Here is a 922,746-nt window from a genome sequence, read left to right on the forward strand (position 1 = left end):
GCTTGACCACGTCCTGTAGTAGCGCGCCCAAGTGCACGGGTTCGGCCTTCGGCATCAGTTGGCCATGGTCCAGGGTGTAGATATCGAGGATCGAACGGAACAGCTGCGATACGGTGTGCAGCGAACGGTCGATGTTGTCCACCAGCCGCAATTCCTCCAGGCCCAGCCTGGCGTCACGCAGGCAGGCGGTGAACAGGCCGATGGAGTGGATCGGTTGGCGCAGGTCATGGCTGGCCTGGGCCAGGAAGCGGGATTTCTCCTGGTTCGCGGCAATCGCCTCTTCCGAAGCAATGCGGGTGCGCTTAAGCAGGATGTGCGCATAGGCCGGCACCACGATGGTGGTGACGATCAACATCAGGAACATGTAGGGCTGGCCATGCCAGAACGGATTGAGCCAGAAAATCAGCACCAGGGTCGACAGCGCGATAACGGTTGCCAGCGCCAGGTAGCGCGAGCCGAAGCGCATGCCATTGCCCAGGGTGACCCAGAGCAGTGCCGCGTAGATCGGCAGTGCGCTTTCACCGCCCAGCACCATGGCGAAAGCGATGCCCGTGTAGTCATGCAGCATCGAGAAAAGGCGCCGCCAGAAGAAGTGTCCTGGCCAGCGCTTGATGATCATGCGCAGGAATACCGAGGCGACGATAAACGTTGTGATGTAAATGATGATGGGCACGTAGCCTGTGGCATCGCCGGGATGGAGGCTGGCCAACACGACGATGTACAACAGCGCACAGGCGCTGACGATCAGGCGCAACGTGGCCTGGTCCAGTTCACTGTTCTTTTCCACGGGCGTTCGAACCTCATGTGCCTCTGGTGCCTTGAGCAAGCTTAGCGGCTAGCCCATCTGTGCTATTCAGAATTGTTGCCCGAGTCAGGATACTTCAGGAGGTATGACCACTCAGGACGTCGGGAGAGTACATGAACGGAGTCGTTCGTTTTTTCAGTGTGATCAGCGCCGCGATGCTGTGCGCTTCAGTGGCCCATGCAGGTAGCCAGGCGTGCACGATGGAAGGTGAGATGACCGTCATGGGGCAACACATCGAGGCGAAAGACTGCGTGCAGGCGAGCGATAAGCAACCGGCGGCCAAGTTCCGCGCCAGTTGTGAATCCTTCGCCAACATGCCGGTCGCGCTTGGTGGCGAAGCGGGCAGGATCACCTACTCGCAAACCTGCCCGGAGAATCCCCAGGGCACCTGTGTGAATGTGAACGGGCAGGGCGTGGACTTTTATTACTACAAGCGTACCGCTGAGCTGTTGGACAGCACCCGCAAGAGTTGCGCCTTGAGCGGAGGTACGTGGAAGGAGTGATCGGTGAAGGTTGGGGACAGGCTTGATGCTGCCCCCAACGGACGAGTCATTGCGTCAGTAGACCCTGTAGTACTTCACGACGTCATCGACGAAATAAATGGTCAATACCGAACCTTGGGTCTGGCTTTGGCCCGTTTTCCCACCGGTCACGCTGCTGACGTCGTTGGCCACGGTCTGTGCCTTGTACAGTTGTGCCGAGGTGTCGGCCATCTTCAGGCGTGTCTCGGGCGACACGTACTTATGGGCCAGCTTCATGTACTTATCCAGGCCCTCATCACTCTTTTCATAGGTCCAGTTCGACTCGTTGCTGGCGCTGGTCGAATTGAGCTCTTCATTCGTCGGCGCGCCGAACATTTGGGTGATCTGGCCTTTTGTCGTCTTGCCCGGAATGATCGTTTGCTTGAGGTAAGAGACGTCGTATTTCTGGGCGCCCTGATTCAAGGTGCCCATCAAGTTGCCCAAGTTGCCCAAGTCACCGGTGTTTGCACAACCGTTGAGTACGCCCGCCAGCACGCACAGCGCCAATCCATTTCTAAGTGTTTTTCCATATTCGAAGGACATGATGACTTACCTTGAGTTAATGTCAGGACCATTCCATTTCAACCGCACAGACGGTGAAGTTGACCCAGCATTGCGCCGCCTGTGGACTTATTTAATCCATAGGCTGCGCACGCCATGACGTTTCGATAGGCACAGTGATACTGCACGGCGAATGGCGCGTTGGCTTTCTTTATGATTGGCTGTTCGAACAGCCTTTGTATGGAACGCCCACAGCTTAGGGGGAGAGTACTGGGCGAAGCTATAGTACAAGTGTGCTATGGCCTGGGGGACTGGCAGGGAGGGTAATGCTCAATGAGTATTTGCAGCTGTTACACATTTAATTGTCTTGTTTTTCCGACCATCCTCCATTGCTTGGAAAGTTGGAAAATTGCGCCGCGGCCGCCGCGCGCGTGGGGACACCCAGGGATTTGAGCAGGCTCGAGACATGGATGCGCACCGTGAACGGGGAAATGCCCAGGTCCCGGGCTATTTCCTTGTTGGTCTTGCCGGCCGCGATCAACCCAAGCACTTGCCGTTGGCGTACGGTCAGCTGGGAAAGCGCATCGTCCAGTACCGAATTTTCGGCTTGATACTTCACCACCACTTCGCCTTCGCGTATTGCCATGATGGCGTCGGCAATATCGGAAGGGTCGATATTCTTGCCGATGAAACCGTCGGCACCCAGCGCCATCACCTGGGAAATAACCTCGATGTCATCCATCATTGAAACCACAATAATGGAGGTCCGTTTGAACTCACTGCGCAACTGGCCTATGACTTGCAGCGATTTGATCCCGGGAAAGCGCAAGTCGAGTATCAGGGAGTCCACTTCCACCCCGGAACGCGCCAGCGCCAATACTTCATCCAGATTGCCAGCTTGTTCTATGGTGGCTGTCGGCAGAAGCCGTTCGATGGTTCTCAACATACCTTCACGAAACAAAGGATGGTCATCTGCCACAATGACTCTGCACGTCATGCTTCAGATCCTTCTGACTTCAAGTTCGCACATCGTAACCTAAACGACTCCCTTGGTTTTCAAGTTGATACAAACTTTCATGTTGGGAATATTCCTGTGACTATGACGGAAAAGAATAGCGAGCTTGATCAGGCGACATTGAGATTGACGGTCGGGGCGTGTACTGCGCTTTACATCATTGTGGTGGCCTTTCTGGCCAGCGACTTCGAAACCTATGTACCGATCCTGTGGTACATGGCCTTTTTCTTCGGCGCCGCGGTCCCGCTGCGCATGGCGGTCAGGCGCTGGCCCGGGCACTTTTTCCTGCGTCGTCTTTTTGCCATGACCCTGGATTACGCAAGCCTCGCCTTTGCCTTGATCGTCGGTGGGGAGGGCACGCTGCCGGTGTACGCGGCATTGCTCTGGGTCACGTTGGGCAATGGCATGCGCTTCGGCTCGCGCTACCTGGCGCTGGCAACCGTTCTCGCGCTGTCGACACTGGGGGTGATTTTCCTGCTCACGCCGTTCTGGCGTGGCCAGCCCTATCTGTTCCTGACGTTGATCGTCACCACCATCGTGGTGCCTGCCTACGCGCATATCCTGCTGACCCGTACCCGCATCGCTTCGGAAGAGGCGATTGCCGCGAACCAGGAAAAATCCCGCTTCCTGGCCCAGGCCAGCCATGACTTGCGCCAGCCGATCCACTCGATCGGCTTGTTCACCGCCTGCCTGCGCGATGCCCGTTTGGGCCAGGAAGAGCTGCGACTGGTGGACAACATCGACCGTTCGCTGCACATCGTGTCGCAGCTGTTTCGTTCGATCCTGGACATCTACACCCTCGACAACGGGCAGCTTGAACCCCAGGCCGAACCCGTGCACCTGGGCGCGCTGCTCCAGGATGTGGTCAAGCAGAACACCGAAGCCGCCCGCTGGGCCGGTGTCGAGTTGCGCCTGCGGCCTTGCCGGCACTGGGTCAGCGTCAATGCCGGTTTGTTGGCTACCATGGTGCAGAACCTGGTTTCCAATACGCTCAAATATGCCCCCGGCCAACCGGTGTTGATCGGTGTGCGTCCGAAAGGCAGTGGCCTGGCCATCGTCATCTACGACAAGGGCCGGGGCATTGCCGCCGAACATCTGCCTGAGGTGTTCAAGGAGTTTTATCGGGTACGCCATGTCCGTGACAAGGATGTCGAGGGGCTGGGCCTGGGGTTGTCCATCGTCAAGCGAATCAGCCACCTGATCAATCTGGACATCCAGCTGGACTCCCGGCTCGGCCAGGGCACGCGCGCCACGATCCAAGGGCTGGAAAGGGTCGCGCCAAGGGCTGTGGTGGACAGACCGGTGCCCACGCAAAGCCGTTTGCAGGGCTTGCGGGTGTGCCTGGTGGAGGATGACGCCAACGTGCTGATGGCGACGTCGGCGCTGTTGGAGAAGTGGGGATGCGAAGTGGAAACCCACAGCGACGGGGTGGGTGTGACCAGCGACTGCGACATCATCATTGCCGACTTCGACCTGGGTACGAAAGTCTCGGGGGCCGAATGCATTGCCGCGATTCGCGAACAGCGAGGCTGGGAAGTCCCCGCCATGATCATGACCGGCCATGAAATCGAAAGAATTCGCCACGCCCTGCACCACATGAACATTTCAATCCTGGCCAAGCCCGTGCGGCCTCCGGAGTTGCGGGTGACCTTGCTCGAATTGACCAAGCATTTCGCCAGTGTCAGGCCATGAGCCCACCATTCCATTTTATGAAACGGTGGATTGCAGTTCGTGCGTATTCCTGCGCAACCGCTTTGGGCAGAAGATAACGCCAGCCACTTGCACACCCGTGCAAACGATGGCGGAGAATCCCCAACCGTAGCGCACTGGCGCAGGCGTTCATGCTGCGAGCGCGAGGAGTAGCTGATGGACGAAGCCTTGCAAGCAAAAAACTCGCCCTGGCACGAAGGAGAGCTGACCTTGCAGCGCTCCGTCGGGGCTGTCGACATGATGGCCAGTGTCGGCCAACGGCAACTGGCGCGTACGTGGATGCCGGACCAGCACCGGGAGTTCTACGCCCAACTGCCTTTCGTGGTGCTGGGGGCGGTGGACCGGCAAGGCGACGTGTGGGCGACCCTGCGCGCGGGACAACCGGGTTTCATGAATTCGCCCGATCCGCAGACCCTGCACATCAACCTCGAGCCCGAGCCGAACGACCCCGCCCAGGAAGGCATGGGCGAGGGGGATGCCATCGGCATGCTGGGGATCGAGTTGCACACCCGTCGGCGTAATCGCATGAATGGCGTGGTGCGCCGTCAGCTTGCCCCAGGGCTGGAGATTGCAGTGAGCCAGGCCTATGGCAACTGCCCTCGCTACATCAACCTGCGCCAGTATCAATTTGTCGACCCACAGGCGGTCGCGCCGCGGCAGTTGAGCGTGTCAGACCCGCTGGTCCGGCGCCTGGTGACGGCGGCCGATTCGTTTTATATCGCCACCTACGTGGTGCGCGATGGCGAGCGGCAGGTCGATGCTTCTCACCGTGGCGGCAAGCCAGGGTTTGTGCGCATGGATGAAGACGGGTCGCTGACCATTCCGGATTTTTCCGGCAATCTGTTCTTCAACACCCTGGGCAACATCCTGCTCAACCCGCGGGCCGGGCTGGTGTTCGTCGATTTCCAGACCGGCGATCTGCTGCAAATGAGTGGCTCGGCGCAAGTCCTGCTGGACGATCCCGAGATCAATGCCTTCCAAGGCGCCGAGCGGCTGCTGCGCTTCACACCGCAACGCATCGTCTATCGTCCGGCCGCCATCGCGCTGCGCTGGAAGGATCAGGATGAAGGCGATTCGCCCAATTCATTGATGACCGGCAGTTGGGAGCAAGCCGCAGAGCGTTTGCAGGCTGAGGCGCTGCGTAGCCGCTGGCGTGCGTTGCGGGTTGCGCGAGTCGTGGATGAGAGCCACAACATTCGTTCGTTCTACCTGCAGGCGAGCGATGGCTTGGGCTTGCCTCGGTTTGAAGCCGGGCAACATTTGCCGGTGCGGATCCAGCTGGAGGGGCAGAAAGCGCCGTCGATCCGAACCTATAGCGTTTCCAGTGCGCCGTCGGATGATTTCCTGCGCATCAGCGTCAAGCGCGATGGATCGGTGTCGTCCCACCTGCATGAGCAGGTGCGGGCGCTGCACGAGATCGAAGCGCGGGCGCCCCAGGGCCATTTCACCGTCCAGGCCACGGAGCGGCGTCCGTTGGTATTGCTGGCAGCGGGGGTGGGCATCACGCCGTTGTTGTCGATGTTGCGCGAGGTGGTTTACCAGGGGCAACGCATCAGCCGCATGCGTCCGGTCTGGCTGCTGCAAAGCGCCCGCTCGGTGGCCGACCTGGCGTTCCGTGAAGAGATCGACGAACTGGCCGCCCGTGCCGGCGACAAGCTCCAGGTTGTGCGCATGGTCAGCCAACCGCCCACCGAAGCGAAGGTTGGTGAAGATTATGATCTGGCGGGCCGGATCGATGTGGAACTGCTGAAGAAACTGCTGCCGCTCAACGACTACGACTTCTATCTGTGCGGGCCGGGCAGCTTTACCCAGGCGCTGTACGACGGGCTGCGCAAATTGCGCATCCCTGACGATCGCATCCATGCGGAAACCTTCGGTCCCTCCACCCTTGTGCGGGACATCGAAGTCAGCATGCCGGCGCCCCAGCAAGTGCCGGCCGCGACTGAAGCGGTGAAGGTCTTGTTCGCCAGTTCCGGCAAGGAGGCCCGTTGGGAGCCCGGCGGCGGAACGCTGCTGGAGCTGGCCGAAGCGCGCGGCCTGAACCCGGAATTCAGCTGCCGCGGCGGTTCCTGCGGCACCTGCAAAACCCGCTTGAGCCGCGGCCAGGTGCATTACCTGAGCCAGCCGGCCGAGCCGGTTGGCGAAGGCGAAGTGCTGATCTGTTGCGCGGTGCCGGCTCAAGGCAGCGAACCGTTGGTGCTTGAGGTCTAGGGCTTGCGATCATTTCACTGGGTGAAATGCTGGATTGTAAAAGCTGGTTATTCCACTGTCCGGAGCAGGAGCAGAGGATAGCCCCATCGACGCGATCACCGCGTCGAGCCCAAACAACATGGAGTACGTCATGCCTGAGAACGCGATCAAACTTTATCGCCACCCGTTGTCGGGTCACGCCCATCGTGTCGAGCTGATGCTCTCGCTGCTGGGCCTGCCGACCGAGCTGGTATTCGTGGACTTGATGAAAGGCGAGCACAAGACCCCGGAGTTCCTCGCCATCAACAGCTTCGGCCAGGTGCCGGTGATCGATGACAACGGTGTTGTGCTGGCCGACTCGAACGCGATTCTGGTCTACCTCGCGGCCAAATACGGCAAGGGCCAATGGCTGCCCGGCGATCCGCTCGCCCAGGCCCGGGTGCAGCGCTGGCTTTCGGTGGCCGCGGGCCAGATCAACCAGGGGCCGGCCAACGCCCGATTGATCACCGTGTTCGGCGCCGGCTATGACGCCGAAGATGCCATCAAGCGTTCCCACGCCCTGTTGAAGGTGATGGAGACGGAGCTGGGGCAAAGCCGGTTCCTGGCCGGTGAGCAACCGACCATCGCTGACGTGGCCGCGTACACCTACGTGTCCCATGCACCGGAAGGCAACGTCGCGCTGACCGACTACCCGAACGTCCGTGCCTGGCTGGGCAGCATCGAAGCCTTGCCGAATTTCGTCGGCATGCAGCGCACCGCCAAGGGCTTGCAGCAAGCCTGAGTCAAACCGCAGGAGCTTGCCGGGAGGCCTCTTCCGGCAAGCCTTGAGGCCGAAACCGCCACGTATGTTCAATCTCCCTCACGCAAGGCTGGATCACCCATGGATCGCTTTCAGGAAATGCAGATTTTCATGGTGGTTGCCGAGGAGGAAGGGTTCGCCGCTGCCGCCCGGCGCTTGCGCATTTCGCCACCGAGCGTGACGCGGGCCATTGCGGCGATGGAAGAACGGATCGGCACCCAACTATTGTCTCGTACCACCCGCAATGTGCACCTGACCGAAGCGGGGCAACGCTACCTGGAAGATTGCCGGCGGATCCTGAGTGAGCTCGAAGAGGCCGAGGAGGCCGCCGCCGGCAGCTACTCGATCCCGTGCGGGTATCTGACGGTTACCGCGCCGGTGCTGTTTGGCGAGTTGTACATCGCGCCCTTGCTGACGGATTACCTGGATCGGTTTCCCTCGGTGCACCTCAATGCCTTGTTGGTCGACCGTGTGGTGAATATCGCGGACGAGGGCATCGATGTGGCGATCCGCATCGGCCATTTGCAGGAAAACAATCAGCACGCCATCAAGGTCGGTGAGGTACGCCAAGTGATTTGCGGCGCCCCGGCCTATTTCCAGCGCCATGGACGGCCAAGCCATCCTGGTGAGTTGAGCAAGGCCAATATCGTGATGTCTTCGGCCAGTCATTTGCTGAGCCACTGGCAGTTCATGGACGAAGCAAGCTCGCTGAGCCTGCGGGTTGACCCACGCCTGGTGGTGACCGCGAATCAGGCCGCGATCAATATCGCCCGCCAGGGCTGGGGCGTTACCCGGGTATTGTCCTATCAAGTGGCCCGGCAGGTCGCCGAGGGTGAACTGGAAGTGGTGCTCAAGGCTTTCGAACCACCGGCGTTGCCGATTCACGTGGTGTATCAGAAGAGCAATCGGGTGCCGGCCAAGGTGCGTACGTTCGTGGACTTCCTCGCCGATCGGCTGGGAGACGACGTCACGCTCAAGCCTGTCGTAAAAGGCACCGGCTGATGGCGCGCCACCATGAAATGAGGGTATTCCACGCGCTGTCGCAGTGCTCCAGCCTCGCCTCGGCCGCCCAGCGCCTCAACGTCTCCGGACCGACCGTGATGCGTGCGGTCGCTCGACTGGAAGCGCGACTGGGTGTGCAGCTGCTGTCACGAAGCACGCGCGGGGTGGCGCTGACGGAAGCCGGGGTCGGCTTCATGGCTGATTGTTCACGCATTCTCCAGGCCGTTGACGAGGCTGAAGCATCGGCCAAGGGCTGGCATGTCCAGGCCCAGGGCAATCTGACGATTCTGTTGCCCACCTTGTTCAGCCGTTATGTCATGGCCCCGGTATTGGCCGGCTACATGGATCACTTCCCCGAGATCAGGCTATTGGCCCACTACCATGATCGTTTCCCGAACATGCATGAGGAAGGGCTGGATGTCGCGGTGTTGGTAGGGCATCTACCCAGTTGCTCATTGATCGCACGACCTGTCGGCAGCGTTCGCTCGCTCGTCTGCGCCAGTCCTGGTTATCTGGCGATGTATGGTGAGCCGGTTGTGCCGCAGGATCTGCACGATCACCGCCTGATCGCCACGCAGGCCAACCAGGACTGGGTCCAGTGGTCTTTTCAACAGCAGGGCGAGACCAACGGCTTCAAGGCCCGCACGCGGCTCAGTTGCGCCACGCTACAGGCGGCCATCGACGCAGCAGCTCATGGGGCCGGGTTGACGCGTTGCTTGAGCTATCCGTTGTACGACTATCTGAGCAGCGGACGCTTGCGCAGGGTCTTGCAAGCCTATGAACCACCCTCCATGCCCGTGCAGGTGGTCTACCGTGAAAGGCGCAAGGCGCCGATGCGGGTGCGCAGTTTCGTGGACTACATCGTCGAGCACCTGCGCGAGCACCCGGCCCTGCGAGCGGATATCTCTTGATGGTCAGCGCGCGTTCGGGGCCTGGATCCCACGACGCACCCGCCCTGGCGCCTCGCCGTAGATTTCCTTGAATTTCTTGCTGAACGCAGCCTGGGATTGGTAGCCGACCTGTACGGCAATATCGCTCAGCCCCAGGTGTGAGTGGCTGAGCAGACTGAAGGCCAACTCCATTCGCACTTGCGTCAACAGTACCCACGGCGAGACGCCGGCCAGCTTGACGAATGCGCGCATGAAATTGGCCCGGGACATGCTCGCGAGGTCTGCCAGGCCTTGGATGGTCCACTCGTGCGCAGGGTCCGCCAGCATCGCCTGCCAGGCCCGGCCCAGGCGCTTGTCGCCGAGCAGGGCCAGCGTGCCGCTGTCCTGGCCATGACTCGACAGGTGCGCACGCAGAATCAGGGTGAACAGGGCCTGGGACAAGGCGTCGAGCAAGAAGCGAGCGCCGGGCTGGTTCCCATCCGCTTCCCCGCGAAGGATTTCCACCAATGCCGGCAAAGGTCCGTTGGCCGGTAAGGCGCCGCTGGGAATCACCAGGTAGTCGGGCAGGGCGCTGAACAGCAACGAAGCTCGGTTGAAATGAAAACCACCGCAAAGCATGTCCAGCTCCGCGCTGGCACCGCCAATGCGGTGAATCGGCAGGGCGCCTCCGGTCACGATCCGGGGTGAGGTCGGCGTCACCATTTTCCCAGGGCTGTGCATGAGGTGCGGGGCGCCGCGCGGCAGCAGCAGGATGTCACCGGCGCGCATGGGCAAGCGCTGCCCATCGGCAAACTCGACGCGGCATTCGCCGGCCAGCACGATGTGATAGGGCGCCGTGCCCAGGGCATGCTGGCCGTGATCCAGGGCCCAGTCGCCCTGGAACTGACAGCGCAGGTCCAGGCTGCCGCGAACGTTGGCCAGGCTGATGAGTTTATCGATCGCATTCATTTGAGCGTTTCGCCAAAAAAACTGAGCGGATTGAGCAAAACCGAGTGGCGCCAGGGTGAAAAACTGAGGGCGTCAAAACAGTACACCCAACCCACTCAGGAGTTAATGCCATGTTCAATAACTGGTCCGAATTGTTGCCCACCATTCAGAAAGCGTTTGGCGCGCTGGGCCGCAGCAACCCGAAAATGGTCAAGGCCTATATGGCGCTCGGGGAAGCCGCCAGCGAAAACAACGTGCTCGATGCCAAGACCCGCGAGCTGATCTCGATCGCCATCGCCGTGACCACCCGTTGCGACGGCTGTATCGCCGCCCACACGGATGCGGCGATCAAGGCGGGGGCGAGCCGTGAAGAGGTCGCAGCGGCCCTGGCCACTGCGATTTCGTTGAATGCGGGGGCTGCCTACATCTACTCGCTGCGCTCGCTTGAAGCGTATGACACGCTGAAAAAACCGGCGTGACTCATAGCCGGTCCCAAGCCCCGGTTCCCTCAACGACACCGCAATGCTGTTCATTTAAGAAAGATGATGGACCTGTGGCGAGAGAGCTTGCTCCCGCTCGGCTGCGAAGCAGTCGTAAACCGGTGGGTGCGGTGTATCTGATGCTCCGCATTTGACAGGTTTTGGGGCCGCTTCGCGGCCCAGCGGGAGCAAGCCCCCTCGCCACGGGTTTGTCGACAGCCTTAAGTGAACAGCATTGCAACGATACCGGGGCTTTTTTGGCTGCCCGGGGCGATTGTTTCAGATGGCGCAATCAAGTCATCAGATTCCTGGGCATTCTCTAAAAACTGTTCGCCAGTGAAACTGATCCCAGAAGCGATCGACCGTTTCGGGCCGTCGCAGTGCTCTCCATCCTCCAGGAGATTTCCCATGATCGACGTCACCTGCACCGGCAACCCTTGGTCGGACACCTCTGTTGCGATTCACCCAGAATACGAAAGCGGATTCCTGTTGCCCCAGTTGATGGGCGCCCTGGCCAGCGAGTCTGCAGCACCCGTTTCGAACGTCCTGTGCCAGCCGAGTACGAGCGGCGCCATGCTGGCGAAGGCGAGCGCTTTTGTGATGCGGGTGCTGAGGTTGACGCCGACCCGCTAAACGCAACGCTGAGCCCGTGGCGGATGTGGACGCGACATGTCCCCTATACAATGCATCGCAATTACTCAAGCTCCAGGTGGTGGTTCCGATGTTGCTACGTCACTTGCGCTATCTGTTGGCGGTTGCTGACCACGGCGGTTTCACGCGTGCCGCCGAGGTGCTGCACGTGTCGCAGCCGACCCTGTCGCAACAGATCCGGCAACTGGAAGAAACTCTTGGCGTGAGTCTGTTCGACCGCACGTCTCGCACGGTCAGGCCCACGGATGCCGGGGCGGCCTATATCGAATGCGCCCGGCGGGTGCTGGTGGAGCTGGCCGCCGGCAAGCGCGCGCTGCACGACGTCAAGGACCTGTCCCGCGGCAGCTTGAGGCTGGCCATGACCCCGACGTTCATGGCTTACCTGGTCGGGCCGCTGGTGCGTGACTATCGAGCGCGATACCCGAATATCCATCTGCAAATCTTCGAGTTGTCGATGGTTGATATCGAGGAGGGCTTGGCGAATGACACGTTAGACATCGCCATCGCATTCGATCAGGTCAGGAGCGCCGATATCGAATCGATCCCGGCGTTCACCGAAACCCTGGGGCTGATGGTGGGGCGCAATCACCCGTTGTATGACTGCCAGGCCGCGCTGACGGCTGAGCAGGTCGGGCGACTGGAGTTCGCCTTGTTGAGCCCGGACTTTGCCACCCGTACGTGCATCGACGACTACTTCGTCCAGGCTCGGATCACGCCCAAGGTGAGCATTGAGGTCAATTCGGTCAGCACGTTGCTGGAAGTGATCGGGCATTCGGCCGTCGCCACCATTCTTCCGGAGCCCATCGCCACCCAGGAGCGCGCACTGCGCAAGCTGGCGCTGCAGGACGCGGCGCCCCGGCGTGGAGCTTCGCTGTTGCGGCGCAAGAACAACTATCACAGCGCGGCGTCCGTGGCTTTCGTGGAGACACTGTTGCACGGGGTGGATGGCTTTGGGGCCGCTGCGCAGCCCAGCGGGAGCAAGCTCCCTCGCCACCGTGATCGAGGTGGGCAACTGCCCTAGACCAGGCAGCGACCCTCACGCGGCAGTCGCCGTCCGGGCCGGTACGGCACACGCCTGGGGGTTGTCCGCCAAGGACCTGAAGCGGCGATTGTCGGCGTCCAGGGCGTCGATGGAGCCGGTCTCGATGTCATAGACCCAGCCGTGCAGGTTGAGCAAGCCCTTCTCCTGGGCCAGCCGCACACTCGGGTGCGTCTGGATGTTCGCCAATTGGGCGATGACGTTTTCACGCACCATCGAACTGACTTTCGCCGCGTCATCGACGTGAGGCCGTGACTCATTGATGACCCGTGCCGACTCGGCGTGTTGCAGCCAACCGCTGACCGCCGGCAGGTGATTCATGCAGGCGCATTTGGCGACGGCGGTCATGGCACCGCAATCGGAATGACCACAGATCACGATATCCCTCACGCCCAGCACCGCGACGGCATATTCCACCGTCGCGGAAACACCGCCTGGGTGCGGGCTATAGGACGGCACGATGTTGCCGGCATTGCGGATCACGAACAGTTCGCCGGGTTCTTGCTGGGTCAGCAGTTCCGGCACAACACGGCTGTCGGAGCAGGTGATGAACAACGTGCCCGGGTGTTGCGTGGTGGCCAGGTGTTTGAACAGGTCCGTGCGTTGTGGAAAGACCTCTTGCTGGAACTTCAGGAAACCTTCGATCAGCGCTTTCATGCTGCTTGCCTCCAATGAATAGGGTGTTATCAGTTCGTGCAGCCGTTGCCGATCAGGCTGTATTCAAGAATGTGGGTTTCACCTTGGGAATCGCGATAGGTCATTTGCACTGGCGTCGGCCCGCAGACATCGGCGGGCGTGGTGATGTCCAACACCTGGGCGATGTCCAGATGCATGCCGTAGGCATAGGGAACGACGTCCGCAGGTGTGGTGGATGGTTGGGCATGGGCCGACAGCGAGGCGGTCAGCGACAGGGCCAGAAACAGGAATTTTTTCATGAGTCATGCTCCACGCAAGAGTAGTGAGTTCAAATCAGCGATAAGTTGTTTGCAGCGAAGCCCCAGGTTCGCCTGGGGCCAGCGGGACGATCAGAACGGACGCAGGGGCAGGAACTTGCCGTCCAGTGTGATCACCGCACGCGAGCCGCCTTCAGGGTCTTCGACTTTCTTGATGTCGAGCTTGAAGTTGATCGCGCTGATGATGCCGTCGCCGAACTGCTCATGAACCAGGGCCTTGAGGGTGGTGCCGTAGATCTGGATCATTTCGTAGAAGCGATAGATCGTCGGATCGGTCGGCACGCCAGCGAGGCTGCCGCGCAGGGGAATGATCTGCAGGCGGGCGACCAAGTCAGCGGTCAGGTCGAGCTTCTCGCCAATCACCTTGGCCGCGTGTTCCGGCAATGGATGCTGGCCGAGCAGGGCGGCGGTGACGTAGGCAAGGCTCAGGCCGGTGCCATCGGCCAAGTCCTGCCAGGACAGGTGCTTGCGTGCCTTGGCATCCAGCACTTCGGTGGTCAGGGCCAGGCTGATGTCGTTGTAGGCGTGGGACTGTTGCATGGCGTAGCTCCTATCAGTTTGGATCGGGTTGATGTCGCTTGGTTGAAGCCATCATCTGCCGCTTTAGCTATAGCGTCCAAGACCGATATGCAATGCAATGTATTGGTGTTGCCTATGGGTTGAGGCTGCGTTGTCGAGGTATAAATCCTGTAATTGTTGACCTGTACTAATCTCTTGGCAGGCACGGTAGGAGTAGTCATTTAACTAGCCAGCAGAGATACCTCGAATGACGAATCATGAAACCGATGTCGGCAGAGCCAATGAGGCTGATCTGGACGGGATCCTGGTGCTTCAGGCCGCGAATCAGATGGCCCGCGGCGGCTCGCTTTCTGCGAGCCTGCCAAGGGCCCGTGTGGCAGCGATGATGCAGGAAATGCCTCTGATTGTTGCGCGTCGAGAGGGTCGTATCACCGGTTTCCTGATGACTACCACGCGGGCGATGAATGCTGACTTACCGATCGTACAGGCGATGTTCGCCGCTTATCATGGAACGCCGGATGCCTATGTCTATGGCCCGATTTGCGTGGGCGAGGCGGAACGTGGCAAGGGTTTGGCCCAGCGAATGTTCGCGGAGCTCCGGCGGCTCGAGCGGGGGCGTGAAGGTATTCTTTTCATACGCAAGGACAATCAACCCTCGCTCCGTGCGCATTTGAAAATGGGTATGAAAGAAGTTGCTTCCTTTCCATTCAATGGGTTCGATTTTGCCGTTTACTCGTACATCGGTTAGACAGGAAAAAAGCGCTCACTGGACGATAGTGCCAGTCAGTTAAGCCTCATACCCGTGGGAGCAAAGCTTGCTCGCGATTGGGGTGAGCCAGTCGACAACCCATTGACGGGTCTGCCGCTATCGCGAGCTAGCTTTGCTCCCACAGGTTTTGTGCCGTTTGATCTCTGACTGGCATTACCCACTAGACGATCACCTGAGTGGCAGAAAGAGCTCGGTAATGGCTTGGTTCTCCGCAACGTCCGGAAAGAACGTAATACGCTGGCAGTAGAGGGGGAAATCTCCTGGCTCCTCACCGCTGGCCGGCAACCAGTCCCTGTACAGGTACAGCGCGGCGGGCTCGAGGTTGTCGGCGCCCCCTTCGACCCGCAGCACTGCACAACGTCCGGCGGGAATACTGCCAGCCTTGATCGTTTCTCCGTTCGGCACGACAGGTCGGCCCGTCCCCGCGCATAAATCCAGGCGGTAGTCTTGCGGCGGCGTCGTGCGCGGGTCGGAGTGAAATACATTGAACGTCGGGCTGATCGAGGGGATCAGGCCGACACTTCGCCGCCAGGCAATGAAGCGTTGGAGGGTCGTACCGAGCGTCGAGGGATCGCCTCGGTGCTCCATGATGGCGACGGGGGTCGCGGGAACCGTACGGATCTGTACGTCACTGGGCTGATAGGGCGTGGGCATGAGGCGGTTCCTCGCAGTGTGCAATGGCGTGAAAAGGGTGCTCCAGCGCTGCCAGTCGGGAGACTTGCGGAAATTCGAAGGCGGTTGTCCCACCCGTTGTCGAAATACGCGGGCAAAGGCGTCGGGTGCTGCGTAACCAGTGTCCATGGCGATCTGCGTAATCGTTTCATGTTCGCGAAACGCCAGTTTGTAGGAGGCGCGTTTCAGGCGCGCGAGTTGGACGTAGCGATTCAAGGGCAAGCTGAACGTCGCGATGAACTGCCGGTGAAAATGGTATTTCGAAAAAGCCGCAACGCCACTCAACGTATCCAGATCCAGGCAGTCATCAAGGTGCAGGTCGATGTAATCGAGGACCTTGCGCATGCGGGATTGGTAATGCTTTTTTGTGTCGGTCATGGTCTTTCCCAGTAAAGGCCACCAGCATGAGGCCGGCGAGCACAATGCGCTCGACCGATCTTGCTATCTTGAACTTGCAGCCTGCCGGGCTTCGGTGCCGACGACCAGCCAGATGCCGATCCCGGACACCGTCATCCCCACCATCATCTGCCAGGAAAGCGGTTCGTTGAACATGGCCCAGGCCCAGAGCATCGTAATGGGCGGGCTGAGGTACAGGACACTGGCGACGCGGGTGGCGGTCGCGCGGCGCAGGCACAACCAGTAGAGGCCGTAGCCGCCCATGGTCGACAGGCCCGCGGTCCACAAGACGCTCAGTGCGAAGCCTGTGCTGGACAGCGGGGCCAGGCTGCCATGGGCGCCCTCGACCAGGGCGAAGGCCAGGCCCGACACGCAACATTGCAGCCAGAGGTTGGGCAGCAGGCCCAGCGATTGTTCGGCGGGTAAGTGTTTTTGCCACAGGGTCGCGACGGCGAGCGAGAGCATGCCAAGCAACGGCAGGCCATAGGCCCACAAGGGCGCATTGCCCCACGCCAGTGCGCCCTGGGTCACCAGCGTGACGCCGAGCAGGCCGATGAGCAGCCCCACCCAGACCTGCCAGGCCAGTCGTTGCCGGAGTACGCCTGCGGCGAGCAGCGCCAGGCCCATCGGCAGCAGGTCGGCGACCAGCGCGGCCAGGCCCGCCGGCACACCCAGGGCAATGCCTTGGGTGATACCGCCCAGGTAGCCTGCCATCGCCAGCAGTCCGATGCCGGCATTCTTCAATAGTGCGACGGGCGAGGTCCGGCGTAGCGACCTGGCGACGAAGGGAAACAGGACGAGCGTGACCACGACACACCGCCAGAAGACCACCAGCAGGGCCGGCGCGTAATCGATGGAAAAGCGTGCGCCGACGAAGCCCGAGCTCCACGACACCAGCAATGCCGCTTCGAGTAACGGCAATGGAATCAGCCAGTACCAGGCTGGCCGGGGCAGGGAAGTGCAGGTCAGCGATTTATTCGGGTTCATGACCACAGGCTACGAAACCCGGCTAATCTAATAAATCAAAATGTAATGCATCAGTTGTTCACGAAGATTGAATCATGACGGCCATACTCGATATCGACTTGATACGTACTTTTCATGCGGTGGCGCGGATCGGTAAATTCAGTGCGGCGGCGGACCACCTGCACAAAAGCCCGGCGGCGGTCAGCGTGCATATCCAGCGTTTGGAAGCGGTCGCTGGCGGGCGCTTGCTCAACCGGGACAATCAATCGGTATCCCTCACCGCGTTGGGCCAGCGTTTGCTCGTGGCGACGACGGAGTTGTTGAGCACCCATGATCGGGTGCTGGCCGACCTGCACGGAACCCGTTTGGCGGGACGTATCACCTTGGGGGTGCCGGATGAGTACGCAGACCATGTGATCCGCGACATCCTCCCGACCTTCGCCGCCGCGTGGCCCAACGTGGTGCTGGAGCTCAAGACCGCGCCAAGCTATGCGCTACGCGACCTGGTGCAGCGCGGCAAGCTCCAGGCGGCAGTTATTGCCCAGCCGAAGGGGCAGGCGAATGCAGAGGTGCAAGTGCTGGTGTCCACCACGCCGGTCTGGGTCGGGCCGGCCCACACGATAGCGGCTTCGATGGAGCCGCTGCCGCTGGCGGTGCATGCGGCGCAATGCCCTTATCGGCAAGCGATGCTGGAGTCCCTCAGGCAAAGCGGGCGCAAGACCCGCATCGTCCTGGAAAGCCCCTCCAACCAGGCCGTCAAGGCCTGCGTGGAGGCCGGGTTGGCGATCAGCCTGATCGACCGTGGACGGGTGACGGCTGCCATGCGGATCCTCGAAGGCCTGCCGGTGATCGCGGAGCATGAGGTGGTGTTCATGCGAGCCCAGGCGTCACGCGGCGATGAAGCCGTGAGCCTGCTGGCCCGTGCCATGCAGCAGTATTTCCGGCTGTAGGCATGGAATCGGGGCCGCTGCGCAGCCCAGCGGGAGCAAGCTCCCTCGCCACGGTTGCATGTTCGGCTGGGTGAGGGGGCAAACGCCACCCTCGCCAAAATGGCCCTCAGGTATTGCACCTGTGCGCTTTTGTGGCGAGGGAGCTTGCTCCCGCCGGGCTGCGCAGCAGCCCTAAGGACCGGGTCAAGCCGACAATGGCGGTGTCCGAGGCGGGACCCGGCGCTTGGAGCCAATCGACTCGAACGCCGACGCCAGTTGCAACAGCCTCGAATCGTCATAGGCACGCCCGGCGAATGTCAGCCCGACGGGCATGCCGATGTCCGCCATGACGCCCATTGGCACGGTGACCGTGGGTACGCCCAGGTGGCGGATGGCGAGGTTGCCGTTGGCGACCCAGACCCCGTTGCTCCAGGCGATATCGGCAGATTCCGGATTGATATCCGCATCCGCCGGCCCGACGTCGGCGACGGTCGGGAGGATCACCGCGTCCAGGCCCAGCCGCTCCATCCAGTCTTCCAGGTCGATCCGGCGTGTCGCTTCAAGCCCCCGCAACCCGTCGGGCAGCGTCGGGATCTGGTCCCAGGGCGTAATGCCGCGCTGGGCCATCTTCACATACTCGTCCATGCCGGCGGCCAGATCGTCCTCCCGGTTGGGCAGGGTGCCCGGGTCGTGGGGGAAGATCTTCGGTCCGTCGACATCGGCCAGGCGATTCAATTTCGGATCACCGTTGGCCCGCAGGAAGTCATCGAATGCCCAGGCCGATAGATCCCACAACTCATGGTGCAGGAACTCCTTGGAAACCAGGCCGCGGGTGAACACCGTCGGTGCGCCGGGACGGTCGCCCTCGCAATTGGACACCAGCGGGAAATCCACCTCGACCACTTCGGCGCCGCAAGCTTCCAGGGCCTGGCGGGCTTGCTCCCAAAGGTCGATCACCGAGGCACGGGTGACGATTCGCTGCCCCGTCGGGCCGCCGATGCCGGGGGCCTCGGCGGTGCCGGCTTCAGGGTCCGCATTGATGTACATCCGTGGCACGCCGAACCGAATGCCGGCCAGCGCCCCCGGGTTGCTGGCAAGGCTCGGATACGAGGCAGGACGAACCGACTCGACGCTCGGAATCGGCACCCAGGGTTGCAACCGCCACAGGTCGCCACGGGTGTCCGGGTCCTCGGCGACCACCACGTCCAGCACTTCGAGCAGGTCGGCCATGGTCCTGGCGAAGGGCACGACGACGTCCATCGTCGGCGTCAACGGCCAATTGCCCCGCACCGAAATCACCCCGCGCGACGGCGTGTAGGCGCACAGGCCGTTGTTCGACGCCGGACCGCGTCCGCTCGACCAGGTTTCCTCGGCAAGGCCAAACGCGGCGAAACTGGCGGCGGTTGCCGTGCCCGCACCGTTCGAGGAGCCGGAGGCAAAGGGCGCGGTGAGGTAGTCGCCGTTGTACGGACTTTCCGCCCGGCCATACACCCCGCGCTGCATCCCGCCATTGGCCATGGGCGGCATGTTGGTCTTGCCCAGGCAGATGGCCCCGGCGGCGCGCAGCCGTTCGATGGTGAACGCATCGCGATAGGCCACCAGGTCCTTGAACGCCGGGCTTCCGGAGGCGGCGGTGAGCCCCTTGACCAGATAACTGTCCTTGGCCGTATAGGGAATGCCGTCGAGTGGGCCGAGGGTCTGGCCACTGGCCCGACGGGCATCGGAAGCCTGCGCTTCCTTCAGCGCATCCGGGTTGCGCACCACCACCGCGTTGAGGGCCGTGGGAGTGTCGGGGCCGTCGTAGGCATCGATCCTGGCGAGGTAGGCCTGGACAAGGGCTACCGCTGTGGTCTGGCCCGATTCCAGCGCGGCGCGCAGTTGGGCAATGGAGACTTCGGTGATGTCGATCATGCAATTACCGCCGCGGTAGAAGGATGACGGGGAGTGCGGGTCCATTGACGTCGGGCCTGGCACTTCAGGTCATCTAAAGGTGGATATTTATCGGGTTTTGCCTACTGTACTACGGAAAAACAAACAAAGGCAGCCCGTGTTTGATCGGACTATTTCTCAAGCGTACGCAAACTTCCCATCTTCAGACTTCGTTAAGAAACGGCCTCGATACTTCTCCCCAATAGCCCGAGGGAGAACGTTGCGCCATGCCCGATTTTGACTGGAACATCCACTTGCCGCTGGCCTTCGGTGATGCCGGCCCGCCGGTTCGGCACTTGCACCGGGCGTTGCCGGGACAAGCCCGGCGAGCTGAGTTCGAGGCGTTCATCCAGCAGCGTTTTCGCCAGGTCCACGGTGCCGATATTCGTCACTTCATGCCGGAGCTGTTCGGGCTCGACGATGTCCACGGCACGCTCTGCGCAGCGGCTGGCGTGCGCCGGGCCGCCCAGGGGCCGCTGTTCCTCGAACATTATCTGGACAGCCCCATCGAGCCTTTGATCAGCGCCGCCGCCGACCGTCCGGTGGATCGCGCCGGTATCGTCGAAGTCGGCAATCTGGCCGCCAGTGACACGGGCAGCGCCCGGCTGAGCATCATCGCGATCACTTATCTGTTGGCCATGGGCGGCCTGGAATGGGTTGCGTTCACTGGCAATATCGGCCTGGTCAACAGCTTCCATCGCCTGGGTCTCAAGCCCGTGACCCTGTGTCCGGCCGATCCGCAGCGCCTTGGCGAGGAGCGTCACCTCTGGGGGCGTTACTACGAAAGCCAGCCGTGGGTTCATGTCGGAAACATCCGCGCCGGTTTCGTTCACCTGCGCAATACCGGCGTGTTCAATCGCTTGGGACTGCCGACGGACCTCGGAGAAACCAGCCATGTCGCCTGAAATGGAACGGTTCAAACGCACCCTGCGTGGGCATGCCGAGCGCAGGGGTCACGCTATTGCGCTGTGGGGCGACGGTTCGCAGCTCGACTACGCAACGCTTTATTCCGAAGTGGTGTACCGCCAGCAACGCCTGCGCGATGAACACATCAGCGTTGTCGCCCTGGCCCTGGACAACGGCATCGAAGCGATGCTCTGGGACCTTGCCGCGCTGTTCGAAGGGCTGGCCTGCGTCATCCTGCCCGGTTTTTTCAGCCAGGCACAACGTCGCCACTGCCTGGAGCAGAGCCAGGCCGAGCGGGTGATTGCCGAGCCTGCGTTCGAAACGGAACTGCAAGCCGCCGGATACCAGCACAGTGGCGAGTTCTGGCGGCGGCATTTCGACGGGCCGAGTCGTCTGCCGGCAGGCACCGCCAAGCTGACCTTCACGTCCGGAACCACCGGCACGCCCAAAGGCGTCTGCCTGAGCGCCGACAGCCTGTTGCGGGTGGCCCGTGAACTGGAACAGGCCAGCCAACCGGTCGAGGCCAGGCATCACTTGGCATTGTTGCCCCTGGCGATTCTGCTGGAAAACCTTGGCTGCTACGCGGCGTTGTATGCCGGTGCCATGCTGAGCCTGCCCAGCCAGAGGACGCTTGGCATCCAGGGCGCCAGCGGGGTCGACCCGACGCGCCTGCTGGGATGCCTGGCCGAGCGTCGGGCGCAGAGCCTGATCCTGGTTCCGCAGCTGCTGCTGATGTTGGTCACGGCCGCCGAACAGAAGCTGTTCAACCCGCACATCGTGCGATTCGCCGCCGTCGGCGGGGCACGGGTGTCCCACGATTTGTTGCAGCGGGCCCAGCGTGTTGGCCTGCCGGTGTTTGAAGGCTATGGGCTGTCGGAATGCGCTTCGGTGGTGTGCCTCAATCGGCCACAGGCTCATCGTGCCGGCAGTGTCGGCCAGCCACTGCCCCATGTGGAGATCCGCTTGGCCGATGACGGCGAAGTCCTGATCAAGGGCTCGACGCTGCTCGGTTACCTGGGGGAGCCTGCGCACGCCAGCGAGTGGTGGCCCAGTGGCGACCTGGGTGAGTTCGACGAGGACGGTTTCCTTTACCTGCGCGGTCGCAAGAAGCATCAGTTCGTGACCAGTTTCGGTCGCAACGTGAACCCCGAATGGGTTGAAGCCGAACTCACCCAGGGCGGTGACATTGCCCAGGCCTTTGTCTATGGCGAAGCCATGCCGCACAACCATGCACTGCTCTGGCCCGCCCGGGCCGACTGCACGGATCAAACGCTGGAGCTGGCCGTGGCCAAGGCCAACGACACGCTGCCCGACTACGCGCGGGTCCATCACTGGACGCGCCTGGACCAACCCTTCAGCGCTGCCAACGGCATGCTCACCGCCAATGGCCGGCCACGCCGGGAAGCCATCGTCGAGCATTACCGGGCGCAGCTCACTTCACCCGTCTTGTCCGAGGAATCCCCATCATGAGTTTTTTTGACACGTTGCAAGAAGCCACCCAGCAAGAGCGCCAGACCCTGTTCAATCTGCCGATCATTCGTGACGCCCTCGACGGCCAGGTCAGCCTGGCCAGTTACCGGGGCTTCCTGATCCAGGCGTATTACCACGTGCGCCATACGGTGCCGTTGATGATGGCGTGCGGGGCGCGCCTGCCAACGCACCTGGAATGGCTGCGCAAGGCCGTGTGCGAATACATCGACGAAGAGTACGGCCATGAGCAATGGGTGCTGGATGACATTGCCGTGTGCGGTGGCGATAAGGAAGCGGTGCGCAATGGCCAGCCTTCGTTACCCATCGAGCTGATGGTCAGTTACCTCTATGACTTGATCGCCCGAGGCAACCCGGTTGGCCTGTTCGGCATGGTCAATGTGCTGGAGGGCACCAGTATCGCCCTGGCGACCCATGCCGCCGACAGTATCCGCCAGCGCCTGGAATTGCCGCCCACGGCGTTCAGTTACCTCAGCTCCCATGGATCGCTGGACATCGAGCATATGCAGACCTATCGCGGGCTGATGAACCGCCTGGACGATCCGGCGGACCAGGCTGCGGTGATCCATGCCTCCAAGGTGGTGTACCGGTTGTACACCGACATGTTCCGGGGCCTGCCGCGTGACGGGGAGCCTGAACATGCGCCTGTGTGATGCGCGTGTCGTGCTGACGGGCGCCAGCGGTGGAATCGGCCAGGCCATCGCCGCTGCCCTGTGCGCCAGTGGCGCGCGGGTGCTGGCCGTCGCCAGGCATCGCGAAGCCTTGCAGCCGTTGCTGGAGCGTTATCCGCAGCACTTGAGCTGGGTCGAAGCCGACCTGACCTTCCTCGCCGACCGACGCAAAGTGCTGGTCGCCGCCGAGGCCCAGGGAGGCATCAACCTGCTGATCAATGCCGCGGGCGTGAACCACTTCGCCATGCTCGAACAACTCGACGACAGCGAGATCAACGCCATGCTGGCGCTGAACATCAGCGCGCCGATCTGCCTGACCAAAATACTGTTGCCGCTGCTCAAGCAGGCCGACAGCGCGATGGTGGTGAACGTCGGTTCGACCTACGGATCAATCGGCTACCCGGGCTACGCCAGTTACTGCGCCAGCAAGTTTGCCTTGCGCGGTTTTTCCGAAGCCTTGCGCCGGGAGTTGGCCGACACCCGTATCGGAGTGCTCTACGTGGCGCCCCGGGCCACCCGAACCTCGATGAACAGCCCGGCAGCCGACGCGCTCAACCAGGCCCTCAAGGCCAACGTCGACGACCCGCAAACCGTGGCGGCGGCGGTGATCCACGCGATTATCGGCGACCGGCGCGAGCTGTATCTGGGCTGGCCTGAACGCTTTTTCGTCGGCCTCAACAGCCTGCTTCCCAACTTGGTGGATCGGGGTCTGCGCAAGCAATTGCCACTGGTCCGTCGCCTCAGTCGCAAACCTGAAAACGAGCACCTCAAGCCATGAAAAAAATCCTTGCTTGCCTATTGATCGGCACCCTGAGCCAAAGCGTCTGGGCATTGGAGGCGGCCGACCAGCAACGTCTCAGCGACATCCAGCAGCGCTGGGCCCACATTCAATATGAATTGCCAGAAGGCCAACGCGCCGACGCGTTCGAAAAACTCGCGACCCAGGCCTCGGCATTCAAGCAGGAGCGCCAATCGGTGGCCGAAGCATGGATCTGGTCCGGTATCGTCAACAGCAGTTGGGCCGGTGCCAAGGGTGGGCTCGGTGCGCTGGGCAAGGTCAAGGACGCCAAGGGCGACCTGGAAAAAGCCCTGACCCTGGACCCCAAGGCCCTGCAAGGCTCGGCCTACACCAGCCTCGGCGCACTCTACGACCGGGTGCCGGGCTGGCCCCTGGGTTTCGGCGATTCGGACAAGGCCGAGCAATTGCTCCAGCAGGCGTTGCAACTCAACCCGAACGGCATCGACAGCCTGTACTTTTGGGGCGATCACCTCTACCGTCAGAAACGCTACAGCGAAGCCAAGGCAGCGCTGCAAAAAGCCTTGCAGGCAGCGCCGCGGCCGGGTCGGGAAACGGCCGATGCCGGGCGCCGCAAGGAGATCGACGCGTTACTGGTGGATGTGAACAAGCAACTGAACTGACAGGAGCGCGTGTGCGTTTATTACTGATCGAAGATGACGTGGCCTTGGGGGAGGGCATCCATCAGGCCTTGAGTCGCGAAGGCTATACCGTCGACTGGTTGCAGGACGGCAGCAGCGCCTTGCATTCGCTGCTCAGTGAGACTTTCGACCTGGCGGTGCTTGACCTTGGCTTGCCACGCATGGACGGCCTGCAGGTGTTGCGGCGCTTGCGTGACAGTGGTTCCAACCTGCCGGTGCTGATCCTCACCGCCCGCGATGCCACCGAGGATCGCATCGCCGGGTTGGACGCCGGGGCTGACGACTATCTGGTCAAACCCTTCGACCTGGCGGAACTCAAGGCCCGGCTACGGGCCCTGCTGCGCCGCAGCGCCGGCCGCGCCCAAGCGTTGATCGAACATGCCGGTATCAGCCTGAACCCCGGCACCCAGCAAGTCAGTTACCAGGGCAAGCCGGTGGCCCTGACGCCCAAGGAGTATCAGTTGCTCCATGAACTGCTCTCGCCGCCGGGCCGCGTCATGACTCGCGATCATTTGATGCAGTTGCTCTACGGTTGGAGCGAGGAGGCCGAGAGCAACACGCTGGAAGTGCATATCCATCACCTGCGCAAGAAATTCTCCACCGACCTGATCCGCACCATTCGCGGTGTCGGTTACCTGGTGGAGGAGCGCTGATGAGTTCGATCCGGCGGCGTACCCTCACGTTGATCCTCGGCCTCTTGTTTCTTGGCCTGTTGATCATCACGGTATTCAACCTGCATGACAGCAACCACGAAATCGCCGAGGTCTACGATGCCCAATTGGCGCAGAATGCCCGGCTGCTGCAGGGTGTGATGCGCATGCCGATGGCGAGCAAGGAACACGCCGAACTGTATCAGGCGTTCAATTCGGCGTTGGGGCAGGCGGTGCCTAAAGTCGACGGTCATCCCTATGAAAGCAAGATCGCTTTCCAGGTCTGGAACTCACAAGGTTCGGTGCTGGTTCATACCACCAGCGCACCGTCGTTCACCTCACCCCCGGTTGCGCCCGGTTTCAGCGAGATCGTGGACCAGAAGAACCGTAAGTGGCGGGCGTTCGTCCTGGACGACGCGCAATACGGGTTGAAGATCTGGGTGGGCGAGCGCGACGACGTGCGTGCCGACCTGGTCGACCGCATTGTTCGTCACACCGTCGTGCCCAACCTGATCGGCAGCGTGGTGCTTGCCGCCGTGATCTGGCTGGCCATCGGCTGGGGGCTCAAGCCCCTGGTCGACATGGCGGCTAAGTTGCGCGCCAGGCATCCCGGTTCCCTGGAGCCCTTGCAAATGATGCCGCTTCCTACCGAGCTTGAGCCCATGCAGGCGGCACTCAACCGTGTCTTGGCGCAGATCCAGGAGGTGATGGGCCGTGAGCGGCGTTTCATCGCCGACGCCGCCCATGAAATGCGTACGCCCTTGGCCGTACTGCGGGTGCATGCACAGAATCTGATGGAGGCGGGGAGCGAGCAAAGCCGTCGCGAGTCCCTGGAACACCTGATTGCCGGGGTCGACCGCACCACGCGCCTGGTCAACCAATTGCTCACCATGGCACGGCTTGAACCGCAGGCAGGCGTTCCGACGCCTGCGGTCATCGACCTGGCCGCCACGGTTCGGGCGAGCCTGGTGCAAATGACGCCCTGGTTGTTGAGCAAGGGGCTCGAGCCGGTGCTGGATGTCAGCGATGACATCGGTCCGGTTCGAATCGACCCGGTGGCCATCGATATCGCCTTGAACAACCTGGTGACCAACGCGGCCAATTTTTCTCCGGCCAACGGCACGATCACCGTACGCCTGGCCAGGAAGGGCGATCACTACGAGCTGTCTGTCGAAGACCAGGGGCCGGGTATAGACGAGGCCGAGCGTGAGCGGCTCTTCGAGCGGTTCTACAGCCGCGGCAATGACCAAGGGGCGGGGTTGGGGCTGACGATCGTACGCACCATCGCGGATCGTCTGGGAGGGCACATACGCCTGGAGAATCGCACCGAGGGTGGGCTGTGCGCGACCTTGGAAATAGGGCGCTTCTAAGCGATTTTCCGCTGCCATGACAGGTGGCCGATCCCGTGCGGTGCTTCAAGCAGGCGCATCGGCCATGGATTGCCGGGCGAGAAAGTCGACTATCTCGCCAACCGTGCTGCGTGCCGTGCGTGTAACGCCAATCAGGGTGGCGGACGCCGACCCCGTCCACTCGCCGTAGCCGACCAGCCACAGCCTGGGCTCTTGTATCGAGCGGGTGCCCTCGACCTCCACACGGCCGTCGTTGTTGAGCACCCCCAGCGCATCCAGATGCTGTAGGGCGGGCCTGAATCCGGTGCACCAGATCACCACGTCCACGGCTGATTCGCGGCCGTCGGCCCAGATCACGCCGTTGCGGGTAAAGCGCTCGAAAGGCCTGACGGCCTGAAGGACGTTGCGTTCACGGGCCTCGACCACCGGCGGCACCATGACGATGTCACCCAACCCTCCCACGGGTTGATCAATGACGCGACCTTCCTGCTGGGCCTTCCAGCGCTCGGTGGCGCGCTCGAACAACACGCGCCCATCGACCTCGTCAGGAAGGAACAGTGGTTCGATGGGGGTGACCCAAGTGGTCTCGGCGATTTTCGACACCTCGGCCAGAATCTGCGCGCCTGAATTGCCACCGCCTACAACCAGGACCTTCTTGCCAGCGAACGGGGATGCCTCGACATAGTCCGCCGAATGCAATTGCTGCCCAGCGAACAAGGCGGCATCAGGGTAACGAGGGATGTAGGGGTTGCTCCAGGTGCCCGTTGCGCTGACCACGACCCGGGCGTCCCAGTGCTTCTCGGGGGTGTGTACCCGCAAACCCGTTGCTGTGCGTTCCACACGCGTGACCTGTACCGGTCGCACCACGGGAAATCGATAGCGCTGTTCGTACTGCGTGAGGTAGTCGATCACGTGGTCTCGCGACGGATAGCCATTCTGTGTGGGGGGCATCATCCAGCCGGGGATCGAACTCCATGTAGCCGGGGAAAAGAGTCGCAGCGAGTTCCAGCCATGCCGCCAGGCACCACCGGGTTCTTCCTGGGCGTCGAGGATGACGAACGAGAGAGGCGTACGCCGCAGGAAATAGGCCACCGCCAAGGCCGCTTGGCCGCCACCGATGATGATTACGTCAAATGTCTCGGGCTGTGAGCAGGGCATGGCGGCGAATCCTTCGGTTGAGGGAGCCCGTTGCAAGGCTCCAAGAGGGGCTTGCAACGTCAATGGCCGCTCCAGGAGAAAGGCCGTTGTGCGCTTCAGCAACGTTTGCAGGTCTTGATGCCCAATAACGAATAGAGCGGACAGAAGCGAAAGATACCCGTGGCCAGTGGCACCAGGCCAATCCAGCCCCAGGCGCCGATCGAGCCCGTCAGGGCCGGAATTATAAGGACAAGCCCCACGGCAATGCGTGCGCCCCGGTCAATGGTTCCAATGTTGGCTTTCATGGCAATCTCCTGATCAATGGACACGCCGGGTTTCCAGCACGGTGAACAACCACATGCCCGCCAACATGGCCAGCATGAAGACAAAGGCTTGCCAGTGTCCGGTCAGCAGGATGGCCACGGCGGGGCCAGGGCAGATGCCGGCGATGCCCCAGCCGATACCGAACACCAGGCTGCCACCGATCAGGCGTGGGTCCAGTTCTCGCTTGACCGGCAACTGCATGGGGCTGCCCAGCAGCGAATGAGTCTGTTGGCGCGCCCAGGCCAGCGGGACGATCGCGCTGCCAATCGCCCCGATCATCACCAGCGCCAGGGACGGATCCCAGGCGCCGGCCAGGTCCAGGAAACCCAATACTTTGTTCGGGTTGGCCATGCCTGCCAGGAGCAGCCCGAAGCCAAAGAGCAGGCCGGCGATGAATGCCGTCAGTTTGCGCATGTTCAAACCCCTATCACGTGACGCAGGACAAATACCGTGGCGAAACCGCTGAGCATGAAACACGCGGTGGCGACCATCGAGCGCGGTGACAGGCGTGACAGGCCGCACACGCCATGGCCACTGGTGCAGCCCGAACCGTAACGAGTGCCGACACCCACCAACAGGCCCGCGACAGTGAGGCCGAACCAGCCGTTCTGGAACTCGATCGGTGGCAAGGAGGCAAACACGCCCCATACCAGCGGCGCGACGAGCAGGCCCAGAAGAAACAGAGCCTTCTCGCCCAGCCCTTCGCTGCCACGCTGCAGCAGGCTGCCGATCAGCCCACTGATGCCGGCGATCCGGCCGTTGGCGACCACGAACAGGCTGGCCGCCAAGCCAATCAACATACCGCCGGCAAGGGATGACCAAGGCGTAAAGTTGAGCCAGTCAAGATTCATCAGCGTTCTCCGGTACACAATCGTTGATATTCCACTATGCGATTCAACCCAGGGCTTTTACCAGCAGCGCGGCCGCTACCAGCGTCGACACAAGGGCGAAGCCATCTTTGCAGATGGGTTCCGGCAACTTGGCAGCGACCAGGCGCCCGCCGAGCATGCCGACGATGGCCCCCATGGAAAAGGGTAGCGCTATTGGCCATTGCAGGTGGCCTGTCGCCGAGCTCGTCAGCACCCCTGACAGGGCAACCCAAGCGATAACGGTCAGCGACGTGGCGAGCACCGATTGCGTGGTCAGATTGCTGTACCGTTGGCGCGCCGGAACCACGACGAAACCACCGCCCACGCCGAGCAGCCCGAAAAGCACCCCGCCGACCACGCCCTAAGTCGTGAGCACCCACGCGCAAGGGCCGGTCCAGTTAGGCGCTGCCCTGGGAGACCGGTCTAGGGAGATGGCGTCCCCATGTTCTGCTGGTGCTGCATCATCTGTTCCATCATCATTTGCTGCATGCCCATGTAGTTGTCCATCATGTACTGGTGTTGCTTCATCTGCTCAGGCGTCATCCGGGAATAGTGGTTGCCCATTTGTTTCCAACCCATCATCGGGCCGTGTCCCTTCATATGGCCGCCCATCATGCCGCCCCCCATCATCCCATTCATCATCTGCATGCTTTGCTGCATCATGGCCTGGTGATCTTGCATGAGCTTCTGGCGTTGCGCCGGATCGGTGGTTTTCTGGATCAGGCTCATTTGCTCCTGCATCTTCTTCAGGTTTTCCTGGGCTTTCGCCATCTGCTGATCAAATTGTTCAATGCTCATTGATGGCGGCGTCGGATTGGCGGCGTCGGTGGCCTGCTGGGCAAAGGTAGGCGTGGGGAAAAGCACCGCGGTCAGGGCGAGGGCGGCGAGTCTGGATGCGTTCATGGTTCAGGTCCTGGCGGGGTGGGTAGGGGAGTGATCGTCACGGTTGACGATCGGACTCGCTTAAACGCAGTCGAAGCTGTTTTTCAATTTCGATGATGGCGAACAGCGCAATGCCCACCGCGATGATCAGCAGTCCATCCATGAAGGGCACCGCTTGGGTGGCGAACACGGTTTGCAGCGGCGGCGCGTAGGTGATGGCGAATTGAGCGACGGTCACCACCGCGATGGTCGCCCACACAACCTTCGTACCCCGAAGGCCCTTCCAGGTCAGTGACGTGCCGTAGAGATTGCGGATAAAGAACAGGTGGAAAATTTCCATCACGACCAAGGTGTTCACTGCCAGGGTGCGGGCCAGTTCGACGGAGTAGCCTCGGTCCAGGGCATAGGTAAAGATGCCGTAGACACCGCACAGGAACAGAATGGAAACGAGCACCATATGCCAGACCAATGCGCCGCTGATCAACGGCTCCTGTCGTGAGCGCGGTGGCCTGCGCATGGTGTTGTCTTCGGTCGGTTCGAACGCCAGCGCGATACCCAGCGTGATAGCGGTAATCAGGTTGATCCACAGGATCTGTATCGCCGTGACTGGCAATGTAAGGCCAAACAGCAGCGCGACAATCAGGGTCATTGTCTCGCCCGCGTTGGTGGGTAACGTCCAGCTCAGCACTTTCTTGATGTTGTCATAGACCGTGCGGCCTTCACGCACAGCGGCGACGATAGAGGCGAAGTTATCGTCCGCCAGTACCAGGTCCGCGGCTTCCTTGGCTGCTTCACTGCCTTTGCCGCCCATGGCGATGCCGGCATCTGCGCGCTTGAGCGCTGGCGCGTCGTTGACGCCGTCGCCGGTCATGGCCACGGTCATGCCGTTGAGTTGCAGCAACGTCACCAGCCGGAGCTTATGTTCGGGGCTGGTACGCGCGAAGATGTTCACTTGCTTGAGCGATTCCCTGAGGGTTGCATCGTTCATTGCATCCAGGTCAATGCCCGTCAGTACCTTGTCGGGGTTGTCCAGGCCGATCTGATCAGCGATGGCGCAGGCGGTGCCGGCGTGGTCCCCTGTGATCATTTTCACGACAATGCCGGCCGCCTGGCATTGCTTGATCGCCTGGATCGTTTCCGGGCGGGGCGGGTCGATCATCCCGACCAGGCCAAGCAAGGTCAGTGTCCCTTGCACATCGGCAAATTCCAGGATGGCGTGTTCGGGTGGGACGGACCTGACGGCGAGCGCCAACACGCGTTGGCCTTTGCGGGCGATGGCATTGGCCTGCGCGTGCCAATAGTCGGTATCGAGCGGGGCCGTTGCCCCCGTGCTGCTACGCTGGCATGTGCACATGGTCAAAACCTGCTCCGGCGCGCCTTTGACATAAATCGCGGCTTGTCGGTCATGGTTGTGATGCAGCGTTGCCATGAAGCGGTGTTTAGCGTCGAACGGAATGGCATCGGTGCGCGCCCAAGTGCCGCGTTCCTCTTCACCGTTGATACCGGCCTTGGCGCAAAACACCAGCAATGCACCTTCCATGGGGTCTCCTTCGACCTTCCAGGCGTCTTCGTGCTGCCTCAAGCTCGCGTCATTGCAAAGGCTGGTCGCGCGCCCGAGTTCGGCCAGCACCGGGTGGTGAGAGGTGTCGATCAACTGATCGGCAAGGTTCATGTTGCCCGAAGGCTGATAGCCGACCCCGTCGACCGTGAAGGTCAGGTCACTGGTGACGACGGATGCCACCATCATCTCGTTACGGGTGAGGGTGCCGGTCTTGTCCGTGCAGATGACCGATACCGAGCCCAGGGTTTCGATGGCCGGCAGGTGCCGAACGATGGCGTTGCGATGGGCCATTGCCCGCACGCCCACCGCCAGGGTGATGGTGAGTACGGCGGGCAACCCCTCGGGTATGGCCGCGACCGACATGCCCACCACGACCATGAATATCTCGGTGAAGACGTAATGCCCGACAAAGTGGCCATAAGCGAGTAGCAGACCGGCGATCAGCAAAATCAATAGCGTCAGCCAGCGGGCGAAGACGTCCATTTGCTGTATCAGGGGCGTCGTCAGCGGCTTCACTGCCGACAGCAGGTTGCTGATGCGCCCGATTTCAGTCGAGGTTGCGGTGGCGACGACGACCCCTGTTGCTTGGCCGCAGGTCACCAGGGTGCCACTGAAGGCCATGCAGGCACGATCAGCCAGGGCTGCTTCGATGCGCACCGGTTCGGTATTTTTTTCAGCCGGTGCGGATTCTCCGGTCAGGATGGCTTCCTGGACCTGGAGCCGATTGGCATGCAGCAGGCGCAGATCCGCCGGGACTTTGTCGCCAGCCTCCAGCAAGACGATATCGCCGGGTACCAGTTCCTCGCCTGCGATGCCCAGGCGTTCGCCGGCACGTATCACCGTTGCGCGGGGCGCCAGCATGTTGCGGATGGCATCCATGGCCTGCTCGGCCTTGCCTTCCTGGACATAGCCAATGATCGCATTGACCACCACGACGGCAAGAATGACCACCGTGTCCCACAGGTGTTGCAGCGTTGCGGTGATTGCAGCGCAACCGAGCAGTACATAAATCAGGATGTTATGAAATTGCAGCAGAAATCGCTGCCACGCTGGCCGCCGGGCTGACGCTGGCAACCGGTTGAAACCCGTACGCTCAAGCCGGGCCTGGGCTTCGGCGATGTCCAGCCCGGCTTGCTCATCGACACCCAGGTGTTTGAGTGCCTGTGCGGCGGGCAACGTGTACCAGGCCAGGCCCTGCGAGGGCGTTGTCGGGTGCGCCGCAGGTATGTTGCTCGGTCGGTTCATCAGCCGCGCTCCTGTGGGTACGGTGCGGTTGTTCTGCGGGTCATCTGCGCAACTGCACCTCAGCCAATTCGCTGCGGCGCAATCACCCACAGGCTGCAGGGCATTTTGTACAGCAGGCTTTCCACTGTGCTGCCGATCAGCTTGTCCAGGCTGCCGTAGCGCACGCGCCCCATGACGATGACGTCAATGTCATGGGATGCGGCGTAGCTCGCCAACACCTTGGCCGGGTCACCCATGATCATGCGTCGCTGGTCCGGGGCGATGCCATTGCGTTCGGCCAGTGCATCGAAGGCGGCGCCCTGGGATTCGTAGAGCTGGCGGGCCAGGGTCGAGGAGAAGAACATCGAACCGTTGCCGAAACCGTATTCGGCGGCGGTAATGGACGAAAGGTCATAGGCGTAGATGACTTCCAGCGTCGCGTCGCAGCGGGTGGCCAACTTGTTGGCTTCGCTCAGGATACGGTCATTGAGGCCTTCGTAGTGTCCGTCCTGATGGAACGGGTCGATGGCGGCCAGGATCTTGCGCGGACGAGCGTGGGCGACCTTGTTGACGAAGTGCAATGGAACTGCGCATTCGCGCAGCAGGTGCACGTCCAGCGGTGTGAACATCAGTCGGGAAAACCATGACTCAGGGTCCACCGACTTGATCAGCGCAGCCATCGGCGCTTCCTTGAGGTGGACCAGGATTTCCTGCAAGGGGCGCTCGACCCACGTCACTTCTGTCGTGACCTCGATGCCGAGGTTGCGCAGGGGCCTGGCCTGTTCCTCCAGCCACTGCCGATGGCGCTCGATGTAGCCCAGGCGCATCTGCTCCAGTGCTTGTTCGTTTACCAGGCCCGCCGTGGCCAGGCCTTCGAGGTAGTCAAACGCGACAATATGCAGCGCCGCGCCTTCGGCCCTGGCCAGTGCGGCGGCCCGGTCGAACGCCGGGCTGTGTTCCATCAGTGGCGAGACGACCAGCATCAAGCGTGATTGCGTAGACATGACAAACCTCCCGGGCAAGGACCTGTTGGCGCCGGGCGACGTTTCGCGCGGCGTGGTGTCTGTCATCGATCATGAGCGTCATGGCGCCCGGTAACTTGATTTGCATCAAACACGCTTCAAAGCGTTGCGTTGAAGGCGGCAACGGCGCGGCAATCGCGCTATGTTTGAGCATGATCAGTCGCCCCAGGGCCCGAGCGCAGTCGGCTCGGGCCTCTGGATTGAGTGACAACCGCAGGCAGCGCCAGAGAGCCGTGACCATGACTGAAACCCTGGCTTTCGCCAATGCCGCCGCCGCGCTGGGAATCGGCCTGCTGGTGGGGCTTGAGCGCGAACGGCGCAAAGGCGAGGGCGACAGGCGCGACTTCGCCGGCCTGCGCACCTTCGCCATCACGTCCGTGCTCGGCTACCTGGCGATCCAGGCGGGCGGTCCCTTGTTGCTGGGGGGCATGACCCTTGCCCTGGGCGCATTGGTGACCGTGGCCTATTGGCGAAATCTCGACAAGGACCCGGGGATTACCAGCGAGGTGGCGTTGTTCGCGGTACTGGCACTGGGTGCGCTCTGTGCGAGCGCCCCGGGCCTGGCGACGGCGATTGGCGTAGTGATTGCCGGGCTGCTCGCCAGCCGCCAGACGTTGCACCATTTTGCCCGCAACCAATTGACGGCCACCGAGCTGCGCGATGGCCTGGTGCTGTTGATCGCCGCGCTGGTCGTGCTCCCGCTGGCACCGGATCGATTCCTCGGGCCTTATGACGCAATCAACCTGCGCAACCTGTGCACCCTCACCGTCATGCTGATGGCGGTGGGTGCGCTGGGGCATGTCGCGGTTCGAACCCTGGGGACCCGCTATGGCTATGCCCTCAGTGCGATTGCCTCGGGGTTTGCTTCTGCCACGGCGACTGTCGCGACCATGGGCGGTATCGCGGTCAAAGAGCCGATCAATCTCAAGGTGGTGAGCGCCGCGGCGGTATTATCCAACCTGGCGACGGTGGTTCAAATGAGCCTGATTCTCGCAGCCGTGGACCCCGTGCTGCTGCGTTGGATGTGGGGGCCGTTGGTGTGCGGGATGCTGATGGTATTGCTCTACGCCGGCCTGCTGATGTTTCCCCGTCCAAGGGCGCGGGCCGATGAACCCATCAAACACGGCGGTGCCTTCAGCCTCAAGCTGGCGTTGACCATGGTTCTGGCAATGACCGGTATCACCGTCCTCTCGTCGGCGATGCTCGATGCGTTTGGCCAGGCCGGGGTGACCGTCACCGCGATTTTCAGCGGGTTGCTCGACGCCCATGCCTCGACGGCCTCCATCGCGTCCCTGGCCAAGGGCGGGTTGTTGCCCTCCGACGGCGTCGCCGTACCGGTGCTGATGGCGCTGAGCAGCAACTCCCTGAGCAAATGCGTCGTCGCCTGGCTCAGTGGCGGGCGAAGGTTCGCCGGGTATGTGATTCCCGGCCAGGTGCTGGTCACACTGGCGATGTGGGCAGGGCTGTTGCTCCCGAGTTTGTCAGCCTGAATGATGGCTGTTTGATGAAGATCAAGTCCTGTCTCGGGCAGGCGTCCATTCTGGAAACCTCAATCCTTTAAGTGGCTGTCGCCACGTGCCGAGGTGTTCCATGTCCCAGACTCAACGTTTGTTGTTATTGGCGCCTGACGCCATGATCCGTACGCCGGCGTTCGACCGCGCCACCGAGTTGGCCCTGGCGCTGGACCTGCCCCTGCATATTGTGGCGTTCGACTACCTGGAGTTGCTCTCGGTGGCCGGTCTGTTCGCCCCGGAACAGGTCAAGCAAGCGCGTGAGGGTTATCTGGAAACCCATCGGCATTGGTTGTGGCAACAGGCCGAACTGGCGCGCCGGCACGGCGTCGAGGTGACCTGCGAGGTGGTGTGGAGCAAGGATGCCTTCCAAGCCTTGCAGCAATACGTCAAGGAGATGCCGATGGCGTTGATCATCAAGGACGCGCAGCCGGAACCGGCGATGAAACGGGTGTTTTTCACACCCCTGGACTGGCGCTTGCTGCGTGACTGCTCGGTGCCGGTGCATCTGGTCACGGATTCGCGTCACCCGCGGCCTCGGCGGGTCCTGGCGATTGTCGATGTGCTGCGCAGCGAGGAGCAGGATCTGGTGTTCAACGACCAGATCGTCGACGCCGCGGTCAAACTGGCAGAACAATGTAATGCCCAGGTCGAGTTGCTGCACGTCTTCGATTGGACGGCTGTCTACGCCTCGGACATGGGCATTGGCGCGCTGCCCCTGGCCACCGGGCTCTATGAAGCGTTGGGCCAGGCCCAGCATGAGGTGTTCGAGTCCCTGGCCGAGCGGCATGGGGTCGCACCGCAGCAGCGCCACTTCATCGAAGGAGCGCCGCTGAACAGCATTTGCACGTTCGCCGCCGATCACCAGGTCGATGTCATCGTCATGGGCACCACGGCGCATCGTGGCCTGGACAGGCGCCTGGGCACCACCGCCGAGTTACTGCTGCAACGGGCGCCCTGCAGCGTGTTGGCGATCAAGCCGCAAGCGTGACGGGATCAACGCTGTGCGAGGCCATACCAAGACCTCGCGCAGCGTCCGGAGCTAAAGGTAGAGCCGGTGGATGACCTGCCGGGTGTCGTCGGGATCGCTGTGGGTTTCAAAACCCAGGCTATGGGCCAAATCCCGCATCGAGGCATTGCTGGCCGCATCGACGGAGTACATCTGGCGGTAGCCATTTTTACGCGCGGTGTCGATCAGGTGCTCCATCAGCAATGTCCCCAGCCCCAGGTGTTGCCAAGGGTCGGCGACCGTCACCGCGCACTCGCATTCGTGTTCCTGGGTCGCGCAATAGCGACTGACCCCGATCTCGATCAACTCGCCGTTGTCATGGACCAGGGCGATGTAGGCCATGCGCGTCTTGCAGTCGACGTCCATCAAATTATCGAGCAGCGCCGCGCCCGGCTCATTGATCTGCGCCAGAAAGCGCATGTGCCGGGACTCCGGTGACAGACGCATGATGAAGTCGTATTCGCGCTGGCGATCCTGCTCCCTGAGCGGGCGGATCAAGACATGCCGGCCGTCCTTGAGTGCCTGGATCCAGTGTTTGCCACTGATGCTGGCATACAGGGCAGCGGCGCGTTCGTTGTGGTCTTTGACAGTGAGCATGGTGCGATCCTCCCTCGGATGTACACGTGCGTGCGATAAAAAGCTACGCATTCGATAGTGTTCTACGCCCGCCACGGCGATCGATTCTGATCTGGATCAGTGCCCGCGTATCCGTCCGTCGATTGCCCTGCCTTTGATTCAGATCAAACCGTCCGGGGCCTAGATGGGCGCACGCTGAAGATCGTGCCGGAAAAGGCCGGTGCAAGGTTCTGGATTTCGTATGGGCAATCCGATGGAGGTGTGCGATGGGGCAATACCAGCGTCTGCTATTGATCGTCGAACCCGACCTGCATCCTTCTGCGGCGATGCGCAGGGCCTGTGCCCTGGCCCGGGCCAGCGGGGCTGCGCTGCACTTGTGCGCGTTCGTCCAGCCACCGGCCCGCACCCACTTATGGGGTGAAAAAATCGATGAAGCGAGCGTGCAGCGCTATTTGCACCGCTATCGTCGCTGGATGGTAGAAGAGGCGGCGCTGCTCAAGGAGGAAGGCCTGGATGTGACGACTCACGTGGTGTGGACGCTCCATCCGTTGCTGGAAATCCTGCGCTACGTCGAGCAGTTCAAGCCAGACCTGCTGATCAAGGACGTTACCCTTGAACCCTTGCTCAAGCGCGTGTTCGCCACGCCCCTTGACTGTCATTTATTGCGTGACTGTCCGGTGCCGGTGCACCTGGTCAACCAGGCGGTGCACAGCTTGCCGCGGCGGGTCGTGGCTGCGGTGGACCCCTCGGATCCCGAGGCCAATGCCTTGAATGAGCGTATCGTCCAGACGGCCACCGCGCTGGCCCGGCAGTGCGACGCTTCGTTGCATCTGTTGTACGCCTGCGACCTGTCGCCGGCCTTCAATGGCGAAGCCTCGTTGCTGGCCGGTGCTTGGGATGACGACTTTGCCGACGCCCTGCGCGAATCGCTGCATGCGGCGCTTATCAGCCTGGCCGAGCGCTGTGGCATACCGGCGGAGCGTCGGCACTTCGTCGTTGGCCTGCCGGTGCCGGTCATCCAGGAATTCATCGACGAATTCGAGGCCGATGTGGTGGTGATGGGTACTGTGCACCGCGCCGGTCTTGAGCGCTTGATTGGCAGCACGACAGAGCGTGCCTTGTATTCGGTGCCGGGCAGTGTGCTGGCGGTCAAGGAGTGAGTACGACGGCTCTGTGGACCTGTCCGCTCATCAGGCGCTCCAGCGTTTGGTTTGACTTGGACCAATGGGTAGCAGGCAAGGCCAGCGGCACCAGGGCATCGAGCAAGCACCTGGTATGACCTTAGCGTCCCTGGTTCTGATGTAAATCAAGTCACATGCCTTCCTGCGTTCCAGAATCAAGCATGGCAATCCTGTGTTTTTGCGGAGGACGTGATGAGCGATTTTCTCAGCCCCGACCAACTGGAAGGCATTGACGCCTACTGGCGTGCGTCCAATTACCTGGCCGTGGGGCAAATCTACCTCAAGGACAACCCGTTGCTGCGCAAACCGCTGCAACGCGATCATATTAAACCGCGCCTGCTGGGCCATTGGGGCACGACGCCGGGGCTGAACCTGATTTACGTGCACCTCAATCACCTGATCAAGACCCGTGACTTGAACATGATCCTGATCACCGGCCCCGGTCATGGCGGCCCCGCCATCGTCGCCCAGAGTTACCTGGAGGGCAGCTTCACCCAGTGTTACCCCTCGGTGGAGCAGAATGAAAACGGAATGCTGCGCCTGTTCCGGCAATTTTCCTGGCCTTATGGCTTATCCAGCCATGTCTCTGCGCAGATTCCCGGCTCCATCCATGAAGGTGGGGAGTTGGGTTATTCCCTGGCCCATGCCTATGGCGCAGTGTTCGACAACCCTGACCTGATCGTGGCTTGCGTCATCGGCGACGGTGAGGCCGAAACCGGCACGTTGGCGGCGAGCTGGCACTCCAACAAATTCCTCAACCCCAGGCGTGACGGGGCCGTGCTGCCCATCCTTCATCTCAACGGTTTCAAGATCGCCAACCCCACGCTGCTTTCGCGCATCAGTGAAGACGAACTGTCGGCCCTGATGTATGGCTACGGCTACGATCCTTATTTTGTCGAAGGCGACGATCCGCAAACGGTGCACCAACAGTTGGCCAGGACCCTGGACGGCATGTTGCTCAAGATTCGCGAAATCCAGCGCATGGCCCGCGCGGATTCGTCGGGACGTACCTTGGAGCGCCAGCTTTGGCCAATGCTGGTGCTGCGCACGCCCAAGGGCTGGACCGGTCCGAAATTCGTCGATGGCCAGCAGGTCGAAGGCACCTGGCGCGCCCACCAGGTGCCGCTGAGCCACTTCGAGTTGCCCCTGCATTTGATGCAACTGGAACAATGGCTCCAGAGCTACCGTCCGCAGGAGTTGTTCGACGACAACGGTGCGTTGCTGCCGGACATTGCCGCATTGGCGCCGACGGGACATCGGCGCCTGGGCGCCAATCCCCATGCCAATGGTGGCGTGCTCCTAAAACCCCTGGAACTGCCGCGGTTCACCGATTACGCCGTGCAATTCGGCGCGCCCGGCAGCGTGCAGGCAGAGGCCACCCGGGTGTTGGGCGGTTTTGTGCGTGATGTGATGAAGCACAACCTGCGGGCAGGCAATTTCCGTCTGTTCGGCCCCGATGAAACCGCCTCCAATCGCCTTGATGCGGTGTACGAGGTCAGTGGCAAAACCTGGATGGCGGCCCTGGAGGCAAACGATACGAACTTGGCATGCGATGGCCGGGTGATGGAAATCCTCAGCGAACAAGTGTGTGAAGGCTGGCTGGAGGGGTATTTGCTGACTGGCCGGCATGGGCTGTTTTCCTGCTATGAGGCGTTCATCCATATCGTCGATTCGATGTTCAATCAGCACGCCAAATGGCTCAAGACTGCCGCCCAGATCCCGTGGCGCGCGTCGATTGCTTCGCTCAATTACCTGCTCACGTCCCATGTCTGGCGACAGGATCACAATGGCTTTTCCCACCAGGATCCGGGGTTCATCGACCTGGTGGCGAACAAGAGCGCCGACGTGGTGCGCATCTACCTGCCAGCAGACGCCAATTGCCTGCTGTCCGTTGCCGATCACTGCCTCAAGAGCCGCGATTACATCAATGTGATCGTGGCCGGCAAACAGCCGGAATGGCAGTGGCTGGACATCGATTCGGCCGTTCGGCACTGCTCGGTCGGGATCGGTCGCTGGGCCTTTGCCTGCAACAACGACGAAGACCCGGATGTGGTGATGGCTTGTGCCGGTGACGTGCCAACGTTGGAAACCCTGGCCGCTGTCACGTTGCTGCGCGAATACGTACCCGACCTGCGCGTGCGGGTAGTGAATGTCGTGGACTTGATGGCCCTGCAACCGCCGCAACAGCATGCCCACGGGTTGCCGGACGCCGAGTTCGATGGGTTGTTTACCGTGGACAAGCCAGTGATTTTCGCCTTCCACGGCTATCCGTCGCTGATCCATCGGCTGGTCTACAAGCGTCACGGCCACGATAACTTCCATGTCCGCGGTTTCATGGAGGAGGGTGCCACCACCACGCCGTTCGACATGGCGGTCATCAACCACCTGGACCGCTACCAACTGGCGCTCGATGTCATCCAGCGCGTGCCACGCTTGCAGCCGCTGGTGGACAGTGCTCGGGATCGCTATTGGGCAACCATGGAAAAGCACCAGTTGTACCTCATCGAGCATGGGCAGGACATGCCCGAAGTCTTGAATTGGCGCTGGACGCCGACGCCGCAATGACGGCCAACATGCCTCATGGCATCGACGCTGCGCCGTGGTGTTCGAGCCCGACTTTGGAGACCCATCATGAGCCAGTACCAACGCCTGTTGCTGATCCTCAACCCGGCACAGCGTCATTCGCCCGCCCTGCATCACGCCGCGGCCCTGGCGGCGGCCAGTGGAGCGCACTTGCATGTCACCGCCCTGATTCCCTCGCTGGACATTCTTTCGCTGCTTGAAGAGGGGCCTCGTGAGGAAGCGCGGCAGAACTATCTCCAGGACCATCGCCATTGGTTGGAGGATGAGGCGGACAAGTTGCGCCGCCGTGGCCTGCGGGTCACCACTGAGGTGGAATGGGCCCAGAAGATGGGCAAGCAGATCCTGAAACACGTTACGCAGATCCAGCCGGACTTGCTGATCAAGCAGGTACAACACGAGCCCATGCTCAAGCGGGCATTTTTCACCCCGCTGGACTGGCAACTGCTGCGCAACTGTCCTGTGCCGATGTATCTGGTTGGGGCCACCGGTCATGCGCTGCCGCGTACAGTGGTCGCGGCGGTGGACCCTTCCAGTGCGTTTGCCCAGAACAGTGGGCTGAACGACCGGATCATCCGCCAGGCAATGGGGCTGGCCTTGCAGTGCGACGCCGAGCTGCACCTGGTTCACGCCTATGAAGTGTCGTCAGTCTATCTGGGGGATGTGGGCGGTGGCGGCCTGTCGCTGTCGCAGCTCAGCAAGGAACTGCGCAGGAGCCTGGAAAAAACCTTTCTGGAACTGGCGAACCTGTTTGGTGTGCCGGCCGAGCGCAGGCATTTTCTACTGGGGCATCCGGTCTCGGCCCTGAGTGAGTTTGCCCTGGAGCATGAAGTGGACGTGATCGTCATGGGGCGATTCCAGCACGACGATCTGCATGGGCTACTGGGCAGCACGACCGAGCACATCCTGTACCAGGTGTCTTGCAGTGTCCTGGCGGTGTGATGGATCGGACTCGACCGCTTAGCTGTTGACAAAGATCAACGGCAACGAGGTCCAGCAATGTGATTAATAGACTGACGATCGATTGCCCAGGAGCACCGCCATGCGCATGACATTTCTCGGGGCCGCCGGTACGGTCACCGGCAGCAAGTATCTGCTGGAACACGACGATCAGCGCATCCTGATCGATTGCGGCCTGTTCCAGGGCTACAAGCAATTGCGCCTGCATAACTGGGATCCCTTCGAGCTGCCGATGCGTGACCTGGATGCGATCGTACTGACCCACGCCCACCTGGACCACAGCGGCTACCTGCCGGTGCTGGTGCGTAATGGCTATCGCGGCCCCATCTATGCTTCGCCAGCGACCTGTGAGTTGGTGAAGATCCTACTGCGTGACAGCGCCCGCCTGCAGGAAGAAGAAGCCGAATACGCCAACCGCAAGGGGTTTTCCAAACACGCACCGGCCTTCCCGCTGTACACCCGTGAACACGCTGAACGAGCGCTGAAACTGCTGCGCCCGATTGCATTCGAACACCCGGTGGAGATCGCCCGGGGGATAACCATCTTGCTGCGTCGCGCCGGACACATCCTCGGTGCCGCGACGGTACAGGTCCAGGCCGCAGGGGTGACGCTGGTGTGTTCCGGGGACTTGGGGCGCCCCGAGGATCCGGTGATGTTCGCGCCGAAGGTCATCGAGCAGGCGGATGTCCTGTTGGTGGAGTCCACTTACGGCGACCGTCGACACTCACACGAGTCGCCGGAAGATCAATTGGCTGAGGTGATCACTCGCACCGCGTTGCGCCGTGGCATCACGTTGGTGCCCTCGTTCACGGTTGGCCGTGCCCAGTTGCTGATGTACCACTTGTATCGCCTGAAACAGCGCCGGGCGATCCCCGATATCCCGATCTATCTCAACAGCCCCATGGCCATCGACGTCACCCGGTTGTACCAGCGCTTTGGTGACGAGCACCGTCTCTCCAGGGAAGAGTGCGAAGGCATGTGCCACATCGCCCATCCGGTGCGCTCGGTCAAGGATTCCATGGCCCTGGACCTGCAACGCACCCCGGCGGTGATCATCGCCGCCAGTGGCATGGCCACCGGCGGGCGAGTGCTGCACCACCTCAAGAGCCTGGCGCCCAACCCCATCAACACCTTGCTGATGCCCGGTTTCCAGGCTGGCGGTACACGCGGTGCGAGGATTGTGGCCGGCGAGCCGGCGGTGCGCATTCATGGCAAGGATGTGCCGATCAATGCCGAAGTGGTGCCCATGCAAACGCTGTCGGCCCATGCCGATGCGGACGAAATCATGCAATGGCTGGGCGGCTTCAAGACACCACCCCGGCACACCTATGTCGTGCATGGCGAGCCCAATGCGTCCGATGTCTTGCGCCACCGCATTCACGACGAATTGGGTTGGTCGGTGTCGGTGCCGGAGTACCGCGATAGCGTCGAACTCTGAGCCACCGCCTTCGCGAGCAAGCTCGCTCCCACAGGGGATTTTCTGTGCCCACGGGATTTGTACCCGCCACGGTTCAGTGTGGGAGCGGGCTTGCTCGCGAAGGCATTAGTCCAGTCCCCATCATCGTCAGCTGACCCACCGCTATCGCGAGCAAGCTCGCTCCCACAGGGGATTTTCTGTGCCCACGGGATTTGTGCCCGCCAAGGTTCAGTGTGGGAGCGAGCTTGCTCGCGATAGCGGTGGTCGCTTCAACCACGCATTCGGCCTGAAATAGGCACAGGCAGGAAAAAGCCCCTCGTCGTTGGCCGGCGAGGGGCAGGGTTCAAAGCGATCAATCGGCCTTGATGGGCACGACCTTTTCCGCTTTCAGTGCTTCCGGTTTTTTTGGCAGTGTCAGCGTCAGCACGCCTTTGCTGAACTGGGCTTCGATCTTGTCGCTGTCGACGCCTTTTGGCAGGTTGAACACGCGTTCGAAGGAGCCGTAATGGCGCTCGGACAGGTGATAACCCTTTCTTTTTTCTTCCTTGGTGTCTTTTTTCTCCCCCTTGATGATCAGGTTGCCGTTGGCCAGACGGATTTCGATGTCTTTCTGATCCATGCCGGGCAACTCGGCGGTGATTTCAAAGCTCTTTTCCTTCTCGCTGATGTCAACGGCCGGCAGGCTGCTGGTGGAAAACTCGCGACGCCAGAAAGGCTCGACATCGAACAAGCCGCGACTGAAAGGCGAAAGCCCCGTGCCCCGGTTGAAATCATCGAACAGGCGATCCACCTGCTGGCGGAGCTTTTCAAACGGATGCCTGAGCTCAGGCTTGGCGAGAGGTGGAGCGTTTTCTTCGGTTTTGACCGGCATTTTCTTCACTGAATTGGACATTTGATTTTCCTCTTTGGTGATGTCCGGACGGGTACCTGGCCAGATGAGCAGATACCGTTGCCGAACGGGTCAATGCACGCTTGCGAACTTACAAAGACAGTTGGCCGGCCCAGAGCATCCAGCCGGCGAAGATCGCTGCCACCCAGATCACTATCAGCAGGCCCCAGCCAAAACCAGTGAGGGCCCGGCCTGTCCTGGCCCGTTGGGCGCTCAGGTAGATCAGCGAGCCGGGGGCATAGAGCAGGGCACTGAGCAGCATGTACCGGGGGCCGGCGGCGTAGAGCAGCCAGACGCAATAGCCCGTCGCGACCACAGCGATGGCCATGTCGCGCAGTTGCAGGCCGCGATGGCCGGCGTAGGTCTGGCCTTGCCAGGTCATTTTCAGTGCATACAGGCCACTGAACAGGTACGGCAGCAGGATCATCGAGGTGGCGAGTGAAATCAGCGCCAGGTAGCTGGCACTCGAATACAGGGTCAGCAGCAGGAACAATTGGATGCAGCCGTTGGTGATCCACAGCGCGTTGGCCGGTGCGCCATGTTGGTTTTCCGTGGCCAGCAGGCGTGGCATGACCTTTTCCTTGGCCGGGGTGAAGACCGATTCGGCTGCCAACAGCGTCCAGGCCAGCAGCGCGCCGCCCACTGACACAATCAGGCCAATACTGATCAGCACCGCGCCCCAAGGCCCGGTCACCGCTTCCAGTACACCGGCCATGGAAGGATTCTTCAGCGCGGCCAGTTCGGGCTGTCTGAGGATGCCCAACGACAATAGGGAAACGGCGATCAGCAGCAACAATGTGAGGATGAAGCCCATCACGGTAGCGCGGCCGACGTCGGCCCGTTCGGCGGCCCGGGCGGAGAATACGTTGGCGCCTTCAATACCGATGAACACCCAGACCGTCACCAACATGGTGCTCTTGACCTGGTCCAGCGTACTGCCCAGCGCCGGCGTGCCCCAGAAATCCACCATGAAGGTGTCCTTGGAGAACGCGGCAATGACCAGCCCGATGAACAACAGCAACGGCACCACCTTGGCGATCGTCGTCAGGGCGTTGGCCTTGGCGGCGGTGCGCATCCCGCGCAGGATCATCCAATGCAATGCCCACAGCACCACAGAAGCGCCGATGATCGCGGCCTTGTTATTGCCTTCGCCAAACAGGGGGAAAAAGTAGCTGAGCGCAGCGAACAGAATCACCAGGTAACTGACATTGCCGATCCAGGCGCTGATCCAATAGCCCCACGCCGAATTGAAACCGAGGAATTCGCCGCCCAGGGCACGGGCATAGGCAAACACACCGTTGTCCAGCTCCGGTTGGCGGTTGGAGAGGGTCTGGTAGACCAAGGCCAGCGAGAGCATGCCCACCCCGGTGATGAGCCAGCCGATCAGGATCGCCCCGGCACCGGCGCTGGCTGCCATGTTCTGGGGCAGGCTGAAGATGCCGCTGCCGATCATCGAACCGACGACCAGAGCGATCAGCAAACTCAGCGACAGGCGTCTGGGCTCGACCTTTCGCAAACTGCCGGCCAAAGGGTGAGGTGTGACGGTTGGGATGACCGGTTCTGTACCTTGCAGGTGCGTTGCCATGATCTAAGCCTCCATGAGACGGGAGGTTCGGTAACCTTCGTCGATGCAAAGGTTCGAACGCTGAGTCTTAATCTCGGCTTGGAGGCGTTGACGGGTATTGACGTAGATCAGATGTCATGCAGAGCAGGCATCACAGTTCCGCATGACGATGACAACCGGCGACTTTTTGCTTGAGGCCGGGCAAGTCCAGAATAGTGACATTGCGCCCATGCATGTCCACCAGTTCCTCCTGGCGCAGGTGGGCGATGCCCCGGCAGATGGTTTCCAGGCGCAGGCCCAGGTAGGAGCCGATGGCTTCGCGGCTCATGCGCAGCACGAACTCCCTGGAGGAATAACCTCGCATGTTAAGCCGCTGGGACAGGTTCAATAGAAACGCCGCCAGGCGTTCGTCGGCGTTCATGTTGCCGAGCATCAACAGCATGCCGTGGTCGCGCACGATTTCCTGGCTCAGGAGTTTGTTCAGGTTGTGCTGCAACGACGGTAAGTCGTGGGCCAGTTTTTCCAAGAGGTTGAAAGGCAGCGGGCAGACTTCGCTGTCTTCCAGGGCAATGGCATTACAGGCGTAGTGATCGGTGCTGATGGCGTCCAGGCCAAGCATTTCGCCTTGCATCTGGAAACCGGTGACCTGTTCGCGACCGTCTACCGAGAGGACGCTGGTCTTGAAGAAACCCAATCGCACCGCATACAACGAGCGCAGCGGGTCGCCGGTGCGATACAGCGCTGCGCCTTTCTTGACCTTCACTCGCTGGGCGATCAGGGTGTCGAGGCGCTCGACTTCACCGCCCGTCAGGCCAATGGGCAGGCACAGCTCAAGCACGCTGCAGTTCGAGCAGGCGGTCTTGAGGGCATGCACCCGCAGAAGTCGCGGTTCGGACTCGGCCATGGGGAAAATTCCTATAGTTGGAGCAAGCATAGAAGAACAACTCATCCACGCCTGTTTTTTGTCGCCTAAAGCGATACCGATTGTCGATTGGCGCAGTGGGGCGCGAACGATGGGTTGCAAACCTTCACTGTCGGTCTGCAGGACGACGCTGCTGCATCGTGGGCGGGCGTACAAAGGGGCAGTGACAGATCGATCAACGGCCTGGCGCTGTCAAACCAGTCGCTGGGGTCGGCGGAAAATAACGCCGCAACGGCAAGGCTCAGGGCGGATGAGGCCTTCAGGAAAGCTGAGCAGGCCGAGACAATGTCCGAGCAGGCCCAACGTACCGCCGAGGAGGCAAGCATCCGGGCCACTCGGATGACCGATAAGGCCTCGCGCAAGTAATCAGCGGATATATGGGGCATGGGCAACAGGCGGGCGCTGCGCGTGTTCGTCCACCTTCGGTTTCCTGACACGCGAGGGTCAGAACGGCCCGAGCTTGAGCGGGTACTCAATGACGAGGTACAGCCGGTCGATGTCATCGCCGCCCTGGCTGCTGTTGGCGCGATGGGTGACATGGGACAGTTGCAACGACAGGTCCTTGGCCGGGCCTGACTGCACGATGTAGTGCAGGTCCAGGTCGCGCTCCCAATGGCGTCCGCCAGCACCTTGTTGCGGACTGTAAGTGCCGGTGTCGGTATCGAACGGGTTGTAGGCACCGCCTTGGGGGGCATGGCTGTCGTCGATCCCGCGTCCAGTCACATAGCGGGCCATGAAACTCAGGCCGGGGATGCCCAAGGTGCCCAGGTCGAGGTCGTAGCGCGCTTGCCATGAGCGCTCGCCCGGGCCGTTGAAGTCGGCATATTTGATCGAGTTGGCCAGGTAGATCGAGTCGCCTCCGACGAAATCGAAGGGCGTGTCGCCGTTGATTTTCTGGTAGGCCAGGGTGAACGCCTGGGCATTGAACCGGTACTTGCCGCTCAGGCTATAGGCCGTGGTGTCGATGGCCCCGGCAATGGCCTTGCCATCGTCGCGGGTGTGATACAGGTTGCCGTCGAGGAACAGTTCGCCAACGGTGGCATGCAGGTTGGCATAGTACTGGCGCCAGGTATCGCTCAGTTCGGAGGCGTAGAGTGCACCGCCCAGGGCTTGGCCGGTGAACAGGTCGGCGCCGATGAAGTCGATGACGCCGTGGCGCGTCGTCGCCCCATACCCGGAAAAATCACCCTTGCCGGTCGAGGCGTCCTGATTCTTGAACGCACTGAAGTGACCCGCCTGCAGGTCGACCCCTTCGAACTCGCGGCTGGAGAGCAGCAGGCCGCTGGCGTATTCGGGTTGCAGGCGCTTGTCTGCGGTGTCGAATACCGGGCTCTGCACAGTCATTTCGCCGACCGCCAGGGTGGTGCGTGAGGCGTTGAATTTCAGCGCGCCGCCCGCACTGGAGTAATGCTCCTCGCTTCGCCCATTCTCATCCAGCGGCAATAATCCCGTTCCGGAATGCCCCTTGCCGCCGTCCAGTTTCAACCCCAGGAACCCGTGGGCATCGATGCCTACGCCGATCGTGCCGGGGGTGAAACCGGACTCGAACGAGGCGATGAAGCCCTGGGCCCATTCCTGTTTGTAGCTTTTGCCTGCCGGGGTCGGGGCGCGATAGTCATTGTTGAGGTAGAAGTTACGGCTGAGGACTTGCAGCGTCGCCCCGTCGAGAAAGCCAGGCGTGCTTTGCGCGAGTTCCGCTGCCATCGCCGGTGCGGTGCTGCTTGTGAGCAGGGCAAGCAGCCAGAGTGGCTTCAGGGCGGCGGTTGAGTGGTGGGGTGCAGGCAACATGCTTCATTTCCATGTGAAATTGGGCGGCGAAGGGGCGGTACTACGCGCAGCCAGTGGGAAATGCCCGGCGCACCGCAGGGTGGGCGGACAGCTTTGCGCTTGAGCAAACAGGTCTGGGCAGAGGGCTTCATTCTTGGGCGTGGGGCGCGAGCGTGCGAGTTAAACGTTGTTAATTGCGGGCGGCTGCGTCATTGGATTCACCATTCGTCAACGAGACACCCTGGCACTTCTTGACAGCCATCGAGCCTGGGTAAATACTCGCCGTGCATATTCATATATATGACTAGATAACAAGGTGAATAAGGTCGATGAAATCTCTCTCCAGTGATGCCCGCCTGCCGCTGTATCAACGTTTGCGCGACCAATTGGCTGAACAGATCGCCAATAACCGCTGGCGCCCGGGGGAGGCGATTCCGACCGAGGCCGCCCTTTCAGCGGAGTACCAGTTGTCGACCGGCACAGTGCGCAAGGCCATCGACGCGCTGGTCAGCGAGGGCATCCTGGAACGCCAGCAGGGGCGCGGTACTTTCATTCGTCGGCCGCAGTTTCAATCGTCGTTGTTCCGTTTCTTCCGTTTTCAAAGTGCTTCTGGCGAACGCCGGGTTCCCGAGAGCCGGATCTTGTCCGTGGAACCGGTGGCCGCGCCGTCGGCGGTGGCCCAGGCGCTGGGGTTGCCGGTGGATGCGCCGGTGATTCGCCTGGTGCGGGTGCGTCTGCTGGAAGTGGAGCCGGTGCTCGCCGAAGAAATCTGGTTGCCCCGTAGCCGCTTCCAAGCCTTGCTCGAAATCGACCTGAGTCAAAAGGGCCCGTTGCTTTACCCCATCTATGAAGAGGTGTGCGGCCAGGTTGTCGCCTATGCCGAAGAAACCCTCACCGCCGAATCGGTGAATGAGGTGCACGCAAGATTGCTGCAGGTGCCGGTCAACAGCCCGGTGGTGGTGATCGAGCGCCTGGCACGGGACTACGCCGGCAATCCCCTGGAGTGGCGACGCTCTCGCGGGCATGCCGAGCACTTCCGCTACCGCGTGGAAATTCGCTGACCCGACCCGGCTGGCGGCGAGTCGGTCGCCGCTGTCCCTACCGTTTTGTTTGTCATGACTGGCCCTGTAGCGGCGCGGTTCGCTCTCGGCTGCCTTTCGTTCCACCCATAAGGATAACAATCATGTTCAGTTGGTATCGCCAAGTCACTGCGCGGGAGCGCAAAACGTTTTGGGCCTGTTTCGGCGGATGGTCGCTCGACGCCTTGGAAGTACAGATGTTCGGCCTGGCGATACCGGCGTTGATCGCCGCGTTCGCCTTGAGCAAGGGCGATGCCGGGCTGGTCAGCGGCGTGACCCTGGTCACTTCGGCCATTGGCGGCTGGGTCGGCGGGACGCTGTCGGATCGCTACGGTCGGGTGCGCACGCTGCAATGGATGATCTTGTGGTTTTCGTTCTTCACCTTCCTGTCGGCGTTCGTCACTGGCTTCCACCAGCTGTTGATCGTCAAGGCGCTGCAGGGCTTCGGAATTGGCGGGGAATGGGCCGCCGGCGCGGTATTGATGGCCGAGACCATCAACCCCAAGTATCGCGGCAAGGTCATGGGCACGGTGCAAAGCGCCTGGGCGGTGGGTTGGGGGCTGGCGGTCGGCGTCTTCACGCTGATCTACTCCCTCGTGCCGCAAGACATGGCCTGGCGGGTGATGTTCGTCGTGGGCTTGCTGCCGTCGTTCCTGATCATCTGGGTGCGGCGCAACGTTGAAGAGCCCGACAGTTTCCAGCGCCTGAAAAAAGACAATGTCATCCCGCAAAGTTTCTTCAAATCCCTGGCCGGCATCTTTCGCCCCGAGTTGATCCGTGTGACCTTGTTTGGCGGGTTGCTGGGGTTAGGGGCGCACGGTGGTTACCACGCGGTGATGACCTGGCTGCCGACCTTCCTCAAGACCGAGCGCAACCTGTCGGTACTCAACTCCGGCGGCTACCTGGCAGTGATCATCTTCGCCTTTTGGTGCGGCTGCGTAGTCAGTGGCCTGTTGATCGATCGCATTGGCCGCCGGAAGAACATCGTGTTGTTCGCGCTGTGCTGCGTGGTCACCGTGCAGTGTTATGTGTTCCTGCCGTTGACCAACACCCAGATGCTGTTCCTGGGGTTCCCGCTCGGCTTCTTCGCGGCCGGTATTCCGGCGAGCCTCGGGGCGTTTTTCAACGAGTTGTACCCGGCGGATGTGCGCGGTGCCGGCGTGGGGTTCTGCTACAACTTCGGTCGGGTGCTCTCGGCGATGTTCCCGTTCCTGGTCGGCCACATGAGCGATTCCATGTCCTTGGGCTCGGCCATTGGCATCGACGCAGGGATCGCCTACGGCGTGGCGGTGATCGCGGCGTTGTGCCTGCCGGAAACCCGCGGCCGCAGCCTGGAAGCCACTGCGGCATCGGCGCCTGTGGTTGAGCATGACAGCCAGAGCGCCCGGGCCTGATTTCCCTTATTGTCGATAGATGAGACCCATGGTTGATACCTGTACCAAACCGATGACCGGCATTGACTGCCACGCCCACGTGTTCAGTCGTGAGCTGGAGCTGGCCGCTGTCCGGCGCTACACACCCGACTATGACGCTACGCTCGCTCAATACCTGGGCCACTTGCACGCCCATGGCTTGAGCCATGGCGTGTTGGTGCAGCCGAGCTTTCTCGGCACCGATAACCGCTACCTGCTGGCCGCCCTACGGCAAGCGCCGGAGCAGTTGCGCGGGGTCGTGGTGGTGGAGCGAGACGTCAGCCGAGCCGAGCTGGACGACATGGCCCGGCTGGGGGTGGTCGGTGTGCGCTTGAACCTGATGGGCAAAGCCTTGCCTGATTTTCGTGACGCCGCCTGGCACGGCTTGTTGGGCCACATCGCGGAACTGGACTGGCATGTCGAGTTGCACGCCAACCTGGTGGACTTGCCGGGGTTGATGGCTCAGCTGTTGCCATGGGGCATCAAGGTGGTGGTCGATCATTTCGGCCGCCCGGATGCGTGTTCGGGGCTGGATCAACCTGGCTTTGCCCAATTGATGGCGCTGGGGCAGGGCGGGCAGGTGTGGATGAAGGTGTCCGGTATCTATCGATTGGGCGCAACGGCCTCGCGCAACCTTGAATTCGCCCGCGCCTCGTTGGCGCTGCTGGAACGCAGTTTCGGCCCCGAACGCCTGGTGTGGGGCAGCGATTGGCCGCACACTCAGCATGAAGCGCATGTCGGCTTTGAGACGGTCATGGCGCAGCTGCGCGCATTGGAATGTTCGGCGTCGCTGATTCATGCGTTAATGGTCCAGGCACCCCAGGCGCTCTTCAAGTTTTGAGGCACGAGGCTGTGACGTCGAGTTTTCCTGAACTCGCCCGATGAATAGGGATCTAGACTCCATTGATGCCCCTGTGAAGGTTTCAGCCTGGCGGTTTGAGGATGACTGATGTCGAACATTGAAGAGCTGCCCACGCAAACACCTGCGCCGAGCGAATACGAAAGCTTGATCGCGATGGGGACGGGCGCGCTCGATGCCATTCCCGGTGCGGTGTACCTCTGCGATCACCAGGGGTGGCTCGTCCGCTACAACAGCGAGGCGGCCGAGCTGTGGGGACGGGCACCAGCACTCGGAGAGAACGGCGACCGGTTTTGCGGTGCCCATCGATTGTTCCTGGCTGATGGCACGCCGCTGGCATTCGAACACTGCCCGACGGCCTCAGCGCTCAATACAGGCATTGCGCCGCGCAACCAGGAAGTGATCGTTCAACGCCCGGATGGCTCGCGGTTCGTGGCGCTGATGAACATCCGTGTCCTCAGGGATCGGTGGGGCGACATTCAAGGGGTGATCAACTGCTTCCAGGATGTGTCGGCGCACCATGCCATGGCCGAGGAGCTTCGGCGCAAGAGTGCCGACCTGGAGGACTTTTTCGAAAACAGTGCCGTGGGCCTGCATATCGTCAGTGGCGAGGGCATCATCCTGCGCGCCAACAAGGCGGAGCTGGCGCTGCTGGGTTACCCGGCAGAGGAATACATCGGGCGGCACATCACCGAGTTTCATGTCGATGAACCGGTTATCGACGATATCCTCACCAAGCTGGGCAGTGGCGACTGCCTGGAGAGTTATCCGGCGCGGCTGAGGGCGAAAGACGGCTCGATCAAGCATGTCACCATCACTTCGAACGGGCGCTTCGAGGACGGAAAGCTTTTCAACACCCGTTGCTTCACCATCGACAGGAGCTGCGTCCACGCGGCCGAGACGGCACGCCAGGACAGCGACGACCGGCTTTCAGCGACCTATGAGGCGGTGACCATCGGGATTTCCGAGGCCGATATCGACGGTCGCTTGCTCCGGGTGAACGACGCCCTGTGCAACATGCTGGGCCGGTCGCGGGAGGAACTCCTGTCGATGACATTCCTGGACTACACCCACCCGGACTGCATCGCCCAGGATGCGGGGTTGTACGCCCGCCAGGTGGCCGGTGAACTGGATAACTACGTGCTGCGCAAGCGCGCCCTGAAGCCCGATGGCGAGGTGGTCTACCTCGACATCCACAGCTCGTCGGTGAGGGACGCCAACGGTACGTTTCGTTATGGCGTGCGGGTGCTGCAGGACGTCACGCTGGCGCGGCGGATGGAAAACCAGATCCGCGAAAGCGAACGGCACATGCGCAATCTGCTCGAAGCATTGCCTGCCGCGGTGTACACCACCGATGCCGAAGGGCGCATCACGTTCTACAATCGCGCCGCTGTCGAACTGTCGGGGCGCACCCCGCAGTTGGGCGACATGTGGTGTGTGACCTGGAAGCTGTTCAACACGGACGGAACCGCGCTTCCCCACGATCAATGCCCGATGGCGGTGGCGCTGAAGGAAAACCGGCCGATACGCGGCGTCGAGGCCATTGCAGAGCGGCCGGATGGCAGCCATGTACCGTTCACGCCATTTCCCACGCCTTTGCATGACGCCGATGGAAACCTGGTGGGCGCCATCAACATGCTGGTCGATATTTCCGAACGAAAACAGGCGGAGAACCGCCAGAAAACGCTAATCGATGAGCTCAATCACCGGGTCAAGAACACCCTGGCCACGGTGCAATCGCTGGCGGCCCAGACCGCGCGCAATGCCGAGGATGCGAAGGACGGCTACAGGCGTTTCGAGGCCAGGCTGTTGGCGTTGTCCCGTGCACACGATCTGTTGACCAAGCGGCATTGGGGGCAGACGCCACTCGACACCCTGGCCCATGAAGTGCTGCTGCCGGTCTTTGGGCATGAGCCTGGCCGTGTCGTGATCGAGGGTGCTTGCGTGGACATCGGCACCCGCGTGGCGCTCAACCTCACGATGACCCTCAATGAATTGGCGATCAACGCGCTCAAGTACGGGGCCATGTCCGTCGAGACGGGGACGCTTGCCGTCACGTGGTACCTGCAGAGCCAAGCGGACGGAACGTGGCTGACCCTCGACTGGCAGGAGCGTGGAGGGCCGCTGGTATCCCCGCCGGAACGGGAAGGGTTGGGGTCGCGCCTGATGAAGCGCTGCATCGAGCGCGACCTGGGCGGCACGTTTGACCTCACCTATGCCCCGCAGGGCGTTTGCTGTCGTTTTTCGTTCCTGATTGGAGCGGACGGGGCATGAGCCCATTGGCTGGAATCCGGGTGCTGGTCGTCGAAGACGAAGGCGCGATTGCCCTGTTGATCGAGGAGATGCTGGAAGAGTTCGGATGCGAAGTGGTGGCCTCGGTCGCCCGGCTCGCTGCTGCGTGTGAAATCGCCGGCTCGGTGCAGGTGGACCTGGCGATCCTGGACGTCAACCTGGCCGGCGAGCGTGTGTTCCCAGTGGCCGACATTCTTCGCGAGCGCCAAATCCCCTTTCTGTTCAGCACCGGATACGGCGCCAGCGGGCTGCCGGCCGAGTACGCCGCGCGGCCGGTTCTGCACAAGCCGTTTTCGGAAAGTGAATTGCGGCAGAAAATGGCCGTTGCGCTGAAGGAGGCCCGCGAAAGCGCCCCGACCTTCAGCCCTGATGCCAACTGACTCACCGCCATCGCGAGCAAGCTCGCTCCCACAATGGCCGGCGGTGGACCGTGATTGAGTGCCCCCCACAAATCCCCTGTGGGAGCGAGCTTGCTCGCGATAGCGATCCGGCCTCCAGCACCGTACCAACGGATGCAACACCCTCCCCAGCAAGCCCAGCCCTGACGTTCAAGCAGGCCTTTACGAGACGTTGCCACTGGACTGTGCTAAATCTCTTACCGGCAACCCACCTCTCCACACCCATTCAAGGAGTGAACATGAGTCTCCACGGTCACTACGATCCGCAGAACATCTTTGCGCTGATCCTTCGCGGCGATGCGCCGTGCTACAAGATTTACGAAGACGCCGATGTGCTGGCCTTCCTGGATATCTTTCCGCAATCGCGCGGCCATGTCCTGGTCATCCCCAAAGCCTCCCAGGCGCGCAACATCCTCGAAGTCGAGCCCGCTGTCCTGGGCGCGATGATGTCTGCCGTACAGCGCCTGACGCGCATCATCGTGGACGAGTTGCAGCCGGACGGGGTCCAGGTTGCGCAGTTCAATGGCGCTGTGGCCGGGCAGACGGTCTTTCACATTCACATGCACATCATTCCGCGCTGGGAAGGTGAGGAGCCGGGTGTGCATGGCCGGGGCAAGGCCGATCCCGAGGAGCTGGAAAAGCTCCAGGCTCGCCTGGTCGAGCGCATTCGCTCAATGGCCTGACGCCGGGCAAGGTCCTGCGAAGGGGCGCGGGCCGTATCAGTTCCCGTGTCCCTGGTTGCTGCGGATCAACTCGTAAGCCCGGCGCACCAATGGATTGACGGTATTGGGTCGAATCCACAGGTGATAAGTCACGTCCGGGAGCCGCGGTAAACCATCGTTTTCCCCCAATACCCGCATGTCCGGGCCGAGCATTTCCATACTGCGTGGGGTGACCCCTAAGCCCGCGCGGGTCGCGGCCTTGATGCCGATCAGGTTCGAGGCCAGGTAGGCCTGGCGCCAGGGAATCTTGGCACGTTCGAGCGCCTCGAGGGCATAGCGGCGATAGATGCTGGGCTCATCCACCAGAATCAGCGGCAACGGTTCGCCGGGGTTGTGCAGGTACTGGGCCGAGCAGATCCACCACACCGGTGAGGTGCGCAAGGCGAAGCCTTCAAGGCTCGGATCCTGGCGGGTGGAAATGATCATGTCGACCTTGCCTCGATGCAGGTCGTCCATCAGGAACGGACTGCGTCCGACATCGATTTCCAGGCGCAAGCGCGGGGCCGAGCGGGCGATGTGACTGAGGATCGGAGGCAGGATGGTGTCGGCGATGTCGTGGGGCGAACCGATGCGCAGCACGCCGCTGAGGCTGCTCTCACGCAGGGAGCTGAGGACGTCGTCATTGAGCGATAGCATCTGTCGCGCATGCCGCAGCAATTGCTGGCCGGCTTCCGTGAGCTGTTTTTGCCGTCCGCGTTTTTCGAACAGGCTTACCCCGACCTGCTGTTCCAGGCGTTGCATGTGCTGGGTCACTGAAGATTGTGTGCGAGACAACTGGGCGCCGGCTTCGGCGAAGCTGTGGTGATCGACCACGGCGATGAAGGTGCGCAGTAACTCGAGATCGAGGGTCGACATGGCGGTTGCTTCACATCAAGGGTGCAAACCTAAACATTACAGATTTTTATGGGTTGAGGGGAGTCTTGCGACGGGGGCTTGACTGCAAGCCAGTAAAACAGCGGTTATAAGTTTTTCGCCTGGAAACCAAACCCTGAGAGTTATAACGATATTAGATATTTGAATTTCCTTTGCCTCAAGGCGCTCCCTAGGATGCCCACTCATCAGGTCGGGGGACGCCGGCCATCCATGAGGGGAAATCCATGTTGCTCGAGCGCTCACCTGTAAAACGATTGCTGCCTGTCATGCTGGGCGCCTTGATTTCATTGTCAGCCGTCAACATCGCCCAGGCCGATGCCACTCTGGACAAGATCGAACAGCGCCACGAACTGGCGGTGGGTGTGCTGCTGTCCGGTGGCCCGTTCGGCAGCATCGACCCCGCCACCCAGAAACCGCGCGGCTTGAACGTCGAGCTCGCTCAGGAGTTGGGCCGGCAACTGGGCGCCGAGGTGCAACTGGTGCCGGTATTGCCCGCCAACCGCGTGCAGTTCCTGCAGCAGGGCAAAGTCGATGTGCTGATCGCCAACATGGAATGGACCGCCGAGCGCGGTGAAATCCTCGGGTTCGTACCCACGCCGTTCTACCGCGTCGGTGGCACCGCGGCGGTGCTCAAGGACAGCACGATCAGCCGCTGGGAAGACCTGAAGAATCGACCGGTGTGCACCTCCCAGGGCAGCAGCTACATCAAGCCGCTCACCGAGTTGGGCGTCCAGATCAAGGCTTTCAAGAGCTCCTCGGAATCACTCCTGGCACTGCGTGGCAACAACTGCGTCGCGGCGGTGCACGACGCCACGCTGATCAATCCACTGATTGCCGACAACGCCGAATGGCAGGGTTACCGCGCCCTGAGCCCGGAGCTGAACCCGGCGCCCTCGGTGATCTGGACGCGCAAGGGTGAAAGCGATACCCAGGCCAAACTCGACCCGATCATCAAGCAATTGCACCGCAGCGGCTGGCTGATCGAGGCCCAGACCCGTAACCGCATCACCCCGGCGTCACCCGCCTTGGTGGAATTGCAGAAACAGTTCCAGGCCAACGGCGCCTGAGGATCGTCGCGCCTGTTTTCGCCTTTCAACCAACCGACGTTCAAGGTCATTGCCCATGATTTCATTTTTCGCTCCACGAACCCTGGTCAGCCTGTGCCTGGCGTGGTCCGTCGGCTGCGCGGCCAGCCTGGCCCAGGCCGATGCCACGCTGGACCGGATCGAGCAACGGCATGCCATCAGCGTCGGGGTGATGCTCAGTGGCGCGCCGTTCGGCACCATCGATCCTAAGACAGGCGAGCACCTGGGCTACAACGTCGAGTTGGCCCAGGGCATCGGCAAGGCGCTGGGGGTGGAGACCCAGACCGTGTCGGTGCTGGCGCCAAACCGTGTGCAATTCCTGCAACAGGGCAAAGTCGACATCCTGATCGCCAACATGCAGTTCACCGAAGAGCGTGGCGAGATTCTCGACTACGTGCCGACGCCCTATGAAGAGGTCGGTGGGGCGGCGCTGATTCGCAAGGGTTCCGGCATCAGCCAGTGGGCCGACCTCAAAGGCAAACCGGTATGCGTGTCCCAGGGCAGCAACTTCATCAAGCCCCTGCAGGAAACCTACGGCGCACAGATCAAGGCTTTTCGCAGCCAGTCCGAGTCACTGCTGTCGTTGCGCGGCAATGGCTGCGTGGCAGCGGTCCACGTGAGCCCGACCCTGCATGCGCTGTTGAGCGAAGCCGAATGGGCCGGTTATGAAATCCCGCTGCCGGGGGATCTGATCCCATCGAATTCGGTGATCTGGCTGCGCAAGGGCGAGCACGACACCCAGGCCAAACTCGATGCCATCGTGCGCGACTGGCACCGCAGCGGCTGGCTGATCGAGCTGGGCGAGCGCACCGGCATGGCGCCGTCCCAGGCCTTGCGTGATCTGCATGCCAAGTACAGCCATGCGGCCCCCCTGGCCGCGCAACCATGAGCCAGTCGTTGTTTTTGACGTTGCAGGCACTGGTCGGCGCCAAGCATGTGCAGGGCAGCGAAGACGCCGCGCCGTACCTGACCGACAAGCAGGGTCGTTACGTCGGCCAGGTGATTGCCGCGGTACACCCGGCCAGTACCGAAGAGGTCGCGGCGGTGGTCCGGGCTTGCGCCGCGACTGACACACCGGTGGTGGTGCAGGGCGGAAACACCGGACTGATAGGTGGCGCCACCCCGGACTCCAGCGGCCGTGCCATGTTGCTGTTGCTCGACCGAATGAATCGGGTACGCGCCGTGGACACAGACAACGACACCCTGACCGTCGAGGCGGGCTGCATCCTGCAAACCGTCCAGGACGTTGCACGCGAAGCCGGTCGCTTGTTCCCCTTGAGCCTCGGTGCCGAAGGCAGTTGCACCCTCGGCGGCAACCTGGGCACCAATGCCGGCGGCACCGCGGTGCTGCGCTACGGCAATACCCGTGAATTGACCCTGGGCCTGGAAGTCGTGACCGCCCGGGGTGAAGTCTGGGATGGCCTGCGCGGCTTGCGCAAGGACAATACCGGCTACGATTTGCGGGACCTGTTTATCGGCAGCGAAGGCACGCTCGGCATTATCACCGCCGCGACCCTGAAGCTGTTTCCGCTGCCCAAGGCCCAGGCCACCGCGCTTCTGGCGTTCGACTCCCTGGAGCAGGCCGTGGCCTTGTTGTCCCATGCCCGCGCCGGCTTTGGTGCCAGCCTGACGGCCTTCGAGTTGCTCAGTGCCGAGTGCCTTGCGCTATTGCGCGAGCAGTTTCCCGACGGTCCGCGTCCTTTCGCCAGTGCTCGCCAGCCTTGGTTCGCGCTGTTGGAACTGTCCGATAACCACAGTGAATCCCATGCACGGGAAGTTTTCGAGCAGGTACTGGGTGAAGCCTTCGAGCAGCACCTGCTGGCCGATGCGCTGATCGCCGAAAGTCTCGTCCAGAGCCAGGCGTTCTGGCAGCTGCGGGAAAACATGAGCGATGCGCAAAAGCGTGCCGGTCGCAACATGAAGCATGATATCTCGGTGCCGATTTCCCAGGTCGTGGCGTTCGTTGCCCATACCGACGCGCTGTTGCAGGAGCAGTTTCCCGGTGTGCGGCATTACACCTTCGGTCACTTGGGGGACGGCAACCTGCATTACAACGTCGCCCATCCGCTGGACTCCACGGTCGACGCGCACATGGGCCATTACGCCGCCCTCAGCCGACTGGTTCACGACAGCGCCCACGCCCATGGCGGCTCGATCAGTGCCGAACACGGGATCGGCCAGCGCAAGGTGAACGAGCTGGGGCGCTACAAAAGTACCGTGGAACTGGACCTGATGCACCGGATCAAGCAGGCCCTGGATCCGCGCAATCTGCTCAATCCGGGCAAGGTCCTGGAGCAAATCCAGCCATGACGCTTTACCTGTCCAAGCGCGTGCAGCGTGTCTCGCTGTCCGCCAATGCCGCCGCCAAATCCCGGGCCACGGCCCTGCGTGACGCCGGTCGCGACATTCTCGACCTGACCACCGGTGAGCCGGATTTCGATACGCCGGCGCACATCAAGCAGGCCGCCTATGCCGCCATTGCCGCCGGCGCCACCAAGTACACGCCGACGCCGGGGGTGAAGGCCTTGCGGGTGGCGGTGCAACGCAAGCTGCGCACGGAAAACCAACTGGACTATCCGCTGGCATCCATTGTGATTGCCAACGGCGCGAAACAGATCATCTTCAATGCCTTCGCCGCGACCCTCGATGACGGCGACGAAGTGCTGGTACCGACGCCATACTGGCCGTCCTTTCCGGACAGCGTGCGCTTCAACGGTGGTGAGCCGGTGTTCATCGAATGTGGGCTGGACCAAGGCTGCAAGCTCACCCCTCGACAACTGGAGCAACACATCGGCGAGCGCACGCGCTGGCTGATCCTCAACAGCCCCGGCAACCCCAGTGGCGCGGTGTACAGCGAGGCAGAACTGCAAGGTTTGGCCCAGGTGCTGCGCCGACATGCCCACGTGTTGATTCTGCTGGATGAACTCTACGAACATATTCGTTTCGACGGGCGCCCGTCCCAGAACCTGCTCAACGTCGCGCCGGATTTGCAATCGCGCTGCCTGCTGGTGGGCGGGGTGTCGAAAACCTATGCCATGACCGGTTGGCGCATCGGTTTCGGTGCCGGGCCGCAAGCGCTGACCGATGCCATGACCGTGGTGCAATCGCAATCGACCTCCGGGGCGTCCTCGGTCGGCCAGGCGGCGGCCTTGGCGGCGTTCGAGGGCGGGCTGGATTTCTTGCCGGAACAGGTCGCGGCCTATCGTCAGCGCCGTGATGTGCTGGTGAGCACCTTGCGCAATGTCGAGGGCCTTGAAGTCCTCGAGCCTCACGGTGGTTTTTTCGTCTTTGTGTGCTGCGCCGGGTTGTTGGGGCGCTATCGCCCGGACGGTCAGCGGCTGGAGCACGATGCCGATGTCGTTGCGTACCTGCTGGACGAGGGCGTGGCTGGCGTCGCGGGCAGTGCCTATGGCTTGTCGCCGTGGTTTCGTCTGTCCATCGCCACGGCGACCGAAACCGTCGCCGAAGCGGGCCGCCGTATTGCCCACGCCTGCGGCCAATTGAGGGGCGAACCATGACCCATTGGCTGGAGCAATTCGTCCACTGGAGCGCCGGGCTCGGCCTCAACTACAACTTTCTGCTCGATGCCTATCAGCGCGGCACGCTGGAGCAGGGCGCGTTGACCACGGTGTTGTTGTGCCTGCTGACCATCGTCGGCAGCCTGTTGGCGGGCGTCGGCCTGGCGGCGCTGTTGACCTCGGGCAAGGCCTGGCTTGCACGGCCTGCGCGGGTGTTTGTCGAAGTCACGCGCAACACGCCGACCCTGGTGCAGCTGTATTGCGCCTTCCTGGTGCTGAACATGCTGCTGACCGAGGCCGTTGGTGCGGCCAACCCGCTGACCCCCTTCGCCTGGGTGGTGATCGTGATCTCGCTGCACAAGGGCGCGTTCCATGCCGAGGCGCTGCGGGCCGGCATCGAGGCCGTGCCCACGGTGACCCTGGAGGCGGCCAGTTCGCTGGCCTTCAACAGCCGCCAGCTGTTATGGAACGTGCAACTGCCCCTGGCCCTGCGTTTTGCCTTGCCGTCGCTGATCAACAACCTGATCGACCTGGTGAAAATGACCGCCGTGGCTTCGGCCATCGCCGTGGGCGACATCACCTATGCGGCCATCATGATCTGGACCCAGAGCGATAACGTGCTGGAGCTGATGATCCTGATCCTGGGCTTTTTCGGCCTGCTGAGTTTCACCGTCAACTGCGTGGGGCGCTACCTCGAAGCGCGCCTGAGGATGCCCGGCTATGGCCATTGATTCGTCCGTCATCGCGCCACCGGCCTGGCCGCGGCGACATTTTGGCAAAGTGCTGCTGGGGGTGGCGACGTTGTCCTGGCTGGTGTATGTGGCCCCGCACAGTCCGGTGTTCAAGGCCTTGTTGCAATGGTCGCCGGCCCTGGTCGCAGGGTTCGGCCAGAACATTCTCATCAGCCTGCTGGCCATTGGGCTGGGTTCTGCGGCGGGGCTGTTGGTCGGCGCCATGGTCCTGTCGCCCCTGCGCTTGCTGCGCTGGCCGGCGCGGATCTGGGTGCAGGTCTTCCGCAACGCGCCCTGGCTGGTGCTGATCTACTTCACTACGTATGTGTTCCCGTTCGAGGTTCGTATCGGCAGTGCCTATGTCGCGTTCCCCGACTGGGTCAAGGTCACCCTCGGCCTGGCTTTGCCCGCCAGCGCCAATGTCGCGGAAATCTTCCGTGGCGCCATCGCCTCGATTCCCAGCACCCAATGGGAGGCGGCGCGTTCCCTGGCGTTCACCCGTGGGCAGATTTTCCGCTCGATCATCCTGCCGCAGTGCTTCAAGCGCATGTTGCCGCCGTGGATGAATCTCTACGCGGTGATCACCATGGGCACCGCACTGGCTTCCCTGGTGGGCGTGCACGACGTGATCGACACCGCGCAGATCGCCAGCAACACCGTGAACCTGACCGGCTTCACCGTGGTGATCTACCTGAGCTTGCTGGTGCTGTTCTTTGCTTATTGCTACCCGATTTCCCGCCTTACCCAATACCTGGAGCGACGTTATGCCTTCTACTGAAACCGTCGCCGAACCCCTGGTCAGCCTGCGCGACTTGCACTTGTCGTTCGGCAGCAACCCGGTGCTCAAGGGCATTGACCTGGACGTGCGCCGTGGCGAAGCGGTGTCGATCATCGGCCCTTCCGGCTCGGGCAAGTCGACGATCCTGCGTTGCATCACCGGCCTGTTGCAACCCCAGCGGGGCAGCATCCGTGTCGGTGCCACCGAGGTCCACACCCTGGCCCAGGAAGCCCAGCGCATCGAGTTGCGCAAGCGCGTGGGGTTTGTGTTCCAGCAGTACAACCTGTTCCCGCATCTGTCGGTGCTGGAGAACCTGGTGATTGCGCCGCGCAAGGTCCTGGGCCGCAATCGGGCCGACGCCGAGAAAGATGCCCGCGCCTTGCTCGCCAAGGTGCGCATGGAGCACAAGGCCGATGCCTATCCGGGACAACTCTCGGGCGGCCAGCAACAACGGGTGGCGATTGCCCGCGCCCTGGCGATGCGGCCGGAGCTGATCCTGTTCGATGAAGTGACCTCGGCCCTGGATCCGGAAACCGTCGGCGAGGTGTTGACGGTGATTCGCGAGCTGACCGAAGAGGGCATGACCTGTGTGCTGGTGACCCACGAAATGCGTTTCGCCGAGGAGATCAGCGATGTCGTCTATTTCACCGAGAACGGCGTGATCGTCGAGCACGGTAGCGCCGCGCGGATTTTCCAGCACCCCACCAGCGAGCGCACCCGGGAGTTTCTGCGCCATGCCTTGGGTGACCCGGGGCGGCGGCCGCCCATCGCCGATGATCCTTACCTGTTGACCAACCTGAGTCGCTACAGCCTGTCTGTCTAAAAAGGAGCCTGCCATGACCACCCCTGACCGTGCCGATATCATCGAGGACTTCCTCAAGGAAGTGCGCGTCATTCACCAGCGAGGCGTCGACCGAGCCGCGCTCAAGCAGATTGTCGTGCTGCTGGAAGCCCTGGCCGAGCGCCGCGACCTGTTCAACTTCGAGGCCTTTCCGGCACCGGAGCCGGGGCAGGGCAGCACCGCGTTTCGCTATCGCCTCAATGACGACGGCGACACCCCGACGCTGTACCTGAACTCGCTGCTACCTGGCAAAAGCACCATCCCCCACAACCACGAGACCTGGGCCATCATCAGCGCCATTGAAGGCCAGGAAATCAACTACGTCTATCAACGCGATGACGAAGGTCGCGAACCGGGATACACCACCTTGCACCTGGGAAAAGAGGTGATCGTGCAGCCCGGTACATCCATCGCGTTCCTGGGTGAGGACCTGCATGGCATTCGGGTCGCAGGCGAGCAACCGACCCTGCATTTCCATCTCTATGGCTTGCCGCTGGAGTCACTCAATGGCCGTTACGGCGTCGAAGCCGACGGGCGCATCCTCAATTACAACGCCTCGCAAATGGCCCCGTCGATCAAGGCCTATGCCCACTGACGCCAACCTTGCGTTCCAGTCACTCCATTTTTCCAGCGGGACTCCCATGAGCCAGACCCTAACTCCCCAGCAACTGCAGCGGTGGTTGTTCGACGGGCAGGAAATCGCCCTGTTTGATGTGCGTGAGCACGGCCAATATGGCGAAGCCCATCTGTTTTTCGGGGTGAACCTGCCCTATAGCCGTTTGGAGTTGGAAGTGCGGCGGCTGGCGCCGAACCTCCAGGTGCGGTTGGTGCTCCATGATCAGGATGGCGGGGATCTGGCGGCCCGTGCGGCGCAACGCCTGCAAGCGTTGGGCTATGTCAATGTGCACATCCTGGAGGGCGGCGCCGATGGCTGGCAGGCCGCCGGCTATCAGCTGTTTGCTGGTGTGCACGTGCCGTCCAAGGCCTTTGGCGAGCAGGTGGAGGCGGTCCGTCACACGCCTCACGTCAGCGCCCGCCAACTGGCGCAGTGGCAGGCCCGGGGTGAGCCGCTGGTGATCCTCGACGGCCGACCGTTGGAGGAGTATCGCAAGATGACCATTCCCGGTTCGATCTGTTGCCCCAACGGCGAACTGGGCTACCGCGTGCACGACCTGGTGCCGGACGAGCAGACCCCCATCGTGGTCAATTGCGCCGGCCGGACCCGCAGCATCATTGGCGCCCAGACGTTGATCGACCTGGGTTTGAAAAACCCGATCTATGCCCTGGAAAACGGTACGCAAGGCTGGCACCTGGAAGATCTTCAACTGGAACACGGCAGCGAGCGTCGTTATGCCGATGAGGTGTCGAGCAGCACGTTGCCGGGGCAACGCTTGGCGGCGACACAGCTGGCCGAGCGGGCCGGAGCGCCTGTCGTTGGGGTTGCCCAGGTCGAGCAGTGGGCCGCGGACGCCGGGCGCAGTCTGTTCCTCTGCGACGTGCGCACCGCCGAGGAGTTTGCCGCTGGCACGTTGTCGGGTGCGCAACACACGCCGGGCGGGCAGTTGATTCAATCCACCGATCTGTACGTGGGCGTGCGCCAGGCGCGGGTGGTGCTGTTCGACAACGACGGCGTACGCGCACCGATCATCGCCAGTTGGCTGCGGCAGCTGGGGCACGGGGCCTTCGTGTTGTCCGGTGGGTTGAGCAGTGGCCTGGCGTTACCGGCTCCAGCCGGCGTCGCGCCTGAGAAGCTGCCGCTGATCAGCGTGCAGGCCTTGGCCGATGCCCTGAAGGATGACGCAGTGGTCTTGATCGACCTGCGTTCGAGCCGGGCCTATCGCAAAGGTCATATCGCCGGGGCGCGTTGGTCGATCCGGCCGTTATTGGCCCGTGCACTGGCGGGTGAGCAGCGGCCGCTGGTGCTGGTGGCCGATGACGCCCGACTCGCCGCCCTGGCGGCACTGGAGCTGCCTCAAGCGGAGGTCCGTTTGCTGGACGGCGGTCCGGATGCCTGGCGCTCGGCGGACCTGGCGCTGCAAGAGGGCGCCGATACATTGCCGGATGCACAGTGCATCGATTTCCTGTTTTTCACCCACGACCGTCACGCTGGCAACAAGGATGCGGCGCGCCAATACCTGGCGTGGGAAATCGGTCTGCTGGCGCAAATGAGCGAGGAGGAGATCGCCAGCCTCAAGCCATTGCAGGGAAAGCCTCAAAGCACTGTCGCTGAACGGCTGCGGACCCATCTGGTCCATGGTGCGCGCACTGCAAAGGGCGTCGGTGCCAGGCCCGTCAACGTACCGGTCAGCCGCCTGAGCACGGTGCTGTTCGACAACCTGGCCCAGATGCGTGACGCCCGTGCCCGGCGCGACAGCGAGCGAGTCCTGAGTTATGGCGCCCGGGGGAATCCGACGGCCTTCGCCCTGGAAGACCTCGTCACTGAATTGGAGGGTGGCTACCGCACGCGGCTGTTTGGCACCGGGTTGGCTGCCGTGGCGCAAACCTTCCTGGCCTACCTGCGGCCTGGCGATCATGTGCTGATCACCGATGCGGTGTATGCCCCGGTACGGCGTGTGGCCCGGGACTTCCTCGAGGCCTTCGGCATAGAAGTCGACTACTTCGCCCCCGACGGCAGCGACCTGCCCGGACGGTTGCAGGCCAACACCAAAATGGTCTACACCGAAGTGCCCGGTTCCTTGCTGTACGAGCTCTGCGACTTGCCGGCCATCGCCGCACTCTGCAAGCCGCGCGGCATCTTGCTGGCGGTGGACAATACTTGGGGGGCGGGCGTGTTGTACCGGCCACTGGCATTAGGCGCCGACATCTCGATCATGGCCCTGACCAAATACCTGAGCGGCCACAGCGACGTGGTCATGGGCAGCGTGTGCACGCGTCAGGAGGCTTGGCCGGCACTGGCGGCCATGAGCGACACCTTCGGCAACACCGTCAGCCCCGACGACGCCTACCTGGTCCTGCGTGGCGCGCGCACCCTCGTGCCACGCCTGGACACCCATGAGCGCCAGGCCCTGGAAATCGCCCATTGGCTGCAGGCGCAACCGCAGGTGAAGCGGGTCTTCCATCCCGCGCTGCCCGAGCATCCCGGCCACGGGTTGTGGCAGCGGGATTTCAACGGCAGCAATGGGTTGCTGTCCTTTGAACTTCGCGAACACGACGACGCTTACCTGGAGCGATTCATCGACGCGTTGCAGGTGTTTGGGTTGGGCGCGTCCTGGGGGGGATTCGAGAGCCTGGTGACCGTTGCCGACACCCAGGATCGGCAACGTGCCGAGGATCGGGCATTGAATCCGGTGGTGCGCTTGCATGTGGGGTTGGAGGATGTCGAGGTGTTGATCGAGGACTTGCGGCGGGGATTTGCGCAGGCTGCTGCCAGTGCATCGATGACTTGAAGCATCCAGCATCGATTGCGAACTGACCCACCGCTTTCGCGAGCAAGCCCGCTCCCACAAGGGTCCTGCATAGGTTTCAAATACTGTGCACCACCGCAAATCCACTGTGGGAGCGAGCCTGCTCGCGATGAGGCCAGCCCATTAAACATCCATGTCGCCTGACATTCCGCTATCGCGAGCAAGCTCGCTCCCACAAGGGTCCTGCATAGGTTTCAAGTACCGTGCAGCACCCCAAATCCACTGTGGGAGCGAGCTTGCTCGCGATCAGGCCAGCCCATTCAACATCCATGTCGCCTGACATTCCGCTCTCGCGAGCAAGCTCGCTCCCACAAGGGGCCTGCATAGGTTTCAAGTACCGTGCAGCACCCCAAATCCACTGTGGGAGCGAGCTTGCTCGCGATCAGGCCAGCCCATTCAACATCCATGTCGCCTGACATTCCGCTCTCGCGAGCAAGCTCGCTCCCACAAGGGTCCTGCATAGGTTTCAAATACTGTGCAGCACCGCAAATCCACTGTGGGAGCGAGCCTGCTCGCGATGAGGCCAGCCCATTAAACATCCATGTCGCCTGACATTCCGCTCTCGCGAGCAAGCTCGCTCCCACAAGGGTCCTGCATAGGTTTCAAGTCCCGTGCAGCACCGCAAATCCACTGTGGGAGCGAGCTTGCTCGCGATGGCGGCAGTGCATCCAACCTCAATGCGTACTGATCCACCGCTTTGGCGAGCAAGGTTGTGCACCCCACCACAAAACCTATCGACACTGGGCTACCAAATCCCTTGCCAACCGCTACCATTGCGCGCAGACCTCCCGACGCCCCTGGACATTCACTTTCATGAAATTGCGCCTGCTGACCGCTGCTTTGTTTTTCACCTGCACCCTGACTCACGCCGCTGAATCGAAACCCGTTCCGAAAGCCCTGGAGGCTCAGATCGGGCACTTGGTGGCGCTCATCAAGGACAGCTATGCCACCGGCTACCCGGAAGCAACGCTGGTGCAGACGCTGGACACTGGCGAGGACAGCCAGGTCACCCTCGCGGTCTTCACCATCGAGGGTTTCGGTATGGGCAACAACTACAGCCAATACCTGGCGGCCTTTACGCCCGAAGAGAACGAAGAAGGCGTGCCGCACTACAGCCTGTTGGACGTGATGCGCATCGGGGGCGACAGCTGGCGTGCCATCGACAAACTGGATGCAAAGCTGGTCAGCGACCCGACGGGTGAGCAGACCCTGATCGACATTCCTGTGATGGAGAACACTGATGACGACGCGCCGAACTTCCCGAGCAGGGCTGCTGTGATTCACCTATCACTGGAGGGTGCACAGTCACTGCGATTGGTTGAGAAAAGGTAAGTCGCGTTATCCAGTTGTATTTATGCGATTGCGATATGAGTGCTATGTAACTGGCATGGTTTATCGATTAATGCGGCAAGGGTAATTTGCTTCTCTGCGATTCAATCGATAGGGAAGCCCATGACTAAGCGTTTGATCCCTCCAAGACTGCCCGTCGTCGCGAAGGCGGGCATCCTTTATTTGGCGTTGTGCACCACGACGCTGGTCAATGGCGCGGAACGTCCACCCCTGGTCATCAAGGAACAGGGAAGCCTGACGGCCGGCGGCGGGCAGATCTCCCAGCCAGGTATTTTTGATCCCTACCGTCCAGCCCAGGCCGATGGTCAAACCCTACATGGTGACCACCTGTATGCGTTCTATCAGGTTCCGGTCGATAGCCGTCCACTGCCGATTCTCATGCTTCATGGCGCCGGGCAGTCGGCGAAGTCCTGGGAAACGACGGCCGATGGTCGTGAAGGCTTTCAGAATATTTTCCTGCGTCGCGGATTCTCTACCTACCTGATCGACCAACCGCGCCGTGGCGATGCGGGACGCAGTCTGGTTGAAGCGACGATCAAGCCTGTGCCGGATGAGCAACTGTGGTTCAACCAGTTTCGCATCGGCCTTTGGCCCAAGGTCTTCGAGGGCAGTCAGTTCCCACGCGGGCAGGCGGCGCAGGAGCAGTTTTTTCGTTCCATGACCCCCAACACCGGGGCCTATGACGCTGATGTCGTATCCAACGGCGTTGCCGCGCTGTTGGGGAAAACCGGGCCGGCCATTTTGTTCACCCATTCCCAGGGCGGCGGGCCCGGCTGGTTGGCAGCGATCAAAAGCCCGAACGTGCGGGCCATCGTGGCATTCGAGCCGGGCAGCGGCTTCGTGTTTCCAGAGGGGGAAGTGCCTGCGCCGATTCCCAGCGCCTTCGACACGCTCTCGGGTCAGGCCGTTTCGCAGGAGCAGTTCAAGGCGCTGACCCGCCTCCCCATCATCATTTTCTACGGTGACAACATCCCCGACCAACCTGTGCGCTTGCCGGCCCAGGACAGCTGGCGTGCGCGCCTTGAAATGGCGCGCGTGTGGCGCGACACCGTGAACCGCCATGGGGGTGACGTCAGGCTGGTCCATTTGCCGGAGATCGGTATCAAGGGCAATAGCCATTTTCCGTTTTCGGACTTGAACAACCTCGAGATCGCGGACCTGGTTTCGACATTCCTGGCTGAAAAAAACCTCGATTGAACCTCCTCCGCGCCGTCCTCACACCTATTGTCAGGAGTATTCATCGATGCGAACCACATTGAAGGCCACCTTCATGGCCGCCATGATCGGGATGTCCGGTGCCGGAGCGGCGGACTACAAGCACAACCCCTTCACCTTGACCTACGGTGGCGCGTTGACGGAGAACGAACCGGGCAAGGTCAACATCCATCCGGTGAGTTACAAGCTCAACGGCCTGGATATCGCCGCCAACGTCTACACGCCAGCCAATTATGACGCAGCGAAGAAGTATCCGGTCGTAATCGTCGCGCACCCCAACGGTGGCGTGAAGGAGCAGGTCGCAGGTCTCTATGCCCAGCGCTTGGCCGACCAGGGCTACATTACGATCACCGCCGACGCGGCCTATCAAGGGGCCAGTGGCGGTGAGCCTCGCAACGTCGACAAGCCTGCGCATCGCATCGAAGATATTCATGGGATGGCGGACTTCATCGCCGGTTATCCAGGGGCCGACAACACACGCCTGGGCCTGCTCGGCATCTGCGGCGGCGGCGGTTATTCACTGGCGGCAGCGCGAACCGATAAGCGCTTCCAGTCGATCGCGACCTTGAGCATGTTCAACTCTGGGCTGGTTCGCCGCAACGGCTACCAGGACTCGCAGCTGTCTACCGTTCAGGCGCGTTTGCAGCAGGCATCGGCGGCCCGCGCCCAAGAAGCGGCCGGTGAAGAAATTCTCTACGTCGGCGACGCCAAACTGACCGATGAACAGATCGCCAAGCTGCCGTTTGATCTGTATCGCCAGGGTTTCGAGTACTACGGCAAGACTCACGCCCACCCCAATTCGACCTTTCGCTACACCCAAAGCAGCCTCTTGGACCTGATGAGCTTCGATGCCACGGACCAGATCGAGCTGATCGACAAACCCTTGTTGATGATCGCCGGCAGCAACGCCGACAGCCTGTATATGTCGCAGCAAGCCTTTGCCAAGGCGAGCGGAACCCAGGACAAAAAACTGTTCACCATCGCCGGTGCTACTCATATCGAAACCTATTGGGTGCCGGCTTATGTGGACATCGCCATGGACCAACTGACCGCGTTTTACGCCAGGACGCTCTGACTTGAAGGAACACTTTGCCATGAAAAATACCCTGATAGGTCTCGCGGTGTGCGCTGCGGCTCCCTTTGCCGATGCCTGGGGAGCAGGAGGTACTGCCAATGAATCCCGGACTTCGCAGCAGATCAGCCGGGCCGGCAGCCAGGCTTCGGTCGCAGGCCCGGCGGACTATTTCACCGGGCGAGTGCGGGTCGATCCGTTGTTCCCGGCTACCGATGAAGTGAGCGCCTCCGGCGCCTACGTCAGCTTCGAACCGGGTGCGCGCTCGGCTTGGCATACCCATCCCGCCGGTCAACGCTTGGTGGTGATTTCCGGTGTCGGCCTGACGCAGGAGTGGGGCAAGCCCGTGCAGCAGATCCGTCCGGGCGATGTCATCGTTTGCCCGCCAGGCGTCAAGCATTGGCATGGTGCTGCGCCGACGAGCGCCATGACTCACCTGGCCGTCACTGGGACGGTGGAGGGCAAGAGCGTGGAGTGGATGGAGAAGGTCAGCGAAGAACAGTACGGCGCCGCTGGAACGTCTACGGCCAGGCCGGATACGGTGGCGGTTTCGCAAACCCTGTCGGCCAAGCAGCAAGCCATCCCGCTGATTGCCGCCGCCATGGCGACGAGCAATATGCCTGGTCTCAACACTGCTTTGAATCGAGGGCTGGATGCCGGCCTTACCGTCAGCGAGGTGAAGGAAGTCCTGGTGCAGCTTTACGCTTACAGTGGCTTTCCCCGCAGCCTCAACGCCCTCGGCGAATTGATGAAAGTGGTGGAGGCGCGCAAGCAACGCGGCGTCCAGGACGACCCGGGGCGCGAGCCTGCTCGACTGATTCCTACCGGCGACGCGTTGCTGGCGGCGGGCACGGCCAATCAGACGCGCATTGCCGGTGCGCCCGTCCAGGGGCCGTTGTTCGACTTCGTCCCGGTCATCAACCAGTACTTGCAGACGCACCTGTTTGGCGACATTTTCGAGCGTGACAACCTGGACTGGCAAAGCCGCGAGCTGGCGACAGTCGCCGCGCTGGCGGTCACTCCCGGCGTGGAGTCGCAACTGCGCTCGCACCTGGCCGCCAGCCTGCGAGTCGGCTTGAGCGCTGCACAGCTGCGGCAACTGATCCAGCTACTGGACGAGCAGGGCGACGCCGCCGCGGCCAAGCGTGCCAGTGAAGCGTTGGACACCGTCCAGGCCAATCAACCCACGTAGCGCAAGGCTTCGCGCAGCAGCGTAAAGGCCGGTGAACTTTGGCGGCGACTGGGATAGTAGAGGTGGTAGCCGGAAAACGGCTCGCACCAATCTTCCAGCACCCGAATCAACCGGCCTTGCGCGACAGCGTCTTGCACCTGGTCCTCCGGCATGTAGGCCAGCCCCAACCCTTGGAGGGCCGCCTCCAGGCGCATCGCGATGGTATTGAACACCAACTGGCCTTCCACTCGGACGTTCACTTCCTGTCCGTTTTTCTCGAACTCCCAGATGTAAAGGCCGCCATGGGTCGGCATGCGCAGGTTGATGCAATTGTGCGCCGTGAGGTCGTCAGGGATGACTGGCTTGGGGTATCGGGCGAAATACGCTGGCGAGCCCACAACCGCCATGCGCATATCAGGGCCGATACGCATGGCGATCATGTCCTTGGCGACCTGTGGGCCCAGCCGGACACCGGCGTCGAAACCCTCCGCGACGATATCGGTGAAACCGTAGTCGACGATGATTTCGATATTGAGATCTGGATTGTTTGGCAGCAGCCTGGCGAGAACGGATTGCAAGATCGTGATCGCAGAGTGTTCACCGGCAGTGATGCGCAACTTACCCGCTGGCTTATCGCGAAACTCACTGAGCATCGCCATCTCGTTATCGATCTCTTCGAATCGCGGCGCGACCACCCGCAGCAGGTGTTCACCGGCTTCGGTCGGGGCGACACTTCGCGTGGTGCGCGAGAGCAGCCTGACCCCCAGCCGCTCCTCCAACTGACGCATCGCCCGGCTCAGCGCCGGTTGCGACATGCCCAGCTTGGCCGCTGCGCGGGTGAAGCTGCGCTCCTGGGCGACGGCGGCGAAGATGGCGAGCTGGTCGTAGCGTTCGGTGGTCATTGATCCGTCTCTGGCATGAGCGGGGAGGGATTATGGCACTGGTGCCAGTCATCGGCTGGGACCATCGGGGTGAAGGGAGCGTTGCCCCCCGGGCCATCCACGCTCATACCTGATCCATCGCCTCGCCCACCCACCGGTCCTCACCCAGGAACCCGCCACTCTGATGGTGCCACAGCCGCGCATAGATGCCGTTCTTGGCGAGCAATTCGCTGTGGGTGCCCTGTTCGATGATGCGTCCATCGTCCATGACAATCAGTCGATCCATCGCCGCAATCGTGGACAGCCGATGGGCGATGGCGATGACGGTTTTACCCTGCATCATTTCATCGAGGCTTTCCTGGATGGCCACTTCGACTTCCGAATCCAGCGCGCTGGTCGCCTCGTCAAGGAGCAGGATCGGGGCGTTCTTGAGCATCACTCGGGCAATCGCGACGCGCTGGCGCTGGCCGCCCGACAGCTTGATGCCGCGCTCGCCGACCAAGGTGTCGTAGCCGGTGTGGCCCTGGCGGTCGCTCAGTTGGCTGATGAACTCATCGGCCTGGGCATTGGCCGCGGCACGGCGGATTTGTGCGTCGCTCGCATCGGGGCGGCCATAGGCGATGTTGTCGCGAATGGAGCGGTGCAGCAGGGACGTATCCTGGGTGACCATGCCGATGGCGCTGCGCAGGCTGTCCTGCGTCACCTGCGCGATATCTTGCCCGTCAATGCGGATCTGTCCGCTGTCGACATCATAGAAGCGCAGCAGCAAGTTGATGAGCGTAGATTTGCCCGCGCCGGAGCGGCCCACCAGGCCGATTTTCTCGCCCGGGCGAATGTTCAGGCTCAAGCCATTGAGCACCTGGCGTTCGCCATTGTAGTTGAAGCTCACATTGTCGAAGGTGACCGCTCCGCCGGAAGTCACCAGCACCCCCGCGTCCGGCGCATCCTGCACCTTGGGGCCGCGGGTAAGGGTGGCCATGCCATCCTGCACGGTGCCGATGCTCTCGAACAGCGAGGTCATTTGCCACATGATCCAGTGCGACATGCCGTTGATACGCAACGCCATGGCGGTGATCGCCGCCACGGCACCGGCACCGACGTCGCCCTGGTGCCACAGCCAGAGGGCATAACCGCCTGCCGCCATGATCAACCCCACCACCAACGCCTGGTTGACGATCTCGAATTGGCTGACCAGACGCATCTGGCGAAAGCCGGTCTGTTTGAAATCCTCCATGGCCGCGCGCGCGAAGTGCGCTTCACGATTGGAGTGGGAGAACAGCTTCACGGTCGTGATGTTGGTGTAGGCGTCCGAGATACGTCCGGTCATCGAAGAGCGCGCATTGGCCTGTTCCTGTCCGACTTTCCCCAGGCGGGGCACGAAGTAGAGCATGGCCAGCCCGAACAGCACGATCCAGGCCACGAAAGGCAGCATCAGTTTCAGGGCGAAGCCACCGGCCAATGCGATGATGGCGATGAAATACACGCCGATTCCGGGGGCGATCTCGATCAGGGTGAACAGCACGTCACGCACGGCCAGCGCAGTCTGCATCACCTTGGTGGTGACCCGGCCAGAGAACTCGTCGGAAAAAAACGACAGGCTTTGCCGCAGCATCAGGCGGTGGAAGTCCCAGCGCAGCCGCAACGGCAGATTGATCGCCAATACCTGGTGCTGCACCATGGTACGCAACGCTACCAGCCCGATGCTGGCCAGCATGACGAGGCCCATGCCCCACAGCACGCGACTTTCCTGCGCCGCCGCCTCACCGCCGGCCTGCCAGGTCGAGAGCAGGTCCACGACCTGGCCGAGGAAGGAAAACAGCCAGGCTTCATAGATCGACACACCGGCGCTGAGCAGCGCAAACGCGAGGATGTAACCGCGGGCCCCCCGTGTGCAGGCCCAGAGAAACCGAGCCAGGCCTTCGGGCGGTGGCGGTACCTCGTCGGGCGGGAAAGGGTCGAGCCTTTGTTCAAATACGCGAAGCATGGGGGTCTCCGAAACGGTCGATTGGGGATTCTGTCACTAAAGGCTGCTTTGAGGGTTATGTGGCACCACGACCACCGGTGGTACTGGCACTCTCAGGTAGTCTCTTTGGCGACGGCAAAGTTCGAAGCATTTGGGGGGCATCACTGCGCGCTCAACTCCCACAACACATCCAGTACATGTTGCGTAGGCCGCTCGATGTCCAGACTGCGGTGGGCGATACCCAGTTGACGCCACAACAAGGGCTTTAATGGCCGCATGACGATCCGGGTATCGGGCAATGGCGTGGAGGCCTCATGGGGCAACAATGTCGCACCATATCCCGCCGCCACCAGGCTTTTGATCGCATCGTTGTAGTTCAGTTGAATGCGCGGCACCGGTTGCCGGCCGTCACTGGCGAACCACTCCGACGTCAAGCGTGAAAGGCGAGTGGTGGTGTCATTCAAAATCAACGGCTGAGCGGACAGCCAACCGGGTGTCACGGTATCCGGGCATTCCCAGCGAGCCGGCAAGAAGGCCATGACCGGGTCCCGTCGCCACGGCTCGATCCGCAAGCCCTTCACCGGCGACTGCGGCAGCGCGACCAGACCGATCTCCAAGGAGCCCTCGGCAAGCTTCTTCAAGGTTTCCTGGGAGGTGAGCACCGCGACCTGCACATCGATCGCGGGGTGGCGTTGGCTCAACGTGTCCAAAGCGTTCGGCAGCAACTGTGCGATGGCCCCGGTGGAGGCGCCAAGCCGCACACGTCCGGCCAAGCCCTGTACCTGACGCTCCACGTCCTCTAGCGCCTGTTCCGCATCCGCCAACAGGCGCCGCGCGCGCTCCACCAGGGTGTTCCCTATTGCTGAAGGCTGAACGCGCCCACGTGTGCGCGACAAGAGCTTGCCACCCACCCGCGACTCCAGGTCGGCGATATGCAGGCTGACAGTGGGTGGCGCAAGATGCAGCACACGCGCGGCTTCGGCAAACGATCCCAGGTCGGCAATCGCCACCAACGTACGCAGTCGGTCCAGACTGATTTCCCGCATAGGAGCCCTTGTTCAGAAAAACTGAATTCCAGCGTTAATAAATTCAACTTTTCCTATCTTAGCGCGTCGCTGAACATTGGAACTCCTGATTTTCAATGTTCGAGAGCATGCCATGGCAAGTCCCCTTGTATTCATCGATGGCGACCAAGGCACCACCGGGTTGCAAATCCATCAACGTCTGCGCGACCGGAGCGATCTGCGGCTGCTCACCCTCAGCGCCGACTATCGCAAGGATCCGCAACGCCGCGCTGAAGCCATCAACGACTGCGACATCGCAATGCTTTGCCTGCCCGACCCGGCCGCGCGCGATGCGGTAGCGAGCATCAAAAACCCAGCTGTCCGCGTGATCGATGCAAGTTCCGCGCACCGTACCCATCCAGACTGGGTCTACGGTTTCGCGCAGATGAACTCGCAGCAGGCCAGACGAATCGCCACGGCGCGGCGGGTCAGCAACCCCGGTTGCTATCCCACGGGAGCGATAGGGCTGCTACGCCCACTGCTGGAGGCTGGGCTACTGCCCACGGACTACCCGATGAATATTTACGCCGTGTCGGGCTATTCCGGAAAAGGGCGTGCCGGCGTACAAGAGTATGAGGGGGAGGGCGCATTGCCGGCGCCGGCGTTTCAGGTCTATGGGCTGGGGCTGGCGCACAAGCATGTTCCGGAGATTCAGCAGCAAAGCGGGCTGACGGAGCGGCCGATGTTTGTGCCGGCCTATGGCGCTTTTCGGCAGGGAATCGCGCTGACCATACCTGTGCAGACCCGCTTGTTGGCGCCTGGCGTGAGCGCGGTGCAGTTGCATGCGTGTCTGGCCCGGCACTACGCCGATGCGGGCCATGTACACGTGATGTCGATGCAGGAAGCTAAGGAGTTGACGTTCCTCGATCCCCAAGCGCTTAACGGCACAGATGATTTGCGCTTGTCGGTGTTCGAGAACGATGAGACCGGGCAGGTTTTGCTGGCTGCGGTGTTTGACAACCTTGGGAAGGGCGCCGCTGGCGCGGCGGTGCAGAATCTGGACCTGATGCTTGCAGGCGCATGACCGCGCCACTCAGCGTGCTGGCCTGCCTTCTTCAATGGGGAGAGAAATATTCTGTTTTGGCATGAAAAATCGAGCAAAGAGTTCAGATTGTGACTTGATGTTTAACTTTGCGTAGATGTTGCGGCGGTGAACTTTTATGGTCTCCGCCGAGAGGGACAGCTTTCCAGCTATTTCTTTGTTGGAGAAACCGCTGAGTAATAAACGGAGTACGTCACTTTCGCGTGCGGTAATTTGTGTGCCAAGTTGATTGACCGTTTCTGGCCACAGCGGCGGCTCGCTCAGTGTCTTCTCTACATCAATTTCAAAACCCATGCGCTGATGCATCAATGCAATCACCCACGGCTTGATAACATCAAGGATGGTTATTTGCTCTTGGCTAAAGCGGACTTTGCTGCCGATGGACATGCATAACGTTCGGTCGGGGTCGAGTTGGACATTGTACTGGGCCTCATCCATGGAGATGTATTGGGCAAAATATTGATGGTAATACTCGGTTTCAAGAAAGTATTCCGGTGCAATGTCCAATAGGTGGAAGAAGCCACTTTGTGGGTTTTCCCGATTGGCTATATAAAACGGATCCAGCAAGTAAAGACCTTTCACATAGCGATGAGTGAATGCGTCGACTTCTTCCGCATCGGCGACCTCAGGAAGGCTGACGACCTGCACGTGTTGATTGCTGAAAATCAATACAACCCAATTATCGATCTGTACATATTCATTTAATGTGCGAACCAGTGAACTCCAGAAATCTGGGCGATTCAGCTGCATGATCAGCTTCCCAATCGATCGATGCCAAGCCAGGCTATGGAGGTCAAACGGCATTTTCTACCCCTTTAGGGTTAGGAATTAGCAGGTCAAAGGTAAGTATTCGTAGGTATTTACTATTCGGTAACACCCGGTATATTCGCTGCCAGGGTTTACGATGGCCATGAGGGCATATCGTCTTGACAAGGATGTTGCATGAGAAAGTCACATTTGCGAACCATTTTTTCGGCCTCGCTTCTCTGTGCAGGGATAAGCACTTCAGTGGCGGCTGTAGAGCCCGGGATCTATCTGTATAACTGGTTCGGGTTGCTTGCGCCGGAGACGCCAAAGGAGTTTGAGCAGGAAACTGGTACGAGCGTGCATATGGATGCGTTCGACAGCGCTGAAATCATGCAGAGTAAGGTCATGGCCGGGCGCACCGGATATGACGTGGTCGTGGCGACTTCCAATGTGTTGCCAAGCCTGATCCAGGCGGGCGTTCTCCAGCCTTTGGATCGTCATCAGCTGAGTAACTTTTCACATATCGACCCTGACATCCTGGCCCAACTCGCGGTCAATGATCCTGGTAACCGCTATGCGGTACCCTATTTGTGGGGCACTACCGGCATTGGTTATGACGTTGACAAAGTCAGAGCGGCATTGGGTGATAATGCTCCGGTAAATAGCTGGGATCTGATCTTCAAAGAAGAAAATATCAGTAAGCTACAGTCGTGTGGCGTGGCAATGCTTGATTCGCCAAGCGAGATCATTTCGATTGCCTTGAATTACCTTGGACTCCCCAGCAACAGCAAGAACCCGGATGATTACCAGAAAGCTCAAGCGCTGCTGTTGAAGATCCGGCCTTATGTCCTTTATTTCGACTCGTCCAGAATCGACGCCGACCTGGCTGACGGCAATATTTGTGCAGTGGTGGGATGGGCCAATGGTGCCCTGGCGGCACAGGCCATCAACGAGAAGGCCAATACGGGACGCAAGATTACCTACAGTCTTCCCCGCGAAGGCGCGTTGTCCTGGTCGGAGAATCTGGTTTTGCTAAAAGATGCGCCTCATCCCAAGGAAGGCATGGCGTTCATCAATTATATGTTGCGACCGGAAATTATCGCCAAGACCTCAAACCACACGCTATACCCTAACGCAAATAAGGATGCCGCCGAGTTTGTCGAGCAGAAGCTGCGAGACAATCCCTGGATTTATCCAGACAAAAAGACGATCGCGACACTTATTCCACTTGAACCCCTGCCATTGAAGCTGGAGCGCATCCGCACGCGGATCTGGACCAAAGTGAAGAGTGGCGTGTGATCCGGCTTTGATTTGCATGTCTGGAAAGTAAGACGTAAACGCCGATATACAGGGCGCAGGGCTGGTTAGCCAATACCTGTCAACTCATCAGTCCGGTGTCTTCCGGTCCATTGCGCCGCCCTATGTAAAAAGAGAACAGTGGATGTTCAGCCCAGCCAATCAAACGCAGTTCAGTTTGACCATCAACGGTTTTGAGCACGATGTTCAAGTGCTCGCATTCACTGGAGAAGAGGGAATCAGCAGGCCTTACCTCTTCAACGTGGAGTGTGTTAGCGAACGGTCTGACCTGGATCTTGCAAGCCTTTTCAACAAAGAGGCTTTTCTGACGTTGGGCGCTACGGGCAACGGCATTCATGGACGGGTCTACCACATCGCACAAAGCGGTCATGGCCCGGGTTTGACACATTACAGCCTGGCCCTCGTACCGCACCTGTCCTACTTGCGGCACCGCATCAACCAGAGGATCTATCAACAGTTCTCGGTGCCGAGAATCGTCGCCTTGATCCTGGAAGAGCACGGCATTCTGGGCGATGCCTATCGGTTTCGCCTGGGGGCGACCTACCCAGAGCGTGAGTACTGTACCCAGTACGGCGAAACGGATTTGCACTTTATCCAGCGCTTGTGCGAAGAGGAGGGTATCCACTTTCACTTCCAACACAGCGTTCAAGGCCACGTGCTGGTGTTTGGCGATGACCAGGCGATTTTCCCCGGGATCGGACAGCCCACTGCTTATGGGCAAGCGCGCGATACGGTGACCAACGAGCCGCTGATCAAGCGCATCAACCTGCGTCTGGGGCAGCTCCCCCGTCGTGACTCGCACCGCAACGATGATGTCGAGCAACACCTGGACATTGAAGACGATGACAGGCTGGAGCGTTTCACCAGTCATGAGCACGGCGAGCAGAGACGTCTTCGCACTATGGAGCGTCGCCATGCGGCTTATCGTCAAGCCGAAGGGCAGAGTGACCAGACTCGCTTAGCCAGCGGCCATGTGCTGGAAATCTCGGGTCATCCGCGCCAGGAGTGGAACGCCCTATGGCTACTGACCCAGGTCATCCACGAAGGTCGGCAACCACAGGTATTGAATGAGGATGTCGCCGGTGGCAACGCTGCGCATGAAGGTGACTTCCATCAGGGTTACCGCAACCGCTTTATCGTTCTTCCATGGAATGTGTCCTATCGTCCGTCGTTGGCCCACAAGAAGCCTCGGGTGCCAAGCGACCAGACGGCTGTTGTCATCGCCCTGCAAGACGAAGAGATCCAGAGTGATGGGTGCTTGGCAAGGATCAAGGTCAAGTTCCCTTGGGACCGCGACGACAGATTTGATGACAAGAGTCGGTGTTGGCTGACGGGACCCTCCGATTGGGGGTGTGAAGTCGCGCCCCTGCGGACGGGCATGGAGGTTATGGTTACATTTCTTGAAAACGACCCCGATCAGCCGCTGATCAGTGGTTGCTTGTGTTGTCGCTAGGGCGGGCTTGCCGCTACCTTCGCCATTGTTCAGTGCTCCACGGACGTACCCTTTCGATTGGTGCGGCGCTCTGTATTCAAGTTTTCGGTATCGAAGAATCGACACCGCTACCATGATGGAATGCGCCGGGATTTTGCTATTGATGGGAGTACAGTTTCGCAGCATTGGCAAAGCCTTTGGCTCTGAAAATAGCGCTGCCTTCGCCGAGGCTGCCGTCATTGCTCACGAGATAAACCTCGTTGGTGTCGGGCTTGAGCGCCATGCTCGTCGAGCGAAGAAAGTGGCCCTTTTCGCGCCCCGGAATCAAGATCTGGCCGATGGGCAAGCCGTTAGGATTGAGTACCAGCACGCGGCCTTGGCTGTACAGGGCCACGTACAGATTGCCATCTTGATCGACACGCATTGAGTCAGGTGATGGGCCGCTAAACCGGTAAACAACGGCTTCCCCGAAGGGAGCGATTGTCTTGGCATCTTTCAGTTCGATTCGGTGCAGCAGCCCCGTCGCGAACTCAGTGACCCAAAGGGTCTTGCCGTCGGGAGAGAGCGCAATGCCGTTGGCGATCGCGAGATTGGGCAGGATCGAGACGATTGTCTTGCCGCCAGCTGGGACGTAATAGACGCCGCCGGTGGGCTGAGTCGATGTACCCTTGAAATCGGTGAAATAAAATCCCCCTGTGCTGTCGAAAACGAGGTCATCCACCAGATGGTTTTTGCTTGCCGGGATGATGACTTGCTTTCCTGAGCCGTCCGGTTTGTAGGCTGTCAGGTTGCCGGTATTTTTGAAATTACCCAGCCCTGCCACAAACAATCTGCCGTCTTTATGAATAGCCAGTCCCGCACTTCCCAGCGCGTTTTTCGGCACAACGACACTGAGTTTCTTGTCGGGATCGACCTTTAGAACCTGCCCCCCGAACACCTCGACAAACAGCAAATTGCCGGCCCTGTCGAACGATGGACCTTCCAGTTGCAGGGGGCCGTCGGACACCTTCAGCCACAGATCGGCTGTCACCGTCGGCAACTCTTTTTCGGGTGATCCAATGGCCTGGAGTTGCTGGCCCTCCGCCGAGTAGTTCAGGGTGGGGATAGCGTCCGCGTGGGCTTGTAGGATGCCAGCGCTGAAGGCCAGGCACAGGGAAGCCAAGAGTTTTTTGCGCATGTGGGTGACCTTCTTGTTGTTATGTTGGATTGGCTCATGCGTTCAATAGGGCGACGATGGCGGGCACCGTCAGTACAGCGGTGTAATACCCCATGAATTGCACGCCGATGTTGAAGCCAAGGAAGCGCGATAGAAAACCACCCAGCAGGCCGACGGTGACAATGACCAGTAAGCCGAGTGCTCCGCCCTCCCAGATGCCGATCACCAGAATCAGGCCGACAAACGTCGAGATCACCGCTTCGTGACTGATTTTGCGTGAGACGAAGGACGCTGCCCGGTGGGCGTAATTCATCGTGAAGGGATAGGCAATGAGGATCGCCACGATCACCGCCAGCATCCCATAACCCAGAAACTCCCACGTGCTGAGCAGGGTATGGAGGTTGTTGACCTGCCCGGTGGCGGTGTCAACGCTGAAGCGAGGTGGGGCGTTGAACAGCGGTGCGGCCGGCCCTGCGGCGACCGGACTCAACGGCAAGCCAAACGCGATCAACGGGATCAAGGCTTCAGCGATGTATGTCGCTTCAGTGACGCCGTTACGGGCCGTGATCACCGTTGTCAGCCGATGGTAGACATGCTTGACCCGTGACCCGACGAGTTCGCCCATGATCACGGTCATCGCAACGGGGCTGAAGACGAACGTTGCACTGGAGATAATGGCTGTGATCGCAGTCCACAGGCTTTGTTTGCTGTCCAGCACCTTGAGCGGGTTGGGGAAAAAACCGCCCCAGCTTTTAACATCCGCAGACAGCGAGAAGGTGCGCACCTGCTGGCGTCTCATCGTCTCCCGTTCAGCGGGGGCGAGCATTGAAAATAGCGCGGCAATCAGCGGGCCAATGGCGATACCGAGGAAATAGCTGACGCTCAGCTTGACGCCGTATTGTCCGGTGATGCTTTGCAGACCGACGATGACCATCACGAAGGGGACAAGCGCGAGCACCGCCGCAAGTCGCCCCTTGGAAAACCATGCAATGGCGATCGCAGCGAGCAGGAAAACCCATGGGGCGGCGCGTTTGATCGTGTCGCCAAAAGGCGCAAGCATCACGGCGAAAAGCACCGCCGTGGGGACTGCGATCAGCGCCGCGATAACCGCGCCTGAAATCATCTTGCGCAGGGCGACGTGCGGTACACCCAGATTGCGCAGGAAGTTGGCCTCGCGCATCAGGGGCGTTGCCAGGGTGTCGCCGGGGATGCCGAGTAATGCCGTGGGCACGGCGTGAGTCATGTGTTTGGCCACTGCACCTGCGAGAAAGAACGTCAGGACACCGGGCGCAGGTACACCCAACAGCACCACGAGCAATGTGAGTGGGGCGAGGGTGGTGGTTTCATCGCTGCCCGAAATGAGGCCAATCCCGGCGAAGATCACTGCACCTAATATGCCCATCCCGAACGCAATGAGAATCTGCTCCAACAGGGGTGTCATCATGACCGGCCACCGTTGGCCCGGATCGGAGCGACCGGGGCTACCGTTGCGTCCTTTTGAGCGTTAGCGGGGCGGGTGAGGTTTGTCTCGTACTCTGCAAACACCTCATAAAGATCCATTTCACGCAGTTCAGCGAGTGTTTCTGCGGGTAGATCCGACAGGCTTCCAAGGTCTCCGAACTCGTCCTGCAATTCCGATAAAACCTTTGCTCGCCACGCAGGATCTGCCTGGTGCTCTACCACATTGCGGTTGGGTTTGAAGAGCTTTGCACTGATGGTTCCCCCCACCAGGCAGCCGACGATGCCCACCAGCATGGCGTAGGCCTTGGCCATTTGGACATTGTCTACCCACCCCACGAGCAGGTGTTTGGCCAAGAAAAAAGCACCCAGGCTAACGGATGCGCCTATGGCAATGGCGTAAATCAGGTGACGACCGTTTACGGTGTCACCCCATAACTCATAGAGATCGGATTTCAAGGATTCCTCCTGCTGCCCTTGCGAGCTTTTATTGTTATGAACATCAAGGAATGTAGCGGAGTCAGGCCTCTCGTCGTCGTTTCGCCAAGAGCGCCCGTGCAACTCTGGACGCCGTTTCTCGACCCAGATGAGCGTCAATGAACTCCCCGGCGTCAACGACGGCATCCAGGTCGACGCCGTGTTTGATCCCCAGGCCATCCAGCAGATAAAGCACATCTTCAGTGGCCACGTTTCCGGTCGCGCCAGGGGAGTAGGGGCAACCACCCAGCCCGGCCACGGAACTGTCGAACACACGAACACCCATCCCCAGAGCGGTATGGATGTTGGCAATCGCCATTCCATAAGTGTCATGGAAATGACCTGCCAAGGCGTTCACTGGAACCACCCGGGTACAGGCGTCCAGCAACGCTTTGGTGGCCGCGGGCGTTCCTGTTCCAATGGTGTCGCCCAAGCTGATTTCGTAGCAGCCCATCCCATAGAGAGCGGCACTCACGGCAGCCACCGTTTCAGGTTTAACGTGACCTGTGAACGGGCAACCCATCACGCACGAGACATAGCCTCGCACCCTGACGTCGGCATCCCGGGCGCGCACCATGACTGCCTCAAAGCGCTCGAGGCTCTCGGCTATGGAGCAATTGATGTTCTTTTGAGAGAACGCCTCGGAAGCGGCGGCGAATACCGCCACCTCGCGGCAACCCGCTGCCAGCGCTTCCTCCAGTCCGCGAGCGTTCGGGACGAGCGCGGTCCAGGTGACATCCGGCAGGTCCGGCAACGCTTTAAAGACGTCACCTGATCCTGCCATGTGCGGCACCCATCGTTCTGAGACAAATGCACCGGCTTCGAGTGTCCGCAGGCCCGCATTGGCGAGTTTTTTAAGCAACTCGACTCGTATGGCGGGGGCGAGCGTCCGGTTCTCGTTTTGCAAGCCGTCGCGGGCACCGACTTCCACCAATCGAACGGACAGGTCGAGATGGCTATTCATCACTCGGCCCGCTTTTGCTTGAGAAGCTCCGCCGCTTTGTCGGAGCGAACGTCGCGTGCATCGACCATCTCTTTGACCAGCCAAGTCACTTCATCGCCTTTCGCGCCGGCTGACAGTGCAATATTTCGTGCATGCAGCGCCATGTGGCCACGCTGGATGCCTTCCGTAGAAAGGGCTCTCAAAGCTCCGAGGTTTTGTGCCAAGCCGACGGCGACGGCGATTTCAGCGAGTTCCTGAGCGGTTTTCACCCCCAGAATGCGCAAGGAAAGTTGCGCCAGTGGGTGGGCTTTCGTGGCACCGCCGACCAGTCCGACAGGCATCGGCATTTCGAGAGTGCCCACCAGATTCCCTTTGCTGTCTTTTTCCCACGTTGTCAGCGAGCCGTAGTGTCCATCGCGGCAAGCGTAGGCGTGAGCCCCCGCTTCCACTGCGCGCCAGTCGTTACCTGTGGCGACGATCAGCGGGTCAATCCCATTCATGATGCCCTTGTTGTGGGTCGCGGCACGGTAGGGGTCGATGACGGCAAAGTTGTAGGCGTCGAGAATGCCTTCGATCACGTCCTCACCTTTATAAGCGCCAGTGGTGAGCAACGCTGGGGCAATACGGACCTGGGCACGGGCCAGGCGCAAGTCGGCGAGGTTCGAGAGAATGCGCAGGCGTACCTTCCCGCCGGTGATTTCCTCCATCAACGGGGCGACGGCTTCTGCCATCGTGTTCACGGTATTGGCACCCATCGCGTCACGCACGTCCACGATCAAGTGAGCCACGAGCATGGGGCCTCTCGGGCTTTGAGCAAAGGTGTGGACTTCGATATCCCGGCAACCGCCCCCTAGCTTATTGAGCAATTGATCCTTGCGGTTTGCCAATTCAATGATGTCGTCTTTGTGACGCAGGAGGCTGAGCCGGGCATTGAAGGGGTCTTCAATGTCTACGATCTGAACTTGTGCGCGCATCAGCGGTTGAGAACTGGACGTCAGGAATCCACCCGCGTCCCGGGCAAGCTTGGCCATGAAAGAGGCAGCGGCAACGACTGAAGGCTCTTCCACGACCAGCGGGACAATGACGTCTCGGCCATTGATCTGGAAATTGCTGGCGACGGCGTACGGTAATTCGAACTTGCCTATCACGTTTTCGATCATGCCATCAGCCATTTCGAGCGGGAGCGCGCCTTCGTCGCTAAGCAGGGCCACGTCAGCGGCCGGGAGGTTGAGCAGGTCTTGAAGGTGATTGAGGCGCTCGGCAGGCGTCAGGCTGCGAAAATTGGGAAGGCGAGAGTCGATGCTCATCTGGAAATCCTGTCGCGGTTGTTGTTTTAAGTTGCAGCCACACTATTCCGCTCTGTGCCTGTAAAGAAGGTACAGTTTGGACAGACAGTACCTAAGCTGTACCCTTGTTGCTGGCACTGGAGGGATTCTCAGCATGAGCAGAATGACCTTGGCTCAGCAGCTCACCGCTTCGTTGGCAGCCCAGATTGACGACGGCACTTATCGCGTGGGCGACCGTTTGCCGTCACTTCGTGAATGCATGCGTTTGTTGGGCCATTCAAAAAATACGGTCATCACGGCGTATGAAGCGCTGGCCTCTCAAGGCTTGGTTGAAGCCAGGCATGGGCAGGGGTTTTTCGTCAAACAAGGCACCTGCGGTCACTACGAACCCGAGGAACCGCCGCCCTATGCCAGGGCGATGGATACCATTTGGCTAATGCGCCAGCAATTCGTCCGTGAGCCTGGGCATTCGCCTCTTGGGGAAGGATTCCCTCCCGTAGAGTGGTTAATGGACATGCGCCTGGACAAGTTCACCCGGCAAATCATGCGGATGGGCGTTACCACGCTGTTCAGGTACGGAAATCGGCTGGGCAATGCCAGCCTGCGCCAGCATCTGGTGCAAAAATTGGCGTCTTACGCCATTAGCGCGAATCCTCGGCAAATCGTCACGACTCACGGTGCAAATCATGGGCTGGACCTGATCATCCGACGCTTCCTTGCGTCGGGGGACACGGTACTTGTCGAGGATCCAGGCTATTACCCTTTGTTTGGCAAGCTGCAATTGCAGGGGGCTCGAATGCTGTCCGTGCCGCGTCTGCCCGATGGCCCGGATCTTGATGCGCTAGAAGCACACCTGCGCCTGCATAAACCGAAACTGTTTTTCATACAGTCCGTTGGCCATAACCCGACAGGGTCTGACATTTCGCCGGGTAAGGCGCATCGACTGGTTCAATTGGCACAGGAGCATGATTTCATTTTGGTGGACGATGACGCGTTGGCTGATTTCAAGCCCGCCGCAGCCATCAGAGTGTCGGCATTGGACCAACTGAAGCGTTCGCTGTACGTGGGGAGCTTTTCGAAATCCGTTTCCGCAGCCCTGAGAGTGGGGTTCATCGCGGGCAGCAAGGAGGTTATCGATGAGTTGGGCGACCTGAAAATGTTGCTGCACACCAGTTCTTCTGAGCTTTGCGAGCGAACGGTCGACGTGGTGTTAATGGAGGGGCATTTCCTCAGGCACTTGATTCGGCTTCAGGAGCGGGTCAAATCGGCTACCGCCGCAGCGTTGCAAATGCTGGATGAGATGGGGGCCGAGGTGTTCTGTCGTCCTGAGCAGAGCCTGTATTTATGGGCCAGGTTTGCTCATTTCGACGATGCCAGGGAGTTGACCCGGCTGCTGTTGCCGAAGGGTTTCATGATCGCTCCCGGGCACATTTTTTCGCCTGAGCAATCGCGTATCAATCCATGGACGAGACTCAATGTGGCTTATCTGAACGACCCGGTCTTCAAGTCCACGTTGCAACAATGGGCGGTGGATGGCGGGGGGCGTTGATGAGTGCTCCAAAGCCTGCCGGACCCGCGAAGCCAAGCCCCGGCGAGCGCGGTGCAATCCATCCACCGACTGACCCCCTGACCCACCGGTTCAGCGCACGCGATCACGGCTTTGCGCGGCCAGGTCCAGGGCCTTTTGCATGTCCAGCCGCGCCGAGCGGCCGACGTCTTTGTCATTGAGTTGGTAGCGACGCTCCGACGGCAGGATGGGCGCGGTGAGGTCTTCGGCGTCCATCTGTTCGAAGTCGTGGTTGTCGCCGATGGTCATGGCGCTGCGGCGTAGCAGCATGCGCAACTGCTCGGGTTGCAGTTGCGGGTTGATGGACAGCATCGCCGCCAGCAGGCCCGCGACCATGGGCGTGGCGTAGGACGTGCCGCAATGCACTGCGCCTTGCTGGCCGGCGTTGGTTGTCGAGGCGTGGGCGCAAGCGGCGGCGGTGATGTCGACGCGCATGTCGATGTTCGAGGAGCTGCGCTTGACCGCATAGGCCGGGTCGTCGACGGCGACGCCGGTGCGTTCGCTGCGCTGGTGCCCGCCGACCACCAGCAATTGCTCGGTGATGAAGGAGGAGGGCAGGCGGTATTCGTCACTGCCCGAGAACGAGGAGCCATTGCCGGCGGAGTTCACTACGATCACGTCGGGATGTTCCTTGCGCAGCCAGAGGAAGAACTCTTCCAGCAGTTCTTCGTAGCCGCCCATGGCCAGGCCCGAGCGCAGCAGCGAGTCGACGTCATCGCCTTTGATGTCTTTGGCGCCGACGCGATGGATGCCCCAACTCCAATTGAGCACGCGCACGCCATCTTCCACGAGGTTGACTGAGGCGGCGATTTTGGCGGTGATCCCGGCATCGGAATTACGTTCGACGATGACCTCGAAGCCACCGCTGGCCTTGTCCAGGCCTCGGAGCAAACCGGTGTTGCCACTGTCGTCCCAGCGTGCGGCGAGGATGCCGGCGACGGTTGTGCCGTGGTTGTCCGGTTTGTCCGCATCACGGGCGTAGACGCAGGTGCGCGGTGGTGAGCAAGCACCGAGGTAGTCCGCGAAATCCGTCGTGTCGAAATCCACATCGCGCTCGATCAGGCCGATGCGCACCGGTTGCGGCTGGATGGGCGGCTGTCGCCCGGGGATGCGTCGTTGGTAATAATTCACCGCGTCGAGAAAGCGATTCGCGGCCCATTCGTCAGAGTCCAGGGCCGGTTTCTTCGGCTCTTCAGGCTGGGCAGGGGCCTGCTCGCTTTCTTCGGCCGAGGACTCCTCGGTGACCACGGCATCCACGCTGGTCTCGCTGCCCAGACGCAGGACCAAGGCGTCACGCTGCACCAGATCCTTGGCCGGCAGACGAAGTTGGTACAGGTTCAGCGGCGCGATGCTACCGACCACTTTCGCTCCGTATTTCTGGGCCAGCCGCTCGGCTTCCTGACGACCATCACGGTCTTCCTCGATCAGCACGCTGACCAGGTCGACGTAGGTGGTCAGGCCGTCCATGTTCTTCGCCACTTCGTCCGGCCCGGCGGCCAGCACATGACTGTTGCGCAAGGTCAGCCAGGCGGCATTGCTGGTGCGGGGGCCGTCTTCCAGCCAGAGCGGGCCACTCTGGTAATCGGTGCTGTCCAGGCGCAAGCGCAGGTTTGCCCCTTCACGCTGGACCGTGTCTGCGGGTAGTGCCTTTGCGCCCAACTTGAGTTGTGGCGTTGCGTCGCCCAGCCCGCGCGCTGTCAGGCACCAGTCCTGATGCTGGCTTTGCAGCAGGTCGCCACAGCGTTTCAGGCTTTCCAGGCGCAGAGGTTCCGGCGCAGCGGTTGCCGTGCCGGCAGCCAGGGTGAACAAGGTCGCGAGGGCAGTGGGTCGTAGGAGCATGGGCCAGGTTTCTTTGTCGAGGGTCCTGTTGCTCCGACTGCTACGGTGTTCGCTTCGTTCAGCGGGAGAACGGTGTTCGGCGAATACATCTTCTTCAGAAACTCTCGAGGTGGTCGAAATTGGCCAGCGTCTGCGACATCGACAGCGTGCCCTCATGGCGGTAGGGGTAAGTTTCTTTCACCCCGCTGGCGTTACACGCATCCCACATGAACGCGATACCTGATATCCCGATCAAAGTGGTCTTCCGGGTTCTCATAAGCTTCTAGTGTTTCCAAGAACCCTGTCCGCTCAAGACTCGTCAAATCCTCAAGGGTCCAATCGAAGGGGAAGTCGCTGGAAAAGCTCTCGCCTTGATATTCAACCCATTGAAACACCGGGAAGGGCAGGTAACCGAGCCACTCTGATCGATAGGTGATCTCGTCGGATTCGCTACTCGTCACCACGGCGCGGATCTTGTTCTTGATGGCTGCTTGGCGTTCATCCATGGTGTTTCGATCCGTAACTCGGGGTTGGGCTGGAGGGTTTGGATGTAATAGCGCTCACCCATGCGTTCCTTGCGGTTCAAGGGCGTATTTTGCCTCGAAAAGCCAAACGCAGCACATCCTGATTCTGCCGCTGCGCCTAGATGGACCTCTGGTTAACACGTTTGGAAAGTGCTTCGGCGCTTTCCTTGCGCTCGGAGTAGCGGTCGACCAAATAGGCTTCTCTGCCACGCACCAGCAAGGTGAACTTCATCAGTTCCTCCATGACATCGACAACCCGGTCGTAATAGGACGATGGCTTCATGCGTCCGGCTTCGTCGAACTCAAGGAAGGCTTTGGGGACGGAGGATTGATTGGGGATCGTGACCATGCGCATCCAACGACCCAACACGCGAAGTTGGTTCACCGTGTTGAAGGATTGCGAGCCGCCGCACACTTGCATCACCGCCAACGTCTTGCCCTGTGAGGGACGAACCGCGCCCAGGGCGAGCGGGATCCAGTCGATCTGGGCCTTGAACACCGCCGACATCGAACCATGGCGTTCTGGCGAGCACCAAACCTGGCCTTCCGACCACATCACCAGGTCGCGCAGTTCCTGTACCTTGGGGTGATCGACGGGCGCATCGTCCGGCAGCGGCAGCCCGGAAGGATCGAAGATTGCGGTTTCGGCGCCCATGAGCTCCAACAGGCGTGCCGCTTCGCGGGTCAGCAACTGACTGAAGGAGCGCTCGCGGGTTGATCCGTACAGTAGAAGTATGCGCGGCTTGTGCTGTGGTTCTGCGCTCTGCGTGAGCTTTTCCGGTGTTGGTACATCGAAAAGCGACAGGTCCAGATTTGGAAAGTCATTTGGGGGTTCGCTGGAAAACTCAGTCATTGCACCTCTCCCGTCTGGTCGAAGACCTAACATATGGAAAAATGCATATTCGTATTTCCATATATTTAGCGCAAGACGCAATTTCGCTGACTGTCCGAAATTTCGCCGAGGGCAGATGATTTCAAGAGGAGGGGCGGCAGCCTGGAGCCTTCCCGGCAGGACTGAAGCGCAAGCTTGAGATCAGCAGCCAGGCGCGACGATTTTGGCGCAGTGCTTCAAGTGGGCGGTGACGTGGATCAACTTTGCGTAGGTGTGATGGGTGTTTCACTGGCTTCAGCTGCCAGTTTCAGTCGGTCGGCTTTGCTGATGTATTGATTCTTGCTTTTGGGTGCCAGCTTGGCACTGGCTTTTTTGGCGTTAGCCTTCAATAACTGGTTTATTTTCTTGCGGCGATTCATGTCGTTCTGCTCAGCGTGTCAATGTTCGGATGGTATCAGCTTTCCGTTTTCTCAGGATTTTTCCTGATTTTGGCAATGGGCTTCACACGGCGCTCGACAATGATCGAGTCATTCGGGATCTCCAACCGGATCGCCGTTTCCTCGGTGTGCATTTCAATGAGCGTCGAGTTGCCAACCCCTCGGAAAATCACCGTCGCATTTTCAAATCTCTTGTAATTTTCCAGCGGGGATTCCTTGGGGGCTGGCAACAGGTTGACGTAAGGCGGTTTCACCAGAATCGTTGCCCTTTCTATACGTATCTGCGCGAAGCTCATGGCCGCTTGCAGCAAGTCGGAAGTCACGCCGCCCATGAGAAGGGGTGTCAGGAGCATGACCCCCGCGATCATTGCCCTGGTTCTTTTCAAGGGTTTCATTTCGGCGGGGGGATTCTGCTCAGGATGTTCGGAATCGACGATTGCCGGTGCCGATGGCTGCGCCGCTTTTATTTTATTGTTCTGTTCCAGATAGGCTGAATAAACGATGTACTGAAAGATGGGCAGGAGGATGAGTTGAATGTGTTCCCAGGGGCTTTTATGGGTCAGGAAATAAATCGTCAGCGTGCCGCATATGCCAAAAAATACTGAGAAGAACGTTATTTTGGGGCATTTGAATTCCAATATGTTTTTTTTATCGGAGAATTGTCCATGTAGCCAGACGAAGCCCCTAAGCACGGGGATGAAGATCGGAGAAAGCAATATCCCGGTGGCTGTAACGGCTGCAGAGAAATAAATGCAGACCAGGCCAAAGCAAAACGCCGTGACCAAGAATAACAAACTGTCTCCAACGGATACGCCTTGCGGGTAATGGCCGTTGCTCAATAGATAACTGACGATGCACGTACCGCCAATCAGTAATCCAATTTTTGCTGACAGGGAGAGTAGTTTTGCAGCGATCTCAATCTGTTTTTCCAGTCCAGTGGTTGCTTCCCGCATCATCAAATCCTCCTTGATATTGCGCATACGATGGTCGTTACCTGACTCATCTCTCTATGGGGGGCATAGCGATGATTTGCATCCTTGTGGTGAGACAGTGGCCATGACTATAGGGGCCGTAGACGCGACGTGATTTCAGCGTCTATCACGAGGCTGCCTCAGGTCACCCTGACCGCGATCCAATTCGTTATAAAACCATAGCTGTCGCAGCCTTTCTTGACGTCAGCGTAGTACTGCAACATTTCCCATGGCGCGTAATTATCGACTGAATACTGACCATAGTTGGGATCAAAAAACACCAGATCCCTACCTTTATTCGACGCCGCTACAGCGTGCGCCCCTCCACCAGAGAAGATAAAGGCAATGACATAATACCCTTCTGACTTGGTCACCAAGTCAAGCCAGCCCTTGTGGTCGCTCAAAATAGATCCAACATCTTTGCCAACTTCCGTTGCGCAAACGCAGAATGCAGCTGCCATCGCTTGGTAATAGGCCTCGCCCAACATTCCCTCTGCCCCATAAGCGCCCTTTTTGTTCTGTCGTACCTGCTGCGACTGCATCGCTTGTGCGGCGACCATGAGTGGCATGTGCGTGATTAATTCACTCTTGCTCTGAAGCTTGCGATTCAATTTTATGCCTTGACGGCACCAGAGCATTGAGTAAGCGAAGCAGTTGCCGTTTTTCTTCTGATCTTTCAGTGCTTTTTGAAGAAAAGGATTATTGCTGGCGCCAAACTTGGTCCCAAAAGAGTGTTCTACGTTATTCAAGCCCAACGCTGGCCAGTCTGCGTTCATGCTTACTCTCCTTGTAACGCTATGAAAATTTGAAGGTTAACGTTGAAACATACTTTTCCTACCATTAACAGGAACGCTCTGACTGGCTCGTTGATGTACACCAGAAACAATTCCAACCCCGAAAAGGGGATGCATCGTTGAAAAATGGTAGCCAAGCAAACGGCATTCTGCCATCAGCGCCGAGCAAACATTTTCCATTTGCAACTGTCGGCTGACGGTCGACCGCCTTGCCCAGCTCTGTGAGTTGCTGGGCCTGACGATGGCGCAATTGCGCCGCTGTTCGAAAACGAGGGACTGCGCTGTTGCCGGCGATGCGAGATTGGGAGCCGCAGGCGTCCAGGCAGCTTAGGCGGGGTAGATCGATAGGTCACTTATAGATAAATCGACTGGGCCAGGTATTACTTCAGGTTGCTTTGGAAGAAGCTCGTCAATTTATCGAAAGGAATGAGGTTGACCCTGTCGTAAAGATCGACATGCCCGGCGCCGGGGATAATGACAAGTTCCTTCGGCTGGCCGGCGAGTTCATACGCTTGCTCGCTGAACTCCCTGGAATGTGCATCGGCTCCGGCAATGAACAACATCGGATGAGGCGAAATGGTCTCGATGTCGTTGAGCGGGTAGAAATTCATGAACTTGACGTTGCTGGTCAGCGTAGGGTGCGTGGTCAGGTCTCTGGACGAGCCGGAGGGCGTGAACTCACCGCGCGGGGTGCGGTAGAAGTCATAGAACTCACGTTGGATAGGATGAGTATTGTCGTCCAACTGGTGCACCGTACCGCTGGTGTAAAGCGTTTCACCACCCGCGAACTCCACATTACGCTGCTGTGTGGCTTGGGCGATGATCGCCCGGCGTTGTTCGAGGGTTTGGGAGTGCTTCAATCCGTTGCGATTGACGCCACCCATGTCATACATACTCACCGTTGCGATGGCTTTCATGCGCGGGTCGATCTTGGCTGCGCTGATCACGAAGCTGCCACTGCCACAGATACCGATGGCACCAATGCGCTCCTTGTCGACGAAAGGCTGGGCGCTGAGAAAGTCCACCGCGGCGCTGAAGTCCTCGGCATAGATATCCGGTGAGACTGCATTGCGCGGTCGCCCCTCGCTTTCGCCCCAGAATGACAAGTCCAGGGAGAGGGTCACGAAGCCTCTTTCCGCCATTTTCGTGGCATAGAGGTTGGCGCTCTGCTCCTTGACCGCGCCCATCGGGTGGCCTACGACAATCGCCGGACTTCTTGCCTTGCCATTGAGTTTTTTCGGGATGAACAGGTTGCCTGCCACGTTCATTTGATATTGGTTCTTGAAATTGACCTTCTGTACGGTCACGTCGTCGCTGGTATAAAAGTTATCTGCGCCGTTGGACATATCGGCTCCTGTTGCTGAGAGTGAACAGACAAGAAGGGTGAGTAAAACGATGATCTTCTTCATTGGGAATCCTGTTGATGCGGAGTAATCAATGTTGGGAAAACGTCACTTGCACATTCCGCCGGCCCAGCGCTTGAGCCAGTTTCGCGGTGTCGTCCACTTGTCCCAGGCGTGTGTAGGCGTAGGTCGAGTTGAAGTTCGTATAAAAGATGACCAGGGTGTCCGTGCCGTACAGCATCAGGTCGCCATTGCGGATCGTTCCCGGCTTGTTTGCTTCGGCAGGCAGCGCTTGGGGGAGGGGGGCGTATTTCTCGTTACGGTTGAGATCGCTCATCTGCAACGTCAGCGGCAACAACGTGACAAACGCGCGGGCGGCAGCGTTGTCGGCCAAGGCGATGGCGAAGCGTTGTTCCCCGACGGTCATCCACATAGCCGTGTTCTCCCTTTTTGAAGATGCCGACGCGGCACCCTTGAGCGTTGCGTAGCTGCCAGGCACGAGCATCACGGTCAGCAAACCAAGCCGGGCCCATCTCATCGCAACGGTGCATGTATTTCTGTTCATAGGGTTCATGGTGACCTGGGAGCAGTTATGCGACTAGCTAATGAGTGCTTAACAAGGCTATAAGCATGGCTAATCAATCGGCTTGAAGTGCTGCTGCCATGGTCAAAAGAAATCTCAACGATCTGCTGTCTTTCGTCACCGTGGCGCGCGAAGGCAGCTTCACGCGAGCTGCGGGGGTGCTGGGTGTCACACAATCCGCGCTGAGCCAGGCGATCAGTGGCCTGGAGGCACGCTTGCAGATCCGGTTGCTGACGCGGACCACCCGCAGCGTTTCGCCGACCATTGCCGGCGATCGGCTGTTGCAGGCCATCGGTAATCGCTTCGATGAGATAGAAGCCGAGCTGGATATGCTCACGGACATGCGCGACAAGCCCGCAGGCACTGTACGCATCACCTGCGGTGACCATGTCCTGCGCACGACCTTGCTGCCCAAACTGATCGGGTTGCTACACGACTACCCGGATATCAATGTCGAGTTCGACGTCAGCTACGGATTTCGAGACATCGTGGCGGATCGTTTCGATGCGGGCGTGCGTTTGGGCGATACCATCGACAAGGACATGGTTGCAGTCCCGATCGGCCCGCCGTTGCGGATGGCGGCCGTGGCTGCGCCAGCGTATTTCGCCACTCGCGCGGTTCCCGGGCATCCACGCGACTTGATGAACCATCGTTGCATCAACCAGCGTATGCCGACATCGGGTGGGCTCTATGTCTGGGATTTCGAACGGCGAGGCAAACAGGTCAACGTGCGAGTAGACGGCCAGCTCATTTTCAACACGTCGACCCATATCGTGCAGGCGGCGGTGGCCGGGCTGGGCATTGCCTACCTGCCTGAGGAGGAGTTTGAACCCCATCTTCAAGAGGGGCGACTGGTGCGCGTGCTGGAAGATTGGTGCCCGCCGTTTTCTGGCTACTATTTGTACTATCCCAGCCGACGGCAACCTTCGCCTGCATTCACGCTGGTTGCCAATGCATTGCGCCAAACCCATTAAGGGGAAGTGACGGTTCGAATAAGCGGATACGGCGTGTGTCTATACTTGTTCAGGCACGCTGATTCACGGGGACGGCTTTCAAGGAGTCGCTTTCAGAACACGTTTCGTCGTCCATGTGCAATCGCCAACCCCCGGGAGTGGCAAGCTGTGAGGATGCCCCGGACCAGGTGCGCCAAAGACACCTGGCCGGAGAGCGAGAATGGCGATCGGATGTGCCACGCTACCGTGACGTGGGCCGGACGCCGCAGCCAAGACTCCGGACGGCTGCCGCCATGCGGCGGTGTCGTTCGAGATGCCGAGGTACGTTTATGCCCGATGAGACGCTTCACCTGCCTTTGATCCATAGCGTGCTTGCGCGCGAAAAGGACACCCCCGGTGCCTTGCTGCCTATCCTCCATGCCATCCAGGCAGGCTGCGGGTATGTCCCCGACAGCGCCGTCCCGGAGATCGCCCACGCCCTGAACCTCAGCCTGGCTGAAGTGCGCGGGGTCATCAGTTTCTACCACGATTTCCGCACCACGCCGCCAGCGCGCCATACGCTTCGCCTGTGCCGGGCCGAGTCCTGCAAGAGCATGGGCGCCGAAGCCCTGGCTGCGCAGTTGCGCGAGCAGTTGGCGCTGGACGATCACGGCACCAGCGCCGACGGCAGCATCAGCCTGCGCCCGGTGTATTGCCTGGGTGCCTGCGTCTGCTCGCCGGCCCTGGAACTGGACGGGGAACTGCATGCCCGGATCACGCCCGAGCGTCTGCGTCAGTTGGTGAATGATTGCATGGAGGAGGGCGCATGCTGACGCTCTGTATCCCTCGTGATTCGGTAGCCCGTGCCGTGGGCGCGGACAAGGTGGCCGATGCGTTGGTCCGTGAGGCTGAACGTCGCCAGCTGCCGCTGACGGTGTTGCGCACCAGTTCCCGTGGCCTCTATTGGCTGGAACCATTGGTGGAGCTGGACAGCGCCGGCGTCCGGCTGGGCTTCGGCCCTGTCACGCCGGCCGATGTGCCGGGCCTGCTGGATGCCTTGGCAGGCGATCCTGGTAGCCATCCGCTGGCCCTGGGGCCGGTGGAGGAAATTCCCTATCTCAAGAGTCAGCAGCGCCTGCTGTTCGCGCGCGCCGGCATCACGCAACCGCTGTCGTTGGACGACTACCGTGCCCGGGGCGGCTTCCTGGGCCTGGCCCGGTCCATCCAGATGGACGGCGCGGATGTCGTCGCCAGCGTGCTGGACTCCGGCCTGCGTGGCCGGGGGGGCGCGGCGTTTCCGGCGGGCATCAAGTGGCGCACGGTGCGTGATGCCCAGGGGCCGCAGAAGTACGTGGTCTGCAACGCCGACGAAGGCGATTCCGGCACGTTCGCCGACCGTATGTTGATGGAAGGCGACCCCTTCCTGCTGATCGAAGGCATGATCATCGCCGGCATCGCCGTAGGCGCGACGATGGGCTATATCTACGTGCGCTCGGAGTACCCGGACGCCGTGAGTACCCTGAACGACGCGCTGCACATCGCCCGTGAGGCCGGTTACCTGGGCGCGAACGTCGACGGCAGTGGCCGCGTGTTCGAGCTGGAAGTGCGGGTCGGTGCCGGCGCTTATATCTGCGGCGAGGAAACGGCGCTGCTGGAATCCCTCGAGGGCAAGCGCGGCACGGTGCGCGCCAAGCCGCCGCTGCCGGCACTGCAAGGCCTGTTCGGGTTGCCGACACTGGTGCATAACGTGCTGACCTTGACCTCGGTGCCGATCATCCTGGAGAAGGGCGCACAGTTCTATCGCGACTTCGGCATGGGCCGCTCCCTGGGCACGATGCCGTTCCAACTGGCCGGCAATGTCCGTCACGGTGGCCTGGTGGAACGCGCCTTCGGCCTGAGCCTGCGAGAATTGGTGGAAGGTTACGGCGGCGGTACCGCCAGCGGTCGCCCGCTGAAGGCCGCGCAAGTGGGCGGGCCGCTGGGTGCCTGGGTGCCGCCTTCGCAGTTCGATACGCCGCTGGACTACGAAGCGTTCGCCGCCATGGGCGCGATGCTCGGCCACGGTGGTGTGGTGGTCGCCGACGACAGTCTGGACATGGCCCAGATGGCCCGGTTCGCCTTGCAGTTCTGCGCCGAGGAATCCTGCGGCAAGTGCACGCCGTGTCGGATCGGCTCCACCCGTGGGGTGGAAGTGGTGGATCGCTTGATCGCCAGCACTGAAGCCGGTGCCCGTCAGGAACAGGCCCTGTTGCTGCAGGACCTGTGCGACACCCTGCAATACGGTTCGCTCTGTGCCCTCGGTGGGATGACGTCCTACCCTGTCGCCAGCGCCCTCAAGCATTTCCCCGCCGACTTCGGTCTGGCGACCACGGAGGCCGACCAATGATTACCATCTTCGATCCCAGCACCGACATCGACCTGGGCACCCCTGCGCGTGAAAGCGCCGTGCAGGTCAGCCTGACCATCGACGGGCGCGAAATCAGCGTCGCCTCCGGCACGTCGGTCATGCGTGCCGCGGCCTTGCTCGGCACCACCATTCCCAAGCTCTGCGCCACCGACAGCCTTGAAGCTTTCGGCTCCTGCCGCATGTGCCTGGTGGAAATCGACGGCATGCGCGGCTATCCCGCGTCCTGCACCACGCCGGTGACCGAGGGCATGGTGGTGCGCACGCAAACCTCCAAGCTCGCGACGCTGCGACGCAATGTGATGGAGCTGTACATTTCCGACCACCCGCTGGACTGCCTGACCTGCTCGGCCAATGGCAACTGCGAATTGCAGACCGTGGCGGGGCAGGTGGGCCTGCGCGAAGTGCGCTATGGCTACGAAGGTGCCAACCACCTGGACGAGGCCAAGGACGTTTCCAACCCGTATTTCGACTACGACCCGAGCAAGTGCATCGTCTGCAGCCGTTGCGTGCGTGCCTGTGAGGAAATCCAGGGCACCTTCGCCCTGACCATCAGCGGTCGCGGCTTCGATTCCCGGGTGGAAGCGGCCGGGGGGGACAACTTCCTCGATTCCGAATGCGTGTCCTGCGGCGCCTGCGTACAGGCGTGCCCGACGGCGACCCTGATCGACAAGAGTGTCGTGGAAATCGGCCAGCCGGAGCGCAGCGTCATCACCACATGCGCCTACTGCGGCGTGGGTTGCTCGTTCCGCGCCGAGATGAAAGGCGAACAACTGGTGCGCATGGTCCCGGACAAGAACGGCCAGGCCAACCACGGCCATTCCTGCGTCAAGGGCCGTTTCGCCTGGGGCTACGCCACGCACCCGGATCGCATCACCAAGCCGATGATCCGCAAGCACATCAACGACCCGTGGCAGGAAGTCAGCTGGGACGAGGCGGTCACCTACGCCGCCAGCGAACTGCGCCGGATCCAGCTCAAGTACGGGCGCGACTCCATCGGCGGCATCACGTCCAGCCGCTGCACCAACGAAGAAACCTACCTGGTGCAGAAGCTGGTGCGCACCGCGTTCGGCAACAACAACGTCGACACCTGTGCCCGTGTCTGCCATTCGCCTACCGGTTACGGCCTCAAGCAGACCCTGGGTGAATCCGCCGGGACCCAGAATTTCGACTCGGTGATGAAGGCCGACGTGATCCTGGTGATGGGCGCCAACCCCACCGATGCGCACCCGGTGTTCGGCTCCCAGCTCAAGCGCCGCCTGCGCCAGGGCGCGCGACTGATTGTCATCGACCCACGGCGCATCGATCTGGTGGATTCGCCCCACGCCCGCGCCGAGCTGCATTTGCAACTGCGTCCCGGTACCAACGTGGCGATGCTCAATGCGCTGGCCCATGTCATTGCCACCGAGGGCTTGATTGACCAGCCCTTTGTCGAAGCCCGCTGCGAGGCGACGGACTTCGCCCGCTGGCGCGACTTCGTCAGCCTGCCGGAAAACTCGCCTGAGGTTCTGGGCCCGGTTTGCGGCGTACCTGCCGAGCAGATCCGCGCCGCGGCACGGCTCTACGCCACTGGCGGTAACGCGGCCATCTACTACGGTCTCGGCGTCACCGAGCACAGCCAAGGCAGCACCTCGGTCATGGGCATCGCCAACCTGGCCATGGCGACCGGCAATATCGGTCGCGAAGGTGTCGGGGTGAACCCGCTGCGTGGACAGAACAATGTCCAGGGTTCCTGCGACATGGGCTCGTTCCCCCACGAGTTGCCAGGCTATCGGCACATCTCCAACGAAGCGGTCCGCGCCGAGTTCGAGCAAGCCTGGAACGTCACCCTGCAACCCGACCCGGGCCTGCGTATCCCGAACATGTTCGAAGCGGCCCTGGACGGCACCTTCAAGGCGCTTTATTGCCAAGGTGAGGACATCGCCCAGAGCGACCCCAATACCCAGCATGTGACGGCCGCGCTGTCCGCGCTGGAATGCGTGATCGTCCAGGACATCTTCCTCAACGAGACGGCCAAGTTCGCCCACGTGTTCCTGCCGGGCAGCTCGTTCCTGGAGAAGGACGGCACCTTTACCAACGCCGAACGCCGTATCTCCCGCGTTCGCAAGGTGATGGACCCATTGGCCGGCAAGGCCGATTGGGAAGCCACCATCGCTCTGGCCGATGCCCTGGGCTACAAGATGCACTACAACCACCCTTCGGAAATCATGGATGAAATCGCCCGCCTGACGCCGACCTTCACCCGCGTCAGCTACGCCGAACTGGAGCGCCACGGCAGCCTGCAATGGCCTTGCAACGATGCCGCGCCGGACGGCACGCCGACCATGCACATCGAGCAGTTCGTGCGCGGCAAGGGCCGTTTCATGCTCACCGGCTACGTGCCCACCGAAGAGAAGGTCAACAACCGCTACCCGCTGCTGCTGACCACCGGCCGCATCCTCAGCCAGTACAACGTCGGCGCCCAGACCCGGCGCACCGAAAACGTCGCCTGGCACGAGGAGGACCGTCTGGAAATCCATCCGACCGATGCCGAGAACCGCGGGATCGTCGACGAAGACTGGGTCGGTATCGGCAGCCGTGCCGGGCAGACGGTACTGCGCGCGAGGGTGACCGAGCGGGTAGCGCCGGGCGTGGTCTACACCACGTTCCACTTCCCGGAGTCGGGCGCCAATGTGATCACCACCGACAACTCCGACTGGGCCACCAACTGTCCGGAATACAAGGTGACAGCGGTGGAGATCGTACGGGTCAGCCAGCCTTCGGAATGGCAGAAGCGTTACCAGGCCTTCAGTGATGAACAAGGCCGCCTGCTGAGGGAACGTCGCCATGCCGAAAAAGCCGAGGTGCGTCGATGAGCTCTGACAGCTTGATCAAGATGGCCAACCAGATCGGTCAGTATTTCGCCAGTGAGCCGGACCGTGCGGTGGCGGTGCGTGGTGTGTACCAGCACATCAAGAGCTTCTGGACGCCAACCATGTGTCGCGACTTGATGGCCTGGCAAACGAAGCATCCCGACGCCGTCCTGCACCCGTTGGTGTTGGCGGCATTGATGGAGTTTGAAAAAGCGGCCTAGGAAGGGACGTTCTGTAGCGCCTGGACACAGCCCCGGCCGGTGCCTTTCGTCGTTGACGAGGGCGTCGGTCGGGGCTGTGTACCTTTCAGTTATTGGTTATTGACGGTGATGTAGGGGTCCCACGTGTTGGTCGGGCCAATCTGGTTCAGGTTACGGTCCAGCAGAACGAAATAGATTTGGTACCAGAGCTTGCCCGGGCTCAGCGCAGTGGACTGCCAGAAGGTATAGGTCACATCGGTTTTGGCGATACCGCCGGGGGCGCCGTTGTCCAGATAAGGCACGGGGATGCCGGGGATGTTGAACGGTGTCGGCTTCGAAATGGTGCCCTTGTAATCACCGCCCTGGTGGGGGTCGCCGATCTCGACGTCCTTGATCAATGCGATGCGGTCGAAGTTGCGCGACAGCGTGGTGGCGCGCCAGCGAATGATGTCACCGGGTTTTACGTCGAACCACAATTCGTTACCGCCTTCGCCTTCGCCGCTGGTGACGTTGGCATGGCTGTCGATGGCACTGCGGGTCACCAGCATGGCAATCGCGCCGCCTACGTCGTTGGGGTGGGCGAGCAGGTAATCGGCGTCAACGTTGACCAGCACATCAATGGTTTGGGTCGTTCCAGACATTTTGTTGCTCCTTGAGGGGAATGACATTGACGACCGCGCCTGCAAAGGCGTCCGGGCCACCCGGTCCCTGGGTGCGGTCTCGAGAGGAACGATAGGTGATAGCGTTGTAGTGTCAAATTTCGAATGCTTGACGCTGGCCAAGCAGAGCGAAGCGCAACACAACCAAGGCTTTGATTTACTTTTGGCGTGGACGATCACCCACTGGATTCTGGGTGGTTTGCGGGTAGCGTCAGTGGCCAAAGGCGTACGAATTTTGTCGGCGATTGCTCCCGATCTCGCCGGAGGACAGGACGCTGGCAAGGGGATGGACGCCCTTGCCAGCGAAGCAGGAAAAATCAGCTCCGGGCTTGATCGGCCGCCCAGTGCTTCATTTCTTCGGCGATGAAGTGGTTCACCAGGTCGCTGTACATTTTTTCGATGGCATCCGGGCTCAGGCCCTCGGCCTCGGCCCATTCCCGTCGTGTCGCCAGCATCGCCTTGAAACGCTCCGGCGCACGCACCGACGTGGCCGAGGTCTTGAACTTCGAGGCCGCGAGTACGTATTGAAAACGCTTGCCCAGCAATTTGATGACCGCCTGATCGAGGGCATCGATTTCACCACGAATGTCCTCCATGCTGACGCACTCCGAGGGTTGCAGCCGATTGCAGACTTCCATGTAGATCGCTCCATTGTTTGAGCAGGCTCGGCCCAGCCAGGGCCGATGTGCTGATGTAGGTTAAAAATGCCTATCCAGGCCATCAGGTTTGGCAAGCGGGGGGCGTTTGCTTGTGACAGCGATGGTGGCTGTGCTGCCGCCATCGCGAGCAGGCTCGCTCCCACAGGTGGCTGGATAGGCCGCAGAATCGAGGTGCACCATCGATCAAACTGTGGGAGCGAGCTTGCTCGCGATGGCACTTGATCAGGCAACCAAAATTTCAAAACCGCAGGTCTAGTCGCCCATGTCTTCCGGCTCCAGCGCTCGCAGCCAGCGGTTCTCCGAACGGCTCAGGTGCTGGCGCATCGAGGTTTGGGCGCCGAGTACATCCTTGTGGGCTACGGCGCGCAGGATCGCTTCATGTTCGGCGACCGCGGCTTCCCATGTCAGGGCATTCTCCGAGTGTTTGCTCAGGTGAGCCGAAATCGGGTTGTGTCGTTCATCGAAAAGGGCGGTGATGATCCGCACCAGGGCGGAGTTGCCGCTCATCTTGGCCAGGCGCTGATGGAACTTACGGTCATCCTCCAGTGGAGGCAGGCCGTTGGCGATGCTCGCGCGCATGGCATCGATGCAGTCCTGCAGATAGCGGTAGTCGCTTTTCTTGCCATGCAGGCACGCCAGGATCACCGACTCGCCTTCGATCAACGCACGCGCTTGCATCAGTTCCGAAGGGCTTTCGCCCAAGGTCATGCTCGGGTTTTTTCCGTCCTTGGACCGGGCTCGCACATACACGCCGGAGCCCATCTTGATCTCGATGTCGCCGTCTATTTCCAAGGCGATCAGCGCCTCGCGAAGCGACGGCCTGGAAACCCCCAACAGTTGGGTCAAGTCGCGCTCGGGGGGAAGCCTGGAACCTGCCTTGAAATCCCCCTGGGCGATGTAGTTGCGCAGTTGATCGGCGATTTTCTGGTAGGGCTTGCGTTCGGCGGCGTTGATCGGTGAGACCATGGGTGGACGTCCATCGGAGAGTCCGCAAAGGCTACCATAGGCGCTTGATGGTGGGAGCGAGCTTGCTCGCGAAGGCGGCGGTACATTCAGCATTGATGCAAACTGACCCACCGCTTTGGCGAGCAAGCTCGCTCTCACAGGGAGAGGGGGGCAATGACTTCGCCATTCACATCACCGCACCGATCTGCCAAGGCAGGAACTCGTTATCGCCCAAGCCGTTTTCCTCGCTGCAGGTGCGGTGCCCGGACGCGGTCGCCAGCATCAGTCGGAACAACCGCTCACCGGCCTGGGCCACCGATTCCACGCCATCGACAATGCCGCCCGCGTTGAAGTCCATGTCCAGCTCCATGCGTTGGAACAGCCGGGTGTTGGTGGCGATTTTCAACGAGGGCGTGGGCTTGCACCCGTAGGTCGAGCCACGGCCCGTGGTGAAGCAGATCAGGTTGGCGCCACCCGCCACCTGGCCGGTCGCCGACACCGGGTCGTAACCGGGGGTGTCCATGAACACCAGGCCCCGGGCATCGACCGTTTCCGCGTATTGGTACACGCCCATCAGCCCGGTCGCACCGGCTTTCGCCACGGCACCGAGGGATTTTTCCAGGATGGTGGTGATGCCCCCGGCCTTGTTGCCCGGCGAAGGGTTGTTGTTCATGTCACCGTCGTTGTGGCGGACGTAGGCTTCCCACCAATGGATGCGCGCCATCAATTTTGCCGCGATGTCGGCAGACGCGGCGCGGGCGGTCAGCAAATGTTCGGCCCCATAGATTTCCGGGGTTTCCGAAAGGATCGCCGTGCCGCCCTGTTGCACCAGCAGGTCCACGGCCGCGCCGAGTGCCGGATTGGCCGTGATACCGGAGTAGCCATCCGAGCCGCCGCATTGCAAACCGACGCACAAGTGGCTGGCGGCAACGGTTGTGCGCTGGCATTGGTCGACGAGGGGCAGCATCGCTTCGATGTGGGCGATGCCTCGTCGCACGGCTTCGCGAGTGCCGCCTTCGTCCTGGATGACCAGGCTGGCCTTGAGCGCCGCGGAGCGATCCCCCAGTTCATTCATCAACGGGGTGAGTTGATTGACCTCGCAACCCAACCCAATCAACAGCACACCAGCGAAATTGGCGTGATCGGCATAGCCCCTCAGGGTTCGCTTGAGAATGTCGATCCCTTCGCCCTGGGCACCCATGCCACAGCCGCTGCCATGGGTGATTGCAACGACGCCATCGACGTTGGGGAAATCTTTCAAGCGCTCGGCGGAAAAGGTGTTGGCGATCTGCTTGCAGACGGTTGCCGAGCAGTTGACGCTGGAAATGACCCCGATGTAATTGCGTGTGCCGACGCGTCCATCCTCGCGGACGTAACCTTCGAAGGTCGCGGGGTTCTCGCTCAACGACGTGGGGACATAGACGTTACGTACGCTGTGTTCGGTCGTGTTGGCGGGCATGTCCAGGTTGTGCACGTGGACGTGATCGCCAGGCTCGATGGCCTGCGTGGCCTGGCCGATGGTTTGCCCGTACTTGAGCACCCGCTGGCCGGCCAACACCGGGCGCAGGGCGATCTTGTGGCCGGACGGAATCGCCTGCCGGGCGACCAGGCGGATGCCGTCGGCATTCACCGACTGACCTTCGGCGATATCGCCTCGGGCCACCGCGACATCATCGCCGGGTGTCAACACAAGCAAAGAGGAAGGCGGGTTCATGGGGCGTCCTCCGATTCCTAGCACTCGATGATTGCCTTGACGACACCTTGCGTGGGGTCGAGCAAGGTGGCGAACGAGTGGGGCACGTCGCCCAGCGTCAGTCGGTGGGTGTTCAGGGCCGCATCTGGAATCAAGCCGTCGCGCAAGCATTGCTCGACGTGCCGGAAGTCTTCCTGGGTGGCGTTGCGGCTGCCCATCAGCGTGGCTTCTCGCTTATGGAACTCAGGGTCGGAGAAGGTGATGGAGTCCCGAACCACCGAGATCATCACATAGGTGCCGCCATGGGCGATGAACTCGAACCCGCGCTCCATGGCCCGGGCATTGCCGGTGGCGTCGAAGACCACGTCGAAAAAATCACCCTCGGTCAGCTCGGCCAGGGCTTGCTTGTCGCCTTCGCCGATCTGCACGGCGGCGTGGATATTCAGGTGTTGCTTGCAGAACGACAGGCGATCCTCGCGGGTATCCAGGACAGTGACTTTCGCACCGCGCAGGCTGGCGAAGATCGCCGCCGCCATGCCGATCGGGCCGGTGCCGACCACCAGAGCGTGTTTCTGCGCCTGGATGTTCGAGCGCCGCACGGCGTGAGCGCCGATGGAGAGGAATTCGATCATCGCGGCCTGGTCCAGGGAAACCCCCACCGCCTTGTGCACGAACGCATGGGGAACGCTCAGGTATTGAGTGAAAGCACCGTCGCAGTGAACCCCCAGCACCTGGATAGCGGTGCAGCAGTTGGTCTTGCCCTGGCGGCAGGCGATGCAAGTCCCGCAGGACAGGTACGGCATCACATAGACGACATCGCCGACAGCCAGGTCGCTGGCCTCGTCGGAGCCCTCCACGACCCCGGAGAACTCGTGGCCCATGACTCGCGGATATTCGAGGTACGGTTGATTGCCGGTGAAGATGTGCAGGTCGGTGCCGCAGACCCCGACACGCTTGACCCGGATCAGGATCTCCCCCGGTTTCCTGAGGGGGTGTTCACGTTCGATGGCGGTGAGCGAGCCGGGTTCGTTACAGATGACTGTCAGCATGGCGATGCTCCTTGGCTGGCGTGCAGACGGTGGTTGCCTGCAGGCGGGAGGAGGGTTGTGAGCGCGCGGCTGCCGGGACCGGGGCTCTCTTTTTTGTTGTAGGCGAGTGGTGACCTGCACCCATGACCTTGGGGCCGAAACTACAGGCTGGAAAAAATATTGGCAAGACCAATTAATAAAAATATAGATTGGACTGACCAATGTGATCTGGACGTCGCCCGGCACTGCATCATCGACTGAACCCAGGTCCATCCCGGCAGGTCACTCGTTCGTCAGGAACGAAAAACAGGATGGACCCCTTGATGCGACCTATTGAGCTCACCAGCCTTTCCTTTGCCACGCTGCTGTGCGTGGCCTGTTCGAGCCAACCGCCTGCCACATGGAGCTACGTCGACGCCCAGGGACGGGCCAATCTTCCCCCCGACCAGGCCTACCCCGAGCTCTTTGAAGCGGTGCAGCGTGGGCAGGTGTTCACCGACCAGAAGCATTTCGTGGACGCACTGCCCAACCGTGATCCGGCGCAAATCCGCGCCGATTACCTGGCCCGACGTGACCACGACGGCTTCGATATCAAGGCCTTCGTGAAAGACAACTTCATCGAATCTGGCCAAGCCGAAAGCCCGGCGCCCAAGCCCGGCGCTCCGATCCAGGAACACATCGACAGCCTCTGGCCGATCCTGAGCCGATCCTACAGCCAGGTGCCGGCCTACAGCAGTTTGTTGCCCTTGCCGCAGCCCTATGTGGTACCTGGCGGACGCTTTCGCGAGATGTATTACTGGGATTCGTATTTCACCATGCTGGGTCTCGAGCAAAGCGGCGATAAGGCCCGGGTCCGCCAGATGACCGATAACTTTGCCTACATGATCGACACCTACGGCCACATTCCCAACGGCAATCGCACCTACTACCTGAGCCGGTCGCAGCCGCCATTCTTCGCCTACATGGTGGCGTTGCAGGCGCGTATCGAAGGTGACCAGGCCTATGGGCGATACCTGCCACAGCTGCAGAAGGAGTATGCCTATTGGATGGCGGGTGCCCAGGCACTAAAGCCCGGTGCTGCGGATCGGCACGTGGTCAAACTTGCCGACGGCAGCGTGCTCAACCGCTATTGGGATGCCAGCCCGACGCCTCGACAGGAATCCTGGTTGCAAGATGTCCGCACCGCCGAACAGGCGCCGGACCGGCCCAAGGAAGAGGTCTGGCGTGACCTGCGCGCCGGCGCCGAAAGTGGCTGGGACTTCAGCTCGCGCTGGTTGGACGACGGCCAGAACCTGGCGAGTATTCGCACCACGGCCATTGTGCCCGTGGACCTCAATAGCTTGATCTATCATCTGGAACAGACCATCGCCAAAGCCTGCGAGACGGTGCAGAACGCCCCGTGCGTCCAGGCTTACGGCCGGCGCGCCGAACTGCGCCAGCGGGCCATCGAGCAGCACTTGTGGAATGCCGACAAAGGTTTCTACGTGGACTACGACTGGCAACGCCAGCAACAACGCCAGCAGCTCACGGCCGCGACGCTTTTCCCGCTGTACACCGGCCTGGCCAGCGCCGAACATGCCCATCGCACCGCCGATGCGGTCCGTGATGGTCTGTTACGTGTCGCAGGTATCGCCACCACCCAGGTCAACACTGGCCAGCAGTGGGACGAACCCAATGGCTGGGCACCGTTGCAATGGGTCGCGGTGGAAGGGCTGGACCGCTACGGGCACACCGCGTTGGCGCAACAGGTAGGCAGTCGCTTCTTGCAGCAGGTCGAGAACCTCTACCGCAAGGAAAACAAGTTGGTGGAGAAATACGACCTGTCCGGACGGGGCGACGGCGGGGGAGGTGGCGAATATGAATTGCAGGACGGCTTCGGCTGGACGAATGGGGTGACGCTCAAGCTGCTGGGTAAATATGGCAAGACTTCCTCAACCCTTGGCGAGTGAATGCCAATGAACCCATGTGGGAGCGAGCTTGCTCGCGATGACGGCGTGCCAGCCACCTTCAATGCTGCTGAACCGCCGCTATCGCGAGCAAGCTCGCTCCCACAAGGGGGGGTGGTGGGTGTCAAATCTCACCGTCATCCTGGAAAAAAGTGGGCTCGCTATTCATGCACCGTCACCCGATTGCGCCCGGTCTTCTTCGAGGTATACAGCGCCTGGTCGGCCCTGGCGATCAGCTCGGCGTGGTCGTTCGAGGGCTGGCTCAGGTCGGCCACTCCCAGGCTGACGGTGAAGCGGATAGTCTGGTCGTTGAACTGCACTTCCAGCGCTTCGATAGCCTTGCGCAGGCGCTCGGCGAAAATCTGTGCGCCGGCCTTGTCGGTGTCTGAAAGCACTACGCCGAACTCTTCACCGCCATAACGCCCGGCCACGTCGGACTCGCGCACATGCTCGTGCAGCAGCCTGGCGACGTGCTCGATGACCTTGTCGCCAGCCTGGTGGCCGTAGGTGTCGTTGACCCGCTTGAAATGATCGATGTCGAGCATGACCAGGCTCAACGCATGGCCATAGCGCTGGTGCCGGGCGTAGGCGGCTTTCAGATTGCCCTCCCAATAACCGCGGTTGTACAGGCCGGTCAACTGATCGGTACTGGAAAGTCGCTGCAGCTGTGCGTTGGCGGCCTGGAGCTGATGCCGGTTGGTGGCGACGTCGGTGACGTCATAGATCACCAGGCAGATATGCTTGATGGTGTTGTCGGGCGAGCGCAGCGGCAACAGCGTGGTGTTCTGGTACATGAACGCTTCCTGGCCGGTGATCGGCTGGTAACTCTTGAAGCGCATCAAGTACGGGCGCTGCTCCCAGACCGTGAACGCTGGCGTGCCCAGGGTCGCGACGCTTTCCACCTTGCGGCTGAACCATTGGCGATCGATTTCAGGGAACAGGCTGAAAAAATGCTGGTTGTGCGCGTCCTTGGGCTGCACCCCGGAGCGGTTCTCCATGAAGGTGTTCCAGACTTGCACGCGGTACTCGCGGTCGAGCACCACCACCCCGACGTCGATGCTCTGAACGATGGCCAGCAACCAGTGGAATTCGTTCAGATCGATGGATTCGCTCATGGCTCAGTTCATCAGGTAGGCGAGTTTGTGGGTCAACCGTTCGACGGAGTCCTCCGTGAACAACAGCAACAGGTCGAAACGAATATCGTGCCCTTCCAGGCTGTAGCTGATTTCCACCGCCAGGGTCTTTTTCCAGTGTTTGCTGTTGTCCCGGATCAGTTCCTCGATGGCCGCGTGCTGGCCGAGAATCTGCGGGTGGCCTTGGGAAAACACCACGTCGATCTGTTCGGCAATGCTGCTCAGGCATGCGCCGATCAAGACGCTGGAAAGGTCCAGCAACATCTCCAGGTCCGAATAGTCGGCGCTCTGGCGCTGCATCAATTGCGCGATGTCGGCGATTTCCGAGTCATGGAAGATCAACAGGGCTTCGCCAGCGATGCCGCTGCCGATAAACCCCTGGCAGATCGCGGTGAGTTGCTGGGAGCTGCCGACGTCGGTCAAGGCCATGTGCAACTCCCCGACCTCGAGGAGGTTCACGTTCGGCACCGGCAATTGCACGAAGACCCCCAGCACCTTGGCGATCAGGGCCGCTGCCCGGCCGATGGCCACGTTGACCGTCTCGCGGAACACATCGTGGAAACTGATGGCCGTGTTCGTGACCGAACGATTCTGCAACGGCACCTGGCTGGGTTGGGCCAGTAGCCCCAGCCGCGCCAGCGTCTGGCGCAGGTCGTTTTCATCGAACGGTTTTTTCAGGAACGCCAGCGCGCCCAGCTCATGTACGCGGCGCACCGCCTCATCCTGGACGTCACCGGAAATCACGATGACCTGCGCCTTCAATCCTTCGTCGCGCAAGGCGCCCAATACCTGGTAGCCATCCATTTCCGGCATGGTCAGGTCGAGCAGCACCACGTGCCCCAGGCCCTGGCGTATGGCGTCCATGGCCTGGCGGCCATTGCTCGCCTCGGTGACCGAAACCGGCCAGTCTATCGGCAGTGCACGCAACACCTGTTTGCGCGCCATGTTGGAGTCGTCACACACCACCAGGGGAATCAACGACACAGGAACGACCATGGGTGACCAATGGCAGGGGAGGAGGGGCTACTGACATCATTCATAGGCTTGCAAAGACCCTTTGATTAACGAACCGGGTTTATCAAGCTTAGCGTCCTGCACGAAAACTGCGGGGCTCGGTTGCATTAGAAACTGGACCAATAAGTCAGGGGCGTCAACTGCACTTCGTCATTCACACCCCACGCAAAGCCACGGTCGACGCGCGATTGGCCATGGCGGGCGCGGTTTGTGGTCTATAGTTTTCAGCAGACCCGGAATCTTTCCGTACCGGCGATCAGGGACTGCGGACGCCTCGCGCCGTAGCTGCATCGGATACCCGCAGGCCGTCAGCAGTGAACAATGCAGGGAGCACACCATGGCGATCCAACGGGCGAGTGTAATGACGTCGGCCCCGGATATCGTTCATCGTGAAAACGCCCTGGCCGATGGGACGAGCCATTGGTTTCGGCGCGGCTTCGACCAGGCCAGGGAAGCCTACATCCTGTTCCCGCTGCTGGCCGTTCTGCTGTTGGTGGTCATCTGGGCGGGCACCCTTTACTTGATCAAGGTCGAACAGGCCCGCGCGCAGCAGGGGATCGCCGAGGCGAGCCTGGAAATCGGCGCCACCTACGAGGCGCAGATCCTGCGGGCAGTGCGTGAAATCGATCAGACTCTCAAGCTCGTCAAGTACACCTACGAATCCGAGCGGGAGCCCAACCCGCTGCCCAAGCTCAAGGCTCGCGCCTTGTTGCCTTCTCCCTACTTGTTCGACGTCAGTGTGGTCGATGCCAGCGGCCGGGTCGTCGCCAGTACCCAGCCGAGCGAAGCCGGAAGCCGAATGGCCAAGGATGAGCTGCAAACGCTGGGCCCGGACACGGCGCTGTCGATCAGCCGTCCGTGGAAAAGCCCGGTGACGGGGGAGTGGAAGTTGCGTTTCAGCCGACGGCTCGATGGCGGGGATGGCGCGTTCGCCGGGATCGCCATGGTCGAGGTCGATGCCGCCTATTTCGTCAGCAGTTATGACGCCTCGAAACTCGGCAATCACGGCTTGCTCGGCCTGTTGGGTATTGACGGTGTCTTTCGGGCACGGCGCAGTGGAGAGGACGTATCGGCCGGCGACTCGATCGATTACGCAAGCGTGGTACCGGACACTGAAAACACCGAAGCCGTACGCGCGATCAATGCGGGGGATGGTGTGTGGCGCTACACCAGTGCCCGCCAGCTCTACGACTTCCCACTGGCGGTGATTGTCGGGTTGTCCGAGGAAGAACAACTGGCCGCGGTGAACCAGCAAGCGCGTACCTACCTGTGGCGCGCCACGGGCGGCAGTCTGGTGCTGGTGTTGCTGGCGGGGCTGCTCGCCCGGATGAGCTGGCAACTGGTGCAAAGCCGCTTGCGCGCCGGCGAAGCGAAAATCGCCTACGCGGAAAGTGTCGAGTACCTGGCCTATCACGACGGCCTTACGGCCTTGCCCAATCGCAGTCTGTTCAGCAAGCTGTTGGGCCAGAGCATCCGCGAGGCCAGCCGTTATGATCGGCAACTGGCGGTGCTGTTTCTTGACCTCGACCGCTTCAAGCAAGTCAACGATACCCTGGGGCACGATGCCGGCGATCAACTGCTCAAGGAGGTCGCGCTGCGCCTCGAGGCGTGTCTGCGCGGCAGCGATACGGTGGCTCGATTGGGCGGCGACGAATTCGTGATCTTGCTGCCGGAGCTGTCGCAGGACAACGACGTGGCGACTGCCGCCCAAAAAATCCTGACCGCCATAGCCCGGCCCTTCAACCTCGAGGGCCAGGAGTTCCGTGTGACCGCCAGCGTTGGTATCAGTGTGTACCCACAGGATGGCCTGGACGAGCAGACGCTCAAGAAAAACGCCGATATCGCGATGTACCAGGCCAAGCAATGTGGCAAGAACAACTTCCAGTTTTACTCCGCGAAGCTGAACGCGGACTCACTGGAACGGCTGACGCTGGAGCTGAGCTTGCGCCACGCGCTGGAGCGCCAGGAGTTCCAACTGCACTACCAGGCCAAGCGGGACATTCCCAGTGGCCAGATCACCGGTATGGAAGCGCTCCTGCGTTGGAATCATCCCGACCTGGGTATCGTGGCGCCCATGCAATTCATCCCGGTCGCGGAAGAGACCGGTTTGATCGTGCCGATCGGCAAGTGGGTGCTCAAGACTGCCTGCCGGCAAAACGTCGCCTGGCAACGACAAGGGCTGCCACACCTGGGGGTCGCTGTGAACCTCACGGCTCGGCAGTTCGCCGATGAGAACCTGTTGACGGACTTGGCCGAGATACTGGCCGAAACCGGTATGGACGCGCGCCTGTTGGAACTGGAGATCGCCGAGAGCCTGCTCATGCAGGACGTCAAGAGGGCGTTGAATGTACTGACCGGGCTCAAGCGCCTGCAGGTCCGCATCGCCATCGATGATTTCGGGATCGGTTATTCGTCGCTCTCCGCGCTTGAGCAGTTTCCGCTGGATGTCATCAAGATCGACCGCTCGTGTATCTGCGATACCAGCAGCGTGTCGGAAGACAAAGCCCTGACCGAGGCCATCATCGCGATGGGCCGGACCCTCAGCCTGACCGTGGTGGCCCAAGGCGTGGAAACCAAGGAGCAGGCCGATTTCCTGCGGGATAACGCCTGCGATGAGTTCCAGGGTTTCTACTTCAACAAACCGGTGCCCGCCGATCAGTTCAAGCTGTTGCTGCAAGCCCAGGCGGCTGGCACGGGGCTCGGTACGTAGAGCCGTACTCATTGCGACTCGAGCGGCACTGCCCTGACGCTGCCGTCCAGCTCCCGTGCCTGGATATAGCCGATGGTGTCGGGGTTCTCTGCGATACGTTTCTTGACCTCCGCCCCGCTCGAAACCGCCTGCGGCGGCTGGCCCCTGCCGGTGAAGATGATTTTCGACCAATGCGCCTTGAGCTGGGCTGCGGACTTGCCGGTGAACGTTGTGTAGAACTCATCGCGGGTCGGTGAATCTTCTGTCTGGTCAATGGGAATCGCCTGTCCGCCGCCGGGAAAACGACTGGCCTTGCCCAGGAAAATATCCGCCACCTGATTGCGCGCGAGCGTCTTCACCGGGCTGGACGCGGCGACGACCACCACCACGTCGGCCTTGACGGCAACGCTGGCGGCGCACAGGGCGAGCCCCGCCATGGCGAATCCGATGAGTCTCACAACCCACATGGCCTGCTCCATCAGAAGACAAAATCAACAGCCAGGCTGATGACGTTGAGCGAGCCCCCCGACGTGAAGTCCGGTTGGGGGTTGATCAACGGACCGACCGAGTTGCCCTTGAAACGTGTGTGATCGAATTGCACTTTGGCGTCCATGTTCTTGGTGAAATCCCAACGCATACCCAGGGAAAGGGTCTGCAGGCCTTCGTTCGAGCCCAGGACGCTGTTGAGCGCACCGTTGAGTTCGGCGGCCGTGCCCGCCAAGGCCGGCGGCAAGGTCGATAGCGTCAGGCCCGGGCTGGAGACTTCTGTTTCGGTCCTGGAGCGCGCGTAGGTGACATAGGGGGTGAACGCTGCGATGCGGTACCCGCCGCTGATGTACCAGGCGCTGGTCCTGCCCAGGCCGGAACGGCTGTCGAGACGTCCCCATTCACTCATGACGAACCAGTCGCCCGGATCGTAGCCGGCACCCACGCCGATAAAGTCGACGGGGGTGTCATCGGAGTCGTAGCGATCGGCGATGGCGATGCCTTCCGGACCGAACTCCCTGAACGTATCGAAGAGTGAATTGAATGGCTCCAGGGTCAGGTCGGCCTTCATGTAGGTGATGCGTGTGGTGAGGGCACCGAGTTCGGTGGTGTTGGTGACCCCCCAGAGATTTCTCGTCAGCGCCTTGCCGGTCCCGTCGGAATCGCGGCTGTCGGTCTGGCCGTAGTGGGCCTGCACCGTGTTGGTGATTTCATCGACTCGAAACCGGTAGCTGCCATCAATGCCGTCGCTGCTGGAGATCGGCATCAGGCCGTAGACCTCCATGGGCGCCCGCACCCAGGGCAGGGTGTAGCCCACTTTGCGGTTGTCGGATACCAGGAACGTCGGCAACACGGTACGGCCAATGCGTGCGCTGAAATCCGGCGTGAACTGGTACTTGATGTTGGCCCACTCGACGAAGGGCCGGTAACTGTTGTCGTAGCGCTGCTCGGAAATGACCTGCACCACGGCCGACAGCTGCGGGGTGAAATTGGCGGTCAGTTGGGCGCCTATCAGGCTGTCGACGTCGGCGCTCCAGTTGCGCGAATGCCCCGCGCCGTTGGGCTTGAAGATACTGGACGTGAAGTCGGCTTTTTTCTCGCTGGAATGGACGATCCCCACCGTGCCGAAACTGCTCAGCGAGAACATGTCGGCTGCGTCGGCACTGGCACCGCCGGCATACAGCGTCACGACTACCAAGGCCAAGGTATTGGGCTTTTTCACCATGGGGGTCAAGGTAACCTCGTTGCGTGGATCGCCATTCGTCTGTTCCTTGTAACGTTGGCTGAAGCTGCGCGTTATCACGCGCCGAAGCGTAGCCTAGATCGCCAATTTGAGCGTAAAGGTCGCTCCCGTTCCCGGGCCATCGCTATGGGCCTCCAGCGAGCCGCCCATCTCCATGGCCGCCAGGACGCAGCTGTGCAGGCCAAAACCATGGCCATCCTTGCGTGTGGTAAAGCCATGGGCAAAGATCCGCGTCAGGTTCTCGGGCGCTATGCCTTCGCCGTTGTCGATGACCTTGATCACCAGGGTGTCTTCTTGGGGGATCTCGCTCTGAAGGATGATTTGAGGGGTCAGCTCCGGCCGGTCATCCATCGCCCTGCTGGCGTTTTTTATCAGGTTGATCAGGATCAGCAGCACCCGATGCTTGTCCAGTTGCAGCAAGGGTGTTTCGGCCAGGTTTCGCACCACGGTGATCCGATGCGCCGCGATGATGCCGGCGTTCATGCGCACGGCATCCTCGATCAGGTCCTTGATCTGCACGGTTTCGGCCAGGCTGGAGGTGCCTGCGTAAGATTGCTGGGCGGCGACGATTTCCTTGATGTGATCGACGCTTTTGCTCAGTTGGCCGAGTTCTTCGGTCATGCTCTGTTGCTCCACCGCCAGCGCGTCCACCAATTGGTTCAGGTAGCCGGGCAGCAGCTTGCCTTTCTCGTCGTGGGAGATGAAGTCGCCGAGGTCATCGGCGTGCTCGTTCATCATTTGCACCGCCTTACCGAGCCCCAAGGCCTTGCTGGTGCGCAGCTTGCGGGTGACCAGGTCGGCGGAGATATTCACGCTGTTGAGCACGTTGCCCACGTTGTGCAGGACGTTAGTGGCGATTTCGGCCATGCCGGCCTGGCGAGCGGCGGCGGCCAGTTGAGCCTGGGCTTCGGCGGCGCGCAGACGGCTCTGCGCCAGTTGCCAGCTCATCCGGGCGAGCACGCCCACCAGCAGCACCAGGACCAGGCTGCCGCCTGCCGCGCGCCAGAGGTAGGTACGCGCTTGCTGGTTCACCGCGGCCAGTTGTTCCTCCTCGGACAACCCGACAATCACCGCCAGTGGAAAGTCGTAGAGCTGGCGGGCACTGGTGTAGCGCCGAACCCCGTCCCAACCATTGACCGAGAGCACTGCCTCGGTGTTTTCCGCATCCGGCACCACCGCCGTGTAATCGACCGTATCGCCGGCCAGTACCGTTTCTCCGGTGCGCCGCACGCGGAAGAGGCCGTCAGTGCCCAGCAGCCCGAGCGCACCTTGTTCGCCGAGTTTCGAGGCGTCGTAGCTGCTGACGAAATAGGCGGCATCGACCTCGACCCTGGCGATCCCGGAAAGTGTGCCATCCGCGGCGTCGAGTCGCCGGCTGAAGCGCAAGCGCCATTCTCCCGTGACCGGACTTTTCCACGGATGACTGATGGACAATGAGTCGCTGTGCCGCAGTGTTTGCTGCTCATTCGGGTCAGCGATATTTTCCCGGTCGTTGGTCCGTGTACTCGCCACGAGCCTGCCGTCCGGGTTGACCACGCTGACGTCGAACACCAAGGCCGGCGGTAACAAGGCCCGCTCCTGAAGCCGGCGCAGGGGATTAGGCTCGCTCTCGGTCTCATAGGTGTATTTGACCAGCTTGAGGGTTTGGTCGATTTCATGGATGGCGCGCAACATTTGCGCTTCGTAGGTGGCGCCCATTTCCAGGCTGGCCGTCGCGGCGCTCTGTTGCGCGCGAAGATGTTCGACCTTGATCAGGTAGAGGGTAGCGCTCCAGATGGCCAGCAACAGCAGAACGGCCAGCAACGGGAACAGGATGTAGGCTTCCTTGGCCTGGTCGAAGGCGCGCCGAAGCACGCCGGCCTTGGTATCGCCATCGGCCTCGGCACAATGAGCAGTGCCAGGGGCCAACCTCAGTGTCTCAGGCCGCTGGATCGGCATGGTGTGCTCCCTGCATTGTTCGACCGAAGGCTGGTGGGCGTCGACACAGTCACGGCTCGAGGGGTATTGCTCCTGCTGGCCCGAGCATAAAGAGCCTGGATCTGTCAGAACTATAGACCACAAACTCTGTATGCCAATGTGCGAAGGTGGGCCCGACTGACTGGGGCACTGAGGATTTTGTGGCAAGGGGATTTTGTGGGAGCAAGGCTTGCCCGCGATACACACGACTCGACTTCAGGAAGACCGCGTCGCATCCATCGCGGGCAAGTCTTGCTCCCACGACCCCCTTCGCCACAGGTTATTCAGTGTTTGCTCTATCGGGGTCACACCGCTTGCTTGATCTTGCGATGCACCCACTGCGCCTCGTCCTTCAATTCAAGGACCTGCCAATGGAAGCGCTCCAGGGCGGCGCTGTGACCGACGCTGATCAGGATCGTGTCCGGCAGCGTCTGCCTGAGCAGTTGATAGCAACGCGCTTCGTTTGCCGCATCCAGCGCCGAGCTGCTTTCGTCGAGGAACAGCACCGTGGGCCGGGCCAGCAGGGCCCTGACGAACGCACAGCGTTGTTGTTCGCCAACGCTGAGGGTCTGCGCCCAGTCCCGCTCCTGCTCCAACTGATCGCTCAGGTGTTGCAGGCCGACCTGCTCCATGACCTGGCGCAGCGCGGCATCCTCCTCGCAACGGGCAGGGTGGGGGTACCAGAGTGCTTCGCGCAGGCTGCCCAGCGGCAGGTAGGGTTTTTGCGACAGGGTCAGGGCGCGTTCACGGTCATAGCCGCTCGAGCCGCGCGCGTGGGGCCAAAGCCCGGTAATCGTGCGGATCAGCGTCGACTTGCCGTAGCCGGATGGCGCGCTGATCATCAGGCTGTCACCGGGCTGGAGTGACAGGTTGAAGCCTTTGAACAATGGCCGGCCGTTTGGCAGCCAGATGTCCAGGTCCTTGATATCAAGGCCGCTGGCCTGTTGTTGGTGCCTGACCTGGGATTTGACCTCGACGTTATCCAGGCGCTCCTGGAAGCCGACCAAGCGGTCGATCACCGACTTCCATTCCGACAGTTCCGGGAACACGCTCACCAGATAGGCGATGGCCGCGTGCACTTCGCCGAAGGCCGCGCTTATCTGCGTCAGGCGGCCAAGGGGAAAGGCGCCGGCAAAGAACTGTGGCGCCATGATGAACATCGGTATGACCGTCGCGCTGCGCAAATAGAAGGTCGAGTAGCCCATGATCAGCTTCTGTTTTTTCACCAGCGCCCAGAAGTTTTCCAGCGCCGCCTCCAGGCGGTGGTTGAAGCGTTCGTTCTCCACGACTTCGCCGCGGTATTGCGCCACCGAGTCAGCGTTCTCCCGCAGGCGGATGAGCGAGAAACGAAAGTCCGCTTCACGCCGCTGTTGCATGAAGTTGAGGCTGGGCAGCGCACGTCCGAGCCAGAATGCAAGGCCGGTGCCCAGGAGCGCATACACCAGGGCGACCCACACCAGCAGCCCGGGAATGACGATCGATTGGTCGTTGAACGGCACGCTGACGAGGCTGGAGGCTTGCCAGAGGATATGCAGGAAGGAAAACAGCGACACCACCGACGTCAACAGGCCCAGGCTCAACTTGAGCGACTTGACGATAAACAGGTCGATGTCCTCGGCGATCCGCTGGTCGGGGTTGTCGACATCGGTCTCGGTCAGCTTCAGCTTCTGGTAGCGCTGGCTGCCCAGCCATTGACCGAGCATGTTGCGGGTTGCCCAGCGCCGCCAGCGGATGGTCAGCTTCTGCTGGAAATGGAACGCGCCAACGGTAAAGGCGGCCATGCCGATCTGCAGCAGGATGAACTGCAGGCTACCGATCAGGAAACCGTGGTAGTCCAAGGCCTGCAAGGCGTTATAGAAATGCAGGTTCCAGAAATTGGTGAGGATGTTGACACCGACCAGGCACAGGGTCATCAGTACGGTAGCCAACAGCAGCAACAGGGCCGGGTACTTTTCCTCGGAAGCCCAGAAGGGCTGCGCGAGGCGCCAGAAATTGCGAAGTGTGTGCATGGGGTCTTGGTGAGCCTGGTCGCTAACGACGTTGAGTTTGCAGGGGCGGGAGGATAGGATCAGCCAATGCTAATCGTTTGCATTAATTAGGGAAAGCCACGGGAGCCCCGTTATCGAATTTCCAGAATGGCTTAACCAGGCCTGGCCGCCCATACAGCGGGTCGTCCGGCAGGAACCTGGCGACCAGCCTTCCATCGCGTTGAGCCAGCTTGCCGACCCTGCCGCGTTGCAACCCTTGCTGACCCGATTTGCCCTGCGTTACCCGGGGGTGAACCGCGCCGCCGTGGTTTCGCAGTGGTCGATGAACTACATGAGCATTGTCTTGCCGGCCACCCTGGCCTGTGTGCTGACGCGTGGCTGCGCGATCGAGTTCTGGGGCGAGGGCGCGTTGTTGTTGCACGACGACGGCCAACCGGCGGCGCTGGGCCTGGCCGCCGGGCTGTCGCCCTTGAACGCGGAGGACCGGGCGGTGTATTGGTCGCGGTTGGTCCACGAGCATTTGGCGCCACTGTTTGGCACGTTGGCCGCCGCCGGTGGCTTGGCCCCGAAAATACTGTGGGGCAACTTTGTCGCCATCTGGGACGGCGCCTTCGCCAGGATGGACCCGGACCTGTCCAGGGACGGCTTCGCCGAAGCGCACCGGTGGCTGGAACCGGTTACGGTGAACAACGGACGCCTGAAGCTGCGAGGCCTGCAACGCATGGTCGAATCACCGGCCCCGCAGATATGCCCCAGCTTGCCCTTGCGTCGGCATTGTTGCCTGCATTACCAACTGCACGAACCGGTCGAAGGCCAGCCGCCAGTGCTGTGCGAATCCTGCCCCAAACTGCACCGCCTGCCGGTGGCGGAACAGGTGAGCTACCTGCATTACATCTATGGGGAGGGTTGAGCGCAGCTTTTGACAGCCTTGGCCAGAAACCCTCCACATTCCTCAAGACAGCATTTGCGCCTGGGATGAGGCGTTGGCCTGGGGGGCTACTTCGCTGACCTTGCCATGTTCGACGTGGATCAACCGATCGGCCAGGCCGAAGTAGGCGTCGTCGTGGGAGATGACGATCAGCAATTTGCCGCGCTCGCGCAGGTCCGGCAGGATCCGGGTGTAGAAGAAGTGCTTGAACACCGGGTCCTGGTCGGCCGCCCATTCGTCGAACAGGTAGCAGGGGCGGTCATCCAGATAGGCACTGAGCAATGCCAGGCGCTTGCGTTGCCCGGTGGACAGCGCCAGCGTCGTCAGCTTGCCTCCTTCGATCTGCACCTTATGGTCCAGTTGCAGGTGCACCAGGTAGTCCTGCGCCTGTTTCACCAAGTCCGGATCGTCGCCATCGAACAGGTTTTCGAACAGGCAGAAGTCGGTGAAGATCGCCGAGAAGTGCTGTCGATAATGGAGGTTGTCGTTGCTCGAGGACACCTGCTCATCGAGCATGATGTCGCCACTTTCCGGCCGGTACAGCCCGGTCAGCAGCAAAGCCAGGGTGGTCTTGCCGCTGCCGTTGCCGCCGGTGATGAATACCACTTCGCCGGCATTGAGCGTCAGGTCGATGGGCCCCAGGGTGAAATGGCCGTCCTCGCGTTCGCGGTAGTAGGTATGGGCGACCTGCCGGCACACCAGGCGGCGAACCTGGGTCGGCGAGATGGTATCGAAGGTCTCGTCGGATGCTTCCATCTCGCCTTCCAGGGCACGGATCTTATTCAGTGCGACGCTGGCGCGGCCCAGGGTCGGCAAGGCGTTCATCAGTTCCGACAGCGGCGTGATCATGTAGAGGATCGTCAGGATATAGCCGGTGACGAGGCTCACGCCCAGGTCGATGAAATGCGGTGCGGCGAACAGCACCACGCCGATCAGCATGTAGAACACCGCGTTGCCCCAGTTCAATACCAGGGCGTAGATGCTCATGCCGCGTACGAAGTCGCGACGGTATTGCTGGCTGACTGGAATCAGCAAATGGGTGAAGAAGTGTTGCCGGCGAGGATGGTTGAGCTGCAGTTCCTTGCTGCCATCGGTGAGCAGGCGGTACTGGTCGAACAACTGATCCTTGAGCTCCCGGGCCCGGGAGATCGAAGTCAACGCCCGACGTTGCGGCCAGTGAAAAGTGAAGCTGCCCGCGATGATCAGCAGCAGTGTCAGGCCGAGCAGTGGCAGGCTGAGCCAACCCAGGTAGCCCAGGCAGGCGGCGATGATCCCGGCGTTGACCAGCAGGATCGGCACCAGCTCCACCGCCTGGCTGATGGTTTGCGTATCGTCGGTCAGCATGGCCAGCAGGCGATGCTTGCCCAGGCGCTGCAATTTCGCGTAGGGGGTATCGATCAGCTTGGCGCTCAGGTGCAGGCGCATGTCGTTGACCGCGGCCTGGCCCAGGCGCAGCAGGCTGATGTCGGAGATCACCCGGGACACCATGACCAGCAGCACCAGCCCGGCGAAAAGCAGCCCGTCCACCGGGCGTAGCTTATCGAACACCTCCAGGCTGTGGTTGATGTTGGCGATCAACCCGGCCGCCGCGAGGCCGCAGATCAGGCCCGTCAGGGTCGCCACCAGCAGTGCGCGCCATGAACGTTTAGCCATGAGTAACAACAGATCCATTTTCAAACCGCTCCGTTCGTAGCGATGGCCTCGAGCCGTGCCGCCAGTTGCTGGTGCAGGGCCGGTTGCTCGAGGATAGTGAGATGCTGCGCCGGGATGACCTCACGGGTCAACGGCCCGGTGCTCAGGTGTTCCCAGTGCGGGTCGGCGAACTCAGCCTGTTCCAGGGTATCGTCGGCCCACCAGACATGCACCGGGCAACTGAGTGGCGCAGGCTTGAAGGTCGCCAGCAGATGCTGCGTATGCTGCTGGTAGCGCAGCCGTGTTTGCAGGTGCTCCCAACTGTCGCCATCGAGCTGCAGGCCCTGCTGGCGCGCCCATTGGGCCAGTTCCGGCAGGCGTGCTGCCGGGGGCAGGGCGTCCAGTTGTTCCAGCAGTGCCGCCAGGGTCGCCTGTGGCAACTGGCGCAACACGGTCTGGCTGTCCGACGTCAGCGACAGGGCGGCCGACTCCAGCAGCGCTTCGACGCTGTCTTCCTGGGCATGATGCTGGTACTGGGAATCGATGATACCGAGAAACGCTACCTGTTCGCCCTGGCTCTCCAGGCGCGCGGCAGCGGCAATCGCGAGCAGCCCGCCGAGGGAGAAACCCAGCAGGTGATAAGGACCGTGCGCTTGCTGCTGGCGCAGATGCTCGACATAGACCGCCGCCAGGCTCTCGATGTCACCGCCCAGTGTCGTGCTGTCGTCGGCCAGGTAGGCCGCCTGGAGTCCCCACAGTTGCCAGGCCGGTAGCGATGCCAGCAGGGGACGGTAGTCCTGCACATGGCCTGTGGAGGGGTGGAAGCAGAACAGCTTGCCGGCCTCGATGGGTGCTGCGTTTGGCGGCGACAGCCTGACCAGTGGCGAGAGCTTGAGTTCGGCCTGCACCAACGCCGCGAACGCCGAGACGCTGGGGGCGTTGAACACCGCATTGACCGTCACCGGCGCCGACAGCGCGGTCTGCAAACGGCTGGCGAGGGTCACCGCCGCCAGGGAATGGCCGCCCAGCTCGAAGAAATCATCGTCGATACCCACCCGCTCCAGGCCCAGCACTTGCGCCCAGACCTCGGCAAGCAAAGCTTCCAGCGGCGTGCGCGGCAAGGCACTGCCAACGGTGTCGAGGACTTTGTCGGCCCATTGTTGCAGGGTCTTGCGATCCAGCTTGCCATTGCCCATCAACGGCAAGGCTTCGACGATCCGCAGGGTGGGCAGCATGTAGTCCGGCAAGCAATCCTGGGCCTGGCCATGCAGCCTGGCGACCGTGGTCGAATGCCCGGGCGCCAGGGTCATGAAGGCGAACAGTTGCTGGCCGAGCTCGCCCCGGGGAATGCATTCCACCGCGGCCTGGGCGACGCCGGGAAGGCGAGTCAATTGCGCCTGGATCTCATCGAGTTCCACGCGGAAACCGCGGATCTTCACCTGGCGATCGGCTCGTCCGGTGATTTCCAGGCTACCGTCGTGGAGGTAGCGGGCCATGTCGCCAGTGCGGTAGAGGCGTTCGCCAGGCGATTGCCCCCATTCGATGAAACGGCCGGCGTTCTGTTGCGCGTCCAGGTAACCCCGGGCCAGTTGCGGGCCGGCGATATACAGCTCGGCGCTCTGCCCGGGAGCGGCCAGCGCTTGCTGTTCGTCGAGCAGGTACAGGCGCACGCCATCGAGGCGGTCGCTCAGGGGCAGGCGGCGATAATCCATGGCTGGATCGGCTTTGTGCATCACCACGCCGACCGTGGTTTCGGTCGGGCCGTAATGGTTGAAGACTGTCAGCGTCGGCGCGAGGCCGTGAATGTTTTGCAGCAGGCGCCGCGAGCAGCTTTCGCCACCGAGGATCAGTTGCTTGCGAGGCAACACGGTCGCGCTTTGGGCATGAATCAGCCACGCGTCCAGCAGGGACGGTACGATCTTCAGGTGATCGATGGGGTATTCAGCCTGCCAGGCCGCCCAGGCCTGGGCGTCCATTGCCGTTTCCTTGTCCAGCAGGTGCAATTCACCGCCACTGAGCAGCGCCGGGAACAGCAAGGTGTAGCCCAGGTCGGCCGCCAGCGAAGTGACCACCGCACTGCGCTCGCCAACCCCCAGCGCCAGGCGCCGGGACACGCTGGCGACATAACTGGCGAGTTGGGCGTGTTCGACAATGACGCCTTTGGGCGTGCCGGTGCTGCCGGAGGTGAACAGCACGTAGGCCGCGTCCTGCCCTTGGCACTCGACGTTGGTTGCCGTGGCAGGTGCGTGCTGCCAGGTCGCTTCATCACGCAGGTCGAGGCTACCGATGCCGGGCAACGCGGGGGCGCTGCCGGCCGAACCGCTCAGGACGAAGACTGGCTGCGCCTGTTGCAGGATGGCCAGGGAGCGTTGTGCCGGCTGATGCACGTCCAGGGGGACGAACGCCGCGCCGCTCTTGAGCACGGCGAGCATGGCCAGGACCATTTGCGCCGAACGATCCAGGTACAACGCCACGCGATCTTCGCGGCCCACGCCCTGGGCGCGCAGGTACTGCGCCAGTTGGTTGCTGCGGGCCTGCAACTGGGCATAGCTCAGATACCCGTGGTGGTCGCGCAGGGCCAAATGCTCGGGGAACTGCGCGGCACATTCAGCGAAGCGCGCCGGTACGCTGGCAAACGGCGGGGCGGCGACGTCGTCCTGCCGGGCGGCCAGCGTCGCGCCGAAGCTCGGCGCCTGCAACGACAGCTCGGCCAAGGGCTTGCCTGGGTTGGCGAGGGCATCGGACAGCAGCGACTGGAACTGCTCCAGAAGCGTCAGGGCTGCTTGTTCGCTGTAGCGGCTCGGCAGATGGTGCAAGTTCAACCGATAGCCAAGACCGCTGGCTTCGTGGCGGACCGTTTCGGCAACCAGCAGCAACTCCATGCCTGCCGGGATGGCTTGCACGTCCGACACAGTGAGCGTCGATGCAAGACTGCCCAAGGTATCGAGTCGATCGGGCAGGTGTGCGCCCCACTGGAAACCGTAGTGCAAGGTTTCGGCCGGCAGTGCGGTGCTGACGCCGCAGTATTCCTGCCATTCGATGGCTTGCTCGCACAGCGTCTGCAGGGTCTCCAGCGCCTGGACAAATGAGCTGTTCGCAGCCGGTTGCCAGCGCAAGGGCAGGGGCTTGGCGAACAAACCCCAGCAGTCTTCGAGTTCCTCGTAGTCGTCGCGGCAATCGTGTACCCAGTTCAAGGTCAGTGCCGGGCTGTCGCCGGTACTGAGGCGCTGCAGCAACACCCCCCAGGCGCTCATCAGCACCTGCTCGGGCGAGGCACCGTGACGCTGGCAAAAGTGGTCCAGGGCGCTGCTCAATTGCGGGTTGGCGAGCAGGCGGGTGGTCGCCGGGGCATCGTGGCGGTCGTTGCGCACCTGGCGGTAGAGCAGCTCGCTCCCGGCCGGTTCGTCCAAGGCCTGGCTGGCCCAGAAGCGCCGACCGGGAACAGCATCTTCATCGGCCTGCAATTCATGGAGCCAGGCACTGTACTGGGTGTAGGTCATGGCCTCGTCATCGAGGTACGGCGCGTCCGTCGATCCCAGTGCCTGGGCCAGGCGCAGCAAGGTGCCGCGATCCGCGCTCAGGGCCGGCAGTTGCAGTGTCACCCGGTGCCGATCGTCCGCCACCGATTGCACTTCGACACTGATCGCGTCGACTGCGGTGGCGGTGGGCTCGACCACTTGCAGCGGCATCAGCAGGCCCGGCTCGGGCCGCACGCTCAGGCGCAAGGCCTCGTGGCACGCGCTCAGCGCGGCCAGCCGCTGCTGCAGGCGTTCCAGCGCCAACGCGCCGGTGATCTCCAACTCCAGGCGCACGGGCGGCAAGCCCGCCAGCCATTGGCTGCGCTGTTGCGGCGAGAGGGCGAAGGCTTCTTCACGTTTCTCAAAGACGGTCATGCCTGCACCTCCGAAGCCGGCAGCGGCTGTGCTTCGGGCAACTGCCCCGTCAGTTCTTCGCGGCGCATCATCTGGCCCATGGCGACGCAGATCTTGCGTTCGCCCTCGAAGGGATCCCGGGCGTGAGCCACCAACATATTGTCCAACATGACCATGTCACCTTTTTGCCAGGTAAAACGTACCGCGCAATGTTCATACGCCTCGCCGATTACCTGCATCACCGCGTCTTCGATCACGCTGCCGTCGCCGTAGTACACGTTGCGGGGCAGGTGCCCGAGGCCGAACAGGTTGATCAGGTTGTTGCGCACTTCCGGCTCCAGGCAGGCAGTGTGGTGCAGTTGCACCTGGTTGAAGAACGACAGTTCCCCGGTCTCGGGATGTTCGACGATGGCCGGGCAGTGCTGGGCGATCCGCAGGTTGTCGGTGCCCAGCCATTCCCAGCGCATGCCCGAGGCCAGGCACTGGCGCTCGACTTCCTCGCGCTGTTCGGTCTTGAAGAAGTCCTGCCAGCGCACATCCAGCTTGTCGGTGAAGTGCCGCACGTAAAGCAGTCCCAGGGCCTTGAAGCGAGCGACGATGTCCTGGGGCAAGCGCGCCAATACCTGCCGGCAATCGACGATGGGCGTGCAGCCACCACGTGGCGCCGGTGTTTCGCAGTAGAACCACTGCTTGCGTGGCCACTGCGGCAGATGGGAGCTCTCGTTGTGGAAGAGGATCATGTGCTGTTCCGGGTACGGCGTGGAGTGGTAGATATTCTTGCCGGACTTGTTTTTCGGCAGGTCGCCGTAGGTCCCGTAGAGGTCGGGCTCGATGGCCTGGGCGAACTGCTCGAAGGCCGCGGCATCCGGCAGGTTGAAACCTCGGAACAGCAGGCCGCCGTGGGTCAGCAACTGTGCATTGATCCATTCCCGGGCTTGCAGCGCCCAGTGCACCGGGTCCAGGTCGCCGAGCAACGGCTCGATCACCAACGGCAAGGCTTGCCCGGCGTCGAGGGTACGGGTACGGACCTGCTCGTGGGCCACTTGGCTGACGGCGGTGGCGCGGGTCTGCTTGAGCTTGCTCAGTTTCGACTGCTTGCGTGCGCTGCGGGCCGTGGCCTCGTCGAGCGACGAATCAGGCTGGGACGCGGCGCCAGCGTGGCTGCCCTCAAGGCGCCACGACCACTGCTCCAATGCCTGGGCGGGGGCCGAGACGATCTGCTCCAGCAGGTGTTCGAAGCCCTGTTCGAGACGCTGGATGGTCTGCTCCTGCAACACGCTGGTGCGGTACACCCAGCGCACGTTCAGGCCTTGCTCTTCGTCCTCTTCGACAAACACGGCGAGGTCGAACTTGCTGCTCTGCTGGGGGGCTACCAAGTGTTCCACTTCAAGGTCCGGCAGGCTGGCATTGCCACTGGGCGTGTTCTGCATGACGAACAACACCTGGACCAACGGGTTGACCCCAGGCGTACGCGGCGGCTGCAACTCCTCCACCAGTTTGTCGAACGGCACTTGCTGGTGTTGGAACGCCGACAGGCAATCCTCGCGCAAGCGTTGCAGGCGGGCGTCGAAGGTTTCGCCCTCGCTCAGGCGGGCACGGATCGGCAGCACGTTGACGAAGAACCCGATGAGATGTTCCAGGGCCGGATGTTCGCGGTTGGCCAGGTCGGTGCCGACGATGAAATCGTTGGCCCCGGTGGCCCGCTGCAACAGGCTGTTGAAGGCATTGAGCAAGACCATGAACAGTGTCGCCCGTTGCGCTTGCGCATAGGCCTTCAGCACCTGGGCCTGGGCCGGCGTGAAGCGTTGCTCGAGGGCCGCGCCCTGGTAGTCGGGGCGTGCCGGGCGTGGCTGGTCAAGGGGCAACGGGATCAACGTTGGCGCGCCGTCGAGCTGGCGGCGCCAGTAATCGATGGCCCGCGCGAGCAGGCGCTGTTGCGCTTCGCTGCGTTGCCAGTAGGCATAGTCGGCGAACTGGATCGGCAACACCGGCAACACGGGGGTCGAACCGCTGATGCGTGCCTGGTACCCGACGATCAGTTCCTGCATCAGGATGCCCATGGACCAGGCGTCAGTGGCGATGTGATGCAGCACCAACTGCAGCACATGGTCCTCGCGTCCCAAGCGCAGCAGGTTGGCGCGCAGCATCGGCGCCTGTTGCAAGTCGAACGGGCGCGCGGCCTGTTCATCGATCAGGCGCTGCAGGCTTTGCGCCTGCTCTGCGCTGTCCAGGTCACTCAGCTCGGTTGGCGTCAAGTCCACCAGCGGCGCCGGGTTGATGACCTGGCAAGGTTGGTCGCCATGGAGGTGGAACGCGGTGCGCAAGGACTCATGGCGTTCGAACACCGCCTGCAAGGCTCCTTGCAGCGCCGCGATGTCCAGCGCCCCACGCAGCCTGACGGTGGTGGTCATGTTGTAGGCGGCACTAGGGCCTTCGAAGCGATCCAGGAACCACAACCGTTGCTGGCTGTAGGACAGCGGCAGCGGTTGGTTGCGCGGCGCCGGGGCCATCTCGGCGTCAGCGTCGGCCTCGGTCTGGGCGTTGCGTTGCTGATCGACCGCTTGGGCCAGTTGCTCAAGGGTGCCGCGTTCGAACAGGGTGCGCAGCGGCAGGTTCACGTTCAACCGTCGGCGAATTCGCGACAAGACTTGGGTGGCCAGCAGCGAGTGACCGCCGATGGCGAAGAAGTCGTCGTGCACACTGACGTTGTCCAGGCCGAGAATTTCTTGCCAGAGTTCGGCCAGGACGTGTTCGGTCGGCGTGCGTGGCGCAATGGATTGCGCCTGTACCGCCTCGTCCTGGGGCACACCCAAGGCGGCGAGGGCACGACGGTCGACCTTGCCATTGGCGTTCAGCGGCAACTGTCCAAGGGCCAGCCAACGGGCCGGGACCATGTAGCTTGCCAGTTGCTGGCCCAGGTATGCGCTCAATACCTGTTGCGCAGGCTCGCCGCCCAGGTCGGCCGTCTCGTCGAGCACATACCAGGCCACCAGTTGCAAGGCACCGCGGGCGTCGGGCAACGCCAGCACCGCCGCGCTGTCCACCGCCGGGTGTTGCATCAAGCGGTTTTCGATCTCGCCCAGCTCGATGCGGTGGCCACGGATCTTCACTTGCTGGTCGCGACGGCCGAGGTATTCGATCACGCCATCCTCACGCATCCGGCCGATATCACCGCTGCGATACAGGCGCGCATCGGCTTGGAACGGGTGCGGTACAAAAGCCTCGCGGGTGCGTTGCGGGTCGCGCAGGTAGCCGCGACCCACGCCGACACCACCGATGCACAATTCGCCGGGTACACCCACAGGGACCAGGCGCAGCGCCGAGTCGAGAACGAACACCTGGTTATTGGCGGTCGGCGTGCCGATGGGCATGTGCAAGCAGTCGTCGGCCGGTGCTTCAGTGATGGGGTAGAAGGCCACGTCGTCCGAGCATTCGGCAGGACCGTAGGCGTTCATCAACGGGATCGCCGGGAAGCGTGCGAACCAGTCCCGCGCCAGGACCGGCGGCAATGCCTCGCCGGTGGGCAACAGCCAGCGCAGGCTTGCCAGGGTGTGATGGGCCTGGCTTTCCTGGAGCATGCCGCGAATCAGCGCCGGAACGGTTTCCAACAGCGTCAGTTGCTGCTCCTGGACGGCGTCGAGCAGGGCCACGGGATCGTGGGCCTGGGCATCGGGAAGAATGTGCACGGTGGCGCCGAACAGCGGTGCGGCGAGGAACTGCCACACGCTGATATCGAACGCCGCCGAAGCTGTCTGGGCAATCCGGTCGTGTTCACCCAGGCCCAGGCTCGGGACCTTGCCGAACATGTTGTTGAGCATCCCTCGTTGTTCCACCATCACGCCTTTTGGCGTGCCGGTGGAACCCGAGGTGAAGATCACGTAGGCCAGTTGATCCGGCTGGTGCGCATAGGTGACCGGCGGTTGCTCACGACCTTGCCAGAGCGCCTGGGCGACCAGGCAGGTAGGCTGCTTGTGCATTTGCGGCAGGACGTTGTCCAGTGTCGAGGTCGCGTGCTCGCACACCAGCAACAGCGGCGCCTCACCCAGGTCCAGCAGTTCCGCCAGGCGTGCGTGGGGCTGTTGGATGTCCAAGGCCTGGAACGCGGCGCCGACCTTGAGCGTGGCGATCATCATCGTCAGCAACGCCAGGCCACGCTCGGCGAACAGCGCCACCAGGGTTTCCGGGCCGGCACCGGCGGCTTGCAGCGCATGGGCGATGGCATTGGCGCGGCGGTCCAGTTCGGCGTAGGTCAGCGATTGGTCCTGGCATACGGCGGCCAGGTGTTGCGCACGGTTGCGCACTTGCTCGGCGAACAGCGCCGCATAACCGCGCTCCAGCGGGAAGTCGAGGTCGCTGCGGTTGCAGTCGATCAACAGGTGCCGGCGTTCAGCCTCGGGCAGCATATGCAAGCTGCCCAACGGCGCCTGCGGTGTCTCCAGCATGGCCGAAAGCAGTTGCACCAGATGCCCGAGCATGCGCTGTACGGTGTCAGTGCTGAAACGCATGCTGTCGTAGGACAGGCGAATGCCCAGGCGATCGCCGGGGTACAGCACCACCGTCATCGGGAAGTTGGTGTGCACCCGGTCTTCGTAGATATCGATGCTGAAGGCGTCCAGTTGCACGCTGCTGATGTCCAGCGGGGCGTTTTCGAACACCACCAGGCTGTCGAACAACTGCTGGCCGCGCGGCACTTGGCTGCAACGTTGAATGTCCACCAGCGACGCGCTTTCGTGTTCGCGCAATTGTGCGTTGTGGGATAGCAGTGCCTGCAACCAGTCGGCCACCGGGGCCTCCGGGTCGACATCGATACGCAGCGGCAGGCTGTTGATGAACAGCCCGACCATTTCTTCTACACCGGCGAGGTCAGTCGGGCGGCCGGCGACGGTCACGCCGAACAACACGTCGCGGTTGCCGCTGTAGCGCGACAGCAGCAGTGCCCAGGCACCCTGGATCCAGGTGTTGGGCGTCAGTTGGTACTGCTGGCAGAGCTGTTGCAAGCGTTGGGTCTGGGCGATGCTCAGGGTCTGGTCGAAGTCGCCGACCTGTTCCGGTGCCTGCTCCGGGCGGGCCACCGGGCCGTCCACCTGCAGCGGCGTCGGCTCGCTGAAGCCGGCCATCTGTGCCTGCCAGAAGGCGTGGGCGGCAGCCATGTCATGGCGTTCCAGCCAACTCATGTAGCCACGGAACGAGCGCAGACGCGGACGAGCCACCGGCTCCTGGCGCACCAGGGCCTGGTAGATCGCCAGCAGGTCTTCCATCAACAGGCCGAAGCACCAGGCATCGGTCAGGATGTGGTGGAAACTGCGCACCACGGCGAAGCGGCGCTCATCGAGCTGGAACACCCGCAGGTGGGTCAGCGGTGCGCAGGCCATGTCGAAGCCTTGCAGGCGTTGTGCTTCGAGGGCCTGGTCCATCGCCTCGCGCTGCTGCTCTTCGTCGAGATGGCGCAGGTCCTGCCAGTCGAACGCCTGGTGGGTCTGGCGGTACACGCACTGCAGCGGTTCATGGTCGTCCTGCCACCAGAAGGCGGTCCGCATCATTGGATGGCGCTCGAGGAACAGCTGCCACGCGGCTTCCATCGCCGGGCGCTGCAATACCCCGTCCCAGCTGTAGCGTTGTTGCATCAGGTAGATACCGCTGTGGGGTTGCAGCAGGGTGTGCAAAAGCATGCCCTGTTGCATCGACGACAGCGGGTAGACGTCTTCGATGTTCAGCCAGTCCAGCGGTTCGGCCGCCAGGGTTGCCGCTTGCTTGTGGCACAGCGGGAATGCCTGGCTGGCAGGGCGCAGGTCGGCCGCGGTGGCCAGTGCGGCGAGCTCGCTCAAGCGTTGGACAAGGCACGGCGCCCAGTCGGCGGCGAGGGTGCCTTGGCTGCGCAGGTGCAAGCGGTCATCCTGCCACCAGGCGTCTACGTTCAGCGGCCCGGTCGAAGCCGGCGATGGGGTTGGCGCTTCAACCTGAGCCAGGATGCCACGCTCTTCGCGGTGGCTATCGAGGTTGCCCAGCCAGCGAATGACGAGCGATGGTGCTGGCAGCTCGCGCAGCGGTTCTTGCAGGTAGGTATTGTCCGACAAGTAGCGCAGGGCGCCATAGTCGACGCCGTGTTGCGGGTAGGCGCGCATCTGCGCGGCCAGTGCCTGCAAGCGTTGTAGCAGGCTCTCGCCTTCGGGCTGGAGGAAGTACGGCACGGTCAGTGCCAAGGGGCCCATGATGCGTGCCGGGTCGAGGTCGGCCACGGCAATCGGCGCAGCGACCGGCAAACGCTCGGCACTCGGACGGGCATCGTGCACGCTCAGCGCGACCAGGCCATTGCCGCACAGTTCACGGCACTGTTCGGCCACGGCAGCGGCCAACAGGGTGTTCCAGTCCAGTTGCAGCACTTCGCCCAGGCGCTTGAGTTCGCTAGAGGTGGCGGCCGGCAGGGTGTCTTCGACCACGCTGGCCGGTTGCTGGCTGTCAGGCAGTTGCAGCGGTTCCACCCCTGCGTATTGCAGCCAATGTTCCCAGGCGTCATCCAGGGCATCACCCTGGGCATGGGCCTGCTGGTGCCGTGTCCACTGGGTGAAATCGCCACCGGCGTAGGACAGGCGCACCGGCCGCTGATAGCGCAGCTGTGCCAAGGCCAGGTTGAGGTCAGCCAGTAGCAGCGACCAGGAGGCTTCGTCCAGGCACAACGGATGAGCGGCCAAGAGCAGGGATTGCGTGCCGTCCACCTCTAGCAGGCTGGCATGCAGGGTTTGGCCTGCACCCAATTCCAGCGCATCGACACCGGCCTGGGCCAGGGCTTGCAGTTGCGCCGGGGCGCAGGTCTCCAACTGCTCGGTGGTGATGACCGGGGCCTTGGCCACGACCAGTACCCGTTGCTGCCACTCGCCCTCCGGCAGCGCCTTGAGCGCCAGACGCAGGGCCTGGTGGTGGTGTTGCAACGCGGCGATGGCCTGGGCCAGCAACTCGCTATCGATGGCCTGGGTCAACGCCACGCAGCGCCAGGTGGCGTGCAATGGCCCTTGCTCCAGGCGTGCCAATTGCCCGGCAGCCAGCGGCAGGTCATAGCCATCGGCAACGGCTTGCGCCACGCCATGGCTGGCATCGGCGCCCAGTACCCGGGCGATATCGGCGATGGTGCGGTTCTCGAAGAGCTGGCGGGGCGTGAGTTTCAGCCCTTGCTGGTTGGCGCGGGCGATGATCTGCAAGTTGATGATCGAGTCGCCGCCCAAGGCGAAGAAGTTGTCATGCACGCCAACACGTTCAAGCTTGAGGACGTCTTGCCAGATGGCGGCCAGCTGCGTTTCGACTTCATTGCGCGGGGCCACGTGAGTGGCGCTGTCGTCCGTGGCTTTTTGCGGGAGCGGCAAGCGCTGGACATCGACCTTGCCGTTCCGGGTGAGGGGCAGTTCGTCGAGGGTGATGAAGTGTGCCGGCACCATGTAGTCCGGCACCCGCGCACCCAGGTCGTTACGCAGTTTCGTCGCGGACAGTGACTGGCTGGCGACCAGGTAGGCCACCAGGCGCAGGCTGCCGTCCAGTTCCACGGCGCGGACCAGCGCCTGTTCGATCAGCGGCGACAGGCGCTTGATCTGCGCTTCGACTTCGCCCAGCTCCAGGCGATTGCCACGGATCTTGACCTGGCTGTCGACCCGGCCGAGGAATGCCAGTTGGCCGTCCACTTGCCAGCGCACGCGGTCGCCAGTGCGATACCAGCGTTGCTGATCCGCGTCGAGATGAAAGCGTTCGGCGGTCAGGTCCGGACGGTGCAGGTAACCCCGGGCCAAGGCGCCGTTGATCAGCAGCTCACCGGACACCCCGGTGGGCACCTGGCGACCCTTGGCATCCACCACTTGCAGTCGGCGGTTCGGCAGCGGCCGGCCGAGGGCAATGCTGCGCAGGCCTGCGGGCAGCTCGGTGGCGATTGCGCCGACCGTCGCTTCGCTCGGCCCATAGTGGTTGAACACCCTGAGGCCAGGCGCCAGGTGGTTGACCTGCTCCAGCAGCGCCGGGCTGAGGGCGTCGCCACCGAAGACCAGCAGGGCGCGCGGCAACAAGCGTGCATCGGGCAGCGCCTGCAACAGGCCGGACAAATGGCTTGGGGTGATCTTCAGCACATCCACCGGGTGTTGGTCGAAGAGTTCGGCCAATGCCAGGGGGCTGAAACCGCTGTCTTCATCCACCAGCAACAGGCTGGCGCCGCTGCACAGGGCGCCGAACAGTTGGGTGTGGCCCAGGTCGGCGGCGATGCTGGACAGCAAGCCGTAGCGGGCGGCCGGCGGCGGGTTGAGCACCGCGTGCACTGCCGTCAGGTAATCGACGATGGACTGGTGCTCGACCACTACACCCTTAGGGGTGCCGGTGGAGCCTGAGGTGTAGATCACGTAGGCGGCGTCAGTCGGGTTATGGGCCACGGCAGGTGGCGTGTCTGGCTGGGCGGCGATGGCCTCGGCCTGTTCCGCCAGCCACAGCGTCGGCGTGTGCTCGGCCAGGCCTTTGAGCAGGGGCGAGGCGGTGGCGCCGATCAGCAGCGCGGCGCGGCTGTCCACCAGCACATCGGCCAGGCGCCCGGCGGGCTGCTTGAGGTCCAGCGGCAGATAGGCCGCGCCAGCCTTGAGGGTGGCGAGCAGGGCGATCACGAACCCGGCACTGCGTTCCAGGGCCAGTGCCACGACACTGTCGTGACCGATGCCCTGGGCGCGCAAGTACTGGCTGAGGCGGTTGGCTTGCTGGTCCAGTTCACGGTAGGTCAGGGCGACCTGGCGGTCGCGGACCGCCAGGTGATCCGGGTGGGCGGCCACTTGTTGTTCGAAGCACTGATGCAGGCACGCCTGGGGTACCGGCAGTTGTACGCCGCGTCCCTGCACGAGCAGTTGCTGGCGTTCTTCAGGGCTCAGCCACTCAAGCTCGCTGACCCGGCACTGCGCTTGCGCCGTCATCGCCAACAGGATGGCGCGCAATTGTGCCGACAACACCGCGACCTCGGCGTCGCTGAAGCGACTGCGGTCGTAGCTGATCAGGTAGTGCAATTGTTTGTCCGGCACCACGATCAGCGACAACGGGAAGTGGTTGCGGCCTTGGGTGAGGGTGATGCCGTCGGCCTGCTGGTCGCTGCTCGGGGCACTGAAGCTCAGGCCGCCGGTGTCCTGGTTGAGCGCGTCGGTGACCGGGAAGTTCTCGAACACCAGGATCGAGTCGAACAGCGCCTGCTCGGCGGCGATGCGCGTCATCGACTTGAGCTTGCCCAGGGGCAGGTAGGCGTGGTGGCGCAGATCGCTGTTGGCCTGCTGCAACTGCTGCAGCCAGTCCACCAGAGCCGGGCCTTCAGACCACTGCACGCGCAACGGCAAGGTGTTGATGAACAGCCCGACGGTGCTGTCCACGGCGGCCAGGTTCTCTGGACGACCGGCAACGGTGACGCCATAGACCACGTCGTCACGCCCGGCATGCTGGCCCAGCAGCAATGCCCAGGCGCCCTGGATCAGGGTGTTGATGGTCAGGTCGTTCTGGCGGGCGAAGTGCGCCAGCTGCTCGGTTTCGCTGGCCGTCAGCAGGCTTTCCCGTTCGGCGAACGGTGCCCCTGTTGGCGCAGGCTGCCGCACGGCGAAGGTGGGCAGCGGTGTCGGTTCGCTCACGTCCTGCAACTGTTCGCGCCAGAAGCCTTCGGTGGCAACCATGTCCTGTTCCGCCAGCCAGGCGATGTAGTCCCGGTAAGGGCGGGTCGGCGGCAGGTCGGCGGGGCGGCCGTGGGCCTGTTCGTAGTACAGCGACAGCCACTCCTGGACGGCGATGCCGACGCTCCAGCCATCCATGAGGATGTGGTGGAAGGTCCAGATCAGGTGCCAGCGCTCGGGCGCCAGGCGCACCAGGCACACGCGCATCAGCGGCGAGTCGTTCAGCTCCAGGGGCTGGGCGCGCTGTTCCAGCGCCAACTGTCCGAGCGCGGCCTGCGGCTCGGGACGGTCTTGCCAGTCCAATTCCGTCAGGGGCAGTGGCACGTCCTGTTGCACCACCTGATAGGCATCGTCCAGTTCTTCCCAGAGAAAAGCACTGCGCAGCACGGCGTGGCGCCGCATCAACGCCTGCCAGGCACCGCGAAATGCGCTCAGTTGGAGCGGGCCGTTCATGTCCAGGCTCAATTGCTGGTAATACACCCGCGAATCCGGTTCATAGACGCTGTGGAACAACAGGCCGTGCTGGGTCGGCGAAAGGGAGTAGATGTCTTCGATGTTGTTCATGCTTGCTTGGTCCATTTCAAAGTCTTGAAAACTCGAGTGAGCGTCGATCAAGGCGCCGCGCCGGTCCGCAGACCTGGGCGGGCGCCGCGTCGCTCGCTAGCTTTGGGAATCGGGTTTGGTCTTGAGTTTGCCCAGCAGTTTGTCCAGGGATTTCTGGTTCAGCGCCTTGGCCAGCGGGAAGTCCGCAGGCATCAGCGAACCGGCCTGTGGGTCGAGGCAGTGTTCGACCAGTGCCTGCAAACGTTCCAGCAGGCGAGCAGGCAAATGGCTGTCGGCGTTCGGCGTGACGCTGTGCCACTCGACACGCAACACGCCGTCCTCCAGCCAGGCCACTACTTCACGGGCATGGGTCACTCGGTTCACCGGGGCCACATCCGGTGGCGGGGTCAGGCTGCTGGCGCGCAACCAGCCCGCTGGCGTTTGCTCATGCCCCAGGTAGTTGAACAGCACATCGCCGTGGCTGGCCGGCAACTCGCCGTGCTGGCGCAGCAAGCCGTAGCCCAGGCCCTGGCCGGGTACATCACGCAAGGCTTGCTTGGCGTTGCGCACCTGATCGCCCGCGGCGCCGCTGGCACTCACGCGCAGTGGGTAGAGAGTGGTGAACCAGCCGACGGTGCGGCCGACGTCCAGCCCGGCAAACGGTGCATCACGCCCGTGGCGTTCAAGGTCCACGACGATGTCACTGCGCTGTTCGACCTCGGCCAGGGTCGCGGCGAGGGCGGCGATCAGCAGTTCCTCCGGTTGTGTGCGGTAAGCCGCGTGGGACTCGGTCAGCCATTGGTGCGTGCGGCTGGCATCCCAGCGGGCCGACAGGGTCTGGCGTTCGGCGACCGTGGCCATGGGCGGCGGGTTCGCAGAGGCCTGGGCACTCCAGTAGCGCTGCTCGGCGGCAGCCTTGGCGGCATGGGCTTGCAGGTGCTCGGCCCATTGACGATAAGAGGTGGTTTTCGCCGGCAACGTCGGCTGTTCGTCACGTTCCAGGGCGGGATACAGCTGTTGGAAATCTTCCAGCAGCGGCGTCCAGGACACCGCATCGACCACCAGGTGATGGGCCACCAGGTACAGGCGCTGCGGTGTGCCTTCCAGCAGGGCCGCGGCAAACAGTGGGCCGTGTTGCAGGTCCAGGCTTTGCGCGACTTGCAGCAATTGCTCCGGGTGCTCGCAGCAGGTCAACTGGGCCGGTGCCACCGGTGCGATGTGTGCCTGCCATTGGCCGTCGACGTGGGTGAAACGCAGGCGCAGGGCGTCGTGGTGGGCCACCAGCCGATCCAGCGTGGCTTGGACGATGGCCGGTTCCAGGCGACTGTCGCTGTCGGCCAGCACCGATTGGTTCCAGTGCGCGGCCTGGACCTGTTGCTGGTCAAAGAACCACTGGTGCAACGGCATCAGCGGCATCGGCCCGGTCACGTCGCCTTGTTCGGCCTGGGTCAGCAGCGCCGTGGTCACATGGGCCAGGGCCGCCGGGGTCGGCGAGCGGAACAGGTCCCGTGGCGTGAGCGAATAGCCCTGCTCACGCAAGCGCGAGATCAGTTTCAGGCCGAGAATCGAGTCACCGCCCAGGGCGAAGAAACTGTCCGAGGTGCCGACTTCGCGACCGCCAGTCAAGGTTTCGCCGAGCAGTTCGCCGAACAACTGGCAGAGCAGGCGTTCCAGTTCGTTGCGCGGTGCCGCGTAGTCTTTCTGGGTGTTTGGCAAGGGCAGGGCGGCCAGGGCCTTGCGGTCGATCTTGCCGTTGGTGCTCAGGGGCAGCGCCGGGATGTGCACCCACACCGCCGGCACCATGTAGGCCGGCAGCTCGGCCGCGAGCTGGGTGTCGAGGTCCGACTGCGCGGCGCTACTGCTGTAGAACGCCACCAGGCGGTTGTCGATGACCAGGGTGCAGGCGCCGGTGATGGCCGGCAGGTTCAGCAGGGCTGAGTCGATTTCCCCCAGCTCGATGCGCTGGCCGCGCAACTTCACCTGGTGGTCGAGACGGCCCAGGTACTCGATGTTGCCATCGGCCAGGAAGCGGCAGCGGTCGCCGGTGCGGTACAAACGATCGCCGGCCACGAACGGGCTGGCGAGGAAGCGCTCTTCGGTCAGGTCCGGGCGTTTCAAATAGCCACGGGCCACGCCGACGCCGCCGATGTACAGCTCGCCGATGCTGCCAATCGGCAGCGGCTGCATGGTTTCGTCGAGGATGTACAAGCGCAGGTTGGCGATGGGCTTGCCGATCGGCACGATCACATCGTCCGCCGAGCAACGCCAGACCGAAACGTCGATGGCCGCTTCGGTCGGGCCATACAGGTTGACCAGCGCCGCCGGGTGCTGGCCCATGAAGCGCCGCACCAGGTCCACCGGCAAGGCTTCGCCACTGGCGAACACCTGGCGCAAGCTGTGGCAGTCGACCAGGCTCGGCTCTTCGACAAAGGCCCGCAGCATGGACGGTACGAAGTGCAAGGTCGTGACCCGTTCCTGCTGGATCAACTGGCTGAGGTAGGCCGGGTCGCGATGACCGTCCGGACGGGCGACCACCAGGGTCGCGCCGGTGATCAGCGGCCAGAAGAACTCCCACACCGATACGTCGAAGCTGTACGGCGTCTTTTGCAGCACACGGTCGTTCGGGCCAATCGGGAAGGCGTCCTGCATCCAGTGCAGGCGGTTCATCAAGGCGCCGTGTTCGTTCATCACGCCCTTGGGTTGGCCGGTGGAGCCGGAGGTGTAGAGCACATAGGCCAGGTCGTTGGCCTGAACGCTGATTGGCTCGAACGCAGAGGCTTGCGGCAAGGCGTCGAGGGTCCAAGCCTGATGCCCGACGGGCAGGCGCGACAGCCATTGCGCCTGGGTCAAGGTGACCTTGGCATCGGCGTCCTCGATCAAGAAGGCCAGACGCGCGGCCGGCAACTCTGGATCCAGCGGCAGCCACGCGGCGCCGGCATGGACGATGCCGAGCAAGGCCACGACCATTTCCACCGAACGCTCCATGCACACCGGCACGATGCTGTCGCTGCCCACGCCAGCGGCGCGCAGGGCCCGGGCGACGGTTTGCGCCCGTTGGTCCAGTTCGGCGTAACTCAGGCGCTGGCCTTCGAACACCAGCGCCGGGGCGTTGGGGCTCAGGGCCGCTTGCTGGCTCAGGGCGGTGTGCAGGTTGGTCGGGCCGCTGTAGTGACGTTCGGTGGCGTTCCAGCGGTCCAGTTGCTGTTGGTCCTGCTGTTGCGGGAACAGTTCGACCAGGGTGTGTCCAGGGGTTGCCACCAGGGCGTCGAGCAGCGCGCACCACTGCGCGCTCCAGCGTTGCATCGTCGCTTCGTCGTACAAGGCCGATTGGTATTCCAGCGCCAGCGTCATGTCGCTGCCGTCATCCTGGACTTCCCAGCTCTGTTCAAACTTGGCGTCGATCGCCGGCAGCATCTGCTCTTCGACGTTCAGGCCCGGCCATTGGCTGCTGTCGACGCGCCCATAGTTGAGGGAGAACAGCACCTGGAACAGCGGCGTGCGGTTCAAGTCGCGGTTCTGCGCGATGGCACCGACCAGGGTGGCGAAAGGCAGGTCGGCATGGGCCTGGGCTGCACGCAGGTCGGCTTCGAGGCTGGCGAGCAATTGCTCGGCCGGGGCCCGTTGGTCGACGTCGCTGCGGAGCACCAGGGTGTTGACCAGGCAGGCCAGCAATGTCTGGGTTTGGGCGTGGTCACGTTGGTCCGCCGGGGTGCCGAGGCGAATCTCCCGCTGGCCGCTGTAGCGGGCCAGCAGCGCGCTCAGGGCCGTGGCCAGCACCACGTAGGTGGTCGTGCCGCGCTGACGGGCGAACTGTCGGATGGCTTCGGCACGCTGGGTGCCGAGGCGGACGCTCAGTTGCCGGGCGCGACGATCGGCTTCGGCGCCGCGTGGATGGTCGATGGGCAGGTCGAGCTGGTAGTCGTCCTGGCCCAAGTGGTTTTTCCAGTAGTCCAGGCTGGCATGGCGCCGGGCCTGGGTGTCCGGGTGCTGTTGCCACAGGGCGAAATCGACGTAGTCGATCTCCAGCGGCGTCCACGCGGGCGACTGCCCGCTGAGGCCGGCGGCGTAGGCCTGGGTCAGTTCGTCGATGAGCAACTGCATGGCCCAACCGTCGGTGGCGCTGTGGTGCAGGCACACCAGCAACAGGTTTTCGTCGCTGTCCTGGCGTTGCAGAAGGTGCGCACGCCAAGGCGCGGCGGCGGCCAGGTCGAACGGCGTCATCAGTTCGTCCTGGGCGTTGGCACAGGTCGCGGCCCAGTCCTGGGTCGCAACGCACGTGACCGCGAGCGCCGGCCCGTGGTCGTCGATCAGCAGTTGTGGCTCGCCGTCGACGTCGATAATCCGGCTGCGCAGCACCAGGTGGCGCTGGCTGACCTGCTCAAAGGCCTCGCGCAGGATCTGGACCTGCAGCTCGCCGCGCAAGGTCAGGGCGAACGGCATGTGGTATTCGCGGGACTCCGGCACCAGGCGGCTGAGCATCCAGAACCGGTGTTGGGCCAGGCCCAGGGGCAGTTGCGCCGGGCGCGGTTGTACGCTGATCGATTCATCGGGCAGGGCCGCCCGCAGATGCTCGGCCAAGGCCGCGACCGTCGGTTGGGCGAACACCAGCGGCAAGGGCAGGGACACCCCCAGGCGCTCACGGACCCGGCTGACCAGGCGGGTGGCCAGCAAGGAGTGGCCGCCGAGTTGGAAGAAGTGGTCCTCGATACCGACGTCTGAACAGCCCAGCACCTCGCTGAACAGTTCGCAGAGCACGGTTTCAGTGGCATTGCGCGGCGCGGTGCGCGGCTGGTCGCTTTGGCTGTGTGGCAGCGGCGCGGCGGCCAGGGCCTTACGGTCGAGCTTGCCGTTGCTGTTGAGCGGCAGGCGGTCGAGTTGCACGAAAACGCTTGGCTGCATGTGCACGGGCAGGCTGTCGCTCAAGTCGGCACGCAGGGTCGCCTCATCGGCGTCACCGCACCAGAAACTCACCAGGCGCTGATCCAGCAACAAGGTGGCGGCGTCGCGAATACCGGCCTGGGCCAGCAGCGCAGCGTCGATTTCCCCCAGCTCGATGCGCTGGCCACGCAACTTCACCTGGTGGTCGAGACGGCCCAGGTACTCGATGTTGCCATCGGCCAGGAAGCGGCAGCGGTCGCCGGTGCGGTACAGGCGATCACCGGCCACGAACGGGCTGGCGAGGAAGCGTTCTTCGGTCAGGTCCGGGCGCTTCAAATAGCCACGGGCCACGCCGACGCCGCCGATGTACAACTCGCCGATGCTGCCAATCGGCAACGGTTGCATGGTTTCGTCGAGGATGTACAAGCGCAGGTTGGCGATGGGCTTGCCGATCGGCACGATCACATCGTCCGCCGAGCAACACCAGACCGAAACGTCGATGGCCGCTTCGGTCGGGCCATACAGGTTGACCAGCGCCGCCGGGTGCTGGCCCATGAAGCGCCGCACCAGGTCCACCGGCAAGGCTTCGCCACTGGCGAACACCTGGCGCAAGCTGTGGCAGTCGACCAGGCTCGGCTCTTCGACAAAGGCCCGCAGCATGGACGGTACGAAGTGCAAGGTCGTGACCCGTTCCTGCTGGATCAACTGGCTGAGGTAGGCCGGGTCGCGATGACCGTCCGGACGGGCGACCACCAGGGTCGCGCCGGTGATCAGCGGCCAGAAGAACTCCCACACCGATACGTCGAAGCTGTACGGCGTCTTTTGCAGCACACGGTCGTTCGGGCCAATCGGGAAGGCGTCCTGCATCCAGTGCAGGCGGTTCATCAAGGCGCCGTGTTCGTTCATCACGCCCTTGGGTTGGCCGGTGGAGCCGGAGGTGTAGAGCACATAGGCCAGGTCGTTGGCCTGAACGCTGATTGGCTCGAACGCAGAGGCTTGCGGCAAGGCGTCGAGGGTCCAAGCCTGATGCCCAACGGGCAGGCGCGACAGCCACTGCGCCTGGGTCAAGGTGACCTTGGCATCGGCGTCCTCGATCAAGAAGGCCAGGCGCGTGGCCGGCAACTCCGGATCCAGCGGCAGCCACGCGGCGCCGGCATGGACGATGCCGAGCAAGGCCACGACCATTTCCACCGAACGCTCCATGCACACCGGCACGATGCTGTCGCTGCCCACGCCAGCGGCGCGCAGGGCGCGGGCGACGGTTTGCGCCCGTTGGTCCAGTTCGGCGTAACTCAGGCGCTGGCCTTCGAACACCAGCGCCGGGGCGTTGGGGCTCAGGGCCGCTTGCTGGCTCAGGGCGGTGTGCAGGTTGGTCGGGCCGCTGTAGTGACGTTCGGTGGCGTTCCACTCGATCAGTTGGCGATGACGCTCGGCCGCCGGCAGCGGTGTCCAATCCCCGAGGCGGGTGCGTGGCGCCTCGAGCATGGCTTCCAGCAGTTGTTGCCATTGTTCCAGCCAACGCCGGGCCGTGGTTTCGCTGAACAGCGCGGCGCGGTATTCCAGCAACACCGACAGCACTTCGCCGTCGTGCACTTCCCAATTCAGGTCGTACTTGGTGGCCTGGGCGGTCACCGCGCGTTCGCTGACCTGCAACTGCGGCCATGGCTGGCTCGACGTGTCGGCGTTCTGCATGGCGAACAGCACTTGGAACAGCGGGGTCTGGCCGAGGCTGCGCGAAGGCTTCAAGTGCTCCACGACCTGGTCGAACGGCACGTCCTGATGCTGTTGGGCATCCAGCACACGGTTGCGCACCTGGTTGAGCAAACCTTCGAAATCCAGGGCCGGATCCAGGTCGGCGCGCATGACCACGGTGTTGACGAAGCAGCCGATCAGCGGTTGCAGCTCGGCGAATGGACACTGGGCCACCGGACTGCCGACCCGTACGTCGCGCTGGTTGGCGTAGCGCCCCAAGAGCAACTGCGCGGCACCGAGCATGAGCATGTACAGGGTGGCACCGCGTTGCTGGGCGAACTGCCGCAGACGTTCCACCAGGGCGGGCGGCAATTGCAGTTGCACCGCGCCGGCCGCCGGGGCGAGCTGGTTTGGACGGCCCTGTTCGGTCGGCAGGTCGAGCAGGTAGTCGCCGTCCTCCAGTTGGTTGCGCCAGTATTCCAGTTGGCTGCTGAACGCGGTCTGTTGGCCGGGCTCGCGCTGCCAGAGGGCGTAATCGGGGTATTGCAGCGCCAGCGCCGGCAGTGCCACCGGAGTGCCTTGGCACTGGGCGGTGTAGCACTGTCGCAGTTCCTCCAGCAGGTTCTGGCTGGAGGCGTCATCGGTGGCGCAGTGGTGCACGCTGAGCAACAGCAGCGACTGGGCGCCGCCACTGCGTTGCAGCAGCGTGGCCCGGGCCGGCACTTCGGCGGCGAGGTCGAAACGGCGACCGGTTTCTGCGTGGATCGCCGCGTCGGTCAGTTGCTGCCACTGTTCGTCGCTGGTCGCCTGCAGGGCCGTCACCTGCACGGTGAGATCGACCTTCGGTTCGATGATCAACACCAACTCACCGTCGGTATCGCGCACGATGCGGCTGCGCAGGATCTCGTGGCGTTGGACCACACTGTTCAGGGCCGTTTGCAGGGCCTGGACATGGAGTTCGCCGTCCAGTTGCACGGCGCTGACCACGTTGTACTCGCCACCGCCGGTGCTCAGTTGCTCGAGGAACCACAAGCGTTGTTGTTCGAACGACAGCGGCAGGCGCGCCGGACGCGGCGCCGCAACGAAGGTCGCCGCCGGGGCTTGCAGGGGATCGCCCAGCAGCGCGGCCAAGGCGTCGAGGGTCGGGTGTTCGAACACCGCCCGCAACGGCGGCACAGTGGCGAACTGTTGGCGCAGGCGGGCAAACAGCGCCGCCGCCAGCAGCGAGTGGCCGCCGAGGTAGAAGAAATGGCTGTCACGGCCGATCTGCGTCGACGGCACGTTCAGCAACTCGGCCCACAGGGCGGCCAGTTGCTGTTCGGCGGCGCTGCGCGGCGGGTCCAGGGCGTCTGGCGCGGCTTGGATGTCCGGGGCCGGCAAGGCCTTGCGGTTGAGTTTGCCGTTGTCGGTCAGCGGCAGCTCATCGAGCAGCACGAACGCCGAGGGCACCATGTAGTCGGGCAGGGCGGCGCCAATGGTTTTGCGCCAGGCATGGATGTCGGCCTGCTGGTCGCACGTCACGTAGGCCACCAGGCGCTTGTCGCCGGGTACGTCTTCACGGGCCAGCACCACGGCCTGGCGTACGCCCGGTTGGGCGCCGATCAGGGTTTCGATTTCCCCCAGCTCGACACGGAAGCCACGGATCTTCACCTGATGATCCATGCGTCCCAGGTACTCGAGCTGGCCGTCGGGCAACCAGCGCACCAGGTCGCCGGACTTGTACATCCGTGCGCCTGGCAGGGACGAGAACGGGTCTTCGATGAACACCTTCGCGGTCTGTTCGGCACGGTTGAGGTAGCCCAGGGTCACGCCGGCACCGCCGATGTGCAGTTCCCCCGGGACGCCCACCGGCATCGGGTTGAGGAAGGCATCGAGCACGTAGGTGCGCACGTTGGCGATGGGCCGGCCGATGATCGGCCGCTGCGGGAAGTCATCCACCGCGCAACCGGTGGCATCCACGGTGCATTCGGTCGGGCCGTAGGTGTTGAAGAAGCGGCTGCCGGCAATCGATGGCAGGCGTTGCCACAGTTGGGCGTCCACCGCATCGCCACCGAACAGCACGAAGCGCGGCAGGTACACCTCGCCAAGGCGAACGCCGTCACTTTCGAGCAGGGCCTTGAGCTGTGCCGGGGTGCACTCGAAGGCGTCCAGGCGGGTATCGCGGAAGAAACCGGCCAGGGCCTCGGGGTCGTAGCGCACGTCTTCCGGGGTCAGGTACAGGCTATGGCCGTCGAGCAACAGGATCAGCTCGGCCACCGAACTGTCGAAGGCGAACGAGTAGTTGAAGCTGGTGCGCATCGGCTGGTCGGTGTAGCGGCGATACAAGCCATGGATACGCGCCCAGGCCAGGTTGACCACCGAACCGTTGGTCACCAGGGTGCCCTTGGGCTTACCGGTCGAACCGGAGGTGTACATGATGTAGGCCAGGTCTTGCGGCCCGGCGAGCGGGGCCGGGTTGCTGTCCGGCTGGTTGGCGAACAGCGCCGCGTCGCTGTCCAGGCGCAAGCGGGGCAGTTCGGCGCCCAGTTGTTCCAACAGGCCCTGCTGGCCTATGAACAGTGCCGGTTGCGCGTCTTCGAGCATGTACGCCAGGCGATCCACCGGGTAGGTCGGGTCCAGCGGCACATAGGCGCCACCGGACTTGAGAATGCCCAGCAGGCCGACCAGCAGTTCCAGCGAACGCTCGACACACAGCGCCACCGGGCGGTTGGCGCCAACGCCCTGGCTGCGCAGGTAATGCGCCACCTGGTTGGCCCGCCGGTTCAGTTCGCCGTAGCTCAGGCTGCGGCCTTCGAAACACAGGGCGTCACGCTCCGGGGTGCGCTCGGCCTGTTGTTCGAACAACTGGGCAAAGGTCAGGTGCGTCGGCACCTCCATCTCGGTACGGTTCCACTCGACCACGGTGCGTTGCCACTCCGCGTCCATCAGCAGCGGCAAGGCGGCGACCGGGCGCTGGGGCTCGGCGAGCATGTGTTCGAGCAGGTGTTCCAGGCGGGCGAGGGTCTGGCGGGCGCTGTCGGCGACGAACAGGTCGAGGGCGAACATCAACTCCAGTTGGATCGGCGCGTTGGCCGGGCACAGCACGTGCAGGTCCAGGTCGCATTCGGAGTGGCGCAGCGGGGTGTCCAGCGCTTCGAATTCCAACCCGGGGAAGCGCAACCGCGACTCCATGGCCAGTTGCTGGGCGACCATGACCTGGTACAGCGGCGCATGGCTGAGGCTGCGCGGCAGTTGCAGGCTGTCCACCAGCTGCTCGAACGGCAAGTCTTGATGCAGCAGGCCATCGCGCAGGCGTTCGGCCACTTGCTTGACCAGGGCGCTGAAGCCGGCTTGTGGATCGAAGTCGGCGCGGATCGCCAGGTTGTTCAACAGAATACCCAGCAGGCCTTCGGTGCCCGGTTGTTCACGGTGGGTGACCGGGGTGCCGACCAGCACCGTCGCGTCGCCGCTCAAGCGGTGCATCAGTACGGCGAAACCGGCGAACAGGACGGTGAACGGTGTGGTGCCGAGACGACTGGCAAAGGCTTGTACCCGGCCGCTGAGGTCGGCGCTGAGTTCACGCTGCACGATCCCGGCGCGGTAGCTTTGCACCGAGGGCCGTGGATGGTCGGTGGGCAAGGCCAGCAGCGGGCTGGCGTCGCTGTCGCGACGGTCCAGGGTGGTGGTCCAGTAGTCGAGTTGGCGCTTGAGTTCGGCGCCTTGCAGGTGTTCGCGCTGCCAGAGGGCGAAGTCGGCGTATTGCAGCGGCAGGGCTGGCAGGTCGGCGCGAGTACCGTTGCAACGGGCTTCATAACCCAGGGCCAGCTCGCGCAGGGCGATGGTGGCCGACCAGGCGTCCGACACCAGGTGATGCAGGGCGATGCCGAGCACGTGCTCGCCCGGCGCCAGGCGCAGCAAGCGCGCACGCAGTAGCGGTGGGCGGGTCAGGTCGAACGGCTGCTCGAAGGTGTCTTGCAGGGCATTGAATTGCGCGCCGGCGCGGGCGGTGGCGGTCAGCCCCGACAAGTCTTCGAAGGGCAACGCGATGTCCAGCGCTGGGCTGATGCGTTGGCACGGCAGGCCGTCGGTGCTGTGGATGCCGGTGCGCAGGATTTCGTGGCGCACCAGCAGGTCGTTCAGGCTGGCGTGCAGCGCCTGGACATTGAGTTCACCCTTGAGGTGCAGGGCGAACGGGATGTTGAACAGGGTGGTGCCCGGCGTCAGTTGCTCGATGAACCACAGGCGCTGTTGCGAGAACGACAGGGGTAGCAGCGTCGGGCGTGGTTGGGCCTTGGGCACGCTGAGCGCGTTGGCTTGCGGTGCGGCGGCCTCGGCCTGGCGGGCGTCGATGGCCACGGCCAGCAAGGCTACGGTGGGGTGTTCGAACAGCACCCGCAATGGCAGGTCCAGTTTGAACTGGGTGCGCAGGCGGGCCACGATCTGGGTCGCCAGCAGCGAGTGCCCGCCGAGGGTGAAGAAGTTGTCTTCCACGCCGACCATGTCGCGTCCCAGGACTTCGGCCCAGATGGACGCCACGGTGGTTTCCAGGGCGTTGCGCGGGGCGATGCTCTCCTGGGCGTCCGCCTGCCAGTCCAGCTCGCGGGCGGCGAGGGCCTTGCGGTCGACCTTGCCGTTATTGTTCAGGGGCAGTTTGTCCAGGCCGACGAAAGCCGCCGGCACCATGTACGGCGGCAGTTGCGCCCGCAGATGTTCGCTCAGGCCGTCGCTGCCCTGGGTCTCGTCATGGGCCGACCAGTACGCCACCAGCCAGGCTTCGCCGACGGTGTTTTCCCGCAGCAGGACGGCGGCTTCGCGTACGTTCGGGTGCTGGGCGAGACGGTGTTCGATTTCCGTCAGTTCGATTCGGTGCCCGCGCAGTTTTACCTGCTGGTCGCGACGGCCGAGGTATTCGATCACCCCGTCTGCACGCCAGCGTCCCAGGTCACCGGTGCGGTACAGGCGACCTTCGAGTTGAGGGTGCTCGATAAAGGCCTCGGCGGTGCGCTGCGGGTCGTGCAGGTAGCCGCGACCGACGCCGACGCCGCCGACGCAGATTTCCCCGGCGACGCCAACCGGCACCGGGCGCAGGGCTTCGTCCAGCACATACAGACGGTTGTTGGCGGTCGGCTGGCCGATGGGCATGTGGCTGACCTCGGCCCCCGGGGCTGCGAAGATCGGCTGGAAGGCCACGTCGTCGGCACATTCGGCCGGTCCGTAGGCGTTCATCAGGGCGATGTCGGGGAACCGTGCGAACCAGTCCCGGGCCACGGTCGGCGGCAGGGCTTCACCGGTGGGCAATACCCAGCGCAGGTCCGGCAGTTGCAAATCGCATGGGCATAACGCGAGCACGGTGCGCATCAGGCTCGGGACGATTTCCAGCACGTTCAGGCGCTCGCTGGCGAGCACCTGCAACAGGCGTTGCGGGTCGTGGGCAACTTCATCGGGAAGAATGTGCACGGTGGCGCCGAGCACCGGCGCGGCGAGGAACTGCCACACCGAAATGTCGAACGCCACCGAAGCGGTCTGGGGAATGCGGTCGGCGGCGCAGAGCCCCAGGGCCGGCACCTTGCCGAAGATGTTGTTGAGCATGCCGCGCTGTTCGATCATCACGCCCTTTGGCGTGCCGGTCGAACCCGAGGTGAACAGCACGTAGGCCAGGCTGTCGGGGCGGGCGAGCACTGGCAGTGGCGTGTCGTCGCCCGATGCCCAGCAGGCTTCGGCGAACAGCGCCGTGGGCGCCTGGTCGAGGCCGCTGAGCAGTGGGTCGAGCAGACCGCTGCAGGCTTGGCTGGCGATCAGCAGCGGCGCGCGGGACAGCCCGAGGATTTCCCGCAGGCGCTCGGGCGGGTGATTGACCTCCAGGGGCAGCATCGCCGCGCCAGCCTTGAACACGGCCAGCATCATGGTCAACAGCGCCAGGCCACGAGGCGCCACCAGCGCGACCAGTTGGTCTTCACCGGCACCGGCCTCGTGCAGGGCGTGGGCCAGGCGCGTGGAACGCAGGTCCAGCTCGGCGTAGGTCAGCGACTCACCGGCGCAGGTCGCGGCGACCTGATCACCGCGCAGGGCGACCTGAGCGGCAAACAGCTCGGCGTAGCTTTGATCCAGCGCAAAGTCGTGGGGGTTCAGCGCCCATTCGCCCAGCAACTGTTGACGTTCATCGGCCGCCAGCAGTTCGAAGCTGGCCAACGGCGCGTCGGGGGCGACGAGCATGCTGCGCACCAGGCTGGCGATGTGGCCCAGCAGGCGCTGCACGGTGGCGGCCTCGAAACGTTCGCGGTCATAGGACACGCGGATGCCCAGTTGTTCGCCCGGCAGGATCACCACGGTCAAGCCGTAGTGGGTGTGCACGCTGTGGTCCATGCCTTCGAGGCTGAACTGGAAACCGCCTTCGAGGATCTGTTCGTCGATGGGCGCGTTTTCGAACACCAGGATGCTGTCGAACAGGGTCTCGCCCCGGGGGAAATCGCTCCAGCCCTGGATGTCAGTCAACGGCGTGTGCTCGAAGTCGCGCATGTCGACGTTGAGTTTTTGCAGGTCGCCCAGCCAACTGCCGAGCGAGGCGTTCGGATCCACCGAAACCCGCAGCGGCAAGGTGTTGATGAACAGGCCGATCATTTCCGCAACGCCGGTCAGGTCAGCCGGACGGCCGGCCACGGTGACACCAAAGACGACGTCCTGCTGCCCGCTGTAGCGCGACAGCAGCAACGACCAGACCCCCTGGAAAAACGTGTTCGGGGTGATCCGGCGACTGCGGCAGAACGCCGCCAGTGCCTGGGTTTCCTGCGCGTCGAGGTGAATCAGTTGGTCGTCCACCAGCACCGCATCGGTGTAGCGGTCGCGGCTCACGCCGTTGTCCACGGTCAGTGGCGTCGGGGCGTTGAGGCCTTGCAACTGGCCGCGCCAGAATTGCTCGGCCTTGCCCGCATCCTGGCGTTGCAGCCACTGGATGTAATCGCGAAACGGCCGAGGGCTTTTCAGTTCCGGCGTGCGGTCGTTGCACAGCGCTTCGTAGACTTTGAGGAAGTCCACGGTCACCAGGGAGATGCACCAGGCGTCCATCAGGATGTGGTGGAAGCTGCGAATGAACTCGTAGGACTCGTCGGCCAGGCGCACCAGCCGGAAGCGAATCAGCGGTGGCTTGGACAGATTGAAGCCGACTTTCTGCTCGTATTCCAGCAGCGTGCGGATCCGCGCCTCCTGCTCATGGGGCGCGAGCCCGCGCAGGTCGAGGGTGTCCAGCGGGACCTTGACCTGGCGATGGATCACCTGCACCGGTTGCTTCTGGCTTTTCCACTGGAAACTGGCGCGCAGGGAAGGGTGCAGTGCCACCACCTGGCGCCACGATTCGAGGAACGCCCCTTCATCGATGGCCCCGCCGATGCGGTAGCGATCCTGCATCAGGTACACCCCGGAGTCTTCGTGCAGCAGGGAGTGGAACAGCATCCCTTGTTGCAACGGCGACAGCGGGTAAATGTCTTCGATCGGGTTGCCAGTGGTTTTTTCGGTGGTCATTGAAAGCGTCCTGCGTAAAAAGGGGCAACGGTGATGGCGGGGCGACGGGAGGAACCGTTCACAGGTCGGCCTCGTCCAGTTCGGCCATCAGCGCTTGCATTTCGTCATCGGACAGGCCCGAGGCGCTGAACTCGGTGCTGTCGGCTTGCGGCTCGGCGGCGCTCGGCTCCAGCGGTTGCGCGACCTCGGCCATGGCCGCGATGGTCTGGCGTTCGAAGACTTGCTTGGCCGACAGCGCGATGCCTTGCTCGTGGGCCTGGGCCACCACTTGCAGGCTCAGGATCGAGTCACCGCCGATGGCGAAGAAGTTGTCGGTGACACTCACTGTCGAGAGTTTCAAGACCTTGGCGACGATCGCTTGCAGGGCGGTTTCCATGGCGTTGCGCGGCGCCACGTGGGCGTTTTCGTCGAACTGGTCCGGGTCGGGCAACTGGCGGGTGTCGAGCTTGCCGTTGGGCGTGCGCGGAAAGCTTGCCAGGGTCAGCACCAGGGCCGGCACCATGTACGACGGCAGGCGTTCACCGAGGAAGCGCTTGATCGCCTCCGAATCCGGCGCGTAGCCGTGGGCGGCCAGGATGTAGGCGAGCAGGCGTTTGCCAGCGGCATGTTCCTGGACGATCACCGCGGCTTCGCGCACGTCGCTGTGGCTGCACAACTGGCGTTCGATTTCGCCCAGTTCGATGCGGTAGCCGCGGACCTTGACTTGATGGTCCTTGCGGCCCAGGAACGCCAGGCGTCCGTCGGCCAACCAGCAGGCCAGGTCGCCCGTACGGTAGGCGCGAGTGCCGTCGGCCAGGGTGACGAAGGCCTTGGCGGTTTCTTCGGGCTTGTTGCGATAGCCGCGGGCCAGGGTCGGGCCGGCGAGGACGATCTCGCCCGGTTCGCCAATGCCGCAAGCGCGGTCGAATTCGTTCAGCAGGCGCAGGTCCATGCCGGCGATGGGGCGGCCGATGCTGACGTTCCGGCTGGGCTCCAACACTTCATAGGTGGCCCAGACCGTCGCTTCAGTGGGACCGTATTCGTTCACCAGCCGGGCGTGTGGCAGGGTCTTGCTGTGTTGCGCGATCAGCGACGGCGGGCAAGCTTCACCGGCGACGATCCAGCAGGCGAGGGGAGCGGCTGCGTCGCTGCGCTGCAATTGATCGAGCAGGGCCTGGTACAGCGATGGCAGCGACAGGCCGTGGCTGACCTGATGCTGGGCAATCAACTGCGCCAGGCGAGCCATCTCCAGCTCTTCACCCGGGGCGGGCAACACCAGGCGTCCGCCTTGGGCCAGGGTCCAGAAAATCCCGGCGACCGAACTGTCGAAGGCAAACGAGGACAGCAGCAGGTAGGCGCGCACGGGCGTCTCATAGGCGGCCATGCGCACTTGGGTCGAGAAACTCAGCGCGCCATGGCTGATTTCCACGGCTTTCGGCGCACCGGTGGAGCCGGAGGTGTAGATCAGGTAAGCGAGGTCGTTCGCGTCCGGCAACGGCAGCGCCGGCCAATCGCCGAGGTCCGGCGTTGCCAGGTCGTCCAGCACGAAGCGTTGCAGATGGTCCGGCACGCTGTCGGCCAGTTCGGCGCTGACCACGATGTGGGCAATGGCGCTGTCGGCGAGCATGTAGGCGCGGCGGTCGGCCGGGTAGGTCGGGTCGACTGGCACGTAGGCGCCACCGGCTTTCAAGACGGCGAGCATGGCAACGATGGCCGCGTTGCTGCGGGCGAACAGGATGCCGACGGGCACCCCGGGGCCGATGCCGGCAGCGACCAGTCGATGGGCCAGTTGCGTGGCGCAGGCGTCGAGGCGGCTGTAGCTGAGGTCACCGTCCTGGTCGCTGAGGGCGATGGCGTTCGGTTGCTGGCGAACCTGACGGGCAATCAATTCCACCAGCGTCACGGGTTCGATGGACGGCACGCTCGCGCCGGCGCCAATCAGTTGGGATTGCAGTGCACCGCCCAGGGGCAACTGGGCCCAGGCCTGTTGCGGTTCCGCCAGGGCACCTTGCAGCAGTTGCAGCCATTGCTCGGCAAGGCAGCCGGCGGCTTCGGCGCTGAGGGCATGGCGGTCGTAGACCAGTTGCGCGTGCAGGCCGTCGGGCAACTGGCGGACGTTCAGGCATGCCTTCAGCGGATTCATCACCGCGCTGGCATGACGCTCCCGGGCATCGCCCGAGCGCCAGGCAAAGGCGTATCCGGCGTCGAGGGTGCCGGTGTAATAGTCCTGCCAGCCGACCGCCCGTTCCAGGGTGGCGGCTACTTGCGCGCTTTGCTCCAGCAGGGTCACCTGGGCATCCAGTTCGATGTTCACGGGCAGGCACTGCTCGAACAGACCCAGGGTGTTCTCCAGTTCCGCGCCGCGACTTTCATGGATCAGGGTGAGCGGCACCTGTTGTTGGCCGGCCAGTCGTCCCAATACCGCTGCCCATGCCGCCAGCAGCACGTCCGGGGTCAGGGCCGGGTGGCGGGCGAGGTCGGCCGGCAGCGCCAGGTCCAATCGGGTCGGCGCAAACCCGCCTTCGAGGATCGATTCGAGGGACAGTTGCAGGGTGGCCTGTTCGGTTTCGCCCGAGGGTTTCCAGAAACTCACGCCCGGATGGTCCGGCGCGTCTTCAACCAGGCTCCAGCGCCATTCGGCGTAGTCGGCGTACTGCAAGGTGTCGGACAGGTCCGTGGCGCTGTCTTGCAGCAGTGCACCGGCCAGCCATTTCAGGCTGGCGAGGTCGAAGTGGCTGCTGGCCGCCGCCAGGTCCAGGATCGTCTGTTCATCGGACAGGCGCACCAGGGTCACGTACAGGGGAGACGTCCAGTCGCGGGGCTGGTCGGCGAGTTGGGCCAGCGCGGCGTCCTGGTCGGCGTGGTTGTATTGACGCAGGTCCTGGAGCTTCACCGCCAGCGGAGCGGTTTCGTCGATCACCTGCACCGGGTGGCGCAGGCCGGGCACGGGCATCAGGCGCGTGCGCAGGATTTCACTGTCGGCCACCAGCGCCTGCAGGCGCTTGTTCAGGGCGTCGATGTCCTGCGGTTGCGACAGCGACCATTGCAAATGGCAACTGAACGGGTGCTCCGCCGCGCCATTGATGTGGGGGTAAACCGATGCCTGTTGCGGCGAAATACGAAAACCTTGAAGTCCGCTCATGTTCATCTCGACTGGAAAAGGGCTTGAGCCTGGATCGCCGCACAGACGCTGGGGCTTGCTGGACATGGGTCAGGCAAGCCTCCTGCGAACGGCGGGTGGACCCGTTGAATGTCAGACGGCAACGTCGCTCGACAGCAGGGCTTCAGCCATGCCGGTCATGATGGCGCGCTTGCCGGTAAAGGGTTCGCGACCGTGCACAGCGAGCATGTTGTCGATGAACAACACGTCCCCCTGTTGCCAACTGAACCGCACCAGCGAGTCGAGGTAGGCCGCGCGTAGCGACTCCAGGACCTGGGGCTCGATGGGTTCGCCATCGCCATAAAAGGTGTTGGTGGGCAGGTCGAGGTCGTTGAAGTTGCTTTGCAGCGAATCGCGGATTCGCCCAGGCAGGGTGCTGATGTGGAAGAACGTGGCGTGGTTGAACCAGACCTCTTCGCCGGTGCGCGGATGGCGCACCACGGCCGGCCCGCGTTGGCGGGTGCGCAGGCGATTGTGGTCTTTCCATTCCACTTCGATGCCGACGCTGGCGCAGTAGGCTTCCACTTCGCCACGGTCTTCGGACTGGAACACGGTCTGCCACGGCAGGCCGAAACCATCGCCGTAGTTGCGAACGTACAGCACGCCTTTTTCCCGGAACCGCGCTTCGATCTGCGGGCTGATCCTGGCCTTCACGGCGCGGGTCGAGCCGATCGGTGTTTCACCGCCGGTCTCGGACGGCAGTTGGCAGTAGAAGAACAGCCGCAGCGGGAAGCGCGGTGAGTAGGAGTGTTCGTTGTGGGGGAAGATCATCTGGTCGGCCGGGTAGTCGGTCGAGGTGTAGATATTGCCGCCGACCCGTGTCCGGGGCGAGGCACGGAACATGTATTCCAGCGCTCCGGGGGAAAGGGCGGCGATCACCTGGTCGAACTGCTCGACGGACGCGACGTTGAAGCCACGAAACAGCAGGGCGCCGTACTGCAGCAGTTTCTTTTCCAACGACTCGCGTTCCCGGGTGGCCCAGGCGATCAGGTCGACGCCACTGACCGCTGGCTCGATCACCAGGGGCAGGGCATGGTCCGGGCTGAGCAGGCGCTCGGTCACCAGTTGTTGTTCCGAGACGTTCATGGCTTTGCGACGCACGGCGCCGAGGGCGCGTGGCGATGGGGGCACGATAGACATAACGGCATCCGACTCGGTTAAAGGGACAAGGAGCGACGTTTGGCTTGCATCATCTGGCTGCGACCGGCCAGTGCCTGGGACTGTTGCCGCTCACGGGCAAAGGCCTGGTCCCAGCTGTCGATGCGCTCGGCCAGTGCCGGCAACGGCTCGTCCAGCAGGGTGTGCAGGTGTTCCAGCAGGCACGTCCACAGGTGCTGCAGGCGCAAGGCTCGGCCCTGGTCGAAGTAGTCGCCGCGATACTTGAGGGTCGCGGCAAGGCCTTCGCTGCCGTGCACGAGGTCGAGTACCAGGTGGAAATCCCCTGGTGCCTGGGCCACGTCCAGCGCGGCCAACTGCGCGCCGGCGATGGCGGTCGGGGTCACCCGTGACGGTTGATAGTTGAGCTTGACCTGGAACAGCGGCGAGTGACCGGGACGGCGCTGCGGCGCGAGGGCCGAGACCACCAGATCGAAAGGCAGGCTTTGATGGGCGTAGGCCAGGCGCGCTTCATCGCGAACCCGCTCAAGGAAACCGGCCAGGGTCGGCTCGCCACGCAGGTCACAGCGCAGGGTCAACTGGTTGACGAAGAAGCCGATGACATCGTTGTGCTCGGCCAGTGGTCGTCCGCTGACGTCGGTGCCCAGCAGGAATTGCTGCTGGCCGCCCAGTTGCTTGAGCACCAATTGGTAACTGCCCAGCAACAGCATGAACAAGGTCATGCCTTGCTCGCGGGCCAGCGCTGCCAACCGCTCGCAGCTGGCCTGGGGCACGGTGAAGTCCAGGCTGTGTTCGCCCGGGGCCTGGCCGCTGCCACCCAGCTCCAAGGTTTGGGGCATGCCGGCCAAGTGTCCGCACCAGAAGTCCTGCTCGTCGGCGATCCGCTGTTCGTTCCAGTGCCGGGCTTCCCATTGGGCGAAATCGAGGTATTGCTCCGGGAGCGCGGCGTCGGCCGCCCCCGCCAGTTCCGCCAGCAATAGTTGCGCCGAGCGCCCGTCGAAGGCGATGTGGTGCAGGGTCAGCAGCAGGTCATGCTGTTGGTCATGTCGGCTGAATAACTGCGCCCGCAGCAGCGGGCCGGCTTGCAAATCGACGGGGGTGGCGTGTTCGTGGGCCAAGCGCTGGCTCAGCGTCTGTTGTTGCTGCGCTTCATTCTGCTCACGCACATCATGATGGACCAGCGCTACCGCCGTGGCCGGCAACACGTGTTGTTGCGGGCCATCGACACCGTCGCGGTACACCGTGCGCAGCACGCCATGTCGCTCGACCAGCGTGTTCAACCGCAGGGCCAGCGTCTCGATGTTCAGCGGACCTTGCAGGCGCAGGTGCAGCACCAGGTTGTGGCGGGTGTCGTCCGGGTTCAGTTGGCGCAGGAACCACAGGCGACGCTGGGCGAACGATTGATGCCCCTGGCTGAGGTTGGCCTGCTCGGTCGAAGCCTCGGCCGTCGGCACCGGCTGATTCAGGAGGTCTTGCAGGGCCAGCGCCCATTGGCCGAGGGTGGTTTCCCCGAACAGATCTTGGGTATCGAGGTTCCAGCCCAGGTCCTTGTGCAGGCGCGCGGCGAAGTCGGCCACGCCGATGGAGTCCAGGCCCTGGCCGATCAGGCTGAGGTCGAAGTCGGCGGAAAAATACGGGTTGACCGCGTGCAGCGTCTGTTCCAGCCATTGGCGGCAGGCGGCTTGGGCCTGTTGCGGCGTTTCGGTCGCCAGGCGCTTGAGCTGGGCAAGGTCGAGGGCCACGCCGTTCGAGGCCGGCACGGCACCGCTCTGGGCGATGATGCTCAGCGTGCCTGCAGCGAGCTGTTTGCGTGCGCCTTGACGGGCGATCTTGCCGCTGGTGGTCATCGGGATGGTGCCGGCTTGCACCAGCACGATCTGATCGATGCCACAGTCGGCGGCTTCGCGCACGGCGTTTTGCATTGATGCGAACAGCGCCGGGTGATGCGCCGGGTCGACGAACTTGCGTTGCGGCTCGGCGACAATCACCAGCTTCTCGCGACCCAGTGCCGGGTCCATTTCCGAGAAGGCGGCAATGCGCCCGGTGCGGATGCCCGGCTCGGCGTCGGTAATGGCGAATTCGATGTCGTGGGGGTAGAGGTTGCGCCCATTGAGAATCAACAGGTCCTTGAGCCGTCCGCAGATCACGACTTGGCCTTCGTGCATGAAGCCCAGGTCGCCGGAGCGCAGGTAATGCTCCGATGAACCGACAATCCGGGCTTCAAAGGCTTCGCGCGTGGCTTCGGGATTCTTCCAATAGGATTCGGCGTTGCTCGGGCCCTTGAGCCAGACTTCGCCAATGCGATCGGCGGCGCATTGCTCGAAGGTTTGCGGGTCGACGATGGCAATGCTGTGCAGGGCTTGCGGGTAACCACAGGCGACGAACTCCACGGCGGCGGCATCGGTCGCCGCCAGCGCCACGCGGCCGGTCTCCAGCACGGCCTTGTCCAGGCGCAGCACCACCGGCAGCGCGTCGGCCGGCGTGGCGCTGACACACAGGGTCGCTTCGGCCTGGCCATAACCGGGGCTGATGGCCAATGGGTCGAGGCCACAGGCGGCAAAGCGCTGGGCGAACGCTTCGAGGGTGCCAGGGTGGATCGGTTCGGCGCCGTTGATCGCGTGCTTCCAGGCGCTCAGGTCGAGCTGCGCGATGAGGTTATCGCTGACCACGCGGTTGCACAGGGCATAAGCGAAGTTGGGGGCGAAACTGGCGGTGGCGCGATAGCGACTCAACGCTTGCAACCAGGTCGACGGCGCATTGACGAAGGTCTGGGAAGCCATCAGGTAGCACGGCATGCCGCTGTAGAGCGGGGCCAGCATACCGCCGATCAGGCCCATGTCGTGGTACAGCGGCAGCCAGTTGACCATGGCGCCGTGTTCGTCGAAAGCGTAGGCCTGGCGCATCAGTTCGACGTTGGCGATCAGATTGCGCTGACGTACTTCGACGCCTTTCGGCGAGCCGGTAGACCCCGAGGTGTATTGCAGGAAGGCCACGGTCGAAGCGTCGATGACCGGGCGTTGCCACTGGCTGGCCGGTGGTGTGCCCAGGTCCTGGACAGTCAGCACATCGACCCGGCCCTCCACCAGTTCCAGCAAGCCTTCGCAATAATCCGCCGGGGCGAGAATCAGTGCCGGCTCGGCATCCACCACCACGTTGCGCACGCGGTCGAGGTGGCGCGGTTTGCGCGACGGTGGTGGAAACAACGGCACCGCAATCAGGCCCGCATACAGGCAAGCGCAGAAGGCGCGAGCGTAGTCGAGGCTGCTGGGCAGCATCAACAGTACCCGATCACCCGGTGCATAACGCGCTTGCAACGCGGCCGCCAGGGAGCGGGATTGCTCGTGCAGTTGGGCAAACGTCAGGGTTTCGCCAATCTCTACGCCGTCCGGCAAAAAATGCAGGGCGGCACGCTGAGGGAAGTGCTGGGCGTTGGCTTCCAGCACGTCGATCCAGTGTTCGAATGAAAACATGTGCAGTTCACGCCATGGCCACGATGACTTTGCGGTCACCGGTGAAAGGATTGCGACCGTGTGCCACCAGTCGGTTGTCGAGCATCAGGATATCGCCGGGCTGCCAGGGGAAACTGATGGCAGTCTCGCGATAGACCTCGCGCACGGTGTCGAGCATGTCGTCGGCGATCGGCGAACCGTCGCCGAAATAGACATGGCGCGGCAGGTTTTCTTCACCCACCGCCGCCAGCAGGCTGGCGCGTACGCTCGGTTCGATGGCCGAGACATGGAACAGGTGCGCCTGGTTGAACCAGACCCACTCACCGGTCTCGGGATGCTGCTGCACGGCGGCGCAACGCTGGCGGGTGCGCAGGTCGCCGTCGGCTTTCCATTCCCATTCGATGTCGTTGTCCTGGCAGTAGCGTTCGACCTGGGCGCGGTCCTGGGTGTTGAAGACTTTTTCCCAGGGCAGGTCCAGGGCGCCACTGTAGTTGCGCACATAAAGCAGCTCGCGGCTGGCGAACAGCTCGCGGATGTCGGCAGGCATGCGCTGGTAGATCAGGCGGCTGTCGGCAATCGGGGTCTCGCCGCCGGTTTCACTGGCCTTGATGCAGTGGAACCAGATGCGCGAAGGCCAGGGGCGGGTGTAGGCCTGTTCGTTGTGCAACGGAATGAACTGATGGGCCGGGTACTCGGTGGAGCTATAGACCCCGGCGAAGACTTTGCTGCGCGGCGTGGAGCCGAATTCGTAGCTGGCCAGCGGCGCGCCGAAGCTGGCGGCGAAGCGCTTGAAATCGATGGGGGTGGCGACGGTGAAGCCGCGGAACAATACGCCGCCCACCTTAGTCAGGACCTGGGCCAGGCCGTCGCGAATCGAGGCGTCCAGGTCATGGATCGACTGTCCCGATGTCCCCTGCACCAGCACGGGCAGCGCTTGGGCGCTTGCATCCGTGGGCGCCATTGAAAACAGTTCGGAACGCCCGTTCAGGTGTTCGATTGAGGTCATCCTTGTGCATCCTCTTATAGCTTCTTCGACCAGTCACAAGACCTTGAAAGCAGGGCAGCGGTCGGTTGTGTAGGACTCGTCTGTAATGTATTCAATTCAATACAAGACGACATACTAGGTACAAATGAGAGGGATTATCAATACTATTTATTTAATTTTTTTTTTGGATTAGACTCCGCTCCGCTGGCGCCAAACAGCCTTCGGCCAGCTCAAAAAACCAAAAATATCTGTCGCAGGGGAGCGGGGCGTGAATTTCAAAAAGAACACAATTGCGTTGGCTGTAGGGTCGGCCATAGGCTTGAGCAACGGCGCTTGGGCGGCTGAAGAAGCCGGCAAGATGGAGATCGCTCCAATCACCGTGACCGGTGAAAAGATCGACCGTACCCTCGAAAAGACCCAGTCCAGCGTCGTGGTCGTCACCGACAAGAATCTGCGTGAGCACGGCGACAAGGACCTGGTGGATGTGTTTGCCCGCACGCCCGGCGTCTATAGCCAGGCTGGCAATGAGAACTGGGGTATCCGTGGCGTGCCGGTGTCCGGTTTTGACGATCAGGGCCCGGCGGCTCTCAACGGTGCGGTGTCGGTGTATGTCGACGGTGCCGTGCAGCCCAACCGCGCACTGACCCTCAGCCCGGTTCCGCTGTGGGATGCCGAGCAGGTCGAGGTTTTCCTTGGCCCGCAATCCACCACCCAAGGTCGTAACTCCCTGGCGGGTGCGGTGGTCATCCAGACCAAGAACCCAACCTTCGAACCGAGTTTCTCGGCGCAGACCAGCGTGGGCAACTACGGTGAGCACGGCGCGGCCGTGGCGGGTGGCGGGGCCATCGTGGATGACAAGATCGCCGGGCGTATCGCCGTGGATTACGGCGAAGGTGACGGCTATATCCGCAACACCACGCTCAATGACGACGCCAACCCGCGTCGCACCAGCAACACCCGCGGCAAATTGCTGATCCTGCCTAACGATGACACCGATGTCCTCTTGACCTACGCCCACAGCGAACACCGCCAGGGCGACCGTTCGACCATGCGCGTCAACGGCAAGCCGAGCTACTACGACATCGCGTCCAACACCAAGGCCTTCGACAACCTCAAGCAGGACACCCTCAGCGCCAAGGTGGACTATCGCCTGAACGATGCCTGGTCGCTGACAAGCATGACCGCCAATACCAGTACGGACTACAGCAACCGCCTGGACTTCGACCAGACTGCCGTGGACAACGAGGTCGTTCTGCGTAAACAGGACGGTAACCTGTTCAGTCAGGAGCTGCGTCTGAATTACGCCTCGGACACGGTGAAGAGTTTCGTCGGGGCCTACTATGGCCACAACACCAACAACTTCCACGACCGGTTGCTGTTCGATGACGTACTGGTTCGTACCGTCAAAGGTGATACCAAGATTGAAAACAAGGCGGTGTTTGGTGAAGTGAACTGGACGTTCGCGCCGCGCTGGACGTTGATCACCGGCCTGCGTTACGACCACGAGACGAACGATACCGATATCGAGGAGGACGGCCGCTTCGTCCCGGAGAAAATCAAAAAATCGTTTGATGCCGTGCTACCGAAACTGGGCATCGACTACGAACTGGCAACGGACCAGTACCTCGGTTTCATGGTGCAGAAGGGCTATCGCGGTGGCGGTGTCAACCTGCGCTCCGGTAGTGGTCACCAGGCCTATGACCCTGAATACACCACCAACTACGAGCTGTCCTATCGCGGTTCCTTCTTCGACAAGACCCTGCGCACCCGCGCCAACCTGTACTACACCGACTGGAAAGACCAGCAGGTCAGTGTGCGGGAGAACGGTAGCAACGTCATTGATATCTTCAACGCCGGTCGCAGTGACATCAAGGGCCTGGAGGTCTTTGTCGAAAAAGATATCACCGAACAACTGACCCTCAATGTAGGTGGCGCCATCACCGATGCCAAATACAAGGACTTCGTTGCGGACAATGGGCAGGACCGGAGCGGCGAATCGTTCCTTTACTCGCCCAAGTACAAGATGTCCGTGGGCGGTGTCTATCGCTTCGACGACCGTCTGATATTCGGCACGGACGTGACCTACCAGAGCACCGCGCCTTCGGAATACGAGTTCGATGCCAGCGGCAAGGTCACCGGTGAGCGCCGCAGCGACAACTACGTGCTGGTGAATTTCAACACCGAGTACAAAGTCACCAAGAACGTCGCGGTTTCCGCTTACGTGAAGAACGCGTTCGACAAGGAATACGTCACCAACAACCGCAACGACGACATCATCGACGTCGGCGCACCGCGCACGGTGGGGATGATTCTGCGTTACGACATGTAAACCCAAGGGCGCGGGGAGGCAATCTCCCCGCGCCCGCTCCAACGTTTCGGATGTTTGTTTCCAGGCTGTTCGTTCCCTTCCAAACCCAGCCTCCATGGAGGAAATCATGAGTGCTTTTTCGAATGTCACAGCAGGTGGCGCGCAACAGCTACGCCTGTTGCACACCGGTCTGTCGAGCCCTTACTGCCTCGATTCGACGCCGCTGCTGGAGCGTCAGCAACAGCAGGAATCCAACGCCCGCAGTTACCCGCGACGCATTCCCCTGGTGCTTGAAAGGGCCCATGGCATTTATGTGCAGGACAGCCGGGGGCAAGTGTTCGTCGATTGCCTGGCCGGTGCCGGGACCCTGGCGCTGGGGCACAACCACCCGGTGATCATCGAAGCCATCACCCAGGTCATGGCGGCCGGCGTGCCGATGCATACCCTGGACCTCATGACACCTGTGAAGGACGCATTCGTCCAGGAAATTTTCGCTTGCCTGCCCAGCGAGTTCGCTCGTCACGCACGCATCCAGTTCTGCGGCCCGAGTGGGGCCGATGCGGTCGAGGCCGCGCTCAAGCTGACTCGCACCGCCACCGGGCGACACTCGGTCCTGGCGTTCGAAGGGGCCTATCACGGGATGACCCTGGGCACGCTGGCCATCAGTGGCAACCTGTCGCCCAAAAATGCCCTTGGTGCCTTGATGCCAGGGGTACAGCGCCTGCCGTTCCCCCACGATTATCGTTGCCCGTTCGGGGTGGCCGGCGATCAGGCGGTCACCTTGAACGTGCGCTACCTCGAACACTTGCTCAACGACCCCGAAAGTGGGGTGACCGCACCCGCGGCGATGATCCTGGAGCCAATCCAGGGCGAGGGCGGGGTGATTGCCGCGCCGGACCGTTGGCTGCAGGAACTGCGCCGGTTGACCCAGGCCCACGGTATTCCGCTGATTGTCGACGAGATTCAGTGCGGCATCGCCCGTAGCGGGCGGATGTTCGGCTTCGAGCAATCGGGCATCACCCCGGATGTCATCACCCTGTCCAAAGCCATTGGCGGCGGGTTGCCGCTGTCGGTGATGGTTTACCACGAGTCCCTGGACGTCTGGCAGCCAGGTGCCCACGCCGGCACGTTCCGTGGTAATCAGTTGGCGATGGCGGCGGGTACCGCGACCTTGCGCTTCATCCGCGATCAAGGCCTGGTCCAGCACGCCGAAACGGTAGGGGCTCACCTGCAAAAACAATTGCAGGCACTGCAAAACGAGTTCGACTGGATCGGTGATGTGCGTGGGCGTGGCCTGATGCTCGGCATGGAAATCGTCGACCCTCAGGGTACCCCCGATGTACAGGGTCATCCGCCGGTGGACACGGCCCGGGCCAAGGCTTTCCAGCAGGCGTGCCTGAAGCACGGATTGATCGTTGAACTGGGCGGCCGCCACGGCGCGACCGTCCGCTTCCTGCCGCCGTTGATCATCACCGAGCAGGAAATCGATTTTGTCGGGAAAATCCTGTTCCAGGCCGCGAGCACGATCAACGAGCGTCTCGCACGCTGATCATCGGGTCAGGGTCGGCGTCCGGCTTGGACGCTGGCCCCGGTCCAACGCGCACTCAGTAGTCCCAATAGGCTGCTACCCAACGAAAGGCATCACCGTCGACCGCCACCCGGCCAACGGAGGGGAACGGCAGGTGAGTGGCGACCAGCAGCTCACCGGACGCCGCCGCTTCTTGCATCAGGCGGACCCGAACGCGGACCGATTCTTCAGGGTCATGCTCAAAGCCGTTGTGCCAGTCGGGGTGGTCGAAAGCGACCGGGAACAACGCATCGCCGGCGAACGTCAAGCGCTCCTCGCCGCAGGTCACGTGGACCACGCTGTGCCCTGGCGTATGGCCGCCGGTGCGCTTGACCAGCACGCCCGGAGCGACCTCGTAGGCTTGCTCGAATGTGCGCAGCTTGTCGTGGTACTCGCGCATGAATTGCTCGGCGGTGGCGCGCAGTACGTCCGGTACCGGTGAGGGCATGGAGGTGAGGGAGAAATCCGGTGCCGCCCAGAACGCTACCTCGCTAGCGGCCACGTGGATCCGCAGGTCTGGACGCAACCGGCGCTTCACCTCATCAACCAGCAGCCCACCAATGTGGTCCATGTGCATGTGGGTAATCACCACGTCGGTCACCGACGCCAGATCGATACCAGCGGCGGCAAGGCGCTTGGGAAACTGCCCGGCCCGCGGGAAACCGGGAAACTGGCCGCCGAGCCCGGCATCGACCAGTATGGTCTGCTCGCCGCTCCGTATCACCAGCACGTTCAGCGCCCAATCGAAGGCGTCCGGGCCCAGGAACATGTCCTTGAACCAGGCCGCGCGGGCAGCTGGGTCGGCATTGGTGGACATCGTTGCGGTCGGCAGGGGCAACACCCCATCGCTGACCACCAGTACGTCGATCTCGCCAATTTTCAGCGCATAACGCGAAGGGACCAACTCCTCGTACGAGGCAGCGTGCAAGCTCATGTTTGAATCCGGATGCATTCCATCCTTTGCGGCAGGGGCGTTCAAATGTGTGGTCATGGTCGTTCTCCGAAGGCTTGGCTCAAGGGCGTTGGCGAAAGCCGCCTTTCTCGGCATGAGAAAGTGGCTGTCGCTGGAGAATGAGTCTGCATCGCGCCGGACCGCGTTCGATACCATACGTGGGTATGTTGTACAGGCGCTTTAGCGTGATGGACCCCAGCAAAAGGTATGGGCATTCAGTGAGCCGGGGAGACGACGGTACAGGCGCCATTGATGCGACTGACCCACCGCCATCGCGAGCAAGCTCGCTCCCACAGGGGATGTGGGTGTTCATGGGCTTTGCATGCAACGCAGGGCCAAATTGTGGGAGCGAGCTTGCTCGCGATGGCGGCGGCACAGTCACCATCGATTTAAGCTGATCCACCGCTTTCGCGAGCAAGCTCGCTCCCACAGGGGATCTGGGTGTTCATGAGCTTTGCATACAACGCAGGGCCAAATTGTGGGAGCGAGCTTGCTCGCGATGGCGGCGGCACAGTCACCATCGATTTAAGCTGACCCAGCGCTTTCGCGAGCCAGCCCGTTCCCACAGGAAAGTCAGGGGGCATGTTTAAGCAGGGTCATTCCAGCGCTTGAACCACCAGTGCAGCCGGGAAATCGGTTTGCCCTCGGCGTCCAGTGGGCGGCCGTCCTGGGCGTAGGCTTGGGCCGGTTCCAGCAGTTGGCCGTTGAGGTAGCGGGCTTCGACCGCCGGGTTGCCGTTGGGGTGCAGGCGGCGGTAGCGGCCGTCGCGCACACCGTCGCGATAGACCTCGGCTTCGGCCAGTTGCCCGTCGGGGAAGTAGTTGTTGGCCTCACCGTGCAGCAACCCTCGGCGATACGTGGCCTGGCGTTGCAAGCCGCCTTCGGCCGCGTAAAAACTCGCCACGCCCTGCAATTTTCCCTTTACGAACGGCAGGACCGCCGAGACCTTGCCATTGGGGTGATACAGGGTGCTGGTGCCCTGCAGTTCACCTTGGCTGTAGTTGAGTTTTGCCTGCGGGCGTTGAGCTTCTTCGATGTGCAGCGGGCCGTCGAGCCGGCCATCGACCAGTTGCCCGTCCAGCCGGCTGTCGCCGCGTTCCAGGTCCAGTCTTTTCGTGGTCATCGCCGTGCTCCCGTCAGTTGACCTTCACCAGGCCACCCTTGATGGTCAGCATGCCGCCACCGTCCACCGTCTGTTCGGCGGCCGCCTTGTTCACCAGGCTGATGCCGGCGTCGTTGGTCAGGGTGGTGCCAGCCTTGTTTTCCAATGACGTCCCGGCCTGGTTGCTCAGGGCCGTGCCGGCTTTCTGGCTGATGGACGTGCTGGCCTGGGCTGCCAGGTCCGCGCCGCTCTTGATGGCGAAGCTGCCGCCGCTTTGCAGGGTCAGGGTGCCGCTGACCTTGATGGTCAGGTTGCCGTCCACCGTCAGGCTGTAATTGCCGGTGACCTTGTGGTCGTAGTTGCCGCCGGTGCTGTGGGTCTGGTCCGAGCCCACGGTGACGGTGCGGGTGTCCTTCACATCGAGGCTGTCGCTGCCGGTCTGGATGGTCACGCTGCGCTTGCCTTTCTCCAGGGTGACGGTCTCGTCGCCTTCCTTCACCGTGCGGGTGCGGGCGTTTTGCACCGTGAGGGTTTCGTCATGGCCGACGGTGGCGGTGGTGTCGTTGAGCACGTTGATGTTGAAGTCCTTTTGCGCCTGGAGAAACACCTCTTCGGCGTCCTTCTTGTCTTCGAAACGCAACTCGTTGAATCCGCCGCCGCCCTTGGACGAGTTGGTCTTGATTCCGGATTGGGTCTGGTTCGCCGGCAGCGCGTAAGGCAGGGCGTTGTCGCCGTTATAGACGCAACCGGTGACCAAGGGACGATCCGGGTCGCCGTCGATGAAGGTCACGATGACTTCCTGGCCGATTCGCGGCACGAACTGCATGCCAAAACCTTTGCCGCTCCAGGGCAGGACCACGCGCACCCAGCAGGAGGAAGTCTCGTCGTTCTTGCCGGTACGGTCCCAGGGGAACTGCAACTTGATCCGCCCGTATTCATCGGTCCAGATCTCTTCGCCGGCCTTGCCCACCACCACGGCCGTCTGGGTGTGCATGCGCGGTTTTGATGTGGTGCGGGCCGGTCGATAAGCGGTGGCCTTGGGGATCGCTTCGAAGCGATTGCGGTAGCTTTCATGGCTGGCTTCGTGGCTGACTGAGGTCACCACCCAGTCGATATTCAGCGTCGTGTCTTCATGGCCGGCGAGGGTGAACCAATACCCCGGCACCAACCAGCGACAGTCGCTCTCGCCGACAAAACGTTTCTCCTGGCTGCGCAGGCCGTCCACCCGCTGTTTGGTCAGTGCATCACCCTGGGCCTTGGCGTTGTAGCCGCCCGGATGTTCGTACATCGAGTTGGGTCCGGCCACGGCTTCGGCCTGGCTGAAGAGCGATGTGGTCGGCGTGGTGAATTCATAATCGGTGGCTTGGTAAACCCCGGCCACCGCCTGCAGGCACACCTGCCCTGAGCGGATGCCGTGCAGTTCCCGCTCGCCCATTCCCTGCCCGAGATAATTCACAGTCGGCCCGTTGGGAATCGGTGCGAAGGCGTCGTTGCTGTCGGCCAGCACCAGGGTGTGCTTACCGGCTTCATGGCTGAAGAACCAGAAGATCCCATCTTCTTCCAGCAGTCGGGAAACGAAGGCCAGATCGGTTTCGCCGTACTGGACGCAGTACTCCCTTGGCGTGTAACTGCCGCTGAGTTTGAGCTGGAAATCGGTAAACGCGTGGGCCTTGAAGATCGTGGTGACGATGTCCGAGGTGGCAAGGTTCTGGAACACGCGGTTATTGCTGGCAAGGCTCAGCCACCAGAGCCAGGGGCGCAGTACCAGTTGATAGCGCTCGGCGGTGGCGTCGGCGGGCAGTTGGCGGATTTCGGCGACCAGCCCATCCAGCGGGCGCAGCAGGGCGTCCTTGTGCAGCGTGGTGGTCACGTGGCTGGCGACCGCCGTGGTGAGGTCCAGCGAGGCGCCGTCGTTGATGCCGTTGAGAATGTGCGAGCCCAGGGCATTGAGGCGTTCTTCGCCGGACAGCGAGTCGGGGTAGAGCGCCGACAGCGTGGCGGCGGTGAGGGAGAGGGTGGTGTTGCTGTCGGTGGAGCGGGGCATTGAAAGTCCTCACGACTTCAAGAAAAACGCAGGCGTCAGCTGTAATGAGTGGTGATGAAATTGTACGGCGCGCTTAATTCGTTCGATCGACTGAAAGGAAGGCCATGAGGGTACGTGTCTATGTTGCAGAGATAAGCGGTAAAGGACCCCTCGGCGTCGAAGACCCATGAATCACCACGGTTCAATGTCTTGTCCAGCAACTCACGATTTTTCTGGCTTGTAGCGACGACAACGACCCAGCGATTATCAGCCTTGAACCCGTGGAGCTTGTTGACATCCCGGGTGATGGATTCCTGAAGGTTCGCACCCCCGAAATCTCCGTTTGTGCTCTCTACCTTGATTTCCACTGCATAACTCTTTCCCAGAAGAACGAAATAGAAATCCACCTTCTCTGCGCTGTAAGGCCAGGGGTAACTGATCTCCCTGACCTTGGCAGTGATCCCGTAGCCACGTTGGAGGTGGTAGGAAATCTCAACTTGGGCGGCGCTTTCCCACGGGCCGTTCGAAGTCCAGCTTTTATTGAACTGGCTGGGTGTGCCGGAGAAGTCTTGCGGATGGACGCCAGCCGCTTGCAATACAACGTTCAAAAAGTCTCCTTCCGTCATGATGGCTGTCTCCGCTGAGTAAGAAGCTGTTGTAAAAGTCGGCCGGTTTAGCAGTATTACTCCAACACCCACTCCGCCAACTTCCCTGTCACCTGTGTCATCAACACATTCTCGACATCCCGTGCCCCCGCCGCGCTGCATTTGGCCAACACGGCCTTGACGATCCCGGCATCGAATTCGAACTGCTTGCCAGTCGCCGCCTTGTAACGCCCGCGCAATTTCTCCAGCTTCGCCAACACAATCCCTTCCAGCGTCGCCTCATCCAGCGGCCGGTACGCCACCACCGTCATGCGCGCCAGAAACGCCGGGCGGAACGCTTGCAGCAGCACCTTGTGCAAGGCCTCGTTGAAGGCGTCGGTGCCCAGTTGCGCCACCGGCGTGTCCAGTAGCAGTTCGGCGCCGACGTTGCTGGTGGCGAGCATCACGGTGTTCTTGAAGTCCACCACCAGGCCGGTGCCGTCTTCCATCAGGCCTTTGTCAAAGACGTTGTAGAAGGCTTCGAGCACGTCCGGGTGGGCCTTTTCGATTTCATCCAGCAACACCACGGAATAGGGTTTGCGCCGCACCGCTTCGGTGAGCACGCCGCCGCTGCCGTAGCCGACGTAGCCGGGCGGGGCGCCTTTGAGTTGGCTGACGGTGTGGGCTTCCTGGTACTCCGAGAGGTTGATGCTGATCAGGTTGCGTTCACCGCCGTACAAGGCATCGGCCAAGGCGTAGGCGGTTTCGGTCTTGCCCACGCCGGTGGGGCCCACCAGCAGGAACACGCCGACCGGTTTCTGTGGGTCGGTGAGGCCGGCGCGGTAGGCTTGCAGGCGTTGGGCGATGGTGTTCAACGCCGTGCCCTGGCCCATGACCCGCTGGCCCATGCGCTGGCCGAGGGTGCGCACGGCATGGGCTTCGTCGGCGAGCATCTTGCCGACCGGGATGCCGGTCCAGCCGGCGATCACGGCGGCGACGGTCTTGCTGTCCACCTGTTCGGGCACCAGCGGATCGTCCTGGCGAATGGCATCGAGGCCGGCTTCCAGGCGCAGCAGTTCGGCGGCCAGGTGGTCGATGCGGTTATCGACCTCGGTGTCGGCTTTTTCACTGTCGGCCCGTTCGCTCAGGGCCAGCAGTTCGCGCCGGGTGTCGAGCAGTTCGCGTACGGCTTCGCGCTCTTCGCCCCAGCGGGTTTCCAGCTCGCGGATGGCCTGCACATTGCTGGTCGATTCGCCCTCCAGCAGGGTGATGCGCTCGCGGTGATCCAGGCCAGTGGCCTGCTCGCGGCGCAGGCGTTCGACTTCATCCTTGAGGCTGTTCTGCCGGTGGCGCAGGCTTTCCAGCGGCGGCGGCACGTCGTGTTGACCGAGGGCGACACGGGCGCAGGCGGTGTCGAGCACGCTGATGGCTTTGTCCGGCAACTGCCGCCCGGAGATGTAGCGGTGGGACAGTTTCACCGCCTCGTGGATGGCGGCGTCCAACACTTGCACGCCGTGGTGCTGTTCCAGTTTGCTCGCCACGCCGCGGAGCATTTCCACGGCGGTGAGTTCGTCCGGTTCTTCGACCTGCACCAACTGGAAGCGGCGGGCCAGGGCCGGGTCTTTCTCGAAGTATTTTTTGTATTCCAGCCAGGTGGTGGCGGCCAGGGTGCGCAGTTCGCCCCGGGCCAGGGCCGGCTTGAGCAGATTAGCTGCATCGCTGCCGCCTTCCGCACCGCCGGCGCCGATCAGCGTGTGGGCTTCGTCAATGAACAGGATGATCGGTTTTTCGGCGCTGCGTACCGCGTCGATCACGCCCTTGAGGCGTTGTTCGAATTCGCCCTTGACCCCGGCGCCGGCCTGTAACAGGCCCAGGTCGAGGACGCGCAGGGTGACTTCCTGCAGCGATGGCGGCACATCCCCGGCGGCGATCCGCAGGGCCAGGCCTTCCACCACGGCGGTCTTGCCGACACCCGGCGCGCCCACCAGGATCGGGTTGTTCTGCCGGCGCCTGAGCAGGATGTCGATGCACTGACGGATTTCGCCGTCGCGGCCGACGATGGGGTCGATGCGACCGTTCCGGGCGTCGGCGGTCAGGTCCTGGGTGTACTGGTCCAGCACCGGGTCCTGTTTCTGTGGCGCCTCGCCGGGCTTGGCCGGGCGCACGCCAGCGACATGCTCACGGGAGCTTTCGGTCCATTCCAATAGCTGGGCGCGCAGGGCGTCGCGGGGAATGCGCAGCAGCGACGAGGCACTGTTGAGCAGCAGGCTGCGGCGCTCATCACGGTCCAGCAGTGCCAGCAGCAACAGCCCGGAGCGAATGCTGTCCAGGCCCAACACGCTGGCCTGGACCACGGCATCTTCCAGCAGGCCGATGGTGTGCGCCGACAGGGCGGGCGTGCGGGTGCTGCCGGATTTGAACAGGTCCAGGGCCTTGTTGGTTTCCGCGGCCACCGCGTCACGTTCCAGGCCGAAACGCGGCAGCAGGCAGGCGAAGTCACCGCCCTCGATGTCGAGCAACTCCAACAGCAGGTGTTCGATTTCCACGTAGTGGTGGCTGCGCTGCATGCAGCGTTGCGCGGCCCGTTCCAGGGCGCGGCGGTTGTCCGGGTTGAGGCGTCCGATCAGGCTGGCCAGTTCCATTTCAGGCAATCTCCGGCTGGCGAAGGCGGGTTTCGATCCGTTGCACGGCCAGGCTTGGCTGGCGTTGCAGGCCACCGTTCCAGTTCAGCCGTGGCGCTGCCTGGCGACCCAGTTGCAGCGGGCCGGCACCGCGGACCAGCAGCACCAGGGTGCAGTCCAGGTCGGGGCCGAAATACAGGGCGTAAAGGCTGGCGAGCAGCGGATGGGTCTCGCCGGTGGGCAGCAATCCGCTGGCCTGGGCCGTGCTCAGCGGGCCGAGGGTCAGGCGCACGCCGGCATGTTCGTCCCAGACCCGGGTGCCGGCCACCGCGTTGCGGCCCAGGCGCAGGTTGCGCCCGCCCGGTTGCAGGCGGCTGCGACTGGCGGGCGGGATTTCACGCCAGCCACCTTCGTAGGCACTCAGTTCCACGGGCAAGCCGAACTGCTCGCGAACAATCGCCGCGAACCCGTCCAGGGAACGCCGGCCATCGGCGTACAGCGCGGTGCAGGCCAGGACCGCCGAGTCGGGGGCGGCCTGGCGCTCCTGCAAGGCCTTGGGCAGCAGGCCGGTCAACGCTCGCAGCTGTGCGTGTACGGCGGACGCGCCTGGGGCGGTGAAACCGAGGGCGATGCGATGTTTGCGCATCACCTTGTAAAGCAGGCTGAGCAGGCGATGCTGGAACAGGTCGAGGAATTCCGCCGGGGCGTGATCCTTCGCCCGCGCTCGCTGTTGCAGCCATTCCTGGTAGGCGTAGGGCAGCGGGCCGTCCGGGCCTCCGAGGCCGAAGATCGGTGTGGTCAAGGTGGGCGGCAAGCCGGGTTCGTGGTCCAGGCTCTCGACTTCACTGGCGGCGAACAGCGGCGTCAAGGGCCCGCGCAGGCGCAAGGCTTCGGCGTGCGGCGCGGTGCCGCTGCCCAAGGGCTCGGCCTGGGGGTGTTCGCGTTCGAGCAACAACAGCGCCTGGAGCCATTCGAAGCGTTGCGGGTCGCGTCGCAGTCGCTCGCTCAGGTTCAGAGCACCAGGGGTTTGCCGGCTTGGGGTTGCCATGTCTTCACCTCCTTGTCGGACTGGACCAGCACCGTGCGTACGAAGCGGTTGGCAGTGGCGTAAAGGGAAAAGAACTGCGCCAGCACACCGGAGAAGAGCACGGCGCTGCTGCCGACAAAATGTTGCGGATCCAGGTGCAGGCGCACCTCCAGGCCGTTGCGCCAGCCGCGCCAGGCGTCTTCGCCGACATGGGCGATGACGCGCTCGCAGCCCAGTCCGGTGACCCCTTCGATCTGTCGGTGGGCGCTGGCTTCGTCCCGCAGGTTGTGCAATTCGAGAATCTCACGCAGTGCGTCCAGTGCCTGGGGGCCTTCGACCAGTGACAGATGGTTGAGGGTCAATTGCGACACCAGCCGCCAGCGCGATTCACCGTCCAGGCGCGGCAGGCTTTGCGGGCTGGGTGGGTTGCGCAGGCGCGCCCAGGCCACCGGTCCCGGGCGCTCGAAACCCAGCGGCGTACCGGCCGGCAGGCTTTGGGCCAGATGGCGGTTGGTGCACAGCAGTTCGGCGGTGAGGCTGTAGTCGCGGGTGTCGACCAGCGGGTCGAACCGGGTGTCCACCAGGCTGACCATCAAGTCGGTGCCCAGCCGGTTCGGGCTCATGCCGCTGACCCGGCGCGCATGCCAGTAGCAGGTTTGGTCGCTGCCATGCTGGCTGCCGTAGTAGGCCGGCACTTTGCGCACGCCCTGGCCGGAGATGGCGCGCATGCCCCGGATGCTGTGGATCTCGACGCTGTTTTCCCGGTGACTGTCGGCCACCAACCGGTACTCGCTACGGGTGCCATCCGGGCGCAGCGGCTCGGACGTGCGGGGGAACAGGTTGATCACCGGCGTACAGCCGAGGGCGATGTCGCTGGCCTGGAGCGGCAGGCGACTGCTGGGTGCCCGGTCGAACACGATGTACAGGTACAAGGCCTGGCTGTCGCTGGTGGCGCCGGCCAGGGGCAGGTCGAAGAAACCGAATTTATCCGGGAAGGCAAAGTACTCGGCCAGCAGGCGCATGCCAGGGTGCACGCCGTCCTCGTCCGGCAACAAGACCTGGTCGCTGGCGAAGCCGACGATCTGCGGCAAGCCGGCCAACGGCTCCGGCACGCTGCCCGGCGCGCCGGCCAGGACCTTGATGGCGTGGGCACCCAGCAAATCGTACAGCCCGGCGTTGATCATCGGTGACGCCGCCAGGTGCACCCGCAGCGAGTCGATTCCCAGCGTCGACCACTGGCTTTCTCCCAGGCATCGCAATTCCAGGCGCAAGGCCGAACGGGCCTGGACCACCCCGGTCAGCGCCTGGGTTTCATCGCTGCCCAGCAGCAGCGCTTCGCTGACGTGGACTGGCCACAGATGCACGGCGGCCGTGGTGCGAAAATGAATGCTCTGGCCTGTGTCGGTGGTGACGAACAGCGGTGTGTCGCGGGGCAGCGGGTAGCCCTCGTTCAAGTTGCCTTTGCTCGGGTCGGGCTCGAACTGCACGATGGCACACGACGGCAAGGGCCGCATGGCCAGCGGGTAGAGCTGTTCGAGCAGGGCATCGCTGAATTCGGCGTAATCGTCGTCCAGCCGCCGTTGCAAGCGCGCGGCCAGCAGGGCGAACCCTTCCAGCAGGCGCTCGACGTGGGGGTCGGGGCATTCACCGGGGGACAGCTCCAGGCGCCGGGCGACCTTGGGATAACGCTCGGCGAACAGGCTCCCGGCGTGACGCAACCAGGTCAGCTCCCGTTGGTAATAGTCCAGCAGTTGCGGGTCAATCGAGTCGCTCATGGCGTACCTCCAGGCCGTCGCCGGCGGGCTCGATGACAAAGGCCACGGGCCAGGCGTGCAGGTCGCCACGCAACTCGCCCGACAGCCGAATGCACAGTTGCTGCGGATGGCCCGGCACTGGGCAGACCTGGACCTCGCCCAGACGCAGGCGAGGTTCGAAGTGGGTGATGGCCTGGCGGATTTCCCGGGTCAGTTGGCGCCGGTCATCGCTGCGCTGCTGTTGCAGCGCGGTCCAGTCGGCGATGCCGTAGTCGAGGATGCTCGGTGGATCGGTCAGCGCCCGTGGACCGCGTCGGGTATTGAACAGGCGCGACAGTTCGGCATGCACCGAGTCTTGCAACGCCTGTCGGTCGAACGCCCGCCCGGTGTCGTCCGCCGGGCTGGCCAGGCGTTCGAACAGGGGTGGGCGCAGCCCGAAGCCAGCCATGGGCGCGGCTGCCTTACTTGGTCATTTTGTTGGCGGCCAGGTCCCAGGTCGTGCCCGCCGTGCCTTCCTTGGTACCGTCGTCTTTCTGTGCGGTGAGTTCCCATTTGATCTTGGTGAAGTTCAGCGACAGGGTTTCCACCGGTTTGCCGCCGGTGCCGCCACTGACACTGACGTTGGACAGCACGACGTTGGTCAGGGTGTAGATGATGAAGGGCATGAGTTTGCCGCTGCCCTCGGCGGCGTTGCGGCCGATGGTGATGACGGCTTGCGGGATTGGCTTGCCGGCGCAGCAATACTCATTGAGGGTGGGGGTGGAGCTGTCGACGAATTTGGTCAGGGTGAATTCGCCGATGTGGGGCCGGCCGGAGGTGCGCTCCGAGTTACTGACGTCGTTGGTGACCTGCATTGCCACGTTATGGCTGTAGGACATGACCTCGATCTTGTCCGTGAACCCCTCCAGCAGGCTGTCGCCCTTGATGTCGCCGCCGAGGTCGAGAATGATTGCATCCATTGTGTGGAACTCCTGAAGTCGAGTGGGGTGTTACCCGATACCGATCCGTTAAAGACGAACGCTGAACCTGTGGCGAGGGAGCTTGCTCCCGCTGGGCTGCGCAGCAGTCCTAAAAAACAGGGCCGTTTCGCGCCCCAGCGGGAGCAAGCTCCCTAGCCACATAGCCACATAGCCACGCAGCGGTCAGGCAGCTACCGGCGGCGGCAGGGTCGCCACCAGGCGGATCGACGCGGTCAACTCCTCCAGTTGGAAGTGCGGCCGCAGGAACACCGTGGCCTTGTAGGCGCCGGGCTTGCCGGCCACCTCCGTCACGTCCACCCGGGCTTCGCGCAATGGGTACTGCGCCTTGATCTCTTGCGGCGCGTTGTCATTGATCAGCACGTAGTCGGCAATCCAGTTGTTGAGGTAGGTCTGCACGTTGTCGCGGGTCATGAAACTGCCGACCTTGTCACGCATGATCACCTTCAGGTAATGGGCAAAACGCGAAGCCGCGAGTACATACGGCAACATCGCCGAGATCCGCGCGTTGGCGTTGGCCTCGTTGGTGTTGTAGACCTTGGCCTTGTTGGTGGTCTGGCCGCCGAAGAACACCGCCACGTCGCTGTTTTTCTTGTGGCACAGGGAGATGAAGCCCAGGTCGTTGAGTTCTTTTTCACGGCGGTCGGTGATCGCCACTTCGGTCGGGCATTTGAGCGACAGGTCCCCGGAGCTGGTACGGAAGGTATGTGCCGGCAGGCCTTCGACCGCGCCACCACCTTCGGCCCCGCGAATCGCCGCGCACCAGCCATATTTGGCGAAGGCTTCGGTAATGCGTTGCGCCAGCGTCCAGGCGGCATTGCCCCACAGGTACTTGCTGTGGTCGGTGCCGTTGACGTCTTCGACGTAGTTGATGCCTTCCACCGGCAGCGTGTCCGGGCCGTAGGGCAGGCGCAGCAGGAAGTGCGGCAACACCAGGGACACATAACGCGAGTCTTCGCTTTCCCGGAAGGCGCGCCACTTGATCAGTTCCTGGCTCTCGAAAATCTTCGACAGGTCCCGGGGGATCGCCAGTTCGGTGAAGCTGGTCATGTCGAACAACCGCGGGCTGGCGGCGGCGATGAACGGGGCGTGCGCAGCGGCGGCGACGTTCGAGAGTTTTTCCAGCAGGCCGATGTCCTGGGGATGCCGGCCAAAGGTGTAGTCACCCACCAGCAGGCTGAACGGATGCCCGCCAAAGGTGCCGTATTCTTCCTCGTAGATTTTCTTGAACAGCGCGCTCTGGTCGAATTCGACGGCTTTTTCCAGGTCGTTCTGCAGTTCTTTCTGAGTGACGTTGAGCAGGCGCAATTTCAGCCGGGTGCTGGTTTCGGTGTTCTGCACCAGCAAGTGCAGGCCGCGCCAGGAGGCTTCGAGTTTCTGCAGGTCGGGGTGGTGCAGCACTTCGTTGAGCTGGGCGCTGATCAACTCGTCGATCTGGCTGATGCGGTCGTTGATCATCGCCACCGTGTCCTTGTCGATGGCCATGCCTTCGTCGAGGACCTGAGTGGCGAATTCGGCCAGCATGTCGCGGGCGTAGTCTTGCTGGCTGTCGTCGTGGGCCATGCGGCCTTCGGCGATGATCTTGTCCAGCAGGGACAGGGTCTGGGTCGTGCTCTCGCTGGTTTGAGCGCTGGATGAAGCAGGCATGGCGGTATCTCCCTTGAATGATGCGCGCGATCAGGCCTGTGGTTCGGCCGGGGCAGGGTCATCGTTGGCGGCGACGGTCGGCAACTCCTGCGTCGCGTCCTGGGGCCGGGCCGACTTGATCTCCTGCAGGCCCTCGGTGTTGGCGATCACGTCACGCAGCAATTTGTCCAGGTCATCGTTGCCGTCGAGCTTGGTCAACAGATCCCGCAGGCGTTGGCGCGCCTCGAACAACCGACGCAACGGCGTGACCTGCTCCACGACCTTGACCGGGTCGAAGTCGTCGATGTGGCGGAAGTTGAGCTCGATGTTGAGCTTGCTGTCGTCGCCGCTGAGGGTGTTGTTCACCTGCAGCGTGGCGCGGGGGGAGATGGAGGCGAGCACCTCGTTGAAGTTGTCCCGATCGATTTCCGTGAAGCGCCGCTCATTGAGCTTGGGCAGCGGGTCCAACGGCTTGCCCGAGAGGTCGGCCAGAATGCCGACCACCAGTGGCAATTCTTTTTTCTCGATGGCGTTGCCGATTTCCACGTCATAGGTGATCTGGACGCGGGGAGGACGGACTCTGTCGAGCTTGTGCTGGGTACTTTCTGCCATGGCGGCCGACTCCGATGCATGTGTGGGAGCAATGCATCGGGAGTCCCGCTCATCGCATTCCCTTGCTGATCCGCAGGTTGCAAACGGGCGGCAGAAAACCTGTCATTCCCTTGACGAACCTGGTCCATTCAACCGTGTGGGTCGAACTACCCAAGACGCTAGAACAGGTCTATAAAAAAGCAAGCAAAAACAATTTTTGACCGCTGAGAAAAGGAAGATTCATTTTGCGTGGGTTTTTTTATGGATTTTTTTTGAGCCTGGCACTCACCGGTTGCTCGCTCTTTGCCCCCAGTGTCGACCTGGACAGCCTGACCCTGGACGTCGCGCCCCGGGCCAATGACGACACGCCGATCGCGGTGGATTTCATCGCGGTGAACGACCCGGACCTGCTCAAGCAGCTGTCGGGCATCACCGCCAGCCAATGGTTCGCCGAGCGCGAACAGTTCCAGCGCGACTATCGTCAACTCATGTCGGTGTGGGGGCTGGAGCTGGTCCCGGGGCAATTCATCGACCGCCAACCCTTCCCATTGGAGGGCCGGCGCGCCGCTGGACTTTTGGTCTTCGCCAGCTATAACACTCCCGGAGCCCACCGGCTTCGGCTGGACGATCAGCGCAAGGCCTGGCTGAAGTTCGACAGTCGCGAGATGACCCTCGTCAACGATGGCCAGCGTGATGACCATCAGCCTTGAGTAAACCGCGGGCCGCCATGGGCGGCGACATTGGGATGTCGAAGGGAGTCGTATGAGTCTGTTACCTGACGCGGTGTGCTGGCATGAGGGCATGCAATTGCTGCCCCAGCATTTTCAATTGCAGGGGCTGCGTGCCGAGGCCTTGGCTGCGCATTTCGCCGGGGCCTGCAACCCTTGGTTCTGGGGCGTCAGCCAGTTGGAGGTCGACCCGTCGGCCCTCAGCGCCGGCCAGGTACGGCTGCTGCAATTGCAAGGGACCTTGCCGGATGGCTTGCCGGTCAACCTGCAGGCTGGCGTCGGGCCGACGCTGGAGCTGGACATCACCGAGGCCATCGACAAGACCGCCGACGCCACCGTGACCGTGTACCTGGCCGTCAGCCCACTGTGGCGCGCCGGGCAACTGCTGCCGCTCAAGGGCCGTTTGCAGTCGGTGGTCGGCGAGGCGTTGCCGGACCTCACCAGCGGTGAGTTTCCCGAATCGATCACTGTCTGGCGACCCAACCCGAGGTTGTGCACGCAACTGAGCAAGGCCGATTCGATCTGCCTGCCGTTGCTGCGCATCCGCAAGGAGGGCGGTGGCTTCTGGCGCGTGCCCTACACGCCACCAACGCCGGTCCTGTTGCCGGAATCGGTCCTCGGCCGGCGGGTCGCCGGGGTGTGTGCCCGGGCCCGGGAAAAGTGCATGTTCCTCGCCGGTCGCTTGCGTCAGGCCCAGGCGGCCGGCAACCAGGACGATGCCATGGAGATTCGCCGGCAATTGACCGCCTTGTGGGCGCGCTTGCCGGAAGTCGAAGGGGCGCTGAACACCCGCGTGGCGACGCCCCAGGCACTCTACGGTTTGCTGCTGGGGCTGGCCGGGAGCTGGTCGGCCCTCGATCCGCTGGCGGGCGTCCCGGCCTTCGCACCGTTGGATTTTCTCGAGTTGCAGCATGGCTACGAGCCGTTGCTGGATTGGCTGGAAACCACCCTGGAGCTGGTCCGTGCCGGCTATCGCAGCCTGGCCTTCGAGCGCAACGAGCAGGTCTTCTCGATCCAGTTGCCGGACGACCAGCCGGATCAACGCCTGGTGATCGGCCTGCGCATGCCCAACGGTGCCAGCGAGCAGGCGGCGGCCGACTGGTTGCGCGGGGCGATCATCGCGTCGGCGCGCCACGTCCCGCTGCTGAGCCGGCAACGCATGAGCGGTTTGTCCCACCAGGCCATGAGCCGCAACGAACAGGTGGCCTACAGCGTCGGCGACGACACCCGTTTGTTCGTGGTGGCCGCCAGCGGGCAATGGTTCGACGGGCAATTGCCGCTGCACATCGTGGCACCGGCATCGGCCCAGGCCAGCAGCCCGTGGCAAGTGGTGTTGTTCGTGGCGCAAGCCAGTGAAAGTGCCTGATCGCAAAAGGGGAGTCGTATGCCTGACGGAAGTGGCGGGGCGGTTCGGAGTCTGCATGAGGCGCCGCTGAGCAGCGCTTTTCGCCAGGCCTGGCTGAAGTGGTCCCAGGAGTGGCAAGACTTGCCCAGGGACAGCGACCCCGCGGTTTTGGTCAACCGGGTGGTGGAGTTTTCCGGGCGCAGTGCCCAACGCCTGTGGCGGGTGGCCTTCGCCACCGTCGGCGATGCGGCCACCGAGCAGGTCAAGGCGCTGGTCTATGCCTTCGTCGCGCTGGTGGACGAAACCCTGTTGTTCAGCCCTTGGCCCGGCCAACTGGCCTGGCAGCAGCACCCCCTCGAATCACGCATGTATGCCAGTCGCCAGGCCGGCGAGCGCTTGCCGGCGGCGATCAAGAAATTGCTGGACGAGCAGATGCCCGGTACCCGGGACCTGGCGAACGTCTACCTGCAGTGCCTGATCCTGGGGTTCCAGGGGCGATTGCGGGGCGAGCCCGGCCAGGTCCAGCAGGCCAAGTGGCGCGCGGCGCTGTTCACCTTCGCCTGGCAACACGACCCCGATTACGTCGACGTCAGCCAGCGCCTGGCGTTGGCCGCGGCGACACCTCCGGTGCGTATGCCGGTGCAGCAGTCGTTGCCGGACGGCTTGCGCCTGGGGCTGGCGATCCTGGCGATGGTGTTGTTGCTGACCGGCTTGGGGCAGGTGTTCTGGCGTGACATCCGTTTGGAACTCGAGCCGGTGTTGCAACTGAACGAGTCGGCGGTGGTTCAGGAGCAGGATTCATGAGCACCCTGAGCATCGTTGCCCTGGTATTGATCGCCATCGTCGTGGTGCTGTTGATCGCGGCCCTGATCTGGTGGCTGCGGACCCAGGGCGGGGCGGCGATCCGCAGTTTCTATGGGGCGGTGCGCCACATGGAACAGGAGCAGGGCACCCGGGACCGCTATCAGATGCCCTGGCTGATGATGCTCGGCAATGAAACCGACGGTGCCCGACTGTGTGCCCAGTGGCGCTTGCAACCGACCGACAAGGCGGCCTGGTTCGGGCGCTGGTTTTCCGATGCCGAAGGCGCGGTGCTGGTGGTGCCCCAGGCGTTGTTCCTGCCCGATGAAGGCATGAACCGGCAACGGGGCAACTGGTGGCGCCTGCTCGGGCTGATGTTGCGCTTGCGCAGCAAACGGCCATTGGATGCGGTGATCTGGACCGTGCCGTTCAGCACCCTCGATGACATCGAGCACACCACCGAGCTGAGCCTCAAGGTCCGGCGCTGCTTCATCGACCTTTTGCAACGCTTCGGTCTCAGCCTGCCGGTGTATGTGGTGATGACCGGGATGGAAGAACTGCCCGGGTTCCAGGAACTGGTCAGTGCGCTGCCCGCCGAGGCACGGGAGTCGATGCTGGGCTGGTCGTCGCCGTATTTGCCGGATGCGGCGTGGCAATCGCAGTGGAGTGATCAGGCCCTGGACCAGGTCAACGCCGCGCTGTCGCAGTCGATCATCGAGATCGGTGCGCTGTCGGGACAATTGGGTAACGATCTCTATGGTTTGCCGGAGCGTTTCGAAGGCTTGCGGCGGGCCTTGCAGATCCTGCTGGAGCCGGTGTTCCAGGGCAACGCCCAAGGTGAAGCGCCGCGCTTTCGCGGGGTGTATTTCACCGCCAGCCAGGCGCCGGCCGTCAGCGGCGACGGGTTGACCGCCGCCGACAGCGCCCAGGGGCAAACCGTGTTCGCCCGGCAATTGTGGTCGCGGCGGCTGGTGGCTGAGCGTGGCCTGGCCCAGCCTGTGCCACGGCTGTTGCGCTTGCGCCAGCGTGGGCATCGGTTGGCCGCGGCGGTGGCGTTGGTGGTGGGCCTGGTCTGGCTGGGGGGCATGGTCTGGGTCTGGCACGATTCGGTGGAGCAAGCCGAAGGGTTGTCGCGGTTGATCCTCAGCGCCCATAAGAACCACCTCGTCGTCGACCCCGACGAACCGCAACTGGAGCCGACCCGGCACAACGTGCAGAACTACTGGAACGTGTTGGAAAAAGCCCCGAGCTGGCGCTTCGTTTCGGTGGTCTTTCCCACCTCGTGGTTCTCTTCCGTGGACACGCAACTGGAGAATGGGTTACGCCTGACCGCCCGGCATCATTGGATCTTGCCGTTGCGGGATCTGTTGAACGCAGACCTGGAACAACTCAAGTCCATCCGCAACACCGAGCGGCGGGGCAATCTCGAGAGTGAAGACCCGGCGCAATGGCAGAGCTACGTGAAGGCCAAGGCACTGGTGGACCTGGCGGTACGCCTGGAACAGCACAACCAGATGTTCAGCCAGGTGGTGAACGACCCCAAGGCGCCGCTGGACGAACTGGTGCAACTGAGCAATACCGCGTTGTCCCTGGGACTCAACACCGGCACCTTGAGCCGCGCACATTTCTACAACCGGGTGCTGTTCGATGCCCATAACAGTGATTTGAAAGGGTTGGACCTGAACGCCGCGCGCCCGGTGATCTCCGATAACTTCACCGGCCTGATGCAGCGCTGGCTGGACCATTACTTCCTGGCGGACAACTTCGTGCGCCAGGCCGGTTACCTCAAGCTGCACCTGCAACGGCTGGAGGCCGGCAGTGGCAATTCCTTGAGCGAGCTCGAAGACCTGATGGCGCTGATCGACGATTTGCAGACGCTGGTCAGCCTGACCAATTCGGCCTGGGGCCGAGGCAAGGGCCAGGACCTGGTGCCCGGCTACAGCCAGATGCTGGACAAGGTCAGTCACAGCGCTTTGCTGGGGCCGGATATCGAGCAGGACCTGGAGAGCCAGGCGGCGAAGTTGCAGCAGAGTTTTCGTGACCAGTGGATCGTCCAGACCGGCTCCCGGGACAACCTGCTGGTGCAACAGGGCAGCGGCCTGCTGGTTTTGCAGGACCATGTCACCGCGCTGGACGGTGCGGTGCAGGCATTGTTCAAGCGCGATTTCGTGGCGTTGGCCATGCAGAAGGATCCGTCGGACAGCAACCCCGATGCGATGGGCCAGGGCGATGGCAGTGATGATTTCAGCGTCGCCCTGAACTACTTCGCCAGCTACAAGAGCTATGCCAGTGAAGAATTACCGCGCATTCCGCCGGATTACCGTGACGCACTGATGCAGGCCGCCGAAGGCGCCGCGGCACGGGCCATGTGGTTGAGCCTGGATGAAAGCGACGCGTCGTTGCCCGGCATGGGTTTCAATGTACAAACGACCCAGGCCGTGGCGCTGCAAAAAGCCTTCATGGATGTGCACCGCGGCGACCTGGCGATCCGTTTCCAGCGTCTGCTCAATCGCCGGGCATTGGCGCAGATCAAGAGTGGCCTGGACGAAATCGATGCCCAGCCGCTGTTCAGCCAGCGGGCCGATGTCCAGCGCTGGGACGGTTCGAAGAACTTCGGCTTGCAGCTGTACGGTGCCAGCGATCCACAAGACTTGAAGCTGAGCCTGAGCCAGCAGTTCGGTGTGATGCTGCAGGTCGCCGAACAGCGAATGCCCGCCCTGGAATGGCTGATCGTCCAGCAGGACAACCTGTCGGCCCTGGAGCACGACCAGGTGGCGCGCTTCATGGCCCTCAACGATGAATTGCTCAAGTACAAGAACCAGAACCCGGCCAGCTCGGCGGCCCAATTGGAGCAATTGGTGAGCCGGGACTTCATCACCATGGACACCACGTCCTGTGCGCAGATCTTGCAGACCTCCAGCCTGCCCAGCGGGCGCGGTGACCTGGCCCAGCGTACGGTCGCGTTGCAGCAGGGCGCCCTGCAACGCTGCCTGTACCTGCAACAGAACCAGGCGGCGACCGCCTGGAATGACGTGGCCAACTATTTCAATCAATACCTGGCCGGGCGTTTTCCGTTCGCCCAGGATGTGCGCGCCAGCGATGCCGACCCGGCGCGGGTCCAGCACCTGCTGGAGCTGATCGACACACGCCTGCCCCTGGCCCAGGCCGGACTGGTGTTGAGCCAAACGCCGGAGCGCCTGGCGGCCGAGGATTTTCTCAACCGTTTGAAACAGGCCGGCACCTGGCTCGGGCCGCTGTTCGTGCGCGACAAGAGTGGCATTCTGGGGGTGGAGATGGACGTGCGCTGGCGGACCGATCGTGATGAAGAGCGCGGCGCTGACCAGGTGATCGCCTGGAGCCTGGACGCCGGCAACCAACAGATCAGCTACCCCGGCGGCGGCCAGCAGAACCTGCGGTGGATGGTCGGCCAGCCCGTGCGCCTGACCTTGCGCTGGGCCCGCAACGGCTACCAGCGTCCGGCCAACGATCCATTGCAACCGAACCTGGTGGTGCGCGACCTGGAGGCTGGCTGGGAGTACCAGGGGCCGTGGTCATTGCTGCGCCTGATGCGCGCGCTGGGATCGGCCCAGCGTCAGCCGAATGTCGACTACACCGATTTTCCCCTGGCCCTGCAACTGCCGGTCACTGCCCAGACCCAGGCCCGCACGGCGGAGCAGACACTGATGTTCGTGCGCCTGTCGCTGATGAGCCAGGGCTCCAAGCTGCCATTGTCGATCCCGCCGCTGCCGACGCGGGCACCCCGTTCACCTTTCATGGCGACCTCATCGAGCCCCGCCATCGCCACCCGTGAGGAGGGCCTGTGAGCGTGCCGATATCGCCTTTGCCCGAGTTGGTCACTCAGTTGCTCGAGCCGATCAGTGCCGAGTCACCCTGTGGTCTCGACCTGCGCTACGAGCCGGAATACGACCAACTGCGCGAATTGCGCCGGGAGGACGACACCAGCTTGCCCACCGGTGTGTGGCAGTCTTCGATCAAGCGCGCCCTGTGGCCGGACCTGGAACGGCTCGCGACCACGCTGCTGCTGGAGCGCAGCAAGGACTTGATGATCAGTGCCTGGCTGGGAGAGGCCTGGTTGCATCGGGCCGGGCTGGAGGGGTTGCCGGGCAGCCTGGCGCTGGTGGCGGGGTTGTGTGAACGCTATCCGGAGCAGTTGCATCCCCAGGCCGATGAAGGCGACCAGTCGTGGCGAGTGATCCCCTTGGAGTGGCTGGCCCGGCGCTACAGCGAAGTGTTGCTGACGCGGGTGCCATTGCTCGATGGCCGGGACCCGGCGTTTGCCAGTTTCTGCCTGGACGACTGGCAACGCTTGCAACGTCAGCAAGTATTGGTCAACGACAGCAAGAACGCCAAGGCGTCGGCGGAAGCGGCGCGCAACGAGCAAAAGAAACTCAGCGAACTGATTCGCGGCACCCCCTTGTCGTTCTGGTTGCATCGCCAGGGCAGCCTGATGTTGAGCCTGCAGCACCTGCAACGGCTCGAAGCCTGGAGCGACGCTTACCTGGGCAACCTGGCCCCGGGCTACAAATCCCTGCAGGACGTGATCCAGGCGTTGCTGACACTGGTAGAGGAGTTCATCGCGATGCACCCACAACAACCCACCGTCGTGCCGGTGCAAACGCCCCCGGCGACGACGTCGACGCCCCAGCCGCAGGCGGCTGCCCAGGTCTTCCAGGAACCGGCCAATCGTGAAGAGGCCTACCGACAACTTCTGGTGATCGCCGGTTACCTGGCCCGTACCGAGCCCCACAGCCCGGTGCCCTACCTGATCCGGCGTGGTGTGGAGTGGGGCAACAAGCCGCTGAGCGAACTGCTGGGCGAACTGATCAGTGCCGATGCCGAATCCCGGCGGTTATGGACCTTGCTGGGCGTGCTTTAACGCTGCGCGTCGGGTAGCGGCACCGGCGTCAACACCGGTTTGCCGGCAAAGAACGCGTTCAGGTTCTGGCCGACCAACTCCACCGTGCCACGCGTCGCTTCCGGCGACAGGCCGGCCACATGGGGCGTCAGTACCACGTTGGGCAGGTTTTTCAGCGCGTCCGGCACTTCGGGTTCGTGATCGAACACGTCCAGGGCCGCGCCGGCGATCCGCCGCTGTTCCAGGGCGCTGATCAGGTCGGCGGTGGCGACCACACTGGCGCGGGCGATGTTCACCAGGAAGCCATGGGGGCCCAGGGCGTCGAGGGCCTGTTTGTTGATCAACTGCCGGGTATCCAGGCCGCCGGGGGTGGCGACGATCAGGAAGTCCGAGACCCGGGCCAGTTCCGTGGGCGTGGCGCAGAAGGTGTAGGGCACGTCGTTGCGCAGCCGGCGATTGTGGTAGCTGACGCTCATGTCGAAGCCGAGGGCGGCGCGCTTGGCAATGGCCATGCCCACCGCGCCCAGGCCCAGCACGCCCAGGCGCTTGCCGGCCAGGGAAGGGCGCATGACCTTGGCCCACTCGCCACGGCGCACACTCGCATCGGCCCGGGGGATGTCGCGCACCAGCGCCAGCAGCAGTGCCATGGCATGGTCGGCCACCGACGACGCGTTGACCCCGGCGCCATTGGTTACCACGATGCCCCGCTGGCGCGCGGCCTGCAGGTCCACCTGCTCGTAACCGGCACCGATCACGCAGATGATTTGCAGATTGGGCAGGGCGCCGATTTCTTCCGCCGTCAAACCCAGGGGGCCGCGGGTCAGTACCGCACTGAAGCGTTCACCGTGTTCGAAAATCGCTGTCTTGCGTTCGGCCGGCGTGGGCGCCAATTCCAGGTGGTAACCCTGCCGTTCGAGAATCGGCAGGTATTCATTGACGGTTTCAACCAGTACCAGAACGGTTGCGGTCATGCTGGGCTCCTGTGGGCGCTGGATCGATTGTGGCTATTCAACCTGATTGTAGGAGCCGGGGGCAGGGGGGCTTGGCTTTTTATGTGCATTTCGGTTGCCGTGGTGCCTTTGTGTGGGCGCCTGACAGACGGCCTGTCTCGCTGCTTGTACTCCGATCCAATGGTGGGAGCGAGCTTTGTGGGAGCAAGGCTTGCCCGCGATAGCAGCGCCTCGGTAGCAACTTGCACCCCGAGTCGCCTGCATCGCGAGCAAGCTCGCTCCCACAGGGGATGCAGGGAAATACAGGGACAATTCCACTGCGGCGATCTGATCCGCATAACCACTCCTCAGCTAAGTCTTTGCTTCTGCTCGTGAATCCCGGACAATCGCGCCCCTGTTTCGGTCAGGGCGCTGCCTGTCGGGGTTTTCCGACTCGTCCCGGCCGAGTGCATGTGACCGGAAAGCGGAGATCCGACCGGATGAATGATCAGGCCAATAGCGTCGAAGAGCGCTTTGAAACGACAGTCCCAGCCACCCTCAGCCAATGGAGTCGCCAGGACACCACCTGGATGCTGGGTCTGTTTGGCACCGCCATCGGTGCCGGCACTCTGTTCTTACCCATCAATGCGGGCCTGGGTGGCTTTTGGCCGCTGCTGATCCTGGCGTTGCTGGCGTTCCCCATGACGTTCTATGCCCATCGGGGCCTGACCCGTTTCGTGTTGTCCGGTCGCGATGGCGCGGACATCACCGAGGTGGTGGAAGAGCATTTCGGCCTCAAGGCCGGTGCGCTGATCACGCTTTTGTACTTCTTTGCCATTTTCCCGATCCTGCTGATCTACAGCGTGGCGCTGACCAACACGGTGGGCAGCTTCCTGGAACATCAGTTGCACATCCAGCCGCCCCCTCGGGCCGTGCTGTCCCTGGTGCTGATCCTCGGCCTGCTGGCGGTGGTCCGTTGCGGCGAGCAGGCGATCGTCAAGGCCATGAGCCTGATGGTCTACCCGTTCATCGTGGCGCTGCTGTTTCTGGCGGTGTTCCTGATTCCCCACTGGAGCGGCGGTATCCTGAGCACGGCGTCGACGCCGCCGGAACCTTCGGCGTTGTTGCATACCTTGTGGCTGGCGATCCCGGTGATGGTGTTCTCGTTCAACCACTCGCCGATCATCTCGGCGTTTGCGGTGGACCAGAAGCGTCGCTACGGCGCCAACGCCGAGGAGCGCAGTTCGCAGATCCTGTCGCGCGCCCATGTGCTGATGGTGGTGATGGTGCTGTTCTTCGTGTTCAGTTGCGTGCTGACGCTGACCCCGGCGCAATTGGCCGAGGCCAAGGCGCAGAACCTGTCGATCCTGTCGTACCTGGCTAACCATTTCAGCAATCCGACCATCGCCTTTGCCGCGCCGTTGATTGCGTTTGTCGCCATTTCCAAATCGTTCCTGGGGCACTACATCGGCGCCAGCGAAGGCCTCAAGGGCCTGATCGTCAAGAGTGGCCGCCGTCCGGCACCCAAGACCCTGGACCGCCTCACCGCAGCGTTCATGCTGGTGGTGTGCTGGATCGTCGCCACCCTCAACCCGAGCATCCTGGGCATGATCGAAACCCTGGGCGGCCCGGTCATCGCAGCCATCCTGTTCCTGATGCCGATGTACGCCATCCGCAAAGTCCCGGCCATGGCCCGCTATCGCGGCCAGGCCTCCAACGTCTTCGTTGTGTTGGTGGGGTTGGTGGCGATTACGGCGTTGGTCTACTCCCTGATGGCCTGACTGGACCACAATGGTTGTGGTGGCGTGCACAAGTCTGTAAGTCGACACCATTACCCGTGGCGAGGGAGCTTGCTCCCGCTGGGGTGCGAAGCGCCCCTGAGTCCTGACGACTCGGTGTGTCAGGCAAATGGTTGGGTCTGCTGCGCAGCCCAGCGGGAGCAAGCTCCCTCGCCACAAGGACCAGGCTGGATGCAGCATCGCAGTACACCACCGAACCCCTGTGGGAGCGGGCTTGCTCGCGAAAGCGGTGGTTCGGCTGGCATCGAAATGACAGGCATAAAAAAACGCCGCCCCTCGCAAGAAGGGCGGCGTTTTCAGTCGGGCGTTTTAAGCTTTACGCTTGAACGACCGGGATGTTGGCGTTTGCAGCCGCTTCACGGAACTCGGCGATCTGGTCGAAGCTCAGGTAGCGGTATACGTCCGCTGCCATGCTGTCGATCTTGCCGGCGTATTCCATGTACTCCTCGACGGTCGGCAGGCGACCCAGGATCGAAGCCACGGACGCCAGCTCGGCCGAAGCCAGGTAGACGTTCGCGCCGTCACCCAGACGGTTCGGGAAGTTACGGGTCGAGGTCGACACCACGGTGGAGTTCGGCTCGACGCGCGCCTGGTTACCCATGCACAGCGAGCAGCCTGGCATTTCCATCCGTGCGCCGGCCTTGCCGTAGATGCCGTAGTAGCCTTCTTCGGTGAGCTGGTGAGCGTCCATCTTGGTCGGCGGCGACAGCCACAGACGGGTTGGCAGCTGACCCTTGACCTGCTCCAGCAGTTTACCGGCGGCGCGGAAGTGACCGATGTTGGTCATGCACGAACCGATGAACACTTCGTCGATCTTCTCGCCAGCAACGCTGGACAGCAGACGGGCATCGTCCGGGTCGTTCGGCGCGCAGAGTACAGGCTCGCTGATGTCGGCCAGATCGATTTCGATGACTTCGGCGTATTCGGCGTCGGCGTCGGCTTCCATCAGTTGCGGGTTGGCGACCCAGGCTTCCATCGCTTGGGCGCGACGTTCCAGGGTACGTGCATCACCGTAGCCTTCGCCGATCATCCAGCGCAGCAGGGTGATGTTCGATTGCAGGTACTCGGTGATCGACTCTTTCGACAGCTTGATGGTGCAACCGGCAGCCGAACGTTCGGCCGAGGCGTCGGACAATTCGAAAGCCTGTTCCAGGGTCAGGCCTTCCAGGCCTTCGATTTCCAGGATGCGGCCGGAGAAGGCGTTTTTCTTGCCTTTCTTCTCGACGGTCAGCAGGCCGTTCTGGATGGCGAAGTACGGAATGGCATGAACCAGGTCACGCAGGGTGATGCCAGGTTTCATTTTGCCTTTGAAGCGCACCAGGATCGATTCGGGCATGTCCAGCGGCATGACACCGGTGGCAGCGGCGAACGCGACCAGGCCGGAACCGGCCGGGAACGAGATGCCCATCGGGAAGCGGGTGTGCGAGTCACCACCGGTACCCACGGTGTCTGGCAGCAGCATGCGGTTCAGCCACGAGTGGATGATGCCGTCGCCCGGACGCAGGGAAACGCCGCCGCGGGTCATGATGAAGTCAGGCAGGGTGTGGTGGGTAGTCACGTCGATCGGCTTCGGATAGGCCGCGGTGTGGCAGAAGGACTGCATTACCAGGTCAGCCGAGAAGCCCAGGCACGCCAGGTCTTTCAGTTCGTCACGGGTCATCGGACCGGTGGTGTCCTGGGAACCCACGGTGGTCATCTTCGGTTCGCAGTAGGTACCCGGGCGCACGCCTTGGCCTTCCGCCAGACCGCAAGCCTTGCCGACCATCTTCTGCGCCAGGGTGAAACCCTTGGTGCTTTCAGCGGGAGCTTCAGGCTTCTTGAACAGATCGAACGCTGGCAGGCCCAGTTCGGCGCGTGCCTTCTCGGTCAGGCCACGGCCAATGATCAGCGGGATACGACCGCCGGCACGGACTTCGTCCAACAGGACCGGGGTCTTCATTTCGAAGGTGGTCAGGACTTCATCGGTGCCGTGCTTGCAGACTTTGCCAGCATGCGGGTACAGGTCGATCACGTCGCCCATGTGCATGTTGGACACATCGAATTCGATCGGCAGGGCGCCGGCGTCTTCCATGGTGTTGTAGAAAATCGGTGCGATCTTGCTGCCGAAGCAGAAACCGCCGGCGCGCTTGTTCGGAACGAAAGGAACGTCGTCGCCGAAGAACCACAGTACCGAGTTGGTCGCCGATTTGCGCGACGAACCGGTACCGACCACGTCACCGACGTAGGCGATCGGGAAGCCTTGGCCACGCATCTCTTCGATCTGCTTCATCGGGCCGGTCTTGCCTTGTTCATCAGGCACGATGCCGTCACGGGCCATTTTCAGCATGGCCAGGGCGTGCAGCGGGATGTCCGGGCGGGACCAGGCGTCAGGGGCAGGGGACAGGTCGTCGGTGTTGGTTTCGCCGGTGACCTTGAACACCCGCAGGCTGATCTTGTCGGCCAGCACAGGGCGGTTCTTGAACCACTCGCCGTCGGCCCAGGATTGCAGCACGGCCTTGGCGTGAACGTTGCCGTTCTTGGCTTTTTCAGCCACGTCGTGGAAGGCATCGAACATCAGCAGGGTGTGCTTGAGTTCCTTGGCGGCTACCGGCGCCAGTTCGGCGTCGTCCAGCAGTTCCACCAGGGTCACGATGTTGTAGCCGCCCTGCATGGTGCCGAGCAGTTCAACGGCGCGCTTCTTGTCCAGCAGAGGGGATTGGGCCTGGCCCTTGGCCAGGGCGGAAAGGAAACCGGCCTTGACGTAGGCGGCTTCGTCGACTCCAGGCGGAACGCGATTGGTGATCAGGTCAACGAGGAAAGCTTCTTCGCCAGCCGGAGGATTTTTCAGCAGCTCGATCAGGCCTGCGGTTTGTTCGGCGTTAAGCGGCTGGGGAACGATACCCAGGGCTGCGCGCTCTTCGATATGTTTGCGGTAGGCTTCAAGCACAGTTATTACCCTCATCAGTGGTCCCAAATGGGTGTCCGGGACGCTCATCCAGAAACCCACGGTACTCATGCGCGTCGGCGGCTTTTTGAGCCACCACGCCAGAGTTTCCGGAGTTCCTCACAGAAGCTGCTTTCAAAGTTTTACGCCTGCAGAACGGGAGCTGATGAGGGTTGGCGTTGGGCTTTCCCCGCTGGAAAGACCCTTCGCCAACACCGCTCTGAAGGAACGACTGTGCTCGTGACGCTTTGAAAACAGCTTCTAACGGACATTGGCGCCTTAAAAGGCTGGCTGATTCTACGGGAAAAAAAAATTAAAGGTAAGTTGGGCGCTCAAGTTTGAGGGGTGATCAATCTTAGACAAAGGGCTAACATGCCAGCCTGTCCTGCTTTTGCGTGTGCTTTCCCCTATGCCCAACCAGCTCATCAAGACCCCCTGCGTCGGCCTTTGCTCCACTGTCTACGGTGACCTGGTGTGCCGTGGCTGCAAGCGGTTCCACCATGAAGTGATTCACTGGAACGGCTACAACGAGGACGAAAAACGCGCGGTGTGGATGCGGCTCGAACAACTGTTGGTGCAGGTGATGGTGGCCAAGTTGGAGGTTTTCGACCCCGGGTTGCTGCGCCAGCAACTGGAATCGCGCAAGATCCGTTTTGTGCCGCACCAGTCGGAATATTGCTGGGCCTACCAGTTGATCGCCCGGGGCGCGCGGGTGATCAACAACCTGGAAGCCTATGGCATGGTGCTGATGCCGGAGTTTCGCGATTGGGACCTGCCGGACCTGCGCGATGCCATTGATCGGGAGTTTTTCCTTCTGTCCGAAGCCCATTACCAGCGGTACATCGCGCCCGGGTTCCTGAAGGATGCGATCGGCGGCTGACCCGGCCAGTGCAAAGGCGCTTTTGTGCCAGGGAGCTTTATTCCTTGGCCGCCAGCTCTACCAGATGGTCCTCGACCTCCTGCGGCTTGAGCACCAGTATGTCGCTTTCCAGCGTATCGAGCACCGCCTCGGCGGTATTGCCGATCAGCACCCCGGACAACCCTGAACGGGCCACGGTGCCGATCACCGTCACCGCCGCCTGCAGCTTGCGCGCCATGAACGGGATCAGTACATCCGCCGGGCCTTCTTCGATGTGCAGATGCTGGTCGTCGATGTCGAACTCGGCCTGGAACGCCTGGCATTGTTCGCGATACCGGGCCTCGATGGTTTCCTTGAGCTGGAAGGTCGGGTCGGCGGACGAGAGCATTGGCGTGGGATGGGCGCTGATGACATGCAGGTGCGCCTTGGCAAGGAGGGCGATGTCGTAGCCATGGTCGATGATGGTGGAGTGCAGGTGACGGTGTTCGTCGTCGGTATTGCCAACGTCGATGGCGGCCAGGATCACCTTGTCTTTCCAGGAGCCGGCGGTTTTCACCAGCAGCACCGGGGTGGGGCAATGGCGTAGCAGTTTCCAGTCCGCCGGGGTCAGCAGGGCTTTTTTCAATGGGCTGTCGGGGAAGTGCTGTTTGATCACCAGCCCGCAACCTTCAGCTTGCTGCACGTCGATGATGGTTTCGTAGAGGCTTTCGTTCCAGGCCTGTTCGGTGGTCACGCTGTAGCCGTCCGCCAGCAGCGCGGCCTTCAGCACGCCGAGCATGCCGGCGTGATCGTGCTTTTTGTCGCACACCAACAGGTGCAGGTGTGCCTGGGTCACACCGGCAATCAGTTTGGCGCGCTTGAGCGCCAGGCTTTCCGAATGTTCGGGCTCAATGACCACCAGGATGCTGCGAATGGCTTGCATGATCGGCGTTCTCCTGCAAATGAAAAGGCTGGCATTGCTCAACTATAGTTGTTGTGGGGCAGTCTAGTTGCTATGGGCGAGTCGCTGACTTGATGCATATCAATGGCGGTGGCTGGTGGTCTGGAGACAGGCCGGTATAATCGGCGCCCTTCGCTCGACTACCTTTGCCCGTGAGCCCCATGAATCTTCCCGAAATCCACGAATTCCTTGGTTGTCGCACCCCCGATGCCTGGGTCCAGGCCGCGCTGGCCGACCAGGAAACGTTGCTGATCGACCACAAGAACTGCGAATTCAAGGCGGCCAGCACCGCCCTGAGCCTGATCGCCAAATACCATTCCCACGTCGACCTGATCAACCTGATGTCGCGCCTGGCCCGGGAAGAGCTGGTGCATCACGAGCAGGTCATGCGCCTGATGAAAAAACGCAAGATCGGCTTGCGCCAGCTCTCCGCCGGGCGTTATGCCTCGGGGCTGCGCAAGGTGGTGCGCAGCCACGAACCGGTCAAGCTGGTGGACACCCTGGTGGTCGGTGCCTTCATCGAAGCCCGCAGCTGCGAGCGCTTCGAAGCTTTGGTGCCGCACTTGGACGAGGAGCTGGGCAAGTTCTATTTCGGCTTGCTGAAAAGCGAAGCCCGGCATTTCCAGGGTTACCTGAAACTGGCCTACCAGTACGGCGACGCCAAGGACATTGCCCAGGTGATCGACAAGGTCCGTGAGGCCGAGCGCGAGTTGATCGAATCGCCGGATGTGGAGTTTCGGTTCCACAGTGGTGTACCGGCTCGATAGTGCAGAGGTGCTGGTACTGACGCTATCGCGAGCAAGCTCGCTCCCACAGGAGATTGGTGAACTTTCCAAATCCAATGTGGGAGCGAGCTTGCTCGCGATGGGGCCTGATGCAGCACTGCATCTCTAAGTGACCAGCCCCAGGCGTTCATGCCACTGGGCAATGGATTCCTCGGGATAGACATCGAACCGCTGATCGCCCTTATGCGCCTCGATCTCCACCCACGGCGCCTTGGAACCGAGCATCAAGTGGGTGTGCTCCGGCGGTACCGGCAGCGGTGTGTCGATGGCTGAGGCAAACGGGTGCACCAGGTCCGGCCATTCGGGGCTGAACAACCACAACCCCGAACCGCACAGGGAGCAGAAATGCCGTTCGGCACTGCTGCGGTGGGCGCGTTTATCGCCTTCGTCCTTGAGCCGTGCATGGTAGATCGAGATGTGCTTGCGACCGTGCACCTTCAGGCTTTGGGCATCGCCCCCCAGGTTGATCGCATAACCGCCGCCGCCCTGGGTCTTGCGACAGATCGAGCAGTAGCAGCGTTGGTAAGGGTAGGGATGGGCACAGGCCAGGCTGAACGACACGGCGCCGCAGTGGCAGGATCCTTCGAGCTGCATGGGAACCTCCAATTGGGGACTGTAATGACTCTGGACAGCTCGGGCGGCCTGTTGTTCTGGACAGTTGAGCTCATGACTGACATGCGGACGCCATCGCGAGCAAGCTCGCTCCCACAGGGGATTTGTGAACTTTCCAAGTCCAATGTGGGAGCGAGCTTGCTCGCGATGAACGATGACACGGTCTAACGACCGGGCACCCGCCACAAGTACCACGCCGCCACCGTCCGATAAGGGCTCCAGGCCAGGCCGATCTCGACCATCTGCTTGCGGCTGGGTTGGTGCTCCAGCCCCTTCATCCGCCGATAACCTTCCCGCACCCCAAAGTCGTCGGCCGGCAGGATGTCCGGCCGCTCCAGGCTGTAGATCAGCAGCATTTCCACCGTCCAGCGCCCGACGCCACGCAGGCTGATCAGGCGCTCGATCAACGCTTCGTCCTCCATCGCCCGCGCCGTGGCGTAATCCGGCACCACCCCGTCCAGGGCCGCTTGGGCGATGCCCTGGATGGTCGCGATCTTGCTGGCGGAAAATCCACAACCGCGCAATTGAGCAACGTCGGTCGCCAGGATCTGTACGGGTGTGGGGAATGTCTGCGCCGGGAACAACGCCAGCAATCGGCCCAGAATCGCATCGCCGGCCTTGGCGTGCAGTTGCTGGTAGGCAATCGCCCGGACCAGGGCTTCATAGGGATCGCGGGCCGGCTTGGGTTGCAGCAGGCAAGGGCCGATCGTCGCGACATGCCGTCGCCAGTCTTCGTCGAGGTTGGCCAGGAAGGCACTGGCATCGTGGTAGGGCACAGGCATCAGGTGTTCGTTCTCCGGGACGCTCAAAACGCCAGGGGCAGTGAAACCTGCACCGCGGCTTTTTCCAGCCGCAACAGAAACGCCTTGCGTGGCTGGCCGCCACCATAACCGGTCAACGAGCCATCCGCACCGATCACCCGGTGGCAGGGAATGACGATGGCCAGGCGATTCTGCCCGTTGGCCAGGCCCACGGCGCGGCTGGCACCCGGGCTGCCCAGGGCCGTGGCGATGCCGCCGTAGCTGCGGGTTTCGCCGTAGGGGATTTTTTGCAACTCGGCCCAGACCCGCGCGGCGAAGGCGCTGCCGGGCATGTGTAGCGGGACATTGAACGTCGTGAGCTTGCCAGCGAAATAGTCGGCCAGTTCGGTTTCGATCTGTTGCAGGTGAGCGTTGTGCCCCGGCGCGACGGTATAGCCGTAGCGTCGCTGCAGCTCTTCCAGCTCCTTGGTCAGGGCCGGGCGGTCGAGGAATTCCAGCAGCACCAGGCCCCGCCGTTCGGCCATGGCCAGCATCGGCCCCAGTGGCGTGGTCAGGCGGGTGAACAACAGGGGTTCACTGAGGGCGGCGCGGCCCGGTGTGATGTGGAAGGATTTGACGAAAGCGTCCCGAAAACCGCTCAACGACTCATAACCGGAATCGAACGCCGCATTGTCGATGGAAGTGCCGTCCTTGATGCCGCCCAGGGCGATGCCCAAGCGGCGGGTGCGCAGGTAGGCGTGAAAGGTCATGCCGAAATGTTGCTTGAACCAGCGCCGCAGTTTCAGCGGTTCGATACCTTGTTCCAGCAGCAGGGCGTCGGTCCAGCGCAGGTCGGGTTCGGCGTCCACCGCTTTGAGCAGGGCCTGGATCCAGTCCGGCGCGATGGCGGCGGCGTCCAGCGGCTTGCAGCGCAGGCAGGCGCGGTAGCCGGCCGACATGGCTTCGTCGGCATGGGCGAAGAACTCCACGTTCTCCGGCTTCGGCTTGCGCGCGGTGCAACTGGGACGACAGAAGATGCCGGTGGTCTTGACCGCAGTGAAGAACACCCCCTCGTAGGCGGTGTCTCGTTCGAGCATGGCGCGGACCATCTCGGCGTGGGGCGGGAGCAGCGAGTCTTGTCGGTTCATGGGGCAAAGCATAGAACCGTGCCCGGGACGACTCCACCGGAAAATCGACAGTGAATTTTGCGAGCAGTTGGTCGGATGCTCACGAACAAAATTTGAACCTCTGAGTCTTAAAGGTTCAACCGTTGTTTTTGTCTTTCGGAGACATCATGTCCAAACATAAGAAATCCCTGATTGCCATTGCTGTCTGCGCCCTGGCGTTTGGTGCTTCGGCCTTGCTGCCTGCCGACCTGTCGCCTATCGGTTCCAGCTATGCCGCAGGCGGTGGCAACGGCGGTGGCGGCGGTAATGGGGGAGGAAATGGCGGAGGAAACGGCGGCGGTAATGGTGGTGGCCACGGGGGTGGTGTCGGCGGCGGCCAGGGCAGTGGTAAGTCCAGCGATTCCAGCGGCCTTGGCAAGGGACTGGCCAGCGACCATGCTGGCACCCGCACCCGCGATCATGGCTTGAGTGGCAAGCACACCGGCACCACTCGCACCGATCGCACCAGCAAGGCTTCGCTGACGTCGACCATCGCCAAGGACCGTGATACGCGCGGCCTGACCAAGGCGTCGGCGATTTCCACCGCGACGCCGGGTACCCATAACACCAAGGGATTGACCAACGCGACCAGTTCTTCGATCAAGAACGACCGCTGATTCGGCAAAAAAGCCGCGATGCCTGATCCAGGCGTCGCGGCTTTTTTGTGGACGCAGGTTTTGCTTCGATGGATGAGCTCAGCGTGGATCCCCTCATGAGGCAGTTTTCTTCAATACCGGTGGAAACAGACGATTTACCTTGGTCGCCACCTCACAGATATGAAGAAGGTTTGCGATGAGTCTGATTCTTTCCATGGCGGCGTTTGCCTTGGTCGCCTCCATTACGCCTGGGCCGGTCAACATTGTGGCCCTCAGTTCCGGGGCGCGGTACGGGTTTCGAGCGACCTTGCGCCACGTGGCCGGCGCGACCCTGGGTTTTGTCTTGTTATTGGTGTTGATGGGGCTCGGGTTGCATGAAGTGCTACAACGCTGGCCTGGGCTCACACGGGTGGTGCAACTGGGCGGCGTGGCGTTCCTGTTGTTCATGGCCTGGAAACTGGCGACGGACGACGGGCACCTGGGCGCCAAGGACGAGGACCGGGCCCCGTCGATGTTCTACGGCGCGCTGATGCAATGGCTCAATCCCAAGGCCTGGCTGGCCTGTGTGGCGGGGATGGGGGCGTTCGTCGCCGACGGTGAGGCGCGGCTGGTGTGGCAGTTTGCGGCGGTTTATCTGGTGATCTGCTACGTCTCGGTGGGCTGCTGGGCCTACGCCGGCAGTTTTCTGCGTACTTGGCTGGGGAATCCGGCGACCATGCGCCTGTTCAACCGGGCGATGGCGGTGTTGTTGGTGGCAAGCGCGGTGTATTTGGTGTTGCCTTGAGTCGAGCGGGAGCAAGCTCCCTCGCCACAGAATGTATTTAAGTCAGAGCGGCGCATCAACCGCGATACTGGCCCGGAGTAGCCGCCAGGTGTTGCTTGAAAGCGCGCTGGAAATGCGCCTGGTCGGCGAACCCGCTGTCCAGCGCCACGTCGGCGATCAGCTTGCCTTCGCGTAACTGGCGGCGGGCGAACTGGATCCGGCGGTTGACCAGGAAAGCATGGGGCGTCATCCCATAGTGGCGCTTGAAGGCACGGCTCAGGTAGGACGGCGACAGTTGTGCGGCGGCGCAGATGTCTTCGAGCCTCAAGGCTTCGGTGCAATGATCATGAATAAACTGCGCTGCCCGCATCAATCCCGGGTGGCTGCCCCGGTCCGGCCGGCCGGCAGGGTTGAGCCGTTGTTGCAGGTCAGTGAAAAACGCCTCGGCGGCGCTGCGCTTGCGGTCGGTGCCGAGTCGCTCATCCACCAGTTGCTCATATAACCCTTGCAGCGCGGCAAACAGCTCGACATCACGGCTGTGGGTCGTGGAAAAGCTCTGGAAGTCCAGGGTTTCATCGAAACCGATACGACGTTGCAAATCCCTGAGCCACTGGGTATCGACGTACAGCATGACATACGACCACGGCTCATCGTCGATCGGGTTGCACGCATGGACATCGCCGGGGTTCATCAGCACCACCGTGCCGCTCTGCACCTGGAAATTCGACCGCTCATGAATATAGGTGCTGCGCCCGGCGGTGATCGCTCCGATGGAAAAATGGTCATGGGAGTGGCGCGAATAGCAGACCTTGCGCCCATCGGCGATGGCCCGGGCTTCGATGAAGGGCAGGGCCGCGTCGCGCCAGAAACGTGGGGTGGCGTCATGGGGGGCGTGCTTCATCGGTCAGCGTCCTCGTCTTGAACCTGTGAAGCAGTGTATTAGCCCTGGCCGGTAAATGCCTGATTGATTTGGCCGTTCGGTTTGAATGGTAGTGGTCCTGAACTAGACTCCATGAAGCCCTGCCCATGGAGTTCCCGATGCTTGCGCCAGGTAAACCGGACAACGAGGCCGTTCGCCTCAAGAATCTGCATTCGCTCAAGCTACTCGATACCGCACCCGAAGAGCGGTTTGACCGCCTGACTCGCCTTGCCCGGCGTCTGTTTGACGTGCCCATCGCCCTGGTGTCCCTGGTGGACGCCAACCGGCAGTGGTTCAAGTCCAGTGCCGGCCTGGATGCAAGCGAAACCCCGCGGGAAGTTTCCTTTTGTGGGCATGCGATTTTGCAGGATCAGATCCTGGAAATCTGCGACGCGGAGCAGGACGAGCGGTTTCACGACAATCCATTGGTCACGGACACGCCTGGCATTCGCTTCTACGCCGGGCATCCGCTGGGGTTGGAGGATGGCAGCAAGCTTGGCACGTTGTGCCTGCTCGACACCAAGCCGCGCCAGCTCAATGACGAAGAGCGCGAACTGCTGCGCGACTTGGCGCGCATGGCCGAGCAGGAAATGGTTGCGGTGCAGATGGCGAGCATGGACGAGTTGACGCTGTTATCCAATCGGCGCGGCTTCAAGACCTTGGCCCAGCATGCGTTGAATGTGTGTGATCGCTTGTCGCGACCGGCGACGCTGCTGTTCTTCGACCTCAACGACTTCAAGCCGATCAACGATCGCTATGGGCATGCCGAAGGTGACAGCGCGCTGAAAACCTTCGCTGATGTGCTGCGTATCGCCTTTCGCGAAAGTGATGTGATCGGTCGCCTGGGCGGTGATGAGTTCGTGGCGCTGCTCACCGGCTCTTCCTATGTCGAGACTTCGGCGATCATGGCGCGCCTCAAGGAAATCCTCGATGAGCGCAATGCGATGTTGCAGCGTGGCTATGACATTCGTTTCAGCGTGGGCCAGATCGAGTACGACGCCCAGCGGCATTCGTCAATCGACAACCTGTTGGCCGACGCGGATGCGGCCATGTATGCCCAGAAGCAGGCGTTGCACCGCTGACATTCAGCATTGATGCAAGCTGACCCACCACCATCGCGAGCAAGCTCGCTCCCACGGGGAGGTGTGGTGGACGCGACTTCTATGAACACCTGGAACCAATGTGGGAGCGAGCTTGCTCGCGATGACGGCGGTACATCCAACATCAATGCAAGCTGACCCACCGCTATCGCGAGCAAGCTCGCTCCCACAGGGGATGTGTGGTGGGCATAAAAAACGCCGCTTGGCCTTTCCAGGGCAAGCGGCGTTTTTGCTGTAGCGTGAAGATTACTCTTCGAGGTTACCCATGGCGGTGGTGTTGAAGCCGCCGTCCACGTACATGATTTCACCGCTGATGCCCGATGCCAGGTCCGAGCACAGGAAGGCGCCGGCGTTGCCGACTTCTTCGATGGTGACGTTGCGACGCAGCGGGGTTTGGGCTTCGTTGGCGGCCAGCATCTTGCGGAAGTTCTTGATGCCGGAAGCGGCGAGGGTGCGGATGGGACCTGCCGATACGCAGTTGACGCGGGTACCGTCCGGGCCCAGGGAACCGGCCAGGTAACGTACGCCGGCTTCCAGGGAGGCCTTGGCCATGCCCATGACGTTGTAGTTCGGCATGGTGCGCTCGGCGCCCAGGTACGACAGGGTCAGCAGGCTGCCGTTGCGGCCTTTCATCATTTCGCGACCGGCCTTGGCCAGGGCCACGAAGCTGTAGGCGCTGATGTCGTGGGCAATGCGGAAACCTTCGCGGGTGGTGGCTTCGGTGAAGTCGCCGTCCAACTGGTCGCCCGGGGCGAAGCCTACGGAGTGCACGATGCAGTCCAGGCCGTCCCACTTCTTGCTCAGCGCTTCGAAGACCTTGGCGATTTCTTCATCGCTGGCCACATCGCACGGGAAGCACAGTTCAGGGCTCGAGCCCCAGCCTTGTGCGAACTCTTCGACACGACCCTTGAGTTTGTCGTTCTGATAAGTGAAGGCAAGCTCAGCGCCCTCGCGATGCATGGCGGCGGCGATGCCGGATGCGATGGACAGCTTGCTGGCGACACCGACGATCAGTACGCGCTTACCGGCGAGAAAACCCATGTGTTGCTCCTCTTTTCAGGTTATTCGGCAGTTGTTGGGGCCAGGAAGGCGGCCTCCAGCAACTGCTGTGTATAGGGGTGCTGCGGCGCGGCGAATATGCTGCGGGCATCACCTTGTTCGACCACTTGGCCATGCTTGACCACCATCAATTGGTGGCTCAGCGCTTTGACGACAGCCAGGTCATGGCTGATAAACAGGTACGTCAGGTTGTACTTGGTTTGCAACGACCGCAACAGCTCCACCACTTGGCGTTGCACGGTACGGTCCAGGGCCGACGTTGGTTCATCCAGCAGAATCAACGCCGGCTTGAGCACCAGGGCCCGGGCAATGGCGATACGCTGCCGTTGCCCTCCGGAAAATTCATGGGGGTAGCGGTTCCGGGTTTCCGGGTCCAGGCCTACCTCCTTCAATGCCGCGATTATCGCTTGTTCCTGTTCGGCCGCGGTGCCGATCTTGTGGATTCGCAGGCCTTCGCCGACGATCTGGCTGACACACATCCGTGGGCTCAGGCTGCCGAACGGGTCCTGAAACACCACTTGCATCTCCCGGCGCAGTGGCCGGACCTGTTGCTGCGTCAGGCTGTCCAGCGGCTTGCCTTCGAAGCGGATCCCGCCCTGGCTACCGATCAACCGCAGGATTGCCAGCCCCAGGGTGGATTTGCCGGAACCGCTTTCGCCGACGATACCCAGGGTCTGGCCCTGGGGCAGGCTGAAGCGGATGCCGTCCACGGCCTTGATGTAGTCCACCGTGCGTTTGAACAGGCCTTTCTTGATCGGGAACCAGACTTTCAGGTCCTCGACCTGCAACAGCGGCGGGCCGACGACGTTGTTCGCCGGGGTGCCGCTGGGCTCGGCGCCCAGCAGTTCCCGAGTGTACGGATGCTGCGGCGCGCGGAACAACTCTTCGCACGATGCCTGTTCGACGATGCAACCGCGCTGCATGACACATACGCGATGCGCAATTCTTCGCACCAGGTTCAAATCGTGGCTGATCAGCAGCAACGACATACCCAATCGTGCCTGCAACTCCTTGAGCAATTGCAGGATTTTCAGCTGGACAGTGACGTCCAGGGCGGTGGTCGGTTCGTCGGCGATCAGCAGCTCCGGCTCGTTGGCCAGGGCCATGGCGATCATCACTCGCTGGCGCTGGCCGCCGGACAACTCGTGGGGCAGGGCCTTGAGGCGCTTGTGGGGCTCGGGAATGCCGACCAGTTCCAGCAATTCCAGGGTCCGGCGGGTCGCGACCTTGCCGCTCAGGCCCTTGTGGATGCCCAGCACTTCATTGATCTGTTTTTCAATGCAGTGCAGCGGGTTGAGGGAGGTCATCGGCTCCTGGAAAATCATCGCGATCCGGTTGCCGCGGATATGGCGGATGGTCTTTTCCTTCAATCCCAGCAAATCCTGGCCGGCGTACTGGATGGTCCCGGTGGGGTGATGGGCCAGCGGGTAGGGCAGCAAGCGCAGGATCGAGTGAGCGGTGACCGACTTGCCCGAGCCACTTTCACCCACCAGGGCCAGGGTTTCGCCGCGCTTGATGTCGAAGCTGACGCCCTCGACCACGCGCTGGCGGCGTTCGCCGACAATGAACTCCACCGCCAGGTCGCGCACTTCGATCAGATTGTCCTGGTTCATATCACTTCCTTGGATCGAAGGCATCGCGAGCGGACTCGCCGATGAACACCAACAGGCTCAGCATCACGGCCAGCACGGCGAACGCACTGATGCCCAGCCACGGCGCCTGGAGGTTGGATTTGCCCTGGGCCACCAGTTCGCCCAGGGACGGCGCGCCCGGCGGCAGGCCAAAGCCGAGGAAATCCAGGGCGGTGAGGGTGCCGATGGCGCCGGTGAGGATGAACGGCATGAAGGTCATGGTCGAGACCATGGCGTTGGGCAGGATGTGCCGGAACATGATCGCGCCGTTCTGCATGCCCAGCGCCCGCGCGGCGCGCACGTATTCCAGGTTGCGCCCGCGCAGGAACTCGGCACGGACCACGTCCACCAGGCTCATCCAGGAAAACAGCAGCATGATGCCCAGCAGCCACCAGAAGTTCGGCTGCACGAAGCTGGCGAGGATGATCAGCAGGTACAGCACCGGCAGCCCGGACCAGATTTCCAGGAAGCGTTGGCCGGCCAGGTCCACCCAGCCGCCATAGAAACCCTGCAGGGCGCCGGCGATCACGCCGATGATCGAGCTGAGCAGCGTCAGCGTCAGGGCGAACAGTACCGAGATACGGAAACCGTAGATCACCCGGGCCAAAACATCGCGGCCCTGGTCATCGGTGCCCAGCCAATTGACGGAGGAGGGCGGTGCCGGTGCCGGGACCTTGAGGTCGTAGTTGATGCTCTGGTAGCTGAACGGAATCGGTGCCCACAGCACCCAGGCGTCCTTGGCCGCCAGCAGTTCACGGATGTACGGGCTCTTGTAGTTGGCTTCCAGGGGAAACTCGCCGCCAAACGTGGTTTCCGGGTAGCGCTTGAGGGCCGGGAAGTACCAGCCGTCGTCGTAATGCACCACCAGCGGCTTGTCGTTGGCGATCAACTCGGCGCCCAGGCTAAGTCCGAACAGGATCAGGAACAGCCACAGCGACCACCAGCCACGCTTGTTGGCCTTGAACAGTTCGAAACGACGGCGATTGAGAGGGGACAGGTTCATCTCAATGCTCCCGGCTTTCGAAGTCGATGCGCGGATCGACAAAGGTGTAGGTCAGGTCGCCGATCAGTTTCACCACCAGCCCCAGCAAGGTGAAGATGAACAGGGTGCCAAACACCACCGGGTAATCGCGGTTGATGGCCGCTTCGAAACTCATCAGGCCCAGGCCGTCGAGGGAAAAGATCACTTCCACCAGCAAGGAACCGGTGAAGAAGATCCCGATGAACGCCGAAGGGAAGCCGGCGATCACCAGCAGCATGGCGTTGCGGAAGACGTGGCCGTAGAGGACCCGATGGCGGGTCAGGCCCTTGGCCTTGGCGGTGACCACGTATTGCTTGTTGATTTCGTCGAGGAAGCTGTTCTTGGTCAGCAGGGTCATGGTGGCGAAGTTGCCAATGACCAGGGCGGTCACGGGCAAGGCCAGGTGCCAGAAGTAATCGAGGATCTTGCCGCCCATGCTCAATTCGTCGAAGTTGTTGGAGGTCAGCCCGCGCAACGGGAACCAGTCGAAATAACTGCCGCCGGCAAACACCACGATCAGCAGGATGGCGAACAGGAACGACGGGATCGCGTAGCCGACGATGATTGCCGAACTGGTCCACACATCGAAATGGCTGCCATGCCGCGTGGCCTTGGCGATCCCCAGCGGGATCGACACCAGGTACATGATCAGGGTGCTCCACAGCCCGAGGGAGATGGACACCGGCATCTTTTCCTTGATCAGGTCGATGACCTTGGCATCGCGGAAGAAACTGTCGCCGAAGTCCAGGTGGGCATAGTTCTTGATCATGATCCACAGGCGTTCGGGGGCCGACTTGTCGAAGCCGTACATGCGTTCGATTTCCTTGACCAGCGTCGGGTCCAGACCCTGGGCCCCGCGGTAGGAAGAACCGGCCACCGACACCTCGGCACCGCCGCCGGCAATGCGGCTGGTGGCGCCCTCGAAACCCTCGAGCTTGGCGATCATCTGTTCCACCGGCCCGCCGGGCGCAGCCTGGATGATGACGAAGTTGATCAGCAGAATGCCGAACAGGGTCGGGATGATCAGCAGCAGTCGCCGAAAAATGTAAGCCAGCATCTTGTTACTCCACGCTCGCAGGGGCGGCGATTTGCTGCTCGATGACCTGCTTTTCTACTTCATCGGCCGGCTTGACCTCCGGCTTGACCCACCAGGTGGTGGTGCCGATGTCATAGGTCGGCGTGATTTTCGGATGACCGATGTGGTTCCAGTAGGCCACGCGCCAGGTCTTGATGTGCCAGTTGGGAATCACGTAGTAGCCCCATTGCAAGACCCGGTCCAATGCCCGGGCGTGAGCCACCAGGCTCTTGCGCGAGTCGGCATTGATCAGTTGCTCCACCAGTTGATCCACGGCCGGGTCCTTCAGGCCCATGGTGTTGCGGCTGCCGGGCTTGTCGGCGGCGGCGGACATCCAGAACTCACGCTGTTCGTTACCCGGTGAGCTGGATTGCGGGAAGCTGCCCACCACCAGGTCGAAGTCCCGGGAGCGCACGCGGTTGATGTATTGGGAGACGTCCACCCGGCGGATCACCAGGTCGATGCCCAGGTCACTCAGGTTGCGCTTGAAGGGCAGCAATATACGCTCGAACTCGGTCTGGGCCAGCAGGAACTCCAGCACCACCGGTTTGCCTTGGGCGTCGACCATCTTGTCGTCGACGATGCGCCAGCCGGCCTCTTGCAGCAATTGGTAGGCCTTGCGCTGCTGGTCGCGGATCATGCCGCTGCCGTCGCACATCGAAGGCTGGAAGGCTTCGCTGAAGACCTGCTCGGGGATTTTGTCGCGCAGGGGTTCGAGAATCTTCAGTTCGTCTTCGCCGGGCAGGCCGGTGGCGGCCATTTCCGAATTCTCGAAATAGCTGCGGGTGCGGGCGTAGGCGCCGTTGAACAGTTGCTTGTTGGTCCATTCGAAATCCAGCAACAGGCTCAAGGCCTTGCGCACCCGCACATCCTGGAAGACCGGCCGGCGCAGGTTGTAGACAAAGCCCTGCATGCCGGTGGGGTTGCCGTTGGGGATCTGTTCCTTGATCAGTCGGCCTTCGGTCACGGCCGGGATGTTGTAGGCGTTGGCCCAGTTCTTGGCGGTCATTTCCAGCCAGTAATCGAACTGCCCGGCTTTCAACGCTTCGACCGCGACGGTGTTGTCGCGGTAGTAGTCGGTGACCAGCACGTCGAAGTTGTAGAACCCGCGATTGACCGGCAGGTCCTTGCCCCAGTAGTCCTTCACCCGCTCATAGCGGATCGAGCGGCCCGCCTTCACTTCGGCGACCTTGTAGGGGCCGCTGCCCAGGGGAATCTCCAGGTTGCCCTTGTTGAAGTCACGCTCGGCCCACCAGTGCTTCGGCAGTACCGGCAATTGGCCGAGGATCAGCGGCAGCTCGCGATTTTGGGTGTGCTTGAACTTGAACAGGACTTTGAGCGGGTCTTCGGCGATGACTTCGGCGACGTCGTTGTAGTAGCCGCGGAACATTGGTGCGCCGTCCTTGGTCAGGGTCTGGAAGCTGAAGACCACGTCTTCCGCCCGTACCGGATGACCATCGTTGAAACGGGCTTCGGGGCGCAGGTAGAAGCGCACCCAGCCATTGTCCGGGGCTTTCTCGATTTTTTCGGCGATCAGACCATATTCGGTGAAGGGTTCGTCCAGGCCCTGCTTGGCCAAGGTGTCGTAGATCAGGCCGATGTCATCGGCTGGCACGCCTTTGCTGATGAACGGGTTGAGGCTGTCGAACCCCCCAAAGCCGCCCTGGCGGAAGATGCCGCCCTTGGGCGCGTCCGGGTTGACGTAGTCGAAGTGCTGGAAGTTGGCGGGGTATTTCGGCGGCTCGTTGTACAAGGTCACGGCATGCTGCGGCGCGGCGCAGGCCAGCCCGGCGAACAACAGGCTGCTGGCCTGCAGGAGCAGGGCACGTAAAGGCTTCATTGATCTTTCTCCGAAGATTTCAGCCACCAGGCGCTCAGGCCCAGGGTATAGGGCGGCGTGGTGACGAAGGCGAACCGGTTGCGGTACGCCAGGCGATGATAATTGAGATACCAGTTGGGAATGCAGTAATGCTGCCACAGCAGTACACGATCCAGGGCCTTGCCGGCGGCGACCTGTTCGTCGCGGGTCTGGGCGGCGAGCAGTTTCTCCAGCAGGTGGTCGACCACCGGGTTGGCGATCCCTGCGTAGTTCTTGCTGCCCTTGACCCCGACCTGGCTGGAGTGAAAGTACTGCCATTGCTCGAGGCCCGGGCTGAGGGTCTGGTTCAGTGTCAGCAGGATCATGTCGAAGTCGAACTGGTCCAGGCGCTGTTTGTATTGGGCGCGGTCCACCGTGCGCAGCCGGGCTTGAACACCGATGCTGGCAAGGTTTTCGACGTAGGGTTGCAGGATACGCTCCAGGTTCGGGTTCACCAGCAGGATTTCGAAGCTCAGGGGCTGGTGGTCGGCGTTCAGCAGGCGTTGGCCGTTGAGATTCCAGCCGGCTTCCTTCAAGAGTCCCAATGCCTTGCGCAGGGTTTCCCGGGGAATGCCGCGCCCGTCGGTCTTGGGCAAGCTGAAGGGTTCGGTGAGCAGTTTGGGCGGCAATTGATCCCGGTATGGCTTGAGCAGCAGCCATTCATGACCCACCGGCAGGCCAGTGGCGGAGAATTCGCTGTTGGGGTAATAGCTGAGGGTGCGCTTGTAGGCGCCGCTGAACAGGGTGCGGTTGGTCCACTCGAAGTCGAACATCAGCCCCAGGGCTTCGCGCACCTTGACCTCGGCGAACGTGCCGCGCCGGGTGTTCATGAACAGGCCCTGGGTCTGGGTCGGGATCTGGTGGGGTATCTGCGCCTTGATCACATCGCCTCGGTTGACCGCCGGGAATTGATAGCCGTTGGCCCAGTTCTTGGCCTGGTGTTCGATGTAGATGTCGAACTCGCCGGCCTTGAAGGCTTCGAAGGCGACTTCGCTGTCACGGTAGAACTCCACGTCCATGCGGTCGTAGTTGTACTTGCCGCGATTGACCGGCAGGTCCTTGCCCCAGTAGTCCTTGACCCGCTCGAACACCAATTGGCGGCCTGGCTGCACTTTGGTGATGCGATACGGCCCGCTGCCCAGGGGCGGTTCGAAGGTCGTCGCCTTGAAGTCGCGGCCTTTCCAGTAATGCTGGGGCAGCACCGGCAGCTCTCCCAGGCGCAGGATCAGCAAGGGATTGCCCGAACGCTTGAAGACGAAGCGGATTTTCAGCGGGTTGAGAATGTCGACCCGCAGCACCTCCTGCAGGTTGGTGCGGTATTGCGGGTGGCCATCCTTGAGCAGCGTCCTGTAGGAGAACGCCACGTCATAGGCGGTGATGGGCACGCCATCGTGGAAACGTGCTTCGGGGCGCAGGTTGAAGACTACCCAGCTGCGGTCTTCGCTGTATTCCACCGACTGGGCGATCAGGCCATAGCTCGACGTCGGTTCATCGCCGGACGGTGCGTACTGGCCAGTGCCGACCATCAGCGGTTCGTTCAGCTCATTGATGCCGTATTGCAGGAAATTGGGCGTGGAAACCGGGCTGCTACCCTTGAACGTGTAGGGATTGAGCGTATCGAAGGTGCCGAATGCCATGACCCGCAAGACTCCGCCCTTGGGCGCTTGCGGGTTGACCCAGTCGAAGTGGGTGAATCTGGCCGGGTACTTGAGCGTGCCGAACTGCGCATAGCCATGGCTTTCGCTGATGGTTGCGCTGGCGGGAGAGCTCAAGGCCAGGCTGATCAGGAACAGGAGGAGGGGACGTATCAAGTCTGAGATCCGATCCAGGCGGCTTGGGCTTTATGGCCTGTACAGTAACAGCTTGTATCGGCAGGAAAAAGGCGGGGGCTCAAAGCTTCAGGGTTTGCTTGAACTGTGGCGAGGGAGCTTGCTCCCGCTGGGTTGCGAAGCGACCCCGAATCTGGCACCTCGGTGCGACAGGTGGATTGAGTCGCTGCTTTTGGGGCTGCTTCGCAGCCCAGCGGGAGCAAGCTCCCTCGCCACAGAGAGTCCCTCGGTCAGTGCGGGGAGTAGACCGTCAGCATCTGCCCAGGCTTGAGTGCCTTGCCCATCCGCGGATTCCAGCGCTTGAGGTGCTGCATTTCCACGTTGAAGCGCTTGGCGACGACGTACAACGAATCGCCCTGCTTGACCTTGTATTGGGTCTGCTTCTTCTGGTCCTTGCTGTTGGCGGCTATCACGGTGCTGATGCGCTTGCCGGTGGCCTTGCTGGCCTTGGCGTCCTGCATCACCAGGGTCTGGCCGACCTTGAGCTTGTTGCCGCTGAGTTTGTTCCAGCGTTGCAGGTCCTTGGTCTGGACGTTGTTGGCCTTGGCGATCTGGGCCAGGTTGTCGCCGCGCTTGACGCGGTAGGTGCGCCTGGCACCTTCCACTTCGCTGTCGTCGGCTGATTCGAAAACCGGCTTGAGCGCGCGCTGGCTGATCAGCTCTTCCGGGCGCATGGTCGACAGGCTGGCGGTCAGCAGCTGGGCCTTGGACGTCGGCACCAGCAGGTGCTGGGGGCCGTCGATGGTGGTGCGCTGCTTGAAGGCCGGATTGAGCTGGAACAGCTCGTCTTCGTCGATATTGGCCACTGCCGCGACCTTGGACAGGTCCATGCGCTGGTTGATCTCGACGACCTGGAAATAGGGTTCGTTGGCGATCGGGTTGAGGTTCACGCCATAGGCGTCGGGTGCGAGCACCACCTGGGACAGCGCCAGCAACTTCGGCACATAGGCCTGGGTCTCGCTGGGCAGCGGCAGGTTCCAGTAGTCGGTGGGCAGGCCAAGCTTCTCGTTGCGCTCGATGGCGCGGCTGACCGTGCCTTCACCGGCGTTGTAGGCCGCCAGCGCCAGCAACCAGTCGCCGTTGAACATATCATGCAGGCGCGTCAGGTAGTCCATGGCGGCCGTGGTGGAGGCGGTGATGTCGCGTCGCCCGTCATAGAAGCGGGTCTGGCGCAGATTGAAGTAACGCCCCGTGGACGGGATGAATTGCCACAGCCCCACCGCGTTGGCCCGGGAATAGGCCATGGGGTTGTAGGCGCTCTCGATCACTGGCAGCAGCGCCAGTTCCAGCGGCATGTTGCGTTCTTCAAGGCGTTCGACGATGTAATGGATGTACAGGCTGCCGCGCTCACCGGCGTTTTCCAGGAAGGAAGGGTTGCTGGCGAACCACAGGCGCTGTTGCTCGATGCGCGGGTTGACACCGGCCGTTTCCTGCAGCTGGAAGCCCTGGCGCATGCGTTCCCAGATGTCCTGGGGCACTTGGGGGCTGGGTTTCTCGGTGAGCCATACCGGCTTCTGTTTGGCGCGAGCGGCGATATTCGGGGTGTGCGCCGCGTCGGTCTGCGGCAGCTGGCTCGTGCTCTGGCAGCCCGCCAGGGTGGCGGACACAGCCACCGCAATGGCTTGAGCCAAGCGGGTCAATGTGTCTGACTGGACGGACCTGCGTATGGATGACGACATTGGCTGGAAGTAAGTTCCGGGCAAAAATGTCGGCCGATTCTAGGAAGCGCACCCCAACAGGTCAACCTTTCAGAATTTTTGTATCAATCGATAGCTGCCTTAGAACGTATCTTTCCAAGCCCTCAAGGCCGCAAAAACCTCACTCGGCGTCTGGTTTCGCTGGCCGCTCCGTTCGTCTGCTTTTTGTTTAACGGATGTTTCAGTCGTGCGCAGGAACGGGTTGGTGAGTTTTTCCAGGGCCAGGGTCGAGGGCAGCGTCATGATGCCTTCGTTGCGTTGGCGGCTGACTTTTTCCAGGCGGGCGGCGATGTCCGGGTTGCCCGGCTCCACGGCGGCAGCGAACTTCAGGTTGCTGAGGGTGTATTCATGGGTGCAGTAGACCAGGGTATCTTCAGGCAACGCGGCGAGGCGGCCCAGGGAGTGGTGCATCTGCGCGGGCGTGCCTTCGAAAAGCCGGCCGCAACCGGCGGCGAATAGGGTATCGCCACAAAAGAGCAGGCCATGGTGGTAGTAGGCGATGTGCCCCAGTGTATGGCCAGGCACCGCGTAGACATCGAAGTCCCAGCCGAGCACGCTGACCTGGTCGTTGTCATGCAGGGCCTGGTCCCGTGCCGGGATGTTTTCGCTGGCCGGGCCGTAGACGGTGGCGTTCGTCGCATTCTTCAGCGCCTGGACGCCGCCGACATGATCATGGTGATGGTGGGTGATCAGGATGTCGCTCAGGACCCAGCCCGGATGGGCGTCGAGCCAGGCCTGTACTGGCGCGGCATCACCCGGGTCGACCACGGCGCAGCGCTGGGTGGAGTGATCCTGTAACAACCAGATGTAGTTATCGGTGAACGCGGGCAGGGCACTGATCTGTATCATCGCGGAATTCGCCAAGCGGAAAACAAAGGCGCATCTTAGAACTTCCTGACGCGTTGGAGAATGCAATGACCGATGAAGCGTTCGCTCAGGCTGATCCTGACTGGCTGGCGTTGATCAGCGCGGCCCGTGAATGGCTGTCCGGCCCTGTCGGGCAATTTTTGCTGGAAGAGGAACGGCGCATGCTCGAAGACGAGTTGGGCCGGTTCTTTGGCGGCTATCTGGTGCACTACGGGCCTTCGGCGCAAACGCCGCCGTCGGCACCGCAGGTCCAGCGCAACGTACGCCTGGGGGCGCCGTTGCCTGGGGTGGAAATCGTCTGCGAGGAGCAGGCCTGGCCGCTGAGCGAACATGCCGCCGACGTGGTGGTCATGCAGCACGGCCTGGATTTCTGCCTGTCGCCCCACGGTTTGCTGCGTGAAGCCGCCAGCAGCGTGCGCCCCGGCGGGCATCTGTTGATCATCGGTATCAACCCCTGGAGCACCTGGGGGTTGCGTCATGTGTTTGCCCACGACGCCTTGCGCCAGGCCCGCTGCATCTCGGCGTCGAGGGTCGGCGACTGGCTCAACCTGCTGGGCTTCGCGCTGGAGAAACGCCGCTTCGGGTGCTATCGTCCGCCGCTTGCGTCACCCAAGTGGCAGGCTCGCCTGGCCGGCTGGGAGCGCAAGGCCGGCGACTGGCAGCTGTCCGGCGGTGGTTTCTACCTGCTGGTGGCGCGCAAGATCGCGGTCGGGCTGCGCCCGGTGCGTCAGGCGCGACGCGAGCCGATGGGCAAGCTGATTCCCTTGCCGATGGCCAAGGTCAATCGTCGTCACATCGAGCCATAACCCCTTTTAGCAGGCCTGGCCGGCCTTTCGACTACAGGCATCAACCGCCTGATCGGCTGGCCTTTGCATTTTTTCTGGATAGATTGGCATGAGCGATAGCGTAGAACTCTTCACTGATGGCGCCTGCAAGGGCAACCCCGGCCCGGGCGGCTGGGGCGCGTTGCTGGTGTGCAAGGGCGTGGAGAAGGAACTCTGGGGCGGCGAAGCCAATACCACCAACAATCGCATGGAGCTGATGGGCGCCATCCGTGGCCTGGAAGAGCTCAAGCGGCCTTGCGATGTATTGCTGGTGACCGACTCGCAATACGTGATGAAAGGCATCAACGAGTGGATGGCCAACTGGAAGAAGCGCGGCTGGAAGACGGCGGCGAAGGAACCGGTGAAAAACGCCGACCTCTGGAAGCTGCTGGATGAGCAGGTCAACCGCCACAACGTCACCTGGAAATGGGTGCGTGGCCACATCGGCCACCACGGCAACGAACGGGCCGACCAGTTGGCCAATCGTGGGGTGGATGAGGTGCGGGGCTACAAGCAGGCCTGATAGGGGGGTTGTCAGGATCTGGACAGGATGACACCTGTGGCGAGGGAGCTTGCTCCCGCTGGACTGCGAAGCAGGCCCCTGGGGCGGTCGCTGCGCAACCGAGCGGGAGCAAGCTCCCTCGCCACAAGAGCGCCAAGCCATAAAAAGCCTGGCTGACAGGACATTGCGGATGCACTGGCGTGAGCGTGTTAAGATCCGCGCTTTTGCAAGACTGCCCGTTGAGAGCTGAACACTGATGGCCAACAGATCTGTAGTACTGGATACCGAAACCACCGGCATGCCGGTGACCGATGGTCACCGGATTATTGAAATCGGTTGTGTCGAGCTGATCGGCCGGCGCCTGACCGGTCGCCACTTCCACGTTTACCTGCAACCGGACCGTGAAAGTGACGAGGGCGCTATCGGCGTCCACGGCATCACCAACGAGTTCCTGGTGGGCAAGCCGCGTTTTGCCGAAGTGGCCGATGAGTTCTTCGAATTCATCCAGGGCGCGCAGTTGATCATCCACAACGCGGCGTTCGACGTCGGGTTCATCAACAACGAATTCGCCCTGATGGGGCAGCACGATCGGGCCGACATCACCCAGCATTGCACCATCCTCGATACCCTGATGATGGCCCGGGAACGGCATCCGGGGCAGCGCAACAGCCTCGACGCCTTGTGCAAGCGCTACGGTGTCGACAACTCCGGTCGTGAACTGCACGGCGCCTTGCTCGACTCCGAGATCCTGGCCGACGTCTACCTGACCATGACCGGCGGCCAGACCAGCCTGTCCCTGGCCGGCAACGCCTCGGACGGTAACGGCACCGGCGAAGGCTCCGGCAACCAGGCCACGGAAATTCGCCGTTTGCCCGCCGACCGCCAGCCATCGCGGATCATCCGCGCCAGCGAAAGCGACCTGGCCGAGCATGCCGCGCGTCTGGAAGCCATCGCCAAGTCCGCGGGTGCTCCGGCATTGTGGACGCAGTTGGCCGAGGCACAGGCCGCCACGCACTGATGAACCCTCTCCTGTGGGAGCGAGCTTGCTCGCGATGACGGCGGCACATCCAGCATTGATGCTGGTTGAACGACCGCCATCGCGAACAGGCTCGCTCCCGCAGGGTCATCCATTGTTCATTTCTCGCCACAATCGCCACGACCTTCTACCCTGAGGTAACGGGCAGGCTACGGTACGGATCCCGCTTGATGTGTGATGATTTGAAAGACAAGGGCAATGGATGGCACCACGCCGTTGGGTGCTTCAAGGAATGAGGACCTTCCCCAGTATGCAACCGGTCATGAATCCCAAGCACCCCGGGCTGTCGGTGCGCATCGTCGATGATGGCTTTGCCGCCTACATCTGGGGCAGCGATTTCAGCTTTGAAGTCAGCGACTACGCGACGGCGCAAATCGGCCGTCCCGTCAGCCAGTGGCCGGTGACGCCCATCGTTCCCTATCGCAAGTGCTATGGCATCGATCCCGAAGAGTTCAGCAGCTTCCGCGATGCCCCGGACAGCGAGATCTTCATGGCCTACCTTGATGACCAGCCCGTCGGGCACCTGGTGGTCAGTACCAACTGGAACGGCTATGCCCACATCGACGAGCTGGCGGTACACGCCCCGGCCCGTCGCCACGGAGTGGCCAAGGCGTTGCTCGATGTCGCCCAGTTCTGGAGCCGCAAGAAAAAACTGCCGGGCATCATGCTCGAGACCCAGAACAACAATCTGGGCGCCTGCCGGCTCTATGAGCGTTGCGGTTATGTGCTGGGTGGTATCGATCACCTGCGCTATCGCGGCATTGACCGGCATACCGCCGAAGTCGCGCTGTTCTGGTACCGGCTGTTCGACGACCCATTGGGCATGTCGATCAGTGGCTCAGCAACGCCTCGGCTTGTTCCGTAATTCGTTCCAGCAGCGATTGAAGGGCGGGTGAAGAGGGTGCGCCGTTGAGACTCAAGGCATAGAGGCCGATCGCGATGGCGGGCGATACCGGGCAGACGTCGAGGCCGCCGTCCTTGGCGCCCGAGGCGGTGAACGGGTCGACGATGGCCAGGCCTTCGCCGGCCTCGACCATGGCGCGCATCATCTGATGGGTCTGGACGCGGAGCTGGATCATGGGCGCCGGTCGCAACGCCGCCAGTTTATGCTCGAATGCAGGGCTCAGCGGGTCATGGCCATCCAGGCCCACCAACGGCTGGCCCGCCAGGTCCTGAAGCGAAATATATTTTTGACGGGGTTGCAGCCAGCCGTGGGGCGCGAGCAATTGCAGTTTGCCCTGGGCGATCATCTGGCAATGGATGTCGGGATGTTCAGGGTCGTGCAGGCTCAGGCCCAGGTCGCTTTCGCGCAACAGCAGGCTGTGGACGATGTCGCGGGTCGGTCGGCTGAGCAGGGTGCACGGCGCATCCGGATGGCGACGACGCAAGGCGGCGATGCTCTGGGGCAGCAACCGCTGGGCCAGCGGCGGTGTGCAGATAATGCGCAAGGGGGCTGCCTGATGGTGTTTCAGGCTGCTGGCCAGGCGCTGCACCGGTTCGAGGGTGTCGTACACCCGTGTGATACCGTCGCGCAATTCAAGGGTTTCCCGGGTCGCCTGCAAACGGCCGCGCACGCTGGCGAACAGCATGAAACCCAATTGGGCCTCGGCGTCGCGCAATATCGCCTCGACCTCCGCCACCGGCAGTTGCAGCCATTCGGCCGCCGTGCCGAGGTGGCCGGTCTGCAGCAGCGCCTGGATCACTTCGATGTGGCGTAAACGCATGCAAGAAGTCCATGTTCGGCGGATGAGCCATTGAGTGGCTGAATCCTAACCCAAGTCCGGGTATGACTTCTGCTCATAACCAACGGTTATGAAGCTATTTGCGTTTCAGCGGGCGTTTGAGTGGGCAGTGGCGTTTCCGGTTCGCGCGTCAATTCGATTTGAGATTGCACGAGAATAAATTTGCCGTCGTCGAGTTTGTTGACTCGATCACCGATAGCCAATTTATAGGTAGTGACAGGCTCCTTGCCGTTTCCGTCGGGCGACGGGGTCGATTCCTGAAACTCATGCACTGAATAGACGCGACCTTCGGCGTCCCGCGCATGAAATTGTCCGACAAGTACTGCTGCCATTGCTTAGAACCTCTGGAAATAAATCACTCGATTTGCGGTTCTGTAGACCCTGGTCAAGCGCGGTAAGTTTTCCTACATGAAAAAAATAGTCCAGCCGGCCGGTTTTTGTCGCTCCACTGGTCCAATTGTCACCCCGATCATCTATAACTACAGGCTCCTTTGAGCCGACAGTCGAGAAGCCTCTCATGAGTAATGTCTACACAGTGGCCGTTTTGGTGGGCAGCCTGCGCAAGGCATCGATCAACCGCAAGGTCGCGCTGGCACTGGCTGACCTGGCGCCAGCCAACCTCAAGCTGAATATCATCGAGATTGGCGAGTTGCCGCTCTACAACGAAGACATCGATGTTTCCCCTCCGGCAGCCTACAGCACTTTCCGCCAGCAGGTAGGCGCGGCCGATGCCTTGTTGTTCGTCACGCCGGAGTACAACCGTTCGGTGCCGGCACCGTTGAAAAATGCCATCGATGTGGGGTCGCGTCCCTACGGCCAGAGTTGCCTGAGCGGCAAACCGGGCGCGGTGATCAGCGCTTCGCCGGGTGCCATTGGCGGTTTCGGCGCCAATCATCATTTGCGCCAGTCCCTGGTGTTCCTTGACGTGCCCTGCATGCAGCAGCCGGAAGGCTACCTGAGTAACGCTGGGACGGCGTTCGACGAGGCGGGCAAGCTGTCGGAGTCGTTGAAGCCGTTCTTGCAGAAATTCATTGATGCCTACGGCAAGTGGGTCGAGCAACATAAGAAGGCCTGATAACCGAGATTTAAGAAACCCTGTGGCGAGGGAGCTTGCTCCCGCTGGACTGCGCAGCAGGCCCCTTTTGGCGGTCGCTGCGCAACCGAGCGGGAGCAAGCTCCCTCGCCACGGGTTTCATGTATCGCTTTAAATCCCACCCTACTGTCAACTCTGACAGTAGACGCTCCCATTCCAGTGCGTCCTAATCACCTCACGTTCACTGCGCCTCTACTGTTTTATTGGGCAGCCCTTCAAGCGTCGAGGTGTTCTCCATGAAAAAGCGATTTCCTCCGCGTTATGTGCCTGACAGCAACCCTCTGAGCCTTGATCCTCCCTGGATCCCGGGCTGGACGCTCTCCGTCGAGGGGTATGACGCCGGCATCCCGGCCAGATTGGTGGAGGGGGGATTGCTCTGCATCGTTGATCCCTGGACCAGCATGGAGATTGGTGACGCCTTCAAGTTCTACTGGAAGGACGAGGCAACGCCCGTGTGGAGCACTGAGATCGATCAAGATCAAAAGAACCATCAACTGGCTTTCCGTATCGATGAGGGGCACATCGTCAGGGGCGATGCCTTTCCGGTGTTCTACAGTGTGCTGCGCGTAGGTGCAGCGCGGCCTGAAGAGTCGCAGCCGCAGTGGAAACTGTTGGTCAAACTCGACCCGCCCGGCGGTTTCGATGAGGACCAAGGCACCCCGGGTCACTCGGGTTTGCGGTATTCGATCCCCCAAGACATCCTCGACAACGGCGTCGGCCCCGATGAGGCCGAGGCCGGTGTGCCGGTCACGATCAAGCCGTACCTGTTCATGCGTCGTAATGACAGGATCAACGTGGCCTGGGGCACGGAAAATGTCTACCACACGGTGACCAGAGACGAAGAGGAAGCGGGCGGGGAGATCGTTATCACCGTCCCCCTCGATGTGATCGAGCGAGCCGGCGACAGCGATGGCATCGCCGTGGCCTATCAGGTGGTGGATGAATGCGGCAATTACCCAGGCGGGTACTGGCGCTGGTCGGCGGTGACCCGGATTTTGGTCGATCTGAACAACAACCGGCTCGATCCGCCGTTGGTGCTGGTCAATGGTTTTCCCGTTGAAGAAGTCGACCTCGCCGAACTGGCCGGAAATCCGGTCACTGTGCGGGTCACCGCCAACCGCTACGAGCATGCCATCGGAGATCTCTTGCGCATGACCTGGCGCGGCACCGCCGCCGACAGTTCACCGGTGATCGTCGGTCCGCTGGAGGAAACGGTTCAAACCATTCCCTACTTCTACGATTTCACCATCCCCCATGCCGATGTCGCGGCGATCGCCAAAGGGCGGGCCACGGTGGGTTACGTGCGGATCCGCAGTGGCGAGAGGGACCTTCCGTCGAAAAGCACCTCCGTGACCGTGATCGGCGATACCCGCCAATACCTGGCCCCCGACATTGTGGAAGCCGTGGGCGGCACGCTGGACCCGGACCTGAATTTCTACACGCTTTCCGTTCCTTACTATCCGGGACGTGTGGCTGGCGATGAGATCATCATCATTTGCGACGGTCGTACCTCCACCACGCTTCCGACTTATCATGAAGTGACGGCCATCGTGGGCGGGGAGGCGGTTGGCGCGCCGGTATTGGCGAACCTGGACAAAGAGCAGGTCAAGCGCCTCGATGGCGGTTCGCTCACGGTGTACTACAGCGTGAACGGTCAGCCCGAATCGGAGTCCTTGAGGTTGACGGTGGGTGCCGCGGCGCCGTCGCTGCCGATCCCAACGGTGGTGGAAGCGCCCAACGACGTGCTGAACCCGGACGACGTCAACCCCGCCATCGGCGCCAACGTCATCGCCACCTACACCGCAACCCTGCCCGAGGATGTTGTCGTGCTGCGCTGGCGCGGCTCAATGAGCAATGCCCCGGACCAGTCAAGAACCTTGACGGGTAATACGGCGGGCAAGGCGGTTCCCTTTACCGTGCCGTTCACTTATGTGAGCGGCAACCTGAACGGCACCGTGGATGTCAGCTACTCCATCACCCGTGGCGCTACGCTCCTGGGCAACTCCATCGTCCGGCACCTGACGGTCGGTTCGGCCCTGGAACTGACGGCCCCCTCGGTGAAAGAGGCCAACGGTGCCACCCTGAACCCGGTCAATGCCAAGGATTCGCTGACCATCGTGGTACCGGCCAACGCCGCGCTGCAGCCCAGCGACAAACTGAAAGTCACCTGGACCGGCGCCCCGGGCACGCCGGCCGAGGGTTCGTACACCTCGGACGAATGGCTGGTCAGGGACGGCTGGGAAGTGCCGATCGACAACAGCGTAGTGGCGTTTAGCTTGGGCAAGGCGGTGACTGTTACCTATACGGCGATCCAGGCTGGCGTGGAGTCGCCACCTTCGGATTCGTTTACGCTGAATGTACAGGCGATGCCTGCGGCCAGCCTGGCGATGCCTCTGATTCCGGAGGCAGCGCAGGGGGGAATTGGTAGTGAGTTGGACCTGGGTAGCTTCACGGGGGATGCCCGTGTCACGGCGGCACCTTGGCCGCTGATTGCCGCCGGCCAGCGGGTCTGGCTAAGCTGCGAAGGGGTCGCCAGCGATGGGTCTGACTACACGATTACGCTTTACACCAATAAAGAAGTTGTCCAGGGCGAAGTATCTGCTGGGTTGTCCAAGGAGCTCCCTCGGGCCGAACTTGAGAAACTGCGCAACGGTTCTGAGCTCAAAGTTGTGCTGAAGGTGAATTTCAATCGCAGCAATAACCTAAGTGAGGCTGTTATCTTTCCGATACGCCCATATGTCGTCATGGCTCCTCTACTGATTCACTATACGCCGTTCACCAATGGAGACTTGAATGGTTGGTCACTGAGCGTTGGGGCAGAGGTCTGTGAGGAGAATGGCAATCACTACCTGCACGCGTCAAGTCTGAGCTTAGCACCAACGCCTCTGCTTATTGGCGAGCGTTATAAAATCAGTGTCCGAGCGCGCAGCGTTTACAGTGGAACTGTGTTAAATTTCGCGGTGTACCCTAGTGATGACTTTAACGGCTCCCATCTTCTCTCTACTGAATGGCGAACATATACTTACATGGCCGAAGGGCGTAAAAACTCATATGCTATAGGGTTGGTAGCTGCAGGTCTAAGGGAGGATGTACACATCGACGACATTCGCATTTATCAATATTAAAAACTGAAATACAACAGAACAATGTAATTACATCTGATACAAAGAAAAGGGGGCGCATTTATTTTAAGAATGAAAGTCCTATGTAGATAAGTGGAAAAGGGGACGCATTTATTATCGGAAAAGGGGACGCATTTATTATCGAGAAGAAACGATGCGACAGCGGGCAAACTGGGTATCCAGCCCTTGATTGAGCTGGGCGAACCGTACGCTGGATAACGTCCCCACCTTCAGCCGAGTTTACACTTCTCCCTTTGGCGAGGGGATTTGGCGAAACGTCGCACCGCCCCGTTCGGCTGTGCAGCAGACGCCCTGGGTCAAGACCTTATGGGCCTGCTGCGCAGTCCAGCGGGGATAAATCCCCTCGCCACAAGTGCATGTACATCTGCAAACGCGTCTGGCAAATCCAAATCCCTGCTTTACTGGATATTCGAATTTCCATATATTCGCCATTCGCTCATCCCAGGCTTTCCCACGCCATGCCCGATTCCCCCAATCCCGTCGATGTCTTCAAGGCCCTGGCCGATGACACCCGTACGCGCATTGCGTTGCTGGTGGCCCGTGAAGGCGAGTTGTGTGTCTGTGAGCTCACCGCCGCGCTGGGCCTGAGCCAGCCGAAGATCTCCCGGCACCTGGCGCAGTTGCGCAACGCTGGGCTGCTCAGCGACCGACGCCAGGGGCAGTGGGTTTATTACCGCCAGCACCCACAGTTACCAGCCTGGGTCAGTACGATGCTGGAGCAGGCGTTGGCGGCCAGTACCGCCTGGCTGACAGCGGATGTGCAGCGCTTGAATGCCATGCCTGATCGTCCGGTGGCACGTTGCTGCTGATTACTTTTTTCCCATCCCTTTTTCAAGGCTGTAGCGCATGCTCATCGCGTCATTGATTTTCCTGCTGACCATTACGTTGGTGATCTGGCAGCCCAAGGGGCTGGGCGTTGGCTGGAGTGCGACGCTGGGGGCGGTGCTGGCCTTGTTGAGCGGGGTGGTGCAGGTCAGTGATATCCCGCTGGTCTGGCAGATCATCTGGAACGCCACCGGGACGTTCGTCGCGCTGATCATCATCAGCCTGCTGCTGGACGAGGCGGGGTTCTTCGCCTGGGCGGCCTTGCATGTGGCCCGCTGGGGAAAGGGCAGCGGGCGCAAGCTGTTTGCGTTCATGGTGTTGCTGGGGGCGCTGGTGTCGGCGTTGTTTGCCAATGATGGGGCAGCGTTGATCCTGACCCCTATTGTGATCTCGATGCTGCTGGCACTGCGGTTTTCCCCGGCGGCGACCCTCGCGTTCGTGATGGGCGCCGGTTTCATTGCCGACAGTGCGAGCCTGCCGCTGGTGGTGTCGAACCTGGTGAACATCGTCTCGGCGGACTTCTTCGGCATTGGTTTCAACCGTTACGCGGCGGTCATGGTGCCGGTGAACCTGGTGAGCGTGGCGGCCAGCCTGGCCATTCTGCTGTGGTTCTTCCGTCGCGACATTCCGCGCGACTATGACCCCGATCAACTGGATGATCCGGCGACGGCGATCCACGACAAGGCGACGTTTTATGCCGGCTGGGCGGTACTGGTGATCCTGCTGCTGGGCTGCTTTGCCCTGGAGCCCCTGGGGATTCCCATCAGTGCGATCTCGGCGGTCTGTGCTGCGTTGCTGCTGGCGGTCGCGGCCCACGGCCACAAGATCTCCACCCGCAAGGCAATGAAGGAAGCGCCCTGGCAGATCGTGATCTTTTCCCTCGGCATGTACCTGGTGGTCTATGGCCTGCGCAACGCCGGGCTGACCGGTTACCTGGCCCACTGGCTCGACGGTTTCGCCGAATATGGCGTTTGGGGCGCGGCCATGGGCACCGGTGTGCTGACGGCGCTGCTCTCGTCGGCCATGAACAATTTGCCGACGGTGCTGATCGGCGCCTTGTCCATCGATGCCAGCCAGGCCACCGGGGCGGTGAAGGAGGCGATGATCTACGCCAACGTCATCGGCAGTGACCTGGGCCCGAAAATCACGCCGATTGGCAGCCTGGCGACGTTGCTGTGGCTGCATGTGCTGGCGCGCAAGAACATCCAGATCGGCTGGGGGTATTACTTCAAGGTCGGGATTGTGCTGACCGTGCCGGTATTGCTGGTGACGTTGGCGGCGCTGGCTGTGCGGTTGTCCTTCTAGAACCGAGTTGGCTTCATCGCGAGCAAGCTCGCTCCCACAAGGGCGTGCATTCCAGTGTGGGAACTCACTTTTGCAGAAAAGTGCTTTCCAATGTGGGAGCGAGCTTGCTCGCGATGAGGCCCTGACAGGCAGCACAAGGCTCAGCCACCGCCCGGCACATCCGGCCAACGATCCGCCACCAGGAACACCCGCTCGGCTTCTTCCCAATCACCCTCGGCGTTTTCGCTCAGGCGCACCATCAATTGCGCCGGCGCCATGGGGTCCAGGGCCATACGCCAGGCCTCCAGTTGCGCGGTGCTCCAGGTTTGTTCGGCCGGATAATGCGCCGGGGCCAGCCAGGCGGCGCGGGGCAGGGGTTGCCAGCGGCCCGGCGGACGTTGGGCGATGAACGCAGACCAGTCCCGTTGATGCAGCCAGCGCCCGCGTAAATGCCTGGGATGGGCACCGGCCGGTGGTTCGGCCTGGCCCGGCCAGGGGTAGAGCAAATACCCGCCCAGCCAGAGTTCGGAGCGAAACAGTTCGAGGCCCGAAGGCTCGATCCCCAGTGCCGCTAGGGCCTCGCGGCTTTCCGGGCGGGCGGAGATCGGCAGTTGGTGCTCGCGCAGATGCGCCAGCTTGCGGTCGAGCCGGTCATGGCAACCCGGGCCCAGCCATTGCGCGGCGTCCAGCCCGTTTCCGTGCTGGGGCCCGAGGTACAACTTGATAGCCAGCTCCAGGTGGTGGATGCCGTCGCGATCACGCAGCAACAGGTCCAGTTCCCCCAGGGTATGGCCTTCGCGTCGGATCGGCAGGTTCGCGGCGATCAATTCGATGCCTGGGGCATGCTGCACGGCAAACTGCCACAGTCTTTCGTAATACAGGCCCAGGCGGCGCGTTCGCCCTTGGGACAGGCAGTGCAGCAACGGATAGCTGTCGCGGTCCAGTTGCCGCAGCCAGTGTTCCAGTCGGCCAGGCTCCTGCACCCAGTCACTGCCAGCCAGGGGATGGCGCTGGGGCCAGGGCGTGTCGATGAGCATCGGCGGGGCGATGATCGCCCACGCGAGATCGCGCACTTCGGGATGGTGCAGGCGTCGGGGCAAGTCCAGCAATTCAGGGAACAGGATCATTTTGCGAGCATAGCCGCTCTGTGGCCAATGCTGTTCATTCCAGGAAAGTAAAGAACCCGTGGCGAGGGAGCTTGCTCCCGCTCGGTTGCATAGCAACCGCCCCAAGGGGTCTGCTTCGCAGTCCAGCGGGAGCAAGCTCCCTCGCCACAGTGGTTCAGCTAAACCTTGGATGAACAGCATTGCGCCATGGGCAAGGCTTAAAGGATTTTGTCTACGGCGCGCTTTCGCCCATAATCGTGTTTTTCGCCCGCCGCAGACCCTCGCAGGAGCCTCATGGAGCAATTTCGCAATATCGGCATCATCGGTCGCCTGGGCAGTTCGCAGGTGTTGGACACCGTTCGCCGTCTCAAACGTTTCCTCCTGGAGCGGCACCTGCATGTGATCCTCGAAGATACCATCGCCGAAGTCCTGCCGGGCCATGGCCTGCAGACGTCGTCGCGCAAGATGCTTGGCGAAGTCTGTGACATGGTCATCGTGGTCGGCGGCGACGGCAGCCTGCTGGGGGCCGCCCGGGCCCTGGCACGACACAACATCCCGGTGCTGGGGATCAACCGGGGCAGCCTGGGGTTCCTCACCGATATCCGCCCCGACGAGCTGGAGATCAAGGTCGCCGAGGTGCTGGACGGCCACTACCTGGTGGAAAACCGCTTCCTGCTGCAGGCCGAGGTCCGCCGTCATGCCGAGGCCATCGGCCAGGGCGATGCCCTCAACGACGTGGTGCTGCACCCCGGTAAATCCACACGAATGATCGAGTTCGAGCTGTACATCGACGGCCAGTTCGTCTGCAGCCAGAAAGCCGACGGCCTGATCGTCGCCACCCCCACCGGTTCCACCGCCTATGCGCTGTCGGCCGGCGGGCCGATCATGCATCCCAAGCTCGACGCTATTGTGATTGTGCCCATGTACCCCCATACCTTGTCTGGGCGACCGATCGTGGTCGATGGCAACAGTGAGCTGAAAATCGTCGTGTCCAAGGATATGCAGATCTACCCGCAAGTGTCCTGTGACGGCCAGAACCATTTCACCTGCGCGCCGGGCGACACCATCACCGTCAGCAAAAAAGCGCAGAAGCTGCGCCTGATCCATCCGCTGGATCACAATTACTACGAAGTCTGCCGGACCAAGCTTGGCTGGGGCAGTCGGTTGGGGGGTGGAGGCGACTGATGCTCGATCCTGCGCGCAGTTACGATTTGATCGGTGACGTGCATGGATGCGCCCTGACCCTGGAACACCTGCTGGACCGACTCGGTTACCACAAGCAGGGCGGGGTCTGGCGGCATCCGTCGCGCATGGCCGTGTTCCTGGGGGACATCATCGACCGTGGCCCGCGGATCCGCGAGGCGCTGCACATCGTCCATGACATGGTCATGGCCGGCCAAGCGCTGTGCATCATGGGCAACCACGAGTTCAACGCCCTGGGCTGGAGCACACCGGCATTGCCGGGCAGCGGCCAGCGCTACGTGCGCGAACACACGCCGCGCCATGCCCGCCTGCTCAACGAGACACTGACCCAGTTCGAGCAGCATCCCGGCGACTGGCATGACTTTCTCGAATGGTTCTATGAGCTGCCGCTGTTTGTCGACGCTGGCCGCTTCCGGGTGGTGCACGCCTGTTGGGATGCCGGCCTGATCGAACCGCTGCGGGGCCTGTTCCCGGACGGTTGTGTCGACGAGCATTTCCTCCAGGCCTCGGCGCAACCGGGCAGTTTTGCCTGCACGGTGTTCGATCGCTTGCTGCGCGGCACGGACATGCGCCTGCCCCACGGCCTGACGCTGACGGGCGGCGACGGCCTGACCCGTTCGTTTTTCCGCACCAAGTTCTGGGAAGACAACCCGCAGACTTACGGCGACATCGTGTTCCAGCCCGACGCCTTGCCGGAACCGGTGGCTCGCACGCCGTTGTCGTCGGATGAAAAAAACAACCTGCTGCGCTATGGCGTCGATGAGCCGCTGTTGTTCGTCGGTCACTATTGGCGCAGCGGCAAACCCGCGCCGATCCGCCCGAACCTGGCCTGCCTGGATTACAGCGCGGTGCTCTACGGCAAGCTGGTCGCCTATCGCCTCGACCAGGAAACCCGCCTGGATCCGCACAAGTTCGTCTGGGTCGATGTCGAGCGGCCGGAGGTGGTGAAATGAGTGCTGTCGCGGTTCTGCGCCTGCCCCTGGCAGTGGACCTGAGCGGCTTCGTCAAGCTGCTGCAGCGCATGCAGGTGCCCCATCGCGTCAGCGAAGAGGCGGGTGAGCAGGTGCTCTGGGTGCCGGATGAAATCAGCGAGAACGTGCGTGCGTTGTACGCCCGTTTTCCCGCCGGCGATCCCGATCAGCAGTTGGAACTGCCGGACACGGGGGGCACTTCCCGGCGAGCCGGGTTCGTCCAGCAATTGACCCGCCATCCAGTGACGGCCCTGGTGCTGTTGCTGAGCCTGATTGTCAGCGCGGTCACCCTGCTGGGGGAGAATCTTGCGACGCTACGCTGGCTGACCTTCCTCGAGTTTCGCGTCGTTGGCGACTACATCCAGTTCACGCCGCTGGGCGATAGCCTGGCGGCGGGGCAGTGGTGGCGCCTGGTAACGCCGATGCTGATTCACTTCGGCTTCCTGCACATCGCCATGAATGGCATGTGGTATTGGGAACTGGGGCGACGGATCGAAGCGCGCCAGGGCGGTATCAACCTGTTGGGGCTGACGCTGTTGTTCAGCCTCGTCTCCAATTTCGCCCAGTACTTTTTCAGCGGGCCGACGCTGTTCGGCGGCTTGTCCGGTGTGCTGTACGGCCTGCTGGGCCATTGCTGGATCTACCAACTGCTCGCACCGAATCCGGCCTATCACTTGCCCCGTGGGGTGCTGGTGATGATGCTGGTGTGGTTGCTGCTGTGCCTGTCCGGGTTGGTTTCGCTGATCGGCTTCGGTGAAATCGCCAATGCGGCCCACGTCGGCGGGCTGCTCGTCGGGTGCTTCACGGGCTTGTTGGGCGGGCTGTTCGCTCGCCGTAAAATGGCCCTTTGACCGGCGCCTGTGCCTTTTGAGAATGCGCGATTGCGCGGAGAACCCATGTCTTCCTTCAACGAAATGATCAAGAACATCACCCCCGATATCTACAAGAGCCTGAAACTGGCCGTGGAAATCGGTAAATGGGCCGACGGCAACAAGCTCACCGCCGAGCAGCGCGAGTTGTCGTTGCAGGCCATGATCGCCTGGGAAATCCAGAACCTGCCCGAAGACGAGCGCACCGGCTACATGGGCCCGCAGGAATGCCAGTCGAAGTCGACCGAAGTGCCCAATATCCTGTTCAAGTCGGACGCCATCCATTGATCGAGATTGGCCGCGGTGCAATCAGCAAGATGTCGGCACGCCTTGACGGGCCGACCGTTCAATACGCCTTTCGCCTGGACGAGGTCGAGGTGCCGGTCAACCCGTTGATCGGCAGCACGATCCGCCTGGAGTACCTCGGTGCGATCCACTGCACCCATTGTGGGCGCCGGACCAAGACCAGCTTCAGCCAGGGTTACTGCTACCCTTGCATGACCAAGCTGGCCCAGTGCGACCTGTGCATCATGAGCCCGGAGCGTTGCCATTTCGACGCGGGCACCTGCCGTGACCCGGCCTGGGGCGAGCAATTCTGCATGACCGATCATGTGGTCTACCTGGCCAATTCCTCCGGCGTGAAAGTCGGCATCACCCGTGCCACGCAATTGCCGACCCGCTGGCTGGACCAGGGCGCCAGCCAGGCACTGCCGATCCTGCGGGTCGCCACGCGCCAGCAGTCAGGGTTTGTCGAGGACCTGTTCCGCAGCCAGGTGGCGGACAAGACCAACTGGCGCGCCTTGCTCAAGGGCGACGCGACAGCGGTGGACCTGCCGGCGATCCGCGATTCGCTGTTCGAAAGCTGCGCCCAGGGATTGCAGGGTTTGCAGGAACGATTCGGCCTGCAAGCGATCCAGACCATAGCGGACGTCGAGCCCATCGAGATTCGGTATCCGGTGGAGCAGTACCCGACCAAGATCGTCAGCTTCAACCTGGACAAGAACCCGATCGCCGAAGGCACGCTGCTGGGGATCAAGGGCCAATACCTGATTTTCGACACCGGCGTGATCAACATTCGTAAATACACGGCCTACCAGCTCGCCGTGCATCAGTAGAAGGATTCGACCCATGCGCACCGAACAACCGAAGATGATTTACCTCAAGGACTATCAGGCCCCCGAGTACCTGATCGACGAAACACACCTGACCTTCGAGTTGTTCGAGGACCACAGCCTGGTCCATGCGCAACTGGTGATGCGCCGCAACCCCGAGCGCGGCGCCGGGCTGCCGCCGCTGGTGCTCGATGGCCAGCATCTTGAATTGATCTCCCTCAAGCTCGACGATGCCGACCTGGGGCAGGGCGACTATCAACTGGACGACAATCACCTGACCGTGCACCCCAAGGCACAAGCCTTTACGGTCGACACCACCGTCAGGATCCATCCGGAAACCAACACCGCCCTGGAAGGCCTGTACAAATCCGGCAGCATGTTCTGCACCCAGTGCGAGGCCGAAGGGTTCCGCAAGATCACCTATTACCTCGACCGTCCGGATGTGATGAGCAAGTTCACCACCACCGTGGTGGCCGAGCAGCACAGCTATCCGGTGCTGCTGTCCAACGGCAATCCGATTGCCAGCGGCCCCGGCGAAGACGGCCGGCACTGGGCGACCTGGGAAGACCCGTTCAAGAAACCGGCCTACCTGTTTGCCCTGGTGGCCGGTGACCTGTGGTGCGTCGAAGACACCTTCACCACCATGACCGAGCGTAATGTGGCGCTGCGCATCTACGTCGAGCCGGAAAACATCGACAAATGCCAGCACGCCATGACCAGCCTGAAGAAGTCGATGCGCTGGGACGAAGAGGTGTACGGGCGCGAGTACGACCTGGACATCTTCATGATTGTCGCGGTCAACGACTTCAACATGGGCGCCATGGAGAACAAGGGTCTCAATATCTTCAACTCCAGCGCCGTGCTGGCCCGCGCCGAAACCGCCACCGATGCCGCGCACCAGCGGGTCGAGGCGATCGTTGCCCACGAATACTTCCATAACTGGTCGGGCAACCGCGTGACCTGCCGTGATTGGTTCCAACTGTCGCTCAAGGAAGGTTTCACGGTGTTCCGCGACGCCGGCTTCTCCGCCGACATGAACTCCGCCACCGTCAAACGCATCCAGGACGTGGCGTACCTGCGCACCCACCAGTTCGCCGAAGACGCCGGCCCCATGGCCCACCCGGTGCGTCCGGACAGTTTTATCGAGATCTCCAACTTCTACACCCTGACCGTGTACGAAAAGGGTTCGGAAGTGGTCGGCATGATCCACACCCTGCTGGGGCCTGAGGGGTTCCGCAAGGGCAGTGACCTGTATTTCGAGCGCCACGACGGCCAGGCCGTGACCTGCGACGACTTCATCAAGGCCATGGAAGATGCCAACGGCGTCGACCTGGCCCAGTTCAAACGTTGGTACAGCCAGGCCGGTACGCCACGGCTGGCGGTGAGCGAGTCTTACGATGCCGCTGCCAAGACCTACAGCCTGACCTTCCGCCAGAGTTGCCCGCCGACCCCGGACAAGCAGGAAAAGCTGCCATTCGTGATTCCCGTGGAACTGGGCCTGCTGGACAGCCAAGGCGCCGAGATCCCGTTGCGGCTGGCCGGTGAAGCAGCGGCAAACGGTACGTCCCGGGTGATCTCGGTGACCGAAGCGGAGCAGACCTTCACGTTTATCGACATCGCCGAACAACCGCTGCCTTCGTTGCTGCGTGGTTTCTCGGCGCCGGTGAAGCTGAGCTTCCCGTACAACCGCGACCAATTGATGTTCCTGATGCAACACGACAGTGACGGCTTCAACCGCTGGGATGCCGGCCAGCAGTTGTCGGTGCAGGTGTTGCAGGAACTGATCGCCCAACATCAGCAGGGCGCCAGCCTGACGCTGGATCCACGCCTGGTCAGTGCGCTGCGCAGCGTGTTGTCGGACGAATCCCTGGACCAGGCCATGGTCGCGGAAATGCTCTCGCTGCCCAGCGAAGCCTACCTGACGGAAATCAGCGAAGTGGCCGACGTCGAGGCGATCCACGCCGCCCGTGAGTTCGCCCGCCAGCAGTTGGCCGAGAACCTGTTCGAAGCCCTGTGGCTGCGTTATGAAGCCAACCGCGACCTGTCGAAACGCACGCCATACGTGGCCGAGGCCGAGCACTTCGCCCGCCGCGCGTTGCAGAACATCGCGCTGTCCTACCTGATGCTCACCGGCAAGCCTGAGGTGCTGAGCGCGACGCTGGAGCAGTTCGACACCGCCGACAACATGACCGAACGCCTGACCGCGCTGGCGGTGCTGGTCAACTCGCCGTTCGAGACCGAGAAGGCCAAGGCCCTGGAAGTGTTCGCGGAAAACTTCAAGGGCAACCCGCTGGTCATGGACCAATGGTTCAGCGTCCAGGCCGGCAGCCCGTTGCCCGGTGGCCTGGCACGGGTCAAGGCGCTGATGGAACACCCGGCGTTCAATATCAAGAACCCGAACAAGGTGCGGGCACTGGTCGGTGCGTTTGCCGGGCAGAACCTGATCAACTTCCACGCCGCCGACGGTTCGGGTTATCGCTTCCTGGCGGACCTGGTGATCCAGCTCAATGGCTTCAACCCGCAGATCGCTTCGCGGCAGCTGGCGCCACTGACCCGCTGGCGCAAATATGACAGCGCCCGCCAGGCGTTGATGAAAGGCGAACTGGAACGCATCCTGGCGTCCGGCGGGCTGTCGGCCGATGTGTTCGAGGTGGTGAGCAAGAGCCTGGCGTGACCTTGATGCCGCGGTCTGCCTGGCGGACCGCGGTGCTCCCATCGCGAGCAAGCTCGCTCCCACAGTAGATCTCCAGCGAACAGCTATTCTGTGATCAGCATGGAACCCCTGTGGGAGCGAGCTTGCTCGCGATAGCGTCAGCCCCGTCACCGCCTGGCCCCTCGCCATCACCTCACCGAATACCCCGCCATTCACCCCCAGCGCCAGCCCCCCTGGTTAACAAAAGATAACGCGGCGTCGATTGTCAGACCTTTCGAAAGCCCGATAGGATAGGCCAGCTTCCGAAGTGGCTCTAGATTGCAGGTTTCAGGACTATGCTCCAGGACTGGCAACGTACCAAGCCATAACAATAATAATGGGGGAAAGGTCTATGAATGAGCCTGTCATGGCTGTGGGCCGCTGCCGGCCGCCGATGCTGCGCAGAATCGCGTTGCTGGCTTCGGCGCTCTCGCTGCTGGGCTCTGCGGTGTTGTCGGCACCGGTGATGGCCGTTGCGGCGTCGACGTCCGATGTCATCTATTCCGTCGAATCGGCCAAGGCCAGCAAAACCCTGATGCTCGATGTGGTCCATGCCGGCCAGCGCCTGGTGGCGGTCGGTGATCGTGGGCACATTGTCTATTCCGACGACCAGGGCACGTCCTGGACCCAGGCCAAGGTGCCGAGCCGCCAACTGCTCACCGCGGTGTTTTTCGTCGACGACAAGCACGGCTGGGCCGTGGGGCACGACGCGCAGATCCTCGCCAGCGACGACGGTGGCAGCACCTGGACCAAGCAATACGAAGACCTCACCCGTGAAGCGCCGCTGCTGGATGTCTGGTTCAAGGACGCCAGCAACGGGTTTGCCGTGGGTGCCTACGGCGCGCTGCTGGAAACCACCGACGGCGGCAAGCACTGGGAAGACGCCAGCGACCGCCTCGAAAACGAAGACCAGTTCCACCTCAATGCGATCGCGGCCGTGAAAGACGCCGGGCTGTTCATTGTCGGCGAGGCCGGCAGCATGTTCCGCTCCGCCGACGAGGGCCAGACCTGGGAGAAGGTCGAAGGTCCGTACGAAGGCTCGCTGTTCGGGGTCATCGGCACCGCCCAACCTTCGACGCTGCTGGCCTACGGCTTGCGCGGCAACCTGTACCGTTCCACCGATTTTGGCGGCACCTGGGAGCAGGTCGAGCTCAAGGCCGCCCGGGGCAGCCTGGAATTCGGCCTGTCGGGTGCCACGCTGCTGGCGGACGGTTCCATCGTGATTGTCGGCAACGGCGGCAGCGTGGTGCGCAGTACCGACGACGGCGAGACCTTCAGCGTGTTCAACCGTCCGGACCGAATCTCCGTGGCGGCCGTCACGGCGGCAGGCAACGGCAACCTGATCCTGGCGGGGCAAGGCGGCGTGCGCGCCACCACGTCCACCGGCGCCGAACTGAGCAAATGAGTCAGGCCTGCAAGACGGGCATAAAAACAAGAAGGCGGACCCCATGAGCAGTCATCATCAAGACAAGGCGACGTTCCTCGAGCGCCTGATTTTCAACAACCGCCCGGCAGTGATCGTCATTTGCCTGCTGGTCAGCATTTTCCTGTTCTGGCAGGCCACGCTGATCCGCCCCTCCACCAGTTTCGAAAAAATGATCCCCCTCGAGCACCCCTTCATCCAGAAGATGCTCGAGCACCGCAACGACCTGGCGAACCTGGGCAACACGGTGCGCATTTCCGTGGAAGCCACCAATGGCGACATTTTCTCCAAGGACTACATGGAGACCCTGCGCCAGATCCACGACGAGGTCTTCTACATCTCCGGTGTCGACCGTTCCGGGCTCAAGTCGTTGTGGAGCCCCAGCGTGCGCTGGACCGAAGTGACGGAGGAGGGCTTCGCCGGCGGCGAGGTGATCCCCCAGAGCTACAACGGCTCGGCCGACAGCCTCGACCTGCTGCGCAACAACGTGCTCAAGTCCGGCCAGGTCGGGCGCCTGGTGGCCAACGACTTCAAGTCGAGCATCATCGACATCCCGCTGCTGGAGTCCTATCCGGACCCGCAGGACCAGGGCAAATTGCTCGCCCTCGACTATCGGAAGTTTTCCCACGAGCTTGAAGACAAGATCCGCAACAAGTTCGAAGCCCAGAACCCGAATGTGCAGATCCATATCGTCGGTTTCGCCAAGAAAGTCGGTGACCTGATCGACGGCCTGGTCATGGTGGTGCTGTTCTTCGGCGTGGCCTTCGTCATCACCCTGATCCTCTTGTACTGGTTCACCAACTGCATGCGCAGCACCGTGGCGGTGTTGACCACCACCCTGGTGGCGGTGATCTGGCAACTGGGGCTGATGCACGCCGCCGGTTTCGGCCTGGATCCGTACTCGATGCTGGTGCCGTTCCTGATCTTCGCCATCGGTATTTCCCACGGGGTGCAGAAAATCAATGGCATCGCCTTGCAGTCCAGCGAGGCGGACAACGCCCTGACGGCGGCGCGGCGTACCTTCCGCCAGTTGTTCCTGCCGGGGATGATCGCGATCCTGGCGGACGCCGTGGGCTTCATCACCTTGCTGATCATCGACATCGGCGTGATCCGCGAACTGGCCATCGGCGCCTCCATCGGCGTGGCGGTGATCGTGTTCACCAACCTGATCCTGCTGCCGGTGGCGATCTCCTACGCTGGCATCAGCAAGCGTGCGGTGGAGCGCAGCAAGAAAGATGCGACCCGCGAGCATCCGTTCTGGCGCCTGCTGTCGAACTTCGCCAGCGCCAAGGTCGCGCCGGTGTCCATTGCCCTGGCGGTGCTCGCCTTTGGCGGTGGCCTCTGGTACAGCCAGAACCTGAAGATCGGCGACCTGGACCAGGGCGCGCCGGAACTGCGTCCGGACTCGCGCTACAACCAGGACAACAACTTCATCATCAGCAATTACTCCACCAGCTCCGATGTGCTGGTGGTGATGGTCAAGACCAAGGCCGAAGGCTGTTCGCGCTATGAAGCCATGGCCCCCATCGACGAATTGATGTGGAAGATGCAGAACACCGAGGGCGTGCAGTCGGCGATTTCCCTGGTGACCGTGTCCAAGCAAATGATCAAGGGCATGAACGAGGGCAACCTGAAATGGGAGACCCTGTCGCGCAACCCTGATGTGCTGAACAACTCCATCGCCCGGGCCGATGGCCTGTACAACAACAGCTGCTCCCTGGCACCGGTGCTGGTGTTCCTCAACGACCACAAGGCCGAGACCCTGGACCGCGCGGTGAAGGCGGTGCAGGACTTCGCCAAGGAAAACAACCGCGATGGCCTGGAGTTCATCCTCGCCGCCGGTAACGCCGGCATCGAGGCGGCCACCAATGAAGTGATCAAGGAATCGGAACTGACCATCCTGATCCTGGTGTACATCTGCGTGGCGACCATGTGCATGATCACCTTCCGTTCCTGGGCGGCGACGCTGTGCATCGTGCTGCCGCTGGTACTGACGTCGGTACTGGGCAACGCCCTGATGGCTTTCATGGGCATCGGTGTGAAAGTCGCGACGCTGCCGGTGGTCGCGCTTGGCGTCGGGATCGGCGTGGACTATGGCATCTACATCTATAGTCGCCTGGAAAGCTTCCTGCGGGCCGGGTTGCCATTGCAGGAGGCTTACTACCAGACGCTGAAATCCACCGGCAAGGCGGTGCTGTTCACCGGTTTGTGCCTGGCCATCGGCGTGTGCACCTGGATCTTCTCGGCCATCAAGTTCCAGGCCGACATGGGCTTGATGTTGACGTTCATGTTGCTGTGGAACATGTTCGGTGCGCTGTGGCTGTTGCCGGCGCTGGCGCGGTTCCTGATCAAGCCGGAGAAACTGGCGGGGCAGAAGGGCAATTCGTTGTTTGCCCACTGATGAGGGGCAGCCCTAGGGGCAAGCCACTGTGGGAGCGAGCTTGCTCGCGATAGCGGTGTGACAGTCAATGAAGGTGTTGAATGTCCGTCAGCCATCGCGAGCAAGCTCGCTCCCACAGGTTTTTGCTGGCGCTCAGCGACTGATCACTCCAGCCTGCAAACCCTGGCCATCAAGGCGCCAAGGGCAAGAACCTGCTCTGCGCCAACGACTTGCCGAGCTGTCCTCGATGCACGTTCACCACCGCATAAGGGCTGGTGGCCTTGGCCAGCAGTGAGTGGTAGTGCTCCTTGCGTTGTTCCTTGGTCTTCAGGTGCGCGACGCTGAAATTGTCCTTCGGTGTGTCAGCCGTTTCGTAGTGAAAATGCGCATACCAGAGGGGAGAGCCATTACGGTCGTTGATGGCGTACTCCTGGAGGAAATCCTTGCGGCTTCCTTTCAAGGCCGTGCGTTCGCCGAGACGTGCGACTTGTATCAGGTTCTTTTCGAACAGGAACCGCAGGTTGCCGTCGGTAGGCGGCAATTGCAGGCTCAATTCGGTGCGCAGGGCACTGCCCTTGGCGGTCAGGCTGGATACCGCGTCTGACAACTGTTGGCTCAGTGCCTGGTCTGCCGGGGTAAGCGGGGTTTGCGCTGCGGTGAACGCCCGGTCGAGTTCCTCGGCAAGCTTGCGAAATCGACTCGCCTCATTGCTCATGATCTCCTCGATTTCCTGAGGATGGCGGCAGTTTTTCTTGTAGCTTTCAGCGCGGTGCATGCGTGCGTCCAGCTCGTCGAGCAGTTTTCGCGCATCGGCCTTGATCGCCTTGACCGATCTTGTCTCGGGTGCCGGGGCCGGGCGACGTACTTCGACGACATCCCAGACATCATCATGGCGGGAATAGGTGGCGAGGATCTCGTCATCGACTTGCGAGCGCAGCTCGACGACTTCAATCGGCAAGGAGGTGCCGGCCGGTTTCAGGTCGCCAATCAAGACGCCATTGTGGCGGGTCCTGATCAGCTTTTTCTGGGCGTGTGCAGCGGCTGGCCTGGGGCGTTTCGGCGGGCGTTTGCGTGGTTTTGGCTCGGGTTTGATTTCGGCGGCGAGTTTGCCCGACACCTCCTGGTAAAGACTGTCGACCAACTTGACCAGCCTGTCGAAATAGGACACGTGGATATCGTCGGGGTAGAGGGTCTTGACCCCTTGCAACGCATCCAGGGTCTTGCCATAGCGCTCGGTCAGGCTTGTCAGGATGTCGAGTTGTTCCTGCGGCGTCAGCTCATACAGCCGTAGCTCGCTGTGGGAGCGCGTTTGTTCCCCCAGCGGTACGACGATGCGAAGCAGGACGGCGGGCACGTCCGATTGGGGATTTTTGATCGACAGCATGGGAAGCGTAGAAAGTTGCAGGGCTTTGCGGCTGATGGCATTGCCTTCGTTCAACGGACGGTCCCTGGTCAGGCGTTCGAACGCCTGGGCGCCATCGGCATCGAAGTTCAAGAGGCGCTCAAGGTATTCGTCCTTGAGTTCCAGCCAGTAGATCGCTCGATCATTGATGTCGCTCATGAGGTCGAGGAACTTGATGTAGTCCTGCATGTGGTGGGTAAGGACTTCCTGGACATCGCTTTCTGCTCGAAACCTGGGGTCCCTGTTCTTGGCGGCTATGTAATCCATTTCGGTGACCACGACGGCCTTACGGGCATTGTTGATCACGTTTTCAAAGAGTCCGCGCATGTACTTAGGTGTAAGCCCGATACCCAGGCTGGCGCGTTCGGACGCACTCTTCATCAGTTTCAAATAAACTTCGGTCTGCTCCTGGAGCAGGTCATGGAATATTTTGCGTTTCGGCTCCCGCTGCGCTTCGGTGTAAGTGCTGCCTTCCTGGAGCCTTGTCATCACTTGCTGGGCCACGTCGAGGGCTTTCTGTCGATCGTCTTCCTGCGCCACCCACTGGTTGAGTTCCTCGGTCAATTCCCCGATACGCTGCAGATTGGCACGACGCTGTGCATCCATCCGCTTGGGCGGCGCACCGCCCAGCAGGCGCAGACGCAGATCGAGGGACCAGCGGCCCTGGCGGTCGGTTTTCAACGGCGGACCGTTGCGGCTGGGGTCGAGTGGGTCGACGATGGTCGCGCTGCCGTCCGCTTCAGGATTGACCTGATACAGAACGTCTTGGACCTCTGCATGCCATTTGTTGTCGATCACGTACAAACCCTTGTACGGGCCATAGCCGATGGGGTCGGGCATTGCCGGAGGACGCAGTGCCTGCAAGCGCAGCAGCCGGGTGCGTTGTTCCGGTGTCAGGCGCTGGCCGGCGCTGGCGAAACTGAAGTCCAGGCGTCTACTGGCAGCTTCGGTGTGGGCGCCAGGCACGGCGATGGTTCCCTCCGCCACGGTGGGCGGCGCTGGCGCTGGCCACTGCTCGGCAATGGTGCGTGGCGCCGGGGGACGCATGGCTTGCTCCTTCAGCGATGGGGCCACCGCCGCACGGGTGACCGGCGCATGACCGGTCGGCAGTTGGCTCACCAGCATGGCCAGGTTGACGAGCAGGTCGACGGCGGCCAGCTCCCGCGCCACCGGGTCCTCGCTGATCAGGGCTGGAATGTCCTGTTGGGCACTGGCCATCAGGTTCCATAGCCAGGCAGTGGTCATGACCGGACCGCGCAACAAAGGGAACAGCAGCGTGTTGAACAACAGGCCGCCGCCCTGGAGCAACACCGCCCAGCGGCTCTCGCTGTTGGACACCGAGTTCCGGTCGGCCTGGGTGACCAGGGCCTGGGCATTGCAGCCATAGAGGTATTGCATGAGCTCGCCGTTGTGCAGCGCTTGCAGCAGTTCGTCGTGGGTATCCTGCGTGGCGAGTGTGGCCGGGGCGGGTTTGTCGGGGGCGCTGAACTCGTCACCGGGAAGGAACCGCACGATGCGGGGCTCCAGGAAACCGCCGTTGGCGTACACCGGGCGGGCGGCGTCGGACAGCCAGGTCAGGACGCTGTTCTGCAGATCCCCGGCGGCGGCAATGGCCTGGAGCAGCGCCTCCCGTGTCGGGAACTCTTGCAGCGCAGGGGCGTAAAGCGGCCGATACAGCAGGTGCGGGCCGGTGGTGGTGTCCTGCGCTTCGATCAGGAACATGTTGGTCACGGTATCGGGCTGGGCCTGGGGCTTGCGCACCAAACCCAGGTGGCGAATGACCACCGGGCGACCGTTGACCTGTTGGTTCGCCGCGTCAGGCTGGAGAACGGCTTCAAGCAGGCGCAGGCCTTGGACAGTCATGCCGTTTTCGTTGTCCAGCCGCTGTTTCAGCGCTTCGAGGGCCAGTTGCGCAGGGATTTGCTCGGCGAACATCCGTTGGCGGTTCTTTGCCTGGGGCGAGCCACCGAGCAGGTGCTGTTGCAGGTAGCGAGGATAGGTCGCGCCAATGTCGACCTGCTCGACCAGCCCGGTCACGAAGTCCGGGGTCAACCAGGTCGGCAGCGTCAGGCCCAGGCGATGGCTGAGCGTGAAGTGGCCGCTGGGGCGGGCGACGAGATTGTGGATGGCCAGTTCGGTCAGGCTCATCTGCCGCTTCTCGCTGAGGCCGATGGTCCCGGGGTAGCCTGCGGAAACGGTGAAGGTCAGCAGCACATCGTTGGGTTGGTATTGGCTCGATGACACCTTGCCCGGGCTGCTGTCGTTCGTTTGCCCCATGGCGCTGGACAAGGCACTGGCGGTGAAGGCCTTGATGTCCTCGATGCCGCTGAGGAAGCTCTGGCCCTGGTGGCGTTTTTTGGCACTGGCCAGGGCCAGGCTGTAGTGCTGGAGCGTCGTCTGGTCGGCGATGGAGCTTTTTTTCAGCCAGCGGGGCAGCAAGGGAGCCAGGCGTGCCGAGGTTTGCGGCGAGAGTCGGGGGGCTTCCAGCAGGTAGCGAGCCGGGTCGCTCAAGTCGTTGTAGAGGTTCTTCAGGCTTTGCAGGTCGATCCCGGCGGGCAGTTGTACAGCCTTCAGGTCGGCCAGTTGTTGCTCCAGCAGCATCGCCGCCTGGCTCTCGAAGACGTCGCCGCTTATCTCGTAGCGCTGGCAGGTGACGGTGTCGACGGTGTAACGGCTGGCGATCGATGCGCCCCAATGCCGATTGAAGGCTTCCAGGGAGGCAAAGGATTGCACGGCGCTGCCGGGACTGCACAGCAGGAAGTCGGTGGTGCCTTTTGTGGCGCGGACCAGGAGGATCTCGCTGCCGACCAGTACGCTGCTGGTCGTGCCCCGGGTGATCCGGGTTTCCAGGTTGTAGGCATACACAGGCGCTTGTCGGTCGAGACAAAAGCGCCGTTCCCGGTCCGGCCAACGGACGACCTGGTCAAGGGCTTCGCGGGCCGTGTCAGCGAGCCCCGGCTGTTGCAGCCCGCGGATGCTCAGCATGTTCCTCAGCACATCGCCGAGCCAGCGCCAGCGGTTGCTGCGGCTGTTCGCACCGGTTGCGTCAATGTCGTCGCCCCAGTAACGGACCAGCGCATCCTCCAGCCCGAGCGGTACGCTCCAGGCCAGTTCCAGCAGCAAGTTCTTGATGACCTGGATGTCCACTTCCTGGTTGCCTGCCCGGAGCCGGTGGGGTGGGGTGTCGGAGAGAAAACAGTCCAGGTTGCCCCGTGGGCTGAAATCCACGGGTGTGCCAACGGCCAGGTGATTGAGCACCACGGGCATGAACGGCTGGAATTGCCAGGCGCGTCCGGTGGCGTCCGGAGTCGCCAGTTGGACGGTGGAGAGATCGATGTCCAGCCAGGGGTATGTTCGCTTGATAGCTTGTTCGAGCATGCGTTGCGCGATTTGTTCGAAGGTCGGGTGGCTGGCGAATTGCAGGCTGACGCTTTGCGTCAACGCAGGGATGGAGTCTGCGGAGGAGGGAGCGGTCATGAGAAGTCCTTTTCACAAAACATGGCCGTCGGGATGACGGCGAGAAAAGTATCGACTTCTCGGTTCGGTGCGGGTGGTACATAAATACCACCCGCTGAGAATAATGCCGGTCAGTCAGTCAAGCCAAACCTCGTAGGAGCAAAGCTGCTCAGTCAAGCCACGACCCTGTGGGAGCAAAGCTTGCTCGCGACAGTAGACTGGAGTGCGCCCCATCGCGAGCAAGCTTTGCTCCCACAAGTCTGACCTTATCAGGCGGGATCGTTGCCCAGCACGACGTTCAGCGCGCTACGGGCATCGTCCAGTTGCACCAGGGTGGCGTGGCGGGCACCGAGGGCATCGCGGTTCTCGATGGCGGTGAGGATCGCCTTGTGCCGTGGCATCGCCAGCTCGTGCAGGTTGGGCCGCTGGTTGGAGTGCTTGAGGGCTTCGGCGATGGCCACCGACAACATGTTGCACAGGTTGGCGAGCAGGTCGTTGTGGGTGGCGTCGGCGATGCGGCTGTGGAAGTCCAGGTCCGGTTGCAGCACGGCCTCCGGGGTCGGGGCGGCTTCCATGCGTTGGTAGGCTTCACGGATGGCGGCGATGTCGGCCTCGTCGGCGAACTGTGCGGCGAGGGCGGCGGCGGCCGGCTCGATAATGCTGCGCACGCTGGTCAGCAGGTTGAAGAATTCATTCTGCGGGCTGCTCTGCATCAACCAATGCAGCACATCCGGATCGAGCATATGCCATTCCCGCCGGGCCTTGACCACCGTGCCTACGCGCGGACGCGAATACACCAGGCCCTTGGCGACCAGCACCCGCGTGGCTTCGCGCAGCACCGGGCGGCTGACCGCATACTCTTCGCACAACAAGGCTTCGGCGGGCAGTTTATCGTCCGGCTTGAAGCGCCCGGAAACGATCTGCATGCCCAGTTCCTGGACGATGCGCGCGTGCATGCTCTTGCGGTCGGAGGGTTTACGGTAATCCATGGGACGCGGCGCGATCCTGTGCGAGGGGAGTGTTGCGCATGATAGCAGGCGCGGCAATGGCGGGTCGCTAGTGCGATTTTTGATTTAGATACAGACCCATTGTGGGAGCGAGCTTTTTGTGGGAGCTTGCTCGCGATGAGGCCTTTCCAGTCAACATCTCTGTTGTCTGTGACACCGCTATCGCGAGCAAGCTCAGCTCCCACAAAAGCTTGTTCCCACAAAGGCTTGCTCCCACAGGGGGATGGATGGCTTCAGTGGGAGTGGCGTGGTACTTCGGCGCCGCGGCAGCCCACCAGGAAGTCGAAGTCACAACCCTGGTCCGCTTGCAACACGTGGTCGATGTACAACTGGCGATAGCCGCCCACGAGCAGTTGCTGCGGGGGAGCGAGGTCGGCCAGGCGCGCGGCGAGTTCGGCGTCCGGGATGTCCAGGTGCAGGCGGCCGCTGGCGCAGTCGAGCTCGATCCAGTCGCCTTCCTTCACTGCCGCCAGAGGTCCGCCGGCCGCGGCTTCCGGTGCCACGTGCAGCACCACGGTGCCGTAGGCGGTGCCGCTCATGCGCGCATCGGAAATCCGCACCATGTCCGTCACGCCCTGGGCCAGCAGCTTGGCCGGCAGGCCCATGTTGCCCACTTCGGCCATGCCCGGATAACCCTTGGGCCCGCAGTTCTTCATCACCAGGATCGAGTTGGCGTCCACGTCCAGTTCCGGGTCGTTGATCCGGGCCTTGTACTCGTCGAAGTTCTCGAACACCACGGCGCGACCGCGATGCTGCATCAGTTCGGCGGTGGCGGCGGACGGCTTGAGCACCGCCCCCAGTGGCGCCAGGTTGCCGCGCAGCACGCAGATACCGCCGTCGGCGCGGATCGGGTTGTCCAGGGTGCGGATCACCTCATCCTGGCCATAGATCGGCGCGTCCTTGGTGTTCTCGCCGAGGCTCTTGCCGTTGACCGTCAGGGCATTCGGATTGGGAATCAGATTGGCCTCGCCGAGGCGCCGCAGCACGGCGGGCAGACCGCCGGCGTAGTAGAACTCTTCCATCAAAAAGCGCCCGGACGGTTGCAGGTCGACGATGGTCGGCATGCCGCGACCGATACGGGTCCAGTCGTCCAGGTCCAGCTGCACGCCGATGCGTCCGGCAATGGCCTTGAGGTGGATCACCGCGTTGGTGGAACCGCCGATGGCGGCGTTGACGCGGATGGCGTTTTCGAAGGCTTCCTTGGTCAGGATCTTCGACAGCTTGAGGTCTTCACGGACCATTTCCACGGCGCGCATGCCGGACATATGGGCCAGCACATAACGCCGTGCATCCACGGCCGGAATCGCCGCGTTGTGGGGCAGGGAGGTGCCGAGGGCTTCGGCCATGCAGGCCATGGTCGAGGCGGTGCCCATGGTGTTGCAGGTACCGGCCGAGCGGGACATGCCTCCCTCGGCCGCGAGGAAGTCGTCGATGGTGATGGTGCCGGCCTTGACCTGCTCGCTCAATTGCCAGACCACGGTACCCGAACCGATGTCCTGGCCTTTGTGCTTGCCGTTGAGCATCGGCCCGCCGGTGACGACGATGGCCGGGACGTCGCAACTGGCGGCGCCCATCAGCAACGCCGGGGTGGTCTTGTCGCAACCGGTGAGCAGCACGACGCCGTCAATCGGGTTGCCGCGAATCGCTTCTTCCACGTCCATGCTCGCCAGGTTGCGGGTCAGCATGGCGGTGGGGCGCAGGTTCGATTCGCCGTTGGAGAACACCGGGAACTCCACCGGGAAGCCCCCGGCTTCGATCACGCCGCGCTTGACGTGCTCGGCGATCTGCCGGAAGTGCGCGTTGCACGGCGTCAGCTCCGACCAGGTGTTGCAGATGCCGATGATCGGCTTGCCGTGGAACTGATGGTCGGCGATGCCCTGATTTTTCATCCAGCTGCGGTACATGAAGCCGTTTTTGTCGGCCGTGCCAAACCATTGGGCCGAGCGCAGGGAGGGTTTCTTATCAGACATGATCGATTCTCTTATTGTATGACTATATTGTTCGAGCTTGAGCGTAACATAAGCGCAAATTGCGCGCTTTGGAAGTGTTGTTGGGTAAATAGTATTACTATATAGTCCGATTCAACGGAGGGGTTGTCCTGGCGGTCATTCGCGAGAGAAATCCCCCGAGGTTCCATAACAACAACAATCGGAGACCGGTCCCATGAGCCAGGAATTGCGGCTTATTCGCCGCATTACGCTGAAACTGATTCCCTTCCTGATCCTGCTGTACCTGATCGCCTACGTGGACCGCTCCGCGGTGGGCTTCGCCAAGCTGCACATGGGCGCCGACATCGGTATTGGCGACGCCGCCTACGGCCTGGGTGCCGGGCTGTTTTTCATCGGTTACTTCCTGCTGGAGATCCCCAGCAACCTGATGCTGGAGCGCTTCGGTGCCCGGCGCTGGTTCGCCCGGATCATGATCACCTGGGGCGCCATCACCATCGGCATGGCGTTCGTGCAGGGCCCTCATAGCTTCTATGTGATGCGCTTTCTGCTGGGCGCGGCGGAAGCCGGGTTCTTCCCGGGCGTGCTGTACTACATCACCCAGTGGTTCCCGGTGCGCCATCGCGGCAAGATCCTGGGCCTGTTCATCCTGTCCCAACCTATTGCAATGATGATCACCGGCCCCGTGTCCGGCGGCTTGCTGGGCATGGACGGGATTCTCGGCCTGCACGGCTGGCAGTGGCTGTTCATCGTCATCGGCCTGCCGGCGGTGCTGTTGACCTGGCCGGTGCTGCGTTATCTGCCGGATGGTCCGCAACAAGTGAAATGGATGGACCAGGCCGAGAAGGACTGGCTGACCGGTGAGCTGAAAAAAGATTTGCAGGAATACGGCCAGACCCGCCACGGCAATCCGCTGCATGCCCTCAAGGACAAGCGTGTCTTGCTGCTGGCGCTGTTCTACCTGCCGGTGACCCTGAGCATCTACGGCCTGGGCCTGTGGCTGCCGACGCTGATCAAGCAGTTCGGCGGCAGCGACCTGGTGACGGGTTTCGTCTCGTCGGTGCCATACATCTTCGGCATCGTTGGCCTGCTGATCATACCCCGCAGTTCCGACCGCTTGAACGACCGCTACGGTCACCTCGCCGTGTTGTACGTGCTGGGCGCCATCGGCCTGTTCCTCAGCGCCTGGTTGTCGGTGCCGGTGTTGCAACTGGCGGCGCTGTGCCTGGTGGCGTTCGCGCTGTTTTCCTGCACGGCGGTGTTCTGGACCTTGCCAGGGCGTTTCTTTGCCGGTGCCAGTGCGGCGGCGGGTATTGCGTTGATCAACTCGGTGGGCAACCTGGGCGGTTACATTGGTCCGTTCGTGATCGGTGCGCTGAAGGAGTACACCGGTAACCTGGCCTCGGGGCTGTATTTCCTGTCCGGTGTGATGGTGTTCGGCCTGGTGTTGACCGGCGTGGTCTATCGGTTGCTGGAACGCAAGCATGTGCTGCCGGCGGACCAGTTCGCCGCCAGCGCCCGGGGGGCGACGCGTACCTAGATCACTGCACTTAACTGTGGGAGCGAGCTTGCTCGCGATAGCAGTCTCTCATTCACCGATGATGTCGACTGTCAGACCGCCATCGCGAGCAAGCTCGCTCCCACAAGGGGGCTGCACCGAATTCAAGTTTTGCTTACAAGGAGAAAGATATGCGTTTAGTTCAGTTCGAATTGAGTAACGGCGAACGCCGCGTCGGTGTGGTCGACGGCGATCAGGTGCGCGAAGTGCAGGGCGCCGGTAGCGTGCGCGAGCTGGCGCTGGCGGCCATCGAGGCGGGTGTGAAGCTTGAGCAGCAGGTCGACAGCCTGGGCCTGGGGACGGGTCATGACTACGCCCGGTTGCTCGGTGAGTTGCGCATCCTGCCACCGCTGGACCACCCGGACCCGGCGCACCTGTTGGTCAGCGGTACCGGCCTGACCCACCTGGGCAGCGCCTCGGCCCGGGACAAGATGCACCAGCAGGCCGGCGACGAAGCGACCATGACCGACACCATGCGCATCTTCAAGTGGGGCGTGGAGGGCGGTAAACCCCAGGCCGGGCAGACCGGCGTGCAACCGGAATGGTTCTACAAGGGCGACGGCAGCATCGTCGTTCGTCCGGGCCATCCGTTCCCGCTGCCGCCCTTTGCCGAAGACGCCGGCGAAGAGCCGGAAATCAGCGGCCTGTATGTCATCGGCCACGACGGCAAGCCCTATCGCCTGGGCTTCGCGGTGGGCAACGAGTTTTCCGACCACGTCATGGAACGCAAGAATTACCTGTACCTGGCCCACTCGAAACTGCGCAGTTGCAGTTTTGGCCCGGAACTTCGCGTCGGTGAACTGCCTCAACATCTGTCCGGGACCAGTCGTATCCTGCGCAATGGCGAAGTGCTGTGGCAGAACGAGTTCCTCAGCGGCGAGGCGAACATGTGCCACAGCCTCGAGAACCTGGAGTTCCACCACTTCAAGTACAGTCAGTTCCTGCGCCCGGGGGACGTCCACGTTCACTTCTTCGGCACCGCGACCCTGTCGTTCGCCGACGGCATCCGCACCCAGCCGGGGGATGTGTTCGAAATCAGCCAGGCTGAATTCGGCGCGCCGCTGGTCAACGGCATTGCCCCGGTAGACGCGGTGTTCAACCCGGGTACTATCGGCACACTTTAAAGGAGACTTGCGATGAACCAGATCCTTGGCCACAACTACATCGGCGGCGCACGCAGCGCGGCCGGCCAGACTCGCCTGCAGAGCGCCGACGCCAGCACCGGCGAGGCTTTGCCCCATGATTTCATCCAGGCCACGGCCGAAGAAGTCGATGCTGCCGCCAAGGCCGCGGCTGCGGCTTATCCGGCCTACCGAAGCCTGAGCGCGGTGCGCCGGGCCGAGTTCCTCGAGGCCATTGCCGATGAACTGGACGCCTTGGGCGATGAATTCGTGGCCGTGGTCTGCCGTGAAACCGCGCTGCCGGCGGCACGGATCCAGGGCGAGCGCGGTCGCACCAGCGGCCAGATGCGCCTGTTCGCCAAGGTCTTGCGCCGAGGCGATTTCTACGGCGCGCGCATCGACCGGGCATTGCCTGAGCGCACGCCGCTACCGCGTCCGGACCTGCGCCAATACCGCATCGGCCTGGGGCCGGTGGCGGTGTTCGGCGCCAGTAACTTCCCCCTGGCGTTTTCCACCGCCGGCGGCGACACGGCGTCGGCCCTGGCGGCCGGTTGCCCAGTGGTGTTCAAGGCCCACAGCGGCCACATGGCGACCGCCGAGCACGTGGCCGATGCGATCATTCGCGCGGCGGAAAAAACCGCGATGCCGGCTGGCGTGTTCAACATGATCTACGGCGGTGGTGTCGGCGAATGGCTGGTCAAGCATCCGGCGATCCAGGCTGTGGGCTTCACCGGTTCTCTCAAGGGCGGGCGTGCCCTGTGCGACATGGCGGCCGCACGGCCGCAGCCGATTCCGGTGTTCGCCGAAATGTCGAGCATCAACCCTGTGATCGTGTTGCCGCAAGCGCTGGAAACCCGCGCCGAGAGCGTCGCTCGCGACTTGACCGCCTCGGTGGTGCAGGGCTGTGGTCAGTTCTGTACCAACCCGGGCCTGGTGATCGGCATTCGCTCGCCGCAATTCACCGCCTTCACCCAGCAAGTGGCCGCGCTGATTGGTGACCAGGCGCCCCAGACCATGCTCAACGCCGGCACGCTGCAAAGCTACGGCAAGGGCCTGCAGAAATTGCTCGCTCACCCGGGTATCGAGCACCTGGCCGGGCGCGAGCAGCAGGGCAACCAGGCCCAGCCGCAGCTGTTCAAGGCCGATGCCAGCCTGCTGATCAACGGTGACGAGGCGCTGCAAGAAGAAGTGTTCGGCCCGACCACGGTGTTTGTCGAAGTCGCCGACCAGGCACAACTGACCGCCGCGCTGAACGGCCTGCACGGCCAACTGACCGCGACGATGATTGGCGAGCCGGCGGATTTCGAACGGTTCGGCGAATTGACACCGCTGCTGGAACAGAAGGTCGGCCGCATCCTGCTCAACGGTTATCCGACCGGGGTCGAGGTGTGTGATTCGATGGTGCACGGCGGGCCTTACCCGGCGACGTCCGATGCCCGGGGCACCTCGGTGGGCACATTGGCGATCGATCGCTTCCTGCGCCCGGTGTGCTTCCAGAACTATCCCGACAGTCTGCTGCCGGAACCGCTGAAGAACGCCAACCCGCTGGGGATCCTGCGGTTGGTGGATGGGGTGCCGGGGCGCGAGGCGCTCTGACGGCCGCGGTGGGGCAGTTGCATTGAGGTTTGATGGACTGCCGCCATCGCGAGCAAGCTCGCTCCCACACTGGATTTTTTGTGAACACAAGATCTGTATTCACTGAAATCCTAATGGTGGGAGCGAGCTTGCTCGCGATGGCGATCGCCCGGTCAACATCGCTTCTGAAGTGATGGCCCAAGGTCCACTCGCCCATTGGGTTATCATGGCCACTTTCCCAAAGACCGACTGATCACCATGACTGCCGTAACCGACCCCCTGCTGCTTGCCCTCGAATCCTGCGACATGCTGATTATCGATGGGCTGCACGCATTCAATTTTGAGCTCGACGATCAGGACCAACTGCACGTCGAGTGCATGAACGGCCGCACCCTCGAGCACTGGCGTTTCACGCCGGCGCAAATGCAGGCCGCGACGTTCGACAAGGCTTCGAATCACTGGATCATCACCAGTGATTCCGGTGACCACCGTCTGGAATGCGTGGACGCCACCAGCGGCCACGACGATGAGGACGACGAAGATGAAAATGCGTAGTTTCTGGCCGCTGTTGATGGCCGGCAGCCTGGGCGCCATGGGCGTCCAGGCGGACTCCGAAGAGCGTCATCAACTGCTGGTGGGGTCTTATACCGCCGGGCAGAGCCAAGGCATCTATCGGTTGCAGTTCGACAGCCGTACCGGCCAGATCGACGCCAACCCCTTGCAAGTGATCAAGACGGACAACCCCTCGTGGCTGACTCTCTCGCCCGACCTGACCCGGCTGTTCGTGGTCAACGAAAACGGTCCGGGCCAGAAAGACCCGGTGGGCAAGGTCAGCAGCTACGCCATCGACCCGAAGACCCATGCCATCAGCCTGATCAACCAGGTGCAATCCCTGGGCAACGAGCCGACCCATTCCAGCCTCAGCGGCGATGGTCGGCACCTGCTGGTCAGCAACTATTCGGTCGTGGAAGACCCGGGCGGCACCCTGGCGGTATTGCCGGTGGGTGCCGACGGCAAGCTGTCGCCGGTGGTGCAGTTGAGCAGCCATCAACCGAGCCGGGTCAACCCCGAGCGGCAGATGTCGGCCCATGTGCACGCGGCGGTCTCCTCGCCCGATGGCAAGTACGTGTTCGCCAACGACCTGGGGGCGGACAAGGTGTTCATCTACCGCTACGACCCCAAGGCCAATCCCGAGCTGCCGCTGATCGCCGCCGACCCGGCTTTCGTGCAGTTGCCACCTGGCAGCGGACCGCGTCACCTGCTGTTCAGCGCTGACGGCAAGCACGCCTGGCTGACCATGGAAATGAGCGCGCAAGTGGCGGTGTTCGATTACCAGGACGGCCGCCTGACCCAGCGTCAACTGGTCGACCTGGCCGCCGGCAAACCCCAGCCGGGCAGGGCGGCGGCTGCGCTGCATGCTTCCAGGGACGGCAAGTTCCTCTACGTCAGTAACCGTGGCACCACCAATGAAGTGCTGGTGTTCGCCATTGACCCGGCTGCGGGTACGCTCAAAGAGCTGCAGCGGCGCTCGGTCGAAGGCGATCATCCGCGGGAGTTCAGCCTCGACCCGAGCGGGAAATTCCTGCTGATTGCCAATCAGAAGAGCAACCAGATCGTGGTGGTCGAGCGCGATCCGAAGAGCGGTCTGCTGGGTAAAACCGTGCAGAAAATGCCGATGGATGCGCCGAGCGACTTGAAGTTCATGCTGCGTCAATAGACCGCAGGCCTTGGTTTTCAAGGCCTGCGCCGTTGTATCAACGAGACTGATATTCGCTAGTATTGCAAAGCATTTCAAAGCGAGACGCCTCGGCGCGTAAGTTTGCTCCACGGCCCAACCGGGCAAGTCAGCCAACTGAATCCGAGGTCTACCGCCATGAATCTGAATCTCTTCTCCGTGATCGCCGCTTCCGCCATCTCTGCCACCGTAGCGCTGCCCGCCAGTGCCAGTGTCGAGATCAGCGACAAGAAAAACCGTACCCAGAGCTACACCGAGAAATACCTGCAACAAAGCGCCAACTTCTATGCGGCGCTGGACCACAAGACCCAACACTGAAATCTCGCGCAACGCCTGAAGCCTGCGATCTTTTCATCTTCACTGAACATTCAGGTGAAAGAGAAAAGATCGCAGGCTTCGCCGTTTCTGGAAAAATCCCGCTGTAATATCACTTGGCCATGTGTTTAAATTTGACGCTGACAAATTGACTCCTTCGCAGATAAGGATCGACACCATGGCGATGCGTCTGGCAGTGATGCTGCTGTTTCTCTACTCCACGCCGATTGTCTCGGCGGCCCAACCGGATGCCGGTGAGTTGGAAGTGGCACGTGAGCGCTTATTGAGTCTGCTGAGCGATTGATCGGACCAGGCCGGTTATTGATATTTTGTGGGAGCAAGGCTTGCCCGCGATGAAGGCGATGCGGTCCTTCAGAAATCGAGTCGCCTGTATCGCGGGCAAGCCTTGCTCCCACAGAAATCCCCTCGCCACAAGGGTTTTGTGCAGGGCGTTATTTGGCCATGATCGCCACGAACAGCTCGGACTCCAGGAACCTCTGCAACCAATCCTGTAGCCGGGGATAGGGCGCCTGGGCAAACCAGTCGCGGTCGACGTGGGCGAATTGCCGTATGAAGGGCATCACTGCCACGTCCGCCAGGCTCTGGTGCTCCGCTGCCAGAAACGGCCGGGTTGCAAGCAGTGCCTCCAGGCGACGCAGAAAGTCTTCGCCCTGGCTGCGGTAATGCTCCTTCGGGTACTCGGGGTAGCGCTCGGGGTACTTGTAGCGATTCAAGTGCAGCTTGAACACCTGGTCGTTTTCCTCGATCAACGCCGCCGTCAACGCCTGGCCGTCGGCGTTGTCCCGTAGCCGCCAGTCTTGCGGGTCGTGCTGGGCCAAGGCCCAGCTCATGATCTCCAGGCTTTCATCGATCACCCGGCCATCGACCTGCAGCACCGGCACCGTGCCTTTGCTGGAGAGGGCGAGCATCTCGGCGGGCTTGGCCTTCAGGCTGACTTCGACAATCGTCACCTCGACCGCGCTGTAGCGCAAGGCCATGCGCGTCCGCATCGCGTAGGGGCAGCGGCGGAAGGAATAGAGCGTGGCGCGGCTCATTTCACTTCCACCGTGCTCAACCCGTTGCCCTGACGACGGACCTGGATCTGCACCGGGATCCGCTCGTGCATTTCCTGCACGTGGGAAATCACCGCGACCTTGCGGCCTTGGGCCTGCAAGCCGTCGAGGGCGTCCATCGCCAGTTGCAGCGATTCGGGGTCGAGGCTGCCGAAGCCTTCGTCGATGAACAGCGATTCGATCCTCAATGTGCTCGACGCCATCGAGGCCAGGCCCAGGGCCAGGGCGAGGGAGACCAGGAAGGTTTCGCCGCCGGACAACGAATGCACCGAGCGCAGTTCATCCCCCATTTCCGTGTCCATCACCAGCAGACCGAGCATGCTGCCGCCACGCTTGAGCCGGTAGCGGCGCACCAGTTGTCGCAGTTGGGCATTGGCGTGATGCACCAGCAAGTCGAGGTTGTAGGCCTGGGCCAGTTTGCGGAAGCGGTCGCCGGTAGCCGAGCCGATCAGCGCATCGAGGCGTGCCCAGCGCTGGTATTCGGCGTAGGCCTGTTCGATCTGCTGGGCCAGGGCTTGGTTGGCGTTCTGTCGGCGCTGGTCCTCGGCCTGTTCGGCACGCAGTTCGGCGCAACGCTGTTCGCTGACGGCGAATTGAGTTTGCAGTTCGGCGAGGGCTTCGGCGAGTTGTTCGGGCGCCAGGTTGCCGTTGTGCTGGGCCTGGTGGTTGTGCAGGCGCTGCTCGCGTTCGGTGAGCAATACGCTGGCCTGTTCGATGGCTTTTTCGCTGTTGAGCAAGCGCTGGCGCAACTGGCCGACGTGTTGCTCGTCCAGGCCGAGCAGGGCTTCAAGGGCGGCATCGTCCAGTTCAGGATGGCCGGTGCGCCACTGCGCGATACCCGTGGTCAACGCCTGAAGTTCGTGGTCCAGGGATTGCGCCTGCTCCTGGCGGGCCTTGAGTTCGGCGGCCAGTTGCACAAGGCTGTTGCGCACTTGCTGCAACTGCTGATTGGCCGTCGCCTCGGCCTCCCGGGTCTGTTCCAGGCGCTGGTCGAGTTGTTGTTGCCATTGTTCGGCGCTGAGGTGTTCGCCGAGCAGTTGCGCGAGTTTCTCCTGGCAGGCCTGCTGTTGCTCGCTCAGGGCGCTGAATTGCAGGCGGGCCGCTTCCAGTTGCTGGACGCGGGTCTGCTGGCGGTCCTGCTCTTTCTCCAGGGTCTGCTGGCGCTGGCGTTGTTCGTCCAGTTCGTCGCGCTGCTGTTCCAGTTGCTCCAGGCGTTGGGCAATCTGCTGGTCGAGCTGCAGGAAGGTCGCGGCGGGTTCGCTGCGCAAGGCCTGCAAGGTGTCCGCCGGTAGCAGGGTGCTGAAGTGGTTCAGTTCCTCGTCCAGGCGCTGGCGGTCGCGGGCCAGTGCTTGCTGCTGGTTGCCCAGGTGGTGTGACGCCTGCTGGCTGGCCGTTTCGGCCTCGCGCAGGCGCTGGCCCATGCGTGCGGCGTCCTGTTGCAGGGTCAGCAGGGCGGCTTGGCGTTGTTCGTCCTGGCCGATGCGCAGGTGCAATTGGCTGTTCTGTTGGGCCAGCCAGGCGTCGCGCTTGCTCGCATCCTGGGCCAGCAGTTGCGCCGACAACGGGTGGGCTTCCAGGCTGGGCGCCAGGCTCTGTTGCTGGCTGGCGAGCTGTTCCTGTTGTTGTTTGAGTTCCTTGAGCTGGGCAATGACCCCGCTGTATTGCGCCCGCAGGTCGATGACTTTCTCATTGAGCTGTTCGACGGCTTTGCGGGCGTTGGCCTCTTCGGCTTCATCGAAGCGTCCGAGGTTTTCCAACAGGGCTTCGGGCTGATGATAAGGGTGCTCGACGCTGCCACACACCGGGCAGGGCTGCTCGTCCTGCAACTGTGCGCGCAGTTGTTCGACGCTTTCACTGCGGGCCAGGCGCTGGCGTTCCAGCAGTTCGCGGGTCACGGTCAGGGTCTGTTCGGCGATGGTCAGCTCGGCCTTGGCTTCGCCGCCCTCACGCACCAGGCGGTCACGTTCCTGCAACGCCTGTTGTTGGCGTTGCTCGAGCTCGGCACCCCGTTTGTCCAGTTCTTGCTGACTGGCCCACAGCCGGGTCAGGTCTTCGAAGGCGCGCAGTTGCTTGCGGTTGTCTTGCAGCAGGGTGCCGAGCAATTGGATCTGTTCGGCCACGGCCTCCGGCTCGGCGCCGGCTTCCTTGTACAGCACCTCAAGGTCTTGTCGGCGGCTGGCCAGTTCCTCGGCGGCACGGGCGGCGCCTTGCTCCAGCATGGAGAGTTCGGCCAGGCCCTGGTTCAGGCGATTGCCGATCAGCATCAGTTGTTGGAGGCGGTCGCGATAGGCGTTCCAGGCGTCGCTCAGCGGTGCCAGGTGCGTACTTTGTTCAAGCTCGCCGGCGATTCGCTGCAAGCGCTCGGCCACCTGTTTCTGCTGTTCGAGCAAGGTGTCGATGGCGCGCTGGCCTTCGGTGCACGCTTGTTGCGCCTGGTCCTGGTGCCCGGCGGCCTGGCTGGCGTCCCTGACGAGACGGGCGAGGGTGCTTTGCTCCTCGAAAGCCTGGCGTAATAACGGCGCACTGTCGCTGCTTTGTTGCCGGGCCGCGACCAATGCCAGTTGCGTGACGCCCAGGCCTTTTTCGAGTTCGGCTTGCTGCTGGTGCAGGTCGATTTGCTGCTGGGTGAGCTGCTGGATCTGCGCGGCCAAGGGCTCGAGCTGTCGGCTCAGTTCCGCCTGGCGGATGAACTGATGGCGTTGGGGCGCCAACTGTTCCAGGCGGGTCAGTTTCAGGCGTTCGTCGGCCAGGGCGTGCCAATCGGCCTGGGCCTGTTGCAACTGTTCGGCGGCGCTGGCGTGTTCATCCTGCAATTGGCGCAGGTCGCGCAGCCAGGTGTGTTGCTGCTCCAGTTGCTTGAGTTGCGCCTGTTGGGCCTTGAGTTGTTGCTGGGCGTCGTTGAAGCGCTGGTCGAGCTCGGCCCGGGCTTCGGGGGCCAGCGGGGTGACACCGGTGGCCTGGTCCTGCAGCTGTTTGTGGTTTTCCTTGGCTTGCTTGGCCTTGTCGAAGGCGCGACGACCGAGGCGGGTATACAGGGCGGTGTCGGTGAGTTTTTCCAGCAGTTCGCTGCGGTCGTTGTCATCGGCCTTGAGGAACGCGCTGAACTCGCTCTGGGCCAGCAACACGGCGCGGGTGAACTGCTCGAAGTTCAGGCCAAGGGCGGCTTCGAGCTGGGTCTTGTATTCGCCTTTCTGGCTCGCCAGCAGTTGATCGTTGTCCAGGTCCCGCAGGCTCTGGCGGCTGGCTTGTAATTTGCCGCCGGCCTTTTCCCGGGCGCGATTGGCTTCCCAGCGGGCCCGGTAGCGGCGCCCGTCGAGGCCGCGAAAATCCACTTCGGCAAAACCATCGCCGGTGCCACGGCGCAACAGTGTGCGCGGATCGCCCGTGGCAATCTCGCCATCGACGTCCGGCACCTTGGCATCGCGACCGGTGTTGTTGAGGCGCGGCACAGCGCCGAACAGCGCCAGGCACAAGGCGTCGAGCAGCGTACTCTTGCCGGCCCCGGTGGGACCGGTAATGGCGAACAGGCCGGCGCTGGCCAAGGGTTCGGCGGTGAAATCGATTTCAAACGGCCCGGCCAGGGACGCCAGGTTCTTCAGGCGGATCGCGAGGATCTTCATGGTTGCTCGCTCTCCATCTGCACGTCTTGCAACAGCACGGCAAAGTCCTTGAGGGTCTGTTCATCCACTTCGTTGCCATAGGTGTCCTGCCAGGCGCGGCTGAACAGTTCCTGCGGGCTGAGTTGATCCAGTTCCACCAGCGCGTTGCCGTCATCGGCACTGCCGGTGCCACCGTTGCCGGCGTACTCGGCGGCGATCCGCACCAAGCGCACGGCCTTGCCTTGCAGTGCGGTTTCAACCTGGTGGCGCAGGTCCGGCTGCGGTTCGTCGAGGCGCACCCGCACTTCCAGCCAGGGTTGGCGTTGGACGTCGGCCAACAGGTCGATGTCGGGCAGCTCCTTGAGTTGCCCAAGGATATCGGCCAGGGGGGCCGGGCCCAGGCGTTGCAGGTTGACAGCCCGGGGAATCAGGCGCGGTTCGACCTTGACCAGGGTTTCGCCGTCCAGGGTGATGTCGAGAATCTGATGCTGGTAGCCAATTTCCGAGAATGACAGCGGGATCGGCGAGCCGCTGTAGCGGATGCGCTCTTCGCCGTTGACCTTCTGCGGTTTGTGCAAGTGGCCGAGGGCGACGTAGCTGATGCTCGGGCCGAACAGGCTGGCGGGCAGGGCCTCGGCGTTGCCGATGATCAGGCTGCGCTCGGAGTCCTCGGACACCGAACCGCCGGCCATGTGCGCATGACTGATGGCAATCAGCGCCTGGCCTTTCTTGCGCTTGCTGTTGGCCGCGGCGATCAGCCACTCATGCACCTGGCCGATACCCCGCAGGTAGTCGTCGCCCAGTTGCGCGCCGGTGACTTCGGCGGGACGCAGGAACGGCAGGGCCAGGCACCACGCCTTGACCTTGCCCTTGGCATCGGGCAATGGCAACAACAGGCGCTCGACGTCCAGTTGGCCGTCGTCCAGCCACAACACCCGGCCCAGGGCGTGGGTGCGCAAGCGTCGCATCAGCGGCGCAGGCAGTTCGATTCGCGAGCCGGAGTCGTGGTTGCCGGCGATCATCACGATGGTCAGGTTGGCGTTTTGCTCATGGGCGCTGACGATGAAGTCGTAGAGCCGCTCCTGGGCTTTGACCGGCGGGTTGACGGTGTCGAAGATGTCACCGGCGATCAGCAGTACGTCGGGTTTTTCGTGGGTCAGCTGACGCAGCAGCCAGTCGAGGAAGCAGGCGTGTTCGAAATCGCGTTCCTGACCGTGCAGGTTTTGCCCCAGGTGCCAGTCGGAGGTGTGAAACAGACGCAAGGCAAACTCCAGAAAACAGATGATGGCCGCGGGGAAGAGAAGGGCGGCTAAAAGAAGGAGAGTTTACTGGGAAACGGGGGGGAGGACTTGTTCAACTTCATGGGATCTATTTGAACACGCCCCTGTGGCGAGGGAGCTTGCTCCCGCTGGGCTGCGCAGCGGCCCCTTTTTGCGATTGCTGCGCAATCGAGCGGGAGCAAGCTCCCTCGCCACAAAAGCCACAAAAGCCACAAAAGCTGCAAAAGCTGCAAAAGCTGCAAAAGCTGCAAAAGCTGCAAAAGCTGCAAAAGCTGCAAAAGCTGCAAAAGCTGCAAAAGCTGCAAAAGCTGCAAGACAAGGCGTGGGTTATTTGGGGTAAAGCGGTGGCAATCCCGAATCACCGGCCGCATCCAGCGCCCCTTCGGTGGGCGGGATGGTGCGGATCGCGCGCCACAGGTCTTCGCCTTGCCAATGCTGGCCGGTCTCGCTGTAGAGCGCGCCGTTGAGGCCGTCCAGGGCGTCGGACAGCGGCACGAAACGCGCCGCCATGTCGGCCAGGGTTTCCGGTTGCTGGCGGGCCCAGGCGTCCAGGGCCTGGCGGGTGGCGTGGGGGTCGTTGGCCAGGCAGGTGCGCTTGAGGTCGTCCAGCAGGGTGCGCGGGCTCGGTCCGGCCTGGGTCGAGCGCAGGATGGCCGGCTGCCAGCGGGCGCGCCACCACAAGCCAAAGCCGAGCAGCGTCGTGCAGGCCAGGATCAGGCTGCTCAGTTGCCAATACCACAGGGTCTCGCTGTCGACCGTCGTCACGATCTGCGCCGTGCCGGCGGGCGTATCCACCATCAGGCTCGGATTGTTCGCCACCTGCAGGGTCCGCGCCGGGAGGCTGGTGCGGTCCAGGTGATCTTCCAGGGTGTTCCACCAGACCACCTCCACCGGTGGCAGCTCGATGGTGCCGCTGCGGTTGGGCACCAGCGCCTCGCGGTCTTCGCGGCTGCCCACCAGCCCGCGTTCACTGCTGCGGCTGCTGAGTACCGGCTGGTCCGGATAACGTCGCAGGCCGTTGATCTCGGTGGCCGGCAGCGGTGGCAGTTGGGCGCTGGCCAGGCCTTCGGCTTCCAGGGTCAGGCTGCGGGTCAAGGAGTCGCCCACCTGGCTGTGGGTCGGTTCCGGGCTCCAACTCTCGCTCAAGGACAGGCTGCGTGCCGGCAACCAAGGCACGTCGGCCGGGTAGCTGGCGGGCTTGGGCTTGACGCTCAGTTGCAGGAGCTCGGAGCTTACCCGCATCAATTGGCCGGGCTTGGGACCCGAAGGGGCTGCGTCCTGGGCCACCGGTTCGACCAGGGTGGCGCTGAAGGTCTGGGCCGGGATCGTCAGCTCACCGCTACGTTGCGGGTAGATGCCATAACGCAGCTCGATCACGCCGTGGCGCACATCGTTGATGACCTTTTCATAGGTGCGCGATTCGCCCAGTTGTTCGGTGCGGGCATCGGGGATGTGCAGTGGCGTCAGGCTGCTGTCGTCGTACAGCGACACCGAATGGTAGATGCGCAATGTCAGGATTGCCTGGGCCTGCACATACACCTGGGTCTGGTCGAGGCTGGCCTCGATGAACACCGGTGCCAGGGTCCCGGACGCATTGCGGGTTTCGCTTTCGATGACTTGCAAGGTGATCGGCTGGCTGGTCACTTCACCCAGTTGCAGCGGGGGAATGATCACGGTGCCGCTCTGGCGCGGCAGCAGGGTGACGATCCAGCGGGTGGTGGCGCGGTTCTCGCCGTCGAGGGTCGTCAACTGGTTGACCTGACGGGTGCCGCGCACATCGAACAAGGCCTGGAGCGGGCCCAGGTCGGGTTTGCCGAACAGCGTGGCGTCGTTGGATTCCAGGGTCAGCTCCACCGTTTCCCCTGAGTTCAGGCGGCTGCGGTCCACACTGGCCGTCAGCTGTGCAGCCTGGGTTCCAGAGGCCCAGAGCAGCAAGACGAGGAGGTAGGCGGTGAAGCGGGTCATGGGGTTTTTCCCTGGGCCTGATGGCTTTGCTGTTCATACCAGAATTTACGCCTGAGCAGCTCGCCGGGATTGTCCGGGATCTGGCGCAGCCATTGTTCCATGGCCTGGCGTTGTTCTTCTTCATTGCGCTGGCCGGCGGCGGGACGCAGCGGCGGCGTGGTGGTCTGCTCGTCGGGCAGCTCGCTGCCCGGCACATCCTGGGCGGTGGGCGCTTGCGCGGTCCGTGGCGGCTGGGATTCGTCCGGTGTCGCGGTGGCCTCGGTGGAGGGTTGGCCCTCTTCTGAAGATTGACTCGTCGAAGTGCTATCCGGCGTTTGCTCGCCCTGGCCCGGTTCCTCGCGTTCGGCGGGCTTGGGCTCTGGTGTCGGTGGTGCCTGTTCGTTCAACAGGCTCTGCACCAGGGCCTTGTTGGTCTGGGCCGGGCGCAGGTCGGGTTGCAATTCCAGGGCTTGTTCATAGGCGTCCAGTGCGGCTTCCAGCTCACCGCTGCGAGCCAGGGCGTTGCCGCGATTGTAGTGGGCACGGGCGTCGTTGCCTTCGGCGAAGCGCCGGGCGGCTTCGCTGTATTGGCCGGCTTCGTACAGGGCGACGCCTTGCCATTGGCTGTCTTCGAAGTGGGCGGCGGCTTCGGCGGGGCGCTTTTGCTTGAGCAAGTGCTGGCCCTGCTGGTCGGGGCGCAACCACAGGTCCTGGAATTCGAAAGCGTGGCCGGTTTGCGGCAACATGAACAGCAGCGGCAGGCAGAACAGCCAGCCTCGACGCCCGGCGCAAGCGGCCAGCAGCAACAAGGGCAGGAGCAGCCAATAACCCTGGTCGGCCCAGGTGTCCAGGCGCAATGTCTGGCCGTCGCTGCGCAGATGGCGAGGACCGTCCAGCAGACCCAGGCCGCGCAGGTCGCTGTCGTCCAGCCGCGCCGGTCGGTAGCGGCCGTCCAGCTCGTTGGAGAAGGCCTTGAGGCCCGGGCTGTCCAGGCGCGGTACCAGGATCGAACCCTGGGCATCCTTGAGGTAACTGCCATCTTCCTGGGCCACCGGTGCGCCTTCGCGGGTACCGATGCCCAGCATCAGCCATTGTGTGGCGGAACCGTCCAGGACCTGGCGGATGCCTTCACGTTCCTGCTCGTTCAACGACGAACCGATCAGCAGGATCCGACCGTGGCCGAGTTCACCCTGGTCCAGCAGGGCCATGGCTTTATGAACGGCCAGGTCGGCGCGATGGCCGCTTTGGGGCATGATCGACGGCGCGAGGGCTTCGAGCAGGTTGGTGCTGGTGGCCAGGTCGTCGGACAGCGGCACCAGCGTGTGGGCGCTGCCGGCATAGACGATGATCGCGGTCTGGGCATCGCTGCGGTTCTGCAACAGGTCCAGTACCTTGCGCCGGGCCTGTTCCAGGCGCGTGGGCGGGACATCGGTGGCGAGCATTTCCGGGGTCAGTTCCAGTATCACTATCAGCGGATCGGCGGGTTTCTGGCTGGTCTGTTCGACCCGCGCCCAGCTTGGCCCCAGCAACGCCAGCACGATCAACAGCCAGCCCAGGCCCAGGGCAATCCACGGCAGCCGGCTTTCCCGACCACTGCCGCCACTGAGCAGTACCGCATGAAAGGCCGGCGGCAGGATCATCTGCCAGCGGCCCACCCGTTTCTGCCGGTGCCACAGTTGCCAAAGCAACCAGCCCAGCAACGGCAGCAGCAACACGAACCAGGGGCGCAGCCAGTGCGGCCAGAGGGCGATCATCGACGCCTCCGCAAGCGCAGGCGCTTGAGCCGCTGGCGCCACTCGGTGTGTTGGGACGGTTGGAACAGCGGCTGGTTGAACAGACGTTGCAGTGGATTGTCCGGCCAGCGCGCCCGGGCCACCAGCAATATGCTCAACAGCAGCGCAGCGGCCAGGGGCCAGTGATACAGCGCCAGGGCAGGGCGTGCCTGGGTCGGTTGCTGGGTCACCGGTTCGAGCTGGTCGAGGGTGGTCTTGATCGCCAGCAATTGCTCGCCATCCTGGGCGCGAAAATAGCGACCGCCCGTGACCTGGGCAATGTCCTTGAGGGTCGGCTCGTCGAGGTCCAGGCTCGGGTTGACGCCGAGGAAGCCCGCCGTGCCACTTTGTTCCGGGTCGGCACCAATGCCGATCGGATAGATTTTCACGCCTTCGTCGGCGGCCAACCGCGCGGCGGTCAGCGGGTCTATTTCGCCGCCGTTGTTGGCGCCGTCGGTGACCAGGATCAGTACGCGACTGTGGGCCGGACGCTGGCGCAGGCGCTTGAGGGCCAGGCCGATGGCGTCGCCGATGGCGGTATTCTTGCCGGCGATGCCGATGCGCGCCTCGTCGAGCCAGCGACGCACGGTGCGGCGGTCGAAGGTCAGCGGTGCCTGCAAGTAGGCCTGGCTGCCGAACAGGATCAGGCCGACCCGGTCACCTTCGCGGCCTTCGAGAAAATCCCCGAGCATGTGCTGGACCAGCGCGAGGCGACTGACGTCTTCGTCCTTCCACTGCATGTCGGGAAAGTCCATGGAGCCCGAGACGTCCACCGCCACCAGCAGGTCGCGACCGCTGGCGGCAATGGGCAGCGGTTCCCCCAGCCACTGCGGTCGTGCAGCGGCGATCAGCAACAGCAGCCAGAGCAGGATAAAGGGCGCTTGTTGCCGCCAGGTCGGCAGATTGGCCCGGGCCCGACGGCCCACCAGGCCTTCCAGGTCGCCGAGGAAACTGACCTTGAGCGCCGGCTCGCCGCTGTCGGCCGCCGGCAGCACCAGGCGCATCAGCCAGGGCAGCGGCAAGAGGGTGAACACCCACGGCCAGGCGAATTCAAACATGTTTGCGAATCCAGATTTCGACCGCCTGGGTCAGGCCGGCGATGGCTTTGTCATCGAGCTTGCATTCGGGCTTGTAGGCGCCTTCCACCAGTACCATCCAGCGCGTCAAGCCAGCGGCCGGGCAACGGTTGTCCAGGAAAGCCAGCCATTTGCGCCCGTTGAGGGTGTGGCTCTGGCTGTAGGGGTAGTGGTTGCGACACAGGCGCTTGAGCAGCCCGTTGAGTTGCTGCAACCAGGCACCGGCCGGCGCGCCGTCGTAGGGCTTGGGCAGCCGGGCGAGTTCGGCCAGGGCGGCCAGGCGCACCGGGTCCAGGGGTTGCTCGCTGCGGTCGGCGGTACGCTTGGCGGGAATGAACCGGCGCAATTGCCACAGCCCCAGGCCCAGCAACGGCAACATCAGCAGTAGCAACCACCAGCCCGGCGCGGGCGGCCAGAAACCAATGGGCGGTGGCGCCATCAGCGGCTGCAATTGATCGAGGCTGCTCATCGGCTTTTCCCGGCCCGCTTGGGGTTCAGGTATTCGCGTAGCTGCTCGACCATGTCGCCCTGGGTACTCAGGGGCATCATCAGGATTCGCAGCTTTTGCGCCAGCAATTCCCAACGCGCCTGGCGTGCCTCGGCCTGGGCGCGATAGGCCTGGCGCAGTTCGAAATTCAGGGTGTCGAGCTCCAACTGCGCGCCACGCTGGGCGAAACGCAGCAAACCGGCGGCGGGCAAGGCGTGATCCAGCGGGTCCGACAGCGGCAGCAGCAACAGGTCGCAATGGCGCGACAGCAGGCTCAGTTGCTGTTCGGCGCTGTCGGACAACGCACGCTCGTCGCAAATCACGATCACCAGGCTGCCGGGCCGCAGCACTTCCCGGGCCCGACGCAGGGCGATGCCGAACGAGTCGCGGTCCGGCTCGCCCTCGGTGTGCAGTGACTGATTGACCCGCACCAGCCGGTTGAGCAATTGCAACAGGCTCTGTTTGCTGCGCCGTGGCTTGACTTCGTAATGGGTGTTGTTACCGAACACCAGGCCGCCAACCCGGTCGTTGTGCCCCAGCGCGGCCCAGCCGATCAGGCTGGCGGCCTGGGCGGCGAGTACCGACTTGAACATCAGCCCCGAGCCGAAGAACAGCCGGTGGCTTTGCTCGATCATGATGAAGATCGGCCGTTCCCGCTCTTCGTGGAACAGCTTGGTGTGGGGCTCCTGGGTCCGGGCGGTGACGCGCCAGTCAATGGTGCGCACGTCGTCGCCGGCCTGGTAGACCCGCACCTGGTCGAAATCCACCCCGCGCCCGCGCAGCTTGGAGTGGTGCAGGCCGATCAGCGGGCTGCGCTGGCCCGGTGTCGAGAACAGTTGCACCTCGCGCACGCGATGGCGCATCTCGATCAGCTCCGAAAGGCTGACGCGGATGCCCGGTGCGGGCGCCAGGGGGTTATTCATGACTCATGCTCAAGCGACAGCGACGACGTCGAGAATTCGCTGCACGACCCGGTCCTGGTCGATGCCGGCGGCCTCGGCTTCGAACGACAGGATGATGCGATGGCGCAGCACGTCGAACAGCACGGCCTGGATATCTTCCGGGCTGACAAAGTCGCGCCCGGCCAGCCAGGCATGGGCACGGGCGCAGCGGTCAAGGGCGATGGAACCCCGCGGACTGGCACCGTAGGCGATCCATTCGGCCATTTCCGGATCGAACTTGGCCGGGTTGCGGGTGGCCATGATCAGTTGCACCAGGTACTCCTCCACGGCGTCGGCCATGTACAACCCGAGGATTTCCTTGCGTGCGGAGAAGATCGCCTGCTGGCTCACGCGGCGCTCGGGCTTGGTCTCGCCGTTCAGCGCTTCACCCCGGGCCTGCTGCAGGATGCGGCGTTCCACGGCGGCATCGGGAAAACCGATCTTGACGTGCATCAGGAACCGGTCGAGCTGGGCTTCGGGCAGCGGGTAGGTGCCTTCCTGCTCGATCGGGTTCTGCGTGGCCATCACCAGGAACAGCGGCGACAGTTCATACGTGCTGCGCCCGACGCTGACCTGGCGCTCGGCCATGGCTTCGAGCAGGGCCGACTGGACCTTGGCCGGGGCGCGGTTGATTTCGTCCGCCAACACCAGGTTATGGAAAATCGGCCCTTGCTGGAACACGAAACTGCCGGTTTCCGGCCGGTAGATTTCCGTGCCGGTAATGTCCGCGGGCAGCAGGTCAGGGGTGAACTGGATACGATGGAACTGCGCTTCGATGCCCTCGGCCAGCTCTTTGATGGCCTTGGTCTTGGCCAGCCCAGGCGCGCCTTCCACCAGCATATGACCGTCGGCGAGCAAAGCGATGAGCAGACGCTCGATGAGTTTTTCCTGGCCGAGAATCTGCGTTGAAAGAAAGGTTCGCAGCGCAAGCAGCGCTTCACGATGTTCCATCGGTGACTGTTCCTGGAAAGGGTGGCCCCAGGCGTTCGGATAACGCCGGGGCTGGGGGCGTTACTTTAATGCATGGCGGGGGGTGGCGACTAACGGGATTTTGATTGGCCGTGTGAATTGTGATCGGCTTGGAAAGATTGTGAGGTGGGTTTGCTTGCCATGAATCCCACCCGGACAGGCGCACTTACCCCGTGGGAGGGAGCTTGCTCCCGCTTGACCGGGCTGGCGCTCCAGTGCGAAGCACTCACAAAGTGAAGGGGTGTTTATCGGGATGTAGGAGTGCTCTGGAACAGGCTACGTTGTCTTGCGCCGTTGCCTACAACTGCGCCAGAATTCGCCGGCTTGTGCGCTTGGGAGGCAGGTTCTATCGTTTCCGGGTCGCTGATGAATCAGCGATCGGGTTTGGTAGCCCGGCTTTTGACTTGTCGCACAGCCCCTGTAACAGAGGCCTTTTTGGTATCTGTTTTATGGCGGTCATGCGCAGGGCGTCTTCGGACGCGCCGGTTCTCCAAGTCACCGGTCTACCAACCCGCGTATGGCCGCCACCTTCGTTTGGTAGCGAGGTTGATGGTCTCCTTTTTCTGATTTGGAGATTCATTCATGTTCAAAGTAACCCCGAACCCACCGAACACCGATCCAACGTCACCGCGTCCAAAAACCAAGTCCCAGAAACACGACGAAGTCACCGACCGAGTCCTCGACCATTACCTGAACCCCAAGCCGGACAAATCCGAAGCAGAACCTGCTCCCGGCCAACTCTTCACCGTCAACAAAGACATCGACACCGAAAGCCTGCTTGCCAACCTCAGCGAAACCCTGGCTTCGGCCAATGCCATGGTCAATGATCTGGCTTTCGACCTGGACGGTTCACGCCGGCATTTCCTCCTGGGCATTCAGCAACTGATCGAACTGGGCAGCCTGCTGGCGAACCGTGCACTGGACAACATCGAAACCCGTCAGCCGACATAGCCCTTGTGGCATTCCTTAAATCCTGGGCAAGCCGCAGAACCTGTGGGAGCCGAGCTGCTCGCGATGGCGGCGCAATATCCAACATAGATGGAGCCTGACCCACCGCCATCGCGAGCAAGCTCAGCTCCCACAGGGGATTGGCGGTGGACGCAGGAGCAAGGAACACCACGAATCCATTGTGGGAGCCGAGCTTGCTCGCGATGACGACGGTACATTCAACTTCAATGCGGCCGAGCCACCGCTATCGTCAGCAAGCTCGTTCCCACAGGGGGATTGGCGGTGGACGCGGGTGCAAGGAACACCACGAATCCATTGTGGGAGCCGAGCTTGCTCGCGATGACGACGGTACATTCAACTTCAATGCGGCCGAGCCACCGCTATCGTCAGCAAGCTCGTTCCCACAGGGGGATTGGCGGTGGACGCGGGTGCAAGGAACACCACGAATCCATTGTGGGAGCCGAGCTTGCTCGCGATGACGACGGTACATTCAACTTCAATGTAGCCGACCCACCGCCATCGCGAGCAAGCTCAGCTCCCACAGGGGGATTGGCGGTGGACGCGGGTGCAAGGAACACCACGAATCCATTGTGGGAGCCGAGCTTGCTCGCGATGGCGGCGGCACATTCAACTTCAATGCAACTGACCCACCGCCATCGCGAGCAAGCTCAGCTCCCACAGGGATTAGCGGTGAATAGCTCAGCCTTTCCACACCCCCAAATTCACCAGGTTCTCCGGCCGCTCCCCCGCCAATGCCGCCAGCAGGTTGTCCACGGCGCAGCGCGCCATCGCTTCCCGGGTCTCGTGGGTGGCCGAGCCCATGTGCGGTGTCGCTACCACGTTGTCCATCTGCAACAGCGGCGAATCGGCACTCAAGGGTTCGTGCTCGAACACATCCAGCCCTGCACCACGGATCTGGCCGTTGCGCAGGGCGTCGATCAGCGCCGCTTCATCCACCACTTTGCCTCGGGAGATATTGATGAAGAGGGTCTCGGGACGCATTCTCGCAAACGCCTGCGCATCGATCAGCCCTTGGGTTTCAGCCGTCAAGGGCAAGGTCAGGCAAACGAAGTCCGCCTGCTGCAACAATGTTTCGAGACTGCAGTAACGCGCACCGAAACGTTGCTCGACCGCGGGCTTGGGCGAATGGCTGTGGTAGAGCACCGGCATGCCGAAGCCGAAGTGCCCGCGCTGGGCCAAGGCTTCGCCGATGCGCCCCATGCCGATGATGCCCAGGGTCTTGCCATGGACATCGGTGCCGAAATGCCGGGGGCCGATGCTCTGTTGCCAGCCGCCGCTGCGCACCAGGTTGGCCAGTTCCACCACGCGCCGGGCGGTTGCCAGGATCAGGGCGAAACCGGTGTCCGCGGTGGTTTCGGTGAGCACGTCCGGGGTATTGGTCAGCAGGATCCGGCGTTCGGTCAGGTAGTCGATGTCGTAGTTGTCGACCCCCACCGAGACGCTGGCGATGGCTTGCAGGTTCGGCGCCAGGTCCAGTAGCGCCGCATCCAGCTTGAGGCTGGCGCCCAGCAGGCCGTGGGCCGTGGGCAGGGCGTCGCGCAGTTGTGCCAGGCCCTGGGCATCGAGGCGTTCGATGAGCGTGACTTGGGCCTGGGCTTGCAGGCGAGCCATCAATTGAGGTGACAGCGCTTTGTACAACACCACGTGCTTTTTCATGGGAGGGGTCTCGATTCAGGAACGGGCGGGCGCCGGGCTCGGCGTCGCGGAGTGGGAGACGGTCCGGTCGCTGGCGCCGGGCTTGAGGGCGAGGGTCAGCACGACCGACAGCAGCAAGGCGCCGCTCATCAGCAGGAAGGACATGCCAGGGGAGCCGGTGGTGCCGTTGAGGTAGCCCACCAGGTACGAGCCGCCGAACGAACCCAGTGCGCCCATGCTGTTGATCAACGCCATGGCGCCGCCGGCGACATTGGCCGGGAGGATTTCCGGAACGATGGCGAAGAACGGACCGTAGGGCGCGTACATGCAAGCGCCGGCGACTACCAGCAAGCCATAGGACCACCAGAAGTGCTCGGCCCCCAGCAGGTAGGAGGCGTAGAACGCGATGGAGGCGATCAGCAGCGGCGGCCAGACAAAACGCTTGCGCTTCTGCGCCTTGTCCGACGCCCAGGACACCACCAGCATGCCGATCACCGCCGCCAGGTACGGCAAGGACGACAGCCAACCGGCCTCGACCATGTTCATCTGCAGGCCGGCCTTGAGGATCGACGGCAGCCACAGCACAAACCCGTAGACGCCGATGCTCCAGCAGAAAAACTGCAACGCCAGGATGATCACCTTGGGAGAGCGAAAGGCTTCGGCGTAGTTCTTCACCGCCTTGATGCCGACCTGTTCGGCCGCCAAGGCACTTTCCAGATCATGTTTTTCCTGGTCGCTGAGCCACTTGGCCTGGGCCGGGCGATCATCGGCCAGGCGCCACCAGACAAAGGCCCAGAGCACCGCCGGTAGGCCCTCGATGATGAACATCCAGCGCCAGTCGAATCGCTGCACCAGGTAACCCGAGACCACGGACATCCACAGCATGGTCACCGGGTTGCCGAGGATCAGGAAGGTATTGGCGCGCGAGCGTTCGGCCCGGGTGAACCAGTGGCACAGGTACACCAGCATCGCCGGCATCACCGCGGCCTCGACCACCCCGAGCATGAAGCGGATCACAATCAGCCAGTAGGCATTGGAGACCACGCCCGTCAGGGTAGCCAGCGAACCCCAGAGGATCAGGCTGACGAAGATCAGCTTCTTCACGCTGTGCTTTTGCGCGTAGATCGCCCCCGGGACCTGGAAGAAAAAGTAGCCGAGGAAAAACAGGGCGCCCAGCAGCGACGAAAGCCCTGGGGTGATCATCAGGTCCTTGGCCATGCCCGAGGCGGCGGCAAACCCATAGTTGGCCCGGTCGAGGTAGGCCAGGCTGTAGGTGATGAAAACGATGGGCATGATGTACCACCAGCGGCGGGTGGCGAGGTTGAGCGTTTGCATGTCGTTGACTCCTGAGCTTGTTGTTTTTGTTGCAGCAGGTGTGTTTTGTGGTGGCTCTATCGCGAGCAAGCTCGCTCCCACAGGGGGTTAACTCGATGCCATGTGGGAGCGAGCTTGCTCGCGATCGGCGGTTTCAAATTCAGCCAATAACTCAATGCGAGTCGGTAATCCCTCCATGTCTCCACGGCTCTGCACCGCGCGGCTGCCAATCCAGTTGGCGCGCTGCACGGCCTCGGTAATGGCCCGGCCTTCGAGCAATGCGCTGATCAGGCCCACCGCGAAGCCATCACCGGCGCCCACGGTGTCCACCACTTGGGCCACCGGCACGCCGGGGATGACGCCCTGGTCCAGCGCCGTGCGGTAATAGGCGCCGTCCGCGCCGAGCTTGATCACGACGATTTCGGCACCTTGGTCCAGGTAGAACGCGGCGATGTCGGCCGGGTCGTCGAAGCCGGTCAGCAGCCGGCCTTCGCCGAGCCCCGGCAAGACCCAGTGGGCGAGGGCGGCGAGGCGATTGATTGCAGTGATCATCGTCGACTCGCTGCCCCATAGGCTTGGCCTCAGGTTAGGGTCGAACGACAGGCTGCGGCCGGCCGCGCGCATACGGCTCATCAATTCAAAGGACATCTCGCGGGCCGTGCCCGACAGCGCCGGGACGATGCCGGTGGCGTGCACGTGACGGGCGTCAAGCAGTGCAGGCGCGATGGAGCCGACCGACAGATGACTGGCCGCCGAACTGCGCCGGAAATACTCGACTTGCGGGTCGCTGCCATCGACGGTAAGGGACTTGAACTGGAAGCCGGTGGGGTGCTCCGGGTCGACCGCCACGTGGCGACAATCCAGGCCCTCGTTTTCCAGGGTCTGCGTCACGAAGCGCCCCAGGGAATCGGCGCCGACCCGACTCAGCCACGCCACCTTGAAGCCCAGCCGCGACAGGCCGATGGCCACGTTGCTGTCGGCCCCCGCAATGCGCTTGTGAAACTGGTCGACGCTGGCCAGGTCACCGCGCTGATCCGCCACCAGCATGGCCATGGTTTCGCCGAACGACAACACATCGAACTCAGACATGGGCAGGCTCCTGGCGCGATTGCCCGAGGCGGGACAGGGTGGCGACATGGTGGGCGGTCAATTGCAGCAGGTCATCGTCTTGCAGCGGGTATTCGGCGGCGCGCATCACGCCGGCGGGCATGTGCTTGAGCAGTTGTTCCCACTCGTGCAGGTCGGTCATGGCCGGAGGCACGGCGACGAGTTTGCCGTCGGCGCGCCGGGCCACGGCCTTGCAGTGCACATACGCCACATAGCGTCCGAGCTGGCGGGCGGCCACGGCGGCCGATTGGTCCTGCCATTGCCAGTTGCCAATGTCGAAGGTCATGGCGACGGGCAGCCCCTGGTGTTCCACTGCGGTGAAGAATCGTTGCAGCGGTTCGATTCGCCCGCCCTGCAAGGTCTGGTCGTTTTCCACCAGCAGTTGCACCGGGCTGACGGCGAGCACCTGGGCCAGTGCCGACAGGTCATTGGAGTCGGTGAAATGCCCGAGGGAGACTTTCAGCCAGGTCGAACCGAACGCCTCGCCGCGTTGCAGGGCCAGCGCCAGGGCGGGGTTGGGCCTGGACTGGCCGGCGAGCCACAGTTCCAGGGGCGACGAAAATATACTCTGCAGCCCCTGGGCCCGGGCAGCGGCGGCCAGTTCAGCGGGCTGTTCGGTGGTGAGCAATTCTTCGCGCCATTCGATGCGCGAGGCACCGGCGGCGGCCAACAGATCGATGAAGCGGCCTTGGCCATGCTGCCGCACCAGGTCGGCGCCGTAGCTGGAAAGACTGATGGAGACGGGTGGGTTGTGCATTGTTGTTGTACCTCTGAAACCGGTTTCAGTTTTATTCAAAAAAAAGGGGGTGTGTTTTAGGGCCTCATCGCGAGCAAGCTCGCTCCCACAGGGATCTTCAGTGCGCCACAGATCCCGTGTGGGAGCGAGCTTGCTCGCGATAGGGCCCTCACCATCACCGACCATTCCCAAGCGTCGACCCACGCTCAATCAACCGCGCCGCAAAATCCAGGGTCCGCACCGGCCCGTTGTCACCGCGCAAGCGCTTGAGCAGGCATTCGAACGCGCTGGCGCCGATCTGCGCTGTCGGTTGGGCCAGGGCCGTGATGCCGCTGCCCACCAAGGGGTACCAATCCAAGTCATCGAGGGCGATCAGGCCCACGTCATCGAACAAGCGGCAACCCAGTTCGCGCAACACCGTCGTGGCGGCCAGGGCGGCGATACCATTGGCGCAGAACAACGCCTTGGGGCCATGGCCAGGCTGGGCAAGAAAGGCCTTGATACGCGTGGTCAACTGATCAGAGGTTTCCACCACGGTGCCGGCCAGGGCAGGCCGCCGTTGGATACCAGCCTTGAAACTCTCGACCCGCTCGATTCGCGAACTGGTGCCGTCGAACGGTTCTGTCACCAGCAACAGATCGCGGTAGCCCCGTTGTTCGAGGTGATCGAGGGCCATTTCGATGGCCGCCGGGTTGTCCAGCCCGACCAGGTCGCTGTCGAGCCGATCGACCTTGCGATCCACCAGCACCAGGGGCATTTCGCTGCGCAGTTCGAACAGTTCGTCACGGTGGTGACCCAAGGTGTTCACGATCAGCCCTTCGATGTTGTAGGCGCGCAACAAAGCCAGGTGCTGGCGTTCCTGCTCGTCGTCGCGGTCGGTGTTGCACACCACCAGGCTATAGCCATGGCGACGACAGGCGGTTTCCACGCCATGCATTACGGCAATCGAATATGGGTTGCGGATATCGGCCACCAGCATGCCGATCAGGCGTGTGCGCCCGCGCTTGAGGCCGCGGGCCATCTGGTTCGGCCGGTAGCCCAGCTCGCTGATGGCCTGCTCGATGCGCCGGGCGATGGCCTCGGAGAGCAGGGCCCGGTCTTCGCCAATGAAACGCGAGACACTGGCTTTGGAGACCCCGGCGCGTTCGGCGACGTCGAGCATGGTCACGCGGTTGCGCTGGGCGGCGGAGAAAGAAGTCACGGATTGAAACCTGCTTATTAGAGTTGTTCAGCGGTTCTGAAACCGGTTTCAGGAAACCTCAGAACGCCGTCGCCCGTCAAGGGCGTCTCGATACGAGAGCGACCGACGGTTGCCACGTCGTGAGCGGTTTGGAGATGACGGTCACTCTCTATGCAAGCTGAGCCATCGCCATCGCGAGCAAGCTCGCTCCCACACTGGTGACTTGTACACATTGGTGAACGACGCCATTCCTGTGGGAGCGAGCTTGCTCGCGATGGCGTCCATGAAAACGCTGGCGTCAGGCCTGCCTTACATAGGTCCCTGTACCCCGGAGAATGTTCTGCAAGGTCAACTCCACTTCCTCCAGGTCCGCCGCATCACTGTTGTGACTGATTTCCAGCACATCATCGCCATTGAGCGCATCGGCGTCCGCCGCCGCGATTTCGATCCTGAGCAAGGTTGGGCTCAGCGTCACCTTCACGCCCTCCAGGGTCGAAGGCTCTCCATCGAGGGCGATTTCCAGTTCGTCTTCGTCGGGGTAGCGCGTCATCAGGAACATTTCGCCCTGGGCGCTGTGGCAGCAGAGCATGGCCATGTTGTCTTCTTCTTCATCACACGGGTTGGCGATCAGAAGGGCGGTGGTCATTTGCATGGTGATGGCTCCAGGATCGAGTGCACCTGCGGGGTGCAAAAAGTGGATTCTGCCAGCCCGAAGGATTTTCTGCTGGTTTACCGCCTCGGGGTGCCGTTTGGCCCCCAGCCTGCTAGGGTTGTTCGGTGCGTACCGGCTGTTTAGCTAGCCGATGACCGAATATGTCGCAGCGCTGCAAGCAGGCAGGTTGTCGCACTCGTTAAGCTGCGCAACGGATGTGCACCTGCCAAGGCCACCCCTGGGTGGTTTTGGCAGGTGTCCATGACATGAAATTACATGGAAAAGGATGTGACCTGCGGGTCCTGTCCAGCTTCACCCACCTGTCATCCTGTTTCCTCTGCCCGAGAATCAGGAACGGGATGGCCGACAGCCCCGCAGGGGTTGCACGCGACGCTTCAATCAATAACAAGCCCAAGCGGAGTACCACAGATGGCGTTCTTCACCGCAGCCAGCAAAGCCGACTTCCAGCACCAACTGCAAGCGGCACTGGCGCAGCACATCAGTGAACAGGCACTGCCACAAGTGGCGCTGTTCGCTGAACAATTCTTCGGCATCATTTCCCTCGATGAACTTACCCAGCGCCGGTTGTCCGACCTCGCCGGCTGCACCCTGTCTGCCTGGCGCCTGCTTGAGCGCTTCGATCACACGCAACCACAGGTGCGCGTCTACAACCCAGATTACGAACGCCATGGCTGGCAGTCGACCCACACGGCCGTGGAAGTGTTGCACCACGACCTGCCGTTCCTGGTGGACTCGGTCCGCACCGAGCTGAACCGTCGCGGCTACAGCATCCATACCCTGCAAACCACTGTGCTGAGCGTGCGTCGCGGCAGCAAGGGCGAGTTGCTGGAAATCCTGCCAAAAGGCACCCAGGGCGACGACATCCTGCAAGAGTCGTTGATGTACCTGGAAATCGACCGCTGCGCCAACGCCGCCGAACTCAACGTCCTGAGCAAGGAACTTGAGCAAGTGCTGGGCGAAGTGCGCGTGGCCGTGGCCGATTTCGAACCGATGAAAGCCAAGGTCCAGGAAATCCTCGACAGCCTGGACAGCAGCGCCTATGCCATCGACGCTGATGAAAAGAGCGAGATCAAGAGCTTCCTGGAATGGCTGGTGGGTAACCACTTCACCTTCCTGGGCTACGAAGAGTTCGTGGTGCGCGATGAGGCCGACGGCGGTCACATCGAGTACGACCCCGACTCGTTCCTCGGCCTGACCAAATTGCTGCGCGCCGGCCTGACCGCCGAAGACCTGCGCATCGAAGACTACGCTGTCGCTTACCTGCGCGAACCGACGTTGTTGTCGTTCGCCAAGGCCGCGCACCCGAGCCGCGTACACCGTCCGGCCTACCCGGACTACGTGTCGATCCGCGAAATCGACGCCAGCGGCAAGGTCATCAAGGAATGCCGTTTCATGGGCCTGTACACCTCTTCGGTGTATGGCGAGAGCGTGCGGGTCATCCCGTACATCCGTCGCAAGGTCGCGGAAATCGAGCGTCGCTCGGGCTTCCAGGCCAAGGCGCACCTGGGCAAGGAACTGGCCCAGGTGGTCGAAGTGCTGCCCCGTGACGACCTGTTCCAGACCCCGGTGGACGAGCTGTTCAGCACTGTCATGTCCATCGTGCAGATCCAGGAACGCAACAAGATCCGCGTGTTCCTGCGCAAAGACCCGTATGGCCGTTTCTGCTACTGCCTGGCCTACGTGCCACGTGACATCTATTCCACCGAAGTGCGCCAGAAGATCCAGCAAGTGCTGATGGATCGCCTGAAGGCCTCGGACTGCGAGTTCTGGACCTTCTTCTCCGAATCCGTACTGGCCCGTGTGCAGTTGATCCTGCGGGTGGACCCGAAGAACCGCCTGGACATCGACCCGCTGCTGCTGGAAAAAGAAGTCGTGCAGGCTTGCCGCAGCTGGAAGGACGACTACGCCAGCCTGGTCATCGAAAGCTTCGGCGAAGCCCAGGGCACCAACGTGCTGTCGGATTTCCCGAAAGGCTTCCCGGCCGGCTACCGCGAGCGCTTTGCCGCGCACTCGGCCGTGGTCGACATGCAGCACCTGCTGAACCTGAACGAAAAGAACCCGCTGGTCATGAGCTTCTACCAGCCGCTGGGCCAGGTCTCCGGCCAGCGCGAGCTGCACTGCAAGCTGTATCACGCCGACACGCCGCTGGCGCTGTCCGACGTGCTGCCGATCCTGGAAAACCTCGGCCTGCGCGTGCTGGGTGAATTCCCGTATCGCCTGCGCCACACCAACGGCCGCGAGTTCTGGATTCATGATTTCGCGTTCACCGCCGCCGAAGGCCTGGACCTGGACATCCAGCAACTCAACGACACCTTGCAGGACGCCTTCGTCCACATCGTGCGTGGCGATGCCGAGAACGATGCGTTCAACCGCCTGGTGCTGACTGCCGGCCTGCCATGGCGCGACGTGGCGCTGCTGCGTGCCTACGCCCGTTACCTGAAGCAGATCCGCCTGGGCTTCGACCTGGGTTATATCGCCAGCACCCTGAACAACCACACCGACATCGCTCGCGAACTGACCCGGTTGTTCAAGACCCGCTTCTACCTGGCGCGCAAGCTCAGCGGCGATGACCTGGAAGACAAGCAACTGCGCTTGGAGCAGGCGATCCTCTCGGCCCTGGACGACGTCCAGGTGCTCAACGAAGACCGCATCCTGCGTCGCTACCTGGACCTGATCAAGGCCACCCTGCGGACCAACTTCTACCAGACCGACGCCAACGGCCAGAACAAGTCCTACTTCAGCTTCAAGTTCAACCCGCACCTGATCCCGGAACTGCCCAAGCCCGTACCGAAGTTCGAGATCTTCGTCTACTCGCCACGGGTCGAAGGCGTGCACCTGCGCTTCGGCAACGTTGCCCGCGGCGGCCTGCGCTGGTCCGACCGTGAAGAAGACTACCGCACCGAAGTGCTGGGCCTGGTAAAAGCCCAGCAAGTGAAGAACTCGGTGATCGTGCCGGTGGGCGCCAAGGGCGGTTTCCTGCCACGTCGCCTGCCGCTGGGCGGCAGCCGGGACGAGATCGCGGCCGAAGGCATCGCCTGCTACCGCATCTTCATCTCGGGCCTGTTGGACATCACCGACAACCTGAAGGACGGCGCGCTGGTACCGCCGGCCAACGTCGTGCGCCATGACGACGATGACCCGTACCTGGTGGTCGCGGCGGACAAGGGCACTGCGACCTTCTCCGACATCGCCAACGGCATCGCCATCGACTACGGCTTCTGGCTGGGCGATGCGTTCGCCTCCGGCGGTTCGGCCGGCTACGACCACAAGAAAATGGGCATCACCGCCAAGGGCGCGTGGGTCGGCGTGCAGCGCCACTTCCGCGAGCGCGGCATCAATGTCCAGGAAGACAGCATCACCGTGGTCGGCGTCGGCGACATGGCCGGCGACGTGTTCGGCAACGGCTTGTTGATGTCCGACAAGCTGCAACTGGTCGCGGCCTTCAACCACCTGCACATCTTCATCGACCCGAACCCGGAGCCTGCCAACAGCTTTGCCGAGCGCAAGCGTCTGTTCGACCTGCCGCGTTCGGCCTGGACCGACTACGACACCAGCATCATGTCCGAAGGCGGCGGTATCTTCTCGCGCAGCGCGAAGAGCATCGCCATCTCGCCGCAGATGAAAGAACGCTTCGACATCACGGCCGACAAACTGACCCCGACCGAGTTGCTCAACGCCTTGCTCAAGGCGCCGGTGGACCTGTTGTGGAACGGCGGTATCGGCACCTACGTCAAGGCCAGCACCGAAAGCCACGCCGATGTCGGCGACAAGGCCAACGATGCGCTGCGTGTGAACGGCAACGAACTGCGCTGCAAGGTCGTGGGCGAGGGCGGTAACCTGGGCATGACCCAACTGGGTCGCGTCGAGTTCGGCCTCAATGGTGGCGGTTCCAACACCGACTTCATCGACAACGCGGGCGGCGTGGACTGCTCCGACCACGAAGTGAACATCAAGATCCTGCTCAACGAAGTGGTGCAGGCCGGCGACATGACCGACAAGCAACGCAACCAGTTGCTGGCGAGCATGACCGACGAAGTCGGTGGCCTGGTGTTGGGCAACAACTACAAGCAGACCCAGGCCCTGTCCCTGGCGGCACGCCGCGCCTTCGTGCGGATCGCCGAATACAAGCGTCTGATGAACGATCTGGAAGCCCGGGGCAAGCTGGACCGCGCCATCGAGTTCCTGCCGACTGAAGAGCAACTGGCCGAACGTGTCGCGGCGGGCCACGGCCTGACCCGTGCCGAACTGTCGGTACTGATCTCCTATAGCAAGATCGACCTCAAGGAAGCGCTGCTCAACTCCCTGGTACCGGACGACGATTACCTGACCCGTGACATGGAAACCGCGTTCCCGCCGACGCTGGTGAGCAAGTTCTCCGAGGCCATGCGTCGCCATCGCCTGAAGCGCGAGATCGTCAGCACCCAGATCGCCAACGACCTGGTCAACCACATGGGTATCACCTTCGTTCAACGGCTCAAGGAGTCGACGGGCATGAGCCCGGCGAACGTGGCCGGTGCCTATGTGATCGTGCGCGATATCTTCCACCTCCCGCACTGGTTCCGGCAGATCGAAGCCCTGGATCACCAGGTCTCGGCCGACGTGCAACTGGAGCTGATGGACGAGCTGATGCGCCTGGGCCGTCGCGCTACGCGCTGGTTCCTGCGCAGCCGTCGCAACGAGCAGAACGCGGCTCGTGACGTCGCTCACTTCGGTCCGCACCTGGCCGCGTTGGGCCTCAAGCTCGACGAACTGCTGGAAGGTCCGACCCGTGAAGGCTGGCAGACCCGTTACCAGGCCTATGTGGCCGCTGGCGTGCCGGAGTTGCTGGCGCGCATGGTTGCCGGCACCACGCACCTGTACACCTTGCTGCCGATCATCGAGGCGTCCGACGTCACCGGCCAGAACGCCGCCGATGTGGCCAAGGCTTACTTCGCCGTGGGCAGTGCCCTGGACATCACCTGGTACCTGCAACAGATCAGCGCACTGCCGGTGGAAAACAACTGGCAGGCCCTGGCCCGTGAAGCGTTCCGCGATGACGTCGACTGGCAGCAACGGGCGATCACCATCTCGGTTCTGCAAGAGGGCGACGGTTCCCAGGACGTGGAAACCCGCCTGGCGCTGTGGCTTGAACAGCATCACGAAATGGTCGAGCGCTGGCGCGCCATGCTGGTGGACATCCGTGCCGCCAGCGGTACCGACTACGCCATGTACGCGGTCGCCAACCGCGAATTGCTGGACCTGGCGTTGAGTGGTCAGTCGGTCGTGTTGCCCGACTGATCCGGCGTTGAATGAAAAAGCCCCGCATTGAGAGATGCGGGGCTTTTTTTTGGCTTTAAAGATTCACTGTGGACCCCTGTGGGAGCGAGCTTGCTCGCGATAGCGGTGGGTCAGCGACATTGAACTTGACTGATACACCGCCATCGCGAGCAAGCTCGCTCCCACAGGATGGCTTGTAGTGCGACTGTTAGTTCTTCAGCGGTATCAATACCGCTTCATCCTCTCCCATCACCATGAACACCAGCAATTTCGCCGGTTGGCTCGTGCTGGCGTTTTTCGACACCAGGTGCTCGGAACCCGCCGCTTCATACCAGAACTCCCCGGCCTTGTAGGTCTTCGCCGGCTCGCCCTTGACCTGGGAGGTGATGGCGCCTTCCAGCACATAGGCCATGGCCGTGCCTTCGTGTTTGTGGGCAATGGACGCTTGGCCGGGGGCATAGTTGACGGTCAGCATCATGGCTTTTTTGCCTGGAACGTTTTTCAGCCGTTGTTCCTGCAACACCGTGACCTTCTCCGAAGGCGCGGCTTCGTGGGCGTAGGCTTGGGTAATGGGCAGCAGGCTGAGGGCGGCGATCAGATAGAGGGTTTTCATGGGGCATGGACCTTGGTGATTTCGAGTGATTTCGCGCTGTCGCGGCGATGGGTTCACCCTAAGCCCCAGGGTGGGGCAAGCAAACGTCCAATCTTTCGGAAGGTGGGTAGACCAATGGTTGGGTGGCAAATTTCCATCAGGCTGGCCCGTACCCCCGTGGCGAGGGAGCTTGCTCCCGCTGGGCTCTGTAGGAGCTGTCGAGCGGAGCGAGGCTGCGATCTTTCCCCAGGCACTTGAGTCTCAAACGAAAGATCAAAAGATCGCAGGCTTCGCCAGCTCCTACAGCGCAGCCGAGCGGGAGCAAGCTCCCTCGCCACAGGTCAAGAGCGCTCAGACAACCGGAAAACTATTGAAATCCACGCTTCGAGCCAGGCGGTTGTCGATCAGGCTGATGAAACCTTGCACTTCCGGACAGTTGAAGTGGGCTTGCATGGCCGCCTCCGATTGCCAGCGGGCGCTGACGTTCCAGCGGTCGCCATCGTCCGGGCAACGGTCGACCATATAGGCGTCGCAGCCTGGCAGGGCACGCAGGGTTTCGACGATCTGCTGCAATTGCCGGCCCAGATCTTCCGAGCGCCCGGCGGCGGCTTGCACCTGTACGGTATTGATCACTTGGCGAGACATTTTTCAGACTCCTGAATCAAGTCGGACGGAGGTGTTCACGAGTAATGACACCCGTGCAGGATAGGCCTGGCGGCGCGAGGCTCAAACAGCCAATGGGCGGATAAATGCCCAGTCCAATCCTCAGGCCACCTGCTGCAGAATGTCGCGCAAACGGTCGAGGGCGATGTCGATGTCCAGGGTTTCGATAGCGCCGAAACCGAAAAACAGGCCCGGCCGCACGGGCACATCATTGAAAAAACCATCGAGGCTGTAGAGCCCGACCTCGGCTTTTTTCGCCAGCTCGATCACCAGCGCCAGGTCCACCGGGACCTTGCACAGCACGGCCATATGAAAGCCTGCGGTGGTGGGCACGGCCTCGAACCAGGGCGATAAGTCCCCGGCCATGCGCGCCAGGATCCGCTCGCGGCGCCCGGCGTACAGGGTGTGGCAGCGGCGGATGTGCTTGAGCAGGCAGCCCTCGGCGATGAACTTGGCCAGGGCCCATTGGGGCAGGGTGGAGGTGTGCTGGTCGGTGAGGCGCTTGGCCAGGATCACCGCTTCAAGGATCGCCGGCGGCAGGATCGCGTAGCCGAGCCGCAGCTCCGGCAGCAGGGTCTTGGAGAAGGTGCCGACGTACGCGACGATCCCGCGCTCATCCAGGCTCTGCAACGAATCGGCGGGCCGGCCTTCGTAGCGGAATTCGCTGTCGTAGTCATCTTCGATGATGATCGCCCCCAGCTCATAGGCCCGCGCCAGCAAGGCCTCGCGGCGGGCCTGGCTCATGGGCATGCCCAGGGGAAATTGGTGAGAGGGCGTCACATAAATCAGCCGCGTGCCGTCGGGGATCAGGTCTACCCGCATGCCTTGTTCGTCCACCGGCACCCCAGCCACCGTGGCGCCCTGGGAGCCGAACAGCAAGCGCGCCGGCGGATAACCCGGATCTTCCATGGCCACCAGGCTGCCGGGACGGGTCAACACCCGCGAGATCAGGTCCAGGGCCTGTTGTGCGCCGTTGCACACCACGACGTCTTCGTCCTGGCAATTGACCCCGCGGGAAAAGGCGATGTGCCGGGCAATGGCATTGCGCAGCGACGGCAGGCCTTCGGGCTGGCTGTATAAACCCTTGGCACTGGCGATCTGGCGCAGGGCGTGGGCGGTGCAGCGCCGCCAGTCGTCCAGCGGAAACTGGCCCTTGCCGGTGGCGCCGCCGATGAAGTCGTAGCGCAACGCACCTTCGAGGGTGGGGTGGCGCATCAGGTCCGGCATGGTGCGCCAGGCCTCGACGACGTCGGCACCGGCCAGCTCGCGGTGGCTTTGCTTGCGCACGACTTTGGCCGGCCGCGCATTGACGTAGGTGCCTTTGCCGATGATGCCAGTGAGGAAGTTCTCGTAGGTCAATTGGGCGTAGGTGTCGGAGACGGTCTTGCGCGAGACACCCAGTTGCTCGGCCAGCAGGCGACTGGGCGGCAGTTGGGTACCGGCGGCCAGGCGACCGCTCTCGATGGCGCTGCGCAATTGTTGATACAACTGGCCCGACAGGTCCTTGCGGCCGTTGATGACAACATGAAGTTCCATACCCGCAAGCTCCTGGGCGATTGTTCGGTGGCCGGCGTCAAAGGCGCAAGATTACCCGCATTGTGCGACTGCATAGAAGTTGCGTGGGGAAAATCCCGTCCATTGGACTTGTCCCCGGTTTTTTCGCCGAATTGGACCTGTCATTGCCCGGCACCAGGGCCTACCGTGAAGGTCTCGAACACCACGGAGCCCGCCATGAGCCCGCGTCTGGATTACTACACCGCATCCCCCGGGGCGATGCGAGCCATGATCGGCCTGGAAGCCCTGACCAGTCGCCTGAGTATCGAACCGGCGCTGCTGCACCTGATCAAGATCCGCGCCTCGCAACTCAATGGCTGTGCCTTCTGCACCGACATGCATTCGGTGGAGGCGCGACGCCAGGGCGAGACCGAGCGGCGGCTCTACGCGCTGGCGGTATGGCGCGACAGCGGTTTCTTCACGGCTCGCGAACGCGCCGCCCTGGCCTGGACCGAGGCGGTGACGCTGTTGGCTGAAAGCCAGGTGCCCGATGACGTCTATGCCCAGGCCCGGGCCTGCTTCAGCGAGGAAGAACTGGTGGACCTGACCCTGGCGATCAGCACCATCAACAGCTGGAACCGGCTGGCGGTGAGTTTTCGCCAGAGTCCGGGGGGCTGAGTTTTCAGTCGTTTAGCGCCTGGCAGGCCGCTATCGCGAGCAAGCTCGCTCCCACATGGGGTGGGTCTGAACAGGAGTTTTGTGTTTCTCCCGGATCAATGTGGGAGCGAGCTTGCTCGCGATGAACGATAACGCGGTTTGATGTTGAGCAAAGGCTAATTGTCGGCGGGCGTCGGCGGCCGCTGGGGCTTGACCGAAGTGCCGAATGTATTGCCCATGCGCACCCCGGTGGCCGCCGGGGTGGCCAGGCCGATGCTGTTCGGTGCGCGTTCGTTGACCGGCACATTCATGGCGTCCTGGGCCCGTTGCGCCGCCTTCGCGGCCTGGGGGTCGTTGCCCATCTGCCGACTCAGGCAGTTGTAGTCGGGGGTCTTGTAACCCCCCACGGTCACCTCGATACAGGCCGGGGCTTCTTCACCCTGGGCCCAGGGCAAGGCCATGAACAGCCCGAGGCCTGCCATCATGTTCATCCACTGTTTCATCTCCGACCTCCTGGCCCGTCGCAGCGGACGGTGCGTTGTCAGGGCATCAGTCTAGTGCGGCCTGGAGGATTTGTATCAGTTGTCATACGACATTCATAAACACCCCTCAGGATGACGATTTTCAACGGATACGTCAGTCGTGCAGCAGGGCAGAGCCAGGGGCGGACGCGGACGTGGATTGACCAGGGCGCCCTTGGGGTGGCTGATGGTGTTGCTGTGTCTGCTGGCCGGGCCGATCCAGGCGGTGGGCCTGGTGGACCTGGACATCGCGCCCCAGGAACTGACCACGGCGCTGGAGCAGTTCAGTCGCGCGACGGGCATGGCGGTGCTGGTGGATCACCAGCTGTCGAGCCAGCGCCAGACGCTGGGCGTGCAGGGGCGGTTCACCCCCTCCGAAGGGTTGCGGGTGTTGCTCAGCGGTACCGGGCTGGCGGCGCATTATGCCCGGGCGGATGCGTTCACGTTGCAGCCGGTGCGGGTCCGCGAGGTGCCGCTGCCTGCCGGTGTCACCCCGGGCTTGAGTGACAGCAACTACGCGGCAGCCATCCAGACGGTCATCCAGCGCAATTTATGTCGTTCACCGTTGACCCGTCCGGGCAGTTTTCGGGCGGTGCTGCAAGTCTGGATCGGCCGGGACGGCGTGGTCCAGCACAGCCGCCTGGTCAGTTCCACGGGCGACCTGATGCGGGACAAGGCCTTGGTCAACAGTTTGCAGAACCTCAGGATCGACCGTCCGGCGCCCAGTTCGTTGCGCCAGCCGGTGACCCTGCTTTTGTTACCCGACTCATCAGGAAAAAGCATGGAATGCATGACAGGGGAAGGGGTGTCCGGGCGATGAAAGACATCGGTCGCAGCCCGTTGGTGAAGTTGTTCCTCACCTCCTATGAGGATTTCAGGGTGCGCCTGCGCAGGCGCCTGGGCTCCGAGGAACTGGCCAACGACGTGCTGCATGAAACCTACCTGCGGGTCGATCGCATGGTCGACACGCCGGACATCGCCCAGCCCAATGCCTATCTGTACCGTATGGCCCTGAACATCGCCGCCGACCGTCGGCAGGCCGATGCGCGCTTGCTCACGGGCGATGAAATCGAGGAATTGCTGCAGGTCTCGGATGAGGCGCTGGACCCGGCGCGGGTGGTCGGCGGGCAGAAGGAGTTGCAGACCTTGCTCAAGGCCTTGTACGAACTGCCGGCGCGCCGTCGCAGGATTTTCATCGCCGCCCGCCTGGAAGAAGCGCCGCACCTGGAAATCTCCCAGCGCTTCGGTATTTCCACGCGCATGGTGGAGAAGGAAATCAAGGCGGCGCTGGGGCATTGCGCCCTGCGCCTGGAAAGAAAAGTCATTCAGCGGTTCGGTCCCGGCGCGGGAAAACCGTCTTGAGAGTAGAGACCCGACCCTTTCATGAGTGTGTGTGCGCTTGAACATCTTCAGCATCGCTTCCCCTGATGCCACGCCCCAGGCCCGATTGGCCAGCGAGGCCCGAGATTGGCTGATCCTGCTGACCTCGGGGCGCGCCACCGTGGCCGATGCCCGGGCCTTGCGCCTGTGGTGCGGGCAAAGTCCCGAACATGCGCAGGCCTTTGAACAGGCCAAGGCGCTGTGGCATGGGCTGCAACCTGCCGCCGCAGCGTTGCAGGCGCCTCGGCATTTCGGTCGTCGGGCGTTGTTGGGTGGCGCCCTCGCGGCATCGGCGGCTTTCCTGCTGATCCGCGCCACGGTGCCCGGCGGTGTTTCCGGGCTGGGGGCCGACTACATCACCGAGGTCGGCGAACAGCGCCGAGTGGAATGGGGCGAGGGCGTCAGCCTGGAGCTCAACACCCAGACCCGTCTCAGCCGTCGCGCGCTGGCCGATGGCGGGCAAGGGTTGGAATTGCTCAGTGGCGAAATTGAAGTGCAGGGGCGCAGTGCCCAGGTGGTCAGCGTCCAGGCCGGCACCGGTTGGATCAGCGCCGCCCGGGCACGCTTCAACATCCGCTACACCGGCCAGAGCGTCTGCGCGACCTGCCTGGAGGGTGTGGTGCAGGTCGAAGTGCAAGGCCAGCGGTTTCGCCTGGAACCGGGTATGCAACTGACTTACGACCCTCACCAGGTGGGCGCGCCCAAGCGTGCGGATGTGTCGGCCGCCATTGCCTGGCGTGAGCAGGTGCTGGTGTTCAACGACGCGACCCTGGCCAGCGTCATCGATGAAATCAACCGCTACCGTCCCGGCATGTTGCTGCTGCTCAACCGCGAACTGGGCCAGCGCAAGGTCCAGGCACGGTTTCGCCTCGACCAGTTGGCGGGCGTGGCGCTGTTGATCCGCGATGCCTACGGCGCCAAATGCACCGAGTTGCCGGGTGGGGTGGTGGTGCTGAGCTGAGGCCGGCGATGCCTGGCGGGCCTCATCGCGAGCAAGCTCAGCTCCCACAGAGGATTGTGGGCGGATGCTGAATCTGTGGGGCCCCACGAACTCCTGTGGGAGCTGAGCTTGCTCGCGATGAGGGCGGCACACTCAATCCAGATGCAAGCTGACCAACCGCTATCGCGAGCTTACTCCTGCAAGGGGCCTGTGTTGGGCTCTGGCCTTGAAGGTCCTCCAGTAACCGCCTAATCCAGCGGCCCCAACACCTGTCGATACGTTTCGGCCCCCTGAGATGTCTGGCGAGTCAGGCTGACCTCGATGCCCGTCGGGTTTTCCTGGCGGTTGCCGCTGAGTTTGCGCCAGCCTTTTTCCGTGTCCCAGTACCGCAGGCCGGCGTCGCTGACGTCACTGAGCACGGCCACGCCCGGGCCGGGTGCGGGCAGGGGGTAACGGTTGCGGGCCTGGCCCTGGGCGCGGTAAAGCGTGTCGCCCTTGAGCCACCAGCGCACCCGTTGCAGCTCGCCTTCCTGGGCCGCCGCCACGCGGATCACATCCAGGCGAAAGCCCCGACCTTCGGTGCTGCGCACGGTGAGGGCGGGCGGGGCGGTCGAGGGCTGGTCGTCGACGCCGGGTTTGACCGGTTCGCTCAGCTCGATGCTGGCGCGCAGGGCCACGTCGCGCTCCAGTTGGTTCAGCACCCGCAGCAGCGCTTCGGTCTGCTCGGTACTGGCCTGCAAATGGCTGTCGGCACGGGTCACGCTGTCCAGCCCGCGCCAGGCGATCAGGCTGACCACCGCCATCAGCAGGATCGCCACCATCACCTCCAGCAAAGTGAAGCCGTTCTCCCGGGCGCTCATTGGAGTTGCACCCGCCCGGCGGAACTGCGTTGCACAGTGAGACTGTTCTGGCCGTCCGACAAACGGATCTGCAAGGGTTCGCCGATCCATTCGGCATTCAACACGACCCGCTGCCTGGGTTCCACGCGCACTTCCATCGACGGACTCTGCCAGCGACGTCGACGCAGTTGCGGGTCGTCCTCGAAGCGATCGACCCCGGTGCCCCGGTCCGCGCGGCGACTGAAGCCAAAGCCCTTGGCATCCCAGCGCCAGGTAATCGGCCGTCCGTCGCTGCGTGCTTCGGTCTGGGCCAGTTGCAACAGCTGCACCAGCCGTTCGCCATCCTGGCGCAGCAACTTCAACGGGTCCGGCTTGATGCTCAGGCTCACGGCGGCACTGGCGATGCCGATGATCACCAGCACCACCATCAATTCGATCAGGGTAAAACCGCGTTGCTTGCCGAGGTTCATGTGCGCTCCTTTGCGTGAGCGTCATCCTGCACGGTGAAGATGATAGGGATGTGAAATAAAACGGAGAGAATTGACGCGTACGCTGCAACTTGGAATCAAAAAAAGGAGATTCAGGCCATGGCGTTCATCGAGCGTGTGTCCCCGGCGCAAATCGTCCAGGTCGTGGGCTTGTTGGCGGCGTTGGCCGGGGTGGCGACCTGGTCTTCGCTGCTGCTCACCTCGGCCGAGTCGCGCACGCCGGACGTCGCCCCGCAGCGCATGGCCGAGCGTTCCGATAACCCGGCGTTGCAATGGTTCTCCAACCAGCCGGCACCGGTGGACATCAAGGTCAGCGGCGTGCTGGCCGGTACCCACGCCGCCGTGGCGATCCTCAGCCTCAACGACGGGCCGCCGCGCAGTTTCCTGGTGGGTGAAAGGGTGGCCCAAGGCGTACGGTTGGTGGCGATCGAGGCGCAGGCGGTGGTCATCGAACGTGGCAATGAGCAGACCCGGCTGGTCCTGGCCCGGTTGCCGGATTCGGTGGTTTTGCCCTCGCTGTGGGAGCAAGGCTTGCCCGCGATGAAGACGGTGCAGTCTCCGAGGAAATGAGGCGCCTGCATCGCGGGCAAGCCTTGCTCCCATAGATAAACCCCTCGTCACAGAGGATGTGTTAATCCACGCCATTCAAGGTTTGTCCCGGCTGACCAACGTCTCCAGCCGAGCCAGCGGCGGGGCTTCGCGACTGCGGTCCGACACGCTCAGTTCAACCCGCAGCAGCCGGCCGTTTTCCGCCGGGCGCAGGGTCTGTTCGCAGCGCAGCAGCAAGCGCCCCTGGTCGCATTCGAACACTTTGGAACCCTGGGCAAAACGGCCTTCCAGGCGCAACTGCGCCAGTTGGCTGCGAGCGGCCAGCAGGGCGATGGATTTGTCCCGCAGCAGGCCGTTGCTCTGGGTCATCACTGCCGCCACGCGCACGGCGGCCGACATGGCCACGGCGATGATCGCCAGGGCCACCAGCACTTCGATCAGGGTGAAGCCGGCTTGCGGAGCAGGGCGTGGCATGGCGCGGGCTCAGGTGCGAGGGCAGCCTTCAAGGGTAGCCGGCGTTCGTGACCGATTGACGACGCAAGCTCCTGAGCAATTTCAATATCACTGACATATTTTCTTGCAACACTGCGCCTCGAATCGAATCCAGCGAAGGACCGTCGAGATGCAGATCGCCCGTTACAACGCCCGTTCCCAAGGCCCTCGCGGGCAGCGGGGTTTCACCCTGATCGAAATCATGGTCGTGGTGGTGATCCTCGGCATCCTGGCGGCGATGGTGGTGCCCAAGGTCCTCGACCGCCCCGACCAGGCGCGGGCAACGGCGGCGAAACAGGACATTGGCGGCCTGATGCAAGCCTTGAAGCTGTATCGTCTGGACCACGGCAGTTACCCGAGCATGAACCAGGGTCTCAAGGTGCTGGTGGAGAAACCGGCCGATGCGAAAAACGGCACCTGGCGCTCCTACCTCGAGCGCCTGCCCAACGACCCTTGGGGCCGCCCCTACAACTACCTCAACCCCGGTGCCAACGGCGAAGTCGATATCTTTTCCCTGGGGGCCGACGGCCAGCCTGATGGCGACGGCGTGAATGCCGACATTGGCTCCTGGCAGCTGTAAGGGCGATGATGCGAACGGATTCGCCCCTCGCGGCGAAGCAGCGCGGCATGGCGGTGATCAGTGCCTTGCTGATCGCCGCCGTGGTGGCGGTCATCGCCGGCGGCATGCTGACCCGCCAGACCCTGTTCACTCGCAGCCTGGAGGCCGAGCAGTTGCGTGTCCAGGGCACGGCGCGGTTGCAGGGCGGCCTGCAACTGAGTCGCCAGTTGCTCCGGGATGCCCGCCAGCGCGATCCACTGACGCGCTTCGGCCAACCCTGGGCCAAACCCATCGTGATACCGGGTTCAGGCCAGATCGACACACCGTTCGAAGGCCAGTTGGAAGATGAGCAAGGCAAGTTCAACCTGCGCAACCTCGTCGCCAATGAGCGCGTGGACGAGGAGCAAGTGCGCGCCTTCGAACGCCTGTGCCAGCAGTTGGGCGTGGCCGCGACGGTTCGCACGCGTATCGTCGACAGGGTGGTCGAGGCCTATCCGCGCCTGTTGAATCCGCAGCGGGTGGACCAGGCGCCAAAGACCAATACGTTCAACAGTGGTCGCGAAACGTCGCCCCAGGCCGACGATACGCCACTGGCCCCGACGCGGCCGATGCTGCGCACCTTGCAAGACTTGCGCAGCGTCAAAGGCGTCACCACGCGGTTACTGGACACACTGGCGCCTTACGTGACGATCCTGCCCACCAACACCTGGCTCAATGGCAACACCGCCAGTGCCCCGGTGCTGGCCGCCTACGTGCCGGGGCTGTCCCTGCAACGGGCCGAGGCACTGGTCAGGGAGCGTGACGGCGGCCATTGGTTTATCAACCGCGGGGATTTCGTCAATCGCCTGCGCATGCCGGAGCTGGAGACCGCCAGCGTCAAGGTCGGCATCACCAGCGACTGGTTCCGTCTGCGGGGGCAGGCGCGCAGTGGTCAGCGGCGGGTCGAACTGGAAGCTTTGCTGCAACGCACCGAGGACCGCTTGCCCCAGGTGATCTGGTCAAGGGTGGGGGTATGACGCGCTTGCGTATCGCCCTGGCGCCGCTGGGCTGCCTGGACCTCGACAGCCCGCTGGCGTTTGCCTGGCTGGATCGCCACGGCCAGGTCCGCGAGCAAGGCCGCAGCAGCCTTCGTGCGTTGGGCCAGCGGGGTAAAAACCTTTCGGTGGAGTGTTTCCTTCATCCCCGCGACAGCGTGTTGACCCGCCTGGAGTTGCCGCTGTTGCCGGCGGCCAAGATCAGCGCCGCGGTGACGTGCGCGGCCCAGGCCCTGATGCTCGGCGCCAGCGAACACATGCAGGTGGCCCATAGCCCGCGCGACATTGACGGGCAGGTGCAGATTACCTGGCTGGACCGTGAATCCCTCGCCAATCTCGGACGGCTAGTGCACCAGGCCGGCATGAAACTGCGCGGCCTCTACCCGGCGGCCTACGCCTTGCCGGTGCTGTCGGGGCCGGTGGCCTGCATCGAGGACGACCATCTGCTGGTGCGCCATGGCCTGCAGCACGCCGTGGTGCAACCGTTGCAGGAGGAGGCGCTGGACGAGTGGTTGCTGGAAACGGGGGCTGGGCTGCACTGGATCGGCGCCGCGCCGGCACAATCTTCCTTCGACACTTTGGCGGAAGGCCAACGCTGGACTGGCCCTGCACCGGGCTGGGGCTTGCATGCCGGTCTTGCACGCAACGCCGTCGAGCGCGGTGGCTGGGGCCGGGCGGTGGCGATCTGCGCGACAGCGCTGGCGGTGTGGGTGGTCGGGTTGAACCTCTATGCAGCCCGCGAAGCGGCCCAGGGCCAACGGCTCAAGGCGCAGATGAGCCAGCGGGTGAAACAGGCGTTCCCTGAGTTGCCGGTGATCCTCAACCCGTTGCAACAGGCTCGCCAGCAGATCGCTGCGCGCCAGAGCGGTGCGGCGACCGATCCGGCCCAACGCTTTGCCAGCCTGGTGCAGCAGGCGGGCAGCGCCATGCCGTTCATGAGCGGCAATGTCCAGGCGTTGGTGTTCGAGAACGGTGAGTTGCGCCTGACTGTCGTGGCCGAGGCGCAGAAAACCGCCGCCGAAGAGGATTGGAAAATCCCCCTGGCCCAGGCCGGCATCGACGTCGTCGCCATCGACCAGGGCTGGCGCCTGCGGGTGGCCGCGGCCGGCCAGGGTACGCAGGACGCCTCCGACGAAACCCCGGACACCGACGATGAATAAGCACTCCCTGGCACTGGCGCGGGTCCGTTGGCAAACCTTTCGCACGCGCTTGCGCACGTTCTGGCAGGGGCTTGCCGTGCGCGAACAAGCTGCCGTGGCTCTGGCTGCGCTGGTGTTGGGCGGCTGTCTGGTCTGGCTCGCGCTGATCCAGCCACCGCTCAAGACCATCGCCTACTGGCAAGCCGAAACCCCGAAGCTGCGATCCCAGACCGAGGCCCTCGAAGTGCTGTTGCGTGACGTCGCCGGGCCGGCGCAAGGCCTGCCCCTTGAAGCCGCCTTGCGCCAGAGCCTGGACGCCAGCGGCTTGAGCCAGCACTACCAATTGCAAGCGCCCGGTACCGAGCGCCCCGGCGCCTGGCAGCTCACGTTCGACCAGGCCCCGGCGGAGGCGGTCATCAGCTGGCTGCTGGGCAATCCACGGCAATTTTCCCTGGAGGTGATCGAAGCCCGTTTACAGCGCACTGCCCTTGCCAATCCCGATAACCACGACAACCTCGACAACAGCGCCGGCACACTGTCCGGAACCGTTCGCATGGATCAGGCGCAAAGCGCTAAGGAAGCTTCATGAAAGGGGCCCGATACCCACGTCATTGGCGCAAGGCCGCGCCGCTGTTGTTGCTGGCGTTGAGTGCGTGCAACAGCACGCCGCCCGCGTCGCAGCCACCGTTGCTGGTGGACAGCGAGCTGGGTATTCCATTGGGGAGTACCCAGCGCAGCGGCGATGCATTGCTCGATCGCCAGCGGGCCCAGGACCTGCGTGAGCGCAAGCCCGCGGTGCGGCATCAGGTCGATCTCACCGCCCGTGCCCGAGAGCCCCGCAGCAATGCGCCGGCGCGCACGCCCCTGGGGGATCAACCGGTGACGCTGAATTTCGTCGAGGCGGATATCCAGGCGGTGGTGCGGGCCTTGTCCCGTTCCACTGGCCAACAGTTCCTGGTGGACCCGCGGGTCAAGGGCAACCTGACGCTGGTGTCCGAAGGCCAGGTCCCGGCTCACCAGGCCTACGACATGCTGCTGGCCGCGCTGCGCATGCAAGGCTTCAGCGTGGTAGACGTGGGCGGCGTGGCCCAGGTGGTGCCGGAGGCCGATGCCAAGCTGTTGGGTGGGCCGATCTACAGCGCCGACAAACCGGCCGGCAACGGCATGCTGACGCGCACCTTCCGCCTGCAATACGAAAACGCGGTGAACCTGATTCCGGTACTGCGCCCGATCGTGTCGCCGAACAACCCGATCAATGCCTACCCGGGCAACAACACCATTGTCGTCACCGATTACGCCGAAAACCTGTCGCGGGTGGCGCAGCTCATCGAAGGCATCGACACCCCGAGTGCCATCGACACCGATGTGGTGCCGATCCACAACGGCATCGCCGTCGACATCGCGCAAATGGTCTCTGACCTGCTGGAAAACCAGGGCGGCGACCAGACCCAGAAGATCAACGTGATCGGCGATCCGCGCTCCAATTCCATCATCATCCGCGCCGGCAGCCCCGAGCGCACGGAGCTGGCGCGCAACCTGATCTACAAGCTCGATAACGCTCAGAACAACCCGAGCAACCTGCACGTGGTGTACCTGCGCAACGCCCAGGCCGGCAAGCTGGCCCAGGCCCTGCGCGGCTTGCTCACCGGGGAAAGCGAAGGCGAGGGCAACGACAACTCGCGCTCGGTCCTCAGTGGCATGGGCGCCAATACCAACGGACAGAGTGGACAGGGCAGCAGTGGCGATGGCACTGGCAGCACCACCAGCGGCAGTGCGTCGACCAGCGGCAACGGCTACGCCCAGGGCAGCAACGGGGCAACCTCCGCTTCGACGAAAAACGAACAGAGCACCGCTTTCAGCGCCGGCGGTGTCACCATCCAGGCCGACGCCACCACCAACACCTTGCTGATCTCCGCGCCGGACCCGCTGTACCGCAACCTGCGGGAAGTCATCGACCTGCTGGACCAGCGTCGCGCCCAAGTGGTGATCGAGAGCCTGATCGTCGAGGTCGGCGAGGACGACGCCAGCGAATTCGGCGTGCAATGGCAGACCGGCAACCTCGGTGGCAGCGGGGTGATCGGCGGGGTCAATCTCGGCGGCAGCGGGCTCAACCTCAACGGCAAGACCAGCATCGATGTCTTGCCCCAGGGCCTGAACCTCGGCGTGGTCAACGGCACCGTGGACATTCCCGGCATCGGCAAGATCCTCGACCTCAAGGTCCTGGCCCGGGCCTTGAAGAGCAAGGGCGGCACCAACGTGCTGTCGACGCCGAACCTGCTGACCCTGGACAACGAAGCGGCGAGCATTTTCGTCGGCCAGACCATTCCCTTCGTCAGCGGCAGCTACGTCACGGGCGGGGGCGGCACCAGCAACAACCCGTTCCAGACCGTGACCCGCGAGGAGGTGGGTTTGAAGCTCAATGTCCGGCCGCAGATTTCCGAAGGCGGGACGGTCAAGCTCGACATCTACCAGGAGGTCAGCAGCGTCGATAATCGCGCCTCGAGCACCACGGGTATCGTCACCAACAAGCGCGCCATCGACACCAGCATCCTGCTCGACGACGGGCAGATCATGGTCCTTGGCGGGCTGCTGCAGGATGGCTACAGCCAGAGCAACGACGCGGTACCGTGGCTGTCGACGATTCCCGGGATCGGCGCGCTGTTTCGTAACGAACGGCGGCAGATCACCAAGACCAACCTGATGGTGTTCCTGCGGCCCTATATCATCCGCGACACGGCGGCGGGACGCGGCATTACCCTCAACCGCTACGACTTCATGCGCCGCGCCCAGGGCCTGCTGCAACCGGATCGCAGCTGGGCAATGCCGGACATGCAGGCGCCGCAACTGCCGGCCTCGGCGAGGGCGATCCCGGGGACGCCGCCTGCCGGGCCGCAGATGCCCAGGGCGGTGATCAAGGCGGTGCCGGTCGAAGGAGGCACTCGCTGATGAACATCAGCGGCATGCACAAAGCTGAGGCCAGCCCAAGACACTGTGGGAGCGAGCTTGCTCGCGATGACGGCCGTTCAGTCAACCTCATTGCAACTGACCCACCGCTATCGCGAGCAAGCTCGCTCCCACAGGGGATATGTGTGTTTCTTGGGGCCGAGGTGTCGGCATGAACACCCTCCCATACGCCTGGGCCAAGGCCCAGCGCCTGGTGTTGCGCCAGTCCGAAGAGGGGGCGGTGCTGATGGTGTGCCCGTCCACGCCGGGCTGGTCCATCAGTGAAGTGCGCCGTCAGTTCGGCGACGTGCGGCTGGAGCGGGTGCGCGACGAGGAGCTCGACGGGCTGCTCAACAGTGCCTATGCCGACACCGGCAGTGCCGCCGCAGTGGTGGGCGCGGCGGAAAACGAAGTCGACCTCGACCGGCTGATGCAGGACATCCCCGAGATCACCGACCTGCTGGACACCCAGGACGGCGCGCCGGTGATTCGCATGATCAATGCCTTGCTGACCCAGGCCGCACGGGATGAGGCCAGCGACATCCACATCGAACCCTACGAGAGCCATTCAGTGGTGCGCTATCGCGTCGACGGCACCCTGCGCGATGTGGTTTCGCCGCGCAAGGCCCTGCACGGTGCGCTGGTGTCGCGGATCAAGATCATGGCCCAGCTCGACATCGCCGAAAAACGCTTGCCCCAGGACGGCCGCATCGCTTTGCGCGTCGCCGGTCGACCGATCGATATCCGCGTCTCGACGGTGCCCACCGGCCACGGCGAACGGGTGGTGATGCGGTTGCTGGACAAACAGGCCGGCCGCCTGCAACTGGAAACGTTGGGGATGGATCCGGACGTACTGGACAAGCTCGATCACCTGATCCGCCAGCCCCACGGCATCGTCCTGGTCACCGGCCCCACGGGCAGCGGCAAGACCACCAGCCTCTACGCCGCCCTGGCCCGGCTGGACGCCAGTGTCCACAACATCCTCACGGTGGAGGACCCGGTGGAGTACGACCTGCCGGGCATCAGCCAGATCCAGGTCAACGCCAAGATCGACATGACCTTTGCCCTGGCGTTGCGGGCGATCCTGCGCCAGGACCCGGACATCATCATGATCGGCGAAATCCGCGACCTGGAAACCGCACAAATCGCCGTGCAGGCGTCCCTCACCGGTCACCTGGTGCTGGCGACGCTGCACACCAACGACGCGGTGTCGGCCATCAACCGCCTGATCGACATGGGGGTCGAGCCGTTCCTGCTGGCCTCGTCGATGCTCGGCGTGCTGGCCCAGCGACTGGTGCGCAGGTTGTGCCCGCAGTGCAAGCAACCAGATCCCGCCACGCCCGGCACCTGGCGCCCGGTAGGTTGCCCGAGCTGTAACCAGACCGGCTACAGCGGCCGCACCGGGATCCATGAACTGTTCTGCATCGACGATGACATCCGCACGCTGATCCACCAGGGGGCAGGGGAGCAAGCACTGCGCGCCGCCGCCCGCCAGGCCGGCATGTTCAGCATGCGCGAGGATGGCGAGCGCTGGGTGCGCAGTGGCACCACGGCCCCTGAAGAAATCCTGCGCGTGACACGGGACGCCTGATGAATCGCTACCGTTTCGAGGCCGCCGACGCCCAGGGCAAGATCGAATCCGGACACTTGGAAGCCGACAGCCAGGGGGCGGCCTTCAACCTGTTGCGCAGTCGCGGGCTGACGGCATTGCAGGTGCAGGTCGAGCGCAACACGACACCGGCCAACGGCGGTGGCTTGTTCAGCGCCAAACTCTCGGACAACGACCTGGCCTGGGCCACCCGGCAACTGGCGAGCCTGCTGGGCGCGAGCCTGCCGTTGGAAGCCGCGTTGAGTGCCACGGTGGAACAGGCCGAGCGCAAGCACATCGCCCAGACCTTGAGCGCGGTGCGCGCCGATGTGCGCAGCGGCATGCGCCTGGCCGAAGCCCTGGCGGCACGTCCCCGGGATTTTCCGGAAATCTATCGGGCGTTGATTGCCGCCGGTGAAGAGTCCGGCGACCTGGCCCAGGTGATGGAGCGATTGGCGGACTACATCGAGGAGCGCAATAACCTGCGGGGCAAGATTCTCACGGCGTTCATCTACCCCGGGGTAGTGGGGCTGGTGTCGGTCGCCATCGTGATTTTCCTGCTCAGCTACGTGGTGCCCCAGGTGGTCAGTGCATTTTCCCAGGCCCGCCAGGACCTGCCGGCGCTGACCGTGGCGATGCTCACCGCCAGCGATTTCATTCGGGCCTGGGGCTGGTTGTGTTTTGGCGTGCTGGCCGGCGGGTTCTGGAGTTGGCGCATGTACTTGCGCAAACCGGCGGCGCGGTTGAACTGGCACGCGCGGGTGTTGCGCCTGCCGCTGATCGGGCGTTTTGTACTGGGCCTCAACACCGCGCGCTTTGCCTCGACCCTGGCGATTCTCGGCGGAGCCGGGGTGCCGTTGCTGCGAGCACTCGAAGCCGCCCGCCAGACCCTGTCCAACGACCGCCTGAGCCAGAGCGTCAGCGAGGCCACGGCCAAGGTCCGCGAAGGGGTCAACCTGGCGGCGGCGCTGCGGGTGGAAAAAGTCTTCCCACCGGTGCTGATCCACCTGATCGCCAGCGGTGAGAAAACCGGCTGCCTGCCACCGATGCTCGAACGCGCCGCGCAAACCCTGTCCCGCGACATCGAACGTCGCGCCATGGGCATGACTGCGTTGCTGGAACCGTTGATGATCGTGGTTATGGGCGGCGTGGTGCTGGTGATCGTCATGGCGGTGCTGTTGCCGATCATCGAGATCAACCAGTTGGTGCAATAGCCCTCCGCGCAAAAACCGTGGCGAGGGAGCTTGCTCCCGCTGGGCTGCGCAGCAGACCCAAAACCTGACTTTCCAGTACAACAGACAGATCGCAATCAGCCCGTCTGGGGTCGCTTCGCAACCCAGCGGGAGCAAGCTCCCTCGCCACAAAAGCAGCCCGTTGTTTTGCAGTGATGCAACACCTCCCGAGCCTCTCCATCGCCAAACTCGGGTTCCTCGTTCTGTCATGTTTACGCGCCTGCCCACCGCCTGCCGCCACCTTCACGGTGAACCCTTGCCGCATCCCCGCAAGAACCAGCCGAACCCTCAGCCCAGAGCCCTCGAACACCCGAGGAAAAAGCCTAAAAAACAGCCCTCGGCTCCCGAGGTTTTTTCCTTTATCTGTCACCGGAAACTGCGAATTTCTAACCCATGGCCTCACCCCATCGCCATCGGCACAGGACCGAGCGCCATGACGGCAAGCACGCGTCACCCAACCTACGTACGAACACGATGAAAGGAGATTCTTCATGTTTAAGCGCAACGTTCTCGCGGTATCCCTGACCCTCGCCGGCCTCTGCGCCGCTCAGGCCGCCATGGCTGATGTCAATGGCGGTGGTGCTACCTTGCCTCAGCCGCTGTACCAGACTTCCGGCGTCCTGACTGCCGGTTTCGCCCCTTACATCGGCGTGGGCAGTGGTGCCGGCAAGTCGGCTTTCCTGACCAACGACTACACCAAGTTCGTGCCAGGCGACACCAGCGGCAAGAAAGTGCACTGGGCTGGTAGTGACTCCAAGCTGAGCGCCACCGAACTGAGCACCTACGTCAGCGCCCACGGTGCCGCCTGGGGTCCATTGATCCAGGTGCCTTCGGTCGCCACCTCGGTTGCCATTCCGTTCAACAAGACCGGCACTGCCAACGTCAACCTGAGCGTCAATCAGCTGTGCGGTGTGTTCTCCGGCCGTTTGACCGACTGGAGCCAGATCACCGGTTCGGGCCGTACCGGCGCGATCACTGTGGTTTACCGTGCAGAAAGCAGTGGCACCACCGAGCTGTTCACCCGCTTCCTGAACGCCAAGTGCGCTGAAACCGGCACCTTTGCCATCACCACCAACTTCGCTTCCAGCTACAGCGGCGGCCTGCCAGCCGGCGCCGTTTCCGCCACTGGCAGCCAGGCTGTGATGACTGCAGTGAACGCCGCCCAAGGCCGTATCAGCTACATGAGCCCGGACTACGCGGCTACCACCCTGGCCGGTCTGGACGACGCCACCAAGGTCGCCCGCGTTGCCGGTGTTTCCCCAGCCCCAGCCAACGTATCGGCCGCCATCGCCGCTGTCGCGGTACCTGCCGTCGCCAACCGCTCCAACCCGAACGCCTGGGTACCGGTGTTCGCCGCTACCACCAACCCAAGCGACCCTAGCGTCGTAGCCTACCCATCCACCGGCTACCCGATCCTGGGCTTCACCAACGTGATCTTCAGCCAGTGCTACGCCGATGCGACCCAGACCACTCAGGTTCGCAACTTCTTCAGCCGCCACTACGGTTCGTTGACCAACAACGACTCGGCCATCACCGCCAACCGTTTCGTGCCGCTGCCTTCGGCCTGGAAAACCGCTATTCGTGACTCTTTCGTCACCGCCTCCAGCGGCCTGAGCATCGGCAACACCAGCGTCTGCAACGCCATCGGTCGTCCGTTGTAAGCCCACGCTTGAGCGACCCGCAATACCCGGTCAGCAACGGTGAAAGCCGTTGCTGACTTTTTGCGTCATAGCCGTACCAACACAGCCACATGAAATTTTCATGACATCCGTTCGGTCGCGAGCGGTTGTAACCGCCTAACCCCTATAACCAACGCTGGCAGCTTGATGGCACTGCGTTGCGCCCCCTTAGAGCGAACCCGAAAGGATGAGTAGGATGCTGCGCTGCAAACCCCAGACGAACCTGAATGCTTCACGTCGCGATGGCGAGTTGTCGATGTTGCGGCTCAAGCCGCTGGCCCAGGCCATTGCCCTGCTGATGGTGGCCGGCAATGCCCAGGCGGCGACCGCGTTCAGTTCGGCCTGGTTTGCCGCCAAGGGTGCGTCCCAGGCTGGTGGTACGGGGCGGCCCACGACGGCGCAGCCGGGCATGCCACCACCCCTGGCGCAGCAGCAACGGGCCAATGCGCAGTTGCAGCGGTCGCTGACCAACCTCAACAACACCGTGGCCGCCATCGCAGCCCAGCAGGCGGCGCAAGCGGCAGGAAGGCAGGCCGCGTTCGGGCAAATCCAGACCGTGCCCGACGGCTTGGGCGAGGGCGGCCTCAAGGTCGATAACAGCCTGACCCAGGGCTGGCTCAACGCCAAGGGACCGCAGCAGACCCAGGCCGGCGGCAAGACCACGGTGAAGATCGAGCAGATCGCCGACAAGGCGATTCTCAACTGGGAAACCTTCAACGTCGGGCGCAACACCACGGTGGATTTCCAGCAGCAGTCGGACTGGGCCGTGCTCAACCGAGTCAACGACCCCCAGGCGCGACCGAGCCAGATCCAGGGCCAGATCAAGGGCAATGGCACGGTGATGCTGGTCAACCGCAACGGCATCATTTTCAGCGGCAGCAGCCAGGTTAACGTGCGCAATCTGGCGGCGGTGGCGGCCAACGTCAGCGATGAACAATTCAGCAAGCGCGGCTTGTACGTCGATGCCACCGGCAGCCAACCGACCTTCACCGACGCGGCGGGCAAGATTGAAGTGCAGCAGGGCGCACTGATCGAAACCCATCGCGCTGCCACCTCCACGGCCGGTGGTGGTTATGCCTTGCTGCTGGGGTCCGAAGTGGAGAACGCCGGTTCCATCATCACTGCCAAGGGCCAGACCACCCTGGCGGCGGGTGACAGCTTCTACATCCGGCGCGGCCAGGGCACCAGCGGCAACCTGCGTTCCACCACCCGTGGCAACGAGGTCGCGACGTCCCTCAAGCCCGGCAGCAGCGCCGGCACGGTGATCAACAGCGGCCTGATCCAGGTCAGCACCGGCGACATCACCCTCACCGGGCACAACGTGCAGCAGAACGGCGTGGCGGTGGCCAGCAGTTCGGTGGACACCCGCGGCACCGTGCACCTGCTCAACGCCGCGAGCGACAGCAGCGGCAGCGTGACCCTGGGGCAGGGCAGCGCCACGGCGGTGTTGCTCGATGCTGGCGGCGGCAGTGCCCTGGATAGCCAGCGCAACGCCGGACCGGCCGGCCTGGATGGCACGCCGAACAACCTGATCACCGGTCAATTCAACAACCTCAGCAGCGTGGTCGACCGCAGCGACCAGTCGCGGGTCGAGATCGTCAGCGGTGGCAGCGTCGACTTCCAGAACGGCTCTATCACCCTGGCCACCGGCGGCCAGGTCGCGGTCAGCGCCGCCGGGCGCAGCCTGGTGCGCGATGGCGCGGTGATCGATGTGTCCGGCGCCATCGGCGTCAAGGTGGCGAAGGAATCCAATTCCATCAAGGTCAACGTGCAGGGCAATGAACAGCGCGACGCCCCGGTCAACCGAGACGGCGGTAAACTGACCAACAACGATGTGTGGGTGGACGTGCGTGACTTGATCTACGTGCCGGCGGGCACTAACGGTTACGCCACCGATCGTTGGTACACGGCGGGTGGATTGTTGGAGGTCGGCGGTTACCTGGGCACCCGCGGCCACAGTGTCGGCGAATGGGCCGCACAAGGCGGTACCCTGACGTTCACCGGCAACGATGTGGTGACCCAGCAGGCGGCGCAGTTGAACCTGTCTGGCGGCACCTTGGATGTGCAGAGCGGCTACCTGCGCCAGTCCTGGCTCAAGGGCGCCGATGGACGCTTGTACGAATTGTCCAAGGCGCCGGGGGACATCCTCTATACCGGCATCTACAAAGGCTACGAAGACCACAGCCAGCGCTGGGGCCAGACCGATTACTACTACAATCCGCTGATCGCCCCGCGCGAGCGTTTTGAGGCCGGCTACACCGTTGGCCGCGATGCCGGCAAGCTGGTGGTATCGACCCGCAACGCGGTGCTGGAAGGCCAGATCGTTGGAGAGGTCTACCAGGGTGAACGCCAGACCCAGGCGCCGAACCTCAACCTTGATGGTTACCAGCAATCGCAAAACGCCGTGGCCCGACGGGCTCAGTTGTGGGTAGGCAGCTACACACCGATCTATGACAAGACCAGTGGCGTGATCAATAGCGGCCTGAACCCCATCTTCGATCAGGTCACCGTCGGCAAGGTGACCGACAAGATTGCCGCGGGCCTGGACCTGACCTCGGTGGTCGGCAGCGACCGGCAAGGCAAGTTGGTGCTGGATAACGCGCTGCTCAATGGCTTCCAGCTCGGCGCGGTCAAGGTGGCAGCGGCGCAAGGCATCAACGTCGATGGCACGCTCAAGGTGGCCGATGGCGGGGATATCACGCTTTATGCGCCGCAGGTGGAGGTGAACGCCGACCTGACCGCCCGTAGTGGGCGCATTGCCTTGGGTAACGTGCTTAAACAGGTCCGAACCGATAATTTCCAGATGGAAGACGTTGTGCTTTCGCCCGCCACCGGTCAGCGCGCCGCGATCACGCTGGGCGAGGGGGTGACATTGAACACCGCTGGTCGGTGGAGCAATCTGCTACTCGACGGAAACGATCACCAGGGCCTGCCGTTCCTCAATGGCGGCGTTGTGTCTGTACGCAGCAGCGGCGACATCGATGTGCGCCAGGGCAGCCTGATCGACGTCAGCTCCGGTGCTGCGGTCATGGCCGATGGCAAGACCCGTGGCGGCAAGGGCGGTGACCTGACCCTGACCGCGAGTACCGGCACGTCGTCCAGTAATGGTGCCTTGAACCTGGGCGGCGAATTGCGCGGCACCGGCGTGAATGGCGGCGGGACCTTGAAACTGGCGGCCAACAAAGTGCTGATCGGCGACAGCGGTTCGCCCCTCGAACCCGGCACCTTGCAACTGGGCGGTGACTTCTTCGACAAAGGCTTCTCGGCCTATGACATCACCGGTAACCAAGGCCTGACCGTGGCCGAAGGCACCCGCGTCGATGTGACGATGCCGGTGTACCGTTTCGGCGAGCAGGCGTTGAGCACCGGCAGCGGCGCAGAACCGGCCGATGCGTTGCAGCGCTGGACGCCGCAGCTGTACCAGGAAGATGCGATCAAAGGCGTCCTGACCCAGCGTCGCGGCGCAAGCCTGAGCCTCACTGCCGGTACCGCGAACTCCAGCGCGGCCGACATGGCCAGCACGGTGTTGAACCTGGGCAAGGGCAGCGTGATCAGCGTCGATCCGGGGCAGGGCATCGATGTGCGCAGCATCGGTCAACTGACCGCCAACGGCACCCTTAATGCGTGGGGTGGGCGGGTCAGCCTCACCGGGTTGAGCGTCATCGGTGCGCAGGGTGAAGCCGTCAACGCCCAGGGCCACGGTCGTTCCATCTGGCTGGGCGAGCAAGCGCTGATCGACGTCTCCAGTCGGGCCGTGACCGCCCAGGATATGCGCGGGCAGACCTATGGCTTGGTACGTGATGGCGGGCAGATTGTCATCGGCGGCCAGATCGATGCCACAAAGGGTTCGGCTTCCGCATCCGAACTGTTTGTCGTGGTGCGCGACGGCGCGCGTCTGCAAGCGGATGGCAGCCAGGCCGTGCTGGATATTCCCGGCCAGGGACGCACGTCGGTGGCGAGCGATGGCGGCAGTATTTCCCTGGCGTCGGCCAATGGTTTGTACCTGGATGGCGATTTCAGCGCTCGTTCGGGGGGCACGGGGGCGGCAGGGGGCAGTTTGTCGGTGGCCCTGGAAACGCCGTATTACCGCAACGATGCGGTCAGTGACCGGGTGTTGCAAGTGCGTGAGCTGGTGCTCGGGCAAAACGCCCAAGCGACCCTGCCGGGCGACACGGCCGAAACCTCGGCGGATTCACTGGTCTACGGTCACGGCCGATTGGGTGTGGATCAGGTCCAGTCGGGTGGCTTCGACAGCCTGGCTCTGTTGAGCAACGGGCTGTTGAGCATCGATGGCGACGTGTCGTTGTCCCTTGGCCAAAGCCTGAGCCTGTATGCCCGCAGTTTTGTAACCCGTGCAGCCGCGCCAAATACCCGGGCTCAACTCAATGCTTCCCATGTACTGCTGTCGGGCCCCGCGGCCAACCTTCCAAACAGGGATAACTACGTCCGACCGGTGGTCGATGGCGGCGTATCGTTGCAGACGAACAAGGCCGTGTTTTCTGTCAACGCAGACCTGCTGGATGTGCAGGGTAACGTGACCTTCAGTAGCAAGGGTACCGTGCGACAGGCCGACGGCAGCACGGTCGAGTTGGAGCGCGCCGGTTTTGACCGGGTTCAGTTAAGCAGTCGGGGGGATGTGCGATTCCTGGCCGGGTTCTCGAACGATGGATTGCCTACAGGCTTTACCACCCAACTCCTGACGCCTTCGGACATGATGTTGCAAGCCGCTCAGCTGTATCCAGCGACGGGCGTTGGCGCCCGGGTTTTGGCGGGTTGGAGCATGACCGCGGAGGGAACGCCGCAATATGATCCTTTGCGCAGCCTGGTCATCGGGCGAACGACCCAAACCACGTCCCAGGTGCCTTACTCGGCATTCGGGCGCTTGCAATTGGGTAGCGCAAGGATTGAACAGGGCGGGGTGGTACGGGCACCGCTGGGTTTGATTGAAATCGGCACCAATGGTGGTCCCGGGGAAGCCATCACCGATCGGATCAACCTGTTGCCGGGCAGCTTGACCTCGGTCAGTGGCCTGGGTCTGGTCATGCCGTATGGCGGCACTGTCGATGGTCAGAGTTACCAGTATGCCGGCAAGAAGGTTGTGCTGCTGGGGCAAGGCGCGGTTCCTTCCGAAAACGGCGACATTAATATCGGCGTGATTCTGGGCGGCAAGTCGGTGGAGGGCCAGGAAGGCTCGGTACTCGACCTTTCGGGTGGCGGTGACTTGCTCGGTGCTGGTTTCATCTCCGGCCGTGGCGGTTCCACCGACGCACGCTTCAACCCGTTGGTACAAATTGGCACGAACGGCGGCTTCACCCTGCCGGGGCTGTCCAGCAATCCGGTCTACGCTATCGTGCCGGGCAATCAGAGCCAGTATGCGCCGGTCGCCCCCGAAGGCGGTGCGGTGGATCCGCGAGTAGGCCAGCAAATTACCATTGGCGCCGGTGTGCCAGGGCTCGCCGCCGGTACCTATACCCTGATGCCGTCCACGTATGCGTTGATGCCAGGAGCGTTCCGAGTCGAGGTCAACGGCCTGGCGGGGCAAGGCCTCACAACGGGCGCGCAACAGATGCGCAACGGCTCCTGGACCACCGCTGGCGTGCTCTCGGTCGCCAATACCGGACAGCGCGACAGTTTGTCCAGCCAGGTCATCCTGACGTCGGGGGATGTGCTGCGTCGCTACTCGCAATATAACGAAACCAGCTACGCCCAGTTTGCCGTGGCCGATGCCGCTCGCCTGGGCGTGCCTCGGGCCGTCTTGCCGGTCGATGCCAAGACCTTGAAGTTAAGCCTGTCGCCTGGCGCGGGAGATCAGGCGTTTTCCTTCAAGGGCATCGGCAAGTTCGCGCCTCAAACGGGGGGGTATGGTGGTACTGTCGCTGTGACTGCTATCGCGAATAAGGCGTTGGAGGTGGTAGCCGAGGGAAGTGGGGCGACGGCCGGCTTCGAAGGCGTGACCCTCAATGCCGAGAGCCTGAATGCGTTGAATGCCTCGCGCCAAGTGATCGGTGGCCAGTTTTCAGTGATCTATGGACAAGGCGGCAATTACATCAGCCCGCAGAAGGTGTCGAGCAGCGTGATCTTGCGCGAAGGCGCGACCTTGGCAGCTCCCGAAGTATTCCTTCTGTCCAGTGGCGGGGAAGTGCTGGTGGAGCAAGGCGCCGCCATCAATACCATTGGCCGGGGCAAGGCCGCCTATGACGCCCGTGATGGTTTTATCTATAACCTGAGCGGGAAATCGCTCAACTACAGCATGCTGGCTGCCTCCAACGGCTTGCTCAATGTGCTTGCGCCCGAGTCGGGTTCCAACGGCTCCATCAACATCGGCGGTTGCAGCCTGATAGCGTGCAGTGGCGTCACACGGATTCATTCCGAGGGCAGTATCGTCGCCGCTTCGGGCGGCAGCGTGGCCCTGAGTGACCAAGTGCGCTACGGCACCCGTCACCTGACCCTGGCCCTGAGTAATATCAACGTCGGCACCGCCCAGGCACTCAGCGATGCGGCGATGCGCCAGGTCTTGCCAGGGGGGCTGACCCTGAGCCAGACCGTGCTTGATCGCCTGTTGCATGGCGACACCGAATATGGCGCACCGGCCCTGGAAACCCTAGAGCTGTCGGCCCGCGAGGCGTTGAATTTCTACGCAACCGTCAGCCTCGACACGTATGACCCGGTCACCGGCAAATCGCGCCTGAGCAACCTGATGCTCAGCACCCCGGCCATCTATGGCGCCGGCAACGCCAATGACGTGGCGACCATCCGCACCGCCAACCTGATCTGGAACGGCGCTGTTGGCGCGCCGGGTTCGGTGATTGCCGGCGGGGCTGGCACCGGCGCCGGTCGCCTGGATATCCAGGCCCAGCGCATCGAGTTCGGTTACGGTGCCTTTACCCAGCCCAGCTCGATCACCACCCTGGATCGCCTGGCGCTGGGATTCGCCAACGTCAACCTCAGCGCCAGCGAACGCCTGACCGCCAACCACAAGGGCAGCCTGGCGGTGTATCAGAACCAGGGGGCCTATGACGCGAAAACGGGCTATGCCTACAGCGGCGGCAACCTGAACATCCTTACCCCGTTGCTCACCGGTGAGGCCGGTTCGGTCAACCGCATTACTGCGGGCGGGGCGGTCAATGTAGCAGGCACGACCGCTAAGCCGGGCACTGTCTCCGGGCTTGGGGGTGAGTTGTCCCTCAAGGGCCAACGTCTCAATCTCGCCAGTGCCGTGGTGCTGCCCAGCGGCAAGCTCACCCTCAGCGCGACGGATGACCTGACCCTCGCCGACGAAGCGTTGATCGATGTAGCCGGTCGCGCGATCACCTTCAACGATGTCACGCGCTACAGCGCCGGTGGCGAGGTGATCCTGCAAAGCCGCAACGGCAACATCCGCCAGGCCGGTGGGTCGAGCATCGACCTCTCGGCTCGCAATAATCAGGCTGGCCGGCTCAGTGCGGTGGCGTTGGACGAGGCGGCCGGGCTGGTCGACCTGCAAGGACGAATCCTCGGCAGCAGCAGTGGCGAGTATGACGCCGGCGGCACCGCCACGCCGTACCTGGCCGGCGGCGTGGAAATCCAGGCCCAGCGCCTGGGCGACAGCGGCGATCTCAGCGAGCAGTTCGCGGCCCTGAACCAACGTTTGAACGATGGACAGGTCTACGGCTCCCGTGGCTTCCAGCTCAAACAGGGCGACCTGGTGATCGGTAACGAACTCAAGGCCTCGACCATCAGCGTGTCGGTCGACAACGGAAACCTGTTGGTCAATGGCAAGGTAGACGCCAGCGGCGAGCGGGTCGGCAGCATCCGGCTCGCCGCCGGGCGCGCCCTGACCCTGGGCAGCAACGCGGTGCTCGACGCCCACGGCAATCGCCTGCGTGTAGACAGCTACGGCAAGATCATCGACTCACCGAACCGCGCCATGGTCGACCTGACCTCCCGGGGCGGCGTGCTGACATTGGCCGACGGCGCGCGCATCGATCTGCGTCATGGCACCGCGGCGCCTGCGGGGCAGCATGATGGTCGCGCTCGCGGCACCCTGGAGCTCAATGCCCGGCGCGCCGGCCCGGATGCCACCCACGGTGACATTGCCATCGACGCCAGCGGCAGCCTGGATATCCAGGGCGCACGGTCCATCGCCGTCAATGGTATGTGGCAATACAACGACGCCGCCTTTGGCAGCGATCCGGCGGCCAGTGGCCGTCCGTATCAGGTCATCGACCAGGCCTATCTGGATGGCAAGCATCAGGACAGCCTCGCCTTCATCAACGCGGCGCTGGCCAACAGCGATTTGATGCAACGCAAACTCGCTGGTCTGAACAACGCCCGTTATGCCGATGCGTTCCACCTGCGGCCCGGCGTCGAGATCGTCAGTGCGACGGCCGACGGTGACCTGGTGGTGCAGGGGGACCTGGACCTGTCCGGTTATCGCTACGCCAGTGTCAACCCGCACACCCGGCAAACCGCCGTGTACGGTTCCGGCGAGGCCGGCGCGCTGACCCTGCGCGCCGGGGGCGACCTGAGTATCTACGGCAGCATCAACGACGGATTCGCTCCGCCGCCCGCCACTCAGGATGACAAAGGCTGGGTGTTGCTGCCCGGCATCGATTTCACCGGTGGCGACATCGTTGTCCCCGGTGCCGGCGTGACCCTGGCCGACGGTACGGCGTTCCCGGCGGGAACCACGCTCAACTACGACTTACCCATCAAAAACGTGACCCTGGCGGCCGGCACCCGGTTGCCAGTGGCGGCGATCCTGGAACAACCCTTGGAACTGCCGGCCGGCACGGTATTGGCGGCGGCGGTGCACGACGCCTCCGGCAACCTGCTGTTTGCCGCGGGCACTTTGCTGAGCCGGGCCCAGACCCTCGAAGCCGGCTCGCAGTTGGGCGCCGGCAGCGTGTTGAGCGGCGCCGCCGCATTGCTCGGTTTTACCTGGCCCAAGGGCGTGGCGCTGCCCAACGTGGCCAACGCGGGCAATGTCCAGAGCAATATCCTCAGGCTGGACGGCAGCCTGGCGCTGAACCGTGGTTCGCTGATCCCGTCCGGGACCGATGTGAAGTTGCCGGATGGCGTCGAGTCGATCCAGCTACGTCCGGAAGTCGCTGGCAGCCAGGGGCGGATGTGGGCCGTCGCGCCGATGCTCGCCGAGGGTTCGCAATCCTGGTCGTTGCGGTTGGTGGCCGGGGCCGATACGACGGCGGCGGACAGCCGGATCGTCCAGCCCGATCCGGTACAAGGCGACTTGCGTCTTGCCGATAGTCACTACGGCATGTTTGGCAAATCCGTGCCGGCCAAGGGCACCTATCGGTGGACTCAACAAGGGGTCGATGAGCTGGCGGGCGCGGGGTTCACGGTAGAGCTAGGCCAAACCGTTGACCTGGACATCGTGAGCAATTTTGGCTACGACTCGGTTGACGCCTTCTGTGCGGATTTCGCCGGTATTTGCGCGCTTCAAGCTTCTTACAGATGGACCAAGGCCGCGGAGGAGGAATTGGCAGGTTCCGGCTTTGAGGTCAAGGCCGGCGAGCTGATCAGCCAGGCCGCTGCGCAGTTTTTCCAGTTCGATTCGGTTCAGTCACTCTGCGACGCGGCGCCGAGCGTCTGTGCCCCCGCAGACGTGGAGTATGAAGCGGTTGCCGGCAGTGTCCGTCCGAGCGTCATCCGCACCGGTACCGGGGACCTGGAACTGCTTAGCGGTGGCAGCCTGCGCATGGATTCGTTGTTCGGCATCTACACCGCCGGCACCTCGTCAGCACCAACGTTCCCGGGCGATCCCTACAACCAGCCCAAGGCCCTGGGCGCCAACGGCAAGGAGCTCAACGACGAGGATGGCAGCAACGAAAAGCTGGTCGATGGCGGCACTGAAAGTCTCTATCGCGCCTGGTATCCGGACGCGGGCGGTAATCTGTTGCTCAAGGTCGGCGGCGACCTCAGCGGTAACCTGACCGCGCCTGCAGCAACCCCGAACGGACGACCGAATCCTTCCGACATTGGCCAGGACTCGGCCAATGTGGGTAATTGGCTCTGGCGCCAGGGCAATGGTGATTCAGTGAGCAGCCAGCCGACCGCCTGGTGGATCAACTTCGGTAGTTATACCGCGTCGACGGTATCGGGTGGCGCTGATCAAATGGCCGCCTTCACCGGGGTCGGAACTTTGGGTGGCGGTGATCTGGATGTACAGGTGAAGGGTGACGCGGGCGTGTTGAACCGGCTCGCCGGTGGCGACTTCAACTCAAACATCAGCCCTCGTAGCCAGGGGCTGCTGTTGGCGGTGGGCAGCACTGGACGTGTGGGCGCTGATGGCAGCCTGCAATTGACCGGCGGTGGTGACCTGAGGCTGCGGGTGGGGGGCGTTCTGAATTCCGATAGCCGGCTCACGGACGGGCGTCTCAGTGGCGCAGTGATCAATCTGCGTGGGCATGCGCAGCTCGACAGCAGCGCGATCGGGCGAATCGACCTGCGCTACGGTAATCAGGGCACGGACCAGTCCCCGGGGGAAACGCGGGCTTACGATTCCTTCCGCTCCACACGCGGCCAGGCAACCGGTGGCTTGACCCTGATGCCAGGCGACGCGACGTTCAATCTTTCGACCCTGGGCGACCTGGTGGTGCAGGAGGTCGTAGACCCGGGGAGAGCGCCGATAATGAGCGTTTCGCCCTTCAAGAATGGCGAGATCAATGGGGCGGGTGTGAGCTGGTTTACGCTGTGGACGGCCAATACGGCAGTGGACCTTTGGTCGTCGGGGGGCAATATGACGCCCCTGGTGTCAGAAATCGAGACCGACCTGTCGGTGGTCTATCCCTCCATCCTGCGGGCTGTGGCCGCCAGTGGCAGTCTTTATTATGGCCAGGCCAAGGTTTTTGGTACCGCAGGCTACGATGGCAGTTATCGCAGGGCGCTGCTACTCGCACCCGGTATCAACAGCGAGCTGCAGTTCCTGGCCGGCGACTCCATCTATGGCGGCGACCTGACGGTCAGTCGTTCCGGGGCCTCGTCTGCGGCCATGGCCACCCCGCTGCGGCCGGCTTTCATGGGGCTTGTCAATGGAAGTGTGGTGGTCAGTAACCTCTCTGCCGATGCCAATAGTGTCTCCATAGGCGCGAATACATTGCCGTTGTTTGCTTTTGACAGCAGCAGCGCTGCCGACGAATGGGCGACCAACACCGATCCTGCCCGTTTCTATGCGCTCAAGGGCGACTTGCTGGCCGTCAATAGCGGGCGGGCGATGACGTTCACCACCCCGAGTGACAGCCGATTCGGCCAGACCTATTACGAAGGAACCGGGTCGGTGTGGATGATGGCCGGACGGGACATCGTCAGCAGCGGCACCCCGCTGAGTGGCGGCAGGGGCGGTGAGTCGGTCACGGGGGAGTACACCAGCACCGGCAACCTCTTCATCCACAACAACCCCACCGACATCTCCATCGTCTTCGCCGGGCGCGACATCCTCTACAGCAACTTCAACGTCGCCGGTCCCGGCCTGCTGGAAATCACCGCCGGGCGCAACATCCTGATGGACGACAAGGTCAGCATCACCAGCCTCGGCGCCGTGGTGCCAGGGGATTCGCGCCCTGGCGCGAGCCTGGTGCTGCAAGCCGGCGCGGGTCTCAACGGCGCGGATTACGAGCGCTTCGTCAAGGCCTACCTGGACCCGGCGAACCAGGCCTTGGCCGGTGTGCCGCTGGCGAACCAGGACGGCAAGGTCGCCAAGACCTATGAAACCGAATTGGTGGATTGGCTGGAGAAGCGCTTCGGCTTCAGCGGTGACAGCGAACAGGCCCGCAGCTACTTCGCGGCGTTGCCGGCCGAGCAGCAGCGGGTGTTTGCCCGCGACGTGTACTTCGCCGAGCTCAAGGCCGGTGGTCGTGAGTACAACGAAGTGGGCGGCGTGCGCCAGGGCAGCTACCTGCGAGGCCGGGAGGCTATCGACTTGTTGTTCCCAAGCAAGGATGTGGCGGGCAATGCGATCACCTACAAGGGCGACATCACGATGTTCGGCGGGGCGGGGGTGCACACCGATTTTGGTGGCAGTATCCAGATGCTCACCCCGGGTGGCGGGCAGACGTTCGGCATCGAGGGTAACGCACCGCCGTCCACCGCCGGGGTCATTACCCAGGGCGAGGGCGATATCCAGTTGTATGCGCAGAACAGCATCCTGCTGGGGCAGAGCCGAATCATGACCACCTTTGGCGGCTCGATCCTCGGCTGGTCGGCCCAGGGCGATATCAACGCCGGCCGGGGTTCGAAGACCACCGTGGTGTACACGCCGCCCAAGCGTTTGTATGACACCTGGGGCAACGTGACGCTGTCGCCTTCGGTGCCGAGCACCGGGGCCGGTATCGCCACTCTCAACCCCATTGCCGAAGTGGCGCCGGGGGATATCGACCTGATCGCGCCGTTGGGCACCATCGATGCGGGCGAGGCGGGGATCCGGGTGTCGGGCAACGTCAACATCGCGGCGTTGACTGTGGTGAACGCAGCCAACATCCAGACCCAGGGCAAATCCTCCGGCGTGCCGCTGGCGGCCTCGGTGAACACCGGGGCCATCACCTCGGCCAGTTCGGCGGCGTCTTCGGCGACGCAGGCGGCTGAAGACGTGGCCCGTCAGCAACAGAACGCGGCGCGGCAGAACCAGGCGTCGGTGTTTACGGTGCAGGTGGTGAGTTTTGGCTCCGAGCAACTGGCCCCGTCACGCGATGGCGCCAACCGCGACGCGCCTCGCGCCTACGACCCGGCCAGCCCGGTGCAGGTACTGGGCGCGGGGCCTTTGGACGAGCAGAACCGCCAGCGGCTGACCGAGGAGGAGCGGGGGCGGTTGAGTTTGTAGGGGATTGAGCTGCAGTGTGAGGTGGGCTGTGCTGGCCTCATCGCGAGCAAGCTCGCTCCCACAGGGGACTGGGGTGTCCATGAGCTTTTGCCTGCACCACAGCGCCCATTGTGGGAGCTAGGGGTTTAGGAGCTTTGCATGCACCGCAGGTCTCATTGTGGGAGCGAGCTTGCTCGCGATAGAGGTGGGACGTGGGTTACAGCCACCGCGGCGTGGTGAAGAACGAGGCCATTTCCGAGCGGGCCAGTGCCGCGCCGAAGTACGGGCCCTGGACATGGTCGCAGGCCACGTTGCGCAGTTGGCTGAATTGCCGGGCGTTTTCGATGCCCTCGGCGGTGACCATAAGCCCTACGCTGCGGCTCAACCGGATCATCGCCAGGACGCCTTCCTTGTCGTCCTCCAGGCCCAGCTGCGACAGGATGTTGCGATCGAAGCGGATGCCATCGAACGGCTGGTCCAGCACCTCACGCAGGGAGGCGATGCTGGTGCCGAATTTGTCGATGTTGATCCGCACGCCGAGGTCCTTGAGCGCATGGAGGGTGCTGGCGACGGTCTTGTGGTCGGCCAGCAGGACCCCTTCGGCCACTTCCAGGGTCAGCCGGTGAGGCGCCAGGCCACTCGCTTGGAGGGCCTCTTGCACCTGGTCGAGCAGGAAGCTGCTGTTGAACCACCGGGGTGAAACCGCGATGGAGACATTGACGGCGCTCGGCCAGGTCGCGGCCTCTTCACAGACATTGATCAACATCCAGGTACCCAGCTCTTCCAGTTGGCCCGAGGTTTCGGCCACCGGTATGAAGTCGGCCCCACCCAGCTCACCTTTCTCTGGATGGTGCCAAAAGGTCTGGGCTTCGAAACCGTGCAGTTGCTCGGCGCTCACGTCGAAGCGAGGCAAGTAGCGCAGTTCCAGTTGGTCCCGCTGCATGGCGTCGCGCAGTTGCTGCTCGTATCGCCGTCGGTCGCGGGCCAGGTTGCCCATGGCTTCCACATACACGCGCCAGGTGTTGCGGCCTCCTGCCTTGGCCGCATACAAGGCGATATCGGCGTGGCGCAACAGTTCATCGGCGCGTTCGTCACCGGGCTGCGCCCAGGCAACGCCGATGCTCACTCCCAGGTACAGCGTATTGCCGTCCAGGTGCATGGGCCGTTGCATGCAATCGATCAGCCGTTCACACAGTTGATCGAGATCGTCGGCGTCGCCGGGGTCGGGCATGACAATGACAAATTCATCACCGCCCAGGCGCGCCGCCAGATCGGTGTCACGGACGTTTTGCTGGAGGATATGCGCCACTTCCCTGAGCACTTTATCGCCCACGGCATGGCCCAGGGAGTCGTTGACCGGCTTGAACCGGTCCATGTCCAGGTTCAGCAGCGCCAGAGGCGGGCGATCAGGTCGGTCCAGGTGTTCGCGCAGGCAATCGAACAAGCGGTTGCGGTTGGCCAGCCCGGTCAGCGGATCATGCAAGGAAAGGTGCTTGATCTGGGCCAGCGCCCGCAGCTCGTCGGTGATGTCGGTGGCGGTGCCGCGAAAACCCAGGGTGCCGGCCTCGATGGCCCGTACCGACAGTTTGCAGGTGCGGATGCGCTGGTTGCGTGCGGTGTACTCGCACAGCAGCGGCGCCGAAGAGAGGCTGTTGGCGCCGCCGAGCAGCCATTGGGCAATCGAGATCGAGCCGCCATGGGGGTGGAGCAGCCGTTGCAGAGGCTTGCCCAGCCATTCCGTGGGGCTGAATCCGGTCACTTGTTCGAAGCGCTCCGACAGGTAGGTCAGCGTCCCGGTCGAATCGACCTCCCACAACCAGTCGGATGAGACTTCGGCAATGTCGCGGAAACGTTCTTCACTGCGTTCCAGCGCCTTGCGGTGGGCCAGCAGGCTGGCGTATTGGCTTTCCTGGGCGCGAAGCATCACCAAGGCATGGCGCAGGACGGCCAGCGCCAGGATTCCCAGCGCCAGTAGCGCCAGGGCCAGCAAAGGCAGCAGCCCCTTGCGCAGATCCTGCCCCGGGGTTTGGGGTCGCCAGGCCAGGGCCTCCAGGGTCAGGTTGTCGAGCAGCAGTTGGGCGGTATCGGCTGGGCCTGGTGTCCTGGCGATATGGGCCTCGGGCAGGGCGAAGTCCCGCGCCAGGTTTTTCAGGGCACCGGGGTCCAGGACCTTGACGAAGAGCATCAGGCTGGGCGGGCCGGGAATTTGTGCCACGCTGTTGTCCGTGCCGGTGGTGATGGCGGACACGGCGACGAACGCCGGGGCATCTTCGTGATGCAGCATTTCGACGACCACTTCGTCGTGATTTTCCTCGGTGCTGGCCTTGTTCCAAAGGGCGCGCAGATCGCCGGTCAGCCAGGTATCGGCATCGAGGTCGCTCATTTGGCCATCGATCACCGAATAGACGGTCTTGCCGGTCGGGGAAATGACAAACACCGCCTGGTAACCGTAGAGCGAATACACGCTGCTGCCGACGTTTTCCTGGTCATAGGCCCATTCCTTGTCGACCTGGACATGCAGGTGCCGGTAGGCGTCGCTCCACTTGGAATAGTCGCTCAGGTCCCGGCCGATGCCGGTGCGGATCCCCTCGATGGCCCGTTGGGCGAAAAACAGGCTCTGCTCACGGGCGCGTCGGTCCTGGGTACCGGTGATGTTGAGCAACACGGCGATCGCCAATGCGGACATGGCAAACAGCAGGAGCATGATGGCCGGAAAAGTGCGACGGGTGAAGCTACGGGTTGGCGAGCCCGGGGAAAGGACAGTCGAGTCGTTGCCAGCATTTTCAATCATAAAGATAAGTCATCAGCCAAAAAGCGATTTCACCCGCACCTGTCTTGTATCGGCGGATGGGCTGATTTACTGAGTCGTGTTAACGAAGGGGCCGACGGGCTGCGTTGTCTTCGTCATGTGCGGGCCTTCAAGCGTGATGCCCACTTGAGGGCGACATCCCGTTGGGACGGGTATGTATCGCAGTGTGTACAGGACAGGCCCGGATACACCCGCTTGACGAAGGCCCAGGCCGGCGACACAGGCCGGATACACACCGGCGATTAACTACGCCAGCCAGCCGACACCGAGCCTCGGTGCGGATGACTGGCGCCTTAATCGTCAATCGTCAGAGGAATACCCCATGCTCAACTTCTCTCGCAATTCGTCCCTTGCACTCGGCCTGGCCCTGGTCGGCGGCCTGGGTCTCTCCACGGCGGCTTCGGCCTTGACCATGAACGACCTGGCCCAGGGCTACACCTTGGCGGCAGCCGATACCGTGAAGAAGCCCGCCGAAGGCAAGTGCGGCGAAGACAAGTTCGCCAAGACCGATAAAAACCACGATGGCCAGGTGTCGCGGGACGAGTTCATCGCCGCTGCACCGGAGCGCGCGGCGGAGTTCGACAAGATCGACGCCAACCACGACGGCGGCATCTCGTTGCCGGAAGCCAAGCAATACCTGTCGGCCCAGGCGAAGACCGCGGAAGGCAAATGTGGCGAAGGCAAGTGCGGGGCGGCTATCGAGTCCTGATTCGCCCCGGGTGGTGAGCCTGATGGGTTGATGCCCGCTCCCTCGCCACGGGTGTTGGGTTTCCATCGTGGGGTGGGTGTTCGTTCCATGAGGCTCTCCACATCTCGTTTCCCCCAGGAGAGATGTGTCATGTTGAATTTACCTCAACCCTCGGCAGGCCTCGGCCTGCGTCGGGCCTTGCTCGATGAGCTGCGCCAGGCACCGGCCGGGGATTTCGATTTTCTCGAAGTGGCCCCGGAAAACTGGATCGGAATCGGCGGCCCCCATGGGGCCGCCTTGCATTCGCTGGCCGAACGTTATCCGTTGACGTGCCATGGCCTGTCGTTGTCCCTGGGTGGGCCGGCGCCGCTGGACCTGGCGTTTCTCGGCCAGGTCCGCGGGTTTCTCGAGCGTTTCAACGTGCCGCTTTACAGCGAGCACTTGAGCTACTGCGGCGATGACGGGCATCTGTATGACCTGTTGCCGCTGCCCTTTACCGAAGAAGCGGTGCATCACGTGGCGGCGCGGATCCGTCAGGCCCAGGATGTGCTGGGGCGGCGCCTGGCGGTGGAAAACGTCTCCTATTACGCCGCCCCCCGACAAGACATGAGCGAGCTGGAATTCACCCGGGCGGTGTTGCGCGAAGCCGATTGCGACCTGTTGCTGGACGTCAACAACGTCTACGTCAACTCGATCAATCACGGTTTCGATCCCCAGGCATTCCTGGCGGGCCTCGAGCCGGAGCGGGTGGTCGCGATGCATGTGGCCGGGCATTACGATGAGTCCGACACGTTGAAAATCGACAGCCATGGCGCACCGGTCAAACCGCTGGTCTGGGCGTTGCTGGCCCAGGCCTACGGGCGTTTCGGCGTGCGGCCGACCTTGCTCGAACGGGATTTCAACTTCCCGCCCTATGCCGCGCTGGTGGCCGAATTGCAGACGATTCGCCAGTTGCAATACCCGGCCGTCCCCCGGCAGGCGGTGAGCCATGGCTGAGGCCCGGCAGACGCTGCATCAGCAGCAACAGGCGCTGACCCGTTACCTGCGCGACCCGGAACACTGCCCGGTTCCGATCGGCATGGACGCGGCACGGGCGCAGGTGTACCGCGACCTGGTCTTCGAAAACATGCGTTCGCTGCTCAGCGGCACCTTCCCCGTGCTGGTGAGCGTACTGGGGCAGGCTCCCTGGTGTGCCTGCGTGCGCGGGTTCCTGCGCGAACACCGCTGCGTCACGCCCATGTTCGGTAAAATCGCCGAGGAGTTCGTGACCTACCTCGCGGCCCATCCATCGCCGGACTGGCCGCCGTTCGTGGCGGAGCTGGCGCACTATGAGTGGGTCGAGATGGCGCTGCTGCAATCCGAGGCCGAGCCGTTGCCGAGTCATGATGAGGCCGCCTTGCTCGATCTGCCGCTGCGTGTCTCGCCCCTGGCCTGGCCGCTGGCGTACCAGTGGCCGGTGTATCGCCTGGCCCCGGGCTACCAGCCCTCGACGCCACCGGCCCAGCCGACGCTGTTGCTGGTGCGGCGCACGCCTGGGTTTGAGGTGCGCTTTGCCGAACTCAGCCCGTTGGCCTGGCGCCTTTTGCAGCGCATTGAGGAATATCCCGGGTTGGCGGGGCGAGGGCAGTTGCTGGCGTTGGCGCAGGAGGCGGGGGTGGCTTCGTTCGAGTTCATGGACAGCGCCGTGGCGCTGTTGCGGCGGATGCAGGAGCAAGGGGTTGTTGGCGTGCAGCCACATCCCGTCAATTAAACCCAACCCCTGTGGGAGCGAGCTTGCTCGCGATGGCGGTATGTCAGTCACTGTGAGGTCGACTGACCCACTGCTATCGCGAGCAAGCTCGCTCCCACAAGGGGTTTTTGTCAGGCTTTACCTGGGTGAGGCAGGCCGCTCTTCAGCAGTGCATCCACGCTCAGCTTCCCAGCCCCTTGCAGCACCAACGGCAGCAACGCCACCAGGTAGATCAACGGCAGCTTGAAGTTGCCATGTCCCTTGTTGGTAATCGCATAACCCTGGGCCAGTTCGCTCAAGCTCGACCAGTCCGCCGGCCAGTGTACGGCCGCGGTCGCCACCACGGTGACGACGATCAGCACCAGCGCCGACAGGCGCGTGCCCAAGCCAATCAACAGGGCGATGGCGCCGATCAGTTCGGCCCACATCGCCAGTTCCCAGTTCCACTGGGCCGGCACATGGTCGAAGGGGAACGGGAAGGCCGACTGGATCTCGGCGAACCAGTTCTCGCCATTCCATTTTTCCAGGCCGGATTCGAAAAACTCCCAGGCCAGGAACAGGCGCAGGCCCAGCGGCGCGAGCCAGGCGCCTGCCTGATCGAGATGAAGATGCAGTGTTTTCAGCACGTTTGAATACATGATCGGCCTCCCTGGGCTCAAGCGTGTTGCGGCCGTTGGCGGCGCTGAGTGGCTTGGGCCAGTTTGCCCACCAGGCGGATGGCGGTGGCGGCGCAGATCAGGCCGAACGGCAGCACGTACCAGTCGCTCATGGGAATGCGCTTGAAATTGGAGTAGGCAAAGATCGCCGCCAGCACCCACATACCGGTGACATGCAGGCGCTTCCAGGCCTTGAAGCCGATCAGGCGCGTGGTGCTTTTGAACGAGGTCAGGGCCAGCAGCAGGATGAATACGTAGCCCACGGTGCCAGGCACGTTGCCGAGGGTGGTGCGGCCGGGCCAGAACTCGGTATTGAGCTGGCCGTAGCTGTAGATCAGCACTGCGTGGACCAGATGGGAGAAGGCAAACGCCAGCCCGATGAAGCGTCGTTCACGCACCAGCGACCGGCTCAGGGGCGAGGGCACCAGCACCGCGAATGCCGAGGCGGTGAAGGCCAGCAAGAAGAGGAGGAAGGACGAACGAGCCGTGGCGCGAATGGCGCTGCGCACGCCTTCGGTGAGGTCCGGGTTGAGCACCAGGATCAACCCGGTCATCAACAGCACCAGGGCGGCGAGCAGGCTGAACAGCGACCAGCCCTGGAAACGAAGGGGAGATGCAGTTGCGGTAGGCATGTAAAGGCTCCTTGGAAGTCGAGGCCCGGTGGTGATGGCCGCCGGGGCATGAGGAGTCTTTCAAGCCGGTGTAAGCGGGGTGTGTCCACAACGCCGTATCGTGCAAGTTTGTGTATGCCCATCATCCGCAGACACACTGACATACAAACCCCCCTCCAAATCCAATACCCCACAGGGGGATTGGTAAGGCATCAAGCTGTGTGGCGCCTCGGAACAGTGTGGGAGCGAGCCTGCTCGCGATGGCGTCAGGTCAGTTGAACAGGTGCCGGCAGATACACCGCTATCGCGAGCAAGCTCGCTCCCACAGGGGGATTGGTAAGGCATCAAGCTGTGTGGCGCCTCGGAACAGTGTGGGAGCGAGCTTGCTCGCGATGGCGTCAGGTCAGTTGAACGGATGCCGGCAGATACACCGCTATCGCGAGCAAGCTCGCTCCCACAGGGGGATTGGTAAGGCATCAAGCTGTGTAGCGCCTCGGAACAGTGTGGGAGCGAGCTTGCTCGCGATGGCGTCAGGTCAGTTGAACGGATGCCGGCTGATACACCGCTATCGCGAGCAAGCTCGCTCCCACAGAGGTTGTTGGTTGTGTCAGCTTGCGAAGGCCAGGCGCAGCTCGGCGCATAGGCCGCCGCCGTCGCGGTTGCTCAGGGTCAGTGAGCCGCCCATGGCGATCGCCAGTTGCTGGGCGATGGCCAGGCCCAGGCCAGTGCCACCGGTTTCCCGGTTGCGCGAGCTTTCCACCCGATAGAACGGTTTGAGCACCTCGGCCAGTTCCAGCTCGCTGATCCCGGGGCCACGGTCCAGCACCTGGATCACCAGTTGCCCGTTGGCGGCCGGTTGCACCTGGATCTGCGCCGCGCCGCCGAATTTCAAGGCGTTGTCCACCAGGTTGACCAGCACCCGCCGCAGGGCATGGGGGCGGGTGTCGATGACGGCGGCGTTTTTCCCGCACAGTTGCACGTCCTTGCCGGTGTCCTGGTAGTCGAACACCAGGCTGTCGAGAAACGCATCCAGGCTGATCCGACAACTGGCCTCGGTGGCACCGTGGATGCTGCGGGCATAGGCCACGCCTTCACGCACCAAGTGTTCCATTTCGCTCAAGTCGCTCCACAATTTGTCCCGTTCGATCCCTTCGTCCATGAACTCGGCGCGCAGCTTCATGCGTGTGATGGGCGTCTGCAAGTCATGGGAAATCGCCGCCAGCAACTGCATGCGCTCCTTGAGGTAGGCGGCGATGCGGTCCTGCATGGCATTGAAGGCCTTGGCCGCATGCACCACTTCGGTCGGGCCCTTTTCGTCCAGGCGGACGCTGTGGGCGTTCGGGTCGAGGGTTTCCACCGCCTGGGCCAGCCGGGTCAGGGGGCCGACGGCAATGCGCACGGCCAGCCAGGTGCAGCCGATCAACAGCGCCAACTGCCCCAGCAACACCATCGGCAGCCAGGGGGAGAGGGGCATCATCGCCGGGCGTACGTCGATGGTCAGCGGGCTGCCGTCCCCCAGGCGCAGGAGTGCCTGATAGTGCATTTTCGGCCCGGGAATCTGCTTGAAGGTCAGGCCATAGGCCTGGCCGATGGCTTCCTGGATCGAACTGACCGAGATCGGCGCATCGGCAAGATCCATCGGTTGCCCGGGCTGGCCTTCGTCGAGCAGGTAGCCATAGTTGCGCCGGGCGAGTTTCGGCAGCCAGGCCGGGCGTTCGGCGGCAGGCAGGCGGTCGAGAATGGCGACGGAGGTCGAGACATCGGTTTCCAGGTTGCCGAGCATGGTCGACTTGGCACTCTGATAGCGCTCGTAGTATTGGACACCGAAGGACAGGCCCTGGGCCAGGATCAGGCCGATCAGGAAGATCAGCGACAACCTCGAGGCCAGGGTCCGTGGCCAACGCAGCGGCAGACTCATACCGAGGCCTCGAGGATCTCCACCGGCAGCGAGAACACGTAGCCTTCGCTGCGCACGGTCTTGATGTAGGCCGGTTCCCGGGCGTCGTCCAGCAGGCGCTGGCGCAGGCGACTGACCAGCAAATCGATGGAACGATCGAACAGGTCGGCGTCCCGGCCCTGGGTGAGGTTAAGCAACTGGTCGCGGTTGAGCACCCGTTGCGGATGGTCGAGGAATACCCGCAACAAACGATATTCGGCGCCGCTCAAGGCAACCATGGTGCCGTCGGTGTCCAGCAGGTGGCGGGCGGTGGTGTCCAGGCGCCAGCGCCCGAACGCCAGCAGGCGACCACTTTCAGTGACCACCAGGTTGGGCGGCAGCATGCGGGTGCGGCGCAGCACGGCGTTGATCCGCGCTAGCAGTTCACGGGCGGCGAACGGCTTGACCAGGTAATCATCGGCGCCCATCTCCAGGCCGATGATGCGGTCGGTTTCGTCGTTGCGGGCGGTGAGCATCAGCACCGGCGTGGCCTTGTGCTTGCCGGCACGCAGCTCCCGGCACAGCACCAGGCCGTCGTCGCCGGGCATCATGATGTCCAGCACGATCAGGTCCACCGGTGTGGTTTCCAGGAAAGCGCGCATCTGCCGGCCGTCGGCGACGACGGTGGTGCGCAGGCCATTCTTCTTCAGGTAGTTGCCAACCAGCTCTCTGATCTCGCGATCGTCATCCACTATCAACACGTGATCGACATGATCCATGGTGTCCAGCTCCTCGGCGTTTCGTTGTGAGCAGTCTACAGGCGCCGGCCGGCCCGGCTCGCGGCGGTTTGTATTGCAGTGTATCTGGCGCGCGACGGATACACAGCGATGCAAAAAGCCACTGGGCTCGATACAGACGCGATACCTGCGCGGCATTCAATGGCACCCATCGAGGCAACACAACGCAGCCTCGGCAGATAAACCCCATTGAATCGAGGAATCGCCATGAACACCAAAGCCCTCTACGCCGCCTGCCTTTTCGCCGCGCTGAACATCTGCACCCTGTCGGCCCGAGCCGAAAGCAACGTGCAAACGCACAGCTACACCTACGGCACCCACCTGGACATCCAGAAGGTGCTTTCCCTTACCGAAGATGCCGAGCCGACCTGCGGCGTGGTCAACGCCCACATGACCTACCTGGATTCGGCAGGCCACGAGCAAGCGCTGGACTATCGCAAGTTTTCCGATAACTGCAGCAACCAGAACTGACCTGCTTTTGTGGCGAGGGAGCTTGCTCCCGCTGGGGCGCGAAGCGGCCCCTTTACTTTCCTGACGTACCCAGTTGTCAGGTCGATTTCGGGGGCTGCTGCGCAGCCCAGCGGGAGCGAGCTCCCTCGCCACAGGGTCTATGTCAGCCTTTTAGATTGAGGTGTTGCCATGCTTCTGATCGCTTTTCTCGGCGGGATCCTGACGATTCTCAGCCCCTGTATTCTTCCGGTGGTGCCGTTTCTGTTCGCCCGGGCCGATCGCTCCCGCGGCTCGGTGCTGCTGACCCTCGGCGGCATGGTGCTGACGTTCGCCCTGGTCTCCAGCCTGGCGGTGGTCAGTAGCGAATGGGTGGTGCGCGCCAGCAGCGTCGGCCGGCAAGTCGCCTTGGTGGTGATGGTGATGTTCGCCTTGTCATTGATCTTCAGCCGGGTCGGCATCTGGCTGGCGCGGCCGCTGGTCAGCCTGGGCAATCGCCTGGACGCCGGGGCCGGGCGGATGGCCGGGCCGGTGGCCTCGGTGCTGATCGGGGTCGCCACCGGGCTGCTCTGGGCACCGTGTGCCGGGCCGATACTCGGGGTGATCCTGACCGGCGCGATGCTGCAAGGCGCCAGCGCACAAACCAGCCTGTTGTTGCTCGCCTACGGCCTGGGCAGTGCCTTGTCCCTGGGCACATTGATCCTGGCCGGGCGTGGGCTGGTCGGGCGCCTGAAACTCTCGCTGCCGATCACCACCTGGTTGCGCCGGGGAACGGGGGCGGTGGTGTTGCTGGCCGCCGTGGCGATTGGCACCGGGGCGGACGATCGGTTGTTGGCGGCGACTTCCTCCCAACCCTCGGCCACCTTGGAACAAGGCTTGCTGAAGAACGTGCCCAAGGTCATTGACTATGTGGTGAGCAAGGCCGGCGCAAGCTCTATGCCGGCCCTCGAATCCCAGGGCGCCATGCCTGCGCTGGATGGTGCGGTGCAATGGCTGAACTCGCCGCCGCTGAGCGGCGAGTCACTGCGGGGCAAGGTGGTGCTGGTGGACTTCTGGACCTACGACTGCATCAACTGCCAGCACACCTTGCCCTATGTGAACGGTTGGGCGAAGAAGTATGAAAAGGACGGGCTGGTGGTGATCGGTGTCCACACCCCGGAATACGGCTACGAGAAGATCATCGATAACGTACGCGAGCAGGTACGCAAACTGGACATCCACTACCCGGTGGCGATCGACAATCAGTATGCGATCTGGCGCGCCTTCAACAATCAGTACTGGCCGGCCCATTACTTCATCGATGCCAAGGGGCAGGTGCGCTACAGCCACTTTGGCGAAGGGCGCTACGGCGAGCAGGAGCAGGTGATCCAGCAGTTGTTGCAGGAGGCGAAGACGGGTTGATGACTAGAGCGAGCTTGCTTGTGCGAGGGGAATCTGTGGGAGCAAGGCTTGCCCGCGAAGCAGACGACTCGGTTTCAGATAGACCGCGCGAACTTCATCGCGGGCAAGCCTTGCTCCCACAGATTCCCTCGCCACAAGTCGATGTAGTGGTGCTGGCCCCTTGCTCATTTGCATCCAGTCAAACTTCTTTCCTTTCAGAAAGTTGGGCGACAAACCTATGCGTATTTCTATGTGGGTCGTAACGACGTTTCTCTTGGCCGCCGTCTCGCTTGGAGCCCAGGCCAAGGCGCTGACGCAGAACCAGCAGTCGGTGTGCCGCTGGGGTTCGGACATTGCGGCGGGCGCGCAGGCGTCGAAGCTTTCCGGCGTCAGCCTGTACGGCGCGCGCAAGAAGCTGCAAGTGCGCAAGTTTCCCCGGCCCTGGATGCGCATGACCGCCCTGGGCATTACCGAGCAGACTTACAACAGCGCTTCGCGTCTGAAGCCTGCTGCGGTCAAGCAGACCTACTACGAACAATGTGTCCGTCATGAGCTGGCACGCCGATAGGCCTCAGGCCGGGCTCCGGCCTGGCATCTCGATACCGTGCTGGTGCACCCGCCGATACAGGGTCGCCCGGGAAATGCCCAGGGCCCGGGCGGCGGCGGTGGGTTTCCAGCGGTGGCGCACCAGGGCATCGAGCAGCGCCTGGCGTTCCGGGCTGGCGCTCGGCTGCGGTCCATGATCGGCGGCGTCCGCGCGGTGCAATGACTCGGGCAGGTGGCTGAGCTGAACCACACTGGCTTCGCACACCGCGCAGGCATAGCGCAGCACATGGCGCAACTGGCGGATATTGCCCGGCCAGTGATAACCGAGCAGGCATTCCAGCGCCGCGCCGCTCAATTGCACCGTCCCCCCGCAGAGCGCCGACTCCTCGGCAAGCATTCGATTGATCAGCGCCAGCCGGTCGCTGCGTTCGCGCAACGGCGGTAGCTGGAAACGCGCGCCACCAAGGCGGAAATACAAATCCTCACGAAACTCGCCAGCGGCCACCAGGGTCTCCAGGTCGCGGTGGGTGGCGCAGATCACCTGGATGTCCACGGCCTTGCGGCGGGATGCCCCCAGAGGCGCCACTTCACCCTCGGCCAGCACCCGCAGCAGGCGGGTCTGCAAGGCCAGCGGCATGTCACCGATCTCATCGAGGAACAAGGTGCCGCCATCGGCCTGTTGCAGCAGGCCTTGCATGCCTTTGGCCGAGGCACCGGTGAAGGCGCCGGCGACGTAGCCGAACAATTCGCTTTCGATCAGGCTTTCGGGAATGGCGGCGCAATTCAACGCCACGAAAGGGCGATCACGGCGTTGGCTGGCCTGGTGCAACTGCCGGGCGAACACTTCCTTGCCGGAACCGGTTTCGCCCTGGATCAGCACCGGCAGGTTGCGATCCTTGACCCGTACCGCCAGGCGCAGGCTGTCGGCCAGGCGCGGATCGATCTCGGCCGGGGTCATCGCCACCCGCGGACGCGGATTGGCCCGCTGGCGGGGCGCACTCAAGCGGCCATGCAAAGCGTGATCGAGGAGGCAGAGGCTTTCGTCCCGGGCCCGGTGCAGCCGTTGCTGGTCGAACACCTGGCCGATGTGTTGCGGCAACTGCCCGTAATGCTGCAGCAGGTATTGGCGGGCGGCCGGGTTCAGGGCTTGCAGGCAACCGTCGTCATCCCAGGCGAACAGGAAGTCTGGCTGGCTGTCGACGTAGCCGGCGTTGCGATGGGCCCGCAGCACCCAGTAGCCCTGGGCACTGCTCATGAAAAACGCCTGCTCGATCTCCCGGGCGCTCTGCACGACCATTTGCCGGATCAGGTGCTGCGAGCGTCGATCATCCGGCGAGCGCACTGCCGAGACGTCCAGCACCCCGAGCAATTCGCCCTGGGGGTCGAAGACCGGTGCGGCGGAGCAGGTCAGGCCAATGAACGCCGCGCGGAAATGGTCGCGCTTGTGCACCGTCACCGGGGCTTTGCCCATGAGCACCGCCGCCACGCCACAGGTGCCTTCTTCACCCTCCGACCAACATGTGCCCAGGTACAGCCCAGCCTTGCGGCAGTCATTGCGGATCGTGGTTTCCACCCGATAGTCGATGGTCTGGCCCTGGGCATCGGTCAAGAGCACGCAGTAGTCGGCATCACGTACCCGGCCATGGAGGCGGGCCACTTCTTCACTGGCGATATTGAGAAACAGCTCGGAGCGCTCGCGGCATTGCTTGAGCACGTCCTGGGACAGGATGCGCGGGCCCTGCAGCGAACCGGGGTCCAGGTGATGTTGCTCCAGGGAGCGACGCCAGGAGTCGAGGATCAGGTCCGGGACCGGCAGTTGAGGCAATTGCGCCGCGTTTTTCACCACGCGGCTGACGCAATCCACGTGCGCCCGGGAGTGAGCGGAAAGCATAGGGGCCTCCGATTCAGCTTCTTGTCGTTGTGCGCACATTAAGCGCCGTTCGCCGGGTGCAGACAAGCACGACGGGTTGTGCGGGCAGATGTGAGACGCCACGTCTCAGCGTCTCGCGGTTACCTCGTGCAGGCTGACATGGAGCGTCTCAGCCGGGCTCGCTTGGCCTCATTGAACATCCCGCCTGGACCGCTCTGGCTCGGCTGTCTCCTGGACTTTTCCGGTAACTGGCACCGCCCTTGCTCTACCCCTGGAGCCCGCCTGACGGGTCATCCAATAATAACAACGAGGTGCCTATGTTCTCCTGCCCAGGCCGTTCGCCTGTTTCTCCCGCGGTGGCACCATGAGCCGCCGGCCACTGACCGTGGGCATCATCGCCAACCCCGCATCGGGCCGCGACGTGCGGCGCCTGACCGCCAATGCCGGGCTGTTTTCCAGCACCGACAAGGTCTCGGTGATCCAGCGCCTGCTGGCCGCTTTCGGTGCCACCGGCATCGAGCAGGTGTTGATGCCCACCGACATGATTGGCATGGCCGCCGCTGTGCTGAAGAACAGCCACAGTCGCCAGGCCCGCAGCAGCCACTGGCCGGCCCTGGAGTTCCTCGACCTGACCCTGCGCCAGACCGTCGAAGACACCCGCCAGGCCGCGCGCCTGATGGCCGAGCGCGAGGTGGCGCTGATCGCCGTGCTCGGTGGCGACGGCACCCACAAGGCGGTGGCCGCCGAAGTGGGGGACATCCCGTTGCTGACCCTGTCCACCGGCACCAACAACGCCTTTCCCGAACTGCGCGAAGCCACCAGTGCCGGACTGGCCGGTGGCTTGTACGCCAGTGGCCGGGTCCCGGCCCAGATCGGTTTGCGCCGCAACAAGCGTTTGCTGGTTTGCGACGCCGGACGTGGCCTGCGCGAAGTCGCCTTGGTGGACGTCGCCGTGTCGCCCCTGCGGTTTGTCGGCGCCCGGGCCATCAGTCGGGCACAGGACTTGGCCGAAGTGTTCGTGACCTTCGCCGAGCCGCAGTCCATCGGTCTGTCGGCGCTATGCGGCTTGTGGTTCCCGGTGTCACGCCAGGCACCGGGTGGCGCCTGGATGCGCCTGGACCCGCAATCTCCCGAAGCGCTGCTGGTACCGCTCGCGCCGGGCCTGTTGCAAGGCTGTGGCGTGCTCGCCGCCGGCCCCCTGGAACCCGGTGTCGCCCATGGCCTGTCGCTCTCCAGCGGCACCCTGGCGTTGGACGGCGAGCGGGAAATCGAATTCAACGTTCATGACCGGCCCACGGTCACCCTCGATGCCGGCGGTCCACTGAGCATCGACGTCAACGCGGTGCTGGCCTACGCCGCGCAACAACGTTTGCTGGCCATCGGCCGCGAACACCCGCAACACCCTCTGAATCTTCAAGAAGACACCCCAGGAGAATAAAAATGTCGACACCGCTCACCCACGATCAACTGCTGCACGCCTATCAGGTGATGCGCACCATCCGCGCCTTCGAAGAGCGCCTGCACGTGGAGTTCGCCACGGGTGAAATCCCCGGGTTCGTCCACCTGTATGCCGGCGAAGAAGCCTCGGCCGCAGGCGTCATGGCCCACCTGGGCGATGACGATTGCATTGCCTCCAACCACCGTGGCCATGGCCATTGCATCGCCAAGGGCGTGGACATCTACGGCATGATGGCCGAGATCTACGGCAAGAAAACCGGCGTTTGCCAAGGCAAGGGCGGCTCGATGCACATCGCCGACTTCGAGAAAGGCATGCTCGGCGCCAATGGCATTGTCGGCGCCGGCGCACCCTTGGTGGTCGGCGCGGCTTTGGCGGCCCGGCTCAAGGGCACCGACAGCGTCGCCGTGGTGTTTTTCGGCGACGGCGGCTCCAACGAGGGCGCGGTGTTCGAAGCCATGAACATGGCCTCGGTGTGGAACCTGCCGTGCCTGTTTGTCGCGGAAAACAACGGCTATGCCGAAGCCACCGCTTCCAATTGGTCGGTGGCCTGCGATCACATCGCCGACCGCGCGGCCGGGTTCGGCATGCCCGGCGTGACTGTCGACGGCTTCGACTTCTTTGCCGTGCATGAAGCCGCCGGGGCCGCCGTCGAACGCGCCCGTGCCGGGGAGGGGCCGTCGCTGATCGAGGTCAAGCTGACCCGCTACTACGGTCACTTCGAGGGCGACGCCCAGACCTACCGGGCCCCCGACGAGGTCAAGCACTTCCGTGAAAACCAGGACTGCCTGATGCAGTTCCGCGAGCGCACGACCCGGGCCGGCTTGCTCACCGTCGAGCAGTTGGACCAGATCGACAAGGAAGTGGACCTGCTGATTGAAAACGCCGTGTACAAGGCCAAGTCCGATCCCAAGCCTTCCTCGGCGGACCTGCTGACCGACGTCTACGTCAGCTATCCCTGAACGCCCTCCTGAACAACAAGAATAGAGAACTCCATCATGGCGAGAAAAATCAGCTATCAGCAGGCAATCAACGAAGCGCTGGCCCAGGAGATGCGCCGGGACTCAAGCGTGTTCATCATGGGTGAGGACGTGGCCGGTGGCGCTGGCGCACCCGGTGAAAACGACGCCTGGGGCGGTGTACTTGGGGTGACCAAGGGCCTTTACGACCAGTTCCCCGGGCGCGTGCTGGACACGCCGCTCTCGGAAATCGGTTACGTCGGTGCGGCGGTCGGGGCTGCCACCTGCGGCGTACGCCCGGTGTGCGAACTGATGTTCGTCGACTTTGCCGGGTGCTGCCTGGACCAGATCCTCAACCAGGCGGCGAAGTTTCGCTACATGTTCGGCGGCAAGGCCTCCACGCCCCTGGTGATCCGCACCATGGTCGGCGCCGGCCTGCGCGCCGCCGCCCAGCATTCGCAGATGCTCACGTCCTTGTGGACGCACATTCCGGGGCTGAAAGTGGTCTGCCCGTCATCGCCTTACGACGCCAAGGGCCTGCTGATCCAGGCGATCCGCGACAACGACCCAGTGATCTTCTGCGAGCACAAGTTGCTCTACAGCATGCAGGGCGAAGTGCCGGAAGAGCTCTACACCATCCCCTTTGGCGAGGCCAATTTCCTGCGCGACGGCAAGGACGTGACCCTCGTGTCCTATGGACGCATGGTCAACACCGCGATGGACGCCGCCCGCAGCCTGGCCGGGCGCGGTATCGACTGCGAGGTCATCGACCTGCGTACCACCAGCCCGATGGACGAGGACAGCATCCTCGAAAGCGTGGAGAAGACCGGGCGCCTGGTGGTGATCGACGAGGCCAACCCGCGCTGTTCCATGGCCACCGATGTTTCCGCGCTGGTGGCGCAAAAGGCCTTCGGCGCGCTCAAGGCGCCGATCGAAATGGTCACCGCGCCGCACACGCCGGTGCCGTTCTCCGATGCCCTGGAAGACCTGTACATCCCTGACGCGGCGAAGATCGAGCAAGCCGTGCTCAACGTGATCGAGTGGAGCAAGCGCTGATGAGCCAGATTCATACCTTGACCATGCCCAAGTGGGGCCTGTCGATGACCGAGGGCCGGGTCGATGCCTGGCTCAAGGAGGAGGGCCAGGCCATCACCAAGGGCGATGAAGTGATGGACGTCGAGACGGACAAGATCTCCAGCAGCGTCGAGGCGCCGTTCTCCGGAATCCTGCGCCGGCAGGTTGCCCGTCAGGACGAAACCCTGGCGGTCGGCGCCTTGCTCGGCATCGTCGTCGACGGCGAGGCCAGCGACGCCGAGATCGACGCGGTCATCGAGCAGTTCCAATCCAACTTCGTGCCCGGTGATTCAGCCGATGAAGACAGCGGCCCGACACCGCAGAAAGTCGAGTTGGACGGCCGGGTGATTCGCTATTTCGAGCGCGGCGAGGGCGGTACGCCGTTGGTGCTGGTGCACGGTTTCGGCGGCGACCTGAACAATTGGCTGTTCAACCATGAAGCACTGGCCGTCGGGCGTCGGGTCATTGCCCTGGACCTGCCGGGCCATGGCGAATCTTCGAAAACCCTGCAACGCGGCGACCTGGACGAGCTGAGCGGCGTGGTGCTGGCCTTGCTCGATCACCTGGACATCAACGCTGTGCATCTGGTGGGGCATTCCATGGGTGGGGCGGTTTCGCTGAATGCCGCGCGCCTGATGCCCCAGCGTGTACGGTCGCTGACTTTGATCGGCAGCGCCGGGCTGGGCGCGCAGATCAACGGCGGCTACCTGCAAGGTTTCGTCGAAGCGGCCAACCGCAACGCCCTCAAGCCGCCACTGGTGCAACTGTTCTCCAATGCCGAGCTGGTCACGCGGCAGATGCTCGACGACATGCTCAAGTACAAGCGCCTGGAAGGCGTGGACGCCGCCCTGCGGCAACTGTCGGCGACGCTGTTCGCCGACGGCCGCCAGCAGGTGGACCTGCGCGAGGTGGTGCAGGCCGGTCACGTACCGACCCTGGTGATCTGGGGCAGCGACGACGCAATCATCCCGGCGGCCCACGGCGAAGGGCTGGCTGCCCAGGTCGAAGTGCTCCCCGGCCAGGGCCACATGGTGCAGATGGAAGCGGCCGAGCAGGTCAATCGATCGATTCTCGAGTTCATCGCACAGCACTGACCCAGCGGGCGGCGATGAATCGCCGCCCCATAAAATCCTCTGGAGGCAACTATGAACGTTTCAATCAAGCCGACCCGCAGCATGCGCGCCGCCGTCTGGCATGGCCGCAACGACATTCGCGTCGAAGACGTGCCACTGCCGGTTTCGCCGCCGGCCGGTTGGGTGCAGATCCGTGTGCAATGGTGCGGCATCTGCGGCTCGGACCTGCATGAATACGTGGCTGGGCCGGTATTCATCCCGGTGGACGCGCCGCACCCGCTGACCGGGATCAAGGGCCAGTGCATCCTCGGTCATGAGTTCTGCGGCGAAATCGTCGAACTGGGCGCCGGCGTCGAGGGTTTCAGTGTCGGCGAACCGGTGGCGGCCGATGCCTGCCAGCACTGCGGCACTTGCTATTACTGCACCCACGGGCTCTACAACATCTGCGAGAACCTGGCCTTCACCGGGCTGATGAACAACGGCGCGTTCGCTGAGCTGGTCAACGTACCGGCGAACCTGCTCTACAAACTGCCTGCCGACTTTCCGACCGAGGCCGGTGCGTTGATCGAGCCGCTGGCGGTGGGCATGCATGCGGTGAAAAAGGCCGGCAGCCTGCTGGGTCAGAACGTGGTGGTGGTCGGCGCCGGGACCATCGGCCTGTGCACCATCATGTGCGCCAGGGCGGCCGGTGCGGCCCAGGTGATTGCCCTGGAAATGTCTGGAGCCCGCAAGGCCAAGGCCTTGGAAGTCGGCGCCAGCCATGTGATCGATCCGAACGAGTGCGACGCCCTGGCCGAAGTCCGCCGCCTGACCGCGGGCCTGGGGGCCGATGTCAGTTTCGAATGCATTGGCAACAAGCACACCGCCAAGTTTGCCATCGACCTGATCCGCAAGGCCGGCAAATGCGTGTTGGTGGGCATTTTCGAGGAGCCGAGCGAGTTCAACTTCTTTGAACTGGTCTCCACCGAGAAGCAAGTGCTTGGCGCGCTGGCTTACAACGGTGAGTTCGCCGATGTGATTGCCTTCATCGCCGACGGACGCCTGGACATCTCGCCGCTGGTGACCGGGCGCATCCAGTTGGAGGAGATCGTCGGGCAGGGCTTCGAGGAACTGGTGAACAACAAGGAGCACAACGTGAAGATCATCGTGTCCCCCGCACGGATCTGAGAGCGCCCGGGTGGGCGATTTGGCGATGGCCGGCAGCGGTCGTCGCCTTTTTTTCGGCGTAGCGCTTCAGTCGGGCCGATAGTCTCGCCAGACAGTTGCTTCGTTGAGTTGCAGTGTTTGTTCTTCTTGCTGCCGAAACCTACGGTCGCAGTCGAGGAAAAACTCATCGAGCTGCGGTGGCTTGACACCCGCGCCGCTGAGCATCGAATGCACCTGGCCGCGGTGATGGATCTGATGTTCGAACAGGTGCAACAGCAGTCGGTCGATTCGTTCGAGCACCACCCCGTCGGCACGCACCAGGTCGACGGAGCGGGCGAGGTCTTTTTCTCGCAGTGATTCGCAGAAAGCCACCAGCCGCTGGTCGGTTTGAGCCTGGCTCTGCATGAGCTGGGCAAAGGGCAGGATCTCGGAGAAATCCTTTATCTGGCCGTCCCGGTCACCTTCCAGGGCGGTGAGGTAATAGCGGTCCACTTCCAGGATGTGGCAAAGCGTGGCTTGGATGGACGGGAAGAATCCCGTGCGCGGCGCGGCGTAGTCAGCCTCGCTCAACTGCGCGCAGGCGCCGAGCAGCCTGTGGTTGGCCCATCGGTTGTTCAGGGCCTGGGCCAGGAAATAGTTCATGGGAAGCCTCCCTGTCATGGCCGCCACCGACAGTGTGGGAGCGAGCTTGCTCGCGATGAAGGCGGCACATTCAGCATAGTCGCTTCAGGCAGACCGCTATCGCGAGCAAGCTCGCTCCCACCGTTTGAATCCCATGGGCTCACTATCGCGTATTCACCACAAATCCCTGTGGGAGCGAGCTTGCTCGCGATGGCGGCGTCCCAGTCACCGCCAGTCAGCGCCATACCCTGGGGTCAAAGCCCCACATCCGGCAACGCCGGCCGATTGGCCATGGCCTTGGCCATGATCTGCTCCACATACACTCGGTCTTCCTCTGGTAAGGCCAGGCGCGGTGGGCGGGTGAGGGCGCTGCCGCGGCCGGCGATGGCTTCGCACAGCTTGATGCATTGCACCAGATCGGCGCGGGCGTCCAGGTGCAGGATCGGCATCAACCATTCGTAGATCGGCATCGCTTCGGCAAAGCGTCCGGCGCGGGCCAGGCGGAAAATGGTCTCGCCTTCCTTCGGGAACACGTTGGACATGCCCGAGACCCAGCCTTCGGCGCCCACGGCGAGGCTCTCCAGCACCACGTCATCGAGACCGGCGAACAACACAAAGCGATCGCCGACTTCGTTGCGCACGTCGATGAAGCGCCGGGTGTCGCCGGAGGAGTCCTTGAAACACACCACGTTGTCGCAATCGGCCAGGGAAATCAGGATGTCCGGCGTCACGTCATTCTTGTAGATCGGCGGGTTGTTGTAGACCATCAGCGGCACATCGGCGTGGCGGGCCACGTAGCGGAAATGCTCGGCGGTCTCGAAGGGTTTGGAGCCGTAGACCAGCGCCGGCATCAGCATCACCCCGTCGACCCCTACCTTGCGCACTGCGTTGGCGACCTTGGCGGCCTGCACGCTGGTGAACTCGGCCACGCCGCAAATCACTGGCACGCGGCCACGGGAGGCGTCCACCGCGACTTCGGTCACGGCGATTTTTTCCTCGGCGCTCAGGGAAGTGTTTTCCCCCACCGAACCGCAGACCACCAGGCCGGAAACACCGTCACGGATGACGTTGGAAATCACTTGGTGGGTTTTTTCCAGGTTGATGGAAAAGTCATCGTTGAATTGCGTGGTGACGGCGGGGAAAACGCCGCTCCAGTTGATGCGTTTGCTCATGGTTGTCTCCGGTGGTTAACGGTATGTGGCGAGGGGATTTGTGGGAGCAAAGCTTGCTCGCGATGCGGACGCTCGGTTCCCCTGGAAGACCGCGATATCTTCATCGCGGGCAAGCCTTGCTCCCACAGAGGGGGGCGAAGCCAGTTCAAAAAAATCATGCGCCAGGCCAGGTGTCGGAAAGCCGATAGCCCTGGGGCCACGGATCGGCGGGGTCGAGCAACAGCTGATGGGTCCCGGTGATCCACGCCCGTCCGGCGATGCATGGGTAAATCGCCGGGCGTCCGGCCACATCGGTCAGTGAGTCGATGCGGCAGTGGAATTCGGAGCCGATGATCGAGCGGCCGATAAACCGCTCGCCCACCTGCATCAAACCCTTGGCGTGCAGCACCGCCATGCGTGCCGAGCAGCCGGTGCCGGTGGGGGAACGGTCGATCTTGCCAGGCTGGATCACCACGGCGTTGGCGCCAGTGGCGATGCCATTCTCCTGGACGATGGGCGCGGCGATCTGGCAGAACGAGATGTGCGACCAATCAGGATTCAACGGGTGCACGAAGCCCAGTTGTTCGTTGGCGGCGCGGGTGATCTTCAAGCCCACGGCCACCAGCTCGGCGGCTTCATCGGGGCGAATGGCAAAACCCAGGCGTTGGGCGTCGACGATGACAAAGCTGTCGCCGCCGTAGGCGGTGTCCACCTGCAGGGAGCCCAGGCCTTCGACTTCGATCCAGGCATCGAGGCGGTCGGCGAAGGAGGGCACGTTCTTGATCTCGATCCGTCGCACCTTGCCATCGCGGCAGTCGGCCACCGCCTCGATCAGGCCGCCCGGGGCCTCCAGTACCAGGCGGGTCTGGGGCTCGGTCATCGGCAGGATGCCGCTGTCCAGCAACACGGTGGCGACGCACAGCGAGTTGGAGCCGGACATCGGCGGGGTGTCGGCCGGTTCCATGATGATCCAGGCCATCTGCGCCCGTGGGTCCTTGGCCGGCACCAGCAGGTTGACGTGGCGGAACACACCGCCACGGGGCTCGTTGAGGACAAAGTTGCGCAGGGTCTGGTCCTGGGCGATCCAGCGTGACTGCTCCCACACCGTGGCACCGGGTGGTGGCGCGACACCGCCGACGATCACATCGCCGACTTCGCCTTCGGCGTGGCAACTGACTACATGGATGATTTTGGATGAGCGCATGAGTCAAATCCTTGGGTTGTCTGTTCGGGCCTCATCGCGAGCAAGCTCGCTCCCACATTGAAATGCGTTCCCCTGTGGGAGCGCGCTTGCTCGCGATAGGGCCATCCGCTATTTCACCGACTTGAGAAACGCCGCCGTCTCCGGCTGCACCGGGTTGCCGATCACCTGGTCCGGCGGGCCGATTTCATGGACCCGCCCATTGCAAAAGAACGCCACGCGGTCGGACACGTCCCGGGCGAAGCGGATCTCGTGGGTCACCAGCACCATGGTCATGCCGTCTTCGGCGAGCATGCGCATGGTGTCCAGCACTTCGCCCACCAGTTGCGGGTCCAGGGCCGAGGTGGCTTCGTCGAAGAGCATGTAGTCCGGCGACATCGCCAGCGCCCGGGCGATCGCCATGCGTTGTTGCTGGCCGCCGGAAAGCTTGCCGGGGAAGGCCTTGAGCTTGTCCCCCAGGCCCACATGTTCAAGCTGTTTCACCGCCAGGGCCTCGGCGTCCTGCCGGCTCTTGCCGAGCACCTTGCGCGGCGCCAGCATGACGTTCTCCAACACGGTCAGGTGAGGGAAGGCGTTCCATTGCTGGAAGACGATGCCGATTTTCTGCCGCAGGCGATTGAGATCAGTGGCCCGGTCATGAACCTCGATGCCGTCCACGCGGATGCTGCCTTTCTGAATGGGCTCCAGGCCGTTGATGCACATCAGCAGGGTCGATTTGCCAGAGCCGGAACCGCCGATGATCGACACCACTTCGCCCTTGTCCACCGTCAGGCTCACACCCTTGACCACTTCCAGGTCACCGAAGGATTTGTGTACGTTTTCGATCTCAATCATTTTCCTGCCACCTTCTTTCCAGGCGTGCGCCGAGGCGGGCGACCACCAGGCTCATGACGTAGTAAATGAGGCCCGCGATGCACAGCACCAGCAGGGGTTCCTGAATGCGCGTGACGATGGTTTGCGACGCCCGCAGCAATTCGACGATGCCGATCCACATCACCAGCGCGGTGTCCTTCATCACGCCCAGCACCAGGTTCAGCCAGCCGGGAAAGGCCACCCGCGTGGCAATCGGCAGGACGATGAAGCGCAGGTCCTGCACATAGCTCAGGCCCAGCGACCGGCTGGCCCGGCGGGTGCTCAACGGCACCGCCAGCACGCCACCGCGGACGATCTCGGTGAAGTACGCCGCGGCGTAGATCCCGAGGACGATACAGCCGACGGCAAAGGCGCTGAGGTTCAGGCCGGCGATGCTCTTGAGGGAGTTGAACAGCACGAACTGGATCAGCAGCGGCACACTGCGAAACACGTCCAGCAGCCAGGCCAGCGGCAGGCTGGCCCGCGGCAACAGCGCCCGCAACAGACCGAACAGCAACCCGGCGAAGGTGCCCAGCAGGATCGACCACACGGTCAGTTGCAGCGTGACCCAGGCCCCCTCGAGCAAATACAGCAGGTCGTTGACGCTGAGGCTTGTAGAAAACATGACCCACCCTCCTCAGTAACGAAACAACCGCCAGGACAACAGCCGGGCCAACCCGACGATCAGCTTGGCGATCAGGTAATACAGCACCGCCGCGAGGGCGAAGTATTCGAAGGTGCGGAAGGTCTTGACGTTGTATTCCTGGGTGACACCGGTGAGGTCATTGTTCAGGCCGACCACCACCCCCAGGGACGTCATCAGCACCGCCCAGACCATCTGGTTGGTCAGCGGGTAGAAGACGATGCGCAACAGTTGCGGGACGATGATCATCCGGTAGGCCTGGAAGGCACTCATCCCCAACGAACGGGCGGCGCGCATTTGCGTACCGGGCACGGCCTTGAGGCCGCCGCGAAAGTTTTCCGCCAGGTAGCCGGCGTTGTTGAAGGTGATTCCGGCCAGCAAGGCCAGCCAGGAACTGACGTGCAGCCCGAGGGAGCCGAGGCCGAAGTAGAGGATGTAGATCTGGAACAGCGAGGGCGTGTTGCGGGCGATGGACACCCAGCCATTGCCTACGCCTCGCAGCAAGCGATTCGGGGCCTGGCGCATCACGGTCAGCACCAGGGCGATCAGCACGCCGAAAATCATCGACAGCGCGGCGGTCTCGAAGGTCACCCAGGCCCCGGCGAGCATGTCGGGCAGGGCGCGCAAGGCCGGGCGCCATTGGAAGCTGTAGTCAAACATGGGTCGGGCTCCCGGTGCGGGTGGGTTGCAGCCATGTGGGCGGCTGGCCGCGAGTGGCGGCGGTGCACGCGGCCTCGACGCAGTCGGCGAGGGCGGCAAAGTGCACCCCGCGACCGACCAGGCCGGGTGCGTAGTGGGCGTATTTACCGGAGTTGGTCATCAGCGTGGTGGCGTGGGGCGGGATCACCGGCTCACCCAGCATGCACCAGCAGGTGTCGGTCACCAGCACCGCGCCGAAGGCCTCGATGGCGGTCAGATACCCGGCTTTGCGGGCCTGCTCCAGCACCGCCCGACCGCAGGTGATTGCCAGCACCACATAGGGATGCTTGACCCGGCCCGCGCACAAGGTCGCGAGGGCGGCGAATTCGCTGAGGGAGAAATGCGGATTGCCCAGGGACACCACGTCCACCCAGTTGTCTCGGGCGCTGTTGAGTTCGCGCCAACTGGCAAGCAGGCCTGTGGCGTCGACGCTTTCCTGTGGCAACGCGACGTCGCGCTCCAGGACATCGGCCGGGTCGAGCGCTTCCGGTGTCACACCGGCGATGTGGAACAGCGGCGCGGCGCTGGTGGTGGCGAACGCGGCGCCGAAGGCCTTGAGGTCGTCCAGGCTCGGTGCGGCGTGTTCCAGGCCGCGTATCAGCGGAATACGCCGGCCGGCCAGACTACCGATGTGATAGCCCAGCAGCGGATAGAAACTGTCATCGACCTTGCCCAGTGCCGGCACGTCGACGATCAGCCGGGCCTTGCGCGGGTCGTCGAGATGGCAGCCGGTCAACGGTGCCCGCCCGCACAGGGCGATGCAGATGTCGAGGAAGTCCGGGTACTTTTGCGTGCGCGCGCCCAACACGCTGTTGGCATAGACCACCGCATTGGATTCGGCCCAGACGATTTGCTCGCCGGCTTTTGGCGCGGTGTCCAGCAGGTAGGGCGCACAAGTGAAACTCAGCTGGGCGCCCATCGCCATGTAGGCGTCGCCCAAGGCACTGGCCGGCTCGCCCAGCGCCGGGTCGACACCCAGCTCGCGCCAGCGACGCTGGTCCACGGAGATGGAATTGAGGGTGGTGGGCACGCGAACTTTCGCGCCCCATTGCACCAGTTGCTCGGCAAAGCGCAGGCTGGCGGGACCGGTGTAGATGCAGCCGTCGATGTGGGCCTGGGTCACGTCTAGCAATTGCGTGGCGCCCTGGATCTCGGCCATGCGCAGCACGATGTGCATCGCCACTTGGGCAGCCTTGCCATGGCTGCCGTCGAGCAATGCCCGGTCTTGTTCGGTCAGTTCCAGGGTTGAGAACGTGGGCGGCTGCGACGCCGCGTACGAACCTTGCCAGCCGTCGTCCAGGGGCCGGCCAGACAATGTCAGGACATCGCTTTCCAGACGGACAAAACCCTGGCCGCGCAGCCCATTGAAGGCCTCGTGTCCCACGCACAACACCGGCAGCGAACGCTGGAAAATCACCTGCGCCACCAGCACGCCCAGGGTCAGGATTTCATCGGCTTCGGCCAGCACCAGGGCTGCGGGGGCGTGGCCATTGCTGATCAGTTCCATCAAGACGCTGCTGCCGGTACAGGAGCCGCGTCCGCTGGGAATCGCCAATACGCGTCCGGCCAGGTGCTGGCCACTCAAGGGATGGTGCCGGTCGATGACCTCGCCACTGGCTGGATCGACGCCGCCCCAGAAACTCAGCCCCACCTCGGCGAACAACAGGGCGCCCTGGGCGGCACCCTCCACCAGGCTGCGGCCTTTCACACGGACAGGCGTGCTTGGCATGCGCCGATCCTCAGTAGTAGACCTGGGGAACGGTCAGGTTGGCCGGCGGGATGTCGGTGCCGACCCATTTGACGAACAACTCCTTGTAGCGGCCGGTGCGCACCTGCTGGTTGACGAACAGGTTGAGGTAGTTGAGCAGGCCGTACTCGCTGCGCTTGGCGCCGAGGGACACGTAGTCGATGACGTAGGGCGCGTCACCGGCGATCTTCAGGCTCTTGTACTTGCCCGACTTGATGGTCGCGGCGGCCACGGTGTTGGTCACCACGGTGGCATCGATGTGCCCCTGGGCGACGGCCAGCAGGGTGTCGTTCTGCGACTGGTAGGCGCGGAAGCTGCCGCTGCCCCAGCTCTTCTGGTCCTTCTCCAGGGCGATGGCTTCGTAGGTGCTACTGGTGTTGCCCAAGGCCTTGCCCTTGAGGTCGGCGTAGCTGTTGATGCCGGTGTTGTCGCGGGTCAGCACCACCATCTGGAAGGCGAAGTAGGGCACGGTCAGGCCGACGGTCTTGGCTCGCTCCAAGGTGTCCGACGTAGAGGCGACGATGACGTCGGCGCGACCGGACAGCAGCGCGGGGATTCGATCGGAGAACGGCGTTTCCACCACTTCGGCGTCTACGCCGAGGACCTTCGCCAGGTCTTGGCAATAGTCCACGTCGAATCCCGCCGGTTTGTTGCTTTCGTCGCGAAAGCCCATGGGCGGGAAGTCCAGGGTCACGGCGCAGCGCAGTTTGCCGGAACCGATGATGTCGTCGAGTTTGTCGGCGTGGGCCGGGGCGATGAAAAGCGGGGTGAGGACAACGCTGAGGGCTACGGCCAATGCAGGGTTTTTCATAAATGCCTCGCTGTCGAATAAATGCGGTGAGATATCGTATTGAGGATTTCGTATACGATATTAGATAAGCAATCGGCATGCCTGTTTCGGGTTGAGTCGCAGTAATTGTGTGGGAGGACTGACCTAGAGGCTTTCCAGGCGGGCGGTGGCGTATGAGGGCAGGGTGCTACGTTGGCCTGTGGTGTTACAGATGGGAGCAGCCACGGGATCCGACGCCCCATCAGGGAACATGGATCAGCGCTGATTCTCGCGATATTGGCTGGGCGACAGGCTGGTCAGGGCGCGGAACTGGCGACTGAAGGCGCTGTGATCGGTGTAACCGCAGCGCAGGGCGATCTCGGTGATCGGCAGGTCCTGGTCGAGCAACAGCCGCGAGGCTTCCTCCAACCTTGCCTTGTGAATCATCTGCCGTGGTGTGAGTTGGAAGATGCGCTTGCAGTGCCGTTCCAGTTGCGCCACCGACAATTCGGCGATGGCGGTCAGCTCGGCAAGGCTGATGGGGCGGGCGAAGTGCTGCTTGATATGGGCGTCCACCGCCGCCAGTTTGTGAAACGCCGGATGGCTCGATTGCGGCAGTTGCAGGTCGCGGGAAATGCCGGCCAGGCCGACGATCCGGCCCTCCGGATCGTGCAGGGCGAGCTTGTGGGTCAGGCACCATACGGGCTGGTTGCCGTAATACAAATGCAGTTCGAGCTGGTCGGCCAACTCCCGCCCGCTGGCCAGCACCCGGCGATCCTGTTCGGTGTACAGCGGGCCGAAGCGTTCGGGGAACACCTGGTCGGCGGTGAGGCCGAGCAGGTCGCTGCGGTGTTTGAAGCCGCAACGCCGGGCCAGGGTCTGGTTGACGAAGGCGTAGCGGGCCTGCGGGTCCTTGATGAAAAACACCACGTCCGCGAGGGTGTCCAGCAGCGGGGCGATGGGCTGCAGGCTGCGCAGCAGGGTGTCGAGGTCGCAAGGGGCTAGGGCGGTGAGCGAGGGGTACATGGCCGGCGTCGTCTTTTTTGTGGGGCGATGGCGCAGTGTCAGTTGAAAATGTGCTGCCTGTCACGCCGCCTTCGCGAGCAGGCTCGCTCCCACATTGGGGGCCGCGGCGTCTCCTGCGAACCTTCTGTGGGAGCGAGCTTGCTCGCGATGGCGTCAGTGCATCCGACATCGATGCAAGCTGACCCACCGCTATCGCGAGCAAGCTCACTCCCACAGGGGATTGGGGTGAGTGCAGATCGGTCAGGTGGGCGGGGTTTCTGCCAGGTTCAGCAAGGTCTCGATCCGCGCCGGGCTGAAGGGCGGGCGCGGCAGGGGCGCAGTCCAGCCGAACAGGTGTTCCAGGGCGGCGCCGCACACTCGGCCCTGGCAGGCGCCCATGCCGCAGCGGCTGGCCAGTTTCGCTTCGCGCCAGTTGGCATGGCCGGCCAGTTCGCCATACGGCACGTCCTCGCAGCGGCAGACCAGGGTGTCCGCCGTGGCCAGGGTCTTGAGTCGTGGATCGAGGGCGAAGGCCGTGTTCAAGGCCCGGGCGAACCCCTGCCAACGTGCGCGACGGGGCCACAGCTGTTGGGCGGCGGTGCTATTGCCGACGGCGGCATGGCCGGCGATGGTGCCTTCCACCAGCGCCAGTTCGCTGCCGCCGAAACCGGTGCACTCACCGGCGGCGTAATGTTCGCGGCGAGAGGTGGCTTGCCACGCGTCCACCGCCAGCGCCTGGTCTTCGACCGCGCAGCCCAGGGCCTGGCCCAACTGGGTATTGGGAATGAGCCCGAAACCGCAGGCGAGCCGATCGCAGGCCAATTCAATCGTCTTGCCTTGCTGTTGCAGGCGCACGCCCTCCAGCCGGTCCCGGCCGAGGGCTTCCACCACATGGGTGTCGGTGCGGTAGTGCCGGTCGAACAGACTGAACGATTGGAAAAGCTTCCCCGGCCAGCGTGGCAATTGCGCGGCGAAACCGACGACGGCGCCGCGACGGGCCTGCTCGGCGATGCGTACCACCTGTGCGCCCTGATGTTTTGCCGTGGCGGCGCTGGCCAGCAGCAAGGGGCCGCTACCGGCGATGACCAACCGTTCGCCGCGCACTGGCAAGCCGCCCTTGATCAACGCCTGCAACCCGCCGGCGCCGGTCACGCCGGGCAGTGTCCAGCCGGGAAACGGCAGCAGCAGCTCACGGGCACCCGTGCAGAGGATCAAGCGCTCGTAGCTGATCTGCCAGCCGCGCTCGGCATCTTCCACCAGCAAGGTTTTATCCGCCGCGCAGGCGATTACGCGAGTACCGGCATGGCAGCGTACGTTGGCGCAGGTGTGCAGTTGATCGCGCAGGCGTCGGGCGGCGGCGGGCAGGTTGGCCTGGGGGCCGTCGCGCCAGATCTGCCCGCCGGGCAGCGGGTTGTCGTCCAGCAGCACGATGCGTGCACCGCTGCTTGCCGCGGCGAGGGCAGCGGCCATGCCCGCGGGGCCGGCGCCGATGATCAGCAGGTCGGTGGTTTCGTTCATGGTCGGGTCTGCACATGCATGCCATCGAGGCACAAGGTCTGGCAGGCCAGGCGGCGCCGGCCATCGATCAACACCCGGCACTCCTGGCAGATGCCCATGCCGCACAAGGGCGCCCGTCGCTGGCCGCTGACCGAGGTGCGGCTGCAACCGTCCGCGCCCAGCGCCAATGCCGCCGCGACGCTGGTGCCGTTGGCCACTGACAAGGGGTGGCCGTCGAGGAATAGATCAGGCATAGGAACAATCCCCCAAGGGTAAATGGATATCAGCACCAAACGCCCATCCCGTGGCGAGGGAGCTTGCTCCCGCTGGGGCGCGCAGCGGCCCCGACAACGATCTGACAACTCGGTGTGTCGGGCCAATCCAGGGGACTGCTGCGCCATCCAGCGGGAGCAAGCTCCCTCGCCACAAGAACTTGTGTCGGGCTTCAGGCATGGGCCGGCTCTCCAAGGAAACGCTGCGGCAGGTAAGCTTGAGGCGCCAGCGGCGAGGTTTCGTCGAACAGCTGGGCCACCAGCAAGTCGGCCGTCGCGGGCGCAGTGGTGACGCCCAGGCCTTCGTGACCGACCGCCAGCCACAGCCCCTTGCGCTGTGGATGTTGCCCCACCAGCGGCAAGCCGTCGGGGCTCGCCGCGCGAAAACCGGTCCAGGCCCTGATGCCGTTCAGATGCGCCAACCCTGGCATGTATTCGACGGCGCGCTTGAGCATCTTCGCCAGCATCCAGCCTTCCACCTGCGGATCGACGCTGCCGAACTGCCGTGAGGCGCCGATGAACAATTGTCCGGTCGGGCGTGGTTGGATATTGCACGCCACCGACGGCCCGTTGGCGTTATGGGCGCTGGTGACGTAGCCCAGTTCCACCAGGGTGTGAGTGACGGTGGCGGGGTAGCGGTCGGTGATCAGCAGGTGGCCCTTCTTCGGCTCGATCGGCAGTTCCGGGCATAACTCGGTGGCCTGGATGCCATTGGCGAGGACCACCGCGTCGGCGCTCAGCCAGCGACCGTCGTCGAGGCGCACGCGGTGACCGTCGACTTCGCTGACCTGTGCCCGCTGCTGGCGAATGTTAGGCGCGTCCAGCATCCAGCGGGCGGCTGCCGGAGCGTAGAGGATGCCGTCGCCCTTGATCAGCAGCCCGCCTTCCAACCCTGGGCGTAGCTCGGGTTCCCGCTGATGCAGAGCGGCTTGGCCGATCAATTCGCAGGCTTCGCCATGGGCCAGCAGGTTCAGGTATTTGCTCTGGGCCACGGCCATTTCTTCGGCATTTGCCGCCAGCCACAAGGTGCCGTTGTTGCGCCAGGCACAACCCTCGGGCAGGGCCGGTGCCAGTTCGCGCCAGCGTTGCAGGGAGTATTGACTGAGGGCCAGTTCCGCCGGGTTGTCATCCAGCACCAGCAGATGCCCCATGCCGGCCGCCGTGGCGCCGTGCCAACCGGCGTCCAGCACCAACACGTTGACGTTGCGCCGGGCCAATGCCTGGGCACAGGCCGCGCCAATGATGCCCGCGCCGATGACGATCACGTCGGCGACATGGCCCTTGCTCACGGGCGAATGCCCCAGGCGAACGGGTCGTCGGTTTCGATGATCAGGGTGGTTTCGGCACTGATGTAGGCGCGACCGCGAATGGTTGGCACGATGCGCTCGCCCGAGTGTTCGTAGGAGCCTTCGAACTCGCTGCCAATGACACTGGCCTGGCGCCAGATCTGCCCAGGCTGCAGTTTTCCATCGGCCGCCAGGCACGCCAGTTTGGCGCTGGTGCCGGTGCCGCAAGGGGAGCGGTCATAGGCCTTGCCCGGGCAGAGCACGAAGTTGCGGCTGTCGGCTTGCGGGTCATCGGCAAACAGTTCGATATGGTCGATCAGGCCGCCGTCCTCGCCGCGAAAGCCCTGTTGCTCCAAGGCTTGCTGTACGGCGTAGGTGTAGGCGGTCAATGCGTCGAGGTTATCGCCGGCCACGCGCTGGCCATGTTCGGCGATCAGGAAAAACCAGTTGCCGCCCCAGGCCACATCGCCCACCACCTGGCCGATGCCGGGCACTTCCAGGGCCAGTGCCTTGCGGTAACGATAGGCCGGCACGTTGCGCACGCTGACCGAGCGGTCTTCGTGCAAGGTTGCCTGTACCGTGCCCACCGGGGTTTCGATGCTGTGCACGCCGGGGCCGATCCTGCCCAGGTGGGCCAATGACGCCACCAGGCCGATGGTGCCGTGGCCGCACATGCCCAGGTAGCCGCTGTTGTTGAAAAAGATCACGCCGGCACAGGCGCTCGGGTCCACCGGCTCGCAGAGCAGCGCCCCCACCAGCACATCGCTGCCCCGGGGTTCCAGCACGCAGGCGGTGCGCCAGGTGTCATGCTCGGCGGCCAGGCGTTGCTTGCGCTCGGCCATGCTGCCCTGGCCCAGGTCAGGAAAACCGTCGGTGACCAGTCGGGTCGGTTCGCCGCCGGTATGGGAATCGATCACGGTGATGCGTTTCATGGGAGGGCCACGTCCGTTCAGGTGAGTGACGGTAAGCGTGGCTCGCGCCCAGGGGTGGCGGCTTGATGGTTTTATCTGTCGCCGATGACGAAATCGGCACAACGTTGGCCGATCAATGGCTGGAAGGCAGGAACTTGAACAAGGTCTCGCAGACCCCGGCGATGTGCTCGTCCAGCAGCGCCACGGCCCGCTCGACATCACCGGCGCGGCAGGCCTTGATGATTTCCCGGTGCTCGTGATCGGCACGGTCCTTACCGGCCGAAAGGCTCATCTGCATGCGCAAGTAACGCTCCAGCTTGTCGTGGACCGAGCGAATCAGGCTCACCATGAACGGCCGTTGCGCCGGTTCGTAGAGACAGGCGTGCAGTTGCCAGTTCAGTTCGGCCCAACGCCCGACGTCGTCTTCACCGACGAACTCCCGGCAGATGCTTTCGGCGCGGGCGAAGGTGTCTTCGGTCATGTTGGGAATCGCCAGGCGCAGCACTTTGTCTTCCAGGAGCATGCGCACCTCGAACATCTGCGCCAGCTCCGCCTCGGAAATGCGCGTCACCATCGCCCCGCGATTGCGCTGGAACATCACCAGGCCCTCGGCCTCCAGGCGCTTGAGGGCTTCGCGCACGGGGATCTTGCTGACGTTGAACTGCCGGGCGATGTCATCCTGGCGAATCGGCTCGTCCTCGGCAAAATGCCCAGCCACGATGGCATCGCGCAGGTGGCGGGTGATGATTTCCGAGGTGGAAGGGGTGTTGCCCAGGTCAGGCAGGTTGAACTTGGATAAAGTCACGGCGGCGGGTCGTTCGGCTTAGGTGGGGATATGGTATACGACTTTGCCGAGCGCAGTGTCGAGCTGTCCAAGGCTTCCCCCAATCCTTCAGCCAGCCCCCTGTGGCGAGGGAGCAAGCTCCCTCGCCACAGGTTGGTGTGTTCAGCCGTGGGACAGGTGGCTCACATAAGCCTCAGTCCGGACGATGCGCCATCCGGTAACAGACACCCCAGCCAACAACGCCAGGCCGAATACGATCAACGCCACGTCCGCGCCGAAATGATCGGCCAGCAACCCGGTCACCACCACCGGGATGCTGAACCCGACATAGGCGAACAGGAAAAAACCGGCACTGACCCGAGCCTTTTCCGCGCCGGCCATGGCCGTGACGGCCGACAACCCACCCAGGTACAGAAAACCGTAGCAAGCGCTGCTGGCGCCCAGCGCTCCCAGCAACACGGCGAGCAGGGAGCCGGCGCTCGCGCCCCAGGCCAGCAAGGCATAGCTCACCGGCAGGATCAACAACCCCAGGCCCGTGGCCCTGGCCGGCGACATGCGCCGCACCCAAGGCTGGAAGAGCAAGCCGCAACTGATGACCGTGAAGGTCGACAGGCCCGACCAACGCTGCAAGTCGTGGGTTGCCAGCACCGACGGCAATATGGCGATGACCAGGCCCGAAGTCGCCCAGGCCAATAGCATGGAAAAGCTGTAGGGCAGGCTGCCGGCGGGAAACAAAGGCAGGCGCAGCAGCCGCGCGTCTTTGATTTTCAGCGCCGGGTCCGGCAGCCGCCAGACCACGACAATCGCCAGGGCGGCCAACAGCAGCTGCAGCCAGAAGCTGCCGGGCGTGGCGCTGGGATGGACGAACAGGAACAGACTGGTCAACGCCGCGCCCAGGCCAAAACCCAGGGAGGTGCTGGCGGTGACCCGGTTGGCCGGCGAGCGGGTATCGCGGGTTGCCATGAGCTCTGTCATATAGGCGGTCGACGTGGCCGAGGCCAGCCCGGTGCCGACCCCCATCATCAAGCGCGCGACACCCAGCGCCACCAGGCTCGGCCAGAGCAACGTCACCAGCGTCGCCAACATCGACAGCCCGAGCGCCACCAGGATCAACGGCTTGCGGCCCACCCGGTCGGCCAACCCACCGAACGCCAGCAGGACCGGCAGCACGCCCAGCACATAACCGGAAAACGCCACCGCCGTGGCCCCGGCCCCGGAGCCGGACAATTGCGCGTAGGTGGTGTACAGCGGCGCCTGCAGGTTGACCGCGAGGGTGATCAGGCAGAGGCCGAAAGCCAGCCCCCAGGCATGTCGATGCTGTGGGTTCAAGAGTGTTCCTTAAAGGGTGCGCATGAAGTCCCGGGGACTATCGCCGCCGGGCACAACGCAAACAAGGAACAGACGCCGGTCATTTGTGTTTAACTGTTTTCTAGAAAATCGAGAACACTTGGCCAAGAGTGCCCGCCGTGGACCTGAAGATTGATCGCAACACTGCCGAGCCCATGATCCGGCAGCTCGTGACGCACCTCACGGGCTGGATCAACGCCCATGGCATTCGCCCCGGCGCGCGAATGCCGTCCATTCGCCAGCTGGCCCGGGAAAATGGCCTGAGCCTGTCGAGCGTGATCAAGGCCTATGACCAACTGGTTGCCAGCGGGGTGCTGGAGTCTCGGCATGGCGCGGGCTTTTTTGTCGCGCAACAGGTGGTCCTGCCGGTGGAGCCGATAGCTGAAACGGATAACCCGTCGTGGCGGTTGTTCGACAATGAATCGACGCAGCTCAAGCTCGGTTGCGGCTGGCTGCCCGACGCCTGGCGCGACGACACCGACCTGGGCCAGGCGATCCGCCAGGTGGTGCGCAGCGACAACCACGCGTTGTTCAACTACAGCACCCCGTTGGGTTCGCCTCATCTGCGCCTGCACCTTCAAAAACGCCTGGGCCTGATCGACATTCACGTCGACCCGGCACAGATCATCACCACCCAAGGCGCCAGCCAGGGCCTCGATCTGCTGGTGCGAACCCTGCTCAAGCCCGGTGACCTGGTGCTGGTGGAAAGCCCCGGCTACTACAACCTGTTCAATCTGCTGAGGCTGCAGGGGGTCAAGACCGTGGCGGTGCCGAGGACTGCCCAGGGCCCGGACATCGCCCGCCTGGAACAGCTTCTCGGCGAGCACAAACCCTCGTATTTCTTCATCAACAGCATGTACCAGAATCCCACCGGCACCAGTCTGGCGCCGAGCGTGGCCTATCGTCTGCTGCAACTGGCGACGGCCCATGACTTTCGCCTCATCGAGGACGACATCTACGCCGATTTCCAGAATGGCCCGACGTCCCGCCTGGCTTCCCTGGATGCCTTGGACCGGGTGATCTACCTGGCGAGTTTTTCCAAGACCTTGTCCAGTTCGCTGCGCATTGGTTATGTCGTCGCCCAGCCCGACATCATCCGGCGCTTGGCCGAAGTCAAGATGATTACCGGCATCGGTTGTTCGCTGCTGGCGGAAAACGTGGTAGCGACGTTGCTGGCCAACGGTGCTTATCGCAAGCTGATCCAACGCTTGCGCCAACGCCTGAACAAGCAGATGGCAAGTACGCTGCGCCAACTGGACCCGGCCCACTGGGAGGTGTTTGCCGAGCCGATGGGGGGGATGTTCGTCTGGGCCAGGCCTCGGTGCCTGGCGGCACAACGGGTGCAGCAGATCGCCCGGGAGTTGCAGATCCAACTGTCCCAGGGCTCGACGTTCCTGCCCCAGGGGGAGGCGTGCGATTGGTTGCGGTTGAATGTGGCGTATACCCAGGATGTTCGGGCGCAGACGTTTTTCCAGCGGGTCGCACAGGAGTCGATTGTGGCGGGCCTGTAGGGCATGGGGAGATTGTTCTGGCGCCATCGCGAGCAAGCTCGCTCCCACACAGGGGATAGCGGGGCCAATCACAAGGCTTGTAGCCACCGAAGATCCCTGTGGGAGCGAGCTTGCTCGCGATGACGGACTGAGCGGTCACAAAAATATCGATACTAATGGGAATAAATATCAAACAATAATGAGTTGCTGTATCTTTCGCGACACATTCTTGTCAGCCTCCCGATGTGGAGGCTTTTTTCCATTAGGATTGTGCATCGATGCGTCGGATTCTCGTTTCACTGTGTGTGCTCCAGGCTTACTCCGTTTCCACCTGGGCCGAACAGCCAGTCCCAGCCAAGCCGGCCTCCCTTGAGTTGCAAGCCACGGATATCGTCGGTAACGCCGACTATGAATCAGCACAGGGACCGGTGAAGGGCTATCACGCCACCCGTTCGGCCAGTGCCACCCGTACCGACACGGCGATCCATGAAACCCCGCAATCCATTTCCGTGGTGTCCCGCGACGTGGTCGAAGACCTTGGCGCCACGCGCCTGCAAGATGCCCTCGATTACGCCGGCGGCGTAGGCCGGGCCAACAACTTTGGCGGCCAGGGCCTGACCACTTTTACTGTTCGCGGTTTCACCACCGGGGAGTTCTACCGCAACGGTTTCCCGATCAACCGTGGCTACCCGAACATGCCGGACGCCAACACCATCGAGCGGCTGGAAGTCCTGCGTGGCCCGGCCACCATGCTCTATGGCCGTGGCGATCCGGGCGGTACCTTCAACGTGGTGTCCAAGCAGCCGTTGGCCGAGCGCACGGTGACCCTGGGCAGCCAGGTCAGCGACCAGGGGATGCGTCGCGGTACGCTGGATGCGTCCGGCCCATTGGACGAAGAAGGGCGCCTGGCTTATCGCCTGAACGTGATCGGCGAGGGCGGCGATACGTTCCGCGACCACGTCGAGACCGAACGCTACGGCGTCGCGCCGGTGGTCTCCTGGCAGGTCAACGACACCACGCGCCTGACCTTCGAAGGCGATTTCATGCGCAACAACCATCCGCTGGACCGTGGCTTGACCCATTACGCCGGCCAGCGTGGCACCGCCTCGCGCGATACGTTCTTCGGCGAAAAAGACGCCGGCAAGCTGCACAACGACAACAACATGCTGCAGGTGCGCTTCGAGCACATGCTCAACGACGACTGGACCCTGGCTGGCGGTACCCAGTGGCTCGACGGCACCCTGCAGGGCAATGCCGTCGAAGGCAACGGCATCGCCGCCGATGGCCGCACCCTGGGGCGCAACTTCAACTACCGCAAATTGGAGTGGACCGACCGTGACACCCAACTCAACCTCACCGGGCATTTTTCCACCGGCGGGTTCGAGCACACGTTGTTGACGGGCATCGAGTATGAAAACTACGACTACCAGTCCATCATCCAGCGTTCCGCCGCGGGCACCGGTGCCTACCCGATCGATATCTTCGACCCGGTGTATGGCCAGCCACGCCCGGCATTGACGCGCACGCCCACCGATGACCAGGAAAACCTCAAGACGTTTGGCGTGTTCGTCCAGGATCAGGTGGCGCTGACGGAGCGTTTGAAGTTGTTGGCGGGGGCGCGTTTCGAGCGATTCGAGCATCAGTATGAGAGTTTCGTCCCCCAGAACCCGCCTGGTAGTCGGAACTGGGACGTCACCGACAGTGCCGTCACCCCACGCCTGGGTATGATCTACGACCTGACTGACACCGTGGCGGTCTATGCCAATACCGCACGCTCGTTCAAGCCCAACACCGGTGCCAGACTCCAGGGTGGAGGGTTCAAGCCGGAAGAAGGCAAGTCCTACGAAATGGGTGTCAAGTGGGAAGCGCTGGATCGCCAGTTGAGCGTCGACGCGGCGATCTACCAGATTGAAAAGCGCAACGTCCTCACGCCCGACCCACAGGATGCAACATTCAACGTGGCTGCTGGCGAAGTGCGCAGCCGTGGCTTTGACCTGAACGTGGCGGGCAACCTGACGCCGCAATGGCGGGTGATCGGTGGCTATGCCTATGTAGATGCCGAAGTGACCAAGGACATCAGCATCCCGTCCGGCACCCGCTTGCTCAACGTGCCCAAGAACACCTTCAGCCTGTTGAACGTCTACGAGTTCCAGGACGGTGGCCTCAAGGGCCTCGGTCTTGGCGTAGGTGCCAAGTACGTCGATGAGCGGGCCGGCAATACCGCGGCCAGCACCTTTACCATGGACAGCTACACCGTCGTGGACTTGCTCGGTTACTACAAGGTCAACGAGCGAATCCGCCTCAACCTGGACCTGAAGAACCTGTTTGACGCCGACTACGAAGAGGGTGCATTCGGTGGGGTCTATGCTTATCCAGGTGCGCCGCGGACGGTACAGGCTGGGATTTCCTACACCCTTTGAGGCCGCGGGCAGTCGCAGTCCAAGTGGGAGCGAGCTTGCTCGCGATGGCGGTGTGTCAGTCAACATCAATCCCGACTGACCTGACGCCATCGCGAGCAAGCTCGCTCCCACAGTTTTTTCCTACCACTTACCGGTGCTCATCCCGCCGTCCACCGGCAGTATCGCGCCAGTCGTGAAATCAGCGCCCGCCAGGTACAACACGGCCTCGGCAATTTCCTCGATGGTGCCCACGCGACCGGCCGGGGCCAGGTTGTCGAGGAAGTCGCGGTGCGCCGGGTCATGCATGGGTGTGTCGATGATGCCGGGGGCGACCGCGTTGACCTTGATGTTGTGGGGCGACAGTTCCAGGGCCAGCGCACGGGTCATCTGGTTGACGCCGCCCTTGATCAACACGGGCAGCGCAGCCGGCACCTGGATGTTCGGTTGCAGCGCCACGGCGGCTGAAATGTTGATGATGAAGCCGCGCTGGCGCCCGATCATGTGCGCCGCTGCGGCCTGGCTGGCGTAGACGAGGCCCTTGAGGTTGGTGTCCAGCAGCGCGTCCAGGTCCTGGGGGCTGTATTCGACGAAGGGTTTCGGCAGGAAGAAACCGGCGTTGTTCACCAGCCCGTCAACGGCGCCAAACGCCTCGACAGCTTGGGCGATGAGGGCGGTTGAAGTGGCCGGGTCAGCGATGTCGCCGGCCACGGCCATGAAACCGGCCGGGTGGCCGAGCTGGGCGGCGGCAGCGTCCAGCCCGGACTGAGAGCGGGCATTGCCCACCACGTTATACCCCCGGGCCAGGAACGCCTTGACCAAACCCAGGCCGATCCCGCTGGAAGCGCCGGTGATGATGACGGTTTTGTTGAGGCTCATGATTGACTCCTGATCATTGAATGGAACCGATGCGCCTGTATGGCGGTGGTTGAGATCAGGGTATTGATGCCTCAGGGTTTGATAAATAAGGCTTCTGGTACTTGAGTTGATACTTCATGTAATCAATGGCAAGGGCAGCACATAACCCCTGTGGGAGCGAGCTTGCTCGCGATAGCGTCAGGTCGGTCGGGAGTGATGTTGACTGACACGCCGCCATCGCGAGCAAGCTCGCTCCCACAGTGTTGTTGGGTTGTCGGATTGGCAGGCAGAAAAAAGCCCGGTCAATCGGACCGGGCTCGCAAGGGTGGGAGATTATTCCTTGGGAAGACTTCGATACTCGGTGGTCGTCATCCCCGCATAACCCCAGTTATCCGTATCCACTTCCTCGATCACGATATGGGTCAAGTGAGGGTCCTTGCCCAGCACGCGCTGGAGGGTTTCGGTGATTTCGGCAATCACCTGGGTTTTCTGTTCACGGGTGACGCCATCTCGGGTAATTCGCACATTGACGAAAGGCATGTTGCACTCCAGCTGATGGGAAATGGACGCAGGACAACGCCCGCGTGTTGCAAGGCCACTGTATTTATACGCCACGGGCTGATAAACAGGCCTTTGGAAACTTCAGTTGATACGCGGTGTAACGAATCATGAAGCGGCATTTCGAAGACCTGCAGTTGGGTAGCATAGAACTGTTCTGCCTCGCGGCGGAGGCGGGCAGTTTCACGGCCGCGGCGCAGTTGGCGGGGGTTACCCCGGCGGCGGTGAGCCGCTCGATCTTTCGCCTGGAAGAGCGCCTGGGCTCACGGCTTTTCGTGCGCACCACCCGCAGCATCCGCCTGACCGAAGCCGGCAAGACCTATTTCGAACAATGTCGACAAGCGCTGACGCAATTGGTCGAGGCGCAACAGGAAATGATGGGCGCGCAATCGGTGCCGTCCGGGCAACTGCGCATCAGCTTGCCCACCACCTACGGTCATCACCGCATCCTGCCCTTGCTCCCGGCTTTTCGGGCGCTGTACCCGCAGGTCAGCGTGGACCTGCACCTGAGCAATCGAAACATCGATTTCGTTGCCGAAGGTTATGACCTCGCCATCCGGGTACGGGCCCAGCCGGACTCATCGATGATCGCCCGGCTGCTGGAAGACGCGAAACTGGTGGTGGTCGCCTCCCCGGATTACCTGCGCAAGGCCGGCACGCCGCAGGTTCTTGAAGACCTGGACGACCACGAGTGCATCCAGTTCGAATTGCCCAGCAGCGGACGACGGATATCCTGGTTGTTCAATGTCGAGGGCAAGGAAAAGGAGGTGTTCGGCGAAGGAGGGTATTGCTGTTCCGACGATGTGCTCGGCGGCGTGACGCTGGCCAAACATGGCGCCGGCTTGTTCCAGACCTACAAATTCATCGTGGAGCAGGAGCTGGCCAATGGGCAATTGGTGGAGGTACTTGCGCCTTTTTCGGGGCGCTCGCGTCCGTTTACCTTGCTGTATCCCCATGGCCGGTATGTGCCGCAACGGGTGCGTGCCTTCGTGGACTTCCTGTTGGAGTACCGGCAGCACTGGTCCGGAGCCTGACAAAACCCCCTCCCCACAATGAATCACATCAGTTTTGCGTTCAGCCAGCGATCAGAACCGAAACGCCTGACGGCCGATCAACAGCCACTTGCCATCTTTCTGCTTCTGCCAGATCTGGAAGTTCTCGATTTCCGTTGGCACCACTTCCGTGCCTTTGAGCGCCTGTGCCGAGAAGTGATTGCGCACCAGCGCAGTGTCCCCGGACAAGGTGATTTTCTGGTTCTGCATTTCCAGGGTCTTGAATGCGCTCTTGCCCGTTTCGATGTCGGCGATGAAGGCTTTCTTATCCTGGATGTTGCCGCTGGAGTGCCCGTAGGTGAGGTTCTCGGCGGCCAGGGCCTGGAGTTGGGGGATGTCTTTATGCAGCATGGCCTGGGTCAGGTGGTCGACGGCCTGGGCCACTTCCTGCTCGGCCGATGACGTGGCTGCCGCTGCGTAACCGCTGAACAGGCACAAGAAGCTGACGATCAATGTCGCTTTTTTCATGGGGATTTCCTTGTTGTTGTAGGTATCCGGAGCGTATGAGGGCTTGGTCGCTCTCGTCTGTCATCGTACAACTTGTCGAAGATAACGGGAATAGCCGAGTCGTTGGGCAATGTGCGAAATCAACCTGGCCTGGTCAAAAGCACCTCGGGGGATCGACAACAATGTGGCGAGGGAGCTTGCTCCCGCTGGGCTGCGCAGCAGCCCCAAAAAAACAACTCAATGAACCTGACACGCCTCGGCACCCATTCCAGGGGCTGCTTCGCAGCCCAGCGGGAGCAAGCTCCCTCGCCACAGGAGACTCTTTAGCCGTGATGGCGCATTCACAACCCTTCGCGCACCGCCCCACGAATCCCCTCCAGCAACATGGTAAACGCCGGATTATCGTTGTCCTCGCGCCACACCAGGTGCAACTCGCTCTGGACCCCTTCGCCCAGGTCGATCTCACGAAACACCACCTGCTTGAACACCACGCTGGTGGCGCACCGCGGTACCAAGGCCAGGCCCATGCCGGCGTTGACCAGGGCCAGGATCGTCAGCGACGATCCCAACCATTGGACGAATTGTGGCGCGACCCGGGCCGAGCGGAGCATGCCGGTGAGCAGTTCGTTGAAGGGCGGGTAGGCGGAGTGCGAGTACATGAGGAACGGCTGGGCGTCCAGGTCCTGGACGCTCACCGTGTCGGCAGTCGCCAGGGGATGTCCGGCGGGTACCGCCAGCACGAAGGGCTCGCGCACCAGGCACTCGGTGGCATAGCCGGTTTCCAGCAGCGGCGAGCGGACGATGCCCAGGTCGATGCGCCGGGCACGCAGGGCTTCGTGCTGCTGGTAGGTGTTCATCTCCGCCAGGACGATTTTGACTTGGGGCTGTTTCAGCCGGGCCTCGGCAATCACTTTGGGCAAGAACTCGTACACCGCGCTGCCGACGAAGCTGATGGTCACCGAACCGATGTCGCCCTGGGCGAAACGCCGGGCCGCCACGGCGGCTTGTTGTGCCTGTTCCAACAGGTTCTGCGCTTCGATGAAAAACGCCCGGCCGGCGGCGGTGAGTGCCACGCTGCGGGTGCTGCGGGTGAACAGTTCGACGCCCAGGTGATGTTCCAGCAATTGGATCTGCCGGCTCAGCGGTGGCTGGGTCATGTTCAGGCGTTCGGCGGCGCGACGGAAGTTGAGTTCGGTCGCCACGGTGGTGAAGCAGCGCAACTGGGCCAGTTCAAACATTGATTCAATCCAGGTATCAATCAAGTGCCAAGTTAGATTAGACGGGAACAATCCACCGCGTCCATCATCGTCCCGTTCCCCACAAAAACAATGATCGGGAGGCACCCCTTGAATAACGTAACGGACTCCACCCATGACAGCACCCTGGCGCTCGCGGCGGCCAAGGTCAAACGTCATGTACTGCCGTTGGTGGTGGTGATGTTCATCGTCAACTACATCGACCGGGTCAACATCGGTTTCGTGCGCAGTCACCTGGAAACCGACCTGGGCATCGGCGCTGCCGCCTATGGGCTTGGCGCCGGGTTGTTCTTTGTCGGCTACGCGCTGTTCGAAGTCCCGTCCAACATGCTGTTGCAACGCTACGGCGCGCGGGCCTGGCTGACGCGCATCATGTTCACCTGGGGCGCGGCGGCGATGGCCATGGCCTTTGTGCAAGGTGAAACCAGCTTCTATGTGCTGCGCTTCATTCTCGGCGCCGCGGAGGCGGGCTTCTTTCCCGGCATCATCTACTACTTCACCCAATGGCTGCCTGCCAACGAGCGCGGCAAGGCGATGGCGATCTTTCTCAGTGGTTCGGCCATCGCCTCGGTGATTTCCGGCCCGGTGTCTGGCGCCTTGCTGCACATCAGCGGGATGGGCCTGCATGGCTGGCAATGGATGTTCCTGATCGAAGGTTTTGCCTCCATCGTGCTGTGCGGGTTTGTCTGGTTCTGGCTGCAATCGCACCCGAGCCAGGCCAAATGGCTGACGGCTGAAGAGAAAGCCGTATTGATCGCCGCCATCGCCGAAGAGCAGCGGGCCCGGGAGGCCGCGCAAGTGATCAAGCCGTCGATGTTCAAGTTGTTGGCCGACCGACAGATCGCGCTGTTCTGTTTCATCTACTTTTCCATCGCTCTGACCATCTACGGCGCCACGTTCTGGCTACCGAGCATGATCAAGAAAATGGGGGGGCTGGGGGACTTCCAGGTCGGTTTGCTCAATTCCATTCCGTGGATCATTTCCATCGTCGCGATGTACGGCTTTGCCGCCCTGGCCGGCAAATGGAAATTCCAGCAGGCCTGGGTCGCGGTGACGCTGGTGATCGCTGCGTTCGGCATGTTCATGTCCACCACTGGCGGGCCGATCTTTGCCTTCGTGGCGATCTGTTTCGCGGCCATCGGTTTCAAGGCGGCCTCGGCGTTGTTCTGGCCGATTCCCCAAAGTTACCTGGATGCCCGTGTCGCGGCGGCGGTGATCGCCTTGATCAACTCCATCGGCAACCTCGGCGGCTTCGTCGCGCCCACGGCTTTCGGTTTCCTGGAACAGACCACGGGCTCCATCGAGGGCGGCCTGTATGGGCTGGCCGCGACCTCGCTTGTCGCCGCCGTGGTGATCTTTTTCGCCCGCACCGCGCCGAAGCGCGACACCCCGAACTCACTGTCCGGTCGGCCCGAAACCGTTGCCGAAGCGAATCAGCTGGAAAAATCGCAAGCCTTGAAACCTGGCCCATCGGGAGCCGCTGTATGAAGATCAAACGCGTCACCGTGACACCCATCGCTTTTCGCGATCCACCCTTGCTCAACGCCAGCGGTATCCATGAGCCGTTCGCGCTGCGCTCGATTATCGAGATCGAGAGCGACAACGGTTACATAGGCTTGGGGGAGAGCTACGGCGATGCCCCGGCCCTGGCAATCCAGCAGCAGTTGCAGAGCCAGTTGATCGGCCTGGACCCGTTCAACCTCAATCAGTTGCGGGCCATTGTCCAGGCGACCGTCGCCGCGCAGAAACCGGCCAGCGTTGCCGGTGCCGAACTGGCACCGGGCTCCCATGCGAGCAAGGCGGTGAGCAATGCCTACTCGGCGTTCGAAGTGGCCTGCCTGGATTTGCAGGCCCATTACCTGAACGTGCCGCTGGTGGACCTGCTGGGCGGCGCGATTCGCGATGAGATCCCGTTCAGTGCCTACCTGTTTTTCAAGTACGCCGAGCACATCGATTCGCCGTACCCGCCCGACAGTTGGGGCGAGGCGCTCAACGAACAGCAGATCGTCGCCCAGGCCCGGCGGATGATCCAGGACTACGGCTTCAAGAGCATCAAGCTCAAGGCCGGCGCCCTCGATCCGGAACATGAAGTGGCGTGCATCAAGGCGCTGAAACAGGCCTTTCCCGGCTACCCGTTGCGCATCGATCCCAATGCCAACTGGTCCCTGGAAACCTCGATTCGCATGGCCGAGCTGCTGGGGGATGACCTGCAGTATTACGAAGACCCGACGCCAGGGCTGGAAGGCATGGCCGAGCTGCACAAGCGCACGGGGCTGCCGCTGGCGACCAATATGGTGGTCACCGATTTCGATGAGTTCCGCCGCAGCGTGGCCCTGGACAGCGTGCAGATCGTCTTGGCCGACCACCATTACTGGGGTGGTCTGCGGGATACCCAGGCCCTGGCGAAAATGTGCAGCACCTTCGGCCTGGGCGTATCGATGCATTCGAACTCGCACTTGGGCATCAGCCTCATGGCCATGGCCCACGTGGCGGCCGCGGTGCCGAACCTGGACTACGCCTGCGACACCCATTACCCGTGGCAGGAGCCGGATGAAGAAGTGATCAAGGGCGGCAAACTGCCGATTGTCGACGGCTGCGTGAAGATCACCCGGGCGCCTGGCCTTGGCTTGGAACTGGACCGGGATCAGCTGGGCAAGCTGCATGACCAGTTTCTCAGTTGCGGTATCCGTCAGCGCGACGATGTGCGGCAGATGCAGCGCTACCGGCCGGAGTGGAAGACCGTCAAGCCGAGGTTCTGAGCTGATAGCGAGGGGGCCTGCTGCGCAGGCCAGCGGGAGCAAGCTCCCTCGCCACAAAAGCTACACGGTGCAAACCTGTGGGAGCGAGCTTGCTCGCGATAGCGGTGAGTCAGCTTGCATCGATGTTGGATGCACTGTCGCCATCGCGAGCAAGCTCGCTCCCACAATAAGCAGGACAACCGGCCCACACCCAAAGTATCGCACCCGTCGGCAAGGCAGTCTTACACCCAAGCTGTCGCGCCCCTCGACCTCGCCGTCTTACACCCAAACTGCCGCGCCGGGCCGGCGCTGCCAAAGCATTCGCCAATTGCCTCCAAGGCAGCGTATGACGCGCCCTGGCACCTTTCGATAATCGCCTCCGACATCCCGTCCCCTGTTGCGGAGCGCGCCATGCACAACAATAAAAATACCTGCCTGCGTTTTTTGCCTGCGGTCATCGCCGGTCTTTCCAGTCTGGGCCTGACGTCTTGGGCCAACGCTGAAATCATGCTGTACGACAAGGACCAGACCACTTTTTCCACCGACGGCTACATCAACGCCTTTTACGTCAACAGCGACGTGGACCGCGCGGGTGAGCAGTACGACCGTCGGCAGGCGCGGGTCAAGATGGGCTTTTTGCCCAACTACCTGGGCTTCAACATGGGCAAGCAGGTCGATGACCTCAAGCTCGGCGCCCGGGCTTCGTTCTGGGTGACCATCAACGACAGTGAAACCAATGGCACCGACACCGCCATCGACGTGCGCCAGTTCTACGGCACCGTGGCCAACCCGGAGTGGGGCGAAGTGCTGATCGGCAAGGACTTCGGCCTGTTTGCCCGCTCCAACATCCTGCTGGACGAACTGCTCGCCGGTTATGGTCAGGTCAGCGATACCCTGGGGCTGGTGGACGGCGGTGGCGTGTCGTTCGGCAACATCGGCAGCGGTTACCCGTACCCGTTCCCGACCTCGCAGATCACCTACCGCACACCCGTGATGGACGGGCTGCGGGTGGCGGTGGGGATCATGGACCCGGTGGACACCAACGACAACAGCGCTACCGGCAAGGCCTATCAGGAAAACCCGCGCACCGAGAGCGAGATCACCTACCAGTTCGACCTGGGCGGGGCGAAGATCTACAGCTGGCTCAACGGCAGCTACCAGACCTCGGACAACACCGATTCCACCGTCGAGTCGGTAACTTCCAAAGGCCTGGGGTATGGCGTGCAGGCGAAGATGGGTGGGTTGTCGCTCACCGGTTCGGGGTTCCAGGCCAAGGGCATCAACCCGTTCTTCACCAACAACGCCGGCGAAGCCACCCTGCGCAATGTCGACAGCAAGGGCTACCTGTTGCAGGGCTCGTACAAGCTGGGCAAGAACCGTCTGGCGCTGTCCTACGGCAAGACCGATGACGACGGCAACGGCGTGGTAGGCAGTGGCGCCGATTACGAAACCCGGGGCATCGCGCTGTTCCACGATATCAACGACAACCTCAAGCTCGTGGCCGAGTACAACCAGTTCGAAATCAACGGCCACGACACCAGTGCGCAGAACGAAGACACCGACACCTTTGCGGTAGGTGCGGTGCTCACCTGGTAAGGGTGACCCCCTGGCTGCGCACATAACCCTGTGGGAGCTAGCTTGCTCGCGATGGGGTCAAGTCAGTCGGCATGGATGTTGACTGACCCGCCGCTATCGCGAGCAAGCTCGCTCCCACAGGATGTTTCACTGATGTACCCCTCCGATCGCTTTTGTGGCGAGGGCGCTTGCTCCCGCTGGGCTGCGCAGCAGCCCTGAGGCCTGGTGCCTCGGGTCGATTGATATTGGGGCTGCGCATCAGCCCCCTTTTTTCAGTGGGATGTCCCCTCGGCGAATTCGATCTTGTTGCCGACGTTGTACTTGCCCGAAGGCTTGTTCATGGGCAGGCGCTTGATTTCCTTGAGGGTGTTGCTGTCGTAGACGATCAGCGCGCCATCGGTGTCCCAGATACTCAGCAGCAAGTAGCGCCCGTCGCGGGTGAACTCGACGTGGGCGGCGGTCTTGCCGGGCATGGGCCGCAGGGTGTGGGCGATTTCCAGGGTCTGTTTGTCGATCAGGTGGATGGCATCGTTGTCGAGGCCGAAGAACACATCGGTCCAGGCGTAACGAGAGTTGGCATGGCTGCGCAGGAAGAAACCCGGCCCCAGGGTGGGGATCTGCTTGATGACTTTCCAGGTGTCGAAGTCGATCACCGAGATCAGCCCCTTGCTGATGTTGGGTGTGGCGAACACCCAGTGCCCATCGCGTTTCCAATAGGTCCCCGAGCCCAGGTGCGGCATGCCTGGCAGCGCGATGTCGGTGACGATCCGCCCTTTGTCGAGGTCGATCACCTGGCCGCCCTGGGCCTTGCGTGAGGTGGCGAGCAACTGCCGGTAGTCGGGCGAGAAGGAAAAGTCGTCGAGATAATCCTCGGCTTCGATCCGCCTGGGCACGAAGTCCGGGTTCGGCCCGGTGGACAGCTCCCAGACCTCCTTCACGTCCTTCAAGGCCACGATGAAGCTGTTGCGCGGCGGCGCGGTATAGACCGCACTGACCCGCGAGGCCTGGCCGTCCAGCCCCACCGTTGCAACCGTCTTGACCAGCGACAGGTCGCGGGCATCCAGCACCACCACGTTGCCCGGCAGGGTGTTGCCCACCAGCACCCAGCGCCCGTCCTTGCTCACCGCCAGGTTGCGGGTATTGAGCCCGGCCCGCACCTCGGCGATGAGCGTGAGGTTGTGCAAGTCATACAGACTGATCCAGCCGTCCCGGGAGGCGAAATAGACGAAGCGTCCGTCCGGCGAAAATTTCGGTCCGCCATGTAGCGCGAAGTGTGAGGCGAAGCGCGCCAGGACCTCGAAGCGATCCCCGTCGACGATATCGACGTGATGGTCGCCAGCCTCCACCACCACGAACAGGTTCAGCGGATCGGCGTGATGCTGGGGTTTGTCGGGCAGGGTGGCGACATCCGCCAGCAGGCGATGGCTGCGGCGAGTGTCGTCCTCGCTCCAGGTCGGTTCGACGGCAGGCGGACGTTGGAGATAGTGGGTCAGGCCATCGATCTGCGCGGGCTCCAGCACCGCGCCGAATGCCGCCATCTGGCTGGCCGGGCGTCCATGCTCGATCACCTGGCGAATCTCGTCGGGCTTGATCCGGCTCAGGCTCTGGGGCAACAGCGCCGGCCCGGCAGCGCCGATGCGATTGACCCCGTGGCACTGCTGGCAGTGTTGCTGGTAGTTGCGTTCGGCCAATGCCAGGTCCGGTTCAGGCGCCGTGGCAGCGTGGACGGCACCGATCCACAGCAACGGGGCAAGCCAGCCGATTCTCATGATGCCACCCTCGCGATACCGGGCTGGAGCGGTATGCCCGGGTGCAGGCGCGCCGGATGCTCCAGCAGTTGATGGGCAAACAGGCCGACCACCTTGCCGATCACCGTCAAGGTCGGCAGGCCTTCGGCGCACGTCAGTGCCATCTCCGGCAATTGCTGGAGGGTGCCACGCAGGACCTGCTGGTCGGGTCGCGTGCCGTTGCTGATCAAGGCCGCCGGCGTGTCGGCCGCCAGGCCCGCTGCGATCAGCCGCGTGGCGATGGTGCCGAGGTTCGACAAGCCCATGTAGAACACCAGGGTCTGGCTGTCATCCGCCAGGCTTTGCCAGGGCAGGTTCAAGTCGCCTTCGCGTTGCAGATGACCGGTGATGAAACGACAGGAATTGACCATGTCGCGATGGGTCAGGGGAATCCCGGCATAGGTGCTGCAACCGGCTGCGGCGGTGATGCCGGGCACCACCTGGCAATCGATACCCCGGGCCAGCAGATACTCCAGCTCCTCGGCACCGCGACCGAAGATGAACGGATCACCGCCCTTGAGCCGCACCACCCGTTGGCCCTGGTCGGCCAGGTCGGCCAGCAGTTCGTTGATTTGTGGCTGGGGCAGGCTGTGGCAGCCGGCGGCCTTGCCGACGTAGTGCCGGGCGCAGGGCAGGGGGATCAGGTTGAGCAGTTGCGGGCTGATCAAGCGGTCGTAGACCACCGCGTCGGCCTGCATCAACAGGCTCCAGGCGCGCAAGGTCAGCAGGCCCGGATCACCGGGGCCGGCGCCGACCAGGGCGACTTCACCCGGTCTGAAGGGTGATTGCAGGGCAGCGGGCAAAACGATGGAGGCAGGCATGGGACTTCCTTGGTTCGTCATCAGGTTCGCCGTCGGTTTATCAGGCGCAGGGCATCGCAACGCTGGGAATCGCGTGCAGGCCAATTTCGTCATCGTTGAGGTGGCAGCCGGGGTCCTGGCCCCACAGGTCGCCGTCGGCCCAGGCGCGGGTGCGGGTATTGCCGTTGCAGATGTCCAGCCAGCGGCATTGCCCACAACGGCCGCCCACGGCCCGTGGATGTTCGCGCAGCTTCAGCAGCAGGGTATCGGGGCGGTCTGACCAGAGTGTCTTGAACGGCGTCTGGCGCACGTTGCCCACCGAATGCTGCCACCAGTACGTGTCGGGGTGGACCTCGCCGGTATTGTCGATGTTGGCGATGCCGCTGCCCGACGCATTGCCGCCCCAGGCCCGCAGCATCTGCTCCAGTGCGGCGTAGTGCTGGGGCATGCGCCGGGATACCCACTGCAGCAACAGGATCGCATCGGCGTCGTTGTTGCCGCTGACGAAGTCACTGTCGCGGCCCTGTTCGATGTCGTGCCAGGCTCGCTCGAAGATCAGGGTCATGGCCTCGCGACCCATCTGCTGGTGGGCATCGAGCTTGCGACTGCGCTTGCCCCGGCCGCTGTAGTTCAGATGCGACAGATAGAATTTCTGTACGTCGTACTCATCCATCAAGTCCAGCAAGCGCGGCAACTGGGCGTGGTTGTGCTGGGTGAGGGTGGTGCGCAATCCGACCCGGATGCCTTGCTCGCGGCAGAGCCGGATGGCCGCCATGGAGCTGGCGAAGCTGCCCTTGAGCTGGCGGAACTCATCGTGGGTCGCTTCCAGGCCGTCGATGCTGATGCCGACGTAATCGAAGTTCGCCGCGGCAATCTGTTGGATATTGGAGGCGTCGATCAGTGTGCCGTTGGTGGATAGGGCCAGGAAAAAGCCCTTGCTGCGGGCATAGGCACTGAGTTGGAACAGGTCGTCGCGCAGCAGCGGTTCGCCGCCGGACAGGATCAGCACACGCACCCCGGCGTCATGCAAGTCATCGATGACCTTGAGCGCCGCCGCGGTGTCCAGTTCGTCGCGAAACACGCTGTCGGCCGACGTTGCATAGCAGTGCTTGCAGGTCAGGTTGCAACGCCTGAGCAGGTTCCAGATCACCACCGGCGGGCGGTGCTTGCCCGGTGGCGCGACGCGTGGGGCAGGGCATTGCCCGGCCAGGGCTCGCAGGTAGTGGCTGATCCTCAACATAAAGCGCTCCTTCGATTTCGATCGACGTGCGGGTTCAGCGCGGCTTGCTCCCGCGTTGTGGGAGCAAGGGTTGGTGGGAGCAAGGCTTGCCCGCGATGAAGCCGATGCGCTCCTTCATAAAACCGACGCCCCTGTTTCGCGAGCAAGCTTTGCTCCCACAGGCGTCAGGCGCAGGCCGGTTTTCTTCAGGATGCGGCTGCTCACCAGCATGTCGTCGGCGGCGCAGGCGTCCCCCAGCAGGTAGCGCAGGTGTTCGCGGTAGCTGTCGATTTCTTCGCGGCTGCGGCCGTGGACCATGGCGAACAGGTTGTAGCGCCAGCCGGGCCGGCGCGGCCGCCGATAGCAGTGGCTGACGAAGGGCTGCGCCCCCAGCAGCGCGCCGAGGCGCGAGATGTCGGCGTCGGCCACGTCCCAGACCGTCATGCCGTTGTGGCGATAACCCAGGCGGTAGTGATTGGGCACGGCGGCGATCCGCCGGATCGCCCCTTCGGCCTGCAGGCGCTTGAGCAGGTCGAGGGTGGATTCCACGCTCAAGCCCAGTTGCTCGGCCAGCCAGGCCCAAGGGTCTTCGAGCAAGGGCAGGCCGGCCTGGGTCAGTTCCACCAGGCGCAACGCCAAGGGCGTTTCATCCAGCCGTGGTGGCGCTTGCCACGCAACCTCAGACGGGGAAATACAGGCCGACATGGTAGGTCTCCTCTTTGGGCAGGTTCAGTGGCACCAGGCCGGTCAGGTGTTCGATGCGCCGCAGGGTGTCGTCGATCGCCTGTTCGCTGGGGCAGGCGAGCACGAACCACATGTTCCAGGTGTGCTCGCGGCGGTAGTTGTGGGCCACTTCGGGCATGTCGGCGAGCAGCTCGGCAATGGCTTCGAAGCGCGGTTCGGGCACCGCCAGCGCCGCCAGGGTGAACGCGCCACCCAGGCGGTCGATGTCGAACATCGGGCCGAAGCGGGTGAGTACGCCGTCGTTGAGCAGTTCGTGCAGGCGGTCGAGCAATTCAGCGCTGCTGCTGTCCAGTTCCTGGGCCAGGGCTTGCCAAGGATGGCGGACCAGCGGCAGGCCCAGTTGCAGGCGATTGATCAGGCGGCGGTCGAGGTCATCCATCGATACGGGCTCCGACCGGTGCGGCGTAACGTGCGCCGCATTGCTTGAACAGGTGCGTGCTGAACAGTAATTGATGGGGCAGGTCGTCCAGCAAGTGTTCTTCCAGCAGCGCCTGGACCTGGGCTTCGACGCGGTCGCGCTGGCGACCGTGGATCATGCAGAACAGGTTGTATTGCCACTGTGGCAGGCGCCGCGGGCGCTGGTAGCAAAGGTTGATGCCGGGGGCCTGGCCGAGGCGCCGACCGACTTCATCGACCAAGGCGTCCGGCACGTCCAGCACCAGCATGGCGTTGGCGGCAAACCCCAGGGCGCGATGGTTGACCACCAGGCCGACGCGCCGGAACAGGCCCTGTTCGTGCCAGCGCTGCACCTGCTCGAGCACCTCGGGCTCGCTGGCCTCGATCTGCTCGGCCAGGGCCTGGAAGGGCCGCGATGTCAGGGGCAGGCCGGTTTCCAGCAGACGGCGCAGCGCCAGTGACTGTTGCTCGCTCAGGGCGTTTTTCATGGGGTGGCCTCCAGGGCAAAGCCCAGGTCGATGCGGTAGGCGGTGAGCATGGGCAGGTCCAGTGGCGTGAGACCGGTGTCGTGTTCCAGTTCCTGGAGGATGTTGTCCAGGTGGGGCCGATTGGGGCCAGTCAGTACGAACCAGAGGTTGTAGCGATGCTCCCGGGCATAGTTGTGATTGACTTCCGGGTATTGGCTGACGCGTGCCGCCACCTGGTGCAAGCGGTCTTCGGGCACGGCCAGGGCGGCGAGGGTGCTGGCTCCGGCCCGGGTGTGTTCGAACACCGGGCCGACGCGCGATAAGGTCCCGGCCACGTGCAGGTGGTGCAGGCAGTCGATGACCTGGGTTTCGCTGCAGCCCAAGGCCTCGGCCATGGCTTGATAGGGCTCGGCGCACAACGGCAGGCCATGCTGGAATCGATCGATCAGGCGCCGGGCCAGTGAGTTGATTGTCATGGTCAGTACCCCGGCTTGTGGGCGCGGCTGCTGAAGAAAATGCCGCTGGGGCTCAGGGCCGGGAGGCTGCCCAGGCGTTCGAGGCGATAAGGGTCCCAGACCTGCACCTGACCGCCATCCCGGGCGGACAGCCACAGTTGGTCGCCTCGGGCGGTGAACTCCATGTGCAGCACTGCCGGACCCGGCCGCAGGTCGGCGACGATGGCGTGGGTCTGGGTGTCGATGACCTGGACGCGGTCGTTGTCCGGGTAGGCGAAGTTGACCCACAACTGCCGGCCATCCGGTCGCGCTGTGACGAACACCGGTTGACCGGCCACGGCGATGGCGTCGGTCTGTTGCCAGTCCTGGGCGTTCATCACCAACACTTGGTGATGCCCGACGGCGGGCACGAAGGCTTGCCGGTCGGCGATGGCCCAGCCTTCCAGGTGCGGCATCTTGTACACCGGGAGCCGCTCCTGGCCGCGCCCGTAATGCCCCAGTACCCGTTTCACCCCGCGTTCCGGGTGCCAGAGATCGAGTTGGGCCATGCCGTCTTCACCGAACAGACCGGCCATGTAATAACGCCCGTCCGGGGTGATCAGGGCGTCGTAGGGTTGTTGGCCAATGGCGGTGAAACGCTCGATGCGCGGGGTGAGGCCCAGGCTGAAATCGACGCTCCAGATTTCGCCGGTGTCGAACAGACTGAACACGAAGCGTTGTCCCGGCGCATCCACCAAGCCAACCACCCGTGAGCGCTTCTGGCCGCCCTGCAACGGCGTGGCCGGGATGTCGGCGATCTGTTCCAGGGTCCGGGCATCGAACACCTTGACGCCGCCGGGCTCGTAGTTGGAAACGGCGATCAGTTTGCCGTCCTGGCTGATCGCGCCGCCGATGCTGTTGCCGCCCTGGATGATCCGGCGTTCGACGCGCGCACTCAGCAGGTCGACCTTGCTCAGGCCGCCATCACGGCCGAAGACATAGGCGTAGCGCTGGTCGCGGGAAAACACCACCGAGGCGTGGGACAAGTCGCCCAGGCCTTCGACGCGGCCCAGGGCGGTGCGGGTGTCGCTTTCGATGATTTGCAGGCTGCCGCTGGCGCGCTCCACCACCACGCCCAAATCGCCGGTACCGCGCAACGGTGTCTGGGCGCAACCGCAGAGCAGCAGGGCGATGGCGGTGGAGGACAGGAAGGAACGGATCATGAGGCGGGTTTTCCTTGAAGGAGCCGGTCCACCAGCCAGCGAATGTCGTCGGGCGCAAGCAACGCTGCCCAACCGGGCATGGCGCTGCCGGGCCGTCCGAGGGTGACGGTGGCGATGAGGCTGTCGCGGGATTTTCCGGCCAGGGCTTCGTGGGTCAGGGGCGGACCGAGGCCGCCGGTCAGGTACAGGCCGTGGCAGGCGCCACAGTCCTGGTCCAGCAGATGTTGCAATTGGGCCTGGCGCTGGCTGTCGGGAGCGGCCAGCACGCAGGAAGAGAAAGCGAAGAGGAGGGTGGTCATCGAGATTGCGGTGTTGTGTCGTTCCATGACGCCTCCTGATCAAGAAATAAAGTTGAGCGCGGTCCCTGTAGTGAGGGAATTTATGTGGGAGCAAAGCTTGCTCGCGAAACAGCCGCCTTGATCTCTGAAGGACCGCACCGCCCCCATCGCGGGCAAGCCTTGCTCCTACATACAACCCCTTGCCACAGAGCTGGACTCCTTGAGCGTTATTTAAGGGTCAAGACCCACGCAGCCAGGATCTTGGCTTCCTCTTCCGTCACGGGGTTGGCCGGCATCGGCATCGGTCCCCAATTGCCTTGCGTGCCTTCCTTGATGTGCTTGGCGAGCAGATCCTGGGCCCCGGCGACGCCAGCGTTTTTCGCCGCGACCTCCTTGAGCGCCGGGCCCACCACCTTGGTGTCGATGGAATGGCAGGCGGCGCAGGGCTTGCTCTTGAACAGCGTCGGGCCGTCTTGCGCCAACGCCGGCAGGCTGTAGGCGGCAGTCAAGGCCAGGGCAATCAGAATAGGCTTCATGGTTTTTCCTCTTATTGATGGGGCTCAATAGATGTCGTGTTGGGTGTTGTAGACGTTGAATTTCCCGGTCGGGGTGATCAGGCGCTTGTCCTTGATCACGTTCTTGACCTTGAGGGTCTTGTCGTCGATCACCACCAGCGCCGACTCGTCTTCCTGGCCACTCCAGACCGAGAACCAGACCTCGTCGCCGGCCTTGTTGTATTCCGGTTGCACCACGCGTAGCGCGCCTTTCTCGATGCCGGCGTATTCGGCGATCGGCAGCACGGTGTAGCCGGCGTCGAGCTTGTCGATGTTGAACACCGCCACCGACTGGCTGAGCTTGGCGTCCGGGCTGAGGGTGGTGTCGACATACAGGTGGCGCGAGGCGGGGTGGGTCTTGATGAACAGCGAGCCGCCACCCTGGCCCTGGAGCGAACCGACCTGCTTCCAGGCGTATTGCGGATGCTTGATCGGGTCGGTGCCGATCATGGAAACCCCGGCATCGCCCAGGTGGCTGGTGGCCCAGACCGGTCCGTAGAGTGGATGGTTGAAGTTGGCGCCGCGCCCCGGGTGCGGGGTCTTGCCGACATCCACCAGGGCGGTGAGCTTGCGTTCCTTGGAGTCGATCACCGCGACCTTGTTGGAGTTGTTGGCGGCCGTCATGAAGTAGCGGTGGCTGCTGTCCCAACCGCCGTCATGGAGGAACGGCGCGGCGTCGATGCTGGTGATGGTGAGGTTCTTGATGTCCTGGTAGTTGACCAGCATCACCTTGCCGGTTTCCTTGACGTTGACGATGAACTCCGGCCATTCGTGAGAGGCGATGATGGCCGCGACCCGTGGCTCGGGATGGTATTGCTGGGTATCGACGGTCATGCCCCGGGTCGAGACGATCTGCCTGGGCTCCAGGGTCTCGCCGTCCATGATGGTGAACTGCGGCGGCCAGTAGGAACCGGCGATGGTGTACTTGTCCTCGTAGCCCTTGAACTTGGAGGTCTCCACCGAGCGGGCTTCGATGCCCACCTTGATTTCCGCCACCTTGGTCGGCTCTTTCGGCCACAGGTCGATCATGTCGATCTTGGCATCGCGGCCGATCACCAGCAGGTAGCGCCCCGATGCGGAGATGCGCGAGATGTGCACCGCATAACCGGTGTCGATCAGCTTGACGATCTTCTTGGTATCGCCGTCGATCAAGGCGATCTTGCCATCGTCGCGCAGGGTGACTGAAAACAGGTTTTGCAGATTGAGGTTGTTGAGCTGCCGGGTCGGACGGTCTCCGGGTTTGACCAGGACCTTCCAGGTCTTGAGGGTTTCGGCCATGCCCCATTCAGGTGGTGTCGGCGGGGTGTGCTGGATGAACTTGGCCATCACCGTGATCTGGTCTTTGGTCAGGGCGTTGGAGGTGCCCCAGTTCGGCATGCCGGCGGCGGAGCCGTAGGTGATCAGCGCCTCCAGGTAGGCCTGGCCGCGGGACTGGGTGATGTCGGGTGTCAGCGGTTTGCCGGTGGCGCCTTTGCGCAAGACCCCGTGGCAGCCGGCGCAGCGCTGGAAATAGATTTCCTTGGCCGAGTCGAAGTCGGCCTGGCTCAGGTCCGGTGCGCCTTCGGTCTTGACCACGCGGGACGGTTCCGGCGTGGTGGGTTGGTCGGCGAAGGCGTAGGGAGCAACCAGCGCTGTACACAGCGCCGTCACCCTCAGGGCCCACGTTTTTTTGTGGCTGATCAGCATTCCATTTCTCCTCAGGCATGACCCGCGCTGCGCTGTAATTGACGTTCGGCGCGCAGGTTCTTGGTGCGATGCAAGGCTATGCCCAGGGCGGTGGTGAGCCGCTTGACGGCGATCAAGTTTGCTGGCCGCCGGCCTTGCCAGGTTGTCGCAGGGCGCCGTAGCGTGGCCGGCAATCGTGTTGTCTGATCAGGCCCTCGCCATGAACGCTATCCACACTTTGCAGCACCCCGACGAACCCTTTTATCAACCCCAGGACAACGAGCAGGCGCTGTTCGAACAGGCCTGGCATCACGGCATGCCGGTGCTGATCAAAGGCCCCACCGGCTGCGGCAAGACCCGTTTCGTCCAGCACATGGCTCACCGTCTGAAACTACCGCTGTACACCGTCGCCTGCCACGATGATTTGAGTGCGGCTGACCTGGTGGGCCGTCACCTGATCGGCGCCCAGGGCACCTGGTGGCAGGACGGCCCCTTGACCCGGGCGGTGCGTGAGGGCGGCATTTGCTATCTGGATGAGGTGGTCGAAGCGCGCCAGGACACGGCGGTGGTGCTGCACCCGCTGGCCGATGATCGCCGGCAGCTGTACCTGGAACGCACCGGTGAAGTGCTGCAGGCGCCGCCGTCCTTCATGCTGGTGGTGTCGTACAACCCCGGTTACCAGAACCTGCTCAAGGGTATGAAGCCCAGCACGCGCCAGCGTTTCGTGGCGCTGCGCTTTGGCTATCCGGCGGTGGCCGATGAAGAGCGCATCGTCGCCCGCGAGGCGGGTGTGGACCTGGCCCTTGCGGCCCAGGTGGTGCGGCTGGGGCAGGCGCTGCGCCGGCTCGATCAACATGACCTGGAGGAAGTCGCCTCAACGCGCCTGTTGATTTTCGCCGCGCGCATGATCGGCTCCGGCATGGACCCGCGCCAATCCTGTCTGGCCTGCCTGGCCGAGCCGTTGAGTGACGACCCGCAGACCGTTGCCGCTTTGATGGATGTGGTCGATGTCCACTTCGGCTGAAACCGCTGGCGTGCCCCGGCGGTTGCCCGGGGATCTGGCGATGTGGTTTTTCATCCTCGCCGAGTTGTCGGTGTTCGCGCTGTTGATCCTGGCATTCACTGTCGCCCAGGCGTTGCACCCGCAGATGTTCAGCGAGGGCCGGCAATTGCTGGACCGCTCCACGGGCCTGGCGATGACCCTGAGCCTGCTGACCGCCGGGCTGTTCGCCGCCCTGGCCCAGGAGCAAGTCAGGCGGGACCGGCCGCGTCGCGCCGCGCTGTTGTTGTGCGGGGCGTTGTTGCTCGCCTGCGGTTATGTGGCGATCAAGCTCACTGAGTATGCCCATCTGCTGGCGAACGGTTTGGGGATGGAGCGCGACACGTTCTTCACCTTGTACTGGATCCTCACCGCGTTTCATTTTCTCCATGTGCTGCTGGGCATGGTGATCCTCGCCTGGCTGGCCGAGGGTTGCCGGCGTCGGCGCTACGGTGCGCAGGAACACAGCGGGTTGGAGTCCGGCGTGCTGTATTGGCACATGGTCGATCTGGTCTGGGTGCTGCTGTTCCCGGTTGTCTACATTCTCGGTTGAGCGGAGGTGCTCATGTCGGCTTCCCGTGTCTTGATCACCTGCTGGATGGCGCTGGCCGTGCTGAGCACCGGCACCGTCGCCCTGGGCCAGGTCGCCGCCAGCGCACTGGTGTCCATCGCCATCCTGGCGGTCGCGGTGACCAAGGCCTGGCTGATCGCCGACGGCTTCATGGAACTGCGCCATGCGCCGCGCCTGTGGCGGCGGTTGATATTGAGTTGGGCCGCACTATTGGCCGTGCTGATTGCCTCGACACTCATGTCTGGCACATAACCGTGGCGAGGGAGCTTGCTCCCGCTGGGCTGCGCAGCAGCCCCAAGGCCAGGCATCCCGGTGTATCAGGCTGACCGCGATCAACTTGCCTGGGGCCGCTTCGCGCCCCGGCGGGAGCAAGCTCCCTCGCCACAAAAGCTCATCTGCCTTTTGGGCTGTGTTGGAACAACCTACCAAAACCATCGGAGATTCTTGATCGCCATCAAGCGGTTTCAGCCCCCTCGGTTCCTAGAATGGTCACGCCAAGCAATGAGGAAGTGACCATGTCAGATACCTTCACCAAAGGCATGGCCAGGAATATTTATTTCGGGGGAAGCATCTTCTTCTTCCTGATATTCCTGGCCCTGACCTACCACACGGAACAGACCTTTCCCGAACGCAGCAACCAGGCGCAATTGACGGAGTCGGTGATACGCGGCAAGGGCGTCTGGGAGCGCAACAACTGCATCGGCTGCCATACGCTGTTGGGCGAGGGCGCGTATTTTGCGCCGGAGCTGGGCAACGTCGTGAACCGGCGTGGTGGCGACGAGGCCTTCAAGCCGTTCCTGCAGGCGTGGATGAAAATGCAGCCGCTGAACGTTCCGGGGCGGCGGGCCATGCCTCAGTTCAACCTGAGCGAGCAGGAGGTCGACGACATCGCCGAGTTCCTCAAGTGGAGTTCGAAAATCAATACCAATGGCTGGCCGCCAAACAAGGAGGGCTGAGAGATGAGCATGGCTAATCCGCATCTGAAATTCGCCTCGCAGGCTGTCGCCAAACCCTATTTCGTGTTTGCCCTGATGCTGTTCCTCGGGCAGGTGCTGTTCGGTTTGATCATGGGCCTGCAATACGTGGTCGGCGACTTCCTGTTCCCGCTGATCCCCTTCAACGTGGCCCGCATGGTCCACACCAACCTGCTGATCGTCTGGCTGCTGTTCGGCTTCATGGGCGCGGCGTATTACCTGATACCGGAGGAGGCCGACCGCGAACTGCACAGCCCGAAACTGGCGCTCGTGTTGTTCTGGGTATTCGCCGCCGCAGGCGTGGCGACGATCCTGGGTTACCTCTCGGTGCCTTATGCCACGCTGGCGAAATTCACCGGCAACGACCTGCTACCGACCATGGGCCGCGAGTTCCTGGAACAGCCGACCATCACCAAGATGGGCATCGTCGTGGTATGCCTGGGGTTCCTCTACAACATCGGCATGACCCTGCTCAAAGGTCGCAAGACCACGGTCAGCATGGTGATGATGACCGGGCTGATCGGCCTGGCGGTGTTCTTCCTGTTCTCCTTCTACAACCCGGAAAACCTCGCACGCGACAAGTTCTACTGGTGGTGGGTGGTGCATCTTTGGGTGGAAGGCGTCTGGGAACTGATCATGGGTTCGATGCTCGCCTTCGTCCTGATCAAGATCACCGGCGTGGACCGGGAAGTGGTGGAAAAATGGCTCTACGTGATTATCGCCATGGCGTTGATCACCGGGATCATCGGCACCGGTCACCACTTCTTCTGGATCGGCGCGCCCGAGGTCTGGTTGTGGGTCGGCTCGATCTTCTCGGCGATGGAACCGCTGCCGTTCCTGGCGATGGTGGTCTTCGCCTTCAGCATGGTGAAAAACCGCCGTCGGCAGCATCCGAACCGTGCCGCCACGTTGTGGGCCAAGGGCACCACGGTCACCGCGTTCTTCGGCGCGGGTGTCTGGGGTTTCCTGCACACCCTGGCACCGGTCAACTACTACACCCACGGTTCGCAACTGACCGCGGCCCACGGTCACCTGGCTTTCTACGGGGCCTACGCGATGATCGTGATGACGCTGATCAGCTACGCCATGCCGCGCTTGCGGGGCTTGGGTGAAGCGGCGGACGAACGCTCCCAGCGCCTGGAGATCTGGGGCTTCTGGTTGATGACCCTGTCGATGGTGATGATCACCTTGTTCCTCACCGCCGCCGGTGTGGTCCAGGTGTGGTTGCAGCGGTGGATGCCGGATGGCAGTGCCTTGCCGTTCATGGCGACGATGGACCATTTGAAGCCGCTGTTCTGGGCGCGACTGGTCAGCGGCGTCGGGTTCCTGGCCGGGTTGCTCTGCTACCTGTTCAGCTTCCGTCAACGTGGTCGTGCGGCCCTTCGCGCACCGGCGGCGGTGGTGCCGTCATGAGTCGCCACAACGACTAAGCCGAACTCATTTGTGGTGAGGGGATTTATGTGGGAGCAAGGCTTGCCCGCGATGGGGCGATGCGGTCTTCCAGAGATCAAGGCGCCTGTTTCGCGAGCAAGCTTTGCTCCCACATAAATCCCCTCGCCACAATGGGTTCGGCTTAAGAGGAGAACAACCATGGCATTCACCCTCGAGCTGGAAGAATGGGTCGGCAGTGTCTGGCACCGTTTCATCACCCGTCGGGCCAGCGCCGATTTTCCTGAAGCACGGGTCGAACTGATTCCCCGGCAACGCGCCCTCCAGGTACTGTTCCGCGCCACCGGCGGTGCGCCTCACCTGGGGGTGGAAGCGGTCAGCGACCGCGACCTGCTGCTGCGTCGCAACCTGTTGCAGCAGATCGCCGGCACCTGCAAGCAAGTGCCCCTGGCCTGCTGCGACGGCGACAACCTGCGTCTGCCAGCGAGCCTGGCGGCGTTCCCCGATGTCGGCCTGAACGAAGAGCTGTATCGCTGGCTCGCGTTGCTGGCCGCGCAGTCGGGACCGATGAAGCATTGGGGACGGGACAATCAGCGCTGGACCCAAGCGGTGTTGACGCGCTACCCGGCGCTGCGCCCTCGCTACCGGCGGCTGGTGGACGCGCACCTGTCCCTGCGCCCCGATCCCGCCACGCTCAACCCGGTCGAAGCCGCCCTGGAGCGGGCGTTGTGCCAAGCCTTGCGCGAACCGGGCAGTGTCGAACATTTTCCCCGCAGCGAGCGGGCCGTCTGGCCGTTGCCGCTGTGGCTCTACCCACCCCAACACCTGGCCAATCCCCAGGCCGCCAATCTCGAAGAGTCCGAGCAATACCTGGCGATGCCACCCGGTGAACAGCAAGGTGGGCGCAAGCGCGCCGAGCGAATCGATGACACCACCCGTGACGGTGGGCTGCTGATCGTGCGCCTGGAAAACCTGTTCAGTTGGACCGAACACGTGGACCTGGATCGCTGGGCCGATGACAGCGAAGACCCGGACGCCGCTCGCGTCGCCGAGGACCTGGACCAGTTGACCTTGTCACGCACCCGCATACGCAAGGGCGGTGGCTTGAAACTGCACCTGGACCTGCCCCCGGCCGATGTGGACGACATCCCGTTGGGCGCGGGCATCCTGTTGCCGGAATGGGATTACCGTAAGCAACGCCTGCAGGACGACTTCGTCAGCCTGCAAACCTTCACCCCCCGCGATTGCCAGCCCCAGCCGTTGCCCGCACGCCTGCGAAGCTCGGCCCAGCGCCTGCGTCGCCAGTTCGAACACTTGCGCAACGATCGCCAGTGGTTGCGCCAGCAAACCCAAGGTTCGGAGCTGGACCTGCAAGCCTGGCTGGATTTTCATGTCGAACGCCAGCACGGCCAGTGCAGCGAACGCGGACTGTTCATGGACCAGCGCCAGACCCGCCGCGACCTGGCCTGCCTGCTGCTGGCCGACCTGTCGATGTCCACCGATGCTCACCTCAATGACGAGCACCGGGTGATCGATGTGATCCGCGACAGCCTGTTGCTGTTCGGCGAAACCCTGTCGGTGCTGGGGGATGATTTCGCTCTGTACGGGTTCTCTTCCCTGCGCCGCCAGCAGGTGCGCATGCATGAACTCAAGGCTTTCAACCAGCGTTACGACGATCACACCCGCGGACGCATCCAGGGCCTCAAGCCTGGTTACTACACGCGCATGGGCGCAGCGATCCGCCAGGCCACGCAACAGTTGGCTGGCTGCAAACGCCGGCGCAAATTGTTGTTGCTGCTCAGTGACGGCAAGCCCAATGACCTGGACCTCTACGAGGGACGCTACGGCGTGGAAGACACCCGCCAGGCGGTGCTCGAGGCGCGGCGCCAAGGGTTGACACCGTTCTGTATCACCATCGACCGCGAAGCGGGGGATTACCTGCCGTACATGTTCGGGGCCAACGGCTACACCTTGATTCGCCAGCCCGAGCAACTGCCGCTGCGTCTACCGCAGTTGTACCGGCAATTGACTCAGGATTGAGGGTTCAGACGATGCTGCGAGGCAGCCAGAAGAACATGACGATGCAGAAGATCGTCAGCCCGCCACAGAACCAACCGAAGCGCCGTAGCCGGCGCTCGTCGGCCCTTGCCGCCTCGGCTGGCAACGGCATGCCGCACTGGCGGCATTCGGTGGTATCGACAGGGTTGGCCAGTTGGCAATACAGGCAAGTGGGCTGCGCGCTCATTCGAATTGCTCCAGGCGCAGGCGATCGAGAATGGCGATCTGGCGACCGTCCTGGGTGATGATTTTTTCATCGATCAGGCGCCGGATGATCCGCGAAAAGGTTTCCGGCTGGATCGACAAGTGCCCGGCGATCAGTTGCTTGGCCATCGGCAGTTCGAACTGACTGTCCACGGTTTGCAGGCGCACCAGTTGCGTCAGCAGGTAGCGCACCACGCGATGGGTGGCGTTTTTCAGCGACAGGGTTTCAATCTCGTTGACCCGCTGGTGCAGGCGTACGCAGAGCTTGCCGAGCAGGGCGAAGGTCAGCCGGCTATTGCTTTGCAACAGGCGCATGTAGGTGGCGTTGGACAGCCGATACAGCTGGGTCGGGCCCACGGCTTCGGCGGACGCGACGTAGTTGGGCGTGTCCATCAGCATCATCGCTTCGGCGAAGGTCTGGCGCTCGCCGATGACCTCGAAGACTTTTTCCTGGCCGTCCGGGGTCAGCCGGTAGATTTTCACCGCGCCGGAAATCACGAAGTAAAACGCCTGCGCCGGCTCTCCCTGACGGAACAACGGGTCGCCCTTGTCGATGCTCAGCAGTTGGCTGTTGCTCATCAATTCGTCGAGCTGTTCTTCGTTCAAGGGCTCGAACAGATGATGGCTGCGCAGAATCTGGTGATGGACACGGTGGAGCACCATGGCATGGATCCTTGTAATGGCTAAAGAGGGGGCGGGGTCAGACCAGGCTCAGGGACAGGCCGCTGGCAAGCGCCACGACGCAGGAGAGCACGACGAACCAGGTGAGCGGCAGAACGACGGATTTCATGGATGGCCCCGGCAAGAAAGGTGATGCCGTGGCTGAGCAAGAGCCGGGCCAGGGCTGGAGGCTTTGATTGGTGGGGCGTTGGGGCTGGGGAGGGTAGAAATGACCCTGGCGCAATAGGGTTAAAACAACCACGAAAGGGTCATAAATACCCTATTCAGCTACAGTCCTTGTGGGAGCGAGCTTTTGTGGGAGCCGAGCTTGCTCGCGATGAAGGCGCCACGGTCTACAGCAGGACCGCGATAGCGCGCATCGCGAGCAAGCTCGGCTCCCACAACGGCAAGCCCCTTGCAAGTGCCTGTTCGAGGCGGGAGGTTGCCGATGCGCTGGCTTGATCTGAGACAAGGCCTGCCAGCGTCGATAGCCGATCATTCGAACCCTGGTTTGTCGTACCTCGCTGACGGTTCAGCGAGGCAAAGGAGTGGTGTATGCAAGTGCTTGACCGTCGCAAGGCCATGGCCATCGCGCCGCTGTGGCGCCTGGCGTTTCGGCCGTTCTTTCTGGCCGGTTGCGTGCTGGCGCTGCTGGCCATTCCCTTTTGGCTCGCCGCGTTTACCGGGCGCTTGTCGGCCTGGCAGCCAGCCGGCGGTTGGTTGGCCTGGCACCGGCATGAACTGTTGTTCGGTTTCGGCCTGGCGATCATCGCCGGGTTCCTGCTGACGGCGGTGCAGACCTGGACCGGCACCCCGGGGCTCAGCGGCAAGCGCTTGGCCACGCTGGCGCTGCTGTGGCTGGGCGCGCGGTTGGCTTGGCTGGTCGATGCACCCTGGCCGTTGCTGACGCTGCTGGAACTGGGGTTTGCCCTGGCGGTCGCCGCGTTGATGGGGCTGACGTTGTGGCGTGTGCGGCAGAAGCGCAATTACCCGATTGTCCTGGTATTGCTGCTGTTGGCTGCCGCTGATGGGTTATCCGTGTACGGCCTGGTGCAGCACAACGAGGGCTTGCAGCGCCAGAGCGTGCTCACCGGTCTGTGGCTGGTAGCGGCGATGATGGGGTTGATCGGCGGGCGCGTGATTCCATTCTTTACCCAGCGTGGCCTCGGTCGAGTCGAGGGCGTGGCCCCTTGGCCGTGGCTCGATCGCCTGTTGCTGGCGGGGTCGGCGCTGGTGGCGGTGTTGTATGCCTTCGGCCCGGCACTGGTGGCTAGCGCCTGGGTCGGCCTGTTGTTCGCTGCATTGGCGGTGGGGCATGGGATTCGACTGGTGCGTTGGCATGATCGTGACTTGTGGCGGGTGCCGCTGCTGTGGTCGTTGCACCTGGCCTACGCTTGGCTGGCGGTGGCCTGCCTGGGCATGGCGCTGTGGCACTTCGGCGTGCCGGTGAACCCGAGCCTGGCGGTGCACGGCCTGACCATCGGCGCCATGGCCGGGTTGATCCTGGCGATGATTGCCCGCGTCAGCCTGGGCCATACCGGGCGAGCCCTGGAGCCACCGACGGGCATGACCCTGGCGTTCATCCTGCTGAACCTGGCGTGCCTGAGCCGCGTGCTGTTGGTGCTGCTGTTGCCGTTGGCCGGGCTGTGGCTCGCGGGGCTGTGCTGGACATTGGCGTTCGGTCTATACGCCTGGCGCTACGGGCCGATGCTGCTGAAGGCCCGGGTGGATGGGCATCCGGGATGAGTCGTGGGGGCGCAGGGGATCGATGATGTACGGAGTCTTGCTGGTCACGCATCTGTTGGCGGCCATCGCCTTCATTGGCACGTTGTTTTTCGAGGTTTTTATCTGGCATGCCGCCCGCCGGCCCCTGGCCCAAGGTGTCAAGGACGCCGCCGACCAGGCCATCGCCAAGCGCTCGCGACACGTCCTGCACGGCGTGGTGCTGTTGCTGTACGGCGCCGGCATGGCCCTGGCCTGGCAGCATCGCGGCGCATTGAGCCAGCCGCTGAGCAACAGCTTCGGCCTGCTGCTGAGCCTGAAGATCCTGCTGGCGCTGAGCATCATCGGTCACTATTTGTGGCTGGCGTACTGGCTCAAGAGCGGCCGCCTGACGCCGAACCGAGCCTGCTGGTTGCGCCGCAGTATCCTGGGGCACATGGTGTTGATCGTGGTGCTGGCCAAGGCGATGTTCTATTGGCAGTTTTGAGTAGGGATGAGAGCAACGAATGCCTGTGGGAGCAAAGCTTGCTCGCGATGGCGCAGTGTCAGTCGATATCAATGTTGACTGATCCATCGCTATCGCGAGCAAGCTTTGCTCCCACAGGCGTAATGGGCAATGTTTGAGGCTTAGCGAGTGGGCTTCATCGCATTGACGAACAGCACATTGTTTTCCAGGTGGATGTGCTGCATCAGGTCGTCGCGAAACTCCACCAGCCCGCGATACAGGGCGCGCCAGGTGTTGCAGGCGTCGGCGGGCGGGGTGATCTGGTCGGTCAGGGCGAGCATGGTTTCCAGGGCTTCACCGTGCTGGTCGTGTTCGTAGCGCAGCACCTGGATCGGCGCCGAGGCCCGTTCGCCCAGGCCCTGTTGCAGCATCGGGAACAGCACCTGTTCTTCCTTGAGCATGTGGCCTTCGAGTTCCTGATACATGTCCTGCAAGTGATCGGCCAGGCCGTTGGGGCAACTGGGCCGCGCACCATGGACCTGCTCGACGCGACGGGCCAGGCGGATCAGTTCCGGCAGTTGGTCGCGATGGCGGGCGTGGTAGCGTTCCAGGATGTGGGCAATCAACAGTGCCTGGGGTTCGTCGCGCCAGTCATGGCCCAGTTCGCCGGCGGCTTGCAGGGTGCGCAGGGCGTCGGCGATCAGCAGCGGGTTCAGGCCTTTGACCAGGGCGGCTTCGCGCAGGGATTTTTGCCCGCCGCAACAGAAGTCGAGGTTGTAATGATGGAAGGTACGGGTGGCACCGGGAATGTCGCAGGCCAGTTGGCCGAGGCTTTGGTCCAGCAATTCGAGGCTCATCATGTTTCCTTGGGTTGAATCCCGGGAGGGACAGACGAGTGGACTTTGCAGCCGGCGTGCCAGATTTAACTGGCTGAAAGTAAACGAATAATTTTTTTCAGGGTGATTGTCACCCTGACTGCGAAGGGTCAAACGAACCCTGGAGGGTCATCACAACCATGCTGCGTGAAAGCCTGGCCGCCGACCTGATCGTCGAGCTGCCCAATGCGGTGCGATTGCAGCGCCTGGTGCAGACCCTGCGCGAATACTTCAACAGTGGCGCCGTGGGGTTGCTGCGCCTGGACGATGACAGCCTCAGGCCCGTGGCGACCGTGGGCCTGGTCCACGAGGCGCTGGGACGGCGCTTCGTGATTGCCCAGCACCCGCGCCTGGCAGCGATCATGGCCTCGCGCGAGCCCACCTGGTTCGAGCCTGACAGTCGCTTGCCCGATCCTTATGACGGCTTGCTCGACAACCACGTTGGTGAACCGCTGCCGGTGCATGACTGCATGGGCGTAAGCCTGTACGTGGAAGGCCGGCTGTGGGGCGCGATCACCCTGGATGCGCTGCATGCCGGCACCTTCGACAGCCGCGCCCGGGAGGAACTCAAGCGCTGTACCTTGCAGATCGAGGCGGCGGTGCGGGTCACTCGACTTGAACAGGAAAACCGTAGCCTGCGGGCATCGCGCAGCGACCAGACGGACCTGCGCTTGCCAGCCGAGGAGGGCGAGATCCTTGGGCGCAGTGAAGGTTTGCAGCAACTGCTCAACGAGCTGGATGTGCTGGCCGACTCCGAACTGCCGGTGTTGTTGCTGGGGGAAACCGGTGTGGGCAAGGAGCTGTTTGCCCGCCGCTTGCATCGCCTGTCCCGGCGCGGTCACAAGCCGCTGGTCCAGGTCAACTGCGCGGCGTTGCCCGAGTCCCTGGCCGAAAGCGAGTTGTTCGGCCACGTCAAAGGCGCGTTCTCCGGGGCGACCACCGACCGCGCCGGGCGTTTCGATGCGGCCAACGGTGGCACGCTGTTTCTCGATGAGGTCGGTGAATTGCCGTTGAGCGTACAGGCCAAGTTGCTGCGCACTCTGCAGAACGGCGAGATCCAGCGCCTGGGGGCGGACAAGCCGCTGCACGTCGATGTGCGGATCATCGCCGCCACCAACCGGCACTTGCCCGACAGCATTCGCGACGGGCTGTTTCGCGCCGACCTGTACCACCGGCTTTCGGTCTACCCGGTGCCGATCCCGCCGTTGCGCGAGCGCGGCCACGATGTGTTGATGTTGGCCGGGCACTTTCTCGAACTGAACCGCACGCGACTGGGCCTGCGCGGCTTGCGCCTGTCACCGGCGGCCGAACAGGCGCTATTGGCGTACAGCTGGCCGGGTAATGTGCGGGAACTGGAACACGTGATCAGTCGCGCCGCGTTGAAGCAACTGAGTCGTGGTGCCAGTCGCAGCCTGATCATGACCCTGGAGCCGCAGGTGCTGGACCTGGATGTCAACGCCAATACCGCCACGGTCCATGCACTGCTGGAGGCACCCCTGGAGGCGCCCGATGCACCGATCCAGCCGTTGAGCGAAGCGGTCGATGGTTGCCAGCGACAGGCGATCCTCAACGCCCTGGAGCGTTGCGGGCAGAACTGGGCGGGGGCGGCGCGGCTGTTGGAAGTGGATCCGAGCAACTTGCATAAGCTGGCGCGGCGGTTGGGGCTCAAGTAGCCGTTGATCTGTTGGACCGCGTTGTCTTCATCGCGAGCAAGCTCGCTCCCACAGGGATCTTGTGAACACAGCAGATCACCTGTGGGAGCGAGCTTGCTCGCGATAGCGCCCTACAACTCACCACAAGAACCGGCATTGACAACGATCAAGGCCCGCCAACGCAGTCGACTCCACACTGGCCCAAACCCATAGTGGAGATCACCCTCATGCCCCTTTCCCTGGCCAAAATGCGCCGCCAGTACACCCTCGACGGCCTGGATGAAGCCCAGGCACCGGACGATCCCCTGATCCTGTTCGGGCTCTGGATGCAACAAGCCCGCGAGACCGAAAGCCCGCCGGTGGAAGCCAACAGCATGGCCCTGGCGACGGTGGACGAGCAGGGCCGGCCCCATTGTCGGGTGCTGTTGCTCAAGGGTTTCGACGCCCAGGGTTTTTCGTTTTTCGGCAACTATGAAAGCGCCAAGGGACAGGACCTGGCGACGAATCCCTGGGCGGCCATGACGTTTTTCTGGCCGGGGCTGGAGCGGCAAGTACGCATCGAAGGGCCGGTCGAAAAACTCGATCCGGCGCTGTCGGATGCCTATTTCGAGTCCCGTTCCGCAGGCAGTCGCCTGGGTGCCTGGGCGTCGCCACAAAGTCGCCCACTGGCAGATCGGGCCGCGCTGGAAACCTTGCTGGCGCAGACGGAACAACGCTTCGCCGATCACCCCGTGCCGCGTCCCGACCATTGGGGCGGTTATTGCCTGCGGCCCGAACGCCTGGAGTTCTGGCAGGGCCGCGCCGACCGTTTGCACGATCGCCTCGACTACCGCCTGCGCGATGGCGCCTGGCAGCGTAGCCGCCTGGCACCCTGACGCCAAGGGAGGTACCTCCAAGGAGGAATAGGCCCGGCAACGATTGCGGTTCAGGCTGGGCCATCTTTTCTGACAGGACGGCTGATCATGGCCCATCTGACGCAACGCCTCTTTCAACCGCTGAACATCGCGGTCCTTACCATCAGCGATACACGAACCTTCGACACCGACACCTCGGGCCAGACCCTGGCGGACCTGCTGCAAACAGCTGGGCACGTGCTCATCGACCGCGGGCTGGTGAAGGACGATATCTACCAGATCCGCGCCCAGGTCTCCCAATGGATCGCCGACCCCAAGGTGCAGGTGGTGTTGATGACCGGCGGCACTGGTTTCACCCCGCGCGACAACACCCCCCAAGCCGTGGCGCCGTTGCTGGACAAGCAGGTGGACGGTTTCGGCGAGCTGTTCCGCCAGGTGTCGCTGGCGCAGATCGGCATGTCCACCCTGCAATCGCGGGCATTGGCGGGCATGAGCAATGGCGTGCTGGTGTGTTGCTTGCCAGGCTCGCCGGGGGCTTGTCGGACCGGTTGGGAGCAGATCCTGGCCGGACAACTGGACAGTCGCACCGGCCCGTGCAATTTCACTCCGCACCTCAAGCCCCAGGACGGCATCGCCCCTGCCGCATGCGAGACGCGCTCGTGAGCGGTCGGGTGTGCGACAGCGGCGTGCTGATGCCGGTGGATGAGGCGATCCGGCATTTGCTCGACCAGGCACCGCCGCCACCGCCCGTGCAACGGGTCGGCCTGGACCAGGCCCTGGCGCGTGTGTTGGCTGCCGATATCCTGTGCCCGATGAATCTGCCGGCCTGGGACAACAGCGCGATGGACGGCTATGCCCTGCGGGCCGCTGACCTGCCGGTTGACGGCGGCTACCTGGCGTTGGCCGGGCGCATCGCCGCCGGTGACGAGCCGGGCGAACCGTTGCAGGACGGGCAGGTCGTGCGGATTTTTACCGGTGCGCCGCTGCCACCGGGGGCCGACACGGTGGTGCCACAGGAGCGCTGCCAGGTCGATGGCGAGCGGGTCTGGTTGCCGTCGGTCAACGGCGGTGAGCATGTGCGAAAGGAAGGTGAGGAGCTGCGTCGAGGAGACCGGCTGCTTGAAGCCGGCACGCGCCTGCGCGCCCAGGAGTTGGGTTTGCTCGCCGGTGCCGGAGTCCCTCAGGTGGACGTCTATCGCCCCTTGCAAGTGGGCTTGCTCAGCAGCGGCGATGAGCTGCGCGAGCCGGGCGAGCCACTGGCGCCGGGGCAGATCTACAACAGCAATCGCCATAGCCTCGCCGCGCTGTTGCGCGGCTGGGGCGTCGAGGTGCATGACTTCGGGGTCATGCCCGACCAGTTATTGGCCAGTCGGCAAGCGTTGCGCCTGGCCGCGGCCGAATGCGATGTGCTGATCACATCGGGCGGTGTTTCGGTGGGTGAAGAGGACCACCTCAAGCAAGCCATCGAAGCCTTGGGCAGCATCGACCTCTGGCGCCTGGCGATCCAGCCGGGCAAGCCCCTGGCCTTTGGCGATGTGGAAGGCAAGCCTTGGCTCGGGCTGCCGGGCAATCCGTCGGCGGCGTTGATTACCGCGCTGATCGTCGTACGGCCGTTCCTGTTTCGGGCCCAGGGCATGGGGAATGTCCTGCCGGTGCCGTTGCAACTGCCGGCGGGGTTCGACTGGCTCAAGCGCAACCGGCGTCGACAGTACTTGCGCGCCAGGTTGGTGGCGGATGCCAACGGTCACCTGTGCGTGACGCTGCACCCGCAGCAAAGTTCGGCGATGCTGACGGCCGCGTGCTGGGCCGATGGGCTGGCGGTGGTGGAGTGCGAGGCGCAGTTGCACAAGCACGACAAGGTGCTGTACCTGCCATTCACTGACCTGATGCATTGACGGCAATTGATTGCCGTCAAGGTCGCCGGCCGAGGGCTGGCTAGACTGGCGGCGGCCTTAGTTTTCTCACGAGGATGCCCCATGCAACTGGTTTGCCCGGCAGGGAATCTGCCTGCCCTCAAAGCGGCGGTGCGCCAAGGCGCCGATGCCGTCTATGTCGGCTTTCGCGATGACACCAATGCCCGGCACTTCGCCGGGCTGAATATGGACGACAAACAGTTCGACGCCGCAGTCGCGCATATCCGTCAGCACCAACGCAAACTGTACGTGGCGGTCAATACTTACCCGCAACCCAAGGGCTGGGAGCGCTGGCAACGGGCCGTGGACCGTGCCGCCGATTTCGGCGTGGACGCCCTGATCGCCGCCGACCCCGGCGTGCTCGGCTACGCCAGCCAGCGCCATCCGAAACTGGCGCTGCACCTGTCGGTACAAGGCTCGGCGACCCACGCCGCGGCCCTGGCTTTTTACGCCCAGCGCTATGACATCCGTCGCGCGGTGCTGCCGCGGGTACTGTCCCTGGCCCAGGTGCGGCAGGTGGCGGCGGGCAGCCCGGTGCCTATCGAAGTCTTCGGTTTCGGCAGCCTGTGCATCATGGCCGAGGGCCGTTGCCACTTGTCTTCCTACATCACCGGCGAATCGCCGAACTTGTGCGGCGTCTGCTCGCCCGCCAAGGCGGTGCGCTGGAGCGAGGACGCCCAAGGCCTCAGCGCACGCTTGAGCGAGGTGCTGATCGACCGCTACACCCCCGAAGAACCGGCCGGTTACCCGACCCTGTGCAAGGGCCGCTTCCTGGTGGGTGGCAAACGCTTCCATGCGCTGGAAGAACCCACCAGCCTCGACACCCTCGACCTGCTGCCGGAACTGACCGCCATCGGCGTTGAAGCGGTGAAAATCGAAGGCCGTCAACGCAGCCCGGCCTACGTTGAACAGGTGACCCGGGTCTGGCGCGCCGCGCTGGATGCCCACCAGGCCGCGCCGCAGCGGTTCCGGGTGCGGGAAGAATGGCGCCAGGTGCTGGCTGGTCTGTCCGAAGGCAGCCAGACCACCCTGGGCGCCTACCATCGATCATGGCAATGAAGGAGGTCAGATGAAACTCAGCCTGGGACCGGTCCTGTTTTATTGGGACAAAGCGCAACTGGGGAATTTCTATGCCGAGATGTCGGCCTTGCCGCTGGACGTGATTTACCTGGGGGAAACCGTGTGCTCGAAGCGCCGGGCGTTTTCCCTGGATCAATGGCTGGGCCTGGGGCGCGAGCTGCAAACGTGTAGCCAGGCGCAGATCGTGTTGTCGAGCCTGACGCTGATCGAAGCGGCCTCGGAGCTTTCTTCGCTACGACGCCTGTGTGACAACGGCCAATTGTTGGTGGAGGCGAACGACATGGGTGCGGTGCAGCTCCTGGCCGAACGCAAGCTGCCCTTTGTCGGCGGCCCGGCGCTGAACCTGTACAACGGCCATGCCCTGGGGCAATTGCTCGACAGCGGCATGATCCGCTGGGTGCCACCCGTGGAGTGCTCGGCGGCGCTGATCGGCGACGTGCTGGAGCAGGTGCTGGAGATGGACCGCGAGGTGCCTGAAGTGGAGATTTTTTCCTATGGTCATCTGCCCTTGGCGTACTCGGCGCGCTGCTTTACCGCCCGGGCCGAAAACCGACCCAAGGACGACTGTCAGTTCTGTTGCATCAACTACCCCGACGGCCTGGCGTTGAGCAGTCAGGAAGGCCAACAGTTGTTCACCCTCAACGGCATCCAGACGATGTCCGGCGAGGTGACCAACCTGCTGGCCGATTACCACGCGCTGCTGGCCTGCGGTGCCGACCTGCTGCGGCTGAGCCCGCGCGCCCAGGGCATGGCCGAGGTGGTCGCGGCCTTCGACAAGGTTCGCCAGGGCGAGGCACCGCCGCTGTTCGTCGAAGGGTGCAACGGTTACTGGCACGGCCATGCCGGCATGTTGAAGGTAGAGGAGGCAGGCCTGTGTTGAGTCCGAAGAAGTGGGTGCTCAAGGGTGCTGACCGCTTGCTGCCCCTGGTGGGCAAAGTGCCGTTCGTGGTGCAGCGCCTGGCGTTGCAGCAGGCGCTCAATCGCTGCCTGGCCGAGCCGCTGCGCGATGGCGGGTTCGATGTGCTGCGTGGGCGCTGGTTGTGCCTGCGGGTGCCCGACTTGAAATTGTGTTGGTACCTGACTCTGGCGCGGGATGGATTGCGCATCGCCGAGCGCGCCGAGGCCCAGGTCACCATCAGTGGCAACTGGCGTGAGTTTCTGTTGCTGGCCAGCCGTCAGGAGGACCCCGATACGTTGTTCTTCCGGCGGCGGTTGGTGATCGAGGGCGACACCGAACTGGGGCTGGCTTTGAAGAACCTGATCGACAGCCTCGACCCGGACGTATTGCCGCCGTGGTTATGGCGCAATCTGGAACGGGCGGGCAAGGGGTTGGCAGCAGTGTGATGAAAGCCCCAAGCGTATTGCCCTTGGTGTACTCCTGTTCCGGTTGCTCCAACGTGGCGCAACTGGCCAACACCGTCGCCCTGCGCCTGGACCGCGCCGGCCTGGCCGAGATGTCCTGCATCGTTGGCGTGGGTGGGCATGTGGCGCCACTGGTCAACAAGGCACGATCGGGGCGACGGATCATTGCCCTGGACGGTTGCCCGTTACAGTGCGTGCAGGCGTGTTTGCAGCAGCATGACCTGGAGGCGGATGTGCATGTGATTTTGAGTCAGTTGGGCTGGCGCAAGCGTTTTGGGGTCGATTGCTCGCAAGAGGAGGGGGATGTGTTGTTCGAGCGGTTGATAGCGATGATAGGGGGTGATCAAAGCCCCTGAGCCAAACACCGATCCCGTGGCGAGGGAGCTTGCTCCCGCTGGGGGGCGAAGCACCCCCAGGTTTGCCACAGCGATGCGTCAGGTTGATTGCGTCTGGCCTGTTTGGGGCTGCTGCGCAGCCCAGCGGGAGCAAGCTCCCTCGCCACAGAGGGGCACTTGCTCGGGCTATTGCTGGTAAGCCTCCAGCGCCTCTTCGGCCAGGATGCGAATGTTGCGCCGCTCCATGGCGATCAGGCCGCCGTCCACCAGACGATGAAGAATCCGCGAAAAGGTTTCCGGCTGGATCCCCAGTTTGGAGGCCACCAGGCGTTTGGAAACCTGCAGGACCACCTGGCCGTCCCGTGGGTCGCGCTCCTGGAGCAAAAAGTTGATGACCCGCCGACTGGCACTGGCCAGGGTCAGGTTATCGATATCCTTGAGGCGCTGGTGCAGGTGGATGCTCATGCTCGCCAGGATCGCCAGGCAGACCTTGGGCTGGTCCTCCAGGGCCTTGCGGTAATGGGTGCCTTCGATACTCACCAGCACACTCTCCTTGATCGCCGATGCGCTGACCGGGTAGCAACGGGCCTGGCTGAACAGCAGGGCCTCGGCGAAGGTCTGCCCGGGCTGGATGATTTCCACCAGGTTCTCCTGGCCCTCGCCAGTGACCCGGAACAGCTTGATCTGGCCGCTGACCAGCAAGAAAAACCGCTTGGCCGGGTCGCCCTGGTGCATGAGCGTGCTGTTGCAGGCCAGGCGCTTGAGCACGGCGAGGTTGCAGACATCTTCAAAGACCCGCTCCGGCAACTGGCTGAACAGGTGATGACGACGCAACAGTAAAACGATGGAAGGGTGGGTCAGCATGGCGTACCTCCGCGTGCCGTCATGGTAGGGCCCAATACGCCGCCGGCCTATGCCTCCGCAGGCCTACCTCGGAAGAGGGAGGGCCTCTCGATCAAGGCACAAACTCCTGTGGGAGCGAGCTTGCTCGCGATGACGACGGCACAGGCGACATCGCCGTAGGCTGACCCACCGCTATCGCGAGCAAGCTCGCTCCCACAGGGGGAAATGTGTTGAGTTGATCTAACCGGCCCCGCGCAAATGTTCCATCGCCCACACCGCCGCCTCCACCCGCGAGCGCAGGCCGAGCTTGTGCAGCAGGTTCTTCACATGGACCTTGACCGTGCCTTCGGTGATGCCCAGCTTGTGGCCGATGACCTTGTTGCTGTAGCCGCCGGCGATGGTCTTGAGCACCTGGCGTTCGCGTTCGGTCAGTTCCACATCGGCCTGGCGCGGTGGCGAGCGCAGGGCCTGGGCCATGACGCGGGTCAGCCCGGGGCTGATCACCAGGGCACCGTTGAGGGCGTCGCGGATGTACTGGATCAGCAGCTCCGGCTCCATATCCTTGAGCAGGTAACCGTTGGCGTCCAGGCGCAGGGCATCGCGGATGTCGTCCTCGGCATCGGACACGGTGAACAACAGCACCTTGCCGGTGTAGTGCATGGCGCGCAGCCGGCGCAGGGTCTCGATGCCGTTCATCTGCGGCATGTTGTTGTCCAGCAACACCAGGTCGGGCTGGAGCGGTTCGATCAGGCTCAGGGCTTCTTCGCCGTGGCTGGCTTCGCCAACGATCTGCAAGTCGTCTTCGAGCTCGAGCATCTGGCGGATCCCGCGACGCATCATCGGGTGATCGTCGACCAGTAGCAGGGTGTGACGCAGGGGGGCGTTCATGTTGCGATGCCTTCGGTGGGTTGGCCCAGGAATTCCGGTTGGAAATGCACCTGGATACGGGTGCCCTGGGGTGTACGGGAGTGAATCTGCAGTTGGCCGTGCAGGCTGCGGGCCCGCTCGTTCATGATGTTCAGGCCATGGTGTTCGCGCTGGTCGACCTCGCCACTGAAGCCCCGGCCATCGTCTTCGATCGACAGGCGTACGGTCTCGCCTTCCTGGCGCAATTCGAGCCAGGCGTTCTCGGCATGGGCGTGGCGCAGGCAGTTGGACAGGGCTTCGCGGGTGATCTGCAGGATGTGGATCTGCTCGCTGGCCGACAGCTCGAAGGCCAGGGTGTCGACGAACAGGTGCACCTGGAAGTCCCCGCGGTTGGAGAACTCTTCGGCGGTGTCCTTGAGTTCCTCGACCAGGCCGTCGTCGTGGATTTGCAGGCGGAAGGTGGTGAGCAGCTCACGCAGTTGCCGATAAGCATTGTTCAGCCCCTCGCGCAGCTCGCCGGTGACGGTCTCCAGGGTTTGCACCGGTTCGCCCCGGCGCATCAGGGTCTGCATGCGGCTGACTTGCAGCTTCATGTACGACAAGGCCTGGGCCAGGGAGTCGTGCAGCTCGCGGGCAATGATCGTGCGTTCGTCGAGCAGCAGCAGGCGATGGTCCTGTTCGCGCTGGCGCTTGAGGGACAGCGACGTGCCGATCAGGTTGGCCAGGGCCTGGATCAATGCGGTTTCCCAGGGTTGCGCCGCGTGGCCATCGACGAAATGCGCCTTGAGCTCACCCAGTTCGGTGCCCTGGTTGCTGATGCTGAAGGCCTGCGGGCGGGCGGCGTTATGCCGGTGGCAACTGGCGCAATCGCTGCTGGCGCAGACCTGGCGGCTGGCGGCGCCATGCAGGGCCAGCAGGTGCCTGGCCGGGGCCTGCAATTGCCCTTGCAGGCACAGCGTCAGGCGCAACCCCGGCAAGCGCTGCTGGAATCGGCGGATCAGCTCATCCAGGCCTTCGGCATTGGCCTGTCGCGTCGCCAGGCTGCGACTGCTCTGGTACAGCAGTTCGAGGGCAGCGTTGGCCTGTTGCAGGTTCAGGGTCTTTTGCTGGACCTGGTTTTCCAGGGTGCGGTGGGATTGCTCGATGGTCTCGGCCATGGTGTTGAAACTGGTCGCCAACTGCCCCAGTTCATCCTCGGACTGATGGTTGACCCGCACCTGGAATTCGCCACGGCGAAAGCGCTGGGTGGCGTCCACCAGTTCCTGCAAGGGCGTGACCACGCCGTACTGCAATTCATACAGGCCGATCAGCAGGATGATCATGGTGCTGAACAGCGCCATGCCCTGGATCGTCTGTTGCCAGCCTTGTTTGTGTTCGCTCTGGCGTTGCAGCAGGGTGACGAACTGGTCCAGTTGCTCAACGAAAGACGGGGCGCTGCTTTGGAAAAACGCCGAATCGCCGCGCTCGATGGCCGGGCGCAAGGTCTGGTTCCAGCGCTGGATGAGGTCGCGATAGCTCTTGTGCAGGGAGGTTTCCGGCCCATCTTCCAGCACGGCGCGCAGGGCCGGGCTGTCGAGGCGTTGTTGCAGGCTGTCGATGATCGCCGGGATGTCGTCGTTGGCCCCTGCCGCCAGTTTCCAGCTCAGGTGGTAGGTCTCCATGCGCACGGAGCCGGCGGTGTTGATGGCGGCGGCGTCGCCCTGGCTGAACCAGGCGATCAACCCGGCGCTCAAGGAACTGGCCAGGGCCAGGATGGCGATCAGGATCACCGCCAGCCCGGCGCGAGCGGGCAGGGAACTGCGCAGCCAACCCATCATCGACGTGGGCCGGGAAGGCAAAACGGTGAACCGAACATAGGGGGCGCCCTGGACCTGGGGGTGTAGCAGCCGATCCTGGGCGCACTACCTCTAAAGAGTTGCTGGCCGTTCCGTTTCCATAAAAGCCTCGGCCAACTGGATCAAGATATTGATAAACAAGGGGTTTCATCGATATCCAGGTCTACCTCCTTGGAGGTAGACGGGCCAAGCATAGGCCTGTACCGCCCCGAGGCACGTTGACCCAGGTCAAGTTTTCGCGGGGTTCCTGTCACTAGGCTGCGCTCAATCGAACTGACGGAGTGCATCGTGATGCGAGCGCAAGTGCAACAAGGGCTGGTACTAGGGATGAGTACCCTGGCCTTCACCGTGTGCTTCATGGTCTGGATGATGTTTGCCGTGCTCGGCGTTCCGATCAAGGAACTGCTGGCCCTCAACGAAACCCAATTCGGCCTGCTGGCCGCCACGCCGGTGCTGACCGGTTCGCTGGTGCGCTTGCCCCTGGGGCTTCTGACCGACCGCTTCGGCGGACGGATCGTGTTCTTCCTGCTGATGCTGGCCTGTGTGTTGCCGCTGTACTTGATCACTCTAGCCACGGCCTTCTGGCAATTCCTGGTGCTGGGCCTGTTCGTCGGCCTGGCCGGCGGGTCGTTCTCGGTGGGCATCGCCTACGTCGCCAAGTGGTTCGACAAGCAGAACCAGGGTTTCGCCATGGGCGTCTTCGGTGCCGGCAACGCTGGTGCGGCGGTGACCAAGTTCCTCGCCCCGGCCCTGATCGCGTTCGGCTCCTGGCACCTGGTGCCCAAGGTGTTCAGCGCCATCCTGTTCATCACCGCGCTGTTGTTCTGGTTTCTCACCACCGAGAAAAAGGAACACAGCGGCACCGGCGGCGCCACCTTGCGCGAGCAGTTGAAAACCCTGAAAGAGCCGGCCGTGTGGCGCTACTGCCAGTACTACTCGATCGTGTTCGGCGGCTACGTGGCCCTGGCCTTGTGGATGACCAAGTACTACGTGCAGGAATACGGCTTCAGCCTGCAAAGCGCCGCGCTGTTGGCGGCGTGTTTCTCCCTGCCTGGCGGCGTGCTGCGGGCGGTCGGTGGCTGGATGTCCGACCGCTGGGGCGCCCAGAGCGTGACCTGGTGGGTGTTGTGGGTGAGCTGGATCTGTCTGTTCCTGCTGTCCTACCCCCAGACCCAACTGCAAGTGCAAACCGTCAACGGCATCGTCGACTTCCATATCGGCCTTAACGCCACGCTGTTCACCGTGCTGCTGTTCGTGATGGGCATCGCCTTCGCGTTCGGCAAGGCCTCGGTCTTCAAGTACATCGCCAATGATTACCCGAAAAACATGGGCGCAGTGTCCGGCATCGTCGGCCTGGCCGGCGGCTTGGGCGGGTTCGTGCTGCCCATCATGTTCGGCGCCCTGGTGGACCTCACCGGCGTGCGCTCGTCCTGCTTCATGTTGATGTACGGCGTGGTCTGGGTCTCCCTGACCTGGATGTACTTCAGCGAAATGCGCAAGCGCCCGCTGCTGGGTAAACAGTCGCCGGCCAGCCAATCCCCGTTTTCCAGCATTGCCCAAGGAGAAGAACATGTCCGTTCTGCAAACGCCTGAAAAAGGCCCGGTCATTCATGACTGGCGTCCGGAAGACCCTGCTTTCTGGGGCAGTAGCGGCAAGCTGACCGCCCGGCGCAACCTGTGGATCTCGATTCCTGCGCTGCTCTTGGCCTTCGCGGTCTGGATGGTCTGGAGCACGGTGATCGTGCGCCTCAACGCCATCGGCTTCAGCTTCACCACTGACCAGTTATTCTGGCTGGCGGCGCTGCCGGGGCTGTCCGGCGCGACCTTGCGCATCTTCTATTCGTTCATGGTGCCGATCTTCGGTGGCCGTCGCTGGACGGCCCTGAGCACCGCGTCGTTGCTGCTGCCGGCGCTGTGGATGGGCTTCGCGGTGCAGAACCCGGCCACGCCCTACAGCGTGTTCGTGCTGATCGCGCTGCTCTGCGGTTTTGGTGGCGGCAACTTCGCCTCGAGCATGTCCAACATCAGCTTCTTCTACCCCAAGTCTCAACAGGGCACCGCCCTGGGCCTGAACGCCGGGCTGGGTAATCTGGGCGTGTCGGTGATGCAGTTCAGCGTGCCCCTGGTGATCTCTTTCGGTGTGTTCGGCTTCATGGGCGGCCAGCCTCAGGTGCTGGCCGATGGCAGCTCGCTGTGGCTGCAGAACGCCGGTTTCATCTGGGTACCGTTCATCCTCGCCGTCACCTTGATTGCCTGGTTCGGCATGAACGATTTGTCCAGCGCTCGCGCGTCGTTCAGCGAGCAGGCGGTGATCTTCAAGCGCAAGCACAACTGGCTGATGTGCTGGTTGTACCTGGCGACCTTCGGTTCGTTCATCGGTTTCTCCGCCGCGTTCCCGCTGTTGATCAAGACCTCGTTCCCGGACGTCATCGCCCTGAAATTCGCCTTCCTTGGCCCGCTGGTGGGCGCGCTGGTACGGCCGCTGGGCGGTTGGCTGGCGGACAAGCTCGGCGGTGCGAAGGTTACCCTGTGGAACTTCGTGCTGATGATCGTGATGGTGTTCGGCGTCTTGCACTTCCTGCCACAAGGCGGCCAGGGCGGCAGCTTCTACGGCTTCCTGGGCATGTTCATGTTGCTGTTCATCACCACCGGCGTGGGCAACGGTTCCACATTCCGCATGATCCCGGTGATCTTCCGCACCCTGCATGAAAAAGCCGCCCCGGGGAAAAAGCCCGAGGTGCGCGAGCAAGCCATCAAGGACGCGGGCAAGGAATCAGCCGCGGTGCTGGGTTTCAGCTCGGCCATGGGCGCCTTCGGTGCGTTCTTCATTCCTAAATCATTCGGCTCTTCGATGGCCCTGACCGGCGGCCCGGAGATGGCCTTCTACATGTTCGTCGGCTTCTACCTGAGCTGCATCGTGGTGACCTGGTGGTGGTACGCCCGCAAAGGCGCGGCGACACCCTGCTAAGACGAATTCAACTATTGCGTGGGCGGGGCGCAGACCCCGCGGAGCAAGCCTGAGAGGAAGACACTGTGAGTCATTTACTGGATCAACTGCGGTTCTTCAACCGCAAGCAAGGCGAGTTTTCAGACGGCCATGGCGAGACCCGCAAGGAGTCCCGCGACTGGGAAAACGTCTACCGTTCCCGCTGGCAGTACGACAAGATCGTGCGCTCCACCCATGGGGTGAACTGCACCGGTTCCTGCTCATGGAAAATCTACGTCAAGAACGGCCTGATTACCTGGGAAACCCAGCAGACCGACTACCCGCGCACCCGCAATGACCTGCCCAACCACGAACCACGGGGCTGCCCGCGTGGCGCGAGCTACAGCTGGTACATCTACAGCGCCAACCGGCTCAAGTACCCGAAGATCCGCAAGCCATTGCTCAAACTGTGGCGCGAAGCCCGGCAGACCCTGCCGCCAGTGGAAGCCTGGGCCAGCATCGTCGAGAACAAGGCCAAGGCCGACTCGTACAAGAGCAAGCGTGGCATGGGTGGCTTCATCCGTTCCAACTGGGAAGAAGTCAACGAGATCATCGCCGCCGCCAACGTCTACACCGTCAAGACGCACGGCCCGGACCGGGTGGTGGGTTTCTCGCCGATCCCGGCCATGTCGATGGTCAGTTATGCCGCCGGCTCGCGTTACCTGTCGCTGATCGGTGGCGTGTGCCTGAGCTTCTATGACTGGTACTGCGACTTGCCGCCCGCTTCGCCAATGGTGTGGGGCGAGCAGACCGACGTGCCGGAGTCGGCCGACTGGTACAACTCCAACTACATCATCGCCTGGGGCTCCAACGTCCCGCAGACCCGTACCCCCGACGCCCACTTCTTCACCGAGGTGCGCTACAAGGGCACCAAGACCGTGGCGATCACCCCGGACTACTCGGAAGTCGCCAAGCTCACCGACCTGTGGCTCAACCCCAAGCAGGGCACCGACGCTGCGCTGGCCCAGGCCTTCAACCATGTGATCTTCAAAGAATTCCACCTGGACAAGCCCAGCGCCTATTTCACCGAGTACGCCAAGCGCTACACCGACCTGCCAGTGCTGGTGATGCTCAAGCCGATGCTTGGCGCGGCGCCGGGCGCGGGTTACCAGCCAGACCGTTTCCTGCGGGCCAGTGACTTGACCGACAACCTCGGCCAAGAGAACAACCCGGAATGGAAAACCATCGCCCTGGATGCCAGCGGCGAACTGGTCTCGCCCCAAGGCTCCATCGGCTATCGCTGGGGCGAGAAGGGCAAGTGGAACATCCTCCCCCGTGAAGGCGGCGAGGGGCGTGAGATCGACCTCAAGCTGAGCCTGATCGGCGGCGACGTCGCCGAGGTGGCGTTCCCGTACTTCGCCGGCGAAGCCCAGGAGTACTTCCAGCATGTGGCCGGTGACGCGGTGCAGTTCCGGCGGGTACCGGTGCACAGCGTGGTGCTGGCCGACGGCAGCGTGGCGAAAGTCGCCACCGTGTTCGACCTGTCGGCGGCCAACCTGGCCATCGACCGTGGCCTGGGTGGCGCCAACGTCGCCAAGGACTACGACGACGCCTCGGTGCCCGGCACCCCGGCCTGGCAGGAGCAGATCACCGGTGTGAGCCGCGAGAAGGCGATCCAGATCGCCCGCGAGTTCGCCGACAACGCCGACAAGACCCGTGGACGCTCGATGATCATCGTCGGTGCGGCGATGAACCACTGGTACCACATGGACATGAACTACCGCGGGCTGATCAACATGCTCATGCTCTGCGGTTGCGTCGGTCAGACCGGCGGTGGCTGGGCCCACTATGTGGGCCAGGAAAAACTCCGTCCGCAATGCGGCTGGCTGCCCCTGGCCTTCGGCCTGGACTGGAACCGTCCGCCACGGCAGATGAACGGCACCAGCTTCTTCTATGGCCACAGTTCGCAATGGCGCCACGAGAAGATGAGCATGCACGACGTGCTCTCGCCCCTGGCCGACAAATCGCAGTTCCCCGAGCACGCCCTGGACTACAACATCCGCGCCGAACGGGCCGGCTGGTTGCCGAGCGCGCCGCAACTCAACACCAACCCGCTGCACATCTGCCGCGAGGCCGCCGCCGCGGGCCTGGAACCCAAGGACTACGTGGTCAAGTCGCTGCAGGACGGTTCCCTGCGCTTTGCCTGCGAACAGCCGGACAGCCCGGCGAACTTCCCGCGCAACATGTTCATCTGGCGTTCCAACTTGCTGGGCTCCTCGGGCAAGGGCCACGAGTACATGCTCAAGTACTTGCTGGGCACCAAGAACGGTGTGATGAACGAAGACATCGGCCATAGCACCGAGTGCAAGCCCACCGAAGCCGAGTGGGTCGACGAAGGCGCCATCGGCAAGCTCGACCTGGTGACCACCCTGGACTTCCGCATGTCCTCGACCTGCGTGTATTCCGACATCGTCTTGCCGACCGCGACCTGGTACGAAAAAGACGACATGAACACCTCGGACATGCACCCGTTCATCCACCCACTGTCGGCCGCCATCGATCCGGCCTGGGAGTCGCGTTCGGACTGGGAAATCTACAAAGGCATCGCCAAGGCGTTTTCCGCCATGTCGGTCGGCCACCTGGGCGTCGAAAAAGACCTGGTCACCGTACCGTTGATGCACGACAGCGTCGGCGAGCTGGCCCAACCCTTTGGCGGCACCGACTGGAAAAGTGCCGGTGTGGCGCCGGTCCCGGGCAAGAACGCACCGAACCTGCAGGTGGTGGAGCGCGACTATCCGAACATCTACAAGCAGTTCACCTCCCTGGGCCCAATGCTCGAGAAGCTCGGCAATGGCGGCAAGGGCATCAACTGGAACACCGAGACTGAAGTGAAATTCCTCGGCGAACTGAACCACAAGGAAGTCGAGGCCGGCATCAGCCAAGGGCGGCCAAAAATCGACAGCGCCATCGACGCCGCCGAAGTGATCCTGTCCCTGGCCCCGGAAACCAACGGCCATGTCGCGGTGAAAGCCTGGGCGGCGCTGTCGGAATTCACCGGTATCGACCACAGCCACCTGGCCGTCTCCAAGGAGCACGAGGCCATTCGTTTCCGCGACATTCAAGCCCAGCCGCGCAAGATCATTTCCAGCCCGACCTGGTCCGGCCTGGAAGACGATCACGTGAGCTACAACGCCGGCTACACCAACGTCCATGAGTCGATCCCATGGCGCACCATCACCGGTCGCCAGCAGTTCTATCAGGATCACCCGTGGATGCAGGCGTTCGGCGAACAGCTTATGAGCTACCGGCCACCAGTCAACACCCGCACCATCGCCGGCGTGAAGGGCAAGCGCAGCAATGGCGAGACCGAGATCGTCCTGAACTGGATCACCCCGCACCAGAAGTGGGGCATCCACAGCACCTACAGCGACAACCTGCTGATGCTGACCTTGAGCCGTGGCGGGCCGATTGTCTGGCTCTCGGAAATCGACGCCAAGCGTGCCGGTATCGAGGACAACGACTGGATCGAATGCTTCAACGTCAACGGCGCATTGACCGCTCGTGCGGTGGTCAGCCAGCGGGTCAAGGAAGGCATGGTGATGATGTATCACGCCCAGGAACGGATCGTGAATGTACCCGGTTCTGAAACCACCAAGACCCGTGGCGGCCACCACAACTCGGTGACCCGTGTGGTGCTCAAGCCTACCCACATGATTGGTGGCTACGCCCAACAGGCCTATGGCTTCAACTATTACGGCACGGTCGGATGCAACCGCGACGAGTTCGTCGTGGTGCGCAAGATGTCCAAGGTCGATTGGCTCGACGGTTCCAGTGGCGATGATCTGCCGCGTCCACTGCCGACTGATATCGAGGAGAACTGAGATGAAGATTCGCTCACAAATCGGCATGGTCCTGAACCTGGACAAATGCATCGGCTGCCACACCTGCTCGATCACCTGCAAGAACGTCTGGACCAGCCGCGAAGGCATGGAATACGCCTGGTTCAACAACGTCGAATCCAAGCCGGGCATCGGCTATCCCAAGGAGTGGGAAAACCAGGACAAGTGGAAGGGCGGCTGGGTCCGTAACGCCGACGGTTCGATCAACCCGCGCATCGGCGGCAAGTTCCGCGTGTTGGCGAACATCTTCGCCAACCCGGACCTGCCCAGCCTGGACGATTACTACGAACCGTTCGACTTCGACTATCAGCACCTGCACACCGCGCCACTGGGCGAGCATCAACCCACCGCCCGCCCGCGTTCGCTGGTGTCTGGCAAGCGCATGCAGAAAATCGAATGGGGCCCGAACTGGGAGGAAATCCTCGGTACCGAGTTCGCCAAGCGGCGCAAGGACAAGAACTTCGACAAGATCCAGGCAGACATCTACGGCGAGTACGAAAACACTTTCATGATGTACCTGCCGCGCCTGTGCGAGCACTGCCTGAACCCGGCGTGCGCCGCATCGTGCCCGAGCGGCGCGATCTACAAGCGCGAAGAGGACGGCATCGTCCTGATCGACCAGGAGAAGTGCCGTGGCTGGCGCATGTGCATCAGTGGCTGCCCGTACAAGAAGATCTATTTCAACTGGAAGAGCGGCAAGTCGGAAAAATGCATCTTCTGCTACCCGCGTATCGAAGCCGGGATGCCGACGGTCTGCGCTGAAACCTGCGTCGGCCGGATCCGTTACCTCGGCGTGCTGCTGTATGACGCCGACCGCATCAGCGAAGTGGCGAGCACCGCCGATGAGAAGGACCTGTACGAGAAGCAACTGGAGATTTTCCTCGACCCCAACGACCCGGCGGTGATTCGCCAGGCCCTGGCCGATGGCGTGCCACAGTCGGTGATCGATTCGGCGCAACGTTCGCCGGTCTACAAAATGGCCGTGGATTGGAAACTTGCGCTGCCGCTGCACCCGGAATACCGCACCTTGCCAATGGTCTGGTACGTGCCGCCACTGTCACCGATCCAGAACGCTGCCGCCGCCGGTACCGTGGGCATGAACGGGGTGATCCCGGATGTCGACAGCCTGCGCATTCCGCTGCGTTACCTGGCGAACATGCTCACTGCCGGCGACGAAAAACCGGTCAAACGCGCCCTCAAGCGTCTGTTGGCGATGCGGGCCTACAAGCGCTCCGAACAGGTCGATGGTGTGCAGGACCTGCAAGTGCTGGCCGACGTCGGCTTGAGCGTGAACCAGGTGGAAGAGATGTACCGCTACCTGGCCATCGCCAACTACGAAGACCGTTTCGTCGTACCGAGCGCCCACCGTGAAGACGCCATGAGCGATGCGTTCGCCGAACGCTCCGGTTGTGGTTTCAGCTTCGGCAGCGGCTGCAGCGGCAGCTCCGACACCAACATGTTCGGCGGCAAGAAGGCCAATCGTCGCGACGTGATCAAAACCGTGCAGTTGTGGGAGGAATGAACATGCGCATTCTCAAGGTGATTTCGTTGCTGCTCGATTATCCGACCGAGACCCTGGTGGCCGGTCGCGACGAGCTGGAGCAGGCCATTGCGCAAGCGCGGGAGATCAGTCCCCAGCAGCGCGCCGGGCTGTTCGAATTGCTGGAAGTGATCTGCGGCAAGGACTTGATGGACGGCCAGGAACACTACGGCGCGCTGTTCGGCCGGGGCCGTTCGCTGTCGCTGCTGTTGTTCGAACATGTCCACGGTGAGTCCCGTGATCGGGGCCAGGCCATGGTGGACATGATGGCCCAGTACGAAGAGGCTGGTTTCGCCATCGGCGTCAAAGAGTTGCCTGACTACATCCCGCTGTACCTGGAGTTTCTCTCCACCCGCGAAGACCTCGAGGCCCGCGAGGGCCTGGCGGATGTGGCGTACCTGCTGGCCTTGCTCGCGGCGCGCCTGGACGAGCGTGAAAGCGTCTACGCCAGTTGCTTCCGGGCCTTGTTGCAAATCGCCGGGGCCGAACCCCAGGTGGCGGTGGCCGAGTTGCGTGAGCAAGTGAAGGCCGAGCCCCGGGACGACTCCCTCGAAGCCCTGGACAAGATCTGGGAAGAAGAGCAGGTGGATTTCATGAAGGCCGAACAGCAGGACCGTTGCAGTTCACTGCCCAGCGCGCCAGGCAAGGCGCGGGACGAAAGTGCAGTGCCGTTGCACTGGGTGGATTTTCAGCATGAAGGGCGGGCCGCAGCGCCAGCCGGGGAGGTGGGCAATGTCTAAATGGGATCTGTTGTTGTTCGGGGTCTACCCCTATGTCGCTTTGGCGATTTGCCTGCTCGGCAGCTGGGCACGGTTCGATCTGTCCCAGTACACCTGGAAGGCCGGTTCCAGCCAGATGCTGAACAAGCGCGGCATGCGCGTGGCGAGCAACCTGTTTCACGTTGGCGTGCTGTTCGTGTTGGCCGGGCACTTCGTCGGCCTGCTGACGCCGGCGGCGATCTACCACCATGTGCTGAGCACTGAGAACAAGCAGTTGCTGGCGATGGTTTCCGGTGGGTTCTTCGGCGTGCTGGGCCTGATCGGCCTGGTGATGCTGCTCAACCGCCGCCTGACCGACCCACGGGTGCGCGCCACCTCCAATGTCTCGGACATCCTCGTGTTGGTGGTGTTGCTGGTGCAACTGGTGCTGGGGCTGATGACCATCGTCGCATCCACCGCCCATATGGATGGCTCGGTGATGGTGATGCTGGCCGACTGGGCCCAGAACACTGTGCTGTTGCGGCCGGTGGAAGCCGCTACCGCGATAGCGCCGGTGGGCCTGGTCTACAAGCTCCACGTGGTGCTGGGCTTGACCCTGTTCGTGCTGTTCCCGTTCACCCGTCTCGTGCACATCGTCAGTGCGCCGGTCTGGTACCTGGGGCGTCGTTATCAAATCGTTCGGCAGAAGTTCTGAGGAGAAGATCATGGCGAGTGGATGCGGATGTGGCGGTGGTAGCGGTGGCGGTGGTTGCGGCTCCTCGGCAAAAGTGCCGCCGGTGGTCGATGTGGAACCCGTAGGGGCGGTGCAGTTCGAGCCGGCCCAGGCCGGGCCGGTGGTGGAAGATCAAGCGCCAGAGTTGATTGCCAGCAGTGAGCAGGAGTGGCCGATCATCAGCGTCAACGGGGTGTCGATCACCCCGCAGGCGATGGCCCAGGAGCTGCAATATCACCCGGCCGACAGTCGCGAGGACGCGGTGTACCAGGCCGCTCGGGCCCTGGTGATTCGCCAATTGCTCCAGCAGCGTATCGGCGAGCTGGGCCTGGCGTTGCAGGTCGGTGCCGGTGAAAACGAAGAAGAGGCAGCCACGCGGCTGTTGCTCGAACGCGAGGTGCAGGTGCCGCAGTGTGACGAGGCCACCTGCCTGCGTTACTACGAAAGCAACCGGGCGCGCTTCCACAGCGCGCCGTTGCTGGCGGTGCGGCACATCCTGCTCGAATGCGCGCCGGACGATGCCGAGGCCCGCAGCCTGGCCCATGTCCAGGCCGAGTTGCTGCTGGAGCGGCTGGACCAGTTCCCGGGCAGCTTCGCCGAGCTGGCGCTGAAGTATTCGGCGTGTCCGTCCAAGGAGCAGGGCGGGTCGCTGGGGCAGATCAGCAAGGGCCAGACCGTGCCTGAACTGGAGCGCCAATTGTTCACCCTGCCGGCGGGCCTGGCGGGCAAGCCGCTGGAAAGTCGCTACGGCTGGCATGTGATCAGCATCGACCAGCGCATCGATGGCCAGCCGTTGCCGTATGAGGCCGTGGCGACAGCGATTCGCACCCAACTGCAGCAGGGCGTTTGGCAAAGGGCGCTGGTGCAGTACCTGCAAACCCTGATTGGTGCGGCGGATATTCGCGGCATTCACCTTCAGGGCGCCGACTCGCCGCTGGTGCAGTGAGCGCTGGCCCAACCGGGAGATTTCCATGAACGCGGTGTTGCAGGACGGGTTTGGGCGCCAGATCGATTATTTGCGGATGTCGGTGACCGATCGTTGTGATTTTCGCTGTGTGTATTGCATGGCGAAAAACATGACCTTCCTGCCGCGTCAGCAGGTGTTGACCCTGGAAGAGTTGCAGCGCCTGGCGCGGCTGTTCGTCGGCCTGGGGGTGAAGAAAATCCGCCTGACCGGTGGCGAGCCGCTGATCCGCCCGGGCATCGTCGGGCTATGTCGCGACATCGCGGCACTGCCCGGCCTGCGGGAACTGGTGATGACCAGCAACGGCTCGCAGTTGGGGCGTCTGGCCCAGCCGCTGGTCGAGGCTGGGGTCAAGCGCATGAACATCAGCCTCGACAGCCTCGACGGTGAGCGTTTTCGGGCGATCACCCGTAACGGCAACCTCGATCAAGTGCTGGCAGGGATTGAAGCGGCGAAGGTCGCCGGGTTCGAGCGGGTCAAGTTGAATTGCGTGGTGATGAAAGGACGCAACTTCGATGAGGTCCCGGCGCTGGTGCAGTACGCCATCGATCAACGCATCGACATCAGTTTTATCGAGGAGATGCCGTTGGGGGAGGTGGGGCGTTCCCGGGGTGAGTCGTTCTGTTCCAGCGATGAGGTCCGGGCCGAGATCGCTCGCCATCACCGGCTGCTGGACAGCACCGAAAACAGCGGCGGGCCGGCGCGCTATGTGCGCCTGGAGCGTCATCCGAATACCCGGATCGGTTTCATTTCGCCCAACACCCATAACTTCTGCGCCAGTTGCAACCGCGTGCGCATGACTGTCGAAGGGCGCTTGCTGTTGTGCCTGGGGCAAGAAGACTCTCTTGACCTGCGTGGCTTGCTGCGACGTTATCCGCTGGACGATCAACCGGTGATCCAGGCGGTGCAGCAGGCGTTGCGCGGCAAGCCATTGCGGCATGACTTCAACCCGGGTGGGGAGGTGCAGATTGTGCGGTTCATGAATATGAGTGGGGGGTAAGGGTTTACGCGGACCCCGTGGCGAGGGAGCTTGCTCACGCTGGGTTGCGTAGCAGTCCTGTTCTGGGTGCTGGGGTGCTGGGGTGTTGGGGTGTTGGGGACATATCCGTTTCTGCGGTAACGGCCACTTAGGGTTCCGCCCTGACGGCGGGTCACTTTCGAAAAGCGCGAAAGTAACCAAAGCGCTCATGCCCCACCACTCGGCACCTCGCCTAGGCTCGGTGTGCCCTCACTCCGGCATTGCTCCGTGGGCCGCCGCGAAGGGCCATCCATGGCCCAGCGCGGCTATCCCGGCATCCATGCCGGGATGCCCACTCCACAATGCCTGCGTTCGGCCGTCGTGGTTAACGGGGCGCCGAAATCAACGACCACCGCGAGGCGGCCTTATAGCCGACCTGATTCTCACGGTCATACCCCGATCCAACTGTGGGAGCGAGCTCGCTCGCGAAGGCGGCCTTATAGCCGACCTGATTCTCACGGTCATACCCCGATCCAACTGTGGGAGCGAGCTTGCTCGCGAAGGCGGCCTTATAGCCGACCTGATTCTCACGGTCATACCCCGATCCAACTGTGGGAGCGAGCCTGCTCGCGAAGGCGACCTGCCAGCCGACCTGGTTCTCACGGTCATACCCCGATCCAACTGTGGGAGCGAGCCTGCTCGCGAAGGCGGCCTTATAGCCGACCTGATTCTCACGGTCATACCCCGATCCAACTGTGGGAGCGAGCTCGCTCGCGAAGGCGGCCTTATAGCCGACCTGACTCTCACGGTCATACCCCGATCCAACTGTTGGAGCGAGCCTGCTCGCGAAGGCGGCCTTATAGCCGACCTGGTTCTCACGGTCGTGCTCCGATCCAACTGTGGGAGCGAGCTCGCTCGCGAAGGCGGCCTGCCAGCCGACCTGACTCTCACAGTCATACCCCGATCCAACTGTGGGAGCGAGCCTGCTCGCGAAGGCGACCTGCCAGCCAACCTGGTTCTCTCAGCCATACTCCCATCCCCTTGTGCGAGGCGCATTGCTCCTTTCCAAGCGGGTTGGTCGTCGCCCCCGATTCTTGATATCGATCAATTGCAACTCGATCATTTGGCCGTACTCTCCACTGCATATTGTGTTTTTAAAAATTAAAAAGCCTATATGTAGTGTCTGGAGCCAAAATGCAGAGCACGTTGATCTCAGTAGGGTGTAACCGCTTGCACAAGCGCGATGGCAGTGTGGTCGCCTTTGATGCGGACAAGATCCGCCAGGCGCTGATCGCCGCCGGCAAGGCCACCGGTGAGTATGCCGAAGCCGAGGCCGAAGGGTTGCTCGAGGCGGTATTGGCAAGGCTGGAAGGGCAGTCGCGGTTGAACGTCGAGCAGATCCAGGACCGCGTCGAGCGCGTTCTGATGGACGCCGGGTATTTCCTGTCCATGCGCGCCTACATCGTCTATCGCGAGCAACACGGACGCCTGCGTCGGGATCGTCGTACGCTGGTGGAAGTCGCCACTTCGATGAACGAATACCTGGATCGCGAAGACTGGCGCGTGCAGGCCAACGCCAACCAGGGCTATTCCCTCGGCGGGCTGATTCTCAACGTATCGGGCAAGGTCACCGCCAATTACTGGCTCGACGAAGTCTACAGCCAGGCCATCGGCGAGGCGCACCGCGAGGCGGACCTGCATATCCACGACCTGGACATGCTCGCCGGCTACTGTGCCGGCTGGTCCTTGCGCACCCTCTTGCATGAAGGCCTCAACGGCGTGCCAGGGCGGGTCGAGGCCGGGCCGCCCAAGCACCTGAGCAGCGCCCTGGGGCAGATGGTGAATTTCCTCGGCACCCTGCAAAACGAATGGGCCGGCGCCCAGGCGTTCAGCTCGTTCGACACCTACCTGGCGCCCTATGTGCGCAAGGACCGGCTCAGCTACGACCAGGTTCGCCAGTCGTTGCAGGAGTTCATCTACAACCTCAACGTGCCGTCGCGCTGGGGCACGCAAACCCCGTTCACCAACCTGACGTTCGACTGGGTCTGCCCCCAGGATCTGCGCGAACAGATCCCGGTCATCGGCGGTGAAGAAATGCCGTTTGCCTACGGTGATCTGCAAGCGGAAATGGAGTTGATCAACCGCGCCTACATCGAGGTGATGCAGGCTGGCGATGCGAAAGGGCGGGTGTTCACCTTCCCGATCCCGACCTACAACATCACCCATGACTTCCCGTGGGACAGCGAGAACGCCGACCGGCTGTTCGAAATGACCGCCCGCTACGGCTTGCCGTATTTCCAGAACTTCCTCAACTCGGACATGCAACCCAACCAAGTGCGGTCGATGTGCTGCCGCCTGCAACTGGACGTGCGCGAGCTGCTCAAGCGCGGCGGCGGCCTGTTCGGCTCGGCGGAGCAGACCGGGTCCCTGGGCGTGGTGACGATCAACTGCGCGCGCCTGGGCTACCTGTACAAAGGCAACACCAGCGGGTTACTGCAACGCATCGATACCCTGATGGAACTGGCGAAAGAGAGCCTGGAGGTCAAGCGCAAGGTCATCCAGCATCACATGGATGCCGGTTTGTACCCCTACACCAAGCGCTACCTCGGCACGTTGCGCAACCACTTCTCCACCATCGGCGTGAACGGCCTGCATGAAATGCTGCGCAATTTCACCGACGACCAGCAAGGCCTGCACACCGAGCAGGGCCGGGCATTCGCCCTGAAACTGCTGGATCACGTGCGGGCCACGTTGCTGCGTTTCCAGGAGGAAACCGGCCACCTCTACAACCTCGAAGCCACGCCCGCCGAAGGCACCACGTACCGCTTCGCCAAGGAAGACCTCAAGCGCTACCCGGATATCCTGCAGGCTGGCAGCCCGGTCGCGCCGTACTACACCAACTCGTCGCAACTGCCGGTGGGCTTCACCGACGATCCGTTCGAAGCCCTGGAGTTGCAAGACGAACTGCAGTGCAAATACACCGGCGGGACCGTGTTGCACCTGTACATGGCCGAGCAGATTTCCTCGACACAGGCCTGCAAGCAACTGGTGCGCAAGGCCCTGGGACGTTTCCGCCTGCCGTACCTGACCATCACACCGACCTTTTCCATCTGCCCGGTGCACGGCTACCTGGCCGGCGAACACGAGTTCTGCCCCAAATGCGACGAGGCCTTGCTGCTGCAACAGCAGTTGGCAGGCAGCGTTCACTGATCCGATCCATCGACCGCAAGGAGCTTCACCCATGAATGCATCACAAAGCCTTCCACAAGCACAGCGTCAACGTTGTGAAGTCTGGACCCGGGTGATGGGGTATCACCGCCCGGTGGCGGCCTTCAACCCCGGTAAGCAATCCGAGCATCGTGAGCGGGTGCACTTCACCGAACGCGCGGCCGGGCGTCCATGAGTCGAGTGCTACGGGTTGGGGGCATGGTGCCCCTGACCACCCTCGATTATCCGGGCCAACTGGCCTGTGTGCTGTTTTGCCAGGGGTGTGCCTGGCGTTGTCGTTATTGCCATAACCCGCAACTGATCCCGCCACGCGGCAGCGAGGAGGTGGATTGGTGTCGGGTGTTGGCGTTCCTGCAACGCCGTCAGGACCTGCTCGACGCCGTGGTGTTCAGCGGCGGCGAGCCGACCTTGCAGGACGGCCTGGCGCCGGCCATGGAGCAAGTGCGGCAGATGGGTTTTCGCATCGGCCTGCACAGCGCCGGCATCAAGCCGGCGGCCTTCGCCAAAGTGGTCGGGCTTGCCGACTGGGTGGGGTTCGACATCAAGGCCTTGCCCGAAGATGCCCTGGAGGTGACCCGGGTCGAAGGCAGCGGCGCCGCCAACTGGCGCAGCCTCGACCACCTGCTGGACAGCGGCGTTGATTATGAATGTCGCACGACGGTGCACTGGCATCTGTTCGACCCCGAACGCCTGTTGACCCTGGCCAGACGCTTGAGCGAACGCGGTGTCAACCGGTTTGCCGTGCAACTGGTGCGCACCGCGCGGATGCTCGACCCGCATCTTTCCAGTGTCTCGGCGCAGGCCTCGCAGCCGGAGCTGTGGGCCACGATGCGCGAGTTGTTTCCTTCGTTCGTGTTGCGTAGTTGAGGGATTGCAGGTTTGAGTGCCTGCCTGCCAAACCCCTGTGGGAGCGAGCTTGCTCGCGATAGCGGTGGGTCAGCTGCAGTGATGTTGGCTGTGCAACGTCATCGCGAGCAAGCTCGCTCCCACCGGATTTAGTGTGTTACCACCCCCAAAACTGCAACCACCACCCATAACCCACCAGACCGCTGGCCACTATCAGGCAGGCCATGGCGGGCAGTCGCTGAACGGGCGATGCAGACGTCTGTTCCAGGCGTTTCCAACCCAGCCACAGGCTCCAGGCTATCGCCGCCACCAACAATCCGGCTCGAGCCGGTTGCACCCACTCGAGCAACAACCCTTCATAGCGCAGTAACTTGACGGTGGTGGCCGACAGGCCGAGGAACAGGCCTGCGCCGCCAAGGGGCGTCAGGGTGACGGCCAGGGGCAAATACTCTGCGCAATCGCCGGCGAGTCGTGCCGCCAGGCGCATCAGCAGCATCAGCGAAGTCCCCAGCAACAGGGCGCTCATGCCCAAATAGGCGACGATGCAAAAGCCATCGAGCCAACTGAAGCTGTCGTTGAGTTGCGGATAGTGCGTCAGCAGCCACCAGGGCGCGTTGTCTTGCAGCGGCCAGAACCGGTCGTGTGCCACCAGCCATTGCGCCAGTGCCTGCTTCAGGGTGATGAACCAGGGGCTGACGGTCCATTGAAAGGCCCCCATGGCCAGGCCGATGACGCCGAACAGCAGCAAGCGCACATCCCAGGGCGAGAGCGTGGTGGGCGTTGACTGAAGGATTTCCTGGTTGCTGGAGCGGGCGATCAGGCGCACCGCATCGCGCTGGCCGCTGCAGCGACCACAGGCGTGGCAATCGGTGGCGCCGCGCATTCGGCGGATGTCCAGCAAGGGCGCGCAGTTGGGTGCGGGGCGACGCGGCGCAGGGTTTTCCAGCCAGCGTTGTTCGTCTACTTGAAAGTGCATCGGTGCCAGGCGGGCGAGGAGGGCGAAGACGCCACTGACCGGACACAGGTAACGGCACCACACTCGCTTGCCACGGGCGAACAGCAGGCCAACGATCACTGCCGCGACGGTCGAGCCACCCAGGATCAGCAGCGCCGCCTGGGCATAGTCGTAGACGCTGATGAGTTGGCCATAAATCGTCGTCAGGCAGAACGCCAGGGTCGGCCAGCCGGCCCAGCGCACGCTTCTCGGCACACCCAGGCCTTTGCCGTAGCGACTGGCCCATTCACTCAAGGCGCCTTCGGGGCACAGCACGCCACACCAGAGCCGACCGAACAAGACGATCGAGAGCAATACGAACGGCCACCACAGGCCCCAGAACAGGAACTGCGCCAACAGCGTGAGGTTGTCGAACAGGTGCGCCTGACTGCTGGGCAATGGCAACAGGGCGGGTATCACCAGCAGCACCGCGTAGAACAGCACCACCGCCCATTGCACGGCACGAATGGTCGCGCCGTGGCGCCGCATGCCGTCGCCCAGGCGCTGGAGCCAGGGGTTCAGGTGGGGCATGGCAGGTTTTCCTCCTTGGGTGTCCGCAACCATCCTGCGACGGCCAGCCAATAGCCAAGCCATACCAGCAAGGTCAGCGCGCTGGGACTGGCGCGATACCCGGCGAAATCGGCGAGGAATCCGCCCAGGCCATGGCCGTCGTCCAGTATCGCGCTACTGTTCCACAGTGCATCGCCAATGCCACGGTACACCGGCTCGGGCCAATCCATCGCGAGCAATTGCCCGCCGATCCGCTCGATGCCGCTGACCAGCAACGCCGCACCCAACAGCAGCAGGATCGCTTCGCTGATGGCGAAGAAACGCCGCCAGGAGATGAACCGGCGACTGCCGTGGAGCAAGGAAACGCTCAACAGCGCCAGCACCAGGCCAGCGATTGCACCCACGGCGAACAGGCCCAGTGACGGCCCTTGCAAGCGGGCGCCGGCGCCGTACAGGAAGACCACGGTTTCACTGCCTTCGCGGCTGACCGCCAGTAGCGCCAGCACCATCAGGCCCAGGCCACCCTGGCGGTTCAGGCGCTGGTCGGCTTGGCGCGACAGGTTCTGCTTCAGTGTCCCCGCGTTGCGATGCATCCAGCCGACCATTTGCACGATCAACAGACTCGCGATCAACGCCAGCGAAGCCTGGAACCATTCATTGGCGCTGCCGCTCATGGCTTCGCCGGCCAGCAGGATCAAACCGGCCAATACGCCCGACAACAGCAAGCCGAGCAGTGCGCCGCTCCATAGGTACCGCAACAGATGGCTGGCCTGTTGTTGCCGGCTGACCCAGGCCTGGAGGATACCGATCACCAACAACGCCTCGACGCTTTCGCGCCAGACAATAAACATCGATTGAGTCATGCAAATGCCTCCTGCAGGCCGATCATTGGGCGAGAATCCCGCCCTCGGGCAGTTGCGGGTTGAATTCATCGAAAAACGGATAGTGCCCGGGGCGCAGCGGATGGATGACCACGAAGGTCGTGACGCCGGGCGAGAGCACTTTTTCGACGCGCAATGGCGTGCTTTCGAATTCCGCCGGACCCTGGCCGACATTCTTCAGCACGATCTTGAAGCGTTGCCCGGCCGGCACTTCCAGCTGCGACGGCGTGAAATGCCCGTCGCGCATGCTCAACTCATAGGTGGGCAGTTCGGCCTGGGCGATTGACGGCAGCAGCAGACCGGCCAGCATCAGCCAGGCCAGGCATGACGGCCAGGATCGGCGGCGCATGTTCAGTACCCGCCTTTTTTACCGATCCCGGCGTAGACGAATTCGTAATGCAGCTCGCAGCGTTCGAACCACGGCGCCACGCCGGTTTCCTTGTCGGTATGACGACCGAGGGACCCGTGGCCACCCGGTGGCAGGACGGTGAAGGTCAATTGGTATTTGCCAGGGCCGAGCAACTTGACGTTGTCGCCGTAGTGCGGCCCGTCATTGGCGACCATGGCGTGGAAGTCGCCCTTGAGTTCGGTGTCGTTGCCTTGTTTTTTCAGCTGGAACGACACGTTGAGATAGGGTACGAAACTGCCTTCCTGAAAGCCTTGCTGGTTGTCCGCCGTGGCGCGGATGTCGGCTTCCAGGTGCACATCCGAATCTGCGGTGGCGCGCATCATGCCGGCGGGGGCCATTTCGATCGGTTGCAGGTACACCGCACCGACTTCCAGCCCCGGGCACAGTTGCGGTTCGCCGATGGGGTATTCCTTGGCCTGGGCCAGCGGTGCGAGCAACAGCAGGGCGAGGGACAACGGAGCAACGGGGCGCATGATGACTTCCTGGTTGGCTAAATGATGGCGCCGAGTCTAGGAAGCTTCGCTGCGAATAATAATGATTCTTGTCAATTTTCAGCGCGAAATTTTGCTCGGGGAGCATTTGTTGCTCGCGCGCGGCTGTTCTTGATCGGGATCAAGGGTGGCGCTGTCCCGACGGGGTAGGGTACGGGCACACCCATCTGTTATGCGGGGTCGCCATGGCAAAGCCTTTTCCCATCAGTCCCAAACATCCCGAGCGCATTTGCTGGGGCTGTGATCGTTACTGTCCGACCACTGCGTTGGCCTGTGGGAATGGTGCCGATCGAACCATGCACCCGGCCGAGATGATTGGGGACGATTGGTACTTGCATGGTGATTGGGGGCTGGAGCTGGTCGATATTACCGCCAAGGTCATCGATCCCAGCGCCACTCACATGAAGGAATGAAGCAACCCTGTGGCGAGGGAGCAAGCTCCCTCGCCACAGGAACCAAGCAAGCCTCAGGGGCAAGCAAGCTTCAAGTGAACGGTGTGGCTCGGACAATCACAACTTCGGCAACTGCCCGATCCGCCCCATCATCTCGGTCACGATCTGCAAGTCCAACAGGAACTGCTCCACCGTCTTGAACTCGTTGTCGTTATGGCCGGTGTACTTGACGTCGGGCATCGCCAGGCCGAATTGCACGCCATTGGGCAAGTCATGGACCGAGGTGGCGCCGGCGGAGGTGCCGTATTTGTGTTCCATGCCCAGGTTCTCACTGGCCACGGCCAGCAGCGCCTTGACCCATTCACCCTCGGGGTTGCGGTACATCGGCTCGTCGATGGAGTAATCGAAGGCCACGGCGACCTTGGATTTCTTGCTCCAGGCGGCCAATTTATCGGCAATGTCAGTCTTGATCGCTTCGGTGGGCTTGCCGACCGGTACCCGCAGGTTGACCGCAAGCTTGAAGGTCTTCTCATCCATCCCGACGAAGGTCAGGGACGCGGTCAGCGGGCCCATGAAGGCATCGGAAAAGCCAATCCCCAGTTTGCTGCCCAGATAGTCCAGGCCCCAGTTGTCGGCGGCGTAGCGGGCGGCGTCGGTGATGTGGTTGTGCTTGAGCGCGACCTTGCCGTCCAGGCCATTGATGAAGTCCAGCATCCGCGCGACCGGGTTGACGCCTGACTCGGGCTCGGAGGAGTGGGCGGATACGCCGGTGAAGGTCAGTTGCACGTCCTTGCCGACGACTTGGGTGCCCACTTCGAAATTGCCGCCGTTGCGCTTGGCATAGTCGGTAGCGGCCTTGAGCAGGTCGGCGGCCAGTTCGGCAGGCTTGTCGCCGGTAAAGGTGGCCACGGAGGTCGACGGAATCTGATTGGTCGCCAGGCCGCCGGTCAATGCGGTGATTTGCGCGCCCTTGCCCTGTGCGGTACGCCGGGCGAAGTTCGCCATGACCGTGCCGTAGCCTTTCTCGGCAATCACCACCGGGTAGCCGCCATCCAGTGCCAGGTTGTAGTTGGGCGTCGGGTTGCGTTCGAAATAATAGGGGATGGCGTCACCGGTGGTTTCCTCGGTGGTGTCGACCAGCAGCTTGAAGTTGCGCGCCAGTGGCAGTTTTTCTTCCTTGATGATCTTCATGGCGTAGAGCGCCACGACGATGCCGTTCTTGTCGTCCTCGGTGCCCCGGCCATACATGCGGTCGCCCACCAGGGTGACCTTGAACGGATCGAGGCGGGTGCCGTCTTTCAACACCCAGTTTTGCGGCGTGACCGGCACCACGTCGGCATGGGCATGGATACCGACGACTTCGTCACCGCTGCCTTCGAGGGAAATCTCATAGACGCGGTTGTCGATGTTGCGGAAGTTCAGCTTGAACGCCTCGGCCAGGCTTTTGATCTTGTCGGCGATCTTGAGGAATTCCGGATTCTCGTGCTGGGCTACACCGTCCTTGCGAAAGGTCGGGATGGCGACCAGTTCCTTCAGCGTCTCGGTGGCGGCTGTGCCGTATTTCACTCGGGCGTAGAGGCCCAGCAGGCGATGGATTTCGTTCTGTTGTTCAGCCGACAGGGTTTTGTTGTCCTGGAAGGCGCTGATGGCCGGGCCGAGGTTCGCGGTTTTGGCGAGGTCGTTTTTGGCTACTTCCGCGAGGAACTGCCGGAAATCGGTGACGGAGGTGTCGGAAAAGGTTTTGACGAGGGTCGCGCTTTGTTGTGCGGTGATATTGGCGTTGGCCGACATCGCGAATGACGACAGGCTGGACAGTACGAGGGTGGCGACGGCAAGACGCTTGAACGGGAAGTTCATGGTGGCAGGCATTCCTTTGCAGGGGAGAAGTGTCGTGTGATGAAACAATCACTTACAACCTAACACCATGAACCCGCGGCGGGGGAGCCCTTGAACAGAATTTGTCGCCCGGAAAAGCGAAAACGGCGCAGAAATGAAAAATCCATTCCAACCAGCCGACACTCAGTGTGGGAGCGGGGCACACGCTTTGTGAACGCCCGCAACCCAATGTGGGAGCGAGCTTGCTCGCGATAGCGGTGGGTCAGCTTGCATCCATGCTGATCCTGTTGACGCCATCGCGAGCAAGCTCGCTCCCACAGGGGAACTGTGGTGGACACACGCTTTGTGAACACCCACTCCCACAGGGGATGCGGGTGGATATTGTTTAATGTGGCGCGCGTGGAATCGTCTTGAGAAGGTCTTCAGGGCTGATATGACCTACCACAGGCTGCGCCGTGCTGCCGGGCAATGGCAGGTCAAGGATGTGCCCCTTGATCTTGCCGACCACATGCATCTCGCAGGGTTTGCAGTCGAACTTCAGCGTCAGCACTTCATCGCCGTGTATCAGTTGCATCGGCGCGACCTTGGTGCGCACGCCGGTGACACCCTTGGCCTGCTTGGGGCAGAGGTTGAACGAGAAGCGCAGGCAGTGCTTGGTGATCATCACCGGCACTTCACCGGTTTCCTCGTGGGCCTCGAACGCCGCATCGATCAGCTTGACCCCGTGGCGATGATAGAAGTCCCGGGCCTTCTGGTTGTAGACGTTGGCCAGGAACGACAGGTGAGACTCCGGGTACACCGGCGGCGGGCTGGTTTCGGCCTTGCGGCCACCCCGTGGATGAGCCGCCACACGAGCAGCGGTCAGGGCCTCGATGGCTTCGCGGCGCAACGCCTTGAGCTGCGAGTTGGGGATGAAGAACGCCTGGGGCGCATCCAGCTCGATGGCGGTGGCGTGGTATTCGGTGGTGCCCAATTGGCCGAGCAGGTCGTGCAGTTGCTCCAGGGCCTGTTCCGGCTTGTTGGCCAGGCCGAACGGCCCGTCCAGGGTGATGCTGGCGCTGATGCCTTCCTCGCTGGTGGCGGTCAGCTCCAGGTGCTCTTCGCGCAGGCGCGCGACCCAGGCCAGGCCGACGCGGCGCTCGGAGGAGGTCTTGAGCAACGCTTGCTGCCAGTTGTGATCCAGGTTGCGGCTCAACGGGTGGTTGGGACGCAACTGGTACATGCCGGCCGGCATTTCGTTGGGTTCGACGCGGTAACGGTAGCGCTTCTGGCCGTCCTCTTCGAATTCACCCTTGGGCTCGGCGATGTTGGCGCGGAAACCGACGACTTCGCGCTTGACCAGTACGTTGAGACCGTCGCCGTTGGACAGCGGATCGAAGGTCACCACTTGCAGGTCGCGCTTGCCGACTTTTTCCACCACGCCCACCGGCACGCCGGTAAAGGTTGGCGAATCAAAGGCGCCGATGTCGATCTTGCGCTCGCTGACGAAATAGTCGGTGCTGCCACGGTGGAAGGTCTTGTCCGGGTCGGGGACGAAGAAGTGTGCGGTACGGCCGCTGGACGCGCGGGCCAGGTCCGGGCGGTCTTCGAGGACATCGTCCAGGCGCTGGCGGTAATAGGCGGTGATGTTCTTCACATAGCCCATGTCCTTGTAGCGCCCTTCGATCTTGAACGAACGCACGCCGGCTTCGACCAGGGCACGGATGTTGGCGCTCTGGTTGTTGTCTTTCATCGACAGCAGGTGTTTTTCATAGGCGACCACCCGACCCTGGTCATCCTTGAGGGTGTAGGGCAGGCGGCAGGCCTGGGAGCAGTCGCCACGGTTGGCGCTGCGGCCGTTCTGGGCGTGGGAGATGTTGCACTGGCCGGAAAACGCCACGCACAGCGCACCGTGGATGAAGAACTCGATGGCCGCATCGGTCTCGTCGGCGATGGCACGGATTTCCTGCAGGTTCAGCTCACGGGCCAGGACCAGTTGCGAGAAACCGGCCTGGTCGAGAAACTTTGCCCGGGCCAGGGTGCGGATGTCGGTCTGGGTGCTGGCGTGCAACTCGATGGGCGGGATATCCAGCTCCATCACCCCCAGGTCCTGGACGATCAACGCGTCGACGCCAGCGTCGTACAACTGGTGGATCAGCTGGCGGGCCGGCTCCAGTTCGTTGTCGTGCAGGATGGTGTTGATGGTCGTGAACACACGGGCGTGGTAGCGGTGGGCGAACTCCACCAGCCGGGCAATATCGCCCACCTCGTTGCAGGCGTTGTGACGCGCGCCGAAACTCGGGCCACCGATGTACACGGCGTCTGCGCCATGCAGGATGGCCTCGCGGGCGATGGTCACGTCGCGGGCGGGGCTGAGCAATTCCAGATGATGTTTGGGCAAGGACATTTGTTTTTAGTCAGGCTGGTCACGGTCGAAGCGCGCATTGTAGCCGCCAGGCGCCTCGCCGGCACCTGTGGACTTGGGTTTGCACGATTCTGACCGATGCGCGGCACTCCCGCGGGTTCACCCCGGCGTCGAGTCGGCGCTGCACCAGCGGTTCCGCCCGGTGTTCTTGGCCAGGTACAAGAAGGCATCGGCGGCCCTGATCAGCATGGCCGGGGTGACGTCCTCGCCGCTCGGCTGGCAGGTGGTGATGCCCGCGCTGATGGTCACAATGCCCAAGGGGTGGTCGCCATGTTCAATGTTCAAGGCCCTGACCGCTTCGAGGATTTGCTGCGCGACCTTGGTGGCGCCGGCGCTGTCGGTGTTTGGCAGCAGCACGGTGAACTCTTCACCGCCATAGCGGATCGCCAGGTCGCCCGGCCTTTTGATGGTCTGCCCGAGCGCGGTTGCAATCGCCCGCAGGCAATCGTCCCCGGCGGCATGGCCGTATTTGTCGTTGAAACGCTTGAAGTAATCGACGTCGAGCATGATCAGGGCCAGGGACGAACCCTGGCGCCTGGCCAGGCGGATCTCATCGGCCAGGGCGATATCCAGCCGCCTGCGGTTGCCCAGCCCGGTCAGGCTGTCGGTCAGCGCCATGTCGCGCATGGCCTGGTGGGCGCTGCGAATCTGCTTCTCCATGGCCATGCGGTAACGCAGCTGGCTCAACACGATGAGCCCGAAGCCCACCAGGATCGCGATCAGGAAAATCAGCACCAAACCGGTCTTGAACAGGTCGCGGCGCCAGGGCGCGATGATCGATTCGCGGGACAGGCCGGCTTCCACCACCAGCGGGTAAGTGGTCAGGGCCCGGTAGCCGTACAGGCGCTCGGTGTCGTCGACGACGGCCTTGGCTTCGGCAACCCCTTGGTTGGAGGTGGGTAAATGTTCCCTGAAAATCACGCTGTTGACGAGGCTCTTGCCAATCACCGAAGCGACGAAGGGGCGTCGGACCAGGATCGTTCCGCTGCGCTTGGCCAGGACCAGTGCGCCTTTGCCATCGATTTTGAAGTCGCCGTAGTAGTCGACGAAATAGCTCACCTTCACGGTCCCCAGCAATACGCCGGCAAACGAGCCATCAGGGTTGTTCAGGCGGCGGGAAATGGGAATGATCAGGTCGTTGGTGGAGCGGCTATTGACGACGTCACCGATGCGCACGCCTTGATCCTCGTGGGTACGGTGGTATTGGAAGTAGTCGCGGTCGGCGTTGTTCGCCATTTCCGGGATCGCCTCCTTGTCCGTCACCAGCCATTGGCCATCCGGGCCATAGATAAACAACCCGTGCAGTTGCGGCATGATGGCAGCCTGCTGCACCAATAGCTTATGGATGCGTGGGATGTCCATGTTCTGCAGGCCATCGCCTTCCACCCGTTCGGCGAGGGCGGCGGTGACCACATCCACTTGTCGAATGGTATCTTCAGCGTGTTGGGCCGTCGCCCGCGCCAGGTTCGTCACCGAATCCCGGGCAGACGCAAAAGCGGCGCGGTAGTCGCGCCAGGTCCGCCAGCCTTCGACGGCCAGGAAGGCGATGACGACCACGAGCATGAAACTCACGGTCAGCCGGAATGCCGCACCGGCCCGCCCAGCTTGCTGGGTCTCGTCGGGGCTTTCGATCTTGGGCTCCGGCTGCTTGCGTCCGAGCATTGACGTATCCTTTCCATGACGGGTCTGCACTTTTCACGGCGCAGCCTATCCTATTCGAATTCAGCATGTTAGCTGACTGCGACGAGGCAGGTACGAGCGGCGACACACGATTGGAGAGAAAGGTTTCATGAAAGTCGGCGTCATTTCCGATACCCACGGCCTGTTGCGTCCCGAAGCACTTGCCGCGCTGCAAGGCTGTGAGCGGATCATTCATGCCGGCGACATCGGCAGCCCCGATATCCTGGCGCAATTGGCATGCCTCGCTCCGTTGTACGTGGTACGGGGCAATAACGACCTGGGTGCCGAGTGGGCGGCGGAGCTTGCCGATCGCCTGCAATTCGACCTGGACGGCTGGCCAGTCCTGTTGGTGCATGACATCGCCGATGTCCAGGCTGCGCTGGACCCGGCCGTGAAGTGGGTGATCACCGGCCATTCCCACAAGCCGAGCATCGAATGGCGCGGCGAACGGCTTTACCTCAACCCCGGCAGCGCTGGTCGGCGGCGTTTCAAGCTGCCGGTGACACTGGCGTTGGTTGAGGTGGAGGCCGCAGTGATCGAGCCGCGGATCGTTCAGTTGCTGGAATGACCGGCGTGTAGCCCTCGTCTTTTCTCGTTGGCATAGAAAAGCTGTACAAATACATATCTCTGTACAATTATTGGGGCGTCCTTGAGAAACCGGTGGCGTGTCCATGATCAGGTCGTTCGCGTTCAGGAAAAGCCTGGCCCGATGCATGGTTGGCCTGCTTGTACTGTATTGCGCCCACGTCTGGTCCGATTGGCGACTCGCACTGCCGGGCACACGGCTGGTCGGGCAGGCCGATTTCACCTGGTTCGGGTTCGAGGTGTATCAGGCGCGATTATGGAGCGCAGCCTTGCTACCCGGCCTTGAAACGGCGTTTGCCTTGGAACTCGATTACCGGCGCGCCATCAGCGCGCAAACCCTGGTCGAGACCAGCCTTGCAGAAATGCAACGCATCAGGGGAGCGCCCTTGGACGCTGGGCGTCTGGATGCGTGGCGAGGTCACATGCAGCAGGCCTTTGTCGACGTAAAGCCGGGAAGTCGCATTACCGGCGTCAACCTGCCGGGGCGTGGTTGTCGTTTCTATGTGAATGGGCAGCTGTCCCACGAGGTGATGGACCCGGCATTCGCCCGAGCCTTCTTCGCCATCTGGCTGGACCCGGGAACCAAGGATAAAAAACTCAGGAATCAACTGCTTGGGCTTAAAAGTTCACGTGATGCAGGAGTTCGCCCATGAGCCGTTTTCTATTGGCGTTGCTGGTGATATTGGGTCTGACCAGTTGCGGTAATGTCGATGTCGACCACTACGCCGACCAGCAACCCCGGTTGGACCTGGAGCGTTTTTTCAGTCAGCCCGTCAAGGCCTGGGGCATTTATCAAAAACGCTCGGGTGAAGTGATCAAGCGTTTCGAGGTGGACATCTCCAGCCGCCACGAGGGTGATCGATTGATCCTGGATGAGCGTTTCCTCTACAGCGACGGCACGCGTCAGCGGCGGGTCTGGACGTTGACCCCCGAGGGGGCCGGACGCTGGCGCGGGCGTGCCGACGACGTGATCGGCGAAGCCCGGGGAGAAGTGGCCGGCAATGCACTGCGCTGGCAGTATCGGTTGAACCTGCCGGTGGACGGTTCGACCTATGAAGTGACCTTCGATGATTGGATGTACCTGATGGATGACGACACGCTGATCAACCGTTCGAGCATGAGCAAGCTGGGTGTCGAACTGGGCCAGGTCACGTTGTTTTTCCGGCGTCAGGCCGGGGGCATGCCATGACTTTGCAGGACTTGACCGACCTGGCCGTTGATGGCCGGATCCACGAACTGGAACTCTTGTCCCTGGAAGGCGGGCTCTACGTATTGCGCGCTCGGCTGGACAACGGATGGCATACGCTGCTCGACGCATCGGACAAGACATTGCCGGTACGCTCCACCACCCACCTGCGGGAACTGCTGCGTTTCGTGCCGCGCCTGCCGTGCATGTTGGTGCAGCAGGTGGTTCATGATGAGATGTGTGGTCAGCGTGAGGGCGTCGTCGAGCCGTTGCGCATCCCGCTGTTTCTGGACGAGCCCTGGTAGCGTCTCGCTGGCGTCCTGCGGTCAGCGCGATTCGGCCAGGCGCAACGCCAGCGGCAGCCATAAGCCCCACAGTGGCGCCAGGAGCAGCGCGGTTGCGAGTGAGCCGAGGGGGAGCGTCACCCCGGCCAGCGGTGCGCCCGCGCAATAGGCCAGCGGCCCGCCAGCCATCCCCGCCAGCACACCGCGCCAGGCCGGTCTTGTGGCCCAGGCCAGGCTATGGCGCAAACCAGTGGCGAAGACCAGCCAGAGCAGCGCCAGCCAAAGTGGCAACGGACCTTGCTCGAACACGAACACGCCCAGCGCACCCAGGCTCCAGTCGAGCAACATGCCGCAGAGGCCGACGCTGATCACCGCATGGCACTCGGCCCTGGGCGCCGGGCTGAATGCCAGGTGGGCGAGCAGGCCGCCGGCTACCGCCAGCAGCCAGCCCGGCTGATGGGCACCGGCCACGCAGCCCCACCAGCCCAGTTGCAGCCAGAGCGCGTTGATCAGCAGGCCGCTGCGGCTCATCGGACTTACCGTTGTTCCGGCAGGAACGACGGGCGGGCGGCGGGACCGGCGAACAACAACTGGGCAACGCCGATGGCACGCTCCTGGAATCCCCCTTCGCAGTAGCACAGGTAGAACTCCCACAGGCGCTGGAAGGTTTCGTCATAGCCCAACTCCGACAAAGCCTGGCGCGATTGGCGGAAGTTCTCGTGCCAGTGCCGCAGCGTACGGGCGTAGTGTGCACCGAAATCCTCGAGGTGCAGCAGGTTGAGTGACGTCTGTGTGCTGGCGGTGTTCAACAGGATCGACAGCGATGGCAGGGCGCCGCCGGGAAAGACATGGCGTTGGATAAAATCCACCGAGCGCCGGGCTTGGGCATAGCGCTGGTCACGGATGGTGATCGATTGCAGCAACATCAAACCATCATCCTTGAGTCGTGCGGCGCAGCAGCGGAAATACTCAGGCAGGTAGCGATGCCCGACCGCCTCGATCATTTCGATGGACACCAGCTTGTCGTAGCGTCCCTGCAAGTCGCGGTAGTCCTGGCGCAGCACCTGGACACGCGCTTGCAGGCCCAGCGCCTCGACACGCTGCAGCGTATGGCGGTACTGCTCGTCGGACAAGGTCGTGGTGGTGACCTGGCAACCGTAGTGTGTCGCCGCATGGATGGCGAGGCTGCCCCAGCCCGTACCGATTTCCAGCAAGTGGTCGCCGGGGCGCAGGTCAAGCTTGCGACAAATGCGTTCCAGTTTGTTGCGCTGGGCGTCTTCCAGGCTCTGTTCGGGGCTTTCGAACAGCGCGGCGGAATACATCATGGTGGGATCGAGCAGTCGCTCGAACAGCTCATTGCCCAAGTCGTAGTGAGCCATGATATTGCGCCGCGAGCCTTTGCGATTGTTGCGGTTGAGCCAGTGCAAGCCACGCATCAGCGGGCGGCTGAGGCGAGCCAGGCCGCTGTCCATGGCGTCGAGCACTTCCAGGTTGGCCACGAACAGGCGTGTCACGGCGGTCAGGTCGGTGCTGCGCCAGTAGCCGCGGATATAAGCCTCTCCAGCACCGATGGAACCGTTGCCGGCGACCATGCCCCAGGCCGCGTCGTCGAGAATCTCGACCTCGGCCACCAACGGGCTGGCGAGGTCGCCGAAGCTCAACGGCGCGCCATCGACCGTCAGGCACAGGTGGCCGTGACGCAGGCGGCGCAATTGGCCGAGCACGGCCTGCTTGAAGAAGCCGCCGTTGAACAGGCAGGAGCTGCTGGCCTTAGTGACGCTCAGGGTGGGTTCGGGCATGGTCGGAGTCCTTGTGGGCGGTTTCGCCAATACTCAGGTCGCCTTGGCTGGCCTGGTGTGCGTGCAGGGGTGTGCGTTTGAACAGCAGGCGCAGGGCCTGCCAGTAGATGGCGCTGACAGTGCGCAGGCTCATCCATGGGAAGGCCAGGACATGACGGCGCAGCGACCGGCCATCGAGAGGCTGGCGCTCGAGCGCGAGGTGGGCCTCGAACACTTTGTGCCCGGCGCGCCAGTTCTCCATGTGCACACGGATACTGGCGTCCTGGACCAGGAAACGCATGCGATAGTCCATGTCCCGGGGCAGGAACGGTGAAACATGGAACGCCTTGGCCACCCGGAACGCCTGGGGTTCGCCCGGACGCACGGGCAGCACATAGTGGTAACGTTCGCGCCATGGGGTATTACGCACTTCGCAGAGGATCGCCGACAGGCGTCCGTCGGTTTCGTGGCAGAAATAAAAACTCACCGGGTTGAACGACAGGCCCCAACTGCGTGGCTGGGTCAGCAGGTGGATCGCACCTTGCGGAGCCGTGCCCAGGCTTTCGGCGAGGATCTCGCGCACGGCGTCGACCAGGGGCACGCCCAGATGGGTGCGCGCCGGCAGGTAATCGCGCTCGCGCCAGCACAGCGGCGCCAGGGTCCATGGCCGCAGCAGGCGCGACAGGCCCAGCACGTGCTGCTGTTCGGCGAGGTCCAGGTACAGCATGCCGATCGGATAACGAAAGGCGTGGACGCGTGGGGCATGACGCCGATGGTCGATCCAGCCGCGACACAGGCTGCTGTTCACAGGTGCTCTCCGAAATGCTCCGCGACGTGGAGTGCGCTGACCACACCGTCTTCATGAAAACCGTTGGCCCAATAGGCTCCGCAGAAATAGCTGTGCCGCTGCCCTTGCAACTCACCCTGGCGGGCCTGTGCGGCGACGCCGGCGAGGCTGTACTGGGGATGGGCGTAATCGAAGCGTGCAAGCACCAGGGCCGGGTCGACCGCATCGCTCTGGTTCAGGCTCACGCAAAAGGTCACCGGCGCGTCCAGGCCCTGGAGGATGTTCATGTTGTACGTCAGCGCGGCCGGTGCCTGGGGTGGTCCACCGAGGCGGTAGTTCCAGCTTGCCCAGGCCTGGCGCCGCCGTGGCAGTAGTCGGGTATCGGTGTGCAGCAGCACTTCGTTGCTGGCGTAGGCCAAGGCACCGAGGACCTCGGTCTCTTCGGCGCTGGGAGCCTCGAGCAGGGCGAGGGCCTGGTCGCTGTGGCAGGCGAACACCACTTTATCGAAGTGCTCGATGCCAACTGCGCTGGTCACGCTGACCCCGCTGGCGTCCCGGCTGACGCGTTGCACCGGGCAGTCGAGTCGGATGTGCTGGCGGAACCCGGCGCACAACGGGGTGATATAACCGCAAGAGCCGCCTTCGATCACGCGCCATTGCGGACGGTGGTTGACTGACAGCAGACCGTGGTTGTGGCAGAAGCGCACGAAGAACTGCAGCGGAAACTCCAGCATCCTGGCCGGCGACATCGACCAGATCGCCGAACCCATAGGCACGATGTAGTGATCGATGAAACGCTGGCCGTAACCGTGGCTGTGCAGGTAGTCACCGAGCCGCGTGGCAGCGTCGATGCGTTGCGCCTGCAGATCGGCTGTCGCCTGCCGGTTGAACCGCAGGATGTCTCGCAGCATGCCCCAGAAACCGGGTGACAGCAGGTTGCGCCGGCGGGCGAACAGGCTGCGCAAGGTGTGGCCCTTGTATTCTTGCCCGGTGGCCGGTTCATGCACCGAGAAACTCATTTCCGTAGGGCGCGAAGCGACACCCAATTGGTCCAGCAGGCGAATGAAGTTCGGGTAGGTCCAGTCGTTGTACACGATGAAACCGGTATCCACGCCATAGCGTCGGCCTTGCCAATCGACCTCCACGGTATGGGTGTGGCCCCCGATCCGGTCGTCGGCCTCGAAGAGGGTGATCTGATGGCGACGGTTCAACAGGTAGGCGCAGGTCAACCCGGAAATGCCACTGCCGATGATTGCGATGCGCATGTCTCAAGATTCCTTGTTGGGGCGTGCCAGGCGCCGGCCCAGGGCCAGCCGCCAGCGGGCGGGCAACTGTCCGAGCAGGCGTAGAACGGCGGTGAAGGCCCAGGGAAATGCGATGTCCAGCGGCCGTGCCGGCAAGCACCGGGCGATATGCCGTGCCGCCTGTTGCGCTGACCAGCGCATGGGCATGGGGAAGTCGTTGCGCCGGGTCAGCGGGGTATCGACGAAACCGGGGCTCACCAGAGTGACGTCGATGCCTTCGGCGGCCAGGTCGATACGCAGGGATTCCACCAGGTAGCGCAATGCCGCCTTCGAGGCTCCGTAAGCCCCGGCACGCGGCAGGGCCAGCCAGGTGACCGCGCTGCCCACCACCACCAGATGCGGGCGTTGGCCCCGGCGTAGCAAGGGCAAGGCCGCCTCCAGGCAATGGCTGGTACCGAGCAGGTTGGTGGTGATGACACGCTCGACGAGGTGGGTGTCGAAATGCCCGGATTCCAGGTATTCACAGGTCCCGGCATTGAGGATCACCACGTCCAGCGCCAACCATTCACGCTCGATCTGCTGGCAGACCAGGGCGACCTGGCGCGGGTCGGTCAGGTCGCCCGGCAGTGCCAGCACCTGGTCTGGATAGCGGGCCGCCAACGCCTGCAAGGGTTCTGCCTGGCGTGCGCTCAATGCCAGGTGATGGCCTTGTTCCAGCAACTGTGCCGCGAGGGCCGCGCCAATGCCGCTGCTGGCCCCGGTCAGCCAGATGCGGCTCATGCCAGCCTCCGCTTGAGCCAGCGGACCGCCGGTCCCAGCAACGGCAGGTGTTCGTAGAGCAGGGCGCCGGCGTCGAAGAAATCCTGGTGATGGTAGACACGGTCGGTCCAGCGCAAATGGCTGCAACCCTGCAAGGCAATGGGGGCGCCGCCTGCCAGGCGTGGGTGCCGAAAGTGCAAGGTCCAGCGCAGATAACCTTCACCGGGAGCGACCTCATCGAACGCGTGGAAGTCGTAGCGCACGTCATGGGCGTTGGCATACAACTGCGCAAAGTACTCGCGCAAGGCGGTCAGGCCTTCGATCCGGTGCAACGGGTCCTGGAAATGGATGTCGACGCTGTAGAGCTCATCGAGCTCGCCGAGGCGACTGGCGTCCAGCTTGGCGAAAGCCTGGGCGAAACGCTGGAGATAGGCGGACATGCTAGGCTCCGAAATATTGTACAGAAAACTGTTTCTGTACAAGTTTTGAAGCCTACTTCAGGAGTTATACATTTGAAAGTTTTTTGTACAAGAAAATGTGAATTTGTACAATTTTAGTCGAGGCAAGAGCAGGGCGTCGCAAGCCCTGCTTTGCGTCTTGCTGGCTCACGTCTCCTGGATCATTGCGCCCGGGCTTCGGCCAGGGTCGGATAATCCGTGTAGCCCCGTTCTTCGCCTTGGTAGAAGGTCGCTGCGTCGGGTGTGTTCAACGCCTCACCCTGTTTGAAGCGCTCCACCAGGTCCGGGTTCGCCAGGAATGGCGTTCCGAACGCCACCAGGTCCGCTTCGCCACGACCGATGGCATTGCCCGCACGTTCCGCGCTGTAACCGCCGTTGGCAATGTAGGGGCCACCGAAGCGGCGCTTGAGTTCGAGGAAGTCGAACGGGCCTTCACCCAGTTCCACGATGTGCAGGTAGGCCAGGCCATAACGGCTGAGCATCCGGGCTGCGTATTCGAATGTCGCCTGCGGGTTGCTGTCGCTCATCGAGAAATAACTGAAGATCGGCGACAGGCGCACGCCCACCCGGCTGGCCCCGAAGACTTCGATCACCGACTCGACCACCTCCTTGAGGAAACGCGCGCGGTTCTCGATCGAGCCGCCGTAGGCATCGGTGCGTTGGTTGGTGCCGTCACGCAGGAACTGGTCGATCAGGTAGCCATTGGCACCGTGGATCTCTACGCCGTCGAAGCCAGCCAGCTTCGCGTTGACAGCGGCCTGGCGGAAGTCGGCGACCACGCCCGGGATCTCGTCGAGTTCCAGCGCCCGTGGCAGTTCATAAGGCTTGAGGCCTTCGGGGGTGTAGATCTCGCCATCGGCCTTGATCGCCGAGGGTGCTACCGGTTGGGCGCCGTTGACTTGCACCAGGGGATGGGACAGACGGCCCACGTGCCAGAGCTGCAAAAAGATTTGCCCACCCTCGGCATGGACCGCGTCGGTCACCTGTTTCCAGCCGGTGATTTGCTCAGGGGTAAAAATCCCCGGCGTTCTCAGGTAACCCTTGCCCTGGGCCGACACCTGGGAGCCTTCGCTGATGATCAAGCCGGCGCTGGCGCGTTGGCTGTAGTACTCGGCCATCAGGGCCGTGGCCGCATCGCCTGTTCCTGCGCGGCTGCGGGTCATCGGCGCCATGATCATGCGGTTTTTCAGGGACAGCTTGCCGACCTGGGCGCGGGACAGCAGAAGGTCGAGACCGATGTTGGTCATGATGTTCACCTCTATGGGATTCGGACAGTGGATCAGGGTTGAGTCGAGGAGCGGCTAGGCCAGCCGACCCTCTTGCTGCAAAACGGTGCCGATGCGCTGGATTTCCTTCTCGCCTTTTTCCAGTGCGGCTTTGCTGGTGTGCACGGAGTAGTAGCCCATCACCAGGTCGTGGGGATGCTTGACCGCCGAACCGAGCACGAAGGAGGTCGCGCCCTGGGCAACGATGTCGATGGCTCCGCCGGATTCTTCGAACACCACCATTTCCCCGGCATTGACGTTGCCGCCAGCGTCGAGGCTGCCGTCGTTGACCGCCAGCCAGGCAACGGTGTGCCCAGCCGGTGGCGTATAGCGCCAGCGTTCCTGGTCTTTCAATTGCACAGCCAAGTAGTTCATGCCCGCCGGGGCTGCAACGCTGCTGCGAGCCGCGCCATGTTGGCCGAGCAACACCAGCGCCGGACCCTCCCGGCGGATAGCGGAGGGCGCCAGGTAGACACTGTGGGCCGGGGCATTCTCTTCATCGGCCGGCAGCGCGACCCAAAGCTGGAAGCCTTTGATCGGCGAGCCCTCCACTGGCCTGCCGTCATGCCATACGCCATTGCCTGCGTGCATCCATTCCATGCCGCCGGAGGGCAACACGCCCGATTGACCGGTGGTGTCTTCGTAAGTCACCTGGCCGTCGATCATGTAGGTCAGCGTGGCGATACCGGAGTGGGGGTGCATGCCGAAACCTTTTGGCATGACGTTGTCCGTGAAAGCGAAGAGGTCGAGAAACACAAAGGGCTTGCAGAGTTGGCCGAGGTCGCCCGGGCTCATGAGGCGCGTGATCGGCCCGTGGCGGTTGCCCCGGGTGCGGTGGACGATGGTACGCGGTGGCGCTGCGACGATGCTGTTCATGGATGACCTCGGATTCTTGAGCGTTGGTGGCCTCGATGCGAGAAGGATAAGTGCCTGGCAATAGATTGATTAGTCGATACAATCGGATTGAACTCATCCAAAAAATGAAGGAATCGCGACCTGATGCTCGATCTGAATGATGTCGCACTGTTTGTCCAGGTGGTGCGCAGCGGCAGCTTTGCCGAAGCAGCCAGGCGACTGGGCATGCCTTCCAATACCGTGAGCCGGCGGGTCCAGCAGTTGGAGGCGCAATTGGGGAAGCGACTGTTGCAACGCTCCACTCGCAAACTCACGCTGACTCAGGTGGGGCAGGGGTTCTATGAACGCTGCGTCAGCGCCGTGGATGGGCTGACCGAGGCGGGGCAGGAACTGATGAAGGGCAGCGATGAACCCAGTGGCCTGGTGCGTATCGCGGCGATGGCGGATTTCTTCGATTTTTTCCCGATGCAATGGGTGGCCGACTTTCTCGTCGCGCATCCTCGGGTGCAGCTTGATTTCGTGCTCAGCGATGCCAAAGTCGACCTGATTGCCGACCGCATCGACGTGGCCTTTCGCGGCGGTGCGCTACAGGACTCCGGGTATGTCGGGCGCCAACTCATCAAGAACGAAGGTGATGGGATGGTCGCCAGCCCCGCCTACATCGCCAAGCGCGGTGCGCCGAGTTCGCTGCAGGAGTTGGCTCACCACGACAGCGTGGCCTTTGCCCATCCCAGCGGCTTGAGTCACTGGCGGCTCATCGGCCCGGACGGCACCGAGGAAGAGGTGCAGGTTCCCAGCCGCTTCAACGCCAACACCGCTCAAGCGTTGCGCAAGGCTGCCGTGGCGGGCCTGGGCATCGCCGTGCTGCCCTCGGCGCTGAGCAGCGTGGACCTGGACGCTGGAAGGCTGGTACGTGTGTTGCCGCAGTACCAGCGTATTGGCTTCGGCCTCAATGTGCTCTATCCGAGCCGGCGCCAATTGCCGCTGGCGGTCTCGGCGTTCATTGCGTTGGTGATGGAAAAGCTGGAGCTCAAGGCGTTTCCGGCGCGGTTGAACTGAGCTGGCCATTACGATCCGAGTCTGTGCCCACCGTTTGATCCTGGTTCAGCGAAGTGCATCGCAGAATCCGCGAATCGCTTCGCAGGCCTGGCGCAAGGACGCATCATCCAGGGCGTAGGCAATGCGAATGTAAGGGCCAAGTCCGAACGCGCTGCCGTGTACCACTGCCACGTCTGCTTCATCGAGCAGCGCGTGAGCGACATCTTCATCGGTGTGCAGCACCCGTCCTCCGGATGAGGTCCGGCCGATCAAGCCGGCACAGGAGGCGAACGCATAGAAGGCGCCACCCGGGCTTGCGCAGGCAAGACCCGGCGTGGCATTCAGCAGCGCCACCATCAAGTCGCGACGACGCTGAAACACGGCACGGCTTTCGCGAATGAAGTCCTTGGGGCCGTCCAATGCAGCCAAGGCTGCTTGTTGGGAGATTGAGCTGGCGCCCGAAGTCTGCTGCCCTTGGAGTTTTTCCATGGCCTCCAGCAGCCAGCGTGGCCCGGTGGCAAACCCGATGCGCCAGCCCGTCATGGCATAGGCCTTGGAAACCCCGTTCATGGTCAGGGTGCGCGAAGCCAGCCGTGGTTCGACTTGGGCAAGGGTATAGAACACCTGATCATCGAAGATCAAATGCTCGTAGATGTCGTCCGCCAGGATCAGCACGTGAGGATGGGCCAGCAACACGTCGGCCAGGGCTTGCAGTTCTTCCCGGCTATACACCGCACCGGTCGGGTTGGACGGCGAGTTGAGGATCAACCAGCGGGTCTGCGGGGTGATCGCCGCATCCAGCGCGGCGGGCGTCAACTTGAAGCCGCTGTCGGCATCGCAGGTGACAATCCGGGACTCGCCGCCACAGAGCTGGACCATCTCCGGATAACTGACCCAATAGGGCGCCGGCACGATGACCTGATCCCCCTCGTCAAGGGTCGCGGCCAGGGCGTTGTAGATGACTTGCTTGCCACCGTTGCAGACCAGGGTGTCCTGCCAGGTGACGTCAAGGCCGTTTTCCTGGCGGAACTTGGCGGCCACGGCTTCACGCAGGGACCGTACGCCGGCGACCTGGGTGTAGCGGGTGTGACCCTGTCCGATGGCCTCGATCGCCGCCTCGCGAATGTGCTTGGGCGTATCGAAATCAGGCTCGCCGGCGCACAGCGAAATGATCTTCGCCCCCTGTGCGCGACGTTCGGCCACCCGGTCCATGATCCGATAGGTCGCCGAGGATTGCGCACGCGCCAGGCGCCGATTCAGTCGTTGGATGTCGACGCTCATGCGCGGGTTCTCCACTCGGTCAGGTTCATCAGTTCCAAGGTTGAGCGGCCTTCGGTCAACGCTTGCATCATCTGGGCTTCCTTGTTGGCGCGGGCTTCGCCTTCGGCCAGGGTTCGTGCGACATCCGCCTTGGGAATGATGATCACACCGTCTTCGTCGGCCACCACCAGGTCGCCTTGGGCAACATGGGCACCGTTGAAATTGAACGGCTGGCCCACCGACGGCGCGCTGGCCTTGACCGTGCCTTTGACCGAAATGCCGCGGGCAAACACCGGGAACCGGCGTCTTTTCAGCGCCGCGATGTCGCGCACGCCACCATCGATGACCAGGCCGACCACGCCCGCTGTTTCAGCCGCCACGGTGAGCACTTCGCCCCAGTAGCCGGCGATGAAACTACCCGTGCCCACGACCAGCACGCTGCCACGGGGTACGCGTTCCATGGCCAGGTGCAGGGCCAGGTTGTCACCCGGCGAGCATTCCAGTGGGTAAGCGGGTGCAGCGATGAAGGCACCGTCCCAGACCGGGCGGATCGCGCTGTCGACCGCGCAGGGCTGGTGGCAGGCTTCATACAGGGTCGAGCTGCCCAAAACCTTGGCCCGGGCGTGAAAATCCTTGGGGAACAGGAGCGTGGTCATCAGACTTTCCTCTGCAGGCTGTGGTAGCCCAGTGCGGCGCGGGCTTCTTTCAAGGTCTTGCCTTGGGCGATCAGGGCACGGATGTCGGCTTCGACCGATTCGATCTGCCGGGCGCAGGCCGCCACTTCCGCGGCCCGGTCACGGGGGACGACCACCACGCCGTTGGCGTCGGCGACCACGATGTCACGGGCACAGACCCGGGCGGTGCCGATGGACACCGGCTGGTTCACCGACTGCACCTGCACGCGGTCCTTGCCGGTGCGCATGAAGCGGCCTTTGCTGAAGATCGGATAGCCGTCGCCCAGGGCCTTGTTCACGTCACGGCAGACACCGTCGATGACGGTGGCGGCGATCTGCCGCGAGCCTGCGTACTGGGTCATGATGTCGCCCCACACGGTGCAGTCGGTGCGGCCGCCATTGTCGATGACCACCACGTCGCCAGCAGCCACGTCTTCGATGAAGTCGCCCACCGTGCCCGGCGGAGTGCTGGCCGAGACGTATTGCACGGTAAATGCCGGCCCGACGATGACTTGGTTGTAGTTGTCCAGGGGCGCTACGCCGAGGCATTGGCCGGGCAGGCCGAGTTTATCCAGTGCGTCGGAGATGCCTGGGGTGTCCAGGCCTTCGAACAAGGCGACCAGGCTTTTATCTTCAAGGTTCATCAGGAGTGCTCCACGTGGATGGCTTCGAACTGGGTGTCATGCATCACTTCGGCGACCGAGCGACCGCTGCGCACCGCCTCGACCATGCCGTCCTGGCGGCGGGCGATGCGCTCGCCCAGGTCGAGCACCTTGTCGATGTGGGTCTGGGGAATGAAGACGGTCCCGCAGTTGTCGGCAATGACAAAGTCGTCTTCGCTGACATCGACGCCAGCGACGGGGATGGTCACTGCCGCGTCGATTTGAATGACGCGGTTGCGGGCACTGACCATGGTCACGCCGCGGCCAAACACCGGATAGCCAATGGCTTCGCTGCCGTCGATGTCGCGGCTGAAACCGTCGATCACCGTACCGCGCACCTGCTTGCCGACCGCGGCGTTGGCGAGAATGTCGCCCCAGCAAGAGACGCCTTCGATTCCACCTGCGATCACCAAGACGCGATCATCGCTGTCGATCTGCTCCACCACCGGGGTGATCAGATGGACCGTGGGGACGTTGTCGGATTTAGCGGCCAGCAGCACGGTGCTGGCGCGGCCGACGATCTTCGGGCAATTCCATAGTGGGCGCAGCCCAACGGTGGCTCCCGGCAACCCGAGGAAATCCAGGGCGTCGGACACCGTGTTGGTGTCCAGCGCCGCCAAGCGGTCCAGCAAACTCATAGCATTCATGGGCAAATCCCAAAGGTGGCGGAGGGGCCCAGTGTCGAGGAGGAAGTTTCATAGGTATATTACTGATCACGTAACCCACAGATACGCTGAACCTATGGATCGCCCATGATCAATTTCCGTTTGATTCGTCATCTCTGGCTGTTCCTGGCGGTTGCCGAGGAACAGAATTTCGGGCGCGCGGCCAAGCGCCTGGGCATGTCCCAGCCACCGCTGAGCGAGCAGATCCAGGTGCTTGAGCAGGCGCTCAAGGTCAAGTTGTTCGAGCGTTCGCGACGTGGGGCGCAACTGACCCCGGTGGGGGCGGCGATCCTGCCGGCGGTGCGTAAATTCGCTGATCAACTGGAGCGCCTGGAACTGGCCGTGGAAGAAGCCGTGGCGGGGCAGTCGGGCATGCTGACCATCGGTGCGATCTCCACCGCCATGTTCGATGTGTTGCCAGGGTTGATCGAGCAACTGAAGGCCGAGCATCCGCACCTCACCGTGTCTGTCCGGGAGATCGACAGTGTCGAAGCCGTGCCGGCATTGGAAGCCGGAGACATCGACCTGGCCTTCGCCCGGCTGGACGGGGACCTGGGCCATTCGATCAGGTCATTGCCGTTGAGGGAAGATCGCCTGGTGGTGGCCTTGCCCAGCGATCATCCCCTGGCTTCGCGGACACGGATCAGCCTGTCGAGCCTGTCCACCGAGCCCTTGGTGATGTTTTCCCGCAAGGTCAGCCCGGTGTACTTCGATAACCTGATCGCGACCTGCCGGGCCAGCGGCTTTTCGCCTCGGGTACTGCATGAAGTGCGCTCCGTTGCCTCGCAAATTGCCTTCGTCAGCTATGGCCAGGGCATTGCGCTGGTGCCGGCGTCGTTGAAGAAAATGGCGCCGCAGAACGTGGTGTTCCGACCACTCAGCCAGAAGCTCAACGTCGTGACCACCGCCGTGGCCTGGAATGCCGGACGGCTCAATCCGCTGGTGGAGGAGGTGGTGGCACGTTTGCAGGGGCGGGGACGAACAGAGGGTTGATCGATAGGTTTGGCATATCAAGGCAATCCCGAATCAGGAATTTACACAACCCTGGATTGCCCCGACATTGCGAGCCTGATTGCCGGCAATGCGTCCTGGCATACTCTGTTCACTCAAGGAATGACTCACGTGCCCCCAGTCGAAATGTTCTCTGAACTGAAACTCCCCCTGACCGTGGAGGGTGTTGCACTGAACGTCGCCACTCTGCGGCGTGAGGGCGAGCGTGCCCCTATCCTGTTCCTGCATGGATTTGGTTCGACCAAGGAAGACTATGCCGACATCGTGCTGCACCCGGCATTCAATGGTCATCCGTTTGTCGCCTATGACGCTCCGGGTTGCGGCGAAACCCAGTGCGCCGACCTTTCCCGGATCAGCATTGTGTTCCTGCTGGAAACGGCCTTGCAGGTACTGGCGCATTTCGACATCGAACGCTTCCATCTGGTGGGCCATTCCATGGGCGGGTTGACCGCACTGATGCTGGCCCATCACTTCCCTGGCCGGGTGCTCAGCTTTGTCGATATCGAAGGCAACGTGGCCCCGGAAGACTGTTTCCTCAGTCGACAGATCGTGGACTATCCGAGCGGCGATCCCGAGGCGTTTTTCACCGCCTTCATCGAGCGTGCCCGCCACGCGCCGGCCTACGCCAGTGGTCTTTATTCGGCGAGTCTCAGGCATAAGGTCCGCGCCGGTGCCGTGCCGGGGATTTTCCACTCCATGGTCGAGCTCTCCGACAATGCCGACCTGATGGGCAAGTTTCTCGGCTTGCCGTGCCCGAGGATGTTTATGTTCGGCGAGCAGAATGCCTCGCTGTCCTACCTGTCGCACCTCCAGGCCGAAGGCATCCGGCTGGCGTCGATCGCCGATTGCGGGCATTTCCCGATGTACTCCAACCCCGTGGCGATGTGGCAACAGATCGCCGATTTCCAGGCCGGCGTCGTGGCGGAATAAGCCCGTTGTGCCGCACCTCGCCACAAAGGCATCCCCTCTCCAGGGTGTGGATGTCAGGGGTGGCGCCTACCGCGTGCATCGACCTTCTTGCCACACCGCCAAACCGCTCTTGTGGCGAGGGAGCTTGCTCCCGCTGGCTGCGCAGCAGCCTAAAAGCTGAACGCAATCCGCCTGACAGATCTCGGTAACGGGTCTGGGGCCGCTGCGCAGCCCAGCGGGAGCAAGCTCCCTCGCCACAAAGACATTCCCTATCCAGGATGTGGACGTCAGGGGGGCGCCTACCGCATGCATCGACCTTCTTGCCACACCGCTAAACCGCTCTTGTGGCGAGGGAGCTTGCTCCCGCTGGCTGCGCAGCAGCCTAAAAGCTGAGCGCAATCTGCCTGAGAGACCTCGGTGACGGGGCTGGGGCCGCTGCGCAGCCCAGCGGGAGCAAGCTCCCTCGCCACAAAGGCATTCCCTCTCCAGGATGTGGATGTCAGGGGTGGCGCCTACCGCGTGCATCGACCTTCTTGCCACACCGCCAAACCGCTCTTGTGGCGAGGGAGCTTGCTCCCGCTGGCTGCGCAGCAGCCTAAAAGCTGAGCGCAATCCGCCTGAAAGATCTCGGTAACGGGGCTGGGGCCGCTGCGCAGCCCAGCGGGAGCAAGCTCCCTCGCCACAAAGGCATCCCCTCTCCAGGGTGTGGATGTCAGGGGTGGCGCCTACCGCGTGCATCGACCTTCTTGCCACACCGCTAAACCGCTCTTGTGGCGAGGGAGCTTGCTCCCGCTGGCTGCGCAGCAGCCTAAAAGCTGAACGCAATCAGCCTGAGAGATCTCGGTAACGGGTCTGGGGCCGCTGCGCAGCCCAGCGGGAGCAAGCTCCCTCGCCACAAAGGCATTCCCTCTCGCCACAGGTTTCGCATACCTCAGGTCCAAACAAGACTCGCCTTGTTCCCTTGGGCATCACGCTCGGGCAGTAGCCCATTTTTTTCCTTCCCAGCAACGACAAAAACCCTCGTTTCGCAAATCCCCGCCTGCCAACACAATCGCCTCGACACCTCATCCCGATAACCGCAACCGCAGAACAACAAGAAAACCGAACCCGAGGCGGCGCCATGCCGGCCTGAATCAAACCTAATGCCGGAAGTGCACAGACATGCCTGTTGAAACCCTACGCATCGATACGCTTGTTATAGGCGCCGGCCAGGCCGGCGTGGCCATGAGTGAGCACTTGAGCCGACAAGGCGTGCCTCATCTTGTCGTGGAGCGCAGCCGCATTGCCGAGGCCTGGCGCACGGCTCGTTGGGATTCGCTGGTGGCCAACGGGCCGGCCTGGCACGACCGCTTTCCGGGGTTGGAATTCGAAGGGCTCGACCCGGATGCCTTCGCGACGAAGGACCAGGTGGCCGATTACTTCGAAGCCTATGCCCGCCAGTTCAACGCACCGATCCGTACTGGCGTGGAGGTCCGGGGCGTCGAGCGCAATATCGGGCGTCCGGGCTTCACCGTTGAAACCTCCGACGGCCTGATCGAAGCGATCCACGTGGTCGTCGCCACCGGGCCCTTCCAGCGGCCGGTGATTCCACCGATTGCGCCGGACATGGCAACGGTCACCCAGCTTCACTCGGCTCAGTATCGCAACCCCGGGCAATTGCCCGAGGGGGCTGTGTTAGTGGTGGGCGCCGGGTCATCGGGGGTGCAGATCGCCGATGAACTGCAGCGCGCCGGCAAGCAGGTCTATCTCTCGGTGGGGGCCCACGATCGTCCGCCCCGGGCCTATCGCAACCGCGATTTCTGCTGGTGGCTGGGCGTGCTGGGCGAGTGGGATGCGGAGGCGGTCCAGCCGGGCAAGGAGCACGTCACCATCGCGGTGAGCGGTGCCCGTGGTGGCCATACCGTGGATTTTCGCCGGTTGGCCCACGAGGGCATCACCCTGGTGGGGCTGACGAAATCGTTCAATGGCAGCGTGGTGACCTTTGAACCGAATCTGGCCGAAAACATCGCCCGCGGCGACGAAAACTACCTGGCGCTGCTGGATGCCGCCGACGCCTACATCGCCCGCAACGGCTTGGACCTGCCGCCCGAACCTGAAGCTCGCCACCGGCTGCCTGATCCGCAATGCCTGACCCAACCGATTCTGGAACTGGACCTGGTCGCCGCCGGCGTGACCAGTGTCATCTGGGCCACCGGCTACTCGGTGGATTACAGCTGGCTGAAAGTCGATGCCCTCGGCGCCAATGGCAAGCCTCGGCATCAGCGTGGCGTTTCCAGTGAACCGGGCCTGTATTTCGTCGGCTTGCCCTGGCTGTCGCGACGGGGCTCGGCGTTCATCTGGGGTGTCTGGCATGACGCCCGGCATATTGCCGACCACATCGTGAAGCAACGCATTTACCTCACCTATCAAGATGCTGCCCAACGCCAGGCCCCGGCACTCGACAGCGATTCACACCGTTCGAAAACCAGTCTCACGGGAGTTCGTTGATGCCTACTCACACGCGCATTCGCATGTTCAACACCAAGGACACCTACCCGAACCAGACGCTGGACAACGACCTGTGCCAGGCCGTACGAGCCGGCAACACCGTCTACGTGCGTGGTCAGGTCGGTACCGATTTCAATGGTCAGCTGGTGGGTCTCGGCGATCCTCGCGCCCAGGCCGAGCAGGCCATGCGCAACGTCAAGCAATTGCTGGAAGAGGCCGGCAGCGACCTGAGCCACATCGTCAAGACCACGACGTACCTGATCGACCCGCGCTATCGCGAGCCGGTGTACCAGGAGGTCGGCAAGTGGCTCAAGGGCGTGTTTCCGATCTCCACCGGCTTGGTGGTCAGTGCCCTGGGCCAGCCGCAGTGGCTGATGGAAATCGACGTGATCGCGGTGATCCCTGAATAAGGAACGGAACATGACCTTTTCCATCGTTGGACGCTGTGCCGAAACCGGCCAGTTGGGCATCGCCATCAGTTCCTCGAGCATTGCCGTCGGCGCCCGTTGCCCCTGGTTGCGCGCGGGCGTCGGCGCGGTGTCGAGCCAGAACATTACCCTGCCGGCCCTGGGCCCGCAGGTTCTCGATGAACTGGCGGGTGGCCTGGCGGCGCAAGCGGCACTGGAGCGGACCCTGGCGCGCAACGGCTACAGCCAATACCGGCAAGTGGCGGTGATCGATGCCGAGGGCCGCACGGCGATTTTCAGCGGCGAGCATACCCTGGGCACCCACAACGCAGTGGCCGGTGAGCAATGCGTGGCGGCCGGCAATCTGTTGGCCAACGCTGGGGTGATCGAGGCCATGGTCACGGCCTTCGAGCAGGGCGGTGGTTGTCTTGCGTCGCGTTTGATGAGCGCGTTGCAGGCCGGGCAGGCGGCGGGCGGGGAGGCCGGGGCGGTGCATTCGGCGGCGCTGTCGGTGGTCGATGACCTGACCTGGCCCATCGTCGATCTGCGGGTGGATTGGGCCGAGGAAAATCCCATCGGCGAGCTGGAAAAACTCTGGCTCGCCTATCAGCCGCAATTGCAGGATTACCTGACCCGCGCGCTCAACCCGACCCTGGCGCCGAGTTATGGAGTGCCGGGTGATGAGTGAGCTGCGCAGTCGCGCGCTGCTTGCCGAACTGGTGAGCTTTGCCACGGTCAGCCGCGATTCGAACCTGGCCTTGATCGAGTTCGTGCGCGACTACTTGCAAGGGCTGGGTGTGAACAGCGAGCTGATCTACAACGCCGAGCGAACCAAGGCCAACCTGCTGGCGAGCATTGGCCCGGCGCTGCCCGGTGGCGTGGTGTTGTCCGGGCACACCGATGTGGTGCCGGTGGACGGGCAAGCCTGGACGGTCGAGCCGTTCTGCCTGACCGAGATGGACGGTAAATGGTTCGGGCGCGGCACGGCGGACATGAAGGGATACCTGGCCTCGGTGCTCGCGGCGGTGCCGGTGTTCTTGTCCAGCCCGCTTCGGCGACCGGTGCACCTGGCGTTTTCCTATGACGAAGAGGTGGGTTGCCTGGGCGTGCGCAGTTTGCTGGAAGTGCTGCCGCAGCGTATTGCGCAACCGGCGCTGTGCCTGATCGGCGAACCCACCGAACTCCAACCGGTGCTGGGCCACAAAGGCAAGCTCGCCATGCGTTGCCATGTCAAAGGGGCGGCTTGCCATTCGGCCTATGCGCCTTACGGGGTCAACGCTATCGAACAGGCGGCGCGCCTGATCGGGCGGTTGGGCGAGATCGGCGCGCAACTGGCCGAACCCTCGCGGCACGACCCGCGCTTCGACCCGGCGTTTTCCACAGTGCAGGTCGGGGTGGTCCACGGCGGCACGGCGCTGAACATCGTCCCGGCGGACTGTCGTTTCGATTTCGAGGTACGCGCCTTGCCGGATTTCGATCCCCTCGTGGTGGCTGAGCAATTGCAAGGTTATGCCGAGCAGACCCTGCTGCCGGCAATGCAGGCGGTGGCGGGGGATACAGCGATCCGCTTCGAACCGTTGTCGGCCTACCCGGGCTTGGCCACTTCGCCGGACAGCGCGGCCGCCCAACTGGTTGCACGGCTGTGCGGCAGCGACGCTTTCAGCACCGTCGCTTTTGGCACCGAAGGCGGCCTGTTCCATCAGGCCGGGGTGCCGACGGTGGTCTGTGGCCCCGGCAGCATGGACCAGGGGCACAAGCCCGACGAATACGTGAGCGTTGAACAAATGGCTGCCTGCGACCGCTTGATGGATCGGCTGGCGAGCTATCTCTGTGAACCCAATGATTGCTGACCGCAAGGTGCCTGAGGAGGACGATTTCAATGGAAGGAGATTCCTCGCGGTCAGCCAGGCGACACCCATGAACAGGCCGACAAGAGCCTTTGCTGTAGACCTTGCCGCCCGTATTTACGGTCACTTTTGAGTCCCGTCACCGGCTCGTGCGGGCGAGCCGGTATTTTCGAGGAACCGCTTCATGTCCAGATCCTTGCGTTGCAATATTGCGTGTGCCCTGGCGTTGCTGAGTACCAGTGTCCTGGCCGCGCCACAGAGCCTGACCGTGATTTCCTTCGGCGGCGCCACCAAGCAGGCCCAGGACAAGGCCTACTTCCAACCTTTCAATGCCAGCGGTGCGGGAAACATCGTGGCCGGCGAATACAACGGTGAGTTGTCGAAGATCAAGGCCATGGTCGCAGCCGGCCATACCAGCTGGGACGTGGTCGAAGTGGAGAGCCCCGAGCTGTTGCGTGGTTGTGAAGAGGGGCTGTTCGAGAAGCTTGACCTGGGGCGCCTGGGCGACCCGGCGAACTATGTGCCGGGAGCGCTCAATGAGTGTGGGGTCGCCACCTACGTGTGGTCGATGGTCCTGGCCTATGACCAGAGCAAGCTCGCCAAGGCACCCAAGTCCTGGGCGGACTTCTGGAACGTGGCCGAGTACCCGGGCAAGCGCGGCCTGCGCAAGGGTGCCAAGTACACCTTGGAAATCGCGTTGCTAGCCGATGGGGTCAAGGCGCAAGACTTGTACAAGGTGTTGAACACGCCCGAAGGTGTGTCCCGGGCCTTCGCCAAACTCGACCAGATCAAGACGAATATCCAGTGGTGGGAGGCCGGCGCGCAACCGGCGCAGTGGCTGGTGGCGGGGGATGTGGCGATGAGCGCCGCCTACAACGGCCGCATCGCTTCGGCGCAAAAGGAAGGCATGAAGCTGAGCATTGTCTGGCCGCAGAGCCTGTACGATCCGGAGTACTGGGCGGTGGTCAAGGGCACGCCGAACAAGGCCCTGGCCGAGCAGTTCATTGCCTTTGCCAGCCAGCCGCAGACCCAGAAAGTGTTTTCGGAAAACATCCCTTATGGGCCGGTGCACCGCAAGACACTGGCGCTGTTGCCGACGGCGGTACAGGAACAGTTGCCCACCGCCGAGGCCAACCTGGCTGAAGCCCAAGCCGTGGACGCGGAGTTCTGGGTCGACCATGGCGAGGAACTGGAACAACGCTTCAACGCCTGGGCCGCTCGCTAGACATATCCCTTGTGGCGAGGGAGCTTGCTCCCTCGCCACGGGGTTGGTGTTTTACTTACAGGCCGGGGCGGGCAGTTGTGCCTGGCCTGCCGTGGCTCAAGGCAGCCATTGCTTGAACTGTTCCTTGCAATAGTCGACAAACAACTGCGCCGGTTTGGTGAGGTGCGCGCGCTTGAGCCAGCCTGCCACCAGTGCCGAACCGGTCACGTCCTCGGCGATGTCGACGCATACCAGGTGTTGCCCATCGTAGGTGCAGGTGGAGTGCGGGCGGGTCACCAATACGGCAAAACCAAAGGACTGGCCGACCATGCCCCGCACCATCTCGATGGACGGCGAGCTGAAGACAATGTTGGGCGTCAGGCCCAGCTCCTCGAAGATGCTCACGAAATAGGTGCGACTGGGCTGCACGTCCAGCAGGATCATCGGCTCGAGGGCCAGGTCGCGCAGCGACACCTGGGCCTGGTCGGCGAAGCGATGCCCCGCCGGCAACAACGCGTAGGGGCGTTGCGGCGCCGTCAGTGCTTCGGTCTCGATGGTACTGTCGAGGTCGTGTTCATAGAAAATCGCCAGGTCGAAACGCCCTCCCGTGAGGCCTTGCACCAGCTCCTGTTGCTCGCCATCCTGCACGCGGATTTCCACCCCCGGGAAGCGCTCGCGAAAGCCTGCGATCAACCGCGGCAGGTAGAGCGGGGCGACGGTTTCGAAGCAGCCGATGTCGATCTGCCCGCTGACCACATCGTTATCGGCCAGCGCGTTCTGCTCGAACTCCCGGGCCATGCGCAACAGCTCCTGGGCCTTGCGATAGAAGCGTGCGCCACCGGGCGTCAGCGATACCCCCTGGGCGTGATGCCGAATGAGCAATTGCACACCGAAACTGTCTTCCAAGCCCTTGATGGCGGAGGCGATCGACGGCTGGGCGATGTACAGCTTGCGGGAGGCTTCGGCGACGCTGCCACATTCGACGGTGGTGACGAAGTACTTCAGCTGACGCAAGGAATAGGACGCCACGGCACACCTCGATCCGGATGATTTCTGCCTACCTTACCTTGTGCACGGAGGGCGGTGGGCGGGCATTGATACGGATTTTGCTGGGCAGTGACGATATTCAGGCTGGCTTGGTGAAGAGCGCCGGAAAAAAACGCCTGCCCAAGGATCGTTGGCAGGCGTCTGGGAAAGACCGGCGCAGAAAGGAGGGACTGGCCGGGGGCGGAAACGGCTTTCAGGCTACCGGGATCAACGGGTCGGCGGCGGCCAGGGCGGTTGCGCGATCAGCCGCGGGCGGGTAGATCCACACTGTGTTGATCTGGGTCTTGAGCTCCTTGGCTTCCTGCCCGACCAACTTGAGCTGGCGATCCCAGCCTTCGGTGTACACCGCGCCCCAGGCACCCAGGTCCAGGCAGGTCACATACTTGGGTTGGCTGTAGGCCATTGGCGCCACACCCAGCAAGTCGGCCGCGACGTTGTTGCCGGCATAGCGGCCCAGGGCGATGGCGTGCTGGCAGGACATCGCCGCATAGTTGCCCAGCGTGTCGGTGGCGGCGTAGGCCACGTCACCGCTGGCGAATATGTCGTTCTGGCCCAGGACTTTCAGGTTGGCATCGACGTGCAGGCGCCCCTGGCGATCGCGGGTAGCGGGTACCTGCTGGGTCAACGGACTGGCGCGGAACCCCACGGTCCAGATCACGGTATGGGACTCGATACGCTGGCCGCTCGACAGGGTGACGCCACCGGCATCCACCGATTCGACCGAGGCGTTGAGAATCCACTCGATACCCAGGTGTTCGGACGCTTCGACAATGGATGGGCTTATGCCGTCGCCCAACGCTGCACCAATCTGCGGCCCGCGATCCACCACGATAACCCGGATGTCCGCATCCTCGCCGAGGACGGCGCGCAGGCGTGCGGGCATTTCGGTGGCGGTTTCGATCCCGGTAAAGCCGCCGCCGGCCACCACCACGGTGTTGCGGGCCGGGCTGTCCGGCAGATGTTTCAGCGACTTGATATGGGCTTCGAGACGGCTTGCCTGTTCGATTTCATCAACGTCGAAGGCATGCTCGATCATGCCCTCAAGGTCGGGGCGAACCAGTTGGCTGCCCGCCGCGAGCACCAGGCGGTCATAGCCCAGGGTGCCCTGGGTACCGAACGCATCCACGTAGCCCACCCGTTTGTTGTCGACATCGATACTGCTCGCCGAGCCTTGTACGAAGTTCACGCCCACTGCGTCGAACAGACTACCCAGCGGCGCAGCCATGGTATGGACGTCCGGCTCGTAGAAACGAGGACGAATGCGCAGTTCAGCCTGGGGGGCCAGGACGCTGATCTGCACGTCATGACGATCGTGTTGGTCCAGCAGCCGGGCCGCGCTCAATGCGCTCCAGACCCCGCCGAAACCTGCGCCAACAACCAGAATATGTTGTTTCATGATGAGCTCCCGAAGACAAAATCGATACGTTGAATTGTTTAACTGTTTCAGCGTGACCGTGTCGCGAAGTACTCCAAAAGCGCCTGACTGCAATGAGTTGCCATCGAGCACATTCAGTTTCGGTTCGCTGTAGGGAAGCTTATTGGCAGGACCTGTGTTTAACACTTCTACATAAGGTCATCGCGCCTATGCCTGGGTAGGGGAGATCTATACGAAGGTATGAGGGCGCGACGCAGTCAAGCAGACCGGGCCAGTACCGATTCGATGCAGGCGATCAATTCGGCGCAGTCGAAGGGTTTCGGGAAAAACGCCACCGGCTCGGGCGTACCGGCGCTGATACGGGGGGGCACGCCAGGGTATCCGGTGATGAAGATGATCGGGGGATGAATGCCCAGGGTCGATAGTCGATCGTACATCTGAATGCCCGTCATGCCAGGCATTTGAATATCCGATATCAGGCACGCCGTGTTTTCAAGTTCGCAGGAAGATAAAAAATCCAGGGCGCTGGCATATGTTTTAACCCGATATCCGTGGGAGCGTAACAAACCATCCAATGCAATTCGAACTGACTCATCGTCATCAATGATTGAAATGATTGCAGTGCTGGACATGTCGATACCTGGAGTTTGATATCAGGTAGCCATAAAGGCGCCCGTGTCACTGCAAGATACGCTGTCCAATGGCCCCGCCAAGTATACGTGTGTATGAACTTTCCACCGTGTCGCGGGGCAACGACAGGGAGGGAACCTCACCGGAATGCTTAAATCGCTGCCCGCAGTTCACGTGGCGACAGGCCATAGTGTGAGCGAAAGCGCACCGCAAAACGTGAGGCCGAGGCGTAACCGCAGGCACCGGCAATTTCACCGATGGGACGAGACGTTGTTTGCAACCATTGCAACGCTGTCGCCAGTCGAACGCCCTCCAGAATGCTCCGGAAACTGTCCCCCTCATTCGCCAGTTGGCGGCGCAACGTCGACTCACCCAGGTTAAGTTGCTGGGCAACGCTCGCCACCGTCCAGTCTCTCTCCGGGCTGCCCATCACCATCTGCTGCACACGTTCGCAAATGGGATCGTTGCGCCCCATCAGCAGGGGGCCGATCTGGCCACCAAGGCACAGGCTCAGAAGAACCGCTTCCCCATAGAGCGTGCGTAACGCGTCCGGCGCGTTCGCATTGATAGAGGCCAGCAGCTGATTCCATGCCTGTGTTGTGTGCTTGTCCAGAGGGACGCATAGATCGGTCTTCAGTGCACCGCGACGGCTCATGATCTGTTGGCTATATCGGCTGCTGAAGTTACGCAGTGTCGAGAGGGGAAAGGTGACCGCATCGGCGATGTAGTGACCGTGAGGGCCGGGGAAGTTCGAGATACCAAGCTCGCGTCCGGCCGGCATCAGAATCAGATGTTGCGGCCCCGCGCGCATCTCCCGGTCATCCCATTGCAACAGTTTCTCCCCCTGTCGCACTCGACACAGGGTGGTCACGAACACCGGTACCCTTGATAAGGTCAGGGGCTGTCGCGCCTGTATGACACACGCATCGATAATGTTTTCCCGGTGCTGTATGCCGTCACAAGGGCGCATCGTTTTTAACGTCCGTAAGTTGAAGTGATCGTCGCTTTGGCCAGGACGTTGGCATTGAGCATGTACCCAACCAAGGCGCCACTGGCCTCGCCGTCGAGTGGTAGCTTATCGACTTTCAATGCCCATACGGTGAATTGATAGCGATGGGGCTTATCCCCTACAGGTGGGCAAGCCCCGCCAAATCCTGGCTGGCCATAATCGGTTCGCCCTTGTACGGCACCGGCAGGCAGGTTCGCTCCCACTCCGCTTGGCAAGCTATGGGTAGAAGTGGGTAAGTTAACCACCGTCCAATGCCACCAACCGCTACCCGTCGGGGCATCGGGATCATAGACCGTGATCGCGTAGCTTTTAGTCCCAGCGGGAGCGTTTGTCCAGGAAAGCTCAGGGGACGTGTTGCCACCTTCGCAACCGAAGCCTTGGAACACTTCGCGGCTGGTCAGCGGACGGTTGTCAGCAATATCCCGGCTGGTCAGTGAGAAGTCGGCAGCGTATCCACTGAATGCTACGGCCATGGTGAGTGCAGGCAGGATTGACCTGATTTTCATCGTGATTCCATCTGGGGCTTGAAGTGAAGCTCGAGTCTAGGTTGAACGAAGAGTGGTTACTGTGCCGAAACGCTCGGCCAAAGTGCCGAAATGCTCGATTGACTATCGGCCTGTGTCAGCCAGACACCATTCCAGCACCTGGGCCATGCGCACCAGATCGGCAAACGAGTGTGCGCACATCTTGCGCATGGCCTGGCCACGGTGAATCTTGACCGTGATTTCACTCAAGCCCAGTTCCCCGGCGATCTGCTTGTTCATCAGGCCTGACACCGCCAGCGCCATGACCTGCCGCTCCCGGGGCGTCAAGGTGGTGTAGCGGTCAAGTACTTGCTGATGGCCGCGTTCGGCGTCGCGCCGCTGGCGGTCCTGGTGATGGGCGGCGGTCACGGCGTCGATCAGGTCTTGTTCGCGGAACGGTTTGGCGAGGAAGTCCACGGCACCGGCCTTCATCGCCCGCACGGTCATGGCGATGTCACCGTGACCGGTCATGAACACAATCGGCAGTTGAACGTTGGCCGCTGCCAGCTCCCGTTGGCAATCCAGGCCGCTGGTGCCTTGTAGCCGTACATCCAGGACCAGGCAACTGGGCTGCTCGGGCCTGGGATAGTTCATGAACTGCGCGACCGAACCGAACAGATGGACCTGCAAGCCGATGGAGCGCAGCAGGCTGCCGAGGGATTGGCACAGCGGTGCGTCGTCATCAACGATATAGACGATGGGGGCGTTGTCGATGATCGGGCTTGAGGGCGGTATGGAGGTCATTGCCCGCTCCCCGACAGAGCGGTGCCCGTGAGCCGCGGCAGCGCGAACCTGAACGAGGTGCCTTGGCCGACCTCGCTGGTTGCCCAGATCCTGCCGGCATGGAAGTCGATGATGGACCGGCAGATGGAAAGGCCCATGCCCAGGCCGTTTTCCTTGGTGGTGAAAAACGCATTGAACAAGGACGGCAGGATCTCGGGGGCAATGCCGGTTCCGTGGTCAGTCACCTCCAGCAGCACTTCGTCACTCTCGGTCCAGGTGCGTATGCGCAGGGTTCGTGCGTGTACCTTGACCCCGTCCATGGCGTGACAGGCATTGATGATCAGGTTGATGATCACTTGCTGCAGTTGCACCCGGTCTGCGCTGACCTGGCCCTCGGTCGCTGCCAGCTCCACCTTGGCCCGGACTTTATGATGAGCCAGTTGCTGCTGGACCAGGTTCAGGGTCTCGCGGACGATGTCGTCCAGTCGCTCGGGCTGGCGCAACGGGTCGCACTTGCGCGACAGCGCCCTGATACCGCTGATGACCTCGCTGGCGCGACAGCCGTTGGCGACGATTCGGTCGAGGCAATCCAGGGCTTCCCGGAGATCGGGTTGCGGGCGTTTGAGCCAGCGGCGACAGGCCTCGCCGCTGCTGGTGATGGCCGTCAGTGGCTGGTTGACCTCGTGGGCAATGGACGCGGCCATTTCCCCCAGGGAGGTCAAGCGAGTGACGTGGGCCAGTTGGCTCTGGGCGCGAAACAACGCTTCTTCGGCCTGCTTGCTGGCAGTCACGTCCATGAGTGCGCCGAGATACTGGAAACGGCCATGCTGGACGAGCAGGGGGCTGGCGATCATATGGATGTGCTTGATGCGCCCATCAGGCATCAGCAGCCGCAGCTTGACCTCGATCTGCGGTTCGCCAGCGGTGGCCTGTTGGAAAATCCCGCGTGCCAACTCCAGGTCTTCAGGATGGGTGCGCTCCAGCATCATCGACACCGTTGGCGTCTTGCTGGGCGGGTACTCGAAAATCCGTGCCGACTCCTCCGACCAGGACAACGCTTGTCGATCACCGCGAAAGCCCATGCTGCCGGTCTGGCTCAGACGCTGGGCGCCGGTCAGGTAAGCCTCGTTGCGCCGCAGGCTGTCGGAAGCCTGCTTGCTGCGCAGGGCCAGGAAAGCAATGGCGGACAGTGCGGTCAGGCAGCGGAAGAAGCCGGTGGTCGATTCCCAGCGGTGATAGCCGCCGTTGTACAAGAACATCGCGGTGAGCAAGCCCATGCACATCAGCGCGACGGTGATCACCAGATTGATGGAGAACAGGTTGGCCGCCATCAACAACAAGGTGATGTACAGCAGGGTCGGCGCCAGGTCGGAATGGGTTTCGGAGTTGATGATGACAATGCCGCAGGCCACCACCAGGCCCACCGCCCAGCCGAGGGCGTTGACCAGTGGGTGGGTGCTGATTCCCATCGACGGCAAAGGCCCGCTCTGGCTTGGGCTGTATCGAAGGCTGTCATAGACGTTCTTGAGCATCGCGGAGGGTAGGGGCACGCTGGCAGACCTTTGGTTTTTTACGTGGTCTCGCTCTGGGATGTCGGGGCGACAGAGCATCGGTTCGTATCTTAGAAGCGCCGCTTTGCCTGAGGTAGGACATAAAACCCTGAAATCCCGCCAAGCCGTGCCAAGGAGAGGGGGTCGCTGCGCAGCCCGGCGGGAGCAAGCTCCCTCGCCACAAAGGCGGTGTTTGCCTGGGCCTGGATATATACCGAAGTATCGATGACGTTGCCCAAAGGGTGAGTCGAGTGTCCCCACGTACAACAGACCTGGCGCGCCTCGGGGATTACGCTTTCAACACCTCGTCGCCGCAGGCCTTGATGGAGGACGCAGGCGATGTTCTTGTCCACTCCCGACTCAATGGCCTGGCGCCTGAGGCGACGACTATGATGAACAGAAATGACCTGCGTCGTGCTGACATCAATCTGCTGGTGGTCTTCGAAACCATGATGCACGAGCGAAACGTGACCCGTGTCAGCGAAAAGCTGTTTCTCGGCCAGCCAACGATCAGCAGTGCCCTGGCGCGCTTGCGGTTGATGTTCGATGATCCCTTGTTCATCCGTTCGGGGCGGTTGATGGAACCGACCTCCCGGGCGCGGGAAATCTTCTCCAACCTGTCCCCGGCCCTGGACGGCATCGCCGCCGCCTTGAGCCACTGCCAGGCGTTCGAGCCGGCCACCAGCGAGGCGACCTTCCATATCGGCCTTTGCGATGACGTCGAGTACGCCCTGCTGCCGGAGCTGTTGCGACGCCTGCGGGTCGAGGCCCCGGGCACCACCTTGGTGGTGCGCCGGACCGATCAATGGCAGGTCTCCCAACTGTTGGCCAGTGGCGAGATTTCCCTGGGCATCAGCCCGACGCTGGAGTTGCCGGCCAATGCCCGGCGCAAGACCCTGCGGCCGATTCGACCGATGCTGTTGCGCGCCGATTCGCAGCCCGGCGAGCTGACCCTGGACGAATTCTGCCGTAGGCCCCATGCCGTCGTATCGTCCATGGGCAATGTCATCGATGATTCGGACCGCGCGTTATGCCTGATGGGCCGACAGCGCCGGGTGGTGTTGACCGTGCCGCAGTTCAGCGCCTTGCCCGTGCTGTTGGCCCAGAGCGACATGATTGCCATCGTGCCGGATTACGTTGCCCAGGCGATGGCCGGGGTGACCGGCATGCGGGCGCAAGCGGCCCCGATCTGCTTGCCCCGGCACGAGCTTTCCATGGTCTGGCGCGGCGCTTCGCACAATGATCCGGGGGAGCGTTGGTTGCGTTCCCGTTGCTGCGCGCTGCTGGCCGAACAGGCCGACCCTCAGGAGCAATCCAGGCGAGTGGCCTGACGGACAGTTGCGCAAGGGTTTCGCACTCAGCGAGAAAACCGGCTGCGGTACTCCCGGGGGGATATCGAGAGATGGCGCTGAAACGTGTGGCGCATTCGTTCCTCGTCACCGAAACCGCAGGATCGGGCGATCTGGTCGATGTTGCGCGGGGAGTCTTCGAGCATTCGACGCGCCGCTTCAAGGCGGAACATCTCGATGGCTTTGGCCGGGGTTCGGCCGGTCTGGCGTTTATAGACCCGGGCAAAATTGCGCGGGCTCATCCTGGCCTGGCGGGCCAGCCGTTCGACGGTGAGGTTGTTGTCGTCCAGGTGCTCGGAAATCCACACGTGCAGTTCATCGAAGCCGGCGCTCTCTTGCATCTGCAATTGCAACAGTTGGCTGAACTGCGCCTGCCCGCCGGGGCGCTTGAGAAACACCACCAGCTCACGGGCCACCTGCAAGGCCACATCGCGACCACAGTCGGCTTCGACCAATGCCAGGGCCATGTCGATGCCGGCGCTGACACCGGCCGAGGTCCACACGTTGCCCTGCTGGATGAAGATCGCATCGAGGTCCACCTCAACCGCTGGGAAACCGCTCTTGAGCATCTCGCACATGGCCCAATGGGTGGCGGCCCGGCGTCCGTCCAGCAAGCCGGCCTGGGCCATGAGGAAGGTGCCGCTGCACACCGATGCCGTGCGCCTGGCCTGGACCGAGGCCTTGCGCAGCCAGTGCACCAGGTCGACACAGTCGATCATCGCCTGCCGAATGTCCGGTGCGCCGGGGACGATCAGCGTGTCGATGAGCGTCCCGTCGAGCTCATGCAGGGCACGGGTATCCACGACCAGGCCTTCGGCGCTTTGCATCAACCCGCCAGCCAGGCTCGCGGTGTGCATGGCGTAGCCGGGCAGGCCGCGTTCGGTCATGGCTTTGGTGGCGGCCCAGAACACGGTCTGGGCCCCGGTCAGGTCCAGCAAACCCATCTGCGGGTAGGCCAGGAATACCAGGGTGCGCGGTTGGGAAACGGACTCGGCGGCGATGCCGATATCCAGGCTCATCTCGTTCATGTTCGCTTCGCGCAGGTGTTCGTCAGGGGAGGTCTGCAAGGTTATCAAGGGAACGTGCCGGTGAGGGCGATTTCATGGGCTTGGATGCCGAACATTTAGGTGCTATTGATATGCTATTAAGGTATTTAAATTAATATTCTTATAGCTTTAAAGTCGTGGCCTTCAGTCTTTCACCTACTGTGAGGTTCAACAGGCCATGGCTTTCAAGCGTTCTGCGCGCACCTTGTTGGTTTCCCTGGCGGCCACTGCGCTGCTCAATCCCTTGGCCCACGCCGAGGGCAAGATCAGCATCGCCCAGCAATTCGGTATCGGCTACCTGATCCTGGATGTGGTGCGTGACCAGCAGCTCATCGAGAAGCATGGCAAGGCCCAGGGCCTGGATATCAAAGTGGACTGGAACAGCATCTCCGGCGCGACGGCGATGAACGAGGCCTTGCTGACCGGCGCCCTGGATGTGGTGTCGGCGGGCGTTCCGCCGATGCTGACGATCTGGGATCGGACCCGTGGCAAGCAGAACGTCAAGGCCATCGCCTCGCTGGGGTCGATGCCCAATTACCTGCTGACCAACAACCCGAACGTGAAGAGCCTCAAGGACTTCACCGACAAGGACCGGATCGCTGTCCCGGCGGCGGGTGTCGGATTCCAGTCGCGCACGTTGCAGATCGAAACCGCCAAGGTGTTCGGCAACGATCACTTCAAGAAATTCGACGACATCTCGGTCAGCCTTCCGCACCCGGATGCGACGGCGGCGCTGATCGCCGGCCAGTCGGAGATCAACTCGCACTTCTCCAGCCCGCCGTTCCAGTACCAGGCCCTGCAAAGCCCCAATGTGCACAAGGTGCTCAGTTCCTATGATGTGCTGGGCGGCCCGGCGACGTTCAACGTGCTCTACACCACGGAAAAATTCCACGACGAAAATCCCAAGACCTACAAGGCGTTCTACGATGCCTTGGTGGAGGCGCAAGGCATCATCAAGGCCGACAAGCCGGCCGCTGCCCAGACCTACATCCGCGTAGAACAGTCCAAGTTGCCGCTGGCGCTGGTGGAAAAAATCGTCACCGACCCCGAAATCGACTTCACCGTCGTTCCGCAACGCACCTACATCTATGCCGAAAAACTGCATGAACTGGGCGTGTTGAAAAACAAGGCCGACAGCTGGAAGGACTATTTCTTCGAAGAGGCCCATGCCGACGCCGGCAGCTAAATCCGGGCCGGTTATCCGTTTTCGGCACAATTGCGCGACCGGTCCACGGGGCGGAATGGAACTTGCCTGAGCTTTGACCCATAAGCCCTGGAATCATCAAAGGTCGGGTCAATGAACAATGACAACATGGCGCAGCCAGCGGTCTCGTCGGATGGGTTGCCGATGCTGCCGATCAATCGGTTTCGTACCACGGACATCGACGAGCACGCCCGCAACATGGGAGGCTGGCAGGTCTGCTATGACCAGTTGACCCCCGGTCGCTTCGACGGCGAGTTGATCGAGTTCCGCTCGGATTGGATGCAGTTGGTGCGCGACCGCTCTAATCAGGCCCTGACCAAGCAAGGCATGGCCTGGGAGGGCGCCATCACCTTCAGCGTACCGCTGAGTGCGGATGGGCCGGTCTTTTGCTCCGGGCACCCGATTGTCGAACCCAGCCTATTGGTCGCCCATGGGCATAACCTGCCTGAGTTGCGCACGCCCCAGCATCTGGATCTGCTCGGTGTCGCCATCGACGAGCAGGCGTTGGAGCATGTGCTGGAGCGACAAGGCAGTCGCTTTCGAATTACCGATCTTCCCAAGTGTTACCGTCTTGGCAACTCGACGCTGCCCGCCGAGCTTGCGGCGTTGTTCGATGAGCTTGAAGGGGGCGAGCAGGGGCGTGACTCGTTGCTGGGGTACGAGTCGATTCGCCGGGGCCTGCGGGACACGGTGATGCTGCACATACTGGAACTGGTGGCGCCGGACGAAGCACCACCGCTCAGTCCCACGGCGCGCAAACGCATGGTCGACCGCGCCCGGGAGTACGCCCTGGCCCATGTCGATGAGCCGCTGTCGATCCTCGACCTGTGCAATCACATCGGTGCCAGCCGACGCAAACTGCAGTATTGCTTCCAAGAAACCCTAGGCATCAATCCGGTGGCTTATCTGCGGGCGTTGCGCCTCAATGCGGTGCGCCGTGAGCTGCGCAATGGCGATCAGGTGCTGGGGGTGCAGGAGGTGGCGGCACGCTGGGGGTTCTGGCATTTGAGCCGGTTTTCCAGTGATTACCGGACCCTGTTTGGCGAAACCCCGTCACACACCTTGCGTCGCACGCATCTGTGCTGAAAACGGATAACGGCTGACCGGCCGGCTCCCTAGGATGACCCCAACACCACATGGTCGGAGGGGCATTCGATGTACCAAAACAAAAAAACAAACGTCTGGCACTGTACGTGGTTAACCCTGGGGCTGATCGGTGCCTGCACCGCTGCCCATGGCACCGAAAACGGCGCGCCGACCACGGCGGTCGGGGTCTATGATTTCGGCGCGGGCATGATGCCGCCGGCCACGCCCTTTGGCACCGTCGGCCTGCGTACTGCGTTCTATTCGGCCAACGTGCAGAAGGATCGCCACGGCAAGTCCGTGGACAACAATTTCTCCCTGGATGTCTTGTCCATCGGCGTCGCCTACATGCGCATGACCGATTACACCGTGCTGGGCGCCAAGTATGGCTTCGGTGCCGTCGTACCGTTCTTCCAGATGGACGCGTCGCTGCAGGTGCAGACCCCTGTCGGCCCACTGAACCTGGAGGCCGATCCGTTTCGCATGGCCGACATGCAGGTGCTGCCGGTGATCCTGCAGTGGACCCTTTCGCCGAACCTGTTCGTCAATGCCCAGTTCCAGATCCAGGCCCCCACCGGCGACTACGACAAGGATCGCTTGATCTCGCCGGGTCTCAACCACTGGACCTTCTCGCCGATCCTCAACGCCACGTACATCTCCGACAGCGGCTTCGAGGTGTCTTCGAGCTTTGAAGCCGACATCAACACCCGCAACCACGCCACCGACTACAAGAACGGCGTCGAGTACCGTCACGAATTTGCCGTGGGCCAGCACGTCGGGCCATGGACCTTGGGCGTGGGCGGGTACTACTACCGTCAGTTCACCGATGACGACGCGCCGGGGCTGGAAACCGGCAATCGCGCCCGGGTGCTGGCTGTCGGGCCGGCGGTGAGCTACTTCAAGCCCGGCATTCCACCGGTGTGGCTGCATGTCTACAAGGAGCTCGATGCGCGCAACCGCGCCGAGGGCTATACCGCGGCGCTGCGTATTTCCCACAGTTTCTAGAAGGGGCTCGTCATGAACCAATCAAGTTCCGTTTCAACGGCGGCCACCCCGTCGCGCCAGGCCAGTTGGCGCGAAGGCGGGGTGCTGATGCTGGGTAGCAGCCTGACGATCATGGGCGCGGTGATGGTCACGCCCATCCTGCCCCGGTTGGGTGCCGAATTCGGTCCCTTGGAACCGCGCGCCGATCTGCTGGTGCCGTTGGCGATTACCGGTCCGGCCCTGGCGATTGCCGTGTGCGCGCCGTTGGCTGGCTGGTTGGCCGACCGGGTGGGACGCAAGGCGTTGCTGGTGATTGCCACGGTGCTCTACGCCTTGCTCGGCGCCTTGCCGGCCCTGCTCGATAGCCTGCCTTCGATTGTCGGTGTGCGGCTGTTGTTCGGGTGCACGGAGGCGGCGGTGATGACCTGCTGCGCGACGCTGATCGCCGACTATTGGCAGGGCGAGGAGCGACTGCGCTACGTCAACCGGCAGGTGGTGACCATCGGCCTGGTGGGGGCGCTGTTTTTTGTGGTGGGCGGTGTGCTCGGGGAGCACTCGTGGCGTGCGCCATTCCTGTTGTATCTGCTGCCACTGCTGCTGGTGCCGGCCATGATGAAAGTGCTCTGGGAACCGCCGGTGACGAAGCGCCGGAGGGTCGAGCAGCGCGTCGATGAGTCGGCTCCGGCCAAGGTCGCCGTGCTGCCACTGCTGGTCGGCTACCTGATGATCCTGGGCGGCATGGTCCTGACGTTCATCATGCCGATCCAGGCGCCGACGCTGTTGGTCAGCTTGGGCATCACCTCCAGCACGATGATCGGCCTGGCGGCGGGACTGAGCCTGTTGGCGACCTTGGGCGGTTCGCTGATGTGGCCGTTGCTGCGCCGTCGCTTCGGCATCGCCGGGTGCAACGCATTGTTGCTCGGCCTGATGGGCCTGGGGCTGTGGTTGCTGATGCGCGGGCAAAGCTACAACGCTGTGCTGGTGGCGGTGTTCATCCAGGGCCTGGGGGCTGGGTTGCTGGTGCCCAACGTGATGGCGCCGGTGATGAATGCCTTGACCGCCAGCACCCGCGGCCGGGGCTTGGGCGGGTTTACCTCGTGCCTGTACATCGGCCAATTCGTCAGTCCGCTGGTGGTGGCGTTGGTGGTTGTCTTCGCCGGTGACCTGCGTCACGCCATTCAGTGGCTGGCCCTGGCCAGTTTTGCCTTGGCACTGCTCTGGGTCATTGCCGGCCTGCGCGCACGGGGCCAGGGGCAGGCGAGCACCGTCGGATCACATCAATCGTCGTGACATAAGGAATCTGAAACATGGGTATGCAAGACATCCACCATCTGATGGACAGTGAAGACGCCACGGCGCTGGCCGAGTGGGTCAGGCGTGGCGAAGTCCAGCCCGGCGAACTGCTGGAAACCGCCATCGAGCGCCTGGAGCGGGTCGAGCCGCAGCTCAATGCGGTGGCCGAGCGGCTGTACGATTCGGCCCGACAAGCAGCGCGCACGCCACAGGTTGGCCAGGGCCTGTTGGCCGGTGTGCCGACCTTGATCAAAGACCTGTTTTCGCCGGTCCACGGCGCGGCGATGACCAACGGCTCGCGTGCACTGGGCGACTTCCGGGCGGATTTCGAATCGGAAGTCGTGACGCGCCTGCGCCGTGCCGGATGCCAAGTGATGGGCACCAGCACTTCGCCGGAGTTCGGCACGTCGTACTCCACCGAGTCCGCGCGTTTCGGTGCCACCCGCAACCCTTGGAGCAGCGAGCACAGTGCCGGTGGCTCCAGTGGCGGCGCGGCGGCGTTGGTGGCGGCCCGGGTGGTGCCGTTCGCCCATGGCAACGACGGCGGCGGTTCATTGCGGGTGCCGGCATCATGCTGTGGTGTGTTCGGGTTCAAGCCCAGCCGTGGCCTGATGCCGTCGGGGCCGATAGTGGGCGAGGGCTGGGCGGGGATGGGCACGCCCCATGCGATTACCTTGTCGGTGCGTGACAGTGCGGCGTTGCTGGACGCCACCGCCGGCATGGACCTGGGTGCGCCCTATGCCGCGCCGGTCCAGGCGTTGCCGTATACGATGGCGGTGCAAGCTGATCCCAAACCGCTGCGCATTGCCCTGGTCGAACAGCTCGGCCCTTGGCCCACCGCGCCGCAAAGTCTCCAGGCCGTGGGCGAGGCGGCCCGGTTGTGCGAGGCCCTGGGGCATCGTGTCGAACCGGTGAACCTGCCGGTGGGGTTGCTGGAGTTTCTCGACCACGTGTTCACCATCATTGGCGCCAGCTCTCGTCACTATGTCGACCTGCTGGGCCAGATGCGTGGGTTTGCCGTGCAGGCCGAAGAACTGGAGGTGCGCACCCGGATCATCTTGCGGGACAAGGGCAACGTCAGCGGCGCCCAATATGCCGCGGCGGTGGAATGGATTCATGCCCTCGGCCGGCAGTTGGCGGTGTTCATGCAGGATTACGACGTGATCCTGACCCCGGTCCTGACTCGCGAACCGGTGCTGATTGGCGAGCTGGATTTGCAGGATGTGTGCATGAGCCTGGATCAACTGATCGAGCGCTACCACAGCTATTCGCCGTTCACCGCGCTGTTCAATGCCAGCGGCCAGCCGGCGATGTCAGTGCCGTTGTCCTGGAGTGCCAATGGGTTGCCGATGGGGGCGCATTTTGCCGGACGCTTTGGCGAGGAAAACACCTTGCTGGCCCTGGCCGCCCAACTGGAACGCGCCCAGCCCTGGCGTGGCCGAGTTCCAGCGGTCAACGCCTGCCGGCGGTGAAAACTGTGGGAGCGAGCTTGCTCGCGAAGGCGTTGGGTCAGTCGGCATCATCATTGCTGACGCTCCACTATCGCGAGCAAGCTCGCTCCCACAGGGGATTTTGTAGTGGTCGCGGATGGCTTGGACGACTCGAAAAAAACTGTGGGAGCGAGCTTGCTCGCGATGGCGTAGTGTCAGTCGACATCATCATTAACTGACGGTCCGCTATCGCGAGCAAGCTCGCTCCCACAAAGGGGATTTTGGCTGGGTAGGGCTCTGGGGTGTCGCTCCAGAGCCCTTTTGTTGCTCAGTAGCGGATCATCACCGATTTCAGTTCGGTGTAGTCGTCGATGAATGCACTGCCGAATTCACGGCCCACCCCGGAAGACTTGCTGCCACCAAAAGGCACGGCTGGGTCGAGCAGGGTGTGCATGTTCACCCATACCGTGCCGGCTTCGATGGCGGGGACCATGCGCAGGGCCTTGCCCAGGTCGTTGGTCCAGAGGCTGGCGCTCAGGCCATAGGGCGTGTCGTTCATCAGTTCCAGCAGTTCCTCCTCAGTGTCGTAAGGAAAGAACGTGGCGATCGGGCCGAAGGTTTCTTCGTTGAGCAAGGCGTCGTCGCGGCGATTGGCGAGGATGATGGTCGGCTCGACGTAGCAACCCGGCCCATCGATCAGCTTGCCGCCGTGGATGATGGTGTTGTTCTGCGCACGGGCCTTGGCGAAGAACTCCGCGAGTTTGTGCTGGTGCTGGCGGTTGGTTACCGGGCCGAATTCGGTGCGTTCGTCCAGGGGCGAGCCGATGGTGAGTTTGCTCAGGCGCTGGGCCAGTTTGTCCATGATCGACTCGATCTGCGAGCGGTGGACGAAGAACCGTTCCGCCGCCGCGCAGATTTGTCCCGAATGCAGAAAACCCGCCTCGATGATGCCGTTGACCGCCACCTCAGGGTCGATGTCACGCAGGAACCCCGCCGCATTCTTCCCGCCCAATTCCAGGGTTGCCCGGGTCAACCCGGCCCCCATGGCCGCCTGGCCCACCGCCAGGCCGGTGGGCACGGAGCCGGTGAATGAAACCTTGTTGGTGCCCGGGTGTTCGATCAGCCCTTTGCCCACCTGGCCGCCGCCCGTCAACACATTCAGGGCACCGGCCGGCAGGCCGGCCTCCATGGCCAGTTCGGCGATGCGCAGAATGGTCAGGGGGGTGAACTCGCTGGGCTTGATGATGACGCTGCAACCGGTCACCAGGGCTGAGGCCAGTTTCCAGATGGCGATCATGGTGGAAAAATTCCACGGCACGATACCGACCACCACCCCAACCGGTTCGCGCAAGGTGAACGCGGTGTAGCGTTCGCCAGCGAAGGAGGGCAACGAGGGCGTGATCGTCTCGCCATTGATCTTGGTCGCCCAGCCGGCGTAGTAACGCAGGAAGTGCGCGGCCTGGTCGACTTCGAAGGCCCGCGAGATGTGGATGATCTTCCCTGACTGGCAGGTTTCGATCTGCGCCAGCTCTTCGCGGTTGCGCTCCAACAGGTCCGCCAGCTTGAGCAGCACATGGCCGCGCACCGCCGGCGCGGTTTGGGACCACTGCTTGAAGCCGCGACGGGACGACTCCACCGCCGCATCGATATCGCTGGGGCTGGCGTCGCTGACCTGGGCGATGACCTGGCCGGTGGCGGGGTTGACCACGTCCAGCGTCTGGCGGCTCTGGCTTTCGACATAACCTCCGTCGATGAACAGGGCGTGGCGTCGACCGAGAAAGGCTTCGACCTGAGGCAGCAGGGCAATATCGCTCATGAGGGTTTCCTGATCGCGAACAAGGGAAAGCCCGAGAGTAATCCCGGCACGACCGCCCGGCTTGACTGTGCCTGCCGCGCGCTATGTCTGTGGCTGCCAGCCCGTGGGGCTGGCAGCCAGGAGCAAGGCCCGTGCAGGCAGGGACAAGCCAGCCTGGCCGGTTTGCGATCAGATCCGGTTTCGACTTGATAGGCAAAGGGGCGGGCGATGTTTCTCCAGACCAACAAACAGAAACTGGCGTTGATCGTACAGGTGCAGCGTGTGCTGGCCGGTGAAACGGAGGGCACGCCGACGCTCGACGCCTATGCGCCCCTGCGGACCGTCCTTGAGCAGCATGCGCGGGAGATGGCGAACACCACTGCGCAGTTGCACCAGGCCGAGGCACAGGTAGAGGCGCAAACCCTGCGCTGGCAGCACAGCGAGCAGGCGTTGCACCAGGCTCGCCAGCAACTGGAGCAAGCCCACGAGCGCGAGCAGGTGCTTGAGCGTCGTCTGGGCGAACACGACCAGCAACTGCAGCAACATCGCCAGGATGCGCAGATCTGGGAGCTGCTGCAGTCGACCCTGACGGAAGGTTGCTGGGACATTACCGTGGTCGACGGTGATCTCCAGCACCCGGCCAGTGCCATGCGCTTTTCCAGTCAGTTCCGGTCGCTGCTAGGTTACGGGCCCGACGACTTGCCCGATGGCTGGGATGCCCAGGTTGGCATCACTCACCCGGATGACTTGCCAAAGATCATGGCCATATTCGAGCGGGAGATCCTCGGTCCCCAGGGCAGCGGTGAATATGTCTTCGAATACCGCATGCGCCACAAGCGCCGGGATTACATCTGGTGCCGCGAGCGCGGGCGGGCGGTACGCGATTCGCACGGGCAACTGGTCCGGGTCATTGGTGCGGTGCGTGATATCAGCGATGAGCGCTCGGCCCAGTCCACCCATCAGCGCATGCTGGAGCAGAACCAGGTGACCTACGCCCAGATTGCCACGGTGGTAGGGGTGATCAAGGGCATCGCCGACCAGACCAATCTGCTCGCCTTGAACGCCGCGATTGAGGCGGCCCGGGCCGGTGAGGTCGGACGCGGTTTCTCGGTGGTGGCCGATGAGGTGCGCAAGCTGGCGCAAAGCACCCGGCAGGCGACCCATCAGATCCAGACCATGTTGCACCAGCACAGGTAAACAAGGTGATCGCTACCCCGTAGGAGCTGACGAGCGGAGTGAGGCTGCGATCTTTCCCCCGGCACTTGAGTCCCAAGGGAAAGATCAAAGGATCACAGCCTGCGGCAGTTGGCTGTCAGAACGGAACCGCCACCACCAACTGGCTGTAGACGTTGGTGCCGTTGCCGCCGACCTGATTGCCACCGTTGTCCGCATCCTTCTGCGGCTTGTACAAACCTACCAGCGGCGTGACGATCAGGTGTTCGTTCACCGCCCATTCCACGTACAGGTCCAGTTCCTGCGCGTCGAGGTTCAACGCTTGGCGGCCGTGCAGGGTCTGGTAGTCGAAGAACAGCGCACCAAGGGTCACGGTTTCTGCGGGCTTGAGCTTGAGGCCGACGTGCTGGATGGCGGTGTTGCTGTTGAACGGGCCGGCATAGTTGCCCGCCACTTCACCCTGGAACCAGGTGCCATAGCCGCGGCTCTGGCCGTTGAACATCGAGTCCCAGTCTTTGGAATAACGGCTGTAGCGATAAGTCAGGTCCGGCGTCCAGGGCAGGTCGGCGAAGGTGTAGCCGGCTTCGGCGTACCAGGCTTTCTCCGGGCCCGCGTCCTTGTCCTGCCAGGCGTACTCGAAGGCGAAGTGGGCATTTTCGATGCCAGCATTGCCGGCGCCGCGCAGGCTGTAGATATCCATGCCTTCGCGTTGCTTCTGGAAATCGCTGGCGTAGCGGTCATCGACATCGATGCCATGGATATAGGTCAGCCCCAGGGTACCAGGCGCCGCGGTGTATTCCAGGGTGCCGGCAGCCATTTCGGTGTTGGCCTGGGCGCGGTTGTCGGACTTGAGCCACATCAGGCTGCCATGCACGCCTTCCTTGCCGCCCAGGCGCAGCACAGCGGTCTCGTCGAAGGCATGCCGGGCCGCCAGGTAATAGGCGCCGCCGCGGTTGAACTCGCCATCGGCCACGCCTTTGCCCAGGTTCAGGCCATCGTCGTTGATGATGAAACCATCGCCGAGGGTAATCACTTGGCGGCCGTAGGACAGGTCGACCCCGTCCTTGCCCAGTGCCGGGAACAGATCCCCCGAGCGCCAGCCGGCAAAGGCTTCGTCGAACTTCGTGGTGCGTTCGGAGCCATCGCTCAGGCCGGCCGCATCGCCGTCGCCCCAGGTCCCGGAACTGACCAGGTTGGCCGTCCCGTAGACACTGCCCAGGCTGCCGAGTGTCTGGTCGATACTCAGGCCATACTTGATGAAGCCTTCGCGCCAGCTCGAACCACCGGCGGTGCCGTCGTAGTTCTTGCGGCTGTTGAACAGCCCGTAGACTGCCAGGAAGTTGCCGGTGACGGTGGTGTCTTCGTCGGCGTAAAGCTCATAAGCCTGGGCCGATGAATCGGCGACCAGCAGGGCGATGCCCAGGCCGATGGCATTGCGCAGCAAAGGTGTACGGCGTGTGTGCTCCATGGTGGATTCCCCAGTGTGATAGGACAGCAGAGCGCGCATTAAAGGGAGCGGCACCCGGGGAAGTCTTTCACCTGCCTGCCATGGAGTTGATCCAGGCCGCCAGCGTGGCAGCGTTGGCAGGCAGCAACAAAACCGGCGGCAGACACGGGCAAGACGCCCGGGGCGGGGCGGCGCAGAGTAAGGCTGCACGCAACGCCGTTTCGATCAGGGACCGGTTGGGGAAGGCATGATCGCCGGCTCCTGGACGGCTGTGGCATCCATACTAAAAATCCGCTTTCGAGGATCTGCACGATGTCGATCAATGACAGGCTCACCGAGCACTTGAACCGGGGTTCGGTGGGTTTTCCCACCGCGTTGGCCAGCACCATTGGCCTGATCATGGCAAGCCCCGTGATTCTCACCGCGACCATGGGCTTTGGCATCGGCGGCAGCGCCTTTGCCGTGGCGATGCTAATCGCCGTGGTGATGATGCTGGCCCAGGCGACGACGTTCGCCGAGGCAGCGTCGATTCTTCCGACCACTGGCTCGGTCTATGACTACATCAACTGTGGCATGGGGCGTTTCTTCGCGATCACCGGCACCTTGTCGGCCTATCTGATTGTCCATGTGTTCGCCGGTACTGCCGAAACCATCCTGGCCGGCGTCATGGCCCTGGTGAACTTCGAACACCTCAACACCCTGGCCGAATCGGCAGGCGGTTCCTGGTTGCTGGGCGTGGGGTTCGTGGTGGTGTTTGGCGTGCTCAATGCGTTTGGTGTCAGTGCTTTTGGCCGGGCCGAAATCATCCTGACGTTCGGCATGTGGACCACCTTGATGGTGTTCGGCGTGTTGGGCCTGATCGCCGCGCCGGCGGTGGAGCTGGAGGGCTGGTTCGGCGCGTCCGTGGTGGGTACCGACCTGGTCACGGTGCTGTCGCTGGTGGGCATGGCCATGTTCATGTTTGTCGGCTGCGAATTCGTCACGCCGCTGGCGCCGGACCTGCGCCACTCCGCCCGGACCATGCCCCGGGCGATGATGCTGGGCTTGTTCAGCGTTGCCACCTGCATGTTCATCTACGGCGCGGCGATGAAGCGCCAGGTGGAAAACGTGTTGCTCGATGCCACCAGCGGCGTGCATCTGCTGGACACCCCCATGGCGATTCCACGGTTCGCCGAACAGGTCATGGGCGATATCGGCCCGATGTGGCTGGGCATCGGTTTTCTGTTTGCCGGTGCGGCGACCATTAACACCCTGATGGCCGGCGTGCCGCGGATTCTCTATGGCATGGCGGTGGACGGCGCGTTGCCGAAGGTCTTCACTTATCTGCATCCACGCTTCAAGACGCCGCTGGTGTGCATCCTGGTGGCAATGCTGATTCCTTGCCTGCATGCGCTGTGGCTGGGCGGCAATCCCGACAACATCATGCACCTGGTGTTGGCTGCGGTGTGCGCCTGGAGTTTTGCCTACCTGTTGGTGACCGTGTCGGTGGTCAGCCTGCGGATTCGTCGCCCTGATCTGCCGCGGGCCTATCGCTCGCCGTGGTTCCCGTTGCCACAGATCCTGTCCAGTGTCGGCATTGTGTTGGGCATGTGGTTCATCACCCCACCCGGCATGAATCCGGCGGACATCTACGTGCCCTTCGCGGTGATGCTCGGTGGCACTGCGGCGTACGCCTTGTTCTGGACCCTGGTGGTGCAGAAGGTCAATCCATTCAAGCCAGCGTCGGTGGAAGACGTGCTGGCCAAGGAGTTTTCCCATGAGCCAGGGCAATCTGCGGGCGAGTTTATCGACCCTGCTGCAAAAGCTGTCTGAGTTGTTCAGCTCCCAGCGCGCCCCGGCCGGTTATCGGCCCGGGGTGACCCTGGAGCACCTGCGGCGCAACCTCGCATTGGCACGATTCGAGGTCGCGGGCCCGGCCATGGCCACGGCAGTCACCGACGACGGCAGCTTGCACTTGGAGATCATCGAACGCACCGAGTCGCAGTTGTTGATGCACTTGGTGATGACCGAGTTCGTCCTGCGCGTGCCTGCTTCCCGAGAGGGCACGGCATGCCTGGAACTGCACCACGGCGGGGCTTTGCGGCGCAGTGGCATTCGTTGCCGGCAGCGGGACGGGCGCAGTGACCTGGCGACTCGGTTGCAGGCGGCCGTGGAGACGGATCCTGCGTTGTATCAGGCCCTCATGCCGCTGGATTTCAAGCGGCTGCGCATCGATCTGCAGGGGCGCCAGTGGTGCGTGCGCCTGGAACACATGGGCGGTAGCGAAGTGGTCAATCGCATGCCGGCCTTTCGACGTTACATCCCGTTGAGCCGCGAGCAGCGCGGCGCCTTGCTGGCAACCTTGAGCGGCCTGCAGCGGGTGCTGGCAACGCTCTGATGCTGTTGTGCTGTCCTGGCATCATTCCTGCTACTGCTCTGGCGATCAGGTACTTGTTGCGCGCATATAGATAACATGTTAACTATTGCCGCACAAAAACAAAAAGCCACTGCGGAGAATGCCATGAGCATGCAACAAGTTGGGCAGGACGGTCTGGACATCTGGAACCGGGATCTGCGGGCGACTTGCGGCCACTTCGATACCGAGCTGGCCTTCAATCGCGCCTTGTTCATTGGTGAGGTGTCGAACTTCCATCGGGGTGGCCTTGCCCTGGCGAACCTGCGCACCAATGCCGGCAGCATCAAGCGTCACTCACCCAGCGCCGATCACGATGATGACCAGGATTGCCTTCTGGTCAGCCAGCGCAGTGGCTACTGCCGCATTACCCAGAACGGTCGGAGCATCCAGTTGGCGCCCGGTGAATTGTTGTTGATGGATTCCGTTGGCGCGCTTGAGATCACCCCGTTCGGCCTGATCGAGCACGCGGTGCTGTCCTTGTCTCGCCAGGACGTGTCGCGTCAATTGGGTGGGGAAACCAAGACCTTCGGCAAGGTTTCGTCCAGCAAGGCGTGCGGACGGATGCTGCATGTGTTGATGGACCAACTGTGCAAGGACACACCGGACGGCGAGGGCGCGGCGGGCGAGGGTGAAGCCTTGCAGAGTGCCTTCGTTTCACTGTTGGGCTCGGCCCTGGAACAGGGGAGCGATGGCCGTGACGAAGGGGTGGCCTTGCAGGGCAGTCACTTGCGCAGCTACGTGCAGAAGGTCATCGACGAATCACTCACCCAGCCCGGCCTCAGCCCGGTGGGCCTGGCCAATCGACTGAATATCTCGGTGCGGCATCTGTATCGCTTGTTCGAAGAGCAGGATGACAGCGTTTGCCGCTACATCCAGCGGGCCCGCCTCAAGCGCAGCGCCGATGACCTGACCAACCCGTTCCTGCGGGACGAGTCCATTACTTCGATCGCCTACAAGTGGGGCTTTACCGATTCGGCGCACTTCAGCCGTTCGTTCAAGAAGCAGTTTGAGCTGTCGCCCAAGGAGTTTCGGTCCAGCCGTTTGCAGGTGGGGCAGGGGGTGGCTTGAATGAGGTCGTCGTTGACTGGACGGTCGCTATCGCGAGCAAGCTCGCTCTCACAAAGGGATTTGTGCTGAACATGAGTTTTGCGGGTGACACTGGAAAGTGTGGGAGCGAGCTTGCTCGCGAAGGCGGCGGTACATTCACCACCATCGTCAGCGAGGCACCGCTCCCATAGGTTCAAACCTCCGGCAACGTCGAACCCCCATCGACCACCAACGTCTGCCCGGTCACATAACTGGCCAGGCTCGACGCCAGGAACAGCATGGCGCCGGCGATGTCGCTCGGTTGACCCAATCGACCCAGCGGCACCCGGCGGGCAATGTCCTGGTTGACTTCATCGTCGCCCAGGTTGGCCATGGCCGGTGTCGCGATCATGCCCGGCTCGACCCCGTTGACGCGGACATTCTCGGCCGCCAGTTCCAGCGCGGCGTTGCGAATGAAACCATTGACCCCGGCCTTGGAGGCCGCGTAGTGGCTGAGCCCCGGATACGCCACCCGCGGGCCGGTGACCGAGGAGGTCACCAGCACGCAGCCTCGGCCCTGGCGCCGGAACATCGGCAGCGCCGCCTGGGTCAGCCAGAACAGCGCCGACAGGTTCACCGCCAGCGTTCGCTCGAGCATCGCCGGGGTGATCTCGGCGAACGGCGTCAACGGAAAATACCCGGCGTTGTGCACCAGGGTATCCAGCCTCCCCAAGCGCTGTTCCAGCGCGCTCATCATTTCGAAGATCGCCGTCGCGTCGGCCAGGTCAACGCCCACCGCCTGCACCTGACAACCCACGGCCGTCAGTTCGTCGGCTACCGCCTCGGCGCGGGCCAGGCCCAGGTCGGCGATGACCACGCGTGCCCCGCGCAGGGCAAACGCTTCGACGATGGCCCGGCCGATGCCCTGGGCGCCGCCCGTGACCAGTACGGTCTGGCCGCTGAAATCCAGATCCTCAGACATCGCTGGCCTCCATCCGGCTGAAGGCCAGTGTCGGCACGTCGACGATGCTGGAGCCGCCATCGGCGACCAGCGTCGCCCCGGTGATGATCGATGCATCGGGCGAGGCCAGGAAGCGGCAGACGTTGGCGATTTCCTCCGCACTGGCAGCCTTGCGCAACGGCACGTCGGCGCAGACCCGGTCATAGGCCTGCTGCAACGTTTCGCCATGGAACTGCATCAATGCCTGCATTTCTTCATCGGCCATAGGCGTGCGGACCCAGCCAGGGCAGACCGTATTGACTCGCACGCCATGAGGCCCGTAATCCCTTGCCAGGGAGCGGTTGAGGCCCAGCAGGGCGTGTTTGGCGGTGGTGTAGCCGCACACGTGGGGGCCTGCCGCCAATGAAGCGATGGAGGCGATCAGCACAATATTGCCGGCGTTTTCCTGCAGCAGTGGCAGGCATGCCCGGGCGCTGTAGAAGGCGCTGTCGAGGTTGCTGCGCAGGGCCGCTTCCCAGGCCGATGGCTGAGTCTCAGTGGCGCTGCCCATTCCCAAGCCACCGGCACAGGCGAGCAGCACGTCGAGTCGGCCATGACGCGCGCGAATCTGCTCGACGAAGCCGTCCCAGGTGTCCGGACAGGCCGCGTCGCCCACCAGCACCAGGCCGCCGATGTCCGCGGCGAGTGCTTCCAGGGGCTCGCGACGGCGGCCGATCAGCACCAGGTTGGCGCCTTCGGCGGCATACAGGCGAGCGCAGGCGGCGCCGATGCCGGTACCGGCACCGGTGATCACCACGGTACGTGATTCAGGCATCGGGATACTCCGTCTGATTGAGCACCTGGCAGTAGGAACTGACCGGGAAATTGGAAAACTCATCGAAGGACTCACCGGCATAGCCGAAGATCTTGCCGTCACTGCGGTGCTGCTGCAGGTCGATCAGCACCAACCCCAGGGTCGGGATGATCTTTTCTCGCCACACGAACAGGTACAACTGATCGGCGATCTTGTAGGTGTCGCAGCGATCGGTGTCGCACAGGCCTTGCTCAACGCCTTTGAGGCACTGCCAGGAGTAGAACTGGTCGTTGAGGTAAATGTGTTCGTAGACTTCACTCGGGCTGTAGCGATACAGGTTGCGCAGCCCCACCAGCTCGGTGGTCGGTGCGTGCGGGCACAGGCCAGGCTGCCAGGGACGGTCGAGGCTGCCGTGCAGGAACTGCGCTTGAACCGAGGTCAATGGTTTGCCGGCCAATGCCCGGCTGTAGAGGCCTTCGCCGGTTTCCGGCTGGCTTGGCATGCGGCCGATCACGGCGGTGAAGGCGGCGCTGGCGGTATCGAGCACGAGGCTTATCGATGAGGTCAGCTCGCCTTCGCGCTTGATGAAGTCCACCAGGTACAGGCCCGGTCGTACGGATGTGGCCCGGTAGGTGGCGGTGCCGCTGGAATGCCCATCGGCGGCGTTCCAGGTCAGGGTGTCCTGCTCGAATCGGTGCTCGATCTGCCAGCCGTTGGCGAAGTGCAGGGTGAACGTCTTGCCGTCCAGGTCGGCCAGGTTTGGCAGGATGAAGGCTTCGGGGGCAAAGCCATCGGCCAGGGCGCCGACGGTGATCCAGTCTGTAGATGTGCTCATTTGCAAGGCTCCGGTGGTTGAATTAGCCACTCGGATCATGCGGCGCCGCGCAGTGGCGGCCTATCAACCAGATGGTTGATCAGAGGAACAGTGCGCTGACCAGCTCGGTGCGACTGCTCACACCGACTTTGCGGAACAGGTGGATCAGGTGAGTCTTGATGGTCGGCAAGCCCACCCCCAGTTCCCGGGCCAGTTGCTTGTTGCTGACGCCTTGACGTAACAGCCAGGCGATCTGGCGCTCCTTGGGCGTCAAGTCGCCCAGTGCATCCTCATGGGCCGGCAAATGGGCCACGGCCAATTGCAACAAGGCCTGCAACGCGCTGAGCTGGCTCAACTGCTGATGGGTGAAGACGCCTTGCTCGGCGGTGCGCAACAACGAAACCGCGGCTTGGGGCTGACCATCGCGATGGGCGAAGACTTCCACCACGTCGACCACGCCATAGCGTTGCAGGAAGTCGCGATAACGATGGTTGTCACGCAACGGTTGGCGGGCCATCGCCAGGCCCAACGGCACCACGGCCAGTTCGCTGGGCGCGCAGTGGCGCGGGTGCAGGGGGTCGAACTGGCGGTAATTGTCCAGGTAGTCGCGGTGCATCTCGCCGCTCATCCCATGGAGGCTGAAGTCGTGGGCTTGCAACTGCCGATCCACGCAGTAGAACGCCGCCCGGCTGACGGGAACCAGTTGGGTGAAGGCGTGCAGGCAATGGCCGGCGATGTCCTGGGCGATGACGTTCATGGTCGCAACCTTCGCAAGCGGGCTGCCGGGTGGGCCGGCAGCCCTGTCCGGTCAGACTACCGCGAAGTAGTGCTTGACGAAACTTTCGCTGACCACTTCCCACAACACCGGTGTGCCCTTGGTCACGAACCAGCTGTCGCCGGCCTTGTAGCGGGTGCTCTGGCCGGTGGCTTCGTCGGTGAGGACCACTTCACCGGTGACCACGGTGGCTTGTTCGGCGAAGGGGTAGACCATCCGGAACTTGCCCTGGGTGGTGCCGAAGTAGGCGCTGCTGACGGGGTCGGTGGGGGCGCCGAAGGTCATCTTGCCGAAGGCCTTGACTTCGCCTTCGAGAATCTGCGAACCCAGGTCGGCGACGGTGCCCCAGGCGTCCAGGTCGGACAGCTGGATGTCTTTTTCGAGGGTGATGAGGGGCATGGCAGGTGACTCCTGATGATTGAAAGGAAGAAGGAGGTTGGCCGTCAGCGACGGCCGTTCCAGTAGCCCGACAGCTGATGCCAGGACTTGCCGGCGGTCAGCAGCAATGGGCGAATGGCGTCTTTGCCGATGATGGTCGGGCGGTGGATCGAACTGACCAGGTCGTAGCGCGCCGAGCCTTCGCTCATGCCTTCGGCCAGCACCTTGCAGATGATGTGGCTCGGGGTGACGCCAAAGCCTGAGTAACCCTGGACGAAAAACGCGTTGCTGCGCCCGGGCAGGGTGCCGATCTGCGGGAACAGGTTCGGGCTGCAGGCCATCGGGCCGCCCCAGGCCAGGTCGATCTTCACGTCCTTGAGGTACGGGAAGATCTTCAGCATCAGGCGCCGGTTCCAGGCCTTGAGATCCTGGGGAATGTGCTCCACCAATGGCGTGGCGGCACCGAACAGCAGGCGGTTTTCGTTGGTGACGCGGTAGTAGTCGATCACCGGGCGAATGTCGCTGTAGGCACCGCGAATCGGGCTGATGCGCTGGATCAGTTCGTCCGACAGTGGCTCGGTCATCATCTGGAAGGCGTAGGTGTTGATGGTCGAGCGGTGCAGTTCCGGTTCCAGTTTGTTGAGGAAACTGTCGCAGGCCCAGAGCAGCTTGCTGGCCCTGACCGAGCCGCGTCCGGTGCGCACGGTGATGCGCTCGCCATAGCTGACTTCCAGCGCCGGGCTGTTTTCGAAGATCCGTACGCCGTGGCTGACTACCGCCTTGGCTTCACCCAGCAGCAGGTTCAGCGAGTGCACATGCCCGCCGCCCATGTGCAGCAATGCACTGCTGTAGGCCTTGGAGCCAATGATCTGCTGCACGTCGGAGCCGCCGAGGAAGCGGATCTCATGTTTGCTGTTGATCGACTTGAAGTCTTTTTCCCAGGCCCGCAGGGTTTTTTCCTGGCGGGCGTTGAAACCCATGTAGCCGTAGCCGTGGCAGAAATCGGCATCGATAGCGTACTTGGCGATACGGTCCTTGATGATGTCGGCGCCCAGGTCGCTGATCTCGAAGACCTGGCGCAGGCCGTCTTCACCGACGTCCTTCTTGATCTTTTCCAGGTCATGGCCGATGCCGGCCATGATCTGCCCGCCATTGCGCCCGGTGCCGCCGAACCCAAGGTAACGCGCCTCCAGCACCACGATGTTGGTGATGCCTTTTTCAGCGAGCTCCAGCGCGGTATTGATGCCGGAAAAACCACCGCCAATGACCACGACGTCGGCTTCCACGTCCTGTTCCAGCGTGGGGAAGCTGAGGTTGTATTTCTTGGTGGCCGTGTAATAGGTGGGCGTTTCGATATTGATCATGACGCAACCTGACAAAGTGAAAGGAAACTCCGTTGCCACGCCTACGCAAGGCATTGCAGGGGATGGCCCTATTAAGAGCCTTGGCGGGGCGCTTGTCTTGATCATCCGTGCCGGGGGATTTGACCGAGCGCGCCATGGCGTCGAAACCTGCCCCATGAAAAGTACAATCTTGGATCTGGAAGGTGCATTTTTCACCTGCCCGCGATTGCCCATACTGGACCGGCCTTAATCACGGATCCCGCTGTTTGTGCAACCTGAGGTTGCCGGGCAAAGGCGGGATCGGCAGATGCCAATAATAAAAGAGCCCGTCCATGAAAAAGCCAAACCCGCTGCTCGAAGACCTCAAGCCCCTCCTGCCGGCCATCGCCGCCAACGCCTTCCAGGCGGAGAAAGACCGTAGCGTGCCTGCCGAGAATATCGCCTTGCTCAAAAGCATCGGCATGCACCGGGCCTTCCAGCCGAAACCTTACGGTGGCCTGGAGATTTCCCTGCCGCAGTTCGCCGATTGCATCGCGCTGCTGGCCGGTGCCTGCGCCAGCACGGCCTGGGCCATGAGCCTGTTGTGCACCCACAGCCATCAGTTGGCGATGTTCCCGGCCAAGGCCCAGCAAGAGGTCTGGGGCGATGACCCGGATGCCACCGCCAGCAGCAGCATCGCACCGTTTGGCCGCACCGAGGAAGTCGACGGCGGTGTGATGTTCAGCGGTGAAATGGGTTGGAGCAGCGGCTGCGATCACGCCGAATGGGCGATCGTGGGGTTTCGCCGGAAAAACGCCGAAGGCACCCAGGACTATTGCTTCGCGGTGCTGCCGCGCAGCGACTATGAAATTCGCGATGACTGGTTCGCGGTGGGCATGCGCGGCAGTGGCAGCAAGACGCTGATCATCGACAACGCTTTCGTGCCGGAACACCGGATCCAGAAGGCCAAGGACATGATGGAAGGCAAGTCCGGTGGATTCGGCTTGTATCCCGACAGCAAGATTTTCTACTCGCCGTACCGGCCGTACTTCGCCAGTGGTTTCTCCACGGTCAGCCTGGGCGTGGCCGAACGCATGCTGGAGGTCTTTCGCGAGAAAACCAGGAACCGTGTGCGGGCCTACACCGGCGCGGCCGTCGGTGCCGCCACCCCGGCGTTGATGCGCCTGGCCGAGTCCACCCACCAGGTGGCGGCGGCCCGTGCCTTCCTCGAGAAAACCTGGCAGGAGCACGCCGAACATGGCGAGCGCCACGAGTACCCCAGCCGGGAAACCCTGGCGTTCTGGCGGACCAACCAGGGGTATGCCACCAAGCTGTGCATCCAGGCCGTCGACCGCTTGATGGAGGCGGCCGGCGGCGGCTCCTGGTTCGAGAACAACGAGTTGCAACGGCTGTTCCGCGATGCCCACCTGACCGGCGCCCATGCCTACACCGACTACGACGTCTGCGCGCAGATCCTCGGTCGTGAGCTGATGGGGCTCGAACCCGATCCGTCCATGGTTTGACCGCCTGTTCGCTGAACCCTAGAACAATAATCGAGGCCGCCCCTTGAGGCGGCCGGGAGTCTTGCATGTCCAGTCTTTGTGATACCGCTTTCGACACCCGCGCGTTCCGCCGGGCCCTGGGTAACTTCGCCACCGGCGTGACCGTGGTCACCGCCGCCACTGAAGATGGCCGCAAGGTTGGTGTGACGGCCAACAGTTTCAACTCGGTGTCCCTGGATCCGCCGCTGATTTTGTGGAGCATCGACAAGCGCTCCAGCAGCCACGAAGTGTTCGAAGCCGCCAGCCATTTCGCGGTGAACGTGCTGGCTGCCGACCAGATCGACCTGTCGAACAACTTCGCCCGCCCCAAGGAGGACCGCTTCGCTGACATCCAGTTCGAGACCGGCGAAGGTGGCGCTCCGGTGTTTGTCGATTGCTCGGCGCGTTTTCACTGTGAAAAATTCCAGCAGGTCGACGGTGGCGATCACTGGATCATGATCGGCAAGGTCGTGGCCTTTGACGATTTCGGACGCTCGCCCTTGCTCTATCACCAGGGCGCCTACTCGATGGTGTTGCCCCACACTCGCATGACCAAGCGGGAAGAGGGCCAGTCCCCCAGCAGTCATTTCCAGGGCCGCTTGAGCCATAACCTGTATTACCTGATGACCCAGGCGCTGCGGGCCTATCAGGCCAGCTACCAGCCGCGTCAGTTGTCCACTGGGTTGCGTACCAGCGAAGCGCGGATGTTGATGGTGCTGGAGAACGACGCCGGGCTGAACCTGTGCGACCTGCAGCGGGAGGTGGCGATGCCGGTGCGCGAGATCGAAGAGGCCGTGGCCAACCTCAAGCGCAAGGGGCTGGTGAGCGATGAAGGCGAGCGGGTACGCCTGACCGCCAAGGGCATCGATGAGACCGAAGGGCTCTGGGCCATCGCCAAGGAACAGCAGGACAAGGTGTTCGGCCAGTTCAGCGAGGAACAGGTCGAGCATTTCAAACAAGTGCTCAAGGGGGTGATCAAGGGCGCTTGAGCGACATGACTGGCATCCACCCCTGGTCAAGCCGATGCATTTCTGTGGGAGCGAGCTTGCTCGCGATGGCGGTGGCCCCGTCGATACTGATGTTGACTGACAGGCCCCTATCGCGAGCAAGCTCGCTCCCACAGGGTTATGTGCGCAGTCCAGCGGGAGCAAGGACCATCGCTGGATCCAGATTCTGTGAACGGATGGTCCGGCATGGGTGGAAGCTGTTAAGATTTAGTTAACTCATTAACTAAATCTTCTCGCGAACCCACTCCATGCCCAAGCCGCGCCAATCCTTGACCCTGACCCTGCTACAAGCCCGTGAAGCGGCCATGGGGTTTTTCCGGCCTTCCCTCAATCAACACGGCTTGACCGAGCAGCAATGGCGGGTCATCCGGATTCTCAGCCAGCACGACGAGCTGGAGATCAATCGCCTGGCCGAACTGGCCTGCATCCTCAAGCCCAGCATGACCGGCGTGTTGGTGCGCATGGAAGCGGCGGGCATGGTGGTGCGGCGCAAGGCCGAACAGGATCAGCGGCGGGTGCTGGTGCGCCTGGCGCCGCAAGGGCAGGCGAGCTTCGATTCGATGAGCCAGAGCATGGAAGAGAATTACCAGCGTTTGCAGGACCAGCTAGGGGAGGAAAAACTGCAGACGTTGCTGGGGTTGCTCAATGAGCTGAAGATGATCAGGCGCTGAGATCCCGGGCTGGTTGTTTTCTGTGGGAGCAAGGCTTGCCCGCGATGAAGACGCTGCGGTCTTTCAGAGACCGAGGTGCCTGTTTCGCGAGCAAGCTTTGCTCCCACAGATCCCCTTGCCACAAGGTATTTGATAACGATCAGTACACGCCGCCAGCCGCAGGCTTTGGCGTGTCCTTGAACGTCGCCGCCAATGTCTGCAAGCCCCGCATCAACACCGTCGTATCCACGCCCACCGCGACAAACGCCGCGCCAAGTTCGATGTAGCGCCGGGCCAGTTTTTCATCGGCGCTGAGAATCCCGGCGGCCTTGCCGGCCTGGCGGATGCGGGCGATGGCGTCCTCGATGGCCGCTTGCACCTGCGGGTGGCCGGGGTTGCCGCGAAAGCCCATGGACGCGCTCAGGTCCGCCGGGCCGATAAAGACCCCATCCACACCTTCCACCGCGGCAATGGCATCCAGGTTGGCCAGGCCTTCGCGGCTCTCGATCTGCACCAGCAGGCACATCTGTTCATCGGCCTTGTCGAGGTAGCCGGGGATGCTGTTCCAGCGTGACGCCCGGGCCAGCGCGCTGCCGACGCCACGTACACCCTGGGGCGGGTAGTGGATGGCGCGCACCAGTTCACGCGCCTGCTCGGCGCTTTCCACCATGGGCACCAGCAGGGTTTGCACGCCGATGTCGAGCACCTGCTTGATCAGCGCCGTGTCACCGACCACCGGGCGTATCACCGGCTGGCCGGGGTAGGGCGCCACGGCCTGGAGTTGGCCGAGCAAGGTGCGCAAGTCGTTCGGCGCGTGTTCACCGTCGATCAGCAGCCAATCGAAGCCGGCATTGGCCGCCAGTTCCGCACAGTAGGCATCGGCCAAACCCAGCCACAGGCCGATCTGTGCCTCGCCGCTGCGCAGGCGTTGCTTGAAGGTATTGATGGGCATGTCCATGAGGCGGTCTCCGATCAGACGAAACGGCAGGCGATGGAACCGAGCATGTCGTAGTCGACATGGAAGGTATCGCCGGGGTTGGCGGCCACGGGGCGGGTGAAGGAGCCGCCGAGGATGATCTGTCCCGGTTGCAGGGTGACGTCATAGGCCGCCAGCTTGTTCGCCAGCCAGGCCACGCCTTTGGCCGGGTGATTGAGCACCGCCGCCGAGACGCCGGACTCTTCGATCACACCGTTGCGGTAAAGCACCGCCGGCACTTTGCGCAGGTCGATCTCGGTCGGGCGTACGGCGCGACCGCCCATGACCACCCCGGCATTGGCGGCGTTGTCGGAAATGGTGTCGAACACCTTGCGGGTCGCCTTGGTCTGCGGGTCGATCTGCTGGATACGCGCATCGATGATTTCCAGTGCCGGGATCACCCATTCGGTGGCATCGAGCACGTCGAACACCGTCACGTTGGGGCCTTTCAAGGGCTTGCCGAGGATGAACGCCAGCTCGACTTCCACCCGCGGCACGATGAAGCGCTCGAAGGGGATGTCGGTGCCTTCGTCGAAGAACATGTCGTCCAGCAGCGCGCCGTAGTCCGGTTCGGTGATGTTCGACGACACCTGCATGGCGCGGGAGGTCAGGCCGATCTTGTGGCCGACCAGCTTGCGTCCGTCCTGGATTTTTTGTGCCACCCAGGCACGCTGGATGGCGTAGGCATCTTCAATGGTGATGTCCGGGTGATCGAGGGAAAACTGCCGCACCTGTTCGCGGGAGCGTTCGGCACGGTCGAGGCGGGCAGCGGCTTGCTGGATGAAAGTCTGGTCAAGCATGGCAAGGGTCTCTTATTGAGGATTGACGATGGCCGCCCGGGTGCGCAGCACCAGCAAGCCGCCAAGGGTAATGAACAGTGCCAGTACGTACAGGGCGAGGCTGGCGCTCTGGGTGGTGTCGCGCATCCAGCCGATCAGGTAGGGCGCGAAGAACGAGGCGATGCTGCCGAAGGAGCTGATCAGGGCGATGCCGGCGGCCTGGGTGCCGTTGGACAGGAAGGCCGGCGGCAATTGCCAGAACATCGGCAGCGCCGCACTGGCGCCCATGCCGGCGACGATCAGCCCAGTCAGCACCAGGGTCGGGTCGGTGGGTGAGAGTCCGGCGACGGCAATGCCTGCCGCTGCCATCAGCAGCGGCACGCACAGATGCCAACGGCGTTCGCGATGGCGGTCGGAAGAGCGCCCGCAACCGATCATGAAAAAGCAGCCAGCCAGGTAGGGCACCGCGCTGAGTAGCCCGACCTTGCCGTCGCTGCCGATGCCGGCGCCGTGGATCAGGGTCGGCATCCAGAAGGCCAGGGTGTTCACCGCCAGCATCACCGCGAAATACACCGCCACCAGCAGCCAGACCTGTGGGTTGTTGAGGATCGCCGAGAACGACGTAATGGATTTGCGCTGTTCTTCAAGGCTCAGTTGTTCACGCAATTGCTGCTTGGCGTGCGGTGTGAGCCAGTTGACCGTCTCGAAACTGTCCGGCAGGCACTTGAGCACCACGAGGCCGAGCAGGATCACCGGCAGCCCTTCGATGACGAACATCCACTGCCAGCCACGCAGGCCGCCAAGGTCATGGAAATGCTCGAGAATGCCACCGGACAATGGCCCGCCAATCACCCCGGCCATCGGCACGGCGATGGCAAACAAGGCGGTCACCTGGGCCCGGCGCCGGGCCGGATACCAGCGATTGAGAAAGACCAGGATGCCAGGAAAGAAACCCGCCTCGGCCACGCCGAGCAGGAAGCGCAACACGTAGAAACCAGCGGCGCTCTCGACGAGGAACATGCCGGTGGACAGGGCGCCCCAGACCACCATCAGGGTGGCGATCCAGCGCCGCGGACCGACCCGGTCCAGGGCCATGTTGCTGGGTACGCCAAACAGCGCGTACGCGATGAAAAACAGGCCGGCGCCGAAGCCGTAGACCGTATCGCTGAATTGCAGGTCGGCGCTCATCTGCATCTTCGCGAAGCCGATGTTGATGCGATCCAGGTGGGCGAAGAGGTAACAGACCAGCAGCAACGGCATCAGCCGCCAGGTGATGGTGGCATGGGTGCGGTCGTGGGCGACGGTGCCGGCAGTGTTGGCGGTATTGGCTGTGCTCATGATCTTGTACTTTTTGTCAGAGAGGCCGATGGGGAGTGCGGGGTAGGCGGATTCAGGTGGCTTGGGCCTTGAGAAAGGCGTGGACGTTGTTGGCCTTGAAGTTGAGTTGCTCGTGCAGCTCGATCATCTCGAACGACAGGGCCAGCAGGCGTTGGGCCTGGAGTTCGGCGAAGTGCGCGGTGATCACCTCGAAGAGTTTTTCCGCGACGTTCTGACGGGTGGCCAGGTCGCGACCATGGCCGACTTTCAAGGTCATGTGCACGAAGGCGTAGTCATGCTTGCCGTCGGCCATGCGCCAGGTGTCCAGGCGCACGCCACGGCTGCGGATACCGCCCAGGGGGAACACGCCGCTGTCGCCCAGCAAGGCGTGGACCTTTTCAAACAGGCCGGGCAGATCGGCTTGTCGTTCGATGTTGTCGGTGTATTCAGCGATGAAATGCGGCATGGGAGCCTCCTGCGTCGGCAGCTTCGAGGGGTGAGCTACAAGCGGCAAGTTGCAAGCGATCCGCTTGCAACGTGTGGCTGTTTCTCAGACTGGGAAAATGGCGTTGATCTGGCCGGTGCCGGAGCTGCCGAAAGGTTCGGTGATGATTTCGGCGGGCTTGTCGTAGTCCGGTCCGCCGAGCAACCCCAGCAGCATCGCCGTGTCATGCATCTTGCCTTCGCCGAAGCAGTGTTCGGCGTAGTCCGGGAGCATCGCGCAGAACTCTTTCCAGCGGCCCTGGCGCCACATCTCGACGACGTGCAGGTCGACCTGCTTGTCGAATTCCCGTGTCCAGTTGTGGATGTTGGCTTCCGCGTTGCGATCATCGGAGAAACGGTGCGACAGCGAACCGGACGCCAGCACCAGCACCTTGCGATCGCTTTTCTCGATGGCCCGGCGCACGGCGGCGCCGAAGGTGAAGCTGTCTTGCAGGCGATGCCAGGCGCACCAGGCGGCAATCGACACGACGTTGAATTTCTGGTCTTGGGCGATATCCATGTGCATGTAGCGCATGGGCACCAGCGTGCCGTATTCCAGTTCAAGGCTTGGGATGTTGTGGGCCAGTGTGCGCACATCGACGGCATTGGCCTCGGCGGCGATCAGTTCGCCCAGCTCCGGGGCGCCCGAGTATTCGTACTCCATGTTCTTGATGAAGTGCGGCAGCTCGTTGCTGGTGTAGACGCCCTTGAAGTGCTCGCCGCTGTTGACGTGATAGGCGCTGTTGACCAGCCAGTGCACGTCGAACACCACGGCGGTATCGGCCCCCAGCTCACGGGCGCGACGGCCGATTTCCTTGTGGCCGGCAATCGCGGCGGCGCGGCAACCGTGGTGCTTGCCGGGCAGCTCCGACAGGTACATCGAGGGAACGTGGCAGATTTTCGCCGCCAGGACGACTTCGCCCATGATGATTCTCCTGAAAAATTGTTCTTGTTGGATCTCGGGACAGCGGGTGAATCAAGTATCGATGATGAACCTTGTGGCGAGGGAGCTTGCTCCCGCTCGATTGCGCAGCACTCGCCAGGAACAGCGGGGGCCGCTTCGCAGCCCAGCGGGAGCACGCTCCCTCGCCACAGGGTGTATCACTTGCCATAGGTGCACGGGGTATCAATCGGTGCGGGTCATACCCCCCACCGCGGTATGTGATGACTGCCCATGGAAATGCAAACGTTCTTGATCTCGGCAAACACTTCAAAGCTGTACTGTCCACCTTCGCGGCCGGTTCCGGAACCCTTCACGCCGCCGAAAGGCTGGCGCAGGTCGCGCACGTTCTGGCTGTTGATGAAGACCATGCCGGCCTCGATGCCATGGGCCAGGCGATGAGCCTTGCCGATGTCCTGGGTCCAGATGTACGAAGCCAGGCCATATTCGGTGTCGTTGGCCAGTTGCAAGGCTTCGGCTTCATCCTTGAACGGGATCAGGCAGACCACCGGGCCGAAGATTTCTTCCTGGGCGATGCGCATCTTGTTGTTCACATCGGCGAACACCGTTGGCTGAATGAACTGGCCGTGGCTCAAGTGTGCCGGCAGGTTGGCCGGGCGTTCCAGGCCACCGGCCAGGAGGGTGGCGCCTTCTTCGAGGCCGATCTTGATGTAGCCGGTGACCTTGTCGTAATGGGCCTGGGTGATCATCGAGCCGACCTGGGTTTTCGGGTCTTGCGGGTCGCCGACGATCAGGCGTTTGGCGCGGGCGGCAAACTCGGCCACGAATTGCGGGTAGACGCTTTCCTGGATGAAGATCCGGCTGCCGGCGGTGCAGCGTTCGCCATTGAGGGAAAAAATGGTGAACAGCGCGGCATCGAGTGCCCGTTCCAGGTCGGCGTCTTCGAAAATCAGCACCGGCGACTTGCCGCCCAGTTCCATCGAGTACTTTTTCAACCCGGCGGTCTGCATGATTTTCTTGCCGGTGGCGGTGCCGCCGGTGAAGGAGATCGCCCGCACATCCGGGTGGCGCACCAGCGCATCGCCGGCGGTGGCGCCGTAACCCTGGATCACGTTCAACACGCCATTGGGAATGCCGGCCTCGACGGCCAGGCGCCCCAGCTCGTTGGCGGTCAACGGCGACAGCTCGGACATCTTCAGCACGGCCGTGTTGCCCAGGGCCAGGCACGGCGCGGTCTTCCAGGTCGCGGTCATGAACGGCACGTTCCAGGGCGATACCAGTGCGCAGACACCCACCGGTTGGTACAGGGTGTAGTTGAGCATCTGGTCGTCGACCGGGTAGGTATGGCCGTCCATCCGCGTGCAGACTTCAGCAAAGAAATCGAAGTTGTGGGAGGCCCGGGGGATCAGCACGTTCTTGGTCTGGTGGATCGGCAAACCGGTGTCGAGGGTTTCCAGTTCGGCCAGCTTCGGCACGTTCTGCTCGATCAGTTCACCGAGCTTGCGCATCAGCCGGGCGCGCTCCTTGGCCGGGGTGTTGGCCCATTTCGGAAACGCTTCCTTGGCCGCCGCGACCGCTTGGGCCACTTCCTCGGCGCCGCCGCTGGCGACTTCGCCGATGGCCTCGCCGGTGGCCGGATTGTAGTTGACGAAGACGTCTTTGCTTTCGACCTCACGGCCGTCGATCCAGTGTTTGATCATGCTGCTCACGCCTCTTTACGGGATGCGAAGAACTCGGCTTCGCTGACAATTCGATTGACCAGGCGACCGACGCCTTCCACTTCCACTACCACTTCATCGCCGGGCACCACGTCCGCCAGGCCTTCCGGCGTGCCGGTGGCGATCATGTCGCCGGGCTGCAGGGTCATGAAGCTGGACAGGTATTCGATCAGGTAGGGGATGTCGAAAATCATGTCCTTCGTGCTGCCTTCCTGGCGCAACTGGCCGTTGATCCAGGTGCGCAGCTTCAGGTTGCCCGGGTCCGGCACATCGGCCACGTCGACGATCCAGGGGCCGACGGGCGTCGTCGCGTCACGGTTCTTCACCCGCAGGTTGGGGCGGTAGTAGTTTTCCAGGAAGTCGCGGATCGCATAGTCGTTGCACACGGTGTAGCCGGCCAGGTAGCCCAGTGCATCCTCGCGCTTGACGTTGCGCGCGGCTTTGCCGATGACCGCCACCAGCTCGCACTCGTAATGCATGTAGGCGACGTTGTCGGGACGCCACGTCACCTGGTTATGGCCGGTGTAGGTGCCGGGCGACTTGATGAACGCCAGGGGTTCGGTCGGCGGCTTGAACGCCAACTCGGCGGCGTGATCGGCATAGTTCAGGCCCAGGGCGAACATGCTGCCGGTGGCCGGGGGCAGCCACTGGACCTGGTCCTCGGCCAGCAGGCGACCGTCCGCCAGGCGTACGGCGTTGTGGGCTTCAACGGTGACGGCGTGATCCTGGCCTTCAAAACGAATGCGCGCGTGCTTCATGAACCTGCTCCTGTTTCCTCGGCCACGACGGTATTGACCAGACGGCCCAGGCCGCTGATGTCCACTTCGACACGGTCACCGGGCAATACGTCGACCCGGCCCTCAGGCGTGCCGGTGATCAAGACGTCGCCGGCATGCAGGGTCATGAACTCGCTGATTTCGGCAATCAACTGGGGAATGTTGCGAACGAAATTGGCCGTGCTGTTTTGCTGGCACACCTCGCCATTGACGTACAGCGTGATCGCCAGGCTGTGGGGGTCAGCCACCTGGGCTATCGGCACCAGTTCCGGGCCGATGGCGCAGAAGCCGTCCCGGCACTTGGCCTTGACGGCGGGGCGGTAATAGCTGTCTTCCGGGAGGCTGAATTCATTGACGACGGTGTAGCCGGCCACGTAGTCCAAGGCTTCGGCGGCGCTGACGCGGCTGGCCGACTTGCCCATCACCACGCCCAGGGCCGGTCCGGGTTGCAGCCTTTCGCCATGACCCGGATGAACCACTGCGGCGCCGTGCCGGTTGCGGGTATTGGGCGTCTTGATGAACAGCACGGGCTTGAGCGGCGGCTTCTGGTAGGGCGGTTGCTCGAACTCGGCGAGGCGCTGCTTCAGCAGCCCCTGATAGTTCAGTGCGACCCCGAACAGGGTGCCGGTCGCGACGTCATGCAGGGCACGGCTCATGCTTGTCTCCTGGCGATGGCAGAGTGATGAGGCTCTGCGATTATTGTTAATGTGTTAACAGTTATAATTAAGATGTTAACTATCGTCAAGCGTGACAGAATGACCGGCACTGGTTGCCTCGTCGGATTCGGTGCAGGATGAGTGCGACAGGTACCTGAATCAGAATAAAAACGAGCCCTGCGTGATGACCGACCGCCAGCCGATCCCGAACATCAACATTGGTCAGGTGTATGACCAGCGCTACAGCGACGCCGAGGTGCATTACGACCGGCTCGCCAACCTGGCGGGTTTTTTCGGCCGCAACATGCCGGTGCATCGCCACGACCGGTTCTTCCAGGTGCACTACGTCAAGAGCGGCACCGTGCGCGTGTACCTCGATGACCAGCAGTACGTCGAATCCGGTCCGATGTTCTTCCTCACTCCGCCGACCATTCCCCATGCCTTCGTGACCGAAGCCGACAGTGACGGGCATGTGCTGACGGTGCGCCAGCAATTGGTGTGGCAGTTGATCGACGCCGATCCGAGCCTGGCGCCGGCTGGCGTGCAAATGCCGGCCGCCTGCGTGGCCTTGGCGCAACTGGGGCCTGGGCACTCGGGGGAGGTGCGACGGTTGGAATACTTGTTCGAGGAGCTGAGCGAGGAGGTAGTGGCGGGGCGTCCGGGGCGCAGTGCGGCGCTGGATGGGTTGACGCGCTTGATCATGATCAGCCTGTTGCGGCTGTGTTCCAATTCCCTGGAAGCCAGGCCGGCACGGCATGAAGACCTGAAGATCTTTCATCGATTCAACGAGCTGATCGAAGCCCACTACCTGCAACATTGGCCGCTGTCGCGTTACGCCGAGGGTATCGGCGTGACCGAGGCGCGCCTCAACGACGTGTGCCGACGCATCGCCGACCTGCCTTCCAAGCGCCTGATCATGGAGCGGCTGATGCAGGAAGCCAAGCGACTGCTGTTGTTCACCGGCAGCTCGGCCAATGAAATCTGCTACCAGCTCGGGTTCAAGGACCCGGCGTATTTCAGTCGGTTTTTCCAGCGTTACGCCCAACTCACGCCGGGGGAGTATCGCCAACGGCAATCGGGGTTGCGTTGAGCGCTTGCAGCCCTGTGACAGCGACACTAAGCTGCCGACTCGCCCATCCACACAGTTCGAACATGGCTAACCCCAGACCTTCTTTGACCCTGACCCTGTTGCAAGCCCGCGAAGCGGCGATGGCTTTTTTCCGCCCGGCGCTGAACCAGCATGACCTCACGGAACAGCAGTGGCGAGTGATCCGCATCCTCCATCAGCAAGGTGAGTTGGAAAGCCACCAGCTCGCCCATCAGGCCTGCATTCTCAAGCCGAGCATGACCGGTGTGCTCAGTCGCCTGGAGCGCGATGGCCTGGTGCGGCGACAGAAGTCCAGCCAGGACCAGCGCCGGGTTTTCGTCGGCCTGACCGAACGCGGCCAGCAGTGCTTCGTGTCGATGAGCGAGGGCATGGAAGGCAACTACCGGCGGATCGAAGAACAGTTCGGCGAGGAAAAGATGCAGCAACTGCTCGCCTTGCTCAATGAACTGAAGAACATCAAGCCCTGATCAAGGCGTGGCCAGGGCTTGCTTCAGCTGGTCCACCAATGCAGGTGTCATGTAGTGCGGGCCATCGAACAGGTAGAGCGGGTAGCTCGAATAGGCCGCCAGTTGTGGCTTGAGCTCGGCGACGGTGGCGGCGCGGAAACCACCACCGTATTGGGGGCGGAAGGCTTCGACGATGATCCGCACACGATCCTTGCCAAGCCGATCGCGCAGGGCATCGGCGTAGCTTCGGGCCACCGGGGCGGTGCGGGCGTAGACGCCGACGCCGTCCTGGAAAAACACGCCGATATCGTTTGGCAGCCATTGCTTGAGCCAGTCTGCGGTGGCGGCGGGGCCAATGTTGGCACCGTCGTAGACGCTGATCCACAGCGGCCGCGGCAGCTTGGCGAGCAGGGCCGGTAATTCCGTGGCGCCTGACCAACTGGGGTCGACTTCAGCCGGAAAGTACCAACCGGTGACATGCAATGGCGTGGGTAACCCGGCGATGCGCTCCGACAGCGCCGCCAGTTGCTCGATATCGTCCCGAGAGCGGTTCTCGCTGAAATAGCCGGCCAGCCCGAGGATGACATCCTGGGCCCAGGGCGTTTTGGCGATGCGCGCCCAATCCGGCAGTACCGGCACGCTGGTCAGGCCGGTGCCGGGCACGAAGGCCTGGTCGTCCACCACCGTCCATTGCACCAGCAGTTCATGCACGCCCAGTTTTTCCCAATTGCCGCTGATGCCGACGGTCTGGTTGTCCGGCTGCCAGACGATGCCGACGATGTTCGGTGCCGTGCGGGTGGTCATGTAGTACGTCCCTGTACCTGCGGCGAGGAGCGCGGCCAGTAACAGCGCCGCGACAGTCTTGCGATGGATGAACGTTGCGAAGCTTTTCAAACAAGTTCCTTCTGGATGCAGTGTAGTCGCGGCTCGGCAAGACGAGCCGCTTTTCGTAACGATGGACCGACTGGTACACCCACCGGATCAATAGGAGTAGGTCAAGCGCGCGAACACCCCTTTGGCGCGATCCTCGCCGAACACCCTGGCTCGGTATTGCAGGGAAAAATCCACATAGGAACGTGGCGAGTTGTAGGCGTCTTCCCGGAACCAATAGCGTACGTTGTTTCCTATCCCGATGCCTCCGGCGTCGCCGGAAGAAAAGCCGCCACCGGCTTCGCTCTTCATCTTCGAATCGTAGTCGATCGCCGCGACGACATGGGGGAAGGTCACCCAGCGCGAACCGGTCCCGCCGATGGCGTAGCTGCGGCCCACTTGCCATTCGCTGTTGAAGTAATTGCGCGAGTCATTGATGTAATGGCCGACCTCGGCATACAACTGCGAGGTCCACCAGCTCGGCACATCGACCCGCAGGTCGGTACCGATGCTCGAACCGTAGCCCAGGCGCACCAGCCAGTCGCCGTCGACATTGGAAGAGCCGAGCGGGAACGTGCGCTCAAGGGCGGCCATGATGTTGACCGAACTGAAGGGTTTGACCCGTACGCCAACGGCGCCCTGCAGGGCATCGGCACCGGTGTCCGAGTCGCTGTTCTTGCTCCACAGGGTGTCGGTGATACGCCCGTAGAGTTCGACAAAGCGGGCGTTGCGATAACCCAATGGGCGCCAGGACAGTTCGGTGCTGTTTTGCAGCAGGTCGTTGCTTTCGCTGCCGCCGCTGTTATTGGTGCTCGGCGCTCCGCTCAGGCCACTGGAGCCGCGATAGCTGGTGGTACTGGTCAGGCCCATCCTGCGCGAAACGTCACCCACGGTGCGACGGGTATCGAACAGTTGTTGCGCGGACATGGGCGTTTCTGCAGTTTTTTGCCCATCGATCACGCGCTTGAAGTATGCGACGGATTCGTCGTCCTCATGGACACGCATGGCGTTGTAGGCGGCGTCCTGGGCTGCCGCCGGCTTCAGTGGCGTGGCCGCATCGGCCTTGCGGAACGCATCGTGGGCGGCTTCATCGTCGCCGGCCTGCATCGAGAGGTAAGCGAGCTGCAGGTCACTGACCGAGGCCAGCTCGCCGCTGCTGCGTGCCTCTTGCAGACGCTCACGAGCCGTGCGGCGCTGGCCGATGGCGGCATACAGCCCGGCTTCTTCATAGGCCGGCAGGGTGCCCAGCGCGAGGGCATGGGTAAAGTCGTCGCGGGCGCCGGCATCGTCCCCGGTTTGTTGGCGCAGGCGTCCACGCATGACCAACAGTCGGGCGTCGTCGCCATTGGCCTGCAGGCCTTGGCTGGCCGCCGCGATGGCTTCGGGCAAGCGTTTCTGATCCGTCAGTGCGCTGACCAGCAGGTAGCGATAGGACGGATTCCGTGGCGCACGGGCAATGGCCTGGTTCGTCAAGCCGACCGCGGTTGCCGGGTCTTTGCGACCGAGGGCGGCATAGGCCAGGGAGGCCAGCGCCGTGCCTGCATCGTGGGCGCTGCCAGGCCAGATGGCGCAGGTCAGGCCGAAAGTGCTTTCCTGGCATTCCAGGGGCGGTGGCGCAAATTGCACGACGGTGGCGAACCCTTTGTTTTTCTGGCGCAGTGCCATGCTTGCGGCGGTACGCCGGCGGGTCACTTCATCACTGTCGTCACCGCCCAAGGCTTGCAACTGGTTCAGGGCTTGCTGAGGTTCGCCTCGGGCCAGCGTAGCGTCGACGGCAAAGAGGCGCAGGTCACGGCGTTCACCGGCCGTCACTCCGGGCAGGGCCAAGGCGTGGTTCAGGTCGGCCTGGGCCGCCGGAGTCTTGCCTTGACGCTCGCGAGCATAGCTGCGCAGGACCCACGGGGCGGTCTTGCTGTCGTCCAGTGCCAGGGCGTTTGTCGCGGCCTGTTCGGCGGCGGGGTAGTCCTTGGCCGCGAGCAGGGCGCTGATGAGCAGTTGCTGATTGGCGGAAACTTCCGGAGCCAAGGTCACCGCTTTACGGGCGCGGTCCACGGCCATGGCCGCCTTGCCTTGCTCCAGGGCGCGGTAGCCCTGGGTCGCCACCGGCACCGCCAGTTGACGGCGAATCGCTTGGCGACGCAGCAGCAATGTGTTGTCGTTGGCGAAGGTCCGGAGGGCATCCGTGGTGGCCTGGTCGGCTTCTTCCAAGTGTTGCTGGCGCTGCAAGGAATCGATCAGCAGCAATCGATACTCGCGACGACGGGGTGCCTGGGTGATGGCCTTGCGGGCCGATTGCGCGGCCAGGCCGAATTGTTCGCGATCATAGGCTTTGAAGCCCTGGGACGCGGCGGCGAAGCCCGGTGCTGCCGGCGCGGCGCGGGATGACCGGGCGGTCTGCGGCTGGTCGCGCAGTTTCTTGTCCCGTTCGGCCAGCTCGATCAGTGTGTTCAAGCGCGTCACGTCGGCGCGCTGGCGCAGGGCTTCGCGTGCCTTGGCGATGGCCAGGTCGTAGTCCTTGCGCCCGTAGGCGCTGTAGGCCTCGTTGGCGGCGGTGTAGGCCGGCCCTGTCAACGGCAGCGGCAATGTCTCGGCAGACGCCAGCACGGGAATCAGGCTCAGCCCCGCGGCCAAGAGGGTCAGAAGGGGGCGGTTCATGCCGGAAGCTCCATTGGGTAGAGGCTGTGCTGGCGTGCCACCACCTGTTCGATCGTTGCCCGGGGCAATACACCGCTGTCGACCAGGTAGTCGCCAATCCGGCCGTGATGCTGCGGACGATACTGCAGCATGGCGTGGCTGAACTGATCGCGATCGAGCAGGCCCATTTCGATCAGCAGGTCGCCCAGCAGCGGCGCGCGGGCATTCGGTACGGCATGGCCGTTGTTCGCTGGCAATCGGCGCAACAACGCGAGAATTTCACTCTCCCGGGCGATCAATTGCACCGGCTCGCTGCCCAATTCGGCGCTGATCTGTTGCAGACCTTCAGCGGAAAGTGGGTTGGCGACGGCGATCTGTTCACGTCCTTCGCCGTTGCGCCCCAAGGGAATGACGCGCCAGCGCAAAGCAAACTCGCTGGCCAGCGACGACGTCGAGGCTGCTGCTTTCTGGGCCACTTCAAAGACCCGCGGCAGGTCATTCTGGAACGCAATGGCTTCGGCCAGGGTTTCGTCGTCCAGCCAGCCGTTATTGAGCAGAATCCGACCCAGCGGTACATTGCGCGACTGCTGTTCGTCGAGTGCGCTTTGCAGGTGGGTGTCGGTAATGGCTTGCCAGGACAGCAATACACTGCCCAGGCGGCGTGGTGCGGTGGCGACCAGGTCGGTGGACGGGAAGTCATGCATGGTCTTGTCCCAGACCAGCTTGCGGTTCATGACCTTGCCCACCAGGAACATGCGCCAGGCGCGAGAGGCGGCCATGAAGTTGACGAAGTTGCCCACCAGCATGCGCGGGATCGACAGCAAACCGTGCTGCCAGCCGTACAGTACCGTGGTGAAGTAATAGCGGTGCACGATCCGCCAGGCCAAGGCAACGCCGTTGGCCAGCAACAGGTATTTGATCACGCCATTGGTTTCAAAGGGCGTAGGGAAGCTGACGTCCCACAAGCCGCTGTTGCGCAGGATAATCAGGCCCAGCAGTTGTACCAGAATCACGTAGGCAATGATGCTGATGAACGCTGTCACCACACCCTTGCGGTCGCGAAACAGCAGGTATCGGTTGGCCAGCGAGCCATTCCAGCCCATCTGTTCCCAGCCTTGCAGGCCGATGCCCAGGGTCCAGCGGGCCTTTTGCCGGAAGGCGGTGCGGAAGGTGTCGGGGAAGAACTCACGCACGCACAACGGCATCGTCAGGGTCGATTCATAGGGTTTGCGGAACCAGGATTTGCGCAGCACCCGGAACTGCACCGGGAAGCGTACGAAGATCGCGTTCATGCCGACCTTGGCCAATCGTGCGCCAACGTCGTAGTCCTCGGTCAGGCTGTCGGTGTTGAACGGTTGGTTTTCGGTTTCACCGGCCAGCACCCGCAGGGCACGATGGGAAAAACAGGTGCCGACGCCGGCGGAGGGCACAGTGTCGGTCATGCTTTCACGCACCACCAGGTCCTTGCCGTGCCATTCGGCGAACTCGTCCATGTAGACGCCCGCCACCCATTCGTACCAGTTGCGTTCCAGCGAGACCACCGGCAACTGGATCATGTCCTTGCGCGGTAACAGGTAGTTGAACAGGCGCAATTCCAGCGGATGCAGCACGTCTTCGCTGTCGTGCAACACGACGCCGGCGAAGGTCATGCCATGGGTTTTCTCGTGCAGGAAAATCGCCTGGATCACCCAGTTCAAACAGTCAGCCTTGCAGGTCGGCCCGGCATGGGGCACTTCCACGCGGTGCAACTGCTTGTAACGCCGGCGCATCCGCTCGACTTCGTCGATGGTGCGCTGGTCGTTGACATAGGTGCCGACGAAAACCACGTAGTTCTGGTAGTCGAGCGTCGACACCATGTTTTCGATCATCGGCGCGATGACGTCGTATTCCAGCCAGGCCGGGACCATGATCGCCAGGGGCTGTTCGTCCCGGGCCAGCAATTGCTCGACGGTCAGCGGCCGATAGCGGCGGTCCACGGTGAATTTGCGGTACAGGCGACGAGACCAGTACCACACGTCAATGATCAGATCGTCCAGGCTGGAGATCAGGATCAGTACCGCGACCACAATGGTCGCGGCTTCCAAGTAGTTGTAGTAGTGGGCCAGCCAATAGGGCCAATAAAGCGACGTCATCAAAGGTTACCGTTACTGGCGATTGCGACGGGCGCTACGGCCAGCCAGCAACAAGATAAGGAACAAGGCAATGCCACCGGGGATCAGCCAAAGCAGTGACGGTTTGCGCCAGGCATCTAGGCCCTTGGGTTCTTCCTCGCCGATCAACTGGCTGCCGTTGGGATCCTGGGTATCGAAGACCGCCACGGCACCGTTGTCGCCCAGGATCGCCACATCGCCACGAGTCAGTACGACCGGCTTGGCCAGGCTCGGGGGCTGGTCGCCCAGGGCCCGATAGACCAGGCCGTGCTGGCCCGAGGTCTGCACCACTTGCAACGATGCCAACTGGTTGAGGCGCTGCACATCCAGCATCACCTGGTCCTTGTGGTTGATCCGCAGGTGACCCTGCTCGTCGACCTGGACCGACTCCTTGCTGTCCTTGAGCGGCAGTTCGAAAGCCAGGAACGCTTTGTCCGGGCTGACGGCGGCTTTCGGATCGGTGCTGACTTTCAACTGCGCGCGCAGCGGCGAAACACCCGAGGCGTCGGCCACCGAGATCACCTGGGCCAGGCTGCTGGCCGGATGGTCAAGGTATGCCTGGGGAACGAGCACTTGGGTGTCTACGGCGAAGCGTGCGGCGATGCCGGCGAAATCATCACCCAGTGAAGTTTTATCCAGCACGATATGGCTGGTAGGCAGTACGGACACCGGGAACGCCTGAGGCGTTTCGAGGCAACGGTCGCTGACCGGTTGGCGCTGGAACGAGACGCGCAGTACGTTTTTCGAACCCAGGGCGTAGCGTGGGATGTGAGCCTGGATGCGTTGTGGTTCGCCATCGGTGGTCAGTTGCTGGGCACCGATCAGGAAGTCATTGAAAAACAGCGAGGCCACGGGCGCGGTGTCCGAAGCGCCGGGTGCGGCGGAGACGTCGACCACTGCGGTGACGGGCAGGCGACCGTCATACGCCACGCTGCCCAGAGGGAACGAAGTGCTCCAGTCGAATCGCGAGGCCACGTCGAAGTTACCGGGAGCGCCGCCCAATCGCGACAGGGCCACGCGGCCATCTTCGCTCAACGGCGTTTGCGCTTCGTTCACGGTCAACTGGCGGCTGCGTGCCAGTTTGGTCCAGGCAGAGCCGAGCAAGGACAGGGCTTTGCCGGTCGCATCCGGGGCGATCGTCAGCACCGGGCGAGTGCCCAGCAGCGCCAGGCGCACGTTGTCAGTGCCGGTGCCCACCAGGGCGGCGTTGACGTGCGCATTGCGCCATTGGGTCAAGGCCGCTGCCGCCGTGGCGTCGACGCCTTGGACCTGGTTCTGCAAGGCATCCATGGACTGGTTGATGGCCTGGAGCAGTTGCGGGTCGCTGATGGCCAGGTCGGCCTGCAGGTTCGGCACTTGGCCAAGCATCAGCAGCGCACCGATTTCGGCTGGGTTGGCCAAGGTATGCTGGCCCTTGCCATTGAGGCTGGCGAAGGCGGGAATGTTCAACAGTTCGGCCGGGACGCGCAGATTGCTCAGGTCGACGCTGTCCTGCAGGGCAGGGAAGGGCAGGATACGGGCATGCTTGCCGATCCGCTCCAGGGCCACGCCCAATCGCCAGGCAGCATCATAGCTGCCGGCCGACAACGAGCCCGGTGCGACCAGAATGCCAGGGTTGGCCGGCAGTGTCGCCCAGGCGGCGCCGACATCCTTCAGTTGGCTGGCATCGTAGCTGTAGTTCAGGCGGGTATTGGGCTGAATGCGCAGCACGTTGCCGATGACCCGGTCTTCTTCGCACAGCGGCCGGGAGACCACCGACGACCAGGCAATGCCCAGGCGTACCAGGCCGTTGTCCCGTGGGGCCTGGTCTACGCCCAGCTTGACGCTGGCATCGCCCTGCGCCTCGCTGAGGCCTTCGGCGCGCACCGGATAGCCATCGAGCGACAGCAGCATGGTATTGCGGCCGCCTTCGCCATTGAGATAGCTGGCGTCCAGTTGCAGTGTCGCATCGCTCAGGGTCACGCCGGCGGGTACCGGCAAATACAGTTCGCGTCGAGCGTCGCTGGCACCCAGCAGGATTGGCGCGGTGATGCCCAGGTCGCTCAAGCGAATCTCACGCTCCTGGCGGGTATCGGCGTTGAGTCGGTTGATTGCCTGGGTGAGCGGGCTATCCGCAGCCAGGGCAAAGTTTGGCATGAGCGCGAGCAGGCTCAGGCCACAGGCAAGGGCGCTGAGCGCGCCCGTAGGGATGGCAACGGAAGGCTTCATTCAGGCAAATCTCGATCTGATAAGGGTGGGTAGCAGTTATGAGGTGAAATCGGCGAGCAACTCGCGTGGCTCGGACAGCGGCGTGTGTGACGGCTCGTGGGCCGCTTGCACCTGACCCACGACAAAGTCGTCGACTGCACGCCCCATCAGGGTGTCGACGATGCGCTGGCTGGCCTTGCCATCGCCGTAGGGGTTGATCGCCTGAGAGGTACGACGCCACAAGGCCACGTCGTCGAACAGCGCGTTCACACCAGCGATGATCGAGGCCGGGGACGTGCCCACCAGGCGCACGGTACCGGCGGCCACGGCTTCGGGGCGCTCGGTGACGTCGCGCATCACCAGGACGGGTTTGCCCAGGGACGGCGCCTCCTCCTGCACACCGCCGGAGTCCGTGAGGATGACGTGGGCATGTTGCATCAGGCGCACGAACGCCAGGTAATCCAGGGGCTTGATCAAGTGCACGTTGGGCAGGTCACCCAGTTGTTCGGTCACCGGCCCCAGTACGTTGGGATTGAGATGCACCGGGTAGACGATCTGGATATCAGTGCGCTGGGCCAGCTCGCGCAAGGCCTTGCAGATGTCCAGGAAACCCTCGCCGAAGTTTTCCCGACGATGACCGGTCACCAGTAGCAGCTTGCGTCCGGTTTGCAGGAACGGGAACTGTTGGTCCAGATCACCGCGCAACCGGGCATCGTCATTGATACGTTGGGCAGTCAGTTGCAGTGCATCGATCACCGTGTTGCCGGTCACCAGGCAGCGGCCCTGCAGGCGTTCGCCCAGCAGGTTGTCCCGTGATTGGCCGGTAGGGGCAAACAGCAGGTCGGCACTGAGATCGATGCAGCGACGGTTCATTTCTTCCGGCCATGGGCTGTAGATATCACCGGTGCGCAGCCCGGCTTCGACATGGCCTACGGGGATGCGCCGGTGGAAGGCGGCCATCGAGGCCACCATGGCCGAAGTGGTGTCGCCATGGACCAGCACCCGATCCGGCCGGGTCTGTTCCAGCACCGGGTCGATGGCGCTATAGAGGGCGGCAGTCAGGGAGTTGAGCGTCTGGTGCGGCGTCATCACATCAAGGGTGAAATCAGCCTTGAGATCGAACAGATCCAACACCTGCTTGAGCATGCTTTGATGCTGGCCGGTGACGCAGATCAGCGATTCAATGCCTGGTTCGGCGGCGAGGGCCTTGACCAAAGGAGCCATCTTGATGGCTTCGGGACGGGTACCGAAGATCGAAAGGATCTTGATCCGTGAGTCTTGAGTTGCGATGACGCCTTCCTCGCGCAGTTTTCTGCGCCGCACAACAGCCATCCAGGCACGGTAGGTGACTGGCCAGGCAAGCGGTTTAAGTTAGTAAATCTGAAAGTCAGGCAAATACCTGCGTGCACAGGACGTGACGGTAGTGGCATCTTGCGATCTGAACCGTCAAATTAATAACATTAAAGATCGCTGCCGCAAAGTTTTATATGTGAAGTTTCAATAAATTTTTTTAAAGCGTTTATTAAAGGCTGGAGGAAGGTGCTGGGCATTGATTTTATTTCGTTTGTTACTGTTTGATTAATAAGGATTTTTATAGGCTTTCTGGCTTCGTTAATCGCCATTGGCTCAGCAATGCGCGTGGCTGTCGATTTTTTGACAGAAAGCGCCAACGTTTATGTAAGTCTTGGGTTCGTCATTAGAATGACGCCTGTATATTGTCAAGTTGGGCGCAAGCTTTAGTACCTAAGTGCCAAGTCTTACAAGTTGATGAAAGTTCAATTTAGTTTGAGTTTTTGTTTAAGTAGTTCAGGGGCTGCGATACGCATTATTAGTCTTCGCAAAACAGCGCGATCCTTAAGTAAGCCACCCGCCTTGAGGCCTGCCTTAAACCCATCGGGTGTCGCGGAAATCGATTGTCCCTCTAGCCGATAATCGCACGCTTTGTAATACGTTCGTGCCTGGGATATTGACCGAACTAACCGGGTGGTACATTTTAGGCGCCACATACGTCTTGCGACGCATTGCCAAGACCATAATAAAAAATAGAGGAACACCTCATGCGAACCTGTCTGCAAACGCCCGACACCTCTCCCTCGGTCTGGCGCTCCTGGCCTGAAGCCCCTCGGAACACCTCCATTTGGATTCGATAGCGGACACCGTCGCCGTTCTATCGCTCCGGTTTGGAACCCGGCACTCGACACCCCGAGAGGTCTTCAAGATGGCAAAAGTCGTCGATTTGTATTTCAAGCTGCTGAAGCTGCTGATCGTGCTGTGCGTGCTCGCAATGATCGTGCTGGTGTTCGGCAATGTGGTGCTGCGCTATGCCTTCAACTCCGGCATCAGTGTGTCGGAGGAGCTGTCGCGCTGGTTCTTCGTCTGGATGATTTTTCTCGGTGCCCTGGTGGCGCTCAAGGACCGTGCCCACCTGGGCATGGACAGCCTGGTCAAGCGCTTGCCGTCGGCAGGCAAGCGGATCTGCCTGGTCATCGGGCATCTGCTGATGTTGTACATCTGCTGGCTGATCTTCAGTGGCAGTTGGCAACAGGCGGCGATCAACCTGAACGTAGTCGCCCCGGCATCGGGATTGTCCATGGCGCTGTTCTATGGCGCCGGCCTGGTGTTCGGCGCCAGTGCCGCACCGATCCTGCTCTACGAGCTCTACCTGGCGTTGTTTGGCAAGCTCGGGGATGACGAGCTGGTGATGGTCAAGGACAACGACGCCGAGGCGATCACTCATCACCCCGGCATCCCTGATTCCATCAAGAGTACCCGCCCATGACGCTGGTTATTTTCCTCGGGTCCTTGATCGGCAGCATGGCACTGGGCATGCCCATCGCGTTTGCCTTGCTGGTGGTCAGCGTGGCGTTGATGGTTTACCTGGATCTGTTCGATGCGCAAATCATTGCCCAGAACCTGCTCAACGGCGCGGACAGTTTTCCGCTGATGGCCGTGCCGTTCTTCATGCTGGCCGGCGAAATCATGAACGTCGGTGGCCTGTCCAAGCGCATCGTCAACATCGCCATGGCGCTGGTAGGGCACAAGCGCGGTGGCCTCGGTTACGTGGCGATCATCGCTTCCTGCCTGCTGGCATCGTTGTCCGGTTCGGCCGTGGCCGATGCGGCGGCGCTGGCGGCGTTGTTGGTACCAATGATGGTCTTGGCTGGGCACAACCGAGGGCGCTCGGCCGGGCTGATCGCCGCCGGTAGCATCATTGCGCCGGTCATTCCGCCGAGCATTGGCTTCATCGTCTTTGGTGTGGCATCCGGGGTGTCGATTTCCAAGCTGTTCCTGGCCGGGATCGTACCGGGCTTGATGCTGGGGGCTTCGCTGGCCGTTGCCTGGTGGTACATCTCCCGCAGCGAGAACGTCGAGACGCCGCCCAAACGTTCCCGTGCCGAAGTGCTGCGCACGTTGCTCGATGGCAGTTGGGCGATGGGCCTGCCCTTGATCATTATCCTGGGCCTCAAATTCGGCATCTTCACGCCCACGGAAGCGGCGGTGGTCGCGGCGGTCTATTCGCTGTTCGTGTCCCTGGTGATCTACCGGGAAATGAAGGTCAGCCAGTTGTACGAAGTGATCCTGTCCTCGGCCAAGACCACTTCGGTGGTGATGCTGCTGGTGGCGGCGGCCATGGTTTCATCGTGGCTGGTGACCATCGCCGACCTGCCGGGCCAACTGGCGGAGCTGCTGGCGCCGTTCATGGACAACCAGACCGTTCTGTTGCTGGTGATGATGGTGCTGATCATCCTGGTAGGGACGGTGATGGACATGACCCCGACCATCCTGATCCTCACCCCGGTACTGATGCCGGCCGTCATCCAGGCGGGGATCGACCCGGTGTACTTTGGCGTGCTGTTCCTGATCAACACGGCCATCGGCCTGATCACGCCGCCCGTGGGCACGGTGCTCAATGTGGTTTGCGGAGTGGCCAAGCTGGACTTCGAGGAAATCGTGCGCGGGGTGTGGCCGTTCATGTTTGCGCAGTTTGTGGTGCTGTTCCTGTTGGTCCTGTTCCCGCAATTGGTCCTGGGGCCGTTGAAATTCTTCACCGGCTAACACCGGTGCTGTTAGCTCGACCTTAAAAACAATAACGATCGGAGAGTGACATGGGAAAACTGATGAAAACCCTGCTGGCCGGGGCGTGCGCGACGGGCTTGCTGTTGACCGGCGTGGCCAGCCACGCGGACGAAATCCGCGAACGGACCTTGCGATTCGCCTTCCAGAACGTCAAGGAACACCCCCAGGGCCAGGGCGCGCAGAAGTTCGCCGACCTGCTCAGCGAGAAGAGCGGCGGCAAGATCAAGGTCCGCCTGTTCCCCGGCGGTACGTTGGGTGGTGATGTGCAAACGGTGTCGGCGTTGCAGGGCGGCACACTGGACATCACGGTGCTCAACTCCGGCATCCTGGCCGCCCAGGCACCGGATTACGCCATGCTCGATTTCCCGTTCCTGTTCAACAACGTCGAGGAAGCCCATGCGGTCATCGATGGGCCGGTCGGGCAGAAACTGGCGGCGCAACTGGACAGCAAAGGGCTGGTAGGGTTGGGTTATTGGGACCTGGGCTTTCGCAACCTGACCAACAGCAAGCATCCGGTGACCAAGCTTGAAGACATGCAGGGCCTGAAGATTCGCGTGATCCAGTCGCCGATCTACTTGGAGACCTTCTCCGCCCTGGGCGCCAACCCCGTGCCGATGGCGTTCCCCGAGGTCTACACTGGCCTTGAGCAGCACACCATCGACGGCCAGGAAAACCCTTTCACGGTGATTGAGGGCAACAAGTTCTACGAGGTGCAGAAGTACCTTTCCGTCACGGGGCACATCTTCAATCCGCAATCGTTGATCATCAGCCAGAAAACCTGGAACCGCCTCAACGATGATGAAAAAGCGATGATTCGCGCGGCCGCGGCCGAGGCGCAAGCATTCCAGCGTGAAGTCACGGCGGCGAGCATGGACAAGGCCAAGGCCACGTTGGCCGCCGCGATGACCGTCAATGAAATCACCCCAGCCGAGAAAGATCGCTTGCGTGAGCGGGTAAAACCGGTGGTCGACAAGTTCGCCAAATCCTTGGATGGCGACCTGGTGAAGACGATGTACGAGGAAATCGCCAAGGTGCGCGCGGCACAGTGAGGTGAATGGGTCTGTCCGGAACAGACCCCGTCACAGGAGGTCCTCCGTGGGAGCGAGCCTGCTCGCGATGGCGGTGTGTCAGCCAACCTCAATGCGGTTGACCTGACGCCATCGCGAGCAGGCTCGCTCCCACAGTTGTTTTGGGGTAGCCCCAGGATGCGCATACGCCACAATTCCCCTTGTGGGAGCGAGCTTGCTCGCGATAGCGGTGTGTCAGCCAAGATCAATGCGGCTGACCTGACGCCATCGCGAGCAAGCTCGCTCCCACAGTTGTTTTGGGGTAGCCCCAGGATTCGCATACGCCACAATTCCCCTGTGGGAGCGAGCTTGCTCGCGATTGCAGTGTGTCAGCCAAGATCAATGCGGCTGACCTGACGCCATCGCGAGCAAGCTCGCTCCCACAGGGGGGGGGTCAGCCAATGGTTACTGGGTGGCTGGAACGGCCAGCCACTGGCCAATCACCTTCTGGTAGCTGCCATTGGCCTTGCTCAGGTGCAGCCACTGATCCACGTACATCTTCCAGGTGTTGTCATCCCGTGGCAGCAGGTAGGCCTTCTCGCCATATTGCAGGTAGCGGGTCGGGTTGACGGCGCACAGGCCGGGCTTGAGTTTTTGCTGGTAGAGCGCTTCCGAGGCGTCGGTAATCATCACGTCGGCTTTCTTGTCCAGCAGTTGCTGGAAGATGGTCACGTTGTCATGGAAGCTGAGCTGGCCGTTGGGCAGGAACGCCCGGACGAAGGCTTCGTTGGTGCCGCCGGCCGGCTCGACAAGGCGTACCGAAGGCTGGTTCATCTGCTCGAGGGTCTGGTAACGCTCCTTGTCTTCGCAACGCACCAGGGGGATCTTGCCGTCCACGTCCAGGGTGGTGCTGAAATAGGCTTTCTTCTGACGCTCCAGCGTCACCGAAATCCCACCCATGCCGATGTCGCATTGGCCTGCAACCATATCCGGCATCAGGGTTTTCCAGGTGGTCTGCACCCATTGCACCTTGACGCCGAGGCTGGCGGCCAGGGAGCGCGCCATGTCGATGTCGATGCCTTCGTATTCGCCTGCTTCGGTTTTAAAGGTATAGGGCTTGTAGTCGCCGGTGGTGCACACCTTCAGTTCGCCGCGTTGCAGGACCTGGTCCAGCAGCGAAGGTGCCGGTTCGGCCAAGGCGCCGCAAGAGAGCGCCAACAGGCCACAGAACGTCATCGAGCTTGTTATGGTTTTCATTGTGAGGGGACGTCTCGTAGCGGAGGGAAACAAGATCGGGGAGTGTAGTAAAAGTGTTGGCAGGCTGTCACTGGAGCATGGCTGACGAACCGTCAGCAGACAGCGGTCTCAAAGGGGCGTCGCTGCAAACTTCCCAGGTAGGCGCAGAACATATCGGCCATGGCGTCGCTGTAGATGGCAACGTCCGCAGGAGAGCGGGGCGCTGATGAAAAGCGCTTACCCACGGCACTGAGCGTGCTGATGACCAGGTCACCTGCCAGGGTACGAGTTTGGGCCGGTGCGTCTGGCAATGCTTGCAGCATGAAAGCGTCCACCGACTGTTGCACCGACATCCGCGCGGCCTGGTGCTCGGGAGCGTCGCGGTAGAGCGGGGCGGCGTCGTTGAGGGCGACGCGTATCTGGGCTTCGTCACATTCGGACTGGATGAACGCCTGCACCAGGATACGCAGGCGCTCGAAGGGCGGCTTGAGGGTGTCTTCAAGAATCTCGCGCAGCATGTCGCTGGTTTGCCGCCATTCATCACTTTGCAGGCGGAACAGGATCGCCGCTTTGTTCGGAAAGTATTGATACACCGAACCGACGCTGACGCCCGCCCGCTCGGCAACCCGGGCCACCGTGAAACGTGCCGCGCCCTGGGTCGCCAAAACCTGAACAGCCGCTTCCAGAACCGCGGCGACGAGCTCGGTGGAGCGTGCCTGTTTCGGCTGTTTACGCGAGGAAATCTGCGGGCTTGGGCGTTCGGACATGTGGGCTTGAACCTCGGCAGGGAATGCGAATAGGAAATGCGACGGATTATTCGTATCTTGAATGCGACGAATTGATCGCATTCTAGTCGCCTCCGCAGGCAGCGTTCAACGTCACATCGCATCCTTTCCGTGGGTAGGGTTATGACACAAGACAATATTCATCTCGGCGCTTCTTCGGCGCCTCAGGCTGCCGTCGAGGCCCATCCGGCGCTCAAGCTGTTGCCGCTCACACTGACCGTATTCATCGGTTTTCTCACGATCGGCATGCAACTGCCTGTCTTGCCCCTCCATCTGCATGACGCGCTGGGCATGGGCACGCTGGTGATTGGCCTGGTGATCGGGGCACAGTTCGCCGCGGCGCTGTTGTCACGGGCCTGGGCCGGCAATTTTGCCGATATGCGCGGTGGCAAACGCGCGGTCATGACCGGGTTGGTGACCGCCGCGGCTTCAGGGCTGGTCTATCTGCTTTCCCTGGCGTTCGTTGCCGCGCCGGTCATGTCGGTCTGGCTCTTGTCCGGCGGTCGGGTGCTGCTGGCAATTGGCGAAAGCCTCATTGTCACCGGTGCGCTGGGGTGGGGCATCGGCCTGGTGGGGGCGCAGCATGCCGGCAAGGTCATGGCCTGGAACGGCATCGCCATGTACGGGGCCTACGCACTGGGTGCTCCGCTCGGCGTGGTGCTCAACGGCGCCTGGGGGTTCACCGGCATTGCCATGGCCTCGATGTTCATTCCGCTACTGGCCTTGCCGATTGTCGCGGGCGTGCGCGCTGTCGCCCCTACGGCGACCCGGCGTACACCGTTCTACACGATGCTCGGGGCTGTATGGGTTCCCGGCATGGGGTTGGCGTTTTGCAGCGTCGGCTTTGGTGTCCTCACGGCGTTCATTGCCCTGTTGTTCGCGGCCAGGGATTGGGGCAACGCTTCCTTGGCGTTCACGGCGTTCGGTGTGGCTTTCATCGCTGCGCGCCTGCTTTTCGGGCACCTTCCGGACAAGATTGGCGGCGCTCGCGTCGCCCTGGTCTGCGTATTGATCGAAACCGTTGGGTTGCTGCTGATCTGGAGCGCCGACACCGCGACCATGGCTTATGTGGGCGCGGCTTTCACCGGCTTCGGTTACTCCCTGGCGTTTCCCGGCTTCGGCGTGGAAGCGGTACGGCGTGCGCCACCGCAGGCACGCGGTCTCGCCATGGGGGCCTACGTCGCGTTTCTTGATATTTCCCTGGGCATCACCAGTCCGCTGGCCGGTTTGTTGGCCAGTGGCTGGGGCATCGGTGCGGTTTACCTGGGCGGCGCCATTGCCGTTGGGATGTCCTTCGGGGTGGCCTTGATGCTGCTCAGAGGACGGCAAGCACAAGTTCAATACAAATCCTGAGTCTTCGCTGGGTTATAGAAGATTTTCGGTCTCGTTTTTTTAGAACAGGAGCGTTGCATATGCACGTATTCGTTACCGGTGCCACGGGTTGGGTTGGGGCGTCCGTGGTACAGGATCTGATCGCCGCCGGGCATCGGGTCACGGGCCTGGCCCGCTGTGAAGAAAAAGGCGCGACACTGGCTGCGACAGGCGCGAAGGTGATTCCAGGCACGTTGGATGATCTCGAGATCTTGCACAGCGCAGCCTCGGCGGCGGACGCGGTGATCCACACGGCGTTCAATCATGACTTCTCGCGATTTGCCGAAAATGCCCAGCAGGACCGCCGCGCCATCGAAACGTTGGGCGATGCGTTGCGCGGCTCCGACCGGCCGTTGCTGGTGACGTCGGGCCTGTTTGGATTGACGCGGGGCGCGAGTGAACTGGAAGTGGTGAGCCCGGCTTCGCCCCGCAAGTCCGAAGCCGCCGCCCGGGACCTGGCCGAGCGTGGGGGGCGTGTGGCGACGGTGCGACTGGCGCCCTCGGTCCATGGCCTCGGCGACCATGGCTTCGTGCCGATCCTGATTCGCCTTGCCCGGCAAAGCGGCGTATCGGCTTACCCAGGCGACGGCAGCCATTGCTGGTCGGGTGTGCATCGACAGGATGCCGCGCGGGTTTATCGGCTTGCCTTGGAGCAGGGGGTGACGCAATCCGTCTACCACGCCGTCGCCGACGAGGCCGTGCCGTTCAAGGACATTGCCCAGGCGATCGGTCGTGGCCTGGGGTTGCCGGTCGAATCCCGGGAGCGCGAGCATTTCGGCTGGTTCGCCCACATGGCGGGGGCGAACATGGCGGTGTCCAGCGAATACACCCGTGCCTTGCTGGGCTGGACGCCAAGCGGCCCGGGGTTGTTGGATGATCTTGAACACCCTGGTTATTACGCTGGATAAGGGGCACCTGTGGCGAGGGAGCAAACTCCCTCGCCACAATGGTTTCTCTAGCGGGAAATGATCCCGTGGTCGATCGCGTATTTCACCAGGGCCGCGGGCTTGTCGATGTTCAGCTTGCGGCGGATGCTCAGGCGATGGGTTTCGACGGTGCGTACGCTGATGTCCAGTTCACGGGCCATTTCCTTGTTGTTCAGGCCCTGGACCATTTTGTACAGCACCTGGCTTTCCCGTGGCGTCAGCTCGTTGTCGGTGTGTGGGTCGGTGGCGAGCCGCTGGGCGATCTCGGCACTGTAGAAGGTGCCGCCGCTGATGATGGCTTCGATGGCCGCGATGATTTCCCGCGATGGCGCGTTCTTGAGTACGTAGCCGCTGGCGCCGGAACGCACGGACTCGCTCACGTACTCATAATTGTCGTACATGCTGAGGATCAGGATCTTGAGGCTGGGGTATTGCTTGCCCAGCAGCCGGGTCAGCTCGAGCCCGTTCTTATCCTTGAGGCCGATGTCCATCAGCAGCAGGTCCGGTTGGCAGCGACCGACCATTTCGATCGCTTGCGCACCGTTCTCGGCTTCACCCACCACATCCAGTTGCGGCATCACTGACAGCAGGGCCCTGATGCCGTCGCGGACCAGGGAATGGTCATCGACCAGTGCGACGCGAATCACGGGAGGCAGGTTCATCGACGAGTGCTCTTGTTGGCGTGGGCGTGCATCAGTTTTCCGTGACCGAGAGGTTCATGGGCAGCAGGATGTCCAGTTCGCTGCGGCCCGGTACGGACGTCACTTCCAGGCGTCCGCCGAAATGCTCGACCCGTTCGCGGATATTACGCAGGCCGATGCCGGCATGGCCGCGTTCCACTTGCGGGACGTTGAACCCCATCCCGTCGTCGACCACCGTCAGTCGCAAGGATTGGCTGGAACCGAACAGGGTAATGCCGACGCTTTTCGCCCCGGCATGGCGCTCGATATTGGTCAGGGCTTCCTGGGCAATGCGAAACAGCGAGACAGGGGCGCCATTTTCGAGGCGGCAATCGAATTCGTTGCTTCGATAGGACACTTCCAGCCCGCTGCGCTGCTGGAATTCGGTGGCGAGCTGGCCGATGGCGGCGGGCAGGCCCAAGGTATCGAGCAGGGACGAGCGCAAGTCGTGGGAGATATTACGGATCTCGCCGATGGCTTCGCCGAGCCGGTCAGTGGCGTTCTTCAGGATGCCCAGGCCGTTTTCCTGGCCATTCTCCAACACGTGGCTGGCCAGCTCGAACTGGAATTTTATCGACACCAGCAGTTGGCTGATGCCGTCATGCAGCTCGCGCGAAACCCGCGAGCGTTCTTCTTCCTGCAAGCTGACGATGCGCTGGTTCAAGCGCTGCAGTTTTTTGTCGGCCAGGCGATGTTCGCTGACATTGAGGGTCATGCCGCCGGCAAACACCAGCAGGACCGCCACCAACGCGATCGCGGCGATGGCTTGCATGGTGGTGTGGATGCCATGGGCGACCTCGTCACGGGCCTGCTGGGTGGCGCGCTCGACATCTTCCAGGTAAATCCCGGTGCCGAGCATCCAGCCCCATTTGTCCAGCATCACGACATAGGCCAGCTTGTCGGTCACCTGGCCGGAGGAGGGCTTGTTCCAGGCATAGCGCTGGAACCCTTCGCCTGACTCGGCGCTTTTGATCAGTGCCTGGATGACCGGCAGGCCGTGGGGGTCCTTCATGTCCCAGAGGTATTGCCCCACCAACTCCGACTGGCGGGCATGCATGAGGCTGCGGCCCTGGCGGTCGTAGACGAAGAAGTAACCGTTGATGCCGAAGCTGAGCTTGCGCAGTTCTTCCAGGACCTGCTGTTGCGCCCGCGCGTCTCCCTGGCCGTTGTCATACAGCGGGGCGATCAGGCTCTGCGCCATCTCGACATAGTTCTTCAACTCGGCGCGCTTGCTCGCCAGGATGCTGTCTTCGATCAGTTGTGCCTGTTGATCGCCCAACTGGCGGTTGAGCGAGATCACCAGGGCGCAGATGACGGCGATGGCCAGGACCAGCGGCAAAATCCCGAGGGCGACGATTTTGTGTTTGAGCAGCATCTGTACTCCTGTCCGGGCTCGGCGGGGAGGCGAATGGCGGCATCATATGCCAAACCCATGGGTGAGGCATAAAACCTGTGGGAGCGAGCTTGCTCGCGATGACGTCGGATCAGCCAGAGGGGATGTCGCCTGACACAATGCCATCGCGAGCAAGCTCGCTCCCACAGGGGATGGGTGTCTACGTAGAACTACGTAGATGGCCTGTACGTAGTACTGCGCATTTATTTATTGACGACTTGCAGGGATATTGGGCCGGCTCCGAATAGCCGGGGCACACTATAAAAACAATCGCCGCAATCCACTGGATATCGGCAGGAGACACGCAATGACAACCCGTCTGGTTAAACACCTCGCCTGGTTTGCCGTGGCTGTTCTGGGAGCTTGTGCGTTGAGTGTCGTGGCCTTGCGCCGCGGCGAACCCATCAATGCCCTCTGGATCGTCGTCGCCGCCGTGGCCATCTACCTGGTCGCCTACCGCTACTACAGCCTCTTCATCGCCAACAACGTGATGCAACTCGATGCGCGCCGGGCCACCCCCGCCGTGCTCAACAACGATGGCCTGGACTACGTCCCGACCAACAAACACATCCTTTTCGGCCACCACTTCGCGGCCATTGCCGGTGCGGGGCCGCTGGTCGGGCCGGTGCTGGCGGCGCAGATGGGCTACCTGCCCGGCACGCTCTGGCTGATCGCCGGCGTGGTGCTGGCCGGTGCGGTGCAGGACTTCATGGTCCTGTTCCTGTCCACCCGCCGCAACGGTCGCTCCCTGGGTGACATGGTGCGCGAGGAAATGGGCCGCATCCCCGGCACCATCGCGCTGTTCGGCTGCTTCCTGATCATGATCATCATCCTCGCGGTGCTGGCGCTGATCGTGGTCAAGGCCCTGGCCGAGAGCCCGTGGGGGATCTTCACGGTGATGGCGACCATCCCGATCGCGATGTTCATGGGCATCTACATGCGCTACATCCGCCCGGGCCGCATCGGTGAAATCTCGATCATCGGCGTGCTGTTGCTGCTGGGGTCGATCTGGTTGGGCGGGCAAATCGCCGCCGACCCGGTCTGGGCCAAGGCTTTCACCTTCACCGGGATCCAGATCACCTGGATGCTGATCGGCTACGGTTTCGTCGCGGCGGTACTGCCGGTGTGGCTGATCCTGGCCCCGCGGGACTACCTGTCGACCTTCCTCAAGATCGGCACCATCGTCGCCCTGGCGATCGGCATCCTGGTCACCATGCCCGAGCTGAAAATGCCGGCGCTGACCCAGTTCACCGACGGCACCGGGCCGGTGTGGAAGGGCGGGCTGTTCCCGTTCCTGTTCATCACCATCGCCTGCGGCGCGGTCTCGGGCTTCCATGCGCTGATCTCCTCGGGCACCACGCCCAAGCTTTTGGATAATGAAACCAACGCCCGCTACATCGGTTACGGCGGCATGCTGATGGAGTCCTTCGTGGCGATCATGGCCATGGTCGCCGCTTCGGTGATCGAGCCGGGCGTGTACTTCGCCATGAACAGCCCGGCGGCCATCGTCGGCGGTGACGTGGTGGCCGTGGCGCAGACCGTCAGCAGTTGGGGTTTTGCCATCACGCCCGAGGCGCTGCAAGCGGTGGCCAAGGACATCGGCGAGACCACCGTGCTGGCCCGTGCCGGCGGTGCGCCGACCCTGGCGGTGGGGATCGCGCAGATCCTGCACTCGGTGCTGCCGGGTGAGAACACCATGGCGTTCTGGTACCACTTCGCGATCCTGTTCGAAGCGTTGTTCATCCTCACCGCCGTGGACGCCGGCACCCGTGCCGGGCGGTTCATGCTCCAGGACCTGCTCGGCTCGTTCGTGCCGGCCCTCAAGCGCACCGAATCGTGGACCGCCAACCTGATCGCCACCGCCGGTTGCGTGGCACTGTGGGGTTACCTGCTGTACCAAGGCGTGATCGATCCGCTGGGCGGCATCAACACCTTGTGGCCACTGTTCGGCATCTCCAACCAGATGCTGGCCGGTATCGCCCTGATGCTCGCCACCGTGGTGCTGATCAAGATGAAGCGCCAGCGCTACGTCTGGGTCACGCTGCTGCCGGCGTCCTGGCTGCTGATCTGCACCACCACCGCGGGCCTGATCAAGCTGTTCGACGCCAACCCGGCGATCGGCTTCCTGGCCCTGGCGCGCAAATACAACGATGCCCTGGCCGCCGGCCAGATCCTGGCCCCGGCCAAGAGCATCGAGCAGATGCAGCACGTGGTGTTCAACGCCTACACCAACGCAACACTGACGGTGTTGTTCCTGTTCGTGGTCTTCAGCATCCTGTTCTACGCGCTCAAGGTCGGCATCGCCGCCTGGGGCACCAAGGAACGCACGGACAAAGAAGCGCCATTCCAGGCCCTGCCGGACGCTTGATAGAGGATTGCAACGATGTTCAATGACTTGAGTCGCCTGGGTAAATACCTCGGTCAGGCCGCCCGCCTGATGGTCGGCATGCCCGACTACGACAACTACGTCGAGCACATGCAAACCCAGCACCCGGACAAACCGATGATGGACTACGAGGCGTTCTTTCGCGAACGCCAGGAGGCCCGTTACGGCGGCAAGGGTGGGCCCAAGTGCTGTTGAACTGCTGATGGCCAGTGGATGATGTAACCCTTGTGGGAGCGAGCTTGCTCGCGATGGCGGAGTGTCAGTTAACGATGATGTCGACTGATCCACCGCCATCGCGAGCAAGCTCGCTCCCACAGTTGTTTTTGGGGGGCTCAGAATTTGTATGCGCCACAAAATCCCTTGTGGCGAGGGAGCTTGCTCCCGCTGGCGTGCGAAGCAGGCCCCGGCGGTTCTTCAGGCCGACCGTATCAGCCGGTTTTGCGACTGCTGCGCAGCCGAGCGGGAGCAAGCTCCCTCGCCACAGGGTAGTTGTCTGGCTTGATTCCGCTGTTGATCACTCCGCCAGCAGCACCGCCGCATCGAAGCCCACCCGCAAGTTGCCCCAATGGCGACCGCCGAAGAAGAACGGTACGTCGATCTCGGTCATGATTTCCCCGGTATCGCGCAGGTAGGTCTGCAGCAGGAAGCGCTGGACGTTGCCCGCCGCGCGCAGGCCGATCGGGTCGTTGAAGATTCGCTTGTTGCGGCACACCGGCAAATCCACCGCCCGGTCGCCGGTTGGCGGCTTGGAGACCCAGCTGTTGTTCACCGGGCAGTAGCCCTTGCTGTCGACAATGAACGACACCTTGCCCCCCGGCGTGCTGCGGGTGAGTTTGTCGCATTCTTCCTGGCAGACCTGGGCAAAGCGTTCGGTGTAGCTGGCCATGTACTGTTTGGGATCGGTACCGGGAATCAGTTGATAATTCTGATCGAACAGGTTCAGGCCTTCGCGTTGCAGCGTTTCCAGGCGAACCTGGAGCGTGTCGCGGCACTCGCTGGCGCGGGTAATGGCGGCGTCCAGCTTGCCGTGGCCGAGCACGAACCGGCCCAGCAGCGCCTGGACCTTTTCGGCCACGCCGGACAGGTCGCGGGTGGCCGTTGCTGAATGCTGCATGCGCTGGTCGATCAACTGGCTGTCGGCGTGAATCTGGGTCACCCGGTCGTTGATCCCGGTGTTGCTGTCGGCGAACTGCTGGATGTGGGTCGCGATGTCCGCCAGCTTGCCGTTGGTGGATTCGAAGTCGACGATCATGCTTTCGAAATGGCCGGAGGCGCGTTCCACCACTTTCTGGGTTTCCCGGGCGCTGTGGCTGATCTGCGTGGTCTGCTCGTGGGTGGAGCTGACTTCCTCGAGCATGGCGTCGATGTTGCGCGAGATATCGTCGGTGGCCCGGCTGACATTCTGTGCCAAGGTGCGCACTTCATCGGCCACCACCGCGAAGCCGCGGCCACTTTCGCCGGCCCGGGCGGCTTCGATGGCGGCATTGAGGGCCAGCAGGTTGGTCTGGGCAGAGATCTGCTGGATCAACCCGACAATCGACTTGATGCTCGAGGAACGTTGGTTCAAGGCGCTCACCAAGGTGGCAAATTCACCGAGGTTGCTGGAAATCTCACTGATGTTGCCGGTTACTTCCAGTAGCTCGGCGTAGGAGTCGCGGGCCATGCTCAGGTTCTGGGCGGTGGTGCTGGAGATGCCCTGGGTCTGGCGCGAGACTTCTTCGATGCGGCCCACGGCGGTGTTGCTCTGGTCCATCACTTCCTTGGCGAAGCGGGCCTGGTGGGTGGCACTGTCGCTGGAGTCGCTGATGTTCTTCAGCGAGCGGGCCGACTCGACGGCGATGTGCACAGTCAGCGCCTGGACATTGCTGATGATCTCCCGCTGCTTGGCCAGGAAACGGTTGCAGGTGCCGGCCAGCACGCGGATCTCGTCGTGGGTCACCAGTGGCAGGTCCTTGGACAGGTCGCCTTCGCCGTTGGCGATCTCTTCCAGGGCCTTGGTCATGGCGGTGACGGGGCGCACGATGAGGTGGCGGAAATACCAGACCATGAAACTGATCATGCCCAGCGTCAGGACCGCGCCGAAGAGCAGGGCATGGGTAAGGCTGTCGAGCCGGCCTTCGATCTGCCCCAGCAAGGCACCGTCCAACTGCGCGTTGCGCAACAGCAGCAGGATCTCGGCGCGGGCGCTGACGGCCACCCAGTACAACAAGCCACTGACCAGCACCAACAGGAAAAGACTCGAGAGCTTTTTGGTGAGGGTATCGAAAAACTGCATCTCGATAGACTCGTACAAGTCCTTTAACGTCTGCATGCCGCTGCTCCTGGGCAAAAAAATCTCTTAATGGAATACATTCGACCGCGAGCGGCAAAGCTTTAGGGCGGTGGGGCGATTTGATATCGCCTATGGGAGCAAGCCCCACAGAGGTTTGGGGCGATCATCACTTGATACAAAAGATTTACTGGGAATGATTCTCAAAGTATATTTGCTCTCATTAACGTCCCTTCCATGAGTGCGCGTCTTGAATCGTTCCACCCCCCTCGTAAATCGCAACGTCTTCATCAAGTGTGTGTTGCCAACCCTGTCCTGCTGCTTCATTGCAAACCCGTTGTGGGCACAGGACGCTGTCGAACTGCCGGCCACGGATATCCAGGGCAGTCGTGTCACTCAGGACGAGGGCTATACGACGTCGCAAGCCAGCACGGCGAGCAAGAGCGATGTACCGATCAAGGAAGAGGCGCAGTCGATCAACGTGGTGACCCAGCAGACCCTGGCGGACTACCAGGTGCGCTCGCTGAACGACGCGATGAAGTTCGTCAGCGGCGTCAGCCAGGGCAACACCCTGGGCGGCTCGAGGGACTCGTTGGTCAAGCGCGGGTTCGGCACCAACGACGACGGCTCGATCCTGCGCGACGGCGTGCGTTCGAACCTGGGCCACAACTTCAGCGCCACCACCGACCGCGTCGAAGTGCTCAAGGGCCCGGCCTCGATGCTGTACGGCGCGCTGGAGCCCGGCGGCCTGATCAACGTCATCAGCAAGAAACCGGAATACACCCAAAGCACCACGCTGAGCGGCTCGGCCTACAGCGAAGGTGGCGGCACCATGGCCCTGGACACCACCGGGCCGCTGGGCGATACCGGCCTGGCCTATCGCCTGATCGCCGAGCGCGGCCACGAGGACTACTGGCGCAACTACGGCGTCAATGAGAGCACGCTGGTGGCGCCGTCCCTGGCTTGGACGGGTGAGCGGGCCTCGTTGAACCTGAGTTATGAGTACAACGAATACTCCAATCCGTTTGACCGGGGTACGATGTTCACCAACGGGCATCCGGCTGACATCGATTACGACAAGCGTCTTGATGAGCCTTGGGCCAAGAGCGTGGGGATTCGCGAAACGGCGACGGCGCGGTTCGAGTATGAGTTGAGCGATGCGTGGAAAACGCGGGTTACCTATGGTTGGAACAATGATCGGTACAGTCTTTCGATTGCGCAGCCCGATGATTTGACGGGAAATCAACTGAGCAGAAAATCCAACGGCGCTCATTACGATGACGAAACGCGCTACGCCAGTTGGGATTTCATCGGTAAGCAGGAGTTGTTCGGCCAGCGCCATGACCTGTTGGTTGGCGTCGATAATCAAGTGTCCGATCAGTTTCGTGGCAAGACCTACCGTGGGGATGCGCAAGGAGGGTTCGACATCACTGCGCCGGTTTATGGTGGGTTGGCAGAACCCAGCAAGCTGAATGCAAAACAGAGCAACCTGAGTAACCAACTGACCTCCAGCTCCATTTATCTCAAGGACAACTGGCATCTGGATGATCGCTGGATACTGGTCTTCGGTGGTCGCTACCAGCATTACGACCAATTCGCCGAACAAGGCATGATCAAGCGAGAGGGGGTTCGCGACGATAATGGCGACGCCTTCGTTCCATTCCTCGGATTGGTTTATAAAGCTGCCGAGACCCTTTCTCTTTATGGTAATTACAGCCGTTCATTCAAGCCCAACGATACCGTCGACGACAACCTCAGCACCTTCAAACCGGAAGAAGGGCGTAGCTATGAAGTGGGTGCCAAATACGACCCGATGCCTGGGCTGAATATCAACCTCGCCTTGTTCGATATCGTCAAAAAGAATGTAGTAACAACCACTGTAGTCGGCGGAAAGAACATCGCAGAAGCCGCTGGCAAGGTGGGTTCCCAAGGCCTGGAGCTCGACATCACTGGCCGCCTGGCCGACCGTTGGGACTTGATCGGCACTTACGCCTACACCCACACAGAAATATTGGACGATCCGGACGACGAAGGTCATCGCCTACCCGACGCTCCCAAACACACCGCGAGCCTGTACCTCACTCACCACCTGAACATCCCAGCCGAATTCGGCGCCTGGCACGCCGGTGCCGGTGCGCGTTACGTCGGCGAACGCGCCGCCAACAAGGCCAACGAATTCTGGCTCAGCAGCTACACTGTCGCCGACGCCTTCCTGCGCTGGGAGGCGCCGGTGATGGGGCACAAGACCTCGTTGCAGTTGAACGTCGACAACCTGTTCGACAAGCAGTACTACCCGTCCTCCACCGGCAGCGAGTTGCAGGTCAACGTCGGCGAGCCGCGTACCGCCAAGCTGAGCGCCAGCGTGACGTTCTAATTCGGCTGCGCTGGAATACAAAATGCCCGGGACCTGCGTCCCGGGCATTTTTTGTACGGCAGCCAGAGGCTAAGCCACCGTGCTGCCAACGGGAGCCGTGGCACCGTACTTAACGCCCGCCCTGAGGGCATGACGAAGCTTCAGCGCCGGTCGCTCGACCCCATAGTACGAAACGCCACTCAACGCGAACGACAGTACCAGCACTGCTGTGATGATCAGGGCGCTGTACTCCACCGGCCAGAACGCACGCAACACATACATCACCACAAAATGGTTGAGGAACACGCCATAGCTGATGTTGCCCAGGAACTCATCGAGCCGGTGATGCTTCATTCTGCCGAGCAGAAACACCGCCGGCAGGCCCAGGGCGATGCCCAGGGTTACCTCGGCGTTGAACGGCCGACGGGGAATGATCCCGACGACAATGGCCAGGAACATCAAGGCGGCAACGAACAGGGTGATGGACACGATCCACAGCCCTTTGGCCTGCGCCCGATACAGGTAGCTGCCGCAGAGGAAAATGAACAGCACGCCCGGCAGCAGGCGATAGCCGTAGATGTCCGTGTCGAGGTAGCCCAGGGAAGCGACCATGAACACCGTCACGGACACGGCAAAGGCGACACCCCGTGTCTTATAGAGGATCAGGAACGGGATCAGCAGGTAAAAGCACATTTCCAGTCCCAGGGACCAACCGGGAGGCAGGATCTCGGGCACGGTGATGCCGAACATGTAGAAGCCCAACGGCACGATCGGCAGGCTGGTGGCGATGTTTTCCAGGGTCAGGGCGGCTGCCTGGGGCGTTCCAGGCAAGAGGAAATGGATCACCGCGCAGGACATGACGAAATACACCAGGAACTGCGGGTACAGCCTCAACAGTCGATCGATGTAGAACAGGCCGATCTGGCCCGGGGTGTTGTAGGTCCTCTCGATCAGCGAGGTCATCACGAAGCCGCTGATGATCAAAAAGGACACCACGGCAACGACGCCGGGGTTCAAACCCATGAACGTCACACCCATATGAGAAACTGCCACCAACATGGCCAGCAGCAACCGATAAACCCCCACGCGCATCATCCTTAATCAGAGTTGATCCTTTTGCGCGGTACGTTATGCGGCTTTGCGAGCCGTTAATAGTGGTTTGCGGGGCAGCGGCGAGGTAGTGGGGGCAATTGTCACATTTGACACATTTGACACATATGTTTCAGGTGAACGAAAGCCTTGTGGGAGCGAGCTTGCTCGCGATTGGGCCAATACATGCCCAATCTTTTTGACAAACACACCGCCATCGCGAGCAAACTTGCGATGGCGGTGCAACGGATCACCGAAACGCCGGCACCACCTGTTGGATAAACAGCTCCAGGGATTTTTTCTTCTCGGTATGGGGCAAACTGTTGTCGCACCAGAAGCTGAATTCATCCACGCCCAGTTCCTGGTAGTACTTGATCCGCTCGATGATTTCCTGCGGTGTACCAATCATGGTGTTCTTGCGGATGTTCTCCAATTGGAACTCCGGACGCTCGGCGAATTTCTCTTCCGGGCTTGGCGCCAGGAAGCCGTTGACCGGCACCTGCTTGTTGCCGAACCAGGCATCGAAAGTGCGATAGAACTTCGAGATGGCCTGGGCGCCGACTTTCCAGCCTTCGGGATCGTCCACCGCATGGACATGGGTGTGCCGCAGCACCATCAGTTGCGGGCGTGGCACGTCGGGGTTGTTGTCCAGGGCGGCCTGGAACTTGTTCTTCAGGTCGAGGACTTCCTCATCGCCTTTCATCAGCGGCGTGACCATTACGTTGCAGCCGTTAGCGACGGCGAAGTTGTGGGAGTCCGGGTCGCGGGCGGCGATCCACATTGGCGGGTGAGGCTTGCGTATTGGCTTGGGCACGCAGGTGGAGGTGGGGAATTTCCAGATCTCGCCATCATGGGCGTAGTCGCCTTGCCATAGGGCGCGCACCACCGGGACCATTTCCCGCAGGGCCTGGCCGCCGGAGGAGGCTGGCATGCCGCCGGCCATGCGGTCGAACTCCACCTGGTAGGCGCCCCGGGCCAGGCCGACTTCCATGCGGCCATTGCTGATCACGTCCAGCAGCGCGCATTCACCGGCGACCCGCAGCGGGTGCCAGAACGGCGCGATGATGGTGCCGGCGCCCAGGTGGATGGTGGTGGTCTTGCCGGCCAGGTACGCCAGCAGCGGCATCGGGCTTGGCGAAATGGTGTATTCCATGGCGTGGTGTTCGCCGATCCACACGGTGCTGAAGCCGCCGGCCTCGGCCAACAGGGTCAACTCGCTCAGGTCTTCGAACAACTGGCGATGGCTGACGCTTTCGTCCCAGCGCTCCATGTGTACGAACAGGGAAAATTTCATGGCGCTTTCTCTTTATTGTTGACGATCGGTTCAGGCGAGGACGGGCAGGGCGCCCATCTTGCCGTGGCAATAAACCAGCGGCCCCGGTGTGTGCTGCGGGACGATCAGGTTCTTCACGGCGCCGACCATGATGGCGTGGTCGCCGCCTTCGTATTCGCGCCACAGTTCGCACTCGATGATGGCGGTGGCGTTGCTCAGCAACGGGTTACCCCGTTCGCTCAAAGTCCATGCGATGCCCTGGGCCTTGTCCTTGCCTTTGCGGGCGAAGGCGTAGGCTTCGTTCTGCTGGCCGCCGGAGAGGAGGTGGATGGCGAAGCGCTTGTTCTTGATCAGCACAGGATAGGAGTCGGAGCTGTAGTTGGGGCAGAACAGCACCAGGGCCGGGTCCATCGACAGGGAGCTGAAGGCACTGGCGGTGAGGCCGACTACCTGGCCGTCGTCATCGAGGGTGGTGATCACCGTCACGCCGGACGGGAACGAGCCCATGACTTGTTTGTAGACGCTGGCATCGATCATCGGACGATCCTCGGGTTTTATCGGTTGTGGGCGCGCAATGTTCATCAATGAGCTCCCGCGGCCTTGTTCAGGTCGCTCTCGGCCCATTGGGTGTAGACACAGGCGTCGGCGGTGGCCCAACGCACGCGCACCGGGTCGCCGGCCTTGAGCGGCATGCCGGCGGCGGACAGCGCCTTGACGGTCATGGCCGTGCCGCCGGACGTCACCACGCTGCAAGTCTGGCTTTCACCGAGGAACAGCACTTCGACGACCTTGGCCGACACCTCATTCCAACCGGCCGCCAAGGGTTCCTGGGCCGCTTGCTCGACGCTCAGGGCGAGGGCTTTTTCCGGGCGCACCATCAGCAGCACGTCCTGGTCCGTTTGCAGGCCGGCAGTCAGGCGGATCGACAGCGACTGGCCTTCGAAGGTCGCCACTGCGTTGCCCTGGGCCTTGAGCTTGAGGAAATTGGAGTTGCCCAGGAACGAGGCGACGAAAGCGTTCGGTGGATTCTGGTAGAGGTCGTAGCCGCTGCCCAGACCGACGATCTTGCCGTGGCTGAAAATCGCGATGCGCTGGGACAGGCGCATGGCCTCTTCCTGGTCATGGGTGACGTAGACGATGGTGATGCCCAGGCGCCGATGCAATTGGCGCAGTTCATCCTGCAAGTCTTCACGGAGCTTTTTATCCAGGGCTCCAAGGGGTTCGTCCATCAGCAGGATGCGGGGTTCATAGACCAGTGCCCGGGCAATCGCCACGCGCTGCTGCTGACCGCCGGACAGTTGCGAAGGGCGACGATGAGCGAACTCTCCCAGTTGCACCAGCTTGAGCATGGCGTCGACCCGGCGTTCGCGCTCGGCGCTGGCCAGTTTGCGGATCGCCAGGGGGAAGGCAATGTTGTCGCGCACCGACAGGTGCGGGAACAGTGAGTAGCGCTGGAACACCATGCCGATGTCGCGTTTGTGCGGCGGTACGTTGACCAGGGATTTGCCGCCCACCAGGATCTCGCCGCTGCTGGGGGTTTCGAACCCGGCCAGCATCGACAGCGTGGTGCTCTTGCCCGAGCCGCTGGAACCGAGGAAGGTCAGGAATTCGCCGTCCTGGATCTCCAGGGAAATATCGTCCACGGCGGCAAAGTCGCCGTAGTGTTTGTTCAGGTTGCGCAGGCTGACCAGGGTCTTGTTGTTCTGTTGTGCGGGGTCTTTGACGGCACTCATCGTGTTCTCCTAGGCGCTCAGGCGCTGATTTCATTGCGCCGACGCAAGGCGGCGGCGATCACCATCACCAAGACCGAGAGGCCGATCAGCAACGTCGAAGCGACGGCGATCACAGGCGTCAGGTCCTGGCGCAGGGTGGTCCACATCTTGACGGGCAAGGTTTGCAGGGTCGGGCTGGCCATCATCACGCTCAGCACCACCTCGTCCCACGACACCAGGAACGCGAACAGGGCACCGGCGACCATGCCCGGGCGAATGGCCGGGAAGGTCACCTTGAACACCGCTTGCAGGCGTGAGGCGCCGCAGATCACTGCAGCGTCCTCGATGGATTGGTCGAACAGCTTGAGCGAGTTGATGATCGAGATGATGGTGAACGGCAGTGCGACGATGACGTGGCTGACCACGAACGCGAACATCGTCCCGGTGTAGCCGAGCTTGAGGAACAGCGCATACACCGCCACGGCGATGATCACCAGCGGCACGATCATCGGCAGGGTGAACAGGCCATAGAGCATTTCCCGGCCCGGGAAGCGCCCGCGCACCAGGGCAAACGCTGTCGGCAGGCCCAGTGCCACGGCGCAGACGGTGGTCAGCACCGCGACCTTGAGGCTGGTCAGTGCCGCGTTCATCCAGTCAGGGTTGGAAAAGAACTGGCCGTACCATTTGAGTGTCCAGCCCGGCGGTGGGAAGACCAGCCATTGGGACGAACCGAACGACAGCAGCACGATGAACACGATGGGCAACAGCAGGAACAGCGCGATCAGGCCGGTGGTGAAATACAGGCCGAACCGCATGCGCCGGCTCATGGCATTGGGAGTCAGGAGCATGGCGGCTTACCTCGCGTTGCTGGCGCCCACCGGGGATTCCGGCTGGAGCTTCAGGTAGAAGTAGAACAGCACCAGGGTGATCGCCACCAACAAGGCGGCGCCGGCACTGGCCAGGCCCCAGTTGAGGAACGATTGCACCTGCTGGATGATGAATTCCGGCAGCATCATGTTCTGCGCACCGCCCAGCAGTGCCGGGGTCACGTAGTAACCGAGGGACATCACGAACACCATCAGCCCGCCGGAGAACAGCCCCGGCCGGCACAGCGGCAGGAATACCCGGAAGAAGTTGGTCCAGGGACTGGCGCCGCAGATGGAGCCGGCCTGCAGGATCATCGGGTCGATGGCCTGCATGGTCGCCTGCAACGGCAGGACGATGAACGGGATCATGATGTAGCTCATGCCGATCACCACGCCGGTGAGGTTGTGCACCATCTCCAGCGGCTGGTCGATGATGCCCAGCGCCATCAACGCCTTGTTCACCACCCCGGAGGCTTGCAGCAGCACCAGCCAGGAGTAGGTGCGGGCCAGCAGACTGGTCCACATCGACAGCAGCACGATGTTCAGCATCCAGCGGCCCCAGCCACGGGGCACCAGGGTGATGGCCCAGGCCAGGGGAAAACCCAGCAGAAGGCTGAACAGTGTGACCAGCCCGGCCACCGAAAAGGTGTTGAATAGCACTCGGGCATAGGCCGAGTTGGCGAACAATTGCTCGTAGTTGCCCAACCCGGGCACCGGCTCCAGCACACCGCGCAGCAGCAGGCCGATCAACGGCGCCAGGAAGAACAGACCGAGGAACAGCAGGGCAGGGACCAGGTTACCGGCCCCGCGCCAGCGCTGTGCCAGCGACGGGGTGTGCGTCGCCGCCTTGGCCTGTACCGCACCGGCAGCGCCAATGGCGCTCCCGGTGCGAGGGGAGGTCGTTGCCGACATTTTCATTTGACCAGCCATTCGTTCCACCGTGTCGCGATGTCCTGACCGTTCTTGGCCCAGTACGCGAAATCAAGCGTGATCTGATCCTTGGCGTAGGCGGTCGGCAAGTTGGGGGCGAGCACCGAATCCAGGCGTGCAACGCTGTCGACGTTGACCGGGGCGTAGGCGGTCAGGTTGGAAAAGTCGGCCTGGCCCTTGGCGCTGCTGGCGTTGGCCAGGAATTTCATGGCGGCGGCCTTGTTTTTCGAACCCTTCGGGATGACCAGGATGTCGGCCATGACCAGGTTCTGCTTCCAGCTTACGCCGACCGGAGCGCCGTCTTGTTGCAAGGCATAGATCCGGCCGTTCCAGAACTGCCCGATGCTGGCTTCGCCGGACGCGAGCAACTGTTGGGACTGAGCGCCGCCGCCCCACCAGACGATGTCTTTCTTGATGGTGTCGAGTTTCTTGAAGGCGCGGTCCAGGTCCAGCGGATAGAGCTTGTCTGCCGCGACGCCGTCGGCCAGCAACGCCAGCTCCAGCACGCCTGGGCTTGGCCATTTGTACAGGGCGCGTTTGCCGGGATAGGTCTTGGTGTCGAACAGCGCGGACCAGTCCGTCGGCTTGCCGGCGCCGAGCTTGCCTTCGTTGTAACCGAGGACGAAAGAGAAGTAGAACGAGCCGACGCCATGGTCGGAGACGAAGCGCGGGTCGATCTTGTCGCGCTGCACCACTGAGAAATCGAGGGGTTCGAGCAGGCCTTCGGCCGCGGCACGCAGAGCGAAGTCCGCCTCGACGTCGACCACGTCCCACTGCACGTTACCGCTTTCGACCATGGCCTTGAGCTTGCCGTAGTCGGTGGGGCCGTCCTGGACCACGGTGATGCCGCTGGCCTTGCTGAACGGGTCGGCCCAAGCCTGCTTCTGCGCGTCCTGGGTGCTGCCGCCCCAACTGACGAAGTTGACGCTTTCAGCGGCCATCGTCGCCTGGCTGGTGACACTCAGCAAGCCGGCAAAAAGAATTGCGGCTGCACTTTTCTTCAACACCATTTTCACGCCCTCATTTGTTGTGTTTTTGAGCGGGCTTGGTAATGCCCGCCTATCGGGAGCAGTAGGTCCATCTGGCCTCTAAAGGCGACCGTGCCAAGGGCTGTTATTGGTGCTTTCCCTTGTGGGCGCACTTGGCTGAATCATTCGGTCTATGGAATATCATATTATGGTATTCCAAACTTTCTGCAAGCATTTTGCCGTACCGGCTATCTGTCCGAGGGCAGATTTTTCCTTGTCATTGCTGGGGCGAACCCTGTGGGTGCGCGCTTGCCCGCGATAGCGGTGTGTCAGTCAACATTCAGGTTGGCAGGTCCATTGCTATCGCGAGCAAGCTCGCTCTCACAGGAGATTTGGGTGGGCCTCAGGCTTATCCGGTGAAGGGAATGCTCTCCACCACTTCCAAGTCATACCCCGTCAGCCCCGCGTACTTGAGTGGTGGTCCCAAGTGCCGCAATTTGCCGACGCCCAGGTCCTGGAGAATCTGCGCGCCGGTGCCCACTTCAGAATAGATGCGCGACTGGGAGCGGCTGAATTGTCGTGGCGGCTGGGTCAGTTGCGGTACGCGCTCGAGCAGCGCCTGGGAGGATTCGTGGTTGGCCAGCACGACCACCACGCCGCGACCTTCCTCGGCCACCCGCTGCAAGGCCGCCCACAACGTCCAATTGGACGGGCCGTTGTATTCGGCACCCACCAGGTCCCGCAACGGATCGATCACATGCACCCGTACCAGGGTCGGTTCTTCCCGGCGAATGTCGCCCATCACCATCGCCATGTGCACGCCGCCTTCGATGCGATCTTCGAAGGTGAACAGGCGGAAGGTGCCGTGTACCGTGGGCAGTTCCCGTTCGCCGATACGCACCACGGTGTGCTCGGTACTCAGGCGATAGTGGATCAGGTCGGCGATGGTGCCGATCTTGATCCCGTGCTTGCGGGCGAAAATCTCCAGGTCCGGCCGGCGGGCCATGGTGCCGTCATCGTTCATCACTTCGACGATCACCGACGCCGGCGTGAAACCTGCCAGGCGCGCCAGGTCGCAACCGGCTTCGGTGTGCCCGGCACGGGTCAGGACACCGCCTTCCTTGGCCCGCAGCGGGAAGATATGCCCCGGCTGCACAATGTCGTTGGGCCCCGCATCGATGGCCACGGCGGCGGCGACGGTGCGAGCCCGGTCGGCGGCGGAAATACCGGTGGTCACGCCAGTGGCGGCCTCGATGGAAACCGTGAACGCGGTGCTGAACACGCTGCCATTGCTCGGCACCATCTGCTCAAGCCCCAGGCGCTGGCAGTGCTCGTCAGTCAACGTCAGACAGATCAACCCACGGGCTTCGCGGGCCATGAAGCTGATCGTTTGGGCGTCGCAGCAGTCGGCGGCCAGCAGCAGATCGCCTTCGTTTTCCCGGTCTTCGTCATCCACCAGCAATACCATCTTGCCCTGGCGGTAGTCTTCGATGATTTCCTGAATGCTGTTAAAGGCCATGACGGGCTCTCTGTGTTTTGATGAAGGCTTGCTGGAGATCTATTGTGGTATACCATAATACAAAATAAACCGAGAGGTCACTATGAAGGCGTACTGGATTGCTCACGTGGATGTCACCGACCCCGATCAATACAGCCAATACACCCAGCGGGCACCGGCGGCCTTCGCGTTATATGGCGGACGAATGCTGGCCAGGGGCGGGCGCAGCGAAGCGATGGAAGGCCGGGCCACGCCGCAGCGCAGCGTGGTGATCGAGTTCGACTCTTACGAACAGGCGCTGGCCTGCTATCACTCGGCGCAGTATCAGGCGGCCAGGCATCATCGCGAAGGCGTGGCCCGGGCCGAGGTGATCATTGTCGAGGGCGTGGCGCCCGTCAGCGGATGAAGTGAATCTTGCCGCTGTCGTCGTTGCCCATGTAGATGCCATAGACCCCGGCCTGGCGTTCCTCGATATAACGTTCGAGGATCTGCCGGATGGCCGGGTAGTAGATGCTGTCCCAAGGAATGTCCTCGGGGGCGAAGAACTGGCAGGCGAGGGTTTCCGGGCCGAACTGACCGGTGATCTCCACCGCGGTGGCGCGGAAGATGATGTACACCTCGCTGATCTTCGGCACGCTGAAGATCGAGTAGGGCGAGACGATTTCAGCGCGTACGCCGGTTTCTTCCCAGACTTCGCGCAGCGCCGCCTGTTCGGTGGTTTCACCGCCTTCCATGAAGCCGGCCGGCAGAGTCCAGGTGCCCGGGCGTGGCGGGATGGCGCGCTGGCACAGCAGGTACTTGCCGTCCTGCTCGATGATGCAGCCGGCAATGATCTTCGGGTTGACGTAGTGGATGTAGCCGCAACCGCCACACATCAGTCGCTCATGGGTATCGCCCGCTGGCAGGCGGTGATCGAGGTCACTGCCGCCGCACTTTGGACAAAAGCTCGGGCTGAACATGGCTAGCGACCTATGCGCGGTTCTTTGAGGGCGATGGGCGGGATGATCTCGGGGATTTCACCGGTCTCTTCCTGTTTGCGCTTGAGGTAATCCAGGGCGACCTTGGCCGCGGCGCGCACGTGATCGACGCAGGCCTGGTGGGCCGCCAGGGGATCGCCGCTCTTGATCGCCTCGACCATGCGTTCCATCTCCTGGTTGCTGTCGCCGCGACGGTTTTCCTGGGACACCGAGGTCGCCCGCAAATAGCTGATGCGTGCCTGCAACTGGCGCAGCTGGGTGGCGGCGACATGGTTGCCGGAGCCTTCGAGCAGCACGTCGTAGAAGCCTTGTACCGAATCGATGACTTGTTGCAGTTCGCCTTCCTTGAGGGCCTTGCGGTTCTCCGCGAGGGCTTTTTCCAGGGCCTTGATGTCCTTGGCCTTGGCGCGCAGGGTGAACAGCTGGACGATCAGGCCTTCGAGCACGCAACGCAGCTCATAGATATCGACGGCGTCGGCCAAAGTGATAATGGCGACCCGCGGCCCCTTGGCATCGGCAAACTCCACCAGACCTTCGGATTCCAGGTGGCGCAGCGCTTCGCGTACCGACGTGCGGCTCACACCCAGGCGATCGCACAGATCGCGTTCGACCAGGCGATCGCCCGGCAGAAGCTGGAAGTTCATGATGGCGCTTCGCAGTTTATCCAGCACGATCTCGCGCAGGGTAACGGGGTTGCGATTGACCTTGAAGCTGTCGTCGAGTGGCAGGCGTTTCATGGGGTCCGCTCTGTAATATGGCTGTCCATGCCAAACGGGCAACATCCGTGCACGTTCAGATCAAACAGCCGAGGGTTGACTGGGGGCCTCGGCATCGGCTTCGGCGAAGGCTTCACGGGCAAGCCGGAAACTGTCCACGGCAGCGGGGACGCCACAATAGATACCGACCTGAAGCAGAATTTCGCGTATTTGCTCACGACTCAGGCCGTTACGCAAGGCGCCGCGCACATGCAGCTTGAGTTCATGCGGGCGATTGAGCGCCGAGATCATTGCCAGGTTGATCATGCTGCGCTCCTTGAGCGACAAGCCCTCGCGACTCCAGACGTGGCCCCAGCAATACTCGGTGACCATTTCCTGCAGTGGCCGGGTGAAATCGTCGGCGTTCTCGATGGAACGGTTGACGTAGTCCTGGCCCAGTACCTGGGTGCGGATCTTCAGGCCTTGTTCGTATTTTTCATTGCTCATGGGGGCTCCCTGAAAAGTTGATGGACCTGTGGGAGCGAGCTTGCTCGCGATGGCGGCAGCACCTCCAACATGACTGTGACTGACACACCGCTATCGCGAGCAAGCTCGCTCCCACAGGAGAGGGTATGGCCATCAGGCCAGCGTGGGCAGCGGGCCCAGCTTGCCTTTGTGGTAGATCATCGGCGTCACCGGCTGCTCGGGCAGGATCAGGTTTTTCACTGCGCCGACGATGATCGCGTGGTCGCCGCCGTCGTATTCGCGCCACAGTTCGCACTCGATGATCGCCGTGGCTTTGCTCAGCAACGGATTGCCCCGTTCGCTCAGGTGCCAATCGATGCCTTTGGCCTTGTCCTTGCCTTTACCGGCAAAGGCATAGGCTTCGGCGGTCTGGTCGGCGGACAGCAGGTGGATCGCGAACTGTTTGCTGTCGCGCAGGACCGGGTAGGTGTCGGAGCCGTAGTTGGGGCAGAACAGCACCAGCGCCGGGTCGATCGACAGCGCGCTGAACGCACTGGCGGTGATGCCGACGATATTGCCGTCCGGGTCCAAGGTGGTGACCACCGTGACGCCGGATGGGAAGGAGCTCATGACTTCTTTGTAGATGCCGGGTTCGATCATTTCTCAGGACTCCTAGCGCATCACGAACGGATCAGGCATGGGCGCCTGGGACAGGTTGATCCACACCGTTTTCAGTTCGGTATAGGCCAGCACCGAGTCGATGCCGCTCTCGCGTCCATAGCCGCTGTTCTTGAAACCACCGATGGGTGCCATGGCCGACACCGCACGGTAAGTGTTGACCCAGATGATCCCGGAGCGCACATCCCGGGCCAGTCGATGGGCACGGCCCAGGTCGCGGGTCCAGATGCCGGCGGCGAGGCCGAACTGCGAGTCGTTGGCGATCGCCAGGGCTTCGGCTTCGTCCTTGAATCGAATCACCGAGGCCACTGGGCCGAAGACTTCTTCCTGCATGATCTTCATCGAGTTGCGGTCGCATTCGAACAGGGTCGGTTCATAGAACCAACCGTCGCCCAGGTTCTGTGGACGCTTGCCACCCAGGCGCAGGCGCGCCCCTTCGGCGATGGCGTCGGCCACCAGGCCTTCGACCACGGCCAGTTGCTGCGCGGTGGCCATGGGGCCCATTTCGCTGGCGTCTTCCTGTGGGTTGCCGATGCGGATGCGTTGGGCCCGTTCGACCAGGCGCGAGACGAATTCGTCATAGATTTCGTCCTGCACCAGCAAGCGCGAACCGGACACGCAGCTTTGGCCGGATGCCGCATAAATCCCGGCAATCGCCCCGTTGATCGCACTGTCCAGGTCGGCGTCGGCAAAGATAATGTTCGGTGACTTGCCACCCAGTTCCAGTGACAGCTTGGCGAAGTTTTCGGCGCTGCTGCGCACCACATGCCGCGCCGTGGCAGCGCCGCCGGTGAAGGCGATCTTGCGCACCAGCGGATGGCGGGTAAGGGCCGCGCCGGTACTGGGGCCGTAACCGGTGACGACGTTGACCACCCCCGGTGGAATGCCGGCTTCCAAGGCGAGACGGGCCAGCTCCAGGACCGTGGCCGAGGCGTGCTCGGACGGTTTGATCACGATGGTGTTGCCAGCCGCCAGGGCCGGGGCAAGCTTGATCGCGGTCAGGTACAGCGGGCTGTTCCAGGGAATGATCGCCGCGACCACGCCCATGGCTTCGTGCACGGTATAGGCGAACAGGTCCGGCTTATCGAGGGGCAGGGTGCCGCCTTCGAGCTTGTCGGCCAGGCCTGCGGTGTAGTGGAAGAACTCCGGCAGGTAGCCGACCTGGCCGCGGGTTTCGCGAATCAGTTTGCCGTTGTCGCGGCTTTCCAATTGGGCCAATTGTTCCTTGTTCTCGGCGATCAGGTCTCCGAGTCGACGCAGCAACTTGCCCCGTGCGGTGGCCGTCAAGCCGCGCCAGGCCGGGCTGTCGAAAGCGCTCTGTGCCGCCTGGACGGCGCGCTCGACATCGGCTTCGTCGGCGTCGGGCAATTCGGCCCAGGGTTGAGCCAGGGCCGGGTTCAGGCTTTCGAAGGTCTTGCCGGAGAGCGCATCGACCCATTCACCGCCGATGCACATCGAAAAACGTGCGAGTGTCATGCAACGATCCCCTTTATTTGGTTTTGCCGGGCGTTTGCGGTGTCGAGAAACTCCAGCAACAGCTGGTTGACCAGGCGCGGCGACTCTACTGGCATCATATGCCGTTGTTCGGCGAGCACGGCAACGCTGGCGCCGGGAATGCGCTCGGCCAATTGCCGGGCCATTTCCGGTGTCGAGCCAGGGTCCAGTTCGCCGGTGGCGATCAGCGTCGGCACCTGGATATTGCCCAGGTCATCGGCGCGGTACATGTCCTGGGTGGCGAACAATTCATAGGTGGTCAGGTAGCCCTGGGGATCATTCTGCGCCAGGGTCTGGCGCAACGCGGCAATCTGTGCCGGGTTGGCGGCCTGGTATTCACGGCTGAACCAGCGTGACAACGCCGCCTCGGCATTGGCGTCCGGCCCATGCTCGGCGGCCTGGGCGGTGCGGGCGATGACCCCGGCGCGCTGTTCGGCGCTGCGGTTGAACACGCTGTTGAGCACTACCAGGCCTTGCAGGCGCTGCGGGTAATGCAAGGCAAACGCACGGGCCACCAGGCCACCCATGGAAAAGCCGATCACCGTTGCCTGGGGCAGTTGCAAATGGTCGAGCAGCTCCAGCAACTGGTCGGCGTAGCCCAGCAGCGCGGTACCGCTTTGCGGACGGGGGCTGGCGCCATGGCCGAGCATGTCGTAGGCAATCACCCGGTATTGCGTGGCCAGGCCAACGACCTGGCCACCCCACATTTCTTTGTTCAGGCCCACGCCATGGATCAAGACCACGGGTTGGCCTTGGCCGGTTGCCAGGTAGCTGGTGCCGGCCGGGGTGAGTTCAGCGGTGAGCCGAATCATGGAGCGCTCCTGCATGCCTTTTTATTGTGGTTGCCCAGGCTGGATCACTGCGCATTCTCGGCGGCCAGCTCTTCCAGGTCGATGTAGCGGTTGCCGATGCGCGGGTGCAGGCGGCCGCCATCGGCGCAGCCCAGCACCACGACGATTTCGGCGGTGCGTGGGGCGTCTTCAATCTGCATTTCCAGGGTGATGTAGTGCGAACGCAGGCCTTCGTCGTCCTTGTGCATCATCGGGATCTGAATCGAAGTGCCAGGGCCGCCGCGCTTGTTGGTGAAGCTCAGGTAGCTCTTGGCCTTGACCGCTTCACGGTAATGGTTGCCAAAGCGCAGGGTGTGGATCACGGCGGAGGCATGCTCGATTTCGCCATCGGCACCGACCACCGCGGCCTTGCCGTAGGCTTGGATCTTCTCGGCGCCGCCGATGATACCCACCAGGCGCTCGACCATCAGTGCGCCGAGGTCGGAACAGTTGGCGCGGATTTCCGGTTTCAGGTCTTCGACGAAACCGCGACCCAGCCAGGGATTTTTCATCACGACCGCCAGCCCGACCATGGTCACAGGCTTGTCCGCAGCCTTGCCGCCTTCGATAAAGGTTTCTTCGACATAGCTGACGATCTTACGAATTTCGAAACTCATGAGCTGCTCCGTTGTGAGGGTAAGAGTGTCTGTGCGTATGATGGTATACCATAATACTGATGGCGCAAATCCCCACGGCGAGTTTGTGCTCGGGAGGCGACCGAAGGCAGCTTGCCCGCGACCCCAAGGGGAATTGGTCTACGCTTGGTGCGCGGACACCCGTTTGTTTTCGGATAACCCTGCAACGTGTCCCGGGGGAGGAAGGATGCCCTTCAAAGTCGCCGATAACTCAATCTCAGCCTGGTCGTTGATGGGCCAAACTTACGTGATGCTCAAACCCCACGAAGCCCTTATCAAGCGCTTCCTGGGGAGCGATCTGGAGGTTTGCTTTCCGACGACCGAGGCGGCCGTGCAGGCGCTGTCGCAGCCCACTCAAGCCTTTCCCCTCAAGTGGCGGGTGGGGCCCCCTCCATTGGTCGAGGCCAATCAAAGCATCAACCAGTGTCTGGATGCCCTGGCGCTTTATTTGCGGGACCAGGACAAACGCAAGTACCAGGACATGCTGGACGAGGCGAATGCCACAGGTGGCTCGCTGTTCACCGATGCGCGGAAAAACACACCGGCGCAATTCGTCGGCCAGAAGTGCACTTATTACTACCAGGGCGCGTACATGTCGGGTGATCAGTTCGCTGTCGGCGCCGCATTGCGCCATGACCTCAGCTCACGACTGATCTTGCTCTACGCGGCCGCTGACGAGGCGGCGGCCAAGCGGCTGGTCAAGTTCTATGGCACTTCCTGTGGGGTAAAGGCCGCTCGGTTGTTGCCGGTGTTGGTCACCGATGCCAAGGCTGCCTGCGAGACGTGTCGCCTGGTGGTCGACGCCAGGATCAATAAAAGTGCGCTGCCACCCTTCACCGACGCGGTACTGGGATTCCTGGCCGGCGTCGCCAACGGCGCAAAACTGTGCCCCGTGGGCGGCGCCACCACCGATGTCGCAGCGTCGGTGCTCAGTGGCGACGGCAAGGGCAGCATCGCCAAGTGGGACAATGTCGATCCCAATACCAATCGCTACTGGGCGTATCGCCTCGACAAGTTCCTGGCGCTCAAAGGGGTGGTCAAGGGCCAGAGCTACGTCATTGTCTGGACCCGCTTCAGCGGCAAGGACGGCGGCGCCCATCCCGAGTTGGACGACAGTTGGACGGGGTTGGGGCAGGTGTGTCACCGGCTGTTGAAAAAAGGTTGTAACGTCATCGTGGTCGGACGCCCGAGGACCAACCGGGACCTCAACGAGAAGCTGACGACCCACCTGGGGCAACTCGACCAAGCTGACGGTCCCGTGTCCCGAGCCAAACTTCAGGTCTGGGGGGAGTATTGGAAGTTGGACAACGGCAACCCCAACCAGAAAATAATCGGGCCGAACCGTGCTGCCGAATATGCCATTTTCCTGCGCATGAAAAGTGCCGAATGGAATTGCAAACTGGTGCACCTGGGCATGCGCAGCGGTGCGATGGATGCCGCGGCTTTGCTGGGCATGCGCACTCGATTCATCGAAAACGCCGGCAATGAACAGATCGCGCGAACGACCAAATGGACCGGGGCGACCAATACCAATCTTCTCTACCAGCGCATCCCGGTGGCTGAACTGCCTACTTGGAGGGCGCGAGGCCGAGAGGAAAACCTGGTGGTCAAGCGAGGTTACCTGCCCACAGACCTGGAGATGATCGTCGCCAGTGTCGAGGGCGCATTGACTTGAGGTGAACGGCCGTGCTGCTTCAAGCTGGGGCGACGGTATGAATCCGTGCATTTTCCTGCAACGTTGCAGTGCGTTCAGGTTTTCACTGCTTGGGGTTGAGTGCGGCGCGTGAAGGGTTAGCCGTGGATGAATGAGTAAAAACTTCCCTCTTGTGGGGCACGGCTGTCTCCTTCCACCCCCTCAAGAGCCTTTCAAGCCCCGTTCGAGAGAAAGGGCGCCCGCATTTATGGTCGTTAATGTCGCTAGATCGAAAAATAATTTCGCCTTTTTGCGGTTTTGCAATACTTCTTCTATCCAGTACGTGACACCGTCACGCTTAGGCACACCCTTTGCTAAGTATTGAAAACCCGGCCTTTCAGGCCAGGACACGCCATCCATCAAGAGCAACAGAGGGCAATTCCAGGACCGTACGCAATCAAGCAGGGTTTAAAGCAAGGCAAGGCCGAACCGTCGGAATGACGAAGTGATAAGAAATGCCGTGTAGAACGCGGCTGGGAGTTGGCTATGCCCCACGCTTTTTTTAATGAAATGTATGACGCAAAGGGTGACTGCCGCCCGCATTACCAAGCCTTCTCGCGCTGGCTGGCGGACACCCCGCTTGAACTGCTGGAGCAACGCCGCCGCGAAGCCGACCTGCTGTTCCATCGGGCTGGCATCACCTTCACCCTCTACGGGGACGAGCAGGGCACCGAGCGCCTGATCCCCTTCGATATCATTCCCCGCAGCATCAAGGCCAGTGAATGGCAGATGGTCGAGCGTGGCTGCATCCAGCGGGTCCAGGCCCTGAACATGTTCCTGGCCGACATCTACCATGGGCAGCACATCCTCAAGGAAGGGATCATCCCGCCCGAGCAGGTGCTCGCCAACGAGGGCTACCAGATCGCGATGCAGGGCCTGAACCTGCACCGGGGCATCTACGCCCATATCGCCGGTGTCGACCTGGTTCGCGACGGTGACGGCAGCTATTACGTGCTGGAAGACAACCTGCGCACGCCCAGCGGCGTGAGCTACATGCTCGAAGACCGCAAGATGATGATGCGCCTGTTCCCCGAGCTCTTCGCCGCCCAGCGCGTGGCCCCCATCGATCATTACCCGAACCTGCTTCTCGACACCCTCAAGAGCTCAAGCCCCCTGGAAAACCCCACCGCCGTGGTGCTGACGCCGGGACGCTTCAACAGTGCCTATTTCGAACACGCCTTCCTGGCCCGTGAAATGGGCGTGGAGCTGGTGGAGGGGGCCGATCTGTTCGTGCGGGACGACCACGTGTATATGCGCACCACCGCCGGGCCTCGGCAGGTGGACGTGATTTACCGTCGCCTTGACGACGCCTACCTCGACCCGCTGTCGTTCAACCCCGATTCGATGCTGGGCGTGCCCGGGCTGATCGCTGTTTACCGTGCGGGCAACGTGGTGCTGGCGAACGCAGTCGGCACAGGCGTGGCCGATGACAAGTCGATCTACCCTTATGTCGACGAGATGATCCGCTTCTACCTCACCGAAGAACCGATCCTGAAGAACGTGCCCACCTGGCAGTGCCGCAAGCCCCAGGACCTGTCCCATGTGCTGGCCAACCTGCCGGATCTGGTGGTCAAGGAAACCCAGGGCTCCGGCGGCTACGGCATGTTGGTCGGGCCGGCCGCCAGCGCGGCGGAGATCGAAGATTTCCGCGCGCGCCTCAAGGCCCGTCCCGAAGCCTATATCGCCCAGCCGACCTTGAGCCTGTCCACGTGCCCGACCTTTGTCGAGAGCGGCATCGCGCCGCGCCATATCGACCTGCGTCCGTTCGTGCTGTCGGGCAAGGAAACCCGCCTGGTACCCGGCGGGCTGACCCGCGTGGCGCTGCGCGAAGGCTCGCTGGTGGTGAACTCGTCCCAGGGCGGCGGCACCAAAGACACTTGGGTAGTGGAGGACTAAGACATGCTTTCAAGAACTGCTTCGGACCTCTATTGGATGTCCCGCTACCTGGAGCGCGCCGAGAACCTGGCGCGCATGCTCGAAGTCAGCTATTCGCTGTCGCTGATGCCCCAGGCCGGACGCAGCGATGGCCATGCCGAGCTGGCGATGTCGCTGCTGGCGGCCGGTACGCTGGACGACTACAACGCCCGTTATGACGCGCTCAACACCGAGCGCATGCTGCATTTCTTCGCCTTGGACGAAACCAACCCCGGCAGTATCTATAGCTGCCTGCGAGCCGCGCGGACCAATGCCCATGCCGTGCGCGGGCGCATCACCGCCGACATGTGGGAAAACATCAACGCCACCTGGCTGGAAATGCGCAACATCGCCAGCAATGGCCTGGGGCGCTACGGCATCAGCCATTTCTGTGAATGGGTCAAGGAGCGTTCGCACCTGTTCCGCGGCGCGACATCGGGCACCATCATGCGCAACGATGCCTACTGTTTTATCCGCCTGGGGACCTTTATCGAACGGGCCGACAACACCCTGCGCCTGCTGGATGCTCGCTATGAAATGTTCGGCGAGGAATCGGAGGAGGTCAGCGACAACTCGGCCCGTGGCTATTACCAGTGGAGTGCCTTGTTGCGCGCGTTGTCTTCGTTCGAGGCGTTCAACGAGATCTACCGCAACGCGCCCAATGCCGAGCAAGTGTCCGAGATGTTGCTGTTGCGGGCCGACGTCCCACGCTCGCTGCATGCGTGTATCGAGGAACTGGACCATATCCTCGCCAGTTTGCCGGGCAACAACGGCCGGCCGGCACAACGCCTGGCCGCCGAGCTGAATGCGCGCCTGCGCTATTCCGGAATCGACGAAATCCTGGCGTCGGGCTTGCACCAATGGTTGACCGACCTGATTGGTCAGATCCGCCACTTGGGCCAGACCGTCCATGAGTCTTACCTGGAGGTCGTATGAAACTGTCCATACGCCACGACACGACTTACAGCTACGCCGATGAAGTCTGCACCAGCATCCAGTTCCTGCGCCTGACGCCCCGGGACACCCAGCGCCAGCGCATCTTGCAATGGCATCTGGAACTGCCGAGACTGGTGCGCAGCCAGATTGACCCCTATGGCAACATCCTCCACGTGATGACCATGGACGAGCCCCACGGTGCCTTGGTGCTGACGGCGTATGGCGAGGTGGAAATCCATCAGTCCATCGCGATGGAACCGGACACTCAGTCACCGCTGCCGTTTCTGCGCACCAGCCGCCTCACCCAGGCGGATGAGAACCTCAGCGCCTTCGCGGTCGAACAATGTGCCGGCCGACGCGATCGGTCGGCCTTGACCGACCTGATGAACGGCCTGGCGGCGCGGATGCCCTACAGCCCCGGCACGACCGCGGTCAACAGCACCGCCGCCGAGGCGTTTGCCGGTGGAACGGGGGTTTGCCAGGACCATACCCACGCCTTCCTGGCCTGCGCGCGCAGCCTGGGTATTCCAGCGCGCTATGTTTCCGGCTATCTGTGCACCGAAGATGAAAGCCACCTGGCAAGCCACGCCTGGGCCGAAGCCTGGCTGGACGATGGCTGGTACAGCTTCGACGTGACCAACCGCCTGACCCTTCCCGATCGCCACCTGAAACTGGCGATCGGCCTGGACTACCTCGACGCCTGCCCGGTACGCGGCATGCGCCGGGGTGGCGGGGCGGAACAGATGCAGGCGCGGGTGCAGGTGAGCTCGATGGTGCAGGTGCAGCACCAGTAAAGGCACAGGCTTTCTCGCCAACACCCGAGCTCCCACACTGGAATGAGTGGTGGACGCAAACCCTGTCTCCACCCGAGCACCTCTGTGGGAGCCGAGCTTGCTCGCGATGACGGCTGCCCAGCCGACATCACCGCCAACAGACCCACCGCCATCGCGAGCAAGCTCGCTCCCACACTGGAATGGGTAGTGGACGCAAACCCTGTCTCCACCCGAGCACCCCTGTGGGAGCCGAGCTTGCTCGCGATGACGGCTGCCCAGCCGACATCATCGCCAACAGACCCACCGCCATCGCGAGCAAGCTCGGCTCCCACACTGAAATGGGGGTGGACACAAACCCTGTCTCCACCCGAGAACCCCTGTGGGAGCGAGCTTGCTCGCGATGACGGCTGCCCAGCCGACATCATCGCCAACAGACCCACCGCCATCGCGAGCAAGCTCGGCTCCCACACTGAAATGGGGGTGGACGCAAACCCTGTCTCCACCCGAGAACCCTTGTGGGAGCGAGCTTGCTCGCGATGACGGCTGCCCAGCTGGCATCACCGCCAACTGATCCACTGCTATCGCGAGCAAGCTCGCTCCCACAAAAAGCGTACGCCCTCCTTACCCTCCAAAATGAAGCTTTCATGACAAAAGTTCGGTAGCACATCGCCATTCCCGTCATGCCTGTGTGACGTGTTCGAGGGGACCTTTCAGGTCGTTTGGAGCCGGGGCGCGAAGCCGGGAGTGAGGCGATGGGGACTATGGAACGTTATTCGAAAGTGGGCATGCAGGAGCTTGACCAACGGTTGTCGAAGATCGTCGAGGCGGCGCGCAAGCAGCCGGTTTCGGTGTATCGCTACGGCGCGCCGTGGGTCTGGATCGTTTCCCAGGATGACTGGCAGGGCGCGCTCAAGGAGGTGTCCAGCTACATTCCGCAAGGCCATTCACTGGTCTTGCTGCGTCCGCAGATCGACGATCTGCTGGATGACCATCGCGATGTGCTGCAGGGCCTCAACGCCAGTGCCCAGATGCTGATCGCACCGCAAACCGCCATGCACATCCTCCTGCTGCAACTGCTCTATTCGGTGCCCAGCGAGCAGCAACTCTACGAACAACTCAATTACAACCTGCTGTTCCGCTGGTTCGTCGGCCTGGACCTGAACCAGAAGGTCTGGAGCTTCAACGTCCTGAGCAAAGACCTCGCCACGCTGCTGGGCGATGCGCGGGCGGTGCGGCTCATCGAGAAAATCATCGGTGAAGTGTTCTGTGGCGCCTTGCTGCAAATGCCGGAGTTCTCCTTGAACTTCGCGCTTCTGCACACCTGGCTGGCCCGGCACGCCACGACATCGACCATAAGCAATTGAGCCGTACTTTGAATTCAGGGGGTGGTGTGGAGCATTTCTTCAAATCGCGGCCGGCGCTGTGGGGCTGGCTGCTGCTGGCGGTCGGGGGGCCGTCGGCCTTTGCCGCCGAAGGCGGGCAGGAGGCCGACGCGGCGCCGACGCGCCTGGTGGATGTGAACGAGTATTTCGTGCGCGGCAACACCGTGCTCGATGCCCGGGCCATCGAGGAAGCGGTGTACCCGTTCCTGGGGCCGCAAAAGGCCTTGAGCGACATCGAAGGCGCCCGGGAAGCCTTGCAAAAAGTCTATCAGGCCCGCGGTTATCAATCGGTATTCGTCGAGCTGCCAGAGCAGAAAGTCGAAGACGGCATCGTCTACCTGCAGGTCAGCGAAACCAAGATCGGTCGGGTGCGCGTGGTAGGGGCCAAGCACTATTCGCCCGTTGAAATCCGTGACGACGTGCCGGCGCTGAAGGAAGGCGAGGTGCCCGATTTCGCCCGGGTCCAGGCAGAGCTGGCGCAGTTGAACAAGACCCCGGGACGCCAGGTCATGCCGCTGGTGCGCGAAGGCCAGCGCCCCGGGACCATGGACGTGGATTTGCAAGTCGAAGACCAGGACCCCTGGCAGGCCAGCCTGGGGCTGAACAACGACTACAGTGCCGACACCGAAAAGCTGCGCACGGTCGCCAGCCTGGGCTACAACAACCTCTGGCAACTGGGCCACAGCGTTTCGCTGACTTTCTTCACCGCGCCCCAGGACACCGAAAACGCCAAGGTCTGGTCGGGTTCCTACACCGCGCCGCTGAGCGAACGCTGGAGTGTGCAGTTCTCGGGGTACCAATCCGACAGCAACGTGGCGACCGTCGGCGGCAGTAACGTGTTGGGCAAAGGGCATTCCTACGGGGTGTCGGCGATCTACAGCCTGCCGTCCACGGGGGCATGGGCCAACAGCTTTTCGGTCGGGGTGGATTTCAAGGACTTCGAGGAAGAGCTGAACCTGGGCGGTGCCAGCGACAAGGCGCCACTCAAGTACGCGCCGTTCACCTTCGCCTATAACGGCTTTCGCTACACCGAAAACAGCCAGTTGGGCCTCGGCCTGAGCCTGGTGGCGGGTACCCGGAGCCTGCTGGGCTATGGCAGCTCCGACGAAGCGTTCGACTACAAGCGCTATCGCGCCAGTCCCAGCTTCGCGGTGCTCAAGGGCGACGGCAATTACACCTTCACCTTCGGCAACGACTGGCAGACCGCCTCCAAGGCCGCCTTCCAACTGGCCTCCGGTCCGCTGGTTTCCAACGAGCAATTCTCCGCCGGTGGCGCCACCTCGGTGCGCGGTTACCTGGCCGCCGAGCGCACCGGCGACGACGGCTACCTGCTGTCCCAGGAGCTGCGTACCCCGTCCCTGGCCAAGTTCCTCGGCAGTTATGTCCAGGAGTGGCGTTTCTATGCCTTCGCCGAAGGCGCGCAGTTGTATTTGCGTGACGAACTGCCCGACCAGGAAGCCGACTACAGCCTCGCCAGCGTCGGCCTCGGCACCCGCGCGAGCCTGAGCAAATGGCTGTCCGGCAGCCTCGATTGGGGCTATCCGCTGCTCGAAGGGCCGAACACCTCGAAACAGGAATCGCGCCTGCACTTCAACCTGCAAGCGACGTTTTGAACCCAGGAGTCATGTCCATGCAACGCTTATTGTTATCCCTGTTGATCTGCCTGGGGCTGGTGCTTCCGGCGACCGCCAACGCCTGGTGGCAGGACGACTGGCACTATCGCAAACAGATTTCGGTGGACACCACCCCCCAGGGCGCCGCCATCGCCCAGGCCTTGGGCCGCACCGCGTTGCTGGTGCGCTTGCACACCGGCAACTTCACCTTCGACGGGGTCAAGGACGACGGCTCGGACTTGCGTTTCGTCAGTGCCGACGACAAGACCGTGCTCAATCACCAGATCGAAAGCTTCGACCCGCTGATGGGCATGGCGCTGATCTGGGTCGACGTGCCGAGCGTGGAGGGCGGTCAACGCCAGGACGTGTGGATGTATTACGGCAACCAGAAGGCGCCGGCCACGAGCAGCGGCCAGTTGACTTTCGACCCGGACTACACCGCGCTGTACCACTTCGACGGCGCCACCGGCGTACCGCCCCGGGATACCACGGCCTACGGCAACAATGCCCAGGGCGCGACCGGCGTGAGTATCGACGGCGTGATCGGGCGGGCCTTGCAGTTCAACGGCCAGCCGTTGTTGTTGCCGGCCAGTCCGTCGTTGCAACACAGTGCCGGTGCGGCGTTCACCTTCAGCACCTGGCTGCGCCAGGACCAGGCCAGTGGTGAACAGGTGATCCTGGCCCGTCGCGAAGCCGCCACCAGCCTGTTGGTCGGGGTCAACCAGGGGGTGCCGTTCGTGGCGATCAATGACCAGCGCGCGGTCTCGACCCAGCCGCTGAACCCCGGTCAGTGGCAGCACCTGGCGTTGACCGCCTCGGGCGACCGGGTCGTGCTGTACGTCAACGGGCGTGAGACCGCGAGCCTGGCGGTGGCGATGCCGGCGTTCAATTCGCCGATCGCCCTGGGTGCCGATGTCTCCGCCGGAGCCTTCGCGCCTTTCAGCGGCGCCATGGACGAAGCGCGCCTGTCCAAGGTGGCTCGCCCGGCGCCGTTGCTGTTGGCCGACGCCAATGCCCAGGGCGCCGAATCGAAACTGGTGGCCTACGGCGTCGATGAAGAACAATCCGGCTTCGGTTTCGGCAGCCTGGGATTCCTGCTCAACGCCGTGCCGCTCGACGCTTGGGTGATCATCGGGGTGCTGGTGCTGATGATGTTCCAGTCGTGGATCATCATGATCCGCAAGAACCGCATGGTCAGTCGCCTCAGTGCCGCCAACGAAGTTTTCCGCGAGCAGTTCGCCAAGATCGGCACGCGCCTGGAAATGTTCGCCGACGACCAGGACCTCGCCCAGCGCCTGCAACATTCATCGCTGTGGTGCTTGTACTTGGTGGCCGTCAAGGAAATCCGCACCCGCCGTGAACAGGGTGCTGACACCTCGTCGGTGTCGGCGGCCACCATCGAAGCGATCCGTTGCTCGATGGACGGCGTGCGCACCCGCGAGAACCAAGCGCTGAGTTCGAAGCTCTCGACCCTGTCCAACGCCATCGCCGGCGGGCCGTACATCGGCCTGCTCGGCACTGTGCTGGGGATCATGGTGGTGTTCCTCGGCACGGCCATGGCCGGCGACGTGAACATCAACGCTATCGCCCCGGGCATGGCCGCGGCATTGCTCGCCACTGCCATGGGCCTGTTCGTCGCGATCCCGGCGTTGTTTGGCTACAACCGCCTGATCACCCGTAACAAGGAAGTCAGCGCCGACATGCGGGTCTTTGTCGACGAGTTCATCACGCGCCTGGCGGAGATGCACGGCGAAGGCCAGTCCGGTGAAGCGGCCCCTCGTCGCGGTCATCACGTCCAATCGTCCGTACCGGCCTGAGGGAATCGCCATGGCTAGCGTAAACGCTTCACACGATGACGACGATGATGCAGCGGTCGACAGCATCAACATCACGCCGCTGGTGGATGTGCTCATGGTGGTGCTGGTGATGTTCATCCTCACGGCCACGGCCCAGGTGTCAGGTATCCAGATCAACCTGCCCAAGGCCAGTGCCTCGGTGTCGTTGTCCGAGGCCAAGACCAAGGCGATTTCGGTGAACGATGGCGGGCAGGTGTTCCTCGATGCCTATCCGGTGACCCTGGCCGAGCTGGAAGAGCGCCTGCGCATCGAAAAGGCGCAGAGCCCGGACTTCCCGGTGATCGTGCGCGGCGATGCGACGGTGCAGTACCAGAAAGTCATTGAAGTGCTGGATCTGTTGCGGCGCCTGGAACTGTCCCAGGTCGGTCTCGTGACCGGCAAACCGAGCCAGGGCTGATCATGACCGCCAGACTTCCCATCGATCCGCCCCCGGTGAAGACTTCGCCGCTGCGCCTGCTCAAGTGGGCCGCCGGCCTGCTGCTGGGCGCCGTCGCGGCCTGGCTGCTGTGGCAGTGGGCCAATGACATGAGTGGCGTGCGCCGCGAAGCCCCGAAGGTGCCGACCATCATCCCGCTGCCGCCTCCGCCCCCACCACCGCCAGAGAAGCCCAAGGAGCCGGAACCCCAGGTCGAGGAGAAAGTGGTCGAGCCAGAGCCGACCCCGGAACCCGAAGAGGTCAAGCCCGAAGAAGAAGCGCCGCCGTCGCCGGTGGATGACCTGGCGAACCCGATGCAAATGGACGGCGATGCCCAGTCCGGCAACGACGCATTCAACATCGGTGCCGGCAAGGGCGGCGGCATGGCCGGGGCAGGGGGCGGGCGCCTGGGCAATGGCACTTACAGCCAGTTCCTGGCGTTCACCTTCCAGCGTTTGCTGCGGGAAAACCCCGACTTGCGCAGCCTGGCGTTCTCGCTGCAGGCCGATGTCTGGCTCAGCGCGGTGGGGGAGATCACCCGGGTCGAGCTGGTCAAGTCCAGCGGCAACCCGCAGGTGGACGAGCAAGTGATTTCCGCCCTGCGTACCGCGCCCCATTTGAGTGAACGGCCACCGGCCTCCCTGACTTTGCCCGTGCGCCTGTCCTTGCAGGGACGACGGCCGGGTTAACCGACTATTTGAAAGTTTGCCAACAGGAGTTGTGTGCAGATGATTTCCAATGTGAATCGATTGTCGTGGGCGATCGGCCTGGTGGTCCTGAGCCTGGCCGGCCACGCGGCGGCCGCCCCGGCGCCTTCGGAAAACGCCACGATCAATCTGATCCGCCTGCTGGTGCAGCAGGGCGTGTTGAAACAGGACCAGGCCGATGGCTTGATCGCCCAGGCCGAACGGGAAGCCGTGCAGGCCCGTCAAGCCGCCACGGCAGTCGCCGCCACGCCGGCCGGTGCGCCGGGGGACGTGCGGGTGCAATACGTGCCGAATATCGTGCGTGAGCAGATCCGCGACCAGGTCAAGGCCGAAGTCATGGCCACCGCCAAGCAGGAAAACTGGGCCCAGCCCAACACCTTCCCGGATTGGGTCTCGCGCATCAGTTTCGATGGCGACATTCGCCTGCGGGACGAGTCGCGCTATTACTCTGGCACCAACAGCAACGAAATCGTCGATTTCGCCCGGCTCAATGACAAGGGGCCTTACGACGTCAACCCCAACAGCAGTTCGAGCCTGCCGCCATTGCTCAATACCCGCGAAGACCGGGAAAACCTGTTCCGCCTGCGTGCCCGCCTGGGCATGAAGGCCGTGATTGCCCCGCAATGGACGGCGGGCATCCGCATCGGCACCGGCTCGGACAACAACCCGGTGTCCACCACCCAGACCCTCGGTGGCGGCTTTGGCAAAAAAGACATCTGGCTCGACCAGGGCTATCTGACCTGGAAACCCTCGGACGAATTGACCCTGACCGGCGGGCGTTTCGCCAACCCGTTCTTCTCCACCGACCTGTTGTATTCCGGCGACCTGAACTTCGATGGCGTGGCGGCGAATTTCAACCACAAGCTCAATCAGGACTGGGGCGTGTTCGGTACCGTCGGCGCGTTCCCGGTGGAGTACACCAACGACACCAGCACCAGCAATGGCAGCGACAAGGAAGAGAGCGACAACAAGTGGCTGTACGGTGCGCAAGTGGGGGCCAACTGGGCCATCAACGACAGCAACCGGATCAAGGGCGCGTTGGCCTATTACCGCTTCGACGACATCGAAGGCCAGCGTTCTTCGCCGTGCCAGCCCTGGGCCGGTGATCCAGGCTGTGACAGCGACGGTTCGCGGGTAGCGTTCATGCAGAAAGGCAACACCGTGTTCCTGCTGCGCGACATCACGCCCAACCCCCTCAACCCGTCGACCACGCCACAGCCGCAATATGTCGGCCTGGCCTCGGAGTTCAACCTGCTGGACCTGAACTTCGCGTGGGACACCGATCTGCCCGAAGACCTGAAACTGCGCAGCCAGGCCCATTACGTTCACAACCTGGGCTACGACGAAGGCGAGATGCGCAAGCGCTCCGCGGGGCAGTTCGCCAACAACCTGGACAGCGATGGCGAGGTGGAAAGCGGCGCCAACGCCTGGATGCTCCAGTTCACCCTTGGCAACTCCCTGGAGCTCAAGCGCGAGGGCGACTGGAACCTGTTCGCCGGCTACAAGTACATCCAGCCGGACGCCTTGCCGGACGGCTTCAACGATTCGTCATTCCATCTGGGTGGCACCAATGCCAAGGGTTATTTCCTGGGCGGCAACTATGGCCTGGCGAGCAACGTCTTCGCCACCGGTCGCTGGTTGAGTTCCGAAGCGGTGTACGGCGCGCCGTACGACATCGATGTCTTGCAGCTTGAAATCAACACGCGCTTCTAAGCGCAGGGAGGCCTCATGAAAAGGCGTGCCATCTACCAATGTCCGGCCGCGTTACTGGTGCTGGGCCTGCTTCTGAGCGGCGGCGCCCACGGCGAAGGCCTGGAAGAACGCCTGCGGGCGCAACTGCGCAGCACCACCGCCCAGTTGCAAACCCTGCAAAGCGAACAGGCCCAGGCCAGTGCCGCCCGGCAGGCCGCGGAGACCCAGGCCAAGGAGGCCCAGGCGCAGATCAAGCAATTGACCGCGCAATTGAGCAAGGCCCAGGCCCTGAATGAGCAACTGGCCGGGCATCAGCAAAACCTGCAAAGCCAGGCCCAGGCCCAGGTAGCGGCCAGCAACGAGCAAATGGGCAAGTTCAAGAAAGCCTACGACGAGCTGCTGGTGCTGGCTCGCGGCAAAGAGGCCGAGCGCGCGCGCCTGGAGGCGCAATTGACCGAGCGTGACACACAAGTGCAGCAATGTTCGGTCAAGAATCAGCAGATGTACGAAGTCGCCAAGACGCTGCTGCATGCCTACGAAACCATTGATGTGACCGACATCGTGAAGATCCGCCAGCCGTTCGCGGCCAAGGCCCGGGTGCGTTTCGAAGAGCTGGCCCAAGGGTTTGGCGATGATCTCTACAAGAACCGTTTCGATGCGCCCCAGGCCTCGATCACTCACTGAACAGAACAAGGAGGAATCGAACATGACCTCAATGATTGAAAACGTCGATGCAAAATCCCTGACCGAGTTGTTGCAGGCCGCGGGTTATCGGGTCAACGAAACCGAGCAGAACGGCATTGTGCAGCTGCTCAGTGCCAGCCAGGGCATCGGCTTTGCCGTGCGTTTCGGCAATCCGGCGGCGACTGCAGGCGAGTACCTGGACTTCACCTTCAGCTGTGCCTTGCGGGTGCAGGGCCAATTGCCGGCCGGGTTGGCAGAACTGTGGAACGCCTCGCGACGTTTTGCCCGGTTGTCGCTGCAAGGCGAATTCCTTGTGATGGAAATGGACGTCGTGGTTGCCGCGGGCGTGAGTGCCAATCATCTGCGCAGTCACCTGGAACTGTGGGACCGCCTGTTGCAGGAATTCATTGTCTACCTGCGTGAGTACAGCCAGAACGCGGCGCGGGCGCAAACCCCGGCCGAGCCCGTCGAGGCGCCCTTGGAGGAGGCCGTCGCATCGTGAAAAAGCCGACCTTCGTCATCAGCGCCGCGGCGCTGGGCCTGATCGCCGTGGCGCTGGTGCTGGGCCTGCGGCCGGGCAGCGATCCGGTCGCCGCGGTGCAGACCGCCAGCGTTGTTTCGGCCGACTCGCCGAGTTTGGCCCGACTGGGCAACCAGCAGGTCAGCCCCGAAGAACTCAAGACCTTGCTGGCCGCACTGGCCCCCGAGGTTCGTCAGCAAATGCGGGGTAATCGGGCTGCGCTGGAGGGCTGGATCCGTGCCCGCCTGGCGGAAAAAGCCGTGTTGGAGCAGGCCGATGCCCAGGGTTGGCGTCAGCGGCCCGAGGTGGAGCGGCAGACACGAGCGGCGGCTGAGCAGATTGTGTTTCGCGATTACTTGCAGTCGGTGAGCCAGGTGCCGGCCGGGTATCCCAGTGAAGACGAGTTGAAGCAGGCTTACGACGCCGGGAAAGCCAACTGGACCGCACCGGCGTTGTACCGCGTCAGCCAGATTTTCCTGGCAGCCACTGAACCGCAAACCGTGGAGGCGGTGCGCCGGCAAGCGCTGGAGTTGAGCAAGAAAGCCCAGGCCTCACCCGCTGAGTTCGGCGTCCTGGCCAGTCGTTTTTCCCAGGACCGCGCCAGTGCCGAGCGCGGCGGTGACAGTGGTTACCAGTCGTTGCAGCAATTGGTGCCGCCGGTGCGCGAGGCGGTGGCACGCTTGAAGGTCGGCGCGGTATCGGACCCGGTGCAGAGCCCGGCAGGGTTCCATGTCATCAAGCTCACCGAGCAACAACCGGCCCGAGAGGCGACCCTGGATGAAGTCCGCGAGCGCCTGACCCAGGCCCTGCGTGCCCAGCGCCAGGAACAGATCGCCAAGGCGTACCTGGACGGCATGCTCGACACGGCGACGTTGAGCATCGATGGCGCGCAGTTGAGCAAGGTGTTGGAGGAGGGGCTTTAGGCAGGTCCACATCAGACCCGTGGCGAGGGAGCTTGCTCCCGCTGGGCTCTGTAGGAGCTGGCGAAGCCTGCGATCTTTTGATCTTTCGTTTGAGACTCAAGTGTCTGGGGAAAGATCGCAGCCTCGTTGCACTCGACAGCTCCTACATGCTCCTACACAGTTTCTACACAGCTCCACGTATTCGTACAACCGACAGGGAGTCACCCATGACCTTCATCGAGCCCGCAGGACGCCAGGCTGTCACCGCATACCGCACACCGTTGCGTGCCCCCGACCCGTGGCTGGCCATGGCCGGTGGTATCGAGCCGCAGGTGGCGCAGTGCTTCCTGGTCAGTGCCCGTTGCGGCTGTTTCATGCAAGCGGCCCGCAGCCTCAACGTCAAGGCGACCTGGCTGCGCAAGCAGTTGGCGCAATTGGAGGCGCGGCTGCAGCGTTCGCTATTCAGCTTCCAGGGCAGCGCCTTGACCCTCAGTCGCGAGGGCCGGCAGTTGCAGGCGCGCTTGATCAGCCTGGCCCACGAAAGCGCGCCGCCCTTGAACGATCAACCCTTGATTCGCCTGGCCGTGGCCGAGTCGATACTGCATGACATCCTGGGCCGTGACCTGATTTCATTGCTGCGACGCAACGCCAGCGTGCGACTGCAGATCATCACCCTGGACAGTGACCTGGCGCTGCAAGCCGTCAGCGCCGACCTGGTGCTGTGGTTGAGCGATGCCCACACGTTGGGGCAGGGGCCGAGTTTCGCCACGTTGCCCGCGGATCGACTGGCGCGGCTGGACTATGTGCCGCACATCGCCAAGCGCTACTCACGTCCGGCCACGCGCCCGGACTGCCTGGACGACCTGAACGATTACATGCTGGTGCAATGGCAGGCGGACCGACACGTGGACGGCTTCGCACCGTGGAACGCCTTGATAGAACAACGCCGGGCTGGCGTGGTGCAGGTGCAATCCTACGAACTGATGCTGGAAATGATTCGCTGCAGCGCCTGCATCGGCCTGTTGCCGCAGTACATGAGCCGCTTCGACCGAGGCCTGGTGGCGTTGCCGCAAGTGTTTGGCCTGTCGATGCAACGGCACGTGTGGATGGCCGTCAATGCCCAGGCCGAAGGCTCGCCGGAGGTGCAGATGCTGCGTGAACTGATCCACCACACGCTGGATGAGCGGCGGGATTGGTTCCAGGCCTGACCGAAGCCGGAAGTAGTCCCTCTGTGGGAGCGAGCTTGCTCGCGATAGCGGTGGTTCAGCTTGCATTGATATTGAATGTGCCGCCGTCATCGCGAGCAAGCTCGCTCCCACATGGGGTCTTGGGTGTCCACAGATTCAGCATCCAGCAACAATTCCCTGTGGGAGCTGAGCTTGCTCGCGATAGCGGTGGTTCAGCTTGCATTGATATTGAATGTGCCGCGGTCATCGCGAGCAAGCTCGCTCCCACATGGGTTCTTGGGTGTCCACAGATTCAGCATCCAGCAACAATTCCCTGTGGGAGCTGAGCTTGCTCGCGATAGCGGTGGTTCAGCTTGCATTGATATTGAATGTGCCGCCGTCATCGCGAGCAAGCTCGCTCCCACATGGGTTCTTGGGCGCCCACAGATTCAGCATCCAGCAACAATTCCCTGTGGGAGCTGAGCTTGCTCGCGATAGCGGTGGTTCAGCTTGCATTGATATTGAATGTGCCGCGGTCATCGCGAGCAAGCTCGGCTCCCACATGGGTTCTTGGGCGCCCACAGATTCAGCATCCAGCAACAATTCCCTGTGGGAGCTGAGCTTGCTCGCGATAGCGGTGGTTCAGCTTGCATTGATATTGAATGTGCCGCGGTCATCGCGAGCAAGCTCGGCTCCCACATGGGTTCTTGGGTGTCCACAGATTCAGCATCCAGCAACAATTCCCTGTGGGAGCTGAGCTTGCTCGCGATAGCGGTGGTTCAGCTTGCATTGATATTGAATGTGCCGCGGTCATCGCGAGCAAGCTCGGCTCCCACATGGGGTCTTGGGTGTCCACAGATTCAGCATCCACCAACAATTCCCTGTGGGAGCTGAGCTTGCTCGCGATAGCGGTGGTTCAGCTTGCATTGATATTGAATGTGCCGCCGTCATCGCGAGCAAGCTCGCTCCCACATGGGTTCTTGGGTGTCCACAGATTCAGCATCCACCAGCAACTCCCACTGGTTCCCGATATAACCTGACGCGGCTTATAGTGGTCGGCCTTGTCACGCCTCCAGGAAGGAGCCCCATGTCCGAGTCTTCGATTACCCTCGCACGCTTCACTGAAGCCCACATCGCCGGTGTCACCGCGCTCTACAACGACCCGGCGGTGACTCGCCAGGTGCTGCAAATGCCTTTCCAGTCCACCGAAGTCTGGCGCAAGCGCTTGGCGACGGATGACGAGCGCTTGTTGAAACTGGTGGCCCTGCACACGGGTGACGTCATCGGCAATCTGGGGCTGGAGCAGTTTTCGCGGGTGCGTCGGGCCCATTGCGGCAGCCTCGGCATGGGGGTGGCTGTCGCCTGGCAGGGCAAAGGCGTGGGGTCGATGCTGCTGGCCGCCGCGCTGGACGTCGCCGACAACTGGATGAACCTGCGCCGGGTCGAGCTGACGGTGTACGCCGACAATGAAGCGGCCATCGGGTTGTACCGCAAGTTCGGCTTCGAAAGCGAAGGCCTGATGCGCGACTATGCCGTGCGTGACGGACGTTGGGTGGACACCCTCGCCATGGCGCGACTGCGCTGAAGGATCAGTCACGCAGGTAAAGTGGCTTTTACGTACGCCGACGTCTTGGACCTGTCATCATCCAGCTTCGCAGTACTCCCTAACCGAGGAACGGGCCATGGACGATGTACAGCAATTGGGCGAGATGCTTCGTCACTACGCCGACAGCGAAGCGCACAAGAAACAACTGCACCAGGCCCAGTCGGCGGTTTGGACGCAACAGATCAAGGCGCTGTACGGGCAAATCGAGCAATGGCTGGCGCCGGTCATGGCGCTCGGCCTGCTGGAACTGAACCGTGAGACGTATGTGGCCCACGGGGCGAACGTTCCTGTAGAAACATCCGCTTTCAAGACCGAAAAACTGACCTTGGCCATTACCGGTAAACCGGTGGAGTTCGTGCCGGATGTGATGGGTGTGGGCGGCTTGGTTTCTTTGTCGATCATCGGCCTGGCCGCGACCCGTCACGGCAGCATTTCCCTGGTGTGCCAGCCGCCATCGACGCAATGGCAATGGCGCCGGACCAATGGGTTGAAGGACCCCGACACGTTTGCCTTCGATGCAAACTTCCTCGCCCAACAATTGCAGAGCCTGATACCTCGCGAGCGCGGCTGAATCACTTGTTCTTTTCAGGGCAGGCAAAAAACTGCCCATTGGCTATACCTGTAGTTCCGGCCCCGCCTCGTGTGGCTTACAGGAGTGACAGCATGAAGTTCGCGTCAATGATTGGCAGCATCTGCATAGCCTCGCTTGCCTTGGCGGGTTGTTCGAGCAAAGTCACCCAGCCGGATGAGTATTCCGGGTTCCTGGGGGATTACAGCCGCCTCAAGGAAGAGAAGTCGCCGTCGGGGGCCGAGGTGATGCGTTGGGTCGATCCGAAGATCGATCTGAACAAATACACCAGCCTCTATATCGAGCCGACGCAGCTTTACCCCAAACCGCAGCCGACCGTGAAGATCCCCCAGGCCACGCTGTCGGGCATCACCGCGTATTACGATCAGGCCCTCATGCGGGAGGCGGGGAAGTCCTTGCCCCTGGCGACCGTCCCTGGGCCGGGTGTATTGGTGATACGGGCGGCGATCACGGCTGTCAGTAGCAAGACCGAAGGCTTGAAACCGTATGAGGTGGTCCCGATTGCGCTGGTGGCGGCCGCTGTCAGCACCGCCAGCGGTATTCGCGACCAGGAAACCACCTTGGGCACCGAAGCGGTTTTTCTCGACGGAGGCAATAACGCGGTGGTCGCCCAGGTGGTGCGCAAGGGCACGGGCAAGCCACTGTCCAACGAATCCCAGGTCATGAAGCCCGATGACGTCAAAGGGGTCATCGATGGTTGGGCGGCAGATTTGCATCAGTCGTTTCTGCAGCTCAAGGCCAAATAGCCATCACCGTCGCCGGGGTGTCGACGCCACGTCTTTTTATGTCCGGCCATAGGTCGCGCGAGCATTTCGTGGTTAACTCCGGCCTCACCATTTTCAAACTGTCAGAAGGAATCCGTTCATGGCTCAAGTCACCCTCAAAGGCAACCCGGTCCAAGTCAACGGTCAGTTGCCACAAGCCGGTTCCAAGGCACCAGCCTTTTCCCTGGTCGCCGGCAATCTGTCGGACGTTTCCCTGAAGGACTTTGCCGGCAAGCGCAAAGTGCTGAACATTTTCCCAAGCGTCGACACGCCGACCTGCGCCACCTCCGTGCGCAAATTCAATGCTCAGGCCAACGAACTGAACAACACCGTGGTGCTGTGCATCTCCGCCGACCTGCCATTTGCCCAGGCGCGCTTCTGCGGTGCCGAAGGCCTGGAAAACGTCCAGAACCTGTCCACCTTGCGCGGTGCCGAGTTCATCCAGGACTACGGCGTGGCGATTGCCGACGGCCCACTGAAAGGCCTGACCGCCCGTGCCGTGGTGGTGCTGGACGAAAATGACACCGTGCTGCACAGCGAGCTGGTCAAGGAAATCGCTGAAGAGCCGAACTACGATGCGGCCCTGGCTGTTCTGAAATAAGTGGAATGAAATAAGGTATTTATTACAATTGTTAACGGTCTGGCCCTGTCCAGGCCGTTTTCTTTTGTGCTTCAAGGCTTTAGCTGACTATTCGAAAGGTAAGCCCAACGTAAATTGCCGGTAAAGGCGCTTTGCTAAATACCCGCCAGTGCTTATCGTTCAGCCTCCCGTAAAAGAAGTCCACGCGCCCAATGGTTGATCACTCCATGCAATCGTCTGTTTCCCGCAATTCCCGTCGCTGGCTGCTCGGCCTGTTCGTCCTGTTGGTCGTCGCGGCGCTGGCCTGGAAGTTCTGGCCCAGTGGTTCGGCCCAGAAGCCGGGGGCGGGGGACAAGGCCGCGACGGGGCACGTGGGACGTTCGGGTGGCATGCGCCCGGGGTTCGGTGGGGCGACGGGGCCGGTCCCGGTGCGGGTGGCGCCGGCGGTGACCGGGGATTTCCCGCTGTACTTCAAGGCGCTGGGTACGGTCACGGCCCTCAACACCATCAACGTGCGTAGCCGCGTGGGTGGCGAACTGGTCAAGATCGCCTTCGAAGAGGGCCAAATGGTCAAGGCTGGGGACTTGCTGGCCGAGATCGATCCACGCCCGTACCAGAACGCTTTGCTCCAGGCCGAAGGCACGCTGTTGCAGAACCAGGCCCAACTGAAAAATGCCCAGGTCGACCTTGAGCGGTATCGCGGCCTGTACGCCGAAGACAGTATTGCCAAGCAGACCCTCGACACCGCCGCGGCGTTGGTGGGCCAGTACCAGGGCACGGTCAAGACCAACCAGGCGGCGGTCAACGACGCCAAGCTCAACCTGGAATTCACCAGGATCCGCGCGCCGATTACCGGCCGCGTGGGCTTGCGCCAACTGGACATCGGCAATCTGGTGTCGGCCAACGACACCACGGCCCTGGCGGTCATTACCCAGACTCAACCCATCAGCGTCGTGTTCACCTTGCCGGAGAACAACCTCGACACCGTGCTCGCCCGTTATCGCAGCGGGGCGAAGCTGCCCGTCGAAGCCTGGGACCGGGGCGACGTGAAGCGCCAGGCCAGTGGCCTGCTGCAAAGCCTGGACAACCAGATCGATGTCACCACCGGCACCTTGAAGTTCAAGGCTCGCTACGATAACCGCGACCAGTCGCTGTTCCCCAACCAGTTCGTCAACGTCCACCTGCTGGCCGACACTCTCAAAGGCGTAGTCCTGGCGCCGACGGCGGCCATCCAGTTCGGCACCAACGGCACCTTCGTCTACGCCCTGGAGGGCGACAAGAAGGTCTCTATCAAGAAGCTGAAGATCGGGGCCAGCGACGGTACGAACACCGTGGTCACCGAAGGCCTGGCCGCAGGCGATAGGGTGGTGCTCGAAGGCACCGATCGCCTGAAGGAAGGCAGCGAAGTGGAGGTGGTCAACGACAGCCAGGAGGTGCCTACCACGCCGACCGAGCACTTGCAGGGCAAGTCTGCGGCGGTGCCTGAGCCGGCTGAGGCCGACAAGGCGAACAAGGGCGGCGCATGAATCTCTCGCGGCTGTTCATCCTTCGCCCGGTCGCCACCACCCTGAGCATGCTGGCGATTATCCTCGCCGGCCTGATCGCCTACCGGTTGCTGCCGGTGTCGGCACTGCCCCAGGTCGACTACCCGACCATCCGTGTGATGACCCTGTACCCGGGCGCCAGCCCCGATGTGATGACCAGTGCGGTCACCGCCCCCCTGGAGCGGCAGTTCGGGCAGATGCCGGGCTTGACGCAAATGGCCTCCACCAGTTCCGGTGGCGCGTCGGTGATTACCCTGCGCTTCAACCTCGACATCAACATGGATGTCGCCGAGCAGCAGGTGCAGGCCGCGATCAATGCGGCCACCAATTTGCTGCCCAAGGACCTGCCGGCGCCGCCGGTGTACAACAAGGTCAATCCGGCTGACACCCCGGTGCTGACCCTGGCGATTACCTCCAAGACCATGCTGCTGCCCAAGCTCAATGACTTGGTGGACACCCGCATGGCGCAGAAAATCGCCCAGATCAGCGGCGTCGGCATGGTCACCATCGCCGGTGGCCAGCGCCAGGCCGTGCGAATCAAGGTCAACCCCGAGGCCCTGGCGGCCAACGGCCTGAACCTGGCGGATGTGCGTACGCTGATCGGTGCTTCCAACGTCAACCAGCCCAAGGGCAACTTCGACGGCCCGACCCGGGTCTCGATGCTCGATGCCAACGACCAGTTGACCTCGCCCAAGGATTACGCCGAGCTGATCCTGGCCTACGCCAATGGCTCGCCGTTGCGGCTCAAGGACGTGGCACAGATCGTCGACGGGGCCGAAAACGAACGCCTTGCCGCCTGGGCCAACGAAAACCAGGCCGTGCTGCTGAACATCCAGCGCCAGCCGGGGGCCAATGTCATCGAGGTGGTGGACCGGATCAAGGCCTTGCTGCCGAGCATCACCGATAACCTGCCGGCTGGCCTGGACGTCACCGTGCTGACCGACCGCACCCAGACCATCCGCGCCTCGGTCACCGACGTGCAGCATGAGTTGCTGATCGCCATCGCCCTGGTGGTCATGGTGACGTTCCTGTTCCTGCGTCGCGTCAGTGCCACGATCATCCCGTCGGTGGCCGTGCCGTTGTCGTTGATCGGCACCTTCGGCGTGATGTACCTGGCGGGTTTCTCCATCAATAACCTGACCCTGATGGCCCTGACCATCGCCACCGGTTTCGTGGTGGACGACGCCATCGTCATGCTGGAGAACATCGCCCGCTTCATCGAGGAGGGCGACAGCCCGTTGCAGGCTGCGCTCAAGGGTGCGAAGCAGATCGGTTTCACGCTGATTTCCCTGACCCTGTCGCTGATCGCCGTGCTGATCCCGCTGCTGTTCATGGCCGATGTGGTCGGGCGCTTGTTTCGCGAGTTCGCCATCACCCTGGCGGTGGCGATCCTGATTTCCCTGGTGGTGTCCCTGACCCTGACGCCGATGATGTGCGCCCGCTTGCTCAAGCGCGAGCCCAAGGAAGCAGAACAGGGCCGTTTCTACCGCGCCAGCGGCGCCTGGATCGACTGGTTGATCGCCGCCTACGGGCGCAAGTTGCAGTGGGTGCTCAAGCATCAGCCACTGACCCTGCTGGTGGCGGTGGGCAGCCTGGTGCTGACGGTGGTGCTGTACCTGGCCGTGCCCAAGGGCTTTTTCCCGGTGCAGGACACCGGGGTGATCCAGGGCATTTCCGAGGCGCCGCAATCGATCTCCTTTGCCGCCATGAGCGAGCGCCAGCAGCAGTTGGCCAAGGTGATCCTTGCCGACCCGGCGGTGCAGAGCCTGTCGTCCTACATCGGCGTGGACGGCGACAACGCCACGCTCAACAGCGGTCGCCTGCTGATCAACCTCAAACCCCACAGCGAACGGGACGACAGCGCCACCGAGATCATTGCCCGCTTGCAGCCACAGCTGGATCGACTGGTGGGCATTCGCCTGTTCATGCAGCCGGTGCAGGACCTGACCATCGAAGACCGGGTCAGCCGTACCCAATACCAGTTCAGCCTGTCATCGCCGGACGCCGAATTGCTCAGCCTCTGGAGCGGGCGCCTGGTCGAGGCCCTGGGCCGCCAGCCGGAACTGACCGACGTGGCCAGCGACCTGCAGGACAAGGGCTTGCAGGTCTACTTGGTGATCGACCGCGACGCGGCTTCACGCCTGGGCGTCTCGGTGTCGAACATCACCGATGCGCTGTATGACGCCTTCGGCCAGCGGCAGATCTCCACCATCTACACCCAGGCCAGCCAGTACCGCGTGGTGTTGCAGGCCCAGGCCGGGGAGCGGATCGGACCGAAGGCGCTGGACCAGATCCATGTCAAGACCACCGATGGAGGGCAGGTGCGCTTGTCGAGCCTGGCCCGGGTCGAAGAGCGCCAGGCGCAACTGGCGATAGCCCACATCGGCCAGTTTCCGGCGGTGATGATGTCGTTCAACCTCGCGCCGGGCGTGGCCCTCGGGCATGCGGTGGACATGATCGAAAAGGTCCAGCAGGACATCGGCATGCCGGTGGGCGTGCAGACCGAATTCCAAGGCGCGGCCGAGGCGTTCCAGGCGTCGTTGTCGAGTACCTTGCTGCTGATCCTGGCGGCGGTGGTGACCATGTACATCGTCCTGGGTGTGCTGTACGAAAGCTACATCCATCCGATCACCATCCTTTCCACCTTGCCCTCGGCGGCTATCGGCGCCTTGCTGGCGTTGATCCTCAGCGGCAATGACCTGGGCATGATCGCGATCATCGGCATCATCCTGCTGATCGGCATCGTCAAGAAGAACGCGATCATGATGATCGACTTCGCCCTCGACGCTGAACGCAACCAGGGCATGGACCCGCAGACGGCGATCTACCAGGCGGCGTTGCTGCGCTTCCGCCCGATCCTGATGACCACCCTGGCGGCGTTGTTCGGTGCCATACCGCTGATGTTCGCCACCGGTTCCGGTGCCGAATTGCGCCAGCCCCTGGGCTTGGTGATGGTGGGCGGGTTGTTGGTGAGCCAGGTCTTGACGCTGTTCACCACGCCGGTGATCTACCTGTATTTCGATCGCCTGGGCCGCCGGTTTGCCAGGCCGGAAGGGAAAGAGGTGCGGGTATGACGGCGAAGCCCGGAAACCTGGGCAGGACGGGCTTTCTGTGGCGAGGGAGCTTGCTCCCGCTGGGCTGCGCAGCGGCCCCCTTTGTGAGCGCTGCGCACTCAAGCGGGAGCAAGCTCCCTCGCCACAAAAGCTCGGTCATTCTTTTCGGTCTTTGGTCTGAAGCCCGGAGCGGTGGCCGATGAACCTCTCCGGCCCCTTCATCCGCCGCCCCGTCGCGACCATGCTCCTGAGCTTCGCCATCATGCTGCTCGGTGGCGTGTGCTTCGGCCTGCTGCCGGTTTCGCCGTTGCCGCAGATGGATTTTCCGGTGATCGTGGTCCAGGCCAGCCTGCCGGGCGCTAGCCCCGAGGTCATGGCCTCCACCGTGGCCACGCCCCTGGAACGCTCCTTCGGCGCTATCGCCGGGGTCAACACCATGAGCAGTCGCTCCAGCCAGGGTTCTACGCGGGTCATCCTGCAATTCGATCTGGATCGCGACATCAACGGCGCCGCCCGGGAAGTGCAGGCGGCCATTAACGCGTCGCGCAACCTGTTGCCCAGCGGCATGCGCAGCATGCCCACCTACAAGAAGGTCAACCCGTCCCAGGCGCCGATCATGGTGCTGTCGCTGACCTCGGATGTGTTGGAAAAAGGCCAGCTCTACGACCTGGCGTCCACCATCCTGTCCCAGAGCCTGTCCCAGGTGTCGGGCGTCGGCGAGGTACAGATCGGCGGCAGTTCGTTGCCAGCGGTGCGCATCGAACTGGAGCCACAGTTGCTCAATCAGTACGGCGTGGCCCTGGACGATGTGCGCAATGCCATCGCCGACAGCAACGTACGCCGGCCCAAGGGTTCGGTGGAGGACGACCGGCGTATGTGGCAGGTGCAGGCCAATGACCAGTTGGAGAAGGCCAAGGACTACGAAACGCTGATCATCCGCTACCAGGACGGCTCGGTGCTGCGGCTCAAGGACGTGGCGAAAGTCACCGACAGCGTCGAGGATCGCTACAACAGCGGTTTCTTCAACGACGATGCCGCCGTGCTGCTGGTGATCAACCGCCAGGCCGGGGCCAACATCATCGAGACGGTCAACGAGATCAAGGCGCAACTGCCGGCGTTGCAGGCGGTACTGCCGGCCAGCGTCAAGCTGAACCTGGCGATGGACCGCTCGCCGGTGATCAAGGCCACCCTGCATGAAGCGGAAATGACCTTGCTGATCGCCGTGGCCCTGGTAGTGCTGGTCGTGTTCCTGTTCCTCGGCAACTTCCGCGCCTCGCTGATCCCGACCCTGGCGGTGCCGGTGTCCCTGGTGGGCACGTTTGCGGTGATGTACCTGTACGGTTTCTCCTTGAACAACCTGTCGCTGATGGCGTTGATCCTGGCGACCGGGTTGGTGGTGGACGATGCCATCGTGGTGCTGGAGAACATTTCCCGGCATATCGACGAAGGCGTTCCCCCTATGACGGCGGCGTATAGGGGGGCCGAAGAGGTGGGTTTCACCTTGCTGTCGATGAACGTCTCGCTGGTAGCAGTATTCCTGTCGATCCTGTTCATGGGCGGCATCATCGAGAGCCTGTTCCGCGAATTTTCCATCACCCTGGCGGCCTCCATCGTGGTTTCGCTGGTGGTCTCGCTGACGCTCACGCCGATGCTCTGCGCCCGCTGGCTCAAGCCTCACGTACCGGGGCAGGAAAACCGCTTGCAGCGCTGGAGCCAGGGGCTCAATGAGCGGATGGTCCGTGGTTACGCCACCAGCCTGGACTGGGTGCTGCGCCATCGGCGCCTGACCTTGCTCAGCCTGCTGGTGACCATCGGCGTGAACGTCGCGTTGTATGTGGTGGTGCCGAAAACCTTCATGCCACAGCAGGACACCGGTCAACTGATCGGTTTCGTGCGTGGCGACGACGGGCTGTCGTTCAATGTGATGCAGCCGAAGATGGAAATCTTCCGCCGTGCCGTGCTCAAGGACGAGGCCGTGCAAAGCGTCGCCGGTTTCATCGGCGGCAACAACGGTACCAACAACGCCTTCATGCTGGTGCGCCTCAAGCCGATCAAGGAGCGGGGGATTTCCGCACAGAAAGTCATCGAGCGCCTGCGCAAGGAAATGCCCAAGGTCCCCGGCGGCCAATTGATGCTGATGGCCGACCAGGACCTGCAATTCGGTGGCGGTCGCGAGCAGACCACTTCGCAGTATTCCTACATCCTGCAAAGCGCCGACCTGGCGTCACTGCGCACCTGGTACCCCAAGGTCGTGGCGGCCTTCCGGGCCTTGCCGGAGCTGACCGCCATCGATGCCCGCGACGGTGGCGGGGCGCAGCAGGTGACGCTGGTGGTGGACCGCGACCAGGCCAAGCGCCTGGGTATCGACATGGACATGGTTACCGCAGTGCTCAACAACGCCTACAGCCAGCGGCAGATTTCCACCATCTACGACAGCCTCAACCAATATCAGGTGGTGATGGAGGTCAATCCCAAGTATGCCCAGGACCCGAGCACTCTCGAGCAGGTCCAGGTGATCACCGCCGACGGCGCGCGGGTACCGCTGTCAGCCATTGCCCATTACGAGAACAGCCTGGAGGACGACCGGGTCAGCCATGAAGGCCAGTTCGCTTCCGAGGGCATTTCCTTCGACATGGCCGAAGGCGTCACGGTGGAGCAGGGCACCGCGGCTATCGAGCGGGCGATTGCCAAGCTCGGGATGCCCGAGGATGTCATCGCGAAAATGGCCGGTACCGCCGACGCGTTCGCCGCCACCCAGAAGAGCCAGCCGTTCATGATCCTCGGCGCGTTGCTGGCGGTGTACCTGGTGCTGGGCGTGCTGTACGAAAGCTACATCCATCCGCTGACCATCCTGTCCACCTTGCCATCGGCCGGGGTCGGCGCCTTGTTGTCGATCTATGCACTGGGCAGCGAGTTCAGCCTGATCTCGCTGTTGGGACTGTTCCTGCTGATCGGCGTGGTGAAGAAAAACGCCATCCTGATGATCGATCTGGCGCTGCAACTGGAACGTGCCGGGCAGACGCCGCTGGAATCGATCCGCAGCGCTTGCCTGCTGCGATTGCGGCCAATCCTGATGACCACGCTGGCGGCGATCCTGGGGGCCTTGCCGCTGCTGCTCGGCGCCGCCGAAGGCGCGGAAATGCGCCAGCCGCTGGGCCTGACCATTATCGGCGGGCTGGTGTTCAGCCAGGTGCTGACGCTCTATACCACGCCGGTGGTTTACCTTTATCTCGACAAGCTGCGCCATCGCTTCAACCGCTGGCGTGGCGTGCGCACTGATGCTGCCCTGGAAACTCCGCTATGACCGACCGTTCGCCTTTCAATCTTGCCGCAACGCTGGCGACCGCCCGTGGTTCGCGGGTACTGAGCCTGGTGCTGTGTGTGGCGATGCTCAGCGCCTGCGCCGTCGGCCCGGATTACCAGCGCCCCGCGGCGGCGGCCCCGGTGCAGTACAAGGAGGCCCAGGGCTGGCGCCAGGCCAACCCCAGCGATGCGCTGGCCCGGGGCGCCTGGTGGGAGCTCTACGGCGATACGCAACTCAACGGCCTGGTGGACAAACTCAACGCCTCCAACCAGACCGTGGCCCAGGCCGAAGCCCAGTACCGGCAGGCCCGGGCACTGGTGCGCAATGCTCGTGGCGCGTTTTTCCCCACCGTGGACCTGACCGTTGGCAAGACGCGCTCCAGCCAGGGCACCGGCAGCAGCAGTTCGAGCTTGAGCAGTTCGTCCAGCGGCATTCGCGACACCTACAACGCCCAGGCTGGCGTCAGCTGGGAGGCGGACGTGTGGGGCAAGTTGCGCCGCACCCTGGAAGCTGACGAGGCGAGCGCGCAAGCCAGTTTCGCCGACCTGGCGGCGATGCGCCTGAGCCAGCAATCGGAACTGGTGCAGAACTACTTGCAACTGCGGGTGATCGATGAGCAGAAGCGTTTGTTGCAAACCACCGTCGACAACTATCAGCGCTCGCTGAAAATGACCGAAAACCAGTACCGTGCCGGGGTCTCCGGCAAGGACGCGGTGGCCCAGGCGCAAAACCAGCTCAAGACCACCCAGGGCGACCTGATCGACCTGATCTGGCAGCGAGCCCAGTTCGAAAACGCCATCGCCGTGCTTATCGGCCTGCCGCCGGCGGAATTCAACCTGGCGGAGGTCCAGGACATCCCAAGCCTGCCGCAGATCCCGGTGGCGCTGCCCTCCCAACTGCTCGAGCGCCGGCCGGACATCGCCTCGGCAGAGCGCTCGGTGATGGCCGCCAATGCCAACATCGGCGTTGCCAAGGCCGCGTATTACCCGGACCTGACCCTGAGCCTCAGCGGCGGCTACAGCAGCAGTACCTACGACAACTGGGTGAGCGTGCCGAACCGCTTCTGGTCGGTAGGTCCGCAACTGGCGATGACGCTGTTCGATGGCGGCCAGCGATCGGCGGAAGTCGACCGCACCGTCGCGGCGTATGACCAGACCGTCGCCACCTATCGCCAGACCGTGCTCGATGGCTTGCGCGAGGTGGAGAACTACATGATCCAGCTCAAGGTGCTGGAAGACGAAGCCCGCGTGCGCCAGGAAGCCCTGGACGCCGCCCGGGAATCCCTGCGCCTGACGCAGAACCAATACCGGGCCGGATTGATTGCCTACCTCGACGTGGTCACTGTCCAGGCCACCGCGCTGAGCAACGAACGCAGCATGCTGAGCCTGCAACAGAGCCGCTTGATTGCCAGCGTGCAACTGATTGCGGCGTTGGGCGGTGGTTGGGATGGGCAAATGGAGGCGCGCGAGTAATCACACATCGATGCCCCCACCTGTGGGAGCCGAGCTTGCTCGCGATGGCGGTGGGTCAGCTTGCATCAATATTGAATGTTCAGCCGTCATCGCGAGCAAGCTCGGCTCCCACAATGAATCCTGTGGTACGCAAGTCCCGCTTTTGGCCGATGCACTGCCTACGTCCTGTCGCGATGGCTTGTTATAGTTCAGGCCTCTTTTCAGCCGGTAAAGGATCACTGCCATGTCGAAATACCAAGCGTTCAACGTCGAACTTGCCGACAACATCGCCCATGTGCAGATCAATCGCCCGGAAAAGATCAATGCGATGAACGTTGATTTCTGGCGCGAGATCATCGAGATCTTCCAATGGATCGACGACACCGATGAGGCGCGGGTGGTGGTGCTCAGCGGTGCCGGCAAGCATTTTTCCTCCGGCATCGACCTGATGATGCTGGCGGGCGTGGCCAACGAGCTGGGCAAGGACGTGGGACGCAATGCACGGCTGTTGCGGCGCAAGATCCTGCAACTGCAAGCCTCGTTCAACGCCGTGGACAATTGTCGCAAGCCGGTGCTCGCGGCCATTCAAGGCTATTGCCTGGGCGGTGCCATTGACCTGATCGCCGCATGCGACATGCGTTATGCCGCCGAGGACGCCCAGTTCTCCATCAAGGAAATCGATATCGGCATGGCTGCCGATGTTGGCACATTGCAACGCTTGCCGCGGATCATCGGGGACGGCATGCTGCGTGAACTCGCTTATACGGGGCGTACCTTCGGTGCCGAAGAAGCGCGCAGCATCGGCCTGGTCAATCGTGTCTACAGCGACACCGCCAGCCTGCTCGACGGCGTGATGGGCATTGCCCGGGAAATCGCCGCCAAGTCGCCGATTGCTGTGACCGGCACCAAGGCAATGATCAGCTACATGCGCGACCACAGCATTGACGACGGCCTGGAATACGTCGCCACCTGGAACGCCGCCATGCTGCAATCGACCGACCTGCGCGTGGCCATGGCCGCCCATATGAGCAAACAGAAACCCGAATTTCTGGATTGACTGACCATGATTTCACGCTGGACCACCGCAGTACTCGATACCGATCTTCCTGGCGGCTGGGCCGTGGCCCGTAGCCCGGAAGGCTTTCTGTTCGATGACAACGGCGCGCTGTTCCCCCGCGAGTGGCTCAAGCGCCAAGACCTGTCGATCCTCGCCGAACACGGCATCGGTCACCTGGATGGCGAGCCGGTCTACCTGTTGGAGTTGCACAGCCCGCTGGAGATTCCTGGCTGCAACTGGAAAGGCCTGCGGGCGTTCATGCTCGAGGACGACCACACGCTGTACAAGGTGTTGGGCTATGCGGCACAAATCGGCACCTGGGCCCGGGAGCATCGCTTTTGTGGCAGTTGCGGCAAGCGCATGAGCCAGATTCCGTTGGAGCGGGCCATGTATTGCGACGCCTGTGACCTGCGCCACTACCCGCGGATTTCACCGAGCATGATCGTGTTGATTACCCGCGGCGATGAAGTCCTGCTGGCCCGTTCGCCGCGTTTCGTCACGGGCGTCTACAGCACCCTGGCGGGGTTTGCCGAGCCTGGCGAGTCGGCCGAGGATTGCCTGGTACGGGAGGTGCGTGAAGAAGTCAGTATCGAAGTGAAGAACATCCAGTACGTGGGCAGCCAGTGCTGGCCGTTCCCCCATTCGATGATGCTCGGTTTTCACGCTGAATATGCCGGCGGCGACATCGTGCCCCAGGAAGATGAAATCGAGGACGCCCAATGGTTCAACGTCCACGACCTGCCACCGTTGCCGGCCTCGCGCTCGATCGCCCGCTACCTGATCGACCTTTATGTGGCGCGGCGCTTAGGCCACGCTGAACCAGTGCTGCCAGGCTAGGCGCACGGTCAAGCCCAGCACCACGGTGATGAACACCGGGCGGATGAACTTCGCGCCGCCGCTGATGGCGGTGCGAGCGCCGAAGAACGCGCCGATCATCACCGACAGGCCCATGCTCAGGCCGATCACCCAGTCCACCTGCCCGGAAAAGATGAACACCGACAGCGCCGCGATGTTGCTGACGAAATTCATGCTGCGCGCCACGCCACTGGCCTTCACCAGGTCGATGGGGTAGAGCAGCAGGCTGCTGACCGTCCAGAACGCACCAGTACCGGGCCCGGCCACGCCGTCATAGAAACCCAGGCTGAAGCCCTGGGGTGACTGCCAGGTCTTCTTGATCGGTGCATTGCTGTCCAGAGGCGCCTTGGGCGTGCCGCCAAACAACAGGTACAGGCCGCAGGCAAAGACGATCACCGGCAGCATCTTGTTCAGCCACTCGGCAGGCAGGTAATGGGCGACGATGGCGCCGGTCAGGGCCCCGACCAGCGTGCCGACGAGGGCGTGGGTCCATTGCCTTGGGTGGAACAGCTTGCGCTTGTAGAAAGTGAAACTGGCCGTCGCCGAGCCGAAGGTCGAGCTGAGTTTGTTGGTTCCCAGGACCAGGTGAGGCGGCAAACCTGCGGTCAGCAACGCCGGCGTGGTCAGCAGCCCACCACCACCGGCGATGGCATCGATGAAACCGGCAATGAAGGCGACAACGGCAAGGATAGCGAGGGTAGTGAGGTCAACGCTGAGTTCGAAAGGCATGGAATGGGCTTATTTTGGCAGGTCGCAGAAGGACTGCGGGAAGGCCGGTATGTTACCCATAATGGTGCAGGGCTGCGACTGTCTCTAAGGCCTGTGACGTTCGCCGTGGCGAGGGAACTTGCTCCCACTGGGTTGCGCAGCAACTCCAAAAGCCTGCCACCCTCCACCTGGCACCCCAATGCAGCTGTCTGGCGGAAGCTGGCCGTTGGACGAATTTTTTTTGAAATCAAGGGGTTGTCAGCCTAGGCAAATGAGTACATAATTGCGCCCATCGAACGCACTGGGACGTAAAAAATCTCAATGTTTTCAAGGAGATAGCGCTGAGTCAGTGGCTTGTTTCCTGATCAGGTTTGTACCGCGGTTGATGTGGCTGTATCGCATCAAGCGTCTTGAGGCCGAATAGCAAAATGGTTATGCAGTGGATTGCAAATCCACCTACGCCGGTTCGATTCCGACTTCGGCCTCCACTTTTAAAAAGCTCTGTAGATCTATGATTTACGGAGCTTTTTTATTTCTGGAGCATTGAAAGGTTTTGTCTTGAAAAGGGCATGAGCTACCTTGCTTCACAGAGGAGGGATGTATATATTCCCCCTCTTGCTGCACCAGCCAGGACTTCGGCCATTGGATTTTTGCCGACGTTCCCATGGCTAACCGCGCTACCGCCCGAATGGCGAAACTGGTAGACGCATGGGACTTAAAATCCCCCGCTCGTAAGGGCGTGCCGGTTCGATTCCGGCTTCGGGCACCATCTAAAATCAAGGGTTTGCGAGCGAAAGCTAATGCAAACCCTTGTTCGTTTCAGTTCCCCCGCTTGTACCGACTCATCACAACCGCCGGCGAAATGCCTCGAGAATATCCCGCGTGCCCTTTTTCATTTGCAGTTGGGCAATGGCATCCAGCGGGTGCCAGAGGCAATCACTGATTTCATTCTGTGGCCGGGCCGCCGACGAGTCGCTGACTGAGGCTTCGAACACGTGGTGCTCGGTCTGCCCGTCATTGATTCGCATCAGGTAGAGCAGGTTCTCGACGTCCAGGCCAGTTTCCTCCGCCAGTTCCCGGATGGCTGCTCCCGCGTGGGTTTCCCCGCGTTCGACAGTACCGCCGGGTAGCGCCCAGCGGCTATTGGCTTTGCGAACCAGCAGGACGTGGCGATTGTCCTCGCAGATGACGGTCGCTCGAATTTTCATGGTGGTGTTCGATCCGTGACTGTCATTAAACTGAAATATATCTGCAATATTTGAGCCTGGCATTAGTTGCTCGTTCAAATATCGATTTTTCAGGGTCCTATCCGTACGACCATGACGGGGTGGGAAAAGCTGAGTTCATTTGAGCTTGTCATCGCTCCAGTCGATCTTCCCTACCGTCAGCACCGGGCTTTCGACCGGCTATCGCCTCAAAGGGAATCAGCTTCGAAAAAATGAATCTATGTTGGGTGCAATGGCTGGCCCCGGTAGGGGAAGGACAGACAGATGACCACCGTTGAAGACTTCAAGATCAAATCCCACGAGCTCTTGGTGGAGCTCGATACGGCAACAGCGGAAATGATGAAGCTCATATGTGTCCATCAGATGAGCGGATCGACTTGGGATGAGGCGGTTCAGCGTCAACATGAAGCCTATGAGCGGTGGGTCGCTTATCTGAATGAGCGGGGGTAGCGGCCATGCACGCGCCATGGGCAAAAATTCTTTGATTTGCCCCGATGCCTATCCATTTCGAGGCGCAAAAAATGCCCGCGTTCCATCGGTTTTCCAACCGGTAGAACTCAAGGGGGAACCTCTGACGTGGTGCGTCAGCGGAACTTGGGCAGCGGCGGCTCGGCGGGCTTGAGTGACGTCAGCGCGCTCTGGATCGACGGAGCGTCCTTGTCGATGTCGTTGAGCCGGTCGCGGATACGCACCGCGGTAGGGTGCCCACCTTGGTGGTCGACCCAATCGGCGATTTCCTTGCAGGCTGCCGTGAGCCTGGCCTGACGTGATTCCAGCAGGGTGAGCAGGGTGGTGATGGACTCTTTTTCGGACATGTCACACCTCCATTCAGGGTTGATGAGGCAGCACGAAACCCGCCAGGGGCGGGTCATGCTGTGGTTTAAGCGTAGTTGAGTTATTTCGGATCTGTCGAAGAATCCGGCGCCCGGCCAGACAACCGGCGCGCCGGAAGCGGTACACGTTATTTCAGCCGGACTCCTTGACCCAGGTCGGCGCGACGCTCGCCCGCCAGCGTACATCGGTAATGCCGTATTTTTCCGCCAGGGGCTTGGAAACCCGCTTGACCTTCTCCCTGCCGAATTTCGGTATGCGCCCGACCCCCGCGTCGCAACTGGCCCAATGCCAAGCCTCGGAGTTATTCATCACTTCTGCGCGAATAATGAATGACTTGGGTTCGCCATGGAGTATGTAGTCAATGATGTAAAGCGATGGCCCGCCCATAAATCCTCCCTAATATAGTCCTATACGGATGGATGCAAAGGCATTGGGAAAATTCCATCGAATTTCCAGACGGTCGAATTAATGCCGCTCAAGCTCAAGCGCGAGGCAACAACAAATTTTGCGAACAGCCATTGTTTACAGGAAGGAACCAAACCCGGTTACCCTTCTCCAAGGTGGGCTTCAACACCGTCGGCCAGGGATCAAAGGCGAAGCAACGCGGCATCAACTAAAGGCAAAACATGAAAAAAATCGCCAGGGTCCTGTCCATCGCAGCCCTCGCCATCGGTTTATCGGGTTGCATTGGTGCTCCCATCGAACTGACGCCGCAAACCGAACAACGCTTGCACGAACAACCTCCGATCCGTTTCCTGCTGACATTCGATGACGGTCCCAGCGCTTCGTCTATCTGGAACCCTAGCCTGGAGGTGCTGGACGCACTCGCAGACAACGCGGTACAACCCGGCATCAAGGCCGTGTTTTTCCTACAGACCCGCGGACCGCGGGCTGGCGGCAGCGATATCGGCCGCTCAGTGATGCGTCGTCAGCAGCAGGAAGGCCATGTGCTGGGTTTCCATACGGCGACCTACTGGCACACCAATCATCGGTTCCTGAGCCCTGATGAGCTGGAGCAATCGCTCACCCGCGGCGGGAGTGATATTGCCGTCATGACCGGCTCGGCACCGTCCCTGGTCAGGCCACCTTTCTGGAGTTTCGACAGGCGTACCGCAGCTGCCTACCGGCAACATGGCCTGCACATCTTGTTGACCGACCTGAGCGCCAATGACGGCAAGGTCTGGGGCATCACGATGAGCCCTCGGCGGCGGATCAACCTGACCCGACAACTCTCCGAGGTGCGCGAGCGCATCGCCGCCGGACAACTGCCAGCGGTGGATGGGGTTATCCCGGTGGTGGTGACCTTTCACGACATCAATCGTTATACCGCCCGACATGCCCGCGAATACCTGCAGATCCTGCTCGACAGCGCCCAGGCGACCGGCATGAGGACCGCCGCCAGGCCGTTCTACGATGACCACCAGGCATTGGAGCGAGCGGCCTTGGCCCGGACGGTCGATCACAGCGCAGAGCCCGTCCATTTGCCGGGGTTGTGGGACTGGTTGTGGGATTCGGATTCCCACTGAGGGCACCACGGGTGCAGTCGGCGTCGCGACGTCCGGTCGGCACCGCGGGTAATCAGCGTGTATGGTAGGTGATGCACCCTTGTTAAAGTCGGAGGTGATCATGAGTACTGCGATGATGACGAAAATGCACATCAACGGTTATGACGTGCTCAGCGTAAACAGTGGCCCATGGCGAGTCTGTACCCAGGCTGACCGGTTGGGTTCCTTTGCTTCCCGGGAGGAAGCGCTGGCCTACGCGGCGGCATTGCCGACCCGGAGAAGCCGTAGCGGCCGGCCTGGGAACACGAAATAAGGGGTAACGAGCCTGCTCGCGATGCGGTCAGCAGATTCAAATTCTGGGTGACAGGCACACCGCTATCGCGAGCAAGCTCGCTCCCACAGTTTTTCCCGGGTGCCCATCAAGAGTGCGTCCATCATAGATCCCCTGTGGGAGCGAGCTTGCTCGCGATCTCGTTGGGTCAGCCTGCATCAGGCGCGCGCCAGCTCCAACGGGATCTCTAGGGTAAACAGGGCACCTTGCCCGGGGCCGTCGCTATGAACATGGAGGCGGCCGTTCATTTCGACCGCTGCCAGGGCGCAGCTGTGCAGGCCAAAGCCATGACCGTCCTTGCGGGTGGTGAAACCATGGTTGAAGATGCGCGCCAGGTTCTCGGGGGAAATGCCTTCTCCGCGGTCCTTGACGCTCAGGCTCAGCTGGGTTTCGTCGAGGATACGGATCCCCAGGGTCATTTCACGCGGATGTTCGCTGATGTGCGACATGGCGAATTTGGCGTTGCTGATCAAGTTGATCAGGATCAGCAATAACCTGTGCTTGTCCCCCATGATCGCGGGTACGTCCTGGTAATCCTTGATGACGGTGACGTGATGCCGGCTCAGGGCGCCCGAGTTCATGCGCAGCGCATCTTCGAACAGGTCGCTGACATTGAGCGGTTCGATCAGCCTGGCGGCCCCTGCGTAAGTCTGTTGAGTCGTGACGATTTCCTTGATGTGATCGATGCTCTTGGTCAACTGTGCCAGTTCATCGATAAGCAGTCTCTGTTCGGCGGCAATGGAGTCGACCAACTCGTTGAAGTAACGCGGCAGCAACCGACCTTTTTCATCAAGGGTAATGAACCGGCCAAGGTCCTCGGCATGTTCGTTCATCATGTTGACCGCTTTCGTGAGCCCGAGCGTCTTGCTGCTCCTCAACTTGCGGGTCACCAGCTCGGCGGAAATATTGACGCTGTTGAGTACATTGCCGACGTTGTGCAACACATTCGTCGCGATTTCGGCCATGCCCGCCATTCGGGCCGCATCCACCAGTTCGCGTTCGGCTTCCTTCAACTCGCGGGTACGCTCCTGCACGCGCTCTTCCAGGCGTTCGTTGGACGATTGCAACGCTTGGTTGATCTGATTGATCACGGCATAGCTGCGCACCAGGCGCACCGCCAGGTAGATCATCAGCAGTGCCATCAGGCTGGCGCACACAGCCAGGTAGATGTGGTATTGACGGTCGGTTGCGGCAGTCCTGCGCTGTGTCTCGTTCAACAGCTCATTGATGTTGTCCAGTTCCTGGGCAACCGGAATGACGCTGATGCGGTCAAGCAGGTCATTGACCACCGGTTGCTCCTGGACGATGGTTTTGACGTGCTGGATGAGGCTGATGAAGGGCGCCTGATAGGCGGCGGGCAACTGGTGAATGTACGGCTCCAGCTCAGTCAACTTGCCTTGTATTTCCCGGGCTTTGTCCGTCGTGACATAAAGCCCGAACTCCAGTGTCGTCAGGCTCAACTCAAGCACATTGGACGCCACGGTCAGGCGCTCCGTGGGGCTTTCGATATGCATGTCCTTGAGCAGCGTTTGAATCTGGTCTTCGGCCTGCGGCAGCGCATCCAGGGACGTGCGCAGCCGGGCGTTGTGTTGTTCGAACTGCTCCACCAGCAAGGTCTTGTTTTTGACGGCATCCACATAACCGTTGCGCCGGGACGCCCAAAGCGCCGCCAAGGGGCCGGAGTTATTGAGTCGTTCCAATTGCTGCCAGCGACTGTCGGCCTCCGGGGGCGGGGCCAGTGACAGGTTGTTGTTGATGCCGATCTTTTTCCTCAGGATCTTGCCGTTCCAGTTCGCGTCGGATTGTTTGAGTTGACGAATGAAGTCGCGGGACTCGAAGTAGGTCGATGAGTCGTACGTGTATGACTTGATCAAAAAGAATATCAGTGCGGAAAACACAATAAGCGCGACGGCCAACAGGGCGGGCCATTTATATTTTTTGATAAGAGTGGTCACGCGACTCTCCTGTCCAGGGTGCTTATCGAATGCGTCGGTGAATTGCCGAGGGGGGGGAGTTGCTCAAGGCATGAGCCGAAGGGGAGGCGAGATAAACGTCGTGCGGTGGAGCGTGTCGGTCTGCTTTTGCCTGGGTACACGTTGAGCTCCCTGCTAACGATGAACGTCGGGTTCATTGCCGAGTGTAGCGCTAACGAGAGGGGCGGTGCTTGGTGAGGGCGCTTCGGGATGAAGCAGGCGCGGCCAGGCAGGCCGCGCCAGGGGGATTACTTGATGTCGATGAAGGGCATGGCGCTGTTCGGCAGCACGGTGGTGGGCAGCACACCATTCCAGCGCTCGGCCTTGGTCAGCTCCACCAGGTTCTGGTTGCTGGCCAGGGCCTGGGCCCGCGCCTTGATGGCCTCGGCTTCGGCTTTGCCGCGCAGCTCGGTTGCCAGTGCGTCTGCCTTGGCCTGGGCCACTTGCGAATCGGCTTCCGCCTGGGCCTGGGTCACCCGGATCTGCGCCTGGACCTGCTCGGTGGCGAGTTGTTGTTCGCGGGTCTTGACCTGGACTTCAGCGGCCATGCGCGCTTCGATGGCTTTTTCGTAGGCATCACTGAAATCGATGTTTTCGACCTGGACGCTGTCGATGATCACGGGCCCGGTAATGGTGGCCTTGATGGCCGTGGAAATATCGTTGACCAGTTGGACGCGGTTCTGCACGGCAGCCACGGCGTTGAACTTGCCAAAGACGTTTTCCACCTGGGTCGGCACCTGGCGGCTGATCATCCGGTCGCGGATGCCTTCAAGGTCCTTGAACTGGGTATAGACCTTCGCCACGTCGGAAGGGGCGATATGCCAGGACACGGACACCTTGAGCTGAGCGGATTGTTGATCCTTGCTGTAGGCCTGCAGGTCTTCGTAAGCGGTGACTTGGCTCTGGACGCTGATCATGCGTACGGATTCGATGAAGGGCGTCTTGAAGGACAATCCCGGTTCAACCACCCCGACCAGTGCCCCGTTGCGCAGCAGCACGCCGCGCTCGGTCTCGTCGACCGTGTACCAACTGCCGAACAGTACGCACAACAAGACGATGCCGATGATTGCAGCACCGATGGAGCCGATGGTTTTACTGGTCACTTTTCTTTCCTTGATTGGCTTGGGAGGGTTTGCCATAGCGGTGTCCAATGTTGAAGCTGCAATTGGCGTTCTGAATGCCAGACACGAAAAAGCCCTGAATAATCAGGGCTTTAACGTTAGAAGATGGCGGAGGCGATGGGATTCGAACTCATGGACCTGTTACAGTCGACGGTTTTCAAGACCGTTGCCTTAAACCACTCGGCCACACCTCCGTATTGCGTTGCGGGCGCCATAATACCCGAATGAAACACACTGTCAAACTCTCTACGTAGCTTGTTACAGAGCGTCTGTTATGATCCTTGCCACTGAATGTTTCAAAACCGGAGGAGTGTCGCCATGCGCGAACAGGATTACGCAGTGAACAACAGCGTGCAGGCTGAGCAGCTAGAGGTTAGCCGCGTCCTGCGCAACACTTATGGCCTGCTGGCACTCACGCTCGCTTTCAGCGGTGTGATGGCCTACGTCGCACAACAGATGCGGGTGGGTTACCCGAACATCTTCGTCGTGCTGATCGGTTTCTATGGCCTTTTCTTCCTCACCAACAAACTCCGTGATTCGGCCTGGGGCCTGGTGTCGGCTTTCGCCCTGACCGGCTTCATGGGCTTCCTGCTCGGCCCGATCCTCAATCGCTACCTGCAAATGCAGGGCGGCGCTGAAGTGGTCAGCTCGGCCTTTGCAATGACCGCCCTGGTATTCGGTGGCCTGTCGGCCTACGTGCTGATTTCCCGCAAGGACATGAGTTTCCTCGGCGGTTTCATCACCGCAGGTTTCTTCGTCCTGATGGGGGCCGTGCTGGCCAGCTTCTTCTTCCAGATCAGCGGCCTGCAACTGGCGATCAGCGCCGGCTTCGTGCTGTTCTCGTCGGTCTGCATCCTGTATCAGACCAGCGCCATCATCCACGGCGGCGAGCGCAACTACATCATGGCGACTGTCAGCCTGTATGTATCGATCTACAACCTGTTCGTCAGCTTGCTGCAGCTGTTCGGCCTGATGGGTCGTGACGACTGATTGCATCCACGATGAACGAAAAGCCCGCTTCGGCGGGCTTTTTTTCGCCCGTGTTTCGAGTTGTGGCCAATGGCCAACAAAAAACCTGAAACAGATGGCACCTTTGAATAAATGATCTACACCTATGGACATGGAAGCGTAGTGCCATGGGAGGCAAGAAGTGGATCGCTTGGTTACCTGCCTGAATTTTCCCCCCATTACGTATTCGGCCACCGAGCCTGGTCTGGTCGTGGCCGTTCGTTGGGATTGAGAGGCTATCAAGGCGACTCGCAGGACCGTGAGCAGGCTTGGGCATCGTGCTGCAGCCTGATAACAGAAGGAGGCCCTGCACATCGGCCAGGAATCCGATGCGATAGCAGGCGTTTCCCTATAAGGAGATATTGATGAAGCAGCCTCAAGGAAAGATCATCGCGTGGTTGGCCCTGACGGGGGTATTGTCCACCGCTAGCGTTCATGCCGGAGTCTTCCCCGATTTCGGCTACGCCCCGCCCAAGAGTGCATACTCCGGAGCGCCGTTCCAGCTCAGCCAGGATTATCCGAAGGTGGCCCCGGGCGCAGCGTCGGTACCGGCATTCTTCCAACATTTGCCCAAGACATTCTCCAATGACTTTGAAACCTGGCGCCCGTACATGGAGGAAGTGAAGAAGTATTGCTTGGAAGGCAATACTGAAATTGGTTGGAAGGTACAGAAGAACAAGGTTCGCCAGTGGTATCACATGCCTTGGCAGCATTACGGTCCCAACGGTCGTGAAGGCATCAGCGGGCTGACCAAGGAGGCACCGATTCAGCCCGGGCAACTGGCAAGTACGCAGACCGACAGCGGGCAGACCTACGCAGTGGGGATCTATAACGATATAGGGGCCTACACCATCGGCCAGGTCTGGAAAGACCCGGATAATCCAGACCCAAGCCATACCTCCAAACCCAAGAGTTTTGCCAACGGCACGGTGGTCTGCAAGGCGCTGTTCGCCGATATAGACGTCAAGACGGTGCCGTTCCTGGCGAACCCATTGCTCTGGAACGCCTACACCGCCGAAACCTTCACTTCGACCAAACGGCACGTCACTAAGGTGGCGTTGATTCAGATGGACATTGCCGTGCGCGACACCCGTGTGAGCGATACCGGCTGGCTGTTCGGCACGTTCCAATACAACGGCGCCAAGACCGGCAAGGCGAACTGGAACAACCTGGTGCCGGTGGGGATCATGTGGGGCAATGATCCCAAGGTAACTGGCAACGACTTTACCAACCCCAAGCCGGTGGTCACCAAGATCAACCCGGCCCTGAAACAGACCGCGATCAACGCCAACACCCAGGAACTGCCACCGACCCACCTGGGTTGGAACGGGCGACTCAATGGGCCGGTGGACAACCCCCAGGCGTCCTGCCTGAGTTGCCACATGACCGCCGAGTACCAGCAACTGGCGATCATGAACCCGACGTTCCAGGCCAACCCGCCACCTGTGGGAGGCGATGTCTGGATGCAATGGTTCCAGAACATTCCAGCCGGCCAACCGTTCAGCCCGGGCACGCAAAGCACGGACTACAGCCTGCAACTGTCCGGAGCCCTGGCCAATTTCTATGATTGGAAGTGCAACCACAGCGGCGTCTATGCGGATGGCGTCAATGCCTGCACCAAGCTCCAGACGCTCAGGTTGATCAAAGCGAGCAACGCGCCTGAGGAACAAGTGCACAAAGTGCAGCGCAGTCCCGAGTTGGAAGAGCTCGAGTAACCCGCTTTCCCGGCCTCGGGCGATCCGAGGCCGGTTTCCACTCACGCCATCGGCGGCAACCGCCGCTTGACCGGGGTCTTCTTGACGATGGCCGTATTGGTCTCGGCGTGGACATTGAGCTTGTCCAGCAAGGTATCCAGCTGTTCCATCGAGCGCACATGCAGGCGCGCGATGAAACAGTCGTCGCCGGTGACCTTGTCGCATTCGGTGAATTCAGCGATGGCCTGGATCTGCCGCTCCACTTCCTGCAACTGTCCCGGTAGCGGGCGGATGCGCACGATGGCCTGGAGTTGATAGCCGAAGCACTTGGGGTCCACTTCGACGGTGTAGCCCCTGAGCACGCCGCGTTCCTCGAGCCGGCGAAGACGTTCGGCGACACTGGGGGAGGACAGGCCGCTGAGGTTTGCCAGGGCCTTGAGGGAGCGTCGGGAGTCTTCCATCAGGGCGCTGATGAGGATCTGGTCAATATCGTCAGTCATTTCAGCTCCATTAGGCGAATGCGTGAAGTTGCCTTGATAAAAAAGGTCGAAACGCAGTTTAGCCTTTTTCAAGCCATGGAGAAGGTTCGGGTCGGCTCGGCATACTGTGCCCACTTGCTGAAGGAGCCTGAAGATGGACAAGACCTTACGCCGCGGTTCGCTGGAAATGACCGCCGCCATGCTGATCTCCGGAACCATTGGTTGGTTCGTGCTGGTTTCCGGTTTGCCGGTGCTGGATGTGGTGTTCTGGCGCTGCGTGTTCGGTGCCGTGACTTTGCTGCTGATCTGCGCCGGTTTCGGCTTTTTGCGGCCCGGCATCCTCACCCGTGCCACCTTCCTGCTGGCGGTGCTCAGTGGAGTGGCGATCGTCGGTAACTGGGTGTTGTTATTTGCCTCTTACTCCCGTGCTTCGATCGCCATTGGCACGGCGGTGTACAACGTCCAGCCGTTCATGTTGGTAGGCCTGGCGGCGTTGTTCCTGGGGGAGAAAATAACTGCGCAAAAACTGTTCTGGCTGGCGGTGTCGTTTCTCGGAATGCTGGCCATCGTCAGTGCCCATGGTGAGCAAGGGCAGGGTGGCGGTGACTATCTGCTGGGCATTGCGTTGGCGTTGGGGGCGGCGCTGCTGTACGCCGTCGCGGCGTTGATCATCAAGCGTCTGACGGGCACACCACCCCATCTGATCGCCCTGATCCAGGTCAGCACCGGCGTGTTGCTGCTGGCGCCCTGGGCGAACTTCTCGGCGTTACCGCAACACGCCCAGGCCTGGGCCAGCCTGTTGACCCTGGGCATGGTGCACACCGGCGTGATGTACGTGCTGCTGTACAGCGCCATCCAGCGGTTGCCGACCGCGTTGACCGGGGCTTTGTCGTTCATCTATCCGATCGCGGCGATCTTCGTCGACTGGTTCGCCTTCGGCCATCGCCTCGAACCGCTGCAATGGCTGGGGGTGGCGGCGATCCTGCTGGCGGCTGCCGGCATGCAACAGGGCTGGGGCATCAAGTGGCGTCGCCCAGCCCTGTCGTAGCCCTCCGGGCGTGGATCAGAAGATGTAGTCCGTGGTCAGGAAGTTGGAATCCCGCTCACGGATGATGTCGCTGATCAACGCCTTGTTGCTCTCCTGGAACTTGGTCGCCACCAGCGTGCGGATGGAAAAGGTGCGCAGCGCATCGTGGACGGACAAGGTGCCCTCGGCCGAGTTCTTCCGGCCATTGAACGGGAAGGTGTCCGGGCCACGCTGGCACTGGGCGTTGATGTTGATGCGGCCGACCTGGTTGGCGAAGGTGTCCACCAGCTTGCCGACTTGTGCCGGGTCGGTGCCGAAAATGCTGAGTTGCTGGCCGAAGTCGGACTCCAGTACGTAATCGACCACGGTGTTGAGGTCGCGGTACGGCACGATGGGCACGACCGGGCCGAACTGTTCTTCGTGGTAGACCCGCATCGCCGTGTTCACCGGATACAGCACCGCCGGATAGAAGAACGAATTGCGCGATTCGCCACCGTGGACATTCTTCACTTCCGCGCCCTTGGCGACCGCATCGGCGACCAGTGAATGCAGGTAGTCGACCTTGCCCGCCTCGGGCAGCGGCGTCAGCGCCACACCCTCTTCCCACGGCATGCCGGGTTTCAGGCCGGCCAGCTTGGCGTTGAATTTCTCGATGAATGCCGGTGCCACGTCTTCATGGACAAACAGGATTTTCAGCGCCGTGCAGCGTTGGCCGTTGAAGGACAGCGAGCCGGTCAGCGCCTCGCTGACCGCGTTGTCCAGGTCCACATCCGGCAGCACCAGCCCGGGATTCTTCGCATCCAACCCCAGGGCGGCACGCAAGCGGTGCGGGCGCGGGTGGAGTTTCTTCAGGTCGCTGGCGGCTTTGTTGGTGCCAATGAAGGCGAAGATGTCGATCTTGCCGCTGGCCATCAGCGCGCTGACGGTTTCCCGGCCGCTGCCGTAGATCACGTTGATCACACCCGCCGGGAAGCTGTCGCGGAAGGCTTCGAGCAGCGGCCGTACCAGCAGCACACCGAGCTTGGCCGGCTTGAACACGACGGTGTTGCCCATGATCAAGGCCGGAATCAGGGTGGTGAAGGTTTCGTTCAGCGGATAGTTGTAGGGCCCCATGCACAAGGCCACGCCCAAGGGAACGCGACGGATCTGCCCGAGGGTGTCCTGTTCCAGCTCGAAACGGCTGGAGCGGCGGTCCAGTTCCTTGAGGGCATTGATGGTGTCGACGATGTAATCGCAGGTGCGGTCGAATTCCTTCTGGGAGTCCTTGAGGTTCTTGCCGATCTCCCACATCAGCAACTTGACCACGGCTTCGCGCTGCTCGCGCATGCGCGCCAGGAAGGTTTCCACATGGCGGATGCGCTCGGCGACGCGCATCGTCGGCCACTGGCCCTGGCCGCGATCGTAAGCCCGGACGGCGGCGTCCAGGGCGGTGAGGGCGGTCTCGGCATCCAGCAGGGGCGTGCTGCCGAGAATCACTTGTTCATCACCCAGCTCGCCGGTCAGGTAGACGGGGCTGCGGACGACGGCCAGCGGCCCTTGCCAGGTTTGCAGGACGCCGTCGACCAGGTATTCGCGCTGCTCGATCCGACCTTCGAGGCGGTAGGCGTCGGGGATGTCGGCGGCACCGGGGAACAGGTTGGCGAGGAAGGGGGCTGTGGTCATGTCGTTACTCCATCAATGAAATGAGCCATGGGCGAACGGCTTGCAGGCATGAAACGCTTTTAGCGTTATACGCCTTAATGGAGGTGTTTTTTAAGTGGCAGCAGATCGCTTGCGCCGGACGACGTTGTAGGAGCTGCCGAGCGAAGCGAGGCTGCGATCTTTCCCTAGACACTTGAGTCTCAAGCGAAAGATCAAAAGATCGCAGCCTCGCTTCGCTCGGCAGCTCCTACACGGTTCCGGGATCACCAGCGCATCCGCACCCCCATGCTGGTAATGATGCCGTTGAGATCGTTGTCGTCGACGTCACTGCTGTAATCGGCGCTGACATACAGGCTGACCGCCGGTGTGACACGGGCCACCAGGCCCAGGCCGACTTCGACGGTGGAGGATTTTCGGCTGCTGCTGATCTTGTCGACCTTATCCAGGGACACCGTGCTGGCGTCCTGGACGGTGTGCCACAGGTTGGTTCGCAGGTAAGGCTCCACACCGAGGCCGTTGACCTGGTAGTTACCTTTGAGGCGTGCACCAACGCGGCCGCTCCAACTGCTCAATTCATCGCCGGAGCCGCTTTCGGCATTTGGCGTATCGAGGGTGACGCGCTGATTGATCAGTTGCGCCTGGGGTTCGACCACCCAGTGGGTGCTGATGCCAATAGGGAAGCCACCTTCGACCGACAGCGTCACCGCATGGCCTTCGGTGGCCTGGCGCTGGCCTTGTTCGGTGCGGCTGTAGCCATTGACCCGGCCACCGCTGGCACTCAGGTCGACGTGCCAGCCCGCGGGACCGGTCAGGCTCCAATAGGCGCCGAGGCTCGAACCTTTCAGATTGAGGGCATCTTTGTCCGGGTCGGCCAGCGCGGGCATCACCAGCAGGCCGCCGCCGGTTGAAGTGATCTGGTGTTGCCCACTGATCAGTCCCATGCGCTGGGTATGACCGTCGCCGTTGCGCAATGTGAACAGGGCGGGGCTTTTGCCGGAAGGAGGTTCACTTCCAACAAGTGCGGTATCGAGGTGGGTGGATGATGTTCGGTCGTACCAGGGCTGCACGGTCTCCTCGGCAGGCCAGGCCTGGACCTCCATGGATGAAAGCAGCAGCAACGATGTCGAGACGGTATGGAGAGTGGTGGTGAACTCTTGTGGACGGAGGGAAGTTTTCATGGGGGCCTGCCTTGCAATCGCATGCGTTTCTCGCTTTTCTGGCGTCTCTCCTACCCCGAATGAGGGGCGACCGAATGGATTGGGGCAAGCCTCTGGCGGCCCGTCTTGACGGGTTCCAGAGGCCTGCCCCTGACTGTATTTCCGGGGGTAGTATGGTGTAGTCAAGAAGACTGATGGCGGCGCGTCAAGAAAATGAACGATGAATGGCATGCTGAAATCAGCGCTAATAAAGCGCTGATTTCAATTGGTTATTGTGGTGGATATTCGGGCGTCAAGCCTCTGTCGTAGACCCTGCCTACCAACTGATTCGAAAACCGACGTTGCCCATGACACTGTGTTGCTGGTTGCTGTCGAGGTTTTGGCTGTAGTTCGCGCCGGCGTACAGGGCGACGCTGGGCGCCAGGCTCACGTTGACGCCAATCCCGAGGTCGCCGGTGGAGGCGCGCTGCTGGGTCTCGACCCGTTCGGTGTCGTCGAATATCACCGAGTCGGTGCCGGAAAACGTATGCCAGAGATTGGCGCGCAAGTACGGTTCCACAGGCATGCCGCTGACCTGATAGCGGCCCTTGAGCCGCGCACCGAGGCGGCCGGTCCAGGCACCGTCGGAATCGAATTCGACCTTGGAGACCCCATCGTTTTGCGTATCCAGGGAGACCTTTTGGTAGATGATCTGGGCCTGGGGTTCAAAGTCCCAGTCAGTGGTCACCTTGAAGGGATAGCCGGTCTCTGCCGAAGCGGTCAAGGCGTGCCCGCGATTGTCGATTTTCAGGCCGCGCTCGGAACGGTTGTCGCCGTTCAATCGCGTGCCCATCACCACGGCGTCGACGTAGCCGCCGTTGGGGTCGGTGAGCGTCCAGTAGAGCCCGTAGCTGTCGCCGTCGAGTTCTATCTTGCCGGCGCGCCGGCCTTCGAAACCCAGGTTGAAGCCTTTGACATTGCCGTTCAATTCCGTGTGCCCGACGAAGAAGCCAATGCGCTGGGTCTGGCCGCCGGACAGAAGCGAGCTGTACAGGTCGTTGCCCACCTGGAACCCCTTGATCGACCCATCGAACTGCGGCGTCACCGTACCGGCCCAGGTTTTATCCAGGTCTACGCCATAGACCCGGCCCCAACCCGCGCCGAACGCGCCGGTTTCCGTGAGCAGGCGCTGGTCACCCTGACGGTCATGGAACGTACCGAGGGCCATTAACGTCAATTGCGCCGCCGCCGGAGGCAGTACCGACCAGGTCGGCACTTCCGGGCGATACAACGGGATGGGGGCCGCGCCGGGCACTGCGGTTGGCAAGGGCGGCAGCGTCGGCACGGGGGGCGCGCCCGGCGCGGGAGGCACCGTCGGGATGGGCGCCGCTACCGGTCCGGCGACCACGGTGGAGCGCAGGTACCAGTTGTTTTGATTACCGCTCACGCCACCTTTGAACAGGCGGTAATCGAACGCGCCGGCCGAGACGGACTGCGCCAGGGAAAAGGCATCGATGTTACTGACCGCGCCTCCCTGGGCCTGGACCACTTCGATGCCGTCCTGGGTCGTCTGTGCGCCCGTGCCGCCCAGGTTCGTGACCGTGATGGCGGTATTACCGGTGAGCGTCCCGCCATTGACCACGAGTTTGTCGCTGGCGGAGCCATCGGCACCGACGGCCGTTTGCACATGCAACTGGCCATTGTTGCCGACGTAATTGCCTTGGACGGTAAGCGTGTCGTTGGTGCGAGTATTGCCCTGGGTAAGGTCTATCGTGCCGGCGTTGTTGAGCGTCGCCAGTTGACCGGCAGTAAAAGGGGCGATGACGCCTTGGGTCGCCGTCAGCGTGCTGCCGCTCTCGATGTTGAGCGTCCCGGTGCCGGTGGCGCTGTCACCCAACGTCAGCGTGTCGTTAAGGTCCAGTTGCGAGCCTTGGGTGAGGTTGACCGTTTCCCAATTGAGGTAGCGGGCGCCGGTGCTGGAGGTGCTGCCTTCAAAGGTCAGGATGTCTTGGCCCAATCCGCCATTCACGCTGGGGGTGATGCTCAGTCCGGCTTCATCGAGGTTGCTCAACAGCGCCGTGTCGTTGCCGTCACCCATCAGGATGGCCGAGTGAATGAGGCCGCCGCTCCACTGAAACTGGTCATCGCCGGCACTGGCCCGGACCTCACCGAGGATTTCGCCGCCGCTGACGGTAATGCTGTCGTTGCCGCCGCTGACACTGACATTGCCGCCGATGCGTCCCGCGGAGAGGATGATGGTGTCCTGGCCGAAACCGGTCACCAGGTTACCGATGATATTGCCGCCGGACATATCGAAAACGTTGTCATCGAGCTTCATGTCGACCCGGCCGATGGTACCGCCCGTCATCTTGGCGATGTCGCCGTCTTCGAATGCATCGACGATGGTGCCACCGGTCATCAGGAATTGATCGAGGCCGTCGCCTTGGGCCAGGGAGAGGACCCTGCCGCCGTTCATGACGAAAGAGTCGGCTTCCGAGCCTTGCTCGACATCACCGTCAATCACGCCGTTGGCGTTGATCTCGAGGGTGTCGACGCCGGTGCCGAACGTGACGTCGCCGGTAATGACGCCGCTGCCGTTGGCGGGCATGGTCAGGCTGTTGTTGCCTGAAAGGTCCGTCAGCCCGGGGCTGGTGCCGCTGTCGCAGACATAGGTGTCATTGCCGGCGGTTGGCGCCAGCGTGCAGGCTGCCATGGCGGCGGGTGCGGGTAACAGGAAGGGAGCCGATACCCACAAGGCGTTGAACAGCCGATTGAATCCTTTATCGTGCCGAATCATGTGCTATCCCTCTGCATCGGCATCCCCATGGATACCGGTTTCAGCATCGGTTGCACAACAGATGGCACACAGGGCCTGGCAACGCTCGCTGTATGGAATGGCACCGTAGCAACGAATAAAGGGCGTCGCTACTGTCAGAACTTACAGGTCCACGGGCAGAAAGCCTGAGGAAATGCCTGCTCTACAAATGCACTTCCACCGAAAGCGGCAGATGATCGCTCAGGTGGGTCCAGGGTTTGTTACCCAGTATTTGCGGGGAATGACTGCTGGCGTTGCGCAAGTAGATGCGGTCCAGGCGCAACAGCGGGAAGCGGGCCGGATAGGTCCTGGCGGGGCGGCCCAAGTGGTGTTCGAAGGCTTCGTGCAAGTAACCTCGACGGGCGAGGGCGAGGTTGCCGCGCAGTTGCCAGTCGTTGAAGTCACCGGCAATGATCACCGGTGCGTCCGCAGGCAGCGAGTCGAGCAATTGGCAGAGCAGCTTGAGCTGTAACTGGCGATGGCTTTCCAACAGGCTCAAATGCACGCAGATCCCGTGGACCGCGGCGTGGCCTGGCACATCCAGCACGCAATGCAACAACCCGCGCCGCTCGGGGCCGGTGATGGACACGTCGAGATTGCGGAACTGGCGGATCGGGTACTTGGAAAGCAAGGCGTTGCCATGGTGGCCATCGGGGTAGACCGCATTACGGCCGTAGGCGAAGTCGCTCCACATGCTGTCGGCGAGGAATTCGTACTGGGACGTCTGGGGCCAGTTGTCGTAGCGTGACGCGTGGCGGTCATGTTCGCCGAGCACTTCTTGCAGGAACACCAGATCGGCACCGGTACTGCGCACCGCTTCGCGCAATTCCGGCAGGATGAAGCGCCGGTTGAGGGCGGTGAAGCCCTTATGAGTGTTGACCGTCAGGACCCGCAGCCGATGAACCGCCGCAGGCGCGTCCGATGGCATTGGTTCGACAGCTCGCCAATCGGGATCTTGAGTCACGTTCACTCCTGAATCAGACGTACTTGTTCATGCGACTGATCCAAAGCGCCGGCAGTTCCGGATTTTTCGTGTCCGCGCCGGGTTCATCGCACCTGGCCTGCCGCTATCGCGAGCAAGCTCGCTCCCACAGGGGAGGCGCAAATCCAATGTGGGAGCGAGCTTGCTCGCGATAGCGGTGTATCTGAATCACCGCCATCGCGAACAAGTCCAGTTCCTACAGGCAGGCGTTCAGATGAAGACAATCTCATAGGGCAAGCCCATCCGGTCAAGGATGACCCTGGGCAACAGCGGGGCGATGCCGCTCGCCGGTTCGCCGCTGAGTTGGCTGACGTAGGCGTGCATGGCGTGACGTTTGCGGGCGGTGGTCCAGACGTCGAGGCGCAGTTTGCGGGCCCGGTGCCAGGGGATTTTATTCTGCTCGCGGACCGGCCAGTGCCAGGCCCACACCGGCAGCTCGTTGAACGCCACTCCGATCCTGTCGGCGGCCAGGGCCCCAGCGCGTCCGACAGTGTCGTGGTCGCTGTCGCCGTCCTGGCGCCAGGTGCTGAACACCACGTCACCGGGGCGCAGGTGACGGGCAATAAACGTGGCCAGTTCGGTTTCGTGTTCGGCCAGGTTTTTTTCCGGAAAACCGCCGCGCACCCATTGCAGGCCATGGGCGGCGATGCCCAGGCGATGCAGGGCGTCGACGCTTTCCTGGGGGTGAGGGCGGTGCACACGCAGGCGTTCGTCGTTCCACAGCGGTGAGCCGGGGTGGGCCAGGGCGCCATCGGTGACCGAGATCAGCAACATGGGCTGGTCCAGGTTGTTCAGCAATTGCAGCAATCCGCCACAGGCGCCGACCTCATCGCCCGGGTGCGGGGCAAGGATGACGGCGCGAGCGCCGGCGGGAATGAGTGTCTGGGTACTGATGATCGGAATATCGGCCAATTGCGCAGCACTGTTCCAGATTTGCGGGTGCTGCCGGCCAGGCAGGCGAGAGGCGGGCTTCATAAGCGACATCCTTGTTATGTGTTCAATCTTTCAGCCATGCACCGTGCCTACTGTCCGATGGCACCGATGGGGCATGACTGCGATTCACAGCGCTCCGAATCCTGGAGACTACCGCAGGGGGAAGTATTGACCATGTCAGCCGATCCGTCTCGTGACATGTGCATCTGAGCTGCATTTTTTTCTTGAAACTGGACGGTGTGGAACAAAAAACCGCGTCCTTGCGGTTCCTTATGGCTGTTCACAGCAGGTATTTCAATCCTCTTCTTCGCGTTGCAGTTCGAACAGCAGCAGCGAGCGCCCGGTGACAGAGTATTCGGAATCGAAATCGAAGCGCTCCTGCCCACGAACGGTCGGCTGGTTGGTGTCGACCATGCAGGTCCAGAAACTGCCCTCCGGGACTTCCGGCAAGCGGAAGTTGACGATGTCATGATGCGCGTTGACCACCAGCAGCAGCGTCGCATCGCCCCCCTTGCGCCGAATGCCGGTTTCCTGGGCACGGCCGTCCATCAGCATGCCGAGGCAGCGACCATGGCTGTCCTGCCATTGTTCGATGGTCATTTCGCTGCCGTCCGGGGCCAGCCAAGTCACGTCCTTGACGCCGATGTCCTCGTTGTAATTACCCACCAGGAAGCGTCCGCGTCGCAGGATCGGGTAGGTCAGGCGCAACTTGATCAGGCGCTTGACGAACTTGAGCAGCGTCGCGCCATCCTCGCTCAGGTCCCAGTTGACCCAGCCAATCTCGCTGTCCTGGCAATAGGCATTGTTGTTGCCGTGCTGGGTACGGGCAAACTCGTCGCCGGCGACGATCATCGGCGTGCCTTGGGCCAGCAGCAGGGTGGCGAAGAAGTTGCGCATCTGCCGATGGCGCAGCGCGTTGATCTGCGGATCATCCGTCGGGCCTTCGACGCCATGGTTCCAGGACAGGTTGTTATTGCTGCCGTCCTGATTGTTCTCGTCGTTGGCTTCGTTGTGCTTGTCGTTGTACGACACCAGGTCATGCAAGGTGAAACCGTCGTGGGCAGTGACGAAGTTCACCGAGGCATACGGCCGCCGGCCACGCTGGTTGAACATCTCGCCCGAGGCGGTCATTCGGCTGGCAAAGTCGGCGAGTTGGCCGTCATCACCCTTCCAGAAGGCGCGTACCGTGTCGCGGAACTTGTCGTTCCACTCGACCCAGCCTGGCGGGAAATGTCCCACCTGGTAGCCCCCGGGGCCACAGTCCCAAGGCTCGGCGATCATTTTCACCTGGCGCAGCACCGGATCCTGGCGGCAGGCGACAAGGAAGCTGTGGCGCTCGTCGAAACCGTCATGGTAACGGCCGAGAATGGTCGCCAGGTCGAAGCGGAAGCCATCGACGTGCATTTCCGTGGCCCAGTAGCGCAGGGAGTCGGTGACCATCTGCAGCACGCAGGGATGGCTCAGGTCCAAGGTGTTGCCGGTTCCGGAGTCGTTGATGTAGTAGCGTTTGTCGTCGGGCATCAGCCGGTAGTAGGAGGCGTTATCGATGCCGCGCATGGACAGGGTGGGGCCCTGTTCGTTGCCCTCGGCGGTGTGGTTGTAGACCACGTCGAGGATGACTTCCAGGTTGGCCTCGTGCAGGTGGGCGACCATCTCCTTGAACTCGGCGATCTTGCCGCTGGCCAGGTAGCGCGGGTCGGGCGCGAAGAAGGCAATGCTGTTGTAGCCCCAGTAATTGGTCATGCCTTTGTGCAGCAAGTGCTGGTCATTGACGAAGGCATGGATGGGCAGCAGTTCCACCGAAGAGACACCCAGCTTGCGGATATGCTCCAGCACATCGTCGACCATCAGCCCGGCGAACGTACCGCGCAGGTTCTCGGGCACCGACGGGTGACGCATGGTGATGCCGCGCACATGGGTTTCATACAGGATGGTCTTGTCCCAGGGCACGCTGACGCGATGGTCGTGGCCCCAGGTGTGGGCGGGGTCGATGACTTTGCACTTGGGAACGAACGGGGCGCTGTCGCGCTCATCGAAACTGAGGTCGCCGTCGGGGTGGCCGATGGTGTAGCCGAACAGGGCTTCGGACCACTTCAATTGGCCGACCAGTTGCTTGGCGTAGGGGTCGATCAGCAGCTTGTTCGGGTTGAAACGATGACCGTTCGCCGGGTCATATGGGCCATAGACCCGGTAGCCATAGATCAATCCCGGGTGGGCATCGGGCAGATAACCGTGGTAAATCTCGTCGGTGTACTCCGGCAGCTCGATGCGTTCGAGTTCGACTTCGCCGGCATCATCGAAAATGCACAGTTCGACCTTGGTGGCATTGGCTGAAAACAGCGCGAAATTGACCCCGAGGCCATCCCAGGTTGCACCCAGTGGAAAAGGCAGCCCTTCACGAATCCGCGAAGCCTCGATAACGGGCGGCGGCGTGGTTTTGTTTGGACGGGTCATAGTTGCTCCTGCAAAAAAACAGACAGATACAGCGATGCGGTTCACTTGAAAGGGATGGCATCACCCTTCACCTGTGGCGAGGGGATTCATCCCGTTACGTGGGACAAAGTTGCTTTTCTGTGGGAGCAAGGCTTGTCCGCGATAAAGCGATGCGTTCCTCCGGACATCGAGGCGCCTGTTTCGCGAGCAAGCGTTGCTCCCACCTGACGAGGAGACCGATAGGAGGAATCAAACCGCCGGCGGCTTGCGCGGTGCCCGCGGCTTTTTGTCGGTAGTCTTGCTCGCCGGTGGCACGATCGCTGCGGCAGGCTTGGCCGCCGGCTTGACCTTGGGCGTGGTACTTTTCGCGGCGGTCTTGGCCGTGGTGGCCTTGGTTGCAGCAGGCTTGGCGCCATCGGTCTTGCTGGTCGTCGATTTACTCGCGGCCTTGGCTGGCTTGCTGGGTGCCAGGGCTTCGGCTTCAGCCAGCTTGCGCGCCATCTCCCAGTGGCGTTTTTCCTGCCCGGCAGGCTTACCTTCGGACTCCCAGATCTGATAGGCGAATTCGCGAATGCGTTTATCGTCGGTACTCATCGCAGTGCTCCTGATTCAACTCAAGGTTGGATAAAGACATTGACCGGGAAATCCCCCAGCGCGGTGCTGATCAGCAGCTCCCTTTGGGGTGTGACTGTTGCGCTTGAAAAAAGTCCCTTCAGTTTTTCATCCTTGGCGGCGAACGGTAACGATACGCGGGTATCGCCCCAATCCGACGCAGTCACCAGCGGCACGGCACTGTTTTCCAGCAAGTGCGCCGCATGGACAGGTACCACAATGATCGCCCGTTGTTGCGAGTCCTCGCGCATGAAGGCCAGTACCCGATAGGCCTGCTCACCGAGCACTTCCAGCGGTTGGTAGCGGCCCTGGCGCCACAACTGCGGATACTCGGCTCGCACGGCCAGTGTCCGGGCGATCAATGCCTGTTTGATCCGGCCGTCACGCCAATCGCGTACCAACGCGGCTGGGGTGCTGTCGGCCTGCATCGCTTCGCGGCGTGCCTGGAAATCCACCGGGCGACGGTTGTCCGGGTCCACGAGACTGAAGTCCCAGAACTCGTTGCCTTGGTACAGGTCCGGTACGCCGGGTACGGTCATGCGCAGCAAAGTTTGCGCCAGACTGTTGAGGGCGCCCGCCGGCGCGACGGCCTGGACCGCCTCGGCGATGGCGTTGCGCAAGGGCAGCCCCTCATCGCCCAGCAGCAGGCGTTCGAGGAACATCTGGGTGGCTTGCTCATAAGCGTCGTTGACCGCCGCCCAGCTGCTTTGCAACTTGGCTTCGCGCAGGGCCTTGCGTTGCCATTGCCACAGGCGCTCGTTGTAGGCGGCCAGCGCCTGGTGGTCCTGGAGGTCGAGGTCCAGCGGCCAACTGCCTAGCAACGCCTGGTACAGGATCAGTTCATCACCGGCCGAGGGCGCCGCCGGGTCGCTGTGCAGCGAAGGCGAGAGGATGCGCCATTGTTCCACGCAGGCGGCGTACCAGTCGGCGCGCTCGCTGAGCACGGCCAGCCTGGCGCGGGTGTCTTCGCCGCGCTTGTGGTCGTGGGTGGCGGTGGTCATCAGGTTGTCGGGAAAGTGCTCGAGGCGTTCGAGGCACACCTGGTGGAACGCCTGCGCCGGGGCGCTGAAACGCTCGGTGTCATAGCCCACGTCATTGCGCGACAGCAGCACCGCCGAGCGATAGAGAGCGGTGTCCTCCACGGCCTTGGCGGCGGCCGGCGAGGTCAGTTGCTGGAAGCGTACGCAGGCGTGGCGCAGGCGTTTGCGCTGGCTGCCGCGGGGGCGATGCCGCCAAGGCATGCCACCGAGCCAGCCGGCCAGGCAGTCGAGCACCGGCCAGTCGGCTTCGCTGAGGGTTTGCCGGGCGCCTTCCAGGGCCTGGTTGAAAAACACCTGGTCTTCAGCAGAGCGCCCCAACGGCGTGATGTAGGTGCGATACACCGGGAAATGCACGACCAATTCCTGCAAGGCCCGCCGAATCGCGCCCAGGGTCAGGTCGCGGGTCATCACATCGTCCCGGGCCACCTGCAGCAGGGCCTGGGCAACGCTTTCGAAATCCCCGGCCAAGGAGCCATTGAGTATCTGCTGGCGAGCCAGGCGGGCTTCTTCGATGAAGTGCGCCGGCCGCTCACTGTGCCGGCTCCAGAATTCGGCAAGGGGGGCGGCACCGGCCGGGTCATGCTGCAACAGCGAGACCTGGTTCATGAACTCGTAGCCGGTACTGCCGTCGATGTTCCAGTCCCGCCGCAACGTCTCGCCATCGCCGAGGATCTTCTCGACGAAAATCGGCAGGTGTCGGCTCGGCGACAGCGAGTTCACGCGTCGGCGCAATTTGCGGCAGTAACCACGAGGGTCGGCAAGACCGTCGATGTGATCGATCCGCAGCCCATCCACCAACCCTTCGCCGATCAATTCGAAGATCTTGGCATGGGTGGCTTCGAATACCGCCGGACGCTCGACCCGCAGCCCGCCCAGTTCATTGACATCGAAAAAGCGCCGCCAATTGATGTCGTCCGCCGCGGTGCGCCAGCTGGCGAGCCGGTAGCTCTGGCGCTCCAGCAACTGATGCAGGCGTTCGAAACCCTGGGGCTGGGTAGCGTCGTAGCCAGCCAGGTTGGCCTCGATGGCGGCCAGGATGCCGGCGTGTGCCGCCAGGTCCCGCAACTCCGTTTGCAACGGGCGAGCGAGGGCGTGGGCATCGGTCTGGTAATTCAGCGTGGTGAAGCGCTCAGCCAGGATCTTGAGCGATTCGGCCTGTTCGACGGGCAGGGTTTCGGCGGGTTTGAGCAGCTCGCCGTAGTGCATCGGGCAAATCGGGAAGCGGTGTTCATAGTGCTCGACGTAGAAGCTGCCGTGGGTGGCATCGAAGCGCAGTTGCAAGGTGCCTTCCTGCAAGGCCACGCCGTAGTCGCTGCCCAGGAACGGCAGCAACAACTGGCCTTCCATCAGCGGGTCGGGGGAATGCCACTGGATGTCGAAGAACTCGCCGTACGGGCTGAGTCGACCCCATTCCAGCAGATCCAGCCACCAGGGATTGTCATTGCCGCCGACGGCCATGTGATTGGAGACGATGTCCAGGATCAAGCCCATCCGGTGCTCGCGCAAGGCTGCAACCAGGCGCTTGAGCGCGGCTTCGCCACCCAGCTCGGGGTTGACCAGGGTCGGATCGACCACGTCGTAGCCGTGCATGGAGCCGGCCCGGGCCTTGAGCAGCGGAGAGGCATAAATGTGGCTGATGCCCAACGCGGCGAAGTACGGTACCTGGGGTATGGCGTCGTCCAGGGTGAAGCCTTTATGGAACTGCAGGCGCAACGTTGCCCGCAGAGGTTGGATCAATGGTTGTTTCATCGGTCACGCTCGTTCGCCTGAAGTCTGGCGCAGGCGAGTATTTCCAGACGCCGGGCGGCGTCCGGGTGATCCAGCAACGCCTGGCTCTGCCGGGCCAGGCGGCGGCGCCAATTGGGATGGGTGTCGATGGTGCCGGGCAGGTTGGCCTGCTCCTCGATGCCCAGAGCATCTTCGAGCGGCAACAACACCAGCGGTGCGCGGGTGTGACCGAGGAAACGCACGCTGGCATCCAGCACCTGGTCGGTCTCGCGGTGTTCTTCGCGAAAATTCTGCGGATCCTGATTCAGCGCATGGCGCAGACCTTCGCGTTCGCGCTCGCGGTGCTTGCGCCAGTCCATTTCGGTGTGGGAGTCGATCAGGTCCAGCCGGGCGTTCCAGTCGATGTCGTGACCGTGCCACCAGCCGTTGAGCGTTGGCAAGTCATGGGTGCTGGTGGTGGCGAGGGCGTTGTCCGGCCAGTCGAGGATGGGTTTGAAATGGGTGTTGTCCTGTTCGAACAGCAGCACGCGCATGCCGAGGATCGAGCGGGCGCTGAGTTTGTCCCGCAAGCCATCCGGCACGGTACCGAGGTCTTCGCCCAGCACGATGGCCTGGTGCCGATGGGATTCCAGCGCCAGCAGGCGCAACAGGTCGTCCACCGGGTAATACAGGTAGGCACCGTCGCTGGGTGGGGCGTCGTTGGGAATCACCCAGAGCCGTTGCAAGCCCATGACATGATCGATGCGCAAGCCACCGGCGTGGGCAAAGTTGGCCCTTAGCATTTCAATGAAGGCGCGAAAGCCGTTGCGCACCAGGCCTTCCGGGGAAAACGCCGAAATGCCCCAGCCTTGGCCGGAGCGATTGAGAATGTCCGGCGGTGCGCCTACGGTCAACGAGGCGAGCAGTTCGTCCTGCCGGCTCCAGGCCTGGCTGCCAGCGCCATCGGCACCTACCGCCAGGTCGGCGATCAGGCCGATGCCCATGCCGCTGGATTTGGCTGCGCTCTGGGCGCGTTCCAGGCAGCGGGCGATCAACCATTGGCAAAAGGCGTAGAAACCGATTTCGTCGGCATTTTCTTCGGCGAAATGGGCCAGGACCGCGCTGCGCGGATCGCGCCATTCTTCCGGCCACTGCCGCCAGTCGAGGCTTTCGCCACGGGCGGCGCGTTCGGCCTGCAAGGCCTCGAAGCGGCAATGGTTTTCCAGGGCTTCGCCGCTGGTGTGGCGGAAACTGCTGAAGTCTTCATGCAGCGGATGCGCGCCCTGGCTGAACCCGTCGTACAGGGCGCGGAGGATTTTCTGCTTGGCCTGGGCGGCGACTGGCCAATCGATCAGCGGCTGCTCTTCCAGGTTGCGCAGTTGGTTGGTCAAGCCGGTGGCGTCGATGGCGGTGCGCAGGGCGCGTTCACCGAGGATGGTGCCGGGGGCGGCGTACAGGCTGTTGAGGAACAGTCGGCTGGAAGGCGAGTAAGGGCTGTAGCGCCCGGTGTCGCTGCTGAACATCGCGTGCATCGGGCTGATGGCAATGGCCTCGGCGCCGCGCTCGCCAGCCACCCGAGCCAGCTCTTCCAGGGCTTGGGTATCACCGAAGCCGCCGTCACCGGAGCGTCGCAAGGCATACAGCTGCGCGCTCAGGCCCCAGGCCCGGGGCGTCGGGTCGTCCACCGCATCGGCCACGCTGTAGCAGCGGGCGGGCGCCACGGCCAGGGTGAAATGCTGGTCCCGGATGCTGACATGCTGATAACCCACGGGGACCATGCCCGGCAGCCTGCCGTCGGCATCGAGGTTCAGATTCAGTGTCGCGCCGTCTTCGAGCTTGATTTCGCAGGGTATCCCGGCCTCGAAGTAGCGGCTCAAGTCCAGGCTGGCCCCGACGTCGGCGGTGATCAGCGGTGGCAGTTGATGGTTCTGTTGATCTTCCTGCAGCTGCAGCAGGCTGGCATCGATTTCCTGGGCGCTGCCGGCTGGATGGCCCAGGCCCGTGAGGACTGAACGCAAGACCGCCGGCGAGACTTTCTGGGCCCGGCCATTGGCATCGATCCAATCCACCGCCAGGCCCGCTCGGCCGGCGAGGATTTCCAGTTGCGCATCGCTCATTGGCGCTCTCCAGTGATGTTGGGCAAGGTTGTCGCCTGCGTCAGACTGACCAGCGCGCTGTAGGGCGCAAGGACGCCCTGTTGCAACAGACCCACGACCTGCTGCGGATGTTCGAAAAGAATGCGTGCCTCTTCCGGGGCGTGGTGTTCGACGGGCTGGTCGCCAAGGTTCAGGTCGATGCGCAACACACTGCCATCGCCCAGTCGCCAGCGTGCGCTGACAGCACCACGGCCCAGCACATCGGCCCCCAGGGCCTGGGTACCGGGCAGGCGCGGGACGATCTCTTCACGGCGGATTTTCAGCAGTTGGCGATACAGCGCCTCGCTGGCTTGCTGCTCCGCGCGTTGCGATTCCAGGCTTGGACGTGAAGCCTCGAAGGTGCTGGCCGCGTTGGGGTCGGGAATCCGCTCGCGTTTCTGCGGATCGGCAAAGGCGCTGAACGCCTTGAACTCGTTGCGTCGGCCTTCGCGCACGAGTTCTGCCAGTTCGCCGTGATGACTGGTAAAAAACAGGAACGGTTGTTCGGCGGCCACCTCATCGCCCATGAACAGCAGCGGGATCATCGGTGACAACAGCAACAAGGCTGTCGCCGCTTGCAAGGCCTGGGGCGCGGCGAGCTGATGCAGGCGTTCGCCCAGGGCACGGTTGCCGATCTGGTCATGGTTCTGCAGGAACAGCACGAATGCGCTCGGTGGCAGGTGACCGCTGGGTTCGCCCCGGGATTCGCCGTGGCGATTGGTGTGACCCTGGAAGACGAAACCCTGGCTCAGGCAACGTGCCAGTTGTTCCGTCGGCTGCTCGGCATAGTCGGCGTAGTAGGCGTCGGTCTCGCCAGTCAGCAGTACGTGCAAGGCATTGTGGCCATCGTCGTTCCACTGGGCGTCGTAGCCCTGTTCCAGCAGGCTGGCCTGGTTGTGTTCGTTTTCCACGGTCAGCCAGACATGCCGGACCGGGTCCACCTGTTCGCGCACCCTGGCCGCCAGCTCCTGGAGAAAGTCCGGGTCTTCGATGGCGTGTACCGCGTCGAGGCGCAGGCCGTCGAAGCGGTATTCCAGCAGCCACATGAGCGCATTGTCGATGAAGAAGTCCCGCACTTCGCGGCGGCGGAAATCGATCGCCGCGCCCCAGGGCGTGTGCTTGTCTTCGCGGAAGAAGCCCTTGGCATAGCGGTGCAGGTAGTTGCCGTCGGGGCCGAAGTGGTTGTAGACCACATCCAGGATGACGGACAGCCCATGGCCGTGGGCGCTGTCGATCAGATGCTTGAGCTGTTCAGGCGTGCCGTAGGAGGCTTGGGGCGCGTAGGGCAGGACCCCGTCGTAGCCCCAGTTGCGATCGCCGGGAAACTGCGCCAGCGGCATCAGCTCGATGGCGGTGACGCCCAGCCCGGCCAGGCGGGCCAAATGCTGTTCGACACCGTTGAAACCGCCCAGGGCGCCCACGTGCAATTCGTAGATCACGGCTTCGTGCCAGGGGCGGCCGGACCATTGGGTATGCCGCCATGGGTAGGCATGGGGGTCGACCACCACGCTGTGGCGGTCGATGTCGCCGGCCTGGGCGCGAGAGGCCGGATCGGGCACCTCCAGCTCGCCATCGATGTTGTAGCGGTAGCGGGTGCCGGCGGGGCAACGGGTCTGGATCATGAACCAGCCGTCGGCTTGGGGCAGTAGCGGTATCGAATCTCCAGTGTCGAGTTCGACACTGACAAAAAAGGCATCCGGGGCCCAGAGGGTGAAGCGGGCGTGCTCGTCATCCAGCATGACCGCCCCGTGGGTCCATGTCTCAGGCGTCCTTGACGTCATTGTTACCTCATTGTCTGGCCGATTTTCCCAGTGACTTCGCCACCAGCTGTTCGTAGAGTTCGGCGTAGGGTTCCACGGCCTGGCACCAGTTGAACGGTGCCGACATGGCCCGGCAGCGCATGGCGTTGAGCAGGTCGGGGAACTCGAAGACCTTGAAGGCCCGGCTCAAGGCCTGCTGGTAGCTCTCCACGGTGGACTCATCGAACAGGAAACCGGTGACGCCATCTTCGATGGTGTCCGCCAGGCCTCCGGTATTGCGCGCCACCGGCAGCGAGCCGAAACGTTGGGCGTACATCTGGCTCAAGCCGCAGGGCTCGTAGCGCGAGGGCATCAGCAGGAAATCGCTGCCGGCGAACATCCGCCGCGCATCGGTTTCGTTGAAGCCGATACGCACGCCGATGCGGCCGGGGAAGCGCAGTGCCAGTTCGCGCATGGCCTGTTCTTCCTCCGGTTCGCCGCGGCCGATGATGGCGATCTGGCCGCCAGATTCGACGATGAACTCGGCGACCGCTTCGGTCAGGTCCAGGCCTTTCTGGTAGACCAGGCGCGACACCACGGCGAACAGCGGGCCAGGGGAGTCGTCGAGGCCAAACAGTTCACGCACATGGCTGGCGTTGACGGCCTTGCCTTCCCAGTCGCCCATGGCGAACTGACGGAACAGGTGGGTGTCGGTGGCCGAGTCCCAGCTTTCATCAATGCCGTTGGGGATGCCGCTGAGCAAGCCTTGTTGGGTCTTGGCAGCCAGGAAACCGTCGAGTCCGCAACCAAACGCCGGGGTGGTGATCTCCTGGGCGTAGGTGGCGCTGACTGTGGTGATGTGGCTGGAGTAGGCCATCCCGGCCTTGAGGAACGACAGTTTGCCGTAGAACTCCATGCCTTCCTGTTGCAGGGCGTGCTCGGGGATGCCCAGTTCCGGGCAGGATGCCAGGCTGACCACGCCCTGGTACGCCAGGTTGTGGATGGTGAACAGGGTCGGGGTGCGTTGCCCGCGCCAGTGCATGTAGGCCGGCGCCAGTCCTGCTGGCCAGTCGTGGGCGTGGACCAGGTCCGGGCACCAGTGGATCTGTGCCAGGTTGGCGGCGATGTCGGCGGCGGCCAGGCCCAGGCGGGCGAAGCGAATGTGGTTGTCCGGCCAGTCGCGACCGTTGTTGGCACCGTAGGGAGAGCCTTCGCGGGCAAACAGTTCCGGGCAGATGAGTACGTAGATCACCAGGCCGTCGGCCATGTCCATGCGCCCGATCTTGCAGGGCGGCAGTGCTGCGTGGCCGCCCAGTTCGCCGACGATGTGGATCGGATTGCCGCTGTTCATCACTTGCGGATAGCCAGGGATCAGCACCCGGACATCATGCAGCCCGGCCATGGCCCGGGGCAGTGCCGAGGACACATCGCCCAGGCCGCCGGTCTTGACCAGGTCGGCGATTTCCGAGGTGACGAACAAGACTTTCTTGCGATTGGGATTCTGTCGAACGACGGGGAGCAGTGCCTTGCCGCCGGTGGCCAGCACCGGAGCCGTCGGCGATTCGGCCGCCGGCGGTAATTGAGAACGGACTTGTTGTGGTTCCAAGGCAGCACTGATCATAAATATCTCCCATTTTCTCGATCTGTTTCCGGCAAGCGCCAGAGCTGTTGTTTCATTGGCCAAATCCTGCGGCCAGGCGCACAAGCGCTACGCAAGGAAAGCGACGGCTACCCAAACGCGGCGAAGCGAATCAGCTGAAGGAGCTGTTGCAATGACCAGTGCAAGGACTGCACCAGTCGCTGTTGCCCTACCTCTAACCTGACCTGTCGCCGTTGCGAAAAGTTTCGACTTTTTTTCGTCTGGATGACCGGTCGGTTTTCCCCCCGGTTAGGCAGTCTAGGTCATATCCTAGAGCGGTGCGCCTCGGTTCGTCGCATTGTCCGACAATCACGTTTTTTAGCGGCAATGTCTTACACGACGAAGGGGAATACGCACCGACGAAGTGCAGTTTCCTGCAAAGAAAAAAGTGTAGGGGGAGGGCGTTGGTTCATTGGCGTGCGCGATGGAATGGCGCGATGCACCATTGGAGGGCGGGCGAGATAGAGGCGTTTTGATGGCTAATAGCATCCTTGGAAGCACGCTGTTTCCTGTGGGAGCGAGCTCGTGATAGAGGTGTGTCAGGCACAAACCTGCAACTGATCCTCCGCTATCGCGAGCAAGCTCGCTCCCACAGAAAAAGTGGGGATGCTCCTCCGGTTCAGCCCGGCGGCGTCAGCAACCGAATCGGTTGGCCCGCCGCCCAGGCCAGCAGGTCTTCGATCATCAGGGAATAGAACTGCTGGTAATTCTGTCGGCTGACATAACCCACATGAGGCGTGGCCAGCACGTTCTCCAGGGTGCGGAATGGATGGGCCAGAGGCAAGGGCTCCTGGGCGAAGACGTCCAGGGCGGCACCGGCCAGGCGCCGGTGCCGGAGGGCGTCGATCAGGGCGGCTTCATCGACGATCGGCCCGCGGGAGGTGTTGACCAGCAGCGCCTCGGGTTTCATCCAGCCCAGCGCCTGGGCATCCACCAGGCCGCGGGTGCGTTCGCCGAGCACCAGGTGGATCGAGAGGATGTCGGCCTGTTCGAACAACGCCTGCTTGCTGACGTAGGTCACGCCCACTTCGGCGGCCCGCTCGGCGCTGAGGTTCTGGCTCCAGGCGATGACCCGCATGCCGAACACCTGGCCGAACTGCGCCACCCGTGTACCGATGCTGCCCAGGCCGAGGATCGCCAGCGTCTTGCCGTGCAGGTCGCCACCCAGGCCTTGCTGCCACAGACCGGCGCGCAAGGCGTTGGCTTCCTGCACCAGGTTGCGGGCCAGGGCCATGATCAGCGTCCAGGTCAGTTCGGGCGCGGCGTGCTTGTAGCTGTCGGTGCCGCACACCTGGATGCCCAGCTCGGCGGCGGCCTTCAGGTCCAGGGCGGCATTGCGCATGCCGCCGGTGAGCAGCAGCTTGAGATTGGGCAGGCGGCGCAGCAGGCCTTCGTCGAACACGGTGCGTTCGCGCATCACGCAGATCACCTCGAAGTGCTGCAAGCGTTCGGCGAGGGTGTCGCGGTCGGCGGGATAGTCGTGAAGAAAGGTCACTTGGCCGACGCCGTCCAGCACCGACCAGTCCACCACACCGCGTGCCACATCTTGCCAATCGTCTATGACTGCTATTTGCACCGCCATGGAACACCTCGTCAGGGAATGGGTTTGTCCAGCCAGCCCAGCAGGGCCTTGTGGAACCGATCCGGCTCTTCCATCTGCGGGGCATGCCCCAGATTGGGGAACTCCACCAGGGTCGAGCGGGGAATCAGCCCGGCAGTCTGTTTGCCCAATACCTCGTAATGGCCCAGTTTGGCCTTTACCGCCGGCGGCGCGATGTCGCTGCCGATGGCGGTAGTGTCGGAGGTACCGATCAACAGCAGGGTGGGTACGGTCAGGTCCTTGAACTCGTAATAGACCGGCTGGGTGAAGATCATGTCGTAGATCAGCGCCGAGTTCCACGCCACTTGTGTATGCCCCGGGCCCTTGTTCAAGCCGGCGAGCATGTCCACCCAGCGGTCGAACTCAGGTTTCCAGCGGCCGGCGTAATAGGTCGTGCGCTCGTAATTGCGAATGCCCTCGGCGGTGACTTTCAGCTCACGGGCGTACCATTGGTCCACGGTGCGGTAGGGCACGCCCAAGGCTTTCCAGTCTTCCAGGCCAATGGGATTGACCATCGCCAGGCGCTCGACCTGATCGGGGAACTGCAAGGCGTAACGAGTGGCGAGCATGCCGCCGGTGGAATGGCCGAGAACGATGGCTTTCTGTACACCGAGGGCCTTGAGCAAGGCCTGGGTGTTGGTCGCCAGTTGCTGGAAGCTGTACTGGTAATGCTCGGGTTTGCTCGAGGTGCAGAAACCGACTTGGTCTGCGGCGATGACCCGGTAGCCGGCTTCGCTCAGCACCTTGATCGAATCGCCCCAGGTGGCGGCGCAGAAATTCTTGCCGTGCATCAGCACCACGGTGCGGCCATTGACCTTGCCCTGGGCCGGCACGTCCATATAGCCCATCTGCAACGATTGGCCCTGGGACTGGAAGGCGAAGTGCTTGAGGGTATAGGGGTATTCGAAGCCCTCCAACTGGGCGCCGTAGGCCGGGCCTTCCGGCGGGCTGGCGGCCTGGGCGAGCAGGGGCAGGGCGGCGCTGAGCAAGAGGCTGGGTAACCAGCGCGTGGGGGTTCGGGACATGGTCAATCTCCTTGTGGCCGCGGCTGATCCTGGCGCGACCCGATTATGGCGACATTAACCACAGGCAACCGAACGGCCCGAATGTTCAACCCATCCAGCCCAGCGTGGCCAGGGCGAGGACGCCATAGCGCAAGCCTTTGGCAACGGTCACGATCAGCAGGAAGCGGCGCCACGGCTCACCCATCACCCCGGCCACCAGGGTCAACGGATCGCCGATGATCGGCAACCAACTGAGCAGCAGCGACCAGCGGCCGAAGCGCTGGTAATGCACGCGAGCCTTGTCCAGGTGTGTCGGGCTGACCGGAAACCAGCGCCGGTCCTTGAAGTGTTCCAGGCGCGTGCCCAGCCACCAGTTCACCAGCGAACCCAGGACGTTGCCGAGCGTGGCGACCCCCAGCAACAGCCAGATAACGTGGCGCTCGCTGAGCAACAGGCCGACCAGCAAGGCCTCCGATTGCAGCGGCAACAAGGTCGCCGCGCCAAATGCCGCCAGGAACAAGCCGATATAGGCTTGGCCCATCAGTGGGCCGGGTAATCCGCCACTACGGTTTGGGTCCCGTCTTTTTTCAGGCCGATCACTTGATAAGCGTCGCTCATGCCGTCCATCTCCATGCCGGGCGAGCCCATGGGCATGCCCGGGGCGGCCACACCGAGCAAGTCATCGCGCTTGCTCAGTGCCAGCACCTGGTCGGCCGGGACGTGGCCCTCGACGAATTTGCCGTTGATTTCGGCGGTGTGGCAGGAGCGCAGGTTTGGCGCCACGCCGAGGCGTTGCTTGACTGAACTCATGTCGGCTTCGACATGGTCGTTGACCTTGAAGCCGTTTTCTTGCAAATGCGAGATCCACTTTTTGCAGCAGCCGCAATTGGCGTCACGGTGCACATCGATGGTGACCGGTTCGGCGGCCTGGGCCAGGGTGGTCATGAACAGGGCGCTCAAGGCGAGCAGGTGCAGGGGATTGGCCATGAAGGAGGTCTCGTGTCGAACGGTTTGGCGCAAGGATAACAGAGTAGCGAGCACGAGCTGACAGGGGGCTGAGGTGGGGATTACAGAATTGTCAGGTTGAGAGGGCGAATACAGTCCTGTGGGAGCGAGGCTTTGTGGGGGAAATGCTCTGTGGGAGCAAGGCTTGCCCGCGATAGCAGCGCCTCGGTAGCAATTTGACCCCGAGTCGCCTGCATCGCGAGCAAACTCAACTCCCACAGAAACTCAACTCCCACAGGGGGAGGGTGAGGTTTTAGCGAACCTTGAACCGACCCATGATCGCATTCACCCGTGTGTTGGCGTCCAGCAGTTGCCGGGTGTTGGTTTCGCTGGCCAGGCCACTTTCCACCAGTTCCTCCACCATGTGGCGGATTTGCACCATGCTGCGATTGATCTCTTCGGTCACCGCGCTTTGTTGCTCGGCGGCCGTGGCGATCTGGGTGCTCAGGCTGTTGATCTGGCTGACCGAGCCGGCCATTTCGTCCAGGCCCGAGTTGACGCGCGAGGTCGCGTCGGCGGCCGACTGGCAGCTGGCCTGGGTGTTTTCCATGGCCGAGACCGACGAACTCACGCCTTGGGTCAGGCGGGTCAGCATTTCGTTGATTTCCGAGGTGCTGGCCTGGGTGCGGGCGGCGAGGGCGCGGACTTCGTCGGCCACCACGGCAAAACCACGGCCTTGCTCGCCAGCCCGGGCGGCTTCAATGGCGGCGTTGAGCGCCAGCAGGTTGGTCTGCCCGGCGATGGCGCCGATCACACCCAGGATCTCGGTGATGCGCTGAGCGTCCTGTTGCATGCTCTCGACCTTGCGGGTGGCGCTGGCCACTTCATCGATCAAGGCCACCACGCTGTTGGAGGCCTCACCGACCACCACGCGGGAGCGATCGGCATGCTCGTTGGCGCGTTGAGTGAACGCCGCGGTCTCGGCCGCGTTTTGGGCGACGCTTTCAGCCGTGGAGCTCATCTGGGTGATGGCGGTCACGGTCTGGTCGGTTTCCGAGGCGTGGCGCATCAGGATTTCGCTGGTGTGGGCCGAGGTCCGCTGCAGATCGCCCAGGCTCGACGCCATGGCGCCAGTGGCCTGGGTGACTTCACCGATCATATCTTGCAGGTAAGCGATGAAGCGGTTGACCGAGTGACCGATCGCTCCCAATTCATCCTCGGCCCGGATGGTGATGCGTCGGGTCAGGTCGGCATCGCCGGTGGACAAGGCGTCGATGTTGCCTTTGAGGACTTTCATGCGATTGGTTAATTGGCGGATCGCGTATAGCTGCATCAAGACCAGCAGGATCACCATCGGGATCTGCAGCAGGCTCAGCGTGCTCAGTACATCATCGCGCTGGGCCGTGATCAGGCGAGTCGGCAATGCGGTGGCAAGGAACCACGGCGAACCTTCGATAGGGCGCATGAAGAAGGTACTGGCCTCGCCCTTGTTGTCGAACTCCACACGTTGCAGCGGCTGATCGCGCTTGGCCAGGCCCGCCTTGACCTGGGCGGCGAATGGCGAAGTGGCCGCCAGTTCACTGATGTTCTTCAGCACGATCGGACCGCTGATGCGCGAACTGTTGCTGATGATCTTGCCGTCGCCTTCGACGATCAGCATCTCGGCGCTCAGGTCGGCTTCCTTGCGTGCCACCAGCTCATTGAAGAAGCCCAGGGTCACATCAATGGTGGAAACGCCGTAAGGCACGCCGTTTTTCTGGATGGCCATGGCGCAGTTGGTGCGTGGTTCGGCACTGGCGTCGTCTTTATAGGCCGCGGCCCAGGCGCATTTGCCCGGAGGGGTAGCCATGCCGCCCTTGTGCCAGGGTTGTTCGTAATAGTTGGGCGCGGCGTCACTGTTCCAGAAGGTATTGACCACCAGTTTGCCGGACGCGTCGCGGTGCCAGAACGTGCTGAATTTACTGCGTCCCTCGGCCCGCTGGTTGGGCAAGGGCCAGATCCCGCCGCCGAAGACTTTCAGCTCGCCGTACTGATCCACCAGCCCCGGCAATACTTTGTCGATGGCATCGCTGTCGAGCAGCGGGATGGTCTGGGTAATGCTGCGTTGCTGCGCCTGCACCTTGTTCAGTTCGCCCTGGATCTGCTCGGCAACCTCGGCGATGCGGTTAAGTGCCACTTGCTCTTCCGTCTGGCGCAGCTTGGGCGCGACCAGGTAACTGATGCCCACCACGGTCAGGAGGGACAACACCAGCATGAAAATAACCAGAAACAGGGTATAGCGAGCCTGGATCGTTCGGAGTGAGGGCATACGAGGAATCCTTGCACGAAGGCGATTTTCTGGAACTGGCGAATGGGCAGTTCCGTATATATCGGCCTGGCGGGACGCAGCTTTAGGTGTCGGTAGCCAAGGAATAAAACGAGCGGATTGCACGAAGACGCGCCTTCGGCTGTACCATGGGGCCCCGTTGGTGAGTCGTCATTCCGGTAGATGAGGTATGGATCGGCAAGCCTTCGGATACAGAACGGATACATTCAGGAAATTGGCAATGACTCATTCGCAACGTTTGAAATACTCGATTCTGATCGTCCTCGTCGTCCTGGCAATCATGCTCGGGCTGTCCTGGATGCAGGGCAAGGGCATGATCAGCGAGCAGCTGTTTCAATACATCGCCATTGCCGTGGCGGTCATCGTGGTGGTGATCAACGGCGTGATGCGGCGCAAGGTCAAGCCCTGAGCGCCGCCTTCATTCCTCGGCCTCGAGCACGGCCATCGCGCTGGGGTGCAGGCGATAGCTTTTATCGGGGTTGAGGGTCACGACGCCCTCGCTGCACAGGCGCTTCAACACCTCGCGTACGCTGAGAAAGGACAACGGAATGTCCAGCCCCAGTAACTGGCTGTGCACACCACGCACGCCCAGGCAGCGGTTTTCGTGGGCGGCCTTGAGCAACGCGTCGATGACTTTGAGGCGAATCAGGCTGGTCCTCAGCCCGAAGCTCTTGAGCAGGCGCCTGATGTGGTCATTGCCGCCGCGCTCTGGCGGCCTCTCGAATTCACGGTGGGTGGCGCTCAGCGAGACGCCGGTCGGCCTTGGCTTGCCCTCCATGGGCAGTTGCGCGTTACGCATGCAGAAACTCCTTACCAGCCAGATCAGAAAAGGTCACGAATACTCTCCTGTTATAGGACGAACGAGGGCGCGCAATCATGAGGGTGGCGATGTGAAAAAATTGCCCCTGCTTCGTCAAACCCCCGTGTTCAAGCGGTATCCAGCCATTAATTTTTTTTCATCCGGTTCGTTTTCAAGGTAGGCACATTCCGGTTCAGCACACGGTGTGTGATTTCCCAGGCGGGCCGAGTGCTGTCTACTGGCGCACCGGTAGCCGTCCTGGTTTCTGCAGTTTTCATCAGGAGTGAACGTGAGAATGTCCGGGCAGTTATCGAGGGTTGGCCTTGCAGGTGCTTTTCTAGGGATCGCCCTCGGGCTCAGCCCCGTGGTCAGTGCACAGGACGATGGGCAACAGGCCAGTGCCGAGATCCGTCGCACCCGTTTTGGCGTGCCACATATCCGGGCTCAGGACGAGCGTGGGCTGGGTTATGGCATCGGGTATGCCTACGCCCAGGATAATTTGTGCCTGCTGGCCAATGAGATCGTCACGGTCAATGCCCAGCGCTCGCGTTATTTCGGGCCCGAGCAGGTCACGGTCGAGCAGCGGCAGAACCGCGTCAGCGATCTGTTTTTCAGCTGGCTCAACACGCCGCAAGCGGTCTCCGGTTTCTGGCAGGCCCAGCCGCCTCAAGTGCAACAACTGGTCGAAGGTTATGCGGCGGGTTACAACCGCGCGTTGGCCGAGCGCAAGGCCAAGGGCCTGCCCGAGCAATGCGCCAGCGATTGGGTGCGGCCGATCACTGCGCTGGACCTGGTCAAATTGACCCGTCGGTTGTTGGTGGAAGGCGGCGTCGGCCAGTTCGCCGAAGCCCTGGCTGGCGCGCAACCGCCCCAGGCGACGGCACGCGCGGACGCCCCGGTCGCCGGTTTCGCCGCCGCCGCGACCCGGCAGCAGCGTTTTGCCCTGGAGCGCGGCAGCAATGCCCTGGCCATTGGCAGCGAGCGCTCGTTCAACGGTCGCGGGATGCTGCTGGCGAATCCGCATTTTCCGTGGGTAGGCGGCATGCGTTTCTACCAGATGCACCTGACCATCCCCGGCAAGCTGGACGTCATGGGCGCGGCGCTGCCAGGCCTGCCGATGATCAACATCGGTTTCAGCCAGCACCTGGCCTGGACCCACACCGTCGACAGTTCCAAGCATTTCACCCTGTACCGGCTGCAGCTCGACCCGAAAGATCCGACCCGCTACCTGCTCGATGGCAAATCCGTGCCGATGAGCCAGCAGACGGTCGCGGTGGACATCAGGCAGCCCGACGGCCAGGTACAGACGGTTTCCCGCGTGGTCTATGGCTCGCAGTTCGGCCCGATCGTGCAATGGCCCGGCCGGCTGGACTGGGACAACCAGTTCGCCTACAGCCTGCGTGATGCGAACCTGGAAAACGATCGCGTGCTGGCCCAGTGGTACGCCATGAACAAGGCCGTCACCCTCAAGGATTTGCAGGACGCTGTCCATAAAATCCAGGGCATTCCCTGGGTCAATACCCTGGCGGTGGACGACCAGGGGCAAAGCCTCTACATGAACGTGTCGGTGGTGCCGAACGTCGACGCCGACAAGCTGGCCCGGTGCAGCGATCCCAGGGCCGGATTGCAGCTGATCGTGCTGGATGGCAGCCGCAGCGAATGTGCCTGGGGCAGCGATTCCAGCGCGGTGCAAAAGGGTATTTATGCCGCCGACAAGCTCCCGCAGCTGCTGCGCCGCGATTATGTGCAGAACTCCAACGATTCGGCCTGGATGGTCAACCCCGCTCAGCCGTTGTCCGGTTATTCCCCGGTGATCAGCCAGCAAGGCCAGCCGCTGGGCCTGCGGGCGCGTTTTGCGCTGGAGCGGGTGGGCCAGTTGGCCAAGGGTGGGCCGGTGAAGGTGGAGGATTTGCAGGGTATGGTCATGGACGATCAGGTTTACCTGGCTGACCAGGTGATGCCGGACCTGCTCGGCGTTTGCGCCGGAGACCTGGGGGGCGATGCTTCGGCATTGGCCGAGGCCTGTACCAGCCTCAAGGCCTGGGATCGCAAGGCCGGCTTGAACAGCGGTCTGGGGTTCGTGTACTTCCAGCAGATCATGGAACGGCTGCAGGCGGTGCCGGATTCATGGCGTGTTGCGTTCGATCCCAAAGACCCGCAACGCACCCCGCGCGGCCTGGCGATCGAGCGACCGCCGGTGTTCAAGGCTGTGCGCGAGGCCATGCTGGCTTCGGTGGAGGCGGTGAAGGTTGCGGGGTTGTCGAAGGACAGCCTGTGGCAAGACGTCCAGGTGGCCAGCAGCGGCAGCCGACAGACGCCGATCCACGGCGGCCCCGGGGAGTTGGGCATCTATAACGCGATCCAGAGCGTGCCGGGAGCGAACGGCAAGCGGGAGGTGGTCAGCGGTACCAGCTACCTGCAAGTGGTCACGTTCGACGGTAAAGGTCCGCAAGCCCAGGGGTTGTTGGCGTTTTCCATTTCCAGCGACCCCGCTTCACCGTACTCGGCCGACCAGACCCAGGCGTTTTCGCAGAAGCAGTGGAGTGTGCTGCCCTTCACCGAACAGCAGATCAAGGCCGATCCGTATTATCAGGCCGTGATTATCCGTGAGCGTGATGAGGCGGGCAGGGTGGCGACGCAGTAACCGCTGTTGTGCCTGCAGGCGTCATCGCGAGCAAGCTCGCTCCCACAGGGGGGCGGCCCACACTTCCAATGTGGGAGCGAGCTTGCTCGCGATGAAGGCGGTACATCCCAGATCGAGTCAGGCTGATCCACCGCTATCGCGAGCAAGCTTTGCTCCCACAGGGAGACTTTCAGTTCTTTCAGTTATTGGACCGGCCGCTGCCCGATGGAATTGAGCACCGGGTTGCCGTCCTTGTTCTGGGTCAGGTAGACCGGCAGGACTTTGGGCAACGAAGCCACGAGGTTCTGTACTTCGCTGATGTTGTAGACACCGCCGACACGCAGGCCGCCGGTACTGTTGTCAGCGAGCATGACGGGACGCTCGAGGTAGCGGTTGATCAGTGGCAGCGCATCGCTCAGGGCGAGGTCATCCAGTACCAGCTTGCCGTTGCGCCACGCCAGCGAGCTGTCGTTCGGGGGCGTCTCGCGGACTTGGGGCTGATGATCGCCCGCCTTGTAGCTCGCCTGCATGCCCGGCGAAAGTTGCAGGCCGTTACGGGTCAGGGCTTGGTTGCTGGTGACCCTGACCGAGCCTTCCACCAGCGTGACCCACACCTGGTCCTGGTACATCCAGACGTTGAAGCGAGTACCGGTCACACGCACCTGGCCTTGGCCCGCGCGTACGACAAACGGATGCTGTTTGTCATGGCTGACGTCAAAAAACGCCTCGCCCTTTTCCAGGGTTACCCGGCGCTCGTTCTTGTAGTTGGCGAAGGTCAGCTCGCTGCCCAGGTTGAGTTCCACCTGGCTGCCGTCGCTCAGGGTGATATGGCGCACGCTCGTGCCGGCTTCGAACCGCTGATAGGAATTGGCGATCCAGTCCAGGTTCCAGCCGGTGTAGGCGGCCAGGGGCAGGCCGACGACGAACACCGCGGCAGCGACAGCCAACCGGCTCCAGCGCGACCGGGGCCTGGGCGCTGGAGTGGCGGCTGCGGCCTCGATACGCGGCAGATGATCGGCAACATCCCAGATTTCCAGCATGGCTTCGTATTCGAAAGCATGCAGGGGATCGGCATCGTGCCACTGCTTGAATGCCTGCCGTTCGGCATCGGTGCAGTCGACGGCATGCAGTCGCATGCACCAATGGGCTGCGGCATCGGTAATGGCGTCGTATTCGGCTTCCGAGAGGGTATGTTCGGTCATTGATTCGTCCTGGTTTGCCGCATTCTAACCTTCGGCATGAGCTGCCGAGAACTGCCGTCATGGCGTTTGCGCATCAATGAGCCTGTTTTTTTCGCTCAAACATCAGTCCTAGCCTACCGTCGCATACTTTGCGTGAAAAAAAGATCAACAACCCCCTCTTGTGCAACTCACGGCACGGCAAGTTGCCGGGAGGGACTCACGTCGAGTTGCCGTCCTAATTCACAAATCAATAGCGTGATCGAGTCGGCGTTGCGGAGTATGACGTCGATGCGCTTGCCCGGCAAAATCGGATCCAGAAAATCATCGCGGGCGATGTCCATGGTTTTGGCGCCAGTGATCTTCAGGATCTCCCGGGTTGTTTCTTTGTACAAAGGCAGTTGCTCAAACTTCTTGTAGGTGTTGTCTGCGCTGTCCCATTGCATGAACAGTTTGGATTTTGGGGTGGTCAACGAAAGTCCGTTGAGTTGCAGGTCATTTTGCTTGGCGTATTGCACTTGCCCTGGATAAGTCACTGTTGAAATCAAGTCGAGGAAGGGCAGTACCGCGTCCAGATAGATGATATCGAGGGTATCGAACAGCTGATGGGAGACTTCATGGATGAAGGTCGCTGCCTGGGCATGGGCGTCGACATTAAAGGTATCGGGGACGACGGCCCTGTACCAATCCAATTCCATGTCGAAGAAGAATTGTGTGAGATAGATTCTTCCAATGGCGGCCGGTTCGAGCACAAATGCAGTGGCTCTATCCTCCAGGTGTTTGAGGTGGCCGACAACGATGCGGTTCGCGTTTTGCAGTTCCCAGGTGGGATCGGCCAATGCCCGGCATATTGGCGATATCGCTGTCTCTAGTTTGCTTAGCAGACTGGCGTCGACGTTGCTGACACCAAAAAACAATTTAAGGTAGCTGTCCAGTCGGGAGCCCGGAAGAACCTGTTGTTTGAGTTGATGGAGGTTGTGGAGGGCGTTGAATGAGTAAAACCGCGCAGTCTCCAGCGCTTGCACGATTGCATTTGCCCGGTGCGGATATTTCCGGCGTATTTCCGTCATGCCTCGCGCTTCAATATTCAATGAACCTTTGGCTTTGAAGTCGCTATAGGTGATGGCCATCTTCGACCCGGCCTTGCCAAAGCGGATGGTATGGCGTTGTGGGTCGATTCCCCATGTCCGGCCATCCGGGGACTTTTTCAATAACGGTCCCTCGCCGTGTTCATGGATGATTCGCCAGGTTTGGTCGGCTTTTGCCACTTGAAAGACTTTGCCGGCCAAGGGGATATAAAGCTTGCCGTTTTCCATGGCCTTGTAAGTTCCATCAGCCAGGTTTTTTTGCAGGTTGGACAGGCTGACCCCCGTGGCTTCGAATACGCCCAGGTCGGTACGCAGTTGGCCGGTGGACGCGATGTCCTTCCAGTTGAGCGTCGACGGGACAGTTGGCAAGGCGGGTTCAACGGGATCGAGCAGGCCGAATGTATCGTCGCGATTGAGCAGGCCCAGTGAGACCATCTCGGCGGCACCGGCGATGAAGTTGTGCAAGCCGGCTTTCCAGTCATGCGCTTGCAGGGCCTCGGAAGAAGCCTTGAAGTCCTGGTAACTGTCCCACAGCGTTTCTATGAACGTCAGTTTGCCTGGCAACTGTCTTCCCACTAACCGGATGCCCGAGCTGAACAGGTGCAGGACGGTACTCCAGTCGAATTGGCGCTTGTCCTGTGCCTGGGAACCCAACAGCTCTGCCAGCAACCTCGTGTTGTCATCGAACAGCGTGTCGAGCAGGTTTGAGCGGATAGGGTTGGACCCCAGGGTCATCTCCGAAAGGCGCCCGAGTGTCGAAGCGAACAGGTTCTTGAAAATGGCTTGCTGGTCCTCGGGAAGTCGGTGGACCAGCAAATCCTGGAGCGCGCCGGGCGTGTTGAAGGCTGCGACCACACTCGCTTCGTCCTTGAATTCGGTAAAGCAATGACCTGAGTGATAAGGGGCATACAGGACAAGGGGGTTGGTTGCCTGGGCGCTCGAACCCACCAGGTAAAGCCCAAGGGCCTTGACCGCCGCCGCGCCGCCGGTCTTGATCAGTTCCACTGGGCGAAACACTGCGCTGGCGCCTTCGACCGCGCTACGGGCGATGGCGTCCGGCATGTCCAGTACCTGGCGAATCAGGTCGAATGCCTTGCTGGAGAGATGTTGCTGCAGGTGCCGGGCGTGAGCGTGTTGCAGCAGTTGCCAGGGGAGTTGTCGGCGGAACCGTCGCTTCCTTTGCAAGACCGGCGCGGCAGAGCCGGACAGCGTGTCCATGACCTGTGCTTTATAGGCGGTGGAAATATCCAATGACGATAATATTTGCCTGACCGCCATCTCGTTCAAGCCGTCAGGCAGTTTGTGCGTGGAGGTTGACGAAATCTTGAAGCCGTTTCGGGTCACATCGACATGATGCAAGGCAAAGTCGGTCAACGCGCTGGCCGGCCCCACGACGGCAAGGTTCGGTGTGATCTGGAGGGTGTCGGGGTCGAGGTTTTTTCCAGGGAAACGTGCGTCCAGTAACGCTTTGAGCTTTTTATGCACGTAGGTGCGCAATGGCTCGATACCGTCGAGATAGTCCTTGGCATCGGCATCGACCACGCTGTTCTTGTACTGTTCGAGCAGTTCGATATGCAGGCGTCGATCTTCCAGGGACGCCGTCCCGAGCCAGGCGGGCAGTGTCTGTTGTTGCCTGTTGGCTTGGGCGATGCCCACGGCGCGCTTCAGGTTGGTGGGCGCGCCTTTAGCCAGCAAGGCGTCGAGACTGTTGCGCAACGCCGATCCGCTGAGTTTCCAATCCCCGACCTTCAACGTGCTCAAGTAATTGCGCTCGCTCTTGAACTGTTCGATGAACGAATTCATCCGATTCACCAGCACATTGTCTTCCAGCAGTTCATAGGCTTGGAGTTGGTAGCGTCCGTGGGGCATGCGGTGAGCGGGCGCCAGGTTCGAGAGCCAGGCAAAGCGTTTGCGAGTGTCCAGCAGGTTTTTGTTCAGTTGCTCCGTGGCCAGGTCGACGCTCGCAAAAGCCTGTAGGCCGCCGGTGGGGGACCAAAGGATGGCCATGCCCGAGTAGGGGGTATCCAGGCCGCCGCGCTCGGTCATTAAAAAACAGTTGGGCAGGCGTAGGGAAATCACGCGCTCTTCAGTACGGCACGTCAGTTTCAACGAATAGACATCCGGTCGAAAGCCTCTGACGCCCAGGCGCTGGGTGCGGTCCGGGTAGTCGGCGTCGTAGGCGAAAACGTTCCTGATCAAGTCATGGGCGGCGGCCGGCAGCGTTGCGTCACGCTCCCTGAGTTCGGCCTCGGCGCGCAGGCCCAGTGAGAAGACGTTGGTCAGTTCAGGCAGCAGCTTGTCCAGCCCGCTGTGCAGCGAGGCCGTGTTGGCGGGCGGCAGCTTGATGAAGTGGGTGTGAAAAGCGTCTTCGACATCGGTGTAGCTCTTGATCTTCCTTTCCAGTTGGTCGGCCATGAAGTTGGACGGTCGCAGGTCTCCGTAAAACACCGGTCGTGTGCCCCAATGCCCATCGGTTTTCTGATCCAGCAGGCTTTTGTTGATCAAGGCGCGGATATCCAGCGTCTTGTCGATGAGTGAATGGAGGTTGACGTCGCCCTGGCGGGACATTTCCAACGCGTAGTGCAAGTTGTCCAGCTGTTTGGCAATGATCGCGTCAGCCAGGGATTCGGCCACTGGCAAGTTCACCGATTCGCCCGACACTTGCGGTTGGTTGAAGCGCAGAAAACGGTTGCGTTCTTCCAGGCTCAAGAGGTTGTAGAGCGCTTGCCCGGGCTCGACTGTGGCGGCGGGCTTGAGTAGCGCATCCTTGAAACCCAGGTAGTTGGCGACCTTCTGCAGGCCGTGGCTGGGGGTGTAGAGATAATGATCCTTGCCGCTGATCATTAACGAACCCGCCAGCTCGACAAAACGCGGTGCATATTCCCAGAGGCGAATCGTTTCGATGAACAGCAGTGGCTCTTCCCGGCGCGAAGGCCTGAACAGTCGAAGCAGCTCCTGGCTTTGGGCTTGGGTCAGTTGTCCTTTTTCGCGCTCGATCAGGATCGCGGCCCGCAGCGCGTCACGAATGACCCGGGCAAGAAAGTGGCGGCGCGACAGGTGGAAGGGGCTGTTCGCCTCCCAGTAGGCACTGATGCATTGGCTGAGTTTGGGGATCAGGTTCCTGGCCGTGGCCTTGATGATGTCTTCCCATTGTTGCGCCGTGTGCGCGCTCGTACCGGGGTGCGTCAGGTCGACGTCATGGCCGGCAGGCCAACCCTGATGGTGGAAGTACACCAGCACGGCGTCGCTCAGCGCAATGCTCTCAGTCACCGGGATTGCCAGGGTGTCGCCCAGTGGGGGCCCCTTGCGCAACGCCACGCGGGCCTGTCGTTGATCGAAGTTGGGAAGCCGCTCGTTCAATGCCTGGTCAAGCATCGAGGTCAGTGTGGGCAGTTTGATCAGCTCATCCACCATGGCCAGGGCATTGAGGCGCTGGGCGTATTCGATGGACTCGATATGCGCCTTGAAAACGTCTTCGTTGATGATCTGGCTGGTTCGTGTGATGTCGGTCGTGCTGTTCAGTTCGCTGCGCTGGGAAATCGACAGGTAGCGAAACAGATCGTCGCGCCCCGCGGTGTCCTGCAGCATTTCATCGATCTTGTTTTCGAGGGCTTGCGGGTCGTTGAACTGGGTGATCCCCCCGTCCGGCGTGTAAAGGAACGCAGACTTGTGGTCGGTTCCGTCGGTATCTGGCAGGGCCCTGAGGGTAAAGCAGCCGGCCAATGGAATCGGCGCCTTGTTCTCGGCCTGGAGCAGAATCGTTTCGGCGGACATCGGCGGTATCTGCGCCGCGCGTTGCGCATGGCTGGGCAGGGAGACATGGTGCAACCAGTCGAGATCGGCCTGGGTCAGCCCGTGGGGAGCGGTCAATTGGTCCAGGCGAGTGGCGTTCAATACCTCGGGAAATAGCAGTGGCGTGGTTTCAGTGGTCATCGTTGCTTCTCGATCAAGGCGCCGTGAAAGGGGCGCAAGCGCTCAGACTAGGCAGCGATGGATGGGCAAAGGTGGTACATAGTTATTGCACGCCGGGCTTCTTTGATCGGCAGTGGGGAAGGATTGACAGTGCGCGCCTGAAACAGTGTTTAATCACCGGGCGGGTCCTTTACGCTGTTGCTACCTCCAACAATCATTCCGGAGCTTCAGATGTCTGCGCCATCCGATCATGCCGCTTCTTGCACCCTGTCCTTCGATGCTCTGGTGAGCTTGCTGGAGAAAATTTTCCTGCGTCATGGCACGTCGACCGAAGTCGCCCGGTGCCTGGCTGAAAACTGCGCCGGGGCCGAGCGCGACGGTGCCCATAGCCATGGGGTGTTTCGCCTTCCCGGTTACGTCTCGACGCTGAACAGCGGCTGGGTCAACGGCAAGGCCGTGCCGGTAGTCGAAGACGTGGCGTCAGGGTTCGTCGCGGTGGATGCCGGGAATGGCTTTGCCCAGCCAGCCCTGGCTGCCGCGCGGCCACTGCTGGTGGAAAAGGCCCGCAGCGCCGGTATCGCCGTCCTGGCCATTCGCAACTCCCATCACTTTGCGGCGCTCTGGCCGGATGTCGAGCCGTTTGCCTACGAAGGCCTGGTGGCGTTGAGCGTGGTCAACAGCATGACCTGCGTGGTGCCCCATGGCGCGGACCGGCCACTGTTCGGCACCAATCCCATTGCCTTCGCCGCACCACGGGCCGACGGTGAGCCGATTGTCTTCGACCTGGCCACCAGCGCCATCGCCCACGGTGACGTACAGATTGCTGCGCGCAAGGGCGAGTTGTTGCCGCCAGGCATGGGCGTGGACAGCCTTGGCCAACCGACCCGCGACCCCAAGGCGATTCTCGAAGGCGGAGCGCTCCTGCCGTTCGGCGGGCACAAGGGCTCGGCGCTGTCGATGATGGTCGAGTTGCTGGCGGCGGCCCTGACCGGGGGTAACTTTTCCTTCGAGTTCGACTGGAGCAATCATCCGGGCGCCAAGACGCCGTGGACTGGCCAGTTGTTGATCGTGATCGACCCCAGCAAGACCGCCGGGCAAGACTTCGCCGAGCGCAGCCGGGAACTGGTCAGGCAGATGCATGGCGTCGGGCTGCGGCGGTTGCCGGGAGATCGTCGTCATCGCGAGCGCAGCAAGGCCAATGAGCAGGGGATTAGCCTGGACGAGCAGACTTTGGCGCAGTTGCGGGAACTGGCGGGCATTTGAGAACCACCGGCTTTTATCAAGGCCTTGCACTGCCGTGACACGTTGCGCCAAGCCTTCTACTATGACGGCTTCTTTTCTCTGGAATCGCCTGGATGAGTAAGCCCGGCCAAACGGTGCTGGTTGCGCTGCGCAAGATGATCGCCTCGGGTGAGCTGGCCGCTGGCGAGCGCTTGATGGAAATTCCCACGGCTGAGTTGTTCGGCGTGTCGCGCATGCCGGTGCGCATGGCGTTTCGCACCCTGGAGCAGGAAGGGCTGCTGGTGCGCTTTGGCGGGCGAGGTTTTCAGGTGCGTTCGGTCAGTGCCGAGCAAATCGCCGGGGCTGTGGAGGTACGTGGCGTGCTGGAGGGCCTGGCGGCACGGCAGACGGCCGAGCATGGCTTGTCTGAAGAAGCGCGCGCGATACTCGAGCAATGCCTGGTGCAGGGGGATGAACTGTTCGCCAAGGGTTATGTGACCGAGGATGACCTGGAGGTCTATCACGATCTCAACATGCGCTTTCATCAGGTGATCGTCGAAGGTAGCCACAACCCGGCGATCGCCGACGCCCTGGCTCGCAACGATCATCTGCCTTTCGCTTCAGTCACCGCCCTGGCGGTGGATCGCCAGAACATGGCCGGCGAGTTTCGCCGCTTCAACTATGCCCACATGCAACACCATTCGGTGTTCGACGCATTGATCAATCGCCAGAGCGGCCGTGCCGAGGCGATCATGCGCGAGCATGCCAATGCGACCCTGCGCTACGCCGAAGTGTTCGGCTCGACGCTGGCTGACGAGCGGATGACAGTGATTCTGCGTTCGGAGTAGCTCGCCCGGCAGAATTTCTCTTACCCAGATCCCTTGTGGGAGCGAGCTTGCTCGCGATAGTGGTGTGTCAGCCAACATCAATGCGGCTGACCTGACGCCATCGCGAGCAAGCTCGCTCCCACAGTTGTTTTGGGGTGGCCCCAGGATTCGCATACGCCACGGATCTCCTGTGGGAGCGAGCCTGCTCGCGATAGCGGTGTGTCAGCCAACATCAATGCGGCTGACCTGACGCCATCGCGAGCAGGCTCGCTCCCACAATGGTTTTGGGGTAGCCCCAGGATTCGCATACGCCACAGATCTCCTGTGGGAGCGAGCTTGCTCGCGATAGTGGTGGGTCAGTTTGCATCAATGCTGGCTGACAGTCTGCCATCGCGAGCAAGCTCGCTCCCACAGTATTCGGCGTCAGAGATCCAGCACCAGCACCGGGGTCTTCGATCTGGAGCAACACGGTGTGAACTGGTCGTTGAGGGCCTGTTCAGCCTCGGTCAGGAACATGTCCCGATGCTCCGGCACGCCTTCCAGCACGCGGGTCAGGCAGGTTCCGCACACGCCTTGTTCGCAGGAGATCGGGATCTCGATGCCATGGCTCTCCAGCACCTGAACCACGCTGCGGTCCGCCGGCACTTCGAACACCTGGCCAGTGCGGGCGAGCTTGACTGAAAAGCTGCCGTCGGCACGGGTGTCGGCAGGGGCGGCGGCGAAGTATTCGCGGTGCAGGCGGTCTTCCTGCCACCCCTGGCCCTTGGCGGTGTCGAGGATATGCTGCATGAAACCACCGGGCCCGCACACGTAGAGGTGCAGGTCGTTATCGGGTGCGGCCAGCACCCTGGCGGCGTCCAGCAGGGTTTCTGGCTCTTCATCGAAATGCAGGAACACCCGGTCAGCGTAAGGGGCCTGGCGCAGGCGTTCGACAAAGGCAGCACGGTCTCGGGAGCGGGCGCAGTAATGCAGCTCGAACGCTGCACCGCTCTGGGCCAGGTGCTCGGCCATGCACAGGATCGGCGTAATGCCGATGCCTCCGGCAAACAGCAGGCTGCGCCGGGCGTGGGGCGCAAGGGCGAACAGGTTGCGTGGTTCGCTGATGCGCAAGCGCATGCCTGGCTGGATCAGCTCATGGAGGCTGCGCGAACCACCGCGGGACGCCGGGTCCTTGAGCACGCCAATGAGGTAGCGATGCCGTTCTTCGGGATGATTGCACAGCGAGTATTGGCGAATCAGCCCGTCGGGCAAGTGCACATCGATATGGGCGCCAGCGGTGAAGGCCGGTAATGGTTCACCGTCGACACGGATCAGCTCGTAGCTGCAGATATCGAGGGCTTCGCGGTGTCGCGCCGTGACCTGGACTTCGATCATGGCCGTTGCTCCGCCAGTTGCGGCTGTTGGCTGCTGGCGATCAAGCCGGCTTGAGGTTCGCGCTCACGTGCGATCCAGCGTTCCAGCACCCGCCGGGACTGCACGCCGCCCGCATCGATGTTGAGCTTGAGCAAGTTGCGCTGCGGATGGTCCAGCAGGTTGCGCTGCTGGCGCTCGAGCATTTCCAGGTCTTCGCTGAAAATTTTGCCTTGGCCTTCGCGAATGGACGCGGTGAGGGCTTCATCCTGCGGCTGGAAGTGCCGGGCCATACCCCAGAAATACCAGATCGAGGTCTCGGTTTCCGGTGTGATGAAATCCACCACGATGCTCGACGCCTTGAATTGCGGCGCAGCGTGATAACCGCCGTTGCCGGCATGGGCCACGCCCACTTCGATCAGCACATGGCTGGGCGGGGTGAAGCGGCAGATCTGCCAGCGGTCCACCGGCACGTCATCGGCCAGGTTGTTGCCGCGCAGGGCCATGCGCCAGAACGGCGGGGCCATGATGTTTTCCATATGGCGGGCGGTGACCACTTCATCGCCTTCGACGGTGGTCACTGGCGGCGCCTCGTCGATTTCCTTCTGGCCGATGCTCGAGGCGTGGACGTAGGTTTCGTGGGTCAGGTCCATCAGGTTGTCGATCATCAGGCGATAGTCGCACTGGATGTGAAACAGGCCGCCACCGTAAGCCCATTCATCGCTTTCAGCCCATTCCAGATGATGGATCAATGCCGGGTCGGCCAGCGCCTGGTCACCGGGCCAGACCCAGATGAAGCCATGTCGTTCCTGCACCGCGAAGGTCTTGTTGCAGGGAAATCCCCGTACCCGTTGCCCCGGCATTTCGACGGTCTTGCCATCAGCGCCCATCACCAAGCCGTGATAGCCGCACACCAGGTTGCCGTTTTCGACGTAGCCCAGGGAGAGCGGGGCGCCGCGATGGGGGCAGAAGTCTTCCACGGCTGCGACCTTGCCTTCATGGCCCCGGTAAAAAACCAACTTTTCACCGCAAATCTGCCGGCCCAGGGGTTTGTCGGCGATTTCATCGGGGGTGCAGGCAACGTACCAGGCGTTTTTGGGGTACATGACGGATCTCCAGGCGGATGTTGTTCTTGTCTGTGGATCCATTAACTCTCTTAACTAATTTCATTGTCAACGGTTTTGCTGGATAAATGGATGATTGGCTTGTTCAGTGGATCCATTGATTGCCGGTTTACGAGCGCGTCAGAACCGGTAGGCCGCCGGCACCTGCGCCTCAATGAATCGCTGCATGTGCTCCAGGAAGCTGGCTTGCAGCCTGGAAACCGGCCCCTGGATGGGCAGGAGCATGCTGAAGTCCATTTCTATCGCCGGTTCGAAGGCCCGGAAGACGATGCCCTGGCCGCGGTACTCGACGGCACTGATGGCGTCCACCAACGCCACGCCCAAGCCTTGTTCGACGAATGCGCACATGGGCAGCGAGAGTTGGGTTTCCAGCCGCAGCTCTCGGTCCACGCCATGGGCGGCGAAGATCGCATCGATGTGTTGGCGCGAGGCAATCGACTGCGGGTAGGAAATGAACGGTTCGCCTTGCAAGTCTTCCGGGCGGATCGTCGCCTGGTCCTGCAAGCGATGGCCAGCGGGCAGGGCGCAGAGCATGCGCGTTGCCAGCAGTTTTTCGGCGCGGGGGCTTGGGTACGTATTAGGCAATACGATCAGGCCCAGGTCGCAGCGCTGACCCACCACCAGGTCCACGACTTCCCGGGACGAATGCACCACCAGCGAGATCTGTACCTGATCGTGTTCGGCCATGAACGCGGCAATCGCCCGAGGTAGGAATGACAGGCCCATGGCCGGTGCACAGGCAATGTGCAGCGAACCGCGCTTGAGCGTGCGAATGTCCTGGGCGGTGCGCGCGATGCGTTCCACGCCCAGTAACGAACGTTGCACTTCCTGATACAGCGTCATGGCCTCGGCGGTGGGTTGCAACCGTCCCTTGACCCGGTCGAACAGGCTGAAACCGATGTCCTCCTCCAGGCTGGCGATCAGCCGGGTCGCCGCCGGTTGTGAGATGTGCAGCATTTCGGCGGCGCGGGTCACGGTCTGGCCCAGGATGACGGCGCGAAAGGCTTCCAACTGACGGAGATTCATGGTGCGGACCAACCCATAACAAAAAGACATGAGGTTGCCAAAATAAAGCATTTTTCAAGGCGTTGTCATCGCCCTAGGATCGACCGAAAGCACTTGAACCAGCCATGGGCCGGCACCTGATTGAATCATCGGCGCCGAAAACAGCGATCCTAAAGCCATGCTAAAAACTGATGTCATTGTCGTAGGGGGTGGCCTGGTGGGCATGTCCATCGCCTATGGACTGGCTTTGCTCGGGCGCCAGGTGAGCGTGCTCGACGAGGGCGATGACGCTATTCGTGCCGCCCGGGGCAACTTTGGTTTGCTCTGGGTCCAGGGCAAGGGCTACCGCATGAGTCCGTATGCCCGGTGGACGCGGGAGTCGGTGGCGCTCTGGCCTCGGTTTGCCGCGGCGTTGCAAGCCGATACCGGCATCGACATTCATCTGCGCCAACGGGGTGGCTTCCAGTTGTGCCTGAGCGACGCGGAAATGGCCGAAGAAAGCCGTCGGCTGGATTGGCTGCGCGATGCCTTTGCCGGCGACTACCCCTTTGAACAGCTGGACGCCGCGCAACTGCGCGCGCGCTTACCCGGCATTGGGCCGGATGTGGTGGGCGGCTGTTTTTCACCCATGGACGGTCACGTCAACCCGCTCAAGCTGCTGCGCTCGCTTTTTGCCGCCTGCCAGTCTCGCGGGGTCAGGCTCATCAACGGCCATCGTGTCGATGCGATCGACGCGATTGCCAAGGGGTTCGAGCTGCGGGCTGGAGCGCAGTGCTGGTCTGCCCGCCAGGTCGTGCTGGCCGCCGGCCTCGGCAATCGGGCGCTGGGGGCCATGGTGGGGTTGGATGTACCGGTGCAGCCGAATCGTGGCCAGATCCTGGTCACCGAACGGCTCGAGCCATTTCTGCATTACCCCACCACCTATGTCCGCCAGACCGACGAGGGCACGCTGCAGCTGGGTGATTCTCACGAGTCGACGGGCTTGGATGACGGCACCGGCAGCCAGGTCATGGCCGCCATTGCCCGGCGCGCGGTGCAGTGCTTCCCGCGCTTGGGCCAGGTACGACTGGTGCGGGCCTGGGGGGCGCTGCGAGTGATGAGTTCCGATGGCTTTCCAATCTACGAAACACCGCCAAGCTGCCCGGGGCTGTCGGTTGTCAGCTGCCACAGCGGCGTGACGCTGGCCGCTGTCCATGCCTTGCGCCTGGCGCCGTGGATCGCCGGCGAATTCGATGATTCGGCGGTGAAGCCATTCGGGCTGCAACGTTTCAACTTGCCAACAGAGGCGCGCCATGTCGGCTGACAGTCTGTTCCGGCCATTGGCCTCGGAAGATCACACCGTGCAAATCGAATTCGAAGGCACGCCCTTCACGGTACCCGCCGAGGTATCCCTGGCGGCGGCGCTGCTGGGTTGCGGCATCCGACACACCCGCGAGAGCGCCATCAACGGCCGCCCCGGCGCGCCTTATTGCATGATGGGGGTGTGCTTCGAATGCCTGGTGGAGGTGAACGGACAAGCCAATACCCAGGCCTGCCTGGTGCCGGTGCGTGCCGGCATGCGCGTGCGTCGTCAACGCGGGGCCGTTTGCCTGGCACCGTGGGAGGAGGAGGGCGATGAGTAACGCGGTCATCGACCTGATCATCATCGGCGCTGGCCCGGCGGGAATGAGTGCTGCGCTCGAAGCCAGGCGCCACGGCCTGTCGGTGGTCGTGCTGGATGAGCAGGCCAGTCCAGGCGGGCAGATTTATCGCCAGGTGCTCCAGGCTGACGCACGTCGCCGCGCCGTATTGGGTGACGACTACGGGGCCGGGGCGACATTGGCCACCGACTTTCTCCAATGCGGTGCTCGCTATTTGCCCAATGCGGCGATCTGGCAGGTGACGCCGCAGTGCCAGGTGCATTACCTGGTCGAGGGGCGCGCCGAAGTCTTGCAAGGGCGCCACCTGTTGATTGCCACGGGGGCTTTCGAACGGCCGATGCCGATTCCCGGCTGGACCTTGCCGGGCGTCATGACCGCTGGCGCCGGGCAGATCCTGCTCAAAGGCGCGGCCATGGTGCCGGCCACGCCCGTGGTACTGGCCGGGTGTGGTCCATTGCTTTACCTGCTGGCGGTGCAATACCTGCGTGCCGGCATCGTCCTTGAAGCCCTGGTGGATACCAGCCACCGAAGCGATCTGCTGCGGGCCTGGCGACACATCCCCGCTGCGCTGCGCGGTTGGCGCGACCTGCTCAAAGGGCTGGGGCTGCTGACGGAACTCAAGCGGGCCGGCGTCCGGCATTTTCGCGGCGCGCGCAACCTGCAGATTGAAGGCGCGGATCGGGCCTGCGCCTTGAGCTTCGACAGCCAAGGCCGTTCGCAGCGCATTCGCGCCGATTTGATCCTGCTGCATCAAGGCGTGGTGCCGAACACCCAGGTCAGTTGGTCGTTGCGCCTGGAGCATGATTGGAGCGAGCAGCAGCTGTGCTGGGTGACCCGCCGCGACCAATGGGGTGAAAGCAGCATGCCGGGCATTTTCATCGCCGGTGACGGTGGCGCCATCGGCGGAGCCCAGGTGGCGCGACTGGAAGGACGCCTGGCCGCGTTGGCCATTGCCGGCCAGCAGGCGCAAGCGCGGCCCCTGCAATACGCACTACGCCGCGCCTGCGCCGCACGGCCACTGCTCGACGCCCTGTATCGCCCCCAGGTCGGCAATCGTATCCCTGCCGACGACGTCACCGTGTGCCGCTGCGAAGAAGTCAGCGCCGGGGACATCCGCCGCTACGTCGACCTGGGTTGCCTGGGGCCCAACCAGGCCAAGGCCTTCGGCCGTTGCGGCATGGGCCCGTGCCAGGGACGCCAGTGTGGTCTGAGCGTCACCGAAATCATCGCCGAACGCCGTCACGTCTCACCCACCGAGGTGGGCTATTACCGCATCCGTTCGCCCCTCAAACCCATCACGCTCGCCCAATTGGCGGGCGAGCGTCTCTCTGTCGAGGAACCCTCATGAGTATTCAACGCATCGAAAGCAACCCACGCCTGAGCCGCAGCGTCGTGCACAACGGCGTGGCCTGGCTCAGCGGTGTCGTCGCCGCCGATTGCAGCCAGGACATCCAGGGCCAGACCCGCCAGGTGTTGCAGCGGGTTGATGAACTGCTGGCCGCGTCCGGCAGTGACAAGCACAGGCTGCTCAGTGTGCAGATCTGGATGAAAGACATGGTCCGGGATTTCGCGGCGATGAACGCGTTGTGGAGTGACTGGGTCGATGCCGCGCACACCCCGGCGCGGGCCACCGCCCAAGTGGCCTTCGACGATCCCGAGATTTTGCTGGAGTTGATTGTCACGGCGGCGGTCTGAGGCCGCCGGCCGGATCACCGTGGTGCTGTCACCGGGTAGGCAACCGCCAGAGTCGCCGCCCGGGCTTGTTCACATTGCTGCTGCCATAACGGGCGACTTCTGTGGAGCGCCCGAACTCAATAACATCGCACCTGGAGCAAATGAATGAACGTTAAACGCATTGCCCTGAACCTGGGTTTCATCTCGCTGCTGGCGTTTGGCGCGAGCCTGCAAGCCGCCGAATCATCACTGCGTATCGGCATCGAGGCGGCTTACCCGCCATTCGCCTCGAAAACCCCGGACAACGCCATCGTCGGCTTCGACTATGACATCGGCCAGGCATTGTGCGCCGAGATGAAGGTCCGCTGTGTCTGGCAGGAGCAAGAGTTCGATGGCTTGATCCCGGCGCTGAAGGTGAAGAAGGTCGATGCGGTGATTTCCTCCATGTCCATCACCCCGGAGCGCTTGAAGTCGGTGGATTTCACCGACCGCTACTACCGGATCCCGGCGCGCCTGGTGTTTCGCAAGGGCAGTGCTATCAGCGACATCCCGGCACAACTCAAGGGCAAGCGGATCGGCGTGCAGCGGGCGACTAACTTCGATCGCTATGTCACCGATCACTTTGCCCCGGCGGGTGCCGAAGTAGTGCGCTATGGTTCGCAGAATGAAATTTTCCTCGACCTGCTGGGCGGACGCCTGGATGCGACCATGGCCAGTTCGGTGGTGATCGATGAAAGTCTGCTCAAGCGTCCCGAGGGCAAGGATTTTGAATTTGTCGGGCCCAATTTCACCGAAGAACAATACTTCGGCACGGGTATCGGCATTGCGGTACGCAAGAACGATGCGCTGGCGGGTCGCTTCAATCAGGCACTGGCGACCATTCGCGCCAACGGCACCTACGACAGGATTCGCCAGAAGTACTTCGATTTCGATATCTACGGTGAATGACATTCGAGGCTGTTTTTTGGCCCGCAGGTCTAGCCTGCGGGCTTCCTGTGACACAGCACGGAGTGATCCATGAAAAGCAAAGCGGTACTCACTGAACAGGATGTCGCGCAGTTGCTGGTGGCGGCCAAGGAACTGGCGCACCAGCGCCAATGGGCCGTTTCGGTCTGCGTGGTGGACGACGGTGGTCATCCCCTCGGGTTGTTGCGCCTGGACGATGCCTCGCCGTTATCGGCCTACATCGCGACGGAAAAAGCCCGCACCGCCGCGATGGGCCGGCGCGACAGCAAGGTTTTCGAAGACATGATCAATGGTGGTCGCTACGCGTTTCTCAGCGCTCCGCACCTGCAGGGTATGCTTGAAGGTGGGGTGACCATTCGTCATGACGGGCAGTGCATCGGCGCTATCGGGGTGTCCGGGGTCAAGGCCGAGCAAGATGCCGAATTGGCCCGACTGGCGGTGGAAGCGGTATTGCCGATGATCACTCCGGATGCCTGAGACGGCCATAAACCGTGGGAAGGAAGATGTGCAGGGGAATGGGATCTTGTGAGCACCACAAGAAACGGTGGGAGCGAGCTTGCTCGCGATGGCGGTAGGTCAGTCGCCCGGTGTATCTACAGACTGCGCGCCTTCGCGAGCAAGCCTGCTCCCCACAGGGTTTGCACAAATCTTCCAGACACACCCCTCATCAGCGGTTAATCTGCCAAGAGCACATTCGTTAAACGGGGCAGGGCATGACAGCGCGTAACTGGATCGATCTCAAGCAGGACGCCACGTCCGGTATCGAGACCGTGCGCGCGCATTTCGAGGGGCATGCCTATGACCCTCATTGGCATGACAGCTACCTGGTGGGCGTGACCGAGCAGGGTGTGCAGCAGTTTCATTGCCGCCGCCAGCAGCACAACAGCACGCCGGGCAAGGTGTTCCTGCTCGAGCCCGGTGAGTTGCATGACGGCAACGCGCCCCACGACCACGGGTTTACCTACCGCACGTTGTACCTGGAGCCCCAATGGCTGGAGCGCGAGTTGCGCTCCTTGTTCGACGGGGCGCCGGACAACGCCCAATTGGGATTCGCCGCCACCCTCACCGACGATGCGCGGCTGGCGAGTGCCACGGCCCTGGCCTTCCAGAGCCTGCATGAGCAGGAAATCCGCATCGTGCGCCAGACGGCCCTCGATACCTTGTTGGCCAACCTGACCCAACACCTGCACTGGCGCGCGCGGATCAACCCCGACCCACGCTTGCCATTGGTGGCGCAACAGGCCCGGGATTATCTGCACAGTCACCTGAGCGACGACATCGGTCTGGACGATCTGGCGCAGGTTACCGGTGTGGATCGTTTTCGCCTGAGCCGTGCATTCAAGGCGGCTTTCGGCCTGGCCCCACATGCCTATCTGATCCAATTGCGCCTGGCCCGGGCCCGGCGCTTGCTGGCCGCTGGCGAGAGCGCCGGGGCGGTGGCGGCCATGCTTGGTTTTGCCGACCAGAGCCACTTGGGCCGCTGGTTCCAGCGTGCCTATCGCCTGAGCCCGGCGGACTACCGCAAGCGCTGCTCAATTGTTCCAGACTGAGCGGGCCTTCGTGGGGATGATCGAATGACGATCATTCACCGAGACGTTGCTCCATGGACCAGTTACTGCCGTTTGCCTTGTTCGCCTTTGTCGCATCCATTACCCCGGGCCCGACCAATATCCTGGTGCTGAGCCATAGCTCGCGCTTTGGCCTGACCACCACCTTGCCGATCATTCTGGGGGCCTGCGCCGCGGCGGCTTTGCTGGTGTTGCTGGTGGGCACTGGATTGGGCGACGTGCTGGCGCGCCACGCCAGGGTGCAGACCCTGCTGTCATGGGCCGGCATTGCCTGGTTGAGCTGGATGGCCTGGCAGATTTTCCGCGCCCCGGCCCAGGCCATCGATCCGGAGCGTCCGGTTGAGGGCCCGCGACTGGGCCTGGCGGGGGCCGCCGGGTTGCAATTGGTGAACCCCAAGACCTGGATGATGGCGCTGGCGGTGGTCAGTGTGTTTGCCGGCGCCGAGGCCGACCGGACGGTCCGGGTCCTTTGGTTGTCCCTGGCCTTTTTCGCGATTTCCATTCCGTGCATGACCCTGTGGGCCTATCTGGGCCTCGGCGCTGCCCGGTTCTGCCGTTCCGCTGTGGCGATGGGCCGGTTCAATCGGACCATGGCGGTGTTGTTATTGGCATCGGCGTGGTTGACCTTGGTGGTCTGAGAGATAGGAGGACTGGGAAGAGTCGTTGTAGCGAGGGGGCTTGCTCCCGCTGGGTGCGAAGCGCCCCCAGACAGGCAGCGCTTCGCCAAGCCTCGGTCTATCGCAAGTCAGCTTTGCAAGTACACCGCATGGGTATGGGTGTACTCATACAAACCATGCTTGCCATCGGCCCCACCAATCCCGGATTTACGCACGCCGGCATGGAACCCCTGCATGGCTTCGAAGTTTTCGCGGTTGACGTAGGTCTCGCCAAAGTCGAGGCCACGAATGGCGTGCATGGCCCGGCTCAGGTCCCGGGTGTAGATCGAAGAAGTCAGGCCGTAGTCGCAGTCGTTGGCCAGGGCGATGGCCTCGTCCAGGTCGTCAATGATCTGGATCGGCAGCACCGGACCGAAGATTTCCTCACGCATGATGTCCATTGATGCGTTGCAACCGGCCAGTACCGTGGGTTGGAAGTGAAAGCCGCTGGAGCGATCCGCCACGCTGCCGCCGCTCACCAGGCTGGCGCCTTGGCTGAGGGCGGTTCGAACCTTGTGTTCAACGCTGTCCAGGCCCTGGCGGTTGATCAGCGGGCCCATCTCCACATCGGCTTCGGCGATCGGGTCGCCGTAGCGGGTGGCAGACATCGCCGCGCTGATCCGCTCGATGAATTGATCGGCGACCTTGCGTTCCACGTAGACGCGTTCGGCACAGTTGCAGACTTGCCCGGTGTTGATGATCCGTGAATCGCGAATGGCTTTCACCGCCAGCGCCAGATCGGCATCCGCCAGCACAATGGCCGGGGCCTTGCCGCCCAGTTCCAGGTTGAGCTTGGTAATGTTCGGCGCCGCCGCCGTCATGATCCGTGAGCCGGTGGCGACGCTGCCGGTGAAGCTGATCATGTCCACGCCTTTGTGACCGCTCAGGGCAGCGCCCACCTGGCCGTCGCCGCATACGACATTGAACACGCCGGGTGGCAGGTCGGTCGCGGCGACCAACCGGGCGAATTCGAAGCAGTTGTTCGGGGTTTCTTCGCTGGGCTTGATGACGATGGTGTTGCCGGTCAACAGCGCCGGGGCCATCTTGCGAGCGATCAGGAAAAACGGAAAATTCCACGGCAGGATCCCGGCCACCACGCCCAGGGGCTTGCGGAACAGGAAGATGTTTTCACCGGGGCGGTCGCTGGTGATGATCTCGCCTTCGATGCGCCGGGCCCATTCGGCCATATAGTCGAGATAGTCGGCGGTGAAATGGACCTCCACCTCGGCCAGGGCACTGATCTTGCCTTGCTCCAGGGTAATGGTGTGCGCCAGGTGGGCGACGTTTTCCCGCAGTTTGGCAGCGATGCGGCGCAGGTATCCGGCGCGTTCGATGGCCGGTTTGGCCGACCAGTCTTTCTGCGCGGCACGGGCGGTAGCCAGGGCCTGATCGACGTCGGCGGCGTTGGAAGCCGGGACCCGGGACAGCAGCGCCCCGGTAGCCGGGTTGAACACGTCCAGGTGTGCCTCGCTGTGGGTGAACTGGCCGTTGATGAAGTTCTGGAACACAGGAACGGATGACATGGCGGTGTCCTTCAGTAAGTGCGCGACGGCGTTTGAGCGGTGGCGGGTTCGCGGTAGAGGGCAAGGGTGGCAAGGGCACTCTGGCGCAGCAGGCTGATGTCGATGGCCACGGCGATGAACTGGCAACCCCAGCCCTGATAACGGCGGGCGTCTTCTGCGTTGGGTGCGAGGATGCCGCAAGCCTTGCCGGCCGCGAGGGTGGCATTGACCGCGAACTGGATACGTTCCTGGACTTCGGGGTGACCAGGATTGCCCGCATGGCCAAGTCCGATGGACAGGTCGGCGGGGCCGATGAACACCGCGTCCACCCCTTCGACGGCGGCGATGGCCTCGACGTTCTCCACACCGGTGCGCGACTCCACCTGGACGATCAGGCACAGCTCTTCATGGGCCGTGGTGAGGTAGTTGGCGACGCCATCCCAGCGGGTGGCGCGGGTCAGGCCTCCGCCGACACCACGCATGCCGTGGGGCGGATAACGCATGGCGCGCACCAGGGCCTGGGCTTGTTCAGCGGTCTCGACCATGGGAATCATCAGGGTCTGGGCGCCGACGTCCAACAGCTGCTTGATGAGGTTGGCATCGCCGGTCACCGCTCGCACCACTGGCGCGGTGGCATAGGGCGCTACGGCCTGGAGCTGGCTGAGCACGCTGGGCACGGTGTTGGGGGCGTGTTCGCCGTCGATCAGCATCCAGTCGTAACCGGTGCCAGCGACGATTTCGGCGGCGTAACCGCTGGCGAAACCGGCCCAGATGCCGTACTGCGTATGCTTGGAGGTCAGCGCGGCCTTGAAGGCGTTGTGGGGCATGGTCATGGTGGACTCCTCTAGCGGTTATAAGGCCTATGCAGTTGGCACTCAGGGTTCAGCGTCACGCCGAAGCCGGGCTGATCGAGGACCGACAGCCGCATGCGGCCTTGCACCGGTACCGGCTCGCCCAGCAATTGCGGGTGGAACATCGGCACCACTTCGTCCGCCTTGGGCGCCATCATCAGGAACTCGGCGAACGGGCTGTTATGCCGGGTGGCGACGAAGTGGTAGCTATAGACCGAAGAGCCGTGGGGGATCACCAGCGCGTTGTGGGCGTCGGCCAAAGCCGAGATTTTCACCAGTTCGGTGAGCCCGCCACACCAGCCGACGTCGGGCTGGATAATGTCGCAGCAGCCCATTTCCAGGAGCATGCGGAAGCCCCAGCGGGTGGCCTCGTGCTCGCCGGTGGTCACCAGCATGCCCTTGGGGACGTTTTTGCGCAGCGCCGCGTAGCCCCAGTAGTCGTCGGGCGGCAGGGCCTCTTCGATCCATTTCAAGCCGTGCTCATGGGCGCCGACCGCGAGTTTGGTGGCGTAGTTGAGGTCCAGGCTCATCCAGCAATCGAGCATCAGCCAAAAGTCCGGACCGACCCGTTCGCGCATCGTCGCCAGTGCCTCGAGATTCTTGCGCAGGCCTTCTTCGCCTTCGGCCGGGCCGTGATGCAAAGGCATCTTGCCGCCGATGAAGCCCATTTTCTGCGCCAGGTCAGGCCGTGCACCGGTGGCGTAGAACTGCAACTCATCGCGCACCGCGCCGCCGAGCAGTTGATGCACCGGTTCCTGGCGGATCTTGCCGAGCAAGTCCCAGAGCGCCAGGTCCACGCCGGAAATCGTGTTGATCACCAGGCCCTTTCGGCCGTAATAGAGTGTCGATTGGTACATCTGGTCCCAGATCTTTTCGATGTCGGTGACCCGGGCTCCCTCGACGAATCGCGCTAGGTGCTTCTCAACGATGTAAGCCGCCGGCTCGCCGCCGGTGGTCACGGCAAACCCGACCGTGCCATCGTTGGCCTCGATCTCTACCACCAGGGTGCCGAGTACGTTGATGCCGAAGCTGCGGCGACTCTGGCGGTAGTCCGGGTATTTGCTCATCGGTGTGGCGATGTGATCGTCGATCCAGTGGCCGTCCGCCTGGTCGTGATAATCCGCGCCGCCGCCTCGCAGGACGAAGGCGCGGACGTGTTTGATCGTGGGGATACCCATTGTGCAGCTCCTTGAGTTAAACCGTGGCCGGTGTGTTCGAAGCGCGTTGGCCGGGGGAGTGGATGCCCAGTACCAGCAACGCGGCGATGACGGTGGTGGCGGCGAGCAGGTAAAGGCCGGCCGCAGGAGAGTGGAAGGCGCCTTCGGCCCAATTCTTCAGCACCGGGGCAATGAAGCCGCCGAGGGCACCGAAGGAGTTGATCAGCGCAATGCCTGCCGCAGCGGCACTGCCAGCCAGGTAACTGGAGGGGAAGGTCCAGAATACCGGCTGCACGGCGATGAAGCCGGAAGCGGCGAAGCACAGGGCGATGATGCCCAGAAGTGGGCTGGACACACTGACCGAGCAGGCGATCCCGGCGGCGGCCATCAATAGGGTCAACGTAGCCGTGCGGCGACGCTGGCCAGTGCGGTCGCTGTAACCGGGAATCAGGTAGGCCGCGCACAGCGCACAAACCCACGGAATAGCCGTGACCAGACCCACCAACAAGCCAACCTTGCTGCCCAGCAACCCGGCCACTTGGCTCGGCAGGTAAAACACTACGCCGTAGACGCTGGCCTGGATCAGCAGGTAGATCAGGCACAGGTAGAGCACCGAAGGCTGGCACAACACGCTGAGCAGGCTGCGGCCATGGGATTGTTTGTGTTGGTCCTCGGCATCAAGCAGTTCCTGGACCTGGCGGCGCTCTTCGAGCGTCAGCCATTTCGCATCGGCGGGGCGGTTGTCCAGGTACCAGTAGGCCCACACGCCCACCGCCGACGCCATCAGGCCTTCCACGGCGAACAGCCATTGCCAGCCGTGAACACCGACGAAACCGTCCAGCTCCAACAACAGTCCCGACAGCGGGCTGCCGAAAATGAACGCCAGCGGCGCACCGAAATAGAAGAAGCCCATGGCCTTGCCCCGGGCCGCCGAGGGGAACCAATAGGTGAGGTAGAGGATCACGCCGGGGAAGAATCCGGCTTCGGCCACGCCCAGCAGGAAGCGCAGCACGTAGAAACTGGTTTCGTTGTGGGCGAAGACCATGGCCGCCGACACCAGGCCCCAGGTGACCATGATCCGGCACATCCACAACCGCGCGCCGACGCGGTGCAGGATCAGGTTGCTGGGCACTTCCAGCAGTGCGTAACCGGCGAAGAACACGCCCGCACCAAACGCGAATGCGGCGTCGCCGATACCGGTGTCGGCCTGGAAGGCCTGTTTGGCGAAGCCAACGTTGGCCCGGTCGAGAAAAGCCATGATGTACATCAGCAACAGGAAGGGCAGCAGGCGCCAGGAAATCTTGGCCAGCACAGACACAGGAAGAGTCTTCATCGCGGGAGTCCTTTAGCAGGTATTTGTTCTTATGGGCTGGACTGTACGGCGGGCGATTGATGCGTTACAAATCGAATCTCGCTAACAATCGATACCCTCAAGGTATCGGTAATCAGAGGCCAATCCATGACCCATCCCGTGCTGTCACGCAGCCTGTTCAACCGTCTGCGCTACAAACATTTGCACATGCTGGTGGCCTTGAGCGCCAGTCAGAACCTGCACCGGGCTTCCCAGAGCCTGAACATGTCGCAACCGGCAGCGACCCGGATGCTGCACGAGATCGAGGACATGTTCGGTTGCGACCTGTTCGAGCGCATGCCCCGGGGCATGCGCCCGACCGCCCTGGGCCAGGAGCTGATTCGCTTCGCCGAATTGGCCCTCAGCGGTCTGGACCGCTGCGCCGAAGACCTGCTGGCCCGTCAGCAGGGCGGTTATGGCTACCTGTCCATCGGCACCATCATGGGGGCAGCGCCGGACCTGGTCATGGACTCCATCGCCCGGATCAAGGCGCTCAATCCGCAGCTGCGGATCCGCATCATGGGGGACACCAGCGACCAGGTGATCCAGTTGCTGGAGCAGGGCCGCATCGACCTGGCCATCGCCCGGCGCAACGCCTCCACCGACAGCGAGCACTATGACTTCGAGCAACTGGGCAATGAACGACTGCTGGTGGTGGTCCACGCCGGCCATCCCCTGGCCCGGCGCAAAAAACTGGACCTGGCCGAACTGGTCAGCGACTGGCCGTGGATCCTGCAGCCGGAAACCAGCCCGGCGCGCATCGGCCTCGATCAAGCGTTGCAACGTCTTGCGCTGCCGACGCCCGCAGACATCATCGAATGTAGCTCGGTGTATTCCATGCAACAGCTGATTCAACTGACCGACGCGATCATGGTGCTCTCGGAAACCGCCTTGCGCGATTACCTGAAGATGGGCCTTGTGGTGGCGCTCCCGGTGGCGCTGGACGTGCAATTGGCGCCGTTTGGCTTGTTGCGGCGCAAGGGGGAGCCGGTGAGCCGGGAGCTGGGGTTGTTCATTGATCTGCTGCGCACGCAGGCCGCGGCGGGAAGGTAGCGCCTGAGCGCTTGCTGCGCTGACGCCCGCAACCCCTTGCAACGGTTGCGCGGTTTCAAAAACCGATCGGTTTGGAGAGCATCGGCCACGTCAACGCACTCAATCGCCCCCAAGGATGGAGGTCCACCATGTCTACCCTCGATACCCATGTCGAGTTTATCCAGGCCAGGCTGCCCGCCTGGCTGAAACGAGCCCCACGGCCCCAGCAGGAGCGCTTCAGGGTGCTCACCCGGCAACTGCAACACGACAGCGATGCACTCAACGCATTGCTCAAGGACCTGCCCACGCCCTATGCCTTTACCCTCGACCTGCTCAAGGAGCAGCCGCAGGTGCAAGGCTGGAGCCAGGTCAATGGCCGCGGCGATGTCGCGGATGCGCTACGTCGGGCAAGGGTCCGGCGCAGTTCGTTCGTCACGGACCCCGCGCTATCGGTCGTCGAGGCGGCCATGCGCAACTATCCTCCCGACGATGCAGTCACCGGCAGCGCGTTCGATCGAAAAGGCGAACTTTTCATCAAGGGCAAGCCCGGGGAGTTCTATCGTTGGGGCGCCCCAGCGGATACCGCGCCGCTGCCCATGACCCCGGCCAGCTTCGCTCGCCTGTGCCGCAGCGTGGATGTGGGCGGGGCCTACCGGCGCTCGCTCGAGTGGCGGCTGCCGCGTATCGGCCATCAGGTGCCCATCGTCGCCACGGCCTACATGGCCTATGCACGCAGCCAGCTCGCCTATGACGCCTACGAGGCGAAGCTGGATGGACGTCTGGACAACACCGGTGAGCGCTTGCTGGCCCACGTCGGCGTGCAGTTGGAAGATCGGCCCGTGGCGCCGCTGGCCTGCGAGGTCAAGGCGCTGGCGTTGCTGTCGGCGCCGTTGTTCGGCGTTCGGGTGTACTGGGGACTGGAAGGAGATGCCAATGGTGTTCGCCCGATCGTGCTGCACATGCCCCATGATGCAGTGGCACCGCTCAAGCAGTTTCCCAGCTTGCAGGCACTGTCGGCCGAGCTGACTGAGCGGGTCCGCAAACGCAGTTACCGCCAGACCCTGTTGCGTTATCTGCCGCTGCGTCTACAGGCCAGCCTGGGATCGGCCCTGCACGATCAGGTGGAGTGGAAGGTCACGGACAACCTCAACCTCTTCCAGGAAATCCATGCCCGCATCACCGGTTGGCGCGAGGGTGAGCGAGGCGAGGACGACAACCCTCGACGCATTCGGATCCCCACGCCCAAGGTGGCCTGGGGCCTGGATGACCTGCGCGAGGATCCCTGGCACTCCACCTACCATGAATGGCGCGGTCATACCTTGGCCAACGCCTCGGCGTTGATGGTCCCGACCCGGGACCAGGACTGGCGGGCGCTGCTGGCCCGCCTCGAATACTGGGAAGGCCTGGTCGAGCGTTCGCTGATGGTCGCCGCGACCTTTTTCCCGTTCTGCGCGCCGGTGGGCATGGTTGCCGCCGCGGTGGGCGGGGTGCGCCTGGTGTATGAAATATTCGAAGGGATCCAGGCGTTCAATGAAGGTCACGCGCAAGAAGGTATCGAGCATATCTTCAACGCCTTGTTCGGGGTTGCCCAGGGCGCTTACCTGGGTTTCATTGGCGCAGCCATCGAGCCCATGCCCGTCGCTGACGGCACCACCCGCCTGTGGAATGGCGACGTGCGCGCCTTCGAAGCACAGCGCTTGCCTCCGGTGGAGGCCGAGCAGGACGCCTGGGGTGTCTGGCGCACCGCTGACGAGGCCTGGGTGTGGATCGAGGATCGTTACTTCGAGGTCCAAGGCACGCGGGACAAGGTGAATCTGCGCCTGCCTCCCGGGCATAGGGGCGTTGCACCGCCGCTGGAATGGAACCGCACGCGAGGCTGGCAGTGGGCGCATCGCAACCCCTTGCAGCGAAGTGGCCTGGAGCTGTTGCGAACCTTCGCCGAGACGCCCGCCGAACTTGACGACTCTACGATCCTGGCCTTGCAACGCCAGGTCGGTATCAGCGAAGCGCATCTGCGCTACCTGCAAGTGGAGGCGCGGCCAATGCCGGCCATACTGGCCGATGCCCTGGACGAGGTGCGGAACTGGCAATGGGTGCGGCGCACCATCGAACGCCTGCGCCGTGGCGAAGCACCGCAAGGGATGCATTTTCGCATCGTCCAGACCCTCGTGGAGTTGCCGGGCTGGCCGGAAGACATGACCTTGCGCTACCACGATGGCGTCAATCTCTACCCGGTAGGCGATACGGCCGACACCCGTTCCATCCTCCTGACCAAAACCGACCTGGCCCACGACGCCTGGGCCGCTCGCATCCTGGAAGGCCTGAGCAGCGATGAGCAAACCGTACTGTTGGGGCAAAGCAGTATCGGTTTGCAACCCTTGGAGCAAAGTCGCCTGTTGGCCAGCCGTTGGGCCACCCGCCTGGAGCGTGACGCCAGGCGGGTGACGATGGCCATGGGCAGGTCCACCCGACTCGATCCACTGGCAGTTCCCTTGGTCCAGGCATTCCCCAGCCTGCCTGAATCCATCGCCAACGAGCTCGTTCGCGACGTGACAGGCAAAGACCGGCTGCGCTTGCTCGAGGGGCGGGTGGCTGGGGACCTCGGCAGGCGGGCGGCCGAAGCGTTGCGCGAGCTGCGCTTGAGCCGTGCGCTGCGCGCCCTGGAACGTGGCGAAAGCAGCGTCGATCGGGATCGCATCGTCATGGGCCTGCTGGCGGATATGCCCAGGCTCCGCGGTCGCCTGCACCTGCGCCTGTGGTTGCGCGAGCTGGCGGATCCGGTCGAGTTGGGGGACGCCGGGCCGCTGAAAGTCATCCGCCAGGAAGGTGAACTGTACCGCCCCTTCGACGAAACCGGCGAAGAACTGGCGAACGCCGTCGCCCTGGAGGCTGCGCTGCTAAGTGCCATGCCGGATGAGGCTCGCAGCGCCCTGGGCCTGAACATCTGGGAGGCGGACCGGCTGCGCAGCCAACTGCTGGCACAGGCCCTGGAAGACCGGCAAGCCCTGCGTCCGTACTTGGCGATGCGTCGCCTGGGCAGCCTCGGGTCTCGTCCGCAATGGCTGAACGGACACTTGGTTTACCCGCTCAGCGGCCGTGGCCGGCTGCCGTTGCAGGAGTGGCAAGGCAGCACGCGTCAGCGTCTGGAGCGGCTCTATCCCGCCCACGCGGGCAATGCACTGGAACGGCTGCAGCTTGGCCTGACTGAACAGGCCGGACTCGAGGGCATCAGCCTCAACGATGTGATCACCCGCCTGGAGCACGAATGGACCACCCTGGACCAGGGGCTGCGCCAATGGGTCGACCAGGAAGGCTTTCATCACCCCGCCGAACAGATACTGGACCGTGAGGCACTGGTCGCGCAGCGCCAGGTCATCGCGAGGGAAATTCGCCGGGCCTGGCAGCGCGCGCCTGACCCGGGCCGGGAGGGCGCAGAGTTGGTATTGCGGATAGAAAACATCAACGTCGGCCGGCTGCCCCCCGTCAATGTTCGTTTCGAGCACATCGAATCAGTGGTGCTGGCCAACCTGGAGCTGGTCGAGGATCCTTCAGATTTCCTGCGCATGTTCCCCGGCATCGAATCGCTTAGCCTGCGGGGCAATCACCTCACCGCCGTCCCCGTTGCGGTAACTGAGTTGCGGGCGCTGGTGGATCTGTCGTTGGCCCGCAACCCGTTGCACCTGAACGCGGAGGTGTTTGCGCCGCTGCTGGGCGACGATCCCACGATCCCGTTATGGACCCTGGACCTGTCCGGGATCAGCAGCGGCGCGGCTTCGGGAACCAACGCCGAGGTGCTTGCCGCCATTGGCAGCCTGGCTTCGCTACCGTCCCTGCGTGAAGTCATATGGGCCGACAACCTGGATTTCACGCCCGAGCAGTTGCAGGCCCTGACGGCCACATTGCCCGACCTGCGAGCGCTGAACCTGGCGCGCTGTGGCTTGCGGCTGGACGAGGAGGGCAGCACCTTCCTGCGCAGTGCCACCGCTTTGCAGGAACTGCGCCTGAGTGGAAACAACTGCCGGGACCTGCCGGAGCTCCCCGAGCTTGCAAACCTGATGACGCTGGAACTGGGCAGGACCGGCCTGGATCGGGTGCCCTCGTTGGCCTTGGCGGTGCTGGCCAGGCATTCCGATGTGTTCATCTCCGATACGTTCGTCGTCGATCTCAGCGGCAACCGTATCACCTCTATCCAGGATGACCTGCTCCCGGCGCTCAACCGTTTGCCGAGCCTTGACACACTTGGGGTCTGGCTTGACGACAATCCCTTGCCCAGCGCCCAGATCAATGCCCTGCGCAATGTGTTTCCCGAGGCGTTTCGCTACACCGTCGACGAGTGGCTTTACATTTCTGCCTCGCTCCAAAGGGCACTGGAGGTCGCCCGTGACGATCCCGGGATGCGGGGTTTCATCGATTGGTTTTCTGGCCGTGTCCGCGAAGCCGACGAGGATTCCCCCGCTGGACTGGCGTTTGGCGTTCGCCAGAGGGCCGGGGCGGTTCTGCAGCACTTTATCGGCTATGGAAACGTCTATGGCCGCCTGCCTACCTTGATTGGCGATTTCGATGTGCAACTTCGCCAACTGCGCACGCGCTTGCAAATCCGCAGCCAGGACAGGCAGCAGCCAGACATCGGCGAGCTGGAGCTGCACTTCACGATGTTCGAGTCGGTGATGCGTGCACGACTGGCTCGGGACGGGGCGCCGTTTTCGAGTTTCCTGGCGGAACATCTCTCCCATTGGGACTTCGCGTTGATGGACCGCTTTATCGATCCGGTGCAACGCCAGGCGCAAATGAGCCGGGAGGCGTTCATCGATTGGCTCAGCGACGCTCAGGATACGTTCAATAGCAACGATCAAACCCCACGTACCGGCGAGATGACCTGGCGACCTTACCTGGGGTTGATGTCCCGCGACTGGCCCGAAGGACTGGCGATCTGGGAAACCGTCGATGACGATTTGGTGAATGCCTTCAGCGAGCCCATCGATCCGTCCCGCTGGCCCCAGGTCATGCTGGATAATCTGGTTTCGCCGGACCCCGAATTACCCAGCCCCTTGGAGCCGGTCACCGAAGGCGAGCGGATCGTCTGGCGTCGCGCGGGGCTCGAAGCCGTCGCCGATGTGGATTGGAGGGGTGGCCAGCCGGTGACGCTCAACGAGGATCAGTTGCGCCGCACCATGGCCATCTACCGTTCGGTCAAGAGCCGGGAGGTCGAGGCCTTGGTGCGCCGGGTGACCAGGAGCCTGGTTACCGCCTGGTGGCCGGTGCTGCCGCTGTGAAGACCAGCGCCTTCAGGCCACATTGCACGTCGGCATCGGGAAACTCCGGTGGGTTGGCCAGGCGCTGCTCGAACGTCAGGCCGGGGGCTTCGCGGGTGACGCCGTCGATGAGGAAGTCCGGGCCGGTGGCTGGGTCATTGCTGCAGGCCAGGACCGTGCCGTCGGCCGTCAGCAGTTCCGGCAGGCGGCGCAGGACCCGCTGGTAGTCCTTGGTCAGCAGGAAGCTGCCTTTCTGGAAAGTCGGCGGATCGATGATCACCAGGTCATAGGGTCCGCCGTTGATCACTTTGCCCCAGGATTTGAACAGGTCATGGCCGAGGAAACTCACCTGGCCAAGGTCATGGCCGTTCAGGCGATGGTTGTCACGGCCTCGACTCAGGGCCGCCCGCGACATGTCCAGGTTGACCACGTGCCGCGCACCGCCGGCGATGGCCGCCACCGAGAAGCCGCAGGTATAGGCGAACAGGTTCAGCACGCGCTTGCCGGCGGCATTGGTTCGGACCCAGTCACGGCCGTAGCGCATGTCGAGGAACAGGCCGTTGTTCTGTTTCTTGCCCAAGTCGATCCGATAGCGCAGGCCACCTTCGGTCAGGGTCCATTCGTCGATGGGGTCGCCCACCAGCCATTGGGTGAGGCTCTGGGGCAGGTAGCGGTGTTGCACGGCGAGGGTACGGGCGCCGCTGTTTTTCCAGGCGGGCGCGGCGGCAAGGGCGAGCAGCATGGACATCAAGTCATCCAACTGCGTCGGTTCCGGTTCCTTGAACAACGATACCAGCACAATCCCTTGCAGCCAGTCGACGGTGATCTGCTCCAACCCCGGCCAGCAGCGGCCGCGACCATGGAACAAACGGCGGGTTTCTTCCGGCGGGGACGCCAGGGCTGTCAGCAAATGGGTCTGCAGGTCATGTAGAACTTGAGGGGTCATCAGGCAAGGCCAGCGATTCGAAAGGCCGGCATTTTAACCTGTGGCGAGACAGCTTGCTCCCGCTCAGTTACGCAGCGACGGCCTGTTCAGCCACCGCTGGTAGCCAGAATGCTCGCCACCTGTTGCGGCTGGCAGTTGAGATAGGCCGAACGCTTGAGCCAGCCCGGGTCCGGGTACCAGGAAAACATGAATTGGCCGCCCTTGAGCTTGTCGATCACCTGCCGCGCCACTTGCGGGCGCACGGCCGGGCAACCCTGACTGCGGCCGATACGTCCCTGGCGCACGCTCCACAGCGGATTCACGTAGTCGGCGGCATGGATCACGATGGCCCGGTCACGGGCCTGGTCATTGAAGCCCGGCTCCAGGCCGTCCATGCGCAGTGAATAGCCGTGGGTGCCCTGGTAGCTTTCCTGGGTGCGGAACAGGCCCAGGCTCGACTGATAGCTGCCCAGGCGATTGGAGAATTGCGTGGCGAAATTTTCCCCGGATTTCTGCCCATGGGCCACCAGGTCGCGCAGCACCAGCTTCTTCTGGCGCAAGTCGAAGATCCACAAGCGCCGGGCCGTGGACGGTTGCGAGTAGTCGATCACCGCCAGGTGACGGGCCTGGCCAGCGCCATTGGCGACCGCGCATTGCATGGCGCTCAAGGCACTTTTGAGCGCCAGGGGATTGAGTTCCGGCGCTGCCTGGGCGAGGCTGTGGTAAAGCGTTTGCGACTTTGCCTTTTTTTCGGCCAGCGCCGGGCTGCAAATGATGCCCAGGCCCAGCATGAGCAGGCAGAATCGGCGCAAAAAGCCCGATACAGGCGAAGGGGTTCCAACGTGGTGTTCGTTCGCGGCATCCCGTCCGATTTCGTTTGTCTGCATGATGGCGGGTCGTACCTGTCGCAAAATTCACCGTCAACGAGACGGCCATGGATTGGAGTAAAGCAGTTGTTCAAAAAGTCCGCATGTTACCTGAGCCTTTTATTGCTCACTGCGCCATTGGTCGCCACAGCCGAAGACAGCGATCCGGCACTGGTGCAGACCACCCTGGCGCAATTGGCGGCCGCGTGCCCGGACGTCGCGGTGGGTGCCGACTTTCCGACACTGCTCGACTTGCAGGCGTTCTATCAGCAAAACGCAGGCCAGGAAGTCTGGTCGGACGACGAACGACGGGGGGCGTTGCAGGTCCAGTTGCAACAACTGGCCGATGACGGTCTGGATCCCGCGCGCTATGGCTTGCCGGGCGAGGGGGTAACCCAAGTCCCTCATTGTGCCGACATCGCCATCAGCCGGCGCTACCTGCAAGCCTTGCATGACCTGCGTTTCGGCTACCTGCCTCAAGACCGGCTGGAACCGGTGTGGAAGGCCAACCCACCGCCACAGGACCACCCGGCCGTGGTACTGGCCATCGCCGGGCTGGGTCTGCAGAACCTGGCCGACGCTTTTGAACAGGCGCGGCCGAACCTGGACCTCTACCGCAACCTGCGCGGCCTCTATGCCCGGCTGCGGCAACAGCCTTTGGCCGAATGGCAAGCGGTGCCGGGCGGGCCGTTGCTGCAACCGGACAAACAGGACGCCCGCGTACCCGCCCTGGCCCAACGACTGTTCAACGAGGGTTACCTGAGTACGCCGCCGCAGGTGAGCGACGAGCACTACAGCCCCATGCTGGTGGAGGCGATGAAGAGCTTCCAGGCCCAGCATTCGTTGCAGGCCGATGGCGTGGTGGGGCCGTGGACCGTTACCGAGCTGAACATCAGCCCGGCCATGCGCCGCGAGCAGTTGCGCATCAACCTGGAGCGCATGCGCTGGCTGGCCCAGGACGTGGAGACCGATAGCGTCCTGGTCAACGTGGCGGCGGCGCAGTTGACGGTCTACCAGGGCGGCGCGCCGGTCTGGCAAACCCGCACCCAGGTGGGCCGTGCGCAACGGCAGACGCCGTTGCTCAAATCCCACGTCACCCGACTGACACTCAACCCGACCTGGACCATTCCGCCGACCATCATGCGCGAAGACAAACTGCCCGAGATCCGTCGCGATCCGGAGTTTCTCAGCCGCCACAACCTGCGGATCCTCGATGGCGATGGCCTGCCGTTGCTGGCGGAAAATATCGACTGGGAGCACCCGGGCAATCTCATGTTGCGCCAGGATCCAGGTCCGAAGAACCCGTTGGGCAAAATGGCGATCCGTTTTCCCAATCCGTTTTCGGTGTACCTGCATGACACACCGAGCCAGGCGTTGTTCAGCAAAGGCCCGCGGGCCTTCAGTTCAGGCTGCGTGCGGATCGAGCAAGTGATGCACTTGCGCGACCTGCTGGTAAGCCCGGCCGAACGCGCGCGCACCGACACGTTGCTGGCCAGTGAGTCGACCCACGAGTTCAGGCTGGCCCGGCCCGTGCCGATCCTGCTGGGCTACTGGACAGCACAAGCGGACAGCCAGGGCCAGGCGGTGTATATCCCGGATATCTACGGGCGTGACGCGACACTGTCTGCCGCCCGTGGTCGTGCGCTCTGACCTCAGGCGCATGCGGTCGCGGGCGCGTGGGTGGTTTCGTCGAGCGTTGCGAATAACCGCTGGCCGATAACGCCGGCGGCCTGCAAATGCTGTTGCGGATCGGCGGTTTCCGAGTCGAGCAAACGCTGGGAACTCACTACCCGGGCACCGCAATAACCGAAAATGCCATGGTCGATCTGCGTGGTCATCGCCTCACCGTAGCCATGGCGTTGGAAGCTGTCGGCATCGGCGCCACCGACTTCCACCAAATGGACCTGCAGGTGCTGCAGCTTCTGGATAAACGGCTTGTCGAGGCTGAAATCGAACGCCCAGCCGTTGGAAAACACCCGGTCGATCCAGCCTTTGAGCAGTGCCGGCATGGACCACCAATAAATCGGATAGACCAACACCAACGCGTCGGCACGGTCGATTCTGGCTTGCTCGGCCAGCACATCCGCGGGTGGCAAGGCCTCGCGGTGGTGCACGGCGTGGTCGGCAAAGCTGAAGCGCGGATCGAAGCCTTCGGCAGCCAGGTCGGCGATCTCGAACGTATTTGCAGGGTTGGCGCGGGTGATGCCCTCGGCGATTTTCCCGGCCAGGCTGTGGGTGAGGGAGCGCGGATCGTGGTGGGCCACAACGATGAGTGCATGCATGGCGAAACTCCTTCTGGTCACGAGGTCTTGATGACAGGTATGCTTAAGTTACGCTTAGTAAGTTACGGTTGGTAAAGTTAGCATGTCAAGCACTGACGAACATTCGCAGGCTTCACCTCGGCGTCGTTTATCCCGGCACGACCGGCAGCGCCAATTGCTGGATGCCGCCTGGCGACTGGTGCGCGAGGAGGGCAGTGACGCCCTGACCCTGGCCCGGCTGGCGGATCAGGCGGGGGTGACCAAACCCATCGTCTACAACCACTTCATTACCCGGTCTGGGCTGCTGGCGGCGCTTTACCAGGATTTCGATGCCCGCCAGACCGCGCTGATGGAGGCGGCCCTGGATGCCAGTGACGCCACCTTGCAAAGCCGGGCAGCGGTGATCGCTTCTTCCTACGTCGAATGCGTGTTGTTGCAAGGGCGAGAGATTCCCGGGGTGATTGCAGCGTTGACCAGCTCGCCGGAGCTGGAACGTATCAAGCGCGAATACGAGGGCATTTTCCTCGACAAGTGCCGCGCGGTGCTGGCGCCGTTCGCCGGCACGAAGGGCATCACCCAGGCCGGTTTGCGGGCGATGCTGGGAGCGGCGGAAGCACTGTCCAATGCCGCCGCTACTGGGGAAATCAGCGCTGACGAGGCGAAGGAAGAGTTGTTGGCCAGTATCGTGGCGATGGTGACCAGGACCGCCGATACCCCTTCGAGTTGACCCACCGCTATCGCGAGCAAGCTCGCTCCCACATTGGTTATTGGATGGACTCAAGTTCGGAATTCACCGCAACTCCCCTGTGGGAGCGAGCTTGCTCGCGATGACGGTCCTACGGTGAACGACTGCACTTTTATGAAGCCGCAGGCGGGGTGATCGCACCATCGCAAGGCAGTTGGCGGTGCCTGCGAAACGGCGCAGGAGGCTGGTCAGCTTGCGGTGACTGAGCCGGCGGTTTCGCGGCCAGGCCCGCTCCCACAGGGGATCGTCGGCGAATTCGAGGTTGTGAATCCATTGCGGATGAGGTTTGGCACGCTCGCTGCAAGAGGCTATTCAGGCCCACCGTGAACACAGTCGAGTGGGCAGCCCCGTCGGTCAACGAAGATCGAGCGCCAGCAGGCCGGGGGACAACGGTAGGTCAGGGCGCAGTCGCCGGGCCGATACCGCACAGAACAGGCAAAGACGCCTGGAACCGCAAGGTTTCAGGCGTCTTTTTTTTTGCTTTCAAAATCGTGATGGGCTTTTGTCGGGTGCTTTTTATGAATTCCAACGTTGCTTCTCTGAACAAGCTGCAAACGCTGATCGTGATCGGCAATGGCATGGTCGGCCATCACTGCGTCGAGCAACTGATCGAACGCGGTGCCCTCAATCATTACCACGTGCATGTGTTCAGCGAAGAGCCGATGCGTGCCTACGACCGCGTGCACCTGTCCGAGTACTTCTCCGGGCGTGATGCCGAGTCCCTGGCCCTGGGCGAAGCGTCGTTGTACCAGACACCCGGCGTCACGTTGCACTTGGGCGTACCCGTGCTGGAAATCGACCGCCAGGCGCGCCAGGTCGTCACTGCCCGGGAGCGCCTCAGCTACGACAAGCTGGTGCTCGCCACCGGTTCCTACCCGTTCGTGCCACCGATCCAGGGCGCCGAGGGTGACTCTTGCCTGGTCTACCGCACCCTCGAAGACCTGGATGCGATCCGCGCCGCTGCCAGCAATGCCCGCCGCGGCGTGGTGGTCGGTGGCGGCCTGCTGGGCCTGGAAGCGGCCAACGCCCTCAAGACCCTGGGCCTGGAAGCCCATGTGGTGGAATTCGCGCCACGGCTGATGCCAGTACAGTTGGACACTCAGGGCGGCTTGGCCCTCAAGGCGCGCATTGAAAGCCTGGGCGTCGGCGTGCACCTGTCCAAGGGCACCCAGTCCATCAGCGCCGGTGAGCAGTACCGTTATCGGATGAATTTCGGCGACGACGATTTCCTGGAAACCGACCTCATCGTGTTTTCCGCCGGTATCCGCGCCCAGGATGCCCTGGCACGCCAGAGCGACCTGCAGATCGGCCCGCGCGGCGGCGTGGTGATCGACGATCATTGCCAGAGCAGCGATCCGGACATCTACGCCATCGGCGAATGCGCAGCCTGGAACGGCAGCATTTTCGGCCTGGTCGCCCCGGGCTACCAGATGGCCCGCAACGTCGCGGCCCGGCTGTGCGGCGAAAGCGCTGAAGCCTTCACCGGCGCCGACATGTCCACCAAGCTCAAGTTGCTGGGCGTGGACGTCGGCTCCATCGGCGATGCCCATGGCAACACTCCAGGTTCGCGCAGCTTCCAGTTCATCGACGAAACCAGCGCCAGCTACCGGCGGCTGGTGGTGGACGCCACCGGCAAGCGCGTGATCGGCGCGGTGCTGGTGGGGGACAACAGCTACTACGACACCTTGCTGCAATACATGCAGAACGGCATCGCCTTGCCCAAGGATGCCGCCAGCCTGATCCTGCCATCGTCCGAAGGCGCCCCGACCCTGGGCCCGGCGGCGTTGCCCGAAACCGCGACGATTTGCTCGTGCCACAACGTCACCAAGGGCTCGATCTGTTCGGCCATCGACGGCGGCTGTACCGATCTCGGCCAGCTCAAATGCGACACCAAGGCCGGTACCGGTTGCGGTGGTTGCGCGGCCCTGGTCAAGCAAGTGTTCGAGCACGAATTGATTGCCCGCGGCGTCAGCGTCGACAAGAGCCTGTGCGAACACTTCGCCTACACCCGCCAGGAGTTGTATGCGCTGGTGCGCGTTGAAGGCATCATCAGTTTCGAAGAACTGCTGGCCAAGCACGGTCGTGGTCACACCGGCTGCGACCTGTGCAAGCCGGCGGTGGGCTCGATCCTGGCGTCGTGCTGGAACCAGCCGATCATGGACCCATCCCTGGTGGCGCTGCAGGACACCAACGACACCTTCATGGCGAACATGCAGAAAAACGGCACCTACTCGGTGGTGCCGCGCATCGCCGGCGGGGAAATCACCGCCGACAAACTCATCGCCATCGGCGTGGTCGCGAAGAAATACGACCTCTACACCAAGATCACCGGCGGCCAGCGCATCGACCTGTTCGGCGCCCAGTTGCACCAGTTGCCGGACATCTGGGCCGAGCTGATCGAAGCCGGTTTCGAAACCGGCCATGCCTACGGCAAATCCACCCGTACGGTGAAATCCTGCGTGGGCAGTACCTGGTGCCGCTACGGCGTGCAGGACAGTGTGCAGATGGCTCTGACCCTCGAAGATCGCTACAAAGGCCTGCGCTCGCCGCACAAGCTCAAGTTCGCCGTGTCCGGTTGCACCCGCGAGTGCGCCGAGGCCCAGAGCAAGGACGTCGGCGTGATCGCCACCGAGAAGGGCTGGAACCTCTACGTGGCCGGCAACGGCGGTATGCGTCCCCGTCACGCCGAGCTGTTCGCCACGGACCTGGATGACGCCACGCTGATCCGCTACATCGACCGTTTCCTGATGTTCTACATCCGCACCGCCGACAAACTGCAACGGACCTCGGTCTGGCGCGAAAGCCTGGAAGGTGGCCTGGACTACCTCAAGGACGTGATCATCCACGACAGCCTGGGCCTGGGCGCCGAGCTTGAAGCCCAGATGCAACTGGTGGTCGACCGCTACGAATGCGAATGGGCCAACGCCTTGAAGGACCCGGACAAACTCAAGCGTTTCCGCACCTTCGTCAACGACAAGCGCGGCGATCCGGACGTTCACTTCGTCCGCGAGCGCGGCCAGCGTCGGCCGGTTCACGCCCATGAACTCCACCTGATTCCCGTTACCGAGGAGGTGCTCTGATGAGCCAGTCAAACGTCGTTCGTATTCCCGCCCGCGATGTCGCCCAGGAGCCCTTGCAGTGGCGTGCCCTGTGCAGCCGCGCCGACCTGGTGCCCAACTCCGGCGTGGTCGCCTGGCACGACGGCAGCCAAGTGGCGTTGCTCTATCTGCCGGAACATGAGGACAAGCCGCTGTACGCCATCGACAACCGCGACCCCAAGTCCGGTGCGAACGTCATCGGCCGCGGTTTGCTGGGCAGCATCAAGGGTGACCTGGTGATTGCCTCGCCGATGTACAAGCAGCATTTCCGCCTGGAAGACGGCCATTGCCTGGAGTACCCGGAACAAAGCCTGCGGGTGTGGCCGGTGCGTTTGAATGGCGATGTGGTGGAGATTGGCGAAGACTGATCCGTGAGTTGAAAGCTGAATGAAAACCTGTGGGAGCGAGCTTGCTCGCGATAGCGGTGCATCAGTCAATACTAATGCTGCTGATCCAACGCTATCGCGAGCAAGCTCGCTCCCACAGGGGATGTTTTAACTGACAGCATGATGTTCGAACATGCCTTTGGCTGAATGTGGGGATGAACAATGAAAACCGCTGCCCAACTGGTGAGACTCAAGAGTGTGCAGAACCAGCAGGTCCACAGCATCGCGCCGGAGCAGACGGTGCTCGAAGCGCTGCAGATCATGGCCGAAAAAAATGTCGGCGCGCTGCCGGTGATCGAGGACGGCCAGGTGGTGGGTGTGTTCAGCGAGCGGGACTACGCGCGCAAGATGGTGCTCAAGGGGCGGTCGTCGGTGGGTACGACGGTGCGTACCATCATGAGTGCCCCGGTGGTCACCGCCGACAGCCAGCAGAGCATCGACCGCTGCATGGAAGTCATGACCGACAGCCACTTGCGGCACTTGCCGGTGCTGGATAACGGGCAGTTGATCGGCCTGCTGTCCATTGGCGACCTGGTGAAAGAGGCGATTGTCGAGCAGGCGGACCTGATCCGGCAGTTGGAACACTACATTCGCGGGCACTGAGCCCACCGTTCAGCCCAGCATCAGCAACTGCCGGATCAGATTCGGCGTGCTGCCGGTCCAGCGTTTGAACGAGCGACGGAAGTTCGCCGTATCGTTGAAGCGCAAGTACTGCGCCACTTCCTCGTTGCTGAACCCCTTGACCTGATACAGATACAAAGCCACGTGGGTGTGCACCCGGTCGACCTGTTGCTGGAACCCGGTGTGGTGCTTGTGCAACTTGCGCTTGAGGGTCGCCGGGCTCATGGCGAAGGCCTGGGCGGTTTGTTTCAGGCTTGGCGTCTGCTGCACATGGGCGTGCAGGTAGTCGTAGAGGCAATCCAGGAAGCTTGACGCGAAGCCCAGTTGGTTGAGCTGGTCCAGGGCTTCGACCCGTGCCACCTGGCCGGCGGTGGCCGACACGTTGGGCCAGGGCTGGGCGAGGCAGTGGCGGGGCAGGCGCATCAGGTCCAGGGGACGGTCGAATTGCGTGTGCTCGCCCAGGTGTACCCAATACTGCTCGACGTAGCGCGGCTCGCTGTGGCGAAAACTGCACTGCCAGGGCAGGCGTTCACCGCTGAGCCAGGCGCTCATCGCCACCATCGAGGTCATGCTCGCCTCCAGCACGAAGCGCCATTGTTCCCCGGCACCGCAGCTGTCCAGCCAATGGACATAGGCGTAGTGCTCGTCCAGCAACAGGCGCGGGGCTGCCAACGGGCTGAGCAGCGCCTGCTGGTCGATCAGGCTTTGCAGGGCCTGATGCAGATTCTGTGCGTGGCGCAAGGCGTGGCTCGCGGGTCCGTAGTGGCCGGGCAACAGCCGCTGGCCAAACAGGAAGCTGCTGTCGCTGGCATCCAGTAAGCGCCGGCTGTTGTCGATCAGGCCGAGGAATTGCTGCGGGCTGATACGGCTCTGTCCGGCGAGGATATCGTCATGGAACAGTCCGGTGCCGCGCAGGAGGCGATGGCTGTCGATGTCCCGCGACAGCGCCAGGTCGATCAGCGCGGCAGGCTGATAGTGCCCCGGAATGAAGCGGCTGTCGGTTTCGTACCAGCAGGTCTTGAGCGTCATGCGCTTTTCGCCAACGTGGTCCGGGACTGGGCCAGTGCCAGGTTCAGGCGTTTGAGCAAAGCGTCGGGGGCTTCGTCGAACGCCATCACCACCGCCGTGCTGGCGGCCAGTTGCAAGCGCTCGCCGTGTTGCCGGGTCTTGTGGGCCAGGCTGCGCACCGCGATTTCCAGTTCCAGGGCCAGGCGCCGGGCCTGGCTCTCGCCGGTGTCCGGCAGCAGCACCACGAAGCGATCGCCGGCCAGGCGGCACAGCAGGTCCTGGCGACGCAGGTTCAAGACCAGCAACTGACTGATCGCTTGCAGCACCGCATCGCCTTCGCCGTGGCCGAAGCGTTGGTTGATGGCGGTGAAGTTGTCCAGATCCAGGGCCAGCAACGACAGTGGCTGCTGGCGGCGCCGAGTGTCTTCCAGGCTGGCGGACAGTTCGTGCTTGAGAAAGTCGGCGCCCCCCAACGGCGTGAGCTTGTCGAACAGGCGGTGCTCACGGAACAGTCGCTCGCGCTTCTCCATTTGCCCGTTGATCGCCAGCTGTTCGCGGTGCCAGTGATAGATGCCGAGGGTCAGCAGGATCATGCCCACCGGCATGGGCCCGGATTCGAGCCAGTGATCCCAAGTGATGCTGTCGGGCAAGCGGATGAATTCGTCGAGGCTGTCGATCCACCAGGAAAAGAAGATGCAGCCCAGGCCCAGGACCAGGTAGTTGGTCACCCGCCCGGCCGGGCGGCTTTTCAATACCAGCCCCAGCCAGACCAGCGCCAGCAGCGCCGAGCCACCTTCGCCGAGAATATCCAGCCAGACCCACTCGGCAATGGGTTTGAGTTCGCCGCTGGCCAAATGCAGGATCAGCCCGAGGTTGGCCGCCAGCAGAAGCAGGGCGAGTTTGAAGCGATGCGGGCGAAGCACGGAGAACATGGCCGAAGTCCTTTGCCAGAAGCGGAATGCGGCCCAGCACAGCAGATGGATGTGACAGTGCGGTGACGGCGGGTAACGGGGTGGGGGAGGTCGAATCAGCTCATCGGTCATCCGGTTTTTTTGCGACAACACTGCCCCTGTGGCGAGGGAGCTTGCTCCCGCTCGACTGCGCAGCAGGCGCAGATGGTCTGTCTGCCAGGACCGTGGCGCCTGGTTGTGGGGGCGCTGTGCGCCCCAGCGGGAGCAAGCTCCCTCGCCACGGAGTTTCCGAGCGTGGTTCCAGCAGGTCATTTCAGCTCATTCCGGCTCGCCAACCCCGCTAAATCAGCCGATTGCAGCCCCTCCAGCCAACCCCTGTCACAGAACCGTCATTCCCCACCCCTAGCGTGCCCTCCCAGTTGCCGGGCCACTGCCTGGCGGATTTCCGGATTCCTGGGGAGGATCACCATGTACCACCGCACAAGCACCGCCGGGCTCGTCGGTTTCACCTTCACCGCGTTGGCGATGGCCATTGCCAGCGAACGACTGAGTGCCGCCGAGCAAGCGGCCGGCGCCACGGAACACGTTGAAGTGGTCGGCCAGGCGGCGAGTATCGACCAGGCCCTCAAGGAACAGCGCAGCGCCGACAGCATCAAGAGCGTGGTGCATGCCGACGGCGTGGCGCAGTTGCCGGATGAAAACGTCGCCGAAGCGGTGCAGCGCCTGCCCGGTGTCAGCGTCGAGCGCGACCAGGGCGAAGGCCGGTTTGTCAGCGTGCGAGGCCTGGGGCCGGACCTCAACAGCGTGACCATCAACGGCACCCTGGTGCCGGCTCCGGAAAGCGAGCGTCGCGCCGTTGCCCTGGATGTGTTGCCCTCGGAACTGGTGCAGTCGTTGTCGGTGATCAAGACCCTGACGCCGGACATGGACGCCAACTCCCTGGGCGGTACGGTGGATGTGAAAAGCCTCTCGGCCTTCGACCACAAGGGGCTGTTCTACACCGGCAGCAGCGAAGCCAGCTATGACAAGAACACCGGCCAGACCAGCCCGAAATTCTCCGGCGCCATCAGCGACCGTTTCAGCCTTGGCGACGGTATCGACAACTTTGGCGTGGCCGCGGCGCTGAGCTGGCAGAAGCGCGACTTCGGTTCGGACAACGTCGAAACCGGCGGTGCCTGGGATTTCGCGCAGGGTTCACGCCTCGAAGAGTTCGAACAGCGCGACTACGACATCCGCCGCGAGCGGGCCGGTGGCGGCTTGAACTTCGACTACAAGCCCGATGACTTCAGCAGCTATTACCTGCGCACGCTGTACAGCCGCTACAAGGACAGCGAAACCCGCAACGCCGCCAGCATCGCCTTTGAAAACCCGCAAGCCGCCGGGCAACTGGGGGACGCCGAGGGCGAGCGCAAGCTCAAGCAACGTGAAGAAACCCAGGAAATCCAATCCTACGTACTCGGTGGCGAGCGCCTGTTCGGTCTCTGGACCCTGAGTGGCCAGGGCGGCTACAGCCAATCCAGCGAAGACAGTCCCGGCCATATTGCCGGGGCTACCTTCGAAGGCATCGATGGTTTCAACAGTGGTTTCTACGACAACGACAAGCCGCGGCCAATCATCGGCTCGGGGTTCTACGATCCGGCCAACTTCAGCCTCGACAAGGTGGACTGGGAAGCGCAGAAGACCACCGACACCGAGAAAAACCTGCGCCTGGACCTGGCTCGGGACTATGACTTCAGCGGCTCTGCGTCCCAAGTCAAATTCGGTGGCAAAGTCAGCCGGCGGGACAAGGACAACGACCTGGACGCCTGGGTCTACGAAGATTTCGACGACCTGGGTTTCACCGACGAGCAGCTGAACCTCGGGCAGTTCCAGAAAGGCACCGTGGACTACCGTCTCGGTCGCTTCGGCCCGGGCATCAGCGCCGATGCCATCAAGCAGTTGCTGGGCGGCCTGAACCGCGACGAGTTTTTCGACGAACAAGAATCGCGAGTCAACGACTTCAAGATGAGCGAGGACATCAATGCCGCGTACCTGATGAACACCGTCGACATCGATGATTGGCGCTTCATCGCTGGCATGCGCTACGAAGGTACCGAATTCGAAGCCAAGGGCAGCGGCGCGACTGACGGCGTCTTCACCGATACCGAGACCCGTCGCAAGTATCACCACTGGTTGCCGGGCCTGCACGCGCGCTACCAATTGGACAAGAACACCCAGGTGCGTGCGGCCTGGACCAAGTCCGTGGTGCGTCCAACCTTCGGGCAATTGGCGCCAGGTTTTGTCATCGACGATGACGAGGCCACTTTCGGCAACCCGGAGCTCAAGCCGCTGGAATCGAGCAACCTGGACCTGGGGATCGAGCATTTCATGGGCCACGCCGGCACGGTCTCGGCCTTCGTGTTCTACAAGGACATCAAGCATTTCGTCTACAACACCGACCTGGCCGGTACGGGCGCCTGGACCGATTTTTCAGAAGCCCACAGCTACGCCAACGGCGACAGCGCCAAGCTGTACGGCCTGGAATTGGCCTACTCGCAAAAATTCGACTGGCTGCCGGCCCCCTGGAACGGGCTGCTGTTGGGGGCCAACACCACCTTCAGCCGTTCGGACGCCGAGATTGAAGGTTTCGACCAGGCCAGCGGTACCCAGCGCAAGCGCAGCATCGACCTGCCGAACCAGTCGGACACGGTCGGCAACCTGATGCTGGGTTGGGAAAACGACAAGCTGAGCCTGCGGCTGTCGGCCAACTACAAGTCAGCGTACCTGTTCGAACTGGCGTCCATCGGCGACCGCGACCATGACCTGCACGTAGACGCCCAGACCTTCGTCGATTTCAGCGCGCGTTACTCGCTGACCAAGAACCTGCAAGTCAGCCTCGAGGCCCAGAACCTCACCGACGAGTCTTATTTCGTCTACACCGGCCACCGTTCCTATAACGGCCAGTACGAAGAGTACGGCCCGACGTACAAGCTGGGGCTGACCTTTACCCATTTCTGATTCGCGAACCTGATCACTTGTGGCAAGAGGATTTGGCTGTGGGAGCAAAGCTTGCTCGCGATGCAGGCGCCCCGGTTCCCGGGAGACCCGCGTTGTCTTCGTCGCGAGCAAGCTTTGCTCCCACAGATGAATTCCCTGGCAATAGAAGTGAGCAACAAGCCCGTTTGAGTCTGACTGAACGACAAGGATTTTTCCGTTGAACAAGATGTTTTCCTTACCCAAGCGCTGCCTACTGGCGATGGCGCTCAGCCTGGCATCAGCCGCCGCCCTGGCAGCTGCTTCAGCGCCCAAGCTAAAACTGCAACCCTGGCCTCAAGCCCAGGCGCTGTCTCTCAACGCCTTGGCATTCCTGCCTGGCGCTGCAACCACCGAACGACTGGCCAGTGCCCGCGAGGGCCTGTTCTTGCTCGATGGCCAAGGGCGCGAGCTGACGCGCCTGAAAGGTGCCTTCGAGGGCCTCGACAGTCGGCTCCTGGGCGCGAACGTGCTGGTCGCCAGCCTCGACAGCGAGCGCCAGCAAGCCATGGTCGTCAGCCTAGACCCACAAAACCATCAGTGGGGCACGCCGCTGTACCTGCCCACGCGAGACTTCCCGGTAAACGGCCTGTGCCTGTACCGCGACGAGGCGAGCAACCTGTTTGTGTTCCTGGTGGGGGAAGAGGGCAAGGGCGAGCAATGGCTGGTGGGTGCCGGCGAGCGGTTGGGCGCGACCGCCCAACGGGTGCGTGGCTTGCCACTGCCGCCGGACGCCAAGACCTGCCAAGTGCAGGACGCCAGCCAGCAATTGTTCGTCAACGAAGAGCGGATCGGCTGGTGGGCCTACCCGGCATCCTCCGAGGCTGAGACCGTGCGGGTGCCGGTGGCGATGCGTGCACCGTTCGGCGACATCCAGCAGGCGGCCGGCGCCTTGGCGGTCTTGCCCGGTGGCGTATTGGGCCTAGATCCAGAGGCTGTGCAATTGCACCTGTATCAACAGGACGGCAAAGGCTGGACACCCCGCGCCACGTTGTCGCTGCCGGGCCTGAAGGAACCGGAAAGCCTGGCGGCACGCCGGACGAAAACCGGTATCGAGGTGCTGCTGCGCGACGATGACGACGGGCGCCTGTATCAGGGAGAACTCAACTGGCAACCCACGCCCATGCCCTTGCCGCCGGTACTGCCCACGGTGGCTGCCATCGCCCAGAGCGAGCCGGTGGCCCGCCAGGGCGATGCCGCGGATGACCCGGCGATCTGGGTGCATCCGACCACGCCGGGCTTGAGCCGGGTGTTGGGCACCAACAAAAAGCAAGGCCTGCTGGCCTACGACCTGCAAGGAAAGTTGCTGCAGGAGCTGCCGGTCGGGCGCCTGAACAACGTCGATGTGCGGGCGAACTTCAAGCTGGGCACGCAAACCGTCGATCTGGCGGTGGCCAGCAACCGTGATCGCAACAGCTTGAGCCTGTTCAGTATCGACCGCGCCAGTGGCGAGTTGCGCGAAGCGGGGGAGATTGCGACGCCATTGAAGGACATCTACGGCATCTGCCTGTTCCAGCCCGCCGAAGGCGAGCTGTACGCCTTCGCCAACGGCAAGGACGGGCGCTTTGTGCAATATCGCCTGAGTGCGCCGGACGGCGTGGTGCAAGGCCAGTTGGTGCGCCAGTTCAGCGTCGACAGTCAGCCCGAAGGCTGCGTGGCCGATGAGCAGCGCCAGCGCTTGTTTCTCGGAGAGGAAGACGTGGGTGTCTGGACGATGGATGCCCGGGCCGACCAGCCGGCGACCTTGAGCAGTGTGATCAAGGTTGGCCCGTCGTTGCACGCTGACGTCGAGGGCATGGCCTTGTACCAGGCCAAGGGTCGCGACTACCTGGTGATCTCCAGCCAAGGCAACGACAGCTACCTGGTGCTCGATGCCGAGCCTCCGTTCGCCGTGCGGGGCGCGTTCCGGGTCGGCCTGAACGCGGCGGCGGGCATTGATGGTGCGTCGGAGACCGACGGCCTGGAAGTGACCTCGGTGAACCTCGGCGGGCCCTGGAGCCAGGGCATGTTGGTGGTCCAGGACGGCCGCAAGCGCATGCCCGAACAGACCCAGAACTTCAAGTTCGTGCCCTGGGCCGACGTGGCGAAAGCCCTGCGTCTGCCTTGAGCGGCACTGTCATCAACCGGTCACGAACATTTCATCGAATAGCAGCCAGACAGGAGTTCTACCCATGCAAGCCACTTTGGAACACATGACAATCTGGGGCCTGATCAGTGACGCGAGTCTGCTGGTCAAGGCGGTCATGCTCACCTTGCTGCTGGCCTCGCTATTGAGCTGGTACCTGATCATCCAGCGCAGTGCCGTGCTGCAACGCAACGAGCGTCAGCTCAATGGTTTCATGCAACGTTTTCGCAGCACCCAGGACCTGTTGCCCCTGTACCGGGAACACGCACAAATACGTGAAGACGAGGGCGGCGTCACGCCGATTTTCCAGGCAGGCTTGCTGGCCTTCACTCAGCTTAACCAGCCCTCCTGTACGCCCGAGGTTGTGCTCGAAGGCGTCGAGCGTTCGCTACAGGTAGCGATCAGCGAACAGGAAGTGCACTTGGAGAAAGGTTTGCAGTTTCTCGCCACCGTCGGCTCGGTCAGCCCTTACATCGGCTTGTTCGGCACGGTCTGGGGGATCATGAATGCGTTCCTCGGCCTGTCCCAGGTGCAACAGGCCAGCCTTTCCACCGTGGCACCGGGCATCGCTGAAGCGCTGATCGCCACGGCCATCGGCTTGTTCGCGGCGATCCCGGCGGTGATTGCCTATAACCGTTTTGCCGCCCGCGGCCAGACCCTGCTGACCCGTTACTACGGGTTTGGCAACGAACTGCAGGCGCGTCTGCACCGCAAGCTGCACGGCGCCCCGGTGAACCTGGCCTCGGCCGCTTGAAAGGAGAGGACAGATGCTCGTCAAGCCCCAACGCAAGCACGGTCCCAAGGCCGAGATGAACGTGGTGCCGTACATCGACGTGATGTTGGTGCTGCTGGTGATTTTCATGGTCACCGCGCCGATGCTGACCCAGGGTGTGAAGATCGAACTGCCCAAGGTCGCGAGCGAAGCGCTGGCCACCGACAGTCGCCAGCAAATCCTCACCCTGTCGGTAAAGGCCGAAGGCGGTTACTACTGGAACCTGGGCGGTGAGCTGGACACCCGCCACCAGACCGACAGCGCCGTGGACCTGGAGCAGATGCGCGCCAAGGTGGCGCAGGTCGTGGCTGAGCGCAGCGACACCCAGGTGTACATCCGAGCCGATGATCATGCCGATTACGGCCGGGTCGTCGCGGCCATGGCCGCCCTGCAGCAGGGCGGCGTGAGTAACCTGGGGCTGGTGACCGAGGCGCCGCAATGACGGCGATGATCATGCACAGTCCCGCCTTGAGCGTACCCGCGTCGAGCCATCACGGTTTCTGGAGAAACAGCCTGGCGGCGGGACTGGCCGTGGCTCTGCACGCCGCAATAGCTGCGCTGTTGGTGTTGGGGTGGAGCGTGGAGAAGCCCGCCGCCGAAACGCCGCGGGTGTTGCGTACGCAACTGGTGATGCTGCCGGCCGCACCGCTGCCCGAGGCGCCTGCACTGGCGCCTGTCATCCCTGTTGCACCACCCGTGGCCGAACCCGTCCCGCCACCCGCGCAAGCGCCACTTCCTGTCCCCACCAAGCCGCTTGTCGACCCGCGAGCCGCGGCGCAGAAGCTGGAACAGGCGGCGCTGGCCCGCAAACGGGTCGAGGAGCAAAAACGCGAGCAACAGGTGCAACAGCAGCAGCGTGAACGCCTGGAAAGTGAGCGGCGCAGGCAAGACGCCGAGCAGCAAGCAGCCGAACAACAGCGCCAGGCCCGGCAGGCGCAAGCACTCGCCGAGCAACGCCACGCCGAGCAGGCGCGCCAGGCCGCCGCCGACAGCCGCAGCTATCAGCCCCTGAGCAAGCAAGCGCCGGACTATCCGCAACGGGCCCTGGACAAGGGCTTGGAGGGCGATTGCACCGTGGAATACAGCGTGATGCCGGACGGGCGGATCGACAGTCCCAAGGTGCTCGACGGCTGCCACCCGCTGTTCATCCGCCCGTCCCTCGCCGCCGCCCAGACGTTCCGTTATCAGCCGCGAATCATTGATGGCAAGGCGGTGACGGTGCCGGCGGTGCGCAATACCTTTCATTACCGGATCAAATGAATACAGGCCTGGCAGCAAATACCTGTGGGAGCGAGCTGGCTCGCGATAGCGGTGGAGCCGTTGCCATCAGTGTTGACGGGGCTGACGCCATCGCGAGCAAGCTCGCTCCCACAGGGGTTGTGTGCGGCCACATTGTGGCGTCATCGGCTTTTACTTGCGGTAATGACTCGGCGCCACGCCCACTTCGCGACGGAATATCTGGGAGAAATGACTGGCGCTGCCATAGCCGACCTCCAGGCCGATATCGATGACGCTGCGCTCGGTTTCGATCAGCAGTTGCCGGGCCCGGGCCATTCTCAACTGGATGAAGTACTGCGAGGGCGAACGCCCGGTGGCGCGCTTGAACAGGCGGCTGAAGTGGTATTCGCTCAGGCCGATGGCCCGCGCCAAGTCACCGAGGTTGAAGGGAGCGGCCAGGTGTTGTTCCATTAACTGGATCACCCGCTTGAGCTTGAAGGCGGGCAGGGCGTTGCGGCCGGACATGTCCTCGGCCCCGGCATCCACATAATGCCGCGCCAGGTGCACCGCCACGCATTGCGCCACGCCCTGGACCAGCAAGGCACTGGTTTCACCGCGTCGGGTCAGCTCCACTCGGATCTGTTCCAGCAAGGCCGAGAGCACTTCATCCCGCCCGCCTGAGACTTCCCGCAGTTGGATCGCGCCGCCGCCCGCTTCGGCGATGGCGCGCTCCAGCAACGCCAGGCCCAAATACACATGCATGACCACGAACGGCTCAGGGCTGGTCACTTGCCAGCGCATTTCATAAGGCACAGGGGAGGTGGTCAGGAAAAAATCCCCGCGGCCCACCGTGTTCGCTTCCCACGGCTCATGAGCGGTGCGCTCCTCGACAATGGCTTGCCCGGACAACACCCAGACCAGCAACGGCTCGGCCACCGCTGGCACGACGATGTGGGCTTCGCAACGCTCACGGACAAAGATCTCCACCAGGATCTCCTTGCTCGATACGCCGTCGGAGGTGGCCAGGCGTTCGCCGCGAATGTGTCCTTGCAGGCCGTTTGCCGATGTTCGTTCGGTGACTTCCATGCTTCGATGGCCTCGATGAAACGGCCGCCGGACTAGACCGGGTCGGCGGCGGGACGGTGCTGGCGCAACAGTTCGATCTGCTGGGACGGGATCAACTCGCGCAACGATTTATAGAGTGCCCGGGTTTCCAGCAGGTTCCAGATGCGCAGCATCGTTTCCAGGGCATCCAGGGGTTTGCTGATGAAGTCCCGGGCGCCGAGGGCCAGGGCCCGCAGGCGGGTGTCACGGGTCGCGTCGGCGGTCAGGACCAGGATCGGCAAGTAGTCGTTGGCCGGGATGCGCCGGTTCAGTTGTTCCAGCACGGCAAAACCGTCGAATGCCGGCATGTGCAGGTCGAGGATGACCAGGTCCGGCTCGAAGCTGTTGAACAGGTCGAGCGTACGCAAGGGCTCGGTGCTGCTCAGTACATTGTGCAGCCCTTCGCGGGCCAGCAGTTGCTCCATCAGGTCCAGGTTGGGGCGCTGATCGTCGACGATCAGAATGCGCAAGTCGCGATTCATGCGGGCTCCGGTAGATAGTGCTCGAGGTGGCCGAGAAAGGCCTGGATATGGATAGGTTTGGTCAGGATCGCCGTGGCCCCGGCGTCGCGCAGGGCGCGATGGGTCAGGTCGCTGGCATCGGCAGTGATCATCAGTACCGGCGTGGCCGCAGTGGCCGGGGATTGGCGCAGGCGCCGCAAGACTTCCAGGCCTTCCAGGTCCGGCAAGGTGACGTCCAGCAGGATCAGTTGCGGCGAGTGCTGGCGGGCGAGGTCCAGGCCCATCTGGCCTTGCATGCTCGATAACAGCTGGATGCCGGGACGGCGCTGCATCAGGGTCTCGATCAGCGCGAGGCTCGACAGGTTGTCTTCAATGCAGAGGATTTTGCCGTGGTAATCCACGGGGGTGCGCGTCACGGCCAGGGCGGCAATGGGCGGCAAGTGCGTGCCGACCACCTGGGTGGCGGGCAGTTGCAGGGTAAAACAGCACCCGTGCCCGGGCTCACTGTGGACCTGCAGATTGCCCTGCATCATCTCCAGCAGGTTCTTGCTCAACGACAAGCCAAGGCCGGTGCCTTCGACCTGCGGATCGGCGCCCAGGCGTTCGAAGGGCTTGAACAGCTGGCCCAGTTGTTCAGGGGCGATGCCATGGCCGGTATCGTGGACGGCGATGCTCACCTGGTGGGCCTGGACGCTCACCTCGATGCGCACCTCGCCGCCGGGCCGGTTGTACTTGATGGCGTTGGACAACAGGTTGAGCAATACCTGCACCAGGCGTTGGCGGTCGGCAAGCACACCACTGTCGTCGGGCAGTGCAGGCAGGTCGATCAAGTGGATCCCGGCGTCGGCGGCCATGGGTGAAACCAGCGTCAAGGCTTCGTGCAGCACCGTCGCCAGGGGGATCGGCTCGATGTTCAGGGGTAGGCGCCCGGCCTCGATCCGGGCGATGTCCAACACCTCGTTGATCAATGCCAGTAAGTGCTGGCCGGCCCGCAGGATGTGGCTGACCTGGGGGCGCTGGCCGGCGGTGGAGTCCATGTCCAGCAGTTGAGCGAAACCCAGGATGGCGTTCAGTGGCGTGCGCAGTTCGTGGCTCATGCGCGAAAGGAATTCGCTCTTGGCCCGGCTGGCGCTTTCCGCTTCTTCGCGGGCGGTGCGCAGGGCGATTTCGGCGGCGCGCCGGTCGGTGATGTCGCGGGTGATTTTGGAGAAGCCGCGCAAGGCGCCCGTGCCATCGTACTGGGCGGTGATGACCACGCTGGCCCAGAAACGGCTGCCGTCCTTGCGGCAACGCCAGCCTTCCTCCATGTAGTGGCCGTCGCGGGTGGCTTCGCGCAGGGCCATGTCCGGGTGCGCCGGGCATTCTTCGGGCAAGTAGAACAGGGAGAAGTGCTGGCCAAGGATTTCCTGCTCGGTGTAGCCCTTGATCCGCTGCGCGCCGGCGTTCCAGGTGGTGACGTAGCCCTGGGCATCCAGCGCGAAGATCCCGTAGTCCTTCACCCCGTCGATGATCAGCCGCAAGCGCTCCTCGTTATCGCGCAGGGCCCGCTCGCGTTCTGCGAGTAACTGCCCAGCCTCCACCAGCCGCGTGCCGAGCTGGCCGATTTCGTCCTGCTCTGGCGGTTGCGGCAACAACGGTTGGCCCAAGGCCAGGCGCTGGGCGTTGCCTTGCACCTGCTGGACCCGGGCGACGATGCCCTTGGATAGAAACAGCACCGCGACAATGGCTCCGAGCAAGCCGCACACCGCCGCCAGCAACGTGGCGAACAGCAGGCGCATGCGCGTGGCCGAGGCGGCGGCACTGCGCTCGGCGAGCAGGCCATCCTCGCGTATGCGCATCGCGCTGATCTGCTCGCGCAGCACATCCAGCACCTGCTTGTTTTCGATCAGGATCGCGGTGATGGCCTCGGGGTCGTCACGCTTGCCGTTGCGCAAGGCGAGTAAACCGTCGAGTTTGTCGGCGATCAGCGGGGTGATGGTCTTGAGGTGCTCGCGCATCCTGGCATCGCGAATGTTGTGGTCCAGGCGCTGCAACGCCGCACGGATCAGCGGCGTGGCTTGTTCGTAGCTGGGCAGGAAATCTTCGCGCCGGGTCAGCAGGTAACCGCGCACGCTGGCCGCTGCCTCGGCCAGCAAGGTATGGACCGTCTGGATATCACCCTGGACGAGCAGCACCCGGCGCACATCCTCCTCGGCCCGTGCGGTCTGCCGTTCGGTGATGTAGATCAGCACCAGCGACAGCAGCAGGACCACCAGGGGCAGGGAAATCACCACCAGGGCCTTGCCTCGCAACGGCAGGTCGGCCCAGCGGCGGGCGGCGAGAAACCTCATGGCCATTGCCCGGCGGGTTGCGCCACCAGCCCCAGGGCCACGCCGCGCACGGCGGCCTGGGTCCGGTCGGCGGCACCCAGTTTGCCGATGACGCGCTCGACGTGGGCCTTGGCCGTGCCGGGTGCGATGCCCAGCTTTTCACCGATTTCACGATTGCTGAAGCCGCCGGCCACCAACCCCAATACCTGGCGCTCACGGGCGGTCAAGGCCTGGACCTGAGGGGCGCCACTGGCACCGCGCTCGGCCATGCGGCGCAGCAGGCGCGCGCTGACTGAACTGTTCAGCGCCTCGTCGCCCTGGGCGACCCGTTTGAGGGCGTCGAGCACCTCATCGCGGCTGGCATCCTTGAGCAGGTAGCCGACCGCGCCCGCACCGATGGCGGCTTCGAGGTGGTCGGGGCTGTCATCCATGGTGAAAATCACCACTTTGATCCCGGGCTGGCGCTGCTGCAGGATCCGCGCCGCGCCCAGGCCGTTGAGGACGGGCATGCGAATGTCGAGAATCGCGATGTCCGGCTGTAGCCGCTCGCACAGGTCGAGGGCCTCCTGGCCGTCGCGGGCCTGGCCGACGACCTCGAACCCCGGGCTGTCGGCGAGCATGCTGATAAACCCGGTGCGGGTGACTTCATGGTCATCGGCCAGCAGCAGGCGCAAAGGACGGTTCATGGCTGTACTCCAGCGGACGGTAGCGGCACGCTGGCCAGCAGGCGGGTGCCGCCGCCGGGCTGGCTGCAACAGGCCAGGTGGCCACCGAGCAGGTTGGCGCGCTCCTGCATGGCGGCCAGCCCCAGGTGGCAACTGCCGTTGGTCTCGATGGGTTGCTCCAGGGCAAAGCCACGGCCATCGTCTTCTACCCGCAGGCTGGCGTGGCCATCTTCCACCGCCAGCCCCAGGCCCACATGACGGGCCTGGGCATGCTTGAGAATGTTGTTGATGCCCTCCTGGGCAATGCGAAACAGGGCGATCTCGGTATTGCCCGGCAGGCGCGCGCTGCTGTGTTCGGCCCAGCTCACGGTCAGGCCCGCGTCACGCAGGCGATCGGCCTCCTTGTCGACGGCTTTGTACAGGCCGAAATCATCCAGTACGTGGGGGCGCAGGCCACCGATCAGTTGCCGGCCCTCGCCGACGCAGCCTTGGGCCAGGTCGAGGATGGCCTGCAACTCGCTCGCCAGCGCCGGCGCCAGCGACGGGCAACGACCGGCGAAACCCTGCAAGCGCTGGTGCAAACCGGCCAGGTTCTGCGCCAGACCGTCGTGCAGGTCGTAGGCCACGCGCTTGCGTTCGTCTTCCTGGGCGCTGAACAAGCGGTGGACCAGTTCGGACATGGTCCGCTCGCGGGCCTGTAGCGCTTCGACCAGGCGGCTGTTCTCCAGGTGCGCCGCCAGCAGCGTCGCCAGCAATTGCAGCGACTCGATGTCTTCGTTGTCCGGCGCGCCGAGGGCGACGCTGTTGCCCAGCAACAACGCCCCGAACGTCACGCCATCGGAGGTGCGCAGTGGAATGCGCAAGACCTGGGGCAGGGCGCTGCCGGGGGATTCCAGCCAATTCGGGCCGGGCGTTTGCGGCTGGGCCAGGTTGGCGAGGAAGTCGACCCGTTCCGCGCTCCCGTGGCTGGCGAGGGTGCGCAGCGTGTGGTCCGGCGCCCATTCCAGCAGCAGGCCGTGGTCCATCGCCATGAAGGCGCATGCCCGTTGCAGCGCACGCTGACGCATGGCCGGCAGTGGCAACTGCGTCAGCTCGTGGCCGGTGCCCAGCAGCAGGCCCAGGCGCGCGGCACGGCTTTGCGACTGCCGATACTGACTGCGGATGGCCAGGGCACTGCCGGGATCATGGGGCGGGCTTTGCATGGGGATGCTCCAGCATGGAAAAAGATCGGACGGTTCGCGGTGACGCCATTAGACCGTGTCACCGGCACCGGGCCTATCTGCCGAATGGCATAGGCAATTGGCACCGGTTGGCCGATGGCGAGAGCCGGGAAGGTCGGCAAAGTGGGCTCATTGAAACCCAAAGGAGCTTTCCGATGAAAATGAAAACCTGTGCCATCGCTGCTTTTTTCCTGCTGAGTGCGCCGCTTGTCCAGGCTGTCGAGGTCACACCCTATGTGTATCGCACAGTGGCCGAGCAGCCCAAGAACGTGAATGACCGGGAAATCGCTGCCCTGTTCGATCGCTGGAACGCCGCGCTGCAAACCGGTAGCGCCACCGCCGTGACCGGCCTCTATGCCCCGGATGCGATTTTGCAACCGACCGTCTCCAACAAGGTGCGCAACACGCCGGCGCAGATCCAGGACTACTTCGAGCATTTCCTGGCCGCCAAGCCGGTCGGACAAATCAACTACCGGGAAATCCGTCACCTGGGGCCCGACGCGGCGATGGACAGTGGTGTCTATACCTTCACACTCACCCAGGCCGATGGTTCCAAGCGTGAGGTCCAGGCGCGCTACACCTTCCTCTATGAGCGCCTCGATGGCCAGTGGAAGATCATCAACCACCACTCTTCGGCCATGCCGGAAGTGCCGAAGACCTTGCATGCCAGTCACTGATCGCACTGCGTGCAAAGACCTGACTGTGGGAGCGAGCTTTGTGGGAGCAAGGCTTGCCCGCGATAGCAGCGCCTCGGTAGCAACTTGCACCCCGAGTCGCCTGCATCGCGAGCAAGCTCGCTCCCACTGGGGAGGGGGCTTGCATCCCGTTTCTAGACTCACTTTGCATAAACAACTTGGATTCCCGCGCGAACATTAATTAGAATCAGTCTCATTTAAGACTTTGCGCGGGCTTCTGGACATGTGTGATGCAGTTACGCCGACGGAGCAATCCCTCCATGCGTTGTACCGTGACCACGGGAGTTGGCTGGAAGGTTGGTTGCGACGGCGCCTGGGCAATGCCTGGGATGCGGCGGACCTGCGCCAGGATACCTTCCTGCGGGTGCTGGCCAGCTCCCAGACCTTGACGGACCTGCAAGAGCCCCGGGCCTATTTGCTGACCGTCGGCAAACGCCTGTTGAGCAATTTCTATACCCGCCGCAATCTGGAACAGGCCTATCTAGACGCTTTGGCGAACCTGCCTGAAGCCTGCGCACCGTCTCCGGAACAGCGTTGGCTGCTGCTGGAAACCCTGCAAGCCCTGGACGAATTGCTGGATGGCCTGCCGCCCTTGGTGCGGCGGGCTTTTTTATGGAGCCAGCTCGAAGGCCTGGGTTATCGCGAGATCGCCGAGCGCCTGCAAGTGTCCGAGCGCACCGTGAAGCGCTACATGGCCCAGGCCTATGAGCATTGCCTGTTGGTGGACTTCTGATGCCTTCGGCGCCATCACCCGAGGCTCGTGAAGCGGCACGGGCGGCTGCCCGTTGGTTGACCCTGATGGAATTCGACGGGGATGCGTTCGACTCGGCGGCCCTGCAACGCTGGCGCGACAGTAGCGTTCACCACGAGGCGGCCTGGCAGAAGGCCCAGCGATTGCGCCAGCGTTTTGCCGGGGTGCCCGCGTCCCTGGGCATGGCAACCCTGGACCGTCCGGCGCTGGCCCGGCGTGCTGTGCTCAAGCGTGCATTGGGCGTCGCCGCGTTGGTCCCGACCGCCTGGCTGCTGGGGCGGGAGCTGCCGCTGGAGGCCTGGCGCGCTGATTTGCACACCGCCACGGGCGAGCAACGGCGCTGGTCGCTGATCGATGGCAGTGTGCTGCAACTGAATACCGACAGCGCCATCGACCTGGACCTCAAGGCCCGGCGCCTGGTGCTGCTGCGCGGTGAGATGGCCCTCAAACTCGCCGGGAGCACGCCGCTATCCGTTCAGTCACCCTATGGGCTCGTCACGATCCATCGTGGCGAAGTCTGCTTGCACTTGGGCGAGGGCGATTGCCGGGTGTCGGTGGTCAGTGGTTCGGCGTACCTGCAACCCCTGCGCGGACCCTCGCTGAGTCTGGAAGAGGGCCAGCAGGTCAACGTCCAGGCCTCAGGCGCGGGGCCGGTGCGGGCGTTCGACGTGGCACAGCTGGGCTGGCTTGACGGGGTACTGGTGGCGCAGGATCAGCCGCTGGGGCATTTCCTGCGGGAACTGAGCCGCTATCGCCCCGGCGTGCTGCGCTGGGACGAAACCCTGGAACCGCTGCGAATCACCGGCAGCTTCCGCCTGGACGACACCGATCGAATCCTCGCGCTGCTGGCGGCCAGCCTGCCGCTGGACGTGCACATGCGCACCCGTTACTGGGTCACGTTGACGCTTCGCAAAAATCTGGCCTGAGGCCTAATGCCAGTCAGTTAAGGATCACACGACACAAAACCTGTGGGAGCAAAGCTTGCTCGCGATGGCGGCAGCCCCGTCAATGGCGTTGTCGACTGGCTCACCGCAATCGCGAGCAAGCTTTGCTCCCGCGGGTTAGAGGCTTGACTGACTGGCATTAGGCCTGAGGCCTGTCCCCTTTTTTTGTCTCGCTTGTCATTCAAGGCAACTGAACAAAAACGAGAGCGCTTTCCAATGTCCGCAGTTGTACCTTTGCGTTTGCGCCCGGCCTTTGCCGGCCGGCGTCCGCTGTTGAACCTGAGCCTCATGTTGAGCCTGGGTGCCAGCCCATTTTTCATGTCATCAAGCCTGGCCGAAGAAGCCGCCCGGCGCAGTTATCAGGTGCCGGCCGGCAGCCTCGGCGCGGCGTTGACCCGGTTTGCCGGGTTGGCGGGGGTCAACCTGTCGGTGGATCCGGCCTTGGTGAGCGGGCGCGACAGCGCCGGGCTTTCGGGGGAGTTCGGGGTGGAAGAGGGGTTTGCCCGGCTGTTGCGGGGTTCGGGCCTGCAGTTGCAGCCGGTGGGGGAGCAGGCCTACACCCTGATGCCGGCGCCAGAAGGCGGCAGCTTGCAACTGGCGCCCACCTCGATTCTCGGCGCCACGGCGTCGACGGACAGCCCGGTGTACGCCGGCGGCCAGGTGGCGCGGCGTGGTTCGCAAGGCCTGCTGGGCTCGCGGGACTTCATGGAAACGCCGTTCAGCATGACCACCTACACCAGCCAGACGGTCAAGAACCAGCAGGCGCGCACCCTCGGCGACCTGATCGCCAGCGACCCCTCGGTCCGCACCACCAACCCGGCGGGCGGACGCTTTGAGCAGTTCACCATCCGCGGTTTCAGCCTGTTCAACAGCGATGTCGCCTACAACGGTCTCTACGGCATCCTGCCGACGTACACGATCGACATGGAGATGGCCGAACGCGTCGACATCCTCAAGGGGCCGAGCCAGCTCATCAACGGCATCTCACCGCGGGGCAGCGTGGGGGGCGGGATCAACGTGGTGCCCAAACGCGCCACCGACAAGCCTATCACCTCGTTCACCGGCAGCTATGCCTCCAATAACCAGCTTGGCGGAGCGGTGGATGTCGGTCGGCGCTTTGGTGAAGACGACAAGTTCGGTATTCGTTTCAATGGTGTGAAGCAGGCGGGCGACACGGAATGGGATCACCAGAGCGTGGACCGCGAGATGGCGGTGCTGGGCCTGGATTTTCGCGGTGAACGCCTACGACTCTCGACGGACATCGGCCACACCGAACGCAACACTGACGCGCCCCAGGAACGCGTGCAGGTCGGTGCCAATGCCCAGGTCCCCCACGCCAGCGACGTGCGCGACAACTACGCCCAATCGTGGAGCAAGGCGCGCACCCAGGACACCTTCGGCACGGTGAACGCTGAGTTCGATGTCAGCGATTCGGTGATGCTGTATGGCGGTGTCGGCGCGCGCAAAAGCGACCACGACTTTCTTCGGCACAACGTTTCGGTCACCAACGACGCGGGCGACTTCACTGTCCAGCCCCGTGACTTTACCCGGGAGGAAAATGTCCGGACGGCCACGGCCGGAGTGCGCAACTGGTTCCATACCGGTCCGGTGAGCCATGAGGTCAACCTGGCGGCCAGTTATTTCTACATGGACTTCGAAAATGGCGGCGCTCGTTACGCCAACGGTCGCAGCAACCTGTATGACCCGGTACAGACCCCGACGCCGAGCAACCCGACCCGGCAGGACGACAAGGTCTACACCGAGAACCGCTTCAGCGGCGTGGCCTTGTCCGACACCCTGGGGCTGTTCGAGGATCGTTTGCTGCTGACCCTCGGTGCTCGCTGGCAACGGGTGAAGGTTGATGACTGGACGAATAACGTCAAGGGTGACACCGCCTACGATGAGGAAAAGATTTCGCCATCGGGCGGGATCCTGTTCAAGGCGACTGACAAGCTGTCGCTGTATGCCAACTACATGGAAGGCCTGAGCCAGGGCAAGATCGCGCCGTCGACATCCGTGAACGAGGATGAGATTTTCCCGCCGTTCATCAGCCGCCAGGTCGAAGTGGGCGCCAAGTATGACGCTGGCCCGTTTGCCGTCACTGCCGCCGTGTTCCGAATCAAGCAGCCTGCCTATGCGACCGACGCCACGACACGTGTCTTCGGCCCGAACGGCAAGCGCGAAAACACCGGCGTGGAGTTGAGTGTGTTCGGCGAACCGCTGAAGGGAACCCGTTTGCTCGGCGGCGTGATGTTCATCGACAGTGAACTGACTGACACCACCGACGGCACCTTCGATGGCAACCGCGCACCGGCCACGCCGAAGTACAACGTCAACCTCGGCGCCGAATGGGACGTGCCAACGGTACAGGGCCTGACCCTGACCAGTCGCGGCATCTATTCCAGCTCGCAGTACCTGGACCAGTCCAACACCAAGGAAATCGATGCCTGGACGCGTTTCGACGTAGGCGCTCGCTACGCGTTCAAAGTCGATGAAAAACACATCACCCTGCGGGCCAACATCGAAAACGTGGCCGACAAGCGCTACTGGAGTTCGGCCGGCGCATCGGATGACAGTGAGCCGGGCTTGACGTTGTCGACCCCGCGCACCTACCTGCTGTCCGCAACGGTGGATTTCTAGGCCGATGTGCCGCTCCAGGGAAGGAGCGGCCCAGGTTCAGGTATCGCGAAACAGGTCGTGGGCATCCAGCAGTCGCCAGGCGATCTCGGGGCGTTTTTCCAGCCCGCGGCGGATGGCGGCGGGAATCGACTGGCGAATCTTGCGGCACAGGCCGGGCTGTTCCTGGAATTCGATGGCGATGCCGCGCATGGTCCGCACTTCGTTGTAGCCGGGCTCGACGCGTAGGCGGATCCCCAGGTTTTCATACAGGCGCTGTTGCAGGCGCTGGAGTTCGTCGAGGCTCTGGATATTCTCCAGGCGTTCGAGCAGGCGTTTTTCTTCCTGGCGATTCAGGCACAGGATGCGCAGGTCGCTGCCAGGCGCTTGCAACAAGGCATCACGTCCGCAATCGCAGACGCCGGGCGGGCAGGGGGGGCGGATTGGAATCGACGCGGTCATGGGCTCCACAAAGTCTGCTGCACAACGAAACAGCGAGCTTATCGCCGGCCCAGGCAATGTGATGCCTGGCGGCATGTGGGTCAAGCCTGTTGGAGGGGCCGCTGGTCTGGCGGCTGTACTGTGGGAGCGAGCTTGCTCGCGATAGCGGTGGGTCAGTTTGCACACCCGTTGGATTTGCCGCCGTCATCGCGAGCAAGCTCGCTCCCACATTTGGATTTTCAGTGCACACAAATGCTCTGCCTTACCTCAATCCCCTGTGGGAGCGAGCTTGCTCGCGATAGCGGTGGGTCAGTTTGCACACCCGTTGGATTTGCCGCCGTCATCGCGAGCAAGCTCGCTCCCACATTTGGATTTTCAGTGCACACAAATGCTCTGCCTTACCTCAATCCCCTGTGGGAGCGAGCTTGCTCGCGATAGCGGTGGGTCAGTTTGCACACCTGTTGGATTTGCTGCCGTCATCGCGAGCAAGCTCGCTCCCACATTTGGATTTTCAGCGCACACAAATGCTCTGCCTTACCTCAATCCCCTGTGGGAGCGAGCTTGCTCGCGATAGCGGTGGGTCAGTTTGCACACCTGTTGGATTTGCTGCCGTCATCGCGAGCAAGCTCGCTCCCACATTTGGATTTTCAGCGCACACAAATGCTGTGCCTTACCTCAATCCCCTGTGGGAGCGAGCTTGCTCGCGATAGCGGTGGTTCAGTCGAGAGCCTTACAACCCCAACTCGGACAACCCCGGATGATCATCCGGCCGGCGGCCCAGTGGCCAGTGGAACTTGCGCTCGCTTTCCTTGATCGGCATGTCGTTGATGCAAGCGTAGCGGTTGTACATCAGGCCTTGCTCGTCGAACTCCCAGTTTTCGTTGCCGTAGGAGCGGAACCAGTTGCCCGAGTCGTCGTGCCATTCGTAGGCGTAGCGCACCGCGATGCGGTTATCGGTGAAGGCCCAGAGTTCCTTGATCAGCCGGTAATCCAACTCCTTGGCCCACTTGCGGGTCAGGAAAGCCTTGGCTTCTTCGCGGTTGTGCGCGAATTCGGCGCGGTTACGCCATTGGGTGTCCAGCGTGTAGGCCAGGGATACTTTTTGCGGGTCGCGAGAGTTCCAGCCGTCTTCGGCCAGGCGAACTTTCTCGATCGCCGATTCACGGGTGAACGGCGGCAACGGCGGACGAACTTCAGAAGAGGCAGACATGGCGAGTCTCCAATAAGTTGATGAATGAAGCAGGGTTCAACGGTCAGGTGTGTAGCAACATCTTCAGCATGTCCTGGGCGTGGTCAGCCGCGCTGTGGTCGCCCATGACCAGCGCCACGGTAATGGCGCCGTCGATCAGAATCAGTAGCTGGCGGGCCAGGGCGTCCGGATTTTCGACACCTTGTTCGACGCACAACCGGGTCACGTAGTCGAGCAGCTTCTGTTTGTGCATCTTCGCCACCTGGCGGACCGGATCCTGTGGATCGCCGGTTTCGCCGCTGGTGTTGATGAAGGCACAACCGCGAAAACCTTCGCTGTCGAACCAGCCCTTGAGCACGGTGAACAGGTTGAGCAGCCGCGCCGTCGGTGTGGGCGCCTTGTCCACTTCGCTGCTGAACCAGTGCATCCAGCGCTCGTCCCGCCGCTTGAGGGCGGCCACGATCAGGTCGTCCTTGTTGGCGAAGTAGCGATAGACACTTTTCCTGGAGACGCCGGCGGTTTTCACCAGAAGGTCCATGCCGGTGGCGGCGATGCCACTTCTATAGATCAACTTTTCGGCGACATCGAGGATGATGTCTCGTGTTTCATTACCAGTGATTTCGTTCATGGGGTAAAAGTAGAATGATCGTTCTCCTTGGTCAAGTTGTTTTTTTCTTGACGACAGGAAGACCCGAACCCATCCATGGTGTAAGCTCATCCGTTCTTCGGAATCGACCTTTTTGCGAGCCCTATGCCGTCGCTCTTCAAACGCTCCCTGCTGCCCAAGTTGCGCAGCTTTGCACTGACCGCCGATGCGGTGACCATCCTCGATGGCGCTGCCCAATTCCGCCGTTGCCTGCTGGAGAAAATCGCCCAGGCCACCCAGCGCATCTACATCGTCGCCCTGTACCTGCAACAGGACGAGGCCGGCCAGGAAATTCTCGATGCCCTGCATGCCGCCAAAGCGGCGCGTCCGGAACTGGACGTGGTCGTGGTCGTGGACTGGTTGCGGGCCCAGCGCGGGCTGATTGGCGCCAAGAAGCAGCCGGGCAACTCGGCGTGGTACCAGGAACAGACCCGCACCCACGCCAGCGAAGTGCCGATCTACGGCGTGCCGGTGCAGACCCGCGAACTGTTCGGCGTGTTGCATTTGAAAGGTTTCGTGATCGATGACTGTGTGCTCTACAGCGGCGCGAGCCTGAATAACGTCTACCTGCACAAGTTCGACAAATACCGCTACGACCGCTATCACCTGCTGCAGAACACGGCACTGGCCGACTCGATGCATCACCTGGTGCAACATGGCCTGATCACCTCCAGGGCCGTGCATCGCCTGGACCTGCCGAACCTGCCCAGCACCCGCAGTTTGCGCAAGGACATCGGTGACTTGCGCAGCCGTCTCAAATACGCGACCTATGACACCAGCGTCGGCAGCCTCGACAAGAGTGGCCTGTCGGTGAGCCCGTTGCTGGGCGTGGGCAAGAACAATCCCCTGAGCCGGGTGATCGGTGAACTGATCGCCAGCAGCCGCCAGCAACTGACCATCTGTACCCCGTATTTCAACCTGCCCCTGGCCGTGACCCGGGAGCTCAACCGCGCCCTGGCCCGCGGGGTCAAGATCGACATCATCGTCGGCGACAAGACCGCCAACGACTTCTACATTCCGCCAAGCGAACCGTTCAAGATCATCGCGGCGCTGCCATACCTCTACGAAATCAGCCTGCGACGCTTCGCCAAACGGCATCAGCACGCGATCGACAGCGGTCAATTGAACCTGCACCTGTGGCGTGACGGGGACAACACCTATCACCTCAAGGGCATGTGGGTCGACGAGCGCTACACCTTGTTGACCGGCAACAACCTCAACCCGCGGGCCTTTCGCCTGGACCTGGAAAACGCGCTGTTGCTGGACGACCCCAAGGGCGAGCTGCTGGCGCCGCGCCAGGCCGAGCTTGAGCGGATCTACCGCCACACCCGCCGGATCGAACGCTACCTGGACCTGGAAACCCTGCCGGATTATCCCGAGGCCGTGGCCAGGTTCCTGAAACGGGTCAGCCGGGTGCGGATAGAACGGCTGCTTTACCGGATCCTGTGAACACCCGCGCCATGTCGGAAAAAGACACCATCTCCATCCAGCTGGTGCGTGAGGCGTTGCTGCAAAGCTGCGCACCCGGGGCTGCTACCGATGAGGTCTTGAGCAAGGTCGGCATAGACCCGGCGCTGCTTGACGATCCCCTGGCGCGGGTCCCGGCCCATGCCTATGCGCGGCTCTGGCGTTTGCTGGCCCAGCGCCTGGATGACGAGTTTTTCGGCATGGACCCGCGCAAGCTCAAGTCCGGCAGCCTGGCGTTTCTCTGCCAGTGCGCCATGGCCCAGCCCACGCTGGCGAGCGGCTTGACGGCGGGACTGGGGTTTCTGTCGCTGATGCTCGAACACCTGCCGGCCCAGTGGGCGCGCCAGCAAAGCCTGGCGGAGATCGTGCTGCTGGAAGACGACCAGGCGCCGCGCCGGGCCTTTACCTACTTCACTTACTGGATGATCGTCCATGGCGTCGCCTGCTGGTTGGCCGGGCGGCGCATTCCCATCCTGTCTGTCGAACTGCGCTGCCCGGCGCCGGATTTCTGCGACGACTACCGGGTGATGTTCTCCCAGAACCTGCGCTTTGGCCGGCCGCGCACCCGGATGATTTTCGCCGCCGAATGCCTCGACCTGCCCATCCGGCGCAACGCTGACGAGCTCAAGCGCTTCCTGGCCCGGGCCCCGGCCAACATCCTGGTCAAATACCGCGACCCGCAAAGCCTGGCCAGCCGTATCCGGCACGACCTGCGGCAACTGCCCGCCGAACGGTGGCCGGAAACCGAGGCCCTGGCCCAGCAGCTGTGCGTGTCCGCCTCGACCCTGCGCCGACGCCTGGCGGAGGAGGGCCAGACTTACCAAGGTCTCAAGGACAGCGTGCGCAAGGATCTGGCAATCACCTGGCTGGCCGAGCCGTCCATCAGTTTCGTCGAAATCGCCTCGCGCCTGGGTTTTGCCGATGCCAGTTCCTTCTACAAGGCGTTTCGCAAATGGTCCGGGTCCAACCCGGGGCATTATCGCAGCCTGATTCTCAACGACCCTGATTGATCCACCGGGTCTTGTGCCTACCCAAGCCCCTGTGGGAGCGAGCTTGCTCGCGATAGCGGTACTTCAGTCGCCTCGTCATTGACTGCCATACCCTCATCGCGAGCAAGCTCGCTCCCACAGGGACTTTCGCCTGGCAAGCTGACACGCTCATAAAACCGTCATTTTTCTTTGATACAAGCCTGTGCAGGCGCCGGAAAAGCCGGGCCATCCATCAGGGTAATGTATGCAAGTGACCGTTTTGGGCTGCGTATGAGCGTACTGGTCACCGGTGCTGCTGGGTTCATCGGGTTTCATACCGCCAGGCGGTTGTGCAGCGAGGGCCATCAGGTTATCGGCATCGACAACCTCAACAGCTACTACAGCGTCGAACTGAAGCAGGCTCGGCTGGCGTTGTTGGCCGAATACCCCAACTTCCGCTTCCTGCGGCTGGACGTGGCCGACAAGCAGGCGCTGCTGGATGTATTTGCGAAAACCCCATTCGAGTACGTCGTCCACTTGGCGGCCCAGGCTGGTGTGCGCTATTCCATCGATAATCCCGACCTGTACGCGCAAAGCAACCTGGTGGGGTTCCTCAACGTGTTGGAAGCCTGCCGTGCCCACCGGCCGGCGCACCTGGTGTTCGCCTCGAGCAGCTCGGTGTATGGCTTGAACGACCGTTTGCCGTATGCCACCACCGATCCGGTGGATCAGCCCGTGTCTTTTTATGCGGCGACCAAGCGCGCCAATGAGCTGATGGCCCATGCTTACTCGCATCTCTACGGGATTCCCACCACCGGCCTGCGGTTTTTCACCGTGTATGGACCGTGGGGGCGGCCCGACATGGCGCCGTTCAAATTCACCGACGCCATCCTCAACGGTCGCGCCATTGACCTCTACAACGACGGCGCGATGTCGCGGGACTTCACCTACATCGACGACATCGTCGAAGGCCTGGTGCGGTTGTTGCCGCGGCCGCCGGCCAATGAAACAGGCGTGCGCCACAAGCTCTACAACATCGGCTTCGGCGCTCCGGTGAAGCTCTTGCAGTTCGTCGAGTGCCTGGAAGAGGCCCTGGGCATTCCCGCGATCAAGCATTTCTTGCCGTTGCAAGCGGGTGACGTGGTCGACACGTGGGCGGACACGCGGGAGCTGGAGGAACACATCGGTTTTCGCCCGCAGGTCGCGGTGCCCGTCGGCGTGCAATCGTTTGTCGATTGGTACCGCGCGTATTACCGCGTTTAACCCCCTCAGCTTTTTTACTGGAGCGTCATGCACGAAACCCTTTATGTGTCGGTCCTGATTCCGGCAAAGAACGAAGCCGGCAACCTCATTCCACTGCTGGAAGAAGTGCGGGCGGCGCTGGTGGACGAGGCCTTCGAAGTCATCGTGGTCGACGATGGCAGCACTGACGCCACTGCCGCGCAACTGCGGGCGTTGCAAGGCAGTGGCTATCGCCAGTTGCGGGTGCTCAGCCATGCCCGTTCCCTCGGGCAGAGCACGTCGATCTACCACGCCGCTGAAGTGGCCCGCGGGCATTGGCTGGCAACCCTCGATGGCGACGGGCAGAACGACCCGGCCGACCTGCCAAAGATGCTCGACCTGGTGCGCGGTTCGGAGGGGACGCCCGCCGGTGTCAAGCTGGTGGCGGGGCATCGCGTCAACCGCCGGGACTCGGCGAGCAAGCGCTGGGCCTCGCGGTTCGCCAACAAACTGCGGGCCAGCCTGCTCAAGGACCAGACGCCCGATACCGGTTGCGGCATCAAGTTGATCGAGCGCAAGGCGTTTCTGCGCCTGCCGTATTTCGATCATATGCATCGCTTCGTTCCGGCGCTGATCCGTCGGCACAACGGCCGGATGCTGGTTCACCCGGTGAATCACCGTGAGCGCGGGGCCGGGGTGTCCAACTACGGCAATCTCGACCGGGCGCTGGTGGGCATTGTCGATCTGTTCGGGGTGTGGTGGTTGATAAGACGCACCCGCCTGGATATCAACGCACAAGAAACCGAGGTGTGACATGGGCAGAGAATCGATATGGCTGGCCGTTGGCTTCGGCGGCCAGTTGGTATTCACTGGGCGTTTTGCCCTGCAATGGCTGTACAGCGAGTACAAGAAGCGCAGCGTGATACCCGTGGGTTTCTGGTACTTGAGCATCGTCGGTAGCGCGCTGTTGCTGGCCTACGCCATCTACCGCGAAGACCCGGTGTTCATTGTCGGCCAGTCCTTCGGCTTTATCGTTTACCTGCGCAATTTGCAGTTGATCGCCAAGCATCACGAGCAGGAAAACCGCGAACTGGCCGAGAAGGGCTGAGACGGTGCGGATACGATTGTCTTCCTCGCGACTGGAGCTTCTGGCGCTTGTGGCATTGGCCTTGATCATGGTGGGCGCCGGCCTGGGTTGGCGCCAACCGATGAACGTCGATGAAGAGCGCTTCCTCGGCGTTGCCCTGGAGATGCTGCAGAACGGCTCATGGTTCATTCCCCATCGCGCTGGGGAAATCTACGCCGACAAACCGCCGTTGTTCATGTGGGCGGTGGCCTCGTTCGTGCAATTGACCCACCTGCCGAAAGTCGCCCTGTACCTGCCCGCGCTGTTGGCCGGCGCCGTCACCACCGCATGCCTGTATGACCTGGGCCGGCGCTTGTGGGGGCGACGCGTGGGGAGGATCGCCGCGCTCTTGTTTCTCGCCACCTACCAGACCTACAGCATCCTGCGCACCGGGCAGATCGATGGTTTTCTTGCACTCTGGACCATCCTGGGGATCTATGGCTTGTGCCGGCATTTGATGCTCGGCCCGGCGTGGCGCTGGTATTACGTGGCCTGTGCGGCGATGGGGCTGGGGGTCATCAGCAAAGGCGTGGGGTTTCTGCCGGTGTTGATGCTGATTCCCTACGCCTATGGGGTGCGTCGAGGGTGGAAAGGCCTGGTGTCCATGCCGGGCAAGGCGGGGGCCTGGTGGCTGGGGCTGGTCGTGGCGCTGGCCGCCATCGCGCTGTGGCTTGGGCCGTTGCTGCTGATCGTGTGGCTGGGCAGCCCCGACAGCCTGGCGTACGCCCAGGAAATCCTGCTCAAGCAGACGGCGGGGCGTTATGCCAATGCCTGGGAGCACCGCGAACCCTTCTGGTATTTCTTCGTCCAGGTGATTCCGAAATACTGGTTGCCGATCTTTTTCATGCTGCCATGGCTGGTGCCGGCCTGGCGCAGGCAGTTGCTCAAGCAGGATGGTCGCGTGCTGGTACTGCTGGGGTGGGTGGTACTGGTGCTGTTGTTCTTCAGCCTGAGCAGTGGCAAGCGCAAGCTGTACATCTTTCCCGCGTTGCCGGCCTTGATCCTGCTGGTGGCACCGCTTGTGCCGTGGCTGCTGCACCGCTGGTTCAGCCGGCGTCCAAGGGGCAGGGTGATATTCGCTGCCTTGACGGTGGTGTGGTTGTGCGCCTGGTTTGTGCGCGGCTTCATCGAGCCCTACCGGGAAGGCATCAACCCCCACCAGACCTTGATGCGTGATGTCGCGGGGCTGACTTCAAATGCCGAGTTGGTGCTCGTCGGGTGGCGCGAGGGGCATTGGCTGTTCGCCCAGCAGCCCATCGTGCATTTTGGCTTTCATGACCGCCAGTCCCTGGAACGATCCGCCACCTGGCTACGCAGCCACCCGCAGGCCTTTGCCTTGGTTCCTGCGCGGGACCTGGCGCGTTGCTACGACCCGCAAAAGGCGCGCCGGGTCGGCGATACCTCGCGGGCCGAGTGGTTCCTGGTGGGGCCTGATGCGGACAACCAGCGCTGCCAGTCCCCGGCGCCGGAGAAGGTTTATTCGTTCACATGGGCGCATCCTTTGTAGTGGCTGAAAACTTCCTGTGGCGAGGGAGCTTGCTCCCGCTGGGGCGCGAAGCGGCCCCAGAACCGCACAACCTGGTGTGTCAGGCTAATTGAGTTGAATGCTTTGGGGCTGCTGTGCAGCCCAGCGGGAGCAAGCTCCCTCGCCACAGGGGCTCGACTGGCAATACATCCCTCGAACCATGGCCAAACCAGTCAAGCAACTTGATGGCTTTGACCATTGCCGCCACCGCCCTTCGGCGCGAGTATTTGCCTGCTCTTCACGGTTCCCCCAGCCAATAAAAAGTACAGAGGGATTCTGGTCATGCGCGATTATTCGTCCGCCACGTCACAGTTCGATTACCAGCACACCGTCAACACCGCGCTGCACGGCTCGCTCGAGGCGCTCAATGCCTGTGTCGAGTGTTGCGACCGGCATGCATTGCCGGGTCGCATCGCCTTGTTCTGGGAGGGCCGTGACGGCAGCGAAGCCACCTGGACTTACCGCGACCTGCAGGACAATGCCGCACGGTTCGCCAACTTCCTGCGCGCCCAAGGCGTCGGTAAGGGCGACAAAGTGGCCGGCCTGCTGCCGCGCACCGCGGAACTCTTGATCGTCGTACTCGCCACCTGGCGTATCGGTGCGGTGTATCAACCGCTGTTCACCGCGTTCGGACCCAAGGCCATCGAGCACCGCCTCGGCAGCTCGGGTGCGCGGATCGTCGTGACCGACGCCGTCAACCGTCCCAAGCTCAATGAAGTTGCCGGTTGCCCCACCATCGTCACGGTCGGCGGCGAAAAGGGCCAAGGCATCGTGCGGGGCGACTACAGTTTCTGGGCCGAAGTGGCGAACCAGTCCAGCCAGTGCGAACCGCTGATGCTCACTGGCGAAGACCCGTTCCTGCTGATGTTCACCTCCGGCACCACGGGACCTGCCAAGGCGCTGTCGGTGCCGCTCAAGGCCATCGTGGCGTTCCAGAGCTACACCCGTGACGCGGTGGACCTGCGCCCTGAAGACGCCTTCTGGAACGTCGCCGACCCCGGTTGGGCCTACGGCATTTATTTTGGCGTGACCGGGCCGCTGGCCATGGGGCATCCGATTACCTTCTACGATGGCCCATTCACCCTGGAAAGCACCTGCCGGGTCATCAACAAGTACGGCATCACCAACCTGACTGGCTCGCCCACCGCGTATCGCCTGTTGATCGCCGGGGGCGAGCAGTTTGCCCGCTCGATCAAGGGTAAGCTGCGCATCGTCAGCAGCGCCGGTGAGCCATTGAACCCAGAGGTGATCCGCTGGTTCGCCGACAACTTGAACGTGGTGATCCACGACCATTACGGCCAGACCGAACTGGGCATGGTGCTGTGCAACCACCACGGGCTCGAACACCCGGTGCACCTGGGTGCGGCCGGTTTCGCCTCGCCGGGACACCGGATCGTGGTATTGGATGAAGAGCAACGCGAGCTGGGCGTGGGCCAGCCGGGCATTCTCGCGGTGGACCGCAGCCAGTCGCCCATGTGCTGGTTCGCCGGTTACGAAGGCGCGCCGACCAAGGCCTTCGTTGGCGACTACTACTTGAGCGGCGACACCGTGGAGCTGAATCCGGATGGCAGCATCAGCTTCGTTGGCCGCAGCGACGACGTGATCACCACTTCCGGCTACCGGGTCGGTCCGTTCGACGTGGAAAGCGCGCTGATCGAACACCCGGCCGTGGTGGAAACGGCGGTGATCGGCAAGCCTGATCCGGAGCGTACCGAGTTGGTGAAGGCCTTCGTGGTGCTCAGCAGCCAATATCGCGCCTCACCGGAGCTGGCCGAGGAATTGCGCCTGCATGTGCGCAAGCGCCTGGCGGCCCATGCCTATCCCCGTGAAATCGAGTTTGTCAGCGACTTGCCGAAAACCCCAAGTGGCAAGTTGCAGCGCTTTATCTTGCGCAACCAGGAAATCGCCAAGGCTCAAGAGGCTGCGGCGCAGAACGTTTCAGCTTGACCCCAAGGAAACCATGATGCAGATCGACAACAAGATTTTCCTCGTCAGCGGCGGTGCTTCCGGCCTCGGCGCGGCCACTGCTGACATGCTGGTCAAGGCCGGCGCCAAGGTGATGCTGGTGGACCTCAACGCCGACGCCGTGGCCGCCCAGGCGCAAAAGCTGGGTTGCCAGAGCGTGGTGGCCGATATCAGCAACGAAGCGGCGGCTGAAGCGGCAGTCAAGGCCACGGTCACGGCTTTCGGGGGTCTGAATGGCCTGGTGAATTGCGCCGGTATCGTGCGCGGCGAGAAAATTCTCGGCAAGAACGGCCCCCATAGGCTGGACAGCTTCAGCCAGGTGATCAACGTCAACCTGATCGGCAGCTTTAACCTGCTGCGCCTGGCGGCTGCGGCCATTGCCGAAACCGAGGCCAACGCCGACGGCGAACGTGGCGTGATCATCAATACAGCTTCGGTAGCGGCCTTCGACGGCCAGATCGGCCAGGCCGCCTACGCGGCCTCCAAAGGCGCCATCGCCAGCCTCACGCTGCCGGCCGCCCGTGAGCTGGCGCGTTTCGGTATCCGGGTGATGACCATTGCTCCGGGGATTTTCGAAACCCCGATGATGGCCGGCATGACGCCCGAGGTGCGGGATTCCCTGGCTGCCGGCGTGCCGTTTCCACCGCGCCTTGGGAAACCTTCCGAGTACGCGGCGCTGGTCAGGCATATCATTGAGAACAGCATGCTCAACGGCGAGGTGATCCGTCTCGACGGCGCCTTGCGCATGGCAGCCAAATAAGTAAGGAGGATTCATGATGTCCAACGATCCTATTGTCATCGTCAGCGCCGTCCGCACCCCCATGGGCGGTTTCCAGGGCGAACTGAAAAGCCTCACCGCCCCACAACTCGGTGCCGCCGCTATCAAGGCCGCCGTGGAGCGGGCCGGTATCGCGCCGGGTGCGGTTGAAGAAGTGCTGTTCGGTTGCGTGCTCGCCGCTGGCCAGGGCCAGGCACCGGCACGTCAGGCCGCGCTGGGCGCCGGGCTCGACAAGTCGACCCGCTGCACCACACTCAACAAGATGTGCGGTTCGGGCATGGAAGCGGCGATCCTGGCCCATGACATGCTCATCGCCGGCAGTGCCGAGGTGGTGGTGGCCGGCGGCATGGAGAGCATGTCCAACGCCCCGTACCTGCTGGACCGCGCCCGCGGCGGTTACCGCATGGGCCATGGCCGGGTGCTTGACCACATGTTCCTCGATGGCCTGGAAGACGCCTACGATAAAGGTCGGCTGATGGGCACCTTCGCCGAGGATTGCGCCGAGGCCAATGGCCTGGGTCGCGAGGCCCAGGACGCCTTTGCCATTGCGTCCACCACCCGCGCCCAGCAGGCGATCGAGGACGGCAGTTTCGACGCCGAGATCGTGCCGTTGCAGGTCATGGTCGGCAAGGAACAAGTGACCATTCGCCACGACGAGCAGCCACCCAAAGCGCGGATCGACAAGATTGCTTCGCTCAAGCCGGCGTTCCGCGAGGGCGGCACGGTGACGGCGGCCAACTCCAGCTCCATTTCCGATGGCGCCGCTGCCCTGGTGCTGATGCGCCAGAGCCAAGCGGTGCAGCGCGGGCTCAAGCCTTTGGCGGTGATCCATGGTCATGCAGCGTTCGCTGATACCCCGAGCCTGTTTCCCACCGCGCCGATTGGTGCCGTGAAGAAACTGATGCAAAAGACCGGTTGGACGCTGGACCAGGTCGACCTGTTCGAAGTCAACGAAGCCTTTGCCGTGGTGGGGCTGGTGACCATGGACAAGCTGGAAATCGCTCATGACAAGGTCAACGTTCACGGCGGCGCCTGTGCGCTGGGCCACCCGATTGGCGCGTCTGGCGCGCGGATCCTGGTGACCCTGCTGTCGGCCCTGCGCCAGAAAGGCTTGAAGCGCGGCGTCGCGGCCATTTGCATTGGCGGCGGCGAAGCCACGGCCATGGCCGTTGAATGCCTGTATTAAGGAACCACCATGCTCCCGACTGAAGAACAGACCCAAATCCGCGACATGGCCCGGCAGTTCGCCCAGGAGCGCCTGAAACCGTTCGCGGCCGAATGGGACCGCGAGCACCGTTTCCCCCGGGAAGCCATCGCTGAGATGGCCGAGCTGGGCTTTTTCGGCATGCTGGTGCCGGAACAGTGGGGCGGCTGTGACACCGGTTACCTGGCCTATGCGATGACCCTGGAGGAAATCGCCGCTGGCGATGGCGCCTGCTCGACCATCATGAGCGTGCACAACTCGGTGGGTTGCGTGCCGATCCTCAAGTTCGGCAACGATGAGCAGAAGGCGAAATTCCTCACGCCCCTGGCCAGCGGCGCAATGCTCGGCGCGTTTGCCCTGACCGAGCCCCAGGCTGGTTCGGACGCCAGCAGCCTGAAGACGCGGGCGCGTTTGGAGGGCGATCATTACGTGCTCAACGGTTGCAAGCAGTTCATCACCTCCGGGCAGAACGCCGGGGTGGTCATTGTGTTTGCGGTGACCGATCCGAGCGCCGGCAAGCGTGGCATCAGTGCATTCATCGTGCCGACCGATTCGCCGGGTTACAGCGTGGCGCGGGTCGAAGACAAACTCGGCCAGCATGCGTCCGACACCTGCCAGATCCTTTTCGAGGAGGTGAAGGTGCCGGTGGGCAATCGCCTGGGCGAGGAGGGTGAGGGCTACAAGATCGCCCTGGCGAACCTGGAAGGCGGACGGGTGGGCATCGCGGCGCAAGCGGTGGGCATGGCCCGCGCCGCGTTCGAAGCGGCCCGGGACTATGCCCGGGAGCGCTCCAGTTTCGGCAAGCCGATCATCGAGCACCAGGCCGTGGCGTTCCGCCTGGCCGACATGGCGACCCAGATCGCCGTGGCCCGGCAAATGGTGCACTACGCCGCCGCCCTGCGGGACAGCGGCCAGCCGGCGTTGGTGGAGGCGTCCATGGCCAAGCTGTTCGCTTCGGAAATGGCTGAAAAAGTCTGCTCCATGGCGTTGCAAACCCTGGGCGGTTACGGTTACCTCAACGACTTCCCGCTGGAGCGCATCTACCGCGACGTGCGGGTCTGCCAGATCTACGAAGGCACCAGCGACATTCAGCGCATGGTCATTTCGCGCAATCTTTGAACAGGAGTCCTGCATGAGCTATGAAACGATTTTATTGGAGATCAAGGACCGCGTCGGCCTGATCACCCTCAACCGTCCCCAGGCCTTGAACGCCTTGAATGCGCAGATCGTCAGCGAGCTGAACCAGGCGCTGGATAGCCTGGAGGCGGATCCGAAGATTGGCTGCATCGTGCTGACGGGCTCGAAAAAAGCCTTCGCCGCCGGTGCCGACATCAAGGAAATGGCCGAGCTGACCTACCCGCAGATCTACTTGGACGACCTGTTCAGCGACAGCGACCGTGTGGCCAACCGTCGCAAGCCGATCATCGCGGCGGTGAACGGTTTTGCCTTGGGCGGTGGTTGCGAGCTGGCGTTGATGTGCGACTTCATTCTGGCCGGCGACAATGCCAAGTTCGGCCAGCCGGAAATCAACCTCGGCGTGCTGCCGGGCATGGGCGGCACCCAGCGCCTGACCCGGGCGGTGGGCAAGGCCAAGGCCATGGAAATGTGCCTGACCGGGCGCTTTATCGACGCGGTAGAAGCCGAGCGCTGCGGCATCGTTGCGCGGATCGTACCGGCCGATGAGCTGCTGGACGATGCGCTGAAAACCGCAGCGTTGATCGCCTCCAAGTCGGTGCCCATCAGCATGATGGTCAAGGAAAGCGTCAACCGCGCGTTTGAAGTCAGCCTGTCCGAAGGCGTACGTTTCGAGCGCCGGGTATTCCACGCGGCGTTCGCGACGCAGGATCAGAAAGAAGGCATGGCGGCATTCGTGGCCAAGCGCGCGGCGGAGTTTCAGGATAAGTAAGGCGGCGTTCCGACTGACGCCATCGCGAGCAAGCTCGCTCCCACAGTGGATTTGGGGTGTACGCGTCATCTGTGTACGCCATCAAACCCTGTGGGAGCGGGCTTGCCCGCGAAGACGTCGGCACATCCAGCATGGAAGTGACTGATCCACCGCCATCGCGAGCAAGCCCGCTCCCACACTGGATCTCAGGTGTACGCAGCATTTGCGTACGCCACCAGCCCCTGTGGGAGCGAGCTTGCTCGCGATGCTTTTCCTGCTGTTACACCAGGTAGTGCTTGAGTTCCCGGGCGATGACCATCCGCTGTATCTCGCTCGATCCTTCGTAGATCTGGGTGATCCGCGCATCGCGGTAATAGCGTTCTACCGGGTAATCCTCGAGGTACCCGTACCCACCGTGAATCTGTATGGCCGAGGAGCAGACTTTCTCGGCCATTTCCGAGGCAAACAGCTTGGCCTGGGAGGCTTCCGACAGGCATGGCTTGCCGGCGCTGCGCAAGCGGGCGGCGTGGAGGATGAGCAGGCGGGTGGCGTTGATGCGGGTGTGCATGTCGGCCAGCAGGTTGGCGATGCTCTGGTGCTCGATGATCGGCTTGTCGAACTGGACGCGATCGCGGGCGTAGGCGAGCGCCGCTTCGAATGCCGCGCGGGCAATACCCAAGGCTTGCGCCGCGATGCCGATGCGACCGCCTTCCAGATTGGACAAAGCGATGGCCAGGCCTTTGCCACGCGCGCCCAGCAGGTTGGCCTCGGGGACGGTGCAATTGCTCAAGGTGACCGCGCAGGTGTCTGAAGCGCGGATGCCCATCTTGTGTTCGGTGCGATCAACGATGAACCCGGGCGTATCCGTGGGCACCAGGAACGCCGAAATGCCTTTTTTGCCCAGCTCCGGATCCGTCACCGCAAACACGATGGCCAATTTCGCTCGCTTGCCGTTGCTGACGAACTGCTTGGCGCCGTTGATGACCCACTGGCCATCGCGCAGTTCGGCCCGGGTGCGCAGATTGTGGGCTTCGGAACCGGCCTGGGGCTCGGTCAGGCAGAAGCAGCCAATGGCCTGGCCGCTGGCGAGCTCGGCCAGCCAGGTCTGTTTCTGTTCATCGGTGCCAAAATTCAGGACCGGCCCGCAACCCACCGAGTTGTGGATGCTCATCAGCGCCCCGGTGGCACCGTCGCCCGCGGAGATTTCCTCCACCGCCAGGGCATAGGCCACGTAATCGACGTAGGTGCCGCCCCATTCTTCCGGTACCACCATCCCCAACAGGCCCAGTTCACCCATATTTGCCACCAGGCCGTCGTCAATCCAGCCGGCCTTTTCCCACGCCTGGGCATGGGGAGCGATTTCACCACGGGCGAAGTCCCGGGCCATGTCGCGGATCATCACTTGTTCTTCGGTCAGTTCGAGGTCGTGCATGGCTCAGTTCCCGTGGTCGTCGAAGCCGTCGAAGAAACTCGCCACATGGTCGGCGTCCAGCGCCTCCAGGGTCGGCGGGTTCCAGCGCGGGTTCTTGTCTTTGTCGATCAGCAAGGCGCGCACGCCTTCGATCAGGTCACCGCGTTCGAACCATTGCCGGTCCAGATGCAGTTCCAGGGCAAAACAGTCTTCCAGGCTCAAATGCCGACCGCGCCGCAGCATTTCCAGGGTCACGGCCATGGCCAGGGGCGAGCGACTCTCCAGCACGTCGGCGGTCTTCAGCGCCCATTCGTGGCTGTTGACGACGGTGACCTGGCGCAACTGTTCGACCATGCTTGGCACATCGGGCAGGGCAAAGAAATGGTCAATGGCCGGCCGCAAATCGGCCAGGGGGGGCGCAGGGAGTTGTTGCTGGCCGAGTTTGGCGAGCAGGCTTTGCAGGTCCTTGAGCGGCGCGTCGTGCCATTCCAGCCTATCGAGGCGCTCATCGAGCTGTTTGAGTTTGCGGCTGTCGAGATACCAGTCGGCCAACCCACAGTACAACGCGTCGGCGGCACGGATCTGTACGCCGCTGACCCCCAGGTAGATCCCCAGCTCACCAGGAATGCGCGGCAGGAAATAACTGCCACCCACGTCCGGGAAATAGCCGATGGCGACTTCCGGCATGCCCAGGCGACTGCGTTCGGTCACGATCCGCAGGTCGGCGCCTTGCACCAGGCCCATGCCACCGCCCAGCACGAAGCCGTCCATCAAGGCGAGGACCGGTTTGCGGTAATGGTGGATTGTCAGGTCGAGGGCGTATTCCTCGACGAAGAAATCTTCATGCAGGGTGTCACCCTGCTGGTGGCTGTCGTACAGCGAGCGGATATCACCGCCGGCGCAGAAGGCCTTGTCGCCCGCGCCACGCAGTACCACCGCACGAATGTGTGGGTCGAGTGCCCAAGTATCGAGTTGTTGCTGCAAGCTGCGCACCATGCCCAGGGTGAGGGCATTGAGGCCGGCGGGGCGGTTCAGGGTCAAGTGGCCAATGTGATTGCGAACGTCGACCAGCACCTCATTGGCCACGGTTTCCATGGTTTCCGCAGCTTGGGATGAAACCTGAGCTGTCATCGCTAACTCCCTGCTTTTATTGTTTTTTACGAATGGTGTCGCGCGTACCCGTTCAGATCGTACCAGTGCAAATTTGCCTTGCACAACCGGGATACGTGCAGGTCCTGTCTGCATATTTATAGCAGCCACAGGCTCAACCGCGACCGGAAAGCACCTCCGCGATGCTGCGGCGCCTGGCGTTTCGCTCGCTGGCCTGGATCAATTGTTCGAGATCTTGCGGGGTGACGTCGAAGAAGGCCTCCATTTCCGCCAGGGCCAATTTAAGGTCTTCGGCGGTGATGGCCTGGCGGTCGACGGGAGGGTGGTCAGCCGGTATGACGGCCGCCGGTTCGCTGGCGCGCTTGGGATAGCGCACCCGCGTCAGGTTGTTGTAGGCCAGCGCACAGGCGAGCAACCCGGAGCCGGCCAACATGGCCGCGCCGACCGCCTGCCAGTCCAAGGCAACGATGGACGGATCCGCCAGCACCAAGGTCGCCGCCAGGGCGCCTGCCGGTGGGTGCAGGCAACGCAGCCAGCACATCAACACCAGCGCCATGCCGGCCGCCAGGCAGGCGCTGCCCAGCGTCCGCCCCAATACATGGGCCACCAGCAGCGCCACGACCGACGCACACAGGTAACCACCGACAATCGACCAGGGCTGGGCGAGGGCACCCGAGGACACGGCAAACAACAACACGGCCGAAGCGCCGAGGGGGCCGATCAGGTGTTGCGCCACCTCAAGGCCAAAGACCTGGCCACATAGCCAGACACTGAACATCGTCCCCAGGGCCATGCCGAGGGCGGCGCGACTCCATTCGGTGGGGCGGGTATTGATAGCGGCGGGAAACCAGCGAGAAAGCATTTAGCGAGAATCCAAAAAACGAACAAAAAAAGGGGCTTACGGGAAAATCCCAGAAAGCCCTTTAAGTGTTCCAACAGTTGGGGGAGGAACGGTGCACAGTGTGCCGGTCACAACCCTTGCTTACAAATTCATATTAATGCTGGTTGAGTGCATTAATTTTGAGGTAAAGGTCAGGCTCAAGCGCTTCTCGAGGCGGGGAACCACGTTTGCTGGGCAATGGGCAGGTTGCGTGACTGGCCGCGGCCCATCGGAAAATAGGTAAAGCCCTTGTCGGCCATGCGTTCGGGGTCGAACAGGTTGCGCCCGTCGAAAATCACCGGGGCCTTGAGTCGCTGCCGGATCAGGTCGAAGTCCGGCGCCTTGAAGGGCTGCCATTCGGTGCAGATGACCAGCGCGTCGGCTCCCGGCAACACCGATTCCGGCGTGCCCATCAGCATGAGTCGGGTTTCGTCTGGATAGAGCAGTTGCGTCTGCTGCATCGCCTCGGGGTCAAAGGCGCGGACACTGGCTCCCGCAGCCCAGAGCGACTCCAGCAGGGTACGGCTTGGAGCATCGCGCATGTCGTCGGTGTTGGGTTTGAAGGCCAGGCCCCACAGCGCGAAGGTCTTGCCGCGCAGGTCGCCCTGGTAGAACGCGTTGATCCGCTCGAACAGCTTGTGTTTCTGCCGACCGTTGATGGCTTCCACCGCTTGCAGCAGGTCGCTGGAACAGTGCGCCTGCTCGGCGGTGTGGATCAGGGCGCGCATGTCCTTGGGGAAGCACGAGCCGCCGTAGCCGCATCCCGGGTAGATGAAGTGGTAACCGATGCGCGAGTCGGCACCGATGCCCAGGCGCACGGACTCGATGTCGGCCCCCAGGTGTTCGGCCAGTTCGGCGATCTGGTTGATAAAGCTGATCTTGGTCGCCAGCATGCCGTTGGCCGCGTATTTGGTCAGCTCGGCGCTGCGAAGGTCCATGAACAGGACCCGGTCGTGGTTGCGGTTGAACGGTGCGTACAGGTCGCGCATGGTTTCGCGCACTTCATCGCGCTCGCAGCCGATCACGATGCGATCCGGACGCCGGCAATCGGCGACGGCCGAGCCTTCCTTGAGGAATTCGGGGTTGGAGACGATATCGAACTGCAGCAAGCGACTGGCCTTGAGCAGGCATTTGTCGATGTGCGCCCGCAGAACGTCACCGGTGCCCACCGGCACGGTGGACTTCTCAACCACAATGAGCGGTTGCTCGCGATAACGGGCGACAGCGTCGCCAACGGCCAGCACCTGGCTTAGGTCGGCACTGCCATCGTCCCGGGAGGGCGTGCCCACGGCGATAAACAGTACCTGGCCGTGTTGCACGGCAAGCTGTTCGTCACAGGTGAAGTGCAAACGCCCGGCCTCCAGCCCTTCGCGCACCAGCGCGGCCAGGCCGGGTTCGAAAATACTCACCTGGCCTTGCCGAAGGCTGTCGACCTTGCGCTCGTCGATGTCCATGCACACCACGTCATGGCCCACCTCCGCCAACACGGCGGCTTGCACCAACCCTACGTAACCACTTCCGAATACACTGATCTTCATGGCGGATTCCCTGGATCATTCCGAGCGAGCGACATGCACAACCAGCGTTCGCCGCAGTGCGCTTGGTCCAGAATAAGTCGGGGATATTGCAGTTCACTTACAGTCCGCTGAAGTCTTGCCCCGCCAATCGGTACGCGGCTGGCAGTTGCGCGACAAACTCGCCGACCACCTCCCGGGTCAGGCTGACGATGTCTTCCACTCGCTCCATTCCGGCGCCGGTCCGCCAACTGGCGACGATGTCCATGACCGATGGCAGCGGCACGCCGTCCACCAAGGTCAATGTGCCCTGGGCCAGTTCGCCGACCACCAGCGCCGCGGGCATGGCGCCGATGCCAAAGCCGTCGCGAACCAGGCGGGTGATGGCCGAGGCCGAGTTCACGCAGTTGATACGGGGCGAGACGATGTTGGCCGAGTGCAGCAGGTTGAGGATGTCCTGGTGGGGTCGTGAGTTGCGTGAAAATGTCACGATGCGTTCCTGGGACAGATCTTCCAGTGACCCATAGGCTCGGTCATAGGCGGAGCCGGTGCGCACCACCCAGTGCATCGGATAACGGGTCAGCAAGGCATTGCGTACGCTGTCCAGGCGCAGGATGTCGGTCTGGAAAATGATGTCCTGGTAGCCTTTTTCCAGCTGTGAACAGAGGTTGCTCGCGGTGTCGGCCGACAGTTCGATTTCAAGGGCCGGGTAGCATTCCATCAGGCGTGTCACCAAGGGACTGAGCCAGGTGTGGATCACCGTATCCATCGCGCCGATACGGATCCGACCGCGCACCTGGCGCGGATCCTTGATCACGGCTTTCATGCTTTGCAGGGTGTCCATGATGCGCTCGGCGTATTCCAGCACGCGCTGGCCTTCGGAGGTCAGCGACACCCCTTTGGAATCGCGTACGAACAGGCGCACGCCCATTTCATCTTCCAGGGCGGCGATCCGGCTGGAAATGGAGGCCTGGGTGGTGAACAGCTTTTCCGCGGTGAGGCGGAAGCTCTTCAGGCGGGCAACCCAGACGAAGGTTTCGAGAAACTTGATGTTCACTGGGGGCGGTTCCTTGGGACAGTCATGGGCGCATAGAAACAGTGGCGACGGGAGTAACCCAACCCGGTGGGAGCAAGGCTTGCCCGCGATGAAGATAACGCGGTCTCCCTAGGAACCGAGGCCTTTGCATCGCGAGCAAGCTTTGCTCCCACAGAGAAATCCCCTCGTCACAATTGCCTAGGCGGGCTTCATTTTCTTCACTGCTCCGGTATTAGCCAAGCAGCGGACTACCTCTAGCAATTCGTCCAAATCCGGCGCGTTATCAATAATCGCCTCGGGCCGGCACCATGGATAGTCCAACCTTGATACCCAGGCCATGATCATCGGCAGATCGGTCGCCGGCAGGGTCTTCATGTGTTCGATGGTGATGGTCAATCGCTTGACCCGTTGCGACTGCGGATCGAACTGCCAGTCGTACAGGCCGCAACCGACACGCGCCTCGCCGCTGTTCTTGTCTGACATCGCCACCAGCCATTTGCACTGGAACGCCTCGGCGTTTGCCGGCGGAGGGGCGGCCAGGCAGAACGTGTAGACGTTTTCGAAGGTCTGGCCGAAGCGACTGACCAGCACATCGCCAATGGCGGCACGGCCTTCAACGTGGTCGGGAAACGTGATGGCACCGGTGTGCACGACCATGTCCAGGATGGCAGCCGCTGTAAAGGCCTGGTCCAGCAGGTGCGGGCGGTTGCCGTCCTTGGCACGGATGTACTGTTGAATCGAGAACTGAGCAGTATTCATCGTGGATCCCTTCAAGTCGCAAAGCAGCCTCGTTCGAGGCCTACAAATCACTGTTCCATAAGTCCGTCACCAGCATGCAACCCGGGGCGTGGGTGATGCACAGCGGTGGACGCGAGGCCTGGACCACCGATTGAGGCGTCACGCCGCAGGCCCAGAACACCGGGATCTCGTCCGCTTCCACCGGTACGGCATCACCGTAGTCCGGCGTGTCCAGGGATTGAATGCCGATCAGTGACGGATCGCCGATGTGCACCGGGGCGCCGTGGACATTGGGCATGCGCCCGGTAATCTGGATCGCCTGGATGGCCGCGGCGGCCTTCATCGGCCGCATGGTCACCACCATCTTGCCAGACAGGCGGGCGGTGGGTCGCGTGTCGATGTTGGTCTGGAACATCGCGACATTGCGCCCCAGTTCAATGTGCCGCAAACGGATGCCGGCCTCCAGCAAGGGTTGTTCGAAGGAGAACGAGCAACCGAGGGCGAAGGCCACCAGGTCGTCCTGCCACAGGTGTTCGATGTCCAGCGGCGATTCGCTCAACTCGCCGTGGCGATAGACCCGGTATTGAGGCACTTCATGACGGATATCGATGGCCGCGCCCAGGTTGCGGAAGAACGGATCCCCTGGCTCGGTCACGTCAAGCACCGGGCAGGCCTGGCGGTTGAGGGTGCAGTAGCGCAGGAATTCATTGGCCCAGTCGCCGGGCAGAATCACGATATTGGCTTGCACGCGACCCTGGCCCAGGCCGCTGGTATGGCCCTGGTACTGGCCGGCGGCGATGCTTTGGCGCAGGACGAGAGGCGTGCATTGCTGCAGTTGTTCGAAGGACGTCATCACGGGTTCTCCAAGTGTTCGTTCGCTACTTTGAGAACAGCGTGGTGAGGACGTCCAACAAGGAATATTGGTACCCCGCGACAACTAAAAGTTATTCGAGAGGCGCCTGGCTGTTCAGGCCGGGGGCGGCCACCATGCGCAACGGCCCGACATCGACGGCGTACTGGCTGACCACCTGGCGGCTCATCTGGACGATGTTCTCGATCAACTCCAGGCCGACGCCAGCGCGCCAGGACGCAACGACGTCCAGTTGGGGCAGGGCGATACCGGGTTCGAGCGGGATCAATTCGCCGCTGGCCAGGGGCTTGGCCACCAGCGCGGCCGGTAAGGCGCCGATGCCGAAACCGTCACGAATCAGCCGGGTCATGGCCGAGACCGAATTGACGCAACTGACCCGCGGCGCGCTCACGCCATGGGCGTACAGCAGGTTGAGCACGTCCTGATGCGGGCGCGAATGCTTGACGAAGGTGATGATGCGCTCGCTGGCCATCTCCGCCAACGACCCATAGGGTCGGGCATAGATCGACTGGCTGGCGGCGATCCAATGCATGGGGTAGTGCCCCAGTTCCAGATTGCGCACGCTTTCGTGGCGCACCAGATCGGTCTGGAACACGATGTCCAGGTAGCCTTTCTGCAATTGCTCACAGAGGTTGCGTGCGGCATCGGCGGTGATTTCGATTTCCACGGCGGGAAAGGCCTGCATCAGCATCGACATCAATGGGCTGAGCCAGGTGTGGATCACCGTATCCATCACGCCGATGCGCACCAGGCCTTGCTGGGGGCTGCTGGTGTCCAGTGATTGCTTCAGCGCCCGTTGGACGTCGAGCATCTGTTGCGCGTAGTCGAGCACCTTGAGGCCTTCGGGTGTCAGCGAGACGCCGCGCGAATCCCGCACGAACAGGCGCAGGCCCAGTTCCTCTTCCAGTGACGCGATCCGGCTGGAGATCGCCGCCTGGGTGCTGAACATCTTCTCAGCGGTGAGGCTGAAGCTTTGCAGCCGGGCGACCCAGACGAAGGTTTCGAGGAATTTGAGGTTCATGAAGGCTCTCTGGGGACGTGTAGTTCTTATTGATTGCAATTGTTACTCCAGATCGGGCCATCGGGCGCATCAAATTTTCTTATGCCCGATCCGGCTTTTTTCCCGTTTGACGCTGCGCGGATCCGGCACCAAGAATCCGCTCCACGACGCAGGCCCATTGCGCCGGTATCCCCATGACAACAATAACGAGGCGTGCGCACAGCCCTGGCGGGTTCGCTCGCGCCCATAAAAGGAGCGCGCCATGCAACATGCCACATTCCCTCGATGGACCTGCACCTCGGCGGGCACCTTGCTCGGCCTGAGCCTGATCGGCGTGCCGTGCGCCCAGGCTGACTTCATCGCCGACAGCAGAGGCAGCCTGGAGGCCCGCAACTTCTACTTCAACCGCGACTTTCGCCAGGAAGGGGCACGGGACAAGGCCGAGGAATGGGCCCAGGGTTTTCTGCTGCGGATGGAATCGGGATACACCGCCGGGACCGTGGGTTTCGGCCTCGATGCCTTGGGCATGGCCGGTTTCAAGCTGGACTCCGGCGGCGGAACGGCCGGTACCAATCTGTTGCCGGCGGATTTGTCTGGCGGTTCCCAGGACCGTTATGGCGAATTGGGCCTGACCGCCAAGGTGCGCCTGTCCAATAGCACCTTGAAACTGGGGACGTTGCAGATCAAGGACCCGGCGGTGAGTTCCAACGACACGCGCCTGTTGCCGGGAACGTTCAAGGGTGGGTTGCTGAGCGTGCAGGAAATCGATCGTTTGAAGCTGACCGCCGGGCAACTCACGCAGATCAACTTTGTCGACTCCACCGACTACCAGGACATGACCGCCAACCGCATCGGTGGCAGCAGTGACAAGTTCCAGTTCGCCGGGGCGGACTATCAGTTCCTGCCGAACCTCACGGCGCAATACCGCTATAGCCAGTTGCAGGATATCTACCAGCAAAACTATTTCGGGTTCGTCCACACCCTGGACCTGGGCGCAGGCCAGTCATTCAAGAGTGACGTGCGTTATTCCCGCAGCGCCGAAGACGGCAGTTTCCGCGATCTCGACAACCAAGCCTTCGGCGCCTTGTTCACCTACAGCCTGGCGGGCCATGCCGTGGGCCTGGGCTACCAGCGCATGAGTGGCGACGATCCGTTCCCCTACATCGGCCGCAGCGATCCGTACCTGGTCAACTTCGTGCAGATCGGCGACTTCGCCAACATCGACGAGCGTTCCTGGCAAGCGCGTTATGACTACAACTTCGCGGCCATTGGCGTGCCCGGGCTGACCTTCATGACTCGATACATCAGTGGCGACAACGTCCAGCGCAGCGCCGCAGGCGAAGGCAAGGAATGGGAGCGCAACACGGACATTGCCTATGTGGTGCAAGACGGCACGTTGAAGGGGCTGGGCTTGAAATGGCGCAACGCGACGGTGCGCTCGAATTTTGGTAATGACCTGGATGAGAATCGGCTGATCGTCAGCTATACGGTGGCGCTGTGGTAACGATATTCCGGTAACACCGAAGGGGGGCCGTCGAGTCGCTAACGCCATGACGGGGATTGTTCGGCCACCAGAAGCAGTGACTGCGGCACCGGGCTTTGCGGGTGCTGCGGCTCCTGCAGGCCCACCAGTCGAAAACCAGCCATGTCCAAGGCATTGAGCCAACTGGACAAGGTGCGGAAGTACCACGGCATCGGCTGCCATTGACCTTTGAACCCATCGAAGGTCTCTTCCCGCCAGCCGTCCTGATAATTGCCCGCCGCCACGGTCCAGGGATGCAACGTCTGGATCACCAGTGCACCGCCAGGGCTGAGTAAGGCGTTCATGGCGGCGAGCAGCGGGATGATCTCCTGATGCAACAGGGCGAAGTTGGCGCAGACCAGGTCGTAGGCGCTGCCGACGTCCACCTTCGCCTCTACCAGCGCGTCATAGCTTGCCAGATGCACCGGCGAGGATCCCGACGCCCGGGCCGATTCGACCAACGTCGCGTCACCATCCACACCCACCGCCTCGACGCCCCGTTCAGTCAGCGCCCGCAACAACCAACCTTCGCCACAACCCAGATCCAGCACGCGCTCGGGCTGACGGCTCAGTACCGCCAGCAGCATGGCCTGGTCGGTGACCGTCTGACGGCTTTCGATGGCCCCCGTGCGGATGGCTTCTATCCAGGCTTGGGCATTGTGCTGCCAGCTTTGGAGGAGGGTGGTTTCGGAGAGCGACATTGATCCAGCTCCGGCAATAGGTCGAGTAAGCATAGGACAACGGCTGGCGCAGAGGCGCCGCAGGTCAAAGCGGTCGGTCAAGAAACAACAGGCGTGCCGCCAGCGCTGCCATGACCCCGGCAAAACCATAGGTGCCCAGGCGTCTTGAAATCCCACCGCTTGCCAGTTTTGCCCTGAGCTGTGCGGCGCCAACACCCAGCAGCGTATGGAAGACCAGTGCAATCAGTGCCAGCAAGGCGCCAAGGAAGATCAACTGCAAGCCCACGCCGCCGGCCTTGAGGTTGACGAACTGGGGCAGGAACACCATGAAGAACAGCAGCGCCTTGGGATTCAAGAGGCTGTTGAGGGCGCCTCGGCAGAAGATTTTCCACAGCGAAGCCGCCTGGAGCTGGCTATCCTGCGTCGCTGCCGGCGTTCTGAGTGCTTGCCAGGCCAGCCACAGCAGATAACCGGCCCCGGCCAGGCGCAGCACGTCGAACGCTGGCGCCCAGCTCATGACCAGCGCGCCAATGCCAGCGCTGACCATCAGCGTCATCAGCGCGTCCGAAAAGGCAATGCCGAGGGCGGCTGCGACGCCGGCACGCCAGCCGTGGGCCAACGCATGGCTGGTGACAAAGGCCATGTTGGGCCCCGGAACGATCAGCAGAAGTACGACAGCAACCACGAACAGGTAGAGATTGGCGGTATCCGGCATGGGGAACACTCCGTGGGATGAGCCACGACAGTAAGCGAAGGGCGAGGAGGGCGTCAGTTACAGTCCGGGCTTATCTGATAGCAACAGTCGTCTCGCGATGAATCACGGTTGTCGCTAAACTGCGGCCCCGAATTCAGCAAGGAAGTCGATGGATGCGTTCGCTTGTCGGCAGTGTGCTTCTTTCCACGGCTCTGACGGCCTCGGTCATGGCCGAGCCGCGGGCGTTTTCGGTGAATGATCGCAGCGGTCAGTACCTGATCGAAGTGCTGTTCCCGGAGCCGCCGGAAGATCCACATCAGCTGGCACAAGCGTTCATTACCGTGCGCGACAGCAAAACCCTCGAAACCCTGCAGCAATTGCAGACGCCCGCCGGCAACGTGCCCGTGGACCGCAACGGTAAGGTCGATAACTGGCTACTTGGCCCCCAGAGCCTGCTGTACTTCGACGACTTCAACTTCGACGGCCGCCAGGACTTGGCGATTCGCAACGGCAATGATCCCGAGGCGAGCTACAAACCGACATTCGACGTCTACCTGCAAGACCCGCAGAAAACCCAATGGGCCCTCAACCCGGCCCTGACGAACCTGGCAAAGGAGGACAGCAAAGGCATGTTCTCCGTCAGCCCGCTGGACGGCATCCTGCTTTCGCAAACCGACCGCGACTGTTGCTGGACGCGCGCCACCCACTGGAAAATGCGTGGCGACGAGTTGGTGCTGCTCTATTCGAGCACCGAAGAGCAAATCCAGCCTACCGAGCCAGGCGAAAACACCAGCATGCCCGGCGGCTACACGCTGCGCACCACGGGTGAATTGAAAGAAGGCCAGTGGCACGAACAGTCGCGCCTGGAAGGTCCGGAAAAGGAGGATCCGGTGATCCTTGCCGGCACCTTCGACGCCAAGACCCCGGTAGAGCTCTGGTATCAGGCGCAAGGCGCCGTGATCATTGGCGAAGTGCGCTATACCCAGGCGGACAATAGCGAACCGATCAAGCTGCTGGGCATTCGGGAAGACGCTGACGATGGCCTTGTCAGCCTCCATGAATATGCCGGCGACGGTGGTCAAACGGGTACCTGGCGGATCTCCCGGGAAAACGTCGAACCCTATTTTTTCACCGGCACATGGATCAGCGATGCCAAGGGCGACGACCGCCAACGGGCTGTCCTGCTGCATGATGAAGAACGGGAATTGGATGCCGATAAAATCGACGACGTCGACGCTGACCAGCGCAGCGGCCATTACCGGATGCGCCAGGATGCCCCGGGGCACGACGCGGATCTGGACTTGAAGATCCTCCCGGACCGCGACGCCAATGGGAAAGAAGTCGCTGAGTTCACCGTGACCACGAAGGACAACGTGACCGAACATCACATCGTGCCGATGGACACCGACAACCTGATCATCGTGCGCGAGCCGCAAGCCAGCGAGAAGAACGGGCCGTATCACATTCAATTGGTGAAAGGCTTTGCGGTCATTGGCTATAACGCGGATTCACAGGACGGATTGGCTGGGGTGTATTTGAAGCTGCGTTGAGCACCACAGCAGCCAATCGGACAGTAAGCATCTCGGGGCCGTTAGGGCAGCGACTAACGCTGCGTTCCTGTCGGTTCTACGACGCTTCGAATCAGTGAAGCGAACGTTCCGATGACCTCGTCTTCGCCATGCCTCCCCCGTACCAACGCGCCGGACAGGGCTTCTCCCGCGCCAACCAGGCCAATGCAGCATCGCTCGAGTTCGTCCGCTGACCACGTCGCATGAGGTTCGAGCACAGACATGAACATCTGCACACAGTTATCCAGAAGCTCTTGGAACACCGCCGCCTTCTCCTCGCTGCCTGCCAGGGCTGCACCCACGGCATGGAATTCGTCGGTGTTATCGGCCGCGCAATGAATGTAGGCGCTGGCCAGGACTAGCGCCGTCTCTTCCAGGCTCCGCGCAGTCTTGGACATGGCGTCGCGGAAAGCGGTGACCCGCTCGGTATCGATCCACTTGTAGAGCTCGATCAACAGCCCCGAGCGAGTGCCGAAATGATCGTAGACCACCGGTTTCGACACGCCGGCGCGCACGGCCAGATGCCCCAAGGTCAAGCGATCCGCGTCTTCCTCGCGCACGATCAATAACGCGGTGTCCAGCAACTGTCGCCGCCGTTCGGCTTTCGAAAGCCGGCGAGGAGGGGAACTGATAGCGCTTTGCTCAGTGTTGTTCTGCACGTTTTCGTTCCTGGTCGATAAAAACCTACCAATGGTAGGTTGAGGTGCGTGATGTTGTGTTAGCTTACCTACTGAAAGTAGGTTTAAACCAGAGACAAGGAGAACACACTATGTCACTTGATCCTATCTTGCTAATGGGCGGTTCTGGCGCCATTGGCCACCACACCGCCCGGGCGCTGCGCGCCGCTCATCCCGACGTACCCCTGTTGATCGGTGGTCGCGACCTTGCCAAGGCTCAGCGTGCCGCGGAGCACATTGGCCGGGCGCAGGGCGTGGTGATTGAGTCCGCCGCAGACGACCTGGGCCTCGGCGATCGCCCGATCAGCGCCGTCGTGGTCTTTTATATGGACCACGCTATTGCCGGGTTGCGGTTTGCGCAGAAGCGCGGCGTGCCGCACCTCAGCATTTCCTCCGGTGTTTTCGAGATCGCGCCGGAAATCGCGACGTACATGCACAGGCCTGACGCCTCGCCCATTGTCCTGGGTTACGAATGGATGGCAGGCGCGACAACAGTGTCGACACTGAGCATTGCCCGGGCATTCAGCCGAGTCCACGATATCCGTATCAACGCGCTGGTCGATGAGCAGGACACCGGCGGCCCGACCGTCGCCACCGACTTTGAACACTTGAACAACATGCTGCCCGCCGCACTGACACGACGCGACGGTGTGTTCGTCTGGCGCGAAGGAGAGGAGTCCAAGGCCAGATTCCATGCGGTGGATGGTACGCAAATCGAGGCTGGGGGCTTTTCGTCCATTGATGTCGTTGGCCTGGCGACGGCGACGGGGGCACCGAATGTCCAGTTCAACATGGCCACCGCGGTGAGCTCAAGCCGACGCCAGGGTAGGCCGATGTCCACCGAGATCATCATCGAACTGGTTGGCGATGATCTCAAGGGCGAACCGCTGCATACACGTCATGCGGTCATCCACCCGGCAGGCGCTGCGCCCTTGACCGGCCTCAGCGTCGCCATGACGCTGGAACGGCTGCTCGGGTTGGACGGCCAGCCACCGACTCCGCCAGGGCTTTATTTCCCTTATCAATTGTTGGATGCCCGCACGTATCTGGAGCGTCTGAAGGCGGAGGGCGGTGAGTTGCGCAAGCTGCAGGAGTCATGACCTGCGCAATCCCGTGTGCTGAGCGTTTTCTCGGCGGCTCTAAAAGGTCAGATCGGCTAGCCGGCCAATGCTGAGGGATACCCACCGGGCTACAGCTTTCCAGCCCAAACCTCAGGTTTGCGTGCTGCCCAAGGCAAGGCTCGCTCCAACTGACCTGCCAGACGCAGCAGTGAGTCCTCTCGACCAAAGCCCGCTGAGAACTGCATGCCTATAGGTAGGCCACTTGCTGGATCAAACGCCAATGGCATGGACATAGAAGGGGACCCCGTGACATTCGCTAACGCGGTGAAAGGGGAGTGGGTGAATACGCGATCTATCCAGCCTCTGCCATCCAGATGCTGCTGCCCATCGTTATAGCTGCCTATTGCAGGGGGCAGTGCTGGCAGCGTCGGACTCAACAGGACGTCGTATTTGCAGAAGAAGTGACCCATGCTACGGGTCACAAGATTTCTCGAATGCATGGCCTCAAGCAAATCGATGGCGGTGAGTCGACTCCCCATCTGATGCAGCGAAAGCGTGGCAGGTTCAAGCGTGGTGGCATCAATGGGGCGGCCTGTTCCCGCAGCGATGGCATTGATCCAGGCAGCGGTATTGGCTGACCAGAACCGTGCATTCATTTCAATAAAGCCGTCCCAGCTCAGACCAATGTCCAGACGGACTTCTTCCACGCTATGACCCAGGCCTTGGAGCTGGACCGCAACATTGCAGGTCGCTTCTGCGATCGGTTCGGCGCAACGAGTGGCGTTTAGCGGATGCAGGAGAAGGCCAATCCGTAGGGATCCCGGCTCGCGAGTCGTTTCCGCCAGATAGGAATGTTGCGTCTTAACAATCTCAAAGGGATCACCAACAGCAGCCCCTTTGGTTGCGTCCAGTAAAGCGGCACTGTCGCGCACGGTTCGACTGACGACACCGTGCACGGCAAGCCCGGCCCATACCTCGTCCACCGCAGGCCCCATTGAAATTCTGCCCCGGCTGGACTTGAGTCCGAATAGTCCGGTAGCGGCTGATGGTACGCGGATAGAACCACCGCCATCGGTGGCATGCGCCGCAGGTACCAGGCCGGCGGCTACGGCAGCGGCCGAGCCACCACTCGATCCACCCGCGCTGCGACTCAAATCCCATGGGTTGCGCGTAGGGCCCGAAAATACGGATTCAGTGGTTGTACTGGCAGCCAATTCCGGAGTGGTGGTTCTGCCGATGGTCACGAGGCCTGCCTGTCGCAAGCGGATCATCAGGTTAGAGTCCTCAACGGCAATGCACCCGGTCGCCAAGCGACTGCCCAGCTCATTCAGGTGCCCCTTGGCAGTCAGCCCTAAGTCCTTGACCAGAAACGGCACGCCCTTGAATGGCCCGGTAGCTGCCTGAGGTTCATTTCCCCAAACCTCAACCACCGCATTGATCCTTGGATTGAGCTGCTCAATGGCGGACAGGGCCGCAGCGCTGACTTCGGCTTGAGTGACTTGACCGCTGCTGATCAGCTCAGCAAGACCCATCGCATCGTATTCGGCGTATTCAGTGGTTCTCATCGCGTTCTCCGAGCCATCTACCTGGCAAAAGCGGTATGATTACTTATCAGTATCGAGCGATACTCATTGGTATAGTAAGATACCGTTAAGTATCGATGTCAAGCGGAGAACACCATGCGGCCCGAACGAATTCCACAGTTAGCTCCCCGAGAAAGGATTCTCGATGCAGCCGAGGAGCTGTTTTTCAATGAAGGCATTAGTCGAGTGACGGTGGACGCCATCGCGGCAAAGGCCAAGTCGACCAAGATGACCGTCTACCGGCATTTCGACTCGAAAGACGCGCTGGTGCTGGAGTGGCTAAGGCTGCTCGTCGATAAATATTCCGAGATATTCGACGCGCTTTCGGCGCAGTACGCCGACGATGCAAAGGCGCAGATTCTCGGGTTTGCCGAGTTCATCGCCAAGGATCTTTCGGCAGCGTCTTATAGGGGCTGTCCGTTTACCAATTCACTGGCGGAGCTACCCGAGCCAGGAAATCCCGCCCGCCAACTCATCGAAGCGCATAAAAAGCGGCAGTTCCTCCGACTGGTGGATCTCTGTGTCGCGGCCGATTTGCCCGAATCGAACGAAGCTGCGATGGAACTCACTTATCTGATGGAGGGGGCCCAGGTCGTTTCGCAGAACAAAAGCATCGAGGGTGTCGGTGAAAATCTGATGAAGATGGTTCGGAAAAAAATCAGCGGCTAGCGCTCAAGCAGCCCCCGAACCCGCTTGGCAATGGCAAGGCAAGCGGTCAACCCGGGCGATTCGATCCCGAACAGATTGATCAATCCCGGAACGTTGTGCAGCCGTTCACTGCTGATGAGAAAGTCGCTGGCAGGTTCGCCAGGTGCGGAAATTTTCGGGCGAATCCCGCTGTACCCGGGTTGCAAACTGTTGTCCGGCAAATCGGGCCAATAGCTGCGAATCGCTGCATAGAAGGCATTGGCCCGTGATGGATCGACCCGATAGTCCTCGGCCTCGACCCATTCGGTGTCCGGGCCGAAACGCGCTTGGCCGCCCAGGTCCAAGGTCATGTGAACCCCGAGGCCGGCGGCCTCCGGCGCGGGGTAGATGAGATGTGTGAAGGGCGCGCGCTTGGCCAGGCTGAAGTAGCTGCCTTTGCACAGGTAATCCCGGGGTACCGTTTGTTGCGCCAAGCCCTCCATGCGCCTGGCTAATGCAGGCGCTTTAAGGCCGGCCGCGTTGATCAGCAGGCGGCAGGACAACACCATCGGTGCCGCCCCTCCGACATCGAGAAGGAAACCGTCAGCGGTGACCCGGGCGCTGATCAGGGGTGAGTAGAACGCGATGGTGGTGCCTGCCGCTTCAGCATCGCCCTGCAACGCCAACATCAACCCATGGGAATCCACGATGCCGGTCGACGGCGAATACAAAGCGGCAATGCATTCAAGCGCAGGTTCCAGCGCGAGGGCCTGCTCACGATCGAGCAGGCGTAGATCCTCCACGCCATTCACCAGTCCTCGCTCGAGCAAGACCTGCAGTTGGCGAACTTGCGCTTCATCCTTGGCGACGATCAGCTTTCCAGTTTTACGTGTGCTGACCCCATGGCTATCGCAGTAGGCATAAAGTGCATGCCTGCCCTCGACGCACAACTGGGCCTTGAGGCTGCCGGGCGGGTAGTAGATCCCGGCATGGATCACCTCCGAATTACGCGAGCTTGTGCCGATACCAATCGCTTCTCCGGCTTCAATCACCAGCACTTCATGACCTGCCAGGGCCATTTCCCGCGCGACGGCAAGACCGACGACACCCGCACCCACGACTACGCAATCGATATCGACACTCACCGTCATGGCTCCTTTCAATTGCATCTCTGTGCTTATTCCTGACGCAACAGCACCCTGGTCACTCGACGTTCTTCAACCTCCATCACGGTCATGTTCCATCCTTGGCAACTGAGCGTGTCGCCAATGATCGGTAAGCGATCCAGCAGGCTCATCACCAAACCAGCCAGCGTCTGGTAATCCTCTGTCGCTTTCGCCTGGAAGCCGATGTGTTCGCGGACCTGACTGAGATTCAGGGCGCCGCTGACCAGGAAACCGTCTTGCTGGGGAACAATATTCGGGCCTTCGATTTCACTGGCATCCGGCAGTTCACCTGCAATGGATTCCAGGATGTCAGTCATGGTGAGGAGGCCGACGAAGTCACCGAACTCGTTCACCACGAACGCGATGTGGGTCGACTCTTTACGCATTTGCTCCAGTGCATTGAGGATCGTGAAGCTGTCGAGCAGGTTGATGGCTTTGCGCGCCATGACTTCCAGGTTCGGCTGATTGCCCGCCAGTATTTCCTTGAGCAGTTCTTTCTTATGGACAAAGCCTAGCGGCTCATCCACGCGTCCTTCGCGGATCAGCGGCAAGCGCGAGTAAGAAGAGTGCATCAGCGCCGTACGGATGTCTTGCGTGGTGTCTGCCAAGTCGAGGTGGTCAATTTGCGCACGAGGCGTCATCACGCTGCGTATCGGGCGTTCGGCCAATTGCAGCACGCCACTGATCATGACCCGTTCGCGCCGATGGAAAACCTGCTCCGGTTCGTCGCCTTCCAGCATGTCGGCGATTTCCTCGCCGACTTCATCGGCCCCCAGCTTTTGGCCACCCAGCAGGCGCAACACCGCATGGGCGGTACGCTCGCGCATCGGTCGAAGACCTTGCAGGCTTTTCTTGCGGCGCGAGCGCGCCAACTGGTTGAACAGTTCGATCAGGATCGAGAAACCAATCGCGGCGTACAAGTAGCCTTTCGGAATGTGGAAGCCCAGGCCTTCAGCCGTGAGGCTGAAGCCGATCATCATCAGGAAGCCCAAGCACAGCATGATGACGGTAGGGTGGCCGTTGACGAATTTTGTCAGCGGCTTGCTCGCGACCATCATCAAGCCGATCGAGAACATCACCGCGATCATCATGACCGACAGGTGCTCCACCATCCCCACGGCCGTGATCACCGCATCCAGGGAAAAGACCGCGTCGAGCACCACAATCTGCGCAACGATAGGCCAGAACATCGCATAGGCGGCATTGCCGGAACGTTGCGCCACGTGGCCCTCGAGTCGCTCATGCAACTCCATGGTCGCCTTGAACAACAGGAACACACCACCGAACAGCATGATCAAATCCCGGCCCGAGAACGTCTTGCCGAAGACCTCGAACAGCGGGTTGGTCAACGTCACCATCCAGGAGATGCTGGCGAGGAGGCCAAGGCGCATCAACAACGCCAGGGACAGGCCGATGATACGGGCACGGTCGCGCTGCTCGGGCGGAAGTTTGTCGGCCAGGATGGCGATGAATACCAGGTTATCGATGCCGAGCACCAGCTCCAGCACGATCAACGTCAGCAGGCCCAGCCATGCCGTAGGGTCAACGATCCATTCCATGGATTATTCGCTCCCTCGGACGGTCAATGCGAGGGAAGGGGGCTGCAACGAGCGTATGCAGGCCGCTGGAGCGCAGGAGAGAAAACGATTCTTTGAAAGGCGACTGGGAGGTTCCTGGAGGGTGTTCATACAGACCTGGAAATGATTGGGGAAGAAATCCTACAACGGTTTCCAGTACTTCATACGAGACTATTTATTACAGGATCTGACAGGGAGGCGATCGATGAGAAAACCGTGCATCGCATCCGCTGCGGAGTGGAAGGTGCCGGGGGCAGCCCAGCGCTGCGCCGTCGGCCTGGACAATCAGTTGTTCCGGCAGCAGGCGAGCGCGGGCACTTTCAACATCAGAAGTGTTGTCCCTGGCAACCCTGAGACTTTCTAGACCAACGGATCACCGGGGCCAAATAGCTGTCGCGTGAGCGTTTGAAACCAGTCCTCGGAAAACAACGCTTCCCGTGACAGGTCATCCTGCGACGCCTCTAGCGCCGTCAGCCCTCCAGACATCTGGATAATACGATTGTTGGACCTGTCCAGCCCGTATTGGTGGGCGATCGAGATGCCGTAGCCGGGCTCCAGCAGGCTGAAGCAAGCGTTCATGTAATGGGGGGATGGCGATGGATTGCCCGCGGCTTCGGTCGCGATTGCAAATGCGCAGACTTTGGCTTGGGACGTCGCAGAGAAAGCGGATTTCGGCATGGTTGCGGCATCGCAAGCGTCGCCGACAACGTACACGTGCTTCATCAGTGTCGACTCCATGGTGGCCTTGTCCACTGGGCACCATCCGCTCTCATTTGTCAGGTTTGAGCGTGTCAGCATGGTCCCTGCATGCTGGGGTGGGATCAGGTTGCAAATGTCGGCGGCAATGGTGTCGCCGCTTTCGAGCTTAACGTGTCTGCGCTGCACATCGACGCTGACAACTTTGCCGCCATGGGCGCCACTGATCCGTTCGATCAGGCTGTTCGACGTGCCGAAGCCGTAGAGACGCTCCCAGCCCTGCTGGAAGAGCGGCTGCTTGGAGAAACTCTCGTTGGCGTCCGCGATGATGAGTTTTGCCTTGGGCTTGTGGGTGCGCAGATAGTGCGCCACGAGACTCGCACGTTCATAGGGACCGGGTGGGCACTTATAAGTGCCGGCAGGCGGCGTGATCACGACCACGCCGTTGTCCGGGATGTTGCTGAGCTGTGACTTGAGGGCCGTAAACTGCGGCTCGCCGCCCCAGGCGTGGGGAACCTTCAGGGAATTCTCTTCGGATAAGCCCTCGATCTCCTCGTAGCGGAACTGCACACCGGTGGCGATGATGATTTTATCGAAGGCCTGCGTGCCATTGCGCTGCGTGAGTATCTTGCCAGGTTCGATGCCAGTGACCTTGTCCTGAATCCAGCGCACGCGGTTCGCCCAGTTCGCATAATCGAAGCGCAAGTCACTTTCGGGCCGCAGGCCCGCCAGGGCCTCGTTCGACTTGAAGCAAGCGTGGTAGTCCCGACCGCTTTCCAACACGGTGATGTTTACGTTGGGCATGAGCTCCAGCAAGTAGCGCGCGGCCATCAGGCCGCTGACGCCGGCACCGACAATTCCCACCCGCATGCCGGCACCCGTGAGCGGCGTGCTGGCATAGGCAAAGTTGGCCGCGATGCTGCCGAGGATCGAGGCGAGAAAGGTACGGCGACTGAAGTGCAATGATGTGGTCATGTTCGGTTGGAAGACTCAGAGAATGGAAAGAAGAATCTCGGCCTTGGCCTCGAGCTGTGCTGACGCTGGAGCGTCGTCCTGTAACTGTTGCGCGAGTTGGCGGATGGTCGGTGTTTTGAAGAGTGCCGATGCACCGATTTGTACATCGAACAACTCGCGGACTTGCGCAATGATGCGGATGGACGTCAGCGAATAGCCGCCCAGCTCAATGAAACTGTCGTCCACGCCGATTTGATCGACCTTCAGGACCTTGCACCAGATACGTTGCAGCACCTGCTCGAGCGGGTTTTCAGGCGCGGCATAACGCGCGCTCAGGGTCGGTCGCCCCTGGGACGGCGCAGGCAGCGCACGGCGGTCGAGTTTGCCGTTGAGGGTGCGCGGCAGCTCCTTCAACCATAGGTAGGCGCGCGGTAGCGCATAGGGCGGCAGATGTGCGGACAACCAGTTCCGCAGCTCGAGATCCGGGATGTTGTCCTCGCCGCCGTGGCTCACGAGATAAGCCACCAGCCGCTCGTCGAGTGCCGGATGCTGGACCACGACGGCTTCGGCGATGTCCGGATGGGCCAATAGCCGCGCCTCCACTTCCTCCAACTCCAGCCGGTGTCCGGCGATCTTGATTTGACGATCGTTGCGCCCGAGAAAGACCAGCGCGCCCGTTTCATCGAGCAAGGCGTTGTCTCCAGTACAGTACATGCGCGCACCGGCCTCATCGGGCAGGAAGGTCAACGCCGTCATGGCTGGTGCGCCTGCATAGCCCAGGCTTACGCCAGCGCCACCAATGTAAAGTAGGCCAACGCTCCCTTGTGGTACGGGATCCAACTGGTCATCCAGCAGGTAGCAGCGTGTCGCTGCGATCGGCGTGCCAATGGTGTGCTTGTCCGGTTCCAGGCGTGCCGCCGTCGACCAGATGGTGGTTTCAGTGGGGCCATAGACGTTCCATGCCTCGTCTGCTACCTCGCATAGCCAGTTGCCGAGATGAGCGGGCAGCGCCTCTCCACCCACCAGCACTTGGCTCCGTGGTGTGCGCGGCCATCCTCGCAGGCGAAGTGCGGACCAAAGTGACGGTGTTGCTTGAATGACGGTATTGCCCGTGGTGTGTTCCGCCATCTGGTAAGCGTTGGGGTCCAGCGCTTGTTCACGGGTCAGCACGTGCAGCATCGCACCGCTCGCGAGGGGAAGGCCAAGTTCGAGCAGGCTGATGTCGAAGCTGAGCGCGGACGTGAGCATGACTCTGTCACCTGGCCTGGTGCGTAGCAGGTCTCGGAAATGCCTGAGTACGTTTGCATAGCTGGCATGGCTAATCTCGACACACTTGGGCGTACCCGTTGATCCGGATGTGTACATGCGGTAGGCGGGAAGCGCCGGATCAATCCTTATGCCCAAAGGCCCAGGTGACGATGGGGCCTGCTCTTCAAGTGTGCGCAGGCTTACCCAGGCTTGTGAGGGGATCAGGTGGGCACTGGCTTCGCTGCAAACGACAAGTGCTGTGTCTGCGAGCACGTGGGCGAAGCGGGCCGGTGGATCGTCTGCATCCAGCACGACAAAGCAGGCGCCTGCCCGCAGCACGCCAAGTATCGCCAAGGGCAGGTCAGCGGTACGTGGCAGCATGATCCCCACCACACTGCCAGGCCCCATTCCCCTCGCCGAAAATGCCGATGCCAGTGTCATGGACCGCAGACCCAGCTCTCGGTAGCTGAGAATGCCGTCCTTGTCGCGTACGGCTGTTGCGTTGGGGCCAAGTCGGACTTGCTCGTCGAAAAGCTCCAGCACGTTTGCCGCCTGGCTTGCGGTGGTCATCTCACGGGCGATCAGCACCGAGCTTCGCAACTGCGGCAGTTTGTGCAGGGTGGGTAGCGGCGCGTCGATGTCGTTGGCGAGCGCGTCCAGGGCCGCTTGGTAGCACTGCGCAGCCTGGTCCGCGCGTGCCTGGCTGAAACGACGTGCGTCGAAGGCAAGGTTGTAGGAAATCAAGCCGGTTGTTGGCTCAATGTTAAAGCTTGCGGTCAATGGGAAGCTCGTGACTTCGTGGGCGAATCGGTCGTGCTGCACGAGCGTGGAGGTGGCCGGGATACGGTTGTGGAAGTTGGTGAAATAGAACAGCGACTCGGACAGCCGTTCCACACCCGCTTCCCGTTGGATCTCGGAGAACGGCAGCCGTCGGAAGCCGAAGGCCTCGCGCTGTTGTTGGCCGATACGGCAGACCAGTGTGCGCCAGGTCTCGTTGCCGATGGTGGCGCGCACCGGCAGGGTGTTGATGTAGAGACCGACTGTGCGCTCTGCGGCTTCCTCGTCCAAACGCACGTTGGCGACGCTGCAGGAGAGGATCTCCCGATGGCCTGTAAGCAGGCGCAGTGCCACCAGGTGGGCACCGTTCAGCAGTACGGCCATGGGCTCGCTGGATTGGCGCGCCGCGGCCTGCAGTTGTGTGCAGAGTCGCTCCGGCAAGGTCACCGAATGGTTCCAGTGGGAATCCCGTGTTCCTGTCTCCAACCTTGCGACAGCCACCGGTGCCAACCGCGTGGGGCTGGCGCCGGACAGGTAGTCGCGCCAGAAAGCGCGCGTCTGTTGGGAGTGCAGGGCGGCCAGTTCGGCTGCGATGAAGTCGCGGTACCGTCCGGGCGGAGGCTCGATGGTGTCCTGTCGTTTCTCGACCAGGGCACGATAGTCGGCGAAAAGCTCCGCATGGATCTGTTGGTCACTCCAGCCATCCATGATCGCGTGATGGAAACTGACGGTGAATTGGATCGTCTGGTCATCCAGTCGATGCACCTGCAGGCGCAGCAATGGCAGTTTACGCACGTCGAAGCCGCGTTCACGCTCCAGGTCTATCCATTGTGCAATTGTGCGCTGCTGCTCGTCTGGCGAACGTGTCGACAGGTCCTCGCAGTGGAGCACATCCGGGCCCTGTGACCAGACGTGCTGCACGGCGCTGCCGTCGCGGGCAATGTCGAAGCTGGTGCGCAGGCCCGGATGTCGCGCGACGAGACGCCGCGCGGCCTCCAGCAGGCAGTGTTCGTCCAGTTGCATGCCGAGCCGGTAGCTGAAGATGTCGTGGTAGCGACCGTCCAGCTCATTCTGGAAGATCATGCCCATCTGCAGGTAAGAGATCGGGAACGTATCTTCGATGCCGGGAGGCAGCGCATCGTGGTGCGGTACCGCGGCTGGGAGCGGCGGCACGTGCGACACCTCCAGGACGGCCGCCGCCACGGCAAGATCCCGCAACACCGGATGCTCGAACAGGTGTTCCACCGAGAGCATCACCCCTTGCTTGCGCGCCTCCACGGCAACAGTGATGGCACGGATCGAGTCGCCACCCTCGGCGAAGAAATGGCTCGATGGAGCCAGGTCCGGCACGCCGAGGACTTTGCTCCAGATGGCACCCAGTTTCGACTCGAGCCCTTCGGCGAGGCGTTCGTTGTCGGCGCTGTTCTCTTGGCAGAGACCGGCCAGCAACTGCCGTTCATCGACCTTGCCCTGTGGCGTGCACGGCAATTTTTCGATCGTTATGATTCGGTTGGGAAGCATGAGCGCCGGTAATTGGGTCGCCAGCCAGGCGTGCAGCGAGCGCGTCTCGACCGCAGCGCTGAGGGTGACCGCACAGATGATGGCCGGCTGTATCTGGCCTGGGCCCTGCTGGGCGAAAGTGTGGCAACCAGAGACGGCAGGATGTCGCAGCATCTGTGCGCTGATATGACCGGGCTCAATGCGCACGCCGTTGCGCTTGATCATGTCGTCGAGTCGGCCGAGGAATACATAATGGGAATGATCGGTGCGCCGTACTCTGTCCCCGGTCCGATAGATTCGCTCTCCGGGGTGATCCGCGTGGGGATGGGGCAGGAAGCGTTGGGCCGTCTCGCGCGGGTTGCCCACGTAGCCCATGGCCAGTTGCGCACCGGCGATATAAAGCTCGCCGTCTTCGCCTGGCGCAACCTGCCGCAAGTGTGCATCGAGAGCGAATAGCGCAGTTTGCGGTGTTGCCGAGCCAATGGATACGGGCCCCTGTGACAGCACGTCTGCAGGTTCGCTGTGTACGCAGCAACCGACCGTCGCTTCCGTCGGTCCGTATTCGTTGTGCACGATTGACGGCGAGCGGCACAGCGAACCGGGCAACATGCCGCCGGACAGCGCCGCGCCCCCGACGACTACATGGTCAGGCCAGCGCAGTGGCCGTGGCACCAGTGACTCCAGCGCTGCGATGCCTTGCAGGTGGGCTGGCGTCAGCTTGATGAACGACAAGGTGGGCTCGGTCAGCAGCATGCTGTACAGCTTGTCCAGCGATAGGGGCTCCGGTGCGAAGCGGATCGTTTCTCCTGCGAGCAGTGGCAGCCAGAGGCAGGTCTGGGTGAAGTCGAAGCCGAGTTCTGAATGCACCAGGGTGCCGCCTCGTTTGTCGCTGGCGTAGCGTGGACTTGCCCAGCCGAGATAGGCAGCCAGTGCGCCGTGGCTGATGGCCGAAGCCTTGGGTGCTCCAGTCGAGCCCGAAGTGAAAAGGATGTAGGCGGGCTCGGACGGATGCGGGACGTACGCGCTGCCGGTATCGTCGTCCGAAGCCAGGGCTGGTTGTGGGGGCGGCACCAGCACGGGGGGCAGGTCTGCGGCCATTTCGGGTTTCTGGATGGTTGAGACAAGCAGGTAAACGCCCGCACGTCGGCACCAGTCGGCCGTGCGTTCGGGAGGAGATTCGGCCGTGAGGGGCAGCAACGTACCACCCACCCGCCAGACGGCGAGCCACCATATGATCCAGGCTGGCCCCCGCGGGGTTTGCAGCGCCACCGTGTGCCCTGGGCTGACACCGCGGGCACGCAGTGAAGCAGCGGCTGCGCGGATGGAGTGCTCCAGCTCGGCATACGATAACGTTGCATCCTGGCCAATCAGTGCCGGCCGCTGTGGGTATTGAGATGCCCATCGGCCCACCGCTGCGCCGATATCAGCGCCACCGGTCAACGGGGCGTGGGTGAGTGCACTCCACTGGCGTGCGCCGAAGTGGGTGTTCGCCTGAGGGTCGGGAAACCGAAAGAGCTGGTTCAGATCGCTTATCACGGCTTCGAATTGTGCAGGGGGCAGGCCTCGCCCGGTCAGGCGAAGCCTACCGGGGGCGGTCACCTCAAGCTGTAGCGTGGCGGCTGATGGGGGCGGGGCAAGCACGGCTTTTTCCACGGCCATGCCGGCGAAAACGTGGGGGAGTGCGCAGGTCGGCACGAACAGGAAGCGTGGAGCGCCTTTCGCGTGCTCGGTGGATCCATCGAAATGATCTGTGTATGACAAATCCATCTCGGTCTGTTCGGCTATGGCGGCGGTTGCCTTCTCGGAGTCGATGGTCCAATCGACATTGAACGCCAGTCTAAGCATGCGGCCGATGGGGCCGATCAGATCGGCTTCCTGGGTAAAGCGAGCGCCGGGTGCCAGGTAGTCTGTCACGACACGTCCATGGCGCGTCCAACGGGACAGGAACAACACCCAGCGTGCGAACAGCCAGGTGTCGTTCGCTGCCGAGGCGCAGTGCAGTGTGGCGCTTTGCTCGGTTTCCCTGGGGGTGGCCGGTGGCGCTTCGTCGGGGGCGCCAATCCCTCTGCCTGCCCAGTAGCGGCTGCCTTGTGAGTCAGACAGCAGCCCACGGTAGCCCTCGGACAAATCCGCGTATTGGAGCACGAGGCTTGAATCTGGCAGGGCCACGTTCAGATAACTGTCAGAGAGCCGGTCGAGCACGCTCGTCATCGACCAATGATCCACGCTCCAGGCGCTGACGCCCAGTTCGAGCACGCAGCCGCCATCCGTGTCGCGCATGGCGATACAGAAGGGCTGCTGCGCGAGCGTCGGCAGGTGTTCCGGCAAGGCTGAAAGCGGCTCGTGCGCGCAAACCTGTTGTACCGGCTCGGCTCCCTCTGCCGGTACAGGCAGTACCGTGCGCAGAATTTCATATCGCTGCGCCACGTGGTTGAACGCCTCGAGCAAGCGCTCACGGTTCAACTTTCCGCACAGCTGCAGGCTGGCAACGTAGCGTTGCGGTTGCCGTTCTCGCGTCCAGGTCGCTTGTTGTTGCGGCGACAGCGGATAACCCTGCGATACGTCTTCGAGAACGCTCTTAACATCATTGGCGATCACATTGTTCATTGAAGCTCCGTGCTAGCGGATCGTTTGCCCCATCATCAGCCTGACATCGCGAGTCCCCTCGTAGGCGCAACGTCCGTGCGCCATCAGTAGGTTGTCGACGATCAGGACATCGTCCTTTTCGAGCAGCAGCTGGCGTTCGCATTGTGCGTAAGCGGCGCGTAGCTGCGTGAGTTCGTCATTTCCAATCGGTGAGCCGTCGCCGAAAAAAGAGCGGTTTGGCAGGTAGCCATCGCCGTACAAGTCTCGGATTGAACGGCGCACCGCGTTGTCCAGGCTGGTTTCGTGGAAGAACAGCGCATGGTTGAACCAAGAGGCCTCGCCCGTGACGGGGTGCTTGCTGACGGCGTCGGCGACGCGCGACAGGCTCAGGTTCGCTTCCGAATGCCAGTTGACCCGGTAACCTGCGTCTCGGCAGATGGCATCGACTTCTTCGCGTTGCTCGCACTGGAACACGTACTGCCATGGCATGCCCAACGGCGGACCGAGTTCACGCTGGTAAAGTACGCCGTGCTTTTCGAATCTTTCCCGTAGTGTGTGCGGCAACCGGGCCAGTACTGCACGCGAATCCGCGAGCAGATTTTCTCCGCCCGATGGCGCGGGGGATACACACCAGAAGAACAGCGTGCCCGGCCATTGGTGGGCGTAGGAATTCTCGTTGTGCAGGTCGATGCGCTGGTGTCCCGGGTGCTCGGTTGCGCTGTAGAGATTTTCGCTGAGCCTCGTACGCGGCGTGGAGCGTTCCGTGTAGCTGACAAGTTCGCCGCACAGCCCCGTCGCCAGACGGCCCAGTTCTTGTGCGCAAAGCCCTGCAAAACCCTTGGCCAACACCGCGCCGTAACGCCGCAGCTGCGCAGTCAACTCCGTGCGTGCTTGGATCGCTGCCGTGGCGAGCGAGACGTTGCGCCGAAGTGGCTCGATACGCGGTACCGGGCAGTGCGCATCGGGCGCAATGAAATGCAGCGCTGCACTCGACGCCCCGGCCGGCTTGCGGCGCGCATTCTGCAGCTGCGCGAGCAGCGCGCTCGCTTGTGCTGGCGATGGCGCCCGTACCGCCGGTGCGATGCCCATCGCGTCATTCCTCGGTTCCAAGCGTTCGGCTCGCCTCGCGACCAGTGCCAGCCGTTCCTCTTGGATATCATCCATTCGTGCAAGCCGCGCGAGTACCGTGACGAAATCATCCCAAAGCCGCTGCATGGCTTGCTCTGAATGGCGAGCTGTATTGAATGCCAGGCTGCCTGAGTAGCTGTCTGCATCGCGCTGCAGATTGATCAGGATGTCAAATTTGGCCACGCTGGGTGGGAGCACCTGCTCATGGATGACAAGCATGGATTCATCTTCGAAGGGCGCGCGCTTATCGTTGAGAACGAATTTCACATCGAAGTGTGGCGGCAGATGGGTCTGCCTCGACTTGCGCCACGCCGCCACGAACCATTCGTAGGGATATGCCTGATGGCTGAACGCATCGGTCAATTGGCGCTGGCAGGCTTGAATCATGTCATCGACGTCACCCCTGTCAGGCAGGCGAATCGGCAGTATCAATTGATTCACCATCATCCCGGCGACCTGCTCGAATTCGGGGCGCTCACGGTTGCGCGCGTCAGTGGCGACGGTCACCGGCCGGTGGGTGGTGGGGTCCTCCATCGCCAGGCACAACGCGGCGATCAATACACTCAGCTCGCCGACACGGTGGCGTGCGGTCAGGAGGTCGACCACCTGGGCTGGCGCGCCCGCAATGGAGATGCGCATATGACCCGCCGGCGGCGCGTTCCGCGGCAACGTTTTGGCAGGGACATCGTCGTCAGATGCGGCGCGGCAGTGGATCGCCTGTTCGTGCCAGAAGGCGGCCAGGACCTCACGGCGTGCAGCCAGATGTCGGGACTGCCAGTCGGAGAAGTCCACGTATTGCCACTTCGCCTCAGTCGGTTGGATCTTTTCTCCCGCCTGGATACGTCTGTAGTCCCGCAGCAATTCGCCCAGCACCAGACGCAAGGTCGTGCCATCGCTGACGATATGGTGCAAGACAAGACAGAAACTGTGTGCATTGGCTTGCGTACGCAGCAGCAATGCGCGGATGACCCGACCGCTTTCGAGGTCAAAGGCTTCGTCGGCGAAGGCTCGCAGCAAGGGCTCCATCGGTTCGTCATTTATCACTGCGGTACGGAAATCCGCAGCGATGTCCTCACGCCAACGCTGCAGGTAGTCGCCTTGCTGGAAGCGGTATGCCGTAGTGAAAATGCGGTGGCGCTGCAAGAGTGCTTCGAAGGCCTGTTTCAAGGCGTGGGCCGAGAGGGGGCCTTGGATAGTCAATACGATGTGATCGTGGTAGGCCTGTGTTTCGCCACGGTCATGCAGGATCAGCATCGCCCGCTGTGCGGATGAGACCGGATATTCCTTCTCGCGAGGAACGCGCACCAACGCCGTTCCCTGTGGACCGGCCTTGGCTGCATGCAGCGCGCGGTAGTGGCCAGCGAGCGTGGGCGCACTATAAAAATCGCGCAGCGTGATTTCGACGCCGAAGTGCGCATTGGCCCGTCCCAACAGTTGCAAGGCGATCAGCGAATTACCGCCGGCGTCATGGAAGTTCCCATGGCCATCGAACCGGGGTAGAGCCTCGTGCCACAGGCCGAGCAGCGTTTCGAAGCCTGCGCGTTCAGCCGCACTGGCTAATACAGGGTGCCGAGAAGACATCTCCTGGGCCCGCACTTCACGCAGGAGCGCTTCGAGTCGCAGGGCATCCACTTTCTGGCTCGACGTCAACGGGATTTCGGGAATGCAGATGATGTCGCGGGGCAGGGTGCCGACCTCCCATTGGTCTGCCAGGTGGGCCAGTAACCTCTGGTCGAGCGTGTCGTCGACTTCGCCGCGGGGTACCACGAAGGCGGCGATGGTCGGCGCCGCTTGCGTCCCGTCCAGTCTGCATGCGAGTACGTACGCATCGGTGATCGCCGTATGCCGTACGAGCGCATCGCGCATCGCCGACAGTTCGACTCGGTGCCCGTTGATCTTGAATTGCGTGTCTTGACGTCCCATGAACACCAGTTGGCCGGCAGTATCGATGCGGGCACGGTCGCCGGTGGCGTAGAGCCTGCCGCCTACCGGTCCGAAAGGATCGGGGACAAAGGACGTCGCGGTCTGTACCGGCTTGCGCCAATAGCCCTGTGCGATGCCGACGCCGGCAATGTACACCTGACCTTCGACACCATGGGGTACCGGGCAGAGCCTGTCATCCAGTACGTAGACCTGGACGCCAACCAAAGGCGTGCCGATGCTCACCGGGCCGCTGCGCCGCGCGGCAATGCTGGCACAGGTGGCCCAGATTGTTGCTTCGGTGGGGCCATAGAGGTTTGCCAATGGGGCATTGCAAGCCATGCGCATTTGCCGTAACAGACCATCGTCCAACGCTTCGCCGCCGACTGCCCAGAAGGCCAGCCGCTCAAGAGCGGGCGGCAACCGCCCGCCACGTTGAAGCAGCAGCCGGGCGGCTGACGGTGTGCATTGCAGATGCGTTGCTGGCGGGCTTGGCGCAAGGTCTGTAGGCGGATGGTGGTTCGCGTTGCGCGCCGCCGCGAGTTGCTCCAGGCCGGTGTTGACGACGTCGAGGGGTAGTCCGAAATCGATCAGGCAGGCCACCTCGTCCACGCCAAGGCGATGCAGACGCTGCAATCGCTGCATGGCCGTGCATGGGCCGCAGACCAGACTCCGGTCGGCGATGAGTCGCCGTGTGGCGGTCTCGATCAGTGGGTCTTGTGCGTGCACCTCCAGGTCGGGAGCCAGACTGCGCAGTGCATCACGTGCGCCGGCGAGGTAGCGTGCAAGCAGCGGTTGCGCCACCGCGACAGCCTCGGCGTCGTTCACGCCAACATACGTGTGCAGCATCAGTACGACCCGACCTGGTGGTCCGTCATCGCCGTGGAACGCGTGCCATGCCCGCCGGTAGCATTCGATATTGCGGGCCAGTTGCTCAATGTCCTGCTCCAGCAGGTGTGTAAGGACATCCAGGCCTTGTTCGGCCGCCGCCTCGAACTGATCGGGGCGGTTCGATACCGTCATCGACAGCGGGATGTCGGCCAGTGGCGCTAGCGCAATGCGGGCTTCGAAGTAGCGGCCCTCGGGATCATGGAACGGGACCGATTGGCTTTTCCATAACCTGCGTAAATCGTGCAATTGTTCAAAGCGCGTATCCGCGCGTTGCGAAATAGGGCGGTGGGCGAGAACGAAGTCGGCCGGGTTCCACCCGGATGCGAGCGAGAGGCCCGCGCGACCGCCTGAAAAACGGGAAACCGCGGCCCAGTCCTCGGCCAGTCGGACAGTATGCTGCAGCGGCCCTATCACGCTGCCCGCCCGGATCGCGATACGCTGCGTCAGGGCGGCAAGGTGGGTGGCTGTCAGCGCGGGATTGGAGAAGAAGCCTCCAAATGCGGTGAAGTGTCGTTCCGGTGTCCACAGGGTGTCGAAACCGTTGCGGTCGCCCCACTGTGCGGTCTGCTGTAGCAGCGCCAGATGATCGGACGGCGTGTAGTCGTCGGTCGAGCCAAAATAGAACAGGCCCAGTGCGGGCAATGGACCTGTTCCGTCGGGTATGGAGTGCGGTGGAGCATTGCACAGCTCGGCGAGCGATCCGATCCTGACCAGGAAGCCGCGGCTCATGGACCACAGCAGTTCCAGGATCGAGATATCGAAGGAAAGGCTGGAAACCGCAAGCCACACATCGCAGGACGTGCGTGGCACGAGCTGGTCCATCGCGCTGCAGAAGGCCTCCAGATTACCACGTGTCACGAGTACGCCCTTGGGGTTTCCCGTTGAGCCGGAGGTATAAAGCAGGTAGGCCGGCAGGCCGGCGTCAAGAGGCAGTGGAGCCGAGTCATACGGTGGCAATGAGTAGGCGTCGGCCAGCCAGAGCGAGAGATCTTGCCATTCGCCTGGAAGATTTCGGGCCGTGTCATCGGCAAGCCGCCAATGGGCCGCCGCGTCGTCGAGAATGAATCTCAGCTTGGCGGGAGGGAGGTCTGGCGCCAGTGGCACGTACGTCAGGCCGCGCGCGAGGCAAGCCCAGATTGCGCACAGTGTCGCCTGGTTGCGGTCGCCCAGGATGACGACCCGATCACCTGGGCGGGCGCCCAGGCGATCGAGACCGATCGCGATCGCTCGGATGCCGCCAAGCATCTGCGAGAACGTAAGCGTCGTCCCGTTACCAGCGTCCAGTGCCAGGTCATCGGGCCTTAGTGTGGCCTGATCAAGCAGTGCATCCAGTGGCGATGCGCAGTCGCCCGCACTCGGACCCGGTCCTTCGAGCACGGCCAGAGGCACGTTGTCGGGCATCAGTTGGCCGATGGGGGTGGTCGGGTCGTCAAGTGCTTGGCATAGCTGTATGAGCATACTGCCCAGGCCCTCGGCGAACGATTCGATGGCCGCCTCGTTGTAGAGTCCGCTGTCGTACTCGATCCAGAGGTCGATGCCGTCGGAATCTTCGGCGAGATAGACGCTCAGATCGAATTTAGCGATGCCAGTGTCCACATCCAGCATGGCCATTTCCACTTCGCCAAGTTGCAAGGGTGGCAGCGGATTGTTCTGCAGTGCGAACAATATTGACGGCGACTCACTGACCGTTTGCGGCGCTTCGTGGGCGATGCTGTAGAGCGACACCTCGCCGTGGCGCATCAGGTCGCGCAAAGTCGCCACGACGCTTGTGACGAAGTCGGCTACCGTTTCATCCGCTGCGCAGCGGTGGCGCACGATCACGGTATTGGCGAGATAGCCGACAAGGCGTTGCCGCTGTCGTTCGTTGCGGTTGGCGAGCAGGGTGGCAATGGCGATGTCGTTGTCGCCGCTGCGGCACGCAAGAAATCGCAGGAATGCGGCGAGCATCAGTTGGTAGCGCGTGACGCGCAGTGCGCGGGCCGAGGCATCGAGCGAGGCCATGATGCCGTCGAAGCGGTGCTTGAGCGTGCGTCCGCGCCGCGACTGCGGCCGAAGACGGTACGCCTCGCCGTTGGACGGAAGACGTGTCCACCGTAGCCCGTCCAGATGCTTCTTCCAATAGGCCAGCGATGCCAGATAGGCGGGCTGTCTCGTCGCATCCAATGCGTCAGCGACATAGTCGCCGATGCGATAGGGTGGTGCTGCTGGCGTAGCCTGTGGCGATCCGGTTTCGCCCGAAGTGTATGCGACATAGGCGGCCGCGATCTCTGTAATCAGGATGCCCAACGACCAACCGTCCATCACCATGTGGTGGAAAACCAGCAGCAGGATGGCGTTTCCCGGTTCCAGCGTGAGCAGGCTGGCTCGCATCAGTGGGCCATGCTCAAGATCGAAAGGACGGCGCGCTTCCTGCCGAGCGCACCGTGTCACGGCGAACTGCCGCGCGCGGACGCCCAGCGCGCTCAGGTCATGCCGCTGCCATGCCAGCTCGGCGTTGGGTTCTATGCGTGCGACCGGCTTGCCGTCTACGCAGGGGAAACGCATGCGCAGACTGTCGTGCCGAGCCATGGCCTGCCGCAGGCAGACCGCAAGCGCTGTCTCGTCGAGTGGGCCCGATAGCCGTAACGCACTGAGATGGTGATAGGCGGGATCAAGCGGATACCGTTGCGTCAGCCCCCAAAGCCGGCGTTGCCCCAGGGTCAGGGGTAATGTTTCCACGGTGCGCGCATCCAGCGCTTCGGTGTGCATGTCCGGTATCGCCATACCTAGCTGAGGCGGTCGCTGACGACCTGGAGCGTGCAGCTTCTGTCTGCCGCCAGTACGTTCATTCAGTCGAGCTGCATGACTTGAAAGATGTTGCCCTCGGGGTCGGCGCCGTCGTACATCGAATAGGCGAATCCGTCATAGCGCTTGAGCGCCTGCACGGCAACACCGGCGGCGGCAAGCGTCTCCCGATGTTTTTCCAGATTGGCAGGGACTGTGAAGACGATCTTCGTATTGGGCCCGCAATGGTCTTGCGAGGGCGGCGTGCGAAAGGCGGGGCCGACGAGGTGCAGCGCCAGCTCCACGCCGCCCGCATCGAAGACGACCCACTCGTTCTCGATTTCCTCGGTGATGATGGAAAGCCCGAAGTGCTGCTGGTAAAAAGCCTTGAGCAGCGCGACATCCCGCACATAGATAATCAACCGAGACATTCTGGCTGTCATGGTATTTTCCTTGAACGAAGAGAAGATAAGCTGAGTCGGGAAGCGCTCGAAGAAGTGCTTGACCGACTATCAGTCTTCAGTTGAACCATTCCATTTGATCCAAGAATTCGCATTGGCGTGCCGCTCGTTGCTCAGATCAGACCCAAGCTTGCGTGTGTGTCACAGGGCAAAGCATGGATCATCACGTCCTTCCGTACAAGAGGTGGATCGGAGTATCTTTAAGACGGAGTCGTCATGCAATTACCATTATCGTTATCATTTGGAATAGGATAATGTCGTATTGAAATGACAGCATGCCGTCCCGCTTGTGCGGGGGCAATGTTGCGCTGAACTGCCAGGGAAAGGATTTCAGAAGGGTGGGGAATGGTGAGTGCCAGGGACGACGATTCACTTGACGATAAGGGTGCCATCGCAATTGTTGGCATGGCTTGTCGTTTTTCTGGTGCCGCCGGCCTTCAAGCGTTCTGGCAGATGCTGCTCGAGCAACGCTGCGGTGTGCGCATGCTATCGGACGAAGCCTTGCTGGCGGCCGGCGTGCCATCCGACACATTGCTCGATCACGCCTATGTGAAAGCGAATGGCAGCCTTGAAGATGCCTTGGGTTTCGATGCCGGCTTCTTCGGTTACGCACCCCAAGAGGCTGCCCTGATCGATCCGCAGCACCGCGTCTTTCTCGAGGCTTGTTGGCACGCACGCGAGGATGCGATTGGCCAGCGTTCGGCGGATGAGCGCATCGGCGTCTACGCCGGGTCTGGTTTCAACACCTATCTGCTAACCCATGTGCACGCCGACTCCAAGTCATGGCAAGGTCCGGACCGCTGGCGCGCCGGCCTGGCGAACGATAAGGACACGCTGACCTCCAGGGTCGCGTACAAACTCGGTTTGACCGGGCCGGCCGTTACCGTGCAAACGGCGTGTTCCACCTCGTTGGTGGCCGTTCACCTTGCCTGCCAGGCCATTCTCGACGGTGATTGCGAAATGGCGCTGGCCGGCGGCGCAAGCGTGCACTTCCCGCTGGGCCACGGCTATCGTCACCATGCTGAAAGCGTTGAGGCCCAGGATGGCGTTTGCCGGCCTTTCAGTCCCGATGCGACGGGTACGGTCTTCACCGACGGTGTCGGGGTGGTCTTGCTGCGCCGGTACGAGGATGCGCAGCGTGCAGGTGATCGAATCTATGCGGTAATACGTGGTTCCGCCATCAACAACGATGGAGCCGACAAGGTCGGTTTCACGGCTCCAGGCATGCGTGGACAGGTCGACGTGATCCGCATGGCCCATGCCGTCGCCGGCATGACGGGAGAGACGGTCGATTATGTAGAGGCACATGGCACTGGGACGACCGTCGGCGACAGCATCGAGCTGCAGGCCCTGGAGCAAGCGTTCGAAACGCCCGGTTCCAGGACCTCAACCTGCCTGTTGGGGGCTGTCAAAGGTAACCTTGGGCATACCGACAATGCGGCGGGCATCGCGGGCCTGATCAAGGTGGCGCTCAGCTTGTTTCATCGCCAGTGGCCAGCGACCTTGCATGCCACTGCGCAAACGGCGACGCGACCTGGCTCGAGATTTTCCATTTGTCACCGGCCGATGTCTTGGGCTGACTGCGAGCGACTCCGGTATGCGGGCGTCAGCTCGTTCGGTATCGGTGGCACCAACGCGCACGTGGTTGTCCAGCAAACCCCTCGGCTCGAAGCGCGCAAGCACGAGCATGGCGGGAATCCTCTGGAAACGGGTTGGGGGGCGGCAGGCCACCCGTTTCAGCGAGCGCACCTCGAATACCGATCGTCAGGGCGAACGCCGCGCGAAGACGACTCAGGCGTACGTATCAACCATCTGCAATGGAGCGCCGAGGCTCAGCGACGCCACCCTTCGGAGGGCACGCTCGGCAGCATTCTCCTGGTCGCCGAAGTGGCGCCTCCCGCAGAACTGCTGCGCCGCCTCAGTACTCACGGCCAAGTCGAGCTCTGGTTGCATGCCGGGGCGAAAATCACGGGCACGCTGGCACACCCGGTATTCGACCGCTTTGACTTTACAGACAATGCACAGTGGGATCGCGCCTGGAGGCGTCGTGTGCATCAGCCTCCTTCGACGATTATCTACCTGGGTGCCCTGGAGGGCATGCCCGCGGCATTCGACGTAACGCTTGCCTGTGCGCTCGGTTTCGGCGGTGGGATTGCACGTGCGCGCAACGGGAGTTGGCCGCCAGTCGGGGTTCACTGGGTCACGGCCGGGTTGTTTGACGCTGGCGGTGTGGCACCGTCGCCAGCCCATCTGGCTATTTGGGGGCCTGCGCGCGTGCTTGCGCAGGAAGTGACAGGCTTGGGCTGTCGGGTGTATGACGTCCGCGCAGGCGTGCGGCAACGCGACGTGGATGCATGGTCGACGTTGCTCACGTTGATCGCCACCGAGTCAGTTGGCGACCCGATGGCCGGATCGTTTGCCGCCTATGCGTTGCGTGGCGAACGGATTTTCGTGCCGCACGTTTCCTCGATCGTCCAACCGCCTGCGCACTCCGCGAGCGCACCGGTGCTTCGCACAGGCGGTACCTATCTGGTCACGGGCGGTGCGGGCGGGGTTGGGCGGGCGCTTGCCGCGTGGTTGAGCACCCATTACGGCGCGCGCGTGATCGTGTGCGGACGTCGTCCAATCGAGTCGGTGGAGGACTGGGGCGACTTTCAGGCGAGATTCACGTCGATCCTCTATGTTCAGGCCGACGTGGCAAGCGACACCCAGCTTAAATCCATCGCGCAAAATACAGGTATTTCTCTCCAGGACATTCAGGGGGTTTTCCATTGCGCCGGTGTCGCCGGCGCCGGTGGCCTGCGCACGAAGGACATCGAAATGGCTCAGCGGCGATGCGCCGCCAAGGTCACCGGCGCACAGGCGTTGTCCCGGGTGTTCAGCGAGGTGCCCCTGGACTTCGTGGTGTTCTTCAGCTCGATCAACGGCTGGGTTGGCGGCCCCGGACAGGCCGAATATTGTTCGGCGAATGCCTATCTGGATGCGCTGGCACAATCCGGCACATTGCCCTGGCGCACGCTCTCGATTGCCTGGGATACCTGGCTGGACACCGGCATGGCACGGCGCTCGATTGACGCGGTGCACTCATCGGTGTCGTCCATCGATGGGCACGAGTCCACCACCTTCATCACGCTGCCAGCCCACTCCTGGTTGTTGAGCGAGCACCGTGTCGACGGTGTAGCGCTATTGCCTGGCACCGCACACATCTCCTTGCTCCTGCGAATAGCCGACGCCGCCGGTTTGCCCCGTGTGCTGGTTGACGTCAGGTTGCTGAATCCGGCTTTGGTGCGCGAGGGGGCGGACATGCACCTATGCGTGCCAGAGCACGTCTGCGCGGGGACCGACGTCCAAATCCGCGATTCAAGCGGCGTGGTGCTCAGTACAGCGACACCCGGTGGCGCGCTCGATGTCGTCATGGCAATGACTTGTCCTTCTTTTGTTCGGGCGTTTTGTGCGACCCAGGCCCAGCCCTGTACGTTCTCGGTGCCCGCTCGGTTGCAGGTGGGGGAGCGTTGGCGTTGCCTCGAAGACGTCAGCCGCTGCGGCAATGTCTATCGTGTGGTCCTGCAAACAGACCAGCTGGCGCAGGATTTTGGAGAATGGCCCTGGCATCCCGCCGTGATGGATGTGGCGCTGTTGCCGATACAAATGGAGGCCGGAGCATTCGCGGTGCCCGTGGCCTTCGAGCGTGTGCAGGCGAGTGTCTCGCTCGCGGCGGCCCGCTTCAGTTATGTGTGCGTGCGAGAGACCTCGGCATCGCTGCGGGTAGCGGATGTCTGTATCACGGATGAGCACAATGCAGTGTTGCTGTTGATGTCGGGTGTCACGTTTACCCCGCTCGATGCCCATCTTCTGCGGGCGCGCGCCGTAACGGACGAGGCGTTGTCCCGCGGCCTGCCCGTGGCGACGGCGCTCGATCAGCTCGAACGTCTGCTGGACCATTGCGCGCTCGATGCCGTGATGCTCACATCGACAAGCTTGCCCGAACTCGAGCGCTTCAGCGAGGCGCTGGCCTGCCGCTATCGCAGCATCGCCACACAACCGACTAACGAGGCCAAGCCGGCCTTGCAGGACACCGACGCACGTGAAGCGTTGCTGTGTCGACTGGTCGCGACCAACCTTGGCTACGATCAAGTCGCGGCACAGGACAACTACTTTTCATTGGGGGGCGACTCGCTGAGTGGCCTGCTATTGATTGAAAATGCTCGCAAGGAGGGGATTCAACTTTCCCTGGATTTGCTCTACGAGACAAAGACCCTGGCGGAGCTTGCGCAGAAGGTGGATTGGAACGCGGCCCACAGCGAAGCCGTGTCACGCGCAGAACCGTTCTCTTTATTGCATGACGATGATCGCATCCGCATTGCCGAAGATGTAGTCGATGCTTTCCCATTGTCCGAGCTGCAAAAAGGCATCGTTTACTACCGCTCACGGTACGCAGAGCAGTCCATTTATCGCGACCTGCTTTGGGTGGATGTCGAGGGACCACTCGATGAGACGTTGTTGAGGCAGGCTTGGTCGAACTGCGTGCAACGGCATCCGGTACTGCGGTCACGGGTTGAATTGACGCAATTTCGCGAGCCGCTGCAGATCGTCCATGCCCATGTCGAAGCCCCCATGGCCATAGGTGATCTGTCTGGCCGCAGCGTGCGTCAGTGGGCAGAGGAAGTCGACCTGAAATCCAGTTGCCCTGTAGGCCGGGCCGCGTATCTGTTCGCGCTGCCCGACGCTGACGTGCTGCATTTGGTATTACTGCTCGACGATGCCTTGCTGGATGGCTGGAGCGCCACTTCGCTGCTTGCAGAACTGCTTATCGGTTACGGAGGGCTGCTGGACGGGCAGGTGCCGTCGTCGCTGCCAGCCCCTTCGTTGTCGTTTCATGACCATGTGCGCCATGAGCGTAAGGTCATAGCCGCGGGTCAAGAGCATGGTTTTTGGCGGGAGCGTCTGCAGGGTTGCGTGCCTTCGACGCTCACGCGCGGGATAGCCGGTGCGGCGTGCCGCGGGCCCGAGATCACGATTCGTGAGATGCCATTCGGGGCTGCACGGCATGTCGATGCCCTTGCCAATAGCTGTGCCACCACGCCGAAAGTGGTGCTGCTGGCCAGCTATCTGCGAGCGCTTTCGCTCTGGTGTGGTACGAACGAGGTGACGACTGGCCTCGAAACGCACACCCGCCTCGAAACCGACGGCGGGAGCGAAGTTCTGGGGTTGCACCTGAACATGTTGCCGTTCCGGCAGGTACTCACCGCCATGTCGGTGCGTCACTACCTTTCAGGGGTCGCCCAGGCGGAAGCACAAACCATTGTCCATCGGCATCTGCCGCTGAGCGAGATCCAGCGTGACTGGTCCGTGCCCTTGTTCGACAACTGCTTCAACTACACCCAGTTTCGCAAGCTACATGAGATAGCGGAACGAGGAAGCCTCGGTAAATCCTTGCGTTTGAAGAGGTATGCGGGCGAAGAAAAAACCCACTATCCGTTCAAGTTGTGGGTTGACTGCTCCGGTGCGGGTGTTTACCAGTTGTATATCGCTTTCGACAGCGTGCGCGTCGATGAAGCCGATGCGCAGGCGGTCGCCGCACTGTTCGACAGCGTGCTAGAGGCTTTCGCGCGCGATACCAGCGCGGATGTGATGTCGATTGGCGCGCCATCGAGCAATGACGGCGCGCTGCGTTGCACCGAAACCATTCCTGAATTGGGCGAGCTGTTCCAGGAGGCATGGCAAGCCCACGCGGATCGCATCGCTGTGCGCGAGGCGCAGCAGGCGTTTTCTTACCGCGAGCTTTCGAGGGCGGTGGAGTGCGTCGCTCTGGAATTACAGCGCAAAGGCTGCAAGCCCGGCATGACGGTGGCGGTTTTGCTGCCGCGCTCGTTCCGCTGGGTCGTGGCGATGCTCGGGGTGTTGAAAGCCTGCGCGACGATCCTCCCGATTGATCCGTACCTGCCTGAAGGTCGAGTCCAGATGATGCTACGGCAGGGGCGACCACGATTTGTCATCACGGACACGGCGATCAGCGAAGAACGCCTGTCCGATTGGCGCGGGCCGGTAATCACCAACGTCGAAACTGCGACCTGGCCCGATGACCTGCCGATCGGTCCCTGGGCACCATCGGCCAATCTACCTGCTTACCTGATTTTCACTTCAGGCAGCATGGGGACGCCCAAAGGGGTGCTCAATACGTGCAAGGGGCTGGCGAACCGTCTGGCCTGGCAATTGCGCAATCATCCGCTCCACCCGGGCGATGTCTTGCTGTCGCGTACGCCTGCGAGCTTTGTCGATGTGTTCTGGGAGAACTTTGGCCCCTTGTGCGCGGGGGCGACACTGGTCATCGCCGATGATGCCGAGAGCCGCGACCCGGCACGGATCGCCCAGCTGTTGTGGCGTTGGCATGTGACTCACCTCGTTGTCGTCCCCACTTTGCTGGAGCCTATCCTTGCTCGGATCAAGGCGGACCCGGGGCGTGACGCGCTCGCACTACGGCAGGTGTCGCTCAGCGGGGAACCGTTGAAAGTTGCGTTGATGGAACGTGCACGTGCGCTGTTGCCTGCCGTCAGGTGGTTGAACGTCTACGGCTCTTCGGAGGTGTCGGCCGACGTCAGTGTCTTCGAACTCGGTGATTGGCAGGCGCGCCCGGACGAACCTTCAGTCGTTCCAGCAGGGGAGGCGCTGTGCAACGTGGGTCTGCATCTGCTCGACGAGAACCTGCAGCCTGTGCGTCCCGGGTGTATGGGGGAGCTTTACGTCAGTGGCCCGGCCCTGGCTCATGGCTACTTGCACCAGCCGGGGCTGACCGCCATTCGTTTTGTGCCGAACCCATGGCCGCTGGACGCCAACGATACCCGTCTGTTCCGGACCGGTGATGTCGCGCGACACGGACGTTGCGGGCTCGAAATCGTGGGGCGCTCGGATCGACAGATCAAAGTACGGGGGGTGCGTATTGATCTTGACGATCTCGAAACGCGCCTGGAGCGCCTGGCGCCTGTGTTGCGCGCGGCTCTGGTCGACAGCGCCGACGGGTTGTCAGCCTTCGTGCAGTGCCGCGCCGAGGCCGATTCAAAGCAGCTATGGCCCGCGTTGCGCTTGCAGTTGCTGCCCGAAGAGCGGCCCGCCCGGCTGTGGCTGGTCGAGCGTATGCCGCTGACTCTGGCGGGCAAGATCGATCGTCTTGCACTCGCCGGCACCGGTATCTTGTTGTCGGACATGGTGCGCGTCGAACTCCAGGGCGACATCGAGAACCGGTTGGCCGGACTGTGGCGTGAGCTGTTGCCGAGCGCGAGCGTCCATGCTGACAGCCACTTCGATGAACTGGGCGGGCACTCGCTGCTGGTGCTCCAACTGGCAGGCACCATCGAAAGAGCGTTCGGCTGCCGCCTGAGCATCGCGCAATTGCAGGCAACCGGTCAATTGCGTGCACAGGCCCGATTGATCGAGGCCCAGCGTGGCATTGCGCCGATCGAGAACGGGAAGATCGAATCCGATCCCGGGATGCAATCGCAGCCTTTCCTGCCGACTGCGCTGCAGCAGGCTTATTGGGTCGCACGGCACCGAGAGGGACCGGAGGGTGGAAGCACCCATATCTATCAGGAATGGGTGATCCCGCGACTCGAAACGCATCGGCTTGAGGCCGCATGGAATCGCCTGATCGAGCGTCATGGCATGCTGCGCGCGCGCCTCGATGCGAGCGGCCTGCTGTCGGTGCGCGATGCAGGTGTCTACCACATTGAATGCCATGACCTGTCGGAACTGGCGCCGCAGACCCGTGAAGCGGTATTGCTGCGGTGGCGCGAGCAGCATGCCTTCACGCCTTTTGGCAACCGCGACGAGCCGTTCCTGCTGCAGGTGTTCCGACTGCCCGACGGCGAGGCCATGCTCGCCGTGAAGCTCGATCTGCTATACGCGGATGCATGGAGCATGGGCATCATCGCTCGTGAACTCTGGACGCTCTACGCCAATCCGGCCACCGAGCTAGCGCCTCTGTCGATCTCCTTTCGCGACGTACTCGAATACACGCGAGCCCATGAAAACCCGGCCGCGCGAGAGGCGGCGCGGCATTATTGGAGCGAGCGCATGGGCTGTTTCTCGGGCGCACCGGACTTACCGGTTCGTGGGCGTCTGCCTGGCTCCCTGGCGGTGCGACGACTCGATATGGTACTCGACCCTTTGCAGAAACAGGCGCTGGAGTCGTTGGCCCTGCGTGCGGGTCTTCAAGCGAGCAGTTTGCTGTTGGCTGTGTTCGCTGCGGTACTGCAACGCTGGTCGCTGAAGAAGGCATTCTCGCTGACACTGACCTTGTTCGATCGCCCGTTCGTGCATCCAGAGGTCAATGGTGTGGTCGGGGATTTCACCTCAGTGCTCTGGATGGAGATTGACGGTGAGCGCCCCAGCTCCTTTATCGAATTCGCCCGTGCGTTGCATGCTCGGCTGCAGGACGGGTTGGACCATCGCGCGTTCGATGGCATCGACATGGCGCGCGCTACGCAATCGCAATTGCGGGTTGTGGATGCGATGCGCTACGTATTCACTTACATCGCCCAAGGGGATGATGGCTCGGCCATGTTTCCCGAGGGCTCTGTCGAGCGCTACCGCGTCACCCGAACAGCCGGCGTGTGGCTTGATAATCAGGTCGTCGGCGAAGCCGGAAAGCTGCGGCTGCATTGGGACGTTGTAGACGAGCGATTTCCGGCCGGCATGGTCGACGACATGTTCGCCGCATACCGGGCGCTGGTCGAGGCGTTGATCGCGCAGGCGGGTACCGAAGGGCTCGGAGAGGGCTGCGGGGTGCAGCTGCCACGGGCGCAGCAGGCCCGTCGGCAGGCTGACGGGCAGACCGACGTGTCCATTCAGGATTACCTCGCGGACATCGACATGCACTGCGGCGCATCACCCGATGCTCCCGCCGTTATCGCGGCCGACAGGACGCTCTCGTACGGCGAGCTGTGGACCCGCGCCCGGCGCGTGGCACTGGACCTGAAGACTGACGCACCCCATGCCTCCAGCGTGGCGATTCATCTTGAGCCGGGCTGGCGCTATGTGGTTGCAGTGCTCGCCACGCAGATGGCAGGTGTCGCCTACGTACCGCTGTCGTTGCGCTGGCCCCGCGCGCGCGTGATTGACGTGATCGACAGCTATGGCATCGACCATGTGTTTGCCGATGAGGAGGTCGCCGGGTGGAGTTCGAGGCTGTCCCTCGTACGGACACTGTCGGTGCCGACGCAGGAAGATCCACGGGCACCGCTCCCGTCCATGTCCATGGCTTCGGATCCTGCGCTGCTTGCCTATGTGATGTTCACCTCAGGCAGCAGCGGCACACCCAAGGGGGTAATGATGCGGCGCGGTGCGGTCGCCAACACACTGCGCGACGTCTGCGCACGCCTGCGCATGAATCCCGGCAGTCGTGTATTTGGATTATCCGATCCAGGCTTCGATCTATCCGTGTTCGACATGCTGGGTCCGTTGATGGTGGGCGGTGCGCTGGTACTGCCTGACGCCTCCGACCGGATGAATCCACAGGCCTGGTGGACGCTTTGCCGCCGACACGGCGTCACGATCTGGAATACGGCTCCCGCTCTGTTTGAAATGCTTGCCGACTACGGCAAGGGCAAGACGGATCGCATAGGCACCCTCGATTTGCGTTGGGTAATGCTGAGCGGCGATTGGATCTCACTGCATTTGCCTGGCCTGTTACGCGAACTCGCGCCTGGAGCGCGGCTGCTCTCGCTGGGTGGCGCCACCGAGGCGGGCATCTGGTCCGTCTCGTTCCCGGTGACGACTGTCCAGGAGGACTGGACCAGCATTCCCTACGGCAGGCCATTGCGAGGTCAGCGTTGCGACATCGTGGATGTGTTCGACGAGCCTTGCCCCGATGGCGTGGCGGGCGAGCTGACCATCTCCGGTGCGAGTCTGAGCGACGGTTACTGGCAGCGCCCGGCGCTCACCGAGCGGGCTTTTTTTATCGATGGGCGAACCGGTGAACGCCGCTACCGGACCGGTGACCTGGCCCGCTATCGCGCCGACGGTGTGATCGAATTACTGGGGCGGATGGACTCGCAGATCAAGATCGCCGGCCACCGTATCGAGTGCAAGGAAGTCGAGCATGCCGTACTGACGTATCCCGGTGTTGCACGCGCCGTGGTGGTGCCTCTCAAGGACCGTGGCGGTTTGACGCTGCACGCGGTGGTGGAGCACGAGGACGGCGTATCGATCGAGTCGATCCGCCAGCATTGTGCCGAACGCTTACCCGAGGTCATGGTTCCGCGCCATTGGCACAGCAACCTGGGCATTACGTTGAGCGACAACGGCAAGGTTGACCGTCGCGCACTGCAACAACGCATCGAAGCGATGTTACAAGAGAGAGTCGAGGATGGCGTGCCCAATGGTTAGATTTCAAAGATGTCGACATGCCGGATGGTCGGTGGGTGTGTTGCTGCTTCTTGTCATGTCGGGTGCCCGTGCCCAGAGCGGCGCATACCTGTCGAAGGACTGCACCGCCTGTCACGATACGGCGCTGGGTCATAACCTGGCGATTCCCTCCATCGTGGGGCAGAAGCGCGAATTTCTGCGCAATCGCCTGGAGATGTTTCGCCACCCCGGTTCTGATGCGAAGGTCATGCCGCGGCTCTCGTCCGGGTACTCGCCTGCGGAGCTGGATGAGATCGTGGATTACCTTTCGGCCCGACCTTCGTCGCTGAAACAGGCCACCGATAAACCTGCAGAGGCCGCGCCCGAAGGGGAGAGCCAATACCGGACGCATTGCGCGGCGTGCCACGAGCATCTCGACGCGAGTCCGCTGCTGATTGGACAGAACCGCACCTACCTCGTCAACGCGCTGCGCGATTTCGTCTTTGGAACCCGACCCATGCCGGACGGCATGCGCGAAAGTCTCTCCGCGCTGACGACCGCAAACCTGGCCGCGGTGCTCGATTTCATGGCCGCGTCAAACAAAGGAAAAGAGTGAAGCGTATGACTCCCAGATTTTTCTCGAGCGTCTCGAAGGTTGGCCAGCGCTACGCCGGATGGACGGTGGCGGTGCTGTTCGGCGCCTCTGTATCGGCGGTAGCGGCGGATGATCCGTCCAGGCCGGCCGGGCCCAATCCCTTCTTCGTCGCGGCTTCGGCCTATTCGAAAATCATGTGTTCGGGCGTCTTCGTCTCGGGGCTGAACGAAAACCAGATCCGCTTGCAAGACCTGGCGACCATGCCCCCCTTTACAGTTGAAATCGACCGCGAGCGCCACACGGTTTCGACCCTGATGCGCTCGGGGAAGCGAGTGAGCCAATACCGTGAAGGGTTAGGTTGTACCCTGGATAACACGCCGTCGCCGCTGCTCGAACGCACGACCTCGCCGAAGTCCTATCCCCAAGTGCTCGAGTCCAGTGCGGCGCATCCGGCGGCATTGCCGGTGGAGGCGCACCCGCAACTCAAGGACATTTTGGAGCGTGCCTTCATGGAGGATGATTCGGCCCTGCTCAAGAGCACGCGCGCCGTACTGGTGATCCATCATGGCAAGGTCATTGGCGAGCAGTATGCCGAGGGCGTGACGGCGGACACGCCGTTGCCTGGCTATTCGATGGTCAAGGGTGTCGCCAACCTCATGACAGGGCTATTGGTACAGCGTGGCTGGTTGACGCCGCAGAGCACCGATCTACGACCGGAGTGGGGGACAGAGCCGAACGATGCACGCAAGGGCATTTCGGTCGATCAGCTGTTGCGAATGACTTCAGGCCTCGACTGGGCGGAGGGGTATCTGGGCGAGATGTCCGATCTGATGGTCATGTTGACCTCCGCGCCCGACCCGGCTTCCTACGCGGCGCTCAAGCCGCTCGCGAAGCCGATGCTTCATGCCGATGCGGGTAAGTCGCTGCCCAATGCGGATGCCTTGGCCGCAGTGCTTGGCACTTCGGGCGCGCCTCGCTCGTTCGCCGAGCCGAAGACGGTACTGCCCGGGCAGGCATGGCGTTATTCGGGCGGCTCGTACGAGCTGCTGTCCGCCACACTTGCCAAGGCCCTGCGCGCACATGACGAAGATCCGCTGGTGTTTCCGTACCGCCAACTTTTCCAGCCGCTGGGGATGACCAGCGCAATCCTGGAGTCGGCGCCCAACGGCAACTACATGCTGTCTTCGTTCATGCTCGCCAGTCCCCGGGACTGGGGGCGGCTCGGCCTTTTCCTGTTGGATGAACATCGCGGCAAGCACCGCTCCGACGTGTCCCTGCCTCCACAGTGGCTCCAGGACAGTTTGCGTCCCACTGTCGCCCAGGATCTGCCTATTGGCACGGAGATCGGTTCCGGCTACTGGCTCAACTCGTTGGGCGATCACGTGCCCAAAGGGACATTTTACCTGGGCGGCTTCCAAGGGCAGTTCCTGGTAGTGGTGCCTGATCGCGATCTGATCGTGGTGCGGCTTGGCACGACGGCGTCCGATGGCAACTGGGTCATGCGCAGGCTGATGGACGACTTGATGCAAACAATCAACTGAGCGCCCTGACGGGGCCTTGGCGGCTACGACAACCTTTCCCTGTTGGAGAACCAATAAAATGAAAAAACTGATCCCTGCTACGTTCTGGCTTCTCACCGCGCTGACCTGCGGACAGGCCTGGGCTCAGGCCGAACCGAGCGGTGGGAGTGCGCCCCAGGCGAGCACCTCCGCCGGGCAGGTCGTATCGATCGTCAGCGTCTACGTCAATCCGACGAAGCAGCAGGAATTCCAGAATTTCTACAAGCAGCAATATGCAGCCCAATCCAAGCATCTCGACGGTCTGATGGAGTCCTATTTACTGTTGCCTGCCACTGGCGACACGTCGGCTCCCGTAAAGCACGTCACGGTCTGGCGTGATCGTGCTGCGTACGATGCCTTCCTGCAAAAGGTGACGAGCGGTGAACATCCGGTCGGCGCGAAGACGAACTATGGCTACGGCGAGGGCATGTACGTTCGTCGTCCGATTTATGAGCTGTATTTGGTGGAGCAGCACAAGGTGAATGCTCCCGTCGTAACCGATGCAGCGAAGAACTGACAGCCCATGACCCTTTCCCGAGAACTCGAGAATCAGGCTTTGCCCATTATCGATGCGGAGCCCGGCGGGCCACTGTCGACTGTCGAGCGGATTCGACGCATTGTCGAAACGGTGCTCGGGGTCGTGGTGCCTGATGTGGGTAGCAACATCATTGGTCTGGGTGCCAACTCGATGGAGTTGGTACGTATCATCAACCTGATCGAAGATGAAATGGGGTTGCGCCTGAAGTTCGAGGACGTGAGCTTCGAACCTTCGATCGCTGAGTTGGCAAAAAGTGTCGAGGCAACACGCGAATGCGAGGCGCACGAACCCGCACAGTACGCTGCCTCCCAGGCGGTGACTGAGACTGCGCACCTGGATTTACCTGCCGTCACGGGTATCCGCCACGACGCTGGCTGGCCCGTGGTGATGCTGGCTGAAGGTCTGTCGCCAGTCGAAATCGTGGGCGCCAGCGTACGCGCATTTGGCCACGAACCGCTGGCGCTGGCAGGCATTGCGCAATTGCTCGATGCCCTGAAGCTGCCGGAGCGAGGTGCGTCCGCACATGCAGGGTATGCCTCGGCAGGCGCACTCTATCCAGTGCAAACCTACCTCTACGCAAAGGCTGGGAGGGTAGACGGTCTGCCGTGCGGGCTCTATTACTACCATCCGCTTCGCAGAGAGCTTTGGCTGCTGTCACCGGACCTGGTGTTCGACGAGTCGCTCTATGAGCCTCTTTTCAACGCACCGTTTTACCGTGACGCGGCTTTTGCCATTTACCTGGTGTCGCGTCCGGCAGCCATCAAACCTTCCTATGGCGACCGTGCACGCGACTACTGCCTGCTGGAGGCCGGCGCCATGGCACAGTTGCTGCGCATGCGTGCGCCATCCTGTGGCATCGGCCTGTGCGCGATTGGCGATTTCGCGTTCGAGCCGGTTCGCAACTGGTTTGAACTCGACGATGACCAGGCCTGCCTGCATTCGCTGGTGGGAGGTTCCATCTCATGAGCCCGGCGCGGGTGGGGCATCCGCTCTCGATGAACCAGCAATCGCTGTGGCGACATCAGCGGCTGTTTCCCGATGCCCAGACGTATGGAATGCTGGGGATCGCGCGTACACGAACGCTGCCCGACCTCGAGGCCTTGCGGCGCGCTTATCGACGCCTGCTCGAGCGCCATGAGATTCTTCGTTGCCAGATCGTCGAAGACGCGACGGGTAACGCACTAGCCCATCCGCTCGCATTGCAGGATTTGAGCGACGCCGAGCTATTACCGTTCGAGGATGCTTGCAATTGGTCGCATGCTCGACTGTCGGCCTTTATCGATGAGCGCTTCAGCTGTGCCCACCAGATTACCGCAGCGACGCTCTTTCACTGTGTCCTGCTGATCGCCAGTCGCGAGGCGGTTGATGCACTGGCGGCCGGCAGCGTCGGGTACGCGCCGGCCTCCACCCATGGCAACGCCGGGCAGACCGTCGGCCTGCTGGTCTTTACCGGGCACCATCTGGTCATCGACTTTCTGTCGTTCCCGCTGCTGCTGCGCGAGTTGCACTCGCTCCATGCCGAGGAGGAGGGGGCACCGCTTGAGGCTCAGGATGCGTTCCTGGCCGATGCCAACGCCTGGTCGCTGGCAACGTCGCAACAGATGTTCATGACGAAAAAAGAGACGGGTATCGCTGCCTTCGTCGAGCGCATGGCTTCGCCACCGCAGCCGCTGTCATTTGGGGGGGACACCCTGCGCGCGTCCATGCCTGACACCGGGTCCCGGGAGCGTCGTTTCGTTCTGCCCGCGTCCGTCCGCGAGACGCTGCTGCGTTGCGCACGTGATCATGGGGTCACACCTTATGTGGTCATGCTGTCGCTGTTTCAGGTATGGCTGCATGTGAATTGCGCTGCAGCGGACATCAGCGTTGCGACGCCCATGCATGGACGGGAACGTCGCTTGTTCGGCCACACTGTCGGCTATTTTGCCAACGTGCTCCCGGTGCGCCAACGACTGGTCGCCGAGGACAGCTTTGCCGACCTGCTGCGGCGCAATCAGGCAGAGGTGCGCGAGGCTGTGCGGCTGGCCGCGGTGCCGTTCCAGGTGCTGCGTGAACGGGCCCGGGTGCACGAGCTGCGTCCGGGACTGACCGCGCTCACCCAGGTCGCGTTCGTTTGGAACGTGATGCCTGCACCCGCCCACGACGCTTGGTTGCAGCTCTTGTTGGTCGAGCAGCGAGGCTCGCCGTACGAGCTTGCGTTGACGGTGTATGCCCAGGACGAAACCTGGACCTGTGGCCTGAAGCATGACCCAACCTGCGTGCCTGCGCATTTCGTCGACCGTTGCATTGAACAGTTGCCCACCTTTGCGGCGCGGCTCGCCGAGCTGCCGGCGGTGCCGCTTGGCACCCTGGGCTTCGTGCAGCCGCCTGCCTGGTGTTGTCCGGCGGGCATCGTGCCGCAACCCGCAGAAGATCTGGTCGAGCAAGCCTTGCTTCTACATGGGAGAGAGAGGGCGAGGGTGACAGCCGTACGGTATGCCGACCAGGCGCTCACGTATGCCGAACTTGAGGACACCACTCGGCGCATGGCGATCGAGCTGCTGCGCCTCATGCCAGGCGAGGGTCCCATAGGCATCCTCATGGAGCGGGGAATCGACACCGTACTGGCGATGGTGTCGGCTTTGCGAGCGGGTATTACCTTCGCACCGCTGCATCCCGACCAGGCACAATCCTGGTTGGTGGAGGCTTGTCAGGGCGCCGGCTTGCGCGGCGTGGTGTTTTCATCCTCCCAGGCCGAGGTGGCTGCCGGGCTACCGGTACCGGGTCTCCTCTATGCGCGTTGGTGCGAGAGGGCGCAGGGTGCACCACTTGGCCGGTTGTCTGTGGTCCATCCATTCGAGACCGCCTACCTGATCCACACATCCGGTTCTTCCGGCGCGCCCAAGGGCGTAGCCGTCTCGCGTGCGAGCCTGCATCACCTGATTGCGGCCAGCCGATTCATGTTTGCGGGCGAGGAGCAGCACTGGACCCTGGCGCACCACGCGAGTTTCGATTTCGCCATTTGGGAGGTGTTCGGTCCGCTGGTCCATGGTCACACGCTCACGGTACTTGATGAGCAGTGCATCGCGTCACCCAACGCATTGCACGAAACGATCATACGTAACGGCATTACGCACCTGGGGCTGACGCCAGCCGCTTGTCGCCTGTTGGCACCTTGGCTGGAGCGTCACGGCCTTGGACGCCTGCGCACGGTTTGTATCGGCGGCAGCGCGGTCGATCCGGCGCTGGCCAGTGCCTTTGCGGTACTGGGGTTGGAAACCTGGAGTTTCTATGGCCCAACTGAAGTGACGGTGTGGGCCACCTGTGCGCGTATTGGCGACGGCCGGCCGGGAGCGCGCATTGGCCAGCCCTTCGCGGGGCTGCGAGCCTATGTCCTTGACGACACGCTGCAATGGGTTCCGGAGCATTGTGTTGGCGAGCTGTACCTGGGTGGCCCGCAATTGGCAGGTTACTTGAAGCCGGGGCTCACGGCAGCGAGCTTTTTGCCTGATCCCTGGTTCGCCGGGGAGCGCATGTACCGCACGGGCGACCGGGTGCGCTACACGCACGCCCATGGACTTGAGTTCATCGGGCGCGCGGACCGGCAAGTGAAGCTCAACGGTTACCGGGTCGAGCTAGACGCCATCGCGCACGCACTGTCGGGGTGCGAGGGGATCGAGCAACTGGCCTGCTTGCATCTGTCGGGACAAGGCCTCTGTGCCGCCTACACGACGGTCGATGGACAACCATTGCCGGGACTGCGGCTTGCGGCTTACGCCCGTGAGGTGTTGCCGAAATACATGTTGCCGGTTCGCTTCGTTCACCGCGTCGCGTTTCCCCTCACGCGCAATCGCAAGCCTGACATGGATGCACTGAGTGCGGAACTGTCATCAGGCCTCGCGTCACGAGATCCGTCCCGGGGCTTGGATGAAGCTCGATGGATGAATGAAATCCTGATTGTGTTGTGCGCCGAGCTGAATGTGCCGCAGGTGCAGGCCGACAAGAATTTCCATGAACTGGGCGCCACTTCGATCATTCTGGCACGGCTGCATGCCCGTCTCTCGGCGCTCGCCGCCACCGGGCCCGAACTGGTGGATCTTTACACCTTTCCAACTGCACGAAGCCTCGCCCGTTGGCTGGCGGAAGGGGAGAACACCCCGGCAGTGGGACCTAAGCATGCGCCAGCCAAGTGGCAGGGGCGGCGTCCGCGTACGTTGCGCCACGGCCAGAATCTGCCAGGGAAGCCTTGATCTATGTGCGGATTCGTCGTTGCCTGCCATCACCAAGCACCTGTGCCCACTGTCACGCTGGACGCCGCCCTCGACACGCTGCGCCACCGTGGCCCTGATGGTCGCGCTTCGTGGTTGTCGGCGGACGGCCTGTGCGGCATCGGTTTTCATCGTCTTGCGATGGTCGGCGCCCGCGAACAGACGCAGCCCTTCCACACGGATGACGTGCATGTCGTCGTCAATGGCGAGATCTACCAATACGCGGCGCAGCGCCAAAAACTGGAAGCTGCCGGCGCGTGCTTCGCCACCGACTCTGATTGCGAGGTTGTGGCGCACGGTTACCTGCAGCTGGGTATTGATTATGTTCGTGAGCTGAACGGGGAGTTCGCCGGCGTGATCTGGGACGCGCGGCGGCGCAAGCTGTTTGCCATCCGGGATCGCTGGGGCGTAAAGCCATTGTTCTATCGACTTTCGGACCAAGGCATTCACCTCGCTTCGGAGATAAAGGCGCTGATCGCGCTTGGCGCGCAGCCCCGCTGGGACCACGCGGCGCTGTTCCAGCATTTCTTCGCCTCGATCGGGCCAGCCCAGACGCTGTTCGAGGGCATTCACCAAGTGCCGCCGGGTCATGTGCTTGAATGGAGCACGCAAGGCTATGGGGTCACACCGCTGCTGAGCGCGGTGGACGAGGCGCACGACGCGGCGCGGCAGCACCTCGCGTCTGCGCCGCGCGAATGGATGCCACGGCTGGTCGATGGCTTGCGCCATGCTGTGCAGGATCGCTTCCAGGGGGATGGCCCCGTGGCTTGCTACCTCAGTGGGGGCGTCGACTCGGCTACGGTGGCCGCACTGGCTGCACGTCATGGAAGAGAAGGGCTGAGTGCCTTCACCGTCGACTTCGGCGCCGGCACCGACGATGCAACGCAGGCCGCCGGTATTGCGGCCAGCCTGGGGCTGCGGCACGAAGTCGTCCCGGTCAGCGAGGCGCAACTGGTCGACCACTTCGCGGATGCGGTGCGCCATGCCGAGACCATCGGTTTCAACACCATTGGCGCTGCACGCTGGATCCTGGGGCGGGTGTTGGCCAGTAGCGGCTATAAGGCAGTACTGGCGGGTGATGGCGCCGATGAGTTGTTCGCAGGATACAGCTTCTCAAGCGTCGAGCGGCTTTGTGCGCGCTCGCACAACCACGCTCGCCTGATGACCCAGGTGCTGGAGGGGGGGCGTCAGGGGTTGGCGGCCGAGCTGGGCCAGCCGCTGCCTCTTTTTGACATGGACCCCGATCGTTTTGGCGGCCAGGTGCCCTATCTGCTTGCCAGTTGGAACTACCAGCGCAGTGGGTTGCGCCCTCTTTTGCGCACGCAGTTCCTTGAAGCGTTTCGCCACTTCAATCCCTACGAGGTGCTCATGCAGCAAACGGGCGCGTCCGCAGCGTCTGGTCTGCGCCGATCGCTGCACCTGTGGCAGAAGTCGATGTTCGCGAACCACATCCTAGTGTCCGAGCGTTTCGATATGGCGCACGGTATCGAAACGCGCTACCCGTTTCTCGATAACCGGGTCACCGCTGTCGCGGCCATGCTGCCTGATGAGTGGCTTGTCGAGGGGGCTGAGAACAAGCGTTTTCTGCGTGAGGCCGTCGCGGCGTTGACGCCCGAGGCGGCGCGTTGCGCAGCCAAGCGACCTTTCGAGGCCCCAGCGGTCTTCGCGCAGCCTGGCGACGGTCCGTTCCGACGCTACCTGCGGGAGGTGCTGCACGACAGTTCTGTGAAGCATTCGGGGATCTTCGATGTACAAGAGCTTCTGCGGCTCGAGGCGCGACTGCCGTCGCTGTCGGGGAAAATGGCGCAACGCGTGGACAGCCTGCTGACGATGGCGCTGAGTTTTTTCGTATTGCAGCAATGCTTCGCGGTGACTGAGTGAACACCGCGATGGCGATTTTCGACGTCCGTTTTCTCATCCTCAGGGTGGGGGAACCTTCAAACAAACAGGCGCATCAGCGCGACACGATGGGGATCAGATCTTGAGCACGCTAGACACATTGCTTCTGTCCGCCGAGCAACTCGAGCGCTACCGTACGCTGCTGGCCGATAAGGGGCTGGCGACCAAACAGCCGCTGCGCATCCCCGCGCGTGCGCCTCAGGCTCGCACTCCGCTGTGCAGCTATCAGGAGCCGCTCTGGTTCATCGATCGCTATGCCGGCGGCGACACCGCGCACAATGTGGTTTACCCAATGGGCCTGCCCGAAGGCGAGATCGATGAGGCGGTGCTGCTGTTGGCCGTTGCCCGGATGATCGAACGCCATGAGATCTTGCGCACGACATTCCGGCAGGATGCCGACGCCGTGGTGCATGTGGTGCACGACTGCTGGCCGCCCGTGCTGGAGCGTGTCGACCTGCGACCGCTGCCCGAGGCGCTAAGGGAAACGAGCGGATGGAAGCTGGTCGATAAGGAGGCCGCTCACCAGTTCGATCTCGAACATGGGCCGCTGATCCGCTTCACGTTATTGACGATGGCACCTGGTAAGCACGTGCTGCTGGTGTCTCTCCACCACATCATTTGCGACACCTGGTCGGTGGCCATCATCGACCGTGAGGTACGGATTCACTACGACGATATTCTGCATGGCCGACCCTGCTCGATTCCGCCGGTGGCGGTGCAGTTTCCCGACTATGCGATCTGGCAGCGCAGCCAGTGCGACAGCGACAGGTATGCGCGCGAGCTGTCTTACTGGGTAGGCCGGCTCGAAGACGCACCGCAATTGCAACTGCCCACTGATTTCCCCGTTCCCCAGCAGCGCAGTCACCGGGCGAACAACAGCCTGGTGCTGGTGCCTGCGCCACTGCTGGAAAAGGTAAAAACCTTCGCCCAGCGCGAGGGCGTGACCCTCTACATGGTGTTGCTGGCCGCCTACAAGATCATGCTCTCGCGCCACACCGGCCAGACTGACATCATGGTGGGTACGCCGCATGCCAATCGCGAGCGCGATGAGCTACGTGACGTCATCGGTTTCACCATCAATTCGCTGGTGCTTCGCACTGAGTTGGGCGATAACACGCCGTTTCGCGAGGCGGTGCAACGGGTAAAGACTTCGGCACTCGAAGCCTACGAGCATCAGGACGTGCCATTCCAGGCGGTGGTGGAGGCTCTGGGTACACGGGGTAAAGGCCAGCAGTTGAGCCGCTATTCGTTGTTCCGGGCCTTCTTCTCCGTTCAGAACATCCAGTGGGCGGACATCCAACTGCCCCAAATCAACACCGGTACGCTGCATCAAAAGCCACGCTTCACGGTTCCGCACCCGACGACCAAGTACGACATTTACATGTACCTGCGTGAACGCGACGGTAAGGTGCTGGGCGGGCTGGAGTATGACGTGGAGCTGTTCTCGCAGGCTCGCGTCGAACGCATGATTCGGGATTTCCTGCGGGTGCTGGAGCAGGGGGTTGATGATTCGCACGTGGGTATCCACGAGCTGCCTCTGCTGACCGCCGAGGAGCTTGCCGAGCGGCAGGCGGCCCAGCGTGGCAAGGCGTGCGCGGGAGGGCCGCCCACCGATATCTATAGTTGCTTCGAGGAAGCCGTGCGGCGCTTTGCCGATCAGCCGGCGCTGGTGGACGAAGGCACGACACTGAGTTATCGCGAGCTGGCCTCGGCATGCGCCGCCTTCGCAGCACTGCCGCAACGCGCTGACCGCGAGCCACAGCGCCGTCTGGGGATTCTTGCAGATCGATCCTCAGGGATGGTCGTTTCACTGCTGGCTGCCCTGCGCGCCGGGGATCTGAGCATGCTGCTGGATGCCGCGGCACCGGTCGCACGCATCGAGGAGACGGTACAGGCCCATGGCATCGAGATGTTGTTGTGCGACGCCGAGGTCGATATCGCGGGGACTGTGCCGCAGCACTTGATTTCGCGACAGGCGCAGGCCGGCTGCGGTGCGAAGACGCTGCGACGCCACATTCCTGCCCAAACCCCCGCATTCGTCTTCATGACCTCGGGATCGACAGGCGTTCCTAACGCAGTGGTGCTTTCCCATGCAGGCGTGCTCAACGGCCAACTAGCGCAAACCTGTCCTCATCCGATCGGGCCGGGTGATCGGCTGCTCTTGAATGCGCCGACGAGCTCGGCCCGGTTGGTGGGCGAACTGTTGTGGCCACTGCTCAACGGTGCGGCCGTCGTGCTGTGCCGACCAGGCGGGCATCAAGATCCGATTTACTTGGGCGAAATGCTGCAACAGCACCGGATTACGCATTTCAGCGTGGTGCCGCAAGTGCTGTCTGTGTTGCTCGACGAACGTTTGTTGGACCGCTGTCCGGAGCTCAAGCTTGTGTATTGCGTCGGGCAGAATCTGGACGGACAGCTCACGTCGCGTTTTGCGCAAGCCTCACGTGCGACCTTGTATAACAGCTATGCGCAGACAGAGGCCTGTCCGGTGAGTTTCCATGCCTGCGATGGCAGCGAGGGCGAGGGCCTGGTGCCTGTCGGGCGCCTCGCACCCAACACCGTGCTGCACGTGCTCGACGCCTACCAGCAGCCGGTGCCCACCGGCGTGACCGGGGAGATCGCCATAGGTGGTGCGAGTCTGGCACAGGGTTACCTCGGCAACCCGCGGCTCACGGCTGAGAAATTCATGCCCGATCCCTTCGGCGAGCCCGGTGCGCGACTTTACCGCAGCGGCGACCTGGGTACCTGGAACGAGAGGGACGAGCTTGTGCTTCTGGGGCGCAGCGACCATCGGGTGAAGATCCGCGGCTACCGGATCGACTTGGCAGAGATCGAGTATGCGCTGACCGCCATCGAAGGGGTCGAGGAGGCCGCGGTGGTCGTCTCGGCCAGCCCACATGGCGAGCCCATTCTCTTGGCCTATGTGAAGGCGCAGCCACTTTCCGTGGAGAAAGTCGGTCGGTTGGCGCAGCTGTTGAGGGCGCGCTTTCCCGTCAAGCGCAAGACGGTGCAGGCGCCGCTGTCCGAGCAGTTGCGCACAGTCCTCCAGGCGAAGCTGCCGTTTTACATGGTGCCGGCGCGCATCGTTCAGCTCGACGAGCTACCGCGTGGCCGTACCGGCAAGATCGATCGCGTCGCGCTGGCCGAGCGCGAGAGCCCGCAGGAAGCGGCCGGGACCAAGCCCGACGGAACGCCCAGGACCGATCTGGAACGCCAACTGATCGTCATCTGGCGGGATGTCTTGGATCTGCCAGCCGGCCAGGCCATCGGCATTTACGACAGCTTCTTCGAGTTGGGCGGTCACTCTCTCAGCGCGGTCAAGATCGTCAAGCGGATCCAGTCCGAGCTGGACGTGAAGCTGGAGGTCCGGTACGTGTTCGAGGCTGTCACGATTGCAGGGCTGAGTGAGCTGATTGCGTGGACATGCGATACGTCGAGCTTCGAGGACATTGAACTCTAAATGGCTTGCACCAATACATCGAGGACATTGGCCCCTTACATCCGTCTGTTCGAAGCCACGGCGCGCACGCATGCCGCGCTGCCGGCCGCGGAGGATCGCGACGGTTGCGCCAGTTATGCCCAACTCGACGGCATGGCGAACCGCTTCGCCGCTGAACTGCGGCGCTCAGGCGTCGAGCGGGGCGCTTTCGTGGCCATCGCCTGCGAGCGCGGCGTGCTCACGCTTGCGGCGATCCTGGCGTTGTTCAAGTTGGGTGCCGCCTACGTGCCGCTCGACCCCCTGCTACCGCTGGCGCGCAGGCAACGCATGCTGGCGTCGAGCGGATGCGCACGGGTGCTGGTGGAAGCCGATGGGGGCGATCTGCGAGCAGACTGCCCCGTTGTCGATCTGAAACAGTGGGCGGCGCTGGGGCCGTTGTGGGATGAAAGTTTCACTGGCGGTGGTGCCGAAGACCCGGCCTATGTGATTTTCACTTCGGGCTCAAGTGGCGAGCCCAAGGGCGCTGTGCTCTCGCAAGCCAATTTACTGAACCATCTGTGGGCCAAGGTCGAGGACCTTGGCCTGAACCACGATGACCGGATAGCGCAGACGGCGCCGTTCGGCTTCGATCTGTCGGTTTGGCAGTTTTTGGCCGCGGGCCTGGTGGGCGCCTGCGTGACGGTGATGGACCGCGAGACAGTCGCCTATCCACCCTCGCTGCTCGAAGCGATGGTCAACCGCAGCGTAACGGTATTTCAAGCGGTTCCCAGTTACTTGTCCGTGTTCGTCGATGCCGTTTCGCGCCGTCCGGGTGGAATGGGCGAGGGGCTTCGGGTCGCGGTCACCGCTGGCGAAACGCTGCCGGTGGCACTGGTGCGCCGCTGGTTTGATTGTTGTGAAGTCCCGTTGATGAACGCCTATGGCCCCACGGAGTGTGGTGTCGACGTGACCCACCATCTGATGCGTCGCGCCCCGCTGGGCGATAGTGTTCCGATCGGCAAAGCGATACCGGGCGCGGTACTCCATATCGTCGATGCCGATCTTGAATGTGTCCCTGAGGGGGAGAGCGGCGAACTGCTGATCGGGGGTGTCGCTACCGGAATGGGCTATATCAACGCGCCAGCAGCGACCGCGGCTGCCTTCGTGGAGCTTCCGGCCTTGGGCGGTCGCTTCTATCGCAGTGGCGACCGCGTCCGTTGCCGCGCCGGTGTCCATGAATACCTGGGTCGGCTAGACCTGCAGATCAAGCTGCGCGGGCACAGGATCGAGCCCGAGGAGATTGAAGTCGCGCTGCTGCGCGAAGCGGGTGTGCGGGCCGCCGCGGTTGTTTTGCACCAGGAGGGCGCTCGCGCCGAACTGGTTGCCCTCGTGCAGCCTGAAGAACAAGGCATGAACGTGGAGCTCGCCGGGTATCTGAGGCAGCGCTTGTCGGCGACGCTACCGAGTTACATGGTCCCCAACTTTATCGAATTCGTGTACGAGATGCCGCGTAATGCGCGTGGCAAGACTGATCGCCGCGGGGTCGAGCAGTTGCTGGGCATGTTGAAACCTTTCGAAGTCTAGGAGCCACAAACTTGCGTATCGCCAACCGACTTCTCCACCGTATCGCCGAATGCGATTATTTGTACCGTAACCTGCTGAATCGGCGTGCCACGCGCGAATTTCGTGATCACCGCAGCGTCCTCTGCGCAGAGGGGCAGCGCGTTATGCAAGAGCTCAACGAAAATGGCTTGGCCTTGAGTAGCATTGACCGTTTTCCGGGCATGCAACGCTTGTTCGACGAACTGCGCGAGCGCGCACAGTATGTCGAGGCGCGAAGCCGCAAAGTCGTACCTGCCGGCTCGGACCAGGCCAAGACCTATGCCTTCATGTCCAACGTGCTTGGCTCATATCCTCACTTCGATCCCAATAGTATTTTTGCCCGTTTCGCGTGCCAGTCGCCAATTCTCGAGATCGTGAATGGCTACTTCGGGATGTTCACCCAACTGCGTAAGTATGCGGTGTTCAGGAACGCATTCTCCAACCATTCGGAGAACGGGAAGTGGCACCGTGACGGCGCCTGCGACGCGATGGTCATGCGTGTTTTTGTCTACTTCGAAGACGTCAACGAACGCAATGGCGCCATGCGCTACGCTCGCGGCACTCATCATAGAAGTCTTCGCGGCAGTCGCGAAACTATCGACAGCGCCCAATTGGAGGCCATGTCCGTTTCATGCGGCGGACCCTGCGGCACACTTGTCTTTGCCGATACGCGCGGCTACCACCGTGCAGAGAAGTTCACCGAGGGTGGGCGCTGGCTCTACTACGGCATGTTCACGTCGCCCGGGTTCGGCGCGGACTACTTCCGGCGTCAGGAACATCGCCAGGCGCAGCACGGTGATCCCGTCTCCTGGGCGTTATCCAGCCCGCAGACGCTCGCCGACAACTTCCGGTCTGTCCCATGAGCGCGAACGATCAACCATCGGCAGATCGGCTGGAGCCTTCGCCAGGTTCGGAACACACCTGGCAGGCGCGGCTTACCTGGGGACAGCGGCAAATGTACCGCGCGATGCAGCTCGATCCTCAAGCCGAGCACTTCCACATGACTGACATGCTGCTGTTGCGCGGGCAGATCGACCTGGAACGCCTGTCGCTCAGCCTGGCGCAAACCTTCGCTGCGCATCCGGCGTTGCATATCCGGCTGGTGCCGTCTACCGACAGCGCGGAAGGTGTCGTGCAGCGCTTCGACGGCCTTATGCCGGTCGACTGCCTTGTGCATGACTGGTCCGGGCTGCCATCCATCGAGATCGAAGCCCGGCTGGCCGAGATACGTACACGTTTTGGCCGAGCACCGTTCGATCTCGCGGCAGGACCACTGTTTCGCGTTACGCTGGTGCGCACCCGCACTGACGAAGCCTACCTGTTGATGACGTTGCATCATCTATTGGCCGATGACTGGTCCATGGGGCTGCTACAGCAGGACTTGGCAGCGCGCTACACCGGCGTTTCGATCACGGCTGAAGCGCCAGCACCGTACTTCGAGTTCGCGCGCCACCAGGAGGCTTGGCTACAGTCGCGCGAGGGTGCCAAAGCGGTCGCTTACTGGACGGCGCTTCTCCAGGCCCTGCCGGTTCGCTTTCCCATCCCGGCCGATCGGCCGCGCCCGACAACGCCCCTATTGGGGCGTGCCACTGTGAGTGGCAGGTTGGCGGGGGAGGTCTCGCAGTCGTTGAGGAAGGTGGGGCGCGATGCGCGTGGCACCCTGTTTCCCGTGATGTTGGCGGCCTACAACGTGCTGCTGTGGCGGCTTTCACTGTGCTCGCAAGTGCCGGTTGCGACCCTGGTGGCCAATCGTGAAGATGGCACGTTCGACCGAACGGTGGGGCTGTTCTTCAATACGATTGTCCTGGTGTCCGATGTCCGGTCCGAGCAGCCGTTCTGCGATTTTGTCGCACAGGTGATGGCCACGACACTCGATGGCATGCAGCGCCAGGCGGTTCCGTTCCAGTATCTGGTCGATCGCCTCTGTCCGATGAGGGATCCGGCGCGCGTACCCTTCACCCAGGCGATGTTCTCGTTCATGGCGGGAGCGGGCCGGCGTTTGCGCATCGCAGATGCTGAGCTTGAGCAGTTCGGTGGCATCGACACTGGATCGGCCTACGACCTCAAGGTCACGGCCTACGAAAAAGACGACGGCGTGGAGATTTTGTTCGAGTACGATGCGGACCTCTTCAATGCCACTACTGTGCGGGCTTGGCACAGCACCTATCTGAACATCCTGGCGGACGCTGCGGCGCAACCCCGCGCGCCAGTGCAAACGCTGGGGTTCACTCAGACCGATCACAAGGGCAGCGTCCTGGTTGTACAGGACACATGGGGAGCCCCAGTGCCGCCCGGCTTCGCGGGTGAGCTGTGCCGCCACCAAAGTGGGGAAGTCGTGCGTACGGGAATCCTGGCGCGACGGACCGCGGAGGGCCGCATTCAGCCTTACGAGGTGAGGCCTGCGTTTTTCGAGGTGGAGGGTAGGCGGGTTGAAGTCTCTGCAATCGAACACTGCGCGCAAGCCGTCACCGGCGTTCGTCAGGCACTGCTGACTTTCGATGAGACCCGCGGCCTTGCCATCCACCTGGTCGTCGAGGCCGGGGTATTCCGCCTTACGGCGTTGCGCCGGCATCTTTTCGCATCGCTGCCGGCATTCTGTGTACCGAGCCTCTTTCGCATTATTCCATGGGTGTCAGAGTCGATCGGCGGTATCCCGGACCTCGACGAGCTGTGGCAGACCGGTCGAGAGGCCGAGACCTTCTCGAGCAGCCAAGAGCCGCGTGACCCGCACGAGACCCAGGTGCTGGACATCTGGTCGCAGGCCTTGGGCATTTCCTCCCTTGGTCCGGACGATGACTTCTTGGGCTCGGGTGGCAATTCGCTGACGGCGGCATTGATCGTCGCGCAGACCAACGGCCACTTCGGCTGCTCGATCACGCTTCGCCAACTATTCGATACCCGCACTGCAGCCCGCTTTGCCGTCTTGACGTACCCGAACCAGGCCAGCGCCAAAGTACGGCCTTGGTATGAACAAACACAGGTACGCAGTGCCCACTCGGCTCAGATCGAGGCGGACGGCAGCGTGTCTTATCCGGTGTCCGAGGCGCAGGCGCGCATGTGGATACTGGACCGGCTAATCGGCCCGTCCGACCGTTATGTCCTGAAAAATGTCTATCGCGTCGATGGACCGCTCGACGCCGAGGCGCTCGGCACGGCGTTCGCGGCGTTGGTCCGTCGACATGAGCAATTGCGCGCCGTCTTTCTGGAGACCGATGGGCTGGTGCGCCAGTGCATCCTGCCAGTTGAGCGTGTGGCGCTCAACGAAACATTCTGGGATTCGCTGCCTGGCTCAGAGTCGTCTCCCCCCGCATCGATCGCGCAGGCGGTCGATGCGCTTTTCGACCTGCGCACGGGGCCGTTGGCCCGTGCGCTGCTGGTGCGGACCCGTGACCCCGCCGTCCATTTCCTGTACCTGACGCTTCACCACATTGTGGCGGACGGTTGGTCATTGGGGGTGCTCTTTGACGATTGGTTGCGCCTCTATAGCGGTGACCGGGCCTTGCCCGCGCTGCCGGGGCAGTACCGCGACTACTGCTGCTGGAAAGCCTCGCATGCTGTGAAGGCAACTGTCGGGGCCGACCTGAGCTACTGGCGCGAGCGACTGGCGGGCGCGAGCGCTACGTTGTCGCTACCGGCGCGAGTCCGGGGAACGGACGTTTCGCAGCGGGGAGGGCGCCATGGGTTTCGGCTGTCTGCGCCGCTGTACAAGCAGTTGAGTTCCCTCGCTGGGGCAGAGAACGCAACCGTCTACGCCGTGTTGCTGGCCGCCTTTGCAACAGTGCTGTCGCGGCATACGGGGCAGAGCGACCTGAGCATTGGCGTACCCATCGCGAACCGCAACGAAGTGGGCACTGACCGGATAGTGGGGCTGTTTGTCAATACGGTCGTGATGCGCTTGCGTATTGATGCGTCCGCTTCGCTACGCGATTTGCTGTTGGTCGCGCGCGACACGGTGCATGAGGCCCTTGCGCATGGGGCGGCGCCGTTCGAGGCGGTTGTCCAGGCGCTGCAACCGCAACGGCATATGGATGCTTCGCCGTTGTTCGAAACCATGTTTACGTTCCAGAATCTGCCACCGGTGCCCTCCGTGCCGGGCGAACTTTCCTTACGGGGGGTACGACAGCCAGCCGCGCAGGCGAAGTTCAAGCTGGGTTGCACACTGACGCTGGTGGAGGGGATGGCCTATGGCGAGCTGGAGTTTCGCGAAGACTTGCTCGATTCGGCACTGATAGAGCGCTTCGCCGCCGATTATGTCTCGGTTCTGACGCAATGGGCGCAGCGGCCGGATTCAACCTGTGGGGCATTGCGCGTGAGTATTGCGCGACCAAGGCCGATTGCCGCGGCAAGCGCGCCCAGCCTGGTTGGCATGGGGGCCCTCTGGGAAATAGTCCATAGACAAGCGCAGCGCACGCCGGATCGGGCTGCACTTCGCGACCGGCTGACCGTGCTGTCTTACACACAGCTCGATACGCAGTCCGCACGTATCGCCGCTGCGTTGCGCGCCCTGGGCCTGGGGCACCACGCTCGGGTCGGCCTGTGCATGCCTCGTTCGCCGCAGGCCATCGTATGCCTGCTGGGCATTTTGCGTGCAGGTGCGGCCTATTGTCCAATGGACGCCGATGGGGACATTGAGGTTTGGCGCGAACAAGCCCACGGTGCCCGGCTCGATGCGCTGGTGATGCGGTCCGACGACCCAGTGCAAGTGAACGGCCTGCGAATATTATCTTTCGAGCATCTGGTGGCCCTGGGCGGGGAGGAGGTACCCAGCGCCGCTCTCCATCCCCAGGCGACTGCCGTGGTGTTCCGGACTTCAGGATCCACTGGACGGCCGAAGTATGTGAGCGTACCGCACGAAGGCATTCTGGCGCTCATCGCCTGGGCCTGTGACACCTATGATCCCGAGACCTACCGACACAGCACGTTGGCAACCTCGTTGGGCTTCGATGTGTCGTTGTTCGAGATGTTTGTCCCTTGGGCCCTGGGTGGTTGCGGTGTGCTCATGGACCATTTGCTCGTACCGTACGGGGGCGAACCACCGCTCAGCTGCGTCAGTGGCACACCGTCCCAGGTACGGGCCTTGCTCGAGCAGCGGTGCTTCCCTGTTGGGGCGGTCACGTTGAATGTGGCGGGTGAGGCGCTGCCACCTGATCTGGTGCAGCGAATCTTTGAGCAAACGCAGGTGCACCGGATCGTCAACCTGTACGGGCCGACGGAATGCTCGATTTATGCGAGCTGCGAAGACATCCGGCGCAATGGCGGCCCTATCGAAACAGTGCGTATCGGTCATCCGCCGCCTCACGTTTCGATGTACGTGATCGACACCATGGGGTGTGAAGCCCCCGAGGGCGTCGCCGGCGAAATCTGCATTGGCGGCCGAGGCCTGGCACACGGTTATACCGGGCAGGCCGCATTGACGGCCGAACACTTCCTACCCGACCCTTTCTCTGGCGTACCCGGCGCGCGCATGTATCGAACGCGGGACATCGGACGAGTCGATTCCGAAGGGGCAGTGTCCTACCTTGGGCGTGCGGACGGGGTGCAGAAGCTGCGTGGGATCTGGGTGAATTTCCATGAGCTTGCAGCCGATATCCGCGCGTGTCCCGGTGTAGGCGATGCCGTGGTGTTACCGATCCCGGCACAGGAAGGCGAGGGCGAGACCGGCGTAGTCGCATTCTGTGTGCCTGAGGACGGGGCACACTTTGATGAGGCAAGCCTGCGCCGCTTGTTTCGCCAGCATGTGGGGCGTACACGGCCCTTGGCCTATGGCAGGATCATCAACCGTTTTGTCAGGCTCGATGTGCTGCCGCTTACGCCAAACGGAAAAGTCGATCTGCAATCGCTCGCGTCGCTGGTTCCTGGCAGGCCGGTGCGCTCGAGCGGGGCAGTGGTGCAGACCGACCTACTGTGGCATGCGCTGCGCGACGCCTGGAGCAGGGCGCTGAACGTCGAGGATCTGGACGAGAGCGACGACTTCTTCGTCCAGGGCGGCCATTCGCTGCTGGCCCTGCGCATGCTGGGGGACATCGAGGCCTCCACGGGGCTTGCGCTGCCATTTGCTTCGATCTTCGAATTTCCGGTATTCGCCGAGTTTGTCGAAGAAGCCGCCAGGGTTGCACGCATGCAGGCTCGACCTGATGCGGCGGCAGGGCCAATCCAGCGGGTGAGGAGGGGAGACGGCAGTCACTTGCCGGTTTCCGCGGCGCAGCGGCGGCTGTGGTTCCTCGACCAGTTCGAGCAGGGGACACACCACAATGTACCCATCATGCTGCATCTGCATGGGGCGACGGATGCCGATCGATTGATACAGGCTGTGCGGGCGTGTTTGCACTGCCATGAGGTATTTCGCACTTCGTTCCATTTCGTCGATGGCGACATTGTGGCGAGCATCGCTGACGCCACCGCCATAGAACCGTTGCTGGATGACTGGTCCATGCTGACGCCCCAGGTGCGTCGGGACCGCGAGTCAGCTTGGCGTCAAGACCAGGCGACTCATCGCTTCGATCTGTCACGTCCAGGCCTCGGGCGGGTTCAACTGGCTCGCCTGGGGCACGATGAGTGGTTGCTGGCGATGGTATTCCATCACATCGTCACCGACGGTGCGTCCATCGCGCTGTTGACGCGTGAAATTGGCCAGCGCTACGGGTGCCCGGACAGGGTACCGGCGCCGCAACTGCAATACGTGGACTATGCCGCCTGGGACCGCCGAAATGCCAACAACCCAGCTCATCAGGAACACTTGGCCTACTGGACGACGCAATTGAGTGATGCGCCCGCTTTCCTGTCGTTACCTGCCGACTATCCGCGGCCAGTGGTGTCCAGCCACGCCGGAGCGGCTCACGCGTTTCTCCTGCCAAGGGAAGAGCTGGAGGATGCCGGCCGGTTATTTGCACAGCTTGGCGTGTCACGCTTTACCGGACTGCTCACGCTTTTCAAGCTTGCGGTGCACCATCACACCGGCAGTCGCGACATTTGCATTGGCACGCCGGTGACAAACCGCCGCGCTTTGCCGACGCACGTGATGCAGGGGTATTTCCTCGACATGCTGGTCATCCGCACACGATTTGTGGCGACTGACACCCTTGCCGATCTCATCGCCAATGTGAGCGCGCTATGCAGCGCAGCCTTCCGTCACCAGGCCCCCGGCTTCGATGCGATCGTTGAACGGCTACAGCCTGAACGGACATCGGGCTATCACCCCATGTTCCAGTTGGCTTTCGTCTACACGGACGGTGCCGCGCCCGATAGCGAGACCCCCGACCTTCGTTGGGTCGCCTCGCAAGGGGGCAATCGTGGTGCACAGTTCGACCTGACCTGCCATTGCAACGAAACGCTGGAAGGGCTGTGGGTGACGTTGGACTACAAGACCGAGTTGTATGCGCCGCAGACCATCGTTCGTTTTGGCGACTATTTGCGCCGTTGCCTGGCGTTACTCCGACACCAGGTGCAGGAACCCATTGCGTCCTTTCCTATTGCACACGCGCCAGAGTCCGTGGGGCGCATCGCCGTGGGCCCGCAGGTGGTTGACAAGCGCCTGGCGGATGGTTTCGAGCGTCAGGCATCGCTCAACCCTGATGCCATTGCGGTCAAGACCACGGCAGGAGATTTCAGCTACGCGACGCTCGAGACACAGGCGAATCGGTTGGCGGCCCGCTTGTTGCGAGATGGCCTGCAGCCGGGAGAACGAGTCGCCGTGTGCCTGGAGCGAAACGAGTCGTTGCTCGTTGCGTTATTGGCCATCAGCAAGGCGGGCGGTTGCTTCGTGCCGTTCGATAGCCAGACCCCATTACTTCGCCTGCAAGGGATTCTCACGCGCCACGCTATCCGCCGCCTGGTCACTACCCACGCGCTCCTTGCTCCGCTGTCAGGCGTGGCACAGCCCTTGGCGCTTTCACACCTTTATGACTTTGGAACATTCACCGTGGCCCCGGCCTGGCCCGGGGTCGGTTGCATTGTGGGTCGGCAGGACTGGGCTGGTGAAAGTGACGAGCGCGTGTCTGCCCAGCGCAGTTCCCGGTTGCCGGCCTATGTCATCTTCACCAGCGGCTCGACGGGTATGCCCAAGGGCGTCGTGATCGGACATGCAGCCGCTTGTTCGACGATCGACTGGATTAATGCACGTTTCGGTATAAAAACCGGTGACCGCCTGATGTGGTGTGCTTCCGTCGGATTCGACCTGTCGATCTATGATCTGTTCGGCACGCTTGCTGCGGGCGGCACGGTGTGTGTCGCCGACAGAGGCATGTTGGCGGATCCGGTCATTCTGGCGTCATACCTGACCCATTGGGAGATCACCATCTGGAATTCCGCGCCCGCAGCGCTGCAGTTCGCACTCTCTGGATGCGAGGTGCTTGGCGCAGCCTATCGCTGCGACTCGTTACGCCTGGTCATGCTCAGTGGCGACCGGATCCCGGTCAAGCTGCCTGCCGCCGGTAGCGTGCCATTTCCGAATGCGCACTGGCATGCACTGGGGGGCGCGACCGAGGCCGCGATCTGGTCGAATCACTACGAGATAGGCGATAGGGAGGGCGCTTTGGCGATTAGCCGCACCCCAGCGATTCCTTACGGCCGCGCGTTCGGGGCCGCGACTTACTATGTCATGAACAATGATTTCCAAGTCTGTCCAGATGGCGTGGAAGGCGAGCTGTTCATTGGCGGTGGCTGCCTGGCGGACGCTTATCTGGATGCGCCGGATCTGACCGCGGAACGTTTCTTGCCCAACCCGTTCGAGGCAGGAGCCAGGCTCTATCGCACGGGGGATCGTGCCAAGCGCGACGCGTTCGGCACCTTATGGATCCTGGGGCGATGGGACAACCAAGTGAAGGTCCGCGGCCATCGTATCGAACTCGGCGAAGTAGAGAATACGCTCCAAGGGCTGGACCAGGTGAAGTGCGCAGTGGTGCTGAAGGACGCGTTGCGCGATGCGATCTATGCATATGTCGAGTGTCATGCGCCTGGCGTCCTTGATTGTGCGGAGATACATCAGCATCTGGCCAACCGTTTGCCTTACTACATGATACCGAGCGCTATTTATCCTATCGAAGCCTGGCCGATGACAGCCAACGGCAAGCTTGATCGCGGGCAGCTCTCACGTTCCCATGAAGACGTTGAGGCCAAGCGTCATCATGCGCCGCTTCCCGCCGCCGGCACGGTCGCTCACCAGCTCGGGGCCATCTGGGAGGCGGTGCTGCAGGTCCCTGTGAATGACCCTGACCGAAGCTTTTTCGATTACGGTGGCTCGTCGCTCAAGGCCATCGAGATGTTGCACAAGGTAGCTGCGCATTTCGGCACGGCACTGCGAGTGAGGGACATTTTTCATCACCAGACCCTTTCGTTGTTCGCCACGTGCATCGAACGGCGAGGGGCAAACGTCTACGCGTTGGAGAGCAATGATGCAGTGACCCTGTGGAAGCCCGGAGACACCGCGCTGCCTGCACTTGTCCTTATCGCGCCACCCGGCGCGGACGGCGCATGCTATGCCGCGCTGATGGACGAACTGTCCCCATTGCCCTGCGCCATATACACCGTATCGTTGACGCTGTCCGTCCTGCGACGTTGGCATGAGGGGCTTGACCACACGATTGACGCCCTGTGCCTGGAGCTGGCCTGCGCCATCGCAGACGCAGGCATTACGAAGTTCGTGCCTTGTGGCTGGTCTTTTGGCGGCACGCTCGCTGCGCACATCCAGAGGCACGATGGGGAGCGGAAATTATCACCTCCGGCACTTTCATTGCTTATCGACAGTTTTGAGGCGGACGTTGTCGCCTGCGCAATAGCATCCGGAGAAAAAAGCGGGAGGTCATTTGACGGACCGATAGGCTCTGGCTTGTTGCCGGTCGATGCAGATGACGCTGCAAGGGCCGAACTGGTATCGCTATCATTCGCGGTGTTGCAGGCGGGTAATGGCAACAAGACGATCCCGGCGCAGAGCCGTATCGAGCTGATTGAAAGTATGCGCGGCGCCAGTACTCGAGCTTCGGCCAGTTGGCCTGGACAACGGCTCCTGCGTACCGATGTACTCGATGCACATCATTACGAGATGCTGCATCAACCTTGGGCGAAGGAAGTGGCCACATGGATCAAGACATGCCTGGGGCGCACCCATGAGTTCCAGTTTTTGACTATGCAGAGGGATTAATGAGCATGCAAACCGGAATTCTCATCGTGTCTCGTGAGCGAGCCTCTTGGCTGGTTTTCTGTGTGATCGCCGGGCTGGCATCTTCCTGCGCGGTCATCCTGGCGATTCGGGAAATTGCCCTCGTGCTGGCGGATGCTGGCTCGGGACCTGCCTTCTCATGGCGCATATTCCTCATCGCGCTGGCCGTGAGCATCCTGGGCGGCCTCAGCTCGCAGCTTGCGCTTGGGCACCTGGGTGTGCGGCTTGTGCACGAGCTACGGCTCCACGTTGCGCAGCGTATACTCCAGCTTCCCTATCGGGAGTATGAGCAACAGGGGTTCTCCCGCATGTACGCCATGCTCTCGGATGACGTTACCAAAGCGTCAACCGCACTTGGCACGTTGCCTATGTGTGTGGTCTGCATAGGGCTGGTGGTGTTCGGGCTCGGTTACTTGCTGTTGCTTTCACCCTGGCATTTCGCGCTGGTAGCGGTGGTTTTGTTTTTGGGCATCGTCATTGCTCGCTATGCCTCGGCCCGCACCAGTCGCGCGCTGCGGGAGGTGCGGGCGCTCGAAGATCAGATGCAGGACCTGTACCGCGCCATGATAGAGGGGGCGAAAGAGTTCCGCTTCAGCACACGGCGGCGGCGAGACTTTCTCGCCTCGGTACTTTCGCCGCTGAGTTCGCGGCTCGCGTCGCGCAAACAGGCGAGCGGGGCGTTGTGGAGCGTGACGGTGCAATGGAACAACCTGGTCTTCTTCCTGCTGCTAGCGGTGGTGGCTATCCTGCCGCGGCATATGCCGATCAGCGACGCGAGCACCATGACCACCTACGCTTTGGTGCTGCTGTTGTTGCGTGCGCCCATCATGGCATTGATGGAATTGGTGCCGACGGTCCTGGCCGGAAAAGTCGCGCTCGACCGACTGGCGCAATTGGATGTGGCTCATTCTGCGAGCAGTGCGGAGGAGCCGTCGGTGACGCCATCGATCCGCACCCTGGCGCTGCGCAGCGTCTGCTTCGACTATGCGGCGGAACCAGGCGAGGCGGGCGTTCGCCTTGGCCCCATCGACTTGTCGTTAAGGTCGGGAAAAATCATCTTCATTACTGGCGGTAACGGCTCCGGCAAGACTACGTTGGCGAAACTGTTGTCAGGTTTGTACGCCCCGAGTGAGGGCAGTGTCTTGCTCGACGGTGTGGAGCTGAAGCCTGATGTGACGACCGTGTTGCGGCATTACGCCAGTGCAATCTTCAGCGATTTTTTCGTGCTTCCCTACGAAGGGCAGCGCAGTAACGTTGCCATAGATCTCGCGTCTTGGGAAAAGCGGCTTGGGCTGGATGACAAACTCTCGGCAGCGAGCGAGTGGCGCTCGGCGCCGCGTCTTTCTCAAGGTCAGCGCAAGCGCCTTGCATTGTTGAATCTTGTCGCACAGGACAAGCCTGTCTGTCTCTTTGACGAGTGGGCTGCGGATCAGGACAAGGATTATCGTGATCTATTCTATCGACAGCTTTTGAGAGAGCTGGCGGCAAAGGACAAAATCGTGATTGTAGTCTCGCACGACACCGACTATTTTTTTGTCGCTGATATTGTTATTCACATGAAGGACCTGAAGGTCACCCACATCGAGGAGAAGGATCAATGAGCTGGGACCATGAAGATACGGAGTTCAATGTTGTCGTGAATCACGAAGAGCAGTATTCGATCTGGCCTCTCTACAAGGAGATACCAGCAGGCTGGAGAACCGTCGGTGTCCAAGGGAAGAGGGCGGTGTGTCTCGATTACATCGAAAAGACCTGGACCGACATGCGTCCGCTCAGCCTGCGTAAGGCGATGGAGAACTCATCGAGCAGTTCCTCTTGAGTCGCGAACCCATGGACAGGTCGGGGATGATAGCGCTCGCGCCCTCTGTTTTTCGCGTTCAACCATCGAAGGTCACACCGACGAAATATTGCAGCTTCTTTGTCGTCCATCCCCAGGGCAATCTGATGCTGCCCTGTTTCGCCAAAGGTGCAAGTATCGAGGGGGACTTCGAGGCTATGGCGAATATGGGCGGGGTCAGCGCGCAACTGCTCGGCGATATGCATTTGAAGAGCAACCATTGCGATGTGCTGCATAAGCGTTTTGGTGCCTGGACGTACTGCAGTGAGCCTGAGCGGGATGATGTGGGTAAGAGTGTAGGGAGCGTGAAGGCATTTCCCTTTCACAGGCACCATCTGTTTCCACATGTCGAGGTGATTCCTACGCCTGGACACCGTCCCGGGGGGACTTGCTTCCTGGTTGAAATGGATGGCTTTCGTGCTTTGTTCGCGGGTGACAACGTCGGCTATGATGGGGCGAATTGGACGGCCTTTCCCTCTAAATCGGGCAAGGAGGCGTTGCGGCAATCACTGTCGGTACTTGCCGACTGCGAGTTCGATGTGCTGTATGCGATCACGCTTGCGGTAGAGCCTGTGTGTTCGATCAGCCTCCCAACCGCTGAAGCACGCCAGTGTTTTTTCAACGACGTGGCCGTCCAGGCCGGCCTCGTCTGACGTCCGTTCTTTATCATGCCTATCTTCCCCGAACTCAAGCAGGCATTTATCCAGCGGGTGGAGCAGAACTTCCGCCCGGGGCATCGTGGCGGCATTGTGCAGTTCATCGTAGGCGAGCAGCCCGAGGGACGATTCCATGCGACGTTGACCGATAACGTTCGTTTCTCGGACGGCACACACAGGGCGCCGGACGCCAGCATCGAGATGTCAGAGGATATGTTCCAGGGATTGGTAGAGCACCCGGAACAACCTCTGCGCTGTGGTGCCAAGATGTCCGGCGACCAGGCATTATTGTCACTGATCGCGTTGGCGGCGCATGGGGAGGGCGCGACTGGCCCGGCCCGGCTACGCACGATCGATTCCCGCGCACAGAACTGGCTGCGGCTGGATCCGCCGATTTGCCGTCGTCCTTCGATCAATTCCTCAGGGCTGCTTTGGGCGTTGCATTTCAGCGTGCCCTTGGTCCTGACATCGATGCTCGGCGAGGGCGGTTGGCGGATGACGATAGAGCGTCTGTTTGAGCAGTACGGCCAGTTGCCGCTGGTTGGGCTCGATGCGGACGTCCTGGGCGCGTCGCTGGACTTATCGACATTGGGCGCGCTCATCCGTGACGCGCTCCACGGTGGTGAGGCTCTAGTCTACAGTGGCGGATGCGCGCTTCCGGGCCCCATGTGCGAGGCATTTACGCTTCCGCTGCTAAAGCCCACCTGCTTCAGTCGTCCTCAGTTGTGGATGGGACGTCGCGACGAAGCGGCTTGCACCCGGCTGCATAGGGACTTTCTGCATGCGTTTATCGGACAGGTCAGTGGCGTCAAGACCTTCATGATAGCTCCGCCTGAGGAGGCGCAGTACCTGTATCCCGGCGCATGCTTCAATATGTTCCAATTGGCCCGGTTTGATCCGTTCCAACCAGATTTCATCCGTTTCCCTCTCGCTCAGCAGGCAAAGTTCCTGACAATCACTCTTCACCCAGGCGAGTTGCTTGTTTTACCTGCAGGCTGGTTTCATACGGTGCGAAGCAACGGTCTGGTGATGTCGATCAATCGTTTTATGCGTGAAGAGGCCTGGGCTTCCTTCTCTGGACGCATTGAAGCGGCACCGGCCGACGTAGCGCTGCAATGGATCGAGCAACTGAGCTAGGGCTTGCGATCCATGTCCGTATCAACGGACCTTTCTACACACGCTTGCTGCAAACGTGATGGGTGACATTTTTTGAAAGGCGTTGTTCATGCATGCCAGGTGCAGCGGCAGATCGGCACTTGACCTTGGAAAAATCAAACGACGGCTCATTCGCATATTTAAAGAACCTCAATGGCGAAAAAGCCTGCACAGGGCGTCACCTGGGCTGATCATTGGCTACACATAATGTATATTATGTTAAACCAGATGCCATGTTAGAAATGTTCATGAGGCTCATAAGGTACTGATTCGACAAACCCGCTTCTGACGTCCAATCTCTCAACGGGCCATGTCCTTTGTGTTCATGGCGAGTCCTTGAATGAGGTGGCTGCCGATGAAGCTGATTCAGTGCCGTTTCTCTTCAGGTCAGCGTGTACCGCTGCTCGTGCAGACTGGAGACGCGGCTCCGTTGCCCATACTTGTCCCGTTCATCTACGTTCAACTCAAGCTAAGGTACCGCGCTTACAACACTACTGCGGCACATCTGCGCGCGATCCAGGCTTTCTACATCTATGCCAAAAGCCGTGACCTCAATTTCAGGGCTAGCCAGATCAAAGTCGTATGCCCTGCAACATCGTTTTTCCAATCCAGATCCCAAAACGTGTTTTCTGAAAACCAGCATCCCTCATCCCCTGAATTGGGACTGTCAGAGGTTGGGGCGGCAAAGCTAAGGCGGGCGGAAACGAGGTATATGAACATGAATCGATGAACAATTACGTTAATTTTGAGAGCGTCAGGACGGAACTTCCCTAAAGGCCTGTGAACATGACTTCCAATACATCATTCCACGTCATGCTCAACAGACCCGTTGCCTGGCCTCGTGAGTGTGTTGAGGCTAAGTCCCAGTCTCCGCCATAGGCGCTAGATCATTTGATTGATCTGGTGGACTACTGTCTCCGGAGACCTTTGGCACATCCGCCGCCACCTTACTGAAGATCACTTCGCCACGCCCCTTGTCGTAGCCCAACTCAACACTATCGCCGGCTTCCAGCTTGCCAGCGAGCATTTCCTTCGCAAGCCGCGTTTCGACGGCCTGGCGAATCTGACGTTTCAACTCGCGCGCGCCGAACTCAGGCTGATAGCCAACATCCGCCAGATAATCAATGAGTGAACCATCAATTTTCACTGTGATGTTCTGTGCAGCTGCGGTTCGAATGACCCGATCAAGCTGAATGCTCACAATCGACCGGATGTTGTCACGGGTAAGGGCATGGAACACGATGATGTCGTCAATACGGTTCAGGAATTCGGGACGAAAATGCCCTTTCAAGACGCCCATTAATTCATCACGTAACGCTTTATCCGTAAGGCGTGCATCTTCTGGGCGCTCAAGATTCTCCATGATCACGGGAGAGCCCAGGTTGCTGGTGGCAATGATGATCGTATTGCTGAAGTCCACAACACGTCCTTTGCCGTCCGTGAGACGCCCATCGTCGAATACCTGTAGCAATACGTTGCTCACATCGGGATGCGCCTTCTCGATTTCGTCGAGCAGAATCACACTGTAGGGCCTGCGGCGGACACGCTCTGTCAACTGGCCGCCTTCGTCATATCCCACATAACCGGGCGGCGCACCGATCAACCGGGCAACCGCATGACGCTCCATGTACTCCGACATATCAATACGAATGATCGATTGCTCGTCACCGAACACCGTTTCCGCCAACGCTTTGGCAAGTTCGGTTTTGCCGACGCCCGTAGGGCCAAGAAAAAGAAACGTGGCAATAGGTCTGTTCGCCTGGCCAAGGCCGGCTCGAGACAAACGAACAGCATCGCTGACCGCGAGAACGGCATCTTCCTGTCCGACCAGCCGATCACGCAAAGTGTCTTCCATATTCAACAGCTTTTGACGCTCTGCCTGCGTGAGCTCAGTCACTGGAATACCGGTGAGACGGGACAGAACTTCGGCAATTGACTCCAGGGTCACCTCAAGGGTTTCGGAACCGGTCTTGCGCTCCCAGGCTTCTGTTTCCTCCCCCAGTTGCGCTTGTTTTTGACCAATGCGCTCTTCGAAGCCTTTGGATTCATCAAAACGTTTACGGGAGGATGCATAATCCTGTTCACGTTTAAGTTGCGTGATTTCGGCTTCCAGCTCCTGAATGCCAGCCGGCCTTGAGGAGGAACTGATTCGGACGCGGGCGGCTGCCTGATCGATCAGGTCAATGGCTTTGTCCGGCAAAAAGCGCGAGGTGATGTAACGATCCGACAGCTCTGCTGCCGCCACAAATGCTTCATCGGCGAATGTGACCTGATGGTGAGCCTCAAGCTTATCGCGCAGCCCTCGCAGGATAATGATGGTCTGTTCGACGGTGGGCTCGGCTATCAGCACAGGCTGAAAGCGTCGTTCAAGCGCTGCGTCTTTTTCGATGTGCTTTTGATACTCATTGAGTGTCGTCGCACCGATCAAACTAAGCTCCCCGCGTGCCAATGCGGGTTTCAGTACGTTGGCAATATCCAGGCCGCCCTCCTCACCACCCTGCCCCGCGCCAACGATCGTGTGTAACTCATCGATGAACAGAATAAGCTCCGAGCTTTTTGCGGCGACTTCATCAAGCAGTTGCTTGGCGCGCTCTTCAAATTCACCACGATATTTGGAGCCCGCAACCATTGAGTTCAGATTGACTTCAACGAGCCGTCTGCCACGCAAGATCTCAGGGACGTCACCCTTGACGATACGCTGTGCAAGCCCTTCAACGATGGCTGTTTTACCAACGCCGGGTTCACCAATAAGCACTGGATTGTTTTTTCTGCGCCGTGCCAGCACCTCAATGGTATTTTCGATTTCCTGCGCACGTCCGAGTACGGGATCAAGCTTGCCCTCGCGAGCCAACGACGTCAGGTCGCGACCGAACTTGTCGAGTGTCGGCGTTCCCGTCGGGGTATCGACTCGCCCATCTTCAGCCCCCTTGCCCACCACCTTGACCACCTTCTGCCGCAAGGCTTCAGGCGTTACGCCGTATTTTTTAAGCAACGTCCCGGCAATACTTTCCGGGACAGAAGCAAGCCCGATCAACAAATGTTCGGGGCCTACGTACGAATGCCCTAAATCACGAGAGGCCTGGAATGCAAAATTGAACGCTTTCTTCAAGCGCGGAGAAATGGTCATCTGATCGACCGAAACCTCGGCAGTGCCCCTCTGCGCATGTTGATCGATGTAGCCTTTGATATCGTCCGCAGAAAGCTTCAGCTCCTTGAGCAAAGCCGCACCAACATCGGTATCTGCCAGCACGTACAACAGATGCTCGGTATCGAGATCGCTGCGGTTCAGTTCGTGGGCTTTCTCTCCGGCGCGCTGCAAAATTTCGAGCGTCTGGGAACTGAATGCATCGGTTGCATCGACAGATTCTCGAGGTACTTGCGCAGAGAGCCTGAAGTCATCGCCCCCCTGATCCTTTGCGCCGCCCATGCTGTCGAAAAAGCGAGAGACTCCCCCGCCCAACAGAGAGTCGAATGGATTCAACATGCTTTGATGGCGTAAGAGTTGGCGGTAATCGTGGTCGCAAACGGACATTGTTCTGGCTTGGCCATTTTGCGATACGGTCACCCGCGCGACCGCTGGTCTCGCGTTACATATTTCACAGAGAGTTGCCATGATGAGTTGTCTCCAAAAGGTGGATAACACGAACTCATTCAGATGGATCTACTTCCCTGTAAACGATGCTCAAGAAGCTGGGACATGAGATCCGCATTACGCTGAGCTTGATCAGGAAGACGATGATGTTGCGGGGAATGGCAGTCACGACAGACGATGCCATCCAATCAAGATAGTCGGATCTCATCAAAACACGCTATGGGCGACTCAGGAAACCGACGAACGACGTCTGATAATTTCATGGGCAACAGAACGAGCGAGCGCGGCCTTGCTGAGGAAACCGAAAACGCGTTCAGCTACTACGGCAAGCGAGAACAGCGACTATAGTCATTGGTGAGCCAGAGCGAATCCTGTCGCCGCTCTACCCTCCTGGCCCTCAATCAAATACCGCGAAAGCACGGCGGACGTCGTCGTGCTTCTTGAAGCGGAACGTGAACGTCTCACTGCCGAAAACACTCAGGCTCAGGCTGAGATCGAGGCATCGTTGCCGTTATAAATCCCTTGATGGTGGATGGAGTTATCCCGCCGACCAAGTTGTATTCCCCTGAGTAGACCCCAACCACCTTTCTATCAGGGCTCAAGCAATGAACACCTCAGAATTGGATGATGCAAAAAAAACGAATGACGACCTGGCTCAGGGGCCGCTGTCAGCCGGCACTGTCGCGCCCGACTTCACGCTGTACGCGACCCCTGATCAGCAGCTATCGCTGCGCGAGCTAAAGGGAAATCCCGTGATACTGGCGTTTTATCCCGCTGACTGGAGTGTGGTTTGTGGTGACCAGCTGACCTTGTACAACCAGTTGCTACCCACATTCAGAGAATACGGTGCGACGCTACTGGGTATTTCGGTTGACAGCGCCTGGTGTCATCAGGCCTTCGCCAAAGACCGAAATTTTCACTTCAGCCTGCTGGCCGATTTCGAGCCCAAAGGTGCTGTGGCGCGACAGTATGGAGCATACGATTCCCTCCTGGGGGTTTGTAAGCGGGCGCTGTTCGTGATTGACAAGGAGGGGGGGATCGCCTGGAGCTACGTCTCACCGATGGCAATCAACCCTGGGGCGGACGGCATTCTGGATGCGCTGGATGCGCTGGCGAATTCGCCACAAGACACGCAAACCAAAAATTAACGGGTGATCACATGGCCACTCTCAAAGTCCCGGTAAGTGACAACGACCATCGCCAGGGAAGTGCGCATGCCAAGGTCACCTTGGTGGAATTTGGCGACTATGAATGTCCCTATTGCGGTGAAGCGTATTGGATGGTCAAAGAGCTACAAAAGCATTTTCGCGATGATCTGCAGTTCGTGTTCCGTAACTTTCCACTGACCACCGCTCACCCGCATGCGATGGGTGCAGCTGTCACCGCTGAGTATGCCGGGAGTCGAGGATTCTTCTGGGAGGCTCACGACGAATTGTATGAAAATCAGGAGCGATTGGGCCTGCCGCTGTTTCGGGCCATCGCTCTAAAACACGGCCTCTCCAGCGAAGAACTCGTTCTTGCCATGCAAGACGGTACTTACCTCCCCAAAATACAATCCGACTTTAATGGCGGCGTACGAAGCGGCGTGAATGGCACCCCAGCGTTTTACATCGACGGGCTTCGCTATGACGGGGTTCCAGAGTTCGCCGAGATGAGCCAGATGATTGAGCTTTCGTTAGTGCGTGGGTGAAGTCGCTAGACAGCGACATCGGCTTGGCATCGCCCACACCGAAGCCGGGGACTAACAGCGTTAGCTTCCTTCTACATTTAAAGAGGTGTACACGGAGCCGGCAACTAATGAAATCATTGAAGTATTATGAAAAAAATCGGCGCGCCACATGGTTAGAGTTGTTTTTTGACCTGACTTTTGTTGTTACAATTGGCAAAGTTACGCATACTCTCGGACATGTTCATCAAGGCCACTTTGAACATGATCAATTATGGACATTTTTACTGATTTTTGTTCCATTGTGGTGGATCTGGTCTAGCCACACGATTTATTCCAATAGGTTTGATACAGACAGTAACCTTCACCGTTTAGCAACATTATTTATAATGTTGCTTCTCATTGTGGCATCTGCTCGGATCGGGGAAGATCTGGAAGTAAACTACCCCCTTGTTATTGCCTGCTATTTTGGTATACGTGCCATCATCAGTATTATGTACATTTCGTCCATAAGCAAACTCGATTCACGTAACGAATTCTCCTCTAAGCTTGGCTTCGCCCTGTTAATTAGCGCAGTTGTTAGTCTTTCATCCATTCTTTTTGACCCACCCGTGCGTTACCTTGTCGCTTACACTGGGATTCTTCTTGATATTCTGTTCCCTGTATTTTTCTGGACTAAACTAAAGCCACTGCCAGCACATACAGAACACTTGGTTGAACGCGTAGGCTTACTCACCCTCATCTTATTGGGTGAGTCAGTGATTAGCCTTTCTGGAGGATTATCTGACATTCAATGGGATCGTTATAATGTGATGGCAGCAATCACCGGATTTATCATGATTTGCAGTATCTGGTGGATCTATTTTGATAGTTTTTACCTGCTGAGCAAAAATGAAAGTAGTATGACTGGACACTCCCTGATTTACTCGCATCTTTTTCTATTTCTGGGGCTAGCACTCCTGGCAAATTTGATCAGGCATGCGATCCTGAATGACATTGCGATGCGCGATTTCCAGATTACGTCAATCATCGGTATGGCCTTATTTTTCTTAGGCAAGCAATATGGCTACTTCAGAGCGGTACCTAAAATAAGGAAATACATACTACAAAACACCTTGATCGTGTTTTCTCTAGGTGGTTTGGTTATATTCCTACCCCGCGTCGAGTACATATTGGTCGGCCTGACAGCAACCATGATCTGTTATGTTTTACTAAACTTCCGGTATCGTTGAATCTTTAACGTTGGGCCATATCACGGGTGGATCAGCTATCCGCGCACATCAATACAGCCCTACCAACCAAAGCGGGTGGTCGCCTGGAAAGCACGGGGGCAAACGCCGCGGGAGGCACGCGCCAAGCGGCAAAAACCTAATCAAAGAAGGCCAGGGTGCGAACTTCGATACTCTCACGCGGCGGAGATCCCGGCGGCGTATTGGGGTCCTTGAAGGCGGTATGGGGCGTAAAGCGGGCACGGCCGTCGTGACGTGAGTCATACCCCTTGATCAGCAAGACTTCGTCACGGCGCATGTCCGGAAAATAGTACCAGCGCTGTTGCGGATTGTAGGCCAGGTGGTAGATCTCGCCGATACGATCCGGATAGACCAAGTCGGTGGCCAGCAGGTCATCGAAGTCGAGCGTCGAGGCATCCAGCACCGCCAGCGGTGAGCGCTTGACGGGCCCGCTCATCGGGCGCCAGAGGTTAATCTGGGCCACCGACACCTGTGCGCCGGCCTGATCCTGGCCCAGCACGTCGCGAATACGCTCAGGCCCCGAGCGGTCGGTGTAGTCATTATGCACACGGCTGGCTGGACCGCGAATATCCCGCCGCTCGGCGTCGCTGCGCCTGGTGTGGTCGAAGATGACGACCCGGCTCGCGCCCGTCAACTCCTTGATCAAGGCCTTGACCTCGTCATAGTAGACGCTTTCCACTGAGGTATCGTCGTAGAGATCGTCGACCACCGTATCCCGCCGATGGAGTTCAAACCCCTGCTTGTCCAGAGAAAGGCTGTCTGCCAACGGACGACCGTTGTGTATCGTGACCTCGCGCTCCTCCTGCTCAGCAAAGTAGTGCGGTTCACTGTTACCGGTCAGAGCCTCGGTATGCACATAGGGCTTCGCATCGTGCTTGACCAGGTAGGTGAGTTTTGTGATGACGCTGGCGGGCATATCAGTTGTGCACTTCAAGTAACACCTCCCGTTCTGCTGAGCGCATCCGGCGTAGTGTCACCGTGGCGGCGCTGTAACTTTCATGTAGACACCTTCAAGCTCGATCGTATGCCTTTGAACGGACACTATCAAATGCAGCCCGAGGTGCACGGCACACGATCGGTAGAAAAGGACCTCTCTAACTTCGGCATCGACGACCAGTTTGACCATGACGGCGTGTCGCACTCCGGGTCTGCGTCGATCATGAGCATCCGATATCCTGGCCCGCCCTTTACAATCGTTTGTCTGGCATAACGGGTTCGGACGTTGGTTATTAAACTTCCCGCACCACTATCTAGAGAAGCGGAATGCTATAGCTCACAAAAATACGATTCTGATCTACGCTACGAGCCGCTTCGCTGTTGGACTTGCCGTTACGCCAGCCAAATCCGACGCCTTTGAGCGCTCCGGACTGAAGCACGTAGTCCAGGCTAATGTCTCTTTCCCATTCCTTTTGGTTGTCGCCTGACGTCGTTTTAATATTATCGCCGGAGAGGTACATGACCGAGCCTTTCAGGCCAGGGACACCCAGTGCGGCGAAGTCGTAAGCGTACTGACCGAAAACTGTGCGCTCGCCTGCGCGGGCGAAACTTTGGATCAGGCGGTCTGTATACAGATACAGGCTTGCTCCACCGGCGCCCTTGTCTACCAGGCTCCCCTGACTGAGTTGAGTGAAGTTGCTGCCATCCGACACACTTTGATACCCCGCAGTAATCGCGTGGCCACCCAGTGTGTAAATCAACGCGGCACTCCAGGTACGGTTGTCGATCTCTCCATCACCGTTTTTGGTGTAGCCACTCATTCTGTAGCCTGACGTACCGGCGCTATTTGCACCTGAGGAGTCAGTTTTGAAGTAGCGCAGGTCGGTTTTAAGGGACTGATTGTCCGAGAGCGCCAGGGTGTGGATTAATCCCAAAAAATGCTGTTTATAGTAGTTATCGAGGTTGGCGTAGTAGTACTGGGCTGTCAGTTCCTTGGTGACGTTCCAATCGCCCCCGGCGAAGTCAAACTGATTGCTTTCACGCGTACCGCCAGCAACGGCCAACCCCGTCTGATCGGTCGAACCCCGCCCTGTTGCATGTTCGATCCGACCGCCAGTCAAGGTCAGCCCCTTGAACTCGCTCGAAGTGATTTGACCGCCCTCGAAAGTTTGTGGAAGCACGCGCCCATCGTTGGCGACCAGAATTGGGAGCTTCGGAATCAAAGTGCCGTAGCGAAATTCAGTTTTCGACATTTTGACTTTGCCGGTCAGCCCCAGCCGGCTCCACTCGTCGACGGCACGGTTGTCACTGTCAGAAGGCATCATGCTGCTACCGACATGCCGTCCTTTGCCGCTGTCCAGGGTAACCCCCAGCAACCCCAGGCCATCGACACCAAAACCAACCGTTCCATCGGTATAGCCCGACTTGAAGTCCAGCATGAAACCCTGCGCCCATTCTTCGGTTTTGGAAGGGTCGGCAATGCCATCGCGGTTGTCGTTATTGAAGTAGAAGTTTCTCATTCCCAAGGTGGCTTTGCTATCACTCAGGAAGTCAGCATGCGCCTGTACACTCAGGGTGATACTAAGAAACACCGAACTTGCAGTTATTGTTTTTCGACTCATTTATATAGCGCTCCATTTGTTATTTTGAAGTAATAGAAGCAGCGCAAAATTTTCCAGGTGCGCGTTTTTATTATTCTTAATATCCCGCTAAGCACGAGAAATCGACGATACCTTGCCCCGACTGCATCAAGTTAATATCGTTAATGCAAGTTCCAAAGTCGCTCATCGCACCTGTTTCTGTTATGCAGCGCGATAGCGTTAGAGCCGATTGTGTGAGAAAGGCGCAGGGAGTGCCTTGCCTGGGGAAATGGAGTTTTGCGTTGGGGTCTGAAAATTTATCTTATCGTCTGAATTTCAGGATTGGGGCCGGACACAATTGTCGGTCGAGTACCCAAAGGCTCAACGGGCTGACCTGACGACTGTCCTCTATAGCAACCCGCGGCGCGCCGATCACGACGCCCAAGGCCCAGAATGCGGTGTAACCATCTGTGACGGGGACCGAGCCGGACGACGAACATGGCGGTTCCCCGCAAAGCCGTCTACTCTTGCTGGATGGTCTCCATGCTTTTGCTCAGGCGATGTATCGGGCTGGAACGATCTGATTATTTTGACCGTCCGCTCATCACCAATCCGGACCTGCCCGCGCGTATTGCCAGCAACTGGCCCCTCACTCCGGTCGACCCGACCAGCACGTACGGCGTAACGGGCGAAGACTGCACCCATTACCCCACCTGTCGTTCCCAAGCGACCGATGCCGCAGCACCTCTTAAACAGGGGCGCTGTTCACGTTTCTCCCATTGAGGAAGATGAGTATGTATCGGCCGAGCACGATTCCTTATCAGCAGCATCGAGGGTTCAGCCGAACCTTCACACAGGGTCATTTGAGCCTTGGATTGTTCTTTCCTTTGGAGGCCTTCGATGGGGACACTCCGAGCATGCTCAACCAGGTCGCACTGGCCAAACAAGCAGAGGCGCTGGGCTTCTGCGCGCTCTGGTTCCGCGACGTGCCGCTTCGGGACCCTGGTTTCGGTGATGTTGGCCAACTGTTCGACCCCTGGGTTTACCTGGGCTATATGGCCGCTCACACGTCGGAGATAGCGCTTGGCACCGCCTCCATTGCCATCCCTCTACACCATCCTCTGCACACGGCCAAGGCGTCAGCCAGCGTCGATCAGTTGAGCGCAGGTCGCTTGATTCTGGGGGTAGCTTCCGGCGATCGCCCAGTGGAGTTTTCGGCTTTTGGCGTCGATCCCGAAAGACGCGGAGAGATCTTTCGAGAACACTACGAGGTGATTCGCCAAGCCCACAGCACCAGCTTTGAACCCATCCGCTGGAGCAGTGGTGAGATGCACGGCGCAGACCTCATTCCGAAACCCACAACCCATGTCATTCCAATGCTCGTGACCGGCAATAGTCGCCAGTCACTGGATTGGATCGCGCGCGAAAGCGTCGGATGGATCAACTATCCACGTATACCGAACATGCAGCGCCTGATCGTGGAAGATTGGCGGCAGGAGGTCATGAAGCAATGTGGCTCCGTCTATAAGCCCTTCACTCAGTCGCTCTACATCGACCTCGATGAGAATCCGTCCACGCCACCCACTCGCATTCATTTGGGGTTCAAACTTGGACGCTACCATCTCCGTTTTTTGCTGGAGTCGCTTGAGGAAATCGGAGTGGACCACGTTATCCTGAATCTCAAATACGGAAAGCGCCCTGCTGCGCAAGTCATTGAAGAGCTGGGTACTCACATCGTTCCGCAATTCGGAGTACAGCCGCTTCCTGAAACGAGTTAATAGGCCGGCCGCCTCCTTGCCGGCCTAGGTGGTACGGTTCAACAGGTTGAATCATCAGGCTGATACTTGTTCAAGGAATATCAGTTGCAACGGCTCTTCGAGCAGGTCATCTGCCGACGCGGCAAAGCGCAGAAAGTACGGCATCGAAAAATGCGCATCCAGCGCCGCCTGATCCCTGAAAGCCTCGCGCATGTAGAACGTGCCCTGCTCGTCACGCAGCTTGAACAACACATAGTCGAGATTGCCCGGCTCTGCGCGGGTCGGCTCGACCAGCGCCAGCAATTCTTGTTTCAATGCCAGTTCTTTGCCTGCCTTGGCCTTGAGCACGGCAATCGATACCAACACGTTACTGGACGTATTCACCGTCAACGCTCCAACAATAAAAAAATGGAAAGTGATGCCGCGGGCAGTTAAGCGGGCCCGCCTGCTGGATGAGTGAAATCAGAAACCTTCCAGAACGATCTTGCCCCGGGCCTTGCCGCTCTCGACCAGCGCATGGGCACGACGCATGTTTGCCGCATTGATCGCACCGAAGTGCTCGCCCACGGTGGTTTGCAAAACACCTTGGTCAATCAGAGCGCTGACCCGGTTGAGCAGGTGATGCTGGCTGATCATGTCCGGGGTTTCATACAGCGAGCGGGTGAACATCAGCTCCCAATGCAACGACAGCGACTTGCGCTTGAGCGGCATCACGTCGAGGCTTTCGGGATCGTCAATCACACCCAGACGCCCTTGCGGCTTGAGCACCTCGATCAGTTGTGCAAAGTGCTGCTCGGTGTGAGTCAGGCTGGCGACATAGTCGATCTCTGGCACGTCGAGCGCTTGCAACTGTGCGAGCAGTGGCTGGCTGTGATCGATCACGTGATGCGCGCCCAACTGCCGCACCCAATCAGCGGTTTCCTGGCGTGAGGCAGTTCCGATGACGGTAAGGCGGGTCATCTGTCGGGCTAGTTGCACCAGCATCGATCCGACGCCCCCAGCCGCTCCAGTGATCAACAGGTACTTGCCCTCCCCCGAACCCTCGGCGACACCGAGCCGGTCAAACAACAATTCCCAGGCAGTGATCGAGGTCAACGGCAACGCGGCCGCATCGGCTGCACTCAATGTACGAGGCTTGTGCCCGACGACCCGCTCATCGACCAAATGGAATTCGCTGTAGCTGCCTGTGCGGGCAATCGAGCCGGCATAGAATACTTCATCGCCCGGCTGAAACAACGTCACTTCAGAGCCGACCTCACGGACAATGCCTGTGGCATCCCAGCCGAGGATTTTTGGTTCTTTTGTGAAAGTTCCGGCGCGCACCTTGGTGTCGACCGGATTCACTGATACCGCGCGAACTTCAACCAGCAGGTCCCGTGGACCAGGCGTGGGCATCGGGAGGTTGATATCAATCAATGCTTGTGGATTGTCGATGGGCAATGCGTGTTCGGTAAAGGTGATGGCTTTCATGGACACTCGCTGTCTGAAGGGTTGGTGCATTCACTTGCAGCCATCTTCGACTTCCCACGTACATAGAAAAACAAGCAGAATGCGCCAACACTTTCACTGCAGGAGTGAAAATGATCCGCATCGATGATCTTGGTTTGTTCATCCGCAGCGCCGCGCTGGGCAGTTTCACCGCAGCGGCGCTGGAGGCTGATCTTCTGCCCGGTCAGGTCGCCGCCGCCATCAAACGTCTGGAACGCGAGCTGGATGTGCGCCTGTTCGCCCGTACCACTCGCAGCCTGCGATTGACTGCCGAGGGCGAGCAATATCTGCCCACCGCCCACGCCGTGCTTGAGACGCTGAAGCAAGGCAAGGAAAACCTGCGTGGTGAGAACGCCACGCTGCGGGGCGTACTGCAAGTGACAGCGCCGTCCGATCTGGGGCGCAACATACTGCTGCCGTGGCTGACGCTGTTCCGCCGTCAGCATCCAGAATTGACGTTGCGTTTTTTCCTGTCGGACCAGATGGCCAATCTGTTTCGCGACCCGGTGGACGTGGCGATTCGATACGGCCCGAATGAAGACGCCAACTACGTGGCACTGCCGCTTGCACCGTGGAACCAGCGGGTGCTGGTTGCCTCGCCGGAGTATGTGAAACGCTGCGGTTCTCCCCAAACGCCGGATGACTTGGGCAAGCATCACTGCCTGCTCTATCTGCAAAATGGCCGGGTCTACGACAAGTGGAACCTGGGCGGGCAAACCGTGCAGGTTTCGGGGCCACTGTTCAGCGATGACGCCGATGTCGTGCGACGCTGGTCGTTGGACGGTGAAGGTATCGCCTACAAATCCTGGCTGGATGTCAGTGCCGATATCGCCGCTGAGCGCCTGCTTGTGCTGCTGCCGGATTATCCTGGCGAAGCTTCGCCGTTGAGTCTGGTGTGCCCGCATCGCAAGCAGATCAGCCCTGCCGTTTCCCAGCTTTATACGTGGTTGAGTGGTCAGTTTTCTGCGCTGGAGCGCCGTGAACCGAATGACTGCGATTGATGCTCACAGAGCATCCCGCGCTTCATGGTTCGGCGGATCAATGCGCTCAATATTCCCCAATACCAACGCTCGTCCGGCAAACAGGCCGCCCGCTGTTTCCAAGGCAAAACGTTCGGCATCACGTTTGCGCACTTCGTCGATGACCGCGTCGGCTTCGTGCTCAGACGCACCCAGCGTCACCACGGCCTGACGGCCGAGCAGCAGGGCGGCCTCAAAGGTCTCCCGCACTATGTAGTCGGCGTCGTGTTCGACCAGTTCCAGCGCGTGTTCGCGGTCAAAAGCGCGCACCAGCACTTTCACCTGCGGGCAGTAGTGCCGCGTACTTTCGACAATGCGTGTCGCGGCTTTTTTATCATCCACACAAATAATGATGGCGCGGGCGTGATGGGCACCGGCAGCGTGCAATATTTCATGGCGGGCGCCGTCGCCGTAATAGACCTTGAAACCGTAGGGTGTCACGGCGCGGATGACCTCCGGATTTACATCAATGATAGAAATTTTTGCTCCCTGAGCGAGCGGCACCTGGCAGGCAATCTGCCCCACACGGCCAAAACCGATGATGAGTACATTGCATTGCAGATTGTGTGCGGCTTCCACACCGTCCATGGACACGGGCTGTGGGCGAGTAAACCGTTTGCACAGCAATAAGGTCACCGGTGTAAGCGCCATGGAGAGCACCACGATGGCCGTCATGTTGGCGTTGACTTCAGGACCGATGACCCTGAGTTTGAGCGCTTCGGCAAACAGCACAAAAGCAAATTCGCCACCCTGCGCCATCAGCACGGCGCGATCCAGCGCGTCGCGATGACCGCTTTTCGCCAGACGCGCAACTGCATAAATACACAGGGCCTTGACCAGCATCAGTGCCAGCACACCAGAGATGATGAGCCTCCACGCGCTGACCATCGCTTGCAGATCCAGCGACATGCCGACGCCGAGGAAAAACAGCCCCAGCAGCAGGCCACGAAACGGTTCTATGTCGGCCTCCAACTGGTGGCGAAATGTGGATTCCGACAGCAGCACACCGGCAACGAAAGCACCCATCGCCATTGAAAGACCGCCGATTTCCATCAGCAGCGCTGCTCCCAACACAACCAGCAGCGCAGCGGCAGTCATTACCTCGCGCGCTTTGGCATGGGCCAATACTCGAAACAGGGGATCGAGCAGCCACAATCCGATGGCCACCAATGCACCCAGGGACAGCGCTGCGGTACCTATGCGTTGCCAAAGGGGTGACGTGTGTCCATTCGCCAACTCAGTGGGCGCCAGAAATGCCACCACCGCCAGCAAAGGGGCTATCAACAGGTCTTCAAACAGCAAAATGGACACGACGTGCTGCCCTCTCGACTCGGTAATGTCACCGCGTTCCGAGAGAACTTGCATAACCAGGGCCGTGGAGGTGAGTACAAAACCCGCTGCGCAGACAAATGACACTTGCCAAGGGAATCCAAAAGCCATGCCGACAAAAGTGAGCAGAACAGCACAGACCACCACCTGCAGGCTGCCCAGCCCAAAGATCTGCCGACGCAGATCCCATAGGTGCGAGGGTTTCATCTCCAGTCCAATCACAAAAAGAAACATCGCCACACCCAGCTCGGCCACCTCAATGATGGTGTGGGGGTTATTGATCAGTTGCAGTCCGAAGGGGCCGATGATCAGCCCTGCCGCCAGGTAACCGACCACTGAGCCGAGCCCGATGCGTTTGAGCAACGGCACTGCCACCACGGCGGCGGCAAGCAAAGTGACGACAGCAAATAATTGACCTGCATTGCCTTCAACGGCCATGGCATTGACCCTCATCCCACATCAGGACCGGTAATGCGTCCACGGCCAGGCGTGTCGAGTAGAGCTTTAAAGCTCAGCGCTCAGTCCCGCAATTTTTTCAGGACCAAGCACAATATCTGGAGGGTTCACCAAGAACTCTCCAGGGTAGGAATGACACCTGAAGTGTAGTGCAGACACCGGCATCGTTTGAAAGGGTGACAAAAAATTCAGTAGCTTTTCCCTCTCCGTACCGCAAAAGGGCCGGCTAAAAATCCTTTCATTTATACCGAACGCGTAGGCATGGCTTGAATATTGGATAAGGCACTTTGGCCACGACATTCACCTTAAATACAAGTGTTTTAACGCATCGCTCCTCACACCCATCTGATACGGTTTTTTTTCGACAACCTGAGCCTTTTTCGTCAACCAACAGTCTATAAAGTGCAAGCGCGATGTTCTTTCAAACAACAAAAAACAGCCAACTAGTTTTGGCGCTTGAACACACTGACGCGCTCAAGAACTTAGACAATCCCAGGATCAACAAAAGAACCCTGTTTATCAGAAATAAACGGGGAAAATAACTATTCACTTGCTTTGGAGACGGCCGTTGTGCGAAAGCTTGGCTTGGGCTTCCTGGTAACTGGCGTTTTTGGGCAACTATCAGCACTACTATGGACCTACACGTCCACAGGACCAATTTGTCAAAATAACGTCGACAATTCATACATTCAGAAAAAGGTGGCAAAGTTCGAACAACTCATCGATGACACCGCCAATAAAGTTGTGACAGACCTCAGTACAAAACCTTCCGACGGGCTTACGCCCCTTGCGAAAAACGAATTCCGGATACCCGACTCAACGGAGGCTGACGCCGTACAGTTTTTGATTGAAAAGCCAGACGAAACACCGGTACTTTCGCTGCCTTCATTACCCACACAGGCGCACAAATGGACAATTATTCTCAGCGGTCTGATTGCTTTTACCGGCCTGCTCTTGGCACTCTTCGCCCGCAAAAAAACCATCGATCCGCAATGGCATGTCTTTCGCACCGTACCAGGCTCGCCAATCACGCTGGAACGCCCGTGCTTGACATGCGGCGGCTACATTTTCCACACTAAAAAAGAAGCTTCAGCTACGCCTTTATCCGGACTATGGGTGGTCGAAATTGCATTGAACACACCCAGCCGCCATCGCGCAGTAAAAGCCATTCAGCAGTTGGAGTTGCCGGTAGCGCGTAAAGAAAACAACTTTGTCGTCATCGGCCCGTATAAACAGAAGCAGGATGCGGCTCGAGTCGTGAAAGAGTTGAGTGAAAGTCATGGTGTTAGAGGATGGATGATGGCGGGAAATTGACATAATCCTGTGTAGCGCTACTGATCTCGAAAAAATGTCTACCTGTTTTATGACACGAGAGTGTATTCATGATCGCAAAAGAACTTAGAGCCGAACTCGCCCTGAAGAAATTCCTGGGCGCCAACTTATGGATCCAGCTTGAACTCAGCGAGCTGAACTACAGCCTCGCTGAAAACTGCGGGCTCTCGCCAGAAGAATATCGCCTTAAATTTCTGAAAGAAGCATTTGAAGCAGAAGCGGAGGCTCACGACTGCGATTGCTGGGACTTCATGCTGCAGTGGGTAGCCGAAACCAAGGAAGAACTTGAGTTGATGCGCGAAGAACGCATGAAAGAGATTTATGACTTTCTGGACAATTAATAAACTCTACAAATTTCGCAGCCTATAAAAGCCGCTCGTTTCAATATGAAAGACTAACTTCATCGGCGGGAGTATTGCCCAATACCCCCGCCCTCCTCTCGGTTCAAACTGTCGCATAACAATCCACTACACGCCGATACTGGCTGGGTGAAGCTCCGATATGCTGACGGAAAAACCGTGTGAAATGACCTTGCTCGGAGAACCCGAGATTCTCCGACAACAGGCCCAACGTTCCACTGCGCTCACGCTCAAGCCAGGCAAAAGCCCGGCGCATGCGCGCGTCGTTAAGCAACAGGGTCGGCGTCATGCCGGTATCTTTCTTGAACAGCGCAAAGAAGTGCGCCCGCGACAGACCACAAGCCCGCGCGGCATTGTCGATCGGGTTCGGATCATCGAGGTGCTCAAGCAACCAGGCGGTGCCACGGCGCACGCGCGCGTCCCGGAACTCAGCTGAGTTCGGCGCACCCGTTAGCGACAAATGCCGCCAGCTGGAAAAGTCCTCGATCAGTTCGATCAGGAAGTCGAACAGCATGAATTCCATGCGCTCTTTCGGCACGATCCCGCAGCCATGCGCTTCGGCGACCAGGATGTCGGCCAAGGTGCGATTACGACTCGACAGCTCGATGCACGGCTGGGCAAAAAAGTCCGGCCGACCGCTGAGCGCCAGCGACTGCTGGGCAGTGGCCAGCCAGGCGGGCTCGATGTAGAGCGCCAGGATGACGGTTGCACCGGCACCCGGCTGCGGATCGTAGAAATGCGGCTCCCAGGCATTGACCAGCACCGCCGTGCGATCGCTGAGCGGAACCCGCCGACCGTTGACGTTGAAGTAAGTGTCCTCGCCGGACACTTTGACCAGCACATGGCATTCGGAATGGGTATGGGTGACCAGCGAATGATCCATATTCAGCAAGGCGACCCGGCCAAACCTGCCGTGGAAAACCCGTTGGGCAATCGACATCAGATTCCTCCGCTCGCTTGAAGCGATATTGTTATCGGCCTCAATGCATATCATCGGGGCGCTTATCTATTTCTCAAGCCCGTCGATCGGTCCATGGTTCAGCAACACTTGGCTGGCCACTATCGCGCGCGAATGACCGAGCGTCTACCTCGACTTTCGCAGCCCCCACGTTCGTCGGAAAAACCGCCTTACAAGGCATGGCGTTCTTTGCCGTGATAAACGCGCAGGATATCGGCCACCACCGCCAGAGCGATTTCCGCCGGGGCCTTGCTGCCCAGATCGAGGCCGATGGGCATGTGTAAACGGGCGATCTGTTCATCCGTCAGACCACCGATGCGTTTCAGCCGCTCGGCGCGCTTGGCCGACGTTGCCTGAGATCCCATGGCGCCGATGTAAAACGCCGGAGTGTGCACCGCTTCCATCAGCGCCAGGTCATCGATTCGCGGATCGTGAGTCAGCGCCACCACCGCAGTCGCCGCGTGGCAACCTCCGGCGGCAATGAACATCGATGGCAGCACGCGTTGCATCTCCACACCTTCGAGATGTACTTGCAGCATCTCTTCCCGGGGATCGCAGGCGATGACTTCGCAGCCGATGGCGCGGGCAAAACTGGCGCAGAATTCGGCGACCGGCGAGAGCCCCGCCAGAATCAGTCGTAACGCCGGGCCGACGCTGATGCGCACGCTTTCGTCGACGACTTGCACCCGCTCGCTGCCGTGTCCGGTGTCCGGGTCCAGGCGCAAGGCACCACTGCTCAGTTCGACGTGACGCAGCAGACGACGCTGACCCAGCAACGCTGCTTGCAGACTCTCCAGGTGGGCGATCCATTCGAGACTGGCAGCGCGGTGCTCGACCAGCACGATCAGCACGCCGCCACAGGGCAATCGTAGACGGTGGCGTTGCTCGACGCTGTCGCCATAACTGACGATCTGTGCCGGTTCGCGTAATTCACCGCGCGCCAGGCTTTCGAGAAACTCCTCTTCGACGCAGCCACCCGACAGCGAGCCGACGTGTTCGCCCGTGCCATTGGTCACCAGCATCGCACCCGGCGCACGCGGCGCCGAGCCATAGGTGGAGAGCACCGTGCACAGCCACTGCGCCTGCCCGGCGCGAGCCCATTGCAGTGCCTGGTCGATCACCTGAACATCGAGATGACGCATATTGTCTGTACCTCAAGCAAAGCGTGGTGCTGCATGCAGGGTTACGTTTACGGTAACCTGCGAGCAATCTTGTCAATCGTTGATTCAACATGTCGCCACAACAATTTTTGCAACTTGGACCGCTGCGCCTGGAATATCGCCAAATCCCTGCGGCTGATCCATCGCGACCGACACTTGTGCTGCTGCACGAAGGCCTCGGAAGCGCCGACCAATGGAAAGACTTCCCCCAGCGCCTGGCCCAGGCCAGCGGCTGCGGTGTGGTCACTTACAGCCGTCAGGGCTATGGGCAATCGAGCCCCGTAACCCTGCCGCGTCCGCTGAACTACCTGAGCAGCGACGGCCCTCGTGAACTGCGGCAACTGCTCGATGCCTTGCAACTGCCGCAAGTGGTCTTGCTCGGTCACAGTGACGGCGCATCCATCGTCCTCGCCTATGCCGCCGCCAACGATCCACGCGTGTTGGGCAGCATCGCACTGGCACCTCACGTGATTGTCGAGGCCGAGAGCCTCGATGGCATTCGCCACACCACCGAGGCTTGGCATCAGGGCGAATTGCGCGAGCGCCTGGCACGCCATCATGGGACCAATGTCGACGGCGCTTTTCACGGTTGGAGCGACAGTTGGATGCACCCGGACTTTTCCCTGGACGATCTCGAAGCGCAGTTGGCTTGTATCGAAAGGCCGCTGCTGGTCATTCAGGGTCGCGACGACCACTACGCCACGCCCGAGCAACTGGTGGTCATCCAGCGACAGGTCGCTGGACCGTGCCGCTGTGTGTTGCTGGATAACTGTCGGCACTTTCCCCAGACCGAAGCGACCGAGCAGACCTTGCAGCTGATCTGCGAATTCCTGAAGCGCCTCCCCGCCTTTACTTGAAATTGCCTTGGGTTTCTGGAATCACCACGCTGCCGATCAGGTAGATCACCGACAGACCGACGGCGAACATCGCCAACACCATGGGGATCTGCGCCGGGCTGCCGCTGACCAGGGACACAAAGGTCGGCATGGTTCCGCCGAGGGCGAAACCGATGTTCCAGGACAATCCGGTGCCGCTGGCTCGCAGCTCGGTGGCAAAGCGTTCGTTGAGGAAGATCAGAATCGGCGCGATGATCGCCCCACCTATGAAGCCTATACCCACGCAATACAGCGCAGTACGGGTCAGCGAACCCGATTCGGCGACACCCAGAAACATCATCGGCAGGCTCACCAGATTGATCACACCCAGCAGCATGAAGGTCTTCTTGCGACCGATCAGGTCGCTCAGGTAACCGAAGGCCAGTGCGCCGACAATGGTTGCCACCGACCCGTACATGAGCATCTGCGAAGTCTGCGCATGAGGCACTTTGGCGACCACGTTGAGCAACGTCGGCAGATAACCGCAGGCCAGGTAATACGTGGCACCGCCTCCGAACGTAATCAGCAGATTGACCAGCATCACGCCGCGGTACTCGCGACCGAACAGACGCTTGAGCGGCGACACGACAACTACCGCCGGCCCCCTGGTTTTGCGCGCTTGTTGCAGTTGCTGCCAGACCGGGGTCTCTTCCAGGTAACGGAACATCACCAGACCGAAAAACGTGCTTAGCAGGCCGCAGAAGAACATGAAGCGCCAGCCCCAGACGTCAAATTCTTCCCCGGGAAAGATCTCCGACAACACCAGATAAGTGAATGACGCCAACAGCGCGCCCATACCGGCGCCGGCACCACCGATCAACCCGGACATCAAGCCGCGATAGCGCGGCGAGATGGATTCGGTGCCGATGGTGTGAGTGGAGGCAACGATGCCGCCCACGAAAATGCCCTGAATCACCCGCAAGACCAAAAACAGTATCGGGGCCAATATGCCGACCTGATGAATGGTCGGCAACGCGCCAAACAGTGCCGTGGAAATACCGACGCCGACCATCGACACCATCAACGCACGCTTGCGGCCGTGTTTGTCGGCATACGCGCCGAAGATCGCCGAGCCCAGCGGACGCACCAGCAACGCCACGGCGAACGAGGCATATACCGCGGCCAGCGACAATGTCGGGGTGTCCGAGGGGAAGAACAGGCGGCCGATAATCGGTGCCACATAAAGCAGAATGAACAGGTCAAACAAATCCAGCGCCCAGCCGAATGTCGAGGCAAATGCCGCGAGCAAGGCCTTGCCCGGTGGAATCTGTGGTGTATCGCTAGCGGCGCTGGAGGGTGATGCAGTTATTGTTGTTGTCGTAGTCATGGTTGCCTCACACAAACGGTGATCGAACGTTCTGCATCCCGGTGCACGGGTTGCGAGTAATCAGCAGGTCAGCGGTGAAACCTTGATGTGCCCTTTCAGTTGCATTGAAGGGGCGGCAGGCCCTGCTCCGTAAGGCGTACGCTGTTACCAACATACTCCCGGGCCCGCTCGCCAGTACGATTTACTCGCCGATAAACACGGCCGTACGCTTGCTGTGAAACGCTTCAACGCCTTCCTTGAAGTCCTTGGAGCTACGCAGACGGCTATAGCAGTGACCTTCCATTTCGATCGCGACGGTCAGCGGCGCATCTTCGTTGTCGTTGATCAGTTTTTTCGCCGTGCGCTGAGCCAACGGCGAGAAGCGCCGCAGTTCATCGACCAACGCGTCGACGGTGCTTTCCAGTTCGGTATCCGGCACGACCTCGGTTGCGATACCCCAGGCGTAGGCCTGGTCGCCGGTGATGCGTTTGGCGCGCATTACCATGTGTTTGGTGCGGGTGATGCCGATGATTTTCTGCAGGCGCGCAGAGCCACCCGAGCCCGGGATCTGACCGAGGTTCTGCTCAGGCAAGGCGTAGCGAGTGGTTTGCGAAGCAATGCGGAAATCACAGGCCAGGGACAGTTCGAAACCGACGCCGAAGGTGTAACCACGGTTGGCAACGATCACCGGTTTTTCGCAACGTGCCGGTGCCGCGACGTTCCAGGCCAGCTTGGAAACGTGCTCTGGCGACGCTTCGAGGAAGCCCTTGATGTCGCCACCGCTGGAGAAGTGTTCACCCACCGAGCGCAGCACGATGACGCGCACGCCTTTGTGTGCATCGAGTGCTTCGAAGACCTGGCGCAGTTCATCACGCTGACCCATGGAAATGACGTTCAACGGTGCGCGGTTGAGGATGATGTCGGCGCGCTCGCGGGACACATCGACTTCAACCTGGAAGCCATCGAACTGAGTGTCGAGAAATTGCTGGATCGCTTGTTGTTGCATGGGAGTGTCCTCTGGATGATTAGCTGATGGCCTTCAAGGCCTGTTCCTGAAATTCGGCCAGCAGCACGCGCCGCAGCACCTTGCCCACTGGAGATTTGGGAATCTGATCGACGAACTGATAACGCCGTGGCCGCTTGAATTTGGCCAGGCCCGAAGCGATGCAATGGGCATCAAGGTCGCCTTCCGAGACCTCGGCGCGCAGCTTGATAAATGCGGCAATGATCTTGCCCCACTGCTCGTCGGGCAGACCGACCACCACCACCTCTTCTACTGCCGGGTGCAGAGAGAGCATGTTTTCGATTTCCGACGGGCTGACGTTTTCGCCGCCGGTGATGATCAAGTCATCGACACGCCCCGTGACGAACAGATCGCCCTCCAGATCGAAGTAGCCGATGTCACCGGTGAAATACCATCCATCACGCAATGCCTTGGCGGTTGCTTCGGGGCGGTTCAGGTAGCCTTCGAACGCCTCGTCACTCGCCAGGTCGGCGATGATCTGGCCCTCCTCCATTGGGTTGACCTGCACGTCTGCCGTTTCAGCATCGATCGGCACCACGCGCACGCGCTGGTTCATTGCACTGCGCCCTGACGAACCGGGTTTGCGGCTGGCTTGCTGGTCGATGGTGAAGGTGTAGATCTCCGAGCTGCCGTAATGATTGACGAACAACTGCGGCTGGAACGCCTGCTCGACACGACGCATCAAGCCGTCGCTCATCGGCGCACCGGCAAAGCCGATTTTCTCCACACTGGCGACTCGCTCGCGGGCAAAGGCCGGGTGTTCGATGAGCATGTGGTAGAGCGTCGGCACCAGGTACAGGTTGCTGACCTTTTCCCGCTCGATGGCCTGCAGCGTCGCTTCCACGTCGAACTTCGGCACACAGACGAAATGTCCGTCGATCAGCGCCATGGACAGCAACGAACGCACGCCCATGGTGTGATAAAGCGGCATGACACCCAGCGTGCATTCGCCCTGGCGGTAAAGGTTTTGCGCGACGTGAGCAACCGCCGCGGCGCGTTCGCTACGGTGCCGACGGGGCACGCCCTTGGGCTTGCTGGTGGTTCCGGAGGTATACAGCAACAGTGAAAAATCTTCGGCGTCGGCCTGCAAAATGATGCCGGAGGGGGTCTGCGAACACAGTTCCTCGAAACTCAGGTCGGTGTTGGCAGCACGCAGACCGGTGGCGATCCGTGGCAGCCTTGTGGCGGCGCTGCAACCGGCCACGGCGGTCACGGTCGCGTCGTCGTAAGCCACTGCACGGATTTGCGCATCTTCGATGCAGTAGCCCAGTTCCTCGGCAGTCGAACGCCAGTTCAACGGGGTCATGACGATGCCCGCAAACTGACAGGCCCAATGCAGGGTCGCCATCTGCCAGCGGTTTTGCATCACTACCAACAGTCGATCACCGCGTTGCAGCCCAAGGCATTGCAAGCCCCAGGCGGCACTCTGGATATCGACGAACCATTCTTCATAGGTTTTCTTCAACGCACCGTCACTGACCGCTACGGCGTGCGGGCGGCGTTCAACGGCAGCGAGGAAACTGCGTCCGAGATCGAACATTTTTGTTATACCCCTTTGTTCGTTTGGCGCTGGGCAGCGACTTCGAGCACGGCCTGAACGATGCCGGTGTAACCCGTGCAGCGACATAGATGCCCCGAAAGCATGTCGCGTACCTGGGTCTCGTCCGGGTTGGGTATCCGTTCGAGGAAGTCCACGCAGGACATGAGAATGCCCGCAGTGCAAAAGCCGCACTGCAAGGCGTGATGACGGCGAAAGGCTTGTTGCAGGTCGCTCAGTGTGTCGTCGTCAGCCAGCGACTCGACGGTCTCGATACGCCGCTCGTGCCCCTGTACCGCGAGCATCAGGCAGGAACGCATGGCGACTCCGTCCACTAGCACCGTGCAGGCACCGCAGACACCGTGTTCGCATCCGACATGGACACCGGTGGCACCGAGGTCGTGGCGCAGAAAGTCGCAAAGTTGGGTCCGCGGTTCAGCCAGGGCTTCGCGGGAGCGGCCATTGAGTTCCAGGCGAATCGGAAAGGTTTGGTCGGCAGTTACACGCATGTTCAGACTCCTTCGATCAGCTGATGACCCAGCTCGCGAATCAGTTGGCGGCGATAGGCAGCGCTGGCCTGCACGTCGTCTTGTGCGTCGAGCGACCAGGCGGTTTGATTGAGCGCGTCCGGCAGCCCCGCACCACGAGGCAGACTGCGACGTTGCGGACGGTCAGCGACCCCGCCGATGCCGAGTTCGACCTGGTCCGCGCCGATGGCCGCGGCCAGGGAGACGATTGCAAAGTCGCCGTGGCGCATGGCGATTTCGCGGAAGCGATAGGTGATGCCTTCGCGTTTGAGCGGAAAACGCACCTCGACGACCAGTTCATCCGCACGCTTGTCGGTGGTGAGAATGCCTTGGAAGAAGTCGGCAGCCTTGACGATGCGCTTGCCTTTTTTCGACTCGAGAACGATCTCGCCGCCCAGCGTCACCAGGCACAGCGGCAACTCGGCGCTGGGGTCGGCGTGAGCCACCGAACCGCAGACCGTGCCGCGATTACGCGTCTGGAAGTGACCGATCCAGGGCATCGCCAGTGCCAATAAAGGCACCTCGTCCATCAGGGTCGAACGCGCCAGCAACTGCGCCTGTCGTACCCCGGCGCCTACCGCCAGACAATCCTTGCGCAGTTCGATATAGGCCAGCTCAGCCACATGATTGATGTCGATCAGCAACTTGGGCTGAGCCAGGCGCATGTTCAGCACCGCCATCAGCGATTGGCCACCGGCGATGATGCGAGCCTCCTGACCGTACTCGGCGAGCAACTCAACCACCTGACGACGGGTGTCAGCCCGAACGTAATCGAAAGCAGCCGGTTTCATTGCGCACCTCCCTTGCCAAACATTGCGCCAAGCGAGGCCCGCAATCGCGCCCACCAGCTGGTGGAGATGGCTTGGCCGCTGACCCGTTGCGACAGGCGAGTAAAGATTTGTCCGATGATCACTTTCGAGGCCCCTTGCAACATTCGGCCGCCGACCGCGGCGACTTTGCCGCTGACCGCCACCTGGTATTGGTATTCCAGACGTGTGTGGCCATTTTCCAGTTCGACGAAACGCACCTTGGCCTGGCCCTGGGCCGAGCCCATGGAGCTGCTGCCGGAACCGGACAGACGCAATGAATGCGGCGGGTCCAGATCACTCAGGGCAACCTTGGCCTCGAAGCGCGCACGGATCATGCCGACGCCGACGGTGACGTCTGCGCGGTAACGGTTTTCGCCTTCAAGCACGAGGTCGTGGCAACCGGGAATGATCGCTGCCAGCGTCTGCGGGTCGAGCAAGGTATCGAACACCTGTTGCGGCGAGGCAGGAATCACCACCGAGTCGTTGGCCCGCAGTGCCGGTCCACCGGCAGGTGCTGCGTCCAGGTCTTCATCGGGCTCCATACCGGCGGGCCGTGGCGGCTCGTCGATCCCGATCAGCGTGCGTACTTTCGATGGTGTCAGCGGCAGACGGATGTCCGAGCGACCGAGGGCGTCGGCCACCGCGTTGGCGATGCACACCGGCGTGCTCATATTGTTGCCCTCGCCCACACCCTTGGCGCCCAGCGGGGTGAATGGCGATGGCGTTTCCATGTGCAGGATCACCGGTTCGATCGCTTCCGGTGCGGTGGGCACCAGATAATCGGCGAAGGTCCCGGAAAGAAAGCTGCCGTCCTCGCCATAGGCAAACTCTTCCATCAGCGCCGCGCCGAGTCCTTGGGTGAAGCCACCACGAATCTGGCCATCGACCAGCGCCGGATTGAGCAGGCGGCCGGCGTCATGGCAGGTGACGTAGCGATCGATGTGGATCTCGCCGGTCATGCGGTCGATTTCCAGACCACAGATGTCGAAGACAAAGCCGTAGCACAGCGAGCTGTTGACCTGATCCTGGTCGTCCGGGGCCACCAATTGCGGCGGGCTCCAGAACGCGGTTTCGCGCAGACCGCCACTTTCACCTTCCGGCAGCAGGCCCGGCGACCAGTGGGTCGCACCGGCTATCCGATGGAATGGCGCGACCGCCCCGCCATTGACCACAAAAATCTTGCCGCCCGCGAAACGAATATCTTCGGGGCTGGCCTGCAATTGCTCGGCGGCAATCGCGGCGAGGCGATCGCGGATCTTCAGCGCCGCCTTGTAGACGGCACCGGCCACAGCGCCGGCGAAGCGGCTGGAATAGTTGCCCGAGGCAATCGACCAAGCGTCCTTCTGGGTATCCAGCTCGACGTTGACCACGATGGATTCCAGCGCAACCCCAAGCACTTCGGCGACGACCTGAGCGACGGTGGTTTGATGGCCCTGCCCTTGGGGTGCCGAGGACACGTGCACACTGACGTCACCCAATGGGCCGACGTTGATGGTGGCGGTGGCGACAGCGCCGTTTTTCGGACCGGCCTTGCGCCGCTCTTCGGGTGTCATCGCGGTGGTGATGTATCCCATGTTGGAAATCGAAGGCTCGATGACGGCGGCATAACCGATGCCGTAGATCCGGCCTTCGGCACGCGCCTGATCACGACGTTTGAGCAACTCGTCGAGTCCACCGTCAGCCGCCGCCAAGGCAATGCCTGCCTGGTAATTGCCGGAATCGAGCAACGCACCGGCGGCCGCGCGATAAGGGAAGGCATCGGCCGGCACCAGGTTGCGGCGGATCACGTCCAACGGATCAAGCTTCAACTGCACGGCGATGTGTTGCATCAGACGCTCAAGGGCGAAATACACCTGTGGGCCACCAAAACCACGGTTCAGGCCGGAAGGGGTTTTGTTGGTCAGCACCACTCGGTTGCGCACTTGCAAATTGCGGATCGCGTAGGCGCCCGTCAGGTTGCCGTGCATCCGGTAGAAAGTCGCCGGTTCAGGCGCTCTCAGGTAGGCACCACAATCGTCGATCTGGTCATATCGCAAAGCGGTGATGCGGCCATCCGCTTCTACCGCCGCTTCAATTTCGGTCACCCGATTGGTCGCCGAAGAAGCCCCCTGAAGATGTTCCAGACGGTCCTCGACCCACTTCACCGGTGCACCGACCTTGCGTGACGCCAGGCCCATCATCACCACGTAAGGGAAAACCCCTTGCTTGATGCCAAAGCTGCCGCCGGAATCTTTCGGTGTGCGCAAACGCAGGCGGTTGCCGGGCACATTCAGTGCCCTGGCCATGACCGTGTGCAACGCATAGGGGCCCTGGAAATTGGCCAGCACGTCATAAATGCCGGTGGCGCGCTCGTACTGAGCCAGCACCACGTAGCATTCAATGGGCGTGCAGGAACTGCGCGGAAACTTCACTTTGAGCGAGACCTTGTGCGGCGCCTGCTCGAAGGCCTGCTCCGGCTCGCCATAACGAAAGCGCCGTTCGTTGACCACGTTGCTGCCGACCGCTTCGTGCAGGATCGGCGCCTGTTCGGCGGTGGCCCGTTCGGGATCGATGATCGGTGGCAGCGGCTCGTATTCAACGCGCACACCTTCGATCGCGTCCTCGGCCAGATAGCGGCTCTCAGCGATCACTACGGCCACCGGCTCTCCGACGTAACGTACCTTGTCAACGGCGACGCACCAGTGCTCCATCGGCTGCCGCACACCCACCGGGAACGGCAGCGCCCAGCGTTTGACGTCTTCGCCGACCAGCACGCCGTGCACGCCTTTCATCAGCAGCGCACTGGAAAAGTCCACCGAGGTGATCCGTGCATGAGCGTGGGGTGAACGGATGATCGCCGCGTGTAGCGTTCCCGGAGGGATCGCAGCGTCATCGGCATAACAGCCGAGGCCGCGCAACAATGCGGCGTCCTCGACACGGGTCTGACGGGCGCCGATGTGGCCGGTCTGGCTTTCGGTAGCAGGCTGGAAACTAGTCATTTTTTTCGCGGCTCTTGTTGTTGTGCAGCGCGATAGCGTTAGAGCCGAGTGTGTGAGAAAGGCGCAGGGAGCGCCTTGCCTGGGGAGAGGGAGTTCTGCGCTGGGGTCTGAAAATTTGCCTTAGCGTCTGATTTTCAGGTCTGGGTCCAGACAGAATTGGCGGTCAGGGATGGGACGCGGGATGGCTCAGGAAAGCTTCGATGTCTGCGTAGGGCATTGGTTTGGCAAAGTAATACCCCTGAAAAACATCGCAGCGACTGCCCTTCAGGAAATCCACCTGAGACGCCGTTTCCACGCCTTCGGCGACCACCGTCAGGCTGAGGTGATGGGCCATGGAAATAATGCCTTGGGTGATCGCAGCATCGTGATGGTCGGTGGCGATTTCCTGGATGAACGAGCGGTCAATCTTGATCTTGTCGATGGGCAAACGCTTGAGGTAGCTGAGGCTGGAAAAACCGGTGCCGAAATCATCGAGCGCAATGCACACCCCCAACGCCTTGAGCCGGTGCAACGTGTCGATCGCCTGTTCAGCGTTATGCAACAGAAGCGACTCGGTGATCTCCAACTCCAGTTGCTCACCACAGAGTCCGTGTTTCTCCAGGGTGGCTTGTACATACTGGACGAAATGGCCACGCTGAAAATGCATCGGCGAAATATTCACCGCCATCGAGATGCCGGTGATGCCCTGCTCGCCTAGCTGGCGCAACTGCGCGCAGGCCGTATCGAGTACCCAAAGGCTCAGCGGAATGATCTGACCACTGTCCTCTGCCACCGGCACAAACACCGCGGGTGAGATAAATCCTTTTTCCGGATGCTCCCAACGCAGCAACGCTTCGATCCCGACCACCCGACCCGTGCGCGCGTCTATCTGCGGTTGATAATGCAGCTGTAACGACTGAGTTTCGATAGCCTTTTGCAGGTCATTGCGCAGACTCGCGTGCTCGCAAACGCGCTGATAAAGATCGCTGGTGTACCACTGAAAGTTGTTGCGCCCTTGCTGCTTGGCTTTGTACATGGCCATGTCAGCCTGCTGGATCAGTTGCATCGGCTGCTCGATATGACCATCGCTCAGGGTGATGCCGATACTTGCACTCACGTGCAGGTCAATGCCCTGAATGCAGTAGGGTCTGGCAATGCTGGCCATCAAGCGCTCGACCACCGGTACGACGTCCTCATCACGAAGCAGGTCCGGCAGCAGCACGATAAATTCGTCACCGCCCATGCGCACGATGGTATCGCCGGGACGAACCTGCCGGGGCATACGCTGCGCCACCTCAATCAGCACCTGATCGCCGAAGTAGTGTCCGATCGAATCGTTGATGGATTTGAATCCATCCAGATCAATGCACATCACCGCCAGACGACGCTTACGCCGACGACTGATGTGACAATCCAGAACAAGCCGGTCTTCAAGCGAAACACGGTTAAGCAAACCGGTCAGGCGGTCATGGCTGGCGTTGAAACTCAATTGGCGCTCGAAATGCTTTTGCTCGCTGATGTCCCGGGCAATGCCAAATACCCCGACGATTTCTCCGTTGACCATGATCGGCAGGTTAGAGATGTCCATGGTCAGCAGTTTTTGACTCTCGTCGAGAACCCGCGCCTCGAAACGCTGAGGTTCTCCGGCGCGGGCTGCGGAAAAATGCTGACTGACCCGTTCCAAGTCTTCTTCGAGTACCAGATGGGAGAAGTGATGACCAATGAAATCGCTCGCGGTGTGCGGTTTCAGCTTCAGGCCCGCCGGATTCACACTCTGGATGTTGCCGGCCAGATCGAGGGCGAATACCGGGTTGGGGTTGTAGGTGAACAAAGAACGAAAACGTTGTTCGCTTTCCTCCAGACGTTGGCCGTCACGCTCATGACGGATCGCAATGACTGCCAGCTGGGCCGCGCAGGCCAGTCGTTGAATCTGCGCCTCATCCGGCGCATTCGTGCGGTTCTGGTACAGGGCAAATGTACCCAACACGCCTCCCAGATGGGAGAGCAAAGGCACCGACCAGCAGGAACGCAGGTTATGCCCCAGCGCCAGGCCGCGAAAACGCTCCCAGTTTGGATCTCGGGCGATGTCTTCGGTCACCACAAGCTCGCGCCGGAACGCTGCGATGCCGCAGGTTCCTTCGTGTGGACCAATGGCCATTCCATGAATCGCGTCACTGTATTCGACCGGCAGGCTGGGCGCCGCGCCGCTCAGCAAGCGTTTGCCCTCGGCATCAGTGAGCAGGATAGAGCAGAAGGTTTCGGGGGCCTGTGCGTCGTGCATCTGACAGATGGCGCAGAGTATGTCGCCCAGATGATGGTCGGTCGCGATCATGCCGAGAATGTCACGTTGCGACTCGGGGAAGGTCTTGCTGTGAAAGCTCGGACGAGTATTCATGGTGGTTCCTGAAGACTCTCGAGGTCGTCCGGTCTTCAGAGAGCCAGAAATAGTGGCGGCCGATCACTGTCCACTAGTGCTTCGGACGCGCACTCTATAGAGCGCCAGCTAACTAATAAAAGGCTCAGATCCAACATAAAAAACAGTATCAGATTGCCGCGGTTTGGCTGGAATGGTCGGGGTGCTTGGCCGTTTTGATGTTCTGCTGGCCCGGACAGTCCGGAAGCTGCAGCCCGGTTTCCATGAACTTGGACCGATGAACATTTCCACGCCAATAGCCTTCGGACCTGCCGCAAAACATAGTAACGGCCTGCCTATGAACATCTGACATGGCCCACTTGTTAAACGATGTGTTTATAAAGCCGACCAGCCTCTGCAGATGACGATCAAATCCGAAAGTTTCTGGCTCGGTCCAACATTCCATGGAGCCAGGTCCGCATCACCCGCTAAACACTCGGCACCCGGCGTAACGAAGCACGCTGGACAGGCATCTGCTGCCAAGCCAGCTGCGCCTGAACAATGGCGACCGCCTCCAGCACTTTATGCGCCCAGCCGTCATCTTCCGGATGCACCACGACCACGCGAAAGCCATGGTCATCACCTTCAATCTGCACGCCTTCGGAATCATCGACGTGCAAATCGATATCGAACGCCGGCGGATATTTCGAGGGTGCATTCGACAGCCCATGGTCCGTTAGCGCCTGATTGTGTAGCACGCTGTTGACCACGCCGTCGACGCGGATGCCGTAGAGCAACAGCCAACGCCGGATGTAGGACGGCGTGCGACCGGATGACGTATAGACCCAGATGCTGCAATCCTGGCGGCGCAGTTCTCGGATCAGGGCACGCGTTCCCTTGCGCAATGGCTCACCCAGCCAGCGATGAACACAGGCCGGCAATCGGCTTTGTTCGACTTCGCAGTGGTGGAGTTGGCAGGCGAGCGTGTCATCGATATCAAACGAAATGCGTATGCGCTGCCGCCTGGACATCTGCATCGGGATGGCCCAGCGGATGGCCTGCCCTGCCCGGCTGCCGAGGGTTTTGCATTTGGCGAACGCTGAATTCCCGCGCATCAATGACCACCCTGAGAGATGGGCAAAGGCTTGCCTTTGAGAAAGAACTTCATCGGGTCAGGCGCTTGTTCTTCCAGGAAGGCTGCGTATTTTTTCTTGATCTTGGGCAGTTCGTACAACGCCTTGACTCCATGTTTGGCAGAGTTGCGTATGACCGATGACGGGTTGAAGTAGCCTTTGGCGTTTTCCAGTGTCAACACGAAAGGCGGTAAGCCCGCGCGCATGAGCAGGTAGCTGACGATGAGCGACCCACTGCGGTTATTCCCTTCAATGAACAACTGCGGCTTGCTGAGAATGCGCACATAGACACCAGCCGCCCGCTTCCAGACGGATTCGCTGCGATACGCGCAATACCAATTGAACAAGTCCTTGATGCCTCCCTCAACGTTGTTGAAGAAATGCGCCTCGGTCGCGGCCAGGTGCTGGGCGTATTCCAGGCGGCGCGTCGGGTCTCGGCCACAAAGCACCGTGGCGTTGATCTCGAGCATCAGGTTCAGGTGCTGAAGGTCAAAAAGATCAACGCCGCGGGCGACATAGTCGTCAATCAATGCGTAACCTTCAAGCACGTTTTGCAGCACTTCGTCAGTCAAGGGATCGCGTGGCTCCGTGAAGTGCCGGCTGAGCTCGGCGAAGCGGTGTTGCACTTCGCGCAGTGCATGTTCAATCGCAGGCAAATCAAGGCGATGCGTAGCAGGCATTGGTGCTCCTTGGAAACGCTTGGTAAATGTCTACCGGATGCCCGCCAAATCCATTTGGCTTCTGCAGGTATGCGGCCTTGACCGGATGGGTGACTTAGCTGAACTTGCCGCTGATGTAGTCGCCGGTCATCTGTTCACGTGGGTTGTCGAAAATCTGCGTTGTTGGACCCATTTCAACCAGATAGCCGGTGCGCGTGCCCTGGGAAATATCCACCGAGAAGAACGCCGTCGTATCAGCGACGCGGATGGCTTGCTGCATGTTGTGGGTGACCAGCGCGATGGTGTAATCCTTCTTCAGCTCGACCATCAGTTCCTCGACTCGCCGGGTAGCGATCGGGTCGAGTGCCGAACACGGCTCATCCAGCAGCAGGACTTCCGGCTCGGTGGCGATGGCGCGGGCGATGCACAGGCGTTGTTGCTGGCCGCCGGAGAGCGACAGGCCGCTGACCTTGAGCTTGTCCTTGACTTCATCCCACAGGGCGGCGCCTTGCAGCGCATGCTTGACCCGATCGCCTATATCGCCTTTGTAGCGATTGAGGCGCAGACCAAACGCGACGTTGTCGAAGATGCTCATCGAGAACGGGTTCGGCTGTTGGAACACCATGCCGATGTAACGGCGCACGACCACCGGATCAACGCCCTTGCCATAGACATCTTGCCCAAGGAAGTGCACGTGGCCTTCGAAACGGAAACCTTTCACAAGATCGTTCATCCGGTTAAGGCTGCGCAGCACGGTACTCTTGCCGCAGCCGGATGGCCCGATGAAACCGGTGATCTTGTTTTTTTCGATCGGCACATGGCTGTCACGTACCGCCATGAAGTTGCCGTAGAAAATCTTGTCCAGTTTGCAGTCCATGACTACAGGTGCCTGGGTGACAAACGGAGCGGCTATTTGCGCAGTGGATACGTTCAAGATCAGATGCTCCCGTTCTTAATACTTGGGCTTGCCGAAGATACGGCTGATGATATTCACGACCAGCACGATCATCACCAGCACCAGTGAGGCCGCCCATGCGAGTTCGAGCTGGTTGTCGAACGGCATGCCGGAGAAGTTGTAGATCAGCACGGCAAGCGATGCCGTCGGGTTCATGACCTCGAGGCTGCCTTGGTGGTAGATCCAGTAGTTGCTGAACAGCGCGGTGAACAACAGCGGCGCTGTTTCGCCCGCGGCCCGGGCCACCGCCAGCATGACGCCGGTCAGGATCGCCGGCATGCCGGTGGGCAAGACGATTTTCCAGATCACCTGCGAGCGCGTGCAGCCCATGCCATAGGCGGCATCTTTCATGATCTTGGGCACCATCCGCATCGACTCTTCCGCCGTCAGCACGACGATCGGCAGCATCAGGACTGCCAGCGCCACGCCACCGGCCGGTGCCGAATAAGTACCGGTGGTCATCACCACCAGGGCGTAAGCAAACACCCCGGCCAGAATCGATGGCAGCCCCGTGAGCATCTTGGCGGCAAAGCGCGCAGCGTTCGCCAGCTTGCTGTCCGGGCCCAGTTCAGCCAGGAAAATCGCCGCCATGATGCCGACCGGCACCGCGATTGCCGCCGCGATACCCACCATCACAAAGGTACCGGCCATCGCGTTGCCGAAGCCCCCGCCCATCTCGAAGCCCGTCGGCGGCAGTTCGGTGAAGACTTCCAGGTTCAGGCGAGCGCCGCCGCGGGTGATCAGCATGTAGAGCACGGAAATCAACGGTACGCTGGCCAGTAGCGCCCCGCCCCAGACCAGGGTGGTCAGGATCAGGCTGCGCAGGGCGCGGCCCTCGAACTTGCGCTGCAGGCTGGGCATCGCGCCTGCTGGAGCCGTCAAGTCTGTTGCAGCAGTCAGGTCGGTCATCACTTATTACCCCGTTGGGCGTACATCATGATCAAGGAGCCGAAGACGTTCACGATCAACGTGATCAACATCAGCACCAGTGCGGCATACATCAACACCTCGATCTCGTTCGGCCCGGCTTCGGGGAAGTTCAGGGCCAGCAAGGCCGCCAGGGTGTTGGCCGGTGCGAACAGCGAAAGGGAAATGTTATTCGCGTTGCCTACCAGCATGGCCAGCGCCATCGTTTCACCCAACGCGCGTCCCAGGCCAAGTACCAGAGAACCGAAAATGCCCGTGGCGGCCGATGGCACCATCACCTTGAGAATCGCTTCCCAGTGGGTGGTCCCCATGCCGTAGGCGGCCTGCTTGGTTTTCATCGGTACGCCCGTGAGCGCATCCTGCGAAACAGCGGCAATGGTTGGAAGAATCATGATGGCGAGCACCAACGCCGCAGGAAGCAGCCCCGGCCCGCTCAAGGATGTGCCGAAAAATGGCACCCAGCCGAGTTCGCTGTTCAACCAGGTGGTCAGTGGCCGAATCGCCGGGATCACCACGTAGATCCCCCACAGGCCGTAGACGACGCTGGGGATGGCCGCGAGTAATTCGACAATGGTCCGGAAAATGGCGGCGAGCTTGGGAGGCAGGAAGTCCTGGGTCAGGAAAATCGCCATGCTGACGCCGAAAAAGCCCGCGATCAGCAATGCGATGAAGGCGCTGTAGAGCGTGCCCCAGATAGCCGGCAGGATGCCGTATTTACCCTGGTTCACGTCCCAGACGGTGCCTAGGAGAACATCAAACCCGTGCTTTTCCATGCCAGGCAGCGCCTTGCGTCCCACTTCGAACACGAGGGCAAATACCAACGCCAGAACCAGAATGACCCCAATACGCGCAAGCGCACGAAAGGTGCGATCAACCAGGAAGTCCTTCGCGGACGGTGGTTGGCAGGCAGAATCTGGATTAACCGGTACGACAAAGGGTTTGTTCATTGGCTAAGTCCGGAACAAGGGGGAAACTCTCCCGGCATGGCTGACAGCACACGCCGAGAGAGGCCTCAGGCGTTACTGAATGTTGGCGGACGCTTTGCGAACCTGCTCGACAACCGACTGCGGCAACGGGATGTAACCCATCGAGTCGGCAATTTTCTGCCCTTCGGTCAGGCTGTATTCGACCATTTCACGCATGGCCTTGGCCTTGGCCGGGTTGCCGTTGTCCTTGCGGAAAATCATCCAGGTGTAGGACGTGATCGGGTACGACTTGGCGCCGTCTGGATCAGGCAACCAGGACACCAGGCTATCCGGCATCTTCACCGCTGCCAGAGCCTCGGCACCGCTCTCGGCGTTTGGCACGACGTAGTGGCCGGCCTTATTCTGCAACTGGGCAAAGTCAACCTTGGCAAGTTTGGCGAAGCCGTATTCGATGTAGCCAATCGCGCCCGGCGTCTGGCGCACAGTAGCTGTCACACCATCGTTCTTCGGCGACTTGATGAACTTGTCACTGGCCGGCCAGTTGACGGTGTTGCCCTCCCCCAGCGCCTGCTTGAACTCCGGATTGATGGTTGCCAAGTGCTTGGTGAATACCGCGGTCGTACCGCTGGAATCCGCACGCACAACCACCGTGATCGGCGTATCGGACAGTTTCAGGTCCGGGTTGGCGGCGACGATCTTTGGATCGTTCCAGCGGGTGATCTTGCCCAGGAAAATGTTTGAGTACACATCGCGTGGCAACTTCAGGCCTTTAGGATTGCCCGGCAGGTTATAGGCCAGCACGATTTCCCCGGCGGTCATCGGCAGCAACTGCACGCCTTCGGCAACCTTGGCGATATCTTCGTCTTTCATTGCCGAGTCACTGGCGGCGAAATCAACGGTTTTATTCAGGAAGTCCTGTACACCCGCGCCGCTGCCCTTGGATTGGTAATCCACAGTGACACCTTCGGATTTCTTGCTGAAATCCTTGAACCAGGTCAGGTAGATCGGCGCCGGGAAACTCGCGCCAGAACCCGTCAGACGGACGCTTTCTGCAGCGAAAGACGCCGAAGTGGCACCAAGAGAAAGCGTAACGGCGAGCGCAACAGACTTCATCAAACTTTTCATTGAAAGAAATTCCTTGTGATGACGGGCTGGGGAACTCTGCAACAGTCGTGTTACGTTTTTATGAACATCGAATTGCAAAAGGGGACAAATGTCCCCGTTTTGCGCCACGGCACCGACGTGAAAAGCTCGCGCACACCCACGCCCCGGCGTTTGCGCAGGGCCTGAAGAAGTTGAATTCACACGCCGATTGATCGGATCGCAATGCCGAGGCGCATTGATTCCGGCAGCGCTGGGGCTGCTTGCAGGTCGTAAGGACCCGTTCGAGGGATTGCCGTCATGGACGGCTGGCGCTGGGACGTATCAGTGACGCAACAACCTACGCAGCGGAACCCCATCCTTGAGCACGGGGGATTTGATGACGATGTAACTGAAGTACTTGGAAATGCCGATGTTCTTGTCCAGCAACCCTTCGATCACTTCCTGGTAATGCTGGATACTGCACGTCATGAAGCGCACCAGGTAATCGTACCCGCCGCTGATCAAATGGCACTCCAGCACCTCATCGACCAAGCGAATATTGGATTCGAACTTGGCGAAGTCTTCCCGCTTGTGGTCGCTGAGAGTGACTTCAGTGAAGACCGTGACCGAGTCAGTGATCTTGGCCAGGTTGAGATGAGCCCTGTAGCCGGAAATATAACCAGCCGACTCGAGCCGCTTGACTCGCTGCAGGCAGGGGCTGGATGACAGGCCCACGGCATCGGCGAGACTGACGTTGGTCATTCGACCGTCCTTTTGAAGTTCAACAAGGATACTGATATCAATTCGGTCTAGTTTTATTAAACCTTCCATCGGGTACCCCTCGGTTGTCTTCAGGTTGACAGTGGTTTTAGCAAATTCAACGCCGCAAAGATAGCTGATGCTGAGCGACGAGGTCGGCCATGCTGGTGATGTAGAAATCGGCGGAATATGCTTGATTATCAGGCTCATGGCCACGACGGATCAGGCACAGGCCAGCCGATTTTGGCGGGGACGCGGGCGGCCTGGACACTTGCATGATGTTTTCAGGCTTGAGCTTGTTCGCCAGCAACCATGCCTCGTCCTCCAATGGATTGTTGGCGCGGGAATGCAGGTCCTCGGGGGGAATTCCCAAGCGTTCGCAGAGCGGGTCACGATCCTCGGCATCACGATCGCAATACACCAGCAGCCGGTAGAATTTGCGCAGGTACAACATGGCACCGGGCGCGTCCTCGAACAGCGACCAGCTGCTGGCCGAACGGGCAAAGCTCATGCCCTCCTCCCAACTGACCTTGAGCCCCAGGCGCTCTGCCAGTTGACGATGGGCAAAGCACAACAGACCACTGAAGCCCAGTTCGGAAAAACGCGGATAGAGCCCGCGCACCGCCTCGTCGAACTCAGCCAGCACCGCCTCCCTGGCTGGCACGTCCGGATGGTTGTCGAGCAAAGGTTGCAGGGCCGTCCAGACACCGGAATCCCGATCGACCAGGACTTCGTCGCAATCGATCAGCAGCGCACGATAATCAGTCAGGTGCATGTGTGTCGCCTCCCATGATGCATTCATCAATCCATATGCGCTAAATGCCCCCGGTCGGCACATCGCTACTGCGGGCCGACCGAGACCTGAGATTAATCCAACACGCGTAGCAATGCTGCTTCAAGAATGGTCAGTGCTTCGTCGATCTGACTTTCTTCGGTGACCAGGGGCGCCAGGAAGCGCAGGACATTTCGGTGCACCCCGCATTTGATCACCAACAGCCTGCCGACCCTGGCCTGGTCGATCAGTTGTTGAGTGAGTTCGGCATCGGGGCTGCGGGCCTCATCGTCTTTGATCAATTCGATGGCCAGCATGAAGCCGGTACCGCGCACGTCACCGATGCGCGGGTGACGTGCCTGCAAGCGCAGCAGGCCCTGACGCAGCCGCTCGCCCAGGACCTGGCCACGCTCGAGCAACTGCTCCTGTTCGTAAGCGTCGATCACCGCCAGCGCCGCTGCACAGGACAAGGCGTTTCCACCGTAGGTGCCGCCGAGACCACCGGGCAATGGCGCGTCCATGATGTGCGCACGCCCCACTACGCCCGAAATGGGCAGGCCACCTGCCAGACTCTTGGCGACAGTGACCAGGTCCGGCTGAATGCCGGCGTGCTGAAAACCGAACCATTTGCCGGTACGCCCGAAGCCGGTCTGGATTTCATCGAGGATGAGCACGATGCCGTGTTGCTCGGTGAGGGTCCGCAGCGCCTGGAGAAATTCGGGCGGAGCAGAAAGGAAGCCGCCGTCGCCCTGCACCGGCTCGATGATGATCGCCGCGACGCGATCCGGAGCGACTTGGGTCGCCAGCAGCTCATTCAGGGCCTGCAACGCCATCTCGCTGCTGAAACCACGATAGGCATTCGGGTATGGAGTATGGAAGACCTCCGGTGCGAAGGGCCCGAAGTTCTGCTTGTAGGGCTGGCTCATGCCCGTCAGCGTCGTACCCAGCAAGGTACGCCCATGAAAACCGCCACGAAAGGAAATGACCGCGGGACGATTGGTATGGGCGCGGGCGATCTTCACCGCGTTCTCCACCGCCTCCGCGCCAGAGGTGAACAACGCCGCCTTGTAGGCTTGCTGACCACCTACCAACTCGCACAGGCGCTTGACCAGGTCGAGATAGGGCTTGTAGGCCACCACCTGGAAGCAAGCATGGCTGACCTTTTGCAATTGGGCCTGCACGGCCGCGACTACCTTCGGATGATTGTGACCAATGTTCAAGACGCCAATGCCGCCGACGAAGTCCAGGTAGCGCGCCCCGTCCACGTCCCACACTTCAGCCCCCTGGGCCCGGTCGATGACCAGCGGATGTGCGGTGACCAGACCCCGGGGCACGAATTGATCGCGTTGACGGAGCAAGCTTGGGGTTTCTTCGACTTTACTGTTCATGGCATCTCCCACAGTGAACCAGGCAACCGGGAAACGGCTGCGATGTGTTCCACAGGTTAAGCGTTCGACGCGATTGTCTAAGCCGAACTTGGCCTCTGGGAAATTCGGATCGACTGTTTTCACCCCGGCAAACAGCAGATTCCTTCAGCCGCCTCCAGCCCGATGGAATCTGCCGGCAGACGCCCCATACAACGCAGCGATGTGTGATTACGCAGGCTCTTTTGATACATCCTGCTTTGCCACTCGGGCATGCTGGAGGTTCCCTATCCAGTAACGAGAAGTGACCCATGGCCCTGCTTTATAAAGCCGACCCGGTACGCGGCGAACAATGGAAGCGTCTATTCGCCGAGCACGCGCCGGATATCGAATGGCGTGCCTGGCCGGACATCGGCGATCCGAAGGATATTCGCTACCTCGCCGCCTGGCAGGCGCCGGACGACCTCGAAACATTGCTGCCAAACCTGGAGGTGCTGTTCGCCTTGTCGGCCGGGGTCGACCAACTTGACCTTGATCGCCTGCCCACGTCCCTGCCGGTGGTCCGGCTACTCGACCCCGGCATCACCCGGGGCATGTGCGAGTACGCCAGTTTCGCCGTGCTCAGCCTGCACCGGGACATGCTCCGTTATCGCCAGCAACAGGTCGCCCGGTGCTGGCAGGCGCACTTGCTGCAGCCGGCGGCCCAACGTCGGGTCGGTGTCATGGGGCTAGGCATGCAGGCCCGGCAGATCCTGGCCACCTTGCAGACCTTTGGCTTCGCCTTATCAGGTTGGGCACGCAGCGAACACCGCATCGCCGGGGTGGATTGCTTTGCCGGTGACGCACAGCTCCCGGCGTTCCTCGGCCAATGCGACATCGTGTTGTGTGTCTTGCCATTGACCGAGCAGACCAAAGGGATTCTCAACCGCCAGTTGTTCCAACACCTGCCCAAGGGGGCTGCCCTGGTCAACATGGGTCGCGGCGGGCACCTGATAGAAGAGGATCTGCTCGACGCCCTGGCCAGCGGCCAGCTCAGTGCCGCGGTGCTCGACGTATTGCAACAGGAACCGGCAGCATCGGATCACCCGTTCTGGCAGCATCCACAAATATTACTGACGCCGCATATCGCGGCGATGACCCAACCCGAAAGTGCCTTTGGCGTGTTGCTGGACAATATCCGCCGCCATCAGCGCGGCGAATCGATGCTCGGCCAGATTGACCCTCAGCGACGTTATTGACCCGCGCGTGTCATGCACCTACGAGAAAAACACCGACGAAAAATCCGCTGATATTTGCTGCTGAGCCTGCTCCCGATTTGAGCAATAACTGCGGTGCGCGAAGCCGCAACTTATGCAATCTACCGAATCAATGTCCGCCTCTTGTCAGGCCTGGTGGCAGGTGAGATACCAACACTTTCAGCGGAGAAATCCGACCGGTCACGCTCCCTGTCCATGGAGATCTGTCATGTCCAACACGCAACGCCCCGCCTGTACCTATCGCCCCATGACGCCTGCCGATGTGACATCGGCTCATGCGTTGTCCGTGCAGTTGAAGTGGCCCCACCGCCTGGAAGACTGGGCCATGCTGCAGCGTGTCTCGCAGGGTTTTGTCGCAGAGGACGAAGGCCGCCTGATCGGTACGGCGTTCACCTGCCCACAGGGTGACTACGCCACGATCGGCCTGGTGATCGTCAGCGATGAGTACCAGGGCCAGGGCATCGGTCGCAAACTGATGGAGCTGGCACTCCAGGCCTGCGGCTCGCAGACCCCCATGCTCAATGCGACGCTGGCCGGCGCGCCTCTTTATGTCAGCCAGGGATTCGTCGACTTTGGGCATATCCAACAACACCAAGGAAACGTATCGCCCCCTGCCCCCAGTGACCTGCCACCCGGTGAGCGCTTGCGCCACCTGACCGAAGCCGATCGAAACGACGTGATCGAACTCGCCAACGCTGGCAGCGGCCTGGACAGGCATGCCGTGCTCAACGATCTGTTCGAGAGTGTCGAAGACGTCGTGGGGATCGAGCGTGAGGGGCAATTGCGAGCGTTCGCCCTCCTGCGTTCCTTCGGTCGTGGTCGTTACATCGGCCCGGTCGTTGCGGAAAATCCAGAGCAGGCCAAGCACCTGATCGCGGTGTTGTTGGCTCAAGTGCCGGATGCTTTCGTACGCATGGATGTACTGCCCGACAGCGGGCTCGGTTCCTGGCTGGAAGAAGCCGGGCTGAAACAGGTCGACACCGTCGCACAAATGGTTCGTGGGGCCCCACCCCAGGCCCGCGATGGCGTACATCAGTTTGCGCTGGTGACCCAGGCTATCGGCTGACGCCCCACTCACAGCGACACTATCCACTCTCCCGGAGTAACACCCTCATGCTAGAACCCACCGCCGTGCTGCTCGCACATGCCAACGGCACTCCCGCGTCAACAGCATTCACCTGCGGCTCATTGGGCGCCAACGATCCTTTCGAGCGACAGATCGCTTATGTCGGGACCGATGACATTGCTGCCGGCGTCGTCCAGGCGAGCGGACAATTCAGCAGCAATCGGTACCCCTACAGTGAAACGATCGTGGTTCACGCGGGACGCGTCATCTTGCAGAGCCAGGATCACGCGCTCGAACTCAATCCGGGTGACAGCGCCGTGATCGCCCGTGGCACACCGGTTCAGATCGACGCGCTACCTGGCTCGTTCTGGGCATTCTGTGCCGATACCCAGCCCGTTGAAACCGGCACTGTCGGACTGACCGCCCTCCCCCCATACACCCTGCTCTCCCCTTCGACGCCGCCGAGTGAAGAGTTCCTGCTGAGCCCGACACCGCAATGTCGCTCGAACAACGTGTTCGTCGAGGACGCGACCAACCTGCGTATCGGCATCTGGGACTCGACACCCTATACCCGCAAGGCGCGGCCACACACGATGCATGAGCTGATGCACCTGATCGAGGGCAGCATCATTCTCCAGAACGCCGATGGTTCCGAACTGGCGGTCAACACGGGCGATACGGTGTTCGTGCCGCGAGGCGCCCCCTGCGCCTGGAAGAGCAGCGTCTATGTGCGCAAGTTCTACGTCTGCAAATGATGTCTGGCGGGGCCTTTTGGGGTTGGTGAGGCCGCGCTCCCCCTGTGGGAGCGAGCTTGCTCGCGATGGCGGTGGTCCGGTCACATGGGTGCTGGGCTTGCTGGCCCCATCGCGAGCGAGCTCGGCTCCCACATAGGTTCTTCGGTGCCCACAGATTCAGCATCCGCCCGCAATCCCTTGTGGGAGCTGAGCTTGCTCGCGATAGCAGATCGTCAGCAATGATGATGTCGACTGACACAACGCCATCGCGAGCAAGCTCGCTCCCACAAGGGGAGCGCGGTGTACATGAGGTCTGTGGCTTCTGGAAATCCAATGTGGGAGCGAGCTTGCTCGCGGTGGCGGTGGTCCGGTCACATGGGTGCTGGGCTTGCTGGCCTCATCGCGAGCGAGCTCGGCTCCCACATGGGTTCTTCGGTGCCCACAGATTCAGCATCCGCCCGTAATCCCTTGTGGGAGCTGAGCTTGCTCGCGATGGCGGACCGTCAGCAATGATGATGTCGACTGACACAACGCCATCGCGAGCAAGCTCGCTCCCACAAGGGGAGCGCGGTGTACATGAGGTCTGTGGCCTCTGAAAATCCAATGTGGGAGCGAGCTTGCTCGCGATGCTCAGTTCAAAGCGCCATCGCAATAGCCTGACCCACATCCTGGGTCGAGCCCTGCCCGCCTAGATCAGGTGTGATCGGCCCCTCGGCGATCACCTGCTCGATGGCCCTGAGAATTCCATCATGGGCCGCACGGTAGCGCTCATCGCCATTGCCGAGGAAGTCCAGCATCAAGGCGCCGGACCAGATCATCGCAATCGGGTTGGCGATGTTCCGTCCATAGATATCCGGCGCCGAGCCATGGACCGGTTCGAACAACGAGGGAAAACGGCGCTCCGGGTCGAGGTTGGCCGAAGGGGCGATGCCGATGGTGCCGGCGCAGGCAGGGCCCAGGTCGGACAGGATGTCGCCGAACAGATTCGACGCCACGACCACATCGAAACGGTCGGGTTGAAGCACGAAGCGCGCGCAGAGGATATCGATGTGTTGCTTGTCCCAGGTGACGTCCGGGTACTGCTGCGCCATGAGCGCGGTGCGTTCGTCCCAGTACGGCATGCTGATGGAGATGCCGTTGGACTTGGTCGCCGCGGTCAGGCGTTTGCGCGGCCGGGTCTGGGCCAGGTCGAAAGCGAACTTGAGAATCCGGTCCACGCCGCGGCGAGTGAACACCGACTCCTGCAGCACGAACTCATGTTCGGTGCCTTCGAACATCTTGCCGCCGATCGAGGAATACTCGCCCTCGGTGTTTTCGCGGATCACCACGAAGTCGATGTCCCCGGCTTCGCGTCCGGCCAGCGGGCACGGTACACCGGGAAACAGCCGCACCGGCCGGATGTTCACGTATTGGTCGAAGTCCCGGCGAAACTTCAGCAGCGACCCCCACAGGGAAATGTGATCAGGCACCTTGTCCGGCCAGCCCACGGCGCCAAAGTAGATCGCGTCGAAGTCCTTGAGCTGCGCAAACCAGTCGGCGGGCATCATCTGCCCGTGTTCCAGGTAATAATCGCAGTGAGCCCAGTCGAGCACTTCGATGCTCAAATCCAATTGCCATTTCTTCGCGGCCTGCTCCAATACCCGCAGCCCTTCCGGCAAGACTTCCTTACCGATGCCGTCGCCGGCAATCGCAGCGATTCTGAATGGTTTGCTCATCAACCGTGCCTCCTCTCTTCAAATGCTGACCGGATCACAAGCCACCCATGTGGAAGGCTTTGACTTCAAGGAACTCGTCCAGGCCATATTTGCTGCCTTCACGCCCCAGCCCCGATTGCTTGATACCGCCAAAGGGAGCGACGTCCATGGAAATGAGCCCGGTATTGAGCCCGACCATGCCGAACTCCAGCGCCTCGCCAAACCGCCATGAGCGGCGCAAGTCCTGGGTGAAGAAATAGGCGGCCAAGCCGTAAGGCGTTGCGTTGGCCGAGGCCAGCGCCTCTTCTTCGGTGCTGAAACGCATCAACGGCGCAACGGGACCGAAGGTCTCTTCATTGGCCAGCAGCATTCCGGCATGGGCCTCACCGAGCACCGTCGGCTGGACGAACTGGCTGTCGCCCTTGGGGATTTCACCACAGAGTAGACGAGCGCCCTGACTCAAGGCCTCGTCGATATGTCGAGCGACCTTGCTGACCGCCGCCGTATTGATCAGTGGGCCTATGTTTACGCCGGCATCCAGGCCATCGCCGACCTTGAGCTTGCCCACCTCCTCCACCAGGCGCTGGGCGAAGCGCTCGTAGATCCCATCCTGCACCAGGATCCGGTTGGCGCAGACGCAGGTCTGCCCGGCGTTGCGGAATTTGCTGAGCATGATGCCGGTCACGGCCTGCTCCAGGTCCGCGTCGTCGAACACGATGAACGGCGCGTTACCGCCCAGCTCCAGGCTCAAGCGCTTGATGTGTTCGGCGCTCTGGCGCATCAGCAGGCGACCGACCGCCGTGGACCCGGTGAAAGACAGCTTGCGCACGGTCGGGTTGCCGGTCAGTTCTTCACCAATGCCGGCGGGCATGCCGGTCACGACGTTGAACACCCCGGCGGGAATGCCGACCCGCTCGGCCAACACCGCCAGTGCCAGGGCTGACAGCGGGGTCAGGTCCGACGGCTTGACCACGATCGTGCAGCCGGCGGCCAGGGCGGGTGCGCACTTGCGGGTGATCATCGCGTTGGGGAAGTTCCATGGGGTGATCGCGGCGCAAACACCGACCGGTTGCTTGAGGGTCAGCAAGCGGCGATCACCGCTGGGGGCCTGGATGGTTTCACCGTAGACCCGTCGGGCTTCTTCGGCGAACCATTTGACGAAGCTGGCACCGTAGCGAATTTCGCCCTGGGCTTCCGCCAGCGGCTTGCCCTGTTCGCAGGTCAGGATCAACGCCAGGTCATCGAGGTTGTCGATCATGGCCTGATACCAGCGATCCAGCAGCGCCGCCCGCTCTGCCGCCGGACGTGCACGCCAGGCCGGCCAGGCACGGTCGGCGGCTTCGACGGCGCGCCGGGTTTCACTGCCTTGTATCGCGGGGACCCTGGCGAGCACTTCGCCGGTGGCCGGGTTGATAACGTCCACGGTCGCGGCGTTGTCGGCGCCGACCCACTGACCGTCGATGTAAGCGCGTTCTACCAGCAAGCTGGGGTCTTTCAGGCGATTCTTGAGCATGGTGTCGGGTCCTGTTTTGAGACAGCCTTCAGTCTATTGTTTCGCCCTGGACGAGGATGCTGAAAACGCCGGCCCTACAGTCGTGAATGCTGAAAATCAGCCTTCGGCGGCATGCTCTACCGTGGGTGGGGATTGATCGCCGTGCGCCTCGATCAGGTGATGAAACGCACGGGGTTGCAGGCGTGGTGAGGGAATGTTCAATCAGGCAGACGGAATACTAGCGGTGCATTGAGCCCACTAACCCTTGCAGGAAGCGCTCGCCAGCGTCCATCTGGCTGATCTCGATGAACTCGTCAGGCTTGTGCGCCTGTTCTATCGAGCCTGGCCCGCAGACCACCACCGGCACATCCAGGCGTTGTTTGAACAATCCGCCCTCGGTGCCGAATGAGACCTTGGCCGTGCCGGTGTCCGGGGCGGCAAAGTTTTTCAGGAAGCGCACCGCTTCGACGCTCGGGTGGGTATCGAGGCCCGGGTAGACATTCAGTGTCTCGATTTCGATAGCGGCCACGCTGGAGAGCTTCCTGGCTTCGCCGACGATCAGTTCGGCTCGCTCACGCATCTGCTCCAGGAACCCGTCCAGGTCGTCCGCCGGCAAGTTACGCACTTCGAAGTCCAGGGTGCACAAGTTGGGCACGATGTTCAGCGCCTTGCCGCCGACAATCTGTCCAACATGCACGGTGCTGTAGGGCACGTCGTAATCGGTATCCCGGGCGCCCTGCTCTTGCAACTGCTGCTGGCTCAGGCGCAGCGCGGCAATGAAATCGCAGGCCACGTGAATCGCATTGACCGAGCGCGGTGCCAGGGAGGAATGCGCTTCCAGGCCGCGACAGTAAGTACGGTAGGAACCCTTGCCCTTGTGCCCGAGTACGAACTGCATATTGGTTGGCTCGCCGATGACGCACAGAAACGGCCGGACCGGTGCCAGGTGCAGCACATCGAGCAAACGACGCACCCCCACGCAACCGATCTCTTCGTCATGGGACAGGGCCAATTGCAATGGCCGGCTCAATGGCTGCTCGGTGGCCTCGAGCATTGCGTCGACAGCCAGTGCGATAAAACCCTTCATGTCGCAACTGCCACGGCCATAAATCCGCCCGTCCTGCACCGTCGCCTCGAAGGCAGGAAAGGTCCAGGCCTGCCCCGCCGCCGGCACCACGTCGGTATGCCCGGACAGCAGGATCCCCGGCACGTCCCGTGGCCCGGTGCTGGCAAACAGATTGGCTTTCTTGCCGCTTTCATCCTGGACGATCAGGGACTCGATGCCCTTGGTCAGCAGCAGGTCGCGTACGTACTCGATCAAGGCCATGTTCGATTCCGAAGAGACGGTATCGAAGGCCATCAGCCGTTTGAGAATGTCCAACACGCGGGGTTTCATGAGGCCTTGCTCCGTTGCTCGACTGAAAAGAAGAAGCGCTTGATGTCGACCAGCCTGACGAAACGCCGGTTCATGCATACGCCGCTACGGTCATGTTGTTGAACTGCTGGGTCTTCATCAGTTCCGCACTGTCGTGGTGGCAGAGGATTTCACTGCCGCCCACAATCATCCGCCGCTGCGGCGCGACGCAATTGCACAAGCCGTCGACCCGCACCGGGCAGCGACTGAGGAAGGTGCACAGGTCGGGCACGTTGGCTTTAGGGCCAATGGCCGGCAGCGTCTGGCAGGTCGTGGCCCCACAGGTTTCCAGCCAGCCCTGGCGCAGTTCCGGTACGGAATGGATCAGCAGGTCGGTATACGGATGGAACGGTGCCTGCGCATAGGATTGGCGCGTTCCGGCCTGGATCTTGTGGCCGCTGTACATCACCACGATGTCGTCACACAGGGCGCGCACGGTGGAGATGTCGTGGCTGATGAACAGATAGGACACCCCCAGTTGCTGGCGCAGATCGCGCAGCAGTTCGAGAATCGCCGCACCGACCACGGTATCCAGCGCCGAGGTCACCTCGTCGCAGAGAATCAGGTCCGGCTTGGCCGCCAAGGCCCGGGCCAGGTTGACCCGTTGCTTCTGCCCGCCGGACAGTTCGTTCGGACGCCGCTGCGCCATCGCCCGCGGCAAACGCACCAGGTCCAGCAATTCGCCGATACGCTCGCGCAAAGCCGCGCCCTTGAGGCCGAAATACATCTTCAGCGGGCGGCTCAGGATCGTGCTGACGCTGTGCATCGGGTTGAGCGCGGTGTCGGCATTCTGGAAGACCATTTGAATACGTCGAAACTGCTCGGGGGTGCGCGACGACAGGCTGCCCCCCAGGGGTTGGCCATCGAAGGTCAACCCGCCAAGGGCCGGTACCAGCAATCCGGCCACGACCCGTGCCAGGGTCGATTTGCCGGAACCCGACTCACCGATGACGCCGATGGCCTGGCCTCTGCGAACCGTCAGGTCAATGTCTTCCAGCACGCGAATCGCTGGCATGCCCTGGGCATTTTTGTTGCCATAGCCAGCGGTGAGCCCCTGGATGGTCAGCAACGGTGTCTCTTGGGCGATGTCGCTCGGCGGACGGATCGTCGTGTCCGGTCGCGCCGCCGCCAGCAAGCTGCGGGTGTATTTGTGGGCCGGGCCCTTGAGCAACGGTGCCGTGGCGCTGTGTTCGAAGATTTCGCCGCCATTGAGCACCACGATCTGGTCAGCCATCTGCGCCACCACCGCCAGATCGTGAGACACATAGACGGCCGTGGCCCCACGTTCACGGACCACTCGCTTGAAGGCCCGCAGTACATCGATCTGGGTGGTCACATCAAGGGCCGTGGTCGGCTCGTCGAGCACCACCAGCAACGGATCGCTGATCAGCGCCATGGCCGCCATCACCCGTTGCAGTTGCCCGCCGGACACCTGATGGGGGTAGCGCTGGCCGATACGCTCAGGGTCTGGCAGGGCCAGGTCGCGGAACAACTCGATAGCCTTGGCTTCAAGCGCCGCCCGACTACCCAGGCCGTGGATCAGAGCGCCCTCCACCACTTGGTCGATCAGCTTTTTCGCCGGATTGAATGCCGCTGCGGCGCTCTGGGCGATATAGGACACCCGGTTGCCCCGCAACTTCTGCAACTGGCTTTCGCTCAACGCCAGCATGTCATGCTCGCCGATTTGCACCACGCCGCCCGCCAGGCGACAACCGCGCCGGGCATAACCGAGCAGCGCCAGGGCAATGGTGGTCTTGCCGGAACCGGACTCACCGATCAACGCCAACACTTCGCCTTTTTGCAGGGAAAAGCTGACCCCCTTGACGATGTCCACTTCACCCTGTTCGCCACAGGCGACCACGCGCAGGTCCTGTACTCGAATCAATTCGCTCATTTCAATGACCTCCCGAACGTCGGCTACGTCGCGACGACAACCGGTCGATGAACAGATTCACACCGATGGTCAGGGTGCCGATGGCCAGGGCCGGAATCACAATGGCCGGCGCCCCCTGATTGAGGCCGCCGATGTTCTCGCGCACCAGCGAGCCCAGGTCGGCATCCGGCGGTTGCACGCCCAGTCCCAGGAAACTCATGCCACTGAGCAGCAACACGATAAAACCAAAGCGCAGGCCCAGGTCCGCCAGCACCGGGTTGAGTATGTTCGGCAGGATTTCCACACAAGCGATGTACAGCCGGCGCTCGCCACGGGTACGGGCCACTTGCACGTATTCCAGGGCTTCGATATTCACCGCCATGCTGCGGGCGATGCGGAAAGCGCCGGGGGTGTAGCTCAACACCGCCGTGCAGATCAGCAAGGTGACCGAGGAGCCGAAGGCCGAGACCATGATCAGCGCCAACATCTTGCTGGGGATCGAGATGAACGCGTCCATCAGGCGACTGATCAGTTCATCCAGCCACTTTGGCGACACCACCGACAGCAGCGCCAGACTGGTTCCCAGGGTGCTGGACAACACCGCGGCCACCAACGCCAGGCCGACGGTGAAGCGTGCGCCGACAAGGATCCGGCTGAGCATGTCGCGGCCCAGGTAATCGGTGCCAAACGGGTATGTCGCGCTGAGGCTGTCGAAGACGTTGTCAGAGACCACCTCTCCCACCGGATGCGGCGCCAGCCACGGACCGAAGATGGCCACCAGCAACCAGATCACACACATCGCGGCACCGACCAGGCCAAGCCAGGACTTTGCGTGGGCGTCTTTGCCCAGCCCCAGCGCAACGGCCGCCGTCGGGGACTTCACAATGAGGTTGTTCATTGGTTTCTCAGCCTCGGGTTGGAAAGGATCGCGCACAGGTCGGCAATCAACACCAACGCCAGGTACGCCGTACAAAACAACATGGTGCAGGCCTGGACCAGGGCCATGTCGCGGTTGGTCACGGCATCGACCATCAGGCTGGCGATGCCGGGGTAGTTGAAGATCGTTTCCACGATCACCACCCCGCCCAACAGATAGGACAGGCTCAGGGCGATGGCATTGGCGATGGGGCCAATGGCATTGGGCAAGGCATGCCGCAGGACGATCCGGATATTGCTGACGCCCTTGAGCCGGGCCATTTCCACGTAAGGGCTGTCGAGTTGATCGATCACCGCCGCCCGGGTCATGCGCGACATTTGCGCGACAATCACGCAGCACAGCGTCATCACCGGCAAGGCGTAGGTGCGCATGAATTGCCAGGGTGAGGTGATGTCACTGGCATAGGACAGTGCCGACAACCAGCCCAGGTTCACCGCGAATATCAGCACCGCCAAGGTGGCGACCAGAAACTCCGGCACCGCCACCATGGTCAAGGTGAAGAAGCTCAGGAAGCTGTCGATACGCCCGCCTCGTCCCATCGCCGAACCGATACCCAGGGTCAAGGCCACAGGCACCGATACCAACGCCGTGGCAGCCGCCAGCATCAAGGTGTTGGGGACCCGGCCGGCCATCAAGTCGACGACCGGCATGGCATTGGACATCGACATCCCCAAGTCACCGCTGAGCAGGCTCGTCAGCCAATGCAGGTAACGCAACACACCGGGCTGGTCCAACCCCATTTTCATCCGCAGGGCCGCCACCTGTTCCGGCGTGGCGAACTGCCCCAGCGCCTGTTGCGCGGCGTCCCCCGGCAGCACTGCCGTGATGGCGAATACCACCATGGAGACAATCAACAAGGTCACGACCGCCGCCCCCAGGCGGCGGCCGATCAACCAGAGTGTGTTGCTGTTCATCATCCGACCCTCATGCAATATGGCCCAAACCCGACGGTCATCAGGCGTCCAGCCAGACTTGCTCGGCAAACATGTAGCCCATGAAACCGCCCAGGGGGTTGGCGCCGTAGCCCTTTACGCGCTGATCGGCGCCATCGATGTTGCTGATGAATACCGGTACGCCGATGCCACAGTGCTCATGTACCAGCACTTGCATGTCGCCGTACATCTTGCCGCGCTTGGCCTCGTCGGTTTCACCTCGGGCCTGCACCAACAACTGGTCGAACTGTTCGTTTTTCCAACCGGATTCATTCCACGGTGCGCTCGACTGGAAGAACTGCGAGAACAGCATGTCGGCATTGGGCCGCGGGTTGATGTTGCCGAAGCTCAGTGGGTGCTTGGCCCAATGGTTGGACCAGTAGCCATCGCTCGGCAGGCGGTTGACGTTGAGCTTGAGTCCCGCCTCCTTGGCGGACTGCTGCAGCAATACCGCGACGTCCACCGAGCCGGTCGCCGCTGGCGAGCACATCAGCGGCATGCTGATGTCTTGCATGCCGGCCTTCTTGAGCAGGAACTTGGCCTGTTCCGGATCGTAGGCCCGTTGTGGCAACTCGGCATTGTGGAAACGTGCCCCGGGTGCGATCGGATGATCGTTGCCGACCCTGGCGTAGCCGCGGAAGATCGCCGACTTGATCTGTTCGCGGTCCAGCAGCAACTTCATGGCCTGGGTGAATTCCGGGCTTTGGCCCGGCATCTGGTCCTGACGGATGATCAGGTCAGTGTAGTTGCCCGACGGTGAATCGATGACCTGGTGCTTGGCGCTGGCCTTGATGCGAGTCGTCGAGCGTGGGTTGACCTCGTTGACGATGTGCACGTCCCCCGACAACAGGGCGTTGATCCGTGACGATTCGTCGGCAATGCCGATGAATTCGATCTCGTCCAGGTACGGCAAGCCGGGTTTCCAGTAGTTGGTATTGCGCACACCAATGGAGCGCACCCCGGGCTTGAACTCCTTGACCTTGAACGGACCGGTACCGATGCCCTGGCTGAAATCGCTGGTGCCCTCGGGAACGATCAACATGTGGGAGACGGCCAGGATCGACGGCAGCTCAGCGTTGGGACCGCTCAACTGTATCTGCACTTCGTGGGTGCCAACGGCTTTGACTTCGGCGAACTGCGACGCCAGCGGCAGGACCTTGGAACCGGTGATCGGGTCCTTGTGCCGCAGCAGCGAAAACACCACGTCGGCGGCGGTCAGGGCCTTGCCATTGTGGAAGGTCACTTCCTTGCGCAGGCTGATCACCCAAAGCGTGGCGTCGGTGGTGTCGATACGCTCGGCCAGTTCCAGCTGCGGCACCATGTGGCTGTCGAACCGCGTCAGCCCGTTATAGAACATGTAATGGCGCACATAATCGGTGGACGATGAACCTTTGGCCGGATCGAGGGTGTCGGCGGTGGAACTGGTCGAGCCGGCGACGCGAATGCGCCCGCCAGGCTTGCCTTTGCCAGGGGCGGCCTCCTCATCGGCGAACAGCTTGCCGGCGGCGCCGAACAGGCTGCCCGCGCCCGCCACGGCCACTCCGGCCAATCCCAGCATTTGCAATGCATTGCGGCGTGACATGCCGCGATTGAGCCCTTCGAAAATGCGCAGACTTTCCGTACCTGTTATCAGCTGGGTGTCGATACTGTTTTTTTTGTCAGTCATGTCAGTTCTACCTTTCGGAAATGATAAGGCTCGATTGCTCGCGATTAACGCAATGTGTTGAAACGTGAAGCGTCTCCCGCAACTCAGTGCAAATAGTCTTGAAGGCGGTAGTACGCACCGACCAGAGGCAAAAACCAGGGCTTGCCAAAATGACCGGGGATCGCCGGCCAATCGAGTTCGCGCCAAGGGTTGGCCTCGACCTTGCCCGCCATGACGTCGGCCATGACTTGCCCCATGTGCACCGACATCTGCACACCATGGCCGCTGTAGCCCATGGAGTGATAAACCCCGCCGTGCTGGCCGGCCCGGGGCAGCCGATCGGAGGTCATGTCCACCAATCCGCCCCAGCAGTAATCGACCTTCACCTGGGCCAGTTGCGGGAACATCTGCACCATCGCCGCGTGCAAGACTTTGCCGCTCTTGGCATCGGACACGCTGTCAGACATGGCAAACCGTGCCCGCCCGCCAAACAGCAGACGGTTGTCCGGAGTCAGGCGAAAGTAGTTACCGATCATGCGGCTGGTGACATAGGAACGGTGTGCCGGCAGCAAGCTGTCGATCAGCGCCTGTGGCAACACCTCGGTGGCGATCACGAAACTGCCCACCGGCACGATCCGCCGCCGATACCAGCCCAACCCACCCTGCTGAGAGGTGCCGGTGGCCAGCAGGACCTGCGTGGCCTGTAGCGATCCCTTGGTGGTATTGACCCGGTAGCCGCCGGCACTGGCTTTCCAGTCCGTGACGGACACGCCCTGGAAAATCAAGGCGCCGTGACGGGCGGCGGCCTCGGCCAACCCGACCCCGAAGCGCCCGACGTGCATCTGCACGCCGTTGCGCTGCAACAAGCCACCATGGAACTGGGCCGAGTTGACCTCTGCGCGGGTCTCTTGTGCAGACAACAATTCGACCTCGGCATCGACCTCACGCCGAATCAACTCGCAGGTGCGTGCCAAACCTTCGTAATGCATGGGCTTGGCCGCCAGCTTGAGCTTGCCGTTGCGCGTGAAGTTGCAGGCGATCTGCTCCTGCTCCACCAGCGAGACGACGCTCTGCACGGCACTTTCGTAAGCCTGGTAATAGGCGCGGGCTTTATCGGCACCGAGGCTGGCGCTCAGGGCCGCGTAGTCCTGGGCCACGCCGGTATTGCACTGGCCGCCATTGCGCCCCGACGCCTCGCCAATGACCCGCCCGCCTTCCAGCACCGCTACATTGGCCCCCTTCAAGGCCAGGGCCCGGGCCGCGGCCAGGCCAGTGAAACCACCACCGACGATGGCCACATCGACCTGCCCGGGCAACGCACCGAGCTGGGCACCGGTAAATGCCGGTGCGGTATCGAGCCAATAAGACTCACTGCCCATGTCTAACCCCTTATGCCTTGAAGAGTGTCCAAAGACTCAGAGACCGACCAGGCCGGCCAATCCGCCGATGTCCGGGATCTGGTGGTAGTTGTAGCCAGCGTTTCCAGGCAGTTCATGACCACGGGCCACGAACGCTTTGTGCTTGATCTTCATGTCGTGGGCCGACATCAGGTCATAACGGAAGCTCGAGGACACGTGCAGGACATCCTCCGGCCCGCAGCCGAGGTTATCGAGCATGAATTCGAAGGCCGCCAGGCGCGGCTTGTAGGCTTGGGCTTGTTGAGCCGTGAAGACTTTATGGAACGGTGCACCGAGCTTGTCGACGTTGGACATGATCTGCTCGTCCATCGCGTTGGAGAAAATCACCAGGGGAATCTTGTCGGCGATTTTCGACAGGCCGGCCGGTACGTCGGCATGGGGCCCCCAGGTCGGGACGGCATCGTAGTAGAGCTGACCTTCGCCTTTGTACTCGACACCCCAACGCTTGCAGACCCGGGCCAGGGCAGTCTTGAGGATTTCATCATAGGGCCGCCAGTCACCCATCACCTGGTCCAGGCGATAGGCCGAGAAATCCTTGACGAACTGGTCCATCTGCTCGGCAGGGACCCGATCGGCGAACAGTTCGCGCGTCATGGTCCCCATCTGAAAGTTGGTCAACGTGCCGTAGCAGTCGAAGGTAATGTACTTGGGGCGAAGGAAGCTCATGAGTGCAGTCCTGAGTGATGGTTGAGGTCATGAGGGGCAAGCGGTTGCGCCGTTCCGAAAGCCTGGGTGCAACGCTGCATCACGGATTTATTACAGCATCATGAGACCGTGCATAAACGGTTAAAAGTATAGGTCCCTTGGCACAAACCACCGTTTTTCGGGGCCTGCTCAGCAGACTGTGCGGGATGCGCCATGGCCGGGCATTTGCGCCGTTTTCAAGGCATTTACGGCCGTTTATGGTGCGTAAAAAACCGCTGGAACCCCCCACAAGCGGCAGAATCTGCGCCTGCAAATGAAAACGGGCGCATCCCCTGAGGATGCGCCCGTTCATTGTTTTGCGGGTGAGTTTCCTGCGCCTCAGAACTCCGCGACCTTGCCCCAGGCCGAAGATTGAAAACGGTCCGGGTGATAGGGGCGCGGATCAACCAGCGGGGGCATGTCACAGACAATGTCGGCGATCAAATGGCCCGCACCCGGGCCGATGCCGAAACCATGGCCACTGAACCCCGCCGCCAGCACCAGGCCAGGCAGGCTCGCCATCTCGCCGATGCCCGGGACGCCGTCAGGCGTGCTGTCCACATAACCTGCCCAGGCTGCGGTGACCGACGAGGTTTTCAGCATCGGGATCAGGTCTACCGCGCGCTTGTAAGTCAACTCGACCGTCGAGGCGTCTGCCTTGGGATCCAGAATTCGCATGCGCTCCATCGGCGTCGGCTGGTCCAACCGCCAGCGACCCAAGCCCTCGTGCCCCGATTGAAAACCCTCCAGGCCACCGGGAGCCAGCTTGCGCCAGCGGCGCTGGAACATCGGCAGGAACTGCGGAGCGAAACGCAGCAATTGCAAGGTAGGGTCGACACGTCCTCGGCCACTGATGGCCAGCGTGATCCCGCCATCGGAGCGACGGGTCATGGAGACTTCATCCGTGTGGAGCGCGTCCGGTATCTCTTGGGCACCTTTGGAAACCGACAGTATCGTCTGGCGAATGGACGCCTGGGGAAACCGGATGCCGTACTGACGGCAAAAAGAGGACGCCCATGCGCCACCGGCGAGCACCGCGAGCTTGGTGCGAATGGTGCCCTTCTCGGTGACGACGGCAGACAACCGGCCACCCTCGGTCTCGAGGCCACGGGCGGCGCAGCCTTGGTGCACCGTACCGCCCAGTTTAATGATGGCCCGTGCGACCGCCGGGGCGGCGCGGGATGGGTCTGCCGTGCCGTCGGTAGGTGAAAAGACCCCGCCTTTCCAGGGCTTGCCGGTGACCCGGCCATGTTGAGCGGCCTGCTCCGCCGTCAGCATGTGGGTTTTCACATTGACGGTACGGGCAAACTCCCCCCATTTCGCCCAACCGGCCAGCTCTTTCTCGTTGTTGCTCAGGTAGAGCAAGCCACACCTTCTGAAACCTGTGTCCTCACCGGTCTCCGCTGCGAACTGCTCCCAAAGGTCAAGGCTCTTGGTCGACAGCGGCAGTTCACGAGCGTCTCGATTCTGTTGACGGCACCAGCCCCAGTTTCGACTCGATTGCTCCGCACCCACACGGCCTTTTTCCACCAGCGCGACCTTCATGCCGCGCTTGGCCAGGTAATAGGCCGTGAAGGATCCGATAATGCCGCCGCCGATCACGACAACATCAGCGTGCGTTGGAAGCTCAGAATTCGTCTCTACGGAAATTAACGGTGCTGGCATTTTAGGGATGTCCATGAAGGCCGGGGGATTTGAAGGTACGACTTCTTCAGGTGGTCGCGGGTGCATCGGCCATGCACTGAGGGTGGCGACCAGGGCAAGCCGCTACTCCGTTGTGGAAGCATCAGTGCCACGCTGAATCATGGTGTTATTACAACACCAAGAAACCGTGCATAAACGGTTAAAAGTATAGGTCGCCTGGTACAAACCACCGTTTTGCGGGATGTGTTCAGCAGACTTTGCGGAGCGCTTCGGATTGGAGGTTTTGCTTATCTGTTTGGCGGGGCACGTCCCGGCATTTATTTAGCTGGACCACCGCTATCGCGAGCAAGCTCGCTCCCACATTGGATGTTCGGCAGACAAAAATATGTGCTTAGCCCCCCTGTGGGAGCGAGCTTGCTCGCGATGAGGCCTGCACATTCAACGCCTCATTGACTATGAAGCCACCTTCGCGAGCAGTTCGCTGATCATGCTTTCAATGCTTCTTCCAGAAACGCCACCAAAGCCTGCACACGCGGGCTACGCAGTTTTCGTGAAGGCACCAACAGGTTGATCGGCGCACTGTCGAATTGCCAATCCGCCAGCACCCGAACCAGACGCTTGTCGGCAATGGCGTCACTGACATCCCATTGCGAACGCAGCACCAGCCCCAGGCCTTGCTCGGCCCAGCGTCGAGCCACACTGCCATCGTTGCTCAACATCGCGGGCTCGATGCGCAGGGTTTTACGCCCCTGCCCCTTGCGCAGGTGCCACAGCGTGACATCTTCATCATTTTCACGAATGCAAATGCAGCGGTGCCCGGCAAGTTGCTCAGGCGACGATGGCGTGCCGTGCTGCTCCAGATAGGCAGGGCTTGCGCACAACCATCGGTCATTTGACGTGAGGAGCCTGGCGACCCACAGGCTGTCATTGAGGTGACCGATGTGGATCACCGCGTCGCTGTCATGGCGATCCGGCCATGGCGTTTCGCGTAAATCCAGGTGCAGGCACAACTGAGGGTGCAACCTGGCGAAACGCGCCAACAGCGGTGCAATGCGTTGCCGCCCATAGCCGAACGGCGCCGCCAGCCTGAGCGTGCCAACCAACTGCTCGTCTCGTTGCTTGAAGGACTCCGGGAGCGCTTCCAACTGCTCCAGCAAACGCGCGCTTTCCCGGGAGAAACGCTCGCCATCGGCGGTGAGACTCAGGCGCCGGGCATCGCGGTTGGCCAGCGTCAGGCCGAGTAGCGTCTCCAATTTGCGCAGGCGCATGGACAGCGCAGGAGGTGAGACATTCAGGATTCTGGCGGCGGCGCTCAACGATTCGGCGCGCGCCAGCGTCACGGCCAGACGTAGGTCCTCGATGGAGATCATTCAATTCTACTTAATGATTGATGACGCCTCATTGAAGCACACCTTCACGACCGCTTTGTAGAGTGGGCCCTGTACCCAGTCATTCGAGTCCTCCTTATGTCAGCTTCTCTTGCCGCCCTCGATACCCCCGCCGCGCTCGTGGATGTGCCGCGCATGCAGCACAATATCCAGCGCATGCAACAACGCATGGATGCCTTGGGTGTGCGTTTGCGCCCGCATATCAAAACCAGTAAATGCCTCCCCGTGATCCAGGCGCAGCTCGCTTCGGGTGCCAGCGGCGTCACGGTTTCGACCTTGAAGGAAGCCCAGTACTGTTTCGCGGAGGGCATTCGTGACGTCTTCTATGCCGTCGCCATCGCGCCAGGCAAGCTGCCCCAGGCCTTGCTGCTGCGGCGCCAAGGCTGCCAGTTGAGCCTCCTCACGGATAGCCTTGCCGCTGCCCAGGCCATCGTCGCCTTTGGCCAGCAACACAACGAACGTTTCGACGTCTGGATCGAGATTGACTGCGACGGCCATCGATCCGGCCTGCACGTCGAAGACGATTCACTTCTTGAAGTCGCACGGATACTCAACGAGGGTGGCATGCCGCTTCGCGGGGTGATGACCCATGCCGGATCAAGCTATGAACTCGACACCCCTGAAGCGCTGCAAGCCCTGGCCGAACAGGAACGCGCTCTTTGCGTCAAAGCGGCCCAACGACTGCGCGAAGCCGGGTTCGCCTGCCCGGAGGTCAGCATCGGCTCGACGCCTACGGCCTTGTCGGCACTGAACCTGGAAGGCGTCACTGAAGTGCGCGCCGGTGTCTATGTGTTCTTCGATCTGGTGATGCACAACATCGGTGTCTGCCAGGCCGACGAGTTGGCGCTGAGCGTGCTGACCACCGTCATCGGTCATCAGAAAGACAAAGGCTGGATCATCACCGATGCCGGTTGGATGGCCATGAGCCGTGACCGCGGCACGCAGCGTCAGCAGCGGGACTTTGGTTATGGCCAGGTTTGCACCGAAGCCGGCGATTGGATCGAGGGCGCGTTGCTCACGGGAGCCAATCAGGAGCACGGCATTGTCTCGCTTGAAATGGCCGAGGGTGTCGACATCACCGCGCGTTTTCCCATCGGTAGCCGCCTGCGCATCCTGCCCAACCATGCCTGTGCCACAGGCGCGCAATTCCCGGACTATCACGCGGTTGACGCCGAGGGTGGCGTGCACACCTGGAGTCGCTTGCATGGCTGGTAATCAAACAGGTGCGATCCAGTTGATCAGCACGGCCAACGCCGCGGCGCCGGGTGGGCATTACGCCCAGGCGGTGGTGCACCAGGGCGTTCTGTATGTGTCCGGGCAACTGCCCATACGCGCCGACGGCGTCCACAGTGCCGACCAATCGTTTGAGGTCCAGGCCGCCATCGCCCTCGATAACCTGGTGGCGATCCTCGGTGCAGCAGGCCGGAGCACTCGCGACCTGCTGAAGGTCACGGTCTATGTCGCAGGTATCGAGCACTGGCCTGCGTTCGATCAAATCTACGCCCGTTACCTGGGAGAGCATCGGCCAGCGCGAGCGGTGGTACCTGTTCCGGCCTTGCATCATGGCTACCTGATCGAAATCGAAGCGATGGCCCTCGCCACGGGGTAATGCCAAGTTAGCCCGGCAGATACGGCAGATTCTCCTTTGCGCACTTGAACAACGGCATCTTTTGTCTGGGCTGCTTTGTTAGCTTATTGAGCAGGCTCGACATACCGCTCTAAAGGAACACCTTGGATGACTACTCAATCTTCGAATAGCTACAGCGTTGATCCGCAAACCGCCCAGCTGTTTTATATCAATGGCGGTTGGTCTGCGCCGGTCAGCCCGGCCAGTTTGCCGGTGGTCAATCCGGCGACCGAAGAGGTCGTCGCTCAGGTCGCCAGCGGGTCTGCCGAAGATGTCGATCGGGCGGTCGCGGCGGCGCGTGCCGCGTTTGCCGGTTGGTCGGCCACTTCCACGGCGTCGCGTGCGCAGGTGCTGGGCAAGCTCCATGAGCTTATCCTTGAGCGCAAAGAAGATTTCGCCCAGGCGATCTCCCTGGAAATGGGCGCCGCCATCGGTTCTGCACGGGCAATGCAAGTGCCCCTGGCCGCCGAGCACGTCCGGGTCGCCCGCGACCTGCTGTCCACCTATCGTTTCCAGACCGTCGAGAACGGGACCGCGATCCAACGCGAACCCATCGGCGTCTGCGGCCTCATCACCCCGTGGAACTGGCCGCTTTATCAAATCACCGCAAAAGTCGCCGCGGCGCTGGCGGCTGGATGCACGGTGGTGCTCAAACCCAGTGAATTGTCGCCGCTGAGCGCCCTGCTGTTTGCGCAAGTGGTCCATGACGCAGGCGTTCCACCGGGTGTCTTCAACCTGGTGAACGGCAGCGGCCATGTCGTCGGGGCTGCAATGGCCGCCCATCCCGATATCGACATGATCTCGATTACCGGCTCGAATCGCGCAGGGGCGCTGGTGGCCCAGGCGGCCGCCGCGACGGCGAAACGGGTCGGCCAGGAACTGGGCGGCAAATCCCCGAACATCCTGCTGCCCGACGCCGACTTTGCCAAAGCCGTCCCATTGGGCGTGATGACGGCGTTGCGCAACGTCGGACAATCGTGCAGCGCCCCCACCCGGATGATCGTGCCCAAGGACCGACTGGCGGAGGTCGAAGCGCTGGCGGCCGCCACCGCCAACGGGATCATCGTGGGTGACCCGCAATCACCGGAAACGGTACTGGGCCCCATCGCCAATGAAGCCCAGTTCAATCGCGTGCAAGCCATGATCGAGACCGGACTGCATGAGGGCGCAAAACTGCTCTGCGGCGGGCTCGGACGCGTGCCGGGGTTTGAAAAAGGCTTCTACACCCGCCCGACTGTTTTTTCCGAGGTGGATAACGCCATGCGGATCGCCCAGGAAGAAATCTTCGGGCCGGTGCTGTGCATCATTGCCTACGAAACCATCGACGAGGCAGTCGCTATCGCCAACGACACGGTCTATGGGCTTGGTGCTCATGTTCAATCGCAGGATCTTGAATTGGCGCGCGCGGTGGCTTCTCGAATTCGCGCGGGGCAAGTGCTCCTGAACTACCCGGCCTGGAACCCCATGGCGCCATTCGGGGGCTACAAGCGCTCGGGCAATGGCCGTGAGTACGGCGTCTTCGGCCTTGAGGAATACCTGGAAACCAAGGCGATCGTGGGGTTTGGCGAATCGCCTGAAGGTGCTTTGCGTACCTAGACACCCTTTTCTCGCAGCGCCTCGGGCTTCGGTGCCAGCTGTCCACCCTTCGATGGCAGATGTGCCCGAATGCCCTCGGGCACATCACTTCACACGCTCCCAGACGATGTGAACCTTCGCCCCATCCGGGCGGCGAAAATCCTCCACCATCTGGTCACCGTCGACCTTCAACTGCAAGTCGTCCCGGGTACGCACAGCGCCCACCCAGTTCGGGAACGTAGAGCCTTGGACAGTATTGCCCGTGAACTCACCGTTCTGGTCGACGGTGTATCGCCCGAAGAAACCGATGCTCCCCGCCATTGCGGCCCGGTTCTCCTCATCGGTGCCTTCGCCACGCGCATTGGATCGAAACACCGGCACGCGCGGATCAGTGAGTACTTCGACAAACGTCAGCTCTGGCGTGAACACGAGCCAGCCATGGGGATTGGGACCATAAGCCTCTGATCGGCTGCCCTGACTCTCAACGGTTGCGCTGACCATGCGCCATGTCCCGACCAAGGCGTTTTCTTTGCCTGCAAACACGCTGGAGAATGCCAAGCAGGCAATCACCGCACCGACCGCCAGTACCTTGTTTTTCAAACTCATCCGCATCACCTTTCACTCGCCGCAACGATGCGACGGACAATAAAGTAGGTTTGATCTTGGTGGGCACGGTCTTCATGCCCTGGCCGCGATGGCCGCCAAGCGCAGCTCCCGGGACGCGGCATTGTCCGCCCGCCGCCCCAAATGCCAGCCCAAGTACCCCCACAGCAGCGCGCAACAGGCGCCAATCATCGCTGCCGCACCGGCGCCCTGCCCTAGCAGGTCGAGCAGGCTCTTGGCCCAGCCGCTCAGGGCGTCACCCGCGCGATAGACCACGGTATCGATGAAGTTCTTGGCCTTGTATTTACTCTCGGCATCCAAGGGGGCGAACAGCATTTCCCTACCCGGCCGGACGAACGCGTACTCGCCGATCCGTCGCACGATCATCAGCGCTGCCAGCAGCGCGAACCCCGGCGCCAACGCCAGGCCGAGGAAGCCGATGCACATGAGCAGCGGCACGATGGCCAGCAAGGCACGCACCCCCAGTTTCGGCGCGATACGGCCAGTGATGAACAGCTGGGACAGCAACGCACCGGCCTGCACGATGAGGTCGATAGTGCCGAAGATGCGCACTTGCGCCGCGCGATCCGGATAGAGCTCGGCCACCAGGCGCGCCTGCTCGAAGTAGAGAAAGGTACTGACCGTCGCCAACAGCACAACGAACCCGGCGATTCCCAATAGGTAAGATGACCTGAGCACCGCCGTAAAACCGCTGAACGGATTGCCCTGCAGTGGCTGCCGGGGGCTTTGCGTCGGCGCGGCGCCGGGACGGCCAGCCCCGCCCTTTTCGCGCCACCCCATCAACGCTCGCTTCAACACCAGCGTGGCCCCCAGCAACAAGGCCGCCAGCAACATCAACCCCGAGGCGCCAAAGGGACCAATGAGCAGCGCGCTCAGGGTCGGCCCCAGCAGGCCGCCAACGCTGGCCCCGGCGGCGATGAAGGCAAACAGACGCTTGGCCTGCTCGCTGTCGAATACATCCGCCATCAGGCTCCAGGCCACGGAGACGACGAACAGGTTATAGACCGAGATCCAGACGTAAAAGACCCGGGCCAGCCAGATACTGTCGGGCTGGAACTGGAACAGCTCGACGAACATCAGCAGGTTGAAGCCAAAGAAGCCGTACACCCAGTCGATCAGGCGCAAGCGCGGTACTCGGGCGCTGAGCCAGGCGAACAACGGCACGGCCGCCAGCATGACCAGGAAGGTCGCGGTAAACAGCCATTGCAAATTTTCCACCCCCGCTGCGATGCCCATCGACTCACGGATCGGACGCAGCATGAAGTAACCGGTGAAGAGGCAAAGAAACAGCAGGAACCCGCACAGCGCCGGACGCAACTCGCCATCGCGGGCGTTCAGGGCGAGACTCAGCCGGTGCACATAGGAAGGCGTACTCATAGGGACTCCGGGGAGACGGCAATAAGCCAAAGGTCAAGCGCGGGACGGACGCCCGCGCCCAGGGTCGCATCAGCGATAGGTCACGCCGGTCAGGCGCTCGGAGACCGCCCAGAGCCGCTCGGCATCCGCCTGCGTGCTGGCGGCAGGCGGGGTCTTGGCGAACCCCAGCGGACCGCGTCTTTCTCCGTCACCGGTCGGGCCGTAATATGCCCCGCCTGTAGCTTGGGCAGCCGTGGCGGCATACAACGTGGGCAACGCCCCTTGTGCCGCTGAGTGGTACGCGTCGCGGTCCTTTGCCCAGCGTCGACCGAACTCGCTGTCGAGGCCCGGACCCCGTTCGACCAACTCGGTCACGGCAACGCCGGGGTGCGCCGCGATGCTGCGAATGCCCCAGTTTTCGGCGTCACTGCGCCGCTGCAAGGCAAAGGCCCAGTGCAGCACGGCCAGTTTCGATTGTGCGTAGGCCGCGTAGGGGTCGTATTTCTGCTCGCTCTGAAGGTCATCGAGGTTCATCGCGCCGCGCGCTGCGGCAATGCTCGACAGGCTCACCACGCGGGCATCCTCGCTTTGACGCAAGAGCGGCACCAACAGGCCGGTCAGCGCGAAGTGCCCCAGGTAGTTGGTGGCCAGTTGAAGTTCAAAGCCATCAGCGGAAGTCCCCCGCTCGGGAGGCGCCATGACGGCGGCGTTGTTGATCAGCACGTCGAGGCGCGGCAGTCGCTGATTGAGCCGCTGGGCCAGGCCGCGCACCGATGAAAGATCGGCCAGGTCCACGGCCTCGAACTGCACCTTGGCGTCGGGCACCGACTGGCGAATACGCGCAATGGCCTGTGCGCCACGCTCCGGGTTGCGCGCGGCGATGATGACTTCGGCGCCGGCGCGCGCCAAGGCCAGCGCATCCTCGTAGCCCATGCCGCTGGTGCCACCGGTGATCAGGACAATCCGACCTTTCTGGGACGGTATGTCGCCGGTCGACCAGTCTGGTTTCGGTGCAATGCGCGTGGACGCCTCGATACTCACCGCACTGAGCAGCGCGACGCCCGCGGCAAGGGTTTTCGCCAGTCTTCCGAGCCGGCTCATGGTGCTCATGCGGCCAATGACGGGTGTTGTTGTGCTATTCATGGTGATGGTCCCTGTCTGAAGAATGAACCGGCATCGCCGGACGGTCACTGTTTCGAGCACGCCTCGGCCAACTGCAGAAAGCTGACGTGTTTCTTTGCCCCTTGGGTATTCAAGTAGGTCATCTTCGCTTGCACGACCTCGCACATCGGCGATGTCGGTGCCTCGATACGGATGACCTTGGCGATGTCCAGCGGCATGCCATATTCGTAGGCCGGGACTTGCGTTTGTTCTTTGGCGAGCAGCGGCGAACCGCTCAGGGCGATGACGACCAGCAGGCCGGCAATCGACAGGTTTTGAATTTTCATAGTGGACTCCACGACACTGTCCTCGTTGGGATGGTCGTAGCACTCTAGGCGGGGGCGACTGACGTCAAGGTGACTGCTGGCTGACGGGAAGATGTCAAACGCGGGCGGGTTTTACTCGCGGGGCGACGACTAAGACGCCGCCTGGTTCATCAAGGAAAATCCGAAGGTGTTGAGCCCGTTCTCGCTGTGGGCGAACACGCGCCCACCATGCATGGATGCCACCGCACGCACGATGGAAAGGCCCAGGCCATGGTGCGCATCGCTTCGCGTCCGGGCGGCGTCGGCGCGGTAGAAACGCTCGAACAAACGCTCCAGGTGCACGGTGTCGATGGGCTCGCCGGCGTTGGACACGCTCACCTCGACCTGCATGCCGTGGTTGACCAGGCTTACTGTGACAGTGCTGGTCGGCACCGCGTATCGCGCCGCGTTCTGTAGCAGATTGGCCAGGGAGCGGTGAAAAAGGCGTCGGTCGATGCACACGCGCATGTCGCCCTGGATCACCACGCTCAGCTGTTTGTCGTGCAAGACCGGTTCCAGGTACTCCACCGTCTTCGCCGCCTCCTCATAAAGCGAGACATCACTGAGCTCGGTTGCCCGTTGGCCGCTCTCGGCGCCGGCCAGGAACAGCATGTCGTTGACGATAGTGCCCATCCGCTCCAACTCTTCGAGGTTCGACTGCAGCAAGTCCTGAAGCTCGCTCACCTCGCGCCCGTGAGCCAATGCCACCTGGGTCTGTCCGATCAGGTTGGTCAAGGGCGTTCGCAGTTCATGGGCCACATTGGCATTGAACCCTTCGAGTTGGCACCAGGCCGCTTCCTGGCGCGCCAGGGCGCCGTTGAACGACACCGCCAGTTCCTGCAATTCGCCCGGCAGCGCCTCGGTGTCCAGTCGCTGTTTCGAATCCCCCGGCGGCAGGCTATTGGCTTGACGGCTCAAGCGCCTCACCGGCCCCAGGCCGAAGCGCGCGATCCAGTAACCGAGCAGTGCAACCAAGCCGATGCCCAACGCCGAGGTCAGGATCAGTATTTTGGTGAAGTGGTCCAGGGTCTTCCTGAAGGGCGTTGAATCCAGCCCCACGATAAAGCGCAGTTCCGGACGGTCGCCCATGGCCGCAATGGTCTTGAGCAACACCATCATGGGACGCTCGCGCTCAGGGAGATCGAGGGTAAAAAGCCCATCGGAGCGCGTCGACCAATCCTGGCCGTCCGGCATCGCTCCGCCGTAGCTAAAGGCCGGGTCATCGACCAGGATCCAATAGCGGACCCGTTCATCCGCGGGTGTCAGGCCGTCGAGCTTCTGGCGCAAGCCGACCCAGAACGTCGGCGAATCGTATTTCGCCAGCACCGGGTCGAGCACGGAATGGCGCAGGATCAGCTCGTTCTGCATCTGCTCATCGAGCGATTGCTTCAAGGAACAGCGCAACAGTGTCGCGCTGATCGACATGATCAGCAGGACAGCGAGGGCGAACATCAGGGCGAGCCGCTTGGCAATCGATCGTTTCATCAAGGCGTACCACTTTGCCTGCTATCTACCTCTCGGCTTTCCAATACATACCCCATGCCGCGAACGGTATGCAGCAGCTTGCGCGGATACGGGGCATCCACCTTGGCGCGGACCCGCTTGATCGCGACCTCGACCACGTTGGCGTCACTGTCGAAGTTCATGTCCCAGACCTGCTCGGCAATCATCAGCTTGGAAAGGATCTCGCCCTGGTGCCGCGCCAACAGGCTCAACAGACAGAACTCCTTGGCCGTCAGGTCCAGCCGCAGCCCTCCCCGGGTCACTTTGCGCGCTTGCAGATCGACCTCCAGGTCGTCGATGCGCAGATGCGTCAGGTCGGCCGTGTCACCTGTGCGGCGACGGATCAAGGCCTGGACGCGCGCGACGAGCTCGGCAAATGAAAAAGGTTTGCCCAGGTAATCATCGGCGCCCTCGCGCAGGCCGCGAATGCGATCATCCACCGTCCCCCTGGCCGACAACATGATGATCGGGGTTTTCTTTTGCAGGCGCAGGCCTTGCAGCACGTCATAGCCGTCCTTGCCCGGCAGCATCACATCCAGGATCACCACGTCGTAGTCCCATTCCAGCGCGTAGTGCAGCCCATCGATGCCATTGGTCGCGACGTCGACAATGTAGCCAAGCTCGGTCAAGCCACGATGGACGTAGGAGGAGGTTTTTTCTTCGTCCTCGACAATGAGCAAACGCATCAGGTGACTCCTCTGCAGCAGCGGGGCAACTCAATGAGTCTAGACAGCGAAGGTGTCTGGAGGCTGACCGCTTCCTGACATTCTTGTCAGAAACGGCTTGATGGCTGAGTGCCTCCAACTTGTCGACAGGCTCATCTCCATTTCATTGTTTATTCTTATTTGGAATCGAATGTATAGCTAATAAAACTAAGCAAACGGCCTTTCACTCACCTATCTTGACCTCAGTATCCGCCCCACCAGGGGTATGTTGGAACGTTTCTAGCAGGTCAGAGGTGCCATAAAATGGCTCCCTGCAAACGTCAATCCGCACGTCCCAGTTCTGCTCGTACGCTCACGCTAATTGAAGACCGCAAGACCGATAAGGAGATCACCTCTGTGGTGGATGTGCAGCAAACGTTGAGCTTGATTTCCTTTCATGTTCCCTTTGGCGGCGCCCTTGCCTACGGCGCCACCTTTCTTACGACGGCCAACTGACGCCCGTACCCGAGCCAAGGAAGCCGCTCATGGCAATCACGCAAAACAACCGTTTGGTGCAGGTCGACAGTCCCCTCGGTGGCGATGTCCTGTTGCTGCAAAGCATGGACGGCAGCGAAGAGCTGGGACGGCTGTTCCACTACGAATTGGACCTGACCTCCGAAGACCGGGCGATCACGTTCGACCAGTTGCTAGGCAAGCCGATGGGCCTGACCCTGGAGCTGTACGACGGCGCAAAGCGCTATTTCCACGGCATCGTCTGCAGTTGCCGGCAGTTGACCGGGCACGGCCAGTTCGCCGGTTACCGCGTCAGCCTGCGGCCCTGGTTCTGGCTGCTTACGCGCACCTCTGATTGCCGGATTTTCCAGAACAAGACAGTGCCGGACATCATCAAGCAGGTGTTCCGTGACCTCGGCTTCTCCGATTTCGAAGACAGCCTGAGCGGCAGCTACCGTGAGTGGGAATATTGCGTGCAGTACCGTGAAACCAGCTTCGACTTCGTCAGTCGGCTGATGGAGCAGGAAGGCATCTATTACTACTTTCGCCATGAAAAAAACCGTCATGTGCTGGTGCTGGCCGATGCCTATGGTGCCCACTCCACGGCGGCGGACTATGCCTCGGTGCCCTTCTACCCGCCCGATCGGCAAATGCGTGAGCGCGACCATTTCTACGACTGGCAACTGGCACGGGAAGTCCAACCCGGCTCGCTGGCGCTGAACGACTACGACTTCCTGCGCCCGCGCGCCAGCCTCGAGGTGCGCTCCAGCGTACCGCGCAACCACACCAACGCCGACTACCCGCTCTACGACTACCCCGGTGAATACGTCCAGAGCAACGATGGCGATCACTATGCGCGTACTCGCATCGAAGCCATTCACAGTCAGTTCGAGCGTGTGCAGTTGCGCGGACGCGCCCGCGGCATCGGTTGCGGTCATGTGTTCTCGCTGACGGGATATGACCGTGCGGACCAGAACCGTGAGTATCTGGTGGTGGCCGCCCGTTATCAGATTCGTCAGGATGCCTATGAAAGCGGGCAGTCGGACGTCGCCGAACAGTTCGTCAGCGAGCTGGACTGCATGGATGCCAACCAGGCCTTCCGTCCTCTGCCCCTCACGCCGATGCCCATCGTCCGCGGACCGCAAACCGCCGTGGTGGTGGGCCCCAGTGGCGAGGAGATCTGGACCGACCAGTATGGCCGGGTCAAAGTGCATTTCCATTGGGACCGCCATGACCAGTCCAATGAAAACAGCTCCTGCTGGATTCGCGTCTCACAGGCCTGGGCCGGTAAGAACTGGGGATCCGTGCAGCTCCCGCGGATCGGTCAGGAAGTGATCGTCAGTTTCCTCGAAGGCGATCCGGATCGGCCGATTATCACCGGGCGCGTCTACAACGCCGAACAGACCGTGCCCTATGGGCTGCCCGCCAATGCCACCCAGAGCGGGGTGAAAAGCCGTTCAAGCAAGGGCGGCTCGCCGGCCAACTTCAATGAAATCCGCATGGAGGACAAGAAAGGCGCCGAGCAGCTGTTTATCCACGCCGAGAAAAACCAGGACATCGAGGTCGAGAACGACGAGACCCACTGGGTTGGCCATGACCGCCGCAAGACCATCGACAACGACGAGACCGTGCACGTCAAACACGATCGCACCGAAACCGTCGATAACAACGAAACCATCACCATTGGTGTGGATCGCAAGGAAAAGGTCGGCAATAACGAAACCATCTCCATTGGTGTGAACCGCACCGAGGATGTCGGCAGCGACGAGAAAATCACCATTGGCGCCAATCGCACCGAGAAGGTGGGCAGCAACGAGACCATCACCATCGGTGCCGACCGCACGGAAAAAGTCGGCGCCAACGAAAAAATCAGCATTGCCAGCAACCGGACCGAGGACGTGGGTGGCAACGAGACCATCGGCATCAGCGGCAACCGTAACGAAACGGTCCAGGGCAACGAAGGCATCGAGATCAACGGCAACCAGAGTACCCAGATCGGCCAGAACGAGTCCCGCGACGTTGCCCAGAACCGCAACACCAGCATCAATCAGAACGACAGCCTGGACGTCGGCAAGCACTTTGCCCTCACCGCTGGCGATTCCATCAGCCTGACGACGGGCGACGCCAGCATCACCATGAAGAAGGACGGCACCATCATGATCAGCGGCAAGAACATCACCATCGACGGCTCCGGCGCGATCAAGATCAAGGCCAACAAGAACGTGGTCGTCAAAGGCCAGAAGATTCTGCAGAACTAGCCATGGAGCGTGCGTGATGACTGTCGAATACTACCTGCCCTCCTCCACTGCCACGCCGGCGCGCGTGGATGGCGTCGTGATTGGCCTGCTGCTGGATGTGCCCAAGGCGGACGCCCCGGTCGTGGCGTTTCCCGGCTGCCCTGCTGACGGCGGCCTCCCCGCGCGTACCACCACCCCCCTCAGTCGCGAGGATATCGGGGCCCAGGTCGCGCTGATGTTCGAGGCCGGCGACCTGACCCGGCCCCTGGTGATCGGCCGCATCCAGCGCCTGCCGCAAACCTCGACGCCGGCCGTCGCCCACCTGGACGGCGAACGCTTGGAGTTCACCGCGGAGCGGGAAATCGTCCTGCGCTGCGGCAAGGCCAGCATTACCCTCACCCGCGAAGGCAAGGTGCTGATCCGTGGGACCTACCTCTCAAGCCGATCATCCGGCGTGAACCGCATCAAGGGCGGTTCGGTGCAGATCAACTAGACAGGTAGTCGACTCATGGAGCTGCTCAACGCCAGCAAACTGCTTGCTGCCTACACCCAGGGCATGGAGCCCGATGGCCGCGAATCCCTGGTGATCGTGGCCAAAGGCACGTTCAATTTGCCCCTGGACGGCCGGGCGGCAACCCTCGCCGACACCCAGCAACCGTTGTTGATGGCCGATGCATTCGTCGGCGAACCGGGCCTCAGTGCCCCGCTGCAGGAAATGGACTTCGCCCCGATCAAGCCATTCTGCGATGTGCTGGTACGCGGCAAGGCCTATGCCCCAGGCGGGCGGCCCGTGACGCAACTGGCCGCAGGCATTCGCGTCGGTCAGATGAGCAAGGCCTTTTCCGTCCTCGGGCCCCGCCGATGGCAACCGGGGCTATTGGGTGTTTCTCCCGGTTTGCCGCAGCCCTTTACCGAGCAGGACATCTCTTATGCCCAGGCCTACGGAGGCTCCCATCCCATGGCCAACAAGCCGGACATGCTGCATGGGTATCCGGACAATCCGAGTGGTTGCGGTTGGTTTCCAGGCAGCATCGACAGTGCGCAAATCGCCGGCAAGCCAATGCCCAATACCGAGGAGCTGGGCAAGCCGATCGACAGCCCCTCCGGCGACTTTCGCCCCATGGCGCTCGGTCCCATTGGCCGTAGTTGGCCGCAACGCGTCCGGTTTGCCGGTACTTACGACGAAGCCTGGTTGGCCGACTGCTTTCCGTTTCTGCCGCAGGATTTCGACCGTCGCTACTTCCAGGCGGCCCCCGACGACCAGCAGATTCCTTACCCGCGTGGCGGCGAGGACGTGCTGCTGCTCAACCTCACGCCCCGGGAGCACGCGAGCTTTCGCATCCCCGAAATGGACGTGCCAGTGACTTTCTTCCTGAAAAAAGGCGGCCATGAGACTGTGCAGGCGGTGATCGATACCCTGCTGATCGACACGGACGCACGCCAGGTGCAACTGACCTGGCGAGTGTCCCGTCCCCTGCAGCGCAACCTGTTCGAGATCGCCCAGGTGCTGGTCGGCACGATGTCCACGGGCTGGTGGCGCGCCCGTGAACTGGGCAAGGATTACTACCCGTCGCTGTCCTCCCTGGTAAAAGCCAAGCAGGCGCCCGAGGAGACGGACTGGTGACCGCGCTCTGTATCATCGGCTCCGGCATGGTCAGCGCTGTCGGCCTCACTGCACCCGCAAGCTGCGCGGCGATCCGCTGCGCCATCGACAATTTCCAGGAAACCCGTTTCATCGACCAAGGTGGCGAGTGGTTGATTGCCGCCAGCGTACCTCTGGAACAGCCCTGGCGCGGCCGCATCAAGTTGCTCAAGATGGCCGCCCGCGCCATCGCCGAGGCGTTACAGAGCACCCCCGGGGTTGACCCGGAAAAGACCCCGCTGCTGCTGGGCGTGGCCGAAGCCGAGCGCCCCGGCCGTCTGGATGGCCTCGATAGAAGACTGTTGCAGGACATCGAAGCGGAACTGGGCCTGCGCTTTCACCCGGACTCCACCATCATCGCCCGCGGCCGGGTCAGCGCCGCCGTGGCCCTGCTGAATGCACGCACGCTGATCTATCAAGGCGGCCATCGCCACGTGTTGGTCGCCGGCGTCGACTCCTTCCTTTGCGGACCGACCCTGGCCGCCTTCGAAGAGCGCGAGCGCCTGCTTACCAGCGAGAACTCCAACGGTTTTATTCCCGGCGAAGGGGCTGCGGCTGTGGTACTGGCTGCTCCGGTGGCCAGCGCAACGCCGCAACTGGCTTGCATCGGCCTGGGGTTCGGTATGGAGAAGGCCACCGTGGAGGCCGAAGACATTCCTTTGCGCGCCGAAGGCCTGACACAAGCTGTACGGGCAGCCCTTGGCGAAGCCGGCTGTGGGTTGGAGCAAATGGATTATCGGCTCACCGACATCTCCGGCGAGCAGTACTACTTCAAAGAAGCCTCCCTGGCCCTCAGCCGGACCCTGCGCGTGCGCAAGGAGTTCTTCCATCTCTGGCATCCGGCCGACTGCATCGGCGAAGTCGGCGCCGCCATCGGCCCGGCCATGCTCGCGGTGGCGTTGGCCGCCAGTCGCAAGGGCTACGGCGAAGGTCCGAATATCTTCTGCCATCTTGGCAACGACGCTGGCGAGCGCGCCGTCGCGCTGCTCAGTTATCAGACTGTGAGGGCTGCCTGATGGCGAATGAAGTCTACGCCAACAATATGGAAGTCTCCTGCAAGTCGGCGGCGGGCAAGTCGATCGCCTGCTTCCCGGATGTCTGCTTCACCCCGCCCCAGGCTCCGCCCACCCCACTGGGGGTGCCGATCCCCTACCCCAATACCGGCATGGCGAAGGATACGACCAGGGGGACGCGAACGGTCAAAATCACCGGCAAAGAGGTGATGCTCAAAGACAAGAGTTGTTTCAAGACCAGTACGGGAGATGAAGCCGGGAATACGCCGAAGAAAGGCGTGGTGACCAGCAAGATCAAGGGAAAGGTGTACTTCATTGCCTGGTCGATGGACGTGAAGTTCGAAGGGGAAAATGTCGTCAGGCATTTAGACTTGATGACTCACAACCATGCGTCCAAACCCGGAAATACGCCTCCATGGGCTTATACCGACGCCTCCGCGACGGCGCCCGTGGAGCGTTGCAAGAAAGAAGTCGCCAGGAAAAACAAGGCATGTGGGGAGTTGAAGACCAAAGCCGAACGGTGTGGCGACAAGGCCTGTACGGCCGCAAAAAAGTGTTTGCTGGTCTCCAAGAAACAGGCGGACTCCAAGGCGCAGAACAGTGAAGTAGCCTGTTGTCCTGGCGAAACCGGCCACCACCTCGTTGAAGCTCACAGTTTTACAGTGCCAGGCACGAATCGCCAGACGCCGCTTCCTCAATTCCCCAACTACGACGAAAAAGACGCACCGTGCATTTGCGTGCAATGCCCTCAGGACGGAAGCGGACGTTATGAAGGGGATCATGGCTTCATGCATGCAGCCCAAGGCAAGCTGGAACAGGCCGCGATAGAGCGCGCGCCGCCCGCTCAAAAGGATTACGCCTGGAACTATGGCCAATCCCGTGGAGCGGGCGTGCGAGCGCTCCAGCAAACCTTTCCGAAATCGAAATGCTCAAAGAAATGCCTGGAAGCGCAGCTAGACGCTTACCACAAGAATACGGTGGGAGTCAGGGACAAAACCCCAGTGAGGACTCACACCCCCAACCTTCAAGACAATCAGAAAGAGCTGGCCCACGAAATGATCCCAGAGGTCACTATCAGTGCTTGGTAGCTCAATTGGAGCAGGGACGACATGACTCAAACATTGGATTGGACGCTGAGCCGAGTAGCGGTCTTTGATAAAAACCGCGTCTATGTACTCGCCTACTCCAAACGCGAGCCCGGCACCCGCGTTTTTCGATGGACCGGAGGATGGGACAACTATTATGTTCAAGGGATCTGCGCCGGTATCTGCGCCGTTCGCGGCGCACCTCCCGAAATCCTGACGCTGTGTGCCGATGGTCGCGTTCATCGCGCTGCGCCTGACGGGCAAGCCTACGAGGATATCGTCGCGGAAAAACCCAGCAAGCACGGTTTGCTGCGCGACATCCGCCCTATCGGTGCAAATGTCTACGCCACCGGCTTCGGCCGCCAAGTCTATGTTCGAAAGGACAGAGTCTGGCAGCGCTGCGACAAAGGGGTGGTCGAAGACCCGACCGCCGACAGCCTCAGTGGCTTCGAGTCCATCGACGGTTTTAATGAAGATGAAATCTATGCCACCGGTAACCAGGGCGAAATCTGGTACCGCTGGCAGGGTACCTGGCAGCGCAGCGAAAGCCCGACCAACATCATTCTGGAAAACGTTCTCTGCGCGCCCGATGGCGTGGTTTACATCTCCGGCCAGTTGGGCATCGTCATGCGAGGTCGTCTCGACCGCTGGGAGCTCGTTGAGCATGAGCTCACTGAAGATACCTTCTGGGACATGGCCTGGTTCAATGATCAACTCTGGCTGTCAACCACCAAAGCCCTCTATACGCTACAAGGCGACAAGCTGGAGAAGGTCGAGACAGGACTTCCCGGCGATCAGACCTTCAGATACCTCGACGCGAATGAGCAGTGCCTATGGTCATCCGGTGAGCGACACCTTGCCGCTTTTGACGGAGCGAATTGGACACGCATACCCAGTCCTTGAGACGAATGCAGAGAAATACATGGAAAGTTTGTCACCGATTCTCGACCAACATACCGAAGAGGCCAGTTTCCTCGCGGTCCTAAGGGACTATGCCGTACGTGCGCCGCACTACGATCTGGACCACCTCGGCACGCTCGACAACCGCATCGACGCCCATCTCGATGGCCTGCGTATCGCCGGCCCAGCGGGGCTGGAAACGCTGCTGGGCCAACTCGGCCCACACGCTATCGGCGAGATGTTCGCCAGCGTGGTGCTGGCTTTCGAGGCGGCCAACGGCAAAGTGCTGTCGCGGCTCAGCGAGCAGTTGCGCAGAGCCTTGGAAACGGAGCGCGGTTACCTGATGGCCCTGGGCTGGCTCGACTGGGAACGGGTGTCTCCGTGGATAGAACGTATGCTCGCCTCCCCCGAGCCGCTGTTTCGCCGTCTCGGCCTTGCGGCCTGCGGCATGCATCGCCGCGACCCCGGCCCCGCCCTGCTGGCCGGACTTTCCGATGCCGACCCAAGCGTGCTGGCACGTGCCGCCCGCACGGTTGGCGAATTGCGCCGGCGTGACCTGTTCCCGACGATGCGTGCCCACCGCCAGCATGAGGACGCCGCCACGCGCTTCTGGGCCAATTGGGCCACTGTCCAAATGGGCGACCAGCAGGCGTTGGAGCCTCTACGCTCATTCGCCGAGCAACCGGGCGAGTTCCAGTACCGCGCGCTCTGCGTACTGCTGGCTTGGCAAGAACGCGAACCCAGCATCGCCTGGATACGGCAGTTGGTACAGGATCCCCGGGATCGGCGCATCGGCCTCCACGCCCTTGGATTGCTGGGCGATCCGGTCAGCGTGCCCTGGTTGATCCAGCAGATGAGCGACCTGCCCTACGCCCGCGTCGCCGGTGAAGCCTTCAGCCTGATCAGCGGCGCTGACTTGGCGTTGCTTGATCTGGAATTGCAGGACCTGCCGGATTTCGATGCAGGCCCGAACGACAACCCTGAAGATCCCAATGTCGCCATGGACCCCGATGAAAACCTGCCCTGGCCCGACCCACAGGCAATCGAACGATGGTGGCAAGCCAACGGCGGACACTTTCAGGTGGGGACTCGTTACATGCTGGGATTGGCCCATAGCGAACACTGCTTTCAGCAAGCCCTTGCCCGCGGCCAGCAACGCCAGCGCATCGCCGCGGCCTGCGGTCTCGCCCGCTTCCGGCCAGACGAAGTGCTTTTCCCTACCAGCGCACCGGCTTGGCGGCAAAAGCGCTTGTTGGGAATGACGGCGCTGTTCGGGCGTTGATCAGGATGTTTATATAGCGCTCCGACACCTGGCAATCACTTACCCCCCTCTGGAGGCACCATGCCTAACGCAACTGGACAGAACCCTGTGGCACTCATCAGTGGGGTTGGCAGTGAGATCGGCATCGGCATGGCGATCGCGCGCAGGCTGGGCGCCGCCGGCGCCCGATTGATCATCACCGCGAGCAGTGCACGCATCCTTGAGCGCGTCGCGGAATTGCGTGCCGAAGGGTTCGAAGTCGAAGGGCGGGCCATCGATCTTACCGATGAAAACCAGGTGCGTGAGTTTATGGTGTGGGCAGAGTCCGTCTGGGGGCAGGTCGATATTCTGGTGAACAACGCGGGCATGGCCATGCAAGGCAGTCCGGAGTGCTTTTCCGAGCTGGCGATCATGGACCTGCACACCTGGAACCTGACACTGGCGCGCAATCTCACCACGGCTTTTCTGCTGACTCGGGCTGTTCTGCCCGGCATGCGGGCGCGCCGATACGGGCGCATCGTCAACATCAGCTCCACGACCGGCACCCGCTGCAGTAACCCCGGTGAAGCGGCTTACAGCGCCGCGAAGGCCGCGATGGTCGGAATGAGCATGAGCCTGGCGCTGGAAGTCGCCAAGCAAGGAGTGACTGTAAACAGCGTCGCTCCCGGCTGGATCAGCACAGGGTCGACCACTGCCGAGGAAGCCAAGGCGGCAGGCTACACGCCGATGGGCCGGGCGGGACGTCCCGAAGAGGTGGCGGCACTGGTGGCTTTTCTGGCGTCTTCAGAGGCGAGCTACATCACGGGCGAAGTCATCGTGGTGGATGGCGGAAACTGCCTGGTGGAGAACAAGGCCCCTTGATCTGAACGTGGGCCCCAGCGGCCGCTCGTGCTTATAGCCTGGCAAAACAATGGTGACAGAAACTGACCCTGTCGATGGTTAGAGTGAAATGGTTGGCCGCAGGAAACGATGCGCTGGAAACAACGCCCCTGCCCCATCCCTGTTTCTACCTCACCAATCATCCAGAGTAAGCGTCGGCTATGAAGCGTATCCAGTATCACAATTACGGCGGGCCGCAGGTGATGAAGCTCGAAGCCTTTGCGTTGGCTTCACCGGGTCAAGGCGAAGTCGCTGTGAAAGTCAGATTCGCCGCCATCAACCCTATCGACTGGAAGTTGCGCAGCGGGCAGATGAAGATCGTTACGGGCAGGTCCTTCCCCCGGGCCATGGGCATGGATTTCTCCGGCGTCGTCATGGCGGTGGGCAGCAACGTGACGCGGTTTAAAGTGGGTGATGCTGTTTTTGGTCTCGCTCGCTTCAAGGAAAGTGGTGCGCTGGCAGAAGCCGTGGTCACCAAGGAATCGCTGCTGGCCAGCAAACCCGAGAATGTCTCCTTTGAACAAGCCGCTTGCCTCGGGACTCCGGGAACGACAGCCTGGAACGGATTGCGGGACAAGGCCGGGCTGACCGCGGGCCAGCGCGTCTTCATCAACGGTTGCAGTGGCGCGGTCGGTGAAGCCTGCGTGCAAATAGCGCGCATGGTGGGGGCCACTATCACCGGTTCGTGCAGTGAAGAGACGCTAGGGCGGGCGCGGCAACTGGGGGTCGATACGGTTCACGACTATCGCAAAACCGATCTGTCCAGGCTGCCTGAACGTTTTGATGTGGTGTATGACACGGCAGCCACCATGGCCCTGCCGGTCGGCCTCAACCTGCTGCGTAAAGGCGGCGTGCTGCTGGATCTGAATCCAAGCCCTGGCAAGTTCATTCGCTCCTTTTTTGATAAGCGCCTGAAACCCGTCATCTGCACACCGCGCCCCGAGGTCCTCGACACGCTCGCCCAAGCCGCCCAGAATGGCAGCTTCCGGCTTCCTGTGGCGCAAGTGGTGCCTCTTGACGATGCGATCCAGCTTATCGCGGCCATCGAGGGAGGCAGGAAGCTGCGTGGCAAGGCCCTTGTAGCCATGGACTGAAGCGTGTCAAGAAGCCATAGATTGTTCGACCTCATGCAAGTGCTTCGGCGTCATCGCGGAACGGTTTCCGGTGTCACGCTATCCCGTGAGCTGAATGTCTCATTGCGTACCATCCGACGGGACGTCATCACGCTGCAGTCGATGGGGGCGGACATCGTTGGCGAGCCCGGTGTTGGCTACATCTTGCGTCCGGGTTTTCTGTTGCCGCCATTGAGTTTCACCGAGGAAGAAATTCAGGCACTGATGGCCGGCGCGCAATGGGTCAGCCGCCAAACCGATGAAGGCCTGGCCCACGCCGTTCAAAACGCATTGGCCAAGATCGACAGCGTCCTGCCGCCACACATGCGGCGGACCTTGGACAACGACACGATTTACGTCAGCCGCAATCAAGGCGCCCCGGCGGCGCTGGATCTGGCGCAGGTCCGGCTGGCGCTTCGCGAACAACGCAAAATGCAGATCGTCTACAAGGACGAAAATGGGGAGCAGACGCAACGAACCCTCTGGCCGATCATGCTGGGGTTCGTCGAGGCGCAGCGGTATATCGCAGGCTGGTGCGAACTGCGCGGCGACTATCGTTTGTTCCGAACGGACCGGATCGTCGAGGTGGGTTTCCTGGAGGAGCGCTACGCCCGTCCCCGGCAACAGCTGGTCAAGGAATGGCGCTCCCGGGACGCGCACCCGTGCAAACAGAAAGACTGCAGCTAGCAGCCCACTTGCTCTATGGCCAGCACATTTCCCCTGTGGGGCTGGAGGTGGACATGAGTGTTGTGCCTGCTGAAGATTGAAGGTGGGCGCGAGCCTGCTCGCGATGGCGATGGTTCAGTCACTTGAATAACTCACTGCTCATGAAATCGATGAACACCCGCAGTTTCGGCGCCAGGTGTTTGCTTGAGGGCCAGAGCATGCGGAAGGTGCTCTGATGCCTGTTGAAGTCGTCCAGGACGGTGACCAGCTCACCGGCAGCGATGGCCTCACGCACAGTGAAATCCGGCACGCAGGCAATCCCCAGCGCATCATGCACCACGTGCAGCAACGCCTCGGTGGTGTTGCAGACCAGGTTCGCCGGCAGGTTGAGTTCCGGCTCCCCGTCCCCGTTTACCGGCCAGACTTGCATCCTGCCAGTACTGGGAAACTTGTATAACAGGCAGGCATGGCGCAGAAGATCCGTCGGTACGTGCGGTGTGCCGTGTTCGGCGAAGTACCGGGGCGAACCGACCACAACGAGCTTGAACGGGCCCAACGGACGGGACATCAACCGGGAGTCGTTCGGCTCTCCGGTCCGAATGACCGCATCGAAACCCTCCTCGATGATGTCCACCAGCCTGTCGGAAAAATCCAGGTCCAGTTCAATACTGGGGTAGCGCCGCATGAAGGCGATCAGCGTCGGCATGACCAGGTCCGCAACGAGGGGCAGACTCACGCGCAGTTTGCCCCGTGGCGCTTTGCGGGTTTGCGACAGTTCCTGTTCGGCCGCTTCGACTTCGCAGAGAATGCGCCGGCAACGTTCGAGAAACAGCGCTCCTTCGGCCGTCAGCGTGATACTTCGCGTGCTGCGATGAAACAGCCGCACGCCCAGCCGCTCCTCGAGCCGGGCGACGCTTTTGCCCACCGCCGAAGACGAAATGCCCAGCGCCCTGCCCGCCTCTGAAAAACTGCGGGTTTCGGCCGCGCGCACAAAAAAATCAATCCCGCTCAGTGATTCCACGCCAGCCTCCCATTGCGGACATTTTTTCCGATGTGTTGTGCACTCTAGCATTCTTGTCTCGACAAAGAGGGGCACCTACCGTAGTCGACACTTATCAATCTGCGATTGACCGCGTCGTCCCGGCGGGTCAGGAGCGCTCCAAGCAGGTGACACATGACGATTGCCAACCCCCCTATCGATGCCGATGCCGAGGTCATTCAAGACACTGCGCCGCTCCCCATCGGATCACTGTTTGCCCTCGCACTGGCGGCCTTCGTGACCATCCTCACCGAAGCCTTGCCCGCCGGTCTTCTTGCACAGATCAGCGAAGGGCTGGCGATCTCCGAAGCCCTCGCCGGCCAACTGGTAACGGTCTACGCGATAGGCTCCTTGCTGGCGGCCATTCCATTGACCGCCGCGACCCAAGGCATGCGACGCAGATCGCTCTTGCTGACGGCAATCGCCGGTTTCGCCGTTGCCAATACCGTCACGACGTTTTCTACCCATTATGGTTTGACGATTGTCGCGCGCTTGCTGGGTGGCGTATCGGCCGGGCTGCTGTGGGCCTTGTTGGCCGGTTATGCCGCCCGTATGGTGCCCGAAAGCCAGAAGGGTCGAGCGATTGCAATCGCCATGGTGGGCGCGCCCTTGGCGTTGTCCCTGGGCGTGCCGGCTGGCACGCTGCTCGGCAACCTGGTCGGCTGGCGAATGAGCTTCGCCATCATGAGCCTGTTCGCCGTAGCCTTGATGGTCTGGGTACGACTCAAGGTGCCTGACTTTCCCGGACAGGCCTCCAACAAACGTCTTGCCTTGGGCCAGGTCTTCACTCTGCCAGGCGTTCGCTCGGTGCTGTTCGTGGTACTGGCTTTTGTCCTGGCGCACAACATTCTCTTTACCTACATCGCTCCGTTTTTGACGGCGGCAGGCCTGGGCGAGCGGACGGATCTGGTCCTGTTGGTCTTTGGCGTCGCGTCGTTACTGGGGATCTGGGTGGTCGGCGCGCTGATCGATCGCCATCTGCGGGCGTTGACGCTCGCAGGTACAGTGCTGTTCGCCCTTTCGGCAATGATGCTAGGGGCAATGAGCGACAGGCCTGCGGCGGTGTATATCGCCGTGGCCGCTTGGGGAATCGCTTTCGGAGGGGCTGGGACGCTGTTCCAGACGGCCATCGCCAAGACAGCCGGAGATGCGGCGGATCTGGCCCAGTCAATGCTGGTCACGGCCTGGAACCTGGCCATTGCCGGCGGCGGGATCGTCGGCGGCATTCTGCTCGACCACCTGGGGGTCGTGGCGTTTGCGCCGGTCCTGGTCGTTCTCCTGCTGCTGACGTTGGCGGTGGTGTGGTCGGCCAGGCAGTACGGGTTTACAGCAAACCTGCGCTGAACATGCATGCGCTCATGAATAGCCATCAACGATAGACATCAGTCACTGACAACAACAGCGTGCACCTCCACGGGGCACGCTGATTCGCATGATCAGGCAATAATCAGCCCGAATCGTGCAACCCACTCCAACCATTCCTTCCTATAGTTAACCAGAGCCAAACCATCTGGAGCTGGTCCCCCTATGAGCGCCCTGAACATCAACGGCCGTGAATACACGGTCGACGTCGACCCTGGCACCCCTATCCTCTGGACCCTGCGCGACACGCTGGGCATGACCGGCACCAAGTTCGGCTGCGGCGCGGCGCTGTGTGGCGCCTGCACCGTGCACCTGGATGGCCAGGCCATTCGTTCCTGCGTGACGCCCATCGCCGCCGCCGTCGGCAAGAAGATCACCACCATCGAAGCGGCAACCGACGGCAGTGATCCGGTGGGCAGCGCCGTGCACGAGGCGTGGGTCAAACACGACGTGGCGCAATGCGGCTACTGCCAGAGTGGCCAGATCATGAGCGCAACGGCTTTTCTCAAGGCCCAGCCCAAGGGCAAGCAGCCCACGGCGGCCGAGATCGACTCGGCCATGGCCGGCAATATCTGCCGCTGTGGCACCTACGCCCGAATCCGCGCCGCGGTGGCTGATGCCGCCAAAGCCATTGCCTGATCGGAGCTGACCATGCTGAACGAGATCTTCCCGAACGAGCTCCCCCGCGCCTTGCAACATATGCTTGAACGTGACGAGGCTGACGGCCCCGCTGCCCTGCCCCGGCGCAGCTTCCTCAAGATCGTCGGCATCGGCGGGCTGGCCTTGGGGGCGTTTCCACACCTGGCCCTGGCGCAGGAAGCCAATGGCGCCGTCGCAGCGCCGCTCAAACCGACCCAGCAACCCTCCGCCTTCGTGCAGATCGCGCCCAATGGCGAGGTCACGGTCACCATCAATCGGTTGGAATTCGGCCAGGGCGTGCAGACCGGCCTGCCCATGATTCTCGCCGAAGAACTGGATGCCGACTGGAGCCTGGTGCGCAGTCGCAACGGCAGCAACGACGCGGCCTATATGGACCCGGCGTTCGGCATCCACCTCACGGGTGGTTCCAACACGATCAAGAACAGCTACACCCAGTACCGCGAACTTGGCGCCCGTGCGCGCGCCATGCTGCTGAGTGCGGCCGCCGCACGCTGGAACGTGGACGTGGCGAGCCTGAGTACCCAGGCCGGCATGGTGCTCGGCCCAGCGGGCCGTAAAGCGAGCTACGGCGAACTGGCGCAAGCGGCGATGGCGATGCCTGTACCCGAGCAGATCACGCTCAAGGACCCCAAGGATTTCCGCATCATCGGCCAGGCCACCACACGCATCGATGCCAAGGCCAAGAGCAGCGGCCAGCAGGATTTCGGCATCGACATGCACCTGCCGGGGCAACTCACGGCCGTCGTTGCCCGGCCACCGGTGTTCGGCGCCAGAATCGCTGCTCTGGACGACAGCGCGGCGCGGGCCACAAAAGGCGTGAAGGCCGTGTTGCGCGTACCGCTGGATGGCGGCGCCGAAGGTGTCGCGGTGGTTGCCGACAGCTACTGGCAGGCGAAGCTGGCACGCGATGCGCTGAAGGTGGAATGGAACGCGTCCGCTGTGGAAAAGCTGGACAGCGAAAAACAATTGGCCCAATACCGCGAACTGGCCAGCCAGCCCGGCCCGTTGCACTTCGATGCCGACATGACGCCACTCGCCACGGCGCCGCATCGACTGGAGGCCGAGTTCCTGTTTCCCTACCTCGCCCATGCCCCCATGGAACCGCTCAATTGCACCGTGCAGCTTGCCGGCAAAAATGGCGCTCAGTTGTGGGTCGGCACGCAATTCCCCGGCGGCGATGCGGCGGCCGCCGCCAAGGTGCTGGACCTCAAGCCCGAGCAGATCCAGGTGAACGTACAAACCGCTGGTGGAGGTTTTGGCCGGCGCGGCGTACCCACCAACGATTTCGTGGTACTGGCTTGCGAAGTGGCCAAGGCCGCCCGCACCGCTGGGGTCGATGCGCCTATCCGCACACTCTGGAGCCGGGAAGACGACATCAAGGGCGGCTACTACCGCCCCATGCACCTGCACCGTGCGCGCATCGGTTTTGATGACAGTGGCAAGGTTCTCGCCTGGGACCACGCCTTGGTTGGCCAATCGATCATCACCGGTACCGTGTTTGGCGGGCGGGTGAAAAATGGCATCGACCCGACCGCCACCGAGGGCCTGCGCGACCCGTATCCGCTGCCCATGCGGCTGACGGTGCATCACCCGAAACTCAACGTCCCCGTACTGTGGTGGCGCAGCGTCGGTTCCACCCATACGGCTTTTGTGATGGAAACACTGATCGACGAGATCGCCCGCACCACCAAACAGGATCCGGTGGCCTACCGGATGAAGCTGTTTGGCGACCAGAGCCCACGCCATCGCGCGGCGCTGCAATTGGCCGTGGACAAGAGCGAGTACGGCAAGCGCCAGCTACCGGCGGGCCGTGCCTGGGGCGTGGCGGTCCACGAGTCGTTCAGTTCGGTGGTGGCTTATGTGGTCGAAGCCTCGGTGCAGGATGGCCGTCCGGTGCTGCACAACGTGACCGCTGGCGTGCACTGCAACCTGGCCGTCAACCCACGCAGTGTCGAGGCCCAGGTCCAGGGCGCGGCGCTGATGGGCCTGTCGATGTGCCTGCCCGGTGGTGCCATCACCCTGAAAGACGGCGTCGTGCAGCAGAGCAATTTTGCTGACTTCAGCGTGCCGCGCATTACCGACATGCCGGAATTCGCTGTCCACATCGTGCCCAGTGCCGAGCCGCCCACGGGAATGGGCGAACCCGGCCTGCCAGCGTTAGCCCCGGCGTTTGCGAACGCGGTGGCGAGCCTGACCGGTAAACCCATGCGTGAATTGCCGTTCAAGTTGGCGTGAGCGGCGCTTGAGGCTGCCTGGCCGCAATGCCAGGCAAGCCTCACGATCACAAGCGAATTCGCTTGATATCCCGCTGCGGGGGCTCTCCAAACAGGCGACTGTATTCGCGGCTGAACTGCGAGGCACTTTCGTAGCCAACCAGCCCCCCTGCACTGCTCGCGTCGACCTTCTGGCTCAACATCAATTGCCGAGCAGCTTGCAGCCGCAGTTGCTTCTGGTATTGCAACGGGCTCATCCCGGTCACGGTCCGAAAATGCTGGCGGAAAGTGGAAGGACTCATGTGCGCTTGCGCCGCCAGGTCGTCCATGCGCAACGCCTGGCGAAAATTCAGTTTCAGCCAGGCGACCGTCTTGGCAATGTGTTGGCTGGGTGAACCGGCGGCGATGACATGCAGCAACTGCGGCGCATGGGCACCGTTCAACAGGCGAGCGACAACTTCTTCCTTGATCAGCGGGGCCACGGTCTCAAGCAACTGCGGCTCGTCCAGCAGGTCTATCAAACGCCTCAGGGCATCCAGCACCCCGGCATCCAGCGCCTGTACGGTAATCGGTCGAAACGCGTCGTCTTTCATGCGTTGTGACAGCTGCATGCGCTCGGCCACTTGCATCACCATCGTGCTGTCGAATCTCAGCATCAGGCCCAGGAACGGTTTGGCGACGCTGGCCTGGGAGACGTGGGAAATGACCGGCAGGTCCACGCAAGTCACCATGGACTGGCCGGGAGCGTAGGTCAGGATCTCGTCCCCGATCATGGCTTGCTTGCGGCCTTGCAAGGTCACGCCAATGCCCAGGCCGTAGATGCAGTGCATAGGCGCGGTGATTGCCTTGCGCCGATGCAGGCTCAAACCGGCGATGGCAGTCATCTGGTCACCCTCGCCGGGCACAAGCTGGCTGACCGAGCCGGCCAGGCGACTGAGGTCTCGGGCGGCCGTGTCGCTTTTGAAATCGGTGTGCACACTTCACTCCTTGAAAGATCGGGCCCACGACTTGCGGTGATGCCGAACAGTGCCCGGCATCACCGCAAATCGTTGATCAATATGGACGCAGTATGCTGGGTCGGCGGTTCGGATCGCTTGCCTGATTGGCGCAAATTCTTGCACGATTCAACGAGCCACAACCGGCGCAGGTCATCCAAGCCTATGTATTGCAAGATGTTTCGTGGGCTGAAAATGCACAAAGTGATGGCTGGACTCGAAAACTAAAGTCCCTGGAAGATATAGCCGGTTGACCGTTGATCATCCAACGCGACACCTGCTTGCAGCAGTCGTTGGGCCAGGGCCGGCGTTTCGACCCGCACTTTCCAGTCCAGGCCAGTCGGTGCCTCCGGGGCGCGGTCGTAGCGAACGATTGCTTCAGCCAACTGCGCCCGATCAGGCAAGTAAACGGCCAACGCATTGCCCTTCCAGGCGGCGACGTTCATACCCAGCGCTTCACACAGCGCAATCTTGGCCTGGGCATCGTCCCTGTCCGCCTGGCGGGAACGTTCGATCTGATCGGCCAGGATCGGATCGACGACGCGGTCGGTAAACAAGACCTCCCCCGTCTCCCAGACCTCGGGAGGACAGACCTTGTCGGCTGGACGCAAGGTAATGAGCGGATTGATTTCCATCGGGTAGATTCGACAGACCAACGGCCGCTCTTCATAGATGCCGCAACGACCGTCGTCGCCGAGATTGCGGCACTGGGTCAGGGCATTGCCGGCCAACACCGCAACGACTCGGATCCGGGCATCGCCACTGGTGACTTCCACGGCTCTTTGGGCGCTGTGGGCGAATTGTCGAGGCTCCGAAGGCCAGCTCGACTCATCGAACGCCTCCAGCACGACCGCCACCTCATGTCCGCGTTGCAACCATTGCCTCGTCTCGTCCAACGTCAGTGGAATCAGCCGACCTTTGCAGCAAATCCCGCAGCCGTTGCAGGCAAAACGGACCGTGTTGTTTTCCATATCAAGCACTCGCACACATGTTTTCGACCGCCTTCGGCAGGCTCCGCCACTGCGATACAGCTGTGGCAGGGCCTCCGGGCCGCGAGAGTATGTGGAGCGAAACGCCAATCCGCTTGCCGGATCCGCCGGCATAGTTGCCTGATCCAAGGTGTTTTCAGGGGGCGACCCTTGGCAGGGAAAACCGTTGTTTCAGGCAACCCTTCACTGCAGATGCCGGGAACGCGGCATCATTGAAGATGATCGGCGTCGATCACTGCCTGGGCGAACGCTTGCGGCGCCTCTTGGGGCAGGTTGTGACCGATGCCGCCGTCGATCAGGCGATGCTCATATTTGCCGGTGAAGCGCTTGGCATAGGCTTCAGCGGGTGGATGGGGAGCGCCGTTGGCGTCGCCTTCCAGGGTGATGGTCGGTACGCCGATCGACGGGAACGTTGCCAGTTTCTTTTCCAGCCCGTCGTACTTGGCTTCGCCCTTGACCAGGCCCAGACGCCAGCGATAGTTGAAGATTGAAACCGCGACATGATCGGGGTTCTGCAAGGCGGCGGCGCTTCGGTCGTACGTCGCGTCATCGAAGTTCCACTTCGGCGACGCCAGCTTCCAGATCAGCTTGGCGAAGTCGTGGGTGTTTTTCTCGTAACCGAGGCGGCCACGTTCTGTCGCAAAGTAGAACTGATACCACCACTGCAACTCCGCAGCCGGCGGCAGCGGTGCCTTGCCGGCCTCCTGGCTGCCGATCAGGTAGCCACTCACCGCCACCAGCGCCTTCACCCGCTCCGGCCAAAGGGCCGCGACAATGTCAGCGGTGCGTGCGCCCCAGTCATAACCGCCCAGCACCGCCTGTCTGATGTTCAGTGCGTCCATGAAATCGATGAGGTCGCTTGCCAGCGCAGAAGGCTGGCCGTTGCGCAGGGTCTTGGCAGACAGGAAGCGCGTATCGCCATAACCGCGGGCATAGGGAATCAACACGCGATAGCCCTGCTCCGCCAGCGCCGGCGCCACATCTGCATAGCTGAGGATGTCGTAGGGCCAACCGTGCAACAGGATCACCACCGGCCCATCGGCGGGGCCGACTTCGGCATAGGCCACGTCCAACAGCCCAGCCTTGACGTGCTTGAGCGGGCCGAACGACGTGTGGCTGCCGGGGGTGATCGCGCCGACAGTGCTCGCCGGCCCATCGGCCGCGCTGGCCTGGGACGCGGTCAATCCCAAGGCGCCAAGCTGCATCATTGCCAACGCCAGAAGGGTTGGCGCGAGCAGGCGGCGTTGGCGGGAAGCGGAGGTAGGGTTTATGTCCATGTGAAGCTCCTTGCGAACGACGTGGGGTGAGCCGGTGAGACGGCTTGGGCTGTCTCGATGGGCCCCATTTGACGTTGGCCAGGTATCGCGGATGTGTCAGCGACGGGCTTGAATGCAACGGCTCGTATCGGCCATGTCCCTGGATACACAGAGATACATTCGTGTTACGCGCTTGCTGCGGGTTCGGTCGAGGGGGCAGCCAGTCGCTTAAAGTGGCTTCCCATGAAACGCCTGCCCCAGCACCGCCAAGCGTTCCGCCAACGGTGGCAAGCATTGGCTGCTGCGAGTCAGGATGCCGATGTTGTCGGCGTTGCGCTCAGCCACGGCCTGCACGCTTTGCAGGCGCTGGTTGATGCCCATCGACGCTTTGGATTGTTCTTGGGTGGTGCTGGCGATCAGGTCGTTGAAATGATTGATCACGGCGATGTCTTCGACGACGGCGTGCAACAGTTGCGAAGCCAGTTGGCTGGCGGAGACGCAGCGCTCGACCCCATCGCGGCTGTCTTGCATCGCGACGGCGGCCTGGCGGCTGCCTTGCTGCAGCTTGGTGATGATCTGTTGGATCTCGGTGGTGGACGTCGAGGTCTTTTGTGACAGGGTGCGGACCTCGTCGGCCACCACCGCGAACCCGCGGCCCTGCTCGCCAGCCCGGGCCGCCTCGATGGCGGCGTTGAGGGCCAGCAGGTTGGTCTGCTCGGCAATGCCGTTGATCACATCCAGCACCTGGCCGATCTGTTGTGCCTGGTCGGCCAGGACCTGTACGGTTTCGTTGGTCAGGTTGATGCGCCCTGCCAGCTCGACAATCTCCTCCCGGGTCTGGTCAACCGTGGTGCGCCCGCGGTTGACCTGCTCGTTGGCCTGGCCGGCGCGCTGCAGGGTCTGGTCGACATGGCCGGCGATGTTTTCCATGGCCTCGACCAGATGGCTGATCGCACCGCTCATCTGTGCCACTTCGTCGAGTTGGTGACGGGCACCGGTTTCCAGGGTCTGGCCAACCTGGGACAGGTCCTGGCCCAGGTCCGAGAGGTTGCGGGTGTCGCGCACCACGCCGTCCACCAGTTGGGTGACCTGCTGGAGGAAATGATCGAAACGCTCACTCGAAGAGACCTTGACGCCGTCGCTGCGCTGCCTGTCGGCGTCGTTGCTCAACTGCGCGGCCGCCGCCAGCACCTTATCGAGCACCTCCTGGTTTTCCGTGGCGTCGGCCAGGCTCTGGTTCGCCAGGTAAATCAGGATCACGCTTTCCACCACCACGTAGAACGCGTGAAGAAAGATCATCGACCAGCCACCGTGGGTGTCCATGACGAATACCGGATAACCCTGGTGTTGAAGCCAGTGAAAACCAAGGTGATGAACCGCGATGGTGGCGGCGGCAACGACAATCGGCAGCCAGTCACGGTAGAACGTCAACACGGCCAGCAGCACGAAGATCCCGAAGTGGAATTCGATCACGCCGTGGGTCTGGTTGATGTGCAAGGCCGCCATGACCATCAGCGCCACCGCGATGACGCAGCGCATGGCCCGGGTGCCGGCCAGGACGCGATAAAGCGTGGTGCTCGCCACGCAGGTGGTCGCCCCCACCAGCAGCGCCTGGGTGAACGTCGAGTGCAGGAATGCCAGGCTCAGGGAATACAGCAACGTGAGCCAGAGTAGCCCCAGCATGATGCGGTCGGCTTTACGGTGGTGATCGTTAAAGCGCACGGGCGATGTCATGGGGGTCGTCCTTTTCAAAGACTTGGAGGTCCGTTACCGAGTGCCGCTAACGGCTTAGCGGCGTTTCGAGAGGGAACTTTAACTGATTATCATCAATTGGTGGCACTGCGCCATCAAGCTTTTCTCGGCGGTCTTTGCTTTATGATGTGCGCCATCTCATGACTGACTGATGGAACCCCCATGACTTTCGATTTCGACACCGTATTGGAGCGCCACGGCACCGGCAGTACCAAATGGAGCCGCTACCCGGCCGATGTGCTGCCAATGTGGGTGGCCGACATGGATTTCCCCGCCCCACCGGTGGTCATCGACGCGCTGCACAAGCGCCTTGAACATCCGATGCTGGGCTACAGTGTCGCCCAGGACAATCTGCGCGCAGCCATCGTGGCGGACCTGTGGGGCAAGTACGCCTGGCGTGTCGAGCCTCAGCAGATCGTGTTCCTGCCTGGCGTCGAGCCGGGTTTCAATATGGCGCTGCGTGCCCTGGTGGAACCCCGACAGAATGTCGTGGTGCAGGTGCCCAACTACCCTCCGCTGCGCCACGCCCCCGGTCACTGGCAGTTGAACAAAGTGGAGTTGCCGTTCACCCCGGTCAAGGGTGAATTCCATACGCCCTTGACCGCGTTGCGCGAAGCATTGCAGGGCGGCGGCGCCCTGTTGCTGAGCAACCCTCACAACCCGCTGGGCAAGGTGTTTGGCCGCGAAGAACTCAAGGCCGTGGCGGACATTTGCCTGGCGCAGGACGCCTGGATCATCTCCGACGAAATCCATGCCGAATTGTGCTTCGACGGCCGCGTGCACATTCCGACCGCCTCCCTCAGCCCGGAGATTGCCGAGCGCACCATCACCTTGATGTCCGCCAGCAAGGCCTACAACATCGCCGGGCTGAAAACATCGTTCGCCATTATCCAGAACGCCAAGCTGCGCGAGCGGGTCAACAACGCGCGGGCCGGCATGGTCGACAGCGTCAATGCCTTCGGCCTGGAAGCGACCCGTGCGGCCTACAGCGAAGCCGGCCCATGGCTGGAGGCCTTGAAAGCCTATCTGCAAGCCAACCGCGATTACCTGGTCGAGGCGGTGAGCACCCGTCTGCCGGGCATCACCATGACCGTGCCCCAGGGCACTTACCTGGCCTGGCTGGATTGCTCCGGGCTGGGGCTGGATGACCCACAAGGATTTTTCTTGAAAGAAGCCAAGGTCGGGCTGAGTGCCGGGCTGGATTTTGCTGACGATGCCGGGCAGTTCGTGCGCCTGAACTTCGGCTGCCCGCGGGCATTGCTGGAGGAAGGCCTCGCACGGATGGAGCGCAGCCTGAAAGCCAGGGGCTGATTCAACTGCCAATGCCCCTTGTGGTTAGGGAGCAAGCTCCTTGCCACAAGGGTTTGAGCTTTATTCATGCATATCCGGCGCATAGACAAAGCACAACTTGTTCCCCTCCGGGTCGCGGCAATACGCACCGAAATAACCTTCGCAATACTGCGGCCTCGGACCCGGTGGGCCTTCGTCGGTACCGCCCATGGCCATCGCCTGCTCCCAGGCAGCGCGGACGGTTTGCGGGGAATCGGCGGCGAAGCTCACTTGCATGCCATTGCCCCAGGTCGCGGGCAGGCCATTGAAAGGCAACTGGACAAAAACCTGCGGCCAATACTTGCCGGGCTGACGCCAGCCTTCTCCCGGCGGGCCCGAATCGTTTTCGCCCGCGATGCGCTCCAGCCCCAGGCAGCCGAGCACTGCATCATAAAAAGCGACCATTGTCGGCAGGTCGCGCGCGCCGATCTGTATGTGGCTGAACATTGCCCTGCTCCTTCTCGACACCGGTACTGACATTGGAGAATACAGGCTCGTCCAATGTTCGCCACAGCCCACCCTTCACCGACGAAACGACCACCGTCACGCTCATCGACTGGCCGGACAATCCGACCGAACTCTGCCCGAAAACCCAAAGTCCACCCTCCATCGCAACCCACCTGGAGAACGACGATGGTCGACTACCCTTTCCCGCCTTTCCCTAAACAAAGCCAGCCGGTGCCCGGCACCCAGCGCAAAATGGACCCTTATCCGGACTGCGGCGAGCAGAGCTACACCGGCTCCGGACGACTGGCGAACAAGATCGCCCTGATCACCGGCGCCGACAGCGGCATCGGTCGCGCCGTTGCCATTGCCTTCGCCCGTGAAGGTGCGGATGTGGCGATTGCCTACTTGGACGAGCATGAAGACGCCCGGGAAACCGCACGCTGGGTCGAGCAGGCCGGACGCCAGTGCCTGTTGTTGCCCGGTGACCTGGCGGACAAAGGCCTGTGCCGCAAGATCGTCGATGAAACCGTCGCCCGCTTTGGCCATATCGACATCCTGGTCAACAACGCCGCGTTCCAGATGACCCACGAAAACCTGGAGGACATTCCCGACGAAGAATGGGTGCGTACCTTCAATATCAACATCACCGCGATGTTCAGGATCTGCCAGGCCGCCGTGCCGCACATGAAGCCTGGTGGCTCGATCATCAATACCAGCTCGGTCAATTCCGACATGCCCAAGCCGACACTGCTGGCCTATGCCGCCACCAAAGGCGCCATCGCCAACTTCACCGGTGGCCTGGCGCAGATGCTCGGGCCCAAGGGCATCCGCGTGAACAGCGTGGCACCGGGACCGATCTGGACGCCGCTGATCGTGGCGACCATGCCCGAGGAAGAAGTGCAGAATTTCGGTACCCAGACGCCCCTTGGCCGCCCCGGCCAGCCGGTTGAAGTGGCGCCGATCTATGTGCTGCTGGCCTCGGACGAAGGCAGCTACATCTCCGGAGCCCGTTATGGGATTACCGGGGGCAAGCCGATGCTTTAAGCATGGCGCAGCGTTTTACCTGTGGCGAGGGAGCACTCAGCCAATGGGCCTTGCCCCTAATACCTGTGGGAGCGAGCGTGCTCGCGATAGGGGCAGGTCAGGCAACATCAATGGGCTGGTTTACCGCTATCGCGAGCAAGCTCGCTCCCACAGTGGGCTGTGCCCGGCCAGTCGCCCATGACGCATCCGAGCGACTCGCTCGAAACGCCAGACCTTGTGCAGGAAGCGCATGTCTTCGCGTACCGGAAGCGGTCGGTCACCAGGAACAGGAAATAAATGAAACCCCGGTCTTTTTCTGTGCCTCAAACCCAGTAAGGGCCTCATGCAGAGGCCGTCTTGATCAGGAGGTCGTCATGTCCGCACCTTTCGTCAAACTGTTCACACAGCCCGAATTCGCCTGGGCCGACATACGCGAGCAGGAACAGGCACATCCACGCCATTACCTGGCTCATTTGCTGTTGCTCGCGCTGATTCCCGCGGTGTGCCTGTTCATCGGCACCACCTGGACCGGATGGAGCCTGGCCGAAAACGAAACGGTTCGGCTCAGCAGCACCAGCGCGCTTCAATTGTGCGTGCTGCTGTACCTGACCATCGTCGTCGGCGTCACGTTGATGGGGCTGTTCATCCGCTGGATGTCCCGCACTTTCGAAGCGCGCCCGACGGTCAACCAATGCATCGGTTTCGCCGCCTATACCGCAACGCCGTATTTCCTGGCCGGAGTTTTCGGGCTTTACCCGAGCCGCTGGCTGGCCGTGGCGGTGCTGTTGCTGGCATCGGCCTACTCGACATTCCTGCTGTTCGTCGGGCTGCCCATGTTCATGGGCCTCAAGAAGGAACAGGGCCTGCTGTATTCGGCAAGTGTCTGGGGCGTGGGCCTGCTGGTATTGGTGACGATCCTGGTGGAAATGATCCTGCTCTGGTTCAACTACCTGCAGCCGGAATATTTGCGTGTCCCGGTGGGCTAAATGCGTTTTCGGGGCGCACATCACCGATGACAGCGGCTTGAGATGATCTGTGGGAGCGAGCTTGCTCGCGATGGCGCTGGTTCAGTGACATGGATATTGGGCTTGCTGGCCTCTTCGCGAGCAAGCTCGCTCCCACAAAGGAACTGCGGCGTATAGCCGCGACACCTTAAACTTTCTTCATACCGATACGCCTGCGCATCTCAGCCGTAATACTCTGTCGCGTCTTCTTCAGCCCAGCCCAAGGCTCATGCCCCACCTGCGCCAGACGTTCATGAACATTGTGCACATTCCACAGGTTCGCCCCCTTGAGCCCAGCCACCTCCTCACGAAATATCGGCACGGACACCGGCAACCCCTCCCGGGTCCTGGCGGCGTAGGCGCAGATGGTCGTGGAGCCCAGCCCATTGCGCAGGTAATCGATGAAGATCCGCCCTACCCGGTTCTTTGGCCCGGACACCGCCGAAAAACGGTCCGGCAGCAGCTTGGCCATGTGACTGACAATCGCATGACTGAAGCCCTTGACCTCGTCCCAACCCAGTTTGCGCGTCAATGGCACCACCACATGAATGCCCTTGCCGCCGCTGGTCTTGAGGAACGCCTTGAGGCCTAGTTCATCGAGCACCGACAAGGTGAGCTGCGTCGCCTCGACCATGCTTTTCCAGGGCAGCGCCGGGTCCGGGTCGAGGTCGAGGACGAAGCGGTCGGGTTTGTCCAGGTCGACAGACGTGGCATTCCAGGTGTGCAGTTCCACCGTGCTCATCTGCACCGCACCGATCAGCGCCTCGGCGTTGTTGATGATCATCACTGGTTGCCCGGTCAGTTCCTTGTCCAGGCTGGTGATACCGGGAATCGCCAGGCGCTCGGGGTTCTTCTGGAAAAACAGCTCACCGGCGATGCCGTCCGGCGCCCGGACCAAGGCGACCGGGCGATCTTCCAGTTCCGGCAGGATGAATTCGGCAACGCTGGCGTAGTACTCGGCCAACTGCAGCTTGGTGGTGCCACTGCTGGCGTCGATGACCCGCTCCGGGTGAGTGATGCGGACCTTGCCGTCCATGGCCGGGGCCTTGGCTTTTGTCCTGGTCTTTGCCTTGTGCGGTTTCGCGTCGGGTTCATCCGGGGTGCTGGTTTTTTTCGCCACAGTGGTTTTCTTCACGGGTTTGGCAAGCTCCTGAGTGATGTCCTTGGCCGGCTTGTCGTTGCGCAAGCCATGGAAGACCGCATGGCGCACCGAGCCTTCCTTGGTCATTTCGGCAAAGGCCACTTCGGCCAGCAGCGTCGGTTCCAGCCAATGCACGCCCTTGGCTTCGTAGCCGGTGGGCGGGTTCACCACGGCGGCTTTTTTCGTCTCCAGAGGCAGCAATTGCTGGTAGATGCTTTTGAGGGTGGTTTCGTTGAACCCGGTGCCGACCTTACCGGCGTAGCGCAACTGGCCGCTGTCGGCATCATGCAGCCCCAGCAGCAAGGCACCGAAAGCACTGCGGGCGCCTTTGGGATCGCTGAAGCCCACCACCACGAACTCCTGGCGATTCTTGCATTTGAGCTTGATCCAGTCGTTGCTGCGCCTGGACACATAGGTGCTGCCGACGCGCTTGCCGATCAGCCCTTCCATCTGCATCTGGCAGGCGCTGTTTAGCAGCGCTTCAGGGGTTTCTTCGAAGGCATCGGAGAAGCGCAACAAGGGGCTTTCGTTGGGCTCCAACACGGCGGCCAAGGCGGCCCGGCGCTCTTGCACCGGCACGTTGCGCAAATCCATGCCATTGAGATAAGGCACGTCGAACAGGTAATAGGCGATCTTGCCGCTGCTGCCGGCTTCGAAGGCGTTTTGCAAGGCCTGGAAGTCCGGCACCCCCTGCTCGTTGGCGACGACCATCTCGCCGTCGAGCCAGGCCGATTCCAACCCCAACGCGGCCAAGGCCTCGGCCTGTCTTGGCAATTTGTGGGTCCAGTCATGGCCGTTGCGGGTGAGCAGCCTGACGTCGCCGTTTTCGATCCGCGCCATGACCCGGTAACCGTCGAACTTGATCTCATAAAGCCATTCGCCGTCGGGCGCGCTTTCCACCAGGGTTGCCAGTTCCGGCTTGAGGGTTTCTGGCAGCGGCCCGGCGACCGCCCCGCTGAGGGTGCCTTTCGAGGCGCGTTTCGGCGATTTCGGCCGCGCGGCTTTTTCCGGTTGCTTCACCGCTTTGGCGACAGCCTTGCCTCGACGCTTGGGCACGAGGGTACGATCGCTGAGCACGCTGTCCGGCTCGGCCTGGACCACGTCGTATTCGCTTTCGGGGCGGGCGGCCTGGTCCTGATGCTTGATCAGGAACCACTGCTCCTGCTTGCCGGGCATATGGGTGCGTACCAGGTTCCACAGGCCGTTGAGCTTTTCGCCTTGCAACTCGAACTTGAGCCGACCTTTTTCGTAGGCTTCGTGGGCGTCTCCCTGGGGAATCCAGACGCCCCGGTCCCAGACGATCACGTCACCGGCGCCGTAGTGACCTTCAGGGATGTTGCCCTCGAATGTGGCGTAATCCAGCGGATGATCTTCGACATGCACGGCCAGGCGTTTGGCCTTGGGGTCCAGGGACGGCCCCTTGGGCACCGCCCAGCTCTTGAGCGCGCCGTCCAACTCCAGTCGGAAGTCGTAGTGCAGCCGCGAGGCATCGTGCTTTTGAATGCAGAACTGCAAGGCGTGGGCGGTTTTTGCCGACCTGCGCGAACGTTTCGCCGCCGGTTCCGGGGTGGCGGCGAAATCTCGCATGCGGTTGTAGTCAGCCAGGGTCTTGCTGCTCATGGACCACCTGCGACCTGTTGCAAGGCTGGGTCGGCAACCGGCCTCCCGGCGGTTTCCGCGAGCAACTGATCGACCACCCGGCTCAAGGCCTGTTCGACCGAATCGCCCAGCAGCAGGCCTTGTTCGTAGAGCACGATTTGCCGATCGGCGCTGGTGCCTTCCTGGACAATCGCGCGGGCCTGCTTGAACACGTCCTGGACGCCCAGTTCGGCCGCGGTTTCACCGAAAGTCTGCTCCGCCAGGGTCAGCCATTCCCCGATCAGCATCGGCTGTTCCTGCCCCTCGACGATAAACTCCGCGAGAATCCCGTGGCGCTTGGCCCGCCAGCGGTTTTCCTTGAGGATCCACTGGGACATCTGGCTGTAGCGGGCACCGGGCCGGCGCTGCGTCACGGCGTGGGCCACCATCAGGCGAAACAGCGAGACCAGACAAAGGACATCGTCCGCCCGCGGGCAGGCATCGCAAATGCGCAGCTCCAACGTGGGATAACGTGAGGAAGGTCGTATCACCCACCAGCAATCGCTGGCCTGGCGAATGGACCCGGTGCGCATGAGCATGTCGACGTAGCCGCCGAACGCCGACTCATCTTCGAAATACTCCGGCACCCCCATGCGCGGCCATTCATCGCAGGCCACTTGTCGATAGCTGCTGAAGCCACTGTAGCCACCGTTCCAGAATGGCGATGACGCGCTCAGGGCTAGGAACATCGGCAACCACGGCAGGACCTCATTCATGATCCGCACCCGATCCTGCGTTGCCGGGACTTCCACGTGGACATGCAGGCCCGACAGCACGCTGCGCCGCGCCACCCGCTGATAATCATCGAACAGTTGCTGGAAATGCAGCTCGTCGGTGGGTTGCAGCACCTGGGTGGCCATCGGGTGTGAACCGGCACTGAGCAGGCCCAGGCCATAGGGCGCCAAGCGCTGGTTCAGGCCCGTACGCACCTGGTTCAGGTAGTCGGCAGCCTCGGGCAGGCTGCGAAAGATGGGCGAGGCCATTTCCACCTGGCATTGGAACATTTCATGGGCGAAATGCTTGCCCAGCTCAGCCTGGCACGCGGCGACAGCCTCCGCAGGGGGGGCACCCGGCATGCAACGGGTGCTCAGGTCAGTGATGAAATACTCCTCTTCAACGCCGAATTTCATGCGTCTGTTCATCGATAATCCCTCCGATAGCCCCGCCCAGACCTGCGCCAATGCGGGTTACAACCAACGCCACCACGGCGATCCTTTCCACGTCCTGATAACCCGGCGTGAGCAGTTCTTCACCGAACACGTCCGGGTCCAATTCCTTGTAGGTCCAGCCGAAATCCGCCGAGTCACGCCATTGCCCCAGCGCTTCGAGGAACGGATCGCGCCCATCCACCATGGCCACGCCGGTGTAGAGCACCAGCGAGCCGCCAGGTGTGAGCCGGGGCAAGGCCTGCTCGACGATGCGCAGCGACAGCCCGGCGCCCAGTGTGCCGCCGCCATGGCGGTAGGCGCGCTCGGAGGGGTCAGCCATGTACGGCGGGTTGGCGACGATCAGGTCGAACTGGCCTGGCACGTCCTGCAACACGTCGCTGCGGGCGACCTCGACGTTGGCCACCTCCGCCAGCGCGGCGTTCACGGCGCTCAGGCGCAGGGCTTGGGGGTTGATGTCCACGGCCAGCACTTGCGCTTCACGACGGGCGCGGGCAATCACGATGGCCCCGACACCCGCGCCGCAACCAATGTCCACGGCGCGCTGCACGGCCGTGAAGTTCTGTTGCAGGTGAGTATGGATCAGTTGGGCGAAACGATAGCTGTCAGGGCCGAAGAACACCGCATCGCTGGCTTGCGTGGGAAACTGCGAATGGGCAAACAGCAAGCCATCCAGGCTCGACCAGCGCACCCGGCTACGCAACAAGCCGTCGTGTGCTTCCAGCACCTGGGCGTCTTGCAGTTGCCGCTGTTCGTCGGTGCTGATCAGCCCCGGCGCAAACGGCCGCGACCAGCCGAACACGTCCCGCAAGGTCTTGGCGCGTTCATTACCGGGACGCTGGTTGACGCGTTCATGGGTCAACGGGGTCGGGGTGATGAAACGATAGCCGTCGGCTTGCAGGCGTCGGCCCAGTTGCAGCAATGCAAGATCCGGCTCGGACAGGCGTTCTTCTTCATTCATGCAGGGCTCCCTAGCGAAGTGCGGACTTGAGTTCGATGAACCGGCGAGTCGCCAGCAGCCCCGCCGGATGGCTGTGGCAGCGGGCACAGAGCCAGGGCATCAGGACTTGCATCTGCTCGTCCGGCGTGCGGCCTTGCAGCGCCTGTTGCAGGTTTTGCACATCGGGATCGTCCATCGGCGTCGCGGGGGCGCAGGCCGCAACCGGAGCACGCCGGGCGCCGGACTTCACGCCCTCGTCCAGCCAGTCACCGGCGATCCAGTCATGCAGCAGCTGTTTTTCGTAGGGGCTGAAGACCCCGAACATGGCCGCGCCTGCGCCGTCGATCAGCGTCCAGAAGCGACTGTGTTGCGGGTCTTCATGGCGCTTGATCCAGCCTTTGTTCTGCATGGCCGTCAGGAACCCCTCCAACTGGCCCGGCGCCGAGAGCCACTGGTTGACGGTCTTGCCTTCGAATTTGCAGTAATCGGAATGCATGTGCTGACCGAATGGGCGTTTGCGTTCGAGCATGTCCAGCACTTCGCGCTCCAGGTCGAACGAGCCGATGATGGCCCGGCTACCCTGCCCCAGGTCGTTGAGGCGATAGCCCAGCGTGACTCGCTGCCAGAAGGCCTCGCGGTCCGCTTCCATCGGCATCAGTTGCAGCAGCGCTTGCACGGCCTTGTGGGCATGGCCGGTGCTGGCGTTGTCGATGGTGACGTGGAGGGTGAAATAGTACGGATCGATGTCCAGTTCACTCAGCTCATAGGCGCTGATCAACAGATGCAGGGGCAATTGCTCGTAGCCCAGGTTGTAGCCGATGACCTCCGGCAGGTACTCGTCGCCGGCATAGCCCAGGGCCAGTTGCACGGCGCCTTGCAGATACAGATCGTCGTCGATGTCCGGGGCGTCCGACAGGTCGTGTTCGGCGAGCAACTTGCGATAGAGCACCACATGATTTTGTCCGGGATGACCGTCCCCCAGTTCTTCCAGGTAGGTGCACAGCAACCCTTCGAAACGGTGGTCGTGCCAGTGCTTGACCACGCCATACAGCCAGGCACCGTCCACCCGTTTGGTCGGGGCCACGGCCTGGATGAAGTACAGGGCATGGGCCTTGCCGCTGAAAAACTCCCGCGGGCCGCCGTTCTTGCGCCGCTCCAGGTAGTCAGCGTATTGCCGGGCCACGCCGGCGCTGTGTTGTTCGACCCAGGCCTGCAGCGCCATGGGATCAGAGGGCATCTGCTGGGGGAGCGCCTCGGCTTTGGCGATGCATTGCTGGAGGAACGTTTGGGCGACGGCTTGCTTGTCGGCATCGTCGGGGCCCTGGAACAGCCGTTCATAGCATTGGCGCACCTGTCCATTATGGATGACAGGGTGCACGGTGGCCGGCTGGGATTGGAGGGGTGTCAGCGCAGTCATAAGGGCCTCTCGGGTTCTTGGCGGACGCTGAATCAGAACGTCTCTTCTGTTGCAGAGCGCGGGGAACGGCGAAAAATTCCGTTGGATTAAATGGCAGGCGGATAAACGGAGGCCTGCTGCTTTGGTGGGAACCCTCGCTTCGCTCCGGGCCTCGAATACTGAGAGCCACCAGTCGCTATCCAAGGAGCAACGATGACGTTCACAGTATGGGTAGCGGTGCTCGGCGCGGTGTTGCTGACCCTGGCCCTGACCTCCTCTTATCTGCGCTGGATGCCGGTCACCACCTCGGCGATGTGCCTGGTGCTGGGTGTCGCCATCGGGCCGCTGGGGCTGGACGTGCTGAAGCTGGACATCAGCGACTCGTCGGTCTGGATGGAACACCTCACGGAAATCGCGGTGGTGTTTTCGCTGTTCGTCAGCGGCCTCAAGTTGCGCCTGCCTCTCAAGGACCGTACCTGGCGCGTGGCCTATGGGCTGGCCGGGCCGGTGATGATCCTGTGCATCGCCGGCCTGTGCCTGGCGTTGCACTATCTGTTGGGCCTGGGTTGGGGCGTGTCGATGCTGATCGGCGCGATGCTGGCGCCCACCGACCCGGTACTGGCGGCACTGGTGCAGGTCAACGATGCCCGGGATGACGACCGGGTGCGATTCGGCCTGTCGGGCGAAGCGGGACTGAACGACGGCACGGCGTTTCCCTTTGTGATCCTCGGCTTGTTGATGCTGCGGGAGGACGGCAGCGGTTTTCTCGGTGAATGGCTGCTGCACAACGTCCTGTGGGCGGTGCCGGCCGGGTTGCTGGTCGGCTACTGGATGGGCCGCGGCATCGGCAAGCTGACCCTGTCGATGCGCATCAGGAATGCCGACAGCACCTTGTCGCCCAATGATTACCTGGCCCTGGCACTGATTGCCCTGGCCTACGTCGTGGCTGAGTGGATCCAGGGCTATGGCTTTCTCTCGGTGTTCGCCGCCGGCTTGGGGCTGCGTCAGGCCGAGGTCCAATCCACTGATGAAGGGGCGCTACCGGCAGAACACCTGGTGCAGCCGGTGGTGGGCCACGAAACCGTCGAGCCCCGACAGGCCGTCGTGGGCGATACCGAGACGTTGGGCGATGGTCAATTGGCCGCTGGGGTGATGATGAGCGACATGCTGGCGTTTGGCAGCTTGGTGGAGCGGTCGATGGAAGTCTTCCTGGTGACCCTGCTGGGGGTCGTGCTAGCCAACCATTGGGACTGGCGAGCCGTGGCGATCGGTGCCCTGCTGTTTTTCGTGATTCGCCCGCTGAGTGTGCTGGTGGTGCCCTGGCGGCGATTGCTCGACGGACCGCAACGGCTGCTGATCGGCTGGTTTGGCATTCGCGGGATCGGCAGCCTGTTTTATCTGTTCTTCGCCTTGAACCATGACCTGCCGCCAGCGGTGGCGCAACTGTGCATCGACCTCACCCTGTCGGTGGTGGCCTTGAGCATTCTGGTGCATGGCATCACGACCCAGCCGACGTTGGCATGGTATGAGCGCCGTAAGCAGTCGAGTTGAGGCGAGTGTGCCTCAACCGCCTGGGTTGCTCAGCTGGATATAGACCGAGTACGCCCCCAGCAATACCCAGAAGGTGGCGAAGATCCAAGGGGTACGCACCGAGAACAGCAACGACTTGCGGTAGCCCTTGTGGGTCGATTCCCGCTCGCTGAACAGCGGCGATTCGTCGTAGGCCAGGCCCATCAAGGGTTCGGCGCGCAACAGTTCGCTCTGCTTGAAATGCCAGTGATCGATGATCTCGTAGGCCGCCTTGATGCCCGGCCAGGCATTGAGCGAGCTGAGGAATCCCAGCAAGGCCAGGAATGGCGGCACGATCAGCGTGAACAACTTGCCCCACTCCGGGTTCAGGTTGGCCATGCACGAGGCAAAGGCGATCACCAGGAAGGATTGGGCCGCCAGGTAAGCATCGGTTCGATTGGCCAGGATGCTGGTTTCGTATTGGATCTCCCGACGATAGAAGTCCAGTCGCTCCTTGGGCGAGCCGAACAGTTTGGCGTTGTGTTCCGTCAGTTCTTCTTCCGGGGTAGGCCCGGTGAGTATTCTGGGCATTGCGCAGGCGGTGCCTCGATGATGATTCGGACTCGTTAGAAGAACCCGGCGCGTGGCAAGTTCAAGCCAATGGACCACAGGTGCAGCGAAGTCCGAGGAAACGCTGTCCGACCGCCAAGGTCTTTTATGTGTAAAGGGCAAGAGGACCGCTGCGTGGATTATCTGGGATGGGTGCAATGGCCGGCGATGCTCGTCACGGTGCTGGCCGCCTGGTTGATCGGCTCACGCCAACCCCGCCGCAGGGTGGCGGGATTCAGTTGTTTTATCGCGAGCAATATTCTGTGGGTGGTCTGGGGGCTGCATACCCATGCGTATGCATTGATCGTGTTGCAGTTTTGCTTGTGTGCGATGAATTTGCGTGGGTTCAAGAAGAACACTGAATAAACGCCATAAGCGCCTGCTCTTGTGGCGAGGGAGCTTGCTCCCGCTCGAGTGCGAAGCGCTCGCGACATAGGGGCCGCTGCGCGACCCAGCGGGAGCAAGTTCCCTCGCCACAGGAGGCTGACTATTTCATCGTCTGCCCAATGACCTGCATCAGGTCAATCTGCTTGAACGGCTTGATCAACCGAGGCAGTTGCGTGGCGAAACCTTCCAGGCGTTCGGCATAGCCGGTGGCCAGGATGATGGGCAAGGTCGGTTGGCGGTCGCGCAACAATTTCGCCAACTGCGCGCCGTCCATCTGCGGCATGGCCATGTCGGTGATCACCAGGTCGATGTCCGGGTTGCGCTCGTACAGCTCCAGCGCCTGAGCCCCCGATGGGGCGCAAAGGACTCGATGCCCCAGGTCTTCGATCAACAAGCGAGTGCTGGTCAATACCAGGCTGTCATCGTCGACCACCAGCACTTTCAACTCGTGGACCGGCGGCGCCGCCTCTTCGATCGCCGCTTTGCCAGGGGCCGCATCGCCGGCCACCGGCAACCACAATTCGGCGGTGGTCCCCAGGCCTTTCTGGCTTTTGAGTATCAGGCGGCCACCCAACTGTTCCGCCAGGCCATGCACCATGGACAGCCCCAACCCCGTGCCCTTGCCGACACCCTTGGTGGTGAAGAATGGGTCCACGGCCGAGGCCAGCGTGGCGTCGTCCATGCCCTCGCCTTCATCGGTCATCGCCAGGCAGATGTAGCGTCCGGGGGGCATCGGCTGGTCCGGTCCGGCATCAGCCCCTTGCCGTTCCTCGGCGGCAATGACGATCTGGCCGCCATGGGGCATGGCGTCCCGGGCGTTGGTCGCCAGGTTTAGGATCGCCAGTTCCAGTTGATTGACATCGGCCAGCACGGGCGACAGCGCGTCGGCGAAACGGGTCTGGATGTGTATCGACGGGCCCAGGGAGCTTTGCAGCAGGCCGCTGATGCCCTGTACCAGGGCCGATAGCTCGACCGATTCGTAGGTCAGTTTCTGCCGCCGGGCAAACGCCAGCATGCGTTGGGTCAGCGAAACCCCGCGCAGCGCGCCCTGGGTCGCGTTGTCCAGCAACTGAGTGAGTTTCGGCTCGCTGGGCATGCGCTTGCGCACGATTTCCAGGTTGCCAAGGATGACCGTCAACAGGTTATTGAAATCATGGGCAATACCACCGCTGAGCTGACCGATGGCTTGCAGTTTCTGGGATTGAAACAACGCCTCACGGGCCTGTTCAAGGGCCTGCTGGGCTTGGGTGGCATCGGTGATGTCGCGGGTGATCTTGGCAAACCCCAGCAGCGCGCCGGTATCGCTGCGAATCGCATCGATGACCACGTGGGCCATGAACCGCGTGCCATCCTTGCGCATGCGCCAGCCCTTTTTCTCGAAACGCCCTTCGCTGGCGGCGATGCTCAACGCGCGCTGCGGCTCGCCGGCATCGCGATCCTCGGGGGTGTAGAACATCGAGAAATGCCGGCCGATGGCTTCCACCGGAAGATACCCCTTGATCCGCTGCGCCCCCAGGTTCCAGTTGGTGACCTGACCTTGCGGGTCGAGCATGTAGATGGCGTAGTCGGTGACGCTTTGCACCAGCAGGCGAAACTGCTGCTCGCTTTGCTTGAGGGTTTCCTCGGCCATCTTGCGGTCGGTCAGGTCGCGGGTGATCTTGGCGAAGCCGAGCAAGGTACCACTCTGGCTGTCGATGATCGGGTCGATCACCACATGGGACCAGAACAGCGTGCCGTCCTTGCGCACCCGCCAGCCCTCGCCTTCGAAACGCCCCTCATGCAGGGCCGTATCCAGCGCCCGTTGCGGCAGGCCGGCGGCGCGGTCCTGGTCGGTGTAGAAACGGGAGAAATGCTGGCCGAGGATCTCGGACTCCTCGTAACCCTTGAAACGCCTGGCGCCAGAGTTCCAACTGGTGATGATGCCCGAAGGGTCGGTCATGTAGATGGCGTAGTCGACCACCGCGTCGATGAGCAGGCGAAAGCGCTGTTCTTCGTTCATGAGCGGGATCTTGGGGGCGTTCTCGAGCATCTGGCCGGGGCATCCGTGTGGATTTTTTACGGATTATGGAACAAGTCGGGTGCCAGGAAAAATCTTCAAGCCTTCCACCCTGTGGGAGCGAGCTTGCTCGCGATAGTGGTGGGTCAGTTTGCATCAATGCTGGCTGACAGTCTGCCATCGCGAGCAAGCTCGCTCCCACAAGGGGATTTGTGGGCCTCTTGGGTAACTGACCACCAGCGCGGCAATAGCTGCTGCACCCTGGCCTCGCCAAACCGATCATCGATCAGCATCACCACCCCGCTATCCTGTTGGGTACGGATCACGCGGCCTGCCGCCTGTACGACCTTCTGCAATCCGGGATACAGGTAAGTGTAGTCATAGCCATCGCCGAAGATCGCCGCCATGCGTTGCTTCATCTGCTCATTGACCGGGTTGAACTGCGCCAGCCCCAAGGTAGCGATGAACGCACCGATCAGGCGTGAACCCGGCAAGTCGATGCCCTCGCCGAACGCGCCGCCCAGCACCGCAAAGCCAATGCCTTGGCTGTGTTCCATGAATCGTTCGAGAAACGCCTGCCGGGGGGCTTCGCCCATGCCCCGCGATTGCGTCCAGAGGGCGATCTGCGGGTGCCGCTCGGCAAACAGCCCGGCCACTTGCTGCAAGTAATCGAAACTGCTGAAAAAGGCCAGGTAGTTGCCCGGGCGCTCGCTGAACTGGCGGGCCATCAACGTGACAATCGGTTCCAGGGACGCCTGGCGATGGGCAAAGCGCGTGGAGATGCGGCTGACCACCTGTACGTCCAGCTGCTCGGCCTTGAACGGCGATTCGACATCGATCCACACCGTATCGCCCGGCGTTCCCAGCAAGTCTGCGTAGTAATGTCGAGGGCTCAGGGTCGCCGAAAACAGCACGGTGCTGCGGGCCGCCGTCAGCCTGGGCCGCAGGAACGCGGCCGGCACCACGTTGCGCAGGCACAGCGTCGACAGGCTGCGCTGGCGGCCGAGTTCGCGCTTGTGGATGTCGAACAGAAAGTGCTCGTCGAAGGCTTCCGCCACCCGGCCGAACTGCAAGGCGTCGAAGTAGAACGCCTGTAAGCCACTGTCCAGGCCCTGGGGGTGATCGTTGAGGTAATCGCCGATGGCGGTGGTACAGGTGGCCAAGGCCTGGAGCAACTTTTCCGGCAGTTTTTCATAGGCCTGATAGGCCGCCATCTGGGACGTATGCAAGGCGTTCCACTGGCGATTGAACCGCTCCAGGGATTTCTTCAGCGGTTCGGGGGCGGTTTTGCGCACGCTGCTCAACGTGGCCTGGTCAAGGGTCGCGCTGTACATCTGCCGCCCGCGTTCCACCAGGTTATGGGCCTCGTCCACCAGGGTCGCGACTGTCCAGCCATTGGCCTGGGCCAGGCCAAAGAGCAAGGCGCTGAAGTCGAAGTAATAGTTGTAGTCGGCCACCACCACGTCGGCCCAACGGGCCATTTCCTGGCTGAGGTAATACGGGCACACCTCATGGGCCAATGCAATGTCGCGCAATGCCGCCTGATCCAGCCAGCAGACTTGGCTTGCCGCCGCCCGGGCGCCCGGCAGGCGGTCATAGAAACCTCGGGCCAGCGGACAGGACTCGCCATGGCAGGCGTTGTCCGGGTGTTCGCAGGCCTTGTCCCGGGCGATCATTTCCAGCACCCGCAGCGGCATCGACGGCGCGCTGCGGGTAATCACGCGTGCCGCATCCAGGGCCAGCTTGCGCCCCGGGGTTTTCGCCGTGAGGAAGTACACTTTGTCCAGTTGCTGGGGCGCCAACGCCTTGAGCATCGGGAACAAGGTGCCGACGGTCTTGCCGATGCCGGTGGGCGCCTGGGCCATCAGGCAGCGGCCGGTACTGATTGCCTTGAACACCGACTCGGCCAAGTGCCGTTGCCCGGGCCTGAAACCCGCATGGGGGAAGACCAGGGCCTGCGCGCCGAGGTTACGCGCCTGCCGATGGGCCATTTCCTGCTCGGCCCAGGCCAGGAACAGCGCGCATTGTGCTTCGAAGAAGGTTTGCAACTGGGCCGCCTCGAAGCGTTGGGTGAGGCAGGTTTCCTTTTCGCTGACGATGTCGAAATACACTAGCGCCACGTCGATGTGCGGCAACTGCAGCTTTTGGCACATCAGCCAGCCATAGATTTTCGCCTGGGCCCAATGCAACTGGCGATGGTTGGTCGGCTGCTTGCTCAGGTCGCCCCGATAGGTCTTCACCTCTTCAAGGCACTGGCGGACCGGGTCGTAGCCGTCGGCCCGGCCTTTGACCGTCAATGTTTGCCAGTGACCTTCGAGGGCCACTTCAGCCTGATAACCCTCGGTGCGCCGCGAGGCGACGGTGCGATGGCCGGCGATGCCTTCCAGGGCTGTCGGCGAGGGGGTGAAGCGCAGGTCAAGGTCGCCCACCTTGGCGGTGAATTCACACAGCGCCCGCACGGCGATGCTGTAGCCGGGTGTCGGGCTCATGTGCGCCCATCGCGAGCAAGCTCGCTCCCATAGATGATCTGGGGTGGCTCGTCTTCTGCGGGAGCGAGCTCGCTCGCGATGGCAGACGCTGCCCATTGCACATAGCAAACGGCGACGGGCATCTGGTGCTCGTGACAGAACTCCAGCCAACGCAATTGGTTGTCTTGCAGGCGGTCACCGGGGCCTTTGACTTCGATCATGCGGTAAGTCTTGTGTTGCGGCCAGAACTGGATCAGGTCCGGCATGCCGGCGCGGTTGGCCTTGATGTCCAGCAGCAGGCGCTGGAACCAGTGCTTGAGGTGCTCGGCCGGCAAGCAATCGAGGGCCTGTTCCAGCAAGGGCTCGGACAAGGCGCCCCAGAACACGAAAGGCGATTGCACGCCCCACTTTTCAACGTAACGACGACCGATGGTCTGCCGATAGCGGCCATCGTCCAACTCTGCCAGGCAGGCCGCGAACAACTCGGCGCGACGGGCATGGAAATCTTCATTGAGCAGGTCGACCGGCCCACGCTGGAACGGGTGGAAAAACGCGCCCGGCAACGGCGCGAAGATCGCTGGCCAGCACAGCAGGCCGAACAGTGAATTGATCAGGCTGTTCTCGACGTAATGCACCGGCGCGGTTTCATCGTGCAGGTGGGCCTGGACGTGGTATTCCACCGACAGGCCCGGATCGACGCGCGGCAGATGCAGTTCCAGGCGCTCCACTTCCCGAGCCATGACCCGTGGCACTGGCGGGCCGCCCAGCTTGCGCCGCAGACGAGGCACGATCCGAAGCAAGGCCTGGGTTTCGGCAGCGCTCTGTGGTGTCTGCGCCGCCGCCTCGCCCAGTTCAAGGGCCAGGGCATACTCGCCGATTCGCTCCAATACCCGGACCATCCGCAGCCGCGCGCCCGGGTAGGTGCAATCGCGATAGATGCACAAAGCCAAGGCGAAATCGCCGATACGCTCGCCATGCTGGCCGATCTGGAACAACAACTTGCCCCGGCGTCGCTCCAGCCACGGATTTTCCAAGGACAGTTCGTTGACCTGGGCGACGATATCTTCCAGGGGCTCGCCGGCTTCGAAGCGCTGCTGGCAGTCGTGCAGGAACAGGCAGGCATCGACGTCTTCGCGACTGCGCAAGCCCCGTGACTCGGCGCTGAACTCAACGGTTTCGTAGGTGAAGATGCCCAGGTCCGCCAGGACGAATTCCGACCAATCCTGGTAGAGGTTGCCAAAGAACATCAAGCGCAGCCTGTCGCACAGGTCCATGATCGTCAGGCTGTACAGGCGCTCGTCAAGCTGCGGACACCAGGTACGAAAAGGCTGGAGCGGGCTGGGGTGATTATCCAGGGCCTGGAGCCATTCGGTCTTTTTCGCCTTGGGGTGTTCGATCAGGTGACCCAGGCATAGAAGGATTTCCGCCTTGAGCAGCACGTCGAACAGTTCAACGAGCCCGATGGGGGCCTGTTCCTCGACCCATCCCAAGGCCAATAGCGGCGCGACGGCGGCGCCAATGTCGCCGATTTCCGGGTAACTCAGCTTGCTATGACGAAACCGCAGCCCCTTGCGCATCACCATCCGCACCAACAAGCCTTGGGAAGCACGGGGCAGCGCGGCGAAATCGTCGATGAAGCGCTGCTCTTCGTGGCTGAGCACGTCCGCATAACGCTGGCTCAACCACGCGAGCACTTGCTGGAAGTTGTTCAGGTAGTAATACGGATCGTCGAGAGAACGGGTTGCCACGGGAAGAAACGCCAAGGGTGTCGGAGGTACTGGTTATGCATACAGATAACAGCTGTAAACCGCTCAGGCAACCGCAAAAGATGAACGGTCTCCTATATTTAACGTGAAATCCTTCAGCTAGCGATGAACTTTCCTACGGCAAGCGAGACCAATGGCGGTTAGCTAATGTGATGGCGCGGTCGAATCAGTTGCTCCGTGTCCTTTTGATTGAGAGGTTATGGTTATGAACATCAGGTTTCTGGGCGTACCCCTGGTCGCCGTGGCATTTATGGCTCTGGCTGGCTGCGCGTCGCCCACGGTAGTGACCTTGCAAAACGGTACCCAGTATTTGACCAAGGACACCCCTAACACCCGTACCGCCGACGGCTTCTACGAATTCGAGGATATTTCCGGCAGGAAAGTCCGGGTCCGCGCCGATGATGTGGCGACCATTCGCAAGGAAGACTGATTCCCAGTGACTCGCCTGGCAGGCGGCCATCGCGAGCAAGCTCGCTCCCACAAAGTCCGGTGGTGAACACAAATCCTGCGTACACCTGTGAACCACTGTGGGAGCGAGCTTGCTCGCGATAGCGATCTCAGGCGAACACGATCCCTTCGCCGCCAACCTGACCGATAGCAACCCCCACCAGGGTCACGGAACTGTCACCGACCTTGAGCAGCGTGTCACTGCCCACCTGTGACAGGTGCTCCCTGTAGTCATGAGCTGCCCCGGCGCCGGGTACACCGAGGAACACCAGCTTGTCCCCCGCCTCATAACCGCTGATCCTATCCTGGCCGAACGCACCATTGAACAGGAAGGTGTCGTTACCACCGCCCGATTGCATCAGGTCGTTGCCCGCACCACCGACGAAGGTGTCGTTACCCGCGCCGCCCACCAGCACGTCGTTGCCGTCCTGGCCGAACAGCCAGTCACCCTTCGCGCTCGCCACCAGGGTGTCGTTGGCCGCACTGCCCTTGACCGAAGACGCATACGCCGTCAGGTTGCCGCCCGCCACCAGGCCATTGACGGTGACGCCGTGGCTCACCTCATCCTTGAGCAGCCCCCAGAACAACCCGGACTCCTTGCTGACCAGCGTGCCGATGTCGCGGGTGATGCTGATCCCGCCATGGGCATCGCGCAGGTACAGCGTCCCAACTCCGTCATGGGCGAAACTGAAATCCTTCACCGACTGCTGCAGTTGCAGGCTGTTGCTGCCCTGCCCGCCCAGTATCACGTTGTAACCACCGCCATCGCGAAAGGTGTCGTCGCCGGCGCGGCCTTCCAGATAGTCGTTGCCCTGGCCGCCCTGGATCAGGTCGTTGCTGTCGCTGCCGATGATGAATGTGCTGCCGGTATGGGTTTGAGCGTTGCGGTTGAGGTCCTGCACCCAGGTATTGGCCCGGGCGGGGTCTGAGAGGTTGGCGACGATAATGGTGGAGTCTTTTTCGGTAAGGTCGTAGAACGCCGAGTTCATGATTCGGCCCATGCCATCGCTGTAACCGCTGGGCAGGTGGGAAATCCAGGTGGGGATGTTGAGGATGGAAAACGGCAAGACGTTCCATGCCGCCGAAGCGTAGTGGTCGTTGAAGCTGACGATGTTGTTGGTGGCCGACTCCTGTTGCCCATCGTGCACGCCCACCGACGCGAGGTTGAACGTCGAGCCGTCCAGGGCGCGGAACACCGGATCGTTCTCGTAACCGATGTTCAAGACCTTATCGGTACTGCTCTGGGTCGGCGAAGCGTAGGCGATGTAATTGGCATCGGCGTAGAACCCCGACCATTGGCTGGTGCTCAAGTCCGCCAGGCTGTTGACCGCCAGACCGCCCAGGCTGTGGCCGCTGACCAGCACGTCCGCCCCCGTCAGGCCATGGGCCTGGGCAAACTTGGCGACGTCCCCCAGCAGGTTGCCAAAGGCTTCGCCGGCGTAGTTTTTTGCATAGTCCTTGGGCCCCAGGGCGGCCATCAGGTCGTTGATCACGTCGCCAATGGAATCGCCAATCAGGTTTTCCCGAGGGCCGCTGGTGCCGCGAAACGACACACCGATTTCCTGCAGGTGACCCGCGCTGTCGTACTTGCCGAGGATCTCGACCTGCGCGGTGGTGTAGCCGGTTTTCTCACCAAAAAACGTCCCGCGGCCATCCACCTTGCCGGCGTAGCCCAGTTGCGTGGCGCTGATGGGCGTCCAGCCAGCCTTCTGCACCGCTTCCAGGGCCAGTTTTTCCGAATCCGGGTTCCACGGCACGCCGGGAATCACCCCTTGGGAATCGGTGCCCCCCAGCAGCGCGGTGACCAGGGTCGCCGGCAGGCCGGCACCGAAGCCGTTGTGCTGGTACCCGGCGGCAAAGCCGTGGTCGAGGTTGTGGTAGGCGTACAGCATGATCGCCATTGCGTCGCTGACCAGTGCCTTGGATTCGGTGGTGCCGAGGTTCTTGTAGTCGTAGATACCCATGGTTGTTGCTCTCTTTTTGTTGTTGGAATGCCAGAACTGGGAGGTACAGTTTTTGTGGCGAGGGCGCTTGCTCCCGCTCGGGTGCGTAGCAGCCGTCCTGGGGAGCGCTTCGCACTCCAGCGCGAGCAAGCTCCCTCGCCACAGGGGTATGTCCAGCCCTTCTTCTTGGTCAGAACTGCCAATCCAGGGTCAGGCCCACGCCGTGGGTTTTATCCCGGGAGCCGATCAGGCCGTTGTAGTCGAGGTTGACCCGCACATCCTTGGCGACCGCGAGCCCGGCACGGGCGCCGACCACGGCGGCGTTACGGTCCATGGACACGCTCTGCACCGCGAAGGTGTTGCTGCTGCCGGCGAAGGCCAGGTCCTGTTCGGACGTGGTATGGCTCAGGTTGTGCTGCCAGCCGAGGGAGCCGGACAGCTGCAGTTGCTGTTGATCCGACAGCGCCAGGGTGTGGCTGGCCCGCAGCCCCAGGGTCGAGAGCACGGCATCGCGACGGTCGTCGCCACCGTGCAGGGCCGCGTTGTCGCCTTTCTCATGGAAGCTGTCGCTGTCCAGGTGCACATAGGCCAGGTTGGCGAACGGTTCCAGGGCCACCGCTTGCCCGTCCAGGCGATACGCCGCTTCGGTGAAGAGCTGGGTGGTCCGGGCATCGCGCTTGGTTTTCTCCCGGCCACTGACGTCGCCCCATTGCAGGTCACGCTTGACGTCGATGCGATGCCAGCTGTGGGCGCCGCCGGCGGTCAGGCGCAGCGCGTCGATCTCATGCCCCACATAGACACCCAGGTGATAGCTGTCGGCCTTGGCCGAGGAATGGGTGCCATCGCCCATGCTCAACGAACTGTCGCTGTAGCCGGTGACGAAGCCCAGGCGTGTCTGGTCGCCGATCAGGCCATCGACACCGGCCAGCAACCCACCGATGGAGCTGGTGGTACTGGCTTGATCGTGTCCACCCTCGTTCTTGCCCCAAGCGCCCAGCACTTTGAACCAGGCATTGCTACCAGTGTCGGTCGGCGTCCCGGCGTCATAGAGCGCGCCCTGGCGCAGGCGATCACCCACCGCGTCGCGCAATTGACGGCTGTCATTGATCAGCAGCGTGCCGATGGCCGGATGGATTTCACCGGACAACTGCTGGAACGCCTGCTGTGCCACGGCGGCGCTGGGTGCCAGCAGCAAGGCCTCGTACAACCCGTTGCCAGCGCCCAATTGCTCGGCGGCAGTGGCCACGGAGCGCTGGTTGGGCGTCAAGCCGAGGCTGGCAAATGACGCGTCGTTACGCTCGACCGCCAGTTGAATGCCGCTGGCGCTGTACGCCAGGTCGCCCCCCAGAAACGCGTAGTTGGGCAAGACTTCAGCGAAACGCCCATCAATGCCACCAGCGGCCTGCAAGATATTGAACTGCCTGCCCAGCAAGCTCTTCACTTCGCCAGCCGTCAGCAGCGTCGGGCTGTTTTCCAAGGACAGCGACACCGTCGCCCCGTCAATGGACGCCTTGCCGCCCGCCACGATCAGGTCGCTGGAGGTGGGTGAGACTTCCACCGCGTAATTCGAACCGGGTTGGAACGTCACGTCGCCGGCCACTTGCAAGGTGCCGATGGAGTTGCCCGGCGCCACGCTGCCGCCGCGGCTGGCGGTCAGGCTGGCGATGCGCCCGTTGCCGCCGAGGATACCGCCGTCGTTGACGGTAACCGCCGACGCCAGCGAGCCATTGATCGCCAGTCGACCTTGATTGACCAGGGTCGGCCCGCTGTAGGTGTTTTCGCCGGTGAGCACCAGGGTGCCGATGCCTTCCTTGGTCAGCCCGCCGTGACCGGCGATGTCGTTGCGCCAAACGTCCAGGCCACATTGGATGCCGCTGCACACCCGTTCCGTGGGTTTGCCGGCATCGATGATCGCGCCGATGCCCGGCAAGTCCGCCACGAACTGACCGGAGCCATAGGCACCATCGATGCGAAACTCCGCGGGGATGTCCTGTTCGGTCACCAGCATCGACGGACCGTCGATGGCCTTGCCGAGGTTGATCATGCCCCAGCCGTACAACGAATCGACGCCCGGCGCGCCCATGTCGGTGGCGGTGGTACGCAGCACGCTCGCGACCTGGGCGCCGGTCATATAGGGGAAACGCTCCATCAACACCGCCACGCTGCCGGCGACATGGGGCGCGGCCATGGACGTGCCGCTCTTGTTGGCGTAGCCCACGGTCAGGTCGTCGGCACGGGTACCGCCGATCACCGCGCTGTAGACCCGGGTGCCCGGTGCCGACACGCAGAAACTGGCGGTGTAGCCGCAGCGCGACGAGAAGGTACTGATGGTGTACGGATCGGCGCTGGCGCTGTCCGGGTTGACCTGCAGCGCCGCCACGGTGAGCCAGTTCGGCGCGATGTCCGGGACGAAGTACGCCAGGCCCGCGATGGCATCGGGATTATTGAGGTTGTAGTCGTTGCCTGCGGCGAAGATCGTCACGATCCCGCTGCGGGCCGCGGCGATGGCCCCCTCGTAGGCGCCGCCGGGCTTGGTGCCCAACAGCGGTTTGATCTGATCGAATTGCAGTTGCGCATCCTGCACGGTGAAGTGCGGGAACGCCGGATCGCGACCGCCCTGGTCGAAGCGGTCGGTGATACCAATGCCCCAGCTGTTGTTGATGATCCGTGCGCCGCTGGCGATCAGCGCGTCCCAACCGGCCTTGTACACCGCGCCATCGTTGCCGCGGATGATACCGTCTTCGGGCCCCGGGTCGCCGTTGTCAGCGCTGATGATCTGTGCATCGAACGCCACGCCGTGCATCGGGCTGCCGTCGCGGCTGCCGGCGGCGATCCCGCCGACATGGGTGCCATGGGACCCCAGCTTACCGTCCGAGCCGACGGTGGGTGAACCGTCGTAGCGGAATGGATCACCGGCCTTTACCGGGATGTAGGGATCGGTGTATTCACGAATGCCGCTGGTAACCAAGGTCACGACTTTGCCGGTGCCGGAGAACTCCGGGTGGGCCGCGTAGACCGGCTGGTCGAAGATCCCCAGCTTGACGCCCTTGCCGGTGTAGCCGGCGGCGTAGGCCTGCTGCGCGTTGATCGCTCCCAACCCCCATTCGGCGTTGAATTCGCCGCTGCGCCAGCTGTCCGGGTCACCCGCCCTGCCGCTCTCGACATAAGGCGCCGCCTGGGCCGTGCCCAAGGTCGCCAGTGCGCAGAGCATGGCGCGGTTGAGGGCCTTGAGCAGAAACAGGCGACCTGCCGGCCTGGGGTGTTTTTTGTTATCGATTTTCATCACGAACCATCCTTAGTTGTTGCAAAAATCCTGTGTTTGCTTGGCTTCTGTGGCGAGGGAGCTTGCTCCCGCTGGGCTGCGCAGCGGCCCCAAAAAAGCCTGCGAGCGCTCCGCACTCGAGCGGGAGCAAGCCCCCTCGCCATAGCTCATTGAATGGGCGCCCGGGACACAAACGCCTCATCCACCTTCGCCAGGTCCTGCGGGCCGAGGGTGCCGGCGTAGTAATGCAACTTGGTCCAGGCCATGAGGTAGTCGTAGCGGGCCTGGGCCAGGTCGCGGCGAGTGGTGTAGAGCTGTTGCTCGGCATTGAGCGCGTCGAGGTTGACCCGCTCGCCGCCGAGGATGCTTTGCCGGGTCGATACCACCAGCGCTTCGGCGGAACTGAGGGCTTTCTGGTAGGCGCGCAGTTTGTTCATCCCCGACACGCAGGCGCTGAACTGACGGCGCAGTTCGATCAGCGTCTCGCGGGTCTTGGCCTCCAGCTCGTATTCGGCCTGTTCCATGTTGCGGCTGGCCTGGCGGGTCGACGCCGAGACACCGCCGCCGGCATACAGCGGCACACTGACTTCCAGGCCGATGGTGTTGGTGTCGTAGCGCTGGTTGTAGGTGTTACCACTTTCCGATTCGTTCTGGCGCATTGTTGCGTAGGCACTGACCTTGGGCAGGTGTCCGGCGCGGTTGCGTTCGACCTCGAAGCGCGCCACATCCACCGCCTGGCGCTGGGACGCCAGGCTGGGGTTATTGCTCACCGCCAGTTCGTGCCAGGTGTCGAAACTGGCCGGCTGCAAGGCAAAGGTCTGGAAGGTGTCGTGCAAAGGCGCCAGGTCGCCGATATCCAGGGCCGGGACGCCTATCAGCGAGCCGAGCTCACGCAAGGCGGCGTCCTGCTCGTCCCGCGCCTCGATTTCTTCGGCGATTGCCAGCTCATAGCGCGCCTGCGCCTCGAGGATGTCGGTGCGCGTGCCCTCGCCCTGACGAAACAGTTGTTCGTTCTGCTGGAATTGCTGCTCGAACGCCTTTTTCTTGGCCTGGGCAATGTCGATCTGATCCTGGGCGAACAACGCCTGGGTGTACTGACTCAGCACCCGCACCAGGAGCGCCTGGCTCTTGTCCCGAAAACTTTCGTCGGCGAACAATGCCTGGGCCACGCCCTTTCGGTAGGCCGCGTACGCTTCGTAGTCCAGCAAGGGTTGTTGCAGCGTCAGGCTGGAGCCGTAGCTGCTGTAGTTGCGATCGTCATGCTGGCTGGCGCCACGGTCATTGAGGTAGGTGACCTTGGATTGGTTGCGGCCCTTGTTGTAGCTGTAGCCCAAGTGCGGCAACAGCCCGGCACGGCCAATGGCGCGGTTCTCCAGGCCCGCATCGCGTTCCTTGATCGCGCCCAGGTAGATAGGATCATTGCGCAGGGCCTGCTCGTAGAACTCGAAGGGCCCCATGGCCCAGGCGTTGCCGCACACGGAAACGGCCAGCACGGCCATCCAATAGAAACGCTTCATACCGCCAGACATCCTTATTCTTCGGTCAACGCAGAGCCGGCTCGGTCGAGCAGCGGTTTGAACAGGTAGTTGAGCAACGAGCGCTCGCCGGTCCGTACGAACATTTCGGCCGGCATGCCGGGCTTGATCACCAGACCGTTGAGCTTGTCCATCGCCACATCGCTGACGCTGCTGCGCAGCACGTAATACGGCGCGCCGGTCTTCTCATCGAGCATCTGGTCGGCGGAAATCAGGCTGACCTCCCCCGGCACCCGCGGCGTACGGTTCTGGTTGAAGGCGGTAAACAGGATGTCCACCGGCAAATGCGGGCCGACCTTGTCGATCAGGTGCACCGGCAGGTGCCCTTCCACCTCCAGCCGCGTGCCCTGGGGGACGATTTCCAGCAAGGTGTCGCCCTGGCGTACCACTGCGCCTTCGGTGTGCACGCCCAGGTTCACGGCGATGCCATCGGCGGTGGCGAGGATTTCGCTGTGTTGCAACTCGAACCCTGCGGATTTCAGTTGCTGTTGCAGGGTTTCGCTCTTGAGCTGGGCGTCGGCCAACTGACTGCGCACTTCTTTCTGGTATTCCTCGTTGTGCTGCTGCAACTTCAGGCGCGACTCGACGATCCCCTGCTCCACCCGCCCGCTTTCGCCGCTGTTCTGCGCCAGTTCCTGCTGCACCTGCGACAACTGGCGCTGATAGTCCAACAGGCGGTTGCGCGGGATGTAGCCGTTGTCCGCCAAGGGCTGCAGGTTGCCCAGTTGCAGACGCAGGGATTCGGCCTGGGCGGTCAAGTCGCCGCGGGCCCGACGCATGCCGGCCAATTGCGCCGTGGCACCCTCGATGCTGGCGCGCAACGCTGCCTGCTCCCGGGCGAAGGCTTCGCGGCGACTGCTGAACAACTGCCGCTGACCTTCGAGCACCAGGGCCAGGCGTGGATCGGGATCGCGACTCAGCTCCGCCGGGAAACTCACCTGCAACAGGTTGTCCCGCTCGCTTTGCCAGCGCGCCAGGCTGGCCCAGGTCATCCGGTACTGGGCCTGCAGCGATTGCACATCGGCGGCCGCCTGGGTCTGGTCCAGACGAAACAGCGGCTGGCCCTGCTTCACCGCCTCGCCTTCGCGCACCAGGATCCGGCTGACCACGCCGCTGCTCATCGATTGCACCGCCTTGCGCTTGCCTGAAACCACCACGGTGCCTTGCACGGGGATACCTTGGTCCAACGGCGCCAGGCTGGCCCAGGTGAAAAAACTGCCGGCCCCCACCAGCGCCAGCACCCAGCCCATACGGGTGAAGAAACGGGCGTCGCGCTCCGGACGTTCAACGTCTTGAGCCTGTTCGAGGTTCATCTGGCATTCCTTGCTCATGCGCCACCCGGTTTGCTGGCAGCTTGGTATTGGCGACTCATGCTCAGCCCGTTGGGGGTTGCCTGGGGACGGTCCCGTTGTGGTGTCTCCGATTGGCCGGACAGTGCCCGCAGTACTTCCTGACTAGGCCCGAAAGCCTGGAGCCGGCCTTCGTTGAGCACCAGCAGTTTGTCGGCCTGGGCCAGCGCCGAGGAGCGATGGGTGACCAACACGACGCTGGTGCCCTGGGCCTTCATCTGCGCAATGGCACCGGCGAGCGCGGCCTCGCCAACCGTGTCGAGATTGGAGTTGGGCTCGTCGAGCACCACCAGGCTCGGTCGGTCGTACATCGCCCGGGCCAGCGCAACCCGTTGCTTTTGCCCGCCGGACAATCCACCGCCGTCCTCCCCCAGTACGGTGTCATAGCCCTGGGGCAGGCGCAGAATCAGCTCATGAACCCCGGCCTGTTGCGCGGCGGCGACGACTTTTTGCGGATCGGCATCGCGAAACCGGGCAATGTTCTCGGCGATGCTGCCGCTGAACAGTTCGATGTCCTGAGGCAGATAGCCGATGTGGGGGCCGAGTTGGTCGCGATTCCAGCGATGAATGTCAGCCCCGTCGAGGCGCACCGTCCCGGCGAGGGTCGGCCACACGCCCACCAAGACCCGGGCCAGGGTGGACTTGCCGGAACCGGACGCCCCCAGCACGCCCAGCACGTCCCCGGCAGCCAGGCTGAAGCTGACCTGCTGCAATGTCGCGTTGCGTTGCCCCGGTGGGCCGGCACTCACCTGTTCAAAGCTCACTTGGCCTTTGGGCGCGGGCAGTGTCATGCCGTCGTCCTGGGGCGCAAACGCCTGCAACAGCACATCGAGACGGCGGTAAGCCAGCTTGGCGCCGCTCCACTGCTTCCACACGGCAATCAATTGGTCGATGGGGCTCAACACCCGTCCCATCAGGATCGACCCGGCAATCATCATCCCGGCGGTCATGTCGCCCTTGATCACCAACAATGCACCCAAGCCCAGCACCAGTGATTGCAGGCACAGACGCAGGGTCTTGCTCAGGGAACTGATCACCGCGCCAGTATCGCTGGCCTGGTTTTGCAGGCCGAGAAAGCGTGAGTGCACGGCAAACCAGCGGCCGCGTAGCGCCGCGAGCATGCCCATGGCCTGGATCGTTTCGGCGTTGTGCAAATGGCTGGTGGCCAATTGGCTGGACTGTTGCGAGTAGACGCTGGCCTGCCCCAAGGCTTTTTTGGTCATGGCCTCGTTCAGGCATGCCAAGCCGATCAACAACAGCGTGCCGACGGACGCGAACACGCCGAGCCACACGTTGAACAGGTAGATCACCAGCAGATAGACGGGAAACCATGGCGCGTCGAAGAACGCGAACAGCGCCGGGCCGGTGAGGAATTGGCGAATATGCGTGAGGTCGCCCAGGGATTGCCCGGCGTTGCCTTCACCCTGGCGCAGATTGCGCTCGAACGCGGCCCGGTACACCTGAAGGTTGAAGCGTCTTTCCAACTGGCTGCCGATGCGGATGACCACGAAGCTGCGTACCATTTCCAGCAGCCCGATGAACACAAAGAAACCCACTACCATCAGCGACAACATCACCAGGGTGGTTTCGTTCTGTGATGACAGCCCGCGGTCATACACTTGCAGCATATAAATCGAAGGCGCGAGCATCAGGACGTTAATCAGCGCGGTAAAACAACCGACACTGATCAGAATACTTTTATAATCGCCCAGCGCTTTAAACAGCGGCGCCGAGGCAGCGCTCCTTGCCTTGTTCATGAACCTTCCTTGTTGTTGGCTTCGCCAGCGAACTGGCTATTAGTTCAACTGACCAATCTTTGAATCTTTATTCGGTCCGCACCGACACGCACGCCTGTTTGAACAAGCGTGTTTCAATCATTGCGCAACTGCACTAACTCGTTAATGAGTGCTCCGGGACTTATTCCGTTCAAGCCTAAGTATCAAACCGGACTTCAAGGTGATTTGGTAATGATGTTCCTGACGCAACCCCAGGTGCGTCCTGGAGTCTTGCTTGCCGATCAGGGAAAGACCGTCGGGCTCGGTAAACCAACGAACCGGCTCATCCCCCAACCAGTGCCCCAGGCACTCGGTTTGCCCACCGAGGGTCTGGTCCGCCTTGAGCTCGACAAGGCAAGTGTTGGACGGTTTGTCCTGCATCGCCTGGTTTTGCGCAGTGTCCTGCGGGCTCGACAAAACGGCCAGCCATTGACCGGCCAACTGCGAGGGTTCTGCTAACAACAGGCTGCGCGCCATGGCGACTTCTCCACAAAACATCATCAGCGTAGCGAGCAACCCGACGGTTGCCTGAACGCTACAGGGCATCGATTTTCTACACATTCGCTTGATCCTGGCCGGGGTCCTGCAGGCGCGTCGCGCGAAGCGAGGCTGCGATCTTTCTCCTACCACTTGAAAGATCGCAGCCTGCGGCAGCGCCTACAGGGGTTTAGCCTTACGCCACGATATCCGAGGCCGCCGCCTGGCCAACGGTGCTGACCAGGAAGTCAGCCACGCCGTGCCCGGAGAAGTCCACCGACAGCAGGCTGTTGCCACCCGACGTCGACAGCACCGCATCGCCCGCCGCCCCGGTGAAGGCACTGACGAAATGCAGGCCCGCGCCCTTGGTGATGCCGGTCAGGTCGATCTTGTCCAGGCCGCTGACAAAATCGAGGATCTGGTCGGTTGCCCCCGGCCGCGAATCGGAACTGGCGGCGAACACGAAGGTGTCCGAACCCGAACCGCCCCAGAGCTTGTCCGCACCACCGGCGCCCCACAGGATATCGTTGCCGGCACCGCCCTTGAGCTCGTTGGCCACCGAGTTGCCGATCAACAGGTCGCTGCCCGAGCCGCCAATGGCATTTTCGATGACGGCGCCCTTGGCGATGGACACGTTACCCACCATGCCACCCACATCAGAGAACGAGGCGTCATTGAGGTTGATCTTCTGGTTCTGGGTGAACCCGGAGAAGTCCAGGGTATCGCGGCCGCCCGCGTCCCATACCGAAAACACCACTTTGTCCGACGACGAAGACGCACTGAGAAAATCGCGACCGGTGTTGGAGTTGAAACCGTAGGTCGAGTCGCCGGTACGGGTCGTGGTGTTGGCGCCGTAGAGCTTCTGGATCGCCGCGATGTCATCCATCAGCGGACCCGAGGCGTAGGCTTCGACGCCGCCCTTGCTGAAGTTCTGGTCGGTATTGCTTTCGCTCCAGTAGCTCATGACGCTGTAGCCACGGGTGTCCTGGCCATAGGTGGCGTCATCGTAGGTCGGGCTGCCTTCGCCGGCGTTGTAGTCACCCGGGTGGGCCAGGCCGAGGGTGTGACCGATTTCGTGGGTCAGGGTCTGGCGGCCGTAGTTGTTCAGGTCCGGGTTCTTGTTCTGGGTGTAGCTGCTGTTGATCAAATACCAGGACGTCCCGTCATAGCCGGCGCCGGTCCCCGGCAGATAAGCGAACGCCGCCGCGCCGTCCTGGCCGCCGCTGTAGTTGCCGAAGGTCATGTGACCGTCGCCACCGCTGGCTTTCTCGGTGAAGGTGACATTGGCCACGTCCGCCCAGGATTGCATCGCCAGGGCGGCCTGGCCTTTCTGCTGGGCGCTGAACTGGCTGAAGCCGCTGATCCCATGTTTGTTCATGGTGCTGGAAGAGGCAGACGTCAGGAAGGTATAGGTCAGCTCGATCTTGCCGCTGCCGTCCCGGTCCTGGTAAGCCGCGCCGTCGCGCAACAACTGCGTGGCCGCCTCGTCGACGGAGTACGACGGTTTGCCGTTGACGGTCAGGTTACCGCCGCGGTCGTATTGGTGGCTGAAACTATTGATCTGGTTGAACGCATTACTGGGAGCCGCCAGTTGCGGAGCCCAGAGCAGTTGTTCGGCAGAATCGATAGCGCTGTTTTTGACTTTCGACATAAACACACTTCCTTGTTTGCAAATGGAACAATTTAGTCAGACAGACGATCTCTGGCGAGATCGTCCTATCACTCGCCCAATGAGGACGTAAGAAACCTGACACAATTGGAAATCAAACGTCTAGCAATTTTTTTCGTTCAATTTCACGGCCTGCCCTTTAGTGCCCATAAACAATAGGTTTCTGCCTCGCTAGTGCGCGCACTCAACTGCCCGAGTTGCAGATTGTCGGACAAAACTCTATTTAAATATTAAATAGCGATAACTAGTCATTAGCCGGCGGCGTCGCACTTTCGTCAACTAAGTGCCAGCGAAGTGCTATTAATGAATATCTACTAAACCTCTACGGTTTACTTGCGCACACTTCTCGCAAACAGCCTCGAAGCCAGCGATGTACGGGGTCGGCGTCCATTCGCGGATGCCAGAGCATGGCGATCGTGAACCCTGGCACTGGGAACGGCAGCGCGAAACTGTGCAGACCGACCCGCAGGCTGGTGGTGTAGCGCTCAGGCACGCTGGCGATCAGGTCACTGGAGCGAACCAACCCCAGCGCCGAGGAGAAACCCGGCACGGTGGTCACGATGTCCCGGGCCAGGTTCAGCGCCGCCAGGGCCTGGTCGATAAGGCCATGGTCCAACCCGCGCATCGAGACACCGACATGCCCACCCGCCGCATAGCCGGCGGCGCTCACCGCCGCATGGCTCAGCGGGTGACCCGTGCGCACCACGCCAATCAAGCGGTCGCTGAACAACGCCTGGGTTCGCAGCTCCGGGCTGGTGTCCTTGTCCACGACGGCGGTCTCCAGATCCACCGTGCCTTCGCGAAGCGCGGTGCTGTCCCGGTCGGTCTTTTCCACGAAACGCAACCGCACGCCCGGCGCTTGCTCGTGAATACGGGCGATCAGGTCGATGGCAAAGTTTTCCACGAACCCCTCGCGGGTACGCAACGTGAAGGTACGGCTCAAGCGTCCAAGATCCGGCGTCGTCACCGGGCGCAGTACCGCCTGAGCCTGCTGCACCAACTGACTGACCTGTTCACGCAACTCCAGCGCACGGGGTGTCGGCACCAGCCCGCGCCCGGCCCGAACCAACAGCGGGTCACCGGTGGTTTCCCGCAATCGCGCCAGTGCCCGGCTCATGGCCGATGGACTGAGCCGCAGCCGCCGGGCGGCGCGGGCCACGCTGCCTTCCGAGAGCAGCACATCGAGGGTGACGAGTAGATTGAGATCAGGCGAAGACATGGCGAAGGCTCGATTGAATAGATGGCGTCTGGCGCAGCTATAACCTGCAAACGCTGCGTCTTCCGCCATGTTATGCCTGGTTGTAACGTTCCGACAGCGCCATTTCGAGCGCCACGGATACAGGTGAGACGATGAAACCCATCCACACGCAACCAAGCCGGCCGGCAACCGCGAGCCGGTTCTCTTCACCTCGTTGGGCCCTGGCCAGCCTTGCACTCTCGACGCTGTTGGCCTCCCTGGGCGCCAGTGTGGTCGCCGTGGCGCTGCCGACGCTGGCCCAGGCCCTCGATACCTCCTTCCAGCAGGTCCAATGGGTGGTGTTGGCTTATCTGCTCGCCATGACCACGCTGATTGTCAGCGTCGGCCGCTTGGGTGACCTGATGGGCCGTCGCAAGCTCCTGTTGGCCGGCATCGCCTTGTTCACCTTGGCCTCGCTGCTTTGCGGCCTGGCGCCTTCGCTTTGGCTGCTGATTGCAGGCCGGGCGCTGCAGGGCCTGGGGGCCGCCATCATGATGACGTTGACCCTGGCCCTGGTCGGCGAAACGGTCGCCCAGGAAAAAACCGCCAGCGCCATGGGGCTGCTGGCAACGCTGTCGGCGGTGGGCACGGCCCTTGGCCCTTCCTTTGGCGGCCTGCTGATCAGTGGGTTCGGCTGGCAGGCCTTGTTCCTGGTCAACATCCCTCTCGGCCTGCTGACGTTATGGCTGGCGTGGTACTCGCTACCGGTGCGGCAAGTGCCGCCGAAGACGGAAACGATTCGTTTCGATACCACCGGCACGGTGCTGTTGGCGTTGACGCTCGCCGCCTATGCCTTGGCCATGACCGCCGGGCGCGGGAGCTTTGGCGGGTTGAACATTGCGCTGCTACTGGCCGCGCTGGTGGGCGGCGCGCTGTTCGTTCGGGTCCAGTCCCGGGCCGTGTCGCCGCTGATTCCCTTGGCCGTGTTTCGCGACAAGCCATTGGTCTCGGGCCTGGCGACGAGCGCCCTGGTCGCAACGATCATGATGGCGACGCTACTGGTCGGGCCTTTTTACTTGTCCATCACCCTCGGACTGCCAGCGACCTTCGTCGGGTTGACGCTGGCGGCAGGGCCGACCGTCGCGGCGCTGGCCGGGGTGCCTGCCGGACGCCTGGCGGGTCGGTTCGGCGCGCAACCCATGCGGTTCGCCGGCCTGGCGACCATGGCCCTCGGCTGCCTGATGCTGTCACTGGTTCCCCCTGCCCTTGGCATCGCCGGCTACATCAGCGCCATCGTGGTAACAACCCTGGGCTACGCGTTTTTCCAGACCGCCAACAACACTGCCGTCATGGCCGATGTGGCCGCCCAAAGGCGAGGTGTCATCGCCGGGCTGCTCAACCTGTCGCGCAACCTGGGTTTCTTCACTGGAGCCTGCGTGCTCGGCGCGGTGTTTGCGAGCGCAGCGGCGACGAATGAGATCACCCGCGCCAGCCCCGAGGCCGTGACGAACGGCCTGCACACCACCTTCGCCGCCGCCCTGGCGATGGCGGTCCTGGCCGTGGTCATCGCCTTGAGATGCCGCGTGCCAGAGCGGTTGAACGAAGTCGAGGACACACCCGACCAAGCGTAGTGGCATTCTGAGCAGCGCCGCTTAAGTCGTGATCCAAATCAAAAAAAGTGAACCAATCGCAAAACGGACTGAAAAAATCCACATGAGGTTCATTTTCAGGTGCTATTTTTAGTTCTCACTGGTAGAGCCATGATGGCTCTTCCTTCCTGACATGAGCAAAAGGAAGCGCTCGATTGAAGAAGGTGGGCAACACATGAATAAAGGATCTTTCAGCAAGGTTACGTTCCCCAACGCTTGCCAGTTGATGCGCTGGCACTTCCATCCCATGGGATTCGAAGCGAGCATGGATGCGCCTGGCAGTATGGTTGCCCGGCTATTTGACCGTGCCAGCGGCGAGACGATGATTGCCATTGCGGGGATCCCCTGCGCGACAGTGATGAATGCGCCGGATGTGGAACGAATAATCGAGGCCGTGGAGGCCGAGCTGGAAGCGTTTGTGCCACCGGTAGGGTTGCGGCGGTTCGCTTCCTGACAGGGAACAGTGCTTATCATTTGACAGCGGCGCCTTCCTCTCCAGGGAAGGCGCCGTTTTTCTATGGCCTCTTAATACGCTTTTGCCACAGCTTCATCCTTTGCGGGCACGACGGTGGTCAGCGAAAAAGGGCTTGTCCGCTGCAATACGATCTGAAGCCTTAGGCGCATTGGCCGCCTGACCATCCTGGCCATCGACATACCAATAACAATGCTGCACGGCGCGGGTGATGCCCACATACGCCAAGCGCAGGATTTCGTCTTTTTGCGCCGTGTCGTAGGGTTCGGCGTCTCCATCCTGACCTAACCCGGCCATGCGATAGACCTGATTCTTGTAGGGCGAACTGCTCAGGTGCTGGCAGTCGCCCAATAAGAACACCGCATCCGCCTGGAGCCCCTTGGCGCTGTGGTAGGTCATTTGCCTGAGCCGCCGGGCGTCGTACGGCAAGCTAGAATCGACATTAACTGTTGGCTGAATATGCTTTTCTATCATTAGCTTATCGCTACTTTTTCGATACAGCATCAAGATGGAGTCACCCTTGCGATAGTGCTCCTCCAGTCGCAGGGCCAGCCCTTCGTCGTCTCGATCCAGCACATTGACCGGGCTCAGTGATCGGGGCACGCCACTGGCCTTGGCTTTTTTGCCTGGGATAGCCGCAGCGGCACGCACGATGTGCTCGGCCGCGTCGATGATGTGTTGGTGGCTGCGGTAGTTGTCGGTAAGCATCACCCGAGTTGTCGCCGGTGACGGGAATTGCTTGTTGAATGCCATGAAGTAGCTCGGCGAACTGCCGCGCCAGCCATAGATCGATTGCCAATCGTCCCCGACACACAACAAGGACGAACGCTGGGCACCGCGCCCCACGTGCAGCGCAGGACCACGGCTGCGGACCTCCCGAAGACTGGCGCGAAGCCAGGAGACGATCTGCGGCGATACGTCCTGGAACTCGTCGATCATCAGGTGCGATAGCGGCCTGAGCAAGGCATCACCCAGCAACTTGAAATTTTCCGGCGAGTGTTCGCTGAACAGCGCGAACATACGGTTATAGGTCATGATCGGCGGCGATTGATCGAGCAAATGGTCTTCGAATGCCCGCCAGTAACGGCTCAGCGCCTCGAAGAAATACCGATCGGGGTCATCCTGGGCAAAGGCCATCCGGCCCACGGCGTCCGGGACGTCCAGGCCAAGGTTCTCGATAAAGCCCGCCGCCGCGACAAAACAGTCCAACAATGGCGCCGAACCCAGTTCACCCTTGACCTTGTAGTCGAACCCGGGGCCGGCACTGGCATCGCCGGCCATGGATGCCACCACACGTTTTGATGCTTCGTAACTTTCAAGCCATATCAGTGGCTTACGGCAGAAAGCTTGAAACAAGGTGCGCTTTACCGCCCACTCCGCGCGGATACTCAACTTGGCACCCGGACGACTGAGCCGGGCGTCTTCCCGCGGATCGAAACCCAGCATCACCCAGGCATCCAGTGAGGGCGCGTAGCCATGGCAGTGGAATGTCGAACCATTGATTTCGAACGTTTGTCGTTTTGGCTCGATCCCCTTGATTGGCCAGGCACCGGCGTGAAACCACAGGTCTTCGACGGCATCGCACAATTCTTCGTCGCGCTGGGCCGCCAGTTCGGTCACGGCCACGCGTTTTTGCACATCCGGGTGATCGCGCTCCAGCTCCTTGAGTTGCAGGGCATGGCGGGACAACGGTTGGATCAGCTCACGGAAACGCGCATCTCGCTGGTAAAGGTTGTAATAACAGGCGTTGAGTTGCTGACGCTGGACATCATTGATGCGCAATTCAAAGGGATTGCCTTGGGCGTCGTCGTCCGCTTCGGCGCGATGACTCAGGGTCTCGAAGGCCTGGAGCCGCTCGAACCCGGGCAGGCTGCGGACCATGGGCAAGATACGCGAATGGAAGGTGCGCACCAGATCACGCCCTTCCTTGAGGCTGACGGTTCGCCCCCACAGGGCAAACACCTCGATCAATTTCTGGATGAAGTCCTTGCGCGATTCCCGGGTAAACGTCACCACGGTCATTGAGTCCAGTTCGAAGCCCAGGTAGTGGGACAGCAACACAATCCTTAGCACCAGGGTCGTCGACTTACCCGCACCCGCCCCGGCGACCACCGAGGTAGACGGCGTATCGCTGAAAATCATCTTCCATTGCGCGGCACTCGGTTGCGCATGCGCCGGCAGCAATCGGGCCACGTCGGCCTTGATACGTTTCTTCAACTCGGTGGTCAGCGGCAGGCGCCAGTCATCGAACAGCAAATCATCCACCTGCGGTGCCGGATGCTCTGTGCTGCGCGAATCACGGATCAACAAGACCTGGCGGCCTTCCTCGAGCCCTTCGGCCCTGCCTTCCTTATAGCCATAGTCGAAACCGGCGGTATGGCCACTGCGGAAGCCGTCGGCCTGGCCGTGCAACCAAGACGCTCGGTGCTGGGCGCGCAGACGCGTCAGGCCATGGCCGAAGAGCCGGGCGGCCAGGCGCTTGAGCAACGGCATCTGGGCCAGGGGCAGGAGCTCGGGGGGAAGATCGGGAGTGTGTTGCGACACGCTGGGGACTCCGTGTTCATGAACCATGACGGCTATGGTGTCTGGATTTGCCGCCAGGTTCCACCCAAAAGCTTTTAAGTCATGGGTTTAGGCGATGAAGTGAAAGTTGGCTCACGAATTCATATCTAGTTAGGCGATAGGTTTGACGCGTTTTTTACGCTTTTTATCGATGAATTCCTTCGCGAGAATAGCGCCATCAACCATCGCTTTCGCTCAGCGAAAAGGACACGAACATGCTCGAACTCAGACCCTTCGCCACGTTGGGCGCCGCCAACCACGGCTGGCTGGATGCCCACCACCATTTTTCGTTCGCCGAGTATTACGACCCGCAACGCATGCACTGGGGCAACCTGCGCGTCTGGAACGACGATGTCATCGCCCCCGGCAGCGGTTTTCCCCAGCACCCGCACCGGGATATGGAAATCATCACCTATGTGCGCGAAGGCGCGATCAGCCACCAGGACAACCTGGGCAACAAGGGCCGTACGGAGGCTGGCGACGTACAAGTCATGAGCGCGGGCACCGGGATCGCCCACAGCGAGTACAACCTGGAGTCGACGGCCACGCGCATTTTCCAGATATGGATCATTCCCAACGAAGAAGGTCTGGCACCGTCGTGGGGCGCCAAACCGTTTCCCAAGGACTCGCGCGAAGGCTTCGTGACCTTGGCCAGTGGCAAGGCCGGCGACGACCAGAGCCTGCGGATTCGCGCCGACGCGCGACTGGTAGCGGCCAATCTCAAGGCAGGTGAAAGTGCGGAATACCGACTGGACGCCGGACGACGAGCGTATCTTGTGCCGGCCACAGGATTGATAGAAATCAATGGGTTGCGCGCACAAGCTCGAGACGGTGTTGCGATTGAAGATGAACGGATATTGCGGGTCACCGCGATTGAAGACAGCGAAATCGTGCTCGTGGACCTCGCCTAAACCCTGCACTGCTGCTCTTGTGGCGAGGGAGCTTGCTCCCGCTCGGTTGCGCAGCGACCGCCAAAAAAGCGGGACTGCTGCGCAGTTCAGCGGGAGCAAGCTCCCTCGTCACAAGCTCACATCACATGTATCACTTGCTGCTGATCGCCCCATCCACCAACGTTTGCGCCTCGGCCACCAGTTGCTTGAGGTGCGCATCGCCAATGAAACTTTCGGCGTAGATCTTGTAGATATCCTCGGTACCCGACGGACGCGCCGCGAACCAGCCGTTTTCGGTCATGACCTTCAGGCCGCCGATGGCCTGGTCATTGCCCGGTGCATGGCTGAGGATGCTCTGGATCTTCTCCCCCGCCAGTTCGGTAGACGTCACCTGATCCGGCGACAGCTTGCTCAACAGGGCCTTCTGTTGCGGGTTGGCCTTGGCATCGACGCGTACCGAGAACGGTTCGCCCAACTCGTCGGTCAAGGCGCGGTAGGCCTGGCTCGGGTCGCGACCGGTGCGCGCCGTCATTTCAGCCGCCAACAACGCCGGAATCAGGCCGTCCTTGTCGGTGCTCCAGACGCCGCCATCCTTGCGCAAGAACGAAGCACCGGCGCTTTCCTCACCGCCAAAACCCAGGGAGCCATCGAACAGGCCGTCGGCAAACCACTTGAAGCCCACCGGCACTTCATAGAGCCGGCGCCCCAGACGCTTGGCGACACGATCGATCAGGCCGCTGCTGACTACTGTCTTGCCCACGCCAGCATCGGCGCGCCATTGCGGGCGATTCTGAAACAGGTAGTCGATGGACACCGCCAGGTAATTGTTCGGCGCCAACAGGCCGCCGGACGGCGTCACGATGCCATGGCGGTCATGGTCCGGGTCGCAGGCGAAGGCCACGTCGAAGCGCTCCTTCAGGCCAATCAACCCTTGCATGGCATGGCTGGAAGATGGGTCCATGCGGATCTGTCCATCCCAGTCGACGGTCATGAAACGGAAGGTGGAATCCACGTGGGTGTTCACCACGTCCAGGTCCAGGCGGTAATGCTCGGCAATGGCCGGCCAGTAGCGCACGCCCGCGCCGCCCAACGGATCGACGCCCAGGTGTAACCCGGCGCTGCGGATGGCATCGAAATCGATGACATTGACCAGGTCCGCCACGTAAGTGTTGACATAGTCGTGACGGTGGGTGGTATCGGCTTTCAGGGCCTGCTCGTAGCTGACTCGCTTGACGCCGGCGAGCTGGTTGGCCAGCAGTTCGTTGGCCTTGGCTTCGATCCACTTGGTGATATGGGTATCGGCCGGACCGCCGTTGGTGGGGTTGTACTTGTAGCCGCCACTTTGCGGTGGGTTGTGGGACGGCGTGATGACGATACCGTCCGCCAGGCCCGAGGTGCGGCCACGGTTGTAGCAGAGAATGGCGTGGGAAACCGCCGGCGTCGGGGTGTATTCATCCCCCTCGGCGATCATGACGGTCACACCGTTGGCCGCGAAGACTTCCAGTGCGCTGGCACCCGCCGGGGTCGACAGCGCGTGGGTATCGATACCGACGAACAACGGCCCGTTGATGCCCTGGGCTTCACGGTACAGGCAGATCGCCTGGCTGATTGCCAACACGTGCCACTCGTTAAAGCCCAGGTCGAAGGAGCTGCCACGGTGGCCGGAGGTGCCAAAAGCCACGCGCTGGGTCGCAACCGAGGCATCGGGTCGGCCGGTGTAGTAGGCCGTCACCAGTCGCGGGATATCGATCAACAACTCTGCCGGTGCCGGCTTGCCCGCAAATGGACTGACTGTCATGCAAAACCTCTGAGTGGAGTGGCTCGGGAAATGGGTGCAGTTTACTGACAGTTCGACCATGGCGCGACGGGTTCGATCCATCGCCGCCGATTACGATTGTTCGAGCCTCAGGGCGTCGGCCAGCGCGCAGAGTGCAGCATCCAGGTCCTGGGGCCCATTAAGCGCATGGGTCAGGCGCATATGTTGCCCGTACAGGCCATGAAGGCTGAACAACTCCCCCGGTGCGATGACGATTCGCTGGGCCAGCAGCCGATGGAAAACCCGGCGCAAATCAACCTGTCGCGTCGAGCGCATCCAGATCGTCGCACCACCCTGGGGTTCTGCCCATTGCAGGCTATCGCCCAGCCGCTCGCGCAGCAATTGTGCGGTCGAAACCGCGCTTTCGCGCAGCAGGCGCCGCAACACCAGCAAATGCTGGTCAATCCGACCGTTGCTGTACAGCCGGGCGATGGCTTTCTGGCGAATCGGCGACAGACGAAACGCGCGCAACAGGAAATGTCGTTGCAGGTGCAGGGTCATCTGGCGCGACAACACGTAGCCATATGGCGCCTCTGGGCCGATGGTCTTCTCGAACGTGGAGTAGACGATCAACCGGTCCGGGTCGAGCAAGTCCCGAAAAGGCGTCGCCCCGGCCTCGAACGCCAGGTCTGTATGGCTGTCGTTCTCCAGCACCCAGGTGCCATGCCGTTCCAGCAAGTGGGCGATGGCGCGGCGGTTCTCTTCAGGAACCAGCGAGCCCGTTGGCATGTTCAGGACTGACGACAGCATCACCAGGCGCACCGTTTCGCTCTCCAACAGTGGCTCCAACTGCTCGATGTCGACTTCCCCGCCGGCCAGCAGTGGCAGCTCGATGATGTTGATGTCGGCGGCTTGCAGCAGGCGCAACACGGCCCAGTCGCAGGGCGATTCGATCAGTACTGTGGCGCCCCTGAGTGCCAGCACGGCGATCAGGATCTCCAGGACACCCCGCAGATCGGCGCCGATATAGACGTCATCGGCATTCCAGCAACGGGCCGGCGAAGAGGTGTAGCGGGCCGCCAGCGCGGTACGCAGCTCCAGCTCGCCCCAGGGTTGCGAGGGCGTCTGCGAGGAACGTGGATACTGGCGCAGCAGCTCGCGCTCGAGCAACAGCATCGGGCTGTCCAACGGCTGCATCGATGCCGGCTCGTCCGCGCTGAGCACCAGCATGCCGGGGCGCCGGGCATTGACGTACAAAGTCTCGAGCAAATCGTCCCCGCCATCCAGGGTCGTCATGCTGGGCGCCGGCAGCGCGTAATAACCGGACTTGGCGATCGAGTAGACCCGCCCTTCCTTCTCCAGCAACGAATAAGCGTACTGGATGGTCGATATCGACACGTTCAGACGCTCGGCCAATTGCCGCAACGAAGGCAGGCGCACCCGCGCATCAACCTCCAGTTCGTTGATCAGTGTGGTCAGGTAGCGATAAACCGCCTGGTAGGCGAAGTCTGTCTCCCGGCAACCTTTCATGGGATCACGCCAGGAGAACGGATTGCAGTCGGCCAGGTCACAACGCCGGGCATCACGACCAGGGACGAGGTAGACGAGCCCATCAAGCCTCGTTCCTCAGTGCCTTGCCGAGCGTTCGTGCGGCTCATCGACGGCCTGCCCGGCTTCTGCGGTATCAACGTCGTCAAGGGCCTGCTGCAGATCAGCTCCCGGCATCGCTTCCGGTTGTTCCGGCACGGTAACGCTCGCCCGGTACAGTTTGCCAAGGATATCGATGGGCAGGCCACTGACGTCGACCATCCATTGCGCGATCTGATCGGCGACTGTCGCGCCCTGCATGGCCTTGTGCAGGTCCGGCATCGCCACCAGCATGCCGGGGTGGCAACAGCGCAGGAAGTGTTCCAGGCCCTCGCCCTGCCCCACGAATGGCGCGAACAGCATGCACACCAGTTGCGTTTCGCTGAGCCCCAGGACCTTTTGCGCTTCGAGGGCCGCATAGGCGCGGCGCTCGGGAATCGCCGAAGGTGAGCCGAACAACGTCCGAGCCTGCTCGCAGGCGTGTTCCGGCAGTTGCTTGCGATGCATGATCATGATCGCCCGCTGCACATAGTCGCTGTAACCCGTTTCGTAGCTGCGCCCTTGCACGTAGCAGGCCAGCAGGCCATGCAAATGGGCCGACAGCAGCGGGCTGAGGTATTCGTTTTCGATCGCCGAGGGCATGAGGCCATCGGTCTGTACCCGTAGGAATTCGTTGAAAAGCGGCCAGTTGGTGCCCTCCAGTCTGTCGACGATCAGGTCGTCGATGCCGATATGGCTCATCCGCCGGCAGGCCTCGAAATGCCCCTCAGGCTTCCAGGCACCAAGGCGTTCGGGACCGTAGAAATGCTCGTAGAGATCACTGCTCAAGGTATCGAGGTGCGCGAAGAGGCTGTCGAAGCAACCGATATTGTCGGTCGGCAGACCGATTTTGCGGGCCGCGCGACGCAGGCCTGAAATGAACTGTCTTTGCTGGCGTGGCGTATCGCTGCTGACCATCGAATCCACGCCAGACTCCCAGCGGGCCATGTGCCGATAGAAGTCGGCCATCGCCAGGTAACCGTCGCTCCCGATGTCCAGGGGACTGTCGACCGAGCGAAGGTGCCCCAAGGCCAGCAGGTCCATGCGATTGGCCTCGTGACCCGGTACCGACAAGGGCTGCCGGTGATTGAACGGCAACACCTCGCGGTTATCCGCCATCAGCAATTCGACCCGGGGATCGTCATAGACAAACAATGCGCTGTAGCAGCGATGGATGTTCTCCAGCGTCGCCTGGGTGGTTTCGCTCAGGCGCGGCGTGGCGACGCGCAAGGCGAAGGTCACCGGATGCCGGCCCGCGATGCTCAACTGGGCGGCCCGCAAAGCGGTCAGTACATAAAAGCTCTCCCGGCTCCCGTTCTGGACCGTCAACACACGATAATCGCCAATCCGATCGATACCTCCGGCGGCGACAATCAATCGCTGGATCAAAAGCTGCAACGCGGTCCGTTCGGCCCGGGAATAAAAACCCAACAATCGTTGCAGTATCTGTTGATACACGTGAGTCATTGCCTGCTCATGAATTGCACTCATAGCCATTTACCTGAAATTCAACTATCGGCGCCGCACCCGCACCAACGTGACCGCGCGACGTGTTGGTCTGAATGAATCGTTCTAGTACTCAAAGAGTATTAGCAATACGCCCAAGCATTGCTTGTCGTAATTATTTGATACATACGCAGGAAGTCACCCCGTGCTCCCGGGCACCCCCGCTGCAGGCCTTGAAAATACAGGGCCTTGCCGAGCTGGCGGTACGTCCTAGGAGAATTCCGACAACGTCCCACAGACAATGAGTACGAGAAATAAGGAACTTGCCGAACTTTAATTGACCTTCCACCCCACCCTGTTTTCTCCAGGATCGATAGATAGCCCCCTGCCAATTAACGCTCGTTGCACCTTGAATGTGCCTTGAAGGATGAAAGCCTTCGAAAAAGTTACACCGCACCACGACTTCTTCCTTGATATGGAAATCAGCGTTCAATTATCAGGACTTAAATAATGATTAGAAGATACAGATTGAGGGCAAAAACCAGTTCAGATGTTCACCGGCAAACCGTTTCTGCTTCGAGCGAACCGGGACAGGTTGCTGGAGGGGCCTTGCAAGGCACGAACGCACCGCCGTCAGGCTGCCAGTGCGTGGGAAAGGAGGGATGAAGATCGAATCGAAGACAGCGCAAGAGCCCGGCGATGACTCTTGCGCAAGACAGGTATCAGGCGGGGTCGACGACCTGAAGGGCAACGCGTTCACGGCAAGGGCATTCACCCATGTACCGGTGCGCTTCGACAAACTCGGAGAACGGGAAGACCCGAGTCTTGAGTGGCAGCAGCACGCGATCGGCGGTCAGTTGATTGATATCGCGCAACGCTCGTTGCAATGCCACCTGGTCCTGGACGATGCCCAGTTCCGGCTTGCCGGTAAAATTGCCGATGCAGTGCACGAAGAACTGAATGTTCTTCTGGAACGCCGCGCAGGCCGGGAACGGCGTCTGGTTGCCGCCCTGCAAGCCATACAACACCAGGCTGCCACGGGGCGCCAGCACATCGCCCAATAGCGACATCTGCGGCCCGCCAAGGCCGTCGAATACCACGTCGACGCCACGGTTATCGGTGAGCTTGTTGATTTGCATCAGCAAATCCTGCTCTTCTGTCACGATGACTTTTTCGGCGCCCAACGACAGCAGGTATTCACGCTCGTCGGCCGTCTTGGTGGCCGCAATCACCCGCACTCCCAAGGCTTTGCCCAACTGGACAAAGGACGGGCCGGCGCAATGACTGGCATCGGTGACCAGGGCGAATTGCCCCGGCTTGACCCGCGCCAGGTCCATGTAGGCGAAATAGGCGATCAGCAGCGGCGTGTAGTGCACGGCGGCTTCGATCGGGCTGAGCACATCGGGATAACGGGTCAGGGCGGTGCGGGGCAGCACGATGACTTCACCGTACACCGGATAGTCGTTCGGGCTTTCGGCCGGAAAACTGGCGACCTTGTCGCCCACGGCCAAGTCATCGATGCCGTCGCCGACGGCCGTGACCACGCCGGCCATTTCATGGCCCAGGCCCGAAGGCAGGCGTGCCTGGGAGGACGCCAGGTTCTGGCGCCACAAGGTGTCGTACCAACTGATGCCGATCGCTTCGACGCGGACCTGCACTTCTCCTGGCGCAGGAAGAGCCGCCGCATGCTCTTCGCATTTGAGCACCTCGGCACCACCAAACTTGTGAAAACGGATCGTGCGGGACATCGCAAACCTCGTCAAAGTAACCTCTAATGCCACGAACTCTATCCGGGCTTTGTAGCCAAGACCATCAGTGGCTATTAATAGTCGACATGCCTGTCATTGATTCCGCAGCAAGAAAAACCAACCACTCCTGTAGGACTTAACCTAAGAAAACTCAATTAGCCGGTGCAGAGTACCAGCCTTTCCCCGTAAGATTCATGCCGGCCATTGTTCCCATATGGCCGTTCACGTCAAGCTTACCGAATCTGCCAGGACCCCAGATGAATCGTAATGACCTGCGGCGTGTCGATCTGAACCTGTTGATCGTGTTCGAAACGTTGATGCATGAACGCAGCGTGACTCGCGCGGCCGAGAAGCTGTTTCTTGGCCAGCCGGCCATCAGCGCCGCACTGTCGCGCCTGCGCAGCCTGTTCGATGACCCGCTGTTCGTGCGCACCGGCCGCAGCATGGAACCATCGGCCCGGGCGGTCGAGATCTTCGCCCTGCTCTCTCCGGCCCTGGATTCGATTTCCACGGCAGTCAGCCGCGCCGCGGAATTCGACCCGGCCACCAGCACCTCGGTGTTTCGCATCGGCCTGTCGGACGACGCCGAATTCGCCCTGCTGCCCATGCTGCTCAAACGCCTGCGGGCTGAAGCGCCGGGCATTGTGCTGGTGGTGCGCCGGGTCAACTACATCCTGATGCCGGGCCTGCTGGCGTCCGGTGAAATCTCCATCGGCGTCAGCTACACCGACGACCTCCCGGCCAACGCCAAACGCAAGGTCTTGCGGCGCAGCATGCCCAAAGTGTTGCGCGCCGACACCGCGCCGGGACGACTGACCCTAGACGAATTCTGCGCCCGCCCCCACGCCCTGGTCTCCTTCGCCGGTGACTTGAGCGGTTTCATCGACGAAGAACTGGCAAAACTCGACCGTAAACGTCATGTGGTGTTGGCCGTGCCGCAGTTCAACGGCTTGAGCACCCTGTTGTCGGGCACCGACATCATCGCCACCGTGCCCGACTACACCGCCGACGCGCTGACCGCCGCCGGTGGCGTACGCGCCGAAGACCCGCCCATACCGGTGCGCAGCTTCGAACTGCATATGGCCTGGCGGGGTTCTCAGGACAATGATCCTGGGGAGCGCTGGTTGCGTTCGCGGATTCAGATGTTTTTTGGCGACCCTGAGAGCCTTTAACACCAAGTTACGCCGACGTTCAGACAAATAGTGTTGCAGGACACGTTTCTCGATGTTGGTGCGCTTCCGACGTTACACGATCGCTACGGTATTTTTACCCAGGCTGTGCGCGCGCAGATCAAGGGTTGGTTGTAGGATTTAAAACTGCAGGGGCTGAATCATACCCCTTGAACACCGACAGTCTGTTTTGGGGTAAGCGTTATGCCTGAAAAGGCTGCACCGAACAAAAAATTTCCGAGAAGAACTAGAGGCGAACGGGTCAGATTTGGGCAACTGATGGAATGACGTGCACGTTGGAACCACTTAAGCTACTGGCTGTCATGCATTCTTCCAGAGGCTAACAATGTCATTTGATCTGCACCACTTACTGCTGGTATTCACAGCCTACATTGTGGGAGCTGCCAGCCCTGGCCCCAGCAACATGCGAATCATGGGCGTTGCCATGCACCAAGGGAGAAAGCCTGCGCTGATGCTGGCAACTGGAGTCATCAGTGGTTCTTTCTTCTGGGGGGCAATGGCCGCTACAGGTGTATCAGCCATTCTGCTCCAATTCGCACAGGCACTCTTCGTACTCAAGATAGTCGGCGGAGCGTACTTGCTGTTCCTTGCTGTAAAAGCTGGGCGATCTGCTCTGAGCTCTGATGAGCGAATTCAGAAGGCGTTAGCCGCAGCACCAACCGTTTCTGGCTTTGGCCTCTACCGGCGCGGCTTGCTTATGCACCTTACCAACCCAAAGGCTTTGCTGGGTTGGATCGCAACAATGACACTGGGGCTGGGACCACAAGCGACGCCTGAGACGGTTTTAATCATCCTGGCGGGCTGTGCCGTTTTGAGCATCACAATTTTCTGCAGCTATGCGATCGTTTTCTCAACAGCTCCAATGATTCGGGGTTATCGCAGGGCGCGCCGATGGATCGAAGGTACCCTCGCCTTAGTATTTGGAGCAGCAGGCTTGAAGCTGTTGTTTTCCCGCACATGACTTAATGCCGGCCCTTGTGGGGATGGCCTAAGTTCGGAAGCCATCCACCAACTGTTTGAGTCGTGTGGCTTGTCGTTCAAGATCGTCACAAGCAAGCAGTGTGGCCTGCAGGTTCTCCACCCCTTCCTGGTTGAGGGTTTTGATCTCGGTGATATCCATGTTCAGTGAATCGATAACTGAAGTTTGCTCTTCTGTTGCTGTCGCTACCGACTGGTTGATTCCGTCAATCTCGCCAATGCGCTGACTGACACTGCCCAGCCGCTCACCGGCCTGGTTGGCGATAATCACACCGTCCTTACTGTAGCGTTCGCTTTCTTTCATGGTGAGTACCGCCTCACGTGCCCCCATCTGAAGCTCTGCAATCATTGTATGGATCTCCTGGGCTGAGGTCTGAGTGCGGTAAGCCAGGCTACGGACTTCGTCAGCCACAACAGCAAAACCACGCCCGGCTTCACCCGCCCGCGCGGCCTCGATCGCAGCATTGAGTGCCAGCAGGTTGGTTTGTTCGGAAATGCCTTTGATGACTTCAAGAATCCGCCCGATATTTTCCGTCTTACCATTCAGCGCCTCAATGTTGCTGCATGAGGTGCGGATCTTTCCTGATAGCTCGTCCATGGCATTTATCGTTTGTGTCACTACCGCGCGGCCATCTTCTGCCTGGCGTCGGGCATCCGACGCCTGAAGGGAGGCGTCACCCGCGTTGCATGCGATTTCCTGGGCCGCCGCACCCAGCTCATTAATTGCCGCGGCAATACTGTTGGTGCGATTGGCCTGGTCGTCCGAGTTTGATATGGAGGCGCTGGAGGTCTGCGTCACGCGCCTGGCCACTTCATTGACATGCTCGGTGGCAAAAGACACCTCACGTATTGAGTGCTGGATGCGCTCCACAAAAAGGTTGAAGTCTGCGGCCAATTCTCCGAACTCATCTTTCGAGTGCGCACCCAAGCGGCGGGTAAGGTCACCCTCTCCCTGGGCGATATCCCGCATGGTTGTACCCATCAATCTCAGGGGCCGCATCAGTACGCGAATAAGCAGGCCCAGCAGAAGCAGCGTGGTCGCCACGGCAATAACCATCGCCAAAATGGCGGAAGTGCGAAAATCACCAAGTGCGCCATAAGCTTCGCTTTTGTCGATGGACAAACCGATATACCAGTTCACCGAAGGCAGTCCTTTGATCGGCGAGAACATCAAAACTTGAGGTTTTCCGTCCTGCTCCGTCTCGCTGATATGAGAGCTAAGGGATGGCGTGTTCAGCGGGTAAATATCGCTCAATTGCTTCATCACCCGTTCTTTTTCGGGATGAACCAGCACCCTGCCATCTGCGTTGACCAGAAAGGCATAGCCCATTCCACCCAGGTCGAGCGAGCGGACTATGGTCGACAGCGTCTCAAGTGTCAGGTCCCCGCCTACCACCCCAAGCGCCTGGCCATCGTGACTGACCGGCGTTGCAATGGTCATCATCAGTTGGCCCGTCGTCACGTCCAGGTACGGCTCGGTCAGCGTGGTTCCTCCGACAGTCATTGCGTCCGTATACCAAGGTCGGGTGCGAGGATCGTAATCAGCGGGTAGGTCGTCCTTTGGCCGGATGACGAAACTACCGTCACGACTGCCTAGATAAGTGAAGGTAAACGTCGAGAGCAACGACCTCTGCTCCAGCAGCCGCGTGATGTGTTGCGACGCGGGATCATTGGCAATCGTCTGGGCAATATGATCAACCAGAAGTATCCGCCCAGAGAGCCAGGACTGAACGCTTGCAGCCGTGATCTTGCTCATTTCCTCGAGGTGGTTTTCAAGGTTCGTGCGGATGGTTTTGCGTTGAATCGAGTCGTTGTAAAGCGTAAAAAGCGAAAACGCTGCGACAACAACGAATGATGCCGCAAGCAATACCTTATGACTGAACTTCAGGTTCGCAATCATCATGGTTTATCCATAGGCTTGGAGTGTTGTAATTGTTATTCGATACCAAGGTGCGTCGATGAAGGCTTGATGACGCCCAATTGTGGATAGGCCAGCAGTTTCTCGAGGTGCAGTTCAGTGCTCTCCAGCCAGGTCACTAGAACCACCAGTGACAAACCGGGTGATAGCTTATGCTCGTCAATGAATGCCCCGTAACCGCGGATGGCGCCCAGCCTATCCAGCTTGCGAACGCGTTGCTGACAAGGGCTCTCGCTCAAGTGCACCAGTGAGGCGAGTTTTTTATAAGTGATGTGCCCATTGCTGCGCAGTACGTCGACGATGGCCGCGTCGATGCGTCCCAAACACTCAGGGGCCGCGTGGTTCTTTGTTCCGCCGGTCATAGCCAAGGCATTCACTTAAGCCCATTGGACAGAAACTGCTGCAGGCGCTCGCTTCTGGGGTTATCCAGAATTTCAGGTCCACCCTGCTCTTCAACCAGTCCTTGATGAAGAAACAGCAACTGGTTCGACACTTTGCGTGCAAACCCCATTTCATGGGTCACCATGATCATGGTGCGCCCCTCTTCAGCAAGGCCCTGGATGACTTTGAGAACCTCGCCCACCACCTCAGGGTCAAGCGCCGAGGTGGGTTCGTCGAACAGCATGACTTCGGGCTCCATGGCGAGGGCGCGGGCGATCGCTACCCGCTGCTGTTGACCTCCGGAAAGAAACGCAGGGAACTGATCGGCAATACGGGCAGGCAAGCCGACTTTATCCAAGTACCGCCGCGCACGATCTTCTGCGTCTTTTTTGCTGACCCCTAGCACCCGCCGCGGGGCAATGGTGATGTTTTCCAGCACGGTCATGTGCCCCCACAGGTTGAAATGCTGGAAGACCATGGCCAAGCGGGTACGTAGTCGTTGCAGCTCACGGTCATCCGCCACACGTAATCCAGCATGATTTTTAACCATGCAAATTGGTTTGCCATCCAAACTCATGGCACCGTCGTTGGGTGTTTCGAGAAAATTGATACAGCGCAGGAACGTACTCTTTCCCGAACCACTGGCGCCGATCAGACTGATGACATCGCCCGTTTTGGCTTGCAGGGAAACCCCCTTGAGTACTTCATGGGTACCGTAACTTTTGTGTAGCCCGTCAACTGTCAATTTGTACATGTTCGCAATCATCCTCTAAGAGTTCGGGGGCGGCCCTGTCAGACACAGGACTCAGTGAGTCGGCCCTAAGAAAGCCAACCAATGACGTTCGGCAATTCGGAACAAACCGACCAGCGCAAAGGTCACCGCCAGGTAAATCAGCGCCGCAATCCCAAACGATTGAAAGGTTAAAAAGGTCGCAGAATTCGCGTCACGGGCGACTTTGAGAATGTCCGGCACCGTGGCGGTGAATGCCACCGTGGTTGAGTGCAGCATCAAGATCACTTCGTTGCTGTAATACGGCAGCGAGCGACGCAAGGCTGACGGCATGATCACGAATGCGTAGAGCTTCCATCCCGAGAGGCCATAGGCTTTTGCCGCCTCGACCTCGCCATGGGCGATGTTGCGAATGGCTCCGGCAAATATCTCAGTGGTGTAAGCGCACGTGTTCAAAGCGAAGGCAAGAATGGTGCAGTTCATTGCATCGCGGAAAAATGCATCCAACAAAGGCTGAGCACGTATTGCCGCCAAGCTATAGATCCCCGTGTAGCAGATCAGCAGTTGGATATAGAGCGGTGTCCCCCTGAACAGGTAGGTATAAAATTGCACCGGCCAGCGTACGTAAAACCTGGGTGACACGCGTGCGATGGACAATGGAATAGACACGATAAAGCCGATGAAAAGCGATGCACTGAGTAACCACAATGTCATGGCCAGACCCGTGATTTGCTGGCCATCGCTGTAGACGAATGACCTCCAGTACTCCTGCAGTAGTTCAATCATCGCGCCGCCTCCCGTGAACCCGCGGCGTAGTGTTTTTCCAGACAGCGCAGGACGAAGTTGGAGATGCTGGTGATGATCAGGTAGGTCAGTGCAGCCAGCACCAGGAAAAAGAACAATTGGTAGGTGCTTTTTCCTGCGTCCTGGGCAGCCTTTACCAAATCAGCCAGACCGATGATCGACACCAATGCGGTTGCTTTGAGAATTACCATCCAGTTGTTACCCAGCCCCGGGAGGGCAAACCGCATCATTTGCGGGAATACCACAAAGCGAAAACGCTGGGCGCGACTTAACCCATAGGCGGTAGCGGCTTCGACTTGGCCACGGGGTACTGCCAGCATGGCGCCACGGAAAGTTTCGGTGAAATAAGCCCCGTAGATAAAACCAAGGGTAATGATTCCTGCAACGAAGGGATTGATTTCGATGTACTCCCAGCCCAATGCCACCGTGATGACCGTCAGCCAGGTTTGCAGGCTGTAGAAAATCAATAGCATCAGTACCAGATCGGGCACCCCACGAATCAGCGTGGTGTAGAGCTGCGCCGGCAAGCGCAGGAGCTTGAGGCTGGACAGTTTGGCGCTGGCGCCAATCAGCCCGAGCAATACGCTGAGCGCAAGGGCGGACAGGGACAGCTTGACGGTCATCCAGGCGCCTTCGAGCAGCAACGGGCCGAAGCCTTGCAGGCTGAATGCGGAGAGCCCCAATGCGCCTAATAGTGTTTCGAACATGATCAACAACCTATAGCGAAAACGCCCATCCAGCGGACGAGCGCCGGATGGTTATTTGCCGCTGTAAAGATTCAGATCGCCAAAATGCTGCTTCTGGATCGAATCATAGGTCCCATCGTCGTGAAGGGCCTGGATCGCTTTATCCAGCAAGGCCTTAAGCTCTGTATTGCCCTTGGCGATGCCGATGGCTGTTTTGGAGGGAAGATAAGGGCTCTCTACCGACGGGCTCATTTCGTATTCAGCGCCCTGAGGTGAGGTGATAAAACCCAGTTGGGCTTGAAGCGTATCCTGAAGGGATGCATCCAGCCGACCCGCTACCAGGTCGTAATACACCTGATCCTGGTTCTGATAGGACTGGATTTTTACCCCAGCTTTGTCCAGCACGGCCTTGGCGTAGGCTTCCTGGATACTGCCTTGAAAATAGCCAACTGTTTTGCCTTTGAGTGATGCCACATCTGTGTTCAGACCCGAACCTTTCTTGAACACATAGGACGTGAACCCGGAGAAAAGCTCGTTTGAAAAATCAATGGCTTTTTCGCGAGTGGCCGTCACAGTCATGGATGACAGGATGCCGTCAAACTTGCCGGCCCTGAGGCCTGGAATCAAGCCATCAAAATCGCTTTCCACCCAGATGCATTTGACTGAAAGCTTGGCGCAAATCGCGTTGCCCAGATCAATATCAAATCCCTTGAGGCTACCATCGGCGGCCTTGGACTCAAACGGTGCGTAATTGGCATCTACGCCGAAACGCAAGGTGGAGTATTCTTTGGCCGACACTGCACTTGTGCACAGCGCCAAGCCCATTACTAAATACAGCTTCTTTAGCGAAATCATAATTACATCCCTAGATATTGTAGTTTGATTAAGGGCAGTAAACATCTGACAGCATTGACCGTGACACTCATTATTATTTAGCGAGACCTGCGTCTCGACTTGAACGTTACCTGAGTACGGCGACTTTACGAATATGGCAAATTGAACGTTATCACGAGCAAAATGCTCGTCCCTCAAGCAGACACCAGCTTCATCATTAGCAAACCACTGACAATCAATACGGCAGCTACAATTCGCAACAGCGTGGCGGGTTCACCCATGAAGAAAATACCCGCCGCAAAAGCCCCCACAGCGCCGATCCCCGTCCAGATGGTGTACGCCGTACCCAGCGGCAAGCTCTTCATCGAGAAGGATAAAAGCGCAAAACTGGCAATCACGGTGATAAATGTAATGACCGTTGGCACTAATCGCGTAAACCCTTCAGATTGTTTCATCGAAAAAGCCCAAATCACTTCAAGTAAACCCGCAATGATCAAACTCATCCAAGCCATGAGTAACTCCCAAACTATAAAAACGCAAATACCGTTCGCGCCAGGCGCAACTACTATGCCAACGTTATTAAAAAGACCCCCGCGAGTACGGGGGTAAAGACGGGTTGACCAAACCCTGGTTACTTAGCGCCCGTATTCAAATCACTTGAATGTTGCGTCCAGTGCGAACGTAATATCCTTGATCAAGTCTTCTGGGTCTTCCAGTCCTACAGAAAAACGCAGATGACCGTATTGGCGGAACTCTTCGGGGTACTTGTCAAAGCCACCTCGACCCTCTGCACCTACGTGCACGATCAGCGATTCGTCATGCCCTAATGAAACGGCCGACGTGATGATGCGCAGGTTCGACACAAAGCGGTTCTGGGTATCAGGGTCACCCTCTACGGCAAATGCCATCACCGCACCATAGCCCTTTCCCGCAAATTGCCGGCGCGCCAACTTATGCTGTGGGTGGGAGGGCAAACCGGGGTAGTAGACGTAGGCAATCCGATCATCGCTGTCCAGAAACTGAGCCAACTTTTCGGCCGTGTTCAACAATTGCTTCAAGCGTAGAGGCAACGTGACCGAGCCGCGCATGATCATCCACGCGTTGAACGGCGAAATGGTCGCGCCGAGGTCAACCAATGCATCATTCTTGATCTTGTTGATCAGCGGATTGGAGCCGATCACCACCCCGCCCATGGCATCACCATGACCATTGATGTACTTGGTCAGTGAGTGAATGACGAAGTCGACGCCGTGTTGACTCGCACGGAAAAATGGAGGGGGTGTGAACGTGGCATCCACAGAGATCAGCGCGCCATGGGCGTGTGCAATCTCAGCCAATGCAGCAATGTCCGCAACTTTCGTGGTGGGGTTGGCGATCGTTTCAGTGTGGATCAGCTTGGTATTGGGGCGAATGGCGTTACGTACCGATTCCAGGTCACCGACGTCTACGAAGGTTGCCTCAATGCCGTAACGTTCAGGCAGCAGTTCGGCGAAAAGCCGCCAGACCGCCTGGTAGGTGATGTCACTGACAATGACGTGATCACCACTTTTCAAGAATGAAAAAAATACTGAATGCAACGCAGCGACACCGGTCGCGAATACAACCGCGTCTTCACACCCCTCAAGGGCTGCGAGTTTCTTCTCAAGGCAAACCTGGTTGTGGCCTTGATTGCGTGTGTACACGAGCCCGTCCGGGCTCGACCAGTCCATGGTCGCTGGATCTTCCGGCAAGAGATAGGAGTTCGCCATGACCAATGGCGTACGGACGGCGCCACTGGTGACATCCGCGACATTGCCGCCATGAACAGCCAGCGTTGCTGCAGATAATGTCGAAAGATTGTGCTTGTCGGGGCGCATTTCGTTTCCTCTTTATTGTTGTGTGGTTCATTGTTGAGTCGAGCGAGCTGTTTAGCTTCCACTCACGCCGTTTATGCAAACGACCTTGGGTTGCGTCATGTCTTCGTAAGCGAAACGTACGCCCTCACGGCCCATGCTCCCGTACTTGAAGCCGCCAAAAGGCATTGCATCAAAGCGGTAGTCGGAAGAGTCGTTGATCATCACCCCGCCCGCCTCCAGTCGTTTAGCGGCGGTCATTGCAACCTTCAGATTGCTGGTGAAGATCCCAGCATGCAGGCTGTATTCAGGTTCGTTAGCCAGTGCCAATGCTTCATCCAGGGAGGCGACGCTCTGGAGGATGACTACCGGGCTGAACACTTCTTCGCACCACAACTTGCAATGGCGGTCGACACCTTCCAGCACGGTCGGTGAATAGAGCGAGCCGTTGCGCGTATTGCCAAACAACAAGGTGGCGCCTTTGGCAATGGCGTCATTGACCACCTCTTCGGTACGCTTGGCTGACGCCTCGGTAATCATCGGCCCCACGTCCGTCTGCTCGTCAGCAGGGTTGCCGACGATCAACTGCCGGGTCTGTTCAACAAAGCGCGTTTTGAAGACTTCGTAGAGTGGGGCCTCGATGAGGATCCGCTGAGTACCGATGCAGTTTTGACCCGCTGCCCAGAAGGCGCCCGACACGCATGAGTCGACTGTTTCATCCAAATCACAATCAGCCATCACGATGACCGGTGCGTTACCGCCAAGATCCATCGCCAGCTTCTTGAGGCCGGCTGTGCGAGCGATCTGCTCACCGGTGACAAAGCCGCCCGTGAACGACACCATGCGCACCGCACGGTGGGCCACAAGAGCCTTGCCCAGCGCGGCGCCGCCTGTAGCGACTGTGACGACAGCCGGAGGCAGGCCCGCATCAATCAAACACTCTACCAACTTGATCGCTGACAGCGGTGTGAGCTCAGACGGTTTGAGAACGACCGCATTTCCCCCTGCGATGGCAGGTCCCAATTTATGCGCAACCAGATTAAGCGGGTCGTTGTAAGGGGTGATGGCGACGATTACGCCCAACGCTTCACGCGTGAACCACCCCTGACGGGATTCAGACCCGACATAGGCATCAAAAGGGATGACTTCACCGGCATTACGCTTGGCTTCTTCGGCAGACAACTTCAAGGTGTTGACGCAGCGCAACACCTCCTTTCGCGCCTGCTTCAGTGTTTTTCCCGACTCCGCGACGATCAGTTTGGCAAAGGCGTCCTTGTCACGCTCGACTGAGCCTGCGGCTTTTTCCAATATGCGCGCGCGTTCATGTCGCGGCAGATCCTTGGCAATCAAAGCACCCGAAATAGCGGTGTCGACTATCGTGGTGGCTGATGATGCAGGTATGTCTGCCACTTCACCCACCTTGCTGCCGTCAAACGGGCTGAGCACCGTAATGGCCTTATAATCAGCAGCGAGCGAGAGACTCAAGCTATTCATGATTACTTACCTGACGTGGTTTTGTGGTTGTGAATGCTCACGATATCGGCGAGCAATGCGAAGGCGGTTTCAAAACGACCTGCCCCTGCCCCCACTACGGTGACGGGACCGAGAATGGCGGTACTGAACGTGATTGCGTTGGTGGCTCCGCTCACTGCTGAGAGTGCGTCGCTCGATGGCAATAGCTGTGGACTCACCGAGGCCGAAATCGAGCCATCGCTCCGTTTCTCTGCACTGCCAATCAGCTTCCAACGGGCATTCACTTTCGTTGCCTCGGCGATATCCTTGGCCGTGATTTCAGAGATCCCTTTGCACAAGACATCGCTTGGTTTGAGTTTTGCGCCCAGTAGTTCATTGGCGAGGATGACGACCTTCAAGCGCACATCGTGCCCTTCTACATCCGCTGTTGGATCGGCTTCGGCATAACCCAACTCCTGGGCTTTTGCGACAGCACTCGAGAAGTCCAACCCCGTCTCCATGCTGGAGAGGACAAAGTTTGACGTGCCGTTGAGGATCCCTTTGAAGCCGGTGATTTCCGAGCCTGCCAGTGACTCCTTGGCCAAACGGATAACCGGGGTTCCGCTCATGACAGAACCTTCAAATTCAAAGCGGGCACCGGCACTATCGGCCAGCGTCTTCAAGCTTTGCGCATGCAGCGCCACGGGCCCTTTGTTGGTGGTCACGACACTGACGCCCTTCTCCAACGCCCAGCGACAGAAGGTAGTAGCCGGCTCACCATCCACAGGATTGGTGAAGGTTGCTTCAGCCACAATATCCGCACCTGAGAAACGGATGACGGTTTCGTTCGCCGGTTCAGCACTACCGCCGGGTAGCGTCCTGAAGCCGCCTTTAGCAGCAGGTACTGCAGCCAATTCATGAGCATCCAAGCCGTCTTTGTTAATGATTGAGCCGAGGTAAAGGTCACTGACACCGACAATCTTCAACGTGAAACCTAACTCATCGGCCCAGCGCGAATTCTTATCGGCAATAAGCTGAGTCAGTGCGCGGTTAACACCACCAAAACCAAGCAACGCAATTTTGTATTCAGTCACGACAGGATTCTCATTGTTATGTTGTGGTGCGGAGATAGTAATCCGCCAACTTAACTTTACGAATATGGCAAACAGAACATTGTTACGAGCAAAATGCTCGCACAACGGTACAACTTGCTACTTTGTGCTGGATAGCACAAAAGATGTCACGGTATTCAGGACACCCGGCAGCGCAGAAATCTCACTCCATACCCTGTGGATGCGATCTGCATTCATCGCCTGAACCGTCAACACAATATCGAGGTCACCACTCATCACATTGCAGGAAATGACTTCAGGCATTGCCCCGACGGAGCGAACAACTTCTGAATCCCGCATACGGTCCTGACGATAAACAAAGATCAACGCATTAATGGGCCCTACATCGGCTGAGGGTATACCTTTAATAATTGTGTACCCCCGGACATAACCATCGCGCTCCAATCGCTCAATCCGAAGCCTGACTGCGTTCCTGGACAAATTAACTTTCACGGCAATATCATTGTGGGCCAACCGTGCATTTCGGGTGAGTTCTTCCAAAATTTTCTCATCAACTTTATCTAAAACACGTTTCATCTCTGGCTCCGAACTTATAACGAGTGAGACTCCGTGTCTTTGGATAAGGCCCTGACCAGCGAGGTCAGCGCCCCGATGTCGTTAGGAATTGAAGTACAGTCTTGTTCGGTGGATGCAGGAGCGCCGCCTGTATTCAGGTGGCCGAAAATCTCCGACTTATCGGTTGCAGCGCCAATCTTCGAGGGATGCGTCGTCGCCAGGCTAATCATGGGGATCAGCAAGCTGCGCCTGCTCACGCGCGCAGCGCGCAAGCCGATAGCGGTATTGGGGCTGACGAGATACCCACTCTGTGCAAAGACCTCATGAATACAACTGAATGCATCCGCATCGTCCACAGCCAGTGAGTCAAACAATTTACGCGCCTCCAACCATTCATCCTGCTCTAAGTGGATGGTGCCCTCTCCTTCTAAAAGCTGCATATTACGAGCTACTTTTTCTCCACATCGATTTAAAATACTCCACTGCAAGCGCTCAAAATTAGAGGCCAATGAAACATTCATAGTGGGAGTTTTTGTAGTGCGAATCTCATTTCGACTGTACAGATTCGATTGGAGAAAGTGATGCAGGCCGGCGTTGGCATTCGTGGCAACGATTAGCTGTCGAATGGGCAGCCCCATTTGTTTGGCAATATAACCAGCGTACAGGGCGCCAAAATTCCCGGTCGGCACACTGAAAGCAACTTGTCTTTTAGGCGCGCCGAGCTGAAGGGCGGAATAGAAATAGAAGGACAGGTGCGCAAGTACACGAACCCAATGCACTGAGTTGAACGAAACAAGATGCTGCTGCGCATCATTATTTTGTTTTAAGAACTGCTCACACAAACGATGGCAATCAGAATAATCTCCGGCGATCTCAATATTGATTACATTACCTTCTTCCACACTCAGTAAGCGCCGGCGATCCTCCGCCGTTAGTTCCTTGGAAGGATGCAACACCAACAAAGTAACGCCCGTCATTCCCGAAAATGCTTTTATTGCAGCTGCTCCAGTATCTCCGCCTGTGCAACCTACAATCAGAGCCTTCTTCCCAGACTTCAGTAAATCGTGATTGATAAAACGAGACATTAATTGAAGACCAAAGTCTTGATAGGCGCCTGAAGGCCCATGAAACAACTCCAGTAGCCACTCGTTACTTGCCGTCTGGTAAAGCGGTGCCACTGCGTTGTTTGTAAAACAATCAAAGGTGTCCTCAAGCATCCGAGATAGCTGATCCTGCTCGACCCATCCCCCCAAAAATGGCTCGATGACATGGCGAGCCAATTCGTGAAAGGGCAGCCACTCAAGTTTTGAGAGCTCCTCCTTTTTGAAACGGGGCACCTTGCGCGGCACGTACAAGCCACCGTCAGGCGCATACGACCCCATCAGGACCTCGCTGAATTCAAATGTTCTACCAGGCGTCCGTGTGCTGACGTACTTCATGGTCCAAGACACCCTCAAGCCATTTTCGAGCGGCTCACCCTCAAGGTGATGCTCTGTGGAATTCAATGCGGCAGTTTTTAATCGCCTTCGATCAAGCTTCACTCCATTGACCATTAAAGTCAATATAGTGACTATCGTATCTCTTCAACGGTATTCCGTTCCGTTGCACGACAACGCCTTTGTCCTTGCTCTTGTGGTGCGCCCAAGGGCCGCCGACGCTTAGAAAATGGGAGAAAATCATGTGTGCCAAGAACCTGCTGCACTCGCTTTATCAGTACAAGGCATGGTCTGAGGAGGCGCTTTTCAGTTGCTTGAAAGCGCCCATAGCAAAGTCCTTTCCGATGGAAATGGAGGAAGCCTGCTACTGGCTCAGGCACATCAATATCGTGGACCAGTTGTTCATCGCCAGACTGCAAGGAAAACCGGAGGAGTTTGACGACGTCGTCACTGAGCAACGGCAAGACATTTGCCAGCTGGAAGAGGCATTTACAAAGGCAAATCAATGGTTTGTTGACTATACGAAATCAGTCACTGCAACGGAGCTGTCTGACCCGGTAGCGTTTATCTTCAAGGACGGCAAACCCGGCAACATGACCAGGGAGCAAATCCTCGCTCATGTCCTTTCTCATGGCCTGCAGCATCGAGGGGGTGTTGGCACGATCCTGCCAAGGGAGATTCTGGAGGGGCACCAGGATCATTTCACAACGTTTTTGAAGCTGTAGATATCGCAACATCTGCCTCATCCGCCACGGGTGAGGCAGAATATCCTTGCCAATATTCAGCTCAATTCAAGCGCTTCAATCACCGCAGCAATTTGCTCACGCCCTTCCCCATCAATGGTTCTGAGCGGCAGGGGCACACTCGCAGAGTGAGTAAACCCGCGAAGCTCCGCCGCTGTTGCTATCACGCGAAAACTACCGCCAAATTGGCTGAATAAAGCCCAGAGCGGCTTCAAGGATTCGGATAGCCGCGTGGCTTCTAAGGCGTCACCTGACAATGCTGCTCGCGTGATGGCGAGCGCTGTATTGGGGAACAATCCGCCCATGACCGAATACCAGGCATCGCAACCGGCATTCATTCCAACAGCAGCAGACGCATCGCCGCTTATTCCGATAGTCACGTGACTCGGAATCAATTTTCGCAGGCGCTCCACGCGCTCCTTGGCCAGGTACGGCGCCTCGGGGACACCGGGGATTTTGATTGACCTGACATTGGGTAGCTCTGCAATACGCCTGTGTAACTCATCGCTAAATTCAAAATGGGTGGTGCCAGGATTGTCATAGACACACAGTGGGACTGAGATGTTGGCCGAAACCATTTCGTACATCGAAAAAACATCGTCCTGAGTCAGTTTTTGATACGACACGGGCGGCAGCAACAAGGCTTGGACGCCCACGGCTTGCGCATCCTCAGCCAACAGCAAAACGTCGCGTGTACGCAGCGCACCGATGCTAACCATCACCGGCACATCTTCTGCGGCCTCTACTGCCAACTGTGCAACTCGAAAACGTTCGGCGCGAGAGAGATAGGCATAACTTCCGGTGGATCCGAGTGCCCCGATGGAATCTACTTTCGCCGCCACCAGTTGCTGCACAAGACGGGCAAAAGCAATTTCGTCCACACCCTGCTCATCCATAGGCGTCAGAGGAAATGCACTAAGGCCGGTAAACATGGTCATCACTCCTTGCAGTGGTCTGTCGACCATTTGGCCCCGGGACCAATCAGTGAGCTTTCGATCTGGGCGCCGGGCATCATTTGCTGCAAACCCTCGATCAGTTTGTCCCCTGCTTCCGTCAAGGCTTCAAGGGGCATCGCCGGCAAACTTTCCAGAATGAACCACATGCACTTCGCGTCAGCACCGAGACGGGTCCTCACACCTTGCCGCCAATTCCAGCGACGGCAGGTCACGCCTTTGTCATCGCGCCAGACAACCTCGCCGGGGTCTGGATATTCGAAAGCAGGAGCGCCCTCTTTCATGGTGTCAAAAGGCTCGGTGCCATCTGCGACTACCAGCCGTGGGGAGCCCACATACGCTTCAATGTTTTCCCCGCCAACAGGGATGGCGTACTCAATACTGATTGCGTTGTAGAGATCGACGATGGGATCCAGGCTAGGCAAGCTTCCGTCACGTAAAACCCGTTTACGCAGCGCCTCAGCTGAACAAGGCGTGCGTTGCGGCTTGGCCCCAAACTTTCGGAATGTCTCCGCCCATGCGGCCAGATGAGCTTCACCCCAGCTTGGCCCACCTTCCTGAACAGCCTTGCAAGCACGGTCCAGCGCGGCCTGAGCTACCTCAGGATTGGCCAGTGGCGCAGCTCCCACCACAATGCTCAGGGCTCTGAACTCCGGAGCCAATTCTGCAACGGCTTGATCGATCAACGGCAGTACGGACAGCATCAAAAACCTCCAGGAATCCAAATGTCATTTCATGCTAGTCAGTGGCGACCAATAAAGTCAATATAATGACCAATATCATCTACTATAACGCGTGTGCAGATTGACGGGGCGATTGGTAAAGGCCGAGAATCCCCACACATTTTTTCTCATGACCCTCATCAATGACCACGAATACCAGCCTGTCGACTACCCCTGGTGCTGACGCTCAAGCCGTCAGCCTGGCCGTCGCGCGCACGCTCAAACAGGCGCGCAAAGCACAGAAGATCACGTTGGATGAGCTTTCTCGCCGCTCAGGGGTGAGCAAAGGAATGGTCGTCGAAATAGAGAAATGTACGGCGAACCCCAGTATCGGCATCCTTTGCAAAATCGCCGCCGCGCTGGGCCTGTCCGTTGCAGACATCGTCAATGTGACCGAAGCCCCATCCGCCCATATCATCGACAGTCAAGACATCCCCACGCTCTGGACCGGGGACCTGGGAGGAACGGCGCGGCTTCTGGCGGGAACGTCCGGTCCTAATATGATCGAGCTGTGGCGTTGGGAAATGCACCCAGGCGAATCTTTCGCTTCACAGGGGCATCCTCAGGGCACGCTTGAGCTGTTTCATGTGGAGAAAGGCACGCTGAAATGCGTGGTAGGGGAAACAGAGCTGGTCATCCCTGCGGGGAGTTCGGCAGTGGCCAAAACCGATGTACCTCACTCCTATTCCAATGCCGGCAGATCCAAGTTGGTGTTCACCATGTCCGTGACGGAGATGCATCAATAGATATCCGGTGGACTGGCAGCCAGTGAACATCTGCAAGGCGGGCGAACCATCCAATTTCAAAAAAGCGGTGCCACCGAAAGCCATCAAGTCCCACGCAGGATGATGCCTTGATCCGCCCGCTGACCGAACCCGGCAAATCCCCTTCCAAGTTCTGGCGCTTGAAGTATCGGCTGCATGGCAAGGAAAACCGCTTCTCCATCGGTGCTTACCCGACATCGGTCTGAAGGAAACGCGCGACATTGCCCGCGGCGCGCGCCGCGATGTGGCTAACTATTCGGAAACCTGCGGTTTACTTGCCCAGAATGTTCTTCAACGCAGCGGTATGGCCGGCCGGGTCGTTTTCGCTGGACATCACTTCGATGATGGTGATCTTCTGATCGTTCATCGTCATCAACGAGGCCATCAGTAGTTTCAGGCCGTTGAAATCGTCGGTGCCGTCCAGGCGGTATATCTTCAAGCCGTTCACCTGAATGGTCTTCTCGCTAGTCATGCGAAAGTTGGGTGACGCGGCTTGCTGCTTTTCCTTCAAGGTATCCACGGCAAGGCGAAACGCAGCGTCCGGGGTAGTGCCCGCAGTCGGCGTCGGACCTTCGGTAACGATGATGGCCTGCTCGCTTTTCGGATCGAAGTACATCGTGCCGCCGTTTTCGCTGTTCAAGGTACGGGCCTCGACGCCTTTCAGCATGAACTTCAGCTTGCCGCCTGCCAGGGACACCGATTGGGTGTCCGATTCCGCCGTAGCAGTTTTTTCAGGCGAGGCAGCAACTGCCATGGTAGCCCCGCCGCTCAAGGCAGCAAGCACGCACAAGGAACGGGTCCAGCCCAACAGCAAATGCTTCGACATTGATAGCGCCTTTATTTTCAGGCCGTCGAATACCGACGGCCTGTCGTGCGAACAGCCTAGCTTACTTGCCTGCTCACTTGCCCAGATGTTGTTCACACCCGCAGCATATTTGCGGTCATGGGATTGATACCCTTCGCGAGGAGCGCCCGGGCTTCATCACGCAAGGTGCGTGCTTCACGCAGACCAATCTCAGGATAGGTGCCCAAGGAGATGCGCTTCTGCTTGCCGAGCCGGTAGTAGCGCAGATGGGGTACATGCGTTTGCTGCTGAAAACCTAGGACAAGTTTGGATTCTGGCAGCGGGCATCGAGGGAGGTGATTTATGCGTTCTTCATCGGGTCACTGCCACTCCTGGCCACCACCTCACCAGAAGAGGTGAGCGTTTTGGTGATTTACATTTGCGCCACTTGAGATCCGTCAGTTCGTGTGGCCAACGCCTCACGGCAAGCGCATCATTATCGCACCTAACGCAATCGGTAAATCATTGTTGGGTGCAAATTAGAAAGAACCCAGGGGGGCACTTGGCCTTGACGCTGCCCCCTACGACAAAGAAGTAAGACTCACATAGAAGGTTCAGACCATGGAAGTAGTCCTGCTCGCCCACATCACATTTAACCGAATAGGCTCGGCCAGTGGCGGAGGCTTTCAAAGCCAACGCCAGGTCAAGTTTTCCGCTGAGCTACCAGACACCGACCAATCGCCAAAGGGCAGTTCTTCGAGCTTCAGGCGGTAGAAGACAGAGATGTCACACCCTATGTCTCATCTCGGCGGGCTAAGTAGTTCGCATATCGACTCATCGAACCACCAGGGATTTGCAGACTGAGTCGCCATCGCCCGCAAAAATGACATTAACGCAGCGCATGCCCACGCTAAAAGGAATAACGCACAGCATTGATCCACCGGCTTTGTTCATCAAAATAACCGAAGCTGCGCTGACTTCCCTCGAATATGTCCACACCCGTACGTAGCTGCCAGTGAGCATCAACGTCGTACCGCATTTCCAAAGAAGCATATTGCGCATCCAGGCGCAGGTCCTGCGCAACGTAAGCGGTGAGGTAAAGCCGGCCCTGCCACAGCTCGCGGCGTACCGCCAAGCTGATCATTTGCGTGCGATCCTGATCGACGGCATGCGCCACGGCATCCTTCCAGACGTTGTAGTACTGCATGCCGAAGAACCAGTCCCCACTCAAGTAATCCACGCCCAGCAGCAATTGCTTCTCACGGTTCTTCTTCAGCTCAACGATGCCGGTTTGTGCCTGGGAGTAACGATAGGCATCAGGTACGAAGGCCGCTTCCCCCTTGAATACCACCGGCCCTATCGGCATCGCGAATGAGCCGCCAAGCAGTGTGCGACGCTTCAGTGCTTCTCGATAACTCAGGCCAGCGGGTGTCAGCCGGGCGGAGTAGGTCTCTTCAGTCTGCCAGCCGTGCCAGCCATTCAGGGAGTAGTCCACCCCATGGGCGTTGCCGCTCCAACGCAAGGCGGGTGTCCAGTCGGAAGGTTTACGCCAATCCGGACCATCCGCTTCGGTTTGAGGGATATTGCCCAAATAATCGCTGACCCTGGTTTCAGCAAAACGGGCACCGCTATCGGGAAGGAGGTCCGTACGCGTCTGGGGGATCAACAGCAGTTGTAAGGATTGATCCTGGAATACCGAGCATTCACTGTTGAGCATGGCCAATGGGCGTCGTTGCTGGACATAGTCGCCGAAATAGCCTTCGCGACGGTCAAACGCATGGATCACGTCCAGGACCCTGAGCCGGTCAGCGCTGCCCCAGACGACTTGTTGTATCCCCAGCGTGGAGGTACATCGTTCGCCTTGGTATTCAGCGAAGAGTTCACGGGGCTCGACTTCGTGATAGTCGCCGTCCAGTTTATTTTCCTGCAAAGCCCTGACTTGCAACTTGTAGCGCCAGCCAGATGCATCCTGCCAGCTCCCCCCCAACAATGCGGAGTACTCGTTGAGCCCCCACTCGCCTTCGCGGGTCAACGCCTGTCGGGTTTCCAGACGACCATTGAAATCGAGCGCGTCGAGAGCGGCGCCGTAACAGACATTACTCAGTATCGCTAATGCAAGGCCAACCTTCACTGCCGGTACTTTCATAGGCTCACCTGTGAGGCAAGCAAAGGGTCGATCTCGCGCTCTTCACCGGGCTGGATGCAATCCTGAAGACCTGCATCAATCGTTGCCCAATCGCTTGAGTAATTCGTTTTTCTGATAGGTAAACGTGTTCTTTCCCACGCGTGCAGCGCCCTCTCCAGTCGATAGTCCACCCAACGGCGACAGAATTCATCCAGCGGTTGCGACGAGAGCATCAACCAGGCAGCACATTCCCCCAACCTGAGCGTACCCGCAGATAAACGCGAGGCGGACACCTCTTCGGCGGTCCACTCCAGGATTCGTGCTCGGGTAATTTCGCCATGGGCAGTCTGGTCAAGGTAGGCGATGACCGTGCTGGGTTGTTCCAGCACGCGCTGGCCGATGAAAGCCGCCAGCGTTTCCGAAGGCCCTTCGAATAAACGCGTAATACGAGCGTCGCGCCAGAGTTGTCCAATGGGATTGTTATCGCAATAGCCGCGAGCCCCTAGCATCTGCAGCGCGCTATCACTGACCTCCCCAAGCACCTCGCTGGCCAACCACTTCGTCGCTGCCAGGACCTCGGGGGGAGCGTCAGGTAAGCCCTGATCCAGTCGTAGCGCCAGGTCATCGACCCAATTACCAATTGCAGTCGCTGCACAGAGCGCGTCATCAACCACACGTTGAGTATGCTCATGATCCCAAAGACGGTGACCGCCCAGGCTACGTCGGGTGCTATAGCGGATCATCAACTGAACACACCGCCATAACCCACCGACACAGGTAGCGGCAATTCCCAGCCGGCCGAACGCCATCGTGTCGCTGGCCACAGCCAGGCCTGCATAGGCACTTCCCAGGACTCGGTCCTGGTTGACCAGCGCAGCTTCAAAATGCAGTTGGTTCTGCACCATGCCTTTGAGGCCAAGCGTCATCGCTTCGCTACCCTGGCGCATACCTTGTTGCTCTGCATCTACACAGAGTCCCAAATAGCCGAGCTCACGCCCTTGGTCATCAATATGCCGGGCGAATACCGAAATGACGCCCGCCCATGCAGCCGAACCTGACCAGGACTTAGTCCCATCAAGCCTGAACACATTGCCTTCACGTTGCGCGCAGGCCGCCATGCCCAACGGGTTGGAGCCCGCCACCCGCTCAGTCAACGCAAACGCGGCGAGCATTCGACCATTCGCCAGTTGCGGCAGGTACCGCTCTTTGATGGCTGGCGCCGCGAAGCGTTGAATAGGACGGATACCCAGCCCGTTGTTGAGACCGATAAAAAAAGCCAAGGTCAGATCAATGGCGCCCAATTGACGCTGTACTCGCAGCAATTCGAAGTTGGACAAGCACAACCGGCCGCCATAGTCGGCGGGCACCTGCATTCCCAGTAAACCCCGGTTCCCGACTGCCAGCACCAAGTGCGGCGGCAGGCAACGGCGCTCATCCATGAGGCGAAAGTCCAGGCGTTTCGCCCAGTCCTGCAACCATGCATTCAACTCAGTCACAGCAGGCGTGTCCTGCCGTGCTTGAGGATCAAGCATCATCCATGCATTCAACGACTAATCTCCTATCGACTCGTCAACCAGCTTGCAGCCTCATGGACCATATGCTCCAGTGATTGTGTCGGCGCGAAGCCTAATTGCCGACGAGCCTTGTCACTTCTGTAATGAACCTGCCTGCCCAGCAACGCAACGACATCGGCCGAGAGCCTAAGGGGTATTCTCGTGAGCAATACGTCCAACGGCCGCAAAAGGGCGACGATCCATCCCAATGTGCGAGGCTGCCAACGCGGTGCTTCGACGGCCATCGCAGCGGCCATGCAGGTGAATAATTCGAGATAGCTGACGTTATGAGCATTCAGGATATATCGCTCCCCGCTCTTGCCTTTGGCCATGACGGCCAGCAGCCCCCTCACCAGATCTTGCGCGCCGATGACCGCAATGCCGCCGGGTGGGATAAACGGCAGGCGTCGAAGCTGCAGATCAAGCATGACCTTGCCCCATCCATGCAGCACATCGCAGTTGGAGGCGATGACCGCAGAGGGACACGCAATGACAATATCCATGCCCGACGCACAGAAACTACGGACCTGATCTTCTGCATCACGCTTGCTGTGCATATAGGCCAGCCGAAATGCATCGCCGTTATAGATCATTGACTCGTCCGCTTCCTCGGCCGGATAGCCAACGGCAGCAATGGACGATACGTGCAAGATGCGCTCGACCCCCGCGTCGCGAGCGGCCCGCAGCAAATTCACCGTTCCCTGCACGTTGACCGCAAACATACGCTTGCGCTCGCACTCGTAAGGCAGCGCCAAACCGGCGGCATGGTAGATCTGTGTGACGCCTTCAAGCGCGGACCCGAGGCTGACGGGATCCAGAAGATCGCCTTCGCGCCAGACCAAACCTTCGCGCAGGCTCTGCAACGCTGCGGCTGGATCGTTCGGCAAGACCAGCACTGCCACGTTCTCACCCTGTTCCAGCAGCTCCCGCACGATATGACTGCCCAGGCATCCACTGGCGCCGGTGACCAGAATCATTGAGCGCCCTGCGCAGCCAGAGCCAAGGAAACATTAAGGCCACCAAACGCGAAGGAGTTTTTCAGCCACGCTTTCACATTGGCCTCGCGCGCGCCCCCGATCACATAGTCCAAGTCGCACTCGGCATCCTGCCCCAGGTAATTGAGGGTTCCGGGAATCTGATTGTGTATCGAGCTCATAAGCCCCCCAATCAACTCGACCACGCCCGCAGCGCCCATCAGATGACCTATCGAGGACTTGACGGATGACACGCCCAGCGAAGGCGCATGAGCGCCGAATACTTGTTTGATCGCCGCCGTTTCGCACCGGTCATTGAGTAAAGTGCCGGTGCCATGGGCGTTGATGTAACTGAATGCCTCGACGGGCAAGCAGCTGTCGGCAATGGCCTGGCGCATGGCCTGAGCAGGGCCTTCCACGGATGGCTTGAGTAGGTCGCCAGCGTCACTGTTGACCCCATACCCCAATACGTGAGCCAGTATCGGTGCGCCGCGCGCTCGGGCATGCGCCAGGGTCTCCAGAACCAATACACCGCCCCCCTCGCCCAGCACCATGCCACGCCGGCCAACGGAAAATGGCCGGCAGGTATCGGGGGCCATGGCTCGCAACGCCTCCCACGCTTTCCAGACCAGTGCGTTAAGACATGCGTCAGTACCACCTGCCATCACCAGGTCTGCATCACCGCATCGCAACAACCGATAAGCCTCGCCAATCGCCTGTGTGGAAGAGGCACACGCGGTACTGACGGTGAGCGCCGGGCCCTTGAAACCGTATTTTAGGCTTATGTGACTGGCTGCGGCATTCGCCATGACCCGGGGCACCGTCCACGGCGCGAGTGTAGCGCTGCCGGCCTGATAGAGATCCAGATAGGCGCTGTGCAACGACTCGCTGCCACCCACGGCGGTGCCCATGTAGACCGCGCACCTGTAGGGGTCAACCGTTGCCGGGTTCAGACCGGCCATGGCCAGCGCCTCTGCCGCTGACAGCAGTGCAAACTGACTCGCGCGGTCTAACAGTAACAACTCATTGGCCGTGAACAGGCCATCAAGTGCATCCCCCGGCAACGCCCCCGCGTTACATGTGCCGCCGACAACGTCGATCAAACGAGGCACTGGTGCGATTGCACATTGTCCTGTGGCCAACCCCTCCCAAAGACGCGCTCGACCCACACCAAACGGTGACACACACCCCGCTCCGGTGATGACAACTGTGTTCATGAAACCGCTCACTTGGAGGCCAGCCGTTCAGCAAGTATTTCCACCAGGCGAGACACGGAGCTGATATCGGTATGGCTGTACGCTGATAAATTGACAGCGAATCGCTTTTCAATTGCGTAGGTGAGCTTCAGTACGTCCAGCGAGTCGAGCCCCAGCTCTTCGATGCTCAGTTGCGTATCCAGCTCAGTGATATCCAGTTCCAGCGTGCTGGCGAGCAACTCCAGCACCAGGGTTTGCAGCGATTCAGTCGACATACGGGGACTCTCGGGATCAGTGTTCAGTGCGCAAGGCACGTTGAGTGAATTCAGCATCCGAGATGCCAGGGTTGATGCTCACTTTCTCGACAATCATCCGCGTGCTCTTATTGGCTGCCAGATTGTGCATGGTCTGGGCCGTAGGCCTGCTGAATCCGTCAACAACTTGCAAGCCGTCGCTTTTAAGCTGTTTGACCAGCACCCCCTGGCGGTCAAAGTAATCCACCTGCACCGGGTAGCGGCTCTTCTCTTCCAGGTAATAGACCTTGCGTGAATAGCCGGAAATATCTGCCTCTTCGCTACGCGCCTTCGCTTCAATCTGCCGGCATGCCGGCCAACTGAGGCAGGGCTGGGAGGTCGCGAGGCTAGTGAACGTGTAGTTCAGCAGCTTGTAGTCCTCAAAGTCTTCATAGGTGAAGTCTGTACCCATGAACCAGTTCTGCTTTTGAGAACCGGCCAGTCGTCTCAAGCTTTTGGTCGAAGGGGTATAAGACCAGATGTCGTTCGCGGCTTTTCCACTGTCCTCGATTAACAGCGCAACATTCTTGACGGCCGCGGGCGCGGTGAACCGTACCAGGGTGCCCATACGGTCGCTCATACGCTTGTCCAAGCGACTCAGTTGGCGTGTAAAGGTCAGCCGCTCGCCCTCAAACAGCTCCATGCGATAGTCGACTTTTTCGTCCTGTGCCTTCATGCGGCGATCAGAATCCTGCATGACCGCCAGCGCATCGTCGGCGAAGGCTGGCCATGTGCAAAGCATTAAAAGAGGCAAGGCTGTTAGCAGTTTGCTGTTCATCCAAAATTCCTGAGTTTGAGCGTGTCTACCGCGGGAATACGCAATACATGACGAATGGCAGGCATTGCTGCGAATGGAATAATCACCAAGGCGGGCAGGATGACTCTCCAGAAATCACTGGAGGCGGGGTCGGTATTGATCTTGAACCAGACGTCCGTCAGGCGATGATTGAGGACGCCTCCGAGACCATAGCCCAGCGGGATGGACACCACGCCAGCAAGCAGCGCAACGCTGAAGGTTTCGCAAAGCATGATGAGCGACACACTTCGGTCGCTGAAACCGAGAATTCTCAACACGCCATATTCGCCGCGACGCCCCACGATGCTGAAGTTCATGCTGGTCACCGCAAACAGCAGTGCAATCGCAATACTCATCAACGCCGAGATGTGAATGATCACCCAGATATGCGAACTGATCTCCAGGATGGAGGCGACTATGTTCTGCTTGGACGTAACCCGTACCACGCCTGCCAACTCATAGATTCTCGCATCGTCCAGGCCACTGCTCCCCGCATCCACCAGGTACGCGCCGGTAAACTGCTCATCCAGTGACAGCATTTGCTGAGCGAAGCGGCGCGTCGTAATCACTTCACCCGGCAGCGCCCCGGAAAACACCCCGACGACCTTGGCTGGATAGACGTTTCCTCGCACTTTTAGATTCAAACGGTCACCTGGGTGGACGTCATGGGCGATGGCGATGCGGCGCTCAATAACCAGCGCGTCAAGATCGCCGTCCAACAACATCCGGCCTTCCATCAGGTTTACGTGACGCACGCTGTCTGCCGGCTCGATACCCAGGAGACTGGCGTTATCCAGCTGCCCTTCGCCCAGAACCTGCGCCCCGCCCTTGACGAACGTCGACCAGCGACTGCCTGACGCCAGGCCTTCGAGACGGCCGATATCTTCATCCCACCAGGGCACATCCAGATCGACCACGCGACTCCAGTTGTCGCGCTCCACGTTGCTGATCGCGGTTCGCTCCATGGACGTCAGGGAAATATAGAAGGCAATGGTGATTGCGATACTCGCCGACATTGCCAGCACCGTGACCAGGCTGATGCGCCAGCTGCGCAGCAAGTTGCGCAACGAATAACGAAACCAGAACGGTCCTCCGATATGACGCAGGCAGGCGACCATGCGCAGCGCAAACGCTTGCTCCTGACCTGCGCCAACGTCACGCAGGGCGTCCATCGGCGTGATGCGAATGATCGAGCGCATCGGCAAGTACATGCCCAGGGCGACGGTGCAGCACAGCAATAATCCGGCTCGCCATAGATAAGCTGGCTTGAACATCAACTGTGGCTCGGGCATGCCGATGGCGCGTGCATAGTTCCAGCCGAATGCATACATATCAAACAGCGCCAGGCCGCAACCCAGCACCAAAGCGAGCACAATCAGCATCAGCGCAGGCAGGCTGTAAGCGCAAACGACCTGTCGACGCGTATAGCCCAGCGTGAGAAACATCGCGATCAATGGGCGTTCTTCCTTGGCCCATTGGAACATGAGGAAAAACACCACCAGGGTCGATGACAGCGCAAAAATCAGCACAACCGTCGGCAGGAAAACCTTGAAGGTATTGAGGTCCAACTCGAGGAACTTTTGGCTGAACTGCTCCTGGCGCGGCAGCACGTAATCGACGGCCAGACGCGACTGCGCTCGCGCGGTAATGCGCTGCTTGACCTCATTCATCGACGCATGCGGCGACACGCTGAACAATAAGCTGTTGCTGGCTGAAAAACCCAACTGCTGGCGCATGAGCCCCTGGTCAGCAAACAACACACACAGGGAACCGTTGCTGGGCACGTACACACTGGGGTTCAGCGGCGCGACCAGATACTCCGGGCTTTCAACGATGCCGATAACCTCCACCGGATACCTGGCAGCGCCGGCAATAAAATCAAAACGGTCACCCACGCCCTTCCCATGGAATTTCGCACAGTTACGCTCAAGGGCAATCCCTGCAACGTCCGCTGCATTCGGCAGGCGACCTTGCAAGACCTTCAGTCGATTGACCGCCGAGAAATCCGCTGCGTCGGCACTCACCATCAATCCTGCGACCGGCTGATTACCGCCCAAAGGCGCCAACCCTGGCATCAGTAAGCGGTGATGGGTCGCGGTTACGCCGGCAATGTCATCAAATGCCGGGAGGTTGATCAGATCGTCCGGCGCAAAGATGACTTCCAGATCGGCCATCGATGCGTGGGACTGAATGTCCTCCACCGTATCGAACAGACTGTCGATCGCCGAATAGGCACCCACCAGCACACCAAAGGTCGAGGCACAGATCAGTGCGATGGTCAGCAAGCGATAGCGAATGACCAGAACCGAGCGAAGCACATGCCGCATCAGCATGTTCATGGTTCGGCCCTGTGCAGGTTGCCGGAGCGCATCTCGTAGACGTCATCGGCGTGCTGCCCAAGTGCGGGGTTGTGCGTGACGATGACCACCGTGACCTGCTTCTCTTCCTGCATCTGACGCAGCAGTTCGAAAACACGCATGCCTGTCTCTTCGTCAAGACTGCCGGTGGGCTCGTCCGCGAGAATCAACTGAGGCTCCTTGATAAGCGCTCGCGCAATAGCGACCCGCTGTTGCTGGCCGCCGGAGAGTTTTGAAGGGAATTTTTCGGCGTGTTCGTGCAGACCAACTTTGCGCAAATATTCCTGCGCGCGCGCATGATCCTGCAAAGTGACTGAGCGGATCGGTTCAAGCCCAGTCAGCACGTTTTCCTTCACCGTCAACGTCGGGATCAAGTTGTGAAACTGGAAGATGAACCCTACCCGCTCTGCCCTGAAACGCGTCAATGCCTTGAAGTCCATGGCGTTCAGGCGTGCGTCTGCGACCTGGACCAGCCCCTCATCCACACGATCCAAACCGCCCAGCACGTTGAGCAGCGTGGTTTTGCCCGAGCCTGATACACCTCTGATCACCGTCATGCTGGCGCGAGGTATCGTCAGGTTGATGTCATTGAGCACTAAACTGCGCCCGTCGCCGCTTGGGTAGAATTTTTTCAGCCCCACAAGAGAAATCAAGGGATTATCCATTTCGATTACAGCTCCAGTTCAACCCGGGGTTTGGTCTAGATTGAGTCCGAAAACACCGTAGCGCTTGGTCCGACGCATTCCGACATTACGTGCAAGTACGTAGCTGGAAGGATTGCGGTCGTCGATCCACATGGTGTCAACACGTTGAAAGCGCGGTTCGGCGTAACGCACGATCTCATCGCCGATCAACCGGCCTAGACCACTTCCCTGGACGGATGGGTCGGCACCGATAAGTGCGATGACACCACCGGTGACGCCGCGCTTGTAACGATTTAGCTTGAACAGGTCGAACAGACCGAAATGCCCCTTGAGCCGACTCAAGATCTGGTTGAGGTCCGGCAAAACCAGGAAAAATGCTACGGCCCGGCCGTCCAACTCAATAAGCTTGATGCCTTCCAGATCGATAAACGTCTTCACACTATCGATCTGGAATTTGAAACTGGCCTTGGAGATCGGCGCGACCTCATAGTTCTCGGCAAATGCACTGTTGAACAAACAGCGGATCTCCTCCAGATTCGAACGCAAGTCAGCCCGCGTAGCACTGCGCACACTGAACTGGCTACCTGGCAATACTTTTTCACTGCGGCTGGCCTTGCGTCGCGCACGGTACTGCTCCACGTCAACCCCATACGTGCTGAAGGTGAAAGCCAGATCGAAACCCGCCTGCTTGAGAGCGTCGGCGTACCAAAGCGGGTTATAGGTTTGCAGCAACGTGGGAGGCCGGCCGTCGATGTTCTCGAGTAACAACGCAGCATCCTGTGTCGAGGTATAACTGTAAGGCCCCAGTAACCTCGATTTGCCACGCGCTCTCGCCCATTTACCGACCGCATCGAATAATGCCCGCGTGACGGCGGGGTCTGGCGCGACTTCAAAAAAACCGAAAAAAACGTGCTCATGACCAAAGCGCAGGTTGTATGCCGCGTGAATACATACGCTGACTCGACCCTGGGCCTGACCTTGATCATCCAGCGCCAGAAAATGCTCAATCTGCGCTTCGCGAAAGAAGGGGTTATGTCGTGGTGACAATATCCGTTTCATGTCGCTGCGTAAGGGCGCAACCCAGTGCTGGTCGTCGGCGTACAGACGAAAAGGCAGGTCGATAAACTGCCTTAACCGCTTTGCCGTATCCACTGCTTCGACAGTAATCATGAGAGGTCCAAAAGCTGTTGCATGTTGCGGTGACGTGCTTCAAATATCCGGTCCATATAGGCGTCGACAAATAACCACTCAAACAGCGCACCGCCTATTGCGTGATAAGTCACTCGATCCGTATACAGCGTCCCCCCGGCAGCGGATTCAACGCGATGCTCATGCCGGAACGCACTCAGGGGCCCCTTGATCATTTCATCAATGAAATACTCGTTGTCTTTGACTTCGCGGATGCCAACGGTCCAATTGGCAGGGATAAACCCGAACATCCAATGCCGGAAACGGAATTGACGCCCTTGCTCGATCCGCAGGTCAGCAATATCTATGTTTCCAAGTGGGGTGACGCGCTCCGGGAAGATCTTCGGGAAGTTCACACCTTCCATGCAGAAGTCGAATACCTCGGCACAGCTACGCCCCTTGATGAGGGTGGTTTTTTCCAATACGGGCATACTCGGATCCTCTCTTAGATGGTTTCGACAGCGGTAGCGGTGCTGAATCGTTCGGCGTATCTGCGCCACTGATCGGGATCGAGGGCTTTATCAAAACTGCGAAATCCAGCCAGCATGAAACCGTGGCGCACGGACAACGATTGAACCAATTCAAGGTCATCATTGCTGAGGTCCAGACCAAGGCTCGTGTGGCAGGAGATACCTTCGAGGGCGAGCATCATGGTTTCGGCCATGCAGGCGTATGCGAGGTCTTGCGGGATACCGTAACGTGACCCCAAGCGTGCTTCTCCGGGCATTTCGACAATGCCACCGTCAAGCACCAGCACGTCCGGCCGGCGACTTGAGATATCCTGGCTGACATTGGCAGGTCGGGAGATGTCACACAGGATGGCACCTTCGGCGATGTCATCGGCGCTGATAAAACGCTCGGCGCTGTTAGTCGCAATCAGTACCAAGTCAGCGTCGGCCAACGAAAGGTTGATGTCGTTACTCCAGCGCAGCGCGGTACGCTCACCGTTTTCAGTCAACAACAAGGCTGCGAGATCCGCGCTATCGTGTTCGTTCAAACGCTCAGCGATTCCGGCAAGTACGCTGCCGGGCGCCGGCACGCCCTGGGTGCAGAAGCTCACCAACTGAGTAATGACAGAGGCAAAGCGCGGCGTGTTGAACCGTGCACTCATCGGGTTACCCACCAGGGTGACCTGTCCGGCCTGCATCGCAATCAACCGCGCGATGGCCGAGCCTATGCTTCCGGTGGCACCAATAACCGCAACGCGCATGTCCTGCATACGGCGCCCTGTCATTTCAACTGCGCGGCACGATGCCTCGACCGCTGTAAGCAGCGTGTAACTGTTACCCGTCGTCAGGGCCACGCCTTTATCCAACAAACGCAAGCCACCACCGGTCACGATTGAGGTATGCCCTCCTAGCCCGACCAACGTTGCACCGCGTTGCTTGGCCATGTCGATGGCCTGGCCGATCAGTTCACAGGATTCCTCAATGGGCATCGCCGCAAACTGCGCCGCGGAGCGTGGCACCATGATCAGATCACCGGTCACTCTGCGACCGGTGGCAGGCGATGTAAGCTCGACCGTAGAGACGAAAAATGGGTCCATCAACGGATTCAAGCGCTCTTCAAGCATGCGCAACGACTGTTGAGAATAATGACTCAGGCTTTCATCGAATTCGGCATAGTTCGAGAGCTCCAGGGGATGCAGAACAAATGCAAAATGGTTATCAGGCACTGCCTCGGTAAAGCTGATCTGATGCAGCGGCGCTGGCGGTGGTCCCGACGAGCAGGGCTGAGCATCAAGCAGATGCGCAAGTAATGTGCCCGTACGCCCCTCCTCCACCCATTGCAGCGTGCGAGCCAACGCCTGGATAAACACTTCACACTCGGCTCGCCCGGCAATGAGGGGAGGCTCGACACGCATCACGTTCGCGCCGTTGAGGGTCGGTGCAACGCGTACACCTTCAACATTGAGCAGGTAGCTTGCGAGAATGGGAACAAGGCTTTCCTGCTCCCCCATGATGCCGGTGAAGCCGCCGTAGAATTGCGGATAGTGACTGCGATCAAGATCAAACTCGATGCCGATCAGGTAGCCCGCACCGCGTACTTCCTTGATGAACGAGGCGTGTCTTGCCGCCAGCTCGTTGAGCTGTTCCAGCAGGTAGCGTCCGTTATCTCGCACGCTGTCCAGCAGGTCTTGACGTTCGTCCAGTAGATCCAGCACTTTCAGCCCGATGCGGCAGGCCAGTGTGTTCCCGCCGAAAGTAGATGAGTGCTTGTTCTGGAAGTCTTCGCTGTACGCGTTCTTGCTGATCAGGCAGGCACCGATCGGCATGACCCCGCCGCCCAGGGCTTTCGCCAGCAGCAGGCAGTCCGCTTGCACCCCCGCACTGGCGAACATCTGCCCGGTGCGTCCCAGTCCGGTTTGAACCTCATCGATAATCAACAGGGTGCCGCTGCGATCACAGGCGGCCCTGATTTGCTGCAGGTACTCGGGCGGCGGCAGATTGATTCCACCCTCGCCCTGTACCGGTTCAATGATTACTGCAGCGTAGGCGTCAGGGTGGCGCTGTAATTGGTCTTCAAGGGCCTGAATGTCGCCATAGTCAACAAAATCAAAACCAGGCAACGGCGCTTGGAAACCTTCCTGATATTTATCCGAGCCTGTCGCTGAGAGCGCTCCGAGCGTCTTGCCATGGAAGCTCTGGTGGGTCGACAAAATGCGCTTGCGGCCTGTCTTGATAAGGCAGGCTTTAAGTGCCGCCTCTACCGTTTCAGCGCCACTGTTTTGAAAGGTCACGCTTCGGTAATCGCCTGGCGCGATTGCTAATAGACGTTGTGCCAGCAACCCACTTGCCGCCAGGGAGGATGGCTGCACAAAGATCGGTTCCCGACTCAGTTGAAAGCTGGCCAGTTCGGCCAGCAACGCGTCCGGACTATGGCCGAATGGCAGCGCACCGTACGCACCGAGAAAATCCAGGTAAGCCCGTCCTTGTGCGTCATAGAGGTAGCAGCCCTCGCCGCGTACAAACGTTTTGTCGAGCCCTACCCGACGAATCAATTCGCCGACCGCAGGATTCACATGCTGCTCAAATGGACTGATTTGCTGCCAACGGCTCATGAAAGATTCTCTGTGCTGTAGGGTGACGAAACGGGCGATAGCCGACCCGCTGTCTGTCGATAAAGATCCGCCGCCACACCCTCGGCCACCATGATTCGTTCATGGGCTGGTCTCAAAGAGTGATAGGGCAATGCCGGAAAAAGATGATGCATGGCGTGATAGCGTTGGCTCAGGGGCTCAAGCAGTTCCAGCCAACTTCCCTGGCGATCATGGGTCGACGAATCGGCCAATTGCCATTGAAGTGATACCGGTTCACCGCTGGAGGCATACCGATGCGCCAGGTATGTACGGAACATGTTGATGAACAACACACCATAAATGACGGCAAGGAACAGGCCGACACGCGACCACGGCAACATCTCTGAGCCTGCTGCAGCGATCAGCCCCCACGCATAAAGGCTGGTCGCTATCTCCAGCAGGTAGTTGTAGCCGCGCGCGCTGCGAAAACGCGTCGCCGAGTTTCGGTAGGCGGCATGTAAGGTGACCGCACTGTATCGCTCGATGACCCGCCGACGCAGCGGCGCAATGCACCAAGAGGCCGGGCCAAGTATTGCAAAACGTACCAACAGCAATAGCGGCGTAAAAAGCGTACCGACCAATAAGGTGATCACACTGCGGCCAAACTGCTGCTCAAAGGGCAGGTACTCCGGATCCTGGCGAGTGCCGTAGCGCCCGAGGGTATGGTGGTCGATATGGCTCAAATATAAAAACGATGGCAACAGCAGTGGGATACCACACGCCAGGTTCCACATCAGGTTGAACCCGGGCACAGCGCGGCGCGGCATATGGCTCAGCTCATGAATGAACATGGCCGACCGGTAAAGCGTGAACACCGCCGTGCCATACCATAACGGCCAAGTCACAGAACCGGCGCCTTCCAGCATGGACAGTGCGACCCAGAACAATCCGATGCTCAACCCGAAGTCCAAGCGATAGCGCCATGCATGATGGCGTCGCAAGTCCTCGATCAATGGGCGCAACTCGTCCACGAAGGTACGCCCGTCCAGGTTTGCGACAGGCTTCACCGACGTTTCCAAATGACACCATCCAGGTAGAAGTGATGCAGAACGATGATCAGCGGTACCAGCCCTACGGAAGGCATCTCCAGGCTGAGCACCAACAGACTGGCCAGCCCCAGCGTACTGAACCAGATCCACGGTTTAGCCCCCATCCGCTTGACCCAACCATGTGCAACACCCAAGGCGCCTGTGACGGCTGGCTGGGTTTCAGTTCGGCGCAGTCCAGCCATTACGGTAGACGTGCACACCAAGTGGTATTGCAGCGCGTGGATGCTGGTACCGATCAAAATAAGCGCGTACAGATCGCTCACCAGCAGGTAAGCGGCGTTATACAGCCCCAGCGAAACCGCCAGCATGACCAGTACGAAGCGCGGCAAGCCTTCTTGATGACGCTGCTGTCGCCGCTCGGCAACCAGGAATTGAAGCGTCGTGCCTGCGAATACAGCGTATGCCAACCAGGCCCAGAACGGCGCGAGTGCCGGCGTTGGAATTGAGATGTTCGCAAACGGCAGCGTCTGCTCAAACAGTTCGTAGTTTCCAAAATGAAAACCACCGTGAGTGATGCGATAAATCAGCGGCGCAGCAAACCCGGCCAAAACCATGTTGCGAATCGGCAAAGTGGAATGTTTATACCCGGCCTTCTTCGCATAAAGTGCCGCCACACCAAAATGCTGTTTACACACATGATAGGGCTGCCAATAAACCCAGATCGCCACAAGCCAAGGTAGAGCATTCAGGCTGTAGAGGGCGACGCACAAGACACTGATAACAACTAATCCCGCCCAGAATTGCACTTTGTGCCGCTGATACTCCAGCGGCTCAGCGAACAATCGAACGTGCGTATGCAGCACATGGGGAATATCTAGGAACAGCGCAAACAACAACGCGCCCACCAGAAACGCCGGTCCCTGCATAATAGCCAGTAACAGCGCGACCGAAATCAATGGGCCTCCAACCAGAATAGCCAGCGTGTCGACCTTGGCACTGACGAACCACGGCATTTTTACAGACGTATTAGTGGACATTGACGCCCCCCTTATACCGCCGCGGAAAACGCGAGTGTGTTAGCACGCTCAAGTATCATCGCCAACTCATGAAGCGTTGTCGCCGCATCAACTTGGTCGGCAGGCAAGCTCAGCGATAAGCGACCTTTCAACTCGGAGAGCAGCGTTAGTTGCCCCATTGAGTCCAAGCCCAAATCCAACAACGTATCGTTAGCCTTTATCGCGGAACCGCTCAAATGAGCCGGTAGAATCCCCTGTATTGAAAGGCTTTTTATCGTCTGGCAAATAACATCAAACACAAGTGCTCCTTGCACGTATGCAATCCGTGCTGTTGTAAAAGATGATTAAGCGGAAACGCGGTCAGTATTGACGGCAGCAGAACTCAAACGGTTACTCAAATACAGTCGACTTAATGCCTGACGCTGGATTTTCCCACTTGTGGTTTTAGGGAATTCCGAGCGGCGGATCAGCAGCACTTCATCCACTTGGACGCCGGCTTGGCGTACAACGATCTGCGCCACTTCGCGACGCAACTCCGCGGGATCCCGAGTGCCAAGAGCATTACTCGCCATGACCACTACAACGCATTCCTTTGAACGCTGAATGTCGATGCAGGAAAAGGCAGCGACAGAACCGGCAGCTAAATTGAAGGCACTTTCCAGCGCCCATTCAATAATGTGCGGATTGACGTTGACGCCTGCACGCGTAATCAGGTCCTTGCTGCGCCCGGTAATGAACACTTCATCGTTCAGCAGAAAGCCCAGATCACCCGTGTCATACCAATCTTTTGCTTGGGGTCGCACTGGATCCATTTTCAAGTAACGGCGAATGATACTGTCGCCCCTGATCTGCAGCCGGCCAAGCTGGCCCTGCGTCAAACAAATCTGGTGTTCATCTACGACTCGAAATTCGGTTTCACCGACTGCCGTGCCATTTCCTAGATAAGGTGCAGAGCCGGGAGTGCCAGGCGCTTGCTCTTTGACCAGCATTGAGCTGTGCAGGCTCTGAGTGTCCAACCAGCGAACGCGCATACCTTGTCCAGGTGCGTTGAGTGAAACCGCAACCACTGCTTCCGCCATACCGTACGCCGGTTGCAATACACCCACTTGCAGGCCATGAACTGCGAAGGCAATTTCAAACTGACGGAGGTGGTCATAAAACACTGGCTCGGCACCCACCCAGGCATAGCGCCAATGGGACAAGTCCAGTTCACCTTCGCGCACGCGTCCGGCGAGGCGGCTGAGCAAGGCAAATGCAGAAGTTGGCGCTGGTGACAAGGTACCCTTGAAGCGAGACAGTGCCTGCAGCCAAGCCATGGGCTGTCGAGAAAACTCGTGAGTCGGCATCAGCACCAGATCGATAGAACACCACCAGGCCAGCGTCAATGCGGAAAGCCCCATGTCGTGGTGAAGCGGTAACCAACTGACCATCCGGTCGGTCGTGTCGACGTTTACACGCTCGGCAATTGCCTGACAATTGGAACTGAGCATCGACTGACTGATGCACACCGCTTTAGGCATTCCGGTACTGCCAGATGTGAACTGTAAAATCGCCAAGTCTTCAGGGCGGCTCAAGGCTGGCTCATCGACGTAATCGGCTATCGCGCTCATCTGCTTGAGCAACTCGTCATCCGTCAGGGCGACGTCTGACCATGAGCCCGGCAACTTCGTCGCTATCGCCCCGCAGGTCATTATCAACGCAGGTTCAATCAACTCCAGCATTGCGGTCAACCCGCTGCCATCACGCATTGTCGTATGAGTTAAATCGTGCGGCAGAAGCGCGATTGCCAATCTTTCGGCCCACGCGGCGAGCACCACGGTCAGCACCTCCATGCTCGAAGGCATGCAGATCGCTACGACCTGCCCCGGTTCAAGGGCACGTTGGCGGAGTACCTGACGCGCCTGATAAACCTTCGACTTGAGGTCCAACTGCGTCAGGCAAACGGTAGAATCATGATCAAGAACCGTTGTGAGACGGTCCGGTGGGCACAACAGGAATTTTTCTATGAGGCACAGGCGGGCATGTGCAACTAATCCATTAGTCATCGCGTTCAGTCCTTGAAACATCTTGCAAAGACTAAATATTGTCCAACAATCTGTCAATATGGCTCTTTGATATTAATCAGCCAATAAAACGACGAAAGCGTAAATTTTGTAGCGAATCAAAATTATCATATTGATTTGTATAGATTTTTTAATTACTTGCCGGAATCTTCCGCGACATCAGTGGCGCAACCGGGAACATCAATGTGGCAAGGAGCACCGTTTCTCGATCGGTACTGACTCCGACACAGGCCTCCATCCTTGGTTTTGCCGAGGGAAACGGCCGGGTAGAACGCAACGTGGCCTTACGCGCCACAGTTGTATCGAGTGTGAATCAAGATCTGTGTGGAAGGTGGCGTTGTCGCTGCTCCCTCAACCGCTCCTCGTATCCAGCGCACCGCTGCGGCAGTCTCGCCAACGAAATCATGAGAGATAACATAATCCATGACGCCGGACTCAAGCATCGCCCGCGTATGAACGGTAAGTTCATGGCCGACGAAAATAGGCCGATCCTCAGCCGCAATGGTATCTATCGCTTGAGCAACGCCCCGATTGGCTCCGGCCACGTTGTAGATGGCTGCCGGGTAGTCGTGCTTGGAAAAATAACGCGTCAATTGTTCAGTCGTGGTCTGAGGGCGATCGTCGGACATCACTCGTTCGTCGATTTTCAGATACGGAAACTCGGAACGGAGCACCCTGCGAAACCCCATCTCCCGCTCTTGCTGACAGCGAAACGGCACACTGGTCACTAACAGAATTTTTGCCGGTTCCTTGGGTAACGCATTGCCTATCAGTAACCCGGCGACACTGCCCGCCGCATATTGATCGTTGCCTACATAAGCGCTTCGCCCGGAATTAGGCAGGTCGGTGGTCAGGCAAACGACTGGTATACCTAGGCTGCACAGTTTGCGAATCGCTCGATTGATCGCCGGATGCTCGCGCGATACCACGATCACACCATCCGCCGAGGCGCCCTGTGCCTGAACCTGATCAGCAAAAGTGGCGGGATCGACCTGGTTAGTCGGTTCATAGTAGCCATGCACCACGACGCCCGGTGTCGAAGCGTTCACCAATGCCTCGGCGTCGGCCAACGTTGCATTGAAGGTTTCGCCCGAATCGCAAAAGAGCTTGATCTGCAACGTTGCCATGCCGTCAGCCAAGTCTTTCCTTAGCTTATCCAGCGCAGCCAGGACTTTCAGACGGGTGTTTTCCCGAACGCCGGGACGGTTGTTCAGCACACGATCGACGGTCGCAGGCCCGACCCTCGCCACCTTGGCGACCTTTTGAACGGTGGGGCCCTTCCATAAGCGCGCTGATGTTTGCGTGGTCATATGGCACGCCCTCTTTTGATGTTATTTACACCATATAAACATTCCCGATGGTCGGCTTCAAGAGCAATGAAAAACGGTACTGCACTCTTGAATTTGAGGTTTTTCACATCATAAACCGCCTATGGTGCTCCTTGATGCTTGCTTTTTCGGCGCTAATAATCGAGGCATAACAAACACAACAAACCGCCAGGATAGCCCCATGAATAACTCGCCTCATCGGTTGGTTTCGACCGCCACGGCCAAGCCGCTCGTGGCCCACCTTTCACCTCCCTTCTCAGTCAACGTGCTCGCGAGTTCGACGTTGCGTAGATGACTTTCGCCCATTGATAGGTAGTTGAATATGAGCATACGAATCGCCGTTATCGGCGCGGGAATTATGGGGGAGGATCACGCCCGCATCATTGCCCAGGACCTTCCGGGAGCCACTTTGCATGTGGTGTGTGATGCGTCGCCAGAGCGAGCGAAGCTGATAGCTGACCGTTATGGAGCCGCTGACGTTTCCACTGACCCACTGTTCACGCTTTCAAGGTCCGATGTCGATGCAATCATCATCGCCAGCCCGGACGAAAGCCATGCGGTCCTGACCATGGCAGCCATTGATGCAGGGAAGCCCGCACTGTGTGAAAAACCGTTGTCTCAAAGCCCGGACCAGTGCCTGGCGGTCATCGACAAAGAGGCCTCCCGGGGTCGCCAATTCGTGCAACTGGGCTTCATGCGCCGGTTTGACCCTTCGTACAGGGAAATGAAAAGTGCCTTGAGCGACGGCCTGATAGGTCGGGCTGTGATGATGCACAACTTCCACCGCAACGTAGAAGCCCCCGCCAACTTCAGCGGGCAAATGGCGATCAGTAACTCCGCGCCGCATGAGTTCGATGCGGCACGTCACGTGCTCGATACTGAATACGTTGCCATTTCGGTGTTCCAACCCACCCACACGTCTAAGGACGGCGTCGGCGCCCCGGTATTCATGGTGCTGGAAACCCGGGAAGGCCATCTGGTGAACATCGAAATCAACAACAACGCCCATTACGGGTACGACGTCCGTGGCGAGTTGGTGGGCGAGTTGGGTTCCGTGCAACTGGCCACACCTGTACATGCTCGTTTCAACACCCGTCTTCAGGGTTTTGAAAGGTACGCTGCCGATTGGCGGCCGCGTTTCGCCGACGCCTACCGCCTGCAGAACAAAGCATTCGTGGAGTTCATCACCACAGGTAGTTTCCCTGTCCATGCCGCGAGTGCCTGGGACGGCTACTGCGCAGCCATTGTCGCTCAAGCCGGCATCGAGGCACTCCATCAGCGTCGCCGGGTAGTTTTGCCAACGCTGGAAGCACCGCTCCTCTACCGATCGCGAGAAGGAGCTACGTCATGAAGCTGGGATTCGTCACCGATAGCCTCGGCAACCTGCCCCTGCGGGAGATGCTCAAGCAGGCTGAACGGCTGGGAGTGTCGGGCCTGGAGATCAACACCGGCGGATGGTCGACCGCGCCGCACTTTGACTTGGCGCAGATGCTCGCCAGCGCCGATGACCGCAAGGCCCTCAAACGCAGCTTCCAGGAACACAGTCTGGAAATCATTTCCTTGAACGCCAACGGCAACCCTTTGCATCCCACGCAGCCTGCACAAGGCCAGTGTCTCAAGGACACGATACGCGTAGCCGGTGAGTTGGGAGTCAAGACCGTCTGCACCATGTCTGGCTTACCTGAAGGTCAGGCCGGCGACAAGATGCCGAACTGGGTGGTTGCCTCATGGCCTCCCGAAACCCAGGCAATGCTGCGCTATCAATGGGAAGAACGCCTGCTGCCCTTCTGGAGCGAGATAGCTGATCTGGCCAAGGAAAATGGTGTGGAACGCATCGCTTTGGAATTGCACGGTAACCAGTGCGTCTACAACGTCCGCTCGCTGCTGAAGCTACGCAACGCAATCGGACCGGTGATTGGCGCCAACCTTGATCCCTCGCATCTGTTCTGGATGGGCGCTGACCCGCTGGTCGCCGCCGAGGCACTGGGCGACGCCATTTACCATGTGCACGCCAAAGATACTTTGCTTAACGCGCCAGTCCAGGCCGTGGATTCACTCCTGGAAAATGGCTCGTTGATGGATATCTCATCCCGAAGCTGGTCCTACATCACGCTTGGATTCGGCCACGGTGAGCAATGGTGGCGGCAGTTCTGCTACCGCTTGAAGATGGCTGGCTACGATGGCTGGCTATCGATCGAGCATGAGGACGTTTTACTCAACAGCCTCGAGGGTTTGGAAAAGTCCGTAAGACTGCTACAGAGCGTCATGCCAGTAGCCACCAGCGATTTCAAACCCCAACCCATCTGAATCGCACCACGAGAAAAACCAATGTAATTGCATGTTGAAACGCTCACTGCGATGGCGAGTGAGCACTCCCATGAGTTTCAGTCAGGAATATCACAATGACAATTAATTCCTACGGAAATACGGCAGACACTTCAGCCACTTTTGTAAGTCCTGAAAAACACCAGGCACAGCGCTACCTGCAAAAAATCACTTGGATTGCCACGTTTGGCGGCCTGCTATTCGGCTTCGATACCGGCGTCATCAATGGCGCCTTGCTCTACATGAAAGATGACCTGGGCCTGACACCCTTCACGGAAGGTTTGGTTGCCAGCGCCCTATTGATCGGCGCAATGATGGGGGCGCTGTTCAGCGGTCGCCTATCGGACCTCAAGGGTCGCCGCCGTATCATTCTTTTCCTCGCCGTAGTGTTTTTTCTTGGCGCGTTGGCTTGTGCGCTGGCGCCCACCCTCAACGTCATGGTGGCGGCCCGCTTCACGCTGGGGTTAGCGGTGGGCGGCGCATCGGTCGTCGTGCCGGCGTATCTGGCGGAGATGGCCCCATCCAGCATCCGCGGTCGCATCATCACTCGCAACGAGCTGATGATCGTCACCGGGCAATTCCTGGCCTTCACCACCAACGCCACACTGGGCAATTTGTTTAGCGATCTCGACGGTGTTTGGAGATGGATGCTTGCCTTGGCAACCCTGCCAGCAGTGGCACTCTGGTTGGGAATGCTCTACATGCCGGAAAGCCCGCGCTGGCTAGCCACCAAAGGGCGCTTCAGAGAGGGCCTGGAGGTACTGAAACTGGTACGGGAGGAGTACTACGCCAAGGCTGAGATGGAGGCCATCACCCAGCAGATCAGCAACGAACGATTCATCAAAAAAGGTGGCTGGCGCGATCTGTCTCAAAAGGGCGCGCGACGAATCTTTTTGATTGGCATCGGTATCGCTGTTACGTCGCAGCTGACCGGAGTCAATTCAATCATGTACTTCGGCACCCAGATCCTCACAGAAGCAGGCCTGGAGCAACGTAGTGCACTGATCGCCAATGTCGTAAATGGCGTTATCTCGATTGGCGCAACGTTCGTGGGCATTGCGCTGCTGGACCGCGTGGGCCGTCGCCCAATGATGCTGCTCGGTTTCACGGGTACCACATTGTCTTTACTGTTGATTGGCCTGGTTTCAGTTTTTGTCGATCCCTCCGTTACCCGCGCCATGCTCATTCTCGGCGCCATGGCGATGTTCCTTGCCTCCATGCAAGGGCTGATCGGGCCTGCTTTTTGGGTACTTTTGGCGGAAATCTTCCCAATGCGCATCCGCGGCGGATGCATGGGTATGGCGATCGCAGCGTTCTGGTTGACCAACGTGATGATCGGCATGTTTTTTCCATCTTTGGTTGCGACGATCGGGATCGGCCAAACCTTCTTTGTGTTCGTGGGAGCAGGACTTCTATCTCTGACCTTCGTCGCGGTATGGGTACCGGAGACACGAGGCAGCACCCTCGAAGAGATTGAACAGCGGTTGTATGGTTAGGCGAGGATGAAGTCTCCCCTTAACTGCCGTTCCACCGCTTCCCTATTTCGCTCCATGTTTTTTGGGAAGCGGCTCTCCTCTGCTGATGGCTGTGCCCGAGTTCAGGCTGCTTTTAGCGGGAAGTGGTTTTCGTTCGGAGTTCACCTACGTCGTCACGGTGACAGATGCGTTATTCGAATTTGCGAGAACGTTATAGGGGCGGCTGGCCTGGTTCAGGCCGAGTTCTGCACATACACCCCCGCTTGTTCGATTGTAAATGTGCAGGGTGCAACCAATTTTACGAGTAATCATCTGTACGATGGCCAATCCCAAGCCCGCGCCATTGGCATTGCCTCGGCTGTAAAATCGCTCGAACAATCTGCCAAGCTCCCCTTCTGCTATTCCCGGCCCGGCGTCCTCCACCCTCAAGCTGGCCATGCCCGCCTCGTCCTTACGCACCACGACAGTCACCTCGCTGCCTGGGGAAGAAAAGTTGAGGGCATTGGTCACCAGATTCTGCATGGCAATGGCTAACGCTGTCGGCTCGGTTTCTACCCAACACTCTTCATCACACTCCAGCACCAATTCCACGCCCTTTTCCATGGCCAGTGGCGTGAGTTCGGCCAGTTCTTCGCGGACCAGCTCGGTGAGTTGCACGCGTTGATACATGGGGTTGTTCAATTGCGGTTCGATGCGGGCCATGGTGAGCAGTTGGCTGCCGATACGGGTGGCGCGGTCGACGCCATTGACCAGGAAATCCAATGCCTCGCGCCGCTGTTCTTCGGTGACGGCGCTTTGCGCGTTCTGGGCGTGGATGCGCAGGATTGCCAAGGGTGTACGCAGTTCGTGGGCGGCGTCGGCGATGAAGCGGCGCTCGCGCTCCAATAGATCATCCACCTGATCCAACAGGCGGTTGAGCGCGGTTTGCATGGGTTCCAGGTCGCTCGGCAGCGGCTTGAGGTGTAACGGCTGCAAAGAATCGGTGGTACGCCCGCGGATAAAACGGGCCATGGCGCGCAGGGGGTTGAGGCCCCAGCCGATGACCAGCCAGATCAATAATGCCAGCAGCGGAACACCGATCAGTGTGGGCCACAGCGTGTGGCGAACGATGCGCTGGATAAGGTCCTGGCGAATGTCGTCGCGCTCGCCCACCCATATCAACAGGCCCTGTTGCGGGTCAGCCAGGAGGAAGGCGCACCAGTCGTTGCCGTTGTCCACCAGGTCGTGGGAGCCAAGGGTGACGGGCGGCGCATCGAGGATCGGTGCTTCGGCGGAGCGCACCAGCAGTTGGCCGTCGGTGCGCCAGACTTGAAAGGTCAGGCGGGTTTCGTAGGGATGGGCTACGCCGTCTGCGCCGACACGGCTCATGGCCTGGTCGAAGGCTTGGTAGAGACGGTCCCAGTCGGCCTCGCCGGGGGCGCGTTGGTGCAGCACGCCTTGCAGCAGGCGGGCACTTTGAGCGAGTTGCGCGTCGTAGACCTCTTCGATTTCGTGGTGGCTGTCGCGCAGGACCAGCCAACTGATCAGGGCGTCACCCAGCAGGATCAGCACCAGCACCGGGACGAGGATGCGCGCGCGGACGGAAATCATGGTTTGAGCGCCAGTACGTAGCCGACACCACGAACGGTACGGATCAGTTCGGTGGAAATTTTTTTGCGCAGGTTATGGATCAGCACTTCGAGGGTATTGCTCTCGACGCGGTCCTGCCAGCCGTACAACGCCCGCGATAGCCGCTCGCGTGTCACCACTTTGCCGGGGCGCACCATCAACTGGTGCAGCAGTTGATATTCCATCAGTGTGACGATGATCTCCTCGTCCTGATAGCGAACCTGCTGGGTGGCTGGGTCAAGGCTGACGCCAGCATGCTCCAACAGCGGTTGTGCGCGCCCCTGGCTGCGGCGCAGTAACGCACGCACGCGGGCCTTGAGCTCCTCCACGTCGAACGGTTTGATCAGGTAATCGTCAGCGCCCGCATCCAATCCGGCGATACGCTCGGCGGTGCCGTCGCGTGCGGTGAGGATAAGCACTGGCAGGTCGTGCTGCTCGGCACGCAATTGCTGCAACAGATCGAGGCCATCCAGGCGCGGCAGGCCGAGGTCGAGCAGCAGCAGGTCGAAGCTTTCGCTGCGCAAGGCATGCAATGCGCCAAGGCCATCCTGCAGCCAGTCAAGGGTGTAGCCTTCGGCGCCCAATGCCACGCGAATCCCCTGGCCGAGGGCACGATCATCTTCGACGAGGAGTAGGCGCATCGCAAAATCTCTCTAGGAATCGGCGGCATCATGCCGGGTTCTATCGGGGGCTATTCCGGCAAAGATGTTACAGCTCGTTACCAACTAAGGTTTCGCTAAGGTTGGTTTTGCACTGTGCAAGCTCCCACAAACGCTGAGAGCTTTTCCATGCGCAAAATTCTCCTGTTGTCCTTGATTATCGCCAGCCCGCTGGCCGTCGCCGGCCCGCAATGCACCACCGCCGAACGCTCGCAATGGCAAGACGAAAAAGCCTTCCAGGACAAGCTCAAGGCCGAAGGCTACCAAATCAGCAAGTTCAAGGTCACCGACGGCAATTGCTATGAGATCTACGGTTTCGACAAGGACAAGCGCAAAGTCGAGATCTACCACGACCCGGTGACCGGCAAAGCCGTGAAGACTGAGATAAAAGGCTGATGCAAGGCGAATCCCTGCGCCTTTGGGACCCGCTGGTGAGGCTGTTTCACCTGTCTATCGCCGGGGTCTTTGTTGCCAATTACTTCTTCAATGAAGCGGGCGACGACTGGCATGTCTGGCTGGGCTACTACGCCATGGGCTGGCTGCTGGTACGAGCGGTGTGGGGGTTCGTCGGGCCGCGCAGTGCGCGCTGGTCAGACTTTTGGCCGACACCGAAGCGGCTTGCGGCCCACCTGCGCTCGCTGCTCAGGGGGCGCCCGCAACATCGCCTGGGTCACTCGCCGCTCGGCGCCCTGGTGATGGTGGCGATGCTGTCGGCGCTGCTGACCCTCGGTATCAGCGGCTTCCTGATGCAGGAAGTCGATGCTTTATGGGGCGCCGATTGGCCCCTGCAAGTCCACGAAACCGCGGCCAATGTGTTGCTGGGACTGGTGTGCATCCATGTGCTGGCAGCGGTGTTCGAGAGTTTCCAGCTGCGGGACAACCTGCCGTTATCCATGCTCACCGGTCGCAGGAAGCGCCTGCCGGATGAGCGTGCACCGTAATCTTTTTCCGAATTGGTTTGCCTATGCGCTCCGCCTTCCTGATCTGCAGCCTGCTAGGGGTATTCTGCGCCGCCTGGTTCAGTCATCCTCCCCATGTATTGGCGCCGTTTGCCCCTATCAGCTCGAACACCGCGAAGGCAACTGCGGCGCCGCAGTACACCAGTCGTTTTGTGTCTTCGCAGCTCAATGACTTTGTGCACGCCTCATCGGTTACCGCCCTGCCCGGTGGCGACTTGATGGCCGTGTGGTTTGCCGGCTCGCGCGAAGGTGCTGCCGATGTACAGGTGCGCACCGCACGCTTTGATGCCCGTAGCGGCGAATGGGGCACCGAGCACGTGCTTGCCACGCGGGAAAGCACCCGTGACGGCACCCAGCGTTACATCCGCAAACTGGGCAATCCGGTCATAGCCCTGGCGCCGGACAATCGTTTGTGGATGTTTTATGTTTCGGTATCGGTGGGTGGCTGGGCCACCAGTGCAATCAATGTGATGGTGTCCGATGACCTCGGCGCGAACTGGTCGACACCTCGGCAATTGGTGACCTCACCATTCTTCAATATCAGCACACTGGTACGCGCCGCACCGGTGTTCCATGCCGATGGTTCTATCGGCCTGCCGGTCTACCACGAATTCATGGGCAAGTTTGCCGAGTACCTGTACTTGAGCGCCGACGGTGCGGTGATCGACAAATTCCGCATCAGCCGTGGCAAAAACTCCCTGCAACCTACCATTGTGCCCCTGGACGGCAACCGCGCCGTGGCGATGTTGCGCTATGCCGGCGACACCCACCACCGCGTCCTGGCGAGCCGTACCGAAGACGCCGGGCAAACCTGGAGCGAACCGTATCCGCTGGAGCCCGCCAACCCCAATTCGTCGCTGGCGGCAGTGGGCACGGTGGACGACGGTTTGCTGGTGGCCCTCAATGACCTGCAGGACGGCCGCTTCAGGCTCAGTCTCTACGGCACCGACGCCCAGCTCAGCCAATGGCGTACGGTGGTGGAACTGGACCAGTCACCCGATCCGCTCGGCCAACCCTTCTCGCCCGACGTCTACAAGGAAATCATCGGAGAAGGCTTCCGTGCCTCCAGCGGCGCACGGCGCTTGCCGCTGGAACAACGCTTCCTCAGTAACCTCGACTACCGCGTGTGCCAACCCCAGGGCTGCGATTTCGAATACGAGTACCCGTACTTCAGCCGCGGCCCGGACGGCATGTACCACGTGGTGTACTCATGGAATAACACGTTTATCAAACATGTCAGCTTCAACGAAGCCTGGCTGGCGGAGCGGCTGTGATGGTTCCTCTATGGCAGGCCCACTTGAGTTTTGTGCTGTTGGGGTTTGTGCTGTTGAGCACGTTTCGATTCAGCGCGCCCTGGCGCCCGTGGTGGTTGCCGATATTGGCTGCGGTGAGTTTTATCCCGGTCAATGAGCTGCCGCTGGCGGCGTATGTGCGCAGTTTTACCGATGACCTGGCGCTCAGCACCGTGGTGCTGTTGGGGTGGGTCGCACTCAGCAGGTTGGGCGTAGTGCCGCCGCTTGTGCGTCAGCACCAAGTGCAATTGCTGGCGCTGTTCGGCGTATTGAGCCTGTTGCTGTACCCCGCCACCTTGGGCCTGACCTATTACGACCCATACCGTTGGGGGTTCAACCCGCGGCCCATGATTGTGCTGGTAGGTGCTTTGGCACTGCTGATGCTGTGGCTGCGCAATTCCCTGGCCGTGTGGATGCTGGCGGTCGGCACCCTGGCCTTCGCGATGCGGCTCAAGGCTTCGGAAAACTATTGGGACTATCTGGTCGACCCGCTGCTGACCGGCTACTGCCTGGTGGCCGGGGTCGGCCTGCTGATCGGCGCCGCCTGGCGTCCCCTTTTGAAATGGCACAGAGGTCAATGATGGGTGTGTTGCAATCGCGCCGCCTGCGTTACGGCGCAGGCTCGATCGCCTTGGTATTTGCGTTGCTGGCCGCGTTGCGGCTGGTATTTGTGCTGGGTTTTTCCGGCCTGGCTTTAAACACCCCGTCGCTCCTGGAAACACTGGGCATCGGCCTGCGTTTCGACCTACGCCTGACGGTGCTGATTTTGCTGCCGCTGGCCGTGCTGGCGTGGCTGCCGCGCTGGAACCTGACCACCCTGCCGATCTTGCGTTGGCTGGCACGGGGTTATCTGCTCATCGCACTAGCGGTGGTTGGCCTGGTGTACATCATCGACTTCGGCCACTACGCCTACCTTGGCGTGCGCATCAATGCGACGGTGCTGCGCTACCTGCAAGACGCACAGATTTCACAACAGATGGTGTGGGAAACCTACCCGGTGGTGTGGATCGCCTCGTGCTGGCTGACGGCAGTGACGCTTTGGGTTTGGGCGCTGATACGCCTTGAACGATTGACCCTGGATCAGGAGCGCAAAATTATCAGCAAGTGGGCACTGGCGCCGGTTTCCGTGATGGGCGTCGTAGCCGTGCTGTTGGCCCTGCTTGGCCGCGTCGCCAACCTCAACCTGGAAAACCCGGTGCCGCTGCGCTGGAGCGATGCGTTCTTCTCCGGCAACAACCAAGTGGCGGCAGTGGGCCTGAACCCGGTGCTGTTTCTGTATGACACGCTCAAGGTCGGTCAAGCGCAATTTGATGAAGCCCAGGTGCGCGAGCACTACCCGCAGATCGCGCAGTACCTGGGCGTCGATCAACCCGACGCCCAGCGACTTGATTTCGTCCGCGAACAAGGCGTGCAGCCTTATCGATTGGCCGGTGAGCGCCCGCCGAATGTGATTTTCGTCATGCTCGAATCCCTCGGCACCAGCGCCGTCGGTGCCTATGGCAATCCGCTCGACCCGACGCCGAACCTGGACAGACTGGCCACGCAAAGCTGGTTCTTCAAGCACTTCTATGTGCCCGTCACCGGTACCGCCAAGACCGTATGGGCCAGTATCACCGGCGTGCCGGATGTGACCCGCCAGGAGACCGCCACCCGCAACCCGCTGATCACGCGCCAACGCACGTTGATCAACGCGTTCGAGGGGTACCAGAAGTTCTACATGATCGGCGGCAACGCCGGCTGGGCGAATATCAATGCGCTGATCCGCCAGAGCATCGACGGCGTGCAACTGTTCGAGGAAAGCCACTGGCGCTCGCCCCGCGTGGACGTGTGGGGCATTTCCGATCTGGACCTGTTCAAGGAAAGCGACCGACTGCTGCGTGCTGTGCCCAAGGACCAGCCATTCTTTGCTTACCTGCAAACCTCCGGCAACCATCGGCCGTTCACCATCCCCAAGCAAAACGACGGCTTCCAGGTCAAGGACGTGACACTGGAGCAAGTCCAGGCCGCCGGTTCCCGTAGCGTCGAACAATATAACGCCGTGCGCCTGCTGGACTACAACATCGGCCGCCTGATGGAAATCGCCAAGGCCGGCGGCTACTACGACAACAGTATTTTTGTGTTCTTTGGCGACCACAACACGCGTATCAGCCAGATCCCGCACATGGCCCCGGCGTTCGAGCAACTGGGCCTGGAAAGCAATAACGTGCCACTGCTGATCCATGCCCCCGGCCTGCAACCCCGGGTGATCGAAGAGGCCGTCGGTCTCGTGGACCTGTTACCGACGGTGGCGGGCATGGCGGGCATACCGTTCAGAAATGGCGCGCTGGGCCGGGATATCCAGCAGCCGGCTCCCGAGGGCGAGCGCGTGGTGCCGCTGGTACTGCGCGAGGGGACATTCCCGATCATTGGCGGTGTTACCAAGGACTTCCTGCTGCAGATGCAGCACGACGGCAGTTCGCCGACCCTACACGACCTGGCATCACCCACGCCGCGTGACGATGTGGCGGCGCAGCACCCCGAGGAGTTTCGGCGCTTGAATGGGCTGACACGGGGGCTGCACGAAACGGCTCGGATGATGCTTTATCGCAATATTCCATGACGCTGCGGTTTTCACGCTCAATGACTGATTTGTATCTGTAGGCGCAGTGGTGACCGTTCGGGCGGCCACCACTTCAGAACACGAAACTATGCCCTAACTCCCCTTCCATCCACCCCAAAAACCGCCTGACCCTGGGAAAGCTGGAGTGAGCCCTTGGGAACACCAGATGGTGGGCGGCGACCGGAGAGCTCAACGCTTCGGGGGCGACCTCGACCAGTGAGCCACTGGCGAGGTATTTTTGTGCCAGCAGCGTGCTTTCGAGGGCGAATCCCAAACCGTGGCTCGCCGCTTCCAGGCTCATGTAGGAGCGATCAAAACTCAAGGCGTAGGGTTTTTCGGGGCGCGCCAGGCCATGTTGGGCGAACCACTCAGGCCATCTGAGCAAGGTCGCTTCGGAAAGGATCAGGTCTTCAGCCAGAAGATCAGCGGCGCTTTTTACCGTGCAACGCGCGATCAGCTTGGGCGAGGCCAGCACAGCGAAGTTCTCGTTACGCACGGTACGCACTTCATAGCTGGGCCAATTGGGCCGGCCGTGGCGAATATCGACATCGATCTTGTCCTGGCTGAAATGCAGCGATTCATAGGAGCAAGACAAATTGATTTGGATGTCCGGGTTGGTCAAGCGAAATGACTCCAACCTGGGCATCAGCCATAGCAAGCCAAAGCTGGGGGAGGAATGCAGCCGCAGGCAATCCAGGCTCACGTCACTCGCGGCCCGCTGGGTGGCGACTTCAAGGCTCTGCAACAAACCGGAAATGTCCTTCAAGTACTGCTCACCTACCGGTGTCAGCGTCACCCCACGCGCAGCCCGCACAAACAGCTGTCGACCAATCATCACCTCCAGCTTGGCCAGTTGATGGCTGATCGCTGACGGCGTGAGGTCGAGCACTTCGGCGGCTCTTGCCAGGTTGCCGAAACGAGCGGTTTGCTCGAAGGCTTGAATGGCTCTCAGCGGTGGCAGATGGGATGAAGGGATATCGTCCTGGCGCATCAGTATTCAGCCTGTTTTTGTGGCACGAGCAGGGAGTGCCATTCAAGCATTTGCGATCTGCATTGACGAGTGCTGAATTTTATTCATGTAGCAGTGACGTTTGCGTTATTGCTCGACCTGTTGACGGGGACCACTCTGGGTCATCGATCGCTGAATCGAACCATAAAAACAATCAGAGGTACCCCTCATGCTTCTTCAAGGCAAAGTCGCGATTATTACTGGCGCCGCATCCGAACGTGGTATCGGCCGAGCAACGGCTGTTACCTTCGCCAGACACGGCGCCCACGTCGTGATTCTGGATCTCGACGAATCCGCCGCCCGTGACGCTGCGGCCACCCTCGGCGAAGGCCATCTGGGCCTGGCAGCCAATGTCGCCGACGAAATGCAAGTCAAAGCCGCGGTCGCCAAGGTTGTCGAGCGCTACGGCCGTATCGACATACTCATCAACAATGCCGGCATCACGCAGCCGATCAAGACCCTGGACATACGCCCGGGCGATTACGACAAAGTCCTGGATGTGAGCCTGCGCGGCACACTGTTGATGTCCCAGGCGGTCATTCCGGTCATGCGTACCCAGGCCTCGGGCAGCATCGTTTGCATGTCATCCGTGTCGGCCCAGCGCGGCGGCGGCATCTTCGGCGGCCCCCACTACAGCGCAGCGAAAGCCGGTGTACTCGGACTTGGCAAAGCCATGGCGCGGGAGTTTGGCGCGGACAACATTCGCGTCAACTCCATCACGCCAGGTTTGATCCATACCGACATCACCGGCGGCCTGATGCAGGACGATCGTCGTCACGCCATCATCGAAAGCATCCCGCTGGGCCGGCTCGGTGCCGCGCAGGATGTCGCCAATGCGGCACTGTTCCTCGCCAGCGACTTGTCCTCTTACCTCACCGGTATCACGCTCGATGTAAACGGCGGCATGTTGATCCATTGACGATCAACTGAAGCCACCCACTGCCCTTTCAGTTCTGGATCGAAGATACGTCGGGCCTGAGCCCGGCGTTTTATAAAAACAAGAGATCAGACCATCATGATGACCACCATGACGCTCGACACTGTGTCCACAGTGCGCTCAAGCGCGTATCGCAAGACTGCCTGGCGATTGATGCCTTTCCTGATGCTGTGCTACCTGTGCGCTTACCTGGACCGGGTGAATGTCGGGTTCGCAAAGCTTCAGATGATGAATGACCTGGCCCTGAGCGAGACCGTATACGGGCTTGGCGCCGGCATGTTCTTTCTTGGTTATTTCCTTTGCGAAGTGCCCAGCAACCTCATCCTCCACAAGGTCGGTGCCCGTCGCTGGATCGCACGCATCATGATCTCGTGGGGCATCATCTCCGCCCTCTTCGCCTTCGTAGAAACGGCCTGGCAATTCTATACGCTGCGCTTTCTGCTCGGGATCGCCGAAGCGGGTCTCGCGCCGGGCTTGCTGCTCTACCTTACTTACTGGTTCCCCTCCTACCGTCGCGCCAAAATGACGGTGCTGTGGTTCATCGCCATCCCGCTCTCGGGGATGATCGGCGGACCGCTCTCAGGCTGGATCATGACACAGTTCGCAGGCGTTCATGGCTGGGCGGGCTGGCAATGGATGTTCGTGATTGAAGCCGCTCCGACCGTCATCGTCGGCCTGATGGTGCTGGCCTACCTCAAGGACGGCGTGCACCAGGCGACCTGGCTCACCGATGAAGAAAAAGCGCTGGTCGCCAAAGAACTGGCCGAGGACAACAGCCGCAAAGTCACCCACGCCTCGGTCGGGGCATTCCTGCGGGACCGCCGCCTGTGGATTCTCGCCGGTATCTACTTTTGCGTGGTCATGGGCCAGTACGCGATCACCTTTTGGCTGCCGACGCTTATCCGTAATGCAGGTGTTGCCGATCCGATGCACATCGGATTGCTCACCAGTCTCCCCTACCTGTGCGCCATCATTGCGATGGTGCTCATGGGGCGCAGCGGCGACAAACACCAGGAGCGGCGCTGGCATCTGGTCGGGCCAATGCTTGCCGGCGCGCTGGGCCTCACGTTGGCGGCGGTGTTCGGTGCCAACCTGACGTTGTCGGTGTTGTGCCTGTGCCTTGCAGCAGCAGGCGTGCTGTCGGCGTCTTCACTGTTCTGGATGCTGCCTACCACCTTGCTCGGTGGTGTCTCCGCCGCTGCGGGGATCGCCGGAATCAACAGCTTTGCCAATCTGGCGGGTTTCTGCTCGCCGTACCTGATTGGTTGGATCACCACCACGACCGGTTCGAGCGCCATCGGCATGTACCTGATTACCGGTGTGCTGTGCATCGGTGCCTGTTTGGTACTGCGCATTCCTGCCGCTTCGGTCAATCGTTGAGTTAACGGAGAATTTCCATGACTGCCACTTTATCTCGCGCGGCGTCCACCACATTGGTGCAGCGTGCCCATAACATTCGCCGCCATGCCTTGCGCATGGGGCAAGTCCAGGGCCAGGGCTATGTCGGTCAGGCACTGGGCGCGGCAGACTTGCTGGCCGTGTCGTACTTTCATGCCTTGAACTACAGGCCCGAAGACCCCGAGTGGGAACAGCGTGATCGCTTTTACCTTTCCATCGGTCACTACGCGATCGCGCTGTATGCCGCGCTGATCGAGGCTGAAATCATTCCACTGGATGAGCTTGAAACCTACGGTTCGGATGACAGCCGCCTGCCCATGTCCGGTATGGCCGCCTACACCCCCGGCATGGAAATCACCGGCGGCTCGCTGGGCCAGGGACTGGGCATCGCGGTAGGCGCCTGCCTGGGTCTGAAGCGCAAACAGTCCGGCTCTTTCGTTTACAACCTGCTATCGGATGGCGAGTTGAATGAGGGTTCTACCTGGGAAGCGGTGATGTCAGCTTCGCACTGGAAACTCGACAACCTGATCGCCATCGTCGACGTCAACAACCAGCAAGCCGACGGCCACTCCAGCGAGGTGCTGGCATTTGAACCCATCGTTGACCGATGGCAAGCCTTTGGCTGGTTTACCCAACGGGTGGACGGTAACGACCTGGACGCCTTGGTCAAAGCGTTCGACGCAGCCCGCAGCCATCCCGCCGCACAGCCGCGCGTCATCATCTGCGATACCAAGATGGGCAAAGGCGTGCCGTTCCTGGAAACCCGCGAAAAGACTCACTTCATCCGCGTAGATGAGCATGAATGGGATGTGGCCCTGAACAACCTGGAAGAAGGCAAAACAGTATGAACAACACACCCAATACCAACGTTCAGGTGCCCGCAGCGTCGAAGAAAAAGCTGACGACCTCGGCAATGATTGCTTCGATTGCCGCTGAAGGCCAGGCCACAAAACCAGCGCCATTCGGCCACGCACTGGCCGCACTCGCGGACCAGCGCCAGGACATCGTGGGTTTGTCGGCTGACTTGTCCAAATACACCGACCTGCATATTTTTGCGAAGGCGCACCCAGAGCGCTTCTACCAGATGGGCATGGCTGAGCAACTGTTGATGAGCGCGGCGGCCGGCATGGCTCGGGAGGGGTTCGTGCCCTTCGCCACCACTTACGCGGTGTTTGCTTCGCGCCGGGCCTATGACTTCATCTGCATGGCGATTGCCGAAGAAAACCTCAACGTTAAAATTGTCTGCGGTCTGCCGGGCCTGACCACCGGGTACGGCCCCAGCCACCAGGCAACGGATGATCTGGCGATCTTCCGCGCCATGCCGAACCTGATGATCGTCGACCCCTGCGATGCCCTGGAAATCGAACAAGCCGTGCCCGCCATTGCCGCGCACCAAGGGCCCGTCTACATGCGGTTACTGCGCGGCAACGTACCGCTGGTGCTCGATGAATATGGCTATGAATTCGAGATCGGCAAAGCCAAGACCCTGCGTACGGGCAATGAGGTTTTAATCATTTCCACCGGTTTGATGACGATGCGCGCCCTGGAAGCAGCCAAGGAGCTTCAGGCTGACGGTGTGGATGTCGCGGTGCTTCACGTTCCCACCATCAAGCCTTTGGATGAGCAGACTATCCTGGCTGAGGCCAGAAAGCCGGGACGACTGGTCGTGACGGCCGAAAACCACTCCATCATCGGCGGATTGGGCGAAGCGGTGGCCGCCGTGCTGTTGCGCAATGGCGTCACGCCGACGTTCAGGCAAATAGCGCTGCCGGACGCGTTTCTCGATGCGGGCGCACTGCCGACGTTGCACGATCGCTACGGTATTTCCACCCAGGCTGTGTGCGCGCAGATCAAGGGTTGGTTATAGGGTTTAAAACTGCAGGGGGGACCTCCCCCCTGAACGCCGTGGGGAAAGCCCCCCTTTTTACTCTCGTCGCAGGAGCGTATGGGGAGCAACGCCAAAGGCCTTGCGAAAAGCGTGGCTGAAATGAGAGAAGTCGGAGAAACCGAAATCCAGCGCCGCCTGAGAAATACTGCGGACTTGACCGCGCTCAATAGCCTCGCGGCTGGCGAGCAAGCGTGCCTTCCAGATTTCTGCGACCGGCGATTTCTGATGACGGGCGAAAGCGCGCGTCACCGTGCGTGTGGAGACATGGTGGGCTTGCGCGATGCGTTCGAGCGACAGGTCCGCCTCGGTCAAGTACTGGTGGATGTACTTCATGATCCGGCCATGCAGATCCAACTCGTCATGAGTCTGCTTTAAATCCTGGAGTTCCAGGCTGACCACCAGAAGGTCGAGCAACGTGCTGGAGTAACGACTGGAGACTCCTGTGTTATGGAAGCCGGCAGGCATACTCGCGGCTTGACGTAGCATCTCGCGTAACGGAATCACCCCGGGGCGACGGTCATCCAGAACCACAGCGGTGCAGTCTGCTATGGAGGCCAAGCGCTGACTGAGCAATTGTCGCGGAATGCGGACAAGGTGGTTATCAGTACCACCGAAGCTGAATCTGAACGGCTGGGATGCGTCATAAAGAAACAGATCGTCCGCCGCCAGTTTCGTCCGTCGGTCAGCCTGCTCCAGTTCGCCATAACCGCTCCTGGTGAAGCCCAACCACAAATCGTCATTAGGATCACTGCGCAGGTGCTGGGCGGAACGCTCCCAATAGTGCAAGGGTGCGGACAACGTGCAGATGTCCAATGCGCCCATGGCATGCACCTCAAGTGCCCCGTCAAAATCGCTCTGCGCCAGTCGTTTGCTGTCTGCGTCCAGGCAGTGGTGACAAACCACCTCTTTCCAGTAATCGAACCGGTGGGGGGCCGTAACGGCAAGCGTTGAATACTGACAGGTCTGGCTCATTGCATTCACCTCGCGGCGGCGTTTCAACAAAAGAAGCGGGGTAACGTTTTTGCGAGCCAAGCAATTAGCAGGCCATCTCCATCGCATCATTCCCGCTGCCAGACACCTTGGAAGATAGCCGCCTGCACGTTACAAAGGCCGATCCCTCCAACACTCCCCATGCCACTTCTCGGGGCACATCGCCCCCTTGTTTCACACGCCCCGCACCATTGCCGCGCGCTGACATGCCGGCCTTTTTTACCTGTCCTTTTTAACCAAACGGTTGTCCATTCGAGCCAAGCACGTTGCATCCGCCCTGGATAATTTTCACTCCACGCCGTGTCCCTACAAGCACGAATGAGGAGGTGTCTCATGCATCCACGAGAACAGCAGCGACTGTCCGATTCATCCTGGTTTTTACAGCGATGGGACATGGCACCCGAAGAGTTCGCCACTTACCTGGTGCAGCTCGGGACCTTGGTGCTGCAACGCCGATGGAGTGGTACCCACCGCAAAACAACAACATCCACTGGGATGTAGAACAGCGAACCGTCCGTTTGAGACGGAAATAAAGGAGCCCCCCATGGAATCTGCAATCGATAAACATCTCAAATGTCCGCGGACTTTGTCCCGTCGTGTCCACGACGATTACCAGCCACCCTTCCCGATGTTTGTGGGGCGGGCTGACGAAAACGTGAAGCAAGTTGTAATGGCTTACCTCGGGGTGCAATTTCGCGACGAGCAACGCGCCGCCGCCTTGCAAGCCATGCGCTACATTGACGCAAGCTTTGCCCTCGCCGATGGCCCAGGGAATCACGACCTGACCTACCACCTCGACAATCAGGGTTACGGAAACTTCATCGCCGTGGGCTACTGGCGTGATCCCGCCGCCTATCACCGATGGCTACTTTCAGCGCCTGTGGCCGATTGGTGGGGCGACGATGCGCGCCTGAACGAGGGGTTGGGGTATTTCCGCGAAGTCATCGCACCACGTGCCGAGCAGTTCGAGACGCTGTATGCATTCCAGGATGATTTGCCAGGTGTCGGTGCGATCATGGACGGCATCAGCGGCGAGATCGAGGAGCACGGCTACTGGGGCTCGGCGCGGGATCGCTTTGCTATCTCACAGACCGACTGGATGCAGCCGACCAGCGAACTGCAAGTCATTTCAGGCGACCCCGCCAAGGGCGGCAGGGTCGTGGTACGCGGCCACGACAACCTGACGCTGATCCGCTCCGGACAAGACTGGGTCGAAGCCGGCGACGAAGAGCGTGCGCTCTACTTCAACGAGATGCTGCCGCCACTGCAAGACGGCATGAACTTCCTGCGTGACGAGGGGCAGGCGCTGGGCTGCTACAGCAACCGCTTCGTACGCAATGTCGACCTGGATGGCAATCTCCTCGACATCGCCTATGACATCGGTCACTGGCGATCCCTCGACAAACTGGAGCGCTGGGCAGAATCCCACCCCACTCACTTGCGTATTTTCACCACGTTCTTCCGAGTAATCGGGGGCCTTTCGAAGCTGCGGCTGTATCACGAGGTCTCGGTAGCGGACGGTAGCCAACAACTGTTCGAGTACATCAACTGCCATCCGCAGACCGGGATGATGCGCGACGCGCAAGTGTCGCCCACCTGACTCCATCGCTGACTCCACTTTTAGCCCTGCGCGTCGCCCGATGGGCGCTAGCGGGGCTCTTTTTGCCCGAAAAAAGGATCTTCGATCATGAAACAGTTCCGCTACCTGTCGCTTGCCGCCCTCCTCCCCAGCCTTTCCTCCCATGCCCTCGAGGTGGACCCTGGCGATTACGAGCCGCTCCCCGTGGGAGCGACCATCGGCGTGGTCTACTACCAGCACGCCACCACGGACAGTGCCTATGCCCAGGGGCACAAGACCAGTTCCGATTTCAACCTGACTTCCGATATCGGCATTCTGCGTTTGCTGCACGTCTATCAGTTGAGCGAGCGACTGACCATCGAGCCTCAATTCCTGTTGCCCTTCGGTCATGTCTCGGGCGGTGGTGACGCTTCTGGTCTAGGCGACGCCAGCGGCATCGGCGACCTCATTCTCACCGCACCGCTCAAGTACCGTCTCAACGACGCCAACGACACCCTCGGTGCGACCGCCTACCTGTACGTGCCGACTGGTGACTATGACAAAGACGACGCGCTCAACATTGGCGAGAACCGTTGGAAGGTTGATCTCCAGGCCGCTTACGTCAAGCACTTCACGGAGAAGTGGGCCATCGACCTCGTCGGTGACGCCATCTGGTACGGGGACAACAACGACTTTGGCGCCAGCTCCGCCCGTCGGGAACAGGACGTTTCCTACGGCGCTCAGTTAATGGGGCGCTACATGCCCGACGAGACCACTGCGCTGGCTATCGGCTTCGGCCACAGTTGGGGCGGGGAAAACCAGATCGATGGTGTCAACCAGGACGACAGGATGGAAACCACCAACTTCCGCGTCACGGCCAGAAAGTTTTTCACCGCCAAGGACCAACTCCAAGTGCAACTCGGACGCGACCTTGCGGTGGAGAACGGCCCCAAAGAAGACTTTCGCATGAACCTGCGCTACGTCAGGGTCTTTTAGGCCCGCCCGTCTCTACCACCCGTTGTCCTTATCAACCAAGCGTGTGCCCAACGACGCGACAGTTGGCTAATGAGATGCCTCTCACCCGAAACGGAGTAACCAGACAATGACCGACCAGCAACCCACCACGGAACAACAACCCTCCCTCTATACCCGTCTTGGCGGCTATGACGTGATCTATCAGTTCGCAGGCGCAGTGTTGAGAAAGACAATGGGACACCCTGCCATCGGGCACATCTGGGCCCATATGTCGGAATCGACGTTCCAAAAGGAACACATCAATTTTGTCGATTTCCTTTCCGAGCACTGGGGTGGAAGCGCCAAATACAGGGGGAGAGACATGGTCACCGCGCATCGCGGAATGGGGCTGACCGAGGTGCACTGGCAAGCCGTGCTCGATTGTCTCGAGGCGTGCTACGACGACTACGCTCTGGCCCCGGATCTGCGCAAAGAGGTCAATGACTTCCTCATCAAGTTCAAACCGGCGGTGATCGGGAGCCCCTCCTATCGGGACGTCGTACTCGCGCACCCGGAAATGGACCCCGCCAAAGGCATGAGAAGCGTTGGAGTTGTCTGGCCAAAAGCCGGGAAGTCACCTCGGAAACAGACCACGCCTGAATCCGAAGACTGATACCCCGGCATAAGCCTGAGCCACAGCAATGGAGGGCGACCGTGGAGGAGCAAGCGAGTCCCGCTCAACCAAGCGACTGTCCTCCTCAGCCAAGCGCTGCTCAATCTGTGGAGATAGCTTGATACCAGCCCCGGCCACGGCTCGCCAATCGTGCGCACCGTGCCCGGGTATCCCCGAGATGACGTTTGAACAGACATTGCCAGCCCCTGCGGGTTGGCACAGGACACAGGACACCCCATGGCCATCATCCGCCCGACTCTCGAACAAGTGCAGGATCTCGCCAGCCGCCTGCACATACAGCTGACACCCGAGCAAGCCAGCGAATACCTGGCGCTCATGCAATCCAGTTTCGATGCCTACGACCTCGTCGATGAGTTGCCTGATTTCATCCCTTCAGTGCGCTACGAGCGCAGTTCCGGTTATCGCCCTTCAAGCACGGAAAACCCGCTGAACGCCTGGTACTACAGAACTGAGGTGATGGGCGCCAGTTCGGGCAAGCTTGCTGGCAAGACGGTCGCGCTCAAAGACAATATCTCCCTGGCCGGTGTCCCGATGATGAACGGCGCCGCACCACTGGAGGGTTTCGTACCGTCGCTTGATGCCACCGTGGTGACGCGTCTGCTCGACGCTGGAGCAACCATCCTCGGCAAAGCCACCTGCGAACATTACTGCCTCTCCGGTGGAAGCCATACCTCGGACCCCGCGCCTGTGCACAACCCTTTTCGCCATGGTTTCACGACGGGCGGTTCGTCTTCGGGCAGCGCGGCGCTTGTGGCGACGGGCGCGGTCGACCTGGCTATCGGTGGCGACCAAGGCGGTTCCATCCGCATTCCTGCCGCATGGTGCGGCATTTATGGAATGAAACCTACCTGGGGTCTAGTGCCTTACACCGGGGTCATGGCGATCGAGTCCACCTTCGACCATGTCGGCCCCATGACGAACAACGTACGCGATAACGCGCTCATGCTCGAAGTGATGGCCGGCGCCGACGGGCTCGACCCTCGCCAGGCCGCCCCCAAGGTCGATGCCTATTGCGATTATCTGGAACGAGGCGTGACCGGACTCCGGATCGGGATCCTCCAGGAAGGCTTCCAACTCGCCAACCAGGATCCACGTATCGCAGAAAAGGTCCGCAGCGCTATCGCCCGGCTCGAAGCTTTGGGCGCGCGGGTCGAGGAGGTATCGGTTCCCGAACACAACCTGGCGGGATCGTTATGGAGCCCTATCGGCTGTGAAGGCCTGACCATGCAAATGATGCACGGCAATGGCGCGGGTTTTAACTGGAAGGGGCTGTACGACGTGGGCCTGCTGGACAAACAGGTCGGTTGGCGCGACCAGGCAAACGCATTGTCGCCGTCACTCAAGCTTTGCATGTTCGTGGGCCAGTTCGGTCTGGAGCGCTACAACGGTCGCTACTACGCCAAGGCCCAGAACATAGCGCGCTTTGCCCGAGCGGCCTACGACAAGGCACTGGACACCTATGACCTGCTCGTCATGCCGACAGTGCCAATCACCGCCCAGCCGCTCCCGGAACCGGGTTCTTCAATCACCGAGACCGTCACGCGTGCGTTGGAGATGCTTGGCAATACGGCCGCTCAAGACATTACGGGGCACCCCGCCATGTCGATCCCGTGTGGCCTGGTGGACGGACTGCCCGTGGGACTGATGCTTGTCGGAAGACATTATGCCGAAGGCACCCTCTATCAGGCTGCAGCCGCATTCGAGGCCTCTGTCGATTGGCGGACGTTGTAGACCTGCGCATCGCATTGGCGAACGAACACCGGCAAGTAGCACTGAAAGTGAGTATCAACTTCAGAGGAGCCAAGACATGAGTCATACCCACGAACATCATCACGATCACGATCACGATCACGATCACGATCACGATCACACCGAGCCCCCCGAGGCCATCGCCTTGCGTGTCAAGGCGCTCGAATCCCTGTTGATCGAAAAGGGCTTGGTCGACCCAACCGCCATGGATGCTCTGGTGGACACTTACCAGCACAAGGTCGGCCCTCGCAACGGCGCCCAGGTGGTCGCCAAGGCCTGGTTCGATCCCGATTACAAGCATCGGCTGCTGGAAGATGCCACCGCGGCCATTGCCGAGCTGGGTTTTTCCGGCGTGCAGGGCGAAGACATGGTGGTGGTGGAGAACACCGCGACCGTGCACAACGTGACGGTCTGCACGCTGTGCTCCTGCTACCCCTGGCCGACCTTGGGCCTGCCACCCGTCTGGTACAAATCCGCGCCCTATCGGTCACGGATCGTCATCGATCCGCGCAGCGTGCTGGCCGAATTCGGCTTGATCATTCCCGATGACAAGGAAGTTCGCGTCTGGGACAGCAGTGCTGAGTTGCGCTACCTGGTATTGCCGGAACGTCCGGCCGGTACTGACGGCTGGAGCGAGGAACGACTGGTCGAGCTGGTGACGCGTGACGCCATGATCGGCACTGGCCTGCCGAAGACGCCGGGCGACGAAGCCTGAACCCGAGAAGGAGAAAACCATGAACGGTGTACACGACTTAGGCGGTATGCACGGTTTCGGCCCGGTGCTCACCGAAGAAAATGAACCCATCTTCCATCACGACTGGGAGCGCAGGGTCTTTCCGCTGTTCGCCTCGCTCTTCGTCGGCGGACACTTCAATGTCGACGAATTCCGACATTCCATTGAACGCATGGAACCGGCTGAATACTTGCAGTCCAGTTACTACGAGCATTGGCTGCATGCCTTCGAGAACCTGCTGCTGGAAAAAGGCGTGATCAGCACTGGCGAACTGCAGGGTACGGCCAAACCAACCCCATCGACACAGCCCATCACGGTTTTAACACCGGACATCGTCGAGGCCGTAGTGCTCGGCGGCGCCTCTTCCCGGGCAAAGGAACCCGTCTGCGGCCGTTTCCGGGTCGGTGACCGGGTGCGGACGAAGAACCTCAACCCAACCACCCACACCCGACTGCCCCGCTACGCGCGCGGCAAGGTCGGGACCATCGAGATTGCACACGGCGCGTTTGCCACCCCGGACACGATGGCCCACGGTCTCGGCGAACAGCCCCAACAGGTCTATGCCGTTCGCTTCAGTGCGACAGAACTGTGGGGAGTGGCGCGACCGGACAGTGTTTGCATTGATCTGTGGGACAACTATCTGGAGGCCGTATGAGCGCCAGCATGCGTCACATCCCCCCAATAGCCGGCCTGTCTCTCGACGATGAAGGCCCGGTCTTTGACAAACCTTGGCAGGCCGAGGCTTTTTCCCTGCTGGTCCACCTGCACCAGATCGGTCTGTTCCCCTGGGAGGACTGGGTGCAGGTATTCAGCGACGAAATCAAGGCTGCCCCGGCGCAACCCGGAGAAAGCGTCAACGACACTTACTACCGGCAGTGGCTCACAGCGTTGGAAAGAATGGTCACCACACTCGGTTTAACGGGTATGGAAGACATCAGCCGGCGCACCGAGGAATGGCAGCAGGCTTACTTGAATACCCCCCACGGACAGCCGGTGACGCTGCTCAATGCGAGTTGCCCACCGGCCCATGGAAACGGCCACGAACACCTGCCGCGGCACGAGCCGGTGGCGATCAGCCGGGCCATAAGCTGAGGCCGGAGTCATCCTGTTTTTTTACTTTCGAGGTCGCGTAGCGGCCAAGGGGCAATCGTCATGCATATCGAACCTAACCTGGTGGAAGCTGGAAAACTCTGGCTGAGCTACGTCACTGCCGCAGGTGCCGGCGCCTACACCCTCAAACTCGCTGCCCAAGCCATGGGCGAGCGTGGTGTCTTCTCGCTGCTGGCTCGCACTGTCACTGCCACGGCCCTGGTATTCAGCTTCTTCGAGCTACTACCGCATCATCCCGTCGGCGTCTCCGAGGTCCATCTCATCCTGGGGTCAACGCTGTTTCTGCTGCTCGGCGCCGCACCTGCGGCAGTGGGTCTGGCCCTGGGACTGCTGATCCAGGGTCTGTTCTTCGCGCCATTCGACCTGCCGCAATACGGCATGAACGTCACCACCCTTCTGGTTCCGCTGTTCGCAGTTACCGCCCTGGCGAAACGCATCATCGCGCCAAACACACCGTATGTGGAGCTGAGCTACAGACAAGCGCTGGGGCTGTCGACAGCCTTCCAGGGGGGCATTGTCGCCTGGGTTGCCTTCTGGGCCTTCTACGGGCAAGGCTTCACAGCAGAAAACGCCCTGTCAATTCTGACCTTCGGCAGCGCCTACATGAGCGTCGTCATCCTCGAACCGCTGTTGGACCTGGCCGTGCTGGCCGGTGCCAAGGCCACACATCGCCTGCGTGGTAGCACGCTGCTCGAGCGCCGTCTGTACCAGGCCGCCTGAGTCGACAGACTCCTCCAGGCCAGACTGTCCCCGGGCATTCGAAGACCGTAATGCTCGGGGGCATCAAGAGCGAGAACCGTCCCGAAACCTCGTGAGCGAACCAGAGGTGTTTGATGTTTTTCAGAAATAGCACCCGCAAGGAATTGAAGCTGCTCGGCGACCGGCTGGAACAGCACGACGGCGAGGGAGTATCGATAGCGGCGAAGGATTCGTCCCTGCGACGGGTACTGGCGGGCATCGAACGCCTGCTCGCCGATCGCACGGCGCTCCGGGCCAGCGTGGTCGACCTTAATGCTGAACTGCAACGCCTCAGGCTTCAGTTGGGTGAATACGAAACGCGGTTGCATGATCAAGAACAACTTTGGCAATTGGCGGCAAGCGGGTCGGAAGATCTGCTCTGGAAATTGCAGCTCGATGGCCGCCTGCAGCCCGCACGTGATGCAGTACTGCAATGGTTCGGCAACCTGCCCACCCAAGCGGATCTCCCCGTCTATCTAGGCCCTTGGAACGATTGCCTTCACCCTGACGACCGCCAGGCCAACCTGGATGCCCTGGCCCATCACCTTGCCGATCGCAGCGGGCATGCGCCCTACCAGGTGGAGGTGCGCCTCGAGAGCCACTCGGGAGAATACCGCTGGGTCCAGATCTGCGGTGAAACGCTCCGTGACGAACGGGGGCTGCCACAGATCAGCGTCGGTATGCTGCGCGACATCCACAAACAGCGCTTGCGAGACGAAGAGTTCGCGATGCTCTCGGCCCGCTTCGATATTTCCCGCGAATGCATCCAGGACGCGCTCTGGGATATCAATATCGTCGCAGGCGATCCAGCCAATCCCCATAACGTCATCTGGTTCTCGTCACAGATGCGTCGCATGCTCGGCTACGAAACCATCGAAGAGTTTCCCAATGTGTTCGAAAGCTGGCTGTCACGCCTGCATCCCGAAGACAGCCAGCGTGCCGTGCAAGCGTTTGTCGACCATGTCGCCGACCGCTCCGGCCAAACACCCTTCGATGTGACCTACCGCCTCAAGCACCGCAACGACGAGTACCGTTGGTTCAGAGGCAGAGGTCAGACCCAGCGAAGCAACGACGGCACGCCCTTACGTACAGTGGGGGCGATCACAGACGTGCACTCCCATCGCGAGGAAAGCCAGTTGCGCCAGACTCAGGAACGTCAGCATCAAGCCATGCAGGAAAACCTCGCCAAGCTGACGCAGATAGTCGCCGCCATCCAAAGCATCGCCAAACAGACCAATCTACTGGCCCTGAATGCGGCCATAGAGGCGGCCAGAGCCGGTGAGGCCGGAAGGGGTTTCGCAGTGGTCGCCGACGAGGTCCGCAAGCTGGCCACCCGGACCAGCCAGGCCACCCAACAGGCGGCCGACATGATCGAGAGGTACTGAGTTCAAGCGGGGCCCCATGCTATTCGCCCCGACTTCTCGTACAAGACCCAGGCAGTGACGCTCCTGGGTTTTCGCGAGTGAACTCGAACCTACAGTGGGGTGCTGTAGGATTTGCCTGTCACACTTTGTCCAATCTTCACCAGTGCAGATGATTACGATTCTCTTTTAAGTTGAATTGTAAAGGACACCCCATGCACTCCCCTCTCCGTTTTCCAACATTGTCCCCGTGGACGCGTTTCGCCCTGGCCGCCAGTGCAGCCGGCGCGCTGTGCACGTCCGCCCAGGCTGCCGAACCGCAGGCCATGACCCTTGATGATGTGGTCGTGACCGCTTCCGGCTACGAGCAACGCGTCGAGGATGCGCCGGCCTCTGTCACGGTGATTGATGGGGAGACGCTGCGCCGCAAGTCGTATCGCGATCTGGGTGACGCGGTGCGGGATGTCGAGGGGGTAACGGTCAACGGCGGGGCCAATGAGACGGACATTTCCATTCGCGGCATGCCGGCCGATTACACGCTGATTCTGGTCGATGGCAAGCGCCAGAGTGCCCGGGAATCGCGGGTCAACGGTAACAGCGGTTACGAGCAGAGTTTCGTGCCGCCGGCGGCGGCCATCGAGCGTATCGAAGTGGTGCGTGGGCCGATGTCGTCGCTGTACGGTTCGGACGCCATTGGCGGGGTGATCAACGTGATTACCCGCAAGGTTTCGCCGCAGTGGGGCGGCTCGGTGTCCTACGATTATTCCGCGCGCCAGCACAGTGACCAAGGCAACGCCCGTCAGACGCAGTTCTACCTCAATGGTCCGTTGCACGAAGATTTTCTCGGCTTGCAGGTCTGGGGCCGTTACCTGGATCGTCAGGCCGATGACGACATCGAGCAAACCAACGGTTTCAGCCAGGCCGATCACCGCGACCTGACCGCACGCCTGGCCTTCACCCCGACCGTCGACCACGACATCCTGCTGGAGGCTGGCGCCACGCGCTTGAAGAACGGCGACGGCATCAGTGCCAATTGGGCCACCCGCGAGCAGGAGAACAATCGCGATCACTGGTCGCTGTCGCACCAGGGCCGTTGGGGTTGGGCCACTTCGGATATCGCCTTGTCCCAGGAAACCTCCAGCCGCGAAGGCAAGGCCACGCCGGCGCAAACCGATATTTACGGGCGCAAACCGGAGGTCAAGAACACCGTGTTCGACGCCAAACTGGTGGTGCCCACCACGCACAATGTCAGTACCGTGGGCATGCAATGGAATGAAAGCGAATTGACCGACTGGAACCAGGGCCTGGGCGATCGCGTCGATTACGAGTTTTCGGTACTGCAAAAAGCCGTGTTCGCCGAAAACGAATGGTCGGTGACCGACAACTTCGCGCTGACCACCGGCCTGCGCCTGGACGACCACGAACAATATGGCACCCACGCCAGTCCGCGGATCTACGGGGTGTGGCGCGCCACCGATAACTGGACGCTCAAGGGCGGCATCGCCCGCGGTTTCAAGGCACCCGAATTGCGCGCGGTGGTCAAGGATTACGCCTACCTGCGACGCAACCGTTTCGTGATGCTCGGCAACCCCGACCTGAAGCCGGAAACCAGCACCAACTACGAGTTCTCGGCGTTGTGGTCCAACCGCGATGATCTGTCGGCGGGCGCGACGGTGTTCTACAACGACTTCCAGGACAAGTTGTCGACGGTCACCACCGACGAGCGCTGGAACGGTTACATCGTCATGGACCGGGTCAACATCGATAAGGCCGTGATCCAGGGTGTGGAGCTGACCGGGCAATGGGATATCAACGCCAGTGTGTTGTTCAAGGCCAATTACACCTACACCGACTCGGAACAGAAAAGCGGCGCCAATGCCGGCGCACCACTGGCGCTGACGCCCAAGCAAAAAGCCAACCTGCGCGGCGAGTGGGCGATCAATGATCGCGCGCAAGCGTGGGCGTCGGTCAGCTACTACGGAGAAGAAACCGGCAACACCATTACCGATGAAAGTGCGCCAGGCTACACCACGGCCGATCTGGGCGGCTCTTATGAGCTCACCGATTCGATCACGTTGAACAGTTCGCTGAACAACATCACCGACAAGCGCCTGGACGATGAAACCTACGGCACGGTGAACTACGGTCGCACGTTGTGGATGGGCGCTACGTTGAACTTCTGAGCAGCGCGGCCGGCAGCCTGACCACGGCGCACAATCCGGCGGACGGGCGGTTTTCCAGCAGCAGTTCGCCACCGTGTGCCTGCACGCAGGCGCGGGCGATGGCCAGGCCCAGGCCGACACCGCCCTTGTGCCCATCGGCCGCTCCACCGGCGAACTGCACGAACGGCTCGAACACCCTGCTCAACCAGGCATCGGGAAGCCCTGCACCGTGGTCAAGGATGTCCAGGCGGACGGTGCCGGCGTCTTCGCGACACAGGCTCAGCGTGGCGTCCCCGGCATGACGCAGGGCGTTGTCGATCAGGTTGGTCAGGGCCCGTTTCAGCGCCAGGGGCCGGCACGTCAGCATGATCGGCGGCGCTCCGTGCCAGGTCACAGGCTGGTTCAGCAGTTGGTAACGTCTGGCCAGGTCGTCCAGCAACCCGTTCAACGAAATGGTCAGCGTCGGCTCCTGCACAGCGTCTTCGCGGACGAAGTTGAGGGTTTCGCGCACCATCAGACTCAACTCTTCGAGACTTTCCAGCATGTCCTCGCGAGCATCGCCCTCCTCCAGCAGTTCCACTTGCAGGCGCAGTTCAGTGATTGGCGTATTGAGGTCATGACTGATCGCGGCGAGCATGCGTGTGCGGCCCTCGACATGGCGGGCGATGCTGGCCTGCATGTGGTTGAACGCCGCCGTCAGGTCCCGTGCCTCCTGCGGCCCCGTCAGCGGCAACGGGGCAATCCACTCGCCGCGACTGACGCGCTCGGACGCCTGCACGAGGGTTTTCACAGGCTGCACCACGCGACTGATGCAGAACATGACGATCAACAGCACCGGAATGATCGTCACCGGCAGGCTGTACGTCAGGACTTTGCGCCACTCGTAAGCCCCGACCGGGTGCTGCAACGCGTTGAGGTAGCGGCCGTCGGGCAGTTCGATGCTGCTGCGCAAACGCAACGGAGCCCAGCCTGCGGAGCTGAAGACCTGGTCCCGGGCATGACCGCCGGTGACCCGCTCCAGTTGCATGACCACGGCAAGGTCTGGCGCCAATTGCAGACGCTCGCGCAGCACATTGGCCAGGCGTTGTTCTTCGGCGCGCATGTCGAAGGGCTCGACGTCGGCGCGCCGATCAATCCAGAAATGTGCATCCGGGGTGATCATCGACGCCAGCAGCCGGGCGCCGACCTGGTTGGGTGCCTCGAGAGCCGCATGGTGCGCGGTGACCAGACGTTCCAGGCTCATGGTCCGCGACAGCGGATGGATCAACGCCCCGGTGCGCTGCAGAACCAGCATGGCGATTGCATTGGAAGCGAGTAACGCAAGCAACAGCAGCACACTGAGTTGATGAACCATCTTGCGCGGCCACAAGGCACGCAGGCGATTCATGGCGCCTGCAGCACGACATCGGACGCCAGCAGATAGCCGCCACCCCAGATGGTGCGCAGCAATTCCGGTTCCCCCGGTTTATGGGCCAACTTGCGCCGCAGACGACTGACCTGACGGTCGATGGCGCGGTCTGTCACGTCTCTGTCGGTTGCGGTGGTCAAATCAATCAAGCGCTCGCGGGGCAGCAGCGTGTTGGGATGGTTGAGAAACACTTGCAGCAGCTTGCTTTCGACGGTGCTGAGCAGAATCGGCGGCTCTTGATCACGCGCCAGCGTGGCGTGACGGGCATCGTAACGCCAGTCGGCAAACAGGTAGCAGGGACTCATGTTCACGGCGACAGGGTCGGACGCCGATATGGCCTGTTTCGCGCCGGTCGGGCGGCGTCGACGCAGTACGCTGTTGATCCGCGCCACCAGTTCCCGGGGCTCGAACGGTTTGGTGACGTAGTCGTCCGCGCCCAGATCAAGACCGCGAACCCGATCGGCGCAGGTGTCGCGCGCCGTCAGCAGAATCACCGGCGTATCGCTTCGCCGATAAAGACGACTGCACAACTCGAAACCATCCCCATCGGGCAGCGACACGTCGAGGATGATCACCTCAAAGCTGTGCTGCTTGAGCAACTGCCACATGCCCGCCGCATCCGCCGCCGTGCGCACCTCGAACGTGTGGCGACGCAGAAACGTCGCCAGCGGATCGCGGATCTTGCGGCTGTCATCGACGATGAGCACGCTAGGGGCTTTGCTGGAAGGAATTGGGGGCATCGCGGCGCAGGACTACCAAGGGAAACAGGTAGCGATGATACTACGAACGCTTCTCAGTTGTATTGTTTGGGTCAGCGCTTACGGGGGGGTAGCGAATGGCATTGCATTGAAAGTGTGGCCTGCGCGTAAATGCCCGGGCCACACTGCAATTCAAACCAATTCAGCTAAAGATGCCGGATTGAAGCCCTTCAAGCTTGCGTATTCGCCTTTTTCCACTTTAGTGGCCCAATCCGTGTCACTCAGCAGAACACGCCCTACAGCGATCAGATCAAACTCCTCGCGCTCCATACGCTCGATGAGCCGATCCAGACCCGCAGGGGCTGATCCCTTGCCGGCGAAGGCGTTAGTGACATCATTCTCCAGCCCAACCGAACCGACGCTGATGGTTGTGGCTCCAGTGACTTTCTTCGCCCAGCCCGCGCAGTTCAACCCGTTCTCACCGTCAATTTCGGGAAACTCAGGTTCCCAGAAGCGGCGCTGCGAGCAGTGCAGGACGTCGACACCGGCCTCGACCAGTGGCAACAACCAGTCCTCCATCACCGCTGGCGTTTCAGCAACGCGCACCCCGTAGTCCTGTTGCTTCCACTGGCTGACGCGCATGATGATCGGGAATTGCGGGCCAACAGCCTGGCGAACGGCAGAGACGACCTCACTGGCAAAACGCGAGCGTTCCTTGATTGTCGGGCCGCCGTAGCGGTCGGTGCGCAGATTGCTACCAGACCAGAAAAACTGATCGATCAAATAACCATGGGCTCCATGGATCTCGACGGTATCGAAGCCCAGTCGCTTGGCATCCGCTGCGGCCTTGGCGAACGCTGCCACCGTGTCGGCAATGTCCTCTTCACTCATCGCCACGCCACGCAGGTCACCTGGCGAAACAAGGCCCGACGGGCTTTCAACGGGAGCATCCGGCTCCCAGTCGTTGATGTAGCGCGTGGAGCCGGTGTGCCAGATTTGCGGTGCCATGCGCCCGCCAGCCGTGTGGACAGCATCGATCACGTTCTTCCATCCAGCCAGCGCCGCTTCGCCATGAAAAAAAGGAATGCCGGCATCATTGCGCGATGCTGGGCGATCAATCACGGTGCCTTCCGACAGAATCAGGCCAACACCTCCCTCGGCCCGGCGCCGGTAATAGGCAGTGCTCGCTTCACCCGGGATACCTTCGGGTGAGAACAGACGCGTCATCGGCGCCATGACAATCCGGTTTTTCAGTTCAAGCGACCGGATGGAAAAAGGACGAAATAAAATGCTGGTATCGGGGTTTGCCATCGGATGGACTCCATTTGCTTTCGGAAGCCATATAAGTATATTTTGTAAACCAAATGTCAATTAGGCACCTAGAGTCGCCTAGGTATACGTGAGGAAACTTCAATGCTGGAATTAAAGCCGCAATGTTTTTCGTCGGAGTGCCCAAGCCGGGCGCTGTTCGACCAAATCGCTGATAAGTGGTCGATGATGGTTCTGGCGGTACTCGATGACGGGCCGCATCGTTTTAACGCCATCAGACGTCGCCTGGAGGGCGTCACCCAGAAGGCACTTACCCAGTGCCTGCGGCGGTTGGAACGCAATGGTCTCGTCTCGCGCCAGATCATTTCGTTCTCGCCCGTGGCAGTGCAGTATGAGATCACCCCGCTGGGTCGAACATTGCAGCAGCCATTTCGCGAATTGCATAAATGGACGCTCGACAAACTGCCCGAAGTTGAAGCGGCCCGGTCGAAGTTTGACGAGGCCGCGGAGGTTAAGCTGGCGGAGTGATTCGGTTAGCCGCGCAAACTACAGTTTATAGTTCAATGTCATCAGTGCATTACGCGGCGCTCCATAACTGACAGTATCGAAATCGCCTTTCTGGGTTGCATATTTTTTATCAAACACATTGTTGACATTGATTGATAGGTCCATGTTCCTTGACAACTCATAACGCGCCATCAGTGACGTCAGCGCATAGGGGTCTTGTTCCGCTACCCTCGTGCTCGTACTGCTGCTCAAGAAGCGGCTTTGCCATCTGACGCCTGCGCCCAAAGTCAATTTTTCCAACATGCCGGGTAATTTGTACGTAGTGAACATCTGAGCGGTTGTGCGCGGTACCTGTGCGTTCAGCCTGGCGTCATTGCCATCCTTGGCTGTGAAAGCGGCGATGCCAGCGTAGATGTTCCAATTAGGAGCCACTTCACCCTGCAGGTCAAACTCGACCCCGCGGGATTTAGTACCATCAACACCTTTGTAAGCTTGCGCACCGCCTGGCGTAAGAAGACTGCCATCCGGTTGTGCAGCGTTGTCCAGTTCAGTGTCAAACAATGCGACAGACGCATTCAATCGCCCCTCCAGGTATTCAGCCTTGAGGCCAATCTCTTTCGTCTTGCCTTCCGTCGGCGTGAGGACATTGCCATTGCTGTCTCGGA

General features: G+C 61.9%; 737 protein-coding genes, 3 tRNA genes and 8 pseudogenes (2 of these 748 cut by a window edge). 349 read left to right on the plus strand and 399 right to left on the minus strand.

Annotated elements, in window-relative coordinates; all coding sequences use genetic code 11:
- Positions 1-787, minus strand: the beginning of a protein-coding gene (locus AO356_RS23735) for a hybrid sensor histidine kinase/response regulator (RefSeq protein WP_060741830.1). Its footprint begins 851 nt before the window's first position; the window shows 787 of its 1,638 coding nt (coding positions 1-787); its start codon is at positions 785-787; the stop codon falls past the left edge of the window.
- A gap of 131 nt (positions 788-918) precedes the next feature.
- Here AO356_RS23735 and AO356_RS23740 point away from each other — a divergent pair, with 131 nt between their 5' ends.
- Positions 919-1,308, plus strand: coding sequence for a hypothetical protein (locus tag AO356_RS23740; RefSeq protein WP_060741831.1), 390 nt, complete (start codon positions 919-921; stop codon positions 1,306-1,308).
- 54 nt (positions 1,309-1,362) lie between these two features.
- Here the strand turns inward: AO356_RS23740 and AO356_RS23745 are convergent, their stop codons facing one another.
- Both AO356_RS23745 and AO356_RS23750 read right to left on the minus strand, forming a co-directional pair.
- Positions 1,363-1,869, minus strand: a complete 507-nt coding sequence (locus AO356_RS23745; protein WP_081015413.1) for a hypothetical protein — start codon at positions 1,867-1,869, stop codon at positions 1,363-1,365.
- A 316-nt stretch (positions 1,870-2,185) separates the two neighbouring features.
- A complete protein-coding gene (locus tag AO356_RS23750) occupies positions 2,186-2,824 on the minus strand; it encodes a response regulator (RefSeq protein WP_060741832.1) in 639 nt (212 codons plus the stop codon).
- A gap of 102 nt (positions 2,825-2,926) precedes the next feature.
- On the opposite strand from AO356_RS23750, the gene AO356_RS23755 reads away from it, so the two are divergent.
- The 5 genes from AO356_RS23755 (at position 2,927) to AO356_RS23775 (ending at position 9,454) form a co-directional block, all read left to right on the plus strand.
- Positions 2,927-4,534: a hybrid sensor histidine kinase/response regulator gene (locus AO356_RS23755; RefSeq protein ID WP_060741833.1), complete on the plus strand. Its 1,608-nt coding sequence runs from the start codon at positions 2,927-2,929 to the stop codon at positions 4,532-4,534.
- A gap of 174 nt (positions 4,535-4,708) precedes the next feature.
- Complete coding sequence (locus AO356_RS23760; RefSeq protein WP_060741834.1) at positions 4,709-6,763, plus strand: pyridoxamine 5'-phosphate oxidase family protein; 2,055 nt, start codon at positions 4,709-4,711, stop codon at positions 6,761-6,763.
- Between the two features lie 130 nt (positions 6,764-6,893).
- On the plus strand, positions 6,894-7,523 hold the full coding sequence (locus tag AO356_RS23765) for a glutathione S-transferase family protein (RefSeq protein ID WP_060741835.1): 630 nt from the start codon (positions 6,894-6,896) through the stop codon (positions 7,521-7,523).
- 99 nt (positions 7,524-7,622) lie between these two features.
- The gene (locus AO356_RS23770; protein WP_060741836.1) at positions 7,623-8,543 is read left to right on the plus strand and encodes a LysR family transcriptional regulator; all 921 of its coding nucleotides are present in this window, start codon (positions 7,623-7,625) and stop codon (positions 8,541-8,543) included.
- Complete coding sequence (locus AO356_RS23775; protein ID WP_060741837.1) at positions 8,543-9,454, plus strand: LysR family transcriptional regulator; 912 nt, start codon at positions 8,543-8,545, stop codon at positions 9,452-9,454. The genes AO356_RS23770 and AO356_RS23775 overlap by 1 nt, the downstream gene beginning before the upstream one ends.
- A 3-nt stretch (positions 9,455-9,457) precedes the next feature.
- On the opposite strand, the gene AO356_RS23780 is transcribed toward AO356_RS23775, so the two are convergent.
- On the minus strand, positions 9,458-10,381 hold the full coding sequence (locus AO356_RS23780) for an AraC family transcriptional regulator (protein WP_060741838.1): 924 nt from the start codon (positions 10,379-10,381) through the stop codon (positions 9,458-9,460).
- A gap of 110 nt (positions 10,382-10,491) precedes the next feature.
- Here AO356_RS23780 and AO356_RS23785 point away from each other — a divergent pair, with 110 nt between their 5' ends.
- On the plus strand, positions 10,492-10,839 hold the full coding sequence (locus AO356_RS23785; protein WP_060741839.1) for a carboxymuconolactone decarboxylase family protein: 348 nt from the start codon (positions 10,492-10,494) through the stop codon (positions 10,837-10,839).
- Positions 10,840-11,060: 221 nt separating this feature from the next.
- Here AO356_RS23785 and AO356_RS23790 read toward each other — a convergent pair whose 3' ends face one another.
- Complete coding sequence (locus AO356_RS23790) at positions 11,061-11,249, minus strand: hypothetical protein (RefSeq protein ID WP_060741840.1); 189 nt, start codon at positions 11,247-11,249, stop codon at positions 11,061-11,063.
- Here AO356_RS23790 and AO356_RS23795 point away from each other — a divergent pair.
- Together AO356_RS23795 and cynR are read left to right on the plus strand one after the other, a co-directional pair.
- Positions 11,248-11,472 (plus strand): hypothetical protein, encoded by a 225-nt coding sequence (locus AO356_RS23795; protein ID WP_060741841.1) that lies wholly within the window; start codon positions 11,248-11,250, stop codon positions 11,470-11,472. The two genes, AO356_RS23790 and AO356_RS23795, sit on opposite strands and share 2 nt — an antisense overlap.
- An 88-nt stretch (positions 11,473-11,560) precedes the next feature.
- Complete coding sequence (gene cynR, locus AO356_RS23800; protein WP_060741842.1) at positions 11,561-12,511, plus strand: transcriptional regulator CynR; 951 nt, start codon at positions 11,561-11,563, stop codon at positions 12,509-12,511.
- A 15-nt stretch (positions 12,512-12,526) separates the two neighbouring features.
- Here cynR and AO356_RS23805 read toward each other — a convergent pair whose 3' ends face one another.
- The 3 genes from AO356_RS23805 to cynS all read right to left on the minus strand — a co-directional run bounded on the left by AO356_RS23805 (position 12,527) and on the right by cynS (position 14,022).
- Positions 12,527-13,186, minus strand: coding sequence for a carbonic anhydrase (locus tag AO356_RS23805; RefSeq protein WP_060741843.1), 660 nt, complete (start codon positions 13,184-13,186; stop codon positions 12,527-12,529).
- A gap of 29 nt (positions 13,187-13,215) precedes the next feature.
- A complete protein-coding gene (locus AO356_RS23810) occupies positions 13,216-13,464 on the minus strand; it encodes a DUF2790 domain-containing protein (protein WP_060741844.1) in 249 nt (82 codons plus the stop codon).
- A gap of 90 nt (positions 13,465-13,554) precedes the next feature.
- Positions 13,555-14,022 carry a cyanase gene (gene cynS, locus AO356_RS23815; protein WP_060741845.1) on the minus strand — a complete coding sequence of 156 codons (468 nt, stop codon included), beginning with the start codon at positions 14,020-14,022 and terminating at the stop codon, positions 13,555-13,557.
- Between the two features lie 226 nt (positions 14,023-14,248).
- On the opposite strand from cynS, the gene AO356_RS23820 reads away from it, so the two are divergent.
- A complete protein-coding gene (locus AO356_RS23820; RefSeq protein WP_192262414.1) occupies positions 14,249-14,749 on the plus strand; it encodes a GNAT family N-acetyltransferase in 501 nt (166 codons plus the stop codon).
- Positions 14,750-14,938: 189 nt separating this feature from the next.
- Here AO356_RS23820 and AO356_RS23825 read toward each other — a convergent pair whose 3' ends face one another.
- Positions 14,939-15,820, minus strand: a complete 882-nt coding sequence (locus AO356_RS23825) for an AraC family transcriptional regulator (RefSeq protein ID WP_060741846.1) — start codon at positions 15,818-15,820, stop codon at positions 14,939-14,941.
- A 63-nt stretch (positions 15,821-15,883) separates the two neighbouring features.
- Positions 15,884-16,825, minus strand: a complete 942-nt coding sequence (locus tag AO356_RS23830) for a DMT family transporter (protein WP_060741847.1) — start codon at positions 16,823-16,825, stop codon at positions 15,884-15,886.
- A gap of 74 nt (positions 16,826-16,899) precedes the next feature.
- Here AO356_RS23830 and AO356_RS23835 point away from each other — a divergent pair, with 74 nt between their 5' ends.
- Positions 16,900-17,754 carry a LysR family transcriptional regulator gene (locus tag AO356_RS23835; protein WP_060741848.1) on the plus strand — a complete coding sequence of 285 codons (855 nt, stop codon included), beginning with the start codon at positions 16,900-16,902 and terminating at the stop codon, positions 17,752-17,754.
- 183 nt (positions 17,755-17,937) lie between these two features.
- Here the strand turns inward: AO356_RS23835 and AO356_RS23840 are convergent, their stop codons facing one another.
- Positions 17,938-19,644 (minus strand): amidase, encoded by a 1,707-nt coding sequence (locus AO356_RS23840; RefSeq protein ID WP_060741849.1) that lies wholly within the window; start codon positions 19,642-19,644, stop codon positions 17,938-17,940.
- A gap of 245 nt (positions 19,645-19,889) precedes the next feature.
- Here AO356_RS23840 and AO356_RS23845 point away from each other — a divergent pair, with 245 nt between their 5' ends.
- Genes AO356_RS23845 through AO356_RS23875 form a run of 7 tightly spaced genes read left to right on the plus strand, consistent with a single transcriptional unit; the run spans position 19,890 to position 26,184 of the window.
- Entirely contained in the window at positions 19,890-20,567 is a 678-nt protein-coding gene (locus AO356_RS23845; RefSeq protein WP_060741850.1) for a thermostable hemolysin, read from the plus strand.
- Positions 20,557-22,038 (plus strand): AMP-binding protein, encoded by a 1,482-nt coding sequence (locus tag AO356_RS23850; RefSeq protein ID WP_060741851.1) that lies wholly within the window; start codon positions 20,557-20,559, stop codon positions 22,036-22,038. Before AO356_RS23845 ends, AO356_RS23850 begins: the two co-directional genes overlap by 11 nt.
- Positions 22,035-22,709, plus strand: coding sequence for a TenA family transcriptional regulator (locus AO356_RS23855; protein ID WP_060741852.1), 675 nt, complete (start codon positions 22,035-22,037; stop codon positions 22,707-22,709). The genes AO356_RS23850 and AO356_RS23855 overlap by 4 nt, the downstream gene beginning before the upstream one ends.
- Positions 22,696-23,505 (plus strand): SDR family oxidoreductase, encoded by an 810-nt coding sequence (locus AO356_RS23860; RefSeq protein ID WP_060741853.1) that lies wholly within the window; start codon positions 22,696-22,698, stop codon positions 23,503-23,505. The genes AO356_RS23855 and AO356_RS23860 overlap by 14 nt, the downstream gene beginning before the upstream one ends.
- On the plus strand, positions 23,502-24,146 hold the full coding sequence (locus tag AO356_RS23865; RefSeq protein ID WP_060741854.1) for a tetratricopeptide repeat protein: 645 nt from the start codon (positions 23,502-23,504) through the stop codon (positions 24,144-24,146). The genes AO356_RS23860 and AO356_RS23865 overlap by 4 nt, the downstream gene beginning before the upstream one ends.
- Before the next feature lie 11 nt (positions 24,147-24,157).
- Positions 24,158-24,817 (plus strand): response regulator, encoded by a 660-nt coding sequence (locus AO356_RS23870; protein WP_060741855.1) that lies wholly within the window; start codon positions 24,158-24,160, stop codon positions 24,815-24,817.
- Complete coding sequence (locus tag AO356_RS23875; RefSeq protein WP_060741856.1) at positions 24,817-26,184, plus strand: ATP-binding protein; 1,368 nt, start codon at positions 24,817-24,819, stop codon at positions 26,182-26,184. Before AO356_RS23870 ends, AO356_RS23875 begins: the two co-directional genes overlap by 1 nt.
- Positions 26,185-26,229: 45 nt before the next feature.
- Here the strand turns inward: AO356_RS23875 and AO356_RS23880 are convergent, their stop codons facing one another.
- The 8 genes from AO356_RS23880 to AO356_RS23915 all read right to left on the minus strand — a co-directional run bounded on the left by AO356_RS23880 (position 26,230) and on the right by AO356_RS23915 (position 33,164).
- Positions 26,230-27,321, minus strand: a complete 1,092-nt coding sequence (locus AO356_RS23880; protein WP_060741857.1) for an ArsO family NAD(P)H-dependent flavin-containing monooxygenase — start codon at positions 27,319-27,321, stop codon at positions 26,230-26,232.
- 95 nt (positions 27,322-27,416) lie between these two features.
- On the minus strand, positions 27,417-27,605 hold the full coding sequence (locus AO356_RS23885) for a YgaP family membrane protein (RefSeq protein ID WP_060741858.1): 189 nt from the start codon (positions 27,603-27,605) through the stop codon (positions 27,417-27,419).
- A gap of 13 nt (positions 27,606-27,618) precedes the next feature.
- On the minus strand, positions 27,619-28,038 hold the full coding sequence (locus AO356_RS23890; protein WP_060741859.1) for a DUF6691 family protein: 420 nt from the start codon (positions 28,036-28,038) through the stop codon (positions 27,619-27,621).
- 2 nt (positions 28,039-28,040) lie between these two features.
- Positions 28,041-28,475 (minus strand): YeeE/YedE family protein, encoded by a 435-nt coding sequence (locus AO356_RS23895; protein WP_060741860.1) that lies wholly within the window; start codon positions 28,473-28,475, stop codon positions 28,041-28,043.
- A gap of 43 nt (positions 28,476-28,518) precedes the next feature.
- A complete protein-coding gene (locus AO356_RS23900; protein ID WP_305891268.1) occupies positions 28,519-28,851 on the minus strand; it encodes a TSUP family transporter in 333 nt (110 codons plus the stop codon).
- 65 nt (positions 28,852-28,916) lie between these two features.
- Positions 28,917-29,396 (minus strand): hypothetical protein, encoded by a 480-nt coding sequence (locus tag AO356_RS23905; protein ID WP_060741861.1) that lies wholly within the window; start codon positions 29,394-29,396, stop codon positions 28,917-28,919.
- A gap of 37 nt (positions 29,397-29,433) precedes the next feature.
- Positions 29,434-32,181 carry a cation-transporting P-type ATPase gene (locus tag AO356_RS23910; RefSeq protein ID WP_060741862.1) on the minus strand — a complete coding sequence of 916 codons (2,748 nt, stop codon included), beginning with the start codon at positions 32,179-32,181 and terminating at the stop codon, positions 29,434-29,436.
- A 59-nt stretch (positions 32,182-32,240) separates the two neighbouring features.
- On the minus strand, positions 32,241-33,164 hold the full coding sequence (locus AO356_RS23915) for a universal stress protein (RefSeq protein WP_060741863.1): 924 nt from the start codon (positions 33,162-33,164) through the stop codon (positions 32,241-32,243).
- A 257-nt stretch (positions 33,165-33,421) separates the two neighbouring features.
- Here AO356_RS23915 and AO356_RS23920 point away from each other — a divergent pair, with 257 nt between their 5' ends.
- The gene (locus AO356_RS23920; protein WP_060741864.1) at positions 33,422-34,672 is read left to right on the plus strand and encodes an MgtC/SapB family protein; all 1,251 of its coding nucleotides are present in this window, start codon (positions 33,422-33,424) and stop codon (positions 34,670-34,672) included.
- 100 nt (positions 34,673-34,772) lie between these two features.
- Positions 34,773-35,684, plus strand: coding sequence for a universal stress protein (locus AO356_RS23925; RefSeq protein ID WP_060741865.1), 912 nt, complete (start codon positions 34,773-34,775; stop codon positions 35,682-35,684).
- Between the two features lie 51 nt (positions 35,685-35,735).
- Here AO356_RS23925 and AO356_RS23930 read toward each other — a convergent pair whose 3' ends face one another.
- Complete coding sequence (locus AO356_RS23930) at positions 35,736-36,299, minus strand: GNAT family N-acetyltransferase (RefSeq protein WP_060741866.1); 564 nt, start codon at positions 36,297-36,299, stop codon at positions 35,736-35,738.
- Positions 36,300-36,544: 245 nt separating this feature from the next.
- Between AO356_RS23930 and AO356_RS23935 the strand changes: the two genes are divergently transcribed.
- The 4 genes from AO356_RS23935 to AO356_RS23950 all read left to right on the plus strand — a co-directional run bounded on the left by AO356_RS23935 (position 36,545) and on the right by AO356_RS23950 (position 42,437).
- Positions 36,545-37,438 (plus strand): universal stress protein, encoded by an 894-nt coding sequence (locus AO356_RS23935; protein ID WP_060741867.1) that lies wholly within the window; start codon positions 36,545-36,547, stop codon positions 37,436-37,438.
- A gap of 213 nt (positions 37,439-37,651) precedes the next feature.
- Positions 37,652-40,024 (plus strand): phosphoketolase, encoded by a 2,373-nt coding sequence (locus AO356_RS23940; RefSeq protein ID WP_060741868.1) that lies wholly within the window; start codon positions 37,652-37,654, stop codon positions 40,022-40,024.
- A 66-nt stretch (positions 40,025-40,090) separates the two neighbouring features.
- A complete protein-coding gene (locus AO356_RS23945; RefSeq protein ID WP_060741869.1) occupies positions 40,091-40,981 on the plus strand; it encodes a universal stress protein in 891 nt (296 codons plus the stop codon).
- Positions 40,982-41,081: 100 nt separating this feature from the next.
- Positions 41,082-42,437 carry an MBL fold metallo-hydrolase RNA specificity domain-containing protein gene (locus AO356_RS23950; RefSeq protein WP_060741870.1) on the plus strand — a complete coding sequence of 452 codons (1,356 nt, stop codon included), beginning with the start codon at positions 41,082-41,084 and terminating at the stop codon, positions 42,435-42,437.
- 331 nt (positions 42,438-42,768) lie between these two features.
- Here the strand turns inward: AO356_RS23950 and AO356_RS23955 are convergent, their stop codons facing one another.
- The 3 genes from AO356_RS23955 to fnr all read right to left on the minus strand — a co-directional run bounded on the left by AO356_RS23955 (position 42,769) and on the right by fnr (position 45,773).
- Entirely contained in the window at positions 42,769-43,308 is a 540-nt protein-coding gene (locus AO356_RS23955; protein WP_060741871.1) for an Hsp20/alpha crystallin family protein, read from the minus strand.
- 88 nt (positions 43,309-43,396) lie between these two features.
- A complete protein-coding gene (gene arcD / locus AO356_RS23960; RefSeq protein ID WP_060741872.1) occupies positions 43,397-44,890 on the minus strand; it encodes an arginine-ornithine antiporter in 1,494 nt (497 codons plus the stop codon).
- 130 nt (positions 44,891-45,020) lie between these two features.
- On the minus strand, positions 45,021-45,773 hold the full coding sequence (gene fnr / locus AO356_RS23965) for a fumarate/nitrate reduction transcriptional regulator Fnr (RefSeq protein WP_060741873.1): 753 nt from the start codon (positions 45,771-45,773) through the stop codon (positions 45,021-45,023).
- Between the two features lie 192 nt (positions 45,774-45,965).
- On the opposite strand from fnr, the gene AO356_RS32225 reads away from it, so the two are divergent.
- A complete protein-coding gene (locus tag AO356_RS32225) occupies positions 45,966-46,157 on the plus strand; it encodes an Lpp/OprI family alanine-zipper lipoprotein (protein ID WP_237140832.1) in 192 nt (63 codons plus the stop codon).
- A gap of 78 nt (positions 46,158-46,235) precedes the next feature.
- Here AO356_RS32225 and AO356_RS23975 read toward each other — a convergent pair whose 3' ends face one another.
- Positions 46,236-47,579, minus strand: a complete 1,344-nt coding sequence (locus tag AO356_RS23975; protein ID WP_060741874.1) for an OprD family porin — start codon at positions 47,577-47,579, stop codon at positions 46,236-46,238.
- 308 nt (positions 47,580-47,887) lie between these two features.
- On the opposite strand from AO356_RS23975, the gene AO356_RS23980 reads away from it, so the two are divergent.
- The 6 genes from AO356_RS23980 (at position 47,888) to AO356_RS24005 (ending at position 54,281) form a co-directional block, all read left to right on the plus strand.
- Positions 47,888-48,619 (plus strand): GntR family transcriptional regulator, encoded by a 732-nt coding sequence (locus AO356_RS23980; protein WP_060741875.1) that lies wholly within the window; start codon positions 47,888-47,890, stop codon positions 48,617-48,619.
- A 122-nt stretch (positions 48,620-48,741) separates the two neighbouring features.
- Entirely contained in the window at positions 48,742-50,031 is a 1,290-nt protein-coding gene (locus AO356_RS23985) for an MFS transporter (RefSeq protein ID WP_060741876.1), read from the plus strand.
- A gap of 28 nt (positions 50,032-50,059) precedes the next feature.
- Positions 50,060-50,890: an amidohydrolase family protein gene (locus AO356_RS23990; protein WP_060741877.1), complete on the plus strand. Its 831-nt coding sequence runs from the start codon at positions 50,060-50,062 to the stop codon at positions 50,888-50,890.
- Positions 50,891-50,998: 108 nt separating this feature from the next.
- Positions 50,999-53,182, plus strand: a complete 2,184-nt coding sequence (locus tag AO356_RS23995; RefSeq protein WP_060741878.1) for a PAS domain-containing sensor histidine kinase — start codon at positions 50,999-51,001, stop codon at positions 53,180-53,182.
- Positions 53,179-53,580, plus strand: a complete 402-nt coding sequence (locus AO356_RS24000) for a response regulator (RefSeq protein ID WP_060741879.1) — start codon at positions 53,179-53,181, stop codon at positions 53,578-53,580. The genes AO356_RS23995 and AO356_RS24000 overlap by 4 nt, the downstream gene beginning before the upstream one ends.
- A gap of 257 nt (positions 53,581-53,837) precedes the next feature.
- Positions 53,838-54,281: an HIT family protein gene (locus tag AO356_RS24005; RefSeq protein ID WP_060741880.1), complete on the plus strand. Its 444-nt coding sequence runs from the start codon at positions 53,838-53,840 to the stop codon at positions 54,279-54,281.
- Positions 54,282-54,317: 36 nt separating this feature from the next.
- Here the strand turns inward: AO356_RS24005 and AO356_RS24010 are convergent, their stop codons facing one another.
- Complete coding sequence (locus tag AO356_RS24010) at positions 54,318-55,175, minus strand: LysR substrate-binding domain-containing protein (protein WP_060741881.1); 858 nt, start codon at positions 55,173-55,175, stop codon at positions 54,318-54,320.
- Between the two features lie 242 nt (positions 55,176-55,417).
- On the opposite strand from AO356_RS24010, the gene AO356_RS24015 reads away from it, so the two are divergent.
- The 13 genes from AO356_RS24015 (at position 55,418) to AO356_RS24075 (ending at position 70,400) form a co-directional block, all read left to right on the plus strand.
- Complete coding sequence (locus tag AO356_RS24015) at positions 55,418-56,260, plus strand: transporter substrate-binding domain-containing protein (protein WP_060741882.1); 843 nt, start codon at positions 55,418-55,420, stop codon at positions 56,258-56,260.
- A gap of 55 nt (positions 56,261-56,315) precedes the next feature.
- A complete protein-coding gene (locus AO356_RS24020) occupies positions 56,316-57,167 on the plus strand; it encodes a transporter substrate-binding domain-containing protein (RefSeq protein ID WP_060741883.1) in 852 nt (283 codons plus the stop codon).
- Positions 57,164-58,588, plus strand: coding sequence for an FAD-binding oxidoreductase (locus tag AO356_RS24025; protein WP_060741884.1), 1,425 nt, complete (start codon positions 57,164-57,166; stop codon positions 58,586-58,588). The genes AO356_RS24020 and AO356_RS24025 overlap by 4 nt, the downstream gene beginning before the upstream one ends.
- On the plus strand, positions 58,585-59,796 hold the full coding sequence (locus AO356_RS24030; protein ID WP_060741885.1) for an aminotransferase class I/II-fold pyridoxal phosphate-dependent enzyme: 1,212 nt from the start codon (positions 58,585-58,587) through the stop codon (positions 59,794-59,796). The genes AO356_RS24025 and AO356_RS24030 overlap by 4 nt, the downstream gene beginning before the upstream one ends.
- The gene (locus AO356_RS24035) at positions 59,793-60,527 is read left to right on the plus strand and encodes an amino acid ABC transporter permease (RefSeq protein WP_060741886.1); all 735 of its coding nucleotides are present in this window, start codon (positions 59,793-59,795) and stop codon (positions 60,525-60,527) included. The genes AO356_RS24030 and AO356_RS24035 overlap by 4 nt, the downstream gene beginning before the upstream one ends.
- On the plus strand, positions 60,517-61,305 hold the full coding sequence (locus AO356_RS24040; RefSeq protein WP_060741887.1) for an amino acid ABC transporter permease: 789 nt from the start codon (positions 60,517-60,519) through the stop codon (positions 61,303-61,305). The genes AO356_RS24035 and AO356_RS24040 overlap by 11 nt, the downstream gene beginning before the upstream one ends.
- Positions 61,292-62,128, plus strand: coding sequence for an amino acid ABC transporter ATP-binding protein (locus tag AO356_RS24045; RefSeq protein WP_060741888.1), 837 nt, complete (start codon positions 61,292-61,294; stop codon positions 62,126-62,128). Before AO356_RS24040 ends, AO356_RS24045 begins: the two co-directional genes overlap by 14 nt.
- A gap of 13 nt (positions 62,129-62,141) precedes the next feature.
- Positions 62,142-62,741: a hypothetical protein gene (locus tag AO356_RS24050; protein ID WP_060741889.1), complete on the plus strand. Its 600-nt coding sequence runs from the start codon at positions 62,142-62,144 to the stop codon at positions 62,739-62,741.
- 46 nt (positions 62,742-62,787) lie between these two features.
- The gene (gene metC, locus AO356_RS24055; protein WP_060741890.1) at positions 62,788-65,553 is read left to right on the plus strand and encodes a cystathionine beta-lyase; all 2,766 of its coding nucleotides are present in this window, start codon (positions 62,788-62,790) and stop codon (positions 65,551-65,553) included.
- 831 nt (positions 65,554-66,384) lie between these two features.
- Positions 66,385-66,903 (plus strand): hypothetical protein, encoded by a 519-nt coding sequence (locus AO356_RS24060; protein ID WP_060741891.1) that lies wholly within the window; start codon positions 66,385-66,387, stop codon positions 66,901-66,903.
- A gap of 120 nt (positions 66,904-67,023) precedes the next feature.
- Positions 67,024-68,118 carry an alpha/beta hydrolase gene (locus AO356_RS24065; RefSeq protein ID WP_060741892.1) on the plus strand — a complete coding sequence of 365 codons (1,095 nt, stop codon included), beginning with the start codon at positions 67,024-67,026 and terminating at the stop codon, positions 68,116-68,118.
- 46 nt (positions 68,119-68,164) lie between these two features.
- On the plus strand, positions 68,165-69,211 hold the full coding sequence (locus tag AO356_RS24070) for an alpha/beta hydrolase (protein WP_060741893.1): 1,047 nt from the start codon (positions 68,165-68,167) through the stop codon (positions 69,209-69,211).
- Between the two features lie 19 nt (positions 69,212-69,230).
- Complete coding sequence (locus AO356_RS24075; RefSeq protein WP_060741894.1) at positions 69,231-70,400, plus strand: cupin domain-containing carboxymuconolactone decarboxylase family protein; 1,170 nt, start codon at positions 69,231-69,233, stop codon at positions 70,398-70,400.
- Here AO356_RS24075 and AO356_RS24080 read toward each other — a convergent pair.
- The 3 genes from AO356_RS24080 to AO356_RS24090 form a co-directional block, all read right to left on the minus strand.
- Positions 70,388-71,281, minus strand: coding sequence for a LysR family transcriptional regulator (locus tag AO356_RS24080; protein ID WP_060741895.1), 894 nt, complete (start codon positions 71,279-71,281; stop codon positions 70,388-70,390). The two genes, AO356_RS24075 and AO356_RS24080, sit on opposite strands and share 13 nt — an antisense overlap.
- Positions 71,282-71,384: 103 nt before the next feature.
- Positions 71,385-73,244 carry an ABC transporter ATP-binding protein gene (locus tag AO356_RS24085; protein ID WP_060741896.1) on the minus strand — a complete coding sequence of 620 codons (1,860 nt, stop codon included), beginning with the start codon at positions 73,242-73,244 and terminating at the stop codon, positions 71,385-71,387.
- A 140-nt stretch (positions 73,245-73,384) separates the two neighbouring features.
- Entirely contained in the window at positions 73,385-74,269 is an 885-nt protein-coding gene (locus tag AO356_RS24090) for a LysR family transcriptional regulator (protein ID WP_060741897.1), read from the minus strand.
- A 112-nt stretch (positions 74,270-74,381) separates the two neighbouring features.
- Here AO356_RS24090 and argC point away from each other — a divergent pair, with 112 nt between their 5' ends.
- A complete protein-coding gene (argC, locus tag AO356_RS24095; RefSeq protein ID WP_060741898.1) occupies positions 74,382-75,311 on the plus strand; it encodes an N-acetyl-gamma-glutamyl-phosphate reductase in 930 nt (309 codons plus the stop codon).
- A gap of 9 nt (positions 75,312-75,320) precedes the next feature.
- Here the strand turns inward: argC and AO356_RS24100 are convergent, their stop codons facing one another.
- The gene (locus tag AO356_RS24100) at positions 75,321-76,133 is read right to left on the minus strand and encodes a response regulator transcription factor (protein WP_060741899.1); all 813 of its coding nucleotides are present in this window, start codon (positions 76,131-76,133) and stop codon (positions 75,321-75,323) included.
- A gap of 138 nt (positions 76,134-76,271) precedes the next feature.
- On the opposite strand from AO356_RS24100, the gene AO356_RS24105 reads away from it, so the two are divergent.
- Together AO356_RS24105 and tssI (AO356_RS24110) are read left to right on the plus strand one after the other, a co-directional pair.
- Positions 76,272-77,375, plus strand: a complete 1,104-nt coding sequence (locus AO356_RS24105) for a polyamine ABC transporter substrate-binding protein (protein ID WP_060741900.1) — start codon at positions 76,272-76,274, stop codon at positions 77,373-77,375.
- 142 nt (positions 77,376-77,517) lie between these two features.
- Complete coding sequence (gene tssI / locus AO356_RS24110; protein ID WP_060741901.1) at positions 77,518-78,846, plus strand: type VI secretion system tip protein TssI/VgrG; 1,329 nt, start codon at positions 77,518-77,520, stop codon at positions 78,844-78,846.
- 136 nt (positions 78,847-78,982) lie between these two features.
- On the opposite strand, the gene AO356_RS24115 is transcribed toward tssI (AO356_RS24110), so the two are convergent.
- From AO356_RS24115 to AO356_RS24135, 5 genes are all read right to left on the minus strand, one after another.
- Positions 78,983-80,002 carry an SMP-30/gluconolactonase/LRE family protein gene (locus AO356_RS24115; protein ID WP_060741902.1) on the minus strand — a complete coding sequence of 340 codons (1,020 nt, stop codon included), beginning with the start codon at positions 80,000-80,002 and terminating at the stop codon, positions 78,983-78,985.
- Between the two features lie 34 nt (positions 80,003-80,036).
- Positions 80,037-81,425 carry a tripartite tricarboxylate transporter permease gene (locus AO356_RS24120; protein WP_203225763.1) on the minus strand — a complete coding sequence of 463 codons (1,389 nt, stop codon included), beginning with the start codon at positions 81,423-81,425 and terminating at the stop codon, positions 80,037-80,039.
- Positions 81,422-81,898, minus strand: coding sequence for a hypothetical protein (locus AO356_RS24125; protein WP_060741903.1), 477 nt, complete (start codon positions 81,896-81,898; stop codon positions 81,422-81,424). Before AO356_RS24125 ends, AO356_RS24120 begins: the two co-directional genes overlap by 4 nt.
- Positions 81,899-81,959: 61 nt before the next feature.
- Positions 81,960-82,880, minus strand: coding sequence for a hydroxymethylglutaryl-CoA lyase (locus tag AO356_RS24130; RefSeq protein WP_060741904.1), 921 nt, complete (start codon positions 82,878-82,880; stop codon positions 81,960-81,962).
- Entirely contained in the window at positions 82,880-84,166 is a 1,287-nt protein-coding gene (locus tag AO356_RS24135) for a hydroxymethylglutaryl-CoA reductase, degradative (RefSeq protein WP_060741905.1), read from the minus strand. Before AO356_RS24135 ends, AO356_RS24130 begins: the two co-directional genes overlap by 1 nt.
- Positions 84,167-84,299: 133 nt before the next feature.
- On the opposite strand from AO356_RS24135, the gene AO356_RS24140 reads away from it, so the two are divergent.
- Positions 84,300-85,694, plus strand: coding sequence for a PLP-dependent aminotransferase family protein (locus tag AO356_RS24140; protein ID WP_060741906.1), 1,395 nt, complete (start codon positions 84,300-84,302; stop codon positions 85,692-85,694).
- Between the two features lie 90 nt (positions 85,695-85,784).
- Here the strand turns inward: AO356_RS24140 and AO356_RS24145 are convergent, their stop codons facing one another.
- The 8 genes from AO356_RS24145 to AO356_RS24175 all read right to left on the minus strand — a co-directional run bounded on the left by AO356_RS24145 (position 85,785) and on the right by AO356_RS24175 (position 92,969).
- Positions 85,785-87,551 carry a S8/S53 family peptidase gene (locus AO356_RS24145; RefSeq protein ID WP_060741907.1) on the minus strand — a complete coding sequence of 589 codons (1,767 nt, stop codon included), beginning with the start codon at positions 87,549-87,551 and terminating at the stop codon, positions 85,785-85,787.
- 191 nt (positions 87,552-87,742) lie between these two features.
- On the minus strand, positions 87,743-88,036 hold the full coding sequence (locus tag AO356_RS24150) for a hypothetical protein (RefSeq protein WP_060741908.1): 294 nt from the start codon (positions 88,034-88,036) through the stop codon (positions 87,743-87,745).
- 136 nt (positions 88,037-88,172) lie between these two features.
- Complete coding sequence (arsH, locus tag AO356_RS24155) at positions 88,173-88,907, minus strand: arsenical resistance protein ArsH (RefSeq protein WP_060741909.1); 735 nt, start codon at positions 88,905-88,907, stop codon at positions 88,173-88,175.
- Between the two features lie 236 nt (positions 88,908-89,143).
- Positions 89,144-89,305 carry a DUF2986 domain-containing protein gene (locus tag AO356_RS31205; protein WP_081015415.1) on the minus strand — a complete coding sequence of 54 codons (162 nt, stop codon included), beginning with the start codon at positions 89,303-89,305 and terminating at the stop codon, positions 89,144-89,146.
- A gap of 35 nt (positions 89,306-89,340) precedes the next feature.
- Positions 89,341-90,303: a hypothetical protein gene (locus AO356_RS24160; protein WP_237140772.1), complete on the minus strand. Its 963-nt coding sequence runs from the start codon at positions 90,301-90,303 to the stop codon at positions 89,341-89,343.
- Between the two features lie 131 nt (positions 90,304-90,434).
- Positions 90,435-91,070: a YopT-type cysteine protease domain-containing protein gene (locus AO356_RS24165; RefSeq protein ID WP_060741911.1), complete on the minus strand. Its 636-nt coding sequence runs from the start codon at positions 91,068-91,070 to the stop codon at positions 90,435-90,437.
- A 398-nt stretch (positions 91,071-91,468) separates the two neighbouring features.
- On the minus strand, positions 91,469-92,497 hold the full coding sequence (locus tag AO356_RS24170) for an alpha/beta hydrolase (protein WP_060741912.1): 1,029 nt from the start codon (positions 92,495-92,497) through the stop codon (positions 91,469-91,471).
- Positions 92,498-92,522: 25 nt separating this feature from the next.
- Complete coding sequence (locus AO356_RS24175; protein ID WP_060741913.1) at positions 92,523-92,969, minus strand: cyclophilin-like fold protein; 447 nt, start codon at positions 92,967-92,969, stop codon at positions 92,523-92,525.
- 125 nt (positions 92,970-93,094) lie between these two features.
- Between AO356_RS24175 and AO356_RS24180 the strand changes: the two genes are divergently transcribed.
- The 5 genes from AO356_RS24180 (at position 93,095) to AO356_RS24200 (ending at position 99,423) form a co-directional block, all read left to right on the plus strand.
- Complete coding sequence (locus AO356_RS24180; RefSeq protein WP_060741914.1) at positions 93,095-93,988, plus strand: LysR family transcriptional regulator; 894 nt, start codon at positions 93,095-93,097, stop codon at positions 93,986-93,988.
- 308 nt (positions 93,989-94,296) lie between these two features.
- Positions 94,297-94,779: a formate dehydrogenase subunit gamma gene (locus AO356_RS24185; RefSeq protein WP_060741915.1), complete on the plus strand. Its 483-nt coding sequence runs from the start codon at positions 94,297-94,299 to the stop codon at positions 94,777-94,779.
- Positions 94,773-96,332 carry a formate dehydrogenase beta subunit gene (locus tag AO356_RS24190; protein ID WP_060741916.1) on the plus strand — a complete coding sequence of 520 codons (1,560 nt, stop codon included), beginning with the start codon at positions 94,773-94,775 and terminating at the stop codon, positions 96,330-96,332. Before AO356_RS24185 ends, AO356_RS24190 begins: the two co-directional genes overlap by 7 nt.
- A complete protein-coding gene (fdhF, locus tag AO356_RS24195) occupies positions 96,329-99,205 on the plus strand; it encodes a formate dehydrogenase subunit alpha (RefSeq protein WP_060741917.1) in 2,877 nt (958 codons plus the stop codon). The genes AO356_RS24190 and fdhF overlap by 4 nt, the downstream gene beginning before the upstream one ends.
- Complete coding sequence (locus AO356_RS24200) at positions 99,202-99,423, plus strand: formate dehydrogenase subunit delta (RefSeq protein WP_060741918.1); 222 nt, start codon at positions 99,202-99,204, stop codon at positions 99,421-99,423. The genes fdhF and AO356_RS24200 overlap by 4 nt, the downstream gene beginning before the upstream one ends.
- Before the next feature lie 89 nt (positions 99,424-99,512).
- On the opposite strand, the gene AO356_RS24205 is transcribed toward AO356_RS24200, so the two are convergent.
- The 5 genes from AO356_RS24205 to AO356_RS24225 form a co-directional block, all read right to left on the minus strand.
- Entirely contained in the window at positions 99,513-100,043 is a 531-nt protein-coding gene (locus AO356_RS24205) for an AidA/PixA family protein (protein ID WP_060741919.1), read from the minus strand.
- Between the two features lie 335 nt (positions 100,044-100,378).
- Positions 100,379-100,699, minus strand: coding sequence for an isochorismate lyase (locus tag AO356_RS24210; protein ID WP_060741920.1), 321 nt, complete (start codon positions 100,697-100,699; stop codon positions 100,379-100,381).
- Between the two features lie 273 nt (positions 100,700-100,972).
- The gene (locus tag AO356_RS24215) at positions 100,973-101,686 is read right to left on the minus strand and encodes a FadR/GntR family transcriptional regulator (protein ID WP_060741921.1); all 714 of its coding nucleotides are present in this window, start codon (positions 101,684-101,686) and stop codon (positions 100,973-100,975) included.
- Positions 101,687-101,852: 166 nt separating this feature from the next.
- Positions 101,853-103,379 carry a UxaA family hydrolase gene (locus AO356_RS24220; protein ID WP_060741922.1) on the minus strand — a complete coding sequence of 509 codons (1,527 nt, stop codon included), beginning with the start codon at positions 103,377-103,379 and terminating at the stop codon, positions 101,853-101,855.
- Between the two features lie 17 nt (positions 103,380-103,396).
- On the minus strand, positions 103,397-104,407 hold the full coding sequence (locus AO356_RS24225) for a zinc-binding alcohol dehydrogenase family protein (protein ID WP_060741923.1): 1,011 nt from the start codon (positions 104,405-104,407) through the stop codon (positions 103,397-103,399).
- Between the two features lie 302 nt (positions 104,408-104,709).
- On the opposite strand from AO356_RS24225, the gene treA reads away from it, so the two are divergent.
- Positions 104,710-106,335, plus strand: a complete 1,626-nt coding sequence (gene treA, locus AO356_RS24230) for an alpha,alpha-trehalase TreA (protein ID WP_060743187.1) — start codon at positions 104,710-104,712, stop codon at positions 106,333-106,335.
- A 158-nt stretch (positions 106,336-106,493) separates the two neighbouring features.
- On the opposite strand, the gene AO356_RS24235 is transcribed toward treA, so the two are convergent.
- Complete coding sequence (locus tag AO356_RS24235) at positions 106,494-107,447, minus strand: sensor domain-containing diguanylate cyclase (protein WP_060741924.1); 954 nt, start codon at positions 107,445-107,447, stop codon at positions 106,494-106,496.
- 3 nt (positions 107,448-107,450) lie between these two features.
- Positions 107,451-108,461 (minus strand): response regulator, encoded by a 1,011-nt coding sequence (locus AO356_RS24240; RefSeq protein WP_060741925.1) that lies wholly within the window; start codon positions 108,459-108,461, stop codon positions 107,451-107,453.
- A gap of 355 nt (positions 108,462-108,816) precedes the next feature.
- On the opposite strand from AO356_RS24240, the gene AO356_RS24245 reads away from it, so the two are divergent.
- Positions 108,817-111,189 (plus strand): EAL domain-containing protein, encoded by a 2,373-nt coding sequence (locus tag AO356_RS24245; protein ID WP_060741926.1) that lies wholly within the window; start codon positions 108,817-108,819, stop codon positions 111,187-111,189.
- A gap of 8 nt (positions 111,190-111,197) precedes the next feature.
- Here the strand turns inward: AO356_RS24245 and AO356_RS24250 are convergent, their stop codons facing one another.
- From AO356_RS24250 to AO356_RS24265, 4 genes are all read right to left on the minus strand, one after another.
- Positions 111,198-111,635: a hypothetical protein gene (locus AO356_RS24250; RefSeq protein WP_060741927.1), complete on the minus strand. Its 438-nt coding sequence runs from the start codon at positions 111,633-111,635 to the stop codon at positions 111,198-111,200.
- Positions 111,636-111,646: 11 nt separating this feature from the next.
- Entirely contained in the window at positions 111,647-112,879 is a 1,233-nt protein-coding gene (locus tag AO356_RS24255; RefSeq protein WP_060741928.1) for a porin, read from the minus strand.
- A gap of 93 nt (positions 112,880-112,972) precedes the next feature.
- Positions 112,973-114,835 carry an ATP-binding protein gene (locus tag AO356_RS24260; RefSeq protein WP_060741929.1) on the minus strand — a complete coding sequence of 621 codons (1,863 nt, stop codon included), beginning with the start codon at positions 114,833-114,835 and terminating at the stop codon, positions 112,973-112,975.
- A 323-nt stretch (positions 114,836-115,158) separates the two neighbouring features.
- A complete protein-coding gene (locus tag AO356_RS24265; protein WP_060741930.1) occupies positions 115,159-116,862 on the minus strand; it encodes an ABC transporter ATP-binding protein/permease in 1,704 nt (567 codons plus the stop codon).
- Between the two features lie 199 nt (positions 116,863-117,061).
- Between AO356_RS24265 and fhuF the strand changes: the two genes are divergently transcribed.
- Positions 117,062-117,751 carry a siderophore-iron reductase FhuF gene (gene fhuF / locus AO356_RS24270; protein WP_081015416.1) on the plus strand — a complete coding sequence of 230 codons (690 nt, stop codon included), beginning with the start codon at positions 117,062-117,064 and terminating at the stop codon, positions 117,749-117,751.
- A 42-nt stretch (positions 117,752-117,793) separates the two neighbouring features.
- On the opposite strand, the gene AO356_RS24275 is transcribed toward fhuF, so the two are convergent.
- From AO356_RS24275 to AO356_RS24310, 8 genes are all read right to left on the minus strand, one after another.
- Positions 117,794-119,440, minus strand: a complete 1,647-nt coding sequence (locus AO356_RS24275; protein ID WP_060741931.1) for a cyclic peptide export ABC transporter — start codon at positions 119,438-119,440, stop codon at positions 117,794-117,796.
- A gap of 2 nt (positions 119,441-119,442) precedes the next feature.
- A complete protein-coding gene (locus AO356_RS24280; protein WP_060741932.1) occupies positions 119,443-123,294 on the minus strand; it encodes a non-ribosomal peptide synthetase in 3,852 nt (1,283 codons plus the stop codon).
- Positions 123,291-133,496 carry a non-ribosomal peptide synthetase gene (locus AO356_RS24285; protein WP_060741933.1) on the minus strand — a complete coding sequence of 3,402 codons (10,206 nt, stop codon included), beginning with the start codon at positions 133,494-133,496 and terminating at the stop codon, positions 123,291-123,293. Before AO356_RS24285 ends, AO356_RS24280 begins: the two co-directional genes overlap by 4 nt.
- A 96-nt stretch (positions 133,497-133,592) precedes the next feature.
- Positions 133,593-147,539 carry a non-ribosomal peptide synthetase gene (locus AO356_RS24290; RefSeq protein ID WP_060741934.1) on the minus strand — a complete coding sequence of 4,649 codons (13,947 nt, stop codon included), beginning with the start codon at positions 147,537-147,539 and terminating at the stop codon, positions 133,593-133,595.
- Positions 147,540-147,597: 58 nt separating this feature from the next.
- A complete protein-coding gene (locus AO356_RS24295; RefSeq protein ID WP_060743189.1) occupies positions 147,598-150,660 on the minus strand; it encodes a non-ribosomal peptide synthetase in 3,063 nt (1,020 codons plus the stop codon).
- A 111-nt stretch (positions 150,661-150,771) separates the two neighbouring features.
- The gene (locus AO356_RS24300) at positions 150,772-151,818 is read right to left on the minus strand and encodes a TauD/TfdA family dioxygenase (protein WP_060741935.1); all 1,047 of its coding nucleotides are present in this window, start codon (positions 151,816-151,818) and stop codon (positions 150,772-150,774) included.
- Positions 151,819-151,835: 17 nt separating this feature from the next.
- Positions 151,836-155,264, minus strand: a complete 3,429-nt coding sequence (locus AO356_RS24305; RefSeq protein WP_060741936.1) for a condensation domain-containing protein — start codon at positions 155,262-155,264, stop codon at positions 151,836-151,838.
- A gap of 7 nt (positions 155,265-155,271) precedes the next feature.
- On the minus strand, positions 155,272-156,249 hold the full coding sequence (locus AO356_RS24310) for a TauD/TfdA family dioxygenase (protein ID WP_081015417.1): 978 nt from the start codon (positions 156,247-156,249) through the stop codon (positions 155,272-155,274).
- 247 nt (positions 156,250-156,496) lie between these two features.
- Here AO356_RS24310 and AO356_RS24315 point away from each other — a divergent pair, with 247 nt between their 5' ends.
- Positions 156,497-158,557: a TonB-dependent receptor gene (locus AO356_RS24315; protein ID WP_060741937.1), complete on the plus strand. Its 2,061-nt coding sequence runs from the start codon at positions 156,497-156,499 to the stop codon at positions 158,555-158,557.
- 106 nt (positions 158,558-158,663) lie between these two features.
- Positions 158,664-160,085: a diaminobutyrate--2-oxoglutarate transaminase gene (locus AO356_RS24320; protein ID WP_081015418.1), complete on the plus strand. Its 1,422-nt coding sequence runs from the start codon at positions 158,664-158,666 to the stop codon at positions 160,083-160,085.
- A gap of 55 nt (positions 160,086-160,140) precedes the next feature.
- On the opposite strand, the gene AO356_RS24325 is transcribed toward AO356_RS24320, so the two are convergent.
- From AO356_RS24325 to tssB, 11 genes are all read right to left on the minus strand, one after another.
- Positions 160,141-161,094, minus strand: a complete 954-nt coding sequence (locus AO356_RS24325) for an MBL fold metallo-hydrolase (RefSeq protein ID WP_060741938.1) — start codon at positions 161,092-161,094, stop codon at positions 160,141-160,143.
- Between the two features lie 547 nt (positions 161,095-161,641).
- Positions 161,642-162,178, minus strand: a complete 537-nt coding sequence (locus tag AO356_RS24330; RefSeq protein ID WP_060741939.1) for a toxin-antitoxin system YwqK family antitoxin — start codon at positions 162,176-162,178, stop codon at positions 161,642-161,644.
- Between the two features lie 13 nt (positions 162,179-162,191).
- A complete protein-coding gene (gene tssI, locus AO356_RS24335; protein ID WP_060741940.1) occupies positions 162,192-164,201 on the minus strand; it encodes a type VI secretion system tip protein VgrG in 2,010 nt (669 codons plus the stop codon).
- A 35-nt stretch (positions 164,202-164,236) separates the two neighbouring features.
- Positions 164,237-164,788, minus strand: coding sequence for a hypothetical protein (locus AO356_RS24340; RefSeq protein WP_225613510.1), 552 nt, complete (start codon positions 164,786-164,788; stop codon positions 164,237-164,239).
- Between the two features lie 74 nt (positions 164,789-164,862).
- Complete coding sequence (gene tssH, locus AO356_RS24345) at positions 164,863-167,406, minus strand: type VI secretion system ATPase TssH (RefSeq protein WP_060741942.1); 2,544 nt, start codon at positions 167,404-167,406, stop codon at positions 164,863-164,865.
- 1 nt (position 167,407) lies between these two features.
- Entirely contained in the window at positions 167,408-168,433 is a 1,026-nt protein-coding gene (gene tssG / locus AO356_RS24350) for a type VI secretion system baseplate subunit TssG (protein WP_060741943.1), read from the minus strand.
- Complete coding sequence (gene tssF / locus AO356_RS24355; protein WP_060741944.1) at positions 168,397-170,187, minus strand: type VI secretion system baseplate subunit TssF; 1,791 nt, start codon at positions 170,185-170,187, stop codon at positions 168,397-168,399. The genes tssG and tssF overlap by 37 nt, the downstream gene beginning before the upstream one ends.
- Complete coding sequence (gene tssE, locus AO356_RS24360; protein ID WP_060741945.1) at positions 170,171-170,614, minus strand: type VI secretion system baseplate subunit TssE; 444 nt, start codon at positions 170,612-170,614, stop codon at positions 170,171-170,173. Before tssE ends, tssF begins: the two co-directional genes overlap by 17 nt.
- A gap of 13 nt (positions 170,615-170,627) precedes the next feature.
- The gene (locus AO356_RS24365; RefSeq protein ID WP_046063980.1) at positions 170,628-171,125 is read right to left on the minus strand and encodes an Hcp family type VI secretion system effector; all 498 of its coding nucleotides are present in this window, start codon (positions 171,123-171,125) and stop codon (positions 170,628-170,630) included.
- 183 nt (positions 171,126-171,308) lie between these two features.
- Positions 171,309-172,790, minus strand: coding sequence for a type VI secretion system contractile sheath large subunit (tssC, locus tag AO356_RS24370; RefSeq protein WP_060741946.1), 1,482 nt, complete (start codon positions 172,788-172,790; stop codon positions 171,309-171,311).
- Positions 172,791-172,820: 30 nt separating this feature from the next.
- Complete coding sequence (tssB, locus tag AO356_RS24375) at positions 172,821-173,381, minus strand: type VI secretion system contractile sheath small subunit (RefSeq protein ID WP_060741947.1); 561 nt, start codon at positions 173,379-173,381, stop codon at positions 172,821-172,823.
- Positions 173,382-173,605: 224 nt separating this feature from the next.
- On the opposite strand from tssB, the gene AO356_RS24380 reads away from it, so the two are divergent.
- The 5 genes from AO356_RS24380 to tssA are packed head-to-tail and all read left to right on the plus strand — an operon-like array spanning position 173,606 to position 181,131.
- Positions 173,606-174,070 (plus strand): hypothetical protein, encoded by a 465-nt coding sequence (locus tag AO356_RS24380; protein WP_060741948.1) that lies wholly within the window; start codon positions 173,606-173,608, stop codon positions 174,068-174,070.
- A 52-nt stretch (positions 174,071-174,122) separates the two neighbouring features.
- Positions 174,123-175,454, plus strand: a complete 1,332-nt coding sequence (gene tssK / locus AO356_RS24385; RefSeq protein ID WP_060741949.1) for a type VI secretion system baseplate subunit TssK — start codon at positions 174,123-174,125, stop codon at positions 175,452-175,454.
- Between the two features lie 18 nt (positions 175,455-175,472).
- A complete protein-coding gene (locus AO356_RS24390; RefSeq protein WP_060741950.1) occupies positions 175,473-176,237 on the plus strand; it encodes a DotU family type IV/VI secretion system protein in 765 nt (254 codons plus the stop codon).
- Positions 176,234-180,058, plus strand: coding sequence for a type VI secretion system protein (locus AO356_RS24395; RefSeq protein ID WP_060741951.1), 3,825 nt, complete (start codon positions 176,234-176,236; stop codon positions 180,056-180,058). Before AO356_RS24390 ends, AO356_RS24395 begins: the two co-directional genes overlap by 4 nt.
- On the plus strand, positions 180,055-181,131 hold the full coding sequence (tssA, locus tag AO356_RS24400) for a type VI secretion system protein TssA (RefSeq protein ID WP_060741952.1): 1,077 nt from the start codon (positions 180,055-180,057) through the stop codon (positions 181,129-181,131). Before AO356_RS24395 ends, tssA begins: the two co-directional genes overlap by 4 nt.
- On the opposite strand, the gene AO356_RS24405 is transcribed toward tssA, so the two are convergent.
- On the minus strand, positions 181,128-182,081 hold the full coding sequence (locus AO356_RS24405; protein WP_060741953.1) for a 2-hydroxyacid dehydrogenase: 954 nt from the start codon (positions 182,079-182,081) through the stop codon (positions 181,128-181,130). The two genes, tssA and AO356_RS24405, sit on opposite strands and share 4 nt — an antisense overlap.
- 458 nt (positions 182,082-182,539) lie before the next feature.
- Here AO356_RS24405 and AO356_RS24410 point away from each other — a divergent pair, with 458 nt between their 5' ends.
- The gene (locus AO356_RS24410) at positions 182,540-183,820 is read left to right on the plus strand and encodes a serine/threonine transporter (protein WP_060741954.1); all 1,281 of its coding nucleotides are present in this window, start codon (positions 182,540-182,542) and stop codon (positions 183,818-183,820) included.
- A gap of 334 nt (positions 183,821-184,154) precedes the next feature.
- Here the strand turns inward: AO356_RS24410 and acnB are convergent, their stop codons facing one another.
- The gene (gene acnB / locus AO356_RS24415; protein ID WP_060741955.1) at positions 184,155-186,764 is read right to left on the minus strand and encodes a bifunctional aconitate hydratase 2/2-methylisocitrate dehydratase; all 2,610 of its coding nucleotides are present in this window, start codon (positions 186,762-186,764) and stop codon (positions 184,155-184,157) included.
- Between the two features lie 406 nt (positions 186,765-187,170).
- Between acnB and AO356_RS24420 the strand changes: the two genes are divergently transcribed.
- Entirely contained in the window at positions 187,171-187,641 is a 471-nt protein-coding gene (locus AO356_RS24420) for a DUF1289 domain-containing protein (protein WP_060741956.1), read from the plus strand.
- Between the two features lie 37 nt (positions 187,642-187,678).
- Here AO356_RS24420 and AO356_RS24425 read toward each other — a convergent pair whose 3' ends face one another.
- Positions 187,679-188,542 (minus strand): universal stress protein, encoded by an 864-nt coding sequence (locus AO356_RS24425; RefSeq protein ID WP_060741957.1) that lies wholly within the window; start codon positions 188,540-188,542, stop codon positions 187,679-187,681.
- 179 nt (positions 188,543-188,721) lie between these two features.
- Between AO356_RS24425 and AO356_RS24430 the strand changes: the two genes are divergently transcribed.
- Entirely contained in the window at positions 188,722-189,327 is a 606-nt protein-coding gene (locus tag AO356_RS24430; RefSeq protein ID WP_060741958.1) for a tRNA-(ms[2]io[6]A)-hydroxylase, read from the plus strand.
- 123 nt (positions 189,328-189,450) lie between these two features.
- Here the strand turns inward: AO356_RS24430 and AO356_RS24435 are convergent, their stop codons facing one another.
- From AO356_RS24435 to AO356_RS24445, 3 genes are all read right to left on the minus strand, one after another.
- Positions 189,451-189,939, minus strand: a complete 489-nt coding sequence (locus AO356_RS24435; RefSeq protein WP_060741959.1) for a GFA family protein — start codon at positions 189,937-189,939, stop codon at positions 189,451-189,453.
- A gap of 182 nt (positions 189,940-190,121) precedes the next feature.
- Positions 190,122-190,739, minus strand: coding sequence for a DNA-3-methyladenine glycosylase family protein (locus AO356_RS24440; protein WP_060741960.1), 618 nt, complete (start codon positions 190,737-190,739; stop codon positions 190,122-190,124).
- Positions 190,740-190,762: 23 nt separating this feature from the next.
- Entirely contained in the window at positions 190,763-191,845 is a 1,083-nt protein-coding gene (locus AO356_RS24445; protein WP_060741961.1) for a bifunctional transcriptional activator/DNA repair enzyme AdaA, read from the minus strand.
- 146 nt (positions 191,846-191,991) lie between these two features.
- Between AO356_RS24445 and AO356_RS32890 the strand changes: the two genes are divergently transcribed.
- Positions 191,992-192,480 carry a hypothetical protein gene (locus AO356_RS32890; RefSeq protein ID WP_060741962.1) on the plus strand — a complete coding sequence of 163 codons (489 nt, stop codon included), beginning with the start codon at positions 191,992-191,994 and terminating at the stop codon, positions 192,478-192,480.
- Positions 192,481-192,655: 175 nt separating this feature from the next.
- On the plus strand, positions 192,656-193,243 hold the full coding sequence (locus AO356_RS24455; protein ID WP_060741963.1) for a LysE family translocator: 588 nt from the start codon (positions 192,656-192,658) through the stop codon (positions 193,241-193,243).
- Between the two features lie 55 nt (positions 193,244-193,298).
- On the opposite strand, the gene AO356_RS24460 is transcribed toward AO356_RS24455, so the two are convergent.
- Positions 193,299-194,123 carry a helix-turn-helix transcriptional regulator gene (locus AO356_RS24460; RefSeq protein WP_060741964.1) on the minus strand — a complete coding sequence of 275 codons (825 nt, stop codon included), beginning with the start codon at positions 194,121-194,123 and terminating at the stop codon, positions 193,299-193,301.
- A gap of 137 nt (positions 194,124-194,260) precedes the next feature.
- On the opposite strand from AO356_RS24460, the gene AO356_RS24465 reads away from it, so the two are divergent.
- Positions 194,261-195,223 carry a sensor domain-containing diguanylate cyclase gene (locus tag AO356_RS24465; protein WP_060741965.1) on the plus strand — a complete coding sequence of 321 codons (963 nt, stop codon included), beginning with the start codon at positions 194,261-194,263 and terminating at the stop codon, positions 195,221-195,223.
- A 264-nt stretch (positions 195,224-195,487) separates the two neighbouring features.
- On the opposite strand, the gene fabI is transcribed toward AO356_RS24465, so the two are convergent.
- The 8 genes from fabI to gloB form a co-directional block, all read right to left on the minus strand.
- Positions 195,488-196,282 (minus strand): enoyl-ACP reductase FabI, encoded by a 795-nt coding sequence (gene fabI, locus AO356_RS24470; RefSeq protein WP_025213267.1) that lies wholly within the window; start codon positions 196,280-196,282, stop codon positions 195,488-195,490.
- Positions 196,283-196,302: 20 nt separating this feature from the next.
- Positions 196,303-197,913: an ABC transporter ATP-binding protein gene (locus AO356_RS24475; RefSeq protein ID WP_060741966.1), complete on the minus strand. Its 1,611-nt coding sequence runs from the start codon at positions 197,911-197,913 to the stop codon at positions 196,303-196,305.
- A gap of 1 nt (position 197,914) precedes the next feature.
- The gene (locus AO356_RS24480; protein WP_060741967.1) at positions 197,915-198,934 is read right to left on the minus strand and encodes an ABC transporter permease; all 1,020 of its coding nucleotides are present in this window, start codon (positions 198,932-198,934) and stop codon (positions 197,915-197,917) included.
- 1 nt (position 198,935) lies between these two features.
- The gene (locus AO356_RS24485; RefSeq protein ID WP_060741968.1) at positions 198,936-200,009 is read right to left on the minus strand and encodes a microcin C ABC transporter permease YejB; all 1,074 of its coding nucleotides are present in this window, start codon (positions 200,007-200,009) and stop codon (positions 198,936-198,938) included.
- A gap of 4 nt (positions 200,010-200,013) precedes the next feature.
- Positions 200,014-201,867, minus strand: a complete 1,854-nt coding sequence (locus AO356_RS24490; protein WP_060741969.1) for an extracellular solute-binding protein — start codon at positions 201,865-201,867, stop codon at positions 200,014-200,016.
- Positions 201,864-203,696, minus strand: a complete 1,833-nt coding sequence (locus tag AO356_RS24495) for an extracellular solute-binding protein (protein WP_060741970.1) — start codon at positions 203,694-203,696, stop codon at positions 201,864-201,866. Before AO356_RS24495 ends, AO356_RS24490 begins: the two co-directional genes overlap by 4 nt.
- A 248-nt stretch (positions 203,697-203,944) precedes the next feature.
- The gene (locus AO356_RS24500; protein ID WP_060741971.1) at positions 203,945-205,393 is read right to left on the minus strand and encodes a transglycosylase SLT domain-containing protein; all 1,449 of its coding nucleotides are present in this window, start codon (positions 205,391-205,393) and stop codon (positions 203,945-203,947) included.
- A gap of 99 nt (positions 205,394-205,492) precedes the next feature.
- Entirely contained in the window at positions 205,493-206,260 is a 768-nt protein-coding gene (gloB, locus tag AO356_RS24505; protein ID WP_060743192.1) for a hydroxyacylglutathione hydrolase, read from the minus strand.
- A 65-nt stretch (positions 206,261-206,325) separates the two neighbouring features.
- Here gloB and AO356_RS24510 point away from each other — a divergent pair, with 65 nt between their 5' ends.
- The 4 genes from AO356_RS24510 to AO356_RS24525 all read left to right on the plus strand — a co-directional run bounded on the left by AO356_RS24510 (position 206,326) and on the right by AO356_RS24525 (position 209,505).
- Entirely contained in the window at positions 206,326-207,084 is a 759-nt protein-coding gene (locus AO356_RS24510; RefSeq protein WP_053119806.1) for a class I SAM-dependent methyltransferase, read from the plus strand.
- An 88-nt stretch (positions 207,085-207,172) separates the two neighbouring features.
- Positions 207,173-207,625 carry a ribonuclease HI gene (gene rnhA, locus AO356_RS24515; RefSeq protein WP_030142629.1) on the plus strand — a complete coding sequence of 151 codons (453 nt, stop codon included), beginning with the start codon at positions 207,173-207,175 and terminating at the stop codon, positions 207,623-207,625.
- 235 nt (positions 207,626-207,860) lie between these two features.
- Positions 207,861-208,622 carry a DNA polymerase III subunit epsilon gene (gene dnaQ, locus AO356_RS24520; RefSeq protein WP_060741972.1) on the plus strand — a complete coding sequence of 254 codons (762 nt, stop codon included), beginning with the start codon at positions 207,861-207,863 and terminating at the stop codon, positions 208,620-208,622.
- Positions 208,623-208,890: 268 nt separating this feature from the next.
- Positions 208,891-209,505, plus strand: coding sequence for a GNAT family N-acetyltransferase (locus AO356_RS24525; RefSeq protein ID WP_060741973.1), 615 nt, complete (start codon positions 208,891-208,893; stop codon positions 209,503-209,505).
- Here AO356_RS24525 and AO356_RS24530 read toward each other — a convergent pair.
- Positions 209,471-210,364, minus strand: coding sequence for a LysR family transcriptional regulator (locus tag AO356_RS24530; protein WP_060741974.1), 894 nt, complete (start codon positions 210,362-210,364; stop codon positions 209,471-209,473). The two genes, AO356_RS24525 and AO356_RS24530, sit on opposite strands and share 35 nt — an antisense overlap.
- Positions 210,365-210,450: 86 nt before the next feature.
- Positions 210,451-210,714, minus strand: a complete 264-nt coding sequence (locus tag AO356_RS31215) for a hypothetical protein (protein WP_081015420.1) — start codon at positions 210,712-210,714, stop codon at positions 210,451-210,453.
- Between the two features lie 185 nt (positions 210,715-210,899).
- On the opposite strand from AO356_RS31215, the gene AO356_RS24535 reads away from it, so the two are divergent.
- The 4 genes from AO356_RS24535 (at position 210,900) to AO356_RS24550 (ending at position 216,748) form a co-directional block, all read left to right on the plus strand.
- Positions 210,900-211,457 (plus strand): NADPH-dependent FMN reductase, encoded by a 558-nt coding sequence (locus tag AO356_RS24535; RefSeq protein WP_060741975.1) that lies wholly within the window; start codon positions 210,900-210,902, stop codon positions 211,455-211,457.
- Positions 211,458-211,711: 254 nt separating this feature from the next.
- Complete coding sequence (locus AO356_RS24540) at positions 211,712-214,600, plus strand: hypothetical protein (protein ID WP_152032443.1); 2,889 nt, start codon at positions 211,712-211,714, stop codon at positions 214,598-214,600.
- Positions 214,601-215,076: 476 nt separating this feature from the next.
- A complete protein-coding gene (locus tag AO356_RS24545; protein ID WP_060741977.1) occupies positions 215,077-215,427 on the plus strand; it encodes a metalloregulator ArsR/SmtB family transcription factor in 351 nt (116 codons plus the stop codon).
- A gap of 37 nt (positions 215,428-215,464) precedes the next feature.
- Complete coding sequence (locus AO356_RS24550) at positions 215,465-216,748, plus strand: arsenic transporter (RefSeq protein WP_060741978.1); 1,284 nt, start codon at positions 215,465-215,467, stop codon at positions 216,746-216,748.
- 140 nt (positions 216,749-216,888) lie between these two features.
- Here the strand turns inward: AO356_RS24550 and AO356_RS24555 are convergent, their stop codons facing one another.
- The gene (locus tag AO356_RS24555; protein ID WP_060741979.1) at positions 216,889-217,854 is read right to left on the minus strand and encodes a DUF1853 family protein; all 966 of its coding nucleotides are present in this window, start codon (positions 217,852-217,854) and stop codon (positions 216,889-216,891) included.
- Positions 217,855-218,127: 273 nt separating this feature from the next.
- Here AO356_RS24555 and AO356_RS24560 point away from each other — a divergent pair, with 273 nt between their 5' ends.
- The 8 genes from AO356_RS24560 to AO356_RS24595 all read left to right on the plus strand — a co-directional run bounded on the left by AO356_RS24560 (position 218,128) and on the right by AO356_RS24595 (position 228,504).
- Entirely contained in the window at positions 218,128-219,018 is an 891-nt protein-coding gene (locus AO356_RS24560; RefSeq protein WP_003180647.1) for an NAD(+) kinase, read from the plus strand.
- Positions 219,015-219,989, plus strand: coding sequence for a metallophosphoesterase (locus AO356_RS24565; RefSeq protein WP_177431676.1), 975 nt, complete (start codon positions 219,015-219,017; stop codon positions 219,987-219,989). The genes AO356_RS24560 and AO356_RS24565 overlap by 4 nt, the downstream gene beginning before the upstream one ends.
- Positions 219,986-220,858, plus strand: a complete 873-nt coding sequence (locus AO356_RS24570) for a rhomboid family intramembrane serine protease (RefSeq protein WP_060741981.1) — start codon at positions 219,986-219,988, stop codon at positions 220,856-220,858. Before AO356_RS24565 ends, AO356_RS24570 begins: the two co-directional genes overlap by 4 nt.
- Positions 220,859-220,903: 45 nt before the next feature.
- A complete protein-coding gene (locus AO356_RS24575; protein WP_060741982.1) occupies positions 220,904-221,164 on the plus strand; it encodes a YeaC family protein in 261 nt (86 codons plus the stop codon).
- Positions 221,161-221,991 carry a DUF2797 domain-containing protein gene (locus AO356_RS24580; protein WP_060741983.1) on the plus strand — a complete coding sequence of 277 codons (831 nt, stop codon included), beginning with the start codon at positions 221,161-221,163 and terminating at the stop codon, positions 221,989-221,991. Before AO356_RS24575 ends, AO356_RS24580 begins: the two co-directional genes overlap by 4 nt.
- 13 nt (positions 221,992-222,004) lie before the next feature.
- On the plus strand, positions 222,005-224,662 hold the full coding sequence (gene pepN / locus AO356_RS24585) for an aminopeptidase N (RefSeq protein WP_060741984.1): 2,658 nt from the start codon (positions 222,005-222,007) through the stop codon (positions 224,660-224,662).
- Positions 224,663-225,032: 370 nt separating this feature from the next.
- The gene (locus AO356_RS24590; RefSeq protein WP_060741985.1) at positions 225,033-226,085 is read left to right on the plus strand and encodes a WD40/YVTN/BNR-like repeat-containing protein; all 1,053 of its coding nucleotides are present in this window, start codon (positions 225,033-225,035) and stop codon (positions 226,083-226,085) included.
- A 43-nt stretch (positions 226,086-226,128) separates the two neighbouring features.
- Positions 226,129-228,504 (plus strand): efflux RND transporter permease subunit, encoded by a 2,376-nt coding sequence (locus AO356_RS24595; RefSeq protein WP_060741986.1) that lies wholly within the window; start codon positions 226,129-226,131, stop codon positions 228,502-228,504.
- A gap of 169 nt (positions 228,505-228,673) precedes the next feature.
- On the opposite strand, the gene AO356_RS32760 is transcribed toward AO356_RS24595, so the two are convergent.
- From AO356_RS32760 to AO356_RS24610, 3 genes are all read right to left on the minus strand, one after another.
- On the minus strand, positions 228,674-233,362 hold the full coding sequence (locus AO356_RS32760; protein WP_060741987.1) for a dermonecrotic toxin domain-containing protein: 4,689 nt from the start codon (positions 233,360-233,362) through the stop codon (positions 228,674-228,676).
- Between the two features lie 248 nt (positions 233,363-233,610).
- Complete coding sequence (locus tag AO356_RS24605) at positions 233,611-234,330, minus strand: FadR/GntR family transcriptional regulator (RefSeq protein ID WP_060741988.1); 720 nt, start codon at positions 234,328-234,330, stop codon at positions 233,611-233,613.
- Between the two features lie 251 nt (positions 234,331-234,581).
- Positions 234,582-236,318 (minus strand): IlvD/Edd family dehydratase, encoded by a 1,737-nt coding sequence (locus AO356_RS24610; protein WP_060741989.1) that lies wholly within the window; start codon positions 236,316-236,318, stop codon positions 234,582-234,584.
- A gap of 193 nt (positions 236,319-236,511) precedes the next feature.
- Here AO356_RS24610 and AO356_RS24615 point away from each other — a divergent pair, with 193 nt between their 5' ends.
- The 7 genes from AO356_RS24615 to AO356_RS33215 all read left to right on the plus strand — a co-directional run bounded on the left by AO356_RS24615 (position 236,512) and on the right by AO356_RS33215 (position 242,902).
- The gene (locus AO356_RS24615) at positions 236,512-237,834 is read left to right on the plus strand and encodes an MFS transporter (protein ID WP_060741990.1); all 1,323 of its coding nucleotides are present in this window, start codon (positions 236,512-236,514) and stop codon (positions 237,832-237,834) included.
- A 149-nt stretch (positions 237,835-237,983) separates the two neighbouring features.
- Positions 237,984-238,976 carry an AraD1 family protein gene (araD1, locus tag AO356_RS24620; RefSeq protein ID WP_060741991.1) on the plus strand — a complete coding sequence of 331 codons (993 nt, stop codon included), beginning with the start codon at positions 237,984-237,986 and terminating at the stop codon, positions 238,974-238,976.
- Between the two features lie 12 nt (positions 238,977-238,988).
- A complete protein-coding gene (locus tag AO356_RS24625) occupies positions 238,989-240,569 on the plus strand; it encodes an aldehyde dehydrogenase (NADP(+)) (protein WP_060741992.1) in 1,581 nt (526 codons plus the stop codon).
- A gap of 237 nt (positions 240,570-240,806) precedes the next feature.
- Positions 240,807-241,103, plus strand: coding sequence for a DUF5629 family protein (locus AO356_RS24630; protein WP_060743193.1), 297 nt, complete (start codon positions 240,807-240,809; stop codon positions 241,101-241,103).
- Positions 241,090-242,265, plus strand: a complete 1,176-nt coding sequence (locus tag AO356_RS24635; protein ID WP_060741993.1) for a lactonase family protein — start codon at positions 241,090-241,092, stop codon at positions 242,263-242,265. Before AO356_RS24630 ends, AO356_RS24635 begins: the two co-directional genes overlap by 14 nt.
- A gap of 156 nt (positions 242,266-242,421) precedes the next feature.
- Positions 242,422-242,601 carry a hypothetical protein gene (locus AO356_RS24640; protein ID WP_003202673.1) on the plus strand — a complete coding sequence of 60 codons (180 nt, stop codon included), beginning with the start codon at positions 242,422-242,424 and terminating at the stop codon, positions 242,599-242,601.
- Positions 242,602-242,776: 175 nt separating this feature from the next.
- Positions 242,777-242,902, plus strand: coding sequence for a hypothetical protein (locus AO356_RS33215; protein ID WP_256587218.1), 126 nt, complete (start codon positions 242,777-242,779; stop codon positions 242,900-242,902).
- 148 nt (positions 242,903-243,050) lie between these two features.
- Here AO356_RS33215 and AO356_RS24645 read toward each other — a convergent pair whose 3' ends face one another.
- The 3 genes from AO356_RS24645 to AO356_RS24655 are packed head-to-tail and all read right to left on the minus strand — an operon-like array spanning position 243,051 to position 248,532.
- The gene (locus AO356_RS24645) at positions 243,051-243,653 is read right to left on the minus strand and encodes a glutathione S-transferase (protein ID WP_060741994.1); all 603 of its coding nucleotides are present in this window, start codon (positions 243,651-243,653) and stop codon (positions 243,051-243,053) included.
- Positions 243,650-247,291 (minus strand): AAA family ATPase, encoded by a 3,642-nt coding sequence (locus AO356_RS24650; RefSeq protein WP_060741995.1) that lies wholly within the window; start codon positions 247,289-247,291, stop codon positions 243,650-243,652. Before AO356_RS24650 ends, AO356_RS24645 begins: the two co-directional genes overlap by 4 nt.
- On the minus strand, positions 247,288-248,532 hold the full coding sequence (locus tag AO356_RS24655; protein WP_060741996.1) for an exonuclease SbcCD subunit D C-terminal domain-containing protein: 1,245 nt from the start codon (positions 248,530-248,532) through the stop codon (positions 247,288-247,290). Before AO356_RS24655 ends, AO356_RS24650 begins: the two co-directional genes overlap by 4 nt.
- A 169-nt stretch (positions 248,533-248,701) precedes the next feature.
- Here AO356_RS24655 and AO356_RS31230 point away from each other — a divergent pair, with 169 nt between their 5' ends.
- Positions 248,702-248,890 carry a hypothetical protein gene (locus tag AO356_RS31230; RefSeq protein WP_152032444.1) on the plus strand — a complete coding sequence of 63 codons (189 nt, stop codon included), beginning with the start codon at positions 248,702-248,704 and terminating at the stop codon, positions 248,888-248,890.
- On the opposite strand, the gene AO356_RS24665 is transcribed toward AO356_RS31230, so the two are convergent.
- From AO356_RS24665 to AO356_RS24690, 6 genes are read right to left on the minus strand one after another with little or no spacing between them, the layout of a single operon-like run.
- A complete protein-coding gene (locus AO356_RS24665; protein ID WP_060741997.1) occupies positions 248,878-250,515 on the minus strand; it encodes a BatD family protein in 1,638 nt (545 codons plus the stop codon). The genes AO356_RS31230 and AO356_RS24665 overlap by 13 nt on opposite strands.
- Positions 250,512-252,248, minus strand: a complete 1,737-nt coding sequence (locus AO356_RS24670) for a tetratricopeptide repeat protein (RefSeq protein WP_060741998.1) — start codon at positions 252,246-252,248, stop codon at positions 250,512-250,514. The genes AO356_RS24665 and AO356_RS24670 overlap by 4 nt, the downstream gene beginning before the upstream one ends.
- On the minus strand, positions 252,245-253,324 hold the full coding sequence (locus AO356_RS24675; RefSeq protein ID WP_060741999.1) for a vWA domain-containing protein: 1,080 nt from the start codon (positions 253,322-253,324) through the stop codon (positions 252,245-252,247). Before AO356_RS24675 ends, AO356_RS24670 begins: the two co-directional genes overlap by 4 nt.
- The gene (locus AO356_RS24680) at positions 253,317-253,811 is read right to left on the minus strand and encodes a DUF4381 domain-containing protein (protein ID WP_060742000.1); all 495 of its coding nucleotides are present in this window, start codon (positions 253,809-253,811) and stop codon (positions 253,317-253,319) included. The genes AO356_RS24675 and AO356_RS24680 overlap by 8 nt, the downstream gene beginning before the upstream one ends.
- Positions 253,808-254,752 (minus strand): DUF58 domain-containing protein, encoded by a 945-nt coding sequence (locus tag AO356_RS24685; protein ID WP_060742001.1) that lies wholly within the window; start codon positions 254,750-254,752, stop codon positions 253,808-253,810. The genes AO356_RS24680 and AO356_RS24685 overlap by 4 nt, the downstream gene beginning before the upstream one ends.
- Before the next feature lie 9 nt (positions 254,753-254,761).
- Entirely contained in the window at positions 254,762-255,721 is a 960-nt protein-coding gene (locus AO356_RS24690) for an AAA family ATPase (RefSeq protein WP_039589986.1), read from the minus strand.
- A 600-nt stretch (positions 255,722-256,321) separates the two neighbouring features.
- Between AO356_RS24690 and AO356_RS24695 the strand changes: the two genes are divergently transcribed.
- Positions 256,322-256,690 (plus strand): DUF6124 family protein, encoded by a 369-nt coding sequence (locus tag AO356_RS24695; RefSeq protein WP_060742002.1) that lies wholly within the window; start codon positions 256,322-256,324, stop codon positions 256,688-256,690.
- Between the two features lie 696 nt (positions 256,691-257,386).
- Here the strand turns inward: AO356_RS24695 and AO356_RS24700 are convergent.
- The 6 genes from AO356_RS24700 to AO356_RS24725 form a co-directional block, all read right to left on the minus strand.
- A complete protein-coding gene (locus AO356_RS24700; RefSeq protein WP_060742003.1) occupies positions 257,387-258,364 on the minus strand; it encodes a 2-hydroxyacid dehydrogenase in 978 nt (325 codons plus the stop codon).
- 15 nt (positions 258,365-258,379) lie between these two features.
- Positions 258,380-259,678 (minus strand): MFS transporter, encoded by a 1,299-nt coding sequence (locus AO356_RS24705; protein ID WP_060742004.1) that lies wholly within the window; start codon positions 259,676-259,678, stop codon positions 258,380-258,382.
- A gap of 87 nt (positions 259,679-259,765) precedes the next feature.
- Positions 259,766-260,746 (minus strand): sugar kinase, encoded by a 981-nt coding sequence (locus tag AO356_RS24710; RefSeq protein WP_060742005.1) that lies wholly within the window; start codon positions 260,744-260,746, stop codon positions 259,766-259,768.
- On the minus strand, positions 260,739-261,521 hold the full coding sequence (locus tag AO356_RS24715) for a TIM barrel protein (protein WP_060742006.1): 783 nt from the start codon (positions 261,519-261,521) through the stop codon (positions 260,739-260,741). Before AO356_RS24715 ends, AO356_RS24710 begins: the two co-directional genes overlap by 8 nt.
- Positions 261,522-261,675: 154 nt before the next feature.
- Positions 261,676-262,701, minus strand: a complete 1,026-nt coding sequence (locus tag AO356_RS24720; protein ID WP_103309757.1) for a LacI family DNA-binding transcriptional regulator — start codon at positions 262,699-262,701, stop codon at positions 261,676-261,678.
- A 277-nt stretch (positions 262,702-262,978) separates the two neighbouring features.
- Positions 262,979-263,332: a hypothetical protein gene (locus AO356_RS24725; protein ID WP_060742007.1), complete on the minus strand. Its 354-nt coding sequence runs from the start codon at positions 263,330-263,332 to the stop codon at positions 262,979-262,981.
- 429 nt (positions 263,333-263,761) lie between these two features.
- Between AO356_RS24725 and AO356_RS24730 the strand changes: the two genes are divergently transcribed.
- A complete protein-coding gene (locus tag AO356_RS24730) occupies positions 263,762-268,630 on the plus strand; it encodes an NAD-glutamate dehydrogenase (protein WP_060742008.1) in 4,869 nt (1,622 codons plus the stop codon).
- Positions 268,631-268,817: 187 nt separating this feature from the next.
- On the opposite strand, the gene AO356_RS24735 is transcribed toward AO356_RS24730, so the two are convergent.
- The 3 genes from AO356_RS24735 to AO356_RS24745 form a co-directional block, all read right to left on the minus strand.
- Positions 268,818-269,222 (minus strand): cupin domain-containing protein, encoded by a 405-nt coding sequence (locus AO356_RS24735; protein ID WP_060742009.1) that lies wholly within the window; start codon positions 269,220-269,222, stop codon positions 268,818-268,820.
- 330 nt (positions 269,223-269,552) lie between these two features.
- Positions 269,553-269,846, minus strand: a complete 294-nt coding sequence (locus AO356_RS24740) for a putative quinol monooxygenase (RefSeq protein WP_060742010.1) — start codon at positions 269,844-269,846, stop codon at positions 269,553-269,555.
- A gap of 120 nt (positions 269,847-269,966) precedes the next feature.
- Entirely contained in the window at positions 269,967-271,400 is a 1,434-nt protein-coding gene (locus AO356_RS24745; protein WP_060742011.1) for a PLP-dependent aminotransferase family protein, read from the minus strand.
- 195 nt (positions 271,401-271,595) lie between these two features.
- On the opposite strand from AO356_RS24745, the gene AO356_RS24750 reads away from it, so the two are divergent.
- A complete protein-coding gene (locus tag AO356_RS24750; protein ID WP_060742012.1) occupies positions 271,596-272,036 on the plus strand; it encodes a carboxymuconolactone decarboxylase family protein in 441 nt (146 codons plus the stop codon).
- A gap of 155 nt (positions 272,037-272,191) precedes the next feature.
- Here the strand turns inward: AO356_RS24750 and AO356_RS24755 are convergent, their stop codons facing one another.
- Positions 272,192-272,518: a hypothetical protein gene (locus tag AO356_RS24755; RefSeq protein WP_060742013.1), complete on the minus strand. Its 327-nt coding sequence runs from the start codon at positions 272,516-272,518 to the stop codon at positions 272,192-272,194.
- Positions 272,519-272,723: 205 nt separating this feature from the next.
- Between AO356_RS24755 and AO356_RS24760 the strand changes: the two genes are divergently transcribed.
- Genes AO356_RS24760 through AO356_RS24770 form a run of 3 tightly spaced genes read left to right on the plus strand, consistent with a single transcriptional unit; the run spans position 272,724 to position 274,877 of the window.
- Positions 272,724-273,356 (plus strand): secretin and TonB N-terminal domain-containing protein, encoded by a 633-nt coding sequence (locus AO356_RS24760; RefSeq protein ID WP_060742014.1) that lies wholly within the window; start codon positions 272,724-272,726, stop codon positions 273,354-273,356.
- Positions 273,353-273,898, plus strand: coding sequence for a sigma-70 family RNA polymerase sigma factor (locus AO356_RS24765; protein ID WP_060742015.1), 546 nt, complete (start codon positions 273,353-273,355; stop codon positions 273,896-273,898). Before AO356_RS24760 ends, AO356_RS24765 begins: the two co-directional genes overlap by 4 nt.
- A gap of 37 nt (positions 273,899-273,935) precedes the next feature.
- Positions 273,936-274,877, plus strand: a complete 942-nt coding sequence (locus AO356_RS24770; protein WP_060743195.1) for a FecR family protein — start codon at positions 273,936-273,938, stop codon at positions 274,875-274,877.
- A gap of 227 nt (positions 274,878-275,104) precedes the next feature.
- Here the strand turns inward: AO356_RS24770 and AO356_RS24775 are convergent, their stop codons facing one another.
- Together AO356_RS24775 and gspH are read right to left on the minus strand one after the other, a co-directional pair.
- Positions 275,105-275,716: a PulJ/GspJ family protein gene (locus AO356_RS24775; RefSeq protein ID WP_060742016.1), complete on the minus strand. Its 612-nt coding sequence runs from the start codon at positions 275,714-275,716 to the stop codon at positions 275,105-275,107.
- A complete protein-coding gene (gene gspH, locus AO356_RS24780; RefSeq protein WP_060742017.1) occupies positions 275,713-276,165 on the minus strand; it encodes a type II secretion system minor pseudopilin GspH in 453 nt (150 codons plus the stop codon). Before gspH ends, AO356_RS24775 begins: the two co-directional genes overlap by 4 nt.
- 117 nt (positions 276,166-276,282) lie before the next feature.
- Here gspH and AO356_RS24785 point away from each other — a divergent pair, with 117 nt between their 5' ends.
- Positions 276,283-276,753, plus strand: coding sequence for a type II secretion system protein N (locus AO356_RS24785; protein ID WP_060742018.1), 471 nt, complete (start codon positions 276,283-276,285; stop codon positions 276,751-276,753).
- A 75-nt stretch (positions 276,754-276,828) separates the two neighbouring features.
- Here AO356_RS24785 and gspI read toward each other — a convergent pair whose 3' ends face one another.
- Complete coding sequence (gene gspI / locus AO356_RS24790) at positions 276,829-277,206, minus strand: type II secretion system minor pseudopilin GspI (protein WP_060742019.1); 378 nt, start codon at positions 277,204-277,206, stop codon at positions 276,829-276,831.
- Between the two features lie 148 nt (positions 277,207-277,354).
- On the opposite strand from gspI, the gene gspG reads away from it, so the two are divergent.
- The 9 genes from gspG to AO356_RS24835 all read left to right on the plus strand — a co-directional run bounded on the left by gspG (position 277,355) and on the right by AO356_RS24835 (position 300,212).
- The gene (gene gspG, locus AO356_RS24795; RefSeq protein ID WP_060742020.1) at positions 277,355-277,804 is read left to right on the plus strand and encodes a type II secretion system major pseudopilin GspG; all 450 of its coding nucleotides are present in this window, start codon (positions 277,355-277,357) and stop codon (positions 277,802-277,804) included.
- Between the two features lie 8 nt (positions 277,805-277,812).
- Positions 277,813-278,799, plus strand: coding sequence for a type II secretion system minor pseudopilin GspK (gene gspK / locus AO356_RS24800; protein ID WP_060743196.1), 987 nt, complete (start codon positions 277,813-277,815; stop codon positions 278,797-278,799).
- Positions 278,796-279,977: a type II secretion system protein GspL gene (gene gspL / locus AO356_RS24805; protein ID WP_060742021.1), complete on the plus strand. Its 1,182-nt coding sequence runs from the start codon at positions 278,796-278,798 to the stop codon at positions 279,975-279,977. Before gspK ends, gspL begins: the two co-directional genes overlap by 4 nt.
- Positions 279,970-280,545, plus strand: coding sequence for a type II secretion system protein GspM (gene gspM, locus AO356_RS24810; RefSeq protein WP_060742022.1), 576 nt, complete (start codon positions 279,970-279,972; stop codon positions 280,543-280,545). The genes gspL and gspM overlap by 8 nt, the downstream gene beginning before the upstream one ends.
- Positions 280,542-282,902, plus strand: a complete 2,361-nt coding sequence (gene gspD, locus AO356_RS24815; RefSeq protein ID WP_060742023.1) for a type II secretion system secretin GspD — start codon at positions 280,542-280,544, stop codon at positions 282,900-282,902. The genes gspM and gspD overlap by 4 nt, the downstream gene beginning before the upstream one ends.
- Positions 282,903-283,071: 169 nt before the next feature.
- The gene (gspE, locus tag AO356_RS24820; protein WP_060742024.1) at positions 283,072-284,490 is read left to right on the plus strand and encodes a type II secretion system ATPase GspE; all 1,419 of its coding nucleotides are present in this window, start codon (positions 283,072-283,074) and stop codon (positions 284,488-284,490) included.
- A complete protein-coding gene (gene gspF, locus AO356_RS24825) occupies positions 284,490-285,701 on the plus strand; it encodes a type II secretion system inner membrane protein GspF (RefSeq protein WP_060742025.1) in 1,212 nt (403 codons plus the stop codon). The genes gspE and gspF overlap by 1 nt, the downstream gene beginning before the upstream one ends.
- Positions 285,702-286,210: 509 nt before the next feature.
- Positions 286,211-287,380 carry a substrate-binding domain-containing protein gene (locus tag AO356_RS24830; protein WP_060742026.1) on the plus strand — a complete coding sequence of 390 codons (1,170 nt, stop codon included), beginning with the start codon at positions 286,211-286,213 and terminating at the stop codon, positions 287,378-287,380.
- Positions 287,381-287,594: 214 nt separating this feature from the next.
- On the plus strand, positions 287,595-300,212 hold the full coding sequence (locus AO356_RS24835) for a filamentous hemagglutinin family protein (protein WP_060742027.1): 12,618 nt from the start codon (positions 287,595-287,597) through the stop codon (positions 300,210-300,212).
- Positions 300,213-300,408: 196 nt separating this feature from the next.
- Here AO356_RS24835 and AO356_RS24840 read toward each other — a convergent pair whose 3' ends face one another.
- Entirely contained in the window at positions 300,409-302,982 is a 2,574-nt protein-coding gene (locus AO356_RS24840; protein ID WP_060742028.1) for an EAL domain-containing protein, read from the minus strand.
- A 340-nt stretch (positions 302,983-303,322) separates the two neighbouring features.
- Here AO356_RS24840 and AO356_RS24845 point away from each other — a divergent pair, with 340 nt between their 5' ends.
- The 3 genes from AO356_RS24845 (at position 303,323) to AO356_RS24855 (ending at position 305,438) form a co-directional block, all read left to right on the plus strand.
- Positions 303,323-303,709, plus strand: a complete 387-nt coding sequence (locus AO356_RS24845) for an EF-hand domain-containing protein (protein WP_053119671.1) — start codon at positions 303,323-303,325, stop codon at positions 303,707-303,709.
- Positions 303,710-303,838: 129 nt separating this feature from the next.
- Positions 303,839-304,684 carry a DUF692 domain-containing protein gene (locus AO356_RS24850; RefSeq protein ID WP_060742029.1) on the plus strand — a complete coding sequence of 282 codons (846 nt, stop codon included), beginning with the start codon at positions 303,839-303,841 and terminating at the stop codon, positions 304,682-304,684.
- Positions 304,677-305,438, plus strand: a complete 762-nt coding sequence (locus AO356_RS24855; protein ID WP_060742030.1) for a DNA-binding domain-containing protein — start codon at positions 304,677-304,679, stop codon at positions 305,436-305,438. Before AO356_RS24850 ends, AO356_RS24855 begins: the two co-directional genes overlap by 8 nt.
- Positions 305,439-305,548: 110 nt before the next feature.
- Here AO356_RS24855 and AO356_RS24860 read toward each other — a convergent pair whose 3' ends face one another.
- The 4 genes from AO356_RS24860 to AO356_RS24875 all read right to left on the minus strand — a co-directional run bounded on the left by AO356_RS24860 (position 305,549) and on the right by AO356_RS24875 (position 309,339).
- On the minus strand, positions 305,549-306,055 hold the full coding sequence (locus tag AO356_RS24860; RefSeq protein ID WP_060742031.1) for a DoxX family protein: 507 nt from the start codon (positions 306,053-306,055) through the stop codon (positions 305,549-305,551).
- Positions 306,056-306,072: 17 nt separating this feature from the next.
- Positions 306,073-306,705 carry a ferric reductase-like transmembrane domain-containing protein gene (locus tag AO356_RS24865; RefSeq protein WP_060742032.1) on the minus strand — a complete coding sequence of 211 codons (633 nt, stop codon included), beginning with the start codon at positions 306,703-306,705 and terminating at the stop codon, positions 306,073-306,075.
- Positions 306,706-307,291: 586 nt separating this feature from the next.
- A complete protein-coding gene (locus AO356_RS24870; RefSeq protein ID WP_060742033.1) occupies positions 307,292-308,602 on the minus strand; it encodes an ATP-binding protein in 1,311 nt (436 codons plus the stop codon).
- A complete protein-coding gene (locus AO356_RS24875; RefSeq protein WP_003202589.1) occupies positions 308,599-309,339 on the minus strand; it encodes a response regulator in 741 nt (246 codons plus the stop codon). The genes AO356_RS24870 and AO356_RS24875 overlap by 4 nt, the downstream gene beginning before the upstream one ends.
- A 225-nt stretch (positions 309,340-309,564) precedes the next feature.
- Here AO356_RS24875 and AO356_RS24880 point away from each other — a divergent pair, with 225 nt between their 5' ends.
- The 3 genes from AO356_RS24880 (at position 309,565) to AO356_RS24890 (ending at position 311,752) form a co-directional block, all read left to right on the plus strand.
- Complete coding sequence (locus AO356_RS24880; protein ID WP_060742034.1) at positions 309,565-309,828, plus strand: DUF2790 domain-containing protein; 264 nt, start codon at positions 309,565-309,567, stop codon at positions 309,826-309,828.
- Positions 309,829-309,996: 168 nt separating this feature from the next.
- Positions 309,997-311,205, plus strand: a complete 1,209-nt coding sequence (locus tag AO356_RS24885) for a cytochrome c biogenesis protein DipZ (protein ID WP_060742035.1) — start codon at positions 309,997-309,999, stop codon at positions 311,203-311,205.
- Between the two features lie 217 nt (positions 311,206-311,422).
- Complete coding sequence (locus AO356_RS24890) at positions 311,423-311,752, plus strand: hypothetical protein (protein WP_060743197.1); 330 nt, start codon at positions 311,423-311,425, stop codon at positions 311,750-311,752.
- A gap of 3 nt (positions 311,753-311,755) precedes the next feature.
- Here AO356_RS24890 and AO356_RS24895 read toward each other — a convergent pair whose 3' ends face one another.
- Positions 311,756-313,621 (minus strand): sigma-54-dependent Fis family transcriptional regulator, encoded by a 1,866-nt coding sequence (locus tag AO356_RS24895; protein WP_060742036.1) that lies wholly within the window; start codon positions 313,619-313,621, stop codon positions 311,756-311,758.
- Between the two features lie 343 nt (positions 313,622-313,964).
- Here AO356_RS24895 and AO356_RS24900 point away from each other — a divergent pair, with 343 nt between their 5' ends.
- From AO356_RS24900 to AO356_RS24920, 5 genes are all read left to right on the plus strand, one after another.
- Positions 313,965-315,038, plus strand: a complete 1,074-nt coding sequence (locus tag AO356_RS24900) for an ATP-NAD kinase family protein (protein WP_060742037.1) — start codon at positions 313,965-313,967, stop codon at positions 315,036-315,038.
- A 2-nt stretch (positions 315,039-315,040) separates the two neighbouring features.
- On the plus strand, positions 315,041-316,018 hold the full coding sequence (locus AO356_RS24905) for a thiamine pyrophosphate-dependent dehydrogenase E1 component subunit alpha (protein WP_060742038.1): 978 nt from the start codon (positions 315,041-315,043) through the stop codon (positions 316,016-316,018).
- 36 nt (positions 316,019-316,054) lie between these two features.
- A complete protein-coding gene (locus AO356_RS24910; RefSeq protein WP_060742039.1) occupies positions 316,055-317,071 on the plus strand; it encodes an alpha-ketoacid dehydrogenase subunit beta in 1,017 nt (338 codons plus the stop codon).
- Entirely contained in the window at positions 317,071-318,183 is a 1,113-nt protein-coding gene (locus tag AO356_RS24915) for an acetoin dehydrogenase dihydrolipoyllysine-residue acetyltransferase subunit (RefSeq protein ID WP_060742040.1), read from the plus strand. Before AO356_RS24910 ends, AO356_RS24915 begins: the two co-directional genes overlap by 1 nt.
- 81 nt (positions 318,184-318,264) lie before the next feature.
- Positions 318,265-319,329 carry a 2,3-butanediol dehydrogenase gene (locus tag AO356_RS24920; RefSeq protein ID WP_225613516.1) on the plus strand — a complete coding sequence of 355 codons (1,065 nt, stop codon included), beginning with the start codon at positions 318,265-318,267 and terminating at the stop codon, positions 319,327-319,329.
- A 66-nt stretch (positions 319,330-319,395) separates the two neighbouring features.
- On the opposite strand, the gene AO356_RS24925 is transcribed toward AO356_RS24920, so the two are convergent.
- From AO356_RS24925 to AO356_RS24995, 15 genes are all read right to left on the minus strand, one after another.
- The gene (locus tag AO356_RS24925) at positions 319,396-319,950 is read right to left on the minus strand and encodes a DinB family protein (RefSeq protein ID WP_060742042.1); all 555 of its coding nucleotides are present in this window, start codon (positions 319,948-319,950) and stop codon (positions 319,396-319,398) included.
- A gap of 233 nt (positions 319,951-320,183) precedes the next feature.
- Complete coding sequence (locus AO356_RS24930) at positions 320,184-321,101, minus strand: dihydrodipicolinate synthase family protein (protein WP_025213515.1); 918 nt, start codon at positions 321,099-321,101, stop codon at positions 320,184-320,186.
- Positions 321,102-321,255: 154 nt separating this feature from the next.
- Positions 321,256-322,284 carry a trans-3-hydroxy-L-proline dehydratase gene (locus AO356_RS24935; protein WP_060742043.1) on the minus strand — a complete coding sequence of 343 codons (1,029 nt, stop codon included), beginning with the start codon at positions 322,282-322,284 and terminating at the stop codon, positions 321,256-321,258.
- Between the two features lie 108 nt (positions 322,285-322,392).
- Entirely contained in the window at positions 322,393-323,115 is a 723-nt protein-coding gene (locus AO356_RS24940) for an amino acid ABC transporter ATP-binding protein (protein ID WP_060742044.1), read from the minus strand.
- Positions 323,108-323,758: an amino acid ABC transporter permease gene (locus AO356_RS24945; protein WP_060742045.1), complete on the minus strand. Its 651-nt coding sequence runs from the start codon at positions 323,756-323,758 to the stop codon at positions 323,108-323,110. Before AO356_RS24945 ends, AO356_RS24940 begins: the two co-directional genes overlap by 8 nt.
- A gap of 12 nt (positions 323,759-323,770) precedes the next feature.
- Positions 323,771-324,436, minus strand: a complete 666-nt coding sequence (locus AO356_RS24950) for an amino acid ABC transporter permease (protein WP_060742046.1) — start codon at positions 324,434-324,436, stop codon at positions 323,771-323,773.
- A complete protein-coding gene (locus AO356_RS24955) occupies positions 324,429-326,204 on the minus strand; it encodes an aconitase X (RefSeq protein ID WP_060742047.1) in 1,776 nt (591 codons plus the stop codon). Before AO356_RS24955 ends, AO356_RS24950 begins: the two co-directional genes overlap by 8 nt.
- A gap of 10 nt (positions 326,205-326,214) precedes the next feature.
- Positions 326,215-327,033 (minus strand): transporter substrate-binding domain-containing protein, encoded by an 819-nt coding sequence (locus AO356_RS24960; RefSeq protein ID WP_060742048.1) that lies wholly within the window; start codon positions 327,031-327,033, stop codon positions 326,215-326,217.
- A gap of 234 nt (positions 327,034-327,267) precedes the next feature.
- The gene (locus AO356_RS24965) at positions 327,268-328,017 is read right to left on the minus strand and encodes an AraC family transcriptional regulator (protein WP_060742049.1); all 750 of its coding nucleotides are present in this window, start codon (positions 328,015-328,017) and stop codon (positions 327,268-327,270) included.
- A gap of 240 nt (positions 328,018-328,257) precedes the next feature.
- Positions 328,258-329,514: an NAD(P)/FAD-dependent oxidoreductase gene (locus AO356_RS24970; protein WP_060742050.1), complete on the minus strand. Its 1,257-nt coding sequence runs from the start codon at positions 329,512-329,514 to the stop codon at positions 328,258-328,260.
- Positions 329,511-329,747, minus strand: a complete 237-nt coding sequence (locus AO356_RS24975; RefSeq protein ID WP_060742051.1) for a 2Fe-2S iron-sulfur cluster-binding protein — start codon at positions 329,745-329,747, stop codon at positions 329,511-329,513. Before AO356_RS24975 ends, AO356_RS24970 begins: the two co-directional genes overlap by 4 nt.
- Positions 329,748-329,938: 191 nt before the next feature.
- The gene (locus AO356_RS24980; protein WP_060742052.1) at positions 329,939-331,054 is read right to left on the minus strand and encodes an NAD(P)/FAD-dependent oxidoreductase; all 1,116 of its coding nucleotides are present in this window, start codon (positions 331,052-331,054) and stop codon (positions 329,939-329,941) included.
- Positions 331,051-331,983 (minus strand): 4-hydroxyproline epimerase, encoded by a 933-nt coding sequence (locus AO356_RS24985; protein WP_060742053.1) that lies wholly within the window; start codon positions 331,981-331,983, stop codon positions 331,051-331,053. Before AO356_RS24985 ends, AO356_RS24980 begins: the two co-directional genes overlap by 4 nt.
- A gap of 112 nt (positions 331,984-332,095) precedes the next feature.
- Positions 332,096-332,767, minus strand: a complete 672-nt coding sequence (locus AO356_RS24990; protein WP_060742054.1) for a GntR family transcriptional regulator — start codon at positions 332,765-332,767, stop codon at positions 332,096-332,098.
- A 141-nt stretch (positions 332,768-332,908) separates the two neighbouring features.
- The gene (locus AO356_RS24995) at positions 332,909-334,075 is read right to left on the minus strand and encodes an MFS transporter (protein ID WP_060742055.1); all 1,167 of its coding nucleotides are present in this window, start codon (positions 334,073-334,075) and stop codon (positions 332,909-332,911) included.
- A gap of 137 nt (positions 334,076-334,212) precedes the next feature.
- On the opposite strand from AO356_RS24995, the gene AO356_RS25000 reads away from it, so the two are divergent.
- A complete protein-coding gene (locus AO356_RS25000) occupies positions 334,213-335,604 on the plus strand; it encodes a PLP-dependent aminotransferase family protein (RefSeq protein WP_060742056.1) in 1,392 nt (463 codons plus the stop codon).
- A gap of 257 nt (positions 335,605-335,861) precedes the next feature.
- Positions 335,862-338,003: a TonB-dependent siderophore receptor gene (locus tag AO356_RS25005; protein WP_060742057.1), complete on the plus strand. Its 2,142-nt coding sequence runs from the start codon at positions 335,862-335,864 to the stop codon at positions 338,001-338,003.
- A gap of 120 nt (positions 338,004-338,123) precedes the next feature.
- Here AO356_RS25005 and AO356_RS25010 read toward each other — a convergent pair whose 3' ends face one another.
- Positions 338,124-338,858: an SDR family NAD(P)-dependent oxidoreductase gene (locus tag AO356_RS25010; RefSeq protein WP_060742058.1), complete on the minus strand. Its 735-nt coding sequence runs from the start codon at positions 338,856-338,858 to the stop codon at positions 338,124-338,126.
- Positions 338,859-339,170: 312 nt separating this feature from the next.
- Positions 339,171-339,377: a tautomerase family protein gene (locus AO356_RS25015; protein ID WP_060742059.1), complete on the minus strand. Its 207-nt coding sequence runs from the start codon at positions 339,375-339,377 to the stop codon at positions 339,171-339,173.
- Positions 339,378-339,505: 128 nt separating this feature from the next.
- Here AO356_RS25015 and AO356_RS25020 point away from each other — a divergent pair, with 128 nt between their 5' ends.
- Positions 339,506-340,429 carry a LysR family transcriptional regulator gene (locus AO356_RS25020; RefSeq protein ID WP_060742060.1) on the plus strand — a complete coding sequence of 308 codons (924 nt, stop codon included), beginning with the start codon at positions 339,506-339,508 and terminating at the stop codon, positions 340,427-340,429.
- Between the two features lie 51 nt (positions 340,430-340,480).
- On the opposite strand, the gene AO356_RS25025 is transcribed toward AO356_RS25020, so the two are convergent.
- Both AO356_RS25025 and AO356_RS25030 read right to left on the minus strand, forming a co-directional pair.
- On the minus strand, positions 340,481-340,915 hold the full coding sequence (locus tag AO356_RS25025; RefSeq protein WP_060742061.1) for a nuclear transport factor 2 family protein: 435 nt from the start codon (positions 340,913-340,915) through the stop codon (positions 340,481-340,483).
- Between the two features lie 320 nt (positions 340,916-341,235).
- Entirely contained in the window at positions 341,236-342,132 is an 897-nt protein-coding gene (locus AO356_RS25030; protein ID WP_060742062.1) for a LysR substrate-binding domain-containing protein, read from the minus strand.
- A gap of 90 nt (positions 342,133-342,222) precedes the next feature.
- Between AO356_RS25030 and AO356_RS25035 the strand changes: the two genes are divergently transcribed.
- The 3 genes from AO356_RS25035 to AO356_RS25045 all read left to right on the plus strand — a co-directional run bounded on the left by AO356_RS25035 (position 342,223) and on the right by AO356_RS25045 (position 346,484).
- Positions 342,223-343,638: an MFS transporter gene (locus AO356_RS25035; protein ID WP_060742063.1), complete on the plus strand. Its 1,416-nt coding sequence runs from the start codon at positions 342,223-342,225 to the stop codon at positions 343,636-343,638.
- Entirely contained in the window at positions 343,635-344,909 is a 1,275-nt protein-coding gene (locus AO356_RS25040; protein WP_060742064.1) for a glucarate dehydratase family protein, read from the plus strand. Before AO356_RS25035 ends, AO356_RS25040 begins: the two co-directional genes overlap by 4 nt.
- 390 nt (positions 344,910-345,299) lie before the next feature.
- Positions 345,300-346,484 (plus strand): porin, encoded by a 1,185-nt coding sequence (locus AO356_RS25045; protein WP_060742065.1) that lies wholly within the window; start codon positions 345,300-345,302, stop codon positions 346,482-346,484.
- Between the two features lie 251 nt (positions 346,485-346,735).
- On the opposite strand, the gene AO356_RS25050 is transcribed toward AO356_RS25045, so the two are convergent.
- The 11 genes from AO356_RS25050 to nirS all read right to left on the minus strand — a co-directional run bounded on the left by AO356_RS25050 (position 346,736) and on the right by nirS (position 356,051).
- A complete protein-coding gene (locus AO356_RS25050; RefSeq protein ID WP_060742066.1) occupies positions 346,736-348,232 on the minus strand; it encodes a nitrite reductase in 1,497 nt (498 codons plus the stop codon).
- Complete coding sequence (cobA, locus tag AO356_RS25055; RefSeq protein ID WP_060742067.1) at positions 348,229-349,071, minus strand: uroporphyrinogen-III C-methyltransferase; 843 nt, start codon at positions 349,069-349,071, stop codon at positions 348,229-348,231. The genes AO356_RS25050 and cobA overlap by 4 nt, the downstream gene beginning before the upstream one ends.
- Before the next feature lie 40 nt (positions 349,072-349,111).
- Complete coding sequence (gene nirJ / locus AO356_RS25060; RefSeq protein ID WP_060742068.1) at positions 349,112-350,290, minus strand: heme d1 biosynthesis radical SAM protein NirJ; 1,179 nt, start codon at positions 350,288-350,290, stop codon at positions 349,112-349,114.
- Between the two features lie 114 nt (positions 350,291-350,404).
- The gene (locus AO356_RS25065; RefSeq protein ID WP_060742069.1) at positions 350,405-350,974 is read right to left on the minus strand and encodes an Lrp/AsnC family transcriptional regulator; all 570 of its coding nucleotides are present in this window, start codon (positions 350,972-350,974) and stop codon (positions 350,405-350,407) included.
- Complete coding sequence (locus AO356_RS25070; RefSeq protein ID WP_060742070.1) at positions 350,949-351,392, minus strand: Lrp/AsnC family transcriptional regulator; 444 nt, start codon at positions 351,390-351,392, stop codon at positions 350,949-350,951. The genes AO356_RS25065 and AO356_RS25070 overlap by 26 nt, the downstream gene beginning before the upstream one ends.
- A complete protein-coding gene (locus AO356_RS25075; protein ID WP_060742071.1) occupies positions 351,385-351,897 on the minus strand; it encodes an Lrp/AsnC family transcriptional regulator in 513 nt (170 codons plus the stop codon). The genes AO356_RS25070 and AO356_RS25075 overlap by 8 nt, the downstream gene beginning before the upstream one ends.
- Positions 351,894-352,352, minus strand: coding sequence for an Lrp/AsnC family transcriptional regulator (locus tag AO356_RS25080; protein WP_060742072.1), 459 nt, complete (start codon positions 352,350-352,352; stop codon positions 351,894-351,896). The genes AO356_RS25075 and AO356_RS25080 overlap by 4 nt, the downstream gene beginning before the upstream one ends.
- 2 nt (positions 352,353-352,354) lie before the next feature.
- Positions 352,355-353,533 (minus strand): cytochrome D1 domain-containing protein, encoded by a 1,179-nt coding sequence (locus AO356_RS25085; RefSeq protein ID WP_060742073.1) that lies wholly within the window; start codon positions 353,531-353,533, stop codon positions 352,355-352,357.
- Complete coding sequence (locus AO356_RS25090) at positions 353,530-353,832, minus strand: c-type cytochrome (protein ID WP_237140833.1); 303 nt, start codon at positions 353,830-353,832, stop codon at positions 353,530-353,532. The genes AO356_RS25085 and AO356_RS25090 overlap by 4 nt, the downstream gene beginning before the upstream one ends.
- A gap of 206 nt (positions 353,833-354,038) precedes the next feature.
- On the minus strand, positions 354,039-354,347 hold the full coding sequence (locus AO356_RS25095; RefSeq protein WP_014339157.1) for a c-type cytochrome: 309 nt from the start codon (positions 354,345-354,347) through the stop codon (positions 354,039-354,041).
- Positions 354,348-354,371: 24 nt separating this feature from the next.
- On the minus strand, positions 354,372-356,051 hold the full coding sequence (gene nirS, locus AO356_RS25100; RefSeq protein ID WP_060742075.1) for a nitrite reductase: 1,680 nt from the start codon (positions 356,049-356,051) through the stop codon (positions 354,372-354,374).
- A 199-nt stretch (positions 356,052-356,250) separates the two neighbouring features.
- On the opposite strand from nirS, the gene AO356_RS25105 reads away from it, so the two are divergent.
- From AO356_RS25105 to AO356_RS25130, 6 genes are all read left to right on the plus strand, one after another.
- On the plus strand, positions 356,251-357,054 hold the full coding sequence (locus AO356_RS25105) for a CbbQ/NirQ/NorQ/GpvN family protein (protein ID WP_060743198.1): 804 nt from the start codon (positions 356,251-356,253) through the stop codon (positions 357,052-357,054).
- Positions 357,038-357,622 (plus strand): cytochrome c oxidase subunit 3 family protein, encoded by a 585-nt coding sequence (locus AO356_RS25110; RefSeq protein WP_060742076.1) that lies wholly within the window; start codon positions 357,038-357,040, stop codon positions 357,620-357,622. The genes AO356_RS25105 and AO356_RS25110 overlap by 17 nt, the downstream gene beginning before the upstream one ends.
- A gap of 12 nt (positions 357,623-357,634) precedes the next feature.
- Complete coding sequence (locus tag AO356_RS25115; protein ID WP_060742077.1) at positions 357,635-357,892, plus strand: cytochrome C oxidase subunit IV family protein; 258 nt, start codon at positions 357,635-357,637, stop codon at positions 357,890-357,892.
- Between the two features lie 263 nt (positions 357,893-358,155).
- Complete coding sequence (locus AO356_RS25120; protein WP_003202495.1) at positions 358,156-358,596, plus strand: c-type cytochrome; 441 nt, start codon at positions 358,156-358,158, stop codon at positions 358,594-358,596.
- 3 nt (positions 358,597-358,599) lie between these two features.
- Positions 358,600-360,027, plus strand: a complete 1,428-nt coding sequence (locus AO356_RS25125; protein WP_060742078.1) for a cbb3-type cytochrome c oxidase subunit I — start codon at positions 358,600-358,602, stop codon at positions 360,025-360,027.
- 177 nt (positions 360,028-360,204) lie between these two features.
- Complete coding sequence (locus tag AO356_RS25130) at positions 360,205-362,043, plus strand: nitric oxide reductase activation protein NorD (RefSeq protein WP_060742079.1); 1,839 nt, start codon at positions 360,205-360,207, stop codon at positions 362,041-362,043.
- 4 nt (positions 362,044-362,047) lie between these two features.
- On the opposite strand, the gene AO356_RS25135 is transcribed toward AO356_RS25130, so the two are convergent.
- Together AO356_RS25135 and AO356_RS25140 are read right to left on the minus strand one after the other, a co-directional pair.
- Positions 362,048-362,248 (minus strand): hypothetical protein, encoded by a 201-nt coding sequence (locus AO356_RS25135; protein ID WP_060742080.1) that lies wholly within the window; start codon positions 362,246-362,248, stop codon positions 362,048-362,050.
- On the minus strand, positions 362,245-362,928 hold the full coding sequence (locus AO356_RS25140) for a Crp/Fnr family transcriptional regulator (RefSeq protein WP_060742081.1): 684 nt from the start codon (positions 362,926-362,928) through the stop codon (positions 362,245-362,247). The genes AO356_RS25135 and AO356_RS25140 overlap by 4 nt, the downstream gene beginning before the upstream one ends.
- 552 nt (positions 362,929-363,480) lie before the next feature.
- On the opposite strand from AO356_RS25140, the gene AO356_RS25150 reads away from it, so the two are divergent.
- Both AO356_RS25150 and AO356_RS25155 read left to right on the plus strand, forming a co-directional pair.
- Complete coding sequence (locus AO356_RS25150; protein ID WP_060742083.1) at positions 363,481-364,671, plus strand: NnrS family protein; 1,191 nt, start codon at positions 363,481-363,483, stop codon at positions 364,669-364,671.
- A gap of 25 nt (positions 364,672-364,696) precedes the next feature.
- Positions 364,697-365,134, plus strand: a complete 438-nt coding sequence (locus AO356_RS25155) for a hypothetical protein (RefSeq protein ID WP_170866790.1) — start codon at positions 364,697-364,699, stop codon at positions 365,132-365,134.
- 140 nt (positions 365,135-365,274) lie between these two features.
- Here the strand turns inward: AO356_RS25155 and ytfE are convergent, their stop codons facing one another.
- Positions 365,275-365,949, minus strand: coding sequence for an iron-sulfur cluster repair protein YtfE (gene ytfE / locus AO356_RS25160; protein WP_060742085.1), 675 nt, complete (start codon positions 365,947-365,949; stop codon positions 365,275-365,277).
- Between the two features lie 158 nt (positions 365,950-366,107).
- On the opposite strand from ytfE, the gene norR reads away from it, so the two are divergent.
- The 8 genes from norR to AO356_RS25200 all read left to right on the plus strand — a co-directional run bounded on the left by norR (position 366,108) and on the right by AO356_RS25200 (position 373,184).
- Positions 366,108-367,640, plus strand: a complete 1,533-nt coding sequence (norR, locus tag AO356_RS25165; protein WP_060742086.1) for a nitric oxide reductase transcriptional regulator NorR — start codon at positions 366,108-366,110, stop codon at positions 367,638-367,640.
- Positions 367,641-367,846: 206 nt separating this feature from the next.
- The gene (gene pdxH, locus AO356_RS25170) at positions 367,847-368,494 is read left to right on the plus strand and encodes a pyridoxamine 5'-phosphate oxidase (RefSeq protein WP_060742087.1); all 648 of its coding nucleotides are present in this window, start codon (positions 367,847-367,849) and stop codon (positions 368,492-368,494) included.
- Between the two features lie 87 nt (positions 368,495-368,581).
- Positions 368,582-369,136: a molybdenum cofactor biosynthesis protein B gene (gene moaB, locus AO356_RS25175; RefSeq protein WP_060742088.1), complete on the plus strand. Its 555-nt coding sequence runs from the start codon at positions 368,582-368,584 to the stop codon at positions 369,134-369,136.
- Positions 369,133-370,368 (plus strand): gephyrin-like molybdotransferase Glp, encoded by a 1,236-nt coding sequence (gene glp, locus AO356_RS25180; RefSeq protein WP_060743199.1) that lies wholly within the window; start codon positions 369,133-369,135, stop codon positions 370,366-370,368. Before moaB ends, glp begins: the two co-directional genes overlap by 4 nt.
- A gap of 81 nt (positions 370,369-370,449) precedes the next feature.
- Complete coding sequence (gene ubiU, locus AO356_RS25185; RefSeq protein WP_060742089.1) at positions 370,450-371,445, plus strand: ubiquinone anaerobic biosynthesis protein UbiU; 996 nt, start codon at positions 370,450-370,452, stop codon at positions 371,443-371,445.
- 10 nt (positions 371,446-371,455) lie between these two features.
- Complete coding sequence (locus AO356_RS25190) at positions 371,456-372,346, plus strand: U32 family peptidase (RefSeq protein ID WP_060742090.1); 891 nt, start codon at positions 371,456-371,458, stop codon at positions 372,344-372,346.
- The gene (gene ubiT, locus AO356_RS25195; protein WP_060742091.1) at positions 372,340-372,810 is read left to right on the plus strand and encodes a ubiquinone anaerobic biosynthesis accessory factor UbiT; all 471 of its coding nucleotides are present in this window, start codon (positions 372,340-372,342) and stop codon (positions 372,808-372,810) included. The genes AO356_RS25190 and ubiT overlap by 7 nt, the downstream gene beginning before the upstream one ends.
- Positions 372,810-373,184, plus strand: a complete 375-nt coding sequence (locus AO356_RS25200) for a putative zinc-binding protein (protein ID WP_060742092.1) — start codon at positions 372,810-372,812, stop codon at positions 373,182-373,184. Before ubiT ends, AO356_RS25200 begins: the two co-directional genes overlap by 1 nt.
- A 165-nt stretch (positions 373,185-373,349) precedes the next feature.
- Here the strand turns inward: AO356_RS25200 and AO356_RS25205 are convergent, their stop codons facing one another.
- From AO356_RS25205 to AO356_RS25215, 3 genes are all read right to left on the minus strand, one after another.
- Complete coding sequence (locus AO356_RS25205; protein ID WP_060742093.1) at positions 373,350-374,027, minus strand: Crp/Fnr family transcriptional regulator; 678 nt, start codon at positions 374,025-374,027, stop codon at positions 373,350-373,352.
- A gap of 219 nt (positions 374,028-374,246) precedes the next feature.
- Positions 374,247-374,894 carry a two-component system response regulator NarL gene (gene narL / locus AO356_RS25210; RefSeq protein ID WP_060742094.1) on the minus strand — a complete coding sequence of 216 codons (648 nt, stop codon included), beginning with the start codon at positions 374,892-374,894 and terminating at the stop codon, positions 374,247-374,249.
- Positions 374,891-376,690 (minus strand): HAMP domain-containing protein, encoded by a 1,800-nt coding sequence (locus AO356_RS25215; protein WP_060742095.1) that lies wholly within the window; start codon positions 376,688-376,690, stop codon positions 374,891-374,893. The genes narL and AO356_RS25215 overlap by 4 nt, the downstream gene beginning before the upstream one ends.
- 309 nt (positions 376,691-376,999) lie before the next feature.
- On the opposite strand from AO356_RS25215, the gene AO356_RS25220 reads away from it, so the two are divergent.
- The 11 genes from AO356_RS25220 to AO356_RS25270 all read left to right on the plus strand — a co-directional run bounded on the left by AO356_RS25220 (position 377,000) and on the right by AO356_RS25270 (position 392,521).
- On the plus strand, positions 377,000-378,301 hold the full coding sequence (locus AO356_RS25220) for an MFS transporter (protein WP_219734580.1): 1,302 nt from the start codon (positions 377,000-377,002) through the stop codon (positions 378,299-378,301).
- Positions 378,279-379,676, plus strand: coding sequence for a NarK family nitrate/nitrite MFS transporter (locus AO356_RS25225; RefSeq protein WP_060742097.1), 1,398 nt, complete (start codon positions 378,279-378,281; stop codon positions 379,674-379,676). Before AO356_RS25220 ends, AO356_RS25225 begins: the two co-directional genes overlap by 23 nt.
- Positions 379,677-379,741: 65 nt before the next feature.
- Complete coding sequence (locus tag AO356_RS25230) at positions 379,742-383,515, plus strand: nitrate reductase subunit alpha (protein ID WP_060742098.1); 3,774 nt, start codon at positions 379,742-379,744, stop codon at positions 383,513-383,515.
- A gap of 1 nt (position 383,516) precedes the next feature.
- Positions 383,517-385,055 carry a nitrate reductase subunit beta gene (narH, locus tag AO356_RS25235; RefSeq protein WP_060742099.1) on the plus strand — a complete coding sequence of 513 codons (1,539 nt, stop codon included), beginning with the start codon at positions 383,517-383,519 and terminating at the stop codon, positions 385,053-385,055.
- A 2-nt stretch (positions 385,056-385,057) separates the two neighbouring features.
- Entirely contained in the window at positions 385,058-385,813 is a 756-nt protein-coding gene (gene narJ / locus AO356_RS25240; protein WP_060742100.1) for a nitrate reductase molybdenum cofactor assembly chaperone, read from the plus strand.
- A complete protein-coding gene (narI, locus tag AO356_RS25245) occupies positions 385,806-386,486 on the plus strand; it encodes a respiratory nitrate reductase subunit gamma (protein WP_060742101.1) in 681 nt (226 codons plus the stop codon). Before narJ ends, narI begins: the two co-directional genes overlap by 8 nt.
- Before the next feature lie 10 nt (positions 386,487-386,496).
- A complete protein-coding gene (locus AO356_RS25250) occupies positions 386,497-387,450 on the plus strand; it encodes a peptidylprolyl isomerase (RefSeq protein WP_060742102.1) in 954 nt (317 codons plus the stop codon).
- Positions 387,451-387,475: 25 nt separating this feature from the next.
- A complete protein-coding gene (gene moaA, locus AO356_RS25255; RefSeq protein ID WP_060742103.1) occupies positions 387,476-388,468 on the plus strand; it encodes a GTP 3',8-cyclase MoaA in 993 nt (330 codons plus the stop codon).
- A gap of 1,152 nt (positions 388,469-389,620) precedes the next feature.
- Entirely contained in the window at positions 389,621-391,636 is a 2,016-nt protein-coding gene (locus AO356_RS25260; RefSeq protein ID WP_060742104.1) for a ribonucleoside triphosphate reductase, read from the plus strand.
- Positions 391,637-391,667: 31 nt separating this feature from the next.
- Positions 391,668-391,829 carry an anaerobic ribonucleoside-triphosphate reductase gene (gene nrdD / locus AO356_RS25265; protein WP_003202433.1) on the plus strand — a complete coding sequence of 54 codons (162 nt, stop codon included), beginning with the start codon at positions 391,668-391,670 and terminating at the stop codon, positions 391,827-391,829.
- The gene (locus AO356_RS25270) at positions 391,826-392,521 is read left to right on the plus strand and encodes an anaerobic ribonucleoside-triphosphate reductase activating protein (protein WP_060742105.1); all 696 of its coding nucleotides are present in this window, start codon (positions 391,826-391,828) and stop codon (positions 392,519-392,521) included. Before nrdD ends, AO356_RS25270 begins: the two co-directional genes overlap by 4 nt.
- Positions 392,522-392,657: 136 nt before the next feature.
- Here the strand turns inward: AO356_RS25270 and AO356_RS25275 are convergent, their stop codons facing one another.
- Genes AO356_RS25275 through AO356_RS25290 form a run of 4 tightly spaced genes read right to left on the minus strand, consistent with a single transcriptional unit; the run spans position 392,658 to position 395,767 of the window.
- On the minus strand, positions 392,658-394,025 hold the full coding sequence (locus AO356_RS25275) for a 4Fe-4S binding protein (protein WP_060742106.1): 1,368 nt from the start codon (positions 394,023-394,025) through the stop codon (positions 392,658-392,660).
- Positions 394,013-394,867: an FTR1 family iron permease gene (locus tag AO356_RS25280; protein ID WP_060742107.1), complete on the minus strand. Its 855-nt coding sequence runs from the start codon at positions 394,865-394,867 to the stop codon at positions 394,013-394,015. The genes AO356_RS25275 and AO356_RS25280 overlap by 13 nt, the downstream gene beginning before the upstream one ends.
- A gap of 22 nt (positions 394,868-394,889) precedes the next feature.
- Complete coding sequence (locus tag AO356_RS25285) at positions 394,890-395,234, minus strand: cupredoxin domain-containing protein (RefSeq protein ID WP_060742108.1); 345 nt, start codon at positions 395,232-395,234, stop codon at positions 394,890-394,892.
- 2 nt (positions 395,235-395,236) lie between these two features.
- A complete protein-coding gene (locus AO356_RS25290; RefSeq protein WP_060742109.1) occupies positions 395,237-395,767 on the minus strand; it encodes an iron transporter in 531 nt (176 codons plus the stop codon).
- 203 nt (positions 395,768-395,970) lie between these two features.
- Between AO356_RS25290 and AO356_RS25295 the strand changes: the two genes are divergently transcribed.
- The gene (locus AO356_RS25295; RefSeq protein WP_060742110.1) at positions 395,971-396,198 is read left to right on the plus strand and encodes a DUF3079 domain-containing protein; all 228 of its coding nucleotides are present in this window, start codon (positions 395,971-395,973) and stop codon (positions 396,196-396,198) included.
- 96 nt (positions 396,199-396,294) lie between these two features.
- Here the strand turns inward: AO356_RS25295 and AO356_RS25300 are convergent, their stop codons facing one another.
- The 3 genes from AO356_RS25300 to AO356_RS25310 form a co-directional block, all read right to left on the minus strand.
- Positions 396,295-398,034, minus strand: a complete 1,740-nt coding sequence (locus AO356_RS25300) for a dipeptidase (protein ID WP_060742111.1) — start codon at positions 398,032-398,034, stop codon at positions 396,295-396,297.
- 364 nt (positions 398,035-398,398) lie between these two features.
- The gene (locus AO356_RS25305) at positions 398,399-400,399 is read right to left on the minus strand and encodes a peptidase U32 family protein (RefSeq protein ID WP_060742112.1); all 2,001 of its coding nucleotides are present in this window, start codon (positions 400,397-400,399) and stop codon (positions 398,399-398,401) included.
- Positions 400,400-400,516: 117 nt separating this feature from the next.
- Entirely contained in the window at positions 400,517-402,079 is a 1,563-nt protein-coding gene (locus tag AO356_RS25310) for a sensor domain-containing diguanylate cyclase (RefSeq protein WP_060742113.1), read from the minus strand.
- 127 nt (positions 402,080-402,206) lie between these two features.
- On the opposite strand from AO356_RS25310, the gene AO356_RS25315 reads away from it, so the two are divergent.
- The 4 genes from AO356_RS25315 (at position 402,207) to AO356_RS25330 (ending at position 404,173) form a co-directional block, all read left to right on the plus strand.
- Positions 402,207-402,665, plus strand: coding sequence for a metallophosphoesterase family protein (locus AO356_RS25315; protein WP_060742114.1), 459 nt, complete (start codon positions 402,207-402,209; stop codon positions 402,663-402,665).
- A gap of 103 nt (positions 402,666-402,768) precedes the next feature.
- Positions 402,769-403,335: a chalcone isomerase family protein gene (locus AO356_RS25320; protein ID WP_060742115.1), complete on the plus strand. Its 567-nt coding sequence runs from the start codon at positions 402,769-402,771 to the stop codon at positions 403,333-403,335.
- On the plus strand, positions 403,332-403,871 hold the full coding sequence (locus AO356_RS25325) for a DUF3833 domain-containing protein (RefSeq protein ID WP_060742116.1): 540 nt from the start codon (positions 403,332-403,334) through the stop codon (positions 403,869-403,871). The genes AO356_RS25320 and AO356_RS25325 overlap by 4 nt, the downstream gene beginning before the upstream one ends.
- Positions 403,868-404,173, plus strand: coding sequence for a DUF6482 family protein (locus AO356_RS25330; protein ID WP_060742117.1), 306 nt, complete (start codon positions 403,868-403,870; stop codon positions 404,171-404,173). The genes AO356_RS25325 and AO356_RS25330 overlap by 4 nt, the downstream gene beginning before the upstream one ends.
- A gap of 21 nt (positions 404,174-404,194) precedes the next feature.
- On the opposite strand, the gene AO356_RS25335 is transcribed toward AO356_RS25330, so the two are convergent.
- From AO356_RS25335 to AO356_RS25370, 8 genes are all read right to left on the minus strand, one after another.
- Complete coding sequence (locus AO356_RS25335; RefSeq protein WP_060742118.1) at positions 404,195-404,683, minus strand: DUF2878 domain-containing protein; 489 nt, start codon at positions 404,681-404,683, stop codon at positions 404,195-404,197.
- 5 nt (positions 404,684-404,688) lie between these two features.
- A complete protein-coding gene (locus AO356_RS25340) occupies positions 404,689-405,951 on the minus strand; it encodes an SAM-dependent methyltransferase (RefSeq protein ID WP_060742119.1) in 1,263 nt (420 codons plus the stop codon).
- The gene (locus AO356_RS25345) at positions 405,923-406,738 is read right to left on the minus strand and encodes a DUF1365 domain-containing protein (protein ID WP_060742120.1); all 816 of its coding nucleotides are present in this window, start codon (positions 406,736-406,738) and stop codon (positions 405,923-405,925) included. Before AO356_RS25345 ends, AO356_RS25340 begins: the two co-directional genes overlap by 29 nt.
- A complete protein-coding gene (locus tag AO356_RS25350; RefSeq protein WP_060742121.1) occupies positions 406,735-407,982 on the minus strand; it encodes an NAD(P)/FAD-dependent oxidoreductase in 1,248 nt (415 codons plus the stop codon). The genes AO356_RS25345 and AO356_RS25350 overlap by 4 nt, the downstream gene beginning before the upstream one ends.
- Positions 407,983-407,985: 3 nt before the next feature.
- Positions 407,986-408,741 carry an SDR family NAD(P)-dependent oxidoreductase gene (locus tag AO356_RS25355; protein WP_060742122.1) on the minus strand — a complete coding sequence of 252 codons (756 nt, stop codon included), beginning with the start codon at positions 408,739-408,741 and terminating at the stop codon, positions 407,986-407,988.
- On the minus strand, positions 408,738-409,160 hold the full coding sequence (locus AO356_RS25360) for a nuclear transport factor 2 family protein (protein WP_060742123.1): 423 nt from the start codon (positions 409,158-409,160) through the stop codon (positions 408,738-408,740). The genes AO356_RS25355 and AO356_RS25360 overlap by 4 nt, the downstream gene beginning before the upstream one ends.
- Positions 409,161-409,339: 179 nt before the next feature.
- Complete coding sequence (locus tag AO356_RS25365) at positions 409,340-410,425, minus strand: alkene reductase (RefSeq protein WP_060742124.1); 1,086 nt, start codon at positions 410,423-410,425, stop codon at positions 409,340-409,342.
- 54 nt (positions 410,426-410,479) lie between these two features.
- Positions 410,480-411,319 (minus strand): pirin family protein, encoded by an 840-nt coding sequence (locus AO356_RS25370; protein WP_060742125.1) that lies wholly within the window; start codon positions 411,317-411,319, stop codon positions 410,480-410,482.
- A 123-nt stretch (positions 411,320-411,442) separates the two neighbouring features.
- Here AO356_RS25370 and AO356_RS25375 point away from each other — a divergent pair, with 123 nt between their 5' ends.
- Positions 411,443-412,357, plus strand: coding sequence for a LysR family transcriptional regulator (locus tag AO356_RS25375; protein ID WP_060742126.1), 915 nt, complete (start codon positions 411,443-411,445; stop codon positions 412,355-412,357).
- Positions 412,358-412,402: 45 nt separating this feature from the next.
- Here the strand turns inward: AO356_RS25375 and AO356_RS25380 are convergent, their stop codons facing one another.
- Genes AO356_RS25380 through AO356_RS25395 form a run of 4 tightly spaced genes read right to left on the minus strand, consistent with a single transcriptional unit; the run spans position 412,403 to position 415,579 of the window.
- A complete protein-coding gene (locus AO356_RS25380) occupies positions 412,403-413,617 on the minus strand; it encodes a pyridoxal phosphate-dependent aminotransferase (protein WP_060742127.1) in 1,215 nt (404 codons plus the stop codon).
- Positions 413,614-414,252 (minus strand): RraA family protein, encoded by a 639-nt coding sequence (locus tag AO356_RS25385; protein ID WP_060742128.1) that lies wholly within the window; start codon positions 414,250-414,252, stop codon positions 413,614-413,616. The genes AO356_RS25380 and AO356_RS25385 overlap by 4 nt, the downstream gene beginning before the upstream one ends.
- Entirely contained in the window at positions 414,252-414,914 is a 663-nt protein-coding gene (locus AO356_RS25390) for an RraA family protein (RefSeq protein WP_060742129.1), read from the minus strand. The genes AO356_RS25385 and AO356_RS25390 overlap by 1 nt, the downstream gene beginning before the upstream one ends.
- On the minus strand, positions 414,914-415,579 hold the full coding sequence (locus AO356_RS25395) for an RraA family protein (protein WP_060742130.1): 666 nt from the start codon (positions 415,577-415,579) through the stop codon (positions 414,914-414,916). Before AO356_RS25395 ends, AO356_RS25390 begins: the two co-directional genes overlap by 1 nt.
- Positions 415,580-415,684: 105 nt before the next feature.
- Here AO356_RS25395 and AO356_RS25400 point away from each other — a divergent pair, with 105 nt between their 5' ends.
- From AO356_RS25400 to AO356_RS25430, 7 genes are all read left to right on the plus strand, one after another.
- Positions 415,685-416,590 carry a LysR family transcriptional regulator gene (locus AO356_RS25400; protein ID WP_060742131.1) on the plus strand — a complete coding sequence of 302 codons (906 nt, stop codon included), beginning with the start codon at positions 415,685-415,687 and terminating at the stop codon, positions 416,588-416,590.
- Between the two features lie 144 nt (positions 416,591-416,734).
- Positions 416,735-417,538, plus strand: a complete 804-nt coding sequence (locus AO356_RS25405; RefSeq protein WP_060742132.1) for an alpha/beta fold hydrolase — start codon at positions 416,735-416,737, stop codon at positions 417,536-417,538.
- 1,140 nt (positions 417,539-418,678) lie between these two features.
- The gene (locus AO356_RS25410; protein WP_060742133.1) at positions 418,679-420,004 is read left to right on the plus strand and encodes a flavin-containing monooxygenase; all 1,326 of its coding nucleotides are present in this window, start codon (positions 418,679-418,681) and stop codon (positions 420,002-420,004) included.
- Positions 420,004-420,414 (plus strand): RidA family protein, encoded by a 411-nt coding sequence (locus AO356_RS25415; RefSeq protein WP_003201555.1) that lies wholly within the window; start codon positions 420,004-420,006, stop codon positions 420,412-420,414. Before AO356_RS25410 ends, AO356_RS25415 begins: the two co-directional genes overlap by 1 nt.
- Positions 420,415-420,424: 10 nt before the next feature.
- Positions 420,425-421,099 carry a DUF1028 domain-containing protein gene (locus AO356_RS25420; protein WP_060742134.1) on the plus strand — a complete coding sequence of 225 codons (675 nt, stop codon included), beginning with the start codon at positions 420,425-420,427 and terminating at the stop codon, positions 421,097-421,099.
- Positions 421,092-422,261: an acetylornithine deacetylase gene (gene argE / locus AO356_RS25425; RefSeq protein ID WP_060742135.1), complete on the plus strand. Its 1,170-nt coding sequence runs from the start codon at positions 421,092-421,094 to the stop codon at positions 422,259-422,261. The genes AO356_RS25420 and argE (AO356_RS25425) overlap by 8 nt, the downstream gene beginning before the upstream one ends.
- Positions 422,262-422,442: 181 nt before the next feature.
- Positions 422,443-423,483, plus strand: coding sequence for an ABC transporter substrate-binding protein (locus tag AO356_RS25430; protein WP_060742136.1), 1,041 nt, complete (start codon positions 422,443-422,445; stop codon positions 423,481-423,483).
- 96 nt (positions 423,484-423,579) lie between these two features.
- Here the strand turns inward: AO356_RS25430 and AO356_RS25435 are convergent, their stop codons facing one another.
- The 7 genes from AO356_RS25435 to AO356_RS25465 form a co-directional block, all read right to left on the minus strand.
- Positions 423,580-424,491 carry a LysR substrate-binding domain-containing protein gene (locus tag AO356_RS25435; protein WP_060742137.1) on the minus strand — a complete coding sequence of 304 codons (912 nt, stop codon included), beginning with the start codon at positions 424,489-424,491 and terminating at the stop codon, positions 423,580-423,582.
- A gap of 211 nt (positions 424,492-424,702) precedes the next feature.
- A complete protein-coding gene (locus AO356_RS25440; RefSeq protein ID WP_060742138.1) occupies positions 424,703-425,905 on the minus strand; it encodes an NAD(P)/FAD-dependent oxidoreductase in 1,203 nt (400 codons plus the stop codon).
- A gap of 236 nt (positions 425,906-426,141) precedes the next feature.
- On the minus strand, positions 426,142-426,516 hold the full coding sequence (locus AO356_RS25445; protein ID WP_060742139.1) for a response regulator transcription factor: 375 nt from the start codon (positions 426,514-426,516) through the stop codon (positions 426,142-426,144).
- A 149-nt stretch (positions 426,517-426,665) separates the two neighbouring features.
- The gene (locus AO356_RS25450; protein WP_060742140.1) at positions 426,666-427,484 is read right to left on the minus strand and encodes a helix-turn-helix transcriptional regulator; all 819 of its coding nucleotides are present in this window, start codon (positions 427,482-427,484) and stop codon (positions 426,666-426,668) included.
- Between the two features lie 5 nt (positions 427,485-427,489).
- On the minus strand, positions 427,490-428,029 hold the full coding sequence (locus AO356_RS25455; protein ID WP_060742141.1) for a kinase inhibitor: 540 nt from the start codon (positions 428,027-428,029) through the stop codon (positions 427,490-427,492).
- Positions 428,030-428,131: 102 nt separating this feature from the next.
- Positions 428,132-428,791: a response regulator transcription factor gene (locus AO356_RS25460; protein ID WP_060742142.1), complete on the minus strand. Its 660-nt coding sequence runs from the start codon at positions 428,789-428,791 to the stop codon at positions 428,132-428,134.
- Positions 428,788-430,239, minus strand: coding sequence for a sensor histidine kinase (locus tag AO356_RS25465; protein ID WP_060742143.1), 1,452 nt, complete (start codon positions 430,237-430,239; stop codon positions 428,788-428,790). Before AO356_RS25465 ends, AO356_RS25460 begins: the two co-directional genes overlap by 4 nt.
- A gap of 470 nt (positions 430,240-430,709) precedes the next feature.
- Here AO356_RS25465 and AO356_RS25475 point away from each other — a divergent pair, with 470 nt between their 5' ends.
- Positions 430,710-431,651, plus strand: a complete 942-nt coding sequence (locus AO356_RS25475; protein ID WP_060742145.1) for a LysR family transcriptional regulator — start codon at positions 430,710-430,712, stop codon at positions 431,649-431,651.
- A 26-nt stretch (positions 431,652-431,677) separates the two neighbouring features.
- Here the strand turns inward: AO356_RS25475 and AO356_RS25480 are convergent, their stop codons facing one another.
- Positions 431,678-432,688, minus strand: coding sequence for a GlxA family transcriptional regulator (locus tag AO356_RS25480; RefSeq protein ID WP_103308705.1), 1,011 nt, complete (start codon positions 432,686-432,688; stop codon positions 431,678-431,680).
- A gap of 205 nt (positions 432,689-432,893) precedes the next feature.
- On the opposite strand from AO356_RS25480, the gene AO356_RS25485 reads away from it, so the two are divergent.
- The 5 genes from AO356_RS25485 to AO356_RS25505 all read left to right on the plus strand — a co-directional run bounded on the left by AO356_RS25485 (position 432,894) and on the right by AO356_RS25505 (position 438,751).
- Positions 432,894-433,901 carry an ABC transporter substrate-binding protein gene (locus AO356_RS25485; RefSeq protein WP_060742146.1) on the plus strand — a complete coding sequence of 336 codons (1,008 nt, stop codon included), beginning with the start codon at positions 432,894-432,896 and terminating at the stop codon, positions 433,899-433,901.
- 111 nt (positions 433,902-434,012) lie between these two features.
- Entirely contained in the window at positions 434,013-435,005 is a 993-nt protein-coding gene (locus tag AO356_RS25490) for a helix-turn-helix domain-containing protein (protein WP_060742147.1), read from the plus strand.
- Positions 435,006-435,074: 69 nt separating this feature from the next.
- Complete coding sequence (locus AO356_RS25495) at positions 435,075-436,007, plus strand: SphA family protein (protein ID WP_060742148.1); 933 nt, start codon at positions 435,075-435,077, stop codon at positions 436,005-436,007.
- A 12-nt stretch (positions 436,008-436,019) separates the two neighbouring features.
- Complete coding sequence (locus tag AO356_RS25500) at positions 436,020-437,276, plus strand: MFS transporter (RefSeq protein ID WP_060742149.1); 1,257 nt, start codon at positions 436,020-436,022, stop codon at positions 437,274-437,276.
- A gap of 17 nt (positions 437,277-437,293) precedes the next feature.
- Positions 437,294-438,751 carry an amidase gene (locus tag AO356_RS25505; protein ID WP_060742150.1) on the plus strand — a complete coding sequence of 486 codons (1,458 nt, stop codon included), beginning with the start codon at positions 437,294-437,296 and terminating at the stop codon, positions 438,749-438,751.
- 286 nt (positions 438,752-439,037) lie between these two features.
- Here AO356_RS25505 and AO356_RS25510 read toward each other — a convergent pair whose 3' ends face one another.
- Positions 439,038-440,525, minus strand: a complete 1,488-nt coding sequence (locus tag AO356_RS25510) for an aldehyde dehydrogenase family protein (protein ID WP_060742151.1) — start codon at positions 440,523-440,525, stop codon at positions 439,038-439,040.
- Positions 440,526-441,152: 627 nt separating this feature from the next.
- Here AO356_RS25510 and AO356_RS33475 point away from each other — a divergent pair.
- Positions 441,153-441,395 (plus strand): annotated as a pseudogene (locus AO356_RS33475) (PAS domain-containing protein); the annotation flags it as partial.
- A gap of 69 nt (positions 441,396-441,464) precedes the next feature.
- A pseudogene (locus tag AO356_RS33480) lies at positions 441,465-441,692 on the plus strand (methyl-accepting chemotaxis protein); the annotation flags it as partial.
- 124 nt (positions 441,693-441,816) lie between these two features.
- On the opposite strand, the gene AO356_RS25520 reads toward AO356_RS33480, so the two are convergent.
- Entirely contained in the window at positions 441,817-443,145 is a 1,329-nt protein-coding gene (locus AO356_RS25520) for a hypothetical protein (protein WP_060742153.1), read from the minus strand.
- A gap of 291 nt (positions 443,146-443,436) precedes the next feature.
- Between AO356_RS25520 and AO356_RS25525 the strand changes: the two genes are divergently transcribed.
- The 3 genes from AO356_RS25525 (at position 443,437) to feaR (ending at position 446,587) form a co-directional block, all read left to right on the plus strand.
- Positions 443,437-444,936 carry an APC family permease gene (locus AO356_RS25525; RefSeq protein WP_060742154.1) on the plus strand — a complete coding sequence of 500 codons (1,500 nt, stop codon included), beginning with the start codon at positions 443,437-443,439 and terminating at the stop codon, positions 444,934-444,936.
- Positions 444,881-445,501 (plus strand): DUF3156 family protein, encoded by a 621-nt coding sequence (locus AO356_RS25530; RefSeq protein ID WP_060742155.1) that lies wholly within the window; start codon positions 444,881-444,883, stop codon positions 445,499-445,501. The genes AO356_RS25525 and AO356_RS25530 overlap by 56 nt, the downstream gene beginning before the upstream one ends.
- 123 nt (positions 445,502-445,624) lie before the next feature.
- The gene (gene feaR / locus AO356_RS25535) at positions 445,625-446,587 is read left to right on the plus strand and encodes a transcriptional regulator FeaR (protein WP_060742156.1); all 963 of its coding nucleotides are present in this window, start codon (positions 445,625-445,627) and stop codon (positions 446,585-446,587) included.
- A 172-nt stretch (positions 446,588-446,759) separates the two neighbouring features.
- Here the strand turns inward: feaR and AO356_RS25540 are convergent, their stop codons facing one another.
- The 6 genes from AO356_RS25540 to AO356_RS25565 form a co-directional block, all read right to left on the minus strand.
- On the minus strand, positions 446,760-447,527 hold the full coding sequence (locus tag AO356_RS25540; RefSeq protein ID WP_060742157.1) for an SDR family oxidoreductase: 768 nt from the start codon (positions 447,525-447,527) through the stop codon (positions 446,760-446,762).
- Positions 447,520-448,320 carry an SDR family NAD(P)-dependent oxidoreductase gene (locus tag AO356_RS25545; RefSeq protein WP_060742158.1) on the minus strand — a complete coding sequence of 267 codons (801 nt, stop codon included), beginning with the start codon at positions 448,318-448,320 and terminating at the stop codon, positions 447,520-447,522. Before AO356_RS25545 ends, AO356_RS25540 begins: the two co-directional genes overlap by 8 nt.
- On the minus strand, positions 448,313-449,134 hold the full coding sequence (locus AO356_RS25550) for a molybdenum cofactor biosynthesis F family protein (RefSeq protein WP_060742159.1): 822 nt from the start codon (positions 449,132-449,134) through the stop codon (positions 448,313-448,315). The genes AO356_RS25545 and AO356_RS25550 overlap by 8 nt, the downstream gene beginning before the upstream one ends.
- Before the next feature lie 79 nt (positions 449,135-449,213).
- Positions 449,214-449,870, minus strand: a complete 657-nt coding sequence (locus AO356_RS25555; RefSeq protein ID WP_060742160.1) for a helix-turn-helix transcriptional regulator — start codon at positions 449,868-449,870, stop codon at positions 449,214-449,216.
- A gap of 51 nt (positions 449,871-449,921) precedes the next feature.
- The gene (locus AO356_RS25560) at positions 449,922-450,287 is read right to left on the minus strand and encodes a cupin domain-containing protein (protein WP_053122428.1); all 366 of its coding nucleotides are present in this window, start codon (positions 450,285-450,287) and stop codon (positions 449,922-449,924) included.
- A gap of 44 nt (positions 450,288-450,331) precedes the next feature.
- On the minus strand, positions 450,332-451,630 hold the full coding sequence (locus tag AO356_RS25565) for an NAD(P)/FAD-dependent oxidoreductase (RefSeq protein ID WP_060742161.1): 1,299 nt from the start codon (positions 451,628-451,630) through the stop codon (positions 450,332-450,334).
- Between the two features lie 311 nt (positions 451,631-451,941).
- Here AO356_RS25565 and AO356_RS25570 point away from each other — a divergent pair, with 311 nt between their 5' ends.
- The 3 genes from AO356_RS25570 to hpaR (AO356_RS25580) all read left to right on the plus strand — a co-directional run bounded on the left by AO356_RS25570 (position 451,942) and on the right by hpaR (AO356_RS25580) (position 454,807).
- Positions 451,942-453,111, plus strand: a complete 1,170-nt coding sequence (locus tag AO356_RS25570) for a p-hydroxyphenylacetate 3-hydroxylase oxygenase component (protein WP_060742162.1) — start codon at positions 451,942-451,944, stop codon at positions 453,109-453,111.
- A gap of 65 nt (positions 453,112-453,176) precedes the next feature.
- On the plus strand, positions 453,177-454,118 hold the full coding sequence (locus AO356_RS25575) for a p-hydroxyphenylacetate 3-hydroxylase reductase component (RefSeq protein ID WP_060742163.1): 942 nt from the start codon (positions 453,177-453,179) through the stop codon (positions 454,116-454,118).
- A gap of 266 nt (positions 454,119-454,384) precedes the next feature.
- Positions 454,385-454,807, plus strand: coding sequence for a homoprotocatechuate degradation operon regulator HpaR (hpaR, locus tag AO356_RS25580; RefSeq protein WP_060742164.1), 423 nt, complete (start codon positions 454,385-454,387; stop codon positions 454,805-454,807).
- 139 nt (positions 454,808-454,946) lie between these two features.
- Here hpaR (AO356_RS25580) and hpaI read toward each other — a convergent pair whose 3' ends face one another.
- From hpaI to AO356_RS25620, 8 genes are all read right to left on the minus strand, one after another.
- A complete protein-coding gene (gene hpaI, locus AO356_RS25585; protein ID WP_060742165.1) occupies positions 454,947-455,744 on the minus strand; it encodes a 4-hydroxy-2-oxoheptanedioate aldolase in 798 nt (265 codons plus the stop codon).
- Positions 455,745-455,758: 14 nt separating this feature from the next.
- Positions 455,759-456,562, minus strand: a complete 804-nt coding sequence (gene hpaH, locus AO356_RS25590; protein ID WP_060742166.1) for a 2-oxo-hept-4-ene-1,7-dioate hydratase — start codon at positions 456,560-456,562, stop codon at positions 455,759-455,761.
- 12 nt (positions 456,563-456,574) lie between these two features.
- Positions 456,575-457,879: an MFS transporter gene (locus tag AO356_RS25595; protein ID WP_060742167.1), complete on the minus strand. Its 1,305-nt coding sequence runs from the start codon at positions 457,877-457,879 to the stop codon at positions 456,575-456,577.
- Positions 457,880-457,931: 52 nt separating this feature from the next.
- Positions 457,932-458,324, minus strand: a complete 393-nt coding sequence (locus AO356_RS25600; protein WP_060742168.1) for a 5-carboxymethyl-2-hydroxymuconate Delta-isomerase — start codon at positions 458,322-458,324, stop codon at positions 457,932-457,934.
- A gap of 84 nt (positions 458,325-458,408) precedes the next feature.
- Positions 458,409-459,266, minus strand: coding sequence for a 3,4-dihydroxyphenylacetate 2,3-dioxygenase (gene hpaD / locus AO356_RS25605; RefSeq protein ID WP_060742169.1), 858 nt, complete (start codon positions 459,264-459,266; stop codon positions 458,409-458,411).
- A gap of 215 nt (positions 459,267-459,481) precedes the next feature.
- Positions 459,482-460,942, minus strand: a complete 1,461-nt coding sequence (gene hpaE, locus AO356_RS25610) for a 5-carboxymethyl-2-hydroxymuconate semialdehyde dehydrogenase (RefSeq protein WP_060742170.1) — start codon at positions 460,940-460,942, stop codon at positions 459,482-459,484.
- Positions 460,943-460,947: 5 nt separating this feature from the next.
- Positions 460,948-461,718: a fumarylacetoacetate hydrolase family protein gene (locus AO356_RS25615; RefSeq protein WP_060742171.1), complete on the minus strand. Its 771-nt coding sequence runs from the start codon at positions 461,716-461,718 to the stop codon at positions 460,948-460,950.
- Positions 461,715-462,392 (minus strand): fumarylacetoacetate hydrolase family protein, encoded by a 678-nt coding sequence (locus AO356_RS25620; protein WP_060742172.1) that lies wholly within the window; start codon positions 462,390-462,392, stop codon positions 461,715-461,717. The genes AO356_RS25615 and AO356_RS25620 overlap by 4 nt, the downstream gene beginning before the upstream one ends.
- 184 nt (positions 462,393-462,576) lie before the next feature.
- Here AO356_RS25620 and hpaA point away from each other — a divergent pair, with 184 nt between their 5' ends.
- Both hpaA and hpaR (AO356_RS25630) read left to right on the plus strand, forming a co-directional pair.
- A complete protein-coding gene (gene hpaA, locus AO356_RS25625) occupies positions 462,577-463,482 on the plus strand; it encodes a 4-hydroxyphenylacetate catabolism regulatory protein HpaA (protein ID WP_060742173.1) in 906 nt (301 codons plus the stop codon).
- A 62-nt stretch (positions 463,483-463,544) separates the two neighbouring features.
- Complete coding sequence (hpaR, locus tag AO356_RS25630) at positions 463,545-463,967, plus strand: homoprotocatechuate degradation operon regulator HpaR (protein ID WP_060742174.1); 423 nt, start codon at positions 463,545-463,547, stop codon at positions 463,965-463,967.
- On the opposite strand, the gene AO356_RS25635 is transcribed toward hpaR (AO356_RS25630), so the two are convergent.
- The 5 genes from AO356_RS25635 to wecB form a co-directional block, all read right to left on the minus strand.
- Positions 463,968-464,750, minus strand: coding sequence for a hypothetical protein (locus AO356_RS25635; RefSeq protein ID WP_109791143.1), 783 nt, complete (start codon positions 464,748-464,750; stop codon positions 463,968-463,970). It abuts the gene before it with no gap.
- 177 nt (positions 464,751-464,927) lie between these two features.
- A complete protein-coding gene (locus AO356_RS25640; protein WP_060742176.1) occupies positions 464,928-467,471 on the minus strand; it encodes an NfrA family protein in 2,544 nt (847 codons plus the stop codon).
- Complete coding sequence (locus AO356_RS25645; RefSeq protein WP_060742177.1) at positions 467,468-469,582, minus strand: glycosyl transferase family protein; 2,115 nt, start codon at positions 469,580-469,582, stop codon at positions 467,468-467,470. The genes AO356_RS25640 and AO356_RS25645 overlap by 4 nt, the downstream gene beginning before the upstream one ends.
- Before the next feature lie 12 nt (positions 469,583-469,594).
- Complete coding sequence (locus tag AO356_RS25650) at positions 469,595-471,808, minus strand: hypothetical protein (protein ID WP_060742178.1); 2,214 nt, start codon at positions 471,806-471,808, stop codon at positions 469,595-469,597.
- 36 nt (positions 471,809-471,844) lie between these two features.
- The gene (gene wecB, locus AO356_RS25655) at positions 471,845-473,077 is read right to left on the minus strand and encodes a non-hydrolyzing UDP-N-acetylglucosamine 2-epimerase (RefSeq protein ID WP_081015479.1); all 1,233 of its coding nucleotides are present in this window, start codon (positions 473,075-473,077) and stop codon (positions 471,845-471,847) included.
- A 928-nt stretch (positions 473,078-474,005) separates the two neighbouring features.
- Here wecB and AO356_RS25660 point away from each other — a divergent pair.
- The 3 genes from AO356_RS25660 to AO356_RS25670 are packed head-to-tail and all read left to right on the plus strand — an operon-like array spanning position 474,006 to position 476,913.
- A complete protein-coding gene (locus tag AO356_RS25660; RefSeq protein ID WP_060742179.1) occupies positions 474,006-474,566 on the plus strand; it encodes a TRAP transporter small permease in 561 nt (186 codons plus the stop codon).
- Positions 474,563-475,843 (plus strand): TRAP transporter large permease subunit, encoded by a 1,281-nt coding sequence (locus AO356_RS25665; protein ID WP_060742180.1) that lies wholly within the window; start codon positions 474,563-474,565, stop codon positions 475,841-475,843. Before AO356_RS25660 ends, AO356_RS25665 begins: the two co-directional genes overlap by 4 nt.
- Positions 475,844-475,893: 50 nt before the next feature.
- Positions 475,894-476,913 (plus strand): TRAP transporter substrate-binding protein, encoded by a 1,020-nt coding sequence (locus AO356_RS25670; protein WP_060742181.1) that lies wholly within the window; start codon positions 475,894-475,896, stop codon positions 476,911-476,913.
- Between the two features lie 423 nt (positions 476,914-477,336).
- On the opposite strand, the gene AO356_RS25675 is transcribed toward AO356_RS25670, so the two are convergent.
- Together AO356_RS25675 and AO356_RS25680 are read right to left on the minus strand one after the other, a co-directional pair.
- Entirely contained in the window at positions 477,337-478,128 is a 792-nt protein-coding gene (locus tag AO356_RS25675; protein WP_060742182.1) for a transporter substrate-binding domain-containing protein, read from the minus strand.
- Between the two features lie 92 nt (positions 478,129-478,220).
- Positions 478,221-478,874: a TetR family transcriptional regulator gene (locus AO356_RS25680; RefSeq protein ID WP_060742183.1), complete on the minus strand. Its 654-nt coding sequence runs from the start codon at positions 478,872-478,874 to the stop codon at positions 478,221-478,223.
- A gap of 141 nt (positions 478,875-479,015) precedes the next feature.
- Between AO356_RS25680 and AO356_RS25685 the strand changes: the two genes are divergently transcribed.
- Together AO356_RS25685 and AO356_RS25690 are read left to right on the plus strand one after the other, a co-directional pair.
- Positions 479,016-480,245 carry an arabinose transporter gene (locus AO356_RS25685; protein WP_109791109.1) on the plus strand — a complete coding sequence of 410 codons (1,230 nt, stop codon included), beginning with the start codon at positions 479,016-479,018 and terminating at the stop codon, positions 480,243-480,245.
- A gap of 59 nt (positions 480,246-480,304) precedes the next feature.
- Positions 480,305-481,171 carry an SDR family oxidoreductase gene (locus AO356_RS25690; RefSeq protein ID WP_060742184.1) on the plus strand — a complete coding sequence of 289 codons (867 nt, stop codon included), beginning with the start codon at positions 480,305-480,307 and terminating at the stop codon, positions 481,169-481,171.
- A gap of 47 nt (positions 481,172-481,218) precedes the next feature.
- Here the strand turns inward: AO356_RS25690 and AO356_RS25695 are convergent, their stop codons facing one another.
- Both AO356_RS25695 and AO356_RS25700 read right to left on the minus strand, forming a co-directional pair.
- Positions 481,219-481,851, minus strand: coding sequence for a response regulator (locus AO356_RS25695; protein WP_024619432.1), 633 nt, complete (start codon positions 481,849-481,851; stop codon positions 481,219-481,221).
- A gap of 31 nt (positions 481,852-481,882) precedes the next feature.
- Positions 481,883-483,244, minus strand: coding sequence for a cache domain-containing protein (locus AO356_RS25700; protein ID WP_060742185.1), 1,362 nt, complete (start codon positions 483,242-483,244; stop codon positions 481,883-481,885).
- 325 nt (positions 483,245-483,569) lie between these two features.
- On the opposite strand from AO356_RS25700, the gene AO356_RS25705 reads away from it, so the two are divergent.
- A complete protein-coding gene (locus tag AO356_RS25705) occupies positions 483,570-485,630 on the plus strand; it encodes a carbon starvation CstA family protein (RefSeq protein WP_060742186.1) in 2,061 nt (686 codons plus the stop codon).
- 15 nt (positions 485,631-485,645) lie between these two features.
- On the plus strand, positions 485,646-485,843 hold the full coding sequence (locus tag AO356_RS25710) for a YbdD/YjiX family protein (protein WP_053187442.1): 198 nt from the start codon (positions 485,646-485,648) through the stop codon (positions 485,841-485,843).
- A gap of 319 nt (positions 485,844-486,162) precedes the next feature.
- Here the strand turns inward: AO356_RS25710 and AO356_RS25715 are convergent, their stop codons facing one another.
- Positions 486,163-487,959 carry a methyl-accepting chemotaxis protein gene (locus AO356_RS25715; RefSeq protein ID WP_060742187.1) on the minus strand — a complete coding sequence of 599 codons (1,797 nt, stop codon included), beginning with the start codon at positions 487,957-487,959 and terminating at the stop codon, positions 486,163-486,165.
- 247 nt (positions 487,960-488,206) lie between these two features.
- On the opposite strand from AO356_RS25715, the gene AO356_RS25720 reads away from it, so the two are divergent.
- On the plus strand, positions 488,207-490,291 hold the full coding sequence (locus tag AO356_RS25720; RefSeq protein ID WP_404942853.1) for a TonB-dependent siderophore receptor: 2,085 nt from the start codon (positions 488,207-488,209) through the stop codon (positions 490,289-490,291).
- A gap of 69 nt (positions 490,292-490,360) precedes the next feature.
- Here the strand turns inward: AO356_RS25720 and AO356_RS25725 are convergent, their stop codons facing one another.
- From AO356_RS25725 to ribBA, 8 genes are all read right to left on the minus strand, one after another.
- A complete protein-coding gene (locus AO356_RS25725; RefSeq protein ID WP_203225764.1) occupies positions 490,361-491,365 on the minus strand; it encodes an acyltransferase family protein in 1,005 nt (334 codons plus the stop codon).
- A 244-nt stretch (positions 491,366-491,609) separates the two neighbouring features.
- Positions 491,610-492,653 (minus strand): LLM class flavin-dependent oxidoreductase, encoded by a 1,044-nt coding sequence (locus AO356_RS25730; RefSeq protein WP_060742189.1) that lies wholly within the window; start codon positions 492,651-492,653, stop codon positions 491,610-491,612.
- A gap of 30 nt (positions 492,654-492,683) precedes the next feature.
- Positions 492,684-493,169: a flavin reductase family protein gene (locus AO356_RS32325; RefSeq protein WP_060743204.1), complete on the minus strand. Its 486-nt coding sequence runs from the start codon at positions 493,167-493,169 to the stop codon at positions 492,684-492,686.
- 44 nt (positions 493,170-493,213) lie between these two features.
- The gene (locus AO356_RS25740; protein WP_003201667.1) at positions 493,214-494,365 is read right to left on the minus strand and encodes an ABC transporter ATP-binding protein; all 1,152 of its coding nucleotides are present in this window, start codon (positions 494,363-494,365) and stop codon (positions 493,214-493,216) included.
- A gap of 17 nt (positions 494,366-494,382) precedes the next feature.
- Complete coding sequence (locus AO356_RS25745) at positions 494,383-495,192, minus strand: ABC transporter permease (RefSeq protein WP_003201669.1); 810 nt, start codon at positions 495,190-495,192, stop codon at positions 494,383-494,385.
- A gap of 6 nt (positions 495,193-495,198) precedes the next feature.
- Entirely contained in the window at positions 495,199-496,128 is a 930-nt protein-coding gene (locus tag AO356_RS25750; RefSeq protein ID WP_060742190.1) for an ABC transporter permease, read from the minus strand.
- Entirely contained in the window at positions 496,125-497,150 is a 1,026-nt protein-coding gene (locus AO356_RS25755; protein WP_060742191.1) for an ABC transporter substrate-binding protein, read from the minus strand. The genes AO356_RS25750 and AO356_RS25755 overlap by 4 nt, the downstream gene beginning before the upstream one ends.
- Positions 497,151-497,517: 367 nt before the next feature.
- Entirely contained in the window at positions 497,518-498,627 is a 1,110-nt protein-coding gene (gene ribBA, locus AO356_RS25760; protein WP_060742192.1) for a bifunctional 3,4-dihydroxy-2-butanone-4-phosphate synthase/GTP cyclohydrolase II, read from the minus strand.
- A gap of 82 nt (positions 498,628-498,709) precedes the next feature.
- Here ribBA and AO356_RS25765 point away from each other — a divergent pair, with 82 nt between their 5' ends.
- A complete protein-coding gene (locus AO356_RS25765; RefSeq protein WP_060742193.1) occupies positions 498,710-499,012 on the plus strand; it encodes a DUF1330 domain-containing protein in 303 nt (100 codons plus the stop codon).
- Here AO356_RS25765 and AO356_RS25770 read toward each other — a convergent pair.
- The 7 genes from AO356_RS25770 to AO356_RS25800 all read right to left on the minus strand — a co-directional run bounded on the left by AO356_RS25770 (position 499,002) and on the right by AO356_RS25800 (position 504,362).
- Positions 499,002-499,565, minus strand: a complete 564-nt coding sequence (locus AO356_RS25770; protein ID WP_060742194.1) for an NUDIX hydrolase — start codon at positions 499,563-499,565, stop codon at positions 499,002-499,004. The genes AO356_RS25765 and AO356_RS25770 overlap by 11 nt on opposite strands.
- A gap of 2 nt (positions 499,566-499,567) precedes the next feature.
- On the minus strand, positions 499,568-500,320 hold the full coding sequence (locus AO356_RS25775; protein WP_003201683.1) for a GntR family transcriptional regulator: 753 nt from the start codon (positions 500,318-500,320) through the stop codon (positions 499,568-499,570).
- A gap of 60 nt (positions 500,321-500,380) precedes the next feature.
- Entirely contained in the window at positions 500,381-500,785 is a 405-nt protein-coding gene (locus tag AO356_RS25780) for a carboxymuconolactone decarboxylase family protein (RefSeq protein ID WP_060742195.1), read from the minus strand.
- 132 nt (positions 500,786-500,917) lie between these two features.
- Entirely contained in the window at positions 500,918-501,403 is a 486-nt protein-coding gene (locus AO356_RS25785; protein ID WP_060742196.1) for a flavin reductase family protein, read from the minus strand.
- Between the two features lie 12 nt (positions 501,404-501,415).
- Complete coding sequence (locus AO356_RS25790) at positions 501,416-502,897, minus strand: aldehyde dehydrogenase (protein ID WP_060742197.1); 1,482 nt, start codon at positions 502,895-502,897, stop codon at positions 501,416-501,418.
- Positions 502,894-503,727, minus strand: a complete 834-nt coding sequence (locus AO356_RS25795; RefSeq protein ID WP_060742198.1) for an alpha/beta fold hydrolase — start codon at positions 503,725-503,727, stop codon at positions 502,894-502,896. Before AO356_RS25795 ends, AO356_RS25790 begins: the two co-directional genes overlap by 4 nt.
- A 44-nt stretch (positions 503,728-503,771) precedes the next feature.
- Complete coding sequence (locus AO356_RS25800; RefSeq protein ID WP_060742199.1) at positions 503,772-504,362, minus strand: amino acid synthesis family protein; 591 nt, start codon at positions 504,360-504,362, stop codon at positions 503,772-503,774.
- Positions 504,363-504,567: 205 nt separating this feature from the next.
- Between AO356_RS25800 and AO356_RS25805 the strand changes: the two genes are divergently transcribed.
- From AO356_RS25805 to nudC, 24 genes are all read left to right on the plus strand, one after another.
- Positions 504,568-506,055 carry a hypothetical protein gene (locus AO356_RS25805; protein WP_060742200.1) on the plus strand — a complete coding sequence of 496 codons (1,488 nt, stop codon included), beginning with the start codon at positions 504,568-504,570 and terminating at the stop codon, positions 506,053-506,055.
- Between the two features lie 504 nt (positions 506,056-506,559).
- Positions 506,560-507,969, plus strand: coding sequence for a circularly permuted type 2 ATP-grasp protein (locus AO356_RS25810; protein ID WP_003201697.1), 1,410 nt, complete (start codon positions 506,560-506,562; stop codon positions 507,967-507,969).
- Between the two features lie 3 nt (positions 507,970-507,972).
- Positions 507,973-508,923, plus strand: coding sequence for an alpha-E domain-containing protein (locus AO356_RS25815; RefSeq protein ID WP_003201699.1), 951 nt, complete (start codon positions 507,973-507,975; stop codon positions 508,921-508,923).
- On the plus strand, positions 508,920-509,717 hold the full coding sequence (locus tag AO356_RS25820; RefSeq protein ID WP_060742201.1) for a transglutaminase family protein: 798 nt from the start codon (positions 508,920-508,922) through the stop codon (positions 509,715-509,717). The genes AO356_RS25815 and AO356_RS25820 overlap by 4 nt, the downstream gene beginning before the upstream one ends.
- Before the next feature lie 740 nt (positions 509,718-510,457).
- Positions 510,458-511,060: a transposase gene (locus AO356_RS33485; protein ID WP_060742202.1), complete on the plus strand. Its 603-nt coding sequence runs from the start codon at positions 510,458-510,460 to the stop codon at positions 511,058-511,060.
- A gap of 68 nt (positions 511,061-511,128) precedes the next feature.
- Positions 511,129-512,691, plus strand: coding sequence for a ShlB/FhaC/HecB family hemolysin secretion/activation protein (locus AO356_RS25830; RefSeq protein ID WP_404942854.1), 1,563 nt, complete (start codon positions 511,129-511,131; stop codon positions 512,689-512,691).
- Positions 512,692-512,708: 17 nt separating this feature from the next.
- Positions 512,709-514,508, plus strand: a complete 1,800-nt coding sequence (locus tag AO356_RS25835) for a DUF2341 domain-containing protein (protein WP_060742204.1) — start codon at positions 512,709-512,711, stop codon at positions 514,506-514,508.
- Between the two features lie 10 nt (positions 514,509-514,518).
- Entirely contained in the window at positions 514,519-514,944 is a 426-nt protein-coding gene (locus AO356_RS25840) for an ExbD/TolR family protein (RefSeq protein ID WP_003201710.1), read from the plus strand.
- Positions 514,945-514,946: 2 nt separating this feature from the next.
- A complete protein-coding gene (locus AO356_RS25845; protein WP_060742205.1) occupies positions 514,947-515,651 on the plus strand; it encodes an energy transducer TonB family protein in 705 nt (234 codons plus the stop codon).
- Between the two features lie 39 nt (positions 515,652-515,690).
- Positions 515,691-517,382, plus strand: coding sequence for a putative porin (locus AO356_RS25850; protein WP_060742206.1), 1,692 nt, complete (start codon positions 515,691-515,693; stop codon positions 517,380-517,382).
- A gap of 15 nt (positions 517,383-517,397) precedes the next feature.
- Entirely contained in the window at positions 517,398-518,045 is a 648-nt protein-coding gene (locus AO356_RS25855) for a hypothetical protein (RefSeq protein ID WP_060742207.1), read from the plus strand.
- A gap of 22 nt (positions 518,046-518,067) precedes the next feature.
- Positions 518,068-518,547, plus strand: a complete 480-nt coding sequence (locus AO356_RS25860; protein ID WP_060742208.1) for a YbjN domain-containing protein — start codon at positions 518,068-518,070, stop codon at positions 518,545-518,547.
- Entirely contained in the window at positions 518,544-519,488 is a 945-nt protein-coding gene (locus AO356_RS25865) for a peptidylprolyl isomerase (RefSeq protein ID WP_060742209.1), read from the plus strand. Before AO356_RS25860 ends, AO356_RS25865 begins: the two co-directional genes overlap by 4 nt.
- 206 nt (positions 519,489-519,694) lie before the next feature.
- Complete coding sequence (locus tag AO356_RS25870) at positions 519,695-520,675, plus strand: LysR family transcriptional regulator (protein WP_060742210.1); 981 nt, start codon at positions 519,695-519,697, stop codon at positions 520,673-520,675.
- Between the two features lie 1,045 nt (positions 520,676-521,720).
- Positions 521,721-522,218, plus strand: coding sequence for a GNAT family N-acetyltransferase (locus tag AO356_RS25875; protein ID WP_060742211.1), 498 nt, complete (start codon positions 521,721-521,723; stop codon positions 522,216-522,218).
- Positions 522,219-522,315: 97 nt separating this feature from the next.
- Positions 522,316-522,810 carry a hypothetical protein gene (locus AO356_RS25880; RefSeq protein ID WP_060742212.1) on the plus strand — a complete coding sequence of 165 codons (495 nt, stop codon included), beginning with the start codon at positions 522,316-522,318 and terminating at the stop codon, positions 522,808-522,810.
- 92 nt (positions 522,811-522,902) lie between these two features.
- Complete coding sequence (locus tag AO356_RS25885; RefSeq protein WP_060742213.1) at positions 522,903-523,574, plus strand: DUF3313 domain-containing protein; 672 nt, start codon at positions 522,903-522,905, stop codon at positions 523,572-523,574.
- A 118-nt stretch (positions 523,575-523,692) separates the two neighbouring features.
- Complete coding sequence (gene tpx / locus AO356_RS25890; RefSeq protein ID WP_018602018.1) at positions 523,693-524,193, plus strand: thiol peroxidase; 501 nt, start codon at positions 523,693-523,695, stop codon at positions 524,191-524,193.
- 191 nt (positions 524,194-524,384) lie between these two features.
- The gene (locus AO356_RS25895) at positions 524,385-525,698 is read left to right on the plus strand and encodes an MdtA/MuxA family multidrug efflux RND transporter periplasmic adaptor subunit (RefSeq protein WP_060742214.1); all 1,314 of its coding nucleotides are present in this window, start codon (positions 524,385-524,387) and stop codon (positions 525,696-525,698) included.
- Positions 525,695-528,790, plus strand: a complete 3,096-nt coding sequence (locus AO356_RS25900; protein ID WP_060742215.1) for an MdtB/MuxB family multidrug efflux RND transporter permease subunit — start codon at positions 525,695-525,697, stop codon at positions 528,788-528,790. The genes AO356_RS25895 and AO356_RS25900 overlap by 4 nt, the downstream gene beginning before the upstream one ends.
- Positions 528,791-528,968: 178 nt before the next feature.
- On the plus strand, positions 528,969-532,073 hold the full coding sequence (locus AO356_RS25905) for an efflux RND transporter permease subunit (RefSeq protein WP_060742216.1): 3,105 nt from the start codon (positions 528,969-528,971) through the stop codon (positions 532,071-532,073).
- Complete coding sequence (locus AO356_RS25910; RefSeq protein WP_060742217.1) at positions 532,070-533,545, plus strand: efflux transporter outer membrane subunit; 1,476 nt, start codon at positions 532,070-532,072, stop codon at positions 533,543-533,545. The genes AO356_RS25905 and AO356_RS25910 overlap by 4 nt, the downstream gene beginning before the upstream one ends.
- Before the next feature lie 223 nt (positions 533,546-533,768).
- Positions 533,769-534,581 (plus strand): crotonase/enoyl-CoA hydratase family protein, encoded by an 813-nt coding sequence (locus AO356_RS25915; protein ID WP_060742218.1) that lies wholly within the window; start codon positions 533,769-533,771, stop codon positions 534,579-534,581.
- Between the two features lie 6 nt (positions 534,582-534,587).
- Positions 534,588-535,418: an NAD(+) diphosphatase gene (gene nudC / locus AO356_RS25920; RefSeq protein ID WP_060742219.1), complete on the plus strand. Its 831-nt coding sequence runs from the start codon at positions 534,588-534,590 to the stop codon at positions 535,416-535,418.
- Here nudC and AO356_RS25925 read toward each other — a convergent pair.
- Positions 535,386-536,165, minus strand: a complete 780-nt coding sequence (locus tag AO356_RS25925) for a TSUP family transporter (RefSeq protein ID WP_018602003.1) — start codon at positions 536,163-536,165, stop codon at positions 535,386-535,388. The genes nudC and AO356_RS25925 overlap by 33 nt on opposite strands.
- 393 nt (positions 536,166-536,558) lie before the next feature.
- Between AO356_RS25925 and AO356_RS25930 the strand changes: the two genes are divergently transcribed.
- Together AO356_RS25930 and AO356_RS25935 are read left to right on the plus strand one after the other, a co-directional pair.
- Positions 536,559-536,632, plus strand: a tRNA-Cys gene (locus tag AO356_RS25930).
- A 194-nt stretch (positions 536,633-536,826) separates the two neighbouring features.
- Positions 536,827-536,913, plus strand: a tRNA-Leu gene (locus AO356_RS25935).
- A 76-nt stretch (positions 536,914-536,989) separates the two neighbouring features.
- Here the strand turns inward: AO356_RS25935 and AO356_RS25940 are convergent.
- A complete protein-coding gene (locus AO356_RS25940) occupies positions 536,990-537,352 on the minus strand; it encodes an NUDIX hydrolase (RefSeq protein ID WP_060742220.1) in 363 nt (120 codons plus the stop codon).
- 282 nt (positions 537,353-537,634) lie between these two features.
- On the opposite strand from AO356_RS25940, the gene AO356_RS25945 reads away from it, so the two are divergent.
- Positions 537,635-537,820, plus strand: a complete 186-nt coding sequence (locus AO356_RS25945) for a hypothetical protein (protein WP_060742221.1) — start codon at positions 537,635-537,637, stop codon at positions 537,818-537,820.
- A 134-nt stretch (positions 537,821-537,954) separates the two neighbouring features.
- Here the strand turns inward: AO356_RS25945 and AO356_RS25950 are convergent, their stop codons facing one another.
- Positions 537,955-538,185: a hypothetical protein gene (locus tag AO356_RS25950; protein WP_003201752.1), complete on the minus strand. Its 231-nt coding sequence runs from the start codon at positions 538,183-538,185 to the stop codon at positions 537,955-537,957.
- A 151-nt stretch (positions 538,186-538,336) separates the two neighbouring features.
- On the minus strand, positions 538,337-538,591 hold the full coding sequence (locus tag AO356_RS25955; RefSeq protein WP_060742222.1) for a DUF6555 family protein: 255 nt from the start codon (positions 538,589-538,591) through the stop codon (positions 538,337-538,339).
- A 239-nt stretch (positions 538,592-538,830) separates the two neighbouring features.
- Between AO356_RS25955 and AO356_RS25960 the strand changes: the two genes are divergently transcribed.
- Together AO356_RS25960 and AO356_RS31245 are read left to right on the plus strand one after the other, a co-directional pair.
- Positions 538,831-539,730 carry a polysaccharide deacetylase family protein gene (locus AO356_RS25960; RefSeq protein WP_060742223.1) on the plus strand — a complete coding sequence of 300 codons (900 nt, stop codon included), beginning with the start codon at positions 538,831-538,833 and terminating at the stop codon, positions 539,728-539,730.
- 100 nt (positions 539,731-539,830) lie between these two features.
- On the plus strand, positions 539,831-540,022 hold the full coding sequence (locus AO356_RS31245; protein WP_072405740.1) for a DUF2188 domain-containing protein: 192 nt from the start codon (positions 539,831-539,833) through the stop codon (positions 540,020-540,022).
- A gap of 176 nt (positions 540,023-540,198) precedes the next feature.
- Here the strand turns inward: AO356_RS31245 and AO356_RS25965 are convergent, their stop codons facing one another.
- The 3 genes from AO356_RS25965 to AO356_RS25975 all read right to left on the minus strand — a co-directional run bounded on the left by AO356_RS25965 (position 540,199) and on the right by AO356_RS25975 (position 543,328).
- On the minus strand, positions 540,199-541,995 hold the full coding sequence (locus AO356_RS25965; protein WP_060742224.1) for a DAHL domain-containing protein: 1,797 nt from the start codon (positions 541,993-541,995) through the stop codon (positions 540,199-540,201).
- Positions 541,996-542,261: 266 nt separating this feature from the next.
- Positions 542,262-543,116 carry a prohibitin family protein gene (locus AO356_RS25970; protein WP_081015426.1) on the minus strand — a complete coding sequence of 285 codons (855 nt, stop codon included), beginning with the start codon at positions 543,114-543,116 and terminating at the stop codon, positions 542,262-542,264.
- Positions 543,117-543,240: 124 nt separating this feature from the next.
- Positions 543,241-543,328, minus strand: a tRNA-Ser gene (locus AO356_RS25975).
- A gap of 124 nt (positions 543,329-543,452) precedes the next feature.
- On the opposite strand from AO356_RS25975, the gene AO356_RS25980 reads away from it, so the two are divergent.
- Complete coding sequence (locus AO356_RS25980; protein ID WP_025213780.1) at positions 543,453-544,124, plus strand: Bax inhibitor-1/YccA family protein; 672 nt, start codon at positions 543,453-543,455, stop codon at positions 544,122-544,124.
- 383 nt (positions 544,125-544,507) lie between these two features.
- On the plus strand, positions 544,508-545,857 hold the full coding sequence (locus tag AO356_RS25985) for a hypothetical protein (protein WP_060742226.1): 1,350 nt from the start codon (positions 544,508-544,510) through the stop codon (positions 545,855-545,857).
- Between the two features lie 41 nt (positions 545,858-545,898).
- Here the strand turns inward: AO356_RS25985 and AO356_RS25990 are convergent, their stop codons facing one another.
- Positions 545,899-546,336, minus strand: a complete 438-nt coding sequence (locus AO356_RS25990) for an Lrp/AsnC family transcriptional regulator (protein ID WP_003202176.1) — start codon at positions 546,334-546,336, stop codon at positions 545,899-545,901.
- 133 nt (positions 546,337-546,469) lie between these two features.
- On the opposite strand from AO356_RS25990, the gene AO356_RS25995 reads away from it, so the two are divergent.
- On the plus strand, positions 546,470-547,363 hold the full coding sequence (locus tag AO356_RS25995; RefSeq protein WP_060742227.1) for a DMT family transporter: 894 nt from the start codon (positions 546,470-546,472) through the stop codon (positions 547,361-547,363).
- A 15-nt stretch (positions 547,364-547,378) separates the two neighbouring features.
- Here AO356_RS25995 and AO356_RS26000 read toward each other — a convergent pair whose 3' ends face one another.
- From AO356_RS26000 to AO356_RS26075, 16 genes are all read right to left on the minus strand, one after another.
- The gene (locus tag AO356_RS26000) at positions 547,379-549,004 is read right to left on the minus strand and encodes an NADP-dependent glyceraldehyde-3-phosphate dehydrogenase (protein ID WP_060742228.1); all 1,626 of its coding nucleotides are present in this window, start codon (positions 549,002-549,004) and stop codon (positions 547,379-547,381) included.
- Positions 549,005-549,246: 242 nt separating this feature from the next.
- Positions 549,247-550,161: an autotransporter outer membrane beta-barrel domain-containing protein gene (locus tag AO356_RS26005; protein WP_060742229.1), complete on the minus strand. Its 915-nt coding sequence runs from the start codon at positions 550,159-550,161 to the stop codon at positions 549,247-549,249.
- A 295-nt stretch (positions 550,162-550,456) separates the two neighbouring features.
- Positions 550,457-552,916, minus strand: coding sequence for an autotransporter outer membrane beta-barrel domain-containing protein (locus AO356_RS26010; protein WP_060742230.1), 2,460 nt, complete (start codon positions 552,914-552,916; stop codon positions 550,457-550,459).
- 181 nt (positions 552,917-553,097) lie between these two features.
- Positions 553,098-553,862 carry an endonuclease/exonuclease/phosphatase family protein gene (locus AO356_RS26015; protein WP_219734525.1) on the minus strand — a complete coding sequence of 255 codons (765 nt, stop codon included), beginning with the start codon at positions 553,860-553,862 and terminating at the stop codon, positions 553,098-553,100.
- A 264-nt stretch (positions 553,863-554,126) separates the two neighbouring features.
- Positions 554,127-554,891 carry a PIG-L deacetylase family protein gene (locus tag AO356_RS26020; protein ID WP_060742232.1) on the minus strand — a complete coding sequence of 255 codons (765 nt, stop codon included), beginning with the start codon at positions 554,889-554,891 and terminating at the stop codon, positions 554,127-554,129.
- A gap of 252 nt (positions 554,892-555,143) precedes the next feature.
- The gene (gene glgX / locus AO356_RS26025; protein WP_060742233.1) at positions 555,144-557,303 is read right to left on the minus strand and encodes a glycogen debranching protein GlgX; all 2,160 of its coding nucleotides are present in this window, start codon (positions 557,301-557,303) and stop codon (positions 555,144-555,146) included.
- Between the two features lie 228 nt (positions 557,304-557,531).
- Positions 557,532-557,876, minus strand: coding sequence for a DUF2934 domain-containing protein (locus AO356_RS26030; RefSeq protein ID WP_060742234.1), 345 nt, complete (start codon positions 557,874-557,876; stop codon positions 557,532-557,534).
- A gap of 20 nt (positions 557,877-557,896) precedes the next feature.
- Positions 557,897-560,683: a malto-oligosyltrehalose synthase gene (locus tag AO356_RS26035; RefSeq protein WP_060742235.1), complete on the minus strand. Its 2,787-nt coding sequence runs from the start codon at positions 560,681-560,683 to the stop codon at positions 557,897-557,899.
- Complete coding sequence (malQ, locus tag AO356_RS26040) at positions 560,680-562,758, minus strand: 4-alpha-glucanotransferase (RefSeq protein ID WP_060742236.1); 2,079 nt, start codon at positions 562,756-562,758, stop codon at positions 560,680-560,682. Before malQ ends, AO356_RS26035 begins: the two co-directional genes overlap by 4 nt.
- Positions 562,755-564,557, minus strand: a complete 1,803-nt coding sequence (gene treZ / locus AO356_RS26045; RefSeq protein WP_060742237.1) for a malto-oligosyltrehalose trehalohydrolase — start codon at positions 564,555-564,557, stop codon at positions 562,755-562,757. Before treZ ends, malQ begins: the two co-directional genes overlap by 4 nt.
- Positions 564,558-564,564: 7 nt before the next feature.
- Entirely contained in the window at positions 564,565-566,136 is a 1,572-nt protein-coding gene (glgA, locus tag AO356_RS26050) for a glycogen synthase GlgA (protein ID WP_060742238.1), read from the minus strand.
- 637 nt (positions 566,137-566,773) lie between these two features.
- Positions 566,774-567,736, minus strand: a complete 963-nt coding sequence (locus AO356_RS26055; RefSeq protein ID WP_060742239.1) for a D-2-hydroxyacid dehydrogenase family protein — start codon at positions 567,734-567,736, stop codon at positions 566,774-566,776.
- 11 nt (positions 567,737-567,747) lie between these two features.
- Positions 567,748-568,779, minus strand: a complete 1,032-nt coding sequence (locus AO356_RS26060) for an alpha/beta fold hydrolase (protein ID WP_060742240.1) — start codon at positions 568,777-568,779, stop codon at positions 567,748-567,750.
- Between the two features lie 85 nt (positions 568,780-568,864).
- Positions 568,865-569,299 (minus strand): YqaA family protein, encoded by a 435-nt coding sequence (locus AO356_RS26065; RefSeq protein WP_060742241.1) that lies wholly within the window; start codon positions 569,297-569,299, stop codon positions 568,865-568,867.
- The gene (locus AO356_RS26070; protein WP_060742242.1) at positions 569,299-569,745 is read right to left on the minus strand and encodes a DUF411 domain-containing protein; all 447 of its coding nucleotides are present in this window, start codon (positions 569,743-569,745) and stop codon (positions 569,299-569,301) included. Before AO356_RS26070 ends, AO356_RS26065 begins: the two co-directional genes overlap by 1 nt.
- A 271-nt stretch (positions 569,746-570,016) precedes the next feature.
- Positions 570,017-572,011 carry a methyl-accepting chemotaxis protein gene (locus tag AO356_RS26075; RefSeq protein WP_060742243.1) on the minus strand — a complete coding sequence of 665 codons (1,995 nt, stop codon included), beginning with the start codon at positions 572,009-572,011 and terminating at the stop codon, positions 570,017-570,019.
- 238 nt (positions 572,012-572,249) lie between these two features.
- Between AO356_RS26075 and AO356_RS26080 the strand changes: the two genes are divergently transcribed.
- Complete coding sequence (locus tag AO356_RS26080) at positions 572,250-572,438, plus strand: hypothetical protein (protein ID WP_042731964.1); 189 nt, start codon at positions 572,250-572,252, stop codon at positions 572,436-572,438.
- A 9-nt stretch (positions 572,439-572,447) separates the two neighbouring features.
- On the opposite strand, the gene AO356_RS26085 is transcribed toward AO356_RS26080, so the two are convergent.
- Positions 572,448-572,828, minus strand: a complete 381-nt coding sequence (locus AO356_RS26085; protein WP_060742244.1) for a hypothetical protein — start codon at positions 572,826-572,828, stop codon at positions 572,448-572,450.
- Positions 572,829-573,123: 295 nt separating this feature from the next.
- Here AO356_RS26085 and AO356_RS26090 point away from each other — a divergent pair, with 295 nt between their 5' ends.
- Complete coding sequence (locus AO356_RS26090) at positions 573,124-575,472, plus strand: acylase (protein ID WP_060742245.1); 2,349 nt, start codon at positions 573,124-573,126, stop codon at positions 575,470-575,472.
- Between the two features lie 182 nt (positions 575,473-575,654).
- On the opposite strand, the gene AO356_RS26095 is transcribed toward AO356_RS26090, so the two are convergent.
- Both AO356_RS26095 and AO356_RS26100 read right to left on the minus strand, forming a co-directional pair.
- Positions 575,655-576,653, minus strand: a complete 999-nt coding sequence (locus AO356_RS26095) for a FecR family protein (protein WP_060742246.1) — start codon at positions 576,651-576,653, stop codon at positions 575,655-575,657.
- 167 nt (positions 576,654-576,820) lie between these two features.
- Positions 576,821-581,650, minus strand: coding sequence for a dermonecrotic toxin domain-containing protein (locus tag AO356_RS26100; RefSeq protein WP_060742247.1), 4,830 nt, complete (start codon positions 581,648-581,650; stop codon positions 576,821-576,823).
- Between the two features lie 210 nt (positions 581,651-581,860).
- Between AO356_RS26100 and AO356_RS26105 the strand changes: the two genes are divergently transcribed.
- On the plus strand, positions 581,861-582,892 hold the full coding sequence (locus AO356_RS26105; RefSeq protein WP_060742248.1) for an Ldh family oxidoreductase: 1,032 nt from the start codon (positions 581,861-581,863) through the stop codon (positions 582,890-582,892).
- Between the two features lie 92 nt (positions 582,893-582,984).
- A complete protein-coding gene (locus AO356_RS26110) occupies positions 582,985-583,698 on the plus strand; it encodes a GntR family transcriptional regulator (RefSeq protein ID WP_003202123.1) in 714 nt (237 codons plus the stop codon).
- A gap of 402 nt (positions 583,699-584,100) precedes the next feature.
- Here the strand turns inward: AO356_RS26110 and AO356_RS26115 are convergent, their stop codons facing one another.
- The 3 genes from AO356_RS26115 to AO356_RS26125 all read right to left on the minus strand — a co-directional run bounded on the left by AO356_RS26115 (position 584,101) and on the right by AO356_RS26125 (position 587,177).
- Positions 584,101-585,051 carry a PDR/VanB family oxidoreductase gene (locus AO356_RS26115; protein WP_060742249.1) on the minus strand — a complete coding sequence of 317 codons (951 nt, stop codon included), beginning with the start codon at positions 585,049-585,051 and terminating at the stop codon, positions 584,101-584,103.
- Complete coding sequence (locus AO356_RS26120) at positions 585,048-586,133, minus strand: aromatic ring-hydroxylating oxygenase subunit alpha (protein ID WP_060742250.1); 1,086 nt, start codon at positions 586,131-586,133, stop codon at positions 585,048-585,050. The genes AO356_RS26115 and AO356_RS26120 overlap by 4 nt, the downstream gene beginning before the upstream one ends.
- 138 nt (positions 586,134-586,271) lie before the next feature.
- A complete protein-coding gene (locus AO356_RS26125) occupies positions 586,272-587,177 on the minus strand; it encodes a LysR substrate-binding domain-containing protein (protein ID WP_060743205.1) in 906 nt (301 codons plus the stop codon).
- 157 nt (positions 587,178-587,334) lie between these two features.
- Here AO356_RS26125 and AO356_RS26130 point away from each other — a divergent pair, with 157 nt between their 5' ends.
- The 8 genes from AO356_RS26130 to AO356_RS26165 all read left to right on the plus strand — a co-directional run bounded on the left by AO356_RS26130 (position 587,335) and on the right by AO356_RS26165 (position 593,642).
- Positions 587,335-588,459: an NAD(P)/FAD-dependent oxidoreductase gene (locus tag AO356_RS26130; RefSeq protein ID WP_081015427.1), complete on the plus strand. Its 1,125-nt coding sequence runs from the start codon at positions 587,335-587,337 to the stop codon at positions 588,457-588,459.
- Positions 588,449-588,778: a (2Fe-2S)-binding protein gene (locus AO356_RS26135; protein WP_060742251.1), complete on the plus strand. Its 330-nt coding sequence runs from the start codon at positions 588,449-588,451 to the stop codon at positions 588,776-588,778. Before AO356_RS26130 ends, AO356_RS26135 begins: the two co-directional genes overlap by 11 nt.
- Positions 588,771-590,144, plus strand: coding sequence for an NAD(P)/FAD-dependent oxidoreductase (locus tag AO356_RS26140; protein WP_060742252.1), 1,374 nt, complete (start codon positions 588,771-588,773; stop codon positions 590,142-590,144). Before AO356_RS26135 ends, AO356_RS26140 begins: the two co-directional genes overlap by 8 nt.
- Positions 590,141-590,491, plus strand: coding sequence for a RidA family protein (locus AO356_RS26145; protein ID WP_060742253.1), 351 nt, complete (start codon positions 590,141-590,143; stop codon positions 590,489-590,491). Before AO356_RS26140 ends, AO356_RS26145 begins: the two co-directional genes overlap by 4 nt.
- Positions 590,492-590,635: 144 nt before the next feature.
- Positions 590,636-591,418: an ABC transporter substrate-binding protein gene (locus tag AO356_RS26150; RefSeq protein ID WP_060742254.1), complete on the plus strand. Its 783-nt coding sequence runs from the start codon at positions 590,636-590,638 to the stop codon at positions 591,416-591,418.
- A gap of 69 nt (positions 591,419-591,487) precedes the next feature.
- A complete protein-coding gene (locus AO356_RS26155) occupies positions 591,488-591,913 on the plus strand; it encodes a GlcG/HbpS family heme-binding protein (protein ID WP_060742255.1) in 426 nt (141 codons plus the stop codon).
- 236 nt (positions 591,914-592,149) lie between these two features.
- The gene (locus AO356_RS26160; protein ID WP_060742256.1) at positions 592,150-592,986 is read left to right on the plus strand and encodes an AraC family transcriptional regulator; all 837 of its coding nucleotides are present in this window, start codon (positions 592,150-592,152) and stop codon (positions 592,984-592,986) included.
- A 53-nt stretch (positions 592,987-593,039) separates the two neighbouring features.
- On the plus strand, positions 593,040-593,642 hold the full coding sequence (locus AO356_RS26165; protein ID WP_060742257.1) for a LysE family translocator: 603 nt from the start codon (positions 593,040-593,042) through the stop codon (positions 593,640-593,642).
- A 107-nt stretch (positions 593,643-593,749) separates the two neighbouring features.
- On the opposite strand, the gene aldA is transcribed toward AO356_RS26165, so the two are convergent.
- From aldA to AO356_RS26185, 4 genes are read right to left on the minus strand one after another with little or no spacing between them, the layout of a single operon-like run.
- Complete coding sequence (gene aldA / locus AO356_RS26170; protein ID WP_060742258.1) at positions 593,750-595,183, minus strand: aldehyde dehydrogenase; 1,434 nt, start codon at positions 595,181-595,183, stop codon at positions 593,750-593,752.
- Between the two features lie 11 nt (positions 595,184-595,194).
- Positions 595,195-595,995, minus strand: coding sequence for an aldolase/citrate lyase family protein (locus AO356_RS26175; protein WP_060742259.1), 801 nt, complete (start codon positions 595,993-595,995; stop codon positions 595,195-595,197).
- Positions 595,996-596,006: 11 nt separating this feature from the next.
- A complete protein-coding gene (gene rhmD, locus AO356_RS26180) occupies positions 596,007-597,191 on the minus strand; it encodes an L-rhamnonate dehydratase (RefSeq protein ID WP_060742260.1) in 1,185 nt (394 codons plus the stop codon).
- A gap of 16 nt (positions 597,192-597,207) precedes the next feature.
- Positions 597,208-598,503 carry an MFS transporter gene (locus tag AO356_RS26185; protein ID WP_060742261.1) on the minus strand — a complete coding sequence of 432 codons (1,296 nt, stop codon included), beginning with the start codon at positions 598,501-598,503 and terminating at the stop codon, positions 597,208-597,210.
- A 126-nt stretch (positions 598,504-598,629) separates the two neighbouring features.
- Here AO356_RS26185 and AO356_RS26190 point away from each other — a divergent pair, with 126 nt between their 5' ends.
- A complete protein-coding gene (locus tag AO356_RS26190; RefSeq protein WP_060742262.1) occupies positions 598,630-599,574 on the plus strand; it encodes a LysR family transcriptional regulator in 945 nt (314 codons plus the stop codon).
- A 128-nt stretch (positions 599,575-599,702) separates the two neighbouring features.
- Positions 599,703-604,826 (plus strand): dermonecrotic toxin domain-containing protein, encoded by a 5,124-nt coding sequence (locus tag AO356_RS26195; protein WP_060742263.1) that lies wholly within the window; start codon positions 599,703-599,705, stop codon positions 604,824-604,826.
- On the opposite strand, the gene AO356_RS26200 is transcribed toward AO356_RS26195, so the two are convergent.
- Entirely contained in the window at positions 604,795-605,751 is a 957-nt protein-coding gene (locus AO356_RS26200) for a class I SAM-dependent methyltransferase (RefSeq protein ID WP_060742264.1), read from the minus strand. The two genes, AO356_RS26195 and AO356_RS26200, sit on opposite strands and share 32 nt — an antisense overlap.
- Positions 605,752-605,837: 86 nt before the next feature.
- A complete protein-coding gene (locus AO356_RS26205; protein ID WP_060743207.1) occupies positions 605,838-606,521 on the minus strand; it encodes a murein L,D-transpeptidase catalytic domain family protein in 684 nt (227 codons plus the stop codon).
- Positions 606,522-606,683: 162 nt separating this feature from the next.
- On the opposite strand from AO356_RS26205, the gene AO356_RS26210 reads away from it, so the two are divergent.
- Positions 606,684-608,246 (plus strand): L,D-transpeptidase family protein, encoded by a 1,563-nt coding sequence (locus tag AO356_RS26210; RefSeq protein WP_060742265.1) that lies wholly within the window; start codon positions 606,684-606,686, stop codon positions 608,244-608,246.
- Between the two features lie 2 nt (positions 608,247-608,248).
- Here AO356_RS26210 and AO356_RS26215 read toward each other — a convergent pair whose 3' ends face one another.
- Positions 608,249-608,878, minus strand: a complete 630-nt coding sequence (locus AO356_RS26215) for an NAD(P)H-dependent oxidoreductase (RefSeq protein WP_060742266.1) — start codon at positions 608,876-608,878, stop codon at positions 608,249-608,251.
- Positions 608,879-608,960: 82 nt separating this feature from the next.
- On the opposite strand from AO356_RS26215, the gene AO356_RS26220 reads away from it, so the two are divergent.
- From AO356_RS26220 to AO356_RS26235, 4 genes are all read left to right on the plus strand, one after another.
- Positions 608,961-609,584 (plus strand): TetR/AcrR family transcriptional regulator, encoded by a 624-nt coding sequence (locus AO356_RS26220; protein ID WP_060742267.1) that lies wholly within the window; start codon positions 608,961-608,963, stop codon positions 609,582-609,584.
- Positions 609,585-610,120: 536 nt separating this feature from the next.
- Positions 610,121-612,682, plus strand: coding sequence for a nitrite reductase large subunit NirB (nirB, locus tag AO356_RS26225; protein ID WP_060742268.1), 2,562 nt, complete (start codon positions 610,121-610,123; stop codon positions 612,680-612,682).
- The gene (nirD, locus tag AO356_RS26230) at positions 612,682-613,068 is read left to right on the plus strand and encodes a nitrite reductase small subunit NirD (protein WP_060742269.1); all 387 of its coding nucleotides are present in this window, start codon (positions 612,682-612,684) and stop codon (positions 613,066-613,068) included. Before nirB ends, nirD begins: the two co-directional genes overlap by 1 nt.
- Before the next feature lie 180 nt (positions 613,069-613,248).
- A complete protein-coding gene (locus tag AO356_RS26235) occupies positions 613,249-613,689 on the plus strand; it encodes a CBS domain-containing protein (protein WP_003202071.1) in 441 nt (146 codons plus the stop codon).
- Between the two features lie 9 nt (positions 613,690-613,698).
- Here AO356_RS26235 and AO356_RS26240 read toward each other — a convergent pair whose 3' ends face one another.
- Together AO356_RS26240 and AO356_RS26245 are read right to left on the minus strand one after the other, a co-directional pair.
- Positions 613,699-614,736, minus strand: a complete 1,038-nt coding sequence (locus AO356_RS26240; protein WP_060742270.1) for an AraC family transcriptional regulator — start codon at positions 614,734-614,736, stop codon at positions 613,699-613,701.
- Complete coding sequence (locus AO356_RS26245; protein ID WP_060742271.1) at positions 614,733-615,647, minus strand: GGDEF domain-containing protein; 915 nt, start codon at positions 615,645-615,647, stop codon at positions 614,733-614,735. Before AO356_RS26245 ends, AO356_RS26240 begins: the two co-directional genes overlap by 4 nt.
- Before the next feature lie 447 nt (positions 615,648-616,094).
- On the opposite strand from AO356_RS26245, the gene AO356_RS26250 reads away from it, so the two are divergent.
- The 5 genes from AO356_RS26250 to AO356_RS26270 all read left to right on the plus strand — a co-directional run bounded on the left by AO356_RS26250 (position 616,095) and on the right by AO356_RS26270 (position 622,795).
- Positions 616,095-618,623, plus strand: a complete 2,529-nt coding sequence (locus AO356_RS26250; RefSeq protein ID WP_060742272.1) for a TonB-dependent receptor — start codon at positions 616,095-616,097, stop codon at positions 618,621-618,623.
- Between the two features lie 205 nt (positions 618,624-618,828).
- Positions 618,829-620,745, plus strand: a complete 1,917-nt coding sequence (locus AO356_RS26255; protein ID WP_060743208.1) for a phytase — start codon at positions 618,829-618,831, stop codon at positions 620,743-620,745.
- Positions 620,746-620,809: 64 nt separating this feature from the next.
- The gene (tolQ, locus tag AO356_RS26260; protein WP_060742273.1) at positions 620,810-621,517 is read left to right on the plus strand and encodes a protein TolQ; all 708 of its coding nucleotides are present in this window, start codon (positions 620,810-620,812) and stop codon (positions 621,515-621,517) included.
- 13 nt (positions 621,518-621,530) lie between these two features.
- A complete protein-coding gene (gene tolR / locus AO356_RS26265; protein WP_060742274.1) occupies positions 621,531-621,977 on the plus strand; it encodes a protein TolR in 447 nt (148 codons plus the stop codon).
- Positions 621,974-622,795 carry an energy transducer TonB gene (locus tag AO356_RS26270; RefSeq protein ID WP_060742275.1) on the plus strand — a complete coding sequence of 274 codons (822 nt, stop codon included), beginning with the start codon at positions 621,974-621,976 and terminating at the stop codon, positions 622,793-622,795. The genes tolR and AO356_RS26270 overlap by 4 nt, the downstream gene beginning before the upstream one ends.
- A 150-nt stretch (positions 622,796-622,945) precedes the next feature.
- On the opposite strand, the gene AO356_RS26275 is transcribed toward AO356_RS26270, so the two are convergent.
- Genes AO356_RS26275 through AO356_RS26295 form a run of 5 tightly spaced genes read right to left on the minus strand, consistent with a single transcriptional unit; the run spans position 622,946 to position 628,494 of the window.
- Positions 622,946-623,839 carry a helix-turn-helix domain-containing protein gene (locus AO356_RS26275; RefSeq protein WP_060742276.1) on the minus strand — a complete coding sequence of 298 codons (894 nt, stop codon included), beginning with the start codon at positions 623,837-623,839 and terminating at the stop codon, positions 622,946-622,948.
- Positions 623,840-623,871: 32 nt separating this feature from the next.
- The gene (locus AO356_RS26280; protein ID WP_060742277.1) at positions 623,872-624,339 is read right to left on the minus strand and encodes a response regulator; all 468 of its coding nucleotides are present in this window, start codon (positions 624,337-624,339) and stop codon (positions 623,872-623,874) included.
- The gene (locus AO356_RS26285; RefSeq protein ID WP_060743209.1) at positions 624,336-626,648 is read right to left on the minus strand and encodes an ATP-binding protein; all 2,313 of its coding nucleotides are present in this window, start codon (positions 626,646-626,648) and stop codon (positions 624,336-624,338) included. Before AO356_RS26285 ends, AO356_RS26280 begins: the two co-directional genes overlap by 4 nt.
- The gene (locus tag AO356_RS26290) at positions 626,645-627,313 is read right to left on the minus strand and encodes a response regulator (RefSeq protein ID WP_060742278.1); all 669 of its coding nucleotides are present in this window, start codon (positions 627,311-627,313) and stop codon (positions 626,645-626,647) included. Before AO356_RS26290 ends, AO356_RS26285 begins: the two co-directional genes overlap by 4 nt.
- Positions 627,310-628,494 (minus strand): sensor histidine kinase, encoded by a 1,185-nt coding sequence (locus AO356_RS26295; protein ID WP_060742279.1) that lies wholly within the window; start codon positions 628,492-628,494, stop codon positions 627,310-627,312. Before AO356_RS26295 ends, AO356_RS26290 begins: the two co-directional genes overlap by 4 nt.
- A 173-nt stretch (positions 628,495-628,667) precedes the next feature.
- Between AO356_RS26295 and AO356_RS26300 the strand changes: the two genes are divergently transcribed.
- From AO356_RS26300 to AO356_RS26315, 4 genes are all read left to right on the plus strand, one after another.
- The gene (locus AO356_RS26300; protein ID WP_060742280.1) at positions 628,668-629,189 is read left to right on the plus strand and encodes an SgcJ/EcaC family oxidoreductase; all 522 of its coding nucleotides are present in this window, start codon (positions 628,668-628,670) and stop codon (positions 629,187-629,189) included.
- 241 nt (positions 629,190-629,430) lie between these two features.
- The gene (locus tag AO356_RS26305; protein ID WP_060742281.1) at positions 629,431-629,940 is read left to right on the plus strand and encodes a sigma-70 family RNA polymerase sigma factor; all 510 of its coding nucleotides are present in this window, start codon (positions 629,431-629,433) and stop codon (positions 629,938-629,940) included.
- Entirely contained in the window at positions 629,940-630,884 is a 945-nt protein-coding gene (locus tag AO356_RS26310) for a FecR domain-containing protein (protein ID WP_060742282.1), read from the plus strand. The genes AO356_RS26305 and AO356_RS26310 overlap by 1 nt, the downstream gene beginning before the upstream one ends.
- A 234-nt stretch (positions 630,885-631,118) precedes the next feature.
- Complete coding sequence (locus AO356_RS26315; protein ID WP_060742283.1) at positions 631,119-633,542, plus strand: TonB-dependent receptor; 2,424 nt, start codon at positions 631,119-631,121, stop codon at positions 633,540-633,542.
- 36 nt (positions 633,543-633,578) lie between these two features.
- Here AO356_RS26315 and AO356_RS26320 read toward each other — a convergent pair whose 3' ends face one another.
- The 3 genes from AO356_RS26320 to AO356_RS26330 all read right to left on the minus strand — a co-directional run bounded on the left by AO356_RS26320 (position 633,579) and on the right by AO356_RS26330 (position 635,776).
- Positions 633,579-633,980 carry a hypothetical protein gene (locus tag AO356_RS26320; RefSeq protein ID WP_060742284.1) on the minus strand — a complete coding sequence of 134 codons (402 nt, stop codon included), beginning with the start codon at positions 633,978-633,980 and terminating at the stop codon, positions 633,579-633,581.
- Positions 633,981-634,689: 709 nt separating this feature from the next.
- On the minus strand, positions 634,690-635,169 hold the full coding sequence (locus AO356_RS26325; RefSeq protein ID WP_060742285.1) for a DUF1348 family protein: 480 nt from the start codon (positions 635,167-635,169) through the stop codon (positions 634,690-634,692).
- A 43-nt stretch (positions 635,170-635,212) separates the two neighbouring features.
- Entirely contained in the window at positions 635,213-635,776 is a 564-nt protein-coding gene (locus AO356_RS26330) for a TetR/AcrR family transcriptional regulator (protein ID WP_060742286.1), read from the minus strand.
- 123 nt (positions 635,777-635,899) lie between these two features.
- Between AO356_RS26330 and pssA the strand changes: the two genes are divergently transcribed.
- From pssA to AO356_RS26385, 11 genes are all read left to right on the plus strand, one after another.
- On the plus strand, positions 635,900-637,243 hold the full coding sequence (gene pssA, locus AO356_RS26335; protein WP_060742287.1) for a CDP-diacylglycerol--serine O-phosphatidyltransferase: 1,344 nt from the start codon (positions 635,900-635,902) through the stop codon (positions 637,241-637,243).
- A gap of 11 nt (positions 637,244-637,254) precedes the next feature.
- A complete protein-coding gene (locus tag AO356_RS26340) occupies positions 637,255-638,271 on the plus strand; it encodes an AraC family transcriptional regulator (protein ID WP_060743210.1) in 1,017 nt (338 codons plus the stop codon).
- A gap of 249 nt (positions 638,272-638,520) precedes the next feature.
- Entirely contained in the window at positions 638,521-639,492 is a 972-nt protein-coding gene (locus AO356_RS26345) for an NAD-dependent epimerase (RefSeq protein ID WP_060743211.1), read from the plus strand.
- 27 nt (positions 639,493-639,519) lie between these two features.
- Positions 639,520-640,263 carry a glycosyltransferase family 2 protein gene (locus AO356_RS26350; RefSeq protein ID WP_060742288.1) on the plus strand — a complete coding sequence of 248 codons (744 nt, stop codon included), beginning with the start codon at positions 639,520-639,522 and terminating at the stop codon, positions 640,261-640,263.
- A gap of 1 nt (position 640,264) precedes the next feature.
- Entirely contained in the window at positions 640,265-640,558 is a 294-nt protein-coding gene (locus AO356_RS26355; RefSeq protein WP_060742289.1) for a lipid-A-disaccharide synthase N-terminal domain-containing protein, read from the plus strand.
- A 67-nt stretch (positions 640,559-640,625) separates the two neighbouring features.
- A complete protein-coding gene (locus AO356_RS26360) occupies positions 640,626-642,083 on the plus strand; it encodes an ArnT family glycosyltransferase (protein ID WP_060743212.1) in 1,458 nt (485 codons plus the stop codon).
- A 300-nt stretch (positions 642,084-642,383) separates the two neighbouring features.
- A complete protein-coding gene (locus tag AO356_RS26365) occupies positions 642,384-644,048 on the plus strand; it encodes an AMP-binding protein (protein ID WP_060742290.1) in 1,665 nt (554 codons plus the stop codon).
- 16 nt (positions 644,049-644,064) lie between these two features.
- Positions 644,065-644,826: an SDR family NAD(P)-dependent oxidoreductase gene (locus AO356_RS26370; protein WP_060742291.1), complete on the plus strand. Its 762-nt coding sequence runs from the start codon at positions 644,065-644,067 to the stop codon at positions 644,824-644,826.
- 16 nt (positions 644,827-644,842) lie between these two features.
- Complete coding sequence (locus AO356_RS26375) at positions 644,843-646,030, plus strand: acetyl-CoA C-acyltransferase (protein ID WP_060743213.1); 1,188 nt, start codon at positions 644,843-644,845, stop codon at positions 646,028-646,030.
- 9 nt (positions 646,031-646,039) lie between these two features.
- Positions 646,040-647,167: an acyl-CoA dehydrogenase gene (locus tag AO356_RS26380; RefSeq protein ID WP_060742292.1), complete on the plus strand. Its 1,128-nt coding sequence runs from the start codon at positions 646,040-646,042 to the stop codon at positions 647,165-647,167.
- A 13-nt stretch (positions 647,168-647,180) separates the two neighbouring features.
- Positions 647,181-647,954, plus strand: a complete 774-nt coding sequence (locus AO356_RS26385; protein ID WP_024617255.1) for an enoyl-CoA hydratase — start codon at positions 647,181-647,183, stop codon at positions 647,952-647,954.
- Between the two features lie 259 nt (positions 647,955-648,213).
- Here the strand turns inward: AO356_RS26385 and AO356_RS26390 are convergent, their stop codons facing one another.
- The 8 genes from AO356_RS26390 to AO356_RS26425 form a co-directional block, all read right to left on the minus strand.
- Positions 648,214-649,365, minus strand: a complete 1,152-nt coding sequence (locus AO356_RS26390) for an acyl-CoA dehydrogenase family protein (RefSeq protein ID WP_060742293.1) — start codon at positions 649,363-649,365, stop codon at positions 648,214-648,216.
- A gap of 3 nt (positions 649,366-649,368) precedes the next feature.
- Positions 649,369-650,475 carry an enoyl-CoA hydratase/isomerase family protein gene (locus AO356_RS26395; protein WP_060742294.1) on the minus strand — a complete coding sequence of 369 codons (1,107 nt, stop codon included), beginning with the start codon at positions 650,473-650,475 and terminating at the stop codon, positions 649,369-649,371.
- Between the two features lie 133 nt (positions 650,476-650,608).
- Entirely contained in the window at positions 650,609-651,316 is a 708-nt protein-coding gene (locus AO356_RS26400; protein ID WP_060742295.1) for an HPP family protein, read from the minus strand.
- A 176-nt stretch (positions 651,317-651,492) separates the two neighbouring features.
- Complete coding sequence (locus AO356_RS26405) at positions 651,493-652,872, minus strand: UDP-glucose dehydrogenase family protein (RefSeq protein WP_060742296.1); 1,380 nt, start codon at positions 652,870-652,872, stop codon at positions 651,493-651,495.
- Positions 652,873-652,969: 97 nt separating this feature from the next.
- Positions 652,970-653,905, minus strand: a complete 936-nt coding sequence (locus AO356_RS26410; RefSeq protein WP_060742297.1) for a LysR family transcriptional regulator — start codon at positions 653,903-653,905, stop codon at positions 652,970-652,972.
- A gap of 177 nt (positions 653,906-654,082) precedes the next feature.
- On the minus strand, positions 654,083-654,643 hold the full coding sequence (locus AO356_RS26415; RefSeq protein WP_060742298.1) for a hypothetical protein: 561 nt from the start codon (positions 654,641-654,643) through the stop codon (positions 654,083-654,085).
- Positions 654,644-654,683: 40 nt separating this feature from the next.
- Positions 654,684-655,475 (minus strand): putative hydro-lyase, encoded by a 792-nt coding sequence (locus tag AO356_RS26420; RefSeq protein WP_060742299.1) that lies wholly within the window; start codon positions 655,473-655,475, stop codon positions 654,684-654,686.
- Between the two features lie 91 nt (positions 655,476-655,566).
- Positions 655,567-656,514: a LysR family transcriptional regulator gene (locus tag AO356_RS26425; RefSeq protein ID WP_060742300.1), complete on the minus strand. Its 948-nt coding sequence runs from the start codon at positions 656,512-656,514 to the stop codon at positions 655,567-655,569.
- A 241-nt stretch (positions 656,515-656,755) separates the two neighbouring features.
- On the opposite strand from AO356_RS26425, the gene AO356_RS26430 reads away from it, so the two are divergent.
- Complete coding sequence (locus tag AO356_RS26430) at positions 656,756-657,997, plus strand: OprD family porin (RefSeq protein ID WP_060742301.1); 1,242 nt, start codon at positions 656,756-656,758, stop codon at positions 657,995-657,997.
- 38 nt (positions 657,998-658,035) lie between these two features.
- Here AO356_RS26430 and AO356_RS26435 read toward each other — a convergent pair whose 3' ends face one another.
- Together AO356_RS26435 and AO356_RS26440 are read right to left on the minus strand one after the other, a co-directional pair.
- The gene (locus AO356_RS26435) at positions 658,036-658,716 is read right to left on the minus strand and encodes a class I SAM-dependent methyltransferase (protein ID WP_060742302.1); all 681 of its coding nucleotides are present in this window, start codon (positions 658,714-658,716) and stop codon (positions 658,036-658,038) included.
- A 64-nt stretch (positions 658,717-658,780) separates the two neighbouring features.
- Entirely contained in the window at positions 658,781-659,410 is a 630-nt protein-coding gene (locus tag AO356_RS26440; protein WP_060742303.1) for a LysE family translocator, read from the minus strand.
- A 152-nt stretch (positions 659,411-659,562) separates the two neighbouring features.
- Between AO356_RS26440 and AO356_RS26445 the strand changes: the two genes are divergently transcribed.
- The gene (locus AO356_RS26445) at positions 659,563-660,939 is read left to right on the plus strand and encodes an XAC2610-related protein (RefSeq protein ID WP_060742304.1); all 1,377 of its coding nucleotides are present in this window, start codon (positions 659,563-659,565) and stop codon (positions 660,937-660,939) included.
- A gap of 53 nt (positions 660,940-660,992) precedes the next feature.
- Here the strand turns inward: AO356_RS26445 and AO356_RS26450 are convergent, their stop codons facing one another.
- Positions 660,993-661,616, minus strand: coding sequence for a TetR/AcrR family transcriptional regulator (locus AO356_RS26450; protein WP_177431704.1), 624 nt, complete (start codon positions 661,614-661,616; stop codon positions 660,993-660,995).
- A gap of 110 nt (positions 661,617-661,726) precedes the next feature.
- On the opposite strand from AO356_RS26450, the gene AO356_RS26455 reads away from it, so the two are divergent.
- Positions 661,727-662,734, plus strand: coding sequence for a hypothetical protein (locus AO356_RS26455; protein ID WP_060742305.1), 1,008 nt, complete (start codon positions 661,727-661,729; stop codon positions 662,732-662,734).
- A gap of 89 nt (positions 662,735-662,823) precedes the next feature.
- Here AO356_RS26455 and AO356_RS26460 read toward each other — a convergent pair whose 3' ends face one another.
- Positions 662,824-664,260 (minus strand): amidase, encoded by a 1,437-nt coding sequence (locus tag AO356_RS26460; protein ID WP_060742306.1) that lies wholly within the window; start codon positions 664,258-664,260, stop codon positions 662,824-662,826.
- Between the two features lie 114 nt (positions 664,261-664,374).
- On the opposite strand from AO356_RS26460, the gene AO356_RS26465 reads away from it, so the two are divergent.
- The gene (locus AO356_RS26465) at positions 664,375-664,947 is read left to right on the plus strand and encodes a TetR/AcrR family transcriptional regulator (protein WP_060742307.1); all 573 of its coding nucleotides are present in this window, start codon (positions 664,375-664,377) and stop codon (positions 664,945-664,947) included.
- On the opposite strand, the gene AO356_RS26470 is transcribed toward AO356_RS26465, so the two are convergent.
- From AO356_RS26470 to AO356_RS26500, 6 genes are all read right to left on the minus strand, one after another.
- Complete coding sequence (locus tag AO356_RS26470) at positions 664,944-666,050, minus strand: NAD(P)/FAD-dependent oxidoreductase (protein ID WP_060743215.1); 1,107 nt, start codon at positions 666,048-666,050, stop codon at positions 664,944-664,946. The genes AO356_RS26465 and AO356_RS26470 overlap by 4 nt on opposite strands.
- 32 nt (positions 666,051-666,082) lie before the next feature.
- On the minus strand, positions 666,083-667,630 hold the full coding sequence (locus AO356_RS26475; RefSeq protein ID WP_060742308.1) for a TerC family protein: 1,548 nt from the start codon (positions 667,628-667,630) through the stop codon (positions 666,083-666,085).
- A gap of 378 nt (positions 667,631-668,008) precedes the next feature.
- Positions 668,009-669,319 carry an NAD(P)/FAD-dependent oxidoreductase gene (locus AO356_RS26485; RefSeq protein ID WP_060742310.1) on the minus strand — a complete coding sequence of 437 codons (1,311 nt, stop codon included), beginning with the start codon at positions 669,317-669,319 and terminating at the stop codon, positions 668,009-668,011.
- A 15-nt stretch (positions 669,320-669,334) separates the two neighbouring features.
- Complete coding sequence (locus tag AO356_RS26490; protein ID WP_060742311.1) at positions 669,335-675,430, minus strand: non-ribosomal peptide synthetase; 6,096 nt, start codon at positions 675,428-675,430, stop codon at positions 669,335-669,337.
- A 12-nt stretch (positions 675,431-675,442) separates the two neighbouring features.
- Positions 675,443-682,096, minus strand: a complete 6,654-nt coding sequence (locus AO356_RS26495) for a MupA/Atu3671 family FMN-dependent luciferase-like monooxygenase (protein ID WP_203225765.1) — start codon at positions 682,094-682,096, stop codon at positions 675,443-675,445.
- Positions 682,097-682,176: 80 nt separating this feature from the next.
- The gene (locus AO356_RS26500; RefSeq protein WP_060742312.1) at positions 682,177-682,554 is read right to left on the minus strand and encodes a VOC family protein; all 378 of its coding nucleotides are present in this window, start codon (positions 682,552-682,554) and stop codon (positions 682,177-682,179) included.
- A gap of 363 nt (positions 682,555-682,917) precedes the next feature.
- Here AO356_RS26500 and AO356_RS26505 point away from each other — a divergent pair, with 363 nt between their 5' ends.
- From AO356_RS26505 to AO356_RS33150, 16 genes are all read left to right on the plus strand, one after another.
- Complete coding sequence (locus tag AO356_RS26505; RefSeq protein ID WP_060742313.1) at positions 682,918-692,952, plus strand: non-ribosomal peptide synthetase; 10,035 nt, start codon at positions 682,918-682,920, stop codon at positions 692,950-692,952.
- Positions 692,953-692,989: 37 nt separating this feature from the next.
- Positions 692,990-693,526 (plus strand): c-type cytochrome, encoded by a 537-nt coding sequence (locus tag AO356_RS26510; protein WP_160320221.1) that lies wholly within the window; start codon positions 692,990-692,992, stop codon positions 693,524-693,526.
- Between the two features lie 5 nt (positions 693,527-693,531).
- A complete protein-coding gene (locus AO356_RS26515) occupies positions 693,532-695,046 on the plus strand; it encodes a serine hydrolase domain-containing protein (protein ID WP_060742315.1) in 1,515 nt (504 codons plus the stop codon).
- 58 nt (positions 695,047-695,104) lie between these two features.
- Complete coding sequence (locus AO356_RS26520; RefSeq protein ID WP_060742316.1) at positions 695,105-695,581, plus strand: hypothetical protein; 477 nt, start codon at positions 695,105-695,107, stop codon at positions 695,579-695,581.
- Positions 695,582-695,587: 6 nt separating this feature from the next.
- Entirely contained in the window at positions 695,588-696,568 is a 981-nt protein-coding gene (locus AO356_RS26525; protein WP_060742317.1) for a SagB family peptide dehydrogenase, read from the plus strand.
- On the plus strand, positions 696,565-699,831 hold the full coding sequence (locus AO356_RS26530) for an amino acid adenylation domain-containing protein (protein WP_060742318.1): 3,267 nt from the start codon (positions 696,565-696,567) through the stop codon (positions 699,829-699,831). The genes AO356_RS26525 and AO356_RS26530 overlap by 4 nt, the downstream gene beginning before the upstream one ends.
- Positions 699,832-699,834: 3 nt before the next feature.
- Positions 699,835-701,730, plus strand: a complete 1,896-nt coding sequence (asnB, locus tag AO356_RS26535) for an asparagine synthase (glutamine-hydrolyzing) (protein WP_060742319.1) — start codon at positions 699,835-699,837, stop codon at positions 701,728-701,730.
- 100 nt (positions 701,731-701,830) lie between these two features.
- Positions 701,831-705,208, plus strand: coding sequence for a non-ribosomal peptide synthetase (locus AO356_RS26540; protein ID WP_060742320.1), 3,378 nt, complete (start codon positions 701,831-701,833; stop codon positions 705,206-705,208).
- On the plus strand, positions 705,209-706,750 hold the full coding sequence (locus tag AO356_RS26545) for an amino acid adenylation domain-containing protein (protein ID WP_060742321.1): 1,542 nt from the start codon (positions 705,209-705,211) through the stop codon (positions 706,748-706,750).
- Between the two features lie 11 nt (positions 706,751-706,761).
- Complete coding sequence (locus AO356_RS26550) at positions 706,762-707,631, plus strand: phytanoyl-CoA dioxygenase family protein (RefSeq protein WP_060742322.1); 870 nt, start codon at positions 706,762-706,764, stop codon at positions 707,629-707,631.
- Positions 707,628-716,903, plus strand: coding sequence for a non-ribosomal peptide synthetase (locus AO356_RS26555; RefSeq protein ID WP_081015429.1), 9,276 nt, complete (start codon positions 707,628-707,630; stop codon positions 716,901-716,903). Before AO356_RS26550 ends, AO356_RS26555 begins: the two co-directional genes overlap by 4 nt.
- Positions 716,903-718,522 (plus strand): cyclic peptide export ABC transporter, encoded by a 1,620-nt coding sequence (locus AO356_RS26560; protein ID WP_203225766.1) that lies wholly within the window; start codon positions 716,903-716,905, stop codon positions 718,520-718,522. The genes AO356_RS26555 and AO356_RS26560 overlap by 1 nt, the downstream gene beginning before the upstream one ends.
- Entirely contained in the window at positions 718,519-718,740 is a 222-nt protein-coding gene (locus AO356_RS26565; protein ID WP_060742324.1) for an MbtH family protein, read from the plus strand. The genes AO356_RS26560 and AO356_RS26565 overlap by 4 nt, the downstream gene beginning before the upstream one ends.
- 26 nt (positions 718,741-718,766) lie before the next feature.
- Complete coding sequence (locus AO356_RS26570) at positions 718,767-719,411, plus strand: hypothetical protein (RefSeq protein WP_152032448.1); 645 nt, start codon at positions 718,767-718,769, stop codon at positions 719,409-719,411.
- Positions 719,412-719,426: 15 nt separating this feature from the next.
- Entirely contained in the window at positions 719,427-720,551 is a 1,125-nt protein-coding gene (locus AO356_RS26575; RefSeq protein ID WP_060742326.1) for a cupin-like domain-containing protein, read from the plus strand.
- Between the two features lie 373 nt (positions 720,552-720,924).
- Positions 720,925-721,299 (plus strand): hypothetical protein, encoded by a 375-nt coding sequence (locus tag AO356_RS33150; protein WP_237140775.1) that lies wholly within the window; start codon positions 720,925-720,927, stop codon positions 721,297-721,299.
- Positions 721,300-721,425: 126 nt separating this feature from the next.
- Here AO356_RS33150 and AO356_RS26585 read toward each other — a convergent pair whose 3' ends face one another.
- Positions 721,426-724,185 carry an ATP-dependent Clp protease ATP-binding subunit gene (locus AO356_RS26585; RefSeq protein ID WP_404942855.1) on the minus strand — a complete coding sequence of 920 codons (2,760 nt, stop codon included), beginning with the start codon at positions 724,183-724,185 and terminating at the stop codon, positions 721,426-721,428.
- A gap of 581 nt (positions 724,186-724,766) precedes the next feature.
- Here AO356_RS26585 and AO356_RS26590 point away from each other — a divergent pair.
- From AO356_RS26590 to AO356_RS26600, 3 genes are all read left to right on the plus strand, one after another.
- A complete protein-coding gene (locus AO356_RS26590) occupies positions 724,767-725,309 on the plus strand; it encodes a redoxin domain-containing protein (RefSeq protein ID WP_060742328.1) in 543 nt (180 codons plus the stop codon).
- 11 nt (positions 725,310-725,320) lie between these two features.
- Entirely contained in the window at positions 725,321-725,851 is a 531-nt protein-coding gene (locus AO356_RS26595) for a DsbA family protein (protein WP_060742329.1), read from the plus strand.
- Positions 725,852-725,958: 107 nt separating this feature from the next.
- Positions 725,959-727,059 carry a low temperature requirement protein A gene (locus AO356_RS26600; RefSeq protein ID WP_060742330.1) on the plus strand — a complete coding sequence of 367 codons (1,101 nt, stop codon included), beginning with the start codon at positions 725,959-725,961 and terminating at the stop codon, positions 727,057-727,059.
- 136 nt (positions 727,060-727,195) lie between these two features.
- On the opposite strand, the gene AO356_RS26605 is transcribed toward AO356_RS26600, so the two are convergent.
- Positions 727,196-727,993 (minus strand): CmcJ/NvfI family oxidoreductase, encoded by a 798-nt coding sequence (locus AO356_RS26605; RefSeq protein WP_177431689.1) that lies wholly within the window; start codon positions 727,991-727,993, stop codon positions 727,196-727,198.
- 334 nt (positions 727,994-728,327) lie between these two features.
- Positions 728,328-729,635 (minus strand): OprD family porin, encoded by a 1,308-nt coding sequence (locus AO356_RS26610; protein ID WP_060742332.1) that lies wholly within the window; start codon positions 729,633-729,635, stop codon positions 728,328-728,330.
- Positions 729,636-730,387: 752 nt separating this feature from the next.
- On the opposite strand from AO356_RS26610, the gene AO356_RS26615 reads away from it, so the two are divergent.
- Positions 730,388-731,371: an LLM class oxidoreductase gene (locus AO356_RS26615; protein WP_060742333.1), complete on the plus strand. Its 984-nt coding sequence runs from the start codon at positions 730,388-730,390 to the stop codon at positions 731,369-731,371.
- A gap of 54 nt (positions 731,372-731,425) precedes the next feature.
- On the opposite strand, the gene AO356_RS26620 is transcribed toward AO356_RS26615, so the two are convergent.
- Positions 731,426-731,734, minus strand: coding sequence for a putative quinol monooxygenase (locus tag AO356_RS26620; protein WP_060742334.1), 309 nt, complete (start codon positions 731,732-731,734; stop codon positions 731,426-731,428).
- 78 nt (positions 731,735-731,812) lie between these two features.
- On the minus strand, positions 731,813-732,820 hold the full coding sequence (locus tag AO356_RS26625) for a zinc-binding alcohol dehydrogenase family protein (protein ID WP_060742335.1): 1,008 nt from the start codon (positions 732,818-732,820) through the stop codon (positions 731,813-731,815).
- A gap of 110 nt (positions 732,821-732,930) precedes the next feature.
- On the opposite strand from AO356_RS26625, the gene AO356_RS26630 reads away from it, so the two are divergent.
- Complete coding sequence (locus AO356_RS26630) at positions 732,931-733,839, plus strand: LysR family transcriptional regulator (protein WP_060742336.1); 909 nt, start codon at positions 732,931-732,933, stop codon at positions 733,837-733,839.
- A gap of 3 nt (positions 733,840-733,842) precedes the next feature.
- Here the strand turns inward: AO356_RS26630 and AO356_RS26635 are convergent, their stop codons facing one another.
- The gene (locus AO356_RS26635) at positions 733,843-735,624 is read right to left on the minus strand and encodes a monovalent cation:proton antiporter-2 (CPA2) family protein (RefSeq protein WP_081015430.1); all 1,782 of its coding nucleotides are present in this window, start codon (positions 735,622-735,624) and stop codon (positions 733,843-733,845) included.
- A 588-nt stretch (positions 735,625-736,212) separates the two neighbouring features.
- Between AO356_RS26635 and AO356_RS26640 the strand changes: the two genes are divergently transcribed.
- Both AO356_RS26640 and AO356_RS26645 read left to right on the plus strand, forming a co-directional pair.
- A complete protein-coding gene (locus tag AO356_RS26640; RefSeq protein ID WP_060742337.1) occupies positions 736,213-736,956 on the plus strand; it encodes an SPOR domain-containing protein in 744 nt (247 codons plus the stop codon).
- A 68-nt stretch (positions 736,957-737,024) separates the two neighbouring features.
- Positions 737,025-737,315, plus strand: a complete 291-nt coding sequence (locus AO356_RS26645) for a DUF6388 family protein (RefSeq protein ID WP_060742338.1) — start codon at positions 737,025-737,027, stop codon at positions 737,313-737,315.
- A gap of 103 nt (positions 737,316-737,418) precedes the next feature.
- On the opposite strand, the gene AO356_RS26650 is transcribed toward AO356_RS26645, so the two are convergent.
- Together AO356_RS26650 and AO356_RS26655 are read right to left on the minus strand one after the other, a co-directional pair.
- Positions 737,419-738,273 (minus strand): helix-turn-helix transcriptional regulator, encoded by an 855-nt coding sequence (locus AO356_RS26650; RefSeq protein ID WP_060742339.1) that lies wholly within the window; start codon positions 738,271-738,273, stop codon positions 737,419-737,421.
- Positions 738,274-738,461: 188 nt separating this feature from the next.
- Entirely contained in the window at positions 738,462-739,433 is a 972-nt protein-coding gene (locus AO356_RS26655) for an XdhC family protein (RefSeq protein WP_060742340.1), read from the minus strand.
- 89 nt (positions 739,434-739,522) lie between these two features.
- On the opposite strand from AO356_RS26655, the gene AO356_RS26660 reads away from it, so the two are divergent.
- Positions 739,523-740,308 (plus strand): alpha/beta fold hydrolase, encoded by a 786-nt coding sequence (locus AO356_RS26660; RefSeq protein ID WP_060742341.1) that lies wholly within the window; start codon positions 739,523-739,525, stop codon positions 740,306-740,308.
- Here the strand turns inward: AO356_RS26660 and AO356_RS26665 are convergent.
- The 16 genes from AO356_RS26665 to gabT form a co-directional block, all read right to left on the minus strand.
- The gene (locus AO356_RS26665; RefSeq protein ID WP_060742342.1) at positions 740,301-741,653 is read right to left on the minus strand and encodes an MFS transporter; all 1,353 of its coding nucleotides are present in this window, start codon (positions 741,651-741,653) and stop codon (positions 740,301-740,303) included. The two genes, AO356_RS26660 and AO356_RS26665, sit on opposite strands and share 8 nt — an antisense overlap.
- Before the next feature lie 181 nt (positions 741,654-741,834).
- Positions 741,835-742,638 carry an enoyl-CoA hydratase/isomerase family protein gene (locus AO356_RS26670; RefSeq protein WP_010459412.1) on the minus strand — a complete coding sequence of 268 codons (804 nt, stop codon included), beginning with the start codon at positions 742,636-742,638 and terminating at the stop codon, positions 741,835-741,837.
- A gap of 19 nt (positions 742,639-742,657) precedes the next feature.
- On the minus strand, positions 742,658-744,196 hold the full coding sequence (locus tag AO356_RS26675) for an AMP-binding protein (RefSeq protein ID WP_060742343.1): 1,539 nt from the start codon (positions 744,194-744,196) through the stop codon (positions 742,658-742,660).
- 5 nt (positions 744,197-744,201) lie between these two features.
- Complete coding sequence (locus AO356_RS26680; RefSeq protein WP_060742344.1) at positions 744,202-744,702, minus strand: (2Fe-2S)-binding protein; 501 nt, start codon at positions 744,700-744,702, stop codon at positions 744,202-744,204.
- 2 nt (positions 744,703-744,704) lie between these two features.
- Positions 744,705-745,511 carry an FAD binding domain-containing protein gene (locus tag AO356_RS26685; protein WP_060742345.1) on the minus strand — a complete coding sequence of 269 codons (807 nt, stop codon included), beginning with the start codon at positions 745,509-745,511 and terminating at the stop codon, positions 744,705-744,707.
- Entirely contained in the window at positions 745,508-748,507 is a 3,000-nt protein-coding gene (locus AO356_RS26690; RefSeq protein ID WP_060742346.1) for a xanthine dehydrogenase family protein molybdopterin-binding subunit, read from the minus strand. Before AO356_RS26690 ends, AO356_RS26685 begins: the two co-directional genes overlap by 4 nt.
- Before the next feature lie 163 nt (positions 748,508-748,670).
- Positions 748,671-750,881: a putative bifunctional diguanylate cyclase/phosphodiesterase gene (locus tag AO356_RS26695; protein ID WP_060742347.1), complete on the minus strand. Its 2,211-nt coding sequence runs from the start codon at positions 750,879-750,881 to the stop codon at positions 748,671-748,673.
- A 446-nt stretch (positions 750,882-751,327) separates the two neighbouring features.
- A complete protein-coding gene (locus AO356_RS26700) occupies positions 751,328-751,954 on the minus strand; it encodes a hypothetical protein (protein WP_081015431.1) in 627 nt (208 codons plus the stop codon).
- Positions 751,954-752,652 (minus strand): hypothetical protein, encoded by a 699-nt coding sequence (locus AO356_RS26705; protein WP_060742348.1) that lies wholly within the window; start codon positions 752,650-752,652, stop codon positions 751,954-751,956. Before AO356_RS26705 ends, AO356_RS26700 begins: the two co-directional genes overlap by 1 nt.
- 94 nt (positions 752,653-752,746) lie before the next feature.
- Positions 752,747-753,508: a phosphate ABC transporter ATP-binding protein PstB gene (pstB, locus tag AO356_RS26710; protein ID WP_025214260.1), complete on the minus strand. Its 762-nt coding sequence runs from the start codon at positions 753,506-753,508 to the stop codon at positions 752,747-752,749.
- Between the two features lie 75 nt (positions 753,509-753,583).
- Positions 753,584-754,495: a phosphate ABC transporter permease PstA gene (gene pstA, locus AO356_RS26715; RefSeq protein WP_060742349.1), complete on the minus strand. Its 912-nt coding sequence runs from the start codon at positions 754,493-754,495 to the stop codon at positions 753,584-753,586.
- On the minus strand, positions 754,495-755,460 hold the full coding sequence (gene pstC / locus AO356_RS26720; RefSeq protein WP_060742350.1) for a phosphate ABC transporter permease subunit PstC: 966 nt from the start codon (positions 755,458-755,460) through the stop codon (positions 754,495-754,497). The genes pstA and pstC overlap by 1 nt, the downstream gene beginning before the upstream one ends.
- Before the next feature lie 72 nt (positions 755,461-755,532).
- Entirely contained in the window at positions 755,533-756,564 is a 1,032-nt protein-coding gene (pstS, locus tag AO356_RS26725; protein ID WP_060742351.1) for a phosphate ABC transporter substrate-binding protein PstS, read from the minus strand.
- A gap of 300 nt (positions 756,565-756,864) precedes the next feature.
- On the minus strand, positions 756,865-757,353 hold the full coding sequence (locus AO356_RS26730; RefSeq protein ID WP_060742352.1) for an Lrp/AsnC family transcriptional regulator: 489 nt from the start codon (positions 757,351-757,353) through the stop codon (positions 756,865-756,867).
- A 46-nt stretch (positions 757,354-757,399) separates the two neighbouring features.
- Entirely contained in the window at positions 757,400-758,056 is a 657-nt protein-coding gene (locus AO356_RS26735) for an HAD family hydrolase (RefSeq protein ID WP_060742353.1), read from the minus strand.
- A gap of 92 nt (positions 758,057-758,148) precedes the next feature.
- Positions 758,149-759,441: a 4-aminobutyrate--2-oxoglutarate transaminase gene (gabT, locus tag AO356_RS26740; RefSeq protein ID WP_060742354.1), complete on the minus strand. Its 1,293-nt coding sequence runs from the start codon at positions 759,439-759,441 to the stop codon at positions 758,149-758,151.
- Positions 759,442-759,728: 287 nt separating this feature from the next.
- On the opposite strand from gabT, the gene AO356_RS26745 reads away from it, so the two are divergent.
- The 3 genes from AO356_RS26745 to AO356_RS26755 all read left to right on the plus strand — a co-directional run bounded on the left by AO356_RS26745 (position 759,729) and on the right by AO356_RS26755 (position 762,494).
- Positions 759,729-760,655 carry a 2-hydroxyacid dehydrogenase gene (locus AO356_RS26745; RefSeq protein ID WP_060742355.1) on the plus strand — a complete coding sequence of 309 codons (927 nt, stop codon included), beginning with the start codon at positions 759,729-759,731 and terminating at the stop codon, positions 760,653-760,655.
- 226 nt (positions 760,656-760,881) lie between these two features.
- Positions 760,882-761,739: a GNAT family N-acetyltransferase gene (locus AO356_RS26750; protein WP_060742356.1), complete on the plus strand. Its 858-nt coding sequence runs from the start codon at positions 760,882-760,884 to the stop codon at positions 761,737-761,739.
- Between the two features lie 47 nt (positions 761,740-761,786).
- Positions 761,787-762,494 carry a cupin domain-containing protein gene (locus AO356_RS26755; RefSeq protein ID WP_060742357.1) on the plus strand — a complete coding sequence of 236 codons (708 nt, stop codon included), beginning with the start codon at positions 761,787-761,789 and terminating at the stop codon, positions 762,492-762,494.
- Positions 762,495-763,108: 614 nt separating this feature from the next.
- On the opposite strand, the gene AO356_RS26760 is transcribed toward AO356_RS26755, so the two are convergent.
- From AO356_RS26760 to AO356_RS26810, 11 genes are all read right to left on the minus strand, one after another.
- Complete coding sequence (locus AO356_RS26760) at positions 763,109-764,188, minus strand: tartrate dehydrogenase (protein ID WP_060742358.1); 1,080 nt, start codon at positions 764,186-764,188, stop codon at positions 763,109-763,111.
- A 34-nt stretch (positions 764,189-764,222) separates the two neighbouring features.
- Positions 764,223-765,680 carry an NAD-dependent succinate-semialdehyde dehydrogenase gene (locus AO356_RS26765; RefSeq protein WP_060742359.1) on the minus strand — a complete coding sequence of 486 codons (1,458 nt, stop codon included), beginning with the start codon at positions 765,678-765,680 and terminating at the stop codon, positions 764,223-764,225.
- 217 nt (positions 765,681-765,897) lie between these two features.
- Positions 765,898-767,055: an acetylornithine deacetylase gene (gene argE, locus AO356_RS26770; protein WP_060742360.1), complete on the minus strand. Its 1,158-nt coding sequence runs from the start codon at positions 767,053-767,055 to the stop codon at positions 765,898-765,900.
- Between the two features lie 70 nt (positions 767,056-767,125).
- On the minus strand, positions 767,126-768,967 hold the full coding sequence (locus AO356_RS26775; protein ID WP_060742361.1) for an ABC transporter ATP-binding protein: 1,842 nt from the start codon (positions 768,965-768,967) through the stop codon (positions 767,126-767,128).
- Position 768,968: 1 nt separating this feature from the next.
- Positions 768,969-769,844 carry an ABC transporter permease gene (locus AO356_RS26780; protein ID WP_053121195.1) on the minus strand — a complete coding sequence of 292 codons (876 nt, stop codon included), beginning with the start codon at positions 769,842-769,844 and terminating at the stop codon, positions 768,969-768,971.
- On the minus strand, positions 769,841-770,797 hold the full coding sequence (locus AO356_RS26785) for an ABC transporter permease (protein ID WP_060743220.1): 957 nt from the start codon (positions 770,795-770,797) through the stop codon (positions 769,841-769,843). The genes AO356_RS26780 and AO356_RS26785 overlap by 4 nt, the downstream gene beginning before the upstream one ends.
- A 40-nt stretch (positions 770,798-770,837) precedes the next feature.
- Positions 770,838-772,481, minus strand: coding sequence for an ABC transporter substrate-binding protein (locus tag AO356_RS26790; RefSeq protein ID WP_060742362.1), 1,644 nt, complete (start codon positions 772,479-772,481; stop codon positions 770,838-770,840).
- An 83-nt stretch (positions 772,482-772,564) separates the two neighbouring features.
- Positions 772,565-773,839 carry an NAD(P)/FAD-dependent oxidoreductase gene (locus AO356_RS26795; RefSeq protein WP_060742363.1) on the minus strand — a complete coding sequence of 425 codons (1,275 nt, stop codon included), beginning with the start codon at positions 773,837-773,839 and terminating at the stop codon, positions 772,565-772,567.
- 36 nt (positions 773,840-773,875) lie between these two features.
- Complete coding sequence (locus AO356_RS26800) at positions 773,876-774,544, minus strand: haloacid dehalogenase type II (protein WP_060742364.1); 669 nt, start codon at positions 774,542-774,544, stop codon at positions 773,876-773,878.
- A gap of 357 nt (positions 774,545-774,901) precedes the next feature.
- A complete protein-coding gene (locus AO356_RS26805) occupies positions 774,902-776,227 on the minus strand; it encodes an NAD(P)/FAD-dependent oxidoreductase (protein WP_060742365.1) in 1,326 nt (441 codons plus the stop codon).
- A 464-nt stretch (positions 776,228-776,691) separates the two neighbouring features.
- Positions 776,692-777,576, minus strand: a complete 885-nt coding sequence (locus tag AO356_RS26810; protein ID WP_060742366.1) for a LysR family transcriptional regulator — start codon at positions 777,574-777,576, stop codon at positions 776,692-776,694.
- Positions 777,577-777,672: 96 nt separating this feature from the next.
- Here AO356_RS26810 and AO356_RS26815 point away from each other — a divergent pair, with 96 nt between their 5' ends.
- The 3 genes from AO356_RS26815 to AO356_RS26825 all read left to right on the plus strand — a co-directional run bounded on the left by AO356_RS26815 (position 777,673) and on the right by AO356_RS26825 (position 780,817).
- The gene (locus tag AO356_RS26815) at positions 777,673-778,809 is read left to right on the plus strand and encodes a DSD1 family PLP-dependent enzyme (RefSeq protein ID WP_060742367.1); all 1,137 of its coding nucleotides are present in this window, start codon (positions 777,673-777,675) and stop codon (positions 778,807-778,809) included.
- Positions 778,799-779,203 carry a RidA family protein gene (locus tag AO356_RS26820; protein ID WP_060742368.1) on the plus strand — a complete coding sequence of 135 codons (405 nt, stop codon included), beginning with the start codon at positions 778,799-778,801 and terminating at the stop codon, positions 779,201-779,203. Before AO356_RS26815 ends, AO356_RS26820 begins: the two co-directional genes overlap by 11 nt.
- A 126-nt stretch (positions 779,204-779,329) precedes the next feature.
- Positions 779,330-780,817, plus strand: a complete 1,488-nt coding sequence (locus AO356_RS26825; RefSeq protein ID WP_060742369.1) for an aldehyde dehydrogenase family protein — start codon at positions 779,330-779,332, stop codon at positions 780,815-780,817.
- 84 nt (positions 780,818-780,901) lie between these two features.
- On the opposite strand, the gene AO356_RS26830 is transcribed toward AO356_RS26825, so the two are convergent.
- The 6 genes from AO356_RS26830 to AO356_RS26855 all read right to left on the minus strand — a co-directional run bounded on the left by AO356_RS26830 (position 780,902) and on the right by AO356_RS26855 (position 786,431).
- Complete coding sequence (locus AO356_RS26830) at positions 780,902-781,402, minus strand: lipocalin-like domain-containing protein (RefSeq protein WP_060742370.1); 501 nt, start codon at positions 781,400-781,402, stop codon at positions 780,902-780,904.
- A 72-nt stretch (positions 781,403-781,474) separates the two neighbouring features.
- Positions 781,475-782,797: an NTP/NDP exchange transporter gene (locus AO356_RS26835; RefSeq protein ID WP_060742371.1), complete on the minus strand. Its 1,323-nt coding sequence runs from the start codon at positions 782,795-782,797 to the stop codon at positions 781,475-781,477.
- 69 nt (positions 782,798-782,866) lie between these two features.
- On the minus strand, positions 782,867-783,919 hold the full coding sequence (locus AO356_RS26840) for an oxidoreductase (protein ID WP_237140776.1): 1,053 nt from the start codon (positions 783,917-783,919) through the stop codon (positions 782,867-782,869).
- A gap of 44 nt (positions 783,920-783,963) precedes the next feature.
- Positions 783,964-784,224 carry a DUF2790 domain-containing protein gene (locus AO356_RS26845; protein WP_060742372.1) on the minus strand — a complete coding sequence of 87 codons (261 nt, stop codon included), beginning with the start codon at positions 784,222-784,224 and terminating at the stop codon, positions 783,964-783,966.
- Between the two features lie 129 nt (positions 784,225-784,353).
- Complete coding sequence (locus tag AO356_RS26850) at positions 784,354-785,727, minus strand: heavy metal sensor histidine kinase (RefSeq protein WP_060742373.1); 1,374 nt, start codon at positions 785,725-785,727, stop codon at positions 784,354-784,356.
- The gene (locus AO356_RS26855) at positions 785,727-786,431 is read right to left on the minus strand and encodes a heavy metal response regulator transcription factor (protein WP_060742374.1); all 705 of its coding nucleotides are present in this window, start codon (positions 786,429-786,431) and stop codon (positions 785,727-785,729) included. The genes AO356_RS26850 and AO356_RS26855 overlap by 1 nt, the downstream gene beginning before the upstream one ends.
- Before the next feature lie 282 nt (positions 786,432-786,713).
- On the opposite strand from AO356_RS26855, the gene AO356_RS32665 reads away from it, so the two are divergent.
- The 11 genes from AO356_RS32665 (at position 786,714) to AO356_RS26905 (ending at position 797,718) form a co-directional block, all read left to right on the plus strand.
- Entirely contained in the window at positions 786,714-786,905 is a 192-nt protein-coding gene (locus AO356_RS32665) for a hypothetical protein (RefSeq protein WP_152032449.1), read from the plus strand.
- A 29-nt stretch (positions 786,906-786,934) separates the two neighbouring features.
- On the plus strand, positions 786,935-789,160 hold the full coding sequence (locus tag AO356_RS26860) for a type VI secretion system Vgr family protein (protein WP_060742375.1): 2,226 nt from the start codon (positions 786,935-786,937) through the stop codon (positions 789,158-789,160).
- Positions 789,161-789,176: 16 nt separating this feature from the next.
- Positions 789,177-789,632, plus strand: a complete 456-nt coding sequence (locus AO356_RS26865; protein WP_060742376.1) for a DUF6484 domain-containing protein — start codon at positions 789,177-789,179, stop codon at positions 789,630-789,632.
- 15 nt (positions 789,633-789,647) lie between these two features.
- Positions 789,648-790,763, plus strand: coding sequence for a DUF2169 family type VI secretion system accessory protein (locus AO356_RS26870; RefSeq protein WP_060742377.1), 1,116 nt, complete (start codon positions 789,648-789,650; stop codon positions 790,761-790,763).
- Positions 790,757-791,797 (plus strand): beta-ketoacyl synthase N-terminal-like domain-containing protein, encoded by a 1,041-nt coding sequence (locus tag AO356_RS26875; RefSeq protein WP_103309686.1) that lies wholly within the window; start codon positions 790,757-790,759, stop codon positions 791,795-791,797. The genes AO356_RS26870 and AO356_RS26875 overlap by 7 nt, the downstream gene beginning before the upstream one ends.
- On the plus strand, positions 791,797-792,882 hold the full coding sequence (locus AO356_RS26880) for a PAAR-like domain-containing protein (RefSeq protein WP_060742379.1): 1,086 nt from the start codon (positions 791,797-791,799) through the stop codon (positions 792,880-792,882). The genes AO356_RS26875 and AO356_RS26880 overlap by 1 nt, the downstream gene beginning before the upstream one ends.
- A gap of 21 nt (positions 792,883-792,903) precedes the next feature.
- Positions 792,904-793,782: a hypothetical protein gene (locus AO356_RS26885; RefSeq protein WP_060742380.1), complete on the plus strand. Its 879-nt coding sequence runs from the start codon at positions 792,904-792,906 to the stop codon at positions 793,780-793,782.
- A gap of 19 nt (positions 793,783-793,801) precedes the next feature.
- Positions 793,802-795,061 carry a TIGR02270 family protein gene (locus AO356_RS26890; RefSeq protein WP_060742381.1) on the plus strand — a complete coding sequence of 420 codons (1,260 nt, stop codon included), beginning with the start codon at positions 793,802-793,804 and terminating at the stop codon, positions 795,059-795,061.
- Between the two features lie 60 nt (positions 795,062-795,121).
- A complete protein-coding gene (locus tag AO356_RS26895; RefSeq protein ID WP_060742382.1) occupies positions 795,122-795,901 on the plus strand; it encodes an SDR family NAD(P)-dependent oxidoreductase in 780 nt (259 codons plus the stop codon).
- 179 nt (positions 795,902-796,080) lie between these two features.
- Positions 796,081-797,013, plus strand: a complete 933-nt coding sequence (locus tag AO356_RS26900) for an NAD(P)-dependent alcohol dehydrogenase (RefSeq protein WP_060742383.1) — start codon at positions 796,081-796,083, stop codon at positions 797,011-797,013.
- Between the two features lie 3 nt (positions 797,014-797,016).
- Positions 797,017-797,718 carry a helix-turn-helix transcriptional regulator gene (locus AO356_RS26905; RefSeq protein ID WP_203225767.1) on the plus strand — a complete coding sequence of 234 codons (702 nt, stop codon included), beginning with the start codon at positions 797,017-797,019 and terminating at the stop codon, positions 797,716-797,718.
- Positions 797,719-797,836: 118 nt separating this feature from the next.
- Here AO356_RS26905 and AO356_RS26910 read toward each other — a convergent pair whose 3' ends face one another.
- Complete coding sequence (locus tag AO356_RS26910; RefSeq protein ID WP_060742384.1) at positions 797,837-798,718, minus strand: LysR family transcriptional regulator; 882 nt, start codon at positions 798,716-798,718, stop codon at positions 797,837-797,839.
- Between the two features lie 153 nt (positions 798,719-798,871).
- Between AO356_RS26910 and AO356_RS26915 the strand changes: the two genes are divergently transcribed.
- From AO356_RS26915 to AO356_RS26925, 3 genes are all read left to right on the plus strand, one after another.
- Positions 798,872-800,080: an MFS transporter gene (locus AO356_RS26915; protein WP_060742385.1), complete on the plus strand. Its 1,209-nt coding sequence runs from the start codon at positions 798,872-798,874 to the stop codon at positions 800,078-800,080.
- A gap of 183 nt (positions 800,081-800,263) precedes the next feature.
- Positions 800,264-800,737 carry a (2Fe-2S)-binding protein gene (locus AO356_RS26920; RefSeq protein ID WP_060742386.1) on the plus strand — a complete coding sequence of 158 codons (474 nt, stop codon included), beginning with the start codon at positions 800,264-800,266 and terminating at the stop codon, positions 800,735-800,737.
- A gap of 12 nt (positions 800,738-800,749) precedes the next feature.
- Positions 800,750-802,993, plus strand: coding sequence for a xanthine dehydrogenase family protein molybdopterin-binding subunit (locus AO356_RS26925; RefSeq protein ID WP_060742387.1), 2,244 nt, complete (start codon positions 800,750-800,752; stop codon positions 802,991-802,993).
- A gap of 46 nt (positions 802,994-803,039) precedes the next feature.
- On the opposite strand, the gene AO356_RS26930 is transcribed toward AO356_RS26925, so the two are convergent.
- The 4 genes from AO356_RS26930 to AO356_RS26950 form a co-directional block, all read right to left on the minus strand.
- On the minus strand, positions 803,040-803,948 hold the full coding sequence (locus tag AO356_RS26930) for an AraC family transcriptional regulator (protein WP_060742388.1): 909 nt from the start codon (positions 803,946-803,948) through the stop codon (positions 803,040-803,042).
- A gap of 242 nt (positions 803,949-804,190) precedes the next feature.
- Positions 804,191-804,937 (minus strand): YkgJ family cysteine cluster protein, encoded by a 747-nt coding sequence (locus AO356_RS26940; protein ID WP_060742390.1) that lies wholly within the window; start codon positions 804,935-804,937, stop codon positions 804,191-804,193.
- A gap of 227 nt (positions 804,938-805,164) precedes the next feature.
- Positions 805,165-806,232, minus strand: a complete 1,068-nt coding sequence (locus tag AO356_RS26945) for an alpha/beta fold hydrolase (RefSeq protein ID WP_060742391.1) — start codon at positions 806,230-806,232, stop codon at positions 805,165-805,167.
- A gap of 207 nt (positions 806,233-806,439) precedes the next feature.
- Entirely contained in the window at positions 806,440-807,945 is a 1,506-nt protein-coding gene (locus AO356_RS26950; RefSeq protein WP_060742392.1) for a methyl-accepting chemotaxis protein, read from the minus strand.
- A 180-nt stretch (positions 807,946-808,125) separates the two neighbouring features.
- Here AO356_RS26950 and AO356_RS26955 point away from each other — a divergent pair, with 180 nt between their 5' ends.
- Positions 808,126-809,274, plus strand: a complete 1,149-nt coding sequence (locus AO356_RS26955) for a MalY/PatB family protein (RefSeq protein ID WP_060742393.1) — start codon at positions 808,126-808,128, stop codon at positions 809,272-809,274.
- Positions 809,275-809,334: 60 nt separating this feature from the next.
- On the opposite strand, the gene AO356_RS26960 is transcribed toward AO356_RS26955, so the two are convergent.
- Entirely contained in the window at positions 809,335-809,739 is a 405-nt protein-coding gene (locus tag AO356_RS26960; RefSeq protein WP_060742394.1) for a VOC family protein, read from the minus strand.
- A gap of 186 nt (positions 809,740-809,925) precedes the next feature.
- Between AO356_RS26960 and AO356_RS26965 the strand changes: the two genes are divergently transcribed.
- Together AO356_RS26965 and AO356_RS26970 are read left to right on the plus strand one after the other, a co-directional pair.
- Positions 809,926-810,783, plus strand: a complete 858-nt coding sequence (locus AO356_RS26965) for an SDR family oxidoreductase (RefSeq protein WP_060742395.1) — start codon at positions 809,926-809,928, stop codon at positions 810,781-810,783.
- 353 nt (positions 810,784-811,136) lie between these two features.
- Positions 811,137-811,748 carry a Yip1 family protein gene (locus AO356_RS26970; protein ID WP_060742396.1) on the plus strand — a complete coding sequence of 204 codons (612 nt, stop codon included), beginning with the start codon at positions 811,137-811,139 and terminating at the stop codon, positions 811,746-811,748.
- 166 nt (positions 811,749-811,914) lie between these two features.
- Here AO356_RS26970 and ligD read toward each other — a convergent pair whose 3' ends face one another.
- The 4 genes from ligD to AO356_RS26990 are packed head-to-tail and all read right to left on the minus strand — an operon-like array spanning position 811,915 to position 818,068.
- Complete coding sequence (gene ligD, locus AO356_RS26975; protein WP_060742397.1) at positions 811,915-814,527, minus strand: DNA ligase D; 2,613 nt, start codon at positions 814,525-814,527, stop codon at positions 811,915-811,917.
- Entirely contained in the window at positions 814,524-815,687 is a 1,164-nt protein-coding gene (locus tag AO356_RS26980; RefSeq protein WP_060742398.1) for a carboxylate-amine ligase, read from the minus strand. The genes ligD and AO356_RS26980 overlap by 4 nt, the downstream gene beginning before the upstream one ends.
- Entirely contained in the window at positions 815,659-816,672 is a 1,014-nt protein-coding gene (locus AO356_RS26985; protein WP_060742399.1) for a methyltransferase, read from the minus strand. Before AO356_RS26985 ends, AO356_RS26980 begins: the two co-directional genes overlap by 29 nt.
- Before the next feature lie 10 nt (positions 816,673-816,682).
- Entirely contained in the window at positions 816,683-818,068 is a 1,386-nt protein-coding gene (locus AO356_RS26990) for an iron-containing redox enzyme family protein (protein WP_060742400.1), read from the minus strand.
- Between the two features lie 192 nt (positions 818,069-818,260).
- Here AO356_RS26990 and AO356_RS26995 point away from each other — a divergent pair, with 192 nt between their 5' ends.
- Positions 818,261-819,598 (plus strand): cation:proton antiporter, encoded by a 1,338-nt coding sequence (locus tag AO356_RS26995; RefSeq protein WP_060742401.1) that lies wholly within the window; start codon positions 818,261-818,263, stop codon positions 819,596-819,598.
- 12 nt (positions 819,599-819,610) lie between these two features.
- Here AO356_RS26995 and AO356_RS27000 read toward each other — a convergent pair whose 3' ends face one another.
- On the minus strand, positions 819,611-820,147 hold the full coding sequence (locus AO356_RS27000) for a hypothetical protein (protein WP_060742402.1): 537 nt from the start codon (positions 820,145-820,147) through the stop codon (positions 819,611-819,613).
- Positions 820,148-820,300: 153 nt separating this feature from the next.
- Between AO356_RS27000 and AO356_RS27005 the strand changes: the two genes are divergently transcribed.
- A complete protein-coding gene (locus tag AO356_RS27005) occupies positions 820,301-820,531 on the plus strand; it encodes a hypothetical protein (RefSeq protein ID WP_060742403.1) in 231 nt (76 codons plus the stop codon).
- Positions 820,532-820,652: 121 nt separating this feature from the next.
- Here the strand turns inward: AO356_RS27005 and AO356_RS27010 are convergent, their stop codons facing one another.
- The 3 genes from AO356_RS27010 to AO356_RS27020 all read right to left on the minus strand — a co-directional run bounded on the left by AO356_RS27010 (position 820,653) and on the right by AO356_RS27020 (position 826,764).
- Entirely contained in the window at positions 820,653-822,581 is a 1,929-nt protein-coding gene (locus tag AO356_RS27010) for a hybrid sensor histidine kinase/response regulator (protein WP_060742404.1), read from the minus strand.
- Between the two features lie 113 nt (positions 822,582-822,694).
- Positions 822,695-825,037 carry an ATP-dependent DNA helicase gene (locus AO356_RS27015; RefSeq protein ID WP_060742405.1) on the minus strand — a complete coding sequence of 781 codons (2,343 nt, stop codon included), beginning with the start codon at positions 825,035-825,037 and terminating at the stop codon, positions 822,695-822,697.
- Entirely contained in the window at positions 825,034-826,764 is a 1,731-nt protein-coding gene (locus AO356_RS27020; RefSeq protein ID WP_060742406.1) for a VRR-NUC domain-containing protein, read from the minus strand. The genes AO356_RS27015 and AO356_RS27020 overlap by 4 nt, the downstream gene beginning before the upstream one ends.
- 223 nt (positions 826,765-826,987) lie before the next feature.
- Between AO356_RS27020 and AO356_RS27025 the strand changes: the two genes are divergently transcribed.
- Complete coding sequence (locus AO356_RS27025; protein ID WP_060743223.1) at positions 826,988-827,212, plus strand: YgdI/YgdR family lipoprotein; 225 nt, start codon at positions 826,988-826,990, stop codon at positions 827,210-827,212.
- A 127-nt stretch (positions 827,213-827,339) separates the two neighbouring features.
- On the opposite strand, the gene AO356_RS27030 is transcribed toward AO356_RS27025, so the two are convergent.
- From AO356_RS27030 to AO356_RS27065, 8 genes are all read right to left on the minus strand, one after another.
- Positions 827,340-829,193 carry a polyurethanase gene (locus tag AO356_RS27030; protein ID WP_060742407.1) on the minus strand — a complete coding sequence of 618 codons (1,854 nt, stop codon included), beginning with the start codon at positions 829,191-829,193 and terminating at the stop codon, positions 827,340-827,342.
- A gap of 169 nt (positions 829,194-829,362) precedes the next feature.
- A complete protein-coding gene (locus tag AO356_RS27035) occupies positions 829,363-832,383 on the minus strand; it encodes an autotransporter domain-containing protein (protein WP_420480623.1) in 3,021 nt (1,006 codons plus the stop codon).
- Between the two features lie 218 nt (positions 832,384-832,601).
- Positions 832,602-833,951, minus strand: coding sequence for a TolC family outer membrane protein (locus AO356_RS27040; protein WP_060742409.1), 1,350 nt, complete (start codon positions 833,949-833,951; stop codon positions 832,602-832,604).
- 14 nt (positions 833,952-833,965) lie between these two features.
- Entirely contained in the window at positions 833,966-835,300 is a 1,335-nt protein-coding gene (locus AO356_RS27045) for an HlyD family type I secretion periplasmic adaptor subunit (RefSeq protein ID WP_060742410.1), read from the minus strand.
- The gene (locus tag AO356_RS27050; protein WP_060742411.1) at positions 835,297-837,075 is read right to left on the minus strand and encodes a type I secretion system permease/ATPase; all 1,779 of its coding nucleotides are present in this window, start codon (positions 837,073-837,075) and stop codon (positions 835,297-835,299) included. The genes AO356_RS27045 and AO356_RS27050 overlap by 4 nt, the downstream gene beginning before the upstream one ends.
- Positions 837,076-837,216: 141 nt before the next feature.
- Positions 837,217-837,639: an AprI/Inh family metalloprotease inhibitor gene (locus AO356_RS27055; protein ID WP_081015480.1), complete on the minus strand. Its 423-nt coding sequence runs from the start codon at positions 837,637-837,639 to the stop codon at positions 837,217-837,219.
- Between the two features lie 127 nt (positions 837,640-837,766).
- Positions 837,767-839,221 (minus strand): serralysin family metalloprotease, encoded by a 1,455-nt coding sequence (locus AO356_RS27060; RefSeq protein WP_060742413.1) that lies wholly within the window; start codon positions 839,219-839,221, stop codon positions 837,767-837,769.
- A 340-nt stretch (positions 839,222-839,561) separates the two neighbouring features.
- Positions 839,562-840,458 (minus strand): LysR family transcriptional regulator, encoded by an 897-nt coding sequence (locus AO356_RS27065; protein ID WP_060742414.1) that lies wholly within the window; start codon positions 840,456-840,458, stop codon positions 839,562-839,564.
- Between the two features lie 131 nt (positions 840,459-840,589).
- On the opposite strand from AO356_RS27065, the gene AO356_RS27070 reads away from it, so the two are divergent.
- Together AO356_RS27070 and AO356_RS27075 are read left to right on the plus strand one after the other, a co-directional pair.
- Entirely contained in the window at positions 840,590-842,047 is a 1,458-nt protein-coding gene (locus tag AO356_RS27070) for an MFS transporter (RefSeq protein ID WP_060742415.1), read from the plus strand.
- 193 nt (positions 842,048-842,240) lie between these two features.
- Complete coding sequence (locus AO356_RS27075) at positions 842,241-842,519, plus strand: DUF1652 domain-containing protein (protein WP_003201764.1); 279 nt, start codon at positions 842,241-842,243, stop codon at positions 842,517-842,519.
- Between the two features lie 93 nt (positions 842,520-842,612).
- On the opposite strand, the gene AO356_RS27080 is transcribed toward AO356_RS27075, so the two are convergent.
- On the minus strand, positions 842,613-845,081 hold the full coding sequence (locus AO356_RS27080; RefSeq protein WP_060742416.1) for a UvrD-helicase domain-containing protein: 2,469 nt from the start codon (positions 845,079-845,081) through the stop codon (positions 842,613-842,615).
- Between the two features lie 233 nt (positions 845,082-845,314).
- On the opposite strand from AO356_RS27080, the gene AO356_RS27085 reads away from it, so the two are divergent.
- Entirely contained in the window at positions 845,315-846,010 is a 696-nt protein-coding gene (locus tag AO356_RS27085) for a pirin family protein (protein ID WP_060742417.1), read from the plus strand.
- Positions 846,011-846,140: 130 nt separating this feature from the next.
- Here AO356_RS27085 and pgm read toward each other — a convergent pair whose 3' ends face one another.
- The 4 genes from pgm to AO356_RS27105 all read right to left on the minus strand — a co-directional run bounded on the left by pgm (position 846,141) and on the right by AO356_RS27105 (position 852,565).
- Positions 846,141-847,787: a phosphoglucomutase (alpha-D-glucose-1,6-bisphosphate-dependent) gene (pgm, locus tag AO356_RS27090; RefSeq protein ID WP_060742418.1), complete on the minus strand. Its 1,647-nt coding sequence runs from the start codon at positions 847,785-847,787 to the stop codon at positions 846,141-846,143.
- A 90-nt stretch (positions 847,788-847,877) separates the two neighbouring features.
- A complete protein-coding gene (locus tag AO356_RS27095; RefSeq protein ID WP_060742419.1) occupies positions 847,878-849,275 on the minus strand; it encodes a PLP-dependent aminotransferase family protein in 1,398 nt (465 codons plus the stop codon).
- Between the two features lie 96 nt (positions 849,276-849,371).
- On the minus strand, positions 849,372-850,862 hold the full coding sequence (locus AO356_RS27100) for a hypothetical protein (protein ID WP_060742420.1): 1,491 nt from the start codon (positions 850,860-850,862) through the stop codon (positions 849,372-849,374).
- Between the two features lie 677 nt (positions 850,863-851,539).
- The gene (locus AO356_RS27105; RefSeq protein WP_060742421.1) at positions 851,540-852,565 is read right to left on the minus strand and encodes a zinc-dependent alcohol dehydrogenase family protein; all 1,026 of its coding nucleotides are present in this window, start codon (positions 852,563-852,565) and stop codon (positions 851,540-851,542) included.
- 257 nt (positions 852,566-852,822) lie between these two features.
- Here AO356_RS27105 and AO356_RS27110 point away from each other — a divergent pair, with 257 nt between their 5' ends.
- From AO356_RS27110 to AO356_RS27115, 3 genes and pseudogenes are all read left to right on the plus strand, one after another.
- Positions 852,823-853,737 (plus strand): LysR family transcriptional regulator, encoded by a 915-nt coding sequence (locus AO356_RS27110; RefSeq protein WP_014338228.1) that lies wholly within the window; start codon positions 852,823-852,825, stop codon positions 853,735-853,737.
- Between the two features lie 6 nt (positions 853,738-853,743).
- Positions 853,744-853,872, plus strand: a pseudogene (locus AO356_RS33165) (transketolase family protein); the annotation flags it as partial.
- 208 nt (positions 853,873-854,080) lie between these two features.
- Positions 854,081-854,716: a LysE family translocator gene (locus tag AO356_RS27115; protein ID WP_060742422.1), complete on the plus strand. Its 636-nt coding sequence runs from the start codon at positions 854,081-854,083 to the stop codon at positions 854,714-854,716.
- Positions 854,717-854,743: 27 nt separating this feature from the next.
- Here AO356_RS27115 and AO356_RS33490 read toward each other — a convergent pair whose 3' ends face one another.
- The 13 genes and pseudogenes from AO356_RS33490 to thrC form a co-directional block, all read right to left on the minus strand.
- A complete protein-coding gene (locus AO356_RS33490; RefSeq protein ID WP_371919205.1) occupies positions 854,744-855,604 on the minus strand; it encodes a methyl-accepting chemotaxis protein in 861 nt (286 codons plus the stop codon).
- Positions 855,605-855,649: 45 nt separating this feature from the next.
- A pseudogene (locus AO356_RS33495) lies at positions 855,650-856,636 on the minus strand (cache domain-containing protein); the annotation flags it as partial.
- A 32-nt stretch (positions 856,637-856,668) separates the two neighbouring features.
- Positions 856,669-857,013 carry an Lrp/AsnC family transcriptional regulator gene (locus tag AO356_RS27125; protein ID WP_081015432.1) on the minus strand — a complete coding sequence of 115 codons (345 nt, stop codon included), beginning with the start codon at positions 857,011-857,013 and terminating at the stop codon, positions 856,669-856,671.
- Between the two features lie 11 nt (positions 857,014-857,024).
- Positions 857,025-857,786 (minus strand): ABC transporter ATP-binding protein, encoded by a 762-nt coding sequence (locus tag AO356_RS27130; protein WP_060742423.1) that lies wholly within the window; start codon positions 857,784-857,786, stop codon positions 857,025-857,027.
- A 51-nt stretch (positions 857,787-857,837) separates the two neighbouring features.
- Positions 857,838-858,548, minus strand: a complete 711-nt coding sequence (locus AO356_RS27135) for an ABC transporter permease (protein ID WP_060742424.1) — start codon at positions 858,546-858,548, stop codon at positions 857,838-857,840.
- Positions 858,545-859,273: an ABC transporter permease gene (locus AO356_RS27140; protein WP_060742425.1), complete on the minus strand. Its 729-nt coding sequence runs from the start codon at positions 859,271-859,273 to the stop codon at positions 858,545-858,547. The genes AO356_RS27135 and AO356_RS27140 overlap by 4 nt, the downstream gene beginning before the upstream one ends.
- 51 nt (positions 859,274-859,324) lie before the next feature.
- A complete protein-coding gene (locus AO356_RS27145) occupies positions 859,325-860,107 on the minus strand; it encodes a transporter substrate-binding domain-containing protein (protein ID WP_060742426.1) in 783 nt (260 codons plus the stop codon).
- Between the two features lie 173 nt (positions 860,108-860,280).
- A complete protein-coding gene (locus tag AO356_RS27150) occupies positions 860,281-860,598 on the minus strand; it encodes a DMT family transporter (RefSeq protein ID WP_060742427.1) in 318 nt (105 codons plus the stop codon).
- Between the two features lie 141 nt (positions 860,599-860,739).
- Entirely contained in the window at positions 860,740-861,942 is a 1,203-nt protein-coding gene (locus tag AO356_RS27155) for a trans-sulfuration enzyme family protein (protein ID WP_060742428.1), read from the minus strand.
- Between the two features lie 51 nt (positions 861,943-861,993).
- Positions 861,994-863,412 carry an aldehyde dehydrogenase family protein gene (locus tag AO356_RS27160; protein ID WP_060742429.1) on the minus strand — a complete coding sequence of 473 codons (1,419 nt, stop codon included), beginning with the start codon at positions 863,410-863,412 and terminating at the stop codon, positions 861,994-861,996.
- Between the two features lie 2 nt (positions 863,413-863,414).
- A complete protein-coding gene (locus AO356_RS27165; RefSeq protein WP_007896168.1) occupies positions 863,415-864,464 on the minus strand; it encodes a homoserine dehydrogenase in 1,050 nt (349 codons plus the stop codon).
- 117 nt (positions 864,465-864,581) lie between these two features.
- A complete protein-coding gene (locus AO356_RS27170; protein ID WP_060742430.1) occupies positions 864,582-865,019 on the minus strand; it encodes an Lrp/AsnC family transcriptional regulator in 438 nt (145 codons plus the stop codon).
- 14 nt (positions 865,020-865,033) lie between these two features.
- On the minus strand, positions 865,034-866,437 hold the full coding sequence (thrC, locus tag AO356_RS27175; protein ID WP_060742431.1) for a threonine synthase: 1,404 nt from the start codon (positions 866,435-866,437) through the stop codon (positions 865,034-865,036).
- A gap of 239 nt (positions 866,438-866,676) precedes the next feature.
- Between thrC and AO356_RS27180 the strand changes: the two genes are divergently transcribed.
- Complete coding sequence (locus AO356_RS27180) at positions 866,677-867,159, plus strand: DinB family protein (RefSeq protein ID WP_060742432.1); 483 nt, start codon at positions 866,677-866,679, stop codon at positions 867,157-867,159.
- Between the two features lie 56 nt (positions 867,160-867,215).
- Here AO356_RS27180 and AO356_RS27185 read toward each other — a convergent pair whose 3' ends face one another.
- Complete coding sequence (locus tag AO356_RS27185) at positions 867,216-868,109, minus strand: dihydrodipicolinate synthase family protein (protein WP_060743226.1); 894 nt, start codon at positions 868,107-868,109, stop codon at positions 867,216-867,218.
- Between the two features lie 5 nt (positions 868,110-868,114).
- On the minus strand, positions 868,115-868,834 hold the full coding sequence (locus AO356_RS27190; protein WP_060742433.1) for a B3/4 domain-containing protein: 720 nt from the start codon (positions 868,832-868,834) through the stop codon (positions 868,115-868,117).
- A gap of 161 nt (positions 868,835-868,995) precedes the next feature.
- Here AO356_RS27190 and AO356_RS27195 point away from each other — a divergent pair, with 161 nt between their 5' ends.
- Both AO356_RS27195 and AO356_RS31255 read left to right on the plus strand, forming a co-directional pair.
- Positions 868,996-869,598, plus strand: coding sequence for a helix-turn-helix domain-containing protein (locus AO356_RS27195; protein ID WP_007896162.1), 603 nt, complete (start codon positions 868,996-868,998; stop codon positions 869,596-869,598).
- A gap of 107 nt (positions 869,599-869,705) precedes the next feature.
- Positions 869,706-869,875: pseudogene (locus tag AO356_RS31255) on the plus strand (Arm DNA-binding domain-containing protein); the annotation flags it as partial.
- Between the two features lie 12 nt (positions 869,876-869,887).
- Here the strand turns inward: AO356_RS31255 and AO356_RS27200 are convergent.
- The 18 genes and pseudogenes from AO356_RS27200 to AO356_RS27280 all read right to left on the minus strand — a co-directional run bounded on the left by AO356_RS27200 (position 869,888) and on the right by AO356_RS27280 (position 889,983).
- Positions 869,888-870,442 (minus strand): hypothetical protein, encoded by a 555-nt coding sequence (locus AO356_RS27200; protein ID WP_060742434.1) that lies wholly within the window; start codon positions 870,440-870,442, stop codon positions 869,888-869,890.
- Between the two features lie 113 nt (positions 870,443-870,555).
- A pseudogene (locus AO356_RS31260) lies at positions 870,556-870,690 on the minus strand (Arm DNA-binding domain-containing protein); the annotation flags it as partial.
- A 620-nt stretch (positions 870,691-871,310) separates the two neighbouring features.
- Positions 871,311-872,546, minus strand: coding sequence for a hypothetical protein (locus tag AO356_RS27205; RefSeq protein WP_060742435.1), 1,236 nt, complete (start codon positions 872,544-872,546; stop codon positions 871,311-871,313).
- A complete protein-coding gene (locus tag AO356_RS27210) occupies positions 872,543-874,072 on the minus strand; it encodes an acyl-CoA dehydrogenase family protein (RefSeq protein ID WP_143011713.1) in 1,530 nt (509 codons plus the stop codon). The genes AO356_RS27205 and AO356_RS27210 overlap by 4 nt, the downstream gene beginning before the upstream one ends.
- An 11-nt stretch (positions 874,073-874,083) precedes the next feature.
- Positions 874,084-875,055: an SDR family NAD(P)-dependent oxidoreductase gene (locus AO356_RS27215; protein ID WP_060742437.1), complete on the minus strand. Its 972-nt coding sequence runs from the start codon at positions 875,053-875,055 to the stop codon at positions 874,084-874,086.
- Positions 875,052-876,269, minus strand: a complete 1,218-nt coding sequence (locus AO356_RS27220) for a beta-ketoacyl-[acyl-carrier-protein] synthase family protein (protein ID WP_081015433.1) — start codon at positions 876,267-876,269, stop codon at positions 875,052-875,054. The genes AO356_RS27215 and AO356_RS27220 overlap by 4 nt, the downstream gene beginning before the upstream one ends.
- Before the next feature lie 8 nt (positions 876,270-876,277).
- Entirely contained in the window at positions 876,278-876,523 is a 246-nt protein-coding gene (locus AO356_RS27225; protein ID WP_060742439.1) for an acyl carrier protein, read from the minus strand.
- A 16-nt stretch (positions 876,524-876,539) separates the two neighbouring features.
- Positions 876,540-877,319 carry an outer membrane lipoprotein-sorting protein gene (locus tag AO356_RS27230; protein ID WP_060742440.1) on the minus strand — a complete coding sequence of 260 codons (780 nt, stop codon included), beginning with the start codon at positions 877,317-877,319 and terminating at the stop codon, positions 876,540-876,542.
- Positions 877,316-879,676: an ABC transporter permease gene (locus AO356_RS27235; protein ID WP_081015435.1), complete on the minus strand. Its 2,361-nt coding sequence runs from the start codon at positions 879,674-879,676 to the stop codon at positions 877,316-877,318. The genes AO356_RS27230 and AO356_RS27235 overlap by 4 nt, the downstream gene beginning before the upstream one ends.
- Positions 879,673-880,359 carry an ABC transporter ATP-binding protein gene (locus AO356_RS27240; protein ID WP_060742442.1) on the minus strand — a complete coding sequence of 229 codons (687 nt, stop codon included), beginning with the start codon at positions 880,357-880,359 and terminating at the stop codon, positions 879,673-879,675. The genes AO356_RS27235 and AO356_RS27240 overlap by 4 nt, the downstream gene beginning before the upstream one ends.
- A gap of 18 nt (positions 880,360-880,377) precedes the next feature.
- Positions 880,378-881,508 (minus strand): hypothetical protein, encoded by a 1,131-nt coding sequence (locus AO356_RS27245; protein ID WP_060742443.1) that lies wholly within the window; start codon positions 881,506-881,508, stop codon positions 880,378-880,380.
- On the minus strand, positions 881,505-881,957 hold the full coding sequence (locus tag AO356_RS27250; RefSeq protein WP_060742444.1) for an SRPBCC family protein: 453 nt from the start codon (positions 881,955-881,957) through the stop codon (positions 881,505-881,507). The genes AO356_RS27245 and AO356_RS27250 overlap by 4 nt, the downstream gene beginning before the upstream one ends.
- Positions 881,958-881,971: 14 nt before the next feature.
- Positions 881,972-884,587 (minus strand): aminotransferase class III-fold pyridoxal phosphate-dependent enzyme, encoded by a 2,616-nt coding sequence (locus tag AO356_RS27255; RefSeq protein ID WP_060742445.1) that lies wholly within the window; start codon positions 884,585-884,587, stop codon positions 881,972-881,974.
- On the minus strand, positions 884,584-885,624 hold the full coding sequence (locus AO356_RS27260; RefSeq protein ID WP_092253593.1) for a fatty acid desaturase family protein: 1,041 nt from the start codon (positions 885,622-885,624) through the stop codon (positions 884,584-884,586). The genes AO356_RS27255 and AO356_RS27260 overlap by 4 nt, the downstream gene beginning before the upstream one ends.
- Positions 885,609-886,631, minus strand: coding sequence for a hypothetical protein (locus AO356_RS27265; protein ID WP_060742447.1), 1,023 nt, complete (start codon positions 886,629-886,631; stop codon positions 885,609-885,611). Before AO356_RS27265 ends, AO356_RS27260 begins: the two co-directional genes overlap by 16 nt.
- Positions 886,632-886,642: 11 nt before the next feature.
- Positions 886,643-886,909 carry an acyl carrier protein gene (locus tag AO356_RS27270; RefSeq protein ID WP_060742448.1) on the minus strand — a complete coding sequence of 89 codons (267 nt, stop codon included), beginning with the start codon at positions 886,907-886,909 and terminating at the stop codon, positions 886,643-886,645.
- 45 nt (positions 886,910-886,954) lie between these two features.
- On the minus strand, positions 886,955-888,655 hold the full coding sequence (locus AO356_RS27275) for an AMP-binding protein (protein WP_060742449.1): 1,701 nt from the start codon (positions 888,653-888,655) through the stop codon (positions 886,955-886,957).
- A 302-nt stretch (positions 888,656-888,957) separates the two neighbouring features.
- Positions 888,958-889,983: a LacI family DNA-binding transcriptional regulator gene (locus AO356_RS27280; RefSeq protein ID WP_060742450.1), complete on the minus strand. Its 1,026-nt coding sequence runs from the start codon at positions 889,981-889,983 to the stop codon at positions 888,958-888,960.
- Between the two features lie 340 nt (positions 889,984-890,323).
- Between AO356_RS27280 and AO356_RS27285 the strand changes: the two genes are divergently transcribed.
- The 3 genes from AO356_RS27285 (at position 890,324) to AO356_RS27295 (ending at position 893,822) form a co-directional block, all read left to right on the plus strand.
- A complete protein-coding gene (locus tag AO356_RS27285) occupies positions 890,324-891,352 on the plus strand; it encodes a Gfo/Idh/MocA family protein (RefSeq protein ID WP_060742451.1) in 1,029 nt (342 codons plus the stop codon).
- Positions 891,349-892,308, plus strand: coding sequence for a sugar phosphate isomerase/epimerase family protein (locus AO356_RS27290; protein WP_060742452.1), 960 nt, complete (start codon positions 891,349-891,351; stop codon positions 892,306-892,308). Before AO356_RS27285 ends, AO356_RS27290 begins: the two co-directional genes overlap by 4 nt.
- 95 nt (positions 892,309-892,403) lie before the next feature.
- Positions 892,404-893,822, plus strand: a complete 1,419-nt coding sequence (locus AO356_RS27295) for a sugar porter family MFS transporter (RefSeq protein WP_060742453.1) — start codon at positions 892,404-892,406, stop codon at positions 893,820-893,822.
- A 144-nt stretch (positions 893,823-893,966) separates the two neighbouring features.
- On the opposite strand, the gene AO356_RS27300 is transcribed toward AO356_RS27295, so the two are convergent.
- Both AO356_RS27300 and AO356_RS27305 read right to left on the minus strand, forming a co-directional pair.
- Positions 893,967-895,391 carry a sensor histidine kinase gene (locus AO356_RS27300; RefSeq protein ID WP_060742454.1) on the minus strand — a complete coding sequence of 475 codons (1,425 nt, stop codon included), beginning with the start codon at positions 895,389-895,391 and terminating at the stop codon, positions 893,967-893,969.
- Positions 895,388-896,050, minus strand: a complete 663-nt coding sequence (locus AO356_RS27305; RefSeq protein ID WP_060742455.1) for a response regulator — start codon at positions 896,048-896,050, stop codon at positions 895,388-895,390. The genes AO356_RS27300 and AO356_RS27305 overlap by 4 nt, the downstream gene beginning before the upstream one ends.
- A gap of 147 nt (positions 896,051-896,197) precedes the next feature.
- Between AO356_RS27305 and AO356_RS27310 the strand changes: the two genes are divergently transcribed.
- The 5 genes from AO356_RS27310 to AO356_RS27330 are packed head-to-tail and all read left to right on the plus strand — an operon-like array spanning position 896,198 to position 900,918.
- On the plus strand, positions 896,198-896,464 hold the full coding sequence (locus tag AO356_RS27310) for a PepSY domain-containing protein (RefSeq protein WP_060742456.1): 267 nt from the start codon (positions 896,198-896,200) through the stop codon (positions 896,462-896,464).
- Entirely contained in the window at positions 896,464-897,009 is a 546-nt protein-coding gene (locus tag AO356_RS27315; RefSeq protein ID WP_060742457.1) for a cytochrome b/b6 domain-containing protein, read from the plus strand. The genes AO356_RS27310 and AO356_RS27315 overlap by 1 nt, the downstream gene beginning before the upstream one ends.
- A 23-nt stretch (positions 897,010-897,032) precedes the next feature.
- Entirely contained in the window at positions 897,033-898,301 is a 1,269-nt protein-coding gene (locus AO356_RS27320) for a sialidase family protein (protein ID WP_060742458.1), read from the plus strand.
- Positions 898,301-898,900 carry a hypothetical protein gene (locus AO356_RS27325; RefSeq protein ID WP_060742459.1) on the plus strand — a complete coding sequence of 200 codons (600 nt, stop codon included), beginning with the start codon at positions 898,301-898,303 and terminating at the stop codon, positions 898,898-898,900. Before AO356_RS27320 ends, AO356_RS27325 begins: the two co-directional genes overlap by 1 nt.
- Positions 898,900-900,918, plus strand: a complete 2,019-nt coding sequence (locus tag AO356_RS27330; RefSeq protein ID WP_060742460.1) for an LTA synthase family protein — start codon at positions 898,900-898,902, stop codon at positions 900,916-900,918. Before AO356_RS27325 ends, AO356_RS27330 begins: the two co-directional genes overlap by 1 nt.
- A gap of 73 nt (positions 900,919-900,991) precedes the next feature.
- Here AO356_RS27330 and AO356_RS27335 read toward each other — a convergent pair whose 3' ends face one another.
- Positions 900,992-901,909: a LysR substrate-binding domain-containing protein gene (locus AO356_RS27335; RefSeq protein ID WP_060742461.1), complete on the minus strand. Its 918-nt coding sequence runs from the start codon at positions 901,907-901,909 to the stop codon at positions 900,992-900,994.
- 187 nt (positions 901,910-902,096) lie between these two features.
- Between AO356_RS27335 and AO356_RS27340 the strand changes: the two genes are divergently transcribed.
- The 4 genes from AO356_RS27340 to AO356_RS27355 all read left to right on the plus strand — a co-directional run bounded on the left by AO356_RS27340 (position 902,097) and on the right by AO356_RS27355 (position 906,129).
- Positions 902,097-902,846, plus strand: coding sequence for an SDR family NAD(P)-dependent oxidoreductase (locus AO356_RS27340; RefSeq protein WP_060742462.1), 750 nt, complete (start codon positions 902,097-902,099; stop codon positions 902,844-902,846).
- A 96-nt stretch (positions 902,847-902,942) separates the two neighbouring features.
- Positions 902,943-904,244 carry an MFS transporter gene (locus AO356_RS27345; RefSeq protein ID WP_060742463.1) on the plus strand — a complete coding sequence of 434 codons (1,302 nt, stop codon included), beginning with the start codon at positions 902,943-902,945 and terminating at the stop codon, positions 904,242-904,244.
- Between the two features lie 17 nt (positions 904,245-904,261).
- Positions 904,262-905,110, plus strand: a complete 849-nt coding sequence (locus AO356_RS27350; protein ID WP_060742464.1) for a transketolase — start codon at positions 904,262-904,264, stop codon at positions 905,108-905,110.
- Positions 905,107-906,129 (plus strand): transketolase family protein, encoded by a 1,023-nt coding sequence (locus AO356_RS27355; protein WP_060742465.1) that lies wholly within the window; start codon positions 905,107-905,109, stop codon positions 906,127-906,129. Before AO356_RS27350 ends, AO356_RS27355 begins: the two co-directional genes overlap by 4 nt.
- Before the next feature lie 57 nt (positions 906,130-906,186).
- Here AO356_RS27355 and AO356_RS27360 read toward each other — a convergent pair whose 3' ends face one another.
- Complete coding sequence (locus tag AO356_RS27360) at positions 906,187-907,122, minus strand: helix-turn-helix domain-containing protein (protein ID WP_060742466.1); 936 nt, start codon at positions 907,120-907,122, stop codon at positions 906,187-906,189.
- A 562-nt stretch (positions 907,123-907,684) separates the two neighbouring features.
- Here AO356_RS27360 and AO356_RS27365 point away from each other — a divergent pair.
- The 11 genes and pseudogenes from AO356_RS27365 (at position 907,685) to AO356_RS27410 (ending at position 918,220) form a co-directional block, all read left to right on the plus strand.
- The gene (locus tag AO356_RS27365; protein WP_060742467.1) at positions 907,685-908,740 is read left to right on the plus strand and encodes a phenylacetaldoxime dehydratase family protein; all 1,056 of its coding nucleotides are present in this window, start codon (positions 907,685-907,687) and stop codon (positions 908,738-908,740) included.
- Between the two features lie 87 nt (positions 908,741-908,827).
- Positions 908,828-909,694 carry a transporter gene (locus AO356_RS27370; RefSeq protein ID WP_060742468.1) on the plus strand — a complete coding sequence of 289 codons (867 nt, stop codon included), beginning with the start codon at positions 908,828-908,830 and terminating at the stop codon, positions 909,692-909,694.
- A gap of 106 nt (positions 909,695-909,800) precedes the next feature.
- Positions 909,801-910,325: a group I truncated hemoglobin gene (locus AO356_RS27375; protein ID WP_060742469.1), complete on the plus strand. Its 525-nt coding sequence runs from the start codon at positions 909,801-909,803 to the stop codon at positions 910,323-910,325.
- 237 nt (positions 910,326-910,562) lie between these two features.
- Complete coding sequence (locus AO356_RS27380) at positions 910,563-912,077, plus strand: amidase (RefSeq protein ID WP_060742470.1); 1,515 nt, start codon at positions 910,563-910,565, stop codon at positions 912,075-912,077.
- A 76-nt stretch (positions 912,078-912,153) separates the two neighbouring features.
- Positions 912,154-912,810, plus strand: coding sequence for a nitrile hydratase subunit alpha (gene nthA, locus AO356_RS27385; protein ID WP_060742471.1), 657 nt, complete (start codon positions 912,154-912,156; stop codon positions 912,808-912,810).
- A gap of 19 nt (positions 912,811-912,829) precedes the next feature.
- A complete protein-coding gene (gene nthB / locus AO356_RS27390; protein WP_060742472.1) occupies positions 912,830-913,483 on the plus strand; it encodes a nitrile hydratase subunit beta in 654 nt (217 codons plus the stop codon).
- Positions 913,484-913,491: 8 nt separating this feature from the next.
- A complete protein-coding gene (locus AO356_RS27395) occupies positions 913,492-913,920 on the plus strand; it encodes a nitrile hydratase accessory protein (RefSeq protein WP_237140777.1) in 429 nt (142 codons plus the stop codon).
- A gap of 60 nt (positions 913,921-913,980) precedes the next feature.
- Complete coding sequence (locus tag AO356_RS27400) at positions 913,981-914,658, plus strand: energy-coupling factor ABC transporter permease (RefSeq protein WP_060742474.1); 678 nt, start codon at positions 913,981-913,983, stop codon at positions 914,656-914,658.
- Positions 914,659-914,771: 113 nt separating this feature from the next.
- Positions 914,772-915,716, plus strand: a pseudogene (locus tag AO356_RS27405) (PAS domain-containing protein); the annotation flags it as partial.
- Between the two features lie 129 nt (positions 915,717-915,845).
- Positions 915,846-916,055, plus strand: a pseudogene (locus AO356_RS33500) (methyl-accepting chemotaxis protein); the annotation flags it as partial.
- 197 nt (positions 916,056-916,252) lie between these two features.
- Positions 916,253-918,220, plus strand: a complete 1,968-nt coding sequence (locus tag AO356_RS27410) for a TonB-dependent receptor domain-containing protein (protein ID WP_060742476.1) — start codon at positions 916,253-916,255, stop codon at positions 918,218-918,220.
- Here AO356_RS27410 and AO356_RS27415 read toward each other — a convergent pair.
- From AO356_RS27415 to AO356_RS27425, 3 genes are all read right to left on the minus strand, one after another.
- Entirely contained in the window at positions 918,204-919,553 is a 1,350-nt protein-coding gene (locus tag AO356_RS27415) for an ATP-binding protein (RefSeq protein ID WP_060743227.1), read from the minus strand. The genes AO356_RS27410 and AO356_RS27415 overlap by 17 nt on opposite strands.
- Before the next feature lie 29 nt (positions 919,554-919,582).
- A complete protein-coding gene (locus AO356_RS27420) occupies positions 919,583-920,347 on the minus strand; it encodes a response regulator transcription factor (protein ID WP_060742477.1) in 765 nt (254 codons plus the stop codon).
- Between the two features lie 150 nt (positions 920,348-920,497).
- Positions 920,498-921,616, minus strand: a complete 1,119-nt coding sequence (locus AO356_RS27425) for an NADH:flavin oxidoreductase (RefSeq protein WP_060742478.1) — start codon at positions 921,614-921,616, stop codon at positions 920,498-920,500.
- 102 nt (positions 921,617-921,718) lie between these two features.
- On the opposite strand from AO356_RS27425, the gene AO356_RS27430 reads away from it, so the two are divergent.
- Positions 921,719-922,102, plus strand: coding sequence for a winged helix-turn-helix transcriptional regulator (locus tag AO356_RS27430; protein WP_060742479.1), 384 nt, complete (start codon positions 921,719-921,721; stop codon positions 922,100-922,102).
- Between the two features lie 18 nt (positions 922,103-922,120).
- Here the strand turns inward: AO356_RS27430 and AO356_RS27435 are convergent, their stop codons facing one another.
- Positions 922,121-922,746, minus strand: partial view of a TonB-dependent siderophore receptor gene (locus tag AO356_RS27435; RefSeq protein ID WP_109791122.1) — the final stretch only. It continues 1,621 nt past the right edge of the window; 626 of the gene's 2,247 nt are visible here — the last part of the coding sequence; its start codon lies off the right edge, out of view; it ends in the stop codon at positions 922,121-922,123.

Origin of the sequence: Pseudomonas fluorescens (assembly GCF_001307275.1) — a bacterium.
In the GTDB taxonomy this organism is placed as follows: domain Bacteria; phylum Pseudomonadota; class Gammaproteobacteria; order Pseudomonadales; family Pseudomonadaceae; genus Aquipseudomonas; species Aquipseudomonas fluorescens_AA.

Excerpts from the sequence above, each read along its gene's own strand:
- AO356_RS23740 (WP_060741831.1), top strand. The coding sequence starts at position 919 with ATGAACGGAGTCGTTCGTTTTTTCAGTGTGATCAGCGCCGCGATGCTG.
- AO356_RS23745 (WP_081015413.1), bottom strand. The coding sequence starts at position 1,869 with ATGTCCTTCGAATATGGAAAAACACTTAGAAATGGATTGGCGCTGTGC.
- AO356_RS23750 (WP_060741832.1), bottom strand. The coding sequence starts at position 2,824 with ATGACGTGCAGAGTCATTGTGGCAGATGACCATCCTTTGTTTCGTGAA.
- AO356_RS23755 (WP_060741833.1), top strand. The coding sequence starts at position 2,927 with ATGACGGAAAAGAATAGCGAGCTTGATCAGGCGACATTGAGATTGACG.
- AO356_RS23760 (WP_060741834.1), top strand. The coding sequence starts at position 4,709 with ATGGACGAAGCCTTGCAAGCAAAAAACTCGCCCTGGCACGAAGGAGAG.
- AO356_RS23765 (WP_060741835.1), top strand. The coding sequence starts at position 6,894 with ATGCCTGAGAACGCGATCAAACTTTATCGCCACCCGTTGTCGGGTCAC.
- AO356_RS23770 (WP_060741836.1), top strand. The coding sequence starts at position 7,623 with ATGGATCGCTTTCAGGAAATGCAGATTTTCATGGTGGTTGCCGAGGAG.
- AO356_RS23775 (WP_060741837.1), top strand. The coding sequence starts at position 8,543 with ATGGCGCGCCACCATGAAATGAGGGTATTCCACGCGCTGTCGCAGTGC.
- AO356_RS23780 (WP_060741838.1), bottom strand. The coding sequence starts at position 10,381 with ATGAATGCGATCGATAAACTCATCAGCCTGGCCAACGTTCGCGGCAGC.
- AO356_RS23785 (WP_060741839.1), top strand. The coding sequence starts at position 10,492 with ATGTTCAATAACTGGTCCGAATTGTTGCCCACCATTCAGAAAGCGTTT.
- AO356_RS23795 (WP_060741841.1), top strand. The coding sequence starts at position 11,248 with ATGATCGACGTCACCTGCACCGGCAACCCTTGGTCGGACACCTCTGTT.
- AO356_RS23790 (WP_060741840.1), bottom strand. The coding sequence starts at position 11,249 with ATGGGAAATCTCCTGGAGGATGGAGAGCACTGCGACGGCCCGAAACGG.
- cynR (WP_060741842.1), top strand. The coding sequence starts at position 11,561 with ATGTTGCTACGTCACTTGCGCTATCTGTTGGCGGTTGCTGACCACGGC.
- AO356_RS23805 (WP_060741843.1), bottom strand. The coding sequence starts at position 13,186 with ATGAAAGCGCTGATCGAAGGTTTCCTGAAGTTCCAGCAAGAGGTCTTT.
- AO356_RS23810 (WP_060741844.1), bottom strand. The coding sequence starts at position 13,464 with ATGAAAAAATTCCTGTTTCTGGCCCTGTCGCTGACCGCCTCGCTGTCG.
- cynS (WP_060741845.1), bottom strand. The coding sequence starts at position 14,022 with ATGCAACAGTCCCACGCCTACAACGACATCAGCCTGGCCCTGACCACC.
- AO356_RS23820 (WP_192262414.1), top strand. The coding sequence starts at position 14,249 with ATGACGAATCATGAAACCGATGTCGGCAGAGCCAATGAGGCTGATCTG.
- AO356_RS23825 (WP_060741846.1), bottom strand. The coding sequence starts at position 15,820 with ATGACCGACACAAAAAAGCATTACCAATCCCGCATGCGCAAGGTCCTC.
- AO356_RS23830 (WP_060741847.1), bottom strand. The coding sequence starts at position 16,825 with ATGAACCCGAATAAATCGCTGACCTGCACTTCCCTGCCCCGGCCAGCC.
- AO356_RS23835 (WP_060741848.1), top strand. The coding sequence starts at position 16,900 with ATGACGGCCATACTCGATATCGACTTGATACGTACTTTTCATGCGGTG.
- AO356_RS23840 (WP_060741849.1), bottom strand. The coding sequence starts at position 19,644 with ATGATCGACATCACCGAAGTCTCCATTGCCCAACTGCGCGCCGCGCTG.
- AO356_RS23845 (WP_060741850.1), top strand. The coding sequence starts at position 19,890 with ATGCCCGATTTTGACTGGAACATCCACTTGCCGCTGGCCTTCGGTGAT.
- AO356_RS23850 (WP_060741851.1), top strand. The coding sequence starts at position 20,557 with ATGTCGCCTGAAATGGAACGGTTCAAACGCACCCTGCGTGGGCATGCC.
- AO356_RS23855 (WP_060741852.1), top strand. The coding sequence starts at position 22,035 with ATGAGTTTTTTTGACACGTTGCAAGAAGCCACCCAGCAAGAGCGCCAG.
- AO356_RS23860 (WP_060741853.1), top strand. The coding sequence starts at position 22,696 with ATGCGCCTGTGTGATGCGCGTGTCGTGCTGACGGGCGCCAGCGGTGGA.
- AO356_RS23865 (WP_060741854.1), top strand. The coding sequence starts at position 23,502 with ATGAAAAAAATCCTTGCTTGCCTATTGATCGGCACCCTGAGCCAAAGC.
- AO356_RS23875 (WP_060741856.1), top strand. The coding sequence starts at position 24,817 with ATGAGTTCGATCCGGCGGCGTACCCTCACGTTGATCCTCGGCCTCTTG.
- AO356_RS23880 (WP_060741857.1), bottom strand. The coding sequence starts at position 27,321 with ATGCCCTGCTCACAGCCCGAGACATTTGACGTAATCATCATCGGTGGC.
- AO356_RS23885 (WP_060741858.1), bottom strand. The coding sequence starts at position 27,605 with ATGAAAGCCAACATTGGAACCATTGACCGGGGCGCACGCATTGCCGTG.
- AO356_RS23890 (WP_060741859.1), bottom strand. The coding sequence starts at position 28,038 with ATGCGCAAACTGACGGCATTCATCGCCGGCCTGCTCTTTGGCTTCGGG.
- AO356_RS23895 (WP_060741860.1), bottom strand. The coding sequence starts at position 28,475 with ATGAATCTTGACTGGCTCAACTTTACGCCTTGGTCATCCCTTGCCGGC.
- AO356_RS23905 (WP_060741861.1), bottom strand. The coding sequence starts at position 29,396 with ATGAACGCATCCAGACTCGCCGCCCTCGCCCTGACCGCGGTGCTTTTC.
- AO356_RS23910 (WP_060741862.1), bottom strand. The coding sequence starts at position 32,181 with ATGAACCGACCGAGCAACATACCTGCGGCGCACCCGACAACGCCCTCG.
- AO356_RS23915 (WP_060741863.1), bottom strand. The coding sequence starts at position 33,164 with ATGTCTACGCAATCACGCTTGATGCTGGTCGTCTCGCCACTGATGGAA.
- AO356_RS23920 (WP_060741864.1), top strand. The coding sequence starts at position 33,422 with ATGACTGAAACCCTGGCTTTCGCCAATGCCGCCGCCGCGCTGGGAATC.
- AO356_RS23925 (WP_060741865.1), top strand. The coding sequence starts at position 34,773 with ATGTCCCAGACTCAACGTTTGTTGTTATTGGCGCCTGACGCCATGATC.
- AO356_RS23930 (WP_060741866.1), bottom strand. The coding sequence starts at position 36,299 with ATGCTCACTGTCAAAGACCACAACGAACGCGCCGCTGCCCTGTATGCC.
- AO356_RS23935 (WP_060741867.1), top strand. The coding sequence starts at position 36,545 with ATGGGGCAATACCAGCGTCTGCTATTGATCGTCGAACCCGACCTGCAT.
- AO356_RS23940 (WP_060741868.1), top strand. The coding sequence starts at position 37,652 with ATGAGCGATTTTCTCAGCCCCGACCAACTGGAAGGCATTGACGCCTAC.
- AO356_RS23945 (WP_060741869.1), top strand. The coding sequence starts at position 40,091 with ATGAGCCAGTACCAACGCCTGTTGCTGATCCTCAACCCGGCACAGCGT.
- AO356_RS23950 (WP_060741870.1), top strand. The coding sequence starts at position 41,082 with ATGCGCATGACATTTCTCGGGGCCGCCGGTACGGTCACCGGCAGCAAG.
- AO356_RS23955 (WP_060741871.1), bottom strand. The coding sequence starts at position 43,308 with ATGTCCAATTCAGTGAAGAAAATGCCGGTCAAAACCGAAGAAAACGCT.
- arcD (WP_060741872.1), bottom strand. The coding sequence starts at position 44,890 with ATGGCAACGCACCTGCAAGGTACAGAACCGGTCATCCCAACCGTCACA.
- fnr (WP_060741873.1), bottom strand. The coding sequence starts at position 45,773 with ATGGCCGAGTCCGAACCGCGACTTCTGCGGGTGCATGCCCTCAAGACC.
- AO356_RS23975 (WP_060741874.1), bottom strand. The coding sequence starts at position 47,579 with ATGTTGCCTGCACCCCACCACTCAACCGCCGCCCTGAAGCCACTCTGG.
- AO356_RS23980 (WP_060741875.1), top strand. The coding sequence starts at position 47,888 with ATGAAATCTCTCTCCAGTGATGCCCGCCTGCCGCTGTATCAACGTTTG.
- AO356_RS23985 (WP_060741876.1), top strand. The coding sequence starts at position 48,742 with ATGTTCAGTTGGTATCGCCAAGTCACTGCGCGGGAGCGCAAAACGTTT.
- AO356_RS23990 (WP_060741877.1), top strand. The coding sequence starts at position 50,060 with ATGGTTGATACCTGTACCAAACCGATGACCGGCATTGACTGCCACGCC.
- AO356_RS23995 (WP_060741878.1), top strand. The coding sequence starts at position 50,999 with ATGTCGAACATTGAAGAGCTGCCCACGCAAACACCTGCGCCGAGCGAA.
- AO356_RS24000 (WP_060741879.1), top strand. The coding sequence starts at position 53,179 with ATGAGCCCATTGGCTGGAATCCGGGTGCTGGTCGTCGAAGACGAAGGC.
- AO356_RS24005 (WP_060741880.1), top strand. The coding sequence starts at position 53,838 with ATGAGTCTCCACGGTCACTACGATCCGCAGAACATCTTTGCGCTGATC.
- AO356_RS24010 (WP_060741881.1), bottom strand. The coding sequence starts at position 55,175 with ATGTCGACCCTCGATCTCGAGTTACTGCGCACCTTCATCGCCGTGGTC.
- AO356_RS24015 (WP_060741882.1), top strand. The coding sequence starts at position 55,418 with ATGTTGCTCGAGCGCTCACCTGTAAAACGATTGCTGCCTGTCATGCTG.
- AO356_RS24020 (WP_060741883.1), top strand. The coding sequence starts at position 56,316 with ATGATTTCATTTTTCGCTCCACGAACCCTGGTCAGCCTGTGCCTGGCG.
- AO356_RS24025 (WP_060741884.1), top strand. The coding sequence starts at position 57,164 with ATGAGCCAGTCGTTGTTTTTGACGTTGCAGGCACTGGTCGGCGCCAAG.
- AO356_RS24030 (WP_060741885.1), top strand. The coding sequence starts at position 58,585 with ATGACGCTTTACCTGTCCAAGCGCGTGCAGCGTGTCTCGCTGTCCGCC.
- AO356_RS24035 (WP_060741886.1), top strand. The coding sequence starts at position 59,793 with ATGACCCATTGGCTGGAGCAATTCGTCCACTGGAGCGCCGGGCTCGGC.
- AO356_RS24040 (WP_060741887.1), top strand. The coding sequence starts at position 60,517 with ATGGCCATTGATTCGTCCGTCATCGCGCCACCGGCCTGGCCGCGGCGA.
- AO356_RS24045 (WP_060741888.1), top strand. The coding sequence starts at position 61,292 with ATGCCTTCTACTGAAACCGTCGCCGAACCCCTGGTCAGCCTGCGCGAC.
- AO356_RS24050 (WP_060741889.1), top strand. The coding sequence starts at position 62,142 with ATGACCACCCCTGACCGTGCCGATATCATCGAGGACTTCCTCAAGGAA.
- metC (WP_060741890.1), top strand. The coding sequence starts at position 62,788 with ATGAGCCAGACCCTAACTCCCCAGCAACTGCAGCGGTGGTTGTTCGAC.
- AO356_RS24060 (WP_060741891.1), top strand. The coding sequence starts at position 66,385 with ATGAAATTGCGCCTGCTGACCGCTGCTTTGTTTTTCACCTGCACCCTG.
- AO356_RS24065 (WP_060741892.1), top strand. The coding sequence starts at position 67,024 with ATGACTAAGCGTTTGATCCCTCCAAGACTGCCCGTCGTCGCGAAGGCG.
- AO356_RS24070 (WP_060741893.1), top strand. The coding sequence starts at position 68,165 with ATGCGAACCACATTGAAGGCCACCTTCATGGCCGCCATGATCGGGATG.
- AO356_RS24075 (WP_060741894.1), top strand. The coding sequence starts at position 69,231 with ATGAAAAATACCCTGATAGGTCTCGCGGTGTGCGCTGCGGCTCCCTTT.
- AO356_RS24080 (WP_060741895.1), bottom strand. The coding sequence starts at position 71,281 with ATGACCACCGAACGCTACGACCAGCTCGCCATCTTCGCCGCCGTCGCC.
- AO356_RS24085 (WP_060741896.1), bottom strand. The coding sequence starts at position 73,244 with ATGCTTCGCGTATTTGAACAAAGGCTCGACCCTTTCCCGCCCGACGAG.
- AO356_RS24090 (WP_060741897.1), bottom strand. The coding sequence starts at position 74,269 with ATGCGGGAAATCAGTCTGGACCGACTGCGTACGTTGGTGGCGATTGCC.
- argC (WP_060741898.1), top strand. The coding sequence starts at position 74,382 with ATGGCAAGTCCCCTTGTATTCATCGATGGCGACCAAGGCACCACCGGG.
- AO356_RS24100 (WP_060741899.1), bottom strand. The coding sequence starts at position 76,133 with ATGCCGTTTGACCTCCATAGCCTGGCTTGGCATCGATCGATTGGGAAG.
- AO356_RS24105 (WP_060741900.1), top strand. The coding sequence starts at position 76,272 with ATGAGAAAGTCACATTTGCGAACCATTTTTTCGGCCTCGCTTCTCTGT.
- tssI (WP_060741901.1), top strand. The coding sequence starts at position 77,518 with ATGTTCAGCCCAGCCAATCAAACGCAGTTCAGTTTGACCATCAACGGT.
- AO356_RS24115 (WP_060741902.1), bottom strand. The coding sequence starts at position 80,002 with ATGCGCAAAAAACTCTTGGCTTCCCTGTGCCTGGCCTTCAGCGCTGGC.
- AO356_RS24120 (WP_203225763.1), bottom strand. The coding sequence starts at position 81,425 with ATGATGACACCCCTGTTGGAGCAGATTCTCATTGCGTTCGGGATGGGC.
- AO356_RS24130 (WP_060741904.1), bottom strand. The coding sequence starts at position 82,880 with ATGAATAGCCATCTCGACCTGTCCGTTCGATTGGTGGAAGTCGGTGCC.
- AO356_RS24135 (WP_060741905.1), bottom strand. The coding sequence starts at position 84,166 with ATGAGCATCGACTCTCGCCTTCCCAATTTTCGCAGCCTGACGCCTGCC.
- AO356_RS24140 (WP_060741906.1), top strand. The coding sequence starts at position 84,300 with ATGAGCAGAATGACCTTGGCTCAGCAGCTCACCGCTTCGTTGGCAGCC.
- AO356_RS24145 (WP_060741907.1), bottom strand. The coding sequence starts at position 87,551 with ATGCTCCTACGACCCACTGCCCTCGCGACCTTGTTCACCCTGGCTGCC.
- AO356_RS24150 (WP_060741908.1), bottom strand. The coding sequence starts at position 88,036 with ATGGATGAACGCCAAGCAGCCATCAAGAACAAGATCCGCGCCGTGGTG.
- arsH (WP_060741909.1), bottom strand. The coding sequence starts at position 88,907 with ATGACTGAGTTTTCCAGCGAACCCCCAAATGACTTTCCAAATCTGGAC.
- AO356_RS31205 (WP_081015415.1), bottom strand. The coding sequence starts at position 89,305 with ATGAATCGCCGCAAGAAAATAAACCAGTTATTGAAGGCTAACGCCAAA.
- AO356_RS24160 (WP_237140772.1), bottom strand. The coding sequence starts at position 90,303 with ATGCGCAATATCAAGGAGGATTTGATGATGCGGGAAGCAACCACTGGA.
- AO356_RS24165 (WP_060741911.1), bottom strand. The coding sequence starts at position 91,070 with ATGAACGCAGACTGGCCAGCGTTGGGCTTGAATAACGTAGAACACTCT.
- AO356_RS24170 (WP_060741912.1), bottom strand. The coding sequence starts at position 92,497 with ATGAAGAAGATCATCGTTTTACTCACCCTTCTTGTCTGTTCACTCTCA.
- AO356_RS24175 (WP_060741913.1), bottom strand. The coding sequence starts at position 92,969 with ATGAGATGGGCCCGGCTTGGTTTGCTGACCGTGATGCTCGTGCCTGGC.
- AO356_RS24180 (WP_060741914.1), top strand. The coding sequence starts at position 93,095 with ATGGTCAAAAGAAATCTCAACGATCTGCTGTCTTTCGTCACCGTGGCG.
- AO356_RS24185 (WP_060741915.1), top strand. The coding sequence starts at position 94,297 with ATGCCCGATGAGACGCTTCACCTGCCTTTGATCCATAGCGTGCTTGCG.
- AO356_RS24190 (WP_060741916.1), top strand. The coding sequence starts at position 94,773 with ATGCTGACGCTCTGTATCCCTCGTGATTCGGTAGCCCGTGCCGTGGGC.
- fdhF (WP_060741917.1), top strand. The coding sequence starts at position 96,329 with ATGATTACCATCTTCGATCCCAGCACCGACATCGACCTGGGCACCCCT.
- AO356_RS24200 (WP_060741918.1), top strand. The coding sequence starts at position 99,202 with ATGAGCTCTGACAGCTTGATCAAGATGGCCAACCAGATCGGTCAGTAT.
- AO356_RS24205 (WP_060741919.1), bottom strand. The coding sequence starts at position 100,043 with ATGTCTGGAACGACCCAAACCATTGATGTGCTGGTCAACGTTGACGCC.
- AO356_RS24210 (WP_060741920.1), bottom strand. The coding sequence starts at position 100,699 with ATGGAAGTCTGCAATCGGCTGCAACCCTCGGAGTGCGTCAGCATGGAG.
- AO356_RS24215 (WP_060741921.1), bottom strand. The coding sequence starts at position 101,686 with ATGGTCTCACCGATCAACGCCGCCGAACGCAAGCCCTACCAGAAAATC.
- AO356_RS24220 (WP_060741922.1), bottom strand. The coding sequence starts at position 103,379 with ATGAACCCGCCTTCCTCTTTGCTTGTGTTGACACCCGGCGATGATGTC.
- AO356_RS24225 (WP_060741923.1), bottom strand. The coding sequence starts at position 104,407 with ATGCTGACAGTCATCTGTAACGAACCCGGCTCGCTCACCGCCATCGAA.
- treA (WP_060743187.1), top strand. The coding sequence starts at position 104,710 with ATGCGACCTATTGAGCTCACCAGCCTTTCCTTTGCCACGCTGCTGTGC.
- AO356_RS24235 (WP_060741924.1), bottom strand. The coding sequence starts at position 107,447 with ATGAGCGAATCCATCGATCTGAACGAATTCCACTGGTTGCTGGCCATC.
- AO356_RS24240 (WP_060741925.1), bottom strand. The coding sequence starts at position 108,461 with ATGGTCGTTCCTGTGTCGTTGATTCCCCTGGTGGTGTGTGACGACTCC.
- AO356_RS24245 (WP_060741926.1), top strand. The coding sequence starts at position 108,817 with ATGGCGATCCAACGGGCGAGTGTAATGACGTCGGCCCCGGATATCGTT.
- AO356_RS24250 (WP_060741927.1), bottom strand. The coding sequence starts at position 111,635 with ATGTGGGTTGTGAGACTCATCGGATTCGCCATGGCGGGGCTCGCCCTG.
- AO356_RS24255 (WP_060741928.1), bottom strand. The coding sequence starts at position 112,879 with ATGGTGAAAAAGCCCAATACCTTGGCCTTGGTAGTCGTGACGCTGTAT.
- AO356_RS24260 (WP_060741929.1), bottom strand. The coding sequence starts at position 114,835 with ATGCCGATCCAGCGGCCTGAGACACTGAGGTTGGCCCCTGGCACTGCT.
- AO356_RS24265 (WP_060741930.1), bottom strand. The coding sequence starts at position 116,862 with ATGCACACACTTCGCAATTTCTGGCGCCTCGCGCAGCCCTTCTGGGCT.
- AO356_RS24275 (WP_060741931.1), bottom strand. The coding sequence starts at position 119,440 with ATGGATCTGTTGTTACTCATGGCTAAACGTTCATGGCGCGCACTGCTG.
- AO356_RS24280 (WP_060741932.1), bottom strand. The coding sequence starts at position 123,294 with ATGACCGTCTTTGAGAAACGTGAAGAAGCCTTCGCCCTCTCGCCGCAA.
- AO356_RS24285 (WP_060741933.1), bottom strand. The coding sequence starts at position 133,496 with ATGAACAACATCGAAGACATCTACTCCCTTTCGCCGACCCAGCACGGC.
- AO356_RS24290 (WP_060741934.1), bottom strand. The coding sequence starts at position 147,539 with ATGACCACCGAAAAAACCACTGGCAACCCGATCGAAGACATTTACCCG.
- AO356_RS24295 (WP_060743189.1), bottom strand. The coding sequence starts at position 150,660 with ATGAGCGGACTTCAAGGTTTTCGTATTTCGCCGCAACAGGCATCGGTT.
- AO356_RS24300 (WP_060741935.1), bottom strand. The coding sequence starts at position 151,818 with ATGTCTATCGTGCCCCCATCGCCACGCGCCCTCGGCGCCGTGCGTCGC.
- AO356_RS24305 (WP_060741936.1), bottom strand. The coding sequence starts at position 155,264 with ATGTTTTCATTCGAACACTGGATCGACGTGCTGGAAGCCAACGCCCAG.
- AO356_RS24310 (WP_081015417.1), bottom strand. The coding sequence starts at position 156,249 with ATGACCTCAATCGAACACCTGAACGGGCGTTCCGAACTGTTTTCAATG.
- AO356_RS24320 (WP_081015418.1), top strand. The coding sequence starts at position 158,664 with ATGAGTGCTTTTTCGAATGTCACAGCAGGTGGCGCGCAACAGCTACGC.
- AO356_RS24325 (WP_060741938.1), bottom strand. The coding sequence starts at position 161,094 with ATGACCACACATTTGAACGCCCCTGCCGCAAAGGATGGAATGCATCCG.
- AO356_RS24330 (WP_060741939.1), bottom strand. The coding sequence starts at position 162,178 with ATGACCACGAAAAGACTGGACCTGGAACGCGGCGACAGCCGGCTGGAC.
- tssI (WP_060741940.1), bottom strand. The coding sequence starts at position 164,201 with ATGCCCCGCTCCACCGACAGCAACACCACCCTCTCCCTCACCGCCGCC.
- tssH (WP_060741942.1), bottom strand. The coding sequence starts at position 167,406 with ATGGAACTGGCCAGCCTGATCGGACGCCTCAACCCGGACAACCGCCGC.
- tssG (WP_060741943.1), bottom strand. The coding sequence starts at position 168,433 with ATGGCAACCCCAAGCCGGCAAACCCCTGGTGCTCTGAACCTGAGCGAG.
- tssF (WP_060741944.1), bottom strand. The coding sequence starts at position 170,187 with ATGAGCGACTCGATTGACCCGCAACTGCTGGACTATTACCAACGGGAG.
- tssE (WP_060741945.1), bottom strand. The coding sequence starts at position 170,614 with ATGGCTGGCTTCGGGCTGCGCCCACCCCTGTTCGAACGCCTGGCCAGC.
- AO356_RS24365 (WP_046063980.1), bottom strand. The coding sequence starts at position 171,125 with ATGGATGCAATCATTCTCGACCTCGGCGGCGACATCAAGGGCGACAGC.
- tssC (WP_060741946.1), bottom strand. The coding sequence starts at position 172,790 with ATGCCTGCTTCATCCAGCGCTCAAACCAGCGAGAGCACGACCCAGACC.
- tssB (WP_060741947.1), bottom strand. The coding sequence starts at position 173,381 with ATGGCAGAAAGTACCCAGCACAAGCTCGACAGAGTCCGTCCTCCCCGC.
- tssK (WP_060741949.1), top strand. The coding sequence starts at position 174,123 with ATGAGTCTGTTACCTGACGCGGTGTGCTGGCATGAGGGCATGCAATTG.
- AO356_RS24390 (WP_060741950.1), top strand. The coding sequence starts at position 175,473 with ATGCCTGACGGAAGTGGCGGGGCGGTTCGGAGTCTGCATGAGGCGCCG.
- AO356_RS24395 (WP_060741951.1), top strand. The coding sequence starts at position 176,234 with ATGAGCACCCTGAGCATCGTTGCCCTGGTATTGATCGCCATCGTCGTG.
- AO356_RS24405 (WP_060741953.1), bottom strand. The coding sequence starts at position 182,081 with ATGACCGCAACCGTTCTGGTACTGGTTGAAACCGTCAATGAATACCTG.
- AO356_RS24410 (WP_060741954.1), top strand. The coding sequence starts at position 182,540 with ATGAATGATCAGGCCAATAGCGTCGAAGAGCGCTTTGAAACGACAGTC.
- AO356_RS24420 (WP_060741956.1), top strand. The coding sequence starts at position 187,171 with ATGCCCAACCAGCTCATCAAGACCCCCTGCGTCGGCCTTTGCTCCACT.
- AO356_RS24425 (WP_060741957.1), bottom strand. The coding sequence starts at position 188,542 with ATGCAAGCCATTCGCAGCATCCTGGTGGTCATTGAGCCCGAACATTCG.
- AO356_RS24430 (WP_060741958.1), top strand. The coding sequence starts at position 188,722 with ATGAATCTTCCCGAAATCCACGAATTCCTTGGTTGTCGCACCCCCGAT.
- AO356_RS24435 (WP_060741959.1), bottom strand. The coding sequence starts at position 189,939 with ATGCAGCTCGAAGGATCCTGCCACTGCGGCGCCGTGTCGTTCAGCCTG.
- AO356_RS24440 (WP_060741960.1), bottom strand. The coding sequence starts at position 190,739 with ATGCCTGTGCCCTACCACGATGCCAGTGCCTTCCTGGCCAACCTCGAC.
- AO356_RS24445 (WP_060741961.1), bottom strand. The coding sequence starts at position 191,845 with ATGAACCGACAAGACTCGCTGCTCCCGCCCCACGCCGAGATGGTCCGC.
- AO356_RS32890 (WP_060741962.1), top strand. The coding sequence starts at position 191,992 with ATGTCCAAACATAAGAAATCCCTGATTGCCATTGCTGTCTGCGCCCTG.
- AO356_RS24455 (WP_060741963.1), top strand. The coding sequence starts at position 192,656 with ATGAGTCTGATTCTTTCCATGGCGGCGTTTGCCTTGGTCGCCTCCATT.
- AO356_RS24460 (WP_060741964.1), bottom strand. The coding sequence starts at position 194,123 with ATGAAGCACGCCCCCCATGACGCCACCCCACGTTTCTGGCGCGACGCG.
- AO356_RS24465 (WP_060741965.1), top strand. The coding sequence starts at position 194,261 with ATGCTTGCGCCAGGTAAACCGGACAACGAGGCCGTTCGCCTCAAGAAT.
- fabI (WP_025213267.1), bottom strand. The coding sequence starts at position 196,282 with ATGGGTTTTCTCGCCGGTAAGCGCGTACTGATCGTCGGTGTCGCCAGC.
- AO356_RS24475 (WP_060741966.1), bottom strand. The coding sequence starts at position 197,913 with ATGAACCAGGACAATCTGATCGAAGTGCGCGACCTGGCGGTGGAGTTC.
- AO356_RS24480 (WP_060741967.1), bottom strand. The coding sequence starts at position 198,934 with ATGAACCTGTCCCCTCTCAATCGCCGTCGTTTCGAACTGTTCAAGGCC.
- AO356_RS24485 (WP_060741968.1), bottom strand. The coding sequence starts at position 200,009 with ATGCTGGCTTACATTTTTCGGCGACTGCTGCTGATCATCCCGACCCTG.
- AO356_RS24490 (WP_060741969.1), bottom strand. The coding sequence starts at position 201,867 with ATGAAGCCTTTACGTGCCCTGCTCCTGCAGGCCAGCAGCCTGTTGTTC.
- AO356_RS24500 (WP_060741971.1), bottom strand. The coding sequence starts at position 205,393 with ATGTCGTCATCCATACGCAGGTCCGTCCAGTCAGACACATTGACCCGC.
- gloB (WP_060743192.1), bottom strand. The coding sequence starts at position 206,260 with ATGATACAGATCAGTGCCCTGCCCGCGTTCACCGATAACTACATCTGG.
- AO356_RS24510 (WP_053119806.1), top strand. The coding sequence starts at position 206,326 with ATGACCGATGAAGCGTTCGCTCAGGCTGATCCTGACTGGCTGGCGTTG.
- rnhA (WP_030142629.1), top strand. The coding sequence starts at position 207,173 with ATGAGCGATAGCGTAGAACTCTTCACTGATGGCGCCTGCAAGGGCAAC.
- dnaQ (WP_060741972.1), top strand. The coding sequence starts at position 207,861 with ATGGCCAACAGATCTGTAGTACTGGATACCGAAACCACCGGCATGCCG.
- AO356_RS24525 (WP_060741973.1), top strand. The coding sequence starts at position 208,891 with ATGCAACCGGTCATGAATCCCAAGCACCCCGGGCTGTCGGTGCGCATC.
- AO356_RS24530 (WP_060741974.1), bottom strand. The coding sequence starts at position 210,364 with ATGCGTTTACGCCACATCGAAGTGATCCAGGCGCTGCTGCAGACCGGC.
- AO356_RS31215 (WP_081015420.1), bottom strand. The coding sequence starts at position 210,714 with ATGGCAGCAGTACTTGTCGGACAATTTCATGCGCGGGACGCCGAAGGT.
- AO356_RS24535 (WP_060741975.1), top strand. The coding sequence starts at position 210,900 with ATGAGTAATGTCTACACAGTGGCCGTTTTGGTGGGCAGCCTGCGCAAG.
- AO356_RS24540 (WP_152032443.1), top strand. The coding sequence starts at position 211,712 with ATGAAAAAGCGATTTCCTCCGCGTTATGTGCCTGACAGCAACCCTCTG.
- AO356_RS24545 (WP_060741977.1), top strand. The coding sequence starts at position 215,077 with ATGCCCGATTCCCCCAATCCCGTCGATGTCTTCAAGGCCCTGGCCGAT.
- AO356_RS24550 (WP_060741978.1), top strand. The coding sequence starts at position 215,465 with ATGCTCATCGCGTCATTGATTTTCCTGCTGACCATTACGTTGGTGATC.
- AO356_RS24555 (WP_060741979.1), bottom strand. The coding sequence starts at position 217,854 with ATGATCCTGTTCCCTGAATTGCTGGACTTGCCCCGACGCCTGCACCAT.
- AO356_RS24560 (WP_003180647.1), top strand. The coding sequence starts at position 218,128 with ATGGAGCAATTTCGCAATATCGGCATCATCGGTCGCCTGGGCAGTTCG.
- AO356_RS24570 (WP_060741981.1), top strand. The coding sequence starts at position 219,986 with ATGAGTGCTGTCGCGGTTCTGCGCCTGCCCCTGGCAGTGGACCTGAGC.
- AO356_RS24575 (WP_060741982.1), top strand. The coding sequence starts at position 220,904 with ATGTCTTCCTTCAACGAAATGATCAAGAACATCACCCCCGATATCTAC.
- pepN (WP_060741984.1), top strand. The coding sequence starts at position 222,005 with ATGCGCACCGAACAACCGAAGATGATTTACCTCAAGGACTATCAGGCC.
- AO356_RS24590 (WP_060741985.1), top strand. The coding sequence starts at position 225,033 with ATGAATGAGCCTGTCATGGCTGTGGGCCGCTGCCGGCCGCCGATGCTG.
- AO356_RS24595 (WP_060741986.1), top strand. The coding sequence starts at position 226,129 with ATGAGCAGTCATCATCAAGACAAGGCGACGTTCCTCGAGCGCCTGATT.
- AO356_RS32760 (WP_060741987.1), bottom strand. The coding sequence starts at position 233,362 with ATGACCGCTCCCTCCTCCGCAGACTCCATCCCTGCGTTGACGCAAAGC.
- AO356_RS24605 (WP_060741988.1), bottom strand. The coding sequence starts at position 234,330 with ATGGATTACCGTAAACCCTCCGACCGCAAGAGCATGCACGCGCGCATC.
- AO356_RS24610 (WP_060741989.1), bottom strand. The coding sequence starts at position 236,318 with ATGTCTGATAAGAAACCCTCCCTGCGCTCGGCCCAATGGTTTGGCACG.
- AO356_RS24615 (WP_060741990.1), top strand. The coding sequence starts at position 236,512 with ATGAGCCAGGAATTGCGGCTTATTCGCCGCATTACGCTGAAACTGATT.
- araD1 (WP_060741991.1), top strand. The coding sequence starts at position 237,984 with ATGCGTTTAGTTCAGTTCGAATTGAGTAACGGCGAACGCCGCGTCGGT.
- AO356_RS24625 (WP_060741992.1), top strand. The coding sequence starts at position 238,989 with ATGAACCAGATCCTTGGCCACAACTACATCGGCGGCGCACGCAGCGCG.
- AO356_RS24630 (WP_060743193.1), top strand. The coding sequence starts at position 240,807 with ATGACTGCCGTAACCGACCCCCTGCTGCTTGCCCTCGAATCCTGCGAC.
- AO356_RS24635 (WP_060741993.1), top strand. The coding sequence starts at position 241,090 with ATGAAAATGCGTAGTTTCTGGCCGCTGTTGATGGCCGGCAGCCTGGGC.
- AO356_RS24640 (WP_003202673.1), top strand. The coding sequence starts at position 242,422 with ATGAATCTGAATCTCTTCTCCGTGATCGCCGCTTCCGCCATCTCTGCC.
- AO356_RS33215 (WP_256587218.1), top strand. The coding sequence starts at position 242,777 with ATGGCGATGCGTCTGGCAGTGATGCTGCTGTTTCTCTACTCCACGCCG.
- AO356_RS24645 (WP_060741994.1), bottom strand. The coding sequence starts at position 243,653 with ATGAGCCGCGCCACGCTCTATTCCTTCCGCCGCTGCCCCTACGCGATG.
- AO356_RS24650 (WP_060741995.1), bottom strand. The coding sequence starts at position 247,291 with ATGAAGATCCTCGCGATCCGCCTGAAGAACCTGGCGTCCCTGGCCGGG.
- AO356_RS24665 (WP_060741997.1), bottom strand. The coding sequence starts at position 250,515 with ATGACCCGCTTCACCGCCTACCTCCTCGTCTTGCTGCTCTGGGCCTCT.
- AO356_RS24670 (WP_060741998.1), bottom strand. The coding sequence starts at position 252,248 with ATGATCGCCCTCTGGCCGCACTGGCTGCGCCCCTGGTTCGTGTTGCTG.
- AO356_RS24675 (WP_060741999.1), bottom strand. The coding sequence starts at position 253,324 with ATGTTTGAATTCGCCTGGCCGTGGGTGTTCACCCTCTTGCCGCTGCCC.
- AO356_RS24680 (WP_060742000.1), bottom strand. The coding sequence starts at position 253,811 with ATGAGCAGCCTCGATCAATTGCAGCCGCTGATGGCGCCACCGCCCATT.
- AO356_RS24685 (WP_060742001.1), bottom strand. The coding sequence starts at position 254,752 with ATGAATAACCCCCTGGCGCCCGCACCGGGCATCCGCGTCAGCCTTTCG.
- AO356_RS24690 (WP_039589986.1), bottom strand. The coding sequence starts at position 255,721 with ATGGAACATCGTGAAGCGCTGCTTGCGCTGCGAACCTTTCTTTCAACG.
- AO356_RS24695 (WP_060742002.1), top strand. The coding sequence starts at position 256,322 with ATGTTCAAAGTAACCCCGAACCCACCGAACACCGATCCAACGTCACCG.
- AO356_RS24700 (WP_060742003.1), bottom strand. The coding sequence starts at position 258,364 with ATGAAAAAGCACGTGGTGTTGTACAAAGCGCTGTCACCTCAATTGATG.
- AO356_RS24705 (WP_060742004.1), bottom strand. The coding sequence starts at position 259,678 with ATGCAAACGCTCAACCTCGCCACCCGCCGCTGGTGGTACATCATGCCC.
- AO356_RS24710 (WP_060742005.1), bottom strand. The coding sequence starts at position 260,746 with ATGTCTGAGTTCGATGTGTTGTCGTTCGGCGAAACCATGGCCATGCTG.
- AO356_RS24715 (WP_060742006.1), bottom strand. The coding sequence starts at position 261,521 with ATGCACAACCCACCCGTCTCCATCAGTCTTTCCAGCTACGGCGCCGAC.
- AO356_RS24725 (WP_060742007.1), bottom strand. The coding sequence starts at position 263,332 with ATGCAAATGACCACCGCCCTTCTGATCGCCAACCCGTGTGATGAAGAA.
- AO356_RS24730 (WP_060742008.1), top strand. The coding sequence starts at position 263,762 with ATGGCGTTCTTCACCGCAGCCAGCAAAGCCGACTTCCAGCACCAACTG.
- AO356_RS24735 (WP_060742009.1), bottom strand. The coding sequence starts at position 269,222 with ATGAAAACCCTCTATCTGATCGCCGCCCTCAGCCTGCTGCCCATTACC.
- AO356_RS24740 (WP_060742010.1), bottom strand. The coding sequence starts at position 269,846 with ATGTCTCGCCAAGTGATCAATACCGTACAGGTGCAAGCCGCCGCCGGG.
- AO356_RS24745 (WP_060742011.1), bottom strand. The coding sequence starts at position 271,400 with ATGGAACTTCATGTTGTCATCAACGGCCGCAAGGACCTGTCGGGCCAG.
- AO356_RS24750 (WP_060742012.1), top strand. The coding sequence starts at position 271,596 with ATGAGCCCGCGTCTGGATTACTACACCGCATCCCCCGGGGCGATGCGA.
- AO356_RS24755 (WP_060742013.1), bottom strand. The coding sequence starts at position 272,518 with ATGAAACAGTGGATGAACATGATGGCAGGCCTCGGGCTGTTCATGGCC.
- AO356_RS24760 (WP_060742014.1), top strand. The coding sequence starts at position 272,724 with ATGGTGTTGCTGTGTCTGCTGGCCGGGCCGATCCAGGCGGTGGGCCTG.
- AO356_RS24765 (WP_060742015.1), top strand. The coding sequence starts at position 273,353 with ATGAAAGACATCGGTCGCAGCCCGTTGGTGAAGTTGTTCCTCACCTCC.
- AO356_RS24775 (WP_060742016.1), bottom strand. The coding sequence starts at position 275,716 with ATGAGCGCCCGGGAGAACGGCTTCACTTTGCTGGAGGTGATGGTGGCG.
- gspH (WP_060742017.1), bottom strand. The coding sequence starts at position 276,165 with ATGAACCTCGGCAAGCAACGCGGTTTTACCCTGATCGAATTGATGGTG.
- AO356_RS24785 (WP_060742018.1), top strand. The coding sequence starts at position 276,283 with ATGGCGTTCATCGAGCGTGTGTCCCCGGCGCAAATCGTCCAGGTCGTG.
- gspI (WP_060742019.1), bottom strand. The coding sequence starts at position 277,206 with ATGCCACGCCCTGCTCCGCAAGCCGGCTTCACCCTGATCGAAGTGCTG.
- gspG (WP_060742020.1), top strand. The coding sequence starts at position 277,355 with ATGCAGATCGCCCGTTACAACGCCCGTTCCCAAGGCCCTCGCGGGCAG.
- gspK (WP_060743196.1), top strand. The coding sequence starts at position 277,813 with ATGCGAACGGATTCGCCCCTCGCGGCGAAGCAGCGCGGCATGGCGGTG.
- gspL (WP_060742021.1), top strand. The coding sequence starts at position 278,796 with ATGACGCGCTTGCGTATCGCCCTGGCGCCGCTGGGCTGCCTGGACCTC.
- gspM (WP_060742022.1), top strand. The coding sequence starts at position 279,970 with ATGAATAAGCACTCCCTGGCACTGGCGCGGGTCCGTTGGCAAACCTTT.
- gspD (WP_060742023.1), top strand. The coding sequence starts at position 280,542 with ATGAAAGGGGCCCGATACCCACGTCATTGGCGCAAGGCCGCGCCGCTG.
- gspE (WP_060742024.1), top strand. The coding sequence starts at position 283,072 with ATGAACACCCTCCCATACGCCTGGGCCAAGGCCCAGCGCCTGGTGTTG.
- gspF (WP_060742025.1), top strand. The coding sequence starts at position 284,490 with ATGAATCGCTACCGTTTCGAGGCCGCCGACGCCCAGGGCAAGATCGAA.
- AO356_RS24830 (WP_060742026.1), top strand. The coding sequence starts at position 286,211 with ATGTTTAAGCGCAACGTTCTCGCGGTATCCCTGACCCTCGCCGGCCTC.
- AO356_RS24835 (WP_060742027.1), top strand. The coding sequence starts at position 287,595 with ATGCTGCGCTGCAAACCCCAGACGAACCTGAATGCTTCACGTCGCGAT.
- AO356_RS24840 (WP_060742028.1), bottom strand. The coding sequence starts at position 302,982 with ATGATTGAAAATGCTGGCAACGACTCGACTGTCCTTTCCCCGGGCTCG.
- AO356_RS24845 (WP_053119671.1), top strand. The coding sequence starts at position 303,323 with ATGCTCAACTTCTCTCGCAATTCGTCCCTTGCACTCGGCCTGGCCCTG.
- AO356_RS24850 (WP_060742029.1), top strand. The coding sequence starts at position 303,839 with ATGTTGAATTTACCTCAACCCTCGGCAGGCCTCGGCCTGCGTCGGGCC.
- AO356_RS24855 (WP_060742030.1), top strand. The coding sequence starts at position 304,677 with ATGGCTGAGGCCCGGCAGACGCTGCATCAGCAGCAACAGGCGCTGACC.
- AO356_RS24860 (WP_060742031.1), bottom strand. The coding sequence starts at position 306,055 with ATGTATTCAAACGTGCTGAAAACACTGCATCTTCATCTCGATCAGGCA.
- AO356_RS24865 (WP_060742032.1), bottom strand. The coding sequence starts at position 306,705 with ATGCCTACCGCAACTGCATCTCCCCTTCGTTTCCAGGGCTGGTCGCTG.
- AO356_RS24870 (WP_060742033.1), bottom strand. The coding sequence starts at position 308,602 with ATGAGTCTGCCGCTGCGTTGGCCACGGACCCTGGCCTCGAGGTTGTCG.
- AO356_RS24875 (WP_003202589.1), bottom strand. The coding sequence starts at position 309,339 with ATGGATCATGTCGATCACGTGTTGATAGTGGATGACGATCGCGAGATC.
- AO356_RS24880 (WP_060742034.1), top strand. The coding sequence starts at position 309,565 with ATGAACACCAAAGCCCTCTACGCCGCCTGCCTTTTCGCCGCGCTGAAC.
- AO356_RS24885 (WP_060742035.1), top strand. The coding sequence starts at position 309,997 with ATGCTTCTGATCGCTTTTCTCGGCGGGATCCTGACGATTCTCAGCCCC.
- AO356_RS24890 (WP_060743197.1), top strand. The coding sequence starts at position 311,423 with ATGCGTATTTCTATGTGGGTCGTAACGACGTTTCTCTTGGCCGCCGTC.
- AO356_RS24895 (WP_060742036.1), bottom strand. The coding sequence starts at position 313,621 with ATGCTTTCCGCTCACTCCCGGGCGCACGTGGATTGCGTCAGCCGCGTG.
- AO356_RS24900 (WP_060742037.1), top strand. The coding sequence starts at position 313,965 with ATGAGCCGCCGGCCACTGACCGTGGGCATCATCGCCAACCCCGCATCG.
- AO356_RS24905 (WP_060742038.1), top strand. The coding sequence starts at position 315,041 with ATGTCGACACCGCTCACCCACGATCAACTGCTGCACGCCTATCAGGTG.
- AO356_RS24910 (WP_060742039.1), top strand. The coding sequence starts at position 316,055 with ATGGCGAGAAAAATCAGCTATCAGCAGGCAATCAACGAAGCGCTGGCC.
- AO356_RS24915 (WP_060742040.1), top strand. The coding sequence starts at position 317,071 with ATGAGCCAGATTCATACCTTGACCATGCCCAAGTGGGGCCTGTCGATG.
- AO356_RS24920 (WP_225613516.1), top strand. The coding sequence starts at position 318,265 with ATGCGCGCCGCCGTCTGGCATGGCCGCAACGACATTCGCGTCGAAGAC.
- AO356_RS24925 (WP_060742042.1), bottom strand. The coding sequence starts at position 319,950 with ATGAACTATTTCCTGGCCCAGGCCCTGAACAACCGATGGGCCAACCAC.
- AO356_RS24930 (WP_025213515.1), bottom strand. The coding sequence starts at position 321,101 with ATGAGCAAACGCATCAACTGGAGCGGCGTTTTCCCCGCCGTCACCACG.
- AO356_RS24935 (WP_060742043.1), bottom strand. The coding sequence starts at position 322,284 with ATGCGCTCATCCAAAATCATCCATGTAGTCAGTTGCCACGCCGAAGGC.
- AO356_RS24940 (WP_060742044.1), bottom strand. The coding sequence starts at position 323,115 with ATGATTGAGATCGAAAACGTACACAAATCCTTCGGTGACCTGGAAGTG.
- AO356_RS24945 (WP_060742045.1), bottom strand. The coding sequence starts at position 323,758 with ATGTTTTCTACAAGCCTCAGCGTCAACGACCTGCTGTATTTGCTCGAG.
- AO356_RS24950 (WP_060742046.1), bottom strand. The coding sequence starts at position 324,436 with ATGTTTGACTACAGCTTCCAATGGCGCCCGGCCTTGCGCGCCCTGCCC.
- AO356_RS24955 (WP_060742047.1), bottom strand. The coding sequence starts at position 326,204 with ATGCCAAGCACGCCTGTCCGTGTGAAAGGCCGCAGCCTGGTGGAGGGT.
- AO356_RS24960 (WP_060742048.1), bottom strand. The coding sequence starts at position 327,033 with ATGAAAAACCCTGCATTGGCCGTAGCCCTCAGCGTTGTCCTCACCCCG.
- AO356_RS24965 (WP_060742049.1), bottom strand. The coding sequence starts at position 328,017 with ATGTACCCCTCGCTCACCGCCCTAGCCCCTTGCGACCTCGACACCCTG.
- AO356_RS24970 (WP_060742050.1), bottom strand. The coding sequence starts at position 329,514 with ATGAACGAAACCACCGACCTGCTGATCATCGGCGCCGGCCCCGCGGGC.
- AO356_RS24975 (WP_060742051.1), bottom strand. The coding sequence starts at position 329,747 with ATGCCTGATCTATTCCTCGACGGCCACCCCTTGTCAGTGGCCAACGGC.
- AO356_RS24985 (WP_060742053.1), bottom strand. The coding sequence starts at position 331,983 with ATGAAACGCATCACCGTGATCGATTCCCATACCGGCGGCGAACCGACC.
- AO356_RS25005 (WP_060742057.1), top strand. The coding sequence starts at position 335,862 with ATGCGTCGGATTCTCGTTTCACTGTGTGTGCTCCAGGCTTACTCCGTT.
- AO356_RS25010 (WP_060742058.1), bottom strand. The coding sequence starts at position 338,858 with ATGAGCCTCAACAAAACCGTCATCATCACCGGCGCTTCCAGCGGGATC.
- AO356_RS25015 (WP_060742059.1), bottom strand. The coding sequence starts at position 339,377 with ATGCCTTTCGTCAATGTGCGAATTACCCGAGATGGCGTCACCCGTGAA.
- AO356_RS25020 (WP_060742060.1), top strand. The coding sequence starts at position 339,506 with ATGAAGCGGCATTTCGAAGACCTGCAGTTGGGTAGCATAGAACTGTTC.
- AO356_RS25025 (WP_060742061.1), bottom strand. The coding sequence starts at position 340,915 with ATGAAAAAAGCGACATTGATCGTCAGCTTCTTGTGCCTGTTCAGCGGT.
- AO356_RS25030 (WP_060742062.1), bottom strand. The coding sequence starts at position 342,132 with ATGTTTGAACTGGCCCAGTTGCGCTGCTTCACCACCGTGGCGACCGAA.
- AO356_RS25035 (WP_060742063.1), top strand. The coding sequence starts at position 342,223 with ATGATCGGGAGGCACCCCTTGAATAACGTAACGGACTCCACCCATGAC.
- AO356_RS25040 (WP_060742064.1), top strand. The coding sequence starts at position 343,635 with ATGAAGATCAAACGCGTCACCGTGACACCCATCGCTTTTCGCGATCCA.
- AO356_RS25045 (WP_060742065.1), top strand. The coding sequence starts at position 345,300 with ATGCACAACAATAAAAATACCTGCCTGCGTTTTTTGCCTGCGGTCATC.
- AO356_RS25050 (WP_060742066.1), bottom strand. The coding sequence starts at position 348,232 with ATGAGAATCGGCTGGCTTGCCCCGTTGCTGTGGATCGGTGCCGTCCAC.
- cobA (WP_060742067.1), bottom strand. The coding sequence starts at position 349,071 with ATGCCTGCCTCCATCGTTTTGCCCGCTGCCCTGCAATCACCCTTCAGA.
- nirJ (WP_060742068.1), bottom strand. The coding sequence starts at position 350,290 with ATGTTGAGGATCAGCCACTACCTGCGAGCCCTGGCCGGGCAATGCCCT.
- AO356_RS25065 (WP_060742069.1), bottom strand. The coding sequence starts at position 350,974 with ATGTCGGCCTGTATTTCCCCGTCTGAGGTTGCGTGGCAAGCGCCACCA.
- AO356_RS25070 (WP_060742070.1), bottom strand. The coding sequence starts at position 351,392 with ATGGATGACCTCGACCGCCGCCTGATCAATCGCCTGCAACTGGGCCTG.
- AO356_RS25075 (WP_060742071.1), bottom strand. The coding sequence starts at position 351,897 with ATGAAAAACGCCCTGAGCGAGCAACAGTCACTGGCGCTGCGCCGTCTG.
- AO356_RS25080 (WP_060742072.1), bottom strand. The coding sequence starts at position 352,352 with ATGACAATCAACTCACTGGCCCGGCGCCTGATCGATCGATTCCAGCAT.
- AO356_RS25085 (WP_060742073.1), bottom strand. The coding sequence starts at position 353,533 with ATGATCCGTTCCTTCCTGTCCTCCACCGCCATCGCCCTGCTGCTCTGC.
- AO356_RS25090 (WP_237140833.1), bottom strand. The coding sequence starts at position 353,832 with ATGACCACCCTCCTCTTCGCTTTCTCTTCCTGCGTGCTGGCCGCTCCC.
- AO356_RS25095 (WP_014339157.1), bottom strand. The coding sequence starts at position 354,347 with ATGAAGCCTATTCTGATTGCCCTGGCCTTGACTGCCGCCTACAGCCTG.
- nirS (WP_060742075.1), bottom strand. The coding sequence starts at position 356,051 with ATGCTGATCAGCCACAAAAAAACGTGGGCCCTGAGGGTGACGGCGCTG.
- AO356_RS25105 (WP_060743198.1), top strand. The coding sequence starts at position 356,251 with ATGAACGCTATCCACACTTTGCAGCACCCCGACGAACCCTTTTATCAA.
- AO356_RS25110 (WP_060742076.1), top strand. The coding sequence starts at position 357,038 with ATGTCCACTTCGGCTGAAACCGCTGGCGTGCCCCGGCGGTTGCCCGGG.
- AO356_RS25115 (WP_060742077.1), top strand. The coding sequence starts at position 357,635 with ATGTCGGCTTCCCGTGTCTTGATCACCTGCTGGATGGCGCTGGCCGTG.
- AO356_RS25120 (WP_003202495.1), top strand. The coding sequence starts at position 358,156 with ATGTCAGATACCTTCACCAAAGGCATGGCCAGGAATATTTATTTCGGG.
- AO356_RS25125 (WP_060742078.1), top strand. The coding sequence starts at position 358,600 with ATGAGCATGGCTAATCCGCATCTGAAATTCGCCTCGCAGGCTGTCGCC.
- AO356_RS25130 (WP_060742079.1), top strand. The coding sequence starts at position 360,205 with ATGGCATTCACCCTCGAGCTGGAAGAATGGGTCGGCAGTGTCTGGCAC.
- AO356_RS25135 (WP_060742080.1), bottom strand. The coding sequence starts at position 362,248 with ATGAGCGCGCAGCCCACTTGCCTGTATTGCCAACTGGCCAACCCTGTC.
- AO356_RS25140 (WP_060742081.1), bottom strand. The coding sequence starts at position 362,928 with ATGGTGCTCCACCGTGTCCATCACCAGATTCTGCGCAGCCATCATCTG.
- AO356_RS25150 (WP_060742083.1), top strand. The coding sequence starts at position 363,481 with ATGCAAGTGCTTGACCGTCGCAAGGCCATGGCCATCGCGCCGCTGTGG.
- AO356_RS25155 (WP_170866790.1), top strand. The coding sequence starts at position 364,697 with ATGTACGGAGTCTTGCTGGTCACGCATCTGTTGGCGGCCATCGCCTTC.
- ytfE (WP_060742085.1), bottom strand. The coding sequence starts at position 365,949 with ATGAGCCTCGAATTGCTGGACCAAAGCCTCGGCCAACTGGCCTGCGAC.
- norR (WP_060742086.1), top strand. The coding sequence starts at position 366,108 with ATGCTGCGTGAAAGCCTGGCCGCCGACCTGATCGTCGAGCTGCCCAAT.
- pdxH (WP_060742087.1), top strand. The coding sequence starts at position 367,847 with ATGCCCCTTTCCCTGGCCAAAATGCGCCGCCAGTACACCCTCGACGGC.
- moaB (WP_060742088.1), top strand. The coding sequence starts at position 368,582 with ATGGCCCATCTGACGCAACGCCTCTTTCAACCGCTGAACATCGCGGTC.
- ubiU (WP_060742089.1), top strand. The coding sequence starts at position 370,450 with ATGCAACTGGTTTGCCCGGCAGGGAATCTGCCTGCCCTCAAAGCGGCG.
- AO356_RS25190 (WP_060742090.1), top strand. The coding sequence starts at position 371,456 with ATGAAACTCAGCCTGGGACCGGTCCTGTTTTATTGGGACAAAGCGCAA.
- AO356_RS25200 (WP_060742092.1), top strand. The coding sequence starts at position 372,810 with ATGAAAGCCCCAAGCGTATTGCCCTTGGTGTACTCCTGTTCCGGTTGC.
- AO356_RS25205 (WP_060742093.1), bottom strand. The coding sequence starts at position 374,027 with ATGCTGACCCACCCTTCCATCGTTTTACTGTTGCGTCGTCATCACCTG.
- narL (WP_060742094.1), bottom strand. The coding sequence starts at position 374,894 with ATGAACGCCCCCCTGCGTCACACCCTGCTACTGGTCGACGATCACCCG.
- AO356_RS25215 (WP_060742095.1), bottom strand. The coding sequence starts at position 376,690 with ATGATGGGTTGGCTGCGCAGTTCCCTGCCCGCTCGCGCCGGGCTGGCG.
- AO356_RS25220 (WP_219734580.1), top strand. The coding sequence starts at position 377,000 with ATGCGAGCGCAAGTGCAACAAGGGCTGGTACTAGGGATGAGTACCCTG.
- AO356_RS25225 (WP_060742097.1), top strand. The coding sequence starts at position 378,279 with ATGTCCGTTCTGCAAACGCCTGAAAAAGGCCCGGTCATTCATGACTGG.
- narH (WP_060742099.1), top strand. The coding sequence starts at position 383,517 with ATGAAGATTCGCTCACAAATCGGCATGGTCCTGAACCTGGACAAATGC.
- narJ (WP_060742100.1), top strand. The coding sequence starts at position 385,058 with ATGCGCATTCTCAAGGTGATTTCGTTGCTGCTCGATTATCCGACCGAG.
- narI (WP_060742101.1), top strand. The coding sequence starts at position 385,806 with ATGTCTAAATGGGATCTGTTGTTGTTCGGGGTCTACCCCTATGTCGCT.
- AO356_RS25250 (WP_060742102.1), top strand. The coding sequence starts at position 386,497 with ATGGCGAGTGGATGCGGATGTGGCGGTGGTAGCGGTGGCGGTGGTTGC.
- moaA (WP_060742103.1), top strand. The coding sequence starts at position 387,476 with ATGAACGCGGTGTTGCAGGACGGGTTTGGGCGCCAGATCGATTATTTG.
- AO356_RS25260 (WP_060742104.1), top strand. The coding sequence starts at position 389,621 with ATGCAGAGCACGTTGATCTCAGTAGGGTGTAACCGCTTGCACAAGCGC.
- nrdD (WP_003202433.1), top strand. The coding sequence starts at position 391,668 with ATGAATGCATCACAAAGCCTTCCACAAGCACAGCGTCAACGTTGTGAA.
- AO356_RS25270 (WP_060742105.1), top strand. The coding sequence starts at position 391,826 with ATGAGTCGAGTGCTACGGGTTGGGGGCATGGTGCCCCTGACCACCCTC.
- AO356_RS25275 (WP_060742106.1), bottom strand. The coding sequence starts at position 394,025 with ATGCCCCACCTGAACCCCTGGCTCCAGCGCCTGGGCGACGGCATGCGG.
- AO356_RS25280 (WP_060742107.1), bottom strand. The coding sequence starts at position 394,867 with ATGACTCAATCGATGTTTATTGTCTGGCGCGAAAGCGTCGAGGCGTTG.
- AO356_RS25285 (WP_060742108.1), bottom strand. The coding sequence starts at position 395,234 with ATGCGCCGCCGATCCTGGCCGTCATGCCTGGCCTGGCTGATGCTGGCC.
- AO356_RS25290 (WP_060742109.1), bottom strand. The coding sequence starts at position 395,767 with ATGCGCCCCGTTGCTCCGTTGTCCCTCGCCCTGCTGTTGCTCGCACCG.
- AO356_RS25295 (WP_060742110.1), top strand. The coding sequence starts at position 395,971 with ATGGCAAAGCCTTTTCCCATCAGTCCCAAACATCCCGAGCGCATTTGC.
- AO356_RS25300 (WP_060742111.1), bottom strand. The coding sequence starts at position 398,034 with ATGAACTTCCCGTTCAAGCGTCTTGCCGTCGCCACCCTCGTACTGTCC.
- AO356_RS25305 (WP_060742112.1), bottom strand. The coding sequence starts at position 400,399 with ATGTCCTTGCCCAAACATCATCTGGAATTGCTCAGCCCCGCCCGCGAC.
- AO356_RS25310 (WP_060742113.1), bottom strand. The coding sequence starts at position 402,079 with ATGCTCGGACGCAAGCAGCCGGAGCCCAAGATCGAAAGCCCCGACGAG.
- AO356_RS25315 (WP_060742114.1), top strand. The coding sequence starts at position 402,207 with ATGAAAGTCGGCGTCATTTCCGATACCCACGGCCTGTTGCGTCCCGAA.
- AO356_RS25320 (WP_060742115.1), top strand. The coding sequence starts at position 402,769 with ATGATCAGGTCGTTCGCGTTCAGGAAAAGCCTGGCCCGATGCATGGTT.
- AO356_RS25325 (WP_060742116.1), top strand. The coding sequence starts at position 403,332 with ATGAGCCGTTTTCTATTGGCGTTGCTGGTGATATTGGGTCTGACCAGT.
- AO356_RS25330 (WP_060742117.1), top strand. The coding sequence starts at position 403,868 with ATGACTTTGCAGGACTTGACCGACCTGGCCGTTGATGGCCGGATCCAC.
- AO356_RS25335 (WP_060742118.1), bottom strand. The coding sequence starts at position 404,683 with ATGAGCCGCAGCGGCCTGCTGATCAACGCGCTCTGGCTGCAACTGGGC.
- AO356_RS25340 (WP_060742119.1), bottom strand. The coding sequence starts at position 405,951 with ATGCCCGAACCCACCCTGAGCGTCACTAAGGCCAGCAGCTCCTGCCTG.
- AO356_RS25350 (WP_060742121.1), bottom strand. The coding sequence starts at position 407,982 with ATGCGCATCGCAATCATCGGCAGTGGCATTTCCGGGTTGACCTGCGCC.
- AO356_RS25355 (WP_060742122.1), bottom strand. The coding sequence starts at position 408,741 with ATGAGCCGCATCTGGCTGACCGGGGCCAGCAGCGGCATTGGCGCGGCC.
- AO356_RS25360 (WP_060742123.1), bottom strand. The coding sequence starts at position 409,160 with ATGTCCGCCTATCTCCAGCGTTTCGCCCAGGCTTTCGCCAAGCTGGAC.
- AO356_RS25365 (WP_060742124.1), bottom strand. The coding sequence starts at position 410,425 with ATGACCAACATCGGTCTCGACCTTCTGCTGTCCCGCGCCCAGGTCGGC.
- AO356_RS25370 (WP_060742125.1), bottom strand. The coding sequence starts at position 411,319 with ATGAACAGCATCGTCGCAGCGCCACCGCGTACCATCGTCCACCGCACC.
- AO356_RS25375 (WP_060742126.1), top strand. The coding sequence starts at position 411,443 with ATGCTCGATCTGAATGATGTCGCACTGTTTGTCCAGGTGGTGCGCAGC.
- AO356_RS25380 (WP_060742127.1), bottom strand. The coding sequence starts at position 413,617 with ATGAGCGTCGACATCCAACGACTGAATCGGCGCCTGGCGCGTGCGCAA.
- AO356_RS25385 (WP_060742128.1), bottom strand. The coding sequence starts at position 414,252 with ATGACCACGCTCCTGTTCCCCAAGGATTTTCACGCCCGGGCCAAGGTT.
- AO356_RS25390 (WP_060742129.1), bottom strand. The coding sequence starts at position 414,914 with ATGAACCTTGAAGATAAAAGCCTGGTCGCCTTGTTCGAAGGCCTGGAC.
- AO356_RS25395 (WP_060742130.1), bottom strand. The coding sequence starts at position 415,579 with ATGAATGCTATGAGTTTGCTGGACCGCTTGGCGGCGCTGGACACCAAC.
- AO356_RS25400 (WP_060742131.1), top strand. The coding sequence starts at position 415,685 with ATGATCAATTTCCGTTTGATTCGTCATCTCTGGCTGTTCCTGGCGGTT.
- AO356_RS25405 (WP_060742132.1), top strand. The coding sequence starts at position 416,735 with ATGTTCTCTGAACTGAAACTCCCCCTGACCGTGGAGGGTGTTGCACTG.
- AO356_RS25410 (WP_060742133.1), top strand. The coding sequence starts at position 418,679 with ATGCCTGTTGAAACCCTACGCATCGATACGCTTGTTATAGGCGCCGGC.
- AO356_RS25415 (WP_003201555.1), top strand. The coding sequence starts at position 420,004 with ATGCCTACTCACACGCGCATTCGCATGTTCAACACCAAGGACACCTAC.
- AO356_RS25420 (WP_060742134.1), top strand. The coding sequence starts at position 420,425 with ATGACCTTTTCCATCGTTGGACGCTGTGCCGAAACCGGCCAGTTGGGC.
- argE (WP_060742135.1), top strand. The coding sequence starts at position 421,092 with ATGAGTGAGCTGCGCAGTCGCGCGCTGCTTGCCGAACTGGTGAGCTTT.
- AO356_RS25430 (WP_060742136.1), top strand. The coding sequence starts at position 422,443 with ATGTCCAGATCCTTGCGTTGCAATATTGCGTGTGCCCTGGCGTTGCTG.
- AO356_RS25440 (WP_060742138.1), bottom strand. The coding sequence starts at position 425,905 with ATGAAACAACATATTCTGGTTGTTGGCGCAGGTTTCGGCGGGGTCTGG.
- AO356_RS25445 (WP_060742139.1), bottom strand. The coding sequence starts at position 426,516 with ATGTCCAGCACTGCAATCATTTCAATCATTGATGACGATGAGTCAGTT.
- AO356_RS25450 (WP_060742140.1), bottom strand. The coding sequence starts at position 427,484 with ATGCGCCCTTGTGACGGCATACAGCACCGGGAAAACATTATCGATGCG.
- AO356_RS25455 (WP_060742141.1), bottom strand. The coding sequence starts at position 428,029 with ATGAAAATCAGGTCAATCCTGCCTGCACTCACCATGGCCGTAGCATTC.
- AO356_RS25460 (WP_060742142.1), bottom strand. The coding sequence starts at position 428,791 with ATGACCTCCATACCGCCCTCAAGCCCGATCATCGACAACGCCCCCATC.
- AO356_RS25465 (WP_060742143.1), bottom strand. The coding sequence starts at position 430,239 with ATGGGAATCAGCACCCACCCACTGGTCAACGCCCTCGGCTGGGCGGTG.
- AO356_RS25475 (WP_060742145.1), top strand. The coding sequence starts at position 430,710 with ATGATGAACAGAAATGACCTGCGTCGTGCTGACATCAATCTGCTGGTG.
- AO356_RS25480 (WP_103308705.1), bottom strand. The coding sequence starts at position 432,688 with ATGAGCCTGGATATCGGCATCGCCGCCGAGTCCGTTTCCCAACCGCGC.
- AO356_RS25485 (WP_060742146.1), top strand. The coding sequence starts at position 432,894 with ATGGCTTTCAAGCGTTCTGCGCGCACCTTGTTGGTTTCCCTGGCGGCC.
- AO356_RS25490 (WP_060742147.1), top strand. The coding sequence starts at position 434,013 with ATGAACAATGACAACATGGCGCAGCCAGCGGTCTCGTCGGATGGGTTG.
- AO356_RS25495 (WP_060742148.1), top strand. The coding sequence starts at position 435,075 with ATGTACCAAAACAAAAAAACAAACGTCTGGCACTGTACGTGGTTAACC.
- AO356_RS25500 (WP_060742149.1), top strand. The coding sequence starts at position 436,020 with ATGAACCAATCAAGTTCCGTTTCAACGGCGGCCACCCCGTCGCGCCAG.
- AO356_RS25505 (WP_060742150.1), top strand. The coding sequence starts at position 437,294 with ATGGGTATGCAAGACATCCACCATCTGATGGACAGTGAAGACGCCACG.
- AO356_RS25510 (WP_060742151.1), bottom strand. The coding sequence starts at position 440,525 with ATGAGCGATATTGCCCTGCTGCCTCAGGTCGAAGCCTTTCTCGGTCGA.
- AO356_RS25520 (WP_060742153.1), bottom strand. The coding sequence starts at position 443,145 with ATGGAGCACACACGCCGTACACCTTTGCTGCGCAATGCCATCGGCCTG.
- AO356_RS25525 (WP_060742154.1), top strand. The coding sequence starts at position 443,437 with ATGTCGATCAATGACAGGCTCACCGAGCACTTGAACCGGGGTTCGGTG.
- AO356_RS25530 (WP_060742155.1), top strand. The coding sequence starts at position 444,881 with ATGAGCCAGGGCAATCTGCGGGCGAGTTTATCGACCCTGCTGCAAAAG.
- feaR (WP_060742156.1), top strand. The coding sequence starts at position 445,625 with ATGAGCATGCAACAAGTTGGGCAGGACGGTCTGGACATCTGGAACCGG.
- AO356_RS25540 (WP_060742157.1), bottom strand. The coding sequence starts at position 447,527 with ATGTCTGAGGATCTGGATTTCAGCGGCCAGACCGTACTGGTCACGGGC.
- AO356_RS25545 (WP_060742158.1), bottom strand. The coding sequence starts at position 448,320 with ATGCCTGAATCACGTACCGTGGTGATCACCGGTGCCGGTACCGGCATC.
- AO356_RS25550 (WP_060742159.1), bottom strand. The coding sequence starts at position 449,134 with ATGAGCACATCTACAGACTGGATCACCGTCGGCGCCCTGGCCGATGGC.
- AO356_RS25555 (WP_060742160.1), bottom strand. The coding sequence starts at position 449,870 with ATGAACGTCATCGCCCAGGACATCGCCGGCCATTGCCTGCACGCCTTC.
- AO356_RS25560 (WP_053122428.1), bottom strand. The coding sequence starts at position 450,287 with ATGCCCCTCATCACCCTCGAAAAAGACATCCAGCTGTCCGACCTGGAC.
- AO356_RS25565 (WP_060742161.1), bottom strand. The coding sequence starts at position 451,630 with ATGATCAATATCGAAACGCCCACCTATTACACGGCCACCAAGAAATAC.
- AO356_RS25570 (WP_060742162.1), top strand. The coding sequence starts at position 451,942 with ATGAAAAAGCCAAACCCGCTGCTCGAAGACCTCAAGCCCCTCCTGCCG.
- AO356_RS25575 (WP_060742163.1), top strand. The coding sequence starts at position 453,177 with ATGTCCAGTCTTTGTGATACCGCTTTCGACACCCGCGCGTTCCGCCGG.
- hpaR (WP_060742164.1), top strand. The coding sequence starts at position 454,385 with ATGCCCAAGCCGCGCCAATCCTTGACCCTGACCCTGCTACAAGCCCGT.
- hpaI (WP_060742165.1), bottom strand. The coding sequence starts at position 455,744 with ATGGACATGCCCATCAATACCTTCAAGCAACGCCTGCGCAGCGGCGAG.
- hpaH (WP_060742166.1), bottom strand. The coding sequence starts at position 456,562 with ATGCTTGACCAGACTTTCATCCAGCAAGCCGCTGCCCGCCTCGACCGT.
- AO356_RS25595 (WP_060742167.1), bottom strand. The coding sequence starts at position 457,879 with ATGAGCACAGCCAATACCGCCAACACTGCCGGCACCGTCGCCCACGAC.
- AO356_RS25600 (WP_060742168.1), bottom strand. The coding sequence starts at position 458,324 with ATGCCGCATTTCATCGCTGAATACACCGACAACATCGAACGACAAGCC.
- hpaD (WP_060742169.1), bottom strand. The coding sequence starts at position 459,266 with ATGGGCGAAGTCGTCCTGGCGGCGAAAATCTGCCACGTTCCCTCGATG.
- hpaE (WP_060742170.1), bottom strand. The coding sequence starts at position 460,942 with ATGATCAAACACTGGATCGACGGCCGTGAGGTCGAAAGCAAAGACGTC.
- AO356_RS25615 (WP_060742171.1), bottom strand. The coding sequence starts at position 461,718 with ATGAAGCACGCGCGCATTCGTTTTGAAGGCCAGGATCACGCCGTCACC.
- AO356_RS25620 (WP_060742172.1), bottom strand. The coding sequence starts at position 462,392 with ATGAGCCGTGCCCTGCATGACGTCGCGACCGGCACCCTGTTCGGGGTC.
- hpaA (WP_060742173.1), top strand. The coding sequence starts at position 462,577 with ATGACCGACCGCCAGCCGATCCCGAACATCAACATTGGTCAGGTGTAT.
- hpaR (WP_060742174.1), top strand. The coding sequence starts at position 463,545 with ATGGCTAACCCCAGACCTTCTTTGACCCTGACCCTGTTGCAAGCCCGC.
- AO356_RS25635 (WP_109791143.1), bottom strand. The coding sequence starts at position 464,750 with ATGACCACCCGCACGGCACCGAACATCGTCGGCATCGTCTGGCAGCCG.
- AO356_RS25640 (WP_060742176.1), bottom strand. The coding sequence starts at position 467,471 with ATGAACCGCCCCCTTCTGACCCTCTTGGCCGCGGGGCTGAGCCTGATT.
- AO356_RS25645 (WP_060742177.1), bottom strand. The coding sequence starts at position 469,582 with ATGACGTCGCTTTATTGGCCCTATTGGCTGGCCCACTACTACAACTAC.
- AO356_RS25650 (WP_060742178.1), bottom strand. The coding sequence starts at position 471,808 with ATGAAGCCTTCCGTTGCCATCCCTACGGGCGCGCTCAGCGCCCTTGCC.
- AO356_RS25660 (WP_060742179.1), top strand. The coding sequence starts at position 474,006 with ATGGCAAAAGTCGTCGATTTGTATTTCAAGCTGCTGAAGCTGCTGATC.
- AO356_RS25665 (WP_060742180.1), top strand. The coding sequence starts at position 474,563 with ATGACGCTGGTTATTTTCCTCGGGTCCTTGATCGGCAGCATGGCACTG.
- AO356_RS25670 (WP_060742181.1), top strand. The coding sequence starts at position 475,894 with ATGGGAAAACTGATGAAAACCCTGCTGGCCGGGGCGTGCGCGACGGGC.
- AO356_RS25675 (WP_060742182.1), bottom strand. The coding sequence starts at position 478,128 with ATGAAAACCATAACAAGCTCGATGACGTTCTGTGGCCTGTTGGCGCTC.
- AO356_RS25680 (WP_060742183.1), bottom strand. The coding sequence starts at position 478,874 with ATGTCCGAACGCCCAAGCCCGCAGATTTCCTCGCGTAAACAGCCGAAA.
- AO356_RS25685 (WP_109791109.1), top strand. The coding sequence starts at position 479,016 with ATGACACAAGACAATATTCATCTCGGCGCTTCTTCGGCGCCTCAGGCT.
- AO356_RS25690 (WP_060742184.1), top strand. The coding sequence starts at position 480,305 with ATGCACGTATTCGTTACCGGTGCCACGGGTTGGGTTGGGGCGTCCGTG.
- AO356_RS25695 (WP_024619432.1), bottom strand. The coding sequence starts at position 481,851 with ATGAACCTGCCTCCCGTGATTCGCGTCGCACTGGTCGATGACCATTCC.
- AO356_RS25700 (WP_060742185.1), bottom strand. The coding sequence starts at position 483,244 with ATGCTGCTCAAACACAAAATCGTCGCCCTCGGGATTTTGCCGCTGGTC.
- AO356_RS25705 (WP_060742186.1), top strand. The coding sequence starts at position 483,570 with ATGACAACCCGTCTGGTTAAACACCTCGCCTGGTTTGCCGTGGCTGTT.
- AO356_RS25710 (WP_053187442.1), top strand. The coding sequence starts at position 485,646 with ATGTTCAATGACTTGAGTCGCCTGGGTAAATACCTCGGTCAGGCCGCC.
- AO356_RS25715 (WP_060742187.1), bottom strand. The coding sequence starts at position 487,959 with ATGCAGACGTTAAAGGACTTGTACGAGTCTATCGAGATGCAGTTTTTC.
- AO356_RS25725 (WP_203225764.1), bottom strand. The coding sequence starts at position 491,365 with ATGATGCGCGTGGGGGTTTATCGGTTGCTGCTGGCCATGTTGGTGGCA.
- AO356_RS25730 (WP_060742189.1), bottom strand. The coding sequence starts at position 492,653 with ATGAAATTTTCCCTGTTCGTACACATGGAGCGCTGGGACGAAAGCGTC.
- AO356_RS32325 (WP_060743204.1), bottom strand. The coding sequence starts at position 493,169 with ATGATCGATGCCAGCGTCTACAAACAAGTCATGGGCTCGTTCCCGTCC.
- AO356_RS25740 (WP_003201667.1), bottom strand. The coding sequence starts at position 494,365 with ATGAGTGCCGTCAAAGACCCCGCACAACAGAACAACAAGACCCTGGTC.
- AO356_RS25745 (WP_003201669.1), bottom strand. The coding sequence starts at position 495,192 with ATGCTCCTGACTCCCAATGCCATGAGCCGGCGCATGCGGTTCGGCCTG.
- AO356_RS25750 (WP_060742190.1), bottom strand. The coding sequence starts at position 496,128 with ATGAAAATGTCGGCAACGACCTCCCCTCGCACCGGGAGCGCCATTGGC.
- AO356_RS25755 (WP_060742191.1), bottom strand. The coding sequence starts at position 497,150 with ATGGTGTTGAAGAAAAGTGCAGCCGCAATTCTTTTTGCCGGCTTGCTG.
- ribBA (WP_060742192.1), bottom strand. The coding sequence starts at position 498,627 with ATGGCCTTTAACAGCATTCAGGAAATCATCGAAGACTACCGCCAGGGC.
- AO356_RS25765 (WP_060742193.1), top strand. The coding sequence starts at position 498,710 with ATGAAGGCGTACTGGATTGCTCACGTGGATGTCACCGACCCCGATCAA.
- AO356_RS25770 (WP_060742194.1), bottom strand. The coding sequence starts at position 499,565 with ATGTTCAGCCCGAGCTTTTGTCCAAAGTGCGGCGGCAGTGACCTCGAT.
- AO356_RS25775 (WP_003201683.1), bottom strand. The coding sequence starts at position 500,320 with ATGAAACGCCTGCCACTCGACGACAGCTTCAAGGTCAATCGCAACCCC.
- AO356_RS25780 (WP_060742195.1), bottom strand. The coding sequence starts at position 500,785 with ATGAGCAATGAAAAATACGAACAAGGCCTGAAGATCCGCACCCAGGTA.
- AO356_RS25785 (WP_060742196.1), bottom strand. The coding sequence starts at position 501,403 with ATGATCGAACCCGGCATCTACAAAGAAGTCATGAGCTCCTTCCCATCC.
- AO356_RS25790 (WP_060742197.1), bottom strand. The coding sequence starts at position 502,897 with ATGACACTCGCACGTTTTTCGATGTGCATCGGCGGTGAATGGGTCGAT.
- AO356_RS25795 (WP_060742198.1), bottom strand. The coding sequence starts at position 503,727 with ATGATTCGGCTCACCGCTGAACTCACCCCGGCCGGCACCAGCTACCTG.
- AO356_RS25800 (WP_060742199.1), bottom strand. The coding sequence starts at position 504,362 with ATGAGTTTCGAAATTCGTAAGATCGTCAGCTATGTCGAAGAAACCTTT.
- AO356_RS25805 (WP_060742200.1), top strand. The coding sequence starts at position 504,568 with ATGCCCTTCAAAGTCGCCGATAACTCAATCTCAGCCTGGTCGTTGATG.
- AO356_RS25810 (WP_003201697.1), top strand. The coding sequence starts at position 506,560 with ATGCCCCACGCTTTTTTTAATGAAATGTATGACGCAAAGGGTGACTGC.
- AO356_RS25815 (WP_003201699.1), top strand. The coding sequence starts at position 507,973 with ATGCTTTCAAGAACTGCTTCGGACCTCTATTGGATGTCCCGCTACCTG.
- AO356_RS25820 (WP_060742201.1), top strand. The coding sequence starts at position 508,920 with ATGAAACTGTCCATACGCCACGACACGACTTACAGCTACGCCGATGAA.
- AO356_RS33485 (WP_060742202.1), top strand. The coding sequence starts at position 510,458 with ATGGAACGTTATTCGAAAGTGGGCATGCAGGAGCTTGACCAACGGTTG.
- AO356_RS25835 (WP_060742204.1), top strand. The coding sequence starts at position 512,709 with ATGCAACGCTTATTGTTATCCCTGTTGATCTGCCTGGGGCTGGTGCTT.
- AO356_RS25840 (WP_003201710.1), top strand. The coding sequence starts at position 514,519 with ATGGCTAGCGTAAACGCTTCACACGATGACGACGATGATGCAGCGGTC.
- AO356_RS25845 (WP_060742205.1), top strand. The coding sequence starts at position 514,947 with ATGACCGCCAGACTTCCCATCGATCCGCCCCCGGTGAAGACTTCGCCG.
- AO356_RS25850 (WP_060742206.1), top strand. The coding sequence starts at position 515,691 with ATGATTTCCAATGTGAATCGATTGTCGTGGGCGATCGGCCTGGTGGTC.
- AO356_RS25855 (WP_060742207.1), top strand. The coding sequence starts at position 517,398 with ATGAAAAGGCGTGCCATCTACCAATGTCCGGCCGCGTTACTGGTGCTG.
- AO356_RS25860 (WP_060742208.1), top strand. The coding sequence starts at position 518,068 with ATGACCTCAATGATTGAAAACGTCGATGCAAAATCCCTGACCGAGTTG.
- AO356_RS25870 (WP_060742210.1), top strand. The coding sequence starts at position 519,695 with ATGACCTTCATCGAGCCCGCAGGACGCCAGGCTGTCACCGCATACCGC.
- AO356_RS25875 (WP_060742211.1), top strand. The coding sequence starts at position 521,721 with ATGTCCGAGTCTTCGATTACCCTCGCACGCTTCACTGAAGCCCACATC.
- AO356_RS25880 (WP_060742212.1), top strand. The coding sequence starts at position 522,316 with ATGGACGATGTACAGCAATTGGGCGAGATGCTTCGTCACTACGCCGAC.
- AO356_RS25885 (WP_060742213.1), top strand. The coding sequence starts at position 522,903 with ATGAAGTTCGCGTCAATGATTGGCAGCATCTGCATAGCCTCGCTTGCC.
- tpx (WP_018602018.1), top strand. The coding sequence starts at position 523,693 with ATGGCTCAAGTCACCCTCAAAGGCAACCCGGTCCAAGTCAACGGTCAG.
- AO356_RS25895 (WP_060742214.1), top strand. The coding sequence starts at position 524,385 with ATGGTTGATCACTCCATGCAATCGTCTGTTTCCCGCAATTCCCGTCGC.
- AO356_RS25900 (WP_060742215.1), top strand. The coding sequence starts at position 525,695 with ATGAATCTCTCGCGGCTGTTCATCCTTCGCCCGGTCGCCACCACCCTG.
- AO356_RS25905 (WP_060742216.1), top strand. The coding sequence starts at position 528,969 with ATGAACCTCTCCGGCCCCTTCATCCGCCGCCCCGTCGCGACCATGCTC.
- AO356_RS25910 (WP_060742217.1), top strand. The coding sequence starts at position 532,070 with ATGACCGACCGTTCGCCTTTCAATCTTGCCGCAACGCTGGCGACCGCC.
- AO356_RS25915 (WP_060742218.1), top strand. The coding sequence starts at position 533,769 with ATGTCGAAATACCAAGCGTTCAACGTCGAACTTGCCGACAACATCGCC.
- nudC (WP_060742219.1), top strand. The coding sequence starts at position 534,588 with ATGATTTCACGCTGGACCACCGCAGTACTCGATACCGATCTTCCTGGC.
- AO356_RS25925 (WP_018602003.1), bottom strand. The coding sequence starts at position 536,165 with ATGCCTTTCGAACTCAGCGTTGACCTCACTACCCTCGCTATCCTTGCC.
- AO356_RS25940 (WP_060742220.1), bottom strand. The coding sequence starts at position 537,352 with ATGAAAATTCGAGCGACCGTCATCTGCGAGGACAATCGCCACGTCCTG.
- AO356_RS25945 (WP_060742221.1), top strand. The coding sequence starts at position 537,635 with ATGACCACCGTTGAAGACTTCAAGATCAAATCCCACGAGCTCTTGGTG.
- AO356_RS25950 (WP_003201752.1), bottom strand. The coding sequence starts at position 538,185 with ATGTCCGAAAAAGAGTCCATCACCACCCTGCTCACCCTGCTGGAATCA.
- AO356_RS25955 (WP_060742222.1), bottom strand. The coding sequence starts at position 538,591 with ATGGGCGGGCCATCGCTTTACATCATTGACTACATACTCCATGGCGAA.
- AO356_RS25960 (WP_060742223.1), top strand. The coding sequence starts at position 538,831 with ATGAAAAAAATCGCCAGGGTCCTGTCCATCGCAGCCCTCGCCATCGGT.
- AO356_RS31245 (WP_072405740.1), top strand. The coding sequence starts at position 539,831 with ATGAGTACTGCGATGATGACGAAAATGCACATCAACGGTTATGACGTG.
- AO356_RS25980 (WP_025213780.1), top strand. The coding sequence starts at position 543,453 with ATGCGCGAACAGGATTACGCAGTGAACAACAGCGTGCAGGCTGAGCAG.
- AO356_RS25985 (WP_060742226.1), top strand. The coding sequence starts at position 544,508 with ATGAAGCAGCCTCAAGGAAAGATCATCGCGTGGTTGGCCCTGACGGGG.
- AO356_RS25990 (WP_003202176.1), bottom strand. The coding sequence starts at position 546,336 with ATGACTGACGATATTGACCAGATCCTCATCAGCGCCCTGATGGAAGAC.
- AO356_RS25995 (WP_060742227.1), top strand. The coding sequence starts at position 546,470 with ATGGACAAGACCTTACGCCGCGGTTCGCTGGAAATGACCGCCGCCATG.
- AO356_RS26000 (WP_060742228.1), bottom strand. The coding sequence starts at position 549,004 with ATGACCACAGCCCCCTTCCTCGCCAACCTGTTCCCCGGTGCCGCCGAC.
- AO356_RS26005 (WP_060742229.1), bottom strand. The coding sequence starts at position 550,161 with ATGAAAACTTCCCTCCGTCCACAAGAGTTCACCACCACTCTCCATACC.
- AO356_RS26010 (WP_060742230.1), bottom strand. The coding sequence starts at position 552,916 with ATGATTCGGCACGATAAAGGATTCAATCGGCTGTTCAACGCCTTGTGG.
- AO356_RS26015 (WP_219734525.1), bottom strand. The coding sequence starts at position 553,862 with ATGCCATCGGACGCGCCTGCGGCGGTTCATCGGCTGCGGGTCCTGACG.
- AO356_RS26020 (WP_060742232.1), bottom strand. The coding sequence starts at position 554,891 with ATGAAGCCCGCCTCTCGCCTGCCTGGCCGGCAGCACCCGCAAATCTGG.
- glgX (WP_060742233.1), bottom strand. The coding sequence starts at position 557,303 with ATGACCCGTCCAAACAAAACCACGCCGCCGCCCGTTATCGAGGCTTCG.
- AO356_RS26030 (WP_060742234.1), bottom strand. The coding sequence starts at position 557,876 with ATGAGTACCGACGATAAACGCATTCGCGAATTCGCCTATCAGATCTGG.
- AO356_RS26035 (WP_060742235.1), bottom strand. The coding sequence starts at position 560,683 with ATGAAACAACCATTGATCCAACCTCTGCGGGCAACGTTGCGCCTGCAG.
- malQ (WP_060742236.1), bottom strand. The coding sequence starts at position 562,758 with ATGAGCGATGCGCAACTGGAAATCCTCGCCGGCCGAGCGGGCCTGGCG.
- treZ (WP_060742237.1), bottom strand. The coding sequence starts at position 564,557 with ATGACGTCAAGGACGCCTGAGACATGGACCCACGGGGCGGTCATGCTG.
- glgA (WP_060742238.1), bottom strand. The coding sequence starts at position 566,136 with ATGATCAGTGCTGCCTTGGAACCACAACAAGTCCGTTCTCAATTACCG.
- AO356_RS26055 (WP_060742239.1), bottom strand. The coding sequence starts at position 567,736 with ATGGCGGTGCAAATAGCAGTCATAGACGATTGGCAAGATGTGGCACGC.
- AO356_RS26060 (WP_060742240.1), bottom strand. The coding sequence starts at position 568,779 with ATGTCCCGAACCCCCACGCGCTGGTTACCCAGCCTCTTGCTCAGCGCC.
- AO356_RS26065 (WP_060742241.1), bottom strand. The coding sequence starts at position 569,299 with ATGGGCCAAGCCTATATCGGCTTGTTCCTGGCGGCATTTGGCGCGGCG.
- AO356_RS26070 (WP_060742242.1), bottom strand. The coding sequence starts at position 569,745 with ATGGCCAATCCCCTGCACCTGCTCGCCTTGAGCGCCCTGTTCATGACC.
- AO356_RS26075 (WP_060742243.1), bottom strand. The coding sequence starts at position 572,011 with ATGCCCTCACTCCGAACGATCCAGGCTCGCTATACCCTGTTTCTGGTT.
- AO356_RS26080 (WP_042731964.1), top strand. The coding sequence starts at position 572,250 with ATGACTCATTCGCAACGTTTGAAATACTCGATTCTGATCGTCCTCGTC.
- AO356_RS26085 (WP_060742244.1), bottom strand. The coding sequence starts at position 572,828 with ATGCGTAACGCGCAACTGCCCATGGAGGGCAAGCCAAGGCCGACCGGC.
- AO356_RS26090 (WP_060742245.1), top strand. The coding sequence starts at position 573,124 with ATGTCCGGGCAGTTATCGAGGGTTGGCCTTGCAGGTGCTTTTCTAGGG.
- AO356_RS26095 (WP_060742246.1), bottom strand. The coding sequence starts at position 576,653 with ATGACCGAACATACCCTCTCGGAAGCCGAATACGACGCCATTACCGAT.
- AO356_RS26100 (WP_060742247.1), bottom strand. The coding sequence starts at position 581,650 with ATGACCACTGAAACCACGCCACTGCTATTTCCCGAGGTATTGAACGCC.
- AO356_RS26105 (WP_060742248.1), top strand. The coding sequence starts at position 581,861 with ATGTCTGCGCCATCCGATCATGCCGCTTCTTGCACCCTGTCCTTCGAT.
- AO356_RS26110 (WP_003202123.1), top strand. The coding sequence starts at position 582,985 with ATGAGTAAGCCCGGCCAAACGGTGCTGGTTGCGCTGCGCAAGATGATC.
- AO356_RS26115 (WP_060742249.1), bottom strand. The coding sequence starts at position 585,051 with ATGATCGAAGTCCAGGTCACGGCGCGACACCGCGAAGCCCTCGATATC.
- AO356_RS26120 (WP_060742250.1), bottom strand. The coding sequence starts at position 586,133 with ATGTACCCCAAAAACGCCTGGTACGTTGCCTGCACCCCCGATGAAATC.
- AO356_RS26125 (WP_060743205.1), bottom strand. The coding sequence starts at position 587,177 with ATGAATCTCCGTCAGTTGGAAGCCTTTCGCGCCGTCATCCTGGGCCAG.
- AO356_RS26130 (WP_081015427.1), top strand. The coding sequence starts at position 587,335 with ATGCTAAAAACTGATGTCATTGTCGTAGGGGGTGGCCTGGTGGGCATG.
- AO356_RS26135 (WP_060742251.1), top strand. The coding sequence starts at position 588,449 with ATGTCGGCTGACAGTCTGTTCCGGCCATTGGCCTCGGAAGATCACACC.
- AO356_RS26140 (WP_060742252.1), top strand. The coding sequence starts at position 588,771 with ATGAGTAACGCGGTCATCGACCTGATCATCATCGGCGCTGGCCCGGCG.
- AO356_RS26145 (WP_060742253.1), top strand. The coding sequence starts at position 590,141 with ATGAGTATTCAACGCATCGAAAGCAACCCACGCCTGAGCCGCAGCGTC.
- AO356_RS26150 (WP_060742254.1), top strand. The coding sequence starts at position 590,636 with ATGAACGTTAAACGCATTGCCCTGAACCTGGGTTTCATCTCGCTGCTG.
- AO356_RS26155 (WP_060742255.1), top strand. The coding sequence starts at position 591,488 with ATGAAAAGCAAAGCGGTACTCACTGAACAGGATGTCGCGCAGTTGCTG.
- AO356_RS26160 (WP_060742256.1), top strand. The coding sequence starts at position 592,150 with ATGACAGCGCGTAACTGGATCGATCTCAAGCAGGACGCCACGTCCGGT.
- AO356_RS26165 (WP_060742257.1), top strand. The coding sequence starts at position 593,040 with ATGGACCAGTTACTGCCGTTTGCCTTGTTCGCCTTTGTCGCATCCATT.
- aldA (WP_060742258.1), bottom strand. The coding sequence starts at position 595,183 with ATGTCATCCGTTCCTGTGTTCCAGAACTTCATCAACGGCCAGTTCACC.
- AO356_RS26175 (WP_060742259.1), bottom strand. The coding sequence starts at position 595,995 with ATGACCATGCCCCACAACGCCTTCAAGGCCGCGCTGACCTCCAAGCAT.
- rhmD (WP_060742260.1), bottom strand. The coding sequence starts at position 597,191 with ATGGGTATCCCCACGATCAAACACGTCCGCGCCTTCGTCCTGCGAGGC.
- AO356_RS26185 (WP_060742261.1), bottom strand. The coding sequence starts at position 598,503 with ATGAAGACTCTTCCTGTGTCTGTGCTGGCCAAGATTTCCTGGCGCCTG.
- AO356_RS26190 (WP_060742262.1), top strand. The coding sequence starts at position 598,630 with ATGACCCATCCCGTGCTGTCACGCAGCCTGTTCAACCGTCTGCGCTAC.
- AO356_RS26195 (WP_060742263.1), top strand. The coding sequence starts at position 599,703 with ATGTCTACCCTCGATACCCATGTCGAGTTTATCCAGGCCAGGCTGCCC.
- AO356_RS26200 (WP_060742264.1), bottom strand. The coding sequence starts at position 605,751 with ATGACCCCTCAAGTTCTACATGACCTGCAGACCCATTTGCTGACAGCC.
- AO356_RS26205 (WP_060743207.1), bottom strand. The coding sequence starts at position 606,521 with ATGCTGGGCCTGGGCATCATTTGCAGCCCGGCGCTGGCCGAAAAAAAG.
- AO356_RS26215 (WP_060742266.1), bottom strand. The coding sequence starts at position 608,878 with ATGCATGCACTCATCGTTGTGGCCCACCACGATCCGCGCTCCCTCACC.
- AO356_RS26220 (WP_060742267.1), top strand. The coding sequence starts at position 608,961 with ATGTCAAGCACTGACGAACATTCGCAGGCTTCACCTCGGCGTCGTTTA.
- nirB (WP_060742268.1), top strand. The coding sequence starts at position 610,121 with ATGAATTCCAACGTTGCTTCTCTGAACAAGCTGCAAACGCTGATCGTG.
- nirD (WP_060742269.1), top strand. The coding sequence starts at position 612,682 with ATGAGCCAGTCAAACGTCGTTCGTATTCCCGCCCGCGATGTCGCCCAG.
- AO356_RS26235 (WP_003202071.1), top strand. The coding sequence starts at position 613,249 with ATGAAAACCGCTGCCCAACTGGTGAGACTCAAGAGTGTGCAGAACCAG.
- AO356_RS26240 (WP_060742270.1), bottom strand. The coding sequence starts at position 614,736 with ATGACGCTCAAGACCTGCTGGTACGAAACCGACAGCCGCTTCATTCCG.
- AO356_RS26245 (WP_060742271.1), bottom strand. The coding sequence starts at position 615,647 with ATGTTCTCCGTGCTTCGCCCGCATCGCTTCAAACTCGCCCTGCTTCTG.
- AO356_RS26250 (WP_060742272.1), top strand. The coding sequence starts at position 616,095 with ATGTACCACCGCACAAGCACCGCCGGGCTCGTCGGTTTCACCTTCACC.
- AO356_RS26255 (WP_060743208.1), top strand. The coding sequence starts at position 618,829 with ATGTTTTCCTTACCCAAGCGCTGCCTACTGGCGATGGCGCTCAGCCTG.
- tolQ (WP_060742273.1), top strand. The coding sequence starts at position 620,810 with ATGCAAGCCACTTTGGAACACATGACAATCTGGGGCCTGATCAGTGAC.
- tolR (WP_060742274.1), top strand. The coding sequence starts at position 621,531 with ATGCTCGTCAAGCCCCAACGCAAGCACGGTCCCAAGGCCGAGATGAAC.
- AO356_RS26270 (WP_060742275.1), top strand. The coding sequence starts at position 621,974 with ATGACGGCGATGATCATGCACAGTCCCGCCTTGAGCGTACCCGCGTCG.
- AO356_RS26275 (WP_060742276.1), bottom strand. The coding sequence starts at position 623,839 with ATGGAAGTCACCGAACGAACATCGGCAAACGGCCTGCAAGGACACATT.
- AO356_RS26280 (WP_060742277.1), bottom strand. The coding sequence starts at position 624,339 with ATGAATCGCGACTTGCGCATTCTGATCGTCGACGATCAGCGCCCCAAC.
- AO356_RS26285 (WP_060743209.1), bottom strand. The coding sequence starts at position 626,648 with ATGAGGTTTCTCGCCGCCCGCCGCTGGGCCGACCTGCCGTTGCGAGGC.
- AO356_RS26290 (WP_060742278.1), bottom strand. The coding sequence starts at position 627,313 with ATGAACCGTCCTTTGCGCCTGCTGCTGGCCGATGACCATGAAGTCACC.
- AO356_RS26295 (WP_060742279.1), bottom strand. The coding sequence starts at position 628,494 with ATGCAAAGCCCGCCCCATGATCCCGGCAGTGCCCTGGCCATCCGCAGT.
- AO356_RS26300 (WP_060742280.1), top strand. The coding sequence starts at position 628,668 with ATGAAAATGAAAACCTGTGCCATCGCTGCTTTTTTCCTGCTGAGTGCG.
- AO356_RS26305 (WP_060742281.1), top strand. The coding sequence starts at position 629,431 with ATGTGTGATGCAGTTACGCCGACGGAGCAATCCCTCCATGCGTTGTAC.
- AO356_RS26310 (WP_060742282.1), top strand. The coding sequence starts at position 629,940 with ATGCCTTCGGCGCCATCACCCGAGGCTCGTGAAGCGGCACGGGCGGCT.
- AO356_RS26315 (WP_060742283.1), top strand. The coding sequence starts at position 631,119 with ATGTCCGCAGTTGTACCTTTGCGTTTGCGCCCGGCCTTTGCCGGCCGG.
- AO356_RS26320 (WP_060742284.1), bottom strand. The coding sequence starts at position 633,980 with ATGACCGCGTCGATTCCAATCCGCCCCCCCTGCCCGCCCGGCGTCTGC.
- AO356_RS26325 (WP_060742285.1), bottom strand. The coding sequence starts at position 635,169 with ATGTCTGCCTCTTCTGAAGTTCGTCCGCCGTTGCCGCCGTTCACCCGT.
- AO356_RS26330 (WP_060742286.1), bottom strand. The coding sequence starts at position 635,776 with ATGAACGAAATCACTGGTAATGAAACACGAGACATCATCCTCGATGTC.
- pssA (WP_060742287.1), top strand. The coding sequence starts at position 635,900 with ATGCCGTCGCTCTTCAAACGCTCCCTGCTGCCCAAGTTGCGCAGCTTT.
- AO356_RS26340 (WP_060743210.1), top strand. The coding sequence starts at position 637,255 with ATGTCGGAAAAAGACACCATCTCCATCCAGCTGGTGCGTGAGGCGTTG.
- AO356_RS26345 (WP_060743211.1), top strand. The coding sequence starts at position 638,521 with ATGAGCGTACTGGTCACCGGTGCTGCTGGGTTCATCGGGTTTCATACC.
- AO356_RS26350 (WP_060742288.1), top strand. The coding sequence starts at position 639,520 with ATGCACGAAACCCTTTATGTGTCGGTCCTGATTCCGGCAAAGAACGAA.
- AO356_RS26355 (WP_060742289.1), top strand. The coding sequence starts at position 640,265 with ATGGGCAGAGAATCGATATGGCTGGCCGTTGGCTTCGGCGGCCAGTTG.
- AO356_RS26360 (WP_060743212.1), top strand. The coding sequence starts at position 640,626 with ATGGTGGGCGCCGGCCTGGGTTGGCGCCAACCGATGAACGTCGATGAA.
- AO356_RS26365 (WP_060742290.1), top strand. The coding sequence starts at position 642,384 with ATGCGCGATTATTCGTCCGCCACGTCACAGTTCGATTACCAGCACACC.
- AO356_RS26370 (WP_060742291.1), top strand. The coding sequence starts at position 644,065 with ATGCAGATCGACAACAAGATTTTCCTCGTCAGCGGCGGTGCTTCCGGC.
- AO356_RS26375 (WP_060743213.1), top strand. The coding sequence starts at position 644,843 with ATGTCCAACGATCCTATTGTCATCGTCAGCGCCGTCCGCACCCCCATG.
- AO356_RS26380 (WP_060742292.1), top strand. The coding sequence starts at position 646,040 with ATGCTCCCGACTGAAGAACAGACCCAAATCCGCGACATGGCCCGGCAG.
- AO356_RS26385 (WP_024617255.1), top strand. The coding sequence starts at position 647,181 with ATGAGCTATGAAACGATTTTATTGGAGATCAAGGACCGCGTCGGCCTG.
- AO356_RS26390 (WP_060742293.1), bottom strand. The coding sequence starts at position 649,365 with ATGCACGACCTCGAACTGACCGAAGAACAAGTGATGATCCGCGACATG.
- AO356_RS26395 (WP_060742294.1), bottom strand. The coding sequence starts at position 650,475 with ATGACAGCTCAGGTTTCATCCCAAGCTGCGGAAACCATGGAAACCGTG.
- AO356_RS26400 (WP_060742295.1), bottom strand. The coding sequence starts at position 651,316 with ATGCTTTCTCGCTGGTTTCCCGCCGCTATCAATACCCGCCCCACCGAA.
- AO356_RS26405 (WP_060742296.1), bottom strand. The coding sequence starts at position 652,872 with ATGAAGATCAGTGTATTCGGAAGTGGTTACGTAGGGTTGGTGCAAGCC.
- AO356_RS26415 (WP_060742298.1), bottom strand. The coding sequence starts at position 654,643 with ATGAATACTGCTCAGTTCTCGATTCAACAGTACATCCGTGCCAAGGAC.
- AO356_RS26420 (WP_060742299.1), bottom strand. The coding sequence starts at position 655,475 with ATGACGTCCTTCGAACAACTGCAGCAATGCACGCCTCTCGTCCTGCGC.
- AO356_RS26425 (WP_060742300.1), bottom strand. The coding sequence starts at position 656,514 with ATGAACCTCAAATTCCTCGAAACCTTCGTCTGGGTCGCCCGGCTGCAA.
- AO356_RS26430 (WP_060742301.1), top strand. The coding sequence starts at position 656,756 with ATGCAACATGCCACATTCCCTCGATGGACCTGCACCTCGGCGGGCACC.
- AO356_RS26435 (WP_060742302.1), bottom strand. The coding sequence starts at position 658,716 with ATGTCGCTCTCCGAAACCACCCTCCTCCAAAGCTGGCAGCACAATGCC.
- AO356_RS26440 (WP_060742303.1), bottom strand. The coding sequence starts at position 659,410 with ATGCCGGATACCGCCAATCTCTACCTGTTCGTGGTTGCTGTCGTACTT.
- AO356_RS26445 (WP_060742304.1), top strand. The coding sequence starts at position 659,563 with ATGCGTTCGCTTGTCGGCAGTGTGCTTCTTTCCACGGCTCTGACGGCC.
- AO356_RS26455 (WP_060742305.1), top strand. The coding sequence starts at position 661,727 with ATGTCACTTGATCCTATCTTGCTAATGGGCGGTTCTGGCGCCATTGGC.
- AO356_RS26460 (WP_060742306.1), bottom strand. The coding sequence starts at position 664,260 with ATGAGAACCACTGAATACGCCGAATACGATGCGATGGGTCTTGCTGAG.
- AO356_RS26465 (WP_060742307.1), top strand. The coding sequence starts at position 664,375 with ATGCGGCCCGAACGAATTCCACAGTTAGCTCCCCGAGAAAGGATTCTC.
- AO356_RS26475 (WP_060742308.1), bottom strand. The coding sequence starts at position 667,630 with ATGGAATGGATCGTTGACCCTACGGCATGGCTGGGCCTGCTGACGTTG.
- AO356_RS26485 (WP_060742310.1), bottom strand. The coding sequence starts at position 669,319 with ATGACCACATCATTGCACTTCAGTCGCCGTACCTTTCTCGCCTCGATC.
- AO356_RS26490 (WP_060742311.1), bottom strand. The coding sequence starts at position 675,430 with ATGAACAATGTGATCGCCAATGATGTTAAGAGCGTTCTCGAAGACGTA.
- AO356_RS26495 (WP_203225765.1), bottom strand. The coding sequence starts at position 682,096 with ATGCACACCGAAGCGCTGGATGCGCGCACCGTGGAAACATTACCCCTG.
- AO356_RS26500 (WP_060742312.1), bottom strand. The coding sequence starts at position 682,554 with ATGACAGCCAGAATGTCTCGGTTGATTATCTATGTGCGGGATGTCGCG.
- AO356_RS26505 (WP_060742313.1), top strand. The coding sequence starts at position 682,918 with ATGGTGAGTGCCAGGGACGACGATTCACTTGACGATAAGGGTGCCATC.
- AO356_RS26515 (WP_060742315.1), top strand. The coding sequence starts at position 693,532 with ATGACTCCCAGATTTTTCTCGAGCGTCTCGAAGGTTGGCCAGCGCTAC.
- AO356_RS26520 (WP_060742316.1), top strand. The coding sequence starts at position 695,105 with ATGAAAAAACTGATCCCTGCTACGTTCTGGCTTCTCACCGCGCTGACC.
- AO356_RS26525 (WP_060742317.1), top strand. The coding sequence starts at position 695,588 with ATGACCCTTTCCCGAGAACTCGAGAATCAGGCTTTGCCCATTATCGAT.
- AO356_RS26530 (WP_060742318.1), top strand. The coding sequence starts at position 696,565 with ATGAGCCCGGCGCGGGTGGGGCATCCGCTCTCGATGAACCAGCAATCG.
- asnB (WP_060742319.1), top strand. The coding sequence starts at position 699,835 with ATGTGCGGATTCGTCGTTGCCTGCCATCACCAAGCACCTGTGCCCACT.
- AO356_RS26545 (WP_060742321.1), top strand. The coding sequence starts at position 705,209 with ATGGCTTGCACCAATACATCGAGGACATTGGCCCCTTACATCCGTCTG.
- AO356_RS26555 (WP_081015429.1), top strand. The coding sequence starts at position 707,628 with ATGAGCGCGAACGATCAACCATCGGCAGATCGGCTGGAGCCTTCGCCA.
- AO356_RS26560 (WP_203225766.1), top strand. The coding sequence starts at position 716,903 with ATGAGCATGCAAACCGGAATTCTCATCGTGTCTCGTGAGCGAGCCTCT.
- AO356_RS26565 (WP_060742324.1), top strand. The coding sequence starts at position 718,519 with ATGAGCTGGGACCATGAAGATACGGAGTTCAATGTTGTCGTGAATCAC.
- AO356_RS26570 (WP_152032448.1), top strand. The coding sequence starts at position 718,767 with ATGATAGCGCTCGCGCCCTCTGTTTTTCGCGTTCAACCATCGAAGGTC.
- AO356_RS26575 (WP_060742326.1), top strand. The coding sequence starts at position 719,427 with ATGCCTATCTTCCCCGAACTCAAGCAGGCATTTATCCAGCGGGTGGAG.
- AO356_RS33150 (WP_237140775.1), top strand. The coding sequence starts at position 720,925 with ATGAAGCTGATTCAGTGCCGTTTCTCTTCAGGTCAGCGTGTACCGCTG.
- AO356_RS26590 (WP_060742328.1), top strand. The coding sequence starts at position 724,767 with ATGAACACCTCAGAATTGGATGATGCAAAAAAAACGAATGACGACCTG.
- AO356_RS26595 (WP_060742329.1), top strand. The coding sequence starts at position 725,321 with ATGGCCACTCTCAAAGTCCCGGTAAGTGACAACGACCATCGCCAGGGA.
- AO356_RS26600 (WP_060742330.1), top strand. The coding sequence starts at position 725,959 with ATGAAATCATTGAAGTATTATGAAAAAAATCGGCGCGCCACATGGTTA.
- AO356_RS26605 (WP_177431689.1), bottom strand. The coding sequence starts at position 727,993 with ATGCCCGCCAGCGTCATCACAAAACTCACCTACCTGGTCAAGCACGAT.
- AO356_RS26610 (WP_060742332.1), bottom strand. The coding sequence starts at position 729,635 with ATGAGTCGAAAAACAATAACTGCAAGTTCGGTGTTTCTTAGTATCACC.
- AO356_RS26615 (WP_060742333.1), top strand. The coding sequence starts at position 730,388 with ATGTATCGGCCGAGCACGATTCCTTATCAGCAGCATCGAGGGTTCAGC.
- AO356_RS26625 (WP_060742335.1), bottom strand. The coding sequence starts at position 732,820 with ATGAAAGCCATCACCTTTACCGAACACGCATTGCCCATCGACAATCCA.
- AO356_RS26630 (WP_060742336.1), top strand. The coding sequence starts at position 732,931 with ATGATCCGCATCGATGATCTTGGTTTGTTCATCCGCAGCGCCGCGCTG.
- AO356_RS26635 (WP_081015430.1), bottom strand. The coding sequence starts at position 735,624 with ATGGCCGTTGAAGGCAATGCAGGTCAATTATTTGCTGTCGTCACTTTG.
- AO356_RS26645 (WP_060742338.1), top strand. The coding sequence starts at position 737,025 with ATGATCGCAAAAGAACTTAGAGCCGAACTCGCCCTGAAGAAATTCCTG.
- AO356_RS26650 (WP_060742339.1), bottom strand. The coding sequence starts at position 738,273 with ATGTCGATTGCCCAACGGGTTTTCCACGGCAGGTTTGGCCGGGTCGCC.
- AO356_RS26655 (WP_060742340.1), bottom strand. The coding sequence starts at position 739,433 with ATGCGTCATCTCGATGTTCAGGTGATCGACCAGGCACTGCAATGGGCT.
- AO356_RS26660 (WP_060742341.1), top strand. The coding sequence starts at position 739,523 with ATGTCGCCACAACAATTTTTGCAACTTGGACCGCTGCGCCTGGAATAT.
- AO356_RS26665 (WP_060742342.1), bottom strand. The coding sequence starts at position 741,653 with ATGACTACGACAACAACAATAACTGCATCACCCTCCAGCGCCGCTAGC.
- AO356_RS26670 (WP_010459412.1), bottom strand. The coding sequence starts at position 742,638 with ATGCAACAACAAGCGATCCAGCAATTTCTCGACACTCAGTTCGATGGC.
- AO356_RS26675 (WP_060742343.1), bottom strand. The coding sequence starts at position 744,196 with ATGTTCGATCTCGGACGCAGTTTCCTCGCTGCCGTTGAACGCCGCCCG.
- AO356_RS26680 (WP_060742344.1), bottom strand. The coding sequence starts at position 744,702 with ATGCGTGTAACTGCCGACCAAACCTTTCCGATTCGCCTGGAACTCAAT.
- AO356_RS26685 (WP_060742345.1), bottom strand. The coding sequence starts at position 745,511 with ATGAAACCGGCTGCTTTCGATTACGTTCGGGCTGACACCCGTCGTCAG.
- AO356_RS26690 (WP_060742346.1), bottom strand. The coding sequence starts at position 748,507 with ATGACTAGTTTCCAGCCTGCTACCGAAAGCCAGACCGGCCACATCGGC.
- AO356_RS26695 (WP_060742347.1), bottom strand. The coding sequence starts at position 750,881 with ATGAATACTCGTCCGAGCTTTCACAGCAAGACCTTCCCCGAGTCGCAA.
- AO356_RS26700 (WP_081015431.1), bottom strand. The coding sequence starts at position 751,954 with ATGCGCGGGAATTCAGCGTTCGCCAAATGCAAAACCCTCGGCAGCCGG.
- AO356_RS26705 (WP_060742348.1), bottom strand. The coding sequence starts at position 752,652 with ATGCCTGCTACGCATCGCCTTGATTTGCCTGCGATTGAACATGCACTG.
- pstB (WP_025214260.1), bottom strand. The coding sequence starts at position 753,508 with ATGGACTGCAAACTGGACAAGATTTTCTACGGCAACTTCATGGCGGTA.
- pstA (WP_060742349.1), bottom strand. The coding sequence starts at position 754,495 with ATGACCGACCTGACTGCTGCAACAGACTTGACGGCTCCAGCAGGCGCG.
- pstC (WP_060742350.1), bottom strand. The coding sequence starts at position 755,460 with ATGAACAAACCCTTTGTCGTACCGGTTAATCCAGATTCTGCCTGCCAA.
- pstS (WP_060742351.1), bottom strand. The coding sequence starts at position 756,564 with ATGAAAAGTTTGATGAAGTCTGTTGCGCTCGCCGTTACGCTTTCTCTT.
- AO356_RS26730 (WP_060742352.1), bottom strand. The coding sequence starts at position 757,353 with ATGGAAGGTTTAATAAAACTAGACCGAATTGATATCAGTATCCTTGTT.
- AO356_RS26735 (WP_060742353.1), bottom strand. The coding sequence starts at position 758,056 with ATGCACCTGACTGATTATCGTGCGCTGCTGATCGATTGCGACGAAGTC.
- gabT (WP_060742354.1), bottom strand. The coding sequence starts at position 759,441 with ATGAACAGTAAAGTCGAAGAAACCCCAAGCTTGCTCCGTCAACGCGAT.
- AO356_RS26745 (WP_060742355.1), top strand. The coding sequence starts at position 759,729 with ATGGCCCTGCTTTATAAAGCCGACCCGGTACGCGGCGAACAATGGAAG.
- AO356_RS26750 (WP_060742356.1), top strand. The coding sequence starts at position 760,882 with ATGTCCAACACGCAACGCCCCGCCTGTACCTATCGCCCCATGACGCCT.
- AO356_RS26755 (WP_060742357.1), top strand. The coding sequence starts at position 761,787 with ATGCTAGAACCCACCGCCGTGCTGCTCGCACATGCCAACGGCACTCCC.
- AO356_RS26760 (WP_060742358.1), bottom strand. The coding sequence starts at position 764,188 with ATGAGCAAACCATTCAGAATCGCTGCGATTGCCGGCGACGGCATCGGT.
- AO356_RS26765 (WP_060742359.1), bottom strand. The coding sequence starts at position 765,680 with ATGCTCAAGAATCGCCTGAAAGACCCCAGCTTGCTGGTAGAACGCGCT.
- argE (WP_060742360.1), bottom strand. The coding sequence starts at position 767,055 with ATGAAACCCCGCGTGTTGGACATTCTCAAACGGCTGATGGCCTTCGAT.
- AO356_RS26775 (WP_060742361.1), bottom strand. The coding sequence starts at position 768,967 with ATGAGCGAATTGATTCGAGTACAGGACCTGCGCGTGGTCGCCTGTGGC.
- AO356_RS26780 (WP_053121195.1), bottom strand. The coding sequence starts at position 769,844 with ATGAACAACCTCATTGTGAAGTCCCCGACGGCGGCCGTTGCGCTGGGG.
- AO356_RS26785 (WP_060743220.1), bottom strand. The coding sequence starts at position 770,797 with ATGAACAGCAACACACTCTGGTTGATCGGCCGCCGCCTGGGGGCGGCG.
- AO356_RS26790 (WP_060742362.1), bottom strand. The coding sequence starts at position 772,481 with ATGACTGACAAAAAAAACAGTATCGACACCCAGCTGATAACAGGTACG.
- AO356_RS26795 (WP_060742363.1), bottom strand. The coding sequence starts at position 773,839 with ATGGGCAGTGAGTCTTATTGGCTCGATACCGCACCGGCATTTACCGGT.
- AO356_RS26800 (WP_060742364.1), bottom strand. The coding sequence starts at position 774,544 with ATGAGCTTCCTTCGCCCCAAGTACATTACCTTCGACTGCTACGGCACG.
- AO356_RS26805 (WP_060742365.1), bottom strand. The coding sequence starts at position 776,227 with ATGCCAGCACCGTTAATTTCCGTAGAGACGAATTCTGAGCTTCCAACG.
- AO356_RS26810 (WP_060742366.1), bottom strand. The coding sequence starts at position 777,576 with ATGATCTCCATCGAGGACCTACGTCTGGCCGTGACGCTGGCGCGCGCC.
- AO356_RS26815 (WP_060742367.1), top strand. The coding sequence starts at position 777,673 with ATGTCAGCTTCTCTTGCCGCCCTCGATACCCCCGCCGCGCTCGTGGAT.
- AO356_RS26820 (WP_060742368.1), top strand. The coding sequence starts at position 778,799 with ATGGCTGGTAATCAAACAGGTGCGATCCAGTTGATCAGCACGGCCAAC.
- AO356_RS26825 (WP_060742369.1), top strand. The coding sequence starts at position 779,330 with ATGACTACTCAATCTTCGAATAGCTACAGCGTTGATCCGCAAACCGCC.
- AO356_RS26830 (WP_060742370.1), bottom strand. The coding sequence starts at position 781,402 with ATGAGTTTGAAAAACAAGGTACTGGCGGTCGGTGCGGTGATTGCCTGC.
- AO356_RS26835 (WP_060742371.1), bottom strand. The coding sequence starts at position 782,797 with ATGAGTACGCCTTCCTATGTGCACCGGCTGAGTCTCGCCCTGAACGCC.
- AO356_RS26840 (WP_237140776.1), bottom strand. The coding sequence starts at position 783,919 with ATGAATAGCACAACAACACCCGTCATTGGCCGCATGAGCACCATGAGC.
- AO356_RS26845 (WP_060742372.1), bottom strand. The coding sequence starts at position 784,224 with ATGAAAATTCAAAACCTGTCGATTGCCGGCCTGCTGGTCGTCATCGCC.
- AO356_RS26850 (WP_060742373.1), bottom strand. The coding sequence starts at position 785,727 with ATGAAACGATCGATTGCCAAGCGGCTCGCCCTGATGTTCGCCCTCGCT.
- AO356_RS26855 (WP_060742374.1), bottom strand. The coding sequence starts at position 786,431 with ATGCGTTTGCTCATTGTCGAGGACGAAGAAAAAACCTCCTCCTACGTC.
- AO356_RS32665 (WP_152032449.1), top strand. The coding sequence starts at position 786,714 with ATGGCTCCCTGCAAACGTCAATCCGCACGTCCCAGTTCTGCTCGTACG.
- AO356_RS26860 (WP_060742375.1), top strand. The coding sequence starts at position 786,935 with ATGGCAATCACGCAAAACAACCGTTTGGTGCAGGTCGACAGTCCCCTC.
- AO356_RS26865 (WP_060742376.1), top strand. The coding sequence starts at position 789,177 with ATGACTGTCGAATACTACCTGCCCTCCTCCACTGCCACGCCGGCGCGC.
- AO356_RS26870 (WP_060742377.1), top strand. The coding sequence starts at position 789,648 with ATGGAGCTGCTCAACGCCAGCAAACTGCTTGCTGCCTACACCCAGGGC.
- AO356_RS26880 (WP_060742379.1), top strand. The coding sequence starts at position 791,797 with ATGGCGAATGAAGTCTACGCCAACAATATGGAAGTCTCCTGCAAGTCG.
- AO356_RS26885 (WP_060742380.1), top strand. The coding sequence starts at position 792,904 with ATGACTCAAACATTGGATTGGACGCTGAGCCGAGTAGCGGTCTTTGAT.
- AO356_RS26890 (WP_060742381.1), top strand. The coding sequence starts at position 793,802 with ATGGAAAGTTTGTCACCGATTCTCGACCAACATACCGAAGAGGCCAGT.
- AO356_RS26895 (WP_060742382.1), top strand. The coding sequence starts at position 795,122 with ATGCCTAACGCAACTGGACAGAACCCTGTGGCACTCATCAGTGGGGTT.
- AO356_RS26900 (WP_060742383.1), top strand. The coding sequence starts at position 796,081 with ATGAAGCGTATCCAGTATCACAATTACGGCGGGCCGCAGGTGATGAAG.
- AO356_RS26915 (WP_060742385.1), top strand. The coding sequence starts at position 798,872 with ATGACGATTGCCAACCCCCCTATCGATGCCGATGCCGAGGTCATTCAA.
- AO356_RS26920 (WP_060742386.1), top strand. The coding sequence starts at position 800,264 with ATGAGCGCCCTGAACATCAACGGCCGTGAATACACGGTCGACGTCGAC.
- AO356_RS26925 (WP_060742387.1), top strand. The coding sequence starts at position 800,750 with ATGCTGAACGAGATCTTCCCGAACGAGCTCCCCCGCGCCTTGCAACAT.
- AO356_RS26940 (WP_060742390.1), bottom strand. The coding sequence starts at position 804,937 with ATGGAAAACAACACGGTCCGTTTTGCCTGCAACGGCTGCGGGATTTGC.
- AO356_RS26945 (WP_060742391.1), bottom strand. The coding sequence starts at position 806,232 with ATGGACATAAACCCTACCTCCGCTTCCCGCCAACGCCGCCTGCTCGCG.
- AO356_RS26950 (WP_060742392.1), bottom strand. The coding sequence starts at position 807,945 with ATGACATCGCCCGTGCGCTTTAACGATCACCACCGTAAAGCCGACCGC.
- AO356_RS26955 (WP_060742393.1), top strand. The coding sequence starts at position 808,126 with ATGACTTTCGATTTCGACACCGTATTGGAGCGCCACGGCACCGGCAGT.
- AO356_RS26960 (WP_060742394.1), bottom strand. The coding sequence starts at position 809,739 with ATGTTCAGCCACATACAGATCGGCGCGCGCGACCTGCCGACAATGGTC.
- AO356_RS26965 (WP_060742395.1), top strand. The coding sequence starts at position 809,926 with ATGGTCGACTACCCTTTCCCGCCTTTCCCTAAACAAAGCCAGCCGGTG.
- AO356_RS26970 (WP_060742396.1), top strand. The coding sequence starts at position 811,137 with ATGTCCGCACCTTTCGTCAAACTGTTCACACAGCCCGAATTCGCCTGG.
- ligD (WP_060742397.1), bottom strand. The coding sequence starts at position 814,527 with ATGAGCAGCAAGACCCTGGCTGACTACAACCGCATGCGAGATTTCGCC.
- AO356_RS26980 (WP_060742398.1), bottom strand. The coding sequence starts at position 815,687 with ATGAACAGACGCATGAAATTCGGCGTTGAAGAGGAGTATTTCATCACT.
- AO356_RS26985 (WP_060742399.1), bottom strand. The coding sequence starts at position 816,672 with ATGAATGAAGAAGAACGCCTGTCCGAGCCGGATCTTGCATTGCTGCAA.
- AO356_RS26990 (WP_060742400.1), bottom strand. The coding sequence starts at position 818,068 with ATGACTGCGCTGACACCCCTCCAATCCCAGCCGGCCACCGTGCACCCT.
- AO356_RS26995 (WP_060742401.1), top strand. The coding sequence starts at position 818,261 with ATGACGTTCACAGTATGGGTAGCGGTGCTCGGCGCGGTGTTGCTGACC.
- AO356_RS27000 (WP_060742402.1), bottom strand. The coding sequence starts at position 820,147 with ATGCCCAGAATACTCACCGGGCCTACCCCGGAAGAAGAACTGACGGAA.
- AO356_RS27010 (WP_060742404.1), bottom strand. The coding sequence starts at position 822,581 with ATGCTCGAGAACGCCCCCAAGATCCCGCTCATGAACGAAGAACAGCGC.
- AO356_RS27015 (WP_060742405.1), bottom strand. The coding sequence starts at position 825,037 with ATGAGCCCGACACCCGGCTACAGCATCGCCGTGCGGGCGCTGTGTGAA.
- AO356_RS27025 (WP_060743223.1), top strand. The coding sequence starts at position 826,988 with ATGAACATCAGGTTTCTGGGCGTACCCCTGGTCGCCGTGGCATTTATG.
- AO356_RS27030 (WP_060742407.1), bottom strand. The coding sequence starts at position 829,193 with ATGGGTATCTACGACTACAAGAACCTCGGCACCACCGAATCCAAGGCA.
- AO356_RS27035 (WP_420480623.1), bottom strand. The coding sequence starts at position 832,383 with ATGCTCTGCGCACTGGCGACCTTGGGCACGGCCCAGGCGGCGCCTTAT.
- AO356_RS27040 (WP_060742409.1), bottom strand. The coding sequence starts at position 833,951 with ATGAAGCGTTTCTATTGGATGGCCGTGCTGGCCGTTTCCGTGTGCGGC.
- AO356_RS27045 (WP_060742410.1), bottom strand. The coding sequence starts at position 835,300 with ATGAGCAAGGAATGCCAGATGAACCTCGAACAGGCTCAAGACGTTGAA.
- AO356_RS27050 (WP_060742411.1), bottom strand. The coding sequence starts at position 837,075 with ATGAACAAGGCAAGGAGCGCTGCCTCGGCGCCGCTGTTTAAAGCGCTG.
- AO356_RS27055 (WP_081015480.1), bottom strand. The coding sequence starts at position 837,639 with ATGCCCTGTAGCGTTCAGGCAACCGTCGGGTTGCTCGCTACGCTGATG.
- AO356_RS27060 (WP_060742413.1), bottom strand. The coding sequence starts at position 839,221 with ATGTCGAAAGTCAAAAACAGCGCTATCGATTCTGCCGAACAACTGCTC.
- AO356_RS27065 (WP_060742414.1), bottom strand. The coding sequence starts at position 840,458 with ATGTCTTCGCCTGATCTCAATCTACTCGTCACCCTCGATGTGCTGCTC.
- AO356_RS27070 (WP_060742415.1), top strand. The coding sequence starts at position 840,590 with ATGAAACCCATCCACACGCAACCAAGCCGGCCGGCAACCGCGAGCCGG.
- AO356_RS27075 (WP_003201764.1), top strand. The coding sequence starts at position 842,241 with ATGAATAAAGGATCTTTCAGCAAGGTTACGTTCCCCAACGCTTGCCAG.
- AO356_RS27085 (WP_060742417.1), top strand. The coding sequence starts at position 845,315 with ATGCTCGAACTCAGACCCTTCGCCACGTTGGGCGCCGCCAACCACGGC.
- pgm (WP_060742418.1), bottom strand. The coding sequence starts at position 847,787 with ATGACAGTCAGTCCATTTGCGGGCAAGCCGGCACCGGCAGAGTTGTTG.
- AO356_RS27095 (WP_060742419.1), bottom strand. The coding sequence starts at position 849,275 with ATGAAAGGTTGCCGGGAGACAGACTTCGCCTACCAGGCGGTTTATCGC.
- AO356_RS27100 (WP_060742420.1), bottom strand. The coding sequence starts at position 850,862 with ATGAGTGCAATTCATGAGCAGGCAATGACTCACGTGTATCAACAGATA.
- AO356_RS27105 (WP_060742421.1), bottom strand. The coding sequence starts at position 852,565 with ATGTCCCGCACGATCCGTTTTCACAAGTTTGGTGGTGCCGAGGTGCTC.
- AO356_RS27110 (WP_014338228.1), top strand. The coding sequence starts at position 852,823 with ATGAATCGTAATGACCTGCGGCGTGTCGATCTGAACCTGTTGATCGTG.
- AO356_RS27115 (WP_060742422.1), top strand. The coding sequence starts at position 854,081 with ATGTCATTTGATCTGCACCACTTACTGCTGGTATTCACAGCCTACATT.
- AO356_RS27125 (WP_081015432.1), bottom strand. The coding sequence starts at position 857,013 with ATGACCGGCGGAACAAAGAACCACGCGGCCCCTGAGTGTTTGGGACGC.
- AO356_RS27130 (WP_060742423.1), bottom strand. The coding sequence starts at position 857,786 with ATGTACAAATTGACAGTTGACGGGCTACACAAAAGTTACGGTACCCAT.
- AO356_RS27135 (WP_060742424.1), bottom strand. The coding sequence starts at position 858,548 with ATGATTGAACTACTGCAGGAGTACTGGAGGTCATTCGTCTACAGCGAT.
- AO356_RS27140 (WP_060742425.1), bottom strand. The coding sequence starts at position 859,273 with ATGTTCGAAACACTATTAGGCGCATTGGGGCTCTCCGCATTCAGCCTG.
- AO356_RS27145 (WP_060742426.1), bottom strand. The coding sequence starts at position 860,107 with ATGATTTCGCTAAAGAAGCTGTATTTAGTAATGGGCTTGGCGCTGTGC.
- AO356_RS27150 (WP_060742427.1), bottom strand. The coding sequence starts at position 860,598 with ATGGCTTGGATGAGTTTGATCATTGCGGGTTTACTTGAAGTGATTTGG.
- AO356_RS27155 (WP_060742428.1), bottom strand. The coding sequence starts at position 861,942 with ATGCGCCCCGACAAGCACAATCTTTCGACATTATCTGCAGCAACGCTG.
- AO356_RS27160 (WP_060742429.1), bottom strand. The coding sequence starts at position 863,412 with ATGAATAGCTTGAGTCTCTCGCTCGCTGCTGATTATAAGGCCATTACG.
- AO356_RS27170 (WP_060742430.1), bottom strand. The coding sequence starts at position 865,019 with ATGAAACGTGTTTTAGATAAAGTTGATGAGAAAATTTTGGAAGAACTC.
- thrC (WP_060742431.1), bottom strand. The coding sequence starts at position 866,437 with ATGAAGTACGTCAGCACACGGACGCCTGGTAGAACATTTGAATTCAGC.
- AO356_RS27180 (WP_060742432.1), top strand. The coding sequence starts at position 866,677 with ATGTGTGCCAAGAACCTGCTGCACTCGCTTTATCAGTACAAGGCATGG.
- AO356_RS27185 (WP_060743226.1), bottom strand. The coding sequence starts at position 868,109 with ATGTTTACCGGCCTTAGTGCATTTCCTCTGACGCCTATGGATGAGCAG.
- AO356_RS27190 (WP_060742433.1), bottom strand. The coding sequence starts at position 868,834 with ATGCTGTCCGTACTGCCGTTGATCGATCAAGCCGTTGCAGAATTGGCT.
- AO356_RS27195 (WP_007896162.1), top strand. The coding sequence starts at position 868,996 with ATGACCACGAATACCAGCCTGTCGACTACCCCTGGTGCTGACGCTCAA.
- AO356_RS27200 (WP_060742434.1), bottom strand. The coding sequence starts at position 870,442 with ATGTCGAAGCATTTGCTGTTGGGCTGGACCCGTTCCTTGTGCGTGCTT.
- AO356_RS27205 (WP_060742435.1), bottom strand. The coding sequence starts at position 872,546 with ATGAAAGTACCGGCAGTGAAGGTTGGCCTTGCATTAGCGATACTGAGT.
- AO356_RS27215 (WP_060742437.1), bottom strand. The coding sequence starts at position 875,055 with ATGATTCTGGTCACCGGCGCCAGTGGATGCCTGGGCAGTCATATCGTG.
- AO356_RS27220 (WP_081015433.1), bottom strand. The coding sequence starts at position 876,269 with ATGAACACAGTTGTCATCACCGGAGCGGGGTGTGTGTCACCGTTTGGT.
- AO356_RS27225 (WP_060742439.1), bottom strand. The coding sequence starts at position 876,523 with ATGTCGACTGAATCGCTGCAAACCCTGGTGCTGGAGTTGCTCGCCAGC.
- AO356_RS27230 (WP_060742440.1), bottom strand. The coding sequence starts at position 877,319 with ATGAACAGCAAACTGCTAACAGCCTTGCCTCTTTTAATGCTTTGCACA.
- AO356_RS27235 (WP_081015435.1), bottom strand. The coding sequence starts at position 879,676 with ATGAACATGCTGATGCGGCATGTGCTTCGCTCGGTTCTGGTCATTCGC.
- AO356_RS27240 (WP_060742442.1), bottom strand. The coding sequence starts at position 880,359 with ATGGATAATCCCTTGATTTCTCTTGTGGGGCTGAAAAAATTCTACCCA.
- AO356_RS27245 (WP_060742443.1), bottom strand. The coding sequence starts at position 881,508 with ATGATTACTGTCGAAGCAGTGGATACGGCAAAGCGGTTAAGGCAGTTT.
- AO356_RS27250 (WP_060742444.1), bottom strand. The coding sequence starts at position 881,957 with ATGCCCGTATTGGAAAAAACCACCCTCATCAAGGGGCGTAGCTGTGCC.
- AO356_RS27255 (WP_060742445.1), bottom strand. The coding sequence starts at position 884,587 with ATGAGCCGTTGGCAGCAAATCAGTCCATTTGAGCAGCATGTGAATCCT.
- AO356_RS27265 (WP_060742447.1), bottom strand. The coding sequence starts at position 886,631 with ATGTCCACTAATACGTCTGTAAAAATGCCGTGGTTCGTCAGTGCCAAG.
- AO356_RS27275 (WP_060742449.1), bottom strand. The coding sequence starts at position 888,655 with ATGACTAATGGATTAGTTGCACATGCCCGCCTGTGCCTCATAGAAAAA.
- AO356_RS27280 (WP_060742450.1), bottom strand. The coding sequence starts at position 889,983 with ATGACCACGCAAACATCAGCGCGCTTATGGAAGGGCCCCACCGTTCAA.
- AO356_RS27285 (WP_060742451.1), top strand. The coding sequence starts at position 890,324 with ATGAGCATACGAATCGCCGTTATCGGCGCGGGAATTATGGGGGAGGAT.
- AO356_RS27290 (WP_060742452.1), top strand. The coding sequence starts at position 891,349 with ATGAAGCTGGGATTCGTCACCGATAGCCTCGGCAACCTGCCCCTGCGG.
- AO356_RS27295 (WP_060742453.1), top strand. The coding sequence starts at position 892,404 with ATGACAATTAATTCCTACGGAAATACGGCAGACACTTCAGCCACTTTT.
- AO356_RS27300 (WP_060742454.1), bottom strand. The coding sequence starts at position 895,391 with ATGATTTCCGTCCGCGCGCGCATCCTCGTCCCGGTGCTGGTGCTGATC.
- AO356_RS27305 (WP_060742455.1), bottom strand. The coding sequence starts at position 896,050 with ATGCGCCTACTCCTCGTCGAAGATGATCGTGCCCTCGGCCAGGGGATT.
- AO356_RS27310 (WP_060742456.1), top strand. The coding sequence starts at position 896,198 with ATGCGCAAAATTCTCCTGTTGTCCTTGATTATCGCCAGCCCGCTGGCC.
- AO356_RS27315 (WP_060742457.1), top strand. The coding sequence starts at position 896,464 with ATGCAAGGCGAATCCCTGCGCCTTTGGGACCCGCTGGTGAGGCTGTTT.
- AO356_RS27320 (WP_060742458.1), top strand. The coding sequence starts at position 897,033 with ATGCGCTCCGCCTTCCTGATCTGCAGCCTGCTAGGGGTATTCTGCGCC.
- AO356_RS27325 (WP_060742459.1), top strand. The coding sequence starts at position 898,301 with ATGGTTCCTCTATGGCAGGCCCACTTGAGTTTTGTGCTGTTGGGGTTT.
- AO356_RS27330 (WP_060742460.1), top strand. The coding sequence starts at position 898,900 with ATGGGTGTGTTGCAATCGCGCCGCCTGCGTTACGGCGCAGGCTCGATC.
- AO356_RS27335 (WP_060742461.1), bottom strand. The coding sequence starts at position 901,909 with ATGCGCCAGGACGATATCCCTTCATCCCATCTGCCACCGCTGAGAGCC.
- AO356_RS27340 (WP_060742462.1), top strand. The coding sequence starts at position 902,097 with ATGCTTCTTCAAGGCAAAGTCGCGATTATTACTGGCGCCGCATCCGAA.
- AO356_RS27345 (WP_060742463.1), top strand. The coding sequence starts at position 902,943 with ATGATGACCACCATGACGCTCGACACTGTGTCCACAGTGCGCTCAAGC.
- AO356_RS27350 (WP_060742464.1), top strand. The coding sequence starts at position 904,262 with ATGACTGCCACTTTATCTCGCGCGGCGTCCACCACATTGGTGCAGCGT.
- AO356_RS27355 (WP_060742465.1), top strand. The coding sequence starts at position 905,107 with ATGAACAACACACCCAATACCAACGTTCAGGTGCCCGCAGCGTCGAAG.
- AO356_RS27360 (WP_060742466.1), bottom strand. The coding sequence starts at position 907,122 with ATGAGCCAGACCTGTCAGTATTCAACGCTTGCCGTTACGGCCCCCCAC.
- AO356_RS27365 (WP_060742467.1), top strand. The coding sequence starts at position 907,685 with ATGGAATCTGCAATCGATAAACATCTCAAATGTCCGCGGACTTTGTCC.
- AO356_RS27370 (WP_060742468.1), top strand. The coding sequence starts at position 908,828 with ATGAAACAGTTCCGCTACCTGTCGCTTGCCGCCCTCCTCCCCAGCCTT.
- AO356_RS27375 (WP_060742469.1), top strand. The coding sequence starts at position 909,801 with ATGACCGACCAGCAACCCACCACGGAACAACAACCCTCCCTCTATACC.
- AO356_RS27380 (WP_060742470.1), top strand. The coding sequence starts at position 910,563 with ATGGCCATCATCCGCCCGACTCTCGAACAAGTGCAGGATCTCGCCAGC.
- nthA (WP_060742471.1), top strand. The coding sequence starts at position 912,154 with ATGAGTCATACCCACGAACATCATCACGATCACGATCACGATCACGAT.
- nthB (WP_060742472.1), top strand. The coding sequence starts at position 912,830 with ATGAACGGTGTACACGACTTAGGCGGTATGCACGGTTTCGGCCCGGTG.
- AO356_RS27395 (WP_237140777.1), top strand. The coding sequence starts at position 913,492 with ATGCGTCACATCCCCCCAATAGCCGGCCTGTCTCTCGACGATGAAGGC.
- AO356_RS27400 (WP_060742474.1), top strand. The coding sequence starts at position 913,981 with ATGCATATCGAACCTAACCTGGTGGAAGCTGGAAAACTCTGGCTGAGC.
- AO356_RS27410 (WP_060742476.1), top strand. The coding sequence starts at position 916,253 with ATGCACTCCCCTCTCCGTTTTCCAACATTGTCCCCGTGGACGCGTTTC.
- AO356_RS27415 (WP_060743227.1), bottom strand. The coding sequence starts at position 919,553 with ATGGTTCATCAACTCAGTGTGCTGCTGTTGCTTGCGTTACTCGCTTCC.
- AO356_RS27420 (WP_060742477.1), bottom strand. The coding sequence starts at position 920,347 with ATGCCCCCAATTCCTTCCAGCAAAGCCCCTAGCGTGCTCATCGTCGAT.
- AO356_RS27425 (WP_060742478.1), bottom strand. The coding sequence starts at position 921,616 with ATGGCAAACCCCGATACCAGCATTTTATTTCGTCCTTTTTCCATCCGG.
- AO356_RS27430 (WP_060742479.1), top strand. The coding sequence starts at position 921,719 with ATGCTGGAATTAAAGCCGCAATGTTTTTCGTCGGAGTGCCCAAGCCGG.